The following is a 922746-nucleotide window of genomic DNA, read 5'->3' as shown; positions in this document are numbered from 1 at the left end:
GCGCGCGCCGGGCGTAATCGGCATCATCGTGGTGGCCGTCCTTGGTCTTGCTGTGTTCGGCCTCGGTCTGTTCTCTCAGAAGCGCCTTGTTGAGGGCAACTGGGATCCGACACCGCACCGGACCCCGGTGAGTTCAACTGCAGAAGCGATTGGTGTGTCAACCGCCGAAAGCACCAACAAGAGCGTGACTACCCGCAAGTACCCGAAGATTGCGCCGCCAGTCGGTGCGCCGGTACCTCCCGCGCGGATCGATTCTTAACGCAGCGAGTTGAACAGCTCGGCGGCCGCAGCGTCGTCCCACAGCACAACGTTGCCCACTTCGGTGTCCATGAACCCGCCGAGCGGAATGGTCTCCGTCTCCAGGCCGCCGCGCATGGCCAGCGGGATGCGCGCGAGGTTCCAGATGTGGTCGCCCTGGTTCACCACGAACATCGACGGCACCGTCCAGGCAAGCGGGATCAGGCGGAACGGGTTGAGCAGCACGCCCGGCGACATGACCTTGCTCATCAGCGCGCCGAGGAACTCGCGCTGGCGGGCCACGCGATCGAGATCGCCCTGCGCCGTCGCACGCGTACGCACGTAGCCCAGGCCGGTTGCGCCATCCATGTTCTGACAGCCGGGCTGGAGGTTGATGTTGGCCAGCGGGTCGTCAATCGGCTCGGCCACGCAGATTTCCACGCCGCCGACTGCGTCCACCACGTTCGCCAGGCCGCCCATGCCAATCTCCGCGTAGCGGTGCACCCGCAACCCCGTCGCTTGCTCCACCGTGTTCACCAGCAGCGGCGCGCCACCATACGCAAACGCGGCATTGAGCTTGTCGTAGCCGTACCCCGGGATCTCCACGTAGCTGTCACGCGGCAGCGACACCAACGTCGCCTTCCCCGAGCGCGGAATGTGCAGCAGCATTACGGTGTCCGTGCGCGTCGAGCCGATGTCGCCGCCCGTTCCCAGCCGCTCCACATCGTTCTCAGTCAGGCCGGTCCGAGAATCCGAACCCACCAGCAGCCAGTTCGTCCCCGAAGTATTCGCCACCCGGTCCGCCGGCATCGCCTGGATGCGGGACATGCGGGCATCCAGCAACAAGCCCCCCACCAAGGTCAGGACCAGGAGGGTGGCAAGGACCGCAAAGCACCCAGGAGCTTTTGCTTTTCGACGCCTCCTTGAACGCCTCGACACCTGCGAGCGCCCACCACTTTCGACGTGCATCGGCACGTCCACGGCAGGCTCGTCGTGATAGGCGTCGTACACGTGCGGGGAGTGCTGCACTTGGCGCTGTTGGGCGCGCACCCGTTGCTGCACAGGCCGCTGCTGCGTGGCCGGGCTCGGCATCTGCTGCCGCGGGCGCGGCCGCGCTTCCTGCTGCGGCACGACCCGCGTCTGTTCTCGAGCCGCTTGCCGTTGCTGCTCCTGGCGCTGCTGGTGCGGCGTGCGCCGCGGTTCATACTCGCCGCGGGGGCGCTCAGGCTGTTTGGCGCTTGCTTCGCGACGACGCACCGGACGCCCGTACCGGTCCACGATTGGACGACCGTCTTTCCCCAGCACGTAGTCGCCAAGGTTGTCCCGGGGGTCGTTGGAGTGGGGTGAATGTCCGGTCGTTGACATGGGGACAGTGTAGACCCCTAAATTCCAAGCCAGGACAAATCAAGTAGCGGGTAGGCGACAAACGCAACGGCGTCGATAAGAAAGTGCGCGAGTACCAGCGGCCAGACCCGCCCCGTCTTGTGGAAGTACCACGCGAACACCACGCCCATGACCAGGTTGCCAAACCCTGCGGAGAAGCCCTGGTACAGGTGGTAGGAGCCGCGCAGCGCCGCCGAAGCCGCGATCGCCTGCCACGGCTTCCACCCCAATTGGCCGAGGCGCGTGAGCAGGTACATCACCACCACGACTTCCTCGCCGAAGCCGTTCGCAAACGCCCACAGCAGCGACGTCGGAATCTGCACCGCATCCGTAGCCGGCACTACGACCTTGCTCAACCCCAGGTGCACCGCTGAGACGTACAGCGCCAGCCCGGGCAACCCTATCAACGCGGCGAACCCGGCACCGCGTCCCAGATCGCGCCACGTTGGCCAGCGCCAACGCTCTCCCAGCAGATACCAGGCCAGGCCGCCCCAACCCACCAACACAAAGGCGGATGTGAGTTGAAGCGCGAGGTCGAGCCAGGAGACGCTGGACTGGGCGTCGACAAGCACTGTCTTTTGCTCATTGAGCGGCGCGGTGAGCAACGAGTCCACCAAGCGCAATGCCGCGCGCAGGCCTGAGGTGCCGAAAGTGATCACGAGGACCAGCACGACTTCGAGTCCCAAGCGCCTGCGCATGCGGTAACTTTAGCGCCGTGACACGCATCGCGTACCTCGGACCTGCCGGCACGTTCACCGAAGCCGCCGCGCGCCGCTTCGACCTGCCCGACCCGGACTTCGTGCCGGTTGATTCGCCCGCGGCCGCGCTCGATGCGGTGCGCGCCGGCGAGGCAGAATTCGCGGTGGTCGCGATTGAGAATTCTGTCGACGGTGCGGTGACCTCGACCTCCGACGCGCTCGTCGAGTCCGGCGTGCAGATTCTCGCGGAGACGGAGCTGGAGATCGCCTTTGCGATCATGAGCCGGAGGGACTTTTCGCTTGACGACGCCTCGTCGCTGACGACCCACCCAGTGGCCTACCAGCAGGTCAAGGGCTGGGTTTCGAAACGTTTGCCGGGAGTGAAGTTCGTCTCGGCGTCCTCGAACGCGGCCGCCGCGCGGATGGTGGCGGACGGTGAGGCCGATGTCGCAGCCGCCCCGGAGCGCGCCGCGGAGATCTTCGACCTTGAGGTCCACGCGCGCGGAGTAGCGGATATGGATTCCGCGCGCACCCGTTTCGTGCTGGTCGGGCCGGTTCGTGTGCCCCCGGCGCGCACCGGCAACGACCGCACCTCGATCGTGTTCCAGACCCCGAACGAGCCCGGCACGCTTGTGGCAATCCTGCAGGAGTTCGCGTACCGCGGGGTGGACATGTCCCGCATTGAGTCGCGCCCGACGCGCCAGGAGCCGAACACGTACAACTTCTTCGTTGACCTGGTCGGCCACGTCGACGACGCGCCCGTCGCCGAAGCGATGCGCGGCGTGTATCTGCGCGCGAGCTGGGTTAGATTCCTCGGCTCCTGGCCGAAGGCGTCCGGGGCGCCGGCGCCGGTGGATCAGACCCGCATCGCCGACGCTGAGGCTTGGGTGCGCGCCGCCCGCGAGGGCCAGACGCAGACGGAAGGGGAACGCTGATGCTGATCTTGATGCGCCACGGGCAGACCACCTCGAACGTCGACCGCATGCTGGACACGCAGCTGCCGGGCGCGGCGCTCACCGAACTCGGGGAGGAGCAGGCGCGTGCGGCGGGCCGCGAGATTCTCGCGAACTACACCGTTGACCGGGTGATTTCCTCCGAAGCGCTGCGCGCGCGTCAGACCGCGGCACTGGCATTCGGCGAGCACTTCGACGTGATTCCCGCGGTGCCCGGGATCAAAGAAGTCGATGCCGGCCGCTGGGAGATGCATAACTCCCACGAAGCGCACGAGGCGTACCTGCAGTGCTTCCGCGGATTCTACCGCCGCGAGCCGGAGGCCTCCATCGAAGACGGCGAGACGTTCGCGTACTTCATGGAGCGCTATACGGGCGCGGTCATGCCCTACGTTGAACAAGGCGGAACCACTGTCGTGGTCTCGCACGGTGGCGCGATCCGCGCATTTGCGGCGAACGCCACCCACGGCAGGGGAATCACCCCTGAGTATGCCGAGCGTTCCTACCTGCCCAACTGCTCCTACGTGGTCCTCGACACCGAGGGCGAGTTCGGCCACTGGCACGTGCGCAAGTGGGCTGACCACGCACTTCCTTAGCTCTCTCCCTAGTGCCGCCCATGGTGGCACTACCACCTGGGGTGGCATCACCCCCAGCCGAGTTCGTGCAGCTCGTGCTCCTCGAGCCCGAAGTAGTGGCCCACCTCGTGCAGTACGGTCACGCGCACCTCGCGGCGCAGCTCCTCTTCATTCGAGCACATCGCCTCAAGCGCGTCTTTGTAGACAAACACCGCATCGGGCAAAAATCCCGTGTGGTTCGCCTGCTTCTCCGGCAGCGGCACGCCCTCGAACAGCCCAAGCAGCGTCGGGTTGTCGTAGTTGAAGTCGCGCGCGAGCACGACCATGTTTGTCATGTGGCGCGCGAACTCCTCGGGGATGGTGTCCAGGGCGTCGTTGATCATTTCCTCGAACTCCGCCTGGGTCACTGGCATCATCGCCATGCGCACATTCTCCCGTTACTGCGCTGCGGCGGGCGGTTGCTCGGAAGCTTCGCGCAGGGGTCGGCGATCGGGTTGCTCGGGCGGGGCGGCGCCGTCGATAAGCAAATGCTCCCGACCGTCGACTGCTGAGCCAACGAGCTCCGCGAACTGCCCACCTTCACGCGGGGCGACCAACGCGCAGTTCACCGAGCGCGAGCCGCCTTCCCACGCCTCTGTGCGCTGCGTGGTCCAGAACGGGTCGAGCCCGATTTGGTACAGGTTCTCTTCGCCGCCGAGGTAGTCCTGCGCGGCCGCGGTGCACACATCACCGAGGTGCGCGTCCTGCTCGTCCACATTCGGCGTGTGGTCGGCGAAAACCGGCTTTAGGTCAACCGTCGCTGTGATTTCCAGCTGGTGCGGCTCGGCGCACTCGACTGGTGTGAGCGTGTTCGCGGCGTCGATGGTCAGGCACTCGCCGGTCTCAAACACGCGCGCCTGATCCTGATCCGCGACGTATCCCGAGGTGAAGACGAGTTCGCCGTTGCGGTCGGTCTCCTGCAAACCGCACAGCATCGTGCGGTCGCCCTTCTCCCACGCGGATGCCGGCGGCAGAATCGGCGCGATGGAGTAGCGCCCGTTCGGGTCGTACTTGCCGTCGAGGTAGCGCACGGTCGCCGCGCCGCACAGCTCTTCGCGCAGCTGCGCCTGCCGCGTCTGGCTCGGCATCGCCGCGTCCGGGCCGAACTCGGAAGTCGGGTAGGTGCCCAGGTCCTCGCGCAGGGCCACCTCGAAGCGGTGCGGCCCCTCGCAGTCGGCCTGCTCGAAGTTGCTGATCGAGCCGTCGTCCTTCACCTCCCAGGTCAGGCAAGAGCCCTGGTCGGCAGTGGTAAAGGTCGTCGGAGTTTCGCTTATCGACGTCTCCTTGGTCGCCGTCGTCGACGATTCCGCCTGCGGTTGCTCCCGGGTGCCATTTTCCGCGACCATCGAGTACGACCCGATGCCCACAGCGCCGGCGAGGGCCGCGATGGTGAACGCGCGTCCCGCCAAGGTGCGTGAAACTGGTGAAGCCATAGCTTTTAAGCGTAGTCTACGTGGCTGACTGATCCCTTAATCGAGCGCTCGGACGACGCGGGTGCGAAGGCGGTAGCGGTCGGTGCGGTAGACGGAGGTGCAGTACTCGATCGGCGTGGCCCCGCCCGAGGTCTCGCTCACTGCGCGGCGGATAACGTGCAACAGGGGAGTAGTCGCGGTGGTGTCCAAGAGGCTGGCGTTGGTATTGCCGGCTGGGACGGCGGAGACGATCTGTTCGGCTTCGGTGACCACAATCTCGTATATTTCCTCCAGCACGTTGTAGACGGACTGGTCGACGTCGTGGTCGAGCAGGTCGGGTACGTGGTCGGCGTTGTACCAGGCGTCGTCGATGGCGTAGGGCTCGTTGTCGCCGAGGCGCAAGCGGCGCAGGCGCACGTGTGGCGTTTCTGCGTCCGTGCCGAAGAATTCGGCCACTTCCTCTGGCGGCACGGCAATGTCTGACGTGAGGATCCTCGACGACGCGGCAACGTTCAGGTGCCGCATCTCATCCGACAGGCTGGCCAGGTGGGTGCGGCTAACCAGCTGGCTGGGTGCGACGAAGGTGCCCTTGCCCCGGACACGCTTGAGCTTGCCTGCGGCGACGAGATCCCCAATCGCGCGGCGCACCGTAATCCGCGAAACCCCGAACTCGTCCTCCAGCGCGCGCTCGCCCGGCAGGGGGTCGCCGGGTTTGAGCTCATCTCCGATGCGGCGCTCGAGGATTTGGCGCAGCTGCGCGTGCTTCGGGGTGGGCCCGTCGGTGATCATGCGCTCCATTTTATGGAGCTGGTTATTACCAGTAAAGGTGAACGTGAACACGGTAGAGTCTCAAGGCGTGATCGATCTTAAGAGTGTGCGCGAAAACCCTGACCACGTTCGCCAATCCCAGGTCGCCCGAGGCGAAGACCCGGGCTTGGTAGATCAGCTGCTGGCCGCCGACGAAGCCCGCCGTGCCGCCATCCAGACGGCTGATGAGCTGCGCGGAGAGCAGAAGGCGTTTGGCAAGAAGATCGGCCAGGCGGCACCCGAGGATCGTCCTGCGCTGCTCGAGGGATCGAACGAGCTGAAGCACCGCGTCAAGGAAGCCGAAGCCGCCGAGGCTGAAGCCGCTGAAGCGGTCGCGCGACTGCAGGTGGCTATCCCGAACCCGATCCAAGGCGCGCCGGCCGGCGGCGAGGAGGACTTCGAGGTCCTCGAGCACGTCGGCGAGGTTCCCGAATTCGACTTTGAGGTCAAAGACCACCTCGACCTGGGCGAGGCGCTTGGCATCATCGACATGGCCCGTGGCGCAAAGGTCGGCGGCGCGCGCTTCTACTACCTGGTCGGCGACGGGGCCTGGATGCAGCTGGGCATGCTCATGCTCGCAGCTCAGAAGGCGCGTGAAGCAGGATTCAAGGTCATCGTCCCGCCGGTGCTCGTGCGCCCGGAGATCATGGCCGGCACCGGCTTCCTCGACGAGCACGACGAGGAGATTTACTACCTCGAGCGCGATGAGCTCTACCTCGTGGGCACGTCCGAGGTGGCGCTTGCCGGTTACCACCGAGACGAGATCATCGATCTCTCAGATGGTCCTCTGCTTTACGCCGGGTGGTCGAGCTGCTTCCGTCGAGAAGCTGGCTCTTACGGCAAGGACACGAAGGGCATTCTGCGTGTCCACCAGTTCGACAAGCTGGAGATGTTCGTTTACTGCAAGCCCGAAGATGCCGAGGAGATGCACCAAAAGCTGCTCGGCCTCGAGCGCGAAATGCTCGAGCAGGTCGAGGTGCCGTATCGCATTATCGACGTCGCGGCCGGCGATCTCGGATCTTCCGCGGCGCGGAAATTCGACACCGAGGCGTGGGTGCCGTCTCAGAACACCTACCGCGAGCTGACCTCGACCTCGAACTGCACCACGTTCCAGGCGCGCCGCCTGAATACCCGCTACCGCGACGCGGACGGCAAGACGCAGACCGCGGCGACGCTCAACGGCACCCTGGCCACCACGCGCTGGCTGGTGGCCATCCTGGAGAACCACCAGCAGGCCGACGGCTCCGTCGTCGTGCCCGAGGCGCTGCGTCCGTGGGTGGGCAAGGACGTGCTGACACCGTGAAAACCTACCTGGGCTTCCACGTCCCGGACGACTTCGAGCCGGTCCCGGACCACCCGAGCGAATCGCGCGAAGGGCTCTACCCGGCCACGGTGCGCATGGCGCGGCGTTTTCTGCACGTATCCAACATCGACGTCACGGTGTACGGCACCGAGCACATCCCGGCAACGGGCGGCGCGCTGCTCGCCGGCAACCACACCGGCTACTACGACTTCATCCTCGCCGCGGTCGGCCCGCACCTGCGCGGGCAGCGCCTCGTGCGCTACATGGCGAAGAAGAGCGTCTTCGACGTCAAACTTCTCGGCCCGATCTTGCGCAGGATGCGCCACGTGCCGGTGGATCGCAAGCGCGGCGGCTCCTCCATCGATGCCGCCGTACGCGAGCTTCAAGACGGCATGCTCGTGGGCATCTTCCCGGAGGCGACGATCTCGCGCTCCTTCGAGCTCGCGAACTTCAAAACCGGCGCGGCGCGCATCGCGTACGCCCCCGACGTGCCGCTCGTCCCGTGCGTCATCTGGGGCTCGCAGCGGCTGTGGACGAAAGACCTGCCGAAGCGCTTCCGCAACGTGCCGGTGATCATCCGCTACGGCGCGCCCGTGGAGCTCACCGGGGACGCCGAAGCAGATACCGCACGCTTGAAAGCTGACATGCAGGCGCTGCTCGACACCACCCGCGCCGAGTACGCCGAGGCCCACGGTTCCGGCGAGGGCGAGGGTTGGATGCCGGTGGCGCTTGGAGGCACCGCCCCGACCGTGGAGGAGGCCGACGAGATCTACCGCCTCGAGCGCGCGGCTCGAGAAGAGAAGAAGGCGAAGAAGGCGCGTCGGAAGGGGCGTCGATAAGCGAAATGCCCCCGAAACTGATCATCAGTGACATTGATGGGACCTTCCTGAACTCCAAAGGCCGCGTCACCCCGCGGCTGCGCGACGTGGTTGCGCGGGCCGTGCGAGCTGGGGCTTTTTTCGGCATAGCGACGGGTAGGCCGCATCAATGGCTGCTGCCAGTGCTGGACCAGCTGCCGTTCGCCCCGCCGTGCGTGTGCGCGAACGGTGCGGTGGTGTACGACCCGGGGAGCGACGCCGTCCTGCGCGCGTTTGAGCTGGCGCCGGACACGATGGCCTCGGTGGTCAGCGAGGTGGAGCGGGTGCTGCGCGGCGTGGAGCATGGCTACGGGGTGGAGCGCGTGGGGCAAAGCGCGCTGGATCCGGAGGACGAGTGTTTCCTGATCACGCCGAGCTACAACCGCGACGCGTGGGACTCGCGGTTCGGGGTGGTGACGGTGGAGGAGCTGGTTTCAGTGCCCGCGGCGAAACTACTTGTGCGCTGCCCGGCGATGACGTCTGCGGAGATGTTTGAGCTGGTCGCGCCGGTAGTTGATCCGGACGAAGCGCACGTGACGTACTCGATGGATGAGGGGTTGCTCGAGTTCTCGCAACCCGGTGTCAACAAGGCGACCGGGGTGTCGGTGCTGGCGGCGCAGTACGGGGTTGCGCCGGAGGAGATTGTGGCGTTCGGGGATATGCCCAATGACCTAGAGATGCTCGCGTGGGTGGGCATGGGCGTAGCGATGGCGAACGCTTCGCCGGTGCTGTTGGATGCCGCGGATCACGTCACGGTGTCGAACGACGAGGACGGCGTGGCGGCTGTACTCGAGCACTGGTTCTGAGCAGGAGCAGGCCCCTGAGCGTGAGGAGCTGGCCGAGCGCGGCGACGGCGAAGATAAAGATCATTAGCCACGGGTTGGGCCAAAAGAACCGAACGAACAGGTAGAACCCTGTCCCCAGTGCCCAGGATGCGACGTGGCCGAAAGTCATGAGTTTCGCTGAGTGACTCCAGTCTTTGGCAATGCCGCGCATGCCCAGCCCAATCACCGCGCCGACCAACGCGACCGCCATGAATGCGATGCCTGGGATGAGGTAGAAGACCGAGAACTTCTCGTCCAGGTCGATGTAGGTTCCAGTAGCCAACGCCCACACCATCGACACGACAACGTACGTGATGGCGACAGCTGCTCCTGCGACGGAGATCGCGGAGATCACCGCGAGCGTCTTTTCCGCTGCGTTGGTTGCACCCATGGGTGCGATAATAGTGCGGTGTGTAGGGCCCGCGGCTTACGCCGGCCGCGCCACCGGCACGGGGTACATCTCGAGCAGTCGCTTGAGCTTCTGAATGAACTCGCCCGACGTTACGTCTTTCCAGGTCACGCGCAGCACCACGAGGCCGCGGTTCTGCAGCTCGCGTTCCCGGTGGCGTTCGGAGCGGGTGATCGTGTCCTCGTCTCCGTACTCGCCGCTCGTCTTCACGGCTCCATCCGCCTCGATGACAATGAAGCCGTTCAACAGGGCGTCGACAATAGCTTTGGTGCGCTCCCCGTACTGATCGGTGATGGTGAAGGCGACCTGGTGCTCGATGGATTGGATGCCGGTGAGCGTGCCGTCCTGCATAGCCTGCAAGATCGCGTCGCGCACGAGCGTTTCGAGCGGGCTTTGACAGGTGTCGCAGGAGTAGCGGATGAGAGCTTCGAACTCTCGAATTCCATTGCCGCGGGTGATGTTTGAGGTGCGGGAAAGTAACGCTTTCACCGAGAGGTCTTTGTGCTTCCAACGGGCGGACTCGATCTGCACGAGCGCCTCGGTGCGTCCGTGGTACCGGTACGAGTCGAATAGGCACCGCGCAAGGCTAGCCACGCGAAACCCGTGGTAGTCGCTCAATTCCTGTTCGGTAATTTTTGCGCTGCGGTAGACGCGGTCGGGGTAAGGCCGCTGTGTGCCCCATGAATTCGAACAGCCCGGTAGTACGAGGTCGACCTGCTCTATCCAGGAATAGGTGGATAGTCCTAAGAGTCTCGCCCCCGCTGGGCCGGTAATCACAGCTTTTCTTGTTGCAATGGCGACCCGATCGATGAGCTTGAGTTCCTGTTGTTTACGTTTCGCTATTTTCGAAGTAGATGTCATAGCGCGATGATGGACTAGTTCTGTCGGAAATGGAAGCCCCTGTGTCAGCGCTGCGGATAGCCCGGTGGATAACCCGGTTGTAGAGGGGTCCGAAACTGTGGAAGGTGAAAGCCCAGGTCGCCTCGCCGCTATCCATCGACCCCTCTACAACCAATGTAGAAGGGTCGAAGAATGACCGTGGAAAACCCCAGGTCGAGTTCCGGCGGTACTTCGACCCTTCTACAAGAGGGGATCTGAGCACAGGAGAACGCGCTGAATACAATCGCGGCATGCAGCAAAACGCCGCGAAGTCGCAAGCGAAGCCACAAGCCAAGCGCAACGGCGCGAAGTACATCGCCGCGATTGACCAGGGCACGACGTCGACGCGCGTGTTCATCACGGACACGGACGGCAACGTCGTCTCGCACGCGCAGTTCGAGCATCGCCAGCACCTGCCTCGCCAGGGCTGGCTGGAGCACGATCCGGTGGAGATTTGGCGCAACACTCGACGCGCGATCGTCGAGGCGCTCGCGGACATCGACCTCGCGGACGAGGACATCAGCGCGCTCGGTATCACCAACCAGCGCGAAACCGCGGTGATCTGGGAAAAAGCAACGGGCCGGCCGATCTACAACGCGATCGTCTGGCAGGACACTCGCACGAACCCGCCCGACTCGCGCGACCAGTACAGATACCATGAGCAAACCGGTCTGCTGCACAACTCATACCCGGCCGGACCGAAGTGGGCATGGATCCTCGACCACGTCGACGGCGCCCGTGAGCGCGCCGCAAACGGCGAACTCCTCGCCGGCACGATCGACACGTGGCTGATCTGGAATCTCACCGGCGGCGCGCGCGAGCCGCACAACGCGCTGCACCTCACGGATGTCACCAACGCCAGCCGCACCCTGCTCATGGATCTCAAATCACTCGAGTGGAGCAGTTCGCTTTGCGACGACCTGCGCGTACCCCAAGAAATCTTGCCCCAGATCAGGCCCTCGATAGGCAGGTTCGGCGCCGTGCGAAGCCGCGGGCCTCTGGCAGGTGTACCCATCACCGGTGTACTCGGCGACCAACAGGCGGCGCTGTTCGGCCAAAACTGCCTCACGCAGAACGACGCGAAGATGACCTACGGCACTGGTCTGTTCATGCTGCTCAACACGGGTGAAACACCGGTGCATTCGGAGACGGGGATGCTCACCACGGTGGCGTACCAAATCGAAGACCAACCCGCGGTGTACGCGCAGGAGGGATCAGTCGCGGTCGGTGGTTCGCTGATTCAGTGGCTGCGCGACCAGCTCGGCATCATCAAGACAGCGGCGGAGACGGAAACGCTCGCAGCGCAGGTAGAGGACTCCGGCGGCGTCACCATCGTGCCGGCGTTTTCTGGGCTGTTTGCCCCGCGGTGGCGTCCGGATGCGAGGGGGATCATTTGTGGGCTGACACGCTACGTCGATAAGCGACACATTGTTCGTGCGGCGCTGGAGGCGACCTGCCTGCAGACGTTCGAGGTGGTGCGGGCGATGGGTGGCGACCCGAGCGAGCTGAAGGTGGACGGTGGGATGACCGACAATGACCTGCTCATGCAGATGCAGGCGGACATCCTGGGCGTCGATGTGGCGCGGCCCGAAAACATTGAGACGACAGTGATGGGTGCGGCCTCGGCGGCAGGGATGGGAGCCAAGCTTATCGACGCCCCTTTGCCGCTGGGCCCGATCACAACGTTTGAAAGCGAAATGGCCGGCCCCGATCGGGACCGGCTCATTGCGCAGTGGGAGGACGCGGTAGAGCGCTCCTACGGTCAGGTCTAATCAGTGATGATGTTCACCGTGTTCTCGGACGGGGTGTAGACGATCGCGCCGCCTTCGAACTCCATCTTCACTTCATCCAGGTCGCCTGCGTTACCGGTGCTGATGATCTGCGAGGTAGGCAGGCCCAGCGGGCCGAGGTCGAGGCCCTGCTGCAGCCACGCATCGGCGATCTCGCCGACCATGGTGAAGATCTCGCCGGAGTTGTTCTGCACGCCGATGCCGCTCTCGTAGAACACCATCTCCGAGCCACCGATGCCGGCTCCCGTGCCGACGATATTGCCCAGCGCTGGTTCGAACTGGTACCACACGTCCGCCACCTTGGAGCTGCCGACGAACTTCAACGCCGGGCCGATGTATGGGGCGGCATCCTTCACTGTCAGGCCGGCGATCAGTTCTTGGCCTGCGACGTTCTTGATGGCGTCGTCAAGCAAACCCTGCTTGGCCGCGTAGACGAGGATGACTCCTGCGACCGTGCCCGCAGCGGTGGCGATGGCGGTGGCGTCGCCGGCGAGCAGGTCGGAGAGCAGCTGGGAATCGGCGGAGCTGGTCTCGCTGTCGCTGTTGTTGGTGACCGTGGTCTTCGAGCCGTTTTGGTTGGTCACCGTCTCAGTGCGGGTCTGGTTCTGGTTCTGGTTCTGGTTCTGCTTCTGTTTCTGGCTCTGATTCTGGCTCGGTGTGGTGGTCGCAGTAGTGGACGGGTTGGCATCGGAGGTCTTCAGCGCGTTGTACTTCACCGCGGCAATGCGGCGGATGTCGTCCATTCGTGCGTACAGGTTGTCACCCGGGCACTGGTTGTAGTGGAAGTCGCGGTGCGCGTTGATGTTCGGGAACATTGCGCCCTGCCCCTGACCGTAGCGGGAGCCGCGGAAATTGAAGTCCGCGGCGTGGTAGCTCTGGCCCATCGGGTCGAAGCCGGCCACAGCGGCCTTCCAGCCAATGATCTCGCCCAAGGACTGGATCGCCTTTTGTGACGGCGAGGCCTGCTGGTAGTCGCCCAGCACGGAAACGCCCCAGGTGTTGGCGTTGAAGCCGCCGACGTGCGCACCCTGCACGGCACGGTCCAGGCCGCCAGCTCGGCCCTCGTAGATGTTGCCGTACTTATCGACGAGGGCGTTGTAGCCCATGTCGCCCCATCCCTGAGTCACAGCGTGGTAGTGCCAGATGCCTCGTACGATGCCGGGGGCCTGGGCCTCGGTGTAGTTGTTGGAGCCGGCAGTGTGGTGCACTGTCGCGGCCGTGACGGGCTCGGTGTAGGTCGGGTTGCTGCTCGAACCTGCGCCCCACGATGCGCGGGAGACCACCTTCGGCATACCCGCGGTGTACGAGTCGGCGACCATGTTGACGTCGCCTTCGGCGGTGCCGGTACCGCCGTCGATGAACACGGCTTCGAGGTCGTTGGCGGTAGTGGGGGCCTCGGAATCCGCGCGGCCGTCTTCAAGCATGTCGACGTTGCCGGTGGAGACCTGGACGCGCTTGGTCGGCTCGATGAAGATCGGGTCGGTGCCGGCCTTGAGCGCGCCAGCCGGCAAACTTGCCGGTTCCATTTCGTACCACTCGGACCACGTGCCGTCGGCACGCTCGGCGCGGACGTAGGCGACGATGTCGCGATCGCCGGTCCAGGTCAGCGCGAAGAGGGAGAACTCGCGCTCGCGCTGGAACTCTTTGACCACACGGCGGACCTCGGTGTCTTCGCCACCCTGGGTGCGCACGGCGGCGTCGTCGACGACGATGCTGTCGCCGCCCGCGAACGTGTCGGTGTCGGAGTAGACCTCGATATTCGCGGGTGCGACGGATTGAACCTGGAGGATATTGCCGCCGCCGAATGCTGCGGTGGCGACCATGGCCACGGCGACGGTGGCTGCGCTAATGGCCGCCCATGCGGGGTGCATCCGGCGGGACGCACGGTTGAGGCTTCGGCGTTGGTGCACGGTATTACTCCTGTGACTGATGTGAGGTTAGTTAATCAATGTGCACTATAAACCACGTTGAACTCTCAAGCACATGTTGAGACTTGGCGTGTCGCGGTCCTTGCCCATGTATGCGAGACTTGAGCCCATGGCTTATGACCTCATCGTTGTTGGATCTGGATTTTTCGGGCTCACCGTGGCGGAACAGGCCGCCAGTGAGCTGGGTAAACGCGTGCTAGTGGTGGAAAAGCGCGAGCACATCGGCGGCAACGCCTACTCCGAAGCCGACCCGGAGACCGGCATCGAGGTGCACAAATACGGCGCGCACCTGTTCCACACCTCGAACGATCGCGTGTGGGAGTACGTCAACCGTTTCACCGATTTCACCGACTACCAGCACCGCGTCTTCGCGATGCACGACGGCACCGCCTACCAGTTCCCTATGGGACTGGGCCTGATCAACCAGTTCTTCGGCCGCTACTACACGCCCGATGAGGCCAAGGCACTCATCGAGGAGCAGCGCGAAGGCAAGGATCCGGCCGAGGCGACAAACCTGGAGGAGCGCGGCATTGCGCTGATTGGCAAGCCGCTCTACGACGCGTTTGTGAAGCACTACACCGCAAAGCAGTGGCAGACCGACCCGACCGACCTGCCGCCGGAGATCATCTCCCGCCTCCCGGTCCGCTACACCTTCAACAACCGCTACTTCAACGACAAGTACGAGGGCCTTCCGGTCGACGGTTACGCAGCCTGGCTTGAGAAGATGGCAGAGCATGAGCTTATCGACGTCCGCGTGAACACCGACTGGTTCGCCGTCGCAGACGACATCCGCGCCGAGAACCCGGAGGCGCCCGTGGTCTACACCGGCCCGCTGGACCAGTACTTCGACTACGCCGAGGGCCGCCTGGGCTGGCGCACCCTCGACTTCGAGCAGGAAGTGCTCGAGGTTGGCGACTTCCAGGGCACCCCGGTGATGAACTACAACGACGCGGACGCGCCGTACACCCGCATCCACGAGTTCCGCCACTTCCACCCGGAGCGCTCCGAGTACCCGTCCGATAAGACGGTGATTGTGAAGGAGTACTCCCGCTTCGCGGAGGACGACGACGAGGTCTACTACCCGATCAACACCCCGGAGGACCGCGAGAAGCTCGAAGCGTATCGACGCCTCGCGGCCGAAGAATCCGAGCAGAACAACGTCCTGTTCGGCGGCCGGTTGGGCACCTACCAGTACTTGGACATGCACATGGCCATCGCCGCCGCGCTGACCCTGTTTGACAACCAGCTGCGCCCGTTCTTCGAGTCCGGCGAGCCGCTGAGCCAGCCGCGCGGGCACTAAGGGGGGCGGCATGGCAATTGAAGAAATTTTCGTTCACCCCGACTGTCCGGACTGTGCGGGCGTCATCGCCGAGTACAACGACAACCCGAACAGCTTCGGCGACGCGGAGCTTGTCGACGTCACCGAGCTCGGCAGTCTGAAGCGTTTCCTGCACTACCGTGACCGGCTGTCCGGTTACGCCGCCGCTCGGGACGCCGGCAAGATCGGGGTGCCCTCGAAGGTGCTCGACGGCACCACGGTGGAGTTCTTCGACGCGGTGTAGCGGCCACGGCGGCGCGGTGCCGGGGTCGCCCGGCACCGCTGCCCGGCCGACCAATTAAAACGCCGACCAGGTTGTGGAAAATAACCACGCCTCCTGGCCAGCCGATGAACGGGATTATAACGAGAATGGTAGCTCCGGTCGAGTTATAGACAACTCGAAACAACTCCAAGCAACTATTCTGACCTGCGTCGATGGACTGATTTTGGGCGATTTTTGCGGTAAGTTGTTTCGGAGTTGTTTCAAACAACTTTGAAACAACTTTTGTTATTCTGGGCCCATGCTCGATTCGGGTTTTGAGGGTGTGAAGGAAGCACTGTCGGCAATTGAGGCCGGAGATAGCGCTGATATCTGGGAATCCCAGGTACTGGATTTCAAGGAGGATCCCGCCGTCCACCCGATGAACAAGAACCCCGATGCGGGTCTTGTGGAGTTTCTCATCGACGAAGTTATTTGTTTCTCCAACGCCGACGGCGGAGTCGCCTACATTGTCCTTGGCGTCAATGACAAGAAGGCAGGCCCTGCTGCGTTCACTGGTACTGATCGCTCATGCGATTGGTTGGTGGAAAAGATTTACAGCAAGACGCAGCCTCATATTCAGGTCGAAGCTTCTGAAATCGAGCGCTGTGGCAAGCGTTTGATTGCGTTGCGCATCCCGCGGGGGATGGCGTTGTATCAGCGTTCCAAAGGCCAGGCCAGTAAACGCGTCGGGAAAAACTGTGTTCCTTTGGGGGAGGATGAGCGTCGCAGTATTCACCTGTCCCGTTCGAACCCTGACCTGAGCGCTATTGTGTCTCGACGAAGCCCTGAAGATCTCGACCCTAAGGCAATCGAGCAGGCTAAAGCACTCCTTGCCAACCGGAAGCATGCCTTGGGTGATGACTCGCCTGTACCCCAGACGAGTCTTCAACTCTGCAGTGAATTGGGATTGCTTACGGCCGATGGCGCGCTGACATTTGCGGCAGAAATTCTCTTCATGCAGCCACTGCACAACCGGACGGTCGTGAGACATTTGCTTCGCGACGTGCCCAGTGGCGATCCGAAAGTAACCGAGATCTCCGCACCGTTGATTACTGCGTCAGAACAGCTACGTGCGTTGATTAAGGCTCACACGTCGCAGGAGATTGCGCGAGTGCAGCTCCCGAACGGGCAAGAGTTTCCCATTCCGGCGTTTCCTGCGGCTGCTGTAGATGAAATTGTTTCTAACGCATTCGCGCACCGCGACTGGGGGGCGACCACTGCAATCGTCGTTGATCAGTCTCCGACCAGTCTGACCGTATGGTCTCCTGGTGGCCTCCCCGTAGGCGTGCCCGAGGAGAGGATTCTGACCACCCAATCGATTCCGCGCAACCCGATTCTGATGGGTGCACTGCGACAGTTAGGACTTGCTGAAGAATCTTCGCGAGGCTTCGATCGCATGTGGGTCTCCATGCTTGCTAGTGGTAGGCAAGCCCCCAGTCTGAATGCCGATGGGCCGTTTGTTGAGGTCACGTTGCCCGCCGGAAATGTCGATTCGGCGTTTATTAAGACGCTGTACCTGTTGCGTACTGAGTTTGGCGAAGCGATCTTCAAGAGTGTGGATGGGCTTTTGGTTGCGCGTCATCTAGCGAACAACCAGATTTTGATGACGTCCACGGCAGCTCGACTCATGCAAGTCCCGGAAGCGCAGGCCCAAGAAACCTTGGGGTGGTACGCAAGTCAGGGCTTCCTAGAACCTTTGCGGGATGCTCCTGAGTGGATACTGTCCGCTCGAGCTCGGACGGCCTTTGAGGGGAACGAATCTACTGCCATTGCATCCGTGACTACCGAGGACTGGATCATTGCTCAGTTGCGCGAGGGGAAGTCCCTGAACGCTCGTGAGGTTGCGAATGAACTCGGCGTAGAGCGTGAATCAGTGAGCCGAATCCTTCGCCACCTTCGAGATTTGGGTAAAGCGAAGATTGCCGACGGTAGCCCGACTCGAGGTCCGAGTGTTCGGTGGGTTTCCCTCTAAACAACTCCAAACAACTATCCTGACCTGCTCAGATGGGTTGATTTCGGGTCAGTTTTACGGCGAGTTGTTTCGGAGTTGTTTCAAACAACTCCGAAAAGGGTTGGTTAGGCGCTCAGGGCCGGGGCGACGAAGGTCGAAACGAGGTACCGGTTGATGTCGGAGTGGTTGATGATGCCCGCGCCCGTGCCGACACCTGTTTTAAAGGCGACTAGCCGTTTGGCCAGCTATACGGGCGCCGGGGACTACGCACCTCAGTGCTTCGGTTAGGCAAGCCTATATAGTTTGCGGAGGTAGAGAGTGCGCGGGACCGAGTCGACGAACGTTGAGATGGAGGATCAGCTTCGGCGACACCTGCTGCCGCCCGCGGTGCGCCGTAAACTGACCCACCGTGGGAACTTTCATAGCACTTATCGGCCTGCTGCTGGCCACCGTCCTTGTCGCCGCGATCGGTGAACGCACCGGCCTGCCGTGGCCGGCGCTCCTAACCGTGGTGGTCGCGCCGGTGATCTTCATCCCTGGCATCGACACGGTGTCCATCGATCCGCACTTGATCTTGCCGATCTTCCTGCCGCCGCTGCTGTGGTCGCTGGCCCGGCGCACGAGCTGGGGGCAGATCGGCTCGCAGCTCAACGTGGTGCTGACCATGTCGATCATCCTGGTGTTCCTCACCATCGCCGCGCTGACCGCCACGGCGATGTGGATGCTGCCGGGGCTCAGCCTGGCCACCGCGATGGTGCTCGCCGCAGCGATTGCCCCGCCGGACCCGGTGGCCGTGGATGCGGTGGCGGGCCCGGCCGGTATCCCAAAGCGCATCACCGGCACGCTGCAGACGGAGGGGCTGTTCAACGACGCCGCCTCCATCGTGACCTTCAACGTCGCGATGGCGGCCGCGGTCGCGCACGGCGAGGTCGACTTTGGCAAGGGCGTGTTGCAGTTCCTCTACGCCGCCATCGCCGCGGTGCTAATCGGCCTGGTTGTGGGCAGGCTGGCCGCTGTCTTTGCCAACTCCGTGCCTGATTCCGTGATCCGCACAGCGTTTACCTGGGTGCTCCCGTTCGCCATCTACGCAGGCTGCGAGGCCATCGAAGCCTCCGGCGTCATCGCGATTGTCATCGCCGCGGTGGAGATGTCCTCGCGCTCCGCCATGACCGCCGAGGACCGGCTGACCGGCCACTCCTTCTGGGAAACCGTGGAGCTGCTGTTTACCGGCGTGGCGTTCGGCCTGATCGGCATGAGCGTGCGCGACGCGCTGGACACCGCGGGCACGCACATCTGGCAGGCAGTGAAGGTGGGCGTGGTCCTGTCCGTCGTCGCGTTCGCGGTGCGCTTCATCTGGATGTGGGTGCTGTACAAGATCAACCAGAAAAAGCACCACACCAACGTCTCTCCGCTGCGCCTGCAGGAGGTCTTGCTCATGGCGTGGGCGGGCATGCGCGGGCTGGTCACGCTGGCGCTCGTGCTGGCGATCCCGGCGTCGGCGACGAGCTACCACCACGAACTCTCTGTCATCGCGTTGACTGTGCTCACCTGCACGATGGTGGTGCCGGGGCTGTTGCTGCCGTGGCTCGTCGATAAGCTTGACCTGCAAAACGGCCCGGCCGGCGACAAGGCGCTCGAGGAGCTGAACCAGCGCGCCTTCGACGCGGCGCGCAAGGCGGTCCGCGAGCACGGCGAGGAGTACGCGCCGGAGGCGTACGCGATGATGCAGGAGCGCCTCGACTCGATCGCGGAGCAGCGCCTGCAGGACCCCGAGGGTTCGGAGGAGCGCAAGGCTGCCTTCGACCGTGCCCGCGCGGGCGCTGCGCAGTTGCAGGAGGTCGCGTTGCGCGCTGCCAGCCGCGAGCTGCAGCAGGCGCGCCGCGAGCGCAAGTACAACCCCGCGGACGTCGATGCGGTGCTCGCCGACTTGGACCGCCTCATTCTCGCGCGCGACCGCAAAGCTCTCACCGGCCCGAGCAGCCTGTGGGAGCCGAAGTAAGGGGCGTTCGCCAATCGACGAGCCCCGGCCCTCCCCGTTTTCAAAATGCCAACCAAGTCGTTTTCAAAACGTCAAGCAAACCGTTTTCAGAACGCCAACCTAGAACGTTTAGCTGGTAATATGCAGCGGTATGGAAAATGGGTATATTCCACGGTTGGCAGATGCTGAATTGGAACGATCGCTCCGCAGGCAGGGCGGTGTCCTTATTCAGGGGCCGAAAGGCTGCGGGAAAACTGAGACGGCAAAACAGCAAGCTGCGAGTTTTCTTAACGTAGAAGCGGACCCTGGCGTCACTCTCGCTATGGATAATGACCCGCGGCTGCTGCTCGAAGGCGCCACGCCGCGCCTTATCGACGAATGGCAGTTGCAGCCGAGACTGTGGGATTTCGCGCGGCACGCCATTGACGAGCGTCAGGCGAAGGGGCAGTTCATCTTCACCGGTTCCACGGCCCCCGAGGCGAACGCAACGAGCCACTCGGGTGCCGGCCGGTTCGCACGAATGACGATGTCGACGATGACCCTTTTTGAAACCGGAGAATCGGATGGGTCGGTTTCGCTTGCCGCGGCAGTTGCAGGGGACCCGTTGCCGTTTTCTGCACCAGCGTTAACACTGCCGCAGCTGGCGGAACGAGTGTGCCGGGGTGGCCTTCCTTACAACGTTGGTCTCCCGTTTGAAGATGCGCTTGAAAACGTCCGTGACTACGTACAAACCGTTGCGGCCGTGGATGTCCACGCCCCTGGCAGAGTGAATCGTGATTCAGAGCGAGTGCGACGAATGATCCGCTCGTTAGCTCGCGGTGTGGGCACCGAGCTGGAGCTGCAAACCATCGCGACCGATTCCGATACCTCACGGGAAACAACACGGGGCTATCTCGATGCTCTTGCGAGCATTTTCGTCTCTGTGGATCAGCCTGCCTGGTTCACGCACCTGCGCTCTAAAGCGACGTTGAGGAAGTCGCCGAAGCGCCATCTCGCTGACCCCTCTTTTGCTATGGCAGCACTGGATCGAGGCCCAGAGCATCTACTTCGAGATCCGGCGTACTTCGGCCAACTTTTTGAGTCCCTCGTTGTGCACGAACTACGTGCGCTCACGGGCAGAACGGTGTACCACGCCCGGCTTAACACGAAGCTGGAGGTCGACGCGGTCGCGAACGTCGGTGGCCGGGACGTGCTAGTCGAAGTGAAACTGGGCTACACCCCAGAGGTGATTGAGCATGCGGCCGACACACTCAAGCGGTTCGCAGGGCACCTTGATGACGACCCAGCCTTGGTGGTGATCACCTCGGGAGGACCCGCACTCCGCCGGAACGACGGTGTCGCAGTGATTCCAATTGGAGCTCTGGGACCGTAGTTAAGTTAGCGTTTTTGCTCATGGATAAGCCCCGTACTTTTGTTAAGTTAGGCAATCCTATATAGTCCGTTCAGTGAGTTTCCGGCCCTTCCTTGCAACAGTCGTTCGCAGCGAGCGCATCGCACCGAATTTTCAACGTGTGACGTTCACCGGTGTCGACGCAATGGGCCCCGCTGTGCCCATCATGGATTTGCGGATCAAGCTCATCATCCCGTCGGCGGCAGGGCTTGTTGATTTGCCGGCCGAGGGGTGGTGGGACCTCTGGCGCGCCATGCCGGAACACACGCGCGGGCATCTCCGCACCTACTCCATTCGCGCCCTCCGGCGCAACGACGGTGACCCGGACGAACTCGATGTGGATTTCGTGCTGCACGGCCACAACGCTGGGCCGGCCTCCGCGTGGGCGGAAAGCGTGCTGCCCGGGCAGGCGCTGTGGATCATCGGGCCGACCCGCGATGACGCGTCCGGTGTCGGCATCGAATTCGCTCCCGGCGCTGCCGCGGCAGCTCGACTGTACGGCGATGAAACTGCTCTTCCGGCGATTTCCCGAGTACTGGAGGACTGGCCCGAAGACCTCGCCGGTTCCGCTGACATTGAGGTGCCGGCGGGCAACAGCCTCCAAATCGATGCGCCTGCCCACGTTGACGTCCGCTGGCACTTCCGCACCGAGCCCGAAGTCGGGCATGGGGACAAGCTCTACGCGCAGCTTAAACAGGACATTGAGCCGCTGCGGGGCCCAGTAGCTCCCACCACCGATAAGCCCGATAACGACGGTGAGGTACAGCGAGACAATGTCTGGGAAACCCCGACGTATTCGGGAAGCGGGGGACCCATCAACGGTGGGGCGGGCGCGTCCGGACACACCTACTACTGGATCGCCGGCAAGAACACTTCGGTGAAAGCGATGCGCCGCCTGTTGGCTAGGGAGGCGGGGTTGCCGCGCCAGCATGTCTCGTTCATGGGGTATTGGCGGTGACAGACCATGAGTGCGACTAGACACGCGGGATTCGCCATCGTGCTAGGGATTTCGGCTGTCACCGCGGTGTTGCTCTCGCTCGCCGTCGGCGCACGGCAAATGAGCGTGGCAGAAAGCGTCAGCGCTGTGCGTGACGGGCTTGCCCTCGCGTTCCACACCGAATCTGGGCAGGTCAGTGAGGAAGCGCAAGTGGTTGCCCAACTGCGGGTACCGCGCACGTTGCTCGGCCTGCTCGCCGGCTCGGCGCTAGGCACAGCGGGAGCTCTGCTCCAGGGGCACACGCGCAACCCGCTGGCTGACACAAACCTGCTGGGCATCGCCCCGGGGGCGGCGCTTGCGGTGGCTGCGGCAACCGCCGTGTTCGGCTCGCTGCCGGTCCTGGTCGCGGTGGGGGTCGGTTTCCTCGGCGCGACAATGGCGGTAGTGCTCGTCTTCGCACTGAGCGCGCGAAGCCGCGGATCCACCCCGATCACGGTGGTACTCGGCGGGTCCGCGCTCGGGGCGGTGTGTTCCGCGCTGACCAGCGGCATCGTGCTCACCAGCACGCAAAGCCTTAATGACATGCGGTTTTGGACGGCGGGCTCCGTCGCGGGCCGGGACATGCACATCGTCGCCGCCGTGGCCCCGGTCATACTGGTCGGCCTGGTGGCTGCGTTCGCCACGGCGAACCGGGTGAACATGGTGAACCTGGGCGATGACGTCGCGCACTCCCTCGGCGTCAACGTCGCAGCTGCACGCGCGGTGGGGATCCTGCTGGTCGCCCTGCTTGCCGGTGCAGCTGTGGCGGGGGCGGGCCCGATCGGGTTTGTCGGCTTGGTCGTGCCGCATATCGTCCGCTCCCTGACCGGGCCGGATTACCGGCTGGTGCTGCCGTGCTCAGCGCTTGCCGGTGCGACGCTGCTGCTCCTCGCGGATGTCGCCGGCCGAGTCATCGCCCGCCCCGGTGAGCTGCAAGTTGGCATCACCCTCGCATTCGTCGGCGCCCCGTTCGCCCTGTACTTGCTGCGGAAGGGGGCGAAGCTGTGACCCGCACGTTTGCAGTTAATGTCGTGCTCGCTGCGTGTGGGCTCGCCGTCGCGCTCGGGGGCATCATGGTGGGTGAATTCGGGCTTGGGCTTCACGACGTCCTCGCCGCCCTGACCGGACAGTCCACCGGCATGGCCCGCACCGTGGTCGTCGAGTGGCGCCTGCCGCGTGTTGCCACGGCGCTGGCGGTGGGGGCCGCGCTCGGATTCGCGGGCGCGATCTTTCAGACGATCACTGGTAACCCGCTGGCCAGTCCAGACATCCTGGGCGTTGTTTCAGGTGCGTCGGCGTTCGCACTTACAGCGCTGCTCGCGGGTGGCGGTACCGGGGCGCTGCTCAGCGCGCTCGGAGTGCCGCTGAGCGCGTTTGTCGGCGGAATAGCGGTCTCCTTGGCGATGTGGTGGCTTAGCCGCGCCGGCGGGCTGGGATCGTTTCAGCTCATCTTCGCCGGCATCATCCTCAACGCCCTGGCGGTGGCGTACAACTCGTTCCTCCTCGTCCGCGCCGACTACCGCGATGTGGGCAAAGCCCAGGCGTGGGTGACCGGCTCTGTCGGATCCTCGGGTTGGAGTGACGCCGCTGCTGTGTTGGTGGCGCTTGCGCTGGTTGTGCCGCTGCTGCGCTGGGCGTCATTCCAGCTCGAGGCCCTCTCTCTCGGAGACGACACGGCTGCGGGGCTGGGCGTCGATCCGCGGCGCACCCAGCTTGTGCTCATGGTGCTTGCCGTGGCGTTGACATCGACGGCGGTGGCGGCTTCAGGTCCGATTGCTTTTGTGGCGTTTGTGGCGCCGCACGTGGGCCGTCGATTAGCAAATGCCCCCACGCCCCCACTTGGCACCGCCATGATTGCTGGCGCGCTGATCGTCGCCGGTGCGGACCTCGCGGTGCGCACTGTTGTGCCGGGAGATTTGCCGGTAGGCGTGGCCACGTCAGCGTTCGGCGGGGCGGCCTTGCTCTACGCGCTGATGCGCGCGACCAGAAAGGTGACCTTGTAATGCTTCACGTGCGTGATCTCACCGTCAGCTACGGCGCGGCAACGATTATCGACGGGCTCGCCCTCGACGTCCCGCGCGGCGGCGTCACAACCATCGTCGGGCCGAACGGCTGCGGTAAATCAACGTTGTTGCGCGCGGTTGCTGGCCTGATCCCGCGCGAGCGTGGCGAGGTGGTCCTGGACGGCCGAAACACCGCGGAGATGAAACGCCGCGAGATCGCCCGCACGCTCGCTGTGCTGCCGCAAACCCCCGTAGCGCCGGACGGGCTGACGGTGCGTGACTTGGTCGGACGCGGGCGTCACCCGCACCAGACGTGGCTGCGCCAGACCTCGGAGAAAGACAGCGCGATGGTGGACGAGGTGATGGAGCTGACTCAGGTGTCCGAGTTCGCGGAGCGCCCGCTCGAGCGGCTTTCCGGTGGGCAGCGGCAGCGTGCGTGGATCGCGATGGTGCTCGCCCAAGACACCCCTCTCGTGCTTTTGGACGAGCCGACCACGTATCTGGACCTTTCCCACTCCGTCGAGTTACTTGCACTTATTCGCCGTCTCGCCGATGACATGGGGCGCACCGTGGTCATGGTGCTGCACGATTTGAACCTCGCGGCGCGTTTTTCCGACCAGTTGGTCGTGATGAAAGACGGCGAGGTGCAAGCGGCAGGCACGCCCGCCGAGGTTGTGTCGGAGCAGTTGCTTGCCGACGTATTCTCGCTGCCCGCCGTGGTCGCCGAGGACCCGGTGGCAGGAGGGCCGCTGATCGTGCCCCGCTAGCGCGCTCTAGAGCTCCTGGTCAATCTGTGTGATCGCGTACGGGATGGTCAGCGGGTTGGGCATGCTCATCGCGTTGGCGGTGTCGGTGTCGAGCCAGTGCACGCCCCCGCGCGTGTTGACGTCGAGGTTCGCAAACGAGGCATCGTTTTTCAGCGCGTCGATCGCGTCGTAGTAGTCCAGGATGAACACGTAGTCCACGTCATTGAGGTCGGAGTAGTTCTCGGGGGACCAATCGATGAAGAAGCTGGATCCGTCACCGTTGAACTTGTCCGGAATGGTAAACCCGAGCTTTTCAATGAAGGAGCCGCGGCCGTCGCCTGCCGTGTACACGCCGAGCTTGCCGTCGTAAGGCATCCCGATGACTGCGGTCTTGCCCTGCAGCTCCGGATGCGCCTGCCGGAAGTCGGCGAAAGCCTGCTCGGATTCTGCGATGAGCTTGTCGCCCTCAGCTTCCTGCCCCAACGCCGCCGCGATCTCCTTAATCTGCTCGTCCCACGGCACCTGCCAGTCCTCGTGTTGGTCGGAATGGAAGGTCGCCGGCGCAATCTGCTGCAACAGGGCCTGCTTGTCGCTGTCGAAACCGCTGTTGACCGCGATGATCTTGGTCGGATCGAGTGCTGCGACCTGCTCAGCGGTGTCGGTGCTGAACTCGGTGGTGGTGTTGCGGATCGGGTTCGGCTCGGCGGTGAGCTTGTCTTTCGCCCACGGTCCGAGGCCGGACGGATCGCCCGAGCCCTCTGCCTCCCAGGTGGCGTAGCCGACCGGTTGTTCCCCTAGCGCGAGGACGGTGTCCACGTCGCCAAGCCCCAGCGTGACAATGCGGTCGTTCGACCCTGCCTCGTCGGTGCGCTGGCCGGAGTCTGCGGACTCGCTGGAACAGCCGGTGAGCAGCAGCGCAGCCGCAGCGAAGGTAGCGGTCAGCCGCTGAAGCGACAGTGGGGAAGTGCGTTTCAAGGTTCGCCCTTTCGGTCGGGAACGAAAGCACCCTGGGTTAGGTGTGCCTAAGCTAACGTGATTAGCTTAGGGTACACAGCCGCCACCGGGCAACACCTAGGTGGCCCGGGCTTTTAGCGGTACTGACCGTCGCCGAACTCGCGGCGGAAGTTGCCGTCCCAGTCGTAGTCCGCACCCGGGCCCTGGGTGCTGGGGTCAGGCTGGCGTTCGTCGGCCGCCTGCGCTCCCATGACCAGAAACACCGTGCCCGCAATCGCGCCCGCGATGCCAATGAACACGGCGGTGGAGCCGGTGAGGAACGCGAACGAGAGTACGGCCACCACGATGCAGGCTGCGCCGATGGCGTAGTTGCGCGCCGGCGAACCGGAGCCGTTGCGTTGTCCACCTGCGGGGTCGTGGGAGAAACCGTCGTCGTTGTATCCCTTGAACTGCATGATTCGCAGCCTACGGGAGACGCGCCGTTATTGGCTGTTGAGTTTTCCGGACAGGCGGTCCAGGCGGTCCTTGCTCGGCCCGTCGAGACCGACGATGGTGACGGTCTTGCCTCGTTCCTCGAACTTGAGGGTGACGGAGTCCAACGTGGCCACGGTGGAGGCGTCCCACACCTCGGCCGCGCTCAAGTCGAGCACGATGTTTTCTGCAGGGTCGGTGTAGTCGAAGGCGTACACCAGGTCGTTGCTGGAGGCCCAGAAGAGCTGGCCGTGGATGCGGTAGGTGCGGGTGTCCACGAGCCCGTCCTTAGTGGTGTCCTCGGCGGAAACCTGTTCGACGGAGGCGAGGTGTGCGACGCGGCGGGCGAAGGTGATCATCGCGGTGATCACGCCGAGCACCACGCCGACGGCGAGGTTGCTGGTGGCGAGGGTGGCAGCGACGGTCACGAGCATCACCACGGTCTCCGACAGCGGCATGAACTTCAGTGTGCGCGGGTGGATGGAGTGCCAGTCGAAGGTGCCCACCGACACGATGATCATGATGGCCACCAGCGCCGCCATCGGGATGGTGCCCACGACATCGCCCAGCACGAGAATCAGGATGAGTAGGAACACGCCGGCAAGAAGCGTCGATAGGCGGGTGCGCGCCCCGGATTCTTTGACGTTGATCATGGTCTGCCCGATCATGGCGCAGCCGCCCATGCCGCCGAACAGGCCGGAGGCGATGTTCGCCACACCTTGGCCCCAGGATTCGCGGGTTTTGTCGGAGTGGGTGTCGGTGATGTCGTCGACAAGTTTGGCCGTCATCAACGATTCCAACAGGCCGACAAGGGCCATGCCCAGCGCGTACGGCGCGATGATCCGCAGCGTCTCCAGCGTCAGCGGCACGTCCGGGACGAACAGTCGCGGCAGGGACTCGGGCAGCTCACCCATGTCCGACACGGTGGGGACGTGCATCCCGAAAAGCCCCACGACAGCGCTAATGACGACGATGGTGATCAACGGCGCGGGGATGGCGCCCGTAAGCTTCGGCCACCCGATCATGATCGCGATGCCGGCGGCGACGAGGACGTAGACGACCTTTGGGACGTCGATAAGATGCTCCAGCTGCGCGGTGAAGATCAAAATACCCAGCGCGTTGACGAAGCCAGTCATCACCGACCGCGGGATGAAGCGTTGCAACTTGGCCACCCCGAGCGCCGCGAGCAGGATCTGTAGCACGCCCGCCAGCAAGACGGTCGCGATGAAGTAGTCAACCCCGTACTCGCGGGACACCGGGGCGATGACCAGGGCGACCGCACCCGTGGCGGCCGAGATCATCGCGGGGCGGCCACCGGTGAACGCGATGGTGATGGCCATGATCACCGAGGCGAACAGCCCGAGCGCCGGATCAACGCCGGCGAGGATGGAAAACGCGATCGCCTCGGGGATGAGCGCCAGCCCGACGGTCAGGCCCGCCAGCACCTCCTTGCGCAGCCGAGTATGCGACGAAAATGCGTAGCGGAAGGACTCCACAACCCCCGTCGGAGCGGGCGGTTCGTGAGATATCTCGGTGTGAGCGAAAGCCATGGAAGTTACCGTTCTACATGCGCGGGAAACTGCGCCCTCCGGCAGGTGAGGGCGTGAAAACGTAGCTACCGTATCGGTCCTGCGCATCAAGCGCCAATGCGGCCGCCGCGCGAAACCGGTCCTCATCACGAGGCGGGGAGGTCGCCGCGGATCGTCGCAACGCTATGGGCCACCATGTAGATGCCGACGATGGCTGCGATCCACAGCAACGTCACCTTCGCCTCGTATTCGAGGCGGGGGATGAGGCGCTCCAGCCGCGGGAAGATCTTTTCGCCGAAGAACAGCGCCAGGGTGGCCAGAATGACCGTGGGGATGATCATGATGAGGCAGTAGATGCCCACGGCCCCGGCCTTTGCCGCGGAGGGGATGTCCCAGCTGCCGAATAAGCCCATGGCGGCGATGTACGGGAGCATGGTCGCCGCTTCGGTGAGGGAGGCGCCGAGACCGAGGGCCACCATGCTTGGCACACTGCTTGTTGCTCCGGCTGCGCGTTTTGGCAATTGCCCGGGTTCGGGCTTCTTGGGATCGGGGCCGAAGACGCCGAAGATCGCAAGTACCGCGCCCAGTGTCAACGTGATCCACGGGAAGATATTGGTCTGCGTGACCCGTTCGGCGACCGAGCCCAGGCCGGCGAACCCGAGAAGCATTCCCAGCCCAAGGAGGAAGTACACCGCGGCAACTGTGAAGAGGTAGGCGGTCAGCGCCGGAACGCGAACAGCGCGCCAGTGGACGATGAGTGCAAGAGGAATGACAAGGGTGCCCAAGCTCAAGCTGTCGAGCAGCGCCAAGCCAACAACAGCTATGACCGAACCCATAGGACGCTCCGATTCTCTCGTACGAACGTATTACGCCTTACAAACGTACGAGAAACTAGACTGGGGCGCAACCATGAACGACTTTTCCTTGGAACATCAGTTTTCGGAATCGGCCGCGACCATTGCCGACGCGACCATCCGCATCATTGCGTCGCGCGGCCTCGATGCTGTGAGCGTGCGGGAGGTGGCGAAGGAATCCGGGTTCGCCGCCGGCTCCGTGCAGTACCACGCCCCGAACAAGGACGCGCTGCTTGCGCACGCGTTCATCCGCTCCGTCCAACGGCAAGGGGAGCGTGTCGGCGCTATCGCCGACAAAGACGACGTGCTCGAGACCTGGGTGGCAAGGCTCGCAGAGCTTCTCCCCATCGGCGGCGTTCGTTTCGAAGACGCCGCGATCTGGGTCACCTACGGCTCAGCTTCGGCGACCCGCGAGTGGATCGCGAAGCTCTACACCGAGGTGCTCGAGGAGTTTCAGAACAGCGTGGTCCTGGCGCTCGGCGGCAGCGATCAAGCGAAGCCGAAGGCGCGCCTAGTAACAGCGCTGATCAACGGCCTCACGCTGGACAACCTGCGGGTTCCCGAATCGGAGGCCGACCGCATTCTGGCCGACCTCCGAGAAGGCCTGCGCCTCCTCTTCTCCGGTTAACCCCACCCAACTGCGAGCCAGTCGAAGTTTCCGTGCCCGAACCGTTACGCTTATCCACGAATGTTTCAGGGCCGGACCAAAAGAGCCGGAAACGGAAAGTGAGACTTGTGGAAAAGACCACGAACGCCGCCCAGACTGATCGCGTGCTTGCGCGTATATTGATGCCGAAGAAGGGTGAGCCGCGCGACGTCCGGATGCTCTACCTCATCGAAGACGAGCACAACAAACAGCGCCTGAGCTGGTCCGACCGCACAAGCTTCACCATCCCCGCCGGCAACGAGGCCAGCTTCGAGACCTACTTCAACGCTTTTCCGGCAAGCTATTGGCGCCGCTGGTCGCAGCTCAGCTCCGTCCTCCTCGCGATGGACATCGAAGGCCGCGCCACCATCTCCGTCTACCGCTCGAAGCACGACGGCACCCGCATTTCCGTCATCAACGCCGAAGCCGCCGACGAGCACATCGAAATCCCGCTCGAGCTGCGCAACTTCGAAGACGGCGGCTGGCTCTGGTTCGACATCACAGCAGAAACCGATGCGCGGGTGCGCAATGCGGCGTGGGTCGCGCCCCAGGACCCCAAGGAGCAGGTGCTTGACGACGGCACCGTTGTCCCACCCCAGCCCAAGCAGGTGGCCGTAGGCATCCCTACTTTCAACCGCCCCCGAGACGCCGTCAATGCACTGCATGCGTTGGCCGAAGACGCGTATGTCGAGGCGTCGATAAGCCATGTGCTCATGCCGGACCAGGGCAACCAGCACCCTGCCGATGAACCTGACTTTGAGGACGCGGAAAAGAATCTGGGCGGTAAACTGAGCATTTTCTCGCAGGGCAACCTCGGTGGTTCGGGCGGGTACTCGCGAATCATGTACGAGGCGCTGAACTCCACCGATGCGCCGTTCATTCTGTACATGGACGATGACATCGCGATCGAGCCGGACTCGATTGTGCGCGCGGTGCAGGCGGCGCGGTATGCCAACCAACCCATCCTGGTGGGCGGGCAGATGCTCAACCTGCAGGACCGCGCGCAGCTGCGCACCACCGGCGAGGCGGTGGACAAGGACATCTTCATGTTCCGCGCGGCGGAACATGCCGTCTACGACCACGACTTTTCCAAGTACCCGCTGGGCTACGTGGGCACCGAGCAGGAAGAGCTGGATCCGCGCAAGACCACGTCGCGGGCGCTGCACCGCCGCGTCGATGTGGACTACAACGGCTGGTGGATGAACCTGTTTCCCCGCGTGGTCGCGGAGCAGCTCGGGCTGCCACTGCCGCTGTTCATCAAGTGGGACGACAACGAGTACGCCCTGCGCGCAAAGGAAGCCGGCTTCCCGACGGTCACCTGGCCTGGCGTCGCGATCTGGCACATGGCCTGGGCCGACAAGGACGACGCGATTGACTGGCAGGCGTACTTCCACATGCGCAACCGCCTCATCGTGGCCAGCATCTACGGCCCCGAAGACCCAACCGCGATGCTGAAGAACATGTCGAAGTCCACCTCCAAGCACTACATGTGCATGGAGTATTCGACGATCGCCATCCAGAACGAGGCGATGAAGGACTTCCTCGCCGGCCCGGACCAGCTCTTCGACATCCTGGAGTCCGCGCTGCCGCGAATCCAGGCGATCCGGAAGGACTTTGCCGATGCGCAGGTTGTCGAGTCAGCTGCGGACCTTCCGGCGCCCACGGGCGCGCCGGGCGTGCCCACCCGTACGATCGGCGGCCGCCTGGCCAAGGTCAAGAAACTCCCGTGGGCGGCGAAGGCGCTAATGCACCTGCGCAAGCCGGAGAACCGCGACCACTGGAACGCCCCGCAGCTCAACCTCACCACGGAAGAAGCTCGCTGGTACACACTCGCCCGTTTGGATTCCGCGACGGTTTCCACGGCAGGTGGCACGGGCGTCGCCTTCCGCAAGCGGGACAAAAAGCTTGCCGACGACCTGGTGGCGCAGCAGAAGGAACTGCGCGCGGAGATCAGTAAACGCTGGCCGGAACTCAAGCACGCGTACCGCGATGCCCGTGGCGAGCTGACTAGCCACGAGAACTGGGGGAAGATTTTTGATGAGCAGTAAAGAAGCAGACTTCCTCGTCCAGCTGCAGGATGTCATCTACGCACCGGCGACGGTCAAGACAGCCCGCACGCTTAGCCACTTCGGGGAACACGATTTGGGCTGGGTGGGCGTTGCTGCGGTGGGCGCAATCGTCGATAAGCAAAGGCGCAGGAAGTGGCTTGCCTTGGGGGCTGGGACCTTTGTGGCGCACGCGGCATCTGTGGTGCTGAAGCGTGTGGTGCGCCGACCCCGGCCGGACGATGAGCGGATCACGGTTGGTGTGCGCACCCCGTCGAAGCTGAGTTTCCCGTCTTCGCACGCGACCAACACTGCGGCGGCGGCCGTGCACCTGCACGACATCACCGGGTCGAAGTGGCCCTACGCGCTCGTTCCGGTGATGATGGCCTCCCGTAACGTGCTCGGCGTGCACTACCCGACCGACACGCTTGCCGGTGCGGCGCTCGGCGCGGCCATCGCCAAGCTTGCGATCGAGGCGGAAAGGCGGATCTAGCGTGACTGAGCCAGTTAAAGAGCCAGTGAAAGAACCGCTGCTGCGCCCCGAGCCGCACACCGCCGGCGTCGACGTGGTGATGAAGAAGAACCCGCCGAAGAACCTGCCGGACGCGATGACCAAGGGTCTCCGCCCGAAGCAGTGGGTCAAAAACGTCCTGGTGCTCGCGGCGCCGCTGGCCGCGGGCCTGGAGGCGTTCACCAGCCGCACCGCGATTGACATCCTCATCGCGTTCGTCGTGTTCTGCTTCGGCGCGTCCTCGATCTACCTGATCAACGACGCCCGCGATGTGGAATCGGACCGCCAGCACCCGACTAAGAAATTCCGCCCGATCGCCTCCGGCATGCTGCCGATCAACCTGGCGTACGCGATGGCGGTCATCCTCATCGTCGCCGCAATCGGCCTTTCGTTGGTGGCTACCGACGGCACCTCGTTGGCGCTGGTCATCGGCGTGTACATCGCGCTGCAGCTGGGGTACTGCTTCGGCTGGAAGCACATCCCGGTGATCGACATCGCGCTGGTGTCCTCCGGCTTCATGCTGCGCACGATGGCCGGTGGTGTCGCAGCGGGCATCGTGCTTTCGCAGTGGTTCCTACTGGTCGCGGCGTTCGGCTCGCTGTTCATGGCCTCGGGCAAGCGCTACGCGGAGCTGATCCTTGCGGAGCAGACCGGCGCGAAGATCCGTAAAGCGCTCGAGGGATACACCGGCACTTACCTGCGCTTTGTCTGGACGGTCTCCGCCACCGCGGTGGTGATTTTCTACGCACTTTGGGGCTTTGAGCTTTCCGACGCCGTGACTGGCAACGCCGCGATCTGGTACCAGATCTCCATGGTGCCGTTCGTCATCGCGATCTTGCGCTACGCCGCTGAGGTCGACGGCGGCCGCGGCGGGGCCCCGGATGAGATCGCGTTGGAAGACCGCGTCCTGCAACTTCTCGCCGTCGCGTGGCTGTTCTGCATCGCTATGGCGGTCTACATCGTGCCCGCCGTTTCCGGGTAACTAAAATCCCATTGATGCACAGACACGCCCGCCTCTCACTGCTTGCTACAACGCTTGTGGCAGGCGTGTTCGCATTTTGGGGCGGGTGGACGCGGCGCTGGATGTCAGACGACGGGCTGATCGTCCTGCGCACAGTGCGCAACCTGCTCGCCGGCAACGGCCCGGTGTTCAACGTCGGCGAGCGCGTCGAAGCAAACACCTCCACGCTCTGGCAGTACCTGATCACGGCAGTTGCCTGGGTGACGGATGCGCGCCTGGAAGACATTGCGACGTGGCTGGCGCTCACATTCACGGTTGTCGCCGCGGCGTCGGCCACCCACGCCACGGGACGGTACTGGCAGCTGAGCGCCCAGCAGACCGTAGCGGTCATCCCGTTCGGCGTGATCATCTACCTTGCCCTGCCGCCGGCGCGCGACTTCGCCACCTCCGGCCTGGAGTGGGGCCTGGCGCTGCTCTGGTTCGCGGTCTGGTGGGCGCTTTTGGTCACGTGGGCGACGCCCGCGCGTCGCGCGATCCCTTCGGTGGGGTACTTCCTCGCCTTCTGGTGCGGCCTGTCTTGGCTCGTGCGCCCAGAGCTCGCGCTCTACGGTGGCGTGACCGGCATCGTGCTCATTGCCACCAACTTCCGCAAGACCCCCGGCATTCTGCTCGCCGCGCTCCCGGTCCCGGCGGCGTACCAGATCTTCCGCATGGGCTATTACGGGCTGATCACCCCGCACACGGCGGTGGCCAAGTCCGCCTCGGATTCGGAGTGGTCGCAAGGCCTCAGCTACCTCTGGAACTTCGCAGGCTTCTACTGGCTCTACCTTCCGGTGGCCGCAGCGTTGATCACGGGTGTGGTGCTCGTGGCGGGTGCGAGGGGGCGTCGATTAGCAATTGTTCTTTTGGCCACCGGATGTGCACTCGCCCACGTGCTGTACGTGCTGCGAGTGGGCGGCGACTTCATGCACGGCCGCATGCTTTTGCTGCCGCTGTTCGCGCTGCTGCTGCCGGTGATGGCGGTGCCGCTGACGCGGGTGACCGCGGCGATTACCGCCGCGATTGTGGTGTGGGCGGGTGTGATTGTGGTGCACTCAAACCCCACCGATGAGCACGCCTACCAGTACGAAGACCAAGAGCTGAACATTGTCGACGAGCGCGATTTCTGGACCACTGCGCTCGGCCGCGAACCTGGCGACGCGCCAATGTACGCCGAGGACTTCCTGGCCATGCCGATGATGCGTGGCTGGGACCAGGAGCTGCCGGAAGCGCGAGAAAATAACGCCGCGCAGATCGCCATCGGCATCGACTACGACGACGGGGAGCAGTTCCGTTGGTACCCGCGCGAGCGCTTCGAGGGTCCCTCGGACCTGCAGGACCTGCCGCTCACGGCATACTGGATCAACTTGGGCATGACCAGCATGAACGCCCCGCTGGACGTGCGCATCCTGGACACCGTCGGACTGTCCACACCGCTTGCGGCGCGCATGCCGCGCATGGAAGACGGCCGTATCGGCCACGACAAGCAGCTCTCGCAGGAGTGGCAGGTCGCCGATTCCGCCGTTGACCTGGATGATCTCCCCGACTGGTTCGACATCGAAACCGCCAAAGAAGCCCGCGCTGCCCTGCGCAGCGAAGAGATTGCGGAGTTGCTCGCCACCTCCCGCGAGCCGATGAGCTGGGAGCGGTTCAAGGCAAACTTCAGGTACTCGCTGGGCAAAGGTCGCACACTTTCGCTTGACGACGACCCCTCTGTGTACCTCGACCCCGCCACCGTCAGGGAGATCCGCGATGGCCGTGACCCTGGGAAGGACCTTAGTCCGCGTATTGCCTGGCCTGTGGACTAACTGGCCCGACACGGTGGGGATTGGTAACGTTACGGTAACATCCGCCCGATAGGGCAGGTAAAGAAGGAGTTTCCGTATGCAGACAACCCACAAGCGCCGCGGCCTGATTGCCCTGCTCGTAGCGCTATTCACCATGATTGGCGGCATCGCGGCGGCACCCCAGGCGCAGGCAGCGAATCGCGACTGGCTGCGCCCCGACTCCACTGGCAGCTGTGAGTGGGACGGGGTTGGATTCTGGGTGCAGCGTTGCACGGTGTGGTCGCCTTCCATGGACCGCCACATCACCGTCCAGATTCAGCCGGCTCAGCGCGGCGGCAACGCCGGCCTGTACATGCTCGACGGCCTGCGTGCGACCGAGTGGTCAAACGCCTGGTTGGTGGACACCAATGCCGCCGCAACGTTCGTGGACAGCAACATCACCCTGGTGATGCCGGTGGGTGGCCAGTCCTCGTTCTATACCGACTGGAACGCGCCGGCGACGTACGACTTCAACCACCCGGTGACCTACAAGTGGGACACGTTCCTGTCCCAGGAGCTGCCGCCGTACTTGCAACAGCACTTCGGTGTCTCGCCGACGAACAACTCCATCCTCGGCATCTCCATGGGCGGTACCGCGGCGCTGAACCTCGCGGCGCTGCACCCGAACCAGTTCCGCCAGGTCCTGTCCTACTCCGGTTACCTCACCACCACGATTCCGGGCGGCCAGACCGCGTTGCGCCTCGCGCTGCTTGACGGCGGCCTGTACAACCTCAACGCGATGTGGGGCTCCATCCTGAACCCGCGCCGCTACGAGAACGACCCGTTCCTGAACATGGGCAACCTGCGCGGAAAGGACGTCTACGTCTCCGCCGGCAGCGGCACCCCAGGCCCGGTGGATGAGCGCTACCTTCCGGAGCACCGCGCGGCCGGTATGGCGCTTGAAGTGATCTCCAACTTCACTACCCAGCTGTGGTCCGCGAAGGCGCGAGCATCTGGTGTTGAGCACACCGCCGTCACCACCCCGACTGGCCTGCACAACTTCAGCCAGTGGGATGCAGAGTTGCACCGCACCAAGTCGCGCATCCTTGACGTGATGAACGCCTGGTAAATTGCCACAACTTTCACATCTGACACGCCGGGTACAAATCACCTCAAAAATCACCGGCGTGTCAGGCGACTAAAGTCTCAAGCGAAACTTAACCTTTGGGCTGAATGCCCGCCCCTCCGATCAACTTCATGAAAAGGCTGATTGCAATGCGTGAATCCCGTAACCAGAAGCTGTTGTTGGCAGCCATCTCCTCCATGACGGTCTTGGCCGCTGGCCTGGCACCGGCGCAGGTTGCTAATGCACAGTCGCCGGACCTGTCTAGCAACCTGAGCTCCAACCGCGGCTTCTCGGACGCGATCCGCCCTTCGGATCCGCCACAGCGCACCCCGATCGAGGTGGACCGCGATGTCGAAGTTCCGGGCCTGCCGGCCGGGGTTGAAGTTGACCGCATTGAGTGGCTGACCAACCGTCGCGTGGCGGTGTTTATCAAGTCTGCGGCGATGCCGCAGGAGCTCATCCAGGTGCAGATCTTGCTGGCTCGCGACTGGCACTCCAACCCGAACGCGAAATTCCCGGAGGTGTGGGCGCTTGACGGCCTGCGCGCCCGCGACGACGAGAACGGCTGGACTATCGAGACCAACATCGAGCAGTTCTACGCCGACAAAAACGTCAACGTCATCCTTCCGGTCGGCGGCGAGTCCTCCTTCTACGCTGACTGGCAGCGTCCGGACAACGGCAAGCACTACAAGTGGGAGACGTTCCTGACCAAGGAGCTGGTCCCAATCATGAGCAACGAGTTCCGCTCCAACGGCAAGCGCGCCGTCGTCGGCCTGTCCATGGGCGGTACCGCCGCGGTCAACCTGGCTGAGCGCAACCCGCACCTGTTCAACTTTGTCGGTTCCTTCTCCGGCTACCTGGATACCACGACCACCGGCATGCCCACCGCCATCAAGGCAGCGCAGCTGGACGCCGGCGGCTACAACTCTGACGCGATGTGGGGTCCGCAGGGCTCCCAGGGCTGGATCGACCACGACCCGAAGACCGGTATCGAGAACCTCGAGGGCATGACCGTGTACGTCTCCGCAGGTTCCGGCCGCGACGACTACGGCAACCCCGACTCCGTGGCCAAGGGCGCTGCGAACTACGCAGGCAAGGGTCTGGAGGTCATCTCCCGCATGTCCACCCAGACGTTCGTGGACTACGCAAGCCGCACCAACGTCAAGCCGGTCGTGCGCTTCCGCCCGTCTGGCGTGCACTCCTGGGAGTACTGGCAGTTCGAGATGGCCCAGGCGTGGCCGTACATCGCGAACGCGCTCAACGTTCCCGAGGCGGACCGCGGCGCGCAGTGCACCCCGATCGGTCTGATCGCCGAGGCCACCAAGTCCGGCGTCATCGGATCCTGCGTGAACGACGAGTACGTCACCGGTGAAAACGGCAAGGGTCGCGCACAGGACTTCCGCGGCGGCACCGCATTCTGGTCCCCGGACACCGGAGCCCACGCCATCTTCGGTGCGATCTTGGCCAAGTACAACGGGCTCGGCGGCCCGTCCGGCTGGCTCGGCTTCCCAACCACGGGCGAGACCAAGACCCCGGACGGCCGCGGCCGCTTCGTCCACTTCGAACACGGCTCCATCTACTGGACCCCGCAGAACGGCGCGTACGCCATCCCGGGCGACATGATGAAGGCGTGGGGCGAAGCCGGCTACGAGACCGGACCGCTGGGCTACCCGGTGGCCGAGGCGACCCAGGTTGGCAAGGGATACGTCCAGCAGTTTGAGAATGGCTACCTCACCCGCAACCCGGAGCAGGACGGCAAGACCTCCCACTACATGGTCTTCGGCGAGATCGGTAAGAAGTACGGCGAGGTCGGCACTGCCACCTCCGGCCTGGGCTTCCCGAAGTCCAACGAGAAGAAGGTCAACGGCGGCTTCTTCCAGGAGTTCGACCGCGGCAACATCTACTGGTCGCCGCAGTCCGGCGCCCGCGTGATCTTCTACGGTGACATCTTCAACGAGTGGGGCAAGCAGGGCTACGAGCAAGGCAAGCTCGGCTGGCCGACCTCCGACATGAAGGAAATCCCGGCTGGCGGCCTCACCATCGACTTCCAGAACGGCACCCTCAGCCAGGTCAACGGCAAGGTTGTTGAGAAGAAGCGATGAAAAGAGCACTTTGCTTAACGACGGCCACGCTGGCAGCCGCGTTCACCCTCACCGCCTGCGGCGGTTCGGCGACCGTCGATTCCGAGGACAGCACAGAAACGTCGACGACGGTGGCAACTGCTGCGTCGTCAAGCGAAAGCTCCTCGAGCACTGCGACGGTGACCCAAACCTCGACTCGGCAACCTGCGGCCCCCGCCGGTCCGGTGGACCAGCCTGCCCGCGAGCTTGACTCGGTGCCCGAGCAGGCGGACCCCTTCACCGCCGAGGAAACGGGCTATCTGAACCAGCTCAGAGAAAACGGGGTGAACGTCGAGGGAGTTGAGGATGAACTCACAGTGACGGGGCATAGTGTGTGCTCGGATGAGACCATCACCCGCGATGTGGTGGCCGGTCAGCTTGTCGAGCAACGCCGCACGGACATGACTCCGGAGGCGGTTGGGCAGCTGGTGACCGACGCCGCTCGCGCCAACCTCTGCTAGGAACCACTAGGAACCACACCGTGCGTGAACGTAGTGCCACCCGCAACGTCTTTGTCGTTGCGGGTGTAATCCTTGTTGTCGCCCTTATCGGCCTGGGCATTTTCCAGTGGCGAAACGGCGAACCGATCCCGCCGCTCGAACCCACAGAAACCACCGAAGCCGAGCCTGCCCCTCCCACCCCACAGGAACCCGAGTGGTGCCCTGCGGTGGAGTTCGTCTCCGTGCCCGGCACCTGGGAGTCCTCGGCTGACGACGACCCCTTCAACCCGCAGGCCAACCCGTACAGCTTCATGCTTTCGATTACGCAGCCGCTGCAGGAGGCCTACGACATCGGGCACGTGCGCGTATTCACCGTGCCGTACACCGCGCAGTTCCGGAACATCCAGACCGCCCACGGGCGCGAGGAAATGACCTACGACGACTCGCGTGCGGAAGGGCTGGCAAAGCTCAACGGTGAACTCGCCTACGTTGCCGAGCAGTGCCACTCCACGAAGTTCATCATTGCCGGTTTCTCCCAGGGTGCCGTGATTGTGGGCGACGCGGCGGACGCGATCGGCACCAACTCGGGCGCAATCCCGCCAGATCGTTTGCTCGGCGCAGTGATGATCGCGGACGGGCGCCGCGAGAACGGTGTGGGCGTGCACCCTGGCGCGGAACTTTCTGGCCAGGGCGCCGAAATCACGCTGCAGCCGCTGCAGCGCGTGGTCGATATGGCGACCCCGGGTGCGACCATGACCGGCCCGCGCCCCGGCAAATTCGGAGCGGTGGCAGACCGCGCGTTTGAAATTTGCGCACCGAACGACTCCGTGTGCGATGCGCCGCTTGCGATCAAAAACGCCTTCGACCGGGCGGCAGACCTGCTCCTGGCCAACGGCAATCACGCGATGTACGCCACGAACCCGGACGTCATTCCCGGAACGACCGCGTCGCAATGGACGGTAGATTGGGCGCGGACTAGCATCGACACCTTGGAAGTTCAGTCGAACTAACTATTTACTCGCACTTATTTAGGGACTAGCGAAGGAGCCCCATGGATCTCGAAGTCATCATCAAGCGGTTCATCAACGAGGACGGAGACATCGTCCTCCCGCCGAACTTCACGATCCCGGCGCTCAACGAAATTCTCTTCATGGGCGCCGTCCAGATGGGACAGGCCGACGCGGTCAACATCCGCTTCTGGGACTACTCCCAGGACACCGAGGGCGAAGCCACCGACTACACCCGCCGCGAGGTGAACACGCGCATCAAGGCCGTCTCCGCGCGGCTGATGCAGGTGGGGCAGCCGGGCGACCGTGTGGCCATCCTTGCCGGCAACTCGCCCGAGTACATCTTCGGCTTCATGGGCGCGATGTACTCCGGCCAGGTGCCGATCCCGCTCTACGACCCGAACGAGCCGGGCCACGAAGACCACCTGCGCGCGGTCCTCGCCGATTCCGGTGCGAAGACGGTGCTCACCAATACCCAGGACGCCCCTGCGGTGCGCGCGTTCTTCGCCGATCTGCCCGCTGCGGAACGCCCCCGCATCCTCGCGGTGGACTCCCTGCCGGATTCGCTCGCGGAGACCTGGCAGCCGATCGAGGTCGAGGCAGGGGTGGATACCTCGCAGGACGTGTCTTTCCTGCAGTACACCTCCGGCTCGACTCGCAACCCGGCCGGCGTGATCATCACCAACGAGTCGATCGTGTCCAACGTCATCCAGATCTACATGGGCGCGCGCGTGAAGCAGCCGCTGCGCATCCCGTCTTGGCTGCCGATGCACCACGACATGGGCATCATCCTCACGACTCTGCTGGTGATTCTGGGCAACGAGCTCGAGATCTTCACCCCGCGCGACTTTATCCAGCAGCCGAAGCGCTGGCTTGATCGCCTCACGCGCCGCGAGGACGACTCGGACAAGATGCACGTCTACACCGTGACGCCGAACTTCGCCCTCGAGCTCGCCGCCCGCTACGCCACTCCGGAGAACCCAGAGGACTACGACCTTTCCCTGGTCGAGGGCATCATCATCGGCTCCGAGCCAGTGACCAAGCCTTCCGTCGATGCGTTCCTGGAAGCCTTCGAGCCCTCCGGCCTCGACCGGCTCACCCTGCGCCCGTCCTACGGTCTCGCCGAGGCCACGCTCATTGTGTCTACCCCACAAAACAAGGACCGCCCACGCTTCGCGTTCTTCGACCGCAACGAGCTTGCGAACGGTAAAGCAGTCGAAGTCGGCGAGGATGCGGGCGTTGCCTTCGCCTCCAACGGCCAGCCGGTGCAGTGGCAGCACTTCGCCATCGTTGATCCCGAAACCAAGAACGAGCTGCCCGAAGGCGAAGTCGGCGAGATGTGGGTCCACGGACCCAACACCGCCGCCGGCTACCTCGACCGGGAAGACGAAACCAACGAGACCTTCCGCAACGTCATCGGCGAGACCCTCCAAGAAGACCTGCCCAAGGACAACTGGCTGAACACCGGCGATCTGGGCACGCTTGTCGACGGCCACCTGTACATCACCGGTCGCGTCAAAGACCTCGTCGTCGTGGCTGGCCGCAACCACTACCCGCAGGACATCGAAGCCACCGTCATGGAGGCTTCCGACCACGTTCGTGCCGACTCGGTCGCGGCGTTCGCGGTCCCGGGCGAGGACGTCGAGCAGCTCGTACTCATGGTGGAGCGCGCCGACGGCGCCTCCGAGGACGGCGATCCGGCTGCAGAGGACGCAATCCGCGCCGCGGTCACCACCAACCACGGCATCTCCCCGGCGGTCATTGAGTTCTACCCGCCGAACGGGATCGCGCGCTCGTCCTCAGGCAAGATCGCGCGCCGCGTCAATGCCAAGCAGTTCGCCGAGCGGGAGTAGATAACAATTCGGCCACGGCGGCCGATAAGGTCTTACGTTATGACTGAGAACGATTTGCGCCTTTGGCTCGAGCAGTGGGTGTCGAAGGCAACGGGGGAAACCAGCATCGACACCGCCAAGCCGCTCGAGGCGTACGGGCTGTCGTCTCGCGACGCGGTCGTACTCTCGGGCGAGCTGGAAGGCCTGCTCAACCGCAAGCTCGACCCAACCATCGCGTACCAGTACCCGACCATCGATGCGCTTGCCGCCGCGCTGGTGGCCGCGCCGAAACGCGCGGCAAAGGAGCGTCGACAAGCAATCAGCTCTTCCCCCGCCGAGCGCGACATCGCCATCGTCGGGCACGCCGGCCGCTTCCCGGGCGCGAACTCGTCGGCGGAGCTTTGGAAATTGCTTATCGACGGCCAGGTTGCAACGGGGCCCCTGCCCGCCGGCCGCTGGTCTGAGTACGCGGGCGACCCGTACCTTCGCACCAAGATGGCGGAGGAGTCGACCGACGGCGGCTACCTCGACGACATCGCGAGCTTCGACAACGAGTTCTTCGGCATCTCCCCGCTCGAGGCGCAGAACATGGACCCGCAGCAGCGCATCATGCTCGAGGTGGCGTGGGAGGCGCTCGAGCACGCGCACATCCCGGCGGACACGCTGCGTGGCGCGGCGGTCGGCGTCTTCGTGGGTTCCTCTTCGAACGACTACGGGATGCTCATGGGCGCCGACCCTGCGCAGGCGCACCCCTATGCACTCACCGGCAGCTCGAGCTCGATCATCCCGAACCGCATTTCTTACGCGTACGACTTCCGCGGCCCGTCGATGAACGTGGACACGGCGTGCTCGTCCTCGTTGGTCAGTGTGCACCACGCGGTGCGTGCGCTGCGCGACGGCGAGTGCGACGTGGCGCTTGCGGGTGGTGTGAATATCTTGGCGAACCCGTTTGCCTCGCTGATGTTCTCCGAGCTCGGCGTGATCTCGCCGACCGGCAGCATCAAGGCGTTCTCCGACGACGCCGACGGCATCGTGCGATCTGAGGCCGCAGGTTTTGTGGTGCTCAAGCGAGTCGCGGACGCGATTAAGGACGGCGACCAGATCCTCGCCGTGATCAAGGGCTCCGCCACCAATTCCGACGGCCATTCCAACGGCCTCACCGCCCCGAACCCGGATGCCCAGGTCGACGTGCTCGAGCGCGCCTATGCAGACGCAGGCATCGACCCGACCGAGGTGGACCTGGTCGAGGCGCACGGCACCGGCACCATCCTCGGCGACCCGATCGAGGCAACCGCCCTTGGCACCGTGCTGGGACGCGAGCGCTCTAACGCCGCGCCACTGCTGCTGGGCTCGGTGAAGTCCTCCATCGGTCACTCAGAGTCCGCCGCGGGCGTGGTGGCGCTGATCAAGGTGCTCGAGGCGCTCGAACACGACACCATCCCGGCCTCGGCGAACTTCACCGCTCCAAACCACTTCGTCGACTTCGACGCCGAGCACATCGAGGTCGTGCAAGACCCGCGCGAGTGGCCGCGCTACTCCGGTCGCCGCGTTGCCGGCGTTTCCGGCTTCGGCTTCGGCGGCACGAACGCGCACGTGGTGCTCGCGGATTTCGATGCAGAAGAGTACGAGGGCGAAACCACCGCACCGAACACCGCCTTCACCGGTCTCAACGTTGCGGCGCTGCCGGTATCTGGGCTGCTCGCAAGCCGTCGTAAAGCGGCTGCTGCCCAGCTTGCGGACTTCCTTGAGTCCCGACCTGACTCCGACCTGATCCCCGTCGCACGCTCGCTCGCGCGCCGCAACCACGGCCGTTCTGCTGCGGTAATCCAAGCCACGACCACCGAAGAGGCCGTGGCGCGCCTGCGTCAGGTTGCCGAGGGCAAGATCGGCCCAGGCATCGTTGCCGCCGACGCCCCGAGCGTGACCGGCCCGGTATTTGTGTACTCCGGCTTCGGCTCGCAGCACAGGTTCATGGGCAAGAAACTCATGGAGTCGAGCGAACTCTTCGCCGCCCGGATGCGCGAGCTCGACGAGCTGGTCAAGTTCGAGCGCGGCTGGTCGATGCTGGACATCATCAACGACGACGACCAGACGTACGACACCCAGACCGGCCAGGTCACCATCACCGCGATACAGATCGCGCAGACCGACCTGCTTGCTTCGATGGGCATTTACCCAGCAGGCGTGATGGGCATGTCCATGGGTGAGATTGCCGCCGCGTACGCCGCTGGCGGCATCAGGGACAAGGACGCGATGCTCATCGCTTGCCAGCGCGCGCGGCTGATGAGCGAGGGCGAGGCCCAAATCGCCGGTACCTCAGGCGAGGGCGCGATGGCCGTGGTCGAGCTCGGCCCCGACCAGCTTGCGGACTACCCCGGTGTCGAACCAGCCGTGTACGCCGGCCCCGGCATGACTACCGTCGGCGGGCCCGCCACCGCCATCGACAACATCGTCGAGCAGCTCGAGGCGCAAGAGAAATTCGCCCGCAAGCTCAACGTGCGCGGCGCCGGCCACACCTCGATGCTGGACCCGATCATGGGCGACCTCGCCGCCGAGATCGCCGGCATCAATGCGCAGCCGCTGACCGTCCCGCTATTTAGCTCCGTGGACAGAGAAACCTACCCCGCCGGCAGTGTTGTCCACACCGACGAATACTTCCTGCGCATGACCCGCCAGCCGGTGTACTTCCAGGACGCCACCGAAGCCGCGTTCGCCGCCGGCCACACCACGCTCATCGAGATCACGCCGAACCCCGTCGCGCTCATGGGCATGATGAACACCGCCTTCGCCTCAGGCAAACCGGACGCGCAGCTGCTGTTCACCACGAAACGCAAGCTCGACGAGGCGGAAACGCTGGTCGACCTCGCCGCCCGGCTCTACGTCCAGGGCGTGAAAGTCGACTTCACCGGGTTCTACGGCAGCCAGCCGCGCATTGAGACGCCGGGGATCGACTTCGCCCGGAATGAGCTGTGGACGTCGGCCAGGCCGTCGTCAAGCGAAAGCTCCCTGCTTGGCGCGCGCGTGAACCTGCCTGATGGCCAGGTCGCGTACGCCACGCGTGCGGATGCGGTGTTCAGCCCGTACCAGCTTATCGAGGCTGCGGCGGCGGAGATCGCGCCGGGCTCGAGCGTCGTGGCGACCGAGGAGCACGGCTACCTGCCCGCGGACGGCACCGTGACCACGCTGGTCACTCCGACCTTGGGCGGGCTGTCCATCCGCGTGTACAACACGGACGTACTGGTTGCGGAGGGTTTCGCCTCCATCCTCGACTTCGACGCGAAGCAGGTAGTCGCAGGAGTTGCGGAGGTCGAGCCTTCATCGCTTGTCGACGAACCGGACGACGCAATCGAAGCGTTCCGCTGGGATCCGGCGACCGAGACCGTGGCCGAGCGCCTGCGCGCGATCGTGTCCGAGTCCATGGGCTTTGATGCGGAAGACTTGCCTGATGAGCTGCCGCTGATTGATCTGGGGCTGGACTCGTTGATGGGCATGCGCATTAAGAACCGCATTGAGAACGACTTCCAGATCCCGCCGCTGCAGGTGCAGACGCTTCGCGACGCCTCCGTGGCCGACGTGATCCAGACCGTCGAGGACGCGGTTGCTGGGCGGGAAGCTGCTGGGTCGATCGAAACTGAGCCTGAGCAAAAGGGCGCTAAACCCACAGGCCAAGGCGTTGGTGTCGCGCCGCGCGACGCGTCCGAGCGCATGGTGTTCGGAGCGTGGGCGAAGTACTCGGGAGCGGCGGCTGCAGGCGTGACCTCGGAGCTGCCTGCTGTCTCCGACGAGGTCGCCGCCGAGATCGCGGCGCACCTGACGGAGCGCTCCGGCATTGAGATCACTGCGGAAGAAGTCCAAGGCGCTGAGACCCTCGAGCCGCTAGCGAACCGTGTGCGCGAGGGCTTGGAAACCGAGGTCGAGGGCAACATCCGCGTCTTCCGCGAAGGAACGAAAGAGCCGGTGTTCGTCTTCCACCCAGCGGGCGGATCCTCGGCGGTGTACGCGCCGCTGGCTCGCCGCCTAGATGAGCGCACGCCGGTCTACGGTGTCGAGCGCCGCGAAGGCTCGCTGGAGGAGCGCGCGGCGGAGTACGTCGAGGACATTCAGCGCATCGCCGGTGACCGCCAGGTTGTGCTGGCCGGCTGGTCCTTCGGTGGCGCGTTGGCGTACGAGGTTGCGCACCAGCTTGGCAACGACAAGGTGAAGTACATCGCACTGCTGGACACCACCCAGCCGTCGGAGCCGATTCCGGACACCATGGAGGAGACCAAAGCACGCTGGGGCCGCTACGCCCAGTTTGCGAAGGACACCTACGGTCTGGAATTCGACGTGCCGTACGAATTGCTGGAAACCGCGGGCGAGGACGCGCTGCTCACGATGCTCACCGAGTTCTTGGCGAACACCGATGCCTCCGAACACGGGCTCGCTGCCGGTGTGCTCGAGCACCAGCGGGCGTCGTTTGTGGACAACCAGATTCTCAACCACCTGGACTTCTCCCGGTGGGCCGACGTCAATGTCCCAGTGCTGCTCTTCCGCTCCGAGCGGATGCACGAGGGCGCGATCACCCTGGAGCCGAACTACGCGCACATTGATGAGGACGGCGGCTGGGGCGCTATCGTCACCGATTTGACCATCGTGCACTTGCCGGGCGACCATCTAGCGGTAGTGGACGAGCCAGCGATTGGCATCGTTGGCAAGCACATGAACGAATGGATGGGACTCTAACGTGACCACTGCCGATAAGCTCGCAGACCTGCGCGCCCGGCTCGAAAAAGCCCAGGACCCCGGCTCGGAACGCTCGCGCGCAAAGCGCGACGCCGCCGGCCTCACCACCCCTCGTCAGCGCATCGCAGCGCTTCTCGACGAAGGCACGTTCGTGGAGATCGGCGCCCTTGCCCGCACCCCGGGCGATGAGAAGGCCGTGTACTCCGACGGCGTGGTGACAGGCTACGGGCGCATTGATGGCCGCCCGGTCGCCATTTACGCCCACGACAAGACCGTCTACGGCGGCTCCGTCGGCGTGACCTTCGGCCGCAAGGTCGTGGAAGTGATGGAGTTCGCCATCAAGATCGGCTGCCCCGTCATCGGTATCCAGGACTCCGGCGGCGCGCGCATCCAAGACGCCGTGACCTCGCTGGCCATGTATTCGGAGATCGCGAAGCGCCAGCTGCCGTTGTCGGGCCGCTCGCCACAGATCTCGATCATGCTGGGCAAGTCCGCCGGCGGTGCCGTGTACGCGCCTGTGACCACCGACTTCGTCATTGCTGTTGAAGGGCAAACCGAGATGTACGTCACCGGACCGAACGTGATCCGGGAGGTCACCGGCGAAGACATCACTTCAGCCGAGCTCGGTGGGGCCCGGGTACAAGAGCTCGCCGGTAACATATCGGCCGTCGTCAAGAGTGAAGACGAAGCTTTCGATTTTGTGCGCGACTTGCTTGACCACTTGCCGACCTCTGCTTTCGACGAGGTGCCGACCCTTGACGCGCCCGCCGATGATGAGCTCGACGACTCTGAGCTGGATGCGTTTCTGCCCGACGACACTAACGCCGGCTACGACATGATGGATCTCCTAGTCCAGCTTGGCGACGACGAGGAACTCGTGGAGATCCAGTCCGGGTACGCCGAGAACTTGATTTGCGCTTTCGGGCGCATCGACGGCAAGCCGGTGGGTTTTGTAGCCAACAACCCGATGTACCTGGCGGGGTGCATTGACGCAGATGCTGCCGATAAGGGCGCGCGGTTCATTCGCACCTGCGACGCGTACAACATCCCGATTGTGTACGTGGTGGATACCCCTGGCTACATGCCGGGTGTAGAGCAGGAGCGTCGAGGGCTGATTCACCGCGGGGCGAAGTTCGCGTTCGCGGGCGTTGAGGCGACCGTGCCGAAGGTCACGCTGATTGTGCGGAAAGCATATGGCGGCGCGTATGCGGTGATGGGGTCGAAGAACCTCAACGGTGACCTGAACTTTGCGTGGCCGACGGCGCAGATCGCGGTGATGGGTGCCGCGGCTGCAGCGATCACGCTGCAGGGCAAGCAGCTCGACGCTATCGATGATCCTGTGCAACGCGAAGCCATGAAGAAAATGTTCATGGATTTTTACGACGAGAACATGACATCGCCGTATGTTGCAGCCGAGCGCGGGTTCATCGACGCAATGATCCAGCCGAGCGAAACGCGATTGGCGCTGCGCCGCGCCCTGCGTCAGCTGGAAACCAAGCGCGAGTTTGACTTACCAAAGAAGCACACGATTTCACCCCTTTAGATTCTCACGATAGGCTCAGTTTCATGATTTCTTCGATGCTTGATATTTCCGGTGACCTCCTCAGCATGACCGTCTGGTTTGTGAACGGTTTGCTTTCCGGCAACCCGCTCTACGCTTGGGGTTCTTCTTTCTAGTTTTCTCGCCGCCATCTTTTCCTAAGCCGCGGCGAGCAGCGCGACTAGATGCCGCTCGACGGGGCTGTACTCAAATCCGCATTCCAGTGGGTCGGGGAACGGGGGTTCTCCGTGATCCGGCTCCACTGGAACTGGCCCAGGATCGGGGAGCGCCGCCTTGATGGGGAACTCCATCCCGTATTCCTGCTCTAAGGCCTCGATTCGGCATTCTGCAGTTTCGAGGTCTTTATCCTTGTCAAATTCATCCATGATTTTGTGCCCTTTGGCGTAAAACTCCGCAGCGAGAGCTTTAGTTCGGCTGATGGAGTCCAGACTTGAGCGCCAGCGGGGACTGGTGGGCGTGAGTTCGTCGAAAAGTATGCCTTCGCACGCGGAGATTTCGTATGTACCGTCAGCGAACAGCCAGATGATTGTGTTGGTGTCGGGGTCGTGGACATAGAAGGCGCGTTTATCTGTCTTCATGTTGTGGTGATGTTGACAGAGTGAGAACAAGTTCGACGCGGTGGTGGGGCCGTCTTCGTCGAAAGGCACCCGGTGATCCAGCTGACAGCGCTCAGCCGGTCTCGTACAACCCGGGAAAATGCAGGTCCCATCCCGCGCTGTAACGAACGCACGCATGCCGGCGGTGGGAGTGTAGCTGCTTGTGCTCACTGTGGCAGCGTCGTCAAGATCTAGAACTTTCGGCGAAACTTTCTCGAGCCAGTCGTCCAGCGCAACGGTGTCCTCCGGCCCAGTCCAACCGAACCCGGGGATATACGCAGGCTCACCGGCCTGGCGGTCGCGCGGAGCGAAGATGTTGAGCGTAGGCTTCGCGCTTGGCGCGATCTCTCCGGTAAGGAGTTTGACCGCCGCGTCCACCATTTGCATCGAGTGTTCCCGAGCCGTGGCAAGAAGGTGCTGGCGGATGCGGTAAGCAGTCACAGTATCGGTCACCAGTTCCATCGCACCCTTGACGACGCCTGCGTTGGAAAACGTCTCAAAGTTCACGGAATCTGCGGTGTCCTGGCTGCGGGCCTTCCGCTTCTTCGGATCGTAGGCACGGGCTGGGTCAATGCGCTTGATCAACTCGCGCATGCGCCGCGTGACCAGGGTCCTGTGTGGAATCTGCTGGTCGACTCGGCTAGGAGTGAAGATGTCTGCAAGCAGCTCATCGAACTCAGCGAAGATTTCCGGTGCAATGTCAGGGCCGAGCTCGTCGAGCACCGAGTCGATGGCTGATAGGTGGCTCATGTCCAACAGGTGCGTCTCAGCCTGCAGTGCCCGGAGTATGGGGAGCTGCTGCAAACGTGCGTGGGCGAAGATCGCGTTTTCAACGAACCCTTTGGACCATCCGGTTGCAGCCTTAATCTGCTCGGCCTCGAGGTGGAAATCCTCAACCGAAGCACCGGGTTCGGCGTACACCGAAAAGAGAGACCAATACGCTTCCCGCACATGCTGGGCTGCAGAGCTTCGCAGATCACCAGGACGTTGGGTGCGGAAGCGCGGCGCAACCGTTTCGGTAGTTTTCATTTGATCCCCCTTTGTTACCGCATATCATATAGAATATGTGTACGATATACAAGAGGTAACCCTGGAGAAATCGAGTCGGTATAGAAACTGTCCACCAGAAAGTACGGGTGAGCGACTCAAGGCGCAAGCAAATCATACGAAAACTGTCCGAAAACGTCTAGAGTTTCCGGGCCACTGCGCGCCAGCCCAGCATCAGCAGCGCGCTCATCACGGTCGCGACGATGACGAAGGACCAGTGTGGTACTGACTGATTGCGGAAACCCCAAATCACCAAACCGGTAATAGCGGTGATTGCCCAGATGAAGCCGCCGCGGTTCTGCCGCACGATCAGCCAACCGAGCACGACGCCCAGCGCGAACGGCCACACGGTGGACAGCCACCCGGAGAAATTGAACGGCATGTCTTCGGACTGATGCGCCGCTCGCGCCAGCAAAGCGAAAACCGCGATTGCGACAAGGTCGGCGCCGATCGCGACAGGGGTGGAAATGGGTTTGCGGGTGGAAGGTTTCGTCGTTAAGCGATTGCTCATACCTGCATGCTAACGGCTATTTCCTGCCCAGCATGAAACCGCGCCCAGCGTAGACCAGTGCGTAGATGCTCCAGCCGATGAGGGTGATCAGGGCGAAGGAGATGGCGCGGTAGATGACGGTGGCGGCGGTGGCGTCGGCAAGCGATAAGCCCCCTGCGACAAGCATGCCTGCCAGGACCGGCTCGACCGTGCCCACTCCGCCCGGTGTGATTTGGGCAGCGCCGGCGAGCTTGGTCACGATGTACGCGAGCGCAACCCCCATCACGGAAATGCCACTCTGCCCGCCGACCGCGTACACGGCGAGCAGCATGGTGCACAGATCGAACAGGCGGTTGAGCAGCGACAACGTGGCGGCTGCGATGAATTCACCCGCGCCCATGCGGATCGCCGCGACCTGGTCCACCACCGTTTCAATGCGTGCCCGCACCTTGTCCGGCAGGAAGCCGACCCAGCGCTTCAGCACGGCCGGGTTGCGGGTGGCCCAGAACACTGCAGCGATGGTGGCGGCCGCGATGGCGAAGCTGGCCAGCAGCGTCCGTACCGAAAGGTCAGCGCCGAGAAACAGCACGGCGACGAGACCGATGACCCCCATCCACACCGTCGATAGCGCGCCGGAAATCACAAAGAACCAGCCGCACAGCCCAACCGAGGCGCCCCACGAGCGGTGTACCCTAAACGTCAGCCACGCCGAGATCGCCGGACCGCCCGGCACCGTCGTTGACCAAGCGTTTGACGCGTAAACGATGGCGTTGGTGTTGGCCGGGTTCGCAATTCTCGCACCAGTGTTCAGCAGAAGCTGCATCACGCCGGACATCGCCGCGAGCGCGAGGTTGGCGGTAAAGACCGCAGCCAGAACTGGCAGGGGCTCAGCGTCCGCGAGCGTCTCCCAAGCTTGGCCAAGAAACGGCAGCTCGTCGCGAAACACTACGAGCAGGATGGCAATCAGCGCAACTGGCGCCAGCCAGCGCAGCCACTGCTTAGCGCTCGAGCTCACGGAACTGTTCACGCTGCCTCAGCTGGGACATCAGCTCGGCGAATGGCACCAGTCGCTCATCGTCGTCCACACTCACCCCGGAGCGGTATGGCTGTGTATCAACGACGGTGTCTCGCACCCGGATCTCGCCAGCAAAAGCATTGCGCTTATCGACGGCCTGTCCAACGTATTTCTCACCCGAACCTTCGCCAAGCGCTGTGTAGGCGCGTTTGATAAAAGGCGGCGCCCACCAGTTGTCATCGCTCAGCAAGTGCATCACCGCGGGGACGAGAAGGAGGCGGATGACCGTGGCATCGAGGGCGAGCGAGAAGATCATGCCGAACGCGATGTACTTCATCATCACAATGTCGCTCATCGCGAAGGCTGCGGCGACGACGATCATGATCGCCGCGGCGGCCGTGATAATGCCGCCGGTGTGCGCGGTGCCGTACTTAATCGCCTGGTCTGTGGAGGCGCCGTTGTGGCGGGCTTCCACCATGCGCGAGACCAGGAAGACCTCGTAGTCGGTGGAGAGGCCGTAAAGGATGGAAATGATGAGCACCAGCACGGGGCTCATGAGCGGGCCCGGGGTGAAGTTGAGCAGCCCGCTGCCGATGCCGTCCACGAAGATAAGGGTGAGGAAGCCGAGCGTGGCGCCGATGCCCAGGATGTTCATGATCACGGCCTTCGCTGGCAAGATAATCGAGCCGAAGAGCAGCGCCATCAGCAGGAACGTAGCCAGCATCATGTACAGCGCCATCCACGGCAGGCGTTGGAGGAGCGCTTCGATGGATTCGACCTCCATGGCCGGGGTACCAGCGACGTAGGTCTCCACGCCGTCCGGTGTGTCAATTGCGCGCAGCTGGTCGATGACCGTTTGTCCCTCATTGCGGTCGGCGAGCGGTGCGGAGAAGACGGTGGTGCCGTTCTCAGTCGGGCGCGCAGGTGCGAGCGGGGCGGCGAGACCCTCAACGGAGCGGGTTTGCATCACGATGTCAACCAACTGCTGGCTGTCCGCGCCGGTGACCACGAACTTTACTGGGTCGGTGCGGAAGGCCGGGAAGGTCTCATTGAAATCGTCCTGCGCCTGGCGGGTTTCCTGGTTCGGCGGCAGGTACGTCTCGTTGATGCCGCCGAAGGTGATGCCGACCATTGGTGCGGTGATCAGCAAAAGCAGCGCGGAGACGCCGACGACGACTGTCTTTGCGTGGCGCATAGCCCAGGCGGGAATGCGGAACCAGATGGTGTCTTCGATCCGGCGTGCGGTGCGGCGCGTTCTGCGGACAGACCACTTGTCAATGTTGCGCCCCAGCAAGCCGAAAAGCGCCGGAAGCACGGCGACCGAGATGATCGCGGCGAGGACGACCGCGCTGATCGCGCCGTACGCCACCGATTTAAGGAAGGCCTGCGGGAACATCAGCAGGCCGGAGAGTGCGACACCCACCATCAGCGCGGAGAAGAACACGGTCTTGCCTGCGGTGGTCGTGGTGACTGCGACAGCCTCGCGGGTATCGAGCTTCCGGTCCAGCTCCTCACGGAATCGCGAGACCATGAACAGGCCGTAATCGATGGCCAGACCCAGGCCCAGCAAGGTGATGATGGACTGAGAAAAGATGTTGACCTGCTGGAACTGGGCAAGGATAGCCAACAGCGACAGCGAGCCGACGATGGACAAGATGCCCACGATCAGCGGCATTGCGGCCGCAACCACGCCTCCGAAGACGAAGAGCAAGATGATGGCGACGAAGACGAGGCCGATGCGTTCTGCGCGGGCAATGTCGTTGGCCATGCCGGTATCCAGCGCGTCCGCGACAGCGGTGGCGCCGGCAATCTGGACGGTTGCGTTTGGAATGTCGATCGCTTCAAGCGCCGGCTTGATCGTGCGGAAGTCTTTGAGCGTCTGCTCGCCGTCGCCAGCCAGGCCGATCGCGGAGAAGGCTTTGGTCCCGTCCGGGCTCATCTGCTGCGAGTTCGGCGCTGCAAAGTAGCTGCGGATCGCGTCGACCTCGTTCGGGTAATTGGTCTTTAGCGCGTTGATCTGCTCGTTCGCGGCGTGGAATACAGCCGGGTCGTTGACGTTGTCGGCGGTGACCATGAGCACGACGTCGCCGGAGTTGTCGCGGCCAAAGGTCTGCTGCTCGATGACGGCTGCGGCGGTAGATTCAGCGCCCGGGTCCTCCCAACCTTCCTGGGAAAGGCGGTCACCGAGCTTCGAGCCGAAGAGCACCTGCAAAATGATGATGATCGCCACCACCACGACAGGAATGATTTTGCGGTGGCGGAAGGCAAAGTGGCCCCACCTGTAGAACACTTACTCTCCTCGGGTGTTGTTGAGCAGCGCTGCAAGCGGACGGAACGGCTGCAGCCAGGCGCCGCCTTCGGGAAGTTGGTCGAGGTTGATGCGCGGCAGGGGTTCACGGAACACCCCGGGGATGTCCTCGAGGTCGACGAATGTGACGCACTCCGAGTTCACAGCCCAGGAGGCGTGCTCGTGGAAGCCGAGCACCGTGACCGGGATGCCTTGCGCGGCTAACGCCTCGATTGGCTCGAGGAAGTTTTGCCCGTCGGCGGATGCGACAACGACACCGCGCAGTACGCCTTCGTCGGAGCGGCGCTCGATGTGGGCGAGCATGTCCTGGTCCACATCGGAATCTTCGTCGCTCTTCGGTTTGGCAAAGACTGCGAAGCCGACGTTGCGCAACGCTTCGACCCAGGGGCGCACTGCGTCGGCACCGGCGGGGGAGACGTTCGTGAACACGGTCGCTTCCGGTTCAACGCGTTCGCCGGTGGACTCAGTGAGGTCGCTCGCCTGGCCAAGTAGCCAGCGGCCGATTGCGTCAAAGCGTGGACGGTAGGCGGCGGTAGGGCGACCGCCCAGGATGGCGCCCAGGCCCATATCCAGGTTCGGAGCGTCCCACACCAGCAGGTAGCTGGCTGGGCCCGGCGCCGCCCCGGGGGTGTATGGGTGCGTCATTTCGTGCAGGTCCATCCCTACTTCTTCTCCCACAGGTACTCGCGGATCACATGGTCTTTGTCCATGCCTTTGCCCTCGAATTTAGTGATCACCTGCCGGTCTGTGAGCAACGGCGCGGCTTCCCACGGCCAGCCCTTGTAGGTGAGTTGTGGCTCGACGTCGACCAGCGCATCGATCCACTCCGCATAGTCGGCGTGGTCCGTGGCCACGTGCAGCACGCCGCCCGGCTTCAGCCTGGTCGCGATCAAGTTCAAGGTGCCGGACTGGATGATGCGGCGCTTGTGGTGTCGCGCCTTCGGCCACGGGTCGGGGAAGAAGATGCGCACTCCGTCGAGGGATTCGGGCGCGATCATGCGGGCGAGCACCTCGACACCGTCGCCGCGGATCATGCGGATGTTGTCGATGTTGCCCCGCACCACCGAGCCGAGCAGCTTGGCAAGGCCGGGTTTGTACAGCTCCACGGCGATGACGTTGGTGTCCGGTTCGAGCGGTGCCATGGCGGCGGTGGATGTGCCGGTGCCGGAGCCGATTTCCACGACAGTCTTTGCGTGGCGTCCGAACCAGGAATCGACGTCTAATTGTTCGTCGCTAAGCACAAGCCCTAACCTGGGCCAATGCTCCTCGAAGAGGGCCTCCTGGTTGTCGGTGAGCGTGCCGCGGCGGAAGGTGACGGAACCGAGGCGGGGGTAGTCGAGCCCGGTGTCGAACTCCGTTTGGAGTGGGCGACCATGCGGCAATTCGCCGGTGCCCGGGCGTTGAATTGGGGAATCAGGATTATTCATTGCGACAATTGTGCACGTGACGTGCGCGGATGCCAAATGGGCGCGCCTCTTGCGCCGCGTTGGAATTTTGGTGCGTACCCCCATTTGTTCACAGGTTTGTGCTGGGGTGATGCAACTTCCTGCCCGGTGTGGGTGGAGTTGGTTAGGCTGGGGCCGACGCACAAATTGGCCTAGCCCTGGCACAAGGAGACACAGTGACCGAGAGCACCACCGTCCAGCGACTCGAAGGCGAGCTGCCCACCGACAATGAGGCGCTGATCAAATGGATCAACAACGCCGTGGACATCTTCAACCCGGACCGTGTGGTGTTTGCGGACGGCTCCGACGAAGAGTGGGATCGCATGGCCGCCGACCTCGTGGAAAAAGGTACGCTGATCCGCCTCAACGAGGAAAAGCGCCCGAACTCCTTCCTGGCCCGTTCGAACCCGTCGGATGTGGCTCGCGTGGAATCGCGCACCTTTATCTCCACCCACAAGCAGGCGGACGCGGGTCCCACGAACAATTGGATGCGCCCGGACGCGCTGAAAGAAGAGATGCTCGAGCACTTCGACGGCGCAATGAAGGGCCGCACGATGTACGTCGTGCCGTTCTGCATGGGCCCGATCGACGATCCGGACCCGAAGCTGGGTGTACAGCTGACCGATTCCGAGTACGTGGTTATGTCCATGCGTGTGATGACGCGCATGGGCACCGAGGCACTGAACAAGATCCAGGGCGACAACTTCGTGCCGTGCCTGCACTCCGTGGGCGCGCCGCTTGAAGAGGGCGAAGAAGATGTCGCGTGGCCGTGCAACGAGACGAAGTACATCTCCCACTTCCCGGAGACCAAGGAAATTTGGTCCTACGGCTCGGGCTACGGCGGCAACGCGATTTTGGCGAAGAAGTGCTACGCCCTGCGCATCGCTTCCGTGATGGCCAAGGAAGAGGGCTGGATGGCGGAGCACATGCTCATCCTCAAGCTCACCTCTCCGGAGGGCAAGGCCTACCACATCGCCGGCGCGTTCCCGTCCGCGTGTGGCAAGACCAACCTCGCCATGATCACCCCGACCCTCGAGGGCTGGTCGGCAGAGGTCGTCGGCGACGACATCGCATGGCTCAAGCTTCGCGACGACGGCCTGTACGCCGTGAACCCGGAGAACGGTTTCTTCGGTGTCGCGCCGGGCACGAACTACGCGTCCAACCCGATCGCGATGCGTGCCATGGAGCCGGGCAACACCCTGTTCACCAACGTTGCGCTGACCGATGACGGCGACGTCTGGTGGGAGGGCATGGACGGCGACGCTCCGGAGCACCTCATCGACTGGCGCGGCAAGGAGTGGACGCCTGACGACGAACGCAAGGCGGCCCATCCGAACTCCCGGTACTGCGTGCCGATTGCACAGTGCCCGAACGCTGCTCCCGAGTTCAACGACTGGCAGGGCGTGAAGATCGACGCCATCCTGTTCGGTGGGCGCCGCCCGGACACCGTCCCGCTGGTGACTGAGGCTTACGACTGGGAGCACGGCACCATGATCGGTGCGATGCTGTCCTCTGGGCAGACTGCGGCGTCTGTGGAGGCGAAGGTGGGAACCCTGCGCCATGACCCGATGGCGATGCTGCCGTTCATCGGCTACAACGTGGGCGACTACTTTCAGCACTGGATCGACATGGGTCGCCGCGGTGGCGACCGCATGCCGGCCGTGTTCCTTGTGAACTGGTTCCGCCGTGGCGACGACGGCCGCTTCCTGTGGCCGGGCTTCGGCGAGAACTCCCGCGTGCTGAAGTGGATCGTGGACCGCATCGAGGGCCGCGTAGGCGCAACCGAGACTGTCGTGGGCCACACCGCCCGCGCTGAGGACCTGGATCTTGAGGGCCTTGATACGCCGATCGAGGACGTGCGGGAGGCGCTCACTGCAGAGCCGGCGCTGTGGCGTGAGGATCTCCGCGACTCGCGTCAGTACCTCGAGGAGCTGGGTGCCCGCGTACCGCAGGAGATTTTCGACGAACTCGACCTCTTGTCCGGCCGCATCAAAGTGGCTACCCGCGTTCGCCGCGAAATGGAAGACCAGATCGCCGAGGCAGTATCCGCCGCGATCTCGGAAGAGAGCAGCGCACGGTCTGCAGCGAAGGGCGCTGGCGCGAACTAGTGCTTGACCAGCACTAACACGAGGTTGGAGACAGCGAACTCGCGGAGAACAGGTACGCGAGTGAGCCACCACGCCCAGTGCGGGTGGTAGCGCGGGAACGCGAAGGCGAGCTGGCCGGTTGACTCTGCCCATCGCAGACCTTCTGTCGCCGAGACGTTGAACAGCGATTCGCCGAAGACGTTCTTCGGCGGGTGGCCGTGAATGCGCTCGTAGCGGCGGCGGGCGAAATTACCGCCAATGTAGTGGGGGAGCACCCCAGTCTCGTGCCCGCCGAACGGCCCAAGCCAGACGGTGTAGCTCAGGACAATCAACCCACCGGGCTTGGCCACGCGCAGCATTTCGTCGCCCATCTGCTCCCAGCCAGGGATGTGCTCCGCGACGTTTGAGGAATACACGATATCGAAGGCACTGTCGGCGAACGGCAGCGCACGAGCGTCGCCGCGCACCGCGCCGTAGCCGGTGATGCCGGCCGCGGACATCTCGGACACGTCGGGCTCGAGGCCGATATAGGCAGTGTCTGCGAATGCTTCGGCGAAATACCCGGGGCCGCCACCGACATCGAGCACGCTGCGGCCGCGGAGAGGGGTGCCGGTAAGGTCGCGCAACAGGGCGTCGATAAGCAAATGTGTGTCCCGCGCCAAACCTTCGTAAAAAATGCGCGGCCGGAACTGCTCGTAGCCGAACGAGCGGAGCAAGCGCAGCGAACGGCGAAGCGTGGCAAGGCGACGGGTACGGTACATAGCGATGAAGATACTGCTGATGTGCTGGCGCGACACCACCCACCCGCAAGGCGGTGGCTCAGAGCGCTACCTCGAGCGCGTCGGCGAGTACCTGGCGCGTGAGGGCCACGAGGTAATTTTCCGGTCGGCGAAGCACACGGATGCGCCGCGGCGCTCGCGGCGAAACGGGGTGCGCTACGAGCGCGGCGGCGGGAAGTACGGGGTGTACGTGCTGGCGCCGCTGTCGATCTGGCGCAACCGGCCAGACATTATCGTGGATACGCAAAACGGCATCCCGTTCTTTGCGAGGCTCTTCACACGCCGGCCGGTGGTGCTGCTTACGCACCACTGCCACCGCGAGCAGTGGCCGGTGGCAGGCCCGATCATCGGGCGGTTGGGCTGGTTCCTGGAATCGCGGGTCGCGCCGCGCGTGTACCGAGGCGCCCAGTACGTGACGGTCTCGCAGGCCTCGAAGCGCGACCTGGTTGCGCTGGGCGTGCGCGGGCGCGACATTGAAATCGTGGAAAATGGAGTCGACGAGGTGCCACTTGACGGGCCATTGCTTCACGACGACGGACGTGTCCACCTCATCACCTTGTCCCGACTCGTTCCGCACAAGCGGATAGAGTTGGCTATCGATGCCGCGGCGCAGATCGACGGCGCGGTGCTGGATGTGGTGGGGTCCGGCTGGTGGGAGGACAACCTGCGCGAGTACGCGGCGCGGTACCCGTCCGACAAAGTGGTCTTCCACGGGCATGTCTCAGAGGCGCACAAGCACGCGCTGCTCGAACGCGCCCGCGTGCACCTCTTGCCGTCGGCGAAGGAGGGCTGGGGGATCGCGGTAATTGAGGCGGCTCAGCACGGGGTGCCTACCGTGGGGTTTGCTGATGCCGGCGGGGTGAACGAGTCGATCCGGGACGGCGAGACCGGCAGGCTGGTGCGCGCTGACGAGGACTTCACGGCCGTGGTGTGCGAGACGCTTGGCGCTGACATGGCAGACGCGGCGCGCGCGTTTGCTGCGCAGTTCTCCTGGGAAGCGACCGGCCGGAAGGTCTTGAGCGTGCTTAAAGCAGCTCGGTGGTCCAGTTGAGCTGCTGGATCTTCATATCCAACGCGCGGAAATCCTTGCTCATCTGATCGGCGTTGCGGCGCAGCTCCCCGACATTAAGCGTGGACACGAACTTGATCTCGCTGCGGTTGTAGCGATCGCCGCGGATGGCGGCGGCATCGGCAACGGAGGTGTATATCCGTCGCGCACGCAAAAGACCGTCGCGTCGGGCGATGGCGTCGGTAAGCGTCATGCCTTCGTCGAATGGAGTGTTCGCGTTGGTGTGGTTGATCCGGCGAACCAAGATTTCGATCTCTTCGAGGAGTTGTTCGGCTTCTCTGAGCAATGCTTGGGGGTCTTCTGACGGGGTATCCCCTTCCTGGACGCGCGCGACTGCGTTGAGTCGGCCCTGCAGCTTGTTCAGCCGGTCCTGCGCTTCAGAACGGCGCGCGAGCGCTTCAGCCAACAACATGGCACAACCTCCTTGGTATCAGTCCCCGATCCCACCCTCACGCGCGGAACTTCCAACGTCGCGGTAGTGCACTGTGCACCCCACCACTTCAGAGAGTTGGTTGGGGTTTGCGCTGTGCTGATGTGCTCCGTGCCGGTCGCTTTCTGTGCAGAAGTAGGTCTCGAACCTCTCTGCCCCGAGCGACCACCAGGGCGCCATGAGCCCCTCTTACCCTCGGGGCGGGGTTGACGTTCGCTAAGTTCGCGCGTTACCGACTAACGGGTAAAGATACCAGGCAGGGCTTAAGCGGCCTGGTTGGGGAAGAGCTCGCCCTTGGCCAGGCGGTCCTTCATCTCTGCCTCAACGAGCAGGGGAACGAAATCCTCGATCACGGCGTTGGCGTTGTGCTTGCGCACGACGGCATCGAACGCGTCGTGGAATTCGACCTCGTCGAACTTGTAGCCGTGCTCCTGGTACAGATCCTGACGGATGTTGCGCAGGACGCGCTCGCGGATGATGGAGAAGTCAATGTTATTTATGTCGGTGTAGCTGCGCATGGTGTTGTTTCCTTTCGGTGATGTTCAGTGATGTTCAGTGATGTTCAGTGATGTTCAGTGATGTTTAGCGATCTGACCTGCCGAAGGCCAGGAAGTATGCGAGCGCCATTTCTTCAAGGCGATCGTCGTGAAACTTGTCTGCGTCGAATTGCATCGGGGTGGCCTCCTTTCTCTAACTGCGGCTACGCTCAATTGCGTAACCTTGTGTTCATCTGGAGTTCACTTTAGAAGTGGCAGGTGGGCCATGCAAGGGCGTCCATCATTGGACCTCGCCATTAATGGGTTAAAAGCAACTAAGTTGCATGAACGTGCAGGTCAGAGGCCTAAAAGACTTAATATTTCCTAAGAGTGATCCTCGTCACACCAAAAAGCGGGGCGGCGCACCAGAGGGCGAAAAGCGCGATGCCGAGGGGTGGTAAACCCCGTTGTTCGGCACCGGTTTCTAGAAGATCTCCATCCGGGTACACCACCACTCCAATGCCCAAGGATTTGAGTGCTTCGAGATCGTTTTGCGCCCGCTGCGCCGCGAGCCACCGGGGCGAGGGAGGATCGGCAACGGTGCCGTCGACAAGCAAAAGCCCCGATTCGACCGCGTTCATGGCTTTGGGGGCGGGGTCGACGACCACTCTGCCGCCGATGTCAATCAGCGCTGGGCGATCGACGAAGAAGACGTCCCGGCCGCGGTGATCAATGGCGGGGAACTCGATGGCGGTGGGGGTGAGGGCGCGCAGCGCGAGCGGTGCGTCAGGGACCTGGAGGAGCGCCATTAACAGCGCAGTGCCAGCGAGTTTTGGGGTGAGCGCGCCGGCGGCGGCGGTGCAGGCGGGGAGGGTGAGGATGAGCCACTTTTGGGAGTCGCGAAGCAGGCCGGCGCCGGGGACGGTCTCGATGAGGGGGGCGAGCAGGCCCGCCCACGACGCGAGCGCGATGGCAAAGCCGATGCCGGCGAGCACAAGCCAGCGGGTGTTCACGGCGCGCCAGCCGAGTGCCAAGATGGCGAAGAGTCCGATGCCGAACAGAGCGAAACCGAGGTTGCGCGACTCCGGCACGGCGTCTGCGTTCCAGATCCCGCCGAGGCCGAGCAGCGCGCCGAGGGTGCCCACGAATGTCTCCGCGCGGGGCGCGAACAGGGCGGCAGAGGCGGCGCTCGAGGTGGCGGAGGCCGGGGTTAATAGGCCCGCAACCACCCATGGTGCGCAGGTCAGCGCCGTCGTGAGTATGCCGCGCCACCCGCGCGCAAAGGTGGCGGCGGCGATCGCGCCGGTGGGTGTGAGCGAGGCGAGCCAGTGCGCCAACGTGGCTTGGGCGGGCGGCGCGAACGCGACCGCGGGCAGCAGCCAGGCGGCGGCGACGAGCGACCAGTGGCCTTGAAGCAGGCGCTCGATAACGAACGGGTTCCACAGCAGCACCGTCATCGCGGCTGCTTTGCCCAGAGAAGAGCGGCTGAGCCGATACGCGCTCACGGCCGCGGCGATAGCTGCGCCAACCATGATCATGCGCAGCGCGAGCATCGGCCACGGCACGATCCCGAGCAGCGCGTCCTGCGGGACGTTGCGGGCGGCCAGATCGCCGTAGCCTAACGACGCCCGCGTGAGCGCCATCTGGTCAAACACCAGCATGTCGCGCAGCGCGAACGCCTCGCCAACGCCCGCCGGGACCAGAAACGGCCAGGTAACAGCCAGCACGAGCAGCGCGCCATAGGCCTTGAGCCCTGCGTCTACGCCCACAACGGCTCGTATACTGACCACATCGGAAAGACTAACGGAAAGACCCACACGCCCCCTGTGCTCCCTGAGCTGGACGGGCTGCGCGCCGTCGCGGCGTTTGGGATCCTGACCACGCACGTCGCGTTTCAGGCCGGCACCGGCTCGCGGTTTTTGGAGCGCTTCGATTTCTTCGTACCCGTTTTCTATGCCCTCTCCGCGTTCCTCCTCGCACGCGGCGGCCAGCGCCCGGGCTATTACCGCCGTCGAGTCGCCCGCATCGCGCCCGCGTACCTGGTCTGCGTCGCTGTGGTGCTAGTGACGCTGCCGTCGCTGAGCACGGTCACAGCAAGCCAAGCCGCTGCCAACCTCGCGATGGTGCAGATCTACGTGCCGGGCGGGCTCATCGACGGCCTCACCCACATCTGGTCGCTCTGCGTCGAAGTCGCGTTTTACCTGGTCCTGCCGCTGTATTTAAGGCTCGGGCAGCGCGGCCGTTGGGCTGTGATCATGGCGGCGGTCCCGCTCGGTTTGTGCTGGCCGTGGTTCGTCCGGCCGTTTTACGACCCCGCCATCCTCAACCTCCAGATCTGGCCGCCGTCGTTTGCCCCCTGGTTCGCAGTTGGGTTGGTCCTCGCCGAACTTGAACGGCTCAAGGTTCGCTATTCCGGCCCACGCTGGCCGTTCCCGCTGTGCGGATTAGTCGTTGCCTGGCTCGCCGGCCTCATCGGCCCGCCTGGTTTGATCCATCCCACCCCGCACGAATTCAACGCCCGCGTCATCTGCGGCACCATCTTCGCCGCGTGCTTCGTCGCGCCGTTCGCCCTCGGCCCGCGCTCCAGCGGCACGCTCCTCTCCTCGCGTCCCATGATCACCCTCGGCCGCTGGTCCTACTCCATTTTCTTGTGGCATATGTCCGTGCTCCACTTCGCGTTTCCAGTCTTGGGGCTTTCGCTTTTCGACGCCCCCTTTATCCCAATTTGGGTTTTCACAGCCGTGGTAACTTCGGCGGTCGGCTACGTCTCTTACGAATTGGTGGAGGTTCCGGGGGCTCGGTTGGTGCTCTCTGGGAAGGCAAGGCACGCCACCGCGAGGCAGCCGGCGAGCGCGAGCAACCACGTATCGCCTGCGTAGTTCGGGTTCGGCCACGGAGCGCGGGCCAGCCACAGCCCTGCGAACGTCATCGCGCCGCCGGCGAGCCACGTACTCGGAATCAGCGTGAAGCGGCGCACGGCCCAGACGAGTACAACAGCGGCGGCCCCGAGCACCGGATTCGCAACCAGCACTGCGAGCAGCGGCAGAACGGCGAATGTTGATGTGGGGGTTTCGTGGCGCTCCTGTCGGCGTCGCGGCAGCATCACACACGCAGCCAACGCGAGCAGCGACAACGCGCCACCGAAGAAGAGGGTGCGGCGGTACAGCTGGTCTCCTTCGTGCCACATGGTGAACTCGCCGCTGGCTCCGGCGGGGAGGCGAAACGCCTGGGCGCCGGCGTCGATAAGCAAAGGCTCGAGCTCCGTGCCGCCGACACTTGCCCGCAAACCTTGATTGAACGCGCGGGTGGTGAGGATGATCCGGTCGGTGTCGGCTGGTTGTGCCTGCCCGGCGAACGGTTCCCAGCTGGGCAGGTCGAGTGGGCCGTGGGTGAGCATGATGGTCTCGGCGGTGGTGACCAGTTCGTGGTGGCCGGCGGGGAGGGAGACGGTGCCCTCGACGTCGCGGCCGTCGATGCGCGCCGGGGCGGAGAGCGTCCATTCGGCGTCGACGTCGGTGACGAAGCGGCGCTGCAGCACCTCGGTGGCGGGGAAGATGCGCTGGAAGAAATAGGCGTCGCCGGGGCGATCGACATCCACAATGCGGGAGATGCCGGCGTCGATCTCAGTGATGCCGACGGGTTCGGTGAGCGTGATGCGGCGCGCGCCGTTGGTGGCGAGTGTGCGCGGCTGCCCGCCGACGAGCGAGACGGTGCGATCCGGACCGTCGCCGGAGATGATGACCTCGGTGTTCGCGGTGGCGGTGATGGAGAAGGCGTCGGTTTCCGGCGCGAACTCGATATAGGCGTCCGTGTCGCCGGGCGCGGGCCACCATGCGGTGTCCTCGAGGCCGTCGAACGCGGCGGTGAGCGATTTCGATGCATCGGTGCGGAACGTGCCTGCGTCGGCAGCGGAGGAGGACGCACGCGCCTCGCCCTGCATGTGCACCTTGGTGCGCCGGCTCTGCGACACGTAGTCCTTCACCGCGTTGTGCACGCTCTTGTCCTCATCGGGTGTGGCCAGGTGGGCAGACTGCGCACCATTGCCGTAGTTCCGGTTGGCCAGCGCCGGGGTATCGGTGACGATTGTGTGGCGCGGGTTCTCACCGCCGCGGTCCAGCATCACCGGGAAGTAACCCAGCTCGCGCCACAATAGAGGCAATCCCTCGCCGCCGACCTGGGCACGCAGCGGTTCGTCGGCAGTGATCATCATGTCGCGGCTAGCGTCCAGCATGAAGATGTCGACATCACCGAAGCTTGCGGTCGGCTTGCCCAAGCTCGGCGTGGGAGTTTGGTGCTCGAGGTCGCGGCGTACCACGACTGCACCCACTCCGATCGAAAGCAGGGCTTGCTTATCGACGACTGCCACCTGCCCATCCAGACCCCGAATCGCCTCCGGATTCACCAGCGGGATCGCGTCACGGAAGACGAAGCGAGAATTGGTGAGTGCCTGAATCGGCTCATCTCGGGTCCACCCCCACTCCTGACGGGCGAACGGGGCAGCCGGGACGACAAGGGTGCGGGTCCCAGCGGCGTGCTCATCCAGCCACTCGCCGACAGCGACCCAGTCTTCGCTGACTTCATCCCAGGTGCCCTGGGGTAGAAGCCGCAGCGACCATGCGGGGGCGACGGCAATGGTGGCAGCGAGAATGGCGGCGGTGGTTTTCGGCGCAGCGTGCTTGACTGAATCTCTGCTCATACTTGCCAGCAGCCACCCCACTCCGAGCACCAGCGGCAGACGCACCAGAGGATCGAACTTGTGCAGGTTGCGAAACGGTGCGAGAAGGGTGTCGTACTCCGGGATCAGGAAATGCGCGCTGGCCAGCAGCGCGAACCCGACCGCGAAGATGGATACGAAGGCGCGGCGCTGGGGGAAGTCGGCCTTAGCAAGTCCAGCCAATCCGAGCGCGGCGACGAGGCAGGTGGCGATAATGAAGGTCGGCTCGGCCACGAGCAGGAACCCCGCGCGGCGCTCCGTTTCCACGAACGGTGCCCAGCTGGTGGTGCCGCGCAGGATCTCCACGGGATTGAGCCAGGCCGTGGTGACCGTGGCGGACTCGATGTAATCCAAAAACGGCGAAGAGTACGTGCCGAGCATGATAAGCGGCCCGATCCACCACGCGGAGACGGCTATTGCTCCGACGGTGAACCACGAAAGATTCCTGAACTTCCCCCGCGCAAGCAGGTACACCGCGGCCGGCACGCACGCCGCGATAGTGGCGGAGGCGTTCACCCCGCCCATCAGTGCGACCGGCACCACCGCCGCCGCCACGTTCGGGCGCTTGCCCAGCAACGGCACCAGTGTCCACGGCACCAGCGCCACCGGCCACGCCTCTGAGGAGATCGCGGTGAGCGTGGTCAAGATGCGCGGCGACAGTGCGTAGAGCACCGCGGCGGTGACAGCCGGCAGCGTCGCGGTGATTCCGATGCGTCGGGCCAGGACCAGCGTGCCGGAGTACGCAATGGATAAAAGCAACGCCCACCAAACACGCTGCGCCACCCAATCGGGGACGTGCAGCCAGTCCGCCAGCAGGAAAAACGGGCCCTGGGGGAAGAGGTAGCCGTAGGCCTGGTTCTGCACCTGGCCGAGCGGAAACTCGTCGGTGTAGATGTGCAGCGCATTGCGCAAAAACCCCGCTGGGTTGGCGGTGAGGTCGAACTTGGTGTCAGCGGCGATCTGGCCCGGGGGTTGCAACAACGCGAGCAGGGTCAGCGCCAGCCACCCGAGCCAGTGTGTGCGCATCTAGTCCCGCGAGCCGTACTCCGGGCCGCCGAGGACAGCTTCGTCAGCGGGCACCGCGCCGCCGGTAGGCACCGTGGTCTGGCCGGAAAACGCGGCGATGCCGAGCACCCCCACCACGCCCAGCACCACACCTACAACGGCGCTGGCGAGCACCGAGGACACCGAGGACCCCGCGACGCCGCCAGCATCGTCGGCGTTGTCGAGGTCGATGGTGACTCGGTAAGACATGCGTAGGAGCCTACCAGCGGATCGTGCGAATCCCTGCGTAGAGTGGCTTCAGGTATGCGGCAGGAAAGGAGCGACAAGTTGCGTTTGCGAAGCTCAGCAGCAGTTGCGCTCGTCTGCGCGCTCACGGTGGCGTCGATTAGCGCATGCTCGCTTGACGACGACACGCCAGCTCCTGCCACCTCTGAAGCTTCTCCCACGAGCGAGCCCCCGCCGCCACCGCCACAGCCATCTCCGACCGCGGAGGAGCGGGTGCCGCAGGACTTGCGAGCGAAGGTGGCGTCGCTGATGGTGGTTGGGGTGTCGAACTACGACCAGGCCCGGTTTGCGCTCGATCAGGGCGCGGGTGGGTTGATCATTCCCAGCTGGGCGGATCCGGGTCTGCTCACTGACGAGGGGCGCAACATCAACGCTTTGCGTGCCGAGTACGACCGGCCCTTCTCGGTGACGATCGACTTCGAGGGCGGGCGCGTGCAGCGCCACAGCGGCGTGCTCGGGGACTTCATGCCGCCGCGGGTGCTGGCTGGCATGCCGCCTGAGGTGATTCAGGGCACCGGGTACGACATCGGGGTCTCGCTGCGCGCTCACGGCATCAACGTGGATTACGCGCCGCTGTTGGACCTCGACGTGACTAATTTGGACATTGTCGGCGACCGTTCGTTCCACGGAGCTCCCGATGAGGTTGTCCGGATCGGTGGCCTGTTTTCGCAAGGGCTTTTCGACGCCGGCGTGACACCCACGTTCAAGCACTTTCCCGGCCATGGGCGCGCCTCAGGTGACACGCACCATCAGCTCGCGATCACCCCGCCTCTGGAAGATGTGCGCGGTTTGGACATGGTTCCTTACGGCCCGCTGCTGGAGCGCTTCCCACACGCGAGTGTGATGATGGGCCACATGATCGTGCCCGGGATGGGTGAAGACGGTGTGCCGAGTTCGCTGAACCCCGAGGCGTACCGCGTGCTGCGCGAGGGGGACTATCCGGGTGGCGTGCCTTTCAACGGGGTGGTGGTCACCGACGATCTCTCCGGAATGCGGGGGCTTTTGGACTACACCCCAACACCGGAAGCAGTGAAGCGGGCAATCGCCGCCGGCGCAGATCAAGCGCTCTGGTCATCCGGCGCCGACCTGCCGTACATCATCGACCTGGTAACTGGCGCAGTGATGTCTGGTGAGATTCCGATGGCGCGCGTTGACGAGGCTGCCACGCGCGTGCAGCAGCAGCTTATCGACGGTGGGTTGTAGCGTGAACACAGTAAATCGAACGGCTCTCGATTACCCTGATATGGGTGAGTACGGTAAATGCGACAACGCAGCGCTTAGGGCGCGGCGGCAAGATCGCGCTCGGCGTGGTGCTGGGCGCGCTTGCGGTGCTCCTTGCCATCTACGTAGCCGACCTGGCGTTTAACCGAGGCAATGTGCCTCGCGGGACTGAGGTTGGCGGCGTGGCTATCGGGGGGATGAGTCCGGCTGAGGCGGAGGCCAAGCTCGAGCAGGAGCTTGGCGGCGTTGAGAAGAACGCAGTGGAGATTCGCGCAGGGAGCCAGCGTTCGACGCTGGTGCCGGAGGCGGCAGGCCTTGCGGTGGACTGGCCAGCCACAGTAGAGGCTGCCGGGGTGGAACCGATGAACCCGTTCATTCGGCTGCGCAACCTGGTCTCCACCCGTGAAGTCGACGTGGTGACCACCGTGGATGAGGCACGGTTCGCGCCCGAGATCGACCGCGTGAACGGTGAACTTCGGGTGGAACCCATCGACGGCTCTATTGCAGTCGAAAACGGCCGCGCGGTCGAACACGCCCCCGAGAACGGCCAGGACGTGACTAACGAGGTACTTCGCGAGTACGTGACCGGTCAGTGGCTGCGGCCTGAGGGTGTGGAGATCACCAAGCTTGAGACGCTGACCCCCGCGATTGACGAAAGCGTGTTGAAGGATGCCATGCAAGGCCCGGTTCGTTCAGCCCTAGACGGTCCCCTGACGGTCCGCGGCAAGCGACACGGCGACGGCGAGGGCGAAGTGGCGGCGTCCATTCCGCAGGAGCGACTCGGCGAGATCGTGGAGTTCCCCGTGGTGGACGGCAAGATAACACCACTGGTCCATCCCGAGGCGGCGGAGGCGATTTTCGCTGAGCAGCTCAAAGAAACCGAAACCGAGAAGCAAAACGCCCGGGTCCTTGCCAGCGGCGGGGTGGAGCCGTCGGTCGACGGCATCGTGGTCGACTGGGGCAAGACACTGGAGCGTTTCGAAGACCGCCTCCTCGGAGACTCCCCGCGAGACTGGGAGGCCACCTACAAGGAGGAGCCTGCGAACTTCACCACGGATATGGCGCAGAACGCGACCTTCGACCAGGTGGTAGGTTCCTTCACCACGGGCGGATACTCGGGTGCTTCCGGCACTAACATCGGCATCGTCGCCCGGGCGGTCAACGGTGCGATCGTGAACCCGGGTGAGACCTTCTCGCTGAACGGCCACACCGGTCCGCGCGGCGCCGCACAGGGGTACGTGGAGTCCGGCATCATCCTGAACGGCCGCGCGGACACCGCGGTCGGCGGCGGCATCTCGCAATTCGCGACCACGCTCTACAACGCGTCTTACTTCGCCGGCATGACGGACATCGCGCACACCGCGCACTCGTACTACATCTCCCGCTACCCGGCAGGGCGCGAGGCGACGGTCTACGAGGGTGCGATCGACCTGCAGTTCCGCAACGATTCGCCGCACCCGGTGAAGATCGAGACCTCGGTCGGCGGGGGAGAGGTCACCGTCAACCTCATGGGCGTGAAGACGGTGAACGTCGAATCCGTCAACGGCGGTCGCTGGGCGCACACTTCGCCCCAGGAACAGGTGGTCACCGAGTCGAGCTGTATCCCGTCTTCGGGCATCCCGGGCTTCACCACGTCCGACACCCGCATCATCAGCGACCTGAGTGGCAACGAAATCAAGCGCGAAACCCAGACCACGGTGTACAGCCCGCAGCCGATCGTCCGCTGCGGCGATGGTGGCGATTCCGGTCCAGCACCTGCACCGGAACCGCCGGAAGGCGAGTAGCAGTTAGTACTCGTCCAGTGGGGCGTTCGCCATTTCGTCGGCAAGCGCGTCCATGATGCGCCAGCCGAGCTGCGGCGCACCCTCCGGGACGAAGGCGGTGTGATCGCGGCGGGCGAGGGCTTGGATTACTGCGCCGTACGGGGACAACGGGCCGTCGAAAAGCGAAATGCCCATGACTTCCTTCCGGTCCCGCCGGAACCCCTTGCCGGTGCGCAGCAGGATGTGGGTGCGCTCCCAACCTGGCAGCGACGAAGCGATCTCGAGCTGCACCAGGGTTTCCGTCTCGCGGGCCGGGTCGACACCCGGCAAGGTAGGTGGCGGGCACGCGCAGGTCCTGATCCACATTGGCCTGCACAGCATCATCGACCTGTGCCTGGTAATCGTCCACGTCCTCACGCCCGGCGCCGATGACTTCCATCTCCGCGCCGCTGGCCGCGATGTACTCGCCAAGTCCCGGCAGCAGCAGCCGCATCGCCAGGTCGCTCGTGCCTCCAAGAATGATGAAAGAGATCATGCCGTCAGGCTACGCGCGGGCGGCTGATTCCGGCGGCTCGTGCTCACCGGGAGCCCGCTCCAGGCCCCACCGGGTCAACTCCGCCAAGAGAGGATCGCGCGGCATCAGCGGGTGCAAAGGTGCGTAGCCGTCGTAGAAATCGGCGACGTTGATGTTCGCTACGTCTGCGCCGTCGATAGGCAAAAGCTCCGATGCTGAAGTCGGGGTGACCACCGTATCCGCCGGCGAGTACAGCGAGGTGTACATGACGCGCGGATCGGTGTCCGGCAGGTTCGAGCGCTCGGTGGACCACGGCGAACCTGCGAGTTGCTGCGAAGCGCCGCGGGTGGCAAACAGCATGCCCAGCCACGGCCAGCGCGTGAGCAGCGGATGCAGCCAGCTCACTCGGCCGTGAAAGTCGGTGCCGTGGAAGTTGCCGCCGAGCGCCACGACGCGCCGCACCTTGTCCGCCTCTCCGTCGGCGATGTAAAGCTTCACCATCAGTCCGCCTTGCGAGTGCGCCACAATGTCCACCTGCTCAGCGCCCGTCTCGGCCAGCACGTGGTCGACGTTTTCTGCAACGTCTCCGACAATCTCGTCTAGGTCGCCGATGCCGAAGAACCCCGGCGCAATCATGTCGCCGTAGTCGTAGCCCCACACCCAAAACCCGTGGTCGCGCAGGTGCTCCGCGTTCTGCCGAAACGCCATCGTCCGGCTATTGATCCCGTGTACGTACAGCACCGGAGTCTCGTGCGCGGGCACAAAATCCGGGTCGTTGAACGGCGAGGCGGGGCGCCGCTTGAGCCCCAGCGAGGCGCCGACCAGCCACAGCAGGGCAATCACAAGTCTCATACAGAGCATTTTGCTTGACGACGGTTGCGCTAGACCAAGCGGTCTGTTATTCTCGCTTCCACGATCCAGAAGTTCGACGAATGCCTCCCGGCACGTCGACTGGCAACCGCGCGATTCGCGCACGGTGCCCCCGGGAGAAGATCGGCCGGTGACTTGCAAACCTGCGCACCGGAAGTGCGAATTCCATAAGGAGAACACATGTCTAATGACATGTTCATGCCCGACGACTGGGTGCCAGCGACGCTCATCAACGTCGCCGACACCACCGTGACATTCAGTGCGGCAGGGGCCACGGTTGTGAGGGAGCTGCCATCACTCATCTCGGCGGTGTTTTACGTGTGCACTCTGAACAAGCCGTTTGAATTTTCCGCGGCGCGGAACGCGGTGCGAACGGCGGACGGCGAAGAATGGGAGTTCCCGGCTCCTCCTGCTCCACGCAGGGTGGTGGACAAGGACGAATGCCAAAGTCTTTCGCCGGGGCACAAACCGCACTGGGTGCCCGCTCTGCGCTCATTCCGCGAGCCCGGCGAGAAGGTGCCGGTCACTCTGATCAGCGTGGAGGGAAAGAAGCTCACCTTCGCCACTCCCGATGGGAAGCTGACCGTCTACAACCATGACCCCGAACGCTGCAGCCGCGCGATCGAGTACCTCCCGGACTGGAAGCTCCTTAAAGGGCCATTGAAACGCGACGAGCATGGCCACCAAAGCTACGAGATGAACAGCGTGTCCCTGCACCCCCTGAGTGACTGCACTGCGGAGAAAATTTGAGCCGGCGACGAGAATCGAACTCGCACTCTCAGCTTGGGAAGCTGATGTTCTACCACTAAACTACGCCGGCACTGGTCACGCGGACCTTTGGCTCACTCTAGCACCGCGCCACCGGAGCCCAAAAAGTGGCAGTTACAATCACAACTGTGCTGCTCTCTGATCATGACATCCGCGACGCGATTGACTCCGGCCGCCTCGGCATCGACCCGTTCGATGCGTCTCTGATCCAGCCGAGCTCGATCGACGTGCGGATGGACAACCTTTTCCGCGTGTTCAAGAACTCGAAGTACACCCACATCGACCCGAAGCTGGAGATGCCGGATCTCACCGAGCTCGTCGAGGTGCCCGAGGACGAATCCTTCGTTCTTCACCCCGGCGAGTTCGTCCTTGCTGCAACGCTGGAGCGGTTCACGCTGCCCACTGACCTCGCGGGTCGCCTGGAAGGCAAGTCCTCGCTCGGTCGTCTCGGCCTGCTCACGCACTCCACCGCAGGATTTATCGATCCGGGTTTCTCCGGCCACATCACCCTGGAGCTGTCGAATGTGGCCAACCTCCCGATCACGCTGTGGCCGGGCATGAAGGTGGGCCAGCTCGCACTGTTCGCCATGACTTCGGCGGCAGAAACTCCTTACGGCTCGTCGCAGCTTGGCTCGAAGTATCAGGGTCAGCGCGGGCCAACACCGTCGAAGGCCTACCTCAACTTTCGGTAGCGTGGGGGTCAAGGCAGTTTCGCTTGACGACGAAAGGTGTTTCCCATGACTAACCCGAACGAGCTTCACATTTCTGCTGCTGGCGATAAGCACGCCAAGGGCGGCTGCGGTTGTGGCCACCACGCGAAGAAGGCCGAAGGCATGCACTCCTGCGGCTGCGAGCCGAACAGCTGCCAGTGCGGCCACAACCACGGGGCCCACGATGAGGACGCCGACAAGGACTTCTCCGATCCGGACGTGACCCGCGCAGATGGCACCAACCCGGCAGTGCGCACCGTCGACGAGGGCGAAGGCCACAACCCGAACGCCGGTTGGAACGACGGCATCCGTCCCACCGAGGGTGGCGACGCCACCGCAAGCGGTGCGAGCGACAACGCCAAGGACCAGATCAACTAGACAGCGCGCACTCGTTCGATCACCGGCATAATGGTGACTTATGCGTATGACGGTGATTGGAACGGGTTACCTCGGTGCCACCCACGCAGCCTGCATGGCTGAACTGGGCCACGAAGTGCTCGGCGTGGATGTGGACGAGGCAAAAATTGAAGCGCTGAAGAACGGTCGCGTGCCGTTCTACGAGCCGGGTCTGCCCGAGGTGCTCGAACGCAACCTCGAGGCAGGCCGCCTCGACTTCACCACCGACTACGAGCGCGTCGCGGAGTTTGCCAGCGTCCACTTCATCGGCGTTGGCACCCCGCAACAGCGCGGATCCTATGCTGCTGACACCCGCTACGTTGAAGCAGTCATCGAGGACCTCGTGCCCAAGCTCGAGGGCAACCACATCATCTTCGGTAAATCGACCGTGCCGGTTGGTACCGCAGCCGCGCTCCAGGAGCGTGCCGACGAGCTCGTCGCCGAGGCAGGCAACAAGGCGAGTGTGGAAATCGCTTGGAACCCCGAGTTCCTTCGCGAAGGCTACGCGGTAAAGGACACCATCGAGCCGGACCGCATCGTCGTTGGCGTGCGCGGCGAGGACACCAACGCTGAGCAAGCGGCCCGCGAGATCTACGCCCAGGCGTTGGAGAACGAGACCCCGTTCATCGTCACGGACCTGCAAACCGCTGAGCTGGTCAAGGTCTCTGCGAACGCATTCTTGGCTACCAAGATCTCCTTCATCAACGCCGTTTCGGAGGTCTGCGAGATCGTCGGCGCTGACGTCACCCAGCTCGCTGATGCCATTGGCTACGACGACCGCATCGGCCGCAAGTTCCTCGGCGCCGGCCTCGGCTTCGGCGGTGGCTGCCTGCCGAAGGACATCCGCGCGTTTATGGCCCGCGCCGGCGAAGTCGGTGCCGACCAGGCTCTGACCTTCCTTCGCGAGGTCGACGCAATCAACATGCGCCGCCGCCAGCGGACGGTGGACCTCTCCCGCGAAGTGCTGGGCAGTCTCATCGGCAAGCGCATCACCGTCCTCGGCGCGGCGTTCAAACCGAACTCCGACGACGTGCGCGACTCGCCTGCACTCGCGGTTGCGGGCCAGCTCTCCCTCGCCGGCGCTTCGGTGCGCATCTACGACCCACAGGCGATGGAGAACGCGAAGAAGGTCTTCCCGACGCTGGATTACGCCACCTCGCTTGACGACGCTCTCCGCGGCGCGGAACTTGTCATCCTCGCTACCGAATGGGCCGAATTCAAGGAGCTCGATCCGAAGCATGCCGCCGAGCTAGTCGCGGAGCAGCGCATTATCGACGGCCGCAACGTCCTGCCTGTCGACGCGTGGCAGGCCGGAGGCTGGGAGATTCGCGCTTTGGGGCGCAGCCTGTAAGGGGTTTTTATCCCTTCGTGTTCAGCGCAAAGAGCAGCGTCGCTCCAACAGCGACCGTCTGCGCTACGCATCGGGCAGCGTTGAGCGAGTTCCACCGGGACTCGAAGTTCGCGCGAATCTCGGACACCGCATTCTGACTTGTGAACGCATTGTCGAGGTAGTTGTTCAGTGGGACATTTCCCGCGACGGTGATGCCCAGTGCGACGAGCGACGCTGTTGCAGCGAGAATCGTCCATCTGGTCGGTACGAGGATGGCCAGTAATACTGAGGACAGTGGTGCAAGCGCGAATACTGTCAGGAATCGGGGGTTGAGGATCGCCTGGTTGATGCCTGCGAAGACCTCGACGTACTGATCATCGGGTAAACGTGCGAAGCTCTTCCGAGTACTGACCTCAAAGGCAAAATAGAGACCGCTGAGCAGCCCGCCGGTGACGGTTGCGCAAAGCGCCACTGCACTGGTGATGATGGGAAGATTCATCTACGCGCCCTCCCGATTCTGTAGGACGGTGCTGACCGTCTCGGTAAGCGGCGTCAGGGCCGAGATCGATTTCGACGCGCAAGGTGCAAGCAACCCATCACTGTCCGCCCGGTACATCTGGGCAAGGCTGTGAGCGACGCCGGTTGAAAAACCAGCCCGCTCGAGCTCGGACTCCCACGCCTCATCGGGAATTTCGACGACCGCCACGTCTTTGTGAAGCTGCTCCGCAATCACACCGGCCACGTCCCGTTCGGTGTAGCTCGGACCGATGATGTCAACCGGCTCTTGAGAGACGGGAGGATTCATCAAGTTGTGTGCGGCGAAGACACCGATATCCTTGGTCGCGACCATCGGCTTCGGCTCATCAGCTGCGCCGAAAACGGGGTACACGCCCTCCTGGAGAATTGCGGGCAGCACATCCTGAAACTTCTCTTGAAAATGTCCCGGCCGAAGGGCGGTGAGCAGGGGAGTAGCGGACAGGAGTGCCTGCTCCATTCGGTGCAGTCCTGTGATTGGGCCCGTTGAATGCTCGTGTTGGGCGCCTCCCGACGAGAGCATGACGACGTGAGGAACGTTTGCGGATTCGACCGCAGAGCGCACTGATGCGATGACTGCATCTGCGTAGCGGTCAAGGTCGTCTGCACCGAAGTGGAACGGGAGCAATGCGAAGAATCCCTCCGCACCCTTCAGCGCCTCGGACAATGCCGCGCTGTCGAGCAGGTCAACCGCTGCAGTCTCGACGCCTTGCGCTGACCACTGTTTCAAGGATTCTTCCGATCTCGCGAGAGCTCGAACGGGTTGGTCGTGCTTGAGTAGTTCGGCGACAACGTTGGATCCAACGCGTCCCGTCGAACCGGAAATAACAAACATCGGGGCCTCTTTTCTCAAAGTAGGGAGGGTTACGGAGACTGGCTCAATTCACGTTAGGAATCGCCAGCGACCGTCAGTAGGCCCGTCAGTCCATTTTTCTTTGCCGATCGTCCGGATATGTGGAGTTGACAACTCCGAGGGTGCGATCATCGTTCTATGAATGTGAAACCGGAGGTAGCGCACTTCCTGAGGCAGTTGCGTATGAGCGGTGTGTTCTACTGCAATACGACTGCCCGCGGTGATTGGGGTCTGCGGATGCCAGTTGATCCCCAATGTCTGAGTTTTCACGTGGTCACCGAGGGCTCATGCTGGTTGATTTCGGACGACATGCCGAAGCTCCAACTCCGGGAAGGGGATGTTGCTCTCGTGCAGCTCGGAAGGGAGCACATGCTCTCCGCCAGCCCGGATAGAACGGTAGCTCCCCGGGTCGATCAATTGCCCCAAAGGTATCTCAGCGAGAACTACTCAATCGTCAACGTAGGTTGCGACGGCTCATTCACGCGGTTGCTCTGCGGGATGGTGAGTTTTGACGCTCCAGATGTTCACAACATCGTGCAAGCCCTTCCCCCTGTGGTCTCCGCAAGAGGCATGAACTTAAACGACGATTCGTCCGTCGTGAAGCTAGTCGGCCTCTTGGCAGACGAACTCTCAGAAGATAGGTTGGGCGGGGACGCCGTAGCGGTTCGGCTGGCCGACATCATCGTGGTGCAGATCATTCGAAAATGGTTCTACGAGGAAAGCTCCTTCGAACCTGGGCTCATCGCGGGATTAGCTGATCCTGCGATCGGGAGAGTCCTACACGCAATCCATGATGAGCCAGAAAAACCGTGGGCGATCGCAGATATGGCAAAAATTTCCGCCATGTCACGCACATCGTTTATCGAGAAGTTCCGAGAGGTCGTCGGAGTAGCACCAGCAGCGTACGTGACGAACTGGCGCATGGAGGTCGCAAAAACCCGGTTGATTGAGACCAACGAGCCGATCGCAGTAGTTGGTTCTTCGGTGTCGTATTCTTCCGAATCCGCCTTCTCCAAAGCGTTCGCCCGCAGCGTCGGGATCTCACCTAGCGCGTACAGGCAGACGGCGCTTCGTCGTCAAGCAAACTAATGCTGGTGGTAATCGACGAGGAAGTTGCCGAGGCGCTCGATCGCGTTTTCCAGCTGTGATGCCCACGGCAAAAACACCACGCGGAAGTGGTCCGGGGTGGGGTAGTTGAAGCCGGTTCCTTGGACCATGAGGATCTTCTCGCTCTTGAGCAGGTCGAGCATGAAGCGTTCGTCGTCGTGGATTTCGTACATCTCAGTGTCGATCTTCGGGAAGCAGTACATCGCGCCCATTGGCTCGACCACCGAAACGCCAGGGATCTCGCGAAGCTTAGCGACGGCGACGTCACGCTGCTTCCGCAACCTGCCGCCTCGCCCGGTCAGTTCGTAGATCGACTGGCGGCCCCCGAGCGCCACCTGGATCGCGTGCTGGCCGGGCACGTTTGAGCACAGGCGGGTGCCGCTCAGCAGATCCAGGCCCTCGATAAAGCCGGCGGCGCGGCGGCGGGGACCGGTGATGATCATCCACCCAGCGCGGTACCCGCAGACACGGTACGCCTTGGACAAGCCGTTGAACGTGACAGTGATCAAGTCCGGAGCGACCTCAGCCATGGAGATGTGCTGGGCGTCGTCGTAGAGAACGCGGTCGTAGATTTCGTCGGCAAGCACCATGAGCTCATGCTCGCGCGCAATGTTGGCGATGCCCTCCAGTACTTCCCGCGAGTAGACCGCGCCAGTCGGGTTGTTGGGGTTGATCACCACGATGGCTTTGGTCTTGTCGGTGACCTTCGCGCGGATGTCCTCAAGATCCGGGTTCCAGTCGTTGTCCTCATCGCACATGTAGTGGACGACCTTGCCGCCGGCGAGCGTGGACGCGGCGGTCCACAGCGGGTAGTCGGGGGCGGGGATGAGGATCTCGTCGCCGTCGTTTAGCAGGGCCTGGGTGACCATGGTGATCAGCTCGCTGACCCCGTTGCCCAAATAAACATCGTCGACATCGAATCGGGGGAAGGCATCGATCATCTCGTAGCGGGTGACCACTGCGCGGCGGGCCGAGATAATGCCTTTGGAGGTGGTGTAGCCCTGGGAGGTGGGCAGGTTTGCGATCATGTCGCGCATGATCACGTCCGGCGCTTCGAAGCCGAACACGGCCGGGTTACCGGTGTTCAGTTTCAAGATCGTGTGGCCGTCGCGCTCCATTTGCTCGGCCGTGGCGGACACGGGCCCGCGGATGTCGTAGAACACATCCTTGAGTTTGTTCGCCTGATCGAAATGCCGGTGCTTGTCACTCATGCACCATGAGACTACTGCCTTTTAAACCGCTTCACAGTCTGTTGCGCAACATCCAGCGCGTCGGAAGTCAGCTGGTTCAGCTGGTCGCTGCGCTGCTGTCGCATGAGCGCCTGTTGGTGTACCTTCGCCGCCTCAATCTCCAGCTGACGCGCCTTGAGCTGCTGGCGGCGCTGAATTTCCAGCTGCCGCAGGCTCGGGGTGTACCAGCTGTCTGGGCCGATCTTCATCACGTACAGCAGGATGAACAAAGTCGGGATCATGAGTAGCGCCACGCCAGTGAGAATATCCAGGCCCAGTTCCGTAAACAGCACCGTTCCTGCTAGCGACCCGACCGTGCCCAGCCAGAACACGCCCGCGCGCATCCGTTGGCTCGCGCGTCGCGCTTGCACGATTTCAGCTTGGGAGTACAGCACCGCTTCATTGGGCACTTGCTTATCGACGGCTCTTTCAACCGCCATCGGTGGCAAGTCACGCAACACCGTTGCAAGGTCGTCGTGATACTGCGCATCGGCGACCTGGCTGCAGCGTTGGTCGAACTCGTCCATGTTCAGACGGCCCTCGCCAAGCGCGCGACCGAGCGCATCCATTGCGTCGATGCGCTCGGCGTCACTGATTCTGTAGTTGCCGTAAGGGGTGCTCACGTCGCCGATTCTACCCTGTACGGCGGCGAAGGGTTATGCGTGCCAGCGCTCGTCGGTACCGGTCTTGCGGTCCTCGTAGCGCTGCTTCGCGTCGATGTACTCCTGCTCCGGGAGCTGGTAGAAGTACACGCGCGGCAAGACACCCTCCACATGCTCGAGGTAGGTGTTGACGAAGCCGTCAACACCTTCGCGGTCTGCCGACTTCGTGTTCACGTAAATGAACAGCGGACGCGCCAGCGGGTAGTTACCGTTGCGGGCTTCCTCGGCGGTTGGTGCGATGCCGTCGACGAGCACATTGTCAATCTTGTTACGGGTCGGGTCCTCGGTCGCCAGGTAGTTACCAATACCCATGAAGCTCAGCGCGTTGACGTCCTCAGCCACCCAACCGGAAAGTTCCTGGATGTCGTCGGTTGCCTCGTAGTCGTCGCGCAGCTCCATGTCGCCCAGCACCAGCGACTGGAACACGCCCAAGGTGCCGGAACCCTCCGGGCGGCCGTACAGGTTGATTTCCTCGTCCGGCCAGGACGGATCGATGTCGGACCACTTGGACACCTCGGAGTCGCTCGACCAGATCTCGGCGAGCTGGTCGATGCTCAGATCAGTCGCCCAGTCGTTGTCGCGGTGCTTCACAATGGTGATCGCGTCGAGGGCGATCGGCAGCTCGACGTACTCAACATCGTTGTCTGCGCACTGTTTTTGGAAGTCGGTCGGGGCATCTGCACCGGGGATGGCAACGGAGGCGTCGTTGATGTCAGCTTCGCCGTTGCAGAACAGCTCGAAACCGTCGGTGGAGCCGACGGCCTCGATGTTCACGTCGTAGTCGTAGCGGTTCGCGATGTAGCTGGTGATCGGCTCAACGGTGGAGGAGCCTGTGATCTTGATGGCGTCCTCGCCCGGGGTGTTGTCGTTCGAGCAGCCAGCTGCGAACAGAGTTACAGCGGCCAGCGCTGCGGCAGTGAGTTGCTTACGCATCGTGCTTGCTCTCCCTCATCTCGGCGCGGAAATCGCGCAGCATCTTGAACAGGTTCGCCCAGGTACCCCGCTGAGTACCGAAGTACTCCGGGAAGTGCTCCAGCTCCTCTGCCTGCTCCGGGGTCACATTCGGGTTGAGCTTCTTGGCGTACGCCGGCTTTGCAGCACTCTCCGGCGTGACAACGGCCTCGGTGCGCTCGGTCACCGGCTCCTGGGAGTCGGTCTCGGTCTCTGCGCGAGCAGCTGCATCGTCGTTGATCAGCTTCTGCGCGTTGCGGCGACGAGCCTCAAGCTCGGTGCGCACCTCGTCAGCAGTCTCCTCGAGCTCGGCCAGCAGGGCTTCGAGCGCGTTGTCCGGTGCCTCGGTCTGGATCAGATCCTGGGCGAGCGGGGACAGGTCCGGGGTCTGGTTGTTCTCGTTCGGATTCGTCATTGCGTGCTCCTTAGGAAAGCGCGTTGGAGATGAAGACGGCCAGGATCGGGATGATGAAGAACACGCCACCAATCCAGAGGAAGACGTAGAGCTTGTTCTTCGTCGCCAGGGCGGCGAGCCAGTCGGAGCCCGCAGGTGGCAGCTTGCGCATGAACGGGATACCCAGGATCACAAGCGCTGCGAAGGTGTTGAACAGGGTGTGGACCAGCGCACCGGACATTGCAGCTTCGGCTTCAGCGCCGGATGCGGAGAACGCCGCGATCAGGCCGGTGACGGTGGTACCGATGTTTGCGCCCACCACGAACGGGAAGAGGGTGCGTACCTCGAACTTGCCCGACGCTGCCAGCGGAACGGTCAGTGCGGTGGTGGTGGAAGAAGACTGCACCAGGGCGGTGATCAGGGCGCCGGAGAGCACACCGACAAACGCGTTCTTGCCCAACGCGGCGTAGAGGATCTCCTGTGCCTTGCCCACGAGGAGCAGGTTCAGGATCTTGCCGATGAAGCTAATGGAGAACAGGATCAGAGCAATACCGATGACGGAAAGCAGGATGCCGCCCCAGATGTCGCCAAGCGGCTCAACCAAGCCGCTCACCAGCTCTACCAGCGGCTCGGTGATCAGGTCGATGAAGTCGCCAATCGCCTCGAAGATGCCGGAAACAACGCCCTCGCCCTGGCCAGACAGCGACGGTGCGATCGCGGTCGCGGTCTTGCCCAGGAAGCCGGTGAACATCTCCAGCGGGAAGAAGATCAGGATGGCGATGAGGTTGAAGAAGTCGTGCACGGTTGCCATGGAGAAACCGCGCTGGAACTGCTGCTTGTTACCTGCCAGACCCAGGGCCACCAGGGTCGAGGTGACCGAGGTACCCATGTTCGCACCGAAGAGCATCGGAATCGCGATGTTCAGCGGCAGGCCACCAGCGATCATGCCCACCACGATGGAGGTGGTGGTGGAGGAGGACTGAATAATCGCCGTGGTGACGATACCGATCGCCAGACCCACGAACGGGTTCTCAGCGAAGGAGAACAGCTCCTGTGCTTGATCGCCGGCGATCATCTTGAAGCCGTCGCCGATCATGCCCACGCCGTTGAGCAGCAGCCAGATGCCGAGGAGGACTGCGATCCAGTTGGCAACCTGCTTGGCGGTGCCTTCGAGTGGGAGCCAGGCTAGCGGGTCCTTCTTTTCGTCATCCTCGTCGACCTCGTTGTCGTCGAGGTTTCGATTTTCGTCATCGGTCTTGGTCGAGTCGTCATCAGCAAAGCTCACTGCCGTGCTTCCGCTGGCTTCGGCGCTGCGGTCAGTGTCGTGCTTTTGGGACACTTCTTTGTCTCTACTCATGCTCACCCAATCGTTTGGTTGGTCGTCTCACGCCGTGAACACACACGTGCATGCCCGACCGTACGGCGGCAGGGTTGTCGGCGGGTGGCCCCGAGGTGAATTTTGGGAAAACTGAGAGCGAGATGAGAATCCCTGCTGCTAACTGGTTCAAGATCGTGTACGAAACGTGCACGTTGGAAACAATGACAAAGATCGAAGAACTAAGGGATCACTACGACAACACGGATGTCGCCGAGCTCATTGACTCCGCCGAGGAGGTGGATTTTGGCGATCATGTAACGCCCGAGGCAATGAGCGCGTTTACGGTTCGCCTTCCAACCCACGTGCTCAACCGGGTCCGCGCGATAGCAGAGCAGGAGAATTGCTCCACGGGGGCGGCGATGCGGGCGATCATCGAGCAGGGTGTTGCAGACTCAATGAGCGATGACGCCGTCATCCCTGTCAGGGAGCTGCGCAGACTCATCTCTTCTGCCCGCGGAGCGTAGCTCCCAGCTAGTCGTCGTCGGCGAACTGCGACTGGCTTAGCTCGTAGTAAAAGCCTTGCTTATCGACGAGCTCCGCATGCGATCCCTGCTCCACGATCTGCCCATCTCGCATGACCAAGATCAAGTCGGCGTCCCGGATCGTCGACAAGCGGTGGGCAATGACGAAGGAGGTGCGGTTGGCGCGCAGGGCGTTCATCGCCTGCTGCACCAACACTTCCGTTCTGGTGTCGACGGAGGACGTCGCTTCGTCGAGAATGAGCAACGCCGGCTGCGCGAGGAAGGCACGCGCAATGGTGATCAGCTGGCGCTCGCCCTGGGAAATGGAACCGCCATCCTGATCCACCTCGGTGTTGTATCCGTCGGGCAGCGCGCGCACGAAACGGTCGACATAGGTCGCCTTGGCAGCCGCGATAACCTCTTCGTCGGTGGCATCGAGGCGACCGTAGCGGATGTTGTCCATGATCGTGCCCTTGAACAGCACCGCGTCCTGGAGCACCATACCGATCTGCTCGCGCAGCTCGGCGCGTGAGAGGTCGCGGATATCCACGCCGTCGAGCGTGATTTGGCCCGCGTCGATCTCGTAGAAGCGCATGATCAGGTTCACCAGCGTAGTCTTGCCCGCGCCGGTGGGGCCGACAATGGCCGCGGTCTGGCCGGGCTCGACGCGCAGGCTCAGGTCGCGGATCAGCGGCTCGCTCTTGTCATAAGAGAACTCGACATCGCGGAACTCCACAAGGCCGCGTGTGCGGCCATCCAGGTGCGCGTCCGCCGCGTCCTCCGATTCTTCCTCCGCGTCGAGCAGCTCGAAGACGCGCTCCGCGGACGCCACACCGGACTGCAGCATCTGCATCATGCCCGCGATCTCACCGAGCGGCTGGTTGAACTGACGCGAGTACTGGATGAACGCGGTCGCGTCGCCGAGCGTCATATGCCCATTGGCCACGCGCACGCCGCCGAGCACCGCGATGGCCACGTAGCTCAAATATGAGATGAACTGCATGATCGGGTGCATCGAGTTGGCCAAGAACTGCGCCTTCTGCGCGGCGCCAGCAAGCTCGTTATTGCGCCGGTCGAACTCCTCGCGCAGCTCCTCGGTGCGCCCGAAGATCATTGCCACGTCGTGGCCGGAGAACGCCTCCTCCACGTGCCCGTTGACATCGCCGGTGGCCTTCCACTGGGTGACAAACTGCTTCTGGGAGCGGGTGCCCACAAGGGCCATCACCACGCCGGTCAAAGGAATGGCCAACAGCGCGACCAGCGCAAGCTGCCAGGAGATGGAGAACATCATCACGATGATGCCCACCAAGGTTAGGAGAGCGTTGAACAGCGAGGACAAGGATTGCTGCAATGCTTGCTGGACGTTGTCCACGTCGTTGGTGGTGCGGCTCATCACGTCGCCGCGCTGTCGGGTGTCGAAATAGCTCAGCGGCAGCCGGTGCAGCTTCGCTTCCACCTTTTGACGCAGCTCAAACACGGCGCGCACAGCCAGCCGGTTCAAGATCGCACCCTGCGCCCACATCAGCAGCGAGGCCAGGAAAAAGAGCGTCAGCACCACAATGATCAGCTCGCCGAGGCGACCGAAGTCGATGCCGGAACCAGGCGTGAGTGTCATCGCCTCAGCCATGTCCGCGAACTGGTCCTGGCCCGCGGCGCGCATCGCCTCTACCGCTTGCGTTTTGTCCATTCCCTCGGGCAGCTGCTTCGACACCACGCCGGAGAAGATCACGTCCATTGCATGGCCCATCACCCGCGGCGCGTACACGCCCAGGATCACCGAGCCGGCATTCATCAAGAACACGAATGTCAGCGCCACCTTGTAGGGGGCCAGCAGACCTAAAAGCCGCTTCGCGGACGGCCAGAAGTGCTTTGCCTTGCGCGGCGCGTTTTGGGAGAAGTTGTCGCCGGCCATCTTCTCTTCGTATTCGGCCAGCTGCTCATCGGTCAGTTCAGCGTTTTGTCCCGTCGGCGCACTCATGCGTCCACCACCTGTTGGCTGCGTTCAATCTCCCGGTAGGTCTCGCTCGAGGCCATCAGCTCTTCGTGCGTGCCGCGCGCGACAATCTCACCGGCCTCCATCACCAGGATCTGGTCGGCATCGCGTATCGACGCCACCCGTTGCGCCACCACAATCTGTGTCATCCCCGCTGCGTGCTCACGCAGCGCTGCCTGCAAATTCGCCTCGGTGACTGCATCGAGCGCTGAGAAGGAGTCGTCGAAAAGCAAAATGCTTGGGCGAGCCACGAGCATGCGAGCGATGCACAACCGCTGCCGCTGACCGCCCGAGACGTTTGTGCCGCCTTGAGCGATCGGCATCTCGAGGTCTTCGACGAAGCTGGCTTGCGCGATCCCCAGTGCTTGCCACAGCTCCTCGTCGCTCGCCTCCGGGTTGGCAATGCGCAGGTTCGACGCCACCGTGCCTGAGTACAGCCAGGGTTTCTGCGGCACCATGCTGACTAAGCGCACCAGCTCGGCACGGGGAATCGCGCGGACATCGGTGCCGGACACGCGCACCTCGCCCTCGCTCGCCGTGTACAGCCGCGGAATCAGCCCGAGCAGCGTCGATTTGCCGGCGCCGGTCGAACCGATGATCGCGGTGGTCGTGCCAGGCTTCGCAGTAAAGCTCACATTGTTCAGCACAGGGTGCTCGGCGCCAGGGTAGGTGTAGCTCACCCGGTCGAACTCGACCTCGCCGGAGCTATTGCTTATCGACGCCTCCGTGGCGCTGTTCACCCCGTGGTCGGAAACCTCATGGTCAAGTACCTCGGCCACGCGCCGAGCGCACACAATCGCGCGCGGCAGCATCATGAGCATGAACACGCCCATCATCACCGCCATGAGGATTTGCATGAGGTACTGCATGAACGCGGTGAGCGCACCGACCTCAACCAAGCCTTGATCCACTCGGTGGCCGCCAAACCACAGCACTGCGGCCGTGGCCAAGTTCAGGATGAGCATGATGACCGGGAACATCGTGACAAAGAGACGTCCGATGTTGAGGCTGAGTTTGCTAATCGCGGTGTTCGCGTCGGTGAAGCGGTCCATCTCGTGTGCTTCGTGGCCAAAAGCGCGCACGACGCGGATACCGGCGATCTGTTCGCGGAGCAGGCCGTTGATGGCGTCGAGGCGTTCCTGCATCTTGCGGAACATGGGCATGAGCACCCCTGCGAGGATGCTCACCACGATCGCGAGTGCGACCACGGCGAGGACCACCAGCCAGGACATGCCCGCGTCCTGGCGCAGGGCCATGATGATGCCGCCGATCGCCATGATGGGCGCTGCGATCATGAAATTAAGGGCAAGCAGCATCGTCATCTGGATCTGCTGCACGTCGTTGGTGCCGCGGGTGATCAGCGTCGGGGTGCCGAATTGGCTCATGTCCTCTTTACTGAAGCCCGTGACGTTGTCGAAGACGTCTGCGCGCACGTCGCGGCCTGTCTTCATCGCGGCTTGCGAGGCGAACCATACGGCAGCAACCGCCGCTGCGACCTGGATGAGCGCGACAATGAGCATGCGCAGACCCACGTTCCAAATGTAGGGCACATCCGCGCGCGCGACACCGTTATCAATAATGTCTGCGTTGAGGTCCGGTAGGTAGAGCGTAGCCAGGGTGGTGACGAGCTGGAGCACCATCACGGCAAGAATCGCGCCGGAGTAGCGCTTGCCGTATGTGCCGATGATTCGGAGAAGATCCACCGGGCAATCGTAGACCCGCCATCATCGACAACGCACGTCTGAGTTTGCGGACATTCCTGGCCGGAATGTTAAGCGGTTTAACACATGACTAGATTGACGTTAATTGTAGGCGGATCTCTTAACATTAAGGTCTGGTTGTGGTGCCAGCGCCGGTGAGTATTTCCAAAGCTGCAGTGTTGAGGAAGATTTTCGTGCGACCGGCCTTTTGTTCCTCAAGGATCCCGGCTTGCGCAAGTGAACTCAACCAGATCGAGGCGGTCTGCCGCGTAGCAAGGTCTTTCGCTGGCAGGTCAGCGATTCGCACGTACGGCTGCATGTAAAGAAGTTCGGAAAGCTCTGCCGCAGGCTGGATGCCCAACTCGCGAATGTGATCCCTCGTCTCTGCCTGCGCCCTCGTGAGTTCATCGATGAGGTCTGCTGTGGCGCGAGCCGATGAAGCCACTGCATCAACCATGAAAAGAATCCAATCTTCCCAGGCGTTGTCAGCTGTGACGGCTCGAAGCAGACGGTAGTAGCTGGATTTGTTCTGAACGATGTAGCCGGAAAGGTAAAGAACAGGAAGATCGAGCACGTCTTCTTGCAGCAAGAGGAGGATATTGAGGATTCTTCCAGTGCGGCCATTTCCGTCGTAGAACGGGTGGATTGCCTCGAACTGATAGTGTGTTGCCGCCATAAGTACGAGGGGATCCAACCCGTGATCCGAATAGATGAATCTTTCCCATTCGGTGAGATGCCGCTCGATAACATCTCGACCCTCCGGCGGTGTGTATCTACGAGTTCCGGTCACGGGATCGCCGATGTAGGTTCCGGGGGTTGATCTCACCGTGGCGGGATTACCGGTAAGTGTTGAAGCGATCTCAATTGCGACCTTTTCTGACACTGGGCGGTTTCCAAGAAGCTTCACGCCGTGTCGAAGAGCGTCTCGATATCGAAGCGCTTCCTTAGTCGCAGGGTCGGGGGCGGGGTTAACGTTGTACTCGGCACGAAAAAGTTCGTCGTTTGTCGTGACAATGTTTTCAATCTCCGTTGAAGCTTGTGCTTCTCTAAGAGGTATCGTGCTCGTGATGATGTCGGGGTTTGGAATAAGCCGGCATGCTGTGTTCAGCGCAGCTAGGGCGACTCGAGCCTCGATTACCGCCTTAAGCACCTTGGGTGTTTCGAGTACCTGGCTCGGTGGCAATGGGGGCAGTTGGTTGAAAGGCGCCTCTGGGTCGAACATGCGCGTCATGTTAAGACGATAAGCATTTTGCCCCTCTGATGTCGACCAGAGAGGCAAAGCTTAACATCAACCGCGTGAAGCGCTAACCCTCGCGCTTGTGGGTGGAGTGTGCGAGCATGTCCTCCCACTCGACGATCTTCTTGCGCTCGCGGGCGTTGGTTCCGCAGTCTGCACCTGCGGCGCGCTCGGCCTCATCCAGGCGGTACCAGCCATCCCAGGTGGTGTATTCGATGTCGCGCGACTGCAGCAGCCCCAGAATCGCATCCGGATCCTCGTGCGCCGGAGCGGTGAGGCGGCCGGCAAGGGCATCGCTGACCAGCATGTCCGTCGTTTCCTTGGCGTCGGACTTGGTGTTGCCGATCAGGCCGATCGGGCCACGCTTGATCCAGCCGGTGGTGTAGAGGTCTGGGACGATCTCGCCGTCTGGGTCTGTGAGGACGTGGCCGCCGTCGTTCGGGATGACGTGGCGCTCGGTGTCGAAGGGCACGCCCTCGACCGGCTCGGAGCGGTAGCCCACCGCGTGGTAGACCTGCTGCACCGGCCAATCGGTGAACTTGCCGGTGCCGCGGATGCCGCCTTCGCCGTCAAGTTCCTGGCGTTCCGTGCGGATGCCCACAATTGCGTCGCCCTCGGTGAGCACCTCTACGGGTGCCTCGAAGAAGTGAATGTAGATTTTGTGCGGCGAATCGTCCGGCTCGCGCATGGCGTACTGCTCCAGCACCTGGCAGACGAGGTCGACGGACTTGTCGGCCCGGCGCACCTCTTCGCTGAGCTGGTCGTAGTCGATGTCCTCGGGGGCAACGAGCACCTGGATGGTCTCGGACTCGTCGAGTTCACGCAGTTCCTTCGGGGTGAACTTCGCTTGTGCGGGGCCGCGGCGGCCGAACATGTGCACCGTTTGTGCTTGGTTGCCCTTGAGCGACTCATAGACGTTGTCCGGGATCTCGGTGACTAAGAGCTCGTCGCCAGTCTTTGCCAGCACGCGCGAGATGTCGAGCGCGACGTTGCCCACGCCGACCACTGCGACTTCCTTTGCGGAGAGATCCCAGTTGCGCTCAAAGCGCGGGTTGCCGTCGTAAAAGCCCACGAATTCGCCAGCGCCGATGGACTTGTCGCCGCCTGGAATAAGCAGGTCGCGGTCGCGCACAGCACCGGTGGAGAAGACTACGGCGTCGTAGTACTCGCGGAGCTCTTCCACGGTGATGTCGCGGCCCACGGTGACGTTGCCGATCAGGCGCAACTTCGGCTTGTCCAGCACGTTGTGCAGGCTCTTCACAATGCCCTTAATGCGCGGGTGATCCGGCGCGACGCCGTAGCGGATCAGGCCGAACGGCGCGGGCATCTGCTCGAACAGATCCACGTGGATGTCCAACTCCTGGTTGCGGATGAGCAGATCAGAGGCGTAAATCCCGGCGGGTCCGGCACCGATCACGGCGACTCGCAGACTCATAGTTCACACGTTCCTTTCGCGTTGTGGCGTTTTCTCCAGGACAATATAGACGATAGACAATGCGGTCTGTAAACCGGTCGGAAAATTTTATCCAGCCCCTACAGTGCCTGACTTGCCGCCGAGATTGTGCACTTGAGGATTCTATTCATGCTGAAACCCCAAGCTCTGTAGCGTTTTCAACGGAGCTACGTTGCGGTAGACAACATGGTACGGCAAGCTTCCCGTAAACGTCGTCAGGCAATGGCGACATAAGACAGATCGGTCTAGTAAAGGAGCTGCCCGTGAGTGCACCAACGGTGAAGCGCGAGCGTGTCCGCAAGCCGGAGGGGCAATGGCTTGTCGACGGCACCGCCCCCCTGAACCACGACGAGGAGCTCAAGCAGGCCTCCGAGATTTGGGACGTGAAGCAACGCGTTATCGACACCTACTCCAAGGAGGGGTTCGACTCCATCGCGCGCGAGGACTTGTACCCGCGGTTCAAGTGGCTGGGCCTGTACACCCAGCGCAAGCAGAACCTCGGCGGTGAGTACACGGGCGAGGACAACTCGGTGCTGGAGGACAAGTTCTTCATGATGCGCGTGCGCTTCGACGGGGGTCGCTGCACCACCGCCCAAGCTCGCGCCGTCGGCGAGATTTCTCGGGACTACGCCCGCTCCACGGTGGACCTCACCGACCGCCAGAACATCCAGCTGCACTGGGTGCGAGTGGAAGACGTGCCGGCGATCTGGGACAAGCTCGAAACTCACGGCCTGAATACCTGGGACGCCTGCGGCGACGTGCCGCGCGTGGTGCTTGGTAGCCCGGTTGCCGGTATCGCGAAGGACGAAATCATTGACGCGACCCCGGCCATCGAGCGCATCCAGGAGATCTTCACCGACGCCGAGTTCCAGAACCTGCCGCGCAAGTTCAAGTCGGCGATTTCTGGCAACGCGCGCCAGGACGTGGTGCACGAGATCAATGACCTCGCCTTCATCGGCGTCGAGCACCCAGAGCTCGGGCCCGGCTTCGAGTGCTACGTTGGCGGCGGCTTGTCCACCAACCCGATGCTCGCGCAGTCGCTCGGTGCGTTTGTCACCCTTGAGCAGGTGCCGGAGGTGTGGGCGAACGTCGTGCGCATCTTCCGCGACTACGGCTACCGCCGCCTACGCAACCGCGCACGCCTGAAGTTCCTGGTCGCCGAGTGGGGCGTGGAAAAATTCCGCCAGATCCTCGAGGAGGACTACCTCGGCTACGCGCTGCCGGACGGGCCGCACGCGCCGAACAACCTCGTCGACCGTGACCACATTGGCGTGCACGAGCAAAAGGACGGCAACGTCTACATCGGCGTGAAGCCCACGCTCGGCCACATGTCCGGTGAGCAGCTCATCGCGATTGCAGACTTGGCTGAGCGCTTCGGTGTTTCGCAGCTGCGGTTTACCCCGTTCAAGGAGCTCTTGCTGTTGGGGGTTGATCCCGCAGACGTCGATAAGCTCAAGCTCGAGCTTGACCAGCTGGGCCTGAGCAGCGAGCCGAGCGAGTTCCGCCGCGGCCTGATTTCGTGCACGGGGCTGGAATACTGCAAGCTCGCGCACGTCACCACCAAGTCGCGGGCGATTGAGCTTGCCGACGAATTGGAGGAGCGCTTCGGCGACTTGGACTCGCCGATCTCGATCTCGCTGAACGGCTGCCCGAATGCCTGCGCGCGCCACCACGTCTCCGACATCGGGTTGAAGGGCCAGATGGTGGCCGGACCCGACGGGGAGAAGGTGGAGGGTTTCCAGGTGCACCTCGGCGGCACGATCGGCGAGGGTGCGAACTTCGGCCGCAAGCTGCGCGGGCACAAGGTGCTTTCATCCGAGCTGACGGAATACGTCACGCGCGTGGTGCAGCACTACGTGGACCAGCGCGTTGACGGCGAGACGTTCCGCGACTGGGTCCAGCGCGCAGAAGAGGATGACCTGCGATGAATTTCCGCCGGGAGCCGAACCCGAATCGCAACCACCCGACGTTTTGCCCCTACTGCGGCGGCGAGGAGCTGTGGCCGAACGAGGAGACCGATTTTGCGTGGAAATGCGGCGAATGCCTGCGGATCTACGAGGTCAAGTTCTATGGCCAGGACGCGCCCGCAAACGCTCCTGCGCCTGCGCTGTCCACCCCCGACGCGCTGCAAGCGTCACTGAAGCGCAGCGGGCATACTGCGGTCCTGCGCGCAACCGGAGATACTGGCAAGGATGAGTACTAACATGATCAACTTGCTGCACACTGGCGGCAGCGGCGACTCAGGTTACCGCGACCCTGCCATCAGCCCCGATGGGCCCACCACGACGGAGCCCCTCCCACCCGAGATCGCCGAGCGCAATGCCGCGCTGGTTGAGGAGTTCGCCGATTCGCTTTACGACGCTCCGGCTGACGCAATCCTTGCATGGGCCCACGAGCACGCCCCGGGGCCGGTGGCGGTGACGCTGTCGATGGAGAACACGGTGCTGGCGGAGCTCGCCGAGCGTCACCTGCCCGGCGCCGACTTCCTGTTCCTAGACACCGAGTACCACTTCCCGGAGACCCTGGATGTGGCCGCTGAGGTGGAGCAGCGCTACCCGGAACACCGCCTGGTGCGTGCGACGGCGGTATTGAGCCGTGCCGAGCAGGACAAGGTCTACGGGCCGAACCTGTTCCTGCGCGAGCCGTCCGCCTGCTGCCGGATGCGCAAGGTGGAGCCGCTCGCCGTGCACATGAGCCCTTACGTGGGCTGGGTGACCGGTCTGCGGCGCGCCGACGGCCCGACCCGCGCGGAAGCGCCGGCGCTATCGCTGGACAACACCGGACGCCTCAAGATCTCCCCGCTGGTCACCTGGTCGCTGGAAGACACCGAGGCCTTCGAGCGCGACGAGAACCTGATCATCCACCCGCTCACGCGCCAGGGCTACCCCTCCATTGGCTGCGCCACCTGCACCATGCCGGTGGCCGAGGGCGAGGACCCGCGCGCCGGGCGATGGGCATTTGCCAACAAGACCGAGTGCGGCTTGCACGAGTAAGTCACGAGTAAGTCACCAGTAAGTATTGAAGGACTGAGTACATGGGTACAACAGTGAACGCGCTTTCGCCGCACCTGAAAGATTTAGAGAACGAGTCCATCCACATCCTGCGTGAGGTGGCCGGGCAGTTCGACAAGATTGGCCTGCTGTTTTCCGGCGGCAAGGACTCCTGCGTGGTCTTCGAACTCGCCAGGCGAGCCTTCCATCCCGCCGCCATGCCGATTGAGCTGTTGCATGTGGATACGGGCCACAACTTCCCCGAGGTGATTGAGTTCCGGGACGCGCTCGTCGATAAGCACAATGCCCGGCTGCGGGTGGCGCACGTGCAGGACTGGATTGACCGGGGCGACCTGGTGGAGCGGCCTGATGGCACGCGCAACCCGCTGCAGACCGTGCCACTGGTGGAGACTATCGCCGAGGTTGGCTATGACGCGGTGCTGGGCGGTGCCCGGCGCGACGAGGAGCGGGCCCGCGCGAAGGAGCGCGTGTTCTCCGTGCGCGATTCTTTCGGCGGCTGGGATCCCCGCCGCCAGCGCCCTGAGCTGTGGGATCTGTACAACGGCGGCAAGTTGCCGGGCGAGAACATCCGCGTGTTCCCGATCTCGAACTGGACCGAGTCGGACGTGTGGGAGTACATCGGCGCGCGCGGCATCGAGCTTCCCAGCATCTACTTCGCGCACGACCGTGAGGTGTTCAACCGTGGCGGTATGTGGCTGACGGCTGGAGAGTGGGGCGGCCCGCGCGACGGCGAGGAGATTCAGACTCGTCGCGTGCGCTACCGCACCGTGGGCGACATGTCCTGCACGGGTGCCGTGGATTCGGATGCCACCACCATTGACCAGGTGCTGGCGGAGATTGCCACCTCCACCTTGACAGAGCGCGGCGCCACCCGCGCGGATGACCGTTTGAGCGAGTCCGCCATGGAGGACCGCAAGAAGGAGGGCTACTTCTGATGTCGAACACCACTCTTGCGGGCGCAGCCGCTGCGTTAGCAGAGCGCGCAACGCTGCGCCTCTGCACCGCCGGCAGCGTCGACGACGGCAAGTCCACCTTCGTCGGCCGCCTGCTGCACGACACCAAGTCGGTGCTCGCCGACCAGCTCGCCTCGGTGGAGCGCACCAGCGCCGATCGCGGTTTCGAGGGGCTCGACTTGAGCTTGCTTGTCGACGGCCTTCGGGCCGAGCGCGAGCAGGGCATCACCATCGACGTTGCCTACCGCTACTTCGCTACGGACAAGCGCACCTTCATCCTCGCCGACACCCCGGGGCACGTCCAGTACACCCGCAATACGGTCACCGGCATGTCGAACTCCCAGGTGGTGGTCTTGCTTGTCGATGCCCGCAACGGCGTCGTCGAACAAACCATCCGCCACCTCACCGTGTCCAAGCTGCTGGGCGTGAAAACGGTCATCCTCGGCGTGAACAAGATCGACCTGGTTGACTACTCGCAGGAAGTCTTCGAGGACATCCGCGCTGCGTTCGAGGCGAAGGCGCAGGAGTTGGGTATCGAGGAGCCGATCGCGGTGCCGATCTCTGCGCTCAAGGGAGACAATGTCGCCGAGCGCTCTTCCAACATGGACTGGTACACCGGCCCCACCGTGCTCGAGCTTCTCGAAACCATCCCCGTCAACTCCGGTCGCGCGCTCGAGCTGCCGTTCCGTTTCCCCATCCAGTACGTCCTTCGCGAGCACGCCTCCGACTACCGCGCCTATGCAGGCAAGGTCACCGCAGGGAGCATTTCGCTTAACGACGTGGTGTCTGCCCCCAACGGGCGCGAAACCCGAGTCGTTGGCATCGACTCCGCCGACGGCGAAGTCGAGCACGCAGAGGCAGGTGACTCCGTGGCACTTCGCCTGGCAGACGAGATCGACCTCACCCGTGGTGACCTGCTGGCGGCGCAGCCGCGCCCCGAGGACGTCACCGAGTTCGCCGCCACCGTGGTGGGCCTAACCGAGAAGGACCTCGCGCCGGGCAAGCCAGTGAAGCTGCGCTACGGTACTTCGCTCGTGCGCGCTCGCCTGGCCAGCGTGGACCGGATCTTGGACATCGACTCCGCTGATAGCGACGTCATCGATCCTGCGGGAGTGGGTTTGAACGACATCGCGCACGTGACGATCCAGGTCGCTGACGAGCTTCCGGTGGAGGACTACGCCGCCCGCGGTGCCGTCGGTAGTTTCCTGTTGATTGACCAGGCAAGCGGGAACACGCTCGCCGCCGGGTTTGTGGGCACGCGCCTGCGCTAAGGACGCTAAGGACGCTAAGGACTGGCCATGACTGCGCTGATCACGCTCTCGCACGGGTCTCGCCACCCGAATGCCCGCGCCGGCGTTCAGGCGCTCACCCACGCGGCTGCAGAGCGGCTCGGGGTGAACGGCACTGACGCCCACCTCGAGTTCATCGCGCCCAGCCTTGAGGAGGCGGCACGCGAACTCGGCGAACCCGCGGTAGTCGTACCGCTGCTGTTCACCGAGGCATTCCACGCCACGCACGACGTGCCGGAGCACCTCAAGGCGGCTTCCGCGCACGCGCCGCTGAAGCTGACGCCCGGCCTTGGGATGGGCGAAGACATCGCCGAGGTCCTTGCCGAGCGTGTTGCACTTGATGCACCACCTAGCGCCCACATCGCGCTGTACCCAGTGGGGACATCGAATGCGCAGCAGACGCAGGGATACGAGGCGCTCGCCGTCAACGTGGGGGAGCGCAGTGGTCACAGCGTGAGCGTGGTCGCGGCAACACGCGGCGGCATCACTGCGCTCACCGAACTTGCCCGCGAGCGCGGGAACGTTCACGTGCTGCCCCTCTTCGTCGCCGATGGGCTGCTGCTGGATAAAGCGCGGGAGGCCATACCGCGCATCGAGGCGGAAACCGGCGCGCGAATGTCGTGCTCCGGTCCGCTCACCACCGATCTGGCCGGCATCGTCGCCAGCCGCTACACCACCGCATTGGAGGTTTGCCATGCGTAACCTGACCGCGCTGCTGCTGATTTCGGTCGCCGGCTTCGCCGCACAGCTTGTCGATGGTGGGTTGGGGATGGGCTTCGGCGTCACCTCCACCACCATCCTGATCATGCTCGCGGGCTTAACCCCCGCTACCGCCTCTGCTGTGGTGCACACCGCCGAGTTGGGTACCACCTTGGTATCCGGTGTGGCGCACTGGCGCTTCGGCAACGTGGATTGGCGCACCGCCTTCGCCGTCGGCATTCCGGGCGCGATCGGCGCGTTCACCGGCGCCGTCGTGCTCACCCAGCTGCCGATGGAGCACGCGCGCCCCATCATGTCGGCGATCCTCGCCATCATCGGCGCGAACCTCATGCTGCGCTTCGCGCGCGGGCTGACCCGGCGCAAGCTTTCTCCGAAACCGCACTCGAAGCGCTTCCTCGGCGGGCTTGGCTTGTTCGGCGGCTTCGTCGACGCCACCGGCGGCGGAGGCTGGGGGCCGGTGACCACCACCGCGCTGCTTTCCGCAGGCCGTTCCGAGCCGCGCCGCATCGTCGGCACCGTCAACACCGCCGAGTTCTTAGTCACTGCCGCAGCGACCACAGGCTTCGTCGTCGGCATGTGGCACGACCTGCTGGCCAACCTCGCGGCGGTGGGCGCACTCTTGGTCGGCGGCGTGATCGCTGCGCCGATCGCAGCCTGGCTGGTCTCCCGCCTCAACCCGATCCTGCTTGGCGGACTCGTGGGCACCGTGATCACCATGCTCAACCTGCCTGTGGTGCTCGCGGCGCTCGGTCTGGACCAGCACCTGTGGATCGTGCGAGTCCTCATCCTGGCAATCGGCGCGGTGCTGTCGTGGCGGGGTGTAATGAAAGCACGCGCGAACTCGAAAGCTGCGTCCGAACTTGAGGGTGCGACCGCCACTGAAATCGTCGTGGAACCCCAACGCGCCTAAGACCGCGTAGGTTTAACGGCATGTTGATTGCCGAGCAGCTCTATCTGCTGCTGTATGACGATCATGGGTTCGGCACAGGCCACGGTCGCTTCAACGATGCGGGTGTCGCCGCTGGCGTGATGGCGGACCTCTCTCTGGGTTACGGTGCACTGCAGTACTCAGACAACCGCGCCCGGCGGGTTCGTGTCATTGCTGGATTGCCCCCGAACGCACATCCCGCACTGGCTGCTGCGCATTCAAAGATCCTCGAGAAGCCTGATCGTCGCGCGGAGGATTGGATGAGCCGCGGCAACATTGGCAAGCATGAGGATGTGACTGTAGGGCTCGTGCACCGCGGCGTGTTGATACCAGAGTTCAGCAAGGGCATCTTCCTCTCTTCAACCTACTACCGCACCCGCGACGCCTCCGTCGAAAAGCAATTGCGCGCGCGGCTGCAAGCGGTGATGTTCGGGCACAAGCAGGCGGCGCTCGATGAGGCGGTTGTCCTGCTGGCGCTTGATGCGCTGTGGTCTGTGCGAGGGATTCTGAAAGCTGAGCTGACCGGGATGCCGAGAGGCGAGAGTCGGGCGCGAATCCGGGAACTTCGAGAGAAGGCGACGGATCCCGCGTACGGGTGGGTTGATCCGCTGCTCGGGCATTCGCTCAAGGCGTGCATGAAATCGCTGCGTCAGGCGCAGAATAACCACGGAGCGTCCGCGTAGCGCTGCGCGTTTTTGTAGCATCGGGACCATGCTGATCACGGAACAGGTTTTCCTGCTGCTCACCACCGACAAGGGCAGCGGCGAGCCTTGGGTGGGCTACCGCAGGTTCGGTCTTGGCGCGGCGATCCTCGCTGATCTTGCGCTGCACGACGTGGTTGCCTTCACCGATGAGAAGCGTCCGCGCGTGAATGTGACCGGCGAACTGCCGCCGGATGCGCACCCGGCGCTGGTCAACGCGCACCAAATGATCCGCGAGAAGCCGAACCGGCGTGCGCAGCGCTGGATTGGTCACAGCGACTTCGGGCGCATCGACCTTTCGGCAGCGAATCTCGTCCAACAGGGTGTGCTCGAGGAGCACTCCCGAGGCTTCCTCTTCATCCAGTGGGCGCAGTATCCCACCCGCGACGCCTCTATTGAGCAGCGGTTGCGCGCCCGGTTGCAGCAGGTCTTTCACGGCCAGGCACAAGAGACTATCGACGAAGGCGTCACCCTGCTCATCGTGGATGCGGTCAACGGGACGCGGAATGTGTTCAAGGAAGAGATCAGAGGGCTTGAGCGCAAACAGGTGAAGGGAACGATTGAGGAGATCCGCCATTCGCTGACTGATCCGGCACTGAACCGCACCGTGGAAAGCGTGGCAATGGCAGTCCAAGGCGCGACCACAGCGCTGATCGCCACCGTTGCAGCGGCGAACGCCTCGGTGGCCTCCGGCTAGGGTCGCTAGGATCGTGGCCATGCTGATCGCGGAGCAAGTCTTCCTGCTGCTGACCAACGACAAAGGCGGCGGCGAAGCGTGGGTGTCCCACCGCAACCTCGCCCTCAACGGTGCGCTGCTGTGCGATTTGGCCGCGCACAATTACATCGCGTTGGAGCGCAAGCGGCTCAGCCTGCGTGTGAGCGCGACGGTGCCGTCGAAGTCGGTGCAAGACCCGCTGCTGCGACACGGCGTTGCGGAGCTGGAACGCAAGGGCGAACGGCGGCTTACCTCCCTGCTCGAATCGGGGAAGTTTGCACAGCCGAGTGTGGTGGCGCAGCGGTTCGTCGCAAATGGTGTGCTTGCTGAGGAGCAAAAGGGCTTCCTTTTTGTGAATTGGAACAAGTACCCGACGTTGGACCCGAGCGTTGAAGCGAACCTGCGGGCGCGTCTTCAGCAGACGCTGCACGGTCAAGGCCAGGAGTCCTGGGACGAAGCCGTGGTACTCACCCTGTTGGACGCGATTGAGGCGATCGGCCCTGTGCTCAAGCAAGAGACGAAGGGAACCAAGCGCCGCGATCGGCGCGAGACCCTCGGTGAGATCGCGTACTCCTTGATATCACCGGAGCTCGAGCGCACTGGCACCCTGCTGTCGGACACGGTGCAGGCCGTTCGGGAATCGATCGTCGCGATCATCGAGGAAGAGCGCCGCCAGGCACAAGCTCGGGCTAGAAGGTAAACGCCAGGGAATCGGAAATGACAAAACCCGCGCCATTGGCGCGGGTTTGTACTGGAAGCGAGAACGCGTTTACTTCGCAAACTCCTCAACGAGTGCCGCGTTGAACGCCGGCAGGTCGTCCGGAGTGCGGGAAGAGATGAAGCCGGAATCGACCACAACTTCTTCGTCGACCCAGTTCGCACCAGCGTTGATCAGGTCGGTCTTCACGTTCTCTACAGAAGTGAGCTTGACACCCTTGATCAGGTCCGCATCGGTGAGGATCCAGCCGCCGTGGCAGATCACACCGATTGGCTTGCCTGCGCCCTGGATCTCCTTGACCAAGTTCACAGCATCCGCGTTGATGCGGATTGCGTCCGCGTTCACAGTGCCACCCGGCAGGATCAATGCGTCGTAATCAGCGGCGTTGGCCTCCGAGGTGGTTACATCCACGGACACCTTGGTGCCCTTTTTGCCCTCAATTTCGCCTGCCTCCGGTGCGATCACGTGCGCGGTCGCGCCCGCAGCCTCGACAGCTTCCTTCGGCGAAGTCAGCTCGGAATCTTCGAAGCCGTCGGTAGAAATGATCGCGATCTTCTTGGAGCTCAAGTCAGCCATGGTGGGTTCCTTTCGTAAGATTTTTCCGTTGTGTCTCTCCACGGTACGGAAAGTCTGGAAATCGTGTCGGGACCATAGCTTGACGACGGCAACTACGCCTCGTCGTCTTCGAGCTTGCGCTGTCGCTCCTTGTCGGATGTGTTCTCCCCGTCGGGATCAATGCTGCGGGCCTTGCCCGGCACCTCCCGGTCGTAGGTCTTCTTCGGGGCTTCCTTGCCCGCCGGTACGCGGGTGGAGCCCAGTGAAGTCTTCACTGGCTCGTCCAAGTCTGGGCTTTCGCGGCGGGCCATCCGCATCATGTGGTTACGTACCGCGAGGAACGCTTCCTTGGAATCAAGCGCTTGCGATTGCTGGGTCGCGATTTGGATGTCGTCGGCAGTGATCTGCCCCGCGCGCAGGGAGACCATCTCGGCCCAGTAGCGGAACCACACGGCGAGGACCGCAGCGATTGGCACCGCCAAGAACGCTCCCACGATGCCGAAGATGGTGCCGCCGAGGGCAACCGCAAGCAGCACGATCGCAGCGTGCAGACCCATTGCGCGCGACTGCAGGATCGGCTGGAGGACGTTGCCCTCAATCTGCTGCACCGCGATGATGAGGATCAGCACGAAGATTGCGTTCCAGAAACCGTTGGACACCAATGCGATGATCACGGCCAAGGCGCCTGCGGTGAACGCACCAACAATCGGGATGAAGCCGGCGAAGAAGGTGATCACGGCCAGCACCGGCCACAGCGGCACACCCAGCAGCAGCAGGCCCACGCCGATAAAGATTGCGTCCACCATGGAAACGATTGCCTGGGTGCGGATGAAGCCGGACAGCGTGTTCCAGGAACGCATGAGCACCTCAGTGAGGTGCCAACCGGTCTTCACGCCGGTGTACTTGCGCAGCCACGGCAAGAAGCGGTCGCCGTCTTTCAAGAAGAAGAAGGAAAGGATCAGCGTGAGTACCAGCGTGGTGCCGAGCGAAGCGATGGTGCCGATGCCGGAGAACACGCCGGAGGCGATGTTCGAGGCGTTGCCGCGCAGCGCGTTCGTGACCTGCTGCAGACCATCTTGGATCTTGTCCGGGTCGATCAGCTGTGGGTCGACCCGCTGCTCGACAAAGTCCAGGATCTGCTGGATGCCCTGCTGCGCCTGCTCGTAGAGTTGCACGCCTTGTGTGCGCACCGTCGGCGCCATCGCAGAAAAGATGCCGATGATCGCGCCGAAGAAACCCAACAACACGATGAAAACGGCGAGCGCTGCGGGCACCTTCTTGTTCCGGAGCCACCGCACAGGGGGCCAGAGCACAGTGCAGAAAATCAGCGCTAGCAGGATCGGCAGGAGTGCCATCCAGACGTAGCGAAGGAGGTAGAGCATGATGCCGGTCGCGATGACCACAATGATGAACCGCAGCGCCCAGGCGGCTGCGGTTCTGGCGTCGGCCGCGATCACATCGCCGCGGTCGATTGGTTCGCCTGAGAGCTCTTGGGCTGCGTCGGCCGGGGTGGGCATCATGTGCACGTCTTCGACAGCAGTGTCGAGTGCGCCCACATAATCCGAATTGTCGTTATCAGTCACGCGCGTCATTGTGCCAGAAGTGTTGGTATTTCCTCACTCGCAGCGTCCAAAGCTTTTGGTACGCCATTGGAATCGTTATGCCCTAGCCCACAACGCTCAAACGGTGTAATCTGGCGCACACCTTGATTTATGTTCCTGATGGAAAGGACCCGAACCATGACCGTGTACGCCAACCCCGGCACCGAAGGCTCGATTGTCAACTACCGCAAGCGCTACGACAACTACATCGGTGGCGAGTGGGTTGCCCCTGCTGACGGCGAGTACTTCGACAACATCACCCCGGTCACCGGCGAGATCTTTTGCCAGGTTGCGCGTGGCAAAGAAGCTGACATTGAGAAGGCGATCGACGCTGCGGAGAAGGCCGCACCGGGCTGGGGTGCGACCTCAGCAGCCGAACGCTCCCTCGTCCTGCTTCGCATTGCGGACCGCATGGAGGAGCACCTCGAGGAAATCGCCGTCGCCGAGACCTGGGAGAACGGCAAGGCTGTGCGCGAGACCCTCGCCGCCGACATCCCGCTGGCCATCGACCACTTCCGCTACTTCGCCGGCGTGATCCGCGCTCAGGAGGGCCGCCTTTCCCAGCTCGATGAGGACACCGTGGCCTACCACTTCAACGAGCCTCTCGGCGTTGTCGGCCAGATCATCCCGTGGAACTTCCCGCTCCTGATGGCCGCGTGGAAGTTGGCCCCGGCGCTCGCCGCCGGTAACGCAATCGTCCTCAAGCCTGCGGAGCAAACTCCTGTCTCGATCCTCTACCTGATGGACCTTATCGGGGACCTGATCCCGCCGGGCGTGCTGAACATTGTTAACGGTATGGGTGATGAGGCCGGTGTGGCTCTGACCAGCTCGGACCGCATTGCCAAGATCGCGTTCACCGGCTCGACCGACGTGGGGAAGATCATCAACAAGGCAGTCGCGGAGAAGATCATCCCGGTCACCCTCGAGCTTGGCGGCAAGAGTCCGTCGATCTTCTTCCCGGACGTGCTGGCTAAGGACGACGATTTCCGCAAGAAGGCCATTGAGGGCTTCGCGATGTTCGCGCTCAACCAGGGCGAGGTCTGCACCTGCCCGTCGCGTGCGCTGGTACACGAGTCCATCGCGGACGAGTTCCTGGAACTCGGTGTGAAGCGAGTCCAGCAGATCACCACGGGCAACCCGCTGGATACCGACGTGCAGATGGGTGCGCAGGCGTCCGTCGAGCAGATGAACAAAATCCAGTCTTACCTGGAGCTCGGCCCGCAGGAGGGCGCTGAGGTGCTTACCGGCGGCAAGGTGAACAAGATTGAGGGCCTCGAAGAGGGCCTGTACATCGAGCCGACCGTGTTCAAGGGCACCAACGACATGCGCATCTTCCAAGAGGAGATCTTCGGCCCGGTCATGAGCGTGACCACGTTCAAGGACTTCGACGAAGCGATCAAGATTGCCAACGACACGATCTTCGGCCTCGGTGCCGGCGTGTGGTCCCGCGACGGCAACACCGCGTACCGCGCCGGCCGCGCGATCCAGGCGGGTCGCGTGTGGGTGAACCAGTACCACTCCTACCCGGCCCACGCCGCGTTCGGTGGCTACAAGCAGTCCGGCATCGGCCGCGAGAACCACCTCATGATGCTCGCTCACTACCAGAACACCAAGAACCTCCTCTGGTCCTACTCCGAGCAGGAGACCGGTCTCTTCTAGGAGCTTTTCGCTTATCGACGCCCCGTTTGACCCAGCCTTCGGCAAGGTCAAACGGGGTTCTGCCATCTGCTCAGGAAAAGTTGAGCGTGTTGGGAACAACTTTGGAATGGACGCGTTGTAACCATTGAGCGCGCTCGGCTCAACCACTGGTACAGTAGGCCCGGTGAAGTTGAGCGGAAGCGCTGCAACTTAATGAAAAACGACTTCCAATCAGGAGGAAACAACCACCATGGCACAAGCAGTAGGCATTGACCTCGGTACCACCAACTCCGTCGTCTCCGTCTTGGAGGGCGGCGAGCCGGTTGTTATCGCCAACGCTGAAGGCTCCCGCACCACCCCGTCCATCGTCGCGTTTGCGAAGAACGGCGAGGTGCTTGTCGGCCAGTCCGCGAAGAACCAGGCTGTGACCAACGTTGATCGCACCGTGCGCTCCGTGAAGCGTCACATGGGCTCGGACTGGACCGTAGACATCGACGGCAAGAGCTACACCCCGCAGGAAATCTCCGCTCGTACCCTGCAGAAGCTGAAGCGCGACGCTGAGGCCTACCTGGGCGATGAGGTTACCGATGCCGTGATTACCGTCCCGGCGTACTTCGAGGACGCGCAGCGTCAGGCCACCAAGGAAGCTGGCCAGATTGCGGGCCTGAACGTGCTGCGTATCGTGAACGAGCCGACCGCGGCTGCGCTTGCATACGGCCTGGAGAAGGCCGACAGCGAGCAGACCATCCTGGTCTTCGACCTCGGTGGCGGAACTTTCGACGTCTCCCTGCTTGAGATCGGCGACGGTGTCGTCGAGGTGCTGGCTACCGCCGGCGACAACGAGCTCGGCGGCGACGACTGGGACCAGCGCATCGTCGAGTGGCTGACGGACAAGTTCAAGTCCCAGAACGGCGTTGACCTGACCAAGGACAAGATGGCCATGCAGCGCCTGCGTGAGGCTGCGGAGAAGGCCAAGATTGAGCTGTCCTCCCAGCAGCAGGCCAACATCAACCTGCCGTACATCACCGTCGACGCAGAGAAGAACCCGCTCTTCTTGGATGAGACCCTGTCTCGCACCGAGTTCCAGAAGATCACCTCTGATCTGCTGGACCGCACCAAGGCGCCGTTCAACCAGGTGATCAAGGACGCTGGTCTTTCCGTCTCCGACATTGACCACGTCGTCTTGGTCGGTGGCTCCACCCGTATGCCGGCCGTGACCGACTTGGTCAAGGACCTCACCGGCAAGGAGCCGAACAAGTCCGTGAACCCGGACGAGGTCGTGGCCCTCGGCGCTGCTCTGCAGGCAGGTGTCCTGCGCGGTGACGTGAAGGACGTGCTGCTGCTCGACGTCACCCCGCTGTCCCTGGGTATTGAGACCAAGGGTGGCGTGATGACCAAGCTCATCGAGCGCAACACCACCATTCCGACGAAGCGTTCTGAAACCTTCACCACCGCTGAGGACAACCAGCCTTCTGTGCAGATCCAGGTCTTCCAGGGCGAGCGCGAGATGGCTGCGGCCAACAAGCTGCTCGGTTCCTTCGAGCTGGCAGGTATCGCACCGGCACCGCGCGGAGTTCCGCAGATCGAGGTCACCTTCGACATCGACGCTAACGGCATCGTGAGCGTGTCCGCTAAGGACAAGGCCACCGGCAAGGAGAACACGATCAAGATCCAGGAGGGCTCTGGCCTCTCCCAGGAGGAGATTGACCGCATGATCAAGGATGCGGAGACCCACGCTGACGAGGACCGCAAGCGTCGTGAAGAGCAAGAGACCCGCAACAACGCGGAGACCGGTGCTTACCAGACCCGCAAGTTCATGGAAGAGAACTCCGACAAGCTGCCGGAGGACCTGAAGACCCGTGTCACCGAGGCTGCAGACGCTGTGGACGAGGCGCTCAAGGGCGACAATCTGGACGAGATCAAGTCCGCAGTTGAAAAGCTGAACTCCGAGGCGCAGGAGCTGGGCAAGGTGCTCTACGAGGCTGAGGCCAACGCTGGTGCCACCGCTGCAGACGGTGCGGACTTCGCCACCGCGCCTGAGGACAACGTCGTCGACGCCGAGGTTGTCGAGGATGACACTGAGGCTGGCACCGACACCACCGGCACCACCGGCAACCCTGACGAGAAAAACTAAGGAGCGAGCGGGATATGACGAACCCAAACGTGAACCCCAACTCCGCCCGCGAGATGGCAGATAACCCGGGTGCACCGGATAACACCGACGAGCAGTACGTCTCGCCGGATCAGGCGGAGACCATGGCGGACGAGGCCGCGGAGGCAGAAGCTTTCGAGACCATGGCCGATCCGGACGCAGAGGATCCCCTTACGGAGGTCTCGGACGCGGAAATCGCCGACGCGGTCGAGGCTGAACTCGGGGAGGTCAACCCCGATGCGGACGGCGACGGCACAGTGACCGACATTGAGCTCCAGCTCGCCGAGCGCACCGAAGATCTGCAGCGCGTTAGCGCAGAGTACGCCAACTACCGGCGCCGCTCTGAGCGTGAGCGTGCCGCGGTGGCGGAGCAGTCGAAGGCGAAGTTCGCTGAGAAGCTGCTACCGCTGCTCGACGACCTCGACCTCGCGGCCCAGCACGGTGACCTCAACGAGGGCCCGCTGAAGTCCTTCAGCGACAAGTTCCACAGCATCCTGGAAGGCCAGAAGTTGCAGGCTTTCGGTGCCGAGGGCGAAGCCTTCGACCCGGAGATCCACGAGGCAGTGCAGGACCTGTCGGAAAGCGACGAAAAAGTCGTCGGCACTGTATTGCGGAAGGGCTACAAGATGGGCGACCGTCTGATCCGTAACGCAATGGTGATCATTGGGGATGCTGCTAACGCGGCTGGCGGCGAAGCGTCGACAAGCAACTAGTGCCTGCAAAAATCCCCGACGGCCGGGCGCGAGCTACACACCGCTCGCCCCGGCTTTCTTGCTAAAACCATATTGAACGATTGCGAAAGGAGGGTGCGAGATGGCGATGCAGCAAGAATGGGCCAACAAGGATTACTACGGTGACCTCGGAATATCCTCAAGCGCCTCTGCCGCCGACATTAAAAAGGCGTACCGCAAGCTCGCACGCGAAAACCACCCGGACTCCAACCCTGGCAACAAAGCAGCCGAGGAGAAGTTCAAGCGTGTGGCCGAGGCGTACGACGTAGTCGGCGATGAGGAAAAGCGGAAAGAGTACGACCAGTTCAAGTCGATGATCGGCTCCGGCGGCTTCGGAGGATTCGGTGGCCGCTTCGGAGGGGGAGGAGGCACCGGATTTCCGGGCGGGTTTCGCACGACGACGCAAACCGACTTCGACGCCGCCGACTTCGACGACCTCTTCGGAGGGGGCGCTGGACAAGCTGGAGACGGCGGCCTTGGTGATATCCTCGGTGGCTTCTTTAACCGCGGCAGCAGTGCTAGCAGGAGCGCTCGGCCGTCGCGGGGGGCGGATGTCGAAACCGAAATAGCCCTGGACTTCCGCGAGGCCGCGAAGGGTACGACGTTCCCTGTGGAACTCACCGGCGAAGCGCCGTGCACGACATGCCACGGATCTGGGTCCCGCACCGGCAAGACGCACGCCTGTGAGGTGTGCGCCGGCTCCGGCTTCATCCGTGAAAGCTCCGGCGCGTTCGGCATGGCCCGGCCGTGTACGAACTGCGGCGGATCCGGTGAGGTCATCGAGGACCCGTGCCCGACGTGTGACGGTACCGGCACCGTGCGTCGCACCCGTTCGATCACCGTGCGGATCCCCGCTGGGGTCGTTGATGGACAGAAGGTGCGGCTCGCGGGACAAGGCGAAGCGGGGCCGAACGGCACGCCATCCGGCGACCTGTTCGTGCATGTTCAGGTACGCCCTGACCCGGTGTTCACCCGCTCCGGTGACGATCTGGAGATCACCGTGCCGGTGTCGTTCGGTGACCTGGCGCTCGGCGGCACTGTGACGGTTCCGACCCTGGAAAAGGCGGTCAAGGTCAAGGTGCCCGCGGGTACGCCGAACGGGCGAACTCTGCGCGTGAAGGGACGCGGCATCGAGCGCAAATCCGGTGCTGCAGGTGACCTTTTGGTCACCGTCGAGGTGACAGTGCCGAGCGACGGTGCGCTGGATGCCAACGCCATGAGCGCCTTGCGCACCTACGCGCAGGCGGAAAAGGACTCCGGTTTCAACCCGCGCGCCGGGTGGGCCGGAGCCCGCTAACTCCCAAGGAGGTGAGAAGAAGTGGCTGACTCAAACTCATCAACCAACAAGGTGCGTGATGACGAGCAGTACTACGTCATCTCCGTTGCCGCCGAGCTGACAGGCATGCACGCACAAACGCTGCGCACCTACGATCGGCTCGGTCTCGTCTCTCCGATGCGTACCCGCGGGGGCGGGCGCCGCTACTCCGCGCGCGACATTGAGCTCTTGCGTCGCGTGCAGTACCTCTCCCAGGAGGAGGGTGTGAACCTCGCCGGCATCAAGACGATCATCGAGCTGACCGAGCAGATCGAGGTGCTTGAGGAAGAACTGCAGGCTGAGCGTGCGGCTGCGTCAGAGTTGCGCTCGCAGTTGTCAACGCGCCGTCGCGGTGCCGAGCTGGTTCACGTGCCGCGCTCCACTGCGGTGGTGGCTTGGGAGCCATTCGCTTCACGACGGTCGCGCAACCGCTAGACCCGGCACCCCGGCGAAACGCATCTTGGTGATGGAGACAGTGAGGCCGCTACCGGGAAAGGGGACCCGGTAGCGACCTCACTTATGTTATCGACTCAACCCAAGTTTCGAGCGATGGATAGATAACAACCTGGCAACACTGAGGCTAGGCGCTGGCATTGTGATAGTTGCCCTCGGAACCATGACTCTGCCTCAGTCGAATTGGCCCCGGCTGAAAGGCGTCCCGTTTTCCTAGGTTCAATCACACTGGCGAACGATCCAGACAGGAGAGGGCGAAGCCGGAGCTACTTGAACTCGATCGATGCCGCGGCACCAATGTGGCGCAGGTTCGATCGCGCCAAGTCGATCATGCGGCCCACGCCACCCTCGAGCGTCAAGGTCTTTACACCCGCAGTGGTGAAGCCCTTCAGCATGTCCCAGGTGATATCCGGCGGCAGGGAAAGCGCGTCGGGGTCAGTGACAATGTCCACCAGTACTGGGCCGTTGAACGCAAGCGCCTCGGTAAGGACCGGCTTGAGGTCTTTCGCTTCTTCGATGCGGAAGGACTTGATGCCTGCACCCTCGGCGATCGCCGCGAAATTCACGTGCTCGTGGTCAGTTTCGAAGTCGGGGAAGCCGGCAACGAGCATCTCCAGCTTGACCATGCCAAGCGAGGAGTTGTTGAACACGATCATCTTCAATGGCAGGTTGTGCAGGCGCACGGTGAGCAGCTCGCCGAGCAGCATGCCCAAGCCGCCGTCACCGTGCCAGGAGATGACCTGGCGATCCGGGAACGCGCACTGGATACCAATCGCCATCGGCAGCGCGTTGGCCATGGTGCCGTGGAGGAACGACGCTTGCTCGTCGCGCTTGCCGTTCGGGGTGAGGTAGCGAGAGGACCACACGTTGCACATGCCGGTGTCCACGGTGAAGTACGCGTCGTCATCGGCAAGCTCATCAAGCACCGAAGCAGCAAGCTCCGGGTGAATCGGCTTCTTCGCTTCAGCGGCCTTGTGGGTGTACTTGTCCACCACGTCTTCAAGCAGCTCGGCGTGGCGCTTGAGCATCTTGTCCAGGAACTTGCGGTTCTTCTTTTCTTCGATGTGCGGCAGGATGTTGTCGATCACGCTCGCGACATCGCCCACCACCGGGTACGCAACCGGGGTGCGACGGCCGATGTGGGAGCCGTCGATGTCGATCTGACCGACATTCTTGCTTGGCAGCCAATCGACGTACGGGAAGTCCGTGCCGATCATGAGGAAGAGGTCAGCTTCCTTCGACGCTTCGTGGCAGGCACCGTAACCGAGCAGGCCGGACATACCCACGTCGAATGGGTTGTCGTGCTCGATGTACATCTTGCCTCGGAAGGAGTGGCCAACCGGTGCCTTGATCTTCTCGGCAAGGGCGAATAGCTCCTCGCGGGCGTTGCGTGCGCCGTAACCGGCGAAGATTGTGACCGTGTCGGCCTTATTAATTGCCTCGACGAGACGCGCCGCCTCATGCGGGTCCGGATACACGCGACGTTCCTTACCCACTGCGTAGTTGCCGCTGGCGGTGTAGGCATCGTCGGCCACGTCATCAGCGAATACGTCGCCTGGCACAACCAGCACGGAGACGCCGTTGCCTGCCAGTGTCGACTGAATCGCGTTGTGCAGCACGCGCATGCCCTGATCTGCAGAGTGCACCATTTCCAAGTAACCGGAGCACTCTTGGAAGAGCAGTTCCGGGTGAGTTTCCTGGAAGAAGGAGGAACCAATCTCCGCAGACGGGATATGGGAGGCGATTGCAAGCAGCTTTGAGCCGTTCCGGTGCGCTTCGAAGAGTCCCTGTACAAAGTGGGTATTGCCTGGGCCGCAGGATCCACCGCAGACAGCGAGCTCATCGCTTGCAAGGGCATCGGCACCCGCAGCGAAGGCGGCAGCCTCCTCGTTGCGCACGTGCACCCACTCGAGACCGTGCTTGCGCACCGCGTCCGAAAGCGGGTTCAGCGAGTCGCCGACAAGACCGTAAATGCGCTTGACGCCCAACTCCTCCAAGTGGGCCACAAGCTGGGTGGCAAAGTTAGTCATGGTGTGCTCCTTGGTTCATCTATTTGTTAGCGCGTTCTCACCGCTCGACCGTCGAGCCTACCGATTTCTGCAGCTTGGACCCCGGTGGCTGTGACAGAGCAGTCAGGAATGCCTCGTCTGTGAAATACGAGGAATGGTCGCCCGTTACCCCCTCCACAACAGTTGCGCCATAGCTCGCAGTGCTTGGCGACGACCCCCCGAGCACACCTTGATTTCCTCGTCGGAGGGCCAGAATGGGGTCTCGATCAGCGTCGACCACAAATACTTGAGAATCTGGCCCAGCAAGGGTGAGGTCATTGACGGATTCTCCGTACACGCCCGGGCTGCCGAGCAGCCACAACTCGTCTGCGAGAAGACCGCTGCGCTGTGCCGCACGAGTGGCCACTACCGTTCCGTAGGAGTGGGCGACCACGGTTTTCTGGGCATCGGGGTAGCGTTCCTCCAGCGCGGCCTGGAACATCGCGAGGTTTACTGCGCCTTCGCTTGCCGACGCCGGCGACAGCGCCCGCGGCAGTGTCTTTGGCGGCTGGTAACCCTGCCACACAACCACCGTCGCCCCGGTGCGTTGGGCGATCAACTGTGCCTTCTGCAGTTCGTGGCCGAGGGAGTCGGGGTGGCCTGTCGTTGCGCCAGCGACCATGGTGATCACGCGCGCCGGGTCGATGGAGTCACCGACAAGGACTGTGCTCCCGCTGGGACCAGCCTCAAGCACTATGCCGCCTGCAGCGTCGATCACCGCTTGTGTGCTCGCAGGCAGGGTGGACATGTGGTGCGCGTGGAGCTCGTGGACCGCGGTGTCCGGGTGGTTCACCAACGCGTCGAACCCTGCGCCGCGGGTGCGGTTGATCTCGCGGGCAAGCTCCGTATCAAGCTGCATCGACAGTGCGTTGAGCCAGACGATGATCCGGTAATGGCCAGCCGCCTGGGCGGCGTGGGCGGCGGCATCCAGCGCCGATTGTGCACGGGCGGCCCAGATGAGCAGCTCAGCGATGCGGCGCAAACTCTGCGCGTGGCCATCCAGCTCAGTTGAGAAATCGGCCAGCCGAACAAGCGCAAGATCGGGAGCGGGGCCTGCGAACCCGGTCGCACTGATAGCAGTAGCCGCCTCACGCGTGGCGCGTGCGCGGGCCGATACGGTCGCCCCTGCGCTCGACACGAGGGACGCAGCCGCGCGCAACTCATTGGGGTCGAGGCGGGGCGCGTATGTAGGAAGGGTCGCAGGGCTAGCCATTGCGCAGCGACCTCGCGAGGGCAGTGTCGAGTGCAGTGTCAAGAGCAGTGTCGATGTCGGCGGCTGTCTGGGCAAAAGTGGCGATGGAGTCGAGGTGGTTGGTTAGGCGGCGCAGTGTGCCGTCGATAAGCAAATGCTCCTTGTGCTGCACTGCGGCGAGGGCTGTGGCTGCGAGCGATGGGGAAAGCTGTGCTGTAGGGAGGGTGGAGGTGTCGGGGAGGTGTGCGCGGGCGGTGGGGGCAGTGGTGTCGGAAAGGGCGAGAAAGTTCATGCCGACAACCATGCCAAAGCGAAATAAACAAAATCAAGAGCGAGTGAACGATCTGTGGATAACCCGCTGCCACGCGCATTAGAGTTATCCACATGAGGATTGCCTTATTGCAAGTGATCACCGGCGCCGATAAGAGCGAGAATTTTGCGCGCGTCGAGCCGCTGATCCGCGACGCAGCGGCCGCGGGTGCCAGCCTGATCGTGCTGCCAGAGGCCACAAGTCAGGCCTTTGACCAGGGCAGACTAGACACGCAGGCGGAAGAACTCGACGGGGAGTTCTCGACGGCGATGCGCACGCTTGCCGACGAGCTCGGGGTAACCGTGGTCGCGGGCATGTTCCGCCCCGCCGACACCAACGTGCTCGAGAGCAACGGTGAGCGAAAGACGGTGAACCGGGTGCGCAACACCGCGCTGGTGACCGGCGGCGGGACGCACACGGGCTACGACAAGATTCACGCGTACGACGCGTTTGATTACCGCGAATCTGACACGGTGAGAACCGGTGAGGAGCTGGTCACGTTCGTGCACGAAGCGGACGGCGAGAGTGTGGTGGTCGGCATGGCGATCTGCTTTGACATCCGCTTCCCGGAGCAGTTCAAGGAGCTTGCGCGACGCGGCGCTGAGGTCATCGTGGTGCCCACGAGCTGGGCTGATGGGCCGGGCAAGCTCGAGCAGTGGCGGGCGCTAAACGCGGCGCGTGCATTGGATGCGGGCGTGTTCATCGCAGCGACCGGACAAGCCCGGCCCGATTGGGAGGAGAGAGCGGGGGAGGAGTCCGGCCCGACCGGCATTGGCCACTCCGTAGTGGTCAACCCGCAGGGTGTGCGTATCGCCGAAGCTGGCTACGCGCCAGAGACGCTCATCGTGGACATCGATCTGAGTGAAGTCGCCGCGGCCCGCAAGGCGCTGCCGGTGGTCGCGATCACCGAAAACACGGTGATGCGGTAAGGATGCGGTAAGGAAGCGGTAACAATGCGGCAGCGGGGCTAGCCCTCGTCGGGCGGGGTAGTCCAGTCGAACTGCGCGTCGTGCGCAACGACGGTAATCCCGTTCTGTGCCCTCTCGGCACCCGCCGCGTGCAGCGAACGCACCAGCTCATCGGTACGCGCCTTCGTCCCGCACAGCACCACCTCGCGGCCCCACCACGTGCCCGCACCGGCGAGAAAGGCAGACAGCGGCGCCCACACGTGGTTCAGCCCCGCCTCCTGTGCGGGGCCGGCGTCCTCGCCGTCTGTCACGGCGCAGGTGACGGTCAGCCAGTCATGTGCCTGGTTCAGCGCGCCGATGGTGCGCAGATCGTAGAGCTCATCAGTCGTGTCCGCACCGATCAGCAGGTGGACATCCGGGCGGGTCTCACGCTCCAATATGCCGAAAAGCATGGCTTTGGCCGCCGCCCAGCCGGTGCCCACCGCGGCAATCATCGCCTGTTCACAATCCAGCACCGGGCTCGGGCCGCGCGCGGCACCCAGCGTCAGGTACGTCCCGGCCTCGGGTTCAATCTCACCGTCCACATGGAACTCGAGTTGGCCAAAGCTATTCGACGGCAGCGCCGGCGCCAAACCGCGCCACACCCCCTGCCGACCCACCTGCATGACTGGCAAGACCTGGCCGGGAGCGTAATCCACCTGGATGCCGGCTTCCAATTGGACGATGGTCACCCCGCTGTCCGTCCCACCTGCCGGAGCGACCTCAGTGATCTGCGCGGCGGATGCCGCTGGGATCCCGGCTAAGTCAGCTTCTTCAACCGCGGTGCGCATCGTTTCGGCGACGGCGACGAGGATCTCGCGGGACTGGGAATCGGCGGCGGAGGCGTCGGCAAGCATGTTCGCGACCGCCGGGAATTCCGCGGACGGAAAGCCCACGCGGCGCAGATCCAGCGCCCATGCCCGCACACGTTTGATCACACCGGGGCGCAGTTTGGCGTTGGGGGAATGGGACAAGATCCAAAAGGCGGCGTCGACAAGTGTTTGTGGCACTTCCCGCGTGCCTTCCGGCAAGATTGCGGCTCCCTGCTGCCCGTATGCATCGATGAAACGGCTATACATCGCGGCCCGCACCAGGCCCGGTCTCTGTATGAGTGCGGCAGGGATACTCATAGACCATAAGATTAGCTGCTCACCCGGCAGATCCGGTTTTATGCAGGCCCCCGCGCGTCAGTTAAGGTGGCTGCTAAAACCGAAGAATCGAAAGGTGGGAACCGGTGGAATTCACGCCATATACCCTGCTCACCGACATTGGCTGGCTGTCTATCCTGCTGATTGTCGGCAACGTGTTGCGAAACCGGCTGCTCATCCTGCAGAAATGGCCTTTGTGATCGGGCTGATTGGACGCATGCTGCTGCGCGTGCTGCGCCGCCCGAACTACCTCGACCGCGACACCGTCGGCTCGATCGCGGGCGCGGCGACCGACTACATGATCGCGTTCGGCATCGCCTCCATCGTCCCCGCCGCGCTTGCCGGCTACTGGCAGGCGCTCGTACTCATCTTCGTGCTGGGCACCGTGTTCTGTGTCGTATGGATGCTGTGGGCGGCGCCGACGTTCTTCGGCGAGAAGTGGCTCGAGCGCGGCATCTTCGGCTGGGGCTGGGCGACCGCCGCTGTGGCCACCGGTATCGCGTTGCTGAAGATGGTCGATCCGAAGCTGAAATCCGGCACACTCAATGAGTACGGCGTGGCCTACGTCGGTTTCGCGCCGTTTGAGATCGGCATGACCATCCTCGCGCCGATCGCGGTCATCGCCGGTTTCACTACCGGTTTCGGGTGGGCCGCCTTCACGATCGCGGTCGGGGTGGTCGGCGTCGCGTATGTGCTGCGTTGGGTTCCGGTTTCGCGCCAGTCGCGGGAGCCGGACGCTTCTCGACGGCCTGTCTGACGCCTTTCCCGCTCCCGCCTGCCGCACCCACCCGCAGCACCGAGCACCGACAAACCCGGACAACACACCCAAACCCGGATAGTTGAAGCCCCTTACGTGTGCAGTTCCATACGTAAGCGTGCGTAACTATCCGGGTTTGTGGCTGTGGGTCGCCGTGGTCGCGCATCTTGTCGTGGTTTGGTCGCGTAAGCCCGGGGCGAACCTTAGCGGCCCCCGCGCAACTTTTTCCAGCAATTTTGGGATTGATAGGAACAGACTCAACCCCGTGTGCGTTACGTCTAGCGAGAACCAAGTAATAAAAGCGAAGGAGTAACGCGACTGATGGGAACTTTTAACCCCACCACCAAGACGCAGGAGGCGATTCGGCAGGCGCTGCAGAAGGCGTCGGCGGCCGGCAACCCGGACATCCGCCCAGCGCATCTGCTTGAGGCGATTTTGACGCAGGACGAGGGCATTGCCGCTCCCGTGTTGAAGGCCACGGGCGTCGATCCGGACACTGTGGCCCGCGAGGCGGCGCAGATCACGGACGGATACCCCAAGGCTGAGGGCCAGAATTTAGCGAACCCGAATTTCAACCGCGATGCGCTCAACGCGATCAACGCAGCGCAGGAGCTGGCTGGCGAGCTCGGCGACGAGTTCGTGTCCACCGAGGTATTGCTCGCCGCCATTGCGAAGGGCGGAGACGAGGCGGCCGAGTTGCTGAAGAAGCGCGGTGCCACCTACGAGGTGCTCAAGGGTGCCTTCCCGTCCGTGCGTGGCTCGAAGAAGGTCACTTCCGAGGACCCGGAGCAGCAGTTCCAGGCGCTGGAGAAGTACTCCACTGACCTGACTGCACGCGCGCGTGAGGGCAAGATCGACCCGGTGATTGGCCGTGATGCCGAGATCCGTCGCGTCGTGCAGGTGCTTTCCCGCCGCACGAAGAACAACCCGGTGCTGATCGGTGAGCCTGGCGTCGGTAAGACTGCAGTAGTCGAGGGCCTCGCCCGCCGCATCGTCGCCGGCGACGTGCCGGAGAGCTTGAAGGGCAAGACGCTGATCTCGCTCGACCTCGGCTCGATGGTCGCAGGCGCGAAGTTCCGCGGCGAGTTCGAGGAGCGCCTCAAGGCGGTGCTGGATGAGATCAAGTCCTCGGACGGCGAGATCATCACCTTTATCGATGAGCTGCACACCATCGTCGGCGCTGGCGCGTCTGGCGAGGGAGCAATGGACGCGGGCAACATGATCAAGCCGATGCTGGCCCGCGGCGAGCTGCGCCTCGTCGGTGCGACGACGCTGGATGAATACCGCCAGTACATCGAGAAGGACGCCGCGCTGGAGCGCCGCTTCCAGCAGGTCTACGTGGGTGAGCCGACCGTTGAGGACACGATCGGCATCCTGCGTGGTTTGAAGGAGCGCTACGAGGTGCACCACGGTGTGCGCATCCAGGACTCTGCCCTGGTCGCTGCCGCCGAGCTGTCCAACCGCTACATCACTAACCGCTTCCTGCCGGACAAGGCGATCGACTTGGTCGACGAGGCCGGCTCGCGCCTGCGCATGCAGATCGACTCCTCCCCGCAGGAGATCGACGAGCTTGAGCGCGTGGTCCGTCGCCTTGAGATCGAAGAGATCGCTTTGGCGAAGGAGAACGACGCGGCTTCGCAGCAGCGCCTGTCCGACCTGCGCCAGGAACTCGCCGATCAGCGTGAAAAGCTCGGCGAGATGAAGGCGCGCTGGGAGAACGAGAAGGGCGAGGTGAACAAGGTCCAGTCCGCGAAGGAGGAACTCGAACGCCTGCGCAACGAGTCCGAGATCGCGGAGCGCGAAGGCGACTACGCCAAGGTCTCCGAGCTGCGCTACGGGCGCATCCCGGAGCTCGAGGCGGAGGTCGCAGCTGCCGAAAGCCAGGCCAGCACCAAGACCATGCTGGAGGAGGAAGTCACGCCCGATGTCATCGCGGAGGTTGTGTCCTCGTGGACCGGCATTCCGGCCGGCAAGATGATGCAGGGCGAGACCGAGAAGCTGCTCAACATGGAGTCGGTGCTGGCGGGCCGCGTCGTTGGCCAGAAGGAAGCAGTTGTCGCTGTGTCTGACGCGGTGCGCCGTTCGCGCGCCGGGGTCGCGGATCCCAACCGTCCGATCGGTTCGTTCCTCTTCCTCGGCCCGACCGGTGTGGGTAAGACGGAGCTGGCGAAAGCGCTCGCGGAGTTCCTCTTCGACGACGAGTCCGCCATGGTCCGCATCGACATGAGCGAGTACGGCGAAAAGCACTCCGTCGCCCGCCTTGTCGGCGCCCCTCCGGGATATGTCGGCTACGATGCCGGTGGCCAGCTCACCGAAGCTGTCCGTCGCCGCCCCTATTCGCTCGTGCTTTTCGACGAAGTCGAGAAGGCGCACCCGGATGTCTTCGACGTGCTCCTTCAGGTGTTGGATGAAGGCCGGCTTACCGACGGCCAGGGTCGCACCGTCGACTTCCGCAACACGGTGATCATCCTGACGTCCAACCTGGGCGCGGGCGGCAACCGCGAGCAGATCATGGAGGCCGTGAAGCACCACTTCAAGCCGGAGTTCATCAACCGTCTTGACGACGTGGTGGTCTTCGAGCCGCTCACCCAGGATCAGCTGGTGGGCATCGTGGAGATCCAGCTCGAGGGTCTGGCAGAGCGCCTCTCCGCACGCCGGCTCACGCTCGACGTCTCGGATGCCGCCAAGTCCTGGCTGGCCGACCGCGGGTATGACCCGGCGTACGGTGCACGCCCGCTGCGCCGCTTGATCCAGCAAGCGATCGGCGACCGGCTGGCAAAGAAGCTGCTCGCAGGTGACATCCGCGACGGCGACCAGGTCCATGTCGACGTAGCCGACGGCGGCGAGATGCTCGACGTCAGCGCGAGGTAACGCGACGGGAGCGCGTACAAGGGGCCGTCGATAAGCAAACTGCTCTAGACTGCACGCATGGAGCCGACCACGACGATCACCACCCGCGTCGCGCTTCCGGGCGTGGAGAACGAGCAGCTTGCGGCGCAGCAACTGACCAGCAACCACTTCGTGGTGGCGAGCGTGCCATTTGTGGACACGGCGCTGGCGCTCGGCGACATCGTCGAATGCGTGCTGGTCGGCGGGCAGTTTCACGTGGACCGTGTGGTGGTGCGCGGAGGGGCGTCGACAATTCGGATCCTGCCGGAGACGGAGGAGCCGAATCAGATCGCGGAGACGCTGCTCGCGTTCGGGTGCCGCGTAGAGCTGGGCCCCGGCGGGATGCTCGCGGCGTCGATTGGGGCGGACTGCCCGCGTGAGGGGATCATGGAGTGGCTCGATGGCCTCGAGTCCGACGGTGCGATCCAGCAAGCCCCCGGCTACATGGCCTAACCACGGCTAGACTGGCTCGCATGAGCGTCTTTGTCTCCGCTGAAGCCCTGAACGAACGCATCAAGACTGGCCAGAAGCACACCATCATCGCCGCCCTGTGGGAGCGCACCGATGGCAAAGCTTGGTCGAAGTTCCAATCCGAGCACATCCCGACAGCGGTGTTTTGCGATCCCGCGTCGCAGCTCGCTGGCATGCCGGGCCGCTACGAAGGCCGCAACCCAATGCCCAGCATTGACGTTGTGGCGAAGGCAACCAAGGAGTGGGGCATCGAGCCAGGCCGCCCGACCTACATCTACGACCGCGGCAACGGCCTGTTCGCCTCTCGCGCATGGTTCATTCTGCGCTGGGCTGGCATTGAGGACGTGTTCATCCTGGACGGCGGCTTCGCCGACTGGGACGGCGACGGCTTCGACACGGTCGCCGGCCCCGGCAATGTCGTCGTGCCGCGCGAGGTCGAGGTGTCGGAGGGGCACATGCCCGTCGCCAGCATCGAGGAAGTCAAGGCTTTCGAGGGCACGCTTATCGACGCCCGCTCCAAGAACCGTTTCGACGGCCGCCGCGAAGTCTTCGACCTGCGCGCCGGGCACATCCCGAGCGCGCGGAACCTGCCCGTGGATGAGCTGTTTATCAAGCACGGCGAGCACGATCAGGTGAAGGTGAAGGACCCGGGCACGATCCGCGAGATCTTCGCCGGCCTCGGCATCACTTCTGAGACCGACCCGCAGGACGCGATTGTCTACTCCGGTTCCGGTAACCACTCCTCGCTGATGCTCGCCGCGATGGCGCATGCGGGCCTGCCGGTGCTCACGCACTTCGTGGGCGGCTGGTCGCAGTGGTCGGCGGACCCGAAGAACCCGCTCGCAACCAACATGTAGCCACGCCGCTTTTCGGCCGTGCCACCGGCGGAAACGCCGCGCCGAGCAGTAACATCACGTCTTGATGGCTTACTTACTTATCTGTCTGGCGATTGTCCTGCTCATCGCCGGCGTGTGGCTGTGGGTGTCCGACTCGTCGGCACCTAACCGCGGGCGCAAATCCTGGGCCGAGGCGAACGGTTTCAGCTACGTCAAGCAGGACACATCGCTTGTCGACGAATGGCAACGCGGCGCCGCAGCCACCGGGTCGGCCATAACCAACGTGGCCACTGGCAACTGGGGTGGACACGAGACGGTTGTTGCCGATGTTGGCCCGACCACGGTGGTCGCCATGAGCACCGGCGCGGTGAGCGACGTGGTCGTGGACATGCGCCGCGACGGTTTCGACGCGGCGTCGTCGGAAGACCTCGTTGAGGTGGCGAAGGCCGGGGATTTCGCTGTGTTCGGGACGGACGCTGGGGTGGCGCAACGCTTCGTCGATAAGCGAGTGCGCGATGCGCTCGACCTCCTGCCCGCAACTGTGGTTGCGGTGTGGTTTGAGAGCGAGTGGGTGCTGGCGGAGGTGGGCGAGGGCGTGCAGCTGGGCGAGTGGGAGGCCGCGTTTGAGCCGCTGGCCAGGCTCGCCGACGCCGCGCGGACCCTCCCGCCCGCGAACCCACAGCCGCTGGCGGTGCCGTTTCCCACCCGCGACATTCCGGACGCGCCGGAGCCCGAGCCGAAGCTGGTAGTGGCTCCGGTTGAGGCCGAGGTCGAGGAGCCGCTGAACACGCCGAAGGTTCAGCGTCCCGAGGAACCGCTTGCGCTGCCGACGCGCACGACCGGCGCGGTGCGCGGGCCGGCGCAGGAGCACGCGCTTGGTGGTGACCAGGTGAGCGCGATTGCCGATGGCATCGCAGAGACCGCGCACAATCCGAGCGATCTGACCCGGGCGCGCCGCACGATGGCGCCGCCGTCTATCTTCGGAAGCACGGAGAATGCAACGGAGATGCCGAGCCCGAAGGAGCCCACCGATGAATGATGCCAAAAAAGCCCGCCTCGCTGAGCTGGTCAAAGAGCTGGCAGTGGTGCACGGCAAGGTCACGCTGTCGTCCGGACGTGAAGCCGATTACTACGTTGACCTGCGTCGTGCCACCTTGCACCACGAGGCGAGTCCGCTGATCGGTGCGCTGATCCGCGAGCTCACTGAGGACCTCGAGTTCGATGCCGTTGGCGGGCTGACCCTGGGTGCGGACCCGGTCGCTACCGCCGTGATGCACGCGGACGGTCGCCCGATCGATGCCTTCGTGGTGCGTAAGGAAGCGAAGAAGCACGGGATGCAGCGCCGGATCGAGGGGCCGTCGATTGTGGGCAAGCGGGTGCTGGTGGTGGAGGACACAACGACCACCGGCAACTCGCCGCTGACCGCGGTGGAGGCGTGCCGCGAGGAAGGGGCCGAGGTGGTTGCGGTCGCCACCGTCGTCGACCGTGCGACCGGGGCTGATCAAGTGCTTGCCGACGCCGGCCTGGACTACCGCTACCTCCTCGGACTCTCCGACCTTGGACTCGAGTAACCCCAACGCCGTTCCCGGGCCGACCGAGTGGACCGAAGCCCGCCACGGTGTCGGGCCGTGGGAGGGGGAGTGGCCCTCGAACCCGCGCTACGACGAGACATTGCTGCGCGAGGGTGACACCCGCAACGTGGTCGACGCGTACCGCTACTGGTCGTTGGACGCGATCGTCGCCGACCTGGACAAACGCCGTCACGATTTCCACGTGGCGATCGAGAACTTCGAGCACGACATGAACATCGGCACAGTCGTGCGCACCGCGAATGCGTTCCTGGCCAAAGAGGTGCACATCGTGGGCAAGAAGCGGTGGAACCGGCGTGGGGCGATGGTGACCGACCGCTACCAGCACATCCGCCACCATAAGACGGTGGCGGATCTCGCGGAGTTCGCGCGTGGGGCGGGGCTGACCATTGTGGCTATCGACAACACACCCGGGTCTGTGCCGCTGGAAGCCGCAAAGCTGCCGAAACGCGCGCTGTTGCTGTTCGGTCAAGAGGGCCCCGGCGTGACCGATGACGCGCAGCGGGCCGCGACCATGACCTGTTCGATTGCGCAGTTCGGCTCGACCCGCTCGATCAACGCCGGGGTTGCCGCCGGCATCGCCATGCACGCGTGGGTACGCCAGCATGCAGACATTTCTCAGGCATGGTGAAGTATTCCCAACGTCTGCGTCTGGCATGATGGTCACAGACCGATAACAAAAGAGGGAGCCGTCCGTGCCTGAGACCTGGTCGCACCGAGCTGACCTGGCTGAATCCGCGATTCAAGAGCGCCATGCCGCGCGCGTGTGGGGCGTCCCCAAGACCAACCTCGCGATGGTCACCTGGCCGGCGGGCGCCAAGGACAAAGCGTTCGTGCACTGGCACTACTGGTGGCAAGCACAGTACCTCGACTGCCAGGTCGACGCGGCGCTTCGTCGCCCCACGAAGACTCGCCGCCGCCGCATCGCCGACACCCTGCGCGGCATCCAGCGGCGCAACCGAGGCAAGCTCACCTCCAACAACTACTACGACGACAAAGCGTGGCTCGCGCTCGCATGGAACCGCGCACTGCAGCTTGACGGCCTCAAGCGCACCAGCGCGCTCGACGGCCTCGAGTTCGACCTCCTCGCCGGCATCGACCCCATCACCGGCGTCCTGCCGTGGAAAACCGGCGAGACCTTCTACAACGTCCCGTCTAACGCGCCGTCCGCGATCGTCTTCTCGCGCACCGGCCGCCTGGACAAATCCCGTCAGATCGTGGATTGGATCTTCGACAACCTCATTACAGAGACGGGCTTGCTTTACGATGGGCTGCGGATGCGCATGAACGGCCCAGAGATCATCGAAAAGCTCTATACATACAACCAGGGCACAGTGCTGGGCGCGTCCCTGGAGATCGCGCTTGCGCTGCGCCAGGATGTCGGCCTCGACCACGACGAAGCCATTGACTCCTTCGAGTACTCCGAGCGCGCCGACGCGTCGGTGTACTACATCACCCACATCCGCGCGATCATCCAAGCGATCGCGCTCCACCTCGCCAATCCGCAGGGCGTGATCCTCAGCCCGCAGGAGGAGTCCGGCGAAGGAGACGGCGGCATGTTCAAAGGCATTCTTGCGCGCTACCTCGCCGACATCGCGCTGCGTCTGCCGGAGGATTCGCGCGAAAACATCGCCACCAAGAAGATCGCGGCCCGCCTCGTCCTCTCCTCGGCCGAATCGTTGTGGTCGCACCGCCTCGAGGTGGATGGCCTGCCGATTTTCCCTGCGGATTGGACGAAAGATGCCCGGCTGCCACACAACTACGGTTTGGGGCCGTCGTCGATAAGCGAAACGATTGGCCTCCTCCGGATCGATGAGCGCGACCTCTCCGTGCAACTTGCCGGCTGGATGCTGCTCGAGGCTGCTGCCGCGATTGAAGCTGCAGATTAGCAGCCGCTGGGGCTCCTGCACGGCCGCGCGCAAAGGGGCATACTGGAACGCGTAAGACGGTTCTCAAGCAGTTTTCCCACGAGGAGGAAACCACATGCCAATTGCAACTCCTGAGGTCTACGCGCAGATGTTCGACGCTGCGAAGCAGGGCGGCTACGCGTTCCCGGCCATCAACTGCACCAGCTCCGAGACCATCAACGCCGCCATCAAGGGCTTCGCCGAGGCGGAGTCGGACGGCATCATCCAGTTCTCTACCGGCGGCGCGGAGTTCGGTTCCGGCTTGGGCGTGAAGAACAAGGTTGTCGGCGCACAGGCGCTCGCTGCGTTCGCACACGAGGTGGCGAAGAACTACGACGTCAACCTCGCGCTGCACACCGACCACTGCCAGAAGGAAGTGCTCGACGAGTACGTGCGTCCATTGATCGCCATCTCGCAGGAGCGCGTTGACCGCGGCGAGTTGCCGCTGTTCCAGTCCCACATGTGGGACGGTTCCGCTGTGCCGATCGATGAGAACCTGGAGATCGCGCAGGAACTGTTGCAGAAGGCGCACAACGCGAACATCATCCTCGAGGTGGAGATCGGTGTCGTTGGCGGCGAGGAGGACGGCGTCGAGGCGAAGGCCGGCGCGAACCTCTACACCTCCGAAGCGGACTTTGAGAAGACTATCGACGCCCTCGGTACCGGCGAGAACGGCCGCTACCTGCTGGCCGCGACCTTCGGCAACGTCCACGGCGTGTACAAGCCGGGCAACGTGAAGCTGCGCCCGGAGGTGCTGGACATGGGCCAAAAGGTCGCGGAGCGCAAGCTCGGCCTCGAGGCCGGCGCGAACCCGTTCGACTTCGTCTTCCACGGCGGCTCCGGCTCCGAGAAGGAGAAGATCGAGGAGGCGCTGGGCTACGGCGTAGTGAAGATGAACGTGGACACCGACACCCAGTACGCGTTCACCCGCCCGATTGTCACCCACATGTTCCAGAATTACGACGGCGTGCTGAAGATCGACGGCGAGGTGGGCAACAAGAAGGTCTACGACCCGCGCTCCTACATGAAGAAGGCGGAGCAGGCCATGTCCGAGCGCGTCATCGAGGCGTGCCAGGACCTGCACTCCGTGGGTAAGTCGGTTTCGAAGTAAAACCGCTAGAGTGAATAAGCGCCGGCGCCGACAAGGCCGGCGCTTTTCTCATGCCTGAGCACCCGAAGCCGCAAACGCCGAGTCCGGAGAACCCGCTCGGCCCGCTAAACCCGCCTGATCCCCTGGACACCCCGCCCAAGGCCCAGAAGAATCGCCGTCGCCGCCCGCAGCGGATGAGCACGCGCGAACGCCTCAAAGCTGTCGACGTCTCGCTGCAAGCGCGTCTCAAGCGCGTCCGCCAGCGGTTGCTGCCCATCCTGCAAACCAGCCTCGCCTCGGGCCTCGCGTACTGGATTTCCAAGGATCTCTTCGGCCACCCACGGCCGTTCTTCGCGCCAATCGCGGTGATCCTGGTCATCGGCATCACCAGCGGCGACCGCGTGACCAAAGCAGTAGACATTGCGATTGGCTGCATCCTCGGCGTCCTCGTCGGCGACGTCATCTTCTACCGCCTCGGCGACGGCGCCTGGCAGATCGCGCTCATCGTCTTCGGCAGCTTGGTCTTAGCGTCCTTCCTGTCTAAATCGGTGCTGCTGAACAACCAAGTCGCCATCGGCTGCATCCTCATCGCCACGATCATGCCGCCGGGTGCCGAGGTCACCGGCCTCGACCGCACCGTCGACGCATTCGTCGGCTGCAGCGTCGCGTTGCTCACCCTCGCCATCATCCCGCAGGGGCCCATGACCTCCGCGCGCTCCGAGATCGCCCAAGTCATGAGCCTCATGAGCTCAGTGCTTGACGATGTCGCCGAAGGCCTCAGCACCACTGACCCCGAATCCATCCGCGAAGCGCTCGATCTCATCCGCGGCTCGCAAACCCGCATCGACTCCATGTCCGCCGCCGTGCAGTCCGGCCAGGAAACCGCCGCGCTGTCGCCGTTCCTCTGGGGCCGCAAACGTCAGCTCAGCTCCATGTCCGCCGTCATCCCGGCAGTGGACAACGCCGTGCGCAACACCCGCGTGCTCGCGCGCCGCGCCCTGGTCATCTGCGAAGACAGTGACACCGTCAGCGAAAAGCAGATCGAGCTTATCGACGCCCTGTCCAACGCCGCCCTTGAACTCTCCGCGCTCTACGAGGTCAATTCGCAGAAAGTGCAGGCCCAGGTCATTCCGCGTTTGGTCCAGGAGCTGCGCAGCGTCGCCCAGGATTCCGGCATGGACGTAGTGGAAGGTGCGGTTGAAGGGGCGGCCGATAAGCCTGTGCTTGCTGCTTACGCGATTCTTGCGCAAACCCGTTCGATGACCGTGGACATGCTGCAAGTGTGCGGCATGTCGCGCGAGTCTGCGCTGGCTGCGCTGGCGCCGACGTCGACGACGCCGAATGTCCCGCCGGAGACGTTCGACTTCGACTAGCCGGTATCTCAAGTAGTCGGCGTCATTGGGCTGCATTAAGGTTCGGCTTATGGATAACGTTTCGGTCTGCATTTGCGCCTACAACCCTGGTCCGCTGCTGGTGTACCAACTGCGAGCTGTGCTGCGGCAGTTGCAGGACGGCGATGAGCTGTTGCTTATCGACGATGCCTCGACCGACGGTAGCGTCCAGCGTGCCGCGGATGAGGTGGAGGGTTCGGAGCGCATCACCTTGCTGGTGAACGAGAAGAACCTGGGCATCTCGGGCTCCCGCAACCGGGCAATTGAGCAGGCGAAGTACGAGCGCATCGCGTTCTGCGACGCGGACGATATCGTGGCCCCTGGCTGGCTGGATGCGTTGCGTGCGCACCTCGCAGAACACAAGTTCGTGGGTTGCAAGCTGGATATCGACGCGTTGAACTCGCAGGCGGCGAAGTCCTCGTTGCCGCATTCGGCGACCGAGTATGGCCTGCCGGTGTGGTACGGCGGGTACCCGTACATCGTGGGTGCTGGCTTTGGGCTGCACCGCGAGGTGTACGAGGCGGCGGGCCCCTTCGACACGGACCTGAACGCCAGCGAGGACGTCGACTTTAGCGTGCGGGCGAACCTTGCGGGCTTTGAGCCGTTCTTTGCCGAGGATGCCGTGGTGTACTACCGGCTGAGGCCGTCGCTGCGGGCGATTTTCCGGCAAAACCGCCTGTACGGCCGGGGTGGCGAGATGCTGCTGGCGAAGCTGAGTGCCCAGAGCGAGGAGTTCCGCGCAGCGCTCGCCGAGGTGGGGGAGGAGCCGCCGGTTGCAAAGGCGGGTTCCGTAACGCCGCAGCGCATCGCTCGCGCTATCGGAAACCGCATTGGCCGACTCCAGGCCAAGCGCGGCTAGCTCTAACGACCCCGCGCCCGTCCCACGGACGCGTCTCTGGCGCACATGGCACAAAACCCCGACCGGGAAATCCCGGTCGGGGTGAATGCTTTCGGCTAACGCCTTGCTAGCACTGTGTTAGTTCAGTGCTACCTCAGTGCGCTTAGCGCAGGTCAGCGTCACCCGGCTGGCCCGGCTCGCGGCCCTCAACGATGCCGTCGGTCTCGAAGCGCTCCTTGCGGACCTCCTCGGAAACACGCTCGGTGCCCTGAACGGTATCCTTCTCAAGGGAAACCTTCTCAACCGGCACGGAGTCCTTGGACACGTTCACGCGGTCCTCGTGAAGGGTGACGGATGCTTCCTGCTCGCCGATGTTGCCGTCGTAGTTCGCGCGGTCTGCATCGGTGATCGGCTCGCGCACAACGCGAACCTCTTCGCGCTCAACCGGAACCTCAACGGTCTCGGTCTCGTTGACAACGTACTTGCGCAGGCGAACCTGGCCGGACTCAACGCGGTCGGTGGAGACGTTGAGCTGCTCCTCGGAGCGGATGATCTCACCGTTCTCGTTGGTTCGAGCGGCAGCCTGGTCGCGGTCTGCGAACTCAGCGCGGTCACGGTCAGCGAACTCTGCACGGTCGCGGTCAGCGTACTCGCCAGCAGCGTAGCCAGCGCCAGCGCCTGCACCTGCACCTGCTGCAGCGCCGTAGCCAGCACCGGTCTCGTAGGTGGTGACATCCTGGGTGTCGGTCAGGCCGTAGTGGCGGTAGAACGCCTCCTGATCCTCGGTGGTGAGGTGGCCGTTCTCGTCCAGATCCGGAGCGTCCTCGATGCGCTCCTTCGGGAATGCGAGGTGCAGCTCGCCGTCACGCAGGGTGTGGCCACGCAGCGGAACGATGGAGTCGCCGCCGCCGAACAGGCCGTGGTTCACGGAAACGAAGTCCGGCTGGCCGGTGGTGTCGTTGACGTAAACGTCCTTCACGCCACCAACCTTGTCGCCGTCAACGTCGTATGCGGTTGCGTTAGCCAGATCCTCAATGCGGTTGTAGTCAGCCATGATTTCTCCTAAGTAAGTGAGTAATTGAAAGTCCGCCCGTAACTTCCGGGCGGCTTCCCTCTCGGGAACGAGTCCCAACCTAGCCACGTTCTGCAACCAACCGCCGGGCCTAGCTGAATCAAACAAAAGTTCGACCGACAGAAATCGAAACTTCAGGTATGGCAATCAAGGCTAGGTCTACCTGCAGGTTCACATTTGCTTATCGACGCCTCCGTGCCTCCGAACCTCCCCATTCCATTGCGAATCGGTAACGAGACGCCAAAGATTGACTGAAAAAGCGTGTATGTGATCTTTATCACAGTAGGGAAAATCACGGGATTCGGACGCTCTGGATGTCGCGCAGGTGGCGATAAAAGGTTGCGCGGTTCACCTGCCGCGGCTTCCGAACGCCGTCCACAACCACCGTGATGTTCTCCCCGCCCGTCTGAACCGCTCGCCCCGTAAGCACCCGCGAGCCATCGGTCTGACCTGCTGGTACCTGCTTGCCTCGTGCGAGCCATGCCAGGCCGGGTGTGGAGCTGAACCACTCGAGCTGCTTTGGAGAGTGAGATGGATGAGAACCTACGAGAGGCCCGTCAAGCGGAGTGACTAGTGGGGTGCAAGCGAGGCCGGGAGCGGTCATGGTGGGCACAAGTCGCGCACCGAACTGGCCAAAGAAGCGTGCTGACTCTTTGGCCCCGTCTCGGAACACCAACGTTTCCGAATCCACAACGATTTCACCGACGAATTCGTCTCTGCCGTCCCCGTGAAATATCTCTGCCGAACCAGCGACCGTCTCACCGGAATCAGTGCGCACACACGCGGCCGGCACTACCGGCGCCTCAACGGCAAAAGCGGCTGGGTTCTCGGCGGGCACGCCCCAACAAACCGCGGCGGGGGAGTTGTGGTCAGCTGGGATGTAGGCCACCTCCACCCACATGTAATCAGCGCGCATCATGCGGGTGAGCACTGCGCTTAGGGCGGCGTCCGTCCCCGAGACGATGATGCGGAGGCGTTCGTCCGGTTGCTGCGTGGCAAACTGCGGCTCACCAAGGTAGGCGACATCTGGGCGGGATTGGATGTCGGCGAGGGAGGGCGTGTCGTCGCTAAGCATGCACTCTTTGGCAACCGAATCGAGAAACCGCAAATCCTTGCGCGTCGGAACTTGTGGCAGCCCCACTCGCTCAGTGCCGGGGATGCTCACGTCGGTGGCGCACGCACAATGAATCAGACGCATAAGCCGCACGCTACAATAAGCGCGGTTCAGTCCCTTATATAAGGAGCAATGAAATGTCCGCCATCGTGATCGTCGGTGCCCAGTGGGGCGACGAGGGGAAGGGCAAGGCCACCGACATCCTCGGCGGCAGGGTCGATTACGTGGTGAAGCCCAACGGCGGCAACAACGCGGGCCACACTGTGGTGGTGGGCGGTGAGAAGTACGAGCTGAAGCTCCTTCCTGCCGGCGTGCTTTCCGAGAATGCGACTCCAATCCTGGGTAACGGCGTGGTGATCAACCTCGAGGCGCTTTTTGAGGAAATCGACGGCCTCGAAGCCCGCGGCGCCAACGCTTCTCGTCTGCGAATCTCCGGCAACGCGCACATGGTCGCGCCGTATCACCAAAACCTCGACCGGGTTCAGGAACGCTTCTTGGGCAAACGCGCGATTGGTACCACCGGCCGCGGCATCGGTCCGACTTATGCTGACAAGGTTGCGCGCGTGGGGCTCCGAGTGCAGGACATTTTCGACGAGTCCATCCTGCGCCAGAAAATTGAGTCCGCGCTCGATGTGAAAAACCAGATGCTGGTGAAGATGTACAACCGCCGCGCGATCTCCGTGGACGAGACAATGGAGTACTTTCTCAGCTACGCCGATCGACTCAAGCCGATGGTCATCGATGCCGAGTATGTACTGAACCAGGCGCTCGACGAGGGCAAACACGTGCTCATGGAGGGCGGCCAAGCGACCATGCTGGACGTGGACCACGGCACGTATCCGTTCGTCACCTCCTCGAATCCGACCGCTGGCGGTGCCTGTGTCGGTGCGGGCGTCGGCCCGACGAAGATCACCGCGGTGCTGGGCATCGTGAAGGCGTACACCACCCGCGTCGGCGCGGGCCCGTTCCCGACGGAGCTGTTCGATAAATGGGGCGAGTACCTTCAAGAGGTCGGCGGCGAGGTAGGCGTGAATACTGGCCGCAAGCGGCGCACTGGTTGGTACGACTCGGTGATCGCGCGCTACGCCTCCCGCGTCAACGGGTTCACCGACCTGTTCTTGACCAAGCTGGACGTGCTCACCGGCATCGGCGAGATCCCGATCTGTGTTGCGTACGACGTGGACGGGGAGCGTTTCGACGAAATGCCCCTCACCCAATCCCAGTTCCATCACGCAGAGCCGATCTTCGAAACGATGCCCGCGTGGGACGAAGACATCACCGGCTGCACTGACTTCAACGAGTTGCCGCAGAAGGCCAAGGACTACGTCCTCCGCTTGGAGGAACTCTCCGGCGCACCGATCTCCTACATCGGCGTTGGCCCAGGGCGTGATCAAACGATCGTGCGTCACGACGTTATGACGCGTTAGTTAAACAGGCGAAGTCCACTTCTTGAGGTGACCCAAATTGGCCACATAGTTTTAGACCAAAGCTCTATTTGAATGACATTTGAGCCGTAACGTCCACGCTCACACTTCTCCCAGTTCCATTTCTGCCAGGATCCCTGTAAGTTGATTCCATAACTTCTTGGTCATCTTGGGGTTCCGCAACCCCGTTTCCCAACCAGCAGAAAATGGTTCTTCGAATGGATTCTCTTCCCAGGAATACGCACGTGCCTTCAGGGCGGAAAGCTCTTCTCGTTATCCTGACCGTGGTCGCTGTTCTTGCGGCTTGCGTAGGCGGCGCTCGCCAACTTCCGACGGCGGGAGCGCAAAATGCTGCGCCTGTCCAGTTTGGTCAGCCGTCCGTGTCTACGACGGGCGGAAGTCCCATTGCGGAAGGGACTCAGTTGACTGGCAATGATCGCGTCAAATTGACCTTTCCGTGGACTGCTCAAGGGTCGATCCAAGATGGGCAGACGATGACAATCGCTTTCCCGAATGAGATTGCCCTTCCGGGTAGCAATGATCCGATCCCGTTTAGTGTTGGTGGCAATAAGGCTGGCGAGTGCAGGGTTGATGCCGACACCCAAACGCTGAATTGTCGTTTCAACGACTCCCTATCGCGACTGGATGCCGTTTCCGGTTCCATCTCTCTGAATGTAGGGCTGAAAGAAGCCCCAGGTCCGGATTGGGAGTTTGAAACGGAGCCGGGGACCAGCCCGTTATCGCTGGCAATTCCCGGTGGCTCCGTCGCTAAGTACGTTCTACCCGCCGGAAAAGAGAACATTTTCTCGAAGTACGGGAACATCGAGTACAACGAGAATCCGAGGAGCATTGACTGGACCATCATTCTGCCCTCGGAAAGCTTCGTGGATAACGACAACCCCGCCAATGAAGTCGTGATCACAGACAAACTCACTTCCGCCAACCACGATTACGTAAAACCAAGCGGGGCCTTCGTTGCGTACGTCTACCAGCAAAACCCCGATCTTTCGACCGAGGTTTGGCCAAATGCGGACGTGACTTTGACTGATGATGAGCGCGGCTTCACAGCGACGGTCACTCCTCCCGCTGGTGGTTGGAAGCCAGGTTGGGATCTTAAGGTGAGCTATAAGACCGAATACAACGGTGATGGTTACCCGAGCGATGCTGAGGGATTTAATAACGGAGCGCAAGCGCGGATTTCCGACAGTGCAGGCAATGTGCAAACTGATGTTGCCACGGATCGCAACCTTGAAAATCACACCTACGACTCGGCCTCTGCCGCCAATAGTCAAGGCGTTAAACAGGGGGCTTTTGAGATTAGCAAGGTTCTCGAAGGTGATGCGGAATGTGTGGATAGGCTGAGCTCTCAGGCATTTACGGTTCAAATTGCCCTCGATGTAAGGGACTCCGCAAATCCCAATTTCAGTTTTCTCAAGACCGCAGAGGCTACCGGGGGGCAACCTGCCGACGGTGTTTTCGTCTACCAACAGCAGGTCCGTTCTGACGTGGCGGTGAAGGGATACGAATCGCTGCCAGCAAATACAAAAATCACCGTTGAAGAGATTGAACCAAAGATCGAAGGTTTTCAGTTCGGTGTACCTAGCTGGAGCACCGCAGAAGGCGAAATACCCGAAGGTAACGCTGTCATGGTTGGCGGCGACGGCGTTGAAAACATTGCTCTAACTCTAACTAACAAGGTTTTGAACTGTCCGGAGCCGACCAGCGAAGCTGAGCCGACCGAGCCGGCCGAACCGACCAGCGAGACGGAACCGACCAGCGAGACTGAGCCGACCAGCGAGACTGAGCCGACCGAGCCGACCAGCGAAGCGGAACCAACCAACGAGACGGAACCGACCCCGACCAGCGAAGCTGAGCCGACCGAGCCGACCAGCGAGACGGAACCGACCGAGCCGACCAGCGAAGCGGAACCGACCCCGACCAGCGAAGCTGAGCCGACCGAGCCGACCAGCGAAGCGGAACCAACCAACGAGACGGAACCGACCGAGCCGACCAGCGAGACGGAACCGACCCCGACCAGCGAAGCTGAGCCGACCGAGCCGACCAGCGAAGCGGAACCAACCAACGAGACGGAACCGACCGAGCCGACCGAGCCGACCGAGCCGACCAGCGAAGCGGAACCGACCGAGCCGACCAGCGAAGCTGAGCCGACCGAGCCGACCAGCGAAGCTGAGCCGACCGAGCCGACCAGCGAAGCGGAACCGACCGAGCCGACCAGCGAAGCGGAACCGACCGAGCCGACCAGCGAAGCTGAGCCGACCAGCGAGACGGAACCGACCCCGACCAGCGAAGCTGAGCCGACCGAGCCGACCAGCGAAGCGGAACCAACCAACGAGACGGAACCGACCGAGCCGACCGAGCCGACCGGGCCGACCAGCGAAGCTGAGCCGACCGAGCCGACCAGCGAGACGGAACCGACCCCGACCAGCGAAGCTGAGCCGACCGAGCCGACCGAGCCGACCGAGCCGACCAGCGAAGCGGAACCAACCAACGAGACGGAACCGACCGAGCCGACCAGCGAGACGGAACCGACCCCGACCAGCGAAGCTGAGCCGACCGAGCCGACCGAGCCGACCAGCGAAGCTGAGCCGACCGAGCCGACCAGCGAAGCTGAGCCGACCGAGCCGACCAGCGAAGCGGAACCGACCGAGCCGACCAGCGAAGCTGAGCCGACCAGCGAGACAGAACCGACCGACGAAACATCCCCGCGTGCCACCACGCCTGAAGAGCTTCCGGATGATGGAAATGGGACGGGTCAACCGGTGTCTCCGGTTCCACCGACCGGCGGGGCAACGACCACGGCCACCAGCGCAGCCGATACCAACGGCTCTGGTGGAAAACCGGGTGCTCCTTCCACGACTGACGCGCCCGCGCTGCCGACAGGAATTCCTGGTCAGCCTGCACCGGGTGGCGATACTGACGGTTCGAGCGTCAGCCCCTGGCTGCTGCTCATCCCGTTAATCCCGGTCGTCCCAGCAGTGTTGTGGCTACTTGCACAAAAGGGGTCGTCCAACCCGCCTGCTCCGGTCGAGCCTGCACCGCAGCATCCGGAAGAAGTGCAGCCAGCTCCGGGCCAGCCGGTACAGCCTGGTCAACCCGTACCTGGCCAGCCTGCTCCGGTCCAGACCACTCCGGGCCAGCCGGGCCAGCCGGTACAGCCTGGTCAACCCGTACCTGGCCAGCCTGCTCCGGTCCAGACCACTCCGGGCCAGCCGGGCCAGCCGGTGCAACCTGGTCAGCCTGGACAGAGCCAACCTGCCCCGGGTAAGCCGGTTCAGCAGCCAGCGAAACCGGGCGAGCGTCAGCAGATCAAGTCTGTGCCGTCAGGGGCAACGGAGCTGACTGGGGGAGTGGAGCGCTTCATCGCGTAGCCTCAACCGAAAGCGACAAAGAGACCGCAGCATGTTCGTGCAGCGGTCTCTTTCGTTTTGGGCGCCGCAGCAAGTGGAAAGCTGCGCCGGGATGCCGGAGTGCTTGTTGATCGGTCACTGATCGGGGGTGATTTGGGGAGGGGATTTGAGAAGTGGGGTTCGCGTGGGCGTCGTTAAGCAATGGCCCTAGCTGGGGGTTCAGAAAACCTTGGAATTTGCTTACGATTGTTATTGCATTTCTTCAGGCATTGCCACATAATTGTCCGGTCACTGCTTAAGGTCTGAAAATTTGATTCCATTTACTGACCTTGAACTGACCCCTAGACGAATGTAGAGGAGAGCCGCGTGAACTTGAATAGCGCGTATGCAGGCCGCCCCGGCCTGAAGAGAATGCTGATTGCCGTGGTGACGGTAATCGCGCTTGTGGCGACAACGATGTTTGCCATTAAGAACGCGCCGACCGCTGGTGCACAGGATGCTGAGCCGACGGCGGGCGCATCGGAGACTCCAGCGGCAGAGGCGTCGCAGGCCGGTGAAGCCTCGAAGTCCCAGACCCCGGAACCGGCTGCGGAAAAGCAGGCTGAGGGTGGTGCTGCGCCCGAGACTGGTGCAGCAGCCGCTTCCGAAGCCGCGGACAGCTCGTCCGCCGCGGCTCCCTCGTTTACGGGGCTGAAGCCGACGGATAACTCGAAGGTGGCCATCACCAGCATCGCCATCACTGAGGGTGAGGGTGCGAAGAAACGCGGCGACGGCGCGCTGTACCAAAACCAGCCGGTCGGGGTCAAGATCGAGTGGGAGGCAATTGGCCAGGTGCAGGAAGGTGACTCCTTCACGCTCAAGTTCCCTAAATTCTTCCCCCTCACCTCTGCAATCGAGGCAAAGCTTGTCGACGACACGAGCGACCTCGACGGCGGCAACTGCGTCCTCACCGACCAGTTCACCTTGACCTGTACCTTCAACGACAACTTCAAGAACAAGGACCAGGTTCACGGCACCGTAGCCTTCCAAGGTCAGCCCCGTGCGAATGAATCCGGCACCGTAGACATCGAGATCACCGACGGCGCGAAGGCGCAGCCTCGCACCCAGACCGTGAACATGCCGAAGGTCATCCCGGATCTGACCCGCACCCCGGAAAGCGACTTCCGCAAGGCTGGCGAGGTGCAACCAGACGGTAAGACCATCGAATGGGAGGTCTGGATCCCGTACGGTCTCTTTGCAGACCAAGACAGCATTGTCATCACTGATTCGCTCACCGGCAGCCACGCATACAGCGGCTCCTACAACGCCATTCAATACGGCGAGAACTGGACCGGCGCAGATGCGTTCCGTCTCCCGGATGCAAGCATCGACGCCAAGATTGCTGAGGACAAGAAGCAAGCGACCTTCACCATCCCGAAGCCAGCTGACGGCTGGAAAGAGGGTTGGGACCTGCGCTTCTGGTACCGCACTACCTACACCGGTGAGGGGCTGCCTGCACTCGGGACGACCTTTGGTAACACGGCATCTGCGTTTGACAAGACTGCCGAAGGCACTGCCGCATACAACGCGGCCATCAATGCGACCATTCATGGCGTTGACCGCGGCTCCTTCGAGCTGACAAAGGAACTCGACGGTGATGATCGCTGCGAGAAGGAAATCGCCGGCCAGGAATTCACCGTTCAGGTGACCCTGAATGTGAAGGATTCTGTGAACCCGCGCTTCGATTTCCCTGGCACCAAGGAAGCTAAGGGCGGCGAGGCGAAAGACGGCGTGTTCACCTACACCGACAAGCTGGTTGTGGGTACTGCGCTGAAGGGGTACGACTCCCTGCCGAAGAACTCCACAGTCACTATAAGTGAGGTCGAGCCGGCTGAGGTCGAAGGTGTCGAGTGGAAGCCCGTGCGCTGGAAGGTCAACGGTAAGGAAGAGACCGGCGACAAGGTCACTGTGACTATCGCAGGTGAGCAGGCCCAGAACGTAGCGGTGACCATTATCAACCCGTACACCTGCGAGCCGCCGACCCCGCTGACCCCGCTGGCCCCGCCGACCACTTCCCGCGAAACCACCACTTCGACCGAGCCGACCACGTCCCGCGAGACGACCACTTCGACCGAGCCGAGCTCCTCTAGCGAGACCACCACTTCGACCGAGCCAGGCTCCTCCACCGAGACCACCACTTCGACCGAGCCAGGCCCCTCCACCGAGACGACTCCGTCCACCGAGACGACGCCGACCACTCCGGGTGGGTCCAGCGACGCTAGTTGGCTGCTGCTTCTCCTGCCGCTGATCCCGCTGGTGCCCGCAGCGCTCTGGTTCCTGGGCCAGGACGCTCCAAAGCCAACCCCGGCTCCGGCACCTGCCCCGGCTCCGAAATCTGAACCGGCATCAGCACCTGCTCCGGCGCCGAAGTCCGAACCGGCACCGGCCCCCGCACCGGCACCCGCGCCCGCACCGGGCCAGTCCACGCCGGCGAAGAAGCCTGCCCCCGCACCGGCTAAGCCGGGCGAGCGCAAGCAGATCAAGTCCGTGCCGTCCGGCGCGACTGAGTTGACCGATAGCGTCGAGCGCTACATCGCGTAAGCCGCTCGGTAAGCTGCCATGGAGGCCCAGCACGTAGTTGCTGAGGCCTCTTTTCGCATTCCAATACCCGCCAGCACCCTCGCGAAATCGACCTAGACCAAATCTCCGCGTAATCTACACAACCGTGTCAAAACGCCCCCTCGCGATCGCGGCCGCAATCCTTGCCGCGCCGCTGCTGCTCGCAGGCATCTCCAGCCAGACGCCTGGTGACCTCACGCATCCGTACCGCGACCGCGGCGAGCGTTTTGAGTCCAACTATGGTTTCCCCACCGTCAACTGGGCGGGCTACGAATGGGGCGTCCGCGAGACCAATTCCACGATCCACTGGGGTGATCCCCAGGCGGAGGACCCCGCAGACGGTCAGAAGAAGTGGGTTCAAGGCGCAACCGTCCAGCCAAACGGCGATCTCAGCATCCGCACTGAAGGCATTGCGGGCGGCGTCGAGCTCAACCTCGTCGAATCCACCGGGTATGGCACCTATACCTTTACGTACTCGGCCGACTTCGACGAGATGGACCCGCATACCGTCCTCGGCATCTTTCCGTACGACATGGCAGAGATGGAGCTCAACACCTACGACGAAGTCCACGTCAACTCCGCCGGCTCCACGGAGCTCGACTTCATCGAGATCAGCCGCTGGGGCGACACATCCCTTCCGCTCCCACGTGGGGGAGTGACTTACTACCCCGACGCCCGATTCAATAACCGTCCCGACGATTACGTCATCGACCGCTTCGACATCCCGCCCGGCCGCCAAACCCTCACCACCGTCGCAGAGTGGGAAGAAGACTCGCTCCGCGTCACCACCACTACCGAGGACGGCACCGTCCTATCCAGTGTCACCAGCACCGTCCGGGTCCCAGAAGACACCGGCACGCAGCAGCTCCGCGTCAATCTTTGGGTCACCAGCAGGAACACAGAGCTTATCGACGGCCAACGTGCCTTCACCACAGCCGAGCCTGCCGAAGTCACCTTCAGTTCCTTTTCTTACAATCCAAAGCGCGCCCGCGAGCCGGCAGAGCAAATCGATGCCGAGTCGGGTGATTTGCCCATTACCTGCCGGATCGGGCTCTTCGGGTGCTAGCTCACTAGCTGTTTTGTCATAGAAGTTGAATCCCGCGACTGCGTACCTTATTCTGACTGAGAAAAAGATAAGCGATCAAAGCGAATCTTAAGGTGAATCTCGTTCCGTTTCCGTCCAGCTCGGAGGCGGTTTCGGGTGTCTTTGGCCAGAAAGGGCATCGTCGATGAAGCAACTGAAACCCATCTCCATCGCGGCAGCAGTCGCCTTGGCTGTCACTCTGGGGGCATACCCCACGCACGCGTCTGCTGACGTGCCGGCGCACATCCAGCGCACCGGTCAACGCTTCAGCACCTCGTATGGGTTCCCAACGTTCAACTGGTCTGGCCATGACTGGGCTGTCCGCCAAACGGATGGTGTCATCGACTGGGGTGGTCCACAGGCTGCGGATCCGGCCGACAACCGAGCGAAGTGGGTGAACGGCGCGCGGGTGCTGCCGAACGGCGATCTGCAGATCCGCAACGAGGGCATTCGCGGCGGCGTGGAGATCAACGCAGTCGAGTCCACCGGCTACGGCACATACACCTTCGAGTACTCCGCCGACTTCAACGACATGGATCCGCACAACGTACTGGGTATTTTCCCGTACGACATGGCGGAGATGGAGCTTAACAAGGCTGCCGAGGTGCACAAGAACAGCCACGGTTCCACCGAAATCGACTTCATCGAGATCAGCCGCTGGGGTCAGGTCTCCCGCCCGCTTCCCCACGGCGGCGTGACCTACTACCCGGACACCCTCTGGGGTCCATCGCGTTACAACATTGACCAGTTCGACATCCCGGCCGGCCAGGTCACCCTCCAGACCATCGCGGAGTGGGAAAAGGACTACCTGCGCGTCGTCACCAAGACCGAGGAAGGCGAAGTGCTTTCCGACGTCACCTCGACCACGCGCATCCCCCGCGACACCGGCACCCAGCAGTTGCGCATCAACCTGTGGACCACCGAGTCCAACAAGTCGTTCTTTGCCGGCAAGCAGGCGTACCAGCACGCCGACGGCGACGAGATCACCTTCCATGATTTCTCCTACTCTCCCGAGATCGGCGTTGCCGCCAACCGGGCTGTAGCGAACCTGCCTATCGAGCAACCTCCGGCCCCGCAGCCGCCAGCCCCAGAGGCTCCGGCCCAAGAAGCTCCAGCACCGCAGCCGCCCGCTTCTCTGCCGTCGGCACCAGCGCCAGCAGCCCCTGCTGACCGCGTTGCTGTTCCCCCAGCCCCGGCACCTGCTCCAGCACCAGAATCTGCTCCAGTTTCAAGCCCTGCGCACGACCCTGCTCCAGCAGCGCCTCCTGCACCGGCACCAGAATCTGCCAGGGAAGACTTGCACGAAAATGTGCCGCAGATCGCCCCTGAATCGGATCTATTCGATCCCGCTACTCAGGCGGCTGCCGATCGAGACGAGGATGTCAAGGCGGCCGAGGATGGCAAGGATAGAAAGCCATCGGATCGTAAGCCGGGACAGGCCACCTTCTACTCTTGGCTGTTCGCTGACCTTAGGAGCTACTTCGGCGCAATCAGCAACCTCTTCATCCGTTTCGGCCGGATGTAGAGAGCCGAGGCGAGATCCTAACCATGTGGGCTCGAGGGCGGGGCCTGGGTCGAGCGGACCGCCCTGCTTACGGGCCTCCAGACCAGGGTGGGGGTGTCCTAGCTCTAATGGCTCCACTGGCCAGACAGGTGTCCTCAACTGGTGTCTTGAGCGGAAGTGGTACCGCTCTTGGGGGGGGGAAATTGGGGCAGCTACCATCGCGTAACGTTGCATGATGTATCAACACTGTTAAGATTCTGTGAAGTCTCTGCCCTTTGTAAACCTATCTCGGCCAAGGACGGAGCAACTTCCAGCCCACGCTGAAGCCCCTCTCCAGTAATGGCTGTAGACCCGACTCGAACGAAACGGAGTGAACATGAACGATCAGCGTGCAGCCGGCATGTCAGCCGGTCTGCGCCGAACACTCATCGCTTTGGTGACAGTTGTCGCCATAGCGTTGGCGGGTGCGTTCGGCTTGAAACAACTACCGATGGCGAAGGCCGATCCGGTGGACGTCACCATCTCTGATGTGAAAATCACCGAGCATCGCGGCGAGCCAGAGGTCGTCGAGGGCAACGTCGTCGACGTTCGCATGAACTGGGAAGCCAACGGCCCCTTCAATGCAGGTGACACCTTCGAGGTGGACTTTCCGGAGACCTTCAAACCGCAGTCGATCGATTCGTTCGATCTCACGGATGAAAACGGGGCGGTCGGCGGTACATGCTCTGTGGCATCTGGCGCCCAGACCCTGGTTTGTACGCTGAACGAAGAGTTCGTTGGTAAGCAGAACGTCAACGGCCTCATTGGTCTGCGCGCACAGGCCGAGGCTGCCTCTGAAGACGAGGACTTCCCGTTCACCGTCAGGGGCAAGCAAGAGAGCACCCCTGTCGCGAACGTGCCTGGCGGCGTGAAGGAGAAGGGTGAGATCACCGACTACACCGGTGTGGAGAACCTGGAGAAAAGCGCCCACATCGCTTCCCTGAGCGACGAATACCTGATCTGGGACATTCTCATCCCTTATGAGTCCTTCAAGGACGCTGACCAGATCGTGATCACGGACACGATTCAAGGCTCCAACCACAAGCACGTGGATGCCGAGGCACCGGACGGTACTAAGCGTGCGGGCGCAACCCAGCGCGATGCTCAGAACCAGCAGTCGTACATGAACGAGAACTTCGAGATCGTCAGTGACCAAGAGCTGCGAATCACCCTTTCTCCGTTCAAGGCAGGCACCGTCGACGGCAACGGCAAAGAATACGATGGCACCTGGGAAGAGGGGCAGGACATTTACCTGACCTACTGGACCCAGCGCCTGAACGAGGTCACCAAAGAAGGTGACACCTACTCCAACAACATCTCGGTCAACGCTGACGGCAACGTCACTGAAGCCTCCGCCAGCATGTTCTGGAACACCGACGGCTTTGGCACCATTGAAGGTGTCAACACTGGCTCCTTCTCACTGACCAAGACCGTTGAGGTCGAGGGGGAAGAAAACTGCGAGGCCCTCGAGGGTGCTCGCTACCCGGTTAACGTCACCATCACCCTGCCGACAGGCTTCGAGGAGAACATCTACAAGAACAGTGAGGGCCGCGGTAACCGAGACGGCAACGTGATCACCTACACCGATTACGTGCAGGACGGTGCCACCATCACCGGCTACGACAGGTTGCCGGCTGGCACCACCGTCGAGTTCAGCGAGGCGCAGCCGGAGATCGAGGGCGTGACATTCCAGGAGCCCGTATTCTCCGAGCAGAGCGTCACCATCGAGGACGAAAACTCCTCCAACGTCGCCGTCACGCTGACCAACCCGGCGCAGTGCACTCCTGAAACCCCCGCTACCGGCGGCTTCACGGTGAACAAGGTCGTCGAGGGCGTTGACGAAGCAGATGCTGAGGCATTCAACAACATCCAGTTCCCGATCACGGCCGCGATCACCAACGCCGAGGGCGAGTCCCTTGACCCGGTTGAGGGCTCCATCTCTGTAAACGGCGAAGAACTCGCCGGTGAAGCACCGGTTGGTGCAACCGTTGTCATTACCGAGGGTGAACCGCAGGGCGAGCTGCCGGAGGGTTACACCTTCGAAGGCGCGACCATCACCATCGGCGGCGAGGAAGTCAACCAGTTCACCATCGCCGAGGGCGAGGAGACCAACGTCGCCGTCACAGTTACCAACAACTACGTCAAGGACGACACGCCGTCCTCCTCCCCGGAGAGCTCTACGCCGGAGACGTCGACTGAGACCACTTCGGCTACCCCGGGGGAGCCTATTCCGCCGGGTACGCCGTCTGAGTCGACCACGCCGTCTGAGTCGACCACGACGACTGAGTCGACCACGACGCCGGGTACGACGACCACGACGACTGAGTCGACCACGACGACTGAGTCGACCACGACGACTGAGTCGACCACGACGCCGGGTACGACGACCACGACGACTGAGTCGACCACGACGACTGAGCCGACTACGACGACTGAGTCGACCACGACGCCGGATACGACGACTACGACGTCTGAGTCGACCACGACGACTGAGTCGACTACGACGACTGAGTCGACCACGACGCCGGATACGACGACCACGACGACTGAATCGACCACGACGCGCCCGAATGTTCCGGGTGTGCCAGGTGTTCCGGGAACTGGTACGCCGTCGTCGACTCCGAGCTCGACCACGTCGTCGTCTAGCACTACGGCTCCGACGTCGCCGACTCTGCCGACCACGCCGAAGACCCCGGGCGACACCCCGGATGGTTCAAGTGAAGTGCCGTGGTGGCTGGCGCTGATCCCGCTCATTCCGCTGGTTCCGGCTGTGATCTGGTTCCTGGGCAAGGACGGCTCTTCTCAGCCGGCACCTGTCCCAGCTCCGGCCCCTGCTCCGGCACCGGGTCAGCCTGCACCGGGTCAGCCTGCACCGGGCCAGCCTGCGCCTGCCCCAGCTCCGGCCCCTGCTCCGGCACCGGGTCAGCCTGCACCGGGCCAGCCTGCGCCTGCACCGGGCCAGCCTGCACCGGCACCGGGCCAGCCTGCCCCTGGTAAGCCTGCACAGCAGCCGGCGAAGCCGGGCGAGCGCAAGGAGATCAAGTCTGTGCCGTCAGGTGCGACTGAGTTGGTTGATGGGGTTGCGCGCTTCGTCGCTTAGCAATCTCCCTTGAGACCGCATGAAAGCGGGCTGGCAGCAACCACTGCCGGCCCGTTTTCTGCTTGCCGTCCACTAATATCTCTATCCGTTATGGGCGCGCTTCAGCTGAAGCAGCCCAGTAGACCTTTAACCCCGAACCGACGCGTGAGGACCTAACTACATGAGTACCGCTGTGCCCAACCAAGACCCGAACCCCGATGCATTCGATGCTGCCGCAGGGGAGGAGGCGAGCGCGGCCAAGCCGCGTCGGAACTGGATTCTCCCGGTGGCCCTTATTGCCGTCGCGGCGCTGTTCATTCTCTCGCTGGTCTTCATGCTCGGCGGCAAAGACTCCGACGAAGCCTCCGGCGACCTGTCCACCGCCGAGCAGCAGGCCGAAGGTGCGGATACCGAGGCGCCAGCGGAGGGCGGTTACGTCGACGATTCCGGCCAGCAAGAGCAGGAGCTCACCGCGTTCCCGACGACGGTTGACGATGTTGACGAGATGACCTTGTCACTCGGAGGGGACTCAGCACCCATCGACTTCGTGCAACTCACTGTCGACGGCACCTTGATCCCGCCGGAGGATGTCTCCCGACTGGGTTGGTACGTGGAGTCCGCTGTGCCAGGTTCCCAAGGCGGAGTTGGCTCCACCGTGATCACTGGACACGTGAACCATCAGACCCAGGGCCAGGGCTTCGCGTACAACTTCACCCAGCTGAATGTCGGCGACACCGTGACTATTGACGTTGACGGTCAACCGGCGAAGTACAAGGTGACCAAGGCACCGTTCCGGGTGGCAAAGGGTGAGGACATGCCGGCCGAGGTGAACGACACCAGTGGTGAGAACACGCTGGTGTTGATTACATGCGGCGGTGAATTTGTGGGTGGAGCACTGGGCTACGCCGACAATATTTTTGTGATAGCAGAGCCCGCGTAGCCCTTTTGACGTGGTGTTTCAGGGAAATTCCAGCGACGCGCCGAAGGGAAATGGCTTCCTTAACCCCCGAAGAAATCATAAGAGATCTACAATGTAGCTCGTAGGCTTTATCCAGCTTGGGTCTCACAGCGAGTGTAGCTGTGCGGAGTCTTGCAGGTCTTCACAAATTTCCTGAAAGGGTTTCAATGTTCAAGAACTTCTCCCGCCGCCAGGGCACCGCAATCGCCGCAGCTGCTGTCTCCGCAGCGCTGCTCGCGCCGTCTATCTCTCCGGTCGCAGACGCGCAGGACCAGGGCTCCGCAAAGAACGAGGGCAGCAGCAGCCTGTCTACCGTTGTTGTTCCGGGTTCCTCCGAGGGCGAGAACAAGGGCTCATCCATTAAGCGCAATGAGGAGGACGGCTCCTCCATCTTTACGCCGGCAAACCCGACCAGCTACGCTCGCCCGTCCGACAAGGATGTCACCAAGCGCGTCGAGGGTGACAAGAACGTGGACGGCGAAAAGTGCGCTGGCTACATCATCGGCTATGGCATCCCGCTCGCAGCGCTGGTACCGTTCGCGCTCGCTTCCCAGCTCGGCCTGGGTGGCTTGGCCACCATCAACGAGCAGTTCAACCAGCAGATCCGCGACGCCAACACCCAGCTGCAGCGCCAAGCTGGCATCCTCAACGAGGATCTGGCTCGCCAGGTTCAGGCCGTGGACAGTGCCCTGGAGAACTACGGCTTGAACCTCACCTCCGCAATCGTCGGCTTGGCAACCACCGCTGCCGCAATTGCAGCAGCTGCATCCATCATCAGCGCTTGCACCCCGCCGGCTGAGGGCGGCTCCTCGATCCGCGACATCAAGACAAAGAAGACCGCCACCCCGGCGGCGACTATCTCTGCCTCCGAGAGCCCCTCCAGCGAGTCCTCGTCGTCGTCCTCTTCGGAGACCACCTCCAGCTCCGAGTCCTCCTCCGCCGAGCCGACCGCTTCTGAGAAGAACTAAGACTCTGTGGGCGCAGGCTTCCGCGGAGGCCTAGCCGAACTCTGAAGCGCCACGACCCCCGCGCCCGTGCGACGACCTCGCACCGGAGCGGGGGTTCGCGCCTTGATATGCGATACTTCCTATCTATGAGCCAACAACCCAACCGGCACGTCCACGTGCTCGGCTCCGGCCCGCTCGCCGAAGAGCTCGCAGCGGCCTACCGGCACCTCGGCTGGTCGCCGACCCTCGGCCGCGCCCCGCACGCGCAGCCCAACCTCGTTGCAGTTGCCGACGACATGCTCAACACATCGGATCTCGAGGCGCTGGAGTCTTCGGGGGCGGAGGTCGTGCCGTCGATAAGCACCTGTTCCGTGACCTTCGACCGTGATGCTTTGCGCACTACCGCCGCCGACGAGCTGGGGCTGCCGACCCTGACCCACGAGCTGGCCCGGACGGCTGAGGAGCTACCGGGGGTTGCGGAGCGGATTGGGTACCCGCTGGTGGTGAAGCCGCGGCGCGGCAGGGGGCAACTGGTGGTGCGCGACGCGGAAGAGCTGGCGAACGCGCCGGTGCTCAAGCCGTTTCCGGCGCACGGCGTGGTAGTCGAGCGCTTTATCGAGTTCGACTACGAGCTGACGATTCTCACTGCGCGCTCGGTGGACCCGGCGACGGGGGAGCTGGCGACGTGGTTCTGTGAGCCGATTGGGACTCGGCACGCGCGCGGCGACCTGGTGGAATGCTGGCAGCCAGCGCCGCTGCCGGACACGGTGCGCGACAACGCGCGCTCAATCGCGGCGCGTGTGACCAACGCACTGGAGTGCCGCGGCATCTATGCGATTGAGCTGTTTGTCGACGGCGAGGATGTCTACTTCTCCGCAGTGCTGCCGCTGCCCGGGCTCGACGGCATGCTCACTCGCGCCACCCAGCGGCTCGATCAGTTCGAGATCCACGCCCGCGCGACGCTGCACTTGCCAATCGATGTCACGCTGGTCTCGCCGGGCGCGAGCCAGATTGTGTACGGTGCCAACACCGATCCGGAGGCGCTTGCGCGCGCGATGTCCGTTGAGGAGACGGGTGTGCAGGTGCTGGGGCGTGATGTGCTGGTGCGCTCGACGGGGGAGAGCGTCGAGGAGGCCCGGGAGCGGGCTGCGCGCGCCGCAGACGAGCTGCGCTAGGCCGCGGCTCTAGCCTTTCGGAACCGCACCACGTGAGGTGCCTAGATGTGCGCTGGGTCTCGTTCTAGACCCCAACCTGGGCCGAGTTACACCGGTAGACTTGCCTGCGTACGAACCGCACCGCACCTACGAAAGGCGACCCCATGGCTGAAAGCAAGTCTTTGCTGATCACCCCTGTCAACCGCTCGCTTGACGGCATTGACATCACCGCTGTCGCGTCCCAGCTCGGGCTTGAACCGAAGCAGATTGAGGGCACCGAAATCGCCGAGGTTTACAACTCCGGCATCAACACCGGCGACGCGCTGTTCGTCGGCACCGGCGACTACAACTTCGATGCCGAAGTCGCCGCAGCATTCGGTGCGCCGGTGGTGCTGGTGGCTGATGATGAGCGTGCAGCGACCCTCGCGCAGCGTCGCGTTGAAGAGCTGGGCGGTAAGGCCACGGTGGTCACGGGGCAGCAGCTTGGCGACGGGTCGTCGTTAAGCGTAGAGCTCGAGGCCGAGCCGGTGATGTCTGCGACCGTTTTTGAGTCCTGGCTGATTGCGAAGGCGAAGGAGAACCACTCGCACATCGTGCTGCCGGAGGGTGAGGACGACCGCATCCTGCAGGCCGCGGATCAGCTGCTGCGCCAGGACGTTGCGGAGCTGACCATTCTGGGCGAAGAGGCGGACATCAAGCGTCGAGCTGCTGACCTGGGCCTGGACCTGTCGAAAGCACACATCATTAACCACCTCGAGTCGGAGCTGCTCGAGGAGTTCGCCGCCGACTTCGCTGAGCTGCGCAAGAAGAAGGGCATCACCCTCGACGAGGCGCGCGAGACGATGAAGGACATCTCCTACTTCGCCACGATGATGGTGCACAAAGGCCTTGCCGACGGCATGGTGTCCGGCGCGGCCCACACCACGGCGCACACCATTAAGCCGTCCTTCCAAATCATTAAGACTGCGCCGGGCGCTTCCGTGGTCTCGTCGATCTTCCTCATGATCATGCGCGGGCGTCTGTGGGCGTTCGGCGACTGCGCGGTGAACCCGAACCCGACCGCCGAGCAGATCGGTGAGATCGCTGCGGTTTCTGCGCACACGGCGTCGCAGTTCGGCATCGATCCGAAGGTCGCCATCCTGTCCTACTCCACCGGCACCTCCGGTTCCGGTCCGGACGTGGACCGCGCGGTGCAGGCTGTCGAGGAGGCGAAGAAGGCCAAGCCGGGCCTGGTCGTGGACGGCCCGCTGCAGTTTGATGCGGCATGCGACCCGGGCGTGGGCAAGAAGAAGGCCCCGGATTCCCCGGTCGCCGGTCAGGCCAACGTGTTCATCTTCCCGGACCTGGAGGCAGGCAACGCTGGCTACAAGATCGCGCAGCGCACCGGTAACGCCCTCGCCGTCGGCCCGGTTCTGCAGGGCTTGAACAAGCCGGTCAACGACCTGTCGCGCGGCGCGACCGTGCCGGACATTGTCAACACCGTCGCCATCACCGCGATCCAGGCGGGGGAGAAGTAAGCTTTATGTCCTACGTCCTAGTTATTAACTCCGGGTCGTCCTCGATCAAGTTCCAGATCGTCGACCCAACCGCTTCCGCCTCCGACGAGCCGTTCGTATCCGGCCTTGTCGAGCAGATCGGTGAACCCTCCGGTCGCATCACCGTCAAGCACGCGGGGCAGAAGTACGTCGTGCAGAAGGAAGTTGCCACCCATGCGGTCGGTCTCGAGGAGACCTTCGCGCTTCTCGACGCCAAAGGTGTCGGACCAACCCAGCTGGACATCGTTGCCGCTGGTCACCGCGTGGTCCACGGCGGCATGGTGTTCTCCCAGCCGGAGCTGATCTCGGATCCGGTCGTCGAGATGATCCGTACGCTCATCCCGCTGGCGCCGTTGCACAACCCCGCCAACATCGACGGCATCGAGGTCGCGCGCAAACTGCTGCCGAACATTCCGCACGTGGCAGTGTTCGATACCGGCTTCTTCCGCGACCTGCCGCCGGCCGCCGCACTGTATGCCATCAACGCCGAGGTGGCGGAGAAGAACCTGGTGCGCCGCTACGGTTTCCACGGCACCTCGCACGAGTTCGTGTCCTCGCAAGTCCCGGCACTCATCGACCGCGATCCGTTGCACACCCGACAGATCGTGCTGCACCTGGGCAACGGCGCGTCTTGCTCTGCAGTGGAAAACGGCCACGCGATTGACACCTCGATGGGCCTGACACCGCTTGCCGGTCTGGTCATGGGTACGCGTTCCGGCGACATCGACCCGGGCATCATTTTCCACCTGTACCGCCAGGGCGGCATGAGCATCGACGAGATCGACAACCTGCTCAACCGCCAGTCCGGTGTGAAGGGCCTCTCCGGTGTCAACGACTTCCGCGAGTTGCGCACCATGATCGATAATGAGGACGAAAACGCCTGGCTGGCGTACAACGTCTACATCAACCAGCTGCGCCGCTTCATCGGTTCCTACATGATCGCGCTCGGCCGCGTCGATGCCATCACCTTCACCGCGGGTGTCGGCGAGAACGATAAGCACGTGCGCGCAGACGCCCTGGACAACATGAGGATGTACGGCATCGAGATCGACCCGGAGAAGAACGACCTGCCTAACGATGGCCCGCGCATCATCTCCACCGACAACTCGACGACAAAGGTTCTGGTCGTGCCGACGAACGAGGAGCTCGCGATCGCGCAGAAGGCGGCGCGCTTGGCGTCCCAGATCCGCTAGCGCTCGTACCGGGGCGCGCGTCGGCCCCGCTGCGCCTCACCCCGGCGTCAAACCCGGATAACAGCAACAAACCCGGATAGTTCCAGTCCCTTACGTGTGAACTTCCATACGTAAGGCCGCGCAACTATCCGGGTTTGCGTCTGCAAGCCGCTTCGACTGCCGGGGCGCCGGGTCGTGACGGGGTGGGTTAGAACCAGGTGGCGGGGCGGACCTTGTTCGCCATGTCCACCAGCGCGTACCGGTGGCGCGGGTACGGAGCGACGCGGGCCTGCTCGCGCAGGGTGATCGCCAGGCCGCGGCGAAGTCCGCGCACGTTGAAGGGGTACTCGAAGAGCGGTTTGTGCGACGCAGCGCCGTAGACCCTGTTCTGGCGGAGGAACGTCAGCGCAGCGCGCAGCACGAAGATCTTCACCTGCAAGAACCTGGGCTCGGTGGACGGGATCTCCTCCAAGCGACGCGCCGCGCGGCGGATACGAGCCTCGGTCAGGTCCTGCGCCACCAGGCACAATATCGCCGTGAGCTGCGCCATCCGGTGGTGGCGCGAGGACTGCGGAACGCGATCCAGCGCAGCGACGGCCAACTCTACCTCGCCTTCGTTCATCAACTGCCTAGCCAGCCCGAACGCCGACGACACCGTCGTCGGATTGGCCAACCACACCAGCGAATACAGGCGCATGGCGTGAAAGCGCAGCATGGCGGGGTTGTCGGCAACCATCGACCATTCGTCGTCCAGTACGCCGGCTGCGACGAGATCCTGGAACACCCGCGAAGGAATGTCGTCCAGAGACGTTCGGATGCCGGCACAGGCGCGGGCCAGGTCGTCGTCAAGCAATTGCTCCTCCCTGAGACCTGCTTGCTGGAGCAAGAGCTCATCGACGGCCGCGATGGCGAGCTTGGGCGCTGCCTCGCCGGGGAGGATGCCCAGGACGCGGGAGAAGTCGCGCTGAGCTTGCGCAAAGTCGCCGAGGAGAAGGTTGACCACGCCGAAGTACCAGAAGAAACGCCAGTTCTCGCCGTATTTTTCGTCGAGCGAGCCGAGCCACGAGCGCGCCTGCGAGGTGAGACCGAGGTCGAGCATGGTGCGCACGACAGCGAACGGGATCTCCATCGATTCTTTGTATTGCGGCGTGCGCATCGCCTGGCGCAGCGTCTCCAGGGTCTCCTGGGGCTCGGCATACGAGGATCCTTGGAGCATCGCGGCGCCGACGTCGTGGCGGTTGATCAGCGGCGACGGCAGCGCGGCGACGACTTCCTGCGGGGTGATTTCGACGGTGCGGGTGATGCCATCGATGAGCTGGTCGGTGCGAAACACCAGGTGCTTTGTGCCGAACGTCGTACGCTGCGGCGAGAAAAGCGAGTGCTGCGCGGGGTAGGTCTTGCCGTCGCGCACCGCGATGAGTTCGCGCAGCACACCGAGAAGCTGCAGCTCAAGCGCCTTTGCTGAGTGGAAGCGGAGCGCGGGATCTTTGTGGCAGCAGCGCGCGATGACGCGGTAGAGCGAGATGTAGCGGCGAAACATTGGCTCGGTGCTCGGGGTGGGAATGCCCGGGTCGTAGACGCCGTCGGAAGTCGGGAGGTCGATGATCAGCGCCGCGAGCGTGCGCCCGACGGTGTAAATGTCGGATTCGATCGTCGGGCCCTCCGTGGCCACCTCTGGCGCTTGGAAGCCGCGAGTGCCATAGATAAAGCCGAATGCACCGATGCCGGACACCGCGCCCAGGTCGATCAGCTTCACCTGGTCCTCGGTCACAATGATGTTGTCCGGCTTCAGGTCGTTGTACACCACGCCGCGCGAGTGCAGGTACCCCAGCGCCGGCAGCACCTCCAGGATGTACGCAATCGCAATGTCGGGTTCCAGGAGGTGTCCGGGTGCAGCGTTGCGCGCTTCGCGTAACGACGGCCCGCCCACGTACTCCATCACTATAAATCCGCCTGGCACGCGTGGGTCGTCGATGAAGTTGAAGATCTTCACGATGCCGGGGTGGGTGATGTCCGCGAGGAACTCCCGCTCCGCCGCCGCAGCAGCCGCCTCGTCCGGGTTGTCGGTGGAGTGCAGACCCTTCAGCACCACCACGCGTCCGGCCACGTAGTGGTCCTGCGCCAGGTAGATCCAGCCCATGCCGCCGTGGGCGATCACGCCAAGAATCTCGTACTGTCCCGCGACGACATCGCCGGGGTGCAGGGCGGGGGCGGGGATCCCCTTCTGCACCACCGCAGCGGTGGGGTCGTGCAGCGCCTCTTTCGGCTCGGCGGGCTGCACCCAGGGCAGCTCCACCATGCCATCGGCAACCATCCGGCTCGCGCGGCGCGTGCCACGCCGCTCGCGGAAGGTATCCAGGGCTTGGAGCCTGGAGCGTTGGGACGTCTCCTCGCGACCGCCTCCGCGCCGCAACTTCTCGAGGTCCTTAAGTAGGCCCGCCATGTCGCCGAGTTCGGCGTAGGCGGCGTCGCTGATGCCGGAATCCTCGTCGTCTTCGTCGACCGCTTCGTTATCGTCCACCGCGAACGGGTCGAAAGCTACGGCTTCGGTGTCCGGTTCCTCCTGCTCAAAGCCGCCGCCGTCGTCGCCGGCATCATCATCGTCAGCATCATCATCGTCAGCATCATCATCATCGTCGGCGAACGGGTCGTAGAGCACCGCTTCGGTGGGATCGGGGCCGGAATCAGGGCCCCTGTCTTCGCTGGTTCCGCGCTCGATCGCCATCTAGCTCGCCTCCTCTGTCGCTGTTTCGGTTTCCGATTCGGTCGTTGACTCGGTAGGCGCTTCAGACGTTGCTTCGGCTGAGACGTCGCGGTACATGCGGCGCGGCAGCCAGGCGTCGGAAAGCGAATTGCCCAACCACTGCCTGTAGAGCCTGCTCCAGGTGCCGTCACGGCTGACGCGTTCAATGGTGTAATTGACTTGGCGTACAAGATCATCATGACCCTTCGGAACGCCGACGGCGTAGAGCTGTTCGGCGAGTGGGTCGGAGAAGATCTGGGCGAGCGGATCTTGAGCGACCATGCCGGCGAGCACGGCGTCGTCGCCAATTACCGCATCGGCTTGGAACTGCTGGGTGGCCATGAGGCAATCCGACCAGCTGCGGGTGCGTAGGACGTGCGATTTTGGCATCTCCGCTCGCACGAGGTTGACCAGGTTCGTTCCGTCGACCACGCAGATGGTTCGGTCGCGCAGGTCGTCGACGCTCGCAATGCCACGGTCGCGCGGGGCAAGCACGCGCACGTGGGAGGTGAGGTAGGGCGTGGAGAAGTCGACCAGTTCGGCGCGCTCCGGGGTGATGGTCATCGTGCGGATGACAATGTCGACGTCCCCGGCGCGAAGCGTTTCGGCGCGGGCGGAAGGTTCCACGAAGCGAAAGTCCACCTTCGCGGCGGCGGCCTTGAGCTCGTCTGCTGTCGCGTCGTCGGGAGCGAAGATGTCCTTGGCAACCTCGCGGGCGAGGTCGACTTCGAAACCCCGCAAGTCGCCCTGGGTGGGTTCGCGGTAGGAGAGCAGGTACTGCGACTGGTCCACGCCGACGATGATGCGGCCGCGGTCGCGAATGCGCTGCATGTGCGGGCCCTCGCGGTCCTCCTCCGAGCCGGGAGGAAGCGAGCCGGGCCACTCCCAGCTGCCGTCTCCACCAGTGAAGTTACCTTCAGGCGGGATTCCGGGCGGGTCGAGTTCAGAGCCGGGCGGCTGCGGGGCGACGCGGTAGGTCAGCGGCGGATCTTCTACGGGGAGCGGCGGCGGGCTCGCGGCGCAGCCGGCGAGGGTACAACCGGCGAGTGCGCTCCCGACCAGCGCGCGTTTCAGCGCTGCGCCGCGCATCAGAAGTACTCCCCAAGCCGGCGGCGAATGCCCACCCAAATGCACGCCACCGCGAGCAGTGTCAGCACAGCGACGGCGGTAGAGACCAGCCGAGTCGCATCCAGTGAGGCAGTGATATAAATGCGGGTGTTCTCCCGCGACTCATTGATCAAGTGCTGCAGGTCCTGGTCCAGCTGCGCGAAAGCTTCCGCCGAGCCGGGACGGGCGTTGAGGATGTCGGTGGCGGCTTCAAAGCGGCCGTCGACAAGCGCTGCGGAAAGCTCGTTGTGCCCGGCTGCCCACTCGTCGAGGGCCCGGCGCGCGGAGAGCAGCTCTGGAGGCGCCCCGGAGACCTCCTCGAACGCGTCGAGTGCCTCGGAGACGTTCTTGTAGGTCAGGTCGAAGGACTGTGCGGAACGGGTCAAGGAGCGGCGCGATAGGAGGGCGAGCGTTTCGTCGGTACGCGATTCCTGCGCCTGAATGCGGGCGTCGGTGAGCTGCTCCCAGGGGCGAGCGGCCTGGTTGAAACCCACGACACCGGACTGCCACGACTGGAAGTTGGACACACCCGCCCACACGATGGCCACCACGATGCACAGCGTCGCGGCCACGAACCCGCGGTTCAACCGCCGCCGGAACACACGCCAGAGCCACCACTGCGCCGCCGCGAGCAACACCAGCGCCGCAATGAGACCGCTGATGGGCACCCACTGCGGGGAACTCAGCCGCTTCACCTCGGCGGCGACTTCCTGCTGCGTCACCGAAGACAACCGGTCCGCGCTGCGCAGCATCTGCTCGCGCATGACGGTGCTCGCCTCCGTCATGTACGCCACGCCCACCGGGTTGCCCAGGCGCTGGTTCACCTTCGCGCGCTCCATCAGCGCCGTGTACACGGGCAGGTCGCGCAGGATCTCGGTGACGTAGCCCGTGATCTCGCCCTCCTGGGCCACGCCGAAGCCGCTGCCGCTGTCCATCGACTCCGCGACCACCGCGCCCTCGTAGATGTCCGCAGCCGTCACCGCCGCCCGGTCAATCGAAGCCATGTACAGCGCCAACTGCTCCCGCGAGAGCAGCCCCGGCTGTGCAAAACCCGACGTCGCCACCGTGTCCGCAGACGACAGGGAGCTGTACAGTAGGTGCGCCGAGTGGCTCATCGGCTCAGTAGCGGTGGTCAGCGTGTCCAGCGCGCGCTGGCGGGACCCCATCGACTGGCTCATGGAAAACCCAGCGGCGAGCAACGCAATCGTCAACACCATCATCATGGCGATAATCTGCCCTGGCGTCGATGCCAAGAACACCGACGTCCTGCGCGCCATCCGCGCCGGGCCGGTGAACGTGTCCTGCAACATCTGCCAGGTCGTGCGGCGCTCCGGCTGGCCATCGACGGTGTCGAGCCGATCGAGCCATTCGTCGTCAAGCGATGGCTCTGGGGCGCGCTCGCTTAACTGCTGAACCATTCCCCAAGAATATCCAATCTGTGCGAAAGTGGGGGTATGCTCGGCGATGGAAACGGATGGGTGCACGGCGCAGGCGGCGCGAAGTATTGGGGGCTCTACGGCGCAGCGGGGTTGTTCCTGCAGGCGGGCGACACCGTGCTTATGCAGCACCGCGCGTGGTGGACGGCGCAGGGCGGCACCTGGGGGATTCCGGGCGGCGCGCGCGACAGCCACGAAACCGCAGCTGAGACCGCAATTCGGGAGACGGTGGAAGAGTGCGGCATCGACCCTGCGCTCGTCGAGGTCCGCGGTGAGCTGCTGACCACCGAGCGGGAAGGCTGGACCTACACCACGGTGCTCGCGCACACGCGCGGCGGCGAGCAGATCCCGCTCGAGGCCAATGAGGAAAGCGAGGAGCTTCGTTGGGTTCCGCTGGACAATTTGCGTGAGTTGCCGCTCCACCCGGGGTTCGCCGCCTCACTCGATGCCGTGCTGAGGCATACTGTCACGCATGATTGAAGTACAAGGTCTGACCAAGCGCTACGGCGCCGTCACGGCCGTCGATGACCTCACATTCACCGTCCCACCCGGCCGCGTCACCGGCTTCCTCGGCCCCAACGGCGCAGGCAAATCCACCACAATGCGCATGATCGTAGGGTTGGACAAGCCCACAGCAGGGCAATCGCTTATCGACGGCTCGGCTTACGCCAACCTGGACAACCCCGCGCAAACCGTCGGAGCGCTGTTAGACGCGAAGGGGGTTCACCCGAACCGTTCTGCCCGCGCGTCGCTGTTGTGGCAGGCGCAGGCGGCCGGGCTGCCGAAGTCGCGCGTCGACGAGGTGCTGGCGCTGGTCGGGTTGTCGGATGTGGCTGGCAAGCGCGTCGGCGGGTTCTCGCTGGGCATGAACCAGCGCCTGGGTATTGCCGCGGCGCTTTTAGGTGATCCGGAGTACCTGATTCTGGATGAGCCCGTCAACGGCCTCGACCCCGAAGGCATTCGCTGGGTGCGCGGGCTGCTTCGCGCCCTTGCCGCCGAGGGCCGCACCGTGCTCGTGTCCTCGCACCTGCTTGCCGAGATGGCGCAGACCGCCGACCACCTCATCGTCATCGGCCGCGGCCGCCTGGTCGCCGACACCTCCGTCGCGGACTTCATCCGCGGCAACTCGCGCGTGACCACCGTCGTGCGCCCTGCGGGCGACAACCTGCCTGCGCTGGAAGAGGCGCTACGCCGCGGGCTAGAAGGCGCCGGCAACGCTGGTGCTGGTGTCACGCGTTCCGTCGACGCAGACGGCCGCCCCGTACTCGAGGTTGCCGACGTCAGCTCCGACGAGGTCGGCGCACTCGCGTTCCACGCTGGCGTGCAGCTCGCGGAGCTCACCGAGCGCCGCGCCTCCCTCGAGGAGGCATACATGCAGTCCACCGAAGGCCACACGCAGTACGCCGCGGGCTCCGCGCCGGTTGCCCAGCCATCCGCCGGCCGCCACGCCGCACAGCCGTCCCAGCCCAACTCCCCGGAGGTGCCGAATGCTTAACCAATTCCCCGCCGAATGGACCAAGCTGCGCTCCACCGCGTCGTTCTGGTGGACCACCGGCCTCATCATCGCGTTCGGCGCCTTGTTCGGCGCCCTCTTCGGCTGGTCGGCTCGCCTGAGCAACCAGCTCTACGTCCCCACGCTGGTGGTGGCCGTGGTCGCGCTCACCACGATCATCATCGTGATCGTGCAGCAATCGATGATCGTGACCACGGAGTACCGCTATGGAATCCAGGCCACGAACTTCCGGTTGCGGCCGAAGCGCTGGGAAGTGGCCGTCGTCAAGCTTTTGCTCGGAGCCTTGATTGTGGCTGTGGCCTCGGTGATTGCTGTGGTGGCTGGGTTTGTTCTCGGTGACCTGATCGCGCCGGTCGCTGCCGATTGGAAGACGGGCGAGGCGACGCAGCGTGCGCTGTGGGCGGTGCCGCTGGGGATGGTGCTGCTGACCCTGTTTGTGCAGGGTGTGGCGTGGCTGACGCGCAACACGACGGCGTCGGTGGTGATCGGTCTGGGCATGATGTTTGTGATTGAGACCATCGTGGCGCTGCTGCCGAAAATTGGGCAGGACGTGGTGAAATACATGCCGTTTAGCAACTTGATGGGCTTTATGAACAACCAGGCCGCTGAGGGGATGACCGTTTGGCAGTCGCTGGGCATCTTTGCGGCGTGGGCCGTGGTGGTGTGGGTGCTTGGCGTCGTGTCGCTGACCGTGCGCGACGCGTAGGGGGTTGGTAGCCTCCCTCGCGGGGGAGGCGCATGGAAACAGACAAACTGGGGGGACTGTTACTGGACCGGAAGAGCGCTGCGCAGCATACGTGCGTGCAGCTCACCGCTTCCAAGTACGTTCTGGAAGATGAATGGTATGCGCTGCAGCGTCATGAAAAATCAGCGTTGCGGTGCTACGCCGTGGGGGTCACCGGCAGAAAGTCCGTCCTGATAGGGCGGTCTGCTGGTTGCTTGAACGGGTTATGGATTCTGAGCAATGAGACGGCGTCGGTGGAGTTGGCGATGCCGAGTGGCAATCCGCCGCCGCGTTCGCAGTGGCCGGATGGCGTTTTGTACAGGTATGTGCGGCTTCTGGAAAGTGACATCACCACGGTCGGGGCGCACGGGGAAGTGCGAGTGACAACGCCGATCCGCTCCGCTATCGATATCGCGCGGTTTCACTCGCCGCGCGACGGTGTCGTGGCGATGGACAGTCTGTTCGCTGGTCTTACGCTTGGACAACAGCGTGCAAAGTGGAAAGAAGTCCATGACCACTTGAAACGCATGGCGGGGCACAAGTACATCGGCCGAGCGCACGACGCGTTCGATTTGAGCATTCATCTCTCTGAGTCGGCGTACGAGTCGCTGTTCCGGGTCATCCTCGCTGAGCACGGCATCGCGGTTGAAGTGCAGAAATGGATCGGGCCGTTTCGGGTGGATCTTCTGTGGGGGCAGTTGGCCATCGAGATCGACGGTGCGAGCAAGTATCAAGATGTTGCGAAGGGGACAGTGGTCAAGCAGCTGCAACGCGAGAACTTCATCAAAGAACAGGGGTATGAAGTGATCAGGTTGTTCCCGTCAGAGATCCTGCGTAACGAGGCCGATTGCGTGGCTCGTGTTCGGGAAGCCAAGGCGCGAGCCGATCTTCGTGGCGCGCCGGGGCGGCCTGCCGGAGACGAACGATGGGAGCCGGAAGGTGGTTGGGGCTTCCGGGGCGATTAGGCCGGCGTTCGGGTCGGGATTCAGGCCTGGTCTCGATTCAGGCATGGTCTCGATTCAAGCCTGGTCTCGCTCGGGACGTCCAGCTGTTGCTGGGAGCTTTGAAGCCAAACCCGGACAATAGCCGCAAACCCGGATATTTGGGGGGCATTATGTGTGACAAGTTGTACGTAAGGGGCAGTAGATATCCGGGTTTGCGGCTATTGTCCGGGTTTGCGGATGGATGGTTAGGTCTGCCGGGCTCGCGGGTGGGAGTCATGTGCCGGAAGTGGATGGAGGGGTTAGTGGGGCGGGGGTGAGTTTGCCCAGCGGCGGGGGTGAGGGTGGCGGCAGCGGGAGCGGAGTGGCAAGGGCGGGGCGGCAAGGGCGGGGCGGGGCGCTACTGCACGGCGGAGGTCAGCTTCATCACGTTGTCGACGTAGCGGCGGTACCAGGGGCGGCGGTCCCACACTTCCAACGTCAGTTCGCGCGAGACGGAGAGGTAGTTCTCCGCCAGCTCGAAGAGCCGCGGCAGGAGCGAACCGCCCGCGATGAACAGCGAACTTTCGTAGTTCAGCGAGAAGGAACGAATGTCCATGTTGGAGGATCCGACGACGCCCACTGCGGCGTCGGAACCCGGATCTGCCAGTGCGAACTTGGTGTGCAGCACGTACGGCGCCGGGAATTCCCAGATGTGAACGCCCGCCTGCAACAACTGCTGGTAATACGCCGACTGGGCGTGCTGCACCATGAACTGGTCCGCCTTCTCGCCAACCAACAGATCCACCCGCACGCCGCGGTAGCAGGCAGAGGTAATGGCCTCCAACAGCGAGTCTTCCGGCACGAAGTACGGCGAGCACAGCACCAAGTGGTCGCGGGTGTGGTGGATCATGGCGTTGAACATCCGCAGGTTCGGCTCGGTTAAGAATCCGGGCCCAGATGGGACGAGCTGGACGACGTTGACGTCCAAAGCACTAGCGTCGTCAATCTGCTCCGGCGGCGTGAGCTCCATGACCTCGCCGGATTCCGTGAACCAGTCGACGGCGAACATGGACTCGATCGAGGTGACCACCGGCCCGGAGAGCTCGACGAACGCGTCGACCCACTGGCGCCCGTGGCGCACGTGGCCGGGCATGAGGTAGCTGCGGTCGATGAGGTTGAACGAGCCGATCATCGCGACCTCACCGTCGAACACGATCACTTTGCGGTGATTGCGCAGGTCAGGGCGGCGCCATCGGCCGCGCAGCGGATCCAGCGGCAGCATCATGTGCCAGTCCACGCCGATCTCGGTCAAGCGCCGCTTCAAACGCCGGAACCCGGGGTACTTCTGCGACCCAATGTGGTCAAAGAGCAACCGCACGTGCACCCCGCGCGCCACCGCCCGCTCCATCGCCTCGAACACCGGCGCCGTAGTGTCGTCCCAGGCCACGGCGTAGATTTCGAGGTCGACGCTGCTGACGGAGCCGTCGATAAGCTGTGCAATCCTGCGCATGGTGAGGTCGTAGTCTGTCCACAGGTACGGCGCGTGCGCGTAGAGCGCGGGGTAGCCGGTGAGTGTCCGGTTGAGCCGCACCAGCGACGCCGTCTCCGCGGGAAGTTCGGCGGGGTAGTCGCTGATTTCGCCGTGGACGTTGTTCAACGCGTCGTTGGCTTGATTTTGGATGCGGTGGCGCCGCCGCGAGATCAGCTTTGACCCCATAAGCAGGTACAACGGCAGCCCCACGATGGGTAGCAGCAGAATCAGCAGCAGCCACGCGTTCGCCTCGGACGGTTTGCGGTTGCCCGGCACGATGCCGATCATGACGAATTTGATGGCGTAATCGACCACCATCAGCGCCAGCTGCCACCACGACAGGTCCAGGGTCAGGGTCATCGGACTTGGTCGAGCTCCAGCGTCCGCGTGTCAAAATCGGCGATCACCGGCGCGTGGTCGGAGGCGCCTTTGCCTTGGCGTTCTTCCACGTCCACCCAGGCGTCGATAAGCTTTGTGTGCATTGGCTCTGTGGCCAGCAGAAAGTCGATGAGCATGCCCTGATTCTTCTGGAACCGCATGGATTTGTAGTCCCAGAAGCTGAAGCGGTCATCGTGCGTGACCTCGGTCAGCCCGGCCTCGAGCAGCATTTGCCACGCCGCGCGCTCCGGTTCGGTCACGTGCGTTTTGCCCTCGAACCAGCCGATGTCCCAAACATCCTCATCGCGCGGGGCAATGTTGAAGTCGCCGCACAGGAGCTTGCTTGTCGACGCCTCGACCACACCGCACAGGCTGTACAAGAACTGTAGTTTGTAGTCGTAATGTGGGTCGCCGATCTCCCGGCCATTGGGCACGTACAGGCTCCAAATGTTCACGCCGCCGCAGGTCGCACCCACCGCGCGCGCCTCGCGGACCGGGTCGCCGCTTTTGCTAAACGACGGCTGGCGCGCGAACTCTTCACGCACATCCTCAAGCCCCACCCGCGATGCAATGGCGACGCCGTTCCACTGGTTGGTTCCCACATGCGCGACCTCGTAGCCGGCGGCTTCGAAAGTGGCGTAGGGGAATTTCGCGTCGGCCACCTTGGTTTCCTGCATGCACAGCACGTCGATGTCAGTGCGCTCCAGGAACGCGGCGATGCGCTCGGCGCGCGTGCGCACCGAGTTGACGTTCCAAGTGGCAACTCGCATGGTGAACAGACTAGCCGAAACGTCTTTAGCGCAAGCGTGCGTAGCGGTGGCGATGGTGTTCGACGAAGCCGAGCTTCTCGTACAGCCCGATGCCGGCGGCGTTCGAGGCGCGCACCTGCAGGTACGCGTTGTCCGCGCCCTGCTGCGTGCCCCAGGCCAGCACAGCTTTGCCCAGACGCGTGCCCAATCCTTGGCGGCGGTACTCGGGCGCGACCTCCACCGCCGAGTAGCCGAGCCAGTTGCGGCCGTCGAGCGTGAGGCGCGCGAAGCCGATCTGGCCGTCGATGCGTTGCGCGAGGTCCCGCACCGCGCCCTCGGGCAGCGCCTGGCCGCGGTAGTGGTACATGGCCAGCCAGTCCGCGTCGGGTGCTGTGTCGACGCGGACGTCGACGCGGACGTCGGGGTCTGGCGCGCCGCCGCCTGCGCCGCCGCTTTCGCCTGCGCCCATCTCACCCAGCTCCGCGCTCATCACCACGATCTCCTCGCCGAGCTCCCAGCGCTCGGGGGCGGCTTCGATCAGCCGCAGCGCCGGCTTGCCGATGCGCTCCGGCACCAGCAGCTGCACCGGCATGTCGTGCTCGCGGTAAAACGCCTCGATCGCGTCGAGCGGCACCACACCGAACCCTGCGGAGTGGCCGATCGGGGTCGCGCTATTGGAGCGTTCGGCGATTTCGGCGCCGGCGCGGAGCAGCCATCCGTCGATAAGCAATTGCTCCTGACCTGGGAACGCGCGGGCGGTGGCGGCCTCGATCGCGCGGATGTCGGAGTTGCGGACGGTGCGCGGCGAGAGGCGCTTCATCACGTGGTATTCGCCGATGTCGACCAGCTCGTCGCCGCGGCGCACCAGAAGCGGGGAGACGGATTCGACGATGCCGATGACGTCGCTGGCCAGCTCGCCGCGCACCCGGCGCACGACGACGCGGTCGCCGACAGAAACCGGGTCGGAGCGGAAAATCCGCGACATGCTGCGTGAATCCCTAGTGCCCGAACGGGTCTGGATCCGTGCCCGGCAGCCAGGTGTTGCCGGCCTCGGTCCAGCCGTTGTCGCGGATCGCGCGCTTGGCTTCCTTCTTGTAGCGGCCGGTGAGCACGTCGGTGTAGACGTAGCCGTCGAGGTGGCCGACCTCGTGCTGCAGGCAGCGCGCGAAGAAACCGGTGCCCTCGACCTCGATCTGTTTGCCGTTTTCGTCCAACCCGGTGACCTTCGCCCAGTCCGCGCGGCCGGTGGGCCAACCCTCACCCGGGACCGAGAGGCAGCCCTCGTCGTCTTCGCCGTCGTCGCGCGGCATGGTCTTCGGAATCTCGCTGGTCTCCAGCACGGGATTGATCACGGTGCCGCGGCGCATCTCCTCGCCGTCCGGGCAGTGGTAGACGAACAGCCGCAACGGGACGCCGACTTGGTTCGCGGCCAGGCCAACGCCGTGTGCGGCGTCCATGGTCTCGTGCATGTCGGCGATGAGCTCTTGTAGCTCCGCAACCGGCTGCGTCACTTCCTTTGTGGGCGTGTGCAGGACGGGGTCGCCGTAAATCACGATTGGTCTAATGGTCATGCTGTATATATTAGGCATGCTTTCCCACACCGATATCGCCGTCCTCGACTTCGCCGCCCACGCTCCGCGTTCGCTCGGCGCGCGGGAGGAAGCGATTCAGCGGGAGCTCGGGATCACCCCCGTGCGCTACTACCAGCGGCTCAACGCCCTGCTCGACTCACCCGATGCGCTCGAGTCAAGCCCCCAGTTGGTTCGCCGTTTGCAAAGGCTTCGCGACGCCTCGTTCAACGGCGCGTCGTAAACCCTCAACTGTGACTTGAGACTAATGTCTCGCGTGTGACTACTAAGTACAACTTCGGCAACCCCGGCGACCGCGGTGACCACGGGGATGATGGCCGCCTCGAGCCGCACGACGCCTACCCCGTCGACGAGTACCCTGCAGCGGTCCCGGCCGATCTGGATGGCACCGATGACGCGGATGACGCGGCCGACTACGTCGAGTTCGAAGATGTCGACGACTACCGTGGCGCCCACCGTCGCGATGCCGACGAGGAGTACGAAGACTACGGCGAATACGACGAGTACGCCGATGATTACGGTGAATACGCTGACGACGACAACACCTCCGTCATCCCCGCTGCCGCTGGTGCGGCGGCAGCTGGTGCCGCGGGCACCGCAGCTGCGACGCGAGGTAAGCGTGGGGATGGGGAAGTGCGTGGAAAGGGGCGTCGACAAGCGAAAAGCTCTGCTGGCTCGAGCGCGGTTGCTGCTGGTGGGGTGCCCAAGCGCGGGCTGGCGATGATCCTGATCGCGGTGGCGGCGTTGCTGCTGCTGTGGGGCATTTACGCGATGATGCAAAACCGCGGTGCGGACAACGACGCGGCACCAGCGAGCACCGAGGCCACGACCGCGGCGACTGAGACCGTGGCGAACACCGGCGCGCCGGGCGCGGGTTCAAATTCGGGTGCAGGCGCAGATGCTGGTGCGGGGGCTGGCCAGACTGGCGCGCAGGATCCGAACGCGACCGCGGCTGACGGCGCGAACCCGCAGGATCCGAACGCGACCGCGGCTGACGGCGCGAACCCGCAGGATCCGAACCGGCCAGACGCCCAGGACCCGAACGCGCCGGCTCCCGCTCCGGCGGCAGGCGGCACCGCGCTGACCGCAGCGAACGCTGAGGTGTTCGTGTTCAACAACTCCGGAGTGCCGAATGCGGCTTCCGATACCGCAGCGCGTCTGGACTCGCAGTTCAACGTGGCCAACAACTCGCCCGACCCAGCGACGATGAACATGCCGGAGCAGCAATACGGTGTGTTCCCGGAGACCACCGTGTTCTTCGACCCGCAGGTTCCGGGTGCGGAGCAGGTTGCGGCAGACATCGCGCAGCAAGTCGGTGGCGTCCCGCGCGCGACCAACGATCTTCCGCAGGACGCGACCGGGCTGCCGGAGCCGGCGGCCGGAAACCGCAACGCGATCACCGTCGTCCTCACCAGGTAGCGCCTGGCGCACCGCCGGCGCCGGAATACAAATCCGGTGCGAGACCTACGCCGCGGACCCCAGCCAATACACTTACCCACCATGGCAATGGATCCGTTCCGCGATTTCGCCCGCTCTACCGACAACACCCTCGGCGTGGAGTGGGAGGTCGGCGTCCTTGACCCGGAAACGCTCGACCTCGTGCCCAGGGCGGCAGACGTGATCGACGAAGTCGTATCAAAGCATCCCGACACGCACCTCGAGCGCGAGTTCCTCCAGAACACCATCGAGCTGGTGACCCCGGTGTGCGCGAACATCCGCGAGGCCGTCGACGCGCTGCAGCGCGACCTGACGCGGATCCAAGACGTCGCAAAGCGTCAAAACCTGCTGCTTTGGGCCGGTGGCGGCCACCCGTTCACCGACTTCCGCGAGCAGGCGCTGAGCCCGAAGATCACCTACGAGGAGATCATCAACCGCACCCAGTACTGGGGCAAACAAATGCTCTTGTGGGGCATTCACTGCCACATCGGCATCAGCCACGAGGATAAAGTCTGGCCGATCATCAACGCGATCATGACGAAGTACCCGCACCTGCTCGCCCTTTCCGCATCCAGCCCCGGCTGGGAGGGCCTGGACACCGGCTACGCGTCCAACCGCACCATGCTCTACCAGCAACTTCCCACCGCGGGCATGCCGTACCAGTTCCAAAACTGGGACGAGTGGGTCGGCTTTATGCACGACCAACAAACCTCCGGCGTGATCAACCACACCGGCTCGATGCACTTCGACGTCCGCCCCGCCGCGAAATGGGGCACGATCGAGGTCCGCATCTCCGACGCCACCTCCAACTTGCGCGAACTCGCCGCCATCGTCGCGCTCACCCACTGCCTGGTCGTGCACTACGACCGCATGCTCGAAGCCGGCGAGCCGCTCCCCACCCTCCAGCCGTGGCACGTCGCGGAAAACAAGTGGCGCGGCGCGCGCTACGGTCTCGAAGCAGTCGTCATCACCAGCAGGGCCACAGACGAACGGTGGGTGTCGGAAGAGCTTTCATTGCTTGTCGACGAGCTCTTGCCCACCGCCCAGGACCTCGACTGCGTCGAGGAACTGCGGCTGGTTGAGGACATCCTGGAGCGTGGCGCGGGATACCAGCGACAGCGCCGCATCTATCAGGAGACCGGGGACTGGCGCGCCGTCGTCAAGAGCTCTGTGCAAGAGATGACTGAGCTGACCTGGTAACTAACCGGGTAACTAAACATCCTTGCCGGACTTGCCTGCCTTCTGGGTCTTGGTGGCATCGCTGGTGGGGTTGACGCGGCCTGGGTGGTAGGTGGCTGGGCGCTCGTTGACCGTGAGGTCTTCCTCCGGGCCGTAGAGGCCCTCCATGCGGGCGACGCGGCCGAGGCGCTGCGCGGTGACCGGGTTGGTCATCAGCGCGAAGATGACCAACAGGACCATCATGCCGATGTCGCCGCGTTCGTAGACGCTGAAATCCGGTGCGCCGACGAGGCGGATCATGGTGCCGGTGATCATGAGCAGCAGACCGGTGGTCTGCGGTTTTGTGATCGCGTGGACGCGCGCAAGGGTGGACTTGAAGCGCACGGTGCCCACCGCCGCGGAGAAGACCATGAACGCGCCGGGGAGGATGAAGATGAGCGAGATGATGTCGGTGATCACAGCGAACCATCCCGCTTCCTGAAACGCGCGACGGAGAGCGAAGAGATGAATCCGAGCAGTGCGATCACGATCATCACGTTGACCACGGTGGTGTCCAGTGTCCAACAGATGTAGAGCGCGAGCGCGCATTGCAGGGAGGCCGTGATGGCGTCGTTGCCCAGCACGCGGTCCATGGAATCCGGTCCGACAATCACGCGCCAGGCGAGGATGACGAACCCCACGGCAATCAGCACGGCCGCGACGCCGAGGAAGATGTTGTACACGGTGGCGTCCATCGCTTACCTCCTACCTTCGAAAATCTCGATCATCTGGCGCTCCAGTGTCTGCACGTTGCGGATTTCTTTTTGCACCGCGGCCTCGTCGCGCGCGTCGAGGATGTGGATGGTCCACTCACGGTTGGCGATGTCGATGTCGGTGACAGACCCGCCCGGCTGCAGGTTGTACGCACAGGTGGCCAGGTAGAGGACCAGTTCCGACGACACGCGCATCGGCACCCGGACGATGGCGTTCGGCGGCGGCTCCTGACGACGCAGCGCGAGCCACGCCACCTTCGCCGACGCCACCAATAGGTCTCGGACCCAGATGAAGATAAAGGCGACGAGTTTGCCCCAGTGCACTTTCGTATCCTGGCGCGGCACTTCCGGCAGTGGCAGCAGCACCACGAGGAGGACCGCGAGTGCGAGGCCAGCCGCGAGGTTTCCCCAGCTCAGCTCGCCCATCAGCAGAATCCACATCAGCGTGAGCCAAACGACGAACGGCCCGCGAAAGCGATTCTTGAATCCGTGCAGCATCACTGGTCACCGCCTTCGTCGTGGACTGGGACCGGCACCTGTTCGGTGGTCACACCGGTGGTTTGCGGTGCCTGCTCCTCGCCGAGTGTCTTGCGCTGCTCCAGCGAGTCGTAGCCACCGGCACCGGTTGACGGTTTAGCGAACTCCTCCGGCCGCCGGGTCGGGTTGTCCAGGTCACCGTCGAGCACCGCGTCGCGGTAGATCGCTTGGTCCTGGGTGGACTGTGCGGCGCGGTCGGTAATGTCCGAGATCGGGCCAGCGAGCACGGTCATGGATAGCGACGTGGTCACCAGCAGCGCGGTGGACATGATCATGCCCACCGGGATGCGGCCCGGGTCTTGGCGCTCGGCGACGGTGGTCGTGGCGTAGCGGTCCGCCAAGGTGGATGGTCGCGCCATGGCGACATCGCCTTCGGGGGCGTCGTTGCGGTCGCGCAGGAACGCCTTCGACCAGACCAGGATCATCGCGTAGAGCGTGAGCAGAGAGGTGACCACGGCGCCGATAATGAGTACCCACGCCAGCCAGGAGCCGTCCTCCGCACCTGCCTGGATGAGCATGATCTTGCCCAGGAATCCGGAGAACGGCGGGATGCCGCCGAGGTTTAGCGCCGGGATGATGTAGAGGATCGCGATCAAGGGTGCGGTGTACATCAGCGAGCCCAAGCGGCGCAGCTGCGCCGAGCCAGCCTGGCGCTCCACCAGGCCGACCACGAGGAAAAGCGAGGTTTGCACCAAAATGTGGTGCACTGCGTAGAAAATCGCGCCGGACAGCCCGGCGACGGAGCCGAGCGCGATGCCGAAGATCATGTAGCCGATGTGGCTGACCAGGGTGAACGACAGCAAACGTTTGATGTCATTTTGGGCGAGCGCGCCCATCACGCCGACGATCATGGTGAGCAACGCAACCCACATCAAAAGCGTATCCAGCGAGCCATCGGTGAACACGGTGGAGCGCATTCGGATGATGGCGTACACGCCGACCTTGGTCAACAGGCCCGCGAAGACGGCCGTCACCAGTGAGGCCGCGGTGGGGTAGCTGTCCGGCAGCCAGGCATCGAGCGGGAAGATCGCCGCCTTGATGCCGAACGCTACGAGCAAGGTGGCAAAGATCGCAGCCCGGGTGCCCTGCGGGATCTCCTCCATCCGGATGCCTACCTGCGCCATGTTCACCGTGCCTACCGCGGAGTAGATCATCGCAAGGGCGAAGATGAACACCATCGAGGATGCGATGGAAACCATCACGTACCCGATGCCGGCGCGCACGCGGCCGGGGGAGGCGCCCATGGTCAGCAGCACATAGGAGGCGACGAGGAAGACCTCGAAGCCGACGTAGAGGTTGAACAGGTCGCCTGCGAGGAAGGACAGGTTCACGCCCATGCACAGCAGCATGTAGATCGGCAGGAACACAGCGACGGGGTCATCCTCATCGCCGTCGCGAACACCTTGGGAAATGCCGTACCACATCACTGCGAACAGGACGATGGATGAGACGAACAGCATGATCGTCGATAAGCGATCGCTCACAAGCGTGATGCCGATGGGAGCGTCCCAACCGCCCATCTGCACGGTCTGGATGCCGTGGATGTCCACGGCGATGATCATCGTGGCGGAGATGACCGCGAGCGCGAAGAGCGTGAACAGCGCAATGGTGCGCTGAGTGCGCAGGTGGCGCCCGGAGATCAGGATGAGGCCGGCGGCTGCGGCGGGCAGGATCAGCGGCATGACCGTGAGGTACGGCATCGCGACTAGCGCGGTGTCCGCAAACTGCTGCAGGCTAACGTTCACCGTCGGCCTCCCTCACCGGGTTCTCGAAGAAGTGCGGGCCGAAGGCGTCGCCCGAAGACGACAGGCGCCCGGTCTCCGGGTCGTCGGAAGCGTCGTGATCCGGTGCGGCCGACGGGGTGGTCGGGCGCGTGGCCACGGCGCGGTCCTCTTCATCGCGCTCGATGATGTCGTCCGTGCGGTAGCGGTACTGGCGGTAGGCCAGCGACAGCATGAAGCCCGCGAGCGCCATCGAGATCACAATCGCGGTGAGGATCATCGCCTGCGCGAGCGGGTCCGCCATCTCCGCGGCCACCTCGGAGGAGCGCTCGAGGATCGGCGGGGAGCCCGCCTGACCGCCGGCCTGCAGCAGCAGCAGGTTGCCGCCGTTGCCGATCAACAGCACGCCCATGATCATCTTGGTCAGCGCGCGGTCCAGCATGAGGTACACCCCGCACGTGATCAGCACGCCGGAGCCGATGAGGAGGAACAGGTTCGCTTCCATCTAGTCGTTGTCCTCCCTCTTGGTGTCGACCTTGGCGTCGAGCTTGGTGTCGACTGCGGTTGAACCGGCCGTCGCAAAGTCAACTCTTTCCTCTTGCCGAGCCTGCCGTACTTTTGCCTGCTTGTTGCGCCGCTTCTGGTTTTTCTCCTGCAGCTCTCGCGCGCGGTCGCGGGCGCGCTCCTTGCGCAGGTCCTCCTCGCGGTCGAGGTAGGCACCCATGGAGGTGAGGACGTGCATGATCAGGCCAATGACGATGACGTACACGCCGGCGTCGAAGACTAGCGCGCTCGGCACGTCGAACTCGCCGATCAGCGGCAGCTCCAAACTGACGTAATTACTCATCAGCGGCGGGTAGCCGAAGAACAGCGGGGTGACCACCGCGAGGAACGAAATCATGATGCCGGCACCCAGCAGTTTCGCCGGGTCGATGGGCAGCGCCTCCTCGATCTCCTCGCGCCCGCCCGCGAGGTAGCGCAGCGAGAACGCAAGCGCCGCAACAAGTCCGCCGGCGAAACCGCCGCCCGGCGCGTTGTGGCCGGAGAAGAAGAAGTACACGGACAGCAGCATCATTGACGGGAACAGAATGCGCGTGACCACATCGACCATGATGGAGCGGTTTTGCTCCGTCTCGCTGGCCACGCCGGCGGCGAGCCAACGCGCCTTTGTGGTGGACAGCGTCGGTCGGCGCGACGCGCGGCCGAACTTGCCGGTGCCAAAGATCAGGCTGGCCACGCCGGTCGCCGCGATGACTAGCACAATGATCTCGCCGAACGTATCGGCCGCGCGCAGGTCCACCAGCAGCACGTTCACGGTGTTGCGGCCGTGGCCGATCTCGTACGCCAGATCCGGCATGTGCTGCGAAATCGGATCCGCCACCCGCGCGGACATCGCGGTCATGGCCACGGTGGTCACGCTGAGTCCCACGCCGATAGACAGCCACGCGCGCAGGCGGTTGTCGTCAGTGCGCGGCTCAACCTCGGTGGGCATCTTGCGCAGCACCAGCATGAAAATCACCATCACGATGGTCTCCACCAGCGCCTGCGTCAGCGCCAGGTCCGGTGCGCCGTGGAGTGCGAAGATCATCGCCAGGCTGTAGCCGGTCAAGCCCACCATCACCAGCGCAGACAGGCGGTTGTTCTGCAGTGTGGCAAATACCGCCATGGCCACCATGATGATGACCACGATGCCCTGCCACGCGCTGTCCCACAGAATCATGCGGATGCTGTTGCTCTCGCCGAAGATCAGGTACGCCAGCGGCACCACCATCAGCGTCGCAAAAATCATCGCCAGGTTGATGGTCAGCGAGCCGCGCTGCGTCGACGCCGTCAGGCGCAGCGAGATGGTCCGCAGGGCACTGAGCAGGTTGTCCCATACTGCGTCGGCATCACCCAGCGCCGGGCGCTCCGGCTGTGCGCGCCGCACCAGGTCACGCTGCCAGAACATCACCGCACCAGCAGCAACAATCACCACAGTCAGGATCAGCGGCACAGTCACCCCATGCCACAGCTTGAGCTCTTGCTTATCGACGGCCGGGAAGCGCACTCCCAAGTAATCGTTAAAGGCCCCCGAGAACCACGCCGGGAACATGCCGAAGACCACCGTGCAAATGGTGAGGACGAGCGGGGAGAGCCACATGGTGGGCACGATGTCGTGCATCTCGCGCACGACCGGGGAGTAGCCCTTGTCGTCGACGTCTTCAACATCGCCCTTGGTGGCGAACGCCCCGTGCAGGAAGTACAACGAGTACGCCATGGTGAGGATGGAGCCGACGACCAGCACCACGAGCGTGATCTTGCCCGGCATACCGGTGAGCAGCTCCTCGTGCAGCACCGCTTCGAGCGCGGCTTCCTTGGCCACGAAGCCGAACAGCGGCGGGATGCCCGCCATCGAGGCCGCCGACACGATGGCCAGGATGGCAATGATCGGCTCCTTTTTGCCCAAGCCCGAGAGCTTGCGGATGTCGCGCGTCCCGGTGGCGTGGTCGATCGCGCCGACCACCATGAACAGCGTCGCCTTGAACAACGAGTGTCCGAACGTGAGCGCCAGGCCAGCCATGGTGGCTTCGCGCGAACCGATGCCAATCACCGCGGTGATGAATCCCAGCTGCGAAACGGTGCCGTAGGCGAGGATGAGCTTGAGGTCGCGCTGCTTCAGTGCCATCCAGCCGCCGAGCAGCATGGTCGCGCAGCCGGTGGTGAGGACGACGAGGTGCCAGGTCTGCACCGCGGCGAGGTCCGGCGCCAAGCGCGCGACCAGATAGATGCCCGCCTTCACCATGGCAGCGGAGTGCAGGTACGCCGAGACCGGGGTCGGTGCCGCCATCGCACCGGGCAGCCAGAAGTGCCACGGGGCTTGCGCCGACTTGGTCAGCGCGCCAAGCATGATGAGCACGATCGCGACCGAGATACCGGTGGTGGCCTCGAGGTCGGCGAATTGGGAGATCTCGGAGAGCTTCCAGATGCCGGTCTGCGCGCCGAGCAGATTGATGCCCACAAGCATCGCGAGGCCGCCGAACGACGTGATCAGCAGAGCCTGGATGGCTGCGCGCCGGGACGAGGCGCGCTCGCCGTAGTAGGAGACCAACAGGTACGACAGCACCGAGGTCAGCTCCCAGAACACGTACATCAGTAGGAAGTTGTCCGAGATCACCAACCCGTACATGACGGTGGCAAACATGGTCAGCTCGGCGGCGAACTTGGCCAGGCGGCGCGGGTTCTGGTCGAAGTAGCCCCAGCAGTAAAACAGCACCAGCGCGCCGACACCCAGGATGATGAGGCTGAACAGCGCCGCGAGGGCGTCAAGCCGGAATTCCAGATTAAGGTGCGTCGACGGCATCCATTGAAACGCCGCAACGATCTCGCCGCCGTCGCGGAACACGCCACGATTGAACAGGCTGACCATCCAACCGAAGCCAACGGCCGGGACGATTGCGAGGATGCCGAACGCCGGGCGCCCAATCACTCGCAGAAGAACCGGTGCTGCAACCGTCGTGGCGAATAGCGCGATGAGCAGCGTCAGCACGTCCTACGGCCCTCCTCGGTGCGTAGCAGTTGGGGTGGCGAGGCCGCGACCGTTGAAAACTCTTCGAACTCAGTTTGGAAACGTCGTAAGAAACGTTGTGAGAAACACCGTATTTAACTTGCACAAAGTGGCGACAAGATAAAAGGCGCGTCAGGGTTACATGGCGCGGCCAACGCTTGGCATTTTACATAAGCCGAGCGCAATCGACACGCGACACCCTCCGAGCAGCGAAAACGCCCGGCTTTCAGGCCGGGCGCCGGGGTTGCCGTTGACGGTTCAACTATCGGCCGATATTTAGAGGTTGCCGTGGATGCGCTGTGCGCCGGCAGACATTGCGGCGGCCGCGGACGCTTCCGGGGTGCCGCCGAAACCAATGACCCATGCCTTGCGGTGATCGCGCTCGGAGTGACCGATCTTCAGGCAGGTCGCGGTCGCCTCAAAGATCTCGATCTGGTGGAATGCGAGGATCTCGACGTAGCGGCGGTGGCGGTCGAGGAGCTGGCTGATCGCGCGAACTGGGCCGGTAGCCTCGATCGTCTCGTGGAAATTCCGCGAGGCGGAAGCCTTCGGGCTGGCGTAAACGTCGAAGGAGTACTCGGACTTCATCCAATCCTTCTGCTTGCACGCAGTGAGCGTGACTTTCAGCGTCGGCTCCGGCGCGTAGGTGGCTATGAATAGACCCCAGTCCATGTCGCGTGCTTCGTGGCGAAGCTCGCGGGGGAGGTTGGCGTCGATTTCGTAGCGCGCCTTGAGTGGGTCGGGCTCGATGTGCTGCTCAGCCGGTTCAGCGTGAGGCGCGTGCTGCGGGTGACCCTCGAGGTGCGGGTGCGCCGTCGACAAGAGGTGCAGTGCGCCGTGGAGCGAGTGGGTACGATCGGTGTGGGTAGCGGCGGTGCTGGTGGCGGTGGCGGTGAACATGGGCGGTACTCCTTGAAGTAGCTGGGGCCTTGCTGGGGTCTGACCCTGGTAGTGGGGTGCTAACGACTACTTCCGCGCGCCGCGGGGTCTGTTTACGCGGCGGGGTCCGTAGCCTCGGCTACTCGGAGTACAAGGAGAGTTCTTTGTGTTGCAGATCACAGTAGCCGATACAACAGTGATCTGCAACACAACTATCAACTCACGCACATGCTCCGTCTATTTTCCGTAGGTGAGCAGGAACGTTGCCTCTGCGATGGCGACGTGCTCGATTTCCGTCGGGTCGACGGATTCATCAATGCCGTGGATGTTCGCGGCCGGATCCGCGACACCGTACAGCGCGAACTCTGCGTCGGGAAAGTTCTTCTGCAGGGTCACGGTGAGCGGGATGGAACCGCCGGTGCCAACCACGGTGAGGCGCTCAGCGCCGTAGGCGTCCTGCATACACTTGCCAAAATGCTGCACCGCCGGACCGTTTGGGTCCGTGGAAAACGGCTCGTTCACACCCGTGACGCTCACCTCAACCTTTGCGCCCCACGGCGCGCGTGCGTAGATCTGCTCCTCCACCTTCTTCGCCACTTCGGCAGCAGACTGGGGTGCGGGCACGCGCAGGTTGAACTGGGCCTCGGCGGTCGAGTTCACGATGTTCGTTGCGTCTTTCACCGGCACCGAGGTAAAGCCGATGACGGTGATGGCGGGGCGTGCCCACACCATGTCTGCCGGCTCGTCGTCGACGGTGCCGAGCAGCTGCACCCCATCGAGTACGCGGGCATCCTTGCGGAACGTCTCGCGGTCGTACGGGTCGCCTTCCCACTTCGCAGTGGTGTCCACGCCTTCAATGGTGGTGCGTCCGTGCTCGTCAAAGAAGGAGTCGATGATGCGGATCAGCGCATGCGCCGCATCCGGTGCCGCGCCGCCCCAGCCGCCCGAGTGAACTGGCCCTTCGAGGGTGGCCACCTTGATGCGCACCTGCGCGCCACCGCGTAGGTGGGTGGTCAATGTCGGGATGCCGGCGGCCACGTTGCCACCGTCGCCAATGAAAATCACATCTGCCGTGAACAAGTCGGGATTGGCGTCGATGAGCTTGCCCAAGCCGTCGTCGCCGCCGAGCTCCTCCGAACCTTCCACGACCACCTTGATGCCGAGGTCGGTGCCGCCGTTCTCCTGGACCATGCGCAGAGCTTCGAGGTGCATGATGACGTTGCCCTTGCAGTCCGCGGCGCCGCGGCCGTACCAGCGGCCGCCCCGCTCGTCGAGCTCGAGTGGGTCGTTCGTCCACACGGCCGGGTTCTGGGCGGGCACGACATCGTAGTGGGAGTAGAGGAGGACGGTAGGGGCATCGCCCACCGGCTCCTTCACGCCGATGATGGTGTCCGCATCATCCACGGTCGGGTGTCGGGTGACGTCAAGACCGAGCGCCTCGAGCTTGGCAGTCACCCACTTTGCGGCTTCCTCGTGGGTCGCGGCGTGCTCCGGCATAGAGTGCGGGGAGTAATGGGAGATCAGCTCCGAGAGTTCCTGGAAGATGCGCTCTCGGTTCGGCGAGAAGGTGAAATCGGTGCTGGTCGCTGCGCTGTTTACTGTACCGTCGTTACTCATATCCCCACGCTACCACCGCATTTTTGGACTGGATTCGCGTTTGAAAGGGCCGTCGATAAGCGAAAAGAGCCTGGGTGCTGAAACCTTGCGCCGATCTTGCACTCGACCCATGCGAGTGCTAAAAATGGGTGCTGGCACTTGAACAATGCGAGTGCTAAATGAACCTTCGAGTAGGTGAGGCTGAACCACTCATCAGCCGTGCCGTCGCGGGCGCCTGCTTGGAACCGACGAATTGAGTGCTCGTTCCCATATATATAAGGAGCAACAAACTCACATGGCAAAGATGATTGCATTCGACGAGGAAGCACGCCGCAGCCTCGAAAACGGACTGAACACCCTGGCAGACGCAGTGCGCGTCACCCTTGGCCCAAAGGGCCGCAACGTGGTGCTGGAGAAAAGCTGGGGCGCGCCGACGATTACCAATGACGGTGTGACCATCGCCAAGGAAATCGACCTCGAGGACCCGTACGAGAAGATCGGCGCCGAGCTGGTCAAGGAAGTTGCGAAGAAGACTGACGACGTCGCCGGCGACGGCACCACCACCGCAACCGTCCTCGCCCAGGCGCTCGTGCGCGAAGGCCTGCGCAACGTCGCGGCCGGCTCCAACCCGATGGGCATCAAGCGCGGCATCCAGGCTGCCACCGAGAAGGTCTCCCAGTCCCTGCTCAACTCCGCCAAGGAGGTTGAGACCCAGGAGGAGATCGCGTCCACCGCAGGCATTTCCGCCGGTGACCCGGAGATCGGCAAGAAGATCGCCGAGGCGATGTACGCCGTGGGCAACGGCTCCGTGAACAAGGAGTCCGTGATCACCGTCGAGGAGTCCAACACCTTCGGCGTGGAGCTCGAGGTCACCGAGGGTATGCGCTTTGACAAGGGCTTCATCTCCGCATACTTCGCCACCGACATGGAGCGCGGCGAGGCTGTGCTCGAGGACCCGTACATCCTGCTGGTCTCCGGCAAGATCTCCAACGTCAAGGAGCTCGTGCCGGTGCTCGAGCAGGTCATGCAGTCCGGTAAGCCGCTGCTGATCATCGCCGAGGACGTCGAGGGCGAGGCCCTGTCCACCCTCGTGGTGAACAAGATCCGCGGCACCTTCAAGTCTGTGGCTGTGAAAGCACCGGGCTTCGGCGATCGCCGCAAGGCCATGCTGCAGGATCTGGCGATCCTCACCGGCGGCCAGGTCATCTCCGAGGAGGTCGGCCTGTCCCTGGAGACCGCCGGCATCGAGCTGCTCGGCCAGGCACGCAAGGTTGTGGTGACCAAGGACGAGACCACCATCGTTCAGGGCTCCGGCGACCAGGCTCAGATCGAGGGCCGCGTGAAGCAGATCCGCGCCGAGATCGAGAACTCCGACTCCGAGTACGACCGTGAGAAGCTGCAGGAGCGCCTGGCCAAGCTGGCCGGTGGCGTTGCAGTGATCAAGGTTGGTGCTGCCACCGAGGTGGAGCTCAAGGAGCAGAAGCTGCGCATCGAGGACGCCGTGCGCAACGCGAAGGCTGCTGTTGAGGAGGGCATCGTCGCCGGCGGTGGTGTTGCACTCCTGCAGGCTGCCAAGGAGCTCGAGGGCGACCTCGGTCTTGAGGGCGACGAGGCTACCGGCGTGCGCATCGTCCGCGAGGCACTGTCCGCACCGCTGAAGCAGATTGCGCTGAACGCCGGCCTGGAGCCGGGCGTTGTCGCCGACAAGGTTGCGCACCTGCCGGAGGGCGAGGGCCTGAACGCCGCCACCGGTGAGTACATCAACATGCTGGCTAACGGCATCGCTGACCCGGCGAAGGTGACCCGTTCTGCGCTGCAGAACGCTGCTTCCATCGCCGCACTGTTCCTCACCACCGAGGCTGTCGTTGCTGACAAGCCGGAGCCGGCTGGCGCAGGCGCTGGCATGGATCCGGAAGCTATGGGCATGATGTAAGCTCTGCCCCCTCCCGCAGGAAAGCCCGCTTCGTGCGGGTTTTTCGCATTCAATGCTTATCGACGGCCCATTGTGACCGACCTTGTTCTACCGAGCGGCGCGACCGTCGCGCTGCGCCACCCACTCGTGGATCGGCGCCTGAGCCTCCGAGATGGACTTGCCGTGGCCCACGCCGTCGAGCTCGACGTACTTCACCTCAACGCCCGCCGCCTCCCAGGCGTTGACCTGGCCGATGACGTGTTCGCGGTTGATGGTGGTGTCCTGGTTGCCGACCAGGACCAGGACTGGGCCCTGCGGGTGCATGAGCTCGAGACGCTGCTCATCCAGGCGCGCCTGCAGCACGGTGGTGTCGGCATTGGAGAAGAAGAGGTCTCCGCCGGAAATATCTTCCACTTCCTCCTCTAACTCGGGGAGAGTCAGAGTGTTCGCCTTCGCAACGAGCTCGCGCCCGAGGTCGGAGAGGAAGGCGTCGCCGTCGACGTCCTCAAACGCGTTCATCGCGGACGCGAGCACGATGGGGAAGAAGCGCACCGCGCGGCCTGAGAGCATGCGCGCGACGTCCACCGGGCCGATGCCCATGATGCGCAGATTCTTGTTCACCAGCTCGGTGTCACCGGGCGCGATCGCCACGGTTCCCACTAGTCCCTCTGTGGGGTTGTCCGCTGCCGCAAGCGCAGAGTACCCGCCCTGCGAGTAACCAACGTTCACCCAGTGCTGCGCATTGAACTTTTCCTTCGCAGTTTCGACCAGACCGTTGATCGCCCCGGCGGAACTCACTCGGTGCAGGTAGGTCCCGCCGACTTCCTCCACGCCAAGCCCTTCGTAGTCCGGCTGCAGAACCGTGAACCCGGCATCGACCCAGCTCTGGAGGAAGACCGTTGAGCGCTCGATGTAGCGCCCGATCGGGTCGCCTTCCTTATATAAGGAGGGCGCGCTCGAGGTTGAGATGCCGGTGGTGCCGTGGGCAAAGGAGAGTAGCGGCACTGCAGTTCCAGCCTCGGTTGCGGCGGCGCTTTCGGGCACCGTGACAAGGCCCGACATGGTGACCTCGCCCCGTGCGCCCGGCGCCGGGTAGATCACGCGGTAGGTTGCGGCCCCGGTGGGCGCAGCCGGTGCTCCGTCGGGTTGAAGTTCGTGCCACTCTGCGGCCATCGGAGCTCCTTGGAAGTAGGGGAGGGTTCTGTGAGGGCGTTGCGGATAACTCTAGTGTCGATGCCGTATCACCCCCGGATGTGGGAGCCTGGAAAGCCTGCTTTGGATGCTCTTATCGGGCATTTTGTGCACTGGTGTTACATCAACAAGAGGGCTGTAACTCGGCATTCACCTTTCGGCGACAAATGTTGCTGGTAGCCGGAATTACTTAACAAAAGTTAACGTTGGGGTTAACTAATCCGCCAAAATACTCGAAACCAATCCGGCTGAGAATTTAGAGGAATCTCTTGCGCGAAAGATTGGCTGTGGCATACTACAACCCGTGATGCCCCTCGAAGGGTGTCAGGAAACTGTCAAAACCTCGCCAGGCATCTGGCACCAACACTTAAGGGGACAACATGGATCTCTCCGCAATCATCTCCGCGCTCAAGGACTTCGAGACCTTCGGCAAGAACATCGTCGGCCTGTTCCGCTTCGTCCCGGACTTCCTCCTGAAGCTCACCGAGCTGAACGACAAGGCAACCGGACTGACCCCGGAAGCTAAGGCTAACTAGTAAGTCGACGGTCTGAGTTCTCTCGGACTTAATGACACCCGGCACTCAGTGCCACCCACCAACTCATACTTGCTGAATAGGAGCAAACCATGGAAAACATCACCACCGCTCTCGAGAACTGGAAGTTCGTCTCCTCCGACGCTCACCTCGCTGGCGCTCTTCTGGAGATCCTGAAGTCCCTCGCAGGCGCTGCTGAGAACGCTCACAAGCTGCTCGGCCTGCTCTAAGGCTTAGGCGCTGAGAAAGCGCTCGCAGTTCGCCCCGCCAATCTTGGCGGGGCTTTTTGCATTGCAACCGCTGCCTGATCCGCCACCATCTCACCCCGCAACATGTGGCCGGTCAGCGTAAGATTCCCGGTATGGCTGACCACAAAGAAGACGATATGCCGATGATCGACCTCGCCGCGACCGAAGGCTGGATCGTGGACGATTCTGATGAGGACGACCCGGTGCTCCTCATGCCGGACGGCACGCCGATTCAGACGTGGCGCGAGCAGTACCCTTACGAAGAGCGGATGAGCCGCGATGAGTACGAGGAGAAGAAGCGCGCCCTCCAGATTGAGCTGCTGAAGTGGCAGAACTGGACGAAGGATACCGGTCAGCGCCACATCATCTTGTTTGAAGGCCGCGACGCCGCTGGTAAGGGTGGCACTATTAAGCGCTTTAATGAGCACCTCAATCCGCGCGGAGCGCGCACCGTGGCGTTGGAGAAGCCGTCGCCACGCGAAAGTACCTCCTGGTACTTCCAGCGCTACATTGAACACTTCCCTGCTGCGGGCGAGATCGTGTTTTTTGACCGTTCTTGGTACAACCGCTCCGGTGTGGAGCGAGTGATGGGCTTCTGCACCGAGTCGCAGCACGCTGAGTTCCTCCGCGAGGTGCCGATGCTGGAGAACATGATCCTCGGCTCTGGCATTTCGCTGACCAAGTTCTGGTTCTCCGTCACGCAGAAGGAGCAGCGCACCCGTTTCGCCATCCGCCAGGTGGATCCGGTGCGCCAGTGGAAGCTCTCCCCGATGGACCTGGCCAGCCTGGATAAGTGGGACGACTACACGCGCGCGAAGGAGGAGACTTTCCGCTACACGGACACCGACGAGTCTCCGTGGATCACGATTAAGTCCAACGACAAGAAGCGCGCCCGCCTCAATGCGATGCGCTACATTCTGAGCAAGTTCGAGTACACGAACAAGGATCATGAGATCGTGGGCGAGCCGGACCCGAAGATCGTTAAGCGGGGGCGCGATCAGATCGGTGATTAAGGTCGTCGACTCCGGGCCGGTTCGCGTAATTTCGCTCGACCGGCACGAGAAACGCAATGCGCTCAGCCAGGAGCTTTGCACATTGCTTATCGACGGAATCTTGCACCCGCCCTCCTCAACCCGGGCGATCGTCCTGACCGGGGAGGGCACCGTGTTCAGCGCGGGTGCCGATTTGGATGAGACGGATTTCCAGGACGCGCTCTATCCCGTAATTGCCAAGCTGATGCGCACTATTGTCGCGAGCCCGCTGCCAGCGGTTGCCTATTTGAACGGGCCCGCGATCGGTGCGGGAATGATGTTGGCGATGGCCTGCGATCTGCGGGTTGTTTCCGAGACCGCGGTCTGCTCGCTTCCGGTCACCAAGATTGGCATCGGTGTCGATTCTTGGCCCGTCGAAGCGTTGACCGAACTCATCGGCGGGGCCAGGGCGCGCGCGATGCTGCTTGCGGGGCTTCCGCTGGACGTCGATACCGCGGTAGCTACCGGTTTCGCCGTCGGCCGCGGCAGCCTCGAAGACGCGCTTGCCTTAGCCGGCAACTTTGCCGGCAAGTCCGCCGAGACCGTGGCAAACGTGAAGCAGCAGTTCGCCCCGTCGCTGTTCACCGAAGCTGAACGCGACGCGGGCGTGCAGGCCGCGTGGGGCGCGCGGCGCTAAAGGCGTTCTGGGCGAAAGTTAATAGTTAGCGGCGCCACGGGAATGCGCGCTTCACCTGATCCCACAGGGTGGTGATGGTGGTGGAGATGACCGTGATCACGCCAACTACAGCGTCAGCGACCGGAGTCGTGGGGCGCGGCTTGGGCTGCTGAGTGGTGGTCGACTCGGTGGTGGTCGCGGTCTCGCTCGCGGCCTCCGAGGTGGTCGGCTCAGCCTCCTCGGTGGTGGTCGTGGATTCGGTGGTCGCGGTGGAGGACTCGATCGGAGACTCCGAAGTGGTCAGCTCCGCCTCCGAGGTAGTCGGCTCAGCCGGCTTGGTGGAGGAGGTGGAGGACTCGGTCAAGGTCTCCGAAGTGGTCGGCTCGGCGTCCGTCTGCCCCCCTAGTGCCTTGACCTTGTCGTTGGCGTCCTTAAGCGCCTCTTCGGCCTCGGCTTTCTTAGCGTTAGCCTTCTCCAGTTCAGCCTGAGCTGCAGCAGTCTTCTCCTGCGCCTCAGTCAAAGCAGCCTGCTTGGGGGCTGCGGCCTCTTCGGCAGCTGTCAGTTCAGTTAGGGCGGTCTCTGCCTCCGGGCGTGCTGCGTTCGTTGCTTCCTGTGCCGCGATCAGGTCCTTGATCGCGGCGAGGTGCTCGTTGGTCCACTTAAGCACGTCGGCGGTGGCCTTGCGCACGTCGACGTGGTTGATTGCGTTGCGGCTGCGCTCCTTTGCAGCTTCCAGCTCCACCATTGCGGTGTAGAGGCGCTCTTCCTGGACAATCTCGGCGGCGCGGAGGTCCTCAACAGTCTTCTGCGCTGCATCGCTCTTTGCCTGTGCGGCTTCGAGATCTGCAATCGGCTTTGCGGCCGCGGCCTCTTCCTTCTTCGCAGCGTCTACCTTGTCCTGTGCCTCGGCAGCGGCTGCGGCAGCGGTCTCAGCCGCAGCCTTGGCGGACGCAGCTTCCTGCTTGGCGGCAGCGAGGGCTTGCTCCTTGTCCTTAACCGCGGCCTCTGCCTCTGCGATCGACTGATCGCCCGACTGGTTGGCGGTAGCGGCGGAGGTTGTCGGTTCCTGAGCGAACGCGGCCGGAACGGTGATCGTGCTGACGCCAAGCGCAACGGCAACGAGGCTGGCGCGGAAGGTCTTCTTCATTAAAGTCTCCTGGGAAGATCAGTAGGGCGAGAGCAAGTATAAATAAGCTCCAGAAAATAGAACCATTTCCCCCAAGAAGAGTAGCGGTTAGGTCAAATCGGTGCTGAATGCAGGAAGCGGATCTTGCGGGATTCGTGGTCATTATCACTGGTGAGAACCATGTTGCTAGAAGAAAGTGGCGTGCAGCATTCGACTACTCAACTTGTCTGTACCATTGCCGGGCAAATGCCGGACAAATGCAGGGGCGCCGGCCCCGCGCCCAATGCAAAGCTCCCAGCGACTTCAGCTAGCCAACACCTCGGCAGCCGAACGCCCTAGAAAACCAGCTGGTCTAAGAAGCGCTTTGCGCGATCGCTGGACGGCGATGCAAAGAACTCCTCCGGCGGCGCTACCTCCACAATGCGACCGGCGTCCATGAACACCACGCGATCGGCAACTGCCTTCGCAAACGACATCTCGTGAGTCACCACAAGCATCGTCATCCCGTCGCGCGCGAGTCCCACAACCACCTCCAACACCTCCCGAACGATCTCGGGATCGAGGGAGGCGGTGATCTCGTCGAGAAGCAATGCTTTCGGCTCCATCATCAGCGCGCGCACGATTGCCACGCGCTGTTGTTGCCCGCCGGATAGCTCGCGCGGGCGCGCGTCTGCCTTATCCGCCAGGCCGACTCGCTCGAGCAGCTCCATGGCCCGCTCGCGCGCCTGCGCCTCGTTCGCACCTTGCACCACTTTGGGGGCGAGCAGCAGGTTCTTCATCACCGTCAGGTGCGGGAACAGGTCGTAGGACTGAAACACCATGCCCACATCAGCGCGCACGTCTTTCAGGCGCGTCGTGGCGAGGGTGACGTCGCGGCCGTCGACAAGAATGTGCCCCGAGTCCACCGGCTCGAGGCCATTGACCGTTTTGAGCAGGGTCGACTTACCGCAACCGGACGGGCCGATGATGGCCACGACCTCGCCGCGATCCACGCTCAAGCTCACCCCGTCGAGGGCTCGGTGGCCGTTGGGGTAGGTCTTGCGGACGTCGTGAAGCTTCAAAAGCTCCATTTACTGCCACCTTTCTTCAAGCTTGCGCGCGGCGAGCGAGATGGGGAAACACACGAGGAAGTAGAGCACAAACACCACGCCGTAGATCCACAGGGCGGCGCTGGGGTAGTCGAAACGGTTCGCGTCAATGATCTGCTGTGCGACTTTGAGCACCTCGACGACGCCGATTAGCGCCACGAGCGAGGTGGTCATGATCATGCGGTTGGTCAGGTTGATGGTCAGCGGCAACAGCCCGCGCACCGCCTGCGGCAGCACCACGTGGCGGTAGAGGTCGCGGCCCTCAATGCCCAGCGCCGCGGCGGAGAGGTATTGGTGCCGCGGCACCGCCTGAATAGAGGCGCGCACCAGATCGCCCATCTCGGCGGTGCCCCACAGGGTGAACACGATGATTGCCGCAACCTTGGCGTCGAGGTTGATCCCGAAGCCGCGCGTGAGGTCGAAGTACACCAGAAACAGCAGCACCAGTTGCGGCATGATGCGCACAAACTGCAGGTAGAACTGGGTCACTACCCGCACAATTTTGCTTTTCGACGTCATGACAACGCCAAGGAGCGTACCCAGCACGATCGAAAGCGCCATGGAGATCAGCGCGATCTGCACCGAGACTCCGAGGCCTTGGAGCAGGCGGGCGAAGTTGTTGCCCTGCGCGAGTACCTCAAGATCCGAAAACATTCGCGCGCACCTTCCTCTCAACGGCACCGGCCACCAGCGAAATGGGCAGCAAAATGATCAGGTAGAACGTGACCAGCAGAAGCAGCGCCTCGCGGGTTTCGTAGGTCTGCCCGATCTGCTCCTTCGCCGTGTACACCAAATCCGGCAGTGCGACGATGCTCACCACCGATGTCTCCTTGATCAGGAAGATGATGTTCGCCGTCAGCGCGGGCAGAGCCAGGGCAGTGGCCTGCGGAGTGATCACATGTCGCAGGGCTTGGGTACGGCTCATGCCCAGGCTTAACGACGACTGCATCTGGCTGGCCGGCACGCCTTCCAGACCCGCACGAATTGCCTCGGCCATGTATGAACCGCCGAGGAACCCGAGCCCGATTACCGCACAAGTCTCCGACTCGATGACGATGCCCAACTTCGGCAGGCCGAAGTAGAGGAAGAAGAGCTGCACAAGTAGGGGAGTGTTGCGGGAGACCTCGATGTAGGCCGTGGTGAGTTGGCGCAGCACCGGGATGCGAAAGTACCTGATGGTGGCGCAGAGCGCGCCAACGAGAAACGCCAGCAAAATGCCTTTGGCGGCAACCCTCACAGTGAGGACTGCCGCCTGAGCGTAGACCGGGATGTTATCGGCGACGACCGAGAAATCCATTGGATTAGAGCTTGCCGCCCTCAACGACGAGGTCGTCTGCGGAGACCGCGTCGCCGTAGACCGGCTTCAGGGTCTTCTCGTAGGCGTCGTGGAAGAAGTTCTCCTTGCCCAGCTCGACCAGCTCGTCGTTCATCCAGTCCTTCAGGCTGGTGTTGCCCTTGGCTACTGCGCCAGCGATCGTGTCGATGTCACCCAGTGTCGGGATGGTCGCGGTGAAACCAGGGGTCTGCTCAGCCCATGCGAGCGCCTCGGTGTTGTCGGTGACCCAGGCGTCGCCCCGGCCGTCGATAAGCGCATTGGTGGCTTCGGTGTACTGCTCGAACTTAGTGAGTTTGATCTCCGGGTGGTTCTCTTCCAGGTAAGCCTCTGCGGTCGTGCCCTTGACCACGATGACGTTCTTGCCCTCGAGCTCCTCGACGCTGTTCAGCGGCTTGGCATCCGGGGTGACCGCGCCGAGCGAGACCTTCATGTACGGGTTGGCGAAGTCGACCTTCTCCTGGCGCTCCGGGGTGACGGTGAAATTGGCCAGGATGATGTCGACCTTGTTGGTGTCCAGGAACTCGACGCGCGAGGCGGCTTCGACCGGGACGTACTCAACTTCGACGCCGAGGTCCTCGCCGAGGCGGTTGCCGTACTCGATGTCGTATCCGGCGTAGCCGCCGTTCGCATCGACGTAGCCGAACGGCGCCTTATCGGAGAACACGCCGATCTTCACCGTGCCGTCCTCCTTGATGGCATCCACATCTCGGAAGCTGCTCGAGGCGGAAGGGGCATCGGAACCGGCGGAGTCGCTCGAACCGGAGGAGTCGGAGGAGCAAGCGGTGAGGCTCACTGCTGCGAGGACAGCGGCGACGCCCGCCGCGATGCGCTTGCGATTCGGGATGATAGACATGTTGTTCTACTTTCTCTTGCAGGTGAGACGGTCTTCCTGGCAACCGTTGGCGGCCCGGAAACCGATCTGTATGGAGAAAATACACCACCCTGTCTAGTAAGGGAAAGGGTGCCGGTAATCGCTGCCAAATTCGCTGAGAGTGGGCTGAAAGCTTGCCAAGCGGAACCTGGTCGGGTGGAGTAATTTTTGGCGTATGACGCTGCGCAACTCGTTCCTCGCTACCGCCACCGCAACCGCCATCGCAACCGCTACTGTCATCGCTCTTCCGCTGGGCCTCACCCAGGCCGTCGCCGCTCAACCGGAAAGCCTGCCCGCTTCGGCCCGTCCGTACCTGTACTTCGAAAGCTTCGATGCAGTCCCGAACCCGGCCCACTTCACCCACGACATGCCGAAGGGCTGGAAACAAGACGTCACCGGCGTGACCTCTGGCGAGGAACGCTGGAACGGGTGGACGCTCTCCACCATTCGGCGCTGGACCTGGACGTCTGGCACGGAACAGCGCCACTACTTCACCCAGGGCCACGATCAGGTGGCAATCATCGACTCGAAGCAGCAGCGCCTCGCGCCGCGCGACTCGATGGACGCTTCACTTACCAGCGCCAACATCAACGTCAGTGGCCAGGGCACCGTCGCGCTCGAGTTCGACCACCACTACCGCCAGGGCAAGTCGGGCCAGACCGCCCAGGTGAGCGTGAGCTTCGATGGGGGAGCACAACAGACCGTCGCCACGTTCGATGCGGACCGCTACTCCTCCCACGAGTACTTCGAGATCGATGTTCCGGCCGGCGCGAGCCAGATGCAGGTGACCTTCTCCTACCTCGGCGGCAACGACGACTACTGGTGGGCGCTGGACAATGTTGCGGTTCGTGCTCCGTTCACGCAGGTCGCGGAGCAGCCGAAGGCCATTATCGACGTCATCTCTGACACCCAAGATGACCCCGAAGACTTCAAGCTGGCAGTGGCGCGGCTCAACGCGATGCCTGAAAAGGCTGACGCGCTGGTGATCAACGGCGACCTGGTCGATCTGGGCACGCAGGAACAGTGGGACACCTTCCTCGCCGCACGCGAGGCAGTGCCGCACGATTCCGGCGAGGAGTTCTGGACCATCGGCAACCACGAGCTCTACGGCCACGAGCTGGACTTCCAAGAAAAGATGGACCGCTACATGCAGTACGCGGGCGAGCACACCGGGCAGGACAAGCCGTGGTTTGAAAAGGTCGTGGATGGTGTGCCGATGATCGGCATCTCCACCGAGTACTACCAAGACTCCGACCGTGACGGTAAAGAACCGTTTCAACGCCTGTCGGCCGAGCAGCTCGCCTGGCTCGACTCTCGCCTCGCGTACTGGGATAGCCAGGGTGTGACTGCACTCGTCTTCACCCACCCGCTACTGCCGCAGACGGTGTCCATGTCCCACTCGGCGTGGTACCAGAACGACTTCGAGAATCAGCAGGCACTTTCCAACGTCCTGTCGAAGTACAACGACGTCGTTGCATTCACCAGCCACTCGCATGCATCGCTGTACCAGAACAACTGGTGGGGGACGCGACGTTACGACGGCACTCAGGAAGGCGCGATCGGATTCCCGGTAGTGAACACCGGTGCGATCTTGAACGAGTACATGCCCGACGGCGACCACGACGAGGAAATCGTGGACGAGCAGGCCGCATCCGGCCTCCGCGTGAAGATCTACGACGACCGCGTCCGCGTCGAGGCCTGGGATTTCAAGGCTGGCCACAGTGCCACCAACCCGGAGGGCACGACGAAGCTGATCAAGTACCAGGACTTCTCCAAGCAGGGCCGCCTCACCGCGTCTGACGCGGTGCGAAACCAGGCTGCCGGCGCGGGTTCGAACGCCGGCTCCGAACCGTCGCCGAACCCGCAGCAGGATGGTTCCACAGGCTCGTCTGGATCCGGTATGCCTGCTGCGGTCGGCGTGATCGTCGCCGTGCTCGCGGCGCTCGGCGGTTTGTTCGCGTTCTTCGCGCCGCAGGTGGTGCGCTAGCCAAACACTGCCCGCGCCGGGCCGCAACTAGCCGCTACCGCGGCTCGACCGGGTTGCCCTGCCAGACGGTGCGCTCGCTGAGCACGTCGCCGCGCATCACCAGCGAACCCGGGCCAACCGACGCGTCCGCGCCGATCACCGCACCGGGCAGCACCACCGAGTGCGGCCCCACCGACGCGCCGGCCTCCACCACCACGGCATCCAGCGACATCACGCGGTCCTGGAACAGGTGCGTCTGCACCACCGTGCCGCGCCCCACCGATGCGCCGTCGCCCACGCGGCACAGGTCTGTCTCGGGGAACCAGTACGACTCCACCCAAGCGCCACGCCCGATATCCACCCCGAGCAGCCGCAGCACCAGAGACATCTCGCCGGTGCCCGGCGCCCAGTTGAAGAACCACGGCGCGGCCACCAGCTCAATGAACTGGTCCTGCAGCTCGTTGAGCCACACAAACCACGAGTACAGCGGGTGCTCGCCCGCCCGGTGCGTGCCCACCAGCAGCCACTTCGTCGCCACAGCAACCAGCACCGCGAGTGCGCCGATATACATCCACACCAGCCCACCAGCCAGGTACACCCACCAGCCCAGCACCGGCGTCAAACCCACAACGACCACCGCGAACAGTGCAGCCAGCCACGCATGCGCCATGGGTGCGAGCAGCCGCAGGGTTTCCACAAAGCCCCGCCGGAGCTTCATGCTTGTCGACGGCGCGTACGTCACAGATTCACTTCCCGCCTCGACCTCGACGCGGCGCATTCGCTCCGGCGGCGATCCCCACCAGTTAGATCCCGCTTTCGATTTCTTCGGGCTGGCAGAGAGCACCGCGACCAGGGACTGCTTAGCCAGCTTGCGCCCTGGGGCGACCATGCCGGAGTTACCTACGAACGCGCGTCGACCCACAGTCGTTTGGGCGCTGCGGATCCAGCCGCCGCCGAGTTCGTAGCCGCCGGCAAGCGTGTCGTCGGCAAGAAATGCCCCGTCGCGAACCTCGGTGAGCGTGGGCACCATGACAGCGGTGGACACCTCGGCGTCGTTGCCGATGTGCGCGCCGAGCGTGCGCAGCCACACCGGGGTAAGCAGTGCAGCGTAGACGGGGAAGAAGCGGGTGCGGGCATCATCCATCAGGCGCACGACGGTCCACAGCGCAAGCCCGTGGCGGGAACGCACCGGGGCGATGCCGGGTTTGATGCTCAGCTGCGCAATTCGCACCCCCAGCCAGGTCAGGCCCATGCCGACGCCCTGGTAAACCAGGCCGCCGAGCGGGGAGAGGACCACCGCCCAGCCAATTGACGGCGCGAGTGCCCACACCACTGCAATACCCGCGGCCGCAGCTGCAACGGGTAGGCCAGCGAGCGCCAGCGACGTCAGCGCATACGCCGCTGCCCAGACGATGCCGCGCGGCGGCCGCTCGTCAGGGAAGCGCAGCTTCGAGCGGCCGACCTTCTTCGCGGGCGAGCCCGCCCAACGCGCGCCCTTCTTCACGGGTTTGTCGCCGGTGACGGTGGACCCAGCCTCAACGTGCGCATCCTGGCGGATCTCGGTACCCGGCATCAGGGTCGAGCGGGCACCGATGCGAGCGTCATCGCCGATTGTCACCGCTCCGACGTGCAGTTCATCGCCGTCGAGCCAGTGGCCCGACAGGTCGACGCCCGGCTCGATCGCCGCACCGCTGCCAACCGTGAGTAGACCGGTGACCGGCGGCAACGTCTGAAAGTCCACGCCGCGGCCGATGCGGGCGCCCAGCATGCGCGCAAGCGGCTTGACCAGCCACGCCGCAGAGATATTCGTCGCGCCGGAGGCGGCGAGCCAGCGTTCCGCAGCCCAGAGACGCACGTGCACTGCACCGCCGCGCGGGTACACGCCCGCCTCGATGCGGCCGCGGATTACCCGCGCGCCAAGCGCGCCGACAGGCACGCGGCCGAGTGGGGTGCAGAACACCACAAACGCGAGCACCAGTCCGGACCACGACAGCGCCAGCACGCCTAGTAGCTGCGCGGCCAGGAGCACCCACGTCACTGCTGTGGCGGCACGCAGCGTCATCACCGGCACCATGAGCAGAGTCTGGGCAAGACGCGTAGTTGCGCCAACCGGGGTGACAGCGCGGTCGCGGAGCGTGTGGGTCGTGCCCAAGGAGTCGTCGGTAAGCGATGCTAAAGCCCCGAGTCGAGGGTGGTCGTAGAGGTCGCGCACGGCGATGGTGGGGACGCGCTCGCGCAGGCGCGCGACCAGGGTCGCGGCGGCAAGCGACGTGCCGCCGAGTGCGAAGAAGTCGTCGTCGCGGCTGGCGACGTCCATGCCGAGGACATCGACGAAGGTCTGCGCCACCCATGCTTCGGTTTCGGTGAGACCGACGGCGCTGACCTCGGCGGGCAGCGGCCAGGGGAGGGCCTTTTTGTCGACCTTGCCGGAGGTGCGCACGGGCAGCTCGTCCATCACATGCAGGCGCGGGACGAGCGCGGCCGGCATGACTTCTGCGAGTGCCTCACGCATCGCGATGACGTCGAGGGTGACACCCGGGTCGGGGGAGAGGTAGCCCACCAGCACCTTGTCGCCGCTGGGCAGCGTCTGCGTGGAGACGGCGGAGTTGTAGACCCCGTCCAGGCCCGCGACGTGCGCCTCTACCTCGCCGAGCTCGATTCGGCGGCCGCCGATCTTCACCTGGTCGTCGGCGCGGCCGATAAACGCCAAGCCATTGTCGGCAATTTTCACGTGGTCGCCGGTGCGGTAGGCGCGCGGCCAATCGCCCATCGGCGCGTACTTCTCCGCGTCCTTCGCAGGGTCGAGGTAGCGCGCGAGGCCAACGCCGCCGATGACCAACTCACCGTCGTCGGCGACTTTGAGGTCCCAGCCGTCAAGCGCCCAACCGATGGTCACCGGCTCGCCGGGAATGAGTTTTTGCGCGGAAGCCACCACGGTCGCCTCTGTGGGCCCATACGTGTTCCACATTTCGCGCCCCGTCGCCAAGCGATCGGTGAGCTCCTGCGAGCAGGCCTCGCCGCCGACGATGAGCAAGCGCACGTTGTCAAGCGCTTCCGCAGGCCACAGGCCCGCGAGCGTGGGCACGGTGGAAACGACGGTGATGTCGCGGCGGATCAGCCACGGGCCCAAGTCCTGGCCGGAGCGCACGAGCGCGCGCGGAGCGGGCACCAGGCATGCACCGTGGCGCCACGCCAGCCACATTTCCTCGCAGCTCGCGTCGAAGGCCACCGACAGGCCCGCCAGCACCCGGTCATCGGGCCCGAGCGGTTCCGCCTGGCAGAACAGCCGCGCCTCAGCGTCCACGAAAGCCGCGGCCGAGCGGTGAGTCACCGCCACACCCTTCGGCGTTCCGGTCGAGCCGGAGGTGAAAATAATCCAGCAGTCATCGTCAGGGCTTACTTGCTTATCGACGCCTCCTTGCACCGCCTTCGAGCCCCGCAGCACGCGAAACCCCTCATCCGTCCAGACCGCGTCAATCTTGGCCTCGCCGAAGACCAGCTCCGCGCGCTCGTCCGGGTCGTCGGCGTCGACCGGCACGTAGGCGCAGCCGGCGAACATCGTGGCCAGGATGGCCAGGTAGAGGTCCTTCGAGCCGGAGGTCATGCGGATGCCGACGCGCCCGCCGTGGTCGAGACCATGCGCGTGCAGGTCGGCGGCGAGTGCCTCGACTTCTGCGATGAGCTCGGCGTAGGTGAGCACTTCACCGTCGTCGATTGCGGCGGCCTCGGGGTGCTCCTCCGCAGTGGCGCGGATGATGTCCACGAGGGTGCGCGGTGGCGGCGCGAGGTGCGCGCGCAGCAGGTGCTCGTCGTGGCTGCCCTGGATTGTCATGGCAATAAGGCTAACTAACCTGGCGCGATCATCCAATTTGTTGGTTTGAACCAACGGTTTATTATCGCCCAGCAATGTGGGTGGGTGTTTGACTGGGGTGCGTGGCCACGCGGCCAGCCTCGCCCTCTCCGGCCTCTCTGCCCTTGCCGGCGAATGCCCCCACCGCCACAAGCCCTCTTCGCCACGAGATCTTGGCGACTGTAAAAATTTACGACTGCTCGATCGAGACCTAAGCCAATGCCGACACAAGCGCGCGTCTCAGTAAGTTCCTACAGAGCCGTGTGGAAGGGGTTGGGGGTGGGGGTGGTCCCTGGGCAAGCATGAAAGAAGCCGCCCGCTCAAGCGAGCAGACGGCTTCAAGTGGTGGCACCTATGGCGCCCGATTTGCTACCGAATTAGAACTTCGGCAGGAACTGCTGGATCTGCGGCAGGGCGAAAGCTGCTGCGCCAGCGATCGCTGCGAGAACGCCGATGACGATACCTGCGATAGCACCCGGGGAAAGGGAGCCATCTTCGCTCGAACCCTTGGCGGTCTTGTCACCCTCCTTGGAAGACTGGATGGTGTTGTTTGAAGACCGGTCGCCCTTCGGCTCCTTCTCCTCCTCCTTCGGAGTGTCCTCCTTCGGAGTGTCCTCCTTCGGAGTGTCCTCCTTCGGAGTGTCCTCCTTCGGAGTGTCCTCCTTCGGAGTGTCCTCCTTCGGAGTGTCCTCCTTCGGAGTGTCCTCCTTCGGAGTGTCCTCCTTCGGAGTGTCCTCCTTCGGAGTGTCCTCCTTCGGAGTGTCCTCCTTCGGAGTGTCCTCCTTCGGAGTGTCCTCCTTCGGAGTGTCCTCCTTCGGAGTGTCCTCCTTCGGGGTCTGCTGCTCAACGTTTTGTGCGTCAACGGTCTCCGCAGCGGTAGTCGCATTATCCTCGGCGAATGCGTTCGGAGCGACGATCAGAGAGGTTGCGACTGCGGCGGCAACGCCAGCGGTGCGGATGCGGGAACGGGTCATGGGAAACTCCTCCAGAGAGTTGGAAACAAATAGAGCTATTCAGTTGGAACTGGGTAACCGGAGTTACCCAAGCTTTGGGTTAGAACGCTGCTGCGATCTGGGGCAGCATCGGCAGCGTGACGGCGACGAGGCTAAAGATTGCGGCGATTATGCCGATGGCCAGGCCAATGACAGCACCACCGGCTACCGGGTTGACTCCGGAAAGTTCTGAGGAACTTGTTGCGGAGCCCTTAGTGTTCTTCGGAACCTGGGTAACCAGGGGCTGGTTAATCGACTCGCGTTCATTGCGGTCGTTAGAGGGGCCGGCCTTGACGCGCTCAACCTCGGCAGCGGCGCGGTCGTAGTCGGCCTGGGCTTTCGTCACCTTCTCCATTGCGGCGAGGATCTTCTTTGACCGCTCGTGCTCGTTGTCGATTCGAGCTGCTTCGAACTTACCTGCCTGATCGCCGGTGGCCTTCTTTAGCGCCTCGGACTCGGCCTTTCTTGCCTCGATGGCGTCTTGCTCGATCTTGGTCAGCTCGGCCTTCGCCTCATTGAGCTTCTTTTCAGCTCGCTCAAGCGCGGCCTCGGCGGCGATGAGCTCCGGGTTCGTGTCCTCGGCTGCGTTCTTGTTCTCTTCAGCCGCTATCTCAGCGTTCGGTGTCTCGGCGGAAGCGAACGGGATGGGAGCAGTGATCAGCGCGGCGGACAGGGCTGCAGCAATGCTGGCCGCGCGGAAACGCTTCATGACAAAACTCCTCGACGGACAATGAAAAAAGAAGGGAACAGATATCAGCTTAACGCTGCCGGGCTCCGCTCCGTGAGGCTTCGAGGTGTTTTATTGCGTGTCGCAAAGAATGCGGCTAGCTTTCCTCTTCCAGGATCGCCTTGGAAAGCTTCTTTAGCGATTTGAGCTGCTTCGTTGTCGACATGTCCAAGGCGCGATCTTCGGCCGAGGCGACATCGTCGACAAGCGAGGCGTGCGCCTTGATACCTTTCTTGGTTGGGGTGACAATTTGGCGACGACGATCCCGTGGATCGCGGTCGCGCTTCACCCACTCGTGCTTTTCCAGCGAGTCGACAAGGCGAACCATGTCCGAGGCGTCGATCGCCAAAAGCTCCGAAAGCTGGGTCTGGGAGTAGGGCTGATCGATCACGCAGCTGAGGATCCAGAACTCCCGCATCGACGAACCGTGCTGGCTCAGGGCGCGCTCTACCTCGTCTTTTGTATGTCGGCGGACGCGTTCGATCTGAAACGACGGCGACCGTGTGAGCGAGTGAGGTAGATCTGCGGACTGGGCCATGTCTCAAGCGTAACCAGAAATTGATGGGGTTGCGCCACTTTTGGCGACAGCCATAGGCCGGGCAAAGCTAAACCCGGATATCTACGACACCTTACGTGTGGAAGCTCGCACATAAAGGGGTGTAGATATCCGGGTTTGTGGCTGATATCCGGGTTTATGTCTCAGGGGTACCGAAGCGCCGAAGCGCCGAAGCGTCGAGCCGCCCGAGCCGCCCTAGCCCTGCTCGGACGGCAACCCAGCTTCCACCCACGCGGTGGTCCCGCCGGCGACGTTGATCGCGTTGTCCCACCCCATCGCGTTTTCCAGGTACTCGCCAGCCTGCGCCGAGCGGCCCCCGGATTTGCAGATCAGGTACACGTCCTGATCGGGATCAATCTCGCCAACTCGGGAGATGAACTCGCTCAGCGGCACATTCACCGCGCCGACGGCTCGCTGGGCGGCGAACTCGTCGGGCTCGCGGACGTCGATAAGCTGTGCCCCTTCGGGGACCTGCTGTACCTCTACTTCTTTCATGCCAACCTCTCCCTGAATAAAACCGAGAGGACCTAGTTCTCGGTCTTGGCTTCCTTCTCTTCTTCGAGGCCTTCGCGGGAGTTGTCGCCCACGCGCTTGTACGCATCCAGCGCGGCCTGCAGGATGGACTCGGCTTCGGCACGGTCGCCCCAGCCGGAACCCTGCACGGACTTGCCCGGCTCGAGGTCCTTGTAGTGCACGAAGAAGTGCTCGATCTCGTCCTTGGTGAAGTCGTCGATGTCGGAAATGTCCTGGAAAGACTCGTAGCGCACGTCGTCGAGCACGCAGAGCAGCTTGTCGTCGCCGCCGGCCTCATCGGTCATCTTGAACACGCCGATCGGTCGCGCGATCACGGTCACGCCCGGGAACACCGGCTCCGGCGTGATCACCAGCGCGTCCAGCGGGTCGCCGTCGTCAGCCAGGGAGTCCTCGATGAAGCCGTAGTCCAGCGGGTAGGCCATCGGGGTGAACAGGTAGCGGTCCAGGAAGATGCGGCCAGTTTCGTGGTCCACCTCATACTTGTTGCGCGACCCCTTCGGGATTTCGATGATGACCTCGATTGCCATTGCGGCTCTCCTTTGTTCGATGAATAGTCGCCAGCCATCATACGTGCGCTACGCTTGCCACCTGATGAAAGCTTGGACGTGGGACGCCGCGGCCGCCGCGCTCGTGGGCGTCGGTTCGGTCGCTGGTTTCGGTGTGGTCGCGCACGAGGAGCTCTCCGCTCTCGAACACGGCCCCGCCTACACACTCCCCGCACCAGTCGAGGTCCTCGAGCCAGCTCAAGGTTCGCCCATCGAGAGCAGTTCGCTTTACGACGCCCTGTCGAACGCCGCTTCCAACCCAGCACTCGCCGAGTTTCACGCCCGGGTGACGGACGCCTCCACCGGGGAAGTGGTGTTTGACCAACAAGCCGGTGTGGCGCTGCGCCCTGCTTCCACCACGAAGATCCTCACCGCGGCCGCCGCGATCCTGCAGCTCGGGCCTGACGACGTGGTAACCACGCAGGTTTACCGCGGCGCGAACCCGGGCGAGGTGGTGATCAAGGCTGCGGGCGACGTGTGGATGGACGCCGAGGCCATCGACGCGCTTGCCGCGCAGCTCAATGGCTTGGGCGAGCCCGTGACCAGCGTTGCCATTGACTCTTCTTATTGGGGCCAGATGCCGGAAATGCTGCCCGGCTGGGATCCGGTGGACATCGACGGCGGCTACGTTGCGCCGCTCCAGCCGGCGATGCTCAACGGTGGGCGCGGGCTTGTGGAGGAAACCGGCGACGTGCCGCGTTCGCACGCTCCCGCGCTCGACGTGGCGCAGGCGCTTGCCGGTGCCATCGGCGCCGAGGCCGCCGGCGCTGCCCCGGTGCCCGAGGGTGCGCAGGTGGTCGCGTCAGTGGACTCGCCGGACCTGGTCACCCGCCTGGACATGATGATGAAGCACTCGGACAACGTCTACGCCGAGGCCATCGGCCGCGAAGTTGCCCTGGACCGCGCGGCGACTGACGCGCCGGGGGCGACCATGGCTGCGCTGAGCGAGCACGGCTTCGACACCGCCGGCACCGAGATCCACGACAACTCTGGCCTGTCCACCATGAACCTGATCACGCCGAAGCTGCTGGATTCCATCCTCGCCGACGCCGCCGCCAAGCCGGAGCTGCGTCCGCTGCTGAACACCCTGCCCGTGGCCAGCGGCGAAGGCACGCTCATCGAGCGCTACGGCGACCTGCCGGGCCGCGGCTGGGTGCGCGCCAAGACCGGCACGCTCGACGACACCTCCGGTCTCGCCGGCACCGTGACCAGTGTTAACGGCAACGTGTACACGTTCGCGTTCCTCTCCAACGGTTCGAGCGTGCTGGAGGCGCGCCGGGCGATGGATGAGATGGCCTCGATCCTCCGGGCGTATTAAGGCGCGTTCGTGGAACCCTTCTGGCCGCGGAAGTCGTCCCATTTTCTCGCTTGTCGACGGGCCGTTCGTCCCGTCCACACCAATCCCGACCACCCAGCCGCCATCGGTTTATCGGGCGGGCCCGACTCACTCGCTTTGGTCGCCGCTGCCGCTGCCGAGGGCAAGCACGTCCGCGCGGTGGTGGTGGACCACGGTCTGCAGCCCGGCTCCGCCGACGTTGCGGCCTGCGCGGCCGAGCAGGCGCAGCGCCTGGATGTGCCTGCTGAGGTTGTCCGCGTCGACGTGGACACCGTAGCCGGCACTGGTCGCGCCATCGGCCTCGAAGCTGCCGCCCGCGCCGCGCGCTACAGTGCGCTCTTCGCGGCAGCTGGATCTGATGCCGATGTTTGGGTCGCCCACACCGCCGATGACCAGGCGGAGACGTTGCTCCTCGGCGCGTTGCGCGGCAACCCTGCGGGCATGGCAGCCAGGGCCGATCGACTCGTCCGCCCGTTTCTGTTTCTCCGCCGCGCGGAAACCGTTGGTGCGTGCCAAGAACTCGGGCTCGAAACGTGGGACGACCCGATGAACCACGACCCGGCCTACCGCCGCGTCGCCATCCGCCAGCAGATCATCCCGGCATTGACGGAACTCCTCGGCGGTGATGCCGTCGTCCCGCTCGCCGCCACCGCAAACCGGATCGCCGAAGATCGCCAGCTCCTCGAGTCCCTCGCCGACCTCGAGCCCACCGCCGACTGTGCTGAGCTCGCCGCAGACCCCGCACCCGTGCGTCGCCGTCGCATTGCGGCGTGGCTGATCGAAAACGGCATCTCCGTTCAGGGCGATCAGCTCAACGCTATCGATGGCCTCGTCACCGACTGGCACGGCCAGGGCCCGATCACCCTCACAGGTGGCCGCACCGTCACCCGCGATGCCGGGCACCTGCACCTTGTCTGAATGATGCGCTCCGGTAGCGTTATGTTGAATGAAAATAGCCATGACATTTTTTGGGGGGGTCGTGTGGGTGACACACAGATAAAGTATCCCGAGTACCTTCAGTTTCTGGATCAGCGTTCGCAGATGAATTCAGCACTGATGGCTCTGCTTGCAGGGTCCCAGCTAACCTCAAATACCCTGCAATTGACCGAGGGCTCGGAAGAAACTCTCGCCAGGATCTTTCCGGCAGTCCGGCATATTGAGCGGTTCAACCTAAGGTCAGACGAGGCGCGATCGTATATTGACCAGGCGGAGGGGCACTTAGCAAGAGTGGGCATTCCTTACGCGATGTCGGTCCTTGAGCAATACGTGGTATCCGCTGTCGGTTTGGCGCGGTTAGACGGTATGCAGGTCGTCGATTCGGCCGGTAACACTGGACCCGACATCAAAATGGTTAATATGCACGAAGTTTTCTACGCCAGTTGCCACGCCCAGCCTCCCGACTCGATGCTGGAGCTCTTCCACGTTTTGCGGTTAGTCCGCAACGGGATCATTCATGAAAACGGGAATTACAAAGCGGCTTTGGATCAGATGATCCCAGCCCTATCAGATGAAGCGCTCGATTACTGGGAGAAAGTGACTCAGAACCGCCAGCCGCTTCAGATTAAGGGAAACAACAATTCCCTACTAATAGACGCTAGACATCTCTTTCTCGCATTCGGCCTCGTGCAGCGCCTTGCTCGTGATGTAAACCGTACTCTGGGTAAAACCGTCTCAAAACGAACTTGGGCGGAAATCGTGGTCGACCACTATGAATCCGAGACGAGTGCTCCCCGTAACTCCAGCAAGTGGCAGAGGTCGGTCATAGGTTTGGCCAAATTCAACTATGGCCCAGGGATTATCGTCAAACGATTTGAAACAGGCTGCTGAATCGAAAGGTTACTGGACGGTTCCGCACTGGCCTTAAGCACCAAAAGAGGGGCTCTGCCACTGAGCTACACCACAACCGTGGGCCGGGAATCGAACCCGAGTCTCCCTCTTTCGCGAAAATCCCGGTCACGAACCGACAGAGTCTTACTCAGATTTTCTGTACCATCATTCTCCCAGATACTGTCGTTTCCCGCAACGTCGTCACGGTATTCGAAATTCTGCATTCGTTGGCCCGCCACCGAGACGAATAAGCCCCTGGCAAATATTTACCGAAATGCAACATGTTGCCACTTTCGCCCGCACGCCTCCTTCAGCCCTTCCAGGCCTCCCCCAGGTTCGCGGGAACCAGCCCCCACCCAGGGCGGTTCTTGAATCTGGCCGGATTGTGGTGGCAAGATGAGGAAGTTGATCTTTACCAACATTCCCAACGCAGCATCCGCAGAGGTAAGCAATGACGAAGCTGTACGACCACAAGGATTACAACGTCCCCGCCAACCGCTACGGCGACGATGTGGAGGCCGTGCTCATTCCGGAGGATGCGCTGCAAGCCCGCGTCCAAGAACTCGCGGACATGGTGAGCGAGAAATACAAGGACTCCGAGCAGGACCTCATGCTGGTATGCGTGCTCAAGGGCGCGGTCTTTTTCCTCACAGACTTTGCGCGCAAGCTCACCATCCCCTGCGAGATGGAGTTCATGGCCGTGTCGTCGTACGGCAACTCCACGACCAGCTCAGGCGTGGTGCGCATTCTCAAGGACCTGGACAAGGAGATCGAGGGCCGCGACGTACTCGTCGTTGAGGACATCATCGATTCCGGCCTTACCCTTTCGTGGCTGCTGAAGAACTTGAAGGGCCGCGGCCCGAAGTCGCTCGAGGTGGTCACCCTGCTGCGCAAGCCGGAGGTGCAGACCGCAAAGATCGATTTGCTCGATGTCGGCTTCGACATCCCGAACGAGTTCGTGGTGGGTTATGGTCTCGACTTTGCCGAGCGCTACCGCGACATTCCCTATGTGGGCACGCTGCACCCGAATGTCTATTCCGAGCTGTTAGGGCTTTAAGCTTCACCACGATATGACAAAAAACCAAAATGTCTTGCGGTGGGGCCTCATTGGCGCCGTCGTACTCATCGTTCTTTACCTGCTCACGCTGATTGGTGACGACACCCGCGCGTACCAGGACGTCGACACCTCCGTTGCTCTCGAGCAGCTCGAGAATGGCAACGCCGAAAAGGTGCAGATCGACGACCGGGAGCAGCGCGTCCGCATCGAGTTGCGGGAGCCAATCACTATCGACGAGCGCGAGGGCGTCGAAGCCGTCTCGGCCCAATACCCGGCGCGCACCACCCCGACCGTGTTCGAGGCGGTGCAGAACTCCGGCGCGGATAGCTACAAGACGAACGTGACGCAGGAGTCCTTCCTGCTCTCCATGCTCGGCTTCATGCTGCCGATGATCATTATCTTCGGCCTGCTGTTCTACTTCATGTACCGCATGCAGGCCGGCGGCGGGATGTTCGGCATTGGCGGTTCGAAGGCGAAGCAGCTGAACAAGGACAACCCGACGAACACGTTCGCCGATGTCGCGGGTGCGGACGAGGCCGTCGACGAGCTGCAGGAAGTTGTGGACTTCCTCACCGACCCGGAGATCTACGAGAAGCTCGGCGCGAAGATCCCGCGCGGTGTGCTGCTCTACGGCCCGCCCGGTACCGGTAAGACGCTCCTGGCCCGCGCCGTCGCTGGCGAGGCTGGGGTGCCGTTCTACTCCATCTCGGGCTCCGACTTCGTGGAGATGTTCGTGGGTGTCGGTGCCTCGCGTGTGCGCGACCTGTTCAAGCAGGCGCGCGAAAACTCGCCGTGCATTATCTTCGTCGACGAGATCGACGCCGTGGGTCGCCAGCGCGGCTCTGGCATGGGCGGCGGCCACGACGAGCGCGAGCAGACGTTGAACCAGCTGCTCGTGGAGATGGACGGTTTCGACGGCCGCGAGGGCGTCATCCTCATCGCCGCAACGAACCGCCCCGACATCTTGGACCCGGCGCTGTTGCGCCCGGGCCGCTTCGACCGCCAGATCCCTGTGACCAACCCGGACCTCAATGGCCGCGCGCAGATTCTCAAGGTGCACGCGAAGGGCAAGCCGTTTTCGAAAGACGTCGACCTCGACGCGCTGGCGAAGCGCACCGCGGGCATGTCCGGCGCCGACCTGGCCAATGTGCTCAACGAGGCCGCGCTGCTCACGGCCCGCGTCGGCGGCAACGTGATCACCCCGGACGCGCTGGAAGAAGCCACGGACCGGGTGATCGGCGGCCCGCGCCGCAGCACCAAGATCATCTCCGAGAAGGAGAAGAAGGTCACCGCGTACCACGAGGGTGGTCATACCCTTGCCGCCTGGGCGCTGAAGGACATCGAGCGCGTGTACAAGGTCACCATCCTCCAGCGCGGCAACACTGGCGGCTTCGCCATGACCGCGGACGAGGACGACAAGGGCATGTACAACCGCGACGAGCTCTTCGCCCGCATGGTCTTCGCCATGGGTGGCCGAAGCGCCGAGGAGCTCGTCTTCGGCGAGCCGACCACCGGCGCGTCCAACGACATCGAGCAGGCCACGAAGATCGCCCGCGCGATGGTCACCGAGTACGGTATGAGCTCCGCGCTGGGCACCGTGAAGTACGGCGAGCAGCAGGGCGATCCGTTCTCCGGCGGGGGAGGGGGCGCAGCGCTCGAGTATTCGCCGGCAGTCGCAGAGACCATTGACCGAGAGGTGCATGAGCTTGTCGACGCCGCGCATGCGACCGCCTACGCCATCCTGCGTCGCAACCGCGATGTGCTGGATTCGCTGGTAAGCAAGCTGCTGGAGAAGGAAACCCTGCGCCGCCCGGACCTCGAGGACATCTTCGGCGCGATCCAGCCGGAGCGCCCCGCGATCCCGGTCCACGACGAGCGCTTCGCCCGCCAAGAAGGCCACGAGCCGGTAAAAACCCCGGTAGAGCTGGCTATCGAGCGCGGTGAGGAGCCGCCGAAGCGCTTCTCCATCCTCGAGGCTTCCCGCGAGACCCGCGAGCGCCGCCGCCAGGAACGCGAGGCGCAATCCGGGCAGCAGGGTGGTGGCCGCGACGGCGGTTCAACCCGTTGGCAGCCGAAGCGGGGCAACCAGCCGCAATACGGTGGCGCAACCCCGCCGCCGGATTGGACGTACCCGGGCCAGAACCAGCAACCGCAGCAACCAGGCCAGCCGATGCCGCCGCAGCAGCACCCAGGCATGGACCACTACCGGCCGAACGGAGACACCACTCAGCTGCCGCCGCGTCAGCCGCGCCCGTCGGAGCAGCGCACCGACGAGATCGGGTTCCGCCTGCCGGAGCACGAGCGCCCGGACCGCTCGTTCGAGGACAACCCGCGCCGCCCAGACGTGCCGGAGGAAACCCCGGTCCGCGACGCGGAAGACATCGTTAACCCGGACACGGAACCTGGAGCACCGGAAGGAGACCGCCGCGATGAGCGATAACGCCAACATCCTGGACCCCGAGCAGGTCAGCCCGGGAGCCTCCGACCACCTTGTCGCTGCCAAGGGCACCTTCGATCGGGAGCGTGCGGAAGCCGCAGTGCGCGAGCTCCTCATCGCCGTTGGCGAGAACCCGGATCGCGAAGGCCTTATCGAAACCCCGGCCCGCGTCGCCCGCGCCTACGAGGAGTGCTTCGCAGGCCTGCACACTGAGCCGACCGAGGTGCTGGAGAAGACCTTCGCAGAGAACCACCGCGAGCTCGTGCTTGTGCGCGACATTCCGATCTACTCCACCTGCGAACACCACCTCGTGCCGTTCTACGGCAAGGCCCACATCGGCTACATTCCGGGCAAGGAAGGCAAGGTCACCGGGCTGTCGAAGCTCGCTCGCCTCGCCGACCTCTACGCCAAGCGCCCGCAGGTCCAGGAGCGACTCACCGCCCAGATCGCCGATGCGCTGGTGAGCAAGCTCGGGGCGTCGGCAGTGATTGTGGTGATCGAGTGCGAGCACCTTTGCATGGCCATGCGCGGCATCCGCAAGCCCGGCGCGGTGACCACCACGTCTGCGGTGCGCGGCGGCTTCCAAAACAACCCGGCCTCGCGCGCCGAAGTGATGAGCCTGATCAGGAGCTAACTCATGAGCGCCACCAGCCAGCCACGCGTGACCGTCGCAGACCTCACTGCACCGGGGCGCACGACGGTGATGGGCATCGTCAACGTCACCGAGGACTCGTTCTCCGACGGCGGCAAGTGGCTTCACGTGGACCAGGCAGTCGCCCACGCCCATGAGCTGGTGCGGCTCGGCGCGGACATTATCGACGTCGGAGCCGAATCCACTCGTCCGGGAGCCACCCGAGTTGCGGCAGAGCTCGAGGCACAGCGCGTGCGACCGGTGGTCGAACAGCTGCACGCCGACGGCATCCGCACCTCCGTCGACACGATGCGAGCTGCGACCGCACTGGCCGCCGCGGAGGCCGGGGTGGACATGATCAATGACGTCTCCGGCGGCCTCGCCGACCCGGACATGTACACCGTCATGGCCGAGACCAAGCTGCCGGTGTGCCTCATGCACTGGCGCGCGGACCGCTTCGAAAGCGCCTCCGGCGTCGCCGACCACGGCGGCGATGTGGTCCGCGACGTGCATAACGTCCTTGCCCAACTCACCGGCAATGCAATCGCCTCCGGCGTCGACCCGGGCCAGATCGTGGTGGACCCGGGCCTCGGCTTCGCCAAAACCGCAGAGGACAACTGGGCCCTGCTCAACGCTCTGCCCGAGTTCGTCGCCGGTGACTTCCCGGTGCTGGTCGGTGCGAGCCGCAAGCGTTTCCTCATCGGGATCCGCGCGAACCGCGGGCTGGAGCACGGCCCGGTCGACGCGGACCCCGCAACCGCGGCCGTCACCGCGCTGTCGGCCCACCTCGGCGCGTGGTGCGTGCGCGTGCACGAGGTCGCCCCCTCGCGCGACGCTGTCGATGTCGCCGCTGCCTGGAAGCACGGGAACACCGGGAGGTAAGGAAGTGGCCGACCGCATCGAACTCAAAGGCCTCGCCGTCCACGCCAACCACGGCGTCCTCCCGCACGAGACCGAGCACGGCCAGGCGTTCACGCTGGACATCGTGTGCTGGCTCGACTTCGCCGATGCCGCCGCCACCGACGACCTGACCAAGACCGTCAACTACGCCGAACTCGCGCAGCTGGCCTACGACATCGCCGCCGGCACGCCGAAGCAGCTCATCGAGACCGTAGCCACGCAGATCGCCGAGGAAGCGCTCGCGCGCTACGCCGTGCTGCACGCCGTTGAGGTCACCGTGCACAAACCGCACGCACCCATCCCGTTGGTCTTCGACGACGTCGCCGTGGTCGCCCGCCGCTCGCGAAAGCGCCTGTGACCATGCGCGCTGTGCTCTCCACCGGCTCCAACATGGAAGACTCGCGCGCGCATCTCGTCAGCGTCGTCCGCGCGTTCGGGCCGGAAGTCATCGCGCAAAGCTCCCTTTACCGAAGCGCACCGTGGGGTGGCATCGAGCAGGAAGCATTCCTCAACCAGGCATTGCTTATCGACGCCCCCTTGGACGACCCATTCACCCTTCTTAACCGTTGCCAGGAGTTGGAACGCGCCGCGAACCGCGTGCGCGAGGTGCGCTGGGGCCCGCGCACCTTGGACGTGGACATCGTGGACATTGAAGGCTTCACCTCGACTCACCCCGTGCTCACCGTGCCGCACCCACGGGCGCATGAGCGCGAGTTTGTGCTCCGGCCGTGGCTGGAGATCGATCCGGAGGCGCACCTCAACGGCGAGCCGGTGCGCGACATCCTCGCGCGGCTGGAGCCGCAGGGGGTGGAGAAGCTGTGACGCGTACGTCGATTGCCGGTCTCTTCAGCGCAGCGGCCTTTGCCGCCGCAGCCGGATGGATCTTAGTGCGCCGGTTCTTTGCCGCGCTTGAGTCGTTGAGCTTGGTCGTGCCGCTTAGCCTTTGGATCCTCGGCGCGGTCTGCTTCTATCTCGCGTACATGGTGCGCAAGCGCCGCGAAGAGGGCAAGGTCGGGCTGGATCGCAGTCAGCTCAACCCCATGATGGTGGCCAACTTCATGATTTTCGGCAAAGCCTGTGCCTGGGCGGGTGCCCTGTGCAGCGGCGCGTATATCGGCGCTCTGGTGTACGTAGTCCCTCGGATGCACATTGTGACGGCTGCCGCGGAGGACTTTCCGTCGTTAGTCTCTGGTGCCCTTGGTGGAGTGGTGCTGGCTGTGGCTGGGGTGGTACTGGAGCGATCTTGCGAGGTGTCGCCACCGGCTCATGGGGAAGGTGCCAGCTAAGGTTGGCCCCATGACTGAACCAAGCCGCGGAGCAGCCAGCAAGGACAGAGGGAACATCTGGGTGATCGTCCCGTTTGTTTTCGCTGTGATCGGCACCGTGGTCATGCTGTTCACCAACTCGGCTAACGCGCTGAAGATCTCGTTGATCTTCGCGCTGTGGGCGGGTGCTGCTGGCATCATCGTGGTCGATCGTGCGCGCCGGGACCGCGACGCGGCCCGAACAGCGGCTGATGAGCGTGAATACGAGCTGGCCAACACTCGCGCGCAGCTGGAACAGGCCGTGGTGCAGTCGCGCGAGGCCGGTGCCCACCCCACGCAGCCGCAGCCGGCCCCGGTGTTGAACTCACAGGACCTTCAGGTGCTGCGCGAGCTGCAGGAGGAGATCAAGTCCCTGCGCAGCCAGCTTGAAGAGATGCGCGGCGCGGTGTTTGAGTACGAGCCGGCGGCTGTGCAGGCGCGCGCGCGACGCATTCAGGAGATCGGGTTGAACCGCGAGCCGGGGGCGCCGGTGTTCCCGGAGCCGACCCAGCCACCGCGTCCGTGGCAGTCGAGTGAAGACACCATGGAGATTGACATTGTGCGCGAGCCGGTCAGCATGCGCCGTGATCGCCCGGCGGGTGCGCCGTCAGCCGACGCGATTGCAGGCCGCCTGGGCCAGCAGCCCGCGCGTGAGCAGCCGAACCCGCTGTCCGAGATCATCAACGAGCGCGCGAACCAGGCGGAGGCGAACCAGGCGGAGGCGAGCGAGGAGCCAGCACAGGTGGTAGAGCCGACGCCGGTAGCTTCGGAGCCCGCGCCCGAACCCCAGCCCGAGCCCCAGCCTGAACCCCAGCCTGAACCCCAGCCTGAACCGGTCGTCGAGGAAGCGCCGGAGCCTGAGCAGGTGCCGGAGGCACAACCCGCCGAGGATTCCACTGGCCGGCACCGCGGTGGTGGTCGCCGCCGCCGCGACGAGCAGGGTGCAAGTGCGCTCTCGGTCGCTGACCTCCTCGCGCGACGCCAGAACGAAGGCGCTTAAGCCTGTGCCACCACGCCTCGTCGTAGGGGCGGTGTTTGGGGAGACACCGCTCGCGCTGAAACTCGAGCAAGCCGGCCACTCCGTTTACCCGATCGATCCGGTCGAGGACCCGGGCGCCATCCAGCAGGTCGACCTCGTCCTGCTCGACGGCGTTACGGACGGTGTCGAGTGGGCTGCCGAGCGCCTCAGCCCTTTCGCACGCCCGCAACAGATGTTCCTGCACACCGCGCTCACACACGGGCCGCAGTTGCTTGACGATGTCGAAACCGCCCACGCCATCGTCATGTGCGCGCACAACCTCTTCGCGGATGTGTGGGTTACCTCGGCCGCCGACGAGCTGGGCGAGACCGTCATCGGTTTGCTCGTCTCCGAGATCGGCGGCACAAGCGTACCCGTCAACGATGCCGACCGCGGCCTCCTCGGCGCTGCCCAGCGGCTGCGCGCACTCGAAAGCACACTGCGCTTCGACGCGTACGATCTGATTAGGTCCGCACTCCCGGACGTCGATGCCATGCAGGCCGAGTTCTTCTCTGCGCAATCCGGGTCGGCGGAAACGACGATGACGCCGCAGGAGCTGGACTGGCTCTTTGGCGCGATCGAGGATCCGGGAATCCGTCGACTGTTCGTCGACGTGCAGCGTCGTCAAGCGGAGCAGACCCGCTCCACCGATGTGGAGCTGTGGGCGTTTTCCAAATACGAAGGGAGCTAGTCCGAGATGGCATTTGAACCCGGCCAAGCTGTGGTTGTGACCGATGAGGCGCACCTGGCGCAGTACGGCCGCGCGTTTCGCAAGGTGGGCAAGTCGATCGTGGTCGTGCCGTTGACGACTGGCATCCACGCTGGCCACATCTCCCTCATCCGCGCCGCGAGATCGCTGCTCGGCGCCTACGTCTTCGTCATCTACCAGGGCACACCCGGCGAACCGGTGCCCGAAGACTTCGCCCGCGAAGGCGTCGATGTCGTCTTCCACGGCGAGCTCGCCACCACCGCCCGCATTCACACCGGTCTTGACCACCTCGAAGACGCTGACTCCATCGCTCACGACACCGCCCGCATTATCGCTGCTGCCAACCTCACCCACGCCACGGACCTGGTGATGGGGGAGAAGGACTTCGAGCTCCTCGTCGCAACCCAGCTTGCAGTAACTAGCCTGCGCATGGAGGTCAAACTCCACTCGGTGCCCACGGTGCGCATGCCGGACGGCATCGCGATCTCGTTGCGCAACGCTGACGTTCCCGAAGCCCAGCGCGACGCAGCCCTTGCACTTTCCGCCGCGCTTACCGCGGGGGCCCACGCCGCGGAGCACGGCGAAAAGGTCGTCCTCGATACCGCCCGGGGCGTCCTCGAAGCCGCCGGCTTGACACCCGCGTACCTCGCGCTGCGCGATCTAGCCTTCCGCCCCGCCCCGGAAACCGGTGACGCGCGCCTGCTCGCAGCGGTCGATCTCGGCGGGGTCCACCTGATCGATAACGTCGGGCTACCGCTGGGTGTCGGCTTCAAACACATCGAAGCTTCACCCGAGAACTCCTAAGCTGCTGCGCTACACTCGCACCCATGTCTGAGCCCGTTATCACCGGTGTCCTCAACGAACGCTACGGCATCGCCTTAGTCGGCGACGGGGCGCGCCAGACCGGCCGCACCGCCGCGTCCACCCTTTTCGAAGGCAAAACCGACGAGGGGGTCGGGGTGCAGATCGAGCTTTTCGACGCCCCGTTCAGCGCCGCAGCCGACACCGACGTGCTCAACTCCCAGCTCAACGACGTCGCCCACCCAGGGGTGTTCCGCCCGCGACTCGCAGGAAAGCTTGACGACGGCCGCCCGTTCATCCTCCGCGACGCACCCACCGGCACCCCTCTGTCTGGGCTCATCGCCGAAAAGCGCGAGGCGGGGGAGACAGTCTCGGACGCGTGGGCGGGTGAGCTGCTGGAAAGCGCGGCCGCAGCCATCGACGCCTACATCGCCGCCGGCCACTCGAACTTCCTCGCACGTTCCGTGAACACTGAGCAGATGCTGGTGCAGCACGCGTTTGCGAAAGCCCCGGTGAAGCTCGGTCTGGTTGGGCCGACCACCGAGCACTCCTCCGCGGAAGACATCCTGCACGACTTCTGGAGGGTCATTGCCGAGGTCACCGGTAAGCCGGTCGACGAGGGGGCCGCCGCCCGCCACGCCACCGCGGTGGGCTACCTGCGCGCGATCGCCGGCTCGGGTGTCGCGCCGGGCCCGGGCGAGGTCTACCGCCGCGAGGCGGATCCGTACCAGGCCAGCCAGGTCGCGCCCGTCGCCACGCAAACGACAACGGCCCGCAACCCGTGGCCGTGGATCATTGGTGCTCTCGCGCTCGCACTTGTGGCTCTCATCGGCGCGTGGTGGTTCACCAACCGCGGCCAGGAGTGGAACGAGGCCGAGGCCCAGATCCATGAGGCCTACCCGCAGATCGTCGCAAAGAAGTCTGGGCAGTATGGCTGGCAGGGCTTGACCTGCGAGTCCGCGGCCACCGACCCTGGGCAGGACGGAAAGATCCGCTGCGCCGACGAAAACCTCGGTGTGACCGTGATCAAGTACGCCAACGAGCGCGAGCGCAATGGTGTCGTGCCCGGCGTTGACGATGCAACGGTGCTGGGCAGCGGAGCGTGCATGATCAACGATTTTGAGATCCCGGACACCGATCCGCCTGCGTACGCGATGGCCCCGCGCGACAACACCGAGTACTTGTTCATCGTGAACGGTGCCGACGCAGAGACGAAGCGCCTCGAACTGCCTCTGTGCGAATAACGCGCACCCACCGACTACCATTAGCTGGCGTGACTAACCAGCAGGCCCAGCAGACTTCCCAGACGCACGACCTTTCGGAGCAGCAGCAGATCCGCCGCGCGAAGCGCGAGAAGCTGATCAGCGACGGCCGCGGTGCCTACCCCGCCGAGGTCAAGCGCACTACCTCGCTGCACGACCTGCGCCAGAAGTACGACGGCACGCTGGAAGCTGGCGAGGAAACCCAAGATGTCGTCTCCGTCACGGGCCGCATCATGTTCCAGCGCAACACCGGCAAGCTCTGCTTCGCCACCTTGCAGGAAGGCGACGGCACGCAGCTGCAGGTCATGGTCTCTCTCGCGGAGGTCGGCGAGGAGCAGCTCGCAAGCTGGAAGGCCGACACCGACCTCGGTGACATTGTCTCCGTGACCGGCCGCGTGATCGCCTCGCGCCGCGGCGAGCTCTCCGTCCAGGCCACCGAGTGGCAAATGGCCTCGAAGGCCCTGCGCCCGCTGCCGGTCGCGTTCGCCGACATGAACGAGGAGCAGCGGGTCCGCCACCGCTACACCGACTTGATCATGCGCGAGGCCGCCCGCGACAACGCGATGACCCGTATCAAGGTCATCGCCGCGGTGCGCAAGTACCTCACCGGCCTGGACTTCGTCGAGATCGAAACCCCGATGCTCCAGACCCTGCACGGTGGTGCGGCGGCCCGTCCATTCGTCACCCACTCCAACGCGCTCGACATCGACCTCTACCTGCGCATCGCGCCCGAACTCTATCTCAAGCGCGCCGTCGTCGGCGGCATTGAGCGCGTCTTCGAAATCAACCGGAACTTCCGCAACGAAGGCATCGACTCCTCCCACTCGCCGGAGTTCACCATGCTCGAGACCTACCAAGCTTGGGGCACCTACAAAGACGGCGCCGAAATGATGAAGGGGCTCGTCCAGTTCTGTGCCCGCGAGGTGTTCGGCACAGAGCAGGTCACGCTTGCCGACGGCACCGTGTACGACCTCTCCGGCGAATGGAAGGTCCTTGAAATGTACCCCTCGCTCAACGAGGCTCTGCAGCGTAAGTTCCCGGGCCAGCCCGAGGTGACCGTCGAGTCTTCCGTGGAAGAACTCAAGACAATCGCCGCGGCCATCGGCCTGCCCGTGCCGGAAAACGCAGGCTGGCTACACGGCAAACTGGTGGAAGAGATCTGGGAGCACCTCTGCTCCGACCAGCTCTACGAGCCGACCTTTGTCACCGACTTCCCGGTCGAGACCTCGCCCTTGACCCGCGACCACCGCGAGAAGCCCGGTGTTACCGAGAAGTGGGACCTCTACATTCGCGGCTTCGAGCTGGCCACCGGCTACTCCGAGCTCGTCGACCCGGTGATTCAGCGCGAGCGCTTCGAGGACCAGGCGCGCCTCGCCGCGCACGGCGACGATGAGGCGATGGTGCTGGATGAGAACTTCCTCGCCGCGATGGAGCAGGGGATGCCGCCGACCGCCGGCACCGGCATGGGTGTCGACCGTCTGCTGATGGCCCTGACCGGCCTCGGCATCCGCGAAACCGTGCTGTTCCCGCTGGTCAAGCCGGAAGCAAACTAGAGCCTATCGCTAACTGCTAGAAAACCAGCCATCTTGGTGCACAGCGTGAAAATCGCTGTCATTTAGAAAGTGGCACCACATTTTCCTCTGGGAGCCGGGGGAGAAGCGTAAGCCCCGCGACCCTTCCCAGGCAGCTACTTCGACGTGCATTCCATGGTCGTATGCAAATTCAACCGCAGGAAATAGATCGGTGTCGTTGGAAAAGATCACGATAGCATCGACCTGTTTGGCCAGCGTGACCTCTACGACCGACATAGGGAGTGCGACATCTATACCTTTCTCGCTGGCCTCAAAGTAGTCGGGGTCTGCTTGACTGGGGAAATAATATTTAAGCGGCCGCTGGGTTAAGTGGCATCGCCTGTCTAAACTCCACTCGGCGGCGTAGAGATCGAAATACCGAGATGCCTCGGGTTGATGTTGTGGCACCGGACGCCCACGGAAGACGGAAACGCTGTCCAGCACAGACGGTCTCTTTCGACGGTTAGTTAGGGTTTGGGCAGTTTTCACCGGATCGACCATCCCCGAGTGTGCAGGTGAAGATACAGGGAGAAATCGGCTTCGTGCTGTTTTCCGAACATTTTCATAATCGATGAACACGTGAACTCTCTCGGTACTCGTCGCCCCGGTGACCATTGTTCTTCCTCCCCCGTCGCCATAAAAAAACCGCCAATCCCCCACGAGGGGGGAAGGCGGGAGTAATGCCAGTAACTATACCGACTCGAGACTCCCCGTCAACTCATTACCCCCCATTGGAAGAATTGCTGTTCCCGCTGGTCAAGCCGGAAGCGAACTAGATGCATTAAAGCGGCGGAAATCCGCTAAGAAGCTACTAAGGTTCGAGGTATGCAGACCCGAGCAGCGTGAGCCACGCGTTCGGGTCTTTTCGTCCTTTGATCAAGGAGCACACCTCGCATGGCAACAACTAAAGCGGACCTGAACTCGCAGGCCGCGGACATCATCGACGGTGTCGGCGGCGCCGGCAACGTCAAATCTCTTACCCACTGCGCCACCCGTCTTCGTTTTGAACTCAACGATGCATCCCTCGCCGACAAAGACCGGCTCGAAGCCAACCCGAAGGTCATGGGAGCGGTGCCACAAGGCGGTGCGCACTACCAGGTGATCGTGGGCGGGGATGTTGCGACCGTTTACAACGCGATCCAGAACCTCCCCGAGTTCCAAGACCGCGGCACGAAGTCGAACGAAGACGTCAAGGCGGAGCAGCGCGCCAAGGCCAAGGGCAAGGTCCCGTGGATCGACGCATTCTTCGAGTACCTCTCCGACTCGTTCCGCCCGATCCTGGGGGTCCTTCTCGGTGCCTCGCTCATCATCGCGTTCGCAGCGGTTATGGACGCCTTCAAGCTCGTCGACTTCCAGGCCACAGTTAAGACCCCAACCTGGCAGTTCGTAGACGCCATGTGGCGCTCCGTCTTCTACTTCCTGCCGGTGATGGTGGCCTACAACGCCGGCAAGAAGCTGAACATCGACGGCTGGGTACCCGCCGCGATTATGTTCGCGCTCTTCACACCGGAGTTCACCAACCTCGCAACCCACCCGGAAGCGACCGTGACCAACAACCCGATTCTGGGCTCGGAGGTCGCCTCCGTTCAGGTGATGGGGCTGCCCATGTACCTGCCGCCGTACGGCGGCAACGTCTTCGTGCCGCTGATCATGGCTGCCGTCGCCGCCGCGGTGTACAAGGGGCTGCAAAAGATCATCCCGAGCGCGGTCCACATGGTTTTCGTGCCGTTCCTCACCCTGCTGGTCATGATCCCGTTCACCGCGTTCCTCATCGGCCCGCTGGGCTACGCCCTCGGCGCCTGGATCGGCGGCGGTCTCGCGTGGCTGAACGGCAATGCCCCGTTCGTCTTCGCCATCCTGATACCGATGCTTTACCCGTTCCTAGTGCCACTTGGTCTGCACTGGCCCCTGAACGCACTGATGCTGGTGAACATCAACACCCTCGGATACGACTTCATCCAGGGCCCGATGGGTGCCTGGAACTTCGCCTGCTTCGGAGCCACCGCCGCCGTACTCGCCATCTCGCTCCGAGACCGGGACCCGATCATGCGCCAGACCTCAGGCTCGGCGCTCGCGGCCGGCCTCCTCGGCGGCATCAGCGAGCCTTCGCTCTACGGCATCCACCTGCGTTACAAGCGCATCTACCCGCGCATGCTGGTCGGCTGCTTTACCGGCGGCCTTACCATCGCCATCCTTGGCACCCCGTACGGCGGCGTGAAGACGAACGCTTTCGTGTTCACCTCGCTGTTCACCATCCCGGTCTTCGACCCGGCGTGGGTGTACATCATCGCCATCACGGTCGCCTTCTTCACCGCCTTCGCCGTCATCTTCATCACGGACTACCGCACCCCCGAGGAGAAGGAGGAAGCTCTCGCGCGCGCCGCCGCAGCTCGGGCTTCGCTTGACGACGACTCCGACGCCGCCGCCGAGGTCACCGCCCTGGAGCCCGGCGACGAGCCGATCACCTCTGCCCCCACAGCCGCGACTGCCGACGCCACACCCGTGGTCGTCGACATCCTCGCTCCCATCGCCGGTGAGGTTGTCGCCCAGGAAGCGATCGAAGACGCGGCGTTCGCCTCGGGTGCCCTCGGCAAGGCCGTCGGCGTGCTTCCCGCACCCGGAACCCAGACCACGCAAGTGGTCGCTCCGGTGACCGGCAAGGTCATCTCCGTCGCGAAGACAGGCCACGCCTACGGCATGAAGACCGCCGACGGCGTGGAGATTCTCGTGCACATCGGCATCGACACCGTCGCCCTCGAAGGCGCTGGCTTCACCCCGCGCGTGGAGCGCAAGCAGGAGATCGAGGCGGGCACACCGCTTGCCGACGTCGACTTCGCCAGCATCGTCGACTCCAACACCAACCCGACCGTGATCACCACTGTGGTGAACACGAAGAAGCTCGGCTCGGTGGATGATGTAGCAGAACCGAACCCGGACGGCGCTGTTGCCACCGGCGCACCCATCCTCCGCGCTTCGAAGTAGGCCGCTGGTTCGCCGGCGGCAACAAAGGCGTCAACTTCGCTCGGATCGGGAAGCCCAATTCGTAGGTAAGCGAGAATTACTGGAACGGGAGTGATTGGGAACCGCTGGAGCGCGATGGGATCCAGACGGGGCGCTTACTACCGAGTGTCATACTCGCGAGAAGCTGGAGAAGATGGGCGCTACCCAGCTCACCACCGGCACAAAGCAGTGGGAAGCGTACGAAGACGCTTCTTACCCAGCTTGCGACGGCCGCAACATCCTCATCCTGGAGTCGATCGTGAACTACGGCAACCGGGAGGAAACTCAGTTTCAGATAGCGCAGCAGGTGCTCATGCAGCACCCGAGTAGCCTGCCGGTGCACTTCACGGTTCCAGGACAGTGCCCTTCACTAACGCCCCTATTGACCAGCGATTGCAGTATCGCTTTGGCATAATTTTCACGTCTGCGTTTCGCCTCCATTTCAAAAGGACCTGCCCCCATGCCGCATTACAACCTCTATTCCTCCCTCGGTCTGGATCGTTCCCAGTCTGCGGAGTCGATCGAATACGAGATTGAGCAGCGCATCAGTGCCGGGCTGATTAACAACCCTGGTGGCCTCGACGAGCTCCGGGTGGCGCAGCGCGTGCTTGGCGATCCGGACCGCCGGGCGATCTACGACCGCAGGTTGGATGACTCCTACGCGCCAGAGATCACCGTCGATGCACTCCGCCAACTGGCAACCACGGAGATCGCGCCCAGGCAGCAACCGGTGACTGCTTTTGGTGCCGCCACCGATTCGTCGAATGCGCGACGCGGATATGACTCGTACCCCACCCAGGAGTTCGCCCGCGCACGCCCCGCCGTTGGGGTGCCCACCGCGGCAGAGTCTCGGCAGGTCACCACTGTGGGCGCTACAGCCGCCGTCGATAAGCGACGCAACCCGCTGCCGTGGATCATTGGTGCTGTTGCCCTTCTCTTGATTGCGGGTCTGCTGACCTGGTGGCTCGCGCAGCGAGGGACCACCGAAGAGTGGACCGGCCAGAATGCTGAGCTTGCGGAGGCCTTCCCCAAGCTCATTTCCGACGCTGACGGCGGCGCGGGGTTCATGGGAATGACGTGCCGGTCCCACACCACCGAAGGGGACGAATCCGCAAAGATCCGCTGCGCAGGTCCAGATAACGGCGTGAGCGTCTTCCTGTTCGACTCCGTCGAGGAACGCGACGCCTCGATTCCTGCAGGAAAGACAGAGCGCTACGGCAACGACAGCTGCACCATCGAGACGGTAGAGCTCGAGGGGCAAAACCCAGCTGCATACTTCATCGCGCCCCAGGGCGACTTGGGCACGTACTCGTTGCTTGTCAACGGTGAGGACGCGAAGGACCTGCGTCTAAAGCTGCCTATCTGCTAAACGCCCCTTCAGGCTGGGTGCTAGCATCCAGACATTTCGCGACGTCGAAAGGAGCTCGCATGAGCACCCCATGGCCGGGCACCCCTGAGAACAACCGCCCGATCCACACGAATCCTCACCCGCAGCCCCACTACGGCCAACCAGCCGCGCACTACTCCGCAGCCCTCCTGCCCCAGGCCCAAACCGCCCCGAAGAGTAAGCGCGTCGCGGCTCTGCTGTTCTTTTTCTTCGGCATTCTCGGAGTGGGCAACTTCTATCTCGGCCAAAAGAAGCGCGGCTTCACCAAGCTTGGGCTCTTCGTCCTCGGAGTGCTCGGCTACTTTATTTTCATCGGCATTTTCGTCCTCGCGGGCCTTATTATTTGGTCGCTGACAGAGTTCGTAATGGTGCTCAAAGGCTCGGACGGATATGACAGGGATCAGGACGGCATCCGTATGGTCTAACTCGGATCCAAGACCCGCCGCGCTACCGGTGATGCGCGCGTATCGTGGCACCTAAATGGTGCCGCGCAGATGCGGCACAGGCGACCGAAAGGAACTGAGCATCACCATGTCCGAGTCCACCGCGCGCACTGAACTTAAAGGCATCGGCGTTTCCGCAGGTACCGCTTCCGGGCCGATTGCCCTCGTCACACCGGCGGTGGGTATCGATCAACACGAGCCGGCATCCGTAGATCCCGAATCGGACGGGGTGCGCGTCCGCGAGGCTCTCGAGGGGGTTGCGGCATCGCTTCGCTCACGCGCTGAACATGCGAATTCCGAAACTTCGAAAGCGGTGCTCGAGGCAACTGCGACCCTGGCTACCGACAAGGGCCTGATCAAGGGCATTGACAAGGAGCTGAAGAAGGGAAGTGGCGTCACGAAGGCGATCCACGATGCCGTGGAAACTTACGCGGCGAAGTTGCGCAAGCTCGGCGGTTACATGGCCGAGCGCGTGACTGACCTTTATGACATTCGTGATCGCGCCACTGCTCGAGTCCGTAATCTTCCTGAGCCGGGCATTCCTGATCTCACCGAACCATCAATTCTTATCGCTGAGGACCTCGCGCCTGCGGAGACAGCGACCCTTGATCCGGAAAGCGTTTTAGGCATTATCACTGAGGCGGGTGGCGCGACCTCGCACACCGCGATCCTCGCTGCCCAGCTGGGCATTCCCGCTGCCGTTCAGGTCAAGGGCATTGCCGAGGCGGTAGTGAACCAGCCGCAGGTGGCGCTCGACGGTGGTACGGGCAAGGTCATCGTTGCGCCGGATGCCGCCGATGTCAGCGAGCTCGAGGCGCGTTCGCGTCGACGCGCCGAGTTGCTTGCTGATTCTGCGGGTGAGGGGGCAACCCGCGACGGTCACAAGGTGAAGCTGCTCGCGAACATTGGTACCGCGGAGGACGCGCGAAAGGCTGCAAAGTTCGACCTCGAGGGCTCAGGCCTGTTCCGTACTGAGTTCCTCTTTCTTGACCGCGATGCTGCGCCAAGTGTGGAAGAACAAACCGAGACCTATATAAAGGTGCTGCAAGCATTCGGACAGCGCCGCGTTGTGGTTCGCACGCTCGATGCTGGCGCCGACAAGCCTCTTTCGTTCGCCGACCTCGGCCCGGAGGAGAATCCTGCGCTGGGTCGCCGCGGTTTGCGGCTTTCGATGGAGCGTGTCGACCTCATTGACCAGCAGCTGGAAGCTCTAGCCGCAGCGCACCAGGCGGTTGAAGGAGCTGACCTGTGGGTCATGGCTCCGATGGTCTCCACGATCGAAGAAACCGAGTGGTTCGCGGAGCGCGCCCGTTCTTATGGGCTTCCGCAGATCGGTGTCATGGTGGAGACACCTGCGGCGGCAATCCTTTCCGAGCAAATCCTCACCGTTGCCGACTTTGCCTCCATTGGCACCAACGATCTTTCCCAGTACACGATGGCGGCTGACCGCATGCAGGGAGAGCTTGCCGGGTTGCTCTCTCCCTGGCAGCCGGCCGTGCTTCGTATGATTCAAGCCACGGCTCAGGGAGGGGAGCACAACGGAAAGCCGATTGGCGTTTGCGGTGAAGCTGGCGGTGACCCTCTCGTAGCTTTGGTCCTGGCTGGGCTGGGCGTGAGTTCACTCTCGATGGCCCCGGCTAAGGTCAGCGCGGTCAGGGCGGCACTGCGCCTGCACGATCTAGAGACTTGTCGGAACATGGCTGACCTGGCAATCAAGGCCCCAACTGCGTCTCAGGCACGCGAAGCTGCTCTTGAACTAGCGGATCCGATTATCCGCGATTTGGTGAGCTAGACCTTCCCTACAAAAAGACTCTCAGGTTAACGGAATGACACGCCGCAAACGCTCCAATTTGCGGTTGTCTTTTCTCTCAGTAACGGAAAACGCCCAGCTCAGAGCCTTTCGTACCCCATTTTGGGGGTTAGCTTTAGGGGGTTATAGTGAAAGTTGTTAATTCGAGTTCTGAATTAACTATTTACTCAAAATCCCAGCTAAACGCTATGTCCGCGCGCCGTGCGGGTAAACGGATCGTTAATCTTTTGTGACCTGATTTGAATTAGCTTGCAGTTGCTTGGAAGCGCCCGTAATGTTTCCAGCGACGGAGCCGATAGGGTGATTGAGGACTTAAGAGGAAATCAATCTCCAAGTCCCGTTGTTCCGGATAACTTTCGGCCGAGACAACCCGTCTGGGTCAGATACACCTTCTACTCTCTAGGAGTACTCACACATGTTCAAGAACCGTGTTCGCACCGCAGCTCTCGCAGGTGCAATCGCAGTTGCAACCGGCGTGTCCGGCCTGACCGTCCCGGCTTACGCTGAGGACGGCACCACCCACCAGACCGACAACGGCCAGCACGTTGCTGACGGCTCCAAGGCTGGTAACGGCGACAACCTGCAGAACATTGCACCGGTTGGCCAGGTCAAGGCTGCTGACGCACTCAAGAAGGCTGCAAACGACGACAAGGCGGCGATCGACGCTCACAAGACCGCTGACTACTCCCAGTACCAGGATCAGCCGATCGAGGCTGAGGCTCAGGCTAAGGCTGAGGCTCACGAGGCTGAGGCAACCAAGCTCCTTACCAACGCGGTTGCTACCCTCAACGACATCAACGCAACCCTGAAGGATGTCGAGGCTCAGACCGCAGCTGCCGAGGCTGCTTGGGCCAAGTACGCAGACGCTGTCACCATCTCCGATTCGGAGAAGGCAACGCTCGTCGAGCTGGCTAAGAACCCGGCAACCCCGGAGCCGGTTCGCGAGGCTGTGAACGAGGTCTGGACCCTCACCGCAAAGCCGGGCGACGATGACTACTACGAGCAGGTCACCCTGGTTGCACCGAAGGTCATCGAGCTGGCAGAGGTCCTCGACAACGCCATCAAGGAGAACTACGGCAAGACCGACAAGGAGCTTGTCGACGAGCTGAACGCAACCACCGCTATCTCCAACCAGCTCAACACCTACCTGACTGGTTTCGACAACCGCAACGCGCTGTACAAGGAGGCAATCCGCCTCACCAACGAAGCTACCAACCGCAACATCGTTGACATCAAGGAAGCTTACGCGGTTGCTCAGTCCAACGTCCGCAAGGCGCGCACCATCCAGGCTTACTACGGCCTTGTCGTTCGCTGGCTGGACCTGTACGAGAACGACACCATCCTCGGCAACGAGCAGTCCACCCTGCGCGAGGAGTACCGCAAGGTCCTCTTCGACAACGCTAACCCGAAGGGCGAGGCTCGCTCCCTCGAGTTCTACGCCAAGTCCGACCGCGACGGTCTGGCATGGGAGAACCCGGTTCAGCGCGTTCGCCTTCTGGATAAGAAGTACCGCAACGACGCTCCGACCATCGCTGGCGCAGACAACACTGCTGAGAAGGAGCGCGGCTCCGACATCGATCGTCTGATCGAGGCCATCAACGGCATGCAGGATGCCAAGGACACCAAGGAGCCGGGCGATACCACCAAGCCGGGCGACAAGACCAAGACCCCGTCCAACAAGGGCGACCTGAGCGGTGCCACCATCGCTGCGATCGTCATCGGTGTCCTCGCGGCTCTCGGCGGCATCGTCGCAGTTGCTTTCCCGCACATCCAGCAGTTCCTGCCGAAGTTCTAAGGCAGTTACCGCTAAGCGGATAGCACGAACTAACCACCCGGTTTAATCCGGGTGGTTTTTTCATGTCTGGACTGGGCCGGCGAGCGGTTCCGCAATCCCGTTCGCTAACGGCGAACTTCCCCTCTGAACTGGCCGTTTTGCCGCGCTGCTCCCTCCGGAGAGCTTGATGATGGATGTCGTGTGGGTCCCGAGCGTTATGGTGAGTGTCATCTATATGCGGATAGCGTTTTAGGAAGGGGTCAACTTCATGTTTGAGAGGTTTACCGATAGGGCCCGTCGCGTCATCGTGCTCGCCCAAGAAGAAGCTCGCGCGCTGAACCACAATTACATGGGCACCGAGCACATCCTCCTTGGCTTGATCAAAGAGGGCGAGGGTGTAGCCGCCAAGGCTCTCGAGTCGATGGGCATCAACCTAGAAGATGTCCGTCGAGAGGTCATCGACATTATCGGCCACGGCACGCAGCCGGTCACCGGGCATATTCCGTTTACCCCGCGCGCTAAGAAGGTTCTTGAGCTCTCCCTCCGCGAGGGTCTGCAGATGGGCCACAAGTACATTGGCACCGAATTCTTGCTTCTCGGCCTCATCCGCGAGGGCGAAGGCGTTGCGGCACAGGTGCTGATCAAGCTCGGCGCTGACCTGCCGCGTGTGCGTCAGCAGGTTATCCAGCTGCTCTCCGGTTACGAAGGTGGCGAGGGGCAGAACCCCGAGGCGCCCCAGCAGCCGGCCGGCGCGTCTGCTGGACCGGGGCCGCGCGGTGGCGGCAGCAGCCAGGGGGAGCGCTCCAACTCGCTGGTACTCGATCAGTTTGGTCGCAACCTCACTGCAGCCGCCAAGGAGGGCAAGCTCGACCCGGTTGTCGGTCGCGATAGGGAAATCGAGCGCATCATGCAGGTGCTCTCCCGCCGTACCAAGAACAACCCGGTGCTAATTGGTGAGCCTGGTGTGGGTAAGACTGCCGTCGTCGAGGGGCTTGCTCTGGACATCGCTAACGGCAAGGTTCCGGAGACCCTGAAGGACAAGCAGGTTTACTCGCTCGACCTCGGCTCGCTGGTGGCCGGATCGCGCTACCGCGGTGACTTTGAAGAGCGTCTCAAGAAGGTGCTCAAGGAGATTAACCAGCGCGGTGACATCATCCTCTTCATTGATGAGATCCACACGCTCGTTGGTGCCGGTGCGGCAGAAGGCGCCATCGACGCGGCGTCGCTGCTCAAGCCGAAGCTTGCTCGTGGCGAACTCCAGACCATCGGTGCGACGACACTCGACGAGTACCGCAAGCACATCGAAAAGGATGCCGCGCTTGAGCGTCGCTTCCAGCCTGTGCAGGTCGACGAGCCGTCCGTCGAGGACACCATCACGATCCTCAAGGGTCTCCGCGACCGCTACGAGGCACACCACCGTGTGTCCTACACCGACGATGCTCTCTCGGCTGCAGCGAACCTCTCGGATCGCTACATCAACGATCGATTCCTGCCGGACAAGGCCGTCGATCTCCTCGATGAGGCCGGTGCCCGCATGCGCATCAAGCGCATGACCGCTCCGGAAGAGCTGCGCGAGGTGGATGACCGCATCTCCGAGGTCCGCAAGGAGAAGGAAGCTGCGATCGACGCGCAGGACTTCGAGAAGGCCGCTGGTCTTCGCGACACCGAACGCAAGCTCGGCGAAGAACGCGCGGAGAAGGAAAAGAAGTGGCGCTCCGATGATCTCGAGGAAATCGCCGAGGTCGGCGAGGACCAGATCGCTGACGTGCTCGCGCACTGGACCGGTATCCCGGTGTTCAAGCTCACCGAGTCGGAGTCTTCGCGCCTGCTCAACATGGAAGACGAGCTTCACAAGCGCATCATCGGCCAGGACGAGGCTGTCAAGGCTGTGTCCCGCTCGATCCGCCGCACCCGTGCGGGCCTGAAGGATCCGAAGCGCCCGAGCGGTTCGTTCATCTTCGCCGGCCCGTCCGGTGTGGGTAAGACGGAGCTGTCCAAGGCACTCGCTGAGTTCCTGTTCGGCGACGAGGATTCGCTGATTCAGGTGGATATGGGCGAGTTCCACGACCGCTTCACCGCGTCGCGTCTCTTCGGTGCTCCTCCGGGATACGTCGGCTACGAAGAAGGCGGGCAGCTCACCGAAAAGGTGCGCCGCAAGCCGTTCTCCGTCGTGCTTTTCGACGAGATTGAGAAGGCGCACAAGGAGATCTACAACACCCTGCTCCAGGTGCTCGAAGAGGGCCACGTCACCGACGGCCAGGGCCGTGTCGTGGACTTCAAGAACACGGTGCTGATTTTCACCTCGAACTTGGGTACTGGCGACATCTCGAAGGCTGTCGGCCTCGGCTTCTCTGGTAGCACCGCTACCGACGCCGATGCGCAGTACGAGCGCATGAAGAACAAGGTGCACGACGAGCTGAAGAAGCACTTCCGCCCCGAGTTCCTGAACCGTATCGACGAGATCGTGGTCTTCCGCCAGCTCACCCAGGAAGAGATCGTGGAAATGGTGGATCTGCTCATTTCCCGCGTGGACAAGAACCTTGCTGCGCAGGATATGGGTATCGAGCTCACCGACAAGGCGAAGAACCTGCTGGCGCTCCGCGGCTTCGATGCGGTGCTGGGTGCGCGCCCGCTGCGCCGCACGATCCAGCGCGAGATCGAGGACGTGCTCTCCGAGAAGATCCTCTACGGCGAGATCGGTGCTGGCGAGATCATCACCGTCGACGTCGAGGGTTGGGACGGCGATGTCGAGGCGGCTCGCGAAGCACGCGGTACCGCGGCAGAGGGTGCGAAGTTCACCTTCACACCGCGCCCGCGCCCGCTGCCGGCTGACACCTTCGACGACGAGGAGGTCGAGGAAGAGATCCGCGAGATCGACCCGTCGCTGGAGGAAGCTCCGTCCACCGCGTCCGAGTTCCCGGACGAGCGTGACGAGTTCGACGATGACGACACCGACGGCGAGGGCCGCGGTCCGGTCGAGCCGGCCTAGGTCGGGTAATCTCTACGGCCATGGGTCTGCAGTACCGCAAAAAGCACAAGGTAGGGAAAAACGTCTGGATCAACCAGACCGGCACCGGCGCGTCAGTGTCCACCAAGGTCGGGCCGGTGACCTTCAACTCGCGCGGCGGGGTCTGGGTGAACCTGCCGGGCGGGATGAGCTACCGCGGTCGCTGGAAGTAGCGCCACGCTAGGCGCCCATCCGCTCGAGGATGTCGGCGTAAGCAGGTGACGCGTCCTCCTTGGACGCGAACTCGCTGAGATACATCGCGGTGAACTCCATCAGGTCCACCGCGCCTGCCTCGCGTGCGCGCTGCCACAGCGACTCGAAGACCAGCGCGGACTGTTCGTCGCGCCCCGCGTTGCCAAGCGCAAGAGCGTTCTCCCCAAGCAGCTTCCAGCTCGAGTGGTCGTCGCCAAGCTGCGCGAACACCTGGTAGCCCCAAGCAGACATGTCTATCGCCTCATTGTGGTGGTGGTCCCAGGTGAGTTCGCGAGTGAGCGAACAAACCGTGTTCGCAATGACGTCGAGGTGCGAAGGGGCATCCTCATCCTCCTGCAGCACCTGCACGAGGATGTTTTTGAACCTATCGCGGGCCTGCGGCCAGAGGTCAGCGAAGCTCGGATCCGCCAGCACCGCAATGAACCGGCAGGTGGCTTCGGCGCCCTCGAGTTGCGCCCATGGTTCGATGTCGAGCGAGGGATCATCAAGCTTCTCGCTCACTTGCTCAAAGAGACGCTCGACCTGGCGGTAGCGTTCGGCGTTGAGCAACACGTTTGCAGCAGACGCCAAGCGGGCGACGTAATTGGTCATGTCACCGCACTTCTCGGAGGCCAACGCTGCGTCGATAAGCGAAAAAGCTCCTGCTGTGGGGTTGCCGAGCCTGCCTAAGCGAACTCCCTTCAGTGCTCCGAAGTGAGCGAGGGTGGTGGCTGGGTCCTCGACCTGCTCGGGGTCGATGGCGATGGCTTCCTCGACCGCGTTGATGAACGCGAGGATGTCCATGCTGCGGCTTGATCGGATGGCGCGGGTGGTCAGGTCGCCGAGAAGCGGCAGCGACAGCGCCTTGGTGTTGATGAGGCCGCCGGTGAAGTCGAAGAGGTCGTGGACGACGGTGGATGTGGCGTAGCCAGACTGTTGGAGGGCGTCGAGAATCTGCTCGGCGAAGACGCCGGCGCGGTTGGGGTCGATGTTGGCAGCGATTGGCAATGCGCGCATGCCCACGAGACCCGGGAACTGGCCGGGGAAGGTGACGTTGGCCAGCATGAATACCTCGATGATGGTGCGAATCTCCGGGTCGAGGTCGGGCTCGTCGGCGGCGTCGATGAGTTTGCCCATCACGCGCTGGGCGTGGTCCATGCCGCCGCTGACGAGTTCTTCCCACAGTGGGCCTACCTTTGGATCTTCGGCGGCCCGGGGCGGGACTATCCCGGGGGAGAATTCGCCTTCCTCGCGGAACATCTCGCGAGCGAAGTTGTAGAGTTCGTCGTCGTAGCGGGTGTGGATTGGGTCGTAGCGCAGGGTGGAGTTAGAGAGGTTCTCCACGATATCCGCGGCCGTGTTGAAGAAATCCTCGGGATTGAGCTGCGGCACGCGGAACGTCTGCTTGAGGCGGTCTAGGGCTTCGGTGTCGCCGTTGACCTCTTGGAAGTGCAGCGCGCGCTCATGGGCGGCGCGGTAGAAATCCTTCGCCAGCGCGGCGCAAGTGGGATCAGCGCCGATGCCGTGCTCGAGCTGCCAACGCGGAGAGGTGAACCGGACCGAGACGATGTCGCCGAAGCCCTCCTCGGTGGCGAAGTGGAAAAAGCGGTAGAGCCCCTCGAGCTCCGTGGAGGTCTCCTTGATGAATGGCTCGGTGAAGTGCACGAGGTTGAACGCCTGGGTATGCAGGCCGCCGAGAAGGAGAAACGTCGCGGTCTGCAGGATCGCGCGGGTCTGCTTCGGGTCAGCGAAGGAGTGCTCGAGGACCAGCAGGGAGCGCTGGACGGAGGTTTGGGTGTCGACGGTCTCCGCCAGCGGCAGGAGGGACTCAGCGACCATGGCCATCGGCTGGTTGGAGTGGATGAACCCGCCGTCCATCATCCCGGCCACGGTTGCGTCGCACTCCTTGAGCATGCCCTCTTGCAGGTAGACCATCGCGGCGAGGTCGTAGCGATGCAGCCAATCGGCTTCATGGATCTCTCCGGAGTGGACGGCTTCGGGCGAGGGCAGGTAGCCGTCGAGAAGCGGCAACGCTTTGGCGCCTTCCCCAAGGTTGACGTAGGCGCTGATCCGGGTGTGGCGCAGCATATCCGGGTCGTCGAAGACCCGCGCAGCGAGGTTGAGCAGGTGTTCGACGTGGCGTCGCGAGGTGCGCTCCGCGAGCCACCACATCATGAAGTCGGTGACGTCCTGGAACCAGTTGCCCTCATCGAATGGGTGCGCGGGGAAGCGTTCTGGGTGTGCTTCGTGCATGCCGAGCAGAGCCTCGTACTCCTCGAGCGCGTTGGCGGGGTCGAGTTCTGTGCGGGGGAGGATCGCGTGCAGACGCATGCGGTAGGCGAGCTCCTCGGCCGCCTGATCCTCAGCGTCGATGTCGCAGAGCCGTTGGACGAGCTCCTCTACCCGGACGAGAAAATCCGTTTGCGGGAGGCCGTCGTAGGCCTGCTGCAGAAGCGTTCTCCACTGCGCATCGATACCTGAGAGTTTCATAAGTTTCAGTAGTACACCGGAGTCTGGGAGTCCGCTGGCCGGGGGGGCCGTAGAGTATCCCGTGCGAATGCTGGGGGTCTATCTCAGGTTGGGAAATGGCGTGTTCAGGCGCTTACCGGGGAAGGTGGAACAGGCCGTGCTCGTCTTGGACCGCAAGGCCGTCGTCAAGCAGTGAGAAGAGCGCACGGGAGCGCTGCGCCGCGTCCGGCCACACCACGTCGATCGCTTCCTGCGGCACCGGCGCATCCGCGTCGCGCAGCACCCGCATGATCTTGCCGCGCACCTGCCGGTCGGTGCCCGCGAACTTCTGCGTGGGAAGCTTCACCTCGCCGGCAGGTTTGCCGGCCGACACCCATGCGCATTCGCTGACCGGGCACTTTTCGCACTTCGGGGCACGCGCGGTGCACACCAGCGCGCCGAGCTCCATCAGGCCGACGGAGAACTCCGGGCCGTTTTCTACCGGCAGCAGCGCCGCCACCTCGGCGATCTCGGCCTTGCGCGGCTTCGCGTTCTCCTCGCCGCGCTCGGCGCGGGCGTACACGCGGCGTACGTTCGTATCCACCACCGCCACGTTCTGCCCGTACGCGAAACACGCCACCGCCCGCGCGGTGTATTCGCCGATCCCCGGCAGCGCGAGCAGGTCATCGACATCGTCGGGGACGGTGCCACGGTGATCGTCGACAATCGCTTGCGCGCACTCCTTGAGCCGCAGCGCGCGGCGCGGGTAGCCGAGCGTCCCCCACGCGCGCAGGATCTCGTCGGTGCCGGCCGCCGCGAACGCCGCCGGCGTCGGCCAGCGCGCGATCCACTCCTGCCATATCGGGGCGACGCGCTCGACCTGGGTCTGGTGGCTCATCACCTCCGACAGCAGCACGCCCCACGGGGTCACCCCCTCGGCCCGCCACGGCAGGTCGCGCACATTTTCGCAATACCACGCAATGATTTCGGCAGATTTGATCACAATGAGTGCCAGAATATAGCCCATGCCTACATCAATGACATCGCGCGAGGTCTGGGACACCCTCCTCGCCGGCAACGAGCGCTTCGCCACCGACAACCTCGCCACCCCGCACCGCGACGCGAGCCGTCGCAACGAAATCATCAGCGGGCAGGACCCAATTGCGGCAGTCGTCGCGTGCAGCGATTCGCGGGTTCCGGTCGAGTTGCTTTTCGACGCCGGACTCGGCGACATCTTCGTCATCCGCACCGCCGGAGGCTGCGTCGACTCTGCGGTGTCCGCATCGGTCGAGTACGCGGTGGATGTGCTTGGCGTGCCGCTAGTTCTGTTCCTTTCCCACGAGGGCTGCGGTGCAGTCGGCGCGGCTGTCAAGGCCGTGAACAACTCCGAGATCCCTTACGGCCTGACGCGCGTGTTTGTGGAAAAGATCGCACCGTCTGTGATCGAGGCGCACAGCAAGGGCCACACCGACCCGGCCGAGATCGAGGCGGACCACGCCCGCATCATGGCAGAACACTTGGAGGACCGTGCGCCCGCGGTGAAAACCCGCGGTGTGGGCGTTGTGGGTGCAAGGTACCGGCTGGACACGGGCCGCGTCGAGACCGTTTATGAGCACTTCGGTAGTTAAAGTGAGGGCATGACAAACCAGCGACCGCACCCACCTGAGATCTACATGCGCCGCAGGGTCGCGGCGCTCGTCGTCTTGCTGGTGCTGGCCGCGTTAATCATCTGGGGGCTGAGCGCGTGGGCAGGCAACTCCGGCGGCGACGACGAGGCCACCTCCGCCACAGCCACCGAGCCGGCCCCGGTCACCGAGCCGACGGTGCCGGCGCCCGAAGAAAGCACCTCTGCTTCGAGTGAAGCCTCTTCGACGGTGTTGAGTACTGCGGCGTCGACGGAGCCGTCGTCAAGCGAAGAGCCTCTTGCAAGCGGCAAGTGTGAGCTTTCTGACCTGCGAATTTCCGCTTCAAGCGACAAGCCTTCCTACGGTCCGGACGAGCAGCCGACGTTCTACATGATGGTGGACAACCCGACCGACACCGACTGCGTGCTGGATATTAGCGACGGGGACCTGCGGTTCGAGGTCTACGACATGGCCACCAACCAGCGCGTGTGGGCGGATACGGATTGCTACCCGTCGGTGACCACCGGGCGGCAGACGTTTGAGGCCGGCACCGAGAAGCCGTTCGAGGCGCGCTGGTCGCGTGCCGACTCGAAGCCGGGGCAGTGCGACGGACGCCAGCCGGTGCCGGCGGGGTCGTACTACCTGCACACGGTGATCGGCGATAACGCCTCCGACGCGATGCCGTTCAACTTAAGTTAGTGCTGGGTTAGAGTCCGGCGAGGATTTTCACGGCCTCTGCGAGGGTTTTGGCTTCGTGGACGCGCAAGCCGTCGAACGCAAGGGGCTCGTCAAGCTTTGGGACGATCGCTTGCGTGTAGCCCAGCCGCGCTGCTTCTTGCAGCCGGCGGCCGAGGTTGGGAACGCGGCGCAGTTCTCCTGCGAGGCCGACCTCACCGATCACCACCGTCTTGGGTGGCAACGGCTGTTCGTGCAGGCTGGACCAGGTGGCGAGCGCGACTGCGAGATCGGTGGCGGTCTCTGTGATGCGCACGCCCCCGACGGTGGCCACGTAGGCGTCCTTGTCGTTGGTGCGCTCGCCGCAGCGCGCTTGGAGCACAGCGAGCACCATGGGCACGCGGTTCGCATCAAGCCCGGTGACCACGCGGCGCGGCGACTTGTTCACCGGGTCGACGGTGAGCGCTTGCACCTCAGCGAGCATCGGGCGCACGCCGTCCATGGCCACGGTCACCGCGGAACCGTCCGGGGTCTGGCCGCGGTGCGAGAGGAAGAGCCCGCTGGGGTCGGGTACCTCGCGGATGCCGTCGGCGGTCTGCTCGAAGCAGCCCACCTCGTCGGTGGCGCCGAAGCGGTTCTTGATGCCGCGCAGCATGCGTAGCGACGACTGCCGGTCACCCTCGAAGTTCAGCACCACATCCACCAGGTGCTCGAGCACGCGCGGGCCGGCGACGTTGCCGTCCTTGGTCACGTGCCCCACGAGCAGGATGGGCAAGTTAGTGGTCTTGGCAAGCGTGGTCAGCGCTGCGGTGACCGCGCGGGATTGCGCGACGCCGCCCGCGACGCCCTCGACACCTGCGGCGTGCATCGTCTGCACCGAGTCCACGATGAGGAGGGAGGGCTTCACCTCATCAACGTGGCCGAACACGGTGTCCAACTGGGATTCGGCGGCGAGAAACAGCGTGTCCTTCAGCGCGCCGGTGCGTTCCGCACGCGCGCGAACCTGGCCGGCGGACTCTTCGGCGGTGACGTAGAGCGCGCGGCGGTCGTTACCCGCCCACTTGCTGGCCACCTCCAACAGCAGAGTGGATTTGCCCACGCCAGGTTCGCCCGCCATCAAGACGACGGAGCCCGGCACCACGCCGGAGCCGAGGACGCGGTCAAGTTCCCCAATTCCCGACTTGATTGTGTGCGTCGCGGTGGCGTTTATCGCCGTGATCGGCTGGGCTTTGGTAGTTGGGGTTAAAGGTGCCGTCGATAAGCGGGGGGCTCCTTGAGCTTCCTGCTGAAGGGTGCCCCACGAGCCGCATTCCGGGCAGCGGCCGAGCCACTTAGGCGACGTGTAGCCGCACTCAGAGCAGGTGTGGACCACCCGCTGCTTTTTGGCCACTAGTGGTTACTTGGTGATGTCGCGGTCGCCCTCACCAGCCGGCAGCAGCGGCGCAGACACGGTGGCCGGGACGTTCAGGGTGCCGGCGTCGAAGGTGAACTGCACGTCCACGTTGCCTGCGTAGGCGAAGTCCTGGTTCGGCAGGGTGGTCTCGATGTACTGGAAGCACTCGTTGTCGTACCGCGGCATGCGCTCGAGGCCCTCGGCGGAATCGCCGACGATGACGCAGTTGTAGCCCATCGCCTTCGGCGCCGGGCTGAAGTTGACCTCTTCGCCGTTGACGGAGACCGACTGCAAGGTGTGCTCCGCCATGGACGTGTCCTGGTTGGTGGCGGCGAACTTCAGGGCGGCGGTGCCTTCCTCGGAGAGCACGACCTGAACGTCCTGTACGGAGACCTCGTCGTTCTCGGTGAACGCGGTTGCACCGTCCACAGCTGCTACCTGGCTGGAGGTCTGGGTAATCTGACCAGCGGAGCAGCCGGCGAGCGCCAGCGCAGAGGCGGCGACGAGAGCGGCGACCGGCTTCAGGGACTTCACGAGGGTGTCCTCCATCATTTCGTTGCTAGGCAATTAATTGGCAATTCTGCACATTTACATTAGTCGCAGAGTGGGCAGATTGTGCATTTATGGGTGGGGTAAACTTTTGGCAGTGGGTGAACGCGGGGGCCTGTACTGTTAAATGGTCACGTAAACAAGCGCGAGGAGAGTTGCATGGAATTCAAAGTCGGCGAAGTGGTTGTGTACCCGCACCACGGCGCTGCGAGGATCGCAGACATTGAGCAGCGCGAGATCGGCGGCGAAAAGCTGGATTACCTCGTGCTGCAGATCCTCCAGTCCGACTTGGAAGTTCGCGTGCCTATCAAGAACACCGAGCTTGTCGGTGTGCGCGACGTGGTCAATGAGGAGGGCCTGCTGAAGGTCTTCTCGGTGCTGCGCGAGACCGACGTTGAAGAGGCCGGCAACTGGTCGCGGCGCTACAAGGCGAACCAGGAGCGCCTGGCTTCCGGCGACATCAACAAGGTGGCCGAGGTTGTGCGCGATCTGTGGCGCCGCGACCAGGGCAAGGGCCTTTCCGCAGGTGAGAAGCGCATGCTTGGCAAGGCGCGCCAGATCCTCGTGGGCGAGCTGGCGCTGGCGGAGCCGGTGGATGAGGCCAAGGTGTCCGAGATGGAGTCACGCATCGGCGAGATCATCGAGGAGCAGATCAAGGCCGGCATCATAGAGGATCCGGAAGACATCCTCGACGACGACCTGGATATGGACGACATCTCCTTCGACGACGAGGACGACGAAGATTAGTCGACGCGTCGTTGCCGTTGTCGCCGCCGCCGGGCAAGGCACGCGGCTTGGCGCGGCGGTGCCGAAAGCGTATGTGCCGCTGCGGGGGCGCTCGCTACTCGAGCGGTCGGTGACGGCGATGGAGACCTCCGGGGTCGTCGACTCTGTGGTCGTGGTGGTCAGCCCCTCCATGGAACCCGTCGCGCGCCGCTTGCTTCAGGGGCATTCGGTCACCTTCGTGCACGGGGGAGCGGAGCGGGCCGACTCAATCTGGAATGCACTCAGGGCAATTTCGCTTGACGACGGCTGCGTGCTCATCCACGATGCCGCCCGCGCCCTCACCCCACCGGGAATGATTGCTCGCGTGGCACGGGCCGTGTTGGAGGGTGCCGACGCCGTCGTGCCCGTAGTGCCGGTGGCGGACACGATCAAGGTGGTGTCGGGGGACGCGGTGACGTCGACCCCAGACCGTTCTTCCTTGCGCGCGGTGCAGACGCCCCAGGGCTTTGATCTTCGCACGTTGCGCGCGGCGAACGAGGCGTACTTCTCCGGTGCGCAGGATTTTGTGGCCACTGACGATGCATCCTTGATGGAGTGGTTCGGCGTGGACGTGCGCACCGTGCAGGGCGACCCGATGGCGTTCAAGATCACCACCCCAATCGACCTGCGGCTGGCCACCTCCATCACCGATGAGGTTGAGCCGACTGTGTTTGAGGTTCCCAGCGAGTAGCTGACATGTTCGAACGGCCCCGGCGAAGTGTTGTCGGGGTTTTGTAGTCTTTGGGTTGGCATCACGTTGGTGTTCGGGTGCGGCAGGTCGTCGATAAGCGATGCGAAAAGTTTTTCGATGTGACGCTTGTGCTTTCGAATGGCTTTCGATATTATTGCCTGTAGTTGGCTGGGGTTAATTCGGGAAGGGGTGAGACGATGAGCTATTTCGCGACAGAGCGCGAGGGCGATGAGCTGTGTGCGGCTGGGCAACGCGCGCGCGACGTGGAGTACGAGGTGTTTGCGCGCTATGCCGAGGCGGAGTTCGCGGAGCTTGACCTGGAGCTCGAATGTCGGCGGGTCGGGGAGGCGTTTGGACGCAGCAAAGCATGGGTTGAGCAGGCGATCTTGGCGTACTACCGGCTCGGGGAATTACCGGCGCTGAAGGCCCTGCAGGCGGAGACTCGCCGGTTGGATGTTGTGCGGCTGGATGCGATCGGGGAGACCGTCGACCGGCTGCACAACCTGCCACGCGAGGAGGTGCTCGAAGAGCTCGATGCGTTCCTGGTCGAGATGTTCACGCCGAAGAAGGCTGGGCAGATTTTGCCGTCGGCAATGGCGATTCGTCGCAGACTCAATGAGCTGGTGCGCAAGATCGATGCCTCACTAGCTCCCGATCCGAAGAAGACCAAGCAGCGTAAGGACGAGAAGGACAGGCCGCTCGGTGCGTGCGAGACCACGTTCTATGGTCTGAATGATCTTGAGGCGGGTCTGAGCATCACCGGCAACGTTGGCGTCATCGCCTCGATGGAGCGCTACGTCGACCGGGTGGCCAAAGAGGGCAAGCTGACGCAGAGCGAGGCGGTCCAGGCCATCCTCACTGGCCAGTTGTGCACGAACACCAAGATAGTTTTGCACGTGTTCGCGCAGAAGACGGATCCGTCGTCGTACTTCATACCCAACTTCGGCTGGACCGACGCTGACGGTACCGCGTGGCTTGAATCGCTGATGGAGGAGTCCCCGCCACAGATCATCGACCTCGACGCTGCCGCGGCATCCGTCACCGATGCCTACGTGCCCACCGACGCTATGAAGGCGTACGTGCAGGCGCGCGACGGCACATGTGTGTATCCGGGGTGCGATGTGCCCTCAACGAAGTGCCAGCTGGACCATCGCATTCCGTTCGACGACGGCGGCCCGACCACGCCCGCGAACCTGTTCTCACTGTGTCAGCGCCACCACAACATCAAGACCGATCGACGTGCGTTCTACGTCCCGGACCCCGCAACGGGGGAAATCGTGTGGCTGTTTGCCGACGGCACCTACTCCGTCGTAGCGCCGAACGGCATCCTCGAAGAATTCACTAGCCCGGACAAACCACGCTGGCGACAGACGATCGCTCAGCGCCGCGAACGCAAGGCCGTGATCGCTGAGTTCAACGCGCGGTGCCATGCTGCGGTCGAGCGATTCGAGGCGGACAACGACTACGAGGCGTGCGTTGCCGAGCTGGGAAAGCTCGAGAAAGCCAGCGGCCTGAAGTTCCAGTACTGGCCGGAGGAGCCGATGGATCTGAAGATGCACCCGAACGAATGGAAAGAACTGCTTCGAAGCGCTTACCTGGACGGGCATATCACTGCAGAAGAAGCCGGGATCGAAGAACCGGTGCCGTTCTAAGCGAACTAGGTACGGTGGCTGACATGAAACTGCTTCTCGCATCTTTCCTCCACCCGCGATTGAGCGAGTTCTTCGACGGCGAGGTGTTGTACATCAACGATGCCGCGAAGAACATGGATGGCACTCCATTCGTCGAAGAGGAACGACGGGCACTCGCGGAGTGCGGAGAGCCCACGACTGAGGTGAGCGTCGCTGAGCTCACGACCGAGGAGTTCACAGCGCTGCTCGACCGCTGCTCCGGCGTCTACGTGGCAAGCGGCGAATCCTTCGAAGTGCTCGAGGCGTTGAAACGCAACGGCAACGACAAGGTGTTGGCCGACGCGGTCAGAGCCGGCCTTCCGTACGCGGGGTCATCCGCTGGCGCCGTGATTGCCGGCCCGACCCTCGAGCACACACCGCCGATGGATGAACCCGCCGAGGACCTCAACCTCACCGACTTCAGCGGGCTCGGGCTGGTCAAACACTGCATCATTCCGCACGCCCAGGGCACGCTGGGGCCCTACCCGGCGTCCATGATCGGCGGCATGGTGGAAAAGTACGCAGCGGACTACCCGCTGCTTCTGCTGCGAGACGGTCAAGCATTGCTTGTCGACGACCAAGGGGAGCACCTGATCTGACATGACAAACCTGCGAGTGGGCAGCGCATTTGACGCGCATCAAATCCAACCCGGTAAACCATGCTGGATCGCCGGCATCCTCCACCCAGACTTCGACGGCTGCGAGGGCCACTCCGACGGCGACGTGGTCAGCCACGCAATCGTTGACGCGGTGCTTTCCGCGTGCGGCTTGGGCGACCTCGGCTCGTTCGTTGGCGTTGGCCGCCCGGAGTACGACGGGGTGCGCGGCGTGCAGTTGCTCGGCGAACTGCGCGGGCTCCTCACGCAGCACGGCCACACCGTGGTCAACGTCTCCGCTCAGCTCATCGCCCAAACCCCCAAAATGGCGGCTATGCGGGAGGAGTGCGAGCAAGTGCTTAGCGACGCCCTCGGTGCGCCCGTCTCCATCTCCGCAACCACGACCGACCACATGGGTTTCACGGGCAGCGGCGAGGGCCGCGCCGCGATCGCGACTGCGCTGGTGGAGCTTGCTTAACGACGCCTGCGTGTGAACTAGAGTTGGCGCTGTGACTCAACGCATCTACGACACCGCCACCCGCACGCTCCGAGACTTCGAACCGGTCAAACAAGGCCACGTCTCGATATACCTTTGTGGGGCAACGCCGCAGGCCAAGCCGCACATTGGGCACCTGCGCAGCGGTGTCGCGTTCGACATTGTCCGGCGCTGGTTCATGGCGCAGGGCAACGACGTCGCGTTCGTGCGCAACGTCACCGACATCGACGACAAGATCCTGACCAAGGCAGCGGAACACAACCGCCCCTGGTGGGAATGGGTTTCCACCTACGAGCGCGAGTTTACCCGGGCGTATGACGCGCTCGGAGTCTTGCCGCCGTCGGTGGAGCCGCGCGCGACCGGCCACGTGACGCAGATGGTCGACTACATGCAGCGGCTGATCGCCAACGGCTACGCCTACGAGGCGGACAGCTCGGTGTACTTCGATGTGAACGCTTGGGTGAACGCGGGCGGGGACTACGGATCGCTTTCCGGCAACCGCCCCGACGAGATGAACCAGGGCGAAACTGACAACCGGGGCAAACACAATTCGCTCGACTTCGCGCTGTGGAAAGCCGCGAAGCCGGGTGAACCGCACTGGCCGACACCCTGGGGCGACGGCCGCCCAGGCTGGCACCTGGAGTGCTCGGCGATGTCCACCTGGTACCTCGGTGAGGAGTTCGACATCCACGGCGGTGGCCTTGACCTGCAGTTCCCGCACCACGAGAACGAGCAGGCGCAGTCGCACGCGGCGGGCGACAAGTTCGCCAACTACTGGATGCACAACCACTGGGTGACCATGGCCGGGGAAAAGATGTCGAAGTCCATCGGCAACGTCTTAGACATCGATTCGATGCCGGTGCGCCCCGTGGAGCTGCGCTACTACCTGGGTTCGGCGCATTACCGCAGCGTGCTGGAGTATTCGCCGGAATCGCTCGCGGAAGCGGCGGCGGGCTATAAGCGCATCGAGGACTTCGTCAAGCGCGCCGGCATCCCGGAGCCGACGACGTGGACCGAGGGCTTCGCAGAAGCCATGAACGACGACTTCGCCGTCCCGCGTGCACTCGCCGAGATCCACAACCTCGTCCGCGAGGGCAACAAGGCCGACGACACCGCCAAGACCGAGATCGCGGCCCAAGTGCGCGCGATGGCGAGTGTGTTGGGGATTGATCCTGGCGTGTGGGAGGATGCGTCGACAAGCAATGAAGCCCTGGGTGTGCTGGTGGAAGCTGAGCTGGAACGCCGCGCCGAGGCTCGCAAGAACAAGGATTGGGCCGAGGCTGACGCGGTGCGCGACCGGCTCGCGGCGGCGGGCATCGAGGTCACGGACACACCCGAGGGCCAGAAATGGGAGATGAAGTAGATGGCGAAGCCGTACGAGCGCCCCGATAAGCAAAAGAAGAACAAGAAGGGCCCGACGAAGGGTTCGGGCGGGCAACGCCGCCGCGGGCTGAAGGGCAAGGGCGCGACCCCGAAGGCGGAGGACCGCGTCTACCACGCGGCGCACAAACGCAAACTGGAGCAGCAGCGGCGCGCGCAGGGCCGCCACGAGCGGGAGAAAGCGGACCTGGTCGTCGGCCGCAACCCGGTCGTGGAGTGCCTGCACGCGAAAGTGCCGGCGGAGGCGCTGTATGTGGCGCTCGGCACCGCGCACGACGACCGCCTCAGCGAGGCCGTGACGCTGGCGAACTCGAAAGGCCTGCCGGTGCACGAGGTGCAGCGCAGCGTGCTCGATGAGATGACCGGCAACGGCATGCACCAGGGCATCGGCCTGAAGATCCAGCCGTACAAGTATGCGGACGTGTTCGACCTGATCGCGGGCGTCAACGACCGCCAGGAGACCGGCATGTTCGTGGTGCTGGATAACATCACTGACCCGCGCAACCTCGGCGCGGTGATCCGCTCGACGGCGGCGTTTGGCGGCCACGGCGTGATCATCCCGGAGCGCCGCTCGGCGCAGGTCACGGGCGTTGCGTGGCGCACCTCGGCGGGCACTGCGGCGCGCCTGCCGGTGGCCAAGGCGACGAATTTGACCCGCACCATCAAGGAATTCAAGGACAACGGCTACGTCGTCGTCGGCCTCGACGCGGGCGGCGAGCACACCCTGGATACCTTCGATCAGGCGACGGACCCGGTGGTCATCGTCGTCGGCTCCGAGGGCAAGGGCATCTCCCGCCTCGTGCGCGAGAACTGCGACGTCATCATGTCCATCCCGATGGTGGACTGGGTCGAGTCGCTCAACGCTTCCGTCGCGGCGGGCGTTGTGCTCAGCGAGTTCGCGCGTCAGCGACGTCAGCCAGGAAATCAGTAAGCAGCTGTACGCGTTACTATCGGCCGTATGCCCTCGCTTGCTTCGATTGCCGCAGAAGTTGGTGTGTCTCGAACGACCGTCTCCAACGCGTACAACAACCCGGAGCAGCTGTCGAAAGCGCTGCGTGAGCGGATCCTGGCGGTGGCAAAGGCGCGCGGGTACGCGGGGCCGGATCCGATGGCGCGCTCGCTGCGCACGCAGAAGACCGGGGCAATCGGGGTAGTGCTCACTGAGGCGCTGAACTTCGCGTTCGAGGACAAGGCCTCGGTCGACTTTCTCGCGGGATTGTCGGATATTCGGGATTATTCGCTGACGCTGATTCCCGACGGCGCGAGCATGCACACCGCGATTGTGGACGGCATAGTGGTCTACTCCGTGCCCAGCGAAGATCCCCAGCTTGCGGATGCGCAGGCGCGGGGACTTCCGCTGGTGGTGTGCGACCAGCCGAAGGATGTCGAGGTGCCGTTTGTGGGCATCGATGACCGCAAGGCGATCAAGCCCGCGGCCGAAGCGCTGGTGCGCGCCGGGCACCGCCGTGTCGGGATTCTGGCGAAACGGATGTTCTCCGAGCCGTACAACGGCGAAGTTGAAGACGTCTCCTCGGCGGATCTGGTGGTGCAGCGCGAGCGCGTCCTTGGCGCACAGGAGGTGCTGGGGGAGGTGCCGGTGGTCACGCGCCACCTGAACGACCCGGATTCCGCCGCCGACGGCGCGCGCGAGCTGCTCGGCCTCTACCCGGATCTCACGGCCGTTTTGTGCACCACGGACTCGATGGCACTCGGCGTGTTGGAGGCGTTCGGCGAAACGCTTTCGGTCACCGGTTTCGACGGCATCGAAGAAGCCAGGCTCCGCGGGCTCACCACCGTACTGCAGCCGAATCGGCGCAAGGGGGAAGCGGCGGGGGTGATGTTGCGCTCGCTTATCGACGGTCGCCCTACCGGCCCCGAACGCATCATCCTGGACACCGACTTCGTGCCCGGCAGTACCGTGTTTGAGGTGTAGTCAGAGGCGCCGCAGCCAGATGCTCGGCGGGTTGACTGCGTCGGGCGAGAGCACGACGCGCAGCTCTTCTTCTGAGGGTTTCGCCATTGCGATCGCGGTGCCCGGCTTGAGAAGCTCAGCCAGCTGATTGTGGGTGTGTCGGGCGCCACCGATGCACGAGTCGTCGTTAGTAATTGCCCCGAACTCGACAGTGTCGATGGCTGTGACCTGCTCATCGTCGTTTTGGCTTAGCGTGCCGGTGACCTCTGCGCACGGGGTGGTGCCGGCGAAGGTGGGGGTGTCTTTGGTGTCGGTGAGTCGGACATTCACCGTGCCGGCAGCATCGGCGGGGAGGTTACCTGGCAGATCCGGCTCAGCGTAGATGGCGACAACCTGCCACGTTTCCTGCTGCGCCGAGGAACACGCAGTGACGGCGGCAGGGAAGCAGAGCGCGGCGGCGAGGAGAGCGGAACGCTTCAACCTAGTCCTCGGTGGTCGAGCTCTTCTTCGCGGCCTTTTTGGTGGCCTTCTTCGTGGTTTTCTTGGTGGCCTTCTTCGTCGCCTTCTTGGTGGTCTTTTTCGCGGCCTTCTTGGTCGCCTTCTTCTTGGAAGCCTTCTTTGTGGACTTCTTTGCCGTAGTCTCTTCAGCTGCGTTGTCGCCGGACTCGGCGAGCTCCTGCTCGCGCTGCTCGTTGTAGCGCTTGTACACGAAGCCCTTCGGCTCAACGCCCAGCATGGACATCAGGGTGACACCATCGTGGAAGTCCTCGGCGTAGGTGGCCACAATCCGTCGCGCACCGGACGCCGTCTGCTCCTCCATCTCGATGACGGCATCGGAAGCGGGGCGGGAATCGGTGATCTTCGGTGGCACGTGGGCGGTCCTTTCTTTGCTGGGTGATTCTCGAGGTAACTCTCGGGACAGTCTAGCGCGCCCAACTACCGCTTCTTGCGACGCGGGCGCTCCGCCCTGCGGATCTGTTGGAAGGTGACGCGGCCCATCCGCTTGATGGCCCGGTACGGGCGGTAGAGCTGTGGGGCGCGGATGCGGCGGGCGAGCCACTCGCCAAACACCACGCCGCCGGCGAGCGCCATGCAGACTGCGATAGCGGAGAAGATGTTGCTCATGCCCACGACCATCTGCTCGTTCAGCACGGCGTACATGCCGCGGTAGATGCCGGAGCCTGGCAGGAACGGGGTGACACCGGCGACTGCCGTGATCACCGGCGGGATCATCAGGCGGCGGGCAATCAAACCACCGGCAAGGCCGACGACGGTGGCACATGCCGCGGTGGCGAGGAAGCGGTCTGTGCCAAACGGCAGCAGGAACACGTAGTACATTGCGGAACCTGCGGCGGCGGTGATGAAGCTGACGATGATGGCGGTGCGTTCCGCAAAACAGGTGATCGCGAAGGCGGCGGCAGCGGTGGCGGAGCCGAAAATGCGCCACAGGACACCGTCGAGTGAGGGACGCGGGGCCATAGTTTCCACCGGCGGCAGGCTCACGCCGACGATGTCGGTGAAGTAGAGACCCATTGCCACGCCGGCGACAATCCCGCCCGTGTTTAGCGCGGTGTTGAAGAACCGCGCTGAGGCGGTGAGTGGGGAGCCGGTCACGCCGTCGAGAAGCGATTGCACCAACGTTAGACCTGCGAGCAGCACCACAATGCCCGACGCAATGACCTGGCTGGGCACGACCGTGCGGCCGATTGAGGCGGCGAAGTCGTAGAAGATCGCGGCCGGGATGGTGGCAATGAAGCCGCCGAGGACGCAGTGGTAGAAGTACGGCAGGTCGTTGCGAGAGAGGACTTTGTTGAAGCCCATGATGAGGAAAGCGGTGATACCGCCGACAAGCGCCATGAGAAGGTCGCCGCCGAGCAGGATCGACACCGCCGCACCCATGAACGCACAGCCCAGCAGGAAGCGAGTGTTGCGGTATGGGATCGGGGAGCGGTCGATGTCGTCGAGGATCTTCTCCGCCATCTCGGGGCGCGTGGCGCCGGCGCGGATGGAGCGGATCAGGCGGTCGGCTTCCTGGAGCTTGTGGTAGTTCTCCGAAAGCATGGTGACCACGCGGAAGACGGTGACCGGGGTGCGGTCTTTACCGCCGATGACGGCGTTCATGGTGATGGTGTTCACCGTGATGTCGACGTGGCAGTAGTGCAGGCCGTACGACGAGGTCACGGTGCGAATCTGCGCAATCGCATCCGACGAGGTAGTGCCGTTGGCCATGAGGATCTCGCCGATGCGCGCGCCGATCATCATCACAGCAGCCACCTGATTGGGATCTGTCAGGTCGACCGGGGCGAGGACTGAGGGTGGGGGAGAGGTGCGGGCTTCGTCGATTGTCGCCACGCGTTGGCGCGAGCCGCGCATTCTGTCCCACAGTCCATTTACCACGCGACACACACTAACTCGTGGCACCGTTTCGCGCAGGTGCGGGGCCCGTGTAGGCTAATTCGAGCTTGAAAAAGCGCGACTGCTGGAGTGGCGCAATTGGTAGCGCAACGGTCTTGTAAACCGTAGGTTGCGGGTTCAAGTCCCGTCTCCAGCTCTCTTTTTCGTTTGGGTGGGATCAACGGGGGACCGTCGTCAAGCAAAATGCTCTTGACTTCGCGCGACACGTACAGCGAGTGTGCAGGAAACGTTCAGCGTGAGGGTGTTCAATGTCCTGTGGTTCTTGAATAAAGGAGTGGTAATGGCTGAAAATCCGCAGGGTGTGAAGGTGCTTGTCGTTGATGATGAGCCGAATATCGTCGAGCTTTTGACGGTCTCCCTGAAATTCCAGGGGTTCGATGTGGAGAGCACGAACTCCGGACAAGAGGCGCTCGAGCTCGCGCGCACCTTCAAGCCGGATGCCTACATCCTGGACGTGATGATGCCGGGCATGGATGGCTTTGAGCTGCTGGGCAAGCTGCGGGGCGAAGGCTTGGAAGGTCCCGTGCTCTTCCTGACCGCGAAGGATTCCGTGGAGGACCGCATCCACGGCCTGACCATCGGCGCCGACGACTACGTGACCAAGCCGTTCAGCCTCGAAGAGGTGATCACCCGCCTGCGCGTGATTCTGCGCCGCGGAAACGTCACCGAGGACAGCGGCGAGGACGCCACCCTGCGCTACGCCGACCTGACGCTGAACGACGAGACCCACGAGGTGACCAAGGCCGGCGAGATCGTGGAGCTTTCGCCGACCGAGTTCAACCTGCTGCGCTACCTCATGCTTAACGCGGAGGTCGTGGTGTCCAAGGCCAAGATCTTGGATAATGTGTGGCACTACGACTTCGGCGGTGACGGCAACGTGGTCGAGTCTTACATCTCCTACCTGCGCCGTAAGATCGACACCGGCGACGTTCCGCTGATTCACACCGTGCGCGGTGTGGGCTACGTGCTGAGGACGCCGCGCTCCTAAACCGCAACAGCCCGTTAACGCCATGCCCTCCCCTTCCGTCTACTCCGTGCGCAAGCCGCTGCAGAAACGGCTGGTGACGCTCGTGGTGCTCACCGCCGCGCTGGCGATGCTGATCAGCTTCACCTTCGTGTTCTTCCTGATGCGCAGCTTCCTGTACCAGCGGGTGGACGAGCAGCTCAAAGACGGGCTGGACACGTGGGTGGGCCAGTCCGCGCCGCTGATCCCCAGCTACGGCGCCCCGAGCGATTTCCACCAGATGATCTGGCGCCCGGAGTACGGCTCCTTCGAGCCCATCACCTCGACTACGCCGCCTGACTACGAGCAGCTGAGCGACTTTGACAAGGCACAGACCATCGGCTCGGTCACAGGCTCTGAGTTCAACCGACAATGGCGCGCGATGGCCCGCGAGGAATCCAACGGCACCGTGCGCATGGTGGCCAAAAAGCTCGACGCGGAGCGACGCACGCTCACCGGTCTCGCACTCACGGAAGGAGCCATCGGGCTCTTGGCGACGTTGGCGATCATCCTCATTGGGCGCCGCCAAGTCGCGAACGCGCTTGCGCCCCTACGTGAAGTGGAGCGCACCGCCCTGGCAATTGCGGGAGGCGACCAAGACCGGCGCATCCCCTCGTGGTCCCGCGACACCGAAGTGGGCAAGCTCTCATACGCGGTGAATACCATGGTCACCCAGCTGCAGGACACGGTGACGGAAGCAGAAGCGAAAGAGGAGCAAATGCGCCGCTTCGTCGGCGACGCCTCCCACGAGCTGCGCACCCCGCTCACCAGCGTGCGCGGGTACGCGGAGCTCTACCGCACCGGCATGGCCCCGGACGCGGACATGGTGCTGAACAAGATCGAGGAGGAATCCGCCCGCATGCAGCTGCTGGTGGAGGATCTGCTCGCGCTCACCCGCGCGGAGGGTGCGCGTCTGGAGAAACGGCCGGTGGACATGCTCGGCACTGTCACCACAGCCGCCAGCACGGCGAAGGCGGCCTTTCCTGGCCGGGTGGTCAACATCAACCACGACTGCACCCGCCAGCCGGTGGTCGACGGCGACCCCGACCGCCTGCACCAGGTGCTGCTCAACCTGATTACCAACGCGTTCAAACACGCCGGCGAGGACGCGGTGGTCACGATTACCCTGCGCGACAACCTTGACCGGCTGTCCATCGACATCGCCGACGACGGCGTCGGCATGAGCCAGGAGGATGCCGAGCACATCTTCGACCGCTTCTACCGCGCAGACACTTCACGCACCCGCGCCACCGGCGGCTCGGGGTTGGGCCTGGCGATTGTGAAGTCCATCATCGAGCAGCACGACGGCACGGTCAGCGTGGAAACCGCGCCAGGCAAGGGTTCGACGTTTACGCTGTCGCTTCCACTGCCTCGCGAAGCCGCGTAGCCGCCTCGTCCATCTTCGCTTCGTCGACCGAGTCCGGATCCATCGCGGTGGACAGGTCGTAGCCCGACATGTCATTGGCGGGGAAGACGTGGATGTGCGCGTGCGGCACCTCGAAGCCGGCGATCAGGTAGCCGGCGCGCTCGGTACCGAAGACGTCGATAATGGCTCGGCCCACGTTCTGCGCAACCTCGTTCAGGTGCGCCCACAGCTCCGGCGAGAGGTCGGTCCACTTATCCACCTCTTCGACCGGCACGACCAGCGTGTGGCCGTACGCCACAGGCGAGATGGTCAAGAACGCGGCCACGGTCTCGTCGCGGTAGACAAACCGGCCGGGCAGCTCGCCGTTGATGATCTTGCTGAATACTGTGCTCATGACGCCCAACGCTACCTGTAAATTTGAACCCATGCGCATCCTTGTCATCGGTTCGGGCGGCCGGGAACACGCCCTGCTCACAGGCCTTTCCGGGTACCAGCACGAGCTCACGGTCGCGCCGGGCAACGCCGGTATGGCAACGCTCGCCACGGTCCGCGAGGTGGACGTGGCCGACCCGCAAGCCATCCTCAAGCTCGCACAGGACATCGACGCCGAACTCGTGGTCATCGGCCCGGAGATCCCACTGGTGGCAGGCGCCGCAGACGCACTCGAAGCAGCCGGCATCAACGTCTTCGGCCCGAGCGAGGCCGCCGCCCAGCTCGAGGGTTCGAAGGCGTTTGCCAAGGAGGTCATGGCAGCCGCGGGCGTGCTCACCGCCTCCGCGACCCGCATCGAAACCGCAGAGGAGATCGACGCCGCCCTCGACGAATATCAGGCGCCCTACGTGGTCAAGGACGACGGTCTGGCCGGAGGCAAGGGGGTCGTGGTCACGGAAGACCGTCGAGAAGCAATGGCCCATGCTGAGGCCGTGATCGCCGCGGGCAACCCGGTGCTCTTCGAGAGCTTTCTCGAAGGCCCCGAGGTGAGCTTGTTCTGCCTGGTTGACGGCGAGACCGTCGTGCCGCTGCTGCCTGCGCAGGATCACAAGCGCGCGCACGACAACGATGAGGGCCCGAACACCGGCGGCATGGGCGCGTACACGCCGCTGCCGTGGCTGCCGGAGGATGGTGCCCAGCGCATTGTCGCCGAGATCGCCGAGCCGGTCGCCCGCGAGATGGTCGCGCGCGGCACTCCCTATCACGGCCTTTTGTATGTCGGCGCCGCCTGGGGCCGCTCGGGCCCGGCAGTCGTCGAGTTCAACGCCCGCTTCGGTGACCCGGAGACCCAGGCGGTGCTCAGCTTGCTGGAAACCCCACTCGCCGAGGTGTTAGAAGCAGTTGCTTGTCGACGCCTCGCCCAACTGCCATCCCTGACCTGGAAGCCGGGATACGCCGCAACCGTGGTGCTGGCTGCGGGAGGCTACCCGCAGGCCGCCCAGACCGGCGACGTGATCACGGGCGAAAACCTCGACGACCCGTCGAAGGTGCTGCACGCTGGAACTGCGGATCGCGATGGACACTACGTGTCCGCGGGCGGGCGCGTGCTCAACGTGCTTGGCCAAGGCGAGACGCTGGAAGAAGCGGTGGCCAACGCGTACGCCGAGATCGAGCAGATTGGGCTGCCGGGGTCGTTCTACCGCTCCGACATTGCGCGAGCAGCCATCGAGGGCGCGATTGCCGTGGTGGATAATGAGGACCATGTCTAACGCGCCTACATCTGCCAAGCCTGCTAACGCCAACGTCCTGTCCAACCGCTACGCCTCGCCGGAGATGGCGACGCTGTGGAGCGCGGAGCACAAGATCGTGCTCGAGCGCCAGCTGTGGATCGCGGTGATGAAGGCCCAGGCCGAGCTTGGCGTGGAGATCCCGGCCGAGGCAATTGCCGCCTACGAGGCTGTGATCGACCAGGTGGATCTGGAATCGATCGCGGAGCGCGAGCGCGTCACCCGCCACGACGTGAAGGCGCGCATCGAGGAGTTCAACGCGCTTGCGGGCCACGAAGAGATCCACAAGGGCATGACGTCCCGCGACCTCACCGAAAACGTCGAGCAGCTGCAGATCGTGCGCTCGCTGGAGCTCACCCGCGATAAAGCGATCGCGCTGCTGAAAGCGGTGGGCAACCGCGCGGGCGAGTACAAGTCGCTGGTGATGGCAGGCCGCTCCCACAACGTCGCCGCGCAGGCGACCACGCTGGGCAAGCGCTTCGCCTCTGCGGCTGATGAGATCCTTGTCGCTGTTGAGCGCATCGAAGAGCTGTTGGGCCGCTACCCGCTGCGCGGCATCAAAGGCCCGATGGGTACCGCGCAGGACATGCTTGACCTGATGGGTGGGGACGAGGAGAAGCTTGCCCGCCTGGAGCGCGGCATTGCTGGGGGCCTGGGCTTTGAGCGGGTCTTGGATTCAGTCGGCCAGGTTTACCCGCGTTCGCTGGACCTCGATGCGGTAAGCGCGCTGGTGCAGCTCGGCGCGGGTCCGTCCTCGCTGGCCACCACGATCCGCCTGATGGCCGGCAACGAGACCGTCACCGAAGGTTTCAAGGAAGGCCAAGTTGGCTCGTCCGCGATGCCGCACAAGATGAACGCGCGTTCTTGCGAGCGCGTCGGCGGCTTCCAGGTCATCCTGCGCGGCTACCTCACTATGGTGGCGGATCTCGCCGGCCAGCAGTGGAACGAGGGCGACGTGTTCTGCTCCGTGGTGCGCCGCGTGGCGCTGCCGGATGCCTTCTTCGCCATCGACGGCCAGCTGGAAACCATGCTCACCGTGCTCGACGAGTTCGGCGCGTTCCCGGCGATGATCAACCGCGAGCTTGACCGCTACCTGCCGTTCCTCGCCACCACCCGCATCCTGATGGCGTCGGTGCGCGCGGGGGTGGGCCGCGAAACCGCCCACGAGGTGATCAAGGAACACGCTGTGTCCATGGCGCTGGACATGCGCGAAAACGGCGCGGAGCAGAACCTCATTGAGCGCCTCGCCGCCGACGACCGCCTCCCGCTGGATCAGACTCAGCTCGAGGAGGCGCTCAGCGATCGCCACGCCTTCATCGGGGCCGCAGAGTCGCAGGTCGATCGCGTGCTGGAGCGGGTGCAAAAGCTTGTCGACGCCCACCCGAACGCCGCCGACTACACCCCCGGCGAGATCCTCTAGAGCGCTACTTCCAGGTGACGGTGTTGGTGCCGCTCACCTCGACCTCGGTAGCGGGTTCACCGTAGAGCCCGAACCACGAGGCGAACGCTGTGTTGTACGTTTTGCCGACCTTGAGGTCGCCGGTGTAGCCGGACGGCTCATCGTCTTTCAAATCGCAGACCTTGGCGTCCTCGCCGGGCTGAAAGAAGTTCGCTTTCTGCTCGCCGTTGCGCATGGTGAACTCGGGCATCTGCACCGTGACATCCACCGGGTAGTCGCCGATGAAAGTGGGCGTAAATGTCACGGGGTAGCAGTGCACTTCGGGATAGTCGGGGGTGGCGTCGACAAGCACTGGCTTGAAAACGGTGACCTCCCAAGAAACCGGAACCCCGTGCGCGGTGTCGAGGGTGACCACCTCAGCGCTGGCGCCGAAATCCTGCGTGGAGTCTGGGGCCCCGGGGACATCGCCGGAGTACGGGCTGGGTGGCGACGTGCAGGCGGTGAGAATGCACGCTACGGCGAGGACGGCAGGCGCGCGCTTGAGCATGGGGAATATACTAGCCCGCATGCCAGCAGAGCTCTCTGATTACCAGCACATCTCCGGCGGGAAAGTCCGCGAAATCTACGAATTGGACCCAGATCACCTGCTCTTGGTGGCCTCCGACCGCATCTCCGCGTTCGACTACTCGCTTGAGCCGGCGATCCCGGATAAAGGCCGCATCCTCACCGCGACATCGATGTTTTTCTTCGACCTGCTCGACGTGTCGAACCACTTGGCCGGGCTGATCGATGACCCGCGTATTCCCGAGGAGGTACTCGGGCGCGCGATGGTGGTGAAGAAGCTCAACATGGTGCCGTTTGAGTGCGTGGCGCGCGGCTACCTGACTGGCTCGGGCAAGAAGGAATACGACGCCCGCGGCAAGGTCTGCGGCGTGGCGCTGCCGGAGGGCCTGACCGAGGCCTCCAGGCTGCCGGAGCCGATTTTCACCCCGGCGACGAAGGCGGAACAGGGCGACCACGACGAGAACGTGACGTTCGAGTACATGGCGAGCGAGATCGGCGGCGAGCTGGCGGAGAAACTGCGCGAGCTCACGCTCGAGGTGTACACGCGCGCGGCGGAGCACGCGGAAAGCCGCGGGATCGTCCTCGCGGACACGAAGCTGGAGTTCGGTATCGACGCCGACGGCACGGTGGTATTGGCGGATGAGGTGCTCACGCCGGATTCCTCGCGCTACTGGCCGGCGGATTCCTACGAGGAAGGCAAAGTGCAGCCCAGCTTTGACAAGCAGTATGTGCGCAATTGGCTCACCGGCCCGAAGGCGGACTGGGATCCGGAATCTGGCCTCCAGCCGCCGGAGTTGCCGGGCTCGGTGATTGAAGCGACGCGCGATCGCTACATCGAAGCCTACGAGCGCCTCTCGGGGAAGCGCTTCGCAGACTGGGTGGGGAACTAACCCTTACATGTCGAAGTAGATTTCGTGCTTCTGATCGCCGACATCGTAGGAAACCTTCAGGGAGTCAGCGACCACGGTGCCCGGAGAATCGATGGCGAGCTCGGCGGTCTTGTACTCCTTGCCCACCTCGAGCTGCTTGAGCAGGCTCGGCATCTTGTCACCGCGGTGCACGCCGCAGGCCACGTCGCCACCGTAGTACAGGGTGCCGCCGCGGTTACCAACGGCATCGACCGGGCTGGTCAGGAGTGACGGGACGCCGGTGGTGTCGCCTTCAACCCCTTCGTAGGTGAGGGTCACCGGGAAGCAGAAGAGCTGATCGCCTTCGCCCAGGTCCTCAATTTCCTGCCCGCCGGCGTTCTTCGAGACTTCCTCGGCAGTGATCGGCGTGCGGGGATCAACGCGCACGGTGAGGTAGAACTCGGCGCCGTCGTAGTTCGTGGTCTTGATCTGCGCGGTTTCACCAAGCTTGAAGTGGTCGCCGTTGTTCGCCGGTGAGAAGTCTGCCGGCGGCGCGGCCACGCCGGAACCGTCAGCGCTCGAGGCGGAGCTCGATGCTGCGGCGGAAGAAGTCTCCGCTTCGGAGGTCATGGCCTGCTCGGAGGTGGCTTCCTCGGTGGTCGGTTCTTCCAGGGTATCTTCGCTGTCCTCGCCACATGCGGTGAGTGTGAGCGAGGTTGCCGCCATGACGGCGACGACGGTCATCTTGGACTTAGCGTACTTGAACATAAGGAAAAACTTAGCAGAGGATGAAAGCGCTGGGCGGGTTACGTAAGCGTCGATAAGCAAAAAGCCCCAGCGTAGGGTGGTGTCTTATGACTGCCCCGAAAGCTCCGATCCGACCGATTGTCCGCACATTTCACGGCCGCGAGTTCACTGACAACTATGAGTGGCTGCGGGAAAAGGACAACCCCGAGGTAATCGCGCACCTCGAGGCCGAAAACGCGTACACGCAGCAGATGACTGCGGGCCTGGAGGGTCTTACCGACGCGATCTACGGCGAGATCAAATCGCGCGTGAAGGAAACCGACATGAGCGTGCCGCAATGCCAGGGCGACTGGTGGTACTACGGGCGTGTGGAGGAGGGCAAAAGTTACGGCATCTCCTGCCGCGTGCCGGTGAAAGACGACCCGTGGACCCCGCCGGAAATCGTCGACCAAATGCCGGGTGAGCAGGTGCTTCTTGACGCCAACGAGCTCGCCGAAGGCCACGATTTCTTCTCCATGGGCGCCTCCAGCGTCTCCACCTCCGGCCGCCTGCTCGCGTATTCCACCGACACCGAGGGCGACGAGCGCTTCACGCTGCGCATCAAGGATCTTCAGAACAATTCGCTTTTCGACGATTGCCTGACCGACGTCTTCTACGGCGCGACGTGGGCTGGCGAAGACTACATTTTCTACGTGCGCGTCGACGATGCCTGGCGGCCGTACCAGGTGTGGCGCCACAAAGTGGGCACCGCCGAATCCGAAGACGTGCTGGTGTACCAAGAGGACGACGAGAAGTTCGCCGTCGGGGTGAACGCGGATCGCGCCGAGCGCTACCTCTACATCTTGGCTTCGTCTTCGCTGACTTCGGAGTACCGGGTTGTACCGCTGACGGATCCCACCGCCGAGTTCGAGGTGCTGTGGGCGCGCGAAGCGGGCGTGGAGTACCACGCGGAGTACGCCGAGGTTGGCGGTGCGGAGTACTGGGTGGTCACCCACAACACCCGCGGGCCGAACTTCGCGGTGAGTGTGGCGCCGGTGGCTTCGGATAGTGCTGCGCTGCCGGACCTGCGCGATCTGAACGTGGTGGTGCCGCACTCGGAGACCATGCGCGTAGAAGGTACGGACGTTTACCGCGACTTCATTTTTTTGAGCTACCGGCGCGAGGGCATTTCGCGGCTCGCGGTGTCGGATCTCACCGGCGGCGACTTCGGGGCGTTCAACGAGCTGGAGTTTGACGAAGAGCTCTACACCGCGGGCTTTGTGGGCCACCCTGAATGGGACGCGCCGGTGGTGCGCATCAGCTACACCTCGTTTACCCAGCCGTCTCAGGTGCTCGACTACACGGTGGCTACCGGCCAATACACGTTGCTCAAGGAGCAGGAGGTTCAAGGCGGCTACGACGCAGACGAGTACGAAGCGTTCCGCCTGTGGGCGACTGCCGACGACGGCGCCGAGGTACCGATCTCCGTGGTGCGGAAAAAGGGCGTCGAAGGCCCTGCGCCGCTTTTGCTGTACGGCTATGGCTCCTACGAGGCGTCGACCGATCCGGGCTTTTCTATCGCGCGACTGAGTCTGTTGGACCGCGGGATGATCTGGGCGTGCGCGCACGTGCGCGGCGGCGGCGAGATGGGGCGTACCTGGTACGACCACGGCAAGATGCTGCACAAGAAGAACACGTTCACCGACTTCGTGGCCTGCGCTGACAAGGTCGTCGAACTGGGGCTGACTACCCATGACCGCATGGTGGCCGAGGGAGGCTCGGCTGGCGGGTTGCTCATGGGTGCCGTCGCAAATCTTGCCCCCGAAAAGTTTGCCGGGATCCAGGCGATCGTGCCGTTCGTGGACCCGCTGACCTCGATTTTGAAGCCGGAGCTGCCGCTCACGGTGGGCGAGTGGGAAGAATGGGGCGACCCGTACCACGACGCTGAGGTGTACGACTACATGGCGTCGTACGCGCCGTACGAGAACATCGAGGCGAAGCAGTATCCACCAATCTTGGCGATCACCAGCTTGAACGACACTCGCGTGCTGTACGTCGAACCGGCGAAGTGGATTGCGAAGCTGCGCGAGATAGCAACCGGCGGGCCGTTCTTGCTGAAGACGGAGATGTCTGCCGGCCACGGCGGTGTGTCCGGCCGCTACGCCAAGTGGAAAGAGACCGCGTTTGAACTGGCGTGGATACTTGAGACCGCTGGCGCGACAAGCGAGCAGGAGTCCGCTGTGCGATAATTTCCCTCATGCCCGGTCGCCTGCTCGTCTCTGTTTCATCGATTTTCGACGAGACCCTTGACGGCGTCCGTGAGCTGGTAGACCACCTCGATGCTGACGCGATTCCGGTGTCGCTGCTGGTGGCCCCGCACATTGATAAGCGCTGGCATCTCGCGAAAGACAAAACGACCCGCACCTGGCTGCGCAAGCAGGCCGGGGAGCGGGCGTTGCTGCTCAACGGCTTCGACCAGCCGGTGCAGGGGCGGCGCGCAGAGTTCGCCACGCTGGAAGAGCACGAGGCGCGACTGCGCTTGAAGGGTGCGACCCGGCAGATGGAGTCGCTCGGCTTCGATTTAGAGATGTTCGCTCCGCCGCGGTGGCAGATGTCGGAGGGCACGCTGGAGGTTTTGCCTGATTTCGGTTTCGACGTCGCGGTGTCCACGCGCGGCATCCACCAGTTGCAGACCGGCGAGTTCGTGCAGTGCCGCAACCTCTCCGTCGGCGAGGGTTACGGTGCGGCGAAGTGGTGGCGCCGCAACATCATCCGCGCCGCAGAACGCGGAGCGGAGCGCGGCAACACCATCCGTCTTTCGATCTCCGGCCGTGAGCTGGGGCAGAAGAAGGTGCGGCGTGACTTTCTCGCCGCCGCGTCGGCCGCAGTCGAAGCAGGAGCGAAGCCGTCCGATTACCGCGCGTACCGCTAATTAGCGCTGCACTCGAATACGGCGCCCGCGCACCGCGCCGATCACGCGGCACACCAAGTAAATACCGAAAGAAATAAAGGCGACGAACACGCTAACCGGCACGCCGGGGGCGAGCGAGAGTAGCATTCCGCCTACCGCTGAAACCTCGGCGAACAGCACTGACCACCACACCGCGTGCACCGGGTTCGCGGTGATGGCAGCGGCCGCCGCGCCGGGCGTGATCAGCAACGACATCACCAGCAACGCACCGACGATCTGCACCGACTGCGCCGAGGCCACGCCCACCAGCGCCGCGAACACCACCGCCATGGTGCGCACGCGCACCCCGGAGGCTGCCGCCATCACCGGGTCTGCAGAGGCGAAGAGCAACGGGCGCCACAGCAGCGCCACCGCTGCCACCACCAGCACGGTCGTCACCGCGAGCATCGCCAGGTTCTGTTCGGACACCCCCGCGATCTGGCCCGTGAGCAGCGCCAGCGCCCGGTTTGAATTGCCCGGATACAGGTGGATGAACAGTACCGAAAGGCCCATGCCGAAGCTCATCACCACGCCCACGGCGGAGTCTTGCTGCCCGCGGAATCCCAGCGCCGCAAGCACGATCGCCGCGACCACAGCTCCCGCCACCGCACCGAATCCAAGGTTCAGCCCAAAGAGCAGCGCCGCCGAGGCGCCCATCAGCGCGAGTTCCGAGGTCGCATGCACAGAAAACGACATCTGCCGCAGCACAATCAACGGCGCCATCACGCCGGAAAGCACACCCAGCAAGGCACAAGCGATCAGCGTGGCCTGCACAAAGTCCAAGCTCAACAGATGCAGCATTACAGCACCACCATCCGGCCGTCGACCTCCACCACATCCACGCGCGTGCCGTAGAGCTCACTGAGCACCTCGGAGCGCATCACCTCATCAACGCTGCCCACCACATGGCCCTCCGGCCCGATGTACAGCACCCGATCCACCACACCCAGCACCGGGTTGATCGAGTGGGTCACGCACACCACCGCCGCCGGGTGCGCCGCGAGGCGCTCGACGGTCTCGCGCTGGCGGGAGGGGTCAAGCGAGAGCAAGGGTTCGTCGGCAAGCACAAGCTCCGGATCCTGCGCGAAGGCCTGAGCCTGCCGGATGAGCTGCTGCTGCCCGCCGGAGAGCACCCCTGCGCGACGATCGGCGAAACTGGTCGCGCCAACTTGAGCAAGAAGCTTATCGACGGCCCCTTGATCCGCCCTCCTCATCGCCCGCGGTTCGACCGCGAGTGCGACCAGGTCGCGGCCGCGCACCGGAAGATCGGCGGGAAACATGTGCTGTTGCGGGATGAAGCCGACTCGGCCGTTGACGCTCACGCTGCCGCTGGTAAGGCGGCGTGAGCCAAGGATGGTGCCCAACAGGGTTGATTTGCCGACACCGTTGGGACCGAGAACAGCGACGAACTCGCCGGGCTCGATGGTGAGATCGAGCCCGGCCCAGAGTGGTGCGACGGCGGCGTCGCGAAGTTCGGCGATCAAGCAGCGTGGTCCTTCGGTTCGGCGGCGGCCACAACGCGCTCAATTGTGTCGGTGACTTCCTCAATGTAGTCGAGGAAGTTTGTGCCCGCGGGTGGGGTTTCGGTGATCTCGATGATGGGGACGTTGTTGTCGTTGGCCGCGTCGATGAGACGTTGGGTGGCGCTGTTCGTGCTCTGCGGGTTGACCACGAGGAAGTCGAGGGAGCCTTGCTCGATGACCTCGATGAACGCGGCGATGGCGTCAATGGACGGGTCGGTGTGGTTCAGCGTCGAGCGTGCGTACTGCTCGGGAGTGACGTCGTCCAGCTCGGTGCCGTAGAGGAGACCGGCCGCAATCGGCTCGGTCATCGCGAGGTGCACGTGGTCGAGCTGCCCGAGGCGCTCGCTCACCGCGTCCATCCGCTTGGTCACCTCGCTTGCGGAGCCGCCTGCGCGCTGTTCAATTTCCTTCGCAACTTCGCTGACCTTTTCCGGGACGAACCACGCGTGCTCGATCTCGTCGTGGTCGTGGTCGTGGTCGTGATCGTGGTCGTGGCCTTGCGCGCCTTCGGCAAGCGGGATCGCATGGATGAGCTTCGCCTCATCCACCGCGTCGTACAAGCCAGCGTCGTACGCGCCGCCGTTGGCAATCACCAGGTCCGCTTCCCGAAGTTTCGCGATGTCTGCTGCGGTCGCCTCGTAGTGGTGCGGGTCAACGTTCGCACCCGTGATCACCGCCTCGACATCGTCGCCGGTCACCGCGGACGCCACGTCCGCCCAAACCTGGGTGGTTGCCGCGATCTTTGAGACATTGCTTGTCGACGCTTCCGTCGCAGCCGTGTCACTTTCCGTTCCGGAGCAGGCGACCAGCGTCGTCCCTGCGAGCAATGCGGCTGCGGCGGCGCGCAGCGACGCGAAAATGTGTGAGTGAGCCATGCGCCCATTCAAGCACTAATGAAAATGGTTTTCAATTCGTGCTTGTGGGCGCTTGGGGGTGGCTGGCTAGCGGAAGAACCTCGAGACGACCGTGCCAAGCACACCCAGGATCGAGGAGACCACGCCCCACACGAAGCTGATCACCTTGCCCGAGCTGCTGGGTGCGGTCGGTGCGGTCGGGGCAGTCGGCTCGGTAGTGGGGGTCGGCTGAGTGGTCAGCGGCGGCTGAGTGGTCAGCGGCGGCTGAGTGGTCGGGGTGGAGCCGTTAGTCTTCAGGTTGAAGCCGACCTTGACCGGGTCGTGGTCCGATGCTGCGAACGGGTTGTCGTTCTGGAACAGGTCGGAGCCGTGGTAGTTGCGTCGCGAGTACTGGAACACGATCGGCTCATCCGCGTTGATGTTCCATACCGCGGCGTCCTGCACCAGCTCCTGGGCTGCGGCGTTCGCAAGCACGTGGTCGAGGGAGCCGACGTGCTTGCCAAAGGTGTAGGACGACTCCTGGGCCGCCGCACCCGCGCCTGGGCGGTTGTGCTTCGCGTTGTGCTCCACCAGGGTGAAGCCGCCTCCGTTGAGCGCCTTGACCGAATCTTCCTGGGAGTAGGAGTTCAGGTCGCCGAGGATGAGGACCGGCTTGCCGTCCCACTGGTTCTGGCGGTCCAGGTGGTCAAGCAGCGCCTGCGCCTGCGCAACTCGCACCTGCGCGGAGTTCGCCTGGCCGTCCTGCTGATCCCCGTCGCCACGCACGGCGGAGCCCTTGGACTTGAAGTGGTTCACAATCGCCACGAAGCTCTGATCATCGGCGCCGCCAACCGGCTTGAACTCCTGGGCCAGCGGCTGGCGGGCGGTGCCGGTGAACGCTGGGTCGTCGAAAATGACGGACTCGCCGACCGGCTCGACCTTGGATTTGTTGTAGATGAACGCGACGCGGATGACGTCCTCGTCGGTACCCAGCTTGGCCGGGGACTTCACGTAATCCCAGTTGCCTCCAGCCTTATTCAGCTCGGCGACCAGGTTTGCCAAGGACTCGTCGCGACGGCTCACGTCACCAGACGTACGCGCGGTATTTTCAACCTCCATGAGGCCGACGACGGACGCGTCGAGCTCGTTGATGGCCAACACGATCTTGTCTTGCTGATCCTGGAAAGCCTGCTGGCTAAACGCGCCGCGCACGGAGCACTGGTTTGCCGCGATCGGGGCGCCGAAGCGGTCGGTGTACGCCTTGCAGCCGGACTCGGTCTCGCCGAGGGTGGTGAAGTAGTTCAGCACGTTGAACGAGCCGACGGAGTAGTCGCCCTCAACCTGGCTCGGCACGTTGCGCACCGCGGCGCGGGTGTCCTCCCAGGTCACCGGGAGGTCTTCCTCCGGGCTCTTGCCGGTCAACGGCACCAGCGGCTGGAAGCGCCATGCGTCGAAGGAATACTCCACGATCACGCCCGAGTCCTTGAACTCCAGCTGGTCGCCGACGCGCATGGAGCGGATGCCCTGGTCCGAAGTCTCCAGGTACGGCAGCGGAACATCTTTGTCGTTGCGGAAGAAGTTGTACGTTGAGGCATCGTCAAGCAAGACAATGTTCGCGCGCTGTGCCTGCTCGAGGGCGTATGCATCCGCACCCGGCGCCATCATGTCGGTCGGCTGGCGCAGCGCCTCGGTGCCTGGGACGACGCCGAACTCACCGTAGGTGTTAAAGCTGTAGTTGTCGGTCACGGTGTGCACGCCGGGCTTGACCAGCATGCCCTCGTAGCGCTCGCGTGCCTCGTCGCCGTCGGGAAGACGCTCCAGCTGTACCGGGATGACGGGATCGATTGCCTCATCGACCAGTGCGACGGAGACGCGCGAGAGCTGGGTGGAGGTATTGAACTCGTTGACCTCGCCGGTGACCTCAACGTACGCACCACGCGCCGGGTAGTCCTGCGGAGCGGCCTTGCCCATGTAGACGAAGATCGCGTCGGAAGCGTCACCCGTGCCCTTGGTCTGGCCGGCACCCGGGGTTTGCATGTAGAAGCCGTTGCGGCCGCCCTCGTTGTAGACGGCGGTGACCACGCCGCGGGTGGTCACCGTCTGGCCCTCGAGCGGGGAAGTCGCGCCGGGCCCCTGGATCTCAGCGATGGTGACCGGGCCGGTCGGCTGGGGTTGGGGTTGGGGATCCGGGTTGGGCTCTGGGTTCGGATCTGGGTTCGGCTGCGGTGCAGGCTGCTCGCCGCCGGAGTTCATCGGGGTCGGGTCGGCGACGACGAAATCGCCGGCGTTGTTGTCGGAGTCAACGCCCTCGACTGTGCGCTGTACGGAGGTGCTGTTCTTGGTCTTCGCTGCGGGCGCGGTCTCGAACTTCTGCGCTCCGCCCCAGCCGAGGAGGTCGGCGACCTGACCGTTGGCGTCGACAAGCTCTGCGATGGCCTCGCTGCCGCTGAAGTTGAACTTGCCCTCTGCATCCGGGGTGGGCAGGTCCTGCGACGGGGAGTTGCCGGCCTGGCCCTGGATGAGGAAGTAGCCGCCGGCCGGGATGATGCCGGTGAGCTGCGCGGAGCCGCCGAGGTTACCCTTGGCCGAGTACTGGTTGAGGGTCCAGCCGGTGAGATCGATCGGGGTAGAGGTGGGGTTGAAAAGCTCGACGAAGTCGTTGTTGTACACGGAGCCGCTGTTACCGCCGCCTCCGTAGACCTCGTTGATGATGATGTTCGAGCCGTCCGGAGCGGCCTCTGCAGTGGGGGAGACGACGGAAACGGTGCCGGCTGCGAGCGCGATGGCGAAAGTCGCGCTGAGGGCCCGGTGGGAGTGAACGCGCATGGTGGGAAACCTCGGGGAAAGAGAAGGGGCAGGGGTTTTGCCCGGCTAAGATAACTCAGCTTTTATAACTTCGCACGGGAAGCTGCCAGCTAGCCTCAAGCGCATTCACATCTCTGGACGTACCTGGTGTCCGCTCACTGCCGATCTCGGCGTGTTGGAGGCCTCCGTTATACTTGCGAAAGGCTTCCAACCTCTTACAACACAAAGGATTCTCATGGCACGAGTCGTCGTAAATGTCATGCCCAAGGCTGAAATTCTGGATCCTCAGGGCCAAGCTGTGCTCCGCGCGCTGGGCCGCATCGGGGTCGAGGGGGTCGCCGATGTGCGCCAGGGCAAGCGGTTCGAGATTGAGGTGGATGATTCCGTCACCGACGAAGAGCTCCGCCGCGTCGCCGAGACCCTGCTCGCCAACACGGTCATCGAGGATTTCGAGGTTGTGCGATGAGCGCAACCATCGGGGTCATCACATTTCCGGGCACGCTTGACGACGTTGACGCGTTGCGCGCCGTCCGCCTTGCCGGAGCCGAGCCGAAAGCCCTGTGGCACGCCGACGAAGACCTCACCGGCATCGATGCCGTCGTGGTCCCCGGCGGTTTTTCCTACGGCGACTACCTGCGCTCGGGCGCGATCGCCGCGCTCGCACCGATGATGGGTGCCGTGGTCGAGGCCGCGGGCAAGGGCATGCCGGTATTGGGCATCTGCAACGGCTTCCAGATCCTCACCGAATCCGGGCTGCTGCCGGGTGCGCTCACGCGTAACCAGAACCTCAACTTCCACTGCGTGGACACCTACCTCGAGGTAGCGAACGCCGAGACGGCGTGGACCAGCGAGTTCGAGCAGGGCCAGAAGATCCTCGTTCCCGCCAAACACGGTGAGGGCCGCTTTCAGGCCGCGCCGGAGACTATCGAAGCGCTGGAAAAAGAAGGTCGCGTGGTGTTCCGCTACACCGACAACTTCAACGGCTCGATGAACAACATCGCCGGCGTAACCAACGAGACCGGCCGCGTCGTTGGTCTCATGCCACACCCCGAGCACGCGATTGAGACGCTGACCGGGCCGTCCACCGACGGGCTCAGCCTGTTCACTTCCGCCATCGCCGCGATTTCGAAGATCGGAGCGTAACTGTGACTGCAGCAAGAGTAGTAAACGACACCGTCGAGAACGCGAAAGCCACCCCGGACCAGGCGCAACCCTACGCCGAACTGGGGCTCAAAGACGACGAGTATCAGAAGATCGTTGGCATCCTCGGCCGCCGCCCGACGGACGCGGAGCTCACCGTGTACTCGGTGATGTGGTCCGAGCACTGCTCCTACAAATCATCGAAGGTGCACTTGCGCTACTTCGGCGAAACCATGACCGAGGAAATGGCCGCGAAACTGCTCGCCGGCATCGGCGAGAACGCTGGCGTGGTTGACATCGGCGGCGGCGACGCCGTGACCTTCCGTGTGGAGTCGCACAACCACCCGTCGTTTGTGGAGCCCTACCAAGGTGCCGCGACAGGCGTTGGCGGCATCGTGCGCGACATCATGGCCATGGGCGCGCGCCCGATCGCGGTGATGGATCAGCTCCGCTTCGGCCCGCTGGATGCGGAGGACACCAAGCGTGTGTTGCCGGGCGTGGTGCACGGCATCGGTGGCTACGGCAACTGTCTCGGCCTGCCCAACATTGGCGGCGAGACGGTGTTCGACGAGGCCTACATTGGCAACCCGCTGGTCAACGCGCTGTGCGTGGGCACGCTGAAGGTGGAGGATCTGCACCTCGCGTTCGCTTCCGGCACCGGCAACAAGGTCATTCTCTTCGGCTCGCGCACCGGCCTCGACGGCATCGGCGGTGTGAGCGTGCTCGGCTCCGCCACCTTCGAGGAAGGCGAGGAGCGCAAGCTCCCGGCTGTGCAGGTGGGCGACCCGTTCGCGGAGAAGGTGCTCATCGAGTGCTGTCTCGAGCTCTACCACGCTGGCGTGGTCGTGGGCATTCAGGACCTCGGCGGCGGCGGGCTGGCGTGTGCCACCTCGGAGCTGGCCGCGGCCGGTGACGGCGGCATGCGCGTCGACCTCGACCAGGTGCCGCTGCGCGCAGAGAACATGACGGCGGCAGAGATCCTCGCCTCCGAATCGCAGGAGCGCATGTGCGCTGTGGTCGCGCCGGAAAGCGTCGACCGCTTCATGGAGATTTGCGCGAAGTGGGACGTCAACGCGGCCGTGATCGGTGAGGTCACGGATGAAGCCGACCGCCTCGCGGTGTACCACCAGGGCGAGCTGGTGCTCGAGGCGCCTCCGTCGACAATCGATGAAGGCCCTGTGTACAACCGGCCTTTCGAGCGCCCGCAGTGGCTCGACGGCGTGCAGACGAAGACCGAGGTTGAAAAGAGCGACGACATCGTTGGCACCTGGCTGAAGATGGTGGCCTCGCCGCAGCTGTGCTCGCGCGACTTCATCACCCAGCAGTACGACCGCTACGTGCGCGGCAACACCGTGCAGGCGAAGTACGCCAACTCGGGTGTGCTGCGCATCAACGAAGAGTCCAACCGCGGTGTTGCAGTGTCCGCGGATGCGAACGGGCGCTACACCTTCCTCGACCCGAACATGGGAGCGCGCCTCGCGTTGGCGGAGGCGTACCGCAACGTCGCAGTCACCGGCGCGACCCCGGTTGCGGTGACGAACTGCCTGAACTTCGGCTCCCCGGAGAACACGGACGTCATGTGGCAGTTCCGCGAGGCAGTGCACGGCCTTGCCGACGGCGCCGCCGAGCTGGCCATTCCCGTCTCCGGCGGCAACGTCAGCTTCTACAACCAAACCGGCGATACCCCGATTCTGCCGACCCCGGTGGTGGGCGTGCTCGGCGTGATCGAGGATGTTTCCACTGCGCTGCCGCACGCGCTGACCGCAGGCGACGAGGAGTACACGCTGATCCTCCTCGGCGAGACCAAGGACGAGTTCGGCGGCTCCGTGTGGCAGGACATCTCCGGCCAAGGCCTGGCCGGCCTGCCGCCGCAGGTCGATCTAGCCAACGAGGCGCGCCTCGCGGAGTATCTGCACGGCAGCGACACCATCTCTGCAGCGCACGACCTCTCCGAGGGCGGCCTCTCGCAAGCTCTGTTCGAGATGCTGCTCGGCTCCGACCTGGGCGCGCAGCTCGACCTCTCGCCGGTGCACGAGGACCTGTTCACCGCGCTGTTTTCCGAGTCCGCCTCCCGCGTGCTCATCGCCGTCACGCGCGACCGCGCCGACATCGCCGTCGAGCGCGCAGTTTCCGCAGGCATTCCGGTTGCAGTCGTGGGCTCCACGCTTAACGACGGCACGCTGCACCTCGGCGACACCTCGATCGAGATGGACGACCTTGCCCAGGCCTGGGCGGCGACGATGCCGAGCCACTTCGACCACGCCACCGCACCCAACTCCGCGGTCTAAGCCGGGTTGAGACTGGGCGGGGCGGAAGATTGGGAGCAGGCGCTAGTCGATGCGCTGCGCCGCCGGCATCGGCTCGACCAGCGGCTCCGGCTCGTACTGCGCGCGCAGGTCTTTGAGGCGCTGCGTGTGCTCCCACAGCCGCTGGTCCTCGTCCGTGGCCGGGGTGAAGGGGCGCGCCGGCAGTGCCTCGCCGTCTATGTCGATGCCCAAGTACGTCACCGACGCGTGAATCGCTTCGGTCAGCGCGCCGCGCCCGCCGCGCGGATCGCCGGAGCGCACGTGGATCGAGGTGTGCAGCGAGCGGGTGTCGGTGCGGGTCAGGCGCGCCTCCACCTCGATCAGGTCGCCAATGTGAATCGGGTGGTAAAAGCGGATTCCGCCCGCGTACACCGCAACGGTGCGCTCGCCGGACCACTCCATAGTGCAGGCCGCGCCTGCCTCGTCGATCCACTCCATCGCAGTGCCGCCGTGCACGTTGCCGCCCCAGTTCACGTCCGTGGGCTTGGCCAGGAAGCGGTGTATGAGCCGCGGCGCGGTCGAGTCGTCGGTGTAGGTCTGGCCCGACATCTCTTCTTCGATGGCCTTGCGCAGGTCGATGCGCGATAAAGCAGCATCGGCTACGCGGCGCTCCTCTTCGGTGGTGGGCACGAAGGTGGGCACTGCCATGGGCTTGCCGGTCTCGGTGTCTTTGGCCACGAAGATCACCAGGCAGTCGCACGCGCGGGTGAACTTGCCGTGGCGTGGGTCGGCGGAGAGCACCTCATTGACGATGTGCATGGAGGAGCGCCCCGTCATCGCGATGCGCGAACGCACCTCCACGATGTGACCCGAGGGAATCGGGCGTGTGAAGTGAATATGCCCGACATACGCGGTGACACAATACGTTCCCGACCACTGCGTCGCACAGGCGTACGCCGCCTTATCGATCCACTCCAGCACGCGGCCGCCGGAAACCCCGTGCGCACCGGCATGCAGCACGTCGGTCGGCGCGGCCATAAACCGCAGCGTGATGGAAGAAGATTTCTCAACGGGCACAGGTGTGTTTGACATAGCACCAAACCCTAGTATGGGCCTATGGCGAAACGAACGGATCCTGCCGAAACTCGAGCCGCGGTGGAAGCCGTGGCGGAATGGGTTCGGGATGCGGGATCAAAGGAGCCGTCGAGAAGCGAACTGGCCCAGGCCTGCCGGACCACCGCGCGCACCCTCGCCGAGGAGTTGCCGGGGCATACGGTTGAGCTGCGTGTGCCACCCTTTGTTGCGGTGCAGCTTATCGACGGCCCCCGCCACACGCGAGGCACGCCGCCGAACGTTGTGGAGACCGACCCTCGCACATGGCTGCGGTTGGCAACCGGGCTGACCACTCTCGACGCGGAAGTCGCGGCGGGCACGGTGGATGCCTCCGGGTCGCGCGCGAGCGATGTTGGGCGTGGCCTGCCGGTAATTCCGCTCGGGTAGATGGTCTCAGTTACAGTGGTTGGCGTGGAAGACCAACCCCGGGAAGAATGCGGCGTTTTCGGCGTGTGGGCGCCGGAGGAAGACGTCTCCAAGCTGACGTACTTCGGCCTTTTCGCTCTGCAGCACCGCGGCCAGGAAGGCGCCGGCATCGCGGTCGGCGACCAAGAGAACATCGTGGTGTTCAAGGACACCGGCCTGGTCAGCCAGGTGTTCGACGAGTCGGTGCTCAATGCGCTGCACGGTGAGGTGGCCATTGGGCACACTCGCTACTCCACGGCGGGCGGGAACTCTTGGGAAAACGTCCAACCGATGTTTCGCACCTCGCCCAACGGCACCGATGTGGCGCTTGCGCATAACGGCAATCTGATCAACTACGCCGAGCTGCAGGCGGAGGCGATTGAAAAGAAGCTGGTGCCGGCTTCCGGTGTGGAGGGCCAGGGTTCCTCCTCCGATACGGCGGTGGTTTCGGCGCTGCTCACGGACCTGATCAGAGACGGCAAGACGCTCTTGGACGCGTGCCGTGAACTGCTGCCGCGCGTCAAAGGCGCGTACTGCTTCATGATCACCGACGGGCACACGCTCTACGCTGCGCGCGACCCACACGGGGTGCGCCCGCTGTCGCTGGGCCGCCTTGACGGGGGATGGGTAATCGCGTCGGAGACCTGTGCGCTGGACATTGTCGGCGCGTCGTTCGTGCGCGACATTGAGCCGGGCGAGCTGGTCTGGGTCGACGAATCAGGCGTGCACTCTGAACGCTTCGCGGAGACCCCGCGAGCGCACTGTGTCTTCGAGTACGTGTATGTCGCGCGGCCCGACTCCATCATTGATGGGCAAAGTGTGAACAGTGCGCGGATTGACATTGGGCGTCGATTAGCAAAAGTGCTCCCTGTGGATGCAGACCTGGTCATGCCTGTGCCCGAATCCGGCACTCCCGCGGCGATCGGGTACGCGGAGGAGTCCGGCATCCCGTTCAAGCAGGGGCTGATGAAGAACGCGTATGTGGGGCGCACGTTCATTCAGCCGTCCGATACCCTGCGCCAGCTGGGGCTGCGCCTGAAGCTCAACCCGGTGCGCGAAGTGATTGAGGGCAAGCGGCTTGTGGTGGTGGATGACTCCATCGTGCGCGGCAACACGCAGCGCAAACTGATCCGCATGCTGCGCGAAGCCGGCGCCGGCGAGGTGCACGTGCGCATCGCGTCGCCGCCGGTGAAGTGGCCGTGCTTCTACGGCATCGACTTCGCCAGCCCCGGCGAGCTGATTGCCAACCACGGGCGCGGCGGCTCGGACGAAGAAATCTCAGAGTCGATCCGCACCATGATCGGCGCGGACAGTCTCGCTTTCGTGCCTATCGACGACATCGTGGAAGCCTCCTCCCACCCACACGAATCACTCTGCGCCGCGTGCTTCACGGGTTCCTACCCGCTGGGGCTGCCGGAAGGCAACCCGAATGCCGAGCTTGTGCGCCGCATCCAGAAAGGTGAAACCGCGTCATGACTGAGCAACCTGTCTCCTACGAGACCACCGGCGTTTCCATCGAAGCAGGCGACCGCGCCGTCGAGCTGTTCAAGGACCACGCGCGGCGCGCCACCCGCCCCGAGGTCCGCGGTGGCTTAGGCGGGTTCGCCGGCCTGTTCGCGCTGGGCAAGTACAAAGAGCCGCTGCTGGCCGCCGGCTCCGACGGCGTGGGCACGAAGCTCGCCGTGGCGCAGGCGATGGACAAGCACGACACGATCGGCATCGATCTGGCCGCGATGTGCGTCGACGACCTCGTGGTCTGCGGCGCCGAGCCATTGTTCTTGCAGGACTACATCGCGATTGGCAAGGTCGTGCCTGAAAAGGTCGCGCAGATCGTCGCCGGAATCGCCGAGGGCTGCGTACAGGCCGGCTGCGCGCTGCTCGGCGGCGAGACCGCGGAGCACCCGGGCGTGATGGGAGAGGACGACTACGACGTCTCCGCCACCGCCATCGGTGTCGTCGAGGCCGATGAGTTGCTCGGACCGCACCGCGTGCGCGAGGGCGATGTCATCATTGCGATGGCATCGTCCGGCCTGCACTCCAACGGCTACTCGCTTGCGCGCCATGTGCTGCTCGAGCGCGCCGGGTTGCCGCTCGACGGTCACATCGAGGAGCTCGGGCGCACGCTTGGCGACGAGCTCTTGGAACCGACTCGGATCTATGCGCTGGATTGCTTGGAACTGTCAGCCGAATGCGACGTGCGCACCTTCTGCCACGTCACGGGTGGCGGGCTCGCGGGCAATATGGAGCGCGTGATCCCGGAGGGCTTGGTCGCCGAGATGCACCGCGCCACCTGGACGCCAGGGCAGATCTTTCGCACCATCCGCTCGATCGGCCAGGTGCCGGATGAGGAGATGGAGAAGACTTTCAACATGGGCGTCGGCATGGTCGCCGTCGTCTCGCCCGCGGACCGCGACCGCGCGCTGGCGATCCTGGCTGCGCGCCACATCGACAGCTGGGTGCTCGGTGAGGTCCGCGCTGCGCACTCGGGCGAAGACGGCGAGGACACCGCCCGCGCTGTGCTCAGCGGCACGCACCCGCAGTACTAGCTCGTACGCGCGAAGCGCACCCCAGTTCAAACTCGGGGTGCGCTTTTGCTTGCTTCGGGCTGTGAGGTTGTGCAGCTAGCGGGCTGCGCGCTTGTCTTGGCCGTACTCGTCGTTCCAATCGGAGTAGTCACCGTATTCGGTGTCCGCCTCGTCATCGTCCCAGCTGGACTCCGGGTTTTGGCCCGCAAGCTCCCGCTGCAAGGAATCCAGATCCATTTCAGGAGAGTTGTACTTGAGCTGGCGAGCGACCTTGGTCTGCTTCGCTTTTGCGCGTCCGCGACCCATGGCGTGACCCCCTTGAGGTGGTTCTTAAGTTCGAAAAGTGTTTGTCCTGCCAGACATCATAGCCAAAACAAAATGAAAATTCGCCTCGGCCCTATACGCTGCGAATTCCGCTCCTAGACCCCGGGGCCGGTACCGCGGCGCAGGCCTTCCACTGCGCGCCGGCCGGCGTGCTCGCCTTCGTCGGTAGGCAGGGAAGCGGCATCAACCACTGCGGCGGTACCGTCGATCTCCAGTGGCCCCTCTAGCGCGGAGCGTTTCACCAACGCCAGCGCGATCGGACCCTCGTCGGCATCGTGCACGACGGTGCCTAAACGGCCCACCGTCCGCCCCCCAGGCCCAGCGGTGATTGCGGCTCCCACTTGGGGTTCGCTTGGCGACGACCCATCGAGCTGCAACATCACCAGCAACCTGGGAGAGCGGCCGAGGTTCTCTACTCGCGCCACCGTCTCCTGCCCGCGGTAGCAACCCTTGTTCAGGTGAACGGCGGCCGGGTAGAGCGGTGCTTCACCGCGCGCTATGAAGCGCGGCACCTCGTGCGGAATCGACTTGGAGTCGAGGTCGACGCCGAGCTCCGGCTCCATCGCGCGCACACGCGCGGCTTCAAACGCCATGAGCCCGACCACGTTGCCGATCTCGCGCGAAAATTCGGTGGCGGCGTGGTGGAGGGATTCGCGGGGCACGAGGCCGTCGATACGCAACCATGCGCCAAAGGGCACGGCGCGCGTCATGTCTGCGCCGGGGATGGAGCCGCCGCCGAGCACGGTGACCACTGCTAGATCAGTGTCTTCGATGGTCACGTCGGACCAGAACTTCATGCGGGTCAGGTAGTCGACGAAGCTTTCGTGCTGGGCGCGTGGCATGTCGAAGTAGAATGCATCGCCGTTGAAGATCACGTCGACGTGGTGGAGCACGTGGCCCTGCATGTCCAGGTCCAGGGCGGATCCGCCGAAGCCGGCTGGAACGTCATCAAGTTTCTGCGAAAGCAAATTGTTCAAAAACGTCGCCGCGTCCGGACCGCCGACGCGCACGACGGCACGGTGGGAGCGGTCGATCAGCGCGGGGTGCTCCCGCATGCGGCGCTGCTCAGCGAGCGGGTTGCCGTAGTGCAGTGCGACCCCGGTGGCCTCATCCGGCACCGCGCCGGGAAGAGCGAGCAGTGGCGAGGAATAGGACTGTGCCATGCGCACCGATCATAGGTGCATAATGGTGGGCTATGGGACACGCAGGTCAGGGCCTTGACCATCAATCACTCCTTCCGCCGGAACCCGTGATCTACCTGGTGGAGCCGTTTGGGGGATCCATCCGCAGACAAAGCCCGCACACCCCGCACGTGTTCTGGGATGATGCGGGGCTCACGCGTGGCGACGGCATCTTTGAAACCGTGTTGGTACGAGGCGGCGAGGCCAAGAATCTGCAAAAGCACCTCGCCCGCTTCGCTCGTTCTGCAGCGGCGCTGGAGTTGCCGGAACCGGTCGGGGAGCAGTGGGCGCGCGTCACCGCTGAGGCCGTCGCCGACTACTGCCGCGAGCGGGCGCAGGACCCGGCAAAGATCGAGGCGAAGTGTGTCTGGACGATGACGCGCGGCCGTGAGACCACCGGTGTGCCAACCGCGTGGCTCACGGTGCGCCCCATCCCGGCAGACGTTCTAGCGCAGCGCGAGCAGGGCGTGAAAGTGGTGACTACGCCGCGCGGCTACACGGTTGAACCAGACGTGGAGTGGCTGGGTGCGGAAGCGAAGACGCTCAACTACGCCGCGACGATGGCCGCCTTGCGCTGGGCACGCGGAAAAGGCGCGGACGACGTTATTTACATAGAGCGCGGCACCGAGCGCGTCCTCGAGGGTTCGACGAGTTCCGTCATCATGGTGAAAAAAGGCCAGCGCCTGCGCACCCCGGCGCCCGGGCCGGGCATCCTGGCGGGAACCACCCAGGCGGCAGTTTTCGACTACGCCACCAAGCAGGGGTGGAAATGCAAAGAAAAGGATATCGCGCTCGGCGAGCTCTATGGCACGGAATCAGTGTGGCTGGTCAGCTCCACGCGCATTTGCGCCCGCGTCACCGAGCTCAATGGCAAGACCTTGCCAGCGCCGGACAATGAGGCGGAGATCCGCGAGCTCATCACCAAAGCGCTGAACTGACACGGGGCTAACCAGCGATGCGCTGCAGCTCTGCCGACATGTACGGCACGAGCTCGCCGTCTACCAGGCGCTCGTCTACCCAGCCGAGGTTGTTGTTCGGCATCAGACCGTACAGGCGCTTGCCGGGACCGTGATCGGCCGGGCCGGTCTCCGTGGCGATAGTCGACGCGCTCTCCAGCTGCCACGCCCGCTCGTTGCGCATCGAGCCATACAGCACCTCTACAAGGCCGCGCGAGTTGGTCAACGTCACCTCGATCTCATCGGATTCGGAGATCCGCCAGAACCCCACTTCGCGCTGATCGGCGCCGGTCGATTCGCCGTTCTCATCCAAGCGCCACAGCCGCGATTCGAAGCGCAGGTAGTTCTCGCCATCGTGCGAAATCACCAGCTGCTGGCCAAAGGCGTATTCCTCGCCGTGGTCGTTGGCCTGACCGCTGCCTTGCCACACGCCCACCAGGGGGAGCAGCGCCAAGAGGCCGTCGTGAAGCGAAGGCCCCTGCCGCAGGTTCGCGGTGTCGTCCTCGAGCGGGAAGTTTTCAAATCCATGCGGTGGAATGTTGCGGTGCGCGGTGTTCTTGGCTTGCTCCGCCGCCAGGTTCACGGCCGCCGAACCGTCGAGGGGCTGCTTGTTCGGGTCTTCGTTTACGGTCTCGTTTTCACTCATGGTTTCCCAGCGTAGTCTCGGGGCATGACCGTTACTATCGCTCAGCTGATCGCCGCTGCGGAGTCGCACGACGGCATCGCGCCGCTCTCCGAGCAGTTCCTCCGCGGCCTGGAAGACACCTCCCTCAACCACACCCACCATGAGGTTCGGCGTGGCGAGGATGTTGCCGGCCTTGCGGCCTGCGCGCCGGATGGTGCGGTTGAGCTGGTCGTTCACCCAGCACATCGCAGGCAAGGGGTCGGCACAGAGCTTCTTTCGCTTATCGACGCCTCGTCCCAACCGCAATTCTGGGCCCACGGCAACCTTCCCGCCGCCCAAGCGTTCGCCGCGGCCAAAGGCATGGTGGTGACGCGCGAACTGCTGGTGATGTCCATCGACGCGGACGAGCTTGAGGCGGAGATCGCGCTTCCAGAGGGCTTCGAGTTGCTGGACTATGCCGATGCGTGTGCGCGGTGGGGACAGGGGAGCGTCGATAAGCAATGGCTCGAGGTGAACAACGATGCCTTCTCCTGGCACCCGGAGCAGGGTGGGTGGGACCTGGAGCGGCTGCGGCGGGGAATGGATACTGAGTGGTTTGACCCGCGCGGCGTGTGGCTGCTGTACGACGGCGAGGAATTGGCTGGGTTTCACTGGACCAAAGAGCATCCGGGCAAGGTCGGCGAGGTGTACGTGGTCGGCCTGGCTTCCGCCTACCGGGGGGAGGGAATGGGGGGACCGCTCATGCAGGCAGGGCTGAATCACCTGGTGGAGCGGGGGTCTTCGCAGGTCATCCTGTATGTGGAAGCGGATAATCGGCCGGCGGTGAAGCGGTACAAAGAGATCGGGTTCACAGTCGCAGAATCCCACGTCGTCTATCAATATCGCGCGATCTAGCTGCAAGTTTACGTTGATCGCTGAGAGTTTACGGATTGTTCACTTGACTCGACACCAGAGGTTAACCACCGGGCCGTACCTTTAAGTGACGTGAGTATTCGGACGTGATCTGGGTTCGCACTCAGCAATCCCAGGCGCATCCCTGAGGGACCGATGCTCTTGCATTGATCTACCAAGAACCGGAAAGGTATCCCGTGATCCGCAACTTCAAGCGCACCGCCGCACTCGCAGGCATCGCCGCACTCTCCTCCGCCACCCTTGTTGCATGTGGTGATGACTCCAACAGCACCGACTCCACCAAGGACACCGCAGCTACCACCGCTGCAGACAGCACCTCCTCCGACAGCACCGATGCCGCTGGCGCTGAGAAGGGTGACTACGAGCTCTCCGGCGAGACCGGCACCCTGGTTGCTGAGGGCGCTTCCTCCCAGCAGAACGCTATGGAGTACTTCGGCGCTGAGTACGCTGCCGAGGTTCCGGGCGCAAACCTGGCCTACAACCCGTCCGGTTCCGGCGCGGGCATCAAGAACTTCATCGCGAACCAGGCCACCTTCGCAGGCTCCGACTCCGCTCTGAAGGACGACGAGGCTGAGCAGGCTAAGGAGCGTTGCGGCGGCAACGAGGCTTGGCACCTTCCGATGGTGATCGGCCCGATCGCTATCGCATACAACCTGGACGGCGTTGACGAGGTCAACCTCTCCGTTGACAACCTGGTCGACATCTTCCAGGGCAACATCACCAACTGGAACGACGAGGCAATCGCTGCGAACAACGAGGGCACCGAACTGCCGGATCAGGAGATCCGCGTGTTCTTCCGTTCCGACGAGTCCGGCACCTCCGACAACTTCCAGAAGTTCCTGGCTGCTGCTTCCGATGGCAAGTGGACCGGCGAGGGCAAGGCATTCCCGAACGCAGTTGGCACCGGCGCAAACGGTTCCTCCGGCGTGGCTCAGGAGGTCAACGCGACCCCGGGTGCAATCACCTACGTTGAGGCTGGCTTCGCTGAGCAGAAGGCAAACGTCGACTTCGGCGCTGGCCCGGTCGAACTCACCGCTGAGAACGTTGGCACCGCTCTGGACAAGATGGAGTTCAAGACCGAGGGCCACAACATGGTCGTCGACTCCAAGGCTCTGTTCGCCCAGCACGAGGACGGTGCATACCCGCTCGTCATGACCACCTACGAGATCGTCTGCTCCGCTGGCTACGACGACTCCACCGCAAACCTGGTCAAGGACTTCCTGAACATCGCTCTGGATCGCCAGGACTCCGAGCTTGAGGGCGAGGGCTTCATCCCGGTTTCCGGCTCCCACCTCGAGCGCCTGCGTGACGCTGTGAACGCAATCAACGGCTAAGCGCCTTGCTTGCCGGAGTGGGCTGAAAGCCGTGCTCTGGCAGGGTGCGTCCCCCCTTCCGATCCTTATTCGTTAGGGGGGCGTATCTATGTCGGGGTGTGCTTGAGTTGTCTTCGCATCCCACTTCTCCTTACATGTCTCATATCTCACCCAAAGGAATTGTGACTATGGCTGACAACGAATTGCCAGCATCTGAGCACGATAACCGCGGCGCTGGCCCGGCTACTCGTGATCACGCCGTTGAGCAAGAATCCACTGGCGCACCCGTGCAAAAGGGCCAAGACCCGGCCACCGAGGGCACCCCGCAGACAGGCGGCGGCGCCGGCGTGAAGCGCCCGGGCGACCGCGTCTTCGAATTCCTCTCTACCTTTTCCGCCGCGCTGATCACCGTTCTGGTTGCAGCCGTCGGTCTGTTCCTGTTGATCCAGGCATTTGACCCGCTGCGCCGTAACCAGGAGAACTTCTTCACCTACGGCGGCCAGTGGTCCACCGCGAACCTGGATGACATGCGTTTCGGTATTCCGAACCTGTTCTTCTCCACGCTGACGATCTCCCTGATCGCACTGGTCATCGCCATGCCGATTGCACTCGGTATCGCGCTGTTCCTATCCAACTACTGCCCGAAGCAGCTGGTGCGCCCGCTGGCCACCTTGGTGGACATGCTCGCCGCGGTGCCGTCGATCGTCTTCGGTCTATGGGGTGCGCAGGTGCTCGGCCCGCTGCTGGGCAAGTTCTACACCTGGGTCAACTCTTGGGGCGGCGACTTCTTCCTGTTCGCCACCTACCAAAACTCTCCGCCGTTCGCGACCGGCCGTAACGTGCTCACCGGTGGCATCGTGCTGGCGATCATGATCCTGCCGATCATCGCCGCAACCGCCCGCGAGGTCTTCGTGCAGACCCCTCCCGGCCAGATCGAGTCCGCTCTGGCGCTCGGCGCCACCCGCTGGGAAGTCGTGCGCATGACCGTGGTTCCGTTCGGCTGGTCCGGTTTCATCGCTGGTTCCATGCTCGGCCTCGGCCGCGCGCTCGGCGAGACCATGGCGCTCTACATGGTGGTCGCTCCGGCCAACGAGTACCGCGGCTCGTTCTTCGACGGCGGCACCACCTTCGCGACCGCTATCGCGAACGCGTCCGCAGAGTTCAACAACCCGACCTCAGCCGGTGCCTACATCGCCGCCGGTCTCGTGTTGTTCGTCCTGACCTTCATCGTCAACTCGATCGCCCGCGCGATCGTGAACAAGTAGGAAGGAGGAGCCTGACAATGTCTACTGCTGTCCCGACTCCTGACAACGGTGGCCAGTCCGTCTCCGAGACGACGACCACAACGACCACAACGACCACTTCGGCGAAGACCCCGGTTCGCGCCAGCGACGGTTCCCCGTTCACCGACATCTCCCAGGGCCGCAAGACCGTGAACAACATCATGAGCGGTCTGCTGTGGCTGTGCATGATCCTGGCGTTGATTCCGCTGCTCTGGGTCCTCATTACCGTTATCTCCCGTGGCTACGAGCAGGTCTTCTCCGGCCACTGGTGGACCAGCGACATGGTTGGCATCCGTGCGACCAAGGAGGGCGGCGGTGCTGCTCACGCGATCGTCGGTACGCTCCTGCAGACCCTGGTTGCCTCCCTGTTCGCCATCCCGATCGGTATCTTCACCGCGATCTACCTGGTCGAGTACTCCAACGGCAACCGCCTTGGCAAGCTGACCACCTTCATGGTGGACATCCTCTCCGGCGTTCCGTCCATCGTTTCCGCCCTGTTCATCTACGCTCTGTGGATCACCATGCTGGGCCAGCAGCGCTCCGGCTTCGCAGTGTCACTGTCGCTGATTCTGCTCATGATCCCGGTCGTGGTCCGTAACACCGAGGAGATGCTCCGCGTGGTGCCGATGGACTTGCGCGAGGCCACTTACGCGCTTGGTGTCCCGAAGTGGAAGACCATCGCACGCATCGTCCTGCCGACCGCGCTCTCCGGTATCGTCACCGGCATCATGCTGGCTATCGCCCGCGTCATGGGCGAGTCCGCTCCGGTGCTGATCCTCGTGGGCTCCAACCCGGCGATGAACTGGAACCACATGTTCAACCAGCCGCAGTCTTCGCTGCCGCTGTTCATGCTCGATATGTGGAAGGCCGGCGCAACCGGACCTTCGAACGAGCGCCTGTGGGGTGCAGCTCTCACCCTGGTGATCCTGGTGGTCACCCTCAACCTGCTCGCCCGCTTCATCGCCTCCAAGTTCTCGGTCAAGAAGTAAGCCGTACCCCGATCCTCACGTAAGGAGAAACCTAGATGTCTACCAAGCTTCTACTCAACGACGTCAACATCTACTACGGCGACTTCCACGCCGTCCAGAACGTCGACATGGATATCCCGGCGCAGGCCGTCACCGCATTCATCGGCCCGTCCGGTTGCGGTAAGTCCACCGTGCTCCGCACCCTCAACCGCATGCACGAGGTCATCCCGAACGCCTCCGTGAAGGGCGAGATCCTCCTCGACGGCCACAACATCTACGACTCCAAGGTGGACCCAGTTGCGGTCCGCAACACCGTCGGCATGGTGTTCCAGAAGGCAAACCCGTTCCCCACCATGTCCATCGCGGAGAACGTTGTCGCCGGCCTGACCCTGCAGGGCGAGAAGGACAAGAAGAAGCTCGCCGAGATCACCGAGCAGTCTCTGCGCGGCGCAAACCTTTGGGACGAGGTCAAAGACCGTCTGGACAAGCCGGGCGGCGGCCTCTCCGGTGGTCAGCAGCAGCGTCTGTGCATCGCACGTGCGATTGCGGTTCGTCCGGAGGTGCTGCTCATGGATGAGCCGTGTTCCGCACTCGACCCGATTTCCACCTTGGCCGTGGAGGACCTCATCCACGAGCTGAAGGAGGACTACACTATCGTCATCGTGACCCACAACATGCAGCAGGCTGCTCGTGTGTCCGACAAGACCGCCTTCTTCTCCCTCGAGGCCACCGGTAAGCCGGGCCACCTGGTGGAGTTCGACGACACCACCACCATCTTCGAGAACCCGAACCAGAAGGAGACCGAGGACTACATCGCCGGTCGCTTCGGTTAAGCTCGGGCTTTCGCTTGTCGACGACACACCGCCCTCCCCATCCACGGGATCGGCGGTGTTTCGCGTTTTAGGGCCCATACGATCTCCGAGCCCCAACCCCCGAACCCAAACCCGGACAATCTAGCCAAACCCGGATAGTTAGCCGCCCTTATGTAGTCAGTTCTGTACGTAAGGGTGCGAAACTATCCGGGTTTGCGGCAGCTATCAGGGTTTGATGTGGCGGCTAGGCGCGCGGGGTGAAGCGGCGCTGCAATTCCGCGATACGCTCGGCCTGCTCTTCATCGTCCAAATCGCGGTAGGTGGCGTACTCGTCCGCATGCGCGCCGGTGACCATGAAGATCACGCGCTCGCCGATGCGCACACAGTGGTCGGCGTATCGCTCAAAGTAGCGCGCCACCAACGCGCAGTCCACGGCCTCGCGGTTGGAATGCTCCCAGTCCGCGCTCGAGGCATTCGCAGTCAGTTCACGGGTCATGGTGTCCACGCGAGCATCCGCGTCGCGCAGTAGCAACGCCGCTTCGACATCGGGAGATTCGATGAGCTGGACCGCAACCTCTGCCATCGCGTTCGTCGCCTCGGCGATGTCCACGAGCGCTGGGCCGACCTCAGCGGGCAGGGCCGGGGCGGGGTGGTGCTGACGCGCGATCGTCGCCACGAGTCTGGCGAGATTGCCCATCCGCGTGAGGTCGCCTTCGATGTGCAGGTAGGACACCACTTGTCGCAGGTCAGTGGCTACGGGGCTCTGGCGAGCCAGCAACGCCATCGCGCGGTCCTCGCAGCGCGCGTGGATTTCGCAGAGCTGGTCAATGCCTGAAAGAGCTTCTTCGGCCGCCTCCAAGTCTTGGTTGATCAGCGCGTGTGCGGCGTGCACCATGTGGTTTCGCGCGAGTTCGCTCATAGTGAGAATGTCGTCGGTATACGCCTGAAGACGCTGCCGGAACGCGGTGCGCAGCTTGATCTGGGGGCGCGCGCTACCCGGAGCGTTATCCGCCATTGTTCTCGACCTCGGCGCCTTCGGGGACCGTCTCATCCTCGGGGTCGTCCAACCAGCCGTCGGGAAGCGCAACCTTTGATGGTGAACCCTGTCGGCCGCGCGCATCGTCAGCGTGCTCTGCCACAGCCTCAGACAGTTCCGGCGACGCCCAGATGGTTTCCAACAGCGATTCGAGCTGCGCCAGGGACTCGACCTGCGCCAGGTCCTTTCGGAACTTGCCCCCGACCGGGAACCCTCTCAGGTACCAACCGGTGTGCTTGCGAATATCCCGACACGCGTGGGACTCGCCGTCGTGAAGCGCTAAGAGCTCCGCGTGGCGGTAGATGATGCGGGCGACCTCCCCCAAGGTGGGCTCGGGTGGGATGTCTTCACCGCGGAGCTGCGCGCCGAGTTGGGCGAAGAGCCACGGCCGGCCGAGGCACCCGCGGCCGACCTCGACACCGTGGCAGCCGGTTTGCGCCATCATCCGCGCGGCGTCCTCGGCGGCGAAGATGTCGCCGTTGCCGATCACTGGCACGCCCGTGCCGTCCATGTGCTCGACCAGCCGGCCGATCTCGTCCCACTGCGCCACGCCCGAGTAGCGCTGGTCCGCCGTGCGCGCATGCAGCGCCACCGCGGCCGCGCCCTCCTCTGCGGCGATGCGGCCAGCGTCGAGGTGCGTGTGGTGGTCGTCGTCAATGCCGATGCGGAACTTCACGGTCACTGGCACGCGACCGTCAGCCGCTTCAACCGCGGCGCGCACGATGTTGCCGTACAGCCTGCGCTTATACGGGATCGCCGATCCGCCACCCTTGCGCGTCACCTTCGGCACCGGGCAGCCGAAGTTCATGTCGACGTGGTCGGCGATGTCTTCCTCCACGATCATCCGCACCGCTTCGTACGTGAACTTCGGATCCACGGTGTAGAGCTGCATCGACCGCGGCGTCTCCACGTCCGCGAATGTCGTCATGTGCAGCGTCTTCTGGTTGCGAGCCACCATCGCGCGTGCCGTGATCATCTCGCACACATACAGCCCGCTCGCGGTGCCCGTGAGCTGCTCCTCGATCTCGCGGCACAGCACGCGAAACGGCATATTGGTCACGCCTGCCATCGGCGCGAGCATGACGGGGGAGTCAAGGTCGATCCCCCCGATCGAAAGCGCAGTGGTGGTAGGTGCCGTCATAATGCCCCTATTCTTCCCGCCCGAAGCGATTCAGTCCAATCACACTTTCGGGGGTGGGGCATTCGCTTTTCGACGCTTCGTTTAAACCAACTTCCCCACACAAATGCAAGATAGGTCACAATGGTGGGGAACTGTTACCCGAATCCATAGCTAAAGAGAGGGATCTTTCATGAGCGACCGTATCGCCAGCGCCAAGCTCCGCGACAAGGTGATGTCTGCCGAGGAGGCAGCTGAGTTCGTCGAGCACGGTGACAAAGTCGGTATTTCCGGCTTCACCGGCGCCGGCTACCCGAAGGCCCTGCCGGGAGCGATCGCCGAGAAGGCCAAGGCTGCCCACGACAAGGGCCAGGACTTCAAGATCGATCTGTTCACCGGTGCATCCACCGCGCCTGAGTGTGACGGTGTGCTTGCTGAGGCGGGCGCGCTGCGCTACCGCATGCCGTACCAGTCCGACCCGCAGATGCGTAACAAGATCAACGCTGGCGAGATGAAGTTCCAGGATATCCACCTGTCCCACTCCGGGATGATGGTTGAGCAGGGCTTCTTCGGTGACATCAACGTCGCCATCATCGAGGCTGTGCGCATCACCGAGGACGGCAACATTGTCCCGTCGTCTTCCGTGGGCAACTCCGTCGAGTTCCTTAACGCTGCGCAGAAGATCATCATCGAGGTCAACTCCTGGCAATCCGAGGATCTCGAGGGTATGCACGACATCTGGACCGTGCCGCCGCTGCCGAACCGCATCCCGATCCCGATCACCAAGGCCGGCGATCGCATCGGCACCACCTATATCGAGATCGACCCAGAGAAGGTCGTCGCGGTGGTGGAGACCAACGATCCGGACCGCAACGCCCCGTTCAAGGCGCCGGATGAGGTTTCCGAGCAGATCGCCGGCAACTTCCTCGATTTCCTCGAGCACGAGGTGCAGGCTGGCCGCCTGGCATACGACGGCTACGTTATGCAGTCCGGCGTTGGCAACGTCCCGAACGCCGTGATGGCGGGCCTGATGGAGTCCAAGTTCGAGAACATCCAGGCCTACACCGAGGTGATCCAGGACGGTATGGTCGATCTCATCGACGCTGGCAAGATGACCGTGGCCTCCGCGACCTCCTTCTCCCTGTCGCCGGAGTACGCAGAAAAGATGAACAACGAGGCTGCCCGCTACCGCGAGTCCATCATCCTGCGTCCGCAGTCGATCTCCAACCATCCGGAGGTGATCCGCCGCACCGGCCTCATCGCCACCAACGGCATGATCGAGGCCGACATCTACGGCAACGCGAACTCCACCCACATCAACGGCTCTCGCCTGATGAACGCTCTGGGCGGTTCCGGTGACTTCACCCGTAACGCCTACATCTCCTCGTTCATCTCTCCGTCGGAGGCCAAGGGGGGTGCCATCTCCGCAATCGTGCCGATGGTTTCCCACGTCGACCACACCGAGCACGACGCGATGGTCTTCATCACCGAGTACGGTGTTGCCGACCTGCGTGGCCTTGCGCCGCGCGACCGTGTGGCCAAGATGATCTCCATCGCGCACCCGACCTACCGCCCGCTGCTGGAGGAGTACGTCGAACTCGCTTCCAAGTGCAAGTACCAGTCCACTCCGCACGACCTGAAGCATGCCTTCGACTTCCACAACCGCATCGAAGAGACCGGCACGATGCAGAAGAAGGACGCGCAGTAAGCGCCTTTCGCCACGAAGCGCCCGCCCAGTTCACACGCTGGACGGGCGTTCCGCTTATCCGATCCACCGTGCCCCTCAAACCCCTCGCCCTCTTTACCCCCAACTTTTAAGCACCAAGTTGGGGTTTAACTCAGAAAGAAGCACCAACTTGGGGCTGAAAAGTTGGCGCTTAAAGGTTGGTGGTGAAGGCCAGCCGCTTACTCAACCTTCCGGCCGGCCCCGCTAGCCGCACTGGCCGCACTGGCCGCACTGGCCGCATGCCCCCGCCGCCGCGCATCCCCGATCTCGGCAAGCACTCTGTCCAGATGGTCCCGAAGATCCTCGTAGTAGTACCGCATAACCGGATGCCCTTGCCGCAACATCCACCGCTCGCGATCCCGCTCGGCGCGCAGGACCTCGTTCGCTTTGTCTCGCGTTTTACTGCGCCCGTCGATCTCTACCACCAGGATTTCGTCGAAGAGAAAATCGGCACGGAATGGCCCGATCTGCGCCTGAAACCTCCACCCGCCAACGCCGCGCTCGATGAGTTCGGCCCGAAACCATGATTCGAGCGCCGAATCCGACCCCGACACCGCGCAAGCGATCGCACGCAACGCAACCGCCTTGTTCCGGAACCGTCCCATCTTCGCTGCAGCTTCCAGAAGCTGTTCGCGCGTGGCTTTCCCCGCGGCGAGCACCCAATCCATGGCCACCAAGCCCTCCACGAACCCGTAGTAGCGTGCGATATCGATGCAGGTCCGTACCGCATCGGTCACCTCGACCCCGTGCAACTTCTCCTTCTCGTCATCCCGCAACGGACTCCATCGATAGACCGCACCACGCAGCGCCTTGGATCCTGCCGGTCGCTTCCCCGACGGCAGCGTCACCTCGTGTGCGAACGGTGCCCATGGCAGCATCCACATTCCATGCACCCGCGCTGCACTACGCCCCACCAGCGTTCCCTTGTACATTCCGCGGCCAGTGGCTACCGCCTCCACTGCCTCGCGTATCCACTTCGGCAGCGTCTCAAACGCCGCCCGTGCCATGTACTGCGTCGCCGCCAGTTGCGCATACTCGTCCCCGATCAAAGCCGCCTTCAGCTCGGCATTTCGAGAGAGCTTTCGCTTATCGACGACCCCTTCAACCGCATTGGCCAACTCCACCCGAAACTCCTCGGCTTGTCGTTGAACCAAGCTGATCTGTCGATTCCCCCGCTCATTCCCCATGTCCGAATTCTCGCACACGGACAAACGAAAGTCACGCAACATATTCGAATCTGTGGATAACTCGCCCCGATTTCAAGTTCGCTGGCCCGATTGTCTACTATTGACGCTCACGGGCCTTTAGCTCAGTTGGTAGAGCTACGGACTTTTAATCCGCAGGTCCCGGGTTCGAGCCCCGGAGGGCCCACAACTCATGCACAACCTCGGTGTCGACGCCAATGCGGTCTGGATGGCCCTGGCCATCTCCCTATTCGCCGGGCTTTCAACGGGCCTTGGCGGTGTCATCGTCGCGCTCAAGCGCAGTCCAAGCGCCAGGTTCCTCGCCGGCTCCCTGGGTTTCTCGGCCGGTGTCATGGTCTACATCTCGCTGATCGAGCTCCTGCCCGAGGGCATCGAATCGCTCATCGAAGCGGATAACCCTAACCCCGAACTGTGGGGCACAGTCGCCTTCTTCGCCGGGATTGTGGCGATCGCGCTCATCGACCGCCTCGTCCCTGAAGATGTCAACCCTCACGAGGATCCGCATTCAAACGGCTCCAACCGCATGCGCAACGTCGGCGTGTTCACGGCCGCCGCAATCGCGATCCACAACTTCCCGGAAGGCTTTGCCACGTTCATGGTGGCCCTCGCTGACCCGGTGCTCGCTCTGCCCATCGCATTCGCGATCGCCGTGCACAACATTCCGGAAGGTGTCGCCGTCGCTGTGCCGCTGCGTGAGGCGACAGGACGTAAGTGGCGTGCCGCCGGGTGGGCGGCGCTGTCTGGGCTCACGGAACCGCTCGGCGCGATTATCGGCTTCCTTCTGCTGCGCCCGTTCCTGGGTCCGCAGACCTTGGGTCTCACGTTCGCGGCGATCGCCGGCGTAATGGTCTTCGTCAGCTTGGACAAGCTGCTGCCCACCGCAATCCAAACGGGTCGCCACCACGCCGCGGTCTACGGCCTCGTTGCCGGCATGGCGGTCATGGCCGTGAGCCTGCTCGTTCTACCGGGGTAGGCTCGCCCATATGGGTCTGATCCGGTTCATTCTCAACATTATCTGGCTGCTCACCGCAGGTATCTGGCTGTTCATCGGCTACACTCTTGCGGGCATTCTGGCCTGCCTGCTCATTGTCACCATCCCGTTCGGCATCGCGTCATTCCGCATTGCGGGTTACGTGATCTGGCCGTTTGGCCGTGAGGTGGTGCAGGGCGAGCGGGGTGTCTTCAGCCTGCTGGCCAACGTCATCTGGTTTGTACTCGCGGGCATGTGGCTGTCAATCGGCCACGTCACCACCGCAGTTGTTCAGGCGCTGACCATCATCGGCCTGCCTATGGCATGGGCAAACCTGAAGATGATCCCGGTGACCTGCTTCCCGTTCGGCTCACGCGTCGTGTCAAGCAGCGACGAGCGCTCGCGCTACGCCCCCGTCGTGCGCTAACCGCTACTTCCACACCTCGAGCTTGATCAGCGGCACGTCGCCGTCTTTCACCAGCGCGAGTTCGTCGGCATCCACTGAGTGCTGGTCCTTGATCTCCTGCTGTAGGCGGAGCTGGAAGCGGTGCTCTTCGCCGTCGACGGTAACTGTACCGAAGCAGGTGTACTCGTTGTGCTCGTCGATCTCGACGTCGCCCACAACAACGTCGGGAGTCTGGCCGGTGCCGTGAACCTCAAAGATCGGCGCACCAATTGAGAAGTCCGCACCGCGGCCCCCGGCTAGGATTAAAGCAATCACTTCACGCACGCCCACGGGATCAGCTGTCAAGTGCGACACTGAACGGTCGCCGAGGACGGAGTGGGAGAGGGGCAGCAATTCGTCGTCAAGCGCAATGCTCTTGTCGCGATACGTCAGACCGCACTGGGTGAGCGTGCCGTGACTGTCGGTGCCGACGAGTACCTCGATGCCCACCTCGTTGTCGCGATCAACCGCCCGATACGAACCGAGACGTTCGACGATCGGGGAGTGCTCCGCGAGGATCTCGTCCTTGGTCGGGGAGAGGGACGCGTCGTGAATGATTGCTTCAGCCATGCTCCCCACTGTAGTGCTCGTTTGGTCGTTGGGGATGCGTTGTTCTATGATCAACAGGCTGTCTAAGCAGCGCCCCCATCGTCTAGAGGCCTAGGACTCCGCCCTTTCACGGCGGCAACACGGGTTCGAATCCCGTTGGGGGTACGGCCCTGTGGCGCAGTTGGTTAGCGCGCCGCCCTGTCACGGCGGAGGTCGCGGGTTCAAGTCCCGTCAGGGTCGCCGGTAGCGGAGTTCTTCGGAACTCCGCTTTTCGCTTATCGACGGCCCTTTGTTGCCGCAGTTACTTACCCCCCAACGAGCCGCTGCGCACCGGCTTTCGCGCGTTGCAGGGCGTTTTGATCGCCCAGGATCGTGCTGCAAATGAGCGCGCCTTCGTAGAGTTCGTGGATGAGTTCTCCAACTTGTTCATCGCCTGTTGTGGTGAAGAACAGCGTCCGCATCCACTGCTTTTCCTGGCGGATGGCCGTCTGTATTTCTGCACCGCTGTTGCCGCCCAGCTCCGCCCAAGCGTTGACGAAGCCGCACCCACGGGGGTTGTCCGCGATCCATTCGCGCGTGAGGTCGAAGACAGCGCTGACCGGGTCCTCGCCCGAGTCGATCGCCACTTGGACCCGCTGAAGCACAAGCGTTTGCCACCGATGCGCCCGGGCGGTGAGGTAGGCGCAGATCAGGCCTTCCTTGGAGCCAAACCGTTGGTACAGGGTCCGCTTGGTCACTCCCGACTGTTCAACCACGAGGTCGAGGCCCGTGGCGCCGATGCCGCGCGCGTAGAACAGCTCGGATGCGGCGTCGAGGATGCGTTGGCCGCCGGGCGTGGTTTCTGGCGGTTGTGCCGGGGTGAGGTCATTAAGTGCAGGCAAGGTTTGCTCCTTCCGGTGGAGGTACATTGACAGTATACCGACCGGTATATTTACCCTGGTGAGGTGAAACAGATCCTGATTGCTGTCGCGTTCGTTGTGTGTTGGAGTTCCGGGTTCGTTGGCTCGCTGTTGGCCGGCGACAGTGCGTCTCCCGTTGGTCTCCTTGCCTGGCGGTACCTGGTCACCTCAGCGCTGCTCCTGGGTGTGGTTGGTCTCATCCGGGTGACGAACGCTCCGATCAAAGCCCGTGCCCTGCCAGCTCTAGGCCGCACTGACGTGTGGCAGCAGGTGGCTATCGGTGTGCTCTCCCACGCGATCTTTCTCGGTGCGGTCTTCAGCGCCTCCGCTGCTGACATCGACCCGGGTATCACCTCCCTGATCTGCGCGCTGCAACCTCTTCTTGTTGCGGCAGTGAGCTCGCGTTTGTGGAACGACCCGTTCAACGGCCGAATGTTCGCCGGTCTCGGCCTGGGGCTGGCCGCGGTGGGGCTCGCCGTGGGCTCCATCGATTTTGCCGCCTCGGCCGCGGTGAGCTTGCTGCTGCCGTTCGTGGCCCTGTTTGCCTTGTCGACTACTGCTGTCCTGGAGCGCGCATGGCGCCCAAAGGCGAGCATTGTGCAGGCATTGGCCATTCAAACCACCACCGCGGCGGTCTTGTTCGTGGGGGTCGCCGTGGCAACAGGACGCATCGGCGTCACCGTCAATGCTGAGCTTGTGTGGGCAATCCTGTGGCTGGTTTTCCTGTCCGGCATCGGAGGATACGCCGCTTACACCGCTAGCCTGCGAACCGTCGGACCAACCACAACCAGTGTGCTGCTGTTCCTTACCCCGCCAGTTACTTCGCTCTGGACGTGGATGATGTTTGGCCAAGAGATCAGTCTTGTGCAGCTCGCGGGGATGGGTTTAGGTCTCATCGCCGTTGCTCTGACTGTTCGTGGACAACGCCAGGCGACGAGCTAATCCACACCGAAAAGACACCGTGCCTGCGGATTTGTAGGCAGCGGAAGGGTCTGTGTAAGGTATCAATTCGTGCAAGAGCACGATAACAACAGAATATGGCCCTGTGGCGCAGTTGGTTAGCGCGCCGCCCTGTCACGGCGGAGGTCGCGGGTTCAAGTCCCGTCAGGGTCGCAGAACAGCTTCGCGGAAGCGGTTCTGGCCAGATAGCTCAGTCGGTAGAGCACACGCCTGAAAAGTGTGGGGTCGCCAGTTCGATCCTGGCTCTGGCCACACCAAAACTCCCTCTCGTACATCATGCGGTAGGGAGTTTTCTCGTTGAGTAGTTGGCGCTGCCAGTAAGGTGGGCGCATGTCTAACAACAACTACGACTTGGCAATCAACGAGTCCGCCCAGCAGTACGAGCTCACCATCGACGGTGAGCTGGCCGGATTCGCGTCCTATAGCGACCGCATCGGCGTGCGCGTGCTGCCGCACACCGTGGTGGACCCGAAATTCCGAGGCCAAGGGCTATCGAAGCCACTCATCAAGTTCGCCCTCGACGACATCCGTGAGCGGGGCCTGGGCGTCGTGCCCATGTGCTCGGCCGTCGCCGCATACATTGACGCCAACCCGGAATACAAAGACCTGGTCTAGCGTCGTGGTTTAACAACCTGATCTAGATGATGTAGCTGCCCGGGTCGACGTAGTTGTCCGGATCAACCAGGTGCTTCTGCTCGTCGGACTTACGGTGGCGCACCTTGGCAGGGATGCCCACCGCAATCGAGTTCTCCGGCACGTCTTTCGTAACCACAGCATTCGCGCCGATGGCTGAGTTCGCGCCGATGGTGATGGGGCCGAGCACCTTGGCACCGGCGCCAATGGTCACGTTGTCGCCGATCGTGGGGTGGCGCTTCGTCTGAGTGAGCACCTGCCCGCCCAAGGTGACGCCGTGGTAGAGCATCACACCGTCGCCGATCTCGGCGGTTTCGCCGATCACGATGCCCATCCCGTGGTCAATGAAGAAGCGGCGGCCAATGGTGGCACCTGGGTGGATCTCAACGCCGGTAAGGAACCGGTTGAACTGCGCCAGAACGCGGGCCGGGGCTTTCCACCCGCGCACCCACATGGCATGGCAGGCGCGGTGAATCCAAATCGCGTGGAGGCCGGAGTAAACGATCGCGTTCTCCACGTCGCCGCGTGCTGCGGGATCGTGCTCGCGGGCGTTGGCCAGGTCCTCGCGGACAGTGGCGATGATCGAAAACAGCATGCGGGTGAGCTTACATGCGAAACCCCCGCGCCCAGCTGGTTAGATTCGAAGCTGGGAAGCGGGGGCGCAATCGTCGTTAAGCGAAATGCTCTTAGTCGCGGATGTCTTCGTACAGGAGGGTGGAGACGTAGCGCTCGCCGAAGTCCGGGATGATGACGACGATGGTCTTGCCCTCGTTCTCCTCGCGGGCAGCAAGCTCAAGCGCGGCCTTCACGTTCGCGCCGGCGGAGATACCGCCGAGGATCGCGTCCTTGACTGCGAGTTCGCGAGAGATGGCGACTGCGTCCTCATTGGTCACTGCGATGATCTCGTCCACCATCGAGCGGTCGAGGGTGTCCGGGATGAAGTTCGCGCCGAGGCCCTGGATCTTGTGCGGGCCAGCCTCGCCCTTGGACAGCAGGGGGGAGGCAGCCGGCTCAACAGCCACTGCCTTGAGGTCCGGGTTCTGCTCCTTGAGGAACTTGCCGGCGCCCGAGACGGTGCCGCCGGTGCCCACGCCCGCGACGAGGATGTCGACCTGGCCGTCGGTGTCCTCCCAGATTTCCGGGCCGGTGGTGGTGTAGTGGATGCGCGGGTTCGCCTCGTTTTCGAACTGGCGGGCCAGAACCGCGTTCTCCTGCTCGGCAACGATTTCGTTTGCCTTCTCCACAGCGCCCTTCATGCCCGCTGCGCCCGGGGTGAGCACAATCTCCGCACCGAAAGCACGCAGAACCACGCGTCGCTCTGTGGACATGGTCTCCGGCATGGTCAGGATGACCTTGTAGCCCTTGGCAGCGCCGGCGAGCGCGAGCGCAATACCGGTGTTGCCCGAGGTTGCCTCGACGATGGTGCCGCCCGGCTTGAGCTCGCCGGAAGCCTCCGCGGCCTCGACGATCGCCTTACCAATGCGGTCCTTCACCGAGTTTGCTGGGTTGTAAAACTCCAGCTTGGCCAGCACGCGAGCCTTCGAGTTCTCGGTGATTCCGTGCAGCTCAACAAGTGGGGTGCCGCCGACGATGTCGAGAACATTGTTTGCAATTTTCGCCATGGTCTAGTGCTCCTTAGGGGTTTTAATTTCAGGGCCTATCCAGAAGTGTACCGGCTGCCACTAGACAACACAGTTTAAGCCCGCTGTACCGATTTGTCTACAAGTACTCACCTGGGGGTTTGGGGCTTTTTCTTCGCCTATCGACGGCTCCCCCCACGCCCTACCCACGGGGGCAACGCAAGGGTGTAGGCATTCCCACACCAACAGACATCCCTATCGCTGGCGGGGCCAAATTTGGCTACCCCCAAGCGGTGGTTATGATTTGCCATATGACTGTGGACGCCCAACGGGTCAAAGACGATGACGATGCAATTCGCGCAGCTCTTACCGCGCTGAAGACCGCGACCGGCATCCCGGTGGCCATGTACGGAACGCTGCTGGCCGACAACCGCTTGCAGATCACCCAGTGGATCGGGCTGCGTACCCCCGCACTGCAGAATCTCATCATTGAACAAGGGGCGGGCGTTGGCGGCCGCGTAGTGGCAACTCGCCGCGCAGTCGGTGTCTCCGACTACACCCGGGCAAACGTCATTTCCCATGATTACGACAAGGCGATCCAGGACGAGGGCCTGCACTCTGTGGTTGCGGTGCCGGTGATCGTGCAACGCGAAATCCGCGGCGTGCTCTACGTCGGTGTGCACTCAACGGTGCGCCTGGGCGACAAGGTGATCGAAGAGGTCACGTTGACCGCGCGCACGCTTGAGCAGGAGCTCGCCGTGAACTCCGCCATGCGACGCTTGGACGGCGGGAAGGCGGCCACTAGTCAGGGCCGTGTGATGAACGGCGCGGAGTGGGAACAGGTCCGCTCGACGCACTCGAAGCTGCGGATGCTGGCTAACCGTGTCGAGGACGAGGCGTTGCGCAAGGAACTCGAGCAGCTTTGCGACCAAATGGTTTCCCCGGTTCGCGTAAAGCAGTCGACCAAGCTGTCTGCCCGCGAACTTGATGTGCTCTCCTGCGTCGCGCTCGGTCATACCAATGTCGAGGCCGCCGAGGAAATGGGCATTGGGGCCGAGACCGTGAAGTCGTATCTGCGCAGTGTGATGCGCAAACTCGGCGCCCACACACGCTACGAGGCGGTCAACGCTGCCCGTCGCATTGGGGCATTGCCGTAATCCGGTGCGCGCGAGCGCGAGTTGGGTACGGTTAGGAATGTGAAAGAACGATTCCTGGTCACTGGCGGTGCTCGACTCGAAGGCGTTGTCAAAGTTGACGGCGCAAAAAACAGTGTCTTGAAGCTCATGGCCGCGGCGCTTCTCGCCGAAGGCACGACCACATTGCATAACTGTCCCGAGATCTTGGACGTTCCGTTGATGCGCAAGGTCCTTGTAGGTCTCGGGTGTGAGGTGGATATTGACGGAGCCACCGTGCACATTCACACCCCGGCCACCGTTTCGCCCAATGCGGACTTCGAAGCTGTCCGCCAATTCCGTGCTTCCGTCGCGGTGCTTGGCCCTCTGGTCGCCCGGTGTAACGAGGCGCGCGTGGCGCTTCCCGGTGGCGACGCAATCGGCTCGCGCCCGCTGGATATGCACCAGACGGGTTTGGAAAAGCTCGGGGCAACCACCCGCATCGAGCACGGTGCGGTGGTCGCCGAAGCTGAGCGCCTGCGCGGAGCAAAGATCAGCCTGGACTTCCCATCCGTGGGCGCCACGGAGAACATCGTGACCGCTGCAGTGATGGCGGAGGGGCAGACGGTGCTGGACAACGCGGCTCGCGAGCCCGAGGTCGTCGACCTCTGCGAAATGTTGAACTCAATGGGTGCGCGCATCGGCGGCGCAGGCACGTCGACAATCACTATCGACGGAGTGGAGAAGCTGTATCCGACTGAACACACCGTGGTCGGTGACCGCATCGTAGCCGGCACGTGGGCCTATGCAGCAGCAATGACCCGCGGCGATATCACCGTGGGCGGCGTTGCGCCTCGGCACCTGCACCTGGCGCTGTCGAAGCTGAAGCTGGCGGGCGCGAACATCGAGACTTACGACAACGGCTTCCGCGTGCGCATGGACCAGCGTCCCAAAGCCGTGGACTACCAAACGCTGCCATTTCCCGGCTTCCCGACGGACCTGCAGCCGATGGCAATCGCGATCTCTTCAATTGCCGAGGGGGTCTCGGTGATCACCGAGAACGTCTTCGAAGCGCGCTTCCGGTTTGTCGACGAGATGCTGCGTCTCGGCGCGGACGCGAACGTGGATGGCCACCACGTTGTGCTCCGGGGAGTCGACGAGTTGTCTTCCACAGACGTGTGGTCGTCCGATATCCGTGCAGGAGCGGGTCTGGTGCTCGCTGGCTTGGTGGCGGATGGGGTGACGACGGTGCACGACGTCTACCACATCGATCGCGGATATCCGTCGTTCGTTGAACAGCTGACCGCGCTTGGCGCCAGGATCGAGCGTGTCGGCGCGGAGTAGATTGCATTACCTTCAACAGCGCGAAAACGTGTGTTGTGGTGCGGGTTTGTGTTGTTGTGGTGGTGTGTGTAGGTTTATGTGAGTCAGCGCGACCGACAACGCCCCGCCTGGATGTGGTTTCAGGATTGCGTGAGCGGTAGGAAAACAAGCGCTAACGACTAAGAATCTTACGTCTCCTGCTGGATGATCTGCTTTGTTGTGGGTTGTTTGGGGGGTGTGCGTGTGTTGTTTGAGAACTCGATAGTGTGCCTATGCATTTTTGTTTGTGAACTTTTGCGTTGTGTGGTGTGTTTGTGGTTGATGCTTGCTGCCCCTAGCTGTTTGTGTGGGGTGGTTGGTGTGTGCCGGTCGCCATGGCCTTGAACCAATGATTGGGGCCTTGGTGTGCTGGTGAGACGCTACACAGCATCATGCGTGTGATGGTTTCACGAGTAGTTTTTTAAAACTGTGTTGTTTGTTGGTTTTTCCTCGTCGGATGCAACAAGCAGACACGGAGTAATTTTTGGATAGCCAGTCCAGCACGGTTTTGTGTTGGGTGGTTTGTTTTGGTTGGGTATTGGGCTTTTCACGGCCTGTTTCTTCTGAAACACGCACTGGGCAGTTATTGTTTGGTGTTTTGTGGAGAGTTTGATCCTGGCTCAGGATGAACGCTGGCGGCGTGCTTAACACATGCAAGTCGAACGGAAAGGCCGAAGCTTGCTTTGGTACTCGAGTGGCGAACGGGTGAGTAACACGTGGGTGATCTGCCCTGCACTTTGGGATAAGCCTGGGAAACTGGGTCTAATACCAGATAGGACCACGGTGTGGTGATCGTGGTGGAAAGTTTTTTCGGTGTGGGATGAGCTCGCGGCCTATCAGCTTGTTGGTGGGGTAATGGCCTACCAAGGCGTCGACGGGTAGCCGGCCTGAGAGGGTGTACGGCCACATTGGGACTGAGATACGGCCCAGACTCCTACGGGAGGCAGCAGTGGGGAATATTGCACAATGGGCGCAAGCCTGATGCAGCGACGCCGCGTGGGGGATGACGGCCTTCGGGTTGTAAACTCCTTTCGCCAAAGACGAATTTTGACGGTATTTGGAGAAGAAGCACCGGCTAACTACGTGCCAGCAGCCGCGGTAATACGTAGGGTGCGAGCGTTGTCCGGAATTACTGGGCGTAAAGAGCTCGTAGGTGGTTTGTCGCGTCGTTTGTGGAATACCGGGGCTTAACTTCGGGGTTGCATACGATACGGGCATAACTTGAGTGCTGTAGGGGAGACTGGAATTCCTGGTGTAGCGGTGAAATGCGCAGATATCAGGAGGAACACCGATGGCGAAGGCAGGTCTCTGGGCAGTAACTGACGCTGAGGAGCGAAAGCATGGGGAGCGAACAGGATTAGATACCCTGGTAGTCCATGCCGTAAACGGTGGGCGCTAGGTGTGAGTCCCTTCCACGGGGTTCGTGCCGTAGCTAACGCATTAAGCGCCCCGCCTGGGGAGTACGGCCGCAAGGCTAAAACTCAAAGGAATTGACGGGGGCCCGCACAAGCGGCGGAGCATGTGGATTAATTCGATGCAACGCGAAGAACCTTACCTGGGCTTGACATACACCAGATCGCCGCAGAGATGTGGTTTCCCTTGTGGTTGGTGTACAGGTGGTGCATGGTTGTCGTCAGCTCGTGTCGTGAGATGTTGGGTTAAGTCCCGCAACGAGCGCAACCCTTGTCTTATGTTGCCAGCATGTTGTGGTGGGGACTCATGAGAGACTGCCGGGGTTAACTCGGAGGAAGGTGGGGATGACGTCAAATCATCATGCCCCTTATGTCCAGGGCTTCACACATGCTACAATGGTCGGTACAACGCGCTTGCGAGCCTGTGAGGGTGAGCGAATCGCTGAAAGCCGGTCGTAGTTCGGATTGGGGTCTGCAACTCGACCCCATGAAGTCGGAGTCGCTAGTAATCGCAGATCAGCAACGCTGCGGTGAATACGTTCCCGGGCCTTGTACACACCGCCCGTCACGTCATGAAAGTTGGTAACACCCGAAGCCAGTGGCCTGTCAAAAGGAGCTGTCGAAGGTGGGATCGGCGATTGGGACGAAGTCGTAACAAGGTAGCCGTACCGGAAGGTGCGGCTGGATCACCTCCTTTCTAAGGAGCAGTACTCATAAGCCCTGCAGTTGTGGGGTGTGTGGTGGTTGAGGTTGCCGTGGGTGCGCCTGCCACTAAATATATTTGCAAAATGTCCGGGTGGTCACATACCGGCGGGTGGCTTCAGAAACGTCGCCCGCGTTGTAAGCAACCCGAATACACCCTGTATGAATGCAATGTTCATGAACACGCGCGTTTGTGTGCGGATGTATTGGCATGCTGTTGGGTGTCTGGAACAGCACACCGTTTGTGTGCACTGTGTGTGCATGGTGTGGTGTTCTTGTGGCCTGCATAGTCCTGGACGCAGCCGGTGGTTGTGTGTGGGGTGTGTGGGTGTGGTGTGTGAGAACTGGAGAGTGGACGCGAGCATGAACCAATCAATTGCCTGGCTCCTTGTGTGGGGTTGGGGTTGGTTGGGTAGTGTTTTTTCTTTCTTTTTTGTGTGTTGCCCGCGCATATCCTGCTGTCACCTTTTGTTGTGGTGGTGGGGTGTGTGTGGGTGTTGTTTAGTGTGTTTTGTTCAAGGGCGTACGGTGGATGCCTTGGCATGCTGGGCCGATGAAGGACGTGTGAGGCTGCGTTATGCCTCGGGGAGTTGCCAACTAAGCGTTGATCCGAGGATGTCCGAATGGGGAAACCCAGCCGTCGTTGTGGGCGGTTACCTGCAGGTGAATGCATAGCCTGTGTGGGGGTTGACGCGGGGAAGTGAAACATCTCAGTACCCGTAGGAGAAGAAAACAAGTGTGATTCCGTGTGTAGTGGCGAGCGATAGCGGATGAGGCTAAACCATGTGTGTGTGAGACCTGGCAGGGGTTGCATGCGTGGGGTTGTGGGGTATGACCGTGGCAGGCTGTCAACTGTCGCATCATGGTGTTGTGTGTTAGCGGAAGTGTCTGGGATGGCACACCGGAGTAGGTGATGAGTCCTGTACGTGAAGGTGCACATGCGTGGTGTGGTTGTCGCCCCGAGTAGCAGCGGGCTCGTGGAATCTGCTGTGAATCTCACCGGGACCACCCGGTAAGCCTAAATACTCAGTGTGACCGATAGCGGATGAAGTACCGTGAGGGAATGGTGAAAAGTACCCCGGGAGGGGAGTGAAAGAGTTCCTGAAACCGTGCGCTGACAATCCGTCAGAGCACCTCTTGTGTGTGATGGCGTGCCTTTTGAAGAATGAGCCTGCGAGTTAGCGGCATGTCGCGAGATTAACCAGTTGGTTGGGGAGTCGTAGCGAAAGCGAATCCGAAATGGGTGCCTTTTAGTGGCATGTCCTAGACCCGAAGCGGGGTGATCTACCCATGGCCAGTGTGAAGCAGCTGTAAGAGGTTGTGGAGGCGCGAACCCACTTAGGTTGAAAACTGAGGGGATGAGTTGTGGGTAGGGGTGAAAGGCCAATCAAACTCCGTGATAGCTGGTTCTCCCCGAAATGCATTTAGGTGCAGCGTTGTGTGTGTTTGCCGGAGGTAGAGCTACTGGTTGGTTGAGCGGGACTATCATCTTAGCAATGTCAGCCAAACTCCGAATGCCGGTGAAAATTGAGCACGGCAGTGAGACTGTGGGGGATAAGCTTCATAGTCGAGAGGGAAACAGCCCAGATCGCCGGTTAAGGCCCCTAAGGGTGTACTAAGTGGAAAAGGATGTGGGATCGCGAAGACAGCCAGGAGGTTGGCTTAGAAGCAGCCATCCTTGAAAGAGTGCGTAATAGCTCACTGGTCGAGTGGTTTCGCGCCGACAATTCAGTGGGGCTCAAGTACACCGCCGAAGCCGCGGCAACGTTTTTTGCGTTGGGTAGGGGAGCGTCGTGCATGGGGTGAAGCTGTACTGGAAGGGGCAGTGGACTGTGTGCGAGTGAGAATGCAGGCATGAGTAACGAATGGCAAGTGAGAATCTTGCCCGCCGAATGACGAAGGGTTCCTGGGTCAAGTTCGTCTTCCCAGGGTGAGTCGGGTCCTAAGGCGAGGCCGACAGGCGTAGTCGATGGTCAACGGGTTGATATTCCCGTACCCGTGTATCCGCGCCCAGTATCGAAGCGGTGAGACTAACCACCCAGAGCCGTACTGACAGCATCCTTTTGGGTGCCTGTGGTGTGGTGATGCGTGGGGCCTGATCCGTGGTAGGTCAGTGATGGGGTGACGCAGAGTGGTAGCCAAGCCACGTATTTGGATTGTGGTGCAAGCGTGCAGCACGACGGCTTGTCAAATGCGGCCGTTAGAAGGTGTGAGGCGTGATGCGTAGCCCTAGTGGGGTGATGTTGGTGATCCTGTGCTGCCGAGAAAAGCCTCTAGCGATGTGGATAGACGGCCCGTACCCGAAACCGACACAGGTTGTCAGGTAGAGCATACTCAGGCGAGCGGGTGAACTGTGGTTAAGGAACTCGGCAAAATGCCCCCGTAACTTCGGGAGAAGGGGGACCACACCTGGTGCGAAACACATGCGGTTTCAAGCTGGTGGTGGTCGCAGAGAAGAGAGGGGAGCGACTGTTTATCAAAAACACAGGTCCGTGCGAAGACGTGGAAGTTGATGTATACGGACTGACGCCTGCCCGGTGCTGGAAGGTTAAGAGGACCTGTTAGGACTTTTGTCCGAAGCGGAGAATTTAAGCCCCAGTAAACGGCGGTGGTAACTATAACCATCCTAAGGTAGCGAAATTCCTTGTCGGGTAAGTTCCGACCTGCACGAATGGCGTAACGACTCCCCTGCTGTCTCAACCACAGGCCCGGTGAAATTGCACTACGAGTAAAGATGCTCGTTACGCGCGGCAGGACGAAAAGACCCCGGGACCTTCACTACAGCTTGGTATTGGTGTTCGGTGCGGTTTGTGTAGGATAGGTGGGAGACTGTGAAGCGGCTACGCCAGTGGTTGTGGAGTCGTTGTTGAAATACCACTCTGACCGTAGTGGATACCTCAACCTTGGCCCATGATCTGGGTTGGGGACAGTGCCTGGTGGGTAGTTTAACTGGGGCGGTTGCCTCCCAAAATGTAACGGAGGCGCCCAAAGGTTCCCTCAGCCTGGTTGGCAATCAGGTGCAAGAGTGTAAGTGCACAAGGGAGCTTGACTGCGAGACTTACCAGTCGAGCAGGGACGAAAGTCGGGACTAGTGATCCGGCACCTACTTGTGGATGTGGTGTCGCTCAACGGATAAAAGGTACCCCGGGGATAACAGGCTGATCTTCCCCAAGAGTCCATATCGACGGGATGGTTTGGCACCTCGATGTCGGCTCGTCGCATCCTGGGGCTGGAGTAGGTCCCAAGGGTTGGGCTGTTCGCCCATTAAAGCGGCACGCGAGCTGGGTTCAGAACGTCGTGAGACAGTTCGGTCTCTATCCGCCGCGCGCGTTGAAACTTGAAAAAGGCTGTCCCTAGTACGAGAGGACCGGGACGGACGTACCTCTGGTGTGCCAGTTGTTCCGCCAGGAGCAGCGCTGGTTAGCTACGTACGGAAAGGATAACCGCTGAAAGCATCTAAGCGGGAAGCCTGTTTTAAGATGAGGTTTCATAGGTTCCCCAAAGACGATGGGGTTGATAGGCCGGAACTGTACCCACAGTAATGTGGTCAGGCGACCGGTACTAATACACCAAAACCAAAACACCAACACAAACCAGCAGAACAAACCTGCACCGCAACGCGTCCACCCTCCGGTATCTGACACACCACACCACCCCAACCAACAGGGGGGACCCCAACCAAGGGGACACAACAGTGTGTGGCCAACAACCACAAATGTGTCGGTAGTTGATAGCGGCGGGGAAACGCCCGGACCCATTCCGAACCCGGAAGCTAAGCCCGCCCGCGCCGATGGTACTGCACCCGGGAGGGTGTGGGAGAGTAGGTTACCGCCGACCCAACAACTTCAAAACAACCACCTGCGACCGGTCACCCGCCAACACCACGGCGAGCGACCGGTCGCAGGCATTTTCATTGCCGATCTGTTCTGCCGAATACCGGCATCTACCAACTCGAGGTAGCGTATTCGTGGTGCTTGCCGGCAGCGGGTGTGGCGTAGAAAGATTCGCGGCGCGAGAAGCGGGAGAAGTAATGGAATCAGCAGCACGGGCCGTGAATCTAGTGAAGACCTACGGTCAGGGCGATACGCAGGTCTCCGCGCTCGATGGGGTGAACGTCGAATTCGGCCGCAAGGCCTTTACCGCGATCATGGGTCCATCTGGGTCGGGTAAATCCACCCTCATGCATACGATGGCCGGGCTCGACTCGTTTACTTCCGGTGAGGCGTATATCGGTGGGACGGCGCTGTCGTCGTTAAGCGATAGAGCTCTGACCGAGCTGAGGCGCGACCGGCTTGGCTTCATCTTTCAATCTTTCAACCTTGTGCCCACGCTGACCGCTGCTGAAAACATCACCCTGCCAACTGACATCGCCGGTAGGAAGATTGATAGGGCCTGGTTCGACGAGATTACAGAGAGGCTTGGTCTCTCAAACCGCCTCACCCACCGTCCGAGTGAATTGTCGGGTGGGCAGCAGCAGCGTGTGGCGTGCGCCCGCGCGCTGGTGAGTAAACCCGAGATCATCTTCGGCGACGAGCCAACGGGAAACCTCGACTCCAACGCTGGACGGGAGGTGCTGAGTATTCTGCGCCACGCGGTCGACCTGGATGGACAAACCGTGGTGATCGTGACCCACGACGCTCGGGCGGCATCATATGCAGACCGCGTGGTCTTCCTGCGCGACGGCCAGATTGTCAACGAGATGTGGGATCCGACGATGGATGCGATCCTTAAAGTCATGGCCGGAATCGAGCGCTGATGGCCGCCGGATCCCGGGCGATGACGAAGGTCTCGTTGCGTAACGTCAGTGCCCACAAACTGCGGCTGTCCTTGACGGTGCTTGCCGTGGTGCTTGGCACTGCATTCATTGCGGGATCAATGATGTTCACCAACATGCTGGAGCGCACGTTCGATTCGGCGCTGGCTACGCGGTACGAAAACGCCGATGTGGTAGTCGAGCCCGGTGACAATGCCAGTGCGGTGCCGCGCAAGGACTATGATGAACTGGCTCAACGCGGCGGCGTCGAAAAGGTGAACGTCTCGGGGATGGTCATCGTCGTGGCCGCCCGGACGAATGAACAGGCGATTCAAACGCGCCAGGGCATGTCGATGTCCACGCTGTACTACGCGCCCCAAGATGCCATCGGCCCGAGCCCCAAGATCGTAGAGGGGCGCGCGCCGATTCCGCGCCCGGTCACCGAAGGTACCGCGGAGGCTATTCTCAACCGCAACGGCGCCGAGTTCTATGACATCAAGCTGGGCGAGGAACTCATCATCGTCGATACCGGTGCCCGCCAAACCGTCAACGTGGTGGGGTTCTACGACGATGAGGTGACGCAGGAGACGTCGTTAAGTTTTAGGCTCCCTGAGTCAGATTACCTGGACTTCTATGTGGCCGATGAGACGGTTCCCGGCATGACGCTGAAGGCTTCGGATCGCAATGGGGCTCAGGGGCTGGTCGACTCGATCATGCGTGATTACCCCGAGCTTTCTGTGCGCACGGGTGAGGAGGCTGCGAAGAAGGCTTCGGAAAGCGTGCGCGAGGCGCTGTCCTTCGTCTCCTACTTCCTCATCGCGTTCGGCCTGGTCGGCCTGCTGGTGGGCACGTTCCTGATCGCGAACACTTTTTCCATGATCGTGGCGCAGCGCACGAAAGAATTCGCGTTACTGCGCGCGCTCGGCGCTTCCCGCGGCCAGATCACGCGCTCGGTCTTGCTGGAGGCGTTCATTGTCGGCCTGATTGGTTCGGCCCTTGGCATAGGCGCCGGCGTGGGCATGGTCGCAGCAATCAAGTCGCTCATGGGTTCTTATGGCATGCCACTTCCCGCAGGGGGCTTAGGCTTTTCGACGGATGCGGCATTGGCGCCCATCGTGGTCGGTGTCATTGTGACGATGCTTTCTGCCTGGGCGCCGGCACGCCAAGCCGGGCAGGTGCAGCCTGTCGAGGCGATGCGTTCGAGCGAATCGGCCGCCCCGCAGCCGCTGACGCAGCGCACGGTGATTGGAGGTGTGCTGATTGCGCTTGGCGTTGCTGCGGCCTTCGGCGGGGTGCTGTGGGTGGACGGGCGTACCGCGTCCCGTGCCATGCTGGTCGGCATCGCCGCGGTGGCGGTGATCGCAGGCATCTTCCTTGCCGGCCCGGCGATGAGTCTTCCGATCGTGCCGCCGTTGGGCAGGATCATCGGCGCGCCGTTCGGCACCGCGGGCAAGTTGGCGTCCACCAACACGCAGCGCAATCCGCGGCGCACCTCTGCAACCGCGTTCGCGCTCATGCTGGGCATTGCGTTGGTGAACATCATCGGCATGTTCGGGGCGTCGATGAAATACTCCGTTGACAACGTGGCGGAGAACGAGGTGAGCGCTGAATACGTGCTGGCTGGGCCGGTGCTCGGTGCGTTCCCGATCCCGAACAACCTGATGGAACGCATCCCGGAGGTCGAGGGCGTGGGCGATGTCGCTGCCTACACCGAAGCGCCGCTGACCGTCAACGGCGAGTACTCCGCGCAGGTTGGCGAGTTCGGCTCCACTTCAGTGCTCTACGGCGATCCCAGCGACCTGATCACGATGGACATGGTCGACGGCACCTCTACGCTCGAGGGCAGCACCGTCATCGCTCCCCGCGAGTGGGCGGAAGCGCGCGGCTGGTCTGTGGGGGATACGGTTACCGTCGCAGCTCCCGGCATTTCACCGGAGGTAGTCGAGGCGACGGTGGAAGGCATCTTCGAGAACTCCTCCATCCTCACCGCCGTGGTGGTGAGCGAAGACGTTGCGCAGCAGATTTCCGTGCCAGGCACCGTGAACATCATCATGCTGGGGGTGAGTAACGACGGCACCGTGAGCTCCGACCAACTGCGCAAGAATCTTGAGCAGGCGGTGAAGAGCGACATTGTGGTTCAGGTGCAGTCCAAAGACGACATCTCCGGCGAAGTGCTCGACCTGATCGACCAGATGCTCTTCATCCTCTACGCCCTGCTGTCCTTAGCCGTGGTGATCGCGGTACTGGGCATTGTGAACACGCTGACGCTGTCGGTGATCGAGCGCCGCCAGGAGATCGGCATGCTGCGCGCGGTGGGCACCCACCGCCGCCAGGTGCGCATCATGATCATCTTGGAGTCCGTTCAGATGGCGTTCTTCGGCGCCGTGCTGGGCATTGTGCTCGGTCTGAGCCTCGGGTGGGCGTTCTTGACGGTGCTCGCGGACCAAGGGCTCGACCGCATCGTCATCCCATGGAGTCTGGTCGGCTGGATGCTGCTGGGCAGTGTGATCGTGGGCATCATCGCTGCGCTGTGGCCGGCGAACCGGGCGGCGAAGACGCCGCCGCTGGACGCGATCGCAGATTAACCAGCGCAGACTCAGTAGCGCGGACTAAGCGAAGCCGCGCGCACCCCACATGAGGCCGAAGTACGCGCTCACGATGCCGAGCGCCGCGGTCCAGGCCACGTAGCGGGTGGCCTCGCCGTACTTCTTGGCATTCATCAGCTCGCCGATCTCCTTGGCCAGGGTTGACCAGGTGGACAGCGCGCCGGCGAAACCGACGCCTGCAGCAAGTTGCCACACCTCTGGGGCGCCGGCAACGAATCCCAGAATGGTGGCACCGGCCATGTTGGCAGCGAAAGTGCCGACCCGATCAGCGGGGATCTGGGACAGCGCCCAGCGAGCGAGGCCTCCCAGCGCGCCGCCCAGGAACACAGCGACGGTAGCGGTGATGAGGGTGGTGGGGTTGGCGGAGACGTCGATAAGCATGGCCCTAAGCCCCCCTCAACCTGTCACCTGCGAGCCAGGCGCACACGCAACCGACGAAACTGAGCACCATGAACACCAGCGCGGCGAGTGCCGACGCCTGCGCCGACGCAAGGGCGAGCGCGGAGAAGGTGGTGAACCCGCCGAGGAAACCGACGCCGATAAATGGCCCGGGTTTGAGCGCGCCCATGGCGAAACTGCCGACGATGTTGATGGCCAGCGTGAGCGCGAACTCGGCGGCGAGGCCGACGGTGGGCACAGCAGCCACGATGAGGAAGCGCGCGAGCGCCCCCAGCCCGGCACCGAGACCCACAAGCAGGGGTTCTTTTCCACTCTGAACAGGCACGTCGGTGAAGTGTACTTGAGAATGCAGAGGCGGTTAGCCTATTCCCCTTCGACAGGCCGGGACAGTGTGGGGTGCGTTTCGGCGCAACCCCCGGCGAGACTCCGGGGGTTTAACCCACGAGCCAATCATTCGGGCTGAACAGCTCGAAGTAGACACCCTTGGGGGATTTGTCGACCGGCAGGGCTTCAATGTCGGCGCGCAGAGCCTGCAGAAATGTCACACCGCCGCAGAGATAGACATCGGCACCAGCAAGGTCGTATTCCGCGATGTTCACCCGCTGACCGGCATCCCTGAAAGACACTCCCATTGTTGCATCCGCGATTGAGGCAATGAGCTCGCGCGATTCCTCGCGCTGAGCCCAGGATTCTTCGCTTACATCTGCGTGGATGTATGTCACCTTGCGGCTCGGCTCTTCTGCGGCGAGATGACCGAGAATACTTACCATTGGAGTGGAGCCGATACCGGATGAGACGAGCACTACCGAGTTGTCCCCTTCATGGAGGACCAGGTCGCCAGCGGCGAGGGTCGCATCCACGGTGTCTCCGACTTCAATGTTGTCGCGCAAGAAGGTGGAAACCTCACCCTCGGTGAGAACCGCGATGCGGTAATGGTTCGCGTCACCACCGATGATGGAATACTGGCGCAGCTGTCGAGCACCGTCGGGAAGCTTAACACCGACGGAGGTGTACTGACCCGGTCGCGGCACCGAGAAGTCCCCGGTCAAAGTGTAGGCAGTCACATCCTCGCTGAGCCTTTTCTTCTCGGTGACCGTTGCGGTGCGAAACACTTCACTGGGGGTCACGTTATCGGAGGCGTAGAGCTTGGCCTCGTGTTTGATCAGAACGTCCGCCATGAGCCAGTAGACCTTGTCCCAGGCTTCCGCGACCTCCGGCGTGACGGCATCCCCCAGCACATCGACGATGGCGGCCATGAGGTTGTCATGGACGATCTGATACTGGTCGGGGGTGATGCCGAGTGAAACATGCTTATGGGCAATACGGTCGAGCATCATCACCGGGTCGGGTGCGTCCGGGTCAACCAGCTGCGCGGCGAAGGTGGCCACCGAAGCTGCCAGTGCTTTCTGCTGGGCACCCTGTTTCTGATTACCTCGGTTGAACAGGTCGGAGAGCAACTCCGGGTGCGCGGCGAACATCTTGGAGTAAAAGACGCGGGTGATGGTTTCGATATTTTCCCCGACCAAAGGCAGCGTTGCCCTGACGGTTTCGCTGTGTTCCGGACTTAAGTGGGCTGATTTGGTGTCGGGCAGATCGGTGACGAACACGTGGTGATCCTCTCACGGGACGGAATGTTTATAACCGAGTTTATCCGTGTTTAATAAGGGGGTGAAGTCACCACAACCTAGCCACCTGGGGCGGGATTGGATGGCCCCTCAGACGAAGGAGGTTAGTTGGCGACTGGAGCCTTGGCCATCTTGTAGAGAGGTGCTCTCGCATGCTCCATGTGGGCCGGTTTGGCTGCCTGCTACGCCGCCCGCAGGATAGCGGCGTTCAGTTAAGAACATGTCGAGCATCTCACCCAATCGCTTAAAAGAAGCTCCCAACACCTTCGCTTCTAGGAAAAGCATCCGCATACGCGTTCCCAAAAGCTCACTGCTTATTTCGCGCTTTGCATGAGCTGCGTCCAGTGCCTCACGGCGACTTTGCGCATAGTCGCCGTCGGGGTCTGTTTCCCACAGCTGGGCGGCTTTCTTACCGCCCCTGCGGCCCATGGTGCCCAGAGCCGTGCGCTGGCTTGTGATGACGTACCTCGCAGTCGGTGTAGCCTCGCGTTAAAGCACACTTCCACACCCCGCGACAAGGAGCACGACCATGGCACACGAACGCGCCGGACAGCCGGCCCGCCCCGAGGACTTGATCGACATCGCCGAACTGGTCACGGCGTATTACACCCGCGACATCGACGCTTCCGACCCGGACCAGCAGGTTGCGTTCGGCACCTCCGGCCACCGCGGCTCCAGCCTGGACAACGCGTTCAACGAGGCGCACATCCTGGCCACCACGCAGGCGATTGTGGACTACCGCCGTGAGAACTCCATCGGCGGGCCGGTGTACATCGGCCGCGATACGCACGCGCTCAGTGAGCCGGCGATGATCTCCGCCATGGAGGTGCTGCTGGCCAACGACGTCGAGGTGCTGGTTGATGCCGAGGGGCGCTACACCCCGACCCCGGCGGTGTCGCACGCGATTCTATCCCACAACGCGCAGCTCTCTGGTGGTGTGACCGGCACCGATCCGAAGCGTGCCGACGGCATCGTGATCACGCCGTCGCACAACCCGCCGCGCGACGGCGGCTTCAAGTACAACCCGCCGAACGGCGGCCCGGCCGGCACCGACGCGACCGACTGGATTGCGCAGCGCGCGAACGAGTACCTGGTCCGCGGGCTGGAGGGCGTGCAGCGGACGTCGGTAAGCGGTGTACTGGACGAGCGGGCGGGCCGTTTCGAATTCAAGCAGCGCTACGTTGCGGATCTGGTCAACGTGATCGATATCGAGGCGATCCGCGGCTCCAATCTCTCCATCGGCGCGGACCCGATGGGCGGCGCCTCGGTGGATTACTGGGGCGCGATCGCCGACGCGCACGGCCTGAACCTCACCGTGGTCAACCCGGAGGTTGACGCGACCTGGCGGTTCATGACGCTGGACACCGACGGCAAGATCCGCATGGACTGCTCCTCGCCGAATTCCATGGCCTCGCTGGTGCACAACCGAAACAAGTACGACATCGCCACCGGTAACGACGCGGATGCGGACCGCCACGGCATTGTCACCCCGGATGCGGGCCTGATGAACCCGAACCACTACCTGGCTGTGGCCATCGAGTACCTGTTCAGCCACCGCAATGGCTGGGCGGAGGACACGGCAGTGGGCAAGACGCTGGTGTCTTCGTCCATGATCGACCGGGTAGTTGCCTCGCTCGGCCGCAAGCTGGTCGAGGTCCCGGTTGGCTTCAAGTGGTTCGTGCCCGGGCTTATCGACGGCTCCGTTGGCTTCGGTGGAGAAGAATCCGCAGGCGCATCTTTCCTGCGCAAGGACGGCACCGTGTGGTCGACCGACAAGGACGGCATCATCCTGGATCTGCTGGCTGCGGAGATCACTGCGGTGACGGGGAAGACCCCGTCGGATCGCTATCACGAACTCCAGGACGCGTTCGGCGAGCCGGCCTACGCGCGCATTGACGCGCCGGCGAACCGCGAGCAGAAGGCGACGTTGAAGGCGCTGTCTCCGGAGCAGGTTCCGGCCACCGAGCTGGCTGGCGAGACGATTACCGCGAAGCTCACCGAGGCGCCGGGCAACAATGCGGCGATCGGCGGCCTGAAGGTGACCACCGAAAACGCCTGGTTCGCGGCGCGTCCGTCCGGCACCGAGGACAAGTACAAGATCTACGCTGAGTCCTTCAACGGTGAAGCGCACTTGAAGCAGGTGCAAGACGAAGCGGTTGCAATCGTCTCCGAGGTGCTGGGGCAGTAGATCTCGGGAGTAACCAGTGACACACCCGCGTCCCGTTCCCGCAGGGCGGAGCGTGGACTAGGGTCAATCAGGTGAGTTCTTCTACCGCAGTCAAGCCTGCCGACGACACGGCAACAACGCAAGCTGGCACCGCCACCCGCAGTACCGGGGAGCGTGTGCTGGACATCCTCTCCGCGCTGGCCCGATTCGGCATGGCGTACGTGTGGATCAGTGCCGGGTGGCAGAAAGTCACCGAGTCACACATCAACATGGTGCAGACGGTCGAGGCCTACGAGATCTTCACCCCGTATTGGTCAGACCTCATTGCGCAGGTGATCGGCCCGCTCGAGTTGGCTGGCGGTTTGCTGCTGCTGCTCGGCATCAAGATCCGTTGGGCGGGCGGGGTGTCATTTGGGGTGCTGCTGATCTTCATCATGGGCCTGTACTCAGCGCACACTCGTGGCCTGGTGATTGATTGCGGTTGTTTTGACCCCGCGACGGCGGATCCCCAGGAGGGGGCGCTGCTGAAATCGATCTGGCGCGACGTGGCATATCTGGCCGTCACCGCGTTCATGATGTGGCGGCCGTTTAAGAAGTTCGCAATTTACCCGTAAATAACAGGAGACCTAATCGTGAGTACCCGCAAAGTTGAGAACCCGAACTCCAAGGGCAATTCGGCGTTTCTTTGGGCCGTGTTGGCAGTGCTGGCTATCGCCGCACTGGTGATCGGGATGATCGTGTACAAAGGCCGTGCGGAGCAGACCCAGGCAAAGCAGGATGAAGTGATTGATGTCTCGGGCATCAACGTGGAATGGGCCGGAGGCGATAGTGTGATCCGGCTTAGCGGATCGAACGCGGATGCGCCAGTCGCTGACTACTACGAGGACTTTTCTTGCTCCTACTGTGCGGAGTTGCACGTGGCCGCTGACGCGCAAATGATCGAGGCGCTCAAGGCTGGAGAAATTCGCGTGGATCTGCGTCCGATGACCAACCTTGACCGCGGAGAGGTGGGCCACTCCACCACTGGTTTGGCGGCAATGCTCGCCCTGCTCGCGACCGGTGACTACGATGTCGCGTTCACGCTGCGCGATTACTTGTTTGTGAACCAGCAGAGCGTGTATTCGCAGATCGACAACAACGCCATCGCGGATTTGGCGGCCGACTGGGGCGCGTCTGACCAAGCCATTATGGACATCCGCGACGGCAAGTTCATCGAGACCGCGCAGGAGATGGGTGCTGAGAACTCGAAGCACCAGGAGGAGCTGAAGGGTAAAGCGTGGACGCCGCGCGTGCTTATCGACGGCGCTGACGCCGAGGAACTCGGCGCGCCTCGTGACCAGTGGGTGGAGACCCTCAAGAACTCCAAGAGTAACTAACCTGGGGATTTGGCCGCCCATGAGGCGGCCGGTATATTGAGCGGAGTTGCTTCTCGCCGCCAACGCGGTAGGCGGAAGCTCTCCGAAACAAGGGGCTATGGCGCAGTTGGTAGCGCACCACACTGGCAGTGTGGGGGTCACGGGTTCGAATCCCGTTAGCTCCACGTAAAGTTGAACGTTCGAACCTTGCCCCGCTTGATCGTGGGGCAAGGTTCTTTCGTGGTGTGACCTGGGGTTGGTGGCGAGGATCATCTGGATGGCCTCGCCTGGTTCGAGGGCGGCTTGGTCCTCGTCATCGATGGTGATGCGGTCGAACAATGCCCGGTTGAGCATCCGCCGCTCGGCGGGTTCGGCCTTGGCGTAGACGTCGCCGATGTCGGTGAGGAGCCCGAGGATCGCGTCGAGCCCGACCTTGGCCTTGTCGTAGGTCGTCTCCAACGTGTCGAGCCGACCGGTGATCGCTTGCAGGCTCGCGCGGATGCGGTCTTGCTCGGTCTTGAGCAGGTCGAGCGGGATCGCGTCGGCGTAGTGGGCTTGGAGGAGCTTGACCTGTTCGGCTTCGAGCTTGGCCTTCTGCCCGGCGAGGAGCTTCTTCTCATCGCTGGTGGATTCGGAGAGGGTGTCGAACACCTGCCCGAGCACGCCCTGGACCTGCGCTGCCTCGCTAGGGCTGAGGGAGATGTCCTGGTAGCCGGCCTCGATGGACTGCTCGACGCGGTGGGTGAGGATGGCGGTGCGCTGGCAGTTGTTGCGCTTGAACCGGCGGCCGGTGCAGGTGAAGAGTCGTAGGCGACGCCCTGGTGGTTGCGGGGACGCTCGAACATGAGCCGCTTCCCGCAGCCGCAGTAGATCGAGCCTTTGAGGTAGTGGTCGTACTTCTGGGGCTTGTCGCCGACGACGTGGTTCTGCTGGAGGATCGTCTGCACCTGCTCGAACGTCTCCGGCGTCACGAGCGGATCGTGCGTGCCGGGGTAGGTCACGTCGCGGAAGGTGACGATGCCCTGGTAGTAGGGGTTGGTGAGGATCTTGTGCAGCGCGGTCGTGGTGACCGGCTTCGCGGGGAACGACGGCGTGGGCCGGGTGGTGAGTCCGCGGGTCTCCAGCTCGCGGGCGAGCTTGGATAGCGACCAGTCGCCGGTGGCGTAGGCGGTGAACGCGAACCGGATCAGCTCACACCGGTCGGGGTCGAGTCGCACCTCGCGGACCTCGTGCCCGTTCGCATCGGTGGTGCGGATGTTGAGGTAGCCGATGGGCGCCCGGTGCGGGGTGCCGCCGATCGTGGCCTTCTGCACGAGCCCTTTGGTGACCTCTTGGGCGAGGTTCAGGCTGTAGAACTCGGCGATGGAGGCCATGATGCCGTGCATGAGCATCCCGGATGGGGTCTCGTCGATGTTCTCCATGACGGATACGAGCGTGACCCCGGCCTGGCGGAGGGTGGCGTGGATGATCGCGTCATCGAGCCGGTTGCGGGCGATGCGGTCGACCTTGTTGATGATGCAGTACCGGACAGGGTGCTCGGCGAGGTAGTCCAGCATCTCCTGGAGCGCTTTGCGGCGGGCAGTCTTCCCGGACTCGCCGGGCTCGATGAACTCCGCCACGATGACCGCGTTCAGCTGGTCGGCCTTGCGTTGCGCGGCTTCGCGCTGCGCCGGGATGGAGAGGCCTTCTTCGAGACCGTTACGGGTGGCCTGGTCCTTGGTGGAGACCCGCAGGTACGAGATCGCGGGCACATTCCCATCAGGAAGGACCTGTTCGCAGGAGAGTTTCGGGCCGGCGGCGAGGGTGCGCAGGGCGCCGAGGTCGAGGCCGGCGGGGAGGTCGATGAGCGTCATGGTCGTGACTGCCTTTCGGGCTCTCACCCAGCCCCAGCATTGGGGTTGGGTGCGGGCGCCGACTGGCGGTCACGACACAAATTGGGGAGGCCTGCCGAACCGCGACGGGTTCGGGCAACAAGTTGGTTAGCCGGTAGCGCCCTGGGATGGACGTACAACAGGGATTCTACCGTTCGCTGCTCAGCAGCGCCCGGAGCTGGTCTCCGGCCCGGCCGACCGGGCTGCCGGTGCCGGCTTCGCGCAGGACGACGCGGATGAGGACTTCGGCGATCTTCTCGGTGTCGATCTGCTCCCGCCTCGTGAACGTGACCCGCAGCCGCCGGTCCGATGAGGGGCGTTGGGTCTTGCGTTGATAGTTCCGCACCATCACCGCTCACCCGCCTTCGGGGTCGGCACCCTCGTCGGGGTCGGCGTCGATGTCGAGGTCGGTGTCGTCGAGGCGGGCGAAGAAGGCGTCTTCGGCGGCTTTGCGGCGGGCGACCTGTTCGATCACGAAGGCCACGAAGTCCTCGCGCCGGTTCGTGATCGGGATGTCTTCGACCGGCGGGGCCGGGGGTTCGCCGGGCCAGGCGGTCTGCCGGTCGGGGCGGTCGCGATCCAGGCGGGTGCCGGAGGCGGCGACCCAGTCGCGTAGCCGTTGCCGGGCGGCGGCGAAGTCGCGATGCCACCCGATTGCGGCCGAAGCGTCCTGTTCCGGGTCGTACGCGGCGAGCCAGTGCAGATGCAACGCGGAGAGCTCCCACTTGAGCGCCGGATGCCGGTGCCACAACGGCGGGATCACCGAGGCGGGCAGCGCGTACTCTCTCCTGACCCACTCGACCCACCGGTTCAGGGCGAGCCATTCCTGCTGCAGATCGTGCGCGAGCAGCAGGTTCCAGTTCACCGGCCGCGGCGGCCCCGGCGCATCGTCGTCGGGACCGGTCGGCCCGAAGTCCTCGTCCTCCCACTCCTCGGGGTCGGGGCTGTCGGACGGGGTGGTGTCGCTCACCTGGATCGTGTCGAGGCCATCGAGGATGTCGATCGCGGTCTTGCGGATACGCTCCCCGGCGGCCTGCACCACCTCGACCGGGTTCTTCCCATCCACGACCGCCGCCCACCCGGCCACGTACGGGATCGTGTACTCGCTGGTGTCCATCCCGTGCGCAGCACCGATCATCAGCGCCACGGACTCGGCCTCGACCTCACCGATCCCACGATGCCGGCGGGCCTCCTCCTGATCGGGGCCGTGCATGAGGACGTGGGCGAGCTCGTGGCCCTCGGTCTTCACCTGCGCGGCGTCGTCCATGTTCGTGCGCACCGCGACCTGGCGAGTCTCGAAGTTCGTCAGCCCGTTCGCGCCGCCGACCATGCCCTCGTGCGGCACCCACAGCAGCTCGAACCCCTCCGACCCGATCCGCTCCGCCAGCCCCTCCCGGAGTCCTTCCGGCGCCTCCCCGGTGAGCAGCCGCGGTTCCGGTTTCGTCGGGAGGGGGTCGCCGGTGGTCTGGGAGACATCCCAGACGTAAGCCGGGCGCACCCCGACCATCTTCGAGCGCACCGTCTCGCCCGGCTTGGGCTTCTCGCCCCGGTTCAGGCGCCGCCACGACGCCGGATCGGACGGGTTCGCCGACGCGAACCTGCCGGTGACGGGGGCGAGGATCTGGTATCCGGCCTGGCCTTTGCCGACCTGGCGGCCGAGCTGCTGCCACTGCTTGTACCCGGCGACATAGGTCGGGAACGGCTCCGGGACCCGGCCCTGCTCGAACGCGGCCTGATGCTGTTCCCAGATCAGCAGGACGTTGTTGAAGCTCCGCGAGCGGAACTTCGCCGCGAACCGCAGCGCGTCAGCCCAGTCATCACCGGTGACGAGCCGCTCGACCGCGCCGGTGAGCTTGTCGTGGAGCTCGTCGAGCTTCGCCTCCCGCGCCTGGCGGGCCTCCTCTTGCTTCGTCGCCATCGTCGGCCTCCTCCCGAGCGGCCAGCCGCGCGAGGGGCTGCTGGCCTTCACCAGCGAGGTGAGCCAGGAGCTTCCGGCGAGTCAGACGGTCAGCGAACAGCGAGGTCGGTAGGTTGGCCATCAGGAACGCGGAGGCACCTGACGTAGGACATACCGGCCTACCTGCGAGCGGCACTATGCGGAAGGAGAAGGTGGCCTGACCGGGATTTTCCCGGTCGAACTGTCCGCTTCCCGAAACGCAGAGGTGGGGTTCACGGTACGTCGGCAACGATGGGATGCATGTCGCGGTACCGGCTCGGCGTCACCCCGGTATGAGCGGCGAACGCCTCGATCGCACGCGACCGGCTCCGCCACCCGACCCGCTGCCCAGCTACAGCGACGGTGACGTTCATCTCCCGTAGGAGTCGCGCCATCTCCTGCACTCGCAGCATCGTCAGATACGCGGTCGGGGTCTTACCGAACGCGGCGGTGAACACTCGGGCAAGCTGCTTCGGGGAGAGCTGCACCAGCTCGGCCAGCTCTGTCAATGTCCACGGGTAGGCGACATCACGATAGAGCGCATCGCGCACGAGCATCGCCTCGCGGCGTAACGGTCCAAGCGCTCGCTCATGAGAAGAGACCGGGCGGGAGCGGGCACGCTGCAACCTGGTCAGCCGCACCGGCGAGACGCGGACATACGGAGCGATGACATCCACGATCGCGAACCAGAGCGACTGCAACCGGGGGAAGCGTTCATGGAAATGCCCCTCGGCACTGAGTGCGACCAGCTCATCGAGCCACGGCAGCATCAGGCCCGCCCGATCGCGGCCCAGATGCAGAACTTGGGCCGGTTCGGAATAGACCTTCTCGGCGAAGCCCTGCGCGTCCAGTCGATCGTGCAGGATCGTGGAGTATTGCCAGAAGAACTGATCCAACGCCAGATCGGTGTCGACGTAGATCGTCGTGACCATCAGCTGCCCCTCCGGTTCGATCCCGCAGAGGACGTGGGGTCCAAGGAGGATCGCGTCGCCGAAACTGACGGGCTGCTCACCGAACTCGGAGAACACGATCGCCGTGCCATCGCGCACCACGACGAGCCGCACGCAGCCATAGGCGGCAGGCCCGATGGGGCGATGGAGCGTGCGCGTGCGGGCAGACAAAGGCGGGGAGAGTCGTGCGGCCACTCATTACTGCTGTCTGAGCCAGTGCTCTACTGCGGCCAGGCGATCAGCTGGTATCGGCACCTGCTCCGGTCGCGGCTCCGATGTCGGCGTAGCGGAGGGTTCGAGACTCGGCGCTTCACTCTGCGTTCGCAGGGTCCGAACGTAGGAGCTACCTGATCGGTGTTGGTCTGAGACTGCCGGCTCTGGCTGCCGGTCGGTGTGCGGGTCAACGGTGTTCTACATCGCGATGACGATCTTGCCGAGCAGTCCGCCGGTCTCGGCCCGCCGGTTCGCTTGCGCGATGCTCGCGAGCGGGTACTGCTCGGCGACCCGCAACCTGAGCCTGCCCTCGTCGACGAGGGTGGACAGTTCGCGCAGGCGCCGAGGATCGTGCTGGACATAGTTGTGCACCGCACTGCCTGCGCGCTGTTCGAGGGCGTCGGGGATGGTGTCGTCGCTGACCGTGACGAGCCTGCCGCCCTCGCGCAGCAGGTGCGGGTGGTCGAAGACGCCGGCGGCGTCGAAGATCGCATCGAACTCGCCCGCCGAGACCGAATTGGAGTGCGCGGAAGCCGCCCCGAGACCGAGCACCGCGGATTCGTGTTCCGGTCGGGAGACCAGACCGGCCGCCCGGATGCCTGCGTGCGCGGCGAGCTGGATCGCCATGCCCCCGACAGCACCGGCGGCGCCGGTGATGAGCAGCCGCTCGTCGTCGCCGAGGTCGAGCCGCGCGAGTGCCTGGTCTGCGGTGAGCGCCGCGAGCGGCAGAGTCGCCGCAGTCGTCAGGTCGACCGTATGCGGTGCCGGGGCGAGGCCTGCGGCGGGGATCGCGGCGTACTGCTGCCAGCTTCCCGCCCCGTCCGGCTGGGGCGGGTGCATCGCGATCACCCGATCACCCGGTACCCAGCCGGAATCTTCTGGTGCGGTGATGACAATGCCCGCGACATCCCAGCCCAGCACTGCCGGGAACCGGCCGACCTGCTGTGGGGTGCCGGGGGTTCGGGTCTTCACATCGACGGGGTTGATCGTCGAGGCGACGACCGCGACCAGCGCCTCGCCCGGGCCGGGCTCGGGCATCGGGCCGTCGAGGATCGTGAGGACGTCGGGATCGCCGTAGGCGGTGATGGCTGCGGTTTTCATCAGCGGGCCTCCTGTGTTGCGGTTTCAGCGGTAGGGGTATCGGAGCGCGGCGTAGCGCGGAGAGCGAGGGCGGTCAGGACGAGGCCGAAGATCGCGAAGGCGGCGCCGCCGAATCCGCCCCAGCGCAGCAGCCCGGCGGCGACGCCGAGGCCGCCGAGGGCGGAGCCGATCGCGTTCGCGAGGTTGAACGCGCCCACGTTCACCGCCAGCGACAACGTGGGCGCGGCTCCCGCGTGGCGGAGCACGAGCGACTGCAGCGGGGCGATGGTCGCGGTCGAGAGCAGGCCCAGGATCAGCACGAGCCCGATCATCGGGATCGGATGCCCGGCTAGGAGCGGGAACGCGGCCAGGGTGACGATGAGCGCGAGGAACACCCCGACCAGCGTCTTGCCCAGCGAGAGGTCGGCGAGACGACCGGCAACGAGGTTGCCGACAAACCCACCAACCCCATAGGCGAGCAGCAGCGCGGGGATCACGCTCGCAGCGATGCCGGTGACCTCGTTCAGCAGCGGGACGAGGTAGGTGAACACGACGCTCACGCCCGCGAACCCGATCACCGTGGTCGACACCGCCAAAAGCACCGGCCCGCGCAGCAGGGTGCGGATCTCATCGCGCACCCCGGTCGTCGGTGCCGGGGTGCGGGGCATCGCGGCAGCCAGCAGCAGCACCCCGAGTGTGGCGGCAGCAGCGACGAAGACGAACGGAATCCGCCAGCTCGTCGTACCGCCCAGCAGCGCACCAAGCGGTACACCGAGGACGGTCGCGACCGTCAGGCCGGAACTGACGATCGCGATCGCCTGCCCCTGACGAGCCGGCCCCATCAAACCGGTCGCAGTCGTCAGCCCGATGGCGAACAGCGTGGCCTGACTGCACGCCGAGACCACCCGGCCCACAATCACCCACGCATACGTCGGCGCGAACACCGTCAGCACCGTGCCCGCGATGAACACGACCCCCAAAGCCAGAGCGAGGCCCTTGCGAGGAAACCGGGCAGTCAGCACGGTCACGATCGGGCCACCGATCGCGACCCCGAGCGCATAGGCGGTCACCGTCTGCCCGGCAGCGGCGATACTGACCGAGACGTCGGCGGCGAGCTGCGGCAGCACACCGGCGACGAGGTACTCGGCCGTGCCGGTGCAGAACACCAGCAGCACGAACCCGGCCAGCACCAGACCAGGCCGAGCACGAGTAGAAGCGAGAGAAGACTGTTCGACGTTCACCCTGCTAGGCTAAACCCTCACATCAATGTGAAGGCAAACCACTCGGCAGGAGACATCGTTCACATGCGCATCTCGGACGTCACCGACCGCACCGGCATCCCGGCCCGGCTCCTGCGCTACTACGAGGAGCAGGAGCTGCTCGTGCCTGCGCGCAACGCCTCCGGGTATCGCGACTACAGCGACCAGGACGTCGAGGTCGCCCGGCGCATTCGGCAGCTCCTCGACGCGGGGCTCGGCACCGCGACCATCCGCACCGTGCTGCCCTGCCTCACCGAACGCGCGGGCCGTCTCGCCCCAATCTGCATGGACACGATCGACGACCTCAAGCGCGAGCAGGCCCGCATCGAAGCTTCCATCGAAGCCCTCGTCGCATCCCGAGACGCGATCCGCAGCATCGTCGACGCAGGAGAGACCGCCGCCGTCTAACGCTCCGAAGCCCCTCGGTAGACCGAGATCGGCACGCCATACGTCCGTAAAGTAGTTCGGTGTCTGGATCGGTGAGCTCTTCACAGTCACTCCCTGCCGTCACTGCTCGATGTAGTGTTGCCAGGCGATCAATTGCGTACCCCTACCTGCGTTCACAACGGCCTCGACGACGGCGGCTCCGAAATCGGCGTAGCTGATCGCCCGGTCAGTGAAAGCAGTCTCATCCAAGGCAGGCGGGACGATCTCCCGCCGCCCCGTCGCCGGGCCGTCAGGAACGTATGCCGGCGGTGGGATCAGGTACGCCCACGTATCTCCGGCGTTCCCCGCTTCGAGGTGGTCACGCAGCGCGGCGTGCGCATGTCCGCGCGGGAGCGTGGCCCGTGGGAACGCCGGGCTCTGCCAGAAGCGCTCACCTCCTGGCAGCCGGAGTGCGCCTGCTCCGCCGACGGTCACAATCCGGCACGCCCTGCCCCGCGTCTCCACGGCGGCGAGCAGTCGCTCGTGCAGGTCGATGAGCTCGGTCGGGGCGATGTCCTCGCGGAGCCGGATCGCGTTCACGACGACCGCGACGCCGTCCATCGCCTGCCGGAGACTGGTGGTGCTGGTGAGGCCGACCACGGCGGTATCGAGTGACGCCGCGGTCTTGGCGAGACGGCCGGTGTCTGCTCGGTCGCGCAGCGCGGCGGTCACTTCCGCGTCGGCGGGGAGGGCCTGGAGGATTGCGGCTCCGGTGCGGCCGGTCGCGCCGAGGATCAGGATGCGGGTCATGCGGGTACCTCCGGTGTGTTCGCGCGGGTGAGTCGGGCGAACCCGGTCAAGGAGGCGACCGCGACCCCCATGAGGGCGGCGAGGGCGACCAGGAGAATCGGGAAGTCCAGGCGCAGCCGTGCGGTGAGCGGGCCGACGCTGGCGCCGAGGAAGAGCACGAAGCCGTTGAGCGCCATGCCGCCGGCACGGTTCGGGGCGGCGGTCTCCCCGAACAGCGAGATCATCGACGGCACCGCGAGCGCGACACCGGTCACGAACACGAGGCTCGCCGCGGCGGTGCCGATCAACGACCCGGCGAGGGCGAACCCGGCCCTGGCGACTCCTGCGCCGCCGAGCCGCCGCGCGAGCACTCCGGCGAAGAGGGAGGCGAACATCCCCGGCAGTCCGACCAGGCGCAACCAGATCACCTGCGAGGCGTCCAGGCCCAGCGCGTCCAGGTGGGGGCCGAGACCGGTGTACATCGCGACGAACGACAGCAGCAGGGTCAGGTGCGCGGCGCTCAGCAGCACGCATACGGTGGTGACGGCGACGACGACGCGGGAGAATTTCTACGTCGCGATGACCCGCGGCCGGCACGGGAACTACGCCTACGTCGCCACCGACACCACCGACGACGCCCATGTCGCACCGCACCCCTCCGACAACCCAGACGCCACCGCCCGAAGCGTGCTGTACGGGGTGCTCCAACACGTCGGCGCCGAACTTTCCGCGCACGAGACCATCACCATCGAACACGAACGCTGGGGGTCCATCGCCCAGTTGGCCGCGGAGTACGAGACCATTGCCCAAGCCGGCCAGCACGACCGCTGGGCACGACTGCTCACCGCTTCGGGCCTGGACGAGAAACAGGGAATATCATCCGCTTCTGGTACGAGCTCTCCTCGCGCACGCGAGCAGCTGGGGTGAATGGGAAGCTCAACTTCGCAGTGATCTCGGTATCCCCGGGCAAGATGCTCGCCGCAAGCTCTCGGCGCTGCTCGGATACGGCAAGCTCGATACCTCCCGTCTCGGAGTAGCCGCCACCAATCGTGCCGTGTTGGTCGCGGGCGGCCGCATCGGTGGAGACCAGCGACACACGTACGAACTGCCGCTTCCGCCATCGCTGAGGTCGCGAGCGGCGTGGCACCGCTTCACCATCACGCTTGCGTACGCGGTACCTACGGTGGGACAGCTCGCGCGTTATCGAGGGGCCAAGGTCTACTTCGATACCCCGGATACGAAGCTCGCGGCAGGGGACCGGATAGAGGGAGAGCACTTCACTGTTAGGCGTGGAAGCCTCCAACACGAACTCGTCCAAGGTTCACGGGCGATGACCTTCGCGGATGGCGATGCGTTTCCAATACACGTCGAGTGCATGGACGACGCCCAACACCTTCCCAAGAAGAAGAGCGTCCGCTACGCCCTTGTCGTTTCTGTCGAAACGGCTGAGGAAGTCTCGACTACCATTCACGACGAGGTTCGAGCGAGACTCCGCCAGCAGGCGCGTGAACGCGCCCGGGAGCGTGTGCGGAGCTAACCGAGCGTTCACCGTGCACGCGACGCTGCGGTCGAGGGCAGTGACTCCAGAAGACAGCGGGCGAATGGCCCTTCGACTTACCGATCTCGAGCGGTTTCTTCGGCTGAACGTCTACCGCTCCCGCCCGTGCGGATCACGAAGCGCGACACCCGCACGGAGCAACTGCACGCGAACGGTGCTGGCGTTGAAACCCATCCGCTCGCCGACCCTGGCCAACGACTCGCCCTGCTCGTAGCGCAGGCACATCTCGCGCACCTGCTCAGATGACGGCTTTTCACCGCGCAACCGCACACCTCGCTCCCGCAACCGGTCAGCGAGACGCTGCCGGCTCACGCCCAGATCACCCGCGATCGCCCGCAGGATCTCGCCGTCCTTGTAGCGGCGTTCCGCCTCGTCCAGCATCGCCGCCGTCAACCGCGGAACTGGTCGCGGCAACGGCCGCGAGGAAGCCGGGCCCGGCCCTGCCGACCTACGGCGACGCCGGATCGCCCGATGCGACGAGACCACCAACTGTAGAGCCGGGGCAAGGTTAGAGCACTGTCGCGCTACCTCCACCTACAGTCCGTCGGCGTACGCTTGTGCACCGATGGACGTTTTTCATTTCCGCACCCACACCACCCCGGTGGGCGAGTTGCTCAGCGTCAGCAGCGACACCGGCTTGGTGAAAATCGAGCTCGACCTAGCAAAGTTCGAGGCGCTTGTGGGCGAGTTGGAAGCTCGGGAGGGCGTGCAAGGGGGCGTCGATAAGCAAATTGCCCAATACTTTGCCGGCGAGCTGAAAGAGTTTGACCTCCCGCTGGATTGGCGGTTCTCATCCGGCACCTACCAGAAGGCGCAGGTTGCTTTACGACGGATCCCTTACGCGCAAACCGTGAGCTACGCCGAATTGGCCGAGTCTGCGGGCATCCCGGGGGCTGCGCGAGTGGCGGGCACGGCGTGTGCGAAGAATCCGCTGCCGATCGTGGTGCCGTGCCACCGGGTGGTGCGTGCGGACGGGGCGATGGGCAACTACGCCGGGGGTGTTGAGATGAAACGATTCCTGTTGGATCTCGAGCGAGAGGTGGATGCACGCAATGACTGAACGGTTTACCAAGCACGGGTCGGGCCCGCACTCGGCCGCGGCGGAGGCGGCGTACCTGCGCTGGCTACGTGAAGGTTCGGACGCGGTGGTGGAGGTGTTCGAGGTGGATGACGCAGCGAATACGCTGACCATTGAGCGCGTCGCCAGCACCCGCCCAACGGCGGAGGCTGCCCGTCAAGGCGGCCGCGAGCTCGCGGCGATTCACGCGATGGGCGCGGCGGCGTTCGGTGCCCCGGCCGACGGTTGGGACGGCCCGAACTATATCGGCCGCGCGCAGCAGGACTGCATTCCCACGCAGCGGTGGGCTGACTTCTACGTGCACCAACGAGTCCTGTCCTTCGCGGACAAAGCCGTTGCGGCGGGGAACTTGGATGAGCGTGGGTTAGACGTCGTTAAGCAAGCGTGCGAAGCGCTCCTGGCTGAGGATGAGGACGCACCGCTGGCCCGCATCCATGGTGATCTGTGGAGCGGCAATCTGCTCTTTGGCACGGACCGCGCGCGGTTCATTGACCCTGCGGCGCACGGCGGGCACCCACTCACGGACATTGCGATGCTCGAGCTTTTCGGGGCACCCCACTGGGAGGCATTCGTGGAGGGTTACCTCGAGCAGGGCTTGCTTAACGACGATTGGCGTGCTCGAATTCCCGCGCACCAGATGCACCCGCTCGCGGTCCATGCTTACACCCACGGGCCGAGCTACGGCTCCGCCTTGGTGCGGGCGGCTGAAGCGACGCTTGACGTGGTGGGGTAGCGCTGGACGCTAGCGCCACCACGTGTCGTTGGGGCCCGGCGGGAGGTGGCGCTTGTGCTGGCCGTTTCGCCAGAGGCGCTCGAGGCGGGTGCGAGCCTCGTCCGAAACTTGCTTGCCTTCGAGGTAATCGTCGATTTCGGCGTAGGTGACACCGAGTGCTTCCTCGTCCGGAAGCGCTGGGCGGTCATCCTCGAGGTCCGCGGTGGGGACTTTCTCCCAGAGGCGGCGGTCCGCGCCCATCCGCTCGAGAATCTGGGCGCCCTGTCGCTTATTCAGGCCGGCGAGCGGCATGAGGTCGGCGGCACCGTCGCCGAACTTGGTGAAGAACCCGGTGAGGTTCTCCGCGGCGTGGTCGGTGCCGATCACCAGCATTCCGCGCTCACCCGCGATGGCGTACTGCGCCACCATGCGCATGCGCGCTTTGACGTTGCCCTTGTTGAAGTCGGTGAGTTTGGCATCGCCCAGCTCGCCGGCGACCTCGGCGCTGAGCGCGTTGGTGGGTTCCTTGATGTTCACCGTCACCGTTTCATCGGGGCGGATGAACTGGAGCGCGAGCTGCGCGTCGTCCTCATCGGCTTGCTCACCGTGCGGCAACCGCACCGCAATGAAGCGCGTCCTCGCGCCCTGAGCCCGAGCTTTGTGGACCGCAAGCTGGGCGAGACGACCGGCGAGCGTCGAGTCTTGTCCGCCGGAAATGCCAAGCACAAAACCGGATGCGTGCGTCTTCTCGAGGTACTTCACTAGGAAGTCGACTCGGGTGCGCAGTTCTTCGACTGGATCGATTAAGGGCTTGACTCCCAGGGCCTTTATGATGTCAGCCTGCAACTTTTCGGATGTTCCGGACATGACAGACATGCTATACCGTGTGCATATTAAGTTGCATGGGATCAAACGCACAGCCTGTGCAGGGGGTAACTCCAGCAGCTACCCGATATGTTCGCACCGTGGCCGCAACTGCGGCACTCGGGGGATTGCTGTTCGGGTACGACACCGGTGTCATGAGCGGCGCATTGCTGTTCATCACCCCAGAGTTCGGCATGACACCGTCACAAGAGGGATTTGTCACCTCGATGCTGCTAGTTGGCGCCGCAATCGGTGCGCTGACCGGCGGAGCGGTGGCGGATGCGTTGGGAAGGCGCCGCACGCTCATTCTTTCCGGCGTGATCTTCGTCGTCGGTTCCGGGTGGTGCGCGCTTGCCGGGGGAGTTGGCTCCCTCGCCGCCGCGCGCACGCTTCTGGGTTTTGCGGTGGGTGCAGTTTCTATTGTCACTCCGATGTACATCGCGGAGGTCGTGCCCGCGGCGGTGCGCGGACGGCTCGTTTCGCTGAACACGCTCCTCATCGTCGTGGGGCAGCTGTTGGCATATCTGGTCAACTCGCTGCTCGCACCGACCGGAAATTGGCATCTGATGCTCGGAGCGGCGGCTGTCCCCGGCCTCATGCTGGCCGTCGGCATGCTCATGCTGCCCGAGACCCCGCTGTGGCTCGCGCGCCGCGGCCGGTTGGAAGAGGCCACCACAGTCGCTACGAGGGTGGGCATTACTTACGACGAACTCGACATCGCGCACAAGGAGGATGTCGCGCGCCGGGCTCAGGACAGCAATGAATGGGCGGAGTTCACCCGCCACCGCTGGCTTCGCGTAACAGTGCTCATCGCCGCCCTGCTGGGCATCACGCAGCAGATCACGGGCGTGAACGCGATCGTCTACTTCGCTCCGACGATGATGAATAAGGTCGGATTGTCCACTGAGAATGCCGTGTACACGTCTATCGTGATCGGAGTAGTTTCGGTGGTGGCGTGCTGGATTGGTCTCCAAGTCATCGACAAGATCGGTCGGCGCAAGCTGCTGCTGATCGGGCTCACCGGCAACGTAGTGTTCCTCGCGGCCCTCGCCCTGATGTACCGGGCAGCCGAGCAGAATGCCTCGTTGGCTTGGGTCGCACTTGCGTGCATGGCGGGCTTCATCGCATCGCAACAAGCGGCAGTCTCGCCCACGACGTGGCTGCTTATATCCGAGCTGGTGCCGCCGCAGATCCGCGGTTTGGGGATGGGACTTGCCGGGCTTGCGTTGTGGAGCATGAACTGGGTGGTCGCACAATTCTTCCTCCCGCTTGTCGACGCTTTCTCCGCCACCGCAATTTTCGCGGTATTCGCTATCTTCGGCATCGCGGCCGCGATCTTTGTCACCCGCCACGTGCCCGAGACGATGCGCCGGAGCTTGGAAGATGTGGCTGGCGAAATGGAACGTCGGTATGCGAGGTAGCACGCGAGGCGTCTTGGTCGAAGGTTTGGTTCCCACGCGCGCGGCGTGTAGTGTGTACTGACGTGTTGCGACGCGGTGGAAACGCCGGACGTCGCTGTGATTGAGAAACCTGCTAAAGAAAGGAGCGCCCGATGAAGGTCCGCAAGTCGCTTCGGTCGCTGAAGAACAAGCCGGGCGCTCAGGTTGTACGCCGCCACGGCAAGGTCTACGTGATTAACAAGAAGGATCCGCGCTTCAAGGCTCGCCAGGGCTAGTCGCTCGACCCTCTTAAGATCCCGTCGCTTTCGGATATTGCTCCGGAAACGGCGGGATTTCGGCATTTTTAAGACATGCCTTTGAGCTGGCACGAAACTCTAAGCAAAAATTAATTGCACGGATGTAAGCAGTTTTCCGGAAAACCTGTGAAACAGAGACTACATATGGGTAATTCAATTGCCCCATCCTGCGAATACCACCTATGTAACTACTATATGTAGTGTTAGTTGCTGTAGTTTCACCCAAGGTATAGTGTCTCTGGTGTGCCGCCGAGGGGATTCGGCGCAATAATTGTTTGGGAACGAATCGTGCGGGATCACCGCGCAGAAAGAGGCACGAGGATGTCTATCACCGTTTACACCAAGCCGGCTTGCCAGCAGTGCCGTGCAACTACCCGCGCGCTCGACAAGGCCGGGCTTAACTACAACCTCGTTGACATCTCGCTCGACGACTCTGCTCGCGATTACGTGATGGCTCTGGGGCACCTGCAGGCACCGGTCGTTGAGGTCGATGGTGAGCACTGGTCCGGCTTCCGCCCCGACCGCATCCGCGGTCTCGCTGCCGCCTAACGGCCTGCAGTTCCAAGATCTGCCACAAACAGCACAGCAAAAACAACACAACACAACTCAGCACTAGAAGAAGGGCTAGAAAAAGGGAGCGGCAATGTTAGTCGTGTACTTTTCCTCCGCCACCGAGAACACGAAACGATTCGTAGAAAAGGTGGGCTTGCCCTCTCGTCGCATCCCCCTCCATCGCACCAGCGAGGAGCTGATTGTCGACGAACCCTATGTGCTGATCTGCCCGACCTATGGGGGAGGGGTATCGCTCACACATGAGAATTCTCGCCCCGTGCCGCCGCAGGTCATTCGCTTCCTGAACAACGAGCACAACCGCAGTCTCATTCGTGGCGTGATCGCCGCTGGAAACTCAAACTTCGGCGCGGACTTTTGCCGTGCAGGCGAAGTGATCTCTGCGAAGTGCGGTGTGCCGTACCTCTACCGCTTCGAGTTGATGGGGGTGAGCGACGACGCCGCCCGTGTTCGTTCCCAGTTGCTTGAGCACGCGGAACGTCTGGGGCTCGCCCCGCTCAACGCGGACGACGTGGCGTACGTCGAACAGGCCCCTGTACGCGATGAAAACGCAGAGCGCTTGGCGCGGTACCGCGCGAAGTACGCAAAGAAACACGCCGCCGTTTAAATCAGCTTCACCTTACTTATCCTCCGCCCTGCTTCATAAGCCCGAAAGGCCTAACCGTGACCACCACTGCGCCCGAGATCCTTGGTAAGAACGTTCCAGAGCCTGCGACCAAGGCAGACCAGCTGGATTTCCACGCGCTGAACGCGCTGCTGAACCTGTACGACGAGAACGGCCAGATCCAGTTTGATAAGGATCGCGAGGCGGCCAACCAGTTCTTCCTCCAGCACGTCAACCAGAACACCGTCTACTTCCACGACCTGGAAGAAAAGATGGATTACCTGGTGGAGAACAAATACTACGAGCCGGAGACGATCGAGAAGTATGACTGGGACTTTGTGAAGTCCACTTTTAAGCGCGCGTACTCCTACAAGTTCCGCTTCAAGACGTTCCTGGGCGCGTACAAGTACTACACCTCGTACACGCTGAAGACGTTTGACGGCTCGCGCTACCTCGAGCGCTTCGAAGACCGCGTCTCCATGACCGCCCTCTTCCTCGCAAACGGCGACGAGGATTTGGCCACCGCGCTTGTCGGCGAAATCATGACCGGCCGCTTCCAGCCGGCCACGCCGACGTTCCTGAACGCGGGCAAGGCACAGCGCGGCGAGCTCGTCTCATGCTTCCTTTTGCGCATCGAGGACAATATGGAGTCCATCGGTCGTGCGATCAACTCTTCGCTGCAGCTTTCGAAGCGCGGCGGCGGTGTCGCGCTGCTGCTGTCGAACATTCGCGAGTCCGGTGCCCCGATCAAGCACATTGAGAACCAGTCCTCCGGTGTCATCCCCGTGATGAAGCTTCTGGAAGACTCCTTCTCCTACGCCAACCAGCTCGGGGCACGCCAAGGCGCCGGCGCGGTATACCTCCACGCGCACCACCCGGACATCATGCGCTTCTTAGACACCAAGCGCGAGAACGCGGATGAGAAGATCCGCATTAAGACGCTCTCCCTTGGCGTGGTCATCCCGGACATCACGTTCGAGCTGGCGAAGCGTAACGACGATATGTACCTGTTCTCCCCGTATGATGTCGAGCGCGTTTACGGTAAGCCGTTCGCGGACATCTCAATCACCGAGAAGTACGCGGAAATGGTGGAGGATCCGCGCATCCGTAAGACCAAAATCAAGGCGCGCCAGTTCTTCCAGACCATCGCAGAGATCCAGTTCGAGTCCGGCTACCCGTACATCCTGTTTGAGGACACTGCGAACAAGGCCAACCCGGTCAAGACCGGCCGCATCAACATGTCTAACTTGTGCTCTGAGATCCTGCAGGTGAACTCGGCTTCCGAGCTCAACGACGATCTCACGTACGAAACGATCGGCCACGACATCTCGTGCAACCTCGGTTCCCTGAACATCGCGATGACGATGGATTCAGACAACTTCTCCCGCACTGTTGAGACCGCGATCCGCGGTTTGACCGCGGTGGCTGATTCCACCTCCATCCACTCGGTACCGTCTGTGCGCGAAGGCAACGATGCCTCCCACGCGATTGGCCTGGGCCAGATGAACCTGCACGGCTACCTCGGTCGCGAGCACATCGAGTACGGCTCTGAGGAAGGCCTGGACTTCACCAACGCATACTTCGCCGCCGTGATGTACGAGTGTGTGAAGGCCTCCCACAAGATTGCCGTTGAAAAAGGTGAAGCGTTTGCCGACTTCGAGCACTCCGAGTACGCCTCGGGCGCGTTCTTCGACCGCTACGATCCCGCCGACTTCCAGCCGAAGACAGAGAGGGTTAAGGCACTTTTTGACGCCAGCGACATCGCAGTCCCAACCACCGAGGAATGGGAGGAGCTGAAGCAGGCAGTCGCCCGCGACGGTATTTACAACCGCTACCTGCAGGCGGTGCCGCCGACCGGCTCGATCTCCTACATCAACAACTCCACGTCGTCGATCCACCCGATCGCCTCCAAGATCGAGATTCGCAAGGAAGGCAAGATCGGCCGCGTGTACTACCCGGCACCCCACATGGATAACGAGAACGCGGAATACTTCAAGGACGCGTACGAGATCGGGTACGAAAAAATCATCGACACGTACGCTGAGGCCACGAAGTACGTTGACCAGGGCCTGTCATTGACGCTGTTCTTTAAGGACACCGTGACCACCCGAGACATCAACCGCGCGCAGATTTACGCATGGCGCAAGGGCATCAAGACCTTGTACTACATCCGCCTGCGTCAAATGGCGCTGGAAGGCACCGAGGTCGAGGGCTGCGTTTCCTGCATGCTCTAGGCGGGCCGATCTTGCGTAGTTAGTTTTGACCGCCGTCGCTGGAGGTGGTGACATTCCAGCGCACGCCAAAACGGTCTTCGACGACACCGAAGCGATCGCCCCACGGTGCCACCGCGAACGGCATGTGCACTAGGCCACCGTCGGCGGTCAGCTTCTCAATGAGCTGCTCGCCTTCTTCGTGGCTAGACACCTCGGCGGTGAAGTTGATGTCGCCGGGGCTCAACTTCTCGGCGGAGCGCTGAAGGTCGTCGCCACCGGTGAGCGAGAACGGACCCGATAGGAACCCGTTGGCGACCGCCTCGCGTGGGGCGTCAAAGGGGAATTCGACGCCGGCGTCGATCTGCTCACCGTAAGTAATCACATGCAGATCACCGCCGAATACTGAGTGGTAGAACTTGAAAGCCTCGGCGGCAATTCCCGGGAACGACATGTACGCAGACGTTGAAATAGTCATGCGGGGAAGTTTAGGACCGCGAAGTTTGCCCGGCAATGGCAAACGCATGGGGGAGTGGGAGTCGCGTCCGGCAGGCCGTCGATAAGCGAAAAGCTTCTAGATTTCCATGAACTGGCTGATGCCGTGCAGGAGGCTGCGGGAGGTGCGCTCGGAGGCCTGGACATCGCCGCGCTCAATGGCTTCGGCGAGGTCGGAATGGAGGCGCATGGTGGCGATCTCCGGCTCATCCGGCATGATGCCGTACCGGGTGCGGCCTTCGAGCACGTTCATGATGGGCTCGGCGAGAGCGGCGAACATTTCGTTGCCCGATGCAATGAGGAGGAGGGTGTGGAACTCCTTGTCTGATTCCAGGAACTCCTCAGTGTTACCCGCCCCGGCTTCCGTGAGCTCTGAGAGATGCTGCGCGAGCTCTTTCAGCCGTGCGACTTGCTCCTCGTTCGCGTTGATGGCAGCGAGAGCTGCGGCGATCGGCTCGACGGCGGTGCGCAGCGAATCCAGCGAGCGGATTTGGTCAGGCCGCTGGGACTCGCAGGCCAAGCGCCAAGCAATGACTGAGCGGTCGAAAACTGCCCACTCGCTCTGGGGAAGCACACGAATGCCGACGCGGCGGGACGAGGTGACCAAGCCGAGCTGCTCCAGCGCGCGCATGGCCTCTCGGGCGACGGTGCGCGAAATTTCAAACCGGGTTGAGAGGTCTTGCAGGGTGAAGGTGTGACCGGCGGGCATTGCCCCGGAGACGATTTCCTTGCCCAGTGTGGCGAGGACTGACGCCAACAGCGGCTCGGCTGCGGACTCTCGGGGGGCCGGCATAGTTCTCCTTCGTCCTGGTTGCGTGCCTCGAAACGATTAATAGTTTAATCAAGCTCTCCCGGTGTGGTGTGAGCAGGTTCAGCTATAGAACTCGCATAAGAAATATATAGGTGTTGTGAAATGGCAGGGGTCACAGCTCGGAGAGCTGCCGTCGGGCTACTATTGGCAGCATGAGCCACGAGGATTACCAGGGCGGGCAGGACTACCAGGACTACGAGGACTACGTCGATGCCCACCCCAAGCCGTTGAAGGCGATTAACTGGAACGAGATTCCGGACGACAAAGATCAAGAGGTGTGGGACCGGTTGACCGGAAACTTCTGGCTGCCGGAAAAAATCCCCGTGTCCAACGATATCCCGAGCTGGAACACGCTTAACGCCGACGAGAAGCTGTCGACCATGCGCGTGTTTGCGAACCTCACCCTGCTGGACACGCTGCAAGGCACTGTCGGCGCGGTATCGCTGATTCCGGACGCGCGCACCCTTCATGAGGAAGCGGTGCTGACCAACATCGCGTTCATGGAGTCGGTGCACGCAAAGAGCTACTCCAACATCTACATGACGCTCGCGAGCACTCCAGAGATTAACGACGCATTCCGTTGGACCGAGGAAAACGAAGAGGTTCAGCGCAAGGCCAAAATTGTCGAAAGCTTCTACGTGGGCGATGACCCGCTGAAGAAGAAAATCGCGTCAGTGATGCTGGAGTCCTTCCTTTTCTACTCGGGCTTCTACCTGCCGCTGAACTGGTCTGTGCACTCCAAGCTGACGAACACCGCCGACATTATCCGTCTGATCATTCGCGACGAGGCGGTGCACGGCTACTACATCGGCTACAAGTATCAGGTGGCACTGCGCGATGAGTCTGAAGCGCGTCGCGATGAACTCAAGGAGCACGCCTTCGATCTGCTCTACGACCTCTACGACAATGAGATCCAGTACACCGAGGATCTCTACGACCCGCTGGGTTGGACCGAGGATGTCAAGCGCTTCCTGCGCTACAACGCGAACAAGGCGCTGAACAACCTTGGGTACGAGGGGCTGTTCCCGGCCGATGAAACCCGGGTATCGCCGGCGATCTTGGCTTCGCTTGCACCGAACGCCGACGAAAACCACGACTTCTTCTCGGGTTCCGGCTCCTCCTACGTGATCGGTAAGGCGGAGGACACCCAGGACGACGACTGGGACTTCTAAGTCATACTGTTGGCCGTCCGGCTCACACGCCGCGCGCCCCCGTTTGGGTTAACCCACGGTGGCTGGCGCGGCTTTTGTTTCGGTCCTGAACTGCGTTAATAGACAGTTGACTAGCCATAATCCCAAACACCGAGGCCGGAAGGATAGACTCAGGGCCGTAGCCCGCCTGTGGAGGCTGGCAATTTCATGAACCGATAGTTATTATTATCCGGTATCAAATTTGGCTTTTCGTGCTTCACCTGCGTAATTGCGGGGGGAGTCCTGAGGCCGTATTCAGGAGGATCGTATGACCGCTGTGGCGCCAAGGCTGGACAATTACGTCCCGCCGACTCGTCCGGAACCGACTGGCAACGCACGCCGGGGTTCCCAGATGTATAAGCAGCTGACCACGACCGACCACAAGGAACTGGGCGTGATGTACATCATCATGTCGTTCGTCTGGTTCTTCGTGGGCGGCCTGATGGCCTTGCTCATCCGCGCCGAGCTGTTCAGCCCGGGGCTTCAGCTCCTGTCGAACGAGCAGTTCAACCAGCTCTTCACCATGCACGGCACCGTGATGCTTCTGGCATTCGGCACCCCGATCGTGTGGGGCTTCGCCAACTACGTGCTGCCGCTGCAGATCGGCGCGCCGGACGTGGCGTTCCCGCGTCTGAACGCGTTTGGTTTCTGGGTCACCACTGTCGGTGTCTTCGCAATGCTTGCGGGCTTCCTCACCCCGGGCGGTGCGGCCGACTTCGGCTGGACCATGTACATGCCGCTGGCTGATGCAACGCACACCCCGTCCGTGTCCGCGAACCTTTGGGTCGTGGGTGTCGGTGCGACCGGTGTCGGCACCATTGCTTCGGCGGTCAACATGCTCACCACCGTGCTAACCATGCGCGCGCCGGGTATGACCATGTTCCGCCTGCCGGTATTCACCTGGACCATCTTTGTGACCTCGATCATTGCACTGATGATCTTCCCGCTGCTGACCGCAGCTGCAATGGGCGTTCTCTTCGACCGCTTGCTTGGCGGCCACATCTACGACACCGCTAACGGCGGTGCCATCCTGTGGCAGCACCTCTTCTGGTTCTTCGGCCACCCGGAGGTCTACGTTCTCGCACTGCCGTTCTTCGGCATCATCTCCGAGATCATCCCGGTCTTCAGTCGCAAGCCGATCTTTGGCTACATCGGCCTGGTCTTCGCAACCCTGGCGATTGCAGGCCTGTCGATGGCAGTGTGGGCGCACCACATGTTCGCCACCGGCGCAGTACTTCTGCCGTTCTTCTCCTTCATGACCTTCCTGATCGCCGTTCCGACCGGTGTGAAGTTCTTCAACTGGGTGGGCACGATGTGGAACGGTCGCATCACCTTCAATTCCCCGATGATGTGGGTCATGGGCTTCCTGTTCACCTTCCTCTTCGGTGGTCTGACCGGCATCATGCTCGCTTCTCCGCCGCTGGACTTCCACCTGCACGATTCCTACTTCGTGGTTGCTCACTTCCACTACACCCTCTTCGGTACCGTGGTGTTCTCCGCGATCGCAGGTGTCCACTTCTGGTTCCCGAAGATGACGGGTCGCATGCTGGACGAGAAGCTGGCGAAGCTTTCCTTCTGGCTGGTGTTCATCGGCTTCAACATGACCTTCCTGGTGCAGCACTGGCTGGGCAACATGGGTATGCCGCGCCGTTACGCCGACTACCTGGACACCGACGGCTTCACGCTCCTAAATCAGGTTTCCACCGTGGGCGCACTGATCCTGGGTCTTGGCATGATCCCGTTCATCTGGAACGTGTTCAAGTCTTGGCGCTACGGCGAGATCGTCACCGTGGACGATCCGTGGGGCTACGGCAACTCCCTCGAGTGGGCAACTTCCTGCCCGCCGCCGCGCCACAACTTCACCTCCCTGCCGCGCATCCGTTCCGAGCGCCCGGCATTCGAGCTGCACTACCCGCACATGGTTGAGACCCTGCGCCGTGAAGCTCACACCGGCCACTCTGAGGACACCCCGGCAACGTGGAAGGGTGCGAGCCACGAGTTCGATCACGTCGACGGCCCAGGCTCGAAGACCTCCCCGAGCGCGTAACTTCAGCGCGGTCAGATCCTCCTGAACGCAGTAGCCCCTCATCGATAGATGAGGGGCTTTGCCGTGCTAACCTGCGCGGGGACGCGGGGAATAGCCCCGTGCCCCCCACAGACACGAAAGTGAGCCGACCATGCCCGCACTCGAGGTCGAACTGCAGGAAGGTTTAAAGCCTGCGATCATCACTACCTCCGGCCCGGACCGCCCGGGCGTGTCAGCCGCGTTTTTCACCGCGCTCGCTCGGCATGAGGTGCAGTTGATCGACGTTGAGCAGACCAACTTCCGCGGGCGTCTCATGCTGGCGGCACTCGTCGGCATGAACCCGCAGGCACTGACGGACCTTGAGCGCGACCTCCGTGCCGAACTATGGGAGTTTGGACAGCGGGTGACTATCGAAACCGGGGCAGATACTGCCCAGGTTTCAAGAGCAAGCTCCACTCACGTCGTGGTCGCACTGGGCAACCCGGTCACCGCCGCAGCGGTATCTCGCCTCGGCGAAGTACTCGCAAGTTTCGGCGCGAACATCAACGTGATTCGCGGCATCGCCCAGTACCCGGTGACTGGACTTGAATTCCGCATCACTATTCCGGACTACACCCCGGGCGACGGCAAGGAAATACGTAGGCAGCTCGCCGAACTTTCCGCCGAGTTGGGCATCGATATCGCGATGGAGCACGCGGGCCTGCATCGCCGCGCGAAGCGCCTGGTGTGCTTCGACTGCGACTCCACCTTGATCACCGGCGAGGTCATCGAGATGCTCGCCGCCCACGCAGGCAAGGAGGCTGAAGTCGCCGAAGTCACGGATCGCGCGATGCGTGGCGAGCTCGACTTCGAGGAGTCCTTGCGTGAACGAGTGAAAGCCCTTGCAGGCCTCGACGCCTCGGTCATCGACGAGGTCGCCGCCCAGATTGAGCTCACTCCGGGCGCGCGCACGACAATCCGGACGCTGAACTCCATGGGCTACCGCACCGCAGTGGTGTCCGGTGGCTTCATCCAGGTGCTTGAGGGTCTCGCCGAGGACTTGGAGTTGGACTACGTGCGCGCCAACACTCTTGAGATCGTGGACGGCAAGCTCACCGGCCGCGTCACCGGCAAGGTCGTCGACCGCACCGCGAAGGCCGACTTTCTCGAGGAATTCGCCGCTGACTCCGGGCTCACCATGAACCAGACGGTGGCAGTCGGCGACGGTGCGAATGACATCGACATGCTCTCTCGCGCCGGCCTCGGCATCGCCTTCAACGCGAAGCCCGCTCTCAAAGAAGTCGCGGACGCCAGCGTGAACCACCCGTTCCTGGATGAGGTCCTCTACATCCTCGGCATCCCCCGCGAAGAGATCGACCACGCGAACACCACCGCGGGTATCGACGGCCGAGTCCCGCTTTCGTGACCGAGCAACAGGCAGACTCCTTCGCCGCGGCTCATGCCCTGCTCGCGGAGTTGATCGAAGGGGATTACCGGAACCGAACCGAGGACCGGGACGATCCGTCCACGGTCCAGGCGATGCAGCTCGCGCTCAACTTGCCCAAGCAAGATCCGCCCGCACGTAACCAGGTGCTCACAGATGCCGCCCGCGCCGTCGTCGCCGTATGCCTCGACGAGCGCGCGGGCTCCGAGGGATTCTGGCGCGAACACCTCGCCGCGTGGTACTCGCACCGCATTCGAAAAGTCGCCCGCCGCGCGCGAAACAAGGCGTGGGACAACGTGCAAGTTCTGCCCGGTGTCACCGTCGGCACTGCCCGAGCGTTCGTCCCGTCTGCCACCAACGAAGTCCCGCCCGCTATCGCAAAACTGCAGATCAAAGGCACCGAGCTCGAGGACAGCACTACCACCCCGATCGTCACCGAGGGGCCACTTTTGCTTATCGACGCCTCCTTGACCATGTCATTAGGCAAAGCAGCCGCTCAGGTCGGCCACGCTTCGATGCTCTATGCCGCGGCGCTGCCGTTGGAAAAAGCCCGCGCCTGGGCAAAAACCGGCTTCGTGCTCTCCGTGCGCGAGGTGGACCCGGAGGCTTTCGCGAAGTGCTCGGGCCACCCGAATGCTGTGGTTGTCCGAGACGCTGGTTACACGGAGGTCGCACCTGGATCGGTGACCGTCGTGGCACTCCCGTCCGGCACCGCCCCCATCAGCTGAGGTCTACATTTGCGGCTCCTGGGTGTAGACGTCAAGCGGGGTGCCGGGACAAACGTGCAGTTCGCGTGTGACAGGTGGGGCGCGGATTCGGCTGACGTCTACAAGTCGGGGGTACGAATGTAGACCTCAAGGGAGCCGGTGGAGGCGGGGCGGGGCTAAGAGCTGGCGACGAGGCGGCGCAGGGCTCCGCGGGCGACTTCCGGGTCGGTGGTCTGCCAGAACGGGAGGAGTGAGGATCGCAGGAAAGCGCCGTAACGCTTCGTCGATAAGCGACTGTCCAAGACCGCGATGACCCCGCGATCGTCTACTGAGCGCAACAACCTGCCCGTACCTTGGGCGAGGAGGAGTGCGGCGTGCGTGGCGGAGACCTCCATGAAGCCGGAGCGTCCTGCGGCATCGGCGGCGTTGGAGCGTGCTTGGAGCAGGGGATCGTCGGGGCGGGGGAAGGGGATGCGGTCGATGATCACGAGCGATAAAGCGCTACCCGGGACGTCCACGCCTTGCCACAGGGAGAGAGTGCCGAAGAGGCAGGAGTTCTCGGCTTTGGCGAACTTGTCTACGAGCGCGCCGGTGGAGTCCTCGCCCTGGAGGTAGATGTCAAAGGGGAGGCGAGAGCGCATTGCTTCGGCGGCCTGCTCGGCTGCGCGGCGGGAAGAGAACAGGCCAAGGGTGCGCCCGCCGGCGGCGGTGATCAGCTCGGCGATCTCGTCGAGAGTTTGGTCGGTGAGGCCGTCGCGGCCGGGCGGGGGCAGGTGGCGCGCGGTGTAGAGAATGCCGGCCTTTGACGGGTTGAACGGCGTGCCCGCGTCGAGGGAGTCCCATTTGCCGTCGGGCAGGCCCCAGGCTGCGGCCATGGCGTTGAAGTTGCCGCCGACGTTGAGCGTCGCTGAGGCGAGCACCACGGTGGTGTCAGCGAAAAGCTGGGAGCGCAAGAGCGTGGCGACGGAGAGCGGGGCGACCGAGACGGCGTCGTCGCCGCGCTCGCGGCGGCTCAGCCAGACGACGTCGCGGTGTTTAGTCACGTCCTCTTCGTCGAAGACGCTCAGGATGCGGTCGACGGCGCTTTGGAGGTCGGAGAGGTGGTTCTTCAAATTGCCGCGTTCAGCGAAGGTCTCGGGGTTATTCTCCGATTCGCCGGGTGGTGCGTCCGCGATTGCGGTGTAGGTCTTGCCCAGCGCGGAGGAGAGGGCGGCAAAAGCGGCGCGGGCCGGCTCGGAGATAGTCTCCCAGCGGCCCGGTTCCTCGATGCCGATCGCAGCGTTGAAATCATCGACGACGTCCTTGAGTACCGCTGTATCTGCGCCGAGTTTGCCGGCGCGGCGGGCGGCGAGCGTGAGCGCGCGGTCCGAGATGATGTTGGTGGCCACGGCGGTGATGCGGTCGTCGAGTTCGTGGGCCTCGTCGATCACCACCGCGGAGTGCTCGGGCAGAATCTGCACGTCACTGAGTGCGTCGATGGCAAGCATGGCGTGGTTGGTCACCACAACGTCGACTTCGCCGGCAGCTTCGCGGGCGAGCTGGGCGAAGCATTCCTCACCGTGCGGGCAGCGCGCGGCGCCGAGGCACTCCGACGAGGTCACCGATACTTGGCGCCACACCAGGTCTGACACACCTGGGGCGAGGTCGTCGCGGTCGCCGGTCTCGGTCTCCTCGGCCCACTCGGCAACTCGCTTCACTTCGCGTCCGATTCTGCTCAGGTTGTCTTCCTCGATGAGCGCGTCGGGCGTGTCGTCGTCAAGCGAAAGCTTATGGAGGCAGAGGTAGTTGTTCCGGCCTTTCAAGATGGCGAAAGTCGGCCGGCGCTCCATGAGTGGCTCGAGGGCGTCGGCAAGCCGCGGAAGGTCGCGCTCCACGAGCTGGCGCTGCAGCGCGATCGTGGCGGTGGAAACCACCACGGTGGAGTTGGTGCGCTGGGCATGCAGGATCGAAGGGACGAGGTACGCGAGCGATTTGCCGGTGCCGGTGCCGGCCTGCACTGCGAGGTGGCGCTCAGAGTCGAAGGCGCGGGTGACGGCCTGGGCCATCGCGAGCTGACCGGGGCGCGGGGTGCCGCCGATGGCGTCGACGGCGGCCGAGAGGAGGTCTTCGGTAGTTTGCGACAGGGGCTGGCTCACAACCGTCGAGCTTATTCGGCGGGCTCGGGGAAGCCGACGAAGTGCGTCGGGATGGCGACTTCGCCGCGCGAGAGTGCCAGGCCCTCCCAAGGCAGCGTCTGCAGTGCGTCCCGGTGAGTGGTGCGGGCGGCTTCGAGGTTGAACGGGTCAGACGCGGCATCGACAAGTTCTCCGCCCCTGATCATCGGGACCGCGAGCTCGCGGTAGGCTAGGTTTTGCTTGCGGGTGATTTCAGCGCCCTGCGGGTAGACGACTTCTGCAACCGCGACGCCCGAAGCGCGGTAGGCGCGCAGCGCGCTTTTCGCGCCGCCGTAGGTCGCCTTGCCAGAGGAGCGCTTGGCCACCGAGTGCCCGTCGACCTCCACGAGTTTGTACACCAAGCCCGCGGTAGGAGCACCCGAGCCCGTGACCACCGAGGTGCCCACACCGAATCCGTCGACCGGGTCGGAGCGCAGGCCCGCGATAGCGAACTCGTCCAGGTCGCTCGAGACGATGATGCGGGTGTTGAACGCCCCAGCCTCGTCGAGCTGGGCGCGTACGCGGCGCGACATGATGCCGAGATCGCCGGAGTCGATGCGCACCGCGCCGATCTCGGTGCCGGCGACCTCGAGGGCGTTCTCAACGCCCTTGGTTATGTCGAAGGTGTCCACCAGCAGCGTCGTGTCCACGCCGGTGGCCGCGATCTGGGCGCGGAAGGCGGCGCGCTCGTCCGGCTTGCCACTATCGTCCACGTGCAGCAGCGTCCAGGAGTGCGCTGCGGTGCCGGAGGCCGGGATGCCGTAGCGCAGCGACGCCTCCATGTTGGAGGTGGCGTCGAAGCCTGCGATGTAGGTTGCGCGCGCTGCGGTAACGGCGGATTGCTCGTGGGTGCGGCGTGAACCCATCTCAATGATCGGCTTACCGTCTGCGGCTGAGACCATGCGCGAGGCAGCAGATGCGACTGCGGAGTCGTAGTTCAAGATGGAGAGGATCACCGTCTCCAGAATCACGCACTCGGCGAACGTGCCGCGCACAGTGAGGATCGGCGAGTAGGGGAAGTAGAGGTCGCCTTCGCGGTAACCGTCAACGTCGCCGGTGAACTTGTAATCGCGCAGGAACTGCTTCGCCTCGTTGGAGAGGAAGTCCGCGAGCTCAATCTGCTCTTCGGTGAAGCGGAAGCTGGCGATCGCGTCGATCACGCGCGCGGTGCCGGCGACCACGCCGTAGCGGCGTTCGTTGGGCATGCGACGGGTGAACACCTCGAACACGCACTTGCGGTGGGCGGTGCCGTCCTGTAGCGCGGCGTCGAGCATGGTCAGCTCGTACATGTCCGTCAGGAACGCGGTGGACTCGTGACAGGCGCCGGTGCGGGCGTCGCTGACGCGGGTGGGTGTCGCCGAAGATGACGCTGAAGATGACGCTGAAGAGTCAGTCATGCTGTACAAGGCTACTCCATTCAGGGGCGACCCAGGTCAAGGTAAGCTGGGGCGCATGAAGGCTTGCATGAACGCTTCGGAAGCGTCCGCCGCAGGTGTGCGGATGAGCTCGCCGATCGCCTCGCCTGAACTGGACGAGGCGATCGAGGTCGAGGTCACCACCAGCGAGAACCTGCCCTGGATGTGCATCGTGTGGGATGACCCGGTCAATCTGATGAGCTATGTGGCCTACGTCTTCCAGACCGTGCTGGGTTATGACCGCAAGCGCGCTAACGAGCTGATGATGCAGGTCCACACCGAGGGCAAGGCCGTTGTCTCCTCGGGCGAGAAAGACAAGGTCGAAGGCGACGTGAAGAAGCTGCACACGGCAGGCCTGTGGGCCACAATGCAGCAGGCGGGATAGGGCACATGCAACCGTGGCGCAGGAAGAAGGGCCTCATGCGCTCTTCCGTAAAATTCACCACCCGCTTCGAGCCGATGGAGCGCGAGGTGATCGGAGACCTCACCGCGACCGTCTCTGAAGCGCTCATCGGGCGCGCGCAGTCCGCCCCGAAGGACGAGTTCGCGGAGATGATCGGCATGTCCGCGGGCCACACCGAGGCCCCGGAGGATCCGAAGCTCGCGCGCCTGCTGCCCGACTTCGAGCGCGAGGGCGACGAGGAGTTCGACGGCGATAACGGTCTGCTGCGCAGCCTCCACGAAAACGACATCATCAAAGCCAAATTGATCAACCTGCAGGTGGTCAACGAGGTCCTCGGCCCCACCGGCGGGGTGGAAGTGACCATCGAGGAGGCCGACGCGCCGCGCTTCATTGCCGCGCTCAACGACATGCGTCTCTACGTCTCCGAGGATGACCGCGGCGGCGAGGCTGAGGCCCAGGACCGCGCGGTGCTCATGGACTGGCTCGCTTACTGCCAGGACTCCCTGCTTGAAGCAATGATGGAATAGGAGAGCTTTTTGCTAGACGACGGCTCTGGCGTCCTCATCGGCCACGCATCTCTGGGGGATACAGGTGTCACGGTGGTGTGCGCAGCAGACAGTGAGGGCATGACCTGCGCCGTCGACGTGCGCGGTGGTGGTCCCGGCACTCGTGAAACGGACCTGCTCGAGCCGCATAACACGGTGGAGAAGGTGCACGCGGTCGTGCTCAGCGGAGGCAGTGCGTTCGGTCTCGCAGCCGCGGACGGTGCGATGCGCGCCATCGCCCAGCGCGGCCGGGGCTTCGACGTGTTCGGTGGCGCGGTGCCGGGCGGCCCGCGGGTGCCGATCGTACCGGCAGCGGTGATCTTCGACCTCGCCGTCGGCGACTCAGAGCATTGGCCGGATCAGGCTGACGGGGCCGCTGCGGTTGCGCAAGCGTACCGGGGCGAACCCGCAAAATCAGGCAACGTCGGCGCGGGGTGCGGTGCCACCGCCGGGGTGTTCAAAGGCGGGTTCGGCCAGGCACAAATACGTATCGGGGAATACACCGTGGCCGCCTACGTTGTAGCCAACCCGGTTGGATCCGTTATCGACCCGGCAACCGGGCTGCTTTACGGTGACCCGACGAAACCGGCGGTGGATCTCGACGCGTTTTCGGAATGCCAGCGCCCGATGCCCAGGCGGGCGCAATCGAAGCTGAACACCACCATCGGGGTGATCGCCACCGACGCGCCGCTTCGCCCAGCGCAGCTCAAGCGTCTTGCCATGGCTGGCCATGATGGAATCGCCCGCGCGGTGCGCCCCGCGCATTCGCCGTTGGACGGGGACACGCTGTTCGCTGTGTCGGTGCGGGATGCGGTGGATAACGTAAGCGTCGATAAGCTTGGTGCTCTTTCTGCTGCTGCAGCGGACTGTGTGCAAGCCGCGATTGTGGATGCTGTGGTGAGCGCTGAGCCTGCCTACGGTGTGCGGGCATGGCGTGAGATTGCCCGCTAAGCTAATGCCTCGATGACTCACAATCCGTACCACCAGCACCAGACTCCTCCCGGTTGGGGTTACGGCGACACCGGCCAACCCGGTTATGGCAAGCCGTTCCAGCGCCCGTTCTCGCACCCGGAGACCCAGCAGCCTGCCTTCCCGGTGGGGTCGGCTGGCTTGCCGCCTGTGCAACAGCCGCTGCAGCCGCAGCCGAGCGCGAAGCCGGTGTCCAAGCGCAAGCAGCAGCGCGGCACCGGCCTCCGCTTTGCCGTGGGCTACCTGGTGGCGATCTGGGCGGTACAGCTGATCAACGTCCTTTTCTTCAACGGCTACCTGGTTGTGTTTGGTATCCACCCGCTTGAGGTGGTGTCTTTGCCGTTCATCTTCACCTCGCCGCTGTTGCACGGCGGGTGGGATCACATCATTTCCAACTCGTTCGCAGGCGCGCTGTTCGCCTTCCTAGTGGGGTATTCGGGCAAGCGCGTGTTCTGGGAGGTCACTGCGTTTGTAGTGATCATCGGCGGGCTGGGCACGTGGGTTTTCGGTGGCGTGGGCACGAACCACATTGGCGCCTCCGGGCTGGTGTACGGCTGGCTGGCATACCTTCTTGTGCGCGGGTTTTTCAACCGCTCCGGTGCGCAGATTATTCTTGGCTTGATTCTCGGGTTCTTCTACTCCGGTCTGGTGTGGGGCCTGCTGCCCGGCACCCCCGGGATTAGTTGGCAGGCGCACTTGTTCGGCGCAATCGGCGGTGTCGTTGCGGCCACGATCATTACCTCGGACGACCCGCCGGAGCTGGTGGCGAAGCGCCAGGAAAAGCAGTTGCGGCAACAGATGGGCAGGTGAGCGCGCAGTTGGAGCAGTTTGAGCTCGTGAAGCAGTACAACAACGCGCCGATCGGCCTGTTCGACTCTGGTGTGGGCGGGCTGACCGTGGCTCGCGCGGTGATGGATCAGCTGCCGGGGGAGTCGCTGATCTACATCGGCGACACGGCGAATGCGCCTTACGGCCCGCAGCCGATTGCGGACGTGCGCGCGCATGCGCAGCGGATCAGCGACGAACTGGTCGAGCGCGGATGCAAAATGCTAGTGATCGCCTGCAACACCGCCACCTCGGCGTTCTTGCACGATGCGCGCGAGCGCTACGACATCCCCGTCGTTGAGGTAATTCAGCCGGCGGTGCGTCGCGCGATGGCCACCACCCGCAACGGCAAGATCGGCGTCATCGGCACAACCGGAACGATTACGTCTGGGGCGTACCAGGACCTGTTCGCACTCAACCCCTCGGTGGAGGTGACTGCGGCGGCGTGCCCCGCGTTTGTGGAATTCGTGGAGCGCGGCATCACCTCCGGCCGGCAGATTCTGGGCGTGACGCAGGGCTACCTTGAGCCGCTGCAGGCCGCCGGCGTGGACACGCTGGTGCTCGGGTGCACCCACTACCCGCTGCTCTCAGGCGTGATTCAGCTGGCGATGGGGGATCACGTCACGCTGGTGTCCTCCGCAGAGGAGACATCGAAGGATGTGCTGCGAATCCTCACCGAGCGTGACCTGCTCGCCGCGCCGGACACCACGCCGCAGCGCGTGTTCGAGTCCACCGGCGATCCGGAGCAGTTCGACCGCTTAGCCGAGCGCATTCTGGGCCCGCGCGTGCATGCGGTCGGACGCGGCGCACCGTAGAGTGTTGTCCATGAAGCTCACCATCCTCGGATGCTCCGGTAGCTTGGCGGCGCCTGGCAACCCCGGATCGTCGTATGTGGTCTCCACTGCCGGCAACCCGGATGTGGTGATGGATTTCGGCCCTGGAGCGCTCGCTGCGATGCAGCGGGACTTCGACCCTTCGGCCGCGCACGTCGTGTTCAGCCACCTGCACGCGGATCACTGCTCTGACGTGGCGTCGTTGCTCGTGTGGCGCCGTTACCATCCGACGGCGCCCGCGGCCGGTCGGAACCTGATGTACGGCCCGTCCTACGCACCCGAACATTTCGGCCGGATGGGCTCGGATGGCCCCGATGACATCAACGACATCTCAGACACCTTCGAGTTCCATCCCTGGGTCTCGGGCACGCCGGTTGAGTTTGAGGGCGTGATCATCACGCCGTTCCCAGTCGTTCACCCGGCAGCCGAGTCGCACGCGCTGCGCGTCGATGACAAGGCCACCGGCAAGGTCATCACCTACACTGGGGACTCTGGGTTCACACCATCGCTTATCGACGCCTCGTTGAACGCGGATCTTCTCTTCTGCGAGTCGGCTTGGGGGCCGACGTCGGAGGGCCAACCCGAGGGCATGCACTTATCCGGCCAGGATGCGGGGCGTATCGCGCGTGAAGCCGGGGTGAAAACGCTGGTGCTGGTGCACATCCAGCCATGGAGCGATAAGGAAGCCGCTCGGGCTGCGGCGCAGGCCGAGTTCGACGGCGAGGTCATCGTCGGCGAGGCGGGCGCTGTCTTCGAGGTGTGAGTTAGTCTGGGGCGCATGACTGACCCCGTTTCTGACACTTCATTTTCCCGCGTCGACGGCCGCGCCTTCGACGAGATGCGCCCGGTGCGCATCACCCGCGGATTCACCACCAACCCCGCCGGCAGCGTGCTGGTGGAGTTCGGCCAGACCCGAGTGATGTGCACCGCCACCGCGGAGGAAGGCGTGCCGCGCTTTAAGAAGGATTCCGGCGAGGGCTGGCTCACCGCCGAGTATGCGATGCTGCCGTCCGCCACCCACGAGCGCATGCCGCGCGAATCGATGAAGGGCAAGGTCAAGGGGCGCACCCACGAGATTTCGCGCCTGGTCGGGCGCAGCCTGCGTGCCGCGGTGGATCTCACCCAGCTCGGGGAGAACACGATCCAGATCGACTGCGACGTACTGCAGGCAGATGGCGGCACCCGCACCGCGTCGATTACCGGCGCGTATGTCGCGCTTGCCGATGCGATCGCAGTGCTCAAAGACCGCGGCCTCGTGCCCGGCGAACCCCTGCTCGCGCCCGTTGCGGCGGTGTCCGCCGGCGTGATCGACGGCCACGTCTGTCTTGACCTGCCCTATGTCGAGGACTCGCGCGCAGAGGTTGACCTCAACGTGGTGATGCAGGAGGGCGGTAACTTCGTCGAGATCCAGGGCACAGGCGAACATGGCGTGTTCGGCCGCGACCAGCTCGCCGCGATGCTCGATGTCGCCGAGAAAGGCTGCGCCGAGCTCATCGCCGCTCAGAAGGCGGCGCTCGGGCTGTGAGCACGGTGAAACTCCTCGTCGCTTCGAACAACGCGAAAAAGCTCGTCGAGTTGGAGCAGGTCCTGCGCGAGCTCGGCATCGAGGGGGTAGAGCTCATTTCGCTTCACGACGCCCCCTCGTATCCCGAACCTGCTGAAACCGGTCTCAGCTTCGCGGAAAACGCGTTGATCAAGGCCCGGGCTGGGGCGGCAGCCACCGGGCTGCCGTGTGTCGCGGACGATTCGGGCCTGACTGTCGTCGCCCTCAACGAGATGCCGGGTGTGCTCTCCGCACGCTGGTCTGGCGCGCATGGTGACGACAAGGCGAACAACCGTCTCCTGCTGGCACAGATGGAAGACATCAACGTTCGTGGTGCCGCGTTCGTTTCGTGCTGCGCGCTTGTGACGCCGGATGGGGAGGAAACTACCGCCGAGGGGCGCTGGGAAGGAACTCTGCTACGTGAACCGCGCGGCGAGAACGGGTTTGGCTACGACCCGCTCTTCGCTCCCGCCGACGCGCCGGGACGTTCTTCTGCCGAACTCACAGCGGAGGAGAAGAATGCCCGCTCCCACCGCGGGAAAGCACTGCGTGAACTCGCCCCGGCGATTGCCGCGCTTCGTGGGTAGAAGTACCTTCCGGCTATGGTGGGGGCTATGAAGAAACCATTGATTTTTGTAGTAACTACTTTGACCGCTGGTGCGCTGCTTTCTGGCTGCGGCTCGTCCAGCGACTGGGACGGCACCTGGTCTGGTGACATCACCGCCACCGACTCCGCCTCCGGCGGAGGCTCCGCAACGCTCACCATCGACGGCGGCGATTGTTCCTGGTCTATGACCGAGACCAGCGGCGAATCCAACGACGCAAAGTGCAAGCGAGATGGCGAGGACTTCAAGCTGGCTGACCCGCTGACTGGCCAGGATATGAAATACACGGGCCAGATCAACAACGATGCTTTGACGCTCACCCCGCAGAACGACAACGCAGAGAAGGTCGGCGTTATGGTGCTGACCCGCGGCGAGCGCTAAGGAGTTGCCCCTCGGTTGGGCTAGCCCGGTTAGCCCAACGAACCCTGTTAGCTCAACTGGAAGGTCTGCTTGACCTCTTTTCGACGCTGCGCTTCGACCACAAACGAGAGGAATGGCACCACGCCCGAGATGGCCGTGACTACCCAAGTGGTCGCAGGCCAGCGAGCTTTGAGCCCCAGGTTCAGCGACGCCATCAGGAATGCGATGAAGGCGAGTCCGTGCACGCGGGCGACCCAAGCAAGCGCGGCAACATCCATGCCGAAGCCGTATTCCATGACCATGCGGGCCACCAGCAGAAGCAGCAGCACGCCGGTCACCCACGCTGCAATGGAAAACAGCGTCAGCGCCGAACGAACGCGACGCTGCCGCTCGGGGTGAATGTGTGGAGTCGCTGTCTGCGATGCTGCCGTCTGCTGCGGCGTCGAGGGCTCGTGAGAGGGGTTGGTCGGGTTCGACATGAGCTAGTTTTCGCCGGTCCTTTCGTCGATAGTTGCGCCAGGGTGGTGACGTTTCGGAGTTACCATCTCGTTGAATTCAGCGACATCAAATTGCGGGCGTCGCGGAAGAAAGTCTTCATCAATCTCGGTGATGGTCGCGCCATCCGATGCGCCGAACCTCGCGAGGTCCGCCTCGTACATGTTTGCCATCACCTCGCCTGAATTTTCGGCATCGATCTTTTCGTTCTCCATCTTGATGCCCATCCTGTAGGCGTAGACGAAGAACGCTCCGAAGAACGGCCACTGCAAGGCGTATCCGAGGTTTTGGAAAGTGCCGGTGCCGGACTGGTAGCGGGTCCATTGCCACCACGCCAAAAGCAGGCAGGTGATTACAGCAGCGGCGAGAAGCAAGATGTGCCAAGCGCGGATTTTTACGCGCTCGCGCTGCGGCCTCTCCCTGTCTTCACTCACAGTGGTTCAGTCTACCCACCACACGAACCGAACCAAACTAAAGTTTGAGCTCGGTGCTTGTACGCATTAGGGTCACGACCCACCTCTGTGTAAAGTAAGTGCACGCGCGCCCGTGGCGGAATTGGCAGACGCGCTGGATTTAGGTTCCAGTGTCTTAGGACGTGAGAGTTCAAGTCTCTCCGGGCGCACCACGAAAACCCAAACCACACGCCCAAACCTCGGATCGCAGGTCTCGGCGATCCGCCAAAACTTCGAAAAAGGGCGCGAATCCGGAATCCCCGATCCGAGGTTTGTGTTTATGGGTGACTAAGACTGCTGCCTGAGACTGCGGCAAATGGGTCGCGGACTACATCCAGTCGCGCAGCACGCGGTCAACGTGGCCCGTCGCCTTGACGTTGTACTGAGCTTGCTCGATCTTCCCATCGGCGCCGACCAGGAACGTCGAACGGATGACGCCCTCGCTGATCTTTCCGTAGGTGTTCTTCTTCCCGTATGCGCCCCAGGCGCGAAGGGTCTCCTTTGACTCGTCGGAAAGGAGCTCCACCTTCAGATCGTGGTCGGCGCGGAACTTCGCCAATTGGTCCACGGGATCGGGCGAGATTCCCAGCACTGCCACCGAGGCGCCCTCGAACTGCTCAAACCGTTCGGTGAAGTCGCAGGCTTCCGTCGTACAACCCGGGGTGTTTGCACGCGGGTAGAAATACACAATCACTTGCTGGCCGGCAAAGTCGGCGAGGGAGACATCCTCGCCACGGTCGTTGATCAAGGTGAACGCTGGGGCGGTATCGCCGGGAGATAGTCGGTTCTGTTCGGTCATGCTTCCCCGTTCTACACTGTTTTCTCCCGACGTTTCCACTACTGTGGTTTCGGAACAGCTTTAAGCAACGAATGTAGGAGACACCCCCGTGGCACGAGACATTAATGACATCGAGCGCGAGATCGAGCGCACCCGTAGCCAACTCGCCAGCACCCTCGACGAGCTCGCGGACCGCACCAACCCTTCCAACCTCGCGGACAACGCGAAGGAGCAGGCCGTCGAGTGGGCCCAGGACGAGACGGTGCAGAAGGTCATCGGCGGCATCGTCGCAGGCATCGCGGTGCTCGTGGGGATTCGCTTCTACAACGGCCGCAAGCGCAAGAGCCAGCTCAAGGAGCTGCAGAAGCTGCTGGCCAACCGCTAGTTCTCAACGTACGGCCGCAAGCCGCCGTACTTAGACACGGCCTAGCCGCCCAGCTTCGCACCACGAAGCTCGGGCGGCTTTTGCATATCCACATTTTCATCGAAAGGGAATACCAATGCCGGACATCAAATTGGAAAGCGGCGCGGACGAATCGCTCGAGGCGATGCGCCCGAGCAAAAAACCGCTCGTGGTAGCTCTCGCAGTTATCGCCGCGCTCGTGCTTTTAGCGACCGCGCTCGGACCTTCGCTGCGCGCGGCCTTTGCTCCGGAGGAAGGGGCACACAACGACGTTGACGTGCACTTCATCGGAATGATGGTGCCCCACCACGAGCAGGCAATCGAGATGTCCGATGTACTCCTGGCCTCCGATGTCGACGACCCGCAAGTACGTGATCTGGCCCAGCGCGTTAAGCAGGGGCAGGAAAGAGAGAACGAGCAAATGCGGGCATGGGCCGAGGAGTGGGGCATCGAAGAGGACATGGAGCTTCACTCGAAGCACATCGCGAACGGCATGTTCCAGCCAGAGCAGCTAGAGGAATTCGCCTCGTTGAGTGGCGACGAGCTGCGAACCGCCTTCCTGGAAATGATGCACTCCCACCACGCTCACGTCATCGACATGACGCAGGATGAAGTGGAGCGCGGCGGCTACGCCCCGCTGCGTGAGATGGCGCAGGAAATGATTGATGTCCAGGTCGCCGAGATGGGGGAGATGGAAGACCTGCTCCGCCAATCAAGCCGCTAAACGATCTCCGCCCCGGCCTCTTTCATTTCGGTGAGGGCGGAGTCTCCTCGTGACTCGTCAACCGGGGCGCAAAGTTCCGCAAGGACGCGCACGTCGATGTTCTCTCTGCACGCGTCTAGCACTGTGGCACGCACGCAGTGGTCGGTAGCGATGCCGACCACGTCGAGCGAATCGATGCCTTGCTCAGTGAGGTAGTCCAGTAGAAGAACACCTGCTTCATCGCTGCCCTCGAAGCCGGAGTAAGCGGCGGAGTACGCGCCTTTGCGGAAGAAGCGATCGATCTTTGCAACGTCGAGCGGTGCACGGAGATTCGCTCCAGCGGTGTCGGCGACGCAGTGCACCGGCCACGAATCAACGAAATCCGGTTGTTGTGAAAAGTGCTCACCCGGATCGATGTGCCAGTCCTGTGTGGCCAGAATATGCGAGTAGCCGCTGATGGCAGCTTCGTCCTCGAGCAGCTCAGCGAGCTTGACCGCGACCTCATCGCCGCGGGCAGTAGCAAGTGCGCCGCCGGGGCAGAAGTCGTTTTGAACGTCAACGATAAGCAGTGCGCGAGTCATGATGACACTGTAGCGCCCAGATCTTGCAAGCGGCGGAAAAAGAACAAGGCCCGCGGTGCTGAGTTTCGCGAGCCTTGCAGTGTGGTGATTTTGTGCGCCATCAGGGAATCGAACCCCGAACCCACTGATTAAGAGTCAGTTGCTCTGCCAATTGAGCTAATGGCGCTTATGAACTTGTCCGCCCGTCTGGGCAACGAAAAAGAACTATAGCACCGACCGGAATTCTGGTGAAATCGCCTGCGTGCGGGCATTCCGGCGACGCGCTGTGGTAATTGCGGTGGGACTTGGATCGACTAACTACTCGAGGCGGCGCCGCGATATGCTCAACGACGAACGAGCTAGCACGAGGGGAGAGCGGATGCGGTTGCAGGGCGCTCATCGGTTCATCGCGGCGGCGGCCATCGCTGGTGTTGTGGGCCTTGGAGTGTCAGCGTGCACGATCGGTGACCAGCAGTTAAGTTCCGTTGCGGAAACTTCAGAAGCACTCGCCGCCCCCTCGGGTGACGACGGCGAAAGCACCGACACCTCGACCACGAACGCGAAGCCGCCCAAGATCTCAATCAAGGATGGGGAAACGGGAGTGGCGCCTGCGGAAGGCGTCACGGTGACGTCGACAAGCAAACTGCTCTCGGTGACCATAAAGAATGAGGAAGGGACCGAGGTCGAGGCCGAGTTCAACTCGGACAACTCTGAGTGGGAAACCACTGAGGTGCTGGGTTACGGACGTACCTACACCGTGGAGGCGCGCAACGCGGACGGAAAGACGTCGACGTCGAAGTTTTCCACCGTGAACCCTGGGTGGAAGGCGAACGTGGCTGTGGGGCCGCTCGATGGCTCGACGGTGGGCGTGGCGCAGGCGGTGACGTTCCGGTTCGGTGCGCCGATTCAGGACACGAAGGCCGCCGAGGATGCGATCACCATCGAGACTTCCAACGACACCGAGGGCGGGTTCTTCTGGATCGACCCCTACGAACTGCGGTGGCGCCCGAAAGAATTCTGGGAGCCGGGCACTGAGGTCAGCGTGACCACGAACCTGTACGGCCACAACCTAGGCGGCGACCTGTGGGGTGGCGGCGATGAGCAGACAGTGAGCTTCACCATCGGCGATCTGGTGGAGGCCTATGTGGACAACGATTCGAAGACCCTGAGCGTGTACCGCGACGGGGAGCTGGTGAAGTCGTTGCCGATCGCGCTGGGCCGCGATGAGCAGTTTGACACCCCGAACGGTATCTACGTGGTGGGCGATCAACACCAAAGCCTGGTGATGGATTCGCGCTCGTACGGGCTGGATCTGAGCGAGGGCGGCTACGTCACACCGGTGAGCTATGCAACGCAGATGTCCTACTCCGGCATCTACGTGCACGCGGCGCCGTGGGCAGTGGGTGATCTGGGTTCACGCAACGTCTCCCACGGCTGCATCAACGCGACCACAGAGGACGCGAAGTGGTTCATGGAGTACGTCCGCCGCGGCGACCCGGTGATCGTGGAGAACACCTCAGGCGGCACGCTAACGCCGTACGACGGGCTGGGGTATTGGAACCTTGACTGGGAGATGCGCTCCGGCGGGTCCGCTGAACCGCTCTACGAGTAACCCCTTGACCGCGGAAAAGCCCTGGCCGGGTGGCCAGGGCTTTCGCACTTCGGGGTGGCTGACGGGGCTCGAACCCGCGACACCCAGGATCACAACCTGGTGCTCTACCAGCTGAACTACAGCCACCATCGCTGCTGAAAAGCAGCGGGATCTACCTTAGTACGGGCCGTGTAGTTTACAAAAACCGCTGGTACGCCTGCTGCGCTTCGGAAGCGGCGGCGCGGGCATCCTCGCCGGCGGGGCCGGGGGAGGCGGTGAAAACGGAGCGTCGATAGTAATCAAGCTCCTGGATGGACTCGACAATGTCCGCGAGCGCCCGGTGGCTCATGCCCTTCTCCGGCTGGTTCTGATACGCCTTGGGGAACCAGCGGCGGGCGAGCTCCTTGATCGTGGACACATCGATCATGCGGTAGTGCAGGGCGGCGTCCAAGCGCGGCATGTGCTGTCGGATGAACGCGCGGTCCGTAGCGATGGAGTTGCCCGCCAGCGGGGGCGGGTTCGAGCTCTCGCAGTGCTTCGCAATCAGCGCGAGCACCTGCTCTTCGGCCTGCGCGATGGTTGTCGAAGTTTCCTTGATGGCGTCGAGGAGCCCGTTGGTGGTGTGCATGTCGGTGACAAAGTCATCCATTTGCGCCAGCTCGTTGTCGGTGGCGTGGACGACGATGTCGAGGCCCTCGTCGAGGATGTTCAGCTCCGCATCAGTAACCAGTGCCGCGACCTCCACGATCACGTGGCGTTGCAGATCCAGGCCGGTCATCTCCAGGTCGACCCAGACGATGCGGTTGTCCTTCGCCGGGATGTCGAGGGTGGCTTCGCTTTGCGATTCAGGCATTTTGTTCCTCTCCCATCTTCGCGTAGAACGAACCGAGCAGCGGCGCGAGCGAGCCGCGCGGAGCGTATGTAGACACCACGTCCATCGCCTTCGACAACGGGCCCGGCACCACGCGCCGCTTGTTCTTGCGCATCGCGCGGATCGTGTCCTCAGCACAAGACTCGTAGGTGGTCCAGAGAAAGTCGGGCACAAGCTTATCGACGAACGTCTGTTCCTCCGCCGGCACTTCCGCCTCGCGGACCGGCCCCGGCGCGAGCAGCGTGCAGTGTACGCCGGTGGGCTTGAGCTCGTAGTGCAGCGACTCCGTAAACGTGTTCACGCCAGCTTTAGTGAAGACGTAGGTTGCGTTGTTTGGAATCGGGGAATTGCCCGCGGCTGAGCCGACGTTGCATAGTGCGCCGTTGCCGCGCGGCACCATTTGATCGAGCACCGCCTTGGTGATGCGGAACACCGCGGTCGCGTTGAGGTTGAACTGGTTCGTCTCGTACTCCCAGTCCTGGTCCATGAATGCGCCGAAGGAAGCAATGCCTGCAGAATTGACGCAGATGGAGATCTCGCGCTGCGCGATGTGGTCAAGCAGCGCGTCGACGTCGCGTTCCTTTGCCAGGTCGGCCGCGAAGACTTCGACGTTGATGCCGTGGGTGGCGGCTAGTTCGTCCGCGATGCGCATGAGCACCTCCTCGCGCCGGGCAACGAGGATCAGGTTGTGGCCGGCGGCGCCGAGCTTGCGCGCGATCGCCTCACCGATACCTTGGCTTGCGCCAGTGATCAGGGCATAGGCGCTTGTCGACGGCTGCGGGTAACTCATAGCCGCTAGGCTACCCGCCCTGCCCGGCGGCAATTTCTTGGAGCGCTTGGATGTGCCCTTTGAATGCCCGGACTCCGTGCTCGGTCAGCATTACCCACACCGTGTCCTTCGCGCGGCTGGAGCCGTACTCGCGAAATCGTGAGATGTAACCGTGCTCTTCTAGCGCAGTGAGCTGCTTCGAAAGCGCGGAGTCCGAGAGACCGGTTGTCGTCTTAAGACTGGAGAAGCGCATCTCCTGGCGGCTCGTTGCAGTTTCAACAGCACCGGCGTGGAAGAGCGCCGCGCAGATCTGGAGGCGGGGCAGCGGGTGGATGATTGGATCGATCATCGGCGTTTGCCCTCGTAGTAAAGGATGGCGGTGAACACCACCGCGGTGACTACACCCGCGATCGCCGCGCCGACGGTACTCCCTTCAGGTACGAGCCAGATCAATGGCAGGATGGCCACCGGCGCCACGGCGGCTACCCAGTTGGGCTGCGGGTCCTCCTGTAGCGGTTGCTTCATGCTGGGGCGCACAGCGCGGTTGCGCTCGTACATTGCCAGGGCAACGCTCACGACTATCATGAGGATAAACGCCACCCACCAGTACTTCCATCCAAGTATCGTCATCGCGACGGTGAAGCCGAAGAGCGAACTGACGAGCGCGTACGCCCATAGGGGCGTGGGGGAGCGCTTGACGCTCTGCGCGATCCCGTCCACGGATTCGAGGGCAACGCGGGCCTCTTCCGGGGTGACGTTGTTGCTTTCCATATCGGCAAGTGTGACACTTTCCGGTTTGGAAAGCAAGGGGATTAGATCTCGTGCATTTCCTGGTTCTTGGTCTCCGGGGCGGAGAGGATGGCCACAAGCGAGATCGCAGTAACAATGACCAGGTAGACGCCCACGGCCTGGGGGCCGTACTCGGCGCTCAAGGCGGTCGCGATGAATGGGGCGATGGCAGCGCCCAAGATGGAAGAGACGTTGTAGGCGATGCCGGAACCGGTGTAGCGCACGTTAGACGGGAACAGTTCAGGCAGAATCGCCGACATCGGGCCGAAAATGAAGCCCATAAGGATCATGCCGATGAACAGGAAGATGCCCAAGGAGACCATGGTGAAGGTGTCCGGGTTAAGGAGCCACTTGAAGCACAGGCCGTAAACAATGATTGCGGCCGAGGTCAGGCCCAGCACTGGGCGGCGGCCAAACGTGTCGGCGAGGTGCGCCGCGACCGGGATGCCCAGCATGAAGCCGAAGATGCAGATCAGCTGCAGCTTCAGGAAGGTCGGGTATGCGATGCCTAGGCCCACGCCCTCTTCCGCGGAGCCAATGCCGTAAGACAAGAACCAGGTGGTCACGATGTAGAACAGCGTGTAGCAGCCAACCATGATGAAGGTGCCCTGAATTAGCGGCTTCCATGCGGTCTTGAACACCTCGGCCAAAGGCGATGCCGCCTTCTGGTCGTTCTGTTCGACCTGCTGGAACACCGGGGTCTCTTCCACTTGGAGGCGCACCCACAGGCCGATCGCAACCATCACGATGGAGAGCAGGAATGGGATGCGCCAGCCCCAGCGCATGAACGCGCCTTCGAAATCTCCGGTGGTGTGGCCCAAGGCCGAAACCAAGATGAGGAAAAGCCCGTTGGCAAGGAAGAAGCCGAACGGTGCGCCCAGCTGTGGCCACATGCCGGCCCAGGCGCGGCGGCCCCTCGCTGCGGTCTCGGTGGACAGCAGGGCTGCGCCTGACCACTCGCCGCCGAGGCCGAGGCCCTGGCAAAAGCGCATGAGTGCAAGCAGCGCCGGCGCCCAGATGCCCGCCTGCGCGTACGTGGGAAGCAAACCGATGATGAACGTAGCAATGCCCATGGTCAGCAGGGCGCCGACCAGGGTGGCCTTACGGCCGACCTTGTCACCGAAGTGTCCGAAGAGTATGGAACCGAGCGGGCGAGCGATGAACGCGAGGCCGAATGTGGCGAACGACGAGAGCAGGGCGACGGTGCTGGATTCCGACTTTGGGAAGAATAGGAATGGGAACACCGCCACAGCGGCGGTGGCGTAGACGTAGAAGTCGTAGAACTCGATCGTGGTGCCGATCGTGGAAGCGAGTCGCACGCGGCGACGTTCTTCCGGAGTGGTTTCCCGAATCGCCGTAGGTATCGCCGGCTGGGGAGAGGGCTGATTATCGACGCTCGCCGTCATCGCGAGTCCTTTCATTCCACTGTGTGGACCAAAGTCCATCTGGCGGTTCAGAATGTATCACACAGTGGAACGGTCGTCTCAAATTCACCCAGCAAATGAAAAACCGCCGAGCGCTCGCGAAGAGTCTCAGCGGTGGGGGAGGTGCGACGTTGCTTCTAGCGTTCGATGTCGGATCGCAGCTGATCTGGGGTCTCGCCGTGGTCGCCCTCGGTGACGTTGCGGGTACCGTCGACTGCGTCCTGGTTTACATCTTCGAAATCGCCTAACGAACCCTCATCATTTGGCTCGTTGCCAATACGGGTCGTCGCCGCGTCGAGCAGGCGGTCGGTTTCGCTGCCCGGCTCGACACCGGTGTTTTCTACACCTGCGGCGGCATCGCCCACTCCGCCGTTCGAGTCATCGACGTTATCTACACCGTCGTAGTTCGGATTGTCAGCCATGGTTACGCCTCCTCATCACTTTCAGCGTCCGCATTGGTGCTTTCGATCGTGTCTTCCGCTGACGCGGATTCCTGCACGTCGTGAGTGGCATCCGGATCGCCGAGGTGGTCAATGCTGTCTTCGATCTTCGGTGGGCGGCTCTCGGTCATGGTTCGCTCCCTGCTGGACTTGGATGAGTCTCCCAGAGTACCCAGTTTACCAGAAGCCTCGGCGGCCAAGATGCTGCGTAACTTGAAGAAACTTAAACAATGTTAATCACATAATTTCGTTTATGGTCGACGGCTCTTAGGTGACTTTGAAATCCCCGACGTCCTCGCCCGAATCTGAACTGCCTCGCCGGTGCTGTTTCCTCTTAACAAGGACCGGTTCCCTAGCTTCCTGTGAAGTCCGGCGACCTCCTAGGCATGCCTGTCGGCTTTCTAGACGTTTGCGAAGGTGAATTTGCTGGTTGGCTTCCATTGCACAAGCGCAAAAAGGTCGCTGAATTCGATCCGGCTCGAGAGTAAAACGGTCTCCCAGTTTTGCAGGAATCGGGCAATTCTCGGCAGACTTACATTAGCTCAGAAAGGCCGATTGGGCATTTGCGGGTTAAGTGGCTGAAAGGGGGATGCGGAGAACGGAGAAGATCCGCTCGTCATGTCAAAGAAGACCGCCGACTCCACGTCAAAGAAGTCCTCGGACCTATGTCCAAGAAGCCTATGAACAAAATGAATCTGAGCTAATGACCCTGGAAGGGCTGAAGTTTTCATTAAAATGCTTCTGAAAATGCTCGAACTGACCGCCTTTTTGGGTCCCACTAGCTCCGCAAACGCTACCGCACGAGTTCATACGCAAAAAGACAAGAGGAAGCGAATAGATTCTGGTGTAGGGTATAAGCATCCGTTAATTGAAAGTAAGGGGGAACCATGAACCCAGTCATTCAGGTTGCTGGACTTCACGATCCGGATGAGGCAGACCTGGTCATCCAGGCCGGTGCAAATTGGCTAGGGATTCCACTTCGTCTACCGTCGGGTAACGATGATCTGACCGAAGCCATGGCGAAAGACGTAGTAAAACATGTTGAAGGTCGCGCAACTTCAGTATTGATCTCCTACAGCGTTAGTGCAGTAGAATTAACCGAGTTAGTAAGCGCACTTGGTTTCGATGCCGTTCAGCTGCATGGGGACATCGAGACCAGTGAAATCATACGCCTTCGAAAGCAACTCCCGCAAATTCAGATCCTTAAGAGCCTCATCGTTAAAGAAAACAACGAAGTGGAGCTACTGGAAACTGTTCGAGCCATGGATGCGCATGTGGACATGTTTTTGACTGACACCTATAACCCAAGGACTGGAGCCATGGGCGCGACAGGGATCCAGCACAACATAGAAACCAGCGCGGCAATTGTCCGACAGGCTAGCAAACCGGTAATTATCGCCGGGGGGTTGAATCCCGACAATGTTGGCGATGCGATTCTGGAAACTAAACCAGCTGGGGTTGACGCTCACACCGGGCTGGAGGGTAGCGACGGGCGTAAGGATGCCGGACTAGTCAAAGAATTCGTTTCGGAGGCGATGCGCGCCTTCCGCCAAATCGCCAACTCTAACGGAGGGGGTAAAAAACTTTAACGCATAACCCAGACAAAAGTTGGCGCGCCGTCCTCCATGCGCAGAAAGGTGAAAGAAGGAGTATGTCAGTTAATGAGCTTCCGTCGTCAAATCTTCTTACTTACTTTCAGACGATCGCTCGTAATAAAACTCGTAATAAAAACAGTTCGATTCGCGAGTTCACATGGGCGACAGAGCGCGTTAATCGAATGTTGATCGAATACGCTTTGAGTTTCGCCCACTACACCCCTGAGTCGGTAACTACCCCAACCAATGCCAAATTTAATGGTGTCCGATTGACTAGGCCCATATGTGGGGTGTCAGTAATAAGGGCAGGTGAAAGTATGGAATTTGCTGCACGCTCCCTTTTGCCGGGAATGCCAATAGGTAAAATACTTCTGCAAAGAAACCGCGAAACCTTAACGCCGAAGTTTTATTACGAAAGTCTTCCTGACAGTGTTGCTTCGTCGACAGTTCTGCTCTTTGAACCTATGGTTGCCACTGGGCGGTCCCTATCCCTCGCTATTGATCGCCTTAAGGATGTCGGCGTTCAGGAGACCTCGATAATCTCAGTTAACTACCTCGCTTCACCGCAAGGGCTTGAATTTGTGCAGCAACGTCACCCCGACTGCACATACGTTATCGCCTCGATAGAAGAGGCCCTCACGGAAAATGGATACATGCTCCCGGGTATTGGTGACTTCGGCGACCGGTTCTTCAGTGCAGGGTGATTAGCAGTTTAGCTACCTTCTAAGAAATGAGAATGGACTTAGACATGAACTCACCCAGTAACTCAAACTGCGCAGGCTCTTCTGCGGAAGTCCATGCTGTTTTCAGCGAGGCCTCGAAGAATGCTTCGCCGGTGGCAATCATCGGGCAGCCGGGGCCGCATATTTCGATGATCGCGCTCGAGGCTCTGGCGCGAGAGTCAACTTACATTCCGATCGACTCCCAATACCCTGTGGAACGCATCCGATACATTTTAGAAGATTCAACCACGAGAACAGCTATCATTGACAGTTCGGCAGACGCGAAAGCCCTCGGGGAGATTGAAGGTCTGCAGCTGGTTCGGCTTCCTCTCGAGCTTGAGGAACGCCTAACGCAGGGATTTGACACTCCCACGGAGGAGTGGCCCGTCGTATCTCTGGAGTGGAACGGCCATAAAACTGCGTACCTCATCTATACTTCAGGCTCTACGGGAAACCCCAAGGGCATAGCCATATCAAGGCGAAACCTGAGCTGTCAAATGCGTTGGCTCAGAAGCGAAGGCTTCCTGGATCCCTCAACACGCATCTTGCAGAAGACGCCGATCGGCTTCGACGCGGCGCAGTGGGAGATTCTAGCGCCTATCAATGGGGCTATTCCGGTTCCATCACCACACGGGGCGTTTCGAGACCCTCATACAATAGTACAGGCTATATCGGATTACGCGGTTAATACCTTGCAAGCCGTACCAACTCTTTTGCAGGCGATCGCCGACATTGGTGGCTTCGCCGCCTCGCCTTCGCTCCAAAAGGTTTTTTCGGGTGGTGAGGCACTTTCGTGGAACCTTGTGGACGAAATACGTAGCCAACTCCCGTCAGCTGAGATCGTTAACCTATACGGCCCGAGTGAGTGCACAATTAACTCTTCTGCGTTTAGGTTCGGTCCCGAGATGATTGCTCCAACTGATAGGTCTTCTACCGTACCTCTCGGCGCTCCCGCCGCAGATAGCGTTTTCTACATCGATGTAGGCGGCGGGATTAGGCAGCCAACTCCTGGTATCGAAGGCGAACTGATCATTTGCGGCGAACTAGTTGGAATGGGCTACGTGAATAATAGCGAAGAAACACGCAAAAAGTTTCTTACCGTCAACGGGTTGCCCAGCTACCGATCGGGAGATTTGGTTCGTTGTGGGGACGATGCCCAGTTACGCTTCCTTGGTCGAATAGACAACCAGATTAAGCTGCGGGGGAATCGGATCGAGTTGGATGAAATCAATAACCAATATCTTCAGCACCCTTGGGTTTCGAAAGCGGAATGTGTCGTGGTTGGGGGTGGTGAAGACGTGCCCCAGCGCCTCGAAGCTTTTCTCCAGCTATCGTCTAATGCAGCTCCACTTATGGATGGGCGTGGTGGCGGTGTCCATCATCTCTCGAAGAACAGCCGACTCCAGGTTAAAGCGCAGCTTTCGAACCTTGGTGTTCGCACGGATTTGGGTACAGAAGTTGAGAGCCTAATAAATGAAGCCCCAAATGAGCTGGTCGAACAGCTCGAGCAGCTTGCATTTTGCCGCAAGAGCTATCGCACATTTGAGGGAGATAAATTCTCCCTCGAAGATCTGGTGCAGATGGTTCGTGTCGCAAAACAAGAATCGGACCCGCTCCACCTGGGCATTGGCCTCGATAGGGACTTGGTTGACGCCGCCCCGTTAGCTTCTATACTTTGGGGAATAAGTGCGTTCAAAGACGAGCGACGATTATTGCCGAAATACGGTTATGCATCGCCCGGCGCTCTGTACTCTATTCAGGCGTACGTTAGCTTCGGTAAGGATTCACCCCACTATGGTCAAACTTGGTATTTCGATCCCGTAGAAAAGGGATTCAAATGGGTACAGGATGATCACAGCCCGAGTTCTGTAACTAGGGTTCACCTCGTATCCCACGAGGCGGCTATCCGTTCTGTCTATGAGAAGAATGTAAGGGAAGTTCAGTACTTCGAGCTCGGACATTTGCTTGGCTTGCTCGACGATATTTTTGAAAATAGCAGGTACTGTGCGGTCTTCAGCGATAGTCCGCCCGACTATGTTGATTGCGGAAAGCTGCCGCAGGACTTATACCTCGGTTCACTCGAAATCGTATCGATATCCAGTTCCGAATTACCCGATAGTTTCTGTCATGCGCCTGAAGTTTTCATCTCCGTTGATGATCGGGTGAGTGGTCTGAGCCGTGGCACGTATGCTGAGAATGCTGGTCAATTTACAAAAATAAGCGACGCATTCGTAGAGGTTTCTGATGTCATTGCAATTAATCAGAGTGTCTACAGGACCTCGTCGTTCGGGGTTGGCTTGTATTTCCTGGATTCCGAACTCGACTTGAAAAGGCAGTATGTTTCGCTAGGAGCAGCTCTTCACCGGTTGCAGTCCCACTGTGAAGCATTTGGGTTTATGTCTTCAGGGTATAGTTCATTTTCTGGTAGCCCGTTGCCGGCCGCTATCAAGGCGACTGAGATTCTTAAAATTGAATCCGAGTCTAAGGAGATATCGTTCTACTTTGCGGTCGGTGGCCCCATAAGCAAATCCCAAAGGCTGCACAGGGGTATGAACGAGGACCAGGTGCATATGGAGGGGCCTGCAGAAATTGTTACCCGTGAGATACGTGACCAGGTTCCGAGTTACATGGTTCCGGACCAAGTCACTGTCTTACCGGCTCTACCGACAACCCCCAACGGGAAAGTTGATCGCACTGCGCTCATGGCCATCTCCGAGCAGAGAGCTACTTCCCTTAGATCGAGCTCCGGTCGTGCGCCGGAGGGGGAGGTGGAGAGGGCCATTGCAAGGTCGTGGGGACAGATCCTAAAATGTGAGGGCATCAAGGCCACTGACAACTTTTTTGATTTGGGTGGCAACTCAGTGCGGGTGATGATGCTAGTTTCGAGCCTTAAGACGGTCTTTGGAGAGTCGGTGACCCCTCAGCTGATATTTGCTAACCCGGTCCTTGAGGAACTGGCCTCGGTCATCAAGAATCCGATCACACAAAGTCGCGCTATCAAATTGAGAGAAATGGATCCAGGCGGTGGCCAAGCTCAAAGCAGCGGCCGAGTGAGTTCGCTGATGTGGCCAGGCCTCGGTGGCCTGCCCCTGAACCTGAGCCACCTTGCAGATAATCTGTCAGCGGGTGGGGAAATCATCGGAATTCAAGCACAAGGAATCAATGAACGGGAAAGTCCGGTAGCTTCTATAGAGCAGGTGGCTGAACAGGATTGCGAATTCGCGCCGGGCGAAGGCGTGCTGCACCTGATTGGCTATTCATTCGGCTGTCGCACTGCTCTTACTAGCGCGGCCTTGCTTGAAGCGCAAGGCCGTAGGGTTGACTCCTTGACGCTACTCTGTCCGGGAAATCCAACCTTATCTACCGACGGGCATCTTCTTATACCCCAAACGGGCGAACGGGATAGCAGCGTCGACAACCCAGAATTCGTAGGAATGCTTTTGAGTGTGTTCAACCACCCCTTGGATCCTCACGATTTCCAGAAGGTCACAGCAACAGCCAAGTCCTTGGACGATGTCGTCGAGTTTATTCAGAAAAAGAATCACGCGATTGATCCAGATCAGATCGAGCGGATTGTGAGGTTGGTTTGCACGCAATATGAATTCGATTATTCTTTCGAAGAAATGGAGGCTTATCACGTTAGCTGCCCAATACTGCTAGTGAAAGCAAAGGGGGACAAATACTCTTCTGTCGATGAGATTCTCGAAAGAAATATTCTAGACATCACAACGATTGGGTTCGACGCGGACCACTACGAAATACTGAAGCCTCCGCATGTGAAAGAGCTAGGTGCCATAATTTCGGATTTCCAATCGAACGCAATCCATGTCTGATACTGGACCGGGTGTATACATGATCAAGGAGTTCTGACCTGTGCCACACGTTGAAATGTATTACTTCCAATCTCCTATAAGCAACGAGCAGAAAGACAGCTTTGGTCGTGAGTTGGCAGAGCTCATCGAGCGGTACTTCTCGGTTTCTTACAGGAAGGTGTCATTACACTTAGTGCCTGTGGACGGGAGCCGTTGGGGTGAAGAGGTAGTTGATCCGATCATCCTTCCCAACATTGATGAGCTGCAAGTGGTGGCTGATTATCTTGAATGAACTTCGAGTCTCTGTTTCAGATGAGGTGAGGAATGCCCTCGAGGAGGGAACTCCGATCCTAGGGTTGGAGTCTAATGTACTCTCGCACGGGTTGCCTTTCCCTAAGAACGTGGAGCTTCAGAGTGCCTGTGACGAAGCAATACGCTCACGCGGAGTGGTGCCCGCAATTACGTTTATTGACCGCGGTAAATTGTGCCTTGGGGCTACCGAAGCGGACCTAGAGCGCCTGACCACCGCGAACAACGTCGATAAAGTTACGTCCAGAGACATTGCCGTTCAACTGGTCCGTGGTAGCCTTGGTGCGACCTCAGTCAGCGCCTCACTAGCGATCTGTGAATTGGCAGGTGTGCCAATATTCGCCTCCGCAGGGCTTGGAGGTGTTCATCGAGACTACGCGACGACTATGGACATGTCGGGCGATTTGTACGAAATTGCACGTAGACGAGTAATAGTCGTGTCAGCCGGTGTCAAGAAGTTTCTCGACATACCTAAGACCGTCGAGGTGTTGGAGACGCTGAATATTCCAGCGGTCGGATTTCATACTTCAGAGTTTCCTGCTTTCTACTGCAAGTCTTCGGGTGTCAAGTTGGGTGCTCGGTTCGACAGGCTTGCTGATCTCGCCAAAGCGGCTCGCAACCACATCGAACTTGATCTAGGTAGTGGGTTCTTGGCGCTAGTCTCACCCAGCGACGAAATCGCCCTTGACCATGAATTGGTGGAGTCGGCAGTCCAGCAGGCACTTGCGAGAGCTCACGCCGAAAATGTGCGAGGAAAGGACATAACTAAATATGTAATGCGCTTCATCGACGAAAAGACGAATATGCGATCGAGAGATGCAAATTTCGAGGTTATGGTTGAGGTAGTGAGCAGGGGGGCGGAATTAGCGGTGGCACTTTCAAAGGAGAGGGAAAGGTAGTATGGGAGCGTCGATAGAAAAACCGACGGAAAATTGGCGCTGGGTAGTGTTATCGGCTTCTGCCCCGGCGGTATGGGGTACTACTTATATCGTCACAACTCAGTTCTTGCCCCCAGGATACCCTATCTGGTCTAGCGTTTTGCGCGCGTTACCGGCAGGGATAATTGGCCTTTTAATATGTAAGCAGCTTCCTCGAGGCGAATGGATCTGGCGATCCTTAATTATGGCGATCCTTAACATTGGGTTGTGGTTCCCCCTGCTATTCGTAGCGGCTTACCGGCTGCCAGGGGGAATGGCATCAGTTTTATCCGCATGTCAGCCTCTTTTCGTTATCGCATTCGCATGGGTCTTGTTGTATCAAAGCCCAAGCATCTGGCGTGTCGCATGGGCAATCGCTGGAGTGGTCGGAGTTGCTGTAATGGTGCTTGCATCGGACTCTATCTTTGACCCGTTAGGTATAACCGCAGGTATTCTTGGAACCGTATCCATGGCGCTCGGAATCGTAATGACCAAAAAATGGCAGCGCCCTACTGACGGTTTCACCTGGGCAGCTTGGTTGCTAGCGTGGGGTGGGTTGTTGCAACTACCGATGGCTATCTTGTTTGAGGGTACGCCTCCACCTCAAGATTTGAGGAGTATACTTGGGTATGCATGGTTGTCAATCGCAGGAGGACTTTTGACCTATTGGGCTTGGTTTACAGGTCTGGGGAAAATATCTGCCGTGTCTGCAAGTTTCTTGCCATTGCTGTCTCCATTGGTGGCAACCTTGCTTGGCTACCTACTCCTAGACGAGTTGTTAACTCTCCCACAGTGGTTCGGTTTCCTTTTGTGTTTGACTGCCATCGTTTTGTCTCAGATCGCCCCGCCATGGGGAGCGGCCCAAACCTCGCTTAGGGGGGCAACGCGAAGATGAAAGCATGGTGAATCGAGAATGAAAGTACTGGTATTAGGAGCTAGTGGTCAGGTAGGATCTGTCCTGACAGAGGCCGCGCTGGAGCGAGGGCACATCGTTGTGGGAGTCACGCGTTCTAGCTCCTCTCGGATACTGGAGAAGTTGGGTGGCCAGCTAGTGAATGGTGATGCTTACGATGCGGAATTCCTAACTGGGATAATTAACTCCTTTAAACCGGACGTTGTTGTCAGCGCGACACGGCCGTCAAAGGGGCGGGAGGCGGAGCTCGTGAGAGGCACGCTGTCTGTTGCGAGTGTTTGCGCCGAAAAGGGCGTCTGGCTCGTGGTTAGTGGGGGCGCCGGAGCTCTGCCCGTGTCGGATGAGCCTAACGCTGAGCGCGTGGTGGATTCGGGCTACGTCGAGGACGCTTGGCGCGATATAGCAAGAGCTTCAGCGGATCAGTTCGACGCTTTAGTGGACATCTTTCCACGGGGAAGATGGACATATGTGGCTCCACCCTCCCGCCTAGTCGAAGGGGAGCGGGTAGGTAGGGTGCGTAAGTCTAATACAGCGCTGGTTTCTAATGAACAGGGGGTATCGGAATTGACGTGGTTGGACTATGCGGGTCTCATCTTGGAAGAGGTCGAGAAGCCTTCGGGGGAGCGGTTGGTCACCGGGGGTTACTAGTGGCTAAAACGCTAATCTGCCGTAATTGCGGAGTGGAGAATTTTGAAGCTGTAGAGAGCGGACAGCTCTGGTGTCCCGTCTGTGAGGACCCTCGGCAGTACCGGGATCCAGAAGGTCAAGTATGGCTGGACCCGACCAGCCTAACCGACGTTAAAGTAAAAGTTAAAAAGATTGCGTCCGACGCATTCTCAATGACTACCTGCCCGAAGATCGGGATTGGACATACATCTTATTTGCTAAAGAGCCAGGACCAGTGGCTTCTGTGGGATCCATTGCCTGTCGTCCTCGACCCTGTTGAGGCCCTGATAGAAACAGGCGAGAATCTTAGCCCTCTGACGATAGCCGCTAGTCACCCTCACATGTATGGGGCACAGAGTCATTGGGCCGACTCGTATGGTGGTCGCGTTCTCGTCAATCAAATGGACGAGGAATGGGCGCATACTAAAAGTGTACCCTCGGTATTCTGGAAAGACGATCTGCAGATTGATTTGAGGTCGCGCTTAGTCCAGTTAGGAGGACACTTCCCCGGCTCGAGCGTGCTTGTATGGAGGAGGTCGGCAACTGAAAGCTGGCTTTTCTCATCAGACACAGCCCAAATTAGGCCAAACGAACGTTTTGCTTTCATGTGGAGCTACCCCAACTTGCTTCCACTGAACTCTACTGAGGTTGAGCGCATGGTAAAACGCTATCCCACCACCGGGGCGATCAAAGCACTCGACAACTTCGGGCGAACCTTGAAAGGGAATGTGGATTCCATCTTCAAAGTTTCGGCGCAAGCACATATCAAACGGCTTGGTGGGACGCATTCCTGACAATCCCATTGAAACAGGCCCATATTGTAATCCGCTGCAGCTTGTGCCTGGAGCAATGGTAATGATGGTTGACAGGTGAGTCGCGGCATGATTGACACTTAGGGGCGGGAAAGTACTCGGGGTGATGGTTGACACCTCAGTCGCGACATGATTGACACGTTCAGCTGCCCCAGCAAGGCGCGGTACGACGCTGGTATTCAGTCGGGACATGGTTGACAAATGGACAGCCCGAATCGCAACCTCGCCATCGTCAAAGCTGTGCGCGACCAAGGCGAACCTGTCGCCAAGGTCGCCAAACGCTTCGGCATCTCACGCCAACGCGTCTACAAGATCGTGTCCGATTTCGATGCAGGCGGCCCAGAGGCCATCGCCCCGAAATCCCGCGCCCCGCACACCCACCCACAGGCTGTGCCTGAAACGCTGCGCAAACACATCATCGACATGCGCAAACAGCTCACCAGGGCCGGTTTCGACGCAGGCCCAGACACCGTTGCTTTCCATCTGCAACGCCAAGGCATGCGCGTTCCGTCAACATCAACGATCCGCCGAATCATCACCGATGCCGGCTTGGTCAGCCCGCAACCGCAAAAGAAACCACGTAGCTCCTACATCAGATTTGAAGCCGCGCTACCGAACGAATGCTGGCAAGCCGACATCACCCACGCGTTTCTTTTAGACGGCACACGCGTAGAAATCCTCGACTTCATCGACGGTCACTCCCGCTACCTACCGTCAATCACCGCACAACCAGCATTTACAGGCGCAGCCGTGGCAGCGCAGCTGCAATACCTCATCGACACCTACGGCCCACCAGCATCAACCCTCACCGACAACGGGATGGTGTTCACCGCACGTCTCGCCGGACGCAAAGGAGGCAGAAACGCCTTCGAAAAACTCCTCAACCACCACCGCATCCAATAGAAAAACGGCCGCCCAGGCCACCCGCAAACCCAAGGCAAAATCGAGCGGTTTCACCAAACACTCAAACACTGGCTCAATGCCCGACCACCAACAGAAACCGTCTACCAACTCCAACACCAATTCGACGAATTCGCCGACTACTACAACACCCAACGCCCCCACCGATCACTCAACCGCCGCACGCCCGAGCAGGCCTACACCACAGGAGTAAAAGCCGCACCCAACGACAACCCACAAGAAGAATGGCGCGTCCGCCACGAAACCGTCGCCACCAACGGAAAAGTCACCATCCGCTACGCCGGAAGGATCTACCACCTAGGAATCGGACGAGCCTACAGAGGCGAAAAAGTACTCATGATCATCATGAAGCGTCCTGGGTTTAGCTCCGATCGTTTCTAGAGAAGGATGGGGATCATGCCTAGGAAGTACAGTGACGAGTTCAAAGACAAGGCGGTGCGCCTCGCTGAGGAACTCGTTGAGCTTGAGGGGTGCTCAAAGTGGGCTGCGGCCGAAGAGATCGGTGAGAAGCTTGGCGTCTCGGCGCACACGCTTAATCACTGGTTGAAACCTCGAATATCTGCCTTCGATGCTCAGGGCAGCACCGACGAGTCAGTAGAGGATGAACTGAAGCGTCTGCGGCGGGAAAATAACGAGCTGCGCAGGGCTAACGAGATTTTGAAGACAGCGTCAGCTTTTTTCGCAGCGGAACTCGCCCGTCCCACCAGAAGATGATCGAATACATCGACACGTATCGCGATCGCTTCGGGGTCGAGGCCATTTGTCGCACGTTGAGGCAGACAGAGTGTGGGTTTATCACTTCTCGTGGCTACCGGGCAGCGAAAACACGAGCCCCGTCAGCCAGGAGCTTGTCAGACGCGCTGCTCATCCCCGAACTTGTGAAGGTCTACGAGGACAACTTCAGCGTCTACGGCGTGCGGAAGATGTGGAAGGCCATGCAGCGCGCCGGCTGGGATATCGGTCGTGATCAAACCGCACGGTTGATGAAACTCGCCGGCATCCAAGGCCGCAGGCGTGGCCGCACTCCGATCACGACACTTCGGACTGACGTCGCTGATTGCCGTCCCGATTTGGTCAATCGTGACTTCACTGCGTGCGCACCGCACCGGTTGTGGGTTGCTGACATCACCTATGTGCGTACCCTGTCGGGCTTTGCTTATACCGCGTTCATCACCGATGTGTATTCGCGCAAGATTGTCGGTGTCGCGACCCGGGCGAGTATGCACACCGATGAACTGCCGCTAGAGGCGTTTGAGCACGCGCTGTATCACGCGGGTGATCTTCGCGCTGAAGGGCTTGTCCACCACAGTGATCGTGGTTCGCAGTATGTGTCGATCCGCTACGGTTGTCTGGTTCCATGACATCGTTCCGCATGTCTCATGAGATCGTTCCGGTCTGTCTAGGCGGTATGTCTCACCACATCGTTCCGGTGGGCAACCCGTGCCCGGAAACCGTCCCGCGGCGGTGTGAACTGATGTCTCGAGACATCGTTCCGGCTCCGGACAATCCTTGCGCATGCGAAGCGCCTAAACAGATGGATTCGGCCCCGTGGCAGATGCGTCACGTTCATGGGCCGTCAATCGCTAGATCCATTGGGACCGTCTGAACGAAGCTGCTCTGGCCCAATGCCGGGCACGTTCAAGGACCGCAGGAGGACCAATGCCAGGGCGGCCGATCTCCCCATCTGAAAGCCGCACCCAACCCACTCCGGGGCACCCAAAAATGACGAAATCTCGAGACACGACCGGAACGATGTCTCAAGACAACACATGGCGCCCCCAGCAGGACTCGAACCCGCGACACACCGGGTAGAAGCCGGTTGCTCTAATCCACTGAGCTATGGAGGCAGTGGGTGAAAAACCCAGCCAGCATTGTAGCGCAGCGCGAGTTATGGCTTGTAACCGTGCGAAAGTAGGGTGAAAGGCATGCAAGAGAAGCGGGCTGTGAAAGCGGCGTGGCCGTTCTACCTCGCGGCTGTGCTTGTCGCGGCGGTCATTGCGGGGGCGGTCGCTCAGTCGTTTGTGGGGGAGTCGTTAGCCGTCTTGGGCATCCCAGATCCGGGCTGGCCGACCACGTTCGGCCTACCGGCGCTGCGCGGGGCCGGCTGGATGCTCGCCGCGCTTGCGGTTGGCTCATTCCTCTTTTCCGCGTTTCTCATCCCCCCGCGCATGGTCGGGCAGGACCTGAACGGCGCGCCACTGACTGTCGACGGCCACATCGCTTCGCGTACCGGCGCGTGGGCGTCGGCTGGACTTGCGCTAGTCGGCATTGTCATGATCCCGCTCGTGCTTTCCGACGTCTCCGGCGAACCGTTGGCCAACGTCATCTTCGAGGCTGCCGCGTGGTCAACCGCAATCGAGCAAGTCCAGGAATCGCAAGTCTGGCTCATTGTTGCCGCGTTCGCCGCTGTCGTGGCCGCGGGCGGTTTTACTGCGAGCACGTGGTGGCCGCAGGTTGTGCTGCTCGCCGGTGCGGGCATTGCGATCATGCCGCTGGCGCTCACCGGGCACTCCGCGACCGGTGGTAATCACGACTACGGCACGAACTCGTTCATTTGGCACCTGACGTTCATGCTCGTTTGGGTGGGCGCGCTGATGGCGCTAGTCGCACACGGGCGCAGGCTCGGACCGAACCTGGAACCGGCGGTGCGCCGCTACTCCAATATCGCGCTCTTCGCGTTCCTCGCCATGCTCGTCTCGGGACTGATCAACGCGGCAATCCGCATCCAGCTCACCGAACTCACCGACTATGAGTACGGCTGGGTGCTCGTCGCCAAAACCGTCGGTCTCCTCGTGCTCGGCGCGTTCGGTTACTGGCACCGGCAGCGCACCATCCCTGCGCTGAGCAAAGACCCGAAGGCATTCACCCGCCTCGCCGCCGTCGAGGTGATTGTCATGGCTGCCGTCACCGGCCTCGCCGCCACCCTCGGCCGCACCCCGCCGCCCCCGCCGCGCGATCCCAATCTCACGCAGATGCAGGTGCAGATGGGTTACAACCTGGCGGAGCCGGTGACGTGGGGCAACTGGTTCACCCTGTGGCGCTTCGAATTGCTATTCAGCGTCATTGCCATTCTCCTGGCTGCCTTTTATCTGCACCTCACACGGCGCGTCGAAGGGTGGCAAGTTTCTCGCACGGTGTGGTGGTTGCTTGGCTGCGGCGCAATCGTCGTCACGCTCTCTTCCCGCCTCGGCATGCACATGCCTGCGGCCTATTCCGCGCACATGGCCGTGCATATGATCCTGTCGATGGGCGTGCCGGTCCTCTTGGTGCTCGGCGCTCCACTGACCCTGGTGCGCGCCGCATACCCCGCCGGCGAGTTCAATCCGCGGCAATGGGTGGAAAGTTTCCAGCGGTCGACGTTCCTGCGCGTGGTCACCTACCCGCCGGTGAGCCTGATTCAGTTCATCTTCTTCTTCTACGCGCTGTACCTTTTTATTCCGCTGTATGAGCTGATGATTTCAGAGCACGCCGGTCATGTCATCATGAACGCGGTGTTTTTGGTTTCCGGGTACTTCTACTTCTGGGAGCTCATCGGACCCGACGAAATTCCGCAGCGCGCCGACGCGAAGATCCGCCTTGCATGGTTGTGGATCTCCATGCCAGTCCACCTCTTCATGGGTGTGTACCTCATGCAGCTCAACATCGTGCTCGCAGAGGACTTTTACCAGGCGCTCCAGTTGCCGTGGCAGCCGGACTTGCTTGCGGATCAGAAAGTCGGCGGCGGTATCGCGTGGGCCACTGGCTCGTTCCCGCTGGTCATCGTCTTCGGCGTGTTGTTTAGGCAATGGCTGCTGGACGATCGTGCAGAGACCGCCGAGGTGGATCGTCGGGCAGAAGAAACCGACGACGAAGAGAGGCGCCGTTACAACGAAATGCTCGCGCAATATAACCAGTCTTAGCTGCGCGAAATCGCTCACCTGTGGAGAGCAAAAAAGTTGCACACAGGCCGAATCGACGCTTCCTTTACCTTTCGTTTGTTTCGTGCCATGCTGCAGGTGCTGGGGGAGCAAGTTGCTTATCGACGGCACCCCTGCCCCGGCCCACCACGTAAACCTGAGCGAAAGGCCTACTCCCTATGTCCGCCACCATCGTCACTATTCACGGCAATCTCGTCTCGCAGCCGGAGTACTTGCGCGTCGGTCCGCAGGATCGGCAGCTGACCAAACTCCGGATCGCATCCTCGCGTCGCAGACCCACCGGAGTCCAGGATGAACACGGCTCCGAGATCTGGGAAGACGTTGACAACCTCTACATCGACGCGGAGTGCTGGGGATCACTGGCCAACAATTGCCGCGTCTCCCTGTTCAAAGGCGCCCCCGTTTCTGTCACCGGCAAGCTGGTCACCAAGACCTGGTCCGAGGAGGGAGTGGATGAAACCGGGAAGCCGGTGACCCAGACCCGCTCCAAGATCATGCTGAAAGCCACACAGGTTTCTTTTGACCTGTCGAACTACCAGGTGCTGCACTCCGCGCGAGCTTTGCGCGAGGAACTGCAAGCGCAATCGGCGGATGATCTGGTCGCTGGACAGGATGGGCCCGCGTTCGCGGAAACCCGCATCAGCGCGGAGGATGTGGTGACGTTTGACGATGTGAAGGAAGATGCCGCTGCCCCGTTCTAGTTCATGGATCCGCCCCTGCGCAGTCCCCTGAATGCCCCTGGGTGAGGCGGGGGTGGGTGATGTACCCTGTGAAGCGTCTTTCAACTCGCATAACCCAAGGGGATTACACGTGGCTGAGTTCATCTACACGATGAAGAATGTCCGCCGTGCTATCGGTGACAAGGTCATTTTGGACAATGTCACCATGGCCTTCTACCCGGGCGCCAAGATCGGTGTCGTGGGTCCGAATGGCGCAGGTAAGTCGTCGCTGCTGAAAATCATGGCGGGCATCGACCAGCCGAACAACGGCGAGGCTTTCCTCCAGCCGGGCGCATCGGTGGGCATCCTGCTCCAGGAGCCGCCGCTGAACGAGGAGAAGACGGTTCGCGAGAACGTCGAAGAGGGCCTGGGCGACATCTTTGCCAAGAAGCAGCGCTTCGAGGAGATCGCCGAGGAGATGGCCACCAACTACTCCGACGAGCTGATGGAGGAGATGGGCAAGCTCCAGGAGGAGCTCGACGCCGCCGACGCGTGGGAGGTCGACTCCAAGATCGAGCAGGCAATGGAAGCGCTGCGCTGCCCGCCGTCTGAAGAGCCGGTCACCCACCTCTCCGGTGGTGAGCGTCGCCGTGTGGCGCTGGCAAAGCTCTTGCTCTCCGAGCCGGACCTGCTCCTCCTCGACGAGCCGACCAACCACCTCGATGCCGAGAGTGTCCTCTGGCTGGAGAAGCATCTCCAGTCCTACCCGGGTGCAGTGTTGGCAATTACTCACGACCGCTACTTCCTGGACAACGTTGCGGAGTGGATCTGTGAGGTCGATCGCGGGAAGCTCTACCCGTACGAGGGCAACTACTCCACCTACCTGGAGAAGAAGGCCGAGCGTCTTGAAGTCGCCGGCAAGAAGGATCAGAAGCTGCAGAAGCGTCTGAAGAATGAGCTTGAGTGGGTGCGTTCTTCGCCGAAGGCACGCCAGGCGAAGAACAAGGCGCGTCTGGAGCGCTACGAAGAGATGGCAGCCGAGGCGGAGCAGTACAAGAAGCTCGACTTTGAAGAGATTCAGATCCCGACTCCGCCGCGCTTGGGCAACAAGGTTGTTGAGGTTGCCAGCCTGGACAAGGGTTTCGACGGTCGCGTGCTGATCAAGGATCTCTCCTTCACGCTGCCGCGCAACGGCATCGTCGGTGTCATCGGCCCGAACGGTGTGGGTAAGACCACCCTGTTCAAGACGATCGTCGGTCTCGAGCAGCCGGACGGCGGCTCCGTTGATGTCGGTGAGACCGTGCAGTTGAGCTACGTGGACCAGAACCGCGCGAACATCGACCCGGAAAAGACTGTGTGGGAAGTGGTTTCCGATGGTCTGGACTACATCCACGTCGGCCAAAACGAAATGCCGTCGCGTGCCTACCTGTCCGCGTTCGGGTTCAAGGGCCCGGACCAGCAGAAGCCGTCGAAGGTGCTCTCTGGTGGTGAGCGCAACCGCCTAAACCTCGCGCTGACCCTGAAGCAGGGCGGCAACCTGATCCTGCTTGATGAGCCGACCAACGACCTTGACGTGGAAACCCTGGGCTCGTTGGAAAACGCGCTGCAAAACTTCCCGGGTTGCGCGGTGGTCATTTCGCACGACCGCTGGTTCCTGGACCGCACCTGCACGCACATCCTCGCCTGGGAGGGCAACATCGAAGAGGGCAAGTGGTTCTGGTTCGAGGGCAACTTCGGAGACTACGAGAAGAACAAGGTTGAGCGCCTCGGTGAGGAGGCTGCGAAGCCTTCGCGCGTCACGCACCGCAAGCTCACGCGCTAGGGTTGGGCGCAGGGTAATTCAAATCTCAACCAAAAGGTGTGAAAGCAATGGCTGACCAGGCTGTCCGCGACTCTCAGGAGCTCGCCGGCAACGTCCACGTTCACAACATCCCTCTGCGGTGGAACGATTTTGACCGCTATGGCCACGTCACGAACTCCGCCTATATCGAGCTCGCACAGGAGGCCCGCCTCGCTTTCGCGCAGGAGAACTTCTACTCCCGCGGCCACGAGTTCGTCGTTTTTGTCCGCCACCTCGAAGCGGATTACCTGCGTCCGCTGTTGCCAAACACGGTGACCGCGACGGTGGAGACGCAGGTGGTGCGCGTGGGCAACACCTCTTTCACCACCCGCCAGGAGATCAAGGATGCCCAGGGGCGCGTCTGCTGCGTGATCGAGTGTGTGCAGGTGACGGTGGATAACGCCACGACCTCGCCGCGAGAGATCACGACCAAAGAAATTGGCATCCTGTCCCAGTCCGCGGCATCGAGCGCTCTCGAGGGGTAGTGGAAACCCTTACTGTTACCCAGGGCGAGCGCGGATTGACCACGCTCCTGGGCCGCGCACTGGGGCTTGACCAGGCAGCACTAGCTCGTTTTTCGCTTGTCGACGACCATGTGGTCGACGTCTTTGTCACCACTCCGTTCGATTGTCTAGCCGCCCGCAGGGTGTCGGGCAGCGCCTCGCGCGACGGTGCGGTCGTGGCGGCCAATGACCTCCTGAACGCGCTCCGGGACGCTGGCGACTCCGATGCAACAGACTCGAGTCCAGCAGACGCGAGCCGCGAGGTCGGAAAAGCCCGCGACATGATGTGGCCCGGCGCGCTGCCACCCGCTACTGGTTTCGTCGAGCGCGACATAGTGCCGGTTGGTGTGGCCCGCCGGCTCGCCGACGAGGGACGCAACCTCGCGCGGCAGTTTTCTGGCCCAGCCGGCCCGCCGAGGTCGCTGCTCGACGGCATCGTCCTGACAGCCGACGCGGATTCCGCCGCCCCTGTCGAGATCCCCATGCGGATGATCTTCGCGTGCACCGCGCTGGGTCTCATTCCCGGGTTTGAAGCACCCGCAGAGATCCCACGCCACCTCCGCGTTGCTACCGCAGGCAGCTGGGTGCGCCTCGACGCACCCTACGGTTCGATCTACCGCAATGTGGGTCGGTTAATCATCATGTAGGCCACGCGCTGCATGTGGTTCCATAGCTGGTCTCGGTAGACGGGGAGCAATTCCTCGTCGCTGAACTGGTCCAACGAGTTGTGCATCAGATCCAGCCAGCGATCCGCCTCGGCCTCACCGATGGAGAACGGAAAGTGGCGCCGCCGCAGCATCGGGTTGCCGCGCTGCTCCTGATACATGCGCGGCCCACCCCAGTACTGGGATAAAAACCAGCGCAGGCGATCCTCCGCGCCTTCCCAATCATCTTCCGGGTACATCGGCCCGATCAGGTCATCGGTTTTGATTTGCGCGTAGAAACCGGCGACGAGTTTTTGGAAGAATTCTTCGCCGCCCACGGCGTCGTAAAGCGAAAGCTCCTGATCCACGGTGCGTAACCTCCTGTCTCTACCGTGCACGATACTCAGCTGGGGAATGGTGTTGTGATCGCGGTCTGCATATAAATCGACCCGCAACGGCAACGCCCTGAACCGCTTGGTCTAGTATCCGGTTCAGACGTACCTCAGTTGCAAAGGAGAAGGCATGACCGCACAGTCGCACAACGGCGTATCTACGCAGGCAATCCACGCTGGGTATGAGCCAGATGGTCTGTACGGTTCGATCAATACCCCGATCTACGCTTCCACCACTTTCGCCCAAGACGGCCTGGCTACCTTGCGTGGCGGCTACGAGTACACCCGTGTGGGCAACCCGACCATCACCGCGCTGGAGAAGACACTGGCCGCACTCGAGGGGGCGGACTTCGGTGTTGCGTTTGCGTCCGGCATGGCTGCGGTGGACACGGTGCTGCGCGTGCTGCTCAAGCCGGGCGACCACATCGTGATCGGCAACGACGCGTACGGCGGCACCTACCGCCTGATCCAGCAGGTGTTCACGCTGTGGGGTGTGGAAAACACCGTCGTGGACATCACTGACGTTGACGCGGTGGCCGCTGCTGTGCAGGACAACACCAAGGTCATCTGGGTGGAAAGCCCGACCAACCCGTTGCTGTCTATCGCTGACATCGCCGCGATTTCTCACGTCAAGCAGCATGCGGCGCTGGTGGTGGACAACACGTTTGCCTCGCCGTACCTGCAGAAGCCGTTCGAGCTGGGTGCGGATGTCGTCCTCCACTCCACCACGAAATACGTCGGTGGTCACTCCGACGTCGTTGGGGGAGTGGTGTGCGGCAAGGACTCGCTTATCGACGGCTTCGAGGACCAGCTGCGCTTCTTCTTCGGCTGGGTCGGCTCGATCCCGTCTCCGTTCGACACGTACCTGACTGCCCGCGGCTTGAAGACGCTGCCGGTGCGCATGGAGCGCCACTGCGACAACGCCGAGGCTGTCGCGGAGTTCCTCGGTCAGCAGGATGAGGTTGCGAAAGTGCTTTACCCGGGGTTGGAGTCGCATCCCGGCCACGAGGTGGCCAAGCGACAGATGCGGCGCTTCGGCGGCATGGTCTCCGTGCTTTTCCACGCGGAGGAGCAAGCAAAACAGTTCTGCTTGAGCACGAAACTTTTCTGCCTCGCGGAATCGCTGGGCGGCGTGGAGAGCCTGGTGGAGCACCCGGCAACCATGACGCACGTCAGCGTCACCGGGTCCGCGCTTGAAGTGCCCCCGGAACTGGTCCGCATCTCGGTGGGCATCGAGGATGCCGACGATCTCATTGCGGACCTTCGGCAGGCGTTTGCCGCGATTTAGTGGAAACTTAACCTATCCTTACCCCCATATGTAGGGGGAAAGCGAAATTTTTGTGCGAGGTTCCCAAATCATTCACTAGTGTTTATGCAAAAGTTGCATTCAAAACATTTAGGGACTCTTTGGGGGTCAGAAAAATGACTACTCAGTTAGAAACACGCACAACTCCAAAGCGGCCGGCGTACATGGTCATTTCAGATCAGCTCCGCGCGAAGATCGAGGCGCAGGAACTCGTCGCTGGGGATCGCCTTCCGGCTGAGCGCGAGCTTGTGGATGAGTTCGGCGTCGCCCGCATGACGGTGCGCCACGCACTTGCACTGCTCCAGGATGAAGGCATCATCGAGCGTCGCCGCGGACGCACTGGCGGAACCTTCGTGCGTGAGCTGCCGCCTTTCGTGGATCTCAACTCGACGGAAGACATCGCAGTCCAGCTCTCCGCGCAGGATGTCGCGCTCAGCTCGACCGTGACCTCCTCCGGCACGATCAAAGCGCCCGCTGCAGTGGAGCTCGCATTCGACCTGGACAGCGGCACCGAGGTCTTCGCCATCGAGACCGTCTATGCGGTGCGCGGCTACCCGATCGCGTACGAGACCACCTATACCCTGCCCTCGCGCGACCCGCACGCATTCGCCGAGCTGCGCCGCCAGGACGTGATTGCCCCGGCACGCCCTTCCGAGCGCGAGCAGGCGCGCCTCTGCGTCACCGGCAACACCTTGCTGCAGCGCATCACCCGCCGCGTCTACGCGGGCGACACGTTGGTGTCTTTCAGCCAGATCTCGGTGCGCCCGGACGCGCTGCAGCTGCGCACTAGCGCGCTGAACTAGGCCGCAGCCTAGGGCCCGGGCTAAGCCCCGACCTAAGCCTCCGCGTCGACCCGGCGGTTGCGCAGCGCGCGAGCCGCCCGGTCTTGCCCTTCCGAAAGGATGCGGCGCAGGCCGGCGGGCACAGCATCGTCGGCGAGCAAAGCATTCGGCTTCTCGACGGCCTCCCGCGTCACCGCCCACAGCGGGTACATGCCCTCGAGCGTGCGCTGCGCCATCTCGTTGGTCAGGCGATCCCAGAGTGTCGGCGCGATGCGGAAGTATTCGTCGGTGAACTCATCCAAGCCCTCGGCAGTGAAGGTCAGCCCGTCCATCAGGTAGCGGGCCTCAAGGTTGGTCAGATCCTCATTGACCAGCTTGTCCCAGGCCCATTGCTTATCGACGGCAGCGCGCACCCGCAGCCGCGAGATCGCGCCCTCGTTGGTGTCGTCACTTTCTTCGTCCGCAGCATCCAACGGTAGGGCGCCAGCGGCGACAAGGTTGGTGATCGCCAACCAACGCACCTCTTGGTTATCTGAGGTCTCAAGGAGCTGCGTGAAGTAAGCGACGGTGTCTGCGGTCGGCGTGAGGCGGGCAAGCGCACGGTCGAAGATCGCCTTCGGTTCCGCGCCGCGGAATGCGTCGTTGAGCAACGCGAAGCCCTCTTCCTGCCACGCCGGGTCGACGTACTGGCGTACCGCCTGCGTTGCCTGGGCCAAGAGGCGCTCCTGCACACTCGGGTGCGACACATTGCCCGCCTCTGCAGCGACTGCGCGCACGAAGGAACGTGCCGGGAGCTGCCCGCCGCGCACCGACTCCCACATCCACGACCAGACCAGGGTCTTCGCCAGCAGGTCGTCGATGTCACCGATGTGCTCGATGGCGAATTGCTGGTGCTGCGGTGCCAATCCCATGAGGCAGTAGGTGAGGTCGTCGTCGTTCACCAGCGCCAAATCGTGTTCGATGCCAGCAAGTTCGGGAATTTCGGTGCGTTCGCCGTGGATGTCTACTTCGACTTGGTGAGTGCGTGTGACGGTGCCGTCGATAAGCGAATAAAGCCCGATGCGAACCCGGTGGTCGCGCATGACCTCGGACTCCTGCACGACGGTGAACGTGTCGGCGGTGATTTCGGGGTAGAGGCGGGAGACGCCGGTGGTGCGCAGCCACTGCGCGGCCCAGTCGGACAGGTCGCGGCCGGAGGCCTCCTGGAGTGCGGCGAGCAAGTCGTCGAAGGTGGCGTTGGCGTAGGCGTGGTTGTCGAAGTGCGTGCGCACGCCGGCGAAGAACTCCTCGTAACCCACGTAGGCCTGCAGCTGCTTCAGCACGCTGGCGCCCTTGGCGTAGGTGATGCCGTCGAAGTTCTGCTCGGCGGTCTCGATGTCCGGCGCGTCCGCGGCGATCGGGTGGGTGGACGGAAGCTGGTCCTGCGAGTACGCCCACGCCTTCTCAACGGTGGCGAACGTGGTCCAGGCCTCAGGGTACTCGCCGATGCCCACCTGGGCGGTGGCGGCGGACCAGGTGGCAAAGGACTCGTTGAGCCACAGGTCGTCCCACCACTGCATGGTCACGAGGTCGCCGAACCACATGTGCGCCATCTCGTGCAGGATCGTGTCGTTGCGGCGCTCGAGGCGATACGGGGTCGGCTCGGAGGTGAAGATGTACTCGTCGCGGAAGGTCACCGCGCCGACGTGCTCCATCGCGCCCATGTTGTACTCGGGGCAGAAGATCTGGTCGTACTTGTCGCCAAACGGGTAAGGCCGCCCGAAATTCGCGTGGTAGAAGTCGAAGCCGTCCTTGGTCTGCTGGAACAGGCGCTCGGCATCCATGTGCTCCATCAAGCTGGCGCGCGCGTAGAGGCCCAGCTCGATGGTCTTGTCGTTCGCCTCATCGCGGTAGGTGTCGGTGACGTGCTCGTACTCGCCGGCGACGATGGCGATGAGGTAGGTCGACAGCGGGTAGTCGATGCGGGTGCGCCACGTCTTCGTGCCCGCGGCAGCATCTTCCCCGACGGTCACGGCCTCGTTGAGCACGACGGTGTAGCGCTCCGGTGCGGTGACGGCGACGTCGTAGGTTGCCTTGAGGTCCGGCTGGTCGAACGCGGCGAACACCTTCATCGCCATCGCCGGCTCGAACTGGGTGTACAGGTAGTCCTTGCCGTCTTTCGGGTCGGTGAATTTGTGCAGGCCCTCACCGGTGCGGTTGTAGGTAATCGTCGCGTCCACGACAAGCTCGTGGCGGCCCTCCGAGAGTTCAGGGTCGCGACCCTGCAGAGGCGCCCCGTCGAGCGTTGCGCTGAACTCGTCTGCCACGAGGTCGAAGTGGGTGGCACCCGCCTTCGAGCAGAAGCTGATCGTGGTGCGCGACGTGAACTGCTCTTTGCCGGTCACGTCGACGTGGATGTCGTAGTGCACGTTGTCAATGAGTGCCTTGCGGGCTTCAGCATCTGCGCGTGTGAGATTCGTTTTCATGCGGCCAAGGGTACTCGGCACCTGTGAGCGCCCAGGGGAGAAGGTGTCTGCTCGGGCAGCGTCTGAAAAACTGCTACTTGCTGTAGCTCTCTCAGGAAGCTTCCAGCACCGTTTGCCCAGGCGTGCGCAAAATCCGGCACCTGAGAGAGCTGCGAGAAGTACATTTGCACGGTTAAATCGGGGGTTGCACCGCCGTCAAAGCCTGGGCCGTGCAAGTGCTCCCAAACCGGCTAGAATCGGATGCACCTCCATGCCAAACACCCGTAGAGGAGAACTTCAAATGTTTGTTGAAAAAGTCACTTTTTATTTCGATGTAGTTTGTCCATTTGCGTGGCAAGCCTCCCGTTGGATGAAGGAAGTTGAGCAAGTGCGCGAGGTTAAGGTCGAGTGGACACCAATGTCGCTCGCAGTACTTAACGAAAATCGTGAGCTTTCCGAAGAATTTGAGAAAAGGAAGACAGCCAACTGGGGTCCCGCCCGAGTGTTTGCGAAGGTGAAGCAGGAAGCACCGGAGAAGGTCGACGAGCTCTACACCACGATGGGCGAGATGATCCACCCGGCCGGTGAAGGCGGTAAGCAGGGCTACGGCGCTTACGACGAGATCATCGCCGCGGCGCTGGAAAAGGTCGGCCTCCCGGCGAACATCGCGGAGTGCGCCAACACCTCCGACGTTGACGACTTGCTGCGCGGCTACCACGCGCAGGCGATGGACGCGGTGGGCGATGAGGTGGGCACGCCCGTCGTTAAGCTTGGCGACACCGCCTTCTTCGGACCGGTGATTACCCGTGTGCCCCAGGGCGAGGAAGCTGGTGAGCTGTTCGACGCGGCGGTGAAGCTGGCCTCATTCCCGTACTTCTTCGAACTCAAGCGCTCCCGCACTGAGAACCCGCAGGTAAACTAGCGGCCATGCGTATTTACCTTGGAGCAGACCACGCCGGATTCGAGCGGAAGAACCAGATCAAGGCGCACCTTGAGGCAAAGGGCTTCGAGGTGACCGACTGCGGCGCGCACGAGTACGACGCTGCGGACGACTACCCGGCGTTCTGCATCGCCGCCGCGGAAGCCGTGGTGAACGATCCGGGCTCGCTAGGCATCGTGCTTGGCGGTTCCGGCAACGGCGAGCAGATCGCCGCGAACAAAGTCAAGGGTGCGCGCTGCGCGCTCGCGTGGTCGGTGGAGACCGCGCAGCTGGCGCGTGAGCACAACAACGCGCAGCTCATCGGCATCGGCGGACGTATGCACACCGAGGAAGAGGCGCTCGCGATCGTTGACGCGTTCGTGTCCCAGCCGTGGAGCGAAGAAGAACGCCACCAGCGCCGCATCGACATCTTGGCGGCGTACGAGCGCAGCGGGGTGGCGCCCGAGGTGCCGGGCGCTGGCGCCTAAGTTCTACCAGCCGGCGAAGTAGCGCTCGAGCTGCAGCGGGCCCGCCACCGGGGTCAGCCCAATCGATTCCGGCGTACCGGTGGCTGCCTCCAGACCGAGCGCTGCGGCGCGGGCCGTGCGCACTACGGTGCCGTCACCGCACAGCACGTGCTCCGCGGCGAGCAGGAGGTCTAAGTCCTGCGGTGCCCACGCCGCACCGATGGCGATAGACACGCGCGCGTCGATGGGTGCGCTGCCGACGCGCGGGTCGGCGGCGAACAGCTCGGGCACCTCGGCAACCTGCACATAGGCACCGAACTTCACCCACTCCGCGATGACGAACTCGGTCACCCCTTCGCCGTCGAGTGCCGGCACGGTCACCGCCATGTCGAAGTCGCCGAAGCACACCCCGTCGGGCCGCGCGAGCGGATGAGTGATGCGCGTGGCCAGCGCCAGCGATTCGGAGTTCTTCACCCGCGCAGCCTCGGCCGGGTTATCGAAGCGGGCGCCGAAATCCTCTTCCTCATGCACCGCGATCGCATGCGGTTCGTGCACCAGCGTGGCGCCAGCATTCCAGGCGCGCCACCCGAACTCCCAGTCCTCGCCGCCGTAGCCCACGAACGAGCCGTCAAAGCCGCCGACCTCGTCGAAGAACTCCCGGGAGCAGCTCAGCACCGCCGAGATCACGTATCGCCAAGAGGAGTGGTCGGCGGCGCGCAGGTTGTCAGTGGTGTCCCAGGCGTCGACAAGCCACTGCGGCTCGGTGCGCTCGCGGCCGGTGAGCCGGGTGCCCACGACCACCGCACGCGCATCGCCCACAATGTGCGGCACGACTGCGGACAAGTACTCCGGCTCGGGGACGGTGTCCGCATCCAAATACGCCAGCACCTCTCCGCTCGCCGCCGCAGCACCCAGGTTCCGCGCGGCAGCCGCGCGGAAACCCAAGTCTTCCTGTTGCACCAGGCGCACGCCGGGGATCTGCGGCAGCTCGCGTGAGCCGTCATCGGCAACCACGATCTCCACCTCGCCCGCGTAGTCTTGCGCCCGCACTGCCGCAACCACGCGCGCAAGCGACTCCGGCGCGTTGTAGTGGGGAATTACCACGCTTACAGCAGGCCAGTCGAACGCCATGCGTCCTCCCATCCGCGTGCGACATCGGCCCAGCCGTACTCAGGCGGGTCCATGACTTTCGGCTCGAGTGCTTCCACCGCCTCGCGCCACGCGCCGTCGGCAACCAGCGTGATGCGCCCCGGTAGCCACGCGTCGATCTCGCGCGTGTAGTCGGAGTCCGTGGCTAGCACGTTGCGCCCTGCGCCCAGCCAGGTCATCAGCGACCCAGACGCGGAGAAGTGCCGGTGCGCGCACACGGGCACCTCAATGCGGCCCATCTCGCGCGCCATCGCGGCATCGTCGAGCCATCCGGTGAGCTCTACCTTGCCCGCAGTGCGCACCAGCTCCTGCGCCCACTTTTCGTGCCCAGCAGACACCGAGCCGAGAAACCGCAAGCGCTTATCCGGCAGCGCTGCCACCAGGTCCTCGTGCCCCTTGCCCGGGTAGACAAACCCCAGCACGCCAACGGTGCCCGGTTCCGGGTCGAATGCCGACGCAATTACCGGCACCGGCAGGTGAATCACCGCCGCATCACCGTCGAAAAACTGCGCCTCGTGGGCCGAGTTGGTTCCGGTGAGTTGGGCGCGTGCATGGAGCCGTCGATAAGCATCAGCCCTGCGCGCGAAACGATCCGTACCCTCCTCAACCTGCGGAATGTCGTGGAAGCTCACCGAAAGCTCGCGCTCGCCGACTCGGGCCAAAAGCTTATCGACGGCCTCTTGCGGCGTACTCCCGAACAAGTGGTCCGTGAACGTCACGTGGATCGGCTCGTCGGGCAGCGGTTGATCGGTGAACGTGTCCTCGCGGATGACGTCCGCGCCGGTGGCCTGCGCAAGCGACAGGGCGTAGGCGGTGACCCCGTGGTTGTCGGGGCCGACGATGAGATGCTTCACTCCATCAACCCTAGGTTTTTGATGCGCTCGGCGTGCCGGACCAGGCCATGCTCCACCACGCCGGGGCGCTGGCGGTAGTACTCCAGCTGTTCGCGGACGATCTCGCCCTGGTCGATGTCGCCGGTTTCGCGGCTGCGCCACGTGCCGCGACCCTCGACTGTCACGCCGAGCGCGTCAGCTGCGGCAGCGTCGATGGGGGCGTCGAGGCCGCCGAGCATCTCGTAGTCCGGCAGCGTCGCCTCGGCGGTGATGTCGAGGGCGTTAAGGATCTGCGTGGCCATGTGGGCGAGCGTGGCGTTGTCGGGGTGGTTCAGTGTGTGCCAGACGGGGTTGGTTTCCAGGTAGTCGGAGACGACCACAGCGCCGTGGGTGCGCTCGCGCAGGCGCATCTGCTCCACCGACATCGCGGCGGCGCGGCGCAGCGCCTCCGGTGAGGGGGAGGGGTCCACCGGCTGGTCGAGGCCCTTTGCGGCCGCGGCCAGAATGCGCAGGTCGTGGTACGGCACTACCGGCGGGTTCTCTGAGGTGTCGGCGGGATTGCGGATGATCGCGTGGTACGGCATGAGCCCGTCGAAGCGCAGCACCGGAACGGAAACGTGGCGCGCCCCGCGCTTTAGCAGCGCCCGCAGTTGCGAGGTGCCCACGGGCACGCCGCGGTAGTCGTCGCGGATCGGTTGGGTTACCAGCACATCCGTGCGTCCAATGAGCTCGGTGAACCAGCCGAGGTCGCTTGCGGTGAGCTCGTGGACGGGGGTGATGCGCTCGGAAGAGAATTCCCCGGTAGACATGAGCAACCGGCGGGTGGATTCAGCCTGGCAATTGCCAACAACGGTGAGCGTGGGAGCCATGGCACCCCAATCTACGCGGTGAACGTAAGTGCGAAAGATGCGAGAGGGATTATATTAGTGGAGTGCACAGCGGTTCCCCCGAAATCCGGGTGCTTTCGATCCCGGCAGAACACCCCTATACGCAGGCGATTCGTCCTGTGAATGTGGCGTACCTGCCGGACCCGGACATCGACGGGAATTGGTGGCCGCACCCTGCCTTCACTGCCGAGTACTGGCGTGCGATACCCCCGCAGGAGTACCCCGCCGTGATGCACGTGCATTTCGGCTTCGAGCACTTCACGCCCGCGCAGATCCGCGAGCTCGTAGACGTGCTGCCCGTGCCGCTCGTGGTCACCGCGCACGACATTGAGAACCCGCATCTTGCCGACGCGCAGGGTCAGCGCGACCACCAGGAGCGCCTCCAGATTCTCCTCGACGCCGCCGACGCGGTGCTCACGCTCACCGACTGTGCCGCCGCGACCCTGCGGGACGCGTTCGGGGTGGCGCACGTGGACGTCGTCAAGCACCCTGCTCTTGCGAGCCCTGTTGATGTTGACCGTGCGCCGCGCGCAGCGGTGTTTGTGAAGTCCCTGCGCGGCAATGTGGTGGCGGACCCGCAGTTTTACCGTGATATCTCCGGGCGCGTGCCGCTGGACGTCTACGTCCACGACGTGCCGGCTACCGCCGAGCTGCGGGCCGCCCTGCCAGAGGCGCACGTGCACGCGCCGATGAGCGACGCCGAGCTGCACGCCGCGATCGCGAGCGCCACCGCCTGCATCTTGCCGTACACCCGGGGTACGCACTCCGGGTGGCTGGAGCTGTGCCGCGATCTGGGCACCACCGTCGCGGTGCCGGATATCGGCTGCTATGCGGACCAAGCCGACACCGATGCGGCGGTCGCGGTCTACGCGGCGGGCGACGGGCAAGCGGCGGGGGAGGCCGCGGCTCATCTCGTCGCGCGCGGGGCGGTAGCCTACGTAAGCGACCGTGCGCGCGAATTGAAACAGGTTCGGGCCGCGCATGCGGCGATTTACTCAAGGCTTGCACAAGGAGGGCATCATGCTTAACGACGGCCACTTGCGCATCGCCTTCATCGGGCCCGCTCGCTACCCCGTCCGCGAACCGTATGCCGGCGGGCTCGAAGCGTTTTGCCACACCATGGTGAAAGCCTTGCGGGCGGCGGGGCACGAGGTGGATTTCTTCGCCGCGGAAGGCTCCGACGGTAACTGCAAGGCGTTCGAGCTGCCCGGCGTGGACTGGGGCGACCAGATCGACTTGGCCACCGACACCACGTACCCAGCGGGCGGCAAAGAGCGCGAGGATGCTGCGTTTGTAAAGCTGCGCCGACTGCTGGTCGCCGGCGACTACGACGTGGTGCACAACAACAGCTTGAACCCGCTGATCTTCCCCGGCCCGCACAGCCCGGAGTCGCTACCGATGGTGACCACGCTGCACACGCCGCAGGTGGATGAGCTGCAGGCGGCGATCACCGCTGCCGGCACGCGTGCCGGGCACTTTGCAGCGGTGAGCCACACGACTGCGGACGATTGGACGCTGCCTTACGCGCCGACCGTGATTCCGAACGGGGTGAACGTCTCCACCTGGAAGCTCGGCCCAGGCGGCTCCAACGCCATTTGGTTCGGGCGCCTGGTGCCGGAAAAGGGCGCGCACATGGCGATGGACGCCGCGCGCCGCGCCGGGGTGCCCCTGTTGTTGGCGGGACGCAAGGGCGACTGCCGCTATTTCCGCGAAGAGATCGCGCCGCGGCTCGCGCCGGGTGTGGCCGAGTGGCGCGGGACGATGTCGCACACACACCTGCGCGAGCTGGTTGCTAACTCCGGCGTCGCGGTGGTCAGCCCGCGGTGGGAAGAGCCCTTCGGCCTGGTTGCGTTCGAGGCGATGGCGTGCGGCACTCCGGTCGCCGCTTTCGAGCGCGGTGGCTTGGGCGAGCTGCTGTGCCACGCGCCTGCCGCGCTCGCCCCGCCGGATGACATCGACGCGCTGGCGGGGGCGATCCACCGCGCCCGTGAAATCGACCGCGCCGCGGTGCGCGAATGGGTGGTGGAGCACCACTCGCTGACGCAGACCGCGCGCACCTATGTGGAGCTCTACCGCCAGGTCCACTACGGCTACCTCGCCGCCCAGGTGAAGGGGGCATAGGGCACTTGGCCACGATTGGTATTTACGCCCACCACCACGGTTCGGGCCACATTCAGCGTTGCCGCGAGATCCAGCGCGAGCTGCGCGCGCTCGGTCACGAGGCGACGATCCTCTCCACTGCGGAAGGCGCCGATGTGGTGCTTGCCGACGATGCGGGCCACGGCCACCACGGCCGCGCCATGACCGCCGGCGGCACGCTCCACTACGCGCCCTACGGTAACCAGGGGTTGCGCAGCCGCTTTGCGACGCTTGCCGGGTGGACCGCAGACAACGCCCCCGACGCCTTCTACGTGGACGTGTCCGTCGAGGTAGGAGTGTTCCTACGCCTGATGGGCATCCCGGTCGTCGCGCACGCGATGCCGGGCCTGCGCGACGACGCGCCCCACCAGCTCGCCTACACCCAGGCCGATGCCCTGATCGCCGCCTGGCCCGACTGGATCGAAACCCCTGAGCACCTTCGCGGGCACGAGGAGCGCCTGCACGCCGTCGGCGGGATTTCGCGGCTCACTCCCGCGCCGGGCATCGAGCGCGATCCGCACGCTGTGCTGGTCATGGCCGGCAAGGGCGGCTCCACCTGGGAACCGGAAGACTGGGCTGCGGTCGAAGCCGCCTGTCCCGAGTACACGTTCACGTTCCTCACCGGTGAAAACCGCGTCGACGACCCGACCGAACTCCTGCAGCGTGCCGGGGTCGTGGTCGCGGCGGGCGGACAAAATTCGATCGCGGATATTGCCGTGACCAACGCGCCGGCCATCCTGCTGCCGCAACCGCGGCCCTTCATCGAGCAAAAACTCAACGCCCAAGTGCTCCGAGACGCCGGCCTGGCCGTCGTCCCGGACGGATTTCCGCCCGCTGCTGAGTGGCCAACGCTGCTCGCGCAGGCGAAGGCGCTGAATCCCGACTGGTATCGGTGGCAGACGGACGGTGCCGCGCGGCGGGCCGCGGAGGTGGTCGCTGGGGTGGCCACGGGGGCGTCGTCAAGCAAAATTGCCCTGGTGACTCTTGCTGATGCGAACCGGAAAGCCCACCTCACGCACCAGGTGAACCTGAAGCCCGAGGGCACTGACCACATCACCGTCGCGCTCGCTGATGCTGACGAGCTGCGTAAAGCGGTGCCGAAGTCGCACGTGGTCGAGGCAGAGCCACAACTAGCGGATGCGAGGAACCTCGCCGCGGCCCGCAACCTCGCCGCGCGCACCGCGATCGAACGCGGCGCGGAGATAATCGTGTTCCTCGACGCCGACTGCGTGGCGTCTTCGCAGCTTGTGCCGCTGTACGTGCGCGCGCTCGAGGCGCACCCGGACGCCGTGGTCGCAGGTCCGGTGACGTACATGCGCGAGGGCGAGCTGCGCACCGTGCGCCCCGATCCGCACCCGGCGCGCCCGAATCCGCCCGTCGGCGAGCTGGAACTCGCCCACGACTACAACCTGTTCTGGTCCCTGTCATTTGCCATGACCGCCGACACCTGGGCGCGCATCGAGCGCGACTTCGGCGGTTTCGACACCGGGTTCACCGGCTATGGCGGCGAGGACACCGACTTCGCCCGGCAACTTCAGCGCCACGGCTTCGAGCTTTACTGGGTCGGCGGCGCGCACGCGTTCCACCAGTGGCACCCGGTTTCGTCGCCGCCGTGGGAGCACCTCGAGGACATCGTCGCCAACGCGAACTACTTCCACGCCAAGTGGGGCAGTTGGCCCATGGAGGGCTGGCTGGACAAGTTCGCGGAGGCAGGGGCAATTTCGCTTATCGACGGCACCTGGCAAGCGCAAACCCCTACCTCGCAATAACCTACCGAGGTATGTACGACTACCTCACCATCGACGCCGGTGCGAAAGATTGCCCCGTGATCCTGCACGTGCCACACGCTTCGCGCCACATCCCGGACGAGGTGGCCGCCGACTTCGTGGCCACGCCGGAGCAAGTGGAAACCGAACTTGACCGCGTCACCGACACTGGTACCGACACCCTGGCCGCCGCCGCGCACGCGCAGTTCGGTGGGCGGTGCTGGATGGCCACCAACGGGATCTCGCGCGTGGTGGCGGACCCGGGCCGGTTCTACAACCAGCGCGACTCGATGGAAGCGTCCGGGCGCGGGCCGGTGTACACGCGGCTTGCCGACGGCGACCTGCTGCGCCCGCTCGGCTTCGACGACTCCGAACTGAAGGCGAAGTACTTCTACCCGTACGACGACGCAATGTCGGAGTTGGTCGGGGAGCGCCTACGCGATACAGGTGCGGCCGTGATCGTGGACATCCACTCCTACAACGACCAGCCCGATGAGTACCGCATTCACGCCGGCAAACTGCTGCCGGATGTGTGCATTGGCACCCACTCCGTGCACTCGCCGGCCATCCTCACCGACACCGCGGCACGGATCTTCTCCGAGGCCGGTTTCAAGGTGGAGCGCAACACCCCGTTCACCGGCGTCTACATTCCGGTGGAGTTCGAGATGAACGCCAAGGTGCTCGGCATCATGTTTGAGGTGCGCGACGATCTGCTGGCGGAGGGTTCAGAGACGGCAGATCGAGTGGCAGCGGCGCTCGCAGAGGTGATCCGCGAAGCTGAGGTGATCGCGAACACCGAGATGGGCCGCCCGCACTAATCGGCGCCGGATTTTCCGACGCGCGGAATTTTCCGCGACGCGGAATCTTCTGCCACGCGGAATTTCTAGCGTTGGCTCACAGAGCCGAACTTGCCCGCGACCGGTGCGACCAGCACCGGCTTGGCAGCGAACCACGCGGCTGCAATCGCTGCGAGGGCACCGAGGAACACCAAAGCACCGGTCCAGCTCGACGCGTCGTTGGACGACGCGAACATTGCGTTGAGGTTGAGCCGCAGCCCGGTGAGCGCCACCAGTGCCACGTGGATGATGGTGAACACGATGAAGAACACCATGACCGGGAAGTGGATCGCACGAGCTGCGGACATGGGGAACCACTTCTGTTTCTTCGGCCACCACGGGCTCATCCGCAGGCCCGAAATGATGGCCAGCGGTGCCGCAAGGAACACCACCGCGAAATACATCAACTCTTGGAGCGCGTTGTAATGCACCCACGGGTCCTCGGTAGGCCACTCGAGGGAGAGGTACTGGATCCCAGCGGAGATCGCGTTGGGGATGACTTCCCAGCTCGTCGGTACAATTCGCATCCACTGGCCGGTGGTAAAGAGCAAGATGTAGAACAAAGCTCCGAGCGCGATCCACGCGACATCCAGGACCAGGTGCATCCAGAGCGTCAGCGAGATCTTCGCCTTGGGGTTGTTCTTCGGCGCCCAGTAGGCCGGTGGCTTAGTTTCGGTGCGCACACTCCAACCGGTTTTCACGATCAGCGCCATGAGGAACATGTTGAAGAAGTGCGCCCACCCAAGCCACGCGGGAAGCCCCACCGGTGCGCTCTCGGGCAGCGGCTGGGTGCCGTCGTAGCGAGCGATGAAGTCCGCGCCGGTGGCGGAATTGATGAACCACCGCGAAGCCAACACGCCGATAAGCAGCATCACGGCCGCTGCCACCATTGGCCACACCCACGTGCGTGCACCCTTACCGGTAGCGGCTTCTGCCGGTTTAGTGGCCGGGCGTTTCGCCGGTTGCGCGGCCGCTGCTGGCTGCTCGACCGCTGGTGTTTGGGATGCCGTGTCGGGCTGCGGGCGTTCGGGCGACGCAGTGATGCGGGTCGACCCGGCCGCGGCTTTGCCTGCAGCCGCTGCTTCGGGTGCAGGCTCGGATTCGGATTCGGGTTGGATGCCCTCGATCATCACGCTGGTCACTGGCGGCCAAGGCTCGCCGCCGGGCACTCGCGGGAGGCCGCGGCGAACCGCCACCTCGACCAACTCGCTTTGAGGTGCAGCTTCGGCGGGTGCCACGGAGACGTCGAGGGTGCCTTCCGGCAACTCAATCGTTTCTACGGGCGGCCAGGGTTCGCCGCCTTGGACTCGGGGCAGCCCCCGGCGGACAGGTACTTGCACTCCCGCCCCCATTACTTTCCAGCCTCGCTTGCGTCCTTGCGGGACTCGATCTCGGTGATGATCTCCGGCACGAGGTCGAAGATGTCGCCGATGATGCCGAAGTCGGAAATCTCGAAGATCGGCGCGTCCTCGTCCGAGTTGATCGCCACAATCACGTCGGAGGTCTGCATACCCACCAAGTGCTGGACCGCGCCGGAAATGCCCACGCCGATGTAGAGCTTCGGGCTGACCATCACGCCGGTCTGACCGATCTGCGCCTCGTAGGGAACCTGGCCCTCATCCACGGCGGAACGGGTAGCGCCGACCGCGGCGCCGAGCGCGTCGGCAAGACCGCCGACGAGTTCCTCGAACATGTCCTCGTCACCAAGCGACACGCCACCGGCAACCACCTTGTCCGCAGTGGCAAGCTCGGGGCGGGACGATTCCCTTTCGATCGGAGAGACCTCTTTTACCTCGGCGAAACGCTTGCCGGACGACTCAACCTTAAGGTCAATCACCTCAGGCGTGGCCGCCTCCGCGCGCGCTTCCACCGCGCCGACACGCACCGTCACCACCGGGCTCAGGTGCGTTGCGGCACCCACGGTTGAAAACGCGCCGCCGTAGTTGGAGTGGTCGGTGACAATGCCGTCGGCATCGCGGCGGATTCCCGTGGCGTCGGTAAGCAATGCTCGACGCAAGCGAACCGCAAGGCGCGCGGCGACATCGCGACCGCGAACCGTGTGCGCGCAGACCACCGCAACCGGGTTGAGCTGGTTGAACGCGCTTTCGGCGGCGTCGACAAGCGGAAGTGTTTGCGCATCGCTCGGCAACGGTGCGACGAGCACCTGCGTGGCACCGAGCTGGCCGAGCTCCTCGGCGTGTTCGCGGGAGTCAGTGACCACCGCGGGCGTGCCGATCGCACTCGCTGCGCCGATGAGCTCGGCAGCAGTCGGCGCGAGGCCGTCATGGCCAGCGTCCAAAATGACAAGAACGGTTGCACTCATCGGTTACACCAGCCCCTTCGATTCCAGGAAGTCCACAAGTTGCTTCGCCGCGGTCGGCCCAGCGTCGATAATCTCGCCGCGCTCGCGGGCGGGGCGGCGCTCCACCGACACCATGATCGAGCGCGGACGCGAATAATCCTCCGGATCAATGCCCAGCTCAGCCAGCGTGACCTCGCCCAGTTCCTTCTTCTTCGCCGCCATCAGGCCCTTGAAGTTGGGGAATCGGGGGTCAGGAAATTCGTCAGACACAGCCACAATCGCAGGCAGGGAAGCTTCAAGCTTGACGACGGCACCGTCACTGACCTGCACCGCCTCAACCCGAGAGCCATCGAATGACACTTCAGTGAGGTTCGAAAGCGCGGGCCAGTCCAGCAGCTCGCCGACCAGTGGCGCCATCACACCGGAGGCGCCGTCGGAGGAGGCCGCACCTGCAATGACTAGGTCGTAGCCGTTCTTCTGAATCAGCGCCGCAAGCACCTCGGCGGTGAGCGTGACATCGGCACCGATCAGCGCATCGTCGGAAACGAGGTACCCCTCATCCGCGCCCATCGCGATGCCGCGACGCACCGAGTCTGCCGCCGATGCGGGGCCCACCGTGAGGACGTGGACTTCGGTGCTGTCTGCGGCGCCTTCCTTGATGCGCAGCGCCGCCTCGACGGCGCGTTCGCCGACCTCGTCCGCAACCACGTCGCCGGAGCGGTCGGTCAGCCCCGTTTTCAAGTTCATATCGCGGTCGCTGTAGGTATCAGGGACCTCTTTCAGCAGCACTGCTATGCGCACTGGTGCTCCTTTATGTGGCGTCTCTGGAGGCTGGGATGAACGCCGGAGAGTTTACCTCACGCAGGTAGGCGGGCCTAAAAGTTGTATTCGCGCAACCGGGCCGGGCTAGAAGTCGAAGCCCCCGAAGTCGAAACCGCCACCGCCGAAGTCTCCACCGAAATCGCCGCCAAAGTCGCCGCCGCCCATGTCTCCCATGTCGCCGCCGACATCGCCCATATCACCCATATCGCCTGCAGCATCGGTGCCACCGAAGTCGCCGGCCTCGAACTCAGCCGCGCTCGGGGTGCCGGCCATGCCTGCGAACATGGCGGAGTAGAACATCATCGAGCTCGCCGCCCACATGCCGGTCATCATCGCCGGTGCCCACCACGCGGCCGAGTACCAACCAGCTGGGACTGGGCGTCCGGCCACGGCACCGCCGGGGTAGTAGTGCGGGGTCTGCTCAGTGGCAACGGGGGAGGCGGTGATGACGGTGCCGTCCTCCTGCTGCACCGAGCGCGTCTCGGTGACGCGGCCAGCCTGGCGCTGGCCCTCGAGCTCGGGCAGCTGAGGGCCGGCCGGCAGACCCATGATCTCGCGGGCGGCGTTGACGTAGTGCAGGCCCTCAAGCGCGGATTCGCGCGCGAGCATCGCTTGCTTGACGGTGCGGGCATCAGCAAGGCCCGCAGATGCTGCGTTAAAACGCTCGGACGCATCGGCCATGGCCTGGGTTGACGCTGCGTCGTTGCCCGAGATTGACAACACCTGCGAGCCGAGGCGGTCGGTCCAACGTTTTGCGTCAGCCAAAGCGTCGTCAAGCTGCATTTGCTCTCGCTGCTGCAACTGTTGCCTGGAACCTTGACCCCCGCCGTTCATCATCGGAACGAAGAGGGCGACAAGAGCAAGCAGGAGAAGGAGGGTGAAAAGGCTCATGGGTGCTCCAAAGATGTGATTGTGATGTACCTATCTTCGTAACGCTCAAGTGGACCACGATGTTCCGGATGGGAGGTGGCGTTTGGAGGCCTGGGCCCCGCTGCGTTACTATTTCAAGCGCGTTTAGCGCACTGGGAATGTCGTATAGTGGCTAATACCTCAGCCTTCCAAGCTGAAGACGCGGGTTCGATTCCCGTCATTCCCTCCACGAAACATGCATGGTCCGGTCCGCGCAGGCGGGCCGGATTTTTGCGGGTTAAGGGTCAAAAAGTGTGTCTGGCTCGGCGTGTCGTGGGGGTTAGATGTGGCCTTTTTGGATGCCGATTGAGTGGTTGTAGTTGGTGTCGATAGCGTTGTCGTAGAGGGCTGGTCGTCCTGTTTCGTGGTCGGCTTGGTTCTCGTTGTGGGTCAGGATTTGGACTTTGGCGAGTTGATCCTTTCCCCAGTTGGATTGTCTGGCGATCTTGATGGGGTCGTCAGGCAGTTCTGTTTTCAGGTACAACCACCAGTCGAGCATGCGGCGTTGGTGTTCGTTGGTGCGCCCGCGGTGGGCGTAGGCAAGGGCTTTGACTTGGGCGTTGATCCCGCCTTCAAGACTGTTGGTGGTGGCTTTGACTCGGGCGGGATCGAGCACTTCTTCGGGTGGGTCGAGGTAGACAAACAGCAGGTTGTTTCGCCATAGGTGATGCAAGCTGTTGTAGGCCTTGCGCACACTGGGGTGCGTCCAGGTGGTGACCCACATTCCGGTGGCGGGGTCTTTGCTTCTGGTTTTCTCGTTCATCCAGCTTTGGTAGATGGTGGAGAATTCATGCAGCTGCCCACCCCAGGTGGCGGCCTGGTCCAGTGTGGTGATTTGGGTGAGGTTGAGCGCTAACCGGTAGATCGTTTGTCCTGCGTCGGTGCGTGGGTGTGAGGTGGTGTGACGGCGCACGACGCGTTGGGCGTGGACTAAGCAGCGCTGCACTTTAGTGGTTGGCCAGCAGATTTTGATCGCGCTTGCTGCGCCTTGCCCGCCGTCGAGCACGACGATCAAGGGGGCGGGGATGCGTGAGAGCAGGTGTTGGTAGTCGCGGCTGGTTTCCCGGTAGCACCAGTGCCAGGCGATGACGTGGTCGAGGGTTGCGGCGACGATCAGACATCCGCCTGCGGTGTAGGTGCCGTCGATGAAGATCTGGTCGTAGACGCGCCCGGTGTGATCGATGGTGGGATCAGGCACGTCAACGAGCCAGCACCAGGTGAAACGCCGTTTCAGGGTGGAGTGGCTGACGCCGAGTCGTTTCGCGGTAGCGGAGAGGGTTTCCGTGGTGGTGCAGTGCGTGATGAATTGGGCAAACGTGGCTGCGTTGGTGACATCGAGGCGCTTTTTGGAGGTAGAGAAACCGCAGGCTTTACACCGCCAGCGAGTTGTGCCTTTGGATGTGGTGCCGTTGCGTTTCATCTCAGCGCCGCAGTGGCAGCGTGGTCGGTTCTTTGGCATTGGGTCACAACACCACCAGCCCATACCACATCCCGGTTGCCACACCGAGGATTTCGCCGACCCCAGCCCGGTATACGCCCTGGAAGCGTATACTTTCGCCGAAGAACGAGGTCAGGTACCGAAAATCACCGAATCCAGACACACATTCTGACCCTTAACCCATTTTTGCGTTTCGGTGCGGCTTAAAAGGCCCCCAACAAACTGTCTAATTGTTGGGCGCTACAATTAGCCGCTGTGAGTTGGGGCAGCCCAGCTTACGGGGCGTGGCGCAGTTTGGTAGCGCACCTGCTTTGGGAGCAGGGGGTCGCAGGTTCAAATCCTGTCGCCCCGACTAGGAAACATCGATAAGTAGTACAGGAGTAATCCGTGAAGTCATCCGTCGAGAAGCTCAGCGACACCAGAGTCAAGCTGAACGTCTCTGTCCCGTTCGACGAGCTGGGCAAGGAGATCGACCAGGCATACAAGGCGATCGCGCAGCAGGTCACCATCCCGGGTTTCCGTCGCGGTAAGGCTCCGCGCCAGCTTATCGACGCCCGCTTCGGCCGCGGTCCCATCCTTGAGCAGGTAGTCAACGACATGCTGCCGACGCGCTACGACGCTGCGCTGAACGAGAACGAAATCAACCCGATCGGCCAGCCGGACATCGAGATCACCAAGATCGAGGACAACGACGTGGTCGAGTTCACCGCCGAGGTGGACGTGCGCCCGGAGATCACCGTGCCGGACTTCTCCAAGATTGCCGTCACCGTGCCGGCACTCAAGGTTGACGATGAGGCGCTTGAGGCCGAGCTGGACAGCCTGCGCGGCCGCTTCGGTGAGCTGAAGGACACGAAGCGCAAGCTCAAGACCGACGACTTCGCCGTGATCGACATCGAAGCGACCATCGACGGCGAGAAGCTCGACGAGGCTTCCACCGAGGGCCTGAGCTACCAGATCGGCTCCGACGACCTGATCAAGGGTCTGGACACCGCACTGCGCGGCCTGAAGACCGGCGAGGACGCCGAGTTCACCACCACCATCGAGCACGGCGAGCACAAGGGCGAAGAGGCCACCATCAAGGTCACCGTCCAGCAGACCAAGGAGCGCAAGCTTCCGGAGCTTGACGACGAGTTCGCTCAGATGGCATCCGAGTTCGACACCGTCGACGAGCTGCGCGAGAACACCCGCACCCAGCTCGAGGAGAACAAGAAGGCGCAGCAGGCTGCGGACATCCGCGACGAGGTACTCAAGGCCGCCCTCGCCGAGGCGACCTTTGCACTGCCAGAGTCCATCGTGGACGAACAGGTGCACAACCAGCTCCACCAGCTGCTCGGCCAGCTCGCACACGACGAGAACGCGTTCGCGCAGCTGCTCGAGGCCCAAGGCACGACCCGCGAGGAGTTTGACAAGCAGTCCCGCGAGCAGGCAGAGGAGTCGGTGCGCACCCAGCTGTTCCTCGACGCCGTTGCAGAGCAAGAGCAGCCGGAGGTCTCCCAGGAGGAGCTCACCGACCACATCCTGTTCACCGCGCAGTCCTACGGCATGGACCCGAACCAGTTCGTGATGGAGCTGCAGCAGTCCGGCCAGATTGCGAACCTGTTCTCGGACGTGCGCCGCGGCAAGGCACTTGCAGTCGCCATCGCACGAACCTCCGTCACCGACGACGAGGGCAACACGGTTGACCCGAACGAATACTTCGGCGACATCGAGGACGAGGCAGACTCCACCGAAGCTTCCGAGGAGAAGTAGCGTCCCAAACCAAGCCCCGGCAGCGGCAACGGCAACCCGTGCAGCTGCCGGGGCTTTCGCTATCCCCGGCGGATAAAAACCGCCTACAAACCCAACCCGTACGCCAAAAGCGAACACTCCTGGCCTGTGTGGAATGGCCGAGTAGGGTGGTGGCGTTACCCATAACGAAACACCAATTGAGCAAAGGAGCGGTGCACATGACTAACCCAGCCAGCGGCATGAATCTGGGAGATTCCGTCTACGAGCGTCTGCTGCGCGAGCGCATTATTTTCCTCGGCCAGCAGGTCGACGACGAGATTGCTAACAAGCTTTGCGCCCAGATTCTGCTGCTCTCCGCAGAGGATCCGACTCGCGATATCAACCTCTACATCAACTCCCCGGGTGGCTCGGTCACCGCGGGCATGGCCATCTACGACACGATGAAATACTCCCCGTGCGACGTAGCCACCTACGGAATGGGCCTGGCCGCGTCGATGGGCCAGTTCCTCCTTTCCGGCGGTACCAAGGGCAAGCGTTACGCGCTGCCGCACGCCCGCATCATGATGCACCAGCCGTCCGCCGGCGTTGGCGGCACCGCGGCAGACATTGCGATCCAGGCTGAGCAGTTCGCGCAGACTAAGCGCGAAATGGCAGAGCTCATTGCGGAGCACACCGGCCAGAGCTTTGAGCAGATCACCAAGGACTCGGACCGCGACCGCTGGTTCACCGCCCAGGAGGCCCGCGACTATGGCCTCGTCGACCACGTCATCGAGACCGCTGCCCAGGCTGGCGAATACTCGATCGGCGAGTAAGCACAGCACGAGCAAGAAGCAAAGGAGCAACCAATGACTTTCCAGATGCCCAATTCCCGCTACGTGCTGCCGCAGTTCTTGGAAGAGACCAGCTTCGGCACGAAGCAGATCGACCCGTACGGCAAGCTGTTCGAGGAGCGCATTGTCTTCCTGGGCACCCAGGTCGACGACACCTCCGCCAACGACATCATGGCGCAGCTGCTGGTGCTCGAGTCCCAGGATCCGGACCGCGACATCACCATGTACATCAACTCGCCGGGCGGCTCGTTCACCGCGCTCATGGCTATCTACGACACCATGCAGTACGTCCGCCCCGACGTCCAGACCGTCTGCCTCGGCCAGGCTGCATCTGCCGCCGCCGTGATCCTCGCCGCCGGTGCACCGGGCAAGCGCGCTGCGCTGCCGAACTCCCGCGTGCTCATCCACCAGCCGGCAACTGAAGGCACCCAGGGCCAGGTTTCTGACCTGGAGATCCAGGCTGCAGAGATCGAGCGCATGCGCCGCCTCATGGAGGACACCCTGGCGCAGCACACCGGCCGCACCTCGGAGCAGGTCCGCATTGACACCGACCGCGACAAGATCCTCACCGCGGCCGAGGCTGTCGAGTACGGCATCATCGACCAGGTCTTCGACTACCGCAAGCTCAACGCATAAAGAGCTTTTCGCTTAATGACGGCGCGAGCGCCCACCCAATTCCACGGGTCGGGCGCTCGTTGCGTTTTTGACTATGGCTGCGAGAACGTGCGGTCAGGGCCGGCAACGGTGAAGGAATCGTTGCCGAATCCGCATTGGATGCTCGCATCATCAGGCACCTGACACCAGGCGCCGTTGAATTCCACCCGCTGACCCGGCTGGAGCGGGGAATCCGGGTTCTCGAAGGGAACGCCCTCGACAATTCCCCAGATGATCTCACCGTCTGGCGCAAAAATCACTGAGGTTGGGCGGCCAGTGAACGGTCCCCACGGTCGGCCGGGCATATCCTCGAGGTTGGGCACGTCGGCGGGTGCTGTGGCGTCGCACGAGATATTGGCGTCGCTTAACAGGCAGAAGTAGTTCACGCCCGCCAGTGGCGTGAGGATGGCGATGTGGCTCTCGCTGCCAGGGATCTTGAACGGCTCGGCCGAGACGGTTTCATACGACGGCTCGGTTTCCGTCGTCTCCTCGGGTGTCTCGGACGCGGTAGGCGTATCGGAGGTATCGGAGGTATCGGAGGAAGCCGGCGCATCCTTTGGCGTCGTCGACGGTTCGTCCGAATCCTCCTGGGAGCCGCTGCAGCCAGCCAAACTAACGCAGGTCAGTACCGCGAGAACTCGTTTCGTCACCATGTGCACGCGCCGAACCCTACCGCGTTCCGTTGACCACAGGTTCTATTTCTGAAGGAACGTGAGCAGCGCCTCGTTGAACGCATCCGGATTCTCCACCGACTCCTGGTGGGAGGCCCGGTCGATCACAACGAACTCCACCGGTCCGCCGACCCCCTGGGCAATCTTTTCTACCTCGGCAGGAGGAGTGAAGCCGTCTTCAGCGGCGGCGATCACGAGCGACGGGCAGGTGATCTTGTCCAGCTGGTCGGTGAAGTCCCACGTGGCTAGAGCATCGCAATTCTGTGCGTAGCCCTCGGCATCCACTCCGGCGACGGTGTCTCGCATGCGCTGGTACTCCTCAGCGTTGTGCTCGCGGAACTGCTCGGTGAAGACACCGGCTACGAAGTCGTCGGCAATCGCTTCCATGCCCTGTTCGCGTACGGTACGTGCATCGTTGTACCACTCCTCACCGCCGAGGAACGGGGCGGTGCAGGCGAAGACGGCCCTGGTCACCCGGCCGCTGTTCGCGGCGAGCCACTGTGCGAGCGCGCCGCCAAGGGAGACACCGACGACGGCGAAGTACCGAACGCCAACGGAGTCGAGGGCGCGAAGCGTATCTTCGCAGAGCAGTTGGATCGTGGTGGTGCCGGGTTCGGCGTCGGGGGTTTGGGATGCGCCGTGGCCCCGGTGGTCCACAGTGACCACTCGGTAGGTGTTTCCGAGTGCGGGGATGACCTTGGACCAGGCCTCGTGGGTAGAAGCGATGGAGCTGAGCAGCACGACCGTCTCAGCTTCATCTTGGTTGCCGAGCGTGTTGACAGTGAGGTGTGGGTGTGGGTGCGACATGCATCCATTGTGCCAATTCTTAGGAGTCGCAAAAGACGACCGCGTTGCGGATAGCCTCGGGGGCCTTCTCAAAGTCGTTCTTGCTCCAGCAGACTCCGCCGTTGTGCTCGGAGACCGGGTCGATGCTCACCCAGCCTGAACCGCGGGCCTCCCAGAAGTACTGCTGGCCGTCGGAGGTGACGGTGCGAGCCCACTCGCGGTTGCAGAAGGTGCTGAATTCTTCGCCCTCTTTCGCTTCGGCCTGGGCTGGCCAAGCACATGCGGCTCCTGGGAGGCTCGGGGCGGGTGCGGGAGCGGGCCGGACGTTGCGTCGCGGTGCGGGTGCTGGCTCGTCCCTATCGCCGGAGTCGTCTGCGTCACCAGAGTCATCGGAATCATCCGAGTCGTCTGCATCGCTGTCCTCATTGTCGTCTTCGTCCTCGCCCTCCTCGGCGTCGTCTTCGCCGTCTTCGCCATCGTTTCCGAAGCCGAAATCAAACGTCACTGGTGCGGGCGAAGTGCCGTCTGCGCTGGTGTAGGGGAAGTCGAGTTCCGGTTCAACCAAGCGGGCCTCCTCGTCGGCACACCCCGCAGCTACCAGTCCTAGTGAGACGGCAGCGACTACGGCGGGGAGGCGGAGGAAGCTTTTCACGTGGTCTAGGCTAGCCCATCAATCCAGGAGAAACTGAGTCAGCGCTTTGTTGAATTCCTCGGGATTCTCTACTGCGACTTGGTGCGAACCAGGGTTGATCACCACCGATTCCACTGGCCCCGCGACGCCGTTGGCGATCTTCTCAAGCTCCTCCGGAGGAGTGCCAGGGTCTTGGGCACCAGCGATTGTGAGTACCGGGCAAGTGATTTTGCTCAACTCGGAAGCAAAATCCCACTTAGCCAATGCGTCGCCATTCTGCGCGTAGCCTTCGGCGCCCACCGCGGCCGCCATGTCCCGGATGCGACGCACCTCATCCGGGTACTCCTCGCGGAATGATTCAGTGAACCAGTTCTCCACAAACCCGTCCGCCAAGGCATCCATGCCTTTTTCGCGGGCAATGCCGGTGCGCTCGGACCACTTCTCCTCGCCGCCGAGATAGGTAGCGGTGCAGCAGAACACCGCCCTGTCTACCCGGCCGCTGTTTGCGGTCAGGTACTGCGCCAGCGCTCCACCCAACGACAGGCCGACCACGGTGAAGCGGTCGACGTTGATGGTGTCGAGGGCGGTCAAGATGTCGTCGCAAAGCATTTGCACCGTGGCCGAGCCCTGCGCAACTTTGGGGGTTTCGGACTTGCCGTGACCGCGGTGATCCACTGTGACCACCTGGAACTCTTCCTCGAGTGCGGGGATGACCTTGGACCAAGCCTGGTGGGTAGTGGCGATGGAACTGAGGAGCACCACTGTGCGATCCGCTTCCTTATTGCCGAAAATGTTCACGTCAAGGTTTGTCATCGTGGCTCCTTCGCGTCGGTGGGTTCTTGCTCACCATTGTCCCCGGTTGCGGTGTGGTGCGCTACGGTGACGTTTGACTGGGTAAGTATGCTGAGAAGACCATCGCCAACACGGCGACCGATATGGCGGGAGTTTTTGAAGGTACATGGCAGTAACGCATGACAGCTCTGAACTACTGAAGTGCTCGTTTTGCGGTAAAACGCAAAAGCAGGTTCGTAAGCTGATTGCCGGGGGCGGCGTCTACATCTGCGACGAGTGCATTGAGCTGTGCAACGAGATCATTGAGGAGGAGCTCGCCGGCGCCAACCAGGCCTCCAACGGGGACAGCGAGCGGCTGCCCCGCCCGTCCGAGATCACCGCGTTTCTGGACGAGTACGTGATTGGTCAAGACGCCGCGAAGCGAACCTTGGCTGTTGCCGTGTACAACCACTACAAGCGCGTCCGTGCTGAGCAGACCGTGCTGGGCAGCCGGCGGCGCGACGAGGAAGTGGAGATCGCCAAATCCAACATCCTCCTGCTCGGCCCCACCGGTTCTGGCAAGACCTACCTCGCACAGACGCTCGCGCGTATGCTCAACGTGCCGTTCGCGATCGCGGACGCGACCAGCCTGACCGAGGCCGGCTACGTAGGCGAGGATGTGGAGAACATCCTGCTCAAGCTGCTACAGGCAGCGGACTTTGATGTCAACCGCGCGCAGACCGGCATAATCTACGTCGACGAGGTGGACAAGATCTCTCGCAAAAGCGAGAACCCCTCGATTACCCGCGATGTCTCCGGCGAGGGCGTACAGCAAGCGCTGCTGAAGATTCTTGAAGGCACGGTAGCTTCGGTGCCACCGCAGGGTGGGCGCAAGCACCCGAACCAAGAGTTCATCCAGTTAGATACCACCAACATCTTGTTCATCGTCGCCGGCGCGTTCGCCGGCTTGGACAAGGTAGTGGCAGAGCGCGTGGGTAAGAAGGGCATCGGCTTCGGTGCGGAGATCGATTCCAAGACCGAGCGCGATGAAGCGAACCTGCTGGCTCAGGTGCAGCCGGGTGACCTGGTGAAGTTCGGTTTGATCCCGGAGTTCATCGGGCGTCTGCCCATCATCGCGCACGTGGACAACCTGGACCGGGAGTCGCTGGTGCGTGTGCTGACGGAGCCAAAGAATTCGCTGGTGAAGCAGTACCAGCGACTGTTCAACATGGACGGCGCGGAGCTCACGATCACCGAAGAGGCGCTCGGGGAGATCGCCGACAAGGCTGCCGAGCGCAAGACTGGTGCCCGCGGCCTGCGCGCCATCATGGAGGAGCTGCTCGTGCCGGTGATGTACGAGCTGCCGGACCGCGAGGACATCTCCGAAGTGGTGATCACGGACGCCGTGGTGCGTGGCGAGGCTGAGCCAGAATTCCTGGCAAAGGACGAGAAGGCGTCGGCGTAGCCGCCGGCTAGTAGATCTCGCTGCGGGTGACCTCGTAGGCCTTCGCCGCCGCCGAGTTCGCGGTGTCGCGCTCCGGGTTAGACGCAAGGTAGGAGTCGTATCCCGAGTGCGGGATGTTCGAGGTCAAAAACGCCAATACCGCGTCGATGACCATGCGACGCATGCCCTCGGTGTTGCGCTGGCTGGCAAAGTCGATGCGGCTCATGGCGTAGCTGGTTGAAGCGTGGGTAATCCGCAGGTCGCACAACGCCACAACCAGCGCCAAGACATCTTCTGCGCAAATACCTGGGCGAAACGCGCCCGCATCCTGGCCGAGCAGGAGCAAGCGTTCAACGTGCAGCGTGATGTCGTTGCTGCGGTCGCCGGTGGTGAGTTCCTCAACGTCCAGGATTGGGTCGAGGTTTTCGCGCAAAATAAGCCGGATGCAATCCGGGCTTTCGAGGAACACGTGGAAGAAGGAGTCCACAAACCGCCGAATCCCTTCCACGGGGACGGCGTAGGAGCGATCCAGCACCTCGTGCGGCGGAGCGATGCGCGCCACCGCCCGCTTCACCGCGCGTTCGTAGAGGTCCTTCTTGTCGCCAAAGTGGTAGTGGATCATGCGCTTGGACATGCCAGATTCGGCGGCGATGGTTTCCAGCTTGGTCTGTTCGAACCCGTCGCGGGCGAACCTGACGATAGCGGCGTCCACAGCAAGTTCGAGTTCAGCGTTTGCGGATTCGGAGGTCGGGAGGTGGGCAGCGTCAGCGGGGCTGTGCGTCACGCGAAACTCCTTTCCCTTGGTACCGCCAACAATCGTGCCCCAGTGAACGGGTGCGTGAGGCGTCCTCAGCAAAAAGATGAAGATTTTTCGCATTTGGGGGTACTCAACCGCGCCAAAACGGGGGGAGTATTGCGCGAGTACGCTGGGACTTACAGTTCATGCGAACACAGATGAGGAGGAGCCATGACTGCCTTTGCCACGTCCAGTTCCGCGAAAACACCTGTGAAGGTGACTGTCACCGGCGCCGCCGGCAACATCGCGTATTCGTTGCTGTGGCGCGTCGCCGCGGGTGACGTTTTCGGGCCGGATCAACCGGTGGAGCTGACCCTGTTGGAGATTCCGGATGCGATGCAGGCAGCCGAGGGCACCGCGATGGAGCTCGCCGATTCCGCAATGCCGTTGCTAAAAGGCATCAACGTCACCGACAACCAGCGCGAGGGTTTCGAGGGCACAAACGCCGCATTCCTTGTCGGAGCGAAGCCGCGGGGCAAGGGGGAATCGCGCTCCGACATGCTCGAAGCAAACGGCCGCATTTTCATCGAGCAGGGCAAAGCGCTTAACGACGGGGCGGCCCAGGACGTTCGCGTGCTGGTAGTGGGCAACCCCGCGAACACCAACGCCTACATCGCGTCGAAGGCCGCCGGCGACGTGCCCGCAGAGCAGTTCAACGCGCTGATGCGCCTCGACCACAACCGCTCGCTGTCCATGCTCAGCCAGAAGCTGGATGCCGCGCCCGAGGAGTTCTCCCGCGTCGTGGTGTGGGGCAACCACTCCGACACTCAGTTCCCGGATCTGACGTATGCCCAGCTGCGCGGCGAGAACGTGAGCGATCAGATTGACCAGAACTGGTACACCGAGGAGTTCATCCCGCGGGTTGCCAAGCGCGGCGCGGAGATCATCGAGGTACGGGGGAAGTCCTCGGCCGCCTCTGCCGCTTCTGCGGCCGTGGATCACATGCGCGATTGGGTACAGGGTACCGATGGTCGCTGGACCACGGTCGCGCTGCCGTCCACATGCGAATACGGCGTCGACGAAGGCTTGGTGTTCGGTTTCCCGGTGATCGGTGTGGGCGGCAAGTGGCAAGTGGTTGAGGATCTGGAGATCAACGAGTTCCAGCGCCCGCGCATCGATGCCAACATCGAGGCGCTGCGCGAAGAAGCCAAGGTGGCCGACGCGCTGAGCTAGCCTGCACGGCTACTACAATGGCCAAGCGTGACTGAAGCAAATCGTGATCTGGTAGGTACCAACCGCGCGGACGCGCTCCCTAAGAACTGGGAGCCGCAGCAGGTGGAGGCCGGACTGTACGAAGGCTGGGTCGAGGCCGGCTACTTCGAGGCCGACCCGACCTCCGACAGGCCGGCCTACTCGATTGTGCTGCCGCCGCCAAACGTGACCGGCCAGCTGCACATGGGTCACGCGCTCGACCACACACTGATGGATTCGCTGATCCGCCGCAAGCGCATGCAGGGCTTTGAGGTCTTGTGGCTTCCGGGCATGGATCACGCGGGCATCGCCACCCAGACCAAGGTCGAGGCGAAGCTCAAGGCCGAGGAGGGCAAAGACCGTTACGACTACGGCCGCGAAGAGTTCATCGACAAGGTCTGGGAATGGAAGCAGGAGTTCGGTGGGACGATCGCGAAGCAGATGCGAGCGATCGGCGATTCGGTCGACTGGTCACGGGAGCGCTTCACGCTTGACGACGGCCTGTCGCGCGCCGTCCAGACCATCTTCAAGCAGCTCTACGATCGCGGCCTGATCTACCGCGATTACCGCCTGGTGAACTGGTCGCCTGTGCTCGAGACTGCGGTCAGCGACATCGAGGTGGTCTACAACGACGTCGACGGGGAGTTCGTCTCCATCCGCTACGGTTCGCTGAGCGACGACGAGCCGCACCTGATCGTCGCCACCACCCGTGTGGAGACCATGCTTGGCGACGTCGCTATTGCCGTGCACCCCGAAGATGAGCGCTACGCGCACCTGGTTGGTCAGGAGTTCGACCACCCGTTCCGCGACGACCTCAGACTCAAGGTCATTGCAGACGACTACGTGGACATGGAGTTGGGCACCGGCGCTGTGAAGATCACGCCCGCCCACGACCCGAACGACTACGAAATGGGCCTACGCCACGACCTCAACATGCCGATCATCATGGATGAACAGGGCCGCATCGCAAACACCGGCACCCAGTTCGACGGCATGGATCGTTTTGAGGCACGGGTGAAGGTGCGCGAGGCACTCGCCGAGCAGGGACGAATCGTTAAAGAGGTCCGCCCCTACGTCCACTCCGTCGGCCACTCCGAGCGCTCCGGCGAGCCGATCGAGCCGCGCCTGTCCCTGCAGTGGTTTGTGAAGGTCGACGAGCTTGCCCGCATGTCGGGCGATGCGGTGCGCGAGGGTGACACCGTGATTCACCCGCAGTCGATGGAGAAGCGCTACTTCGACTGGGTCGACAACATGCACGACTGGACGATTTCGCGCCAGCTGTGGTGGGGCCACCGCATCCCAATCTGGTACGGCCCGGAGGACGCCAACGGCGACCGTGACATCGTCTGCGTCGGCCCGGACGAGGAGCCGCCGGCAGGCTACGAGCAAGACCCGGACGTGCTGGACACCTGGTTCTCCTCAGCGCTGTGGCCGTTTTCCACGATGGGATGGCCGGATAAGACCCCGGAGCTGGAGAAGTTCTATCCCACCAGCGTGCTGGTCACCGCCTACGACATCTTGTTCTTCTGGGTGGCGCGCATGATGATGTTCGGAACTTTCGCCGGCACGTCCACTCCGGAGATCCTCGGTGAGGGCAAGGACGGCCGCCCGCAGGTACCGTTCACGGACCTTTACCTGCACGGCCTGGTGCGCGACGAGAAGGGCCGCAAGATGTCGAAGTCTTTGGGCAACGGCATCGACCCGATGGACTGGGTGGAGCGCTACGGCGCGGACGCGCTGCGCTTCGCGCTGGCGCGCGGCGCGAACCCGGGCATCGATCTGCCGATCGGCGAGGACAACGCGACCTCGGCACGAAACTTTGCCACAAAGTTGTTCAACGCGACCAAGTTCGCGCTGATGAACGGCGCTGCGGTAGATGAACTCCCGCAGCGGGAGAGTCTCACGGACGCGGACCGCTGGATCCTTGACCGCGCGGAAGAGGTCCGCCGCGATGTCGACGCGTACCTGGACGACTACCAGTTCGCGAAGGCGAACGAGGAGCTCTACCACTTCGCGTGGGATGAGCTGTGCGACTGGTACCTCGAGATTGCGAAGACCCAGATTCCGCGCGACGCCGCTGAGGCAGCGCCTGAGGAGCAGGAGACTGGCCGCAACACCCAAATTGTGCTGGGCCGAGTCATCGACGTGGTCCTGCGTCTCCTGCACCCGACGATGCCGTTCATCACCGAAGTGCTGTGGAAGGCGTTGACCGGCAACGAAACGATCACACTCGCTGCGTGGCCGACCGAGGCGGATACCAACGGTGGTGTCGAGGCGGATCTGAATGCGCGACGCCGCATCGAGGACGCGATCAAGCTGATCACCGAGCTGCGCCGCTTCCGCTCCGACCAGGGTGTCAAGCCGAGCCAGAACGTTCCCGCCCGCCTGGACTTCGCAGCTGCGGACCTAGTGTCGCAGGAAGGCATGGTCCGCGCCATCGCGAAGGTCGAAGCGCCAGCGGAGAGCTTCGCGCCGTCGGCAAGCATTGAGATGCGTCTGAGCAACACCACCCTTGATGTGGCCCTGGATACCTCGGGCACGGTGGACGTGGCAGCGGAGCGCAAGCGCCTGGAGAAGGAGCTGGCTGCGGCACAGAAGGAGCTGGACACCACCGCCGGCAAGCTGGGCAACGAGCAGTTCCTGGCGAACGCGCCGGAACACGTGGTGGAGAAGATCAAGCAGCGACAGCAGGTTGCGCAAGAAGAGTTCGAGCGCGTGACCGCGCGCCTTGAGGGGCTGAATGGATAACGAATACCGCGCCGAGCTCACCGAGCACGGCATCACCATGCGTCTCAACGGGCCCGTTGAGACGGGCGAGGAAGCCGGGGAGCGCACCGTGCCGGCCGAACCGGAGACGCACCCGGACTTCGAGGACGTGGTTGCGCAGCTCGACGCGCGCGCTGGTGCCGTCGACCCAAACCCGTCGCTTGAGCGCATCGCGATGCTGATGGATCTGCTCGGGGAACCGCAGCGTTCGTTTGCCGCGATCCATGTGGCTGGCACCAACGGCAAGACCTCAACAGCGCGGATGAGCGAATCGATCCTGCGCGCGCTCGGCCGTCGCACCGGGTTGTTCACCTCGCCCGAGATGTCGAGCCTGACAGAATGCATCGTGATTGATGGCGAGGAGATCTCGCAGACCCGGTTCGTGGAGACCTATCGCGACATCGAGCCGTACATCGACATGGTGGATGCGCAGTTCGATCCGGGGATGAGCCGCTTCGAGGTGCTGGTCGGTATTGCGTACGCGGCCTTTGCGGACGCGCCGGTGGATGTCGCCGTCGTGGAAGTCGGCATGGGTGGTACCTGGGACGCAACCAACGTGATCGACGCAGACGTTTCCGTGATTACCCCGGTTGGCATGGACCACCAGGCGTTTCTCGGCGAGACAGTGTCCGAGATCGCAGCGCAGAAGGCCGGGATCATCGCGCCGGGTGAGCGCGTGGCCGTCGTCGCCGAGCAGGACGAAGACGCCATGCATGCGATCCTTGAGCGCGCCGTGGAAGTCGATGCCGCGGTCGCTCGCGCCGGGCGCGACTTCACCGTGGGCGAAGCGGTGGTGGCCGTTGGTGGGCAACAGCTCACCCTAAACGGTCTCGGCGGAACGTACGACGACGTCTTCCTCCCACTCGCTGGCGCGCACCAGGCGGCGAATGCGTCGGTGGCCCTTGCGGCTGTCGAGGCGTTTTTTGGTGCTTCGAGCGAGCACCCGCTGGATGCGGACGCGGTGCGCGAGGGCCTTGGCGAAGTAACGGTGCCCGGTCGACTCGAGCGCGTCCACGTCGACCCGATCGTGCTGGTTGATGCGGCCCACAACCCCGCCGGCGCCGACAGCCTCGCGGCGACAATGCAGCGCGACTTCAACTTCCAGTCCGTCATTGGCGTGGTTTCCATCTACGAGGATAAAGATGCGCGCTCCATGCTCACCGCGCTGGAGCCGGTGTGCGCGGAGCTGGTGATCACCCGCAATCGCTCTCCGCGCGCGATGGAGGCACACGACCTGGGAGAGATCGCCGCCGATATCTTCGGCGACTACCGCGTCCGCGTCGAAGAGCACCTCGGTGCCGCGCTCGAGCTGGCCATCGAGCTCGCCGAGGAAGAGGGCCCTGAAGGTGTCGGCGTGCTAGTCACCGGCTCAATCGCCACGGCAGGCGAGTCCCGCGCGTACCTGCGCGCCAGGAAGGGCGAATGAGCGCCTGGTTGGTAACAAACCGGTGGTTGCACTGGGACAAGTTTGAGACGCAGTTCAACCAGCTGCTCGCGGCGGCCGACGGCCGCGTGGACATGCGCCGAGTGCACACCGACTGGGTGGCGTCGCACCTCGATGGAAAGCTGCCGCAGCTCGCGTTGATCATGGACAAAGACGTGGCCACCACCGCCCAGCTTGAATCGCTTGGTGTGCGCTGCGTCAACACTGCACAGGCGATCGCATTGTGCGATAACAAGGCGTACACCCACGCCCGGCTCACCGCTGCGGGCATCGCACACCCTCGCACGGTGGTCGCGCCCTTGACGTTTCGGCCGCTGACGGCAGAGGAATGGGAGGCGAGTGAGTTCGTCGACGCGGTGGAGCGCACGCTCGGTTTCCCCGCGGTGGCCAAGCATGCGGTCGGATCGTGGGGAAGCGGGGTGTTTTTAGTGCATTCCCGCGCGGAGTTGATCGAGGTGCTCACCAAAGCGGCCGGTGCGCCCGTTTTGGTTGAAGAGTTCGTGGCCGGCTCCAGCGGGAGGGATGCACGCATCTACCTCGTGGGGGACACGCCTGTTGCTGCGATGCGCCGCTTCGGGGCGGAGGGAGATTTCCGCGCCAACATCACCGGCGGCGGCCGCGCCGAGGCCTGGAACCCGCCCTCCGAGTACGTCGAGGTAGCGCGCCAAGCCATGGCCGCCCTGGGACTTGAGGTCGGCTCGGTGGATTTCCTCGACGCCTCAGCGCCTCTTGTTGGTGAAGTGAACTCGAACGCGCAGTTTGTCACGCTCGCCGAGACCACAGGCATCGACGTCGCAGCCCAGGTGATCGACTACCTCGAGACGCTGCCTTGACTGCGCAGGTTAGGGACGCAGGAGGGCGCTGACTTAGGATGAGCCTATGGCGCGTGAACAAGCACAACCGAACATCGGCCCCCTCGGCCCCGGTAGCGACCCGGTCAAGGATCCGCTGAAGAGTCTCGGCAGCGTGCTCTCCGGCACGCTGATTTTGGAAGCCATCACGATCTTCCTCATCTTGCTTGTCATCCTCAAGGTGGATGATGGCGCTATGTGGACCACCTTCAACTGGGTCTACATCACCGTCATCGGAGCCGCGCACGTCATCATGGCGTTTCTCCAGCGCATCCCAGGTGCTATGTGGATCAACCTCGCGCTGCAGATTCCGCTGCTCCTCGGCTTTTTCATCCACTGGTCGGTGACAGCAGTCGGCGTCATGTTCGCGATCGTCTGGTACTACATTGTGAAGCTGCGCTCCGAAATGATTCAGCGCATGCGCGGCGGCTACCTGGTCACGCAGCACATCGGCTCGTCCGCTGATCCCGCTCGTTAAGCGGTATAAACAACACCATGCGCTATGTAGCTTTCATCTTCGCCACCGTGTTCTCCATCGCGGCGATCGCCGGTCAGTGGCTCGGGTGGCCCCAATCCATCAACATTCCAGTAATTCTGCTCGCTGGGGCATGCTTGGTTTGGGGTTTCTTCGACATCTACTCCAAGCAGGAGGAAAAGCCCATAGTGCTTGACGACGCCCAGCGAGCCACCATCAAACGCATGAAAGAGGAAGGCAACCACCAACTTGCCATCCAGCAAGTCCAGATGTGGTTCCGTAACCCACCCGCCGAGGAGGCGGCACGCATCGTGCGCGAGGTCTAGGCCGGTTCGCTAAACTCGAAAACCATGACTGAACGTACTCTCATTCTGATCAAGCCGGACGGTGTCGCGAACGGCCACGTAGGCGAAATCATCACGCGCATTGAGCGCAAGGGCCTCAAGCTGGTCGAGATGGACTTGCGCACCGCTGACCGCGAGACCGCTGAGAAGCACTACGAAGAGCACAAGGACAAGCCGTTCTTCGGTGAGCTGGTGGACTTTATCACCTCCGCTCCGCTGGTGGCAGGCATCGTCGAGGGCGAGCGTGCCATTGAGGCCTGGCGTCAGCTCGCTGGCGGCACCGACCCGGTGTCAAAGGCCACCCCGGGCACCATCCGCGGCGACTTCGCACTGACCGTCGGTGAGAACGTAGTCCACGGCTCCGACTCGCCGGAGTCCGCAGAGCGCGAGATCGCGATCTGGTTCCCGAACAAGTAGCGTTCGCACGTTTATGCCCCGCGTTATGCGGGGCATTTCTTGTGTCCCAGGACGGCTTCATACACACCCGTCCATCAAGGCTGTGTAACAATAGGAAAACAGACTTTGCATAACTACACAGCCAGCGCGGGCTTGTCTGCATCGTGCGGCGGCGGCGAACCTCTCGCCAGCGCCCGGTGTACACACCCCGCGGATGCCGGCGACAGAGGAGAAAACTGTGGCACATACTGAAGATTCGACGGAACAGCAGCAGTCGGACGCGACCAAGGCTCCACGAAAAGCAAGCCGAAAAGCCGCGAAGAAAACGGCGAAGAAGACCGCTAAGAAGGCCAGCAAGAAATCGGTAAAGAAGTCCACCAAGGCCGCGGCCCCGAACGAGAACGCGGCTAAAGAGAGCACCGCCCCGAACCCGTACGCAGACTTCGATCGCTCCCAGCTCAGCGACAAAATGCGGGTCTTCCAATTCGCAAAAGCACTCGACCTCACCTCAAAGGATCTCATCCTCGCGCTCTCGGACCTAGGGGTGGTGAAGGTCGCCCAATCCTCGCTGACTCGAGCAGAGATGGAGCAGCTTCTCGACGCCTTGGCGGCGAAGGGGGATAGCCCCGAGCCGGAGGCGGCACCTGCTGAAGAGAAAATTCGCGAACGCATCCGCAAAGACGTTGCCAACGAAATCACCCAGATCGAGCGCAAGGTCGAGGCGGAGCTCACTGACCGCGAAGAAGACCGCGATGAGGATGATGTCACCGACGCAGAGGATGATGCGCTGACCGATCCCGAAGACGTGGACGACGCCTTCGACCTTCTCACGGACATCGAGCCCGAAGTCACTCCCGCCCCGGTGGAAGAGAACCCGGCGTACGCCCCAATCTTCAAGGCACCGACCCGTTCGAAGCGCCGCCGCGCAAGCCGCCCGAGTGATGCCGAGGCAGCGGACGCTGCGAACGCCAGTGACGGCGCTGCTGACGCTACTGACACTCCTGACACTGCTGACTCCGCCGAGGTTGCAGGCACTGCGAACACCGTTGAAGCCGAGGCGTCGGCACCGGCAGAGACTCGGAGCCGCAAGCGCCGTCGCGGATCACGCAAATCCTCGGAGACCAAGGTCGACACGTCGGATGAGAGCGCGAATATCCTGGGCGTCGAAGACACCGATGACTTTGTCGGTGCGCAGAACGTCGTAGACGTTGAAGAACTCGAGGAGCCGAAGGCCATTAAGGGGTCTTCCCGCCTCGAGGCGCAGCGCCGTCGCCGTACCGAGAAGCGCGAAGAACAGCGGAAACGCTCGCGCATTGTGTCACAAGCGGAATTCTTGGCACGGCGCGAATCGGTAACGCGAACCATGGTGGTGCGCGAGCGAGATCGCCACGACGGACCGGGCCGCATCACGCAAGTTGGAGTGCTTGAAGACGGGCTGCTGGTCGAGCACTTCGTCACCTCTGACCAGCAGGCGTCGATGATCGGCAACATCTACTTGGGACGCGTGCAGAACGTGCTACCCAGCATGGAAGCAGCCTTCATCGACATTGGCCAGGGCCGCAACGGCGTGCTGTACGCCGGCGAAGTGGATTGGAAGGCTGCTGGCCTCGGCGGTCGTTCGCGCCGCATCGAGCATGCGCTGAAGTCGGGTGATCAGGTCGTCGTTCAGGTGACCAAGGACCCGGTCGGTCATAAGGGCGCGCGTTTAACCACCCAGATTTCGCTGGCCGGGCGCTTCCTGGTCTACGTTCCGGGCGGCCGCAGCGCGGGAATTTCCCGGAAACTTCCGGCCCCGGAACGCAAACGCCTCAAGGAGGTTCTGAACAACGTCGTACCCGGCAAGGGTGGTGCGATCATCCGCACCGCGGCCGAGGGCGTTCCCGAGGACGCGATCGCTGCCGACGTCAACCGACTGCACACGCAGTGGGAGGCCATCCAGGAACACGCAGAGCGAGAGAAGAACTCCAAGGGCGCCAAGCCGGTGACGCTTTATGAAGAGCCGAACCTGCTGATCAAGGTCGTGCGCGACTTGTTCAACGAAGACTTTGCGGCGCTGATTGTTGACGGTAAGAAGCCGTGGAACACGGTCAAGGCCTATGTCGAGTCGGTCGCACCGGATCTGGCGGACCGGTTGGAGCAGTTCGACCGCAACGACCACGGCGGCAAAGACGCCTTCGAGGTGTACCGCGTCGATGAACAGATCCAGAAGGCGCTGTCGCGCTCGGTGTGGCTGCCGTCCGGCGGCAGCTTGATCATCGACCGGACCGAGGCAATGACCGTCATCGACGTCAACACCGGTAAGTTCACTGGATCTGGCGGCTCATTGGAAGAGACGGTGACATCGAACAATCTCGAAGCCGCAGAGGAAATCGTCCGCCAGATCCGGCTGCGTGATATCGGCGGGATCATCATCATCGACTTCATCGACATGATCCTTCCCGAGAACCAGGATCTCGTGCTGCGTCGATTGAAGGAGGCGCTCGGGCGCGACCGCACCCGCCACCAGGTGTCCGAGGTGACATCGCTTGGTCTGGTGCAGATGACGCGCAAGCGCCTTGGTACTGGTTTGTTGGAAACGTTCTCCGAACCGTGCGAAACCTGTGGTGGCCGAGGGATTGTTCTCGCCGAGGATCCGGTAGACCACGACGCGCACGATGACCACCCGCGCCGGGGCAAAGACAGGGACCGTCGCCGTCCGGTTGGTGAGCACCCGGCGGCGAAGGCCATGCGCACCCACTCCGAGGAGGAGTTGGATGAGATTGCTGGCTCCGTGATCGCGGATCAGGGCGATGACGCAGGGAATGGCGCCGGCGGCGACGGCGAAGAGCGCGAGACAAAGCGGTCTCGCCGCCGGGGTCGACGCGGTGGCTCTCGCGGACGCGGTAAGCAGCGTGAGGCCGACTCGACAAACGTCGAAGCGACCGATGCTGCAGAAGCTGAGGTGTCCAGTGATGCGGCTTACGCTGTTGAGGCAGCAGTGGCCGCAGCGCAGGTGGATTCAACCGAGCCGGTGAAGGCTGCGGAGTCTGCTTCGCAGACATACGAGGAAGCGGTCGAAGAGTTCGAATCGTCGCCGCGCCGCAAACGCCGCACCCGCGGTAACTCGAAGTCCGATTACCGCCCAAAGCCGGAGGACTTTGTGCAGCCGGCAGAGGTTGAGGTGGAGGAATCCGAGGCGGTTGAAGAGGGCGTCGATAAGCAAAAGCCCGCAACAACCCGCAGTGGGCGAGGCAGGCGACGTGCGTCGCGGCGCTCGACCTCGACTGCTTCCCAGCCGAAGAAGCAGGAAGCCCGCGAGGGGCGAGTCAAAGCTGCCTCGAAGGATTCGGCGACCCAAAGCCGCGCTGGGCGTGGGCGTCGTCGAGCGAGCCGCAAGTCCTCGTAAACAGCGCATGAAAAAACCGGGCCATGCGCCCGGTTTTTCGTGTGTGTGGGGGAGGGTTATGCCAGCTCGGTGCCGCCGAAGTCGATGTCGCCCTCTTCCGGCATCTCCGGAGCGACGTTGGTGGTGTTGATGTTCTCCTGCTGGTCGTAGTAGCCGTCACCGTCGGTGTCGGTCAGTCCGATGTCGCCATAGCCGTCACCGTCGGTGTCGATGAGGGCGGAGTCGGTGAGGTGGTCGCCGTCGGTGTCGACGTGCTGCTCGTCCGTGCGGCCGTCGTAGTTGGTGTCGAGGTTGATGGTGTCGAGGTTGCCGTCACCGGTGGTGTCGATGTGCATCTCGTCCGCGCGACCGTCAGCGTTGCGGTCGAAGAAGGCTGCGTCTGCGAAGCCGTCGCCGTCGAGATCAACCATCACGCCGCCGTCAGGGGTGCTTGCGGAGTTGACGCCGTGGTTGCCGCTCGGGTCGCCCTGTGGAGCGGCGCCAACCGGTGCGTCGCCCTCCATGTCGCCCAGGTCAACCTTGTCAGCCTCCGGCGCGGATTCCGGTGCGGTCTCCGGCTGGGCCGGGCGCTCCTGCGCCGCTTCAGGCTGTGGCTGTGCTGGCTGCTCCTGCGGTGCCTCCGGCTGTGCTGCCTCCGGCTGCGGCTGAGCGGGCTGCTGCTGCGCCGGCTGCTCTGGTGCTGCCTGCTCCTGCGGTGCTGCCTCCGGCTGTGCTGCCGAGGCTGCGCCCGCACCAGCACCTGCCGCTGCTCCGGAGCCACCGGCCAGGTTGCCGTCGAGGTTGTCAAGCAGGTCGCGCTGAGCTGCGTTCGGGCCGGTCGGGGTGCCGCTCACCGAGTCGACGCTGCCGTCTCCGTCGCGGTCGTAGGCGTTGTAGTCCATCTTGCCGTCGCCGTCGGTGTCGAAGGCAACGTTGTCGATCTTGCCGTCGTCGTTGTGGTCGTAAGCCTTGACATCTGCGACGCCGTCGCCGTCGGTGTCGTACTCGATCACGTCGACCGTGCCGTCGCCGTCGTAGTCCTTCACCGAGGTGTCCATCCGGCCGTCACCGGTGGTGTCGATGTGGGCCACGTTGTGGATGCCGTCGCGGGTGGTGTCTTCGGTGGCGTAGTCTGCGACGCCGTCACCGTCGGTGTCGACCTCGACGCGGTCTGCGACACCGTCGGCGCCGCGGTCGAAGACGCGGGTCTCTGCGACGCCGTCGCCGTCCATGTCCACCATGAAGGTGTCCATCTTGCCGTCGCCGGTAACGTCCTGGGCACCCAGCACCTTGCCGGTGGCTTCGTTGCCCTCAGCGTCAACAAGGCGGAGCTCGTCGGGGATGTTGTTGCCCTTCTCCTGTGCGTTCGGGGTGGTGTTCGGGGTGGTGTTCTGGTTGAGGTTCTCGCCGGACATTGTGCTGCCTTTCTGGGCTGGATCCGTTCCCGGATCTGGTTTCGGTACTTGCTGACTTGACACTGTCTCTGTCCTGTCACACATGTAATGGGCAGCATAAAGCGAAGGTTCCCGGAGCGCTCAAGAAAATCTCAGCCCTCATGCCAAATCTCTTATCCGTGCAGGTGAGAGGCATACTAGAGAGTTCGGAAACTATTAGACTCGGGGAGCAGGCGCCACGAAACGCGATTAATATACCGTGGCACGTTGGTAGGCGTAGTAGAAGAAAGATGCACCAATGGAATCTCAGACGCAGCAACCCGTGCGAGGTCCGCGGGAGTTTTTTGATCGGGCGGCCGCGATCGCGCGGCGCTATGGACATACGGACGCTGCTGACGTCGCGGAAGCGCTGCTGAACGCGAAGTTCAAGGCCGGCACCGTCGTCGTGGTTGGCGAGATCAAGCGCGGCAAGTCTTCTCTGGTCAACGCGCTTGTCGGTCAGCGGGACCTGTTGCCGGTTGATGTGATGACCTCCACCAGTGCACCCATCCGCGTCACCGTGAACCCGGTTGAAGAGGGACCTGCTGAACCTCAAGTAGCGGTGCTGCGGGGTAGTAAACGCCAAGCGATCGCTGCTTCAGATCTAGACAAATACGTCACTATCGACGGCATCGCCGGCGCCCGCGCCGGCAGCGACGACGATGAGCTGGCCACCGCGGCTGCCGTTGAGCTGGCGTATTCGGAGCTTGCCGGAACGCTGGTGGTGGACACGCCAGGTGTCGGCGGGTTGGATGAACATGCCGTGCACGCCGCGTTCAACGAGGCACACCACGCGGGTGTGCTGCTCATGGTTTGTGATGCGTCGACGCCAATCACCAAACCGGAGATGGACATTCTCGCTGAAGCTCGCAAAGAGGTCGGCGCCGCCATCGTAGCCGTGACCAAAACGGACAAGAATATCCGCCGCTGGCAATCCATCGTTGAAGACAACAAGCGACTCCTCCGTCAACACCTTGGGGCGGAGATCCCGGTGATTGGTGTGTCCAGCCTGCGCGCCATGGACGCGCAGGAGATGGAGAGGGTGAACCCGGAGAAAGCTGCGGAGATCGCGAGCCGAAGCGGCATCGTTGCGCTGCGCCAACACCTTCGCAGCCTGCTTTCTGACCCGGCCACGCTGGGGCTGCGTGGCGGCATCGAATCCATCACGCACACGCTTAAGGGCATTCACACCCAGATTGGGCGCGACATCGCGATCCACACGTCGCCAGCTGATGGCGTGGGTAAGCTCGAGGAAGAACGAGAAGAGCTGGAGCGACTCAAGGAGCACGCGTCCGAATGGGAGCAGCTCCTCGGCCGCGACATTCAGTTCATGCGAAATCGCATTATGGACGATCTCGATACCGAGATAGAGCAGGTGCGAAACTCCTGGATCCAGCGCATTAACAGCGACGGTGTTCGCGTGCTGCGTTCCAAACCGCAGGTATTCACCAGTCAGATCGAGGCTGAGCTCACTGAGTTGATCAACACGACCTTGAATACCCAGCTCGAAGAGCTTCGCAAACTGGCCACCCCGCTGTTTCCGGACCAACCCGACATCGTCAACACCGTTATCGGCGCTGCTGTTGATTCGATCACTCCCGAAGAGGTCAAGGGCCGCGAAGTAGACAAAAAAACCAAGGACTTGCTCGATCCGTCGCTGGCCACCATGGGCATGCTCGGTGCCGGCGTGCTGTCGTTCATGATTCCCCTTGCGCCGCTCGCCGGAGCCGTGTGGATTGGTGTGAACGTGGGATTCAAGGCATTGCGCAACGGCAAGCAACACCTAATTTCGTGGCTGCGCGAAATCACCCAGACCACTCGCGTGACCATCAACCGCATGCTCGACACCATGCTCGCCGCTGCCCGCACGGAAATGGTGCTGCGCTACCGGGCCTACTTGCGTCAGCGCCAGAAAGAAGTGCAGGAGCACATCAAGGAAGCCCATGAAGCCGCGCGCGCGAGCGAAGCGGAGCGCAAAGAAACCATTACCCGCTTGACCAAGAACGCCAAGATCGTCGAGGCGACGATTGAGGAGCTGAATCACCACCTGGCCACAATGCACGCGCCGCAAGGGGAGTTGAGCTAGCCATGACCGCAGCACCAAACCAAGCCCACCGGCAATCTACGGAATCGCTCAACGTCTTGCTGCGGCAGAGCATCGAGGCTCTTGCGCAGGGCGGGCCGAACACGCAGCACGCAGCGAATGAGCTGCGGGAACTGGTGAGTAGCCCACCACGCGTCGCCGTCATCGGCCGCCTGAAAGCCGGCAAGTCCACACTGGTCAATGCGATGACAGAAACCCGCATCGCCGCTACAGGCTCGCTGGAATGCACGATGACGGTCACGATCTATGACGAAGGCGCCCCTGCCCGCGCCGACATCATCGGACTCGACGGCAAGGTCAACACCGTCCCGCTCGGCGGAAACGTCCTCACCGACCTCGGACGCCCCGTCGACGAGGTCGACTACGTACGACAGTTCGTCCCCATCGCCCGCCTGCGCGACTTAGGGATCATCGATACACCGGGCACGGCAACACTGACCGTCGAAAATGAAGCTCGCACTCGCCGCATGCTTATCGACGGATCCAAGGACACGCAAAGGGCTAGCTCCTGGGCGGATGCGGTGCTGTTTCTTTCGGATTCAGCGCCGCGTGATGACGAGCGTGCGTTTATCGCTGAGCTTGGCATGACGCCGCTGACCACGGTGGGAGTGCTCTCGCGCGCCGACTCCTTCGGGCCAGGCGCGTTTGGCCACGAGGACCCGTTAGAAATGGCCAACCGCTATGCGGACCGGATCGGTGAACAGCTCGGGGCGAGCGTTGGCGTGGTGGTGCCGCTGTCCGGTTTGCTTGCTGAGTCCGCGCTGACCGGGCGGGTCAACGGCGCGCTGGCTCGCGACCTTGCTGCCCTAGCTTCTTTGGATCGCGAGCAGCTGATCGACTTCATCGAGTTCCCGGATCCCAGCCGTGTCGTAGAGGGATTCAACGCCGCGCAACGCGATGAGCTGCTTGACGTGATGGGGGAGTACGGGCTGGTCTACGGGCGCTCGGTTGCTGCCGAGCATGGACCTGGCGGTCTCCTGCAGTGGATGCGCCAAACCTCCGGCATTGATCGACTTACCGAGATCATTACGCAGTCCATGCCGTACTACGCCACCTTGCAGCGCGCCGTCCGGATTGTAGATGCATTGGAGAGTCTCGCGAACCAGCCCGAGATTCGGGACCACGTGCTGTGGGTGCAATCGGTGCTTCAATCTCAGCCGCAGATGAACGATGTCATGCTGTACCGCAGCTTCAAGAACACCGTGGCGGACTCTCCCGACTCGCGCCTGATCCCGCAATTGCGCGCGGTGATTCAGGGAGCGACGCCGGCGCAAAAGGTGGGCATGCCGGCTGACGCACCCGCCGAACGAGTGACCGTAACACTGCGCCAAGAGCTTGCTGAGCTGCGTGAACTTGCGATGACACCGCTGTCAGCTGCAGAGGACGATGCTCGTGAGCACCTCATCGTTGCGTACCAGGCGGCTTGGAAGCAATTGAACACATAGCTAGTCGGAAACCAGTAAGTCTGACTAGACTTACCAAACTGTTACCTGGATCTAAGCGACATGGGAGTAGTTATGGCTGGATCGTGGCATTTGGCGATTGATTTCGGAACGTCGAATTCGGCCGCGGCACACACGAGCCCGTTTGGTGGATCGGTGGAGGCGCTGGCCCTGAGCCACCGCTCAAACCTGATGCCGTCGGCCATTTTCGTGGAATCGGATGGTTCCACTGTGGTGAGTGGCGACTCGGCGTTACTGGCAGGCCGGCGCGACCCCTCGCGCCTGGTTCTGTCGCCAAAGCGGTTTATCGACCATGACACGATCCAGCTGGAGGGCGACGATGTGTCGACCCAGCTGGTGTTCTCGGCGGTCATCCGAGAGATCATTGACCGTGCGAAGTCGCAGCATGGTGGTGATGAACCAGCGTCGGTGACGTTGACGCACCCGGAGCGTTGGTCGCATACAGCGTTGGGCAACCTTGTGGATGCCGCTCAAGAGGCCGGGGTAACGGCGCAGAATCTGCGGACGATTTCGGAGCCGCGTGCTGCGGCCATTCACTATGCGGCGCAGCAGCGGGTTGCTGCTGGTGAGCATGTGGCGGTGTTCGACTTCGGTGGTGGCACGCTAGATATCGCGGTGCTGCGAGCTGCCGAGAATGGTGACTACCGTGTGGTGGCGGCCAAGGGCGATAACTCGCTTGGCGGGCGCACCATTGACAACCTTGTTTTCCGCTGGGTGATTGACCAAATTGACCACGATGATCCAGATTTGGCTGATTCGCTGCGCAAGGCCCCTGCGTCCGTGATGAACGCGTTGCAGGAGAACATCCGCGAAGCAAAGGAGATGCTTTCTGACACCACGTCGGCGACGGTGACGATTTCGTCGCCCGCCGGTGAGCGTGACGTTCTGATTACGCGCGATGAGTTCACCCGCATTATTTCGCAGCCGATTGAGCGTGCCGCAGAGATGACGCAGGCGGTGCTGCGCGAGGCGGGTGTGGAGAGTTCGGACACCCCGATCTACCTCACCGGCGGCTCGTCGCGTATTCCGTATGTGCAAGATGAGTTGGGCAAGGTCGGTCGTGTGATGCGTCTTGACGACCCGAAGACTGTGGTGTGCCGTGGTGCGCTCGTGGCGACGATGCAGGGCTTTACCGAGCCGGTGCAGCCGGGGCAGGGATCGCAGCGTGCAGCAGCTTCGGGTTCGGGTGTGAACCCGTTTGGCGATGGCCCGGGTACTGGTGCCGGTGCTGGGACCGCGCAAGGTGGTTTTTCTGCAGTTGCTCCAGGAGCAGGTCAGTTTGGCTCCTCGCGTACTGGGCAGCCAGCCCAGCCGGACCAGTCCAATGTCGGTCAGACTCAGCCGTTCGAGACGCAGGGGCAGTCGCAGAGTTACTCGCAGGGTCAAGCACCGCAGTATGGACAGCCGGCGGCGTATGGCAGTGATTCGTCGACGCAGTCTGGTGGTTCGCAGTATGCACACTCCCCGGCTGGGTCAGTGCCGTCGAGTGCGCAGACAACTACGACGAAGAAGTCAAATGTTCCGCTGTTTGCCGGCGTTGGGGTAGCCGCTGTTGCGTTGCTCGCCGGTATCGGCTGGTGGGCACTCAGCGGCAACGATGGTGATGGAGAAAACGACCCCACACAAACCATGGCCGCACCCACCACCGAGGCGGACAACTCAACACCAACTACGGATCAAGCGACGTCTGCAGCCCCCGCATCCACCAGCGCAAGCGATGCAGCAACGCCGAGTACCCCGAAATCCGGCAACTCGTACGAGCCAATGGACGTTCTTTTTGGCGACGTTGGCTACTTGCCCGCCCAGTTCCGCGAAGCCATTCGAGTTTGCAAGGTTGACCCCAAACCAGTCGGAAGTGACTTTGGCAAGGATTGGCTAAAGGACAAACAGACTCCGTACCACTCGTGTAACGCAGAGCAAGCCTTGTGGCCTGAAAACGAATTGCTTGCGCCACGTTTGATTGTAGGCGATCCAGCAAAGCAGGCCCGGGACGACTTGGCGGCGTTTAATGAACCGGCTCCTGAACAATGGGCAAATGGAAGCCCAGAGATCTATTTTTTGAATTACCAGTTTGGGGGATTGCCGAATGCTGCCGTGTACTACCCAGATCAGCAACTAATGGTCGTTTTTGTTGGTAAAAATGGTACCGATGAAAACGACGAGAAGACTAAGGTGCGCAGTGGCCTCGAAAAGCTTGGGTTTCTATGATGCTTGATGGTTGCTCCGGTCGGGTGATCGATTAGATCGATCACGACTATTTAGCCCTCGCTGATGCGTTGCGCAACGCCCGGCCTACAGTGATGAATGCCTGCTAGCGGCGCTAGTCAGGCCGTGGCTACCGAGTGGGCGCAGCAGCCCGGGTTCCGCTAAGCGGAAATTCCGCGAGGCGGAAAACCCGCTACACCCCGTCGGCGCCGATCGCGTCCTTGAGCTTGTTGCGCGCGCGGTTCAGGCGGCTCTTCACCGTCGCCACCGGTACGCCCTGGTGCGCGGCGATCTCCTCGTAGGACAGCGACGCGTACTCGCGCAGGACGAGCACTTCTTTGAAATCCGGCTCAAGCGTCTCCAATGCTTGGCGCACCACCATGATGTCGGTGATGCGTTGCTGCAGCGGCATCGCAGAGTCGGCTTCTTCGGCGCCGGCCTCATCGTCAGGCACATCGCGGCGCTTGCGCAGAATCTCCAGCGCGGCGTTGGAGGTGATCCGGTACATCCAGGTGGAGAACTTCGCCTCGGGGCGGAACTTCTCAATGTTCTTCCACGCCGAAATCATCGCGTTTTGCATCGCGTCTTCGGCATCGTGGTGGTTGCCGGTAATGGACAGGGCAACAGCCCACATCCGCCGGTTTGCCTCGCGGATGAGGGCTGCATACGCCTGTTGGTCCCCGGACTGCGCGCGGGCGACTAGCTGTAATTCCTCGGTACGATCCACTGTGGCTCCTAGAAGTCCGCCAACGGGTCATCGCCGAGGCTGCCGTCAAACCCGCCGAGATCCTGGCCCAAGTCGTCGCCGGGATCGCTGCCCAGCTCTTCGAGCGGATCAGGACTTTCGGTGGGAGGTTGGGAAAAGGGGTCCAAGGAGCCGTCGATAAGCGAGCCGCTCTCGTCGAGCTCCGGAACCGGATCCGTGTCCGGATCGTGCGATCCATCATCCAGATCCCCGAGGTCGATGTCGAGTGAGTCCTCAGTATCAGCGACAAACGTGTCGGGGTCTGGGATGAGATCGGTTCCCGGGTCGGGGGTTGCGGGGTCGACGGCGACTGTCAGCATCTGCGACAACGCGTCGTCAGATAAACCGGAGTCGCCGAACAGATCGCTAAACGGCGGAAGATTGTATGCTTCGGTGAACTCGTTCATCGTTCAAGACCTCCTTTCACGTGTCGGTGAGCGGGTGGAACAGCACTCGTCTTCCGTCAGTGTAATGGGTGGCTGGGTGCGCATGTTCCCGCGCAGAGCGGTTTGGTCTTTGTTGTGGGGGCAGTGTAGCCTATGACAGTCGCTGTTTTGGGGCGTCACCGCCTTGTTGCCCAAGCATGCGGGCACGGCGGGTCGAAACCGCCCGAAACGCTGAATGAGAACACTGTTCCAAACGCTCACCGTTGCATGCCGGGAGCGTGCGAGTTGAGTAAAGGGGTAACCCTCTATGTACGCGATCGTCAAGACCGGCGGCAAGCAGTACAAGGTTGCCGAAGGCGATCTGGTCAAGATCGAGAAGCTTGAGGGCGAAGCTGGCGGCAAAGTTGAGCTCACCCCGATCCTTCTCGTCAACGGCGCAGATGTCACCTCCGGCACGTCTGACCTGTCCAAGGTGAAGGTTGAGGCTGAGATCGTCGAGCACGGCAAGGGCAAGAAGATCGACATCCTCAAGTACAAGAATAAGACTGGCTACAAGGTTCGCCAGGGCCACCGCCAGCCGCTGACCACTGTCAAGATCACCGGTATCAAGTAAAGGGAGACAGAAACAATGGCACACAAGAAGGGTGCATCCAGCTCCGCGAACGGCCGTGACTCCGAGTCGAAGCGCCTCGGCGTGAAGCGCTTTGGTGGCCAGCAGGTCAAGGCCGGCGAGATCCTGGTTCGCCAGCGCGGCACCAAGTTCCACCCGGGCGACAACGTCGGTCGCGGCGGCGACGACACGCTGTTCGCGCTGACCGCTGGCGCTGTCCAGTTCGGCATCAAGAAGAAGCGCCGCGTGGTCAACATCGTCCCGGCTGACGGCGAGGGTGTGGCTTCCGAGGTTCTCGAGGCTGCCGAGGCAGCAGGTGTTGTCGAGGAAGGCACCACCGAAGAGGCCACCGCTACGGCATAAGAGCTTTTCGCTTGACGACGGCGCGTCGCAGATCTCCCACGATCTCGGCGCGCCGTTTGCTGTTGCTGGATCAGTTACGTCTTCTAATGAGTCGCTCAACACGTTGGGTTCGCTCGTCGGTCTGCGTCCCGAGCGCGATGATCGTTTGCTCAATCCCCCAGCTGAGCCGCTTGAGTTCTTTCTGTCGGAGGTCTCCCAAAGCTTGACGATCTTCAAAATCAAGAACGGCGCATAGTTGGTTGATGTCTTCGTAGTGGCGGCGCTTCTTCGTGTCGCTGTGGTTCAGGAGTGCAGAGCACTTTTCGTAGAGCGCGCCTATCGCATCTGGTCGGTTGACGGTGAGTGTCAACTCGTCGTCAACTGTAACGGTCACTAGCTCCGAACGGTCGATACCGAACTGCGCACCTCTGGTTGCAAGCAAACGCCCGATTCCGGGAAATTTCTTTTCGTACGTACTGGGACGGAGACCCGAGGGTGCTAGAACGTCAATCTGAGCCTTGATATCTCGTTCCCCCGCAACAGGACGTTCCCAACGATGATCGTGCCCAGCTGGATTTGGTGGCTGGGCAATACGAAAACCGCATCCACTCAGCGCGTGACCCACGTTGTGCTTGGTTCTCGGGTGGGCGCGAATGTCCAGAATTAGATCGATGTCGGTAGTAGATCGAGTGGAAGCGGCGTTCCGTTCTGTCGTGTGCAGCCTGACGAGGGTGCCTCCTGCCAGGGACCAGCCGAGGGGTAGCACTTCCGCTAAGTCCCTGAGGCCTTCCCACGAGGCGCGCTCGCTCGGATCTGTAGTGAAGAGCCGGATTGGTTCCTCAGGCATAAGGCAAATCCTCCCGGATCTCATCCAAAATTCGTTCGGCGGCGTCGACGGACCTCGAGCTGGTGTCCCCGGCGAGGTCTGTAAGAATGTGAAGTCTTCCGAGCCGCACCGGGACAGAGTTGGCTTTGCGGAGAGTAACGTTGTTTTCTCCGCGAGGGACCTCCTCCAAGAAATACATATCCGTGAGAGCCTGGAATTGTTCTTGGGCTACATATCCGTCCACCGTTTGTGTAGCTATGGCAGAGCTTGGGTGCGATACGCCCGTTAAAAGAATGCGTGAGTCGCGTCGCAAATGCTCCAAGTCTTCGTTCTCGGCGGAGTAATAGCTAACGTTCACTCCGTTGCGATCTGCATAGGCCAACGCCACCGGCAACCCGCCGTTGACAATATGGCTCGCCCTCTGTGAGCTCCGAAATCTCTCCTGAGGGTTCAGTACTTTCCCCCGAAGGTCGAGGTACTCAGCGAGCTGATCAAACGAGCGTGTCGAAAGTTTGGGTCCGGGCAACCGCACCTTTTGTACCACGGGAGGGGGATCGAGAATTTGCCATGTGTTACCGATCTTCCGTGCCCGTATCTGGCCGTCCTGTATCTGGGCCCGCACTCGCCTAGGAGAAATGTTCAACTGGTTCGCGTAATCCTCGACTGTGAAACCCACTCTCAGCCCCAACGGTATGGAAATGCAATGAACATTACGTAATTATTCCGCAATCGGAATAATTGTGCAATCGATATGACCTTATTAGTCCCGAGAGATATGGACCTGCTGACCAACCGACTAACATGCACCAGGTAACTAGGGAGAAGGGCGGACGCAATGACGCAATTCGTTGACCGTGCGGTGCTGCATTTGCAGGCCGGCGACGGCGGGCACGGTTGTGCCTCCGTGCACCGCGAGAAGTTCAAGCCGCTCGGCGGCCCAGACGGTGGCAACGGCGGCCACGGCGGCGACATCATCCTTGAGGTCTCGCCCCAGGTGCATACGCTGCTCGACTTCCAGTTCCGCCCACACGTGAAGGCGAAACGCGGTGGCAACGGTGAAGGCGACCACCGCAACGGTGCCCGCGGCGAAGACCTGATCTTAGAGGTTCCGGTGGGCACCGTTGTGCGCAGCGCAGAAGGCGAGATTCTCGCCGACCTTACAGAGCCAGGCACGCGATTCATCGCCGCGGAAGGCGGCTACGGCGGCTTGGGCAACGCGGCACTGGCGACGGCGAAGCGCAAAGCACCCGGGTTCGCGCTCAAAGGCGAACCGGGTGAAGCCCACGACCTCATCCTCGAGATGAAATCCATGGCTGACGTTGGGTTGGTGGGGTTTCCGTCGGCGGGGAAGTCGTCGTTAATCTCGGTGCTGTCTGCCGCGAAGCCGAAGATTGCTGACTACCCCTTTACTACTCTGGCCCCGAACCTTGGGGTGGTCGATGTCGGGCACGATACGTTCACGATTGCCGACGTGCCGGGGCTGATTCCTGGTGCGAGCGAGGGCAAGGGTCTGGGGCTGGACTTCCTGCGCCACATTGAGCGCACGGCGGTGCTGGCGCACATTGTGGATACTGCAACGATGGAGCCGGGGCGCGACCCGATCTCGGACATTGAGGCGCTGGAGGCTGAGCTGGACAGCTACGCCGATCAGCTGGACATGGATACTGGCCTGGGCGATCTGCGCGAACGCCCACGCCTGGTGGTGTTGAACAAGATTGACGTGCCGGACGGGCGCGAGCTTGCAGAGTTCCTGCGCGCGGACATTGAGGCGAAGTTCGGCTGGCCGGTGTTTGAGATCTCGACGGCGACGCGTGAGGGTCTCGACGAACTGAAGTGGGCCATGTGGGAGGTTGTGAAGCAGGCCCGCGCCGCGCAGCCGCGTGTGAAGGTGAGCGGGGAACCGCAGGTGATCCGTCTGCAAAGCCGTTCCAAGGATTCCGGCATTGTGGTTGAGCGTGACCCGGTGTATCCGGAGGGCTGGATTGTCACCGGCGAAAAGGCGGAGCGCTGGATCCGTCAGACCGACTTTGAAAACGACGAGGCGGTGGGCTACCTCTCCGACCGCCTGGAAAAGGCCGGTGTGGAAGACGCGCTGCGCAAGATCGGCGCGCGTGAGGGCGATGTAGTGACTATCGGTGAGGTCTCCTTTGACTGGGAGCCGTCTCGCGGCGGCGACCCGACCTTGGCCGGCCGCGGGCAGGATGCCCGCCTGGGTGGTACCGATCGCGCCTCTGCTGCCGAGCGCAAGCGTGCCTCCCAGGCTCGCCGCGGTCTGATCGACGAGTACGACTACGGCACCGACGAGGCCGCCGACACCGAGCGCTGGCAGGGATAAATGGACTCAGCTGATCTCCGCGCCCAAATTGCCGGCGCGCGGCGCATCGTGGTCAAGCTTGGAACAAGCTCGCTTGTCGACGCCGCCGGTGCCGTCTCCCAGGCCAAAATCGACCGCATCGTCGACGCGATCGAGGCGCGCATCGCCCGCGGCACCGACGTGATCGTGGTGTCCTCCGGCGCGATCGCGGCCGGCATGGGCCCGCTGGGGCTGCGTACCCGCCCGCAGGACTTGGCGACGAAGCAGGCCGCCGCAGCCGTCGGCCAGATCCACCTCGCGCAGTCGTGGGGCCAGTCATTTGCGCGATACGGCCGCACGATCGGCCAGGTGTTGCTCACGCAGGCTGATGCGGGTGCGCGCGAGCGCGCCCGGAACGCGCAGCGCACCATCGACCGGCTGCGCCAGATCGGCGCCGTGCCGATTGTCAACGAGAACGACACCGTCGCCACCTCCGAGATGCGCTTCGGCGACAACGACCGCCTCAGCGCGATCGTTGCCACCCTGATCAGCGCCGACGCACTCGTCCTGCTCAGTGACGTCGATGGCCTCTACGACCGCAATCCCTCGCACGAGGGGGCCAAGCTTATCGACGAAGTGCGATCCGGCAGCGACCTCGATGGGGTCCAAGCAGGCGATGGTGGCTTGTTTGGCACCGGCGGCATGGCGGCAAAGGTTTCAGCCGCGCGCCTAGCCACCCGCGGCGGTGTGCCGGTGCTGCTCACCGCCACCGAGCGGATCGAGGAAGCGATGGGGGATGCACAGGTTGGCACCGTGTTCCACACACGCCCGGACCGCAGGCTCAACGCGTGGAAGTTCTGGGCGCTCTACGCCGCGGACGCGGAAGGGGTGCTGCGCCTGGACGCCGGGGCGGTGAAGGCAGTGACCCGCGGCGGAACGAGCCTGCTCGCCGTAGGCATCACCGGCATCGAGGGCGACTTCCACGCCGGCGATATCGTGGAGATCCTCGGCCCCGATTCCGAAGTGATTGGCCGCGGCGAGGTCGCGTACCACGCCCGTGAACTGGCGAGTATGCTGGGCAAGCACACCGATGAATTGGACGCGCAACAGCGCCGCCCGGTGGTGCACGCGGATTACCTTTCCAACTACGCGTCGCGGTTGTAGCGCCGCCTAGTCCATCTGGAGCACGGTGCGAAGATCTGCAAACGGGGCGGAGCAGACCTGATGCGTGACGGTTCTGCCCGTGCGGACTCTTTCCAGCAACCCAGCTTCCGTGAGCCGCTTCAGGTGGTGTGAAACCGTGGGCTGGCTCAACCCGGAGCCCTGAGCGAGTTCAGTCACGCTCATCGGTTCGCACTCCTCGGCAGCCAAACGTGAAAGCAGTTGCAGGCGGGCGGGGTCTGCGAGCACTTTGAAAATGTCGGCGTAACGCTCCGCTTCCTCAACGGTGAGCAAACCTGCTCCGAGTGAGCAGCAATTCGGACGATTAGACAATCTCTCTCACCTCTAAGTATTGACAGGCGTCGATATGAAGGCTAGTTTTCATATCGATGAACGTCAATATACAGGCGAAACCTGCCCGACTGTCTTTCCTTGACCGGTTCCTTCCGGTGTGGATTCTTCTGGCGATGGCGCTGGGGCTTGCACTCGGGCATGCGGTCCCGGAGCTGGGCCACGTGCTCAAAGGGCTGGAAGTGGGTGGCATTTCCATTCCGATCGCCCTCGGCCTGCTGGTGATGATGTACCCGCCGCTGGCTAAAGTGCGCTACGACAAAACCCGCGAGCTGACGCGCGACACCCGGTTGATGGTCGTTTCCACCGTGCTCAACTGGGTCGTCGGACCCGCGTTCATGTTCGCGCTGGCGTGGACTTTCCTGCCCGAGGAGCCGGAGCTTCGCACCGGGTTGATCATCGTCGGACTGGCGCGCTGCATCGCGATGGTGCTCGTGTGGTCCGATCTCGCCTGCGCCGATCGAGAGGCAACCGCGGTGCTGGTGGCAATCAACTCGGTATTCCAGGTCGCGATGTTCGGCGTGCTGGGATGGTTCTACTTGCAAATCCTGCCCGGCTGGTTGGGCCTTCCCACGACTTCCGCGGACTTTTCGTTCTGGTCGATCGTGTCCTCGGTGCTGGTCTTCCTGGGCATCCCGCTGCTTGCCGGGGTGTGCTCGCGCATCGTCGGCGAGAAGACCAAGGGCCGCGACTGGTACGAGCGCACCTTTCTGCCGGCGATCTCGCCGCTGGCGTTGGTCGGACTGCTGTACACCATTGTCCTGCTCTTCTCGCTCCAAGGGGAACAGATCATCGCACGCCCGTGGACCGTGGCCCGGGTGGCGCTGCCGCTGTTGATCTACTTCGTGGGCATGTTCGCCGTGGCGCTCATCGTTGCAAAGGCAACGGGGATGGGGTACGCGCAATCCGCATCCGTCGCTTTTACCGCCGCCGGCAACAACTTCGAGCTGGCGATCGCGGTATCGATCGGCACCTTCGGCGCGGCGTCCGCCCAAGCACTCGCCGGCACGATCGGTCCGCTCATCGAGATCCCGGTGCTTGTCGGGCTCGTCTACGTCATGAGGTTCCTCGGGCCAAGATTGTTCCCGGGGGATCCCGCCTTGCCGCCCGCCCACTCATCGGCTCCAGCCGCGACTTAGCGGGAACCTATTAGGAAGGAACTGCCACTATGCAATCTACGCCTCAAGTACTATTCATCTGCGTCCGGAACAGCGGGAAGTCCCAGATGGCTGCGGCTTTGGCCCAGCATCATGCGGGGGAGCGGCTCGAAGTGTTCTCCGCGGGCACCGAGCCGGGCGCGTCGCTGAACCAGCAGTCGGTAGAGGCGCTTGCAGAGGTCGGAGTGGACATGGCGAAAGGCCATCCGAAGCCGATTGATGGGAAGCTCTTGCGCTCCGCTGACCGCGTTGTCGTGCTGGGGCAAGAGGCGAGCGTTGATCTGCCCGCTGACGCCAGTGGCACATTGGAGCAATGGCTTATCGACGAACCTTCGGAGCGCGGCATCGAGGGAATGGAGCGCATGCGATTGGTGCGCGACGACATCGACGCGAAGGTTCGCAACCTGGTTGCGGAGATGCTCAAACCGTGACGCGCGGCGTGCGCGATCGCTATCCTAGGCAGGCATGAAGTTCGCATTCTTGCCTAAACCATGGGACGAAGTCGTGCACGCACTCGAGGCGGAAGGCCACGAGTTCGTCGAGCTCAGTGACAACCCGGACATGCTGGTCTTCCGCGGCGGCCCGGATGAGTTCCCGGAGACCCTGCCGGAGAGCGTCAAGGTGGTCCAGATCGCCTACGCGGGCGTCGACAACCTGCTGTCCGCCGGTATCCTCACCGCCCACGACGTGCGCTGGGCCAACGCCGCCGGGCTTTACGACGACACCGTTGCAGAGTCGACGCTCGCGCTCATCCTCGCGGTGCTGCACCGCCACAAGGCCGTCTCGCGCGAGTGGAACCAAAAGGAGCTCGCCGAGGAAACAGGTTTCCTTTTCGACGGCCAGAAGCTCGCCCTGATCGGTGCCGGCGGCATCGGCATAAAGCTCATCGAGTTCATTGCCCCGTTTGGCGTCGAGGTCACGGCGGTGAACCGCTCCGGCAACGACGTCGAAGGTGCTGCGCGCACGGTGAAGATCGACGAGGCCGACGAGGTGTGGGCCGACAACGACATCTTTGTGCTGCTCACTCCGCTCACCGACCAGACCCGACACATTGTCGACGCCGATGTGCTGGCCAAGATGAAGGACACCGCGGTTGTGGTCAACGTGGGCCGCGGCCCGCTGATTGACACCGATGCCCTCACCGAGGCGCTGCGAAACGGCGCAATCGGTGGAGCTGGTCTCGATGTCACCGACCCCGAGCCGCTGCCGTCCGACCACCCGCTGTGGGACCTGGACACATGCGTGATCACACCGCACACCGCGAACATTCCGCGGTACATGAAGCGCCGCGTGGGCCCTCTTACCGCGAAGAACTGGGAGCTCTTCCAGGCCGGGGAGAAGATGCAGACCGAGGTCGACGTCGACGCCGGATACTAGGTTCCACCGATGAGTACGACCGCGGCTTCGGAGGCCGGGTTCTTAGCCAGCCGCGCATCGCAAGTCACCAGAGGTTCATGGAGAGCTTCGGCTAGCGCGACGAACGTTGCATCGTAGGCTGAGAGGTTGTCTCGCAGTTCCCAAACCCGGTCGGTGAGAGGAAGGTGGTCGTACAGCCTGACATCCATTCGTGTGAGTATGGCGAGTGCAGCACTAGCCCTGGATGGACTGACTAACCCTGCTCGGGTTCTCCTGCGCAGGACTTGGACCACCTCCGTTACCAACAGTTGTGGTGCAGATAACGTGTACCCATCATCAGCTAGCAGCGTTGCGACTTCTCGACCCTTTTCCGAGTTCATGAGCAACTCTACAAACGCAGAGGTGTCAAGAACCATTAGCGTGAATCTCTCTCAGCTCGCACAGACTCGGCAATGGTTTCGTCCTCGTCTAAAACGGGCTCTAGCGCTGCCAGCTGAGCCAATGCCTCATCCGTCGGCAATTTGGTTTCGCGTCCGGCGAGTTCGCGAATAATCACGTCCGAGATGGTGAGATTTGATTTCCGGGCGCGATCCTCCAAGCGGCGAAGGAGATCATCAGGTACGCCCGTTAGCAGGATTTCAGTCATATCTTCATCGTGAGTTTGGGGTTACAGCTTTGTCAAGGGCGTGATGGTGCCCGGCAACGAGTTCGATCTTCACTAGAGTATGACAATGTCAGACTGCAACTCCGCTACGATTGCCCCATGACTGAGCCCACCGCACAACGCCAGGCAGAACGCGAGGAAGTTCTCGCCAAGGCCCGCGCCGCGAAGCAGGTCGCGCCAACGCTTGCCACGCTGAGCACGCCGAAGAAGAACGAGACGCTGCTCGCTGCGGCGGACACGCTTGAGTCCCGCGCGGCGGAGATCCTCGAGGCGAACCAGTATGACATCGACGCTGGCCGCGCCGCCGGTATGGCTGAGTCGCTCTTGGACCGCCTTGCACTCAGCGAGGATCGCATCAGTGGCATCGCCGGAGGGCTACGCCAGGTCGCGGGCCTGGAGGATCCGGTGGGGGAGGTGTTGCGCGGCCACACCATGGATAACGGCATCGCCATGCGGCAGGTCCGCGTCCCGCTTGGTGTCATGGGCATGGTTTACGAGGCCCGCCCGAACGTCACCGTCGACGCGTTCGGCCTTGCCCTGAAGTCCGGCAACGTGGCACTGTTGCGCGGCTCGAAGTCGGCGCGCACTTCGAACGCAAAGCTGGTGGAAATCCTCCAGGACGTGCTTGAGGCCCACGATCTGCCTCGCGAGGCGGTGCAGCTCCTGCCGTGCGAGACGCACGATTCGGTCCAGGACCTCATCACCGCCCGCGGCCTCGTGGACGTGGTGATTCCGCGCGGCGGAGCGAACCTGATCAACGCTGTCGTGGAAAACGCCACTGTGCCCGCCATCGAGACCGGTACCGGCAACTGCCACTTCTACATCGACAAAGATGCGGATCTCGACATGGCGATCACGATGCTGCTCAACGGCAAGACCCGCCGCGTCTCCGTCTGCAACGCCACCGAGACCGCGCTCATTGATGCCAATCTGCCCGACGCTGACAAGCTCAAGGTCATCTGCGCGCTGCAGGATGCTGGAGTTACGGTTCACGGGGCCGTCGATAAGCTTGAAGCCCTTGGTGCAACCGACATTGTGGAGGCGACCGAGACTGATTGGGCCGACGAGTACCTTTCCATGGACATTGCGGTCGCCGAAGTCGAAGGGGTGGATGGGGCGATCGCGCACATCGCTCGCTTTTCGACGGGCCATACGGACGCGATCGCATCAAAGAACGCGTTCGCTTTGCGGCGGTTTGCGGACCGCGTCGATTCCGCGGCGGTGATGCTCAACGCGTCGACGGCGTTCACCGACGGGGAGGTCTACGGCATGGGTGCTGAGATCGGCATTTCCACGCAGAAGCTGCACGCGCGAGGGCCCATGGCGCTGCCGGAGCTCACGACCACGAAGTGGATTCTTGAGGGGGAGGGGCAGATTCGATGACTGCTGCCAAACCTGCGCGGCGCATCGGTGTGATGGGCGGCACCTTCGACCCCATCCACCACGGCCACCTGGTTGCGGCGAGCGAGGCGGCGCACCGCTTCGGGCTGGATGAGGTGCTCTTCGTGCCTACCGGCCAGCCGTGGCAGAAGGCGGACAGGAAGATCTCCCCGGCAGAGGACCGGTATCTGATGACGGTGATTGCCACCGCGTCGAACCCGATGTTCAATGTCTCGCGCGTGGACATTGACCGCGGCGGGCCGACCTACACCATCGATACGCTGCGGGACCTGCGTGCGGAGTATCCGGATGCGGAGCTGTTCTTCATCACTGGCGCGGACGCGCTGAGCTCGATCATGTCCTGGCACGACTGGGGCCAGATGTTCGAGCTGGCACAGTTCGTCGGCGTGACGCGTCCTGGCTACGAGCTGAGCGAAGACGGACTGCCCGCGGATATTCAGGAGCGAGTGCACTTGGTGGAGATTCCCGCGATGGCGATCTCCTCGACCGACTGCCGGCGCCGCGCCGCTGAGGGGCATCCGGTGTGGTACCTGGTGCCGGATGGGGTGGTGCAGTACATCGCCAAACACGAGCTGTATGTGGGACAATGAACCGCACCTGTGCTTAAACCCTTAAACCACAGCAGCTACCCAAGCAGCGACACCAAAGGACGTAATTCTTGACTGCTTCGCAGATCTCCATCGACCAGGCAACCATCGCAGCGAAGGCCGCCGACGAGAAGCTAGCAACCAACATCGCGGTGATTGACGTTTCTAACGTCATGGCGATCACTGACATCTTTGTCATCGCCTCCGCCGACAACGAGCGCCAGGTCGCCTCCATCGTCGAGGAAGTCGAGGCGGAGCTTACCGACGCGGGCGCGGAGCCGAAGCGCCGTGAAGGCAACCGGGAGAACCGCTGGGTGCTACTGGATTACGGCAACTTTGTGGTCCACGTGCAGCGCGACGCTGAGCGCGACTTCTACGGGCTGGATCGCCTGTACGCGGACTGCCCGGTGATTGCCGTTGAGGGTGTGCCGGAGTACCAGCGCCCGGGCACGTTCTCTGATGACGCGGAGCAGACGCGCGAGGCAGAACGCATCGAAGACCTACCGCTTGCGGGCGAAGGCCCCGACGCCGACGAATGGTAAAGAGTCGACGCCTCATTCTCCTGCGGCACGGTCAGACGGAGTACAACGCCACCCGCAGGATGCAAGGCCAGCTTGATACGGAACTCTCTGCTCGAGGGGTGGAGCAGGCGCGCGCCGCAGCGTTGCTCATGCGGGAGTTCGGGGTGTCCAGGATCATCAGCTCAGACTTGGTGCGCGCCAAGCGCACAGCGGAAATCATCGCCGCGGTATTGGGGCTTGAGCTGACTGAAGATCGGCGCCTGCGCGAGACGCACCTCGGGGACTGGCAGGGCAAAACCCACGAGGAAGTCGACCAAGCTTCAGCTGGCATTCGTGCGCACTGGCGCAACAACGCCGGTTGGGCGCCGCCGGCGGGCGAGAGTCGCCTCGACGTTGCGCGCCGGGCACGACCCGTTGTCGATGAGCTCATGGTCACATACGACGGCTGGGATGGTTCCGCGGTGCTGCTCGTGGCGCACGGCGGCACGATCTCTGCGCTCACATCCAACCTGCTCGGGTTAGACGAAGGCCAGTACCCGCTGCTCAAAAGCTTGTCCAACACCAACATGGCGCGCCTGCAGGCGATGCCGCGCTACCGCGAGGGCCACAGTGTTGAGGAGGCTGGGTTGGGCGACCCGAAAGGTGTCCAGTGGTACCTAGAAGCGTGGAATCAGGGGTTGAACGTGTAATGACTGTACGCGTAGTGGTGGATTCGGCCGCCGGCTTGCCGCGAGAGATCGCCGACGATCTCGGCATCACCGTCGTGGACATGCACGTCATGGAAGAACCGGAGAGTGAGGTATCGACCTCCGGGCTGACCGCACTTGAACTCACTGCCGCATACGCGCGCCAGCTGGAACGCGGTGGCGACGACGGGGTCGTGGCATTGCACCTAGCGAAGACCCTGTCATCCACCTGGTCAGCTGCCGTCACTGCATCTGCAGTATTTCCTGACACCGTGCGGGTGGTGGACACTGACACCGCAGGCATGGCGATCGGTGCGGCCGCGATGGCTGCCGCGACACTTGCGCGTGAGGGGGCGTCGCTCGACGAGTGCGAAGCGATGGCCGTTTCTACAATCAAGCGGTCCGAAACCTGGGTCTACCTCCAGCAACTCGAGGGACTTCGCAAGTCGGGTCGCTTGTCGACGGGCACCGCTTTGTCTGCCACACTGCTTGCCACAAAACCCATTCTGCGGTTGCATGCCGGCAAGTTTGAGGTTGCAGCGAAGACCCGCACCCAGACGAAGGCATTCTCACGGCTCGCAGAATTGGTGATGGAGCGTGCCGGTGACCAGCCGGTGTTTGCCGCGGTTCAGCACGTGGATTCCGATGGTGCCGCTGAGCAGATCGCCAGCACACTCGATGAGGTACTTCCGCGTGGATCACAGGTGCTCGTAGAGCCGCTGGTTGACGTCCTGGCGGTGCACGCCGGGCCCGGTGCAGTCGGTCTTTCGGTGGTCTTCGCTGCTGAGGGGTCCTAATTCGCGCTGCCGAGTTCGCCGGTTGCCGGTACACTGCTCGCGTGCGTACTTCTCTTGCTCTGCGTGCTCGTCTTGTGCTGATCGCCGCAATCGCTGTGCTTGTTGGCACCATTCTGGTTCCTGCCCTTGCAGCCCCGAAGGCTGAAGCCCAGCATCGATGCCCCTCTGTCGCTGTCATTGCTGCGCGTGGCTCGGGTCAGAATGGTCAGATCCACCGCACCAGCTACTCCACAGAGGCTCCCTGGGTATCCAACGGCTGGGAGGGTGAGACCATGCGCGCGTTTTTCCGCCACGCGGAGAACCGCTACCGCGCCACCCACGGTGGCGTCTCGTTGATGAAGGATGTCGAGGTGCTCGGCCTCGAGCCGAGCTACTACCCGGCGATCTACCCGGAGTACGACGTGCCGGCCGTATCCGTCCCCAGTACCGCCGCCCAGGCCCTCCTGCTGGCGCTTGAATACACCGTGCCTACGCTGCGCACCGCGCGACGCGCAGCGAATGAGTTCAGCGACTCTGTCCGGCTCGGCCGAATCGGCGTGATGCAGCAGGTCAACGATTACGAAGCTGCAACCGGCTGCCGCCCTAGCTACATTCTCACCGGCTACTCGCAGGGCGCGATGATTCTCCTGGAGCACGAGCGTGAGCTGTCGCGCCGTGGCCAGCTGGCTGGCGTGGTCTACTTCGGCAACCCGAACACCGCGCCGGAAGACCCGACCACGGTCGGTGTCGCAGGCGGCGGCGCGGGCGGCGCGCTCGGCTTCTTGCCGTTCAACACCAAGACCGCAGCCGGTACTCCGAACCGCGTGAACTACTGCCTACCATTGGACGGCGTGTGTGACCTTTCGGTACAGACCCTGCAAGGTTCGCAGTTCAATGGCGGCAACCACGGCCGCTACTTCCTCTGGCCGTCGGAGTGGGACAACCAAGTCTCCGATGAATTCGGCCGTTTCGTTGACCAAGTGCGCTACCGCTAGCTGGTTTCCTGTGGATAGCCCAAATCCGGGTTATCCACAGTTTTGATTGTGGTTCTTTTATTTCGCTAGATGCTATCGTAGGCTGAGCGCTATGAGCGCCACCGACCGCATCAAGGAACTGACCCGGCCAACAGGGGAAGAGGACCTCCTTCCCGTTCAGTACCCCTCGCCTCGTTTCCATGTCGAGCCGAAACAAGCCCTCGCTGCGTCGGCGGTGGCGCTCGCCCTCGTCGGAGGATGGGCGGGGTGGTCGCTCACCCACGCTTCGGACGCGACCGTCAACGCCGCATCCTGGGACACTGTCGCCACGGAATCCCACGCTCCCGAGCAGGTCGTCGTCTCGGTCGTGGGTGAGGTGGCCAACCCCGGGCTGGTCACACTTAACCAAGGCGCTCGCGTTGCGGATGCGCTAAACATCGCGCAGCCCCACCCGCACGCCGATCTCATCGCGCTCAATCACGCGCAGCTACTCGTCGATGGGCAACAGATCCACGTGACCGCCATTGGCGAGGCGGCTCCGGTCGCGGCGCCCCCAGGCTCTCCAGGTGGAACTGGATTAATTTCGATCAACTCCGCTTCAGCCACAGAACTCACCGCATTACCGGGCATTGGTGATGCCACTGCCGCTGCTATCGTCGCGCACAGGGAGGCTAATGGTCCATTCACCACGTTGGAAGCGCTCATGGACGTTAAAGGAATCGGACCAGCGAAGTTTGAGGCGCTCAAGGACCAGGTTGCGCTGTGAGCGAACTGCGGCTCGTCCCCGCCGCGCTGGTGGTGTGGTTCGCCGCAATCGCCGTTCTCACTCAGGGCCTTTGCGTTGCGGTGGTCGGCGCGGCGTTAGTTGCTGGCGGTTGCTTCCTCGTAGGGGAGCGGGGGCAAGCTGTACTGATTTCCGCTCTTGGGTTCGCGTCGGCGATTGTCGCTGCGGTGCGTACCCATATCGCCGCGGGTTGGGATTTCGCCCAACCCATCACGGCGACAGTGAGCGGGCAACCTAAGCAGTTGGAGAACGGATCGTGGCTCACCCGTCTTGCTCCTTCTGGACATCCGTCTACGCTCGCAGTATTCAGCGACTCAGTTCCTGATGGGATCGCTGCGGGCACGACGGTTACCGCATCCGGCACGCTGCAAGAATCCGGCCGGGTCGGCGTGAACCCCTATGTGCTCAGCGGAACCCTCGAGCTGGAAGCGCCACCAACCGGTTTAGCTGCACTTGCGCTGCGGGTGCGGGCAATCTTTGGAGCATCTGTCGAAGCCACTGTCGGACCCAGCTCACGCGGGTTGATCCCTGGCATGGTGCTTGGCGACACAACTGCGCAGACTGCGGCTGAGGAACAGGCCTACATCGATACTGGTCTGAGCCACCTTTCGGCTGTATCGGGCTCGAACGTAGCGATCGTCACCACGGCGGCTGTCCTCCTTGCTACAGCGCTGAGATTGAACCTTTACCTCCGGCTGGCAGGCGCTGCGGTGGCGCTGCTAAGTTTCGCCGCATTAGTTGGTCCCGAACCCAGCGTGCTGCGCGCTTCTGTGACGGGGCTGGTGGGTCTGGTGGCTGTGGTGGCATCCACCCGCGCGGAGCCACTTCACGCGTTGTGCTTATCCGTCATAGGGCTGGTGCTCGCGGACACCGATCTCGCAGTGCGTTACGGGTTCGCACTGTCTGTCGTCGCAACCGCCGGGATCGTTGCTTTGAGTCCGTTGCTGTACACCGCGCTCGCGGTTACCGGCTGGCCGGACATCCTGGTGCGTGCACTGGCGGTAGCGATCGCCGCAGACGTGGTCACCATGCCCATTGTCGCGCTCATGGCCGGACGTGTCTCGCTTGTCTCGGTCGCCGCCAACGTCCTCGTCGCCCCGGTGGTCGCACCGATAACCATCTTGGGGCTCGTCGCAGTCGTACTTAGCCTGCTACCGGGCGGGCTTGAGGTGCCATTGTTGTGGTGCATCGAACCCATGGCGTGGTGGGTGCATACGGTGGCCAAGGTCGGTGCAGGATTGCCGGTCGCTACAATGCCGGCGGCACCGTTGACCGCGCTGGTGCTGTATGGGTGGGTGGTTGCGGGGATCGTCGCAAAGCGAACCAGGCTCACACTTGCTCTGACCGCCGTCATAATGGTGGTGCCGTCTCTCGCGCCGCAGGCGCCCGTCGTCGATCAATCGACGCTACGTGCGCACGTGGTCGCGTCGAAGACAGGTATCGAGCCGGTGCCCCCCGGTACTCAGCTCGTAGTGGTCCTCGAATCCGGGCCGCCCACGAAGCGACCCGCGATGACGCCGCAGGGCGTTCCGGTGATCTATCCAAACCGCGATGGGCCAGTGACCCTGCGCGCTGACGGCACGCGGGAGCCATAGAATGAAGCGCATGCACAACCCCGTCCACCTTGTGCTGGGCGACGACGAGTTCCTCGCCGAGCGCGCCACCAAAGAGATCATCGCCGATGTCGGGCCGAACGCGGAGGTAGCTACGCTTCGTGCCTCCGAGGTGACGGAAGGTGAGATCGCTCAGGCGACCAGCCCCTCGTTGTTCGCCGAAGATCGCATCCTCGTGCTCAAGAACACTGAGCTAGCAGGCAAGGAACCCACCGCAACACTGCTCCAGGCATGCGTTGACCCGGCTCCCGGAATGACGCTGATCATCCAGCACACCGGTGGGGGGCGACAGAAGCAAATGGTGCCAAAGTTTCAAAAGATCGCTCAAACGCACCAGGTCAATGCTCTGAAAGAACGCGACCGCCATGCCTGGGTGGCCAAGGAATTCCAGCGCCACGGAGCGCGACCGACGCCGGACGTGGTCGCCGCGGTGCTCGAGTCCGTGGGTTCCGAACTGCGTGAACTCGCCTCCGCTGTGAGCCAGCTCGTGGCGGACACGGAAGGCGAGATCACCGTTGCTGCGGTGCGGGACTACTACACAGGAGTCGCAGAAGTCGCAGGTTTCGACATCGCGGACCAGGCCATACTGGGGCGCGCGGACCGGGCGCTTGCGTCGACGCGTCGAGCACTGCAGCTGGGCACTTCGCCGGTGGCGATCGCGGCAGCGCTCGCACGCAAGGTGAGCGACGTGGCCAAGCTGCACGGGGTGCGCGGCAACCCGGACCAGTTAGCGAAACAGGTGGGCATGCACCCGTATGTGGCAAAGAAGACCATGCAGGTTGCGCGCCAATGGTCGCCCGCCAGCATTACGGAGGCGGTGATCATCGTCGCCGACCTTGACGCAGAGGTCAAAGGCCAAGGCGGCGACATCGAGTTCGCCGTGGAGAACGCAGTACGCCAGATCGCGGAGCTGGCGTCCTAAACCGAGCCCGTGCCCCGGATGCTTTCCGACAACAAGCTGCCACCGAGGACCACGAGCCCGGTGGCAAGTGTGCCTGCCCCCACGTAGATCAGTGGGTAGAACGCGTTAGGTTTGGTGGCACCTTGCCCGGCCGAGGAGAAGAAGAATCCTGCTGGCATGATCACCGCAGAGACGGGTACCGCCCAGCGCGCAATGTGTCCCCGGATGCCGGAGAGACCTGCAGCATCCGTGAGCACGATGGTGGCTAGCCCCAGCGTCGCCAACGCTCCCGCGTGGCCGTGCCCGGCTCGAGCAAAAGTCTGTTGGAACTCCGTGGCAGGAGCTTTGTCTTGGACGAGGTCGAGGATGTAGTTGCCGCCGAGCTCGATACCGAGCATGGCAAGCAGCAGAGAACCGGCGGCGGTGCGGGAGGGGCGGGTGAGTGTCAACATGAATGGCTCCAAGTGGTCAAGGCGGGGAGGGGCTATCTACGGGCTTAGGATGCGGCGGTGCTGATGCAAACCAGGACGAAGCCGAGCAACTGCAGCGAGCCGCGTACGGCTTGATATACGTCCCACCGTCGGCGTTTGGTGCGAAAGTCGGCTGGTACCTCGCCGTTCGGGATGCGGCCCGTCCAGAAGTTCAACGGGACGTTGCCGAAGACCGTCACTAACAACGCGATGGTGAGCACCCCGGCCGCGATTCCAAGCCAGACGGTGCCGTAGCGGGACGCACCGAAGCCAGCAAGAACCGCCGCGGCAGTCATTCCTAGCGGCATCACGAGCCCAAAGGTTCGCAGCAAGCCTTTCTCAATCACCACCTGGGATTCGACGGGGAGGCGCCGAATCACAGGGTGGACGAGGGCAACCGATCCAAATTCCGCGCAGCCTACGAAACCGGTCACAAGCAAAAGAGACAGCAGTAGTAAATCCACGAGGGCTCCTCGATCGGACGGAGGGACAGAGACGGGGCGGTGGTGGCACACGCCATGTGAACGGTGTCTACATGGCGAGTTCAGTATACTTTCGGTGTGAACACTGTCAACACCAAGCCGTATCACCACGGCAACTTGCGCGAAGAGATGATCCGAATCGGCGTGGAGCTAGCCGCCGAGGGCGGGCCCGAGGCAGTGGGTTTGAGAGAGATCGCACGACGCGCCGGTGTTTCGCCGTCAGCCGCATACCGGCACTTTCCGGGGCAAGAATCGCTGCTGGACGCAGTCCGCGATGCCGCGGGCGACGCACTTGGGCAAGCGATGCACGATGCGGTGTCGCAACTACCTTCCGATGCTCCGGCGACCGAACGAGTGATCGCCGCCGGCCGTGGCTACTTCGAGTTTGCGCTAAACCAACGGATGCTATTTCGGTGCCTTGCCAGCGGATTCGAAATACCGGAGGGAGCCGACGCGAACGACAACCCGTTTGCGCAGTTGCTGGAGCTCGTCGGTGAGATTGAAGGAGCGGGGTTCGCAGCCGCCGATGAGGAGGCGCAGTTCAGTGCCGGCGTCGCGCTGTGGTCGGCCGTGCACGGCATCTCAGTGTTGTGCACCTCGGGTGCGCTGCGGGATGCTCCCGAGCAGCGCAAACGGGAGCTGCTCGAGGTCACCCTCGCCACTGCTGTGCGGGGGCTTCGGTTCTAAAAGGCGCGCAGTGTAGCCTCCGACAGCATGATCACGATTACGCAGAATGGATTGTCATGAGCACGGTGCCAGAAGACGTGCAGGAATTCGCCGCCAAGCTCTTCGACATGGCTCGAACCGGTGACATGGCGCTGCTGGACTACGTCGACCACGGTGTTGACGTCAACCTCACCAACCAGGACGGCAACACCCTGCTCATGCTCGCGGCCTATAGCGGGCACGCTGAGCTGGTGGAAGGGCTAGTGGGGCGCCACGCGGACGTCGATAAGCAAAATGCTCGGGGACAGACACCGCTGGCTGGGGCCGTGTTCAAAAAAGAAGACGCTGTGGTGAGGGTGCTTCTCAGCGCGGGGGCTGATCCGCACGCCGGTCACCCCAGCGCCGTAGAAACCGCGAAAATGTTCGGCGGTTAGTCCATCTTGTTCAGGGCACGTGCCATGTTGGACTTCTTGTTCGCCGCGGAGTTGCGGTGGAAGACGCCCTTGGTCACGGCCTTGTCCAGCTTGCGGGACGCAACGCGCAGCTGAGCCTCAGCTGCGGCCTTGTCGCCGGACTCGACAGCCTCGCGGAACTTGCGGATCTCCGTACGAGTCGCGCTGCGCACGGACTTGTTGCGCTGACGACGCTTCTCGTTGGTGAGCACGCGCTTCTGCTGCTGCTTGATGTTTGCCATATGTATTGCACCTCTTGGAAAGTGATCGATGGAAATGTCACCGGCTGGGCATCACGCGCGGAACTTTGGCTATGAACGCGGACCCAAGGTCCTGCCCGCGTAGCACCGCACACCCGTTGCGCCGAAATAACTTCTCAAACCTAGCAGCCCAGGGCGGGAATCAGAAAATTCTCTAGCCCCAGTCGTAGCGGTCGCGCAGGCGCGCGGCAATGCGCTCGAAGCGCAGCTGCGGCAAGATCGTCCCGCGGCGGTGGACATCGATCTCGGGCACGTGAATGGTCTTATCCAGCCGCACCCAGCACGGCTCGCCGGATGCCTCCCACTCGCCGCAGCCGATGCCTAGCCAGCGCGGATCCTCTGAATGCGTCTTATCGGGGGAGATGAGCAGGCCGATGACCACGTGCTGGTCGCGCCCCACGACCAGCATGGAGCGCTCCGCCGGGGGCTGCGAGGGTACGGTCACCCACACCACCTCGCCAGGCTCGGCATTGCCGTCCATATCCGGTGCGTAGTAGACGTTGCGCGCGATTTTGCTGGTCGGCTGCACACCCACGCGCGCGGCAAGCCTCGAGCGACGCTGCGGGTTGGGGCTGGCAAGACGCTCGTTGAGCAGCGCAAGTCCCTGGTCGAGTGAACCGATGCGCTGCTTTCTGCGCAGGAACTTCCGCCTGGACATACCGGCTACTGTACCCAATGTCTACCCAATTGCTGCCGTATTTCTTCTGGCTGACACGGCCGGTAGGATGTTCCAATTATGGCTGCCCAGACGAGGAACTTCGCGGAAGAGACCTTCACCAACCCGGAGCAAATCCGGAACTTCTGCATCATCGCGCACATCGACCACGGCAAGTCCACCTTGGCCGACCGCATCCTCCAGCTCTCCAACGTTGTGGACGCGCGCGAGATGCGCGACCAGTACCTGGACAACATGGACATCGAGCGCGAGCGCGGCATCACCATCAAAGCCCAAAACGTGCGCCTGCCGTGGACCGTCGGCACGGGCGAGCTCGCCGGCCAGCAGTTCGTGCTCCAGATGATTGACACGCCTGGCCACGTCGACTTCTCTTACGAGGTCTCCCGCTCGCTCGACGCGTGTGAGGGAGCTATTTTGCTTGTCGACGCAGCGCAGGGCATCGAAGCCCAAACCCTGGCCAACCTCTACATGGCCATGGAGAACGATCTTGAGATCATCCCGGTGCTAAACAAGATTGACCTGCCGGCAGCGGACCCGGAGAAGTACGCGCTGGAAATCGCCAACATCATCGGCTGCGAGCCCGAGGAGGTGCTGCGCGTCTCCGGCAAGACCGGCGAGGGCGTGCCCGAGCTTCTGGACAAGGTCGTCGAACTCATCCCCGCCCCCAGCTCAGACCACGCCGAAGACGCGCCCGCCCGTGCGCTGATCTTCGACTCGGTCTACGACACCTACCGCGGCGTGGTCACCTACATCCGCATGGTCGACGGCAAACTGCTGCCCAACCAGCAGGTGCAGATGATGAACACCGGCACCCGCCACGAAATCCTCGAGATCGGTGTCGTCTCGCCGACGATGAAAAAGACCAAAGGCCTCGGCCCAGGCGAGGTGGGCTATTTGATCACCGGCGTGAAAGACGTCCGCGAGACCCGCGTCGGCGACACGGTCACCTGGGCCTCCAAAGGCGCCGCCGACCCACTCGAGGGGTTCGAGGAAGTCAAGCCCATGGTCTACTCGGGCTTGTTCCCAGTCTCGCAGGAAGACTTCCCCGACCTGCGCGAATCGCTAGAAAAGCTCCAGCTTAACGACGCCTCGTTGACCTGGGAACCCGAAACCTCTGTGGCCCTTGGCTTCGGCTTTCGCTGCGGCTTCCTCGGGCTGCTCCACATGGAGATCACCCGCGACCGCCTCGAGCGCGAGTTCGACCTCGACCTGATCTCTACCGCACCGAGTGTGACCTACCGCGTGGTGGCCGAGGACGGCTCAGAGCAGGTCGTGCACAACCCGTCCGACTGGCCGGGCGGCAAGCTGCAGGCTGTCTACGAGCCGATCGTGAACATGACCATCATCGTCCCGCAGGAATTCGTGGGCACCACGATGGAGCTGTGCCAGTCCAAGCGCGGCACCATGAAGAACATGGAGTACCTCTCCGAGGACCGCGTTGAGCTGCGCTACATCATGCCTTTGGGCGAGATCATCTTTGACTTCTTCGACATGCTGAAGTCCCGCACCAAAGGCTACGCGTCTTTGAACTACGAAGACGCCGGCGAACAGGAAGCCGATTTGGTGAAGGTGGACATCCTGCTCCAGGGTGAGCCGGTGGATGCGTTCTCCGCCATCGTGCACAAGGACTCCGCGCAGTGGTACGGCAACAAGATGACGAAGAAGCTCAAAGAGCTCATCCCGCGCCAGCAGTTCGAGGTGCCGGTGCAGGCGGCGATCGGGTCGAAGATCATCGCGCGTGAAAACATTCGCGCGCTGCGCAAGGACGTGCTGTCCAAGTGCTACGGCGGCGACATTTCGCGTAAGCGCAAGCTGCTGGAAAAGCAGAAAGCCGGCAAGAAGCGCATGAAGTCCATCGGCTCGGTCACTGTGCCGCAGGAGGCCTTCGTCGCGGCGCTGTCCACCGACGAGGAGTAAGCGCCTTGGGGCATGCCCCAAGGCGGAAACTCTAGCGGCGCCGCGTCATCTTGAACGCGGCCTGCATTAGCGCAACTACCACGAACATCGCGACGAAGATGATCAGGCCGAGCAGCAGCATCCCGCCGAGCGACTCCACGCCGGCGGCGTCCGCCCAGTCCGGCGCACCGATTGCGGCGGCGACGAAACCGAGCACTAGGTTCATCGCCTCGGCGCGCTTCGCCTCGGCTTCGGCGATCTGGCCGGAAAGCTGCTCGAACTGGGTGCCGATCACGTCTTGGCGGGAGTCAACCTTCGAGTCGAAGTCGTCGCGCAGCTGGTCGAAATCGGTCGCGTCCTGCAGGCCTTTGAGGATGCGGGTGTCGATGTCGCGGTTCGGCACCGAGCGGAACCACAGCTTGTCGCGGATCTCGATGTGATCGAGCTGCAGCTTCTCTAAGCGGTCTAGATCGGCGCGCAGCGCCCGCTGGCGTACCTCCTGGTCGCCCTCACGCTTGACTTGGCTTTGCTCGCCAACGATCTGCAGGGACTTGCGCAAGTGCGTCTCGCCCGCCTGGGCGCGCATCTGCAGCATCACCAAGTCCACGAAGCGGGTGCCGGCCATCGACCAGTAGCGCATCCCCTCGCGGCTCGCGGACTTGGTGCGCACCATCGCAACGCCCTCGTCGGAGGTCATGATCGTCCACGACGACAGCTTCGCCGCCACGAAGCCGTCGCGGGCTGAGTTCGTCTGGGCGGGCACCTGCTCGGGGTAGGAGTCGGCGCCGTTCATCAGCTGCCACGCCCACTGCTCGTGCCACGCCCAGGTGCTCTCGGCGCCACGCAGGATCAGCGGCGCCCCGATCGTGTCCGGCACGGAGCCGTTGTTGCCTTCGCTCAACGTCTCGGTCAGGCGCAGCGACTTCGCCGGCTTAGCGGGGTTGGGCACGGCAAACACCACGCGCTGAGGCGCCGGGAGGGTGAACGTGCCGGCGGGGCCGGGCGCGGCCGCGGTGGCCACCAGTCTGCCTTCAGAGGACACGCGCATCGAGCGTTCGCGGCCCAGGGCGGCGTCGATACGCTCGATGGCGAGGTTGGTGAACTTCGTCAGCGCGTAAAGCTGCGGCGGGCTCTCGCGGTAGAAGTTGTCGTGCTTATAGAACTGCGAGGAGTTGCGCGGCCGACGCAGCGTGGCGCTTAAAAACCCCAAGGTGGCCGAGGAGATGTTCTCCGCCACCACGTTCAGGATGAGGAATTCGCTGGTCACTTGCGCAGGTTCGGGTACCTCGCCTGCAAGATCGGTCAGCTCCAGGTCGTGGAACTGCATCACCTCGGCTGAGAGCAACCGCAGCGTCGCCGGTCCGTGGCTGTCGCGCACGCCGCGCTTCTGATCCTCCCACGGCAGCTGCTCGTCGTAGTTGACCAGGTAGAACAGGGTCTCGTTGCGCACCGGTTCGAAGAGAACGTGGTGGGCGTGGATGCGGGGGTCCCAGCCGGCGTCGGCAAGCGTGCTCTCGCGCACCTCCTGCACCGGGTTGCGCAACCGCTCCGCATTGCGGGCGAGCAACTCCTCGAGCTCTTCGTGGTCGAACACTTCGCGGTCGCCGGCGCTGCTGTTGTAAGAGTGCAGGTCGATGTCCACATCGACGGAGCCGGCACCGACGGAGGCGTCCAGCGGATCCATGAAGCGGCTGCGGGCATCGTTGTAGTAGGGCCTGCCGCCCTCGACGATCGGGTCGCCGTAGTAGCCGAGGCGCTGCACGGGTTTGCGGAACCGGCGGGTGGTGTTGTCCCAGGCAGGGTTCTCAATTGTGCGCACGCCCTTGTCGCGCCCGTAGCGCCACCCGTCCACTTTGCCGAAATCGAAGGGATCGCCGTGTTTCGCCAGGCTGGCAGCCTGCGGAATAGGCAGGATCAGCGAGAAAGCTGCTAGGCGCCACTCCGGTAGAATCGGGGCCTCAAACGAGTCGGGGACGAAGAAGTCGTGCCCGACATCCTTGTAAGAGCGCAGCTGCATGAATCGGAGAATACTCGTGAACTCAACCGTGTTTCTGCCCGGTGTCGCCACCCGCGACCACGAGGTGACGGTGCCGATCGACCGCGACGACCCCGCTCGCGGTCAGATCAGCGTCTTCGCGCGCGAGCTTGCCGTTGACGATTCGCTGCCCGCCCTCGTGTACTTCCAGGGCGGGCCCGGCAAACCCGGCCCGCGCATGCTCATGGATTGGATCCCGGAGGCGCTGAAGCGCTACCGCGTGTTTCTTTTCGACGAGCGCGGCACCGGCCGCTCCCACAAGGTCGACCGCACGACACCCGAGCGTATCGACGCGCACTACCTGTCCCACCTGCGCCCGCCCGATGTCGCAGCCGATGCCGAGGCGATGCGCCAGCACCTGGGGCTTGAGCAGTGGGACGTGCTGGGCAACTCGTTCGGCGCAGCGTGCGCGGGCGCGTACCTGTCCTACTTCCCGGAAGGTATCCGCCGTGCCCACCTGGTTGGTTGCGTGCCCGAGCCGCACATGGAGGTGGAGCGCTTCAACCGCCTGAACTTCCAGCTGCTTGCCGCCCGTACCAAGGAACTCTTCGCCGAGGTGCCGTGGATCGAGGACCGCATCGCGGAGGTCGCCGATCACCTGGACAACCACGACGAGCGGATGCCGACGGGGGAGCGGCTCTCGGCCACGCGCTTCCGCTTCTGCGGCGTGCTGCTCGGGGAGGAAGGCGACTTCGGCGCCCTGGCGAACCTGCTTGAGATGCCGTTCACCACCCACCGCGGCGAAAAGCGCCTGCGCGGGGATTTCCTCGCACAGTTGGGTGCAATCATCTCGCTGGAGACCATGCCGCTGTGGGGCGTGATCCACGAAACCGTGATGGCGCGGCCAGGTCATCCGGTGCAGTGGAACGCCGACAAGGTCTACCGCGAGGAGTTCGCTGACCTGCCGCTGTTAGGCAACCAGTTCCTGCGCACCCACTTCGAGGAAGACCCGGCGCTTATCCCGTTCTCCGAAGAGGTGGACAAGGTCCACCGTATGGACACCCTGAAAGCCCAGGCGCAGGATGTCTCCGCCAACGAGGTGCCCACCGCCGCGCTGCTGTTCAAGCAGGACCTGTTCCTACCGTACGAACTGACCCGCAAGTCGGCGACGCGGGTGGGCAACCTCAAGCTGTGGGTGCACGACGAATGGTTCCACGACGGCCTCTGGACGCACGGCCCGGAGGTCGTGAACACCCTGTTCGACATGCTGGAACCCTAGGGGCGCTTTACTATCAGCGGGTGTGAGAACTTCCGCCGCCGCTCTTGCCTTCGCCGCAACCCTGGCGCTTGCCCCGGTCGCCGCGCCCGGTATCGCCAGCGCCGCTCCGCTGACCGCGCCACAGCTGCAAAGCGAGATCACTGGTTCTTCGACCGGTCCCGCGCCCGTGCACCACGACGGCGCACCGGTGCCGCGGCCGTTCACGCCGGACTACCTCGCCGGTTACATCTCGGACATCTCGCCGTACCAGTACGGCATCTACGCCGAGGTGAACCGCCTCTTCCCGCAGGTACGCGATACCCAGCCGGAGACCATGGCGGCGAACCTGGAGACCGTAGTGCGCATCAACAACACCGCCACACCGGCCCAGATTGAGCAGGCACAGATCGACGCCGTGGCCTCCTCCGGTGGCCTGTTGGCGACGTTGTCTCCGGCCCTGGGGGAGGAGTTTGGTGTGGCGTTGCGGGCGTCGTTAAGCGAAGGACGATTGCCCAAGACTGCCTACCTTTTGGACAATGGTTACCTTGCGCGCACCGGTGGGCTTGCGAACTCGACGCTGATTGAGAAGCGGGTGTTCAACTACCCGCGGCCGCATGTGGTCGCACCTGAGCGGATCAACCGCTACAACACGGAGGCGACCGGTGACCTGTATCTGACCTCGCCGGCGTTCCCGTCGGGGCACACGAACCAGGCGGTGCTGACCACCAGCCTGTTGGCGTATATGGTGCCTGAGCTCGCGCCGCAGCTGTACTACCGCGGGGCGGAAGCCGGGCATTCGCGAGTGGTGCTGGGCGTGCACTACCCGCTGGACGTGATCGGCGGGCGGATGTCCGGCTACGCGGCGGCTGCGGACCGTCTCAACGACCCGAAGATGCGGCACGCTTTGGACCAGGCGGCGGACGAACTGCGCGCTGAAATCGAGTGGCGCACCGGCAAATCGATTGCGGAGCTGGTGGCCAGCGACACCCCGTACATCGCCACCGCGGACGCCGTCGCCGCGATGGATCAGATGATGGATTACGGCCTGCCGCGGGTGTACGTGCTCGATGCGCCGATGGAGGTGCCGCAGGCAGCGCCGGTGCTGCTCGCCGCTCGATTCCCGGAGCTTACCTGGGAGCAGCGGGTAGAGGTGCTGCGATTGACTGCCTCTGAGGCCGGCAACCCGCTGGATTGGCAAGGCTCGGGCGGGTCTTGGCAGCGCATCAACCTCACGGCAGCGGCGGCTGCGCAGGTGAAGGTGAATCCCGACGGGTCAGTAGCCATCCAGTAAGCGCCGTCGCGGTGACAATGACACTGATGTAGAACGCCGCAGTTGGCCAGTCGATGTCGACGGCCGGAACCCTGCCCGGGAAGAACGCGCCTGCCGCGAAGACCCCGATGTTGTTTGCCGCATGGAGCGCGATAGCAGCCTCCACACCGCCGGTGCGCCAGGTGAGAAAGGACATGCACGCCGCGAAAATGAAGATGTCGATCAGACCGATCCAGTTGTAATAGTGGAAGTAGACGAACGGCAGGATCGCGAGGCCGTACGCCACCCAAGGGGAGCGCACCCAGCTCCCGGCGATCTGCGGGAGTGCGGCACGAAAGAGGAGCTCTTCCGACGCGGCCTGTAAGGGAGTAACCAGCACGAACAGGCAGGCCAGCACAATCGTTTCGGTGGTGAACACCGCCTCCCCGCCCGCGCGCATCTCGTAGGCGAAGACAAGTAGGGCCATGGGCACTGCAACCAGGGCACTGCGAGCGACCAAAGGCCAGCGAGTTCGACGCTCCACTGACAGCAACTGCGTTGGATCGCGCCGGGTGAGCCATGCGGCGAGGAACGGCACGGGGAGTATCAGCGCCATGACGAATACGTCAAATGCCTCGGACTCTTCACCGCCGAGGGCGAGCAGGACCACCACCGCCACGATGGTTAGGCCGAGAAACAGCGCTGCGAGAATGATGGCCTCGATCGGCGGTACCCACCAGCGGCGCGGGCGCGCCATCAAATGAAACTGCATCTATCCGACCCTATATACATTAGACACAGCTCGGCTGCGGGTGACCACCCGCGCGATGAGTGCGGTCGCGAGCACCGTGAGCGCAATCGTGAAGGCGACTGAGCCCCAGTCGAGGTCCGTTGTCACGGTGAGATCGTCGGGAAAGAAGGGAATCAACAGGTAGATCTGAAGGTTGCCTGCGGCGTGCAGCACGGTGGCAGCCTCGATGCCGCCGGTGCGCCACGTTAGGTACGACGCACACGCCGCGAACACGAAAATGTCCGTCAAACCGATCCAGTTGTAGACATGGAGGAACACAAACGGCGGGATCGCGGCGCCGTAGGCGACCCATGGTGAGCGCACCCAGGTACCCACGATCTGCGGCAACGCCGCGCGAAACACGAGCTCTTCCATCGCGGCCTGGAACGGAATGATTAAGAGGTAGACACACGCGAGAGCAATGGTGTGAGCGGTGACGACTGCTTCGGCGCTGAAGAACATGACGCCAGCAAGCAATCCGTACAGCGGCACCGCTACCAGCGCAGCGCGTCCGACGATCGGCCACCGGATCCGGTACTCCACCGAGAGCAGCGCGGTCGGGTTGCGCCGGGTCAGCCAGGCTGCGAGAAACGGCGCGGGAAGCACCAACGCCAGGGACAATAGCTCGAGCACGTCCGCATCATCGCCCGTGGCACTCAATAGAGCCACCGCAGCGGTGAGCAGACCGAAGAAGAGGGCTGCGACCAGGGTTAGTTCGATGAGCGATACCCACCAGCGGCGGGGGCGTGCCAGAAGGTGAAACTGCATTTAGACCACCTCGATATTGAGTTCTATCTGAACGCTCTTGCCTGGTTGAAGGAGCGTATCACGCAGTTCAGGGCCAGCGCAGACACCTCCTTCGGGCGGATGCCACACCACCATGCCGGTGGCGCCGGTGGCGCCGGTGGGGGTGAGTTTGACGGTCCTATGGGCGTCGTAAAGCACGTGCCCCTGGAGCTGACCGCGCGCGAAGTGGGGGACGATCGCAAGGTACACCGGCTGCGGTGTCGGGCCGGTGTTGGTGCAGCGCAGGGCGAAGCGGCCGTGCAGTGCGGTGTATCGAAAGCGCCAGCCTGGCACGACGAGTTCTGCGCTGGAGGTGTCGCCGCGCCACGGCATCTCACACAGCACGACACCGCCGGGGCCGACGACGTCGATGCCGCGAGCGCCGAGCAGTTCGCCGGACGGGTGCGGAAGGGAGCGCACGCGCACGCTATCCAGCTGCGGCGGAGCGACGGTGGTATTGACCCCGAGCAGCAAAATGAGCCCGGCGCCGCCGTACATCACGAGGACCGTTAACGCGGTGAGCAGCTGTCGGACACCGAAATCTTGCGCGATGCCGGAGAACTCGCCGAAGTACACCGTCGCGTTCAGCGTGATATGCAGTGCGATCGCGGCCTCGAGCCCGCCGGTGCGGTGCGTGAGCAGGCTCGCGAGTGCGCCGAAGATTGCCACGCTGATCAGTCCCGAAGCTCCGTACGGGTGGCCGATGACAAAGATCGGTAGAGCTACGAGGTACGCCAGCCACGCGGAGCGCATCCACGTACCCATTGCCTGCGGCAGCATGCCGCGGAAGATCAGCTCCTCGGCCACACACTGCAGCGGCAGCGCGGTGCACGCAACTGCGACGTGCAGCCAAAAGGTGCGGTCTACGGGCGCGGGCATGCCGTAAAGCGCCACGTCGAGGGCTTGCAGCACCGCCGCCGGCAAGGTGATAAAAAGCAGCGCCTGGCCGAAGCGGCGCCACCGGAACCGCCGCTCGACGGACCACAGCGTGCCGCGTGGCCTGCCACTGATGCGCGCGGCCAGCAGCACCGCAGGGATCCCGGTGGCGATGCCGCCGAACAGCATCAGGCTCGTCGCGGGGTCGGCGCTCCACTCGTCGCGCTCGAAGAGCATGGCGGTGAGCGACTCCAACGTCACCGGCCCGAACATCATCGCGATAATCCACGCGATCTGGAACACCAGCCCGAACACGGCGGCAAGCCCGAGTTCTACAAGCGGGCGCCACCAGTCCGGGCGCGTGCGGTTGAGCCGGTGGTAGGGGGCGATCACCTTGGGTGCGTCGTCCATGGGCCACCAGCTTAGGCCCCCTCTTGTTCAAATCACATACTCGTAAGTCTCGGGTTACAATTGACGCATGCAGACACCGGTTCCCCGCGAGCAGGTTCAGCTCACGGCAGCTGAAGTGCACGAATTCGACGCCATGGCCATGAATTTCGAGCGGGTGGAAGAGCACCTGCTCGACCCGACGCTGGTGCCCTACATCACTCGCTAGAGTCGCTGGATCCCTCGCCGTCCAGTACTGAGTCCAGCACCGAGTCCAACACTGAGTCCAGCAACTGCTGCGTGTACTCGTGCTGCGGGTCGCGCCAAATCGCTTCGGTCTCGCCGTGCTCCACAATCTTGCCTTGGTGCATAACCGCGATCCGCGGGCAGATCTCGCGCACCACCGCCAAGTCGTGCGAGACAAAGATGAGGGTGTTCGGGCCCACGGTGGCGTCGAGAAGCGCAAGCACCTGCTCGCGTACGGAGACATCGAGCGCGCTCACCGGTTCGTCGGCAAGCAAAATGCTGGGGCGAGACGCGGCGGCGCGAGCGATCGAGATCCGCTGGCGCTGCCCGCCGGAGAAGGCCTTGGGCAAACGGTTGTCGGTAATGCCAACCTCGGCGAGGGTTTCGCTAGCTCGTTGCTTATCGACGCCTCCTTCCATCACGCTTCGGAGCACATCCATCCGCGGGTCGAGCGAAGAATACGGGTCCTGGAAGACCATCTGCATGGTGCCGCCGACAGTGACCGTGCCCGAATCCGGCGTGAGCAAGCCAGCGATGGTGTGCAAAAGCGAGGTCTTGCCGGAGCCGGAGCCACCGACAATGCCCAGGCGCTCGCCTTCGCGGACGGTGAGCGAGACGTTGTCAAGGGCTTGCGTGGCGCCTCGGCGCAGGCTCACGCCGTCGAGCGTGACCACGGGCTCGCCGAGAACAGTGGGTGCGGCTGGCGGGCCGGGGCGCGAGGCGCGCTCGAGCTGCTGGGCGTACTCGGAGTGGGACGATACTTCGCGTCCGTCCTTGAGGATGAGCAGCTGCTCCGTCATGTGATCCACCACGGCGAGGTCGTGGGAGATGAAGATCAGGCCCATGCCGCGCTCGTCGACAAGCCGGTCAATCAAGTCGAGGATCTGGCGCTGCACGGTGGTGTCGAGCGCGGTGGTGGGCTCGTCGCAGATCAAATAGTCCGGGTTCTGCGACAGGGCGAGCGCGATGAGCACGCGCTGGCGCTGGCCGCCGGAGAGCTGGTGCGGGTAGGCCTCGGGGCGAGCAACGCCGACGTCCTCAAGCAACTCGTGCGGCACCAGCGAACCGATCTTCTTCAGCGGGTCGAGCGCGGTCATCGGCTCTTGGAAGACCATGCCCACCTTCGCGCCGCGCACCTTGCGCTGGACGCGATCGGGGGAGCCGACCATCTCCACCCCGTCGACGGTGATGGAGCCACTCACCGGCAGGTCGGTGAGCCCCATGATGGACAGCGCGGTGAGCGACTTCCCGGAGCCGGACCCACCGATAATGCCCAGGCGCTCGCCGGGGGCGACCTCGAAGGAGATGCCGTCTAGCAGGCCCGGAATGCTCAAATCTTCAACGCGGATCACGGCTGCCTCCAAGCAGGTTGAAACCCATAACGGTCAGCGCGATCGCCAGGCCGGGCCAGATCGCCAAGTGCGGGTCGGTGGCCAAGAACGGCTGCGAGGCCTGCAGCATGCGCCCCCACGACGCATACGGCGCCGGTGCCCCGAGCCCGAGGAAGCTCAAGCCAGCCTCGGCCAGGATAGCCAGGGCGATCGCAACCGTCGCTTGCGTGGACAGCAGGTGCGCGATGTTCGGCAGCACGTGACGGCGCGCAATCGCCGGTCCGGAAAGTTTCGCCATCCGCGCGGCCAGGATGTAGTCCTGGCTCATCACCTGGATCGTGCCCACCCGCGCCACGCGCACAAACCCGGGAATCCCGGCTAGCCCAATCGCCAGCACCACAATCCAGATCGAGGCCCCAAACACCGCGGTGAACACAATGGCCAGCAGCAGCGCCGGAAACGCCAGCAGCAGGTCGGACATCCCCATCACGAACCTGCTGTTGCGCATCCCCGCATAAATCCCCAGCGGGATGCCAATCAGCGCCGATAGCCCCACCGCGCCCAGCACCACAGCGAGGGTCAGGCGCGCGCCGTCCATAATCCTCGACAGCACGTCGCGGCCCAGCTCGTCCGTGCCAAGCACATGGCTTATCGACGGCCCCTCCAACCGGTTTTCCGGCATCGCCTGCAACGGGTCGTACGGGGTCCACACCAGCGACACCACCGCGGCGAGCAGGACCAGGCCGACGATTACGCCACCTACGTATTGCGCGCGCCTCATCGCCGGCTCCTTGGGTCGATTACTACGTACAGCAGATCCACGATCAGGTTCACCGCGAGTGTGAACGCGACCAGCAGCATCATCACGGTCTGGACGGTGGTCAGGTCACGGCTCGACACAGCGTCGATCAGCATGGAACCTAAACCCGGGATCGCGAACACCCGCTCCACCACAACCGCTCCCACAATCAGCGTCGAGAGCTGCAGGCCAGTCACAGTGAGCACAGGCAGCGCCGCGTTGCGCAGCACGGAGGAATAAAGCACTTCGCTTATCGACGCCCCCTGCGCCCTGCCCGTGCGCACGTAGTCCTTGCCCAGCTCCTCCACGATGGCAGCGCGCACGTAGCGCGTGAGGATCGCACCCTGTACCAAGGCCAGCGACGCCACCGGCAACACGGCGTGCGCGGGTGAGCCCCAGCCACCAGCCGGCAACCACCCCAGTTGCACAGAGAAAAGTGCGACGGTGAGGATGCCGATGAGGAACGACGGCACCGCGATGCCAATCTGCGTGAGCCCCGCCAGGATCGGGTTGGGCCGGCGCGCCAGCCGGATCCCCAACGGCACGGCAAGCAACAGCGCCACCACCATGGCGGTGATGGTGAGGGTGAGCGAGGTGCCGGCGCGTTCGATGATCGTCGGTGTGATATCGCGCCCCGACGCCATTGAGATGCCGAAGTCCCCGGTGAGCAGTCCCCCGATCCAGTCGAAGTACTGGACGGTCAGCGGGCGGTCGGTGCCCAAGCGTCGCGAAAGCTCCGCGACGGCTTCGTCCGTGGCCGTCACGCCGAGCGCAACGCGCGCCGGGTCGCCCGGCACTGCGCGCAGCAGCAGGAAGATCAGAACGCTGGCGGCGGCAAGCAGCGCGATGAAACGTCCAACGGATTTGATCACCGCGCCACCTCGATTCGGTTCAGCGGTAGCGAATCGGTGACCACGTTCGGGTTTACGCCCGTAATGCCAGGGCGGGCGAGCACAATGTTCGGCGCGTTCACCAGCGTCAACGCTGCGGCGTCCGCCATGATCTGGTCCACGGCGCCGCCGAAGTCTTCGTGGGCAAGCAGCTCACGCGTCTGCTCGGAGTCGTATCCCAAGTAGTAATCCGGGTTGCCGAACAGGTTGGCCAGGTCGCGCGGCTCCACGTGGGCGACGATCGAGGCCTGATAGTCCGACTGCTTGAGCACCTGGTTCAGCCACACCGCTGGGAACTCGACGGTTTCCAACTTCACGTTGAAGCCAACGTCGCGCAGTTGGGAGAAGATGAGCTCGGCCGCGGTTTGCGCGTAGGGGAGGCTGGGCACCGTGATCGTGATCTCCGGGGCGCGCCCCGCAAGTAGTTCCCTCGCGCGCTCTGGATCGAAGGGGTAGTAGTCGCGGCCGGTGTACCAGGGGTCGGTTGGTGGTACGGGCGCGCCGCCGGTATCAGTGGCGTAGCCGTTGTACACCACCTGGTTCAGCGCATCGCGGTCGATGGCGTGGGCGACGGCGCGGCGGACATCTGGGTCGTCGAATGGTGCGCGCCGATTGTTCATGGAAAGGAGCACCTCGCCATTCGTGGTGCCCACTTCGACCCCGATGTCTTCGGGAAGCGCGCCGATCAGCTGCGGCGCCTGCATCTGCCACACCACGTCCACGTCGCCTGCGCGCAGCGCGTTGACCGCGGAAACGGCATCGGAAAAGTAGCGGATCTGCGCATCGTTGTGCACGGTGTCCCAGTAGTCCTCGCGGGCGGAGAACTCGATCGCGGTGCCCTCGTCGAAACGCTTCACCGTGTACGGCCCGGTCCCCAGCGGGTCCGTCGCCAGCCGAGGGATGGAGTCCTCGCACATCATCGCCCCAGTGAACGTGCCCATAGACCAGAGCCAGCTTGCCGACGGCTCTTCCAACTGCACTTCCAGCGTGTGCTGATCAATCGCCCTCGCGGCGCGAACCGGGGCCATCTGGGCTTTCAACCCGTTTGTCCATTCGTTTTGGACGTAGTTGATTGAGAACACCGCGTCCTCGGCGGTGAACGGTTTGCCGTTGGAAAAGGTGACGTCATCGCGCAGGTGGAACGTGTACGTCGTGCCGTCGGTCTCCCAACTCGTTGCGAGGTTGGGCTGCGGCTGGCCCGAGTCGTCGATAAGCACGAGCGTCTCGTAGACGTTGCCCATGAGTGCCTGCGGGCCAGCGGCACCACCGGTCGTCGTAAAGTCCAAGCTTGCTGGGGGAGCGGACGCCGCGACGGTGAGCACCTCCGTGGGGTGCTGCGGTGTGGTGCATGAGGCAAGCGCTGCGGCGGCAATGAGGGAACCGGCAAGCGAGGTGTGCTTCATGCGGAAAAAGCGTACCGTACTAGCCGATCGTCTCCGGCGCCATCTCCACCCACATTGGCGAGGAGTGTCCGCGCACGTTGTTCAAGCCGAAAGACATCTCCTCGGTGCGGTAACGGTGCACTGCGTACTCAACCGGCGCACCGGTGTGCGTGTAGGCGCGAACCTGCACCTCGAGAATCGGCGCGCCATCCGCCACGCCGAGGTTGGACACGTCGTCCTCGTTCGCGAGGTCGATGCTTGCGGCACGGGCAATGTTGTTGAAGTTCACGCCCTCGCGCATCAGGGTGCGGTGGAAGGACTCTGAGTTCGGGTCCACGCCCAGCACGATCGAGGAAATGGATGGGCTGAAGAAAATTTCCTCGGTGACGATTGGGGTGCCGTTCGCGGTGCGGACGCGGCGCAAGGAGACCACCGAGGTGCCCTCCTTGACGTCGAGCGCGTTGGCAATTTCGGACTGTGCGGGGTGCAGGCCGAACCACTGCAGGATTTGGCCCGGCTCTTTGCCCATGCGGGCGATCCGGGAGGCGTTGGAGAGCACTTCCTCAAACGATTCGGTGCGGATATTAGACAGGACAATCGACCGGCGGCCGCGACCGGAGGAGATCAGACCCTCGCTGCGAAGCGTGGAAACTGCCTGCCGAACCGGGCCGCGGGAGGTGTCGAACTGGGTGCAGAGTTCCGCTTCTGAAGGCAGCGATTCGCCGACAGGAATGCGGCCCGCGAAGATTTCGTCCCGCAGGTAGTCGGCAATTTCTTGGTGTTGCTGTGGGCGGCGCAAGGGGTTGGCCGACAGGGATTCAGACACGCGATACTTCCGATACTTAACCGTGAGAAATGATTGGTATGGCCATACTACATGGTTGACCGTACATTTCCTCACGGGCGGTGCGCGGCGAGGATTTCCATGCCCCTCAATGCTTCTTCATGCGAGGCCGCCTGGAGGGAAATCATCAGCTCATCGGCCTGAGCCAGGGATTTGAACCAAGTAAGATAATCCTGAATATTTTCCCCGGTGCCCTTCGCAGTGTAGCGCAACATATCAATAATTTGGCGCCCTTGAATGGAGTGCATGTGCGCATCGAGTTGCTGCTCCGACAGCGGCGCCCCGCGGCGGCCAATCATCGAGCGAACACGCTCGCGGTGAACGGTGTGCTGCTGCCGGTCCGCATCTTCCTCGGTGTCGGACGCGATCACGTTTACGGCGGCGATGCAGTACGGCTCCGGGTAACGTTCGGACGGCTCGTAGTTCTCGCGGTAGTACGCGGTAGCCTGCTCTAACTGCTGCGGAGCGAAGTGAGACGCGAACGCGTACGGTAGGCCGAGCTTGGCTGCAAGAGACGCCCCGAACATCGACGAACCGAGGATGTAGAGCGGAACATTCGTGTTAAAGCCCGGCACAGCGACCACGCCGGGAAGCGGCGACTCGTTGGACAACCATGCCTGCAGCTCCAACACGTCCTGCGGGAAGTTCTCCGCGCTGCGCGGATCGCGGCGCAGGGCGCGGCCGAGTGTCTGCTGATCCGTACCGGGCGCACGACCCAGGCCCAGGTCGATGCGGTCCGGGTAGAGCTCCGCGAGCATGCCGAACTGCTCAGCGATGACGTAGGGGGAGTGGTTCGGCAGCATCACGCCACCAGCACCGAGGCGGATCTTCTCCGTCTGTGCACCGATGTGCGAGATCAAAACCGATGGCACCGAAGAGACGATCGAGGTCATGTTGTGGTGCTCGGAATACCAGATGCGCAGGTAGTCGAGGGACTCCGCCTTCTGGGCGAAGGCCACGGAACGTTGCATCGCCTGCCCAACGGTCTCGTCGGGGTAGCGGGTGCAGAAATCAATGAGGGACAACGGGGTGCTCATGCCCCCACGCTACGCTCGTGGGTGCGTAGTTCCCACTAACCGGCGGTGACGACTTCGCCTTCAACCGTCTGGTTGGTGCCGATCTCCATCGCTGGCTTCGGGTTCATGAAGTCGATGACAAGGCCGGTGATGAACGCGACTGCCACCGGCACGACCCAGCCCAGGCCAGCTGCGAACAGCGGCGCCCAGGAGACAATCGGCTCGAGCGCGGGGGCACCCCATCCCAGGCCGACGAAGGTCTCGGTCAGCGAGAAGATCACGGCGGTCCACACCGGCAGAATCAGCGCCCAGGTGAAGCGGGTGCGGGAGCGGAACAGCGGCTCGATCAGGGTGACCAGGATCAGCGCGATGGCCGGCGGGTAGAGGAAGCCGATCACCGGCGCAGCGATAGTCATGATGAAGCTCAGGCCCTGGGTCGCGAAGATCATCGACCAGACAGTGAAGATGATCGCCCACGTCCTGTACGAACCCGCGAACTGCTCCGAGAAGTACTTGGCGGTCGCGGTAATCAGGCCCACGGCGGTGGTCAGGCAAGCGAGGAGCACGACCAGGGAGAATACTATCTGGCCGGCGGTGCCCATGGTGGCGTTGGAGGCGTCTGCCAGCAGGGCTGCACCGGTTTCAAACTGGTCGCCGCCCGGCATAACGCGCCCGATGCCGCCAAGGCCCAGGTAGATCAGCGCGAGCATGATGCCTGCACCGCCGCCGGCGATGACCGTGCTGTTGACCAGCTCGCGGCCCTCGTAGCCCTTGTTGCGCAGGGTGGAAATCACGACGATGGCGAACGCGAGTGCGGCGATCGAGTCCATGGTCAGGTAGCCTTCGAGCAGGCCAGTGGTGAACGGGCCTTCGCCGTAAGCCTCAGCAGGGGTGACCGGTTCCGCATCCCAGCGTGTGATCGAAACCGCGATCATTACTATCAGCAGCACCACAAGCGCTGGCACCAGAAACTTGCCCATGGTGTCCATGATTCGAGTCGGGTTCCAGCTCAGTGCGAGTGCAATGCCGAAGAAGACGATGCTGAAAATCGCCGTCGGCAGCGTACCGGAGACACCGAACAGCGGGGTGACCGCGGTCTCCATGGACACTGCGCCGGTGCGCGGCAGGGCGTAGAACGCGCCGATGGACAGGTACGCCAGGATCGGGAAGAGCACGCCGAAGATCGTGCCGGCCCGCTGTGCAAGGTCGCGCACGTTTGCACCGGAGAGTGCAATCGCCACCACGGCAAGCACAGGCAGCAGCGCGCCGGTGCCAAGGAAGCCAAGAATGGCGGGCCAAAAGTTATCGCCGGCCTGCACTGCCAGCATCGGTGGGAAGATGAGGTTGCCTGCGCCGAAGAACATGGAAAACAGCGCCAGCGAGGTGATCAGAATCGTCGAGCCGGAGCTGGGTTTCGGCTTGCTTGCGGCGGTGGACATTGAAGCCTCCGTGAAAGTACCTGGGTTTGGATGAGTTGGACTCACAGTACAACCCCAGGGCAATTTTGGGAAACGCCTTTCACAGAATGGAACGCAGCGCGTCGAGGGGGATATCCACCCAGTCAGGGCGGTTGTTCGCCTCGTATACGACCTCGTACGCCGCCTTGTCCGCAATGTAGGCATCCAGCACACGGTCGGTTTGTCCGTACCCAAGCTTCAGCTTATCGACGCACTGACGCTCCCACTCAGCATCGAGATCCCCAACCGCTCGCGCGTAACCGAAGGAGCGGATCATGCCTGCAACATCGCGCATGACGTGGTCCGGCCGCTGGCGCTCCGCGAGCGGGCGCGCCGGCTCGCCCTCGAAGTCAATGAGGTACCAGTGCTCGCCGGATTTCAGCGTTTGGCCAAGGTGCAGATCGCCGTGGACGCGTTGGATTTCCGCCGTGGCGGAGTCCAAGGTGGCGTCGTAAAGCTTGCGAATGCTCTCCTCGAACTCCCGGAGGATTGGCGCGCGCCGCAGGTAACTGTCGAGGTTAGCGTGAAGGGTGTCGCGGAGGTGCTGTGCGTCGGCGGTGGTGGTGCCGAACGTGTCCGCGAGCGAGACGTGGACGCTGCGGATTGCGGCGCCGAGGTCGTGCGCGGCCTGCGGGTCGAAACCCTGGGTAGCCAGCTCGAAGCCGTCGGTGCCGTCGATCTTTTCCTGCTGCATCGCGAGGGTGCGTCCGGCAAGCGTGATGTAGCCCGTGACTCGAGCGACGTGCGGGTTGGAAATTTGGCTCAGGATCTCGACGTCGGGATTCAGGCCGTCTTCAAGCTTGCGGAACACCTTGACAATGGTGTCGCCGACGATGAGCGAGGTGTTTGACTGCTCGGCGCCGAGCGGGGTGGCTGGGGCTTTAGACAGCTCGCCGTGCACCTCCCCGAGGGCTTCCATGTGCTCGACGTAGGCGCTCGCGCCGGCATCGGTGGCCAGAACGTCGCGCTCGCCGTTGGAAAGTACCTGGTAAAGGTCATCGTTGAGCTGCATCAAGAGCCACTGATACTGGCCCAGGGGCTGCCGCCGGAGCACGTCTTGGTGCGTGACCTTTTCCGACTTAGCCCCGTAGAAGCGCTCGGCGGTGATGTCGATCATGAAAGCTCCTAGGAGATGTCGAACCAGAAGAATCCGTGCGGGGCGAGGGTGACCAGCCAGGGCAGCTCACCGATGGTGGGGAACTCGAGGCCGCCGGAGAGTTCGCGCGGGGTGATGCCGTTGTACTGGGACAGCTGCATCTCCACCGGCTGCGGGCGAGAGCTCATGTTGTGCACGCACAGGATGCGCTCGCCGTCGTACTCGCGCACGAACGCGAGAACCTGCTCGTTGCCGTGTTCCACCTCGATGTAGGAGCCGCGGCCGAACGCCTTGTACTGCTTACGAATGTGCACCAAGGTGCGCACCCACTGCAGCAGCGAGTTGTCGCGCTGCATCTGGCTTTCCACGTTGACGATGTGGAAGCCGTACTGGTCGTTGCGTACCGGCGGCAGGTAGAGGCGCTCCGGGTCGGCGGTGGAAAAGCCGCCGTTGCGGTCGTTCGACCACTGCATCGGGGTACGCACGCCGTCGCGGTCGAAAAGCCAGATGTTATCGCCCATGCCGATCTCGTCGCCGTAGTACAAAAACGGCGAACCGGGCAGGCTGAGCAAAAGCGCGTGGGCCAGCTCGAGGCGGTCGCGGTGGCCGCCGAGCAGCGGCGCGAGGCGGCGGCGGATGCCCACGTTGGCGCGCATGCGCGGGTCGAACGCGTAGGACTTGTACATGTAGTCGCGCTCTTCCTCGGTGACCATCTCAAGCGTGAGCTCGTCGTGGTTGCGCAGGAAAATGCCCCACTGCGCGGACTCGGGGATGTCCGGGGTCTCGCGCAGGATGTCGATGATCGGCTGGGCGGATTCCTTGTGCAGGCCCATGAAGATGCGCGGCATGACGGGGAAGTGGAACGCCATGTGGCACTCGTCGCCGGTACCGTCCGTGCCTGCACCGAAGTATTCGACGACCTCGTCCGGCATCTGGTTCGCCTCCGCGAGGAGGAAGCGGCCGGGGTACTCTTTGTCGAAGAGGTCGCGGACCTGCTTGATGAACTCGTGGGTCTCCGGCAGGTTCTCGCTGCTCGTGCCCTCACGCTCAAAGAGGTACGGGATCGCGTCGAGGCGGATGCCGTCCATGCCCAGGTCCAGCCAGAAGCGGATGACGTCGAGGATCTCCTCTTGCACCTTCGGATTGTCGTAGTTCAGATCCGGCTGGTGGGAGAAAAAGCGGTGCCAGAAGAACTGCTTGCGCACCGGATCCCACGTCCAGTTCGACTCTTCGGTGTCGATGAAGATGATGCGCGTGCCGTCGTACTGCGCATCGTCATCGGTCCACACGTAGTAGTCGCCGTACGGGCCGTCCGGGTTCTGGCGCGATTCTTGGAACCACTGGTGCTGGTCCGAAGTATGGTTGATGGGGAAGTCGGTGATGATGCGGATGCCGCGGCGGTGGGCGGCATCGATCAGCGAAACGAAATCCTCCACCGTGCCGAACTCCGGCAGCACCTTGCGGAAGTCACGGATGTCGTAGCCACCGTCTTTCAGCGGGGAATCATAAAACGGCGGCAGCCAGAGACAATCCACACCCAGCCACTGCAGGTAGTCCAGCTTCTCCTCTAGGCCCCTCAGCGTGCCGGAGCCGGTACCGTCCGGGTCGTAGAAGGCGCGCACCAGCACCTCGTAAAAAACGGCGTCTTTGTACCACTCGGGGTCCGGACGTTCCCACGGCTGCTCAACGGGCGCCGGGGAGGAGAAATCTGAAGCCTGGGGGGTTTGTTCCATGGGTGTTTAGAGTACTTCGATCGCGCGGGCGATGCGCTCCGTGGCCTCCTTGAGGATCTCCGGCGAGGTGGCAAAGTTCAGTCGCGCACGGTGCTCGCCGCCAGGCCCGAAATCAACCCCCTCGCTCAGCGCCACCCGAGCATGTTTCAGCAGGTAAGCAGCAGGCTTATCGACGCCCAGTTTCGTGTCCTTGAAATCCAAGAACATGAGGTAGGTGGCATCCGGGATTTCAAAGCGGATCCCCGGAATCAGCGCAGGGAGGTTTTCTACGAGCCAGTCGCGGTTGGCTTTCAGTTGTTCCACCTGCCAATCGAGGTGGTCGCGGCCGGACTCGTACGCGGCTTCCGCGGCGATGATGCCCAGTGTGCCAACGCCATCCTTGGCCACCGGGTTGATCGCGTTCCAGGTCTTCACGTCCGCGTCGTTAGTGAAGATCATCTGCGCGCACTTCAGCCCCGCGACATTCCACGCTTTCGAGGTCGCCGTGACCGTGATGCAAACATCCGGGTTGTTCGCCGCCGCGCAGACGTGTCGTTTGCCGTAGGTAAGCGGTGCGTGGATTTCGTCGACAAGCACCCGGCCCTTGTACCGGCGAGCGATGTCGCAGATTTGGTCGAGCTCTTCCGATGCGAACATCCAGCCGCCCGGGTTGAACGGGTTGGTGACGATGATGCTGCCCGCGCCGTTCTTGAACGCCTCCTCGACCTCGGCCAGGTCTAGGCCGCCGTTGGCACCCTTGTTTGAACTGATGTCGATGCGGTTGCGGCCGGCGGCCTCCGCGATTGGCAGGAACGGAAAGTACGCAGGCACCGGCACGATCACGTCGCCTTCGGTGAAGTACTGAATTGCCAGCAGCACGCCGCGCACGACGTCCGCTACGGGGAAGATCTTCGCTGCGTTCGGGCGCCAGCCGTAGCGCCAGTCGTAGAAATCTGCCACCGCCTTGCCCAGGTGGTGCGCGTGCGGGGCGGGGGTGTAGCCGAACATCTCGCGCTCGCAGGCGTCGATAATTGCCTGCTTGATGGCTGGAGCCGTGGGGAAGTCGCTCTCGGCGACGAACATGGGGATGACGTCGTCGTCGAACTGGGTCCACTTACGGGTGCCGCGGGTGCGCAGGGTGTCAAGGTTTGAAAACTGCATGGCCCCGAGGGTACGCCTACAGATATGGCGCGTAGAGCTGGTTGATGGTTTCCATCAGCGTCGGATCCTGCCCCGCCGGGTCAAGCTCGGATGCGTAGCGGGCTCCGCGCTCCGGGCAGCATTCGCCGTTGATGGAGGAGCAGCCGTGCTCTTGGGCGTGGGAGGAATTGTCGGCTGCAATGGCGCTATGCACCTTGACCGCGGCCAAGTATTCCGGTGATTCCTTGTCGGAGGCGCTGATCAGTTGCCGCGCGGCGTCGTAAAGCTTGCCTGCGATGGCCGGCCAATCCTCCAGCACGAACTGCTGCTTGTCCTCGGGCCATGTCACGCGGCGTGCGTCGACGCCTGGGAAGCTCACCTTGTGCAGCGTGGCCTCGGAAAAATCGCAGTCTGCGAGCTGGGTGAACCTGTAATCGGCGCTGACAGAGAGGTTGAACAGTGCGCCGCGCACCGTCGTGTTCACCAGCTTCATCGTGCCGGGTGCCGCGGAGCCGGTGAGCGTGACGCCTTCCAAGGTGCACCCGTCGATAGTTTCAATCCAACCCGTCTCAATCGGCTGGCCGATGTACTCGAGCGTGCTGTCCAAGAGCGACACGTGGGACACCTCGCAGTCTTCCCACGCAATCTCGCTGAGCCGGCAGCGCTCCAGCCGCAGGTAATACGCGCGGCTGTCGCGCACGGTGATTCCATGGAAGGCGGAGTCGCCCACATTCAGCGCGTGGATGTCGAGGCCTTCGAACGTCTCGCCGCGGATGTCCAGCTCCTTCACCGCGCCCTGGTGGCGCTGGGTGTACGTCTTTTCTGGCACAGATGCCTCGAGCGGCGAGGATGTGTACCCGTCCTCGCTGTCGGGGCCGGTGCGGGCCTGGACCCACTCGCTGAAGGAAGGGTAGGGGCCGTAGAACCACTCCTCCTGGAACACATCGGCCTCGCCGCAGACGATGCCGCCATCAGCGCGGCGGTGCAGCAGCACATAGTCGCCGTTGTCGGTGGCAATGGGGAAGTAGTCGGGCGCGAAACGCGGGAACGTGGCCACGAACTCCTCGTGCAGGTTTTCCAAGTCGTTCCCGTCCGTCAAGTACGGCTCGGGTGGTGCGAGCTCGATGTGGTCCACGACGTGGTCGCCCGCGGCGAGGGCATCGACGTAATCCGCGGGCAGCCATTCAGGCGCGAACGCGAGCTGTTTGTTCAGGTACTCACGGCTGTAGCTGCTGTCTTCTAGCATGTGAACTCCATCTTCTCCCAGGTGTGGTCGGTCGAACGCTCGCGGGTGTCCATCCAGCATTGCATCACTGCTGCTGCCTCATCCACCGTGTCACAGAACGTCACCCAGTGGTCTTCGAAGGACCCTTCGCGCACCTCCACGCGGTGTTCGCCGTCTTCGACCTTTGTCTGCGTGTAGTCCTGGTCCATGTACGGGTCTTCAACGATGAGGAAATCCTCGCCCTCACTCGTCGCGGCAATCCACGCGCCGATGCCACGCCGGGTCACCCACGGCATGTGATGCTTACGCGTGGTCATCGTCAGATCCACCGATTCGTCGCCAAAAGCCCACACGTCTCCCGACTTCTCGTATGCCGCGAGCAAACCCTCACCCACCAGCTGCGGGATCAACGACGCCGCGAAGCTCGCCTTTGACTTCTTCGGCACCCGAAACGTCAGACACCGGTCCCCGGTCAACTTCGGCTTGCGCCTCGGGTGCGGCCGCTCGGAATTAAGCTCAGCCAAAAGCTCTTCCAGCTCAGCTGAGGGCTTTTGCTTAGCGACGCTCGCGTTGACCACGACCTCCGCCACCTCCTCAGGAGCAACCTCCTCGGCATCGTCCGGTTTGTGCACGATCAGGGTGTCAAACTCCCGGCCCTTCGGCAGGGGCGGCGCTGGGGCCGGTTTCGGCTCTGGGGTGTAGTCGCGCATCCGTTGTTCGAAGTCGGCCCAATGTTCCTCCAGCGCGTGAGTGGCTTCAATCCCATGAGCTTCGTATGCGCGCTTGATGTCTTCAAGGGTCTGGTGCCGGTGCATGTGAGAGGCAAGGGCGCCGAAGAATCGGTCCATGTCCCGCTCCCGAATCGCAAGATTGTCATAACCCGCGGGTTCTCGCACCTGTGTGCTGCGCCAGCGGTCAGGAAGTCCCGTATCGAGCAGTCGATTCAGGAGAACGTGCAGGTTGTCTCGCTCAGGGTGGTAGTCCACCTCGAAGTCTGCCGCCTGCCAATCGTGGAAGAACGAAAGTGGCACCGCGGGGGACGCGCTGAGGTTTGAGTAATCCTCCCGCACCCAATCTTTGTGGGCATAGTGGTCCAGCTTCCAGATGTTATACATCGGGCGCCGGGCTTCCTTCTCGATTTCGAACCACCACACCAGTTCGCCGGATTCAAACACCCACCGGTACGAGTTCCCCAGCCGGTGGAAGTGGTTATCCGCTGCCCGGATCATCGCTTGCCGCAGTCCTTTCAGCGACATCGGCTCACCGTCCACGTTCTTCCTCCCAACGTTCGCTAACTTAATGATTTGTTAACGCAGATTAATGCGTTGGTAAAAACTTCCGATACACTCACCCTAAGCGCCCGACGAGATTATGGGGGTCCAGATGGACGTTATCTTGCTTCCGAACCTCACGCCGGAGCAGGTCAGTGAGGTTGCAGAGCGCCGCGATGCCGGTGAGCTCACCGGTTACGACGCGGTCGTAGAACTGCTGCGCAGCGATGCCCCGCTGTTTGTGCGCATGGTGGCTGATGAACTCGCCGCCACCAAACCCGAGTTGGACGGCGCCCCGCCCATTGACGAGGTCCGTCAATTCTTGGACTCCATCCTGAGGTTCGCCCTCAGCGCGGACGACACCAAGGTGCGTCGCAGCAATTACGCCACCGTGCTGGTGCACTCCGGCATGCTCAAGTGGGACGGTGCAGCAGGTCGACTGATCACCGGGCAAGCGGCCAGGGAGATGGGCCAGGCCATCGTGGAGCGCGGCGACGAAGGCTATGCGTGGGCGTACGATCAGTTCGCGGCGAAGTACCTCAGCAGCGCCACATTTGCCCACCTCCCGTTCGCGGTAGATTTGGCCCTGCTGTGGGCGTGGGAACAGTTCAGTGCTGCCGCGAGCAAGATTGAAATCCGCTCTTCCGAGCTCTACCTGCAGACCATGACCCATGCCGGCACGCTGGCGGGCCTGCCGCTGGAGTACAACGCGAAGCTCATCGGGTCATCGCCGAACGAAGACTTCTTCATCGCTTCCGGGCTGATGGATCTCTCCAGCGGGCAGAAAACGACGCTCGGTCAAGATCTCGCTGCTCGCGCGTTGCTCGAGTCGAACGTGCCGGCCAGCTTGTTGGAGTGGAACTTCCGGTAAGGCGGCCTCTTACTCGGCCACCTACTCGGCCGCGTCCTCCTGGTCGCCCTGGAAGCCGAAGGCCTTCAGGCGCTCCCGGTCGGCCGCAGACGAAGAGGCGGTCAGTCGCAACAGCTCCGAATAAATGCCGCCGGAAGTGGCCAGTTCTGCCGGCGAACCGATCTCGTCCACCCGGCCGTCGCGCAGGGTGATGATGGTGTCGACGTCGGCGATGGTGGAGAGGCGGTGCGCGATCAAGATGGTCGTGCGGTTGCGCATCAACTCATCCAGACCCGCCTGGACAGCGCGCTCTGCCTTGGTGTCCAGTGCGGAGGTCGCCTCGTCCAGGATCAGGACCGGGGCGTCTTTGAGCATCGCGCGGGCGACGGCGACGCGCTGACGCTGTCCGCCGGAGAGGCGCAGCCCGCGCTCGCCGATCACCGTGTCGTAGCCGTCTGGGAACGCGGAGATGAAGCCGTGGGCGTTTGCGCGCTTGGCTACATCGATCACCTCATCCAGCGTTGCGTCCGGTTTACCGTAGGCGATGTTCTCAAACACGGAACCGGAGAACAGGGCCGGCTCCTGGAACACCACACCGGTGGTGGCACGCAGTTCCTCGACGCTCAACTCGGCGCTGTCACGCCCGCAGACGGAAAGCGTGCCGCGGTTGATGGGGTAGAGGCCAAGCAGGAGGTTCACAATGGTCGATTTGCCTCCTCCCGACTCTCCAACCAAGGCGATCTTCTGGCCCTCCGAGGCGGTGAAGGAGACGTCGTGAAGCACAAAGTCCTCCTCCTCATACCCGAAGCTGACCTGGTCGAATGAGATGACCGGCTCGCGCACCGGCAGGGGCTCATGCTGCACGAGTGTGAGCTGGGGGCTGCCGGCGGTTTCGGTGGCGGCTACGAGCTGGGCGTTGGCGGTGGGTTCGACCGGCTCGTCCATGACCCTGAAGTAGGAGCGGGAGCCGGCGATGGCGCGCTGGGCGGAATCGACGATCCAGCTCATCATGGTCACCGGTTGGCGCACCATTGTCACCATCTGGATGAGCATGACCATCTCGCCGATGGTGAAATGCCCGTCGAGGGTGCGCAGGAACAGGATCAGGTAGATGCCCAGGAAGATCAGGTTCATCACCAGGCCGCGCGCCGTGTCCATCGAGTGCCACCAGCGCGACTGTGGACGGGTGATGCCGACGGTGTCGTTGTAGTGCGAGCCGAATGCGTCAAGCTCGCGTGCCTCTGCGACGAAAGACTTGGTCACCTTCACCTGGCCGACGACTTCGGCGAAACGACCGTTCGCCTGGTCGATGTGGGCGTTTTTGTCGTCTTCGAAGCCCTGCCAGCGCTTCGAAGTCAGCGCGGTGAGCCAGGTGTAGAGCGGAAACAGCAGTGCGAGCAGCACAGTCAGCGGCCAGTAGTAGTACGCGGTGATTACCAGAATCGCTGTGACCTGCAGCAGCATCGGCAAAAACGAGTTGGCCATGGACTGGATGAACTGCGTGACGTTGGCAATTGAACGATCCAACCGTGCGATGATGGTGCCGGTCACCTGGTTGTCAAAGTAGCGCTGGGGCAGCGCGAGCAGTTTGGCAAAGTAGCGGGTGGAAAGGATCTGGCGGATGCGTGCGACCATGATGTCGCCGAGGTAGCCGGAGACGTTGCGCAACACCGATGCGCCGGCCTCGGCGGCGAAGAGGCCGGCCGTGAGCCAGACGACGGTGCGCGCGCTGCCGCCGTCGACAATCGTGTCGGTGGCCTCGCGGATGAGAAACGGCGAGATGAGGCTTAATCCCGCCACCGCGGTGGAAACCGCGACCACGCCAAGGTAGAAGGGCCACAATGCCGAGGCGCTGCGCAAGACACGGATCAAAGACTGCATGTCGGCCCACGCTACCCCGGGCGGTACTATGGCGAAATACTGCTATCTGCTCGAACCTGCTCGAACGTTGAGGAGCCGCCACCACCATGTCTCACCGCCACACCCTCGCAGTGCTTGCGCTTGTTCTTCCGCTGGCTGCTTGCGGCGGCGCGGTCGATGACGACAACTCGGAAGGCATGGGAACCCAGCCAGAGAACGAGGTGGAAGTCACCAGCACAATCGGCCGGCCCGAGCAGCACTTCGAGGTGCAGGAAGTTGCCCCGGCGACCAGCACCGAGATCCAGGGCCAGAGCGTCGATGACCCCGCGATGGAGTTGAGCTACAAGTGGCAGGGCACCTCGTATGCACCGGGCGGCGGCACGGTTGTTGTGGTCGCGGTGACCAACAAGTCAGAGGCACCGCTGCCGGCGGATGCACTGCGGACTGAGCTGCGCTACAACTCTGGCGGCGGCAACATGCAAACCGCCAAGCCTATCGACAGCGAAAAGGCGGGCATTGACATCGTCGGCCTCGACCGCCCACTCGGCCCCCTTGCGACCGTGAACGTGAAGTACGCCTTCGATGTCTCGTCCGGCAGCCTGTGGGACGCGGAGTTCACCATCGGCAACGTTACTTTCGACGGGAACTTGAACAATTGATCGAGCAGGTAGTGCTTGTCGACGATCTGGGCAACGCCATCGGCACCGCCAACAAATCGGAGGTGCACACCGCCGATACCCCGCTGCACCTGGCGTTTTCGTGCTGGTTGTTCAACGCGGATGGCGAGCTGCTGATGACGCGGCGCGCGCTGAGCAAGCTGACGTGGCCCGGTGTGTGGACGAATTCCTTCTGTGGCCACCCCGCGCCGGGTGAGGCGACCGAGGAGGCGGTGTACCGCCGCGCCCAGGTCGAGCTAGGCATTGCGCCTGAGGACATCGCCGGCTTAGAACTCGCAGTGACGGACTTCCGCTACCGAGCGGTGGATTCCTCCGGGATCGTCGAGCACGAGATCTGCCCCGTCTACGTGGCGCAGCTGCGTCCGGACGCGCAAGTCGGCTCAAACCCGGACGAGGTGGACTCGCTGGCGTGGGTTGTGCCCGCCACGCTGCGTGCCGCGGCAGAGAGCGCGCCCTTCGTGTTCTCGCCTTGGCTGGTTGAAGAGCTGGCGCAGCCGGGTCTCCGCGCTTACGTCTAGTGCCTACGTCTAGTACTCGAACGCGCCGCGCAGGTATCCGAACGGATCGGTGACTATCTCGGCGGCGCCATCGCGGTTACGCCGGATGGCGGTGCGGTTTTCGTCGTAGCGCGGCCAGCCCACCTCGCCGCTGCGCACGAACTCCAGCAACCACGGCTGCAAAGCGCCGCGGAAGAGCGGGGTGAGGTCCTGCGAGTGGAAGGTGTCGGTGTGTTCCGCGAGCCACACCGGTCCCGGCGCGCCTTCTGCCACCATGTCCGCAAACCGGCGGCATAGCGAATCGCCGATGAGCTGGCCTGCAATGTGCTGGCGGTCTCGCTCCTTCAACGCTGCGAGATAGTCGCGTGCGGCGTCGCCGCGAAGGTCCATCCGCGGGCCAAACGTGCGCGCCATCGTAAGACCGAGTCCGGTACTGTCGTAAACCTTGCCCGACTTGTAGAACTCCTTGTCCGTGGCGGTGACTACGAGCGGAACCTCGGCAAGCTCCGCGGTGTCGAGCGGATGGGGCCCGAGCGCCATATCTGTGACGTATTGGGTGCGGAAGCGCTTGTAGGCGCGGTCGAACTTGCCGCGGTCGGAGTCGAACAGCGCGTTGAGGCTGTCGCGGGTGAGCGGTTTGCCGATCGCGCCGCGCGCCGCCCACTTGCGCGTTGGGAAGCCGCGGCGCGGAAACACCGGACTCATCGCCAGCGCCCGGCGGAATTCGCCACGGTAGTGGTCGCGCCGGGACAGCCACAGCGCGATCGCCGCACCCGCCGACTGGCCCATGACGGTGACGTTCGTCGGGTCGCCGCCAAACGCCTCGATATTGCGCTGCACCCAGGCCAGCGCCTCCAGCACGTCGGCGACGGCGCGGTAGTGCGTCGGCTGGTCGGTGGGGAACTGCAGCAGCCCCGGGAATTTCAGGCGGTAACCCACGCGCACGTGGATCACGCCTTCGCGGGCAAACCCTTCCGGGTTGGAGTACGTCTCGGTGTGGTCGCCGGTTTCGAAGCGCCCGCCGTGGATATACACCAGCACGGGCAGGTCGGTGAGCATCTTCGAATCCGCCGGGGCAGTGATGGACAGGGCGGGAGTGCCGGGGCGTTCGGCCGAGGCGTCGATAAGCAATCCCTGCTCTGCGGGGCGCGGATCGTCGAAGGCTCCCTCGAACCGTGAGTACCTGATGGAGTGGAAGTGGCGGACATCGCCGCTTGTGGTGCCGTCGGTGGTACCGACGATGGTGCCGGCGGGGCAAGTGACTTCGGCAGTCGGCATGGGGCCAATCCTAACGGGATACAGTTGTCGCCATGACGAACCCGTTGCTTGCTCCCTCCGGCCTGCCCTATCAACTGCCCGACTTCGCAGCGATCGAGTTGTCGCACGTCGAGGAGGCTTTTGAACACGCGTTGGCGGAGCACGCGCGCGAGATCTCCGCCATCACCACTGAGGAGCAGCCGACGTGGGCGAACACGATGGAGGCGTTTGAATGCTCAGGCACGGACCTGGAGCGGGTGCGCAACTGGTTCTTCAACCTGCAGGGCACCGACGCGACCGAGGAGTTTGACCGGGTCGCGGACGCGATTGTGCCGAAGCTGTCCGCGCACACCGACTCGATCTACCAGAACGAGGAACTCTACCGCCGGCTGCGTGAGCTCGATGTGCCGGCGGACGAGGAGTCGCAGCGGCTGCACGAGCGCACACTGCGCCAATTTGAGCGCCGCGGGGCGAATCTGGACACCGCGGGCAAGACTCGGCTGCAGGAGATCAATCAGCGGCTCTCTGAGCTGTCGGAGCGCTTCGGGCGCAACTTACTCGCGGACACGCAGGCGCTCGCGGTGGAATTCACGCGCGAGGAGCTCGCGGGCCTGAGCGAGCAACAGCTCGAGGCCTACCGCGAGGGCGATCGCTTCATCGTGCCGATCGAGCTGCCCACCACCCAAGCACTCCAAGCCCAGCTCGAGCGGCCGGAATCGCGGCGCAAGCTTTTCGACGCCTCGCGTGCCCGCGGCATCGAGTCCAACCGCGAGCTGATTGTCGAGTCCGCCCGGCTGCGCAAGGAGCGCGCGCAGCTGCTCGGGTTCGCCTCGCACGCGGACTACGTCATTGCGGAGGAAACTGCTGGCAGTGCCGCTGCCGCGCGCGCGTTGATCGCCGATCTCGCACCTGCCGCCGCGGCGAACGCCGAGATGGAGCGCAAACTCGCCTCGGAGCTCGCGGGCGAGGAGCTCGACGGTGCGGATTGGCCTTACTGGCAGGCCCGCCGCCGGGAGGAGGAGCTCTCGGTCGATGAGGCGGAGCTTCGCAAGTACTTCCCGCTTGAGCAAGTGCTTGTCGACGGCGCCTTTTACGCCGCGAACCTGCTCTACGGCATCACGGTTGCGCGGCGCAAGGATCTGCGCGCATACCGGGACGACGTCGATGTCTGGGAGGTGAAAGAGGCCGACGGCACGGGGATCGGGTTGCTGCTCACGGACTACCACGCGCGGTCGTCGAAACGCGGCGGTGCGTGGATGAGCTCCTTCGTCGACCAGTCGCACCTACGCGGCACCCGCCCGGTGGTGGTCAATGTGATGTCGCTGTCCTCGGAGCTTTTGACTATCGACGAGGTGACCACCGTCTTCCACGAGTTCGGCCACGCCCTGCACGGGCTGCTGTCTGACGTGCGCTACCCGTCATTGTCGGGTACGAACGTGCCACGCGACTGGGTGGAGTTTCCTTCGCAGATCAACGAGAACTACGCGTTCGCGCCCGAGATCGTGCGCAATTACGCGCGCCACGTGGACACTGGGGAAGTGATTCCGGACGAGCTGCTCGAGGCGGTGCGCGCGTCGCGCCAGTTCGGGCAAGGATTCGACACCGCGGAGTACCTCGCCGCGGCCGCGATCGATCTGGCGTGGCACTCGTTGGAGGACGAGGTGCCGGAGGACATTGACGCGTTCGAAGCCGAGGCGCTGCGGGAGGTCGGCCTGGATGTGGAGGGCCTGGAGCCGCGCTACCGGTCGTCATGGTTCAACCACGTCTTCGGCGGCGGATACTCAGCGGGCTACTACTCCTACCTGTGGGCCGAGGCGCTCGATGCCGACGGCTTCGAGCTGGTGCAGGAGGTGGGTATCGGCCGCGAGATCGGGCAGCGCTTCCGCGACACGATCTTGTCAGTCGGCGCGTCGAAGGATTACACCGAGGCGTACACCGCGTTCCGCGGTCGCGGCAAGGACACCCGGCCGCTGCTGGTGCGTCGCGGCCTTGCTGGCGTGGATCTGGCGTAGACCTGGGGTAGATCTGGCGTAGACGCAGGGGACGAGATTCATTAGGATCCCAAAGGTCTCTCCGGACTCGAAGGATCTTCATCATGACGCGCGCCCGCACTCGCTCCCTGCTCATCGGCCTTGCCACTTGCATGCTTGCCGGTCAATCGGTGCTTGCCACCCCCGCTGCCGGCGCGCCTGCCGAGCCTGCGGTAGCTCGCCAGGGCGGCAAGATCGCCATCGACGTTGGCTCGCAGTTCAAGACCTGCACCATCGGCCACAACGTGCCGGGTGCGCAGACCAGCTTCACCGCCGCGCACTGCGGCATCGAGGGAGCTGAGGTGTACCTCACAGACGCTGCAGGCAACCGTATGGCCGACCCGGCCGGGAAGTTCTCGCCCAGCCCGCAGTTTGAAACCCGGGAGTCTTCTAACGACTTCGGCGTGATCGAGTGGTACGACAGCGTGGTTGTTGAGGAGAACCGCTTCGGCGGTGCAGCGGTGCCGTCGAGTTCGATCGTCTCCGGCGACCAGGTCTGCTACTACGGCTTCGCGTCCCACAACGCGACCGAGACCCCGTCGTGCGGCATCTACCTGGGCAACGTCGAGCAGTCGCTCTTCTTCGACACCCCGGGGTGGCCGAAAGACGGCGACTCCGGCGGGCCGGTGTTCGTTCCAGGCAAAGGGGTCGTTGGAGTGCTGTCCGGACACAACGAACTCACCGTGAGCCCCGGTGCGCAGCGTTTTTACGTGGAGCGCGCGAGCACGCTGCAGAACGGCAACCTCCACTCGAAGCACCAGCTCGAGGAGTGGTTCAAGAGCCAACTTCATCGCCTGCACCGCGAGACCGCGCCAGCGGACGAGCCTGAATTGCCCCCGGAGGTGCCAGCAGTGGAACGTGGTGCTGAGCCGGTGGTGCGCGTCGCGGAGCAGCCAGAAACTCCGAACACCGACACGATGCGGTTCGTCGTTGCGGAGATCGCGGTCATGGTCATCTCTGCAATCATCGGGCTGATTCCGCTCGTGGGCACGGTGCTCGACCTGCGTGCGAAGTCGCTGTAGCGGCGGGGGAGCAACTATGTCGTGGCTCGTTGGACTTAGCCCCTGGCTGCAGCTGCCGATCATTCTCCTCGCAGCGCTGCCGCCAGCCGGTGTCGTGGCCTGGCTGGGATTGAAGATGGTGGATTGGGTAGCCAACCGGTGGGCTACCATGAACAACCATGGCTAACCCGGAGGAGCTGCGGCGGCAAGATCAGCGGCTGCCCAAATCGAAGCGCAAGTACCCCAAATCCCTGGTTACCCAGGTGATGTGGGTCCTCATCGGCCTCGTCATCGTCGCCGCGATCGTGGGTGCGCTGTAGGCACACCCCTTTTCCCATCGCCCCATCGCCTCAGCCCCAAATTGCCTCTACTGGCCCGGGCGGCGTGAAGCCTCAGCCACCCGGTGAAACAGCTCCATCTCTTTCAGATGTTCGAGAAGAACGGGGTTGCCCTGGGCGTCGGTAAGCGGAATGCACCAGTTCTCGTACTGCTCCGAGTTCGTGCCAGGCTGGTTCTGAATCCGCTCATCACCCACCATGTCCACTAGGTTGGTGCACGTCATCGCGGACGGGGTGGAAGCAATGAAGCGGGTAAGCCCGATCAGCAGTGCGTTGACATCGCCGTACTCGCCGAGGTCGCGGTTCATGAAGTCAAGATCCGCTGCCGACGTGCCTTTGAATGCGCCCTCTGCCTGGGCGTGGGCCAGCACCTGGCTGATCCACACCGCGTCGTTGGCGTTGAGCTCGTCCAGGCTCTCCTGCACCAAGCCGAGTTCGTGGCGCAGCTCGTTGTGCGCGCCCTTCATGTACCCCGCGGTCGGAGGCAGGTCGTGTGTGCCCACGGCCGTGAGCGAGAGGTTGCGGTACTGCTCGGACGGCAGCGGCGAGTTGTCCCACGGGGTCGACTCGAACCACAGCACCGTCGTGCCCAGGATGCCTTTGTCGCGCAACACCTCCTGCACCCACGGCTCAAAGGTGCCCAGGTCCTCGCCGACCACCACGGCACCGGCGCGCTGCGCCTCGAGCGCGAGCACACCGACCATCGCCTCGTGGTCGTAGTTCATGTACGCGCCCTCGGCAGGAGAATCCATTCGCGGTAGCCAGAACAGGCGGAAAAGGCCCAAGATGTGGTCCACGCGCACGCCTCCGGAGTGGCGCAGCACCGTGCGGAGCAGATCGCGCCACGGGCCGTAGCCGGCCTCGGCGAGCTTTTGCGGGTTCCACGGCGGCTGCGACCAGTCCTGGCCCTGCTGGGAGTACTGGTCCGGCGGGGCACCGACGGAGGCATCGGCCACCAGCACGTCGCGAAGCGCGTGCGCGTCGGCACCGCCAGGGTGGATACCCACCGCGAGGTCCGTCATAATTCCGATCTTCATGCCCGCAGCCTCCGCGCGCTCTTGGGCGATGCGGCGCTGCTCGTCGGCAATGAACTGCAGCCACATGTAGAACTGGGTGAGCTCGTCGAGCTCTTGCGGCCCAGCGTGGCGGCTCAATTCCGTCTCCACGGCCTGCTGAGCGCACCAGCGCGCGAACTCCTCCAGGCCCTCGCCTTCATCTTCGACGAACATCTCGAAGTCGTTTGCGCGGGCCTCGTCCGACATGGACAGGAAAAACAGTTCGCGCAGCACGGTCAGCTTGACCCGGAAAATCGTGTCGCGGTCCAGCGGCTCGGCGGTGCGGTTCATTCGCTTGAGCGGCTTGGCCAGCTCCATGATCTGCACCCGCACGTGGCTTGAAAGCCGCCGAAATTCCGGCACCGCTTCGACAGAGATGTAGATCGGGTTCACAAACCGGCGCGACGTTGGCAGGTACGGGGAGTCCTCCACCGGCGGGACCGGCTGTGCGGCGTGCACCGGGTTGATCTGGAGGAAGTCTGCGCCCTCCGCCGCGACGATCTCCGCAAGGCGGCCTAGATCGTTGAAGTCGCCGATGCCCCAGGACTCCTCCGAGCGCACCGAGTACAGCTGCGCCATCACGCCCCACACCGGGTGCTGGATGTACTCCTGGTTGGTCTCCAACACCTCGGGCACAACGATCAGCGTGCACACCTCATCCAAATCATCGGATTCCAGGTGCAGCTCATGCCAGCCGATTGGCAGGTCGCCCGGCACGTGGAACGTCGCCTCGCCCCAGGTCACACCGTCATCCGCGGTAAACGGCGGGGTCCAGTTCTCGTCCTGGTACGCGTCGCGCGAGGAGCCGTCCTCAAGCTTGATCCAGCAGTGCGCGTAATGGCCGTCGTGCACGTGCACGTTGAAGTGCTTCTCGTAGCCGGCGGTCGCGACCACGCACGGAGGGAGGGGACGGGTGGCAAACTCCGCTCGGCGGGCTTGCAGGTGGAATTGAAGTTCCTCGTCGCCCGGTTCGTCGTCAAGCGAGACGCCCAAAGCTCGCAGCAACTTCACATACGACGTCTCGGGAGGCGCAGTGATCAGGCCATTCGAGGCGCGGTAGCTGGTACCGAGGCCGTATGCCTCGGCCAGTTGCAGCAGGAGTTCCCCGTTCATCACAGAAGGCAATTCTGCCACAGCACGCGGTAAGGTGGCCCCCATGCCGTCAAAGTCCTGCACCACCGAGCTCGGGTTCACGCTGACCGATCGGGACAATTGCATCCGCCGCCTGATCACCCTCTGCCAAACCCAGCCGCACATCGTCCTCTTTTCCCGCCCCCGCAACTACGAGTGGGTGAACGTGACCGCCGGCGAGTTCCTCACCGAGGTGTACGACGTGGCAAAGGGCCTGATCAACGCAGGTGTAGAGCGGGGCGATCGCGTGGCCATCCTGTCCAACACACGCTACGAGTGGCAGCTCATGGACTTTGCCATCTGGGCCGCCGGCGCGGTGACGGTGCCGGTGTATCCGTCGTCCTCGCTGCACCAGATCCAGTGGATTTTGGAGGATTCCGGCGCGAAAATCGCGTTCGCCGAAACCCGCGACCACACCGAGCTGCTCACGCCGTTTCTCAGCGGGTATGGCGATGCGAAGCTCGAACGGCTCTACGAGTTCAACTCGGCCGGAGTGGAAACCATCAAGTTCGAAGGTCGAGATGTTGAGCAAAAGCTTATCGACGACAGGTGGCAGACGCTTACCCACTCCGACCTCGCCTCGATCGTGTACACCTCCGGCACCACCGGCCGGCCAAAGGGTGTGGAGCTGACGCACGGCAACTGGGCGTACCAGTGCAACGCGCTGCTTGAGAACGAGATTGGCAAGGTGGCGCAGCCCGGCAACCGCGTGGTGACGTTCCTGCCGCTCGCGCACGTTCTGCAACGCGCAGTGTCCATCGCGTGTTCGATAGTGGGGATGACGCAGTCGCACTGGTCTGACACGTCGACGCTGTCCGTGGAGTTGCAGCGTGTGCGTCCGAACCTGGTGCTCGGCGTGCCGCGCGTGTTTGAGAAGGTGCGCGAGGCCGCGTACAACAAGGCCGCCGACGGGTCCGCGATTGGCAAACGTGTCTTTTTGGAGGCGGAGCGCGCCGCGATCGAGTACTCCCAGGCGCTGGACACCGAAGAAGGCCCGTCGCGAGTGCAAAAAGCCAAGGTGAAGATGTTTGAGCGGCTCGTCTACTCCAAGATCAAAGACGGCATCGGCGGCTCAGTCTGGTACGGCATCACCGGCGGGTCCGCGATGAGCTCGGATCTGTCGCACTTCTTCCGCGGCATGGGCGTGCCCATTTACGAGGGCTATGGACTCACCGAAACCTGCGCCGCATCCTGCGTGAACAACAAGCACGCCAATAAGGTCGGCACCGTCGGTCGGCCGGTGAACGGCTACTCCGCCCGCATCAACGAGGACGGTGAGATCGAGTTCAAGGGCCCCGGCGTGTTCACGAAGTATTGGAACAACCCGCAAGCCACCGAAGAAGCGTTCACTGACGGCTGGTTCAACTCCGGCGACCTCGGCGAGATCGATGACGACGGCTACGTGCGCATCACCGGCCGCAAGAAGGACCTGATTGTCACCGCCGGCGGCAAGAACGTCTCGCCCGGGCCGATGGAGGAAATCATCCGCCAAGACCCGCTGATCTCCAATGCGCTGGTGGTCGGCGACGGCAAGCCGTTCGTCGGTGTGCTGGTGACGCTGGATGAGGAGGAGCTGAAGCGCTGGAAGGCGAACCACAACATCCCGGCCAATCGTAAGACCGCCGAAGTTGTGCAAGATCCGGCCCTGCGCGCCGAGGTTCAGGACGCGATCAACATGGCCAACGCCACCGTATCGCGCGCTGAGGCGATCAAAAAGTTCCGCATTTTGGACCGCGATCTGAGCGAGCAGAACGACGAAATCACCCCGACCATGAAGGTCAAGCGCAACGTTGTCTTCGAGCGCTTCAAGGACGACATCGACAAGCTGTACCAACGCTAAATGTCGGCGCGCCTTGCAACCTTGGGCGTGCGCGTGCAATAGCATTGCCCCCAGTTTCCTTGTAGTTGCCTAAGATTCTTGGGGGTGTCCTGCGTGCATAAAACTGCCGCCATGCTGCGCCATCGCGAGCTCACCCAGGAGATCTACAACATCGGCGACGAGGTTGCGGAGTACATCGAGCACATCGCCGAATCCATCGCGGATTACGACGGCGAGCTCGCCGACGACTGCCTCGCCGAGTTCTCCGAAATCGTCGACGATGCCCGCCAAGACGCGCGCCGCGTCGTCGGCGAACTCATCGGCCTGCGACAGGCGCTCACCTCAGGCATGCGCGCCGGGGTGCTCTCAGCCTCAGCGCACCCAGAAGAAAAGGTTCCGGAGCCAGAGCTTCTCGACGCTTGCGGGCTCGAAGACCTCTTCCCCCTGGACGCGCCGTATTCCGTGCAGACCATGCACGACGCGCTCACCGGCCGCACCGACCTGGTGATTCAGCACCTCGGCGAGGTGGTTGAGTTCGTGCTCGAGCAGACCGACCGCGTCGCGCGCGAACTCGGTGCCGTGAGCCTGCCGCACCTCTACGCCCGCGTGGGTGATCTGGTCGAAGCCGCCGCCGACGGATGGATTGAAACCGTCTGCGCCGACCACCCCGCCTTCACGCGCACCATGCGCGGCCAGAACCCGCCCGAGTTCCTGGAGGAGCGCGCGCGTATCAACGCCATCGTGGCCAAGGTCGCCGCAAAGCGCCGCCGCCGCGGCGCCTAGCCCCTTCACCCGCGCCCGCTTGGGCATCCGCGCCCGCTTGGGCACCGCGCCAGCCAGACGTTCTGTAAAACTTTGCAATCTTTTACAGGGATGGAAGGGCCGGACCCTACAATGGCCGCCATGACGCAGCCCTTGCGAAGCTCTACCGACACGCCGCTGGCTGAACCGAGCGCGCCTGAACCGGAGGCGCCCAGACAGGACACCTTCGGCGTGTACATCCACGTCCCGTTCTGTGCGTCCCGCTGCGGATACTGCGACTTCAATACTTACACGCCGACCGAGGTGGACACCTCCCACGCGACGTACCTCGATGCGCTGGAGAAGGAGCTCGAGCTCGCCGCCACCCAGAAACTCCCGAAGGCGGACACCGTATTCATCGGCGGCGGAACGCCAAGCCTGCTCGACGCCGACGGCCTGGGCCGCATCCTCACCGCGATCAAGAATACGATCGACATCAATCCGAACGCGGAGATCACCACCGAATCCAACCCGGAATCGACCAGCCCCGAGTACTTCGAAGGCCTGCTCAGGCACGGTTTCACGCGCGTGTCGCTGGGCATGCAGTCGGCATCCACACCCGTGCTCAGGGTGCTTGACCGCCGCCACACGCCGGGCCGCGCCACCCAAGCTGCTCGCGAGGCGCACGCTGCCGGTTTCGCCCACATCAATCTGGACATGATCTACGGCACGCCCACGGAAACGGACGACGACGTGCGCGCGACGCTCGACGCCGTCCTCGACACGCCAGTCGACCACGTCTCCGCCTACAGCCTCATCGTCGAAGACGGCACCGCCATGGCCCGCAAGATCCGCTGCGGCGAGCTGCCGGAGCCGGACGAAGAAACCTATGCCACCCGCTACGAGCTCATCGCCGACACCCTCGAGAAGAACGGCTTCGACTGGTACGAGGTGTCCAACTGGGCGAAGCCGGGCGGCGAATGCCGCCACAACCTGCTGTATTGGACGGGCGGCAACTGGTGGGGCGCCGGCCCCGGCGCCCACAGCACCATCAACCACACCCGCTTCCACAACGTGAAGCGCCCGGAGCGCTACGCCGCAATGCTCGCGGGAGGAACTCTCCCCATCGCCGAAACCGAAGAGCTCACCGCCGACATCCTGCACTTCGAAGACATCATGCTGGGACTGCGGCTCAAGCAAGGGGTGCCGTCGGGGTGGGTTAACGGTGACGTCGATAAGCATGTGCGAAATGGGCTCCTTGCGAAAGGTGAGCGCATTGCAGTGACCGACAAGGGCCGATTGCTTATCGACGGCATCATCACCGACCTCCTTGCTTCTGAAGACGCAGAGTAACCTGGGCAACTATGAGTGCGGCGGAAGAGAGGCGACGGGCGGTCCTGCGCGCCATTGTTGCTGATTACATCGCCAGCCAGGAGCCAGTGGGGTCGAAAGCGCTGGTGGAGCGCCACGGGCTGAAGGTGTCGCCGGCGACGATCCGCAACGACATGAGCGTGCTGGAGAGCGAAGGCTACATCGAGCAGACGCACGCGTCGTCGGGGCGCATTCCGACGGAGGCTGGCTACCGCGCGTTTGTGGACGCGCTGCACGACGTGAAGCCGCTGTCGAGTGCGGAGCGCCACGCGATCCTGGACTTCCTGGAAAACGGCGTGGACATGGAAGATGTGCTGCGCCGCTCGGTGACGCTGCTTGCGCAGCTGACGAACCAGGCGGCGGTGGTGCAGCTGCCCACTCTGAACGTGAGCCGCGTGAAGCACTGCGAAGTGGTGGCGCTTTCGTCGACCCGGCTGCTGTTGGTGCTGATCACGGACGCGGGGCGCGTGGACCAGCGCAACGTGGAGCTGGACGCGCCGATTGATGATGACGGCGTGCGCGCCCTGCGCGAGCTGCTCAACGACGTGCTGGTGGGCGCCACGATGCGCGAGGCGGCGCAACAGCTTGCGGCGCTGGCGGCACGCGCGCCGGAGGCTATCGCCCCGGCGGTGGAGCGCGCCACCGCCGTGCTGATTGACACGCTGGTGGAGACCACTTCGGACCGCCTGCTCATCGCAGGCGCCGGCAACCTCATCCTGGCCGGCGAACTGCATACCGTCATCGCCGCGTTGGAGGAGCAGGTGGTGGTGCTGAAACTGCTCGCCAGCGCGCAGGAGCTGGAGCAGGTTTCGGTGCGCATTGGGCGCGAGAACGAGGATGAGGAATTATCGCGTGCCAGCATTGTTACAACTGCATACGGGGCTGGCGCGGAGGCCCTCGGCGGCTTAGGGGTCGTCGGTCCGACGCATATGGACTATCCGGGTACCATTCAAAAGGTTGCCACTGTCGCCAGCTACATCAGCCGCATTCTGCGCGGCGAATAGAAAGGTTTTGTCAGTTTTGGCTCGGGATTACTACGGCATCCTTGGTGTGGACCGGGAAGCGACCGAACAAGAGATTAAAAAGGCGTACCGCAAACTGGCGCGCAAGTATCACCCGGACGTCAACCCGTCCGAGGAGGCGCAGGAGCGCTTCGCGGAGATTTCGCTGGCGCAAGAGGTGTTGCTGGATCCGCAGAAGCGCTCGATTGTGGACCGCGGCGGAGACCCCATGGAGCAGGCCGACATGGGCCCGGGTGCGGGCGGTTTCGGCGGTGGCCTAGGCGATATCTTCGAGGCGTTCTTCGGCGGCGGCGCCACAGCGCGCGAGCCGCGCTCCCGCGTGCAGCACGGCAACGACGCCCTGCTGCGTACCACGGTCACGCTCGAAGAGGCCTACGCGGGCGTGAAGAAGGAAGTCTCCGTCGATACCGCCGTGGTGTGCGACCGCTGTCACGGCACCGGCTCTGAATCCGAGTCCAAGCCTGTCACCTGCGATAACTGCCAGGGCATGGGCCAGGTCCAGGAAGTGCAGCAGTCCTTCCTGGGCAACATCATGACCACGCGCGACTGCCCGAAGTGCCGCGGCTACGGCGAGATCATCAAGGACCCGTGCCGCCAGTGCGCCGGCGACGGCCGCGTGCGCGCGACCCGCGACATCATCGCGAACATCCCCGCGGGCATCGCCACCGGCATGCGCATCCGCATGGCTGGCCAGGGCGAGGTGGGCCACGGCGGCGGCCCTGCCGGCGACCTCTACGTGGAGGTGCAGGTTGAGCCGCACCCGTACTTCATGCGCGACGGCGAGCACCTGCGCCTGCGCCTCAACGTCCCGATGTACGACGCCGCGCTGGGCACCGAGATCACCGTGCCCAACCTCGCGGGCAGCGATACCCTCATCGAGGTCCCCGCGGGCACCCAGCCCGGCGACACCATCGTGCTGCCCGGCGAGGGCATGCCAATCGTGCGCTCGGACCGCTCGGGCGACCTCATCGCCCACGTCCAGGTGGTTGTGCCCACGGAGCTGTCGAATCAGGAGCGAGAGACCCTTGAGACGCTGCGCGACGGCTGCTCCGACAACACCTCGGTACAGACCGAGGAAGGCCCCGCCAGCGAGGGCTTCTTCTCCCGCATGCGAGATCGGTTCCGCCGCTAGTGTCGCTGCCGTACTTCCTCAGCGCCAACCCGCTCGCCGGCCTTATCACCGGCGCGGAGGCGCAGCATGCGCACGTCAAGCGCATCGAGGTGGGGGAGCACATCATGCTTATCGACGGCTGCGGGCTCGCCGCCGAAGTCAAAGTCACCGAAGCCTCAAAATCAGAAGTTCGGGGAGAGGTTGTCGGCCACCACACCGTTCAGCAGCCCACCCCGCGCGTCACCGTCGTCCAGGCGATTCCGAAGTCGGAGCGCGCGGAACTCGCCGTCGACCTCGCAGTGCAGGCAGGGGCGAACGCGATCATTCCGTGGATCTCGCACCGCACCATCGCGCGCTGGCCGGAGAACAAGCAGGCCAAGCAGGTAGAGAAGTGGCAGCAGCAAGCGCTCGCGAGTGCGAAGCAAGCCCGCCGAGCGTGGGTGCCGCAGGTTTCGTCTCCGATGACTTCGCGTGAGCTCGGAGGCGTCGATAAGCAAAAGCTTGTGCTGCACGAGGATGCTGAAACCTCGATCAAAGAGGTGGACCTCGGCGACGAGCTGTACTTGGTGATTGGTCCGGAAGGTGGCATCGGTGCGGACGAGCTGGAGCTGATCGGCGGCACGCCCGTGAAGCTTGGGCCGGAGGTGTTGCGCACGGCGAGCGCGGCGTTTGCTGGGCTTTGTGCGATCGGCACGCTGACAAACCGCTGGTAGGGTAAGGGAGCGTTATGGAAGAACTGGTCACTCGCAAGATCGATCTGGACTCGGCGTACGCGCAGTCCGTGCTCGGGGTCAACGACGAGAACCTGCGGGTGCTCAACCAGAACCTCGGTGTGGACGTGCACGCGCGCGGCACAACCGTGACGGTGCGCGGCGAAGAACACCGCGTGGCGCACGTGCTGCGCGTGTTCGACGAGCTGGAGTCCATGGCGCGCCGCGGCGTGCCGATTAGCGCGGACACCGTGGTGCACGCGACCCGCATCATGGAGACGGAGGCGCCGGAGTCCGTCGCGGAGATGCTCGGCGCGGAGATCGTCGCGCGCAAGGGCAAGGTGATCCGCCCGAAGACCGCTGGGCAGCGCCGTTACGTGGATGCGATCGACGAGAACACGATTACGTTTGGCATCGGCCCGGCCGGCTCCGGCAAGACCTACCTCGCGGTGGCGAAGGCGGTGCAGGCGTTGCAGAACAAAGAGGTCAAGCGCATTATTCTCACCCGTCCCGCGGTCGAAGCCGGCGAGAAGCTCGGGTTCCTGCCCGGCACCCTGAGCGACAAGATCGACCCGTACCTGCGCCCGCTGTACGACGCGCTGCGAGACATGCTCGATCCGGAGATGATCCCCAAGCTCATCGAGGCCGGCATCATCGAAGTCGCCCCGCTGGCCTATATGCGCGGGCGCACGCTCTCGGATGCGTTCGTGATCCTCGACGAGGCCCAGAACACCACCGGCGCGCAGATGAAGATGTTCCTCACTCGCCTCGGCTTCGGCTCGAAGATGGTGGTCACCGGCGACGTCTCGCAGGTCGACCTGCCGCGCGGCACCGTCAGCGGCCTGCGCGTGGCGCGGCGCATCCTCGGCGATATCGAAGGCATCTCCTTCCAGGAGCTGCGCGCGGACGACGTGGTGCGCCACCACCTGATCTCGCGCATCGTCGCCGCCTACGACCGCCACGACGCGCAAAATGCCGCGCGTTACGAAAAGCGCCAGCGCGAGCTGGAGCGCGAGCGCGAGGCCGAAGCTGGAGCTGGAAGTGGAGCGGAGGCGCAGCCGTGAGCATCGAAGTTTTGAATGAGTCAGGTGAGGCAGAAGTCAATGAGCAAATGCTTATCGACGTCTGCTCCTACGCGCTGACAGCCATGGACGTGCACCCCGACGTGGAAGCCACCATCACGCTGGTGGACGAGCCGACGATGGCAGACCTGCACGTGCGCTGGATGGACCTGGAAGGCCCGACGGATGTGATGAGCTTTCCCATGGATGAGCTCACTCCCGGTGGCGGGCGCCCGGATGCCAAGGAGCTCGGCCCGTCGATGCTCGGCGACATCATCTTGTGCCCGTCGTACGCGCGCAAGCAGGCGGACATGGCCGGCCACGACTTGGCCCACGAGCTCGCGCTGCTCACGGTCCACGGCGTGCTGCACCTTTTGGGCTACGACCATATCGCGCCCGACGACGAGCGCGAAATGTTCGCACTGCAGAACGAGCTGCTCGCGGACTGGTACGACTCGCTGAGCGCGCGCGGGGTGGAGTACCAGCCGAAGCCGACTGGCGCGCACGCGTTCCCGTCGGCCGCCGACCGCGACGAGCTGGACCGCAAGATGCGGGAGGCGGATCAGTAGGTGGAATTCACCGCCGCGTACGCCGTCACCACCGTCGTCGCGCTACTGCTTTCGGGCCTTTTAGGCTCGGTGGAGTCGGCGCTTGCCCCGATCTCGCGGGCGCGCGTGGAGACGATGCACAAAGACGAAGTCTCCGGTGCTCATGCGCTGCTTCGCGTCCTGGACAACCGCGCCAGCCACGTCAACACGCTGGTGATGCTGCGGACCGTCCTGGACGTGGTCGCCGCGGTGTTCGCCGCGATGTTGGCTATGGACCTCATCGATTCCGACGCGTGGGCGATCACCGCCGCCGTCGCCGCGGTAACGCTGTTGCAGTTCGGCATCATCGGCGTCTTCGCTCGTACGGCCGGCAAGCGCAACCCGTACACCATCTCGCTGCGCGCCGCGCAGTGGCTTATCGCGTTCCACCGCTTCCTCGGACCGCTGTCCGGCCTGCTCATCAGGGTGGGAAATGTCTTCCACCCGGGCGAGGACTTCCGCGACGGGCCGTATGCCACCGAAGTGGAGCTGCGCGAGATGGTCGAGGTCGCACAGGAACAAGGCGTGGTGGAAACCACCGAAGGCCGCATGATCCAAAACATTTTCGACCTCGCGTCCACCCACGCCCGCCAAGTGATGGTGCCGCGCCCGGAAATGATCTGGATCGAGGACGACAAAACGGCCGCCCAAGTCACGCGCCTCATGGTGCGCTCCGGCCACTCGCGCGTGCCGGTGATCGGCGAGGACGTCGACGACATCGTCGGCGTCGCCTACCTCAAGGACATGTTCGGCGACGACGGCGCACCTATCGACCCAGACACCCGCGTCCTGCGCGCCTGCCGCGAGCCGCTTTTCGTCCCCGAATCGAAGCCGCTCGACGTGCTGCTCAAGGAGATGCAGCAGCTGAACACGCACATCGCCATCGTGATCGATGAATACGGTGGCGTCGCTGGCCTGCTCACCATGGAGGACCTGCTGGAAGAGATCGTCGGCGAGATCACCGACGAATACGACGAGGACGAAGCTGCGCCCATCGAGCACCTCAATGAGCGCCTCCTGCGCGTCCAGGCTCGCCTCCCGCTCGACGACCTGGTCGACCACCTCACCGACCACCTCGACTACGAGCTGGTCTACGAGGACGAGGTCAAAGACTCCGTCGACACCGTCGCCGGCCTGCTCTCGTACGAACTCGGCCGCGTGCCCCTGCCCGGCTCTTCCATCACCCACAACGGGCTGACCTACAGCGCCGAAGGCGGCCGCGATCGCCGCGGTCGCGTGAAGACTCGCACCGTGCTCATTGACGTGCCCATCTCCGCGGAAGAGGAGCCGATTGCGCAGGACTGACCGTCGACAAGCAAAATAGCTCCTATGAACATTCTCTCGATCCAATCGGCGGTGGCCTACGGGCACGTGGGCAACTCGGCGGCGGTGTTCCCGCTGCAGCGCATCGGGCACGAGGTCTGGCCCGTGTACACGGTGAATTACTCCAACCACACGGGTTACGGTCAGTGGCAGGGTCCGATCATTCCGGCGGCGGATGTCGCCTCGGTGATTGCGGGAGTCGGGGAGAGAGGGGCTTTTTCGCTTATCGACGCTCTGTTGTCCGGCTACCAGGGCTCTTCCGAAATCGCCGATGTGATCGTGGACGCTGTGGCGCAGGTGAAGGAGGCGAACCCCGCGGCGATTTACGCGTGCGACCCGGTGATGGGCAACGCGAAGTCCGGCTGCCACGTGGCCGATGACATCCCGCCGCTGCTGCGCTCCAAGGTGGTGCCGGTGGCGGATGTGATCACGCCGAACCAGTTCGAGCTGGGGTATTTGGTGGAGCAGGACGCGGCCGATTTGGATTCGACGCTGCGTGCGGCTGCGGCGGCGCGCGAGATGGGGCCGTCGGTGGTGCTGGTGACCTCGGTGGAGCGCCCGGATGCGCCGGAGGACGTCGTGGAGATGATCGCGGTTGACGACGCTGGCGCGTGGATCGTTCAGACGCCTCGCCTGCCGTTCAAGCGCAACGGCTCCGGCGATGTCACCGCCGCGCTGTTCACGGGGCACTATTTGAACGCCCGTGCTGCAGGTGCCGCGGGGCAGTCCGCATCTGCGAGCGGGGCCGCTTCTGTGGGCGAGTCCGCGCCGATCGCGGAGGCCCTGGCAAAGACCGCATCCAGCGTCTACGACATGCTGAAGCTCACCTTCGAAGCGGACTCGCGCGAGCTGAAACTGGTCGAGGCGCAGGAATTCTACGCCAATCCGCGCATGCAGTTCAGCGTCGAAGCGCTGTAGGCATTGACCGGGACACCCCAGGTGCTATAATTGCGTCATCATGATCAGCCCGTTGCCCAGTGCGCGGGCTGATTTTCTTCCAGGGGTTAGGAAGAGTGGAGTATCAAAAAGATTGGCTGTCGGTCGAGCAACAGATCGAGAGATTGCGTTCGCGGGGACTCACGATTGATGACGAATCGCAGGCTGCTCGCCTCCTGAACTCGATCGGTTACTACAGACTCACCGGGTACCTGTACCCATTCTTAGAAACCGAAGCCCGCGTTGATTTCGACGGCCGGCGCCAAATAACGGTTCTCCCCAAATATCGAGAGGGCACAAGGCTAAACGATGCGATCGAGTTAGTGGACTTTGATCGGAGCCTGCGCTTGGCGGTTCTAGATGGGGTGGAGCGGATCGAAATCGCAGCAAGGATGCGGATCGGTCATGAAATTGGCCGGCACGGGCCGTTTACACACGAAAACCCGGATTATTTCGATCGATCCTTCACTGAGTCAAGAACCGACAGCCGTCAACCGGCTGCTAGTAAACACGTCCAGTGGCTCACCAGGGTCAAAGAACGCCGGGATGGGTCCGATGAGAGGTTTGTCGCACACTTTCGAGACAAATACGACGATCGAATGCCAATTTGGGCTCTCACCGAGATCCTCGAGTTGGGACAACTATCCAGACTGTACCAAGGCATGCCCCAAGCAGATGCCGAAACTGTTGCGATTCAGTTTGGTGTCCCCAACAAGAAACTCATGGCAAGCTAGCTTAGCTCGTTGAACTACGTCCGGAACGTAGCGGCTCATCATTCGCGTTTGTTCAACCGTAAGCTTCAACACGCTCCGAAACGCCCGAAGGCGGGACAGATTTCATCTCTGGATCACCTGGTGGAGTCTGACTCTCCGAAAGCTAAATTCGGCACGTATAACGCACTCGCTATAGTTGCCTACCTTCTGCGGTCTGTAGAGACCGGAACAGGTTGGGTGCCGCGCCTTGGCGCATTGCTTTCGACCTTTCTGGAAAGCGACTCGATTACGATTGCGTCCATGGGTGTCCCGGCCGGCTGGCGCGATCTTGACCTGTGGTCGAATCCTTGAAGGGATCCCATAGGATCAATGTGTGAACATCATTTCGCTGCAGTCCGCTGTCACATTCGGCCACGTCGGCAACTCGGCCGCGGTGTTTCCGATGCAGCGCCTCGGTCACGAGGTCTGGCCGGTCTACACAGTGAACTTCTCCAACCACACGGAGTACCCGTCGTGGCGCGGCCCGGTGATCGCGCCCTCTGACGTTGCCGCGGTGCTCGACGGGATGTCCTTCGCATTCAGCGAGGTCGACGTGTTTCTCACCGGCTACCTCGGCTCGCCCGAACTCGCCGAGGTGGTGTTCGACACCGTCCAGCGCATCAAGGCCGCCAATCCGGACGCGCTGTACGTGTGCGATCCGGTGATCGGCAACGCCACCGTCGGGTCGTTCGTGGGCGAGGAAATCCCGGACGTGTTCAGGGAGCAACTCATTCCGCTTGCCGACGCCATTACGCCCAACCATTGGGAACTCGCCCTTCTGACCGGAACCGATTTGCTCACGGTGGGCGACACCGTTTCTGCGGCGCGGAATCTCTGCGACCGTGCACTGGTCACCTCCATCGGTGCGTACACCGATGAGACCCTGGGCATGCTCGACATCACGCCTGATGCGGCCCTGTTGGTGGAAACGCCGCGCCTGGGCGGGAACGTTGTCGGTGCGGGTGACCTGGCGACCGCGCTCTTTGCCGCCATGCAGGATCAACCCAGCGCAGACCGGCTCTCACACCTGGCTGGCGCGATGTTCGACATCGTCTCCGTGGTGCGCGAGCGCGACCTCGCTGAACTCCCGCTCGTCGAGTGCCAGGACCTTATCGTCGACCCGCGCTCTCGCTTCACCCCAACCCCGGTCTAGCCAACAACCAACCAGCCAAGCCCTCCGCCCGGCCCCTCCCACTCAACTCCAAACCCGGACAATTCCAGCAAACCCGGATAACTTCATGGTCTTACGTACAAACTTAGCTACATAAAGGTTGCTAACTATCCGGGTTTGTCGCCATTGTCCGGGTTTGGGATGGGTTTTGGCCCGGCCTGGGACGGGCTGGGTCGTCGGGGTGAGTGGTTGGAGCTGGGCATGGGCACCAAGGGCAGCGGCGCTCGGCCGGTAGAATCACCGACATGAACCCCACCAACGACGGCGCCTTCTTCCCTGACTTCGATGAGGCCGACTTGCCCGCGGACGCAAATGCGAACGTGGATGCCGCTGCGGGAACCGGCGGCGATGCTGCCGCAGGTGCAAACGCGGAGGCCGCTACAGGTGAGAGCGCGGGGTACGGGGGATTCACGGACACGCCCGAGGGGTTCCGCTCCGGCTTCGTCGGGTTTGTGGGCAGGCCGAACACTGGCAAGTCGACGCTGACGAATGCGCTGGTGGGCGAGAAGATCGCGATTATGGCGGATCAGCCGGAGACGACTCGTCACCCGATTCGCGGCATCATCAACCGCGAGGACGCGCAGATCATCGTGGTGGACACACCGGGCATCCACCGCCCGCGCACGCTGCTCGGCGAGCGCCTCAACGACGCGGTCAAAGACACCTACGCCGAGGTCGACGTCATCGGGTTCACCGTTCCGGCCGACGAGAAGATCGGTCCCGGCGACCGCTACATTTACGAGCAGATTCGGGCGGTGAAGCCGAATGCGCCGATCGTCGGCATTGTGACCAAACTGGACAAGGCGTCGAAGGATGTTGTCGGCGAGCGCCTCATCGAGCTCCACGAACTGCTCGGCGAAGAATCCGAGGTCGTTCCGATCTCCGCGACCTCCGGTGTGCAACTCGACGTGCTGCTCGACGTTTTGGTGGACAAGCTGCCGGAAGGCCCGCGCTTTTACCCGGAAGACCACGTCACGGACGAGGACATGGAAACGCGCATCGCTGAGCTGATCCGTGAGGAAGCGCTGCAAGGCTTGCGTGAAGAGCTGCCGCACTCTGTCGCGGTGCAGATCGATGAGATGCACGTCGACGAGGCGGACACCAACGACCCGAAGCGCATGATGATCTACGCCGTGATCTACCTCGAGCGCCCGGGACAGAAGAAGATCCTCGAAGGCCCGGACGGGCGGCGTCTCAGCGGCATCACGCACCGCGCGCGTCGCCAGATCGTCGACCTCATCGGCCGCAACGTTTACCTTGACCTGCGCATCAAGGTGCTGAAGAACTGGCAGTCCGACCCGAAGGCACTTGGCCGCCTTGGCTTCTAGCTCCAGCTCCCGCGGATTCCGAGCAGGCGGCTCCAGGCCGTCGTGGCGCGACCGCGCCTTCGTTGTGCGCACCTACGACTTCGCCGAAGCCGATCGCGTGATTGTCCTGCTCACCCGCGACCACGGCCTCGTCCGCGGGGTGGCGAAGGGGGTCCGCAAGTCCAAATCCCGATTCGGGTCGCGCCTACAGCCGTTTGTTGATGTGGACGTGCAGGTGTATCCGTCGAAAAGCAATGGCTTGTCGACGATCACCGGTGCCGACACGGTGACCTATTACGGGCACAAGATCACCGACGATTTCGACCGCTACACCGCCGCGTGCGCGGTAATGGAGACGGCGGAGCGTCTCAGCTTCGATCAGGGCGACCCGGTACTGTTCGCGCTGGTGGAGGAGGCGCTTGAGCGGCTGCAGCGCGCGGAGCACCCAACAATGGTGCTGGACAGTTTCATTCTGCGCGCGACCGAGCATGCCGGCTGGGGCTTAAGCCTGTTCAACTGCGCGAACTGCGAAGCGCCGGGGCCGCACAAGGCGTTCAACGCGGCTGTCGGCGGCGCGGTGTGCAACAACTGCCGCCCGCCGGGGTCGGCGGATGTGAACCCGGAGGTGCTGCACACGATGTGGCTGATTCAGCACGGGCGCGCCGCCGACGCGGAGTTCGTGGAACAGATGCACCGGCTGACTACGGCGCATCTGCGGTACAACCTGGAGGCAGGTCTGAAGTCTCTGCGCATCATGGAGCAGGCATAATAGAGGGGTGAATTTCCCGCAGCCGCCCGCAATTGACCCGCAGTTCATCCCTCGTCACATCGCGCTGGTGATGGACGGCAACGGTCGCTGGGCGCAAGAGCGCGGGCTGCCGCGCACCGCCGGGCACCAGCGCGGCGAGGCGGTGCTGATGGAATGCGTCGATGCCTGCATCGCGCTCGGCCACGTGGAATGGCTCTCCGCCTACGCGTTCTCCACGGAGAACTGGCGCCGCTCACACTCCGAGGTCCGCTTCCTCATGGGCTTTAGCCGCGACGTGCTGCGCCGCCACCGCGACGAACTGCACGAGAAGAACGTGCGCGTCGTGTGGGCGGGCCGCCGCCCACGCCTGTGGCGCAGCGTCGTGCGCGAACTCGAGGAGGCAGAAGAGCTCACCCAAGACAACACCGGGGTCACGCTCGCTATGTGCATCAATTACGGTGGCAGGGCAGAGCTTGTCGACGCCACCCGCGCCATGGTCAAAGACGCCAACGCCGGGCTCATCCGCCCCGAGGACATCACGGAGAAGTCGCTGTCGGAGTTCCTCTACCGCCCGGATATGCCGGATGTGGACCTCTTCTTGCGGCCTTCGGGGGAGCGGCGCACGTCGAACTTTCTGCTGTGGCAGTCGGCGTACGCGGAGATGGTGTACCAGGACACGCTGTTTCCGGACTTCACCCCGCAGCACATGTACGACGCTGTGTTGGAGTACGCGAAGCGCGACCGACGCTTCGGCGGTGCGGTGGATAAGTTCGCGCCCGAGTCGAGCTAGGCGCGCGCTTCCTGGCACGTGACGCAGGTGCCGTAAATCTCGGCGTCGTGGCCGACGAGTTCGTAGCCGAAGCGTTCCGAGATTAGCTCGGCCCACTTCTCCACAGGCCCGCCTTCAACTTCTTCGCTGCGTCCGCAAGTGGTGCACACCAGGTGGTGATGGTGGTGGTCGGTGAGACAGTCGCGGTAGAGGGTTTCACCCTCCGGGGTCTGGAGCACATCGACAGCGCCGATCTCGGAGAGGGACTGCAGGGTGCGGTAGACCGTCGTTAAGCCTGCTTGCTCTCCGCGAGCTTCGAGTGCTTCATGGATGGTTTTTGCTGAGGCGAACTTGTCGATTTCCCGCAGGGTTTCCACGACCGCTGTCCGCTGCTTGGTCATGCGGGGGCCGAGCTTGGGAATCGGCTGGGTGCTGGACTGGCTGCGGCGCTGCGGGGACATGTGCGCCTAGGTTAGTCCTTCTTCGGGCGCGCGGTGGACGGGGTGAGGCCAGGGTCTTTGTCGGGCCGGATTCCGGGAGGCGGCTCGTTGACTGCCACAATGCCCCCGCCGGGCATTGCGGCGGCGGGCTTACGCCGTGAGGACTCCTTCGTGCTGCGGCGGTGGTCGAGTTCGCCGGTGCCGGCGACGGTGGATAGTTCGACGATGATGTCGATAATCGCTGGCTGCACCAGGGAGTAGATGACCTCACGGCCGGCGCGGCGTGATTCCACGAGTCCGACGCACTTGAGCACGCGTAGGTGCTGCGAGATGAGTGGCTGGGATTTGCCCAGCTTGGTCACCAACTCGTGCACGACGTGGTCGCCGGTATGGAGCAGAAGCAGGATGCGGAGGCGAAGTTGGGAGTCAAGTGCCCCGAGAAGCTCCGCAACGAGCTCGAGCTCTCGGGGTGCCAAAGAACCAGGATCGCGCATGGCGGAAGGCCCGTCTCCCTTCTCTCCTGGATACCCGGGAGTTCGTCAGCGGTAAATGAAACGTTGATAGGTCAATATTGCCAAACTGCTGAAAATGTTACTGCACTGAGGGTACACAATGAGTCTTAAATGTCTAAATCTCTATGTTTGGCGGGCGCTGCCTTGGCGCACTGGGCACACAGCTTGTCGCACGTGTTCGCTACACTAGGCACGATAACTTTCCGTCCCTGCATTCATCCAGGAGATTTCAACGTGCCGGCGAGCAAGATCGATACAGTAGTCAACCTCTGCAAACGTCGAGGGCTGGTGTACCCTGCAGGTGAGATCTACGGCGGTACCCGCTCTGCATGGGACTACGGCCCGCTTGGCGTGGAGCTGAAGGAGAATCTCAAGCGCCAGTGGTGGCGCCACATGGTGCAGCTGCGCGAGGACACCGTGGGCGTTGACACTTCGATCATCCTGCCGCGCCAGGTGTGGGTGGCTTCCGGTCACGTCGAGGTGTTCACCGACCCACTGGTGGAGTCCTTGCACACCCACAAGCGCTACCGCGCCGACCACCTGCTAGAGGCGTACGAGGAGAAGCACGGCCACCCGCCGGCTAACGGCCTCGCCGACATCCCGGATCCGGAGACCGGCCAACCAGGCAACTGGACCGAACCGCGTGCGTTCTCCGGCCTGATGAAGACCTACCTTGGCCCGGTGGATGATGAAGAAGGCCTGCACTACATGCGTCCGGAGACCGCCCAGGGCATCTTCGTGAACTTCAAGAACGTGATGACGTCGGCGCGCATCAAGCCGCCGTTCGGCATCGCCAACATCGGTAAGTCCTTCCGCAACGAGATCACCCCGGGCAACTTCATCTTCCGCACCCGCGAGTTTGAGCAGATGGAGATGGAGTTCTTCGTCAAACCCGGCGAGGACGAGACCTGGCACCAGTACTGGATTGATAACCGCCACCAGTGGTACGTCGATCTGGGCATTGACCCGGAGAACCTGCGCCTCTACGAACACCCGCAGGAGAAGCTCAGCCACTACTCCAAGCGCACCGTGGACATCGAGTACGCCTTCGGTTTCACCGGTTCGAAGTGGGGCGAGCTTGAGGGCGTGGCCAATCGCACGGATTACGACCTGAAGACGCACGCCGAGGCATCGGGCGAGGACCTGAGCTTTTTCGACCAGGAGACCAACGAGCGCTGGATCCCGTACTGCATCGAGCCCGCTGCGGGTCTCGGCCGCGCGATGATGGCCTTCCTCATCGATGCTTACCACGAGGAAGAGGCCCCGAACACCAAGGGTGGCACCGACACCCGCGTCGTGTTGCGCCTGGACCGCCGCCTCTCGCCTATCAAGGTCGCGGTCCTGCCGCTGTCGAAGAAGCCGGAGCTTTCCGGCCCGGCCGAGGAGCTCGCGCGCACCCTGCGCCAGCACTGGAACATCGACTACGACACCTCCGGTGCAATCGGCCGCCGTTACCGCCGCCAAGACGAGATCGGCACCCCGTTCTGCGTGACCTACGACTTTGACACCCTCGAAGACCAGGCGGTCACCGTGCGCGAGCGCGACACCATGGAGCAGGAGCGCGTGCCGCTGGCGGAGCTCGAGAGCTACCTCGCCGCCCGCCTCATCGGCTGCTAGGGGCAGGAGTACTCGCGCATGCACTACGTGAGCTGGGACCGCGCCGACAAGGACAACCTGAAGCTGCTCGCCGAGGCAGGCCCTGAGGTGCTCGGCGTGTTCCAACCCGACCGGGCAAGTGTGAACGGTGAGATCTGGGACCTCGTGGTCAGCCCCGAGTCCGGCGCGATCGCCACCCGCGGTGGCGACGAAATTGTCCGTGCGCACGATCCGCTGCGCCGCGGCGACCGCGTCCGCGTCGATGTCGAGGGCCGTCAGTACCTCATGGTCGGCGAGAGCTCGCGCAACTGGATCATCGACGACGCCGACGGCAACAAAGTCGCCCAGTTCACCCGCGACCAGTCTGGCGTGCGCAAAGCCATCCTCGAGTTCGAAGGCGAAACCCACCTGCCGTTGACCGACATCGCGGGCTTGGCCTGGCTCTCGCGCTCGCTCACCGAGGCCCGCCAAGTCCAGTCGGCGAACGTCCTCATCGCTACACTCACGCTCATGTCCGCAGTTGCGCTCGCAGTTTGGTTCCTGATGTGATCTGGCAGAGCACTTCGCTTATCGACGGCCCGGTCAACGCCCATTTCGACGCAACGTCGAACACCTTGGTCGCGGGGTCAGAGACGCTTCGGTTCACCTCCACCGACCCGACTGACCTACGTGCCGTCGACGCGGAGGGCCACACCTACCGCCTGGTCAAGCGCAGCATCACCGTCGCGCGCTACGAGGCCATCTGCAGCGCTGAAGGTGCAACGGGGGAGAGGGGCCGCCGCTACACCGCGCGACGCGCGGGCGGCGTCATCGAGCGGCGTCGCGAGATTGCCAATGAGGCTGGCGAGCCGGTTGCGGTGGCCGTCGGCAAGCTAAATGGCGATCTTGAGCTGCGGCCGACTGGTGGTGCCCAGGTGCCGTTTCTGGACCTGGCGTTCATCTCGTGGGCGCTGACGTATGTGGATGCGCCCACGCGACGCACGCTCTACTAACCCAAAGCTAATTAGAAGGTGCCGCCGCGAGAGATCGGCCCGCCACCGCCGCCGCCGGAGAATCCGCCGCCGCCCATGGAGCCGCCGCGGTAGCCTCCGCCGCCACCGCCGCCGAGGATCGCACCCCACAGCACAGCCTGCGCCATGCTGTTCGCGGTCTGGCGGTTCTGGGCTGCGCGGTAGCGGTCGATGTCGTCGTTCGCGGCCTTCGCGGCGCGGCGTGCGGTGTCGGTTGCGGCGCGCGCCCACTCGATGGCGTTGCGGGTATCGCGGGTGCGCAGCTGGTGCGCCTGCGCGTGCTGCTTCTTCGCCTCCGCGAGCAGGGTGCGCGCGTGGGAGCCGATGATGCGGCCGCGGGAGCGGATGAGGTCCTCTGCGCCCTGGATCTGCGCGGTGGCCACCTGCATCTGCTGGTCGAAGAGTTGGAGCAGACGATTCTGGTCACCGGCCGCGCCGCGGGCGCGCTCGAGCTCTTGATCCACGCGCGCATCCACGTCGGCGAGCTCGGTGTAAAGCGCAAGCGGCTCGGAGTCCACGCGCGAATCCGCGGTCGCCAGCACCTCGCGGGCAGCGGCGGCCACCTCGTCGAGGGCGCGGACGTCGATACGCGCGCCCTGCTGGGTTGCGCCCTTGATCTGCTCGATCTCGCGGAGCTCGTCCTCGATCTCGCGGCGCAGTGCCGGCAGGTTGTTCTGCGCGGTGCGGATGTTGTCTTCGGCGTGCTCGATGCCGGCGAGGTTCTTGTCGGCGATGTCCACGGCGCGTTCCGCGTTGGCCAGGATGTCGATGAGGGCGCCTTGGCGGCCGGCCCCGGCGTCGGCAAGCTTGCTGGCTTCGTTGAGGTGTTTTTCTGCCTCCTCGAGCGACTCGGTGGCGATGTCGACGTTTTCGGTGATGCTCTGGATCATCTCCTGCGGGTGACGCTGCTTCAGCTCATCGAGCGTGCGCTGCGCAGGTTCGAGGCGCGCACAGATGTCGATGGTGCGGGCGCGAACCTTGTCCACCTCTTCCGGCGCGCGCATGAGCACGCCGCGCATCTCGTTGAACTCCTGCGTCTTGTCGCGCAGGGACTGCTCGGCCTGGCCGGCGGAGGAGATGATGTCCACAAGCATCGCGCGCTTCTCCGGCTCGGTCTCGGGGATCGCGTCGTAAAGCTTCTGGTGCGTGGAGAACGCGCGCTGCAGCGTCGTCGTCGCAGAGTTCATTGCGGAGGTGAACGGGCGGACGCGGTCCGCGCCGAACTCGGCGGTAGCCAGGCGCAGTTCCTCGCGGCCCTGGTTGACGGACTCGTCGGCGGAGACGAGCGCCTCGCGGGCGCGCTCCTCGAGCGTCGGCGTCGGCAGGCGGCCCAGCGAATCGGTGTCCGACGGGTCGAGCGCACGAGCGGATTCGAGCTGCTTGGAGCGGGTCTTCGTGTCGTTGCGTCGCGATGCCGCGTAGAGACCGCCGCCAGCCAGCGCCGCCACGCCGAGGCCGCCGGCGACCCAGCCGGTACCGCTGCCGCCGTCGCCCGAACCGGATCCGCCGGAACCGCTACCAGCGCCAGCACCACCACCAGAACCTGAACCCTTGCCTGCAGTCACCGCAGCTTCCGCCGCGTCTATCGCCGCACCGGCCCAGTCCTGCTCAGTCAGGCGCGCGTACGCGGCGTCCTCCATCGCGTCAATCTCCGCGGTGGTCCACTCAGTGCTGTCGCCGGAGACCGCAAACGCGCGCTCGTTAGGCGAGATCGCCAACACCGCCGTGTTTGTGCCATTGGCCTCGACAGCCTTGCCCACCCAGTCCGATGGCTTCATGCCGCCGAAGCTGTCCAAGTAAATCACGCGCAGCGACTTCTTCTTCTCAGCGCTGAGCTCCTGGATCGCATTTTCAATCTTGGAGATGTCACCATCGGAGAGCACCCCTGCTTCGTCGGTCACCGGCTGGGTAAGCAGCCGAGGACCCGAAGCGGTGCCAACCTGGGCCACAATTTGCACGTCTTCTTGCGCGCTTTGCTGCACGGCGTCCTGCACAGTCGCGGGGGCAATCGCCATGGCCACGGGGGCTGCGGTCAGCGCGGCGGCACCGGTAAGCATGGGCGCGGCCACAAGGAGGCGGAGGTAACGATGATTCATACCCGATAGGGTAGTCGTATCCGCGCCACAACTGCGCCACCCTTTACCCTGGAAGATTGTGTACAGCTATTCCGCCGCCGACATCGAGCGCCGCATCGCCGAGGGCCCAAAGCAATCCCAGATCGCGCCCGAGTCGGACACCCGCGGCGCGTTCAGCCGCGATCGCGCCCGCGTACTGCACTCCGCCGCGCTCCGTCGTCTCGCGGACAAAACCCAGGTCGTCGGCCCCCACGACGGCGACACCCCGCGCACCCGTCTCACCCACTCGCTCGAGGTCGCGCAGATCTCGCGCAGCATCGGCGAGGGACTTGGCCTTGACGCGGACCTCTGCGAGCTCGCCGGCCTCTCCCACGACATCGGCCACCCGCCGTACGGCCACAACGGCGAGCGCGCCCTCGACCAAGTCGCGGATTGTGGGTTCGAAGGCAATGCGCAAACCTTGCGCATCCTTACTCGTCTCGAGCCAAAAGTGCTTGACGACGACACCTCCTACGGCCTCAACCTCACCCGCGCCGCACTCGACGCTGCCTGCAAATACCCGCGCACCCACACCAACGCGGACGGCACCAGCAACAAGAAGTACTCGGCCTACGACGAGGATGCGGAGCTGCTCGCCTGGATCCGCGAAGGCCACACCGACGCCCGTCCGCCGATCGAGGCGCAGGTGATGGACTTCGCCGACGACATCGCCTACTCCGTGCACGATGTTGAGGACGGCATTATTTCCGGGCGCATCACACTGCGTGTGCTGTGGGATTTCGTTGAGCTTGCGGCACTGGCGGAAAAGGGGGCCGCCGCTTTTGGAGGCACGCCGGAGGCGCTCATCGATGCGTCGTATCGGCTGCAAACGTTGCCGTCGATAAGCAAAGCTGCCGACTTTAACTACTCCCTGAATGGCTGGGTCGAGCTGAAGGCCCTGACTTCCGAGCTGGTGGGGCGATATATCGGTGCCGTGACCGGCGCGACGCTGCGTGCGCATGCGGGGCAGCGGCTTGGGCGGATGCACGGCGATCTGGTGATTCCTGCGGACATTGAGGCCGAGGTACGGCTGCTGAAGACGATCGCTGTGCTGTATGTCATGGATTTGCCGGCGCACACGGCGCGGCAGGACCGCCAGCGCGAGCGGATTTTTCGCGTGTACGACTACCTGTCCGCCGGTGCGCCCGGATCGCTGGACACGATTTATCAGCAGTGGTGGCTGACCGCGAACACGTCGCGCGAACGCGAGCGCGTGATTGTGGACCAGATTGCGTCGATGACTGAGTCGCGGCTTGAGCGCCAGGCGAAGAAGGCCGCGGCGCTGACGAGCTTCATGGGGTAGCGGCAGCCGGCGGCTAGAGCAGGGCTGCGATCTCGCCGAGGGCTGCGCGCGTGCCGATCTCGCCCGGGAGCCACGGCAGTTCGCGGGTGGGGACTGCGGGTAGCAGGGCGTCGAGAAGCGACAGTGCTTCTTGCTCGACCTTGCGGCGCGCGGCGGTGAACTCGCCGCCGTCGTCGGGGCTGCGGCGGTTGATCACGAGGCTGCCGACGCGGATGCCGCTGCCGGTGATGTCGCGGTAGAGTTCCGCGGATTCCATGACTGGCAGGCGCTCGGCGGTGAGCACGATGTGGAACGCGCAGGCGGCGGGGTCGGTGAGCACGCTGCGGAGCACTTCGAACTTGCGGCGGCGCTTGTAGAGGACCGAGCGGATCTGCTGGTTGCGGCGCTCAACGGGGTCTTCGCGGCCGTCGACGATGTTGGCGCCTCCGCCCCTGCTACCACCGCCCAGGCCGCGCGCGGCGCGGGAGAACTTGTCGGAGGCGGCGCGGCGCTCGAGCAGCCCGTCGGTGTAGGCGGACATGAGTTCGGGCATCGCGAGCAGGCGGGAAGTGTGGCCGGAGGGGGCGGTGTCGAAGATGATGTGGTCGTAGGTGGCGCTCGACTCTGCGCCGACGCCGGCGTCGACGACCTCTGCGATGCGCTCGAGCATGGCCGCCTCGTGCATGCCGGGAGAGTTGCGGGACAGCTCGAGGTGCTTGTCCACCTCGCGGTGCATCCGCTCCGGCATCATCGCGCGCATGGTCTGGCCGACTTGGCGCAGGTGACGGTCCGTGGTCGCCGCCGGGTCGAGCTCCATGACATCGAGGCCAGGCTCGAGCTGGGTGGGTGTGTCCGACAGCTTTGCCGACCAAATGTGGCCCAGGTTGTGTGCGGGGTCTGTGGAGACAAGCAGGACGCGCGCGCCGTCGTGAGTCAGCCGCACTGCGGTGGCCGCGGACACCGTGGTTTTGCCCACTCCGCCTTTGCCGCCGAAGAACATCACGGGTGCGATGGCTAGCAGCATGAGATCCCGTCCAACGGTGAGCGCTCCAAGCCCATGCGGGTGTGCCAGGCGTGGAAATCCTCGTAAAGCAGCGGCATGAGCTCAAGCGTGTAGAAGCTCACCGGGTTCGGGATGCCCAGCATCTCTGAAGCGACGAGCAGGTGGAATAAGTCGTCTTCCTCGCGCGATGCCCGCTTGAACGCCGCGCGGTATGGGGCTTGGTAGTACTCGTTGAGCCCCGCGCGGAAGGACTTGAGGAAGTCGCGCACGGTTACGCGCCCGGGTCCACGCGGGTCGACCCGGTGCCGGTGCCACCAGCAGTGCCAGCCCCGGGGCCCGCAGCGCCCGCACCAGCCAGCTCAGCCTCGTGCTCGCCCGGCCACGTCTCGTTGTCGGACCACACCACCTGCGGCGCCTGGCGGGCGCGCTGGATGGCGGTGATCGCCTCAACGATGACCCAGATTGCGCAGATGATGATGGCGATGTCGATGACCAGCAGCAGCCAGTTCTTGCTCGACCACAGCGTGCCCAGCTGAATCAGCGCTGCCCACATCGCCATCACGGTGACAAACAGCAGCGGGAGGAGCACCGGCCAAGTCGGGCGGCGCAGCTGGGTCAGAATGACTACCAGGATCGCCATTGTCAGACCCGCCATGAGCTGGTTAGTGGTGCCGAACAGCGGCCAGATCAGCATGCCGCCGGAGCCGTCGACGCCGGTGGAGAACGTCAGGCCAAGGCCGAAGGCAACCGCGATTGTGGTGGTCGCGAGCGCGGAGAGCTTCACGCCCATGAGCTCAGCGACCTCACCGACCACCAGGCGCTGCAGGCGCACACCGGAGTCCATGGTCGTCGCCGCGAATAGCACGGCCATGGTGGCCAGGACGGTGGCCGAAAGGGACGTCGGCAAGCCCAAGCCCTCGTTCATCAAGTTGCCGCCGCCCTGCACGAATGCGCCGACGCCGCCGGCGTTCCACTCCTTGTAGATCTCTTCCCAGTCCGCGACCGTCTTGAAGCCCGCGGTGGTGGCCACGATCGTGCCCAGCGCAAGCAGGCCCTCGCCGACAGCACCGAAGTAACCCACGAAGCGTGCGTCGGTTTCCTTATCCAGCTGCTTCGAAGAGGTGCCGGAAGCCACGATGCCGTGGAAACCGGAGACTGCGCCACACGCGATTGTCACGAACAGCAGGGGGAAGATACCCGGGGTGCCGTCTGGCACGTTGTCGCGCATCGCCGGTGCAACGACGTCCGGGTGGACGATGAAGAAAGAGCCGTAGAGCAGCGCAAGACCGATGAACAGCTGCAGGCCGTTAATGTAGTCGCGCGGCTGCAGCAGGACCCACACCGGCAGCAGCGACGCCACGAAAGCGTAAGCGAACAGGATGATGATCCACCAGCCGCGCGCCGGGATGCCCAACATCTCTTCGGGCAGCGCGATCGGGTACTGGTCGCCTAGCACGATGAGGCTGTACAGTGCCACCACACCCACGATCGACACCAGCGGCAAGTTCCAGTTCAGGCGGTAGATTGCCTGGCCCACCAGGATGGCCACAAGGATCGCGCCCCAGGTCGGGATTACCGAGGTCGGGGTGGAAATGAGCAGGTTGGAAATCACGACCGCGAACGCCGCGTTGACCATCAGCAGCAGCAGGAAGATGACCACCAGGAACAGGTTGCGCCCGCGCGCGCCGATGTAGCGGCCGGACAGGGTGCCAATCGACTGCCCCTTGTGGCGCTGCGAGGCCCACAGGGCACCCAAGTCATGCATACCCGCGAAGAACACCGTGCCCAGGGTCACCCACAAAAACGCCGGGAACCAGCCCCAGATCACAGCCACCGCCGGGCCGACGATCGGCGCCGCGCCCGCCACAGAGGTGAAGTGGTGGCCCCACAGCACGTACTTGTTCGTGGGAACGAAGTCCACACCGTCTTCCATGGTGTGCGCCGGCGTCTTGTACGACTCCGACAGTTGGTACACCTTCGACCCCAGGAACTTGGAGTACAGAAGAAAGCCCAGCGCCATCATCGCTAGGCCAATCAAAACAAGGATCACGGAGTTCACGGTTCGCTCCTTACGGTGGGCCAGTTCACATCGCAGGAGATTATGACAGAACTCACATCAAGGTGCCAGCTCGGGGGCACTCTCGCTTATCGACGGCCCGCCCAACGCCTCGGCCTTAACCACCGATTCACGGTTGTCCGCCGCGCGGACTGACGGGTTTTGGGAAGCGCTAGCGCACAAGTGCGACGTCGTTGTCGCTGAAGACCTGGAGTACCCGCATAGTGTCGGCGGCGGGCAGCTGCCAGTCGGAGGCGATGACTCGAGTCACCCTTGCCTCGCGGAGCAGGTCAGCGAGACCGTCCAAGTTGTGTGGGGCAGGACGCTCGGGGCCGAACACCGCGTACGAGATGCCCGTCGCGAGGTCGGCCACGCTCTCTACGGGGGCGGTGAGCAAGACCGGGTTGCGTCCGCGTCCATGCGATGTCCTATACACCTGCCGCCTCCTTCGCCTCATCGAGCTTCTCATCTAACTGCGATTCGCTGATCTCGCAGAACGAGTCGTAATGATCTGCGGTGTAGAACCACGAGTCCACATCTCCGTCCGCACCGCCGCCGGTGACGACTCGCCGCGCGCCGCGGTGGCGCACGCCCGGAGTTTCCACCGTGTACTCGCGGTAGTAGCCCAGCTTCTCATCGGGCAGCACTCGCTCGTAGTTGCCGAAGCGCGAATCATCGTTGTCCGGGTAGGGGAATGGTCCGCCTTGGTCGACAAGAGCAACGGTGTCCCACACCTCGTCGGGGAGCTCCTCGCACAATTCGAGTCCCGAAGGCCCAGTCCCCGACGCTTGCGTCGCAGGAGCCTTCGCTGTCGAAGCTGAAGTCTCAGACGATACCGACGTAACTGAAGTCGTCTCCGGTTCCGACTTGGGCCCCGGCCCAGCCTCCGGCGCCGCAGCGCACCCACTGAGCAGTCCGCAGACGAGCCCGCCGATGGGCAGGCACAGGGCGAACCCTCTAAGGCGCAACTTCACATCGAGCATTGTTCCACACACTTGTACGATGTCACGCATGGCCAAGGGGAGAATACCGGATAGTGATATCGAAGCTATCCGCGAGCGCGCGCCGATCGAGGAGATCGTCGGCGAGTACGTGCAGCTCAAACCCGCAGGCCACGATTCTATGAAGGGTCTGTCCCCGTTCAAGGACGAAAAGACCCCGTCATTCCACGTGCGCCCCGCACGCGGCTACTTCCACTGTTTCTCCACCGGCAAGGGCGGCGACGTCTTCACCTTCCTCATGGAGATGGAGCAGCTGACCTTCCCGGAGGCAGTGGAGGCGGTGGCGGACCACATCGGCTACCGCATCAACTACCAGGGTGGTACCACGGGCGCGCGCGACGTCAAACCGGGCACCCGCCAGCGCCTGCTTGCCGCGAACCAGGCCGCGCACGCGTTCTACCGCGAGCAGCTGGAAACCAAGGAAGCCCAGACCGCGCGCCAGTTCCTCCTGGACCGGGGATTCAGCCGCGACCACATCTACCACTTCGAGTGCGGCTACGCCCCGGACGGCTGGGACACCCTGACCAAGCACCTCCTGCGCAAGGGGTTCCAGGCCGAGGAACTCCAGCAAGCAGGCTTAAGCAGCATGGGCAAGCGCGGGCCGATCGACAAGTTCCGTCGCCGCCTCATCTGGCCCATCAAGGACGCGGCCGGCAACGTCATCGGCTTCGGCGCCCGCAAGCTCTTCGACGATGACCCAATGGGCAAATACATGAACACCCAGGACACGCTGCTATATCACAAGTCCAAGGTGCTCTTCGGACTCGATCTCGCGAAGAAGCACATCGCTGAGGGCCACCAGGCCGTCATCGTCGAGGGCTACACCGACGTCATGGCCATGCACGCCGCCGGCGTGAAAACCGCGGTCGCCTCATGTGGCACCGCCTTTGGCAACGACCACCTGCAAACCATCCGCCGCCTCATGTTGGATGACAACTACTTCCGCGGCGAGCTCATCTACACCTTCGACGGCGACGAGGCCGGCCAGAAGGCTGCGATGCGCGCGTTCGAAGGTGATCAGGAATTCACTGGTCAGAGCTTTGTGGCGATCGCGCCCGAGGGGATGGACCCCTGCGATCTGCGCCTGGCCAAGGGAGATTCTGCGGTTCGAGAGCTCGTCGCAAAGCGAATCCCCATGGTCGAGTTTGTGCTCGAGTCGACCTTGACCAACTTCTCCCTTGATTCTGCCGAGGGTCGGCTGCAGGCGCTGCGCCGCACTGTGCCGATTGTCGCTGAGATCAACGATCCGGTCCTGCGCACCGAGTACGCGCGCCGGCTCGCGGGTTGGGTGGGTTGGCCCAACCCGGATGAGGTGGTTCAGCAGGTCAGGGAGGAATCGAAGAAGCCAAAGAAGGGCCCTCGCTTATCGACGCCCCGTCAAACGCCCAGCCCAACCCCAACCGCTGCATCTTCCGCTGCCCCCGCCCTGGCGGCTCCGAACCCGCGCGATCCCGTTCTGTGGCCGCAACGCGAAGCGCTGAAGGTTGCACTGCAGTACCCGGGAATTGCTGGGACCTACTTCGACGGAATCAACCCAGACGCGTTCACGAACGACGCCTACCGGCAGGTGCGCCAGGCGATGGCTGATGCGGGCGGGGCGCAGCAGGGCGTTGGCGCCGACGGTGGGGTGAGCCCGAACTACACCGCCCGGGTGGCCGGTGAAATGCGTGACCTGGCTGGGCGCAAATTCGTCTCCGAGCTCGCCGTCGAGCCGATCCACGCGGACAACATCGAGATCTACGTGGACTCTGTGCTGTCTCGGCTGCAGGAGACCCGCGTGGGTGACCAGATCGCCCAGCTGAAGGCGCGGCTGCAGCGCATGCGCCCGTCCGACGACGAGCAGGCGTACAACGCGCTCTTCTCCGATCTGCTCGCGTTGGAACAAGCCCGCCGCGAACTGAACCAGCGCGCGCTGCGTTCTACACCGCCCGACGTGCGTTAGCACTTTTGCGGACAAGAAGCTCGTGTTCACTTAAGCTTCTGCTATGTCTGAGTATCCCATCGACACTTTACGGGTCAAGCAGTTTGGTCCTTTTGGTGAGTTGAATATCCAGTTCAGCCCACAGCTGAACGTCGTAGTCGGCGATAACGGCACCGGTAAGACTCAGCTATTGAAACTGTTGTATGCCTCCACAAAATCCGTAGACCACGGAAATTTGGAGGAGCCCAGCAAAACTCACCTAGCGACTTCTGTCGCAACCAAGCTGATCGGCGTTTTCAAACCTGACTCTCTGGGGCGTCTTGCTAGCCGTGTTAGGGGCCGTAGCAAGGCAGACGTGTCGGTCAAATTCAAGGGCGTTGGATCTGAGTTGGCATTCAACTTTGCCTCGTCAGCTGACAGCAGGGTGAAGGTCGAGAGCGTGCCCAATCGAAGACTTGAAGACACTGCGGTATTCCTACCGTCTCGTGAGCTGCTCTCAATATATCCCGGCCTAATCTCCCTCTACGAATCTCGCGAAGTCTCTTTTGACGAAACTTGGCGGGACACCGCGGTGCTACTGGGCATGACACCTTTGCTTGGGCCCCGAGGAGACCGAGCGAACCAGCTTCTGGAACCCATTCTCGAGATTCTAGAAGGCAGCGTAGTCGAGGAAAATGGGCGATTCTACGTCAAGCTCAAGACAGCAACTGGAGGAACGGGCAAGATTGAGGCCCACCTGGTTTCGGAAGGCTATCGAAAGCTCGCAATGGTGCTGCGACTCGTCCAGTCGGGTGTTCTTCTCGAAAAGGGTTACTTGTTCTGGGATGAGCCGGAAGCGAATTTGAACCCACGAACGCAGCGAGCTGTTGCTAAGACAATTCACCTTCTAGCCAAACATGGCACGCAAGTCTTCGTTGCAACGCATAGTGTCTTCATACTGCGTGAATTGCGCCTCCTGAGTGATGAGGACCCGGTCGTAACCGCCTACATCGGTTTGGAACGACATGAGCCCAGCGATAACGGATCCGTGCTCACCGGTGTGTCTGGAACTGTGGGGCCAACCCAAGCAGATTTGCCGACTCTGACCGCCCTAGAGGAAGAGGCTGCTCAAGCCATTAGGTACCTGGAGCATGAATTCGATGAGTAGGTCGATAGTGGTAGAGGATGTCGTTTTTGAATTTCCGGATGACTGGGAAGTAGAAGATTTCGACGCTTGGTACAGTTCTGGGCGCTCCGCTAAACCCTTGACGAACGACCCATTCAACGCGAAAGATTGCGACCTTATTGCCTTCGAGGGAAACCGTCTTTGGCTAATCGAGGTGAAGGACTATACCTACCCAGGCAAGCGCCCGGATCCAAACCTAGCAACCATCTTTGCGCTAAAAGTCTTCCACACAATGGCGAGACTTATGCTCGTCGCTCATTTCGGGAATCACCCGAAGAAAGATTTTTGCAGGCGCGCGGTCAGCGCTGAAGAGATTCGGGTAGCCCTCGCCATAGAGATGCGGGGCGACAACAGGATGCTTCCGCTTGCCCTGGCTGGCATCAAGGACAATCTAGATCGGAAATGTGCTCCAATGAAGGTTAAGCACATAACCGTGAGCAACTCTCGGTTTAATCCATCGCACGTCGGTTGGAGCCAGCGTCGCGTAGGAGAAGCTCGTGGGAAGCATTCCGACCGCTAGGCGAAAAAGAAAACTGTCTAGGCAGACCCGGCGAACTCCCGAGCCGCGTACTCGACCGTATCCAGTGGCAGCGACGAATCGAACGCGTCGCGCGCCTCGCGCAGCGCCGCCAAGTACTCGCCGTACTCCTCAGCGGTCCACTCGCCAGACGGCTCAAGGCCCGCCACCTCCGCGCGCTTGTTGCAGATGATCGCCGGCTTGTCGCCCTCGCCGTCCTCCTGCTCGCCGGCCAGGAAGTAGGCCACGGCGGAGGCGAACTTCGGCTTCAGGCCAGTCTCAGTCAAAGACGCATACGCTTCAACCGCGTCCTTGCCCTCCAGCTGGCGAATCGCGCCGAGCAGCTGCGACGCATTGTTTTTGTTGCGCAGGAACTGCTGCAGGTCCATGACCTGGTTCGTCTGGCCTGCGCGGTACGCAAACACCGCGCCCAGGAAATCGATGATCTGATCGCGAGCCCAACCCGTATCGCGCACATCGGCCGCAAAGTCGAAGACCTCGGCGCGGGTGATCGACGCGCGGGCGTCGTCACGGAACGGCGGCACGCGGCGCAGGTGGTGCGGCCAGCCCGTCTTCCAACGAATCGGGGAGAAGGTCACGGAGTGCTCCATCACGTCCCCGCGCGTCGGGTTCACGGACTTTAAAGCTTCAGCAAGTTGGTTCGTCATGCGGTTATTGTGTCATGCATGGTTGTCCTCGTGCTCGACCCCCGCTGGCCAGACATGATCCCGGCCCAAATCATCAACCAGATCCGCGGCCCGGTCACCTACACCGAAGACATCCCCGCCCACGCCCGCTCCCTGCCACGCACCGACACCACCGACACCACCGCCGAGCCCTGGCTTGTCACCACCGACGAATCCGCCGCCCCTGACGACGCCGAGATCATCCGCGTCCCCTCGCTCGACGACCCGGTCTACCAAGCCGTCCGCGTCATGCACGCCGCCCGCACCCGCGGCGAGTGGGAGCAGGCAATGACCCACACCTCACTCTTGCCGTACCTCCGCGAGGAAGCGGCAGAACTCGCCGAAGCCATCGAGCAGGAGGCCAGCGAAGAGGAGCTTTTAACAGAGCTTTCCGACGTCTTGTTGCAAGTGCTTTTCCACTCCGAAATCGCCTCGGAGCGCGGCGCTTTCAGCTTCCCGGATGTCGCCGGTGCATTCGTGGCCAAGATGCGTTCGCGCGCGCCGTACATTTTCGACGGCTCGACCGGGCCCGTCGACATCGAAACCCAGGACCGGCTCTGGGCAGAAGGCAAAGCCCGCGAGAAACACTAAAGGGCCGGGGGAGAGTGCCCCGACCCTTTGCAGTGGTGAGTTGCTTGGGCGTGTAGTCGCCCGAGCGTTTTTACTTCGCCAGCGCCATCAGGTTGCGCAGCTCCGGCAGGTTGTTCTCGGAGGAAAGCTGGGAGCTCAGCTTCACTGCCTGGTCCAACGGGGTGACTGGGTCGGCCTTGACGATGCCGCACTCGAGGGCGCGGTCGCCAAGCGCATTGACGGTCGGAGCGGTGGCCAGGCGCAGCACAGAGTTCTCGCCGACAACCTTGTTCAGGTTTTGGACCAGGGTGGAGCGGGTGGTCTCGCCGTCAACCATCTTGGTCAGCTTCAGGGTGGTGGACAGGGTGTCGCAGTTAGCGGTCTTGATCTCACCGTTGAGCACCTTGGTCAGTTCGACGTAGGTGCCAAGGTCGGTTTTGGTCTGAGTGGTCTGAGTAGTCTGTGCAGGCTGAGCGTCCTGAGCCTGAGCGGCGATCGGGGACAGGGTTGCGGCAGCGGCCAGGGCAGCAGCGGCGAGAGTTGTGGAAAAACGACGCATTGAACAGTTCCTTTGAGGTTATGGGGAAGGGACGGTGCAAAAGTATACATGTTACAGATGTTGCTAGTGTGACAAAAGTGAAAAGTTTCACACGAGCTGTGTATTTCCTTGACCGCAATCGCGCCCGGTAGGATCAGCCCGCATGACGACCCGGGGCATGCGTGCAGCCAGGGGCTGCGGCTGCGCCGGGCTCCTGGCCGTCACCCTCGCAATCGTGCTCGTCGCTGCACTAGTTGCCTGGCTCGCCTCGTTCACCGACATCCCCGCGCCGGGCCCGCAGCGCGAGCCGGTGCCCACCACTATGCCGCCGGCAGCAGCGGAAGCGCCTCCGCTTATCGACGTCCACGCGCCAGGACGCACTGCCGACAACCTCGCCGAGTGGGCGGCACCGATCGCAGACGCCACCCGAATCAGCCCGCAGGCGGTGCGCGCGTACGGCAACGCCCAGCTCATCGCCCAAGAGGCGTGGCCGAACTGCCATTTGTCGTGGAACACGATTGCGGGTATCGGCTGGGTGGAAACCCGTCACGGCACGTACACTGGCCGCAGTTTTGACAGTGCGAGGTTGAATGAAGGCGGTTACCCCGAGCCGTCGATAATCGGCCCAGCTTTGGATGGAACCGGGAGCTTTGCGCACATCCCTGATACTGATGGGGGCCGGCTGGATGGTGACACCGAGTTCGACCGTGCGCTGGGGCCCTTGCAATTTATTCCGGAGACCTGGGTGCGCTACGGCCGCGACGCGGACGGTGACGGTGTGCCCAACCCGCAACAGATCGATGACGCTGCGCTGACTGCCGCGAACTACCTGTGCGCGCACGACCGTGACCTGGCCACCGAAGAGGGCTGGCGCAGCGCGATTTTCTCCTACAACCAGTCGGAGGATTACCTCAAGAAGGTGCGCGACGCGGCCGCGAACTATGCGCTGAATCAGCCGGCCCACCGGTAGCGGCAAATTCTGCAACAATTGGGGGCGTACATGCCATACACCCACCCAAGGAGATGACCTTTAGATGGCAGACATCATCCACGTTTTCGGCCGCGAGATCATGGACTCGCGCGGTAACCCGACCGTTGAGGCTGAGGTGTTCCTTGACGACGGCGCGCACGGCATCGCAGCAGTTCCGTCCGGCGCATCCACCGGTGAGCACGAGGCGCACGAGCTTCGCGACGGCGACGAGCGCTTCGGCGGCAAGGGTGTGCAGAAGGCCGTGGAGAACGTCAACGAGGCGATCGCGGATGCCATCGCCGGCATCGAGGCCGACGACCAGCGCCTGATCGACCAGACCATGATTGAGCTTGACGGCACCGACAACAAGAAGAACATCGGCGCCAACGCCATCCTGGGTGTGTCCATGGCCACCGCGAAGGCCGCTGCTGAGTCCGCTGGCCTGCCGCTGTACCGCTACATCGGCGGCCCGAACGCACACATCCTGCCGGTGCCGATGATGAACATTGTCAACGGCGGCGCACACGCAGACTCCGGCGTCGACGTCCAGGAGTTCATGATCGCCCCGATCGGTGCCGAGTCCTTCCGCGAGGCGCTGCGCATGGGCGCAGAGGTATACCACACGCTGAAGTCTGTGATTAAGGGCAAGGGCCTCTCCACCGGCCTGGGCGATGAGGGTGGCTTCGCACCGTCCGTCGACTCCACCAAGGCAGCGCTCGACCTGATCGTCGAGGCTGTGGAGAAGTCCGGCTACAAGCTGGGCGACGACGTCGCGCTCGCACTCGACGTCGCGTCCTCTGAGTTCTTCGAGAACGGCGTCTACAACTTCGAGGGCGGCCAGCACTCCGCCGAGGAGATGGCTAAGGTTTACGCCGACCTGGTGGAGCAGTATCCGATCGTCTCCATCGAGGACCCGTTGGATGAGAACGACTGGGAGGGCTACACCAAGCTCACCGCCGAACTGGGCCAGAAGGTGCAGATCGTCGGCGACGACTTCTTTGTGACCAACCCGGAGCGCCTCGCCCGCGGCATCGAGGAGAACGCCGCGAACGCGCTGCTGGTGAAGGTGAACCAGATCGGTACCCTCACCGAGACCTTCGACGCTGTCGACCTGGCGCACCGCAACGGCTACCGCACTATGATGTCCCACCGCTCCGGCGAGACCGAGGACACCACCATTGCGGATCTCGCTGTCGCGCTTGGCTGCGGCCAGATCAAGACCGGTGCTCCGGCCCGCTCCGAGCGCGTGGCTAAGTACAACCAGCTCCTGCGCATCGAGCACGAGCTGGGCGATGCCGCGGTCTACGCAGGCCGCTCCGCCTTCCCGCGCTTCAAGTAAGGGCATATCGCTTATCGACGGCCCTTTGTAGCGCCCCACACCTCCCGTCTCCCGCGGTTGATGTGGGGGCGTTTGCATGTCCCGGCGGGGATCGCCTGCTGCGCGACCTACAATCTTGGGCACTATGTATCGCAAGCACACCGTGCCCGTCGCCTCGCGCGACAAGGCTGAGCGCGAAGAGCGGGAAGCCAAATCCAGGCGTAAGACTAAGCCGGCGTTGTTCCAGCAGGACATTGCTTCTACCGGCTTGCTCATCGCCGTGGTGCTGGTTGTGCTTGTTGCTATCGCGGTGCCGCTTCGCAACTACTACGAAGGTCGCGGAGAGATCGCCCGCGCCCAGGCGTCCATCGAGGCGCTTGAGGCGCGCAAGAAGCAACTGGAATCCGACATCGCGCGCTACGAGGATCCCGCCTACATCGAGCAGGAGGCGCGCCGTCGCCTCGGTGTGCTAGCAGAGGGGGAGACCGCCTGGCGCATCATCGATCCTCGCATGACCCAGAACCCCACCATCACCACCGACGAGATCCCGGATACCCGCGACTGGCAGCACTTCCTCTGGGACTCGCTGCGCGAGCTCCCCGAGGACGAAGCGGAGGAGCCCGCCGTGCCAGCGCCAGCGGATGCGCCAGCCGACGCTCCGGTTGAAGCCCCTGTTGAACCCGCCCCTGCAGATGAGGCTGAGCTCAACCAGGAGTCGACCCGATAGGTGTTCAAGCAGATGGCGGACAACGACTCAGACCAAAGCATCTACGAGTTCGGAGGCCCAGAGCTTCGCGAGGCATTCGAAATATCACTTGAGCGGTGGGCGGAAGCGCTGGACCTTCTGGCGGATTCTTGACCGTCTAGGCTCCGCCAACTTCCCGTAGGAACCCCTGTGCCACAATGGCACCATGACCGTGCCCCAAGCAGACATCGACATCATGGCCACCCAGCTGGGCCGGCAGCCGCGCGGCGTACTCGCCGTCGCCTACCGCACGCCCGACGGCCAGCCAGCGGTAGTCAAAACCGCACCAAAGCTTGACGACGGCACGCCGTTCCCCACCCTCTATTACCTCACCGACCCGCGGCTTACCGCCGAAGCGTCGCGGCTCGAGGTCGCCCAGGTGATGAAATGGATGGAAGCCCGCCTGCACGCTGAGACGGACGAGGGCGAAGCACTGCGCGCCGACTACCTCAACGCGCACCAGCACTACCTTGCCGAGCGCAACGCACTCGAGGACCTTGGCACCGACTTCTCGGGCGGCGGCATGCCGGACCGCGTGAAGTGCCTCCACGTGCTCATCGCGTACGCGCTTGCCGAAGGCCCCGGCCGCGTCCGCTTCGGTGACGAAGCCGTCGCGCTCGCCGCCGAGCACGGCAACCTGCGCGGTACCGCGATCCCGCAGGACTGGCCGACGCTCGAGGACCTAGACATCACCCTCGCCGAGGCAGGGGAGGACCTGGTCTGATGGCTGACACCAACGCCACCAGCACCGTCGCCGCCATCGACTGCGGCACTAACTCCATCCGCCTGCTCATTCACGACGCCGCGACCGGCACCGAAATCACCCGGCAGAACACCATCGTGCGCCTTGGTCAGGGTGTGGACGAAACCGGCATGTTCCAGCCCGAGGCCATCGAGCGCACCCGCGAAGCGCTCGCTAACTACGTCGATGAGATGGAGCGCGCCGGGGTGACCCGCGTGCGAATGGTCGCTACCTCTGCGACCCGGGATGCCTCAAACCGTGAGGGCTTCTTCGCCATGACCCGCGAACTCCTCGGCCGCATCCAGTCCGGCGCAGTCGCCGAGGTCATCTCCGGTGAGGAAGAAGCTGCGTTGTCCTTCCGCGGCGCCACCATTGATCTCGCGGGCACCGGACGCGAGCCGTTCTGCGTGATCGACCTCGGCGGCGGGTCCACCGAGTTCGTGATGGAAACCGCCGATGGCCTCCACGCTTGCTCTACCCGCATGGGCTGCGTCCGGGTCACCGAGCGCTTCATGCACACCGATCCCGCCACCGCCGAAGAAACCAACGAGGCCCGCGCCTACATTCGTGAGCGCATCGCCGAGGCCGAGAACGTCGTTCCCCTCGGCCAAGCTCGCACCGTCGTCGGCTGCGCGGGCACCTTCACAACGCTCTCTGCGCTGGCACAGAATCTGCCGACTTACGACCCGCAGTCGATTCACATGTCCGAGATCCCCTTCGACCGCATGCGCGAGGTCACCGCTGACCTTCGAGCGAAAACCGCGAAGCAGCGCCTCGAAAACCCCGTCATGCACCCTGGCCGTGCCGATGTCATCGGCGCCGGCTCTACAGTGGTCGAGGAACTCATGGATGCTTTCAAACGCCTCGCGGGCACTCAAAGCTTCGTTATCAGCGAGAAAGACATTCTCGACGGCATCGCCGCCACCCTCATCGACGGTGGCCTAAACCAGACCCCCAACTAGCGATTAATCCTGATCCGGTTCGAGGATCTGGTTCTCAATCTCCGCGTTGCGCTTCTTACCGCGCAGCTTCCGACCCTTGCGGGTGTCCTTCACCTCGCGCATCCGCGGTTCCGGATCAATCTTGTTGGCAATCGCCTTGCGCGCCGAGTTGGTCACCTGTTTGGTTACGGGAGAGTTCGCAACAGCCTGCGTGGCGTTAACAATCTGGTGGTAGCGCTTGCGGCCGGCCTTTGTGCCAAAGACGTACCCAGCGGCGGCGCCGACAACGAATTGAATCATGCACCCCACCCTACAGATGCGCAGCCACAGCCCCTTTCATCTGGCGAAGCATGAACTTTTCTGCATGTAAAAGGGAACCCCAAGCAAAGATGTATTAAGTTTGTCGGAAACGCCCAGAGATTTCAACGCTTAATGAGGATCGAGTGCCAGTTACCAAGCCAAAAATCATGACCGTCTATGGCACCCGCCCTGAGGCCATCAAGGTCGCCCCCGTCGTCACCGCGCTGCAAGCAGATGACCGATTTGATTCCGTGGTCGTCTCCACTGGCCAGCACCGCGAAATGTTAGAACAGGTCAATCAGCGTTTCGGCATCGTGCCGGATTATGACATGGCGCTGATGAAGCCCGGCCAGTCCCTCAATGAGATTGTCTCCCGCGCGCTAAGCGGCTTGCACCCGATCATCATGGAGGAGCAGCCGGACGTCGTGATCTCCCAGGGTGACACGTCTACCGCCATGACAGCTGCGCTCGCAGGCTTTCACTGCGGTGCCCGAGTAGTCCACCTGGAGGCAGGCCTTCGCACCGGCGACATTCACTCGCCGTTCCCCGAGGAAGCGAACCGCAAGATCATCGGCCAGGTCACCAGCCTTCACCTCGCGCCAACCCAGGAGTCGCGCGAAAATCTGCGCCGCGAGAACATCCGCTCGCGTGACATCGTGGTCACCGGTAACACAGTCATCGACGCACTTCTCGCGGCATCGAAGTGGCAGGTACATTTCGACGATCCCCGCCTTGCAGCCCTGACAGAAACTGACGAGAAGGTTGTATTGGTAACCACCCACCGCCGCGAGAATCTCGAAGCCATGGCGGAGATCGGCGGCGCGGTGCAGGACCTCGCTATGTCCTACCCGCAGCATGTTTTTGCTCTCCCGCTGCATCTCAATCCTCGGGTTCGAAACGCAGTGATGCCGCAGGTGGAGGTGCTACCCAACGTGATCATCACCGACCCGCTGCCGTACGACCAATTCACTGCGCTGATGAACCGCTCTTACCTCGTCCTCACTGACTCGGGTGGAGTGCAGGAAGAGGCGCCGTCGTTGGGTAAGCCGGTGCTGGTGATGCGCGAGAACACTGAGCGTCCGGAAGCAGTCGTCGCAGGCACCGTGAAGCTCGTAGGAACAGATCGCGAACGGATCGTGGCTGAGGCGAAAAACCTCCTGAGCCACGAGGCTGCGTACAAGGCGATGGCAAACGCCGTGAACCCCTACGGCGACGGCCAGGCCGCTGATCGCGCGGTTGCCGCGATAGCCCAACTCACCGGAGTCGGGGAACGAATCGAGGAGTTTGAACCGCAGCTTCTGGAACCTACCTCGGTGGGTTAATCGAAGTCGCCCTCTCGGATGAGTCGATCCCAGTGCCCCTCAAACGATAGGGCGTACTGCAGTATCGCTTCCTGCAGGAAGGGCGGCGGGGGCGCATGACCGTCGCCCCAGTCTCCTTCGATCGTCGTCCAACACGTTCCGGATAACTCGCCGAAGCGCTGTGCCCACGGTTCGTAGTGGTTCAGCACATGGAACTCGTCTCGCTGATTCTGCAGGTAGAGCACGTAGTTGGGAAATGACTCGCGGTAAAGTTCGATCGCACTGGTGACCGTTTCTTTCGCGGGCGGTTTCCCTCCACTCCAGCAAGCAGTGAGGTACTCATCCACTTTGCCTTGGTGGTAGCGGTAAATGTCCGTCTGCGGGTTGACTGCCATCGCGAGCGAGCCCGGAAAGGCATGCGAATAGACAAGGGCCGCGAAGCCGCCAGCGGAGGACCCTTCAAAGATGATGTTTTCCGCACCGACCGTTGAAGCGATGTGACGAATCACCCTTGCAAGATCAGCTTGGAGGTGGCGCTTCTCATCGCCCGTGTACCAGCCGATAGGGATGCGGAAGTCAAGCGCCGGATCGGAGACGAATAGCACCGACGCGTCCAGGTTTTGCGTGATTCCTTGGCCCACGAAGATCGGCAGCGAGACAGTTGCGGGATCGGCCGCGGCGTGAAAAATCACGACGAGATTCTGCGACGGCCGGTGCACGAGAAGAAGGTCGAGCGTGCCTGCGCCATAGGCGATGGAAGAAATACCTGCGGGAACCTCGGCCGCTTCGAATTCGGCAAGCGATCTGAAGAGGTACACGCTTCCGTCCATGGTGGCAGACGCGTACCGTGCGAAATTTCGTTTTAGAGGCAATGCCAGCCTTTCGTGCGTTTGGTGCGTCAATGGTAACGGAATCGTTCGCTACCATGACCTAAGCGCCGTGCGTGTTTCTGCAGGGCAGCAACTGTCGTGGGATGGGAGTGTGCAAAAAGTGGAGCCGAGATTCATTGGGCAAACGCGCTACAGCTTGTTCATCCCAAACTCCGCCGCGTGGAGAGCAAGCATGGAGTCAGACGAGAAGGATGAAGCGGAGTACCGCAACTACCTGTACTCGCCTGAGCGACTGGATTTCCGGGAGCGCATTTTCACAACGTTGACGGTGCCAGCGATCGCGGACGCAGCCGAGCACTTCGATGTCCACCACGTCGTGTCGTACTCAGAGTCGCTGCCTGACAAGTACAAAGACTCGCTGCGGGAAACCGCGGCCAAGTACCCATTCTTAGTTCTCCAAGAGCTTGCCGACGGCACCGGAGACTGGGGTCCGTCGGAACGACTCATCTCGCAACTCATTGAACCCGGCGTCTTCGGACGGTACCGCTTGGATGATGACGATGTGCTTTCCAAGCACTACTTTGAGCTCATGGCGAACTACGTGAAGAATGAGTTCACTGGCATGGCGGTGAGCTTGCCGCTTGGTATCGAGGCGATCTACCACCAGGACCACTTCTACAACTTCCGGGAAGTTCACGTCCCCATGAATTCGATGGGACTGCTCTACGTCTCGAAGCTAGAGAACGATGGTGTAATTCACGGGCCAAGGGCCGGAGCCCACGACAAAACTGACCGCCTCGCTCCGGTCATCATGGACGCGAGCAAACTCGGCTACCTTCGCATCAATCACACCGGGCAAGACAACCTGCTTCGCCATCAGAGCGAACGGGTGCAAGATCAGCTGCTGACCAACATGGGCAAGTACCCCGCGGTGAACAACCTCAGCGCAATTCCTGACAGCTTCCCAGCTGTCGCAGACAAAGTTCTGCACACTCAAGACTCTTTCGAAACGATCTGGTCAGCCCCGGTCGACGACGGGGTCAAGCTCCTTATCGACGGCGATACGAGCGGAATCACGGTGACGATCAAGGGGGCTGCACCTGCAGGGTTGAGGAAACATCCCCTGGCCTTGTCCCTCTCTCTCGAGTCTGCATCCGGGCGTGACCTTGGCCCGCGAAAGCAGCTCGCCGGAATCGCTACTTCTCTCGACGGCGCAATCGGCCAGTTTGCGTACTTCGATGTCTCGGAAGGGGACTTCGTCGCGACGGTCAGCGTGTTCGTGCCGGGAGAGACGAGGATCCGCCTCGCACGAATCATTCCACTTGTCCGCGGTGCGCGGGATATTCGGATCGACTCGATCGCTATTGATCACCAAGGGGCGGGAGTGGCCGTGGATGCGTTGGATCAAGTTGCTCGGCAGCTGGTCTCCGGAGGCCACCGAATCCGAGACACTGCGGGCCGGGTTGCGGCACGTGTGAAACCCGCACTCATGTCGTGGATGGCACGCGCGCTGGGACCTGAACGCACTAATTCAGTAGTCAATTCAGTAGCTGCTAAGCTGAAACGACGCTAGGGGCTATAGCTCAGTCGGTTAGAGCCGCGGACTCATAATCCGCTGGTCGCGGGTTCGAGCCCCGCTGGCCCCACGTACAAGTTGTGTCCTTGCCGTAGCGAATTGAGGTACGTCGACGCGTGAGAATCCTCGTCCTATCTCAATACTGGCACCCAGAGAACGGGGTGCCGCAGCGGCGCTGGGCTTGGTTAACGGAGATTCTTCAACGAGCAGGCCACGAGGTGCGCGTCGTAGCACCGCCGCCGCATTACAAACGGACGGTGACGTTCAAAACCTGGTTTGCGCATCGGGGGTTCTCTACGGCTTTCCGAGAGGAATCAGGACCTAACGGGGAAATCGTTTACCGCTCTGGGTACTTTCCTTCCGGCACTTCGCTCGGTCGTCGGATACTGAACCAGGGGTGGACTGCAGCCGCAATGATGTTCGGGTTGCTCCGCAACCGTCAGATCAAAGAGTTCGAGCCCGACCTAGTGATTGGGACAGTGCCGGCGCTTCCCACGTCCGTGGTGACTTTCGTCGCGGCCCGCAAACTCAACGTGCCGTACATCCTCGACTTACGCGACGCATGGCCCGCACTGTTCCGAGAGAGCAAACAGTGGAACGCGGGTACGGGTCGGCGCTCGCCGCGTGAGACGATCCTCCTGCGGGCGCCGTTCCAGGTTCTTATCTCGTTGACCGAATGGTCACTTAATTTCGTGATGTCACGCTGCTCCGGCATCTCAACCACCTCGAGCTCGCTCGAGCGCCAACTCAAGGCGGAGCTCAGCAAACCGACTGCGACGGTGCGCAACGTTTTCCCCAGCGTGTCCACAAGTCGGGACCGAACCAGAGAACGCGATCGTGGGCACCATTTGCACGTGCTTTACGCAGGGACATTGGGTCGAGCGCAGAAGTTGGAGAACGCGCTCGTCGCTGCCAAGCTTGCGCAGGATGAAGGCGTGCAGGTCAGCCTCCGGTTCGTCGGCGAGGGTGCGACGTGGGGGCCGCTTCGGCGAACAGCCGACGAGCTCGCAGTCGATCTTGACTTGCAACATCAGCAAGCGCCGGACGAATTGCAGGAGAGCTACCGCTGGGCGGACACGGCACTCGTGCACCTCACCAACTGGGACTCGCTTGAGGTCGCCGTGCCGTCTAAGACCTACGAGCTGATGGCGAATCAGATCCACATCAGCGGCGTGGTTGCGGGGGAGACTGCGCGCCTCATTGAGACGCTTCACGCCGGCGACGTTGTGCCGCCGGAGGACCCACGCGCCCTTGCTGATTTGTGGGTAGCGCTTGCCCGTGAACCGAAGCGGTTGGACATAAGCGATCAAGGCAAAACTTGGGTTGAGTATCAGCGCGAGGAGGTCGCACCCGCAGCGTTTTTGAACCTCGTAGAGCAAGTAGGGGACCGACAATGAAATTACGCTCAGTAGAAACGCGGGAGCTGCGCAGCGGCCCAGCAATCGTTTTCGTCGACGACCTGGGCGCGCCGTACGAGCTTTCTCACTTCGACAGCGGGTCCGTTTTCACCGAACACCCTCCGAGCCTCGAGATCGCTCCGGATGATTGGCTCGTGGGAATCAACCTCGATGCGCGGTCACTCGGCGAGTTCTGGCAAGTAGCCACGGAAGCCGGCTGCGACCGTCTGAGCTACTGGGCAAACGCCGCCGGTGCTCAACACTTGGAAATGGTGTTTCAGTCACTCGACATGGTTGCAATCGACGGCGTGACACCCGTGGGGGAGTGGATAGCCTTCGACCTCACCGGGGCGACCCGCACGGACGGGTCGTCAGCAGAATTAATTAGCGGCTTTCTTATCGGCCAGCGGCTGAAGCGACCCGACACCAAATTAGTGTCTGAAGAGCCTCGCGCAGAAACCCAGCCCAGCCGACGGGCGGTTCTTCTAACCAAAGTCGTTCACTTAGCGAAGCCGCTCAAACCGTACTTGCCGCCGTCTATAATCCACGCTGGTTACAAGCTTTTGGGGGCGTTGAAATGAGCCCAGCTCAGCCCAAGGCCACAGTCATCATCCCAACCCATGGCGGCGTCGAGCGGCTTCCTCACCTCCTACGCTCGCTCGAGGCACAGACGCTGGTGCGAAGCCGGTTCGAGGTCATCTTCATCCAGAACGGTCCCGACGATGGATCGCTTTCGCTTCTCGACGACTGGGCCAACGCCTCGGATATCCAGACCCGCATACTGCGCGTACCCGAAGCCGGCGCAGGGCGCGCGCGGAACGCGGGGCTTTCCAACGCGCGGTGCGACGTGATCACCTTCATCGACGACGACGACTGGATTGAACCGCGCTATCTCGAGGTCGGCCTCGATGCCTCGGCAGAAGATGCGGTGGTGTTCCTACCGATAAAGGATGCAACCGACAGCGGTGTCACCGAAGCGAACTCAATCAACACGCGCCGCGCAATGATTGCGGGACGCGCCTCGCCACTTTCCACCAGCCCCTGGGTACTCGGTTTCAACGCGTGCAAGTTCTTACCCGCGTCGGTAATTCGGAACTACCGCTACGACGCCGCGCTTCAGTCGGGTGAAGACGTAGCGTTCTTCGCGAACTTGCTGCACCACCCGCAGCTCAAGCTCGTCGTTCCGAAGGACACGGCTAACGCTGCGTACATCAGGCAAGTACGCGCCGATTCAGTGTCCCGAAAAGCCGAGAGCTTCGCCTTTACTGTCGGAGAGCGTCTTGACGTCATTAGGGCACTACAAGCAATCGACGTGCCAGACGAAAATAAGCGGGCGCGAGAATCACTGGAGCGGGCGCAATTCAATTTCGCCGCAGAGTATCTTGCCGCGCACCCGGAGGACTCGACCCGGGCGGTCGATCTCGCCATCGAACGGGGTCTGACTGGGCTGCCCTGGCCGCACAAGGAACGCACAGCATACGAGACGCTGGTGTTCTCGTTCTGCTTCCCTCCCTTTGCAGACCCGGCCGCGAATGTTGTCGCTAAGCGACTCGCTGCTCGCCAGGAAGTGGTTGACGTGGTGAGCGCCGATATGACGCCGGTGCGCAAGGTCGACGATTCCAGCGCGGTGCTCGTCGACCCATGGGTGCGCAAGCACACGGTGATCGACGAGTACCCGTCCTTTTCCTCGTGGGACCAGATTGCTCGCTTCGGCCAGCGTGCAGCGCGCTCGGCAAGAGGTAAGTACACCAAGGTGTATTCCCGAGCTTTGTGGTCAGGCTCGCATGTGGCGGGATGCTTGTACAAGCTCAAGCATCCTGCCATTTCGTGGGAAGCGGAGTTCTCCGACCCGCTCCGACGCGATGCAACTGGTGCGCAGCGCCAGGGACCGCTGACAAAGGGGAGAGTCACCACAAAACTCAAGCGCGCCGTAGAAGAGGCCGGCTGGGGTCACCTTCTCACCCCGAACCACTTCGCCCTCACGGAAATTGCGACGCTGATTCTCGCCGACACGCTGACATTCAGTAATCAGAACCAGGTTGATGAGGTGCTCGGCTTTTATGAACCGCGGTTCCAAGACGTCGTTAAGCGAAAAGTTCAAGTGAGCGCACAGCCTGCACCACCGGCTGCGGCGTACTCTGCCCGGCCTGTGGAGCTCGAGCTTGATCCGAACCGCTTCAACATCGGGTACTTCGGCAACTTCTACACGAACCGTGGGCTGGGTGATTATGTCCATGCACTAGAGGCGATTCCGGAGGCGGAGCGACCCACGCTGCACGTGTTCTCGAACGCAGATGCATCGACGGGGGCGGATGTACCCGGCGTGCACCTGCACCCGGCCTTGAGTTACCTCGAGTTTCTGAACGCGCTGACGCAGTTCGACGCGTTGCTAGTGGTGGACACGGATACCAGTGGAACGAGCTACGCAAAGAACCCCTTCTTGCCGTCGAAGTACTCGGACTACAAAGGCTCGGGTGTGCCGATTTGGGCCATGGTGGAGGCTGGATCGCCGCTGGATAGGGAAGGGCTTGAGTTCGCCTCCGCACTCGGGTCAGCGGAGCAGGCGCAGTCGGTTCTGAAGCGGCTGCTTGGCCTTCAGCGGTAAACTGCCTAACCTGAAGGATATCTATTTCAAATAAGAATGGGACCGTGGGGATGACAAGAGCTAAACGCGAATCAGAGGCTGATGCCTCGCTCGAGCGTTTGGAAGGCGTGCTCAGCGCGGGTCAGCCAGTCCACTTCGTAGATTCAGGTGGGCTGAAATCGCTTCAGAGCCGCCCGGGCTTTTTCGCCTACTGCAAGCAGCTGTGGGACTACCGGTCTTTCATTTGGGCGGATGCGCGATTGAAAGCCTTGCGGACCACGAAGGACTACCGCCTGTGGCGCCTCTGGCTTGTGCTCCAACCGCTGCTGGACGTGTTGTTCTACGCGTTCCTATTCGGCCTTGTTCTGAAAACCTCGAAGGGCGTGGAGAACTTCCTCGGGTTCCTTGTCATCGGCGTGATCTTCATGCGAATGATGGTGGCGCTGCTCAATCAGGGCTCAATGCTGATCCGGAACTCACGGGGATTCATCCAGACTTTCCAATTTCCGCGGGCGGCCTTGGCGATTTCGCAGACGCTGCGGAATCTGTTGGACAACATCCTCCCGGCTCTCATCGCCGTCATCATGGCAATTGGGTACCAAAAGTTTGAGGGCTTGAACTGGTCCATCATTCTGGCCGTGCCACTGTTTCTGATGATGCACATCTTCGGATGCGGCCTCATGCTGATAGCAGCCAGGCTCACCGCGGAGATACCGGATACCCGCGCGTTGATCACGTTCGCCAGCCAGGCGTGGTTCTTCCTCTCCGGGGTCATGTTCTCGATCGACCGTTTTGTGGACCACCCGATGCTGCATTCATTGATGACGGCGAACCCGGCGTACCTCTTCCTGCAGGCCCTGCGAGGCAGCGTGATCTACAGCAGTCCGCCAGATCTGGCGACGTGGGGAATCCTGGCCCTGTGGACGTTCGGGACGTTTGTCGTCGGGTTGTTCTACTTCTGGTTAGCGGAGGCGAAGTATGTCCGACTTAGCTAGCAACCTGACCGAATCTGACCGCGTATCGCGCAACCTGGACCCCACGATAGTCGTAGATAACGTGGTCAAGACCTACGCGATTGGCCGCGGCGGTTCGGAGGATTTGAAAAATTCGCGGATGCTCAGAGGCCGCCAGAGAGTAGAAGCCCTGAAAGGTGTGTCCATGGTGGTCTCGCCAGGGGAGAGCGTCGGCATCATGGGCCTGAATGGCTCGGGCAAATCAACGTTGCTGCGCCTCATCTCGGGTGGCGAGGAGCCGACAACGGGGCGCATCTTGGTGAAATCCCGCCCAACGCTCATGGGAGTCGCACCCGCGCTGCAGCGCGATCTCACCGGCGAGCAGAACATCTACCTCGGGTGCTTAGCACTCGGCATGTCCCCCGCGGAGGCGCGCGAGCAGATCGGGATCATCGCGGAATGGACAGAACTCGGCGAAGCAATTCACCGCCCGATGGGCACGTACTCCTCAGGCATGGGGGCTCGCCTCAACTTCGCCATCTCCACCTCAGTCAATCCGGAGATCTTGCTTGTCGACGAAGCGTTGTCGACCGGCGACGCAGCCTTCGGAGCCAAAGCTGAACAGAGGATCGGCGAGGTCATCGACAAGGCGGGCAACCTTTTGCTTGTTTCGCACGACATCCGCACCATCGAGAAGCTTTGTGATCGAGCAGTGTGGATCCACAAAGGTGAGGTCATCGAAGACGGCCCCATGGAAGAGATTTCGCCGCTGTACCACGAGTGGGCTCGGCTCCTAGGCAAGGAAGATAAAGCCCCGGCTTACGACTTTCTCGAAGGTGTGAAACTCAACTACAGTCGGCCGGCGATCTTCTTCACGAACTCCGGTGGTGGCTAGGTCTAAAAATCTCCGTCTTTTTCAGCGGAGAGCGCAAGCGCAATGCTTGCTACGATATGCCGGAATCGCTTGCTACGAGAAGAAGGATCGCTGACATGCGGAAGCCAAAAGCTTTCATCGCCGAAATCGCTACTTTAGGTGGGGCAGCTTTAACTGGAGCGGTGGCTTCTGCAGCTGCTACGGGTGCGAAGAACGCGCGGACTGCATCGATTCTCACTTCGACTGCGACCGCAGCACTGGGGGCGGGCTTGATCGTTCGATCGGCTCGTCAGGAGCGTCAGAACCAGCGTCTCAACGCTCGCCTGGATCGCCTTATCTCAGAAACGCAACAACTGCAGGATCCGGAGTTCGGGACATCCGCGCTACTCAACGAACTATCGTCGAGGATTGATCGGCTCCCCAGTTGGATCGACACGGTGCTCGCCGAGCGACTGGAGACACAGCCAACAATTACATTTCCGTCTCCCAACGGTAAGAAGCGAGCTAGAGAGTTCGGTGTCGCTAACGCTGAAACCAAGCAAACCCGGGCTGGCGAATTTACCACCACGTTGGATGTAGACGTCGATAAGTTTCTTGCTCCTTACGAGCCGGTGCACCTCACAGCGTCGCCTCTCGAGATCACAGTGGATGTTGAAGGAGCAACGGAAGCGAACATCGATCTCACGCTGCTGACTCGCGACGGGAAAGCTAATGCGAAGGCTGCTCTCGTGGCGGTGAAGGTGCTCGGTGAAGCGGGCAGTGAGATGGATTTCCCGGTTCTGCCCTCTCGTAGTGACAAGTACGGTTACTTCTCATACCTCGGTGTCACCGGCTCGGTGAGCGAAAACCGCGTAGCGGTTCGTCTACCGCGCCGAGCGAAGAAACTGGCTCTGTCCTTTTATCAGTGGGGAGATTCGACCAATCTGCAGAACAGGGTTCGAGTAACTTTCTCGGGCAAGAATCCTGAGTGGTACGCGAGTCGAAAGCCCGCAGACATCAAGGTTGCCGCGATTCTCGACGAGTTTTCTTACAACTCGTTTCGATATGAATGCGACCTTGTCTCACTTGACTACTCCACGTGGAGAGAGCAAATCGAAGCGCACCAACCGGATCTCTTCTTCTGCGAGTCGGCGTGGAGCGGTCATGACTCCAAGGCTCGTCCTTGGAAGGGACGCGTGTACGCGTCTGAGAACTTCAATTACGAGAACCGCACCGAACTGCTGAAGATCCTCGAGTACTGCAGAGCTCGCGGCATTCCCACTGTCTTCTGGAACAAGGAAGACCCCTCTCACTACGAGGACAAGAAGCACAACTTCGTAGACACGGCGCTTCGCTTCGACCACATTTTCACCACCGACGACAAGTCTGCGGCCCGTTACCGCAGTGAGTACGGCCACCAGAGCGTGCACGTCATGCAATTTGCTGTCCAGCCTCGCCTTTTCAACCCGACGAACGGGGCGCATCGTTCCCGCGACGTGGTGTTCGCCGGCGGATGGTACTCCAATCACGAGCAACGCAGCCTCGACATGGAGACGATGTTCGACGCGGTTGAAGCTTCGGATCGAGAGCTGAAGATCTACGACCGGTTCTACGGATCGGATGACCCGACGAAGATCTTCCCGCGCCGGTTCCAGTACGCACTTAATCCTCCCGTTTCCGGAGAGGACATGGCCCATGTGTACAAAGAATCCGAGATCGGCATGACCGTGAACACAGAGACGGTGAGCCGAACCATGTTTGCGCGCCGAATCTTTGAACTCATGGCTTGCAATACCTACGTCGTCTCCAACTACTCCAATGGGGTCTATGAACTCTTCGGTGACGATGTGCTCTATCTGGACAAGAACCCATCCGGCTTAAAGCGGCTCAGCGACGAAGAAATGAATCGGGCTCGAGAGGTGAACCTCCGTAAGGTGCTCTCGTCGCATACGTACCGTGAGCGCTTCGCTGACATATTGGCTGTAGCTCAGGTGCCAAATGATCGGTCGGTTTCCGTCCCGCCACTCGTGGTCCGTGTGAACAGTTTTGAAGAAGCAAGCGACGCGTACGCAGCGCTCAAGCGTGTCGGGCAATGGGGTGCTCCCAGAATTATCCTTTTGAGCAGCGCGGTGGACAATCTCGCTTACGCGGATGCTCTCACCGAATTCAACCGAGGCGGCGTTGCGGTGGTGTGGGAACCGATGCTGCAGTCAGGGGAAACACCGATGAACCAGCTCTACTCTGGCAATGAACTCATCGTGCTGATTCCGTTAGAGCGGCTAAGCAAGGGCAACATCCGGCCAGAAACGTTTGCGGATCACGCCATGCACGCGCAGTACACCGATATCCCTGTGGTTGCGGCAACGGATCTGGTGGGGGCCAACATTGAATCAAGGTTCTCGCAGGTTAGATCGGGTGAATCGGCACCAACGCTGGTTAAGGACACTCACTTCAAGGGCCTTATCCAAGACCTGCAAAGCGGTCAACCGTCCCTGTACTACGTGATTTAGAGGAAACACTATGACGACTCTTTCAGTTCTCATCCCCAGCTACAACGTTTCCTCGAAGATCTCGAGCTGTTTCGACTCCCTCGATGTGCTCAAGAACACTATCCCGGGCACAGAGGTTGTGTTTGTCGACGATGCTTCAACCGATGACACCTACGTCAAAATTGAGAACTTCCAAGCGACCCGACCTTGGGTGAAAGCGGCGCGACTAACCAAGAACAGCGGTACACCATCGGTGCCGAGGAACACTGCGCTCACAATGGCGACCGGTGAGTATATTTTCCATCTCGATCCAGATGATGAAATCCTTCCGGCTGGCGTGGCGGCCGAATTGAGCTTGGCTCAGCGAACCAACGCAGACTTGGTGCGTGCGCCTCTAATTCGCGACAACGGCCGCGAGCGGGTCGTCATGAATCGCATCGAAGGCTGGGATCAAACTTCTACTCAGGCTGAACGAGTGGCACGGGTGGTTCGTGAACACAGCACGACGGTGTGCAGTCTTTACCGCCGGGAGTTCCTCGAAGCCAATAAATTGAGGTGGCCAGAAGATCTCCGTCTCGCAGAAGACGCGATCTATCTCTACCGCGCGCTTGAACTTGGGAAGATCGAATACTCGGATGAGCCGGACTTCGTCTATAACGTTCAGCTCGACTCCAGTGCAGCGTCGAGCACCCAGCAATATCAGGACCGTGAACTGCTTAACCACGTATCTGCCTGGCGCCAGTCGACTGAAATCCTCGGCCGGATAGGCATCGACTACTTCGCACTACGTGGCCAAATGGCACTTTCGGCAGCGATCCAGAACATGATCCGGTTCAACAAAGGCGGGTTCAAGCGCAGCTCGTTTAACCTTTTGGCCGATTTCCTCCGAGAGCACGAGATAGCCGTACGCACCTTCACGTATGGGCCGCGGTTTGCGGAAATCTGTAACTTACTCTTGAACAAGGACTACGACGCTTTCCTTGAAAAGATCAAGATTCGGCTTCTAATCGCGGGGTACGATCTTCGCTTCATTTTGCCGGCAGTCCCCGAACTCGAGTCGTTTTACCAGGTCCAGGTGGACGAGTGGACGGGGCACGAGACTCACGATCTGGAGCAAAGCAAGCGCCTTCGAGACTGGGCTGACGCTATCCACTGCGAATGGATGCTCGGCAATGCGGTGTGGTACTCGGAGAATAAGAATCCTCGCCAATCGCTCACTGTGCGCCTGCATCGTTTTGAGACCGGTAAAGACTACGGGAACCAGATCAAGCGGGACGCGCTTGATCGGGTCATCACCATTGCTCCTGGAATGTTTGAGGAGACTCAACGGGTATTCGATTTCGATAGGGAAAAAGTGGTTTACGTTCCGAACTACATCGAGGTCGAGAAGTACCAGAGGTCGAATGACCCAGACAAGGTTTTCAATCTGGTGATGGTCGGGAGTATCCCAATCCGGAAGGGGTACCGTCGGGCACTCGAGTTGCTGAAGTCGTTGAGAGAAGTGGATGACCGCTACACCCTCACTGTTTTCGGCCGCCGACCGGATGAACTGGGCTGGGTCTTCAACGACCCCGCCGAGCGGGCATACTTTGCGGAATGCGAGAGGTTCGTTCGCGTGAATGGCCTCGAATCGGCCGTGAAGTTTGAAGGATGGGTGGACACCACCGAAGCACTTGCCGACAAGGGATTTATCCTCTCACTTAGCGATGCAGAGGGGTCACACGTAGCTGCAGCCGAAGGCTTTGCGTCGGGAAACATTACCTTGCTGCGTCCTTGGGCAGGTGCCGAATACATGTACCCAAACGAGTACATCTTCGATAGCCTCATCGAGATGCGTGACTACGTCCTTGAGTGCCAAGACTTCGGCACTTACGAGAGCCGCCGTCGGGTAGGCGATGAATACGTTCAGACCCGCTACTCGATGGAACGATTTAAGCAGCTTTATGTTGCCACAGTTCCCGTTCCCTACAGCGTCCCGTAATCGTTGCCACCGGCCAAACGTGGCCGCGCTTGCGAAGCGCGATCACTGGAGGATGTAAAGACTATTTACGTAGAATGGCTTACCTAATGCGCCAAATGGAGTAATCCTGGCACCAATCACTTCACATCCGGGAGGAAGCTCAAAGTCAAATTGGTTTGATCTGCGCCCCGCGTACGTCGTGATGTAGCGGTACTGCCCGATAGTTGGGTTCGGGGATCGAGTCATGCCCTGGACTTCAATGTCGTCTGTCGGGACCCCGTCACGTTCAATCTGGAAACTGATTAGGCCAGCGTTGGCCTGCATTCCATCGGGGAAGGTGGCATCCAGCAAGAGTGAGAATCGTCCAGTCGCACTGATTCTGAGCGGTTTCCCGTCTTCCGAAACGTCGGTATCGCTGATTACCTCAGATCGGCTTAAGCTATCTGTATGGTCGCTTAGGCTCGGGAAACTTTCGAATAGATTCCAATTCGTTGGAATTGGAGGGAGCGATGCCACCTCTTTCCGTGTTGCATCGAGGCCCTCATTCTTGCCGAAATCAGTGTCTTGCCCCGCGTGACGGGTCCAGAAGTATGAGCACTCGGTTGCGTCCACCATCACAGTGCCGACGCGGTCCGAAAGGTTGTGTGCTGTCTCAGCAGGCGCTACGAATTGCCCTTGGGAATTCCGTCCGTATATGCCAGCTAGGCCGATCGCGATGTATGGCTTGTACGAGTATCGGATGGTTGAGAACCGCTCGCCATCGAAAATACCGGTTAACCCCGCCGCCAATGAGACCCGAAAACCAAGGTTGGCCTCGGTCACAAGAGGGGCAAGTTGATCAAAGTAGCTCGTTGACAGAAAGTCGTCGTCGTCCAATCGGTAAATTACATATGGCTTCTGGTGAGGATTTAGTTCGTTCGCAATGGTGTAAGGGTGTCTCGCCCCAGTTGAATCACTGGCGTCGGAAAGTACAACGAAAGGAAAATCGCGTTGCAATGCTTCCAACTGTCGCAAATATTGAGATGGGAGCTCCGGCGAATAGTGGATGATGTGGCGAATAGTGTGGGATTCAGCCGCCACAGCGAGGTTTGGAAGACTGACCTCACGTAAAATCTTCATTCTCGGTTCGATCCTCCGAGGCGAGAACAAATACTCTTTATACTGCTCTGGGCTAGAGAATGCGCCGTTTGCGGACGACCGCCACGCCCCAGAGTCCGGCTTGAAAAGACTGAACCTTGTGGTTCCAATGAAAACCATTTTTTCCTCTAAATCGATAGGTTTCGTTGGCCCCATTCCGTGGAGCCGCTAGTCCTACAGTTAGTTAACTACTTCAACACTACTTCCCTGGTTAGAGTGACCTGATTTCCCTCTCGGTGACGGTTGCCAACGCCCTCTCGTGAACCGATTTGGCGGCTTCCGGTAAAAGTTTTGCAGCTCTTTGAGCTTTGTCAGTGGGGCCGGATCAAGATCGAAAGGGTGGGAAAGCGAAACGGAGATATCGTTCTCTCCTGCTGGCGCAACGGCGAAAGGAAGGGTCCATTCTCGGATTAGATCGATCGTCTCTGAAATATAGGTCCGACCAGTGCCTGCGCCTCCTCTCGTCGCGCCCATCGAGTCAATTCGCAGGGCGATATCCATAAATGGAATACTATCTCAAGAGGATCAATTTTTAAGACAATCGATCCTGCAAGATCTACGAGAGGCCCACACCTTCTTACATCTGGCGCCTCGAACTGGAGCTGGGTGCTTTATCCGCTCTTGGGCTGGAAACTTCGTGCTTGGAAGGCGTGGCCACTAGGCGGAGTAGCCCTCGGGCACCATTTCACTACCAGGAAGCGATGGACACGTGACACTAAATCCACCAGGTCTCTACGCACTCGATTCGGCTGCCAACTTTGTCGTTACCCCGGATGAGCAGGGGACGTTCTCTATCTCAGGATCGTATATGGCCGCCCCGGGGGAGAAGATTGTTCTTGGGATCGGAAAAGATCAATTGCAGGATCCGCCCGAAGGTTTCATTGAATCATCGGCGGGGTTCTTTTTCATCTATCTGGTAGGTGCGGGCGAGGTTCGTAGATTCGAGAAAACGTTCCGCGCCGGCAACGCAACGCATATTCGAATGTTCTTGCGCAGATGGTATTCGGATTCAGCCATGTTCTTCAATGTCGACTCCATCCAGTGGGATGAGTTCATCTACGTTATGGGTAGCTGTGTTTCTAGGGACAGCTTCGAATACTCTGGTCTTCCACTCTCGGGATACCGCGCCCGATTCAGCTTCTCCAGTGTGACATCGCCACCAGTGCAATTCGATCGACGCGCACTAGAGAAGAACCCAAGCGAGTTCCAGAGACGAATGGTCGAGGGGGATCTCGCGAAAACCAACGTCGAGTTAGCTTCGAAAGCGCCGGGCAACTACGTGCTGGTCGATTTCATTGATGAAAGACTGCCATTAAAGATTAATGGACAAAGTCGTTTCACTAGTAGCCCGGAGCTTTTAGCAACGGATCTCGCTTCTACAGGGGAATCGTTGGACATGTTCTCTCCCGACTACTTCGACCTGTTTGAAGAGGGTTGGCGCCATTTTATGGCAGCGATGAACCAGAAGACCGTGATCTTAAACAAGGTCTTTTGGGCTACCGAGGTGGAGGGAGGCGAGCCTCTGCCCAACTACGAGTTGATTCTGAAGCAGAACGGGAAGCTCTTAAAGTTGTACGACATCGTATCGCGAGGCGAACGGAAGCCAGTCTATATCGAGTATCCGACCCAGCCCGTTGCAGCTAAGAATCACAAATGGGGACAAAGCCCATTTCATTTCGGTGAGGACTTCAATGTATATCAGGGCGAGCAGCTGCGTGCGCTCACAAGTAAGCGACGGTTGGACTGCCGGGGTATCGATTCGCCTTCCACGGCGTCCCAGTAACGCTTAGGCGGCGCAGTCTGCTCCCTAGAGACTGCGCCATTGCCCCCTGGTGTCAATGACCAGGGAGTTAGCGGTCAGCGTAGGATCGTAACTCTGAAACTCGTCGTGATCGACTAGGAGCACAACAAGGTCAGATGCTTCTAGGGAATCGGAGTAATTGTTTAGCCGAACGTTCGGGTAGTTAGTTAACTCCGAGGGGAGCTCAGCGATGTTGGGCTCGACGGCGAGGATCTGGGCAGAGGGGTAGCTCTGGGCCACTCGCTCGGCGATCTCCAATGCCGGTGACTCGCGCAGGTCGTCGATGTTCGGCTTGAAAGCAAGACCAAGGAGTGCGATGGTTGCGTCTTCGCCGTGCTTCTTCACTGCTTGGTCGATCTTCTCCAGCACCCACTCTGGCTTCGCGTCGTTAACCTCGCGGGCTGTGCGGATGAGACGCGCGGTCTTGGGCGCGGTCGAGACGATGAACCACGGGTCAACTGCGATGCAGTGGCCACCGACGCCTGGGCCCGGCTGGAGAATGTTGACACGCGGGTGATGATTCGCCAGCTCGATGAGTTCCCAGACGCTGATGTCGAGGTCATCGCAGATCAAGGACAACTCGTTGGCGAAAGCGATGTTGACATCGCGGAACGAGTTCTCCGTGAGCTTCGCCATCTCGGCGGTGCGGTCGTTGGTCGCGAGAAGCTCTCCGCGACAAAAGCTGGCGTAGATGTCGGTAGCGCGGCGGGTGGCCTCAGGCGACATGCCGCCGATGATGCGGTCGTTGGTATGCAGCTCTTCCATTGCTTTTCCTGGGAGGATGCGCTCGGGGCAGTGTGCGAAATAGAGCGTAGCTCCGGCGCCCTCGGAACCGTCGGCGTGGAACTCCGGGCGGAGTTGCAGGATTCGCTGCGCCATGCGTTCTGTCGTGCGTGGGGGAGAGGTGGACTCGAGGATGATCAATTCTTCGCCTTCGAGCTGAGGTGCGATTGCCTCCGCTGCCGAGTAGATGAAGCGCATGTCAACGTCGTAACCCTCGGTGAACGGGGTAGGTACGGCGATGATGTAGGCATCCGCCTTAGGCATGTCGGTAGAGGCTCGGAACCGGCCACTGTCGAGGGCGGACTTGAGCTCCTCCTCCAGGCCGGGCTCGACGATGGTGACTTCACCGCGGTTGATCGAATCAACCTTGGTGGGATCGACATCTACACCTGTCACTTCGAGGCCACTGTTGGCCATTACAACTGCTGTTGGCAATCCGATGTAGCCGAGGCCTACAAACGCGACGTGTGCACTCATAAATATGGTCTTTCAGAACGATTGAATGGATGCGGTAAATTCTAACGCCACTGCTTGAACAATCAACCCTGCGGCACGTCATAGAGTCCTGGTGCGCATATTGCGTTGATTAACGAGAATGAAACGCCATTAGAGATCTCTACAAACGTCCTGCGAATTGGTAGATTCTGATCTGTGATTTGGCGATTCAACCTGCCCGTTTCAGATGTCCCTGCGAGACTCATTGTCCGGTCCCGGGGTCCGTTGAATTTCAGGGATTACGTGCTCAAATTCCAGTTCGCAGGAGTGGAAGCAGCTCCCGAGACCGCTGATTTGCTTAGAGTCTCGTATTCGAAAAACTTGGATTCACTCTTCCTCTATAGCCCTCAACAACAAGCTGCAGTAGCTCGCACTTCGTTTTTCCGACTTCCGGCAAGCGAGGGATCCCTAACAGTTCACGCTGTTCCGTGGCATGTCGAAAGTGACGGAGCGCAACTCGAATCCTTGGGTCTTCAGATCGAGGCTCCTTGGAAGCACTTTGGAAAACTGGCTCTTGAAGGGGTGGCACAATAATGGCGCTTGGCACCAGCTCGGGGGTAGAGAGTCTTTCGCTTAGACCAGACGTTTCTGTAGTAATCGGTTTCCGCGATTGGGGTCTGCGGCGTATCCGGTTGGCTGTTACGTCGATTCAAGAGGCGCTCGGGAATTGCACGGGGGAGGTCATAATCTCCGATTACGGTTCAATCGATCCTGAGCAAAATAAGAACCTTGCCGACGACCTTGGGTGTCAATACGTTTACACACACGGTTCGGAGGTGTGGTCTAGATCGAGGGCGTTGAACGCGGGATTTGAGATCAGCCAAGGTGAGCTTTTGGTCTCCACTGATGCAGATATGTTGTTCTCGCCGGGCTCATTCGAAAAGATTGTAGAGATTTCAAAAGGGGACAAGGGTGCCGCATACTTTCTGCAATGCCGCGATCTTCCGAGAGGATTCGACGACGAATGGGTCGAAGCTCATCCGGGCTCGTGGGACGAATTAGAGCAAGTAGCTAGGCTGCGCCCTCGTTGGGGTATGGGCGGCATGATGGCAATTTCGCGAAGGGGATTCTTTGAAATCCGGGGCTTCGACGAACGCTTCCACACCTACGGGGGTGAGGACTTGGATTTTGCGCAACGAGCTCGCCGAGCTGGATACCCAACTGTGTGGGTCAACGACCCTAAGGTGCGCATGTATCACATGTGGCATCCTTCAACGCGCGAAGCAGTTGATCGAGATGAAGAAAGCCGCGAGGTAGTTCAAAGAAATCGCGAAATCGTGTACAACGATCGATCGTTCGTAAGAAACTATCTCGACTGGACTCACCGTCCTGCGGATGCGCCTCCGCTAGTAACCGTGGCGATCTGCACCCATAACCGCGCCACCTTGATAGGTGATTCGATCAAATCGGTGCTGGCCCAGACGATGCAGGATTTCGAAATCGTCGTAGTCGACGACGGGGGCGATGACAATACCAGAGAAGTGCTGGAGTCTTTCGCTGACCCGAGGATCAAGTACCACTGGCAAGAGAAAGCGGGGATTTCCGCAGCTCGAAATCGAGCTGCGGAATTGAGTAAAGGTCTATACACGGCCGTGCTCGATGATGATGATCTCATGCACCCGCGGCGTCTCGAGCGGCAGGTTGCCGGCATCCAGCCAGGCTTTGTTGGAAACGTTGGGTCCTTTGTCAATTTCGACGACCAAACCGGGGAGCTTGCACTGATTGTCTCCAAGGTTCCATCTATCGAAACCGCGATGGAGAGGGGGTCAGCACCGGGACATAGTACTTGGCTCATCCGAACCGAAGTTGTTCAGCGACTGAAATACGACGAGACTTTAACCAGCGGGGTGGACAATAACTTCATGCTCCGCCTCCTCAGATCGGGCGCGAAACTGAGCCACATTGGTGAGGTCGTAACCCTTAGGCGCATGCACAGTCGACAAGTGACAGTTCTGGATTTGGATCGTCAGCTATCTAACGCCAACTCTGCCCTGAGGTTTATCCAATGGCGTCTGGACCCCAATGCGATAGAGGAGATCACTAAATCTGCTAAAGACACAGGAGAATATCCACAAACTCCATCCCGCGAAGCAATGCTGGAGGAAGCGCGACTGTTTCTCCCCGATCACCTAGCCCAACGCAATCTTCTTCTCTCGTCCGGCCACGATCTGGACTTACCCCGATCAGGTTGGGAGGGCGATTTGGTTGTCGCCACAATCTCCACTGGCCTCGACGAGGCCCCGGATGTCCCTGTACAGATCCTCAAGCGCGCGAGCTTTGACGACATGGTCAGGGCCCGCAAGCATGGGCTGAATTACACCGTTATTGGGGATGAAGCGACGGCGGCAGCGCCGAACGAAATCGCGGCGCAAATTCGGGTGATTCTGGATTGTGCTGATTCCGTCATGAAGTCGCACGGACTAGACAACCATTTTGTCCTCATGCGTCGAAAGGAAAGCTCCTCCCTTGAATCGCTTCCATGGGAAGTGAGAATTTGCCAGGGAGATCAAGTTGGCAGTCTGCTTGCGGAAGATCGAGAGTGGTTGATCTTCGGCAACGAGTTTTGGGAAGAGAACGTTGAAGATAACTAAGCACAAGACCAAGTTGCGCCAGGTGGCGTACAGCGTCGAACTCTCTGAGTATGATGCCGAGCCGCCGTCTAAGAGTTGGGTATTCGATGATTTGCCTTGGAGGGTCAACCCCGAACTCGAAGCGCTTGCCCTCTACATGATCTTTGGTCCCTGGTGTGGCGGAGAGTTCACCGTCCCCCAGAAATTCGGCCCCAATACTGCGAGTCTCATAGCCCAGCACTCAGGAATCGCAATGTTTCCTGGGCCGATCGAGTTTTATCCGAAAGCTTTACCGTTGGGTACTGGCCTGACTCATGTTTCCGATTCAATCAGGGACATCGGTCCCAACTCGCTTGTCTGCCTCGATTCTTCTGAGTGGAACGGGAGTCTGAGATCCACATCTTCCCTTGTAGTCGCGTCCAATACCGGATTCTTTAGAACGAGCGAGCGCGATGTGAGGCCGTTGATCGCGGCCGCAATTCTTCTAGCTGGAGAGTTGGACGCGAGAACTCTTAAGATCCTGCCTGCATTCGAAGCCCAGCTTGAACCATTCCAAATGTTGAGCAGCGCAGCGGGTCTCTCCCTAGAAGGAGGATCCGTTTCATGATCCAGCGATTCGATTGGGTCAAAGGTGCCATCTCCCGGCGCATGTCCATTGTGGGGTCGCGGAGGTCAGCCTAGACGGCCCTGATCGCGTCGCACCTCGGATACATTGAAACCCGACAGACTTATGGGACTGGGTCAATGCAAATCGGTTCTAAGAGCTGTGATGCACCATCTGGGTACCTTGGGCTGGAGGTAACACAACGCATTAAGCTTCTTGGATTTACGAGAGCTTTAGATCCGGGCGACGATAAGGGAGGTCATGTGCCTCCATGTAGTTCGCCCAGTTATCAAATCGGTCTTCAAGACGCTCGAACATTGAGTCGTATGCAGCCAAGTTGGGAAGGTCCTTGAGCGTCTGGCCTTCGAGTTCGGCCAGGCTAACGCTGGGTAGGTTAAGGAAATCGACTAGTTCCCTGGTTCTGCTGTCGTGCGTAACCCAGAGTGCAGGCTTCCCGGCTAGCAAGGTTGCCATGTTTACATGGAACCTTGTTCCAAACCCGAAGGCTACAACTTTTTTGTTGAAATCAATCCAATCGTCGGGGTTGTGGAAAAGGCGATAACGATTCTTGAAAAGATCAACTAGTTGGGCCGAGGAGACTTCGGAAGCTGGCACCTTTCTCAGATGCGGAGGGACCGCAAAGGGCTTTCCTTTTATTGCGGTGAGGTGGGCCCGGTGATGGAATCTCGATACGGGTTCAATGAGGTAACCGTCACTTTTCGCAATGTTCACTAACCACGTCAGTTCCTCATGCCGTTTAAATTGGGTGCCTGAGAAGGTCGTAACTCCGGGTTCGGGATTGCGTAATTGCCTTTGTAGCCGCTGAAACGCGTCTGGTTCCGAGTAGAACGACGGGCAGCCGGTGATCACGACGTCTTCTACTCCGGCCTTAAGCCGTAATAGTTTGGCTGTAAACTCACCTCTTACTCCAATGGGGGCAGCTCGGTCTTCCAGATACTGCAGAAGTTCGACAGCTTCCGGAGTGAGAGAGATTTGGTCGAGATCTTCGGTTGCGGAGCGCGAACCCAGGCCAAACACAGTAAGGGGTACCGTGTACTGCTCGAGCATCCTCTGGAATCGAGAGTAGAGGGATCCGTCTTCGTCATTGGTTCTGATGGTGTTAGCCATCGTCACGATCAATCCGTCGCATCGTTTATTCACAAACTCCGCGAATGATCCGTCGGCTAACAGTCGCCAGTCTCCGGTGAAGAATTCGACCGCGTTGTCCGGGAGCATTTGCAACGGTGCTCGGGCGTGGATCATGTTTCCTGCATTCTCTGGAAACGCCAGAGGAAAGCTGTAAGGCAAGCTAGGTTTGTTTCCGTAGACACCTACTATTCGTTTAGTCAACATCGCTCCTCTGGTTGTACTGACTTTCGGTTACTACCTACAGTAAATCACCGGTCTCTCTGAATGGCACCTGCCCATTGAAGCCGACGGTTCTGGAGGAACTACCCGAAGCTGAAGATCACGCTGGTGGCTTTGCCTGCGCGGATGATGGCGAGCTTGGTGATGTCAAAGGCGTAAAGATCGCCGCTGAAGGCCGGGGATGACAGTGGCGCTACCGTGGCGACGAATCTGGAGCGGCTTGAGTGGGATTGGCTCCATGCCGAAGCCCTGGTTCCTGCAGGCGGCACCTACCCAGTTCGGTTCGATTCCAACGCGCGGGATGAGTTCATGTGGTGGGGTACATTCACATGGTGTAGGTCTTGCCGCCCTCGGTGGCGATGCGCCAGCGCACAATGTTAGCGGCGCTGGAGTAGAACCTGGCGTTGCTCAGCTGTTGCGCCGCCGCAGGTGCAGTAGCAAACGCGACGGGCGTCACGGTGATGGCGGCAACCGCTGCAGAGGTTCGGCTGAAGATGTTCCTCGCGGGCTCATCGGCGATTTGTGCTCTGCGTATCTACCGGAGGCTGAAGATGACGCTGTTGGCCTTGCCTGCGCGAATGAGGGTGAACTTGGAGGAGTCGAAGACGTAGAGGTCGCCAGTGGGGCTCGGGATTACCGTGGCGCTACCGTGGCGCTGGATCTGGAAGGGCTTGAGAGCAACGGGTTCACCACCGAAGCCTTGGTTCCAGCACGCAACGTCGATCGCGTTCGGGTAGATGTACACGGACGGGACGAGCTCGTTTGGCGGGTTGCACTCCGGCTGTTTCTCGCGTCCGATGTCGCTGGTGCAGAGGGTGAAGGTCTTGCCGTCGTTGGTGATGATCTCGCAGCGCACGGTGTTCGCGGAGTTGGTGAAGAGTTTGGCATCCATGGGCTGCGCGTTGGCGGGCAGGGCGCTGAAGGAAGTGGCGGTGAGGGCAGCAGCGGCGGCGGCGGTGAATGCGGTGCGCTTGATGGTGTTCATTGGTAGCTCCTTAGAGTGCGATGTGATGAGGCTCTCAGTCAGGGTATCGCACGATGTGAGGGGAGCGTTTCAGCTAGCGCCAATAGTGAAAGACGCCCGCGTTGGAATGTGGGTCCAACGGGGCGTCGATAAGCTTTTTAGCCCTCGACTTGAGCTGCGCGCTTGGAGCGATCCAGCAGGAGTAGCGCGAAGCCTGCCACGATCCAGATGGCGAGCACCCACCAAGCTTGCTGGGCGCCGAGGCCGTCGAAGAAGGAGAGGGAGCGTACGAGGTGTCCGGTCGCGCCGATGGGCATCCATTGGCCCAGCGTCGACCAGCCGGCCGGCAAGAGCCATGGGCCGGTAGCTAAGCCGGAGAGAGGGTTGGCGACGAAGATGGTCAGGATCGCACCGATCGCCACACCTGCAGTGCCGATGATGGCCGCGAGACCCGTGGTCAGCAGTGAGGTAGCGAGAATGCCCAGCGAGACTGCGAGCCACTCCATCCCGAAGCTACCGGTGAGAGTGCCGTAGACGGAATGCAGCATCCACGTTGCCACGAGGGAGCCGAGTGCGGCGATGCCGACAAGCACTCCCAGCTTTGCCCATTTATTGCCGCGGAACGCGAAGGTGGCGACAGCTGCGGAAATGATGCCGCCGAACGCCAGCGGCAGGCCGAGCACTGCGAGTCCGGAGGCCTGCGGGTCCTCGCTTGAGGTAGGTGCCAAGTCTTCCCGGGCGACTTCCATGCCCTGGGCCTCTAGCCGTGCGGCCATGCCTTCCATCATCTGGGTGTACGGCGCGCCGTTGCCGGAGGCGGTGTACACCGTTGCGCCGGCCGGGGTGATGACCATGCCGCCGACGGCTTCGCGGTGTTCGACCGCAGAGACGACGTCAGCATCTGAGTCGTAGACGGTGATGTCGGGGCCATCCTCGCCGAGGTTTTGGGTGAGCTGCGTGACCATTGGTTCGGGTGCGGCAATAGCGATGGGTACGCCTTCCGGCCCGGAAGCGAAGTTCGGTGCCAGGAAGGCGAACAGCATCAGGCCGATTGCGATGGGGATTCCGACGATTGCGCCGATGGCCTTTGTTATGGCTGGGGGTTGTTTACGGGTGGTGGCGGTACTCATGACGAGCTCCTAAGTGGAACGGTATGTTTTACTTACGTAAGTAGAACATAGTGTTCCACTTGGTAGAGTGTCAAGCATGAGACAAGATGCAGCCGACAATCGCGAGGCCATCGTGGCCGCAGCTCGCCAATTGCTTATCGACGAAGGCCCCGGCGTCTCGCTGCGCACCATCGCCAAAGCCGCCTCGGTGGGGGTTGCTACGGCCTCGCGTCATTTCCCCGAACGCATTGAGCTTCTTGACGCCATCGGTGCGCAGGCTGCGGCCGACATTAACGAGATCGTCGAGAGGCACCTGGGGGAGTTTGGCAGCGATGCCAGGTCGGCCTGGCGCGGCGCAGTCCATGAGATTGGCAACCTGCAGCCCGCGGTAGTTGCGCAGGCGATTATCACCGACACGATGCAGAACCCCGAGACACTTTCGCGCCGGGGGCAATTGGTTGAAAGCCGAATGGCGGAAATCCGGGACGTTTACGACCGCCTCCTGGCGCCCGCGAAGAAGGCGCGGCTGTGTCCTGCTGACCTCGACCCGCTGGAGTTTCACATGGGGCTTGGTGTGATTACACGACCGCTGCCTGCGGGAGCTCCCTTGCCGCTGGCTGGGGAGCAGTTAACGTCAAGCCTCATCGACATCGCACTGGATGGATTAGAGCTGCGGGCGCAGAAGAAATGAAAAACGCCCGCGTTGGGGATGTGGGGCCAACGGGGCGGTGCTTGCAACTGGGGTCAGTGAGATCAAATTACGGTGGTCTGGATGGGTCTGTACCCTTGCTCTACCAGCGGCGCGATAGGTAGGTCTTCAGGGCGGAAGTACCGGGAATGGGTCAATCTCAGATCTTCGATTGAAGGTGAGCCGATTACCACAATCTCAGTGGCCGGGTTGTCTATCTCGGTTTCAAGTCGAATGCGCTCGTTGATAGCGTCAGCGCGGTCGTGAAATTCGGAGACCTCGGAGTGTCCTGTAGCGCGATTGAACACCACTAGGAAGTGATTCATTCTCTGTTCCTCCTTCACGATCTGCTGAAACCCAAGGTTTCCTGAATGCTACGCAGATTAGAAATCAGATTCAATGTTTCCTCAGCCTCGATCGCGCGCAACTTTTCTCGTTCCGCGACCAGCTCAAGACTCTTTGAACGGAGAAGATGAAACTCGGGAGGGAGGGCCATCACCGGGGGTTCCGTGAGGATCGAGCGGGCGATGACAGTGTTTTGGCGTTGAACGGATTCTTGGTTTCGTTCCAAATAATGGATCTTTCCCGAAAGATCTTTCATTTGTTCGACGAGTTCAGCTAGCTCAGCATCGTCTGGGACGTAATTTTCCTCGTAACGAATCCGTCGTCCAGTTAGATCCGCCACCCTTTCGTAGGCGTTTGCCCACTCCGATTGCAAAACGGTGCGCAACTGCACTTCGACACGACCAGCTTCAGCGGTAATGAGGAGGTGGATGGCCCGGTAACCTTTCTGTGGGCGCCCGATGTAATCCCTCTCGTTGACTGAGGCTCCACTGGCTTCTATCTGCCGCTTCATCTCGTGTGCGAGCATCCGTAGCTCGGTATGCAAGCAGTTGACGGTCAGACGTACGCCCGCGAAATCCCACATCTGGGAAAGCTGGATGTTGTCGCGTTCGATCTTCTCACGGATCGTAGTGCGAGTTTTCACCCTGTAGGACGGAGTAATCGATGGGTTCCCGATTTGAAATTCCAAGAATGCCCGGGCGAACTCATAACTAGCAAAGGCCGTGTTTTCTGCGAGAGTGTCGTACCACTCTAGGATCTCGTTACTCTCCTCCGGAGCATCATCTCTGCCAGCGAAAAACCTGCCCAGCTTCTTAACCTTGTTGCCTGAGAACTTTGGCTTGGTGCTAAGAAACTCGAATCCGGAAGTTGATTCTGACTCCATAGTCCAAGTCTTAGAGGCTTCGCTTTGCCAGCGCTACCTAAGTGCAAACGCCCGCGTTGGGGATTTTCGTCCAACGGGGCGTCGATAAGCTTTTTGCTCCTCCAACTGGGCTCGAACCAGTGACCCTTCGATTAACAGTCGAATGCTCTGCCAACTGAGCTATGGAGGAATATGTGCTGCTGTATTTGCAACGGTTAGTAAGAGTAATGCCTGGGGTGCGGAATCCAAAATCGGCAGGCAGGCTGGGTTTTCGGGCGGTGTTACGCTGAGGCCATGAGGTTCTTTCTCGCACGCGGATCGCGTCCGTACTCGGTGGCAGGTGCGGCTGTGGCGTTTGGGGTCGTACTGCTGTTGACCGCGCCGCGGGCGGTGGACTGGCGATCTTTGGCGTTTGCCGGCGTGGCCTTGCTGGCGCCCGGGTTGGTGTGGCTGGTGGCGGACCGCTGGTTTGCGAGGCCTAGTGGTGCGTGGTGGTGGGTGCTGGTGGCGGTCGCTGTTGCGGTGGGGGTGTGGGGACTGGCGCTCTTCCCGGCGGCGGAGGACACACCGTTTGGCCGCAGCCTGTGGTGATGGGTGGCTCAGAGGCCGAGCGCCTTGGCTAAACGGAGTGCCAGAACCGTCCGGTCGCGGGCTTCGAGTTTGCGCAGGAGTGCAGAGACGTGATTTTTGACCGTGCCCTCGGCGAGGAAAAGGGTCTCCGCGATCTCTTGATTGTTCAGGCCGCGGGCAACCGATTCCGCAACCTTGCGCTCGGTGGGGGTGAGGATTGCCAGCTGCGGGTTCTCCACGGCGTGCCGGGCGATGCGGGGATCGAGGATCATGCCGCCTTGGGCCACAGCGACGATTGCCCGGATCAACTCTTCCGGGGAGACGTCTTTGAGGACGTAGCCGGAAGCGCCGGCATCAAGAAGCTGCTTCACCAAGGCGGCGTCATCGAAGGTGGTGAGCACCAGCACGGGTACGTGCGGGCTGCAAGCTTGCACCACTGCCAGGCCGTCAGTGCCGGGCATTGCAGCATCGGTGACGACGACATCAACGTTGAACTCGAGCGCCAGCTGTAGGGCTTTGGAACCGTCGGTGGAGGTCGCGGCGACTTCGACGTCGTCGCTGGTTTCCAGAATCAGGCTCAACCCGCGAAGCAGCATGTCGTGGTCGTCGATCAGAAGGGCAGTGGTGGCCATCGTTTCTCCTTCAGGTGCAATGCAATCCGGAACCCGCCGTCGATGCCGCCGTGAGCGTCGGTGGTAACGGTGCCGCCCAGGGCTTGGGCGCGCTCGCGTAACGACGAAATCCCGTAGGACTCCGGTGCCGTATTGCCCGTCCCATTGTCCGCGACGGAGAGCGTGCGGGCATCGAGGTGAATGTCCACCCGTGACGCGTTCGCGTGCCGGAGCACGTTCGTCAGCGATTCCTGCACAAAGTGCAGTAGGAGCAGACTTTCTTCGTTCGTGAACTTCGCGGGCTGGCCTCGGGTGAAGCGCACGTCCAGCGAGGTGGTTGCGAAGGAGTCCGCGAGTTGGGCAAGCGACGCTTCGATGCCCTCGTCCGGTGAGAACGTGGGTTTCATTGCGCGCACGGTCGCGCGCATCTCATCCAGCGCTGTAGAGACATCGGCGCGGGCACGTGCGATCTCCGCGCGCGCTTTGTCTGGGTCGCGCACTCGTTGCGCGTAGTCGAGGCTCATGCCGATGGTGGTGAGGCGGTGGCCCAGGCCGTCGTGAAGCGAGGCGGCGATGCGCTGCCGCTCGCGCACGAACGCCATCTCTTGCAACTCCTGCTCGTACCCGCGCTGGCGGACGATGGTGTTTGCAAGGTTGATTCCTACGACGCCGACCACCGCGGCTGTCACGGTTTCGGCGATGATTCGCACAGGCACCTGGTGTAGGGCTACCTGCGCGGTGAAGTTGGCTGCGGCGATGAGCCCGGCGTAGCAGTAGGCAGCCCAGGTTCCCGTGCTCAATCGCAGCGCCACGATGGCGCACCACAGCACAATCGCGCTGATCAGGTTGTTCGCGGTCTGGAACAGGGCGAACGCACTGCATGCGAATGCGAGGGCAGCTAACGAGTGCTCCGTCCGGCGCCACATCATCCAGGAAAGGGCGGTACACGCTGCGACCACGAGGATGGTCCGACCCGCAGCGAGCGCGGTTGGGCCGTAGTTGAGATAGAGCAGTACGACCAAGATCAGAATGCTGTCCAGCAAGTAGAGGTGGCTGCGAGACGGGGCGTTCATGGAGTCAAAGCTACCTGGCACGACCCATGACTCTGGTCACTAATTCTCGTGACCGCATCCACTTCCCGCCGCTCCAACCGCAACTTAGGTTGAACAGCTATGAAACCGAGAATTCCTGTCAACGCGTGGGGTCTTGCTCTGCGTACCGTCATCGCCATCGCGCTGCTGTTGGGCGCGAACCTGATCCGCGTGCCACTCCATCAACTTGCGGGTGACTCGCCGCTGGTCGAAGCTGTGCTGTTTTGTCTTACTCCCGCCGTCATCGTCGCGTTTGTCACCGCTTGGGTGCGGTGGGTCGAGCGTTCACGCATCGACTGGTCCGGAGCACGTGGACTGATCGGCGGCACCCTGATTGTCGCGGTGCCGATGGTGGTGGGCTGGGTGATTCTGGCTGCGGTCCAAGGCCGCGGGCCGGCAATCGAGGACGCAGAGGGCGTGCCGCTGGCAGCAGTGGTCGTTTGGATCCTCGTCCGGTCCTATTTGCTCCAAGGCATCCCGGAGGAGCTCATTTTTCGCGGATGGCTTTTCGACGTCACCCGCCACCGCGAAGCCCTCACCATTGCGTGGACTACCGCAGCGTTCACACTTCCGCACCTGACGTCGTCCGGCGGGCAGACCAGCGCGCTCGACCACATCCTGTACCTCACCGTGCCGCTCGGCATGTCCATTCTCGGCGCTGCGCTGGTCTACACCTTCGGCAGCTTCTGGTGGGCGGCGGGCTCGCACGGCGGCATGCACCTGATGCTCGCCGTGCTGAGTCTGATCTACCCGCTGGAGCTGAACAGCCTGACGTGGGTAGTTCTCGGGTTAGCGCAGGTGCTGTTTGGGGCGGCGTTGCTGTGGTACCGGCGCAATCGTCGTCAAGCAAAAGCTCCTGCTTAGACCTCGTAGGTCATTGGGGCGCCCGGGCCGAGTGGAATGCCCAGGTAGTACCAGATGAGGAAGAAGGCGAACCAGCCGATGAGGATGGTGAAGAAGTAGGGCAGCGCCATGGAGATGAGCGTGCCCACACCGGCCTTCTTGTAGTACTTCTGCATGAACGTGAGCGTGAGTGCGAAGTACGGGGACATCGGGGTGATGATGGAGGATGCGGAGTCGCCGATGCGGAAGAGCATCTGGGAGACCTCGGGGGAGACGCCGACGAGCATCATCATCGGCACCAGAATCGGGGCCATCAGCGCCCATTGTGCGGAGCCGGATGTAATGAACAGGTTCACGAACGCGACCATGATGACGAAGCCGAAGAAAAGGACCACGGTGGGCAGGTCCCAGCGCTGCAGCAGCTCCGCGCCCTTGATGGCGGTCCAGCTGCCCAGGTTGGACCACTGGAACCAGGCGAGGAACTGCGCCACAGCGAAGAAGAGCACCAGGATTGGCACCAGGGTGGTAATGCCCTTGGTCATGAACTCGGGGACGTCGCTCCAGCCGGTGATGGACTTGGTGACCAAGCCGTAGACGATGCCGACAACGAAGAACATCAGCGCGATGGGCACCGCGATGGAGCGGATGAGCGGCGACTCCATGAAGCCTTCTTCTGGGCGCGCGAACGGCGAACCCGGGATGAAAAGCAGTGCGAAGTAAGCCACGAAGAATGCCAGCAGCGCGATGCCGGACCACTTCAGACCCTTCGACTCGATGTCGGTGAGGGTGAGGTCTTGGTCGGAGGTGCTGTCGTTCTGCTTTGTCGTTGTCTTCGTCGCTGTCTTCACCTGCCTTGTCCAGGTCAAGTTCTTCGTCGACGATGTCCTCGTCCTCGTGCATGTGCTCCATGCGCTTCTCTGTGAACAGCTCTGTGAGCACCGTGATCAGGATTGCCAAGACGATGGCGGAGGGGATGACGAAGAAGATGTTCGCCAGCGGGGAGACCTCGTAGTTGGGGTCGATGATGTTCGCGCCGGTGGTGGAGATGCCGGCGAGCAGCAGGTCGGTGATATTCAGGATCAGCGAGGCGTTGAAGCCACCGGCGGCCGCGGCGAAACCGACCATCGTGCCCACCAGGGGCGAGCGGCCCACGGCGTGGAAGGCCATCGCACCGAGCGGGACGATGATGACGAAGATCGCGTCGGAAGCGATGGAGCCGGTCACACCTGCCAGCGCCACCATGAAGGTGAGCATCCGCGGGCTGACCTTGGCCACCATCGCGCGGATCATCGCCGAGAGCAGGCCGGAGTGCTCCGCGACGGCCACGCCCAGCATCACGGTGAGGATCACGCCGAGCGGAGGGAACGCGATGAAGTTTTGCACCGCATCGGTGACCATTTTGGAGATGTACTCGCCGGTGAGAAGGTTCTCGACCTGGACGGTCTCTCCATTGCCTGGGTTGGTCGCCTGCATACCGATGCGGTTGCCAATCCAGGAGGAGGCGACGGTGATGATGCCAAGAATGACGAAGAGCCAGAACGGCTCGGGCAGCTTGTTGCCGACCTTTTCGATCCAGCCGAGCACGCCGCTTTGGGTGCCTTCGTTCTTCTGCTTCTTATCGTTGCGTTTCTTGTCGTCGCGTTTTGCGTCTTTGCGCTTTGCGTCGTTGCGTTTGGTGTCCTTACCGCGGCCATTCTGGGCGTCGTCGGCGGTGACTTTGGTTGAACCGGTCATCGGGGCACACTTTCCGTTGCGGGGCACTGCACGGTAGGCACCTTACAAAACATCGACCGTTCTTTCGCATGCGGTCGCAGTGTTTTCCCGCGCCCCTGTTAAAAGGCTTCAAATTGGGTGTACATTTCCGCAAGGGGCGGTTATTGTGAAATCTATGAACAGGCCGATTCTCGCTGTGGCTACCGCGGCGGCGCTTTCCGCTTCGACGTTGGTAGCTCACGCCGCTACTAACGACGAAATCGCTGACCTGGTCTCTGTAGCTGAGGACTACAGCCCGAGTGCCGGTGACAGTACTGTTGCTGATGGTGTGGAGCCACTCTCGCCCAATTTCGGCGGCGATGAAAACGAGGTCGGCGGCGATGAAATCGGCGGCGCTGAGCCTGGCGGCGCTGAAATCGACGGTGATGAGCCTGGCAGCTCCGAGGTCGGCAGCGCAGAGCCCAGCAGCGCGGAAATTGAAGGGTCGGAGGAATCGGACGATACCCTCACTGGCGTGACGGTGGTCCTGGCGCTCCTGGGTGTTATTGGCGGAGGCGCGTACCTCGCTGTAACCAACGGCCTAGTCGCCCTGCCGGATGCAATCGCCCAAGCAGGCTATGATATGGGCGTACCTGAGGTTACACCGAACCAAGGGTCATGCGATTCGGCGGAGTTCGACGCTGTGGTCGATGGCTGGCCCGCGCCGCTGGGCACATCGGTTAGTTATTGCGATGGCCTTTTCGCCACCGCAGGCGCCAACGGCACCGATTGGGTGGTGCACTTTAACTGGCAAAACGGACAGTGGCACGCCATCTCGCCCGATGGCTTCAGCCATCCATCTGGGTACCCCTGTTACAACGGGTACCGGATCAGCGAGATGGGCGGACCGGAGGAGTTCACGCGGCAACTTTTGCACTGCACACCTGAAGAGATCGCCTCACCTTAAAACTCCAATAACGGAAACTTAACACTCGGTGCAGAGAGCGTGGGATCGAGCTAGTTTGCTGTCTATGAAAAAGCCACTGCTCGCCGTGACTGCGGCTGCCGCCTTGACCATCGCCTCCGTTATCTCACCATCCGGTGCACACCTTCCAACCGCCACCGCGGCCGAGGGCTCCTCCGTTGCAACCGGTGCCGCTGCCGCACTCGGTGTGCTCGCCATAGTCCGCGGTGGTGCTTATCTTGCTGTCCAACAAGGCCTGATCTCCATTCCAGGCCTGCCCCCGCTTCCTGCGATTCCCGGCTTTCCAGCCAAGCGCGGGAACTGTGCCCCAGCCGAATTCGACCGCGTAGTTGCCCATTGGCCGGGCAAGCAGGGAACCACCGTGGTCTACTGCGACGGCCAGTTCGCCACCGCTGGGGCAATCGGGACGAGCGAAACCGTGCACTTCATCTTCCGCAACGGGCGCTGGGAAATCCTCAACTATGACGGCTACACCACAAACGCCCACATTTGCACGCCGGCTGAGATCGGCCGCTAGCTCCACTCCCGGCCGACGGCGGCGATGCCGTTGGCCAGCAGGGTGGTGAAGAACGGCACCGAATCCGGGTAGATGAACTCGTGGCGGGCGTGCGCCCCGCCGCCGTCCGCGCCCATCCCGCAGATCACCGGCGTGCCCTCGTCCGCGATGAAGTTCGCGTCTGAGCCGCCGCCCACCTTCGCGCTATCTAACTCGCGGCCCATCGCCTCCGCCTCGGCCTGCAGCAGCGCGAAAAGGCGCTCGATCCCCTCGGTAGTCGGCATCGGCGGGCGACCCCAGTCGCGATCCACCGCGATGGAAACGCGTTCGTCGGAGATGGAAATGCGGTCTAACGAGGCGTCGATAAGCGAAGGCTCTTCCTTGTCCCAGTGCCTGATGTCGAGGGTGGCTGTGGCGCGACCGGCGGTGACGTTTGCGCTGGTGCCGCCCTCGATGAGCCCAACGTTGATGGTGCGGCCGGCGTCCGGGTCGGCGAGTTTGACCGCCTCGAGGCACCATTCCATGAGCCCGGTGATCGCGCTCGCGCCCTTTTCCGGTTCGAGGCCCGCGTGCGCTTCGATGCCCGCCGCCGTGACTTGAATGTTGCCGATGCCCTTGCGGCCCACCTTCACCTTGCCGCCGGCCGCGGGCGCCTCCATGACGAATGCGGCGGTGGCCTCGCGAGCGTGGGCGCGAATGGTGGGAGACGAAGTCGGCGAGCCGATTTCCTCGTCACCGTTGAAGATGATGGTCACGGTCGGGCGCGGCGTGTCGGAGTCGTTGAGCAGCTTCAGCGCCCAGATCGTCTGCGCGAGTCCGATCTTCATGTCGTAGAGGCCGGGGCCGGAGAGGCGCTCGCGCGGATCCTCGTTTGCGTCGACGGCCGGCGGGTCCCATTCGGCGAGCGTGCCCACCGGCCACACGGTGTCGTAATGCCCCACGAGCTGCACGTTCGCGTCCTGCGTGCCGTTGTACGTCAGCACCGCGGTATCGCCCTTGTCCTCGTGCGGGAGCCGCTCGAAGTGGTCCGGCTCGCCGAGTCGCTCGCGGGTCAGCGCCAGCAGTCCGTCGAGGGTCTCATCGAGGTGGGCCTTGCTTGTCGACGGCGACTCACGCTCCACCAGTTCCATCGCATCCTTAAGGATTTGGTCGAGTTGGTCTTTGGCGAGGGATTCGGGGATGGTCATGGGCCCCATTGTTGCAGGTAGGTGTTGCCGCGGCGGTGCGCGGTGCTAAATCGCCGTGGCCGAACGCCGTGGCCGAGCACGGGTTAGACTGCCAGCGTGAACCAGCGCACCGACCTCACCTACCAGGCCTTCATCGGCTTTCTCGGGTTCTTCGCGTTCCTCGCCGTGATCCAGGCGGTGCTGAACCTGTTCAGCCCCGAGCCTGCGATCTGGCCGGGGTTGTTCGCAGGTTTGCTTGTGCTGTTGACGTGGTGGCTCACGCGGCGCTGGCAGCGGCTGCGCCGCGATGCTCCCGGCGCGCCTGACACGCCTGGCACGCCGGATATCTAAGTCAACTAGGTCGATGAGCCAACGACGCGATAGCTAGGATCGGGCGCGTGGAGATCCTCGAACAGCACCTTGCAAAATGGCCGGTCGACAACGTGGCGGCGGGACTCGTCGGCAAGCATGAAGCGACTTTCGGCGACCCGGACCGTGTCTTCGAGCTGGCGAGTGTGACCAAGCTTCTCTCGGCATACGGTGTGCTCATGGCCGTCGAGGAGGGAGCTTTTGAGCTTGACGACGCCCCGTCCAACGCCCCCGAAGGAGCCACCGTTCGCCACCTCCTGGCGCACGCCTCGGGCGTCGGCTTTGACTCGCGCGAACCCCAAAAGCCGGTGGGGGAGCGGCGCATCTACTCCTCCGCCGGTTACGAGATCCTCGCCGAGTTTGTCGAGGAGACCACCGGCATCGCCTTCCCGGACTACCTGGCAGAGGGGGTCTTCGCCCCCTTGCAAATGGATTCGACTCGGCTGGTGGGAAGTGCTGGGCATGGGACGGAGGCGTCGTTAAGTGATTTGCTCCGCTTTGCGCAAGAGGTGCTGGAACCGACCCTGCTGAGTGCGCAGACCGTGCGCGAGGCGCGGACGAACCAGTTCGGCGACCTGCGCGGCGTTGTGCCTGGTTACGGGATGCAAAAACCGTGTCCCTGGGGCCTGGGCTTTGAGCTGAAGGGCGAGAAATCGCCGCACTGGACCGGCGACGGGATGCCGCCGGAGACCTGCGGCCACTTCGGCATGGCGGGCACGTACCTGTGGGTGGCTGATGGGCAGGCGATGGTGGCGCTGACGGACCGCGAGTTCGGCGACTGGGCGAAGCCGCTGTGGCAGGAAACGAACACGGCGATCTGGGAGGCGTTGCGCTAGCTGCGCGACTAGCATCCGGGCAATGGAATTGTCCGAAAACGTGCAGACATTGTTCTTCGTGCTGGAATACACCGGCGTGGGGCTCGCGGCCACCATCGGCGGCACGATTGCCAAGCGGATGAACTTTGACATCATCGGGTTCGCGTTCGTCGCCCTGATCTCTTCCCTTTCAGGAGGGCTGATCAGGGACGCAGTACTTAACGACGGCCCGGCCGCCGCACTTACCCACCCCGGCTACATCATCACCGCCACCGCGGGAGCGTTGTTCGCGTACCTTGTGGACCTCAGAGGCAAGGCGTGGGAGACGTTTAGGTTCTATGCCGACTTGACCACGATCGGGGTGTGGGCCGTCGGCGGAACCCTGAAAGCGCTGGCTAACGGGCTGAACTGGGTGCCGTGCGTGATCCTGGCGATTATCACCGCGATTGGCGGCACGCTGGTGCGTGACGTGGTGCTGCGGCGGATTCCGTCGCTGTTCACGGAGCAGAAGATGTACGTCCTACCCGCGATCGCGGCCAGCGTGGTGATGCTGGTGTTCAACCACTTCGGCATGCTCTACGGCGGCATGCTGGTGGCGGCGGTGATCGCGCCGATCTTGGCTGTGGCGCTGAACTTCGGCGGGCGCTACATCACCGCGTTGGATGCGAAGCGTACCGAGCGCCCGCTGGAAGAGAAGCTTGCCGACGCCCTCGGGTTGGAGAGTGATTTCGACGGGGCGGAAGAGGCCGCCGGCGAGGTGGTCGCGGCGCTTGACGCTGCCTCTGATGCACAGCTTGTTGCGGCGCTGCGTGTGTTGTTGCGCAATGAGGTGAAAGAGCGCACCGAGGCGAAGGCGTAAGTTAAGACCATGCTTTACCTGCCCATTGCGGTGTTCGTCGGCGCGATTGTGCCCGTGCAGACCGCAGCCAACGCGCGCCTGCGCCTGTCGGTTGGCAACCGCCCGATCGTTTCTGCGCTGATCTCTTTTTCTATCGCGCTGACGATCGCTTGCTTGGCGACGCTGGTTTTGCAAGGCAACCCGCTTCCACAGTTCAGTGACTCACCGCCGTGGTGGGGTTGGCTCGGTGGTCTGTTCGGTGTGGCTTTTGTGATTGGCAACATCCTGCTGTTTCCCAAGCTCGGTCCGGTGCAGACCGTTGTCCTGCCGATTCTGGGGCAGGTGGTGATGGGCCTGGCCATCGACCAGTTCGGTCTCTTCCGCGCGAAGCAGGTCGACGTGAGTTTGCTGCGTCTGTGCGGTGCAGCGGTGGTTTTGATCGGCATCGCTCTGGTGATGCGCGTCGGTCGTTCGCCTGCGATGACGTCGTCGCCGGTGTCTGGGCCAGAGGTGTGGCTCTACCGCTTGATTGGCGTTGGGGTTGGCATGGGTTCCGCGATGCAGACCGCGGTGAACGGGTACATGGGGACGATCGCAGGCTCGTCGTTGCACGCGTCCGAGATCAACCTTGCCGTCGGCGCGGTGCTGCTTTTAATTACGGTGTTGGTGTCGAGCCCGCGGCAGCTTGTCACGCAACCCACTGCGGGACCCTGGTGGATGTGGCTCGGCGGCTTCGTCGGCGCGATGTTTGTGATCGCCGGCGCGACGCTGGCTCCGATCCTCGGTACCGCTACCACGGTGATCGCGTTCAACGCCGGCAACATTGCGGGTGGCCAGCTGATGGAGTCCGTCGGCGCGTTCGGTGCCACGAAGACGCGTATCGACGGAGCGCGTTTACTCGGCCTCGTGCTCATCTTCGCGGGCGTAGTCGCCGTTCGCCTGCTCTAGCTCACAGCTTCGCGAGCCTCCCCAGTAACAGTCCGCCCAAATTTAGCGGCACCTCGCCCAAACCTCGGACTGCAAGGTTGCCTGGTTATGCACCGACCCGTCTACAACCGTTGTAGAAGAGTCCGTAAATCGAGCTGCAAAACCCCAGGTCGAAATCGGGCAATGTGCCGACCCCTCTACAAAGCCGAATCAGTCAATGGTTATCCGGTGACCCATACGTGAGCAGAAAGAGAAAAAGCCTGCGGGTAAGTACCGCAGGCCAAATCCGAAGTCGTGCTACTTAACAGCGACGAACTTCTTCTTCGTGAACATGTCGGGCTCCACAGCCAGGACACCCTGGTCCGCAGTATCAGCCGGCACCAGGAGCGCGATGTTGCCGCTGACGCTGCCGCCACCGTAGAGGGTGGTAAGGGTGTCTAACGAATTCGGAGCTACGGCAAGGTTGTCGCCGCGGCTTACCGTAGTGCCGTCGACAGTGACATAGTCGATTGAAGCCCAAGGGGTGGAGCCCTGTGGATCGTCGCCCGTGTAAGTCAACGTCACGTCCGCCAAAATGTACTTCTGACCCTCGCCAGGCGCATCGTTGAACGGGTTCGCTGCTATAACGGCTTCGGTGGCATCGAGGTCGACACCGTTAACGGTCGCGGTCCAGTCGCTGCCCGAAATTGCAGTACCTAGTGGAAGTGGGTTCTCGCGAGAATCGCCAGCGCCGCCAGCTGCATCGTTGTTCTTGTCTGCGTCCGAAGCGGGTTGATCTGAGAGTTGGTTTGCCGGGTCAGCGGGTGCGATAGTCGGCTCGGCGTTGAACGACTCGTCGACCGCGTTACCGATAACGGTGAAGAACACAATGAATCCAACCAGGGTGCCTACGATCGAAAGGATCAGTGCTGCGAGAGCCATGCCTTTCTTCTTGCCGCGCGCGAAGAGCCCAACGAGGGAAAGGATGAATGCAATCGGAAGCAGGATCCACCCGATGATCAGCGCTCCGGGGACGCAGGCGAAAATGAACCCGATGACCGCACAAACTAGTGCTACGAGGCCGATGGTGTTCTTCTCTTTCGCGACGGGGGCGGGAGCGGGTCCTGCAGCCATCGGATCAACTGGGTAGTTCGGACCCTGAGGAAACTGGGAGTTTTGGCCGGGGCCTTGGTAAACGCTGGACATGGGGAGTGATCCTCATTTCGGGATGGAGGTCGAGACCTCAAACGGAAGACAATGAAACATCCGGTTAACGGGGTCCAGCCCTCTAAAACCAAGATGTCTAAAGCTCTACTTTAACTAGAGCGAATAGGGGGATCAAGCTCGGGTTGAGGGTTGCCGGGGTGGCTCGTGTGACGCATGATCGGCTCGACGACCAGAGATGCCGGAGAGATCAACAGAGATCGAAGGTGTCCAGCGATACTTTAGAGGCCGTTGGGGAAGACGAACCTCTCGTCTCGCACTGTGTCGATGGGGAAGCGGAAGTAGTCACCGCTTCGCCACCGGCACTGTGCGCCGCCGAAAACGCGGGATGACCGCGAACAAACACGGAAGGGTCCCCAGCCATGACCACCACGCTCGTTGCCGCACGTGAATACACCTCTGCAACCGGACGCCAGGCCGCACACCAAACCGCGCCGCAGGAATATTACGACTTCTTCGCGCTCGGACAGTCCGCGCTCGCGCAGCCCGCAACCGCAGCGCCCGCGACAGAGCGCACCACCTTGATCATTGAGGGGATGGATAAGCGGGTTCGGAGGGCCGTCGAAAAGCTTTTGCTCCTGCTGCCTGAGTCGAACGAGGCGGGTGAGGTGTGGTTCACGCGGTGGCGTCGCCAGGCGAATGGCTCCTACTCCTGCCGCGAGAACCTGAATGCGCCGCGCGATGCGCTCGCCGATTTCGAGGCTGAGCTGCAGGCGCTCGCAGAGGAGGAAGGGTTCATGGCACAGATTGAGCGCCGAGCGTACGCTGGCGCCCATGTCTAATCCCTATCGAGTACAAAACCCGAAGACAAACACTGTTATTGAGACGTTCGATTTCATCTCGGGCGACGACCTTGAATCCGTCCTCGCCTCCGCGCACGACGCGTTCAAAGAGTGGCGCGAGCTTAGCTACGACGACCGTGCGGAGAAGCTGCGCAAGGCCGCGCAGATTTTCGACGAGCGCCGCGACGCGCTGACCCGCATCATCGCTGAGGAGATGGGCAAGTCCATCAAGGAAGGCGACGGCGAGGTCGACGACGTCGTCGAGATTTTCAACTACTACGCCGACCACGGCGCGGAGTTCGGCGCCGATCAGGAGATCCCGAACAATCAGAACGGTACCGCCATTCTGCGCAAGGTGCCGCTCGGCGTGATCGTGGGCATCATGCCGTGGAACTTCCCGTATTACCAGGTCGCGCGCTTCGCGGCGCCGGCGCTGATGGCCGGCAACACCGTGATGGTCAAGCACGCTGAGATCTGCCCGCGCTCCTCGCAGCAGATCCAGGACATCCTCGAGGAGGCCGGCTTCCCGAAGGGTGCGTTTACCAACCTTTACGCCTCGCACGACCAGATCGCGACGCTGATCGAGGACTCCCGCGTCCAGGGCGTCTCGCTTACCGGTTCCGAGCGTGCCGGTCGCCAGATCGCTTCGCAGGCCGGCCAGGCGCTGAAGAAGTGCGTGCTGGAGCTCGGCGGCACCGACGCGTACGTGGTCCTCGACGCCTCCGACGTCAAGGAAGCCGCGCAAACCGCGTGGAAGAAGCGCATCAGCAACACCGGCCAGGCTTGCACTTCCAACAAGCGCATCATCGTCATGGAAGACATTCACGATGAGTTCGTGCAGGAGCTTATTTCGCTTGCCGACGGCTACGTCAAGGGCGACCCACTCAATCCCGGAGAAGCAGGCGAAAACGAGTACTTCCCGCTTTCGTCGCGCGATGCGGCTGAGAAGTTGGCTCAGCAGGTCAAGCTGGCTGTCGATGCCGGCGCGACGCTGCACACCGGTGGCGAGCTGGATGCCGAGGGTGCGTACTTCTCCCCGGCCGTGATGACCGGCATCCCGGTTGGCTCCGATTCCTTCTACGAGGAGTTCTTCGGCCCGGTGGTGACCGTGTGGAAGGCGTCCTCCGAAGAAGAGGCGATTGAGCTGGCCAACGACTCGTTGTACGGCCTCGGCGGCGCCGTGATGTCGGAAGATGAGGAGCGCGCCAAGAAGGTGGCGAACCGCATCGACACCGGCATGATTCACGTGAACATTCCGCAGGCGCGCGGCGCCGAGCTGCCGTTCGGTGGCGTGAAGAACTCCGGCATGGGCCGCGAGCTCGGCCCGCTGGGCATGGACGAGTTCGTGAACGTCCAGCGCTACTTCGTGGCGGACTAGTTCGGGGACGCCTCCGGGCTAATCCGTTGAATCCCGCGGATACCTCTTATATGGAGGTCCGCGGGATTTCTGCGTTGATCACGGAGTTCGTCGATAAGCAATCGACGAATCACCTTGGGCGAAGGTAAGAAAAGGCTGATACTCTGCGGGTGCGGCGCCACGTTGGGCGTCGTCACGCTACTTGGCACCTCATGGGGGAGGAACCATCAATGCTCACCGGTACCCGTATCCGCATCAGGACTTTCGCGACTGTTGTGGCCGCCGTGCTGTTCGCGGCTCTACTCATCTTCGTTCCACAGTCCATTGCTCCGTCCGCTTCTGCGGATGAGAACTCCAATTCGACCACCGACACCACTACCGACATCGAACTCAACATCCTTTCGCTGAACCTCTGGGGTGGTGCGAGCTTCGTGCCAGACGGCAAGGGCTATGCAGACACCGCGGCGATCATCGAAGAACTCGGCGCTGACATCGTCTTCTTCCAGGAGACCGGCGACGCTGCTGAGCCGATTGCCGACGAGCTGGGCTTCAACGCCCACGTCACCGGCGGAAGCGTCTCCGTCATTTCCCGCTATGACTTCGTGGAGACCGGCGTGATCAAGGATCACGCTGGAAACCCGCGGTGGGCGAAGGCCACTGTCAAGGTCGGCGATGACGTGGTCACCGTCTATAGCGGCCACCTTGAGTACCGCGCGTACGCGAACTACTGGCCGCGCGGTTACGCGGGCGAGGCGCTCGGCGACGGCTGGCCGGACAACTACCGCACCTGGGATCCGCTGGATGCGCCGGTCACGGATGAAGCCACGCTGAAGCAGATCAACCTCGAATCTCGTCGCCCGGACTCGGCTCGCGCGCTCATCGCAGACGCCGACGCTGAGGCTGCAAAGGGCCGCTTCGTCATCTTCGGCGGCGACTTCAATGAGGCGTCCGCACTCGACTGGACCGAGGAAACCAAGGACACCTTCGAGCGCAACGGTGTCGCGCGCGAGTGGGAGACGACGCAAACGCTTCTCGACGCCGGCTACGTGGATTCCTACCGGACCATCTACCCGGACCCACTGACCCACCCGGGCATCACCTGGCCGACGAAGCAAGGCCACAAGTCCGCCGAGGAAGCGGCCTGGGCAAAAGGTGCTGACGAGCGCGACCGCATCGACTACATCTTCTTCGCGCCGAACGAGCGCCTGGCCCTGAACCAGGCAGCAATTGTCGGTCCGGAGGAATCGATCTCGAAGTCCAAGGCAGTGGTTGATGGCACGGCTGACACCTTCATCGTGCCGACGAGCGCACCGTGGATCTCCGATCACCGCGGCATGATGGCCAAGTTCACCATCAAGGCACCTGCTCAGGGGTCCGCCACGGAGACCGCCACCGAAACGTCGTCTGCGCAGCCTTCGACCAGCGCTGAACCGTCGACAAGCACTGAGCCGACCACCAAACCGAGCAACCCGGTGATTGCAGTCGCGCTCAACATCATCGCCGGTCTCATTAATCTGATCGGTAACTTCTTCGGTTCCGAGCGTCTCGCGAAGATCGCCGACCAGGTCCGATCGTTCCAGCGCTAGCTCTCACTCCGCATTTCGGCGGGGGCGCCGTCTCCGGTGTCGTCTTCGTCGTCGTTGTAGCTGCCATCACCAAACGGATCGCGCACGCGATCGATCAGCTCCGCCACCGAGTCCAGGACCAGGGTGGGGCGGTAGGGGTAGCGGGCGATCTCGGCGTCGTCGGCAATGCCGGTGCGCACCAGCACCGTGCGCATACCGGCTTCCAGACCGGCCTTGACATCGGTGTCCATTCGATCGCCGATCATCACGGTGTACTCGGAGTGAGCGCCAATCTGGTTCAACGCGGTGCGCATCATCACCGGGTTCGGCTTGCCCACGTAGTACGGCTGCATGCCAGTAACCGCGGTGATCATCGCCGCTACAGAACCGGTCGCCGGGATCACGCCGTTCGGTCCCGGGCCCGTCATATCCGGGTTCGTCGCGATGAATCGGGAGCCTCGAAGAATCAGGTTGCAAGCCGTGGTCAGCGCCTCGAATGAGTAGGTGCGGGTCTCGCCAAGCACCACGAAATCCGGATCGGCGTCGGTGAGGATCCACCCGACCTCGTGCAGCGCGGTGGTCAGACCGGCTTCGCCAATCACGTACGCCGACGCCGCTCCAGCCTGCTGTGAAAGCAGTCGCGCGGTCGCGGTCGCGGACGTCCAAATCCGCTCCGGCTCAATGTGCAGACCCATGCGCACCAGCTTCGCGGAGAGGTCGCGCGGGGTCTGCATCGAGTTGTTCGTCAGCACCATGAATTCGATGCCCTCATCGCGCAATGTGCCGATGAATTCCTCCGCGCCCGGGATGACGCTGCCTTCGCGGTGCAGCACCCCGTCCATGTCGGTCAGATATGAAATCATGCTTCCTCCGAGTTTTCCTCGAGATATTCCGCCAGCTCACTTACGGTTGCACATTTGTCGTACACGCGCTCATCGATGCGCACTCCGAACTCCTCCTCGATCCGGATCGCCAGCTCGATCCGATCCAGCGATGACAGCGCCGAATCGGTAAGTAGCGTTTCGGGGGAGAGGTTGGCGTTGAAGTGATCGTCGATAAGCGAAAGCAACCTTGAACCCGTGTCTTCCTGCACGAGTTCGATCTTGTCCAACCCCAGGCGTTCGCTTAGCTCCATGCCCTCATAATAGACTCGCCGGCATGTTGGAACTGCGCCCCGATCGCACCGGCACCGTCGACTCCGGCGGCGTGCGCGTGCACTGGTACGAGGTCGGGCCCGAGTCAGCGAACGTCACCGTGGTCTACGTGCACGGCTTCAACATCGCCGCCCCGGAGTTCGTGTTCCAGGTCGAGGCACTGCGCGGCAAAAGCATCAGGCAATTGCTTATCGACGTCCGCGGCCACGGCAACACCGGCTATTGCTCGCCCGAACTGCTCACCATTGATAGTGCGGCCGACGACGTGGCTACCGTGCTGCGCGAGCGCGGCGTGCGCGGACCCGTTGTGGTGGTGGGGCACTCGCTGGGTGGGCCGGTGTCGCTGTCGCTGATGCGCAGGTACGTGGAAGAGTTTGAGTGGGTGGGGTCGGTACAGATTTCGTCTGCCGTCGAGCCCTTTGCCGTGCAGGGCATGCCGCAGATTTTGGCTGGGCCGATCGGGCAGGTACTGGAGTGGGTGGTGGCGCGCACGCCGCACTTTGCTGAGGGGCTGCGCCGCGCGGTGACGCGGTCTCTGGCGCCGGTGTTGGCACTCGCGTTCTACTTCCGCCCGATGCCCTACGAGGTGATCCGCTTCCATGCCGACATGATCCAGCAGACGCCGTTGGCTACCTACGCTGGGTTTTTCGACGATCTGCTGGACCACTCGGAGCTTGAAGTGGGGGATGTGCTAGCGGACCTACCCGGTTACATCCTGGTTGGCGACCGTGACCACGTCACCCCGGTCTCCCAATCCGCACGGCTTTGGGAGCTGTGGCCGCGTGCGTTTGTGCAGGTGCTCCCGGACTCCGGGCACATGCCACCGTTGGACGCTCCGGGCGCGGTGACGGCTGCGATTGAGCGCGTGATCGCGCTCGGGGTCCGCTAGCGGGCCCTCCTGGAACCTTTCGCAAGCCAGAGGAGTCGAAAGGGCAACTACGCTCAGGGGCATGCTGAAAGAGCAAGAAATCGTAGTAAAACAAACCAAGGTTGTCGGGCGCGACGAGTTCGCGATTGAGACCCCCACAGGCGAGTTGCTGGGCACGGCCCGACAGACGCTGAAAATGAGCGACATTGTCAAGGCGTCGCGCGGGGTGGAGGTGTTCGACGCGGCGGGTACGCACGTGCTCAGTATTGAGGACCCGATCAATTTCTTCCGCGACACCTACGTCGTGCACCTGGTCAACCCGCCGATGGAACTGGCGCGGCTGACTCAGCGGTTTGCGTGGATCGGGTCGAAGTTCAATGTGGAGGTCGCCGGATTTCCTGAAGTGCAAGTTGAAGGCAAGGTATTCCAGCTCAACTACACGCTGACATCCCAAGGCCGCCCGATTGCGTCGGTGGATGCTGAATTCTCCGGTGTTGGGCGTGCGGTGATGGGCAAAACGAATTACCGGGTGCGCATGCAGCCGGGTCTCGACGAGCGCCAGCACGCTGCGGTAATTGGCGTCGCGCTGGCGATTGACATGCGCCGCGCGAAAATGCGCCGCCGCAGCGGTTAGGCAGTGGCCCCGGGGCAGCTAGAAGGTAGCCCCCGGGGTTTTATTCTCCGCTTATCCGACGCCCAGCGCGCTTATGAGGCCACCGTGCTGGTAGGCACCGAATCGCACCAGGCCGACGAAAACGGCGATGATGACCAGCAGCATCGATAACACCGTCGCGATAAACACGGAAATCATCTCGCGGCCGCGAAGGAAGACGCTCGAGAACGTTAAGACAATAGTCAGCACGAACGCGGCCACCGTCCCGGGCACCGTGAATCTGGCAAACCCGAAAACGCAGGCAAATGAGATGATCGCGCCGACCGCTAGCCAGTTGATCTTGCGGCGTGGCTGCGTCTTTTGGGAGAGGTCGGCTTGTTCGGTCACAACACCCAGTCTGCCATTGTGGTCCGAGTGTAGGGCATCGTGGTTCCACGCCCGTTCGCCGCTGATTGAAGCGAACCGTGTTCCCTAAAACACATCAGAAGCTATAGTGTGCGGTACATCACGTACAGATTTGAAGGGAGCACGATGACCAGCACATCCACCGCCGCCCAAGTGTGGCTGCAGAACCTCGAAAGCGCTATCGGCGCCCAAGACACGGACACCGCAGCTACCCAGGTCACGGAACTCTTCGAAGAGAACGGCTTTTGGCGTGACCTGCTCGGCTTCACCTGGAACCTGCACACTGCTGAGGGGCACGAGGAGATCGCGAAGATGATTCGCGAGACCCACCCCAACTGCGTGATCACCAACACCGAGCTCACCGATGAAGTGGACGAAGGCGGCGGCGTCACCCGAATCCATTTCAAGTGCGACACCGCGAATTTTCACTGCAGGGCGATCGCTAGGCTTCGCGACGGCAAGGCGTGGACCCTCCTCACGTCCGCCCGCGAGCTCAAGGACTTCCCGGAAAAGCGCGGTCGCAACCGCATCCGCGGAGCGCAGCACGGCCCGGAACAGGACCCGGAGAACTGGGCGGACCGCCGCGCAAAGCGCCGCGCGACCCTCGGCATTGTCGAGCAACCGTACGTGCTGGTCATTGGTGGCGGCCAAGGTGGAATTGGGTTGGGGGCTCGGCTGAAGCGTCAGGGGGTGCCGACGTTGATCGTCGATAAGCATGCGCGACCCGGTGACCAGTGGAGGGGCCGCTACCACTCCCTGTGCCTGCACGACCCGGTGTGGTACGACCACATGCCCTACCTGCCGTTTCCGGACGACTGGCCCGTGTTCACACCGAAGGACCAGATGGGTGATTGGCTGGAGCACTACGTGGGGATCATGGACCTGGACTACTGGTCCAACACCGAGGTCCAGCATGCCGAGTTCGACGAGGCTGAGCAGCGCTGGAACGTGACGCTCACCCGCGACGGCACGCAGATGCAGCTCCATCCGGTGCAGCTCGTGTTCGCCACCGGCATGTCGGGCGTGCCGAACCGGCCGCAGCTGCCGGGGCAGGAGAAGTTCGCCGGCGAGATCCGCCACTCCTCCGAGCACCCGGGTGGCGCAGGCGACGCCGGCAAGGACGTGGTCATCCTCGGGGCGAACAACTCCGCGCACGACATCGCCGCGGACCTGTTCCACAACGGCGCGCGGCCGGTGATGGTGCAGCGCTCCTCGACGCTCATCGTGCAGTCCGATGCGGTGCTGAACCACGCCCTCGGCGCGCTGTACTCCGAGGACGCGTTAGAGGCGGGCATCGACACCGACACCGCCGACCTGCTGTTCGCCTCGTGGCCGTACAAACTCCTGCCCGCCGAGCAGAAGAAAGTCTTCGACATCATCCGCGAGGAGGACAAAGCGTTCTACGACGCGCTGGAAAACGCCGGCTTTCTCATCGACTTCGGCGACGACGACTCCGGCATGTTCATGAAATACCTCCGCCGCGGCTCCGGCTACTACATCAACGTCGGCGCCTCCGAGCTGGTCATCGACGGTAGCGTGCCCGTCTACTCCGGCACCACCATCGCGGAAGTCAAGGAGCATTCAGTTTTGCTTGCCGACGGCACCGAGATCCCCGCCGACGTCATCGTCCTCGCCACCGGCTACGGCTCGATGAATGGCTGGGTAGAAAAGCTCATCTCCAAAGACGCCGCGGACACGGTGGGCAAAGTGTGGGGCATGGGTTCCGACACCACCAAAGACCCCGGTCCGTGGGAAGGCGAGCTGCGCAACATGTGGAAGCCGACGCAGGTGGACAACCTGTGGTTCCACGGCGGCAACCTGCACCAGTCGCGCCACTACTCGCGCTACATGGCACTGCAGCTCAAGGCGCGCTACGAAGGCATGGACACCCCGGTCTACGAGCTGGCGGAAGTGCATCACACCTCGTAGGGGCGTGGAGTGCGCGCCCGGCGCCCCGCCACCCGCCACCCCGCCACCCCGCCACCCGCCACGTGGCGCCGCCTCCTGCCGCTGGCGAACCAAACCCGGATATCTACAGACCCTTACGTACAGCACTGGCTACATAAGGGTATCTAGTTATCCGGGTTTGTCGCCATTGTCCGGGTTTGTGTCGGGGCGGGAAGTTGATGTCGTGGTTACGGTGGTGGATTAGGACGTGTTTTAGCGGGCCGTACGCTGCGGTCAGTTGAGGTTTGTGGCGGTCGCGGCGATCTCGTCGATGCGTTCGCCGTCGGGGTGGTCGCGCAGCAGGTCTAAGTAGTCGCGAAGCGGCTGCGGATCATTGCCCGGTTTCCGGTTCCAGTAAGTGACCGCGGCTTGTGCCGCGAGGTCGATCGAGTCCGGAATCCAGACAATGGGGCCGATGTAATTCTCCGTGAGGATGGAGAAGTCCTCCCACGACGTACTCTCCGTTGGCAGAATGACGCACAGGCGCTGGATGACCTCGCTGAACTCATGCGCGTGGTCAGATTTCCAGTCGTACCCGTCGCTGAGCCAATCCAACGCCGGAAAGCGTCTGAACAAGGCGATGAGATCATCGTCGCGGCCTTCCTGGGCGGCGGCGACTGCTGCGGCAAAGTCAGAATCTTGCATGTGTGCTCCAAAAAGCGTGAGCGCCTGGAGCCGGCCAATTGGGGCCAGCTCCAGGCGCTCGGGGATGTGGGGGCGCGACCGTGGGAACTAGCGCGACCAGGGTGAGACCTACTCGGTTGCGTTCTCCGGGCCCTCTTGCTCACCCGCCTGATCCGGCACGGCAGCGGTCGGGTCGTCGAGCTTGAGATCCTTTGCGGCCTTCGCGGCGATCTCCATATCGATCTTGTCCTCGTTGGCCAGACCCATCAGGGCTGCGACCACCATGGACTCAGCGTCGATGTTGAAGAAGCGGCGGGCGGACTCGCGAGTGTCGGAGAAGCCGAAGCCATCAGCACCCAGGGTGATGTACTGGCCCGGGACGTACGGACGGATCTGCTCCTGCAAGTCAGAGGCGAAGTCGGAGGTCGCGATGTATGGACCCTCGGTCTGCTTGAGCTGCTTGGTTACAAACGGCTCGCCAACGTCCTCGCCTGGGTGCAACAGCTGCTCATCGCGCAGGTGCGCACCGCCGCGGGCGCACTCCACCCACGAGGTCACGGAGTAAATCGCAGCGCCGACGTTGTAGTCATCCTGCAGGATCTGCTGCGCGCGCAGCGCCGCCTGCATACCGACACCGGATGCGAGCAGCGAGACGCGGTTGTCCTTGGAAGTATCGCCCTCGTCGTAAAGGTAAATGCCCTTGTGCAGGCCCTCGACGTCGAGATTCTCCGGGCGCGCCGGCTGGTGGGTCGGCTGGTTGTACACGGTGAGGTAGTACATGACGTTCTCGCCGCCGTCCGGGCCGTACATGCGGTCGATGCCCTTGGAGATGAGGTACGGCATCTCGTAGGCGAACGCCGGGTCGTAGGTGACCACAGCCGGGTTCGTCGATGCGAGGATCGGGGAGTGGCCGTCCATGTGCTGCAGGCCTTCACCGAAGAGGGTGGTGCGGCCGGCGGTAGCGCCGATGATGAAGCCACGGCCCATCTGGTCGCCGGCGGCCCAGAAGTTGTCGCCGGTGCGCTGGAAACCGAACATCGAGTAGAAGATGTACATCGGGATCATCGGCTCGCCGTGGGTGGCGTACGAGGTCGCCGCCGCGATGAAGGATGCGGAGGAGCCGTCCTCGTTGATGCCCTCGTGGAGGATCTGGCCGTCGTTGGCCTCGCGGTAGGACAGCTGCAGATCGTGGTCCACCGGCACGTAGTTCTGGCCGTTCGGGTTGTAGATCTTCAGCGTCGGGAACCAGGAGTCCAAGCCGAAGGTGCGGGCCTCATCCGGGATGATCGGCACAACGCGCTTGCCAATCTCCTTATCGCGCATGAGCGCCTTGAAGGTACGAACAAGCGCCATGGTGGTAGCCACCTGAGCCTTGCCCGAGTCCTTGAACAGCGCTTTGTAGGTCTTCTCAAAGTCCGGCTGTTCAAGCGGAGTGTAGGAAGTGCGGCGCTCCGGCAGGTAGCCGCCGAGCTCCTTGCGGCGCTCCTTGAGGTACTTGATCTCGTCTGCGTCCTCGCCCGGGTGGTAGTAGGGAGGCAGGTACGGATCCTTCTCCAGCTCCTCGTCGGAGATCGGGATTTCCTGCTTGTCGCGGAAGAGCTTCAGATCCTCCAGCGTGAGGTTCTTCATCTGGTGGGTAGCGTTGCGGCCCTCGAAACTGTGGCCCAGGCCGTAACCCTTCACCGTGTGGGCGAGAATGACCGTCGGCTTGCCCTTGGTCTCCAGCGCGCGCTTATAGGCAGCGTAGACCTTGCGGTAGTCGTGGCCACCGCGGCGCAGTGCCCAGATCTCCTCGTCGCTCATGTCCTCAACAAGCTTCCGCGTGCGCTCGTCGCGGCCGAAGAAGTGCTCGCGGACGTACGCGCCGTCGTTAGCCTTGAAAGTCTGGTAGTCACCGTCCGGCGTGGTGTTCATGATGTGCACCAGCGCGCCGTCCTTATCCTTCTCCAGCAGCTCGTCCCACTCGCGGCCCCAGACCACCTTGATCACGTTCCAGCCAGCACCGATGAAGAAGGTCTCCAGCTCCTGGATGATCTGGCCGTTGCCGCGCACCGGGCCGTCGAGACGCTGCAGGTTGCAGTTGATCACGAAGGTGAGGTTGTCCAAGCCGTAGAGTGCAGCCATCTGCAGCAGGCCGCGGGATTCCGGCTCGTCCATCTCGCCGTCGCCGAGGAAGGCCCACACGTGCTGCTTGTCGGTGTCCTTGATGCCGCGGTTCTGCAGGTACTTGTTAAAGCGGGCCTGGTAGATCGCGTTCATCGGGCCAAGGCCCATGGACACGGTCGGGAACTCCCAGAACTCCGGCATGCCGTGCGGGTGCGGGTAGGACGGCAGGCCACCCTGCGGGCGGGACACTTCCTGGCGGAAGCCGTCGAGGTCGTCCTCGCTCAGGCGACCTTCAAGGAAGGCGCGGGCGTACATGCCCGGCGATGCGTGACCCTGGAAGAAGATGTGGTCGCCGCCTTGCTCAGCGTCCTTGCCGTGGAAGAAGTGGTTGAAGCCTACCTCGTAGAGGGCTGCGGCGGAAGCGTAGGTGGAGATGTGGCCGCCCACCTTTACGCCCGGCCGCTGTGCGCGGTGCACCATCACGGCCGCATTCCAACGGATCCAGCGGCGGTAGCGCTTCTCAATCTTCTCATCGCCCGGGAACTCCGGCTCGAGCTTCGTCGGAATGGTGTTGACAAAATCGGTGGAAGACAACGCCGGCAGGGGGACGCGCTTCGCGTTCGCGCGCTCGATCAGGCGCAGCATCAGGTAGCGAGCGCGCTCCGGATCGGAGGAGTCAAGCAGACCGTCGAGGGAGTCCATCCACTCCTTGGTCTCTTCGGGGTCAGCGTCGTGCAGGTAGGAGGCGACACCGTCGCGCAGCATCGGGATGTTGGTATCTGGAGCGTTGCCGTACACGTCGGTGCTTTCCAGATTGGCCTTGTCGGTGGGATCAGCCACGTGAAATCCTCCAAAGTTTGGTGATCAGTTTTGCACTCGAGTCTAGAGCGTTTGCTAGCTCACGTGCGCCGTCTATAAGAAAAGTCATACCTTGGGGGAGCACACGGGGGCGGTATCACAGGTAAAGTGAACCGTCGTTAAGCAAAAGGCCCTTGAAGGAGGACTACCACCTTGGGATCCGGTGGAGATTACGCCGCCCGTTTCGGCGTCGTGAATGGCGACGTAGTGCAAGAGATCGGCTGGGACGACGACGCAGACACGGCCATCTCTGAGGCCATCGAGGATGCCATTGGGGCATCGCTTCTCGACGAAGACTCCGTGGAGCTGTGCGACACCATCCTGCTCTGGCACCGTGATGAGGATGGCGACCTCGTCGACTCGTTGGTGGATGCGATCCGCAACCTTGAAGAGGGCGGGCGCGTGTGGCTGATGACGCCCGGTGCGGGCCAGCCCGGCGGTGTGAACCCAGGCGAGATCTCCGAATCTGCCCAGCTCGCCGGCCTCGTGCAGACCAAGGCCGACCGCTTCGGTGACTGGCAGGGTTCACTGCTTACCGCGCCGAAGGCAGGCAAGTCCTAAACACGCGGGTTTGGGCGTGCGACAGCTCGTCTGTTAAGATTTTCCGCACGCGCGCCGTTAGCTCAGCTGGAAGAGCAACTGGTTTACACCCAGTAGGTCGGCGGTTCGAGCCCGTCATGGCGCACCAGCTCAAAGTCCCTCTTCGTATGATCGGAGAGGGGCTTTAGCATCGGCAAACAGGAGAAATAGCAACGGTGAACGCAGACGGCAACGACCCGAACGGACCCACATACGTTGAGCACTACGGCAAGCGCTTCTCGGACGACTGGGGCCAGATCACCTTCGAGTGGTCCGGATACGAGTGGTCGATCCATGGCCCACGGGGCGAGCCGCAGGCGGAACACCCCAAGACCGGCGAGCGCCAGTGGGTGAACGGAGTCGAGGTGCGAGACAACGGTGATCTCGCATTGCGCAGCGAGGGTATCGACGGCGGTGTGGAGATCCTCACCGTGCCGTCCCTCGGATACGGCGTCTACACCTTCATCTACAGCGCGGACTTCAACGCCATGCACCCCAGCAACGTCCTGGGCGTGTTCACCTACGACTGGATCGAGTTCAACCACGGCGGTGGCTACTCGGAGATCGACTTCATCGAGATCTCGCGCTGGAACGCCCCGCACCTGGAACTCCCACACGCGAGCGTCACGTATTACCCCGATGACCTCGAGGTCGCCCGCCCCGGCACCGGCATCATCCCGTCAGCATTTGAGATCCCCGCCGGCCATCAGACACTGACCACCCGCGCGGAGTGGCGCGACGGCTACCTACGAGTCGTCACCTCTACCGCCGATGGGCAGGTACTTTCAGACACGGAGAGCACGTCCCGCATCCCGCGCGACAATGCACAGCAGGTGCACATCAACATCTGGACCTCGCAGCAAGAGGATAGGGAAGGATACCAAGGCTTTTCGACGGCCAGGGGCGACGAAATCATCTTCCACAGCTTCAACTACGAGGAGTAGGGCGCGGTTAAAGCGCACTACAGGATGTCGGCGCTCTCCATGTCAACGCCGCGAGCATCCGCGAATTGTGCCGGGTCCGCATAGACCGGTCCGAGGCCAGCTCCCGTGAACACGGCGTCGGTGAGAATCGCGCCGTACATTTCCGCCTCGCAGAGAATCGCGTTGGTGAAGTTCGCGCCGGTAAAGTCTGCGCCGCGGAGATTCGACCAAGCCAACATCGCCCCGGTGAAGTCACAGCCTCGGCAAATGCTGCCGGAAAAGTCGGCCTCCAACAGGTCGTAGTCCGAGAAATCCTCGCCGCTGAGGACCCGGCCCGCCAGGTTCGCGAAGCGCTCCGGCGGCAGGTTGCGGTAAGTCCCCATGGCTGCCAACTCTACAAAGGCTCGGTTATTCGAAATGGGAGCAGATCGCCGGGTCGGTGATGTAACCCTGTTGGCAGCCCCACTCGGCCTGAATCTCGCCACTTGTTCTGTTCGGGTACCCGTACTCGTCGTAGCCATACCCATTGACCGCTGCGCCGCCAGGTTTAAGCCCTGATTGGCCCTCCTGTTCGAGGTAGGCAGGGCCTCCAAGTTTCTGGAAGCAATCCTCCGAGTAACGGACCTCTCCATCAGACCAGAGTGCGGGGCCGGGAGTGCCTTCAAGGCATTCCGCGACGTATGGAGCTGATTCAACCAGGTCGGCCTCCACCGTGGCTTCAGGCGGACGAATGGAAGCTGTGTTGGGTGTGGCCTCGTTCAGCGGCAACCGGTACGACTCAAACTTCAGCTCCGTGGCTTCGTTCGGAATGTGGAAAACACCGTAAACCCGTATCTTCTCACCTTGATCGACGGTTTGAGACCAGCTCTCGAAGCCATCACTGGGAGGTCGACATTCGGAGTCCATCTTGAGCGATTGTGTGAAGCCATCCTTGTCGACGAACTTCGGATCGTTGAGCATGGTCCAGGTGTTGTGGATTAGCTGAACCGGTTCCACCTCTGCCCAAATCTGCAGATATTCTTCTTCCGCCTCGGGTTGCAGACCGTACTCATTGGGTCCGTATCGGCAATCTCCTCCGACCGTCAACTCCGTGATGGTCAGGTTGACTTGGTCTCCCATTTCCCCAACGTCAAACGTTTCACCGATTCCTACTTCCTGGTGTGTGAAAACAGCAGGTGTTGTCTCCGATGATGAGCTGGAAGCCGCAGGAGGGGAACTGGGCTGCTCGTCTTGGCTTCCGCATCCCAACAAACCAGCACCGGAAAACACCACGGTCGCCGCAGCTGCAGTTAGTCGCTTCACGAATACCTCCGAATGTCTATCTTTATTCGGATGATATTCAAGTGTCTATTGAATCTCGAACTCGGCCTCGATCGCCGCGAACAGCGCTTCGGCGACATCCGAGCCAGCGCCAGCGGGGATGAACAGCGTCACGTCGCGGCCGTCCGGGGTGGGGAAGGTGGCAGCCGCAGCGTCGACGGGCAGTGCCGCTGCGATGACGTCGAGCTCGAACGTCCGGCTCGCGGTGCCAGCGTCAGTGCCGTTAGCGTCGGCGCCGTCGCCGTCAGTCGGCAGGAAGTCGTAGTTGATGTCGGTGACATCCCATTCGCCGAAGCGCACCCGCACGGATCCGGTCGCCCCGTCGGTCTCCGGGTCGGGCATGACCGCGACGTCGGTGGCTTCGGAACCTGCTGCGCCTGCGAAGCGTTCGACGATTGCCACGATGTCCTCAGCGGAAATAACACCGGCCTCCACCTCGACGGATGAGACCACGGCACCGTTCAGAAACGGCGCACCATCCGGGTCGTGCAACCCCGCGACAGTGGTCAGCGGGTACGAGCGGAAAGTGGCCAAGTCGTCGGCCACGGCATCTTCGACATCCTCAGCCTCGATGTCGTCGTTAAGCGTGATGCCCACGCGCGCGAACGTTTCAAGGCTGGACTCCACAAGCGCGATGTCAGCATCGGTCGGCACAGAACCTGGGTGCATGGCGTCCCCTTCGTCGGATACAGCTAGCGGGTGCGGTCGCGCTGCCTATCGTAAGCCGAAGCCCACGGGTTGCGCCGGGCTTCGCCGTAGCGCGCCCGCGCCGGGGCTACCGACGCTCCAGATGACGTCGGATCTCCGTATATGAGAAACACTGAGTGTGACTCCCAAGATGATTGCCGTACATGTCTTTTCCATTGTCGGCGGCGCGTATCTTGCTCTGCTCAGAGACTATTTTCGCGAGTCGCTCGCCGAAGTATGTCACGGCCCAAGAATGCTCATTGAACCCCGGATCGTATTTGTAACCAGCTATGCGGCCTACAAGTGCGCATAGCCAGTCTGCGCATTGCACGGTTTGGTACAAGTGACTCTCCACTTCGAGAGGCGGCTCAAGCAACCGGTCGGCTTCGCGATGGGAGAACATAAAGGCGGCACTAGAGGCGAAAATCTCCATCCGCTCTTTAGGGCCCTGCTTATCCATGAGCAATAGGTAGTTTTCACCGTCGGGAAGAGAACGGTTGACGCGCTGGATGAGCTGTTTCATCGCGTGGTCGTACCGTGAGGTTTCGTTCTCCGCAGTCTCATCATTAGGGCCGCGGGGTTTCTCTTGCCCGTAAAACACCATCTTCGCATCGAGACGATCCAAGGTGTTCAGCAGTCGGTTCACCATGCCCCGGACTTCGCGGTATTTGCGGACATTGTTAGTCGTGAGTAGTGAGGCGCCCTTCTTCTCCCAATGCTCAACCGGCTTTCCCTTGGCAATAACTTTCGCATGGATCCCTTCTTTGAGCCCCGCCTCTTTAACGTGGCGAAAACCCCCGACAGCTGACGAACATTGTCGGCGGGAATGATGAACCCACCTATCCCAAATACTGGGTGGGTGTTGTACTTGGGATGATGCCGAGAGATGAATGCCCCGTTGTGCCCGAACTCGTCGAAATAGCCTAAGTACATTGTCCCCCTGACACACGAAAGCTCGTGCGGTTAGCACGAGCCTCGGAATTGGAGCACCGGAGTGCGTCCATAGCCGATTCTAGAGCGGGCCGTCGTCTAACTCAACTACAGCTAGCGGGTGCGGTCGCGCTGCCTATCGTAGGCCGAAGCCCACGGGTTGCGCCGGGCTTCGCCGTAGCGCGCCCGTGCGGGGGCCGGAGCAGCAGTGGCACCAGCAGCAGGAGCAGTTTGCTTATCGACGCCCTCCTGTTCTTCCACAGAACCGGAATCGGGATTAGGTTCGGCGCCGTTGACGGTGGCGTCGTCAAGCAAAAGCTCCTCTTGCTCCTGACGGAAGCGGCGACGCTCGCGCGTTTCAGCGACGATGAAGTAGATGAGGCCGGCGGGAGCGAGGATGCCGAAGAGTATCCATTGCAGGCCGTAGGAGAGGTGGTTGCCGGTTTCGAGCTGCGGAAGCGGGACGGCGGTGAGGACGCCGGGGGAGTCCGAGAGCAGCTGGATGTAGGGGCTGGCGAGGTCGGTGCCGATGAGTTCGCCCACCTGGCCTGGGCTGATGGAGTAGACCATCTGGTAGCCCTGGTCGTGGTTCGGCGCGGTGGGGTGAGTGCCTTCGTCGACGCGCATCATGCCGGTGATGGTGACGTCGCCGGTAGGCGGGGCGTCGAATGCGGGCACGCGCGTGGAGTCCTCGGCGGGGACCCAGCCGCGGTTGACCAGGATGGTTTGGCCGGTTTCAAGCTCGAACGGCGCAAGCACCTGGAATGCGGGCGTGCGGTCGACGGGGCGCAGGCGCAGCAGGACTTCGTCGGAGGTGAAGCGGCCCGTGGCCGTGACGCGCGTCCACTCCTGTTCGGGGTCGAAGGAGCCGTCTGCGCCGAGCACCTGGGCAAGCGGCACGGGGTCTTGCTCAAAGGCCTCGACGATCTGCTCGTTGCGATGCTCCAAGCGCTCGTTCTTGCCCAGCTGCCAGGGCGCGAGGAACGTGAACGCGAAGTAGGAAAACGCCACGATCAAAATCGCGGCGATGACCCAGCCCGGGGTGAGAAAGGTCTTCCACCACGGTTTATTTCCGGCTTGCTGGGTACTCACAAGGCGCTAGTTTAGTCGCTCGCCCACCCAAGCAATAATGCCGTCAGCTGCGGCCTCGATCTGCTCGCGGGTGGTGGTGAAGCCTTCCGGGCCGCCGTAGTAGGGATCGGCCACGCCCTCGCCGTCCGCATCCGGGTCGAAGGAACGCAGCAGGCGCACTTTCTCCTCCGGCACGCCGCGTGCGACCAGCTCAGAGACGTGGTTCGTGTCCAGCGCGATTATCAAGTCCGCGTTCTGCTGTTCCGCGCCGAACTGCTGCGCGCGGTGCTCGGAGCCGTCGTAACCGTGCTCGGCCAGCTCAACCAGAGCGCGCTTGTCTGCTGCGTGGCCGACGTGCCAGTCGCCGATGCCGCTGGAGGTGACGCGCACGGCGTCGCCCAAGTCGACGTCCTCAAGCTTCTGGCGAACGATGACCTCCGCCATCGGCGAGCGGCAGATGTTGCCCGTGCACACAAAGTCGATGTGCAGCTGCGCTGTGTTCTCGCCCTGGTTGCCGCTTTGCTCAGCGTCCGACATGGTTCCTCACAATCTCCTTCAGCTCCTCGGTGTCGCGCGCGATGTGCGTCGCCTGCGCCCATTCGTCTGCATCACCATAGCCCCACGTCACGGCTACGGACGGGAGGTTGAACTCCGCCGCGCCCGCAAAGTCGTGCTTGCGGTCGCCCACCATCAGCGGGTTGTGCGGGTTCACCGAGTCCAGCACGTGCCGGATCACCTCGATCTTCGTGGTGCGGTCTACGTCGTAGTCCGCGGCCCCCAGGAAGTCGATCATCGGCAGAATTCCAGCTTCTTCCAGCGCCAGCCGAGCGAACTTTTCGCTTTTCGACGTCGCCGTGACCACCTGCAACCCTTGTTCCTTCCACTCCCGGATTGCCTCGACCACGCCGTCAAACACGGTGAAGACCTGCCAGCCCTCGATCGACATGAATTCCGAATACACGCTTAGCGCGCGGTCGATGTCGGCTTCGTCGAGACCGGCCGCCGCCATCGACTCCCGCATCGGTGGGCCGGGGATGCGCTTGATAAAGCTCTCGTCGGGCAGCGGGTGGCCCACCGCGTCGAGCCCGCGCACGAATCCTTCGCGGATGCCGGGGTAGGAGTCGATGAGAGTGCCGTCGACGTCAAGGAGCAAGGTGGTGGGGCCAGATGATGCAGTCACGCGCACCAGCATGCCCAATTTGTAGGCTGGGTGCCATGAGTGTCACCGTTGCAGATGTCGTCGCCGCGCTGGAGGCCGCCTACCCGCCGCAGCTCGCCGAAAGCTGGGACAAGGTCGGGTTGATCTGTGGCGACCCGGACGACGGGGTGAGCCGAGTCGCTTTCGCGCTGGATTGCACTTTGGAGGTGGCGCAGGCTGCCGTCGAAAGCCAAGCGCAAATGCTGGTCGTGCACCACCCACTGCTGCTGCGAGGGGTGTCTTCCGTGGCAGTGGATACGCCAAAGGGCAAGGTCATCCACACTTTGTTGAAAGGTGGGGTGGCGTTGTTCGCGGCGCACACGAACGCGGATTCCGCGCGCCCGGGAGTCTCGGACAAGCTGGCCGAGCTGGTGGGCATTACTCCGGGGCGGCCGATCAAGCCGGTGCACCTCGACGGCATTGACAAGTGGGGCGTGCACATCCCACCGGCTGATGTGGAGCGCGTGATGGCGGCGCTGTTCGAGCTTGGCGCGGGCGAGATTGGCAACTACCGCGAGTGCGCCTTCGCGATCGACGGCACCGGCCGCTTCACCCCGGTCGAAGGTGCCGACCCCACCGAAGGCGCGATCGGCAAGCACTACAGCGACAGCGAGACGCGCGTCGAGTTTGTCGCACCCACCACCCTCCGCAGGAAGCTTATCGACGCCCTGCGCAACGCCCACCCGTACGAAGAACCCGCCTTCGACGTAGTGCAGATGGCCGAGACTCGGGACCTTTCCAACGCCACCGGTTTGGGCCGCATCGGGGAGCTGCCCGAGCCGATGACGCTCGCGGCATTCACGCAGCAGGTCGCCGACGCCCTGCCGGAAACCGCGTGGGGCGTGCGCGCCGCCGGCGACCCGGAGCGGATGGTGCGGAAGGTCGCGGTGTCCTCCGGTTCGGGAGACGGCTTCCTTGAAGACGTAGCCAAGCTGGGCGTGGACGTGTACGTGACTTCGGATCTGCGCCACCACCCCGTCGATGAGCACCTGCGCGCCGGCGGTCCCGCCGTGATCGATACCGCCCACTGGGCCAGCGAATTCCCCTGGACCGAACAGGCCGCGGGTATCGTGGCCGAGTTGGGTGTGGAGACCGAGATCATCCCGATCCGCACCGACCCGTGGACCGTGTCCGCGCACCCGTCGAAAACCGAGCACCCGAAGCACTGAAGGAGTCACGCCATGCACCTGCCCAAAGACCAGCAGCTGAAACTCCTGCAGCTCGCCGAAGCCGAGCGTGCAGCCGCCCACCCCGGCGGCAAGCGTGAGGAGGAGAAGGAGCTCGAGCGCCTCACCGCCGAGCGCGAGCGCATCGCGTCCGCCGCGTCCGCCGCGCAGATGGCTGTGGACGATATGGAGCTGGAGATCCTGCGCATCCAGGAGGACGAACGCAAGCTCAAGCGCCGTGAGCTGGACGACAAGCACCAGCTCTCCGCCGAGACCGACCCGGAGCGCCGAAAGGATTTGGAGCACGACCGCTACGCCGCGAAGTCGAGAATCGCCGATCTGCTCTCTGAGCTCAAGGAGGCGCACAACGAGATCGCCGCGCTGCGAAACAACCGCGACAACCACGGCGCGCGCCTGGACGAGGCGAATCGCAAGGTTGAGGCCGCCCAGCGCGCCGTCGACGCGCTGCCGGAGGTCGAGCCGGTGGATACGGCCGCACTCCGCGTCGGGTTGCCGGAGGAGCTTCTTTCGCTTTACGACGACATCGGCGCCGCAGCCTTCAACGGCCGGACCTGCAACTCCTGCTTTATCCAGCTTCCGCCGGCGGAGCGCGCTGAAGTCATGGGCGCGGATGTCGACGAGCTGCCGACCTGTCCGAACTGCGGCGCGCTGCTCGTGCGCGTTACCCCGGAGCAGTAGGTAATGGGGTTGGCATGCGCGTAGCAATGTTTTGCGACGGCGGCTCCCGCGGCAACCCGGGCGTGGCCGGTTCCGGGTCCGTGGTCTACGGCGAGGGTGGTGAGACGCTCGCCGAAGTTGCCTATGTTGTCGGTGCGAAAGCGTCGAACAACGTCGCCGAGTACCACGGCCTGCTGCGCGGGCTCGAGGCCGCGCGCGACCTGGGGGCTACCGCGGTGGACGTGTCGATGGACTCCAAGCTTGTCGTCGAGCAGATGAATGGCCGCTGGAAGATCAAGCACCCGGACATGAAGGATCTCGCGCTTGAGGCCCGCAAAATCGCGCAGGGTTTCGATGAGGTGACCTACACCTGGGTTCCGCGCGCCAAGAACAAGAAAGCCGACGAGCTTTCCAACGTTGCCATGGACGCCGCCGCGAAGGACGGCACCCCGCGCGTGCTGGACGCGCCGGCCTCGCCCGCGACTGCAGAGCGCGAAGCGCAAGCGGAGAAGAAGCAATCGCACGTTGTCGCCGGCCCTGCGCATTGGTCCGATGCGAAAGCGCCGCGCACCCGGTTCGTCCTCCTGCGCCACGGCCAGACTGAGCACTCCGCACAGCGCCGATTTTCCGGCGCTGCCGAACCGGAGCTCACCGATATCGGTCACGCGCAGGCGAAGCGCGCTGCCGCGGCAGTCGCACAGATGGGGCAGATCGATGCGATCATCTCATCGCCGCAACGCCGCGCGCTGCAGACCGCAAAGCACTGTGCTGAAGCCCTCGGCCGCGACGAGTCGGACATCGAGGTGTACGACGGCTTCCGAGAAGTTGATTTCGGGGACTTCGAAGGCCTGACTCGGTACGAGGCTCTCCAGCGGTACCCGGAGCAGGTGGGCGTGTGGGAGGCGTCGTCAAGCGAAAGCCCTCCGAACGGCGAATCCCTGGCCAAGTTGCACCGACGGGTGACCCGCGAGCGACTGAAGGTGCAGGAGGCGCACGAGGGGCAGACGGTGCTGGTTGTGGCGCACATGACGCCGATTAAGTCGGTGATCCGGCAGGCACTGGGCACGAACGCGGAGACGTTCAAACACATTTTCCTTGATCTGGCGAGCGTGTCCGTGGTCGAGTTCTACGGTGACTTCGGGGTTGTGCGGGCATTCAATGATGTGGCGCATCACCGCCACTTCGAATAAGTTGAATAAATAATTTCTCTAGCTGCGCGACCGGGGCACAAAAGGGGCTATTGGTGAACTGAATCACTTGACGGCTTTCGCAGGATTTTCCTAGGGTTGAGGGTGAGATGCAAACGTTTGCAACAAGCAATTGCAGCAGTCTGCAAATCCGGAATCGAAGGAGGTGGTCACGGTGAGTCCTCGTCGCGCGACTTTGCGAGACGTCGCAGAGCAGGCTGGCGTGTCCGTCTCCACCGCCTCACGGGCGCTTTCCGGATTCCCCGCGATCTCAACCACCACGAGAGACCGGGTGGAAAAGGCCGCCCGCGAACTGAACTATCTGCCCAACCTGCAGGCGAGGGGCCTGCGGAACTCCAACTCCGCGGCCATCGGACTGACTGTGCCCAGCCTGGTCAACCCCTACTTTGCGGAGATGGCCACGGCGATCCAGCAGGCCGCCGAGCGCGACGGCTATTCGACGGTCACTGCCTCGACGCACGAAGACGCCACCCAGTTCGATGCCGCGTTGCGCGTATTTCAGAGCCAGCAGCTCAGCGGGTTCATCATCGTGCCCGCGGCGGAAAGCGCAGACGCTATCGAGGGGCTGAAGCAGAACGGGCACCTGATTGTGCAAGTGGACCGCAGACTTCAGGGCCTTGACCTGCCGTCGGTGGTCTCCGATCCGGAGGTTTCGATTCACGAAGCGGTTGGGCTGCTGTACGAGAACGGCCACCGACGGATTGGCTACCTTGCGGAGCCGAGCAGCACATCCACTGGTGTGCAGCGCCTGGCTTGCTTCGAATCCGCTGTGGCCAACCACCCCGACCTTGAACCGGTGATCTACCGGGGCGGGTATCGCCGCGAAGAAGGTCACGCCGGCACGATGACGCTGCTGCGGGACCAGGTGACAGCAGTGATCGCGGGCGACTCCATGATGACCACGGGTGCGCTCGAGGCCTGCTACGAGATGGGCATGCAGCCCGGTGTGGACCTTGCGCTGATCGGTTTCGACGACCAGCCCGCGTTTCGGATTCAACCCGCCCCGCTGACGGTGATCGACCAAAACGTCACCGAGCTTGGCCGCCGCGCATGGGCGAAACTCCACGCCATGTTGCAGGGCGAGGACTACGAGTCGGAGGAAGTCCTGCCCACACGGCTCATTGTCCGCGAATCCTCCAAGCGCACTGCTCAGCCTCGGGCTCGCCAGAGCGATATTCAACAGTCCGATCATTTTAAGGAGGTGCAAGGGTGACAACACCGATTCTCCAGTTCGAGAACGTGTCCAAGTCCTTCGGACCCGTGCGCGTCATTGAGGACGTTTCACTTACGGTCGAACCCGGGCGCGTACTCGCACTGCTCGGCGAGAACGGCGCAGGCAAATCGACGCTGATCAAGATGATGGCGGGTGTGCACCAGCCGACGTCTGGGCGCATTCTTGTCGACGGCCAGGAGGTGACGATTGCCGATACCAAAGCGTCCGAAGCGCTCGGCATCGCCACGATCCACCAAGAACTCAACCTGGTGCCGACCCTGTCCGTCGCCGAAAACGTCATGCTCGGCCGAACGCCGCAGCGCGGCGGGTTGGTGAACTTCCGTGAGCTGCGCGCACGCGCGAAAGAAGCGCTGGATCGGATCAAGCTCGATGTCAGCCTGAACACCCCGGTAGGGGAGCTCGGAATCGCGCGCCAGCAGCTCGTCGAAATTGCCAAGGCACTCTCAATGGACGCCCGCATGCTCATTCTCGACGAGCCGACCGCGGCGCTGACCGGCCACGAGATCGAGCAGCTGTTCACGGTGATGCGCGAGCTCAAGGCCGAAGGGGTCGGCATGGTGTTCATCTCCCACCACCTCGACGAAATCGAAGAGATCGCGGACACCGTGGCGATCTTGCGCGACGGGCACTTCGTCGCCGAGGTCCCCGCCGATACCCCGGAGCCGGTGCTGGTGCGCCACATGGTGGGCCGCGACATCGAAGACCAGTACCCGCAAGTAGAAAAGGCGATTGGTGAGCCGCTGCTCGAGGTCAACGGGTTGACCTCGGAGGGCAAGTTCCACGACATCTCCTTCACGGTCCGCGCAGGCGAAGTTGTCGGGCTGGCTGGGTTGGTCGGTGCCGGTCGCACAGAAGTCGTGCGGGCCATCGCCGGTGCCGACCCGGTGGATTCGGGCACGGCAACCATCAACGGCTCCCAGCTCAAGTCCGGCAGCGTCGCTGATGCCATCAGCCACGGCATCGGTCACGTCCCGGAAGACCGCAAGGCGCAGGGCCTGGTGTTGGGGGCATCGGTCTCCGACAACATCGGGCTTGCGACGCTGCGCTCGACCTCCAAGGCGGGGCTGGCTGACATCTCCGGCCAGCGGCGCCGCGCCAGCGAGGTCGCCGAAACGCTGCGCATCAAGATGGCCGGCATCGGCCAGGAGATCCGCAACCTCTCCGGCGGTAACCAGCAAAAGGCTGTGTTCGGCCGCTGGGTTCTGGCGGGGTCGAACGTGCTGCTGCTCGACGAACCGACCCGTGGTGTCGACGTTGGCGCGAAGGTGGAGATCTACAACATCATTAACTCGGTCACCCAGAACGGCGGTGCCGTGCTCATGGTCTCGAGCGAGCTGCCGGAAGTGATCGGAATGTCTGACCGAATCTTGGTGATGTCGGGCGGGCGGCTTGCCGGCGAGTTGCCGCGAGGTGCGTCGCAGGACGACATCATGGCGTTGGCCGTCTCCAACGTGGACGACGCCATCGTCGATACGCCAGGCACCGTAGGGGCTGCCGACGCAGCGGAGCCCGGCGAGAACGACACAACGAGAAGAGAGGCGCAACTATGAGCACGTCAGTAACCACGTCTGGGGCACCAAAGCCTCAGACCTCACCGTCGGCTCCGGCCGCCTCAGAGCAGATCTCCGGGCGCCAACGTGCGATCAACTGGATCATGAATAACGGCGCGCTCGTGGGACTCATCGTCCTGTGCATCGCGCTGTTCATCGCCACGCCACACTTCCTCACCGTCAACAACCTGATCAACGTTGGCGTCCAGGCAGCGACGGTAGCAATCCTTGCCTTCGGCATGACCTTCGTCATCGTCACCGCAGGCATCGATCTTTCCGTCGGCGCTGTCGCGGCGCTAAGCGCGATGGTGTCGGCGCACATGTGGGCCAACGCGGGACTGCCGGGCTGGGTCACGCTTATCCTCGGCCTGCTCACCGGGTTCGCCGCCGGCGCCATCAGTGGCCTGGCCACCGCCTACGGTAAGCTGCCCGCGTTCATCGCCACGCTGGCGATGATGTCCATTGCGCGCGGGGCGACCTTGGTGATCTCCCAGGGCTCGCCGATCGCCACTGCGCCCGAGGTCAACTGGCTCGGCTCCTCGGTCGGGCGTTTCCCTATTCCGATCATCATGATGCTGCTCGCCGGTGTGCTGTGCTGGTTCATCCTGTCGCGGACGGTGCTTGGCCGCTCCATGTACGCCATCGGCGGCAACATCGAAGCGGCGCGGCTCTCCGGCATCCCAGTGCGTCGCGTGCTGGTCGCGGTTTACGCCCTTAGCGGCGTCTTCGCTGCCCTGGCCGGCTTGGTCATGGCGGGCCGCCTCTCATCCGCGCAGCCGCAGGCCGGCGCCGGCTATGAGCTGGACGCCATCGCGGCCGTCGTTATCGGCGGCGCGTCCCTGGCCGGCGGCACCGGCAAGGCGACCGGCACCTTGGTGGGAGCCATCCTGCTTGCCGTGATCCGCAACGGCTTGAACTTGCTCAACGTCAGTTCGTTCTGGCAACAGATCGTCATCGGCATCGTGATTGCCGCTGCGGTCGGCTTCGACGTCCTGCGCAAGAAAACAACTACATAGTCCTCTCAACTCCACATCCCGAGTCACCTGTTTCCCGAAGGAGCACCAATGTCCAAGAAATCCATCTTCCGCAAGACCACCGCTGTCATCACCGCTGCAGCGATGGCGCTCAGCCTCACGGCCTGCAACCGCGACTCCGCAGGCGGGGGCGGCAACGTCACTTTGGCGCTGTCGACACAGACCAACCCGTTCTTCGTGCAGGTTCGCGACGGCGCGCAGGAAAAGGCCGACGAGCTGGGCATCAACCTCAACATCCAGGATGCCTCCGACGATGCGGCGACCCAGACCAACCAGCTCAACAACGCCGCCACCTCCGGCGCGCAGGTGGTCATTGTGAACCCGACCGACTCCGACGCGGTCGTACCGGCCGTTGAGTCGCTGAACAAGGCCAACATCCCGGTGATCGCTGTGGACCGTTCCTCCAACGGCGGTGACGTCGCTTCCTTCGTCGCCTCCGACAACGTCGCCGGCGGTGAGCAAGCAGCTGACGTGCTAGCGGAGGCCATCGGCGAGGAAGGCGAGATCCTCGTCCTCCAGGGCATCGCAGGATCCTCGGCCTCGCGTGACCGCGGCAAGGGCTTCAAGGACGGCATTGCCAAGTACCCGAATATCAAGGTCGTCGCTGAGCAGACCGCGAACTTCGACCGCACCAAGGGCCTGGACGTGGCAACCAACCTCCTGCAGGCTCACCCGGACGTGAAGGCCATCTTCGCGGAGAACGACGAGATGGCCCTCGGCGCGATTGAAGCGCTCGGTGCCCGCGCGGGTAGCGACGTCGTCGTGGTCGGCTTCGACGGCACCTCCGACGGCCTGGCAGCAGTCAAGGACGGCAAGATGTACGCCACCATTGCCCAGCAGCCGGGCGAGCTCGGCGCGAAGGCCGTCGAGGAGGCCTCGAAGCTGATCAAGGGCGAGTCGGTCACCGCCGAGATCCCGGTCGAGGTCGTCACCGTGGACAAGGACAACGTTGGAGACTTCGAGTAATGACGCAGATTTGCGTCGTCGGCTCAATTAACGCCGACCTCGCGGTGCGCGTCGCCCGCCACCCACTCCCGGGCGAGACTCTGCTTGGCACCGGCGCCCTGATCACCGCCGGCGGCAAGGGTGCCAACCAGGCGGTTGCCGCAGCGAACCTCGGCGCGTCGGTGAGCATGGTCGGCGCGATCGGCCGCGATTCTAACGCACAGCCCGCCCTGGAGTTTCTGAAACGCTCGGGCGTCGATCTCAGCCAGGTTCAGGAAGTGGAGTCCCCGACCGGCCTCGCACTGATCACGGTCTCCGAGGACGCGGAGAACACGATCGTCGTGGTGCCGGGCGCCAACGCGACCGTCGATAAGCAACAGGTGCGCAAAGCTGAGGCTGCGATTGCTGAGGCCGACATCGTGGTGCTCCAAGGCGAAATCCCGGTGTCCGGGTTCGCGGAGGCGGTGCGCCTTGCCACCGGCCGGGTGATGGTCAACCTCGCCCCGGTCATTGACGTGCCCGCGGACGTGCTGCTCCACGCGGACCCGCTCGTGGCCAACGAGCACGAGGCCGGACTCATCCTCGGCCTCTACGGCGTCGACGCGTCGGCGGCGGGGCAGACCGAGGAAGACATGGCGCTGAAACTGCGCGAGGTCGGCTTCGAAAACGTCGTGATCACCCGCGGTTCGCGCGGCGCGGTCGTCGCCACCGCCGAGGGAGTCACGCCGATCGCCCCAGCCACCGTCACGGCGGTCGACTCCACCGGTGCCGGCGACGCGTTCGTCGGAGCGCTTGCCGCGCAGCTCGCGCAGGGCAGTTCGCTTATCGACGCCTCGCAGCACGCCGCTAGGGTCGGAGCATTCGCCGCAACCCGGCAGGGCGCGCAGACCTCGTATCCCACTCCCGCCGACGAGCTTCCGGCGGTGACGCATGCGTAAGCGCGGCATTCTCAACGAGCAGCTTTCCGCAGCTCTGTGTCGCCTCGGGCACACCGACACGTTCGCGATCGGCGACAGCGGGTTGCCGGTGCCGGACGGCGTCGAGGTGATTGACCTCGCGGTGGTTTTCGGCGTGCCGCGCTTCGCCGACGTTGCCCAGGCGATTCTCGAGGAGGTCGTCGTCGAAGGTGCCGTGTTGGCCACCGAGACCCCGGACGAGATCACCGCATTGGTGCCCGCGGACTGCACCGACCGCGACACCGTCGACCACGAGGAGCTGAAGCAGCGGTTGGAAGACTGTGCCTTCGTGGTGCGCACGGGAGAGACCACTCCGTACGCCAACCTCATCTTCCGCAGCGGGGTGCCGTTCTAGGTACTGCTCGGCTCCCGCTTTCCTCAACGCCTACTACAGGCGTACACTCAACGCACGCGAATGAGTTGGCTGGGTGATCGCGGCTCGCCGTACCGCCACGTATGTGGGCACAGGCGGCGGTCGAGGAAAGTCCGGACTCCTCACGGGCACGGTGGTTGCTAACAGCAACCCGGAGTGATCCGCGGGAAAGTGCAACAGAGAGTAGACCGCCTGGGAAACCAGGTAAGGGTGAAAGGGTGCGGTAAGAGCGCACCGGCGCCTGTGGTGACACAGACGGCCAGGTAAACCCCACCGGGAGCAAGGCAAGAGCCCCTGCCGCCTCGCGCGGCAGAGGTTGTCGGACGCTACGAGGCTGCCCGCCCATGTCCGAAGGTAGCTGCTTGAGGCCCCCAGCAATGGGACGCCCAGATGGATGATCACCGCCCCGCCAATAAGCGGGGAACAGAATCCGGCTCATAGGCCGGCTCATTCGCGCATGCCATTTCATGTCGCCAACTCGCGGCGGTTTTCTGGCACGATGGCTGATCATGAAGCTTTACGCCGCGCCACTGAATTTCCGGGCACTTGCCGACGAGTTCGATGTGCCGACGGATTTCACACCTGCGGTGGAGGCTGAAGCCGCACAACTCACCGACGCGCACGCGGATCGGCGCCGCGATGCCCGCGACATCCCCTTTGTCACCATCGACCCGCCGGGGTCGAAAGACCTCGACCAAGCCCTCTACATCGAGTCGCGTGGCGACGGGTACCGGGTGTACTACGCCATCGCCGACGTGGCCGCGTTCGTCGAACCTTCCAGCTTGGTCAAGCAGGAGTCGCTGGTGCGCGGCCAGACCGTGTACCTTCCCGACGAACCCGCGCGCCTCCACCCGCCTGCACTGTCCGAAGGCTCCGCGTCGCTGCTGCCCAACGTCGATCGCCCTGCGGTGCTCTGGACGTTCGACCTGGACGCCGAAGGTGAGGTGGAAGATGCCCACGTGGAGCGCGCGCTCGTTCACTCGGTCGCACGCCTGGATTACGACGAAGTGCAGCTTGCTTTCCGACGGCGTGCGGAGCATCCGTCGATAAGCAAACTGCCCCAAGTTGGCTGGCTGCGGCAACAGTCGTCGCTGCGGCGCTCCGCGATTAACCTGCGACTGCCTTCGGTGCGTGTGGTGGAGGATGCCGGCGCGTTTGAGCTGGTGATTGAGCCGCGGCACGCGGTGATGGATTACAACTCTGAGATCTCGCTGCTCACCGGCATGGTGGCCGGGCGGATGATGGTCGATGCTGGCGTGGGGTTCCTGCGCACGCTGGGACCCGCTCCGCGCGATGCGGAAGCCGAGTTTCGACGCGAGGTGCGCAACCTGGGCTACGAAGTCACCGGGGGGATCGGTGAGTTCTTGGCCGGCGTGGACGCGGATACGCCGACGGGCATGGCGGTGATGCGTGAGGCGCAGAAACTCTTGCGCGGATCCGGGTACGTGGATCTCAGCGAGAAGGAAGCCGAGGTGCACGCCGGTATCGGCGGCTACTACAGCCACGTCACCGCGCCGCTGCGCAGGCTGATCGACCGCTACGCCACCGAGGTGTGCCTGGCGATCTGCGGCGGCTACGAGGTGCCGTCGTGGGTCGAAGACGACGCGCCGACGGTGATGGCGACGATGGCGCGGACTTCGCAGCTCGCGAACACGGTGGACAAGGCTGCGTTGCACCTGACCGAGGCGACCGTGCTTGCGCCGTGGGTGGGGCAGAACTTCAGCGGTGTGGTGCTCAAGCGCGGCGCTGAGGAGCAGGATCGGGCGCGCATCTTCGTGGTGCAGCCGCCGGTGCTGGCGCCTTCGATCGGCGCCCCGGCGGAGGGTATCCAAGGGATGTTCTCGCTGATCCGCGCCGATCCGTCTGCGCGCGAGGTGGAGTTCGCCTGGCCGGCGGACTAGCTAGTCTTCGAGACGCGCCGGTTCGCCCTGGCCGACCTCGGTGATTTCGAAGTCCTTGGCAAAGGTCTCGGCGAACTCTTCTGCCTCGCGCACCGGCACGAACGCCACGACGGCCTGGGAGGAACCGGCTGCCGCCGGGCGGGCCGCCGCCGCGCCGCGCTCGAGCGCGAGCGCCACCAGAGAGTCGGGAGTCTCGATGTCGTGCTGCTCGGTCGGCGAGTTCAGCAGCGTGAGCAGCTCGTTGCCCCGTCGCGAGCGCAATGCCTTCGCGGTTGCGAGGCTGCGCAGCGTCTCCGTCTCGCAGAACTGCACCCAGCGGCGCGCGGTCGCCGGGTCCGGGGCATCCTTGTCACCGGCGTCGCGCCGGGCCTCGACCCACTCGACAACGCGGTCCACGTTCTCCGGCAGTTCACGCAGCGAGGTCACACCGAAGTTTGCCACCGCCTCGTCGATGAAGTTGCGCCACTCGGCGAGCCGTTCCGCCTGCTCGCCGTAGGGCTGACCGAAGCTGGTTGCGACGGAGAAGATCCGCACGCCCATCTTTGCTGGGTGGGGTGCCTGGGTAATCGAGTTGTCCGCGTAATCGACCACGTTGATCTGGCCAGCCGTGCCGCGCAGCGCCACGGTGTGGCGGGCGCGCAGCAGCGGCAGCGTGGAGTTCGCGGCCACGTTGGCGGAGCAGATCTCGGCGAGGCGGGCGCGCATCGGCGGCTCGTCCGCCTCGGGGTTGTCGGCGGCGAGCGCAAGCGCGATCGCGGCATCCGCGGCGTACAGCGCGCCTAGGCCCGCTCCCAGCGGTACATCGGAAACTACGGTGATGTTCAGTCCGGTGGTGTCGCGGGAAATCACTTGGCGGCTGATTAGGTGCTGCACCAGGCCGGCGCGGCGGCGGAGCCACGGGTGCTCGATCTCCCCGGCAGCAAGCTCGGCGAGCGAGGTTTCGCCCACCACTGGCTCAGCGAACGGGCCCTCGGAGTGCACCGAGATCACGTCGTCGTTCCGCCGACTCACGCACGCGGCAACGCGCTGGCCCGCCAGCCCCATGATGGTCACGCCGCCGAAGTGATCCACGTTCTCTCCGATGAGTACCCAGGTGCCGGGCGCTGATGCGCAATGCGTCGCCTCCGCGCCGGTGCGGCGTTTGTGCTCCTCGCGAGCGCGCTCCACTGGGCTGGTTGCAGGGCTTTTCCACGTGGCCATGTTTCTTCAGTTGCCTTTCCCCGGCGGTATGTTCTGTGACCCACACTACCAACGCACGCAGGTAGGGTAGTGCGCACAATCTTCGCTAGATTTTCATGACCCCAAAGGAGCACGACATGGCCGACGAGAAGTTCTACTACAACCCCGCTACCGGCGAGGTCACTCAGGGCAAAGTGGACTCATGGGATAACCGGATGGGCCCCTACGACACCCGCGAGGAAGCGGAGCAGGCCATCGCGATCGCCGCAGAACGCACGAAGCGCGCCGATGCCGCTGACCAGGCTGATGACAACTGGGGCGCCACCCCGTCCTGGGAGCGGCGCAACTAAGTCGAAAGTCGCTTGCGAGCGCCTACCGCCGCGGCGTGACCAATCCAGCGTCGTAGGCGGTGATCACCAGCTGCACCCGGTCCCTCGCGCCGAGCTTGCTCAGTAGGTGTCCGACGTGGCTTTTGACCGTGGTCTCGGCCATGTGCAGCGCCGCGGCGACTTCTTGGTTGCTTAACCCCTGCGCGATCGCGGTAAGCACCTCAAGCTCGCGCGGCGAAAGTTGCGCCTCCAGCTTGGCCGCGAGCGCGGCCGGGCTCTGCGCGCCCATGTGCGGGCGGAACCGCTCGATTACCCGCGCAGTCGCGGACGGCGCAAGCATCGCATTGCCGGCGGCCACGGTGCGGATGCCCGCGAGCAGATCCTCCGCACCGCAGTCCTTGAGTAAGAACCCCGACGCTCCGGCGGCGAGCGCTTCGTAAACGAACTCGTCGCGGTCGAACGTGGTCAGCGCAATCACGCGGGTGGGAATTCCCGCGGCCGTGATGGCGCGTGTCGCCTCGATCCCGTCCATCCGGGGCATGCGGATGTCCATGCAGCACACATCCACCGCAAGCCCGCCCTCCAGCAACTCAAGCGCCGCGCGTCCGTCAGCGGCCTCGCCGACCACGTCCATATCGCCCGCAGTGCTGAGCACCAGGCGGAAGCCGGTCCGCACCAGCTCCTGGTCGTCGACAAGCAAAATGCGAATCATAGGGCACCCTCCGAAACTGCGAGCGGCACCTGCGCAACCACTGCGAACCCTCTTTCGGGGTGGGGGCCTGCCGAAAGCTCGCCGCCGGCACTGCGGGCACGCTGGGTCATGTTGGCGATCCCGCGGCCGCGCGCGCCGTCGGGTTGCGGGGCTTTGCCATTATCGACGACTTCCACGCGGACCTGCCCAGCGTGCTCGGTGACCCTGACCTGCGCTTGGGCGTCCTCGCCCGCGTGGCGCATGACGTTGGTCAGCGACTCTTGGACGATGCGGTAGAGCGCGACCTGGGCGGAGGGGGCCAACTGGATTTCTGCGAGGTCGACGGTGCTGTGGAGCTCGAAGCGGTTGCCCGCGGGGTCGCACGAGCGCACGAGTTCCGGCAGCTGCGACAAGGTGGGCTGCGGGGTGTGGTCCTCTGGCGGGGCACCGACCGCGCGCACGAGGGCGCGGGTTTCCTGCAGCGCGTGCACGGCCGCGTCGTGGGCGGCGGTGACTGCGTCGCGGGCAGCCGGGGGAGCGGCGGGCGAGTGCTTGAGCACGTGTGCCGCGGCGTCGGTTTGCACCGCGATCACCGAAAGCGAATGCGCAAGGATGTCATGCAGATCGGCCGCGATGCGGGAGCGTTCCTGCTCCACCGCGAGCTGGGTGGTGAGGTGGCGGTCGCGCTCGGCCTGCGCTGCCTGGGCGGTGAGCATCGCCGCGCGCTCGCCCTGCATGCGGATAACCACGCCAAGCAGCACCGCGCCGAGTACCGGCACCGCGGAGATGAGTAGGACGGGGATAGGGTCCAGGATCCACTCGACGATGGTGCGCGCCGGGCGGTCCGTTGAGCTATTCCACCGGAACCAGGTGTGGGCGGTCATCGCGAGCACTGCGGCGGCAGTCCACCAGCGGGTGCGCTTCGGGTCGCGGTTCGCGGCGATGACGCACAGGCCCATCAGCGGCACCACGTTGCCGGAGGTGAGGTCTTCGGACTCGGTCACCCGACCCAGCACGATCTGCCCGATGAACGCCGGTGCACTCAGCGCCACGGTGAGCTCGGGGATGGCGAAGAGGAACACGAGCGGCAGCGTGAACGCGAGCGCCAGCAGCAGGACCGGCCATTCTTCGGCGAGGGGGTAGCGCGCGAGTGCCCCGATCGCCACCAGGGGGTACGCGAGCAACGCAACTGCGCCGCCCCACGCCAGGGGACGGGCTTTGACGCACTCGGCGAGTTGCTCAACCATGCGCCGTATTCTCCTTGCTTGCCCGCACGAAGCGCATCCTCCTGGGGTAGATGAAAACTGTGTACCGCAGGCCGATGTGGTGCCGCCTGCGCACTGGGCACACTACCGCCCATGACACTTCACCCTTTGTTGCGCGTTCAGGCGCTAGAGAAAACCTACGGCGCGGGTGCGGGCGCGGTCCGCGCGCTTGACGGGGTCAGTTTGGACGTGCCGCGCGGGCAGTTCGTAGCCATTATGGGCCCGTCCGGATCCGGCAAATCCACGCTCATGCAGTGCGCCGCTGGCCTGGACACCGTGGATGCGGGCCAAGTGTTTTTGGACGGCGACGAGCTCACCGCCATGCGCGACGACCAGCTCACCGTCACCCGTCGCGACCGCATCGGCTTCATTTTCCAGGCATTCAATTTGCTGCCCACGCTCAACGCGCGCGACAACATCTCGCTTCCGCTGACGATGGCGAAGCGTGGCGTCGACAAGCAATGGTTCGATCATGTTGTGGCCATGCTGGGCCTTAAGGATCGCCTCGCGCACTGTCCGACGGAGCTTTCCGGCGGCCAGCAGCAGCGTGTCGCGGTGGCGCGGGCGCTGATCACCCAGCCGGACATCATCTTCGCCGACGAACCCACCGGCGCGCTCGACCAAGCCACCAGCGAGACGCTCATGCAGTTTCTGCGCCGACTTTCTAACGAACTCGGGCAGACACTCATCATGGTCACCCATGACCAAGCGGCCGCAAAGTGGTCAGACAGGATCATTGAGCTTTGCGACGGCCGCGTCACCCACGACACCGCCCTAAGCCAGGTGAGTTAACGTGCGCCGCGTCTTACGAACCTCGCCTGCAACGCTGATCGCGGTCCTCTTCGCCACCGCGCTTGTGGTGTTCACCGCGATGATCCAGGCAGGCGTGCGCAGTGATCTCGAACGCGCCGCGCGCACCGCCACCGGCAACGCCGACGTGATCGTCACCGCCCCCAGCGGCGCGGACCTGCCGTCGAGTCTTTCGGATCAGATCCGTGCGCTGCCAGGCGTTGCGGAAGTAACCGAACAGGTGGCTGGCACAGCAATCATCGACGATGAGCTCGGTGCGGCCATCGGAGTGCAATCGCTTAACGACGACACCCTGATCCGCCTTACCGCCGGCCGCATGCCCAGCGATGACAACGAAGCCGTCCTGGTGGAGGTCCCCGGCAAGCCCACGCGCTACCTCACCGGCGCCGAGATCACGGTCGAAGGCTACAGCGGTGGTACCGAAACCATCACCATTGTCGGCACCGCGACGGCGAAGCCCGGCGCGACCGCGGAGCCAGCGCTGTCCACGCTCGTTTGCTCGCCCCGCGCGGCGCAACGCCTTTTGGGGCTCGAGGGGAGCACCGCACTTCTCGCCCACGCGAGTGGCAACGTCAACCAGGCTCACGGGGAGGTCGCCGCAGCCGTCGACGAATCCGGCCACGAATCCGGCCGCGTTGCGACCGTCGAGAATAGTGAAGCTTTTGTTGCTGCCAACGCTTCCAAGTATGCGGCCGGGACCCGCACGATCATGCTCGCGCTGCAGCTGCTCACCGCGGTGGCGTTGCTGGCCGCGCTCGTGGTGATCGGCAACAACTACCGCCTGCAGCTCGCGCGCAGTACCCGCGAGATCGCTTTGCTTCGGAGCATTGGCGCTTTGCGACGGCAAGTGTTCTCCGCAGTCCTCGCCCGTGCTGCTTCCGTCGGTGTGCTCGGTGCGCTAGGCGGGTTCGTGCTGGGCACGGTAGTCGGTGCGGTAGTCGGCGCTGCGGTACTTCAGGGACTGCCAGCGGCAGCTTCACAACTGGGATTTTGGGTGCGGCTAATCGTACTAGCACTGGCGGCAGGGGTGATTCCGAGTGTGCTTGCGGCGCTCTGGCCCGCGAAGCTGGCAACCCGCGTGGCTCCGATCGAGGCGCTCCGCCGCGCGGAACCGGCTAGCGAGGTTGGCGGGGCTGGCGGGGCAGGCGGTGTTGAACGTGGTCGCCGCCGCGTACCCCGCCGTGTCCGCCTTGCAGCCGCGTTCGCGCTGCTCGTCGCTGGCGTTGGTGTGACTGTGGCTGGCGGGTTTGCCGCCTCGATTGTGCTTGTGGTGCTGGGCGCGCTCGCCGCGTGTGCCGGGTTGATGTTGGCTGCAGCGCCGATTTTCACGTGCGCGGCCCTGGGACTGGGCCTGATTGCCGGAACCCGAGTTGGGTCGCAAGCTGACTTGGCGCGCGAGCAGCTGCGCCGCAATCCCGGGCGCTCCGGCGCTACCGCCGTCGCGGTATGGATCGGCACCACGTTGATGGCGGCGTTGTTGACGGGCAGCGCCACCGCCCAAGCCACGCTTGGCCAGGTTTTCGAGGGTGCGACGCCAATGGACATCACCGTCACCCCAAGCGGTGAAGCCGAAGTTCCCGCCGGAGATCCTGCCGAACTGTCGGCCCAGATCAGTCAGCTCACCGAAGTTGCCGCCAGCGCTGTGGTCGCCGATGTCATGCTCGACGCGTCGTTCTCAGCATCACCGGACGGCGGCGGTCCGATGACGGTCGCGGCATGGAACCCGCAGTTGAGCAGCGTGCTCCGCACCGATGCGGTGATCCCCGGACCAGCGCCGGGGACGATCATCCTGCCGCCAACACCGGAGACCACCGGAGGGTCGGGTCCTGGCACCGTCACCTTGCGGCAGCCGGGCACCGAGCACGATTTCGCGGTCACCGTGGTTGACGGAGCGCCGATTATGGGTATTGTGCATCCGTCTGACCTTGAGCGTTTCAACGAGGCGTCGTTAAGCGTGTGGGTGAAGCTGGTGCCCGACGCGGACCCGCTGGAAGCGATGGACGCGATCGCACAGCTACCTGGCGTGGCGGCGCTGAGTAGCCCCGCCGTGCAACGGCTCGAGGCCAACGCGGAGATCGCGCAGTTTGTCGCCCTGGGGCTCGCGTTCCTCGCCGTGGCACTGCTGATTGCGGTGGTGGGGTTGTCCAACACCGTCGCGCTGTCAGTGACTGAACGCACCCGAGAGATTGGGCTCCTTCGCGCGCTTGGCGCCCTGCGCAGTCAGATCACCGGCATGATCTTGGCGGAAACGCTGCTACTCGCATCGGCCGCCAGTCTCATCGGCATGGCGTTCGGGGTGCTGTTCGGGATCGCTGGCGCTCATGCGCTGCTCGGCGGCGAACAGCTCTACGTGTTCGCAGCCGTCCCGTGGCTTTCCCTCGCCGCACTGCTCGTGGTCCTACTCGCAGCGGCAGCATTGGCGGCGCTGCTGCCGGCGCGCCGGGCGGCGGCCATCCCGCCGGTCGCAGCGCTCGTGCATTAGCGACGAGCCACGAGCCGCTAACGCCTAGGACTTCACTTTCTTGAACGCTTTCTTCAGGTTGCGCATCGCCTCGTCGTACCCAGCGAGCGCGGCATCACCACGCGCCAGTTCGCGCTGGTAGAGGATGCCGTACGAGAAGGTGTCTTCGCCGCGCTCGCGGGCTTCGCCGGAAAGGCGCAGGATCCGATCGCGCGAGGTCACCGCGTCCTGGAAGTCTCCCAGCACCTCCTGCATCGCTTTCGCGGCCTTGGACAGGCGCCCGGTCTTGATCCCGGCGGACTGCGCCGCAGCCGTCGCATAGCGAAGCTTTTTCACGGCCTTGCGCACATCGTGGACATATTCCTCACGCTCGTGCAGCGGCAGGTCGGTGTCGTGGTAGAACTCATCGACCTTCTTGTCGCGCTTGATCACCTTCTTATACGCCTTCTCCAGGTGCTCCAGCATGATCGCGCGCGACTCCTTCTCGCTGACCTTGCTCTCGGTGCCGCCCTCGTCGCTTTCCGAGTCGTCGTCGCTCGCGGCCACCGGCGGGTTCGCCAGCAGGTGGTCGATGTCGTCGAGCATGTCCATGAAGCGATCGGAGTTGAGCATCTCGACGATCTCGGCATGAGCCGCCTCATAATCCTTGCGCATGTCCTGTTCGACATGGGCGCGGGCAGTGTCGTCGATAAGCCCGCTCTCGTCGGTGTCCAAGAGCTCGGCGAATCGCTCCTCGACGACCTCCGCATCGCGCGCCTCGCCGAGGACCGCTGCGGTCTGCTTCAGCTCGCGCTCAAGCTCCTCGAGCTGGTCGCCTTCGAGGATGCCCTCGAACGTCTCCAGCAGCGAGCGCATCTCGCGCGTAGCCACGCGCAGCTGGTGCACGGAATCCCACTCGTCGGCCCGCACGCGCGGCTCCCACGCCACAATCTCGTCGCGCTGCGCGCGCAGGGCATCTACCACCGCGGCGGCCGGCGAGTCTTCGTCCAGACCCTGCGACTGCAGGTGGGGCGGCAGGGGAGCGGTATGCACCGTCTCACCCAATGCGGTTGCAAGCTTTGAGGGTGACGACGACTTGCGCGCCCCCGAAGCGATCAAAAACGACGTGGCCTGACGGATCAGGTCGTCGCCGTCTTCGGTGCCTGCAATCGCCTCGGCGAGCTCCACTTCCCACTCGCGCCAGGAGGTTCGTTCGCCGCCTGGGAGCAGGGACCACGCGGTGACGTGGTCGTCGCAAAACTCTGCGATCGCTTCGCCCTGCTCGCCTGCCAGCTTCGACTCCACGCGGCGGTTATCCACCTGCGCGATCGGTTCGAGCGGCTCGTTGCGCACGATCGCGCGCACCTCGTTGAGCAGCTCCTCGGGCACCTTTGCCGGGTCCTCGATGGGCACGCGCAGCTCCTTGCGCCCGCCGGCGATGGGCAGCTTCATGTGCCAGCCGTCGTCGGCACCGCCGGTGCGGCGGCGCAGCGTGATCTTCTCGCGGGTCAGGCGCAGGTCGGCGGTGTCGTAGTAAATCGCCGACAGGTCGTGCTGCTCGGTGCCGAGCATCGATGCCACGCCGGGCAGCTGGGTGAGGTCGGGTACACCGGTGTGCTCATCGACGGCGAGTTTCACCTCGACTTCCAGGTGGCGCTCAGCGGCTTTGGAATTCGTCTTCTCAGCCATGATGTCTCCTCATTCGTTGGTCTACCTCAACTATAGACAACCGCGCGCTCTGTAAAAGATTGCAAAGTTTTACAGAATGGCCTTAAAGGGAGTGAAGGCTGAGGGCGCAAACCTGGTCCGGGAGGGCGTTTGAAGGGGCCGTCGATAAGCAAACGAAAAGCTAGAGTTGCCACTATGAGCTCACAGACTGACAACGTCCTGCGCCGGGTGGAAGAGCAGGACATCGCCTTCATCCGCCTCTGGTTCACCGATATTGCAGGCAGCCTGAAGACCGTGATGATGGCGCCGGCCGAGCTGGAGAGCGCGTTCGAGGAGGGCGTGGGCTTCGACGGTAGCTCGATTGAGGGCTTTAGCCGCATTTCTGAATCCGACACCCTCCTGCGGCCGGACCCGTCGACGTACCAGCCGCTGCCGTTCGATGAGGACACCGGTATTCAAACCGCGCGGATGTTCTGCGACATCACGATGCCCGACGGCGACCCGCTCTACGCCGACCCGCGCCACGTGCTGCGACGCCAGATGCACGCTGCGCGCGAGATGGGCTTTGAGTTCTTCGCTAGCCCCGAGATCGAGTACTACGTGGTCAAAACCGACGGCGAGGGAGGGATTAAGCCGAGCGACAAGGGTGGCTACTTCGACCAGGCGAAACGCAACGAGGCGCCGAAGCTGCGCCGCGAGGCGATCTCCGCGCTGGAATACATGGGCATTACCACCGAGTTCTCCCACCACGAGGCGAGCCCCGGCCAACAGGAGATCGACCTGCGCCACACGGATGCGCTGACGATGGCGGACAACATTGTCACCTTCAAGTACCTGGTGAAAACCGTTGCAGAGACCAACGGCGTGCACGCCACGTTCATGCCGAAGCCGTTTCCGCACCTCGACGGCTCCGCGATGCACACGCACTTCTCGCTGTTCGAGGGCGAGACGAACGCCTTCCACGATCCGGACGACGAGATCAGCATGTCCAAGGTCGGCCGCCAGTTCATTGCCGGCATCATCGAGCACGCCCGAGAGATCTCGGCCGTGACCAACCCGTGGGTGAACTCATACAAGCGCCTGCAGTTCGGCTCCGAGGCCCCGACCGCCGCGACCTGGGGCATTTCTAACCGTTCCGCGATGGTGCGCGTGCCCACGTACCGCCTGCACAAAGCCGATTCCCGGCGCATCGAGGTCCGCTCGCTCGACCCCGCCTGCAACCCCTACCTCGCATTCGCCGCGGTGCTCGCCGCCGGGCTGAAGGGCATCGAGGGCGGCTACGAACTCGACGATCCCGCTACCGACGACGTCTTCGCGCTTACCCGCCGCGAGCGCCGCGCGATGGGGTATCGCGACCTGCCCGGTTCCCTCGACCAGGCCCTGCGCTTCCTCGAGCAGTCCGAGTTCATGGCCGAGGTCCTCGGCGAGCAAGTCTTCGAGTTCTTCCTGCGCACCAAGTGGGACGAGTGGCACGAGTACACCTCCCAGGTCACCCCGTGGGAGATTGAAGCGGGGCTAGACCTGTGACGCAGCTGCCCAGCCCCGCGAAACTCGGCCTCACCTCACCGCGCGCCGCCGAGGACCTCGAAGAGCTCGGCTTCGACTCCGACGAGTTGCGCTGGACACTCGCCGGCGCCGGCGACCCGGACCTCGCGCTCAACAACACCCATCGCTTCATGCAGGCATCGGGGGAGTGGATCAAGGTCCGCACATTGCTTATCGACGACCCCGTCTACCGCACTAAGTTCTTCGCCCTGATGGGAGGCTCGACGGCGCTCGCAGACCACCTCGTCGCCCACCCAAAACTCTGGCAAGAGCTGGCCAAAGACGTGCCGAGTTCGGAGGAGGCGCTGCAGGTGATGCTCGGCGCGGTGGACGCGCAACCGGCCGGCGCTGATCCCGGCGATGCTGCCGACACTGACGCCAATGCGCCCGCCGACACCGCCTCCGCCGACCTGTCCACGCCCGGCACCTACCGCGCCGGAGCCGCCTTTGACGCGCCGGGCTCCGGCAACGAGCCGCTGCGCGACGCGCACCGCACCTTGGTCATGCGTGTTGCCGCTGCCGATCTCGCCGGCACCTTCGCGGACACCAAGGGTGTCGCCGAAGCCGATCAGCTTGGCTACCGCACGACCACCGAAGCACTCACCGCGATCGCCGACGCAGCACTCACCGCCGCACTCGCGCTGGCAGTGCGCCGTGTCTACGGCGACGAGGACCCCGACGCCCGACTCAGCATCATCGCCATGGGCAAATGCGGCGCCCGGGAGCTCAACTACATCTCCGACGTGGACGTGATCTTCGTGTCCGAGCCCGTGACCCCGAAAATCACCCGCACCGCCTCCGAATTCATGCGCATCGGCACCGCGTGCTTCTTCGAGGTGGATGCGAATCTCCGCCCCGAGGGCAAGTCCGGCGCGCTCACCCGCACCCTCGACTCCCACCTCGCCTACTACAAACGCTGGGCGGAGACGTGGGAGTTTCAGGCCCTGCTGAAGGCGCGTCCGATGACTGGTGACATGTCGCTGGGCAACGCGTACGTCGTAAAGCTTGCCCCCTTGGTGTGGAAGGCGAGCCAGCGCGAGAGCTTTGTTGAGGATGTCCAAGCGATGCGGCGGCGCGTGCTGGACAATGTGCCGGAGGATGTCCGTTCGCGCGAGCTGAAGCTTGGCTACGGGGGCCTGCGCGATGTCGAGTTCGCGGTGCAGCTGCTGCAGCTCGTGCACGGACGCATCGATGACACGCTGCGCACCCCCAACACCAGCGACGCGCTGAAAGCCCTGCGAGACGGCGGCTACGTCGGCCGCGACGACACGAAGAAGCTGATCCGCGCCTACGAATTCCTCCGCCTGCTCGAGCACCGTCTGCAGCTGCAGCGCTTCAAGCGCACCCACCAGCTGCCCGATGCCGACGACGAGCGCCGCACCCTCTGGCTCGCCCGCGCCGCCGGCTTCACCCCGGGCAAGCGCCGCTCGACGGATGAGGAGATGTTCAAGCAGCTCAAGAAGGTGCGCGAGACCGTCTCCACGCTGCATGAGCGCCTCTTCTACCGCCCGCTTTTGAACTCGGTGGTCGACCTCTCAGTCGGCGAGGCCAACCTGTCCTCGGAGGAGGCGAAGGCCCGCCTGGCCGCGCTCGGCTACCGCCACCCGGCGCGCGCCTACGACCACCTCACCGCGCTGGTCAAAGGCAACTCGCGCAAGGCGAAGCTGCAGACCATCCTCCTGCCCACGCTGATGTACTGGCTCGCCGGCACCGCCGACCCGGGCGCAGGCCTGCTCAACTACCGCAAGCTTTCCGACGCAGCCGAGGACAAGAGCTGGTTCCTGCGCATGCTTCGCGACGAAGGCGTTGTCGGCCAGCGCCTCATGAAAATCCTCGGTAACTCGCACTACACCTCGGGCCTCATCATCTCCGCGCCCGAAGTGGTCAAAATGCTTGGCGACGGCTCCAACGGACCGCGGTTGATCGAACCCGCACCCGATCAGGTGCACAAGGCGATCGTCGCGGCATCCAAGCGCTACCAGGATGATGCCGACAAGGCCGTGAACGTCGCGCGTTCGCTGCGCCGTGCGGAACTCGCCCGCATTGCGAGCGCGGATCTGCTCGGTTTCATGGAGGTTAGGCAAGTGTGCGAGGAACTCACCATCGTTTGGGACGCCGTGCTGGAAGCGGCGTTGCTGGCTGAGATTCGCACTGACTTGGCTGAACGTGGCGTCGATAAGCCTCCTGCCCGGATTGCAATCATTGGCATGGGCCGGCTTGGTGGTGGGGAACTGGGCTACGGCTCGGATGCGGACGTGATGGTGGTGGCGGAGCCGGTGCGCGGCAGTGATGCGTACGAGTCGGACGACGACGCGCTGGCGTGGGCGGCGCGCATCATCGACCAGATGCGGAAGCGCCTGGCGAAGCCTTCGGGTGACCCGCCGCTGGAGGTCGACTTGGGGTTGCGACCCGAGGGGCGGTCCGGGCCGGTGGTGCGCACGATTGCGAGTTACGAGCGTTACTACCGCGAGTGGGGCGAAGTGTGGGAGAAACAGGCGCTGCAACGTGCGACGACCGTTGCTGGTGATGAGACCGTAGGCATCGCGTTTTTGCGGATGATCGATGCGTTCCGGTACCCGGAAGGCGGGGCGTCGATGAGCGATGTGCGCGAAATCCGCCGCATTAAAGCGCGCGTGGACAACGAGCGCTTGCCGCGCAACGCCGATCGTTCTGTGCACACGAAGCTGGGGCGCGGTGCGTTGGCGGATGTGGAGTGGACGGTGCAGCTGCTGACCATGATGCACGCGCACAACCGGGACGGGTTGCGCACGACCTCGACGTTGGAGGCGCTGGATTACCTGGCTGAGCTCGACGATGCTGAGATCCTGCCTGGTGCGGAGGCGCGTGTGCTGCGCGAAGCGTGGCTGACCGCGACACGGGCGCGCAACGCGCTTGTGCTCGTCTCTGGCAAGCGTACGGACCAACTGCCAGCGCCTGGGCCGCACCTGGCGCAGGTTGCCGGCTCGGCTGGTTACCACCCCGATAGCCAACAGGAGTTCTTGGAGGACTACCTGCGCATCACGCGCCGGGCGCACCGCGTGGTGGAAGAGGTGTTTTGGGGCGAGACGCCGAGCCTGGAGTTCGAGTAGCGTGCGCCCGCGGGTGCGCGCAGGTGCGCGCGGGTGCGCTGCCCGCCGCCCGCGCCAAACCCGGATAGTTGGCACCCTTTATGTGTGCAGACTCGGACGTAAGGCCTCGTAACTATCCGGGTTTGTGGGAACTATCCGGGTTTGGGCGCAAAAGCCGGGCGGCGGGAGCAAAACCTCAGGGCTAGTAGTGTGATGTCTGGGGACTTCTTGGACATGGAGTCCAGGAGGTTTTTGGGCATGATGTCTAGAGGCTTTTTGGACGCGTGCGGCGGTGGAATAGTCCGATGGCTATTTCATTGCACAAGCGTAGAAAGGTCGCTGATTTCGATCCGGTCCGCGACGGCAAAACGATCACACAGTTTTGCAAAGAATTGGGCATCTCGCGTCAGACGTACGCCAACATCAAAGACCGGGTATCTCAAAGGGGCCGATCTGGCATTTTGCCGGATTCGACCGCCCCGAAGAACCCGGCGAGAAAGTTTGATGGCGCCGACAAAATCGCGGTTGTTAACGCTAGACATCATTTGATGGAACAGGGGTTGGATTACGGCCCGTGGTCGATCTATTACTACTTGTTCGATTCCGTCGGTGCTGATCGCACCCCGTCGCGTTCTACCATCGCGTCGTGGCTTCACGAGCTGGGTTTTGTCGATGCCAATGCCCGTAAACGCCCACGCAGCTCGTATAAACGATTCGCCCGCGATTTCGTTGGTGAGCTGTGGCAGATCGACGGGCTGGTCTACCGTCTGTTCGACCATGCGCACACGCACGTGACGATTTACCAGATCATCGACGACGCCAGCAGATTCGATGTAGGTACCAAAGCATTCGCTTTGCCGGAAAACGGTACTGATGCGCGCGCTGCATTAGCCGAGGCATTTGCTGTCTACGGCAAACCCCAAGAGATCCTCTCCGATAACGGCGAGGCGTTCGCCACTTATCACCGTGGACATCTCTCAGCTACTGAAGTGTGGCTCGCCAGCGAAGGTGTTCTTGCTATTGCTGGGTTTGCTCCCACAACCCAAGGAAAAGACGAGCGCTCCCACCGCACGCTGACCCAATTCCTGGACGCACGCCACCCAGCAAGCCTCACCGAGGTCAACAAGTATCTCGCTGAATATCGTCAGGTGTACAACGAGCGACGACGCCACCAATCACTGCTGGTGGGCAAAATGCATATCACCCCACGCCAAGCTTTCGACACCTTCCCCAAGGCAGCACCACCCACGCATCCGCTTGATCCTGAAAATGTTTGGGCCCGTGTGGTCGCTTTCAACCAGGCACACAACTCTCAAGCAGCATTCACAGTGATAAACGGCCCCGAGGAAGCGGCAACTTCACCCGAGGCCAGCACCGATGACGTGGCAGCTCAGCAAGGCTTACCTCCCACCGATACCCCCACATTAACGATGCCGACGACACGATCAACAAACAGCTGGGGCATCCCAGACGAACTCCGAGTAAGCAAAGACGGAGTTGTCCGCGTGCTCGCCCACGGCCTCTACATCGGCCTGAGATTCAAAAATCGTCTGCTCTACACCACGGTCACAGCCGACAACGTCGCCGAGTTCTTCACAGCCCACGACGGTGAATTTCTTTTCAGCGTGCCGCTACCGATCACGCTGAGCCACAGGCCACCCGGCGGGCAAATCAACATCAACCTGGTCGAAGGAATGAAACACCGCCAACCACCACAGCTTCAACCGAACCTGTCCAAGCCACGGCCAAAACGCAGACCACAACGATGATCAGCTAAGCGCGTCCAAAAACCCCACCGACTCCACGTCCAAAAAGTCCTCGGACTCCACGTCCAAGAACTCTATGGACATAACACCTCAGGGCTAGTAGCGGGCTAGTAGCGCCCCGGCTGACCGCCTATGCTGACGGGCATGGCTGTGCACATCTCCATTGACCTGGACAACGCGACGTACACCGACCTTGTTGCGCTGGTGGACGCTGCCCGCGTTGCCGGTGTCGACCCATCTGCGCAACTCGCGCTGGAACACACCACGCTGACCATTGAGGTGGAAGCGTCGAAGTCCGCACCGCAAAACCTCGCGGCCCGCGAACCCGCACGCCAGGACGAGGAGCCGCACCGCCCGCTGCCGCACTTGGGGGACGCGGCGATCCGCTCTGTGGTGGACATCCTCACCGGGCGCCAGGAACCGCCGCGCAGGTAAACGCGGTTGGGATGATCGTCGATAAGCGAAAAGCTCCCTCGAGTAAACTGATCGGCTGTGGATTACCTCTCAACCCGCGACAAGCACGCGACCGCCGAAACCTTCACCGACATCCTGCTCGGGGGCTTAAGCCCCGACGGTGGGTTGTACATGCCGGCGGTATACCCGCAGCTCACAGGGGAGACTCTGAACGCTTGGCGCCAGGTGCTTATCGACGGGGGCTATGCGGCGCTCGCGGCCGAAGTGGTGAAACTCTTTGCCGACGATATCCCGTCGCGCGTAGTCGAGGACCTGACCGCGAAGGCCTACAACACTGACAACTTTGCGCACGAGGAGATCGTGCCGGTGAGCCAGCTGGAGGACGGGCTTTACGTGGCGCACCTGTCGGAGGGGCCGACCGCGGCGTTCAAGGACATGGCGATGCAGCTGCTCGGCGAGCTGTTCGAGTTCGAGCTGACCCGCCGCGGCGAGGAGATCAACATCCTCGGTGCGACCTCGGGAGATACCGGCTCCTCGGCGGAGTACGCAATGCGCGGGCGCGACAACATCCGCGTGTTCATGCTCACCCCGGCTGGGCGCATGACCCCATTCCAGCAGGCGCAGATGTTCGGGCTGGATGACCCGAACATCTTCAACATCGCCCTCGACGGCGTCTTCGACGACTGCCAGGACGTGGTCAAAGAGGTCAACTCGGACGCGGCCTTCAAGTCGAAGTACACCATCGGCGCGGTGAACTCGATCAACTGGGCGCGGTTGTTGGCCCAGGTGGTGTACTACATCTCGAGCTACCTGAAGGTCACCGAGTCGAACGACGAGCGCGTCAGCTTCTGCGTGCCCACCGGCAACTTCGGCGACATTTGCGCAGGCCACGTGGCTAAGCAGATGGGCCTGCCGATCGACCGCCTGATCGTGGCCACGAACGAAAACGACGTGCTGCACGAGTTCTTCCAAACCGGCGAGTACCGCCCGCGCTCGGCCGCGGAGACTGTGGCAACCTCCTCGCCGTCCATGGATATCTCCAAGGCTTCGAACTTTGAGCGCATGCTTTTCGACGCCACGTCGCGCGACGCAGTCCTCACCGCCGAGCTCTTTGGCACGAAGGTGAAGGAAGGCGGCTTCGGCCCGGACGACCTCGGTGGGCAGGGTGAGGAGATTCTCACGCGCATCCGCGACGAGTTCGGCTTCATGTCCGGCAAGTCCACACATGCGGATCGTGTGGCGACCATCAAGGCGACGCACGAGGACAACGGCGTGCTCATCGACCCACACACCGCGGACGGCGTCTTCGTAGCCCGCGGCGTGCGTGACCAGGTAGAGACGCCGATTATCGTGCTAGAGACGGCGCTGCCGGTGAAGTTCGCTGACACCATCGTTGAGGCGCTGGGTGAAGCGCCGGAGATTCCGGAGCGTTTCGCTGGCATCATGGACGCGGATCGCCACGTTGCGGATCTGCCGAACGATGCGGAGGCCGTCAAGGAATTCATCGTCGACGCGATTGAGAACACGGAGGTTTAACCAATGGCACAGGAGCAGTTCGCGGGTCCGGAGCAGTACACCGAGTTCGATCCGGAGAAGTTCATCCGCGACATGAAGATCCAGGCGGAGGAAAAGGGCAAAATCGACGGGCTGCTGCCTGAGGGCAAAGCCGCTGAGACGAAGGACGCCGACGCCGCCGACGAGGACACCGGCGCAGAGACCTCGTCTCAGGTGTCGGAGGCCTCGTCGAAGTCCACTCATTCGGGGGAGTAGGGCCCAGCCCGCCGCTTCGTGCCCGAGCAGGACTACCCCGGTACCTTCCGGGACCGAGACCAGCAGCGTGCCCCGGCGCACGCTGCGCCACACGACACCCCCGCGCACGCTGCGCACGCTGCACACGCTGCGCCACGCAACAGCGCGGGGTGGACGTTCGCCGTCATTGCGGTCGCGCTGCTCGTTGCCGCCGTGGTGTTTGTGGGGCTGCAGACCTCGAAGATTCCCACCGGCACTGTCGAAGACCGGCAGGCTCGCGAGGAGGTGCAGACCCCGCTCGAGGAGCTCGCGCCAGCCGCCGACGGCGAAGGCGTTGAGGGACAGCCGTTCGAGCTGATCAACCAGATCCTTGTGCCGGAGTTCGCAGCATGGGCGCCTGGCACGAAAATCCAGTCCACCGACCACTACCCGCAGGCCGGGGTGGCGTTCACCGCTCAGTCGTGCACCGTGGCGTTCTCATTCTCCGATGTGCACGGCCGCAATTTCGCCGTCACCGCCGGACACTGCGGCAAAGAGGGCGACCTAGTCTTTCCCACGAACGCCGTGTACGCGACCGATTACGCCCAAGAGGCCGGCCGGTTCATCTACTCCGACCTGTACAGCCCCGGCTCCGAGGGCGTGGACGTGGGCATCATCGAGATCACCGATCCCGACCGGTACATGGAAGTCGTCGGGGATCCGATTCCCACCGGCGTGGGCGAGCAGCTGCCCCCGATCGAGCGGGTGTGCAAAACCGGCGGCACCACCGGTTACACCTGCGGCTACTTCGTGGAAACGCAGCGCGTCCAGATCGTCGATACCGACGTAGACGATGAGCGTCCCACCTTCGGCGACATTGCGGCGGTGTGCGCCGCGTCCGGCGATTCCGGCGGGCCTGTGTTCACCCAAGTCAATGGCCGCGCCGTCGTCATCGGCGTGGTTTCAGGTACAGAGGCCGGCCGCACGGGCGAGGAGTGCTGGGAGGGCATGGAGAACCCGAAGATGATGAGCTACTCAAACGTCGAGCAGCTCATGAGCGTGGTGACCAAGGTCGTTCCAGAACCCGCGTTCACCACCCAGACCTGGTGAGCGCTACATGCCCCACATCTGCTTGAACGCTTCTCCGGTGGGGTAGCGGTCCTCGATCAAGCTCTCGCCTTTTACCTCGTGGCGGGCGATGATCTCGTCGTCGGTGTACGCCGTAAACAGCATCCGGTCCACGCCTTGCGGGAACTTCTCTTTCTTCCATTCCTCTGCCATGGCGTCAGCTTGATCGTCGCTCACCGGGTTCGCCCAGGTGTAGGCCAGCTCCACGCCGGTGCCCCAGAAGTTGATGAAGGTGACGGCATCCGCACCTTCTTCGTACGCCAGCGTCAGGGCGGTCAGGATGGATTGCTCGGGGACCGACTTAAAGCAAAAATCCCAGAAGTGGATCTTCATGTTGTCGTCGGTAGCAAGGGTGACGGTGTCCAGGCAGTTCTGCTCCAGAAGCCGAGACAGGTGACCCGCAAGCTCGGCGCGGGAAGGCTCCGCGACCAAGGTGCCGTCGGCAATAGTGCCCCGCAGCATCACACCGGCCTCGCCCACAGCGGTCTCTGCATTCTGAATGAGGTGGCCGCGAACGCTCGCGCGCACGTTCGCCTCCTCGCGCGGAGCCGGGTTCCATGCCTGCTGCGGGTCGGGCGGCTGTACCTCAGACAGCTTTGCATCGGCCCGGTAGCTGGCCAGCATCGCCACCATCACTACCAGCGCAATCACTATCGCCCCGTAGCCGATGACAAACACGGGCAACGGCATGCGTTGCACCAGCGTGCGGCGCTCGGAGCGAGCGGATTCCGCCGCTGGGGACGTTGCCTCGGCAGGGGAGTGGACGGTGCTCATAACGGCTGAGAGTCTACACTCGGGGCCGTACGAATCCCGGTAGTTCACCCCGGCAGAAAGGACTCGGCGTGCCCATCCCCGAATTCATCGTGGAAACCCGCAAGAAAATCGGCCACGACATGATGTGGATGCCCGCCATCTGCGCCGTGGTCCTGCGCGATCCCACTGATCCCACCGCCAACTCCGCCTGGGCGGTACCGGAGGTGCTGCTGGTCAAGCGCGCCGACAACGGCGAGTGGACGCCGATCACCGGCATCGCGGACCCCAACGAGGAGCCGCACGATTGCGCCGTGCGCGAGGTGGAGGAGGAGACCGGCATCCGCACTCGCCCGGCCGGCATCCTCGGTGTAGGCGCGACCGGCTTCATCACCCACGCCAACGGCGATAACGCCTGCTACATGTCCACCCAGCTGCGCATGGAGCCGGAGGACCCGTCTGCGGAGCCGGTGGTCGGCGACGACGAGTCGAGCGAGGTCGGCTGGTTCCCCATCTCCCAGATGCCCGTGACCAACCCGAAGTGGCGCCTCGCAATCGCCGACGCCGCCGCCCACCGCCGCCACCCCGAGCGCTTCACCCCGCGCATGGGCCTGTCCAAGCGCTAAGTCAACGATGCGACTCGGCGTCGATGTCTCCGAGCACCAGCCAAGCTTCGACTTCACCGGCTTCGACTTCGCCATCCTGCGCACCACCGACGGCACCTACCAGGACCGGGCGTTCACCGAGCACCTCGCCCGCGCCCGCAGCGCCGGCATCACCGACATCGCCACCTACCACTACCTGCGCGCACCGTCCGAAGGCACCACCATCACCGAGCAGGTCGAGGCCGCACACTCAGCAGTCGGGGAGTTGCGGTTGCCAGTTTGGCTCGACGTCGAGTCCCCACAGGGGCTTTCGCTTATCGACGTCTCGTCAGCGCACTCCCTCTTCACCCAACGCGGCTTCGAGGTAGCGGGGATCTACACCACGGCGAACTACTGGCGTCGTCACATGCGGATCGCCGACGTGCGCCAGTTCGGGGCACTGTGGCTTGCCGATTGGCGCGACAATCCGCGCGTTGACGCACCCATCGCGATACCCGAGGGCCTGTACGATCCCGCCAGCTGGCCGCGTCCCTTCGGCTTTCCAGAACCCGCGATTTGGCAGTTCACCTCACGTGGTCGGGTTTCTGGCCCCAACGGGCCGTTCGACGTGGATCTGAACCTCGCGCGCTAGGCCTCCGACGGTTGGGGGGTCGGGGGCTTGGTTCCGGGAAACCACCAGGTGGCGCGCCCGGTTAGCCGAAGCGCGGCAGGCACAACGATCATGCGCACGATGGTCGCGTCCAGGGCGATACCGACGGCGAGGCCGAAGCCGAGCTGCTGGATCGGAACGACGCCCGTGAACGCGAACGCGCCGAAGACGACCACCATTAGTAGCGCTGCACCGGTGATGAGCGGGGCGGTGGCAGTGAGCCCTTTGGCGATCGCGGACGTGTTGTCTCCGGTGCGCAGGTATTCCTCCCGGACGCGAGAGATGAGGAATACCTGGTAGTCCGTGGCGAGGCTGAACAGCAGCGCCAGCAGCAACACGGGCACGAAGTTCTGCACGTATCCCAAGACCTGGAACCCGAGGAGGTCCGCGAGGAAGCCGTGCTGGAATACCAACACCATGAGCCCGTAGGTCGCGCCGACGCTGAGCAGGTTCACGCCGATTGCAACCAGCGGGATCACGATCGACCGGAACGTGACCATCAGGAGCACGAAGATGACCACGAGCATCAGCGCGACCACCCACGGCAGCGCGTTGGCGATCTCGGCGTTACTGACCACACCCTGCGCGGTCTCACCGCCGACCGCCCAGGTGATGCCCGAGAATTCCGTGTGTTCAAGGGTATTGTTCACCTGCTCCAACGCGGCGCGGGTCGCGTCGCTGGCGGCCCAGTCGTCGACCTCGACCTCTACGAGCATTTTCGTTCGATCGGAGGACAGGAAGACTCCGAGCTGTTGCACCAGCTCTTCTGGGAGTGCGTCCATGACGGGAGTACCGAGTGCGGCGAAAGGGTCTTGCGGCGAGACCTCGGTAAGCACGTTCAACGGGGAGCGCACCCGGTCGACGTGCTCGATGCGTTCAAACTCCTCGATCAGGCTGGTCACTTCCTTAAAATCGAGGTCGGTGAAATCACCGTCGTCTGCGCTCAGCAGTACCTGGATCGGGGCGGTCGATCCGATAGAGAACTGCTCGGCGACGACATCGTAGCCTTGCCGTGACGGGGCCTCGGTGTTCACGATCCGCGCATCGGGGGTGAACGTCGTGAGCTGTACTGCCGGGATCGCGAGTAACCCGAGCCCCAAAGCACCGAATATGAGCGAGGCGATGGGGCGGTTCACTACCAGGCGGGCGCTGCCCGAGATCGCCGATTCAGACGCCTCAACCCGCGCCTTGCGGCCAGGGATGCGCACACGGCCCCAGTTGACGTTCCCGCCAAGTAACTGCAACATCGCGGGCGCGACGGTGACGCTAACCAGCAGGGAGAACAGCACCACTACGATTACGCCGAGCGCAAGGGACCGGATGATCGCGAGATCAACCAGGAACAGCGCTGCCATGGCCGCAGCGATCGTCAGACCCGACGCGATGACCGTGTGCCCCGACGTGCGTCTGGCGACCTCCAGCGCTTCGTCCGGGGAGCGCCCGGCCGTCAGCTCTCGTTGATAGCGGCGCACCACGAACAGCGTGTAGTCCACGCACACCCCGAGCCCGAGCATCGTTACCGCGTTCAACGTGAACGAGGACAGTTCGACGAATTGCCCGATCAGGTTCACCGTGCCCAGCGACAGCACGATCGCGATCCCGGTCGAGAGCATCGACACCACGACCGCCGCGACACTTCGGTACAGGAACAGCAGCACCAAGATGATCAACGGCAATGCGATCAGTTCCGCCATCACCAGCCCCGACAAGGAGTCGGCGTTGATCTGCCCCCAGAACGCATCCGGGCTCACTAGTCGCGCCTCGAGCCCAGACCCCTCCAGCTCGGCATCCAACTGCGTCTGTAGATCGCCCAGCACAGTGGTCGCTTCAGTGACCAGCAGATCGCTGCCGATGATCGTCAGCACCGTGCGGGAATCTTCGCCGATGTAGTTCGCCGCGATGGCTGGGCCGCTTAACCAGCCCACCGACGAGGTCACCTCCAGTGCGGGATCCGTGGTGACCCGTTCGATGACCGGTTGCACCCGCTCGTTGAACTCCGGATCGCCCACCTCGTGCCGGGTATCGGTCACCGCGAGGGTCACATTGGTGCGGCCACGCCCCTCGAACCCCTCGGACAGACCCTCGGTGACTATGGCAGGGCCTGAGCCTGCCACCGTCCATCCGCCCTCCTTTAGCGTCTGCCCAATCTGCATCACTCCAAACATCGACAGCCCCGACAACACGAAAGCCACGGCGAGTGTCACCACTGCTCCCCAGTGTCGGTTCACCGATTGCTTGGACGTTTCCATCCCCTCAGCACGAGACATCATTTTTCGTTTCCCCTCTCACCCCGACCTCAGACCGCGGCACATTGGTAATCAATTAGCGAGTACCCGCTAAGTTGCGAATGTAGCATAACTTAGCGACTACTCGATATGATGAGAGAATGGCACGCTCCACAGCGCAGGCACGACGCAACGAGGTCGTCGAGGCAGCGATCCACCTATTCGCCCACTCCGGGTACCACGGCACGAAAACCTCGGCGATCGCCGAAGCTGTAGGTGTCTCGCAGCCCTACTTGTTCCAGCTCTACCCCACAAAGAAAGCGATGTTCATCGCGGCATGGGAAGCGGCCTGCGACCGCATCATCGCGACTCTGACGGCTGCCGTCGAGAACACTCCAGCAGAAGAACGTCTCGCTGTACTCGCCACCAGCTACGACGACCTCGTCGCAGAAGACCGTGACTTGCTCACGATCCAGGTCCATGCCTGGGCTGCCGCCACCTCTGACGATGAGATCGCTTCCGCGACCAGAAACGGGGTTGAACGCCTACGCGACTTGGCTATCGAACACCTCGGCGTGAACCGTGACCAGGCCACCCAAATGATCGCGGTTATGGCGTTCTACAACATCAATGCCAGCATCAACCTCGACAACGCCGAAGAATGTTCAGTCGCTCACCTGCTCGGCGATGCCATGAAGTAACACCGTCTAGGCTCACCATGCGCTCTCGAAGTTCACCTCGGGCGCTCAGACTTCTTAAGGTGTTTTCCGGCGCAGGCTCGCTGCGCCGAGCGCGACGAATGCCGCGCAGAATCCAGAAAGAATGGCGATATCAGTTGCCAGATCGCCTTTGGGAAACGCAGACGGGGTAGGTGCGGTGCTTAACGCGAGCATCGCGTCGACGACGTAGCTGATCGGCATGGCGTGTGAGAGCAACTCGAGGGCATGCGGCATTTCTTCCCGGGGCACGATAACGCCACAGAGCAGGAATTGGGGAACGATCGCAGCGGGGACGAATTGCATAACCTGGAACTCCGTACGGGCAAAAGCAGACGCCAACAATCCTGCGGTGGTGCCAGTAAGCGCGCTGAGCAAAGCAACCACAACGAACGCAGCGAGTGACCCCTCGATACCTAAGTCGAGTAGCCGGGTGCAGACAACGACGGTGATTAGTGTCTGCGCAACCGCAACCAGGCTGAAGGTCAGTGTGTAACCGACGATGATGTCGATCCGGCGCACCGGCATTGTGAGCGCTCGTTCCAGTGTTCCGGAACTGCGCTCGCGAAGCGTGGTCACGGATGCGACAAGGAACATTACGAGGAACGGAAACACCCCGAGGACTGCGTGCGCGATGCGGTCAAATAATCCGGTATTGCTCAAGATCCAATACAGCAGAGACATTAAGACAGCTGGCAACACGAAAATGAGTGCGAGAGTTCGTGGGTCCCGTCGCAACTGGTTGCCGACCCGCTTGGCCACAGCAAAACTTGCCCTCATTTGGTCATCGCCTCCACGAATGCCGCTTCAAGCGTTGCTGCACCGGTTTCGCGTTTGATGGTTTCCGCGTGCGTGTGGCTCACCTTGCCGTCGCGAATGAACAACACGTTTTCGCAGTGCTCGGCTTCATCCAGGATGTGGCTCGAGATAATCAGCGTGGTGCCCTTGTGGGCCAGCTCCTTGAACAGGTCCCACATCTGGGTTCGCAGGATGGGGTCGAGGCCGACCGTTGGCTCGTCAAGGACGACAAGTTCCGGATCTGGCAGTAGGGCAACCGCAAGACTTACGCGGCTGCGTTGACCACCGCTGAGCTTGCGCACCGGCTCGTCGATCTTGGCGGTCAGATCGAGCTGGCCGACCACTTCGTCGATTCGGTTGCGGCGAAGCCCGTAAATGTCTGCAACATAGCTAAGGTTCTCTCGCACGGAGAGTTCGTCGAACACGCTAGCTTGCTGGGTTGCGTACGTGACCTTGGTGCGCAGTTGGCGATGACCTGCGGGCAGTCCAAGCACGTGCACAGTGCCGTCGACACGCGCCTGCGTGCCCACGATCATGCGCATCAACGTGGTCTTGCCTGATCCTGAAGGGCCGACAAGCGCGGTTATCGAACCTTGGGGCAAGGTGAAGGAAACAGGCTGAAGGATTCGGGCTCGCGCGTTCCGCATAGCAACTGCGGGAGTATCCGGGTCTGGTTTCATAGCGAAAGTGTCACCGTTCGCCAGCTAGTGTGTCCAGCATGGTGAATAAACGCCGCGGTCGCCCGAGCGAACCATCGAGACGTCGAGAGCTCATCCTTCATGCAGCTAGGATGCAGTTTCTCCAGAATGGATACGCGGGCACGACGCTTCGAGGAATCGCGGCTGAAGCCGACGTGGATCACGCTTTGGTGAATTATTACTTCGGTAGCAAAGATGCGTTGTTTTGCGAAGCGGTGCTCGATGGGTTGAGCGCGTCCGCGATATTGCGCTCAGTAAGTTCGGTTCCGGAACTCCCGCCTGGCCAGTTCCCTCAGCTGCTTGCCCGCACGTTCGTTACCTATTGCGAATCGTCTCCCTTTCAAGAGCGAGTACTGCCAGCGTTTCGATACGCAATGAAAGACGACGACACCAGGGCAATCGTATCCGGCTACTTCGAGCGTGAAATTCTTGCCGGCGCCGAAGAACTCCTTCTCGGATTGCGGGCACAGCATCCGGGCCACCCTCGGCTGAGTACAGCCGACGCGGTAGTGCAGAACTCGATTGTCCTGCTGGGGGCTCTGATGTCCCGTTATGTACTGCAGGTGCAGCCCCACGCGTCAATGACACCCGATCAATTCGCTTCAATGTTGGAACGCCTTATCAGGGTGTCGCTCCTGTGATTGCCCTGGGGTGAGAGCGAAACCCTCGCCCACAGGCTCCGGATCACTGGTTCTTTTCGGGATCCGTGAAACCAGATGGTTCGTCGGATTCGTAGTCGCTTTCAGGACGTGCCCAGTCGTTAGAACCTTTGTCCTGCTGGTTCGTTTGGGTCCAGCTCGTTGAGCCCGAGCCAGGCCACTGCTGGTTCCAGCCACCGGCGTTCTGCTGGTTCGGCTGCTGCCACGGGTTCGGAGACTGCTGCGGAGCAGCAGGGTTGAACGGTGCCTGGTTCACGGGTGCTCCGGCAGCATCGTTTTGACCCTGGTTGGCAGCTGCCGATGCCCGTGCCTTGTTCACCTGTGCCTCGAGCTTGTCCTTACCCATCACGAGAAGGGCAATGGATAGCGCCAGGGTGACAAGGGAGATCAGCAGCCACAGCCACCATCCGGCACCGAGCTTGACGATGACGTCCTCTTCATTCTGCCTTGCCGCTATCGCAGCGATGATGACCGCAAGAAGTTGAATCGCGCCGGCGGCGATCCCGAGTATTGACGCAAGCTTCCATTTCTTGACCACGCCGAAATAGACCGCGACGCCGTAAAGAACCAGAAGGAGCAACGTCGTAAACACCATGAAGCCTGAGCCTGCCTCAGCGTTGAGCTCCTCAAGCAGACCCTGAGTCACAAAATTATCTGCGAACTTGCCGTAACCCGAGCTCTGCAGATCGAACCGGCCCCACCAATTCAAACCAACGTGAAAACTGCCGTATCCGAATAGGTCGCCACCCACATTGGCCACGGAAAGGAAGCTCGCGATGAAGGTGATTAGGAGCTGGAAGGCGTACACCCATGTCGGCCACTCGGGCAGATTGCGTGGAGCTCGCGGTGTTGCCGGAGCAGCCGGCGCCCCTTGGTTCCACTGCTGCGGCCCAGGCTGCCCCCACTGTTGCTGAGGCTGGCCGGGCTGCCCGCCCCATTGCGGAGCGCCCATCGGTTGGCCGTAGTTCGGTTGCCCACCCCACTGCTGACCACCCATCGGCTGCCCGTACTGTGGCTGCCCACCCCACTGCTGCTGAGGTTGTCCGAGCTGGCCACCCCATTGCTGACCACCCGCGGGCTGGCCGTACGCCTGCGGCCCACCCCACTGCTGTGCATTGGGTTGCTGCGAGGCCCACGGCTGGTAGCCGGACGAATCACCATCGCCGCTCGCCGAGTGCGTGGATCCAGAATCGTAGCTGTTGCCTGGGTCGTACGAGTGGCCGTCATCTGGACGGTCGTCGGGCTTCGGTGCGCCTGGGGTAGTCATGGTTGCCTCCGCGTGATCGAGCGTATTGGCTGAATTGTATAATGAACCATAACTCCTCGCAGGGTATAGAGCTTTTCGCTTATCGACGACTCGTTGACCGCGCAGGTAATGGAAAAGGGGGATTCGTCAACTGCTGTATTGTGTTGGGTAGTACAAACTGTACTATCTCAATAGGTACAACTGTGATGGTTCCCGTAGTACAAGAGGGAGGGGCCGACATGCACGTCATCACGATTAGCCCTGACGCGAGCGTTCCCGTTTTCCAGCAGATTCACGACGCGATTGTGCACGCGATAGCGACGGGGGAGCTCAGGACTGGGGACTACCTCGACTCGGTCCGCCGGGTGGCAAAGGAGTTTGGTATCAACCCCGCGACCGTGCAAAAAGCGTACGACCTGCTTCGACAGGAGGGGCTCATCGAGAGTGCTTCGCGCTCTGGAAGTCGCATCGCCGCGCCACCTGCGCAGGAACCCGACATTGGTTCACTTCGCCCCGCCCTTGCGCTCGCTGTAGCCCAGGGCACCGCGCCGAAAGAGCTCAAAACGCTACTGGATGACGAGCTAGGCCGCTTCATTGAAAGGATGCGATAGAAGTGAATCTTATGGTCTTCGCCATACTGGTCGCGGCGACCACAGCAATCATTGCACTCGCGCTCGCACTGTTGCCTACTCTCTCACCCAATGGAGTGGTGTTGGGTGTGCGGGTTCCCGCGAACCAGGCTGACAATCCTGCGGTCCGCTCCGCGCTTGCTGGCTACCGGAGGGCGATGATCACTGTCGGCGTGATCGCGACATGTGTGGCCTTCGTGGGGTCTGCGTACCCTCCCACTGCGATCGCAGTTCCGGCCGGGTTGTTGTTCGGATTTGCGGCTGCGTACTCCACCCAGCGTCAACACCTACTCCGAGCGAAAGAGGACCAGGGATGGTTCGACGGGCTCCATACCGCCGTCAGCGGACGAGTGGCGCGAACCCAGCAGGAACCATGCCCGGTGTTGGCGTGGGCATTGGTGCTGTGCTCGACCGCTGTCACTGGGCTGAGCGCGCTCTTAGTTGCCTCACGCTGGGACGAGATCCCTGCGGAGTTTCCCACCCACTATGGTCCGTCGTTTGAACCGGATGCGTGGGCCGCTAAATCTGTTGCATCAGTGTTCTCCCTTTCGTTGGTGAATGTCGCGGTGATAGCTCTGCTCGCATTTTTCGCCTGGTTGATCACCTCGGGCCGGGTATCAAGGCGAGCGGATCGCACCGAAGACGGACTCCGCCGCGATATTGAGGCGCAGCACGTGGGGTTGCGCGCCGCGGCTGTGCTCACGTTCGTCGTCGTGACTGGCCTTGCTGCACTCCAGGTCGTCATGCCGCTCCCGCAGTTCCATGACCTTTTGGCCCCGGTGACCGTGGCAATGTTGACGCTCACAACCGTGTGTGTGATTGGCCTTGTGGCAAGCCTCGTTAGGGTGCGGGTCAGCAGCCGACAGCACGCGTTCGCAACTGGCGATGTCGAAAGCCCCGACAACGATGAGCACTACAAATGGGGAATGTTTTATTACAACCCGGACGACCCGGCGGTGATCGTCGACAAGCGAACTGGCGTCGGGGTCGATTTCAATTACGCAACCTGGCAGGGCCAAGCATTTCTCGCTGTAACGCTGGCAACGCTAGTGGGCGGCCTCGTGTTCGCCTTCGCATTGTAAGGAGCACACGTGAACATCTTTACGTTACTAACTATCCAGGTGGCGGGCCTCATCCTGCTGATCGCGGCGCTGTGGTGGGTAACAAAGCGGCGCCTGGGTTACCGCTGGGCCACCCTCGGCTGGGGAGCATTAGCTTGGCCGTTGTCGCAGGTTGCTCGGATGATTGTTGCCACTCCGATCCTCATCGTGCTGGGGAAAGTCCTCGACCCGGCCGCACTCGCCACCGCGTCAGTTGTGCTGATGGTGGTGCTCTCGGGTGTCTTCGAAGAAACCGCGCGATGGCTGGTGCTGCGGTTTTGGGCAAAGACCGCAAGGCAGTGGCGCGATGGTGTCGGATTCGGCTTAGGCCACGGTGGTATCGAGGCGGTTCTCAGGCTGGTTTACACGGCGATCACCAGCGCAATTTTGCTCACCAACCAGGAGCGTTTTCTGTCCCTGGCCGAAATGTCAGGCCAGAAAGATGCAGTGGTCGCAGTGCAACAACAAATCGACGATCTCGCACACTTGACCCTTCCGCTTGTCACGCTGAGCTGGTACGAACGTGCGCTCGCCATCGCATTTCACGTTGCGATGACGTTGCTAATCCTGCGCGCCGTGCGCGAGGGGAAGTGGCAGTTGTGGCTGCTCGCAGTCGTACTTCACTCAAGCTTCAACGCGTTGGCAATGGCGCTTTTGCCCCTCGGATTGCTTCCCGTCTATATTGCGCTGACCGTAGTGGCCGCCGGATCCCTGTGGGCGGTGCTCGTTGGGCCCGTATCGCGGCGCTCCGTTGAACAGCACCCTCCGATAAACTAACGCCATGCAGTCCAACGTTTACACGCGCCGACTCAATGGGTCTACTTTCTGGGTCGTGGCCATCATCCTGATCGGCGCAGCTGTGGCGTTAGCACCTCTGATGCTCAGAGGTTCGCTGTGGGAAGTGCTCTTGTGGCTCGTCTTCGTGTTTTTCACCTTGGCGTGCTTGACCTCCAGGGTGAAGCTGGTGGTGGATGACGAACAAGTGCGCTTCTCTATCTTTGGCTTCTCGGACAGCGTCCCGCTTTCCGCAATTGTGAGCCTGAAACAAGGCCCAGAGATCACGCTGAAGCACGGTGCGTGGGTGCGCTTTATCGACAACGCGACCGGGTACGTGGTGCCGGGGCCAACTGTCCAGATCGAGACATCCACTACCAAATATCTGGTCTCTGCCAGCGACCCGGAGGCAGCCATCCGAGACATTCAAGGCCGCACTGCGCCGGTTCCCGCGTAAGGGCCGGTTCGACTACGCGCCGGAGATGAGCTCGTCGCGGTTGATCTTGCCGGCCAAGGAGCGGGCGACCGCAAACGGGATGAATGCGAGCTGGAAGCTAATCGCTTTGGCGAAGAAGATCGCCACCTCTGTACCGGTGGGGTCGAACCACCACTTCGCTGCGACGGCAACGAGTCCGGTCAGCAGGAAGATGATCATTGAGATAACAAGCGAGGCCTTCAGGCCATCCTCTCGCGCCTCGAGGTGTCGGGTGAGTTCGTACTCGTCTAGCTCGGCATTGGGTAGATCTGCTCCTCCAATCGCGTTTCGAAGTCGAATTGTGCCGAACGCGGCCGCCAAACCGCTGAGGATCCACAGTGCGTTGGAGATTCCTGGCTGGAAGAAGTGGGTCACCAAACTGAATTCGTAAAACCCGAACGCCACGTCAGTGAAAAGGGTGAGTCGATTCCTGCGGGTAACAGTTTTGGGAATTGGGCGGGTGGTCATGTCCTAGTCCTTTCGGTAGATCTCAACCGACATTGGGCTGAACTCGGAGCGGGAAAAGACGGCCTCAACCGGCAGCTGGAAAACATCGCAGATCTTGAATGCGAGGTCCAGGCTGGGGTAGTGGTCGCCGCGTTCTAGCGCGCCGATGGTTTGAGGGTTGACCCCAACCGCTTCTGCGAGCTGCGCGCGCGACATGTCCCTCTCGGTGCGCAGCACGCGGACCCGGTTGAAAATTGGGTCAGCAGACTTCTTCTTTGGGGACATAAACCAAAGTGTTGTATAAACACAACACTTTGTCAAGAATTGACGATCTTGCCAGTGGTTAAGCTTTTGCGCGCCCCTCGAGGACCCAGCTCACAAAGCGGCTTGAGCACAGCGCCCAGTGGGCAACCAACAGCACCGGAATGCTCAACGCCACCACATCGAGCCACTCTGAGCCGTTGACAAGGGCGACCTGGTGCCCGCCCATGCTCACGGTGCCCGGTGGGAACGTGCACGCCCACCACGCGGGGGAGTAGTCCACCCAGCGAGCCACGTTGGGGTAGAAGGTGACCATGGCGAAGATCGCCAAAGGGATCGCGATGACCAACGCGGTAAGCCCGTATCCAACGGAGTACACGCCTGGATACAGCACCTGCAGGGCGGTGGTGGATTGCCCCACCACGCCGAGCGGCACCCAGGCTGTTGCCGACTTCGCCCCACTCAGATCGACGTTGCCGTGCCAAGCAGCCCAATACACGCGGATGAAGACGGGCACCGCGGTGACAATCGACATGAGGAACAGCACCGTTCCGAGTACGAGATACAGCTGCCCGTAATCACGAGCAATCCAACCGGCTACGGAAGCGGAGATCATTGGCCCGACGAGTGGCAGCCCCCAGGTGAACTTCGGCTCTCCATCGAAGCGCATGAGCTGTAACGCCCAGGTGATCACTGTGGGAGGCCCGCCAATCCAAAACCCGATGAGGCGGAAGATGCCCTGGCCAGTCAGCCCGGACAGTGCGGCGCCGAGGGCGAGAATCCCGATGAAGTACATCGACCACTCCGCCATACTGGCCTGCTCGAAACGAGGGTGGCGATACCGCAAAAACCCGACAGTCAGCACCAGGAAAATCACGCAGGCAAGCGCGGCAAAGAAGCCAGCGGCAACCATCAGATCTTCTTCGACTAGCAAGCGGGCGACGATCGAGGTGCCCATAAGACTGCCGCCCCAGGCAGGGCCCGGGGCTGGCAATTCGCGGAATTTATCGGTCACCGAAGGAATGGTAATCCCTTCCGCACAAAGGAGAAAGTTGAGCTAAAGAAACGCAGGCGAACCCCCGCCGAACCCCTAGCAATCGAAGTAGAGCTCGAACTCCAACGGCGTCGGACGCAGGCGGGCCGGCGCGATTTCGTTGTCCACCTTCAGCTTGATGTAGGTCTCGATCAGATCCTCGGTGAACACGTCGCCTTCGGTGAGGAAGTCGTGGTCCTCCTCCAGCGCAGCCAGTGCAGCCTCAAGCGAGGTCGGTGCCTGCGGGATGTCCTTCGCTTCTTCCGGCGGCAGTTCGTAGAGATCCTTGTCCACCGGCTCGTGCGGCTCGATGCGGTTCTTGATGCCGTCCAGACCGGCCATCATCATCGCAGCAAAACCGAAGTACGGGTTGCCGCTCGGGTCCGGCGCGCGGAACTCAATACGCTTCGCCTTGGGGTTCGCGCCGGTGATCGGGATGCGGATCGCCGCGGAACGGTTGCGCTGCGAGTAGACCAGGTTGATCGGCGCCTCAAAGCCCGGCACCAGGCGGTGGTAGGAGTTCAGCGTCGGGTTGGTAAACGCCAGCACCGCGCCAGCGTGCTCGAGGATGCCGCCGATGTACCAACGAGCGATGTCGGACAGCCCGCCGTAACCGGACTCGTCGTAAAACAGCGGCTCGCCGTCTTTCCACAGCGACTGGTGCGCGTGCATGCCCGAGCCGTTGTCACCCGCCAGCGGCTTCGGCATGAACGTCGCGGTCTTGCCGAACTGCGTCGCGGTGTTCTTCACGATGTATTTGAAATCCTGCAGGTCATCGGCCGCGTGCAGCAGGGTGTTGAAGCGGTAGTTGATCTCCTGCTGGCCGCCGTTGCCCACCTCGCGGTGGAAGCGCTCCACCTCAAATCCCGACTTTGCCAGGTTGTGCACCATGGCGTCGCGCACCTCAACGGTCTTGTCGTGCGGCGGGATCGGGAAGTAGCCACCCTTGTAGCGGTTCTTGTAGCCCAGGTTCGGCGAACCGTCCGGCTCGGTTGCGTTGCCGCGGTTCCACCAGCCTTCTTCCGCATCAATCTCGTAGAACGCGCGCTCGCCGCGCACTTCGTAGCGGATGTTGTCGAAGAGGTAGAACTCGGCCTCCGCGCCAAAGCTGCAGGTGTCGGCGATGCCGGTCGATGCCAGGTACTCCTCGGCCTTGCGAGCCACGTTTCGCGGGTCGCGGGAGAACGCTTCGTGCGTGAACGGGTCGTTGACAAAGAACTTCACGTTCAGCGTCTTGGTGCTGCGGAACAGATCCAGCTTCGCGGTCGCCAGATCCGGCATGAGGACCATGTCGGATTCCTCGATCGTCGTAAAGCCGCGCACCGAGGAGCCGTCGAAGGCGAGCCCTTCCTCCATCGCATCCTCGTCGAACTGGGAAGCTGGGATGGAGAAGTGGTGCTCAATGCCGGGCACATCCGTGAACCTCACATCGATAAATTCCACCTCTTCGTCGGTGATGAATTTTTTGACGTCCTCGATGTTGTCGAAGGCCACGTGCCCAACTCCTTACCCTGATGAAACGAACAATCCCAGTTTAGAGCAATTTGCTTATCGACGATCATCTGTTTCGGCCCCTCACCGCCACCGACTAGGGTGAACGCTATGGCTGAGGACAAAACAAACCGGGCGAATTGGACGAACGGGCCGGAGATCCCGAACCAGTTCGATGGGTATGACCCAATTCCCGGGTACCCGGGCGAGTTCCTCGGTATGCCGGAGGCAGGCTCCGGCTCTCAAGCGTCCGTCGCGCGCCGCATGGTCGGTGTACTCATTGACTGGGTGATCTGCCTGGCCGCCGCCACAATGCTCACCATTTACACAGACAAGCTCGGTGACACTGCGACGCTGACTCTTCTGCTCTGGGTGCTTTTGGGGATTTTCACCGGGTGGCTCTTTGCCCGCACTCCGGGCATGGCGATGCTCGGGATGGGCGTGGCCCGCGTCGACGCGGAAGCCCACGTCGGGCTCTGGCGTGCGGCGGTGCGTACCCTGCTTACTGCGTTCATTCTGCCTGCAGCGATGGTGGATGCGGACGGCCGCGGTATGCACGACCGCGCAACCAACACCACTGTGATCAATACCTAGCTTGCGGAGGGAACTCGCGCCGAGCTAGTCGTTGATGGGGCGCACCTCGCCGTCTAGCTCTTTGCCGAAGTCGATGTACCGGGAGAACGCCCAGTCTTGGTCGGTGATCATGCGCGCGATGATGAGGCCGCCGGCAATGAACAGCACCGCGAACACGACATCGGTTGCGGCGTAGAGCGCTTCCGGGGTGTTGCCTTCTGCAAAGTTGTGCAACACAACGTAGATCGTTGTGCCCGGGATCATCACCACTGATGCCGGAATGGTGACCGTCACGCGCGGCACCGAGGCGTAGTTGCCCAGCTGGCTGCCCGCCAACCCAATCAAGAGTGCTGCCAGGAATGCCGCCAGGAAGCTGCGGACACCGAGTGTGAGCAACCACAGGCGGAGCAGGTTGGCGGCGCAGCCGAGGCAGGCGGCGGCCAATGCCATCCGCCGCGAGGAGTTGAACAGAATCGCAAAACATCCAATAGCGACGAACGACGACACACCACCGGCAATGAAGTACTCCCAGCTCGACTCATGCACGGGTGGTGTGGCTTGCGGAGTGCCGGAGAGCATCGCCACCACCGAGACGGTCAACATGATCACGACGATGACCTCGACGGCGAACAGCAGGCGCGGAATGCCGGCGGTGAAATCGAAACGTGCTAAATCCACGAATGCGGCAAATAGCGGGAATCCTGGAATCAAGAACAGGACGGAGGCAATGAAACCGGGGGAGATGTCACCCGGCGTGGGCAGCAGGTATGCCAGCACGAGATACAGCGACGAAGCTACCGACGCCGCCACGGTGATCACACCGAGCACGTTGAAATGCTTGTGGTGCAACTTCACGCGGACGAATTGGCCAGCGGCGGCAGCGAAGAACACCACACATGCCGCGACGTACCCGAACTGGTTGAGCACCGCAAAGCCCGCACAAGCGAGGCCCGCGGCGATGGCGGCGATCCATAGCGGCCAGCGGGGAGTGGGGATTTGCTCGATCTCATCCAGTGCCGCGTTAATTTCATCCGCAGAGTGGTAACTCTGCAGGAGCGTGTGGGCGGTGGACTCCAGCGCCTCGATGCGTGACGAGTTCACACCCGGCAGCGGTACGTCCGCGACGAGGGTACGAAACTGCTCGCCGTAGTGAAACGTGCAGGTGATGGTGTTGAATCCGACGAGGACATCCGCGTTGTCGAATCCCATTGAGCGGGCCGCGCGCTTGACCGCCCGAATCACGCGGTAGCTGGCTGCGCCTGCGGAGAGCAGCATCATGCCGAACCGCAGCGCAGTATTCGCCTCTGCGGCGAAATCCACCTGGCCGGTTGCGTGAGCCGGCATCGTTTCGTCAGCCACGACTACCGAGTCTAAGGCTGGCGCTGGAAAGCCGCAGTTAAAGTGACCAGCGCTGCAGGTGCTGGGCGAGTGCTGCGGCGAATGCATCCGGGTGCGTGACGTGCCAGCGGTGCCCGGCCCCGGGAATGATTTCTAAATGCGCGCGTGGGATCGATGCGGCGACGGTGCGAGCCGCCCGCAGGTTCGGCCTGTCCTTGGCGCCACACGCCACGGTGACGGGGACGGTCATCGTGCTCAGCTGCGGTCGCAGATCCAAGTCTTGCAGTGACTTGAGTGTGTCGAGCATCTGCGTCTTCGTCACCCCGTCGCCACCCACGAGTCGCTCGGGGAGCAGACGCAGCAGCGCGATCTGGGTGCGCATGAACCCCGCAGGCGGGTGGACTTGCGGGGCGGAGAGGAAGAGCGACGCCACCTTCTCGGGGTACCTTGCGGCCAGATCGAGAGCGACGACTGCTCCCAATGAGAGGCCCACGAGATGCACGGGTGCATCCAGATCCCGAGCGATGCGTTCAGAGGTGGAGTTGAGGTACCAGGGTTGGGCGCTGCCGTCGATAAGCGAAAGTGTGCGGGCCGAAACCCCTGGCAACCGCTGCGCAACTGGCTCCCAGACGTGCTCGGTTTCGCCGAGGCCGTGGAGGAAGACGACGCGAGCTGGCTGACTCATGTGCTGGCTACTTGCCGCCCTGACGCTGCTGCATGCGGCGCATCTTGCGGTTCATGCCGGACATGTTCTGCGCCTGCTTCGGAATCGGGCCGCCGGGCAGGCCGGGGATCTGGCCAGGGCGGGTGCGGGCATCCATCGCGTCGAGCTTTGCGCTCAGCGCGTAGACGTCGTCCTTCTTGTAGTTCTTCGGCAGCTTGAGAAGGTGCTTCTGCAGGTCGCGGTTGCGTACCTGGCCCTCGCCTTCGCCGGCGTATACCTCGAAGATCGGCACGCCAGCAAGCAGGCGGTCGACGCGCTTGTGCTCCTTGGCCATGAGCGGCTTGAGTCGGTTCGGGTTGCCTTCGCCGACCAATACGACACCAGGGTTGCCCACAACGCGGTGGACGGCATCCATGTGAGTGTTGGCCTGCACACCGGTCTTGGGCACCCAAGCGATGCCCATAGTGGACTTCATGTTCTCAAGCGTCCAAGCTGCCGCGCCGGGAGTATCGCCGACCTCGTCGTACATCGAACCTTCAAGGCGGCGGGAGAAGATCCACATCGCGAGCACGGCGCCGAGCAAAAGGCCCAGCACGAGCATGAACCACTGGCCGCGGAATAGCAGACCGATGAGGAAGAACAGAAGGCCCATGCCGAGGACCGAAAGCAGCATGTAAGGAATGAGTTTCTTGTCGCGCTTGCGCTGGATGTTGAACGCTTCGCGAACCTGCCCGCGGGTCTGCTTACCCTTGGCGCGCTTTGCTGCGCGCTCTTCCCGCTTCGCCGCCTTTTCGGCGGCCTTCTGTGCTGCTGCCTTCTCGTCCTTGGCCATGGGCCTTATGTTAGGTCACGGCTTGCGAGCGGCCAAAGGCACCACTCGCTGGGAGGCACCCGCTCGGTGCGAGCGGGTGCTAGCGAGTGGTGACGGGCGTATCCTGGCTCGCGCCGTACTTCGCCAGCAGGGTCGAGGCCTCCTGCGCAGTATCGCCTTGCGACGTCTGCGCCAGGTGCTTGAGGTTCTCCGGCAGCTCAAGGCCGCGGTGCTCCATCGCCTCGACGTAGAGCTTGCCGGCGCGGTACGAGGAACGCACCAGAGGGCCGGACATGACCGCGCCGAAGCCCATCTCGTACGCCGCGTCGCGGTACTCGATGAACTCTTCCGGCTTCACCCAGCGCTCGATCGGGTGGTACTGCGGACCAGGGCGCAGGTACTGGGTAATGGTGATGATGTCGGTGCCGGCATCGACCAGGTCGTGCAGGGCTTCCATCACCTCGTCTTGGGTTTCGCCCATGCCCAGGATCAGGTTCGACTTGGTGATCAGGCCGAAGTCGCGGGCCTGGCGGATCACGTCGAGTGAACGGTCGTAGCGGAACGCCGGGCGGATGCGCTTGAAGATGCGCGGCACCGTCTCCACGTTGTGCGCGAACACCTCGGGGCGAGCCTCGAAGACTTCCTGGAGCAGGTCAGCCTTGCCGGAGAAGTCCGGGGTGAGGTTCTCGACACCGGTGTGCGGGTTGAGCTCGTGAATCTTGCGGACCACCTCGGCGTAGAGCCAGGCGCCCTCGTCCTCCAGGTCATCGCGGGTCACGCCGGTGATGGTGGAGTAGTTCAAGTTCATTTCGCGCACGGACTCGGCCACGCGCAGCGGCTCGCCGCGGTCCAGCGGCTCTGGCTTCGCGGAGGTGATCTGGCAGAAGTCGCAGCGGCGCGAGCAGTTTGCGCCGCCGATCAGGAAGGTCGCCTCACGCGATTCCCAGCACTCGTGGATGTTTGGGCAGCCTGCTTCCTGGCACACAGTGTGCAGGGAAGCACCCTTGACCTTCTTCTTCATGTCCTCGTACTCAGGACCGGTCTTCACCGCATTGCGGATCCACCGTGGCTTGGACTCGATAGGGGTCTCTGCGTTTCGTTTTTCAATACGCAGAAGCTTTCGGCCTTCAGGTGCTACAGTCACGTTCCCTATCGTAACAACGTCGTCAAAACCGCCGCCGGGCCGAAGGAAAGCCCCGGTCTAGCTGCGCTTTTTCAACCCTTTTGTGGGGTCCGGCGCGGAGCCGAACGAGTGGTTTGCTACCACCAATTCGCCGGCGAGGGCGCGCAGGAGGGCGTCGACAAGCAATGGCTCCATTTCTGCAGGGGTGACCTGGCGGCCGAGCTCGAGGGTCATGGTGGTGACATCGGCGTCGTCGATGCCGCAGGCGACGATGTGGCTGTAGTGGTCGAGGGTGTTGTTGCAGTTGAGGCTCAGCCCGTGCATGGTCACGCCGCGGGTGATGCGGATGCCTAGAGCGGCGACTTTGCGGTCGCGCGTCGATGCCTCCGGGGAAGCAGCTCTGGTGGCGGCGGGGACCCAGACGCCGGAGCGGCCGTCGATACGGCCAGCGGTATCGATGCCAGCTTTGCGGACGGCTTCGATGATCGCTTCCTCGAGACGGCGCACGTAATCCACCACATCAACCGGCTCGGCGAGCTTGATAATCGGGTACGCCACGAGCTGGCCCTCGCCGTGCCACGTGATGCGGCCGCCGCGATCGACACCGACGACCGGCACCGGGTAGGAGGGATCGGGCATGTCTTCCGGCTGCGTGCGCTTGCCCGCGGTGAACGTGGACGGGTGCTCGAGCAGGAGAATGGTGTCGCCGACCTCGTCCGTGGCGCGCTTGGCGGCAAGCTCTGCCTGGATTTCCCACGCCTTTTGGTAATCAACAAGCCCCATCGCGCGCACGTCAACGGGCGCAGATGAGGCTCGAATGGATTGATCGGCGGGAAAGAACGGGTCTCGCGGTGCGGTCATGGTCTCGACCATAGCCCCGCTGACGCGCGCCGGGTGAAACGGTGGGGGTTAGTTCTCCACGCCGTTGGCCGCAGCGTACTCGTCGGCAGTCATGAGCTCGCCGACCTCGGTGACCTCGACCTCGAAGAGCCAGCCCTCGCCGTACGGGTCATTGTTGATGGCTTCGTAAGCGCCGTCGATGTCCTCGTTGACAGCGGTGACGGTGCCGGTGACAGGAGAGTAGAGGTCGGAGACGGACTTGGTCGACTCGATCTCGCCGCAGGTCTCGCCAGCGGTCACGGTGTCACCGGCAGCCGGCAGCTCGGCGAAGACGACCTCGCCGAGGCGGTCAGCGGCAACGTGGGTAATACCCACACGCACGGTCTGGCCAACGGCGGTGTCCGGGGTGGCGTTGATCCACTCGTGGTCCTCGGAGTAGTAGAAATCCTGCTGGAAAGCCATTTATGCGTCCTTTCGCTTGTAGAAGGGTGTTTCCACGATAGTAAACGGGTAGCGGCGCCCGCGGATGTCAATTTCCACTTCAGTGCCCACTTCGGCGTGCGCCGGGTCGATGTGCGCCAGGGCTACCGGGTGGCCGAGCGTCGGGCTGGGTTGGCCGGAGGTGACTACGCCGATCCGCGTTTCCCCGTCTTCGGAGTCAGGGAGGAAGATCTCGGAACCCTCACGCGCGGCGCGGCGCTCGGAGGAGGTCAGGCCGGCGATCACCACGCTCGGCTCGCGGTCAACCAGGGCTTGCTTGCCGACGAAATCCGCGTCCTTCTTCGCAAACGCCCGCCCCATGCCCGCCTCCACTGGGGTGATGTCCGTGGTCAGTTCATGGCCATACAGCGGCATTGAAGCCTCCAGACGCAGCGAGTCGCGCGCGGCGAGACCGCACGCGGTGCCGTGCGGAATCACCGCGTCCCACACCGCCTGCGCGTCCTCGAACACGCAGAACAACTCGAAGCCGTCCTCGCCGGTGTAGCCGGTGCGGGCGACAAAGACTTCGACGTTTGTGTCCCCGGCGGCCAGGGTGGTCCACTGGCCGGAGTAGTAGGGCAGGTCGGAGGGGTCGTCGACAAGCAATTGCTTCAAAACCTCGAGCGAGCCGGGACCTTGGACCGCAACCAGCGCGAACGTCTGCGAATCGTTGCGCAACTCGACGTCGAAGTCGCCCTTGCGGGCTTGGAACGCCTCCCAGACAACGTCAGTGTTGGCGGCGTTTGGCACGACCATGTAGTGGTAGTCGCCGAAGCGGTAGGTGATCAGGTCATCGAGGATGCCGCCCTGCTCGTCGACGATCATCGAGTACTTCGCTTTGCCGTTCGCAAGGTTAGACAGCGAGCTGATCAGCACGTAGTCCAAGAACGCGGCCGCGTCGGGGCCCATCACGTCAATTTCGCCCATGTGGGAGAGGTCGAAGATGCCGACGCCGCTGCGCACAGCGCGGTGCTCTTCAAGCTCGTTGTTGTACTTCAGCGGCATGGTCCAGCCGCCGAAGTCGGTGAACGTCGCGCCGAGCGCCTCGTGGGTGGCGTGCAGTGGAGTCTGGGGCATGGGTTACTTCCTGTTCTCTTCGGTGGTGGTCACGTCGATTTCCTCGACCGGATCAAGCTCATCGACGGCGATGTCGAAGGCCTCCGGCGGCGGGCAGGCGCACTGCAGGTTGCGGTCGCCGTAGGCCTCGTCGATGCGGCGCACCGGCGGGAAGTACTTCTGGTGCACGAGCGTGTCCACCGGGTAGGCGGCCTGCTCGCGCGAGAAGTCGTAGGGCCACTCGGTGCGGGCGACGCTGTGCGCGGTGTACGGGGCATTGTGGATCACGGACTTCTCGTACTCGATCTCGCCATTTTCAATTTGGCGGATCTCCTCACGGATGGAGCGCATCGCCTCGATGAAGCGGTCCAGCTCGGCCTTGTCCTCCGACTCAGTCGGTTCCACCATGAGCGTGCCGGCCACCGGGAACGCCAGGGTCGGTGCGTGGAAGCCGTAGTCCACCAGGCGCTTCGCCACATCCGCGGCGGTCACGCCGGTACGCGCGGTGATGTCGTTGAGGTCCAGGATGCACTCGTGCGCGACCAGGCCGTTTTCGCCGGTGTAGAGCACCGGGAAGGCGTCGTCGAGCTCGTGTGCGACGTAGTTCGCGGTCAGTACGGCGTTGCTCGTCGCCGCCTTCAGCCCCTCCGCGCCGCTCATCGCGATGTACGCCCACGGGATCTGGGTCACACCGGCCGAGCCGTAGTACGTGCCCGCCACCGGCACGCCGTGCGCGGCATCGGAGCTCTCTGCGACGTAATCCGTGTTTGCGTCCGACGGAAGGAACGGAATCAGGTGCTCGCCTACACCGATCGGGCCCACGCCCGGGCCACCGCCGCCGTGCGGGATGGTGAAGGTTTTGTGCAGGTTCAGGTGGCTCACATCGCCGCCGAAATCACCCGGGCGCGCGATACCGGTCAGCGCGTTCATGTTCGCGCCGTCGATGTAGACCTGCCCGCCCACAGCGTGGATCTTGTCCGCCACGTCGCGCACCGTGTCCTCGTAGACGCCGTGCGTTGACGGGTAGGTGATCATGATCGCGGCGATGTTGTCGGCGTGCTTGGCAATCTTCTCATCTAGATCCGCCATGTCGATCGAGCCGTCCTCAGCCGTCGCCACGACCACTACGCGCAGGTTCGCAAGCGAGGCGGACGCCGCGTTCGTGCCGTGCGCCGATGCCGGGATGATGCAGATATCGCGCTGCTCGTCGCCGCGCGAGAGGTGGTACTGGCGGATCGCCATCAGGCCTGCGTATTCGCCGGTCGCACCCGAGTTCGGCTGCATCGACACCGCGTCGTAGCCCGTGATTTCCGTGAGCCAGCCGGCGAGCTCCTCGATCAGCTCGCGCCAACCGGCGGTGTACTCGTCCGGGGTGAACGGGTGCACGTTCGCAAACTCGGGCCAGGTAATCGTTTCCACACCGGCGGTCGGGTTCAGCTTCATCGTGCACGAGCCCAGCGGGATCATCGTGCGATCCAGCGCCAGGTCCTTGTCGCCCAGCTTGCGGATGTAGCGCATCATCTGCGTTTCCGAGCTGATCGAGTTGAACACCTCGTGCGTCATGAACTCGGTCTTGCGCTGCAGCTCAGCCGGAATGCGACGTTCACCCTCCGAAATCTCGCCAGCACCGAAGCCCTCCAGCAAAGCCCACAGGTCGTCATCGTCGCAGTCTTCGCCGAAGGCGACAGCCACAGCTTCGTCGTCAAGCTTTCGCACCAGGTACCCAGCCTTCGCAAGCTTATCGACGGCCTCTTGACCCGCATCCTCAACCACAACCGTGTCGAAGAACTGCGCGTGACGCACGCGCATCCCCGCCTTTTCGATGCTGGTTGCGAAGCGGGTTGCGTAGCCGTGGATCGCTTCCGCGATCTCCGTCAGGCCGGCGGGGCCGTGGTAGACGGCGTACATTGATGCGGTGACCGCGAGCAGTGCCTGGGCGGTGCAGATGTTGCTCGTCGCCTTCTCGCGACGAATGTGCTGCTCACGGGTCTGCAGTGCGAGGCGGTAGGCGGGGTATCCCTCCGCGTCCTTGGATACGCCGACGAGGCGGCCCGGCAGCTGGCGGCGCAGCTTGTCGGTCACAGCCATGAACGCCGCGTGGGGGCCGCCGTAGAACAGCGGCACACCGAGGCGCTGTGTGGTGCCGATCGCGATGTCCGCGCCGAACTCGCCTGGCGCTTCGAGTAGCGTGAGCGCGAGGATGTCCGCGTCCACGCAGACGAGGCCGCCGCGCTCGTGAACGGCATCGATGACCGGGCTTGGATCGACGATGTCGCCCTCGGTACCGGGGTAGGCGACGATAGCGCCGACCAGGTCCTCTGCCACAACCGGCTGGGATAGGTCCGTGACTTCGACTTCGAGGTCGAAGACGCGGCCGCGCTCTGCGGCGACGTTGATCACCTGCGGGTGTAGGCGGGAATCCAGCAGCACGCGGCGGCCCTTCTTTACCGCGCGCGACATCAGGCCCACCGCCTCAGCTGCCGCGGAAGCCTCGTCGAGTAGCGACGCGTTCGCGATGTCCAGGCCGGTGAGATCTTGCACCACAGTCTGGAAGTTCAGCAGCGCCTCGAGACGGCCCTGCGAGATCTCCGGCTGGTACGGGGTGTAGGCGGTGTACCAGCCCGCGTCTTCGACCACGCCGCGGCGAATCACCGGCGGGGTGAGCGTGGAGGAGAAGCCCTGGCCGTAGAAGGCCTTGAGCACAGTGTTCTTTTTCGCAAGCTCCTGCAGGCGCGCCTGCGCCTCATACTCGGTGAGGGGTTTCGGCAGTTTCAAAACCCCGTCCATGCGCAGGCCCTGGGGAATCGCAGCGTCGATAAGGGCATCCAGCGAGGCGTAACCGATCGCCTCCAGCATCTCTTGCGTTTCGTCCCTGGTGGGGCCGATATGACGGGAAATGTAATCCAACGGAGACTCCTTTATTCAGAATTCATCGCTGTCAAATGACCTGGTTCCCAGTATAAGTGGATTAAAATTCGTCGACGGGGGCTTTCCCGAACAACCACGTGGTTGCGATTGCGCCCGGGTCCGGCACCTCCGCAGCAGACTCGCCGATGTAGGATGCGCGGCCTTTCTTCGCCTGCATCCCTCGAGTTGACTTCGCACCCGCGACCGCTGGTTCGAAAACGTGCTGCAAAACCTCGTCGATGGACGTAGCATCGTCGATCTCTTTAGCGGCCGCGGCGGCAGGGGCGAGAGCGTCGATCAGCGTGTTGTCGCCCTCCTTGGCTCCGCCGAGATCGGTAACCGCTTCTACGCCGCGGGACAGTCCGTCGGCAAGCGCCGTCGCGAACTCGCTCGCGTCGGCCTTTCGCGAATCCACGTCCGCGCCTTCGAAGGCCTCGGCCATTTCGCGGAAGAAGGTGCCGAATACCGCTCCCGAGGTGCCACCAGCGCGAACCAGCATGCGGTGGGCGAAGAACGCCAGCAGTGCGGTGTCGGAGCCCTTCAGCGGTGTCTGGAGATCGCCGAAGGCCGCCTCGAGGTTCTGCCCGAAGTCGCCGTCGCCGGCCACCCGATCCAGCTCGGTCAGGTCGTCGAAGCTTTCCTGCAGGCGCTCGACGAACGCCGTCAGCCACGGGTTCTCGTCGCCATCTTCCGGCTGCTCCTCGTCGTCGACCATGCGAGCGGGGGAGTACTGCGGTGAAACTGCGACGGCTGGCCAAGCGGGCGCGTCGGTTTCGGCGTCGAGAAGCTCGATGAGCTCCTCATCCAGCACCGTGAGCGTGAGCGAGACACCCGCCATGTTCAGCGAGGTGACCAGGGTGCCGCGGATCCCGCGGTGCACCGTGATTCCGCGGTCGGCCAGCTGCGCTACCGCTTCGCCAAAGACCAAGTCGAGCTCGAGTTCGCTCGTCCCGCCGAGGCCGTTGACAAAGAGCAAGACCTGCGCATCGGCGGTTTCCACGTCGGCGTCGTCAAGCGATTGGGTGATGCCCTCGAGCAACTCTTGAACCAGAGCCTTGGCCGAGGGCTCCTTATCGGACGTGCTGCGGCGCTCCACCCCCGGCTCACCGTGAATGCCGACGCCGACCTCGATCTCTCCCTCATCGAGGTCGAAAGTCTTGCGGCCGCTGGTGGGCAGGTGGCCGGCTTCGAGCGCGACCGCCATCGAGCGGGACTGGTCGGCGGCGCGCTGCGCGATGTTCGCCACTGCCTCGAAGTCGTTGCCGCGGGCTGCGGCAGCGCCGGCGATTTTCTCCACGATGATCGTCGCACCCGTGCCGCGGCGGCCCGGAGAATCGTCGTTGTCGATCTCGGTGGCCACGTCGTCGGCGACGATGACCTGCTTGACCTCGGTATTTGTGCTGTTCGCCGCGACGGTGAAATTCATAACGTCGCCGGTGTAGTTCTTCACCACCTGCACGACGCCACGGCCGCGGTCCGCCCACTCGGTGGCGGCAGTGATTTGCACCGCGTTCGGAGAGGTGAAGAGCAGTCCGGGACAGGCGGCATCGAGCATGCCCGGGCCGACAAACCCCGCGTGCATGGGTTCGTGGCCGGAGCCGCCGCCGGAGATCACGGCGACTCGCTCCTCCGAGTCGTCGGACTGGCCGTCGTTAGTGACAAGCCCGATAAACCCCTCCTCGTGCCATTCGGCGTAGGGATGGGCGGCGACGAGGCCGCCGAGTGCCTCATCCATGAAGTCGGAAGGGGAGTTGCGGAAGGACTTGAAAGCTGAGTTCTCTGCCATGCCCCCCAGTGTAAAGAGCAAAACCCGGCGCCGAGCTGAGTCGGCAACCGGGTAGTGCGGTCGCTGTAAGCGGTATCTAAAGGGGGCTGCAGGCCCTACAGGTCTTACAAGCCCTACAAGCTGAGGTCATCCTCGAAGTTGCCAGCCTCGATACGGTCCTTGATGGTGGTGACAAAGCGGCCCGCGTCTGCACCGTCAACCAGCTGGTGGTCGTAGGTGAACGGCAGGTAGCACATCTGGCGGATCGCGATGGAGTCGATGCCGTCCTCGGTCACGATGACCGGACGCTTCTCAATCGCGGCTGTGCCCAGGATGCCGGCCTGCGGCGGGGTGAGCACCGGGGTATCCAGCAATGCGCCCTCGGAGCCGATGTTGGTCACCGTGAAGGTGGCGCCGGAGAGGTCGTCCGGGCGCAGCTTCTTGTTGCGCGCACGGTCAGCCAGGTCCGCGATCGCTGCCGCGATCTCAGCGAGGTTCAGGTTCTGTGCCTGCTTGATCACCGGCACCAGCAGACCCTGCGGGGTGTCCACGGCGATACCAATGTTCACATCCTCGTGGTAGGTGATCGTCTTGTCATCGGCGTTGTAGGACGCGTTGACGTTCGGGTGCGACACCAGCGCCTCGGCCGTGGCCTTCACGAAGAAGGCCAGGTAGGTGATATTCACGCCATGCTTTTCGACGAACTGCGGCTTGACGTTCTTGCGCAGCTCCGCGACGCGGGTGACATCGACTTCTTGGACGTGGGTGAGCTGCGCAGAGGTCTGCAGCGACTCCACCATCTTGGAAGCGGTGATCTCGCGGATGCGGTTGACCTTCTGAGTGGTGCCGATGAGCTCCTGCTTCGCCGGATCCACGGACTTGGTGGACCAGTTCGCGCGCTCGCCCTTCGGTGCGGACTGCGTGTCGCCCTGTGCCGCAGCACCCTTCGCATCGCCGCCCTCTGCAGCTGCAAGCACGTCCTGCTTACGGATGCGGCCGCCGACACCGGTGCCCTCGATGGAGTTCAGATCAACGCCGTGCTTCTCGGCGAGCTTGCGCACCAGCGGGGTGACGTACGGAACCTTGTCGCCGCGGTCCTCGAGCTTCGCGGAAGCGTTGGAACCCTCATCCTTGGATTCCTTTGCATCCTGCTCGGAGCGCTCGTTGGCAGCGGAACCCTTCTTGGACTCCTTGTCAGCCTTTGCTGCGTCGTCCTCTTCGGTCTCCTCAGTGGAGTCCGGGTCCTTAGTTTCTTTCTCCTCTGCCGCGTCTTCAGCCTCGTCGGCTGCATCAGCTGCATCAGCGTCGTCGGAGTCATCGGAGTCGGTTGCGGCGTCGGCATCGCCGATTACCACGATGGCCTGGCCTACCTCAACGGTGTCGTCCTCTTCCGCGAGGATCTCCAGGATGGTGCCCTCAACCGGGGACGGGATCTCGGTGTCGACCTTGTCGGTGGAGACCTCGAGGAGCGGCTCGTCGACCTCAACCATGTCACCGACCGACTTCAGCCAGGTAGTGATGGTGCCCTCGGTGACACTCTCGCCCAGCTCCGGCATTTCAACGGTGGTGGACTCGCCGGAACCCTTCTTGTTCTTGGACGAGGACTTGGACTCGGACTTCTTCGGTGCGTCGGCCGGGTTGTCGCCCTCGCCGTCGGCGGAGTTCTCGTCCTTGACTTCTTCGTCTTCGTTCGCGACATCATCTTCGCCGCGGTCTTCCTTGGCCGGCTCGGCATCAGAGTCAGAGTCGTCGGAATCGTCAGCGTCGGAGGTGCCAGCGGCATCCGCGTCGCCGATGCGTGCGATCACGTCGCCAACCTCAACGGTGTCGTCTTCCTCAGCAAGGATCTCGATCAGGGTGCCCGCGACCGGGGAAGGGATTTCGGTGTCAACCTTGTCGGTGGAGACCTCGAGCAGCGGCTCATCGACCTCAACCTCGTCGCCGACGGACTTCAGCCAAGTGGTGATGGTGCCCTCGGTGACACTCTCACCCAGCTCCGGCATTTCAACATCAGTCGCGTCGCCGGAACCGGACCCCTTGGCGGACTTCTTCACGTCCTCCTTGGTGTCCTCGTCAGCGTCTTCGACCTTCGCCGTCTCCTTCTCGTCGGCGTCCTCAGCGCCTGCATCGTCCGCATCATCAGCGTCGTCATCGGAAGTGCTGGCTTCCTCACCTTCCTCACCGATGACGGCGATGACATCGCCGACCTCGACGGTGTCGTCTTCTTCGGCCTTGATCTCAATCAAGACGCCAGCAACCGGCGAGGGGATTTCGGTGTCGACCTTGTCGGTGGAGACCTCGAGCAGCGGCTCGTCGACCTCAACGGTATCGCCGACTTCCTTCAGCCACGTGGTAATCGTGCCTTCAGTTACCGACTCGCCCAACTCGGGCATCTCTACTGAGTGCGCCATTTCTCCAAAGTCTCCTCATAAAAATTGTGGAAGGTTATACGTTGTCAAAGCGTACCCGGATTCAGTTGCGTCCGCCGTCGCTTTTCGACCCTCCCGTAAGATGTCTGCCGTGTTCAATCTCTTCGGCAAAGGCAGAAAGAATTCACAATTCACGCCGCCTCGCGCACCGGGGGAAACGATCCGCCCAGACGATGCCGCTTACCTGCGTGAGTGGGTTCAGGGTCGTGCGTTTGTCGAGGGGTACGTCGAGCCCGAAACGATGGTCAACGAGATGAGCGTCGTGCTCGTCGATGAGCAAGGCAACTACACCCGGCGCCGCATCGGAGGCCCCAAAGGCATCGATGCCGTGGCGAAGTTGTTGAGCATTTCGCTTTACGACGTCGAGGAGACGGGATATCCGGACCGCATGCGCAAGAAAATCGAGCAGGAGCGCATTCTGCGCAAGCGGGCCGAGCAACGCGAACGCCGTGCGAAGTTCGAGCGCGGCGAGAACCCCTACAGCTAAGACCGCTCTGTCTCACTCTGTAAGACGTGGGCAATCTTTTACAAAGCGGGCCTAAACGGGACTGCGGCTTTCCTGTGAACCACTGTGGCTATTTAGTCGTGTTTGTTAGATAGCTGTAGCCAGAGCGCGTTGCTCGGCCAGGGTTGTGTAGCCCTTACCTGGATGTCTTGTGAGTCGTTGGTAGGCGAACCAGTCCAGGTGGGTTTCAAGATAGTTCATGAATTCCTCGGTGCCCATCTTTTGGGAGTTGATGCCGGCGGCGTAGAGCTCTCTTTTGAGCAGGCCGAAGAATCCTTCCACTCTGGCGTTATCGCCGCTTTTGCCGAGTCGCGACAGCGATGGGATCGCAACCCATGCGTTGTCGCAGGGTTTGCCCGGGTCACAGTTGCCGCATGCTGCCTGGTCGTGGGTGGGGTCGGTGAGCATACTTACCCATTCCGGATGTCGGTAGGCCCACCCACGATCAGAATGAATGATCGGTTTGGTCCCAGGCTTGATGGTTGTCAACGCGGCTTCCAGCATGGTGTTCGTCAGCGCGGCGGTCGGGCTGGTGCTCATGGTGTAGACGAGGGGCAGATTGTCATGGAAGTCGATCAACGGGCTGAAATAGACCTTGCCGTCTCGGCATGCGAACTCGGTGACGTCGGTACCGAATTTCTCGTTCGGCCTATCGGCGTAGAAGTCGTGAACCAAATCGGGCTCAAGTGCTTCGCGGCGTCTGCACGCTTCGCGCGAGTAGCCCTGTGAGACAACGACATCCGCGGCAGCTGCTTCTTCCAGGTCCCCGATGAGCAGCTTGTTCGCCGGCCGGTGGGCGTTTTCTCCTTTGTACGAGCGGTGCCTCATGGTCCGCTTGGACTTCGGGGTGAGGTTTTCTGCGTACATGATGGCGCGTACTGTTTTCTCACCTATCGTCCACCCGTTTTGCCTGCACACCGCCAAGATCCTGCGATAGCCGTAGATTCCGCTGTTTGCTTTCGACACCGCGATGATCGCCGATGTGGCAGTTGCCCGCTGCGACATCGGGTATTTCAGTCGTCGACACGCATGCTTGTAGGTGCTCAGGTTCAACCCGAAGTGCTCGCAGCTGGCTTTTACTTGGTATCCGTGCGCCCGGAGTCGCTGGACAGCTTGAGCGACGACCATGCTGTCGAGCGTCTCCGGGCTGGGGCTTTTCCCTCGGACTCCATCACAGCCTCGAACAAGGCCTTGTCCGCAAGCCGTAGAAACCGCTCGTGGCGCAACATCGCCTTAAGCTCTTCAGGATCATCCGGCAACGCAGCATCATCGAGCTGAGTCACATGCTGCTCACTCGCAATTTTGGCAGCCCTAGCAGAAGTCGGCTTGGGGGTTTGTGGCGATGCGCTCTTGCGCGGGCGGCGTCTATGTTGCTCCACACGCCACAGTGTCGCCTGCTCCAGCTGCTCAGGGTTCATCCCACGCCGCGTCTCTTCGTCGGGAGCGAAATTTCGAACCCAGATCGACAACGCGGTCGAAGATACCCCACACTGCCGACTTATCTCCCGCAGCGACCCCGGCGAAGTCAGTGCCGCCCGCACCGCTGCGGCAACCTCGCTCGGACTGCGCCAATGATGATCCACCTCAACACCGTGCTCAGCATTAACTGCCCACCGCCAAATCGACGCCGCCGAAGGCGCAGGATCGATGCCTTCATCACTCAAACGGGTGCGTACCTGCCGAGGTTCTAACCCCTTGCGATAAAGCTCGACGGCACGCTCGCGAACCGCCAACGGGTAATTCATCTGGAACTCCTCACCGATAACCGGGGGTTCACAGGAAAGCTTCACTCCCAACCCCAGGACCCTGAAAAAGATTGCAAAGTTTTTCAGAAGCGGGTGGGGTTGTGCGGTGCGGGGGCCGGACTCCCAGGGGTCTAGAGCTGGCCGTCTGCGATGCGGGTCAGCGTCTCGATGATTGTGCGCGCCGGCGCACCGGTTGCGCGCTTGGGTGTGTAGCCGTAGGCGGAGCCGCCGTTCCAGGCCGGGCCCGCCACGTCCAAGTGCACCCATTCGACGTCCTCCGGCACGAAACGGGAGAGGTAGAGCCCGGCGAAGCTCATGCCACCGGTGCGGGCGTTGTGCACGTTGCGGATGTCGGCGACGGGGGACTTGATCTCCTCCTCGTGCTCCTCCAGCAAGGGCATGGCCCACGCAGGTTCGCCGACCTCGCGGCCAATCTCGGCGACCGTGTCGCGGAACTCGTCGGAGCCCATCACGCCGGCGGTGCGGTTACCCAGCGCTACCAACTGTGCGCCGGTCAGCGTCGCCGCCTCAATGAGGTAGTCGGGGGTTCCGTCGCCGGTGTCCTCGCAGGCGCGGGCGATGGCGTCGGCAAGCACGAGACGCCCTTCGGCGTCGGTGTTCAAGATTTCGCTGGTGGTGCCGTCGTAGTGCGTGATTACGTCGCCGGGGCGGGTCGCGGAGCCGGAGGGCATGTTCTCCGCAAGTGGCAGCCAGGCGTCGATGCGCACCGGAAGCTTCAGCTTCGCTGCGGCAACCACGGCAGCCAGTTGCGCTGCGGAGCCGGCCATGTCGGAGATCATGTCCTCCATCTTCGCGCCGGGTTTTAGCGAAATGCCGCCGGTATCGAAGGTGATGCCCTTGCCCACCAACGCGACGCGCTTGTTACCGCCGCCGTCGTAAGACACGTGGACGAGCTGCGGGGCGTGTTCGGAACCTCCGCCGACGGCAACGATGCCCCCGAAGCCCTGCTTCCACAGGTCATCGCCCTCAATCACCTTGACGTTCAGGCTGATGTCGTTTTTCCACTCCTGCGCCAAATCCTCGATAATGCCGGCGTAGGCGACGGGGTAGAGGAAGTCCGCCGGGGTGTTGACCAGATCGCGGGCGAAGTTCACCGACTCGGCGACAGCGACCGCGTGCTCGAACTCCTCGGGATCTGCGCCGACAACGGTCACAGCCGCAGGGGTGGAAGGCGAGTCGGAAGACTTCAGGCCCTGGTAGGAATACCCTCCAAGCAGGAGACCTTCGACAACGGGCCTGGTGCCGAACTCGCAGGACACCGCGGCTTCCTCCACGCCGGAAAGGGAACGCGCGGCTGCGCCGAAGGCGCGGCGGACCGCTTCGTCATCAATTTCATCGGCGCTGCCGAGTCCGACTGAGACGTACAACTGGCCGTCGATAAGCACACGCGCCGTCTCGCCCGAGACTCCCTTGGCTCCGACCGCCACGAGCGAGTCGAGCAAACCCCCAACTGCAAAGCTGGTGACGGGGAGCTCCAGGCCATCTTCCCCCTTAGCAACCGGCACGATGCGTGCGGCGTCCTCCGGGGCGGATTCGGCTTGGTTGAGCGACACCGTGGTGCCGCGGACACGGAAGCTATTCAACTGCTGCATGGATAAAAGGCTACCTGGCACGAAGAGTAGGGTGATGATCATGACATCCGCAGACTTCACCGTTACTGAGAACCCCAACCGCGCGAGCGACTCGCAGCGCGGTGCCATCTTGGAGAACCCGGCGTTTGGTCAGAAGTTCACTGACCACATGGTCTCCATCGAGTGGACTAAGGATGAGGGCTGGCACAACAAGCAGGTGCGGCCGTTCGGCCCGATCGAGCTCAGCCCAGCCACGAACGTGCTGCACTATGGGCAAGCGATCTTCGAGGGCCTGAAAGCCTACCGCCACGAGGACGGGACGATCACTACGTTCCGCCCGCAGCAGAACGCCGAGCGCATGCAGCACTCCGCGCACCGCCTGGCTATGCCGGAGTTGCCGGAGGAGCTGTTCATCGAGTCGCTGCGCCAACTGGTGGAGATTGACCAGGACTGGGTGCCGGAAGCCGGTGGTGAGGCGGCGCTGTACCTGCGTCCGTTCATGATTGGTACGGAGGAGACGCTCGGGGTGAAGCCTGCGTCGAGCTACACCTACTACGTCATCGCGTCGCCTGCGGGCGCATACTTTAAGGGTGGCATCAAGCCGGTGAGCGTGTGGGTCTCCGAGGAGTATGTGCGTGCGGCACCGGGCGGCACCGGCGACGCGAAGTTTGCGGGCAACTACGCTGCATCCCTGCTCGCCCAGGCCGAGGCCGAGGAGAAGGGCTGCGACCAGGTCGTGTGGCTCGACGCGATTGAGCGCAAGTACATCGAGGAGATGGGTGGCATGAACCTCATGTTCGTTGAGGGCTCCGGCGCCGATGCCACGCTGGTCACCCCGGCGCTGAGCGGGTCGCTCCTCGCAGGCATCACGCGCAAGTCTCTGCTGCAGGTTGCCGAAGACTTGGGGTACAAGACGGAGGAGCGTCGCATTACTGTCGACGAATGGCGCGAGGGCGTCGAGGCCGGATCGATCACCGAGACGCTCGCCTGCGGCACCGCCGCAGTGCTCACCCCAGTCGGTCGCGTCCTGAGTGCCCACGGCGAATTCGTGGTGAACAACAACGAAGCTGGCCCGATCACCATGCAGCTGCGTGAGCGCCTGCGCGGGGTCCAGAACGGCACCGTGGAAGATGTCCACGGCTGGAATTACCGCCTGGTTTAGCTCGGGTCAGGCGCAGGCTGCGGATCTGGCTCGGGCTCAGGCGCGAGCTGATCCGCCACGAGCTCCGCTGCCAGGTTGATGGTGGGCAGGGCCGCGAGCGCGCCGACACCTTGCCCCGTCGTCATGTCGAGCGCAAGTACTGGGGTCAGTTCGAGCGCTTGCACCAATGCGAGGTGGCAGGGTTCGGGCGAGAGCTGGCCAGCAATGAGCCAGCGCTTTGTACCGGGCGCGAGCCGCTCGGCGACGTAAGCGGCGACGGTGACGTACGCGCCGTCGATAAGTACTGGCGTGCGCCGCGCTGCGGATTGGGCGATGAGCCCGATCAGGCACGCGAAATCCGGGCCGCTGATTTCTGCCAGCACGCGCTCAATGTCGTCTCGGTAACCGCGCACGCGGAACATAGCGTCGCGCACGGCGGCGGTCTTGACCTTCCACACGTGGTCGTTGACACCGGAACCGCGGCCTACGGCGAGCACGGGCTCTGTGCGGGTGAAGGTGCCGTAGAGTGCCGCGGCAACAGTGGTATTTCCCACCCCAAGGTCCCCAGGCACGATCAGGTCAGTGCCGGCGTCGATCTCTTGGTCTGCGATCTGGGCGCCTAGCCGGAGCGCTGCGGCGCAGGCTTCGGGCGTCATCGCGGGTTCGACATCGATGGAACCGGTGGGCGTGGCCAAGAAGTCGTCGATAAGCCTGATGCTTGCTCCAGACAGCCGGGCGGCTGCGTGCACTGGGCCTCCACCCGCGGCGATTTCCTTAGCTTGGCGATGCGTTGCGTCTGCGGTCCAGGCGGAGATCCCGCGCGCGGCGACACCGTGCGAACCGGCGACCACGACTGCCCGAGCGCGGGTGAATGGTTGGGGCAGCGCCTCGCCTTGGACACCTGCCACCCACGCGCCAATCGCACCCATTCGGCCGAGCGTGCGCCCCGCGACCTCGGAGTCGAGCGCCTGGATCACCGCAAGACGGCGCGACTCTTCAGGCGAATCAACAGGCGGGAACTGGATGGCCACGGTGCCTACACCTCAGCGCCAATGGCAACGCGCGGTTTCGGGGAGCGCCAATTGCGCGGCTGGGTGGCGCGCGAGAACGCGTACATGCCCAGCCCGAAGCCAGTATCCGTGGTGTCCGGGAATTTCGCCTTCACGGCGCGGTTCACGCGTTTGCCGATGATGAAGCCCTCGATGAAGATCGTGAGCATGAACGCCATGGTGACCAGCGAGAGAATCTGGGACAGGCGCGGCAGCCACGTTCCCAGAAGCAGGATGACCAGCAGCACGAGCGCCATCGGCATCACGTAGTTGTTAAAGAATCGCTGCGAGTCCACCCAGTCGCGCACGTAGCGGCGCACCTCGCCCTTGTCGCGGTCCATGAGGTAGCGCTCGTCGCCGGCGTCCATTTTGGCTTGGATCTCGCGGGTCTGGGCGCGGTTGGCCTCGCGCTGCTCCTTCTTATACGCCTTCCATTCCTCCTTGGACATGGACTTCTTCAGCTCTTTGTTGTGCTGGTCGCGCTGCGCCGGAGTCATGGCGTTGGGGTCGCGCACCACACCGCGCTTGATTTCCTGGTCGACGCGCTTCGGCGTGGGCTTGCCCTTTGGAGGGGTGTAGCCCTTCGGGAGCTTCTTCGGCTCCTCGGCAGGGGGTTCGGGCAGCTCGACCTTGGTCGAACCACCGGTGTTCTGCTCGGATTTCTGCCAGGGAAGTTTCACGTCCTCTAGGCTACAAGGCCCATTAGCGCAGTCAGCATGTGGTTGGGATACAGGCTTGGAATATGGGTGGGGCGGGGCTTGTTGTATCGCGTAGTTCAAGTACGCTGGGGCCTGACTCCAGGACGTAAGTAAGGAGAACCTAATGACTGCACCTACCTCCACCACCGGTGTGAACCTGACCGACGCCGCGGCTGCGAAGGCGAAGGCTCTGCTCGACCAGGAGGGTCGTAACGATCTTTCGCTGCGCATCGCTGTCCAGCCGGGCGGCTGCGCTGGTCTTCGCTACCAGCTGTACTTCGATGACCGCGATCTGGACGGCGACAAGGCCGATGAGGTCGGCGGCGTGCGCCTCGTGGTGGACAAGATGAGCGTGCCGTACCTCACTGGTGCCACGATCGATTTCGCTGACACCATTGAGCAGCAGGGTTTCACCATCGACAACCCGAATGCCGGCAGCGCTTGCGCCTGCGGCGACTCGTTCAACTAATCTGGATCAGTCCTCGATCCAGCCACAGCCGGTCGTTTCGTAAATCCACGCCTTCGCGGCCTTCATCGGGTCGTCTGCGTGGATTTCATCCGGCTTGATCGGCTTATCGCCGTACTCGTTTTCCTCGGCGTCAACGGCGTTGCTCATGGCTATCACCATCTGAGAACCATCCGGGAAATTGAACACCCGGTTGGTCGAGGTGTACCCAGCGGTGGGCTCGCCAAAGCTCTTTGAGTTATCTGCGCTGTTCAGCGCTAACAGTGCGACTTCACCTGCAAACGTGGTGGTGTCATCCACCAACACCGCAAGCGTGGGATCCCATTTACCCACGTCCTCTTTGACCAGGTCCTCGCCCTTCACGGAAGTCCCGTTCACCATCACGGATGCTTCCCTGTCGCGGGTGACGGTGTAATACGCCGGCCCGTTCGGCACAAACATTGAGAGCCCGCCAAGGATAGGGACAATGTCGCTGCCTGTGGTGCCGCGCAGGTCCACGATGGCGGAACACACGCCCGTGCCGCGGGCTTTCACCAGCTCGGTCGCCAGGGTATGCGCATATTCCTCGCGATCCGTGTCTTCGGCTAAGGGCGGGACGTTCACAAACGCCCAGCCGCCCTCGATCTCCACCTCCAAATCATCCGGCAGTGTCAGCTCTTCGGGCTGCGAGTTCTGTTCCGGCAGGTCGGGGTCTTCAGGCTTGTCTTCTTCTGGCTTGAGCAGTCCGGAGTGTTTGCCACCCGCGGCCTTGACAGCCTTATCCAGCACGTCGTACAGCTCCTCGCGCGTCTCCGCGTCCTCAGCTGCTTCGAGCGCCTCTTCTTTCGCCTTCTCGTAGTTCTTGGAGTTGCCGTTCACCCCGTGATCGGCAAGCGACAGCACCGTTTTTGCGTACCGCTTCGGAGTATCGGTTCCCCCGAACCTTGCCGTGCCCGTCATCTGCGCTGAGTGCACGGGTGCTAGCAGGTAGAGCACCAGGAGGGCGAGCAGCACCACCACCGCGACGGCGGAGGTCGCGATGATCATTCTGGTGCGGGAGATTTTTCCGGTTCGTGGCATGGTTGATATTCCACCCATCTCTTCTCCAGATCGCAACTATCGCACCCAGGGACTTGAGGTTTTTAGCTTTACGACGCCACGCCGCACCGCTCAGCCAGCCACCCACGGGCATCTTGCTCGGGTTGATCGGTGACAACGTCCGGCTGAATCGGGTCTTCCGAGAACTCCTCGCCCGTTCGCGCCTTATCTTTCGCGACGGTGAGCATCAACGCGGATCCATCGGGGAAGTCGTAAATCATATTCGCTGACGCGTAGCCCGCGGTTGGGGAGCCGAAACTCGACGAGTAGTCGAGACCGCGGAAGGCCAGCATCGTGGCTTCGCCTGAGGATGCCGTGTCGCCGTCGACAAGCACTGCTACCGGTGTCTCCCACTTACCGCCTTCGGTTGAGGTTGCGGTCCCGCCGCCGGTCGCACTGTTTCCGTCGATGTTGACGGGGTTCTCGCTGTTCTTGAAGATGAAGTGCACCGCAGGGCCGTCGGGCAAAAGCGGGCTGAGCCCTGCCACCATCGGGCCCATGTCGCCACCGCCGTTGCCTCGCAGGTCTACCAAGACTCCGCATGAGCCACTGTCGCGCGCCTCAACTAGGCCGCGAGTCAAGATGTCGGCGTAAGCTTGACCGTCCGCCAGGCGCGAGACTGATGGGACAGATGCCGCGGTCACGCCCTCTTCGTCGCGGACGCTCGGTAGCTCATCTTCGCCGCCGTCGTCTCCTCCACCCTCCACGCCAGGCGGAAGGAGGCGGGAGTGTTTTCCGCCAGCTGCCTTCACGGAGCTGTCTAGTACGTCGTAAAGCTCTTCGCGGGTGGCTGCATCCCCCATCGCCGCTTCGACTTCGGCGCGCGCTGCGGCGAACTCCTCAGAGTCGCCGTACAGCCCCATGCTTTCCGAAAGGTCGAGCACTGTCCGGGCGTAGCGCTTCGGGGTATCCGTACCGAAGAATCGCGCGGTGCCCGTAGTCTGCGCCGTCAGTGCTGGCCCCAAAAAGTACGCGGCGGCAGCGAAGAGAAGAGCCAGCACCAAAAGCACCGCTCCAACAACGGCGCCGACTTTCCGGGTACGGGTTGTACGGGACATATGCGTGCTCCTGTCTGGTTGAGCTCCGATGTTCTGCCTCATCCTCCCAACTAGAAGCACTGGTAGCCATCCCTTTCGCGCTACAACGCGAGTAGTGCCAGCACTACCCCCACAGTCCAAAGCAGTCCGGAGCCGCACCGCACCGTTAGCTACCCAGCGACATGACCGCCGTCCCCCAAGCTTCAAGGCCTTTCGCACTCGCGGTGTCTACCATGAGGAGTCCTACCGAAGCGAACGCCGTCAGGGTTGCCAGGTTCACCAGCACCACACGTGATATGTGCGACGGTTCCTCTGAGCTGGCGTACTCGGCAGCGTCTTCCGGCTGCCCTTGCTCATGGCCCTCCCCGTTACAGTTTGACCGGGTAATCCTTGTGCTCAATCTGAGGGTCAATTCGCTTTTCGACGAAAATCCCGTGCCAGATCATGAACGCCAGCACCGTCCAAAGTCGCCGCGAGTGATCGGAAACGCCATCGCGGTGTTCTTTGAGCATCTCCAAGACTTCGCGTTTGTTGAAGATGTCGTCGGTAAGCGATTGCTCAATGGTGTCCTGAGCCCAACCGTAAAGCTCTTCCCCTGCGAGCCAGTGGCGCATCGGCACTGGGAAACCGAGCTTCTTTCGGTTCAGCACATGCGCGGGGACGATCTGCTCCATCGCGCGGCGCAATGCGTACTTGGTGGTGCCGTGCGCGATCTTGTACTCATGCGGGATGGTCTCTGCGACCGCGAACACTTCCTTATCCAGGAAGGGCACGCGTAGCTCGAGGGAGTTGGCCATGTTCATCTTGTCGGCCTTGACCAAGATGTCTCCGCGCATCCACGTGAACAGGTCGAGGTTCTGCATGCGTGCCACCGGATCCATCTCAGTCGAGCCAGCATAGATGGGGGCGGTGACTTCGCGGTGGTCCCACTCTTCCTTCGCCCACGGCAGCACCCGCTGCAACTGCGCGAAGTTAAAGGAGCGGGCGTTGCCGTAGTAGCGGTCCTCGATCGGCGTGGTGCCGCGCTCGAGCAGACTCTTGCCTTTCACTCCATCCGGCAGCACGCGGCTGAGGCGGTTCAGGCCGCGAGTCAGGGGAGTGGGCAGCACCTCAAACGGCCGCAACGACAGCGGCTCCTTGTAGATAGTGTAACCGCCGAAGAGCTCGTCTGCGCCCTCGCCGGAGAGCACCACCTTGACGTGCTTGCGGGCCTCCTGTGCCACAAAGTAGAGCGGCACAAGCGACGGGTCCGCCACCGGGTCGTCGAGGTACCACATGATCTTCGGAATTGCGTCGGCGTATTCCTCTGGGCTGACAATCTTGACGATGTGCTCGACGCCGATCGCGGCGGCCGACTCTGCGGCCACGTCGACCTCGGAGTATCCCGCATGCTCAAAGCCGGTGGTGAAGGTCAGCAGGTCGGGGTTGTGTCGCTTAGCCAGCGCCGCGACAGCAGTGGAGTCAATGCCACCAGAAAGGAAAGAGCCCACCGTCACGTCAGCGCGCATGTGCTTTTCGACGGAATCCTCTAACGCTTTAGCAATCCGGTCGTAGAGATCCTGCTCAGCGTCTTTCGTCACCGCGGTCGGTTGGAATGTCGGCTTTAAGTAACGCTCGGCGTTGACGTTTGAACCGGGCTCTAAGGTTGCCGTACAGCCGGACTCAAGACGGCGAATGTGGGCGTGGAGACTTTCAGGTTCTGGAACGTACTGCAAATCGACGTAGTGCTCGATGGCACGTTGGTCGAGGTCGAGGTTCAGTCCGAGCTGCTCTGCCATCTCCAGGATGGACTTCTTCTCGGACGCGAAGACGGTGCCGGCCTCGGTCGTGGCGTAGTACAGCGGCTTGATGCCGAACGGGTCGCGGGCGGCGAACATCGTCTTCTTCTCGGTGTCCCAGATGACGAATGCGAACATGCCGCGCAGGTGCTCAACTACCTTCTCGCCGAAATGGTGGTAGCCCACAATGATCGGCTCGCCGTCGCCTTCGGTGTTGAACTCGTAGCCGGCTTCGATGAGCTTCTCGCGCAGCTCAATGTAGTTGTAGATCTCCCCGTTGAACGTCATGGCGTAACGCTCCGGGTTGTCCTGCGGTCCCCACCGCAGCGGCTGATGCGAATGTTCGATATCGATAATGGCCAGGCGGTTGAAACCAAAGACGGCACTGGAATCGTGCCAAGTTCCAGCTGCGTCCGGACCACGGTGATACATGCAGGTCATCGCCCGATCGACAGCATCAACGTACTTCTCGGCAGTGCCATCGGCGGACAAGAACGCGATAAGGCCACACATCGTTGCTTCACTCCCTATTAATTAAGGTGCGCCGGGGCGTGCAGGCCGGCGCGGTACTCACCTAAAGAATAGAGATGCGCCGCGTCAGTTGGGAGCGCGGGTCCGCTGCGTTCGCTCCACCTTTTGCCGTGCCCCGAAAGGGGGCCAACTTTCGGTGGAAGTTTTTGGAGCACCGAAGGTGGGTGGAGCGTCAGTCGCCTCGTGGGTTGGGTTTTGTGCAGCGTTTGGGCGTTAAACTCGACTGCAACGGCAAGGCGCACCCGTCGATAGTGAAGCGATGGGCGTCACCCTTAGAGAATTCCAGCGGCGTAGTCCCGATGAACTATTCTGTCTGGGTAGGAATGTTCTGGCATTTCCATGAACGTTCGTGGTTGAAGTGTGGACAGGAAGGCAAACACACGTGGAAAAGCAAAAGAACCGCAGCTTTGCCAAGAAGGCTGGTGCCGCGGGCTCGTTGCTCTTTGGGGGCTTGTTCCTCGCGGGCTGTGAGGTTGCCCCTCCGGCAGGCATTGCGCGCGTCCTGGACATGGGGTGGCCGAGCGGCGTCACCCCAGAGGCGACCCAGATGTACAACTTCTGGGTGTGGGTCTGGGTGGCTGCCTGGATCATCGGCATCATTATGTGGGGCCTGTTCTTGGTCGCCATCTTCGCCTGGGGCAACAAGCGTCGCGAGAAGCAGGGTGCACCAGAGTTTCCGAAGCAGCTCCAGTACAACGTCCCGTTGGAGCTTGGGCTCACCATCGTGCCGATCATCATCGTGATGGTGCTGTTCTTCTTCACTGTGCAGGCGCAGACCCGAACCACCGCGTTGAACAAGGGTCCGGAGGTCGTGGTCGACGTGACCGCGTTCCAGTGGAACTGGAAGTTCGGCTACGCCAACGTTTCGGGCAACCTCTCCGCGGACGGTCAGGACTACGACGGGCGCGATAAGGAACGTCAGGATCTCGCGGAGATGACCAAGCACGATCCAGAGGAGATGCACAACGCGAACCCGATTCACGGCACCTCCATGGGTGACCTGTCGTACCTGAACTACAACCAGATCGAGACCGTCGGTAGCACCGAAGAGGTTCCGGTCCTGGTACTGCCGACCGATACGGCGATTGAATTCCGCCTCGCGTCCGCTGACGTGAACCACGCGTTCTGGGTTCCGGAGTTCCTGTTCAAGCGCGATGCGTACGCTCACCCGGAGTCGAACCAGCAGGAACGTCGCTTCCAGATCGAAAAGATCGAGGAAGAAGGTGCCTTCGTTGGCCGCTGTGCCGAGATGTGCGGTACGTACCACGCGATGATGAACTTCGAGGTTCGCGCTGTGACCCCGGAAAAGTTCAAGCAGTACATGGACTTCCGTCTCGATAACCCGCAGGCTCCGAACTCGGCGGCACTGCAGGAAATTGGGGAAGCGCCGTACGCAACCTCCACCAAGCCGTTCGTTTCTAACCGCGTGGGTACCCGCGACGGCCAGAACACCGTTGACCCGAACGCGACTGTTTAGAAAGAGAGTGTAGAAAAATGGGAACTGGCGCAAGAGTCTTCTACGCTATCGGCACCTTCTTGGGTTTGATGGCCGTCTTCTACATCATCGCGACGTCGCGGATCGGGGAGGATGCCTGGCGAGGTGGCATGGAGTGGGTCGGCGGTGCCGCACTCGTGCTCGCAACATTGATGTCGTTCATGCTGGGTGTCTACCTCGACTTCACCGAGCGCCGCATGGATATCGTCCCGGAGGACTGGGAAGAGGCAGAGATTGAGGACGGCGCTGGCGTGCTGGGCTTCTTCTCGCCTGGATCGATCTGGCCGTTCGCTATGGCTGGCGCAGTCCTCTTCCTTGGACTCGGCATCGCTTTCTACCAGATCTGGCTTGTGGCTTTCGGTGCGGTGTTCCTGATCTGGACAACCACCCAGCTGAATCTGCAGTACGGAATCCCGAGCGAGAAGCACTAGCTATCTCGCGCTGAGGTTGCCCCGCTCTCGTCGTAAGACGGAGGCGGGGTTTTGTCGTCCAGAATCCGCTCACCCACTCCTCCGGGATAGGGGAGCGCCGATAGCGTGGGGGTCATCCGAAAGTTGGTTCTGGGTGGGGTTAAAGGCAAAGGCACTGTGATGTCCGACACGCTCGGGAACTCTGGGGGATTGTCAACCGACGGATTCGTTTCGCAGTCCGGAGAATGCCGCATCCGCCACGCGGACAACTGAAAATTTCATTGGCAGTTGACCTGCAGAGATGACAAGAGTGCTCTCGCCGGTTGGTGGAGACTGTTGAAGGCAGGCACGGGCTTAACGCAGCGCGGCAGGAAAAACGGCAGGTTGTAGCCGTGGCCTCAGAAAAAAGTCGGGGGTAATCGAGGTGACTTTACGGTCGTGAGGGGGAATAATCACATGCGTGACGACCGCAATTTCTAACCAAGGCATGGCGACTCCGCAAGATCGCGTCTCTGCGCTGAACCGACCAAACATCGTCAGCGTCGGCACGATCGCGTTCCTCGCCCAAGAGTTGATGTTCTTTGCCGGCCTGTTCTCGATGTACTTCGTGTCTCGTGCGAACGGTCTGGCAGCCAACGACTGGGATAACCAGACGGCGCACCTAAACATCCTGTTCGGTGGAATCATCACCGTGGTGCTCGTTGCTTCATCGTTTACTTCCCAGTTCGGCGTGTTCGCGGCGGAGAGAGGTGACGTCTTCGGCCTGCGCAAGTGGTTTGGCGTAACCATCGCCCTCGGCGTCATCTTCCTTGGCCTCGTTGCGTTTGAGTGGACAGAAATGGTGCACGCGGGCGTGACCATCCAGTCCAGCGTCTACGGCTCGGTGTTCTACATCATCACCGGTTTCCACATGGCGCACGTGACAGCCGGAATCCTCGCCTTCATCGTCGTACTCCTGCGTGTCCACAAGTCGAAGTTCACCCCGGCGCAGGCAACCGCGGCTATGGCGACTTCGTACTACTGGCACTTCGTCGATGCCATCTGGATCGGCGTGTTCATCACTCTCTACATCGTTCAGTAAGCCGGTTGGCCCGAACGTATTTCTCAAAGATGTCTAAAGGGAACAACATGGATAACACACCTAAGAAGAAGCGCAGCCGCCGCAAGGCGCAGCGCACTGTCGCCGGTGCCGCCGCCCTGACCCTGGGTCTGACGGGAGCGGGTTTCCTCGCCGCGGCAATCGTCCCTAATGCACAGGTTGCAACCGCCCAGCGCGACGATCAGGCCATGATTCAGGAGGGCAAGGACCTCTACGACCAGGCCTGCATCACCTGCCACGGTGCGAACCTGCAGGGTGTCGAAGATCGCGGTCCGTCGCTGATCGGCACGGGTGAAGGCGCGGTTTACTTCCAGGTCAACTCTGGCCGCATGCCGATGATGTCGAATGACGCGCAGGCTGAGCGTAAGCGCCCGCGCTACACCGAGTCGCAGGCGCTTGCTCTTGCGGCTTACGTCGCGGCTAACGGCGGCGGCCCTGAGCTGGTGTACAACGAGGACGGCACCGTAGCGATGGAGGAGCTGCGCGGCAAGGGCTACGACGGGCAGATTCAGGCTGCGGACGTCGCGCGCGGCGGCGAACTCTTCCGTCTGAACTGTGCATCGTGCCACAGCTTCACCGGCCGGGGTGGCGCACTGTCTTCCGGTAAGTACGCTCCGGAGCTTGACCCTGCGAATGAGCAGGAGATTTACCAGGCGATGCTTACCGGCCCTCAGAACATGCCGAAGTTCTCAGACCGTCAGCTCAGCGCAGACGAGAAGAAGGACATCATTGCCTTCATCAAGTCGTCAAAGGAGACGCCGAGCCCGGGTGGCTGGGGACTTGGTGGCCTTGGCCCGGTGTCTGAAGGTATGGCCATGTGGATGATTGGCGTGACCCTTGTGGCCGCAGCCGCGATTTGGATTGGATCCCGCTCATGAGTGAAGTGAAAAAGAACTACACCGACCAGGAGCTTGAGCGCATGAGCAATGCGGAGCTCGCTGCGCTCGGCACCGAGCTCGACGACGTTACCGTCGCCTACCGCAAGGAACGTTTTCCGGTCGAGGGTGACCCGCGAGAGAAGTCCGCTGCTGCAGGCATCAATGCGTGGCTCGCAGTTTCGGTTGTGACCGCGATTGCCTTCCTCGGCATCTACCTCTTCTGGCCGTGGGAGCCGAAGTTCCACGGTGATGAAGGCCTGTGGATCTACACTGCATATACCCCGCTACTTGGTTTGACTGCCGGATTGTCGTTCCTATCGCTCGGCATTGCGATGGTTCAGTACGTGAAGAAGTTCATCCCTGAGGAGATTTCGGTACAGCGTCGTCACGACGGCCGGTCCTCGGAGCTCGACCGCCGTACCACTACCGCTCTGCTGAACGATGCTTGGGAGACCTCCACTCTCGGTCGCCGCACCGCAATGAAAGGTCTTCTCGGCACTGCCGGTGTCCTCGCCGGTCTCGTGGTGATCGCTCCGCTCGGTGGTCTGATCAAGAACCCGTGGCGCGAGCGTCACGCCCTTGGCTACCACGGCGACGGTACGCTTTGGACCCACGGCTGGACCCTGCACGACCAAGGGGTGAAGATCTACCTCGCTCGCGACACCGGCGCGATCGCGGAAAAGCACGCTGGTGCTGCTGGAGAGCACTACAGCACCGCGGGTGTTTCGCGCTTGGTGCGTATGCGCCCAGAGGATCTTGCGGCCGGTGCCATGGAGACGATCTTCCCGCTGTACGAAGAAGACGTCAACGACGGCGACAAGTACGACCCGAAGCGCGATGTCTACGAGAACCACATGCACTCTCTGCACGGTCCGCGCAACGCGGTCATGCTGATCCGCCTGCGTTCGCAGGACGCGGAAAAGGTCGTCGAGCGCGAAGGCCAGGAAGACTTCCACTACGGTGACTTCTACGCCTACTCGAAGATCTGCACGCACATTGGTTGCCCGACATCTCTGTACGAGGCCCAGACCAACCGCATTCTGTGCCCGTGCCACCAATCGCAGTTCGACGCGCTGCAGTATGGCAAGCCGATTTTCGGCCCGGCCGCTCGCGCGCTGCCGCAGCTGCCTGTCACTATCGACGAAGATGGATACCTCATCGCCAAGGGCAACTTTGTTGAGCCCGTTGGCCCGGCATTCTGGGAGCGTCAGTCCTAATGAGCACGAAACTCGCTAAAGCCGCGGATAACGTTGATTCGCGATACACGATTGCCGGTGTTCTCCGGCCGCAACTGAACAAGGTTTTCCCGAGCCACTGGTCTTTCATGCTCGGCGAGATGGCGCTCTACAGCTTCATCATCCTTCTTCTGACCGGTGTCTACCTGGCTTTGTTCTTCGACCCGTCGATCACCAAGGTGATTTACGACGGCGCGTACCTCCCGCTCAACGGTGTGGAAATGTCGCGTGCGTACGCCACGGCGTTGGACATCTCCTTCGATGTCCGTGGTGGTCTATTCGTCCGCCAGATGCACCACTGGGCTGCGCTGATGTTCATGATGGCGATGTTCGCCCACATGCTGCGCATCTTCTTCACCGGCGCGTTCCGTCGCCCGCGTGAGGCGAACTGGGTCATCGGTGTGACCCTGATCCTGCTGGGCATGATCGAGGGCTTCATGGGCTACTCGCTGCCGGATGACCTGCTCTCCGGCGTCGGCCTGCGAATCATGTCCGCGATCATCCTGTCAGTGCCGATCATCGGTACCTGGATCCACTGGGCGATCTTCGGCGGCGACTTCCCGTCGGATCTGATGCTGGACCGCTTCTACATCCTCCACGTGCTGGTGCTTCCGGGCATCATTCTCGCGCTGATCGCAGCGCACCTGCTGCTCGTCTGGTTCCAGAAGCACACCCAGTTCCCTGGCCCGGGGCGCACCGAGAACAACGTGATCGGTATCCGCATTCTCCCGGTGTTCGCCGTGAAAGCCGTCGGCTTCATGATGATCGTCTTTGGTGTCCTCGCCGGCATGGCTGGTCTGACCACCATCAACGCGATCTGGAACCTCGGTCCGTACAACCCATCCCAGGTGTCCGCAGGCTCACAGCCTGACGTCTACATGCTCTGGACGGATGGTGCCGCCCGTGTGATGCCGGCATGGGAGCTCTACTTGGGCAACTACACGATCCCGGGCGCCTTCTGGGTGGCCCTGATGTGTGGCGTTATGGTGATCCTCTTGATCTCCTACCCGTTCATCGAGGCTGCCGCCACCGGCGATCGTGCGCACCACAACCTTCTGCAGCGTCCGCGCGACGTGCCCGCTCGCACCGGACTCGGCGTCATGGGCATCGTGTTCTTCTTGCTGCTTACGATTTCTGGCGGAAACGACCACGTGGCTCACTTCTTCCAGATCTCGCTGAACGCGATGACCTGGGTTGGCCGTATCGGCCTGGTCGTCCTGCCGCCGCTGGCGTACTTCATCACCTACCGCATCTGCGTTGGTTTGCAGCGCTCTGACCGCGAGGTGCTGGAGCACGGTATCGAGACCGGCGTGATCAAGAAGCTGCCGAACGGCGCGTTCGTCGAAATCCACCAGCCGCTGGGCCAGGTGGACGAGCACGGACACCCGATCCCGCTCGAGTACGGCGGTGCCCGCGTGCCGAAGCAGATGAACCAGCTCGGTTTTGCCGACGCGGAAACTGTTGGTGCATTCAGCCCGGCCGACATTGCCGTCACCGAGCGCGTTCGAGACGCGGCGGACGAATACCACCACGAGGAGGTCGAGACCATGCGTCAGCTCGAGGAGACGAAGAACGTCACCGACCGCGACGCGACCTACAGCGACGGTAAGCCACGCAGCTAATCCCGTCATTGATAAGGCCCTTTCCTAATGCGGAAGGGGCCTTATCCCTTTGTTACGAGCGGGTTAAATCCTCTGTGAGAGCAAGGTCACAGTGGCTCCGGGAGGAGTGCAGGCCCGCTCGTGGTCAGGTCCGAAGGGCTTGGAAAGAAAGCCCAGTTCACAAGCCGGTTCTTCGCTTATCGACGGTTCGTGCGCCAAAGAATTGGCAGCGCTAAGGTAACCCCAGATTGGGGGAGTTTGAAAAAATAACGGATCGATAACGGCCGAGTGGGTGGACATCGTCTTTGCCGTTTCGTAATCTGTTCGAGACATTGCGATAACGACCGTTGACGCAAGGTACGAAGACACAACATATACGCCGCTTCTCGGACACCGCGTGCCCCCAATGAGTACGCAGGAACGGGAGCCGGGGGCCCAAGTGAAGCCAAGGAGTTTCGCCCCTGGGGTAAATGGCCGTGAGGGACGACAGCTTTACTTGTCGCGGAGCGCGCCAGGGCTGATTCTCAAGCCCCACCCGTCAGCTAACCCGGTAGGCGATTGAGAAGGATATGGAGAACACTTTTCGTGGCTAAGCACCGTCGCCAGGAGACCAGCACCGTGGCACGCACCGTTGCAGCTGCAACTGCAGCTGTTGCAGGCGCGACGTTGATGGTCCCGACCGCCGAGGCGGCCGAGGTACGCGTTCCGAACACCCCGGTTGCCGTTGAGGTTCCTGGCATCGAGAACGTCCCCGGAATCGCAGCTATCCCGGGCATTGAGCAGTGGATTCCGTCGCTGGAGGGTGTCGACGCTGACGCTGATGTTCTGGCAGCTGTTAAGGCAGCGAAGGCTGTTCCAGGCGTTAAGAACCTGCAGGGCTTCAGCGCGTACCTCGACAACCTTGAGGTTCGCTACACCGAACAGGTGGCTGCTGCTGAGCAGTACGTAGCTCCCGCCGAGCCGGTTGAAGAGATCGTTGAGGAAGCCCCGGTCGTCGAGACTTCCAAGGGTCAGCAGATCGTGGACATCGCGCGCAGCAAGGTGGGTGCACCGTACGTCTACGGCGCTGCTGGCCCGAACGCGTTCGACTGCTCCGGTTTCACTTCTTGGGTGTACTCCCAGGCGGGCATCTCCATTCCGCGCACCTCCCAGGCGCAGGCGTCTGCAGGCCAGAACATCCCGCTCGATCAGATCCAGCCAGGTGACATCGTCGTGTACTACGGCGGTGCATCCCACGTTGCAATCTACGCCGGCGACGGCATGATGATCGACGCGCTGAACTCCGGCATTCCGGTTGGCGAACGGCCACTGAACTACATGCCGATCCACTCCGTGGTGCGCTTCTAAAATTAGCGCAGTCTACCCCCGCCCAGCCACCCTGGTGCGGGGGTTTTGCGTGTTCAGCGGCATCTTAGGTTCACTCGAGTCACAACATTTCCCGCCTAGACCAATAGTCCTTTGACCGCCGAACTCCGGGGGTTATAGTGATAGCGGTTTTGGAAACATCAGGAGGAATTACAAGTGGGTAAGCACTCAAAGCGTCAGGTCGGAGTCGGACGTGCGGTTGCGGCAACAACGTTCGGCGCAGTGCTTTCCTCCGTGGTGGCACCAGTTGCCGGCGCCGACGACGTGGATGAGCTGATTGACAAGCTTGAGAATGTCTCCCACGAGGTTTCCGCGAAGGCTGAGGAGATCAAAGGTCTCGAAGATGAGATCGCCGCGGCCGAGGGCCGCGTTACGCAGCTGTCGCGCGAGGCGGAGGTAGCCCGTGGTGCGGCAGACCGCGCAAACGGTGAGCGTGTCGGCTTCCAGCAGAATCTCAACGGCATCGCGCAATCGCGCTACCGCAACACCAACAATGAGCGTCTCCTCACCACACTCGAGTCAGGCAGCCCGCAGGCCGCGATTGACCGAGCTGCATTCCTGAGCACGCTGTCACGCAATGCGGAGCGCACACTGCAGGGGTTGGACAAGGCTAGCCGCAGCGCGACGGAGCGGAACGACGCTGCGGTGGCGGCCGTTACCGAGGCGCAGAAGACCCGAGACGATCTCAAAGCGAAGCGCGGCAAGCTTGAACGAGAGCGCAAGGATCTGGAGTCCCAGGTAAGCGACCTAGAAGCACAGGTGGATGCCCTGAGCCCTGAGGGCATGCAGCGCTGGATCAACAAGGACAATCCGATTGACCCTTATGGCATCAATATTCCGGGGGCTGGCTCGGGTGTGGTGTCCTCGGCAATGGCTCAGGTGGGTAAGCCCTATGGTTGGGGTGCAACTGGACCAAACGCGTTCGACTGTTCGGGGTTGATGGTCTTCGCTTACGCACAGAACGGAAAGTCGATTCCGCGCACATCCCAAGCGCAGCTTGCCGGAGGCACGCCGGTGCCGTTGAGTCAGCTTCAGCCCGGCGACATCATTGGCTACTACCCGGGAACCACGCACGTCGGCATGTATATCGGTGATGGTATGGTGGTCCACGCTTCGGATTACGGCATCCCAGTTCAGGTGGTCGCGTACGACTCGATGCCAATCAGCGGGGCGGTTCGGTACTAGACTCTGTCGCGCTATGCGCGTGCTTATTGTTACCAATGATTTCCCTCCGGCCATCGGGGGGATTCAGTCCTACGTCCGCGATTTTGTCGACGAGATCGTGCGGCGTGAGGGGCCGGAGTCCGTCTTCGTTTTCGCACCGACTCCGAACAAAGAGGAGGCTGCTGCCTGGGATGCAGCCCGCGAATACACGGTCGTGCGCTGGCCCCATTACTTTTTGCTGCCGACTGTCCGGGTGACGCGAAAGATGCAAGAGTTGATTCGCGCGCACAACATCGACACAGTTTGGTTCGGTGCTGCCGCCCCGTTCGCAGTGATGGGGGCAGCCGCGAAGCGCGCAGGCGCATCGCGGGTTGTCGCCTCCACGCACGGCCACGAGGTCGGCTGGTCGCTCGTGCCGGGTGCACGCCGCTCATTGCAGCGCATCGGCGAGCACGCCGACACCATCACTTACATTTCCAACTTCACGCTCGAACGTCTCAAGGACGCCTTTGGACGAGACCCCGACTTCGTCCCCCTGCCGTCGGGCGTGGATACGGAATTCTTCCGCCCCGCGGAACCAGTCGAGCGCGGCGCCACCCGAGAATCTCTCGGCGTTGGCGAGTCCCCACTAGTTGTCTGCAGCTCGCGCCTGGTCGCCCGCAAGGGCCAGGATCAGCTCATCCGCGCTATCCCAGCTGTCCGCGAGCGCGTCCCGGGCACCCAGCTCATCATCGTCGGCGACGGCCCGTTCCGTCACAAGCTGAAGCGACTCGCGCGCGACGTCGAGGGTGTCACGTTCACCGGTGCCGTCTCGCGCGAACGACTGCGCGACATCGTCGCAGCCGCGGATGTGTTCGCCATGCCCGCCCGCACTCGCAAAGCAGGTCTCGACATCGAAGGCCTGGGCATCGTCTACCTCGAAGCACAAGCTTGCGCCATCCCGGTCATCGCCGGCGACTCCGGCGGCGCACCTGAAACGGTCACAAAAGACACAGGTTTCGTCGTCGACGGTCACAGCATCCAAGAGCTCGTCGACAAGCTGAGCTTATTGCTTATCGACGCCCCCTTGGCCGCCCGCATGGGCCAAGCCGGCAGGTGCCACGTCTCGCAGGCGTACTCATGGAAGGTGCTAGGGGACAGGCTGGTGGAAGTGCTCCGAGGCGAAACGCCGGCGGTCTACGATAGCTAGTTATGGCTTCTCATACCATCGGCTTCGATATCGGCGGGACGAACACTCGCGCGGGCGTGGTAGATGCCCACGGCAACGTGCTGGCAGTGCGCTCCACCGAGACCCCGCACGTGGATGCTGAACTTGAGCAGACCATTGTCGACTTGGTCGCGGATCTGCGGAATGAATTCGACATCTCGGCCGTGGGTATGGCGATTGCGGGGTTTCTCGACCCAGAGTGCGAAATCGTGCGATTTGCGCCGCACCTTCCGTGGCGCGCTGATCGGCCGGTACGCCGCGAGCTGGAGGCTGCGATCGGGCTTCCGGTGCGGCTAGAGCACGACGCGAACGCCGCCGCCTGGGGCGAATACCGCTTCGGGGCAGCGCAGGACGCGGAGACGTGGGTGTTCTTCGCCGTTGGCACGGGCATTGGCGCTACGTTGGTGGATCGCGGTGAGATCTACCGTGGCTCTTTCGGTACCGCGCCCGAATTCGGTCACATCACGGTGGTACCAGGTGGGCGTGTGTGCTCGTGCGGAAAGAAGGGCTGTCTCGAACGCTACGCCTCCGGCACGTCGCTGGTGGATTGTGCGCTGGAGAAGGCGACGCAGGGCAATTACGAGGATTGCGCTTTGTACCGCAAGGTCGTCGATAAGCGAGCGAATGGCCACGATGTGATGGCAGCGGCGCGCGGCGGTGACGCACTGGGGATTGCGGCGCTGGAAAGCTTCAGAACCTGGCTCGGGCGTGGATTGTCCATTGTTGCTGATGTGCTTGATCCCGCCTGCATCGTTGTGGGTGGGGGAGTCAGCGCAGATGCAGACCTGTTCATCGACGAGGCGCGTGCGGAAATGGCAGCCAACATGGTCGGTGCCGGCTACCGGCCGGTGCCGCAGGTGCTTGCGGCGGAGCTCGGTCCGCAGGCAGGTATGATCGGCGTAGCTGATCTGGCCCGCGCCGATGCCTAAAGGGAGTACAAAATATGCAAAACAAGTGGTACTCGTTCTTTAAATCCATCTTTGGGCCTCCACTGCGGGTCTATAACCGCCCCACCATCGAAGGCGCTGAGCACGTGCCTGAAGATGGCCCGGTGATTCTAGTTTCAAACCACCAGGCAGTCATGGATTCGTTCTACCTGCCGCTCATGATGCGGCGGCAGATCCAGTTCCCGGCGAAAAAGGAGTACTTCACCACCCCTGGTCTGAAAGGGCGGGTGCAGAAGTTCTTCTTTACCTCCGTCGGCCAAATCCCCATGGATCGCACCAGCAAAGACGCGGGCCAGGCGCTGCTCGACGCCGCTAGTGGCGTATTGGACAACGGTGACGTGTTCGGCATCTACCCGGAGGGAACCCGCTCGCCTGATGGCCGGATCTACAAGGGCAGAACCGGTGTCGCTCGGGTCGCCATGGCCACCGGGGCTCCGGTAGTTCTCACTGCGATGATCGGTACTCGCGACGCGAACCCGATTGGCACCTCAATTCCGCGCCCCGCGAAGGTGCGCATCAAAATCAGCGAGCCAATCGACCCGCACGAGTGGGCTCGCGAGAACGGATATGACCCCGAGTCGCGTGAGGTCATGCGCCCATTTACGGACTATGTCATGCACGAGCTCTCTGAGCTTTCGGGCTACCCCTACGTCGACGCGTACGCCTCAGAGGTGAAAAAGACACTCGAGGAAACGGGAGAGTACCCGGAGGGCACCGAGCCGGGAGGAGCGCTGGAACGATAAATGGATAAAGACCTTCTCACCCGGGTAGGCCTCGTGATTGCCACGGTGGTGCTTTACCTCATTGCAACGCGTGTGGATTTCTATCCGACTGTGGTCGCTCCCGTCGCGGTGATAGTTGTTGCGGTCATCATGTTCTGGCCGCGGCGCTCTAAAGCGGCAGACACGACCACGACCAGCACCCGTGAAGAGATCCGGCACCTCCGCGAAGAAACGCAGCGGTAGCCGTGCGGTTCTTCTACGACACCGAGTTCATCGAAGACGGCGCCACTATCGAACTGGTTTCGATTGGCATCGTCGGCGAAGATGGCCGCGAGTACTACGCAGTTTCCTCCGAGTTCGATCCGGACCGCGCCAACGACTGGGTCAAAGCCAACGTGTTGGACAAGCTCCCTGATCGTGGGAGCGCTGCGTGGAAGCCACTTGCGACGATTCGCACGGAGGTATTCGAGTTCCTCACTGCCCCGGGCAATAAGCCGGAGTTGTGGGCGTGGGTTGGCGCTTATGACCATGTGGTACTGGCGCAGCTGTGGGGCGACATGCGAGGCCTGCCTGCAGAACTGCCGCGTTACACCAACGAGCTAAAGCAGTATTGGATCATGGCGGGGCGTCCGCGTCTGCCAAGGTTGCCGGAAGGGAACCACGATGCGTTGGTAGACGCACGGCACAATCGTCGAAAATTCCGTGCCTGCGCTGAGTTTCTTCCTCTCGACTCCTCGAGCCGGGTGTCCGTATCGCGAGATCGCCCTTTCAATAGGTGAACGCCCTTCTGACGTGGTACAACTAAAGCCGTGAGTTGGACTGTTGATATTCCCAAAGAAGTGCTGCCTGATCTGCCTCCGATGCCGGGTGATCTGAACGAGCAATGGCTTGACGTGCTATCCCGGGAGGCGAAACAGCAACCGTCTTGGGACACCGACCAGGCCAACTACGTTCGCAAGATCCTCGAGTCGGTGCCGCCGGTCGTGCTCGCCCCCGAGGTGGAAAAACTCAAAGCACAGCTTGCCGACGTCGCACTGGGCAACGCCTTCCTGCTCCAGGGCGGCGACTGCGCGGAAACATTCGAGTCCAACACTGAGCCGCACATTCGCGCCAACATCCGTACCTTGCTGCAGATGGCTGCTGTGCTGACCTACGGTGCGTCCTTGCCGGTGGTGAAGATCGGCCGTATCGCGGGCCAGTACGCGAAGCCGCGCTCTGCCGACCGCGATGACAACGGTCTGCTGAATTACCGTGGCGACATCGTCAACGGTGTCGAGCCGACCGAGGAAGCTCGCCGCCACGACCCTGCCCGCATGATCCGCGCCTATGCGAACTCCTCGGCTGCAATGAACCTCGTGCGTGCTCTGGTGAGCTCCGGCACCGCCGACCTGCACAACATCAACAACTGGAACCGCGAGTTTGTGGCGAAGTCCCCAGCTGGCGCACGCTACGAAGCACTCGGCCGCGAGATCACTCGTTCGCTGGCCTTCATGGATGCCTGCGGTGTCAATGACGACAACCTGCGCACGTCTGAGTTCTACGCCTCCCACGAGGCGCTTCTGGTGGATTACGAGCGTGCGATGCTGCGACTTCACGAGAGCGAGCGCGGCGAGCAGAAGATCTACGACCTTTCCGCCCACCAGCTGTGGATCGGCGAACGTACCCGCGGCATCGACGACTTCCACGTGAACTTCGCCGCGTTCATCGATAACCCGGTCGGTATCAAGCTCGGCCCAACCACCTCGCCAGAGGAAGCCGTCGCATACGCGGAAAAGATCGACCCCGACCGGGAGCCGGGCCGACTCACCATGATCGCGCGCATGGGCCACGACAAGGTGCGCTCCGTCCTGCCGGGCATTGTGAAGGCGGTCGAGGCATCCGGCCACAAGGTCGTTTGGCAGTCCGACCCGATGCACGGCAACACCTTCACCGCGTCCAACGGTTACAAGACCCGTCACTTCGACAAGATCATCGACGAGGTGCAGGGTTTCTTCGAGGTGCACCGCGAGCTGGGCACCCACCCGGGCGGCATCCACGTGGAGGCGACCGGCGAGAACGTCACCGAGTGCCTCGGCGGAGCGCAGGACATCACCGATGTGGATCTGCCGGGCCGCTACGAGTCTGCGGTCGACCCGCGCCTAAACACCGAGCAGGCGCTGGAGCTCGCCTTCTTAGTTGCGGAGATGCTGCGGTACTAAGAGCTCTCAAACCACCGCTGCGTGCTACACAGCGATAAGCGGTGGCACCTGGCCGTAGTTGCCAGAGCCGAACCACCAGCCGCCGATCGCCACCGCAGCGATCACGGCGAAGGCGAGTACAACAAACACTGCTAACCCCACACCACCCCGGTTCGTCACTGGGTTGATGCGGGGCTTTTGCGGTTGTGCCGGGGGCTGGGCGGGCGGCATTTGCTGGGCGGGAGCGTGATAAGCAGGCGGCGCTTGCGCCGGCATCTGCGCTTGGCCTTCGGGGAAGAGGCGTTCCTCGCTGGCGCGGGGTGTGGCCACCCGGGTCTCTGCTACATTCGCCGCGGCGGGAGCACGCTGCGGACCTTCTTCCGGTGCCGGCGAAGGTCGCATGTCGACGTTGGTGGGGTGCGCGGCGGCTCGGGTCGCCGCGGAATTTGTAGGCACCGGCACGGTGTACGCGGGTAGGCGCAATGCTTCAGCGACATCGTCGAGTGCGTGGAGGAATTCCGTCGCATCTCGGAAGCGGTCTTCGGGTGCCCGGGCGGTCGCGGTGGCAACCAGCTCGTCGAAAAGCTTTGGCACGCCCGCAATAAACGCTGACGGGGGAGGGACATCCCCGCGCAACCGGGCGTACGCGTGAGCAATGGGTGTGTCTCCAGCGAAAGGGGTGCGTCCGGTGAGCAATTCGAAGAGTACGATCCCCGCCGAGTAAACGTCAGAAGCGTGCGTCATGGGGGAGCCGTCAACTTGCTCCGGTGACAGGTAGCTCACCGTGCCCACGATCTGATCGGTCGAATGCGTGGCTTCAGCTGCCGCCCGCACAAGACCGAAATCGGCGAGTTTTACCCGGTGATCTGCGTTAATCAGCACATTATCCGGCTTGATGTCGCGGTGGATTAGCCCACGGGCGTGGGCAGCTGCGAGGCCGGTGAGCATGCCCCGCATGACTGAAGCTGCAGCGTGTGGAGGCATTGGCCCCCGCTCGTCGAGAAGCTCGCGCAGTGTGCCTCCAGTGATTAGCTCCATAATGAGGAAAATGGCATTACCCTGCGCCGAGAAATCGTAGACATTGACCAAGTTGGGGTGGGAGAGCTGTGCCATTGCCCGAGCTTCACGGCGAAAGCGGTCGCGAAACACTGGGTCGTGAACGAATTGTTCGTGCATGACCTTGGCAGCAACTTCGCGCCCAAGTCGGGTGTCCACGCAGCGGTACACCGTCGCCATGCCGCCGCGCGCGATCGGCCGATCGATCACGTAGCGGTTGTCTAGGGAGTCGCCCACTGCCAATTGCATGCGTTTCAGTATGCTCACCGCGCAAGCTGAAGGCCAACGGCGCGCTAAACTTGGGAGCCGTGACTTCCCAGCAGAATCTTGATGCGCTCCTTGTCAACGAGGAGCTTCTTCCATTTCCAGACGTAGCTGAGATCCTCGGCGTGCCGGTGACGAAGGTGCACGACATGGTGGGCGCTGGCAAGCTGGTGGTCTACCGCAAGGATGGCGTGAACACGATTCCGGCGGCATTGCTTGACGACGGTGAGCTGTCCAAGTTTGTCGGTGGAGCGATTACAGTGCTTTCCGACGGCGGCTACGAGCCTGCAGAGATCCTCCAGTTCTTGTTCACGGAGGACGAATCCTTACCGGGTAGGCCGATTGACGCGCTGCATGGTCACGGTGCGCGCGAAGTGATCCGCCGCGCGCAAGCGATGGCATTTTAGTTAACTGCGTCGAGCGGTTGATTTGATCGCGAGTGTGCGCAGAATTTCTCCGACTTCGTCGCTGAGGGTGACGCTGTCGAGGTGAGCGAGACCGGAGGTGCTCAGTCGATCGATCTCCTCTTCGACCGCTTCCACAGCGCCGCTGCCCGCGATAATGGATGCAATTTCGTGTACAGCGTCGGGATCTTCGACAGTACCGATGCCGGCGCGCAGCTTAGCTGCCTGACCGGGGCTGGACTCATCTAGGAGCTTAAGTGCGGTGGCGTAAAGCACGGTCCGTTTGCCTTCGCGCAGGTCGTCGCCGGCGGGCTTACCGGTGATCGCTGAGTCGCCGAAGACCCCGAGCATGTCGTCGCGAAGCTGGAACGCCATCCCGATATCGCGACCGTAGCCTCGAAACGCCTCGATGATGGCGTCTGTTGCTCCGGCCAAGGCCGCGCCCAGGTGCAACGGACGCTCGATGGTGTAGGCCGCGGTCTTGTAGCGGTTGACCGTATTCGCCGCTTCGGCCGACTCGCTTCCCTCAGCTTCCAGCATGATGTCGAGGAGCTGGCCTCCAATGACTTCAGTGCGCATGCCCTGCCATGGCTCTGCTGCGCGATCAAGCGCGGCGTTCGACACACCAGACGACCGCCACATGTCCTCCGCCCAGACCAGGGCAAGATCACCGATGAGAATTGCAGCGTGCTCGCCGAACGCCGGCGAACTGCCCAAGAAATCGCGCTCCTGGTGCTCTGCCTCAATAGCTCGATGCACCGTTGGTTGTCCACGGCGGGTATCAGAGGCATCGATGATGTCATCGTGAATGAGTGCGCAGGCTTGGATGAACTCTAGAGCGCTGACTGCGCGCAACACGGACTGCGGATCCTCTTCGCCTTTCTCGAGTCCGCCGCCGCCGACGAACCCTGCCCACCCATACAGCGGACGGATTCGCTTGCCTCCTCCGAGCACGAATTGCTCGAGGTACGAGACCGACTTCTGGAAAGGTGAACCCAGCGCGGCCACCTCGGGTGCGCGGTAGGAGAAGTACTCAGCAAGCTGGGCGTTGACAGCTGCCGGAACCTCAACGAGGTCGACACTGCGGTAATCCACAAGTGCTCCTTTATATGTAGAGGCGCAGATAGTGCGCTATTCGGCCACCTACCCTACAGTGAAGCTATTTCTTGGGTGAGAGCGGTAGCGGTCGACCGAGGATGGCGAATGGACGGTGGTCGCCGGGATAAAGGTAGTCGCGCGCGATGTCGGTGAACCCGAACTTGCGGTACAGCCCAAACGCGCTATTCGCTTCACCATCCACTTCCGGCGTAGAGAGCAGTGCCCACTCGGCGGGGGCCAGGCGTAGCAGTTCCGTTAGAAGTGCGGCGCCGATACCATGGCCCTGGCGAGACGACGAGACATGGATCTCGGCGATTTCGAAGTAGCTGTTGAGGATCTGCTGGCGCTGCTCAGTGATGCCGCCAGATTGTCGCATGCTGCGAAGTAGTTGCCGGTCCCACCAACGCTCGCGGGTGCCAAGAAAACCGTAGGCAACGCCGACAACATTTTCCTGCTCCTCTGCTGCGATTGCGGTGAAGCCTTCCCACATGATTTCTCGGCGCCAAACGTTGATGCGCTGTTGTCGTATAGATGGGTCGTAACCCATGGCTTCTAGATAGATGTCGACCAGGTCGGGTGCCAGCATTGTAAATTCGGCTGGGCTAAGGCGACGGATTTCAACGGTCACCCCATCACCTAACCACGATGAGTGGGGATGTGTGGTATTTAAACGATTCGAAAACATGTTCTATAGAGCCGCACGGAATGTCGAACGGATGTTTTAGGTTCAGGTGCAACAAATCTGAACGCACACAAAGGGGAAAACATGGGCAGCATTGTTTCGGCAACCACTCGGGCAACGTATGGCGCTATTGCATCACTTTCGCGCAGGGACCAGTTCTTGGCCTCTGCGGAGACGTTGATTGCTGCGGCTCACGATGAGATCGAGGCGGGGCAATTTGATCTCGCCCTAGAAAATGCGTACCGAGGCGCGCTCCGAGTTGCCGGTGCGGCCAACGCCGATTCGCCGGACTTACGGAAGCGTAAACGGCACCCGTCCAGCGCGTGGGAGAAACTGGCGCTTACGGGCGATGATGGGAAGCGCTGGGCGGCACGGTTCCAGACTTACTCTCGGACGAGAGGTCGTGTCGCATCTGGTATTGATACTGCCCCCGATCCGAAACTGGTTCTTCGGTTACTTGCAGACGTCGAGGAGTTCTATAGGGATGTCCATCCGGTGGATCTGCCCCTAGTTGCATAGCCGAGACTGTAAAGGGACGTTTGGTGGGAAGGGCGAATCCCAGGACGAATATCAGTGGCGGGAACAAAACCGATACTATGGCCGTTATTAGGGAAACAATGTCCGCCCATTAGCTGTGGAGTAAACCAGTGTCTCTTTCTGAGCAGGAGCAGCAAGCGCTACGCGAGATCGAGCAATCGTTGCTTGCAGAGGATCCGAAGTTCGGAAGCGATGTCGCCCACGAGGTTGGATTCAGCGACGCGCCGCGAACCGGCCAGCTCACGATGCGCAGCGTCGCTCTCATGGTACTCGGCCTCGTGCTGCTGATTGGCGGTGTTGCACTTGCGTCGATGAGCATGTGGGCAATCGTGATCAGCGTGCTCGGTTTCGGGGTGATGATGGCTGGCGGTGTCATGGCCCTGCGTGCCCCGGTGTCGAATCCCGGGTCAAGTCGGGTTGCGTCGACAGGGGAGCGGCAGCGATCCCAGCGCAGTGTCGCGATGGAAGAGAACTTCCGTCGCCGTTTCGAAGATCGCCAATAGGTAAGGCTGTAGGCAAAGTGCCCCTCCGATTCGGAGGGGCATTTTTTCGTGCCCTCTTCAGGGCTCCCACTTTCACCCACCTTCTTCACCCACCGCGCCCCACTGCAACAATATTGCCAGGTCGGGCGGCGTAGGGGTTGTGGAGGCTGGGTGGGTAGGGCTGATGCGTCGTTGATTTTGTGTGAATAAAGGGGTTCAAGTTAGGCGAGAGACGAAAATTGTGGAAAATCTCCCCACGACTATCATGGCTTTTCACCTGCGGAGATTCTGAAATGTGCGGAGAATTTTGCGCGCCTTCTAGCTTTTGTGGGTTGAAGTGGGTTAAAGTGGGGCGCAGCGGAGAGACGTGGTGTTCATTTTGACTACGTGAAAGCCATGGATCGAAGCCGAGAAAACTTCAGAGCTCATGGTCAGACGGTGAAGGAAAGGTAGGTCGCCCGATGTTTCTGGGAACCTACACTCCCAAACTCGACGACAAAGGGCGCCTGACGCTGCCCGCCAAGTTTCGAGAGGAATTGGCGGACGGGCTGATGGTGACCAAGGGGCAGGATCACTCGCTTGCGGTCTACCCCCGTGAGGAGTTCGCTGCTCGCGCGCGTAAAGCGGCGGCCGCTTCTCGCACGAACCCGAAAGCGCGAGCGTTCATCCGCAACCTGGCTTCCAGTGCAGATGAGCAAACGCTTGACGGATCTGGTCGCATCACGCTGTCGCCGGCGCACCGCGAGTACGCAAACCTGTCGAAGGAGTGCGTAGTCATTGGTTCGGTTGATTTTCTCGAGATCTGGGACGCAGAGTCCTGGGCTAACTACCAACAAGAGACGGAAGCCGCGTTCTCCGCGGCGGACGACGACGACATTCTCTCCGGTCTGCTCTAGGACTGACTACCCGAAGAGCGGGCACCCGACTACTGACGGAGAGCGTGTACGGACTCTGTCCGGGGTGTGAAGCTTCTCTGGTGTACTTCCCCGACATCAGATCAGCCGCCCCGGGCAGGGCTCTACTCGCTCCCCCAACGAGGGAAACCCATACGCGAGGCACTTAACGACGGCAGGGGGTGACACCCGGGATGGCTACCGAAGACCACGGCCACGTCCCCGTTATGCGCGACCGCATGGCCGAGCTGCTCGCCCCTGCTGTTGAAGCTTTCGGCGATACTGCCGTCATTGTCGATGGCACTCTCGGTGCCGGCGGACACACCGAGCACTTCCTCGAGGTGTTCCCCAACGTCCGTGTGATTGGTGTGGATCGCGACCCTCAAGCCCTCGCCATCGCTTTGAACCGCCTCGCTCGGTTCGGGAACCGATTTTCGTCGGTGCAGGCGAGGTTCGACCGGATTACGGAACCCATCGCGGCTGGTGTAGGTCCAGCCTTCGACGCAGTTCGCGAAAGTGGGGTTGCAGGGGCACTGTTCGATCTGGGTGTTTCCTCGATGCAGCTGGACCAGGAAGAGCGCGGCTTTGCGTACAAAGTCGATGCGCCGCTGGACATGCGCATGGACCCGACTACGGAAGTCACCGCAGCGGACATCCTGAATACGTACTCCCACGGTGATATTGCGCGGATTCTCAAAACCTACGGCGACGAACGGTTCGCCGGCAAAATCGCCAGCGCCGTGGTGAAAGAGCGGGAACGCGAACCGTTCTCCCGCAGTGCGCGTCTCGTGGAACTGCTCTACAACACCATCCCCGCTGCGTCGCGACGCACTGGTGGACACCCTGCCAAACGCACCTTCCAGGCGTTGCGTGTGGAGGTCAACCGCGAGCTCGAGGCCGTCGAGAATGCGGTGCCCGTCATCACCGAGATGCTTGGCGTGGGTGGGCGAGCTGTCTTCATGAGCTACCAGAGCCTGGAAGACAAGATCGTCAAATCCGCGTTCGCGGAGCTGACCACGTCGAAAACTCCGCCTGGGTTACCGATGGACCTTCCTGGAACGGCGCCAAAGTTCGCAGCGATCACCCACGGTGCCGAGAAGGCCCCGGAAGCGGAGATTGAACGCAATCCACGGGCGGCACCGGTGCGTGTTCGCGGGATCGAAAAGCTTGCCTCAACCAACGACAACCAGACCGAAGGACAGTGAGAACCATGGCAGTACACAACTCCAACACAATGACGCTGCCGCGCACTCGCACGGCCCCGGGTCGCGCACCCGCGCGGCCTGGGGTGCGTCCCCACGTCCCGCACGGCAAATCTCGCGGTCGCCTCGGCTCGCAGCAGGTTGTCTCGGTCCGCGGTCGCCGCGTTGCAGCCCCGGTCAAACCGAAGCACCCGATCTTCGCCGTTGGCGGTATCGCCCTGACCATTCTTGCGATCGGTGTGGCAGTGGCGATGGTGCTTTCGGGCGTGTCCACCACGCAGACCTTCACTATCCAGCAGCTCCAGTCGAAGGAGCGGATGCTGCAAAACGAGGTCGAGTCGCTCAACCGTGATCTGGAGGATCTGCGCTCGTCTGCCGAAATTGCGCAGCGCGCCGCAGACGCAGGCATGGTCGTTGCGGCCCAGCCGGGCATCATGGAAGTCACTGCCGACGGGGCGCTCGAACAGCGCCGCGAACCGAATCCGGAAGCGGTTGCGCCAGTGGTTGACGTCAATGGTGCCCCGACCCGTGCAGATCGTGCGACCTCCAACCGCCGGGCGGTCGACGAGGTCGCGGACAACCTCACCCAAGTCCCGGGCGGCAACGTCTTGGGAGAGGAACATTCACGCGCCGAGGCTCCGGCCAACGTCCCCGATACCGCTGGTCCGCACCTCGACAACGTGGCGCCCTACCAGCCGAACGTTCCCACCGCGTTCTAGCGTGTGGCGCACGCTGGAACCGACCGTCAACGTGCAGTATGGGGGGGGTCGATACAACTAGTGCAAGGTAGGTGACACACGCTCGTGGTCAGGCCGGCTGAGCCAAACAACCGCATTCGAAAGCGCGAGACTGCGGATGTACCGGTGCGTCAATCCCAAATCACCAACCGCCGGTCGTCCTGGTTCGCGGTCGCTTTCCTTGTGCTCGCCGCTGTGCTGATCGGGCGCCTTTTCTGGGTCCAGGTGGTGTGGGGGCCAGAACTCCGCGAGCAAGCGCAGGCTCAGCGCGCACGCGTCTACACCGAACCGGCGCGCCGAGGCGAAATCGTAGACCGCGAGGGCAACCAGCTCGCTTACACGATGCAGGCGCGATCGCTTACCGTCTCTCCAGTCACGCTGCGCAACGAGATCCGCCAGCAGCAGGAGCTACAGATGCGTGTCGACGGGCTGTCTCGGGACTCCATCGACGCCCAGATCAACGCTCGTGTGGAAGACGTGCTTCGAACCATGGCCAACGAGATCCCCAGCATGATTGGGGATGGCGTGGTTGAGGAGGACGCTGCGTCGACAAGCGAAAGCTCCAACCGCAAGGTGGGCGACGTGAGCTCTCGAGAAATTCTGGACAAGCTGCATGCTGACTCCGACTATGAGGTGCTGGTGCGAAACGTCGACCCGGACGTGGCGGCGACCATTGCGCAGACGTTCCACGGGGTGGCGGCAGATCACCAAGATATCCGTCAGTACCCGAACGGGGCGATTGGTGAGAACGTTCTGGGCAGGGTCTCCATGGACGGCCACGGGCAGTTCGGTCTGGAGGCGTCGGGGGATTCGATGCTCACGGGCATTAACGGCAGCTCCCGCGAGGATGTCTCCGGCGACGGCCAGGCGATTCCCGGCACGCTGCGCGATGTGGTGCCCGCGGTGGATGGGTCGCGCGTCGAGCTGACCATCGATCTGGATCTGCAGACGTACGTGCAGCAGACTTTGGAGCAGGCGAAGGAGAACTCGCAGGCGCTTGACGCGCAGGCGGTGGTGCTTGACGCGCGAACCGGTGAGGTGCTGGCGATGGCGAACACGGGCACGATCGACCCGAACGGCGACCTGGAAAAGCAGCTCTCCGAAGGCCGCGATTTTGAGAACGACTCGATCTCCCACCCCTTCGAGCCGGGTTCTGTGGCGAAGGTGATCACCGCGGCCGCCGCGATCGAAGAGGGGCTGACCGATCCGTATGAAGTACATCAGGTGCCCGGCTCTATCGATATGGCGGGCGTGACCGTCTCGGACGCGTGGCCGCATGGTGTCGCGCCGTACACCACTGCAGGTATCTTCGGAAAGTCTTCCAACGTGGGCACCTTGCAGCTTGCGCAGCGGCTGGGGGAGGAACGCTACTGGGATTACCTGCAGCGCTTCGGCCTGGGCCAGACGACCGGCATTGAGCTGCCGAACGAGACTGCTGGCCTGTTGCCGGTCCGCGAGCAGTGGTCCGGCGGCACCTTTGCCAACCTGCCGATTGGCCAGGGCATGAGCTGGTCCGCGCTGCAGATGGCGAGCGTTTACCAAGCGCTTGCCAACGGCGGCGAGCGCATCGAGCCACGCGTGATTTCCCGTGTCATCGGCCCGGACGGCCAAGAGGTGGAGCAACCCAAGCCTGGGCACACCCGTGTGGTCAGTGAAGAAACCGCGCACACTGTGGTGGACATGTTCCGCTCCGTCTTCCAGTCCGATCCGTCGGGCGTACAGTCGGGTACCGCGGGTGGCAACGAGCTTGAGGGCTACCAGCTCGCGGGCAAGACCGGCACCGCACAAAAGGTGAATTCGGAGACCGGGGCGTACTCGCAGCACCAATTCTGGATCACCTTCGCCGGCATCGCGCCTGCGGACGATCCGCGTTTTGTCGTGGCAGTCATGCTCGACGAACCAAAGCGCGGTCCGCTCGAAGGGGGTGCCGGCGGTCAGTCCGCTGCGCCGGTGTTCACGCAGATCGCAAACTGGCTGCTCAACCGCGAGAACGTCCCCCCGTCTCCCCCCGCTGATCCCTATATTCTGCAAGCGGACTAGACATTAAATTACAACTGTTTAGGAAATGGCTAAGAGCAGTGGGAGAGAAGGAGGCGTACCTATGACCAATTTGCACCACCCAGGTGACGGGCCAACGCTGCGACGTCTCGCAGAAATCGCAGGTGCCAGGGTTGTGAACGCGCCTGCCGAGGAGATAGTGGTGCCTTCAATCAGTCTCGATTCGCAGGCGCTCGAGCCCGGCGGCATGTTCGCTGCGCTACCCGGCACTCGCGTCCACGGAGCAACTTTTGCTGCCGGTGCTGCGGCCGGGGCCATCCTCACCGACGACGAGGGCTTTGCCATTATCGACGGCACCGACAACCGCCGTCCTGTCCTCATCGTCGATGATGTGCGTGCCGTGCTCGGCGCGGTGTCGGCCGAGATCTACGGGCACCCTTCCGAGCGAATGACGCTGATCGGCGTGACCGGCACCTCGGGCAAAACCACCACCACGTATCTGCTCGAGCGCGGTTTAACCGCCGCAGGGTGCAAGGTGGGGTTGATTGGCACCACCGGCACAAAGATCAACGGGGTGGACGTGCGCACTTCGTTGACCACGCCGGAGGCGCCAACCTTGCAGGCGCTGTTTGCCCGCATGGTGCGCGAAGGGGTCACGCACGTGGTGATGGAGGTGTCCTCCCACGCACTGGTGCTGGGCAGAGTCGGCGGGACCAAGTTTGATGTCGCTGGATTCACAAACCTTTCCCAAGATCACCTTGATTTCCACCCGACGATGGAGGAGTACTTCTCCGCAAAGGCGATGTTCTTCGACCCTGCCTCACCGCTTGCGGCGCGGCGCGCCGTGGTGTGCGTGGATGATGAGTGGGGCGAAAAGATGGCGCAGGTGGCTGAGCGCCCGGTGCGGGTGGGCACCCGCGGCCAGGCCGACCTCGACGTGTCCGCGCAGCAGCTCGCCGTTGAAGACACGGGTGCGCAGGAAATCGCGATAGAGCTCCGCGGCACGCGCCATACGTTCCGGCTGCCCATGCCTGGCGCGTTCAATGTGGCAAACGCGGCGCTGGCTGTCGCCCTTGCCGACGCGGTGGGTGTCAAGGCTGGCGAGTTCATTGCCGGGCTCGAAGCGGCCTCCGTGCCGGGGCGTATGGAGCGCATCGACTGCGGGCAAGACTTCGTCGCCGTTGTGGACTACGCCCACAAACCCGCAGCCGTGGCGGCAGTCTTGGACACCTTGCGCGGCCAGGTGCAGGGGCGCGTCGCTGTCGCAGTCGGCGCGGGAGGCGACCGCGATGCGTCGAAACGCCCACTCATGGGTGCGGAGGCTGCGCGACGAGCCGAGCTGGTGATTGTTACAGATGACAATCCGCGCACCGAAGATCCGGCGACGATCCGCGCCGCTGTCCTAGCCGGCGCCCGAGAGGCAGCCGAGCCGGGCACCGAAGTGCGGGAGGTCGGGGATCGCAGAAATGCCATCGAACAGCTCGTAGCTTGGGCCAGGCCCGGCGACGCGGTGATCGTGGTTGGCAAAGGGCATGAGGTCGGCCAAATTATCGGCGATACCACGCACCACTTCGACGACAGGGAAGAAATGCGCCGCGCACTCACAGGCGGCGGGGAGTAAGGGAATGATTACGCTTTCATTGCAGCAGATCGCCGACGTTACCGGCGGCGTCGTGAGCCCGGAGGCCGACCCCGGCGCGCTGGTGACTAGCTTCGTCGAGTTCGACTCCCGCAAAATCACCCCAGGCGGACTTTTTATCGCGCTGCCTGGCACGCGAGTTGATGGCCACGACTTCGTTGCTAAAGCTGTGGAGCAAGGTGCAACTGCAGCGCTTGTTACTCGTGAGGTGGGGGAGCCTGCCATCGTGGTCCCAAAAACCGAGCCACGGGAAGGCGACAACTCTGATCTCGCCGCGAACGACCCAGACGGCTCCGCAGCTGGTGTCGTAGAGGGCATGTCCAAACTGGCGGCTCACGTTGCCCGCGAGCTCGTGGCCCACCACGGCCTGCGCATCACGGGCGTGACCGGCTCGGCGGGCAAGACTTCGACCAAGGATCTGATTGCCGCGGTGCTTTCTCGCAGCGGTGAGACGGTGGCTCCTCCGGGGTCGTTCAACAACGAGCTCGGCCACCCGTACACGGTGCTGCGTTGCACCGAGGACACGAAGTTCCTCGTTGCGGAGCTGTCCGCCCGCGGCATCGGCCACATCGCGCACTTGGCAGAGATTGCGCCGCCGCAGGTGGGTGTTGTGCTGAACGTTGGCTCGGCGCACATCGGTGAATTCGGCTCGCGAGAAAACATTGCGCGCGCGAAGGGTGAGCTCGTTGAGGCGCTGCCTGCCGCCGCCGACGGGGGAGTGGCCGTGCTCAACGCGGACGACGAGCTCGTTTCCGCGATGGCCTCGCGCACCCAAGCCCGCGTGGTCACTTTCTCAGCGGCAGGCGCCCAGGCGGATTACTACGCCACCGACGTCGAACTCGATGAGCTGGCCCGCGCCACCTTCACGCTGCACAGCCCGGCCAACCCGCCGCAGCGCGTGCGCCTGAACGTCTTCGGTGTGCACCAAGTTTCCAACGCGCTCGCCGCCGCAGCGGTGGGCATGGAGTGCGGCATCGCTGCACCCGAAGTCGCAGACGCGCTGAGCATCGCCCACTCCGTATCCGTCGCGCGTATGGACGTGAACACTCGCCCAGACGGCGTCACCGTCATCAACGACGCGTATAACGCGAACCCCGAATCCATGCGCGCCGCAATCGCCGCGCTCGGGTTCACCGCAGCCGCACGCCCGGGTGCGCGCGCAATCGCCGTCCTCGGTGAAATGGGGGAGCTGGGACAGGATTCGGTCGCCGCGCACGCATCGCTTGCCGACGAACTTTCGCGCTACCGGGTCACCCACCTTGTGACGGTTGGCTTCAACGACGCCACAGATGCGCTGGCGACTTGCGCCCGCGAGCACGGCATTGAAACTACTGAGGTGGAGGATGCCGAAGCGGCTGCCGGTGTCGTCGATAAGCTTGTGGCGTCTGCTCCCGCTGGCATTGACGGCTGGCACACCCGCGAGCACCGCGATGTTGTGCTGGTCAAGGCATCAAACGCGCTGGGTCTGTGGGCAGTGGCTGAACGGTTGCTGCCAGGGCATACCCTTGATGGCGACAAAGCTTAAAAGGACACCACATGATTCAGCTCATCATCGCAGGAATTGTTAGCTTCCTCGTTGCCATCTTCACCACCCCGCTGCTGATCCGGTACTTCCATCACCGCGAGATGGGCCAGGAGATCCGCGAGGACGGGCCCAAGTGGCACGCCAGCAAACGCGGCACGCCGACCATGGGCGGCATCGCCATCTTGCTCGGCATCACCGCGGGCTATTTCTTCAGCGGGTTGTACGCCGTGTTCAGCGGTCACGAAAGTTTCACCGCGTCCGGATTGATCGTGCTGGGGCTGACACTGTCGCTCGGCCTGGTGGGTTTTGCCGATGACGGCATCAAGATCTTCTTCAAACGCAACCTGGGTCTGAACAAGACGGCGAAATTGCTCGCGCAGCTCGCGATCGCGCTGATCTTCGGCCTGCTTATCCTGCAGTTCCCGGACCAGAACGGTCTCACACCTGGGTCGACGTTTTTGAGCTTCGCCCGCGACATCGAGACGATCGACATCGCCGCGGGCGGCGGCATCATAGGCACGATCCTCTTCCTCGTCTTCACCTACATCCTGCTCGCGGCCTGGTCCAACGCCGTGAACCTCACCGACGGCCTCGACGGACTTGCGGCCGGCACCACCGCACTGGTCATGGCGGCATACACCTTCATCACGTTCTGGCAGTTCCGTAACTCCTGCGTCGCGGGCGCCGCCCCGGGCTGCTACTCGGTGCGCGACCCGCTCGATTTGGCCGTGCTTGCGGTCTCCGGGCTCGGCGCCAGCATCGGGTTCCTGTGGTGGAACGCTGCACCCGCCAAGATCTTCATGGGCGACACCGGCTCGCTCGCCCTGGGCGGCCTCGTCGCCGGCCTCTCCGTCTGCTCGCGCACGGAGCTGCTGATGATCATCGTCGGCGCGCTGTTTGTCTGCGAGGCCGCCTCCGTGGTCATCCAAGTCGTCTCCTTCAAGTCCACCGGCAAGCGCGTCTTCCGCATGGCCCCGTTCCACCACCACTTTGAGCGCGGCGGCTGGCCCGAAACCACGGTGGTCATCCGTTTCTGGCTCATCGCCGGCATGTCGGTGGCGCTCGGCACCGCCGCGTTCTACAGCGAGTGGCTCGGTCAAGTCGGGGTGCACCTGTGAGCCTGCCTGCAGCATTCGAGCGCGGCGTCATCGTCGCCGGTGCAGGCGTTTCCGGTACCGGCATTGCCAAGCTCTTCCGCCAACTCGACGTCCCCGTCATCATCGCTGACGACAATGCGACCGGCGAGCGCATCGTCACCACAGCCGAAGCCCGAAACCACTTTGCAGAGGTCGGTACGGTTGTCACATCTCCAGGTTGGCGCCCGAATTCACCATTGCTTGTCGACGCCTCGTTTGCCCACCTCGAAGTCCTCGGGGACGTCGAAGCCTGCTTCCGCCTCGACCGCGCGGGGGTTTTCGGCCCGCCGCGGGACTGGTTGGTGGTCACCGGCACCAACGGCAAAACCACCACCACCGGCATGCTGGCCGCGATGATGCACCAGCTCGGCGAAGACACCGGCAAGCGCGCGCAGGCCTGCGGCAACATCGGGCTTGCGGTCGCGGACGCACTGACCGCCCCCGAGCGCGTCGACGTCCTCGTTGCGGAGCTGTCGAGCTTCCAGCTCTTTTGGTCCTCGCAGCTCGTCCCGGACGCTGGGGTGCTGCTGAACCTGGCGGACGACCACATCGACTGGCACGGCAGCTTTGAGCACTACGCCACCGCCAAGGCCCGGGTGCTCACAGCACCCCACGCTGTCGCAGGTATCGACGACTCGCACGTGCGAGACCTCGTCGCCCGCACCGGCCGCGAGGACATCATCGGCTTCACCCTCGGCGCACCTGCGCCGGGCCAGCTCGGCGTGGTGGATGGCCGGTTGGTGGATAACCGCAGCGGCCGTCTCACTGACCTCGCCTCCGCGGACGGCATCGAACCCGCTGGCGCGGCGGGAATCCTCGACGCACTTGCAGCCTCCGCGGTGGCGCTTACCCAAGGCGCGCGGCCGGAGCACATCCAGACCGCACTGCAGGAGTACCGCGTAGAGGGCCACCGTGGTGCCGTAGTGTACTCCGCAGGCGGGGTCGATTTCGTCGACAACTCCAAGGCCACCAACCCGCACGCCGCGGATTCCGCGCTCACCGGGGCAGGCAGCGTGGTGTGGGTGGCCGGTGGCCAGCTCAAGGGTGCCGCCGTGGATGAGCTCATCGCCGCTCACGCCGACCAGTTCCGCGCCGTCGCGCTTTTGGGCACAGACCGCGAAATCTTGCGTGAAGCCCTCTCCCGCCTCGTCCCTGAGGTCCCGGTGTTTGTCACAGACTCCACCGACCCGGAAGAAGCAATGGACGAAGTTATCGCCTATGCCGCAACCGTCGTAAAGCCTGGCGACACTGTGCTGCTCGCGCCGGCTGCTGCAAGCCTCGACATGTATTCGGGAATGTCTGCGCGTGGCGACGCGTTTGCCGCTGCCGCAATGAGACACTACTAAGCATCAAGTAGAGCTTTAGACCCCGACCGAGAGGCGTGATGCACCTATGACGGTCCGCGGCACCCGTCGTCCAGCCCCGAGCGCTGCGCGCAAGCCCGCCAAACCACAGCCACAGCCAGCGCCGCAGCAACCGCACCGTGCACCCGAGTCCGGCATCGCGCGCGCCACGCAGAAGCTACACCAGGCAATGGAGGCGCGTCCGCTGCTCGACTACACCATGGTGCGCACCATCGTGCTCATCCTCGCCGGCCTCGGCATCGTCATGGTGATGAGTTCCTCGATGGCGACTTCGTTTGCCGCGTCTTCGTCCGTGTGGTCGCTGGCGATCCGTCAAACGGTGATGGTCGCCTTCGGACTGATCGCGTTCTGGTGCGCCCTGAAGACCCCGCCCGAACGGCTGCGGCGCTGGTCCAGCTGGATCATGCTCGGCGCCGTGCTTCTGCTGATCGCCGTGCTGATCCCGGGCATCGGTACCGGTCGCGCAGAGGTTGGTTCGCAGTCGTGGATTGTCATGGGGCCGCTGCGCCTGCAGCCTTCTGAGGTGGCACGCGTAGCCATCGCGATCTGGGGCGCCCAGGTACTTGCCGGCCGCGACCCGAAGCGCCTCTTCCAAGCCAACAACGGCTTCCCGCTGTTCCTCTCCGTCGCAGCACTGTGCATCCTGCTCATCGCAGCCCAGGGTGACCTCGGCATGGCCGTGTCCTTCGCCGTCGTCGTGGCACTCATCCTGCTGTTCGCAGGGGTGTCCTGGAAAGCCGTCGGGCTCGCGGCGTTCGGCGGCGCCTTGGTGCTGGTCTACGAGTTTTTCTCGGGAGGCTTCCGATCCGACCGCTTCACCGTCTACTTCGACGCATTCTTCGGCCGGTTCCACGACACCCGCGGCGTGGCCTTCCAGTCGCACCAGGGCTTCCTTTCGCTTGCCGACGGCTCCGTGTTCGGCGTAGGCCTCGGACAATCCCGCGCGAAGTGGTTCTACCTGCCTGAAGCACGCAACGACTTCATCTTCGCCGTCATCGGCGAGGAGCTCGGCCTGTGGGGCGGCGCGCTGGTCATCATCCTCTTCGCGCTGCTCGCTTACTTCGGGCTGCGCACCGCGCGCCGAGCGCAGAACCAGTTCCAGTCCCTGATGGCGGCGGCACTGGCGGCCGGCGTGGTTTCGCAGGCGTTCATCAACATCGGCTACGTGATCGGACTGCTGCCGGTGACCGGTATCCAGCTGCCGATGCTTTCCGCCGGCGGCACCTCCGCGATCATCACCTTGGCCGGCATGGGTGTGCTCGCCTCGGTGGCGCGCCACGAGCCGGATGCCATCTCCGCAATGCAGAACTACGGCCGTCCCGCCTTCGACCGGGTACTTGGAATCGGGGAGCCGCAGGCGCCGTCGCAAAGCCGCAACGCGAGCCAGCGCCCGCGCCGCAGTGCCGCCGACCCGGGCCGCTCTGCCGGAACCGCGCGTCCCACCCGGCCTGTTCGCCCCAGCCGACCCGGCCGTACCGTGGCCGATGCTGAGCGCGAGGCCCGCTTCGGTACCCCGGTCACCGGGAGCCGCTCGAGCCGCCGCGAGCCCCCGCGTTACGATGACATGCGCAGAGCCAGCTAGCGAAGTAAGGGGCAAGTGAAACATGGCACCAAGCGTTGTTGTCGCAGGTGGCGGCACCGCAGGACACATCGAACCGGCGTTGGCGGTAGGTGAAGTCCTCCGCGACGCCCATAACGCGAACGTTGTGGCGCTGGGCACCGAACGCGGTCTAGAGACCTCCATTGTGCCGGCCCGCGGCTTCGAACTACGGCTGATCGACCCGGTGCCCATCCCGCGCTCCAAGCCGTGGCTACTCGCGGGCGTGCCGTTCAAGCTGAACAAGTCGGTGAGCCAGACGCGTCGGATCCTCAAAGACACCGGTGCGCAGGCGGTCTTTGGTACCGGCGGCTACGTCGCAGCTCCGGCGTATCTCGCCGCGCGCTCGCTCGGCATCCCGTTCTACGTGCTGGAGACCAACGCGCTTGCCGGCATGGCGAACAAGCTCGGCGTGCGCCTCGGCGGCACCGGCTTCAACGCCGTGGCGAACTCCGGCATGCCCGGTGACGTGGTCGGCATTCCGGTGCGTCCCGGTGTGGGCGTCGACCCCGACGGCGCGAAGGCCGAGCGCGGCCTGAAGATGTGGAACCTCGATCCGGACCGCAAGACCTTGCTGGTCACCGGCGGTTCGCAGGGCGCGGTGCGCATCAACGAGGCGCTCGCCGGCACCGTAGAGCGCCTGGTCGCCGATGGCTTCCAGATCCTGCACGCCTACGGGCGCAAGAACGACGCGCCCGCCGCGCACGAGCACTACACGGCGGTGCCGTACATCGATGACATGGAGGCCGCGTACGCAGTCGCGGACATGGTGGTGTGCCGCTCCGGCGCCATGACTGTCGCTGAAAACTCCGCCGCCAGCCTGCCCGCGGTCTACGTCCCGCTGCCGCACGGCAACGGTGAGCAGGGGCTCAACTCGGCGCACCTCGTGTCCGCCGGGGCCGCAGTGCGTATCGACGACGCCGCGTTGACACCGGAGTCGTTGTACACCGCGGTCAGCGAGATCCTCGGCGACGACACCCGCCTCGCCGACATGCGCGCAGCCCTGGCCCAGTCCGGTGCAGGCAACGTCGCGGAAGACCTCGCCGCGCGGATCATCCACGACATCGCAAGTAACACCGATCAAGCAGTGGGGAGCAAGTAGATGTACGACCTGTCTCGTGTCCACCTCATCGGCATCGGCGGTGCCGGTATGTCCGGTGTCGCCCACATCCTGCTGGACCGCGGCGCGGTGGTTACCGGCTCCGATGTGAAAGACTCCCGCCCGGTGCGTGCGCTGCGCAGTCAGGGCGCGACGATTGCGATCGGCCACGCGCCGGAGAACCTCGAACTCGCCGGCGAGCTGCCCACCGTCGTGGTAACCAGCTTCGCCGCGATCCCGAAAGACAACCCGGAGCTGCTCCGCGCCGCGGAGGCTTCCATTCCGGTGATTCGCCGCTCGGATCTGCTCGGCGAACTCATGGAGGGCTACACCCAGGTGCTCCTCGCTGGCACTCACGGCAAGACCTCGACCACCTCAATGGCAGTTGTGGCGCTGCAGGCGGCCGGGGCAGATCCGTCCTTCGCTATCGGGGGCCAGCTCAACCGCGCCGGCACCAACGCCCACCACGGCGCGGGCGATGTCTTTGTTGCAGAGGCCGACGAATCTGACGCTTCCTTGCTGCGCTACAAGCCTGATGTTGCTGTGATCACCAACATTGAGCCGGATCACCTCGACTATTTCGGCACCCGCGAAGCGTATTTCAAGGTCTTCGACGACTTCGCTGACCGCGTCACGGACGGGGGAGCGCTCGTGGTGTGCCTTGACGACGACAATGCAGCGGCGTGCGGTGAACGCGCAGCGGCGCGTGGCATCGCGGTCAAGGGATACGGCACGGCAGAAGCCGCCGCGCGCCACCCGAACCTCACCGCTAGCGCCGTGATCACCGGAGAGGTGCTTGACGGTTCCAACGTCGATGTCACCATAAAGCTCGCAGAATTCGGCACCGTCACCTACACGCTGGGCGTTCCCGGCCGGCACATGGTGCTCAACTCCGCGGCGGCGCTGCTCGCAGGCTCGCTTACCGGGGCTGACCCGGTCAAGCTGGCCGGGGGCTTAAGCGACTTCACCGGGGTGCGCCGGCGCTTCGAGTTCAAAGGCCAAGCGGCCGACGGCACCCGCGTCTACGACGATTACGCCCACCACCCAACCGAGGTCGCGGCGGTGCTCACCGCAGCGCGCGAAAAGGCGGTCTCGGAAGGCGACGGCACCCGCGTGGTGGTGTGCTTCCAGCCGCACCTCTACTCGCGCACCCAGGAGTTTGCCGCCGAATTCGCCGACGCGCTCTCGCTGGCAGATGCAGTGGTCGTCCTCGACATCTTCGGTGCCCGCGAGGCGCCGGTCGAAGGCGTCGACTCGCGCATCATCACGGACCGCATCTCCGACGACTCCGGCACCACCGTCAGCTACGAACCGGACTTCTCGGCGGCCCCGCGCACCGTTGCCGCGCTGACAAAGCCGGGCGACATCGTCTTCACCATGGGCGCGGGCAATGTCACATTGCTTGCCGACGAAATCCTCTACGCCCTCCAGGAAAGCTAAGCGCGGCCCCATGTCGACGAAAATCAGTGTCCCGCCACCCGAGGAGGCGGAGGAGCGCCAGCCACGGCAGCCTGAGGAGCAGCGCCCGAAGAACCGGCGTCGCACCATCGGCATTGCAGCAGGATGCGTGGCAATCCTTGCCGCCTTGGCCGCGATTGCACCGTTCACCCCGGTCATGGGGGTCAAAGAAGTCACGGTGGAAGGAAACCGCACGCTCTCTGCGGACCAGGTCCGGGATCTGGCGGGCATTGCGCCGGACACTCCGATGGGCCGCGTCGACGTCAACGACGCAGCACACCGCGTTGCCACCGATCCGTGGATTAAAACCGTGACGGTGGCACGCAACTGGCCGAACACCGTCGATGTCGCGCTTGAGGAGCATGTCGCCGTTGCCTATCTCAAGCAGTCGGATGGCGCGCACCTCATCGACCGCGACGGCAAGGCTTTTCTTGTCGCCGAGCCGCCCGCCGGCGCCGTGGAACTCGTTGGAGCCCAAGCGGATAACGAGCAAGTGATGGCGGATGCGGTCGACATCGCTTCGTCGATAAGCGATGAAGCTCGCGGCGAGATTGCCGTGATTGAAGTGGGACCCTTTAACCATGTGTTGAAGACGCACGATGGGCGCACGATTTACTGGGGTGCGTCGGAGGACAACCAGAACAAGGCGTACGCGCTCGAGGCGGTGTTGCAGATGGAGGGCAAGGAGTTCAACATCACCAACCCGCAGCTGGTCACGTCGAAGTAGGGCAGCGTTAAACGGCAGCAAAGTTAAACGGCAGCAAAACCCCTGGTCACAACCCTAAAGTAGAGGTTGAGGGTTGTGACACGCCGACCCAGAACACGAAAAAACTCGCCTCGTCCCTAAAGATGGGAAGCACTGCAAAACCCATCCACTTTGAAAGGCGAGATCCACCACCATGACCTCTCCAGCCAACTACCTCGCCATGATCCGCGTTGTCGGTGTCGGCGGCGGCGGCGTCAACGCCGTGAACCGCATGATCGAGGAAGGTCTCAAGGGCGTCGAGTTCGTTGCCATCAACACCGACTCGCAGGCGTTGCTGTTCACCGACGCTGATACCAAGCTCGACATCGGCCGAGAGGCCACCCGCGGACTCGGAGCCGGCGCGAACCCGGAGGTTGGCCGGACGTCCGCGGAGGACCATAAGCAGGAGATTGAGGAGTCGTTGAAGGGCTCCGACATGGTCTTCGTTACCGCCGGCGAGGGTGGCGGCACGGGTACGGGCGCGGCGCCGGTGGTGGCCGGCATCGCCAAGAAGATGGGTGCGCTGACCATCGGCGTGGTTACCCGCCCGTTCACCTTCGAGGGCAAGCGCCGCACCCGTCAGGCGATGGAGGGCATCGAGAACCTCAAGGAGGTTTGCGACACCGTCATCGTCATCCCGAACGACCGCCTGCTGCAGCTTGGCGACGCCGACTTGTCCATGATGGACGCGTTCCGCGCCGCAGATGAGGTGCTGCACAACGGTGTCCAGGGCATCACCAACCTGATCACCACCCCGGGCGTGATCAACGTGGACTTCGCGGACGTACGCTCCGTCATGGCCGACGCTGGCTCCGCGCTCATGGGGGTGGGCTCCTCACGCGGCGACAACCGCGTCACCACCGCTACCGAGCAGGCGATCAACTCACCGCTGCTCGAGTCCACTATGGAGGGCGCGAAGGGCGTACTGCTCTCCATCGCCGGCGGCTCGGACCTGGGCATCAACGAGGTCAACACCGCGGCCACCATCGTCGCCGAAAAGGCCGACGAGGATGCCAACATCATCTTCGGCACCATTATCGACGACAACCTGGGCGACGAGGTCCGCGTCACCATCATTGCCACCGGCTTCGACGAGAAGGCCAACAAGCTGCCGGAGCCGAACATGGAATCGGCGGGTTCCACCGTGGTCGAGTCGGAGCACGCTGCTGAGACCGCCACTCCGGCACCCGCACGCGGCTCGTTGTTCGACGATCGCCGCGCCGACAGCGCGACTACCTCGAGCAGCGCCGGCAGCGACAACGGCGAACACCAGGCCCGCCACCGTTCAGACTCCCCGCGCTCGGGCGGGCTGTTCACGGATCGCGACGGCCGTGACTCGCGCGAACCCCGCGAACCCCGCGACACCCGCGACACCCGCGACACCCGCGGTTTTGACGACGACTTCGACGTCGACGTGCCTGACTTCATGCGCTAGTTTGGCCCGCATGGCAGATCTTTCCAATCGCCCCGTCCGCATGGTGTTCACTTCCCGTGCCGGCGGGGCGTCGTCGTCCCCGTACGGCTCGTTCAACCTCGGCGATCACGTCGGCGATGACCCGGCCCATGTCGTAGCCAACCGCGCCCGCCTCGCGCGCATCCTCGGCCTCGACGCAGCGCAGTTTGTCTGGATGGAGCAGCTCCACACCAACACGGTCACGGTGGTGGACGGCCCGCAGTCCGAACCCGTGGAGGCGACTGACGCAATCGTCACCCGCGAGACCGGCCTTGCCCTCTGCGTCCTCGTCGCCGACTGTGTCCCCGTGTTGCTCGCGGACCACTCCGCGGGCGTGGTCGCCGCCGCGCACGCGGGCCGGCTTGGCGCACGCAACGGCATTGTGAAAAAGACGGTGGAGACCATGCTGGAGCTCGGAGCCACCACGCCCAACATCCAGGTACTGCTCGGACCGGCCGCGGCGGGGGAGACCTACGAGGTCCCCAAAGAGATGGCGCAAGACGTCGAGAAGCATTTGCCCGGTGCTTTGACCACAACCCGCAAGGGAACCACCGGCCTGGACATCCGCGCGGGCCTCGTTCGCCAACTTCTCAGCCTGGGGGTTACCAACGTCGACGCTGATCCGCGCGACACCATCACGGACACCGACTTCTTCTCCTACCGCCGTGAAGGCACCACCGGCCGCCAGGCCGGCGTGATCTGGTTGACGGGGGCAGCATGAGCAGCATGATCGCCGACAACCTTGAGCATGTTCAGTCCCAGATCCGCGAGGCCGAGCGCGCAGCCGGCCGCGAATCTGGCAGCGTCACCCTCCTGCCAGTCAGCAAGTTCCACCCGGTCGAAGCCATTCGCGAGGTCGCGGCGCGCGACATCACCATGGTGGGAGAAAACCGCGAGCAGGAGGCAAGGGAGAAAGCAGCAAAGCTTGACGACGCCTGCGGGATCGCCATGATCGGCCAGATCCAGTCCAAGAAGGCGAACTCGGTCGCACGCTGGGCTTCCGAGGTGCACTCTTTGGACTCCGTCAAGCTCGCGAACGGCCTCGACCGCGGCATGTCGCTCGCGCTGGAGCGCGGCGACCGCACGAGCGACACCCTGCCGTGCCTCATTCAAGTCTCCGCCGACGGTGATACCTCTCGCGGCGGCATCACCCGCGAGGGTCTCGACGAACTCGTTGCCGCCACCGAGGGCGCAGCGCACCTCCGTCTCAAAGGTTTCATGGTGGTCCCACCGCTGGACGCTGAGCCCCGCGCGGTGTTCGAAGAGCTTCGCTCGCTTACCGACGAATACTCCGAACGAGTCGGCCGAAACCTCGTGCTGTCGGCTGGTATGAGCGGTGATTTCGAGACGGCAATTGCATGCGGATCCGACATCGTGCGTGTCGGTACTGCGGTGTTCGGCCCGCGCCCCGTAGTCTGAGCGAAACGCGAGCACTTGCCCAATACACCCCAGCTAGGAGCATCAAATGTCCTTCATTGGCAGCGCAAAAGAGTTCTTCGGTTTCGGCCCGTACGACGAGGTTGAGGACACCTACTACGACGAGCGGAGCTACCGCGAGCCGCGCGCCGAGCAGGTACCGCAGACATCCCGCTCCGCCCACTCCACCCACTCCACCCACTCTGCTCACTCCGCTCAGCGCGGCGCAAGCTACACCGCCTACGAGTCCCGCTCCTTCACCCCGGAGATTGTCAGCACCGCACCGCGTTCCTACAACGATGCCAAGGAGATCGGCGAGCCGTTCCGGGATGGCGACGCCGTGATCATGGATCTCACCGATCTCGACACCGCTGATGCCAAGCGCGTCGTCGACTTTGCCGCTGGCCTGTGCTTCGCGCTGCGTGGCAGCATGCTCAACCTGGCTCGTAATACCGGCTCGCGTCGCCGCGTGTTCGCGATCGTGCCGGAGAACGCTCGCATCACCACCGACGAGCTCAAGCGCGCGGCCCGCCTCGCCTAGTTGGCGCGATACCGCGCAAGGGGGCGCGGTAGGTAGGGTTGGTAGCCGTGGCATTCGTAGGAGCAATTCTTTACGCCTTGGTGGGCTTGTACTCGCTCGTGGTGGTCATCCGCATCATCATCGAGATGATTCAGGGGTTTTCCAAGCAGTTTGATCCACCGTCGTGGTTCTTCGTTGTGGCTGAGCCACTTTTCGTGATCACTGACCCACCTGTCAAGGCCCTTCGCCGCATGATTCCACCGCTTCAGGCGGGCGGGGGGATTGGGATCGATATCAGCGTAATTGTGCTGTTCATCGTGCTAATGATCATCCAAATGCTCATCAATGGGCTGTTGATCATGCCAGGTATCCGGGCATAAAGTTCAATGTCTGGTGTAGATTCAGGGTATAAATAATTCTTGAACCGAATTCTTAACCGAAGGGAACGCTCATGCCGCTGACACCCGCAGACGTGCACAATGTAGCTTTCAGCAAGCCGCCAATCGGGAAGCGTGGCTATAACGAGGACGAGGTCGACCAGTTCCTCGACCTGGTAGAGGACACGCTCGCGCAGCTGCAGGACGAGAACGACGACCTGCGCGCCCGCGTCGAGGAGCTCAGCAACGGCGAGGCATCGTCGGCTGCAGCTACCCCGATCCGCTCTGATGTCGACGAGTCGGCGATCCGACGCGATGTCGAGGAGCGGCTGCGCGCTGATTACGAAGCCCGTTTGCGCCAGGCGAAGGAAGCCCAGGAGCAGGCTGAGTCCCAGGTTGCCGCTGCACGTGACGAGGCGAAGAAGGCGCGTCAGCAGGCGGAGGAAGCGAGGAAGGCCTCGGGCAACTCCAACACCGAGGTGAAGGCCGCTGCGTCGTCGCGAACCGAGGGTACAGCATCAGCGGACACCCACGTGCAGGCCGCTAAGGTGCTTGGTCTTGCGCAGGAGATGGCAGAGCGCCTGACTTCCGACGCACAGGCCGAGGCGCAGAGCATGCTCAACGAGGCGCGCAGCGCCGCCGACAAGCAGCTCACCGAGGCGGACACCAACTCGAAGCGTCAGCTCCAGGATGCGCAGAAGCGCGCGGAGCAGACCACCCGCGACGCCGAGCAGCGCGCAAATCAGACCACCCGCGAGGCCGAGCAGCGCGCCAACACGCTTGTGCAGGATGCCCAGAAGAAGGCTGAGCAGACCACTAGCGACGCCACCTCCCGCGCGGAGGCACAGATCCGCCAGGCGGAGGAGCAGGCGAAGCAGCTCCAGGCTGAGGCAGAGCGCAAGCACACCGAGATCATGAACACGGTGAAGCAGCAGCAGACCGCGCTGGAGAACCGCATCGCAGAGCTGCGCACCTTCGAGCGCGAGTACCGCACCCGTCTGAAGACGATGCTGACCTCCCAGCTCGAGGAGCTGGAAGCCCGCGGCAGCTTCGCACCAAACGAGAAGTAGTCCGCTCGACAACTGTGCGCTACGATAAGCGCACACACGCAATGATCCGGCCATCACCGGGGAGCGTTCCGGAAGAACAGCACCACGCTCAGTAGAACCGGACGTATCAGGGAAGACGTCACTTCCTCCACAACGAAGCGGGGCGCGTTAAGCGCTCAAGCAGGGTGGTACCGCGCATCGCAAGCGTCCCTGCGTTGGATGTGGAGGAATGCGTAATGGTAGGCAACGTCTATCCCAAGGTCGATCTCACCGGGGGCAGCACCAAATTCCCGGACATGGAACAAGAGGTGCTGAAGTTCTGGAACGAGGACAACACGTTCCAGGCTTCGCTTGAGAATCGCGAAGGGTGCGAGGAGTACGTCTTCAACGACGGCCCCCCTTTCGCCAACGGCTTGCCGCACTACGGCCACCTGCTGACCGGCTACGTCAAAGACATCGTCCCGCGCTACCGCACGCAGGCGGGCTACTTCGTCCCCCGCGTGTTTGGTTGGGACTGCCACGGCTTGCCCGCGGAGCTCGAGGCCGAGAAGCAGCTCGGTATCACCGACAAAGCCCAGATCGAAGACATGGGCTTGGAGAAGTTCAACGAGTACTGTGGCCAGTCCGTCATGCACTACGCGGACGAGTGGGAAGAATACGTCACCCGCCAGGCCCGCTGGGTGGACTTTGAAAACGGCTACAAGACCATGGACCCGGAGTACATGGAGTCCGTCATGTGGGCGTTCAAGGAACTCTACGACAAGGGCCTGATCTACCAGGGCTTCCGCGTGCTGCCGTATTCGTGGGCTGAACACACCCCGCTGTCGAACCAGGAGACCCGCCTGGACGACTCCTACCGCATGCGCCAGGACCCGACCGTCACCGTCACCATGCCGCTGACCGGCGCGCGCGAAGGCTTCCCCGCCCAAAAGACATGGGAAGAGCACCCAGAGCTTCACGACGCCGCCGCAATCGCGTGGACCACTACTCCCTGGACTCTGCCGTCAAACTTGGCGCTCGCGGTGCATCCGGAGGTGGAGTACAGCGTTGTCCGGACCGTCGATGAGCAATTGCTCCTGGCAACTGACCTGCTGGGTGCGTACGCGAAGGAGCTGGGCGAGTACGAGGTGCTGGCGACGTTTGCTGGCGCAGAGCTCGAGGGCCTGACCTACGAGCCGGTGTTCGACTACTTCAGGGACACCGAGAATGCGTTCATGGTGCTCAACGCTGATTACGTGACCACCGAGGACGGCACCGGCGTGGTGCACCAGGCGCCTGCGTTCGGTGAGGACGATATGCTCACCTGCGAACGCTACGGCGTCCCGCTGGTCATCCCTGTGGACGCAGACGGCAAGTTCACCTCGCTGGTGCCGGATTACGAGGGCAAGCTGGTGTTTGACGCGAACCGCGACATCATCCGCGACCTCAAGGAGCGCGGCCGCGTGGTGCGCGATCAGACGATCGAGCACTCCTACCCGCACTCGTGGCGCTCGGGTGAGCCGCTGATCTACATGGCGCTGCCGGCGTGGTTCGTGAAGGTCACCGAGATCCGCGACCGCATGGTGGAGCTCAACCAGGAGATTAAGTGGATCCCGTCTCACATGCGCGACGGCCAATTTGGCAAGTGGCTCGAGGGCGCGCGCGACTGGAACATCTCGCGCACCCGTTACTGGGGCTCGCCGGTGCCGGCGTGGGTGTCGGACAACCCGGAGTACCCGCGCGTAGACGTGTACGGCTCGCTGGAGGAGCTGGAGCGCGACTTCGGCGAGCGCCCCAAGTCGCTGCACCGTCCGTACATCGATGAGCTGGTGCGCCCGAACCCGGACGACCCGACGGGGCAATCCATGATGCGCCGCGTGCCGGACGTGCTGGACTGCTGGTTCGAATCCGGGTCGATGCCGTTCGCGCAGTACCACTACCCGTTTGAGAACGTCGAGGAGCACGACGTGCGCCAGCCGGCGGACTTCATCGTGGAGTACTCGGGCCAGTCCCGCGGCTGGTTCTACGTGCAGCACGTGCTGTCGACCGCGCTGTTTGACCGCGTCGCGTTCAAGAAAGTCGTCGCGCACGGCATCGTGTTGGGCAGCGACGGGCAGAAGATGTCCAAGTCGAAGGGCAACTACCCGAACGTCAACGAGGTCTTCGACCGCGACGGCTCCGACGCGATGCGCTGGTTCCTCATGTCCTCGCCGATTCTGCGCGGCGGAAACCTCATCGTCACCGAGCAGGGCATCCGCGACGGCGTGCGTCAGGCGATCCTGCCGATCTGGAATGCGTACACCTTCCTGCAGCTCTATTCGTCGGAGGAGGCGCAGTGGTCGGTGGATTCCACCGACGTGCTCGACCGCTACATCTTGGCCAAGACACACGACATGGTCGCCGGTGTCGGCGCCGCACTCGACGAGGTCCGCATCGCCGATGCCTGCGAGGAGCTTCGCCAGTTCGCCGACACGCTGACTAACTGGTACGTGCGCCGTTCCCGCGACCGCTTCTGGGAGGGCCAGGAGGCGCACCCGGAGGCCTTCAACACGCTGTACACCGTGCTTGAGGTCACCTGCCGCGCCGCTGCGCCGCTGCTGCCGTACATCACCGAGGTGATCTGGCGCGGACTCACCGGCGAGCGCTCCGTGCACCTCACCGACTACCCGCAGGCTTCGGATCTGCCGGCGAACGAGGAACTCGTCGCCGCCATGGATGCCACCCGCGCGGTGTGCTCCGCAGCGTCGTCGGTGCGCAAGGCTCGCAAGCTGCGCAACCGCCTGCCGCTGCCTGCGCTCACCGTCGCGCTGCCGAACGCAGGCCAGCTGCAGGACTTCGCCTCGGTCATCCGCGACGAGGTCAATGTCAAGGAGCTTGTGCTTAGCGACGATGTCGACGCCGCAGGTTCCTTCGACGTGGTTGTCAATGCCAAGGTGGCTGGCCCGACACTGGGCAAAGACGTGCAGCGGGCGATCAAGAACGTCAAGGCCGGCAACTACGTCCGCGATGGCGAGAACGTCGTGGTCGACGGTGATATCGTGCTCACCCCCGAGCTCTACACCGAGCGCCTCGTGGCCGAAAACCCGGAGTCCACGGCGCGCGTCGAAGGCCCCGACGGCACCGTCGGATTGGTCGTGTTGGACACCGAAGTCACCGAGGAGCTGGAAGCCGAGGGCTGGGCAGCGGACGTGATCCGCGGCCTGCAAGATGCGCGTAAGCAGGCAGGGCTAGCCGTTTCTGACCGCATTGCGGTACGCCTGTCGGTGCCTGCGGACTGCGTCGAGTGGGCGGAGCGCCACGCGTCGCACATCGCCGGTGAGACGCTAGCGACCGACTTCACGGTCGTGTCGGAGCCGCTGGATGGGGCAGTGCAGGTCATCGACGGCGTCACCGCGACCGTCGAAAAGAACGGCTAAGCCGCTACTTTTCGCCCTGCTCTTCTCCAAGGTCGAACGCGTCTACGCCTGAGAGGCTTTCGGGGTCGAGTCGGGTGGTAATCCCGATTCGGTTCCACGCGTTGATGGTCACGATCGCCATCAGCAGGTTGCGGGCGTCCTTCTCGCCGTGCTCTGCCTCGACGCGGTTCCAGAGTTCGTCCGGGACCGACTCGTCACCGTGGATGCGCGTCACCGCGTCGGTGAGCTCGAGTGCGGCAGTCTCTGCGGCGTTGAACTCATCGCGGTGATCCGTCCACGCTTCAACTTGGCGGATGCGGTCTTTTGGCCAGCCATCTTTGCGCGCGTCCCTGCGGTGCATTGCAAGGCAATACACGCACTGGTTCAGCGCAGACGCGCGCAGCTGCACCAGGTGCGAGAAGTCCTTGTTCACTCGCGCTCGCACGAAGGTTTCCAGCCCGACCATCGGCGCGTAGGCGACCTTGGGGATGGGTTTGCGGTTTCGATCAGTCATGCTGCCACCGTATGGAGGTCAGCTCTTCGACCGCCGCCTTCGATTCAGGCGCATTCGAATCTGGCACCCCTGATTCAGCGTTGCGCACTATCAGCGCACGCCCCATGCCAATCCAGCCGATGAAGGGCGACTCGTTGACCGAAACGGGCTGGTGCACGTGTCCAAGCAACCACGCGTCGCAGCCGTGGTCAAGCAGCTCTTCCCGAGTGCACGGCAAGCACGGGTTGTTGGAATGCTCGCCGGTGAGGCTGGTGTGGAGGATGCCGAGGTTGACGGTGCCGTCGATAAGCGAAGGAAAGCTACCGACAAGCTCGCGCGGGTCCTTGTCTACCTCAACCCCTGCGGTGTGGACCGCGCAACTGCCCATTTGGTAGCTGGCTGGGGAGGTTGAGGCGACAGTGACGCCGGCGGGGAGGTCGAGGTTGTGGTGGACGTCGTGGTTGCCGGAGGTGAACAGGACGGTGTCGAAGAGTGAAAGTGCGCGCTCGAAGAACTGGTTCACCTCGCCGTATGTCGCTTCGGTGAAGCGCTTCCGATCGATGATGTCGCCCGCCATGATCAGGTGGCGCGCGCCCGCTTTGGCACCCTGGTCGAGCGCCTCGAGTGCCCACGCGAGGCCCGGCCCGACCTTCTTGTCGCCGGTTTGTTTGCGGCCGAAGTGGATGTCTGCGAGCGCGAGAATGGGATCCATGGGGACCACGGTAGCGGGTGCTTGTCCGCGCGGCGGACAACTGTGCAGTGGGGGTTGAGGGTTGTCCGCCGCGCGGACAACCAGAGGTGGACCCGGAGCGCAAACACAATAAACGGCAACTCGAATTAGGGAAGTGGGCGAGGGTCAATGAGGTATGCAAGCGAATCTAGATCCGAGGGCCTGCACCACTTGAAACCGAGGCCGGTACCCAATCGGGGTGCGGGCGATCGCCGACAGGATCCTCGGACTTCATCGCCTTTCGAATTCGGATCAGGTGCAAACGTCGCCACAAAAATCGCAGAGTTTCACCAATTCAATCTGGCCCTGATTTTCGGCGAAGTACCGTCCCTCTGCTTGCGCAGGTACTAAAAGTGTAGTAGCTACTATAGGTATAGTATCTAGCGAGACAGGCAGGATGGTAGCAGTTTTGTCAGAAGAGAAAGTCGTGGCGGACACCGCCCCAAGTCGATGGACTTTGCCTATAGTCCTTGTGGCGCAATTCATTACGCCGATGTCAATTGCCGGTACGGGCATCGCTCTTCCGCAGATCTCCACTGACCTTGGAACGAATACGACAGCACTTCAATGGGTAGTAAACGGCTTTAACGCTGCGTTTGCACTTGGTGTTCTCGGCTGGGGAGCTGTAAGTGACCGTATTGGTTATCGCATGACTTTCGCCATCGGATCGACCCTATTCTCGCTGTCTAGCCTGATAAGTGCGGCTAGCCCGTCGCTGCTTTTGCTTGATTGCATGCGAATTGTCGCAGGGGTCGGGGCGGCAGCCGTCCTCACTGGGGCCAGCTCTATGCTCTCTAACGCCTATGAAGGCAACGCGCGAGGCCGAGCATTCGCCCTCTTTGGAACGATCAACGGATTGGGCTTGACATTAGGTCCAACTATCTCAGGAATTCTGGTTTCGAGCTTCGGTTGGCGGGGAGTTTTTGCTGTTCATGGCGCGATTCTTGCGTTGGTTAGTCTGAATACAAGATTCCTTCCTGCAGCCAACGGCGCTGTGCAGGATCCGAAAGAGGCGAAGACACCTCTGCTTGACCTCTCCATTCTTAAGAACAGAGAGTTTCTCGCCATGTGTTTGGTGCCGATTGCGGGCTCAATCGGATTCGTTACAATGCTGACCTATTTACCTTCTGCCTTCAGTGGCATTAAAGGTATCGGTCCGGGTCGAGCTGGCCTGATCATGCTTGCAATGACAATCCCCGTCGTAGTTGCGCCAATGCTGGCGGCTAAGTTGATTGAGAAGGTCTCGTGGATCACGGTTGGCTTTGTGGTGTACCTCAGTCTGATCTGCCTAATTGTCGGAGACCTTGGCCTTGTGTTGCTCACGCCCGAGGGATCAATCGGGCTCGTTATCGCTCCGATGATCTTGCTTGGATTGGGTTTCGGCCTACCCATTGGCCTTGTAGATGGACACGCACTGGAGGTAGTTCCTCCTGAAAGGACTGGTACAGCTGCTGGCGTGCTCAACTTTTTCCGTGTGGGTAGTGAGGCGTTGTTTGTCGCCGGGTACGCGTTCATACTTTCTGTGCAAATTCGACACCAGCTTTCCGGTGAAGCCGCGACGAATACCGCGGCTGGGCAACCGGGCCATCCAGATGTCTATGCCGACGCATTCGGCACCAGCGCGCTCATGCTGACGGTCCTTGTCTTACTTGTGACCGTGTCTGTTGTGCTCGTAAGGCGTAGCCCCAGCTCTAAGTCAAATGAATAGGAGTAAGGAACAATAGGCTCAGCTATTCGTTTCTTCGATATCCGAGTCGGCCCCGGTCTCTGGTGTAATTCGATGACTACACCCGCGTCTAGTCATAACCGGGGTCTAGCTCAGGTCATTTTGCCGATCTGGCTGAACAGCTGCCGACGTTTTCTCCAGCAGCGACCCCTGAGAACATCAACTGGGACACGGGAGTATGGGTGCATCGCCCCGTATTACGGCTTGAAAGTAAAAGATTTCTTTCCAATAGTTCGCGTGGTCTATTCAACCTGGAATGATGTTGCAAGACTCTGAATAGCTACTATTTTGTTAGTTGCTTCATTCCTTGATGGGAGACCGCATGGCTGATCAGGATGGCCACCCAAGTGTCGACGAGTTTGACCTCTCTAAGATTTTGCATGCGTTGTCAGACGCTAACCGACGCAAAGTAATCGTAGAATTGGCTGCTCAGCCCGATGGTACTGAACAATTCTGTTCAGAATTCGGTACCCCATGGGCGCCTTCGACGCGAACACATCACTTCAAAGTTCTGCGCAATGCCGGTTTGGTCTGGCAGCGTGACGTGGGAAATGGACGCATGACTCGTCTGCGCAGAACTGATCTTGAGAAAGCGTTCCCCGGCTTGCTGGACCAGATAATTATCTCGAGTGGAGGCGGCCAGCTGGAGTGAGAAAGACTTCAAGATTGAGTCTTGGACTCAATGGGACTTTGTCTACCTCTTTCCAATTGGGTGGCGTTGTCCAAACTGCACCACGGTGCGCTACCTGCTGCGTTAAATCGAGTGGGCAGAGGGCGGCGAAACCAACATCGACAACCTCATTCCACTGTGCTCAAGCTGCCACTCGAAGGTGAGCCACGGCCTTGCGGAGATCCGGGCTCGGGGTTCAGCCATCGAGTTCAGCTTCATCGACGGCTCGCGGTTCCTGGCCAGCGTCCCGAGGGCTTCCGGAGCGGGTGGAGTCCGCTGAGGTGCGGGATGACCTCACCTTCGCCTAGCCAACCGCGCCCGGCACACGCCGGTGATGCGATGAGCAATCAGCGGAGGCCAGCGGGGCTCCAGGTACCGTGAGGGACATGTCACGTTGGGTGCTGCACATCGATATGGACGCGTTTTACGCATCCGTGGAGCAGCTCACCCGCCCAACGCTCAAAGGCCGCCCGGTGCTCGTGGCGGGGGTCTCGGGCCGCGGGGTAGTCGCAGGCGCGAGCTATGAGGCCCGCAAGTTTGGCGCCCGCTCCGCGATGCCCACTCACCGGGCGGCGCGGCTCGTCGGACCGCAAGCAGTACTCGTCGCACCCCGGCGCCCCGTCTACTCTGCAGCCTCCCGCAGGGTATTCGAGATCATCGCGCGCCACGTAGATGTGTTCGAGCAGCTCTCCATCGATGAGGCCTTCATGGAGCCATCGGTGCTTTTCGACGCCTCACCCGACGCGGTTACCGAATGGGCCAACGAGCTCCGCGCGGAAATCAAACGCGAAACCGGCTTGCCGAGCTCGATCGGCGCGGGCAGCGGCAAGCAGTACGCGAAGATCGGCTCCGGTTTGGCGAAACCAGACGGTGTGTTCGTTATCCCGCACGAGGAGCAGTTGGAGATCCTGCACCCGCTGCCGGTTAACGAGCTGTGGGGAGTGGGGCCGGTGACCGGCGCGAAGCTGAAAGCGGCAGGCATTGAGACGATCGGTGATCTCGCAGCGCTGACGGAAAAGGAGGTCGAGATCGCGCTCGGCGGTGTCGTCGGCAAGCAGCTGTGGCACCTCGCGCGCGGTCAGGATGAACGTGCAGTCGCGCCCCGCGCCGAGTCGAAGCAGATTTCCTCCGAGCACACCTATCCAAAGGATCTCACGACCGCGCCCGAGGTCGACGCAGCACTCAAGCGAGCGGCCGCAGAGTCGCATCGACGCTTGCGCAAGGATGGCCGCGGCGCGCGCACAGTGACAGTGAAGCTGAAGATGTCGGACTTCCACACCGAGTCACGTTCGGCGACCCTGCCGTACGCCACCGATGATGAGGAGACGCTCTTGGCCACCGCGTTTCGTATCATGCGCTACCCGGATGAAGTCGGCCCGATCCGGCTGGTGGGTGTGAGCTATTCGGGGCTGGAGGATTCGCTGCAAGACGTCCTGTTTCCCGAGCTCGACCAAACAATCGTGAAACCGGTGCAAACGGATTACGAGTCCGGGGTATCGGACCGCGCAGGTGGTCCGCAGGTGGAGGTCATCGCTGATGCTGCGCCGAAGGCGGGGCAGTGGCAGGCCACGCAGGACGTCTACCACGAAGAGCACGGCCACGGCTGGGTCCAAGGCGCGGGCAAAGGATGGGTCACCGTGCGGTTTGAAACCCGAGCCACTGGTCCAGGTCGCATCAAAAGCATGCGTGCCGACGACCCACTGCTCCACCCAGCAGACCCCCTCGACAGCTTGGACTGGGGTGATTGGCTAGAGCAGTGACCGCGGGTCTGTTCCTGTGGCCAACGCGGTGATGAGCGCGATGCGGGCCTGGCCGGGGGAGAGGGAGCCGGCGGGGAGGGCGCCGAGTTCGCCGAGAGTGGCGCCACCGCCGCCCCCGCCGTAGGCGAACTCGACTCCGCCACGCGGAACTGAGGTGGAAACGACGACGGGGATGCCACGCTCGATAGCGCGACCAAGCGCTTCCCCCATGGCGGGGGAGACGTTGCCGGAACCGAGCGCTTCGACGACGATGCCGTCAGGGTTCGCGTCAGCGGCGAGCTCGACCAGCGTGCCGTCCGCGCCGGGCCAGGCGCGCAGGATAGGTACGTTCTTGCCGCTGAGCATGGCGCGCGCCACCGGCGCGGGGCGCGGCTGAGGACGCTCGGTGGTCAGCGCGAATGCGCCGAGGTCCGCGGTGGAGGCCTTATACAAGCCGCGGGCGGGCAGGGTGTCACCGTCGAAATGCACAAGCACGCCGTTGCCGCGCCGCAGCGGGTCGGCGGCCACGTCGATGGCGCGGCGCAGATTCTCCGGTCCGTCGGCGTGCGGGTGGTCGGCGGGGTGCTGCGCCCCGGTAAGGACAACGGGTCGAGGATCGTTGTGGATGAGATCGAGCGCCAGCGCGGTCTCTGCCATCGAGTCGGTGCCGTGGGTGAGGACGACGCCGGTGATGGAGTCGTCGATAAGCGATTGTTCGATGAGCTCTGCGAGCGTGTCGATGTCGGCAAGAGTGATGGCTGAGGAGTCGAGGCTGGCTGCGTCATAGACCCCGACACTTTCGGCGGTGCCGGACTGCTCGACCAGCTCAGCGGCAGTGAGCGTAGGTCGGCGGGTGCCGGTAGCGTCCGTGGTGCACGCGATAGTGCCCCCGGTGGAAATGACGAGAATGAAGTTGCCCATGTGCACCAGCGTGCCAGAAGTGGCGGTGTCGTTTGGGGTTGGACGCCGGGCTATGGGTACGCTCGTGGTGTTACACATGTGAAAGGGAGAACACGTGCACACACAAAAAATTGCTGCTGCTGTCGCCGCGATTGGCCTGAGCGTGGGGTTGGCCGCCTGCTCTGATGAGCAGGATGCGGGGAAGGAGTCCACGACTGCCGCTGCGCCGTCGAGTGAACAGCAGACCCAAGCCGCTCCGGTGGCGGAGATGCCGACGGTGGCGGAGCTTAACTCCGTAATTCAGCGCGCGGCAGATCCGAACCTGCCGATTCAAGAGCGCATGCTCACCGTCCAAGGCGGTGAAAACGTGCCTGAGCTTTTCGACGTCATGACGCAGTCCCAGGTTGAATCCGGCGCGAACTTCCAGGTCGTGGAGCCGGTGCTGCCGGACTTCGAGCCGAACCAGGTGCTCGCTGCGGTGAACCTCACCGCGCCGGGCCAGGAGCCGACGCTGATTAACGATGTCACCTTTGTCTACGAGGGCGGACACTGGAAGCTGTCCCAGATGTGGGCCTGCAACCTGATTTCCTCGACCCTGCCGCCGGAGCAGGTGCCGGCAATGTGCAGCGCGAATCCGCCGGTCGCGCCGGCCCCGGTTGATCCGGGTCAGGGCGGCGCGCCAGCACCTGCGGCGCCGGAAGCACCTGCAGCGCCGGCAGCCCCTGCACCTGAGCAGGGCTACCAGCAGGCGCCGGGGCTGTAGGAACGCTCGGTCTTACACCGGTCTTACGCCGGCATTACAAGCGATCCTCGCGCCAGAGCTCGCCCGTCCACATGGTGGACAGGGTGAGAATCCTGGCGCGAGGATCATTTTGCTCGATGCGGCGGCGCCACTGGCGGCGCACCCAACGGTCGTGACTGGTGATGATCACGGTGCCCGCAAAGTCGAGCAAAGCATGCTCGAGCTCTTCCGCGAGGACGAGTGAGAGGTGGTTCGTCGGCTCGTCGAGAAGCAAAAGATCCGGCGGCGAAGCCAAGATGATGCCGAGCGAGACGCGGCGGCGCTGGCCAAGCGAGAGATCTGCGAGCTTTTTCACCGCTTGTTCGGGGGTCATGAGCCCCATTTCCACCAGGTCGGGCGTGCCGTCGGGGGTGTGGCTTTCGAAGATCTCCGCGGCGGTGGCCTCAAGGTCGTGCCAGGCGTCATCCTGCTCGAGGCGGGCGATGGTGAGCTCTTCGGGGATGAGCAGCTCGCCCTCGTAGTCGGTGATGGTGCCGTCGATGATTTTCAGCAGCGTGGACTTGCCGGAGCCGTTCGGGCCTTCCACCAGAAGGTGCTGGCCGGGCTGCACCTTCAGGGAAAGGGGCATTAGGCGGTCGGGCACCCGCAGGTTCACGGCTGTCACCGCAGGCACGCCTATCGACGTCGCCGTGTGCGGCGGCACCCCGGTAAACCGCAGACGTTGCGGCGGGACCGGAATAGCGCTGCGTTCCAGGCTGTCCAGCCTTTGTTCGGCGGCGCGGCGGCGTGAGCCGACGGTCTTCGCCGCGCGGTCGGCGTAGAACTTCGCCGCCGCGCGAGTTTCCGTCTTGTTTTCCTGCGAGTTGAAGACGTCCTCAGCGGTCTGCTCCGCGGCCTTTTCCAGCCGGACGCGCTCGTGTTCTTGGGCGGCGTAGTCGGTTTCCCAGCGGCGGCGTCGGTCCTCGCGCGCCTTGAGGTAGTCGGTGAACGCGCCGGTGAAGCGCGCACCTTGGCGGGTCGCCTCGCCGTAGCCGCCTTCGGCGCCCAAGCCGGGGTCAAGATCGACGATGCCGTCGCACGCGGAGTCGAGGAAGTAACGGTCGTGGGAGGCTGCGAGCACCGGTCCCTTGAACGCCTCGAGCTCACCGATGAGGAAGTCCACAGCTTCGTCATCGAGGTGGTTCGTTGGCTCATCCAGTACCATCGCATCGACTGGTCGCAGCAGAAGCGTCGCCAGAGCGAAACGGCGGCGTTGGCCGCCCGACATCTCCCCAAGCGGGGTCTCCAGCGGCACGTTGGCTAAGTCCAGGCCGGCGAGCACGGTGGCAATGCGGGCGTCGAGCTCCCACACGCCGGAGTTCTCGGCGCGGGCAAGCGCGCGGTCAAAGGCTTCCGCCAGCTTTTGGTTCTCCGGCTCCTCTGCCATTTTCTCGGAGTACGTTGCGATGTCGGTTTCGATTTGTCGGAACTCGTTCACAGCGGCGTCGATAAGCGTGCTCGCGGGCTCCGTGAACGGCAGTGAGGTTTCCTGGGCGATGAACCCGGTGACCGGCGGCGTGATCAAGGTGCCGACGTCCGGTGTGAGCTCCCCGGAGATGATGCCGAGGAGCGTTGATTTACCCGCGCCGTTCTCGCCGATTAAGCCGGTGACGGATCCCGACGGCACGGCGAACGAGATGTCGGTGAGCACACGGTTGCCGCCGGGGTAGGAAAACGAGATGCCGTCGAGGCCAATGTGTAAGGGCGCTACCATCTAGCCCTCCTTTTTAAAGGTGACCCCGGAGGTCACGTCTTGGACGATGCGGAATGAGCTGCCCTCGCCGCCGGAGTAGGTCAGGCGCGTGGTGGAGGCGACGTTGCCGCTGGTGGGAAGCGGGTAGTTCAATTCCACCGTGAGTTCGCCGTCGGAGGTGGTTGAGGTGTTTTCAACCTGTAGCGTCTGGCCGTCGAGGGCACCCGCGACCTGATTGTCGATGCGCAGCGGCTGCTGGGCGGGGCGCTCGTCCACCTTTACGTCGAGCGAGACTGCGGTGTCCGGGCCGTCGGTGATGTCGCGCACCGTGTATGTGGTGGTGCGGATCATGGAGGTATCGCCAGTCGTGCGCGCCTCCACGGACCACGAGCCGCCGACGCCGATCGGCTCAGCCGGGAACACCACGTTAGCGGACATGACTGAAAGCAGCGCCTGCTCCACCACCTGGCGACCGGCCTCCGGGGATTCCTCAGGCGGCAGGAGTTTCACGGCATCGATGGCGCCGGTGTCATCGCCCCACCAGCTGAGCATGAAGCCCTCGTTGGCGGCAACCTCCTGGCCCAGCGCCAGATCGGAGTGCTTGCCGGCACCAGCGGTGATCCGTACACTGCGCGTCGAATCAGCTGCCTCTTCGGGGGCCGGGCCGGCGGGGAAGGTGATGGTCACCGGCAGCGTCGTGGTCATCACATCGCCGCCAGCCGGTGCCTCCGGGTCAACGTTTTCGCCTTCGGCCGCGACCGCCTGGTCGATGCCGCCCGCGACCTCCAAGGTGGTGTGCCAGTTCGCCTCCGGCGATTCAAACGAAGCGTAGGTGTACTCCAACAGCTGCGGGTTCTCGCCTTGCTCCAAAACCGTGACTACCGGGGCGTCCACCGGAAAGGCGGGCACGTCCGCCATCGGGTCGGGCTCCTCGGTCGAGCACGCCACCAGGCCCAGGACAAGGCTGGACAATGCGGCGGACGCCAACGTAACTACAGGGAACCGACGCAAGGTAAACACGCTTTGAACCTACCCCATGGCACAAGCGCACCAGTAGAGAAGCACTATTCCGAAGCACTGTGCCGAACCGGCTACAGTGAGTCGGTGATGACAGCGCAGACAGTATCCACCCGCAACTACCTCGCGCCGGTGGCGGTCGCGATGGTGGCCATCGCGGCGGTGGACCAGGCAGTGAAGCAATTCATGCTCTCATGGCTTGAGCCCGGTGAGACGGTCTACGTGCTCGGCGAGTGGCTGAAGTTTCGCCTGTTGTTCAACCCGGGCGCCGCGTTTTCTATGGGCACGAACGTCACTTGGCTGTTTACTGCCATCCAGCTCGCGTTCGTGATCGGCGCGCTGATTTACGCCCCGCGCATCACGAGCCGCTTCGAGGCGCTCGGCGTCGGCCTCATCGCCGGTGGCGCCCTAGGCAACCTCTGCGACCGCCTCTTCCGCGAGCCGGGGTTCTGGTTCGGGCACGTCGTGGACTACATCTCAGTGCGCAGCTTCGCTGTGTTCAACATCGCGGATGCCAGCATCAGCGTCGGCGTGGTCGTGCTGCTGATCGCTATTTTCGTTGCCGAACTGGGGCAGAAGCAGTGAGCGGGGAATTTCGCTCCCTGCCCGTGCCTGAGGGCCTTGACGGGATGCGCGTGGACGCGGCGATTGCAAAGCTCTTCGGCGTCTCCCGCGCCGCCGCCGCGGACATGATTGCGGCGGGCGATGTTCTCATCGATGCCCAGCCGGTGCAGAAGTCCGACCGCGTCACCCCTGGCACCATGCTCGAAGCGACCCTGCCGGAGCCGAAGCGCGCGCCCGAGCCGGTCGCCGAGCACGTCGAGGGCCTGACCATCATCTACCAGGACGACGACGTCATCGCGGTGGACAAACCCGTCGGCGTCGCCGCGCACCCCACCCTTGGCTGGGAAGGTCCAACCGTCGTCGGCGGCCTCCAAGCAATGGGCTTCACGCTGCCGGACGCGGGCCCACCGGAGCGTAAAGGCATCGTGCAGCGCCTCGACGTCGGCACCTCCGGCGTCATGGTCGTCGCCCTTTCCGTCCCCGGTTACTCCGTGCTCAAGCGCGCATTCAAAGAGCGCACGGTGGACAAGACCTACCACACCATGGTCCAGGGCTTGCCGGATCCGATCGTGGGCACCATCGACGCGCCAATCGGGCGCCACCCGTCGTCCGGCTGGAAGTTCGCGGTCACTGACGACGGCCGCCAGTCCGTCACCCACTACGAGGTGCTCGAGGCCTTCCGCCGCGCGAGCCTGCTCGAGGTGCACCTGGAGACCGGCCGCACGCACCAGATCCGCGTGCACATGTCCGCCATTGGCCACCCGTGCGTGGGCGATCCGATGTACGGCTCCGACCCCAACCTGGCCAAGGAGCTGAACCTGAACCGCCAGTGGCTCCACGCCACCAAGCTCGGCTTCACCCACCCGCGCACCGGCGACTACGTGGAGGTGGAGTCGCCGTACCCGGCTGATTTGCAGCACGCGCTCGACGCGATGAGGCAGTCGTAGGATGCGCCGCCTCGCAACGGCGCTCGCCGCGGCGCTTGGCATCATCCTCGTCGTCGCCGGAGTCTACGTCGTGGGTTTGCGCACCCAACCGCACGCACCAACCCTCCAGGGCGACACCCTCGGGCGTAACCAAGGGGAAAGTTGGGAGGAGTATGCGTCGCGCACGAAGCCGTCGATAAGCGAAAGCTCCTCCTTTGCCCTGGTCACCTTTGATACGCCGCGCCGCGCGGAGGAGGCCGCAGCCATCGTGCGGGAGGTGCGGAGGGTCAATGCACTTTTGCTTATCGACGCCCCATTTCAGCCCATTCCCGAACCCACAACCGGCCAAAACCGGGCAGATGTGTTCCAGCGCGAAGCTGAGCGGCTGGCGGCGCAAGGCAGAGCCAACGGCATCCAGCTGGACCCGGAGGCGATTGCGGCGGTGGTGGTCTACGACAACGGCGCGACGTTGCGGGCGCTCGCGGATGCCGAGGGGGTGCGGGCGCTCGAGGCGCTGCCACCGGATGCGGTATGGGGTTCGTTTGCGATTTGGCCTGTCAACTAGATTGACCTAGGTGCTATTTTTCCCGTTTCGGCCAGAGTGACACAGGTTGGGCGTGTATAGTCTGCTGAGGTTCTAGCCGGTTTTTCAGGCACGGTACGTAAGGAGACACCTTGGCTTCCACCAAGTTCAAAGCCCTCTCAGCGGTTGTGGCCGCGTCGTTCTTCCTCGGTTCCTGCGGGATGCCGGGCGGCGGCGACGGGGGAGGCGAGGACGGTCTCGCGCCGGGGGACTACACCATCGCCTCCGCTGAGGGCGTGCGCGATAGCGTGGTGGTCAGCGGCAAGATCGCGCCGATCCGTGCGGTGAGCATTACGTCCTCCGTGCAGTCTGAGGTGGAGCGCATCGAGGTTGCGCCCGGCGATCGCGTGCGTACCGAGCAGCTGCTCGCAGAGATGAACACTGAGCAGCTGGACCGCCAGCTGCAGATTCAGGAGCGTCAGCAGGCCAACGCCCAGGCAGAAGCGAAGCAGGGTGTGGACCAGGCTCAGGCGCAGCTTGACGCGCTCAACGCCAGCGTGGCTAATGGCACGCACCCGTCGATTCGCGCGGCGCAGGCGCAGGTGAACCAGGCGCAGGCGGCGTACGACGCAGCGGTGGCTGCCAACGGTGGGGTGCGCGCGGCGACCCGCGCGGTGCGCGTGGCCACCGACATGGCCGGACAAGTCTCCAGTTGGCTCGACCAGCAGGTGCACGGCAATGGCGGGCAGCAGCCGGCGCCAGCGCCCGCACCTGCTCCGGCCCCTGTGCCTGTGCCTGTTCCCGAGCCCGCTCCAGTTCCGGTTCCCGGAGACCAGGTGCAGGGGTACCCCGCTGAGATTCCGGCGTTGGAGGGGAACTACGCGCCGTCCGCGGGGATGAGTACGCAGGAGGCATACGCGGCACTGCAGGATGCGCAGGCTGAACTCGCGGCCGCGCGTTCGCAGGTGGAGCAAGAGCGCATCCAGCTGCAGGGTCAGGTGGACTCCGCGTGGCGCGCAATGGAGAACTCCGAGCTCGAAGCCGGCGACGGCACCCTGGAGTACCAGGTCAAGGAAGCGACGATCTACTCGCCGATCAACGGTTTAGTCACCTCGGTCGACGTGCAGGAAGGTGATGTGCCGCAGGGACGTATCTTGAGCATTGCCGACGACTCTCGTCTGATCATCCGCGCCGAGGTACGCGAAGCCGACGTCGCATCGATTGCCAAGGACAACCGAGTGACCTTCACTTCCACCGCCACCGGCAAGAAGGAGTACGCGGGTCGCGTAACTCGCATCTCTCCCGCCGGAAACTCCGGCGGCGGCGCCAGCGTGGATCCGGCTGCCGTGATGGGCGGCGGAGATAGTGCTGGCGGCGGCGAAGGCTCCACCGTGATGTTCCCGGTGGAGATTGAGGTCACCGGTGACAAGGAGGGGCTGCTCTTGGGCGGCTCTGTCCGTGCAGAGATCATCACTGCGGAAACCGATAAGGCGCTCAACGTGCCGCTCGATGCGGTCTACGAGGACGGCGGCAAGGACAAGGTTCTCGTTCTAGCCACCGATGGTGACGACGCTGGCTCCGGCAAGGTCGAGGAACGCGAAGTGAAGACCGGCACCGCGAACGACGTCGACATCGCTATCACCGGCGGTGACTTGAAGGCCGGCGACATCGTGATCAACTGGCCCGAGGAGTACCGCGACCGCATCGGCGAGACCGTCTCGATTACCGACCCGAGCTTCGATCCGGGCGCGGTGGAGGATGCGAAGAATACGAAGGGCTCCTCGACCGCGACCGTGACGGTCACCAGTACCCGCCCGGCAGAGTCGAAGTAAGGGGAGAGCTTGTGAGTAACCCGTTTCGACGCAAGAAATCCGAGCAACAGACCGATCCGCAGCCGCACCAGGACAACGATCCGTTCTTCTTCGGCGAGGAACCTGCGACGGCTGAGCAACCTGCGGTGGTATCCGAGCAACCGGTGGCCGCAACACAGGGCCCACGCCTTGCCGATACCGGCTTGCTCATCGACATGCGCAACATCGTCAAGACCTACAACGTGGGCGAGCCGAGCGAGCTCACCGTGCTCCACAGTGTCGAGTTCCAGGCCCGACAGCGCGAGTTCGTCTCCATCGTTGGCCCGTCCGGCGGCGGCAAGTCCACGCTGATGAACTTGATCGGCATGCTGGACCGGCCCACCGAGGGCGCCTACGCCTTCAACGGCGAGCCGGTGTATGCCAAGAGCGACAAGGAACTCGCCACCTACCGCAGCCACAACATCGGCTTTGTGTTCCAAAACTTCAATTTGGTGGGGCGCATCGACGCGCTGCAGAATGTCGCGATGCCGATGATGTACGCGGGCGTCGATAAGAAGGCCCGCGAGGCCCGCGCCGAGGAGCTGCTGGGCATGATGGGCATGGGCGAGCGCATCCACCACCAGCCCAACGAGCTTTCCGGTGGTCAGAAGCAGCGAGTCGCAATCGCACGCGCGCTAGCGAATGACCCGGATCTTTTGCTTGCCGACGAACCGACCGGCGCCTTGGACACCAAAACCGGACGGCTGGTGATGGACCTGTTCCACCAGTTGCACGACGAGTTGGGAAAGGCGATCGTGCTGATCACCCACAACCCGGAGCTCGCCGAGGAGACGGAGCGCATCGTCGAGATTATCGACGGTCGCATTAACGACATCCGTGAACCCTCGGGCGTGCGACACGAAGGGGCGTAAGCTGCGTGAACATCCGAGAATCGCTCAGGCTTGCGCTTTCAAGCCTGAACAACAACAAGATGCGCTCGCTGCTGACGCTGCTGGGCATCATCATCGGCATCACCGCCGTCATTGTCATCACCACCCTGGGCCGTGGCCTCCAAAACCAGGTGATGAGCGGCATGCAGGGCATTGGCACCACGACGCACATGGTGATGGTGCACGAGCGGCCTGACGAAGAAGAAGTTTCCGACGATCCTTTCGCGGCGTTAGACTACGCGCCAGCCATGGATGCCGAAAACGCGATGTCGCTTCAGGATTTCGAAGATCTTCAAGCGCACTTTGGCGAGCGCGTCGAAGGCATCGACATAGAGAACTCCGGTGGCGGCGAAGTCTTGTTCGAAGACACGCCTGTGAGCACCGGGATCAACCCAGTGTTGCCTGCGTCGCTGGAGATGCGGGGCATCGACATCGAATACGGTCGCGGGATCACCCAAGACGACATCGATGGGCAACGTCCGCTCGCGGTGGTGACTTGGTCGCTCGTGGATGCGGCGTTCGGCGGCAATCCGCAGGAGGCCCTGGGCAGCCGGATTGATGTCGAGGCGAACGGGCAGATCGCGGTCTTCACCGTGGTGGGCATCGCCAAGGACGTTAACGAGGGCGGCATGCAGATGGGGCCGCAGTCGTACGCGGATATCTATATCCCGATCAGCGGCGCGAACCGCGTTGGTATGGACGCCGAATGGTTCAATTTCTTCACCGTGCGCTCGAGCGCGGAGGAGGAAACCGCGGTGTTCCAATCGGATCTGCAGACCTACCTCGACCGCCTTTACAGGGGAAATGACGAGTACACGGCAGAGGTACTCGACATGTCTGACGCGATTAAGGAACTGACGCAGGTGTTCGCCATCATGACGTCGGTGCTCTCCGCGATCGCGGGTATTTCGCTCCTGGTCGGTGGCATTGGCGTGATGAACATCATGCTTATTACCGTCACTGAGCGCACGAGGGAGATTGGCGTCCGCAAGGCACTCGGGGCTACCCAAAGCGACATTCGTATGCAGTTCATCATCGAAGCGATGATGGTGTGCTTGCTCGGCGGCATCATCGGTGTCGTGCTCGGCGGATTGCTTGGCATGGCTGGCACCGCAGCGTTCGACGCGTTTGCGACACCGCCCATTATGGCGGTGCTCCTGGCCCTGTTCTTCTCGCTGGCCATTGGCGTCTTTTTCGGCGCGTACCCGGCCTCCCGCGCGGCGAAAATGGAGCCTGTCGAAGCGCTGCGTTACGAATAGGGGAGTGTGTTGGCGCGGCCGATACAATGAGCCGCATGGCCAAAAACTCCTCCTTCGTGCATCTGCATAATCACACCGAATTTTCCATGCTCGATGGGATGGCGAAGGTGGATTTGCTCGCCGAAGAGGTTGCCCGCCAGGGCATGCCTGCAGTCGGAATGACCGACCACGGCAACATGTTCGGCTCGAACGCGTTCTACCGCCGCATGGTCGATGCGGGCATCAAGCCGATCATCGGCATCGAGGCGTACATGGCGCCCGGAAGTCGCTTCGATAAGAAGCGTCAGCTCTGGGGTACGCCTGATCAAAAGTCAGACGACGTTTCCGCCTCCGGTGCGTACCTGCACCAAACGCTGCTGGCCGAGAACGCCACAGGTCTGCGCAACCTCTTCAAGCTCTCTTCTCTTGCGTCCTACGAGGGCCAGCTGGGTAAATGGCCACGCATGGATGCCGAGCTCATCGCCGAGCACGCCGACGGCATCATCGCTACGACGGGTTGCCCTTCGGGAGATGTGCAAACGCGCCTCCGCTTGGGGCAATATGATGCGGCGCTCGAGGCTGCAGCAATGTGGCAGGACATATACGGCCGCGATAACTACTTCCTTGAGCTGATGGATCACGGCCTGCACATCGAGCGCCGCGTTCGTGAAGACCTGCTACGTATCGGCGAAGCGCTCGACCTTCCGCCGCTGGTCACTAACGATTGCCACTACGTGCTTGAATCCCAAGCACCAGCTCACGAGGCGATGCTCTGCGTGCAAACCGGTAAGACACTGATGGACCCGGACCGCTTCAAGTTCGACGGCACGGGCTACTACATCAAATCCGCAGAGCAGATGCGCGAGCTGTGGGACTCGGAAGTACCTGACGGCTGCGACAACACCCTGTGGATCGCTGAGCGCGTCGGTGATTACTCCGAGCTCTGGGAGGAACACCCGCACGATCGCATGCCGATCGCCGACGTACCGGAGGGCGAGACCCCGACCACGTGGCTGCGCAAAGAAGTCATGCGCGGGCTGGAGGACCGGTTCGACGGCGCCGAGGTGCCTCAGGATTATATCGAGCGCGCGAATTACGAGATCGACGTGATCGACATGAAGGGCTACCCGTCCTACTTCCTCATCGTCGCAGAGCTGATCAAGCATGCCCGCGAGATTGGTATCCGCGTTGGTCCAGGTCGTGGTTCAGCAGCGGGCGCGCTGGTTGCGTACGCGCTCACCATCACCAACATCGACCCGATGGAGCATGGCCTGCTCTTCGAGCGCTTCCTCAACCCGGAGCGCCCGAGTGCACCGGATATCGATATCGACTTCGACGATCGCCGTCGCGGCGAGATGATCACCTACGCCGCAGAGCGTTGGGGCGAAGACAAAATCGCCCAGGTGATCACGTTCGGCACGGTGAAAACAAAGCAGGCGATCAAGGACTCGGCGAAGGTGAACTTCGGCCAGCCGGGATTCCAGATGGCAGACCGGATCAACGCCGCACTGCCACCGGCGATCATGGCGAAAGACATTCCGCTGTCCGGCATCACCGACCCGGAGCACGCGCGCTACGCCGAGGCGGCTGAGGTGCGCTCGCTGATCGAGACGGACCCGGACGTCGCAAAGATCTACGAAACCGCCCGCGGTCTCGAGGGCGTCGTACGTCAGGCGGGTGTGCACGCGTGTGCGGTGATTATGGCTTCCGTGCCGCTCATGGAACATATTCCGATGTGGAAGCGCCCGGCCGACGGCGCACTGATCACCGGCTGGGACTACCCGGCATGTGAGGCCATTGGTCTTTTGAAGATGGACTTCCTGGGGCTTCGCAACCTCACGGTGCTTGGTGACGCGCTGGAGAACGTCGAAAAGAACCGTGGTGAAACCATCGACCTAGAGGCACTGACCACCGACAATGAGAATGTTTACGAACTCCTCTCCCGCGGTGACACCCTCGGCGTCTTCCAGCTCGACTCGGGCGGCATGCAGGAGCTGCTCAAGCGCATGAAGCCGACCGGGTTCAATGACATCGTCGCGTCGCTGGCGCTTTACCGCCCGGGACCGATGGGTGTGAACGCGCACTGGGACTACGCGGATCGCAAGAACGGTCGCAAGCCCATCACCCCGATCCACCCAGAGCTCGAGGAGCCGCTCAAAGAGATTCTCGACGAAACTTACGGTCTGATCGTCTACCAAGAGCAGATCATGAACATCTCGCAGAAGGTGGCGAACTACACCGCCGGCCAGGCAGACGGCTTCCGTAAGGCAATGGGCAAGAAGAAGCCCGAGGTGCTGGCCAAGGAGTACGAGACGTTCTCAGCCGGCATGTTCGAGAACGGTTACTCCAAGGCCGCGGTCGACGCACTGTGGGGCACGATCGAGCCGTTCGCGTCCTACGCGTTCAACAAGTCGCACGCCGCCGGTTACGCCCTGGTGTCGTACTGGACCGCCTACATGAAGGCGAACTACACCGCCGAGTACATGGCGGCGCTGCTGACTTCGGTGGGTGACAAGAAAGACAAATCCGCGATTTATCTCGCTGACTGCCGCCACATGGGTGTTTCAGTGCTCCAGCCCGACATCAACGAGTCGGAAGAGAACTTCATCGCGGTCGGTGAAGACGTGCGCTACGGTCTGGCGGCGATCCGAAATGTGGGTTCCGAGGTGGTCGAGTCGATCAAAGAAACTCGTCGCACCAAGGGTCACTTCACCGGATTCTCGGACTACTTGGACAAGATCGATCTTGCCGCCTGCAACAAGCGCATTACCGAGTCGCTGATTAAGGCCGGTGCGTTTGACTCTCTTGGACACCCGCGCAAGGGACTCATGCTCATCCAGGAGGACGCGGTCGACTCGGTACTGTCAACCAAGAAGGCAGCTGACAAGGGCCAGTTCGACCTCTTCGCGGCCTTTGGTGGGGACGAGGCCGAGGGCGCGGTGTCTGCGTTTGCGATCGAGGTGCCCGACGACGAATGGGATCGCAAACACAAACTTGCTCTTGAGCGCGAGATGCTCGGCCTGTACGTTTCGGGCCACCCGCTCGACGGCTTCGAAGAGGCCATTGACATGCAGACCGACACCGAGCTCACCACCATCCTCGGCGGCGAGCTTCGACACGGTGCGGAGGTCACTATCGGTGGCCTGATCTCGTCTGTGGATCGACGATTCTCCAAGAAGGACGGTTCGCCGTGGGCGATTGTCACGATTGAGGATCACCATGGTGCGCAGGTCGAGGTGCTGCTGTTCAACAAGGTCTATGCACTCGTCGCGCCGCAGATCGTGGAAGACAACATCATCTTGGTCAAAGCGCACGTGTCGTGGCGCGATGACCGCATGAGCTTGTTCGGCGACGACGTGAAGGTCCCCGACCTGGGCCCCGGCAACGGTGCCGGCCTGCCGCTGCGTCTCACCATGCGCACGGACCAGTGCACGGTGAATAACATCTCGAAGCTCAAGCAGGTCCTTGTAAACAATCCTGGTGACACCGATGTCTACCTGAACCTGGTCAACGGGGAACACAGTCAGCTCATGGTTCTTGGTGACCACCTGCGTATCGAACGCTCGGCATCGCTGATGGGCGACCTGAAAGCATCAATGGGTCCAGGAATTCTGGGATAGTCGACCTAGGCCGCCGCTCGCCGGACTATCCGACTTTGATGTTCCGCGAGGCGAGCCATTGCTCTATCGCGGTCTTCCAGCGCGGCGAGATCTCGACCAGAATCACGCCGAGCTGGAGCAGGCCGGTGCCGAGCAGGATGACGGCCTGAATCCCGTCGAAAATCTCCTTGGTCTCGTCATCCAGGATGCCGCGGGCGATGAAATCCGAGCTCGGGCCGCCCGGGGTGAACGTAGGTGCGGGGGAGGTAGTCGGCGAGGGAGTGACTGTGACCGCAGGCGCTGTAACTCGAACCGTGGAGGTAATCGGGGACTTTCCGTCGTCGGAAGATCCGCCGCTGCGCGAAGAGCCGTCGCCCCGCGAAGATCCCCCGTCGGATGAGCGGCTACCGGTGGATAGCGAGCTCCCATCCGACGAGGAGCTGCTCTGCGCTTGCGCGGTTGCAACTCCGCCCATGCACAGGCATGTGGCAGTCAAGACGGCAAGTGCGGTACGTGATTTCATGCGTCAGTCTCCTCGCATAAGCAACGGTTCAGATAGCTGAAAAATCTATCAGGTTTCTCAGCTGAGCACAGCCCGCGTTCCCGCTGAAACCAGCTGGGAATTAGTATTAGCTACCATGACCTCCAGCACGTTCCAGCCAGTTCGCGCCGCAGACATCCAGGCGGCGCAGGCCAGGATTTCGTCGGTGATTGAGCCGACGCCCCTGCAGTACTGTCCGCGACTGTCGGAGCAGTACAACGCGCAGATATACCTCAAGCGTGAGGATTTGCAGGACGTGCGTTCGTACAAGATCCGGGGCGCCTACTACGGCATCTCGGGGCTGTCGGAGGGGGACCGCGCCGCTGGCGTTGTCGCCGCGTCCGCCGGTAACCACGCGCAAGGCGTGGCGTACGCGTGTCGGGCGCTGAATATCCAGGGCAAGATCTTCGTTCCCAAGCCCACTCCGAAGCAGAAGCGGGACCGAATCCGCGTACACGGCGGTGACAACATCGAGCTAGTGGTCACCGGCAACACGTTTGACGAGGCCGCCCAGGCGGCGCGAGAGGACGCAGCGGCCCGCGGTGCCACAATCATTGAGCCGTTCGACTCCCGCGACACCGTCATCGGCCAGGGCACCGTCGCCGCGGAGATTCTCGCGCAGCTCACCGGGCTAGGCCGTCAGCTGGACACGATGGTTGTGCCGGTCGGCGGCGGCGGGCTGTTCGCGGGCGTGACCTCGTACTTCGCGGACATGTCGCCCCGCACCGCCATCGTCGGCGTCGAGCCGCGCGGCGCCGCATCGCTCACCGCTGCGCTGGAAAACGAGGGCCCGGTCACCCTCACCGACATCGACCCTTTCGTCGACGGCGCCGCGGTCAAGCGCATCGGAGAGTTCCCTTACGAAGTCATCGAGCGCAACCAGGGCCGCACCCATCTTTTGCTTGCCGACGAAGGCGCCGTATGCACCGAGATGCTCTCCCTGTACCAAAACGAGGGCATTATTGCCGAGCCTGCCGGTGCACTCGCGGTGGCGGGGCTGAATAATATCAAGATCCAGCCGGACACCACCGTGGTGTGCATCATCTCTGGTGGAAACAATGACGTGCTGCGCTACGCCGAGGTCATGGAACGCTCCCTGGTGCACCGGGGGCTGCGTCACTACTTCCTGGTCAACTTCCCGCAGGAGCCGGGCCAGCTGCGCACCTTCCTCACGGACATCCTCGGCAAAGACGACGACATCGTCCTCTTCGAGTACTTGAAGAAGAACAACCGCGAGACCGGTGCCGCCCTCGTGGGGCTGGAGCTCACCCGCGCCAGCGACCTGGAACCGCTGCTGGAACGCATGGCGGATTCGCCCATCGAATGTCGCCGTCTCGAGCCGGGCACCCCGGAGTACGAGTACATCGTCTCCGGGTAAGCCATTGCAATAAGCCAACAGCTACGCCAGCACCGCAAACCCCCACGGGTCCAACACGGTCTCCTCGGCCCCTACCTTCGGAGTGGTGAACGAGTACACCAGCTCGCCACCCACCGGCACGGTCACCGGCGCGTCCGAGAAGTTCGCCGCGAAAGTCACGGACGCGGAAGCGGCGTCACGCATGGTCAGCCACGTTTCTCCGTGCTCCACCTGAAGCTCGCGCAGATCTTCGCGGTTGAAGCCTCGGGTGCGGCGGATTTCAAGCAGTTCACGGTAGGCGTCGAGAAGCATGGCTTGCTCCTTCTCAAACTCCCAATCCAACCGTGCGGACTCGAAGGTCTTAGGATCGAGCGGGTCGGGCACGTCCGCGTAGTTCCAGCCCTGCCGGGCGAACTCCTGCAGGCGGCCCTCGCGCGTCATTCGCGCAAGCTCATCGTCGGTGTGCGAAACGAAGAACGGAAACGGCGTGCGCGCCCCAAACTCCTCGCCCATGAACAGCATCGGAGTGAAAGGGCTCAGCAGGATGGTCGCGGCACGCAGGGCGAGTTGTTCGGGGCTCAAGCTTTGCGACGGCCTGTCACCCGCAGCCCTGTTCCCAGTCTGGTCATGGTTGGTGGTGAACGTGACCATGCGCCAAGGCGCCACGTGGCTGAGGTCCAAGGGGCGGCCGTGGGTGCGGGCGCGGAACTCAGACCACGTGTCGCGGAAGCGGTAGGCGTTGCGCAGTGTGTCTGCGAGGAGCTCGACGGTGCCGTAGTCGATGTAGTAGCCCTGGCGCTCGCCGGTGATCAGGGTGTGCACGCAGTGGTGCACGTCGTCGAGCCACTGTGCGGACAGGCCGTAGCCGCCGCGCGATTCATCGTTGACGATGCGCGGGTCGTTCTGGTCTGTCTCACCGATGATCGTGCGCGGCACCCGGGTTTCGTCGGCGACCCCGTCGGCGACGCGGCGGATCTCTTCCATCAATGAGTACGCGCGGCGGTCGTCGTAAGCATGCACCGCGTCAAGACGAAGGCCGTCAATGTGGAACTCATCCAGCCACTGGCGCACGGAGTCCAGGATGTAGGCGCGCACCTCGTCCGAGCCTGGGCCGGAAATGTTCACCACGTCGCCCCATCCCGTGCGGCCGTGCGTGGTGTAGGGGCCGAATAGCGGGTTGTAGTTGCCTTCCGGGCCGAAGTGGTTGTACACCACATCCAGGATCACGGCGATGCCTTCGGCGTGGGCCGCGTCAACCAGCCGTTTCAGGCCCTCTGGGCCGCCGTATGAGTGCTGGACCGCAAACCAGTCCACCCCGTCGTAGCCCCAATTCCGGGTGCCGGCGAACGGCTGTACCGGCATGAGTTCGATGGCGTTCACACCAAGCTCCGCGAGGTACTCCAGCTTGTCGGTGACAGCGTTGAACGTGCCCTCCGGAGTGAACGTTCCCACGTGGAGCTCGTAGATCACCTGGTCACGCAGGTGAATGCCGGCCCAATCGTGGTCGGTCCACTCGAAGTCGTCCGCCACAACCTCCGACGGGCCGTGCACACCGTCAGGTTGCGAGCGGGTCCGCGGATCGGGCAAGGGCTTCGTCCACTCGGTGCCGTCGAAAAGCGAAAATGTGTAGCGCTGACCGGCTTGCGGAACCTCATCGCAGAACCACCACCCGCGGTCCTCGGCGCGCATGTCGTGCGTGGCGCCGTCGATGGTGATGCGCACGTTGCGCGCGTGGGGTGCCCAGACTTGGAAACGCTGCATGCGCACCCAGCGTACTATCCTCAACCCAATGCGCACGTCTTATGAATTGCCCGCCGCGGAGCTGGTCACCCACGAGTTTGAGATAAAGCGCTCGCGTTTCATCACCTGGGTTGACCGCGCGCGCAGTGAAGAGGAAGCACGCGGACTGGTCACGCGTGCGCGTGAGGCGTACCCGGACGCGCGGCACCACTGCTCCGCGTTCATCGTGCACGTAGAAAATTCGCAGCCGATCGAGCGCTCCTCCGACGACGGCGAGCCTTCAGGCACCGCCGGCAAGCCGATGCTCGAGGTGCTCAAAGGCTCGGGAATGCTCGATGTCGCCGCCGTGGTGATCCGCTACTTTGGCGGGGTCAAGCTGGGCACCGGCGGCCTGGTTAGCGCCTACACCAACTCGGTGTCGGAAGCGCTCGAGCTGGTCCAGCGGCGCACGCGGGTGGTGAAAGACTTGGCCACTGTCGACCTGCCGCACGGAGAAGCAGGCCGCATCGAGGCCGAGCTACGCGGCGCCGGCATCGAGATCGTCGGCGTCGAGTACGGTTCGATGGCCCGCTACACGCTCGCCTTCAATCCAGGAGACCAATCGCTTGTCGACGCCACGTTGGCCGCCGCCACCCACGGCTCCTCAGAGGCTAAGGCGGCGGGCCAGCGCTGGATCGAGCTGGGTTAAACTCGTGGGCATGACCATGCAGCCCCGTCCGAACAACCCGATCGAGCGACGCAAGCAAGAGATGCGCAAGCACATGAACGCCGCCCTTGCGTGGGGTGGTGGCGGCGTGGCCGGCGGTGTCGCGCTCGGGCTGATCTTCAGCTCGTGGCCGCTGTTCATCCTCGGTTTCGTGGTGGCTGTGGTCGGCGGGTTTGTGAACTACAACAAGGCGCAAAAGATCGTCAACCACGTCGACGAGTACTAGACGAGTACTAATTGATGACCCAACCCGACGGATCTGCCGTCCGTATCGATGTATGGCTGTGGGCGGTACGCATTTTCAAGACCCGCAGCCAGGCCGCCGAGGCCGTGCGCGCAGGGCACGTCAAACTCAACGAACAGGCGGTGAAAGCCGCGACGCAGGTGGTGCCAGGCGACCACGTGCGCGTGTGGAAAGACCACCGCTACCTCGAGTTCGAAGTCACTGCAACGGTGCGTAAACGCGTCGGGGCGCCGATTGCCCGGCAGTGCTACATCGACAAGTCACCGCCGCCACCGCCGATGGACATTTTCGCCACAATGCCGAAGCGTGATCGCGGTGCCGGCCGACCCACGAAGAAGGAGCGCCGCGAGACTGACCGGCTCCTTGGCCGCAAGCGCTAGCCTCAAGCTGCGGTTGAGGGTTGTCCGCGCGGCGGACAACTGCGGCTAATCCGCGCCGCGAAGGCGGGCCAGTCTGCGGGTGAGGCGGGTCCGGCGGACCTTTGGGCGGTTGCCCGCGTCCCAGGTCCGCTCGATGTGGTCAGTTCCGTAGCGGTTGAGGAGCAGGTCGTCCACGATGCGGACCTGCCCGGGCTCAAAGGCATATTCAAGTGAGTTGGATAGTGCCTCGATGTCTGCGGGGTTGATCAGGTCGCGCAGCTGGTCGACTTCCTCGATGCCGTGGGTGCGCAGCAGCTCCAGTAGGAACCGGTAGTCGTCCGCGCGGGACAGCGGAAACTTCGGGCCAAGCAGAATGGTCAGAATGCCGGGCAGTGTCTCGGGGGAGAGGTCGACGTCGGCTGCGCCGAGCCCTGGGAGATCGTGGTGCGGATTGGCGATGCCTGCGATCTGGTCGAACTGTTGGTCCGCGAGTTCGATCAACCCCGCGGCTAGAGTAAACGCGCGGTCAATTTGCGGATCGGATTTGTGTTGAGACGCGCCGCTGGCACCCCCACGCTTGTAGCGGATGTCGTGTTCGAACTCGGCCCATGCATGCTGCAGCACGGTGCGGATCTGCACTTCAAAGACTGTGCCTACGTACGCTTCGAGCCCCTCGGATCGTTCGGTCACGCGGACCTGCAGGTGGTGCGACCCGTAGCCGAAGCCGCCGGCAATGCGCGTTTCCTGGGCCTTGTCGACGCTGCGGAGCACCTCAAACTGGTCAGCTAGAAGGCGCTGCACCGCGGGGATCTCGGTGGAGTGCAAAACAGTCACTCGCGCTCCCAAGATGTCGCGGATGTCGTGCCAAGGATCGGGGTAGAGGAGCTCGCCGTCGTCGTTAAGCTTGCGTGCTTTTGCCTTGAGTGAAGGCCAGGTTTTGACCCTGACGTCGACCCTGTCGAAGTTGATGCCGGCGTCGAGCATGAGTTCGTGCAGGGCGTTGCGGAACGTGACTGCGATGCCTTCGTTGGCGTCGAGCCAGGTGAAGTAGGTAGAGCCGAGGCGCGCGACGGTGTCGTCGTGGATCTTCTTACTGCTCATTGTGGGCCTACAAGCGCCCCGCTTCGGTGAGACGGTTTGCCACCAGCAGCGCGGTGGGCAGAGTGGAGAAGACCTCGGCGACGGGGACGACACCGCTGAACGTGCGGCCGCTGAGGCGATCGGTCCAATCGCCTTCGGGCAATTGCACGGTGGTTTCGCCCCAGCCGCCGCGACTCTCCAGAGCGAGGGGGAGGCGCGTGGCGAGGGCAATGATGCTGAGGCCACCGGTGCCGGACACTGAGGCATCACCGCGGGCGATGCCGACGAGGTGGTCGTGTGCTTCGCCTACGGCGAAGACTGCCTGGTGCTCGCCGCTCAAGAACACGTCAGCGAATTCGCGGCGCAGGTGAAGGCCTTCGCGGATGATGAGCTGCTTCGCACGGTCCGCGGAGATGGAGTTCTCGTCCGTGTCTTGAGTGTCTTGAGTGTCGTCAGTGTCGGTGAGGTAAGCAGATAGGTCGAAGGCGTCGTCTTCGCGGGCTTCGAGGTACTGCTGCAAGGTTTGGGCCCTCGCGGTGTAGTCGATGAAGCGGCGGTTGTCCGGGTCCACTAGGGAGAAGTCCATGAACTCCTGGCCCTGGTACGTGTCCGGAACACCAGCACCGGCGAGCTGCAATACCTTTCTGCCGAGCGAGACCTGCACCCCGCCGCGGTGGAGTTTGGCGGCGAACTCGGTAATGGTCGGAGCGACAGGGCCGTAGAGCAGCGCGTCGATCCAATCGCAGATCGCTTGTTCGTAAGCGGGCTCCTGGTCAAACCAGGTGGAGTTCACACCTGCCTCGCGTACCGCTTTGAGGGCGTAGGCGTGCAGACGTTCCTGCAGTGCATCGGTGATGACACCGTCAGCTGGCCACACGCCCAGGAGGTTTTGGAAGAGGAAGTGGGCGGCGGCGGTGTCTGGCGGTGGCACCATGGCGACGACTTGCCGGGTGAGCTCCGCGAACCCGCCGGGGAGTTCGGTGATTTCACCCATTCGGGCGCGGGTGTCTTCGGTGCGCTTGGTGTCGTGGGTGGTCAGCGAGGTCATCGCATGCGGCCAGAGCTGCGCGCGCTCCTGTTGTAAGAGGTGGAACTCTGCGGCTCCGCCGCCAAAGCGGCCCGGCGCGCCGCCGACTTCCTGCAAGGAAACTAAGCGGCTCGCGCGGTAGAACAGGGTGTCCTCCACGCCCTTTGCCATCACCGCGCCACAGACCTGGGCAAAGCGGGTTTTGGCTTCGCCCTCGGCGAGCATCGCCGCGGCGATCAGGTCGAGCGCGTCGCTGCGTTCGGGGAAGCGGCGCGACATCTCAGCGATCACCGAAGAGGTGATGCGCGACAGGGAGCGGTAATCTGCGCGGTACACCGGGATCGCGGCGATCAGCTCGACCACGGTGTCGGTGAGGTCCTGCTCCGAGACCTCTTGGCCAGCCGTGGAGAAGTTGTCGCGGCGAATCGCGCGAACGAGGCGGCGCACCTCGGCGTCCAGTTCATCCCTGGCCACCTTGCCTTTGAGCTGGTGCTCGGCTGCGGTGATGGCGTCTTCATCCCATGTGGAACCCGATTGTTGCAGCGCGAGCATGCCGAGTTGGTCTTCGGCGGAACGATCGATGAAGATGCCGTCGAGCTCACGCATGGCGTCATAGCCCGTGGTGCCGTCGACGTTGAGGCGCGGGTCAAGCGGCTCGGTGACGCCAAGGATCTTTTCCACGACCAACCAGCGGTCGGGGCCAATGAGGTCGCGTAAGCGCGTAAGGTACTCAAACGGGTCGGTGAGGCCGTCGGGGTGGTCGACGCGGATGCCGTCGATAAGATCCTCCGCGATGAGCTGGCGCAGGACCCGGTGCGAATGCTCGAAGACCAGTGGGTCCTCTTGCCGGATGCCCGCGAGGCCGTTGACGGAGAAGAACCTGCGGTATGAAATCACGCCGTCGCGCCAATACATCAGGCGGTAAGCCTGGCGGGAGTAGACCTCCACGGGGTCGTCGTCAAGCGAATCGTAGCTCTCGGGCTTCAGGGGGAAGTACTTGTCGAAGTACTGGAGCACGTCTTCGCCTTCGGGGGCCGCGCCTTCGGGAAACTCTTCGGGCCCAAGGTGCGTGAGGCGCAGTTTGTCCTCGTCGCCCTCGGTGCCCAGGACCGGCAGGCCCAGTTTGCCACCAGCGCCATTGTCTTCGTGCCAGTCGATGTCGAAGTAGCTCTCGAACTCCGAATCCTGACCGTGCTTGAGCAGATCCCACCACCAGCGGTTAGTGCGCGGAACCTCCACGCCCAGGTGGTTCGGCACGATGTCCAAGACCAGGCCAAGGCCCGCCTCGTGCGCGATGCGAGCGAGCTCCCGCAGACCTTCGATGCCGCCGAGCTCCGGGTTGACCTCGGTCGGGTCGATGACGTCGTAGTTGTGGTTGGACTCGCGCGCGGAGGCGAAGATGGGGGAGAGGTAGATGTGTGAGACCCCCAGCGCGCGCAGATACGGCACTTGTTCGGCGGCTTCGGCGAATCCGAACGCACGTCCGGAGGGGTCCGCATGAGGTCCGCGAAGCTGCAAACGATACGTGGAGGTAATCGGTCGACGCATGCACCTCACCCTAGTTCGGCGAGCTACACCATGGCGGAATCACGCGTGAACAGCAGCGGGAACCCCAGCGAATACCGCACCACCCCGATATCTCCCAGCGCGGCGGCAACCTCTTCCTCGGCGGCATCGAACACAAACAGCTCTCGGCAGTCCCGGGTGAAATACACCAGTTCGCCGGCCGGCTCCATCACAGCGGTGAAATGAGTGCGCAGCGTCGAAAACGCCCGCGGATGCGCCAACCACGCCGCCGCCGACGCGCCCTTGCGGCGCACCTCGTAGCCGCGGGGCGCGTCCGGCCCGAGCGCCACGTACGCGGGGCGGGCGTAGAACTCCACCCCGGTCCGCGTATGCGCGGAGGCTACCAGCCCCGCCCCGGCGGCGTTCCAAGCGGACTGCGGAGTCATCCCCATCGATCCGACCTCCTGGTGGCTCAACCCGCGTTTCCCCGGGAGGTCAAGCAAGCTCACCAGCCCGGGGGAGAGGCTGATGGACGCGGCCGAATCGGAGATGGCATCGCGCCGGGCAAGCCGAGGGCGCAGGCGGCGGTATGGAGGGATATCTGGCTGCATACGGATTAGACGTACGCGAGCCTCCCGCGGTTCCGCCCGTCGTCAAGCTTTGAGCCCGAGTGCCTCCAGCAGCTGGTCAGCGGACCAGATTTGGATGTCCTGGCCCTTTTCCTGCAGCTCGCGCGCCCGCTTCTCCTTCGACGTCATGGTTGCCCACTCGCCGGCGACGAGAATGGTCGTCTTCTTAGTCACATTCTTGCCCACCGTCGCGCCCATCTCAGCGATGCCATTCCACAGCTCGCCCTTGTCGTACGGCTCAAAGTCGCCGGTCAGCGTCACATTCTCGCCGTAAAGCGGGGAGTTTGGATCGGCTTGGGGGTTCGGCTCGGGCACGGTGTCCGGAGTCGCCACCGCTTGCCAGGGGGCCTTTTTGCTTGTCGACGCCTCGGTTGTCCGCCCATCCTGATTGCTTCCCTGTGGCTCCACAGCCGCATCAACAGCGAGATTCATGTCCCCGCCCGCGACTCGTTTCACTTGCAGTGCTCGCGTGGCTCCCGAGCGGTCGCGAAGGACAGGGGTGACCCGGTCAGTGTCGATTGACCCGAGGGCGAAGCCAGTGTCGTGGACGAAGCTCATCAGCGAGCCTTCGTGTTTTGCGCGCCGCGCCAGCCCCACCATGATCCCGGCGCAGGCGGCCGCGTCGGCGCACGCGTCGTGATGCTTGTCCAGCGTGACACCAAAGAACTCCGCGAGTGTGGGGAGCCGGTGGTTGACCACGTCGAGCTTGGTGGCGCGGGCCTGTGCCAGGGTGCACGCGAACATCAGCGGCGGAACCTTGTGCTTGGTGGCCACGCAGGCGTACCGGAGCGCCGAGGCATCGAACTGGGCGTTGTGGGCGACGATGGGGAGGTCGCCGGCGAATTCCGCCACAGCATCGATGCGCTCGGTGACACTCGGTTCTTTTGCCACCGCCTCGGCCGTAATCCCGTGGATTTCCACGTTGAAGGGGTCGAACTCATCGATACCTGCTGGCGGCTGGCAGAGCCACGATGCGCGCTCGACCTCCTCGCCGTCGACGATTTTGACCACACCAATCTGGCAGATCGAGCCCCAGTTCTGGTTCGCGGTCTCCACGTCGAGCGCGACGAAGCTGAATCCCGGGATGCCTGCAGCACCGTCGACGCTCACTGTGTCGGGGGCGTCGCCCTGTTGTGCCGCAGTGATGAGCTCCGCGAGTTCAGCGGGCCCTTGGGTGTCGCCCGGGCTGAACTCGATTGTGTGGACGCCGTCGTTGGTAGTCACCTGAAGGGATCCGGCCGCCCACGCATCACCCGGGACAGGGTCGACGCTGGTGATCTCCGCCAGCGAGATGCGGCGCTCTGTCGCGTCGCCGCGCAGCGAAGCGGCGAGGGCCGTCGGGGTGAGGATGATCTCCTCGCTGGTCACCGAAACGCGTGCGCCGTGCGATGCAATCATGCCCTAAAGGTTAGCGCCTAGGCGTGGAGCGGGAACCGCCGCCATGGCGAATCCGGATCGGTGAGCGCCCTGTTCAAGTCAGCATTGTGGTTCATGCGTACCATCTATGACATCGTGACGTACTTTGTCTAACGCCCGATTCTCAGCACCTACGCAGTCGGCTGCTCGGTCGGCTGCTCCACCTGCTTGAGCACAAGGGTCGAGCGGGCTGCCACCGAGACCGTGTCGCCTGCGGCCAGGACCAGCTTCTCCACCGGGTAGCCAAGCGCCTCCGTGGTGTCGATGAGCACCTCCCAGTGCGAGCCGAATTCGCTCGGCGGAGTGGTGAAGTCGATGTCCTCGTAGTGCGCGTTGAACATGAGCACGAAAGAGTCGTCGGTGACCTGGCGGCCGCGGCGATCGGCCTCCGTGATTGCGTCGCCGTTGAGGTAGACCATCAGGGCTTTGCCGAACGCGGAGTCCCAATCTTCCGGCGTCATCATCTGCCCGTCTGGGACTAGCCACGCGATCTCGCGCTTTTCCATGTCCGCACCGAGCGCCCCACCTTCGAGGAAGCGGCGGCGGCGGAAGACCGGGTGCGCCTTGCGGATGGCAATCAGGCGTTTGGTAAAGCCGTGAAGATCCTCGGCCTCTTCCAGACGGTCCCAGTTCATCCAGGCAATCTCGTTGTCCTGGCAGTAGACGTTGTTGTTGCCGCCCTGAGTGCGGGCGAATTCGTCGCCGTGCGCGATCATCGGGGTGCCCTGAGAAAGCAGCAACGTGGTGAGGAAGTTGCGGCGCTGCTGCGCACGCAGCTGGCGAACCTCCGGATCCTCGGTCGGGCCTTCCACGCCGCAGTTCCAGGAGCGGTTGTGGCTCTCACCGTCGCGGTTGTCTTCACCGTTGGCCTCGTTGTGCTTCTCGTTGTAGCTCACCAGGTCGTTGAGCGTGAAGCCGTCGTGGGCGGTGATGAAGTTGATGGAGTGCGACGGGCGGCGGCCGTTGTGCTGGTATAGATCCGAAGATCCGGTCAGACGCGAGGCGAACTCGCCGAGCGTTGCCGGCTCACCGCGCCAGAAGTCGCGCATGGTGTCGCGGTACTTACCGTTCCACTCGCTCCACAGCGACGGGAAGTTGCCTACCTGGTAGCCGTTCTCGCCGACATCCCACGGCTCAGCGATGAGCTTGACCTGGCTGACAATCGGGTCCTGCTGCACCAGATCGAAGAAGGTTGCCAGACGGTCGACATCAGAGAACTCCCGGGCGAGGGTGGAAGCGAGGTCGAAGCGGAAGCCGTCGACGTGCATTTCAGTGACCCAGTAGCGCAGCGAATCCATGATCAACTGCAGCGAGTGCGGGTCGCGGACGTTGAGCGAGTTGCCGGTGCCGGTGTAGTCCATGTAGTGGAACTGATCGCCGTCGACAAGGCGGTAGTACGCCTCGTTATCGATGCCACGGAACGCGATCGTGGGCCCAAGGTGGTTGCCTTCGGCGGTGTGGTTGTACACCACGTCCAGGATGATCTCCATGCCGGCCTCGTGGTACGCGCGCACCATTTGCTTGAACTCGGCGACGGTGTCGGACGGGTTGTCGGAGGAGGAGTAGTAGTTTTCCGGCGCGAAGAAGCCGAAAGTGTTGTAGCCCCAGTAGTTGCGCAGGCCGAGGTCGCGCAGGCGGTCGTCCTGCAGGAACTGGTGCACCGGCAAAAGCTCGACAGACGTTACGCCGAGATCCTGCAGGTACTCGATCATTGCAGGGTGCGCCATGCCTGCGTAGGTACCGCGCAAGTTCTCCGGGATGTCCGGGTGGGTCTGCGTCATGCCCTTCACGTGGCATTCGTAGATCACCGACTCCTCGTCCGGGATGTTCGGGCGGCGGTCATTGCCCCAGTCGAAGAAGGGGTTGACCACGACAGAGAGCATGGTGTGGCCAAGGGAGTCTTCCTCGTTGCGGCCGGAGCCTGCAGGATCCGCCTCGATGTCGTAGGAGAACAGCGAGGAGTGCTGGTCGAAGTCGCCCTCGAACGCGCGGGCATACGGGTCGACGAGCAGCTTGGTCGCGTCGCAGCGCTTACCGTTTTGCGGATCCCACGGGCCGTGCACGCGGTAGCCGTAGCGCTGGCCGGGAGTGACACCGGGCAGATACGCGTGCCACACATAGTTGTCGCGCTCCTCGAGCTCGACGCGGGTCTCGGCGCCCTCGTCGTCGATCAGGCACAGCTCCACCTTCTCCGCCACGTTGGAAAACAGCGCGAAGTTCGTGCCTGCGCCGTCGTAGGTGGATCCAAGTGGGTAAGCGGAGCCAGGCCACTTCTCCGGTGCCACAGGAGAAGAGTTCTGCGAGGTTGTTTCAGTCATGACGACGAATCTTAGTGCAAAGCTCGCCGGTTCCGCCGTATCAACACTTCATGCCCGTGAGCAGCAGCTTCACCGCAGCAGCATGCTCAGCGGCGGCCTCGTCAACGGGGCGCAAACCGCGCTCGCCGGTCGCGGTCGCCAGCTGGGTTGCGGACTGCTGCACGGCAGCAGCACCGAGGGTAAGGTGCAGTAGGCCGTTCGCAGCCACTGTCGCATCGCTTATCGACGCCCCCTTCGGTGCCGCCTTTCTCACCACAGACGCGAACGTCTCCTCGAGGGTACGGCGCACGGGCGCATCCGGTTGACCGATAGCTGAGATGACAATCTCCGCTCCGTCGCGCGTCGTCAACACGTGGTCCCACAACGCTGCGCACAAGGCTTCCGGATCCTCCGGTGGGGCAGTGACCACTGGGGCGATGATCGCGTCGGCAAGCGCTGCGATCAGCTCCTGTTTATTCTCGATGTGCCAGTACAGTGCGCCTGGTGCAACCCCCAGTACCCCCGCGATTCGCCGCATTGATACGTCGGCGAGCCCGTACTGGGACAAAATGTCAAGAGCGGTGTCGACGATCGCTTCGCGTGACAGTTGCATGGAAAGCCACTGTAGTTCGATCGTGAAGTTCACAGGTTTTGTCCAGACGCTTTGAAAGGTCACTAGACATTTAACACAGACTAGTGTTGCTAGACTCCCCGTTGTATAAATCCCGAGCCAGGAGAATTAATCGTGACGCTTCCTTCTACTTCGCACAAGATCGCTGCGGCGACCCTGTCGGCGTTCGCCATGACCATGGCGCTGACCGCCTGCGGGTCCGACGCCGATACCTCCGCAAATGGGGGGCTTGCGACAGTTGAGTCGGCTCCCGCAACCAGCCCTGCCGGCGGCAGCGCAGCAGCCGAGGGTGAGAACGCCCAGGCCACCGAGGGTGAGGAGAACAAGCCTGTGGAGCCGGGCCAGGAGGGCGAGAAACCCGAAGGCGAAAAGCCGACCGACGGCAACGCAGCTGCAGCCCCGATCCCGACCATCGCCAACCCGTTTGGTGAGGAGGAGATTGAGGTGCGCACCTACGAGCCGATCGCAGGTGGCCAGGACGGTTCCGATGCGGACCGTAAGGAAATGGAGTCCGTGGTGCACACCATCACTAACCCGGATTCCATGGTGACCTGGACCCGTACCATTCTGGATAACTCTTGCGCCGCCGTGCGCGACCCTGCACTTGAGGAGCTGAGCCGCCAGGGCCTGAACCTCGACGTGATCGAAGAGGTCATGCGACAGGACGAGAAGGTCAACGGCCCGGCTCCCGTGCCGCGCGCCGAGGTCAGTGTGTCTGACGTGCGCATCGACGGCGGCCGCGCCTCTGCAACGGTGACCTCGACCGATCAGGAAGGCACCCACACCTCTGTGCAGCTGTTCGCCAAGGAAGATGGCCGCTGGAAGGTCTGCACCGGCTAGTCTCCACTAGTCTCTAAGGGCGATGCCTTTAGTAACAACGTCTCCAACCCCCACCACCCGCTCGCCGAAAGCGATCGGAGTTGGTGCGGGGTTGCTTGCATTCGGTCTGGTAGTCGGGTTAGTCGCAGGGGTGATCTGGGGCTTCATCCACCCGACGTACGTCATTGAGATCAGTGACGGCACCGCGGTGATCGACACGGAGGCGAGCGATGAGAGTGCAGAATTCACCGCCATTGGTTGGCTCACCGTCTTGTCCGCGGTCGTCGGCGCCGTGCTGGCCCTCGCAGCATGGTTTCAAACCGAGCGGAGTCGCCGCGCCGGCGGGACCGGCGGCATCGGCACACTCATCTGGCTAATCGTGGTCGCGGCTGCGTCGGCATTCACCATCGTTGCCACCGGCCAAGTGGTGGCGCAGGCCTTGCACGACCTGCCGCCGGATCACGCCGCTTCCGGGACATTCACCGTCGCCCCGGCCGTGAACCCCCACGTGGCTTGGCTGGTTGCGCCGTTTGTCTCGGCGCTGCTGTATTGGATGCTGACTTTCCTCGCGCTCTCTACCAAGCGCTAGGCAGCGCGCTACGACGTTGGTGGCCAGTCCACGACCGACGCCCCTTCAGCCTGTGTGGTGATGTGGTCGATCGCGCTCAGGCCGGCCAGGAGCGACGAGACGACGAACTCATCGATCTGTGCGTCTGTCATTCCTTCGGCAACCAGGCACGTAGTTTCGGCGTGGACCTGGATGGTCCCATCCGTCTCGTGCAGATACACGCTGAGCTGCGTGCTTGACTGGTTGACCTCGTTGCAGGCCAGCCACATCGGAAGGAAGGCCGTTTCTGCGTCCTGGCTGGAGATCCACATCGCCGCCACGCGTGAAAAACCGGCGCTTTCCAAAGTGATGGCAAAGGGTACTCCGTTGGCGCCGGTGGCGATGACATCGTCGGCCTTTGAATATGCGAAGTCAAGCCCGTTGAGCACGCGTTGTAGATCCAACAGCGAGACCGGGGCGATGTTGTCATAGCCTTCCTGGAAGTAGTCCGGGGCTGAGTACACGTCACGCCGCTCCCCAGCCGGGAGGTGCATATGCGACGGGTGGCGCCCTACGAGCGCGGCGTGGTCGAGGGAACGCAGCAGTGTCGGGGGCAGAGGTACATCGAATTCAATCGGAAGAAACTGAGCGCGGAGCTGGGCGAAAAATGATTCGGCGCGCTCGAAGCCGTCGATAAGCGAAGCGATGAGCTGCGAATCCGTCAAACCGTGTCGGATGAGCATGCCGTGGCGCGCACGGACGCTGAAGTCACCGGAATCGGTGAGCCGGTAGGAAGCGACCGTGCCAAGCTCTTCGTGGTTCCAATGGTTGAGGAACGTGGCTAGCGCGCGGCCGTGATCAAATGCGACCGGGACGCGGTCGGTGAAGTCGATGACTAGGGTCAGCGGACGCTCGTAGTCGATCCACACCGCCGCGGTGTGGGTGGGAAGCCCAACCACCAACCTGTCGGGGCAGACGAGCGGCTCCAACCCGATGCTTTCAATTGCGGCGGCGGCGCGTTGCAACGTGACTTCGGTGACGGGCTCGCGTGGGCCGACGTCGTGCGCCGGCTTGCTGTGCTTACCCATGGTGTGTGACCCCTTGTCCTGCGTGTGTTGCCACCGTCTGTCGAGTGTATACCCGTGCCGGTGCGCTCATGACCGGCGCATACAATGGCGCTTATGCTCAACGTGACCGACCTGCGGGGCACGACCCCAACCACTGCTGAACTGCGCCGGGTGCTGCCCCGCGGCGGCGCCGATGTGAATTCGGTGCTTCCCACCGTAGGCCCAATCGTGGAGGCGGTTCACGAACACGGCGCTGAAAAAGCCTTGGAATACGGTGAGCAGTTCGACCGAATCCGTCCAGTGTCGGTCCGCGTTCCCGCTGAAGTGATCGACGCGGCTGAGCGCGAGCTGGATGCGGCGCTGCGTGACGCGCTGACGGAGGCGATCGCGCGCATTCGCGCGGTGCACGCGGAGCAAAAGCCTGCCGCGCACACCACCACGCTCGGGCCGGGAGCGACCGTGACCGAGACGTTTATCCCCGTGGCGCGCGTCGGTCTCTACGTGCCGGGTGGCAAGGCGGTGTACCCGTCGAGCGTGCTCATGAACGTGATTCCGGCGCAAGAGGCCGGCGCGTCCTCCATGGTGGTGTGCACCCCGCCGCAGGAGGAGTTCGGCGGCTGGCCGCACCCGACGATCCTGGCCGCATGCAAGCTGCTCGGCGTCGATGAGGTGTGGGCGGTCGGTGGCGCGCAAGCCGTGGCGCTCATGGCCTTCGGAGACGACGCTTACGGGCTCGAGCCGGTGGACATGGTCACTGGTCCCGGCAACATTTTCGTCGCCGCCGCGAAGCGCTTGGTCAACGGCGTGGTAGGGATCGATGCCGAGGCGGGCCCGTCCGAGATCGCGATCATCGCCGACGACTCCGCCAACCCGGAATTCGTCGCGCTCGACTTGATCTCCCAGGCGGAGCACGACGAGAACGCAGCGAGCGTGCTCATCACCGCTTCGTCGCAGCTTGCCGAGGCGGTTGCCCAGGCCGTCGATAAGCGTGCTGCGCAAACACTCAATGCGCAGCGCGCAGCGTCGGCGCTCGGCGGCTCGCAGTCGGGCATTGTGCTTGTCGACGACCTGGAGCACGCAATTCTGGTTGCCAACGCCTATGCCGCCGAGCACCTTGAGGTGCACACGCGCGATGCTCGGGCTGTGGCTGAGCGCATTACGAATGCCGGCGCGATCTTTGTCGGGGACTACTCGCCGGTGCCGCTGGGTGATTATGCGGCTGGGTCGAACCATGTGCTGCCGACGTCGGGTACGGCGCGGTTCAACGCGGGGCTGTCAACCCACACCTTCTTGAAACCGGTGAACCTAATCGAATACGACCGGGCGGCGCTGGAGCAGATCGGCGAGCACATCATTGCGCTCGCGGCTGACGAACAATTGCCGGCACACGGCGAGGCGATCGCGGCACGGATGGAGCAGAAATGAACGCAGTGAACGACGTCAGCGCAGTAAACCTGGAGCAACTTCCACTGCGCGACGAGCTGCGCGGAAAGTCCGCCTACGGCGCGCCTCAGCTCCAGGTGCCGGTGGCGTTGAACACCAACGAGAATCCCTACCCGCCGTCGCAGGCATTGATTGATGACTTGGTGGAGGCTGTGACCAAGGTCGCCTCCACCCTGAACCGGTACCCGGAACGCGACGCGGTGGAGCTACGCGATGCGCTGGCGGAGTACGTCAGCGGTCAGACCGGCGTGGCCATGACCCGCGACAACGTGTGGGCGGCGAACGGCTCCAACGAGATCCTGCAGCAGCTGCTCCAGGCGTTCGGCGGGCCGGGGCGCAGTGCGATGGGGTTTGTCCCCAGCTACTCAATGCACCCGATTTTGAGCTCCGGCACCCAGACCGAATTCATCGCGGTGGATCGCGGCGCGGACTTCCGGATTGACGTGGAGCGTGCAGTGGAGGCGATTGAAAAACACCGCCCTGACGTGGCGTTTGTGACTTCGCCGAACAACCCGACAGGTGATGTCACCGAGCTGGAAGACATCGCGCGCATCATTGAGGCAGCGCCGGGCATTGTGATTGTGGACGAGGCGTACGGGGAATTTTCGCCATCGGCGTCGGCGTGCACGCTGCTAGAGGCCTATCCGGCGAAGCTCGTGGTCTCGCGGACCATGAGCAAGGCCTTCGATTTCGCGGGCGGGCGCCTGGGGTATTTCGTGGCCGCGCCGGCGTTCATCGAAGCGGTGATGCTGGTGCGTTTGCCGTACCACCTCTCTGTGCTCTCCCAGGCTGCGGCGATTGTGGCGCTTCGCCACGCCGACGAGACCCTGGGCAACGTGAACAAGCTCGCCCACGAGCGAGAGCGTGTCCAAGCCGAACTGGTCGCAATGGGCTACGATGTCGTGCCGAGTGAGTCCAACTTCCTGTTCTTCGGCCAATTTGACGACTCGCGCACGGCGTGGCAGCAATTCCTAGACCGGGGGGTGCTCATCCGCGACGTAGGCGTGGCTGGAAGGCTGCGGGTGACCATTGGGCTCGACTCGGAAAACGACGCGTTTTTGGCAGCGGCGAAGGAGGTCATTGATGGCTGAGCTTGACTCGGATCGTGGTGCAGCGAGGATCGGACGCGCGCAGCGCACCACCAGCGAATCCAACATCTCTGTGGAAATTGACCTCGACGGCACCGGCAAGGTTGATGTTGCCACCGGCCTGCCGTTCTTCGACCACATGCTCACCGCTTTTGGCACCCACGGTGCGTTTGACCTGACCGTGCACGCCGACGGCGACACTGAGATTGATGCGCACCACACGGTGGAGGACACCGCAATCGTGCTCGGCTGGGCGCTGGCCGACGCGATCGGGGACAAAGCGGGCATCCGTCGCTTCGGCTCCATGCTCCTGCCGATGGATGAGACCCTGGTTGAAGCCGTGGTTGATTTCTCCGGCCGCCCCTACTTTGTGATGCACGGCGAACCCGAGCACATGACTTGGCAGACCATCGGTGGACACTACGCCACCGTGATCAACCGCCACTTCTTTGAAACACTGGCGTATAACTCGCGCACTACCTTGCACGTCAATGTGCGATACGGTCGCGACCCGCACCACATCACTGAGGCCGAGTACAAGGCTGTTGCCCGCGCCATCCGCGAAGCCGTGAGCCGCGACGACAAGCTCACTGGCGTTCCGTCGACGAAGGGAGCGCTCTAACCCGGTATGGCTGGACTCAGCTGGGTAGCCCGTTCACGGGCACCACTGTCTCCCGAGGAAATTCATTCGCTCACGAGTGTATGGCGGGCCCGCGGCCTGGTGCCGGTGTTGATCGCAGTCGGTGCCGCGTTCGGTGCGTGGTCGCTGCTCCTGCCGGTAGTGCCGACCGCGGTGATCGATGCCGGGCAAAGCGAGACGCTTGCTGGTCTGAGTACCGGCGTGTTCATGCTGGCAACCGTGACTACGCAGGTGTTCACGCCGTGGATGCTACGCACCATTGGCTACCGTGCGGTGATCGCGGTTTCCGCGCTGCTGCTTGGCGGCCCAACATTCGGGTACATGCTGGGCATGGATCCGACACCGCTGCTGACCGTGAGCGCCATCCGCGGCATCGGCTTCGGAGCACTCTCCGTCGCGGAAGCGGCGATCATCGCGGAACTGGTGCCGCTGCGGCTGCTCGGCAGTGCGACAGGAGCACTCGGCCTCGTGGTGGGGGCCGCCCAAATGCTTGCTCTCCCGTCTGGCCTGGCGCTTGTCGGTGTCGTGGGGTACAACGCTGTGTACGCCATCGGCGGCGGCATCAGTTTGATCGCGCTGGTAGCCACCATGCTGATACCCGGGATTCCCACACCCGATGAAGATGAGCAGACTCAGGCCTCTGCAGTGCGGGCGCCGACATGGCACCTGGTGCTCGTGCCCGCGCTGGCACTGATGTTTGTCACCACCGCCTACGGGGCGATCACCAACTTCTTGCCTGCGTCGATGCGTGACCTCGACCCGGTCTATGGCGCGGCTCTGGCTGGCGTGATGCTGGGCGTGATGAATTTCGCGGCGATGATTTCGCGCTACTTTGCCGGCCGGGTCATGGACCGGAAGGGCCAGCCAGGCAGCGTGCTCATCCCGTTCCAGATCGCCGCCGCCGCTGGTGTGCTCATGATGTCGATCATCCTCTTCCTCGAACTGCCGGTGTGGACCATGACCATCGCGGCGCTGTTCTACGGAGCGGGCTTCGGCGCAGTGCAGAATGAGTCGTTGACCATGATGTTCTACCGCCTGCCACGATCGAAAGCGTCGCAAGCATCGGCGATCTGGAACATTGCGTTTGACGGTGGCACGGGGCTGGGTTCCACGTTCTACGGCGCGGTGCTGACCACCATGGTGTTTGCGCCCATGTTCGGCCTGGCCAGCGCGGTCATTCTGCTGGGCCTCGCGGTGACACTGATGGATCGCCAGCTGGGACGTCACCGCGTAGTGGAAGTGAACAACCTCGCAGTGCGAATGCGCGCGGTGCAGCCTCCGATTCGATACCGTCGCAGCGACCACCGTTCCGAGCGCTAGCGTCTAGAGCTGGTTGAACGGGGGCTTGCGGCGGTGGACCATCCGCCACGTCAGCGTTTCCTGGCCCGCAGAGGCAGCCACCGGCTCCCACTCGGCCTGGCCTGAAACCTGGTCTCCGTAGTCCATCCAGAAGCGCATCAGACGCGAAGCCTCGTCGAGAGATTCGGTGCGTAACGCGAAGTGGTGGCCAGTGTCCTCGTCGCGGTATTCCACTACCCACGCGCTGCGCTCGAAGTCCCGCATGGTGAAGATGTAGGTCTCCGCGTCATAGCCGCGCATGGTGTAGACGAGGTCTTCGTACCGCCGATCGCGCAAAGTAACGGCATCGTCGGTATCGTCCTCCAAACATCGCTGCTCGAGTCCGCGCAGGTATTCGTCGACAAGCTCCGGTGAGGCGAAATCAGCATCCGTGGTGAGGGTGCCGATGCCGAACTTCGAGGTTTCGGTTCCTCGTGTGATCACTGCATCGTAGTGCGGGACGGCGAGGCTGATCCCGTGTTCGATTGCTTGCTGGGACAGGCCCTCAGCAAGCATGACTGGGAACGAGAGCTTTGGGACGATGCCGATGACGCCGTCTCCTGCAATGTAGGTGTCAGCTACCCACCGGTAGTCCTGTGCCGCTTGGCGAAACGCCTCGAGCGGTGGGGTGGTGCGTTCGGGATGGCGCAACGCGGCGTCGATCACGGGAAGGATGAATTGTGCGTCGGTGGCCTCCATCGCGTAGATGTGTGGAACGTCCGGCGCGGGCTTGGACTCCGGCTGAGCGGGAGAGGGATGATGCGTTCCCGGTGTGGCTGCAGGGAAGCTCACATTTGCGGTCGCTGGGGCGAGATCGGGAACTGGATCGAAGTCGTCCTCGGTATAGGGATCGCACACGTCGGCGAGGAACTCGTCAAAATCGGCGTAGACCACGTACAGCTCGTCGAGGTCGGATTCGAAGTAGAGGATCGAGCCCTTCGGAAACTTCGGGTTGATCACGTTGATGATAAGCGGTGTGTGGGTGGTGTCATAACCGGTGGCGAAGAACAGGCCCCACCGCGGGTACTCCCACTCCCTGGCAATGACTCGCGCATCGGAGTCGAGGTTGATCCTCATCGTGTCGGAGAATTGGCCGTTTCCGTAGATGGTGTTGAAACCTTCGAGGGGCACCTCGTCACCGTCGCAGTATCGCCTGCTTAGGCTGTATTTTTCCGAGAGTTCTCCGCCGCCGGTAGCCAAGAGAAGTTCCCGGTAGCTATCAGGCAGTTCGAGCTGGATGTTGCGCTCGATCTCAGCGATGCGTGCTTCGTCGCAGGGAGTGCCTTGGCGGTAAAACAGGTCGTCTGGCAGGTTCATTTCCGCTCCTTCGGTGGACGTTCGGCTAAGCGCTAAACTCACACACCATGAGTACTCAACCTCGCGTGGCATTGCTCGATTACGGCGCAGGCAACCTTCGCTCGGCGCAACGCGCAATCGAACGCGTCGGTGCGGATGTCGAGGTCACCCAGGACCCCCACGTGGCGGTCGAGGCCGACGGTCTGGTGGTGCCAGGAGTCGGTGCGTTTCCGGCGTGCATGCGGGGACTCGAGGCGGTCGGCGGGCCGTGCATCGTCGGGCAGCGATTGGCTGGCAGCCGTCCGGTGCTGGGGATCTGCGTGGGTTTGCAGGTGATGTTTGAGCGCGGGGTCGAACACGGCGTGGATACTCCTGGTCTGGGCGAGTGGGACGGGGTCGTCGATAAGCTTGAAGCTCCCGTGCTGCCACACATGGGCTGGAACACTGTGGACATCCACCCTGAGAGCGCGATGTTTGCTGGCCTTAATGCGGAGACCCGCTTTTACTTTGTGCACTCCTACGGGGTGCGCGAGTTCGTAATGGAGGCCGACGAGTTCATCGCATACCCCAAGGTGAGCTGGGCAACGCACGGGCCGAGCAGGTTCGTTGCCGCGGTGGAGAACGGCCCGTTGTGGGCTACGCAATTCCACCCAGAGAAGTCCGGCGACGCGGGCCTGGCGCTGCTGGAGAACTGGGTGAAGACGCTAAGGTAGCCGGTTACCATGAAGCGCATGAAGTTTGAACTGCTGCCAGCCGTCGATGTTGTGAATGGGCAAGCCGTCCGCCTCGATCAGGGTGAGGCCGGCACCGAGAAGGTGTACGGTGCCCCCCTCGAGGCGGCGCTGGAGTGGCAGTCACAGGGTGCGCAGTGGCTGCACTTTGTGGACTTGGACGCGGCATTCGGACGCGGCTCGAACCACGAGCTGATGGCGGAAATCACCGGCAAGCTCGACATTGCGGTGGAGCTCACCGGGGGCATACGTGACGACGAATCCTTGGAACGTGCCCTGGCTACCGGCGCGCGCCGGGTGAACATCGGCACGGCGGCGCTGCAGAACCCGCAGTGGACGGAATCGGTGATCGCGCGCCACGGCGACAAGGTTGCCATCGACATTGCTGTGCGCGAGGAGGACGGCACCTGGCGCACGAAGGGAAATGGCTGGACCTCGGACGGCGGGGATCTGTGGGAGGTGCTCGAGCGTTTCGATGCCGCTGGGTGTGCCCGCTTCGTGGTCACCGACGTGAGCAAGGATGGCACGCTGGAAGGCCCAAACGTGGACTTGCTGCGAGATGTCTCCGCCGCAACCGATGCGCGCGTGACCGCATCCGGTGGTATCGCAACACTTGACGACGTGGTGGAGTTGTCGCGCTACGTTGAGGAGGGCATCGATTCCGCGATCATCGGCAAGGCGCTCTACGAGCGCCGCTTCTCCTTGCGTGAGGCGTTGGACGCGGTGGCGGAGTAGGCATGCCGAACCCCGAGGAGCTTGAGCGCTACATGCGTGTGGCCGCCGACGCCGTGGCGCGGGCGCGCAAGCACTTTGTCTCTGAACTCGGTGCGGCACCGGCGCTGCGCAAAGGCCCGGGAGATTTCGCAACCGAGGCGGATCTAGCCATTGAAGCCATGCTGCGCGAGGACTTGGAGCGCGCCACCGGCATCAGCGTCTTCGGCGAGGAGCACGGCGGCAAGTTCAACCCCGATGCCTGCTGGGTACTCGATCCGATCGACGGCACCTCCAACTACTCATCCGGCAACCCGAACAGTGCGATCCTGGTTTCGCTGATCATGGGCGGAGAACCGGTAGTGGCGTTCATCGACATCCCGCTGCTCAACTTCCAAGTACACGCGGTGGCTGGGGGACCGGTGATCTGCAACGGCGAAGTGTTGCCCCCGGTGGGGCAGGAGTCAGCCGCGGCGGCTCAGGTCGGTGTCGGCTCGGTCGGCTCCGACGACCGCCGCCGCTTTCCCGCCTCGCAACGTCTGGCGCTCATCGGCGCGCTGGCGGAGACGGATTTGCGTCCGCGAATCTCTGGCTCGGTTGGGGTTGACCTCGCCTTCGTCGCACTGGGGATTTATCAGGCAGCGGTGAGCTTCTCGCCGCACATTTGGGACAACGCTGCGGGAGTCTTACTCGCGCGATCCGCGGGCGCAGTGGTCACGGACACCGAGGGCGGCCCGTGGACGCTTGACTCCACCGGCGCGATTGTGGGCACCCCGGCGGCGCACGCAACCGTGCTGAGTACCATGTTGCAGGTACAGCACCCGCGTTCTTAGACGCGCGGTGGAGCGTAACCGAAGGGGTAAGCCGTGGCCGTCGCCGTAAGAATCATTCCGTGTCTCGACGTGGATAACGGGCGAGTGGTCAAAGGCGTGAACTTTGAAAACCTGCGCGATGCGGGCGATCCAGTGGAGTTGGCTAAACGCTACGGCGAGGAAGGCGCGGACGAGCTCACCTTTCTCGACGTCACCGCCTCGAAGGAGGGACGCGGCACGATGCTTGAGGTCGTCCGCCACACGGCAGAACAGGTCTTTATCCCGCTCACGGTCGGCGGCGGTGTGCGCTCGGCGGACGACGTGCGTGAGCTGCTGCGCGCGGGCGCCGACAAGGTCAGCGTGAACACCGCCGCGATCTCGCGGCCGCAGCTGCTGCGCGAGCTGGCAGACGAGTTCGGGGCGCAGTGCATTGTGCTTTCCGTCGACGCGCGCCGGGTTCCCGAAGGAGCAACCCCGCAACCTAGCGGTTTCGAGGTAACCACCCACGGCGGTACGCGCTCCGCTGGCATCGACGCGATCGAGTGGGCGCGCACCGGCGAGGACCTGGGCGTTGGGGAGATCCTGCTCAACTCGATGGACGGCGACGGCACGAAGTCCGGCTTTGATCTTGAACTCATCCGTCTCGTGCGCGAGGCCGTCTCCATCCCGGTGATCGCCTCAGGCGGAGCCGGAAGCGCCGAGCACTTCCCACCGGCAGTCGACGCGGGCGCGGACGCGGTGCTCGCCGCATCGATCTTCCACTTCGGCGAGGTCACAATCGCCGAAGCGAAGGCAGCACTCGCAAACTCGGACCACGAGGTGCGTTGAATGCAACCGGCAGACTACGAGCTCGACCCGGCGATCGCCGCCCGCCTCAAGCGCAACGACCAGGGGCTCGTCCCCGCGATTGTGCAGGCAGCTGGCACCGGTGAGGTCCTCATGATGGCCTGGATGGATGATCACGCGCTCGCCCATACCCTTGCCACCCGCCGCGGCACGTACTATTCGCGTTCCCGCGACGAGTACTGGATCAAGGGCGAGACCTCCGGCAACGTTCAGCACGTTGAGGCGGTAGCACTCGATTGCGACGGCGACACCCTGCTTGTCACCGTCACCCAAACGGGCGGCGCCTGTCACACTGGCGCGCGCACCTGCTTCGATGAGGACGTGTTGTTCCCGTGACCCAGCCGACTGACAAAGGATTGAGCCGCACCGGGGCCGCCCTCATTGGCCTCGGTGCCGCGCTGCTGTGGATCGCCTCGCGCCTTACCTGGGTTTCCGCAGGTTACACGGACGATCTCAGCGGCAACGGCGTCGTCTCACTTACAGGTGCCGGCTGGTCGCTCGAGACTACAGCGGTCGCCTTATTGCTTCTGGTCGGCATGATTGGAGCTTTTGCTTTACGACGCCTGGGCCGACGCATCGTCGGTGCCGTCAGCGCCATCGCAGCCGCGGCGGTAGCTATCTCACCTGTCCAACTGCTCATCCGCGGCGCAGATCCAGAACGCGTCCGTGCGATTTTGGCTTCCCGCGCGGAGGTGGTGGCATCGCCGAATGCGGGGGATACGATCGGGCAGTGGGCGGAGATAACCGCTGTCGACGTGCCTAGTACCGGACCCGTGTTGGCGGTGGTTGGGTGCGCCCTTGCCCTGGTAGGTGGGTTGATGGTAGCCGTTCGACCCGGTGCCGACGCGCCGAAGCAGAACAAATACGAGAAGGAAACGGTACGCCGCGAGCACATCCACGAAGACATGGAAGCCCGGCCAGATTCGGGCCGCGTGATGTGGGACGCTCTCGACGCAGACATCGATCCGACGGATACCGATTCCAAAGGGTGATTTCATGATGTCACGGCCCGCCAACTACCCTGAAACTCAGTAGAGGTGCGTCCGACACGTGAAGCGAGGTGGTCATGCTTGCCCCCAGCGCGGCGAACGAGGTCGTCGCCGGCGTGCTGCGAGACGTCGCCAAGCGTGAAGCCCTCGTGTCATTTCAAGACATCAAGGCTCGGTCGCGCGCGATGGCACCGACCCGGGATGCCCGTGCGGCGCTGTTGCGCAACGGCTGCAGCGTCATCGCCGAAATCAAGCTGAACTCCCCGGTCTACGGTCCGACGGGAGTGGAGCGCCGTGACATCGCCGAGGTTGCGCGCGCGATTGAGGAGGGCGGGGCACACCTCATCGCTTGTCAGACCGAGAGGTTGCGTTTCGACGGCTCGCTGAACGACATGGCCGATGCCCGCGACGCGGTAGAGCTGCCAATGGTGTGCCGCGATGTGATTGTGGACCCCTACCAGATCCACGAAGCGCGCTGCTACGGCGCAGATGCCGTTCCGCTGCAGGTGGGGATCCTGGAGCAGGCGAGGTTGTGCGCACTCTTGGACCGCGCGGAGTCGCTCGGCATGGTGGTGATGGCAGAAGTGCGCACGCCAGAAGAAGCCGACCGTGCCCTTGCCGCAGGTGTGAGCGTGGTTGCGGTGAACTCTTGGACTTTCGACACCAATGATTTGCAGCGCGGTGCGTTTGCCGAAATCGCGCCCGGGTTACCCAGTGAAATCATCAAGATCTCACTAGGCGGTGTGCGCGGGGTGCGCGACCTAATGGACGCCGCGTCCTGCGGTGCCGACGCTGTCCTCGCCGCCGAGGCCATCATGAGCGGCGAGGACATTTTTACGGCGACCCGCAAATTGGCCGCAGCCGGCCAGCATCCTTCCTGCCCGTCGCGCCGCTAGGGCTGATTTGCGTAGGGCATACTGTTGGGCGTGGAAACCATGATCCTGGCCAACATCCCGTCGCCGCCGCAGGGTGTGTGGTACCTCGGGCCCGTGCCCATCCGTGCCTACGCACTGTGCATCATCGCCGGCATCATTGTCGGAATGAGAATCGGGATGCGGCGCTACGCAGAGCGCGGAGGCAACCCGGAGACTGTGCTGGATGCGGCGATTGTGTGCATTCCTGCCGGCATTATCGGCGGCCGTTTGTACCACGTGATCACGGATTACGACAAGTACTTCGGTGAAGGGAAAAACCCTTGGCAGGCGTTCAACATCTCGGCCGGTGGCCTCGGGATCTGGGGCGCGGTGGCGCTTGGTGCGCTCGCGCTGTGGGGGTTGATGCGTTACAAGCAGTTGCCGTTTTTCCCGCTGGCGGATGCCCTTGCCCCTGGAGTCATCCTTGCGCAAGGCATCGGACGGCTGGGCAACTGGTTCAACCAAGAGCTTTACGGTGCGCCGACGGACGTGCCGTGGGCGTTAGACCTGTACTACCGCGTGGACGAGGCGGGCAAGTACGCGCCGATAACTGGCAGTTCAACCGGTGAAGTGATCGCCAGTGTCCACCCGACATTCCTGTACGAGCTGATTTGGAACGTCTTCGTCTTCTTCGTGCTGATTTGGGCCGACAAAAAGTTCCGCCTTGGCCACGGCAGGGTGATGTGGCTCTACGTCGCTGGCTATACCTTCGGCCGATTCTTCATTGAGCTCATGCGCACCGACGAGGCCAACACGATCTTGGGCTTGCGCGTGAACACTTGGGTCTCCGGGATCGTATTTATCGTGGGTCTCATCCTTTTCTTCCGTGCGCCAAAGGGCAGGGAAACCCCGGCGGAAGTCGACCCCGGTTTCTACCGCGAGCAGCATCCAAAAGAGTTGGGGGAGAGCGCCCAACCCACAGCGTCGGGGACTACTTCGGCTACGCACCGTGAGGGCGAAACGCGCTATGGTGGGCAAGTGGAAGACGGGCCGCAAGCGCGGAACTAAAGCTTCGATACTGCGCAACTTTGTCCGCGCTAGGTCTGTGGAAACCGCCAACAGGAACTAGGTTTAAACGACGTGGATAGACGAACAAAGATCGTATGTACGCTCGGCCCGGCTGTGGCCAGCAAAGATGCAATTCTGGGACTTGTTCGCGACGGCATGGATGTCGCCCGCCTCAACTTCTCCCACGGTGACTACCCTGACCACGAACAAAACTATCGCTGGGTGCGCGAGGCGACCGATGAGACTGGCCACGCGGTCGGCATCCTCGCAGACCTGCAAGGCCCGAAGATCCGTCTGGGCCGCTTCGAGGGCGACGGCAAGACCGTGTGGGAGACTGGTGAGGTTGTCCGCATCACCGTCGATGATGTTGTAGGCACACACGACCGCGTGTCAACGACGTACAAAAACCTGGCACAAGACGCGCAGCCGGGCGATCGTTTGCTTGTCGACGATGGCAAGGTCGGCCTCGTCTGCCTCGAAGTCGACGGCAACGATGTGGTTTGCGAGGTGACCGAAGGCGGCCCCGTTTCCAACAACAAGGGTGTTTCGCTTCCGGGCATGAACATTTCCGTGCCGGCGCTGAGTGAGAAAGACAAAGAAGACCTCCGCTTTGCGTTGCGTCTCGGTGTCGACTTGATCGCGCTCTCCTTTGTGCGTTCCCCGTCTGATGTCGACTTGGTCCACGAGATCATGGACGAGGTCGGTCGCCGTGTCCCCGTGATCGCGAAGCTGGAAAAGCCCGAAGCTGTCGATGCGCTCGAGTCGATCGTGCTCGCTTTCGACGCGGTCATGGTTGCCCGCGGTGACTTGGGTGTGGAGATTCCGCTTGAGCAGGTGCCGCTGGTGCAAAAGCGTGTGATTCAGATTGCACGTGAGAATGCGAAACCGGTGATCGTCGCAACGCAAATGCTTGATTCGATGATCGAGAACTCCCGACCGACCCGCGCCGAGGCTTCCGATGTGGCGAATGCCGTGCTCGACGGTGCGGACGCGGTGATGCTTTCCGGTGAGACTTCGGTGGGTGTGGACCCGCACAACGTGGTGCGCACAATGGGCCGCATCGTGCGTTCGGCGGAGACGATGGGCTCGGTACCACCGCTGAACCACATTCCACGCACAAAGCGAGGTGTGGTGTCGTACTCCGCGAATGATATTGCGGACCGCTTGAACGCGAAAGCGATTGTCACGTTCACTACCTCTGGCGATACTGCGCGCCGCGTCGCCCGGTTGCACCCGGAGCTGCCGCTGCTGGTGTTCACTCCGGTGCAGCAGGTGCGCTCGCAGCTTGCGGTGACGTGGGGTGTGGAGACGTTCCTGTGCCCGGACGTCTACTCCACTGACGACATGATTCGTACCGTTGATGAGCAGCTGCTCTCTGTGGAGAAGTACAACCTCGGTGACACCATGGTGCTTGTCGCTGGTACCCCGCCGGGGGTCGCTGGTACCACGAACACGATCCACGTGCACCAGCTCGGTGAGGACACCCGCAACCCGCAGTAGCTACCCTCGGTGGGCATGGCTGACATTGAGATCCGTGATGCCCACCTTCACAATCTGCGCAACGTAGATGTAGACATTCCGCGCGGCCAGCTCGTGGCGGTAACTGGGGTATCCGGCTCGGGCAAGTCCTCCCTGGCGTTTGGCACCATTCACGGCGAGGGGCAGCGGCGCTACTTAGAATCGGTAGCGCCTTTCGCGCGTCGCCTCATCGGCGCTGCAGTGGACCCGCAGGTGGGCTCAGTGAAAGGACTGCCACCGACCGTGGCTCTCGAGCAATCCACTTCCGGCGGCGGGGCGCGCTCAACGGTGGGGACGGTCTCCGCGCTGTCCAACAGCATCCGCCTGTTGTACTCGCGTGCCGGCGACAATCCGAAGGGGCTTTACTCCGACTCGTTCTCGCCCAACACGCCCGAGGGCATGTGTCCGACATGCCAGGGCACTGGGGTGGTGCACGAGCCGACCGAGCAGTCGATGGTCCCAGACCCGACGCTGTCGATCGAGGGCGGCGCCATCGCTGCTTGGCCAGGAGCCTGGGCAGGCAAGAACTTCCACGACATCCTGCAAACGCTTGGCTATGACCTCGATTCCCCATGGCAGGACCTGTCGAAGAAGGACCGCGAGTGGATCCTCTTCACTGACGAGCGCCCCGTGGTCACCGTCAAGCCCCTGCGCGGCGCCGACCAGATTCAACGCAACTATGAGGGCACATGGCGTTCGGTCGCGTCCTACTTGACCAACACGCTCGCAGAAACTCAGTCGGACACGCTGCGCAAACGTGTGCTATCCTACATGGAATCGCGCGTTTGCGAGACGTGCAACGGTCGGCGCCTCAACCCCGAGGCGCTCAAGGTCACCTACGCCGGCATGCCTATCGACGAGCTCGGCGCCCTCCCACTGGACCGTGTCCACGAGATCCTTGCAGCGCAGAAGCCCCAAACAGGCTCCGCCGAAGACCTGCTGCTGAAGCAGATCCTGCCGGCGCTGGAGTCGGCGCTCGACCTCGGTCTCGCTCACCTGAGCCTGGATCGCCCCGCGCCAACGCTTTCCGCCGGTGAGCTGCAACGCATCCGCTTGTCAGCGCAGCTGCGGTCCGGCCTATTCGGCGTGGCATACGTGCTTGACGAGCCGTCCGCCGGACTTCACCCTGCCGAGCGCGGAGCGGTGCTCGACATCTGCCGACGCTTCATCGACGCTGGCAACTCCGTGCTCCTGGTCGAGCACGACATGGAACTCGTCGCGCAAACTGATTGGCTCGTCGATGTCGGCCCGCTCGCCGGCGAACGAGGCGGGGAGGTTGTCTACTCCGGGCCCACCAGCGAATACTCCGGGGATGCGCCCACTGCGACGGCGCTGGCCAATCGCACTCTCACGCTTAACGACGACCCACGGTCCGCTGCTGGCACCCTGACGCTGTCCGGTGTGGAGGCCCGCTCTATTCAAGGGCTGAACGTTGAGTTTGGGCTCGGGCAGTTCACCGCTGTGGCCGGTGTGTCCGGCTCAGGCAAATCCACGTTGGTCAGCACCGTGCTCGCTGGTGTAGTGCGCGAAGCTGCGTCGGCAGTCGTAGATGAGGACAACGACGAGGCCGAGTCGGAGGCGACAACGGGGGAGACCGGATGGACCGTCGACAAGCGCGAGGGCTTCGACGCGGTTAACCGCGTCGTGCAGATCACCCAGAAGCCGATCGGGCGCACTCCGCGCTCGACGCTGGCGACGTACACGAGGCTCTTCGACGGCGTGCGCAAACTCTTCGCGGACACCACCGAGGCGAAGGACCGTAAATGGACCGTGTCGCGGTTTTCCTACAACGTGAAGCAGGGGCAGTGCCCGACATGCGGCGGCGCCGGCAAGATCGAGGTGGAGCTGGTGTTCTTGCCCGGTTCCTACACCACCTGTCCGGACTGCAATGGCGCCCGATACAACGACGAGACGCTTGAAGTCTCCTGGGAGGGTCTGAACATCGCGGATGTACTCAACCTGACCGTCGACGAGGCCGCAGATGAGTTCGCCGACGAGCCGAGGATCCGCCGCGCTGTCGAAACCCTGCAAGCTGTGGGTCTGGGGTACCTGCGGTTGGGGCAAGGTGCTCCGGAACTGTCCGGCGGCGAAGCGCAGCGCATCAAACTGGCGACCGAGCTGCAACGCTCCCGCAACTCGCGCCGAGGACACACCGTGTACCTGCTCGACGAGCCCACCACTGGCCTCCATCCCGCAGATGTGGCCTTGCTGGTCAAGGAGCTCAACGGTCTCGTCGATGCGGGGCAGACCGTAATCGTGGTCGAGCACGACCTCTCGGTGATAGCGCAGGCGGATCGCGTCATCGAGATGGGTCCCGGCGCCGGTAACGACGGCGGGCAAGTGGTCGCCGAGGGCACACCGGCAGAACTCGCCGAATGTGACACCGCGACCGGACGGGTGCTTGCGCAGCGGGCGGGGTAACTCCACCCACTGAGGGGGTAGGACTGCCCCTGAGAAAAACCTGATTGATAGGGTTGAGCGATAGTTTTGGACGATGTACAACATGAGTATGCGTCTTCCACAACTTCCGCTCCCCATCGAACAGATCATTGCCGGCGTTGTCGGCCTGCTCACCGTGATTGGGCTCTTTGTCGGCTTCAACGCTGGCACTGGGTCCGGCTCTTCCGAGAAGCCGTCCTCGACCGCCACCACCATTACCTCGGCTCCAACCACTTCCACAACGCCGACCACTGAGCCTGGCACAGGGACCGGCCCAGCAAAGCGTGATTCAGACGTCACTCCGAACCGCTCGATCAAGCAGGCCGAAGAGACCGCGTGGTCGAAGTGGGAGAAGGTTGAAGGTAGCGACGCTGTGCGTATCTTCTACACCACCGGCACGCCGGAATGCTACGGCCAGTACGCCGATGTTGAGGAGACCGATACCGAGGTGAAGGTACGCCTTTACTCGGGTGTCCTGCCTAACGCGCCGGAAGCCTGCATTGCCATCGCCCTCGAAGGCAGCATGGTTGTGTCGCTCAAGGCACCGTTGGGTGACCGCAAGGTCGTCCAGGTGGCTAAGCCGTAGTTACGCTTTCAAACCCCTCCCACCACCAGGCCTGCCAGTCGGCAGCGTTCGGGTGCGTCGGAGGGGTCACTCTTTGCTCGCCCGCGCGCAGTTCACTCACCGGGCTCACACCATGCAGGGAGTTCAAAAACCACAGCGGAGCACTCGCACACAGTTCCAAAGAGAGCTTTCGCTTATCGACGCCTAGGCCCAACGCTCTCGCCCGCTCCGCCACCTGCGCAAGGGTGATGCTGGGTAACCACACGCCGTCGGGTACAACCAGCGCGTCGTCAACCCACGCCACCAGCGCGCCGGTGGTGGTTTCCAACAGTGCACCGTCGGCGTCTGTGATCACGGTGTCATCGGTGCCCGCGACCTGATGGCGTTTCCGGTATGCAGCGAACGCTGGGAAGTCAGGGCCTTTCACCAGGGGCTGCGTGCGGGGATCTGCGGTGTCGGTAGCGGCGTGAACATACGTCAGGGTTGTGCGGGTGCGTGCGGTGGGTGCAACGCGAACGTCGACAAGCAATTGCCCCTGACTGAGTGCGATGCGGGGGAAGAGCTCGAGCGATGGGTCGAGCACACCCAACAGGGCCACGAGGAAGCCGCGGGGGAGCGGGCCTGCGGTGGCTTCGAAGCGCGCGATGTGTTCCGCGAAGCCGTGGGCGCGGCCGCGGGAGTGCCGCCAAGAGTCGGCGACGGTGAACGGTCCCTGGGCGGGGTCGCACGCGACGAGCTCGCCGCCGGCCCAGCGGTAGCTGCGCACGGCTAAATCAGGGCAGGGCGGCCCGGGTGGGCACCCTCGACAAAGCCGCCGTCGTAGAGCAAATCCAGCACGGGCTCGCAGCCCTGCGCCAGCGCCGCCTCCATCTCGGACGGGTACACGGGGTAAACGCCGAGGAAGTGGACCTTCTCGTTGCCGACTGGCGTGGCCAGGAGGTTGCCCTCCGTGTCCAGCGTAAGCACGCCGCCGATGATGATGCCGGAGAATTCGCTGCCCGGATAGGTGTCGTGCAGGTCGGGGCCAGCTTGAATCGTGGTGCCGTACCCCAGCCACGTGTTCATGTCCTTCGGCAGGCGCGCGGTGGACTTGATCAGGTTCATCGGCCAGGCGATCCGGTCGGCTTCCTCGCCGCGCCGGGAGTTGATCTCGGCGAGCGGCCAGTCGCCGGGCAGCGTCATTACCAGTTCGGTGCGGTTGTATTCCTCGCTGCCTTGCGGCATCGGCATCCGGTACTCGTTCATGCCGGAGGTGACCAGCGTCCAGAATGGGCGCTCCTGCGTGGGCTCCCAGCAGTACACGTCGATGTGCAGCTCATCCGAGATGAGCTCGTGGAAGACGGTGTAGTCCTCGCCGAGGATTGGCGCGAGGCGGAAGTCGACGACGTCTTCTGGACCTTCTCGGTCTTCTGGTTCCGGCTGCGTTTTGTTGAAGAAGTTGAACACCTCGACGAGCCTACTGCCACGCACCCAGGACTGCCTGCGACTTCAGGTTCCTCTCAGCGAGCTCTGCGCCGGGATCCGAGTCCAACACGATCGCACCGCCCGCACCGACGGTGAGCTTCTCACCGGTGCGCACCGCCGTGCGGATCACCACGCTTAAGTCAGCCTGACCGTCGAAGCCGAGGTAGCCCAGCGCACCCGAGTACACGCCACGCGGACCGGTCTCGAGCGCGTCGATGATCTCGCAGGTGCGCAGCTTCGGCGCGCCCGTCATCGACCCCGGCGGAAATGCCGCGCGCAGCAAGTCCACCAGGCTCGCATCGTTGCGCAGCGTCCCCGTCACCGTGGACACCAGCTGGTGCACCGTGGCAAAGGTCTCCACCGCCATCAACTTCGGCACCTCGACAGTGCCGGGTACGCATACCCGCGACAGGTCGTTGCGCAGCAGATCCACGATCATCAGGTTCTCCGCACGCGTTTTCGGGTCGCTGGTCAAAAGTTCCGGGTCCTCATTCCGCGCGATCGTGCCCTTGATTGGCTTCGCCTCCACCACGCGATCACGCACGGTGAGGAAGCGCTCTGGTGAAGCACTCATCACCTCCACCTCGCCGAAGCACAGGTGCGCGGCGTACGGCGCGGGATTATGCGCGCGCAGGTCGGGGTAAAGCTCGCCGCTCGCCTCCGCCTCGTAGGCGTCAGTCAGGCACACCTCGTAGCTCTCTCCCGCATGCAAACTCTCCTGGGCTTGCTCGATCCGGTCGAGGTAATCGTCGGTTCGCCAGGAGCCATTGCTTATCGACGCCCCCTTGAACCCCACATCCTCACCCTCCAGCGCCTTCTCCAGCCGGGCGAGGAGCTGCGCGGTTTCTTCCGTCGGCGTGCCTTCATGCAGGCAGCAGAGGTGGGCGACGTGTTTTTGGTGGTCGATGACGATCCAGGACTGCGGCCGCACGAAGTACGCGTCCGGGGTTTCGGGGCGGTGGCATGAGGTGTACGGCAGCGTCAGCTGCGCGCATTCGTAGCCCAGGTATCCCACGAGCCCGCCAGTGAACGGCAGGTCGGGCGGGTTGGCGAGGCCCGCGTCGAGTTCCTGTTCCAGCGTCGTGAGAATGTCCGGATCGCCGCCGAGGCGGTAGGGGATGACGCGGCTGAGCGACCCTGTGGCGTCGCCGATGATGGAGTACCGCCCGCGCGCATCCGCAGAGTCGAGCCAAAACGCGTGGTTCCCGTCGGCCCGGATTGCGTTGAATATGTGCTGCGGGTTCAAGGGGGCGTCGATAAGCACATGCTCGATGTGCCACCGTGCTCCCAGGAAGTTTCTGATGAGCTGCTCACCGTGCTGGGTGAGGATTGATTCCGGGTGGAACTGCACGCCCCAGTGCGGTCGGTCGTCGACTTTGAGGGCCTGGATGATGCCGTCTTCGCTGCGTGCGTGGACGGTGATGCCGGGGACTTCGGTGATGTGCAGCGAGTGGTAGCGCACGGCGTCGAAATTTTGGGGCAGGCCCGCGAAGATGCCTTCGCCGGAGTGGGTGATCTGGCTGACGAAGCCGTGGCGCGGTTGCGGGGCGCGGGTGACGCGGCTGCCTGCGAGCGCAGCGAGGCCCTGGTGGCCGAGGCAGACGCCGAGTAGCGGGATGCTGGCGGCGGCTTCGATTACGCGGCGGGAGCCGGCGAAGTCCGCGTCGTTCTCCGGCGTGCCGGGGCCGGGGGAGATGACGATGTGGCTGAACTCGCCGGCTGTGATGCGTGCTCGGAGGTTGAGTGCATCGACCTCGGTGGCGGCGACGACGAGTGGTTCGTTGCCCGACGCCTTCGCGATGAGGTGGGCGAGGTTGAACGTGTACGAGTCGTTGTTGTCAACGAGGAGGATCTTTTGGCGACGCGTCGCACCCTCGGGCATGGTCACAGAGGCAGCGTAGCGTACGGGTTTTTGGCGGTTCGTAGGCGATGGCGTTGGGGTTGGCCTGGAACGCGGTGAAGGGGGCGTTCATAGGCGAGTGCTCGGCTTCACCGCTTTAACCGCTTCAGCGCTTTGACCCCAACTCCGGGTGGATCGGGGTCGGCTGGATCTTCCAGACCTCCTCCGCGTAGTCGCGGATGGTGCGGTCGGAGGAGAAGCGGCCGGACTCGCAGATGTTGATCCAGCACATGCGTGCCCAGTGGTCCGGATCGGCGTAGTACTCCTGGGCCATGCGATCGCGGGTCTCGCGGTAGGAGGCGAAGTCGCCGAGCACGTAGTAGACGTCGGCGGCATCGTAGCCGAAGCCGTTAAGCAGGGACTCGCGGATGTCGTGGAACATGCCGGTGCCCTGGTCGTCCAGCGTGCCGTCGACAAGCGCATCGAGCGCTCGCATGAGGCCAGGCGTTTCGGTAGCTGCCTCGCGCGGATTGTAGTTGCGCTTCAGCTCCGGCAGCTCCTCCTCGAGCGCGCCGAAGATGTAGGCGTTGTCCTCGCCGACGGAATCGACGATCTCGACGTTCGCGCCGTCCATGGTGCCCAGCGTGAGAGCGCCGTTCATCATGAACTTCATGTTCGAGGTGCCGGAGGCTTCCTTACCGGCGGTGGAGATCTGCTCCGAGACGTCCGAGGCCGGGATGATGTGCTCGGCAGGGGAGACGTTGTAGTTCTCCACGAACACGATGTGGATGTACTTCGAAACCTCCGGGTCGTTGTTCACGAGGTCCGCGACGGTGTTGATCAGCTTGATGATGCCCTTAGCCATGACGTAGCCGGGCGCTGCCTTGGCGCCGAAAATGAAAGTGCGCTTCGGCACATCGGTGTAGCCGTCTTTCTTAATGCGGAAGTACAGGTCAATGATGTAGAGTGCGTTCATCAGCTGGCGCTTGTACTCGTGCAGGCGCTTGATCTGCGCGTCGAAGATCGAGTCCGGATCGATTTCTGCGCCCTGGCGCTCGTTGATCCACTCGGCGAAGTCGCGCTTGTTCGCGTTCTTGATCTCTCGCAGCTCGCGCATGACCTCCGGGTCATCTGCGAAGTGGCGCAGCTCCTTGAGCTTGGACAGGTCGGTGACCCAGTCGTCGTTGCCGGCGAGGCGATCCAGCAGCTCGCTCAGGCGCGGGTTGCACATGCGCAGCCAGCGGCGCGGGGTGACGCCGTTAGTCTTGTTGTTGAACTTCTCCGGGGCGAGCTCGTGCCAGTAGCCCAAGGTGTCGCGCTTGATGATCTCGGTGTGGATCGCGGCCACGCCGTTGATCGAGTACGAGGCGTAGCAAGCGATCCAGGCCATGTGGACGATGCCGTCGTGCACCGGGGAGTACTTGTGAGCAAGCTCCGGTTCGATGCCGCGGGCTTCCATGTCGATGCGGTAGCGGCGGTCGATCTCCTGCACGATCTCCCAAATGCGCCAGAACAGCTGCTTGAAGATGGACTCTTCCCACGTCTCCAGTGCCTCTTGCAGCACGGTGTGGTTGGTGTACGCGAAGGTCTTGGTGGTGACTTCCCAGGCGTCCTCCCAGCTCATGTCGTGCTCGTCGAGCAGGATGCGCATGAGCTCCGGGATGCCCAGCACCGGGTGAGTGTCGTTGAGCTGGATGGAGTTGTACTCGTGGAAACGGCTCAGATCGTCGCCGTGGTGGGTGACGTAGTTTTCCACCAGCTCCTGCAGCGAGGCGGACACGAAGAAGTACTGCTGGCGAACGCGCAGCAGCTTGCCGGCGTAAGAGGAGTCGTTCGGGTACAGCACGCGGGTGATGTCGTGCACGGCCTCGCGCTCCAGGATCGCGTCGGTGAAGCGCTGGGAGCTAAACGCGTCGTAATCGAACTCGTGCATCGGCAGCGCGTCCCACAGACGCAGCGTGCCCACGTTGTCGGTGCCGTAGCCGGTGATCGGCATGTCGTAGGGCACCGCGCGCACCTGCATGTCGTCGAACTTCACAAAGCGCTGCTGCGTGTTGCGGCGGACAACGAACGGGTAGAAGGCTTCCTTCCATGCGTCCGGGTGCTCCTTTTGGAAGCCGTCCACGAACTCCTGGCGGAATAGGCCATAGCGGTAGAGCAGGCCGTAGCCGGTGAGCGGGTAATCCTGGGTGACTGCGGAATCCAGGAAGCAGGCGGCCAATCGACCAAGGCCGCCGTTGCCCAGTGCTGCGTCGCTTTCAGCTTCAAGCACGTCCGAAAGCTCATGGCCAAGTTCGCGGGTGATTTCTTCCGCCTGCTCGACGAGGCCGAGGTTGGTCAGGTTGTTCAGCAGTGCGCGACCCTGCAGGAACTCAGCCGAGAAGTACGCTGCCTGGCGGGCGCCGGCGTAGGTGTTTCGGGTCTCCTCCCAGTTGTCGGCAATCTGCTCGACCACTGCGGCCGAAAGGCCGGTCCAGAATTTCTCCACGGTGGAGTTCGAAGGTGATTTGCCGGAAAAGCCCTTGACGTGGCCAGCGAGAGTGTCTTTCAGCTCAGGGGTGTGTACGTGGGTGTCCATTCATCAAACCTTTCGGAGAAGCTGTGCAGCCAATGCCCGGCCAAGCCTACCTACCCACCCGCGCTTACTCAGCGCGAGCGAGCAGCGTCAACGCTGCCACCACACCAGCATCCGTCGCCGCCCGGATCGTCGGCTCGTACTCCGGAAGGAATGTCGGCATGTGGTTCACCGGCACATCTAGGTCAACGCGATCCTCAGCGACTGCCTTATCCCACACATGTTGCGGCGTGCATCCGATCAGCCAGAAAAGGTAGGGCGCGCCGAATGCGGTTGGGATAGTGGGGAAGTCCTCGGAGACCGTCTTCGGGTCGGCGGTGACGGAAGTTTCCCCGAACGCCTCGTCGAAGCGAGCGCGGACGGTCTCGAACAACGCTTCGTCGTTAGTGAGCAAGTCCCCGTGAGCGAAGAACTCGATCTTGGCCTCGCCCTCGGCTCCTGAAGCTGCGACCTCTGCGTGCACGATCCGCTCGATGGACGCGTACACCTTCGCCTTGACCTTGTCGGAGTAGAAGCGGCAGTTGAGTACCAGCTCGGCTTCCGCCGGGATGATGTTGATGGTGCTGCCGGCGTGCACGCTGGCAACGGTGACCACTGCGAAATCGGCGGGGTTGACCTCGCGGCCGACGATGCCCTGGAGACGCGCGATGATCATCGCCGCAGTGAACGTCGGGTCGATCGAATTGTGCGGCATCGAGCCGTGCGCGCTGCGGCCCGGGATGGTGATGCGGATCGAATCGCACGCGGCGAACTGCGGGCCGGGTTTGCTCATGACCTCGCCGGCGCGACCCGGCATCACGTGCTGTCCGAAACACACATCCGGGTGCGGAATGCGGTCCACCAAACCATCTTCGACCATTGCCGCAGCGCCTTCGGCGGTCTCCTCTGCCGGCTGGAACAGCGCGATGAACGTGCCAGCCCACTGATCGCGGGTGTGGTCCATAAAGTCGCAGACCCCCAGCAGCGCAGCGGTGTGAATGTCGTGACCGCAGGCGTGCATGGTGCCGGTGGTTGCCGCGTAGTCCACGCCGGTCGCCTCGGTGACTGGAAGGGCGTCGAAGTCGGCGCGGTGCAGCACGACCGGGCCATCGCCATTTGTAAATACCGCGCAGATACCCGTGCCGCCGATCGGTGCGATCACCTCGCAGTCGAAGCGCTCAAGCTCCTTCAGGATGCGGGCGTGGGTTTCGTGTTCCTGCATTGCCAGCTCCGGGTTGGCGTGCATCCACTCGTAGAACTCGCGCTGCCACGCGGCATCGATCTCGTAGGTCTCAAGCAGCTGGTGCATCGGCACGGTGGTCATCGGTCTTGCCCTTCCTTACTCAGCATCGGGTTGTAGAGCAGCACGTTGCGCGCGGGGGTGCACTCGGCGGCAATGCGGATATCGCCCGCAACACGGCCCTCATCGCGCAGCCGATAGAGGTTGGTTACCAGCCGGTCGCGCACGTCGAACGGAGAAAGCGTGTTCACGTAGATCTTCGTGTTGCCCTCGAACCCGGCGACGGTGGAGAGGCGCCACTTAATGTTCACGCGCCACGGCATCGGTACGTCCAAATCCACCGGGCGGTAATGCCACTCCTCGTTGCAGGCAACCTCGGGCCCGGTCGCGGCGTGCACGGCATGCAACAAGTCGGAGAAGCCGCGCACCTCTTCCTCCGATTGGCGCCACGGTTCACACGTCGCGGATTTCGAGTAGATCGCCGTAGTGGGGTAGCGGTGCCCAATGCCAGCAACCACCACCGCATAGTCGTTCTCTGCGATGACCAAGTTGTGATACGACGCGTAGTTCACGCCCCACTCGTTGTACATGTTGAGGTTGCGGCGCAGCTTCGCAATCTCCATCTCGGCCTGCACGCCGCGCTCATCAATTGTGACCAGCTGCTTGTGCAGGTGGTCGAACGAGGCACCGGCAGCAGAGAGCCAGTTCTGAAACACCACCACGTACGGCGCGTAGCGGTTCGCCTCGAGCAGGTCACGCAGGGCGTCGATAGTGAAAGCGGTGAAGCCATGGTGCTCGTCCGGGGTCAGCGTGCCGGAGCTGGCCAACTGCGAATCATCCGTCGCACCGTCGACGAAGTGCCGCCGCGCGATAATCACGTCGTGCCCGCCGCCGAAATACGCGGGCGCAAGGGCCAAAAGCTCATCTTCGCTCTCCGCCTCGCCCAGACCAGAAGCGCGCATGCGCGTGCGCGCAATCTCATACACGTGCTCGCGGCCAGCCGAGTCGGCCAAGTAGGTCTCCATGTGCCGGCGCCGGCCCTCCGGCATCTCGTAGCCGTAGTTCTGCACCCAGTAGTCGTAGGAGACGATCTCGAACAGGTTGGGTACGCGGCGGAACTCCGCGCGAGTCTCGCCAAGCTGGTGCGGCATCTGGTCGCGCAGGATTTGCCACCGGCCATCTTCGCCGCGGAATGTGCGGGTTTTTTCCGGTGGGGTAGCCAGCTGCTTCGCCTCGCAGAAGTTGCACGAGTGCGTAAACGCATCGTCTCCCAGCGCTTCCGGTTCCTTCGAGCGGTTCGACAACGGCCGGTTGCCCCGCCCGGGCACGGTCCACACCTGCGTTCCGGAAAACGGGCTGACTTGTTTGATCGTGCCGTCAGCCATCGTGGTCAAGGCATGTTTCGGCGATTGCACGTCCAAAGGCATGCTTTGCACCCTACTCGCGCCACCGAAGGCTAGCCTTGGAAGGCATGCCAGCCATTGTGTTCGACGTCCTGGTCCCGCCCACCGCCGCTGACGAGGTCGGCGCGGCCTTTCAGCGAGCGCTCGACATCCTCGTTCGCCGCGGCAAACTCACCGCTGGGTCGGTGGTCCAGGAGGGTACCTTGCTTATCGACGCCACCGTGCACGCCCAGCTAACCTCTACCTATGAAGCGGACCGCGGTACCGATCCGGCAGATGACGGCGCGCAGGTCCACCGCTACGTGATCACCGCCGAGGGCGCAGACAGCTACAACCGCCTCGCAATGGGGCTGTCACGCATTCTCACTCCGAAAGCGACGCTGCCGAATGACCCGGCCGCCCTCGAACAGCAGGACCAGTTTGAGGTTGCTTCGATCTACCCCTGGACCGTCGAGGTCCGCAGGTAGGCGACTGCGATCTCTGCGCCGGCGCGGCGCAGCTGCTCGGCGGTGCCGGCTTCGCCTGCCTCGGAAGGGTCGGGCAACGTCACGGCGATGACCTCGTTGCTGGCAACTTCGCGAGGCGTGTCCTGGAACTCGCCTGAGGCCACGGCGACCACCGCCTCCGGGTTGTGCTCCTCCACGAGATCGAAGACGGTGGCCGCGACCTTTCCAGCGGCAGTCTGAGCGTCGAAGCGGCCCTCGCCTGTGATCACCAGTGCTGCGTCGGTGAGCTGTTCTGCGAGCCCGTTCGCGTCTGCGACCATGCGCGCGCCGGGCACGATCTGGACGTGCGAAGCGTCGCCGTGCAGCAAGGTAGACAGCCAGGTCAAGCCAATGCCAACACCGCCCGCCGCGCCCATCCCGGGAGTTGTAGGGTCGACGCCCGCGACGTCGCAAAGCCTTGCAAGCCCCTCATCGAGCACCTCCACGTCCTCTTCGGAGGCCCCTTTTTGCGGGCCGAACACCGCTGCGGCGCCGTGGTCGCCGGTGGCGGGGGCGGCGACGTCGACAAGCAAAAGCCAATCGACGGCACCGGCGGGGATGTTCACCTTCGCGGTGTCAAGGTCCGCGATGTCGCGCAGTGCACCGCCGCCTGGCTTGAGCTGGTAGCCACGGGCGTCGATCGGGTTCGCTCCAAGCGCCACGAGGATGCCAGTACCGCCGTCGATGGTGGCGGAGCCGCCCAGGCCGAGTGCGATGCGGGTCGCGCCGCGGGTCTGTGCATCTGCGATGAGTACGCCGGTGCCGTATGTATCTCCGGTCATCGGCACCGGGTTTTCGGCGACGGCGGGCAAGCCCGATGCGGCCGCGACGTCGATGAACGCGGTGGTGGTCGAGGCGTCGTAAGTGTAGCTTGCCTCTGTCAGGCGTCCGGCCGCGTCCGTGGTGGGCAGGGTGATGCGCTCGCCCGCGAAGAGTTCCGAGGTGCCTTCACCGCCGTCGGCCATCGGCGCGAGGTAAATGTCGGCGTCCTTGATCACTTCCCGGATGCCTTCGCCCAGCCACTGGGCAGCCTGCTGTGCGGAGGCGGTGCCTTTGAAGGCGTCAGGGGCGATGACCACCTTGGTGGAACGTTCAGTACCAGCTGCATCGGCAGCGTCGGTGGCATTCACTGGGCGGGGGGAGGAAGTGAAACTCATGTTTGTGACCTCGAGTGCAAAGCGTGCGGGGCGGTTAGGCGTGTGACGGCCCAGTTTAACGGCGCGGGGGGGATGAGCTCCGCCCCCGGTTCAAAAACCCGCAACGGCTGGACGTAGCTTGGGACAGGCATCACTGGGCATGGCGGTGAAATGTTTTGTATCATGCCATGTGGCAAATCTGCCGCCCAATAGATATGGATTCCGGAGGAGACGCTCATGAGCGCAATCGACCAGGAAGTTGCTGGCTACTACGACAAACTGCTGAAGCGCAACGCTGGGGAGCCGGAGTTCCACCAGGCGGTCGCTGAGGTGCTTGAATCGCTGAAAATCGTCCTTGAGAAGGACCCGCACTACGCCGACTACGGCTTGATCGAGCGTCTCTGTGAGCCGGAGCGCCAGATCATCTTCCGCGTCCCGTGGATGGATGACAACAACGAGGTCCGCGTGAACCGCGGTTTCCGCGTGCAGTTCAACTCCGCGCTAGGCCCTTACAAGGGCGGTCTGCGCTTCCACCCGAGCGTGAACCTCGGCGTGATCAAGTTCCTGGGCTTCGAGCAGATCTTCAAGAACTCCTTGACCGGCCTGCCGATCGGCGGTGGCAAGGGCGGCTCCGACTTCGACCCCAAGGGCCGCTCCGAGGGTGAGGTCATGCGCTTCTGCCAGTCCTTCATGACTGAGCTGTGGCGCCACATCGGTGAGTACCGCGACGTCCCGGCTGGTGACATCGGCGTAGGTGGCCGCGAGGTCGGCTTCCTCTTCGGCCAGTACCGCCGCCTGGCCAACCAGCACGAGTCCGGCGTGCTCACCGGCAAAGGACTGGAGTGGGGCGGCTCGCTCGCACGCACCGAGGCAACCGGTTTCGGCTGCGTCTACTTCACCGAGGAAATGATGAAGGCCAACGGTGAGTCCCTCGACGGTGCGAAGGTGATCGTCTCCGGTTCCGGCAACGTCGCTACCTACGCCATCCAGAAGGCCCAAGAGCTTGGCGCCACCGTAGTCGGTTTCTCCGATTCCTCCGGCTGGGTTGAGACCCCGAACGGTGTCGACGTCGAGCTGCTCCGCGACGTCAAGGAGAAGCGCCGCGAGCGCGTCTCCACCTACGTGGAAGAAGCCCAGGGCACGACTTTCCACTCTGACGGCTCCATCTGGGATCTCAAGGCAGACGTGGCGCTGCCGTGCGCAACCCAGAATGAGCTGGAAGCCGAGCATGCCCGCACTCTGGTGGACAACGGTGTCCGCTACGTCGCTGAGGGCGCGAACATGCCGTCCACCCCGGAGGCGGTGGAGATCTTCCGCAGCAACAAGATCAACTTCGGCCCGGGCAAGGCGGCAAACGCTGGCGGCGTGGCCACCTCCGCGCTTGAGATGCAGCAGAACGCTTCCCGCGACTCGTGGACGTTCGACTACACCGACCAGCGTCTCCACGGCATCATGAGCAACATCTTCAAGCTCTCGGCCGAGACCGCAGCCGAGTACGGCCACGAGGGCGACTACATCGTCGGTGCGAACATCGCGGGCTTCAAGAAGGTCGCGGACGCAATGCTCGCCCAGGGTGTGATCTAGGCGCGGCGGGGGACGCGTCGTAAAGCGAAAAGCTCTTTTTGCGCCGTACGCTGAGTGCCATGTACCGCGTATTCGAAGCCCTCGATGAACTCGTCCAGACCGTGGAGCAGGCGTACGGCGTGCCCATGACCTCGAACTGCATGGTGCCGCGCAACGAGATGCTCGTGCTTCTCGACGATCTGCGCAACGCCATTCCGGAAGAACTCGACGATGCCCAGGACGTGCTGGACAAGCAGGACGAGATTCTGCGTGGTGCGCAGGAGCGTGCGGACGTGCTGGTGATGGACGCGGAGGACGAGTCGCGCCGTCTGGTCGACGATGCGCACGCGCAGTCCGAGACCATGCTGACCGACGCGCAGTCGCAGGCCACCATGCTGGTGTCTAACGCTGAGGAAGACGCGAACAACATGGTTGGCCGCGCCCGCGAAGAGGCCGACGTGACTGTGGGCCGCGCACGCCAAGAGGCGGAGCGCCTGGTCGAGTCGGGTAACCAGGAGTACCAGCGCAGCGTGGACGAAGGTCTTGCGCAGCAGGAGCGCTTGATCTCCGAATCTGAGGTGATGCGCCGCGCGGACGAGGAGGCGCACCGTCTGGTGGAGCAGGCGCACACCGAGTCCGCCCGCCTGCGTGCGGAGTGCGACGACTACGTGGATGCGAAGCTCGCGGAGTTCGAGGAGTCGCTCTCCTCGGTGCTTCGCACCGTGTCCTCTGACCGTTCGGCACTGCGTCGCGGTGCCGGTGCCTCCGGCGTGCAGCGTCCCGAGGGTGGCTACGAGCGCCGCGGTGAGCGCGGCGAGCGGACGGACCGGGGCGAGCGAATCGAGCGCACCCCGCGCCGTCGCCCGCGCACCGAGCAGGCGCCGGCTGACGCGTACCCAGAGGACTACTAAGCCGTTATTCGGCCGGTAATCGCCGTTGGCGAACGAAGTCGGCGGTGATCGCCACAGACTGTAGGGTTAGGGATTGTTATGTCTGGAAATCCGTTCATCATCAACGTCGCCGAGGCTATGAACGGCGACGGCCTGCCCATTACCGTCACCCAGACCGGCTCTTCGCCCTCGCGCATCGGGCCAGCAATGATCGCCATCGAAGAAGGCCAAGAGGTCGAGGTCGAAGCGACCATCATTCCGCTCGGAAGCGGTGTCATGGTGGATGCGACTGCGACCGCGCAGCTCACCGGCCAATGCGTGCGCTGCCTGAAAGAGCTCACCCCAGAGCACACGCTGCGGGTAGAGCAGGTGTTCTCCGCGTCTGACGCATTCATTTCCGGCGATGACGAGGCCGATGAGGATCGCGGCTCCGGCGACGAGATCATGCGCGTGGTGGATGACAAGGCGGACCTGGAGCAGGCCTTTGTCGACGAGGCTGGTCTGAACCTGCCGTTCAACCCGACCTGCGAGCCGGAGTGCGAGGGCGACACCGACGTGCCGTCCCCGGATGGGGTTTCGGGGGAGCAGCAGGACCGGGTGGACCCGCGCTGGGCTGGCCTGGAGAAGTTTCTGTGAGCCGCGCCCGTAAAAAGCGAATCAGTCACGACGACGCGTGGCAGCAGGCATACGACGCAGTCGATCACGCGCCGCTGCTCACGGCTGTCGGCGTAGAGATCTCGCCGGAGATGCTCAAGCTGGCGCTGACCCACCGATCATTCGCCAACGAGCACAACCACCTGCCGAACAACGAACGCCTCGAGTTCGTCGGCGACGCGGTGCTCGGCCTTTCGGTGGCGCACAAACTCTTCGAGCTCTACCCCTCACGCCCGGAGTCGGAGCTCTCGCCGATGCGCGCAGCGATCGTGTCGCGCTACGGGCTCGCGGACATCGCCCGGGAGATCGATCTCGGCCCGCACATGCTGATCGGCCGCGGTGAGGAACTCACCGGCGGCCGCGAGAAGGAGTCGATCCTCGCCGACACCACCGAGGCGCTGCTCGGCGCAATCTACCTCGAACACGGCTTTGAAACCGCACGCGAGGTAGTGCTCACACTTTTCGACGCCAAGCTGCGCAGCGCCACCGCGACCACAAAGCACCAGGATTGGAAGACCACGCTGCAGGTACGCCTAGCGGAGCTGAAGTTGCCGGTCGCCGAGTACCGCGCGGAGGCCGAAGGCCCCGACCACAACCAGACCTTCACCGCAGAAGTACTGGTGGACGGCGTGGTTCGCGGCACTGGAACCGGCCCGAACAAGAAGCTCGCGGAACAAGAGGCGGCGCACCAAGCCGTGCTGTTCCTTCGCGACCACACGGCTGAGGCAGTGCTCGGGGCCAAGCAGTAATGCCGGAACTGCCCGAAGTCGAGGTGGTGCGTCGCGGCTTGGACACCCACGTCGTCGGCCGCACTTTCGACACAGTAGAAGTCCTGCACCCGCGCGCAGTACGCGGCAATGCAGTCGACCTCACCGTAGTGCTGCCCGGACTCACCGTCACCGGCACCGGCCGGCGCGGCAAATTCATGTGGCTGACCCTTTCCGACGGCAACGCGCTCGTTGTGCACCTGCGAATGAGCGGCCAAATGCTCGTCGGCCCGCCGGGATTCCTCCAAAGCCCCCACCTGCGCATTCGCGCTCTCATGGGGGACCGGGAGCTCGACTTCGTCGACCAGCGCACCTTCGGCGTTTGGCAGTATGCATCGCTTATCGACGGGCTCCCCGAGACGATCTCCCACATCGCACCGGATCCTTTTGAAGCGGCCTTCGATGCGAGTGCGGTCGCACGAGCAATGCGCGCAAAGCGCTCCCCGCTGAAGTCGGTCCTGCTCAACCAAGAGGTGGTCTCCGGTATCGGCTCCATCTACGCGGATGAGGCAATGTGGGCGGCAAGACTTAAACCCTGGCGAACCGCCCGCACGATGCGCCAGCGTGACGCCGTCGCGGTGCTCGATGCGTCGAAGGCCGTGATGGAGCGCTCGCTGGAGGAAGGTGGGACCAGCTTCGATTCTTTGTACGTGAACGTCAACGGTGCATCCGGGTATTTTTCGCGCTCATTGAACGCGTACGGGCAAGCGGGCAAGCCTTGCGCGCGCTGCGGCACCCCGATTGAGCGGGTTGTGGTGGGGCAGCGCTCCAGTTACTACTGCCCGGTGTGCCAGGTTCGGTGACAACGTACCCTTAATGGCATATCGCATGGTTGAAGGAGGGGCAATGACGCGAATGCAGGTCCGCTGGTTCGCGCCGGGCGGCGATGCCATGCCGGTGAGCAAGAAAGAACTGCAGTCACTAGACAAGCAGGGGCAAGCGGCGTTGCTTGAGAAAATCAACCGGCTCAAGCGAGGTAAGTCCCGAAGCGGGGATTTGAGATCCATCCGCGATGACATTTTTGAGATAAGGGCGCAGGTTGGCAACAACCACTACCGCGCGATGGCAATCCAGGACTCGCCAGTGCACATCATCATCCTCTCTTGCTTCTACAAGAACACGCAAAAGACGCCGATGATGGAGATCGACAAGGCGGTGGAGCGGAGCAAGACGTGGAAAGCCCGTAAGGAGTAATTGCGTTGTAGACCGTTCCGAGTTAGTATCGGTTCAAACCGATTAACTTAGGGGAAGCGAAAGGGGTACCGATGAAATCGGACGATTACATCAGGGCCAATTCGGTCGAGTTTGAGGTCGAAGAGTTCTTGGACGACCCGGAGATCCGTGAAGCGTTTGAAGACGCGCACGTCCGTAGTGAAGTGGCTGATCGCCTCCGTGAGGCGCGCAAGAACGGCAAACTTTCCCAAAAAGATGTTGCGGCAGCCATGGGAACCACCCAATCCGCTATCTCCGATCTTGAGCGCGGCGAAACAGATCCGCAGCTGTCCACTATGCAGCGGTACGCGCGAGCTGTCGGGGCAAGAATTCGACTCGTGGTCGACGCTCCTGGAAGCGCCGCGTCCGTCATTTCCCCCTACCGCTGTGTGTCCACTTCGACTACCACTCGGGAAACGTCCCATAGGGCATGCCTGCGCGAATTCTCCTCTTCTTACTCAGACATCAAGGTGAGTTAAATGGCGATCAACTGCGCGCCACAGGATGAGTTGAGAGTGCAGGCCGGCCGTATCGCCGGCAACGCGAACTTGCGAGACATCAGACTGACGCAGTCAGACGTGCGTTTGCACTTCGTGCCCAATCCAACCGCGTCGCTTTCGGTCGAGCTGGACATCTCGCCCGAAGCAGAAATCGCTCCTGCCATCGGCGATTCAGCCGGGCTGCTTTTGGTTAGTTGCGGATTCAGCGTGACCATCAGTTCCGACGCGGAGGATGTCACAGACTCGGTCGCTACGCTGCAGAGTGAGTTCACTGCCGCTTTCACGCATACCCTTTTCGACGAGGCCAGCGATGAGGAACTGGAGGCTTTCGCCAACACCACCGGACTGTTTGCCCTCTACCCCTACGCGCGCGAATACATCTCGGACTGCACGAGGCGCCTCGGCTTGCCCACATTAGTTCTCGACTTGTTCAAGCCGTAGAAGTCTCCACCGGTGTGGGGAAAATGAGAACCACTCCGCTAGTATCGCGGGCGTGGAGAACGCCTTCAATTTCGTCGACGGAACCCTCAACGGCGTCGTCTGGACCCTTGTCCCCTGGTTCTTGATCGCCGCTGGCCTCTACTTCGGCCTGCGCACCCTGTTCGTGCAGGTGCGCCTATTGCCTGACATGTTCAAGGCGATTGCAGAGACCCCGAAGGGCAAGGACCGCCAAGGCCGCGACCTGGACGAGGAGTACGGCGGCATCTCCGCTTTTAAGGCGTTCACCATATCTGCCGCCTCGCGCGTGGGCACGGGCAACATCGCCGGTGTTGCGCTGGCCATCTCTATCGGCGGCCCGGGCGCGGTGTTCTGGATGTGGATGCTCGCGCTGATCGGCGGCGCGACGTCCTTCGTCGAGTCCACGCTGGCGCAGCTGTGGAAGACCAAGGACGACGAGGGCAACTACCACGGCGGCCCGGCCTACTACATGACGCGCGGCCTGGGCTGGGCTCCGCTGGCCACGCTGTTTTCCGTTTTTCTCTTTCTCACCTACGGCTTCGTCTACAACGCGATCCAGACCAACTCGATCGTCGAGGCCGTCGGTGGCTCCCTCGGCACTGATTCGACCCTGTTGAAGGGCATCGTCGCCGCGGTGCTGGCCACCCTGACCGCGCTGGTCATCTTCGGCGGCGTGACCCGCATCGCGTCCTGGACGCAGGTGATCGTGCCGTTCATGGCCGGCACCTACATCCTGCTGGGCGTGTGGGTCCTCATCGTGAACATCGATGAGATCCCGGCCATGTTCTCCCTCATCGTCGGCCACGCGCTCGGTCTACAGCAGGTCGCCGGCGCTGCTGTCGGCGCGGCGTTCATGCAGGGCATGCGCCGCGGACTGTTCTCCAACGAGGCCGGTATGGGCTCCGCCCCGAACGCCGCGGCGACTGCGACGGTGTCCCATCCGGTCAAGCAGGGCCTGGTGCAAACGCTCGGCGTCTATTTCGACACCCTTATCGTGTGTACGATCACCGCCTTCGTCGTGCTGCTCGGCCCGGCCGTGAACTACGGCTTCGATGACATCCAGGGCGCCGCACTGACCCAGTCCGCGTTGGCGGACTCCGTCGGCGCCTGGGGTGCGCACGCGGTGACGTTCATCTTGTTCTTCCTGGCGTTTTCCTCCATCATCGGCAACTATTACCTCGCGCAGGCGAACCTGGAGTACCTCACCGACTCGAAGACAGCGATGACCGTCTTTCGCGTAGTGGTCATCGGCTTCGTCATCTTCGGCGCCTTCGGTTCCGTGCCGCTGGTGTGGGCGCTGGGCGACACCATGGCCGGCTTGCTGGCACTGTTCAACATCGTCGCGATCATCCCGCTGGGCGGGGTGGCCATCAAACTGCTGAAGAACTTCAACGAGCAGCGCCGCCACGGCATTGACCCGGTATTCCACCGCGACATGCTGCCGGAGCTGAAGAACGTCGAGTTCTGGGACGGCTCCGACCCAGTCACCCGCCGCAGCGTGGATGACCGCGTGATTGCCCGCGAGGCCAAGGCCGCCGGCGAGGACAACGATCTCGGCGGCCTCGAGGAGGGTTCGGCGAACCATGGCTGATACACGCATGACTGCCCATGTCCACGGACACGTTCAGGGAGTCGGATTCAGGTGGTGGACCCGCTCCCGTGCACTGGAATTGGGGCTATCCGGGTACGCAAAGAACCTCAGTGATGGCCGGGTCGAGGTCGTGGCTGAGGGAGAACAGGGGGACGTCGATAAGCTTCTTGAGCTCCTGCGAGAAAACCCGAGCTCTACCGACCGGCCTGGCACCGTGGAAGCCGTGCACGAACAGTACGGCGAGCCGCGCGGTGCGCAAGGTTTTGAGGAGCGATAGGTGGACGAACAGCGGTTCAAAAATGCGATGAGCCAGCTTGCTGCGGCGGTGACGATTGTGACTACCGGCAGCGAGGAGGCGCCGCACGGCACGACGGTCAGTGCATTCATGTCGCTGTCGCTGGATCCTCCGATGGTGCTGGTGAGTTTGGATCAGCGCTCGTCGTTACTCGCGCAGCTCGAGGTGGGATCGCCGATCGGAATCAACGTGCTTTCGACGAATCAGGGGGCGCTTGCGCGCCGCTTTGCGGACAAGCGGGTGGACCGGTTCGCTGGCATCGACTGGTGCATGGCTGACGGCGCGCCGAAGTTGCCGGATAACCACACGTGGGTGTCGGGCACGGTTGCTCGGATGATTGAGGCGGGTGACCACACGCTCGTGCTTGTCGACGTCTGCTGCGCCGAGATGAATTCCAACCAGCCGCTTTTGTACTGGCAGCGCGAGTTTGGTACGCATGGGGCGATCGAGCCTGGGGACGTGAAGGCGCGGGCGGTAGAAACCTAGCCGCAGTTCACTGCACAACGCGGCGCAGTAGGAGTGCACTCACTCGGGCGAGCATCTCGTCCACGGTGATTTCTCCGGTGGCAGCTAATCGGACAAGCTCGTCAATGCGCGGGTCATCGATAGAGTGGCCAGCGAGCGCGAGAGCTCCAGCCGCATCGCGCAATGAGGTCTCTATCTCACTGGCACGACCAACAATTTGGGTCATTGCTCCCTCCTTCCAACCACACCCATCCTATTGCGCGCGTGCGCTACGGGCCAAGCATGACCGGTCTGTAAAATCCACACAATGCACCTGAAGTCGCTGACCCTCAAAGGATTCAAGTCCTTCGCGTCGGCGACCACGATGAAGTTCGAGCCAGGCATCTGCGCGGTAGTCGGGCCGAATGGTTCGGGCAAGTCGAATGTCGTCGATGCCCTTGCCTGGGTGATGGGGGAGCAGGGCGCGAAGAACCTGCGCGGCGGCAAGATGGAAGACGTCATCTTCGCCGGTGCCGGCGAGCGCAAACCACTCGGCCGCGCCGAAGTCACGCTCACGTTCGACAACACGGACAAGAAGCTGCCCATCGAGTACACCGAGGTCGCTATCACCCGCCGCATGTTCCGCGACGGCGCCTCCGAGTACGAGATCAACGGTGCCAAAGCGCGCCTGATGGACATTCAGGAGCTGCTCAGCGACTCCGGCATCGGCCGCGAAATGCACATCATCGTCGGCCAGGGCAAGCTCTCGGAGATTCTCGAATCCCGCCCGGAGGAGCGCCGCGCCTTCATCGAGGAGGCCGCTGGTGTGCTCAAACACCGACGCCGAAAAGAAAAAGCCCAGCGCAAGCTCACCGGCATGCAGGCCAACCTCGACCGGCTCACCGACCTCACCGAAGAGCTAGGCAAGCAGCTCAAACCACTCGCACGCCAGGCGGAGGCAGCAAAGCGCGCAGCCACAGTGCAATCCACGCTTCGCGACGCCCGGTTGCGAATCGCAGGGCACCAGGTGGTTACCCTTCGCAGTTCGCTTGACGACGCCACGGAGCGCGCGAAACTGCTCGCCGCGCAAGTGGAAACGGCGACCAGTGCGCTCGAGGACGCAACCGCAGAGCAAGAACGCATCGAGGCCATGCAAGCCGAGGTGCAGCCCAAGGCGGAGGACGCGCAGCAGGTGTGGTTCGCGCTCTCAACGTTGGCGGAACGCGCAAGCGCGACGGTGCGCATCGCCACCGAACGATCCCGAAACGCCGGCGCCGCGGTGCCTTACGCGGGCCAAGATCCCGAAGACCTCCTGGTGCGAGCAAACCTCGCTGACGAGCAGCACGCCGAGAATCAGGAGGCCGCCGAAGAGGCGAACGCATACCTGGAGTCGGTGCGCGAGCAGGTCGAATCGGCGCAGGAAGCGTTCGACGCTGCGGAGCACGAGCACATGGCGAGGTTGCGCGCGATCGCTGACCGGCGCGAAGGGTTGGTACGCCTGCTCGCTCAGGAGGAGTCCCAGCAGCAAGCGCTGCAGGCTGCGGAAGACGAGGTCAATCGCCTGGCCGAAACCCTCTCGGAAACCCTCGAACGCGCGCAAGCTGCGCAACGAGAGGCTGATGAGGTGGCCGATAGGCTCGCCGACGTCGAGGCTGGCCGCGGCCCGCTCGACGACGCGCACGTGCGGGCGTACACCGAATCCGACGCCGCAGAGAAGCGCCTTGCACAGCTCCGCGACGCTCAGCGCGACCGCGAGCGCGCGGTAGCCACGCTGGAATCGCGCATTGCCACGCTTGCGGAACAGGCGCCGAAAGCCCCGGCTCGCGATGTGCTCGGCGAGGTCGACGCGCTCGCCGACCTGATGACCGCGGCCCCGGGGTTGGAAAAGGCGCTCGCCGCCGCGCTCGGGCCGTACAGTGAGGCGCTCGTGAGCGAGGCATCAGCTGAGACGGTTTCGAAGCTCGCCGAGGTGGAGCGCACCGTGCTTTTCGCCCCACTCGGCGGCGCGACTTGGCGCCTGGATACCGATGCCCGGGTGGAGTGGTTGCTCGACCACCTCACCCTCGTGTCCGAGGTGCAAGGGCCGGTCACCCGCTTGCTTGTCGACGTCGCCGTGGCCGACGATCTTGCCGATGCCCGCCGCATCGTCGCCGCGGACCCGCGCCTGCGCGCAGTGACCCGCGACGGCACGCTTGTCGGCGAGGGCTGGGTCGCAGCTGGTTCTGGGCGCACCACCACCGTGGAGGTCGCCGCGCAGATTGAGACCGCACGGGCCGAGTTAGACGCGGCAAAGGCACAGCTGGAGGAGCTCTCCGGCACGCTCGAGGGTGCGACGCTGGCCGCCGAGGACGCCCGGGTGGCGGCTGCGGCAGCGAAAGCGTCGCTGCGTGAACACGACACGGAGGCTGAGTCTTGGCGCCGCGACCACGCTCGTCTGGTGAAGCAGGCTGAGGTGAATACTGCCGAGCACGAGCGCGCTGCGGGGCGGGTGACGGAAGCCGAAGGGCGTGTGGCAGAGCGTCGACAAGCATTGGCTGAGACCCGCGACCGGCTTGCGCGAGTGGAGGACGAACCTGGAGCCGAGGAACCCTCGACCGCCGAGCGCGACCAGGCGACAGCCGCGCTGGACAACGTGAAAGCCGTGGAAGTGGAGGCCGTGCTGGCCGCGCGAGCCGCCCAGCAAGCTGCCGAGCAAACCGTGGGCCGCGGCGATGCGCTTCGCAGGCAGGCAGAACACGAGCGGCAGGCGAAGGCGCGCCACGACGCAGCGCAGGCCCGCCGCCGCGCCGAAGCTGAACTCGCCGAGGCGGTTGCCGGGCACGCCCGCGACTTGGTCGCGCGGATCGAGGACGCGATTGCGCGGGCGACTGCCCAGCGTGATGAATTGGCGTCGCAGGTCACGGCGCTGCGGGCCCAGAACCAGGAGGCGCGAAGCACGGTCAGTGGCGCACGCCAGCATTTGGCGCGGTTGACCGACTCGGCGCACGCGTCCGACATTGCGCGCTCGCAGGCGCAGGTCCGCATCGATGAGGCGGAAGCGAAGGTTACCGAATCGCTCGGCATCGCGGTGGCGGACTTGGTGGCCGAGTACACCCCGGGCGAGGACTTCGACCTGGAGTATGAGCAGGCGCGTCTCGCCGAGGCGGAGAAGGACCTGCGCGCGTTGGGCAAGGTCAACCCGCTCGCACTCGAGGAGTACAAGGCGCTGGAAGAGCGGTACTCGTTTTTGAGCACGCAGCTTGACGACGTCATTCAGGCGCGCGAGGACCTGACGGGCGTGATCGACGAGGTGGATGCCCAGATCCTGACGTTGTTCACCGACGCGTGGCGTGATGTGGAGCAGGAGTTTCCGAAGGTGTTTGCCACGCTGTTTCCTGGCGGGGAGGCGCGGCTGATCCTCACCGAGCCGGAGGACATGCTCACCACCGGCATCGAAATCGAGGCTCGCCCGCCGGGCAAGAAGGTCAAGCGTCTCTCGCTGCTCTCCGGTGGTGAGAAATCGCTCACCGCGCTTGCGTTCCTGGTGGCAATTTTCCGTGCGCGTCCGAGCCCGTTCTATGTGCTCGATGAGGTGGAGGCAGCGCTTGACGACGTCAACCTGCGACGCCTCATCGCACTGCTGGAGGAGCTGCGCAAAGATTCGCAGCTGATCGTGATCACGCACCAGAAACCCACGATGGACGTGGCAAACGTTCTCTACGGTGTGACCATGCGTGGCGACGGTGTCACGCGCGTGATTTCGCAGCGCATGCAGCCGCTCGAGGCGACTATTTAGTTTTAGTCAGTCCTGGTCAGCTTCAGCGCGCCTTCCGGCCCAGCGAGGTAGACGGTGTCCGCGCCGTCGACGTAAAACGTGTCGGTGGTGCCGACGGCTTTGCGGTAGGTGTCGTCCAAATCGTGGCGCCACTGCTGGCAACCCATGTCGGTAACTCGCCCTCCGTGACGAGTAACCGATGCCGTTTCCAAGTCCACCTCGAGTTCAGTTATCGCGTAGTTGCACACCCTGAGCTGCGAAAGGTGAGTCGTTCCGGGATGCCGGGGCGGGTACGTCTGGTCCCACTCAGAAAACTCGAGGGTGCTGTACCCGGCCTTCCAGGTTTGGGTGAGAATGCGCTTGAGTTCCTCTGGCGTGGCTTTCCGCGCGGTGGCAGGTAGTGGCTCCAGTACGTTCTCAGGCAGATCGGTGGGCGGCTCCGCGGGCGGCTGGATCGGTGCTGCCGGCAACTTAGAGCGGGTCAGTTTGAGTGCGCCTTCCGGTCCAGCGAGATAGATGGTGTCCGGGCCGTCGACGTAGAACGCTTCGGATTGGTCCAGCGCGTCGAGGTACATCTCGTCGAGGTCGTGCATCCACTCTCGGCAGCCCATTTTTGTTCCGCCTCCGCCGTGGGCAACGTAGCTAGCAGTCGCACGTTCGATGTCAAGAACAACGGTGTAGTAATTGCACACATTGAACCGAGCGATGTGAGTGGCCTGCTTGCCACGGGGGATGTAGTCCTCTTCTCGCACAGGATGAAATTCGACGGTGGTGAATTGAGCATCCCACTGGGAGGCCAGAATGTCGTCGACCTGCTCGGGCGTAGCGAGCTTCGCGCTCTCCGGCAGAGGAGTCAGCACACTCTTGGGGAGGATCAGGGGAGGGAGCACCCCTCGAAGCTCGCTCGAACCTTGCGAGCTAGAGGAGCTACTCGTGCTCGACGTCGATGACCCCACCTCCGGCGCGCTCAGACTCAATCCGAGAGCAGCGACGATGCACATGATGAACGCAGCGATGGCGTTGAGAATCTGGGAGATCATTCTGCTGTCCTTCGTTCGGTTAGTTGACTCGGGTGAGCTCGACCGCAGGTGCTGGGTTGGTCAGCGTGCCCAGCTCGCTCGATCCGAGAGAGCTAGTTTCGCTTGACGACGCTTCCGCGGGCACACCCAAGGCCAGCCCAAGTGCTGCGAAAATGGTGGTGATGAGGGTGGCGATTCCACCGAGAACTTGGAGCAGCACTTGGGCCTCTTTCGATAAGGTCAACGCTCCCGGGTGAGTTTGAGAGCGGCGTTGGGGTTTACTAGGTAAACGGTGTCAGTTCCCTCGAAGCGTACCTCTACGTCATTCGCGAAGAGCGTCGAGAGATCCGTTTCATACTTCAGGCCCGGGCAAGCCTTTTCAGTGACCGCGAGCCAACCGACCTTTTTCAGGGTGGCGGACGTGGATTGCGGTTCAACAACCGCGATCGCGTCACCGGCCCCGTTGCAGGTGCCCGGCGCGTTCACCTGGAAGCGGCCGTCCCCGGCGAGTTCCAAGAAGGAGATCGTGTTGCCCTGGAAGGACGGCTCGGGCATCCACTCGGAAGCGAGGAAATCCTCGAGTTGCTCGGCGGTGGCGGGGGTTGCGGAGGCCGGCACTCCGCTAGCCGGTGCCAGCCCTGGTTTGGGAGAGATCTGTGGAGGGTTGCTGCTGGTGACGGTGTAGTCGGAGCTGGAGTTGCCGCTCGAGAGCTGCACGTCGTCGAGACCAATAAGGGAAGCGAGGAAAGAGAAAACGGTGAAGAGGAACGCGGCGAGGGATTGAAGCATGGCCCGATTATGCGCAGCTGAAATGGTTTTGGTCTACAAATCGGTCAAAACTCACAGCCGCGGACCGGGCTCGCGCGCGCTCCGTTGAAGCTGGCAGTATGGACGGCATGACAACATCGCCAACTTTGTGGATCGTCCTTGCGATCATTCTGGTTGTCCTGATCATTCTCGGCATCGCTGTAGTGGTGGGCAATCAGCGGAAGAAGTCGAAAACCGTCTCCTTCGAGAAGCCGGCAGAGACTGAAGAGCCGAAGCAGCTCACGCAGCAGGAGAAGTCGGGTAACTACCAGGCCAAGGGCGGGTTCAACTTCGCCCAAGTGGATGCCGAGGAAAAGAAGCCCGAGCCGATTCGACGCGAGGCACCTCGTACCCAGGAACCGAAGGTAGCCCCACTGGTGGATCCGACTCCGGCCGAACCGAAGCCGCAGCCGGCGGTGCCGGCGGAGCCAGCGCCTGCCGAGCCAGCACCGGCAGAGCCTGCACCTGCCGAACCGGCGCCGGCCGAGCCTGCGCCCCGAGAGCCCAAGCCCGCGGAGCCGGTATCGCGCCTTGTAGACGTTGACGAGCCGGTAGCGCCGGAAGACCTGGCCGTCGAAAAGCAAACTGCTCCTGGTGAGGTTGAGCTGACCCACGATGCGGCCGAGACTGTCGAAGACCTCAATGCCGACGATGACGATGAGGACCTTGCGGTGGAGGAAGCCCCGGTGGTGGAGGGGCTGTCCGATGAGGGGGCAGAGATCGTCGAAGGTGAGATCGCCGATGAGGTGGCGGCCGATGAGCTTGCTACTGAGGACGAGTTGCGCGAAGAGGCTGAAGAAGCTGCCGGCATTGCTGCGGTGACGGCTGAGGTCGCGGAGGAGGCTCGCCAAGAGGGGGCGGTTGTCTCCGACGATGCGATCGTGTCGGAGCCAGAAGATTCGGCCGAAGTTGCGTCTGAGATTGACCAGATTGCCCCGGCCGCTGGGCGAATTGGCAAGCTGCGTGGCCGTTTGTCGCGTTCGCAAAATGCGATTGGCCAGGGGCTGCTGGGCATTCTTACCGCTGGCGACCTTGATGAGGACGCGTGGGAAGAAATCGAGGACACGCTGATCATGGCGGACCTCGGCGCCGAGCTGACCATGAAGGTGGTGGACAACCTTCGCGAGAAGATCGCCGAGCGCGGCGTGTCCAGCGAAGAAGAGGCTCGCGCGATGCTTCGCGAGACATTGATTGAGGCGGGCCGACCGGAGATGGATCGCTCGATCAAGGCCATGCCTAACGACGGCAAGCCTGCCGTGATTCTTATCGTCGGCGTCAATGGCACTGGCAAGACGACCACGACCGGCAAGCTCGCTCGCGTGCTGGTGTCGATGGGCCACACCGTGGTGCTTGGCGCGGCGGATACGTTCCGTGCGGCCGCAGCCGACCAACTTGAGACCTGGGGCCGTCGCGTTGGTGCTTCCACCGTCCGCGGCAAGGAAGGTGCGGATCCTGCGTCGGTAGCCTTCGACGCAGTGGCAACCGGCGTGGACCAGGGGGCAGACGTGGTGCTGGTGGATACCGCGGGACGCCTCCATACATCGACCGGCCTGATGGACCAGCTGGGCAAGGTCAAGCGCGTGGTGGAAAAGAAGAGCCATGTCGACGAGGTGCTGTTGGTGCTGGACGCGACGGTGGGGCAGAACGGCATCACCCAGGCGCGCGTGTTCCGGGATGTTGTGGATATCACCGGCGTGGTGCTGACCAAGCTCGACGGAACCGCGAAGGGTGGCATCGTGTTCCAGGTGCAGGAAGAGCTGGGTGTACCGGTGAAGCTCGTCGGCCTCGGGGAGGGCGCGGATGACCTGGCGCCGTTTGAAGTAGAGAGCTTCGTCGACGCGCTGCTCGGATAGCGGTTGCAACTTAGTTGTCCGCCGCGCGGACAACCTCCTCTATCGCGCGAGCGGATGTGAATCGCGACGGGTTGACGCGTTAGGCTGGGGCGAACCGATTTAGCAATAGAGGGAGTGCCCACCGTGTTCGAGTCATTGTCCGATCGCTTGCAAACTGCCCTCGGGGGTTTGCGCGGCAAAGGCAAACTCACCGAGGCCGACATCAATGCCACCGCACGTGAGATCCGCCTCGCGCTGCTCGAGGCGGACGTTTCCCTGCCGGTGGTGCGCGCATTCATTAGCCGCGTCAAGGAACGTGCGCTCGGCGCCGATGTCTCGGAGGCGCTGAACCCGGCCCAGCAGGTCATCAAGATTGTCGACGAGGAGCTCACCGCGATCCTCGGTGGCGAAACCCGTCGCCTGAACTTGGCCAAGAACCCGCCGACCGTGATCATGCTCGCCGGTCTGCAGGGCGCGGGTAAAACCACCCTTGCCGGCAAGTTGGCGAACCACCTGGCGAAGCAGGGGCACACTCCGATCCTGGTGGCGTGTGACCTGCAGCGCCCGGGCGCGGTGCAGCAGCTGCAGATCGTCGGCGACCGTGCCGGTGTGCCCACGTTTGCGCCGGATCCTGGTACGTCCCTGGATTCGCACGCCCACGACATGGGTACCTCGCACGGTGACCCGGTGGCCGTCGCCATGCAGGGCGTCGAGTACGCCAGGCAGCAGAAGAACGACGTAGTCATCATCGATACCGCGGGTCGCCTGGGTATCGACGAAACGTTGATGACGCAGGCCCGCAACATCCGCGACGCTGTGAACCCCGACGAGGTTCTGTTCGTCATCGACGCGATGATCGGCCAGGACGCGGTCACCACCGCCCAGGCCTTCGCGGACGGCGTGGACTTCACAGGTGTCGTCCTGACCAAGCTCGATGGTGATGCCCGAGGCGGTGCCGCGCTGTCGATCCGTGAGGTCACCGGCAAGCCGATCCTGTTCGCGTCGACAGGCGAGAAGCTCGACGACTTCGACATCTTCCACCCGGACCGCATGTCCAGCCGCATCCTGGGCATGGGTGACCTGCTCTCCCTCATCGAGCAGGCGGAGCAAACCTTCAACGAGCAGGACGCAGAAGCTGCTGCGGCGAAGATGACCTCGGGCGAGCTCACGCTCGAGGACTTCCTCGATCAGCTGCTGATGATTCGTCGCATGGGCCCGATCGGCAACTTGCTCAAGATGATGCCGGGCGGCAAGCAGATGAACGAGATGGCGGACATGGTCGACGAGAAGCAGCTCGACCGCATCCAGGCCATCATCCGTGGTATGACACCGGAAGAGCGCAATGATCCGAAGATCCTCAATGCTTCTCGACGGAAGCGTATTGCCAAAGGTTCCGGTGTTGAGGTTTCCGATGTGAACAACCTCGTCGAGCGCTTTTTCGAGGCGAAGAAAATGATGGAGCAGCTCTCCAACCAGTTCGGTCTGCCTGGCATGCCGGGCGTCGGCGGTGGGCGTTCTGCGACGAAGAAGAAGCCGAAGGGACGCAAGACCAAGAGCGGCAAGCGCAAACCGCCCAAGCGTCAAGGCGGCGGGATGCCAAAAATGCCAGGTGGTATGCCTGGTATGCCTGGTATGCCTGGTATGCCCGGGATGCCAGGTATGCCTGGCGGAATGCCGGATATGAAGGAACTGGAGAAGTTGCAGAAGCAGCTCCCGGCTGGCATGCAAGACATGGACCTCAACAACCTCGACTTCAACGAGGCGATGAAGCGGATGGGCAAGCGCGGCTTCTAAGTGTGGGGCACCCGCAACTCGTCGAGAATCGGCTTGATCACTTCCCACATCACGGGCGCGAGCGACTCTGAGTACGCGTTCGAGAGGTGGTTCTGGTCGCGGTAGATGTACACGTTGCCGATTGCGGGCGGGCACGTGTCGCCAATGCAGTACCAATCTGAGGAGTCGACGCTGAACATGCCGTCGGTGCCATCGAGATATTCGGAGGCTGGGTCTACCGGCTCGTAGACGAGTTCACGTGGCATAGAGCAGTCTTCGAACGCCTCGCCTGCGCTCAGGCAGTAGTTGGGATCCATGGGGTCGCCGGCACCGTCGAAGATCCATGGGTTGTCGCGCAGTCCCAAAAACGGGATGTTGTTCTCGCGCAGCGCCTCCCAGAAGCCGAGGTAACCGTCCGGAACCATGTCCTGGGTCATGACCGCCGCGCCGGCATGACCTGCCGGGCGGGTCGAGGTGGAGATCACCAGGTCTGGATCCAGTTCTATGATCCGATCGAAGGCGTTTATCGACCATTCACGGCACACGTCGCTCACTGTGTCGTCTTCGAAGTCGCCCAGCATGATCGGGCACTCTTGGCGCACGTACGGGATGACCTTGAACCCGTGTTGCTGGCCAAGCTCATCGAGCGGAATACCGAGCGGCTCAACGTGGGAGCCACCAGCGAGGACGACGGTGGTTTCTGCTTCGCGGTCGCCGTAGACGCATTCGTCGGACACGAAATCTTCCGGCCCTTCGGGCAGGTAGACCATGCAGCCGTCGCCAATCGGCGGGAAGATACCGGCGATGAGATCGGGGTCGGGGAGCGCTTCCACGTCGGGTGCTTCCGCTCCCAGTAGGACGCGGGCGCCAGGATGGGTCGCGGGATCGAGCGGCTTCGCAGCGTCGTCAATCTGGCCGCCCCAATACGGCTTAACGGCGAGCGTGGAAACAACCAGCAAACTGACGGCGATTCCGCCGGCCAGACGGCCACGGCCAGCGGGAGTCCGTAGGCTCTCTCGCGCGTTCGAAACCGGTTTGTCCATGGCGCGTGGTCTTGGGCCGTGTTGACGCAGTGGCTCCTCCACGAAGGTGTGGGTGAGATGAGCAAGCACCAACGATGCCGTGATGACCGCGACACCGAGCCAGACTGGAGGGGTGTCGTACCCACCGACGGCGGTAGAGATGATCAGCAGCGGCCAGTGCCAGAGATAGAGCGAATACGCGCTCTTTCCCAGCCATTGGAATGGCGGGGACGAGAGCAACTGTGAAACTGCGTTCGTGGGGGAGCTGAGAATCACCAGCATCGCACCGGTAAGCGGTAACAAGGTGAGCGGGCCGGGGAAGGCCAGTGAAGTCGGAATGATCACGCCGGTAATTGCGATCATTACCATGCCAAGGCCGGTGGCAGCCGCCGAGTACCGCTGTGGCAAGGTGATACCGCGCGGGATCAGAGCCAAGATTCCGCCGAGGGTCATCTCCCACATACGCGAGAAGATCGAGTAGTAGTTGCTCGGCGTGCCCACAATTCCGAAGCGCGATGCATATAGAAACGACGCAATGGTGATAACCGTGAGCACTCCGATGGTGACCGAGCGGGCCTTTTGGGCATCGACGCGGAGCTTGCTCACTGCAATGGCGATGATGAGTCCAAGCACGATCGCACAGAAGTAGAACTGCCCCTGCACACTCATGGACCACAGGTGCTGCAGCGGAGAGGTTTCCACGCCGGCTGCGGCGTAGGCGGCATCTTGGCGGCTGAGCATCCAGTTCTGGCAATAGAGGATGGATGCAACGAACTGGTTTACCAGCTCGGTTGTCATCAGCTCCGGCACGAAGAACATCACACCCAGCAGCGCGGCCACCAGCACCACGGCAAGTGCTGGAACGAGGCGGCGTGCGGTGCGCCAGAACGGCCAAAACGGGTTGAGTGACGGGTTTGGGCGAAGCGCGTAGCGGACTTGGCTGCCCAGGAAGAAGTACCCAGAGAGCAGCAGGAAAACATCGACGCCGCCCGAGACCCTCCCAACGAACACGTGGAAGAACACCACCAGTGCGATGGCGAAGCCGCGCAGGCCGTCAAGGTCGTATCGGTACACGGACGCACCCTTTTTGTCAGGCACTGCTAAGTTCATGGGGCCTGAGGTTACCTCCACGCGCGTTTTGGAGCCAACGCAGAGACCACGCTAGAGTGTCAAAGGTTGCGATATGCACACTGCGTATGCGCCGGATTCGAGTACGCTCGGCCGGCCAGTCACGCGCAGGTTAATCCAAAGGGTTGAACCGGTTCGTCGAAAAGCGATGAATGCCTGAACTACCCAGTGACCGTAAGGAAAAGACTCATGGCTGTAAAGATCAAGCTGCAGCGCCTTGGCAAGATCCGGAACGCGCAGTACCGCGTGGTGATTGCTGATGCGCGCACCCGCCGCGATGGCCGCTACATCGAAAACATCGGCATCTACCACCCGAAGGAAGAGCCGTCGCTCATCCGCATTGACTCCGAGCGTGCCCAGTACTGGCTGGGCGTCGGCGCGCAGCCGACCGAGCCGGTGGAGAAGCTGCTGAAGATCACCGGCGATTGGCAGAAGTTCAAGGGCGAGGCTGGCGCTGAGGGCACCCTGAAGGTGGCCGAGGAGAAGCCGAGCAAGCTTGACCTGTTCAACCAGGCGCTGGAGGAAGCCAACAACGGCCCGTCCGCAGAGGCCATCACCGAGAAGCGCAAGAAGGCGAAGGAAGACGCAGAGGCGAAGGCTGCTGCTGAGGCTGCCGCTGCTGAAGCTGCAGAGGCAGCTGAGGCTGCGGGCGAGTCCACCGACGTTGAGGCTGCAGAGGATGCAGCTGAGGCTGAGGCAGTCGCCGAGGACGACGCAGCAGCGGAGTCCGAGGACAACTAACCCTCTCGCACCTCATTCGCACAGTGCCCAGCGGTTTTCGCTGGGCATTTTGCTTGTCGACGGCTCCTACTGCGCGCGATCCCGAAACGCCCGCGCAGCCAGCACGTGCTTGCATGGGCCACGTGTGTCCTTGTGTTTGGCAAACCAGAAACAGGTGCATGCAAACGCGTAGGTGTCGTCGTCGAGTTTCACCGTGTATTCGTTGGAGCCGGAGCGCACCGTGAATGCGTCTTCCTGCCCATCGAGTGGGGTGACGGCGTTCTTTGCCAAAAGCTCGTCAGCGTTGGCGAGGCGGGTGTTGAGCTTGCCTACCACGCCCGGGTCGAGCGGTAGCGGGCGGTGGAAATACGACCCCAGGGTGAGGTCGTAGCCGACCTGGCCCGTGGATGCGAGCACTTGGAGCGCATCCTCAACGCGGGCCGGCGTGAGTCCAGTCTGCGCCGCGAGGTCATTGATGTCAATGCGCGGATCAAACGCCAGCACCGCGGAGACCAAGTCTGCGTCATCGGCTGCGTGCTCGCTGCTCAGCGACATTAAAAGGGAACCCTCGCCGGAAAATCCCCGGGTTTTGATCGGACTGATCACCACAGTGAAACGCGCACCAGGTAGCTCGAACACCCACGCGGATGATTGCGGCTCGGACGATGCGGAAGTGTCGGCGCTGTAGGCCGACAACTTGGTTACGTACGGCAGCAGCGGGATGATGGGCTTGAGGCGCTCCGGGCCTGCTAAGCACACCGCGCCTGGCGACGGCTTCGAAGCCAGCCGCAAACTGCGCAACGCGGGCGTTGCCCACATCACGGCTTTGGGCGAGGATGCCCCGGGCAACGACGTGATGAACTTCTTCGCCTGCGGCCCCGGGAGCTCCTGCTGCAGCGTCATTGAGGCGCTGATGCGCTGCGATTCGGCAAGGCCTTTGACCCACCGCAGCGGCAGTTTCACCTTCTTTTCTTCCAGGGTGTTGTCCATGGTGGTGACGTTGAGTGCGTCATCGGCAACGTTGAGGTGCAGCGGCGCACCCGGTGTGACACCTGCCAACGCCTCACGCAGCGGAATGTTGATGTCCACATTGGTCACGCCGGACTGTTGGGATTCAGCGTCAAGGTCGGTGACATCCAGGCGAGCGTATGCGCTGCAGCAGCCGGAGAATGATTCGAACCGGAGGCTTTCCGGGGTGGAGGTGACCACCGGGTCAAGCGCCGCGATCGCTACGGTGTTCACCGGCGTGTAGAAGCGTTTCGCGGCGTAGTCAGCGACGGTGAGCATCCCGCGAGCGACGATGTGGGGGTTTTCCACGAAGCCACTGAAGAAGTGCGGCTCGTCCACCCGGTCGAGCGTGCCACCACTGGTGGCCAGCTGCAGGCCCTGGTCAGTCAGGGTGGACGGATGGGCGTAGGTGTATTGCATTTATGCCTCCTTGAGCAACGCCGCCGCGGCCTGCGCTGCCTTCGATTTTCCGCTGAATCCTTCGAGCCACTCGCGCAGTGCCGCGTCGAGTTCTGGAGCTCCGGTTTCAATTCGCACATTGCGGTAGAGCTCAATCAGTTTGGCTACGTCACGTGCCTTGTGGTCTAGGCGGGGCAGCAGCTGTGCGAGGAGATCACGGACGTAGGTTGGGTTCAGCGTGGCGGCATCAGTCAGCCCTGTTGCCCAGCGGCCAAACTTGATTTCGTCGAACTGTGCCCACGCCTCTGCCGCGGTGGCTGCGGGGATGGAGTGGGCAAGCCTCGTTGCGACGAGCTCCGCCGCCCGGGAACGCGTGCCTTGGTCGGGCACATGCAGTGCGAGGCCAAGAAACGCCGCAGTGTGGAATGTCCACTCTCCGGGATGCCAAGACAGCACCTCAACGGCATATTCACTGTGATATTCGGCCGCGTATTGGGAATCCACCATCGTCTCCAGCCACGCGTAGGTGTAGAAGTCCATGCAGCTCGGTGCCAGCATGGCCACGCGCGCGGGGAGGTCAGGATTGTCCCACCGAGATGGGTTACGCGGTGCGCGTATCCAGAATCCTTCTTCGGTGTCGAATGCGTCCCAGCCGTCGGTGGTGCGTCGGAACGTGTGGCCACCCAGTACTTGCGGCTCTACCGTCGTGTAGTGTCTCGGTTCGTACTTCCGCGCCTGCGCGATGACGGGCACCGAGGCTTGATCTGCCTCGGCGGGACCGAATTCAGTCAACCGGGTTAACGCGAGCCTGTAATCCACCGGGTCGATGTCGCGGGAGTCGGAGTATGTGGCAAGCCGGCGGCGGAACTCAGCAGTGTCCACGCGCCCGAAGGTGTCCGTAGGAGTAGAGAGCATTGTGCGCGGGGGCAGGTGGCCACTGAGCACCCGTTCAGCTGGTTTAATCCAGTCAATGTCAAAGCCGACGCCTTCGTAAGAGGCACCGAACTCGAGCACACTGAGCGCCTCTAAAGGAAGGCACATGATCAGCGTTTTCATTGCGAATCCGCTGCCGTTATTCATATCCGGAATCGCCGGCGCGAGGATGTCTACTGCGTGCGGTCCGGTCTGCGCCAGCCACGCGACCAGCAGTTCCACCCCTACCGGGTCCACATTTGCAAACAGCTCGCGGGTGCGAAACAGGGCGGTATCGTCGGTGAAGGGCACGACCGGTTCTGCCTCAGGCGGGGTGTAGTCCAGGGCCGGCAGTTCCACACCACCCGCATCAGTAGCAGCGGTGTCGCCGAGAAGTTCAGCCGCCATGACGGGCGACAGCGAGTCTGCGTTTGCAGCTACCAAATCATCGCGGTCGAGTTTGCGCAGCAACGTCGCCGCATCACGAACGACTGCATCCGCGACGTGGTACAGGGCGTGCACAGCGGCATCGGCAACTTGACCGTGTAGGTCTTCGCGCCTTGATGCGACCCGGTCCAGCATCTTCAGCGCATCGATTCCGGCGGCTTTGGACGCGCCGAAGGCGTGGGGTGCTGCGGTGACAAAGGCGTCGTCGTCAAGTGTTGAAACCCGCTTGAGCTGCTTGATGGCAAAGGAAGCGTTCGATGGCACCCCTGAACTCAGCGCGGTAAACAGCAAACGCTGCCGTGCGGTGACTTCCTCTTTCGTGGGGTTGAAGTCGGCGAAGTGTTTGGTGAACCACTTGTTGCGGTGCTGGGTGAATCCGCGGCCGAGCGCGGCGAGCATCTCGTCGAGCAGGCGGTCGCGGTCCACTAGGCCTTCAGTGTCGAGGGCGACGAGCGTTTCAGACCAGCGCCCGTCGTAAGGTTCCGCGTCGTAGGCGGGTTCAAGCGCCGCGAAGCTCGACTGCGGGGTGCCGGGAAATGAAAACAACTGCCACAGGAGTTCCTCCCGCAGCTCAGGGTCGTGCCACAAAAGGAAGTTGCGCTCGAACCGCCACTCGCTCATGAAAAGTTCGCTATAAGCATCGTCGTGCGCGATCTCGAAATCTTCGAACACTTCCCGCAGGCGCAGCTCAAAGAATGACTTGCCAGTGCGGCCATCCCAGCGCTCCGCGCCACGCTTGATCGGGATCTGTTGGACCGCCTCGTAGGCGCCGCGCAGCGTCATCCCCGGCTGGTACCACGTTCTCCACCCGGGGGAGAATGCCTTGAACATTTCATCAAAATACGTCACTTGGCCTCCTTCAATATCGCGGCCGCTGCGGTGGCAGCTTTCGTCTTGCCCTTGTATTCAGACAGCCACTCGAGCAGTTGCTTGTCGACGTCACGCTGCCCGGTCTGCAAGCGCACATTGCGCAGCAGCTCAATGAGTTTGGCAATGTCGCGCGTCTTTCGGTCCAACTGGGGCAGCAGGAAGGTCAGTAAATCGCGCACGAAGACTGGGTTGAGCGTGGCGGCATCTGCAAGCGAGGCCGCCCAACGGCCGAGGATGACGCCTTCGATCTGTGCCCATTCTTGTGCAGCGACCTCCGCGCTGATCGCTGAAGCGAGCTTGGTGGATAGAAGCTCTGCAGCGCCGGCGCGCACTTCAGGATCATCGTATGCCATAGCCTTGCCCAAGAACCTGGCAGTATGCGGCGACCACTCACCCGGGTGCCAGGCAAGCACGTCAACGATGTCGGGCTTCAGTACTACCGGGTAGCTCTCAGTTCTTGGATTGAGTTCGCGCTCAATGTCGTAGGTGTACGCGTCCAAGCAGCTCGGAGCCACAATAGCGCGTTCAGTCGCCAAATGGGTTGCGCTGAACGGGCTGCGAATAAGGTACGGGAGTGCCTCGTCATGGTTTGCATTTTGACCTATCCATCCCTGTGCGGTGCGTACCCAAATGCGGTTCTCATTGCACTCTGTACATCGGTCTTCGGGCGCGCTCCACAGGAACCTGTGGCACCCAGCTTGCACGCCCTGGACAGGCGCAAGACCTGTGCTGTCTTCCTGAAAGTCCACCAGCCGCAGGTGCGCGAGGATGGCGTCGTCTTGCCAGATGTCTTGCGGGTTTGCATAAGTAGCCAGGCGGCGCGCGAACTCCTCATTGTCCACGCGGCCGAAAGTATCCGTTGGGGTCGAAAGCAATGTTCGCGTTGGTGCCCGCCCGTGCACTATGGCAACGACCCGCAGTAGCGATTCCCGTCTAGTGTCATCTGGCCGCCACGGCGCGTTGGATTCTGCTACTTCGGCGGGCGTTCGGTTGCATTGAAACAACAGCCAGCGTACAGCGCCGTCATGTTGCCGGGGTTCGTGTTTTGGTATCACCGGTTTGAGAATTTCCAACGCGCGCGGGCCAGTTTCCGCCAGCCAGGCCACCAGCAGCGTCACGGCAACCGCGTCCTCGGATGCAAGCAGTTCGCGGGTGCGAAACAGCGCGTCTTCATCGGTCCACGGTGTCACTGGTTGGGCCTCAATGTGCTCGGCTTCCGCAGCGGGTGTGTCTTCGGAGTTTCGGTGTCCCAGCAATTCGAGTGCCATGGCGGGGGAGAGTGTGTCGCTGGCGGCGTCGACAAGATCGCCGTTGCCCAGCGTGTGAAGGAGCTTGGCGCTGCGGCGCACCACATCGTCGTGTGAGTGGTACAGACCCGTTTGAACAGCATCGGCGATTTCTGTAGCGAGATCGTCGCGCTCAGATACGATCTTCTCCAGCATTTTCAATGCGGTTATGGCGGTGGCCTTCGTCCCGCCGAGGGCGTGGGAGGCTGCGGCCACAAATCCGTCCTGATCCAACTCGGTCAAGCTCGAAAGCTGTTTCAACGCAAACGTGGTCGTGGAGCCAATTCCCGAACCCAAGGCGGCAGTAAGCAGGTGTTGGCGCGCAGTAGTTTCCGCTTCGGTGGGTGCAAAGTCCTCGTAGTGTTGGGTAAACCAGCGCACTCGGTAGGCGGGAAAACCCCGGCTCAGCGCCTTAAGCATTTCGTCCAAGAGGCGGTCGCGGTCGAGCATCCCCTCGTCGACCAGCGCGACGAGCGGCCTCGCCCATCCCGACGAGTATTTCTCCATGTTGGCGAAGCTGACCACCTGGGTGCCTTCGAGAGAAAACAGGGGCCAAATGAGTTCTTCTCGAAGCTCTGCGTCATGCCACAGCAGGAAGTCACGCTCGACGCCGCCCTGGCCCATCAACCCGATGAAATACGGATCGCCGTGCTCAATCTCGTAACCTTCGAACAGTTCGCGCATGCGGATCTGAATAAAGGTGACGCCCCGCCTGTACTGTCTCCACCCCTCTTGCTCAGGCTGCGTCGGGTTTTCTATCCAGCCTTCAGAGTCGATTGGCAGCGCACGAATTGCCTTGTGTGCCTCCTCCAATGTCATGCCGGGGCGCCACCAGTGGATGACCGTTTTCTGGTAGTTAGCGTCCATGTACTCGAAAACCTGCTCAAAGTAATTCACGGCTGTAGTTTAGTCCTTCCTTAACTCAGACTCAGGAAGGGTGATCTTGGTGCCGTGTGCTGCTGGTAGCCTTGTTGCCCATGGAAATGCTCATCGGCCGGGTGGTGAAATCCCACGGTATTAAAGGCGAGGTGGCCGTCGAACTGCTCACCGACGAAGCAGAAGCGCGCTTCGCCGTCGACGAGGTGCTGCACGGCAAGCAAGCGGGCAAAGAACAGGACCTGACGATCAAGACGGTGCGCCCACACCAGAAGCGCCTGTTGGTGAGTTTCGAGGAAGTTCCGGACCGCACCGCCGCAGATTCGTTGCGGGGGATGAAGTTCTACGCCTCACCGCTGGAGCGCGACGAGGATTCGGACGAGTACTACGACCACGAACTCATCGGTCTCAAGGTGCGCCTGGACGGTACCGAGATCGGCGAGGTCACCGGTGTCATGGACACTCCGAACCGCAAGATCTTGGAGGTGGCCTACGAGGGCCGCGAGGTGCTCATCCCCTTTGTCCTCGACATCGTGCCAGACATCGATCTAGACGAGGGCTACCTCGAAATCACCCCGCCCGAGGGGTTGCTTGACCTGTGAGCGTGATGCGGATCGACGCGGTCACCATCTTCCCGGAATACCTCGAGCCGCTGCGGCATGCGCTCCTCGGCAAAGCGATCGAACAGGGGATCCTGGAAGTCGGCGTGCACGACCTGCGCGACTGGGCCACCGGCGCGCACAAGTCGGTAGACGCGCCGCCGCTGGGCGGGGGACCGGGCATGGTGATGAAGCCGGAGGTGTGGGGATCCGCGCTGGACAGCATCGCGGCCGGCCACACGGGCACCGCCCTGACCACCTCCGTTGCCCACCGCAACGACAAGCTACGCCACGACGACGTCTCGGAGGTCGCCGCACGGCCATATGCGGAGTCGCGCGACGTGCGCAAGGGTGAGGATCCAGACGCGCCGCTGCTCATCGTGCCCACCCCGGCCGGTGTTCCGTTCACCCAGGCGCAGGCACGCGCGTGGTCACGTGAGACACACCTGGTGTTTGCCTGCGGGCGCTACGAGGGCATTGACCAGCGGGTGTTCACCGACGCGGCCCAGCGGTACCGAGTGCGCGAGGTTTCGATTGGCGACTACGTGCTCATCGGCGGGGAAGTGGCAGTCCTCGTCATCGCAGAGGCGGTCACGCGCCTCATCCCCGGAGTGCTGGGCAACACCGAATCCCACGAGGAGGACAGCTTCTCCGACGGGCTTTTGGAAGGGCCGAGCTACACCAAGCCGAGGGTGTGGCGCGGCATCGAGGCTCCGGCGGTGCTTACCTCGGGTGACCACGCGAAGGTGGCGCGCTTCCGGCGAGATGAGGCCTTGCAACGCACCAAGGCGGTGCGCCCCGATCTCATTGACGCGGCGGCAGCGGCCGGCTTGCTCAGCGACGAAGACCGATTCACCCTTGATGCGCGCGAGGTGATTACGGAACTGGATGTGCTGGGGCGGGTGCAAGGGGGCGTCGATAAGCACTTGCGAAAGCACCTGCGGAAGGTTGGCTACCTGGTCGATTCCATCGAGTGGGAGGAGCGCGGCGCGGATGTGTGCTTCGGGCCGTCGATGCTGGAGACCGAATTCGAGCGGCGCGAGGGACGGCCGAGCACCGAGCCGGTGGTGAAACTCACTATCCGGGGCCGCACTGCGCTGCCGGTAGTGGAGGCGACCAAAGCCGTGGTCGCGGGGTTGCCGCGGGGATTGGATTGGTACGGATCGACGCGGGTGGTTGAAATCACCTAACATTGCCGGGAACTGGGGAGAAGCTGAGAACTACCCTTTAGGTATGACCTAGAAGAAAGGGTTCTCATGCTGGCATCAATACTTGATCCCACATCCACGATCGCAATCGTGCTGCAGATCCTCATCATTCTCGGCGCCCTGTTGCTGGGTACCCGCTACGGCGGGCTCGGCCTCGGCCTGATCTCGGGCATCGGCCTGATGATCATGGTGTTCATCTTCGGTCTCGAACCGGGTGAGCCTCCCGTCGGAGTGATGCTGACCATCATCGCCGTGATCGGTTGCGCGGCGACATTACAGCAGGCCAGAGGCCTTGAGGTGATGATGCAACAGGCGGAGAAAGTGCTCCGCGCGCGTCCTGAACGCATCACGATTTTGGCACCGCTGACCACGTGGTTTCTCACCGTGCTGTGCGGCACGGGCCACGTGGTCTACACCATGTTTCCCATCATCGAAGACATTGCGCTGAAGAAGGGCATCCGCCCGGAGCGGCCGATGGCGGTGGCTTCCACATCGGCGCAGATGGGTATTACCGCCTCGCCGGTGTCGGTGGCCACCGTGTCGCTCGCGTCGATCCTTGCGGAGAACGCAGGCGTGATCGACCAGGCCTACTCCATCCCGCAGATTCTGATGGTGGCTATCCCGGCATCGCTGAGCGGTGTGTTGCTTGCCGCCGTGTGGTCGCTGCGCCGCGGTAAGGATCTAGAAGATGATCCAGTGTTCCAGGAGCGCATGAAGGACCCGACGTTTGCTGAGTCGATCCAGAAGTCGAGCCACTCGTTGCTGGGGGAGCAGTTCCCGAAGTCCGCGTACAACTCGGTGTGGATCTTCCTCGGCGCAATCGCGTTCGTGGTTGTGCTGGGCGCGTTCGAAGCGCTGCGTCCCGCGTGGCCGGACGATGCGGGCGACCTCAAGCCGTTGTCCATGAACCTCACCATTCAGATGGTGATGCTCTTCGCCGGCGCGATGATCTTGCTGTTCTGCAAGACGGACCACAAGAAGATCGCCTCCACGCCGGTGTTCAAGGCGGGCATGACTGCGGTGTTCTCCGTGTTCGGTGTGGCGTGGATGGCGGACACGTTCTTCGCCGCGCACATCGACCAGCTCGAGGCATCCCTTGGCGGGGTGGTGGAGCAGGCGCCGTGGGCATATGCGATCGTGCTGCTGATCGTGTCCAAGCTGGTGAACTCGCAGGCAGCTGCGCTGGTGGCCATCGCCCCGATCGGACTTGCGCTAGGCATCGACCCGAAGGTGATCGTCGGCTTCTACGGCGCCGCATACGGTTACTGGATCCTGCCGACCTACCCGTCTGACCTCGCGTGCATCGGCTTCGACCGCACCGGCACCACCCGCATTGGCAAGTACGTGATCAACCACTCGTTCCTGGTCCCAGGTGCGATCTCCGTGTTCACGTCCTGCGTGGTCGGCTCGCTGCTTGCTCAAGTGCTGCTGTAGCTGCCGGCGTAGGTGCTGCCGCAAACGCTGCCGCCGGTGTCCACGCGCTAGACTTCCCCGAATGACTTTCGCAGACACCATCGCGACAGAACTCAACGTGCGCCCCTCCCAAGTGGAGGCGGCGCTTACGCTTTTAGCGGAGGGCAACACCGTCCCGTTCATCGCTCGCTACCGCAAGGAAGCCACCGGCGGGCTCGACGACGCGCAGCTGCGCCACATCGAGGAGCGCAATACCTACCTGCGTGAACTCGCAGAGCGCAAGGACACCGTGCTCGCCAGCATCGAAGAACAGGGCAAGCTCACCGACGAGCTCAAGCAGGCCATCCTCGCCGCCGACACCAAAGCCCGCGTCGAGGACCTCTACCTGCCGTACAAGAAGCGCCGCAAGACCAAGGCGGACATTGCACGAGAGGCTGGGCTCGAGGAGCTCGAGCAATTGCTTATCGACGACCCCACGCTCGACCCCATCACCGCAGCGGCCAACTTCACCTCGGAAGGCTTCCCAGACGCGGCAGCCGCGCTGGAGGGGGCGCGTGCGATCTTGGTGGACCGCTTCGCGCTCGATGCGGACTTGGTCAGCGAGGTGCGCGACCGCGTCTTCGAGCAGGGCACGCTCCGTGCCTCGGTGGTCAGCGGCAAAGAAACTGAAGGTGCGAATTTCGCTGACTACTTCGACTTCTCCGAGCCGTTCACCAAGCTGCCCAGCCACCGCATCCTCGCGCTCCTGCGCGGTGAGACGGAAGGCGTGCTCACTCTGGACTTCGACCCAGGTGAGGAGGCCATTTACGAGGGCATGATCGTGCGGGCCTTCGACCTGCCCCACAGCGAGTGGGTGAACAAAGCGGTGCGCTGGGGCTGGCGCACTAAGTTGCAGGTAGCGGCGAACCTGGACACCCGGATGCGACTGAGAGAAGTCGCGGAAGCGGGCGCTTTGGAAGTGTTCAAGACCAACCTGCGCGACGTGCTGCTGGCCGCGCCTGCGGGGCAGCGCGCGACCCTGGCGCTGGACCCGGGCTACCGCAACGGCGTGAAATGCGCGGTGGTGGACGGCACCGGCAAAGTCTTGGCCACCAGCATCGTCTACCCACACCAGCCGCAGAACCGGTGGGATGCAGCCCGCAACGAACTTGCGGGGCTCGCCGCTGAACACGGCGTTGAGCTGATCGCCGTTGGTAACGGCACCGCGTCACGCGAGTCGGAGAAGCTCGCCGGCGAGGTCGCGGACATGATCGCCCAAGCTGGCGGGAAGCGCCCAACGCCGGTGGTGGTCAGCGAGTCGGGCGCATCGATCTATTCCGCGAGCCCGATCGCGGCGGAGGAGTTTCCAGACATGGGCGTCTCGCTGCGTTCGGCGGTCTCCATCGCCCGTCGGTTGCAAGATCCGCTCGCGGAGCTGGTGAAGGTCGACCCGAAGTCGATTGGTGTGGGCCAGTACCAGCACGACGTGAACCAGACCGCGCTCGCCCAAACCCTCGACGCGGTGGTGGAAGACGCCGTGAACTCCGTCGGCGTGGACGTGAACACCGCGTCCGTGCCGCTGCTCGAGCGCGTCGCAGGCTTGAGCCCCACGGTGGCCAAGAACGTCGTGGCTTACCGCGACGAGCACGGCGGATTCACCACCCGCAAGGAGCTGGCGAAGGTGCCGCGGCTTGGGCCGAAGGCGTACGAGCAGGCCGCCGGCTTCCTGCGCATCCAAGGTGGCGCGAACCCGCTCGACGCCTCAGCGGTGCACCCGGAGGCCTACCCGGTGGTGGAGCGCGTCGCACAGGCGACGGGCTTGGCCACCGAGCAGCTGATCGGCAACACCGCGGTGCTGTCGAAACTCCGGGCGGAAGAGTTCGCCGACGAGCAGTTCGGCGTGCCCACGGTGACCGATATCCTCGCGGAGCTGGACAAACCCGGCCGTGATCCGCGCCCGGAGTTCAAGACCGCGGCGTTCAAAGAAGGCGTCACCGAGGTCAAAGACCTCAAACCCGGCATGATCCTCGAAGGCACCGTGACCAACGTGGCCGCGTTCGGCGCGTTCGTCGACGTCGGCGTCCACCAGGACGGCCTGGTGCACGTCTCTGCGATGAGCAACCGCTTCGTCTCCGACCCGCACGAAATCGTGCGCTCGGGCGAGGTGGTCAAGGTCAAGGTGATGGACGTGGACGTCGCCCGCAACCGCATCGGCCTGAGCCTCCGGCTCGACGATGAACCTGGGCAAGCGAGCCGCAAACCCAACAAACCACAGAACGGCCGCGGGAAGCAGACGAAGCGGAACGCGGGGGACCGTCGACAAGCAACTGGCTCTTTGGCCGATGCCTTGAAGCAAGCCGGATTTGGGAACTGAGCGGGCCAAATGTAAGATGCCAAAGGTTATTGCACACGATACGAACCAGTCGAGCCTTTCATCCAAGGCCGCTCGGGTCCTCTGTCCGTAAAAGTAAAGGAATGCTGTTATGTCCAACGGCGTTATTGATCTTGTCGACGCAGGCCAGCTGCGCGACGACATCCCCGACTTCCGCCCCGGCGACACCCTTGACGTGCACGTCAAGGTGATCGAGGGCAACGTCACCCGTACCCAGATCTTCACCGGTTTCGTTGTGCGCCGCCAGGGCGGCGGCATCCGCGAGACCTTCACCGTTCGCAAGATCTCCTTCGGTATCGGCGTGGAGCGTACCTTCCCGGTTCACTCCCCGAACATCGAGAAGATCGAGGTTGTTCGCAAGGGTAAGGTTCGCCGCGCGAAGCTGTACTACATGCGCGACCTGCGCGGCAAGGCTGCCCGCATCAAGGAACGCCGCTAAGCACATTTCGCTTATCGACGTCTACGCCCCGACTGCCACACCCGGTAGCCGGGGCGTTTCGCATTCCTGGTTTTGCGCTCAAAACCGCAGGTTGGCTAATGGTGCAGTGGTTCTCCTCCGATACCGGTTTGAAGCGGGTGCAGTGCTACAGTGTTGCGCGTGACCAACCCGAACGAACCTGCCGGCACCCCGGCGCAAGAGGTGCTGCAGGAGGCTCCCGAAGCCGAAGAGCGCCAAGCCGAGGAGCGCCAGGAAACGCCGTGGTACATCGAGATCCCGGCGGTGGTGCTGCTGACGTTGCTGCTGCTGTTTGTCATGCAGACGTTCATTGGCAGGCTCTACGTCATTCCGTCGTCGTCGATGGAGCCGACGCTGCACGGTGCGAACGGCACCGGCGACCGCATCTTCGTGGAGAAGGTGAGCTACTACTTCACCGACCCGGAGCCGGGTGACGTGGTGGTGTTCGCGGGCACCGATTCGTGGAACACCGGCTTTTCCACCAACCGCTCCAGCAACACCTTTGTGCGTGGGATCCAGGAGGTCGGATCTTGGGTCGGCCTGGTGCCCAAGGATGAGAACACGCTGGTGAAGCGTATCGTCGCGGAGGGCGGCCAGACCGTCTCCTGCCAGGAGGGTGACCCAGCGGTGATGGTGGACGGCCAGCCGATCGACCAGTCTTACATCCTCACGCCTCCGACCTACGAGGTGGACGATTCCACTGGTTCAGAAGCCTGTGGCGGCAAGTACTTCGGCCCCGTCGAGGTGCCGGAGGGCCACTACTTCATGATGGGCGACAACCGCACCAACTCCATGGATTCTCGCTACCACTTAGGCGATGAGTTCCAGGGCACGATCCCGGAGGAGAACCTGCGCGGCAAGGTCCAGGCGATTGTCTTCCCGTTTGACCGCATCGGCGGCGTCGCCAACCCGGAGATCCAGCAGTAACACCGTGCGCCGCCTCAAACAGCTGCGCACGTACGAAGTCGCGCTGGACAAGGCAGGCTTAGGCCCGGTCGCTGGTGTCGACGAAGCCGGTCGCGGCGCGTGCTTCGGCCCCATGACCGTCGCCGCGTGCATCTTGCCGCCTCGCCCGGTCAAAGAGCTCGAGGAGCTCACCGATTCAAAGCAGCTCACGGCTGGCAAGAGGGAGTTACTTTACGACGCTATCGTGACAACGTCCACCTCTTTCGCCATCGTGCATATCCCCGCAGCGGAGATCGACCGGCGTGGGATCCAGGCTGCCAATCTGGACGGTGCGAGGCGGGCAGTGGCGTTGCTCGAGCCGTCGCCAAGCTATGTGCTCATGGATGCGTTTAGGATTCCTGGCCTGCCGATGCCCCAACTGCCGATTGTGGGCGGCGATTACACCGCGCGCTGCATTGCTGCGGCGAGTGTGCTGGCGAAGGTGAGCCGCGACCGCCTGATTACCGCGATGGCTGAGGAGTTTCCGCAGTACGGTTTAGAGGCGCACAAAGGCTACTCCACACGTGCGCATTTGGACGCGGTGCGCCGCCACGGCGCGAGCGTGCAGCACCGTTATAGTTATGCAAACATCCGTGAAGCCAACGAGGTTTACGAAGGGTCGATTGCCAGATGAGCGCTGAAGAGCTGGATAACTACGAAGCCGAAGTAGAGCTGTCTCTTTACCGCGAATACCGCGACGTGGCCAGCCAGTTTTCTTACGTAGTGGAGACTGACCGGCGCTTCTACCTGGCGAATGCTGTCGAGCTCATCCCCCACACCGAGGGCAAGGATGTGTACTACGAAGTGCGCATGTCCGACTGTTGGGTGTGGGACATGTACCGCGCAGTGCGCTTTGTGCGCTACGTTCGCGTGATCACCTACAAGGACGTCAACATCGAGGAGTTGGACAAGCCCGATCTGACGTTCCCGGATCGCGCGTAGCTCCTCTTACTTCATGGCGTCGCTAGGATAGGGCCTCACCACCGCCGACAACCTACAGTGGCTGTTTGAAGGGGGCACGAGAAACATGGTCTACGCGATGATCGTGCGGAACAAGGTGCGAAGCATCTTCGACCAGATCAATGCTGGCAATTATCAGCCAATGGTGGATGGGCTCGGAACACCGTTCGAGTACATCTTCCATGGTGAACACGCCCTCGGCGGTCGACGAACCTCCAAGGAGGCGATGCATCGCTGGTGGGAGCGCGTGTTCCGTCTCCTTCCCGGTGCGAAGTTCGACGTTCGTGACGTCCTGGTCAGCGGCGGACCCTGGAACACCCGCATCGCTGTGCGGGCACAGGTCAGCGGGCCTCTGCCGGATGGCGAGAGGTACGAAAACACCGTCTTTCAGTTCATGACGCTCAAATGGGGAAAGGTCGTGTCAGTAGAGACGGTTGAGGATCTGCAGGTTCTCGAGCGCGCACTTCGCGCGGTTGCCGAGGCAGGAAACGAGGAAGCCCTCGCGCCGCCAATTATCGGCTAAGAGCTTTAGGGCGGATAGCCTCCTGAGCGAATTTCGGTTGTTGCGGAACCGAGTGAGTCAAACGTCGGTCTAAGTGAGTGGAACGTACTCACAAAGAACTGACGAAGGGGGAATCGCTGTGACCACACAGCAGATGCCATCCACCACCACCCGCGGCAACACCGGCCAGCCGCCAGGCCATCCAGATAGCCCGATCGCCGACCAATACGCGCTGGGCAAGGCAGGCGAAGCCGCTGCGGTGCGCTGGTACGAGGAAATGGGGTGCCGGCTGTTCGGCGCGCGGGTGCGGTGCCGAGCCGGTGAGCTCGACGCGATCATGCTGGACCCGGACGGCACCGTGGTGTTTATTGAGGTGAAGACCCGCAGAAGCGGCGAGTACGGCGGAGCGGAGGCGGTGACCGCGAAGAAGCTTGCAACCATGCGACGGTGCGCCGCGGAGTGGCTGTCGCGCCACCCGGAGGCAGGTCCGAGGCCGGTGCGTTTCGACGTGGTGGATGTCCGCTTCGATGGGGCGGCTTTCACCGCGCGGCGCTACGAAGGGGTCGACGATGGCGCTTGCTAGCACGTGGAGCGCCACTGTCGAAGGGGTGGCCGCGCACATGGTCACCGTAGAGGCCAACGTCGGTCCGGGGCTTCCCGGGATGTACATGGTGGGCTTGGGCGATGCCGCGGTCAAGGAGTCACGTGAGCGCATCCGCACCGCCGTAGCCAACGCCGCGCTGCCCTGGCCGCGCACGAAGATCATGGTGTCGCTCTCGCCTGCGCACCTGCGCAAGGGTGGGTCGCACTTTGACCTTCCGATCGCCTTGAGTGTGCTCGGGAGTTTGGATCCGCGGGCGCAAGCGCGGCTTCAGCGCACCATGATCATGGGCGAGCTCGCGCTAGATGGCTCATTGCGACGCGTCGAAGGCGTCCTGCCAATGCTGCTGAAGTTGCAGCAACTGGGCGAGGATGGAACCGGGGACACTGCGGGTGGACGCGCGATCGACACGGTTGTCGTGCCGCGGGCGAATGCGCAGGAGGCGGCGTTGCTCAATCACGGCCACATCTTGGTGGGGGACTCGCTTCCGCAGGTGTGGCGGTGGTTGCTCGGGGAGGTTGAACTCGAAACCGCGTCCGCTGCGCAGGCGCCGTTCTCGGTTGACGGTGGACCAGACTTCGCTGACGTTGCGGGTCAACTGTTCGAGCGAGAAGCGATGGAGGTCGCGGCTGCGGGCGGGCACCACATGCTCATGGTGGGACCACCCGGGTCGGGGAAATCGATGCTCGCTGAACGCTTGCCGACGATCCTTCCGCCGCTGGGTGTAGACGAACAGATCACGACGACCGCGTTGCACTCCGCGTCGGGGATCTCCCGTGGGGAGATCGTGGTGCGACGGCCGTTTATCGCGCCGCACCCGTCGCTGACGAAGGTTGAGCTCATTGGCGGCGGTGCTGGCACCCCGCAGCCGGGCGCGGTGAGCCAAGCGCATAACGGTGTGCTGTTTCTCGACGAGGCCTCTGAGATAAACGCGGGGGTGTTGGACGCGCTGCGCATCCCGATTGAAACCGGCCGTGTGGTGATCCGCCGTCACCACCGCGAGCACATGTTCCCGGCGGATTTCCAGCTCATCCTCGCCGCGAACCCGTGCCCGTGCGGTAAGGAAGCAGCGGAGTGCCGTTGCCACCCAACTGCCCGGTCGAATCACTTGGCGAACATTTCGGGACCGCTGCGTGATCGGTTGGACATTTTCTTGCTCACCTCATCCCAGTCGGCGATCGTCAGCCCGGAGGGGGCGGAAAGTTCCGCCGAGATCGCGCAGCGGGTAGCCCAAGCCCGTGAACGGGCGGCGTGGCGCTGGCAGCAGGCGGGCCTTGAGGTTTCAGTGAATGCACGCGTGCCGTCCACCCTCATCCGACGAGATTTCACCGCCGATGAGGAGTCCATGGTGACCCTGCAACGCATGCTGTATCGCCGCGAACTAACTCAACGAGGCGTCGACCGAACGTTAAAGCTGGCCTGGACAATCGCTGATCTAGCTGGCGAGGACATCCCGCATATCGACCACGTGGATAAGGCAATTGCGCTGCGCGGCGGGTTAATGCAGGTGGTGAGCGCATGAGTTCGCTTGAGTCGTGGGCGTACTTGAGCCGGGTCGTGGAGGGGCCCTCACCGCATCTGCAAGCGTTGCTGCGCGTCGGGCACGACGCGGACGAGATCGCCCGTGGCGTGCGGCAAAGGGAGACATGGATCGGTGGCTTGTTAGGTCCCACCGAGAGGCGCTTCGAAATTGAACGAGCGGAGGACGATCTGCGCGAGGCGGCGGAGCTGGGGTACCACCTGCTCACGCCTGAGCACCCGAATTGGCCGATTGAGGCAATTCAGCGCAGTTTCAGTGCAGCCGATTCAGGCGAGCTTGAACGTGGTTGCGAGCCCCACGTGTTGTGGGTGCGCGGCAACCAAAATCTGCCGAGCTTATTTGATGCGGCGGTGGGGATTGTGGGTACCCGCAACGCGTCTGTATATGGGCATCAAGCCACCGCGGATCTCGTTGGCGGGCTGGCCAAGCATCGCTACACGATTGTCTCGGGCGGGGCGTTAGGCATCGACACCGTGGCTCATGACACGGCACTGGCGGCGGGTACGCCTTCTGTAGTGGTTACGGCGTGCGGGCCGGGAGTGACGTATCCGAAGCAGAACGAGCGGCTCTTTAACAGAGTCGCCAAACAGGGTGGGGCAATCATTTCGGAATACCCTCCCGGAACGACTCCTGACCGACATCGTTTTCTCACCCGTAACCGCCTCATTGCCGCGCTGTCACGAGGCAGCGTGGTCATCGAGGCGGCGTACCGCTCGGGGGCGTTGAACACGATGAAGTGGGCTAGGACGTTCAACCGTGTGTGCATGTCAGTGCCAGGCTCCATCATGAGCCAGGGCTCGTTGGGCACGAACCTGCTGATCTACAACAAAGAAGCGCAGATGGTGCTCAATGCTGATCAGATCCACGAATTGCTGAGCCCCGTCGGCGAGGTCGACGCGCAGATGGCCTTGGAATTCAAACACGAACCTAGCCCGCTCCAGCAGCTGTCCTACAACGAGTTGCGCGTCTACGACTCACTGCCGCCCGTCGGCCGAGGAGCGTCCGACGCGGAAACCGTTGCTGCTGCAGCAGGGATGGCTGTGGGGATTACCGTTCACCTGCTGCTTGAACTGGAGCAGCGCAAGCTGGTTGCGCGAGACAAGCGGCTCTGGCGCAGGGTGCCGCTTGGCGACGAGTCGCTGGAGTAAACTCCTGTGGCGTGAGTGAAGGAAGCAGCCAAATCCAGGCGGCGGTGGAGGACTTTGCCGAACATGCCCGCCTGGTGCTTGGTCGTTCCGAAAACACTGTGCGCGCCTATCAATCCGACCTCGCGCTGCTTACGGGAGTCATCGATAAGTTTGCTGACTTCACGCTGGAGAACCTGCGCTTGTGGCTTGCGGATGCAGTTGCGCAAGGCAAGGCTCGTTCGACGCTGGCGCGTCGCACTGCGTCGGTGCGGGCGTTCTCTACGTGGGCGTATCACCAGGGCTACATCGAGGCTGATGTTGCCGCGCGCCTGGTGACGCCGAAAATCAACCGACCGCTGCCAACTGTGGTTCGCCCCGAGACGGCAGAAACGATGGTGTCCGGGGAGGCTACGGAAGAAGAGCGTGCGTCAGGGCCGGAGTCGCTGCGCGACCGCGCCATGCTCGAGCTGCTGTACGCCACGGGCATGCGCGTGGGCGAACTCACCGGGCTTGAGGTTGGCGACGTTGACTTCGGGCGCAATCTCGCGAAGGTTACCGGCAAAGGCAACAAGCAACGCGTGGTGCCGTTCGGTGCACCGGCGGAGCGCGCGGTCAAAGCGTGGCTCGATGGCGGGCGCCCGGAGCTCGCCGAAGAGGGTGAAGTCGCGCTCTTTGTGGGCAGTCGGGGTAAGCGGATCGACCCTCGTCAGGTGCGCAGGGTAGTGGAGCGTGCTGCGCAGCGCGCGGGTGCGGCCGACGTGACGCCGCACTCCATGCGCCATTCCGCTGCGACGCACCTGCTCGAGGGCGGGGCTGATCTTCGCGTGGTGCAGGAACTGCTCGGGCATTCGAGTCTGCAGACCACGCAGATCTACACGCACGTGTCGGCGCAGCGCCTCAAGAAGGTGTACGACCAAGCGCATCCGCGCGCGTAGGTCGGTCGCCCTGCGTGGCTGGTTTGAGGCGGATACGAGGGGCGTCGAGCAGCGTCAACGGGTCGATGTAAGCGTCGGGACCGGTGCGGACTCCCCAGTGCAGGCCGTCGTGTTCACCTGAGTGGGCAGGGACGGGGCGCGCGAGGGTGCCGATCACTTGACCCTCTTCAACGGAGTCGCCGACCGTTAGTGAACTGTGCACGGGTTGGTAAGTGGTGCGAAGGCCTTCGGGGTGGGCGTCCGAAGGCGGGTGATCGATCGAAACCACCGGGGTCCCAGCCACGACACCGACAAACGCCACGGCTCCACTGCCCGCTGCCACTACAGCCGCGCCGGGGCGTGCGGCCAGGTCTACGCCGCGGTGGCCGGGAAGCCAATTCTTCTCCGGGATTTCAGCACGGCGGGTGACGTGGGTCGGGTGAGGCATCCCGGTGGTTGGGTCAACCCAAGCGAGTGCGGTTGCGGGGGTGAAGAAGAGGATGATGGCGGTGCAGAAGACCGTCGTCAAGCGAATGCCCATGAAGCGAGCAAACCGCAAACTTTGGGCCCTGCCAAGCGCGACGACTGCCCTCCTGTGGATAACTGCGAAACGGCGGGCGAGTTATCCACAATCTCGCAGTTCAATTAGGTTTTCTCTCAGGTGGTGGGTAGAGTAATGCCCGCAGTCTGGAAAGACTGACTACGCGCGCCGATAATGCCAGCTCAGCAACGGTCCCTGCGATACGGGTGCCGAGGTGGCCCGGTGCTAGGGCGCGGGATAAAAACCCGCGCAGCAAGACCAGAAAAACCGAACGATTTTTCTCCGAAGGAGATCATTCCCATGGCAGTTGTAACCATGCGCGAACTCCTCGACGCGGGTGTCCACTTTGGCCACCAGACGCGTCGCTGGAACCCGAAGATGCGTCGCTTCATCTTCACCGACCGCAACGGCATCTACATCATCGACCTGCAGCAGACGCTGACCTACATCGACGAGGCGTACGAGTTTGTCAAGGAGACTGTCGCACACGGCGGCACCATCCTGTTCGTCGGTACTAAGAAGCAGGCCCAGGAGCCGATCCAGGAAGAAGCTGAGCGCGTCGGCATGCCGTACGTGACCCACCGTTGGCTCGGTGGCATGCTCACCAACTTCCAGACCGTGTCCAAGCGCATCGCCCGCATGAAGGAACTGCAGGCCATGGATGCAGCCGAGGAAGGCTACGCAGGCCGCGGTAAGAAGGAAGTGCTCATGCTCAACCGCGAGCGCATCAAGCTCGAGCGCGTGCTGGGCGGCATCTCCGACATGACCAAGGCGCCGTCCGCGCTGTGGATCGTGGACACCAACAAGGAGCACATCGCTGTCTCCGAGGCGCAAAAGCTGCGCATCCCGGTTGTTGCTGTGCTGGACACCAACTGTGACCCGGATGTTGTCGATTACCCGATCCCGGGCAACGATGACGCAATTCGCTCCGTGAAGCTGCTCACCCACATTGTGGGCGAGGCTGTCAACGAGGGCAAGCAGCAGCGCGAGGAGCGCCAGCTGGCGAAGGCTCGCGAGGCTGCAGGCGATACCGACGCCAAGATCCAGGCCGAGGCATCCCTGGCCGCAGCAGAGGCAGCAGCTTCCGACGAGGTTTCCGCAGCTGATGCCGGTGCTGCCGCTGCCGCTGCAGAAGCAACCGCACCGCAGGTTGTTGAAGAGGTTGAGCAGCCGGCTGCCGTCCGTGCCACAGAGCAGGCAGCAGCCGCTCCGGCCAACGAGACTGGCAAGGTTGACGAAGGCATCCAGATCTCTGGCACCGAGTCCGCGACCCAGGCGTAAGCCGACACTCGCGTAACGCCGACTGCGTTTTACCAAGCCCCGCTCACGCTGTTCTCAAAAGCAGCGCGGACGGGGCTTCATGCATGCAGCTTGATTGCAACCGCTTCCCGGTAGCGGCAGTACTTGGTGAGAGGCTGTGATGTCTGGGGACTTCTTGGACATGGAGTCCAGGAGGTTTTTGGGCATGATGTCTAGAGGCTTTTTGGACGCGTGCGGCGGTGGAATAGTCCGATGGCTATTTCATTGCACAAGCGTAGAAAGGTCGCTGATTTCGATCCGGTCCGCGACGGCAAAACGATCACACAGTTTTGCAAAGAATTGGGCATCTCGCGTCAGACGTACGCCAACATCAAAGACCGGGTATCTCAAAGGGGCCGATCTGGCATTTTGCCGGATTCGACCGCCCCGAAGAACCCGGCGAGAAAGTTTGATGGCGCCGACAAAATCGCGGTTGTTAACGCTAGACATCATTTGATGGAACAGGGGTTGGATTACGGCCCGTGGTCGATCTATTACTACTTGTTCGATTCCGTCGGTGCTGATCGCACCCCGTCGCGTTCTACCATCGCGTCGTGGCTTCACGAGCTGGGTTTTGTCGATGCCAATGCCCGTAAACGCCCACGCAGCTCGTATAAACGATTCGCCCGCGATTTCGTTGGTGAGCTGTGGCAGATCGACGGGCTGGTCTACCGTCTGTTCGACCATGCGCACACGCACGTGACGATTTACCAGATCATCGACGACGCCAGCAGATTCGATGTAGGTACCAAAGCATTCGCTTTGCCGGAAAACGGTACTGATGCGCGCGCTGCATTAGCCGAGGCATTTGCTGTCTACGGCAAACCCCAAGAGATCCTCTCCGATAACGGCGAGGCGTTCGCCACTTATCACCGTGGACATCTCTCAGCTACTGAAGTGTGGCTCGCCAGCGAAGGTGTTCTTGCTATTGCTGGGTTTGCTCCCACAACCCAAGGAAAAGACGAGCGCTCCCACCGCACGCTGACCCAATTCCTGGACGCACGCCACCCAGCAAGCCTCACCGAGGTCAACAAGTATCTCGCTGAATATCGTCAGGTGTACAACGAGCGACGACGCCACCAATCACTGCTGGTGGGCAAAATGCATATCACCCCACGCCAAGCTTTCGACACCTTCCCCAAGGCAGCACCACCCACGCATCCGCTTGATCCTGAAAATGTTTGGGCCCGTGTGGTCGCTTTCAACCAGGCACACAACTCTCAAGCAGCATTCACAGTGATAAACGGCCCCGAGGAAGCGGCAACTTCACCCGAGGCCAGCACCGATGACGTGGCAGCTCAGCAAGGCTTACCTCCCACCGATACCCCCACATTAACGATGCCGACGACACGATCAACAAACAGCTGGGGCATCCCAGACGAACTCCGAGTAAGCAAAGACGGAGTTGTCCGCGTGCTCGCCCACGGCCTCTACATCGGCCTGAGATTCAAAAATCGTCTGCTCTACACCACGGTCACAGCCGACAACGTCGCCGAGTTCTTCACAGCCCACGACGGTGAATTTCTTTTCAGCGTGCCGCTACCGATCACGCTGAGCCACAGGCCACCCGGCGGGCAAATCAACATCAACCTGGTCGAAGGAATGAAACACCGCCAACCACCACAGCTTCAACCGAACCTGTCCAAGCCACGGCCAAAACGCAGACCACAACGATGATCAGCTAAGCGCGTCCAAAAACCCCACCGACTCCACGTCCAAAAAGTCCTCGGACTCCACGTCCAAGAACTCTATGGACATAACATACTTGGTGAGAGGCGCCCTTAGCCTGGACCCACCGCTGCCGGGCAAGTTGACTTCGACTACTCTTTCTTACGTTAAACACCATCCATTTTGAGGAGGAATCGCCCCGATGGCGAACTACACCGCAGCAGATGTCAAGAAGCTCCGTGAGACCACTGGCTCCGGCATGCTCGACTGCAAGAAGGCACTCGAGGAAACCGGCGGCGACTTCGACAAGGCCGTCGAGCAACTGCGCATCAAGGGCGCCAAGGACGTGGGCAAGCGTGCTGAGCGCAACGCGCTCGAGGGCCTGGTTGCAGTTCACGAGAACACCATCGTGGAGATCAACTCCGAGACCGACTTCGTGGCTAAGAACCAGGAGTTCAAGGACATCGCCGCCGAGATCGCGAAGGCAGCCTCTGCAGCGAAGGCCAACTCCCAGGAGGAGCTGGCAAACGCTGACGTGAACGGCGAGACCGCGCACGACGTGCTCGAGCGCCTCTCCGCCAAGATCGGTGAGAAGCTGGAACTGCGCCGCGCCGCCACCATCGAGGGCGACAACATTGAGGCGTACCTGCACCAGAAGGCTGCCGATCTGCCGCCGGCAGTGGGCGTGCTGGTTGCCTACACCGGCGACAACGCTGAGGCTGCACACCAGGTCGCGCTGCAGATTGCTGCGATGAAGGCTCGTTACCTCACCCAGGAGAACGTCCCGGCTGACGTCGTCGAAAAGGAGCGCGCAGTCCAGGAAGAGATCACCCGCAACGAGGGCAAGCCGGAAGCTGCCATCGCCAAGATCGTTGAGGGCCGCATGGGTGGCTTCTTCAAGGATGTCGTGCTGCTCGACCAGCCGTCCCTGGCTGACTCCAAGAAGACCGTGAAGCAGTTCGCTGACGAGGCTGGCATCCAGATCACCGACTTCGTCCGCTACGAGGTCGGCCAGGCATAAGCACTGCCTAGCCGGATGAAGGCCCCTTGCCCCGAAGATGGCGAGGGGCCTTGTCATGTCCAAAACGGCTAAGATCGAACCGGACTTGCCAACCACAAAGCAACATCGATAAAGGAGTGTCTCGCGGTGACTGAGCCGAACACCCAACGCAAAGGATTCAAAAGAGTCATGTTGAAGCTGGGTGGTGAGATGTTCGGCGGTGGAAAGGTCGGCATCGACCCGGATGTCGTGGAGAGCGTCGCTGCACAGATCGCTGCGGTAGCCAAGACCGGTGCAGAGATCGCTGTGGTGATTGGCGGCGGCAACTTCTTCCGCGGCGCGCAGTTGCAACAGCGCGGCATGGACCGCGCCCGTTCTGACTACATGGGCATGCTCGGCACCGTGATGAACTGCCTGGCGCTCCAGGACTTCTTGCAGCAAGAAGGCGTGGATTGCCGTGTGCAAACCGCGATCAACATGGCCCAGATCGCTGAGCCGTACCTGCCGCTGCGTGCAGCCCGCCACTTGGAGAAGGGCCGCGTTGTGATCTTCGGCGCCGGAATGGGCATGCCGTACTTCTCCACGGACACCACCGCCGCGCAGCGCGCACTGGAGATCGGCTGCGAGGTCCTGCTCATGGCGAAGGGCGTCGACGGCGTCTACGACTCCGACCCGCGCACCAATCCGGATGCCAAGATGTTCGATGAGATTACCCCGCGCGAGGTCATCGAGAAGGGCCTGAAGGTCGCAGACGCCACCGCGTTCTCCCTCTGCATGGACAATAACATGCCGATTTTGGTGTTCAACCTGCTCAAGGAAGGCAACATTGCCCGCGCCGTGTCTGGCGAGCAGGTGGGCACGCTCGTCGCTTAGCGCTCAGCTCCAGGCAGGATTGCCTCAACCTCCGCGGCGAGCGCAAGCAGCTCTGCACCGTTGATTGTGAGCGCGCCGAGGTGCACCGGCCCGAGCGCGACCGCTGGTGTGCCGGTGACGTTGAACAGCGAGCACCACGGTGACCACACCGTTTGCTGGTAAAAGCTCTCATCTGGGCTGAGCGAGGAAAAATACCCCAGCTTCGGCGGGTCGAACGCCAGCGTGGGGGAGAGCAGCACATCTACGCCCCAGTGGCGTGCCAGTAAGCCCGGCAGTGCTTCGCAATGCGCCTGCGCTGCATCCAACTCGTCGGCAGTAATTCTCTGACCCTGCGCCTTCAGCCACGCGAGATACGCGTTGTCCAGCGGATCAATCTTCGCAAAGGCCCGCTTAATCCGCGTCGAAAAATGCCCGAATGTCTCGCGGGCTTCGGGGTAGGGATGGAGCTCCACCACATCGTGCTGAAGGGAGCTCGCAAGCTTATCGACGGTTCCCCCGCGACACCCATCCACCGCAGCGTCAACGAACAATGCTTCGGTGAGCACGCCGATACGCAAGCGCCGATGAGGTGGGCGCGGCCATCCAAGAATCGTGAACTGGTCGGCGACAGTGCGCGTGAGGAATCCGTGCGCAGCAATACTGCGACCGCGACCTTTGAAGCCAACGACCTCGCAGGCAGCTGCCGGGACGCGGATCGAGCCGCCAGCATCGGTGCCGTGCGCTGCGCGGGCTAGGCCTAGCCCCACCGCCACGCCAGCGCCGGTCGAAGATCCTCCGGGTGTGCAACCGGGATATGCGGGCGACTCCAATACCGGCACTCCGTCGCGCTCTGCGTAGCAGGTCGCGCCGAGTTCGGAGGTGAGCGTCTTGGCGGGGATCGCGGCCCCGGCGTCGAGAAGCATGTGCACAATGGGATCGCTTTCGACTGCGAGGCGCGAGCGCTGTGGATTGCCATCAGTGGTGGGCATGCCAGCGACGTCGGTGGAGTCTTTGACGGGTATCTCCCAGCCAGCGAGCCTCCCGCTGTTGCTTGTGCGCAGTGGCTCACGAGCGACAAAGCTGAACGCGGGGTGGTGCATGGCAACAGTCTAGGGGTCGGGCCCGCTGGTAGATTGAAGGGGAACATTTTGTAGAAGAAGGTAGGAATCCCCATGATTGATGACGTTTTGCTTGACGCCGAAGAGCGCATGACCTCCTCCGTTGACCACACCCGCGATGAGTTGGTGACCATTCGCACTGGTCGCGCGAACCCGGCGATGTTCAACGGCGTCATGGCGGATTTCTATGGCGCACCTACGCCGATCAACCAGATGGCAACGATTTCCGTGCCGGAACCGCGAATGCTAATCGTGAAGCCGTACGACCCGTCCACCATGGGTGAAATCGAGAACGCCATCCGCAATTCCGACCTCGGCGTGAACCCGACCGATGACGGCCAGGTAATCCGCGTGACCATTCCGCAGCTCACTGAGGAGCGCCGTAAGGATCTGGTGAAGCAGGCCAAGTCGAAAGGTGAAGAGGGTAAGGTTGCGATCCGCAACGTCCGCCGCCACGGCATGGAAGCGCTGAAAAAGATCCAAAAGGACGGCGACGCGGGCGAGGACGAGGTGCAGACTGCGGAGAAGGCGCTGGACAAGACCACACAGACCTACGTGGCTCAGATTGATGATCTGGTGGCGAAGAAGGAAGCCGAGCTGATGGAGGTCTAACCTCCAGCCTTCCCTTCCCTCGTTTCGCAAGACTCGTCTCCTCACCTCACGAAAGCTTTGCCAGTGACCGAACCGCGCACCGACCGAACCGCCGCCAGTGCCAGGGCAAGCGCTGATCGCGCGAACCCTAGCCGGTGGCCGTCGGCGCCCCGGCTCAAAGCCCCCAAACCCAAGAACAAAGCGGGGCGCGACCTGCCGGCGGCAATCATCACCGGTGTGGTGCTCGGTGCCTTGGTCATCGGTGCCGTGTACGTCGGTCCGACAGCCTGGTACCCACTGGTCGCCGTGGCGGTGGCACTGGCGATGTGGGAGGTGCTGACCCGCCTGCGCGAGGCTGGCTACCAGCAACCCCGCACGCTGCTGATCATTTTGGGCCAGATTATGCTCTGGGCGTCCTCCATCTACGCCTCGGGTGGCCTGGTGGGCGCCTACGCCATCACCGTGCTGTTCTTGATGTTCTGGCGCCTGTTCCACAATGGCCGAGAAGCGAAACCGGAGAACTACCTGCGCGACACGGCGGTGGGCATCTTCGTACTCACCTGGATCCCGCTGTTCGGCTCGTTCGCGGCGATGATCTCGCTTATCGACGAGGGCGGCATCCCCGGCTCCAACTTCATCCTCGCGTTCATGCTCTGCGTGGTAGCGAGCGATGTTGGCGGGTATGTCGCCGGCGTGATGTTCGGGTCCCACCCAATGGCGCCGGCGGTGAGCCCAAACAAGAGTTGGGAAGGATTCGCCGGCTCCATCGTGTTCGGCATCATCACCGGCACGCTGGTGGTGCACTTCCTCATCCAGGGCCCCTGGTGGATGGGCATCATCATGGGTGTCGCGCTGGTTGTCTGCGCGACCATGGGCGACCTGGTGGAAAGCCAATTCAAGCGCGAGCTGGGCATTAAGGACATGTCGAACCTTCTGCCGGGCCACGGTGGACTCATGGATCGTCTCGACGGCATGTTGCCCGCTGCGGCCGCCACCTACGCGCTGCTCAATGCCGCGGTAATCATGAACCCGTTCTAAGGGGTCCACCGCGCGCGCCTGGATTGGCCGGGCGGGCGCGTGACGTGCCACAATGGGGCACATCATGAGCGAGAACAAGGGCACCATCCCCACCATCCAGCTGCTTGCGCCGAAGCGCGGCATGCCACCGAAGCACTTCGCGGACTTGACTAAAGACGAGCGCATCGACGCACTCAACGAGCTCGGCCTGCCGAAGTTCCGCGCCGACCAGATCGCGCGCCACTACTACGGCAAGTTCGAGGCCGATCCGCTGACAATGACTGACCTGCCGGAGGCGCAGCGCCAACTGGTCAAAGATGCCCTGTTTCCCACCCTGCTCACCCCGGTGCGCACTGTGGAAACCGACGAGGGTGACACCACCAAGACGCTCTGGCGCCTTCACGACGGCATCCTGCTGGAATCGGTGCTCATGCGCTACCCGGACCGCGCAACCCTGTGCATCTCTTCGCAGGCCGGTTGCGGCATGGCGTGCCCGTTCTGCGCCACCGGCCAAGGCGGTCTCGACCGCAACCTGTCCACCGCCGAAATCGTAGACCAGGTCCGCGAAGCTGCCGCCATGATGCAGGCGGAAGGCTCGCGCCTGTCCAACATCGTGTTCATGGGCATGGGGGAGCCGCTGGCCAACTACAACCGCGTTGTCTCCGCGGTGCGCCAAATCACCCAGCCGTCGCCGGACGGGTTCGGCATCTCGCAGCGCAACGTCACTGTTTCCACGGTTGGGCTCGCTCCGCAGATTCGCAAGCTCGCCGACGAGGACCTGTCCTGCACGCTGGCGGTGAGCCTGCACACCCCGGATGACGAGCTGCGCGACGAGCTCGTGCCCATGAACAACCGCCACTCGGTCGCCGATGTGCTTGATGCCGCTCGTTACTACGCCGACCAGACCGGCCGCCGCGTGTCCATCGAGTACGCGCTCATCCGCGACATCAACGACCATGACTTCCGCGCCGACATGCTGGGCAAGAAGCTTCACCAGGCGCTCGGTTCGAAGGTGCACGTCAACCTCATCCCGCTCAATCCCACGCCGGGTTCAAAGTGGGATGCCTCGCCCAAGGCCCGCCAGGACGAGTTCGTCCGCCGCGTCATCGCTCAGGGCGTGACCTGCACGGTCCGCGACACGAAGGGCCAAGAGATCGCAGCGGCCTGCGGCCAGCTCGCGGCAGACGAGAAGGCAGGATAAGAGCCATTTGCTTTACGACGAAGGCCCGGTCCCCATCAAACGGGGATCCGGGCCTTAAGCGTTCTGGGAGCTTAGTGCCTAGCGGCGGGTGGCGCGCTCGCGTGGCTCGACGCGAACGACCTCAACCTGCTCCACCTCGTGAGCTGGTGCGCTCGTGATCGTGCGGTGTTCAGCGGTGCGGTGCTGCCCGGTCGTAACATGCTGCGCAGAGCCACCGCGCAGGTGAGCGACGCGGGACGGATCGATGTTCAGGGCGCGCAGCTGGCGCTCATCAAGATTCTCGTAGACGCCAGAGAGGGTCTTCTGGTCGTATGCCCAATCCGGCTCCTGGTGGCCAACCGGCTTGTTGTGAGCGGTAACGGTGCGGACCTGGTTCAGCTTCGGCTGGGTTGCGTGGATGAGCAGGCCGAGCGCCATCAGCACAGCCAAGGTGACAAGCCAGACGGTTTCAACGTGGCCCTGGTGGTTGCCGAAGTTGTAGGCAACCAAGATAAGCACGGAGATCCAGCCTGCGATCTGCACCGCGCCACGACCCATTTCGCTCCAACCGAAGCGCGCGGAAGGCACATCTGCTTCAGAAACGCCGTTGTAGACCTGCGGCTGACGGGTGTTGTCGTGGTGGGCCACTGCCATCTCTCCTTTATCTGAACAGTATTGGCGCCATTGTCTCACACCCACGGCGACGTATGGCAACGAATACCCCCTAAACCACCGAAAGTTTTACCGCCGCGAAAGCGTGCCACAATGAACGGCGTGAAAACAGTTCTCATTTTGGGTTCCACGGGCTCCATCGGCACGCAGGCGCTTGAGGTCATCGGTGCTAATCGCGAGGCATTCGTGGTCGCCGGGATCGCTGCGGCCGGCAGCGATCCGGACGCGATCATCGCCCAAGCCCGGGAGTTCAATCTGCGTCCGGATCAGGTGGCAGTGTCGCGCGCAGATGCGGCCGAGCACGTTGGTGCGGAACTTGGTGGCGAAGTGCTCTCTGGCGAGGACGCTGCACGGAAGCTTATCGACGCTTGTCCCGCCGACGTGGTGCTCAATGCGCTGGTGGGTGCTGCTGGCTTGAGCTCGACCATCGCGACCCTGGACGCGGGTTCCGTCCTCGCGCTGGCGAATAAGGAATCACTGGTGGCGGGTGGACGCTTCGTCGTCAAGCAAGCCCAGCCTGACCAGCTGGTGCCGGTGGACTCTGAGCATTCCGCGATGGCCCAGTGCCTGCGAGCTGGGCGAGCTGAGGAAGTGGCGAGGTTTGTGCTGACCGCTTCCGGCGGGCCGTTTCGGGGCTGGAGCCGCGAGGAGATGATGGAGGTGACTCCGGCGCAGGCGGTGACGCATCCGACCTGGTCGATGGGGACGATGAACACAATCAACTCCGCGACGATGGTGAATAAGGGGTTGGAGCTCATCGAGGCCGCGCTGCTCTTCGACATCGACCCGGACATTATCGACGTCACCGTGCACCCGCAGTCCGTCATCCACTCGATGGTGACGTTTGTGGATGGGGCGTCGATTGCGCAGGCCTCGCCGCCGTCGATGAAGATGCCGATCGCGCACGCGCTTGCTTGGCCCGGACGGGTAAGCGGCGCGCAGCCTGCGCTGGATTTCTCGCAGGCGTTCTCGTGGACGTTCGAACCGGTGGACAACGAGGCATTTCCGGCCGTGGAGCTTGCGCGTAGCGCGGTTAAGCACGGCGATCCGTATCCGGCGATTTACAATGCGGCGAACGAGGTCGCCGTCGACGCGTTCTTCGCTGAGCGGATCAGGTTCCCGGAGATTGTAGATGTGATTGCAGAGGTCCTCGGGGCGGCGGGGGAGTACGCCCGCGTGCCCGGCAGTGTCGAGGAGATCCTGGCTGTGGACGGCAGAGCGCGCGAGGCTGCGGCCGAGGTGATTGAGCGCATCGAGGCTGGGCGCTAACCGTGGGAGCGCTCGGCATCATTCTGTTCGCCCTTGGCATCGCGGCATCGGTCGCGCTGCACGAGGCGGGGCACATGTTCACCGCGCGTGCGTTCGGCATGCGGGTGCGGCGCTACTTCATCGGGTTCGGCCCGAAGGTGTGGTCTACCACTAAGGGCCACACCGAATACGGCATCGCGGCGCTTCCGTTTGGCGGCTACTGCGAGATCGCCGGCATGACGGCGATGGATCCGGTGACGCCGGAAGAGGCGCCGCACGCGATGATGCACAAACCCGCGTGGCAGCGCATTGCCGTGATGATCGGCGGCATTGTGATGAACCTGCTCATCGGCGTGGTCACGATCTACCTCGTCGCGGTGCTCTCGGGCATCCCGAACCCTGACGCCGACTACTCGCCGCGGGTGGGGGAGCTGACCTGCACCTCGGACCAGATCGACCGGGAGACGCTCGCCGAGTGCTCCGGACCTGGGCCTGCGGAACGCGCAGGACTCCGCGCGGGAGACGTGATTCTTTCCGTTGACGGCCAAAAAGTCGAGCAGTTCTACGAGGTGCGCGATTACGTCTTCGCCCATCCCGGGGAAACGGTCGAGGTTGCATACGAGCGCGGCGGCGTAGCGGGAACCGCCAACGTGGAAGTCGACCCGGTGACTCGGATCAACCTGCAGACCGGCGAGGTGATTCAGGCGGGCGCGATCGGCGTGGCGGCGGCACCGATCGAGGATGCGGTCAAGCAGTTCGGCCCGGTCGAGGCGGTGCCCGCGACTGCGACGTTCACCGGCGAGATGCTGGGGGCAACAGTGCAGGGCATTATCTCATTTCCATCGAAGATTCCGGGTGTGGTGGCATCAATCTTTGGCGCGGAGCGCGACGTTGAGGGCCCGGTGAGTGTAATCGGCGCATCTCGTGCCGGTGGCGAGATAGTGGAGCGGCAGGCTTGGCCGGTGTTCTTCATGATGCTGGCCAGCATGAACTTCTTCCTTGCGCTGTTCAACCTGGTGCCGCTGCCACCGCTCGACGGCGGGCACATTGCGGTGATTTTGTACGAGAAGATCCGCGATTTCTTCCGCCGCCTGCGCGGCCTGCCCCCGGGGCCGCCTGCGGACTACCGAAAGCTCATGCCGCTGACCTACACCATGGCAATTCTGCTGCTCGGCATCGGCGTGTTTGTGATGGTCGCGGACGTGATCAACCCGGTCCGGCTCTTCGGGTAAGGCACGACTCCGGTGCTAAGGTAGGCCCCATGACTCTCCCCATCGGATTAGGCATTCCTGAAGGCCCGCCGCCTACGCTGGCACCCCGGCGCAAAACCCGCCAGCTCATGGTCGGGGATGTGGGGGTTGGCTCGGAACACCCGATCACTGTGCAGTCCATGACCACCACGAAGACGCACGACATCAACGCCACGCTGCAGCAGATTGCCCAGCTGGCGACCGCGGGCTGCGACATCGTGCGCGTCGCATGTCCGAAGACGGTCGACGCTGAGGCCCTCCCAGCGATCGCGGCGAAGAGCCCGATCCCGGTGATCGCGGACATTCACTTCCAACCGAAGTACATCTTCGCTGCGATCGACGCCGGCTGCGCCGCGGTCCGCGTGAACCCGGGCAACATCAAGGAGTTCGACGGCCGCGTTAAGGAAGTCGCGAAGGCGGCAGGCGACGCGGGCATCCCGATCCGTATCGGCGTCAACGGCGGCTCGCTGGATAAGCGCCTCCTGGAGAAGTACGGCAAGGCCACGCCGGAAGCCTTGGTCGAATCCGCGGTTTATGAGGCCGGGCTGTTCGAGGAGCACGGCTATGGCGACATCGCGATTTCGGTGAAGCACTCCGATCCGGTGCTCATGGTCGAGGCGTACCGCCAACTCGCCGAGGTCACCGACTACCCGCTGCACCTCGGAGTCACGGAAGCTGGCCCGAAGTTCATGGGCACGATCAAGTCCTCGGTAGCTTTCGGTGCCCTGCTCGCGGAAGGCATCGGCGACACCATCCGCGTCTCCCTCTCGGCCGACCCGGTTGAGGAGATCAAGGTGGGCGACCAGATTCTGCAGTCGTTGAACCTGCGCCCCCGCAAGCTCGAGATCGTCTCCTGCCCGTCGTGCGGACGCGCCCAGGTAGACGTGTACAAGCTCGCAGAGGAGGTCACCGCAGGCCTTGATGGCATGGAGTTCCCGCTGCGCGTTGCCGTGATGGGTTGCGTCGTCAACGGCCCCGGCGAAGCTCGCGATGCGGACCTCGGAGTCGCGTCCGGCAACGGCAAGGGTCAGATCTTTGTCAAGGGCGAGGTCGTTGAGACGGTGCCGGAGGACCAGATCGTCGAAACACTGATCGCCCACGCGAACCGCATCGCCGAGGAGGAGGGCCTCGAACAGATCTCCGGAGCGAAGGCCGAGGTCAAGGTTACGCGCTAGACGCAAATGGACACCTCGCAGGCAGCGCCGGTTCACCCGCCGGTGCTGTTACCTTTTTCCTATGCGCCGTCTTTTCACCCTGCTCGCAAGCACAATTCTCCTTGCGGCAGGGTTGGTCGGCTGCACTCCGCGCCCCAATTCCGCCGAGCCGGTCGCTGAGGCAGTCCTCCAAGCAATCGCATCGCGCGAGTTCGGAGAGCTCCCATCGCTTGTCGACGACCCCTCGGCGGCGCAATCCTCCATCGAGACAACCTGGAGTGGCCTCCAAGCCGAGGGGCTGAGCGCTGAGCTCACCGACCTCACCCAGAACGACACGCTAGCCACCGCCACCTACGCGCTGACGTGGCAGCTGCCTCGCGAACGCGAGTTCGCCTACGACGCCACCATGACGCTCACCCAGGAAGGCGACAAGTGGACTGCCCGCTGGCAACCGTCGGTGATGCACCCGAAGCTCGGCGCGCATCAGCATCTCGAACTGCGGGCGATTCAGGCCCGTCAGGCGAGCGTGGTCTCTTCCGATGGTGTCGAGCTGCTGCGTCCGGGACTGGCCTACCGCGTGCTGGTGGAGCCGTCGGCAATGCGCTCCGCTCCGGACACTGCCAACCGCATCGCTTCCGCACTCGCCGCCGCGCACGAGGGCGATGCGGCCGTGCCTTTGCGAGACGCAGGAGACCTGACTCCCGCGCTGGAGAGTGCGAGCGACACCTACTCCGTGGCAGTCATTCCCGCGTCCGCCAAGGGTGGATTCGAGGCCGCGTTGGGGGAGGCGCCAGGCGTGCGCCTTAACGAGGAAGCCGCGATGGTGAACGCCGACCCCAGCTTTGCCCCTGACATTATGGCGCGTGTGGGCCAGCTCGTTGGGGATGACCTGGAAGGCGAACCCGGGTGGAGCGTATCCGTCGTTAATGAAAATGGTGCTGAATACGAGCAGGTGAAGCGATCCGACCCCGAACCCTCACCTGCGATTGAGATCAGCCTCGACCACCAAGTGCAGCGGGCTGCGGAGGAAGCGCTGACGGCGGTCGGCGGACAACAGGCAATGATCGTGGCCATTCGACCTTCCACCGGTGGGGTGCTTGCGATTGCACAAACTGCGGAGGCGGATCGCAACGGCAACCTGGCGACCATGGGCCAGTACCCGCCCGGTTCGACGTTCAAGATCATCACTTCGGCCGCTGGCTTAGAGCGCCAAGATCTCACCCCCGACAGTATTGTGCCGTGCCCGAGCACGATGGACCTCTACGGCCGAGTGGTGACCAACTATGCGGGATTCGGACTTGGCAGTGTGCCGCTGGAGACTGCGTTCGCGCGTTCCTGCAACACCACCTTCGCCGACATGTCGACGAGGCTTGCGCCTGGCGAGCTGCAGGAGGTGGGCAAGCAGTTCGGTCTCGGACTTGATTTCACCATCCCCGGTCTTGAGACCATTACTGGCTCCATCCCGGAAGGCGAGACCCCACTTGAGCGCACAGAAGCGGGGTACGGACAGGGCTACGACCTGGTGAGTCCGTTCGGCATGGCGCTGGTGTCCGCGACCGCTGCGCATGGGCAAATGCCGATGCCGTACCTCATTTCCGGTGAGACAACCGAGGTTGGGGAGCAGGTGGAGCAGCTTAGCGGGGAAGCGGTCGAGCAATTGCGCCGCTTGATGGCATCGGTGACTGCGCCAGGCGGCACCGCAGCCGGGATGGGCGCCGGTGGCGACATTCGCGGCAAGACCGGTGAGGCGGAATTCACCGGCGGGTCGCACGCGTGGTTCACTGGGTACCGCGCCGATGATGACATCGCGTTTGCCACCCTGGTGGTGCGCGGCGGCGGCTCGGAGATCGCGGTGCAACTCACCGACGCGATGCTGCGGAACCTCGACGCGGTGCGAAACCCGTAGCCAGCCCCTCCCGCTAAGTGAGAAGAAATCCGGGGACTAGCATTGGTTCCATGAACCAACGAGGATTGTTGACCCCCGGCAAACCAACACCGATCCGCAGCGTGCCCAAGTCGATTGCACGGCCCGAGTACGCGTGGAAGAGCACGGTGCAGGAGAACGTCGGGGAGCCGTTTGTTCAAACCCCCGAAACCATCGAAGCGATGCGGGAAGCAAGCAAGATCGCTGCGAACGCGTTGGCCATCGGTGGTGCGGAGATCAAGCCGGGCGTGACGACGGATCACGTCGACGGCATCATCCACGAATACTTGCTGGATCACGGCGCATACCCTTCGACGCTGGGATACCGGGGTTACCCCAAATCAAGCTGTATCTCCTTGAACGAGATTGTGTGCCACGGTATCCCGGACACTACCGAGATCCGCGAGGGAGACATCGCCAACATTGATGTCACCGCGTTCAAGAACGGTGTGCACGGCGATACGAACGCGACGTTTTTCGCAGGTCAAGTTGCAGAGGAACACCGCCTGCTGGTGGATCGGACCTACGAGGCGATGATGCGTGGCATTAAGGCGGCCAAACCCGGCCGCGAGATCAACGTGATCGGCCGCGTGATCGAGTCCTACGCCAAGCGCTTCGGGTACAACGTGGTCACCGACTACACCGGCCACGGGGTTGGCACTACCTTCCACAACGGGCTCGTGGTGCTGCACTACGACTCCGATGCTTACCGAGATGTGCTGGAGCCGGGTATGACGTTGACCATCGAGCCGATGATCAACCTCGGCAGCTTGGAGCACACCGTCTGGGACGACGATTGGACGGTGCAGAATGTGGACGGCGAATACACCGCCCAGTTCGAGCACACCATTGTGATCACCGAGGACGGCAACGAGATCTTGACGATTCCCGACGTCGACGCGGCGGCAGGCCAACACATGCTCGGCGAGGCAAAGTAGCGCGGGGCGCGCTCCGCGGAAGCAATCCGAAATGGCAAATGCTCCTGTCCATACTGGACAGGAGCATTTGGTTTGGTTTTATAGCTCTAGGCTACGGAAGCGCTTATGCCGGGAGCAGGCCGTTGAACTTCGCGAAGTTCACGCCAGCGATGACGAGGCCGAGCACAGCGCCGATAGCTGCGATGACGGTGCCGTCAACCCAAATGCGTGCCCACTGCGGCATATTCTCGGAGTTGGTCTCCTTGCCAAAGGCGTCGCGACCGTCGAAGCGCTGTTCGGTGTCGGTGTTGGGCAGAGCGCGGGAGGAGCCAACGCCCTCAGAGGAGCCCTCGAAAGCGTCCGAGATGATCTCGCTGGATGCCTTGTCGGTCTCCTGCTCGAAGCCCTTGAAGATCGAGTCGGTCTGGTCGCCGGTGTGCAGGACGGTGCGGTCGGAAGCGTCTGCCTCCGGGGTGGTCTCAGCGACTGCGGCGGTGGTGCCGGAAACGATCAGTGCGAATGCGGTCGCGGAAGCGGCAGCTGCGGTGCGGAAGTTACGCATCAGATTCCTTCTTTCTAAAGGTGGGTGGAAGTGGTTGCGGAGATCCGCGATTTAGAGGCCGTGGACAACGAAGTTGTACAGCGGAGCGACGATCAGGCCGAACGCAGCTGCAACGGAAGCGAAGATGGACAGGCCGTAGAGGATCTTGGCCCAAACCGGCTGCTGCTCGAAGGTCTCGGACTCGCCTGCTGCCTCACCCTTGGAGGAGCCGAAGATGGCCGGGCCGTATGCGGTCTGGTCAGACTCAATGCTGTTGCCGATGCGGGAGGACAAGGAGCCCTCACCTTCAGTCGGCTTCTGAGTGCCGTTTGCAGCGTCCTTCTCGGTCTCGGCGGAGGACGAGGAAACGGTGATGTCGTTGGAGGATGCAGCGGCATCCTCAGCCAGAGCGACAGAGGTGGAGCCGAAGGCGACAGCAACGGCGGTGGCGCCTGCGAAGGCTGCCTTACGGAGGTTACGCATGAAACGAAGTCCTTTACGGGTAGTGCTTACTCGGATCCTGGTCACAAAGGAGTTCCCCCAATGACCAGGTGTCGTCGCTCACTATAACGGTAAGTTCTCAAGATCGCACAAATGGGATAGGAATTCATTCAAAGGTTTAGTGCCAGCTGAGAGTTAGCCCTCAGCGAACGTAAGATCTAGCCCAAGAATTGCATTCTCGGTCACTTCAGCGAGTGCGGGGTGGATCCAGTACTGCTTCCGCGGTACCTCGCGCAGGTCGAGATCGAAGGCCATGATCGTGATCGCCTGTTGAATCAGGGTCGAGGCCTGAGGGCCCATGTAGTGGGCGCCGAGCAAACGCCCGGTTGTCCGATCTGCGATCAATTTGACCATGCCGGTGGAGTCTTCCAGGGCCCAGCCGTAGGCGACATCTCCGTAGTTCTGCACCTTCACCGTGATGTCGTGGCCGGCTGCAACCGCCTGATCTTCGGTCATTCCGACAGTGGCGATCTGCGGATGCGTGAACACGGCCCACGGGACGTGATCGTGCGGCATCGTTCGAGTCGGGGCTTCGCCGGCGAACGCGCTCACAACGTTGGCGGCTACGGCGCGCGCTTCTGCGTTGGCCACGTGCTTGAGCTGATAGGGCGAGGACACGTCGCCGAGTGCCCAGACACCCTCGGCGGAAGTGCGGCCGTACTCGTCGACCTGCACGCGTCCGCTGGGATCCAACTCAACTCCGCCAACGGGAGCGTGGAGAAGGTCGCCGTTCGGGATGCGGCCCGTGGCAATAAGAAGGTGTTGGGAGGTGACCACGGAGTCGTCGTCAAGCAAAAGCTCGATGCCCCCGGAAACCTCGCGGGCGGAGACGACATTGCCCCGCTTCACGTTGAACCGCTTTTCGGCAAGGTCGTTGAATTGCTCGCCGATGGTGCCATCGAGGGCGCGCAGGAATGGTGAGCGCGAGACGATAGTGACCTCGGTGCCGAGCGCTGCGAAGACGTGCGCGAATTCCATCGCGATGAAGCCGCCACCAACAATGGTGAGGGATTCGGGCTGCTCCGGCAGACGCATGATGTCGTCGTTGGTGTGGTAGGTGACCCCCTCGGCCCAGTCGGGGATGCGTGGGCGCGAGCCTGCGGCGAGGATGATTTGATCCGCGGTGATGGTAGCCGCTTTGCCGGCTTGGCCGGTGGTGAGCGTGCGCTCGCCGACGAAGCGGGCGGGCATGTCGTAGACGTCGACGTTCGGGCAGGCATCGCTGCGGCGGTACTCTTCGCCGCCGGCGGCGATGAGATCGATACGGTTGGTGAAGACGCGATCGACGATGGCGGGCCAATCTGCTCCCTTGAACTCAAGGTCGATGCCGAGGCGTGCTGAATCGCGGGCTTCGAACGCGGTGTCAGCGGCGAGGACGTACATCTTGGTCGGGATGCAGCCGACGTTGAGGCAGGTGCCGCCGAACTTGCCCTGCTCCACAATGGCGACCCGCTTATCGTCAAAGCGCTCGTCCAGAATGCTGTTGCCGGACCCGGTGCCGACGATGATCAGGTCGTAATGCGTTGCGTTCACAGTTGCTCCAGCCATTCGATGGTGGTTTTGAAAGCGACTTCGCGCGCGAATGGTTCGGAGAGGAATACGTCGTGTCGCGCGCCGTCGATAGTTTTAGTTTCGGTTCGGTGAGCTACCTGTGGTGCCCATCTACGGATTTGTTCGACATCGAGCACCGTGTCCGCGGCATCCGCGGCGGGGGAGTAGTCCTCGCCTAAATACGAGTGCGAAGACATCATGGTCAAGGTGGGGGCGCCGGTATCGACCTCGCCGCTGTGGATCTCTTCTTGGGCTTTCACGACCGCGCGGATCCACCCCATATATTTGCGGTGCCCGTCGAGCGGCTTCATTTCAGTGTTGAACTTCCACTCGCCGTGCTGGCTCTCGTGGATCGAAGCCCCGTAAGCGCCAAGCCCGCCGCTGGGCAGCGGCATAAGTGGAATGACTCGACCGAGGAGCTTGATCACTGGGCGCCCGAGACGCACAACGAGCGGAGGATACTGCAGATCCAGCCACGGGCTGTCCAGAATCATGCCCTTCAGCTTCGCGTGGTTGGCGGGGTCTTCGCGGCGCAGGTAGTCCGCCCACAGCGGCGCGATGAGACCGCCGGTGGAGTGGGCAAGCGGAACTACAGAGCCGTGCTCCTGGGCGATAACCTCGAGCGCCCACGATAGCTCTGGAAAGTAATGCGCCATATCCGTGGTGTAGTGCCAGCGCTGGCCGCGAGTACGGGCCCTGCCGCAACGACGTAAATCAATGGCGTAGAACGGGTAGCCCTGCGAGGTGAAGTACTCCGCAACATGGGTTTGGAAGAAGTAATCCGACATCCCGTGGATCCACAGCAGCGCCGGTTTGGCCGGGTCAACGTTGGTATTGCCCGCGGTGGCGCGCACCAGAACCGCACGAACTTCCTTTCCGGTGTCCGGATCCTTACCGAGCTCAAGCACGGCCTGCTCGTAGCCGTCTCCCAAGATGTCCGGCGTCCACGTCGGCTCTAGGTCTTTCGAACTCATGACCCCGATACTAGCCACCTTTGCGGGGCACTCGGGTGTGGAGGCGTATTGTGGTTGAAGCATGAATGTTTTACGCAAAATGTTGCGCAAAACACACTTACGACGGACGGTAGACACACGAAAAGGTGACCAGAAATGGCTAACAAGCGGGATAAATACGATGACGAGGTAGATGTTCTGCTCATCGGCGGCGGCATTATGAGTGCCACATTGGGTGCGATGATTCACGCTCTCGAACCGGGCTGGAGCCAGGTGGTCTACGAGCGACTTGAGGGTCCGGCACAGGAGTCTTCGTACCCGTTCAACAACGCAGGCACCGGCCACTCTGCGTTGTGCGAGCTGAACTACACCCCGGAAAAGAACGGTCGCGTGGACGTGTCAAAGGCTATGGCGATCAATGAGAAGTTCCAGCTGTCTCGCCAGTTCTGGTCGCACCAGGTGGGCGCGGGCGTACTGCCGGATCCCCGTGGCTTTATTAATCCGGTGCCGCACGTCTCCTTTGGCCAGGGCGAGGATCAGATCGCCTACCTGCGCCGCCGTTATGACGCGTTGTCGGCGAACCACATGTTTCCGAACATGCAGTTCACCGATGACCAGGACAAGTTTGCCCGAATGCTGCCACTGATGGCTGAGGGCCGCGATTTCGACGCTGAGCCGGTGGCTATCTCCTGGACAGACGCGGGCACCGACATCAACTACGGTGAGCTGTCCAATCAGTTCTTCAACGCCGCAAAAGAAAACGGCACCGAGATCCGCTACGGTCACGAGGTGACCAACCTTAAGCGCGAGGGCAACTTCTGGAAGGTCAACGTTAAGAACCTGCGCACTGGCGACAAAAAGGTCACTCGCGCACGCTTCGTCTTCGTCGGCGCCGGCGGCTACGCGCTCGACCTGCTGCGCAAGGCCGGTGTCCCAGAGGTCCGTGGCTACGCGGGCTTCCCGATCTCCGGTATGTGGCTGCGCACCACCAACCCGGAGCTGGTGGAGAAGCACCAGGCCAAGGTCTACGGCAAGGCAAAGGTCGGTGCTCCGCCGATGTCGGTGCCGCACCTGGACCTGCGCGTGGTGGATGGCGAGCAGTCACTGCTCTTCGGACCGTACGGTGGCTGGACGCCGAAGTTCATGAAGGAAGGCTCGTACCTGGACCTGTTCAAGTCGATCCGCCCGGACAACATCCCGTCTTACCTGGGTGTTGCAGCAACGAACCTGAACCTGGTGACCTACCTGGTCCAGGAGGTCTTCCGCGACTTCGACGGCAAGATGGAGGTGCTGCGCGAATACTACCCGGAGGCCGATCCGAAGGACTGGGACGAGGTCGTTGCAGGCCAGCGCGTGCAGGTGATCAAGCCTGCGGCCGCGCCGAACTTCGGCACCCTCGAATTTGGCACCGCCCTGGTCAACGACCAGAACGGCACTATCGCTGGCATCCTCGGCGCTTCGCCTGGAGCATCGATCACCCCGGCGGCGATGCTGGAGCTGCTCGAGCGTTGCTTCGGTGAGCGCATGATCGAGTGGGGCGACAAGCTCCACGACATGTTCCCGACCTACGGCAAGTCGCTAAAGCACGACAAGCGTGCGTACGACGAGCAGTGGCAGATGACGCAAAAGACGCTACGGCTGGATGAGAACCACCACCTCGACGATACGGCGGGTGCACACGTCTAAGTTCCGCAGAACGTCGTGTATGGGAAGGCGCCTTCGGGCGCCTTCATCCATTCTGGGCCTGCTTCCGGGTTGTACGGATCTGCCACCGCTGCCAAGAGCTCGAGGTAAGGATCGAGGTTGTCGCGCAGCTCCGCCTCCTGGATCGCTGCTTCAAGCATCCGGTTTCGCGGAAGAAACAGGGGCCCAGGCTTATCGACGATTCCGTGTTCCCGGTTGTACGTCGCGATGTCCTCAGCCTGCTCAAGGCCGGTTTGGTGCTCACCGATCCACGTGTCCCAGTGTTTCGCAAAGCGGTCCGGGATGGTGAGCACGATGTCCTGCGCCTCTTGGTGGTCCACTACCGGCGTGAGCGCTTCCGCGAGCCGAGCGAGGTTCCACGCGATAATGTTCGGCTGGTTGCCAAACCGGTAGCGCCCGGTGGTGTCGATGGAGGAGAACACCGCGTCACCAGCGAAGCGCTCGGTGAACGCGCACGGGCCGTAGTCGATGGTTTCGCCCGACAGTGCTGTGTTGTCCGTGTTCATCACCCCGTGAACAAACCCGATGCGCATCCACTGACACACCAGGTCGAGTTGACGCGCAATCACGTCGTCAAGCAGACGCGCACCGTCGGTGTAGCCCGCCGCTTCCACGACCGCCTGCACCAGTTCGGCGCTGCGAGTCGCCGCGTATTGCACTGAGCCGACGCGCAAATGCGACTGCGCGACGCGCACGACGATGCCAGCGGGAACTTTGCCTTGCTGGCGGATCACTGTCTCACCGGTGTCGAGCACCGCGAGCGAGCGGGTGGTGGGCACGCCGACGGCGGCCATGAACTCGGAGACCAGGTATTCCCGAAGCATCGGGCCGATCGCACCCATCCCGTCGCCGCGCCGCGAGAATGGGGTGAGGCCGGAGCCTTTGAGTTGGATCTCGAAGCGAGGGCTACCGACCTCGGCAGGCGCTGCGGGAAGGTCGCCGAGGAGTAGGGCGCGGCCGTCGCCAAGCAATGGGACGAACTGGCCGAACTGATGCCCTGCATAGGCTGTTGCGTGGCCACCTTCGCTTCCCGCAAGCCACTGGATACCTTCCGGGGTGCGCAGCCACTGGGTGTCGAGGCCGAGTTCGCGCGCCAGCGGCTCATTGAGCACGACGAGGCGGGCATCGGGAAAGTCAGTGCCGTCGACGGCAACGGTCATATCCGGCAAAGCGTCGGCGAGCGTGTGGGTGAGCTCAGGTCGGGTCATGGCTCCACCCTAAACTGGTTCACTATGGAGAACGGACACATTACCCTCGTCGGCGGTGGGCCAGGCGCGTGGGATCTGCTCACCGTGCGAGGACTTCGGGCGCTGCAAGCTGCGGACGTGATCCTAGCTGACCACCTCGGCCCAGCCGACCAGCTAGCCGAGTTCGTGGACTTGGCTGGCAAGGAAGTAATTGACGTGGCGAAGCTGCCGTATGCGCGGCAGGTGACGCAGGAACGGATCAATGAGTTGCTGGTGACCCATGCGCGCGAAGGCAAGCACGTGGTGCGCCTCAAAGGCGGCGACCCGTACATTTTCGGTCGCGGGTTTGAGGAGCTCCAGGCCTGCGCCGCTGCAGGGTTGGAATGCTCGGTCGTGCCCGGTGTGACTTCCGCAGTGTCGGTTCCTGCGGCCGCGGGTATCCCGGTCACGCAGCGTGGGGTGACTCACGGGTTCAGCGTGGTCACAGGCCACTTACCGCCAGGACATTCGGGTTCACTGGTGGACTGGGAAGCACTGGCTCGGCTCGGCGGGACCATCGTGGTGGTGATGGGTGTGCGCAACGTGCGGGCGATCACACAGGCGCTTATCGACGGCGGACTGCGCCCGGAGACACCCGCGGCAGTGATTCAAGATGGCGAGACAGCTGCTCAACGGGTGTACTTCGCGGATGCATCGACGTTGGCGGATGTGATGGAACGCGAAGGCATCACTTCGCCAGCCGTGTACGTGATTGGAGAGGTGGCTGGCCTTGCGCACGCTGGATAGCCTCATTTTGGGCACCGCGGCCGATACGCTTGCGCAGGCGAGCACGGTGCTGGTCTGCGATGACCCGACGGGAGATCTCGAGCGTGCCGCGCTTGAAACCGGCGCACGGGTGCTTCTGCTGGATTCAGATTACAACCGTTGTCAAGCAGCTGCGGATGGGGTTGAGGTCGCTGGCGATACGCGGCTGGATGAGTTCCTTGGTGGTGCGGGCGTGGACGGGCCGTGCGTGGCGGTAGGGGAGATGCCGAAATCGCTCGGCCGCGTGGATTACCTGGCGGCGTCGATCGCGGCCGCGGGCATCGCAGAAGCAACCGTCGTGTTCGGCGGAAACAACAAACACCTCTCGCGCTCGATGAATGAGACGTTGGCAGCGTCGTTCACCGATGTCGCCGCGTCGCGTGGGCGTGGAAAGTTCCGCTGCCTGGTTGCCTCCGGGCCGCGGGAAGTGGCCTTCGAGCCGCGCCGGGCAGATGGGTTCGTCGCGTTCGGCGGCGTCTTCTCGGGAGCGAAAGAAGACCGCGGTGGGGCGATGCTGCGACAGGCGCTGCCCTCGGAGCTGGGGCGGTTCTTGGATCTTGGGTGCGGCAACGGGTCGGTTTCGCGGGGGCTTGAAGGCGCCGTGTCAATCACCGTGTCAATCACCGCCACCGACTCGGATGCGGATGCGGTGCTTTCCGCGCGAGCGATTGGCCTCGACGCGACGTGGGACGACGCGGGTTCGCGCTTCGATGACGCGTCCTTTGACACGGTTGCGCTGAATCCACCATTCCACGACCGCGCCGCAGTTGATGCCACGCAGGTACAGCACTTGCTGGATGCCGCAGCGCGACTGCTTTCACCGGGCGGTCAACTTTTCATGGTGCATAATTCGCACCTGCGGTACCGGGGCGAGGTAGAACGCCGGTTCAGCGCTGTGGAGCAAGTCGCCCGCGACACCACGTTCACCGTCCTGCGCGCGGTGCGGTAACCATCGCGTCCGCTTTGTTTTTTGTCTGAACCCTTACTTGTCGAAGGTTCCATCCACTGAGCGAGCACGTGACTCAAGTTAGGATGCCAAGAAAAGTGGGATTCCAGCAACGGCATGGGGGTGTGCCCGCGGAAGAGTTATCCGCGTGGCGAGAGACTGTCCACCTATTTCGGTCTCCAGCAAACGCAAAGAGACTCATGGAGTCTCTCGAAAACGCCCGTGCGGGTCGATTTGAAACCCACGATCTCGGCCTCGGTGACTAGCTAGCTCACCGGAAGAATCTGGGGCAGCGCGCGAGCGGCGGTGTCCTCGACCACCACCGTGGCCAGGCGCGACAGGTCCGTGCGCATCGGGGTGACCTCGATGATCGGGATCTCGCGGGCGTGCGCCATCATCGGCAGACCGGCAGCGGGAAAGACCACACCTGAGGTGCCAACGATTAACACCGCGTCGGCGGTTTTCATACGCTCCTCGGCGATTCGCCATTCTTCCTGCGGAAGCGCCTCGCCAAACCACACCACTCCGGGGCGGACCAATCCACCGCAGACGGGGCATTCCGGCGGGTGAACGGTCGGCACCTGTTCGGTCGGGATGTCAATCGGTGCGCTGAAGGGTTCGTCGCAAAGCGAGCAGCGAAACTCGAACAGCGAACCGTGCAGGTGCGCGACTTCCTTGCTGCCTGCCCGCTCGTGCAGGTTGTCGATGTTTTGGGTGGTGACTGTGGCCCCGGGCGTGTTTGCGATCGCGATGTGGCCGGCGTTGGGTTCCGCCTGCTGCACGAGGTGGGCGCGCCAGAGATACCAAGCGAACATCGTGTCCGGGTCGATATGCCAAGCGTCGATGGATGCCATGGCCTGCGGGTCGACATTCTCCCAAAGACCGGTCACGGCATCGCGGTAGGTGGCGATGCCGCTGTCGGCGCTCATGCCCGCGCCGGTGAAAACCTCGATGTGGCTGGCCTTGCTCAGAATCTCGCGTGCTTGCTCGTGCGTGCTGGAGGTGCTGGACGTGTTGGGGGTGCTCATGGCCCCGAGTGTAGGGCGAATTTACAACGAGTCGATGTACTCTAGCGCCTGCTCGCGGTAGGTGAAGTTCTTCGTGCGCTCCACCGCGTCGCGCATCACGTCCTTGTAGAAGGGGTCCGGATCCTTCTCGTAACGGGCTTTGGCCTGTTTTGCCACCTCGGTCGGTAGCAAGCACTCGTCCGGCACCGCGTGGATGCCCAGGTTGTGCTGCTTCGCATAAGCTTCAGCTGCCTGGAGGCGGGCGGTGTACTTCACGTTCGGCGGATACTCCACGGCCCGGGCCCAGCCCGCTTTGACAATCTCCTCGTTGATGAACGTGCCATCCGGCAGGAACACGGCGCCGAGATCGCGCCCGTACTGGTCCTGCCGCTGCACGTCATACTCCAGGCGAATGTCCGTGCGCGGCCACAGGGTGGTGTATAGGTAGTCCTTCGACTCCTCGTACAGGCACTCGCTTTGCTCCGGTGCGTCGATACCGATCAGACGTATTCGCGTCGGATCCTCGGCCGGCTGGATATCAAAGGTGTCTCCGTCGATGACCCGAAACACCAGTTCCTGGTCGGGCTTGGAGCCAAACTTGGCCAGCACTGCCAACACTGCGGTTACAGCGAGGACAACAATGAGCAGCGCACCAAGCACCAGCGCATCGCGCTTCATGTTGCGCCGCTTGCGGTTGAAAGGTTTGCGGGTGCTCACTGGATCACCGCCCTACGCCAGAATCGAAATGACAAGAATGCCGATCATCATGCCCACCAACGAGAGCGCGATCCGCGTCAGCGCACGTTTGCCTGCCGGGTGCGCAGTGTTGATTTGCAGTTTGCCCGGCTCAGCCGGCAACACCGCCACGGCCGTCGGATCCTCGGGCGCTGAGTACACACCCATCCCAGCCTTCGTTCCCAGGCGCTCAATCCGGATCCGCTCCGCCTGGTCCGGTTCGATGCGGGTGAAGCCCTCTTTCGCGGTCCGGTGCAGGCGCCACGCAAGCACGAGGGTGAAGACCATGAACGCGCCAAACAGAATCAGAAAGGACCAGGTTGAGATCGGCGCGTCAGGAAAAATGAGCATGATCTGGACCACCGCCAGAAGGACAGCTGCACCGAGCACAACCTGAGCCAGCATCAGGTTGGTCGTCTCGTGCAGCCACTCCGCGCGCTTCGCCGCAGTCTCGGAGAACGGAAGTTCGCCGCCTGCAGGTTGATCGTGTCCAATGCGGGCCAAGCTTATCGACGGCAGCGTTGCCGCCACCCCAACCGTGATCACTAAGCCGATCAGCGTCACAGCCGTGACCGACAGCCAAGTTTTCGGCGCCCAACTGTCGATCTCGCCGGCGGGGCCGATGTGCATCGGCACTGGATCCGGGATGGCGTCCCACCGCAGAAACACATAGGCCAGTACCGCGAGGTAAATGATCACAGCAGCGGTATACAGGGGTTTCGCGCGCATGGAAACTACGGTAGCAGCGCCTCCTACACGCGCTTCGCTACTGCACTCGGCGCGGTCGGCGCTGGTCGCGGATGTATTCGCCGAGATATGGCTGCGCAAACTCCACTTTGCCCCAGCCCGCGGGAGTGATGAGGTCGCGGTCGATGAGCTTGCTGCGTGTATCGCTCAGCGACGTTGCTCGAATACCCAGCTCTTCTGAAATTTCGGCGGTTGCTACAACCCCGTCGGGTGCGCGCAAGGCGATGGAGGCCATCGCTTCAAGGTATTCCCGTTGGCGGTGCGGTACTTCCCGCAGTGCGGGTTGGTGCACTTGGGTACCGAGGCGGTCGATTGCACGCGGCATTGCATCCTCAAGGGCGCGGTTGTCTAGCGCATCGAGCCCCATTCCAACTGCGCTTTCCCACGCCAGATACCCCGTCAGCTGCACGAGGTAGGGGTAGCCCTGACTAAACGCGGCGGCATCTGCGGCGCTAGGGAACTCGAGGCCACCTTCCTTGGCAGTACCCGCCAGCGCTTGTTCCGCGTCCTCGAGCGTCAACGGGCCGAGTTCATAATGTCGGGCTCGCCGAAGAAAGGTCGCGCCGGGCAAGTTGAGAAGCTCGTTGATCCCCAGCGTCAGACCGGCCATGGCGACGGCGACAGGGAGGTCATCGCGGACCAGATCCTGGTACGCGATTGCAACCTGGGTGAGGTCTTCAGCGGAGACGTCCTGGATCTCGTCGATGGTGATCAACACTCCGGTGTCTTGCAGCCGATCGATGAGGTCACGGAGCTGAGTAGTGAGTCGCTTCGAGGGCTCCTGGCTTTCCACCTGCGTGCTCACCGACCCGATCCCTGCGATAGAGATGCCGGTGACCCTGCGGCGGGTGGTTTGATCCAGGCTCTCGATCGCTTCTGGAATGGCCGACTCAACGAGGACTCGTGCAATGTCTTCTCGTGCAGATGCTCGCAGCACCAACCAGCCGCGCTGCTTCGCGATATCCTCAAGCTCAGTCAGCAGCACCGTCTTTCCAATGCCCCTCGATCCGGAGATGAGAATGGAGCGGTCTGGGTTGCCGGGTGCCCCGTCGACTGCGCGAGCGAAATCCTCCAGCACAGCATCGCGGCCGGCCCAGACCCGCGGGCTGGCACCGAAAGTGGGGCGGAACGGGTTATCCATGAGCCTGAGAATACCCGGCGCGATTGATAAATTGATAAATTGATAAATTGGCTCCCGTTGATAAATTGATAAATTGATAAATCAGACGACGAGCGTGAGCTGAGTTCCGTCGACAACAACGTTCATTCCGGCGGCGCGAGCAACGTCCGCAACCCCCTCCGCTGAGTCAACCTGCGGCCCGAGCGCCAGCACCCTCGCGAGCTCACCCTTGTACTGCTTGTTGAAGTGGCTGACCACCTTGCCGTCGCGCTCCACACGTACTGTCACCGCGCCGGGCACAGGCCCAAGCTGCTGGTACGCGCCAGATCGCAGGTCCACTACAAAGGGCTCAGCACCAAGCGCATCGCTTATCGACGGCCCCCACCACGTCTTCATCGTCTTGCCGGCAACTTTGGAACCTGCGGAGAGGCGGTAGCGCGGGAGCATGTCGCCCGCGCGCACGAGTCCGAACAGTGCAGAACTGACGGCGAGGCGCGATAGCGCGGAATCGGGGAGGGTGGCGGCATCCAAGGCGTCGTAAAGCACGCCCGTGTAGCGATGGATTGCGGGCATGACCGGAGCCTCCCGGAGCGAGTGATTCTCTTCCGCCTCGTGGCGCTTCGACGCTGGTGCGTCCATCTCCTCGATGGGCGTGTGGGCGAGGGCGTCGATAAGCGAATCCCTGATCCCGTTAAACTCCGGAAACGACAGCTCCATCGGGTCGTTGACTCCTCCGGGCGCTTTGGTTTCGGACGGGGGAAGCACGATGAGCATGCGAAAAACCCTAGCGGTAAACTTCCCCGCATGATCACACGCCTCTCCACCTTGTTCCTGCGCACGCTGCGCGAAGATCCCGCCGATGCCGAGGTGCCCAGCCACAAGCTGCTGGTGCGCGCTGGCTACGTGCGACGCGCAGCGCCGGGTGTGTATTCCTGGCTGCCGCTGGGGCTGCGCACGCTGCGCAAGATCGAGGGCATTGTGCGCGAGGAGATGGACGCGATGGGAGCGCAGGAGCTGCTATTCCCGGCGCTGTTGCCGCGTGAACCGTACGAGGCGACGAACCGCTGGACCGAGTACGGCGATGATCTGTTCCGCCTGCAGGACCGCAAAGGTGCGGACATGCTGCTTGGGCCCACGCACGAGGAGATGTTCACCGCCGCGGTGAAAGACCTTTACTCCTCGTACAAGGACTTCCCGGTCACGCTCTATCAAATCCAGACGAAGTACCGCGATGAGGCGCGCCCGCGTGCGGGCATCCTGCGCGGGCGTGAGTTTGTGATGAAGGACAGCTACTCCTTCGACATGACCGATGAGGGGTTAGATGAGTCCTACGCCGCGCACCGGGCGGCGTACCAGCGGATATTCGACCGAGTGGGCCTGCGCTACGAGATCTGCAAGGCGACTTCGGGCGCAATGGGCGGATCTGCGTCGGAAGAGTTCCTCGCATATTCCGACAACGGCGAGGACACGTTCGTGGTCTCCACCGCGGGCGACTTCGCGGCAAACGTTGAGGCCGTGACCACTGTGGTGCCTGAAGCCCAAGCCTTTGAAGGCCTGCCGGAGCCGGTAGAGCACGACACCCCGGCCTCGGAGACCATTACCGCGCTGGTGGACTGGGCGAACAGTGCGCAGGTGCTTGTCGACGGCCACGAGGTCACCGCCGCCGACACCCTCAAGTGCATGGTGGTCAAAGTGGATGACCCGCGCGCTGTGACCGAGGGCGGCGAGCCCGTCGGCCCGCAGCTGACCGGAATTTTGATCCCAGGCGACCGCGAGCTCGACGAGAAGCGCCTCGAGGCCTCGCTCGAGCCGGCGACCTTTGAGCTGGCCAGCGAGGAGGACTTTGCCAAGTCGGGCTTTTTGGTGAAGGGCTACGTTGGCCCGCGTGCGCTGGCTGCAAATGGCGTGCGTGTGCTCGCCGACCCGCGCGTGGTCGACGGCACGAGCTGGATCACCGGCGCCGATGCGCAGCAGAAGCACGTGGTGGGCCTGGTTGCCGGCCGCGACTTCACGGTGGATGGATTCATCGAGGCCGCAGAGATTAAGGAGGGCGACCCCTCGCCGTCCGGCAACGGCACGCTCGAGCTTGCGCGTGGTATCGAGCTGGGCCACATCTTCCAGCTGGGTCGCAAGTACACCGAGGCCTTCGACGTGCAGATCTTGGACGAAAACGGCAAGCGTGCCGTGCCCACCATGGGCTCCTACGGCATTGGCGTGAGCCGCATGATGGCTGTGGTGGCCGAGCAGCGCCACGACGACAAGGGCCTGGTGTGGCCGGTTGCCATCGCGCCGTACCAGGTGCACGTTGCTGTCGCGAACAAAGACGCCGCAGCGCTGGAGGCAGGGGAGCGGTTGGTCACCGAGTTCGACGCCGCCGGCCTCGAGGTGCTCTTCGACGACCGCCCGAAGGTATCGCCTGGCGTGAAGTTCAAGGACGCTGAGCTGCTGGGCATGCCGTTCCTGGTGATCCTGGGCCGCAGCTTCGCCGACGGCATCGTGGAGCTGCGTATCCGCGGCGGTGAAACCCTTGAGGTTCCGGCGGACCGCATCGTGGACCAGGTCGTCGAGCTGGTGCGCAAAGAGACTGCGCCGCTAGCGGGGAAGTAGCCACAATGAAACTGCAGTGGAATTCAGTTGAGTATCGGTACGCCAAGTACGCAGACCCGGTACTTCGGGGGGTGTCTTTTGCTCTGGAGAACCCTGGAATCTACGTGATTACGGGGCCGTCCGGATCTGGTAAATCGACAGCGCTGGATATTCTCGCTGGCTTGCGAGTGCCGCAATCAGGTGAAGTAGTCATCGACGGTGAAAGTGCACGTAAATGGTCTGACAAGCAATGGGCATCGTGGCGGGCTGGCAACGTCGGCTACGCCCCTCAAGCACCGACCCTCTTGCCAAGTCTGACGTGCGCGGAGAACTTGGCCCTGGCGGTTGATGTCGCCGGGGGTGGTATGGATACTACGCAGCAAAGTGCAATACTCGACCAGCTGGGAATGGGAGAGTATGCGTCTGCGTACCCAAGTGAACTTTCGGGTGGGCAGCAACAAAGGGTTGGTTTGGCTCAGGCTCTGGCGAAACAGGCGCCGCTTTTGCTTCTCGACGAGCCGGTGAGCGCTCTCGACGGGCATAACATTCAGCGGGTTGAGACCTCATTGGTTCAGGCAGCTCAGGCCGGTTCGATTGTGGTGTACTGCTCGCACCAACAGCTCTTCGGCGGAGCCTCTGACGTGCTGATTGAGATGGGCGCATGACTGCCCTAGCAACCGAGCCTATGAAAGTAACGCCGCAGCGTGCATACCAGCAAGAAGTGCGTACCACAGCGCGCCCGTACATCGGCGGATTGGTTTTTACCGCCGTCATTATCGGCACACTGGTAGGCACGATCTTCTACACCGCATTCTCTGAGGGCGGAGACTCTGACCTGAAAGCGGGGATGACAAACCTCAGCCTCATCGGCACCATTCCAACGCTTATCGGTGTGCGTTTGGCGCACCAGAACTTCATCCTTGACCACCGTGAAGTGGTTGCAGCTCTACGAAACCTCGGGATGAGCAACGGTTTCTTCCGACGCCAATTTCTGCGCCAAGGTCTGTTTCTAGTCCTGCTGGCAACGGTATCTGCAGTCGTACTCGGGCGACTGATTGTCCGGCCGTTCTTGGCGTTAGTGCTACTGGGCATGAATAAGGAACTGCCGTATCAGTGGGGATCACCGCTTCAGGTAATAATTCCGACCTTTGTAACACTTCTCACCATCTATGTGGTTTCGCTGGCCCCACTCAACGCGTTTAAGGTGTTGGAGCAAAACACTGCACACGCCACTTCCGGCGCGAAGACAACGCGGATGAAGCTTCGGGGCGGAATCACCAGCGTGCTCGCAGCGTTTGCCCTCGGGGCGGGAGTGTGGAGCGCTGCTGCAGGGGCGTCGACAGCGGCGTTCGTACTTCTGTTCTTCACCAGTCCGTTCCTCGCGCTGGCTATATCCCGGCCGCTTGGAGCAATACTGGGGCGAGGGCTGTCACGCTTGTTGCACCTAGTGTCGGGTTGGTCGCCGGCAACGCTGGGTATCCGTTCTGCGGGAGTTGCCGGGACCCTCAGCCGGATCGGGTTGGTTTCGCTAGTAGTTGCAATCCCGCTTGTGGCTTTCACCTGGGTTGAATCCTCCCTCGCTGCTACCCGTCACTACTCGGCGGAGAAGATTCACGCTGTCGACATCGTGGTCCAGCAGGACTTGCGGCTCATTCCCGCTGAGGAAGCTACCCAACTCTGCGACAACCTGGGGGAGCAGTGTCAAGGAGTGATCTCGTGGCAACCATCGGATGTCTACGACTCCGGGGAGACATCCGTGCCGATGGACCTCGCCACCGACTACACCCTTGCGGGCTCGTCTCCGGAGGTGCTGAGCGCTTTCATCGCTGACCCGACTCCAATTGATGCAGTGAACCCGTTCCGTCTTGACTTCATGCAGCTGTTCGCCGCGGTTTCGCAGGAACCGCCTGTAGCACCGCAGTGGGCACTGCTTGTTGCGAATCCAAACGCGGCGCTCCCGGACGGCTACACATCGATCAGCTCTCACGACTGGGTGAGAAAGAAAGCCTGGAATTCGCAGCTCTACTACGGACCAAACGGCGACGGCACTGCTGGCTTCATCCCGCTGTCCGCGTACATGCTGTTGGCTACCTGCGTCATCCTGGTCGTCTCAACACTGGGCAAGTTGGCGGGGTTGCGACGCTTCTTCTCGCCCCTGGACATACTCGGGCGAACCCGCCGGAGCATTGCATGGTCGAGCTTCTGGGCGCTACTTTTTCCTTATGCCATCGGAACCCTCGCCGCTGTCATCGCTGCATTTTGGTACGCGGCAGTGGCGCACACGGTAACCACCGGCACCTTGGGGGCGTTTGTCCCGTTCATGCCGGCTGGGCTCTGGGTACTGTTTGCTGTGGTGTTTATCGGCACAAGTATGACCGCTTTCATCCCAGCACCGGATGAAGAGTCGCGTTCAGCTTAAACCCGCCTCGCGTGCGCCGCGAGAAGGATCGCATCGTGCATAAACGTTGCTTCCTCCGCGTTCGCCGCTGCAGCAGCGGTCTCGTCGATCACCGCGCGCTGCAGGGCGTCGACAAGCAGTTGTGCTTCCTCGAGTGTGGTGGGTTCGGTGTGGCCCTCCACGAACTGGTAGCCGGGGGAGGGCGCAAGGGATCCGTCGTCGAGCGGGATGCTCGGGGTGAGCGCGTCGGTGCGTTCCCGCGACGCCTCCCGTAACACGGCAATGCGCTCGCGTAGCGGGTCATCGGCAAACGCAAGCGCGAACCCGAGTCCGTACTGCAGCTCCGCCTCGCGCTGAACCACGGCCGTGGCGTGAGTGATGTCGGCTTCGCTGGTCAGCGTCGCTGAACCGACGTTGTCCAGCGCTACCGGCTGCATCGCTGTCGCGTCGATAGCTTGCTCCACGGCTAGCGCCACCGATTCCTTGGGCAACCGCGGCGCAGTGTCTGCCGTGAGAGACACAAGCTCCTGCGCCCCAATGCTGGCGGGGAGCTCTGCGTCGTCGAAGTTCACTGAGCACGACGACGGAGCCTCGCCCTCTGGGGTGATCCCGCACAGCCGCAGCGCTTCGGCCTTGAGTGCATCGGACTGCTCTGTGCGCAGCTGCCGGTAATCCTCGGTGGCCCCGCTCGGCAACCCGTCGGCATGAGCTTGCTTCGCCAGCGCCATGACTTCCTTATTCGGGCGCGGCCCCACCACATCCATCACCGTGCAACCCCCGAGCAACAACACCAGCGGAACGGTAATGAGCAGCTTCTTCACCCGCAAAACGCTACACGATAGGCTGGAGCGCATGGCATTTCCCAGCACAGAAGAGCTCACCCGGCTCATCGCGCCCGTCGCGGAGAAGCACGGGATGGATCTTGAGAATCTCCGCACGGTCAAGGCAGGCAAAAAGTCGCAGGTCGTGGTCGCCCTCGACTCGGATTCGCGCCCGACCCTCGACGAGCTTGAGGTGGTCAGTCAGGAGCTCTCTTCGCTTTTCGACGACCTGGAAGACGCCGGAGAGGTCAACTTCGGCGCAGGTTACACGCTGGAGATCACTACGCCTGGGGTGGACCTGCCGCTGACCGTGCCGAGGCACTGGCGCCGTAACCGCGGCCGCCTCGTCGACGTGGACGGCGAGACCTACCGCATTGGCGCGCTCAGCGACGACGAGCGAGAGCTCGTGCTTGTGGAAGCCGGTAGCAAGGCACCAAAGGTGTTCGTGCGGCCGGTTTCCGAGATGCCTAAATCAGTGGTAGAAGTTGAGTTCAATGCTGCTCCCGTCGCAGAGGTGGAGCTGGCGGAACTGTCGTTTGAGGAGGCCTCGAAGCTCGAGGCCGGTGAGAGGTAATAAGTGAATATTGACATGGGCGCCCTCCGGGCGATCGAGCGTGACCAAGGCATTTCCTTCAACGAGCTGTTGGAGACCATTGCCAACGCGCTGCTGTGGGCATATCGGGACTACCGCGAGTACCCGCTTGAGGACGGCTCGAAGGCGCGCATCGACATCGACACGGACACCGGCGACGTGACCGTCATTGTCACCGAGCTTGATGACGACGGTGCGGTGATCTCCGAATACGACGACACCCCGGTGAACTTCTCCCGCATCGGTGCCGTTGCGGTCCGCGATGCAATTAAGAAGCAGCTGCGCACGGCTGAAGCAGGCCGCGTGTACACGGAATACTCGGGCCGTGAGGGCCAGGTCGTCTCCGGCGTGGTGCAACGGGACGCAAACAAGGAAGCCCGCGGCATCACCGTCGTCCAGATCGGCACCGAGGCGGACCCCCAAGACGGCATCCTCTTGCCGGCAGAAAAAATCCCCGGGGAGCAGCTGATCCACGGCGACCGCGTGAAAGCGTACGTCGTTGGTGTGAACAAGGGCGATCGCGACGTGATGGTGCATTTGTCGCGCACCCACCCGGAGCTCGTGCGCGGTCTGTTCGCTCTCGAGGTGCCGGAGGTTGCTGACGGGTCGGTGGAAATCATCGCCATCGCCCGCGAGGCCGGACACCGCTCGAAGGTGTCTGTCCGCGCCACGGTCAAGGGTGTCAACGCCAAGGGTGCGTGCATTGGACCGCGGGGTGCGCGCGTCACCAACATCATGGAGCAGCTGGGCGGGGAGAAAATCGACATCATCGATTACTCCGAGGATCCAGCGACATACGTGGGCAACGCGCTCGCGCCGTCGAAAGTGATCAGCGTCGAGGTGGTTGATGCGGAGACCCAGACTGCGCGGGTCGTCGTGCCTGACTATCAACTCTCGCTAGCAATCGGCAAAGAGGGACAAAATGCGCGCCTCGCTGCGCGGTTGACGGGGTGGAAGATCGACATCCATTCTGACGCCGACGCGCGCTGAGCTGGAACTACAGTTTCCCCGCGATTTGGCGTAACCTTGGATACGGCTTAGAACCGAATCCAGCGCGGGATGGAGACATCCTCGCAGGGCTAGCAGAAAGGTGTGGATGGACGCTCACGCAGAACACGCTGAGCGCGTCCTTCCGATCCGGATCCGCACGTGCATTGCCACGCGCGAGCAGCTGCCCGACACCCGTTTACTGCGGGTGGTCGCCGACCCGGACATGCCGGGGCGGGTCGCTCCTGACCCGTCGCGGTCTCTGCCGGGCAGGGGAGCGTGGATTAAACCCACGCTGGATGCGTTAGAGCTTGCGGAGGGGCGACGGGCATTCGCTCGCGCGCTCCGTATGTCTCCCGCGGCGTCAGCAGCGGTAGACGTGAGTCAAGTACGTACGTACCTCGTACACGCATCGAACGACCCACATGACGATAGGAAGACCGAACACTGATGAGTACGCGACCATGAAGCAGCATCAGCGATGAAAGTCACTGACCACTCCTAGGGGCAGATAGCTTCCCGCCGACACCACGTTGGCAAGCACATGCTCCTAGCAAACCAACAAGGAGACACGTGCCCGGAAAGCTACGCGTTCACGAACTGGCAAAACAGCTCGGCGTAACAAGTAAGGAACTGCTCGCCACCCTCAAGGAACAAGGCGAGTTCGTCAAGACCGCCTCTTCCACCATCGAACCGCCGGTGGTGAAGAAGATGAAGGCCTACTACGAGGCCCAAAGCGGCGACGGTGCAGAAAAGGCGGAAAAGTCGGAAAAGGCCGACAAGGCCGACAAGGCATCACCAAAAGCGGATGCGAAGAAGGCTGCGCCGAAGCCCGGCGCCGCGAAACCAGCGGCGGCGAAGACCACGGCTCCGAAGCCTGGTGCTCCAAAGCCAGCCACTGCGAAACCGGCCGCTGCAAAGCCTGCGGCACAGGCAGCGAAGCCTTCGCCCGCCACCCCGGCGGCACCGAAAGCCGCCGCAAACACTAGCGAGGCCGCCCCTGCCGCCTCTGCACCTAAGCCGGCGCAGGCTGCTTCGCCGAAGCCTGGTGCCCCGAAACCTGCGGCACCGAAGCCTGCAGCACCCAAGCCTGCTGAAGGCGGCCCAACCCCGGGTTCAATGCCGCGCCCGATGCCGAAGCCTGGTGGGCGTCCGCGTGTCGCAAACAACCCGTTCTCTTCCAACACCGGCGGCGCCCGTCCGGCACCGCGTCCGGGTGGCGGTCGAGGCGGCCAGCAGCAGGCTGGTCGCGGTCGAGGCCCGGGTCAGGGCCAGGGTGGTCAGCGCCCAGGCGGCGAGCGCCAAGGTCAGCGACAGGGCCGTCCGGGCCCGCGTCCCGGTGGCAACCGCCCGTCGCCAGCCGATATGGCCGCGCACCCGAGTCCCACGCAAATGCCGTCCAAGTCCGCGAACGCGGGCCGCGGCGGTCGCGGTGGCCAGGGGGGTCCGGGTCGTGGTCGTGGTGGCCAGGGTGGTCCGGGTCATGGTGGCGGACCGCGCGACGGCTTCCGTGGTGGTCGCGGTGGACGCCGCGGCGGTACCGCCGGTGCGTTCGGTCGCCCGGGTGGTGCCCCCGGTAAGCGTCGCAAGTCGAAGGGCCAGAAGCGTGCTGAGTACGAGGAGATGCACGCACCGAACGTCATCGGTGGCGTTCGCTTGCCCGACGGCGGCGGTGCAACCGTTCGTCTGCGTCAGGGCGCAACCCTGTCCGACCTGGCAGAAAAGATCGGCACTGAAGCGTCGAACTTGGTGCAGGCGCTGTTCAACCTCGGCGAGATGGTGACTGCTACGCAGTCGGTGTCCGAGGAGACCCTGCAGCTGCTGGGTGCGGAGATCAACTACGAAGTTGAGATTGTCTCGCCGGAGGACGAGGACCGCGAGCTGCTCGAGTCCTTTGACCTGCAGTTCGGTGAAGACGAAGGCGGCGAAGATGCGCTCGAGCAGCGTCCTCCGGTGGTCTCGGTCATGGGCCACGTCGACCACGGTAAGACCCGCCTGCTGGATACCATCCGTCAGGCAAACGTGGGTAAGGGTGAGGCCGGCGGCATCACCCAGGGCATCGGCGCGTACCAAACTACCGTTGAGCTGGAGGATGAGTCGCGCACGATAACCTTCCTGGATACCCCGGGTCACGAGGCGTTTACAGCCATGCGCGCCCGCGGTGCGAAGTCGACTGACCTCGCGATCCTCGTGGTAGCGGCAGACGACGGTGTCATGCCGCAGACTGTCGAAGCGATCAATCACGCCAAGGCGGCTGAACTGCCGATTGTGGTTGCGGTGAACAAGATCGATAAGCCAGAGGCGCAGCCGGACAAGATCCGCGGCCAGCTCACCGAGTACGGTCTCGTGCCGGAAGAGTACGGCGGCGACACGATGTTCATCGACATCTCCGCAAAGCAGAACATGGGTATCGACGATCTTTTGGAGGCCGTCCTGCTGACCGCAGACGCGGCCCTCGAGCTCACGGCGAACCCGGACATGGATGCTCAGGGCTTGGCAATCGAGTCTCACCTGGACCGCGGACGTGGCCCGGTGTCCACCGTGATTGTCCAGCGCGGTACATTGCGCGTCGGCGACTCCATCGTCGTCGGCGGCAACTTCGGCCGCGTGCGTCGCATGGTCGACGAGTGGGGCAACGACGTCGAGGAAGCTGGGCCGTCGCGTCCGGTGCAGGTTCAGGGTCTCAACGGTGTTCCTGGCCCGGGTGACAACCTGCTCGTGGTCGAGGACGACCGCGTGGCTCGCCAGATCGCTGCGCAGCGCGATGCCCGCCACCGCGCCGCGATGCAGGCTCGCACCAAGAAGCGCGTCTCCCTGGAGAACCTGGACCAGGCGCTCAAGGAGACTAGCCAGCTCAACCTCATCCTCAAGGGCGACAACGCCGGTTCCGTCGAGGCACTGGAAGAAGCCCTGCTCAAGATCGAGGTGGACGACGAGGTCGAGGTCAACATCATCGACCGCGGTGTCGGTGCGGTGACCCAGACCAACGTGCTGCTCGCTGCGGCTTCGGACGCCGTCATCGTGGCGTTCAACGTCCGCGCTGAAGGTAAGGCCACCGAAGAGGCCAACAACGAGGGCGTGGAGATCCGCTACTACTCGGTGATCTACCAGGTCATCGATCAGGTTGAGGCAGCGCTTCGCGGCATGCTCAAGCCGATCTACGAAGAGCGCGACCTTGGCCAGGCCGAGATCCGCCAGATCTTCAAGGCCTCCGCAGTGGGTCTTATCGCCGGTTGCATGGTCACCGACGGCTCCGTCAAGCGCGGTGCCAAGGTACGCCTTGTGCGCGACGGCAACGTGGTCACCCCGGACGCGACGATCGACTCGCTGCGTCGCGAGAAGGACGACGTCACCGAGGTTGCCAAGGGCTACGAATGCGGCATGGTCTTGTCCTACCCGGACATCCAGGTCGATGACGTTATCCAGGCGTACGAGATGGTTGAGGTGCCGCGCACCTAGCTGTAAATACGCCGCGTAGATACCGTAAGCCGTACACGGGCGCGGGCCGCTGTCCAGTCAAGGATGGGGCCTGCGCCCGCATGTCGTACCAATGCAGGGCAGGGGTAGGATGATGCGGACGGTTTTGTTCACCAGCAACAAAAGGAGATGACATGGCTGATAACCCACGTGCACAGCGCTTGGCTAAGCAGATTCAGCAGATCGTGGCTACCACGATCGAGCGAGAGGTCAAAGATCCCCGTTTGGAGCTGGTGACTGTGACGGATGTCCGGGTAACCGGGGATCTGCACGACGCGAAGGTGTACTACACCGTGCGCGGTCGCACCCTCGATGAGGAGCCAGACCTCGACGCAGCTGCGGAGGCGCTCAACCGCGCCCGCGGCCAGATCCGCAAGACGGTCGGCGATCAACTCGGTGTCCGCTTCACCCCGACAATCTCGTTCGAATACGACAGCATCCCGGAAGCGTCCGCAGACATGGAAGAGCTGCTCAACCGCGCTCGCGCCCGCGATGCCGAACTGGCGAAGCTGCGCGAGGGCGCCACGCCCGCCGGGGGCGCGAACCCGTACAAGACATCCGGCGAGGGGTAGCCAGATCGAATGGAGTCGTTGTTTCCTGGGGACGCGTCGCGCTTCGAAGCCGTCGCTAAGCGACTGCTCGATGCGCGGAAAGTCTCCGTCGTCGCCCATATCAAGCCCGACGCTGATGCCGTCGGCTCGGCGTGCGGATTAGCCGCTGGGCTGCGGTCGATTGGCATCGAGACCGATGTGTTCATCGGCCAGACCTACCCGCATCCGGGCAACCTCAGAACGGTTCCCGGGGTTGCCACCGTGACATATGGGGGCACCCTGCCTGATGACGGCCTGGTGGTCACCGTTGACTGCGCCTCAATCGACCGCACGGGGCTGCTGGCGGAACCGATTGCTGCAAACCCCGAGCGTGTCGTGGTAATCGACCACCACGAGACCAACCCCGGGTTCGGCGCGACCAACCTGATCGTTGATTCTGAATCGACCACCACCATCATCCGGGAACTGTTTTCCCACCTTGGTGTGGTGATGGATCAGGATATGGCGTACTGCCTCTACGCAGGCCTGGTCACGGACACTGGCAACTTCCGCTGGGGCACCCCACGCATGCATACGCTCGCGGCGGAGCTGGTGTCCTACGGACTCGACACCCGCCAGATCGCGCTGGATCTGATGGATTCCATGAGCGCGCTGGATCTGCGGATCATGGGATCGGTGCTGGCGGACATGCAGACCTACCGCGAAAAGGGTTTGACCGTGAGCGTGATCGCGGTGCCCGCTGAGTCGTTGGCGAGGATGAGCCAAACCGCAGTCGAGCAGATCATCGACTACGCGCGCGCCCTCCAGGGTTCCGATGTGGGCGTGGTGTTCAAGCAGCAGGCCCCGCGTTATTGGGCGGTCTCTCTGCGGTCCTCTGTCATTGACGTCTCGCAGGTAGCGAAAGCGCTCGGTGGCGGCGGCCACGTCCCAGCCGCGGGGTACTCCGCGTACGGAACCCAAGACATGATCACTCGCGAGCTGCTGGCAGCACTTCCCGGTTAAATGACTGCAGCAATCACCCCGCGCCAAATCTTCGCGCTCGCATTGCCCGCACTCGGTGTGCTGGCAGCCAACCCGCTCTACCTTTTGTTGGATACTGCGGTGGTGGGCAGGTTGGGCACCGGCGAACTCGCAGCACTTGCTGCGGGTGCCACTATCCAGTCCACGGTGACCACTCAGCTGACCTTTTTGTCTTACGGCACCACGGCGCGCAGCTCGCGGCTCTTCGGCGCGGGCAAACGCGAAGCAGCGGTTGCCGAGGGCGTCCAGGCCACTTGGGTTGCGGTAGTAGCTGGGCTTTGCTTGTCGACGCTCATTTGGACGCTCGCCCAGCCCATCGCGTATTGGCTGACCAACGACACCGCCACAAGCTTTGCGGCCGCAAGCTGGATGCGGGTGGCCGCGCTGGCCATCCCGCTGACACTGATCATCATGGCAGGCAACGGCTGGATGAGAGGCGTGCAAAACACTCGGTTGCCCTTCAAACTCACGCTTGCTGGTCTCATTCCGGGCGCCGTCCTGCTTCCCGTCCTCGTCGACCGCTTCGGGCTGGTTGGCTCCGCCGTCGCCAACGTGATCGGCATGGGCATCGCTGCCGCCCTCTTCCTCATCGTGCTGGTACGCGAACACGGCCGAAACGGCGGCGGCTGGGCACCGAACTGGTCGATTATTTCCCAGCAGCTGGTGCTCGGCCGCGACCTGATCTTGCGTTCACTGTCTTTCCAGATCTCGCTCCTTGCTGCAGCCGCCGTTGCGGGCAGGTTCGGAGTCGCGGTGCTCGCAGCGCACCAGATCATGCTCCAGTTGTGGAACTTCCTCACGCTGGTGCTCGACTCAATGGCCATCGCGGCACAAACACTCACCGGCGCAGCTCTGGGCAACGGCCAGATTGAGCGCGCGAAATCCGTGGGTGTGCAGGCGGCGCGCTATTCGACGATCTTTGGGCTCGTACTCGCTGCTGTCTTCGCCGTGCTGGCGCGCCCGATCCAGTCGATCTTCACGCATGATGCCGCGGTGTTCGCTGAGCTCACAGTGCCCTGGTGGCTGCTCATCGGGATGATCGTGTCCGGCGGTGTGGTCTTCGCCTTCGACGGGGTGCTGCTCGGTGCCTCGGATGCGGCGTTTCTGCGCAACCTCACCATCGTCTCGGTGCTGGGGACGTTCGTGCCGATCACGTTGCTGTCCGTGCAGTTCGGCTGGGGCCTTACTGGCATCTGGGCTGGCCATCTCGCCTCCGTCCTCCTGCGCCTCGCCGGCGTGGTGTGGCGATTCCGCTCGATGCGGTGGGCACGGGTCTGAGCGTGCGTGCTAGGTATTATCCATGACCACTTTGTGGGCGGTAAGCGATCTGCACGCGGCGGTGAAAGCCAACTCGCTGCGCATTGACGCAATCCAACCCACGGATCCGAGCGACTGGCTGATCGTCGCCGGTGACGTGGCGGAGCGCCATGACCTCATCGTGCGCGTCATGCGGAAATTCGTAGAACGCTTCGACACCGTGATTTGGGTGCCGGGCAACCACGAGCTGTTCTCGCGCTCTGCGGACCGGCACCGGGGACGCGACAAGTACACGGCGCTGGTGCAGTCCATGCGTGAGATGGGCGTGGTTACACCGGAGGATCCCTACCCGGTGTTCGGCGGCGTCACCATCTGTCCGTTGTTCACCCTCTACGACTACTCGTTCCGCGGCCCGGGCATGACCGTCGAGGAGGCGGTGGATGCCGCGAAGCGGCGCAACATCATGATGACGGATGAGTTCGCCATCGCCCCGTTCGTCGATGTGCGCGCGTGGTGCTGGGACCGCCTTGCCTACACCACGAAACGCCTCTCCCGGATAGACGGGCCGACGGTCCTGATCAACCACTGGCCGTTGGTGCAGGAGCCGACCATGAAGATGCGCTGGTCTGAGATCGCACTGTGGTGCGGAACTCGCCACACCCGCAGCTGGCCGCAGCGCTACCACGCCAACGCGGTGATCTACGGCCACCTTCACATGCCGGGTGCCATGCAGATTGACGGGATCAAGCACGTTGAGGTTTCGCTCGGCTACCCCCGCGAATGGGAGGCACGGGAGCACGAGGCCATCCCGTTCCCATATCCGGTGATGGAGGTTAAACCGTGATGCAAGACCTTTCTCTCTTCCCGGAGGCCGCCCGTGTCGTTTACCTTCGCAACGATGATGCGCAGGACCTGACCAACTACCGCGATCTGCTGCCCTCCGAACGGGCCCAGGTCTCCGAGGCCAGGGATATTCGAAAAGGGGAGTTCGGCGATGCGCGATGGTGCGCCCATCAAGCATTAAAGGAACTTGGCTTAACGACGACGGAGGCGATCCTCCGGGGCGAACGCGGCATGCCGCTTTGGCCGAAAGGATTCACCGGCTCGTTGACGCACACCGATGGCCTGCGCGCCGCGGTTGCAGCTCCGACGCGCACAGTGCGCTCGATGGGGCTCGACGCGGAGCCGGCGAAACCGCTCCCCGACGGTGTGCTGCGCCAGATCGCCCGCGAGAACGAACTCACGATGGTCTACCAGATGCAGCAGGACGGCCACGAGTGGGCTGACCGCCTCCTGTTCTGCGCGAAGGAAGCCACGTACAAGTGCTGGTTCCCGCTGACGCGACGCTGGTTAGGTTTCGACGAGGCGGAAATCGAGATCCGCACCGACGGCACGTTCACCTCGCAGCTGCTCGCGCGCCCCACGCCAGCACCGTATTTTGAGGGCCGCTGGGTCGTTCGAGGCGGCTACGTCATCGCCTCTGCTTTTCTCGAGTGAGCGCGGGAGACGGGGGCGTTAACTCAGCGTCGACGGGCGGGCGACAAACGTCGTCGCAAGTCGTTTGCCTTGCTCTTTGACCAACGCTACAACGCGGCCGTCGGGTCCTTGAGCAGCGTGCACGCCCTTGAGTCCCCGCGGCTCGAGCCATTTGCCCATGGCGAGGGCTTCGTATTCGTCTTGGGTGACGTCGAGCACCGGCCAGCCGCGGGTGAGCGCCTCATCCATGGAAAGCGACAGAGCTGGCGAGGCCTCAAGGTCCGTCAACGTGCTGGCCTCGTCGAGGGAGAAGGGGCCGACACGCAGGCGTCGCAAAGCAATTAAGTGCCCGCCGACCTGAAGATGTTCACCGAGGTCTCTTGCGAGCGCGCGGATGTAGGTGCCGGAGGAACAGTGCACGCGCGCGTCGATGTCGACGTGCTCTCCCCGGCGAACTGTGTACTCAAACGAGTGCACGGTGACCGGGCGGGCAGGGATGTCCACTTGCTCGCCGGCGCGAGCGAGCTCGTGGGCGCGTTTGCCGTCGATCTTGATGGCGGACACTGTGGCTGGGACCTGCATGATGTCGCCGGTGAGGTGCTCGATAGCGGTGGCGATCTGCTCATCGGTGACGCCGCTTGCGTCCGTGGTTGCGGTGACTTCGCCTTCGGCGTCATCGGTAGTGGTCGCGGCGCCGAGCCTGATCGTGGTTTCGTAGACCTTGTCCTCGGCGACCAGGTGGGCGAGGAGCTTCGTGCCGCGTTCAATGCCGGCGACGAGCACACCGGTGGCCATCGGGTCGAGGGTGCCGGCGTGGCCGACCTTTCGAGTGCCGAAGATCCTGCGCAGACGGGCGACAACGTCGTGGCTGGTCATGCCCTCGGGCTTGTCCACGACAACGATTCCGGATGCTGCGAGGGGATCGGTCATGGTTTTTCAGTATGCCGTACTCTATGTCGCGTGAAGATTTTGCATGGTCTCGACGAGGCGCCTGCTGATTTCGGTCAACCCGAAGGCGAAGGGGGCGCAGGGGGCGCTACCGGCACCGTCGTCACCATTGGAGTCTTCGACGGGGTACACCGCGGGCACCAGTTGTTGATCTCTCAGGCAGTCCAGACCGCGCGGGAGCTCGGCGTGCCCAGCGTGGTGATGACCTTCGACCCCCACCCGCGCACGATCTTCGCCCCGGATTCGGCGCCGTCCGTCCTGCTTCCTCTGGAAGAGCGCGCCCGGATTATCGCTGATTTAGGTGTGGACTACCTGCTGGTGATCGATTTCCGCGTTGAGCTAGCCGGGATGAGCCCCGAGGAGTACTTCTGCGACGTGCTCGCTGAACGTCTGCGTGCCCGCCACATCATCGTGGGGGAGAACTTCACCTTCGGGCGCGATGCCGCCGGTACCGCACAGACCATGGCCCAGCTCGGGGAACAGTACGGGGTGGATGTGACCATCGTGCGCCTACTTTCCGACGGGGGCGTGCGCATCTGTTCCACCGCGATTCGCGACGAGCTCGCGGGCGGAAACTTGGATGTGGCCACCGATTACATGGGCCGGCCGTTCTCCGTGATCGCGATGATTGAGCGTGGTGCGGGCCGCGGGGGCCGCGAGTTGGGCTATCCCACGGCGAACCAGTATGTAGCTGAATCTGCGGCACTCCCCGGCGACGGGGTCTACGCCGGCTGGCTGACCATCATCGACGACGGCCCGATCGCCGGCGACATGGAACCCGGGGTGCGCTACCCGGCCGCGATCTCTGTGGGCACCAACCCCACCTTCGGTGACGAGCGGCGCAGCGTGGAGTCCTACGTCCTGGACCGCGATGCCGACCTATACGACAGGATGGCGCGGGTTGAGTTCGTGGAAAAGGTCCGAGATATGGTCAAGTTCGACACCGTCGATGAGCTGCTCGAGCACATGGCCCGCGATGTCGCGCGCACTCGCGATACCCTAGGCGTTTAACACCGGCTCCGAAACACCCTTCACGACGAAAGGCGCTCTCCCGTGGCACGAAAAATCATCCTCGACGTAGATACCGGCATCGACGACGCACTCGCCATCGCATATGCACTCGGTTCGGAGGAGCTTGAACTGATCGGTGTCACTGGCACCTACGGCAATGTGCTGGTGCCCACCGGTACCCGCAATGCGCTCGCGATCTTGGAGCTGTTCGGCCGCGAGGATGTTCCCGTGTACGCGGGTCCGGGCCATGCACGCGCCAAGGACTCTTTCGAGGTGCTCGAGATCTCCGAGTTCATCCACGGGAAGAACGGCATCGGTGAAGCCCAGATTCCGGACGCGAAGCGTGAGGTGGAGGCGAAGTCCGCCGTGGACTTCATGGTTGAGTCCGTGCGCGAGTACGGGGACGAGCTGGTGATTGTGCCGGTGGGGCCTTTGACGACGGTGGCTGCTGCGATGGAAGCGAACCCGGAGTTCGCTGCCAACGCCCACATTGTGAACATGGGCGGCGCGCTCACCGTGCCGGGCAATGTCTCGGCTTGGGCTGAGGCGAACATCAACCAAGACCCCGAGGCTGCCGACATGGTCTTCCGCGGTGTCGGCGATATCACCATGATCGGCCTTGATGTCACCCTGCAGACGCTGCTCACCACAGAGGAGACTGCGAAGTGGGAGGCGCTTGGGACCACCGGTGGTGACTTCCTGGCCGCGGCAACGAACTACTACATCAAGGCGTACGAGACCACCGCGCCCTACCTCGGCGGCTGTGGCTTGCACGACCCGCTGGCCGTCGGTGTAGCGGTGGACCCAACGTTGGTGACCACCATCGACATCAACATGAAAACGGACACCGAGGGCGAGACCCGCGGCCGCACGATTGGCGACGAAACCAGGCTGAACGACGCGGAGAAAACCGCGCATGTGGCGGTCGCGGTTGACGTTCAGCGCTTCTTGGGCGAGTTTATGCGCCGACTCACCGATTTGGCCGCTGCCACGCCATCCAGGTAAACTCTTCACCCGGCTTGTACTGCGGTCCGCGGCAGTTCAGGCAGCAGAAGATGCGGACTGAAATAACTAAGGAGAATTCCTCATGGCTTTGTCCACTGAGCAGAAGGCAGGCATCCTCAAGGAGTACGGCCTGCACGAGACCGACACCGGTTCCCCGGAGGCACAGGTTGCGCTGCTGACCGAGCGCATCAACAACCTCACCGAGCACTTGAAGTACCACAAGCACGATCACCACTCCCGCCGTGGTCTGCTGCTGCTGGTCGGCCGCCGTCGCGGTCTGCTGAAGTACCTGCGCGAGAACAACGTTGAGCGCTACCGCGAGCTCATTGCGCGACTCGGTCTGCGCCGCTAAGCGCAACGTCGATAAGCGAAAAGCTTTTGCCCGCCTGCTTGAAGGCGGGCTTTTTTGTTGCTGGGGTAAAGCTGTGCGAGCTGGTAGTATGTCAAAACGTTGCATGTAAAGACAAAGAAGCACACATGGGCGGCACCGAGGATCGCCACGATTTGCACCCGAGGAGAGGGATCTTTTTGCGTAACTTCACCCCGAAGAACTCGTACGAAGTCGTTGTTGATGAGGAGTTCGGTATCACCGAAGCCGAGGTCCAGATCGATAACGGCGATTTCGGCTCGCGCACAATCCGTTTTGAAACCGGCCAGCTCGCGCGCCAGGCAGACGGGTCGGTGACGACCTACCTGGACGACGACACGATGATGCTGTCTACCGTGACTGCCTCGAACCAGCCGCGCGAGGGCTTTGACTTCTTCCCGCTGACCGTTGATGTGGAAGAGCGCATGTATGCAGCCGGCAAGATCCCGGGCTCGTTCTTCCGCCGCGAAGGTCGCCCGTCCACCGAGGCGATCCTGGCGTGCCGTCTGATCGACCGTCCGCTTCGCCCAACCTTTGTCAAGGGTTTGCGCAACGAGGTGCAGGTCGTGGTCACCGTCATGAGCATGAACCCGGAGGAGTACTACGATGTCGTAGCAATCAACGGCGCTTCCGCAGCGACTCAGCTGTCCGGTCTGCCGGTGTCCGGCCCAGTCGGTGGCGTGCGCATGGCGCTGATTGCAGACGACAAGCATCCTGAGGGACAGTGGGTGGCTTTCCCGAACCACGCTCAGCACGAGCGCGCGTTGTTCGAGATGGTCGTTGCCGGTCGCATTGTGGAGCGCAAGCGCGGCCGCAAGACCGAGCAGGACGTGGCCATCATGATGGTTGAGGCTGGCGCAGGTGCCAACGTGGTCCAGCTGGTGGCAGACGGAGCACCGGCTCCCACTGAGGCGACCGTCGCTGAAGGCCTCGAGGCTGCGAAGCCGTACATCAAAACACTCTGCGAGGCGCAGCATGCGCTGGCAGATCAGTGCGCAGCTGGTGAGAAGGAGTTCCCGCTCTTCCCGGCCTACTCCGACAAGGTGTACTCCGAAGTAGAGAAAAAGGCCGCGAAGAAGCTGGCCAAGATCATGACCATCGCGGGCAAGGCCGAGCGTGAAGACGCATCGAACGCATACATGGAGGAGATCGAGGACGATCTCATGGACAAGTTCGACATTGACGACGATGAGGCTGACGAGCGCTCCGCCGCGTCGAAGGAGATCCGCGCCGCCTACAACGCCGTGATGAAGAACATCGTGCGCGAAAAGATTCTCACCGAGGGCTTTCGTATCGACGGCCGCGGAATCACCGACATCCGCGATCTCGAGGTGGAAGTCGAGCTCATCCCTCGCGCCCACGGCTCGGCGCTGTTCGAGCGCGGCGAGACCCAGATTCTCGGTGTCACCACGCTTGACATGCTGAAAATGGAGCAGCAGATCGATTCGCTCACCCCGGAGACGTCGAAGCGCTACATCCACCACTACAACTTCCCGCCGTACTCCACCGGTGAGACGGGCCGTGTGGGCTCGCCGAAGCGCCGCGAGATCGGCCACGGTGCGCTGGCGGAGCGTGCGCTGACCCCGGTGATTCCATCGCGCGAGGAGTTCCCGTACACCATCCGCCAGGTGTCAGAGGCGCTGGGTTCCAACGGCTCCACTTCCATGGGTTCGGTGTGCGCCTCGACCCTGTCGCTGTACAACGCGGGCGTGCCGCTGGCAGCCCCGGTCGCGGGTATCGCGATGGGCCTCGTCTCCGGCGAGGTCAACGGTGAAACCGAGTACGTCGCACTGACGGACATCCTTGGTGCCGAGGACGCGTTCGGCGACATGGACTTCAAGGTTGCCGGCACCCGTGAGTTCATCACCGCACTGCAGCTGGACACCAAGCTCGACGGCATCCCGTCCGACGTGCTGGCGAATGCGCTGGAGCAGGCGCGTGACGCCCGCGAAGCAATTCTGGACACGATGGCGGAGGTCATCGAAGGCCCGGACGAGATGAGCCCGCTGGCACCGAAGATCACTACGGTCACCGTGCCAGTGTCCAAGATCGGTGAGGTGATCGGCCCGAAGGGCAAGACCATCAACCAGATCACCGAGGACACCGGCGCCGAGGTCACCATTGAGGACGACGGTACGATCTACGTTTCAGCCACCCAGGGTTCTGCCGCCGACGCTGCGATTGAGAAGATCAACGCGATTGCGAACCCGCAGATGCCGAAGGTGGGGGAGCGCTACCTGGGCACCGTAGTCAAGACCGTGGCGTTCGGCGCGTTTGTGTCTATCCTGCCTGGCACTGACGGCCTGATCCACATCTCCAACCTGGGCGGCAACACCCGGATCGAGAACGTCGAAGACGTGATCAACGTGGGTGACAAAGTTGAGGTGGAGATCCGCGACATCGATAACCGCGGCAAGATCTCCCTCGTCCCGGTCGAGGACGGGGCGTAGAGGCATCATTTAACCCGGATCCGTCCGTAGAAATTGCGTGATAGGATTCCAGCATGCCGGAGAGAGCCGCTGCTTCGGGGCGGGAAGCCCAACGCTGGAATCCCCGGGTCTGGCACCGTAAGGTGTCGCGCCCCGTCACAGTGTGGATCGGGGTGTTTCTTGCCGTAGGACTAGCGCATCCATTGATACCGGAATCACGGTGGTTGCTCGTCCACATTTTCACACTGGGCATTCTGACGAACTCGATCACGGTCTGGTCCCAGAACCTCACCGAGCGCTTTCTACACCGTCGGCTCGATGACGACGCTCGCCCTGCGCAGCTGTTGCGGTCGCGGCTATTGAACCTTGGCATTCTGGTGGTGTTAGCGGGCCAGATCATTCGGCCGGTTTTTGAACGGCACTGGCAAATCACGGCGTGCGGTGCGGTCGTCGTGTGTGCGGCTGTTGCATGGCATGGTTTGGTAATCTTTCGCCAGCTCCAGGCTGCTGGCAAGGCACAACGATTTCGCCCCGTGGTTGGCGGATACGTGGCCTCTGCTGTCTTCCTCGTTATCGGCGCGATATTCGGCATCGCCCTGGCGATCGATTTGCCGGGCCAATGGCAAAACCGGATCTTGGTGGCGCATCTACTGTGCAACCTTGGTGGGTTCGTGGGGTTGGCTGCTGCGTCGTCGCTGACGGTGCTCTTCTCTGCCATGTGGCGTGTTAACCGCACATTGGACAGGCCAGGCACCATGCTTGGTGCCGCATGCCTGGGCATTGTTATTGGAGTTGCTGGAGCACTGGCAGGGAACAAGATCGCCGTAGGGGCGGGCGTGCTGTGTTATGCGGGGGCATGGGCGTTTGCGCTGCAGACATGGGTGGCTGCTGTGTTGGGGACTGTGGGGGAGCGTAAACAACGGGCTACTTACTGGAGTCTCTCTGCACTCGCCGCGGTTGTCTGGCTGGTTGCCGCAGCGGTTTGGTTGGGCGTTCGAATTCTTTCTGCTGACGAGTTTGGGTTCCCCGGCAGCGCACCGGTGCTTCCGCTTCTCGTCGGGTTCGCGGCGCAACTGCTTTTTGGGACCATGAGCTACCTGCTTCCCACGACGATGGGTGGAGGGCCAGCGGCTACGCGGGCGGGTCTCTCTGAGCTGAATCGTGGCGGGATACTCCGCGTCGTGTTGTTCAACGTTGCGCTGAGCTGTTGGCTCGTTGTGCCGAGTTCGATCGCGAAAATCGCGTTCAGTGTGGTGGTGTTCGGCTGCCTTACCGCGTTTTTGCCGCTGATAGGACGCGGAGTTCGTGCACAACGAGCTGTGATTGCTGCGAGATAGCTTATTCGCGGACGGTCACGTCGTAGACCATCCCCATCGCCTTATGGCCTGCCTTGGTGCACCAGCCTTGCGTGTCAGATTCGAACGTGCCGAAATCATAAACCACAGAGTCACCTGGGTAGATAGGGCCAGTGAAGCCGCTGCCGAGCTTCAGGTTATGTTCACGCGAGTCGTCGTTAGTGATTCGCAGCACCACATGAGTCGACGAATCGACTTCGATACTAGACGGGGTGAATTCCATACCGGTGATGCGGATATCTTGCAGCGCTGGACCATCCGGGGACTGAGACGATTCGCCGCGCACAAGTGCGCAGATCGTAGCTGTCGTGATTAATGCGGCGACAATTAACCATGCGAGTACATCAGCGCGTCGTGAAACAACTTGGGCTGCGCGGGTAGTCATGTTGGGATTGTTCATACGTTGCGCTTCACTTTCACTATCGAGGTCGACAAGGCTATGACATGCCAAATAATCGCTGCGGCCATGAAAGCCGCGCCGGCGGCCGGAGAGACTGCGATGGCGATCAGCCCGCCGAAGTTGAGCATCGCTGCGCGAAAGCAAAGACCCGCCGCGAGACGATCGCGGGCCGCTGCAGAACCAGTGAGCACAGGCACAAGCTGCGATGTCGCCCCCAATACGGACTGTGCAAAACCAGCGCCAAGAAGAGCAAGTAGCGCTCCTGCCGTGCCGAGGCGCGCAGTAGAGCCGGCAATGAGTGCGACCGCGTCCCCGATCATGCAGGCAAGAACCCACAAGATGCCACAAGTGATGTGGAGGGAGGCGGCATTGAGGGATGCGTCGGCACGGATGACCTGCGTGATTGTCGGAAACAGAACCCACGAGGGTGCCAGGAAGTTTGTGTGTGAGGCTCTGATCTGAAGGAGTTTCACCGATAATGACTACTGTGTCACCGAAGAAAAGCCACGACCCGTCCAGGGTCAACGAGATCAGCGAGAAGCTGATGGATAACCCCGAGCTCGCAAAGCTCATCGGGGAGCTGTCCACCTCCACCGACGACGCCAGCGAGCTGGTCAAGGGGCTTTTGCAGGCGTCGATCAACGCCGGCCTGCAGGCGGAGATGGATGCCCATTTGGGCTACGAACACTCCGACCGCAAAGCGAAAGCCCAGGTAACAGATGCTGGTGGTGGCAACCACCGAAACGGGTCGTACACCAAGACCGTCGATTCCGGCTACGGCCCTGTTGAGGTCACGATGCCACGGGATCGCGCGGGCACGTTCACCCCGCAGATGGTGCCCAAAGGCTCCCGTCGGCTCACAGAGCTCGACGACATGATTATCTCGCTGTACGCCGGCGGGATGACCGTGCGAGATATCCAGCACCATCTCGCCACCACCCTGGGGGTGGATATGAGCCCGGATACGATCAGCACCATTACCGATGCGGTCTTAGAAGAGGTCATGATCTGGCAAAACCGCCAGCTCGACGAGTTTTACCCAGTGATCTTCCTCGACGCGCTACGCGTGAAGATCCGTGACGGCCACCGCGTGGTCAACAAGGCTTGCTACATGGCGGTTGGTGTCGACATGGACGGCATCAAGCACATCCTGGGATTGTGGATCGCTGACAATGAAGGCGCCGCATTTTGGGCATCGGTGTGCGCAGATCTGGCCAACCGCGGGGTCCAGGACGTGTTCATTGTCTGCTGCGACGGGCTCCAAGGCCTGCCAGAAGCCGTGGAGGCAACCTGGCCGAATTCCATGGTGCAGACCTGCATCGTGCACCTGATTCGGGCGGCGAACCGGTGGGTGTCGTATCAGGACCGCAAAGGCGTCTCTCGCGCGCTGCGTGAGGTCTACACCGCTCCCAATGAGGAGACGGCACGCGCCAGCCTGGATGCTTTCGAGGCCAGTGAGCTGGGCCTAAAATACCCCCAGTCGGTCAAAGTCTGGCGCGACGCTTGGGAGCGGTTCGTGCCGTTTCTGCAGTTCCCGCCTGCGGCCAGGCGGGTGCTCTACACCACCAATTCGATCGAGTCGCTGAATGCTGAACTGCGTAAAGCTACCCGTAACAGGGGCCAGTTCCCGAACGATACCGCGGCGTTGAAGACGCTGTGGTTGATGATCTGCAACATCGAGGACAAGCGCGCTGCGCAGCGGGCGAAGAAAGCCAAGCGCGACGTTGAGTGCAACGGCTATATTGAAGGAGCGAAAGCCACCGGGTGGAAACAAGCCATCAACCAACTAGCCGTGGCTTACCCCGACCGATTCGCGGACTACTTGTAAACCAAGCCCCCGCACACAAAGAATCGGACACCCTCGAACCCACGCCGACACCACCGCGGCACCCGCCAGGAATACGCCCCCTGTGCGTGACCAGCCAGCCGCAATGCAAGCTGAAGCCCCCACCACCAGAACGCCATAAGCAGCGAAGATTCGCGCGTGTTGAAATCGAGAGACCATGGGTACTCCCGCGACAGTCGGTAGAAACGTGATCACCGTTCCCACGAGAGTGATCCATCCAAAACCCCACACTGCGGAGCGCGCATGTGCAGCGATCAACGGGTCATGCCTATCGACGAACTGCGCCGCGATGGCAAACCCGATCGCAAGTGCGAGCAGTAAGGCGGCGATGACGTAGGACCACGAGGTGGTTGCAAGGTGGTTGGCGAAGGCTTTCCGGTGCATTCGCGCGAGCGTTGTTGCATGCCAGAGCATTACCGCAGCGATGAGGCACGCCGCCATCGTGTGCACCGTTGTCCAAGCGGGGCGCAGGAGCATCACTATCAGAGCACCCTGTAGTAGCGCGATTTTGACTGCCAGCGGCCACAAGGCTTGCAGTGGCCCGCGAGTGAGCGCTGCTGTGAAGTGGGTAGAGTACCCGATGACAGCAGTGGTCAGCGCGCCAAGAGTGAATGCGTGGATGCATGCCCACCAAGAAATCGACGCACCTTTCAGTGCCCCCATACACAGGAGCGCTGAAATGAGTATCCACGCACCAATCAAGACTGCGAGGGCCGTCTGCCACGCAATGTGCGCGGCCACACTATTTTTCACGGTTTTTATCGTACAATTCTTTGCGACAAAGGATGTCGCTGCGTACTTCCAGAAAGGCTTTACAACGGTGGGAGACAGCAATCACAACGGCGACGTAACCTCGCCGCCTCAGTCGACAGCCGCGCTCATCGGAGAGGGCGCCGTCTCAAGCGCAAAGCAACATGAAATCCTTCGTGTACTTCACCAAAACGGCGGGATTGCCGATGTGACGCTCCTTTCCAAGGCCCTGAACATGCACCCAAATACTGTGCGAGGGCACTTGGACTCACTCATCGACGGCGGGTTGGTATCCGCCACGCCCGTAAAAACTTCCGGCCGGGGCAGGCCGGCCCTGCAATATCGTGTGCGGACTCCACAACAAGCGACCATCGCTGATGCCTACATCGATTTAATTGGTCTGCTCGCCGGCACACTCGACAGCGGTGGGAGTGGCATAACTGACCCAGAGGGCATTGGTCGGGCATGGGCGGCGGCACGAAGCGCTGCATCAGGTTTGGCTGAGTCGCAATCGACGGTGAGCACCATCGAAGCGCTACTCGACGAGCTGGCTGTGCTCGGGTTCGATCCGTACATCCGAGAATCGGGTGAATTGGGTTTGTGCTCATGCCCCTTCATTAGGAGGGACGGCGCGGTGCCGCCACCGTATATTTGCCGCCTCCATGCCGGGTATTTGCGAGGACGCGTGGGTGGCACCACCGTTACGCTGAATCCGTTTGATCAACCAGGGGAATGCGGAATCTCCTTGCACGATGGCGGGGAGTCGGCTACGGCAGGAACTTGAGTTTCTTACCCAAGTCGAGAGCGGTGGTCATCAGTTGACCGTAGTACTTCCGCGGCATCTGCTTCGGCCCGCGCATTGGCATGATTCGCTGTTGCGCGATGTTCTTCACCTCGGTGTACTTGGTGATGCCTTCTGGTCCGTGCCGGCGCGCCATGCCGGACTCCTTTACGCCGCCAAGTGGCGTGGAGATTGAGGCCCACGTTGCAGCGTAGCCGTCGTTAATGGTGACGCTGCCCGATTCGATCTGAAAAGCGAGGCGCTCAGCAGTCTCCGCCGCGCCAAAGACAGAGGCGTTCAATCCGTAATATGTGCTGTTGGCAAGTTCAACCGCTTCGTCGAGACTAGCAACTCGCTTGACATACACCACCGGGCCAAACACCTCTTGGGTCTCGAGATTGGTGCCTTCACCGAGGTCGGCGAGAATGGTGGGCTCGAAGTGGAATGGACCAACGTCCGGGCGAGCGATGCCACCGGTGATCACCGTCGCGCCTTTGACCACTGCGTCGTCCACAAACGCTGTGACGCGGTCGAGCTGATCTTGGTTGATCAGTGAACCCATGTTGTAATCCCAGTTGAGCCCGGACCCCAGTGTGAGCTTCTCGGTGGCTGCCGTGAACGCCGTCAAGAACTCGTCGTAAATGTCTTTGTGAACATAGATCCGCTCGATGGACACGCAGAGCTGGCCTGAGTTGGAGAAGCATGCAGTGGTGATGGTGTCGATGTGACGGGCGATATCCGCGTCCGGTGCGATGACCATCGGGTTCTTGCCACCGAGTTCTGCGGAGTAGCCGACGAGACGCTCGCCGACGATCTTGCCGAGGAGCTTGCCGGTCTTTGTTGACCCTGTGAACATGAGGTAGTCGCAGCGCTCTGCGATCGCTTGGCCCACGACTTCACCGGAGCCGGTAACGATCTGGAAGAGGTCGTGCGGCAAACCGGCGTTGAGCAGTAGATGCAGTGAAATCAGATTGGAGAACGGGGTTTGCCAATCCGGCTTCGCCACAACACCGTTGCCGGCGATCAGCGCCGCAATTGCATCCGAGACACCCAGCGCCAAGGGGTAATTCCATGGGCTGATCTGCCCGACGATTCCCTTTGGAACCCGCTGCAGCGTCGTACTGGTGATCACTGGGAAAGCACCGGCCTGGTCTTTGGTTGCCAGGAATTTCTCCGCATTGTTGGCGTAGTACCGCGCATTGTTCATCACATCTAGGACTTCGTCGTATGCGGCGGTGCGGTCCTTGCCGGTTTCAAGCTGCACAATGTCGGCCAGCAGATCGCGGTGCGCCTTGACCAAATCGTGAAAGCGTTTGAAAACGCGGGCGCGCGAAGCGATGCTGCGCTCCTGCCACTGCTGTTGTGCGCGGCGGGAAAGCTCGAAAGCCTTAATCACGTCATCCGCCGAGCCGACGCCGACGAACCCCAACGGCTCGCTGAGAAATGGGGAGGTCACCTCCCGAAGCTCACCTTTGTCCAACGATCCGGACTTTGCGTTGGTGGAGTGCAGGAGGAGTTTTCGAGCGAAGTCTTCGGGCAGCGGGCGTTCTTGCAAACGATTCGGAATCATGATCTTTTCTCTCGGAAGTGCGGGTGTCGGAAAGCACGATGCCCCAGGCACCGGCTGTCACCGGCAGTCAGTGTCAGCGGTACTGGGGCGGATCGTGAATAAGCAGATTTAGATCGGGCAACCAGCGGCTCGGGCCTCGTCGGAAGGGCCGTCCTTCTTATCGGTCTTTGCGTCGGATCCCTCTGCGGTCTCTTCACTGTGACCGTATGGTGCAGCAAGCTTAGGCTCTTTGTATTCGCCATCGATCATGCCGTGCTTGATCATCATGCTGCGACCAGGCTCCATGTAGCGCTTATCTTCCGGCAGCTTCTCGAACGCCTTGCGGATGAAGTTTGCCAGACGGTCGAAACGCTTCTGGTCCTTCTCAGTCCAGTCCAAGTCGAGGATCTCGCGCTGCTTGTCGTTGAGGGTGCCGTAGGTAATCCAGATGACCGAGCGCATGATCGGTTTCCAGATGACGTTCCACACCCGCTGCGACACACCGTCCGGAGGACTCACCGGTTCCACGCGGGCAGTACGTAGGGCAAAGTCGACGGTCTCGTTGCGCTCAAGGACGGTGTTTTCCATCTCCTTGAAGTACTCGATATAACCGTCGAGGGTGTCGATCACAGGGCGCTCCGACATGCCATACATGTCCCACCACGTCACACCCTCCTGGATGATCTGCTCCTTCTCCTCGCGGGTGAACGGGGTGCCGAAGAGTTCCTGTGCCCAGATCACACGCCAGACGAAGGTGGCGTGCGCCCACCAGTACACGTCCGGGTTCAGCGAGTGGTAACGAGTTCCGTCGCGAAGCGTGCCCTTAATGCCGTGATGGTAGTCGCGGATCTGCTTCGCGCGGGTGCCATCGTCATAGATCGAGTAAATAATCTGCGGGGTGGAGCGCTCGAGGCGAGAGAATGGCTCCTCGAAGAACTTCGAGTGGTCCAGCAGGGACTGACCAATTGCCGGATGCATATTCTGCAGCACGCCGGTGTAGCCGCGCAGCAAGTGAATGCGGTTGTCGGAGCCCCACTTCCAAAGCAGCGAATCTGGGCCGAGCGGAGCGCGTTTCAGCTCCCGCTTCCCGCGGTTGCTCGAATCGTCGAATTTCTCGAGCGAGTCGAAGTCGGTAGCGGCACCGGAATCGGGCCGACCGTTTTCGTCGTGCTCGCTCTTATGGCCGTCACTATTGCGGCCGGTCGACAATGCGTTAGACATATGCAGCTTCCTTGAACTAGCTGGGGCAGTGAACTCACTGTGAACGCTAGCACAGTGCCCTATCGCCTGAAGTGTGAGTCACTCGATAAGGATTGGGGTCGATTTTGGGTTGCAACGAAGCGTCCCGAAGATGGCTTTGTTGTCCTGACCATGGGAGAACGACGTAACGAGCTAGACGTGGCGAAATTGTGATGTAGACCTAGGGAGCGTGTTAGTGTGTTGAAATTAATAATCACCTGAGTGGGCGTACCGTTCTGTATGCGCCCGGCATTTCGTCTGAGAAAGGCATCCCGATGGGCAGAATCAATGGCAAGAAGGCGGCCGCAGCGCTAACGGTGAGCATGCTTGCCTTCGGTGTGACGGGTGTTGCAGTGGCTCAGGGTGGGTTGACAGCCAACCTGGCGCTTTCGGGAACCTTCTTCAAGGTCAGCATGAGCCACCTGGAGGGAGAAGACTTTTCCCTTTTCATGGACAAAGAAGACATGGCCGGTGACAATATCCCGGTTGCCCGACTGAAGTTTGGTCATGCGGTGGCCTCGAACCTCTGCCTGTCGGCGACACTTCCTGACATCCCTGCGGTGGGGGAAGGTACGTTGCAGCTCATCGCGAAGGGCGACGGCAGCGTGGAAGTCGCCGACTTGCTGGTCGGCGCCAGCGACATCAAGGGCGCGCTGAACCTCACTGACGCGTCAGTGGGCATCGATGCCTCGCAGGTGATTCCGTCGGCAAGTGAGGGTGCATGGGGTCTCTATTCCAGCAAAGTGTCGCTGAGCGCAGAAGACATCAAGGCCACTGCGGTGGGTGCAAAGAAGCTCAGCGCTAAGGGTGTCACCGTGACGGTGAAGAAGGGTCACGAGAATGCCTGCTAAATCCGTCAAGGATGAGCGGGACGACTTCGACGATTACATTGAGGACGATCTCGCTCGTAATGATGAGATCGATACGGTTCCGCCCGGGCCCACTCAGGTAGCCGAAAACGCCAAGAGCGCAGGCGGTTCCGGAACCAGCCGCACCGGGTTTGCCGCATGGCGAAACTCGAGACCGTTTTGGCCTGGGCTCCTCGTCATCATCTCGGGCATCATCATGCTCGCCCCGGCTTACTTCACCATCCGCATTTCGGACTTGCTGGTGATGATTTCCACCATCTCGGGTGTTTCGACACTGCTAATCGGTGCCTTGCTGATCATGTTCGGACTCGGGATGTGGCTGCAACCAGCCGCGGTGGTGTACCTCGGTGTCCTCAGCATATTGGTAGCTCTTATTGCGTTACCTGCCTCAAACATTGGCGGTTTCATTATCGGAACGCTCACCGGCATCATCGGTGGCTCACTCGCACTCGCTTGGGAGAGCGGGGACCGAAAACCACGGAGGAAGCGTCGATCGCACAGGGGTATGAACGCGACAGATGGTGCGGCAGCCGAGGCGGCCGACGCGCCCGCTACCCAGGGTGATTCAGCGCGTGCTATCCCGCCCACCGGAGGCTCGACGAGGGTAATCACAGGGTCGACCGCGCAGTCCATCATCGCTGTCATCGGATGCGTCACCGTTGTTGGACTGAGCCTCGCGGAATCGCGCACGGTCTACGCGCAGGAACCGGCTCCGGCCCCCGCAGCTCTGCCAGTCGGTCTGCCACAGGTGCCAACACCGAGCGATATTCTCGTCGACTTGGAGTCGCGCATCCCCGCTCCGCCTCAGCTGCCGCAGCCGCCGGCACTACCAAGTCCCGGTGAGCCCCCGCACATTCCAATCCCGGATTCAGTTACTGTGCCGGGCCTCGGTGAAATCGTCTCTCCTGCAACTGACGAAGTGCCGCCTCCCGGTAAGCCCTCACCCTCGGGCAATGTCAGCGTCGTCACCGCAGATAGTGTTGTACTGACCGGCAGCGTTCACGTGACCCTGGAGGAGCTTCCGGTCGGGGGAACAATCCAGCGGGTCCTGGTTCTCTCCGGTGACAAACTCGTTGCCAAGAACCTGGGACTCACCATCCCTGGTCTCTTGGACGACGGGTTCCTTGCCACCGGGCCGATTGACACCACTGTTGCTAACGGACCGGTGCGCGTAATTGCCACCGGGCTTACCGCCACCCCTGCGGTCGCAAATGCTTCTACAGTCCCGGTTGCAGTGGATCTCAACGGCACGGTTGTTTCAGTGCTGGATCAACTTGGCATCCCAACTCCCAATGATGTCCCCCAAGTCAATGTGCCAAACGCTGTCATGGACCAGATTTCACTACGAAACGTCACCCTTCAGATGGTGAGTCTTTACGGCATGAACTTCAACGCTCCCGGCGTTGAGCTGTCTGCCTCGAGGTAGTAGCTTCTTGTCTCGCTCATTGCCTACATGCAAAAAGGCATCGGGATACCCGGCACCTTTTTGCTTGCTCCATTAAGAGGTACTAGCGCAAGTGCTGGGGTTCGAGTACCTCACCGGTCTTTTCTGCCTTGGCGAAGGCTCGCGTCGCGATCGGAACCATACGCGCTTGACGCGGCAACACGGCAAACACGGTTCGAACACCGCGGGAGAAGATATCCAGACGGCGCTGATCTTTCGAGGTCCATTCGAGGCCAACGATGTCGCGGACCTTCTCCGGGAGCAGTCCAATGGCTGCCCACAGCAGGAGTTTGCCGGCGATTGGTGCGATAGGCTTCCACAACCAACGTGGCACGTCTGGGGTCGGTGGATCAAGGGTTAGGCCGTTGACAATGCGGGAACGGTCGATGGTCTCGCTCGGTCCAAGCGTTTCGTACATCCGGTCCATGTAGTCGACGAATTCTGCGTACGTCGTGGGTGCATCGTCTGGCTCTGCGACACCGTAGAAGGTGTACCAAGTGCGACACTCTTGGAAGTACTGCTCTTTCTCCTTGCGCGACATCTTTGGCGACATTTTGCCCTCTAGGAGCAGCGGCATGACAGAGAAGGTTGCGTGCGCCCAGTAGTACACCTCCGGGTTCAACGAGTGGTAGCGCGAACCGTCTGGGTGAGTGCCCTTGACGTTCTTGTGGAAGTCCCGGATCATTGCACCCACTTCGGGGCCTTCGTACACAGTGCGGATGATGGGGAAAGCGGAGCGAACCAGACGCGCGACTTCGTTGTCAAAGACGTTCGACTGCTGCACCAGCGATCGGCTGATGTCCTTCTGGGCGATCTGCAGTAGCCCCGCGGACAGCGCAACGAACAGCGAGCGCCAGTCACCGAAGCGGTCCCACAAGATGGCATCAGGGCCCAGTGGTGGAAGCTGGTCGTGGATTGAGGCGTCGCGGCTGGCGGCATCGCCTTCTACTGAAGCATCGGCTTGAGGATGCGGATCAACGGTGGTCATTGTGTCTCCTTAGCATTAGGTGCTTGCGTGATGGTCACTCACTTGTAGCGGCAGTTTTTCTCGCTGCACGGCGGTCTTCAGATACGTAATTTGAGGCTTGGCTGAACGCGTGGGGATACGGGTCGAACTCGTGCAACACGCCCTTGAGTCCGCTGAGCATTCCGGGCTGCACCAGCCACCTGTCTTGCTTGACCGTGATTGCACCCGGGCCGCGGATCTCAAGCTGTCGCGCATAGCGGCGGCAGTAGTCTGCGCGTGCCTCGGCCACCGCCATGGACTTACCTTCGAGACGAGCATCGGAGGCGTGCGGACCGTCCACAAAAAGCAAGTTGGGCGGCCCAACCACCTCGACTCCCTGGTGCAGGTAAAGATCGTCGACGTCCTGGTGCTTGCGACCGGGGACTTCGATCCAGGGCGATGGTTCGCTCGTCGCCCGAATCAAGATGTCGAACGAGTCGGTTTGTTCGGTGCCGTCCGGTCCGGTGAAGGTGACTACCCATTTGCCTTCCGGCTCGTCGAAGTGAGCGCTGGTGACCTCAGTCGAACCGCGGAAAGTTGCTCCGCTTGCCTCAACAGCCGCATCAAGGTGCTTGACTAGCGATTGAGGTGTTCCATCTGTCCGCGTCTTCTTCAGATACGGAGTCCGGTGATGGAAACGGCGAGACACTTTGCCAGCATCAGGGTCCAGGAAGTGGCCTCCAACTGCTTCACGTCTTTCAAAAAGTACTGTGTCAAAGCCAGAGAATGCGCACTCTGCCGCCGCGCTCGACCCGGCCACCCCAGCGCCTATCACGGCGACCCTCGGGCGGCGATACGGTTTGAACATCTGGTGAACCTCTCAGGACTGGAACCTATGAATTCGCTTAGATCATAATCCATTGGGTCGGTGACCTGAGACACTTTTCTCAAAAAGTTCGAGCGCCGCTACTTTCAGCGCTCATTCCGGGCAGTGCCACCCGAGGGCATCGTTGTCGCGATCCACGCCGGGTCCCATGAGGCGCACGCGCGCCGCTTCCGGGCGAGCCATCCAGCTGAAGGGGCTACCGCTGAAAATCGACGACGACGCGGGTCGGGTTCTCCAGTGCGTAGACGTTAAAGGGGCGCGCGGAGTCCACGCCGATGAAGTACTGCGTGTCCGCCTCGAACACGCCCCCGTGCACCACACCGGCGACGTTACCGGCTCCAACCAGCCCGCCATCCGGCGAGACTCGAACCGGCCCAATACCAACCAGATCTTCGCGCTCGCTCATCTGCCCCATGGGGGTTCCTTGGATCATCAGCTCAAGGTAAGCCTGCCCAGGAACCTCAACCTCGTTGCCGGAAGCCTGCTGCCGCGGTTCAGGGCTGTATCCGGCGATGAAGCCGGGCTTGCCTGAGCCGGAAAATTCGAACACCACTCGATCAAAGCCATCGTGCGTGCCTGCACGGACATCTTGGATCACCAGCTCGCCGCCTTGCGGAGGAATACGCACTTCCTCCGTGCTAAAGGCCCCCTGCGTCTCCATGTCGTCCGCGAACCTCACGGTGGAGTTCCCGCTCGCGGAGGCGGAAACGGTAGTCGGCGCCGCCACGCTCGTTGTCGAGACCACGGTGGTCTCGGCGGGCTCGGTGACCGTCGGCCCGTCAGTGGTTGCGGTTTGGCTGCATGCAGTCAGGGCCAGGGAAGCAAGGAGCATTATGCTTATCGACGATCGGTTCATGCCCTCACTATAAGAGCGCGAAATAGATCGTCGACAAGCAAAATGCCCAAATGTAAAGGAATCGTGACCATGAAAGTTGGAGTACTGGGTGCGAAAGGGCGCGTTGGATCCGCCGTCGTGGCGGGTGTGAAGGCCGCCGAGGACCTAGAGCTTGTCGCAGAAATTGACCATGGCGATTCGCTGGATGCGCTCGTCGAGACGGGTACTGAGGTCATTGTTGATTTCACGACGCCCAATGCTGTGATGGATAACCTCGAGTACTGCATCTCGCACGGCATTCACTGCGTGGTGGGCACGACTGGTTTCGACGACGAACGCTACGAGCAGGTTCGCCGCTGGTGTGCGGAGTCGGACGGGGTCGGTGTGCTAATCGCGCCGAACTTCGCGATTTCCGCAGTATTAACGATGGCGTTTGCGAAGCAGGCTGCGCCGTTCTTTGAATCAGCCGAAGTGGTGGAGTACCACCACCCGAACAAGCTTGACGCGCCGTCGGGTACCGCTATTAAGACTGCCCAGGGCATTGCCGGCGCTCGGCGCGAGGCGGGTTTGGATCCCATGCCAGATGCCACCGAGCAGTCCTTGGACGGTGCGCGCGGAGCAAACGTGGACGGCGTGCATGTACATGCGGTGCGTATGACGGGCATGGTCGCCCACGAAGAGGTCATCTTTGGCACGCAGGACCAGTCCTTGACCATCCGGCAGGATTCGTACGGCAGGGATTCGTTCGTCCCGGGTGTGCTGACCGGCGTGCGCCAGGTGGCCGACTACCCGGGTCTCACAATCGGCCTAGACAAGTACCTGGGGCTTTAAACCATGGCAGTGGAGTCCACGCTGGACGTGCAACTCATCGCCTCCTCGAAGTTCACCATGCCAACCGGTGTTGCGTGGGAGGTGGATGAGGGGGCGACTGACGCCGAGGCGATAGTGGAGTTCGCTGGCCGCGCGTGCTACGAAACGTGGGACAAGCCGAACCCTCACACCCGAGCTAACGACGCGTATCTGCGCCACATTATCGACGTCGGGCATGACGCCCTCCTCGAGCACGCGACGGCGACGATGTATATCCGCGGTTTGTCGCGGGCGGCGGGCAACGAGCTTCTGCGGCACCGGCATTTCTCGTTCTCACAGCTCTCTCAGCGGTACGTTCACGCCGGCGGGGGAGAAGTTGTGGTGCCGGACGCGATCGCGGGCGACGACGAGCTGCGCCGACTGTTTTTGAACGCTGTAGACGAAGCACGTTTCGTCCACGACGAACTCCTCGCGGCTTTAGAAGACAACCTTGCAAGCGAGCCGAACGCGCTGCTGCGTGCGAAGAAGGCTCGGCAGGCCGCGCGGGCGGTGCTGCCCAACGCGACCGAAACCCGGTTTGTGGTTACCGGCAATTTCCGTGCGTGGCGGAGTTTCATTGCAGCTCGAGCATCGGAGCATGCTGACACGGAGATCCGTGGACTGGCTATCGCCTGCCTCGAGCTGCTGCGGGAGGAGTCTCCGGTGCTGTTCAGCGATTTCCTCATTAGCGAGCTTGCCGACGGCACACGCATGGCCACCAGCCCGTACGTGTCGTAGTGACCAAGTGGCGGACCTGAGGGTGTCCGTGTGCTGGTGTGCTTGAGAAAGGTAGGACGGGGTAGTCTATTTTCCCATGGGCACATCTATGAGAGCTAACCGCGGAGCTGAAGTTTTCGGCACTGCCTGCGTTGCCATGGTCACGCCGTTCGATGCATACGGCGACCTTGATCTCGACGCAGGCCGCAAGTTGGCCGCCCACCTCGTGGACAACGGGATGGATTCCCTCGTCTTGGCAGGCACCACCGGTGAATCTCCGACAACGACTGTCGAAGAAAAGCTTGAGCTACTCAAGGCAGTAAAAGAAGAAGTAGGGGATCGGGCACGCTTGATCGCAGGAGCGGGTACAAACAACACCCGCACCACGGTTGAGCTGGCGCAGGCGTCGAGAGACGCAGGTGCTGACGCGCTGCTTGTGGTCACCCCGTACTACTCGAAGCCGTCACAGACCGGCTTGCTTGCCCACTTCACGGCCGTCGCACAAGCGACGGATCTGCCTATCTGTCTCTACGACATCCCAGGTCGATCCGGAATTCCGATTGCGGGTCCAACGATCGCAGAGTTGGCGCAGCTGGACACCGTGCAGGCGGTGAAAGACGCTAAGGGGGATTTCTTCGAAGCCGCTGGGTTGATCCAGAACACTGACCTGGCGTGGTTCTCGGGCGACGACCCGTTGAACCTGCCGTGGCTTGCAATGGGTGCCACCGGCTTCATTTCCGTTGTCGGGCATGCTGCACCGCGTGCACTTCGGGAATTGATCACGAGTTTCGAGGCCGGCGACCTCGCCCGTGCGCGGGAGATTAACGCCAACACCATCGATTTGCTTGCAAAGCAACAAGCAGTCCTCGGTGGTGCAACGTTCGCGAAAGCAGCTCTGCGACTGCAGGGCATTGAGGTTGGAGATCCACGACTGCCCGTCGCCGCGGCGGCGGAAACGCAGATCGAGGCGCTCCGAGACGATATGGAGAAGGCTGGAGTCCTTTAAATATGAATGAACCCCGTAACCGCGCCCGAAAGGTGACGCGTAAGGCAGGCCCGCCGGAGCCCGCAGACCAGCAGCCGGTATTCCAGGCACCTGAGAACCCCGCGTCGAACCAGGGCGGTACCGGTGATTCTGCGGCTGCCGCGACTAACGGCAACGGCCACGGTGGAAACAGCCGTGGCCAGAACGGCAACGGCGGCCATGACGGAAACGGTGGCGGTAATGGCGGAAACGGTAACAACGGTGGCCGCAACCGTCGACGAGGTCGCGGACGCGGTGGCCAGGGAGGCGGCGGCGACCGCCGGAACCCGGTCAAGCAGATGCAGGGCGCGGATTTGACCAAACGCCTGCCTGCTCCACCGAAGGCTGCCAACGGCACACTCCGCATTTACGCCCTCGGCGGCATTTCTGAGGTGGGCCGCAACATGACGGTCTTCGAGTATGACGGCCGACTGCTTATCGTCGACTGTGGCGTGCTCTTCCCGAACTCCGGTGAGCCCGGTGTTGACCTGGTACTGCCTGACTTTGGCCCCATCGAGAACAAGATGGACAAGGTCGAGGCCTTGATTGTTACCCACGGTCACGAAGACCACATCGGCGCCATCCCGTGGCTGCTTAAGCTGCGCCCGGACATCCCGATTTACTCTTCCCGCTTCACCAACGCTCTGATCGCGGCAAAAACCAAGGAGCACCGCCAGCGTCCGAAGCTGCACGAGGTGAACAAGGATTCCGATATCAATGTCGGCCCGTTCCGCCTGCGCTTCTGGCACGTGAACCACTCCATTCCGGAGTGCCTCGGTGTGTCCATCAAGACGGGTGCCGGCCATGTCGTAATGACCGGTGACGTCAAGGTCGATCAGACTCCGTACGACGGTAAGCCGACAGACATCCCGGCACTCGCTCGCTTGGGCGACGAGGGCATTGACTTATTCATGTGCGATTCCACCAACGCCACCATCCCGGGCATTTCCGCCTCGGAGGCCGGAATCGAAGAAACACTGACGCGTCTGGTCTCCCAAGCCCGACAGCGTGTGGTCATCGCGTCCTTCGCTTCGAATGTCGCCCGCGTGCAGATGGCGATCAACGCTGCCGTTGCCAACCACCGCAAGGTGGCCTTCAACGGCCGCTCCATGATGCGCAACATGGAAATCGCCGAGAAGATGAGCCTGCTCAAGGCGCCCAAGGGCACGATCATCCCGATCGAAGAAGCCGCAAAGATGGCGCCGCACAAGACGCTGCTCATCACCACAGGCACCCAGGGTGAGCCGATGGCAGCGCTGAGCCGCATGTCGCGCCGTGAGCACCGCCAGATCACCGTCCGCGACGGCGACACGATCATCCTGTCCTCCTCGCTGATCCCGGGTAATGAAGAAGCGGTGTTCGCCGTGATCAACAACCTCGCACAGATCGGCGCGAACGTGATCACCAATACCGATGCGCACGTGCACGCTTCCGGCCACGGGTACGCCGGCGAGCTGCTCATGCTGTACAACGCTGCGCGACCGACCTGCGCGATGCCGGTGCACGGTGAGTGGCGCCACATGCGCGCCAACAAAGAGCTCGCGATTTCAACCGGTGTGCGCCCGGAGTTCGTTGCTCTCGCGCAAAATGGTGTCGTCGTCGATATGCAGAAGGGCAAGGTCAAAGTCGTCGGTCAGTACCAGGTCGGCCAGCTCTACGTCGATGGTGAGACTATGGGCGATGTCGATCCGGACGTGCTCGCCGACCGCACCTCGCTCGCATCCGGCGGTGTTGTGTCCATCACCTGTGTGATCGATGACAGTACCGGTCGTCTCCTTGAAACCCCGCGCGTGTCCACCACGGGCTTCTCCGAGGATGACCGCGACTTCAACAAGCGTGTCATCGAGGGTGTAGAGACGGTCATGGGTGACCTCGCTGCCGAGGGCGAGAACGACCCGTATCGCATGGTGCAGCAACTGCGCCGCAAGGTGAGCCGCGCGATTGAGCAGAAGTACAAGCGCGAACCGGTCATTCTGCCGACGGTCGTCCCGATGGCAGCTGACAACGTCCCGGTCGACGACAACGAGGTGCACGCTACCCGCGAGTCGCTCTAAGAGCTTTTCGCTTATCGACGGCCCCTTCTGCCGCCGCGGTGCAACGCGGTTGCAGGAGGGGCTGATGTCTCGGAAATGAAACTTCGAGCACCTCATTGCGCCGCTGCCCGGGCGGGGTCGTGCGCGAGAAGTCAACGCCAACCGCCTCCGCTACGCTGGGCGGCATGTCTTTTGCCCAGCAAGAACGCCAACGTCTCGCAGACCTCCTCCTTGAACTCGGTCCAGATGCCCCTACGCTGAACGAGGGGTGGGTGACCAAAGACTTGGCCGCCCACCTGCTTATTCGCGAGCGCAAGCCATGGGCAACCCCGGGAATGTTCCTCAAGCCGCTCGAGCCGGTGCTCGAGCGGGAGGAAGAAAAGCAGCAGTCTCGTGATTACGAGGACATTGTGCGCGAGTGGGCGGCTGGTCCGCCGGCCGCGATGCGCCCGCTGAATTCAGCAATGAATACCGCTGAACACTTCATTCATCACGAGGACGTGCGCCGAGGCGGCGGTGTCATCGAGCCCCGCACGTTCAGCAATCACGTGAACACCCAACTGCTGACCTGGGCGAAACGCTTTGGCACGCTCGCATTCCGTGGTTCGGACGTCCCAGTGGTGCTCACTCCGCCCGAGCAACCGGCCATCACGCTGGGTGGGAAGGCTGGCGTGGCCGAGAAAGGTGACCGTGTGGTGCGGGTGTTCGGTAAACCGGGGGAGTTGCTGCTCTGGGTTTCCGGGCGCGACGCATCTGAAGTTAGGCTCGAAGGCCCAGACGATGCGCTGGAGAGCGTCAAAGGGATCAAGCGCGGGGTTTAGACACTCGCAAAAGCTGTACCTTTCCGTGTGGCGGATGGGAAGAATGTGACTTGGGGTATTAGAGTTACACCCATGTCTGTCAAAAATTCCGCACCTCGCTCGACGCGCTCCCGTACTGCCAGGAGTGGCCCACGCGGCCACTCGTCAGCGAGCCGTCCTGCCGGGCGGGATTATGAGGCACCCACCTCAATGACCCACCCGCCGACATCCTCAATGGTGGCTGCCAACACCGCGGATGAGCGGGTCGGTTCGGCGACCAGGGCTGTCGGGAACTCGATTAGCGCGGCCGCTGGATGGGTCGGCTCCGCCCTTTCTGGGCTCGGAGCAGGCAACCGCGACAGAGGTGAAGACCGGGACGATGATTTCGAGCCGTTCGGTCCGGATGACGACTATGGGGAGCCAGAACCCCGCCGGGGTCGCCGCCCGCGTCGCAGTGCTGAGGACGCGTACCCCGTGAACGAGTCAGATGCAGATGATGAGTCCCGGGAGGGTCGCTCCTCGCGTGGCGGCGCGAGCCGCTCGACGTTCGCCAGCCACGCTGACGCATGGGGGCTGGTGCTGCTAGGGCTTGCTGCAATCATTGGCGCATCGGTGTGGATGGATATTGCCGGCCCAGTTGGCAATGCCATCGCGCAAGGCTGCCACTGGGTAATCGGTGCTGGCGCCCTCATCCTGCCCGTCGTGTTGGTGGGCATCGCCATCGCGTTGATGCTCAATGTTCGCACCCCTGGTGCGGTGCGATCCCGTGTTGCGCTCGGACTCACCATTATTGCTATCTCCATGCTCGGGATGGTCCACGTCTTTGCGGGGAACCCGGCCGACTGGGAGACGCGCCGCATCGCCGGCGGGGCGATTGGCGCGGTTTTCGGCGGAGCGCTGGCCGCTGCGTTTTCGTCGTACGTCGCCATACCGCTGCTTGCGCTTGTGATTGTCTACGGGGCTTTGAAGACCACCGGCATCACGGTGCGCGAAGCATACGACTACATTGTCGATCTCTTCTCCCGCATGGTGGAGAAGGGGGTTGACGATGCCGAGTTCGATGAAAGCCTGGACGAAGACGACGATCTCTATGGTCACGTGGACCGCGAGCTCGAAGACATCGCCGAAGGACGCGATCGCACGACCCGTCCGGAACCGGTTGCGCCCCGCCCGGCAACCGCAGGTCGCAAGAAGCGCAACCGCCGCGCAACTCCGATGGACAACTATCCGGCGGATGGCGCCGATGCGACTGCGAACCTCTACGACTTCGCGGAAGACGTCGACACCGATGGCGGTGAAGAAGAGGCAGTCGATAGCGGCACGACCGTGGCCGTGCCGCGAGAGCCGAAGCGCCCCCGCCAGAAGAAGGCGCAGCGCACCCCGCCTGCCCGGCGAGAAGAGACGAGGGTCCTGCCGCGTGAGGAAGCCGAAGCGGGGGACCGTCGACAAGCAAACGAAGCCCCTGATGCGGTCGACTCCTCGCGGGAGGCGATGCGACAGGCGATCATCGCACGCAGCGGCATCGACGCTGCCGCGGTGCCCGCAAAGACACCGAAGTCTGAGCTGGAGAAGGAAGAGCCAGCTCCGGCGCCGGCCAAACGCGTGTCCCAGAACCCGGACTACACGCTGCCGACGACTGACCTGCTGGTGCCCGGTGATGCGCCGAAGACCCGTACCGCAGCGAACGACCGGATGATCGAAGCGATCACGGACGTGTTCGAGGAGTTCAACGTCAACGCACAGGTGACCGGGTTCTCCCGCGGCCCGACCGTGACCCGCTACGAGGTGGAGCTGGGCCCGGGTGTGAAGGTCTCCAAGATCACCAACCTGCAGTCGAACCTCGCGTACGCCGTGGCGACGGATAACGTGCGCCTGCTCACCCCGATCCCTGGCAAGTCCGCCGTGGGCATCGAGGTCCCGAATCAGGACCGCGAGATGGTGCGCCTGCGCGACGTGCTCGACGCGCCGAAGGTGGCTGCCGATTCGGACCCGATGCTCATCGGCCTGGGCAAGGACATCGAGGGCGACTTCGTGGCGGCATCGGTGCAAAAGATGCCGCACCTGCTGGTGGCCGGTTCGACCGGTTCCGGTAAGTCCGCTTTTGTGAACTCGATGCTGGTCTCGCTGCTCACGCGCGCCACACCGGAGGAAGTGCGCCTGATCCTAGTGGACCCGAAGATGGTGGAGCTGACCCCGTACGAGGGCATTCCGCACCTGATCACGCCGATTATCACGCAGCCGAAGAAGGCGGCGGCGGCCCTGCAGTGGCTGGTGGAGGAAATGGAGCAGCGCTATATGGACATGAAGTCCGCGCGCGTGCGCCACATCAAGGACTACAACCGCAAGGTCCGCTCCGGCGAGCTGGTGGCCCCTCCGGGCTCGGAGCGCGAGATGCGCCCGTACCCGTTCATCGTCTGTGTTGTCGACGAGCTTGCGGACCTGATGATGACCGCGCCGAAGGAAATCGAAGACTCGATCGTGCGCATTACGCAGAAGGCGCGTGCCGCGGGCATCCACTTGGTGCTGGCGACCCAGCGCCCGTCGGTGGACGTGGTCACCGGTTTGATCAAGACGAACGTGCCGTCGCGTCTTGCCTTTGCCACCTCCTCGCTCACCGACTCCCGCGTCATCCTCGACCAGGCGGGTGCGGAGAAGCTCATCGGCATGGGCGACGGGCTGTTCATCCCGCAGGGCGCCGGCAAGCCGCAGCGTCTCCAGGGTGCGTTTGTCACCGATGAAGAGATCCAGGCTGTCGTCGAGGCCGCGAAGAGCCAGGACGAGCCGGACTACGTCGAGGGCGTGACCGAGGAGAAGGCTGCCGAGGCGAAGCAGATCGACGAGGAAATCGGCAAAGACATGGACGACCTCCTCGAGGCTGTCGAGCTCGTGGTCACCTCGCAGCTCGGCTCCACGTCCATGCTGCAGCGCAAGCTTCGCATCGGTTTTGCCAAGGCCGGCCGACTCATGGACCTCATGGAATCACGCGGCGTCGTCGGCCCGTCGGAGGGCTCGAAGGCCCGCGAGGTGCTGGTCAAGCCGGAAGAGCTGGAGACGATCTTGTGGATGATCAAGGGAGCCGACCCAGCTGAGGCCCCCACAGAGGAGCCTTCGCTTTTCGACGGCTCGGCCGACGCCGACCCCACCAGCGACCCCGACAGCGGCTCAGCTGATGCCGAATCCTCTGGCGATGCCCGCACCGTGCAGGCGACCTATAATCCGACTGGCGGTGCGTTTTAGTGCGGATCTCGGTCGTCCTGTTTGAGGATTTCGAGCTGCTTGATGTAACCGGCCCTGTCGAGGTGTTTGCCAAGGTGGAGGGCTTAAGCGTGGAGCTACTCTCCGCGGATGGTGGACCGGTTACCAGCAGCCAAGGTGTGGAAATCGTGGCCCACGCGGATTACAACGCGATGAGTGGCGATGTCCTGCTCGTCCCAGGAGGAGCGGGCACCCGCGTGTTAGTAAACGACCAAGCCTTCCTCGCCCAGCTAACCGATATGTCTGTGCGCGCGGCGATCACCGCATCGGTGTGTACCGGGGCAGCGTTGCTTGCAGCAAGCGGGCGTTTAGATGGCTACCGAGCCACCACCAACAAACGCGCCTACGACTGGGCAACCTCGTTCGGCGGCAATGTCGAGTGGGTGCGAAGCGCCCGCTGGGTGCACGACCGGGACCGTTGGACGTCCTCAGGTGTTTCAGCCGGAACCGACATGGCGCTGGCTTTTGTCGCACACCATGTTGGGCAATCTGCGGCCGATGAGGTTGCAACCATCCTCGAATGGAACGCCGCACTCGACCCAACAGATGACCCGTTTGCTTAGCGACGTGTCTTAGTACTTACCTCGACGCCGCGCTGCGTAGGCACCGCCGCCGAGCAACGCCAAGCCTGTAAGGACAAGACCGATCACACCGACACCACCGACCTGCGGCAGCGGGAGTTGAGGGCGCTCTGCGTTCTCGACCGCGACTTCAGCGCTGAACGTGAGCTCTCCAACCGTCGTCGGTTGCACCGCATTGTTCCGGGTTACACCGGTGATCTTTCGAGGCGTCTTATCAAGCACGTAGCCGGATGGCGCTTTGGTCTCCTGGATGCAGAACGTCAAGTGCTCTCTAGGAGTAGTCGCAGGCTTGCCGTCAACATAGTCTTCCACGTGCAGGGCGTTGATCACCGCCTGGCCACCGGTGGCCTCGAAATCCTTCACTATCAAGGACCGATCCCCATCGGAACACTGCTTGTCGCCTGGGACGGAGAAGACATCGAACGCAGCGCCGTCAAGCAGCGCATCGGGGGTGCCAGCCTTGTGCTTGGTTACCCGGACCGCGGCGATGTACGACTCGACGTGAGTTGTCGGCGTGGTGAACTTCCGGTCGTCGAAACCTGGCTTGCCAAAGACTTGGTTCTTGCCGGTCACGTGGGCGTAGTTGGACACTTCGCCGTCGGTCACGCCCGTACTTTGCCCTTTCTGCTGAACCGGGTTGACCTCGCCGGTCAGCGTCACCCGCAGCATGTCGCCGGGTTGCAGGCCGGACAGTACAGTCTTATCGGTCACGGTGATGGTACGGGAGGTATCAGCGACAACCTTGCCGCTTTCCTTGATCGCAGAGGGGAGCGGTGTCGGTCCGCTGATCTCATAGTTCGGCACCGCTTCAGTTCCGTCAGCCTCGCGGACAATCTCGGCCTTTTCCACTTTGAGACCATTCACGAACTCACCAGCGAGGTATGAGTCCACAACGCTGAGCTCCGTCAGTTCGCGCTGCGGAGGCAAAAGCGGCACCGGCGCATTCACGGTGTAGGTAAACGTGCGGTTATCAGGCATGGCGGGGTGCACGCCCGCATCCTTGACAGTCTTGGTCACTTTCAGCTCGGTGTTTTTCGGATAGACGTGTACCTGCCGGATCCACGCATCGTACGGTTCGGCTTCCGGATCAAACATCGGCACAGCCACCACGAACGGCGCCGACGGGACATAGGCCCCATCCTCCGACTCAGGTACTCCGGTCTCCTCGACCAGGTACACGCCGAAGGGCAGCCCCTGGAAGGTGATCTCACCGTTTTCGTTGGTTGTGCCTATGAATGGTTCGACTCGCTCATCGAAGCCGAGAGCGTTTAGCTTGTCGACGTCTACGCCATCCGCTGTCGTCTGCAGTTCCGCAGCCTGAGCGATCGCGGCATCATCAATGTAGCCATCAGCATCGATGAGGCTGAGATTCAGTTTGCGAAGGGTGAACTCTGCCCCAGCAAGGGGAGTGCCAGGTGTATTGGTGGATTCTTTGCCCGCAACATGCGGATCACCATGAGTGTCAGCGCCGACCCGCTTGTGCAGAAAGATCGTTGCAGAACGTGCTGAATCTGCGTGCGCTACGGGGGCTTGAGTTATGGGGGTGCCGGTAGTCGTACCGAATACGAGCCCGGCCGCCAGTACGGCGGTGGCGAGTTTGCGGGAATAGGTCTGAGCCATAGTTCAGACTGCCTTTCGATAGCCCCGCGCTACATCGCGCGGGTGTGCAGGGACCCCGGTCCGATGGAGTCGGCCGGGGTTAGCGGCGGGGTGATTGGTGCGAGTTGCGCTGCTACGCAGCTCGTCGCATAGTCCGCGCGGCGGCTGCGCCGGCCGTCATTATCAGCAAACTGATCATGACCTGGACGAAGACGCCCGTGCCACCGGTCTTGGGCAGTTCTCCGCCCTTTGTGTTGGCTAGTTTCATCGTGATCATGGCCTCGTTGTCGGAGCCGGTTTGGTCGATGCCAACGATTGGGAACGTGATGATCTGGGCTTTGTTCTCTTCTGTCAGTTCGATGCCGGTTTGATCACTTTCGTTCTCAAGCACGTACAGTTTCGTGGCGTCACCGTCCCTGGCCACCCGGAAGAACACCGGCTGAGCCAGCAAGATGTACCCGCCATCAGCAGCCTTTGTCTCCGAGAGCTTGTAGCGGCCAGGCTTCAATTCAGTCCAGTTGAACTCGCCTACTCCGGCGTTCTCGACAGCAGATGGAGCCTTTTTACCTGCGTTGTCCGCATCGAGCCCTTCAAGTTCAAACTCCGCACCCTCAAGGCCGATAGTGTTGTCCTGAGCATCGACCTTGTTCAACTTGAACTTGAATGTGCCGGGTTGAGGTGGTTCAGATGGGATTCGGTAGTACACCACGCAGTGGATGCCGCCGTTGACGGGCACATCTTTCAGACGGAAATCGTTAGTCTTCTCCGACTCGAGTGCGGTGGTTGTAACCGGTTTGCCAGCTTTGGTGCTGCACTGGGCGCGCTCACCGTTCGGACCGGCATCCATGCGTATCCAACTGCTGGGGATCTTGCCTGCGGGTTCTTTGATGTCGATCTGGGTGTAGCCAGTGGTGCGGTTCAACGGGAATCCGGCCTGGTTGTTGTCACCTAGCTTGTTCACGGTGTCCGGGACTTTCGACTGCTGTTCCTCGGGTCCGGACGTCGGGGTCATGTCAGCAGTAAACTCCCACTGATTGGCGTTGGTCTCGTCATTGGTGCCGCGAGTGTTGGCGAAATTCGGGACAACGTTCTCGTCGTCGCCTTCGTAGAAGCGTCGCTCGACAGTCACCTGGCACGGAAGGTTGAGGGAATTCAATAGCGCTTGCTTGAACACTTCCTGCTCGGTGAAGAACACGAAGTCCTTCGAGCGCAGGGATCGCTCGTCAACACCACCCTGACCGCCAGAGACGGCCTGCAAGTTCAGCTCGGAGATCTCCAGGTTCGACAGACGCTTTGATGGGATCGGGGTGCCCCAAAAGGTTGGCCACTTCGCCGGGATGCCCACAGCCACCATGCGCGAGCCCTGAGACTTCACGGTGTTGGACATGGCGATAGCTGCTTCCAGCTCGCGCATCTCACTTTCCGCACCGGAGTTACCTTGGCCCGGGCTACCAGCCGGGTTGTTGTACACCGTCGGGTTACCGTCAGTGATGAAGTACACCACGTCGTACGGGGAGTTCGGGTTCTTCGCGTTGTATTCCGCTACCTGCTCCAGGCCGTCTTCCCAGTTCGTCGCTCCGGAGGAGCGTCTGGTAGTCAGGTTGTTCTTCCAGCTCTTCAAAGCGGCGCGGCCTTCCGGGGTGTAGGTCGGTTTCGGATCCAAATTGGGCAGGTTCCTAGCATCGCCCGGGGAGGTCGTGGAAAAGCTGTATAAACCCAGCTCAGTGCTGGTCTCCGCCAGACCGTCGATAACGCTGCCGACGACGTCGCGCATGACATCCATGCTGGTGCCCATGCTTCCGGACGTATCGACAATGAGCGCCGCCTTGAGGCCACAGGTCTCCGGCATCGCCGGGTTCTCACGCACCTGGGTGAACGAGCCCAAAGAGCTGCGGTACGGCACGTGGCCACCAAAAGCACCCTGATACTGACCAGTGGTTTCCTCGTACATGAAGGACGCGGAGTCGAAGTCGCCCCAGTCCGAACCATAACCATCCCGGTTGAAGGAAATACGCTTGTACTTCGCACCGGAGTAGTAGATCTGGCCGCCTTTGAGCAGCGGTGTCGGGTAGGCGTGACGCAGGATGCGCGCACGGCCAGTGTCCGTGTCACCAGAGACACCCAGGCGGACCCAGTCTTGTACCTTGTAGCCAGGCGAAGCCTGTTCCATGACGACCCAGTAGTAGTCGTAGATGTCCGCGCCGTTGCCGCGGGGAATCTCAAAGACACACTCGCCGTTGGCATCTGCCGTACACGTCGCCCACGGTTGGTTGATCGGACGTGCGTTCTCACCGCGAGCGCCCTGCTCCCAGGCCGTTGCCGTCTCAGACATACCGAACTTCTTGTCGTTCAGCGGGGCGTATAGGCGCAGGACAGCACCCTCGCCGGGGGTGTTTTGGAAGACGCGCTCCAGACGCTCGCCGTTCGGGCCAGACGCGCGGGTTGCACCGTTGGTGCCTGAAAGCAATTTATCGCCAGCTACCTGGACGACGACGCGCGCTCTGTCGGCGGGGACGGGGCCGTTAGGGGCGATTGGTGCCCCGCCTTCAACCTCGATGTTGTTGAGCGTGAGTGGGAGTACCCCGTTGTAGAGGTCCCATTCGATGTTGCGGGAAGCGCGTTCGTTGGCGTAGATGGTTGCGGTGACGGTTGCGGTGCGTCCCATGTTCTCATCAGCAATGTCGAGGGTGATGACATCACCGGTGACTTCGTCTGGGATGAGGGCTTCATCGTCTTCGGTGGGGATGTCGGGGTAGGTGAATACTTCGACGGCGTCCTTGTTGAGTTCGGCGCCGTCGATGGTGGCGTTTTCAACCGAATCAAGGTTGAGGGTGCCTTCGGTGCGCATCAACGAGATCGCATTAAGCGGCAACACCTGCCCGGTTACCTCATCGGCGGGAAGGTTAACCGTTGCCTCGAGTTCGTATTCTTCTTTGCCATCTGCAGTAGTACCTACGTGCGTGAAAGTGACGTCTTCAGCGAGTTCCGGTTCGGTGAGCTGTTTTGGCTTTGCCGATGTAGTGGCAGGCGCATTTTGAGCCGGCTTCGCTTGGGTTGGTGCGTTTTCGGCGGTCTTGGTTTCGGTGACGGTGACGGCGGGTTCGGCATCGATGGTGTTTCCGGTTTCGTCGGTGACGGTCCAGGTCTGCTCTGTTGTGGCCGCAACGGTGGTGGTTTGTGGGGCAGCGATTGCCGGGGTTGCGGTGAACAGTACGGCGGCAGCTGCCGCCGCGGCGGCGATGCGTTTCGTCAATGAGCTTTCGTGAGTTCGCATCATTTCGCCTTCTTCCTTGAGATGAGCACGCCGAGTCCGATGAGGGTGAGACCGACGAAAACGATCAGCAGTACGCTGGCACCTGTTTCAGCCAGCCGGCCCGGCCCGGGCTTGACCGGAGAGTCTTCCGGCGGGGTGTTTGGAGCTAGATTGTCTCCTAGGGGTGTGTCCACTGGGAAAGTGTCCGCTGGAGGTGTCGCCGGTGGTGGGGTGACTATCGGGGTCGTGATTTTCCCCGGCGGGGTATCGGGAGGAGCTGGGGTTTCTTTCGCTCCGGGTGGCGACGGCACGCCCGGTGTGGCGGGGGTTGTGGTCGGGGAGGGTTTGACCACCATGACGTTGTCGTAAACAAACCGGGTGCCGTAGGCATCGGTTAGCGGGAGGACAATCCATTGCGGTGCGGAGGTGTGGTAGTTGTGCTCCGCATCGGGGGCGAGCTCCTCCAACAAGTAGAGACCGGGTGCGAGGTTGGTGAAGGTGACTTCACCGTTGCTGTCGGTGGTTTGGGTTGCGACCGGTTCGCGTTTGACGGCGTCCCATTCTTCTTTTGTGCGTGCGCGGCTGGCTTCGTCGCGATCAGCATCTGTGCCTACTGGGATGTCCGGGGCGATGAAGAGTGTGAACTTCACACCTTCGAGACGGCCTTCGGGAAGTTCACCTTCATGGGTGTCGTCGTAGAGGTTGCCCTTCGCCTTAGTGACTTTCAGGCTGAGTGCACGGTTGCGGTCGACGGACTGCATCGAGATTTTGCCGTCGTTGCCGCTGACCGGACGAGACTGAGCATCAGCATCCGCAATACCGCCAGGGACCGTAAGCAGCATCACGGCTGTGGCTGCGCTGGTGGCAAGGAGTCTAGCTTTCATCGTGTGTGTCATCTTTGGCATTGGTCAGGGCGGGAGTGTGTTGTTTGCGAAGCCACCAGATGATGGCGGCGGTGGCGAGGGCGGCGATGGTGAGGATGAGCCACATCCACCACTGCATGAGTTTGGTGGTTTCGTCGAAGACGTTGGCTTCCTGCGGATCCATGGGCACGCGGTGGGCGTGGATGAGGAGGCGGTGGGTGTTGATGCCGTACGGGGTGCAGGTGATTAAGGTGACGAGGTCTTGGCCAGGGATTGACGCTAGGGAGTCCGTCTGATCCGGGAGTACGACTTCGGTGTCGTGGACTTCGTATTTCATTTTGTGCCCGTAGGTGTTGATGTAGATCGCATCACCTACTTGGACGTCTATGAGGTTGTCCCACAGCGTCGCGTTGGTCAGTCCTGTATGGCCGGTAAGCACGGTGTGGTTGCCTTCACCACCGATGGGTAGTGCGGAGCCGAAGAGGTGGCCGACACCTTTTTGCAGCGTGTCTTCGCTGGTGCCGTGGTAGACGGGCAGGTTGGAGTTGATCGATGGGATCGCGACCTGGGACATCGCTGGGTAGTCATCCAACTCATCGAGGTAGGCCTGGTAGTCGGCGTTGTCTTTGGAGATGCGTGCGAGCCACGGGTCGAGGATTGGGCCGTCGGCGCGAGTGTCGTTGTAGCTGCGGGCAGATTCCAGCGCTCGCTCAAGAGCGTCCGGGTCGTTTTGCTCGCCGTAGCGCACCTGGCTTTGGTAGTCGTCGACGGAGCGTTGTTGGAGCCAGTTGTTCCATTGGGTGGAAAAGACTGGGTAGACCAACACGGTTAGTCCGAGCAGCATGATCAGCAGCGGCAGGAGTACGCGACGGTTGGCGCTCTGTTCTGCGGTGCTGTGGAGTGAGCTGTTTTTGCCTGGCTCTTGTGGTCTGGCTCCGACGACCGAAGACATGGTGGCTCCTTAGTGATGAAAAGTGGGTGGGGATACTTTGTTTCGGCTTTGGACGCCTCCCCACATGGGTGCGCCCACACCGGCTAAAAACCGCATGGGGTCTAGCCGGTGTGCACGGTGCACTACATCGAGTGCGTGCCTGGGGTTAGGCGTTTTGGCGACGTGCGGCGAATGCGCCACCGCCGAGGATTGCCAAACCAGCCAGGACCAGGGCAACAACACCCATCCCACCGGTCTGCGGCAAGGAGAACTCAGGACGCTTCGTGTTCTCAACGTCCTTGGAGATGTTGTAGACCTCGGTCGTAACCTGGTCGTCTGCAGTCGCAGCCGTGACTTCGCCCGCGGTCAGAGTGAACGGGATAGCTGCGGTGAGCTTCTGGTAGCCAGACGGTGCCTCGGTCTCGACCAGGCAGTAGGTGTCATCGATGGTCTCGGTGCTGTTGGCTACGTCGGTGACGTGCAGATTGTTGATGAACAACTTGCCGTTGCTGTCGGTAACCAGGTCGCCGGTCTCGATCTTGGTGTCAGCACCCGCCTTGACACCGTCACAGGTGGCGTCGGAGGAGACCTTGTGCAGCTCGAACTTAGCGCCCTGGAGCACCTTGCCGTCCTCGCCCTTCTTCACGATGCGCACCGCACCGAAGTAGGAGGTGACCTTTTCCTCCGGGGTCTTGAACGGCTCGTCGACGGTGGTGGAATCGTCGGTGCGCTTGGTGGCACCGGTGGTGTCGGCGTAGTTATCAACCGCACCGTCATCGAGGCCCTCGCCACCCTTGACGACGGTCTTGGCGACCTCAGCCTTGATCGTGACCTGGATAGCGCCACCCTTGCTGTCGGTAAGCTTCTGCAGGCCAGCCTCGGTGAACACAAACGAGGTCTTGGTGTTTGCGTCGCCCTTGTCACCGGCGGTGTACGCGTCGGTAGAGACGGTGTAGTCAGTGCCCTCGGCAAGAGCCGTGCCGTTCAACGTCAGCGCGCCGATCTCCGGGTTCAGTAGTTCTTTGTTGTTGTAGTAGTCGTTGAGGCTGAATTCGGTCAGCGTGCGACCCTGCGGCATGACCGGTGCGTTGGTGTCGATGGTGTAGTCGATCTTGTCACCAGCAACCGGCTGACGGTCCTTGTCTACGACCTTCTTAGTGGTCTTCAGCTCAGTGTTCTTCGGGTAGACGTGAACGTCGCGGTTCCACTCATCGTTGTTGGCGATCGGTACGTACACGATCATCGGGGCAGCCGGGATGTAGACCGTGTCGGTTGAGGCAGGTGCCGCGGTCTCAGTCAGCAGGTAAGCACCAGCAGCAAGGTCTCCGAAGGTGACTGTGCCTTCGCCTTCGGTTGTACCGGTCTGGGCAGTTCCAGGAGTGACTGTGTTTCCGTCGGCATCGACAACAGTTTCGCCGGACACCTTAAGACCGGCTGCCGCGGCGAAGGTTGCGTCATCAGTGATCAACTGCAACGGCTGGAGAGAGAATTGCGCGCCGTTGAGCGGTTCACCCGGCGCACCGGTGCCGAGATCCGAGCCGTCGTGGTCGCTACCCAGTTCAGAGTGGTTTGTACGCTTATGAACGGTGATAGAGCCGGTTGCCTCGTTGACAGTGTCGATGGACTGCGCGAACGCCGGGGCGGTGTTCAGCACGACAGCGGTACCGATGGTGCCGGGGATTGCAAGACCTGCCGCGAGCGCGATAGCTGCGGTTCGCTTCATGGCGTGTGCCATAGCTTTACCTTTCGATGTAGAAAGTATCCGCTCCCGCGACCCAAACCTTTGAGTCGGGGCGGATGTGGGTGAACGATGTCTACACGGCCATCACAGGAGATTGCCAGCAGAACGAGCTAGACATTACGAACGTTAAGTAAGCGAGTCAACTGAAAAATCAGATCTATAAATAACTTTATAAACCATTAACGGGTCGCAATCTGTTCATGCCGCTATGTACAGGGTTTCCACCGGATTGGTTAAGTGAAAAATGAAGAAGAACACCTTCTCGCATCTCTAACCTGAGAATGCGATTTCAACTACATCTGTCTACCGCTGAACACGCCGTCCAAACATTCTCGATTCGAATAGCGTGCTTCATGCGGCGGCCACGCCGATGCGCCGTGTAGGGTGTCTTAGCGTTGTGAAAACGGCAGCGTTTTCGCACATGGAGGGGAGTACCCCAGAATTGTTGGAGATCGTCAGCACGGAGCCGTCGTCAAGCGGAAGCCCCGGTCTTCACAGCCCGCGTTGGCGGGGGAGACCTCCGGTCCGACCCACCTACCTTTCCCTTAAGACCGGAGGCAAACACCTATGGACGTTCCTTTGTGGATCTGGCTCATCACCTCGGTGGTGATCCTCGGATTCTTCGTATTCGACTTTGTGTCCCACGTGCGCACGCCGCACGAACCGTCAATGAAAGAGTCGGGCGGCTGGGCGCTGTTTTACATGACGATGGCGTGCATCTTTGGCGGCATCGTCTGGTGGCTGTGGGACGCCGAGCACGGCCTGCAGTTCTTCACCGGCTACATCACCGAGCTGTCCCTGTCCGTGGACAATCTGTTCGTGTTCGCGCTGATCATGGGCTCGTTCAAGATCCCGCGCGCGTACCAGCAGAAAGTGCTGCTCATCGGCATCGTCATGGCGCTGGTTTTCCGCCTCATCTTCATCCTGCTGGGCGCGGTGATCATCTCCGCATGGTCGTGGGTGTTCTACATCTTCGCCGCGTTCTTGATCTACACCGCGGTCAAGCTGGTTTACGACGAAGCCACCGACCAGCCGGAACAGGACCCGAACGACATGTTCGTGGTCAAGACGCTGCGCAAGGCGATCCCGGTTACGCAGTCCTACCACGGCGACAGCCTCGTTTCGAAGACGCAGTCCGGTAAGAAAGCGGTCACCCCGCTGTTCGTGGCGCTGCTCGCCATCGGATTCATCGACGTGATGTTCGCGTTCGATTCCATCCCGGCGATCTTCGGCATCACCCAGGAACCGTTCCTGGTGTTCACCGCGAATGCGTTCGCGCTGCTCGGCCTGCGACAGCTGTACTTCCTGCTCAACGGCCTCCTGGACAAGTTGGTGTACCTGCCGTACGGCCTGGCCATCATCCTCGGCTTCATCGGTGTCAAGCTCCTGCTGCACGCGCTGCACGAGAACAACCTGCCGTTCATCAACGGCGGCGAGGGCCTCAACGTCCCGGAGATCGGTACCGTGACCTCGCTTGTGGTCATCGTCGGCGTGCTGGCGATCACCGCGATCGCGTCCGTTGCGAAGCAACGCAGCGACGTTAAAAACGGCAAGATCGATCCGGACGAGGAGAGCTACCGCATCGATTACGACGATCACGGCAACCGCCGCAAGATCGACAAGGACGGCAACCACGTCGAGTGGATCGACGACCCGGCTACCTCCGGCAAGGGTGACCACACCGCGACGGGATCACGCGAGACGGAGCACCTCGACGTGGCGAAGGGGCAGCGTTAGCCGTCGATAAGCGAAAAAGCTCTAGCTGAAGATGTTAGAAACCGGGTTCCACTCGCGGATCTCGCGCTTGGCCAGCGCGCCGGCGGCGATGTAGGGATCCTGGTCCATCAGCTCGGTGGCATCGGACTCGGTCGCGGTATCCGGCAACTGAATGATGATCAGCGCCTGAGTGCCGTCGACGTACGGGCCCGAGCCGACAATCCGGCCGAGTCCTAGCTGGTTGGAAATGAACTCGCGGTGCTTAGGGCGGGTGGCGTCGATCAGGGCCGCGTCGTCGCCGTAGGTGTAAGTGCATGCAAAATACTTCATGCGTGGCAGTTTAGGCCCGCAAGCGGCGGTCGGTAGGGTGGACGGCGTGAGCACTTCGACCCCGGCGCCTGGCAAGCAGTCCAACTGGAACTTGCCGAACATCCTCACCAGCCTGCGCATCCTGTTCATTCCGGTGTTCGCGTGGCTGGTGCTGAGCCAGCAATGGTGGTGGGCGTTCGGCCTGTTTGTGGCGCTGATGGTCACGGACAAGCTCGACGGCGACATCGCCCGCGCACGCGGCCTGGTGACGGACTTTGGCAAGATCGCCGACCCAATCGCGGACAAGGCCTTGATGATCACCGCCCTGGTGACGCTCAACACCGCCAGCAACCTGCCGATCTGGATGACGGTGGTCATCATCATCCGTGAGCTCGGCATCACCTTCTGGCGCATGGGCATGCTGCGCCAAGGCAAGGTCGTGCCCGCGTCGAAGGGCGGCAAGCTCAAGACCGTGCTGCAAACGGTGGGCGTGGGCATGTACCTCTGTCCGCTGCCGGAGTGGATGAGCGTGCCGACGTACATTGTCATGCTCCTGGCCGTGGTGGTCACGGTGGTCACCGGCATTCAGTATCTGGTTGATGCGAAGAAGGTCAATCAGTGAGCCCAATGAGCACAGCGAGCATCGAGCAATTGCTTATCGACGAACTTCGTCAGCGCGGACAGACCATCGCGTTCTGCGAATCGCTGACGGCGGGGCTTGCGTGCGCGACTTTGGCTGGCGTGCCGGGGGCCTCCGACGTGCTGCGCGGCGGGTTGGTGACGTACGCGACCGATTTGAAGGTCACGCTCGCTGGGGTGGGCGAGGAAGTGGTCGCGCGCCACGGCGTGGTCTCGGCGCAAACCGCCCGCGAGATGGCTCGGGGCTGCAAGGCTGCGTGCGGTGCGGACTGGGCGGTGGCGTTGACGGGCGTCGCCGGGCCGGACCCGCAGGACGGCCACCACGTCGGTGAGGTGTGGATTGGTGTCAGTGGCCCGAAGTGGACCGCGTCGTCGCCCGCGGCCGAGTTGGCGCCTATAGCGATGAGCCGTTACGCCCTGGTTCCAGGGGAGTCGGAGCCGGTGCGAGTGTTGGCGGGCAACCGCAACGAGATTCGCGCCGCTGCCGTTGAAGCAGCGCTGCGTGGGGCGCTGAAGGCTGTGCGTGACCAACCCGAGGGAACAATTGCGGGGTGAGTACCGTTGAACTCAATGATGGCTACAACAACTCTGCTTTTTGATGCACCGGCAACTGTGCCGGTTTCCCCGGTGCGTAACCCCCGCCAGCGCGAACCCTTGCTGCGTGAGGCGCTCGGGATGTCGCTGCGTGCCTACCGCGCCGATAAGGGCGTGACACTTCGAGAGCTTGCCACCCACGCGATGGTTTCACCTGGCTACCTCTCCGAGCTGGAGCGTGGGCGTAAAGAGGTCTCCTCCGAGGTGCTTGCCTCTATCTGCCAGGCGTTGGACACCACCGTGGCCGAGGTGCTGCTCGAGGCTGTGGCGAACCTATCGCTGCCTTCAATCAATGACGAGTTGGCTTCGACCACTCCAGCTGCAGCCGAGGCCTAAAACCCTGAGCGCCTGCAGCGTGGCGGGCGGATCGCGTCTATTGTGGTTACGCGATAGATAAAACATTCCACGAAAGGTCTTTGACCCATGGCGAACCCGTTCAAGAAGTTCTGGAACTACCTCATGGCCCTCTTCGACAACAAGATCGAAGAGAACGCTGATCCGAAGGTCCAGATCGAGCAGGCGATTAGCGAGGCGCAGCGTCAGCACCAGGCGCTGTCCCAGCAGGCAGCTGCTGTGATTGGCAACCAGCGTCAGCTGGAGATGCAGCTGAACCGCCGTCTGGAGGACGTGGAGAAGCTGCAGGCGAACACCCGCCAGGCGCTGCAGCTCGCTGACAAGGCTCGCAACGAGGGCGACCAGAAGCGCGCAAGCGAGTACGAGAATGCCGCAGAGGCTTTCGCTGCCCAGCTGGTGACCGCAGAGCAGGGCGTGGAAGACACCAAGCAGCTCCACGATCAGGCGCTGCAGCAGGCAGGGGCCGCGAAGCAGGCCGTGGAGCGCAACGCGGCACACCTGCAGCAGCAGGTGGCTGAGCGCTCCAAGCTGCTGAGCCAGCTCGAGCAGGCCAAGATGCAGGAAAAGGTCTCGGAGACCATGCGCCAGATGAACTCCATTACCGCGACTGGCCCGAACCTGGATCAGGTGCGCGACAAAATCGAGCGTCGTTACGCGAACGCGCTCGGTGCCGCCGAGCTTGCGCAAAACTCCATCGAAGGCCGTATGGCTGAGGTTGAGCAGGCAGGCATCCAGATGGCTGGCCACGGCCGCCTCGAGCAGATCCGTGCCGAGATGTCTGGTGAGCTGACCTCCGGCTCGAAGCCGGCGATTGAGCAGGGTGCGAACGGCCCGGGTGCAGCGCAGCAGTCCCAGCAGCCGTCCGGGGCTGGTGTCTCGGACGACGCTGTTGCCGAGCGCATGCGCGAGCTGCGCGGCGAAATCTAACGCTTCTGCATCTACCGCCTCCATCCCGTTGTATGACTGCGGGATGGAGGCGGTTTTGGGCTTAATCCACCGCGCCGCGCGCCATGAGCGCCTCGCCGATTTGGCGGGCGCGGCGCACCGCTCGGATCACAAGCGGCACACCGAAGGCGGCGAAGGAAAACCCGGCACCGCGGGCCCGGCGCGCGTCGAGCACTTCGTTCGCGGTCGCCAGCATGAGCGGGATCAACCGGATGGTCAGGGCGATGGTGAGGCTGATCAGTTCCACGGGAACACCAACGCGAGCGAGCGGCTGGAGGCTCTGGTCAAGCGCGTCCAACAGCGCTTCGACCGTGGTAGTCAGCGTCAGCAAGTTCGCAGCGGCGATTGTGGCGGTCAATCCTATGCCCGTGGTCAGAGCCGCTGCCAGTCCGTTTTGCCACCAGATAAACGCGCAGAGGAAGAGTAAGAACGGCAACAACGTTACGAACTGGCGCCAGGCCACGCCGACTGGGATCCCGGCGAGCGCATACAGCACCATGATCAATGTCAGGGCCGCCATCGATTGCCATGGCAGTGTCGGCCAGATGGTCACCCAGAGGACGAACGCGACCAGCAGCAAGAACTTCAGGCTCGGGTGCACCCGATGCAGGAAGGAACTACCGGGAACGTAGACGCCTAGCGGTAGCTCGCGGATCACGGCTTGGCATCCATTCGGTCGATGTAGAAGGCGATGGCGTCGTCCGGGGAGCCGTCGTAAAGCAATTGCCCCTCGTCGATGACCAGCACGCGGTCGAAATCCCGAAGCATGTCCAGGTCGTGGGTGACTACCACCAATTGCTGCTCCAAGCTCATCAGCTCGCGGATGATGCGGCGGCGGTTGCGCAGGTCGAGCAGCGTGGTTGGCTCATCTGCAATCACGGTGTCCGGCTCGATCACCAGCACCGAGGCGAGCGCGAGCATTTGCTTCTCGCCGCCTGAGAGGGTGTGCGGCGAGTTTTCGGCCAGGTGAGAAAGCTCGAACCTCTCCAGCACCGCGGTGACCCGAGCCTGGACCTCAGCGCGGGGCAGTTTGAACCGACGGAGCGAGAACGCCACATCGTCGCTCACCCTTGGCATGACAATTTGTGATTCCGCGTCGGAGAAGACGAATCCCACCCGTTTGCGGACGTCTTTGCCCTGGCTCGTGGGGGAGAGGCCGTCGTAAAGCACACTGCCTGTTGTGGGTTCGATCAAACCGTTGATCATGCGCACGGTGGTGGATTTGCCGGAGCCGTTCGAGCCGATGATGCCGACACGCTGCTCGTCAAAACTGACGTTGAGCGGGGCGAGCACGGTTTCACCGTCGTAGGAAACGCAGGCTCCGCGAAACTCAATGAGGGGCATGATGCTTATCGACGGCCCCTGCGGATGTCCGGGATCGCCGAGTGCACTCCGATTGCGACGGCGATCACGAGCGCAATCTCGATTGCATCGGTCAGCACGAACGGCAATTGGGCTTGCCACGCCTGGATGAACGTCATGTCCGCGCGGAACATGAAGCCGAACACGCCGAAGAAGTACTGGATGAAGAGTCCTACGTAACCTGCGATGATGAGCACAGCAATTGCCATGCCCCGGTTCGACTTGAACGGTGCACGGTAGGCGATCGCGCCGACAACCCAAGCGGAAACCAGGTAGCCGACAAGGTACCCGACCGTGATGCCTCCGATTGCGGCGATGGTGGTACGCCCGCCTGCGAGCACCGGAAGTGCCAGGCCTACCAAGAGGAACACTGCGGCGGTGAGGAAACCGCGGCGGCGTCCGAGAACCAGGCCGGCGAGGATGACTGCGGCGTTTTGCAGCACGATCGGTGCGCCGAGGGCGCCGACTGGGATGGCGAGGAACCCCAGCACGATGATGATCGCGGCGAAGACTGCAATGTAGGCGATGTCAGTGGCAGTGCTGGCGCTAGAGCTGGAGCGCGGCGGTTGGGAGTCTGAAGAGGCGTGCACAGATGTCATGTGAAGAAGGGTATCTGAACGGTGTTCAAGCGATATGAAAAAGGCGCGCTTACAGAAAGGGAGAGGCGTGGGGTGTGTGTAGGTTAGGTGGCATGCGTTTGACGGAATTTGATCAGCTCGTGGAAGACGAGTTCGGCGCGGAGCGTGCGCAGTGGATCGTCCAGTCGCAGGTGCTGCCGCAAAGCGATCGCACAGCGGCCGAGCTAATCGAAAATGGTGTCGATCCGCGCGTCGTGTGGGAGGGGCTTTGCGACGCGTTTGACGTGCCCGAGGAGCGGCGTTTAGGGGTAGATCGGCCGGGAAAGTAAGGCAGGGAAGGTTGCGTTCGGGTGCGCGCGTGTCACATTGTTATCGAACATGTTTGCGTGTACGTTCGAACGTGTTGAATCCGCGTTCTAGGATTTCGAAGTGTTGATGGAACCGAGACGGTGTCGGTGAACGTCTAATACATATCGGTTAGAAGCACGCACGCTAGCTACACATCGCAGGAGAGTTACAAGCACATGGCAGCAAAGAAGAAGACTGGAGCCGCTGGCAACGACCGCCAGAATGCGCTCGATGCAGCGCTGGCGATGATTGAGAAGGACTTTGGCAAGGGCGCCATCATGCGCCTGGGTGAGGACAACCGCCCGCCGATCCAGTCCATTTCCTCCGGCAATACCGCCATCGACGTGGCACTGGGCATCGGTGGCTGGCCGCGCGGCCGCATCGTGGAGATCTACGGCCCGGAGTCTTCGGGTAAGACCACGGTGGCGCTGCATGCAATCGCGCAGGCGCAGAAGGCTGGCGGCATCGCGGCTTTCATTGACGCGGAGCATGCGCTGGATCCGGACTACGCGAAGAAGCTTGGCGTAGACACGGATAACCTCTTGGTCTCCCAGCCAGACACTGGTGAGCAGGCACTAGAGATCGCCGACATGCTGGTGCGCTCCGGTGCAATCGACATGATCGTCATCGACTCCGTTGCGGCACTGACTCCGAAGGCGGAGATCGAAGGCGAGATGGGTGATTCCCACGTGGGTCTCCAGGCCCGCCTGATGTCGCAGGCGCTGCGCAAGATGACGGGCGCGCTCTACAACTCGGGTACCACCGCGATCTTCATCAACCAGCTGCGCGAGAAGATCGGCGTGATGTTCGGCTCTCCTGAGACCACCACCGGTGGTAAAGCGCTGAAGTTCTACGCCTCCGTGCGCTGCGACGTGCGCCGCATCCAGACGCTGAAGGACGGCCAGGACTCGATTGGTAACCGCACCAAGCTCAAGGTGGTGAAGAACAAGGTGTCGCCGCCGTTCAAGGTTGCCGAGTTCGACATCATGTACGGCGAAGGTATTTCCCGCGAGAGCTCCATCATCGACATGGGCGTGGACAACGGCATCGTGAAGAAGTCCGGCTCGTGGTTCACCTACGAAGGTGAGCAGCTCGGCCAAGGCAAGGAAAAAGCCCGGCTGTTCCTCAAGGACAACACGGAACTGGCTGACGAGATCGAAGACAAGATCTTCAAGGCACTGGGTGTCGGGGCATATGCGGGCAAGGATGCGGCGAGCGATGAGCTTTCGGACGACCTCGTCGATATGGTCCCCAACATCGACTTCGACGATGACGAGGACGAAAACGACGATGTCAACCTTCTGCCCGCGCAGGGCAGCTAGCCGTTGAATACGCCCGACCCGGACAAAATCGCACGGCTACAAGAGGCCCTCGATCACTACAAAACACATGGGGGCGGAGAACTCTTCGACCGCACCCACGAGGAGGCCATCGCACCCGTGCGTAAGCGGGCGCTTGGCCTCCTAGATCAGCGTGCCCGCTCCCGGCACGAGCTTCGCGAGCGGCTGCTAAAAGCCGAGTTCGAGGAGGACCTCGTAGAGGAAGTGCTCGATTCCCTCGAGCGCTCGAGGCTGCTCGACGACAAGGCGTTCGCCCGCGAGTGGGTGCGCCAGCGTGCAGCGGCCCGTGGAAAATCCGCGCGAGCACTTGACCTCGAGCTGCGAGACAAGGGCGTGGCAGCGGATATCCGCGCCGATGCGCTCAGCCAAGTTTCTCCGGAGGACGAAGAGGCGCAAGCACGGGTGCTGGCGGAAAAGAAAGCCCGCGCTGTGAAGGCACCACCCACGGATCGGCAGGAATACGACAAGCACTTGCGCCGTGTTGTTGGCGTACTCGCGCGGCGCGGTTACTCCTCAGAGATGTCGCTGCGTGTCGCGCGTGAGACCTTGGACGCGCGAATCGATGCGCTCAACTCGGACAGCAGCGACGTGGGATAATTCGCGTTGCCATGGGCCGTCGATAAGCGGCTTAGTGCCCTCGGTCGGGGTTTTCTAGCTCGGTGTAGCCCGGCGCGTGCCAGTCCACGTTGACGGTGTCTTTCGTGTCCAAGCCCACGCCTGCGCTGGCAGCCTCAGGCACCTTGGCAAAGATGTTGCGTCGTGCGCGCCCAGCCCGTAGCTGGCGCTCGACGCGCTCGGCGAGCAAGGTGAGCGCGTAGTTGATGATGATCATGATGACGCCAACAACCACGAGCGAGGCCAGGAAGTTCTGGTTCGTAGAGGCGGACTGGATGCCGGAGCGGACCACCTCGACGTAGCCGATCTGGTAGCCCAGCGCAGTGTCCTTGAGCGCAATCACCATCTGCGCGATGAGCGCCGGCAGCATCGCCGCGATGGACTGGGGGAGCAGGATCGACCACATGGTCTGCCAGTGCGACATTCCCAGCGCACGGGCTGCCTCGGTCTGGCCCTTCGGCAGCGAGTTGATGCCCGCGCGAAGGATCTCCGCGATGACCGAGCCGTTGTAGAGGGTGAGAGCCACAACGACCGCCCAGAATGCGAGCCCGTTCGGCGGCACGAGTTTGTAGACCGCGAAAAGCTGGTAGGCGAAGATCATCAGCAAAAGCACTGGGATTGCGCGGAAGAACTCCACGATCACCGCGCAGAACCCGCGCACGAGGCGTGACTCGGAGAGTCGGCCGAGGCCGAAGATGACGCCGAAGATGACCGCGAACACAATGCTGGTGAGCGCGGCCTTGATGGTGCCCCATAAGCCGGGCAAGATGTAGGTCTTCCAGGTGTTGGCTTCAAGGAACGGGGTCCACTTTGCCGCGTCGAGCTGGCCTTTGTCGCCGAGGGTGGACAAGACCCACCAGGCTGCCAGCGCAAGCACGACGAGGGTGATCACCGTGTAGATGCGGTTGCGCATGATGCCCTTGGGGCCGGGCGCATCGTAGAGAACTGTGGCGCGCACTTCTTGTGCCATTTACTTCTTCACCGCCATTCGGTCAGCAAGGCGGCCAACGATTAGGCCCATGGGCAGGGTTAGGATGACGAAGCCGAGCGCGAACACACCGAAAATGATGAACAGCTGGCTCGCGTGGAACTCGATGGTGGACTTCATCAGCAAGGACGCCTCGGCCACGCCGATCGCGGAGGCGATCGTGGTGTTCTTCGTCAACGCGATGAGCGTGTTGCCCAGTGGCACCAACGCCGCGCGCCAGGCTTGGGGGAAGACGATCTGCGTGAACGTCTGTCCGAAGCTCAAGCCAAGCGATCGCGCCGCCTCGGCCTGGCCGAAGTGCACGGTATTGATGCCGCTTCGCAGCGACTCAGCCACAAAGCACGAGGTGTAAAGAATGAAGCCGAGCACCGCGAGCCGGAAGTTCTGATCCATCAGAAACGTGCTGGAGTCGCGGCTGGCAAGTTGCAGACCAAGGTTTTGATACAACCCGAAGGAGCAGAACAGGATCACCAGGGTCAGCGGGGTGTTGCGCACCGTGTTGATGTAAAACGCCGAGATGGAGCGCAAGATCCCGACGGGGGAGACCCGCATCGCGGTCAAGATCGTGCCCAAAATGAGCGAACCGATGGCGGAATACACCGTCAGTTTGATCGTGGTCCAAAAAGCCGACAAGAGCTTGGGCAACAAATCTGCCCATAAAGCATCCATGCGTGTAACTCCTTGTGGTTGCGCGATGCGGGGAAGGGAGGAGAGGGACGGGGTGTTAGTTCAGGAAGGATAGGTCGCCCGGCTTCGCCTTCTCCACGCCTTGGCCGCCGTCGATGTTTTCGTCGACAAACTTGTCGAAGGAGCCGTCGTCGTACATCGCCTGCAGCGCCTTGTTGATTGCTTCGGTCGCGGCCGTGTCGTCCTTCTTCAGGCCGATGCCGTAGTGCTCGTCAGTGAACGGCTTGCCGTCCTTTTCCAGGTCGACCAGCTTGAAGGTGCCGGGCGACTGTGCTGCGTAGCCGCCAAGGATGGTCGCGTCGGTAGTCAGGGCATCGACGTTGCCTTGGCGCAGTGCCTCAACGCAGGAGGAGTAGGTGTCATACTCCTGCAGTTGCACGCCCGGCAGGGTGTCCTTGACCTTCTGTGCCGGGGTGGAGCCGGTGACGGAGCAAAGGATCTTGCCGTCGAGGTCCTCCAGGCCGTTGATGTCGGTGTTGGCATCCTGCACCAGCAGAGCTTGGTGGGTGAGCAGGTACGGGCCACCAAAGTTCACCGTCTCAGAACGCGATTTGTTGACGGAGTAGGTCGCGGTGATCATGTCGACCTCGCCGTTCTGGATTAGCGTTTCACGCTGCGCAGACGGGGTCTCGCGCCAGGTGATGGTCGGCTCGTTCCAGCCGTTGTCCTTCGCAATCGAGTTGACCACGTACGTCGCAATGTCAACGTCCAGACCGCTCATCGAGCCGTCCGGTTCACGCAGACCAAGACCTGGCTGGTCGTATTTGGTGCCCAGGGTGACGTTGCCGGCTTCAATGTGAGAGAGCAGGCCTTCGCCGGATGCGCCGCCGTCGCCGCCGGAGGAGCTGGAATCGGACCCACCGCAGGCAGCGATGGACAGGCTCAGAGCGGCTGCCGCAGTGGCTGCCATGATGCGGGTTGCACGGTTCATGGTGAACTCCTTCGAATCAGATTTGTGGAGGTGCAAATGTTTTGCAGTCGGGGTGCGCTAGTGCAGGATCTTGCCTAGGAAGTCCTTGGCGCGATCGGTCTGCGGGTTGGTAAAGAAGGACTCTGGGTCGGTGTCTTCGACGATCTCGCCGTCCGCCATGAAGATGACGCGGTCGGCGACCTTGCGGGCAAATCCCATCTCGTGGGTGACCACGAGCATGGTCATACCGGTGGCCGCGAGCTCGCCCATGACGTCGAGCACCTCACCGACCATTTCTGGGTCGAGCGCGGAGGTGGGTTCGTCGAAAAGCATGACCTTCGGGTCCATAGCCAGCGCTCGGGCGATGGCGACGCGCTGCTGCTGCCCGCCGGAGAGCTGGGCGGGGTACTTGTCGGCTTGGTTGCCAATGCCAACGCGGGTCAGCAGTTCGTCGGCACGCTTGTTGGCGTCGGCTTTCTTCGATTTGCGCACCTTAGTGGGGCCGAGGGTGACGTTGTCGCGGATGGTCAGGTGCGGAAACAGGTTGAACTGCTGGAACACCATGCCTACATCGGCACGCAGCTTTGCCAGCTCCTTGCCTTCCTCGGGCAGCGCCTTCCCGTCGATCTCGATCGTGCCGGAATCGATGGTTTCGAGCCGGTTGATCGTGCGACACAGCGTCGACTTGCCTGAGCCGGAAGGTCCCAGCACCACAATCACTTGGCCGCGGGGGACCTCGAGGTTGATGTTTTTCAGCGCATGGAAATCGCCAAAGTGCTTGTCCAAATCCTGAATCAGAATCATCGGTTCAGCAATCGCCTGTGTCATGCGCATTACATTTACCCGATTAACGTGACGGAAAATACAATTTCGCCAAAAGTTTACTCAAATGCTTATCGACGGCCCATTCGACCCGCCTCGAAACTCCCGTTTAGGCCCTCGTGGCCTGCAGCGTTAAACTTGGGCGCCGTGAGTACGGCGATGCGCAAAAACCCGGAGCGCACCTACGAGGTGCGTACCTTCGGCTGCCAGATGAACGTCCACGACTCCGAGCGCCTCTCAGGCATGCTCGAAGACGCGGGGTATGTCGCGGCAAACGAGGATGAAACCCCGGACCTGGTGGTGTTCAACACCTGCGCAGTACGTGAAAACGCCGACAAGCGCCTCTACGGCACCCTCGGCCAGCTCAAGCACACGAAGCAGCAGCACCCCGGCATGCAGATCGCGGTAGGCGGATGCCTCGCGCAGAAAGACAAGGACACGGTGCTGAAGAAGGCACCGTGGGTCGATGCGGTGTTTGGCACCCACAACCTCTCCGCGCTGCCGACGCTGCTCGAGCGCGCCCGTGTCGAGGACGCTGCCCAAGTCGAAATCGCCGAGGCGCTCGAGGTGTTTCCCTCGGTTCTGCCCGCCAAGCGCGAATCCACCTACGCCGGGTGGGTGAGCGTGTCGGTGGGCTGCAACAACACGTGCACGTTCTGCATCGTGCCGAGTCTGCGCGGCAAGGAGATTGACCGCCGCCCGGGCGACATCCTCGCCGAGGTGCAAGCGCTTGTTAGCGAAGGCGTTTCCGAAATCACCCTACTCGGCCAAAACGTCAACGCATACGGCGTGCACTTCGCAGACCCTGACATGGAGCGCGACCCATCGGCGTTTTCCAAACTGCTGCGGGCCTGCGGCGAGGTCGAGGGCCTGGAGCGCGTGCGTTTTACCTCCCCGCACCCGGCGGAGTTCACCTCCGACGTCATTGACGCGATGGCGGAGACCCCGAACATCTGCCCGCAGCTGCACATGCCGCTGCAGTCCGGTTCCGACAAGGTGCTCAAGGACATGCGCCGGTCGTACCGCTCGAAGAAGTTCTTAGGGATTTTGGACGAGGTGCGCGGGAAACTGCCGCACGCATCCATCACTACGGACATCATCGTCGGCTTCCCGGGCGAGACCGAGGAGGATTTCCAGGCCACGCTCGACGTTGTTGAGCAGTCCCGGTTTACTTCCGCCTACACCTTCCAGTACTCCCCGCGCCCGGGTACCCCGGCCGCGAAGATGGAGGGGCAGGTACCGAAGCACGTGGTGCAGGAACGCTTCGAACGCCTCGTCGCGCTGCAGGACCGGATCAGCGCGGAGGAAAACGCGAAGCTGATCGGCACAGAGGTGGAGCTGCTGGTCCAGGCCGAGGGCGGTCGCAAGAACGACCGCACCCAGCGCATGTCCGGCCGTGCGCGCGACGGTCGCCTTGTCCACTTCGCCCTCGCCGAGGCCGTCGACGGCGCAATTGACCGCGAGGTCCGCCCGGGCGACATCGTCCACGTCACCGTCACCGACGCAAAGCCGCACTTTCTCATCGCCGACTCCGGCATCACCGCGCACCGTCGCACCAAGGCTGGAGATAACTCGGAGGTCGGCCAGTTGCCCACAACCGCTCCAGTCGGAGTGGGCCTAGGCTTGCCGACGATCGGTGCGCCCGCGCAAACCCCATCCGGAAACGCGGACGCGTCCGGCACCTGTTGCGCAACGCACTAACACTTACAAGGAGGAGCCCCCGGTGGCCGAAGCAATGCAGCCTGCATCGATGAACGACCCGGATGCGCTGGCCAGAACCGAGCGCAAGGTGAGCGGTAGGCTCGCCGACGGTCCCGCGCGCTGGGTACTTCTCGCATGTACGGCTGCGTACCTTGTTGCGATGTTCCTTCCGTTCGCGGGTGCAGCCTCTGGATGGCAGCTCCTCGGTGCCACCGAAGCGACTCGGGACACCGAGACGGCCGTGACCGAGTACCTCTTCACCTGGGTGGCCTTCATCGGGCTTGGCGTACTTACGCCCATCGCGGTACTGACTCGGCGCTTCGCCGCCGCGGTCGCCGGGTGGATGGTCACCGGCATTTCATCGGTGTGCTGGCTCCTCGCAATGTGGCTCGGCCTCGACCACGGAGCGGGCATCTACGTGGCGATCGCCGCAGTGCTTATCGCCATCGCTGCCTACATTCCCGCCCTTGGCCGCCGCGGTGAACAGCAGCTAGAGATCGCTCGGCAGCGCGCCGCAGCGCAGGGGACTGACGACGTCGCGCGTCTGCAACGCTCCGCCACTGAGCAGGCGCACGCTCACGACCAGGCGCAGAACCCGCTGCTCATCGACGATCGCCGGGCCCGAGCTGCCGAACGGCACAAGCGCCAGGCGGACTAGACGGTTATTACTCGACTGCACCCAGCGTCATGGGATAGAAAGTGCGGCTGATCGCATGCGGGTGAGTGCGAGGTGCATGATCGGGTTCGGCATGGCGAAAGTAAAACGTAGATGGTTTTCAAAACCCGCTCCGCAGCGAGACCCCTCCGTCATCTCAACTCCGGCCCGCTCGAGGAAGAAGGACCGAGGATTGCTGACGCCCAGTTCCGAGCAATCTAACCATGCGATGTACGTGGTGTCTGGGGTGTGGATGCGGACCCCGGGCATCTGGTGAGCAACGAAATTCACCAATTCGTCGCGATTCCGTTCGAGGTAGCGCCGAATCTCGTCGAGCCATACAGCGCCTGCTGAGTAAGCGGTGGAACTCGCTGCGGCGCCAAGAGTCGAGACTGCCTTTAGCGGAATCCAGCCCTTCTTGCGCCATATTTCTGCGTGGTTCTCATTGGTGAGGATCACCTGGGCACATTTCGCCCCTGCCATGTTGAATGCTTTCGTGGCGGATATCGCTGTGATGCTCTGGGCTGCGGCTTGCGCACTTAACGATGCGAATGGTGTGTGCGTCCCGCGACGGGTGAGTGGGGACCAAATCTCATCGGCGAAAACCAGGCCATCGTAGTCTGCGACAAGATCACTTACTGCACGAAGCTCCGATGCAGCGAACGAGCGACCAGTCGGATTATGGGGATTGCATAGCACCAGCAGTTGTGCTCCTGCCTCAAACGCCGCTCGGATGCCTTCGGTGTCGTTGGTGTACCGTCCGTCATCGAGCTTCATAGGAACCTCGATGTATGAGCGATCCAACGCTTCGAGGACTTCGCGAAATGGCATGTAAGCCGGAGTGGGAATCACGACTGGCCGGTCCGGGTCAACGAGGTGTTCAAGAACGAACACGTAAATCGCGATGACATCTGCGGTGGCTTGGATTGCGTCCGGATGAACTTCCCAATCGAAATTCTGATGGAGGAAACCGGCGGTTGCGTACTGCAGCTCGCGGAGATCTTCGATGGTTGAATACCCCAAAGGCTGTCTGAGCACTTGCGAGCTCAGACGCTCTTTTACTTGGGCCGGTACGCCAAACGCCATTTCAGCCACGAAGGCGCCAATGAGACCTGGATTCGACCACGACATGGATCCACTGCGTCGCAGGTCGTCCAGAGTTATAGAATCCAGGTCAGCAAAAGACGGCATCGCTAATCACCAGCTGAACGTGAGAGATGTGCAGCGAACTTGCCCGGATACGTCCAGCCAGGTCGACCCGCGCCGGCGGCGATAGTGCGCACCAATTCGGGTTCGTATTGGAAAATGGTTTCACCCGATCCGCCAACTTGAACACGAGTCACCTCAACGCTTTTCCCGATCTCGACGATTTGGAACGCGGAGATCTCCCGAGCTTTTTCCGAGAGCGGTGATCCGACTACGGTTTCATTCGCGATCGCAGGTCCTACCAGAACAGGAATGCTGCCCAGAGTGTGCTGTGCGGGGAGATGGTAGTGGCCCGAAAGAATTGCTGTTGGAAGATTCTCGTGCAGTCGAAGTGTTTCGGAAAGCTTGTCGGTATCAGAGAGCCGCAGCGCGTCATGCAGCACGGTGGGGGCTTCAGCAGGGGGATGGTGCAGCACGAGAACCCAGGGTTTGCTTTCCGGAATGTGCCGCGAAATCCACTCAATCTCGAAGCCCAGCTCTCCATATCCTGCTCGTGGAACCGAAGTGTCGGCAGATAGAACCCGCAGATCCGGCAACTCCACCACCGAGTGGGCAGCTAGCGGATCTCCAACTCCGAGGGCCTCGCGCAAAGAGTCGCGATTGTCGTGGTTGCCACATGCATATACTGGCGCAGCTTTCCATCTTTCCGCGAGCGAATCTACGAGCGACTTGGCGAACTGATACGACTGCGAAGAACCGTCCTCAGAGATGTCGCCGGAAAGTACGATCGCGTCACACCGTTCTTGCTGGGCGGCAACCTCGATTGCAGCTTCAAATAGCGCGCTGGTGTCTACGCGGTCGTAGTGTAAACCTCGATCCGCCAGTAGGTGGGTGTCGGTGAAGTGGCAGATACGAGTCATACGGGCCTCACTAGATTGCGGCGGAGAAGCTGCAGCGTCCCTGAATCAAGTCCATGCTGTTCCAGATACCTTGCCGGGCCACCAGCAAGCGTGACGACGTCCCACCCAGCCCGAATCATGTCGGCAGACACGTGGGTTGCTCGGTGAGCTGCATCACCCGGTATCTCAGAAGCACCTGAAAGGCGAAGCAAATCGTCCAAGTAGTTCTGCCCCAGAAGACCGGATGTCAGCAAGTATTCGTCGAGGATCGCGGAATCGGGAGCGCCTAGTGCTCCGAGAATTAGGGCGACAACCATGCCTGTTCTGTCTTTTCCCGCCGTGCAGTGAATCAGCACACCGCCTTTAGACGAAAGTCCAGCGGTAGCTCGGACGGCTGCGGCGAGTTCTCGACCGTGGTTACGGGCCATGATTGAGTACAGCTCGTCGAGCGTTTCCCACTCCAATTGCTCGAGAGCTCCACCAAAAACAGGCACGCTTGCAACCTCGACGTGGGCGGTGTCGAACGCTGGGGTTGCATCGCGCTCGGTTTGGTCACGCAGATCAACCACTCCTGTAATGCCGGTCCGCCGGCTGGCCCCAGCGAGATCCTCGATCACGGAAAACGGTGCAGCAGATCGGTAGAGTGCGTTGTCAGCAATAACTCCGCCAGTCACTGGAACGCCGGCCAGCGAACGAAAGTTGTGAAGGGCCACTACGCGGCCCCCTCGGGAAGGTGAGGCACCGCTTGCAACAGTTCGATCGTTGCTGGGTGTTGTGGCTTCGTAAGGAGCTCGTGGGTGGGGCGGTGTTCGACCATTTCCCCGTTGAACAAAACCAGCGTTGAACAGCAGATCCGTTGGACCACTCCGAGGTCATGGGAGATCAGTACGTACGTCAGATCGAATTCTTCGCTGAGGCGCTCGAGTAGCTCGAGGATTGTGACTCGAACTGAAACATCAAGCGCCGATACCGGCTCATCCGCGATGATGACCTGTGGGCGGGCAGCGACGGCGCGGGCGATCGCTACTCGCTGACGTTGGCCTCCAGAAAGTTCGTGTGGATAGCGCCCATGCCAGTCGGGATTCAGATCGACTGCCTCCAACGCTTCTCGCACGTGGTCTCGGGTCTTCCGCGTGCCGCGGAGACGCAGCGGCTCGCTAATTATCTGCCCAATTGTCATGCGCGGATTGAGCGAAGCGAAGGGATCTTGCAGAACCAGCTGTACTTCCCGGCGCAAGTTGGTCATACCGAGCTTGCCGGCCCGCACCGGCTCACCTCGGTACAGAATCTCGCCGGAGGTCGGTTCGAGCAGGCCAAGCATCATCCGGGTCAGCGTGGTCTTACCGGATCCAGATTCGCCGATAATGCCGAGCGACTCGCCAGGCCTAATGGCAAACGACAGGGGACGGACCGCAACGTTTTCCCCGAATTCCTTTGACACGTTGGACACCGTGAATAATTCTTCCTTGGCCGTCATCCTCCGCTCCTTTCACCGACATGGAGACTGGTAGACCGAGCTGCGTCTACAAGTTGCTTGGTGTATTCGTGCTGAGGTTTTGTCAGCACATCAGCTGAACTTCCTGACTCAACGATGGATCCGTGTCGCATTACGAGAAGGCGATCTGCGATCTCGTATGCAACCGCCATGTCATGAGTGATCATCAAGAGTGCCGTGTTCATTCGCTGGGTTGCATCATCCATCAGCTCGAGAATGTGTTTCTGCACAGTGGCGTCAAGAGCAGTCGTGGGTTCGTCAGCAATGAGCAAAGCGGGGGAGAGACTCATCGCCATTGCAATAATGATGCGCTGTCGTTGGCCACCGGATAGCTCGTGCGGATAACGCTCAATGATCTCTTCAGGGTTGGGAAGATTCACGCTCCTGGCGAGCTCGGCAGCGCGTTGTTTCGAACTTCCATCTCCCAACTGGTTGTGCACTCGACTGGCGGTGAGCAATTGCTGCCGGATCTTGATCACGGGATTCAGAGCGGTCTGCGGCTCCTGGAACACGAAGCCGATCTCACGGCCCCGGATGGAGCGCAAATGCTTCTCTGGCATGCCGATAAGCTCTTGTCCTTTGAACAGGATCGAGCCTTCAACGGTCGCGTTCCTGGGCAATAACCCGTTGATGGCGGTGGCTGTCAGGGATTTACCCGATCCAGACTCACCGATCAGGCAGACACGCTCACCGTCGCTGATCTCGAAAGACACGTCCTTCACGATTCTGCTGTCGCCGAAAGAGATCGAGAGATCGGTAACTTTGAGAAGACTCATGCTTTCGCCTTCCGGGGATCGTAAACGTCGCGAAGACCGTCACCGAGCAGGTTGAAACCGATAATCGTCACGACGATCGCGGTAGCGGGAATGAGAATCACGCTTGGGTGGGAGTACATAAACGACTGGTACGTGGAAAGCATCCGCCCCCAGCTAGGCGTAGGCGGTGGCGTTCCTACTCCGAGGTAAGAAAGTCCGGCCTCTGCGAGAGCTGCGGTGCCCATAATCTGCGTTGTGCGGACGATCAGTGTGGGAGCGACGTTCGGAAAAATATGGTGGTGCAACAGCCAAGGTCCGCGCGCTCCAGCTGCTGTAGCCAGTAGGACATAATCGGATACACTGACCCGACGTACCTCGGGCAGGATAGTGCGGGTGACGGATGGCGCTGATCCTAGGCCAATCGCAACTGCCGAGGTGACTGCCGAACCCTGGAACGCTGTGGCGAGGATAAGGGCGATGATCAAGGTAGGGAATGCCACCCAGATGTCTGTGATGCGCTCGGTGAGCTGGGACAGCCACCGCGGAGCGTAAGTGATGAGGAAGGTCAGCAGCAGCCCCGCGATGAGGGCGATTAACGCGCCACCGAGACTGGTGAGAACGGTCACGCGAGTACCAACCAGCATCATCGAGAAGATGTCACGGCCCAGTTGATCAGTTCCGAGCCAGTGGTCTCCTGAGGGCGGAGCCCATGTGGCACTCGGGTTCACTGCGGCTGGATCGTAGGGAACCCAAATGAACGAGACGGCGAAACCCAAAAGGATGATCGCGACCACCACGAGTCCAAAGAGACCCGCGGGGTTACGGATGAGTTCGGCGAGCCGTCCAGCAACTGTCTGGTAGTTCATCAGCGAACCCTCACTCGGGGATCAAGGAGACGGGCCAGCAGGTTTGAAATCATCATGAGCACGATCACCGTGCTAGAGAGCACCATGAGGAATCCTTGGACAGTGGTGATATCGCGGTTCGTCACACTGCTGACTAGGTGGCGCCCTACGCCAGGAAGAGCGAAGACTTGCTCTACAACCACCGTGCCCATCAGCAGGGCGGCAGCATCAAGCGCGAGGACGCCGAGCAAAGGGAGCCAAGAGTTTCGCAGCACGTGGGTCATCAGGGTTTGAAACCGGCTCAAGCCCTGAGCTCGGGCGGTCCGGGGGTAATCCTGCGCACGCTGTTCAATGATGGTGGATCTGACATAGCGGGTGAGCGCGGCGGCTTGGGGAATTGCCAGCGTCACCGTTGGAAGGATGAGAGAACGAATCGCCTGCCCTGGTTGATCCCAACCCTGCCTTGGAAAGCCCGTGGCCGGGAGATTCAGCGGCGCAGCGACATACATGACCAGGAGCATGCCCACAATAAAGCTCGGGACAGCGATACCAATCTGAGATACCCACGACACGACCTTCCCGCCCGCGAACTCGGCTCGGGCACCCGCGTAAATACCAAGAACCAGCGCGATCACAAGCGCGAGGGCCAGGGAAGCGATTGCGAGGGGAAGTGTCACCTGCAATTTACTCACCAGTTGATCTGTGACGGACATGCCGGTGAATGGTGACGTACCGAAGTCGCCGGTGAGAACCCCAGTGAACCAATCGAAGTACTGGACGATGATTGGCCGATCCCAGCCATTCTCCTGCCGAATCAACTGCAGTTGCTCGGGGGACGCATCCAAACCACCTAGGATGACAGCCGGGTCCCCGGGGAGGGTATTGAGCGCGAAGAAGATCACCACCGACGCAATCAGGATGGCGAACACGGCCCAGGCCACGGTACCAGCGATGATTCGCAATCCGCTGGAACGTTTAGGCTTGAGTGTCTGTTCTTTCTCTGCCCGAGTGCTCGCATCAGCGGCCACAGGATTGGTCACCGATTAATCCTCGACAGTGATATCGGCGACGTAGTAACGAGAGCCGATGCGGTCCGTAGGGAAGCCGGAGACCCCCTGACGCACGTGCTGGGTAGCCTTTGGGCTGTAAAGCCACTCCGTTGCAGCATCCTCCGAGACGAAACGGGCGAGCTCGCCAAGCTTTTCGTCACGCTCGTCGAAGCTGGAAGCGCTCAGCGCTTCGTCGGTGAGCTGCTGAGCCTCAGCATTGTCGTAGTTCCAGTAGTACTTCGGGTTGCCGTAGTACGTCAGCGTCCAAGGATCGACCTGAAGCACCATGGTCATGTCGTACTCTTTCTTCTGGTACACCTGGTCGAGCCAAGCAGAGAACTCCATGGGCTGGATGTCCACATTGATGCCGATCTGGCCCAGCTGAGAAGCGATGTACTCGCTGACAGCTGGGTCGTACTGGTTGGCCACACGCAGGTTGAGGCTCAGGTCTTCGAATCCAGCGTTTTGCAGCAGAGCACGAGCAGCCTCAGGATCGTACGAGTCGATTTCGTTCAAGGATTCATCCCACCAAGCTTGCGCTGGAGAAACCATCGAGCCGATTCGGGTCGCATTCGTACCGAGCGCGTCGATCAGACCGTTCTTATCGATTCCCATGCGGATCGCGCTGCGGACATCCTTATTCTGGAGCGCTTCGTTTTCGTGGTTGAAGGCGAGTGTCATGTAGGCGGTGTCGTCGCCCTCGACCGTCTGGATAGAGGAGTCGCCCTCAAAGCGGGAACGGGTGTCAGCGTCCGAAGAGGTCAGAATATCGATCTGGCCAGAAGTCAGCGCGTTAGCAGCTGCGGAGATGTCATCGTAGTAGTTAAAGACAGCTTCCTTGACGCCGGCTTGCTCGCCCCAGTAGTCATCGTTTCGCTCGAGGCTGATGAAGTTGCCGGTCTGCCACTCACCAATTCGGAAAGGTCCGGTGCCATTCGACTCCGTCGTGAGGTCAACCTCGTTGTCGGAGGGGACCATCATTGCAGCCTTGCTGCCCATCGCCTCGAGGAAGTTAATGTCTTTCTCCTTCAGACGAACCTCAACCGTCTTCTCGTCGATCTCAGTTGCGGACTCAAAGGCGTGCATGAGTTTTGCATCCGGGTTCTTGGAATCCTCGGCGGAGGAAGCCTCAAGGGTTGCGACGACATCTGCTGCGTCAAAATCAGACCCATCGTGGAACTGCACTCCCTGGCGCAGGCTGAAGGTGTAGGTCAAACCGTCGTCGGAAACATCCCAGGATTCAGCGAGGGTGGGTTCAAGGTCACCAGAGGGCATGCGTCGCACCAAGCCCTCGTACACGTTGTCGTCCACAAGTTGATCCAGTGCAGCGCCTGAGACGGTAGTCGGATCAATGCCCGAGGGCTCCAGAAGGAAACCAAGGTTCACAACCGCATCCGGGTTAGCGACACCAGTTGCCGGATCGGAGTCTCCTTGGTTGGCATTCTGGGTGGGCTCCTGGGGGCTGCAACCGCTGAGCACGAGCGCGAACGCGGCAATAGCCGCGAACTTCTTCTTCATCGGTAATTAGTCCAATCTGTGGCGTTGAGTAGGGAGGGCGTTGGCAACGTGCAACGAACCGCAGATTAAGCGCGAATTAAGAAATCTCAGGGAATACTCGGTTAATGAACCCTTAAATTGCGGGTAAATATGGATTAGCGGCTAAGGAATTACTTATGGACGGCGTTGGACGTTGAAAAGAACTGTTGGTGAGAACCGCCGCGGGCGTCGGCTGGTTAAAGCTTTCCGCACTGGGTAGGGCGAGGCCAGATCAGCAGAAATCTCACCGTGCCTGCGGAACGGGGGCCGACTTCTCTGGCATCTCAAGTTTGCAGAGCTTGACGTTGGGTCGGCGCCGAGTGATCAGATGTCCAGAAGCTGAAGCCGCTGCGCATCGACGATCGTCGGGACCGTGCAGCGGAGCGACACAAGCGCCACCAAAGCGGGAAAGTTTATTCGGGGGATCTGTTACGTCGATCACCACCCATCCAGTATTGTCTCCCACATCGATTCCGATTAGTGGCGAAGGACACACTCTGCCGAGTGGTCTAGTGCTGTGCTAGATACAGGGAGGATGAACTTGGGAAAGTTCGCTCAGGTGGGGGCGGCGATCGTCGCCATAGCGCTCACTGGCGGTGCGCTTGCACAGGCCGCGCAATCGAGCGAGACAGGACTTGCTCGTTCGAACCTCACGATCATTGCTCCAGCCGCAGTCGGCGGAGGATGGGATGGATTCTCGCGTGAATCGCAAGCAGCGATGCGTGGTGAAAACCTCGTGAACAACGCCAAGGTGGTTAACATCCCAGGCGCTGGAGGAACGATTGGACTCAGGCAGCTCGTCCAGATGCAAGGCGACTCCTCGACCATCATGGCAACCGGTGCGGCAATGGTCGGTGGCGTTGAGATCAACCGTTCTGCCGTCAGTATCCAGGATGCGACTCCACTCGTGAGACTCGCAGACGATTACATCATCGTTGTCGTCCCCGCTGACTCCCCGTACAAGACGTTCGATGACGTGTTGGCTGCCTGGAAAGAAAACCCGAAGGGGTTTGCGATCGCGGGCGGTTCACTCGGCTCGGTCGAACATCTCGCGATTTCTGAAGTCGGCAGAACCCAAGGCATCGAACCACGCGACGTGAACTTTGTCGCGTACTCCGGCGGCGGTGAAGTCTTGTCAGCCTTGCTATCGAGAACCACCGAAATCGGCGTGACCGGTTACAACGACTTTGCGGACCAACTCGAGTCCGGGACGATGCGGGCACTCGCCATCTCCTCTCCCGAGCGTCTCGAAGTTGCTCCCGACATCCCGACCTTGACCGAGTTGGGTGTACCAGTCGAGATGGCGAACTGGCGAGGCTTCCTCGCGCCTCCCGGTATCTCGGACGAGGAAAAGCGAGAACTCGTCGACATTCTGACCGAAATGGAACAGTCGGAGGAGTGGCAGGACGCAGTGCAACGAAACGGGTGGTTTGGGACGTACATGGCGGGTGACGAGCTCGAGGATTTCATCGACTCCGAGTCGTTGCGCACACGTGATCTGGTCAAGGAGTTGGGGCTGTAGCGATGTCAACTGTTGTGAATTCTTCTACTCCCGCCAACACCGTACGACGTGGAGCATTGCACGGTCGCAGTGAGCTGGTCATGGTGGGACTGCTCCTTATCCTCGCCGCGGTGCTTATCTTTGATGCCTCAACCTGGGAGGTGGCCTCCACGGCTCGGCCGGGTCCGAAATTCGTCCCGTTCATCGTCGCCGGAGCACTGGTGGTCATTGCCGTGGCGTACGCGATCGACATCTTCCGCAAACCGATCGCGATCCAGCCGACCGTCCCTGAGTCTGCAACAGAACTGTCTGTGGACATGTTGCACGACCTCAGTAGGTATGAAGAAGCGTCCGCCACATCGTCGACAAGCGAGCAGTTCCATTCTGACTGGAAGACATTGCTGCCGGTCGTGTTCTCGTTCCTTGCCTTTGTGCTCATTCTCCCGTACGCGGGGTGGGTTATCTCGGCTGCAGCGCTGTTTTGGGCGATTGCGTATTTCCTCGGTTCGACGCGGCCGGTATTCGACATCTGGATCGCGCTCATCGTCTCGTCTTCGGTGCAGCTCATTTTCGGCGGTGTGCTTGGGCTGAACCTTCCCGCTGGGATCTTTGGAGGCCTGTGATGGATCAAATCACGCAACTGATGGAGGGGTTCGCAGCTGCGATCACTCCATACAACTTGCTCTTCGTCCTCATTGGTGCCGTGCTTGGCACCGCAGTGGGCGTGCTCCCGGGCCTCGGATCGTCGATGGCGGTGGCGCTGCTGCTTCCGATCACCTTCGCCCTCGATCCGACAGCAGCGTTCATTATGTTCGCCGGGATCTACTTCGGCGGGCTGTTTGGCGACTCCACCGCTGGAATCTTGTTGAATACCCCTGGACAGGGTTCTGCAATCGCGTCAACGTTTGAAGGCCACCGGATGGCGCGCAACGGGCAGGCGGCGAAAGCTCTGGCCACAGCCGCTATCGGTGCCTTTATCGGTGGCCTTATCTCAATGACGCTGGTTGTATTCTTCGCTCCCTACATGGTCAAGCTGGCGACCCAGTTCGGCCCCGCAGAATACTTCGCCCTCGCGCTGTTTGCGTTTGCGGCAATCTCTTCGGTCGTCGCGGATTCGATCATCCGCGGCCTCGCGGCGCTTGCAATCGGCCTGTCTCTGTCGTTCGTCGGTATCGATGCGCCTTCCGGAACTCCTCGATACACATTCGGCGTCCCGCAGCTCTTTGACGGCATCGATCTTGTGGTCATCACCGTCGGCATCCTTGCGATCGGGGAAGTGTTCCATATCGCTTCACGCATCAAGCGTGACCCAGACGCTTTGAAGCTCTCCTCGAACGGCATCGCTCGGCTTTCTTGGGCTGACTTCAAAAAGGCACTGCCGGCCTGGTTGCGCGGCACCGCATTTGGAGCTCCTTTCGGCATGATTCCGGCAGGTGGTGCGGAGGTGCCGACTTTCCTAGCCTACGGTACGGAGAAGTCTTTGGCCAAGCGAAACGGGGATCCGGAATTTGGCACCACCGGCTCCATCAAAGGTTTGGCGGCCCCGGAAGCTGCCGGCAACGCAACCGCCGGTACTGCCATGGGTACGCTGCTCGCACTCGGATTGCCCACCTCGGCAACTGCGGCAATCATGCTGGCCGCCTTCCAGCAATACGGCATGCAGCCCGGCCCGTTGCTTTTCGAGCGCTCCGGTGAGCTGGTCTGGACGTTGCTCGCGTCGCTGTTCATCGCACTTGTAGTGCTGCTCGCGCTGAACCTATTTCTGGCTCCGCTTTGGGCGCGACTGCTCTACATCCCCCAGCACTACTTGTACGCAGGAATCACCGTGGTTGCTGCACTGGGTATTTACGCCATTTCAGCGTCACAGACAGACCTGATCATCCTGCTGGTGCTCGGCTTCCTCGGTTTCCTCATGCGACGCTACGAGGTCCCGCTCGCACCGCTTCTGATCGGTGTGATTCTCGGGCCGCTTGCTGAAACCGAGTTGCGCCGCGCGCTGGCTGTGTCGGAGGGCGACATCGGCGCTCTCTACTCATCGCCAATCACCATTGGCATCTACCTCATGCTGTTCGCAGCGATCGCGATCTCTGTGGTGCAGCACCTGCGAAACATCCGGCGAAACAACGAAGGCAAAGAGGCAGCGGTAGATGCCGCCTTCGAGGAGGCAGAGCTGACTGAAGAGCATCGAGCTTAACGACGGACCTTCGGTGGTCCCGTACGGTGGTCGTTCGAACCACCGCTAGACCGGGCTCGGACCCAAGCAAGACTTCCGTACCGGAACCCGCCCGACTCTAGCCGCGTCTAATCCCCATACGTACTCAAAAGAAGCTGTAAGTCCACGGAGGTTGACTAAAGCTTGGGTGGGGGGTTGACGGGGTGAAAAGGTCTGCGGTAGTAACTGACGAATTGGGAAAGGGTTGGTGGCGGTAATGAGGATTTTCACAGTGACCGCGGAGCGCGGACGTGGACCGGTTTGGGTGCTGGAGTGCAAAGAACTTGGCGTTGTGTCGCAGACCCGGCGGCTGGATCGGGCAAGAGACGAGGTCAGCGAAGCGATTGCGTACATGTCCGGGCTTGATGAGTCCGAGTTCGAAATCGCAATCGAGCCCGTGCTCGGTGCGGAGCTTGAGGTACTGCGCAGCGAAGCAATGGCTTCAAAACGTGAGGCTGCTGAGGCGGCAGATCGCGCATCCGCGGCGAGCAGAAAATTCGTGGAGCAGATGAAGGCTCATGGGTTCACGGTCCGCGAAATGGGAACGTTGCTGGGTGTTTCGTACCAGCGTGCGGCTGCGCTCGCCGCGGGTTAGCAACGCTGCCACGCCGTCGTCGATGAGACGACGGCAGCATTGAGTGCGCGCATGATCGATTCTGCGGGGGCGGAACCAGCGGGGTAGGAGCAGTAGACCGTCTCGAGGTCTTCCCAGATTTTCCGCGCCGCGGAAACCGTTTCGCGGATCAGCGCTTCGCCGATGCCCCGGCCGCGAAACTCGGGCAGTACGTAGATCAGTCCGAGTTCACACACGGCGTCGGAGTCGGAGGTGTAGTGGACCGCCTCGCAGATCCCCACAATGCGGTCATTTTGGCCTGGAAGGCTGGCGCGGCAGATGCCGGTGAGCTGGTTGCCGCCGCGGTCTTGGAGGCGCGCACCGGCGTCGGTGATGCGCTGCAAGTCCCACACGATGGGTTCAAGCGCAAGTTCACCGCGCGGGTAGTCGCGCGACGCGGCGGTGAGCAGCGCTGCGAACTGTTCCGCATCTGCGCTCGCCGAACCGACACCTGCTGTGAATCCCGCGAAACCGGGACCCTCCACCACCTGGATAGACAGGCCGTCTCCGGAACCACCGGCCAAGGTCTCGACGGCAGCGGCTTCGAAGACGGCCTGGTCTTCGCGGAATGCCGGGGCGTAGCCGGCTTCGACCGCGCCGGGCGGGGTGAACTCGCCCTCTGGATGCGTCACCCAGAGGTGGCGGATGGGGCGAGAAAGGGCGTTGGACAGGGCGTCGATAAGCGAAAAAGCCCCGAACCACGGCGCTCGCGGAACCTCCTCTCCGGGCAGTGGGGCGATGGAGGCGTCGAGGGTGACGTTGGCTTCGATGACTTGGAGGTCTTCGAGCAGCGGCAGCGAGATGAAAACCCAGGCGTCGATGTCAAGGAGGTCATCGTCGGTAAGTTCGGGAAAGCCGAGCTCGGTGACCGGGCGCGGGGCTGTGCGAGAGGTGAGCGCGAAGAGGTACGCGCGCGATTCGGTGGAGTTTTCGAGTCGCTTGGCGACGTGCGCGGTCGTGATCCCCGAGGTTGCAAGCCCAGTGATGTCTTGGATGGCCAGGGTGGCCGAGAATGCGTAGGCCCCGACGGCGGCGTCCGGATTGTCCGGGGTTGCGCCTGGCCGGGGCACATACTGCAGTGCGGTAAGCATGGGTGAGGCGGGAAGGGCGGGGAAGCGCTAGCGCTCGCTTGCCGCCTTCGCCGCGACGTCAGCGAACTCCTGCCACTGCTTCGCCTGCTCGCGAAGCTCGGCAGCCTTCTTCGCGTTGCCCTTCGCCTCGGCGGCATCGGCCTGTGCGGCAAGGTCGTCCGCGCGGGACTGGAACTGGTTGACCTTGTCCTGCGCAGCCGGATCCGACTGGCGCCAGCGGGAGTCCTCGGCATCGGCGACGCGCTTTTCAATCGCGCCGATCTTGTCCTCGTACTCGCGGACCTTGCCGCGCGGGACGTAGCCGATCTCCTCCCACTTGTCCTGCAGCTCGCGCAGCTTCGCCTTTGCTGCACCCAGGCCCTTAGCGGGATCGATGAGGGAGTCGTACTCCGCGATCAGCGCGTCCTTGGCCTCGGCGTTGGCCTCGAACTCCTTGTCGCGCTCGGCGTTAACCGCGTTGCGGGCGTCGAAGAAGTGGTCCTGCGCTGCGCGAAACTGCTCCCAGAGCTTGTCATCCACCTCGCGCGGGGCGCGGCCGGCGGCCTTCCACTCCTTCATCAGGTCGCGGTAGGCGCGCGCGGTGTCGCTCCACTCGGTCGAATCCTTCATTGCCTCGGCGCGGGCAACCAGGTCTTCCTTGATCTTCTTCGCGGCGGCGCGACCGCGATCCAATTCCGCGAAGTGCGAGCCGCGGCGGCGGTTGAAGCTGTCGCGGGCACGGGAGTAGCGCTTCCACAGCGCGTCATCGGTCTTGCGGTCAATGCCGCGGATGGTGCGCCACTCGTCCAGAATCTCGCGGATGCGGTCACCCGCGACCTTCCACTCGGTGGAGTTCTCTGCCAGATCCTCGGCTTCGGCAGCGAGCGTTTCCTTGCGGGCGATGGCCTCCGCGCGGCGTGCAGCTTTCGCTTCCTTTGCGCGCTCACCTGCCTCCTCGGTGTCGGCGATGACCTTGTCCAAACGGGCTTCTAGCGCGTCGAAATCGCCGATGGCGACTGCCTCCGCCAGGGTCGCCTTGATCGCCTCGGCGTTGGTGCGCAGGTTGGTCGCCTCGTCCGGGTGCGCAGCCAGGCGGGTCTCAAGCAGCTCGACCTCGGTCACGATGTCGTCGAAACGCTGCCCGTAGTGCGCCAGGCCCTCTTCCCGGGTGCCGGCCTGCCAGGAACCGATCTCACGCTCGGCGCCGCCGCGGGTGACGTATACCGTGCCGTTGTCATCGATGCGGCCGAACTGGGAAGGATCCGTGGCCTGCGACTTCACCTTCGCTGCCGGTGCAGCGGCGGGCACCGGCGAGGGCGTCGTCTGCTGCTGGTCCGCGGAACCCGGGCGCGGGCCCGGCTTCGGCGCGCGGTTTGGCATCGCGGCGGGAGAGGGACGGGCAGGCTGGTTGGGGGTGGTCATGGTTTCGCGGATCCTTCCTTGGTCAAGAACCGTGTGCCGCGCGACGCGGCTGCCGTAAGTGCCCCCTAACTCTACCGCGCACGTAGCGCAACGTGTCGCGTTTTCGCACGCAGTTGTGCTGCCCACGTAGGGTAGGCAGGGTGCACGACCCCACCCTCCTCATCGTCCCCGGCTCGCCCGCGCTGGTATCAGAGCTTTCGCTTGCCGACGCCCCCTCGCGCCGCCTGGCAACCGCCATTCGCGGGGCAGCAGCGGGGGATGATCGGCCGGTGGACATCGTGTGCGATTTGGGCGAGGGCAGCTATACCGCCCGCACGGGAACGTTTGCGGCGTGGGGTGCGCCGCAAACCGACGTCGGCGGCGGCAACCACCTCGGCGAGCTGGTCGTGCGTTATCTACTGGGGGAGCGGGATTACCGCCCGGCACGCGACCGCATCGCGCCACTCGACCCCAAGGCACTCACCGTCGTGGTCGTTGACGGCCCGGCGGGGCTCACCCCGCGCGCCCCGCTCGCGTTCATCGAGGAAGCACCGTCGGTCCACGAGGCGCTCACCGAACTTGTTGCAACGGGTGCCGCGCCGCAGCCCGGGCTGGATGCTGATCGGCTGGAACAGGGGGGCGTCGTCAAGCCTGAGCTCTGGATCGAACTCGCCGAACTTGAGCCGCGAACCGCAACCTTGCTGGATGTCGATGCGACGTTGGGTGTGGGGCGCTACGTGGGGGTGTGGCGGTGGTAGCTCCGATCGCTGTGGTGGGACCGACTGCCTCCGGCAAATCCGCGCTCGGCATCGCCTTGGCGCAGGAGCTCGGCGGCGAGGTGGTCAACGTCGACTCGATGCAGCTCTACCGCGGAATGGACATTGGCACGGCGAAGCTTGCGCCTGAGGAACGCGGCGGCATCCCGCACCACCTGCTGGATATCTGGGACGTGACTAAGACTGCGTCCGTGGCCGAATACCAGCAGCTGGCGGTGGCTGCGGTGGAGGAGATCGCCGCACGCGGGAAGGTGCCGGTTCTGGTCGGCGGGTCGATGCTCTACGTGCAATCGCTGCTCGATGATTGGCAGTTTCCGCCCACCGACCCAGCCGTGCGCGCGAAGTACGAGTCGCGACTTGCAGCGATCGGCGTTGACGCGCTGCACGCAGAGCTGGCTGAGGTCGACCCGGAGGCAGCGCGCGTGATCGAGGACAAAGACCCGCGCCGCACCGTGCGCGCGCTCGAGGTGATCGAGCTGACCGGCAAGCCGTTCCAGGCGTCGCAGCCGCCGAAGGACGCGCCCCCGCGCTGGGGCACGCGCGTGCTTGGGCTGCGCACGATGCCGGAGTGGCTGAACCCGCGGATCGCGGAGCGCACCAGGCTGATGTTCGAGCACGGGCTTGTCGACGAGGTGCGCGGGCTGCAGGACGCAGGTCTGATCAGGGAATCCACCGCAGGGCGCGCGATCGGGTACGCGCAGGTGCTCGCCATGCTCGAAGGGGAGCTTTCGCTTGACGACGCTTACGAGCAAACCGTCACCGGTACCAGGCGGTACGTGCGCCGCCAGCGCTCATGGTTCAACCGCGATCCCCGAATTGTGTGGCTGGATGCTACCGGCGACGACGTACCGGGTGCCGCGCTGGCCGCGTTAGACTTGCCCGCGTGAGTATCGCGCAACTTCCGTTTATTAAGGCCCACGCCACCGAAAACGACTTTGTGGTCATCGTCGACGTGAACGACGAGCTGGACCTGGACGCTGGGCAGGTCGCTTACCTGTGCAACCGGCGCGCTGGCATCGGCGGCGACGGCCTCCTGCGGGTGGTGCGCTCCGGCGAGACCGGCCGGTGGTTCATGGACTATCGCAACGCCGACGGCTCGATCGCGGAGATGTGCGGCAACGGTATCCGCGCGTTCGCCCACGTGCTGGTTGCCGAGGGGCTGGAAGCGTCCCGCGAGTTCGAGGTGGATACCCGCGCCGGAGTGAAGACGATCCGTGTGCTCGATGCTGACGGCACCCATGCAACGGTGTCCGTTGGCATGGGTCCGGTCGCGGTGACCGGCGTGTCCACCGCGCGAATGGGGGAGCAGCAGTTCGCCGGTATCGGTGTGGACGTGGGCAACCCGCACCTCGCGTGCGTGATCCCGGGCCTGAGCGCAGAGACGCTTGCGGCGATGGAGTTCAGCCAGCCCGAGTTTGATCGCGAGTTCTTCCCGGAGGGTGTCAACGTCGAGGTGCTCACCGAGCTCTCGGGCGCAACGGGCGACACGGGCGGGGAAGTGCACATGCGCGTCTGGGAGCGCGGCGTGGGCGAGACCCGCTCCTGCGGCACCGGCACCGTCGCCGCCGCGCAGGCTGCGCTTGCAGACGCCGGCATTGAGGACGGCGAAGTCACGGTCAACGTGCCTGGCGGTGCGGTACGAGTGCAGCTAGCAGGCGGTGAGGCGACGATGACCGGGCCGTCGACAATCGTGGCCCGCGGCCAGCTGGCGGGCGCGCTGGCTTAGCTAGCTCTACGCTTGCGGGGTATGCACCAACTGCAGCAAGTCAGGCGCATCGGCCAGCGAGCATACATCTACGCTCGCCTGCGCCTCGACCTCATGCACCGACTCATTGACGCACACGAGTTTGGGAAGCCAACTGACAAGTACTCCATGAACTTCCGGGATGGGGAGATCTACATTTGGCAAGGTCGTCTACGTGGGCGCATCCAGACAGTTGCTTCCATCGCCATGAAACCCGCCACTGTGCTGTGGGGATACGCTCCACCGTTCGCCGATGGCAGGAAACTGCAGGAGGAGGAACTGATCAAGCTGTACGGTGAGCGGCACAACCTGGGTCAACTGACCTGCGGGCAGGTGCCACACGGGATTCCGAACGGGCCTGATGAGGCAAATGAGATGAAGATCCTCGGGTACGAGATCGGCGCAATGGCAATGTATATCTTCGGCGGGGATTACATATTTCTCTCGATTACGAATGAACTTGCGGGAAACGAGCTTGTCACCCTCGTTTCCGATCTGAGTTCTCCCGTTCCACCAGTAACGCTCCTTGATGTTCTCGAGCACATCTCTCGCTATGTCGACTTCATCGATGACATGGAGTGGTCTCTGGGTGGGCTCGTTGAAATGATGCCAGGCTGGCGGCTTGAGACACGGCCGGTTGACCGTCTCCAGCAACAGGTCTTCCGCATCTTCGACGAGCAGGGCAAAGTACTGACTCTTCTCGTTGCGCGTGACGAGTCTGGTCGCCCGATTAATGTCCTCGCTGACGGTGTTCGTAAGTACGAGAACTAGCGAGGTCTACATGCACGAACTTTCACAGGTTAGGCGCGTCGCGCAGCGGGCCATCCTCTACTCCCGTATCCGCATGGAATTGATGCGTGAACTCATGGATGAGCACACGATCGAGGGTGCGCCCAACAACTTCAATGTCGATTTCGAAACCGGAGAGATTTCTTTCTGCGACGGCCGGCTACGCGGCCGTGCCGAGCTGATCGCATCCATTGCGATCGAACCTGCGACCGTGCTTTGGGGATTTGCGCCTTTCTTTCAGCAGGGTCATGGTCGGGACCAGGCTCAGCGCATTCGAACTTTCGGGGCTTGGAACAACCTCGATGAGCTCTCACGCGAGGAAGTGCCGCACGGCATTCCCGAAGGGCCAGAGCAGTTCAACGAGTTCCTCATCCTCGCTCACGACATCGGTGCGGTGGGCGTTTACGCCTGCGGGCCTGAGTACGACTACGTAACGTTTCCCAACCATCAAACGGGGAGCCACGTAGTGCTGCTTGTCTCAGAGCTCACGCACCGCGTCCCGCCGCTCACCCTTCTGGATGTCTACGTGCGGTTGTCTCGCTACGTCGACTACATCGACGACCTCGAATGGTCTCTCGGCGGACTGGTGGAGATGATGCCGGGATGGCGCCTAGAAAAGCTTCCAGCTCAACACCAGCGGCAGGAAGTCTTCCGCGTGTTCGATGATCAGCGCAAGAGCCTCACACTGCTCGTCGATCACAATCAGTTCGGCCAGCCGGAGTACGTCCGGGTAGAGGGACTGCACGACGCCAATTAAGCCGGCCCAATCTCCTTAGCCACGCGCCGCGCATCGTCCCACGCCGACTGCAGTTCAAACGCGCGCTGATCCGCGACGGTCAAAAGGCGTTCGAGCTGCGCACGGTCAACGGTGGGAGAGGCGAGATAGCCGTCGATGCGCGCTACAAAGCGCCGCGCAGAACTTGCCCGCAGCAAAAACTCGTTGATCTCCGGCACCGACATGTCCGGGTTGGCAAGAGCAGGGAAATGTAGGGTACGGTCCGCGATATCCGCAGCGGAGGCGCCGTTTTGCAGCTGGTCGTACGCATCCAGGACCTCGCAAATATCGTCGCGGGCATAGCTTAACGACGACTGGATGGCCGCATTTTCCGGATTGGACTGGTAGTGGCGGCTGACGAGCAATACGAGCGCGATGAGGAAGATCGAGAGGATCAACCCCGGCAAGCGCAGCAGCACGACCAGCATGACTGCTGCGGCAAGGGTAAGCGCGCCGATGAGCGCTCGCGACAGGTCCCTATCGGGTGTGCTCATCTCGCCCCCCCCTTTTTGTTCTGGACGCGCGTCTTAGTACGCGGTCGTCCCTGAAAGTTTAGTGGCCGCCGCAGCCGCAGGAACCGCCGCATCCCCCGCAGCCGCCACCGCTCGGCGCCGGGATAGATCCGGCCATCACCGCAGTGCCGGCGATGACAGAATCGCGCTCTGGCAGGTCACCGTCCGGCAAACACACATCGAAGGGAAATGCCGCATCGACGGACACGTGAATGAAACGCTGCCCGGTGAGTTGCGAGGTACGGTGCTCCGCGCTGAGTACCCGGGCAGAGAAGGTAGCCGACGCATCCGGTGCCACTGGAGCGCCGGCAGCCACTGCTTCGGCACCTTGCGAATCCACCGTGCCAAGCACTTGGCCCGGGTTGGCAGCGTGGAACGCCTCGATGGACTCGTAGCGCTCGTGGGTGAGGGCCAGCGCGGTGACACCGAGTTCCTGCCACTGAAGGACAGGGTCGTCGGCAATCAGCGGGCCCTGGGCGAGGTTGACGGTGACGCTCGCCATCGCGTTACCGTGCGGGTCTACGATTTCGGCCAAGGACACCACGTCGTTAAGCGGGGTGATGTGCGCATAGGCGCGGGTGGTGGAGTCGAAGCCGGCAAAGGTGGCGAACGGCTCGACCGCGAGGATGTTCAGCTGGGCGCCGGAAGCGTCGAAGTACTGAATTAGCTGCCCGCCGCGCACCTCGCCGGTAACGGCGAGCTGGTTCGTTGCGATGGCAGCTTCGACGGCGTCCTGCCACCTTGTAAACCCGAGCCCGATGGCGGAAAGATCAGTGCTGATGGTTTCGCTCATGGGCCCAAAGCCTACTCCCAGCGCCTACGCCGGGAAGAAAGGCGGGCGTGTGGGCGTTAAATGGGGTATTAAGAAAACCAACACGGTGACCAACACGGTGACCAACTCGGTGTACGGACAAAAGGACTGCATGACTCAACTCGACCCGCAGCAAGAGCTTCACGACGACCTGCTGGCGCGAGCGTTTCGCCACAACGCTCCGCAGCCCGGGGCCGATGGACAAACGGTAGGGGATCCCACCACCGGCGCGCTCGACCTGGAAGATAGAAACGCGCTGCGTCGCATCTCCCGCGAAACGGAGCTGCGCGCTGAGGAGCAGGAAGACGGCTACGAGGTCGAGTATCGAAAGCTCCGCCTCGAAGAGGTCATCTTGGTCGGTGCCTGGACCGAAGGCTCCACGGCTGAGATGGAGGCGAACATGTTCGAGCTCGCCGCGCTCGCGGAAACCGCCGGCGCGCAGGTGATAGACATGTTTTATCAAAAGCGCGACAAGCCAGACCCGGGTACCTACATCGGTTCCGGCAAGGTCAAGGAGCTGGCCACGATCGTCCAAGCCACGGGCGCCGACACCGTCGTGTTTGACGGTGAGCTTTCCCCCGGCCAGATGGTTGCGCTCGAGGAAGCGCTCGGTGTGAAGGTGATTGACCGCACCATGCTCATCCTCGACATCTTCGCGCAGCACGCGAAGAGCAAGGAAGGTAAAGCGCAGGTCAGCCTCGCGCAGATGGAATACCTGTACACCCGTACTCGTGGTTGGGGTGGCCAGCTGTCGCGTCAGGCGGGCGGTCGCGCCGGCTCCAACGGCGGTGTGGGTCTGCGTGGCCCGGGTGAAACTCGTATCGAGGCGGACCGTCGACGCTTGCGTACGGAGATGGCCAAGCTGCGCCATCAGCTGCGCGACATGAAGACGGCCCGCGAGGTCAAGCGTGCCCAGCGCAACCGTTCCACCACGCCGAAGATCGCGATCGCTGGTTACACCAACGCGGGCAAATCGTCGCTTATCAACGCGATGACGGATGCCGGGGTGCTCGTGGAGGATGCCCTATTCGCCACCCTCGATCCGTCGACACGCAAAGCTCAGCTTGCCGACGGCCGCTCTGTGGTGCTCACTGACACCGTCGGCTTCGTCCGCCACCTGCCGACCCAGCTCGTGGAGGCGTTCAAATCGACGCTAGAGGAAGTCTCGAACGCCGACCTGCTGCTGCATGTAGTGGACGGTTCTGATGCTTTCCCGCTGAAGCAGATCGAGGCGGTTAACGAGGTGCTCGCGGAAATCACGCGCGAATCCGGCGAGACTCTTCCGCCGGAGATTGTGGTAGTGAACAAGATCGATCAGGCCGATCCGGTGGTGCTTGCTGAGCTGCGCCACGCGTTCGACCATGCCGGCCGCGACGTGGTGTTCGTCTCCGCACTGACCGGTGAGGGGATCGCCGAGCTCGAGTCCAAGATCGAGATGTTCCTCAACACCCTCGATGAGCACGTCACCATGCTCGTGCCGTTCACGCGCGGCGATGTGGTCTCACTCTTGCACGAACAGGGCACGGTGCGCTCGGAGGAGTACCAGGAGCAGGGCACGCTTATCGACGTGCGCTTGCCCCGGGTTATCGCCGAGCAGCACCGCGAGTTCGTCGTTTAGCTTTTTAACTTGCGGAGTAATCGCCCTCGAGCTTGGAGGCTGCGGCCTCGTCGAGGATGACGGTGACGTTCGGGTGGGACTTCAGTGCACTGGCGGGGTTGTCTGTGCTGACTTCACCCTCGACCATGGCCTTCACTGCGTCGGCTTTGTTCTCGCCGGTGGCGATGAGGACGAGGTTGCGGGCTTCCAGGACGGTGCCGATGCCCTGGCTAAGTGCCTGGCGGGGGACCTCGGACTCGTTGTCGAAGAAGCGCGCGTTATCCGAAATGGTCCGCGGGTGCAGGTCGATGACGCGAGTGCGTGAATCATGCGGGCTACCTGGCTCGTTGAAGGCAATGTGGCCGTTGCTGCCAATCCCGAGAATCTGGACGTCCACCCCGCCGGCGTCCTTGATCGCCTGGTCGTAGTCAGCAGCAGCTTGGTCCGCGTTATCCGCCGTGCCGTCGAGGGAGTGCACCTTGGCGTCGTCGATGTCGATGTGGTGGGTGAGCTCGCGGCGGATGGTGGAGTAGTACGACTGCTCGTGCTCCTTGGCCAGCCCGTTGTACTCGTCGAGGAGGTAGGCGCTGCACCCAGCAAAGCTCAGGCCGTCTTCGTTATGGCGGCGGATGAGTTCCTGGTAGGTCGGGGTTGGGGTAGATCCCGTGGCAAGCCCGAGCACGCCGTTGTTTACAATGAATGGTTGGAGGATGTCTGCAGCTGCAACACCGACTTCTTCAGGAGTGCGGCGAATAAGAATTTCCATAGAGACAAAACTACGCCCGTCGATTAGGAGCTCGCAATTGTTACGAGCGATAATGGAACCTCGTGAGTGAATCGGTGAGCCAGAAAACGAACGAGACCTTTGGTTGGCATTTGCATGGCGACGGGCGTCGCGTGCAGCCCGGAGCGGTGGTGGCACCGGATGAGCGGCTGAGCTGGCCGCGCACGATTAGTATTGGCATGCAGCACGTGGTGGCCATGTTCGGCGCAACCTTGCTGGTGCCCACCCTGACCGGCTTTCCGGTGAACACTACGCTGCTGTTCTCGGGCCTGGGCACCATCATCTTTTTGCTGATCACTCGAAACAAGCTGCCGAGCTACCTCGGCTCCTCGTTCGCATTTATCGCGCCACTGACCGCCTCCCAGCAGTATGGGGTGGGCGCCCAGCTTGGTGGGGTATTGGTGACCGGCCTCGCGCTCATCGCAGTCGGTGTGCTTGTGCATGTCGCGGGCAAGCGCGTGATTGATGCGGTCATGCCTCCAGTGGTCACGGGCGCGATTGTGGCGCTGATCGGGTTCAACTTGGCGCCGACGGCGGTCGCCAATGTGGAGTCCCAGGTCGATGTCGCTGGCGTGACGTTGGTGACCATCGTGGTCATTACGGTCGCCACCCGCGGCATGATTTCTCGTCTGAGCATTCTCCTCGGTGTGTTTGTGGGGTGGATTTACGCGGCCATCTCCGGCGGGCTTGCTGAGGATACGCTGGACACTATCGGCAATGCTCCGTGGATCGGTTTGCCGCAGTTCCACACCCCGGAATTCCACCTCTCCGCGATCTTGGTGACCCTGCCTGTGCTCGTTGTGCTCATCGCCGAGAATGTGGGCCACGTCAAAGCTGTGTCCGAAATGACACACCGCAATCTCGACCACATGCAAGGCCGCGCGCTGATCGGCGACGGTATCGCGACCACCCTGGCTGGCGCCTTCGGTGGCTCCGGTACGACAACCTACGCTGAAAACATCGGCGTGATGGCGGCGACCAAGGTGTACTCGACTGCCGCTTACTGGGTCGCAGCAATCTTTGCCATGATCCTGGCGTTCATCCCCAAATTTGGCGCGGTCATCTTCACCATCCCCGCAGGCGTGTTGGGCGGCGCGTGCCTTGTGCTTTATGGCCTCATCGGCATGCTCGGTGTGCGTATCTGGCAGGACAACAAAGTTGATTTCACCGACCCCGCAAACCTGACTGCCGCGGCAGTGGCGCTGATTGTCGGAATTGGCAACCTCACGCTGAACGTCGGGCCGGTCACGCTGGAAGGCATCGCCCTGGGGTCGGTGGGCATCATCGTCATTTACCCGATTATGCGTTGGGCATTCGACACCATCGGAGAGGGGCAGTACAACTCCCACCACACTCTGGGATAAGCAGACCCGAATAACAAAAAGCGCCCGCCCGGCCAAACGTCCGAGAGTGGGCGTTTTAAACGCGTTCAACGCAGAAGGACACCCCTTCTGTGTCTACTCCGTGTCTACTCCTCGTCGAGGTTCGACTCGATGAGTCCTGCGATCTTCTCAACTGCCTCGGCGTTGTCGGAGGTGACGGTGACCTCGTCGCCGAACTCGGCACCCATCGCCATGATCATCAGTGAGGAAGCAGCGTCAGTCTCATCATCGTCATCGCCGCCAACGAGGGTCAGGATGATTTCGTCATCGAACTCATCCGCAGCGTCAGCAATGATGGTCGCCGGGCGTGCGTGCAGGCCCACGGTGGAGCCGACCTTCACGGTCTTGGAAGCCATAAGGTATGTCCTTTCCTCGAATGTGTTTGTGCTTGCCAGTGTAGGTGTGTTCGGGGCTAGGCTGCCACAGCCGGTTCAGGTGCCGCCTGGTTTTCGACGGATTCCGCTGCCGCCTTTTCAATTTCTTTGTTAGGCCAGAACCGCTTGATCGCGATCACCGCTGCCGCAGCAACCACGACACCAGCTGCAAGGGCGACAAACATGCCCCACCACGGTTCGTAGGCGAAGATCACGAAGACGCCGCCGTGCGGTGCCTGGCAACCCACCCCGAGCGCCATGGAGACAGCGCCGGCAGTTGCACCACCCAGCATCATGGCGGGGATGACGCGGAACGGGTCAGCCGCAGCGAACGGGATGGCGCCCTCGGACACGAAGCTCAGGCCGAGCAGCCAAGCCGACTTACCGTTCTCCTGCTCGGCAGGCGTGAAGAGGTTCTTGCGCAGGAAGGTTGCAATCGACAGTGCAATTGGCGGAACCATGCCCGCGATCATGACAGCTGCCATGATCTGGAAGCTCGCCTCCGTGCCCGCCGACAGACCCGCGGTACCGAACAGGTATGCCGCCTTGTTCACCGGCCCGCCGAGGTCGAAGCACATCATCAGGCCAATGATCACACCGAGCAGCACCGCGGAGGACCCGGACATAGATTCCAGCCAGCCCTGCAGGCCTTCCATCAGCGCAGCGAGCGGACGACCGAGCAGGAGGAACATGACCAAACCAACGGCCAACGAGGTCAGCAGCGGAATGATCACCACCGGCATCAGCGAACCGAGCCAGCGCGGCACCTGCCAGGTCTGGATCCAGTAAGCGATAAGGCCCGCGAGGATACCGGTGACCAAGCCGCCGAGGAAGCCCGCGCCAACCATGACGGAGATCGCGCCGCCGATGAAGCCCGGGGCAATACCGGGACGTCCTGCAAGCCCGTAGCCGATGTAACCGGATAGCGCCGCCACGACAAAGCCCATACCCATCTGCCCCGTGGCAAACAGCACTGCACCGAGATACAGGGCCCAACCTGAGCGCCGGAACGTCATCGTTTCGCCGTCGATCATTACCTCATGACCCGGCAGCTGGGTCGGCGAGAACTGGGTGACCAGCGCCTCCCAACCGTTGGCCATGTCGTACCCGCCGATAAGGAACCCAAGCGCCAGCAGCAAACCACCTGCGGCAACAAACGGGACCATGTACGAAACACCGGTCATGATGGCTTGCTGCAGCCGCTTCGGCCAGCTTTCGCCGGAAGCAGAGGTGGATTCCTCCCCGCCGGTAGTGCTTGCGGCTGCGACTCGCGGCGCATTTGGATTCTTGGCCGCCGCAATCGCCTCATCGATCATCGCATCCGGTTCGTTCACGCCGCGCTTCACCGGGCTATCCACCACCGGCTTTCCGGCGAAGCGCCCCTTGTCGCGAACCGCCACATCGTGCGCGAAGATCACGGCGTCTGCAGAGTCAATGAAGCTCTGCTCCAGGCGATCCCCGCCCGAGGATCCCTGCGGTTCAACGATGAGCTCAACATCGCCGCGTTTCTCCGCGGCTTGGGTCAGCGCATCAGCAGCCATATAGGTGTGTGCGATGCCGGTTGCGCATGAAGTCACCGCAGCAATTCGGAGCTTGGGGCTTTCGCTTATCGACGCCTGGGTTGCCGCCGATCCTTCTCCAGCCGCAACAGCTGTCGAGCCAGCTCCCGCCGCGCCGGCAGCTTTCGCAGCCTTCTTCTTGGGCTCAGCGTTGACCACCGCGAGAACCGCGTCCACGATCTCCTGGTCGGACTGCGCATTGCGCAGCGTCTCTACGAAGTCGCCCTTTACAAGGGCTCGCGCGAGCTTGGAAAGGATCTTCAGGTGCTCCTTGCCGCCTCCCTCTGGCGCGGCGATAAGGAACACCAGTTCCGCGTCGCCGTCGGGTCCGGAGAAGTCAACGGACGACGACAGGCGAGCAAACGCAAGAGTCGGGGCTTCCACTGCCGAGGTGCGGCAGTGGGGGATGGCAACGCGGCCGTTGACTCCCGTGCCTGCCTTTTCCTCGCGGGCGGACGCTGCCTCGACCAGTGTGCTGGCCTCGGATGCGCGGCCCGTATCGACGATTAGCGCTGCAAGGTGTTCGATGACCTCGCGTGGTGTCTTCCCGAAATCAACGTCGAGTGCGACGAGCTCCGGGGTAATTAATTGTGGCTGCATCGTGTCCTACTTCAGATAAGGGGGTAGTAGATCAAATGGGAAAAACTTCTGTGTGGTCGAGGTCGAGTGCGTCCGGCGCCGGAAGACCTGTTCCGGGCAAGGCTGCGGCAGCAGACCCGTAGGCGACCGCACGGCGTAGACGCTCCGCCGGATCGAGACCTTCAACGCGGGCCATCACGTATCCGGAAAGCGAGCTGTCTCCGGCACCCACAGTGGAGCGGACCTCGATAGGCGGGGGAGTCGCCCCCCACGCTCCGTCGGCAGTGACCAAGCATGCTCCCGCGCCACCGAGCGTGACCAAGAGTTCCTGCGCTCCACGCGCGATCAATTCGCGCGCCGCCCCAACAACGCCGCTGAAGTCACCGGAAAGCGCGGAGTTTTCGAGGGTCTCACCGTCGGTGTTGGTGAGCTGTGCAAGCTCAAAAGCATTCGGTTTCATCACGTCCGGAGCACCCTCACCGAGGTGTGCGCCTAGGGCAACTAGCGGTGCGTCGGAAGTGTCGACCGCAATGGCGGCACCCGTGGCTGCGCGGGCAGCCCGAACCAGCTGGACGTAGAAGTCGTCCGGAGCGCCTGGTGGAAGGGATCCGGCGAGCACAATCGCTTGAGCATCTCGAGCGTTTGCTTCGAGCGTGGCGACGATTGCGTCTAGATCGGCTGCTGCCAACTCCGGCCCGCGCTCGTTGACTTTGGTCGTGGTGCCGTCCGGTTCAGTGAGTGCGGTGTTGGTGCGAACCTGCCCGTCGATACGGACCGGGGTAAAGGCAACTCCGATGCCACGCACCGCGAGCTCAAAAGGATCGTCAGCGCCACACGGGGCGATCGCAAGGGTCGGGTGGCCGGCTTTGTGCACACAGTGGGCGACATTGATGCCTTTGCCCCCGGCTTCTCTGCGTGCACTGGTGGCTCGAACCACCGCCCCGCGTTCTAACTGGCCGATGTCCAGGGTGGCATCGATACTCGGATTGGGGGTCAGCGTGAGAATCATCTGCGCTCCGTACTTCATTAGCCCTTGGCAACCCCTGCATCACAAACTTCGCGCCGGTGTTGCCTTCACCACCCAGTATGTCCGAGTGTGCCCGTTTTGGCAAGGTTCAAGCATGGTTCAAACAAGGTCTCACATACCGCTGTTTGGGTATGTGTGGTTTAGTCCACTTCTTTAGCTAGAACTACTTCGATTCCTCGCTCGCCAAGTTCTGCTACGAAGGAGGTCGGGGCAGAGGCATCGGTGACTACTACATCGATGGCATCCAGTGGTGCGAAGCTCACGAGGTAGTCATTGCCGAGCTTTGTCGAATCGCATAACACCACGACCCTCCTTGCGTTGGTGACCATCGAAGACTTGACTGCGGCTTCTTGGGCGTCCGCAGTAGAGAGACCATGATCGACCGTCAGCGCGTTGGTGCCGATAAAGGCGACATCCGCCCGCATGAGGGCGAGTGTTCGAAGTGCGGTATCTCCAACTACGGCTTGTGTGATCGCTCGTACAGTACCGCCGAGCAGCTGCACGCTATCTAGGCCGGCGGTGGAAAGATCGAGGGCCGTAGGCAGTGAGTTGGTCACGATCGACCAGGTTTTGGCATTTGGCTGCGTAGCTGCGAGATTGGCAAGAGCGTTGATTGAGGTGCCGGAATCGAGGAAAATTCCACCACCCGGCTGATCCGGGAGAAACTGCAGTGCTGCGCGTGCGATCGCCTGCTTGGCGTCGGTTGAGGAGCGGTAGCGGGCATCGAGCGGGAACTCGGTAGTCAAAAACGCCTGGTTCGCTACCGCGCCGCCGTGCACCCGCTGCACTACGCCATCGTTGTCCAGCGCCGCGAGGTCGCGGCGGATTGTCTCGGCAGTGACGTCAAACTTCGATGCGAGCTCCGTGACGTTGACGCGGCCTTCGACTGCAGTCTGGGAGGCAATCTGACGACGCCGTTCCTCGGCATACAAAACGGGCACCTCCAGATGTGGGTGTGGGAGTTGTTCTGACCGGAAGTGGCCATTCCTCACATCATCCCAGACACGGGGTGCCCGTTCGCATGGGTTTATATCCGTTTCCCCCGAAAGAGGGAATTCAGCGGCTGTGAGCGGGCGGCTACAGCGACCTGAAGACGGAGATGACGAGCCCCATGATCTCTGCGTCATCGCCCTTAATCGGCGAGAATGCATCGTTGCGCGGCAGTAGCCAAACGCCGGTCGAGTCTTTGTGGAACACCTTGGCCGTCGCCTCGCCGTCGATAAGTGCCGCGACGATCTGACCCTCCTCTGCAACCGGCTGGGAGCGAACCACAAGCCAGTCGCCGTCCAGAATCGCCGCATCAACCATGGAGTCGCCCACGACCTTCAGCATGAACAAATCGCCGTCGCCAAGCAGCTCTTCGGGCATCGGGTAGTACGTCTCCACATTCTCTTCGGCGAGAATTGGGGCACCGGCGGCAATCTGGCCCACCACCGGAATGAATCGTGGAGTCGATGCCTCATCAGGGGCATCCTGCGGCTTTGAGGCTTTGCGGGTTCCCGACTTAGGTGCGGTCTCGGGGAGGTGGCGAAGGTCGACGGCGCGCGGCTTGTTCGGATCGCGGCGGAGAAACCCCTTCTTCTCCAGCTCCTTGAGTTGGTAGGCCACTGAAGATGTCGACTGTAGGCCTGCGGCATCTCCGATCTCACGGATGCTCGGCGGGTAACCGCGAAGCACCACAGCGTCCTGGATTACCTGCAGAATGCGGCGCTGGCGGTCCGAGAGTGCGCTCATGTCCAGGTTGTTCGGGTCGGTCTTCTTGCGTGCCATGGCACCTTCCTTGCTGGCGATGTGCTTCGGGTCAAAAGTAGCACAGTGAGCAAATATGTTCGATATTCTTCAAGAGGGAGTGGACAGCGTCAACGGCGGGTGCTATATATCGAACATGCAATCGTTCGAACACACTATCGCATTCGGGCAGAGTGTGTTGGGGGCGACCAATACAGTGAGCTCCACACCAAGGAAAGGACTACACCATGACTATCGTCACCCGCCCCGTTAACAGCAACAACACCATCGATAGCGGCGTTTGCACCCTGGGACGCACGGCGGAGGTTTGGGATGTTGCCAACTACGACAGCTCACTCGCTGGGCGGCATTGCGCAAGGCCGCTCGTCAGGTCGTATCGAACACCCGGACGTAATCCAGGGGAGCATTTGGTAGCCTCGGACACGTCTGCACAACGTTTCGAACTGGCGCAAGAGCGTCGGGACAACCTCTTGCTAGGCATCATGATGACCGCGGCTTTGGCCGTGGGATCGATTTTCGGCGGCGTCTTCAACGCGGAGGAGCCGACCTCAGTGGGCCCGGCTCAGAGCGCCCGGATCGCAGCGGATGTGTAGGTTGCACAGGCTCGCTAGCCCGGATCGTGGTGTCGCTGCAGTAAGCTGACGCCAGAACCATGACCGCCGCAACATATGGGATGTGTGAACCGTGTTCTGTCCGTTCTGCCACCATGAGCAATCCCGGGTCACCGACTCCCGCACCGTGGATGCGGGTTCTGCAATTCGTCGCAGGCGAGAGTGCACCGAATGTGGTGGCCGTTTCACCACCGTAGAAAAAGCGGTGTTGACCGTCGTGAAGCGCAACGGAGTGAGCGAGCCGTTCGATCGAGATAAGCTCATCGTCGGTGTGCGGCGAGCGTGTCAGGGACGCGACGTGTCTGATGACGCGCTGAAACGTCTCGCGCAACAGGTCGAAGAAGCCGTGCGTGCGCAAGGCAGTTCGCAGGTGCCAGCAAACCAAATCGGTCTTGCGGTGCTAGAACCGCTGCGGGCTCTCGACGAAGTCGCGTATCTCCGCTTCGCCTCGGTTTACAAGTCTTTCGAGAGCGCGGACGACTTCGAATCCGAAATCAGGCTAATGCGCCGCCGCGACCGCGAAGACTTCTAAGCGAGCTTGTCCACCATCTTTTCGATGCGCCGCTGGCTTACGGGCTGGGGGGTGCCCAAGCGCTGCGCGAAAAGGCTGACCCGCAACTCCTCGATTCGCCAGAGAATATCTTTGTAAGCACGCGACTTCCTCCGATTCGCCGGTAGCTTGGCTGCCTTCGCCTCCAGGTAGCGCTTTGCGTCGTCGACTGCAGACTGCCTGTCGGCATCGCGGTCAGGATCAAGACGTAGATCGCCCAGGCGGATGCGCATCGCTTCGATGTAGCGGGGAAGGTGCTGCAGATGCTGCGCGCCGTGAATGGTGATTGCGTGACGGGGCAGGAAGAAAGCGAGCTGGCCTCGCATGTCGTCGATCGCGGGGCCCTCCCACTGGTCGAGCTCACGCGCGATGTTGGCGTATTCAACCAGCGCAGGCGCAAGCCCGACCACGATTCGGCGCACCTCACCAGCCACATTCGGCTTGATCTCTTGGACCAGAGCATCGAACTCTGCGGGTGAACGCACCGCCCCGCCGTGGGCAATCATCAAGTCTCGGATCACCGCAACCCGGGCGTCTTCAACTAACCCGTCCGCTCCGCCGTGCGGGTAATGGTCCACAGCAACTTTGTGCCGCAGCGGCAGTCCTTTCGTCATCTGCTGGGTACTTACGGAAATCTCCCGTAGCAGCAAAGTGAGCGTTGCGGTGGTCATCGACGCGTCTGCTTCCGCCTTCGTCGGGTGCACCGTCACTTTCACACCGTCTGGTGTTGCTTCAAGTGCCGGGTACGCGTCGACCTCGTTGCCGTCGATGGTGGTGGTGACAGTTTCCGGCACCTCTCCAAGCGTCCCCGCTGTCCATTTACGCACCGCATCCGATTCAGATGCGCGCCCAGCCTGCGACACTGAGGATGCGATCTTGCCAGCTTGACGGCTCTTGAGCGCGGCCAGGTCGGTGTCGTTGTCGATGATCTCGCCACGACGATCAATCGCTGCAAACGTCATCTTCAGGTGCGCCGGCAGGGAGGAAGGCGTGAAATCCGCGCCGTCAATGCCGCGGACACCGAGGTCCTTGAGGGCGTTGGCCAGGGCGTCGACAAGCAATTGTTCCTGCTTGTGTTCGTCGTTGATGAGCGGCAGGGCCCGTGCGGCGAAGTCGGGTGCCGGCACTACGCTGCGGCGTAGCGTCTTGGGCAAGGTGCGCAGCAGTTCGGTAACCAGCTCAAGGCGCAGCCCCGGCACGAGCCAGTCGAACCCGGCCGGCTCCAGTCCTGCGAGCAGCGGCACCGGCACCTCGACCGTGACACCGTCGAACGGGTCGTTCGGCTCGAACTTGTAGCGCAGGTCGTAGGTGATCGTGCCCTGGCGCCAGTTTGGCGGGAACGCGGCGTCGGAGGTGTCCAGCCCATCGTCTTGCACCAGCGCAGCGGGGTCGAAGTCGAGGTAGTGAGCGTCCTCGCGGCGCTGCTTCTTCCACCACGAATCGAAATGCCGTGCGGTGGTAACCGTGGCGGGCAACTTGGAATCGTAGAAGTCGAACAGCGCGTCCTCGTCCACCACAAGACCGCGGCGGCGCACTTTCTCTTCCACCAGCGCAGCCTCGGCCATGAGAGCGTCATTGTGGTCGATGAACAGGTGGTGGCGGTTCCAGTCCCCGCCGATCAGCGCGTGCCGGATGAACATGTTGCGTGCCCCGTCCGGATCAACCCGGTGATAGGGCACGAGTCGATCGCGAACAATCGACACGCCGTAGAGCATCGTCTTCTCATGCACCATCGCGGCGGAACGTTTCCGCGACCACACCGGCTCCGAGTAGCTGCGTCGCAGCAAGTCTCCGGCGGCTTGCTCCACCCAGGTCGGCTCGATCTTCGCCACATCGCGCGCCCACAGGCGGGAGGTCTCCACAAGCTCTGCGGCCATCACAAATTCCGGGGGCTTTTTGCTTAACGACGACCCGGGGAAGATCATGAACCTTGTCCCACGAGCCCCATGAAATTCCTTGGAATTGCCGTCGCGGGCGCCGATGTTGGACAACAACCCGGTCAGGAGCGACTTGTGGATGGCGTCAGCATCGCGCTCGTTGGCCACATTCTCCGCCCGGGACCAACCGAGCCCGCGCTCTACGTCGCGCAGTTGGCGCACCAAGTCGTACCACTCGCGAATACGCATGTAGTGCAGGAACTCACGCTTCATGCGCTTGCGGAATGCGTTGCCGGTGAGCTCGTCACGCGAGTCGTTAATGTAATCCCAGAGTTTAAGCGCGGAGAGGAAGTCCGACTGCTTGTCCTTGAACCGGGCGTGGGCCTGGTCGGCCTGTGCCTGAAACTCGAGCGGCCGCTCGCGCACATCTTGGATGGTCATGTTCGCCACGATCACGGTGACGTCATCAAGCACGCCTAACCGGTTCGCTTCGACCAACATGCGGGCCATCTTCGGGTCAACCGGAATGCGCGCGATGTCCCGACCGATCGCGGTGAGCACCGGTGCGTCGTGCTTCTCCTCATTAGAGATCGCGCCGAGTTCGTGGAGGATCATCAGGCCGTCGCGCACGGACTTCTGATCCGGCGGCTGGATGAACGGGAACTCCGCGACATCGCCGAGGCGCAGCGAGATCATCTGCAAGATGACGGACGCGAGGTTGGTGCGCAGAATCTCTGGGTCGGTGAACTCGTCGCGGTTCTCGAAGTTCTCCTCGGAGTAGAGGCGGATCGCGATGCCGTCGGCGACACGGCCTGAGCGTCCCGAGCGCTGGTTCGCACTCGCCTGCGAAATCTCCTCGATAGGGAGGCGCTGAACTTTCGTGCGGGTGGAATAGCGCGAGATACGTGCGAGCCCATTATCCACGACGTAATGGATTCCCGGCACGGTCAGCGAAGTCTCCGCAATGTTGGTGGAAAGCACGATGCGACGGCCAGAATGCGGCGCAAACACCCTGTGCTGCTCGGCGTTGGACAAGCGGCCGAAGAGCGGCACCACCTCGACACCACGCCAATGTTGCTTCTCGATCGCTTCCATGGTGTCGCGGATGTCGCGTTCGGAAGCGAAGAAGCACAGGATGTCGCCGTCGCCTTCGCGCATCAGTTCTTGGCATGCGTCGACGACCCCGTCGATCATGTCGGTATCGACTTCTTTCACGCCGTCTTTGGTCTGCACCTGTTCGATAAGGGGGCGGTAGCGGATTTCGACGGGGTAGGTGCGGCCTGATACTTCGATAATCGGAGCGGGGTTGCCGTGCGCGTCCGCGAAGTGCTCGGCGAAGCGCTCCGGATCGATGGTTGCCGAGGTGACAATGACCTTGAGATCCGGTCGCTTCGGCAGTAGGCGCTTCAGGTAGCCCAGCAAGAAGTCGATGTTCAGGCTTCGCTCGTGGGCCTCGTCGATGATGATGGTGTCGTAGGCGTTGAAGAAGCGGTCCCGTTGCATTTCCGCGAGCAAGATGCCGTCTGTCATGAGCTTGACGGCCGTAGAGGGGGAGACCCGGTCATCAAAGCGGATCGCGTAGCCGACAGATTCACCAATCTCCTGGCCAAGCTCGTCAGCAATGCGCTCTGCCACCGTGCGCGCTGCAAGCCTGCGCGGCTGGGTGTGCCCGATCATCCCGCGCCGGCCGCGGCCGAGCTCAAGCAGCATCTTCGGGATCTGCGTGGTTTTTCCGGAGCCGGTCTCACCAGCGATGATGACCACTTGGTTGTCCCGAATGAGCTCCATGATGTCGTCGCGGCGAGCAGACACCGGCAGATTCTCCGGGTAGGTGATCTCGCCAATTGCCTGGTCGCGAGCGTCAACGACCCTGCGCGCAGTCTCGATGTCTTTCGCAATCGCTTCGAGGGCCTCGGGCGAGTGGGCCTTCTTTAGGCGTCGGCGAAAACGGCGCTCGTCAGCGAGGGTGACGCCGTCGAGCGCGGTGTAAAGGTCGGGTTTGGAGATTGCATTCATATCCGGGCTATGAAGTCTAGCCCGCCTCCGGCGTTGCCGGTAACCCTGGGACGACCGTGTCGACGCGTTCAATCGAAGACTCGTACGCCTGCTTCACCAGCTCGCCCAATGCTGCGAAGTCGTCCTCGCGGGCAGCGGACGCGCGATACGCAAGGCCAACGCTGCGCTCTGCACCTGAGTCGCCATCAAATGCCGCAACCGAAAGCCCAGGCCGTGAGCACTCGGTCTCCACTGCCGACAGCGGAACAAGCGTTGAACCAAGGCCGGCTACTACGAGCTGCACGATGGTGGTCAGAGACGCGGCGCGGGTCACGGACTGCGAAGCGGGCGATTGCTGGACATTCGCCAGCTTGCACAGGTCCACGATCTGATCCCGAAGACAGTGGCCGTCGTCAAGCAAAAGAAGCTCCAAGCGCTCCAGGTCACTGAGGGCGAGGTCGCAGTGGCCTGCCAGCGGGTGACCTTCAGAGGTGACTGCGACGAACGGCTCTGTGTAGAGCTCAACTTCCTGCAGCCCGGGGGCCTCGGTCGGCAGCGCGAGTACTGCGACATCGATCTGCCCCTCGCGCAAGCTATTGAGCAAGTGGTTGGTTTGCTCTTCTACGATGCGCGGCTCCGCCTCCGGGAAGTTTTGCTGCAGCTCGCGCAACAGATGGGGTAGGAGGTACGGAGCGACGGTGGGGATTACGCCGATAGTGATGGGCCCGGCGAGCGTGCCTTCTGTGCCGCGGGAATGCAGGACGAACGTGTCTGCGGCATCGAGCGCAGCCTTGGCGTACGGCAACAGCGTTTCGCCCTTCGGGGTCACGATGACCTTGCGGGTGGAGCGCTCGATGAGCTGGATTCCCAGCCCGGTTTCCAACGCCACTAGCGCCTGAGACAGCGACGGTTGCGAAATGTTCAACTTGGTCGCTGCGGTGCCGAAATGCTTGTTCTCCGCAATGGTGACAAACGTCCGAAGCTGAGACAGGGTGGGCTTGTACTCCTTATTGGACATGCCTATGACACTACACGAAGACGATAAGTTTTCTCGTTGAAAGAGTGGGTTTGTTGTGGCACAATTGTGACTAGGTGCGCGGATGGCGCACAAACAAACCAGTCGCGTGAGCGAAATCTTATTGGAGGATCATTATGCCGATCATGACTGTTGGAGAGCGTTTCCCGGAGTTCGACCTCGTTGCCCTCAAGGGTGGCAACCTGAAGGAAGCCCAGGCCTCCAGCCCGGATGACTACTTCGAGCGCGTGTCCCTGGACAAGTACGAGGGCAAGTGGAAGATCGTCTTCTTCTACCCGAAGGACTTCACCTTCGTTTGTCCGACCGAGATCGCTGCTTTTGGCAAGCTCAATGAGGAGTTCGAGGACCGCGACACCCAGGTGCTCGGCGGCTCCACCGACAACGAGTACTCCCACTTCAACTGGCGCGCGACCCACGAGGATCTGCTCGAGGTGCCGTTCCCGATGTTCGCTGACGTGCGCCACGACCTGATCCGTGCACTGGGTGTCGAGAACGCTGACGGTGTCGCAGACCGCGCCACCTTCATCATTGACCCGGACGGTGTGATCCAGTTTGTGTCCGTCACCCCGGATGCTGTTGGCCGTAACGTCGACGAGGTGCTGCGTGTGCTCGATGCACTGCAGTCCGAGGAAGTCTGCGCCTGCGACTGGCAGAAGAACGACCCGACCAAGAACATCGACAAGATGGCTGTGGTTCAGGAGTCCCTGAAGTAGGACACGCAGTGAGAAGCCCCGCGCAGTGCGGGGCTTTTGTAGCCCCTCGAATTCGGAAAAACTTATCACCAACAAGGAAGGCGAAAGACTGTGTCTATTGAAAACCTGCGCAATGCGCTGCCGGAGTACGCCAAGGACCAGAAGCTCAACCTCGGCTCGCTCACCCGCTCTTCTGAGCTGAACGAGCAGCAGCTGTGGGGAACCCTGCTCGCATCTGCCGCGGCGACCCGCAACTCCACCGTCATCTCCGAAATCGCCGACGAGGCGAAGGAGCACCTCTCCGAGGAGGCTGTCGAGGCCGCTTACGGCGCAGCCACCGTCATGGCGATGAACAACGTTGCCTACCGCGCCAAGGGCTGGCTGGGCGACGACTACTCCCAGGTCAAGTTCGGCCTGCGCATGAACATCATCTCCAAGCCGGGTGTGGAAAAGTCGGACTTCGAGCTCTGGTCGCTCGCCGTTTCCACTATCAACGGCTGCGAGCACTGCGCCGTCGCCCACGCGAACGTCGTGCGCGAGGAGGGCCTGACCAAGGAGCAGGTCTGGGAGGCAGTCAAGGTCGCCGGTGTTGTCCAGGCTGTTGCCCAGGCCGTCACCATCGAAGATGCCCGCTAAGCATTTAGCTTTATGACGGCACGACCTCCGGCAGGATCTCGCACTGAGCGGGAGACTGCCGGAGGTTTCGTCGTGAAGCGGGGTGTTTTACAGCGGGGTGAGCACGTTGGTGGTCAGCGAGAACAGGTCCTTCGGATCCTCCGGATCCGCGACTAAGTCGATGAACTCCTGGAACTCGGTGCCCGCCACAGAATCGCGCAGGTAGCGCAGCGCGGAGAAGTCCTCGATGGCGAAGCCGACGGAGTCGAACAGGGTAATCTCCTCGTCGCTGGTTCGGCCCTCGTGCTTGCCGGCGATGACCTTCCACAGCTCCACGACCTCGAAGTCGTCGTCCTTGTTCTGGATCTCGCCCTCGATGCGGGTCTGCGGCGGGAACTCCACAAACACGGTGGCGTCGTCGAGGATGCGAGCATCCAGCTCGGTTTTGCCGGGGCAGTCACCACCGACGCCGTTGAGGTGCACGCCGGGGCGGATCAGGGAGTAATCCAGGATGGTGTTCTGCGCCTTATCGGCGGTGCAGGTGGTGATGATGTCAGCACCTTCGACCGCGTCCTCGACGCTTGCGGCCATGTAGACCTCGATGCCTAGCGGCTCGATATTGCGGCGGAACTTCTCCATCGCATCCGGGTCGATGTCGAAGATGCGCACACGCTCAATACCCAGTGCCGCGCGGAAGCCCAGCGCCTGGAACTCGGACTGTGAGCCGGCGCCGATCATCGCCATGACCTCGGATTCCTTGCGTGCGAGGTACTTCGCGGCCATCGCCGAGGTGGCGGCGGTGCGCAGCGCCGTGAGCAGCGTCATCTCCGCCTCGAAGGTGGGGTAGCCGTTGTCCACGTCCGCGAGCACACCGAACGCGGTGACGGTCTGGTAGCCGCGGGTCGGGTTGGAGGGGTGGCCGTTGACGTACTTGAACGCGTACTCGTTGGAATCGGAAGTGGGCATGAGTTCAATCACGCCGATGGGGGTGTGGCTGGCCACACGCGGGATCTTGTCGAAGCTCTCCCAGCGCACGAAATCTTCCTCGATGTAGCTCTGGATGCCGGCGATGAGCTTCTCCACGCCGTGGTGGTTGATCCAACGGCACATGTTCTGAACGTCTACGAGCTGAGGCATTTGGTTCCTTTCGGGTTTGGTTGGGGTGTGTGCGATTACCTGTATAGCAGCGCTACGGGTTGCGTAGCCGCGGGTCAATGTCGGGGGCTTGCTCGCCGGTGATCTTTTCGTAGTTCACGTGAGACCGAGAAATGAACTCGACTCGGTCGCGCACCTTGAACCAGCCCCACGCAAGCGCCGGCCACATTAGCAGCGACACCACAAGTGTCCACGTACCGATGGGGTAGTCGAACGCCATGAGGATGACTACGAGCACCAGGAACAGCAGCGAAACAATGTCCGTGAACGGGGAGAACCGGGCGCGGTAGTCGGGGCGGGTGTATTTGCCCTGTCGAGCCAGCCGGACAAACCGCATGTGGGACAGCGAGATCGCCGCCCACGACGCCATCGTGCCCAGCGCGGCGATGTTCAGCACTACTTCGAATGCGGCCTCCGGCACGAAGTAGTTGAGCACCACACCGAACAGCGCGACACCGGTGGTGAGCAAAATGCCGCCGTAGGGCACGCCGCCCTTAGTCACCTTGCCCGCCCACTGCGGGGCGGAGCCAGCCTTGGACAGCGAGTACATGATGCGGCCGGTGGAGTACAGACCCGCGTTGAGCGAGGACAGTGCCGCGGTGATGACCACCAGCTGGGTGATGGCACCCGCGTACGGAACGCCGATCGAGTCGAAGAAGGTCACAAACGGGGACTCGTCGCCCGAGTACTCGGTGTACGGCAAGAGCAGGCACAGCAGCAGCACGGAGCCGAAGTAGAACACCAGCAGGCGGAAGACGACCGCGTTGATGGCGCGCGGAATTTCCTTCTTCGGGTTCTTTGTCTCGCCGGAAGTGGTGCCGAGCAGCTCAATGCCGGCGTACGCGAACACGACACCCTGGATCACAATCAGCGCTGGCAACACGCCGTTGGGGAACCAGCCGCCGTTGTCCGTGATCAGCGTGAGACCAGTCAGGTCCCCGCTCGGGTTGTCGAAGATCACCATGAAGATGCCCACGGCGAGGAAGGTGAGCAGGAACAGCACCTTGATCAGGGAGAACCAGAACTCCATCTCGCCGAAGAACTTCACCGACACCAGGTTCATGCCGGTGACCAGCGCGATGATGACCAGGGCGTAGACCCACTGCGGAACATTGTTGATCCAGCCGTAGTACTGGCCGAACCAGCGGATGTAGATGGCCAGTGCGGTCGCGTCCGCCACTGCGGTGGCGGCCCAGTTGAACCAGTACAACCAGCCGGAAACGTAGGCAGCCTTTTCCCCGTAGAACTCGCGCGTGTAGGACACGAACGACCCGGAGGTCGGGCGGTGGGCGATCAGCTCGCCCAAGCTGCGCAAGATGAGATAGCCGATGAACCCGCATAGCAGGTACATAAAGGCCAGCGATGGGCCGGCCGCCTGAAGGCGCGATCCAGCGCCCAAGAACAGGCCGGTGCCGATCGCCGAGCCGATGGCGATCATGTTGATCTGGCGCGTAGACAGGCCTTTCTGCAGACCCGCGTCTTCGTCGGGCACGACGCCGGCCTTCGGGCGTGCCGGCGCGTCCGAATGCGGTGGTGGGGCGGTAGTCATCAGGGCGCTCCCTGTGTAGTGAGGTGGACGGGGTATTAGTTCCGGATGTTGGCCGGATCGTGGATCACGCCGAAGCGGTGCAGCGTCGCAGACACGGCCTGCTCCAGCAGGTAGGGCAAAAGCTCGCGGCGGCCGTCGATAAGCACTGGCCCGTCAAACACCGCGGTGGCGACGTCGCCGTAGAGCTCCTCGGGCGCGTCGCCCACGACGCGGATACGGTCAGGCGAGCCCGTGACGGCGTGCGCGTCAACGGTGACACCGGCTGCCTCAAGCTCACGGGCGATCGCATCCGGCGCGACCACACGTACCTGGGTGCCGGTGATCGAAGCGGCGAGCAGCTGGCGGTACACCTCGCGCAGCTGGTAGCCCTCGCCGACATAGACCACCACCGGCTCCAAGGTGCTGCGGTAACGGAAGATGTTCGCCTCCGAGCGCAGACCGGAGTGGTCGTGCCCGCGGCCGAACTCCTTGTCCCAAGCGCGCTGGTCGTACTCGGCGGCGCGGGAAAGCCAGCCGTAGTCCTCGTCGTGAACGTTCGCGCGGAAGGCGTCGAGAAGCTCCTGCACCTGCGCCGAGATGCTCACGCCTAGCGACGGCGCCAGCTCCGCCCGCTCCCTCCAGGTGCCCATCTGCGCGACGTAGTTCGGTCCACCCGCCTTCGCGCCGGGGCCCACGGACGACTTCTTCCAGCCGCCGAACGGCTGTCGCTGCACGATTGCGCCGGTGATGCCGCGGTTGACGTAGACGTTGCCGGCCTCGACTCGGTCGAGCCACGTGGTGATCTCCTCGCCATCGAGCGTGTGGATACCGGCGGTCAGTCCGTAGCCGGTGGAGTTTTGCCACTCGATCGCCTCGTCGAGGTCCTTGGCGTGCATGATGCCCAGCACCGGGCCGAAGCACTCGTTCTGGTGGTACCAGGAACCGGGCTTCACGCCGTCGCGGATGCCGGGGGACCAAAACTTGCCCTCGTCGTCGAGCCTGCGGGGCTTGAGCAGCCACGACTCGCCCGGATCCAGCGTGGTCAGGCCGCGCTCGAGCTTCTCGCCCGGGGCTTCGATCAGGCCGTTCATCGTGGTGGACAGGTCGGTGCCCGGGCCGACCACCAGGGTGGAGGCGGCATCGAGAAGCTGGTTCTTCAACCTCTCAGACTCGCCGGCGGAGCCGACGAGGATGGCCAACGAGGCCGCGGAGCACTTCTGGCCCGAGTGGCCGAAGGCGGACAGGTACAGGTCGTTGACCGCGAGGTCCGGGTCAGCGGACGGGGTGATGATGATGGCGTTCTTGCCGGAAGTTTCCGCCATGACGTTGAGCTTCGGGTTCCAGGACTTGAACAGTTGGGCGGTCTCGGAGGCGCCGGTGAGGATGATGGCGTCCACGGCGTCGTCGGTAAGCAGCGCCTTGCCGGCCTCGCCTTCGTCGGCGCGCACGTACTGCACGGTGTCGGCGTTGATGCCCTTCTCGGCAAAGACCGCCTGGATGCAATCCGCAATGAGCTTGGCGCACTGCGTCACCTGCGGCGCCGGCTTGAGAATCACCGCGGAGCCGGCCGCCAGCGCCGCCATCACGCCACCGGTGGGGATGGCCACCGGGAAATTCCACGGCGGGACAACCACCGTGAGCTTGTTCGGTTCGAAGTCCGCGGCAATGTCGTCGAGGTGGCGGGCACTGTCGGCGTAGTAGGTGCAAAAATCGATAGCCTCCGAGATCTCCGGGTCGGACTGGTCGACCGTCTTGCCCGCCTCGTGCGCGGCGACGGCGATGAAGTCGCCGCGGCGGCGCGCAATCTCGTCGCCGATCGCGTCGAGGACGTCGGCACGCTCGCTGGCGGATAGCCCGCCCCAGGCCTGCTGCGCTTCTTGGGCGCGGGCGATGTGGTCGACGATCACGGACGGATCCGTGATCTCCTCGCCGGTGTCCACGGCAGGCGGGTTCTTGAGGTGCTCGATTGCCCATGCGCGGTTGGCTTCCAGCGCCGGGTCGGTGTCCGGCTCGTTGAAGAAGCGGCCGGTGGTGCTGGATTCTGCGCCGACCTGGCGTCCGGTCTCGTTAGTGCGGTCCTGTTCGCGGTTCGGGCCGTTGTGCACGCCCCAGCGGTTGTCCACCGCCCAGCGGAAGACGTCCTCCTGCTCCTTAATCGGGTCGCGCTTCTCGGTCTTGGGCGCGAACAGGGCATGCAGGAAGTTCTGCGGCGCCGCGTTCTCCTCAAGACGGCGCACGAGGTAGCTCACCGCCACATCGAAGTCCTCTTTGCGCACGACGGGGGTGTAGAGGATCTGGCGGCCGTAGGCTTCGCGCACGATCTCCTGCTGCGCCGGTGACATGCCCTGCAGCATCTCCGAATCGAGCATGCTGGTGACGCCGCGGCGCTGCGCCAGCTCGTAAGCGAGCGCGGAGGTGAACAGGTTATGGGAGGCGATGCCGATAGCGACGCTGTCGGCGTACTCCGGGCGCACGATGAAGTCGAGCAGGCGGTAGTAGTTCGCGTCCACTTCGTCCTTGGTCAGGTACGGCGCCTGTGCCCAGCCCTTGACCTCAGCGTGGTGGCGTTCCATAGACAGGTTCGCGCCTTTGACCAGGCGGATCTTGATCTTCGAGCCGCCGTCGGCCACGCGCTTCTTTGCAAAGTCGGCGAGGTACTCCAGCGCGCCGAGGGTGTCGGGTAGGTACGCCTGCAGCACGATGCCGCCCTGGTAGTCCTTGAACTCTTCCTCGCTGAGTAGCTGGGTGAACACGTCGAGCGTGAGGTGGAGGTCGTGGTATTCCTCCATATCCATGTTGATGAACACCTGGGGGCTGCGGTCGCGCGCCGCGCGGTACAGCGGACGGATGCGGTCTTTGACCAGGCGCACGCACTCGTCGTAGTCCCAATGGTTGAGCTGGGAGACCATGGAAGACGCCTTGACGGACACGTAGGTCACCCTCGGGTTCTTGATTAGGTTCAGGGTGCGCTCCGCGCGGTCCGTCGCTTCTTTCTCGCCGAGCACAGCCTCGCCCAGCAGGTTGAGATTGAGCTCCTCGCCGCGCTTCTCTGCGTTGTCGAGCAGGTTGTTCAGCGCGTCGGACTCCGCGTCCAGCACGAGGTGGCCCACCAGTTGGCGCAGGCGCATGCGCGCCGCCGGGACCACCACGAAGGGCAAGAACGGACCCACAAAGGCACCGGCACCAACGAGCAGGGCGTTGATGCGGCCGAGGAAGGACGCGTCGACGCCCCTGGTGATCGCGCGTAGCGCATTGGCTGCCACGCGGTTGTCCTCAGGCCGCATGACGCGGTCAACGAAGTCCATGGTGAAGCGGACGCCGTTATCGTCGCGAAGCATCTCGGCAAGCTGCTGCGTCTGGGCATCGTCCGCGTCCGCGTCAGCGGTCGCTTCCATCCAGCGGTACGCGCGGGCCACAGCTTCATCGACGACATGGTCGAGGTCAGCGGTAGTTTCCGGCGGGAGCTGGTTGGTGAGCAAGTTTGGCATATGTGTTCCTTACCACTAAGACAGTCCTATGTGACAGCAATCAAGCTAACCGAAAACTCTGCGATAGACCACTGATTTGCGGAAGATTCTCCGCGCACAAGAAAAAGCCCCGGAAAACACTGGTTTCCGGGGTTAGGGGAGACGGGGATTATAGGCCGCCAAAGGGGCCTCGCAGCGGGTCGAACGGCGCGATGGTCTCGTCGACTTCACCGGTCTCGATCTGCTTGGCCAGCATCTTGCCGCACAGCGGGCCGAGGATGATGCCCCACATGCCGTGGCCGCCGTTGGTGTACACGTTGGGCACCTTGGTCGCGCCCACCAGCGGCAGGCCGTCCGGGGTCACCGGGCGGGAACCGACCCACTCGTCCTGGCGGTCTTCCCAATCGATGCCGCGGAAGAACGGCTTGGTGGTGTGGATCATGGACGCGATACGGCCCGGCTGGAACGGCTCATCCGGGCCGCGGAACTCCATCGTGCCGGCAATACGGAAGCGGCCCTGGTACGGGGTGCAGGCGATCTTCGGGTCCGGCAGGTATACCGGGCAGGTTGCCGGCTGGTCCGTCTCCACTGAGAAGGAGTAGCCGCGTCCCGCCTGAATCAGCGTGGTTACGCCGATGTCCTTAGCCAGCTTCGGTAGCCACGCGCCTGTGGCCAGCACGACGTTGTCAGCGTGCAGCCACTCGCCGGTGGCCAGCTTTACGGCCGGTTTGCGGGTGGAGCTAACCTTCACGACCTCCACACCAGTAGTGACCTTGCCGCCGCGCTCCACGATGGAGTCCGCGATTGCCTGGCAGTACGGGCCCGGCTCGATGAAGCGCTGGCCGCCCATGCGGTAGGTCGCGCCCACCTTGTCGGTGAGCATCGGGGCGTGCACGCGGGCGTCGTCAAGCGTGATCTGCTCGAACGGGATCTCCTGGCCGTGGCGCTGAGCGCCCTCGACCTCCTTGAGGAAACCACCGGCCTTCTGCTCGTTTTCGAAACCGATGATGAACGGGCTCTCGTGCGTGGTGGCCTTCACGCCGCCGGCCTCGAGCTCGTCGAAGGCGGCCAGAGCTCCGAGGTCCGCCTTGGTCAGGCCCGCCATGGTCTTGTCCCAGGCGCGCCCGGTGGCGTGCGCCATGAAGTTGGCGCAGAAGCGCCACAGCTTCGGGTCGAAGCGCACCGGCACATCGAGCGCGGCGTGCTTATCAAACAGTGCGGTCGGACCGTACGCCCACAGGCTCGAGTTCGACAGGGGTATGGTCTTACCCGGTGCGAGCCATCCGGCATTGCCCCACGATGAGCCGGCGGCGACGCCGATGCGGTCGACGACCTCGACCTCGTACCCGTATTCCTGCAGGTGCCACGCGGTGGCAAGTCCTGTCATACCCGCACCGACGATGAGCGCTTTGGTCACAGTGAACCTCCTCGAAGACATAGCCGACGATGTGAGGCTGAATGTACCCGTCTGGGCTCACCAATGTGGCGTGTTTACACCTGCTTAAGTTTCAGGTGAGCGAGGCGCACCTCGCCGGCCGCATCCGATGCGTCGAGGTCCACCACACCGTGGAGCTGGAACGCGTTATCCTCGTCCGGATCCTTGAAGACTTGGACCACGGACCACTTGCGTCCAGATTGATCTGAAAGACGGAAGTACTCGGGGCCGCGAGCGTCCGGGCCGGTGTCCATGTCCGTGTACTCGTCAAAGTAGTCGTCCATCGCCGCCGGCCAATCCACGGTGTCGGCGGGATCGAGGTAATCCAGCATCTCTGCCAAATCGTCTTCCTTCTCCAGCGCGAACAACTCGGTCAACCGGAAGAAGTAGTTGCGAACCATGATGATGAACGCGCGGCGGTTCGCGGTGAGCGCCGTGGGGTCTTCCACCCCAAAGGCCAGTTCACGGTCGAGCGTCTCCTGGGAAATCGGGGCGTCATCGTCGGTCATGTGCGCCCATTCGTCGATAAGCGAAGAGTCGACTTGACGGATGAGCTCCCCGAGCCACACCACGATGTCCTCGAGCTCTTCGTTCATGTACGCATCGGGGATTGAATGGCTCAGCGTGCGCCACGCATCGGTGAGGTAGCGCAACACTACGCCTTCTGAGCGCGCGAGCCCGTAGGTGGCGATGAGGTCGGAAAACGTCATGGCGTGCTCGATCATGTCGCGCACCACCGACTTCGGCTTAAGTTCGAATTCCTTGGCCCACGGATTGCCCTCGGTGAACGTCTCGAATGCGTCTTCAAGCTCGTCCTCGAGCGGCTTGGGATAAGTCACCTCCTCGATAATTGCCATGCGGTCGGCGAAATCCACTCCCTCGGCCTTGAGTGCTGCGATCTCTTCGCCGCGTGCCGCCTTTTGTTGGGCCTGCAGGAGCTGGCGCGGATCTTCAAGGATCGCCTCGAAAGTCGAAATCACGTCGAATGTGTACGTCTCCGACTCCGGATCAAGCAGCGTCAAGAACGCGAGAGCGAAAGGGGAAAGGGGCTGGTTGAGGGCGAAGTCGCGGTCAAGCTCGCGGGTGAGCGTGTATGGACGAAACGCGGGTGAATCCGGTGTGCGCTCCACAATGTCCGCCTTGACCAGGCCGCGGAAGAGCTCAATGGCGGTCAAGATGTCGCGGTTTTGCTTTGCGCGTGCGTCGTGGTTGGTGCGCAAGAGGTGGCGCATGTGCTCGTAGCCGTCGCCCGGGCGGGCGACGACGTTCAGCAGCATCGAGTTCGACACCGAGAACTGGCTGGTGAGCTCCTCCGGTTCTGCCGTGGTGAGCCGCTGGAAGGTTTTCTCCGACCAGGAGACCTCACCATCTCGCGCGGACTTTTTGCGGATCTTCTTCAGCTTTTTCGGGTCGTCGCCTGCCTTGCGACGCAGCTTGACGTTCTCAATCTCGTGCTCCGGCGCTTCAACGACCACAGTGCCTTCCGTGTCGAACCCGGCGCGTCCCGCGCGCCCCGCAATCTGGTGGAACTCGCGGGACTTGAGTACGCGGCTGCGGGTGCCGTCGTACTTAGCCAAGCCCGTCATCAACACGGTGCGGATCGGCACGTTAATGCCGACGCCGAGCGTGTCGGTGCCGCAAATCACCTTGAGCAGCCCGGTTTGGGAAAGCCGCTCAACGAGGCGTCGATACTTTGGCAGCATTCCCGCGTGGTGGATGCCGATGCCGCGACGCAGCAGCTTCGAGAGGGTTTTGCCGAACGTCGTTGTGAAACGGAAATCCCCGATCTCTTCGGCGATCCGGGCCTTTTCTTCGGCTGTGACGATGTTCATGCTCGTGAGCGCTTGCGCCCGTTCGGTGGCTTCGCGTTGCGAGAAGTGGACGACGTAGATCGGGGCCTTGCCGTCCTCGAGCAGTTGCTGGATCGTCTCGTGGACGGGAGTGAAGACGTAATGAAAGTCAAGAGGCACCGGGCGCTGTGAGCCGCCGACGAGGGTGGTTGTGCGGCCGGTTCTTTCGGTGAGGTCGTCTTGCAGCCACTGCGTGTCGCCCAGGGTTGCGGACATGAGTAAGAACTGCGCATGCGGGAGCTCGAGGAGCGGCACTTGCCATGCCCAGCCGCGCTCTGGTTCGGAGTAGTAGTGGAACTCGTCCATGACTACCTGGTCGATGCGCGCGTGCTTGCCTTCGCGCAGTGCGATGTTAGCGACGATTTCAGCGGTGGCTGCGATGATTGGAGCGTTGCCGTTAACAGTGGCATCTCCTGTCATCATGCCGACGTTTTCCGGGCCAAAGATTTCGCACAGAGCGAAGAATTTTTCGCTCACCAGCGCCTTGATTGGAGCGGTGTAGAAACTTCGTTGTCCGCGCGCCATTGCGATGAAATGCGCCGCGTTTGCCACCATTGACTTGCCCGAGCCGGTTGGGGTGGCAAGGATGACGTTGTCGCCAGCTAACAGGGCTAGTGAGGCTTCCTCCTGGGCGGGGTAGAGGCTAATGCCTCGTGACGCAGTCCATTGTTGGAACGACTCCCACACCGCGTCTTCGAAGAGTGATTCGGGAACGTCGGCAAGATCGGGGAGTGCGGCAGTGAGAGTCACACGTTCCAAACTAGCTCACTACTCGTCGTCATCATCGAGGCTGTTATCGGGATCGTCGGTGTCCTCGGCACCCGTCTCGTCGATGTCGGTGCCTTCGAGCGGGTCGATGAAATAGTGATCGGAGAGACGCTGGCGCTCGTCGCTGGCAAGTGGAAGCTCCTGGGTGCCCACCCGGTCGCGGTCGCGGTCCTCAATCGCAGCGAGGAAGTTTTCGAACGCCTCGCTGATCTCGTCTCCGGTAGGCACCTGCGCTTCACCAGGCATCATCGCCTCCGGGTTGCGGCTGCGGTATTCCTCCATCTCGGAATCGTAATGCTGCTCGAGTGCCTGGACGACCTGGGCGATCTCCTCAGATTCCGCAGTCTGCTCAGCAAGTTGGCGTGACACCTTTGCCATGTCTTGCTCGAGCGAGCGCAGAGGGAACTTCAGCTTCGCAGAATCTTCAACGGACTGAAGAAGTTGGAACATGGCATGTGGGTACGGTGATGCCGCCACATAGTGTGGCACGTGCGCGGTGTACCCGGCCACGGATCGACCACGCTTGTGCAGTTCGCGCTCGATGAGAATCGCCGCAGAACCGGGGATGGACACCATACCGTCGAAGGTGAACATCGAACCGACGAGGTTGCGGGCGTTGCCGTGTGCCGACACCACAAGTGGCCGGGTGTGCGGAGCACCCATCGGGGCAGCGTAGAGGCAAATGGTTTCGGCGACATCGAAGCGCTCCACCAGATCCGCCACCGCCTCACTAAAAGCCTCCCATCGCAGATCCGGCTCGGGGCCGGAAAGCAGGAGGAACGGCTTCCCCTCGGTGTCGCGGAGGACGCGCATATCCAATTCAAGATCATCGATATTGGAGATCTCGTGCTGGTGCAGCGTGACGACTGGACGACGCGAGCGGTAATCAATCAACTCATCGTTGTTGAACGTCGCGACGGTTCGGGATTCAAGCGCAGCTTTCAGATGCTGTGCGGAGCCTTCCACCGCGTGCCCGGCATCGGCGTAGCCCTGCATCGCAATGATGAGGGTGGGGCCGGCGGGTGCTCCCTCGCCGACAGCAGGCGAAGGATACTCAAGCTCGTACATGCGGTGCTCGTCCGACATGGTATTCCTCCTGGAAAGTTAATCGTGGGCGTGCCGGTGGTGCCGGTACATTCTCTCATGACAACGGTGTAAGCCGAAGAACCATTCCCATTGAGCAAGTTCCTCATTGTGCCCTAGCGAACGAAGTGGGCGCCACCGTGGGTGGGCGCGTTCTCCACAACAATCTGAAAAAGATGACTTTTGGTGACGCGGTCTGGGGATGAACACGGGGTGGTGCTCTGGCTCAGAGGAACCCGGTCAAGCGGATTGGCGTCGAATACACATGACTCAGACACCTCATTACTCATCGGAAAACCGCTCCACCGGTGCCCTGTTTGGGCCTGCAGACTTCATCGCCGCGCTTCCTGGCATTCTCGGCTACTACCCTCAGGAATCCGCGATCGTCGTGTGTCTTTTGCAAGACGATCTTGACGGCCCCGCCTACCTCGGGCCCGTCATGCGGGCTGATCTCTGCCACGCGTCGAGAATCGGCGACACAATCAAAGCCACCCCGCTCGATGGTGTCATGAGTTTTCTCGCCATCGTCGTGAGCCGGGTTCCGAACTCACAACTTGTTCGCGACGCCACGGAGGAGTTGTATGCCTTGGCGGACCCGGATGGGCGAGCGTTGATCCACGCGTGCTGGCACGTCTCTGAGATTGCGTCCGGGACTCCGTATTGCCTCATGTTCGGTCCGGCCCCTGCAGAGCTACTTGAGGCGGGTCTGGGTGAAGATTGGTTGACAGGCACCATTGCGTCCGTGGTCTCCCAACCCACAATGGCACCACTGCTGGCGCAAGGCGCACTGCCGGAACTTGACCGGGAAGACACCCGCGCATTCTTCGAACCAGCAGCTACGGGTGGAGAAGAAACCGATGCCGTGGCACTGACGCGGCGGGCGTACGCCCGGAGCCGGCGTCTACGAGACAGGGTTGAGACCGACCCCCGAGCAGCACTCGAGGAGATCGCGCGGGCATGCAAGGCATTGACGACGGTTCCTGATATCGGTTTCCTTGCCGCTGACACCAAACTTGGTATGCGTGAGGCTTTCCCCATCGCGGTAGAGGCGGAGATTACTGCTGCCGCGTTGGCGGACCGCAGGTTGAGAGACTGCTTAGTGGCCACTGCGCTTGAACACCCACACCGGGCAGGTGCCGGCCTCCTTGCCGTGGCACGTGGATACCGGGGAGTGATCCGGGCCAATGCATTGAGCTTGTGGGCCATTGCAGCGGTGCAACTCAAGCTCGCATCGTGGGCGAGCGTTGCCCTGATGTGTGCACAGGAGGAAGTCCCGGGCCACTCGTTGTCGGAGGTACTCCTGGAGCTGCTTCGGCTTGGCGAGCACACCAGCCTCCTGCACTCGGCGGAGCTCGGATGCGCAGCTATGTGGGAGGAGCTGGAAGGAATGAACCGGAGCTAACGCGCTGCGTGCGACTTGTCACCGAGCTCCTGTGCGAATGCCCACGCATCCTCGACGATACGACGCAGCTCCGTTCGGGACGGGTCCCAGCCAAGCTCGCGCTTGATCTTTTCCGAAGATGCCACCAAAACCGCAGGGTCGCCTGCGCGGCGGGGAGCGACTTCGGCGGGGATCGAGTGGCCGGTGACCTCTCGGCACATCTCAATCACTTCAAGCACGGAGTATCCATCACCCGAGCCAAGATTGAAGATGCGGTGTTCGCCCGCAACGTTCGATTCCAGTGCCAGGATGTGCGCGTCGGCGAGATCGCGGATATGGATGTAGTCGCGGATGCAGGTGCCGTCTTGTGTCGGCCAATCATCGCCAAAGACGAAAATCTTGTCCCGGTAGCCCATTGCAACCTGCAGGACTAGAGGGATGAGGTGGGTTTCAGTCTTGTGGTTCTCACCAATGGAGCCATGGGCGCCGGCGACGTTGAAGTACCGCAGGCTGGTCGCCGCGAGACCATATGCGTTGCAGTAGGAGGTGATCGCGTAGTCGATGGCGAGCTTCGTGGCACCATACGGATTCGTCGGGTGCGTGGGTGCAGTCTCTTCGATGGGGACTTGGTCCGGCTCCCCGTAGGTTGCGGCGGTCGAGGAGAACACCAGAGACTTCACGTCGTGGCGCCGCATCGCGTCGAGGAGCGTCAGCGACACCCCCAGGTTGTAGTGCCAATATTCGGCAGGATCTTCCATCGACTCGCCGACAAGTGAACGAGCTGCGAAGTGCAACACCCCATCCACATCACCAGCAGCTAAGACCTCATCGATCACATCGTCGATGGTGCCGGCGACGAGCTCGGCACCAGAGGGCACAGCATCTGGGTTTCCGGTGCTGAAGTCGTCGATAATGACCACTTTGTGGCCCGCTTCCAAGAGTGCATCGGCGCAGACGCTACCGACGTACCCGGCGCCACCAGTAACTACAAGCTTCATATCGTCCTAGTCCGTGATCTCGACGCGCAGTGCGTGGGCGAATTCTGGGGCTATCTCGACGGTTTCGTCGTTAACAGTGGTCACGACCACGCCGCCGTCGTTTGTGGGGGTGATGGTGACCTCTTCTCCTACCAGATCGCCGAGACGGACTAACGGATCCTGCACGTTGGTTCCCTGTTGGAGGATCTCGTTAATTTGCTTTACGACGACCTTGGTTGGAGCGTCCAGCCGCAAGTCGATGACTCGGGTACCAGCTTGGGAATGCGCACTCGATGACCCCAGTGTGTCTTCGATCGAGGGGATCGGGTTGCCAAATGGGGAGCGGCTCGCATCCGCGAGAACATCGATCACTCGACGCTCCACCGCGTCGCTCATAACGTGTTCCCAGCGGCACGCTTCGTCGTGCACCTGGTCGATGTCAAGCTTGAGGATGTCGGTGAGCAGGCGTTCGGCGAGACGGTGCTTGCGCATCACCGACGTTGCCAGTGCTCGGCCCTCGGGAGTCAGCGAAAGTGAGCGATCACGCTCCACGACGATCAACCCGTCGCGCTCCATGCGCGCGACCGTCTGAGAAACGGTTGGGCCGGACTGTTCGAGCCGCTCTGCGATGCGGGCGCGAAGGGGAGTGATGCCCTCTTCTTCCAACTCGTACACCGTGCGCAGATACATCTCTGTGGTGTCGACGAGATCACGCATGAGAGTGTTCCTTCCCGTGGCTTGAATAACAGCGTCCACTGTAGTGCAGGGTGGGGCGCTGCGAACGTCAAAAGACCCGGTGGGGCCACCGGGTCAGAACTGCTTGTGCTTAGAGTGCGTAATCGCGCAATCGGTCGGCGCGATCACCAACGCGAAGCTTGGCCATCACCTCGCGCTCGATCTGACGGACTCGCTCGCGCGAGAGACCATACTGTCGGCCGATCTGATCAAGCGTGCGGGGCACGCCATCGGTCAGTCCGTACCGCAAACGGATCACATCCTGCTCGCGCTGTTCGAGCCCGTTGATGATGTCCTCGATATCGTCGTGGCGCAGGGTGGAGACCACAGCGTCTTCAGCGTCAGTTGCCTCGGCATCCTCGATAAAGTCGCCGAGGGGTGCTTCCTCGTCCGCACCAACCGGCATGTCCAAGCTCACCGGGTCGCGGGATTGGCGGAGCAGCATCTCGATCTTGGACTCGGGGATGCCAGACTCCTCTGCGAGTTCCTCGTTCGTCGGCTCGCGGCCCAGGGACTGGTACATCTCGCGACGGATGCGGGAGAGTTTGTTGACCTGCTCCACAAGGTGGACTGGGAGACGGATCGTGCGTGACTGGTCAGCCATGCCACGGGTAATCGCCTGGCGGATCCACCACGTGGCGTAGGTGGAAAACTTGAAGCCCTTCGAATAGTCGAACTTCTCCATGGCGCGAATCAAGCCCAAGTTGCCTTCTTGGATGAGATCCAGCAGCGGCATCCCACGGCCGGTGTAGCGCTTCGCAAGAGAGACAACGAGACGGAGGTTGGCTTCGAGGAGGTGAGCGCGAGCTTTGCGTCCTTCCTTCGCCAGGATCTTCAAATCGCGCTTCATGGCGCGGGTGAGCTCCACGTCCGGATCATCCAATAAGTGCTGGGCGTACAGGCCGACCTCGATCTGCTGGGCGAGCTCAACCTCTTCCTCAGCATCGAGAAGCGCAGTTTTGCCAATACCGTTCAGATAGACACGAACCAGATCCGCAGATGGGTTGTCGTTCGTCTGATTTCGGCGACTGCCGCGGTCGACCTCTTCGGTCTCCGTGGCGTTGGCATGATCCGGTTGAGTCATGTGGCGATGCCTCCTCGATCACTGAGTTGATCACTGAGTTTTTGAATCCACCCAATAAACGCCCTGGGTCCCGAATTTGTTCCCGGTGTTACATCTCCGGGTGAGTTGTGCGTTCAGATTCGCACCCGTTCTGATATAAGTCCTGCTAGAGGCGAAATGTGAGCTTAATCACGATTCAACGACGACGGTAAAGGGACCCTCATTCACGCTTTCCACCTTCATCTTGGCTCCAAACCGCCCTTCCTCGACATGGATACCACGCGAGCGGAGCTCGTCTGCGATCTTTGCTATCACCGGCTCGGCCACCTCGCCGGCTGCGGCATCTGCCCACGATGGTCGCCGGCCCTTCGCTGTGCGCCCCATGAGCGTGAACTGGCTGACCAAAAGTACTGGCGCGCCGGCGTCGACAACGGAGCGCTCGCCTTCAAGAATGCGTAGCTCAGCTATCTTGCGCGCCATGGTCTCCCAGGAGGAAGCGTCGTCATCCGCCCCTACACCGACGAGGGCGAGCACGCCGCCAGTCTCCGGACACTCGATAGCCCCAACCGTCTCGCCATCTACGGTGACCGACGCGCGTGAAACTCGTGTGAGTACCGCCTTCATCTTCTATTCCTTCCGCTGGGTTGTCGGAGAAATCACCTCGGCGATCTCCGCAGGGACCACGATGCCATGTCTGATCAAATCCACGATGGCTGCCACCGCAGTGGCCTCGAGTCCCTGCAGCTGGTTCTCCGATGTCATGGAACGGGACGCGGCGAAAAGACCGACGACATCTCGAAGCGATAGCCCCTGAGGGTGGAGTCCTGCGAGCACCGCGCGCACTCCGGCGTCAATTTTATGGGAGAACCTCGGGCCGTCGGTTCGGCTGACTCGGGTGACTTCGCGTGTGAATCCGATCCCCGCCGAGGTATCCGCAAGGCTTACTTCTTCGAGGGCGACTCCAGGGCGTACTACAAAGGTGGAGTCGAGCAGCTCGTCAGCGCTTCGGCCGCGCAACCACCCAGCTCGCAGGAAGTATTCCTCCACTTCCGGTCCCAGTGGGTCGCTGAACGGATGACGCAACTCCTCAGCGGTGACCTCGGACGGTGCATCGCCGATGTCCCGGATAAAGACCCAGCCGAAGCCGATGGCGTGCACGTGATGCTCGTTGAAATGAGAAAGCCAAGCTTCGGTACGCTTTATAGCCTCGCGCGAGCGCGGGTCGAGCGATTCGTCCTTCAACCAAGTGGACACGTACATCCCGGGGTCCACTACATCACGCTGCAGGACCCACGCGCTCACTCCGGTGGAAGGAACCCAGCCGGCGACTCGGGACTGCCATGGCTCGTCCAAGGTGTGCACCCACGCACCGAGGATGCATGCGGTGCCATCAGCCGCGAGATGGTTGCACGCCTCTCCGACGACGAGCTCAGTTGCGCCGTCAAGTGAGAGCCCGGAATCGCGGTAGACGTGGCCCACCTCCGGCAGACCGACGACGAACGGCGGGTTGGCCACGATCCGGTCGAAACGCTCATCGGCCACGGGCTCGAACCATGCCCCCTGTCGAAGTTCGACGTTTCCTATGCCGTTAGCCGCCAGATTCACTTTCGCGAGTTCAAGCGCTCGCTGGTGAATGTCGGTCGCCACCACGCGCTCCGCGGCATCCGCCTGCGCGAGCGCCTGTACCCCGGAACCGGTGCCCAGGTCGAGGACGGTTTCGACAGGGGACAGTGGGGTAGCGGCCAATAGAGAAAGCGACGCGGCGCCGACGCCGAGCACATGGTCGTGGCCCGGAACGAGGTCGGTCACAGAGGCATCGCAGTCCGAGACGACGATGCGGTCGTGGCCGGCAACGACGTGGGGACGCACGTCGAACGCCACCTCCAGATCGCCGGAGGGGGTGTCGCGGATCAAAGAGTCGTCGATAAGCGAAAGTGCAAGCCTTGAGCCGAGCAGATCTGCAACCTGGTCTCCTGGCAGTGGGCGACGCAGGAGGAAGAAGCGGATGAGCCCGTCAAGCTGCGTGCCGGCGTGGGTGGCGGCGAGGACGACGCCTGGTTCGCCGCGGTAAAGGGCCTCGGTGGCATCCGGTCCGAGATGAGCGGCGATGCCGTCCGCCGTGAAGTTGGCTGCGGTGAGGATATCGACGAGATCCCGCATGACCTGCGGTTTCGGGGTGGGATGAGACAAGGCGGATCCTTCTGGCCAGGGATTAAGGCAAATCGTCGTGGTCGATGATAGTGGGGCGGTCTGCAGGCCCATCCGCTTCGAGCTGCGCCTGGCGGGCAGCTTCAAGGCGCATGGCCTCGCGTGCGGCCGCGGGCTTGTAGACGTTCTTCTGGCGTGAATCGCGGACCTCGCCCTGGCCGTTGGCGATCATGACGGAAATCCACGGCAGCGGCACCGAGATAGTGAACAGAACTGCAGCGATCCACCAGTTGTCGAACACGAACCCGGAAAGCAGCGCAAGCGCGATAAACGGCAGGCGCAGGCCCTGCAAGATCGCGTACTGCATCTCGCGACTGCGGCGGTTCTGTTCTGGGGTGTGCTGTGCATCGGTGATCAATGCGCGCTGGGTTCGCCTGCGGCGGGTTTTGCGCGACGCGGGCAGTTCCGCATCCACGTCGACCGTGTTCGGGTCGTCGAAATGTCCATCCGCAGCGCTCATGGTCTCCGAGGGTAGCCCTCCGGCTTAAGTTCCGGCGAGTTGTGGTGCATGATGGGAGGCGTGAAAACGACGACGAAGACTCTTGAGCGTACCGACCTACGGGAAGATTCAGCGTCAACCACCGACGACGGAACCCCGAAGTTCTTCCACTACGTGAAGAAGGATCAGATCGTGGATTCCGCTATCTCGGGCAAGATGGTCGTCGCACTGTGCGGGGAAACGTTTCCGGTGAAGAAGCAGGCGAAACCGGGTTCACCGGTGTGCGCCGAGTGCGAGCGCATTTACAAGGGGTTGCGCCGGCGGTGACTGTGCCCAGTGCAGGGCCTCAGCTGCGTGCGTGGCAGCAGGAGGCCCTCGACGCATTTTTGGCGGAGATGCCGCGAGACTTCCTCGCAGTGGCGACCCCGGGCGCGGGTAAGACGACGTTTGCCTTGACCCTTGCCAGCCGGTTGGTGGAAACCAAGGCTGTCCAGCGCGTGATCGTGGTGGTGCCGACGGAGCACCTGAAGCACCAGTGGTCTGACGCGGCCAAGCGCTTCGGGCTCTCCCTGGATCCGAACTTCACCAATTCCTCCGCGGTGAATGCTGCCTACGACGGCATCGTGGTCACCTACGCGCAGGTGGGCATGCATCCGTTCAAGCACCACGCGGTGGCATCGGCGCGGCGCACCCTGGTCATCTTGGATGAGATCCACCACGCAGGCGACTCCAAGAGCTGGGGCGACGGTGTCTACGAGGCGTACAACGACGTGGAGCATCGCCTCGCACTCACGGGTACTCCGTTTCGCTCGGACGATTCGCAGATCCCGTTTGTGCGCTACGACGAGGACGGCGAAGGCCATCTGGTGTCCCAGTCGGACTACACCTACGGCTACGCCGAAGCGCTGCGTGACGGTGTCGTGCGCCCGGTGGTGTTCCTGGCTTACTCCGGCGAAGCTCAGTGGCGCGACTCCGCCGGCGAGGAATACTCCGCGCGCCTCGGCGAGCCCCTGAACCCGGAGCAGACTGCGAAGGCGTGGCGCACCGCGCTCGACCCGAAAGGTGATTGGATCGCCGCGGTGCTCACCGCCGCGCACACCCGCCTGCAAAAGGTTCGCACAAACATGCCCGATGCAGGCGGGCTGGTGATTGCCACCAACAAGACCACGGCGCGCGCGTATGCGCGCATCCTCGAACGCTTGAGTTCGACGCCGGTCACGGTGGTGCTTTCCGACGAAGCCGGTGCCTCAGAGCGCATCGACGAGTTTTCCCAATCCACCACCGAATGGATGGTGGCGGTGCGCATGGTTTCCGAAGGCGTGGACGTGCCGCGCCTTGCGGTGGGGGTGTACGCCACCTCTGCGTCGACCCCGCTGTTCTTCGCGCAGGCCATCGGCCGATTTGTGCGTTCGCGCATGCCGGGCGAGTCTGCGTCCGTGTTCTTGCCGTCGGTGCCGGTGCTGCTCCGCCTCGCAGAGGACATGGAGGTCTCCCGCGACCACGTGCTGGGCAAACCACACCGCGAATCGGGCTGGTCGGATGAGCTGCTCGAGCAAGCGAACCGCACCCAGAACGAGCCCGATGAGGAGCCGAATTACCAAGCCATCGGTGCGTCGGCAGAGCTCGATTCGCTGATTTTCGACGGCTCGACTTACGGCACCCCGACAGTGGCCGGCTCTGAGGAGGAACAGGATTTCCTTGGTCTGCCTGGGTTGTTAGACGCGGAGCAGGTGATGACGCTGTTGCGCAAGCGCCAGAGCGACCAGCTCGATGCCCGGGAGGCCGAGGAGCGTGCCCGGAAGGCCGCTGAACGCGAAGCTCGGGAGAGGGCCAAGGTGCTGGGGGAGCCGGCACCCGGTCAAGCCGCTGGATCGAGTGGAGACATCCTCGCCTCCGCCAGCGCAGGGGGCGCCGCTCCAGTGAGTGCTGCCGAGGAGATTCCTCAACTGCGCAAGGAACTCAACGCCCGGGTAGCTATCGTTGCAGGCAAGACTGGCAGGCCCCACGGTGCGATTCATACCGAGGCCCGCAAAGCGTGCGGTGGTCCGCCGACTGCCCTGTGTAACGCCGAGCAGCTGCGCGAGCGCATCGCCTACCTCCGCGACTGGTGAACGGGGCTCGGTGCCTCCACATGTACGATGGGGCACACTTTTTACAAACAACACGAGAGGTTCGCTATGACGTATAACCCGAACGGCGGTCGCAACGATGGGCCGGATCCTTCCGGGTTCAACCATCCGGAGGGGTACTCGGCCTACGACTCGGGCCAGTCCGGGTTCGACAAAGCCGACTACGGGCAGCCTTACTACGGCGAGCAGTCATACGGCCAGCCTGGCGCCTTCGGTGGACAGGCGGTGCCGCAGCAGGTCAACAACCTGGCGCTTGCCTCGCTCATCGTCGGCATTATCGGCCTCGTCTTCATTGTGCTGTTCTTCCCGCTAGCTATCGTGCTCGGATTGGTGGCCATCGTGCTCGGCGTGATGGGCATGCGACGGGCTAAGGCGATCGAAGAAACAAACCAGTACGGGGTGCAGACTTCGCGCCGGGGTTTCGCCATCGGCGGTCTGGTGACGGGCATCATTGCGACCGTGGTTTCCGTCATCCTCATGGTCTTAGGCGTGAAGATTGCGCAGGATCTGGTGGACAGCGGAGTCGTCGAGGCCTGCGAGCAATACGTCGGAGACAATAAGGCGTTGGAAGAATGTCTGGAGCGAGAGCTGGAGAATAACCCCAACTTCCCGAAGTAGAAGTTCCGAAAGGGCCCCGGATTGACACCGGGGCCCTTCAATGTAGCTACCGCAGGCCTGCTGCCTAGTCCAGGTAGTCGCGCAGCACCTGCGAGCGAGACGGGTGGCGCAGCTTCGACATCGTCTTCGATTCAATCTGGCGAATGCGTTCACGGGTCACGCCGTAGACCTGACCTATCTCGTCCAGCGTCCGCGGCATGCCGTCGGTAAGCCCGAAGCGCAAACGCACAACGCCTGCCTCGCGCTCGGAGAGCGTGTGCAGCACATCCTGCAGCTGATCCTGGAGGAGCGTGAACGACACGGCATCGACCGCGACGACCGCTTCCGAGTCTTCGATGAAATCGCCGAGCTGGCTGTCGCCCTCATCGCCGATCGTCTGGTCGAGGGAGATCGGCTCGCGAGCGTACTGCTGGATCTCGAGGACCTTCTCCTCGGTGATGTCCATTTCCTTGGCCAGCTCCAGCGGCGTCGGTTCGCGCCCCAGGTCCTGCAACAGCTCGCGCTGGATGCGGCCAAGCTTGTTGATCACCTCGACCATGTGCACCGGAATGCGGATAGTGCGTGCCTGGTCCGCCATTGCACGGGTAATCGCCTGGCGGATCCACCAGGTGGCGTAGGTGGAGAACTTGTAGCCCTTTGAGTAGTCGAACTTCTCCACCGCGCGGATCAGGCCCAGGTTGCCTTCCTGGATCAAGTCCAGGAACGCCATACCGCGGCCGGTGTAGCGCTTTGCCAACGACACCACTAGACGCAGGTTTGCCTCCAAGAGGTGGTTCTTTGCCTTGCGGCCATCGCGTGCCACCGCGCGCAGGTCACGCTTCAGCGCCGGCGTGAGTTTCGCCTCCTTGTCGCCATCTTCGGTTGCGCGTTGCATCTCATCAAGCCGGTACTGGGCGTACAGGCCGGCCTCGATGCGCTTCGCCAGGGAGACCTCCTGCTCGGCATCGAGCAGCGCGACCTTGCCGATCTGCTTCAGGTACGCACGCACGGAGTCGGCGGAGGCGGTGAGCTGCGCGTCCTTACGAGCCTGGCGCAGTGCCGCCGATTCCTCGATGTCCCAGACGGAAGCTCCGGCATCCTCCTCGGAGCCATCTTCGTCGTCCTCATCATCGTCGGACTCAGCTTCGTCGTCGCCCAACTCGTCGTCACCCAGGTCGTCGCTGAGCGGGTCGTCGAAGTCGTCCTCTTCCTCGTCGTCGATTAGCTCGGGGTCGTAATCGATGTCACCGGACTCCTCGGAGCCTTCGATGCCGTCAGCGTCGTCCAAACCGTCGACAACCTCAACGGAGGTGTCCACCAGCGCGTCGTCCCCACCATCGAGCGCTTCGGTAGAGGCCGCCATCTTGGCTGACTTCTTCACCGTCTTTTTCGCGGTCTTCTTGGTGGCCTTCTTCTTTGCGGCTTTTTTCGCCGTCTTCTTCACCGCTTTCTTGGCGGATTTCTTGGCGGTCTTTTTCGCCGTTTTCTTCGCCGGTGCCCCGACTGCCTCCGCTGCGCCGTCGGACACGTTCACCGCCGCCTCATCGACGGGGTTGTTGCCTGAAGCTTCGCTGGCTACCACGTACGCCCTTTCGACTGTCGGATACTTCCCGCGCTCTCACGGTCTTCGCCGTGACGCGCCCCCTGGATGGGTGCTAGCCAACCAGGGTACGGGCTTACGCCCTATATTTCAGAACGCCCATAATAGCAATAGTTTGCCGGATTCTATTCCCGTGCCCCACCGTAGCTCGGCCAGAAGAGCAGTTTGCTTATCGACGCACCTTTGATCCGCCTAGAGTTACGGAGCAACATGCTCGTGCGCTGCCATAGCTGCGCCCACGATGCCCGCCCGGTTGCGAAGCCTGGCAGCAATCACCGGCACGTGAACGGTGAGCTCCGGGACCCATTTCTCCGCCTTACGGGAAATTCCGCCGCCCACAATGAACGCAGTGGGGTTGAACAGTCGGTCGTATTCTTTCAGCACGAGATCGACGCGCTTGGCCCACTTTTTGTAGCTCAGGTCTTCTGCGTCCTTGACGGCGGAGGAAGCCATGTGCTCGCACTCCGTGCCGTCGATAAGCAAATGTCCCAGTTCTGTGTTGGGGAACAGCTTGCCTTCAGCGAAGAAGGCCGAGCCGATGCCTGTGCCGAAGGTGAGGAAGATGACGGCGCCTTGCTTGGCGTCGGCTTCGCCGAAAGCGACCTCGGCGAGACCTGCGGCGTCCGCGTCGTTGAGCACTGCGATCTCGCGGCCGCCAAGCTGGTGGGTGAGCAGTTCGTGCACGTTGGTGCCGATCCATGAGGGGTCGATGTTCGCTGCGGTCATGGCCACCTGGTGCTTGATCACTGACGGAAGCGCGATTCCCACCGGGCCGTCCCATTCGAGCTGACGGAGGACTTCCGCAACCGTCTCTGCGACAGCTTCCGGTGTCGCGGGTTTCGGCGTGGTGATCTTGACCCGTTCCGAGACGAACTCGCCGGTATCGAGGTCCACGATCGCGCCCTTGATGCCTGATCCTCCGACGTCGACACCTGCGCCGAGATTGTTTCCCACTGCCACCTTGGTCATGCCAGGCAGTGTACAAAACCCCCGATGCCGGGGCACGATGGAGAGCATGCACGAATCGAATCCCAACGTTGCCACCGCTGAGGCACTGCGCGACCTTGCCCTCGACATTGCTGCCGATGCCGCTGACCTGATTGCCAACCAGCGTGACTTCCTGTCCAAGCACGGGTCGATCGCCCAAGTCACCAGCACGAAGACATCTGCCGTCGACCCGGTGACGGCGGTGGATAAAGCTGCGGAGCAGCGGATCACTGAACGGCTGCGCGAGGCGCGCCCGGATGACGGGATTGTGGGCGAAGAAGGCGCAAACATCGCTGGAACCACAGGAATCGACTGGGTGGTAGACCCAATCGATGGCACCGTGAACTTCCTTTACGGGCTGCCGGTGTACGCGGTTTCGCTTGGGGTTGCGGTGAACGGTGAACTTACCGCAGGGGCGGTGATCAACGTCGCAAACGGAGATGTGTATGCCGCCGCGGTGGGATGCGGTGCCTTTGTGGAGCGGCAGGAAAAGCGCACGGCACTGCGCGCCTCGCGGGCGCAGGACACGGAAACCGCGCTGGTGGCTACCGGTTTCTCCTACAACGCGAACTGGCGCGGCAAGCAGGCAGAGATGCTGCGTAAGATCCTGCCGAACGTGCGCGATATTCGCCGCTTAGGGTCTGCCGCGCTTGATCTCTGCCACGTGGCTGAAGGCAGGGTCGATGCGTACTACGAGCACGCCACCCATCCGTGGGATTACGCAGCGGGCGCCGTGATTGCCGCCGAAGCAGGCGCGACCGTGCGGCACCCGGGGTTGGCCGATAGAGCTGAGATTGGCGCGCCGCTCATCGCTGCCGCACCAGGGTTGTGGGACAGCCTCTACGAGCTGCTTGAAACGGCGGGTGCTACAAACGCGCTTGAAGCGTGATTCCTCCCCCGCTACCCCTATTGAGCAGGAGGGATGACAGACGCACCCCGGTGTTTTAGTATTCCGCTGAAAGCGCGCTGGACAGCGCGTGAAAAAGGCACTGCTTTAGCTGGAGGATTTCGCGTCATGGCTACCGACTACGATGCGCCGCGTCGTCGCATGGACGACGACATCGAGACTGATTCGCTCGAGGGCCTGAAGGCCGCCGAGGTTGCTGGAAGCAGCATGGATGACGATGGCGAAATCGTGGAGCCGTTCGAGCTGCCCTCCCAGGATCTCTCCGGCGAGGAGCTCAACGTCGAGGTGAAGCCGCGCCAGGAAGACGAGTTCACCTGCGCATCGTGCTTCCTAGTGCAAAACCGTAAGCGTCTCGCGCGCGTTGAGCCGGACGGCTCGATGATCTGCCTCGACTGCGAGTAGGTCCAGTCGGGTTTAGCCGTTAGTCAGCCGTTAGTCGTTTGCTGTTCCGGAACGAACGCTGCAAGAACCGCTTCGGGGTTGCGGGCAGACACCATCCAATACGGGGTGGGGTCGTTTGGATCATCGAGCACGAGCAGCACGTGCTCAGGGACCCAAGCGTGTGAGACGAGGAATGCCGCTGGATCGAGCTGCCGCCCGAGCGCATTCTGCCGCGCGGAAAGCGGGACCACCATTGACCGCGTGACAACCGAGTCTGGCAGGTTGGCGCCGTCGACCGTGAGCCAGCGGGTGCCGTCTGGATCCGCCTCTACGCGCACCACTGTGCTGGAAAGCCACGTAAGGAACCAACCGATCAGTGCGCCGACCACAATGAGCGGGACGACGAACCACCACACATTGCGGTTCAAAGCGAACTGGGCAGAAAGCAGCAGGGTCAGACCGAGACCTGCCGCCCACCAGTACCACGGAACCCACTGCCGCTCCGAGTAAAGCACCTGGGGTGCCGAGGCTGCGGCGCCAGAGACGGCTCCAGACTTCGAAACGTTGTTGTCGGTCACGGTTTCAAACTTTAGTTGAGGGTCAGAGCCGCCCACACCCGGGCTGGTCGAAGCTGCGGAGCGGGTGCTGCCGTACCCTGTGCTACGTGACGACTCCAGACTCTGCTGATGCGTTTACGACCCTGCCGCCGACCCTGCCGCCGACCCTGCCGCCGACCCTGCCGCCAATTCGTGTGAAGCGGCTCGATGCTGAGCTGCCCCTGCCCAAGCGCGCTCATCTTGGAGACGCTGGTGCCGATCTGCACGCCGCGGAAGACGTGACACTGCAACCGGGGCAGCGCGCGCTCGTGGGCACCGGCATCGCCATCGCGCTGCCGCTGGGGACCGTCGGGTTAATCCATCCCCGCTCCGGGCTTGCTGCAAAGCACGGCCTGACCATCGTGAACGCACCGGGAACCGTTGATGCCGAGTACCGCGGCGAGCTGAAGGTGTGCCTCTTGAACACCGATGCCTCCCAGCCCTTCGAGGTCACCCGCGGGATGCGTATTGCGCAACTGGTGGTTCAACGTGTTGAACTGGTCGAGTTCGAAGAGGTTGACGAGCTCGATGCTACGGCCCGCGGCGCGGCCGGCTACGGCTCAACGGGTACGCACTAGACGCGCAAGGCCTACTAGGCCCACTTCCAGGGCCTCCGCATCCTGAGAGATCGGCGATTAGGCTCGGAATACGTAAAGCAACACGCAGAAACGCGACGAAGTACCGTTTTAAACCCCGATACAGAAAGCGAGTACGCAATGGCATTGTGGCCGTTCGGCAAGAAGAACACCGGAAGCAACACTGGGCCTGACGCAAACGAGCCGCAGGATGCAGCGGTGCACCCAGAGGAGATTGTTACGGAGCCTGAGAGTGACTCGGCCGGACAGGCCCAGGCGGAAACATTAGCCGGTGACGCGGATGCGGAGCTGAGCGGAGCGCCTTTGCTCGAGGACTATGACCCGGTGAACGGCTCGACGGGCCCCTTCGACGGCGACTCGGTGGAGATCGAGGACTTTGACTTCACCGACTTCTCCGAAGTCACGCTAAACCTTGGCTCAATGCAGGTGCCGCTGCCGAAGGGCTCGCAGGTGCAGGTGGAGATGGGCGAGCAAGGCCCGAAGATGATTCACATTGTCACCCAGTACGGCCGTTTGACCCCCGTTGCTTTTGCCGCTCCGAATAAGGGAGGGCTCTGGGAAGAGTCGATCGAAGAGATTGCCGACGGGATGCGCTCCGAGGGCATGCCGGTCAGCTTCGAGATGGGCCCGTGGGGCAGGGAAGTTGTGGGCACTGGTACGAACGGTGCCATCCGCATCATCGGTGTGGATGGTCCGCGTTGGCTGTACCGTGTCACCGCCGCTGCACCCGCTGGCCGGGAGGAAGGCATGACGGAACTCGCGCGCGAGACCGTGGCGCGCTCCTTCGTTTACCGAGGGCAGGATGCAATCCTCGCCGGCAACTCGCTACCCGTGACGCTGCCGACACAGCTGGCGCAGCAGGTGCAGCAGGCGGTGCAGGCGCGCGCAGCGCAGCAGGACGGCGCTGAGGGGCAAGTACCGGCTGGCGGGAACCCAAACGCGCTGCAAGATGCGCTTCGCCAGATCATGGAATACAACAACCCGGAAAACCCGAACCGCCAGTAATGCCCTCGGCCTCACCACTGCTCACCCTCAAAATTGACCGAATCGCGCACGGCGGTGACGGCATCGGCACCGATGCCGATGGCAGGGTAGTCTTCGTCAGAGGTGCCGTGCCGGGAGACACCGTCCTCGCTCACGTGACTCAAGCGAAGAAGCGCTGGGCTCGCGCGGAGCTCGATGAGATAGTTTCGGTGTCCGATCTCCGCGTCCCCCATGCGTGCCCCGCGGCTGCGGCGGGGGCCGGATGCTGCGATTACAGCCACATCGACCCCGCAGCTCAACTCGGGTTAAAGCTCGAGGTGCTGGCCGGCCAGTTGCGATCGCTTGCGAAGGGGTCGTCGGTCTTCGACGGCACCGTTTTTGAACCTCTTGAACCTTTTGAACCCGGCCTTGAATCCGCTATTGAGACGATCGGGCTGCAACCACACCAAGGGTGGCGCACGCGCGTGCGCCTTGGTGTCGACGCCGAGGGGCGGGCCGGGGTTCGGCGCGCGCGCTCGAACGATGTCGTTGCATCGGAACAGTGCACCCAGCCGGTGGAAGGATTACTCGATGGGCTGGTGGGGGAGCAGCGATTCACCCCGGGAAGCGAAGTGGTCGCGGTTCGCGACTCCGAGGCTGCCCGCCACGTCGTGGAGATTGCGCGCAGCCCGCGTGGTCGCCGCGCCGAGATCGCGACCACGGTGAAGGAGGGCTCTGGCGAGGTCGTCGAACACCTCGAGAGCCCGGCGGGACATCATGCGTTTCGCTTCCCCGCGACCGCGTTTTGGCAGGCCCACAAAGCTGCGCCGCAGCACTACGCCGATGTGATCCGCGAATGGGGCGCGGCTAACTACTCGCGAGAGACAGCGTGGGACCTCTACGGCGGGGTCGGCGCGTTCGTGCCTGCCATTCACGCTGCGACCGGAGGTTCGCGCATCCACACCGTGGACAGCTCGGCAGCAGCGACCTCGGAGACCCAGGACGCGCTTGCAGGGATGTCGGTTGAGGTGCATCAAGGGCGGGTTGAAGGGGCCGTCGATAAGCTTGAAGCCCCTGGACTTGTGGTGTTGGACCCGCCGCGTGCGGGTGCTGGGGAAACGGTCGTTTCGGCTGTGGCTGCTGCGTCGCCAGAGCGGGTCATCCATATCGGGTGCGACCCGGCGACGCTGGCGCGCGACCTCGCGGCATGGGGCCGTGGGGGCTATGCGGTGTCGCGCATGATGCTTGTCGACGCCTTCCCGGCGACGCATCACTTTGAGACGCTGGTGTTGCTCGAGCCGCGGGCACCAAAGCGTTAACGAATGACAGAGGCCCGCGTGTAAGATTGCGGGGAAGTACGGAACTTCGGTCAAGGAGCGCATTTCTACTGTGAGACTGCTAGACGCAATTGCTTCCCCGGCAGACTTGAAGAAGCTGTCGCAGGAAGAGTTGGGCCAGCTCGCGGACGAAATTCGGCAGTTGCTGATTGAGAAAGTCTCAGCAACTGGCGGCCACCTCGGGCCGAACCTCGGTGTGGTGGAGCTGACGATCGCGCTGCATAGCGTGTTCAACTCGCCGAATGACCCGATTATTTTTGACACCTCGCACCAGTCCTACGTGCACAAGATTCTCACCGGGCGCGCGGACCAGTTTGACACGCTGCGGAAGAAGGACGGGCTGTCCGGCTACACTTCGCGGGCCGAGTCGGAGCATGACTGGACGGAGTCTTCGCACGCGTCTGCGGCACTGTCGTATGCCGACGGGTTGGCGAAGGCGAAGCAGCTCAGCGGCAACGGTTCAGACCACGTTGTCGCCGTGGTCGGCGACGGCGCACTGACCGGCGGCATGTGCTGGGAAGCGCTGAATAACATTGCGGCGGGCGAGCGCAACGTCGTGATCGTGGTCAACGACAACGGCCGCTCCTACGCACCGACCATCGGCGGGTTTGCCCGCAACCTGACGCGCCTGCGCGACCAGTTCGCGCAGATCCGGATCCAGCCCGGCTACGACGAGGTGATGCAGTCCGGCAAGAAGACGCTGAAGTCGCTGGGGTGGGTCGGGGAGCGCACGTTTGAGGCGCTACAGGCACTGAAGGCGGGCGTGAAGCATCAGGTGGTGCCCACGGAAATGTTCTCCGAGCTGGGCATGAAATACGTCGGCCCGGTCGAGGGGCACGACCTGAAGGCACTGACCAACGCGTTCCAGTACGCGCGGCAATACGAGGGCCCGCTGATCATTCACGTGGCGACGGAAAAGGGCCACGGTTTCGCTCCCGCGGTGAACGACGAGGCCGACCAGATGCATTCCACCGGCGCTATCGACCCGGTGACGGGTGAGGCGCTGGCTGCGACCCCGCCAGGGTGGACCGCCGTATTCACCGAGGAGCTGCTGAAAGCCGGCCATGAGCGCAAAGATATTGTGGCCATTACCGCCGCGATGGCTGGCCCGACCGGGCTAGTGCCGTTTGCGGAGCAGTTCCCGGACCGCTTTTTTGACGTGGGCATTGCAGAGCAACATGCGGTGGCCTCTGCAGCAGGTCTCGCGCTTGGCGGCATGCACCCGGTAGTGGCGGTGTACTCCACGTTCTTGAACCGCGCATTCGACCAGATGCTGATGGACGTCGGGTTGATCGGCCAGCCGGTGACGTTTGTGCTGGACCGCGCCGGAGTGACAGGTTCAGACGGGGCCAGCCACAACGGCGTGTGGGACATGGCGATCTCCTCGATCGTGCCGGGCATCCGTATCGCGGCACCCCGCGATCCAGCCAGGTTGCGGGAGGAATTCAACGAGGCCATTGCGATTGACGACGGTCCGACCGTTGTCCGTTTCCCCAAAGGCGCTGTCGCGGGCGACATTGAGGCAATCGAACGACTCGACAACGGTGTAGATGTCCTCCGGGTTCCGGAGGAGCTCGCAGATGGCGCGGACGCGGACGAGACGCTCGAGGTCCTCATCGTTGCCGTTGGCACCTTTGCCGAAGCCGCTCTCGAGGTCGCCGAGGCGGTCGAGACGAACGGCATCCGGTGCACGGTCGTCGACCCCCGCTGGGTGATTCCGGTGTCGAAAGACATCGCGGACCTTGCAGTGCAGTCGGATCTGGTAGTGGTCTACGAAGACGGCGTCATCCGGGGTGGCATCGGTTCCGCAGTCGCTGAGGCCCTCTCTGCCGCTGAGATCGACGTGCCGGTACGCCAGCTTGCATTCCCGGACGTTTTCCCGCCTCACGCCTCGCGCGGCGAGATTCTGGCGAAGTATGGCCTAGACGCTGTTTCGGCCGCGCAACAGGTGCGCGAGTGGGCGCTGGGACTTGCTGACCGAGACGCCAGTGGCACCAGTGACGCCAGTGGCACTGACGGCGGTGCGGGAAACACGTCGCTGCATGTAGTCAACGAGTTCCGCTAGTTTTTCGGCCATCCCACCCGCCTAGCTGGCGGGTGCTGTACCAAGCAGCGCCACTGCGAACCGAGAGGAACGCTGCCGCGAGCATCGGGGCAACGATTTCGGCCTGCCACTGCCTGGCCCCAGCGGCGCACAGGCGGCGCACCGCAAAATCTGTGCCGCGGATCATCACTTCCCATTTCGCCTCGTCTGCTTCCGCTCGTTCAGCGGCAGCCTGCCAGATCACGTCGCGCAGCGTGGACGGCGCGAGTAAGTGTTCCGGGCTTATGCCCATCTTTGAAGCTCGCGCGGCAATGAGTTCGCGTGCCTCTACGTATAACTGCCACGACTCAGGATGGTTTCGTTCCCAGTTCCCCTTCGAGGGCGGAGTCATCGGGTCACGAGGCGCGCGTTCCGGCCACTGGTCTCGGGGGTGGGCTAGTGCCGTTTCGATGTAGCCGAACCATTGCGCCGTAGCCCGTCTCTGACGGCCAGGAAACCCGTGCACACGGGCCAGTTCGCTCGGGGTATTTGGGACGGCTTTCGCGATCTCAATAATGACGCGGTTTGGAAGCACGACGCCGGGAGAGACATCGCGCTCGAGTGCTATAGCGTCGCGTTCGTGCCAAAGTTCCTTTGCGATCTGGAGGCCTGCCTGCGTGCGCACCGCGGAAAGCCCTTTGAGGTCGCGCCACGTTTTCGGCTCGACAGTTGCGAGTGAGCGAGACGCCACGAGGTAAGCGAACTCCTCCTCCGCGTAGGAGAGGAAATCTTGCTGGTCGAGTTGCTCAGTCAGCGCGTCGGCGAGGTCATGGAGGTACGCGACATCAAGCGCCGCGTAGTCAAGCCAGTCCTGGGGCAGCGGAAGGGTCGACCAGTCTTCCCGGCCGTGCCCTTTCTCCAACTCAACGCCGGTGAAGTGGTGCACCATCGCGCCTAGGTTCGGGCGCTCAAAACCGGCAAAACGCGCGGCCAGCTCTGTGTCGAACAACCTCCCGGGATGGAGTCCAAGTAGCGCCAAGCTCGCGAGATCTTCCCCGGCGGCGTGCACGATCCAGTCTTCGCCGTTGACCACCGGGCCAAGTTGCGTAGTGAGCGCTTCCCTGTGGCCCTCCGGTGCAAACAGGAAGGTACCGGCATCGCGTCTGTGGATCTGAATCAGAAACGCCCGGTCGTCGTAGCGGAAGGCGGAAGCGCGCTCCGTATCAATCGCAAACGGACCGCGACCAGAAGCCAGAGCGTCGGCTGCCTGGGAAAACCCCGCCGGGGTCGCTACAAGCTCATACTCCAGGCGTTTTGTCACAACGGGAAAGTGTACAGGGTGGCTGGCTTACTGCCTGCCCAACTCAGTGACACCTTCCGGCGGGAGGCCGGCGACGAGCGCGAGCACTGCAGCGAACGCCTCAACGTGGGAAGACAGGTCGAGCCCCTCGGCGGTCCAGGAGGCGCGCATCTCCAACTGGTACGCGCGCGGAGGGCCACCGATCTCACCGAACCGCACCGATGCGGTCGAGGTGACGGTGCCACCCAGGTTGGTAAACCCAGCACCGGTCTCCGCCAACGATTCATTGAGCCACTGCCAAGCCACGTCGGGCAGGAGCGGATCAGAGGCCACTGCGTCATCCATGTCGGCCTGGATGTACGCCACCAGACGCATCGAACCCTCCCACGCCTCTTCGGCGTCGGGGGAGTGCAACAGAATCAAACGGCCGAACGCGTCGCCTTCGGAGTCGATAGGGATGTGGCCGTGGGTGTCTTCGCCAAGGTCCACTTCCAAGCCCACCGCGTGGCTGTACGGCGCTGGGCGCTGGGGTGGGCGGATGGTGCCCAGGGTGATCTCCGGGCGTAGCTTGGCAGCGTGCATGGATTCCACTGCTGCCGAGAACTCGGCGGGTGTAGCAGCCTGCGTTCCCGCAGTGTCGTTGCCGTTTCCACCGTTGCCGGCACCGCCGACAGCACTGACGGTCGGGGCGGGAGAGGTGTCCGAATGCTTCACAGCACCCAAAGGTATCGAGCTGGCTGTCAGATCCGTGGGAGGCGCGCCGTCCTGCCACCGCGGCGCAGGGTTCGCGGGTGGTCGGGGGTAGACTCGAATCAGACTTTTGATTGATGTGCCTTCGCGGGCAGAAAGGACTCCCAGTTCCATGGCCAAGCTCGATTATGAGGCTTTGAATTCCGTGCAGCGCTACCTCCAGTTCGCGGTCTTTCGCGCTATCCCCGGAGCACTGGGTTCGGAGCGTTCAGAGATCATCACAGAGGCTCGCGCATTCTTCGAAAAGCTTGACGACGAAGGCGTGGTCACCGTCCGCGGCATTTACGACAACACGGGCATCCGCGCGGACGCCGATTTCATGATCTGGTGGCACGCGGAGGAGTTCGAGCAGCTGCAGAAGGCGTTCGCAGATTTCCGCCGAACCACCACCTTGGGCCAACTCGTCGAGGTGAGCTGGATCGGTAACGGCTTGCACCGCCCGGCCGAGTTCAACAAGTCCCACCTGCCCAGCTTCATCATGGGGGAGGACCCGCAAGAGTGGATCACGGTCTACCCGTTCGTCCGCTCCTACGACTGGTACCTACTCGAGCCCACCGAGCGCCGCCGTATTCTCGCCGAGCACGGGATGGCTGCCCGCGATTTCGCAGACGTGCGCGCCAACACCGTTGAGGCTTTCACGCTCGGGGATTACGAGTGGATGCTTGCTTTCGAGGCACCGACGCTCACCCGCATCGAGGAGCTCATGCACAAGATGCGCTACACCGAGGCGCGCCTGCATGTGCGCGAGGAGATCCCGTTCCAGACCGGCCGCCGCGTCGCGGACATCAGCGAGGTCATCGAGATCCTGCCTTAAACCTCGCGCTGATCAAGCGTCATCGAGATGGAGTTGATGCAGTAGCGCAGATCCGTCGGCGTGGCGTAGCCCTCGCCGGCAAACACGTGGCCGAGGTGGGAGCCGCAGTTCGCGCAGAGTACCTCGGTGCGCACCATGCCGAGCGAGCGATCTTCGCGCTCGATGACCTTGTCACTGTCCGCCGGGGAGAAGAACGACGGCCACCCGCAGTGCGAATCGAACTTCTCAGTCGAGCGGAACAATTCCTCCCCGCAAGCGCGGCAGCGGTAGATGCCCTCGGTGGTGGTGTCGGTGTACTCGCCGACCCCCGGAGGTTCAGTGCCTGCCTGGCGCAGCACGTAGAACTCCTCAGGGCTGAGTTTCTTCCGCCACTGCTCCTCGGTCCAGTTTGCGAAGTCGGGGGTGTTCGGCTGGTTCATTGCGTACGCCTTTCATCTGGGTACTGGTTTGTACCGAGACTACCCACGCCGCCACAGCAACGATGAACACCGCCCACCCCGCGGTGGGGAGGAAGGTGTTCAGCCAGCCGCCCAGTGCTGGCCAGTGGGGGCTGGACCAGTCAAGCGGGCTCAAGCACAGGGCGGCGCCGAGCCAAGCCGTCCACGTGTGCATCGGTGAAACCCGAAGCACGACGGTGAACAGTGCCGGAAACAGCATCATGGAGTAGTACGCCTGGCCGAGGGAGGAAAGCAGGCACACTCCCGC

Annotated in this window: 856 protein-coding genes, 17 tRNA genes, 3 rRNA genes, 1 other RNA gene, 5 pseudogenes and 2 riboswitches (2 of these 884 running past the window's edge); of the genes and pseudogenes, 530 read left to right on the top strand and 352 right to left on the bottom strand. The window is 62.8% G+C overall.

Features of this window, described 5'->3' with window-relative positions:
• On the top strand, window positions 1-259 hold the 3' portion of the coding sequence (gene ulaA / locus CGLAUT_RS11355) for a PTS ascorbate transporter subunit IIC (RefSeq protein WP_290185279.1). It extends 1316 nt beyond the left edge of the window; only the last 259 of its 1575 coding nucleotides appear in the window; the start codon falls outside the window, past its left edge; the stop codon is at window positions 257-259.
• On the opposite strand, the gene CGLAUT_RS11350 is transcribed toward ulaA, so the two are convergent.
• Both CGLAUT_RS11350 and CGLAUT_RS11345 read right to left on the bottom strand, forming a co-directional pair.
• Window positions 256-1602, bottom strand: coding sequence for an LCP family protein (locus CGLAUT_RS11350; protein WP_290185278.1), 1347 nt, complete (start codon window positions 1600-1602; stop codon window positions 256-258). The two genes, ulaA and CGLAUT_RS11350, sit on opposite strands and share 4 nt — an antisense overlap.
• A 17-nt stretch (window positions 1603-1619) precedes the next feature.
• Window positions 1620-2318, bottom strand: coding sequence for a CPBP family intramembrane glutamic endopeptidase (locus CGLAUT_RS11345; RefSeq protein ID WP_095660823.1), 699 nt, complete (start codon window positions 2316-2318; stop codon window positions 1620-1622).
• A gap of 17 nt (window positions 2319-2335) precedes the next feature.
• Between CGLAUT_RS11345 and pheA the strand changes: the two genes are divergently transcribed.
• Together pheA and CGLAUT_RS11335 are read left to right on the top strand one after the other, a co-directional pair.
• Complete coding sequence (gene pheA, locus CGLAUT_RS11340) at window positions 2336-3253, top strand: prephenate dehydratase (RefSeq protein WP_290185277.1); 918 nt, start codon at window positions 2336-2338, stop codon at window positions 3251-3253.
• The gene (locus CGLAUT_RS11335; RefSeq protein WP_095660821.1) at window positions 3253-3864 is read left to right on the top strand and encodes a histidine phosphatase family protein; all 612 of its coding nucleotides are present in this window, start codon (window positions 3253-3255) and stop codon (window positions 3862-3864) included. The genes pheA and CGLAUT_RS11335 overlap by 1 nt, the downstream gene beginning before the upstream one ends.
• Window positions 3865-3911: 47 nt before the next feature.
• Here CGLAUT_RS11335 and CGLAUT_RS11330 read toward each other — a convergent pair whose 3' ends face one another.
• From CGLAUT_RS11330 to CGLAUT_RS11320, 3 genes are read right to left on the bottom strand one after another with little or no spacing between them, the layout of a single operon-like run.
• Entirely contained in the window at window positions 3912-4259 is a 348-nt protein-coding gene (locus CGLAUT_RS11330) for a metallopeptidase family protein (RefSeq protein WP_095661198.1), read from the bottom strand.
• 21 nt (window positions 4260-4280) lie between these two features.
• On the bottom strand, window positions 4281-5315 hold the full coding sequence (locus tag CGLAUT_RS11325; RefSeq protein ID WP_095660820.1) for a septum formation family protein: 1035 nt from the start codon (window positions 5313-5315) through the stop codon (window positions 4281-4283).
• 36 nt (window positions 5316-5351) lie between these two features.
• The gene (locus CGLAUT_RS11320) at window positions 5352-6092 is read right to left on the bottom strand and encodes a GntR family transcriptional regulator (protein WP_095660819.1); all 741 of its coding nucleotides are present in this window, start codon (window positions 6090-6092) and stop codon (window positions 5352-5354) included.
• Window positions 6093-6150: 58 nt separating this feature from the next.
• Between CGLAUT_RS11320 and serS the strand changes: the two genes are divergently transcribed.
• Genes serS through CGLAUT_RS11305 form a run of 3 tightly spaced genes read left to right on the top strand, consistent with a single transcriptional unit; the run spans window position 6151 to window position 9067 of the window.
• The gene (gene serS / locus CGLAUT_RS11315) at window positions 6151-7404 is read left to right on the top strand and encodes a serine--tRNA ligase (protein WP_095661197.1); all 1254 of its coding nucleotides are present in this window, start codon (window positions 6151-6153) and stop codon (window positions 7402-7404) included.
• Window positions 7401-8243, top strand: a complete 843-nt coding sequence (locus tag CGLAUT_RS11310) for a lysophospholipid acyltransferase family protein (RefSeq protein WP_290185275.1) — start codon at window positions 7401-7403, stop codon at window positions 8241-8243. The genes serS and CGLAUT_RS11310 overlap by 4 nt, the downstream gene beginning before the upstream one ends.
• Before the next feature lie 5 nt (window positions 8244-8248).
• Window positions 8249-9067, top strand: coding sequence for an HAD family hydrolase (locus CGLAUT_RS11305; protein WP_290185274.1), 819 nt, complete (start codon window positions 8249-8251; stop codon window positions 9065-9067).
• Here CGLAUT_RS11305 and CGLAUT_RS11300 read toward each other — a convergent pair.
• Both CGLAUT_RS11300 and CGLAUT_RS11295 read right to left on the bottom strand, forming a co-directional pair.
• Entirely contained in the window at window positions 9012-9476 is a 465-nt protein-coding gene (locus tag CGLAUT_RS11300) for a hypothetical protein (protein ID WP_290185272.1), read from the bottom strand. The genes CGLAUT_RS11305 and CGLAUT_RS11300 overlap by 56 nt on opposite strands.
• Window positions 9477-9512: 36 nt before the next feature.
• On the bottom strand, window positions 9513-10088 hold the full coding sequence (locus tag CGLAUT_RS11295; RefSeq protein ID WP_290185271.1) for a putative endonuclease domain-containing protein: 576 nt from the start codon (window positions 10086-10088) through the stop codon (window positions 9513-9515).
• Window positions 10089-10624: 536 nt separating this feature from the next.
• Between CGLAUT_RS11295 and glpK the strand changes: the two genes are divergently transcribed.
• A complete protein-coding gene (gene glpK / locus CGLAUT_RS11290) occupies window positions 10625-12145 on the top strand; it encodes a glycerol kinase GlpK (protein WP_290185270.1) in 1521 nt (506 codons plus the stop codon).
• Here the strand turns inward: glpK and CGLAUT_RS11285 are convergent.
• The gene (locus tag CGLAUT_RS11285; RefSeq protein WP_290185269.1) at window positions 12142-14073 is read right to left on the bottom strand and encodes an N-acetylmuramoyl-L-alanine amidase; all 1932 of its coding nucleotides are present in this window, start codon (window positions 14071-14073) and stop codon (window positions 12142-12144) included. The two genes, glpK and CGLAUT_RS11285, sit on opposite strands and share 4 nt — an antisense overlap.
• 127 nt (window positions 14074-14200) lie before the next feature.
• Between CGLAUT_RS11285 and glf the strand changes: the two genes are divergently transcribed.
• From glf to CGLAUT_RS11240, 9 genes are all read left to right on the top strand, one after another.
• A complete protein-coding gene (glf, locus tag CGLAUT_RS11280) occupies window positions 14201-15391 on the top strand; it encodes a UDP-galactopyranose mutase (RefSeq protein WP_290185268.1) in 1191 nt (396 codons plus the stop codon).
• 10 nt (window positions 15392-15401) lie between these two features.
• Window positions 15402-15653 carry a hypothetical protein gene (locus CGLAUT_RS11275; protein ID WP_290185267.1) on the top strand — a complete coding sequence of 84 codons (252 nt, stop codon included), beginning with the start codon at window positions 15402-15404 and terminating at the stop codon, window positions 15651-15653.
• A gap of 277 nt (window positions 15654-15930) precedes the next feature.
• Window positions 15931-17643: an RNA-binding domain-containing protein gene (locus CGLAUT_RS11270; protein ID WP_290185266.1), complete on the top strand. Its 1713-nt coding sequence runs from the start codon at window positions 15931-15933 to the stop codon at window positions 17641-17643.
• A 388-nt stretch (window positions 17644-18031) separates the two neighbouring features.
• Window positions 18032-19621, top strand: a complete 1590-nt coding sequence (locus CGLAUT_RS11265) for a cation:proton antiporter (protein WP_290185265.1) — start codon at window positions 18032-18034, stop codon at window positions 19619-19621.
• Window positions 19622-19751: 130 nt separating this feature from the next.
• A complete protein-coding gene (locus CGLAUT_RS11260; protein WP_290185264.1) occupies window positions 19752-20972 on the top strand; it encodes an ATP-binding protein in 1221 nt (406 codons plus the stop codon).
• A gap of 73 nt (window positions 20973-21045) precedes the next feature.
• A complete protein-coding gene (locus tag CGLAUT_RS11255) occupies window positions 21046-21948 on the top strand; it encodes a siderophore-interacting protein (protein WP_290185263.1) in 903 nt (300 codons plus the stop codon).
• A gap of 6 nt (window positions 21949-21954) precedes the next feature.
• Window positions 21955-22974, top strand: coding sequence for a FecCD family ABC transporter permease (locus tag CGLAUT_RS11250; RefSeq protein ID WP_290185262.1), 1020 nt, complete (start codon window positions 21955-21957; stop codon window positions 22972-22974).
• Window positions 22971-23969 (top strand): FecCD family ABC transporter permease, encoded by a 999-nt coding sequence (locus CGLAUT_RS11245; RefSeq protein WP_290185261.1) that lies wholly within the window; start codon window positions 22971-22973, stop codon window positions 23967-23969. Before CGLAUT_RS11250 ends, CGLAUT_RS11245 begins: the two co-directional genes overlap by 4 nt.
• Entirely contained in the window at window positions 23969-24736 is a 768-nt protein-coding gene (locus CGLAUT_RS11240; protein ID WP_290185260.1) for an ABC transporter ATP-binding protein, read from the top strand. Before CGLAUT_RS11245 ends, CGLAUT_RS11240 begins: the two co-directional genes overlap by 1 nt.
• Window positions 24737-24742: 6 nt before the next feature.
• Here CGLAUT_RS11240 and CGLAUT_RS11235 read toward each other — a convergent pair whose 3' ends face one another.
• The 4 genes from CGLAUT_RS11235 to CGLAUT_RS11220 form a co-directional block, all read right to left on the bottom strand.
• Window positions 24743-25690, bottom strand: a complete 948-nt coding sequence (locus CGLAUT_RS11235; protein ID WP_290185258.1) for an ABC transporter substrate-binding protein — start codon at window positions 25688-25690, stop codon at window positions 24743-24745.
• Between the two features lie 113 nt (window positions 25691-25803).
• Window positions 25804-26124 carry a hypothetical protein gene (locus CGLAUT_RS11230; protein ID WP_290185257.1) on the bottom strand — a complete coding sequence of 107 codons (321 nt, stop codon included), beginning with the start codon at window positions 26122-26124 and terminating at the stop codon, window positions 25804-25806.
• Between the two features lie 27 nt (window positions 26125-26151).
• Window positions 26152-27690 (bottom strand): SulP family inorganic anion transporter, encoded by a 1539-nt coding sequence (locus tag CGLAUT_RS11225; RefSeq protein WP_290185255.1) that lies wholly within the window; start codon window positions 27688-27690, stop codon window positions 26152-26154.
• Between the two features lie 125 nt (window positions 27691-27815).
• Window positions 27816-28505 (bottom strand): GAP family protein, encoded by a 690-nt coding sequence (locus CGLAUT_RS11220; RefSeq protein WP_290185253.1) that lies wholly within the window; start codon window positions 28503-28505, stop codon window positions 27816-27818.
• A gap of 73 nt (window positions 28506-28578) precedes the next feature.
• Between CGLAUT_RS11220 and CGLAUT_RS11215 the strand changes: the two genes are divergently transcribed.
• The 12 genes from CGLAUT_RS11215 (at window position 28579) to CGLAUT_RS11160 (ending at window position 47281) form a co-directional block, all read left to right on the top strand.
• Complete coding sequence (locus CGLAUT_RS11215; protein WP_290185251.1) at window positions 28579-29151, top strand: TetR/AcrR family transcriptional regulator; 573 nt, start codon at window positions 28579-28581, stop codon at window positions 29149-29151.
• Window positions 29152-29258: 107 nt separating this feature from the next.
• Window positions 29259-31217 (top strand): glycosyltransferase, encoded by a 1959-nt coding sequence (locus CGLAUT_RS11210; protein ID WP_343898640.1) that lies wholly within the window; start codon window positions 29259-29261, stop codon window positions 31215-31217.
• Entirely contained in the window at window positions 31207-31707 is a 501-nt protein-coding gene (locus tag CGLAUT_RS11205) for a phosphatase PAP2 family protein (protein WP_095660808.1), read from the top strand. The genes CGLAUT_RS11210 and CGLAUT_RS11205 overlap by 11 nt, the downstream gene beginning before the upstream one ends.
• 1 nt (window position 31708) lies before the next feature.
• The gene (locus CGLAUT_RS11200) at window positions 31709-32707 is read left to right on the top strand and encodes a decaprenyl-phosphate phosphoribosyltransferase (protein WP_290185250.1); all 999 of its coding nucleotides are present in this window, start codon (window positions 31709-31711) and stop codon (window positions 32705-32707) included.
• 14 nt (window positions 32708-32721) lie between these two features.
• Window positions 32722-34533 (top strand): arabinofuranosyltransferase AftB family protein, encoded by a 1812-nt coding sequence (locus CGLAUT_RS11195; protein WP_290185248.1) that lies wholly within the window; start codon window positions 32722-32724, stop codon window positions 34531-34533.
• 76 nt (window positions 34534-34609) lie between these two features.
• A complete protein-coding gene (locus tag CGLAUT_RS11190; RefSeq protein WP_095660805.1) occupies window positions 34610-35620 on the top strand; it encodes an alpha/beta hydrolase in 1011 nt (336 codons plus the stop codon).
• 146 nt (window positions 35621-35766) lie between these two features.
• Window positions 35767-37719 carry an alpha/beta hydrolase-fold protein gene (locus tag CGLAUT_RS11185; RefSeq protein ID WP_232507117.1) on the top strand — a complete coding sequence of 651 codons (1953 nt, stop codon included), beginning with the start codon at window positions 35767-35769 and terminating at the stop codon, window positions 37717-37719.
• Entirely contained in the window at window positions 37716-38198 is a 483-nt protein-coding gene (locus CGLAUT_RS11180; RefSeq protein ID WP_095660804.1) for a DUF732 domain-containing protein, read from the top strand. The genes CGLAUT_RS11185 and CGLAUT_RS11180 overlap by 4 nt, the downstream gene beginning before the upstream one ends.
• Window positions 38199-38218: 20 nt before the next feature.
• Complete coding sequence (locus CGLAUT_RS11175; RefSeq protein ID WP_095660803.1) at window positions 38219-39187, top strand: cutinase family protein; 969 nt, start codon at window positions 38219-38221, stop codon at window positions 39185-39187.
• Between the two features lie 41 nt (window positions 39188-39228).
• On the top strand, window positions 39229-41037 hold the full coding sequence (locus CGLAUT_RS11170) for a FadD32-like long-chain-fatty-acid--AMP ligase (protein ID WP_290185242.1): 1809 nt from the start codon (window positions 39229-39231) through the stop codon (window positions 41035-41037).
• 39 nt (window positions 41038-41076) lie between these two features.
• The gene (gene pks13 / locus CGLAUT_RS11165; RefSeq protein ID WP_290185240.1) at window positions 41077-45738 is read left to right on the top strand and encodes a polyketide synthase Pks13; all 4662 of its coding nucleotides are present in this window, start codon (window positions 41077-41079) and stop codon (window positions 45736-45738) included.
• 1 nt (window position 45739) lies between these two features.
• Entirely contained in the window at window positions 45740-47281 is a 1542-nt protein-coding gene (locus tag CGLAUT_RS11160) for an acyl-CoA carboxylase subunit beta (protein WP_290185238.1), read from the top strand.
• A 155-nt stretch (window positions 47282-47436) separates the two neighbouring features.
• Here CGLAUT_RS11160 and CGLAUT_RS11155 read toward each other — a convergent pair whose 3' ends face one another.
• From CGLAUT_RS11155 to trmB, 6 genes are all read right to left on the bottom strand, one after another.
• Window positions 47437-48924 (bottom strand): HNH endonuclease signature motif containing protein, encoded by a 1488-nt coding sequence (locus tag CGLAUT_RS11155; protein WP_290185236.1) that lies wholly within the window; start codon window positions 48922-48924, stop codon window positions 47437-47439.
• 157 nt (window positions 48925-49081) lie between these two features.
• Window positions 49082-49453, bottom strand: coding sequence for a DUF3054 domain-containing protein (locus tag CGLAUT_RS11150; protein WP_290185235.1), 372 nt, complete (start codon window positions 49451-49453; stop codon window positions 49082-49084).
• A 16-nt stretch (window positions 49454-49469) separates the two neighbouring features.
• Window positions 49470-50447 carry a lysylphosphatidylglycerol synthase transmembrane domain-containing protein gene (locus CGLAUT_RS11145; protein WP_290185233.1) on the bottom strand — a complete coding sequence of 326 codons (978 nt, stop codon included), beginning with the start codon at window positions 50445-50447 and terminating at the stop codon, window positions 49470-49472.
• Entirely contained in the window at window positions 50431-52737 is a 2307-nt protein-coding gene (locus tag CGLAUT_RS11140; protein ID WP_290185231.1) for an MMPL family transporter, read from the bottom strand. The genes CGLAUT_RS11145 and CGLAUT_RS11140 overlap by 17 nt, the downstream gene beginning before the upstream one ends.
• Window positions 52738-53415: an NYN domain-containing protein gene (locus CGLAUT_RS11135; protein ID WP_290185230.1), complete on the bottom strand. Its 678-nt coding sequence runs from the start codon at window positions 53413-53415 to the stop codon at window positions 52738-52740.
• A gap of 2 nt (window positions 53416-53417) precedes the next feature.
• On the bottom strand, window positions 53418-54182 hold the full coding sequence (gene trmB, locus CGLAUT_RS11130; RefSeq protein WP_290185228.1) for a tRNA (guanosine(46)-N7)-methyltransferase TrmB: 765 nt from the start codon (window positions 54180-54182) through the stop codon (window positions 53418-53420).
• A gap of 194 nt (window positions 54183-54376) precedes the next feature.
• Here trmB and CGLAUT_RS11125 point away from each other — a divergent pair, with 194 nt between their 5' ends.
• Window positions 54377-56308, top strand: coding sequence for a phosphoenolpyruvate carboxykinase (GTP) (locus CGLAUT_RS11125; protein WP_290185226.1), 1932 nt, complete (start codon window positions 54377-54379; stop codon window positions 56306-56308).
• On the opposite strand, the gene CGLAUT_RS11120 is transcribed toward CGLAUT_RS11125, so the two are convergent.
• On the bottom strand, window positions 56305-57048 hold the full coding sequence (locus tag CGLAUT_RS11120) for a class I SAM-dependent methyltransferase (protein ID WP_290185225.1): 744 nt from the start codon (window positions 57046-57048) through the stop codon (window positions 56305-56307). The genes CGLAUT_RS11125 and CGLAUT_RS11120 overlap by 4 nt on opposite strands.
• 4 nt (window positions 57049-57052) lie before the next feature.
• Here CGLAUT_RS11120 and CGLAUT_RS11115 point away from each other — a divergent pair, with 4 nt between their 5' ends.
• A complete protein-coding gene (locus CGLAUT_RS11115) occupies window positions 57053-58117 on the top strand; it encodes a glycosyltransferase family 4 protein (protein ID WP_290185224.1) in 1065 nt (354 codons plus the stop codon).
• Here the strand turns inward: CGLAUT_RS11115 and CGLAUT_RS11110 are convergent.
• From CGLAUT_RS11110 to CGLAUT_RS11100, 3 genes are all read right to left on the bottom strand, one after another.
• Window positions 58092-58547, bottom strand: a complete 456-nt coding sequence (locus CGLAUT_RS11110) for a DIP1984 family protein (protein WP_290185222.1) — start codon at window positions 58545-58547, stop codon at window positions 58092-58094. The genes CGLAUT_RS11115 and CGLAUT_RS11110 overlap by 26 nt on opposite strands.
• Before the next feature lie 281 nt (window positions 58548-58828).
• The gene (locus CGLAUT_RS11105) at window positions 58829-59083 is read right to left on the bottom strand and encodes a three-helix bundle dimerization domain-containing protein (protein WP_095660791.1); all 255 of its coding nucleotides are present in this window, start codon (window positions 59081-59083) and stop codon (window positions 58829-58831) included.
• A 332-nt stretch (window positions 59084-59415) separates the two neighbouring features.
• Window positions 59416-60810, bottom strand: a complete 1395-nt coding sequence (locus CGLAUT_RS11100; protein WP_290185221.1) for an MmpA family trehalose lipid delivery protein — start codon at window positions 60808-60810, stop codon at window positions 59416-59418.
• Between the two features lie 57 nt (window positions 60811-60867).
• On the opposite strand from CGLAUT_RS11100, the gene CGLAUT_RS11095 reads away from it, so the two are divergent.
• A complete protein-coding gene (locus CGLAUT_RS11095) occupies window positions 60868-61920 on the top strand; it encodes an acyltransferase family protein (RefSeq protein WP_290185219.1) in 1053 nt (350 codons plus the stop codon).
• Here the strand turns inward: CGLAUT_RS11095 and CGLAUT_RS11090 are convergent.
• Window positions 61812-64781 carry an alpha-(1->3)-arabinofuranosyltransferase domain-containing protein gene (locus CGLAUT_RS11090; RefSeq protein ID WP_290185218.1) on the bottom strand — a complete coding sequence of 990 codons (2970 nt, stop codon included), beginning with the start codon at window positions 64779-64781 and terminating at the stop codon, window positions 61812-61814. The genes CGLAUT_RS11095 and CGLAUT_RS11090 overlap by 109 nt on opposite strands.
• A complete protein-coding gene (locus CGLAUT_RS11085) occupies window positions 64782-65009 on the bottom strand; it encodes a DUF2613 family protein (protein WP_343898641.1) in 228 nt (75 codons plus the stop codon).
• A gap of 78 nt (window positions 65010-65087) precedes the next feature.
• Between CGLAUT_RS11085 and CGLAUT_RS11080 the strand changes: the two genes are divergently transcribed.
• Both CGLAUT_RS11080 and CGLAUT_RS11075 read left to right on the top strand, forming a co-directional pair.
• Window positions 65088-66248, top strand: a complete 1161-nt coding sequence (locus CGLAUT_RS11080; RefSeq protein WP_290185217.1) for a glycoside hydrolase family 3 N-terminal domain-containing protein — start codon at window positions 65088-65090, stop codon at window positions 66246-66248.
• A gap of 44 nt (window positions 66249-66292) precedes the next feature.
• Window positions 66293-68050 (top strand): VanW family protein, encoded by a 1758-nt coding sequence (locus tag CGLAUT_RS11075; RefSeq protein WP_290185215.1) that lies wholly within the window; start codon window positions 66293-66295, stop codon window positions 68048-68050.
• Window positions 68051-68053: 3 nt separating this feature from the next.
• Here CGLAUT_RS11075 and CGLAUT_RS11070 read toward each other — a convergent pair whose 3' ends face one another.
• Together CGLAUT_RS11070 and CGLAUT_RS11065 are read right to left on the bottom strand one after the other, a co-directional pair.
• The gene (locus CGLAUT_RS11070) at window positions 68054-68395 is read right to left on the bottom strand and encodes a hypothetical protein (protein WP_290185213.1); all 342 of its coding nucleotides are present in this window, start codon (window positions 68393-68395) and stop codon (window positions 68054-68056) included.
• A gap of 178 nt (window positions 68396-68573) precedes the next feature.
• A complete protein-coding gene (locus tag CGLAUT_RS11065; protein WP_290185212.1) occupies window positions 68574-69395 on the bottom strand; it encodes an esterase/lipase family protein in 822 nt (273 codons plus the stop codon).
• 62 nt (window positions 69396-69457) lie between these two features.
• A riboswitch (SAM riboswitch) is annotated at window positions 69458-69578 on the top strand.
• A 15-nt stretch (window positions 69579-69593) separates the two neighbouring features.
• Between CGLAUT_RS11065 and CGLAUT_RS11060 the strand changes: the two genes are divergently transcribed.
• Window positions 69594-70163 (top strand): hypothetical protein, encoded by a 570-nt coding sequence (locus tag CGLAUT_RS11060; protein ID WP_290185210.1) that lies wholly within the window; start codon window positions 69594-69596, stop codon window positions 70161-70163.
• Here CGLAUT_RS11060 and CGLAUT_RS11055 read toward each other — a convergent pair.
• A tRNA-Gly gene (locus CGLAUT_RS11055) sits at window positions 70163-70233 on the bottom strand. The two genes, CGLAUT_RS11060 and CGLAUT_RS11055, sit on opposite strands and share 1 nt — an antisense overlap.
• A 76-nt stretch (window positions 70234-70309) precedes the next feature.
• Here CGLAUT_RS11055 and dcd point away from each other — a divergent pair.
• From dcd to CGLAUT_RS11040, 3 genes are read left to right on the top strand one after another with little or no spacing between them, the layout of a single operon-like run.
• The gene (gene dcd / locus CGLAUT_RS11050) at window positions 70310-70873 is read left to right on the top strand and encodes a dCTP deaminase (protein ID WP_290185208.1); all 564 of its coding nucleotides are present in this window, start codon (window positions 70310-70312) and stop codon (window positions 70871-70873) included.
• Between the two features lie 45 nt (window positions 70874-70918).
• The gene (locus CGLAUT_RS11045) at window positions 70919-71269 is read left to right on the top strand and encodes a hypothetical protein (RefSeq protein WP_290185206.1); all 351 of its coding nucleotides are present in this window, start codon (window positions 70919-70921) and stop codon (window positions 71267-71269) included.
• Window positions 71270-71309: 40 nt separating this feature from the next.
• Complete coding sequence (locus tag CGLAUT_RS11040; protein ID WP_290185205.1) at window positions 71310-72638, top strand: UDP-glucose dehydrogenase family protein; 1329 nt, start codon at window positions 71310-71312, stop codon at window positions 72636-72638.
• A gap of 7 nt (window positions 72639-72645) precedes the next feature.
• On the opposite strand, the gene CGLAUT_RS11035 is transcribed toward CGLAUT_RS11040, so the two are convergent.
• Both CGLAUT_RS11035 and CGLAUT_RS11030 read right to left on the bottom strand, forming a co-directional pair.
• Window positions 72646-73116, bottom strand: coding sequence for an anthrone oxygenase family protein (locus tag CGLAUT_RS11035; RefSeq protein WP_006840477.1), 471 nt, complete (start codon window positions 73114-73116; stop codon window positions 72646-72648).
• Window positions 73117-73986, bottom strand: coding sequence for an NmrA family NAD(P)-binding protein (locus CGLAUT_RS11030; protein WP_290185201.1), 870 nt, complete (start codon window positions 73984-73986; stop codon window positions 73117-73119).
• Window positions 73987-74142: 156 nt separating this feature from the next.
• On the opposite strand from CGLAUT_RS11030, the gene CGLAUT_RS11025 reads away from it, so the two are divergent.
• Window positions 74143-75093 carry an AraC family transcriptional regulator gene (locus CGLAUT_RS11025; protein ID WP_301924915.1) on the top strand — a complete coding sequence of 317 codons (951 nt, stop codon included), beginning with the start codon at window positions 74143-74145 and terminating at the stop codon, window positions 75091-75093.
• On the opposite strand, the gene CGLAUT_RS11020 is transcribed toward CGLAUT_RS11025, so the two are convergent.
• Genes CGLAUT_RS11020 through CGLAUT_RS11000 form a run of 5 tightly spaced genes read right to left on the bottom strand, consistent with a single transcriptional unit; the run spans window position 75090 to window position 79686 of the window.
• Window positions 75090-76322, bottom strand: coding sequence for a pyridoxal phosphate-dependent aminotransferase (locus CGLAUT_RS11020; RefSeq protein ID WP_290185199.1), 1233 nt, complete (start codon window positions 76320-76322; stop codon window positions 75090-75092). The genes CGLAUT_RS11025 and CGLAUT_RS11020 overlap by 4 nt on opposite strands.
• A gap of 11 nt (window positions 76323-76333) precedes the next feature.
• Window positions 76334-76963, bottom strand: a complete 630-nt coding sequence (locus CGLAUT_RS11015; protein WP_095660776.1) for a DUF1707 SHOCT-like domain-containing protein — start codon at window positions 76961-76963, stop codon at window positions 76334-76336.
• A gap of 33 nt (window positions 76964-76996) precedes the next feature.
• Window positions 76997-77935: a substrate-binding domain-containing protein gene (locus CGLAUT_RS11010; RefSeq protein ID WP_290185197.1), complete on the bottom strand. Its 939-nt coding sequence runs from the start codon at window positions 77933-77935 to the stop codon at window positions 76997-76999.
• On the bottom strand, window positions 77928-78368 hold the full coding sequence (locus tag CGLAUT_RS11005; protein ID WP_290185195.1) for a hypothetical protein: 441 nt from the start codon (window positions 78366-78368) through the stop codon (window positions 77928-77930). Before CGLAUT_RS11005 ends, CGLAUT_RS11010 begins: the two co-directional genes overlap by 8 nt.
• A 10-nt stretch (window positions 78369-78378) precedes the next feature.
• Window positions 78379-79686 carry a Na/Pi symporter gene (locus CGLAUT_RS11000; RefSeq protein ID WP_290185193.1) on the bottom strand — a complete coding sequence of 436 codons (1308 nt, stop codon included), beginning with the start codon at window positions 79684-79686 and terminating at the stop codon, window positions 78379-78381.
• A gap of 200 nt (window positions 79687-79886) precedes the next feature.
• Here CGLAUT_RS11000 and CGLAUT_RS10995 point away from each other — a divergent pair, with 200 nt between their 5' ends.
• A complete protein-coding gene (locus tag CGLAUT_RS10995; RefSeq protein ID WP_157731374.1) occupies window positions 79887-80189 on the top strand; it encodes a hypothetical protein in 303 nt (100 codons plus the stop codon).
• Between the two features lie 7 nt (window positions 80190-80196).
• Here CGLAUT_RS10995 and CGLAUT_RS10990 read toward each other — a convergent pair whose 3' ends face one another.
• From CGLAUT_RS10990 to CGLAUT_RS10975, 4 genes are all read right to left on the bottom strand, one after another.
• Window positions 80197-82164 carry an ABC transporter ATP-binding protein gene (locus CGLAUT_RS10990; RefSeq protein ID WP_290185190.1) on the bottom strand — a complete coding sequence of 656 codons (1968 nt, stop codon included), beginning with the start codon at window positions 82162-82164 and terminating at the stop codon, window positions 80197-80199.
• Window positions 82161-83882 (bottom strand): ABC transporter ATP-binding protein, encoded by a 1722-nt coding sequence (locus tag CGLAUT_RS10985; RefSeq protein ID WP_290185188.1) that lies wholly within the window; start codon window positions 83880-83882, stop codon window positions 82161-82163. The genes CGLAUT_RS10990 and CGLAUT_RS10985 overlap by 4 nt, the downstream gene beginning before the upstream one ends.
• A gap of 124 nt (window positions 83883-84006) precedes the next feature.
• The gene (locus CGLAUT_RS10980; RefSeq protein WP_290185187.1) at window positions 84007-85101 is read right to left on the bottom strand and encodes a Fic family protein; all 1095 of its coding nucleotides are present in this window, start codon (window positions 85099-85101) and stop codon (window positions 84007-84009) included.
• Window positions 85102-85183: 82 nt separating this feature from the next.
• A complete protein-coding gene (locus CGLAUT_RS10975) occupies window positions 85184-86551 on the bottom strand; it encodes an FAD-dependent oxidoreductase (RefSeq protein WP_290185186.1) in 1368 nt (455 codons plus the stop codon).
• 281 nt (window positions 86552-86832) lie between these two features.
• Between CGLAUT_RS10975 and CGLAUT_RS10970 the strand changes: the two genes are divergently transcribed.
• The 10 genes from CGLAUT_RS10970 to CGLAUT_RS10925 are packed head-to-tail and all read left to right on the top strand — an operon-like array spanning window position 86833 to window position 95586.
• Entirely contained in the window at window positions 86833-88497 is a 1665-nt protein-coding gene (locus tag CGLAUT_RS10970) for a nitrite/sulfite reductase (RefSeq protein WP_290185184.1), read from the top strand.
• Complete coding sequence (locus CGLAUT_RS10965; RefSeq protein ID WP_095660767.1) at window positions 88494-88772, top strand: hypothetical protein; 279 nt, start codon at window positions 88494-88496, stop codon at window positions 88770-88772. The genes CGLAUT_RS10970 and CGLAUT_RS10965 overlap by 4 nt, the downstream gene beginning before the upstream one ends.
• A complete protein-coding gene (locus CGLAUT_RS10960; RefSeq protein ID WP_095660766.1) occupies window positions 88762-89562 on the top strand; it encodes a phosphoadenylyl-sulfate reductase in 801 nt (266 codons plus the stop codon). Before CGLAUT_RS10965 ends, CGLAUT_RS10960 begins: the two co-directional genes overlap by 11 nt.
• A 41-nt stretch (window positions 89563-89603) precedes the next feature.
• On the top strand, window positions 89604-90515 hold the full coding sequence (gene cysD, locus CGLAUT_RS10955; protein ID WP_095660765.1) for a sulfate adenylyltransferase subunit CysD: 912 nt from the start codon (window positions 89604-89606) through the stop codon (window positions 90513-90515).
• Entirely contained in the window at window positions 90515-91804 is a 1290-nt protein-coding gene (locus CGLAUT_RS10950) for a sulfate adenylyltransferase subunit 1 (RefSeq protein ID WP_290185180.1), read from the top strand. Before cysD ends, CGLAUT_RS10950 begins: the two co-directional genes overlap by 1 nt.
• Window positions 91805-91831: 27 nt before the next feature.
• Window positions 91832-92524, top strand: a complete 693-nt coding sequence (locus tag CGLAUT_RS10945; RefSeq protein WP_290185178.1) for a sirohydrochlorin chelatase — start codon at window positions 91832-91834, stop codon at window positions 92522-92524.
• Between the two features lies 1 nt (window position 92525).
• Window positions 92526-93452 (top strand): sulfite exporter TauE/SafE family protein, encoded by a 927-nt coding sequence (locus CGLAUT_RS10940; RefSeq protein WP_095661189.1) that lies wholly within the window; start codon window positions 92526-92528, stop codon window positions 93450-93452.
• A gap of 20 nt (window positions 93453-93472) precedes the next feature.
• Window positions 93473-94153 carry a GOLPH3/VPS74 family protein gene (locus CGLAUT_RS10935; RefSeq protein ID WP_290185176.1) on the top strand — a complete coding sequence of 227 codons (681 nt, stop codon included), beginning with the start codon at window positions 93473-93475 and terminating at the stop codon, window positions 94151-94153.
• Window positions 94154-94181: 28 nt separating this feature from the next.
• Entirely contained in the window at window positions 94182-94868 is a 687-nt protein-coding gene (locus CGLAUT_RS10930) for a GOLPH3/VPS74 family protein (RefSeq protein ID WP_290185174.1), read from the top strand.
• Between the two features lie 19 nt (window positions 94869-94887).
• Entirely contained in the window at window positions 94888-95586 is a 699-nt protein-coding gene (locus CGLAUT_RS10925; RefSeq protein ID WP_095660760.1) for a GOLPH3/VPS74 family protein, read from the top strand.
• A gap of 69 nt (window positions 95587-95655) precedes the next feature.
• Here the strand turns inward: CGLAUT_RS10925 and CGLAUT_RS10920 are convergent, their stop codons facing one another.
• Both CGLAUT_RS10920 and CGLAUT_RS10915 read right to left on the bottom strand, forming a co-directional pair.
• Window positions 95656-96180: a type 1 glutamine amidotransferase domain-containing protein gene (locus CGLAUT_RS10920; protein ID WP_095660759.1), complete on the bottom strand. Its 525-nt coding sequence runs from the start codon at window positions 96178-96180 to the stop codon at window positions 95656-95658.
• A gap of 92 nt (window positions 96181-96272) precedes the next feature.
• The gene (locus tag CGLAUT_RS10915; protein ID WP_095660758.1) at window positions 96273-97751 is read right to left on the bottom strand and encodes an AI-2E family transporter; all 1479 of its coding nucleotides are present in this window, start codon (window positions 97749-97751) and stop codon (window positions 96273-96275) included.
• A gap of 147 nt (window positions 97752-97898) precedes the next feature.
• Between CGLAUT_RS10915 and exaC the strand changes: the two genes are divergently transcribed.
• The 5 genes from exaC to CGLAUT_RS10890 all read left to right on the top strand — a co-directional run bounded on the left by exaC (window position 97899) and on the right by CGLAUT_RS10890 (window position 104031).
• Window positions 97899-99419 (top strand): acetaldehyde dehydrogenase ExaC, encoded by a 1521-nt coding sequence (exaC, locus tag CGLAUT_RS10910; protein ID WP_290185171.1) that lies wholly within the window; start codon window positions 97899-97901, stop codon window positions 99417-99419.
• A gap of 229 nt (window positions 99420-99648) precedes the next feature.
• On the top strand, window positions 99649-101532 hold the full coding sequence (gene dnaK, locus CGLAUT_RS10905) for a molecular chaperone DnaK (protein ID WP_290185169.1): 1884 nt from the start codon (window positions 99649-99651) through the stop codon (window positions 101530-101532).
• Between the two features lie 14 nt (window positions 101533-101546).
• Window positions 101547-102263, top strand: a complete 717-nt coding sequence (gene grpE, locus CGLAUT_RS10900; protein WP_290185167.1) for a nucleotide exchange factor GrpE — start codon at window positions 101547-101549, stop codon at window positions 102261-102263.
• 100 nt (window positions 102264-102363) lie between these two features.
• The gene (gene dnaJ, locus CGLAUT_RS10895; protein ID WP_290185166.1) at window positions 102364-103578 is read left to right on the top strand and encodes a molecular chaperone DnaJ; all 1215 of its coding nucleotides are present in this window, start codon (window positions 102364-102366) and stop codon (window positions 103576-103578) included.
• 105 nt (window positions 103579-103683) lie between these two features.
• On the top strand, window positions 103684-104031 hold the full coding sequence (locus CGLAUT_RS10890; protein ID WP_095661188.1) for a heat shock protein transcriptional repressor HspR: 348 nt from the start codon (window positions 103684-103686) through the stop codon (window positions 104029-104031).
• Between the two features lie 284 nt (window positions 104032-104315).
• Here CGLAUT_RS10890 and CGLAUT_RS10885 read toward each other — a convergent pair whose 3' ends face one another.
• From CGLAUT_RS10885 to CGLAUT_RS10875, 3 genes are read right to left on the bottom strand one after another with little or no spacing between them, the layout of a single operon-like run.
• Complete coding sequence (locus CGLAUT_RS10885) at window positions 104316-106079, bottom strand: pyruvate dehydrogenase (RefSeq protein ID WP_290185164.1); 1764 nt, start codon at window positions 106077-106079, stop codon at window positions 104316-104318.
• 37 nt (window positions 106080-106116) lie between these two features.
• Complete coding sequence (locus CGLAUT_RS10880) at window positions 106117-107310, bottom strand: alpha/beta hydrolase (RefSeq protein ID WP_290185162.1); 1194 nt, start codon at window positions 107308-107310, stop codon at window positions 106117-106119.
• Window positions 107303-107581 (bottom strand): hypothetical protein, encoded by a 279-nt coding sequence (locus tag CGLAUT_RS10875; RefSeq protein WP_290185160.1) that lies wholly within the window; start codon window positions 107579-107581, stop codon window positions 107303-107305. The genes CGLAUT_RS10880 and CGLAUT_RS10875 overlap by 8 nt, the downstream gene beginning before the upstream one ends.
• A gap of 92 nt (window positions 107582-107673) precedes the next feature.
• Here CGLAUT_RS10875 and CGLAUT_RS10870 point away from each other — a divergent pair, with 92 nt between their 5' ends.
• Window positions 107674-108528 carry a carbon-nitrogen hydrolase family protein gene (locus CGLAUT_RS10870; protein WP_290185159.1) on the top strand — a complete coding sequence of 285 codons (855 nt, stop codon included), beginning with the start codon at window positions 107674-107676 and terminating at the stop codon, window positions 108526-108528.
• Between the two features lie 38 nt (window positions 108529-108566).
• Here CGLAUT_RS10870 and CGLAUT_RS10865 read toward each other — a convergent pair whose 3' ends face one another.
• Window positions 108567-109676: a ferredoxin reductase domain-containing protein gene (locus tag CGLAUT_RS10865; RefSeq protein ID WP_290185157.1), complete on the bottom strand. Its 1110-nt coding sequence runs from the start codon at window positions 109674-109676 to the stop codon at window positions 108567-108569.
• Between the two features lie 205 nt (window positions 109677-109881).
• On the opposite strand from CGLAUT_RS10865, the pseudogene CGLAUT_RS10860 reads away from it, so the two are divergent.
• The 11 genes and pseudogenes from CGLAUT_RS10860 to CGLAUT_RS10810 all read left to right on the top strand — a co-directional run.
• A pseudogene (locus tag CGLAUT_RS10860) lies at window positions 109882-110451 on the top strand (sodium:glutamate symporter); the annotation flags it as partial.
• 321 nt (window positions 110452-110772) lie between these two features.
• Window positions 110773-113322, top strand: coding sequence for an ATP-dependent chaperone ClpB (gene clpB, locus CGLAUT_RS10855; protein WP_290185155.1), 2550 nt, complete (start codon window positions 110773-110775; stop codon window positions 113320-113322).
• Between the two features lie 57 nt (window positions 113323-113379).
• On the top strand, window positions 113380-113793 hold the full coding sequence (locus CGLAUT_RS10850) for a DUF4265 domain-containing protein (protein ID WP_095660746.1): 414 nt from the start codon (window positions 113380-113382) through the stop codon (window positions 113791-113793).
• Between the two features lie 20 nt (window positions 113794-113813).
• Window positions 113814-114668, top strand: coding sequence for a sulfurtransferase (locus CGLAUT_RS10845; protein WP_290185154.1), 855 nt, complete (start codon window positions 113814-113816; stop codon window positions 114666-114668).
• Window positions 114669-114732: 64 nt separating this feature from the next.
• Window positions 114733-115686, top strand: a complete 954-nt coding sequence (locus tag CGLAUT_RS10840) for a TtfA family protein (protein WP_290185153.1) — start codon at window positions 114733-114735, stop codon at window positions 115684-115686.
• Window positions 115679-116218, top strand: a complete 540-nt coding sequence (gene pyrE, locus CGLAUT_RS10835; RefSeq protein ID WP_290185152.1) for an orotate phosphoribosyltransferase — start codon at window positions 115679-115681, stop codon at window positions 116216-116218. Before CGLAUT_RS10840 ends, pyrE begins: the two co-directional genes overlap by 8 nt.
• Entirely contained in the window at window positions 116205-116867 is a 663-nt protein-coding gene (locus CGLAUT_RS10830; RefSeq protein WP_290185151.1) for a TrmH family RNA methyltransferase, read from the top strand. Before pyrE ends, CGLAUT_RS10830 begins: the two co-directional genes overlap by 14 nt.
• A 64-nt stretch (window positions 116868-116931) precedes the next feature.
• Window positions 116932-118125 carry a glycoside hydrolase family 76 protein gene (locus CGLAUT_RS10825; RefSeq protein WP_290185150.1) on the top strand — a complete coding sequence of 398 codons (1194 nt, stop codon included), beginning with the start codon at window positions 116932-116934 and terminating at the stop codon, window positions 118123-118125.
• A gap of 94 nt (window positions 118126-118219) precedes the next feature.
• Window positions 118220-119254 carry a class II fructose-bisphosphate aldolase gene (gene fbaA / locus CGLAUT_RS10820; RefSeq protein WP_290185149.1) on the top strand — a complete coding sequence of 345 codons (1035 nt, stop codon included), beginning with the start codon at window positions 118220-118222 and terminating at the stop codon, window positions 119252-119254.
• Window positions 119255-119304: 50 nt separating this feature from the next.
• A complete protein-coding gene (locus CGLAUT_RS10815; protein WP_343898642.1) occupies window positions 119305-120606 on the top strand; it encodes an FUSC family protein in 1302 nt (433 codons plus the stop codon).
• Window positions 120607-120655: 49 nt separating this feature from the next.
• The gene (locus tag CGLAUT_RS10810; RefSeq protein WP_290185148.1) at window positions 120656-121483 is read left to right on the top strand and encodes a glycosyltransferase family 2 protein; all 828 of its coding nucleotides are present in this window, start codon (window positions 120656-120658) and stop codon (window positions 121481-121483) included.
• 142 nt (window positions 121484-121625) lie between these two features.
• On the opposite strand, the gene CGLAUT_RS10805 is transcribed toward CGLAUT_RS10810, so the two are convergent.
• Window positions 121626-122516 carry a PRC and DUF2382 domain-containing protein gene (locus CGLAUT_RS10805; RefSeq protein WP_290185146.1) on the bottom strand — a complete coding sequence of 297 codons (891 nt, stop codon included), beginning with the start codon at window positions 122514-122516 and terminating at the stop codon, window positions 121626-121628.
• 310 nt (window positions 122517-122826) lie between these two features.
• Window positions 122827-123609 carry a hypothetical protein gene (locus CGLAUT_RS10800; RefSeq protein WP_290185144.1) on the bottom strand — a complete coding sequence of 261 codons (783 nt, stop codon included), beginning with the start codon at window positions 123607-123609 and terminating at the stop codon, window positions 122827-122829.
• A gap of 176 nt (window positions 123610-123785) precedes the next feature.
• Between CGLAUT_RS10800 and CGLAUT_RS10795 the strand changes: the two genes are divergently transcribed.
• The 11 genes from CGLAUT_RS10795 (at window position 123786) to CGLAUT_RS10745 (ending at window position 142531) form a co-directional block, all read left to right on the top strand.
• Window positions 123786-125075 carry an adenylosuccinate synthase gene (locus tag CGLAUT_RS10795; RefSeq protein ID WP_290185143.1) on the top strand — a complete coding sequence of 430 codons (1290 nt, stop codon included), beginning with the start codon at window positions 123786-123788 and terminating at the stop codon, window positions 125073-125075.
• A 203-nt stretch (window positions 125076-125278) separates the two neighbouring features.
• Entirely contained in the window at window positions 125279-128461 is a 3183-nt protein-coding gene (locus tag CGLAUT_RS10790) for an Ig-like domain-containing protein (RefSeq protein WP_353959446.1), read from the top strand.
• 345 nt (window positions 128462-128806) lie between these two features.
• The gene (locus CGLAUT_RS10785; protein WP_157731368.1) at window positions 128807-131020 is read left to right on the top strand and encodes an Ig-like domain-containing protein; all 2214 of its coding nucleotides are present in this window, start codon (window positions 128807-128809) and stop codon (window positions 131018-131020) included.
• Between the two features lie 124 nt (window positions 131021-131144).
• Window positions 131145-132104 (top strand): hypothetical protein, encoded by a 960-nt coding sequence (locus CGLAUT_RS10780; protein WP_095660734.1) that lies wholly within the window; start codon window positions 131145-131147, stop codon window positions 132102-132104.
• 163 nt (window positions 132105-132267) lie between these two features.
• A complete protein-coding gene (locus CGLAUT_RS10775; RefSeq protein WP_095660733.1) occupies window positions 132268-133647 on the top strand; it encodes a hypothetical protein in 1380 nt (459 codons plus the stop codon).
• A 355-nt stretch (window positions 133648-134002) separates the two neighbouring features.
• Window positions 134003-136765, top strand: a complete 2763-nt coding sequence (locus tag CGLAUT_RS10770; protein WP_290185141.1) for a DUF5979 domain-containing protein — start codon at window positions 134003-134005, stop codon at window positions 136763-136765.
• 160 nt (window positions 136766-136925) lie between these two features.
• Window positions 136926-137684, top strand: a complete 759-nt coding sequence (locus CGLAUT_RS10765; RefSeq protein ID WP_290185139.1) for a class F sortase — start codon at window positions 136926-136928, stop codon at window positions 137682-137684.
• Between the two features lie 185 nt (window positions 137685-137869).
• Window positions 137870-138670 (top strand): hypothetical protein, encoded by an 801-nt coding sequence (locus CGLAUT_RS10760; protein ID WP_290185137.1) that lies wholly within the window; start codon window positions 137870-137872, stop codon window positions 138668-138670.
• A 125-nt stretch (window positions 138671-138795) separates the two neighbouring features.
• A complete protein-coding gene (locus CGLAUT_RS10755) occupies window positions 138796-139824 on the top strand; it encodes an ATP-grasp domain-containing protein (protein WP_290185135.1) in 1029 nt (342 codons plus the stop codon).
• Window positions 139825-139967: 143 nt separating this feature from the next.
• Window positions 139968-141320 (top strand): phosphate acetyltransferase, encoded by a 1353-nt coding sequence (gene pta, locus CGLAUT_RS10750; RefSeq protein WP_290185133.1) that lies wholly within the window; start codon window positions 139968-139970, stop codon window positions 141318-141320.
• A gap of 5 nt (window positions 141321-141325) precedes the next feature.
• The gene (locus tag CGLAUT_RS10745; RefSeq protein ID WP_290185132.1) at window positions 141326-142531 is read left to right on the top strand and encodes an acetate kinase; all 1206 of its coding nucleotides are present in this window, start codon (window positions 141326-141328) and stop codon (window positions 142529-142531) included.
• Between the two features lie 187 nt (window positions 142532-142718).
• On the opposite strand, the gene CGLAUT_RS10740 is transcribed toward CGLAUT_RS10745, so the two are convergent.
• From CGLAUT_RS10740 to CGLAUT_RS10730, 3 genes are read right to left on the bottom strand one after another with little or no spacing between them, the layout of a single operon-like run.
• A complete protein-coding gene (locus tag CGLAUT_RS10740; RefSeq protein WP_290185131.1) occupies window positions 142719-145235 on the bottom strand; it encodes a serine/threonine protein kinase in 2517 nt (838 codons plus the stop codon).
• Window positions 145236-146342 (bottom strand): glutamate ABC transporter substrate-binding protein, encoded by a 1107-nt coding sequence (locus tag CGLAUT_RS10735; RefSeq protein WP_290185129.1) that lies wholly within the window; start codon window positions 146340-146342, stop codon window positions 145236-145238.
• Window positions 146342-147778: a GlnX family signal transduction membrane protein gene (locus CGLAUT_RS10730; RefSeq protein WP_290185127.1), complete on the bottom strand. Its 1437-nt coding sequence runs from the start codon at window positions 147776-147778 to the stop codon at window positions 146342-146344. Before CGLAUT_RS10730 ends, CGLAUT_RS10735 begins: the two co-directional genes overlap by 1 nt.
• 36 nt (window positions 147779-147814) lie before the next feature.
• Between CGLAUT_RS10730 and CGLAUT_RS10725 the strand changes: the two genes are divergently transcribed.
• From CGLAUT_RS10725 to CGLAUT_RS10710, 4 genes are read left to right on the top strand one after another with little or no spacing between them, the layout of a single operon-like run.
• Window positions 147815-148276: an NUDIX domain-containing protein gene (locus CGLAUT_RS10725; RefSeq protein WP_290185125.1), complete on the top strand. Its 462-nt coding sequence runs from the start codon at window positions 147815-147817 to the stop codon at window positions 148274-148276.
• A complete protein-coding gene (locus CGLAUT_RS10720) occupies window positions 148269-149291 on the top strand; it encodes an ABC transporter ATP-binding protein (RefSeq protein WP_290185124.1) in 1023 nt (340 codons plus the stop codon). The genes CGLAUT_RS10725 and CGLAUT_RS10720 overlap by 8 nt, the downstream gene beginning before the upstream one ends.
• Window positions 149284-150015 carry an ABC transporter permease gene (locus CGLAUT_RS10715; RefSeq protein WP_290185122.1) on the top strand — a complete coding sequence of 244 codons (732 nt, stop codon included), beginning with the start codon at window positions 149284-149286 and terminating at the stop codon, window positions 150013-150015. The genes CGLAUT_RS10720 and CGLAUT_RS10715 overlap by 8 nt, the downstream gene beginning before the upstream one ends.
• Before the next feature lie 32 nt (window positions 150016-150047).
• Entirely contained in the window at window positions 150048-150998 is a 951-nt protein-coding gene (locus tag CGLAUT_RS10710; RefSeq protein ID WP_290185120.1) for a DUF559 domain-containing protein, read from the top strand.
• A 376-nt stretch (window positions 150999-151374) separates the two neighbouring features.
• Here CGLAUT_RS10710 and CGLAUT_RS10705 read toward each other — a convergent pair whose 3' ends face one another.
• Genes CGLAUT_RS10705 through CGLAUT_RS10690 form a run of 4 tightly spaced genes read right to left on the bottom strand, consistent with a single transcriptional unit; the run spans window position 151375 to window position 155185 of the window.
• Window positions 151375-152847 carry a phospholipase D-like domain-containing protein gene (locus CGLAUT_RS10705; protein WP_290185118.1) on the bottom strand — a complete coding sequence of 491 codons (1473 nt, stop codon included), beginning with the start codon at window positions 152845-152847 and terminating at the stop codon, window positions 151375-151377.
• The gene (locus tag CGLAUT_RS10700; RefSeq protein WP_290185116.1) at window positions 152844-153635 is read right to left on the bottom strand and encodes an exodeoxyribonuclease III; all 792 of its coding nucleotides are present in this window, start codon (window positions 153633-153635) and stop codon (window positions 152844-152846) included. Before CGLAUT_RS10700 ends, CGLAUT_RS10705 begins: the two co-directional genes overlap by 4 nt.
• Window positions 153636-153660: 25 nt before the next feature.
• Complete coding sequence (locus CGLAUT_RS10695; RefSeq protein ID WP_290185114.1) at window positions 153661-154599, bottom strand: N-acetylglutamate synthase, CG3035 family; 939 nt, start codon at window positions 154597-154599, stop codon at window positions 153661-153663.
• Between the two features lie 13 nt (window positions 154600-154612).
• Window positions 154613-155185: a peptide deformylase gene (locus CGLAUT_RS10690; RefSeq protein WP_290185112.1), complete on the bottom strand. Its 573-nt coding sequence runs from the start codon at window positions 155183-155185 to the stop codon at window positions 154613-154615.
• Here CGLAUT_RS10690 and CGLAUT_RS10685 point away from each other — a divergent pair.
• From CGLAUT_RS10685 to CGLAUT_RS10675, 3 genes are all read left to right on the top strand, one after another.
• Window positions 155184-155426, top strand: a complete 243-nt coding sequence (locus CGLAUT_RS10685; RefSeq protein WP_290185111.1) for a DUF3263 domain-containing protein — start codon at window positions 155184-155186, stop codon at window positions 155424-155426. The genes CGLAUT_RS10690 and CGLAUT_RS10685 overlap by 2 nt on opposite strands.
• 35 nt (window positions 155427-155461) lie before the next feature.
• The gene (locus CGLAUT_RS10680; protein WP_290185110.1) at window positions 155462-156622 is read left to right on the top strand and encodes a LytR C-terminal domain-containing protein; all 1161 of its coding nucleotides are present in this window, start codon (window positions 155462-155464) and stop codon (window positions 156620-156622) included.
• A gap of 87 nt (window positions 156623-156709) precedes the next feature.
• On the top strand, window positions 156710-157840 hold the full coding sequence (locus CGLAUT_RS10675; protein WP_290187139.1) for a glutamate--cysteine ligase: 1131 nt from the start codon (window positions 156710-156712) through the stop codon (window positions 157838-157840).
• A gap of 12 nt (window positions 157841-157852) precedes the next feature.
• On the opposite strand, the gene CGLAUT_RS10670 is transcribed toward CGLAUT_RS10675, so the two are convergent.
• The 8 genes from CGLAUT_RS10670 to CGLAUT_RS10635 all read right to left on the bottom strand — a co-directional run bounded on the left by CGLAUT_RS10670 (window position 157853) and on the right by CGLAUT_RS10635 (window position 166869).
• Complete coding sequence (locus CGLAUT_RS10670; protein WP_095660714.1) at window positions 157853-158278, bottom strand: monovalent cation/H(+) antiporter subunit G; 426 nt, start codon at window positions 158276-158278, stop codon at window positions 157853-157855.
• Window positions 158275-158553, bottom strand: coding sequence for a monovalent cation/H+ antiporter complex subunit F (locus CGLAUT_RS10665; RefSeq protein WP_095660713.1), 279 nt, complete (start codon window positions 158551-158553; stop codon window positions 158275-158277). The genes CGLAUT_RS10670 and CGLAUT_RS10665 overlap by 4 nt, the downstream gene beginning before the upstream one ends.
• Window positions 158554-158556: 3 nt before the next feature.
• Window positions 158557-159069, bottom strand: coding sequence for a Na+/H+ antiporter subunit E (locus CGLAUT_RS10660; protein ID WP_290185108.1), 513 nt, complete (start codon window positions 159067-159069; stop codon window positions 158557-158559).
• Complete coding sequence (locus CGLAUT_RS10655) at window positions 159069-160808, bottom strand: Na+/H+ antiporter subunit D (RefSeq protein ID WP_290187136.1); 1740 nt, start codon at window positions 160806-160808, stop codon at window positions 159069-159071. The genes CGLAUT_RS10660 and CGLAUT_RS10655 overlap by 1 nt, the downstream gene beginning before the upstream one ends.
• A 34-nt stretch (window positions 160809-160842) precedes the next feature.
• Window positions 160843-161334 carry a Na(+)/H(+) antiporter subunit C gene (locus CGLAUT_RS10650; protein ID WP_290185107.1) on the bottom strand — a complete coding sequence of 164 codons (492 nt, stop codon included), beginning with the start codon at window positions 161332-161334 and terminating at the stop codon, window positions 160843-160845.
• Window positions 161335-164355 (bottom strand): Na+/H+ antiporter subunit A, encoded by a 3021-nt coding sequence (locus CGLAUT_RS10645; RefSeq protein ID WP_290185106.1) that lies wholly within the window; start codon window positions 164353-164355, stop codon window positions 161335-161337.
• Window positions 164356-164649: 294 nt separating this feature from the next.
• Entirely contained in the window at window positions 164650-165273 is a 624-nt protein-coding gene (locus tag CGLAUT_RS10640) for an acetyl-CoA acetyltransferase (RefSeq protein WP_290185105.1), read from the bottom strand.
• 216 nt (window positions 165274-165489) lie between these two features.
• Window positions 165490-166869 (bottom strand): M20/M25/M40 family metallo-hydrolase, encoded by a 1380-nt coding sequence (locus CGLAUT_RS10635; protein WP_290185104.1) that lies wholly within the window; start codon window positions 166867-166869, stop codon window positions 165490-165492.
• Between the two features lie 274 nt (window positions 166870-167143).
• Here CGLAUT_RS10635 and groL point away from each other — a divergent pair, with 274 nt between their 5' ends.
• Window positions 167144-168781 carry a chaperonin GroEL gene (gene groL, locus CGLAUT_RS10630; RefSeq protein ID WP_095660708.1) on the top strand — a complete coding sequence of 546 codons (1638 nt, stop codon included), beginning with the start codon at window positions 167144-167146 and terminating at the stop codon, window positions 168779-168781.
• 87 nt (window positions 168782-168868) lie between these two features.
• On the opposite strand, the gene CGLAUT_RS10625 is transcribed toward groL, so the two are convergent.
• Window positions 168869-169933, bottom strand: a complete 1065-nt coding sequence (locus CGLAUT_RS10625; protein ID WP_290185101.1) for an alpha/beta hydrolase family protein — start codon at window positions 169931-169933, stop codon at window positions 168869-168871.
• Between the two features lie 398 nt (window positions 169934-170331).
• Here CGLAUT_RS10625 and CGLAUT_RS10620 point away from each other — a divergent pair, with 398 nt between their 5' ends.
• The 4 genes from CGLAUT_RS10620 to CGLAUT_RS10605 all read left to right on the top strand — a co-directional run bounded on the left by CGLAUT_RS10620 (window position 170332) and on the right by CGLAUT_RS10605 (window position 172400).
• On the top strand, window positions 170332-170487 hold the full coding sequence (locus CGLAUT_RS10620; RefSeq protein ID WP_290185099.1) for a hypothetical protein: 156 nt from the start codon (window positions 170332-170334) through the stop codon (window positions 170485-170487).
• 89 nt (window positions 170488-170576) lie between these two features.
• Entirely contained in the window at window positions 170577-170714 is a 138-nt protein-coding gene (locus CGLAUT_RS10615) for a hypothetical protein (RefSeq protein ID WP_290185097.1), read from the top strand.
• Between the two features lie 131 nt (window positions 170715-170845).
• Window positions 170846-171745, top strand: a complete 900-nt coding sequence (ppk2, locus tag CGLAUT_RS10610; protein ID WP_290185096.1) for a polyphosphate kinase 2 — start codon at window positions 170846-170848, stop codon at window positions 171743-171745.
• Complete coding sequence (locus CGLAUT_RS10605; RefSeq protein WP_290185095.1) at window positions 171738-172400, top strand: enoyl-CoA hydratase-related protein; 663 nt, start codon at window positions 171738-171740, stop codon at window positions 172398-172400. Before ppk2 ends, CGLAUT_RS10605 begins: the two co-directional genes overlap by 8 nt.
• Before the next feature lie 25 nt (window positions 172401-172425).
• Here the strand turns inward: CGLAUT_RS10605 and CGLAUT_RS10600 are convergent, their stop codons facing one another.
• From CGLAUT_RS10600 to CGLAUT_RS10580, 5 genes are all read right to left on the bottom strand, one after another.
• Window positions 172426-173526, bottom strand: coding sequence for a hypothetical protein (locus tag CGLAUT_RS10600; RefSeq protein ID WP_290185093.1), 1101 nt, complete (start codon window positions 173524-173526; stop codon window positions 172426-172428).
• A 314-nt stretch (window positions 173527-173840) separates the two neighbouring features.
• Window positions 173841-174575 carry an amino acid ABC transporter ATP-binding protein gene (locus CGLAUT_RS10595; protein ID WP_095660703.1) on the bottom strand — a complete coding sequence of 245 codons (735 nt, stop codon included), beginning with the start codon at window positions 174573-174575 and terminating at the stop codon, window positions 173841-173843.
• On the bottom strand, window positions 174576-175247 hold the full coding sequence (locus CGLAUT_RS10590) for an amino acid ABC transporter permease (protein WP_095660702.1): 672 nt from the start codon (window positions 175245-175247) through the stop codon (window positions 174576-174578).
• On the bottom strand, window positions 175231-175890 hold the full coding sequence (locus tag CGLAUT_RS10585) for an amino acid ABC transporter permease (RefSeq protein ID WP_095660701.1): 660 nt from the start codon (window positions 175888-175890) through the stop codon (window positions 175231-175233). The genes CGLAUT_RS10590 and CGLAUT_RS10585 overlap by 17 nt, the downstream gene beginning before the upstream one ends.
• Before the next feature lie 4 nt (window positions 175891-175894).
• Window positions 175895-176782, bottom strand: a complete 888-nt coding sequence (locus tag CGLAUT_RS10580) for a cysteine ABC transporter substrate-binding protein (protein ID WP_095660700.1) — start codon at window positions 176780-176782, stop codon at window positions 175895-175897.
• Window positions 176783-176975: 193 nt separating this feature from the next.
• Between CGLAUT_RS10580 and CGLAUT_RS10575 the strand changes: the two genes are divergently transcribed.
• Window positions 176976-178787, top strand: a complete 1812-nt coding sequence (locus tag CGLAUT_RS10575) for a metallophosphoesterase family protein (protein ID WP_290185091.1) — start codon at window positions 176976-176978, stop codon at window positions 178785-178787.
• Window positions 178788-178821: 34 nt separating this feature from the next.
• On the opposite strand, the gene CGLAUT_RS10570 is transcribed toward CGLAUT_RS10575, so the two are convergent.
• From CGLAUT_RS10570 to CGLAUT_RS10545, 6 genes are all read right to left on the bottom strand, one after another.
• On the bottom strand, window positions 178822-182598 hold the full coding sequence (locus CGLAUT_RS10570) for a Pls/PosA family non-ribosomal peptide synthetase (protein WP_290185090.1): 3777 nt from the start codon (window positions 182596-182598) through the stop codon (window positions 178822-178824).
• Between the two features lie 395 nt (window positions 182599-182993).
• Window positions 182994-183590, bottom strand: a complete 597-nt coding sequence (locus CGLAUT_RS10565) for a hypothetical protein (protein WP_290185088.1) — start codon at window positions 183588-183590, stop codon at window positions 182994-182996.
• A 79-nt stretch (window positions 183591-183669) separates the two neighbouring features.
• The gene (locus CGLAUT_RS10560) at window positions 183670-184317 is read right to left on the bottom strand and encodes a hypothetical protein (RefSeq protein WP_290185087.1); all 648 of its coding nucleotides are present in this window, start codon (window positions 184315-184317) and stop codon (window positions 183670-183672) included.
• A gap of 115 nt (window positions 184318-184432) precedes the next feature.
• Entirely contained in the window at window positions 184433-184873 is a 441-nt protein-coding gene (locus CGLAUT_RS10555) for a MarR family winged helix-turn-helix transcriptional regulator (protein WP_290185085.1), read from the bottom strand.
• Window positions 184874-185086: 213 nt separating this feature from the next.
• Complete coding sequence (locus CGLAUT_RS10550) at window positions 185087-185386, bottom strand: rhodanese-like domain-containing protein (RefSeq protein WP_290185083.1); 300 nt, start codon at window positions 185384-185386, stop codon at window positions 185087-185089.
• Between the two features lie 32 nt (window positions 185387-185418).
• Window positions 185419-185952, bottom strand: coding sequence for an inorganic diphosphatase (locus tag CGLAUT_RS10545; RefSeq protein ID WP_095660693.1), 534 nt, complete (start codon window positions 185950-185952; stop codon window positions 185419-185421).
• A 64-nt stretch (window positions 185953-186016) separates the two neighbouring features.
• On the opposite strand from CGLAUT_RS10545, the gene dacB reads away from it, so the two are divergent.
• From dacB to lysS, 15 genes are all read left to right on the top strand, one after another.
• Window positions 186017-187288 (top strand): D-alanyl-D-alanine carboxypeptidase/D-alanyl-D-alanine endopeptidase, encoded by a 1272-nt coding sequence (dacB, locus tag CGLAUT_RS10540; RefSeq protein WP_290185082.1) that lies wholly within the window; start codon window positions 186017-186019, stop codon window positions 187286-187288.
• A gap of 9 nt (window positions 187289-187297) precedes the next feature.
• On the top strand, window positions 187298-188224 hold the full coding sequence (gene tilS / locus CGLAUT_RS10535; protein ID WP_290185081.1) for a tRNA lysidine(34) synthetase TilS: 927 nt from the start codon (window positions 187298-187300) through the stop codon (window positions 188222-188224).
• Between the two features lie 123 nt (window positions 188225-188347).
• Window positions 188348-189133 carry a hypothetical protein gene (locus CGLAUT_RS10530; RefSeq protein ID WP_290185080.1) on the top strand — a complete coding sequence of 262 codons (786 nt, stop codon included), beginning with the start codon at window positions 188348-188350 and terminating at the stop codon, window positions 189131-189133.
• A 451-nt stretch (window positions 189134-189584) separates the two neighbouring features.
• Window positions 189585-190190: a hypoxanthine phosphoribosyltransferase gene (gene hpt / locus CGLAUT_RS10525; RefSeq protein WP_198304927.1), complete on the top strand. Its 606-nt coding sequence runs from the start codon at window positions 189585-189587 to the stop codon at window positions 190188-190190.
• 13 nt (window positions 190191-190203) lie between these two features.
• The gene (ftsH, locus tag CGLAUT_RS10520) at window positions 190204-192630 is read left to right on the top strand and encodes an ATP-dependent zinc metalloprotease FtsH (RefSeq protein WP_095660689.1); all 2427 of its coding nucleotides are present in this window, start codon (window positions 190204-190206) and stop codon (window positions 192628-192630) included.
• Window positions 192620-193261: a GTP cyclohydrolase I FolE gene (folE, locus tag CGLAUT_RS10515; protein WP_095660688.1), complete on the top strand. Its 642-nt coding sequence runs from the start codon at window positions 192620-192622 to the stop codon at window positions 193259-193261. Before ftsH ends, folE begins: the two co-directional genes overlap by 11 nt.
• A gap of 27 nt (window positions 193262-193288) precedes the next feature.
• Entirely contained in the window at window positions 193289-194140 is an 852-nt protein-coding gene (gene folP / locus CGLAUT_RS10510; protein WP_095661180.1) for a dihydropteroate synthase, read from the top strand.
• Window positions 194141-194144: 4 nt separating this feature from the next.
• Window positions 194145-194516 carry a dihydroneopterin aldolase gene (folB, locus tag CGLAUT_RS10505; protein WP_095660687.1) on the top strand — a complete coding sequence of 124 codons (372 nt, stop codon included), beginning with the start codon at window positions 194145-194147 and terminating at the stop codon, window positions 194514-194516.
• 2 nt (window positions 194517-194518) lie between these two features.
• Complete coding sequence (folK, locus tag CGLAUT_RS10500; protein WP_095660686.1) at window positions 194519-194980, top strand: 2-amino-4-hydroxy-6-hydroxymethyldihydropteridine diphosphokinase; 462 nt, start codon at window positions 194519-194521, stop codon at window positions 194978-194980.
• Window positions 194977-195444: a DUF3180 domain-containing protein gene (locus CGLAUT_RS10495; RefSeq protein WP_290185077.1), complete on the top strand. Its 468-nt coding sequence runs from the start codon at window positions 194977-194979 to the stop codon at window positions 195442-195444. Before folK ends, CGLAUT_RS10495 begins: the two co-directional genes overlap by 4 nt.
• A gap of 10 nt (window positions 195445-195454) precedes the next feature.
• Window positions 195455-196462, top strand: a complete 1008-nt coding sequence (locus CGLAUT_RS10490) for a DUF6779 domain-containing protein (protein WP_290185076.1) — start codon at window positions 195455-195457, stop codon at window positions 196460-196462.
• A 4-nt stretch (window positions 196463-196466) separates the two neighbouring features.
• Window positions 196467-197171: a 6PGD fold domain-containing protein gene (locus tag CGLAUT_RS10485; protein WP_290185074.1), complete on the top strand. Its 705-nt coding sequence runs from the start codon at window positions 196467-196469 to the stop codon at window positions 197169-197171.
• Window positions 197172-197177: 6 nt separating this feature from the next.
• Complete coding sequence (locus tag CGLAUT_RS10480) at window positions 197178-197993, top strand: pantoate--beta-alanine ligase (RefSeq protein WP_290185072.1); 816 nt, start codon at window positions 197178-197180, stop codon at window positions 197991-197993.
• 23 nt (window positions 197994-198016) lie between these two features.
• Window positions 198017-199234, top strand: a complete 1218-nt coding sequence (locus CGLAUT_RS10475) for a hypothetical protein (protein WP_290185071.1) — start codon at window positions 198017-198019, stop codon at window positions 199232-199234.
• Window positions 199235-199263: 29 nt separating this feature from the next.
• A complete protein-coding gene (gene lysS, locus CGLAUT_RS10470; protein WP_290185070.1) occupies window positions 199264-200805 on the top strand; it encodes a lysine--tRNA ligase in 1542 nt (513 codons plus the stop codon).
• Between the two features lie 9 nt (window positions 200806-200814).
• Here the strand turns inward: lysS and CGLAUT_RS10465 are convergent, their stop codons facing one another.
• Entirely contained in the window at window positions 200815-201438 is a 624-nt protein-coding gene (locus tag CGLAUT_RS10465) for an NYN domain-containing protein (RefSeq protein ID WP_290185069.1), read from the bottom strand.
• A gap of 279 nt (window positions 201439-201717) precedes the next feature.
• On the opposite strand from CGLAUT_RS10465, the gene CGLAUT_RS10460 reads away from it, so the two are divergent.
• The 8 genes from CGLAUT_RS10460 to CGLAUT_RS10425 all read left to right on the top strand — a co-directional run bounded on the left by CGLAUT_RS10460 (window position 201718) and on the right by CGLAUT_RS10425 (window position 212417).
• Entirely contained in the window at window positions 201718-203805 is a 2088-nt protein-coding gene (locus CGLAUT_RS10460) for a glucose PTS transporter subunit IIA (RefSeq protein WP_290185067.1), read from the top strand.
• Between the two features lie 172 nt (window positions 203806-203977).
• On the top strand, window positions 203978-204238 hold the full coding sequence (locus CGLAUT_RS10455; RefSeq protein WP_095660678.1) for a hypothetical protein: 261 nt from the start codon (window positions 203978-203980) through the stop codon (window positions 204236-204238).
• A gap of 45 nt (window positions 204239-204283) precedes the next feature.
• Complete coding sequence (locus CGLAUT_RS10450) at window positions 204284-205192, top strand: hypothetical protein (protein ID WP_290185065.1); 909 nt, start codon at window positions 204284-204286, stop codon at window positions 205190-205192.
• Between the two features lie 59 nt (window positions 205193-205251).
• Entirely contained in the window at window positions 205252-205635 is a 384-nt protein-coding gene (locus CGLAUT_RS10445; protein WP_290185063.1) for a TM2 domain-containing protein, read from the top strand.
• Window positions 205636-205741: 106 nt separating this feature from the next.
• A complete protein-coding gene (ptsP, locus tag CGLAUT_RS10440) occupies window positions 205742-207445 on the top strand; it encodes a phosphoenolpyruvate--protein phosphotransferase (protein WP_290185061.1) in 1704 nt (567 codons plus the stop codon).
• A gap of 433 nt (window positions 207446-207878) precedes the next feature.
• On the top strand, window positions 207879-209258 hold the full coding sequence (locus tag CGLAUT_RS10435) for a hypothetical protein (protein WP_290185059.1): 1380 nt from the start codon (window positions 207879-207881) through the stop codon (window positions 209256-209258).
• 247 nt (window positions 209259-209505) lie between these two features.
• Entirely contained in the window at window positions 209506-212226 is a 2721-nt protein-coding gene (locus CGLAUT_RS10430; RefSeq protein ID WP_095660673.1) for an ATP-dependent Clp protease ATP-binding subunit, read from the top strand.
• A 20-nt stretch (window positions 212227-212246) separates the two neighbouring features.
• Entirely contained in the window at window positions 212247-212417 is a 171-nt protein-coding gene (locus tag CGLAUT_RS10425; RefSeq protein ID WP_095660672.1) for a DUF4236 domain-containing protein, read from the top strand.
• 7 nt (window positions 212418-212424) lie between these two features.
• On the opposite strand, the gene CGLAUT_RS10420 is transcribed toward CGLAUT_RS10425, so the two are convergent.
• Complete coding sequence (locus tag CGLAUT_RS10420) at window positions 212425-214926, bottom strand: hypothetical protein (protein ID WP_290185056.1); 2502 nt, start codon at window positions 214924-214926, stop codon at window positions 212425-212427.
• Window positions 214927-215038: 112 nt separating this feature from the next.
• Window positions 215039-215911 (bottom strand): HhH-GPD family protein, encoded by an 873-nt coding sequence (locus tag CGLAUT_RS10415; RefSeq protein ID WP_290187135.1) that lies wholly within the window; start codon window positions 215909-215911, stop codon window positions 215039-215041.
• On the opposite strand from CGLAUT_RS10415, the gene CGLAUT_RS10410 reads away from it, so the two are divergent.
• Together CGLAUT_RS10410 and CGLAUT_RS10405 are read left to right on the top strand one after the other, a co-directional pair.
• Window positions 215910-216512, top strand: a complete 603-nt coding sequence (locus CGLAUT_RS10410; RefSeq protein WP_290185055.1) for a carbonic anhydrase — start codon at window positions 215910-215912, stop codon at window positions 216510-216512. The genes CGLAUT_RS10415 and CGLAUT_RS10410 overlap by 2 nt on opposite strands.
• A 9-nt stretch (window positions 216513-216521) precedes the next feature.
• Window positions 216522-217208 carry a hypothetical protein gene (locus tag CGLAUT_RS10405; RefSeq protein WP_290185054.1) on the top strand — a complete coding sequence of 229 codons (687 nt, stop codon included), beginning with the start codon at window positions 216522-216524 and terminating at the stop codon, window positions 217206-217208.
• A gap of 7 nt (window positions 217209-217215) precedes the next feature.
• On the opposite strand, the gene radA is transcribed toward CGLAUT_RS10405, so the two are convergent.
• Both radA and CGLAUT_RS10395 read right to left on the bottom strand, forming a co-directional pair.
• On the bottom strand, window positions 217216-218574 hold the full coding sequence (gene radA / locus CGLAUT_RS10400; RefSeq protein ID WP_290185053.1) for a DNA repair protein RadA: 1359 nt from the start codon (window positions 218572-218574) through the stop codon (window positions 217216-217218).
• 6 nt (window positions 218575-218580) lie between these two features.
• Entirely contained in the window at window positions 218581-219126 is a 546-nt protein-coding gene (locus CGLAUT_RS10395; RefSeq protein ID WP_095661178.1) for a hypothetical protein, read from the bottom strand.
• Window positions 219127-219285: 159 nt separating this feature from the next.
• On the opposite strand from CGLAUT_RS10395, the gene CGLAUT_RS10390 reads away from it, so the two are divergent.
• The 8 genes from CGLAUT_RS10390 (at window position 219286) to CGLAUT_RS10355 (ending at window position 226657) form a co-directional block, all read left to right on the top strand.
• Complete coding sequence (locus CGLAUT_RS10390) at window positions 219286-219873, top strand: CarD family transcriptional regulator (RefSeq protein WP_095660667.1); 588 nt, start codon at window positions 219286-219288, stop codon at window positions 219871-219873.
• Window positions 219869-220582, top strand: coding sequence for a 2-C-methyl-D-erythritol 4-phosphate cytidylyltransferase (gene ispD, locus CGLAUT_RS10385; protein ID WP_095660666.1), 714 nt, complete (start codon window positions 219869-219871; stop codon window positions 220580-220582). Before CGLAUT_RS10390 ends, ispD begins: the two co-directional genes overlap by 5 nt.
• 197 nt (window positions 220583-220779) lie before the next feature.
• On the top strand, window positions 220780-222234 hold the full coding sequence (locus CGLAUT_RS10380; RefSeq protein WP_290185052.1) for an HNH endonuclease signature motif containing protein: 1455 nt from the start codon (window positions 220780-220782) through the stop codon (window positions 222232-222234).
• 23 nt (window positions 222235-222257) lie between these two features.
• Window positions 222258-222851 (top strand): Type 1 glutamine amidotransferase-like domain-containing protein, encoded by a 594-nt coding sequence (locus tag CGLAUT_RS10375; RefSeq protein WP_290185050.1) that lies wholly within the window; start codon window positions 222258-222260, stop codon window positions 222849-222851.
• Window position 222852: 1 nt separating this feature from the next.
• Window positions 222853-223326 carry a 2-C-methyl-D-erythritol 2,4-cyclodiphosphate synthase gene (gene ispF / locus CGLAUT_RS10370; protein ID WP_290185048.1) on the top strand — a complete coding sequence of 158 codons (474 nt, stop codon included), beginning with the start codon at window positions 222853-222855 and terminating at the stop codon, window positions 223324-223326.
• Window positions 223327-223357: 31 nt separating this feature from the next.
• On the top strand, window positions 223358-224707 hold the full coding sequence (gene cysS, locus CGLAUT_RS10365) for a cysteine--tRNA ligase (RefSeq protein ID WP_290185047.1): 1350 nt from the start codon (window positions 223358-223360) through the stop codon (window positions 224705-224707).
• On the top strand, window positions 224708-225655 hold the full coding sequence (gene rlmB / locus CGLAUT_RS10360; protein ID WP_095660661.1) for a 23S rRNA (guanosine(2251)-2'-O)-methyltransferase RlmB: 948 nt from the start codon (window positions 224708-224710) through the stop codon (window positions 225653-225655). It begins immediately after the preceding gene.
• Window positions 225656-225682: 27 nt separating this feature from the next.
• Window positions 225683-226657 (top strand): LacI family DNA-binding transcriptional regulator, encoded by a 975-nt coding sequence (locus CGLAUT_RS10355; protein ID WP_290185045.1) that lies wholly within the window; start codon window positions 225683-225685, stop codon window positions 226655-226657.
• Here CGLAUT_RS10355 and CGLAUT_RS10350 read toward each other — a convergent pair whose 3' ends face one another.
• From CGLAUT_RS10350 to thrE, 3 genes are all read right to left on the bottom strand, one after another.
• Complete coding sequence (locus CGLAUT_RS10350; protein ID WP_290185043.1) at window positions 226658-227116, bottom strand: hypothetical protein; 459 nt, start codon at window positions 227114-227116, stop codon at window positions 226658-226660.
• A gap of 1 nt (window position 227117) precedes the next feature.
• On the bottom strand, window positions 227118-227507 hold the full coding sequence (locus tag CGLAUT_RS10345; protein ID WP_290185042.1) for a histone: 390 nt from the start codon (window positions 227505-227507) through the stop codon (window positions 227118-227120).
• Window positions 227508-227572: 65 nt separating this feature from the next.
• Window positions 227573-229033, bottom strand: coding sequence for a threonine/serine exporter ThrE (thrE, locus tag CGLAUT_RS10340; protein ID WP_332461811.1), 1461 nt, complete (start codon window positions 229031-229033; stop codon window positions 227573-227575).
• 81 nt (window positions 229034-229114) lie between these two features.
• Between thrE and CGLAUT_RS10335 the strand changes: the two genes are divergently transcribed.
• The 3 genes from CGLAUT_RS10335 (at window position 229115) to CGLAUT_RS10325 (ending at window position 231441) form a co-directional block, all read left to right on the top strand.
• A tRNA-Thr gene (locus CGLAUT_RS10335) sits at window positions 229115-229187 on the top strand.
• A gap of 144 nt (window positions 229188-229331) precedes the next feature.
• Entirely contained in the window at window positions 229332-230039 is a 708-nt protein-coding gene (locus tag CGLAUT_RS10330; protein WP_095660656.1) for a response regulator transcription factor, read from the top strand.
• Between the two features lie 22 nt (window positions 230040-230061).
• Entirely contained in the window at window positions 230062-231441 is a 1380-nt protein-coding gene (locus CGLAUT_RS10325) for a sensor histidine kinase (protein WP_095660655.1), read from the top strand.
• On the opposite strand, the gene CGLAUT_RS10320 is transcribed toward CGLAUT_RS10325, so the two are convergent.
• On the bottom strand, window positions 231404-231814 hold the full coding sequence (locus CGLAUT_RS10320; protein WP_095661176.1) for an HIT family protein: 411 nt from the start codon (window positions 231812-231814) through the stop codon (window positions 231404-231406). The two genes, CGLAUT_RS10325 and CGLAUT_RS10320, sit on opposite strands and share 38 nt — an antisense overlap.
• A gap of 31 nt (window positions 231815-231845) precedes the next feature.
• Here CGLAUT_RS10320 and purD point away from each other — a divergent pair, with 31 nt between their 5' ends.
• On the top strand, window positions 231846-233120 hold the full coding sequence (gene purD, locus CGLAUT_RS10315) for a phosphoribosylamine--glycine ligase (protein ID WP_290185041.1): 1275 nt from the start codon (window positions 231846-231848) through the stop codon (window positions 233118-233120).
• On the top strand, window positions 233113-234558 hold the full coding sequence (purB, locus tag CGLAUT_RS10310; RefSeq protein WP_290185039.1) for an adenylosuccinate lyase: 1446 nt from the start codon (window positions 233113-233115) through the stop codon (window positions 234556-234558). The genes purD and purB overlap by 8 nt, the downstream gene beginning before the upstream one ends.
• Window positions 234559-234562: 4 nt before the next feature.
• Here the strand turns inward: purB and CGLAUT_RS10305 are convergent, their stop codons facing one another.
• On the bottom strand, window positions 234563-235084 hold the full coding sequence (locus tag CGLAUT_RS10305) for a hypothetical protein (RefSeq protein WP_290185038.1): 522 nt from the start codon (window positions 235082-235084) through the stop codon (window positions 234563-234565).
• 19 nt (window positions 235085-235103) lie between these two features.
• Between CGLAUT_RS10305 and CGLAUT_RS10300 the strand changes: the two genes are divergently transcribed.
• Window positions 235104-235991 carry a phosphoribosylaminoimidazolesuccinocarboxamide synthase gene (locus CGLAUT_RS10300; protein ID WP_290185036.1) on the top strand — a complete coding sequence of 296 codons (888 nt, stop codon included), beginning with the start codon at window positions 235104-235106 and terminating at the stop codon, window positions 235989-235991.
• 3 nt (window positions 235992-235994) lie between these two features.
• Here the strand turns inward: CGLAUT_RS10300 and CGLAUT_RS10295 are convergent, their stop codons facing one another.
• On the bottom strand, window positions 235995-236717 hold the full coding sequence (locus CGLAUT_RS10295; RefSeq protein ID WP_095660650.1) for a hypothetical protein: 723 nt from the start codon (window positions 236715-236717) through the stop codon (window positions 235995-235997).
• Between the two features lie 86 nt (window positions 236718-236803).
• On the opposite strand from CGLAUT_RS10295, the gene CGLAUT_RS10290 reads away from it, so the two are divergent.
• The gene (locus CGLAUT_RS10290; protein ID WP_290185034.1) at window positions 236804-238924 is read left to right on the top strand and encodes a S9 family peptidase; all 2121 of its coding nucleotides are present in this window, start codon (window positions 236804-236806) and stop codon (window positions 238922-238924) included.
• Between the two features lie 8 nt (window positions 238925-238932).
• Window positions 238933-239607: a DUF2334 domain-containing protein gene (locus CGLAUT_RS10285; RefSeq protein WP_095660648.1), complete on the top strand. Its 675-nt coding sequence runs from the start codon at window positions 238933-238935 to the stop codon at window positions 239605-239607.
• Here CGLAUT_RS10285 and CGLAUT_RS10280 read toward each other — a convergent pair whose 3' ends face one another.
• From CGLAUT_RS10280 to CGLAUT_RS10265, 4 genes are all read right to left on the bottom strand, one after another.
• Window positions 239608-240426: a metal ABC transporter permease gene (locus tag CGLAUT_RS10280; protein ID WP_095660647.1), complete on the bottom strand. Its 819-nt coding sequence runs from the start codon at window positions 240424-240426 to the stop codon at window positions 239608-239610.
• Window positions 240426-241109, bottom strand: a complete 684-nt coding sequence (locus CGLAUT_RS10275; protein WP_095660646.1) for a metal ABC transporter ATP-binding protein — start codon at window positions 241107-241109, stop codon at window positions 240426-240428. The genes CGLAUT_RS10280 and CGLAUT_RS10275 overlap by 1 nt, the downstream gene beginning before the upstream one ends.
• Window positions 241106-242023, bottom strand: a complete 918-nt coding sequence (locus CGLAUT_RS10270; RefSeq protein ID WP_290185033.1) for a metal ABC transporter solute-binding protein, Zn/Mn family — start codon at window positions 242021-242023, stop codon at window positions 241106-241108. Before CGLAUT_RS10270 ends, CGLAUT_RS10275 begins: the two co-directional genes overlap by 4 nt.
• Window positions 242024-242089: 66 nt before the next feature.
• Window positions 242090-244807, bottom strand: coding sequence for an ExeM/NucH family extracellular endonuclease (locus CGLAUT_RS10265; RefSeq protein ID WP_290185031.1), 2718 nt, complete (start codon window positions 244805-244807; stop codon window positions 242090-242092).
• Between the two features lie 214 nt (window positions 244808-245021).
• Here CGLAUT_RS10265 and purS point away from each other — a divergent pair, with 214 nt between their 5' ends.
• Genes purS through purL form a run of 3 tightly spaced genes read left to right on the top strand, consistent with a single transcriptional unit; the run spans window position 245022 to window position 248214 of the window.
• Complete coding sequence (gene purS, locus CGLAUT_RS10260) at window positions 245022-245252, top strand: phosphoribosylformylglycinamidine synthase subunit PurS (RefSeq protein WP_095660643.1); 231 nt, start codon at window positions 245022-245024, stop codon at window positions 245250-245252.
• Complete coding sequence (gene purQ, locus CGLAUT_RS10255; RefSeq protein ID WP_095660642.1) at window positions 245249-245929, top strand: phosphoribosylformylglycinamidine synthase subunit PurQ; 681 nt, start codon at window positions 245249-245251, stop codon at window positions 245927-245929. The genes purS and purQ overlap by 4 nt, the downstream gene beginning before the upstream one ends.
• A gap of 2 nt (window positions 245930-245931) precedes the next feature.
• Complete coding sequence (purL, locus tag CGLAUT_RS10250) at window positions 245932-248214, top strand: phosphoribosylformylglycinamidine synthase subunit PurL (RefSeq protein WP_290185028.1); 2283 nt, start codon at window positions 245932-245934, stop codon at window positions 248212-248214.
• A gap of 42 nt (window positions 248215-248256) precedes the next feature.
• On the opposite strand, the gene CGLAUT_RS10245 is transcribed toward purL, so the two are convergent.
• A complete protein-coding gene (locus CGLAUT_RS10245; protein ID WP_095660640.1) occupies window positions 248257-249264 on the bottom strand; it encodes an acyl-CoA thioesterase in 1008 nt (335 codons plus the stop codon).
• A 24-nt stretch (window positions 249265-249288) separates the two neighbouring features.
• On the opposite strand from CGLAUT_RS10245, the gene CGLAUT_RS10240 reads away from it, so the two are divergent.
• From CGLAUT_RS10240 to purM, 3 genes are read left to right on the top strand one after another with little or no spacing between them, the layout of a single operon-like run.
• Window positions 249289-249672: a sterol carrier family protein gene (locus CGLAUT_RS10240; protein ID WP_095660639.1), complete on the top strand. Its 384-nt coding sequence runs from the start codon at window positions 249289-249291 to the stop codon at window positions 249670-249672.
• A gap of 24 nt (window positions 249673-249696) precedes the next feature.
• Window positions 249697-251166, top strand: a complete 1470-nt coding sequence (gene purF, locus CGLAUT_RS10235; RefSeq protein WP_425551685.1) for an amidophosphoribosyltransferase — start codon at window positions 249697-249699, stop codon at window positions 251164-251166.
• Entirely contained in the window at window positions 251163-252236 is a 1074-nt protein-coding gene (gene purM / locus CGLAUT_RS10230) for a phosphoribosylformylglycinamidine cyclo-ligase (protein ID WP_290185024.1), read from the top strand. Before purF ends, purM begins: the two co-directional genes overlap by 4 nt.
• Before the next feature lie 75 nt (window positions 252237-252311).
• On the opposite strand, the gene CGLAUT_RS10225 is transcribed toward purM, so the two are convergent.
• Both CGLAUT_RS10225 and ygfZ read right to left on the bottom strand, forming a co-directional pair.
• Complete coding sequence (locus CGLAUT_RS10225) at window positions 252312-252521, bottom strand: DUF3073 domain-containing protein (protein WP_095660636.1); 210 nt, start codon at window positions 252519-252521, stop codon at window positions 252312-252314.
• A 113-nt stretch (window positions 252522-252634) separates the two neighbouring features.
• A complete protein-coding gene (ygfZ, locus tag CGLAUT_RS10220; protein ID WP_290185023.1) occupies window positions 252635-253702 on the bottom strand; it encodes a CAF17-like 4Fe-4S cluster assembly/insertion protein YgfZ in 1068 nt (355 codons plus the stop codon).
• Window positions 253703-253734: 32 nt separating this feature from the next.
• Between ygfZ and CGLAUT_RS10215 the strand changes: the two genes are divergently transcribed.
• Entirely contained in the window at window positions 253735-254658 is a 924-nt protein-coding gene (locus tag CGLAUT_RS10215) for an aminodeoxychorismate lyase (protein WP_095660634.1), read from the top strand.
• A 7-nt stretch (window positions 254659-254665) separates the two neighbouring features.
• Here the strand turns inward: CGLAUT_RS10215 and CGLAUT_RS10210 are convergent, their stop codons facing one another.
• Window positions 254666-255322, bottom strand: a complete 657-nt coding sequence (locus CGLAUT_RS10210; protein WP_290185022.1) for a heme-binding beta-barrel domain-containing protein — start codon at window positions 255320-255322, stop codon at window positions 254666-254668.
• A 24-nt stretch (window positions 255323-255346) separates the two neighbouring features.
• Between CGLAUT_RS10210 and mshD the strand changes: the two genes are divergently transcribed.
• The 5 genes from mshD to pstB all read left to right on the top strand — a co-directional run bounded on the left by mshD (window position 255347) and on the right by pstB (window position 260610).
• On the top strand, window positions 255347-256195 hold the full coding sequence (gene mshD / locus CGLAUT_RS10205; protein WP_290185021.1) for a mycothiol synthase: 849 nt from the start codon (window positions 255347-255349) through the stop codon (window positions 256193-256195).
• A 194-nt stretch (window positions 256196-256389) separates the two neighbouring features.
• Window positions 256390-257547 (top strand): phosphate ABC transporter substrate-binding protein PstS, encoded by a 1158-nt coding sequence (pstS, locus tag CGLAUT_RS10200; protein ID WP_425551686.1) that lies wholly within the window; start codon window positions 256390-256392, stop codon window positions 257545-257547.
• 167 nt (window positions 257548-257714) lie between these two features.
• Window positions 257715-258791 carry a phosphate ABC transporter permease subunit PstC gene (gene pstC / locus CGLAUT_RS10195; protein WP_290185019.1) on the top strand — a complete coding sequence of 359 codons (1077 nt, stop codon included), beginning with the start codon at window positions 257715-257717 and terminating at the stop codon, window positions 258789-258791.
• 17 nt (window positions 258792-258808) lie between these two features.
• The gene (gene pstA, locus CGLAUT_RS10190) at window positions 258809-259798 is read left to right on the top strand and encodes a phosphate ABC transporter permease PstA (RefSeq protein ID WP_290185017.1); all 990 of its coding nucleotides are present in this window, start codon (window positions 258809-258811) and stop codon (window positions 259796-259798) included.
• Window positions 259799-259833: 35 nt separating this feature from the next.
• The gene (gene pstB / locus CGLAUT_RS10185) at window positions 259834-260610 is read left to right on the top strand and encodes a phosphate ABC transporter ATP-binding protein PstB (RefSeq protein WP_290185016.1); all 777 of its coding nucleotides are present in this window, start codon (window positions 259834-259836) and stop codon (window positions 260608-260610) included.
• A 223-nt stretch (window positions 260611-260833) separates the two neighbouring features.
• Here pstB and CGLAUT_RS10180 read toward each other — a convergent pair whose 3' ends face one another.
• The gene (locus CGLAUT_RS10180) at window positions 260834-261604 is read right to left on the bottom strand and encodes a phosphate signaling complex PhoU family protein (RefSeq protein WP_290185015.1); all 771 of its coding nucleotides are present in this window, start codon (window positions 261602-261604) and stop codon (window positions 260834-260836) included.
• The gene (gene dusB, locus CGLAUT_RS10175) at window positions 261594-262766 is read right to left on the bottom strand and encodes a tRNA dihydrouridine synthase DusB (RefSeq protein WP_290185014.1); all 1173 of its coding nucleotides are present in this window, start codon (window positions 262764-262766) and stop codon (window positions 261594-261596) included. Before dusB ends, CGLAUT_RS10180 begins: the two co-directional genes overlap by 11 nt.
• A 169-nt stretch (window positions 262767-262935) precedes the next feature.
• Between dusB and scpC the strand changes: the two genes are divergently transcribed.
• Window positions 262936-264450 (top strand): succinyl-CoA:acetate CoA-transferase ScpC, encoded by a 1515-nt coding sequence (gene scpC / locus CGLAUT_RS10170; RefSeq protein ID WP_095660625.1) that lies wholly within the window; start codon window positions 262936-262938, stop codon window positions 264448-264450.
• Window positions 264451-264647: 197 nt separating this feature from the next.
• Here the strand turns inward: scpC and CGLAUT_RS10165 are convergent, their stop codons facing one another.
• Window positions 264648-265592: a DUF559 domain-containing protein gene (locus CGLAUT_RS10165; RefSeq protein ID WP_290185011.1), complete on the bottom strand. Its 945-nt coding sequence runs from the start codon at window positions 265590-265592 to the stop codon at window positions 264648-264650.
• Window positions 265593-265766: 174 nt separating this feature from the next.
• On the opposite strand from CGLAUT_RS10165, the gene CGLAUT_RS10160 reads away from it, so the two are divergent.
• The 3 genes from CGLAUT_RS10160 (at window position 265767) to CGLAUT_RS10150 (ending at window position 267070) form a co-directional block, all read left to right on the top strand.
• A tRNA-Lys gene (locus CGLAUT_RS10160) sits at window positions 265767-265839 on the top strand.
• A 6-nt stretch (window positions 265840-265845) separates the two neighbouring features.
• On the top strand, window positions 265846-266646 hold the full coding sequence (gene zupT, locus CGLAUT_RS10155) for a zinc transporter ZupT (RefSeq protein WP_232507108.1): 801 nt from the start codon (window positions 265846-265848) through the stop codon (window positions 266644-266646).
• A gap of 10 nt (window positions 266647-266656) precedes the next feature.
• Entirely contained in the window at window positions 266657-267070 is a 414-nt protein-coding gene (locus CGLAUT_RS10150; protein WP_290185010.1) for a YccF domain-containing protein, read from the top strand.
• A gap of 3 nt (window positions 267071-267073) precedes the next feature.
• On the opposite strand, the gene CGLAUT_RS10145 is transcribed toward CGLAUT_RS10150, so the two are convergent.
• Window positions 267074-267658: a CG0192 family protein gene (locus CGLAUT_RS10145; protein ID WP_290185009.1), complete on the bottom strand. Its 585-nt coding sequence runs from the start codon at window positions 267656-267658 to the stop codon at window positions 267074-267076.
• Between the two features lie 71 nt (window positions 267659-267729).
• Here CGLAUT_RS10145 and CGLAUT_RS10140 point away from each other — a divergent pair.
• Together CGLAUT_RS10140 and CGLAUT_RS10135 are read left to right on the top strand one after the other, a co-directional pair.
• A tRNA-Glu gene (locus CGLAUT_RS10140) sits at window positions 267730-267802 on the top strand.
• Between the two features lies 1 nt (window position 267803).
• Window positions 267804-267877: transfer RNA gene (locus CGLAUT_RS10135), tRNA-Asp, on the top strand.
• A 65-nt stretch (window positions 267878-267942) separates the two neighbouring features.
• On the opposite strand, the gene CGLAUT_RS10130 is transcribed toward CGLAUT_RS10135, so the two are convergent.
• The gene (locus CGLAUT_RS10130; RefSeq protein ID WP_290185007.1) at window positions 267943-268518 is read right to left on the bottom strand and encodes a TetR/AcrR family transcriptional regulator; all 576 of its coding nucleotides are present in this window, start codon (window positions 268516-268518) and stop codon (window positions 267943-267945) included.
• A gap of 63 nt (window positions 268519-268581) precedes the next feature.
• On the opposite strand from CGLAUT_RS10130, the gene CGLAUT_RS10125 reads away from it, so the two are divergent.
• From CGLAUT_RS10125 to CGLAUT_RS10110, 4 genes are all read left to right on the top strand, one after another.
• Complete coding sequence (locus tag CGLAUT_RS10125) at window positions 268582-269478, top strand: DMT family transporter (protein WP_290185006.1); 897 nt, start codon at window positions 268582-268584, stop codon at window positions 269476-269478.
• Between the two features lie 97 nt (window positions 269479-269575).
• Window positions 269576-269649, top strand: a tRNA-Asp gene (locus CGLAUT_RS10120).
• Window positions 269650-269675: 26 nt separating this feature from the next.
• Window positions 269676-269748, top strand: a tRNA-Phe gene (locus CGLAUT_RS10115).
• A 78-nt stretch (window positions 269749-269826) separates the two neighbouring features.
• The gene (locus CGLAUT_RS10110) at window positions 269827-270111 is read left to right on the top strand and encodes a GNAT family N-acetyltransferase (RefSeq protein WP_290185004.1); all 285 of its coding nucleotides are present in this window, start codon (window positions 269827-269829) and stop codon (window positions 270109-270111) included.
• Between the two features lie 22 nt (window positions 270112-270133).
• On the opposite strand, the gene epsC is transcribed toward CGLAUT_RS10110, so the two are convergent.
• Together epsC and cysK are read right to left on the bottom strand one after the other, a co-directional pair.
• Entirely contained in the window at window positions 270134-270724 is a 591-nt protein-coding gene (epsC, locus tag CGLAUT_RS10105; RefSeq protein WP_425551687.1) for a serine O-acetyltransferase EpsC, read from the bottom strand.
• 91 nt (window positions 270725-270815) lie between these two features.
• Window positions 270816-271751 (bottom strand): cysteine synthase A, encoded by a 936-nt coding sequence (cysK, locus tag CGLAUT_RS10100; protein WP_290185002.1) that lies wholly within the window; start codon window positions 271749-271751, stop codon window positions 270816-270818.
• A 275-nt stretch (window positions 271752-272026) separates the two neighbouring features.
• On the opposite strand from cysK, the gene ramA reads away from it, so the two are divergent.
• From ramA to CGLAUT_RS10065, 7 genes are all read left to right on the top strand, one after another.
• The gene (gene ramA, locus CGLAUT_RS10095; RefSeq protein WP_290187129.1) at window positions 272027-272866 is read left to right on the top strand and encodes an acetate metabolism transcriptional regulator RamA; all 840 of its coding nucleotides are present in this window, start codon (window positions 272027-272029) and stop codon (window positions 272864-272866) included.
• A 39-nt stretch (window positions 272867-272905) separates the two neighbouring features.
• Window positions 272906-274165 carry a UDP-N-acetylglucosamine 1-carboxyvinyltransferase gene (murA, locus tag CGLAUT_RS10090; protein WP_290185000.1) on the top strand — a complete coding sequence of 420 codons (1260 nt, stop codon included), beginning with the start codon at window positions 272906-272908 and terminating at the stop codon, window positions 274163-274165.
• 615 nt (window positions 274166-274780) lie between these two features.
• Window positions 274781-276292, top strand: a 16S ribosomal RNA gene (locus tag CGLAUT_RS10085).
• Window positions 276293-276803: 511 nt separating this feature from the next.
• Window positions 276804-279883: ribosomal RNA gene (locus CGLAUT_RS10080) — 23S ribosomal RNA — on the top strand.
• A gap of 133 nt (window positions 279884-280016) precedes the next feature.
• Window positions 280017-280134 (top strand): 5S ribosomal RNA (gene rrf / locus CGLAUT_RS10075).
• The 16S, 23S and 5S rRNA genes sit together here, the layout of an rRNA operon.
• Window positions 280135-280327: 193 nt before the next feature.
• Complete coding sequence (locus tag CGLAUT_RS10070; protein WP_290184998.1) at window positions 280328-281053, top strand: ABC transporter ATP-binding protein; 726 nt, start codon at window positions 280328-280330, stop codon at window positions 281051-281053.
• Complete coding sequence (locus CGLAUT_RS10065) at window positions 281053-283635, top strand: ABC transporter permease (RefSeq protein ID WP_290184997.1); 2583 nt, start codon at window positions 281053-281055, stop codon at window positions 283633-283635. The genes CGLAUT_RS10070 and CGLAUT_RS10065 overlap by 1 nt, the downstream gene beginning before the upstream one ends.
• Window positions 283636-283659: 24 nt before the next feature.
• Here CGLAUT_RS10065 and CGLAUT_RS10060 read toward each other — a convergent pair whose 3' ends face one another.
• The 3 genes from CGLAUT_RS10060 to CGLAUT_RS10050 all read right to left on the bottom strand — a co-directional run bounded on the left by CGLAUT_RS10060 (window position 283660) and on the right by CGLAUT_RS10050 (window position 285662).
• Window positions 283660-284037: a fluoride efflux transporter FluC gene (locus CGLAUT_RS10060; RefSeq protein ID WP_290184995.1), complete on the bottom strand. Its 378-nt coding sequence runs from the start codon at window positions 284035-284037 to the stop codon at window positions 283660-283662.
• Between the two features lie 4 nt (window positions 284038-284041).
• A complete protein-coding gene (locus CGLAUT_RS10055; RefSeq protein ID WP_095660612.1) occupies window positions 284042-284380 on the bottom strand; it encodes a fluoride efflux transporter family protein in 339 nt (112 codons plus the stop codon).
• 109 nt (window positions 284381-284489) lie between these two features.
• Entirely contained in the window at window positions 284490-285662 is a 1173-nt protein-coding gene (locus CGLAUT_RS10050; protein ID WP_290184993.1) for a globin domain-containing protein, read from the bottom strand.
• 547 nt (window positions 285663-286209) lie between these two features.
• On the opposite strand from CGLAUT_RS10050, the gene pgm reads away from it, so the two are divergent.
• The 4 genes from pgm to CGLAUT_RS10030 all read left to right on the top strand — a co-directional run bounded on the left by pgm (window position 286210) and on the right by CGLAUT_RS10030 (window position 289387).
• Window positions 286210-287868, top strand: coding sequence for a phosphoglucomutase (alpha-D-glucose-1,6-bisphosphate-dependent) (pgm, locus tag CGLAUT_RS10045; RefSeq protein ID WP_290184979.1), 1659 nt, complete (start codon window positions 286210-286212; stop codon window positions 287866-287868).
• Window positions 287869-287939: 71 nt separating this feature from the next.
• Window positions 287940-288461, top strand: a complete 522-nt coding sequence (locus CGLAUT_RS10040) for a MauE/DoxX family redox-associated membrane protein (RefSeq protein ID WP_290184977.1) — start codon at window positions 287940-287942, stop codon at window positions 288459-288461.
• A gap of 18 nt (window positions 288462-288479) precedes the next feature.
• Window positions 288480-289223, top strand: coding sequence for a DsbA family protein (locus tag CGLAUT_RS10035; protein ID WP_290184976.1), 744 nt, complete (start codon window positions 288480-288482; stop codon window positions 289221-289223).
• Window positions 289224-289314: 91 nt separating this feature from the next.
• Window positions 289315-289387, top strand: a tRNA-Ala gene (locus CGLAUT_RS10030).
• Between the two features lie 84 nt (window positions 289388-289471).
• On the opposite strand, the gene CGLAUT_RS10025 is transcribed toward CGLAUT_RS10030, so the two are convergent.
• The 6 genes from CGLAUT_RS10025 to CGLAUT_RS10000 form a co-directional block, all read right to left on the bottom strand.
• Window positions 289472-291055 (bottom strand): recombinase family protein, encoded by a 1584-nt coding sequence (locus CGLAUT_RS10025; protein WP_290184975.1) that lies wholly within the window; start codon window positions 291053-291055, stop codon window positions 289472-289474.
• 166 nt (window positions 291056-291221) lie between these two features.
• On the bottom strand, window positions 291222-291422 hold the full coding sequence (locus CGLAUT_RS10020) for a hypothetical protein (protein WP_290184974.1): 201 nt from the start codon (window positions 291420-291422) through the stop codon (window positions 291222-291224).
• 6 nt (window positions 291423-291428) lie between these two features.
• A complete protein-coding gene (locus CGLAUT_RS10015; RefSeq protein ID WP_290184972.1) occupies window positions 291429-292991 on the bottom strand; it encodes an ArdC family protein in 1563 nt (520 codons plus the stop codon).
• Window positions 292992-293242: 251 nt separating this feature from the next.
• Entirely contained in the window at window positions 293243-294130 is an 888-nt protein-coding gene (locus tag CGLAUT_RS10010; RefSeq protein ID WP_290184970.1) for a helix-turn-helix transcriptional regulator, read from the bottom strand.
• 240 nt (window positions 294131-294370) lie between these two features.
• Entirely contained in the window at window positions 294371-295273 is a 903-nt protein-coding gene (locus CGLAUT_RS10005) for an NADP-dependent oxidoreductase (RefSeq protein WP_290184969.1), read from the bottom strand.
• Window positions 295273-296493 carry an MFS transporter gene (locus CGLAUT_RS10000; RefSeq protein ID WP_290184968.1) on the bottom strand — a complete coding sequence of 407 codons (1221 nt, stop codon included), beginning with the start codon at window positions 296491-296493 and terminating at the stop codon, window positions 295273-295275. The genes CGLAUT_RS10005 and CGLAUT_RS10000 overlap by 1 nt, the downstream gene beginning before the upstream one ends.
• A 27-nt stretch (window positions 296494-296520) precedes the next feature.
• Here CGLAUT_RS10000 and CGLAUT_RS09995 point away from each other — a divergent pair, with 27 nt between their 5' ends.
• Window positions 296521-296919, top strand: a complete 399-nt coding sequence (locus tag CGLAUT_RS09995) for a MerR family transcriptional regulator (protein WP_290184966.1) — start codon at window positions 296521-296523, stop codon at window positions 296917-296919.
• 99 nt (window positions 296920-297018) lie between these two features.
• On the opposite strand, the gene CGLAUT_RS09990 is transcribed toward CGLAUT_RS09995, so the two are convergent.
• Window positions 297019-297687, bottom strand: coding sequence for an NAD(P)-dependent oxidoreductase (locus CGLAUT_RS09990; RefSeq protein WP_290184964.1), 669 nt, complete (start codon window positions 297685-297687; stop codon window positions 297019-297021).
• Window positions 297684-298196 (bottom strand): MFS transporter, encoded by a 513-nt coding sequence (locus CGLAUT_RS09985; RefSeq protein WP_290184962.1) that lies wholly within the window; start codon window positions 298194-298196, stop codon window positions 297684-297686. The genes CGLAUT_RS09990 and CGLAUT_RS09985 overlap by 4 nt, the downstream gene beginning before the upstream one ends.
• A 10-nt stretch (window positions 298197-298206) precedes the next feature.
• Between CGLAUT_RS09985 and CGLAUT_RS09980 the strand changes: the two genes are divergently transcribed.
• Both CGLAUT_RS09980 and CGLAUT_RS09975 read left to right on the top strand, forming a co-directional pair.
• Window positions 298207-298593 carry a hypothetical protein gene (locus CGLAUT_RS09980; RefSeq protein WP_290184960.1) on the top strand — a complete coding sequence of 129 codons (387 nt, stop codon included), beginning with the start codon at window positions 298207-298209 and terminating at the stop codon, window positions 298591-298593.
• 256 nt (window positions 298594-298849) lie between these two features.
• The gene (locus CGLAUT_RS09975; RefSeq protein WP_290184958.1) at window positions 298850-299203 is read left to right on the top strand and encodes a hypothetical protein; all 354 of its coding nucleotides are present in this window, start codon (window positions 298850-298852) and stop codon (window positions 299201-299203) included.
• Between the two features lie 111 nt (window positions 299204-299314).
• Here CGLAUT_RS09975 and CGLAUT_RS09970 read toward each other — a convergent pair whose 3' ends face one another.
• Window positions 299315-299638, bottom strand: coding sequence for a hypothetical protein (locus tag CGLAUT_RS09970; RefSeq protein ID WP_290184956.1), 324 nt, complete (start codon window positions 299636-299638; stop codon window positions 299315-299317).
• A gap of 151 nt (window positions 299639-299789) precedes the next feature.
• On the opposite strand from CGLAUT_RS09970, the gene CGLAUT_RS09965 reads away from it, so the two are divergent.
• Together CGLAUT_RS09965 and CGLAUT_RS09960 are read left to right on the top strand one after the other, a co-directional pair.
• Window positions 299790-300284 (top strand): methylated-DNA--[protein]-cysteine S-methyltransferase, encoded by a 495-nt coding sequence (locus CGLAUT_RS09965; protein ID WP_290184955.1) that lies wholly within the window; start codon window positions 299790-299792, stop codon window positions 300282-300284.
• Window positions 300277-301035: a fructosamine kinase family protein gene (locus tag CGLAUT_RS09960; RefSeq protein WP_290184953.1), complete on the top strand. Its 759-nt coding sequence runs from the start codon at window positions 300277-300279 to the stop codon at window positions 301033-301035. Before CGLAUT_RS09965 ends, CGLAUT_RS09960 begins: the two co-directional genes overlap by 8 nt.
• A 9-nt stretch (window positions 301036-301044) precedes the next feature.
• Here the strand turns inward: CGLAUT_RS09960 and nadE are convergent, their stop codons facing one another.
• A complete protein-coding gene (nadE, locus tag CGLAUT_RS09955) occupies window positions 301045-301890 on the bottom strand; it encodes an NAD(+) synthase (RefSeq protein WP_095660601.1) in 846 nt (281 codons plus the stop codon).
• Window positions 301891-301916: 26 nt separating this feature from the next.
• On the opposite strand from nadE, the gene CGLAUT_RS09950 reads away from it, so the two are divergent.
• The 5 genes and pseudogenes from CGLAUT_RS09950 (at window position 301917) to nrdE (ending at window position 306982) form a co-directional block, all read left to right on the top strand.
• Window positions 301917-303299, top strand: a complete 1383-nt coding sequence (locus CGLAUT_RS09950) for a sugar porter family MFS transporter (RefSeq protein WP_290184950.1) — start codon at window positions 301917-301919, stop codon at window positions 303297-303299.
• 131 nt (window positions 303300-303430) lie between these two features.
• Window positions 303431-303553, top strand: coding sequence for a type B 50S ribosomal protein L36 (gene ykgO, locus CGLAUT_RS09945; protein ID WP_005288826.1), 123 nt, complete (start codon window positions 303431-303433; stop codon window positions 303551-303553).
• A 342-nt stretch (window positions 303554-303895) separates the two neighbouring features.
• The gene (gene nrdH / locus CGLAUT_RS09940; protein WP_095660599.1) at window positions 303896-304123 is read left to right on the top strand and encodes a glutaredoxin-like protein NrdH; all 228 of its coding nucleotides are present in this window, start codon (window positions 303896-303898) and stop codon (window positions 304121-304123) included.
• Window positions 304124-304217: 94 nt separating this feature from the next.
• Window positions 304218-304640: pseudogene (gene nrdI, locus CGLAUT_RS09935) on the top strand (class Ib ribonucleoside-diphosphate reductase assembly flavoprotein NrdI); the annotation flags it as partial.
• A gap of 188 nt (window positions 304641-304828) precedes the next feature.
• Entirely contained in the window at window positions 304829-306982 is a 2154-nt protein-coding gene (nrdE, locus tag CGLAUT_RS09930; RefSeq protein ID WP_290187128.1) for a class 1b ribonucleoside-diphosphate reductase subunit alpha, read from the top strand.
• A gap of 19 nt (window positions 306983-307001) precedes the next feature.
• Here nrdE and CGLAUT_RS09925 read toward each other — a convergent pair whose 3' ends face one another.
• Both CGLAUT_RS09925 and CGLAUT_RS09920 read right to left on the bottom strand, forming a co-directional pair.
• Complete coding sequence (locus tag CGLAUT_RS09925; RefSeq protein ID WP_290184946.1) at window positions 307002-307436, bottom strand: VOC family protein; 435 nt, start codon at window positions 307434-307436, stop codon at window positions 307002-307004.
• Window positions 307437-307532: 96 nt separating this feature from the next.
• The gene (locus tag CGLAUT_RS09920) at window positions 307533-308246 is read right to left on the bottom strand and encodes a FadR/GntR family transcriptional regulator (protein WP_095660596.1); all 714 of its coding nucleotides are present in this window, start codon (window positions 308244-308246) and stop codon (window positions 307533-307535) included.
• A gap of 170 nt (window positions 308247-308416) precedes the next feature.
• Between CGLAUT_RS09920 and nrdF the strand changes: the two genes are divergently transcribed.
• From nrdF to CGLAUT_RS09900, 4 genes are all read left to right on the top strand, one after another.
• A complete protein-coding gene (nrdF, locus tag CGLAUT_RS09915) occupies window positions 308417-309436 on the top strand; it encodes a class 1b ribonucleoside-diphosphate reductase subunit beta (protein ID WP_290184944.1) in 1020 nt (339 codons plus the stop codon).
• 286 nt (window positions 309437-309722) lie between these two features.
• A complete protein-coding gene (ctaD, locus tag CGLAUT_RS09910) occupies window positions 309723-311501 on the top strand; it encodes an aa3-type cytochrome oxidase subunit I (protein WP_290184943.1) in 1779 nt (592 codons plus the stop codon).
• A 130-nt stretch (window positions 311502-311631) separates the two neighbouring features.
• On the top strand, window positions 311632-312885 hold the full coding sequence (serB, locus tag CGLAUT_RS09905; RefSeq protein WP_290184941.1) for a phosphoserine phosphatase SerB: 1254 nt from the start codon (window positions 311632-311634) through the stop codon (window positions 312883-312885).
• A complete protein-coding gene (locus CGLAUT_RS09900) occupies window positions 312882-313631 on the top strand; it encodes an aminoacyl-tRNA hydrolase (RefSeq protein WP_425551697.1) in 750 nt (249 codons plus the stop codon). Before serB ends, CGLAUT_RS09900 begins: the two co-directional genes overlap by 4 nt.
• A 155-nt stretch (window positions 313632-313786) precedes the next feature.
• On the opposite strand, the gene CGLAUT_RS09895 is transcribed toward CGLAUT_RS09900, so the two are convergent.
• Both CGLAUT_RS09895 and CGLAUT_RS09890 read right to left on the bottom strand, forming a co-directional pair.
• The gene (locus CGLAUT_RS09895) at window positions 313787-315745 is read right to left on the bottom strand and encodes an ATP-dependent DNA helicase (RefSeq protein ID WP_290184939.1); all 1959 of its coding nucleotides are present in this window, start codon (window positions 315743-315745) and stop codon (window positions 313787-313789) included.
• An 11-nt stretch (window positions 315746-315756) separates the two neighbouring features.
• Window positions 315757-317052 (bottom strand): nicotinate phosphoribosyltransferase, encoded by a 1296-nt coding sequence (locus CGLAUT_RS09890; protein ID WP_290187125.1) that lies wholly within the window; start codon window positions 317050-317052, stop codon window positions 315757-315759.
• 175 nt (window positions 317053-317227) lie between these two features.
• Here CGLAUT_RS09890 and clpS point away from each other — a divergent pair, with 175 nt between their 5' ends.
• From clpS to CGLAUT_RS09845, 9 genes are read left to right on the top strand one after another with little or no spacing between them, the layout of a single operon-like run.
• On the top strand, window positions 317228-317563 hold the full coding sequence (gene clpS, locus CGLAUT_RS09885; RefSeq protein WP_290184937.1) for an ATP-dependent Clp protease adapter ClpS: 336 nt from the start codon (window positions 317228-317230) through the stop codon (window positions 317561-317563).
• A gap of 5 nt (window positions 317564-317568) precedes the next feature.
• Entirely contained in the window at window positions 317569-318108 is a 540-nt protein-coding gene (locus CGLAUT_RS09880; protein ID WP_095660591.1) for a DUF2017 domain-containing protein, read from the top strand.
• 9 nt (window positions 318109-318117) lie between these two features.
• Window positions 318118-319077 carry a P1 family peptidase gene (locus CGLAUT_RS09875; protein WP_290184936.1) on the top strand — a complete coding sequence of 320 codons (960 nt, stop codon included), beginning with the start codon at window positions 318118-318120 and terminating at the stop codon, window positions 319075-319077.
• A 12-nt stretch (window positions 319078-319089) separates the two neighbouring features.
• Window positions 319090-319905, top strand: a complete 816-nt coding sequence (locus CGLAUT_RS09870; RefSeq protein ID WP_425551698.1) for a rhomboid family intramembrane serine protease — start codon at window positions 319090-319092, stop codon at window positions 319903-319905.
• Window positions 319902-320735, top strand: coding sequence for a glutamate racemase (gene murI, locus CGLAUT_RS09865; RefSeq protein WP_290184934.1), 834 nt, complete (start codon window positions 319902-319904; stop codon window positions 320733-320735). The genes CGLAUT_RS09870 and murI overlap by 4 nt, the downstream gene beginning before the upstream one ends.
• Before the next feature lie 10 nt (window positions 320736-320745).
• Window positions 320746-321516: an MBL fold metallo-hydrolase gene (locus CGLAUT_RS09860; RefSeq protein WP_290184932.1), complete on the top strand. Its 771-nt coding sequence runs from the start codon at window positions 320746-320748 to the stop codon at window positions 321514-321516.
• 15 nt (window positions 321517-321531) lie between these two features.
• Complete coding sequence (rph, locus tag CGLAUT_RS09855; protein WP_095660587.1) at window positions 321532-322278, top strand: ribonuclease PH; 747 nt, start codon at window positions 321532-321534, stop codon at window positions 322276-322278.
• 5 nt (window positions 322279-322283) lie between these two features.
• Window positions 322284-322883 (top strand): RdgB/HAM1 family non-canonical purine NTP pyrophosphatase, encoded by a 600-nt coding sequence (rdgB, locus tag CGLAUT_RS09850; RefSeq protein WP_290187122.1) that lies wholly within the window; start codon window positions 322284-322286, stop codon window positions 322881-322883.
• Window positions 322884-322910: 27 nt separating this feature from the next.
• Window positions 322911-323282, top strand: coding sequence for a hypothetical protein (locus CGLAUT_RS09845; RefSeq protein WP_290184929.1), 372 nt, complete (start codon window positions 322911-322913; stop codon window positions 323280-323282).
• Between the two features lie 47 nt (window positions 323283-323329).
• Here CGLAUT_RS09845 and CGLAUT_RS09840 read toward each other — a convergent pair whose 3' ends face one another.
• The gene (locus tag CGLAUT_RS09840) at window positions 323330-323740 is read right to left on the bottom strand and encodes a DUF3817 domain-containing protein (RefSeq protein ID WP_290184927.1); all 411 of its coding nucleotides are present in this window, start codon (window positions 323738-323740) and stop codon (window positions 323330-323332) included.
• A 3-nt stretch (window positions 323741-323743) separates the two neighbouring features.
• Window positions 323744-324190 (bottom strand): hypothetical protein, encoded by a 447-nt coding sequence (locus CGLAUT_RS09835; RefSeq protein WP_290184925.1) that lies wholly within the window; start codon window positions 324188-324190, stop codon window positions 323744-323746.
• 106 nt (window positions 324191-324296) lie between these two features.
• Here CGLAUT_RS09835 and CGLAUT_RS09830 point away from each other — a divergent pair.
• Window positions 324297-324381, top strand: a tRNA-Leu gene (locus CGLAUT_RS09830).
• A gap of 155 nt (window positions 324382-324536) precedes the next feature.
• Here the strand turns inward: CGLAUT_RS09830 and bcp are convergent.
• Window positions 324537-325007 (bottom strand): thioredoxin-dependent thiol peroxidase, encoded by a 471-nt coding sequence (bcp, locus tag CGLAUT_RS09825; RefSeq protein WP_290184923.1) that lies wholly within the window; start codon window positions 325005-325007, stop codon window positions 324537-324539.
• A gap of 88 nt (window positions 325008-325095) precedes the next feature.
• Between bcp and CGLAUT_RS09820 the strand changes: the two genes are divergently transcribed.
• Both CGLAUT_RS09820 and CGLAUT_RS09815 read left to right on the top strand, forming a co-directional pair.
• On the top strand, window positions 325096-325371 hold the full coding sequence (locus tag CGLAUT_RS09820; protein ID WP_095660582.1) for a DUF3618 domain-containing protein: 276 nt from the start codon (window positions 325096-325098) through the stop codon (window positions 325369-325371).
• A 115-nt stretch (window positions 325372-325486) separates the two neighbouring features.
• Window positions 325487-326113, top strand: a complete 627-nt coding sequence (locus tag CGLAUT_RS09815; protein WP_290184922.1) for a DUF305 domain-containing protein — start codon at window positions 325487-325489, stop codon at window positions 326111-326113.
• Here the strand turns inward: CGLAUT_RS09815 and CGLAUT_RS09810 are convergent.
• Both CGLAUT_RS09810 and CGLAUT_RS09805 read right to left on the bottom strand, forming a co-directional pair.
• Window positions 326110-326673 (bottom strand): isochorismatase family protein, encoded by a 564-nt coding sequence (locus CGLAUT_RS09810; protein ID WP_290184921.1) that lies wholly within the window; start codon window positions 326671-326673, stop codon window positions 326110-326112. The genes CGLAUT_RS09815 and CGLAUT_RS09810 overlap by 4 nt on opposite strands.
• Before the next feature lie 93 nt (window positions 326674-326766).
• Window positions 326767-326839, bottom strand: a tRNA-Lys gene (locus CGLAUT_RS09805).
• Window positions 326840-327031: 192 nt separating this feature from the next.
• Between CGLAUT_RS09805 and CGLAUT_RS09800 the strand changes: the two genes are divergently transcribed.
• On the top strand, window positions 327032-328264 hold the full coding sequence (locus CGLAUT_RS09800; RefSeq protein WP_343898676.1) for a L,D-transpeptidase: 1233 nt from the start codon (window positions 327032-327034) through the stop codon (window positions 328262-328264).
• Window positions 328265-328317: 53 nt separating this feature from the next.
• Here the strand turns inward: CGLAUT_RS09800 and CGLAUT_RS09795 are convergent.
• The 8 genes from CGLAUT_RS09795 to CGLAUT_RS09760 all read right to left on the bottom strand — a co-directional run bounded on the left by CGLAUT_RS09795 (window position 328318) and on the right by CGLAUT_RS09760 (window position 332667).
• Window positions 328318-328390: transfer RNA gene (locus tag CGLAUT_RS09795), tRNA-His, on the bottom strand.
• A 49-nt stretch (window positions 328391-328439) separates the two neighbouring features.
• Window positions 328440-329096, bottom strand: coding sequence for an oligoribonuclease (orn, locus tag CGLAUT_RS09790; protein WP_290184917.1), 657 nt, complete (start codon window positions 329094-329096; stop codon window positions 328440-328442).
• Complete coding sequence (gene cmrA / locus CGLAUT_RS09785) at window positions 329089-329904, bottom strand: mycolate reductase (RefSeq protein ID WP_290184915.1); 816 nt, start codon at window positions 329902-329904, stop codon at window positions 329089-329091. Before cmrA ends, orn begins: the two co-directional genes overlap by 8 nt.
• Window positions 329905-329914: 10 nt before the next feature.
• Window positions 329915-330232: a transcriptional regulator gene (locus CGLAUT_RS09780; protein WP_095660577.1), complete on the bottom strand. Its 318-nt coding sequence runs from the start codon at window positions 330230-330232 to the stop codon at window positions 329915-329917.
• Window positions 330229-330654 carry a hypothetical protein gene (locus tag CGLAUT_RS09775; RefSeq protein ID WP_290184912.1) on the bottom strand — a complete coding sequence of 142 codons (426 nt, stop codon included), beginning with the start codon at window positions 330652-330654 and terminating at the stop codon, window positions 330229-330231. The genes CGLAUT_RS09780 and CGLAUT_RS09775 overlap by 4 nt, the downstream gene beginning before the upstream one ends.
• A gap of 41 nt (window positions 330655-330695) precedes the next feature.
• A complete protein-coding gene (locus CGLAUT_RS09770) occupies window positions 330696-332078 on the bottom strand; it encodes an MFS transporter (protein WP_290184910.1) in 1383 nt (460 codons plus the stop codon).
• 155 nt (window positions 332079-332233) lie between these two features.
• Window positions 332234-332518 carry a hypothetical protein gene (locus CGLAUT_RS09765; RefSeq protein ID WP_095660574.1) on the bottom strand — a complete coding sequence of 95 codons (285 nt, stop codon included), beginning with the start codon at window positions 332516-332518 and terminating at the stop codon, window positions 332234-332236.
• Window positions 332519-332520: 2 nt separating this feature from the next.
• Entirely contained in the window at window positions 332521-332667 is a 147-nt protein-coding gene (locus CGLAUT_RS09760) for a hypothetical protein (RefSeq protein ID WP_157731352.1), read from the bottom strand.
• A 756-nt stretch (window positions 332668-333423) separates the two neighbouring features.
• Here CGLAUT_RS09760 and CGLAUT_RS09755 point away from each other — a divergent pair.
• The 10 genes and pseudogenes from CGLAUT_RS09755 to CGLAUT_RS09710 all read left to right on the top strand — a co-directional run.
• Entirely contained in the window at window positions 333424-334125 is a 702-nt protein-coding gene (locus CGLAUT_RS09755; RefSeq protein ID WP_095660573.1) for a phosphoribosylanthranilate isomerase, read from the top strand.
• 62 nt (window positions 334126-334187) lie between these two features.
• Complete coding sequence (gene upp, locus CGLAUT_RS09750) at window positions 334188-334835, top strand: uracil phosphoribosyltransferase (protein ID WP_290184907.1); 648 nt, start codon at window positions 334188-334190, stop codon at window positions 334833-334835.
• Between the two features lie 44 nt (window positions 334836-334879).
• Window positions 334880-338686, top strand: a complete 3807-nt coding sequence (locus CGLAUT_RS09745) for a non-ribosomal peptide synthetase (RefSeq protein ID WP_290184905.1) — start codon at window positions 334880-334882, stop codon at window positions 338684-338686.
• 40 nt (window positions 338687-338726) lie between these two features.
• Window positions 338727-338957 carry a tautomerase family protein gene (locus tag CGLAUT_RS09740; RefSeq protein ID WP_157731350.1) on the top strand — a complete coding sequence of 77 codons (231 nt, stop codon included), beginning with the start codon at window positions 338727-338729 and terminating at the stop codon, window positions 338955-338957.
• A complete protein-coding gene (locus CGLAUT_RS09735) occupies window positions 338950-339873 on the top strand; it encodes a pseudouridine-5'-phosphate glycosidase (RefSeq protein ID WP_290184903.1) in 924 nt (307 codons plus the stop codon). The genes CGLAUT_RS09740 and CGLAUT_RS09735 overlap by 8 nt, the downstream gene beginning before the upstream one ends.
• Window position 339874: 1 nt before the next feature.
• Window positions 339875-340786, top strand: coding sequence for an EamA family transporter (locus tag CGLAUT_RS09730; protein WP_095660568.1), 912 nt, complete (start codon window positions 339875-339877; stop codon window positions 340784-340786).
• Window positions 340787-340804: 18 nt separating this feature from the next.
• Window positions 340805-341452: an NAD(P)-dependent oxidoreductase gene (locus CGLAUT_RS09725; protein WP_095660567.1), complete on the top strand. Its 648-nt coding sequence runs from the start codon at window positions 340805-340807 to the stop codon at window positions 341450-341452.
• Window positions 341453-341484: 32 nt separating this feature from the next.
• Window positions 341485-342264, top strand: a complete 780-nt coding sequence (locus CGLAUT_RS09720) for an MBL fold metallo-hydrolase (protein WP_290184899.1) — start codon at window positions 341485-341487, stop codon at window positions 342262-342264.
• Window positions 342265-342483: 219 nt separating this feature from the next.
• A pseudogene (locus CGLAUT_RS09715) lies at window positions 342484-343548 on the top strand (IS481 family transposase); the annotation flags it as partial.
• 51 nt (window positions 343549-343599) lie between these two features.
• Window positions 343600-344546 (top strand): annotated as a pseudogene (locus CGLAUT_RS09710) (IS3 family transposase); the annotation flags it as partial.
• Between the two features lie 427 nt (window positions 344547-344973).
• On the opposite strand, the gene CGLAUT_RS09705 reads toward CGLAUT_RS09710, so the two are convergent.
• Window positions 344974-345050, bottom strand: a tRNA-Arg gene (locus CGLAUT_RS09705).
• Between the two features lie 78 nt (window positions 345051-345128).
• Here CGLAUT_RS09705 and CGLAUT_RS09700 point away from each other — a divergent pair.
• The 5 genes from CGLAUT_RS09700 (at window position 345129) to CGLAUT_RS09680 (ending at window position 350769) form a co-directional block, all read left to right on the top strand.
• Complete coding sequence (locus CGLAUT_RS09700; RefSeq protein WP_290184897.1) at window positions 345129-347102, top strand: bifunctional copper resistance protein CopD/cytochrome c oxidase assembly protein; 1974 nt, start codon at window positions 345129-345131, stop codon at window positions 347100-347102.
• A gap of 176 nt (window positions 347103-347278) precedes the next feature.
• Window positions 347279-347821 carry a single-stranded DNA-binding protein gene (locus tag CGLAUT_RS09695; protein WP_290184895.1) on the top strand — a complete coding sequence of 181 codons (543 nt, stop codon included), beginning with the start codon at window positions 347279-347281 and terminating at the stop codon, window positions 347819-347821.
• A gap of 109 nt (window positions 347822-347930) precedes the next feature.
• A complete protein-coding gene (gene ettA, locus CGLAUT_RS09690; protein ID WP_290184893.1) occupies window positions 347931-349601 on the top strand; it encodes an energy-dependent translational throttle protein EttA in 1671 nt (556 codons plus the stop codon).
• Window positions 349602-349648: 47 nt separating this feature from the next.
• Window positions 349649-350104, top strand: coding sequence for an acyl-CoA thioesterase (locus CGLAUT_RS09685; protein WP_095660559.1), 456 nt, complete (start codon window positions 349649-349651; stop codon window positions 350102-350104).
• On the top strand, window positions 350104-350769 hold the full coding sequence (locus CGLAUT_RS09680; RefSeq protein WP_290184891.1) for a DUF8185 domain-containing protein: 666 nt from the start codon (window positions 350104-350106) through the stop codon (window positions 350767-350769). Before CGLAUT_RS09685 ends, CGLAUT_RS09680 begins: the two co-directional genes overlap by 1 nt.
• Here CGLAUT_RS09680 and CGLAUT_RS09675 read toward each other — a convergent pair.
• Complete coding sequence (locus CGLAUT_RS09675; RefSeq protein ID WP_095660557.1) at window positions 350736-351134, bottom strand: globin; 399 nt, start codon at window positions 351132-351134, stop codon at window positions 350736-350738. The two genes, CGLAUT_RS09680 and CGLAUT_RS09675, sit on opposite strands and share 34 nt — an antisense overlap.
• A 154-nt stretch (window positions 351135-351288) precedes the next feature.
• Between CGLAUT_RS09675 and CGLAUT_RS09670 the strand changes: the two genes are divergently transcribed.
• Both CGLAUT_RS09670 and CGLAUT_RS09665 read left to right on the top strand, forming a co-directional pair.
• A complete protein-coding gene (locus CGLAUT_RS09670; protein ID WP_290184888.1) occupies window positions 351289-352446 on the top strand; it encodes a cystathionine gamma-synthase in 1158 nt (385 codons plus the stop codon).
• Window positions 352447-352580: 134 nt separating this feature from the next.
• Window positions 352581-353267, top strand: coding sequence for a GntR family transcriptional regulator (locus CGLAUT_RS09665; protein ID WP_095660555.1), 687 nt, complete (start codon window positions 352581-352583; stop codon window positions 353265-353267).
• 32 nt (window positions 353268-353299) lie between these two features.
• Here CGLAUT_RS09665 and pepN read toward each other — a convergent pair whose 3' ends face one another.
• Window positions 353300-355711 carry an aminopeptidase N gene (pepN, locus tag CGLAUT_RS09660; RefSeq protein WP_095660554.1) on the bottom strand — a complete coding sequence of 804 codons (2412 nt, stop codon included), beginning with the start codon at window positions 355709-355711 and terminating at the stop codon, window positions 353300-353302.
• Window positions 355712-355991: 280 nt separating this feature from the next.
• On the opposite strand from pepN, the gene CGLAUT_RS09655 reads away from it, so the two are divergent.
• Both CGLAUT_RS09655 and CGLAUT_RS09650 read left to right on the top strand, forming a co-directional pair.
• Window positions 355992-356612, top strand: a complete 621-nt coding sequence (locus CGLAUT_RS09655; RefSeq protein ID WP_095660553.1) for a mycothiol-dependent nitroreductase Rv2466c family protein — start codon at window positions 355992-355994, stop codon at window positions 356610-356612.
• 5 nt (window positions 356613-356617) lie between these two features.
• Window positions 356618-357097: a ribose-5-phosphate isomerase gene (locus tag CGLAUT_RS09650; protein ID WP_095660552.1), complete on the top strand. Its 480-nt coding sequence runs from the start codon at window positions 356618-356620 to the stop codon at window positions 357095-357097.
• 3 nt (window positions 357098-357100) lie between these two features.
• Here CGLAUT_RS09650 and CGLAUT_RS09645 read toward each other — a convergent pair whose 3' ends face one another.
• From CGLAUT_RS09645 to CGLAUT_RS09635, 3 genes are read right to left on the bottom strand one after another with little or no spacing between them, the layout of a single operon-like run.
• The gene (locus CGLAUT_RS09645) at window positions 357101-358207 is read right to left on the bottom strand and encodes a glycosyltransferase family 2 protein (protein WP_095660551.1); all 1107 of its coding nucleotides are present in this window, start codon (window positions 358205-358207) and stop codon (window positions 357101-357103) included.
• Entirely contained in the window at window positions 358183-359079 is an 897-nt protein-coding gene (locus CGLAUT_RS09640) for a glycosyltransferase family protein (protein ID WP_290184881.1), read from the bottom strand. The genes CGLAUT_RS09645 and CGLAUT_RS09640 overlap by 25 nt, the downstream gene beginning before the upstream one ends.
• A complete protein-coding gene (locus CGLAUT_RS09635; protein ID WP_290184879.1) occupies window positions 359076-359927 on the bottom strand; it encodes a WcbI family polysaccharide biosynthesis putative acetyltransferase in 852 nt (283 codons plus the stop codon). The genes CGLAUT_RS09640 and CGLAUT_RS09635 overlap by 4 nt, the downstream gene beginning before the upstream one ends.
• A 62-nt stretch (window positions 359928-359989) precedes the next feature.
• On the opposite strand from CGLAUT_RS09635, the gene CGLAUT_RS09630 reads away from it, so the two are divergent.
• Genes CGLAUT_RS09630 through CGLAUT_RS09615 form a run of 4 tightly spaced genes read left to right on the top strand, consistent with a single transcriptional unit; the run spans window position 359990 to window position 364668 of the window.
• A complete protein-coding gene (locus CGLAUT_RS09630; RefSeq protein ID WP_290184877.1) occupies window positions 359990-360973 on the top strand; it encodes a glycosyltransferase in 984 nt (327 codons plus the stop codon).
• A complete protein-coding gene (locus CGLAUT_RS09625; RefSeq protein WP_290184876.1) occupies window positions 360966-362066 on the top strand; it encodes a glycosyltransferase family 4 protein in 1101 nt (366 codons plus the stop codon). Before CGLAUT_RS09630 ends, CGLAUT_RS09625 begins: the two co-directional genes overlap by 8 nt.
• 5 nt (window positions 362067-362071) lie before the next feature.
• The gene (locus CGLAUT_RS09620; RefSeq protein WP_290184875.1) at window positions 362072-363853 is read left to right on the top strand and encodes a glycosyltransferase; all 1782 of its coding nucleotides are present in this window, start codon (window positions 362072-362074) and stop codon (window positions 363851-363853) included.
• Between the two features lie 11 nt (window positions 363854-363864).
• Window positions 363865-364668 (top strand): N-formylglutamate amidohydrolase, encoded by an 804-nt coding sequence (locus CGLAUT_RS09615; protein ID WP_290184873.1) that lies wholly within the window; start codon window positions 363865-363867, stop codon window positions 364666-364668.
• A 65-nt stretch (window positions 364669-364733) separates the two neighbouring features.
• Here CGLAUT_RS09615 and CGLAUT_RS09610 read toward each other — a convergent pair whose 3' ends face one another.
• The 4 genes from CGLAUT_RS09610 to CGLAUT_RS09595 form a co-directional block, all read right to left on the bottom strand.
• Complete coding sequence (locus CGLAUT_RS09610; RefSeq protein ID WP_290184872.1) at window positions 364734-366026, bottom strand: cytochrome b/b6 domain-containing protein; 1293 nt, start codon at window positions 366024-366026, stop codon at window positions 364734-364736.
• An 11-nt stretch (window positions 366027-366037) separates the two neighbouring features.
• Window positions 366038-367009, bottom strand: coding sequence for an electron transfer flavoprotein subunit alpha/FixB family protein (locus tag CGLAUT_RS09605; protein WP_290184871.1), 972 nt, complete (start codon window positions 367007-367009; stop codon window positions 366038-366040).
• 3 nt (window positions 367010-367012) lie between these two features.
• Entirely contained in the window at window positions 367013-367789 is a 777-nt protein-coding gene (locus tag CGLAUT_RS09600) for an electron transfer flavoprotein subunit beta/FixA family protein (RefSeq protein ID WP_290184869.1), read from the bottom strand.
• A 105-nt stretch (window positions 367790-367894) separates the two neighbouring features.
• Complete coding sequence (locus tag CGLAUT_RS09595; RefSeq protein WP_425551699.1) at window positions 367895-368593, bottom strand: DUF1542 domain-containing protein; 699 nt, start codon at window positions 368591-368593, stop codon at window positions 367895-367897.
• Between the two features lie 241 nt (window positions 368594-368834).
• Here CGLAUT_RS09595 and CGLAUT_RS09590 point away from each other — a divergent pair.
• Window positions 368835-368909 (top strand) — tRNA-Gly (locus CGLAUT_RS09590).
• Between the two features lie 90 nt (window positions 368910-368999).
• Here CGLAUT_RS09590 and CGLAUT_RS09585 read toward each other — a convergent pair.
• A complete protein-coding gene (locus tag CGLAUT_RS09585; RefSeq protein ID WP_290184867.1) occupies window positions 369000-370178 on the bottom strand; it encodes an IS1249 family transposase in 1179 nt (392 codons plus the stop codon).
• Between the two features lie 257 nt (window positions 370179-370435).
• On the opposite strand from CGLAUT_RS09585, the gene CGLAUT_RS09580 reads away from it, so the two are divergent.
• The 4 genes from CGLAUT_RS09580 (at window position 370436) to CGLAUT_RS09565 (ending at window position 373351) form a co-directional block, all read left to right on the top strand.
• Window positions 370436-370509, top strand: a tRNA-Pro gene (locus CGLAUT_RS09580).
• Window positions 370510-370544: 35 nt separating this feature from the next.
• Window positions 370545-371906 carry a trigger factor gene (tig, locus tag CGLAUT_RS09575; protein ID WP_095660538.1) on the top strand — a complete coding sequence of 454 codons (1362 nt, stop codon included), beginning with the start codon at window positions 370545-370547 and terminating at the stop codon, window positions 371904-371906.
• A 197-nt stretch (window positions 371907-372103) separates the two neighbouring features.
• A complete protein-coding gene (locus CGLAUT_RS09570; protein ID WP_095660537.1) occupies window positions 372104-372697 on the top strand; it encodes an ATP-dependent Clp protease proteolytic subunit in 594 nt (197 codons plus the stop codon).
• Window positions 372698-372730: 33 nt separating this feature from the next.
• Complete coding sequence (locus CGLAUT_RS09565) at window positions 372731-373351, top strand: ATP-dependent Clp protease proteolytic subunit (RefSeq protein ID WP_290184863.1); 621 nt, start codon at window positions 372731-372733, stop codon at window positions 373349-373351.
• Window positions 373352-373422: 71 nt separating this feature from the next.
• Here the strand turns inward: CGLAUT_RS09565 and CGLAUT_RS09560 are convergent, their stop codons facing one another.
• From CGLAUT_RS09560 to CGLAUT_RS09545, 4 genes are read right to left on the bottom strand one after another with little or no spacing between them, the layout of a single operon-like run.
• The gene (locus CGLAUT_RS09560) at window positions 373423-374028 is read right to left on the bottom strand and encodes a hypothetical protein (protein WP_290184861.1); all 606 of its coding nucleotides are present in this window, start codon (window positions 374026-374028) and stop codon (window positions 373423-373425) included.
• Between the two features lie 36 nt (window positions 374029-374064).
• Window positions 374065-374847, bottom strand: a complete 783-nt coding sequence (locus tag CGLAUT_RS09555) for an alpha/beta fold hydrolase (RefSeq protein WP_290184859.1) — start codon at window positions 374845-374847, stop codon at window positions 374065-374067.
• A gap of 19 nt (window positions 374848-374866) precedes the next feature.
• Complete coding sequence (locus CGLAUT_RS09550) at window positions 374867-375478, bottom strand: hypothetical protein (protein ID WP_290184857.1); 612 nt, start codon at window positions 375476-375478, stop codon at window positions 374867-374869.
• An 18-nt stretch (window positions 375479-375496) separates the two neighbouring features.
• Window positions 375497-376270, bottom strand: a complete 774-nt coding sequence (locus CGLAUT_RS09545) for an alpha/beta fold hydrolase (RefSeq protein WP_290184855.1) — start codon at window positions 376268-376270, stop codon at window positions 375497-375499.
• A gap of 145 nt (window positions 376271-376415) precedes the next feature.
• Here CGLAUT_RS09545 and clpX point away from each other — a divergent pair, with 145 nt between their 5' ends.
• Entirely contained in the window at window positions 376416-377693 is a 1278-nt protein-coding gene (clpX, locus tag CGLAUT_RS09540; RefSeq protein WP_290184853.1) for an ATP-dependent Clp protease ATP-binding subunit ClpX, read from the top strand.
• A 7-nt stretch (window positions 377694-377700) separates the two neighbouring features.
• Here clpX and CGLAUT_RS09535 read toward each other — a convergent pair whose 3' ends face one another.
• Window positions 377701-378456, bottom strand: a complete 756-nt coding sequence (locus CGLAUT_RS09535) for a TetR/AcrR family transcriptional regulator (protein ID WP_290184851.1) — start codon at window positions 378454-378456, stop codon at window positions 377701-377703.
• Between the two features lie 183 nt (window positions 378457-378639).
• Here CGLAUT_RS09535 and CGLAUT_RS09530 point away from each other — a divergent pair, with 183 nt between their 5' ends.
• From CGLAUT_RS09530 to CGLAUT_RS09495, 8 genes are all read left to right on the top strand, one after another.
• On the top strand, window positions 378640-379641 hold the full coding sequence (locus CGLAUT_RS09530) for a malate dehydrogenase (RefSeq protein ID WP_290184849.1): 1002 nt from the start codon (window positions 378640-378642) through the stop codon (window positions 379639-379641).
• A gap of 27 nt (window positions 379642-379668) precedes the next feature.
• A complete protein-coding gene (locus CGLAUT_RS09525; RefSeq protein WP_290184847.1) occupies window positions 379669-382407 on the top strand; it encodes a valine--tRNA ligase in 2739 nt (912 codons plus the stop codon).
• A complete protein-coding gene (locus CGLAUT_RS09520; RefSeq protein WP_290184845.1) occupies window positions 382400-383851 on the top strand; it encodes a bifunctional folylpolyglutamate synthase/dihydrofolate synthase in 1452 nt (483 codons plus the stop codon). The genes CGLAUT_RS09525 and CGLAUT_RS09520 overlap by 8 nt, the downstream gene beginning before the upstream one ends.
• A complete protein-coding gene (locus CGLAUT_RS09515) occupies window positions 383848-384702 on the top strand; it encodes an ATP-grasp domain-containing protein (protein WP_290184844.1) in 855 nt (284 codons plus the stop codon). The genes CGLAUT_RS09520 and CGLAUT_RS09515 overlap by 4 nt, the downstream gene beginning before the upstream one ends.
• Window positions 384703-384748: 46 nt before the next feature.
• Window positions 384749-385198: a DUF4233 domain-containing protein gene (locus CGLAUT_RS09510; protein WP_290184842.1), complete on the top strand. Its 450-nt coding sequence runs from the start codon at window positions 384749-384751 to the stop codon at window positions 385196-385198.
• A gap of 17 nt (window positions 385199-385215) precedes the next feature.
• Window positions 385216-385521 carry a hypothetical protein gene (locus CGLAUT_RS09505; protein WP_095660524.1) on the top strand — a complete coding sequence of 102 codons (306 nt, stop codon included), beginning with the start codon at window positions 385216-385218 and terminating at the stop codon, window positions 385519-385521.
• Between the two features lie 24 nt (window positions 385522-385545).
• On the top strand, window positions 385546-385956 hold the full coding sequence (gene ndk / locus CGLAUT_RS09500; RefSeq protein WP_095660523.1) for a nucleoside-diphosphate kinase: 411 nt from the start codon (window positions 385546-385548) through the stop codon (window positions 385954-385956).
• Between the two features lie 217 nt (window positions 385957-386173).
• Window positions 386174-389320, top strand: coding sequence for a translation initiation factor IF-2 N-terminal domain-containing protein (locus CGLAUT_RS09495; protein WP_343898726.1), 3147 nt, complete (start codon window positions 386174-386176; stop codon window positions 389318-389320).
• Between the two features lie 56 nt (window positions 389321-389376).
• Here the strand turns inward: CGLAUT_RS09495 and CGLAUT_RS09490 are convergent, their stop codons facing one another.
• Window positions 389377-390714 (bottom strand): hypothetical protein, encoded by a 1338-nt coding sequence (locus CGLAUT_RS09490; RefSeq protein WP_290184839.1) that lies wholly within the window; start codon window positions 390712-390714, stop codon window positions 389377-389379.
• 277 nt (window positions 390715-390991) lie between these two features.
• Between CGLAUT_RS09490 and CGLAUT_RS09485 the strand changes: the two genes are divergently transcribed.
• From CGLAUT_RS09485 to CGLAUT_RS09475, 3 genes are all read left to right on the top strand, one after another.
• Window positions 390992-392818: a dynamin family protein gene (locus CGLAUT_RS09485; protein WP_290184837.1), complete on the top strand. Its 1827-nt coding sequence runs from the start codon at window positions 390992-390994 to the stop codon at window positions 392816-392818.
• Window positions 392819-392820: 2 nt separating this feature from the next.
• A complete protein-coding gene (locus CGLAUT_RS09480) occupies window positions 392821-394281 on the top strand; it encodes a GTPase (protein WP_095660519.1) in 1461 nt (486 codons plus the stop codon).
• Window positions 394282-394353: 72 nt separating this feature from the next.
• Window positions 394354-396507: an Hsp70 family protein gene (locus CGLAUT_RS09475; protein ID WP_290184834.1), complete on the top strand. Its 2154-nt coding sequence runs from the start codon at window positions 394354-394356 to the stop codon at window positions 396505-396507.
• A gap of 190 nt (window positions 396508-396697) precedes the next feature.
• On the opposite strand, the gene CGLAUT_RS09470 is transcribed toward CGLAUT_RS09475, so the two are convergent.
• Together CGLAUT_RS09470 and CGLAUT_RS09465 are read right to left on the bottom strand one after the other, a co-directional pair.
• Window positions 396698-397231 (bottom strand): RNA polymerase sigma factor, encoded by a 534-nt coding sequence (locus CGLAUT_RS09470; RefSeq protein WP_290184833.1) that lies wholly within the window; start codon window positions 397229-397231, stop codon window positions 396698-396700.
• A gap of 8 nt (window positions 397232-397239) precedes the next feature.
• Window positions 397240-397656, bottom strand: coding sequence for a hypothetical protein (locus tag CGLAUT_RS09465; RefSeq protein WP_290184831.1), 417 nt, complete (start codon window positions 397654-397656; stop codon window positions 397240-397242).
• A 286-nt stretch (window positions 397657-397942) separates the two neighbouring features.
• On the opposite strand from CGLAUT_RS09465, the gene rplU reads away from it, so the two are divergent.
• Both rplU and rpmA read left to right on the top strand, forming a co-directional pair.
• Window positions 397943-398248, top strand: coding sequence for a 50S ribosomal protein L21 (rplU, locus tag CGLAUT_RS09460; RefSeq protein ID WP_290184829.1), 306 nt, complete (start codon window positions 397943-397945; stop codon window positions 398246-398248).
• A gap of 15 nt (window positions 398249-398263) precedes the next feature.
• Window positions 398264-398608, top strand: coding sequence for a 50S ribosomal protein L27 (gene rpmA, locus CGLAUT_RS09455; RefSeq protein WP_095660514.1), 345 nt, complete (start codon window positions 398264-398266; stop codon window positions 398606-398608).
• Between the two features lie 70 nt (window positions 398609-398678).
• On the opposite strand, the gene CGLAUT_RS09450 is transcribed toward rpmA, so the two are convergent.
• On the bottom strand, window positions 398679-399434 hold the full coding sequence (locus tag CGLAUT_RS09450; RefSeq protein WP_095660513.1) for a hypothetical protein: 756 nt from the start codon (window positions 399432-399434) through the stop codon (window positions 398679-398681).
• A gap of 814 nt (window positions 399435-400248) precedes the next feature.
• Here CGLAUT_RS09450 and obgE point away from each other — a divergent pair.
• Both obgE and proB read left to right on the top strand, forming a co-directional pair.
• Complete coding sequence (gene obgE / locus CGLAUT_RS09445) at window positions 400249-401748, top strand: GTPase ObgE (protein WP_290184825.1); 1500 nt, start codon at window positions 400249-400251, stop codon at window positions 401746-401748.
• Complete coding sequence (gene proB, locus CGLAUT_RS09440; RefSeq protein ID WP_290184824.1) at window positions 401749-402870, top strand: glutamate 5-kinase; 1122 nt, start codon at window positions 401749-401751, stop codon at window positions 402868-402870.
• Window positions 402871-402876: 6 nt separating this feature from the next.
• Here the strand turns inward: proB and CGLAUT_RS09435 are convergent, their stop codons facing one another.
• Entirely contained in the window at window positions 402877-403200 is a 324-nt protein-coding gene (locus tag CGLAUT_RS09435; RefSeq protein ID WP_290184822.1) for an ArsR/SmtB family transcription factor, read from the bottom strand.
• A 56-nt stretch (window positions 403201-403256) separates the two neighbouring features.
• On the opposite strand from CGLAUT_RS09435, the gene arsB reads away from it, so the two are divergent.
• From arsB to CGLAUT_RS09420, 3 genes are read left to right on the top strand one after another with little or no spacing between them, the layout of a single operon-like run.
• The gene (gene arsB / locus CGLAUT_RS09430) at window positions 403257-404357 is read left to right on the top strand and encodes an ACR3 family arsenite efflux transporter (protein WP_290184820.1); all 1101 of its coding nucleotides are present in this window, start codon (window positions 403257-403259) and stop codon (window positions 404355-404357) included.
• A 29-nt stretch (window positions 404358-404386) separates the two neighbouring features.
• Window positions 404387-404806, top strand: coding sequence for an arsenate-mycothiol transferase ArsC (locus CGLAUT_RS09425; RefSeq protein ID WP_290184818.1), 420 nt, complete (start codon window positions 404387-404389; stop codon window positions 404804-404806).
• Window positions 404807-404840: 34 nt separating this feature from the next.
• The gene (locus CGLAUT_RS09420; RefSeq protein WP_290184816.1) at window positions 404841-405752 is read left to right on the top strand and encodes a D-isomer specific 2-hydroxyacid dehydrogenase family protein; all 912 of its coding nucleotides are present in this window, start codon (window positions 404841-404843) and stop codon (window positions 405750-405752) included.
• Here CGLAUT_RS09420 and CGLAUT_RS09415 read toward each other — a convergent pair.
• Both CGLAUT_RS09415 and CGLAUT_RS09410 read right to left on the bottom strand, forming a co-directional pair.
• The gene (locus CGLAUT_RS09415; protein WP_301925008.1) at window positions 405749-406147 is read right to left on the bottom strand and encodes a type II toxin-antitoxin system VapC family toxin; all 399 of its coding nucleotides are present in this window, start codon (window positions 406145-406147) and stop codon (window positions 405749-405751) included. The two genes, CGLAUT_RS09420 and CGLAUT_RS09415, sit on opposite strands and share 4 nt — an antisense overlap.
• Window positions 406147-406377: a hypothetical protein gene (locus CGLAUT_RS09410; RefSeq protein WP_290184814.1), complete on the bottom strand. Its 231-nt coding sequence runs from the start codon at window positions 406375-406377 to the stop codon at window positions 406147-406149. Before CGLAUT_RS09410 ends, CGLAUT_RS09415 begins: the two co-directional genes overlap by 1 nt.
• Before the next feature lie 117 nt (window positions 406378-406494).
• Here CGLAUT_RS09410 and CGLAUT_RS09405 point away from each other — a divergent pair, with 117 nt between their 5' ends.
• The 9 genes from CGLAUT_RS09405 (at window position 406495) to holA (ending at window position 414659) form a co-directional block, all read left to right on the top strand.
• Window positions 406495-407778, top strand: coding sequence for a glutamate-5-semialdehyde dehydrogenase (locus tag CGLAUT_RS09405; protein WP_290184812.1), 1284 nt, complete (start codon window positions 406495-406497; stop codon window positions 407776-407778).
• Complete coding sequence (gene nadD / locus CGLAUT_RS09400) at window positions 407775-408386, top strand: nicotinate-nucleotide adenylyltransferase (RefSeq protein WP_290184810.1); 612 nt, start codon at window positions 407775-407777, stop codon at window positions 408384-408386. Before CGLAUT_RS09405 ends, nadD begins: the two co-directional genes overlap by 4 nt.
• Before the next feature lie 68 nt (window positions 408387-408454).
• Window positions 408455-408925, top strand: coding sequence for a ribosome silencing factor (rsfS, locus tag CGLAUT_RS09395; protein ID WP_095660504.1), 471 nt, complete (start codon window positions 408455-408457; stop codon window positions 408923-408925).
• A complete protein-coding gene (locus tag CGLAUT_RS09390) occupies window positions 408919-409593 on the top strand; it encodes a histidine phosphatase family protein (protein WP_290184807.1) in 675 nt (224 codons plus the stop codon). The genes rsfS and CGLAUT_RS09390 overlap by 7 nt, the downstream gene beginning before the upstream one ends.
• On the top strand, window positions 409593-410387 hold the full coding sequence (locus CGLAUT_RS09385) for a DegV family protein (protein ID WP_290184805.1): 795 nt from the start codon (window positions 409593-409595) through the stop codon (window positions 410385-410387). Before CGLAUT_RS09390 ends, CGLAUT_RS09385 begins: the two co-directional genes overlap by 1 nt.
• 41 nt (window positions 410388-410428) lie before the next feature.
• Window positions 410429-411361 carry a hypothetical protein gene (locus tag CGLAUT_RS09380; protein WP_290184803.1) on the top strand — a complete coding sequence of 311 codons (933 nt, stop codon included), beginning with the start codon at window positions 410429-410431 and terminating at the stop codon, window positions 411359-411361.
• Window positions 411362-411452: 91 nt separating this feature from the next.
• A complete protein-coding gene (locus tag CGLAUT_RS09375) occupies window positions 411453-412106 on the top strand; it encodes a ComEA family DNA-binding protein (RefSeq protein ID WP_290184802.1) in 654 nt (217 codons plus the stop codon).
• Window positions 412103-413719 carry a ComEC/Rec2 family competence protein gene (locus tag CGLAUT_RS09370; RefSeq protein ID WP_290184800.1) on the top strand — a complete coding sequence of 539 codons (1617 nt, stop codon included), beginning with the start codon at window positions 412103-412105 and terminating at the stop codon, window positions 413717-413719. Before CGLAUT_RS09375 ends, CGLAUT_RS09370 begins: the two co-directional genes overlap by 4 nt.
• A gap of 1 nt (window position 413720) precedes the next feature.
• Entirely contained in the window at window positions 413721-414659 is a 939-nt protein-coding gene (holA, locus tag CGLAUT_RS09365) for a DNA polymerase III subunit delta (RefSeq protein ID WP_290184798.1), read from the top strand.
• Here the strand turns inward: holA and CGLAUT_RS09360 are convergent.
• Window positions 414656-415090: a hypothetical protein gene (locus CGLAUT_RS09360; protein ID WP_095661162.1), complete on the bottom strand. Its 435-nt coding sequence runs from the start codon at window positions 415088-415090 to the stop codon at window positions 414656-414658. The genes holA and CGLAUT_RS09360 overlap by 4 nt on opposite strands.
• Window positions 415091-415134: 44 nt before the next feature.
• Window positions 415135-415572, bottom strand: coding sequence for an anthrone oxygenase family protein (locus CGLAUT_RS09355; protein ID WP_095660497.1), 438 nt, complete (start codon window positions 415570-415572; stop codon window positions 415135-415137).
• Window positions 415573-415668: 96 nt separating this feature from the next.
• Between CGLAUT_RS09355 and CGLAUT_RS09350 the strand changes: the two genes are divergently transcribed.
• Both CGLAUT_RS09350 and CGLAUT_RS09345 read left to right on the top strand, forming a co-directional pair.
• Window positions 415669-416277 carry a TetR/AcrR family transcriptional regulator gene (locus CGLAUT_RS09350; protein WP_290184795.1) on the top strand — a complete coding sequence of 203 codons (609 nt, stop codon included), beginning with the start codon at window positions 415669-415671 and terminating at the stop codon, window positions 416275-416277.
• 50 nt (window positions 416278-416327) lie between these two features.
• Complete coding sequence (locus CGLAUT_RS09345) at window positions 416328-416690, top strand: ankyrin repeat domain-containing protein (RefSeq protein ID WP_290187116.1); 363 nt, start codon at window positions 416328-416330, stop codon at window positions 416688-416690.
• On the opposite strand, the gene rpsT is transcribed toward CGLAUT_RS09345, so the two are convergent.
• Window positions 416687-416950 (bottom strand): 30S ribosomal protein S20, encoded by a 264-nt coding sequence (gene rpsT / locus CGLAUT_RS09340; protein ID WP_095660494.1) that lies wholly within the window; start codon window positions 416948-416950, stop codon window positions 416687-416689. The genes CGLAUT_RS09345 and rpsT overlap by 4 nt on opposite strands.
• Before the next feature lie 172 nt (window positions 416951-417122).
• On the bottom strand, window positions 417123-417626 hold the full coding sequence (locus CGLAUT_RS09335; protein ID WP_198304915.1) for a type II toxin-antitoxin system PemK/MazF family toxin: 504 nt from the start codon (window positions 417624-417626) through the stop codon (window positions 417123-417125).
• Between the two features lie 78 nt (window positions 417627-417704).
• On the opposite strand from CGLAUT_RS09335, the gene lepA reads away from it, so the two are divergent.
• The gene (gene lepA, locus CGLAUT_RS09330; protein WP_095660493.1) at window positions 417705-419561 is read left to right on the top strand and encodes a translation elongation factor 4; all 1857 of its coding nucleotides are present in this window, start codon (window positions 417705-417707) and stop codon (window positions 419559-419561) included.
• Window positions 419562-419592: 31 nt separating this feature from the next.
• Here lepA and CGLAUT_RS09325 read toward each other — a convergent pair whose 3' ends face one another.
• Window positions 419593-421557 (bottom strand): hypothetical protein, encoded by a 1965-nt coding sequence (locus tag CGLAUT_RS09325; RefSeq protein ID WP_290184791.1) that lies wholly within the window; start codon window positions 421555-421557, stop codon window positions 419593-419595.
• A 16-nt stretch (window positions 421558-421573) separates the two neighbouring features.
• Between CGLAUT_RS09325 and CGLAUT_RS09320 the strand changes: the two genes are divergently transcribed.
• Both CGLAUT_RS09320 and CGLAUT_RS09315 read left to right on the top strand, forming a co-directional pair.
• On the top strand, window positions 421574-422794 hold the full coding sequence (locus CGLAUT_RS09320) for an alpha/beta fold hydrolase (RefSeq protein WP_157731340.1): 1221 nt from the start codon (window positions 421574-421576) through the stop codon (window positions 422792-422794).
• A gap of 22 nt (window positions 422795-422816) precedes the next feature.
• Window positions 422817-424064 (top strand): acid phosphatase, encoded by a 1248-nt coding sequence (locus CGLAUT_RS09315; RefSeq protein WP_290184788.1) that lies wholly within the window; start codon window positions 422817-422819, stop codon window positions 424062-424064.
• On the opposite strand, the gene CGLAUT_RS09310 is transcribed toward CGLAUT_RS09315, so the two are convergent.
• Genes CGLAUT_RS09310 through CGLAUT_RS09300 form a run of 3 tightly spaced genes read right to left on the bottom strand, consistent with a single transcriptional unit; the run spans window position 424003 to window position 426885 of the window.
• On the bottom strand, window positions 424003-424794 hold the full coding sequence (locus CGLAUT_RS09310) for a CPBP family intramembrane glutamic endopeptidase (protein WP_095660489.1): 792 nt from the start codon (window positions 424792-424794) through the stop codon (window positions 424003-424005). The two genes, CGLAUT_RS09315 and CGLAUT_RS09310, sit on opposite strands and share 62 nt — an antisense overlap.
• Window positions 424795-425580 carry a CPBP family intramembrane glutamic endopeptidase gene (locus CGLAUT_RS09305; protein ID WP_290184786.1) on the bottom strand — a complete coding sequence of 262 codons (786 nt, stop codon included), beginning with the start codon at window positions 425578-425580 and terminating at the stop codon, window positions 424795-424797.
• Window positions 425581-426885 (bottom strand): CPBP family intramembrane glutamic endopeptidase, encoded by a 1305-nt coding sequence (locus tag CGLAUT_RS09300; RefSeq protein WP_290184784.1) that lies wholly within the window; start codon window positions 426883-426885, stop codon window positions 425581-425583.
• Between the two features lie 67 nt (window positions 426886-426952).
• On the opposite strand from CGLAUT_RS09300, the gene CGLAUT_RS09295 reads away from it, so the two are divergent.
• Window positions 426953-427090, top strand: coding sequence for a hypothetical protein (locus CGLAUT_RS09295; RefSeq protein WP_198304911.1), 138 nt, complete (start codon window positions 426953-426955; stop codon window positions 427088-427090).
• Here the strand turns inward: CGLAUT_RS09295 and CGLAUT_RS09290 are convergent.
• The 12 genes from CGLAUT_RS09290 to CGLAUT_RS09235 form a co-directional block, all read right to left on the bottom strand.
• Window positions 427080-428459, bottom strand: a complete 1380-nt coding sequence (locus tag CGLAUT_RS09290) for an ATP-binding cassette domain-containing protein (protein WP_290184783.1) — start codon at window positions 428457-428459, stop codon at window positions 427080-427082. The genes CGLAUT_RS09295 and CGLAUT_RS09290 overlap by 11 nt on opposite strands.
• Window positions 428446-429219 (bottom strand): ABC transporter permease, encoded by a 774-nt coding sequence (locus CGLAUT_RS09285; protein ID WP_290184781.1) that lies wholly within the window; start codon window positions 429217-429219, stop codon window positions 428446-428448. The genes CGLAUT_RS09290 and CGLAUT_RS09285 overlap by 14 nt, the downstream gene beginning before the upstream one ends.
• Window positions 429216-430106, bottom strand: coding sequence for an ABC transporter permease (locus tag CGLAUT_RS09280; RefSeq protein WP_425551732.1), 891 nt, complete (start codon window positions 430104-430106; stop codon window positions 429216-429218). Before CGLAUT_RS09280 ends, CGLAUT_RS09285 begins: the two co-directional genes overlap by 4 nt.
• Entirely contained in the window at window positions 430106-431530 is a 1425-nt protein-coding gene (locus CGLAUT_RS09275) for an ABC transporter substrate-binding protein (RefSeq protein WP_290184778.1), read from the bottom strand. The genes CGLAUT_RS09280 and CGLAUT_RS09275 overlap by 1 nt, the downstream gene beginning before the upstream one ends.
• 19 nt (window positions 431531-431549) lie before the next feature.
• Window positions 431550-432335, bottom strand: coding sequence for a GntR family transcriptional regulator (locus CGLAUT_RS09270; RefSeq protein ID WP_232507099.1), 786 nt, complete (start codon window positions 432333-432335; stop codon window positions 431550-431552).
• Between the two features lie 71 nt (window positions 432336-432406).
• Window positions 432407-433390, bottom strand: coding sequence for an LLM class flavin-dependent oxidoreductase (locus CGLAUT_RS09265; RefSeq protein WP_095660482.1), 984 nt, complete (start codon window positions 433388-433390; stop codon window positions 432407-432409).
• Between the two features lie 35 nt (window positions 433391-433425).
• Window positions 433426-434808, bottom strand: a complete 1383-nt coding sequence (gene brnQ, locus CGLAUT_RS09260; RefSeq protein WP_290184774.1) for a branched-chain amino acid transport system II carrier protein — start codon at window positions 434806-434808, stop codon at window positions 433426-433428.
• A 79-nt stretch (window positions 434809-434887) separates the two neighbouring features.
• Window positions 434888-435943 (bottom strand): trehalose synthase, encoded by a 1056-nt coding sequence (locus CGLAUT_RS09255; RefSeq protein WP_290184772.1) that lies wholly within the window; start codon window positions 435941-435943, stop codon window positions 434888-434890.
• Window positions 435944-435951: 8 nt separating this feature from the next.
• A complete protein-coding gene (treS, locus tag CGLAUT_RS09250; protein ID WP_290184770.1) occupies window positions 435952-437655 on the bottom strand; it encodes a maltose alpha-D-glucosyltransferase in 1704 nt (567 codons plus the stop codon).
• A 6-nt stretch (window positions 437656-437661) separates the two neighbouring features.
• Window positions 437662-438795: a MalY/PatB family protein gene (locus tag CGLAUT_RS09245; RefSeq protein ID WP_290184768.1), complete on the bottom strand. Its 1134-nt coding sequence runs from the start codon at window positions 438793-438795 to the stop codon at window positions 437662-437664.
• Window positions 438796-438811: 16 nt separating this feature from the next.
• Window positions 438812-440020 (bottom strand): pentapeptide repeat-containing protein, encoded by a 1209-nt coding sequence (locus tag CGLAUT_RS09240; protein WP_290184766.1) that lies wholly within the window; start codon window positions 440018-440020, stop codon window positions 438812-438814.
• Window positions 440014-441255, bottom strand: a complete 1242-nt coding sequence (locus CGLAUT_RS09235) for a hypothetical protein (protein ID WP_290184764.1) — start codon at window positions 441253-441255, stop codon at window positions 440014-440016. Before CGLAUT_RS09235 ends, CGLAUT_RS09240 begins: the two co-directional genes overlap by 7 nt.
• A gap of 127 nt (window positions 441256-441382) precedes the next feature.
• On the opposite strand from CGLAUT_RS09235, the gene CGLAUT_RS09230 reads away from it, so the two are divergent.
• Window positions 441383-442141 carry a hypothetical protein gene (locus tag CGLAUT_RS09230; RefSeq protein ID WP_290184762.1) on the top strand — a complete coding sequence of 253 codons (759 nt, stop codon included), beginning with the start codon at window positions 441383-441385 and terminating at the stop codon, window positions 442139-442141.
• A gap of 21 nt (window positions 442142-442162) precedes the next feature.
• On the opposite strand, the gene CGLAUT_RS09225 is transcribed toward CGLAUT_RS09230, so the two are convergent.
• Window positions 442163-444001, bottom strand: a complete 1839-nt coding sequence (locus CGLAUT_RS09225; RefSeq protein ID WP_290184761.1) for an ABC transporter ATP-binding protein — start codon at window positions 443999-444001, stop codon at window positions 442163-442165.
• Between the two features lie 86 nt (window positions 444002-444087).
• Between CGLAUT_RS09225 and CGLAUT_RS09220 the strand changes: the two genes are divergently transcribed.
• Both CGLAUT_RS09220 and idi read left to right on the top strand, forming a co-directional pair.
• Window positions 444088-444639: a hypothetical protein gene (locus CGLAUT_RS09220; RefSeq protein WP_095660473.1), complete on the top strand. Its 552-nt coding sequence runs from the start codon at window positions 444088-444090 to the stop codon at window positions 444637-444639.
• Window positions 444636-445175, top strand: coding sequence for an isopentenyl-diphosphate Delta-isomerase (gene idi, locus CGLAUT_RS09215; RefSeq protein ID WP_198304909.1), 540 nt, complete (start codon window positions 444636-444638; stop codon window positions 445173-445175). Before CGLAUT_RS09220 ends, idi begins: the two co-directional genes overlap by 4 nt.
• A 9-nt stretch (window positions 445176-445184) precedes the next feature.
• On the opposite strand, the gene CGLAUT_RS09210 is transcribed toward idi, so the two are convergent.
• Window positions 445185-446432: a carboxylesterase family protein gene (locus CGLAUT_RS09210; protein ID WP_290184759.1), complete on the bottom strand. Its 1248-nt coding sequence runs from the start codon at window positions 446430-446432 to the stop codon at window positions 445185-445187.
• A gap of 32 nt (window positions 446433-446464) precedes the next feature.
• Between CGLAUT_RS09210 and CGLAUT_RS09205 the strand changes: the two genes are divergently transcribed.
• From CGLAUT_RS09205 to CGLAUT_RS09190, 4 genes are all read left to right on the top strand, one after another.
• Window positions 446465-448423, top strand: coding sequence for a M3 family metallopeptidase (locus CGLAUT_RS09205; RefSeq protein ID WP_290184757.1), 1959 nt, complete (start codon window positions 446465-446467; stop codon window positions 448421-448423).
• Between the two features lie 83 nt (window positions 448424-448506).
• Window positions 448507-449463, top strand: a complete 957-nt coding sequence (locus CGLAUT_RS09200) for a chymotrypsin family serine protease (protein WP_095660470.1) — start codon at window positions 448507-448509, stop codon at window positions 449461-449463.
• Window positions 449464-449479: 16 nt separating this feature from the next.
• Window positions 449480-449629: a hypothetical protein gene (locus CGLAUT_RS09195; RefSeq protein WP_198304907.1), complete on the top strand. Its 150-nt coding sequence runs from the start codon at window positions 449480-449482 to the stop codon at window positions 449627-449629.
• Complete coding sequence (locus CGLAUT_RS09190) at window positions 449622-449762, top strand: hypothetical protein (protein WP_095660469.1); 141 nt, start codon at window positions 449622-449624, stop codon at window positions 449760-449762. The genes CGLAUT_RS09195 and CGLAUT_RS09190 overlap by 8 nt, the downstream gene beginning before the upstream one ends.
• A 47-nt stretch (window positions 449763-449809) precedes the next feature.
• On the opposite strand, the gene CGLAUT_RS09185 is transcribed toward CGLAUT_RS09190, so the two are convergent.
• Window positions 449810-451948, bottom strand: a complete 2139-nt coding sequence (locus tag CGLAUT_RS09185) for a 4-alpha-glucanotransferase (RefSeq protein ID WP_198305104.1) — start codon at window positions 451946-451948, stop codon at window positions 449810-449812.
• Window positions 451949-451991: 43 nt separating this feature from the next.
• On the opposite strand from CGLAUT_RS09185, the gene CGLAUT_RS09180 reads away from it, so the two are divergent.
• The 15 genes from CGLAUT_RS09180 to CGLAUT_RS09110 all read left to right on the top strand — a co-directional run bounded on the left by CGLAUT_RS09180 (window position 451992) and on the right by CGLAUT_RS09110 (window position 467415).
• Entirely contained in the window at window positions 451992-453806 is a 1815-nt protein-coding gene (locus CGLAUT_RS09180; RefSeq protein ID WP_095660468.1) for an AMP-dependent synthetase/ligase, read from the top strand.
• 93 nt (window positions 453807-453899) lie between these two features.
• Window positions 453900-454568, top strand: coding sequence for a hypothetical protein (locus CGLAUT_RS09175; RefSeq protein ID WP_095661157.1), 669 nt, complete (start codon window positions 453900-453902; stop codon window positions 454566-454568).
• 120 nt (window positions 454569-454688) lie between these two features.
• Window positions 454689-455879, top strand: coding sequence for a radical SAM family heme chaperone HemW (gene hemW, locus CGLAUT_RS09170; protein WP_290184752.1), 1191 nt, complete (start codon window positions 454689-454691; stop codon window positions 455877-455879).
• A gap of 11 nt (window positions 455880-455890) precedes the next feature.
• Window positions 455891-456901, top strand: coding sequence for a heat-inducible transcriptional repressor HrcA (gene hrcA / locus CGLAUT_RS09165; RefSeq protein WP_290184750.1), 1011 nt, complete (start codon window positions 455891-455893; stop codon window positions 456899-456901).
• 16 nt (window positions 456902-456917) lie between these two features.
• Complete coding sequence (gene dnaJ, locus CGLAUT_RS09160; protein WP_290184748.1) at window positions 456918-458051, top strand: molecular chaperone DnaJ; 1134 nt, start codon at window positions 456918-456920, stop codon at window positions 458049-458051.
• On the top strand, window positions 458051-458743 hold the full coding sequence (locus CGLAUT_RS09155; RefSeq protein ID WP_290184746.1) for a 16S rRNA (uracil(1498)-N(3))-methyltransferase: 693 nt from the start codon (window positions 458051-458053) through the stop codon (window positions 458741-458743). Before dnaJ (CGLAUT_RS09160) ends, CGLAUT_RS09155 begins: the two co-directional genes overlap by 1 nt.
• Window positions 458744-458757: 14 nt before the next feature.
• On the top strand, window positions 458758-459804 hold the full coding sequence (locus CGLAUT_RS09150) for a PhoH family protein (RefSeq protein WP_095660464.1): 1047 nt from the start codon (window positions 458758-458760) through the stop codon (window positions 459802-459804).
• On the top strand, window positions 459801-460370 hold the full coding sequence (ybeY, locus tag CGLAUT_RS09145; RefSeq protein ID WP_290184743.1) for an rRNA maturation RNase YbeY: 570 nt from the start codon (window positions 459801-459803) through the stop codon (window positions 460368-460370). Before CGLAUT_RS09150 ends, ybeY begins: the two co-directional genes overlap by 4 nt.
• Complete coding sequence (locus tag CGLAUT_RS09140; protein ID WP_290184742.1) at window positions 460371-461693, top strand: hemolysin family protein; 1323 nt, start codon at window positions 460371-460373, stop codon at window positions 461691-461693. It begins immediately after the preceding gene.
• Between the two features lie 24 nt (window positions 461694-461717).
• Window positions 461718-462629 (top strand): pyridoxal kinase PdxY, encoded by a 912-nt coding sequence (gene pdxY / locus CGLAUT_RS09135; protein WP_290184740.1) that lies wholly within the window; start codon window positions 461718-461720, stop codon window positions 462627-462629.
• 95 nt (window positions 462630-462724) lie between these two features.
• A complete protein-coding gene (locus CGLAUT_RS09130) occupies window positions 462725-463381 on the top strand; it encodes an Abi family protein (RefSeq protein ID WP_290184738.1) in 657 nt (218 codons plus the stop codon).
• Window positions 463382-463733: 352 nt separating this feature from the next.
• Entirely contained in the window at window positions 463734-464552 is an 819-nt protein-coding gene (gene pdxY / locus CGLAUT_RS09125; RefSeq protein ID WP_290184736.1) for a pyridoxal kinase, read from the top strand.
• A gap of 263 nt (window positions 464553-464815) precedes the next feature.
• Window positions 464816-465898 (top strand): GTPase Era, encoded by a 1083-nt coding sequence (era, locus tag CGLAUT_RS09120; RefSeq protein ID WP_095660458.1) that lies wholly within the window; start codon window positions 464816-464818, stop codon window positions 465896-465898.
• Entirely contained in the window at window positions 465888-466646 is a 759-nt protein-coding gene (gene recO, locus CGLAUT_RS09115) for a DNA repair protein RecO (RefSeq protein WP_290184733.1), read from the top strand. Before era ends, recO begins: the two co-directional genes overlap by 11 nt.
• Before the next feature lie 7 nt (window positions 466647-466653).
• Window positions 466654-467415 carry an isoprenyl transferase gene (locus tag CGLAUT_RS09110; protein WP_095660457.1) on the top strand — a complete coding sequence of 254 codons (762 nt, stop codon included), beginning with the start codon at window positions 466654-466656 and terminating at the stop codon, window positions 467413-467415.
• Here the strand turns inward: CGLAUT_RS09110 and CGLAUT_RS09105 are convergent.
• Both CGLAUT_RS09105 and CGLAUT_RS09100 read right to left on the bottom strand, forming a co-directional pair.
• The gene (locus tag CGLAUT_RS09105) at window positions 467412-467855 is read right to left on the bottom strand and encodes a Fur family transcriptional regulator (RefSeq protein ID WP_290184731.1); all 444 of its coding nucleotides are present in this window, start codon (window positions 467853-467855) and stop codon (window positions 467412-467414) included. The two genes, CGLAUT_RS09110 and CGLAUT_RS09105, sit on opposite strands and share 4 nt — an antisense overlap.
• A gap of 11 nt (window positions 467856-467866) precedes the next feature.
• Window positions 467867-468328, bottom strand: coding sequence for an ArsR/SmtB family transcription factor (locus CGLAUT_RS09100; RefSeq protein ID WP_290184729.1), 462 nt, complete (start codon window positions 468326-468328; stop codon window positions 467867-467869).
• 252 nt (window positions 468329-468580) lie between these two features.
• On the opposite strand from CGLAUT_RS09100, the gene CGLAUT_RS09095 reads away from it, so the two are divergent.
• From CGLAUT_RS09095 to CGLAUT_RS09085, 3 genes are read left to right on the top strand one after another with little or no spacing between them, the layout of a single operon-like run.
• Complete coding sequence (locus CGLAUT_RS09095; protein WP_290184728.1) at window positions 468581-469963, top strand: glycine--tRNA ligase; 1383 nt, start codon at window positions 468581-468583, stop codon at window positions 469961-469963.
• Window positions 469964-469981: 18 nt separating this feature from the next.
• Window positions 469982-470491 carry a hypothetical protein gene (locus tag CGLAUT_RS09090; RefSeq protein ID WP_290184726.1) on the top strand — a complete coding sequence of 170 codons (510 nt, stop codon included), beginning with the start codon at window positions 469982-469984 and terminating at the stop codon, window positions 470489-470491.
• Window positions 470488-470934, top strand: a complete 447-nt coding sequence (locus tag CGLAUT_RS09085; RefSeq protein WP_095660452.1) for a hypothetical protein — start codon at window positions 470488-470490, stop codon at window positions 470932-470934. Before CGLAUT_RS09090 ends, CGLAUT_RS09085 begins: the two co-directional genes overlap by 4 nt.
• An 11-nt stretch (window positions 470935-470945) precedes the next feature.
• Here the strand turns inward: CGLAUT_RS09085 and CGLAUT_RS09080 are convergent, their stop codons facing one another.
• Entirely contained in the window at window positions 470946-473048 is a 2103-nt protein-coding gene (locus CGLAUT_RS09080; RefSeq protein WP_290184724.1) for a TPM domain-containing protein, read from the bottom strand.
• A gap of 58 nt (window positions 473049-473106) precedes the next feature.
• On the opposite strand from CGLAUT_RS09080, the gene CGLAUT_RS09075 reads away from it, so the two are divergent.
• Window positions 473107-474369, top strand: coding sequence for a deoxyguanosinetriphosphate triphosphohydrolase (locus CGLAUT_RS09075; RefSeq protein ID WP_095660450.1), 1263 nt, complete (start codon window positions 473107-473109; stop codon window positions 474367-474369).
• 13 nt (window positions 474370-474382) lie between these two features.
• On the opposite strand, the gene CGLAUT_RS09070 is transcribed toward CGLAUT_RS09075, so the two are convergent.
• From CGLAUT_RS09070 to CGLAUT_RS09050, 5 genes are all read right to left on the bottom strand, one after another.
• The gene (locus CGLAUT_RS09070; RefSeq protein WP_095660449.1) at window positions 474383-475372 is read right to left on the bottom strand and encodes an ArsA family ATPase; all 990 of its coding nucleotides are present in this window, start codon (window positions 475370-475372) and stop codon (window positions 474383-474385) included.
• Window positions 475363-475620: a cory-CC-star protein gene (locus CGLAUT_RS09065; protein WP_095660448.1), complete on the bottom strand. Its 258-nt coding sequence runs from the start codon at window positions 475618-475620 to the stop codon at window positions 475363-475365. Before CGLAUT_RS09065 ends, CGLAUT_RS09070 begins: the two co-directional genes overlap by 10 nt.
• 2 nt (window positions 475621-475622) lie before the next feature.
• A complete protein-coding gene (locus CGLAUT_RS09060; RefSeq protein WP_290184722.1) occupies window positions 475623-477410 on the bottom strand; it encodes a carbon starvation CstA family protein in 1788 nt (595 codons plus the stop codon).
• Between the two features lie 169 nt (window positions 477411-477579).
• Complete coding sequence (locus tag CGLAUT_RS09055) at window positions 477580-477843, bottom strand: hypothetical protein (RefSeq protein ID WP_157731334.1); 264 nt, start codon at window positions 477841-477843, stop codon at window positions 477580-477582.
• Window positions 477836-478381 carry a guanyl-specific ribonuclease gene (locus CGLAUT_RS09050; RefSeq protein ID WP_232507098.1) on the bottom strand — a complete coding sequence of 182 codons (546 nt, stop codon included), beginning with the start codon at window positions 478379-478381 and terminating at the stop codon, window positions 477836-477838. Before CGLAUT_RS09050 ends, CGLAUT_RS09055 begins: the two co-directional genes overlap by 8 nt.
• 37 nt (window positions 478382-478418) lie before the next feature.
• On the opposite strand from CGLAUT_RS09050, the gene dnaG reads away from it, so the two are divergent.
• The 3 genes from dnaG to CGLAUT_RS09035 are packed head-to-tail and all read left to right on the top strand — an operon-like array spanning window position 478419 to window position 482014.
• Window positions 478419-480350 (top strand): DNA primase, encoded by a 1932-nt coding sequence (gene dnaG / locus CGLAUT_RS09045; RefSeq protein WP_095660444.1) that lies wholly within the window; start codon window positions 478419-478421, stop codon window positions 480348-480350.
• 43 nt (window positions 480351-480393) lie between these two features.
• The gene (locus CGLAUT_RS09040; RefSeq protein ID WP_290184720.1) at window positions 480394-481476 is read left to right on the top strand and encodes an AAA family ATPase; all 1083 of its coding nucleotides are present in this window, start codon (window positions 480394-480396) and stop codon (window positions 481474-481476) included.
• A 7-nt stretch (window positions 481477-481483) separates the two neighbouring features.
• The gene (locus tag CGLAUT_RS09035) at window positions 481484-482014 is read left to right on the top strand and encodes a hypothetical protein (protein ID WP_290184719.1); all 531 of its coding nucleotides are present in this window, start codon (window positions 481484-481486) and stop codon (window positions 482012-482014) included.
• 17 nt (window positions 482015-482031) lie between these two features.
• Here the strand turns inward: CGLAUT_RS09035 and CGLAUT_RS09030 are convergent, their stop codons facing one another.
• The gene (locus CGLAUT_RS09030) at window positions 482032-482679 is read right to left on the bottom strand and encodes an 8-oxoguanine DNA glycosylase OGG fold protein (RefSeq protein ID WP_290184717.1); all 648 of its coding nucleotides are present in this window, start codon (window positions 482677-482679) and stop codon (window positions 482032-482034) included.
• 18 nt (window positions 482680-482697) lie between these two features.
• On the opposite strand from CGLAUT_RS09030, the gene CGLAUT_RS09025 reads away from it, so the two are divergent.
• Complete coding sequence (locus tag CGLAUT_RS09025; RefSeq protein ID WP_290184716.1) at window positions 482698-483288, top strand: MazG nucleotide pyrophosphohydrolase domain-containing protein; 591 nt, start codon at window positions 482698-482700, stop codon at window positions 483286-483288.
• 70 nt (window positions 483289-483358) lie between these two features.
• Here CGLAUT_RS09025 and CGLAUT_RS09020 read toward each other — a convergent pair whose 3' ends face one another.
• Window positions 483359-483826 carry a hypothetical protein gene (locus tag CGLAUT_RS09020; RefSeq protein ID WP_290184714.1) on the bottom strand — a complete coding sequence of 156 codons (468 nt, stop codon included), beginning with the start codon at window positions 483824-483826 and terminating at the stop codon, window positions 483359-483361.
• A gap of 142 nt (window positions 483827-483968) precedes the next feature.
• On the opposite strand from CGLAUT_RS09020, the gene CGLAUT_RS09015 reads away from it, so the two are divergent.
• The 5 genes from CGLAUT_RS09015 (at window position 483969) to CGLAUT_RS08995 (ending at window position 488542) form a co-directional block, all read left to right on the top strand.
• Window positions 483969-484775, top strand: a complete 807-nt coding sequence (locus CGLAUT_RS09015) for a lytic transglycosylase domain-containing protein (protein WP_290184713.1) — start codon at window positions 483969-483971, stop codon at window positions 484773-484775.
• A gap of 64 nt (window positions 484776-484839) precedes the next feature.
• Complete coding sequence (eno, locus tag CGLAUT_RS09010; RefSeq protein WP_095660437.1) at window positions 484840-486114, top strand: phosphopyruvate hydratase; 1275 nt, start codon at window positions 484840-484842, stop codon at window positions 486112-486114.
• Window positions 486115-486238: 124 nt separating this feature from the next.
• Window positions 486239-486820: an FtsB family cell division protein gene (locus CGLAUT_RS09005; RefSeq protein WP_290184711.1), complete on the top strand. Its 582-nt coding sequence runs from the start codon at window positions 486239-486241 to the stop codon at window positions 486818-486820.
• Window positions 486821-487004: 184 nt separating this feature from the next.
• The gene (locus tag CGLAUT_RS09000; protein ID WP_290184710.1) at window positions 487005-487562 is read left to right on the top strand and encodes a DUF501 domain-containing protein; all 558 of its coding nucleotides are present in this window, start codon (window positions 487005-487007) and stop codon (window positions 487560-487562) included.
• Window positions 487562-488542: a Ppx/GppA phosphatase family protein gene (locus CGLAUT_RS08995; protein ID WP_290184709.1), complete on the top strand. Its 981-nt coding sequence runs from the start codon at window positions 487562-487564 to the stop codon at window positions 488540-488542. The genes CGLAUT_RS09000 and CGLAUT_RS08995 overlap by 1 nt, the downstream gene beginning before the upstream one ends.
• Window positions 488543-488545: 3 nt before the next feature.
• Here CGLAUT_RS08995 and CGLAUT_RS08990 read toward each other — a convergent pair whose 3' ends face one another.
• On the bottom strand, window positions 488546-488821 hold the full coding sequence (locus CGLAUT_RS08990) for a hypothetical protein (RefSeq protein ID WP_095660432.1): 276 nt from the start codon (window positions 488819-488821) through the stop codon (window positions 488546-488548).
• Window positions 488822-488988: 167 nt separating this feature from the next.
• Between CGLAUT_RS08990 and wecB the strand changes: the two genes are divergently transcribed.
• Window positions 488989-490143 carry a non-hydrolyzing UDP-N-acetylglucosamine 2-epimerase gene (gene wecB, locus CGLAUT_RS08985; protein ID WP_095660431.1) on the top strand — a complete coding sequence of 385 codons (1155 nt, stop codon included), beginning with the start codon at window positions 488989-488991 and terminating at the stop codon, window positions 490141-490143.
• Here the strand turns inward: wecB and CGLAUT_RS08980 are convergent.
• Entirely contained in the window at window positions 490140-490952 is an 813-nt protein-coding gene (locus tag CGLAUT_RS08980; protein WP_290184708.1) for an alpha/beta hydrolase family protein, read from the bottom strand. The genes wecB and CGLAUT_RS08980 overlap by 4 nt on opposite strands.
• On the opposite strand from CGLAUT_RS08980, the gene CGLAUT_RS08975 reads away from it, so the two are divergent.
• From CGLAUT_RS08975 to CGLAUT_RS08935, 9 genes are all read left to right on the top strand, one after another.
• Window positions 490876-492525, top strand: coding sequence for a glycosyltransferase (locus CGLAUT_RS08975; RefSeq protein ID WP_435383826.1), 1650 nt, complete (start codon window positions 490876-490878; stop codon window positions 492523-492525). The two genes, CGLAUT_RS08980 and CGLAUT_RS08975, sit on opposite strands and share 77 nt — an antisense overlap.
• Window positions 492525-492598 (top strand) — tRNA-Ile (locus CGLAUT_RS08970). Before CGLAUT_RS08975 ends, CGLAUT_RS08970 begins: the two co-directional genes overlap by 1 nt.
• 46 nt (window positions 492599-492644) lie before the next feature.
• A complete protein-coding gene (locus CGLAUT_RS08965) occupies window positions 492645-493925 on the top strand; it encodes a glycosyltransferase family 4 protein (protein WP_095660428.1) in 1281 nt (426 codons plus the stop codon).
• Window positions 493922-494506: a hypothetical protein gene (locus tag CGLAUT_RS08960; RefSeq protein ID WP_095660427.1), complete on the top strand. Its 585-nt coding sequence runs from the start codon at window positions 493922-493924 to the stop codon at window positions 494504-494506. The genes CGLAUT_RS08965 and CGLAUT_RS08960 overlap by 4 nt, the downstream gene beginning before the upstream one ends.
• Window positions 494503-496530, top strand: a complete 2028-nt coding sequence (locus CGLAUT_RS08955) for a glycosyltransferase (RefSeq protein ID WP_095660426.1) — start codon at window positions 494503-494505, stop codon at window positions 496528-496530. Before CGLAUT_RS08960 ends, CGLAUT_RS08955 begins: the two co-directional genes overlap by 4 nt.
• A gap of 50 nt (window positions 496531-496580) precedes the next feature.
• Complete coding sequence (locus CGLAUT_RS08950; RefSeq protein ID WP_095660425.1) at window positions 496581-497504, top strand: ABC transporter permease; 924 nt, start codon at window positions 496581-496583, stop codon at window positions 497502-497504.
• Window positions 497488-498357 carry an ABC transporter ATP-binding protein gene (locus CGLAUT_RS08945; RefSeq protein ID WP_095660424.1) on the top strand — a complete coding sequence of 290 codons (870 nt, stop codon included), beginning with the start codon at window positions 497488-497490 and terminating at the stop codon, window positions 498355-498357. Before CGLAUT_RS08950 ends, CGLAUT_RS08945 begins: the two co-directional genes overlap by 17 nt.
• A 95-nt stretch (window positions 498358-498452) precedes the next feature.
• Entirely contained in the window at window positions 498453-500825 is a 2373-nt protein-coding gene (locus tag CGLAUT_RS08940; RefSeq protein ID WP_290184705.1) for a CgeB family protein, read from the top strand.
• Between the two features lie 10 nt (window positions 500826-500835).
• Window positions 500836-502785 (top strand): glycosyltransferase, encoded by a 1950-nt coding sequence (locus tag CGLAUT_RS08935; RefSeq protein WP_290184704.1) that lies wholly within the window; start codon window positions 500836-500838, stop codon window positions 502783-502785.
• A gap of 42 nt (window positions 502786-502827) precedes the next feature.
• Here the strand turns inward: CGLAUT_RS08935 and CGLAUT_RS08930 are convergent, their stop codons facing one another.
• Entirely contained in the window at window positions 502828-504021 is a 1194-nt protein-coding gene (locus CGLAUT_RS08930) for a glycosyltransferase (protein WP_290184702.1), read from the bottom strand.
• A 589-nt stretch (window positions 504022-504610) separates the two neighbouring features.
• Here CGLAUT_RS08930 and CGLAUT_RS08925 point away from each other — a divergent pair.
• Window positions 504611-505684, top strand: a complete 1074-nt coding sequence (locus tag CGLAUT_RS08925) for a DUF6270 domain-containing protein (RefSeq protein WP_290184700.1) — start codon at window positions 504611-504613, stop codon at window positions 505682-505684.
• 24 nt (window positions 505685-505708) lie between these two features.
• On the opposite strand, the gene wecC is transcribed toward CGLAUT_RS08925, so the two are convergent.
• Window positions 505709-506962 (bottom strand): UDP-N-acetyl-D-mannosamine dehydrogenase, encoded by a 1254-nt coding sequence (gene wecC, locus CGLAUT_RS08920; protein ID WP_290184698.1) that lies wholly within the window; start codon window positions 506960-506962, stop codon window positions 505709-505711.
• Between the two features lie 551 nt (window positions 506963-507513).
• Between wecC and CGLAUT_RS08915 the strand changes: the two genes are divergently transcribed.
• Together CGLAUT_RS08915 and CGLAUT_RS08910 are read left to right on the top strand one after the other, a co-directional pair.
• Window positions 507514-509571: a glycosyltransferase gene (locus tag CGLAUT_RS08915; protein WP_290184696.1), complete on the top strand. Its 2058-nt coding sequence runs from the start codon at window positions 507514-507516 to the stop codon at window positions 509569-509571.
• Window positions 509558-510157 (top strand): hypothetical protein, encoded by a 600-nt coding sequence (locus CGLAUT_RS08910; protein WP_095660414.1) that lies wholly within the window; start codon window positions 509558-509560, stop codon window positions 510155-510157. Before CGLAUT_RS08915 ends, CGLAUT_RS08910 begins: the two co-directional genes overlap by 14 nt.
• A gap of 219 nt (window positions 510158-510376) precedes the next feature.
• Here the strand turns inward: CGLAUT_RS08910 and CGLAUT_RS08905 are convergent, their stop codons facing one another.
• The 4 genes from CGLAUT_RS08905 to CGLAUT_RS08890 all read right to left on the bottom strand — a co-directional run bounded on the left by CGLAUT_RS08905 (window position 510377) and on the right by CGLAUT_RS08890 (window position 513616).
• Window positions 510377-511507 (bottom strand): polysaccharide pyruvyl transferase family protein, encoded by a 1131-nt coding sequence (locus tag CGLAUT_RS08905; RefSeq protein ID WP_095660413.1) that lies wholly within the window; start codon window positions 511505-511507, stop codon window positions 510377-510379.
• Window positions 511508-511847: 340 nt separating this feature from the next.
• On the bottom strand, window positions 511848-511979 hold the full coding sequence (locus CGLAUT_RS08900) for a hypothetical protein (RefSeq protein ID WP_269768541.1): 132 nt from the start codon (window positions 511977-511979) through the stop codon (window positions 511848-511850).
• A gap of 78 nt (window positions 511980-512057) precedes the next feature.
• Window positions 512058-512507, bottom strand: coding sequence for a hypothetical protein (locus CGLAUT_RS08895; protein WP_095660412.1), 450 nt, complete (start codon window positions 512505-512507; stop codon window positions 512058-512060).
• A gap of 137 nt (window positions 512508-512644) precedes the next feature.
• Window positions 512645-513616 carry an MATE family efflux transporter gene (locus CGLAUT_RS08890; RefSeq protein ID WP_095660411.1) on the bottom strand — a complete coding sequence of 324 codons (972 nt, stop codon included), beginning with the start codon at window positions 513614-513616 and terminating at the stop codon, window positions 512645-512647.
• Between the two features lie 76 nt (window positions 513617-513692).
• Here CGLAUT_RS08890 and CGLAUT_RS08885 point away from each other — a divergent pair, with 76 nt between their 5' ends.
• On the top strand, window positions 513693-514286 hold the full coding sequence (locus CGLAUT_RS08885) for a TetR/AcrR family transcriptional regulator (RefSeq protein WP_290184695.1): 594 nt from the start codon (window positions 513693-513695) through the stop codon (window positions 514284-514286).
• 62 nt (window positions 514287-514348) lie between these two features.
• Here the strand turns inward: CGLAUT_RS08885 and CGLAUT_RS08880 are convergent, their stop codons facing one another.
• The 3 genes from CGLAUT_RS08880 to CGLAUT_RS08870 all read right to left on the bottom strand — a co-directional run bounded on the left by CGLAUT_RS08880 (window position 514349) and on the right by CGLAUT_RS08870 (window position 515680).
• The gene (locus CGLAUT_RS08880) at window positions 514349-514609 is read right to left on the bottom strand and encodes a hypothetical protein (protein WP_290184694.1); all 261 of its coding nucleotides are present in this window, start codon (window positions 514607-514609) and stop codon (window positions 514349-514351) included.
• A gap of 14 nt (window positions 514610-514623) precedes the next feature.
• The gene (locus CGLAUT_RS08875) at window positions 514624-515511 is read right to left on the bottom strand and encodes a RelA/SpoT-related domain-containing protein (RefSeq protein ID WP_290184693.1); all 888 of its coding nucleotides are present in this window, start codon (window positions 515509-515511) and stop codon (window positions 514624-514626) included.
• 96 nt (window positions 515512-515607) lie between these two features.
• Window positions 515608-515680: transfer RNA gene (locus tag CGLAUT_RS08870), tRNA-Asn, on the bottom strand.
• Between the two features lie 104 nt (window positions 515681-515784).
• Here CGLAUT_RS08870 and CGLAUT_RS08865 point away from each other — a divergent pair.
• Window positions 515785-516081, top strand: coding sequence for a hypothetical protein (locus CGLAUT_RS08865; RefSeq protein ID WP_290184691.1), 297 nt, complete (start codon window positions 515785-515787; stop codon window positions 516079-516081).
• Between the two features lie 8 nt (window positions 516082-516089).
• On the opposite strand, the gene CGLAUT_RS08860 is transcribed toward CGLAUT_RS08865, so the two are convergent.
• Together CGLAUT_RS08860 and CGLAUT_RS08855 are read right to left on the bottom strand one after the other, a co-directional pair.
• Window positions 516090-516692: a response regulator gene (locus tag CGLAUT_RS08860; protein ID WP_290184689.1), complete on the bottom strand. Its 603-nt coding sequence runs from the start codon at window positions 516690-516692 to the stop codon at window positions 516090-516092.
• Window positions 516671-517744 carry a sensor histidine kinase gene (locus CGLAUT_RS08855; protein WP_290184688.1) on the bottom strand — a complete coding sequence of 358 codons (1074 nt, stop codon included), beginning with the start codon at window positions 517742-517744 and terminating at the stop codon, window positions 516671-516673. The genes CGLAUT_RS08860 and CGLAUT_RS08855 overlap by 22 nt, the downstream gene beginning before the upstream one ends.
• A gap of 99 nt (window positions 517745-517843) precedes the next feature.
• Between CGLAUT_RS08855 and CGLAUT_RS08850 the strand changes: the two genes are divergently transcribed.
• The gene (locus CGLAUT_RS08850; RefSeq protein WP_290184687.1) at window positions 517844-518626 is read left to right on the top strand and encodes a CPBP family intramembrane glutamic endopeptidase; all 783 of its coding nucleotides are present in this window, start codon (window positions 517844-517846) and stop codon (window positions 518624-518626) included.
• On the opposite strand, the pseudogene CGLAUT_RS08845 reads toward CGLAUT_RS08850, so the two are convergent.
• Window positions 518623-520339: pseudogene (locus CGLAUT_RS08845) on the bottom strand (AbgT family transporter). The gene CGLAUT_RS08850 and the pseudogene CGLAUT_RS08845 sit on opposite strands and share 4 nt — an antisense overlap.
• A 154-nt stretch (window positions 520340-520493) precedes the next feature.
• Between CGLAUT_RS08845 and CGLAUT_RS08840 the strand changes: the two are divergent.
• Together CGLAUT_RS08840 and CGLAUT_RS08835 are read left to right on the top strand one after the other, a co-directional pair.
• Window positions 520494-521264 (top strand): hypothetical protein, encoded by a 771-nt coding sequence (locus CGLAUT_RS08840; protein WP_290184685.1) that lies wholly within the window; start codon window positions 520494-520496, stop codon window positions 521262-521264.
• Window positions 521265-521328: 64 nt separating this feature from the next.
• Window positions 521329-521799, top strand: coding sequence for a hypothetical protein (locus CGLAUT_RS08835; protein ID WP_290184683.1), 471 nt, complete (start codon window positions 521329-521331; stop codon window positions 521797-521799).
• Here CGLAUT_RS08835 and CGLAUT_RS08830 read toward each other — a convergent pair.
• Window positions 521796-522965, bottom strand: coding sequence for a M20 family metallopeptidase (locus tag CGLAUT_RS08830; RefSeq protein ID WP_290184681.1), 1170 nt, complete (start codon window positions 522963-522965; stop codon window positions 521796-521798). The genes CGLAUT_RS08835 and CGLAUT_RS08830 overlap by 4 nt on opposite strands.
• Before the next feature lie 96 nt (window positions 522966-523061).
• On the opposite strand from CGLAUT_RS08830, the gene CGLAUT_RS08825 reads away from it, so the two are divergent.
• The 4 genes from CGLAUT_RS08825 to CGLAUT_RS08810 are packed head-to-tail and all read left to right on the top strand — an operon-like array spanning window position 523062 to window position 525914.
• On the top strand, window positions 523062-523295 hold the full coding sequence (locus CGLAUT_RS08825; RefSeq protein ID WP_290184679.1) for a PEP-CTERM sorting domain-containing protein: 234 nt from the start codon (window positions 523062-523064) through the stop codon (window positions 523293-523295).
• 47 nt (window positions 523296-523342) lie between these two features.
• Window positions 523343-524149: a serine hydrolase domain-containing protein gene (locus CGLAUT_RS08820; protein ID WP_095660399.1), complete on the top strand. Its 807-nt coding sequence runs from the start codon at window positions 523343-523345 to the stop codon at window positions 524147-524149.
• A 22-nt stretch (window positions 524150-524171) separates the two neighbouring features.
• Window positions 524172-524987, top strand: a complete 816-nt coding sequence (locus CGLAUT_RS08815) for a trimeric intracellular cation channel family protein (protein ID WP_095660398.1) — start codon at window positions 524172-524174, stop codon at window positions 524985-524987.
• 9 nt (window positions 524988-524996) lie between these two features.
• Window positions 524997-525914: a DMT family transporter gene (locus CGLAUT_RS08810; RefSeq protein WP_095660397.1), complete on the top strand. Its 918-nt coding sequence runs from the start codon at window positions 524997-524999 to the stop codon at window positions 525912-525914.
• A gap of 276 nt (window positions 525915-526190) precedes the next feature.
• Here CGLAUT_RS08810 and CGLAUT_RS08805 read toward each other — a convergent pair whose 3' ends face one another.
• Window positions 526191-527078, bottom strand: a complete 888-nt coding sequence (locus CGLAUT_RS08805; RefSeq protein ID WP_290184675.1) for a CD20-like domain-containing protein — start codon at window positions 527076-527078, stop codon at window positions 526191-526193.
• Window positions 527079-527458: 380 nt separating this feature from the next.
• Here CGLAUT_RS08805 and CGLAUT_RS08800 point away from each other — a divergent pair, with 380 nt between their 5' ends.
• The 3 genes from CGLAUT_RS08800 to CGLAUT_RS08790 all read left to right on the top strand — a co-directional run bounded on the left by CGLAUT_RS08800 (window position 527459) and on the right by CGLAUT_RS08790 (window position 530821).
• A complete protein-coding gene (locus CGLAUT_RS08800; RefSeq protein WP_290184674.1) occupies window positions 527459-527878 on the top strand; it encodes a hypothetical protein in 420 nt (139 codons plus the stop codon).
• The gene (locus CGLAUT_RS08795) at window positions 527871-529256 is read left to right on the top strand and encodes an NAD-dependent succinate-semialdehyde dehydrogenase (protein WP_290184672.1); all 1386 of its coding nucleotides are present in this window, start codon (window positions 527871-527873) and stop codon (window positions 529254-529256) included. The genes CGLAUT_RS08800 and CGLAUT_RS08795 overlap by 8 nt, the downstream gene beginning before the upstream one ends.
• A gap of 209 nt (window positions 529257-529465) precedes the next feature.
• On the top strand, window positions 529466-530821 hold the full coding sequence (locus CGLAUT_RS08790) for an endonuclease/exonuclease/phosphatase family protein (protein WP_290184670.1): 1356 nt from the start codon (window positions 529466-529468) through the stop codon (window positions 530819-530821).
• Here the strand turns inward: CGLAUT_RS08790 and CGLAUT_RS08785 are convergent.
• Both CGLAUT_RS08785 and CGLAUT_RS08780 read right to left on the bottom strand, forming a co-directional pair.
• Window positions 530818-531663, bottom strand: coding sequence for an HAD-IIA family hydrolase (locus CGLAUT_RS08785; RefSeq protein ID WP_290184668.1), 846 nt, complete (start codon window positions 531661-531663; stop codon window positions 530818-530820). The two genes, CGLAUT_RS08790 and CGLAUT_RS08785, sit on opposite strands and share 4 nt — an antisense overlap.
• Window positions 531660-531935: an acyl carrier protein gene (locus CGLAUT_RS08780; protein WP_290184666.1), complete on the bottom strand. Its 276-nt coding sequence runs from the start codon at window positions 531933-531935 to the stop codon at window positions 531660-531662. The genes CGLAUT_RS08785 and CGLAUT_RS08780 overlap by 4 nt, the downstream gene beginning before the upstream one ends.
• Window positions 531936-531958: 23 nt before the next feature.
• On the opposite strand from CGLAUT_RS08780, the gene CGLAUT_RS08775 reads away from it, so the two are divergent.
• Both CGLAUT_RS08775 and CGLAUT_RS08770 read left to right on the top strand, forming a co-directional pair.
• Window positions 531959-532843: an alpha/beta fold hydrolase gene (locus CGLAUT_RS08775; protein WP_290184665.1), complete on the top strand. Its 885-nt coding sequence runs from the start codon at window positions 531959-531961 to the stop codon at window positions 532841-532843.
• Between the two features lie 61 nt (window positions 532844-532904).
• Entirely contained in the window at window positions 532905-533456 is a 552-nt protein-coding gene (locus CGLAUT_RS08770) for an LURP-one-related family protein (protein WP_290184663.1), read from the top strand.
• A 51-nt stretch (window positions 533457-533507) separates the two neighbouring features.
• Here the strand turns inward: CGLAUT_RS08770 and CGLAUT_RS08765 are convergent, their stop codons facing one another.
• On the bottom strand, window positions 533508-533822 hold the full coding sequence (locus CGLAUT_RS08765) for a hypothetical protein (RefSeq protein WP_290184662.1): 315 nt from the start codon (window positions 533820-533822) through the stop codon (window positions 533508-533510).
• Window positions 533823-533966: 144 nt separating this feature from the next.
• Between CGLAUT_RS08765 and CGLAUT_RS08760 the strand changes: the two genes are divergently transcribed.
• Complete coding sequence (locus CGLAUT_RS08760; RefSeq protein WP_290184660.1) at window positions 533967-535769, top strand: flavin-containing monooxygenase; 1803 nt, start codon at window positions 533967-533969, stop codon at window positions 535767-535769.
• Window positions 535770-536021: 252 nt separating this feature from the next.
• On the opposite strand, the gene CGLAUT_RS08755 is transcribed toward CGLAUT_RS08760, so the two are convergent.
• Both CGLAUT_RS08755 and aceE read right to left on the bottom strand, forming a co-directional pair.
• Entirely contained in the window at window positions 536022-536432 is a 411-nt protein-coding gene (locus CGLAUT_RS08755) for a hypothetical protein (RefSeq protein ID WP_095660382.1), read from the bottom strand.
• Window positions 536433-536540: 108 nt separating this feature from the next.
• Window positions 536541-539282, bottom strand: a complete 2742-nt coding sequence (aceE, locus tag CGLAUT_RS08750) for a pyruvate dehydrogenase (acetyl-transferring), homodimeric type (protein ID WP_095661148.1) — start codon at window positions 539280-539282, stop codon at window positions 536541-536543.
• Window positions 539283-539528: 246 nt separating this feature from the next.
• On the opposite strand from aceE, the gene CGLAUT_RS08745 reads away from it, so the two are divergent.
• The 3 genes from CGLAUT_RS08745 (at window position 539529) to CGLAUT_RS08735 (ending at window position 540898) form a co-directional block, all read left to right on the top strand.
• Complete coding sequence (locus CGLAUT_RS08745) at window positions 539529-539936, top strand: DUF3052 domain-containing protein (protein WP_095660381.1); 408 nt, start codon at window positions 539529-539531, stop codon at window positions 539934-539936.
• A gap of 51 nt (window positions 539937-539987) precedes the next feature.
• Window positions 539988-540063: transfer RNA gene (locus CGLAUT_RS08740), tRNA-Val, on the top strand.
• Between the two features lie 67 nt (window positions 540064-540130).
• Window positions 540131-540898, top strand: a complete 768-nt coding sequence (locus tag CGLAUT_RS08735) for a hypothetical protein (RefSeq protein WP_095660380.1) — start codon at window positions 540131-540133, stop codon at window positions 540896-540898.
• A 17-nt stretch (window positions 540899-540915) separates the two neighbouring features.
• On the opposite strand, the gene CGLAUT_RS08730 is transcribed toward CGLAUT_RS08735, so the two are convergent.
• The 8 genes from CGLAUT_RS08730 to CGLAUT_RS08700 form a co-directional block, all read right to left on the bottom strand.
• The gene (locus tag CGLAUT_RS08730; RefSeq protein WP_198304894.1) at window positions 540916-541260 is read right to left on the bottom strand and encodes a pentapeptide repeat-containing protein; all 345 of its coding nucleotides are present in this window, start codon (window positions 541258-541260) and stop codon (window positions 540916-540918) included.
• A gap of 25 nt (window positions 541261-541285) precedes the next feature.
• Complete coding sequence (locus CGLAUT_RS08725) at window positions 541286-542179, bottom strand: hypothetical protein (RefSeq protein WP_198304893.1); 894 nt, start codon at window positions 542177-542179, stop codon at window positions 541286-541288.
• A gap of 45 nt (window positions 542180-542224) precedes the next feature.
• On the bottom strand, window positions 542225-542866 hold the full coding sequence (locus CGLAUT_RS08720) for a hypothetical protein (RefSeq protein WP_095660378.1): 642 nt from the start codon (window positions 542864-542866) through the stop codon (window positions 542225-542227).
• A gap of 106 nt (window positions 542867-542972) precedes the next feature.
• Window positions 542973-543626, bottom strand: a complete 654-nt coding sequence (locus tag CGLAUT_RS08715) for a DUF3800 domain-containing protein (RefSeq protein WP_494337326.1) — start codon at window positions 543624-543626, stop codon at window positions 542973-542975.
• A complete protein-coding gene (locus tag CGLAUT_RS12235) occupies window positions 543527-543817 on the bottom strand; it encodes a DUF3800 domain-containing protein (RefSeq protein WP_415877156.1) in 291 nt (96 codons plus the stop codon). Before CGLAUT_RS12235 ends, CGLAUT_RS08715 begins: the two co-directional genes overlap by 100 nt.
• A 111-nt stretch (window positions 543818-543928) precedes the next feature.
• Window positions 543929-544906, bottom strand: coding sequence for an SURF1 family cytochrome oxidase biogenesis protein (locus CGLAUT_RS08710; RefSeq protein WP_095660377.1), 978 nt, complete (start codon window positions 544904-544906; stop codon window positions 543929-543931).
• A 6-nt stretch (window positions 544907-544912) separates the two neighbouring features.
• Entirely contained in the window at window positions 544913-545422 is a 510-nt protein-coding gene (locus tag CGLAUT_RS08705) for a low molecular weight protein-tyrosine-phosphatase (protein WP_095660376.1), read from the bottom strand.
• A complete protein-coding gene (locus tag CGLAUT_RS08700) occupies window positions 545409-546065 on the bottom strand; it encodes an HAD hydrolase-like protein (RefSeq protein ID WP_232507092.1) in 657 nt (218 codons plus the stop codon). Before CGLAUT_RS08700 ends, CGLAUT_RS08705 begins: the two co-directional genes overlap by 14 nt.
• A gap of 35 nt (window positions 546066-546100) precedes the next feature.
• Between CGLAUT_RS08700 and CGLAUT_RS08695 the strand changes: the two genes are divergently transcribed.
• The 11 genes from CGLAUT_RS08695 (at window position 546101) to CGLAUT_RS08645 (ending at window position 557128) form a co-directional block, all read left to right on the top strand.
• Window positions 546101-547252 (top strand): Nif3-like dinuclear metal center hexameric protein, encoded by a 1152-nt coding sequence (locus CGLAUT_RS08695; protein WP_290184653.1) that lies wholly within the window; start codon window positions 546101-546103, stop codon window positions 547250-547252.
• Between the two features lie 12 nt (window positions 547253-547264).
• Complete coding sequence (locus tag CGLAUT_RS08690; RefSeq protein ID WP_290184652.1) at window positions 547265-547948, top strand: zinc ribbon domain-containing protein; 684 nt, start codon at window positions 547265-547267, stop codon at window positions 547946-547948.
• 14 nt (window positions 547949-547962) lie between these two features.
• Window positions 547963-549117, top strand: a complete 1155-nt coding sequence (locus CGLAUT_RS08685; protein WP_290184650.1) for a bifunctional RNase H/acid phosphatase — start codon at window positions 547963-547965, stop codon at window positions 549115-549117.
• Window positions 549118-549289: 172 nt separating this feature from the next.
• Window positions 549290-550348: a LacI family DNA-binding transcriptional regulator gene (locus tag CGLAUT_RS08680; protein WP_290184648.1), complete on the top strand. Its 1059-nt coding sequence runs from the start codon at window positions 549290-549292 to the stop codon at window positions 550346-550348.
• The gene (locus tag CGLAUT_RS08675; RefSeq protein WP_290184647.1) at window positions 550345-551919 is read left to right on the top strand and encodes a sugar ABC transporter ATP-binding protein; all 1575 of its coding nucleotides are present in this window, start codon (window positions 550345-550347) and stop codon (window positions 551917-551919) included. Before CGLAUT_RS08680 ends, CGLAUT_RS08675 begins: the two co-directional genes overlap by 4 nt.
• 104 nt (window positions 551920-552023) lie before the next feature.
• Window positions 552024-552935 (top strand): ABC transporter permease, encoded by a 912-nt coding sequence (locus tag CGLAUT_RS08670; RefSeq protein ID WP_290187114.1) that lies wholly within the window; start codon window positions 552024-552026, stop codon window positions 552933-552935.
• A 48-nt stretch (window positions 552936-552983) separates the two neighbouring features.
• Window positions 552984-553919 (top strand): D-ribose ABC transporter substrate-binding protein, encoded by a 936-nt coding sequence (locus CGLAUT_RS08665; RefSeq protein ID WP_290184646.1) that lies wholly within the window; start codon window positions 552984-552986, stop codon window positions 553917-553919.
• Window positions 553919-554836, top strand: a complete 918-nt coding sequence (locus CGLAUT_RS08660) for a ribokinase (RefSeq protein ID WP_290184645.1) — start codon at window positions 553919-553921, stop codon at window positions 554834-554836. Before CGLAUT_RS08665 ends, CGLAUT_RS08660 begins: the two co-directional genes overlap by 1 nt.
• A complete protein-coding gene (gene rbsD, locus CGLAUT_RS08655; RefSeq protein WP_095660367.1) occupies window positions 554829-555209 on the top strand; it encodes a D-ribose pyranase in 381 nt (126 codons plus the stop codon). The genes CGLAUT_RS08660 and rbsD overlap by 8 nt, the downstream gene beginning before the upstream one ends.
• Before the next feature lie 61 nt (window positions 555210-555270).
• An RNA gene (gene rnpB, locus CGLAUT_RS08650) (RNase P RNA component class A) lies at window positions 555271-555681 on the top strand.
• A 55-nt stretch (window positions 555682-555736) separates the two neighbouring features.
• On the top strand, window positions 555737-557128 hold the full coding sequence (locus CGLAUT_RS08645; RefSeq protein WP_095661146.1) for a ribonuclease catalytic domain-containing protein: 1392 nt from the start codon (window positions 555737-555739) through the stop codon (window positions 557126-557128).
• Here CGLAUT_RS08645 and CGLAUT_RS08640 read toward each other — a convergent pair whose 3' ends face one another.
• Window positions 557129-558328 carry a galactokinase family protein gene (locus CGLAUT_RS08640; protein WP_290184644.1) on the bottom strand — a complete coding sequence of 400 codons (1200 nt, stop codon included), beginning with the start codon at window positions 558326-558328 and terminating at the stop codon, window positions 557129-557131.
• Window positions 558329-558423: 95 nt separating this feature from the next.
• Between CGLAUT_RS08640 and CGLAUT_RS08635 the strand changes: the two genes are divergently transcribed.
• Window positions 558424-558657 (top strand): hypothetical protein, encoded by a 234-nt coding sequence (locus CGLAUT_RS08635; RefSeq protein ID WP_425551731.1) that lies wholly within the window; start codon window positions 558424-558426, stop codon window positions 558655-558657.
• 22 nt (window positions 558658-558679) lie between these two features.
• Here the strand turns inward: CGLAUT_RS08635 and CGLAUT_RS08630 are convergent, their stop codons facing one another.
• Together CGLAUT_RS08630 and CGLAUT_RS08625 are read right to left on the bottom strand one after the other, a co-directional pair.
• Window positions 558680-559348: a response regulator gene (locus CGLAUT_RS08630; RefSeq protein ID WP_290184642.1), complete on the bottom strand. Its 669-nt coding sequence runs from the start codon at window positions 559346-559348 to the stop codon at window positions 558680-558682.
• Entirely contained in the window at window positions 559345-560574 is a 1230-nt protein-coding gene (locus tag CGLAUT_RS08625) for a sensor histidine kinase (protein WP_290184641.1), read from the bottom strand. Before CGLAUT_RS08625 ends, CGLAUT_RS08630 begins: the two co-directional genes overlap by 4 nt.
• 111 nt (window positions 560575-560685) lie before the next feature.
• On the opposite strand from CGLAUT_RS08625, the gene CGLAUT_RS08620 reads away from it, so the two are divergent.
• Window positions 560686-561384: an ABC transporter ATP-binding protein gene (locus tag CGLAUT_RS08620; RefSeq protein ID WP_290184639.1), complete on the top strand. Its 699-nt coding sequence runs from the start codon at window positions 560686-560688 to the stop codon at window positions 561382-561384.
• Window position 561385: 1 nt separating this feature from the next.
• Window positions 561386-563884 (top strand): FtsX-like permease family protein, encoded by a 2499-nt coding sequence (locus CGLAUT_RS08615; RefSeq protein WP_290184637.1) that lies wholly within the window; start codon window positions 561386-561388, stop codon window positions 563882-563884.
• A 24-nt stretch (window positions 563885-563908) separates the two neighbouring features.
• On the opposite strand, the gene CGLAUT_RS08610 is transcribed toward CGLAUT_RS08615, so the two are convergent.
• Window positions 563909-565531, bottom strand: a complete 1623-nt coding sequence (locus CGLAUT_RS08610) for a CYTH and CHAD domain-containing protein (RefSeq protein WP_290184636.1) — start codon at window positions 565529-565531, stop codon at window positions 563909-563911.
• 174 nt (window positions 565532-565705) lie between these two features.
• Here CGLAUT_RS08610 and glnA (CGLAUT_RS08605) point away from each other — a divergent pair, with 174 nt between their 5' ends.
• The 7 genes from glnA (CGLAUT_RS08605) to CGLAUT_RS08575 all read left to right on the top strand — a co-directional run bounded on the left by glnA (CGLAUT_RS08605) (window position 565706) and on the right by CGLAUT_RS08575 (window position 575141).
• Window positions 565706-567037 carry a type I glutamate--ammonia ligase gene (gene glnA, locus CGLAUT_RS08605; RefSeq protein ID WP_290184635.1) on the top strand — a complete coding sequence of 444 codons (1332 nt, stop codon included), beginning with the start codon at window positions 565706-565708 and terminating at the stop codon, window positions 567035-567037.
• Window positions 567034-570144 (top strand): bifunctional [glutamine synthetase] adenylyltransferase/[glutamine synthetase]-adenylyl-L-tyrosine phosphorylase, encoded by a 3111-nt coding sequence (locus CGLAUT_RS08600; protein WP_290184634.1) that lies wholly within the window; start codon window positions 567034-567036, stop codon window positions 570142-570144. Before glnA (CGLAUT_RS08605) ends, CGLAUT_RS08600 begins: the two co-directional genes overlap by 4 nt.
• Before the next feature lie 284 nt (window positions 570145-570428).
• Entirely contained in the window at window positions 570429-571892 is a 1464-nt protein-coding gene (locus tag CGLAUT_RS08595) for an integrase core domain-containing protein (RefSeq protein WP_290184422.1), read from the top strand.
• Between the two features lie 141 nt (window positions 571893-572033).
• Window positions 572034-572324, top strand: a complete 291-nt coding sequence (locus CGLAUT_RS08590; protein ID WP_290184632.1) for a hypothetical protein — start codon at window positions 572034-572036, stop codon at window positions 572322-572324.
• A gap of 57 nt (window positions 572325-572381) precedes the next feature.
• Window positions 572382-573839 carry a threonine synthase gene (gene thrC, locus CGLAUT_RS08585; RefSeq protein WP_290184624.1) on the top strand — a complete coding sequence of 486 codons (1458 nt, stop codon included), beginning with the start codon at window positions 572382-572384 and terminating at the stop codon, window positions 573837-573839.
• Between the two features lie 3 nt (window positions 573840-573842).
• Window positions 573843-574073: a hypothetical protein gene (locus CGLAUT_RS08580; RefSeq protein ID WP_290187167.1), complete on the top strand. Its 231-nt coding sequence runs from the start codon at window positions 573843-573845 to the stop codon at window positions 574071-574073.
• An 18-nt stretch (window positions 574074-574091) separates the two neighbouring features.
• Window positions 574092-575141 (top strand): trypsin-like serine protease, encoded by a 1050-nt coding sequence (locus CGLAUT_RS08575; protein ID WP_290184623.1) that lies wholly within the window; start codon window positions 574092-574094, stop codon window positions 575139-575141.
• A gap of 3 nt (window positions 575142-575144) precedes the next feature.
• Here CGLAUT_RS08575 and CGLAUT_RS08570 read toward each other — a convergent pair whose 3' ends face one another.
• Complete coding sequence (locus CGLAUT_RS08570; RefSeq protein ID WP_290184621.1) at window positions 575145-575933, bottom strand: hypothetical protein; 789 nt, start codon at window positions 575931-575933, stop codon at window positions 575145-575147.
• Window positions 575934-576001: 68 nt separating this feature from the next.
• Between CGLAUT_RS08570 and CGLAUT_RS08565 the strand changes: the two genes are divergently transcribed.
• Window positions 576002-576535, top strand: a complete 534-nt coding sequence (locus CGLAUT_RS08565) for an NUDIX hydrolase (RefSeq protein ID WP_290184620.1) — start codon at window positions 576002-576004, stop codon at window positions 576533-576535.
• 7 nt (window positions 576536-576542) lie between these two features.
• Window positions 576543-577145: a glycoside hydrolase family 25 protein gene (locus CGLAUT_RS08560; RefSeq protein WP_290184619.1), complete on the top strand. Its 603-nt coding sequence runs from the start codon at window positions 576543-576545 to the stop codon at window positions 577143-577145.
• Here CGLAUT_RS08560 and CGLAUT_RS08555 read toward each other — a convergent pair.
• On the bottom strand, window positions 577142-579355 hold the full coding sequence (locus CGLAUT_RS08555) for an MMPL family transporter (RefSeq protein WP_290184617.1): 2214 nt from the start codon (window positions 579353-579355) through the stop codon (window positions 577142-577144). The genes CGLAUT_RS08560 and CGLAUT_RS08555 overlap by 4 nt on opposite strands.
• Before the next feature lie 194 nt (window positions 579356-579549).
• Between CGLAUT_RS08555 and CGLAUT_RS08550 the strand changes: the two genes are divergently transcribed.
• A complete protein-coding gene (locus CGLAUT_RS08550; RefSeq protein ID WP_095660352.1) occupies window positions 579550-580089 on the top strand; it encodes a TetR/AcrR family transcriptional regulator in 540 nt (179 codons plus the stop codon).
• 54 nt (window positions 580090-580143) lie between these two features.
• Here CGLAUT_RS08550 and CGLAUT_RS08545 read toward each other — a convergent pair whose 3' ends face one another.
• Window positions 580144-580884 carry an ABC transporter permease gene (locus CGLAUT_RS08545; RefSeq protein ID WP_290184614.1) on the bottom strand — a complete coding sequence of 247 codons (741 nt, stop codon included), beginning with the start codon at window positions 580882-580884 and terminating at the stop codon, window positions 580144-580146.
• Window positions 580881-581582, bottom strand: a complete 702-nt coding sequence (locus tag CGLAUT_RS08540) for an ABC transporter ATP-binding protein (protein ID WP_290184612.1) — start codon at window positions 581580-581582, stop codon at window positions 580881-580883. The genes CGLAUT_RS08545 and CGLAUT_RS08540 overlap by 4 nt, the downstream gene beginning before the upstream one ends.
• Before the next feature lie 38 nt (window positions 581583-581620).
• Between CGLAUT_RS08540 and CGLAUT_RS08535 the strand changes: the two genes are divergently transcribed.
• The gene (locus CGLAUT_RS08535) at window positions 581621-582241 is read left to right on the top strand and encodes a TetR/AcrR family transcriptional regulator (protein WP_343898710.1); all 621 of its coding nucleotides are present in this window, start codon (window positions 581621-581623) and stop codon (window positions 582239-582241) included.
• 43 nt (window positions 582242-582284) lie between these two features.
• Here CGLAUT_RS08535 and CGLAUT_RS12230 read toward each other — a convergent pair whose 3' ends face one another.
• The gene (locus CGLAUT_RS12230; RefSeq protein ID WP_425551722.1) at window positions 582285-583526 is read right to left on the bottom strand and encodes a hypothetical protein; all 1242 of its coding nucleotides are present in this window, start codon (window positions 583524-583526) and stop codon (window positions 582285-582287) included.
• A gap of 218 nt (window positions 583527-583744) precedes the next feature.
• On the opposite strand from CGLAUT_RS12230, the gene CGLAUT_RS08525 reads away from it, so the two are divergent.
• From CGLAUT_RS08525 to CGLAUT_RS08510, 4 genes are read left to right on the top strand one after another with little or no spacing between them, the layout of a single operon-like run.
• Window positions 583745-584116: a GntR family transcriptional regulator gene (locus CGLAUT_RS08525; protein WP_290184610.1), complete on the top strand. Its 372-nt coding sequence runs from the start codon at window positions 583745-583747 to the stop codon at window positions 584114-584116.
• An 11-nt stretch (window positions 584117-584127) separates the two neighbouring features.
• On the top strand, window positions 584128-585216 hold the full coding sequence (locus CGLAUT_RS08520) for a DUF5808 domain-containing protein (RefSeq protein WP_290187110.1): 1089 nt from the start codon (window positions 584128-584130) through the stop codon (window positions 585214-585216).
• A 9-nt stretch (window positions 585217-585225) separates the two neighbouring features.
• Entirely contained in the window at window positions 585226-586011 is a 786-nt protein-coding gene (locus CGLAUT_RS08515) for a YhfC family glutamic-type intramembrane protease (protein WP_290184609.1), read from the top strand.
• 4 nt (window positions 586012-586015) lie between these two features.
• Window positions 586016-586465: a hypothetical protein gene (locus CGLAUT_RS08510; RefSeq protein WP_290184607.1), complete on the top strand. Its 450-nt coding sequence runs from the start codon at window positions 586016-586018 to the stop codon at window positions 586463-586465.
• Between the two features lie 12 nt (window positions 586466-586477).
• Here CGLAUT_RS08510 and CGLAUT_RS08505 read toward each other — a convergent pair whose 3' ends face one another.
• The 4 genes from CGLAUT_RS08505 to glnA (CGLAUT_RS08490) form a co-directional block, all read right to left on the bottom strand.
• Complete coding sequence (locus CGLAUT_RS08505; RefSeq protein WP_290184605.1) at window positions 586478-586951, bottom strand: hypothetical protein; 474 nt, start codon at window positions 586949-586951, stop codon at window positions 586478-586480.
• 3 nt (window positions 586952-586954) lie between these two features.
• The gene (locus tag CGLAUT_RS08500; protein ID WP_290184603.1) at window positions 586955-587215 is read right to left on the bottom strand and encodes a helix-turn-helix transcriptional regulator; all 261 of its coding nucleotides are present in this window, start codon (window positions 587213-587215) and stop codon (window positions 586955-586957) included.
• Between the two features lie 58 nt (window positions 587216-587273).
• Window positions 587274-588206, bottom strand: coding sequence for an SLAC1 family transporter (locus CGLAUT_RS08495; protein ID WP_343898711.1), 933 nt, complete (start codon window positions 588204-588206; stop codon window positions 587274-587276).
• Between the two features lie 75 nt (window positions 588207-588281).
• A complete protein-coding gene (gene glnA / locus CGLAUT_RS08490; RefSeq protein WP_290184601.1) occupies window positions 588282-589718 on the bottom strand; it encodes a type I glutamate--ammonia ligase in 1437 nt (478 codons plus the stop codon).
• Window positions 589719-589826: 108 nt separating this feature from the next.
• Here glnA (CGLAUT_RS08490) and CGLAUT_RS08485 point away from each other — a divergent pair, with 108 nt between their 5' ends.
• Window positions 589827-590309 (top strand): RDD family protein, encoded by a 483-nt coding sequence (locus tag CGLAUT_RS08485; protein WP_290184599.1) that lies wholly within the window; start codon window positions 589827-589829, stop codon window positions 590307-590309.
• Window positions 590310-590333: 24 nt separating this feature from the next.
• Here CGLAUT_RS08485 and CGLAUT_RS08480 read toward each other — a convergent pair whose 3' ends face one another.
• The 10 genes from CGLAUT_RS08480 to sucB all read right to left on the bottom strand — a co-directional run bounded on the left by CGLAUT_RS08480 (window position 590334) and on the right by sucB (window position 603683).
• Window positions 590334-591647 carry a threonine/serine exporter family protein gene (locus tag CGLAUT_RS08480; protein ID WP_290184597.1) on the bottom strand — a complete coding sequence of 438 codons (1314 nt, stop codon included), beginning with the start codon at window positions 591645-591647 and terminating at the stop codon, window positions 590334-590336.
• 37 nt (window positions 591648-591684) lie between these two features.
• Window positions 591685-592311, bottom strand: a complete 627-nt coding sequence (locus CGLAUT_RS08475) for an alpha/beta fold hydrolase (RefSeq protein WP_095660340.1) — start codon at window positions 592309-592311, stop codon at window positions 591685-591687.
• A 7-nt stretch (window positions 592312-592318) separates the two neighbouring features.
• Window positions 592319-593122 carry a DUF4191 domain-containing protein gene (locus tag CGLAUT_RS08470; RefSeq protein ID WP_095660339.1) on the bottom strand — a complete coding sequence of 268 codons (804 nt, stop codon included), beginning with the start codon at window positions 593120-593122 and terminating at the stop codon, window positions 592319-592321.
• Window positions 593123-593201: 79 nt separating this feature from the next.
• Complete coding sequence (gene lipA, locus CGLAUT_RS08465) at window positions 593202-594245, bottom strand: lipoyl synthase (protein ID WP_095660338.1); 1044 nt, start codon at window positions 594243-594245, stop codon at window positions 593202-593204.
• Window positions 594246-594302: 57 nt separating this feature from the next.
• Window positions 594303-595085, bottom strand: coding sequence for a lipoyl(octanoyl) transferase LipB (gene lipB, locus CGLAUT_RS08460; protein WP_095661139.1), 783 nt, complete (start codon window positions 595083-595085; stop codon window positions 594303-594305).
• Window positions 595086-595133: 48 nt separating this feature from the next.
• Complete coding sequence (gene gcvH / locus CGLAUT_RS08455) at window positions 595134-595526, bottom strand: glycine cleavage system protein GcvH (RefSeq protein WP_095660337.1); 393 nt, start codon at window positions 595524-595526, stop codon at window positions 595134-595136.
• Entirely contained in the window at window positions 595527-596621 is a 1095-nt protein-coding gene (gcvT, locus tag CGLAUT_RS08450) for a glycine cleavage system aminomethyltransferase GcvT (RefSeq protein ID WP_095660336.1), read from the bottom strand.
• Window positions 596622-596624: 3 nt separating this feature from the next.
• On the bottom strand, window positions 596625-599507 hold the full coding sequence (gcvP, locus tag CGLAUT_RS08445) for an aminomethyl-transferring glycine dehydrogenase (RefSeq protein WP_290184595.1): 2883 nt from the start codon (window positions 599505-599507) through the stop codon (window positions 596625-596627).
• A 61-nt stretch (window positions 599508-599568) separates the two neighbouring features.
• On the bottom strand, window positions 599569-601293 hold the full coding sequence (locus CGLAUT_RS08440; protein ID WP_290184593.1) for a dihydroxyacetone kinase family protein: 1725 nt from the start codon (window positions 601291-601293) through the stop codon (window positions 599569-599571).
• Between the two features lie 113 nt (window positions 601294-601406).
• Window positions 601407-603683 (bottom strand): 2-oxoglutarate dehydrogenase, E2 component, dihydrolipoamide succinyltransferase, encoded by a 2277-nt coding sequence (gene sucB / locus CGLAUT_RS08435; protein WP_290184591.1) that lies wholly within the window; start codon window positions 603681-603683, stop codon window positions 601407-601409.
• Between the two features lie 109 nt (window positions 603684-603792).
• On the opposite strand from sucB, the gene CGLAUT_RS08430 reads away from it, so the two are divergent.
• Window positions 603793-604188: an oxidoreductase gene (locus CGLAUT_RS08430; RefSeq protein WP_198305102.1), complete on the top strand. Its 396-nt coding sequence runs from the start codon at window positions 603793-603795 to the stop codon at window positions 604186-604188.
• A 105-nt stretch (window positions 604189-604293) separates the two neighbouring features.
• Here CGLAUT_RS08430 and CGLAUT_RS08425 read toward each other — a convergent pair whose 3' ends face one another.
• The 3 genes from CGLAUT_RS08425 to CGLAUT_RS08415 all read right to left on the bottom strand — a co-directional run bounded on the left by CGLAUT_RS08425 (window position 604294) and on the right by CGLAUT_RS08415 (window position 607564).
• Window positions 604294-605259, bottom strand: coding sequence for a DDE-type integrase/transposase/recombinase (locus CGLAUT_RS08425; RefSeq protein ID WP_290184589.1), 966 nt, complete (start codon window positions 605257-605259; stop codon window positions 604294-604296).
• A 23-nt stretch (window positions 605260-605282) separates the two neighbouring features.
• Window positions 605283-605951, bottom strand: coding sequence for a hypothetical protein (locus tag CGLAUT_RS08420; protein ID WP_290184587.1), 669 nt, complete (start codon window positions 605949-605951; stop codon window positions 605283-605285).
• A gap of 131 nt (window positions 605952-606082) precedes the next feature.
• Window positions 606083-607564, bottom strand: a complete 1482-nt coding sequence (locus CGLAUT_RS08415; protein ID WP_290184585.1) for a leucyl aminopeptidase — start codon at window positions 607562-607564, stop codon at window positions 606083-606085.
• Window positions 607565-607604: 40 nt separating this feature from the next.
• On the opposite strand from CGLAUT_RS08415, the gene CGLAUT_RS08410 reads away from it, so the two are divergent.
• Window positions 607605-608705, top strand: a complete 1101-nt coding sequence (locus tag CGLAUT_RS08410; RefSeq protein WP_290184583.1) for a branched-chain amino acid aminotransferase — start codon at window positions 607605-607607, stop codon at window positions 608703-608705.
• On the opposite strand, the gene CGLAUT_RS08405 is transcribed toward CGLAUT_RS08410, so the two are convergent.
• Window positions 608702-609715 (bottom strand): nicotinate-nucleotide--dimethylbenzimidazole phosphoribosyltransferase, encoded by a 1014-nt coding sequence (locus tag CGLAUT_RS08405; RefSeq protein WP_290184581.1) that lies wholly within the window; start codon window positions 609713-609715, stop codon window positions 608702-608704. The genes CGLAUT_RS08410 and CGLAUT_RS08405 overlap by 4 nt on opposite strands.
• A 5-nt stretch (window positions 609716-609720) precedes the next feature.
• Window positions 609721-610413 carry a DUF3043 domain-containing protein gene (locus CGLAUT_RS08400; protein ID WP_290184579.1) on the bottom strand — a complete coding sequence of 231 codons (693 nt, stop codon included), beginning with the start codon at window positions 610411-610413 and terminating at the stop codon, window positions 609721-609723.
• A gap of 142 nt (window positions 610414-610555) precedes the next feature.
• On the opposite strand from CGLAUT_RS08400, the gene CGLAUT_RS08395 reads away from it, so the two are divergent.
• A complete protein-coding gene (locus tag CGLAUT_RS08395; protein WP_095660327.1) occupies window positions 610556-610900 on the top strand; it encodes a HesB/IscA family protein in 345 nt (114 codons plus the stop codon).
• 6 nt (window positions 610901-610906) lie between these two features.
• On the opposite strand, the gene CGLAUT_RS08390 is transcribed toward CGLAUT_RS08395, so the two are convergent.
• The 3 genes from CGLAUT_RS08390 to asnB all read right to left on the bottom strand — a co-directional run bounded on the left by CGLAUT_RS08390 (window position 610907) and on the right by asnB (window position 615302).
• A complete protein-coding gene (locus CGLAUT_RS08390; RefSeq protein WP_290184576.1) occupies window positions 610907-611956 on the bottom strand; it encodes a S41 family peptidase in 1050 nt (349 codons plus the stop codon).
• A 68-nt stretch (window positions 611957-612024) separates the two neighbouring features.
• Complete coding sequence (locus CGLAUT_RS08385) at window positions 612025-613032, bottom strand: S41 family peptidase (RefSeq protein WP_290184575.1); 1008 nt, start codon at window positions 613030-613032, stop codon at window positions 612025-612027.
• A gap of 347 nt (window positions 613033-613379) precedes the next feature.
• Window positions 613380-615302, bottom strand: coding sequence for an asparagine synthase (glutamine-hydrolyzing) (asnB, locus tag CGLAUT_RS08380; protein ID WP_290184573.1), 1923 nt, complete (start codon window positions 615300-615302; stop codon window positions 613380-613382).
• A gap of 400 nt (window positions 615303-615702) precedes the next feature.
• Here asnB and ctaC point away from each other — a divergent pair, with 400 nt between their 5' ends.
• The 14 genes from ctaC to CGLAUT_RS08310 all read left to right on the top strand — a co-directional run bounded on the left by ctaC (window position 615703) and on the right by CGLAUT_RS08310 (window position 629641).
• Window positions 615703-616797 (top strand): aa3-type cytochrome oxidase subunit II, encoded by a 1095-nt coding sequence (ctaC, locus tag CGLAUT_RS08375; protein WP_290184572.1) that lies wholly within the window; start codon window positions 615703-615705, stop codon window positions 616795-616797.
• 17 nt (window positions 616798-616814) lie between these two features.
• Window positions 616815-617246, top strand: a complete 432-nt coding sequence (gene ctaF / locus CGLAUT_RS08370; RefSeq protein WP_095660322.1) for an aa3-type cytochrome oxidase subunit IV — start codon at window positions 616815-616817, stop codon at window positions 617244-617246.
• A 439-nt stretch (window positions 617247-617685) separates the two neighbouring features.
• Entirely contained in the window at window positions 617686-618306 is a 621-nt protein-coding gene (gene ctaE, locus CGLAUT_RS08365) for an aa3-type cytochrome oxidase subunit III (RefSeq protein WP_198304883.1), read from the top strand.
• 47 nt (window positions 618307-618353) lie between these two features.
• Window positions 618354-619202, top strand: coding sequence for a cytochrome bc1 complex diheme cytochrome c subunit (gene qcrC, locus CGLAUT_RS08360; protein WP_095660321.1), 849 nt, complete (start codon window positions 618354-618356; stop codon window positions 619200-619202).
• Window positions 619199-620419, top strand: coding sequence for a cytochrome bc1 complex Rieske iron-sulfur subunit (qcrA, locus tag CGLAUT_RS08355; RefSeq protein ID WP_095661135.1), 1221 nt, complete (start codon window positions 619199-619201; stop codon window positions 620417-620419). The genes qcrC and qcrA overlap by 4 nt, the downstream gene beginning before the upstream one ends.
• On the top strand, window positions 620419-622059 hold the full coding sequence (gene qcrB, locus CGLAUT_RS08350; RefSeq protein WP_290184570.1) for a cytochrome bc1 complex cytochrome b subunit: 1641 nt from the start codon (window positions 620419-620421) through the stop codon (window positions 622057-622059). Before qcrA ends, qcrB begins: the two co-directional genes overlap by 1 nt.
• Window positions 622060-622405: 346 nt before the next feature.
• A riboswitch (cyclic di-AMP (ydaO/yuaA leader) is annotated at window positions 622406-622610 on the top strand.
• Window positions 622611-622623: 13 nt separating this feature from the next.
• Window positions 622624-623385, top strand: coding sequence for a C40 family peptidase (locus CGLAUT_RS08345; protein WP_290184569.1), 762 nt, complete (start codon window positions 622624-622626; stop codon window positions 623383-623385).
• A gap of 174 nt (window positions 623386-623559) precedes the next feature.
• On the top strand, window positions 623560-624588 hold the full coding sequence (locus CGLAUT_RS08340; RefSeq protein WP_095660319.1) for a C40 family peptidase: 1029 nt from the start codon (window positions 623560-623562) through the stop codon (window positions 624586-624588).
• 13 nt (window positions 624589-624601) lie between these two features.
• On the top strand, window positions 624602-625756 hold the full coding sequence (locus tag CGLAUT_RS08335; RefSeq protein ID WP_290184568.1) for a glycosyltransferase family 4 protein: 1155 nt from the start codon (window positions 624602-624604) through the stop codon (window positions 625754-625756).
• A gap of 2 nt (window positions 625757-625758) precedes the next feature.
• Window positions 625759-626703, top strand: coding sequence for an ROK family protein (locus CGLAUT_RS08330; RefSeq protein WP_290184566.1), 945 nt, complete (start codon window positions 625759-625761; stop codon window positions 626701-626703).
• 14 nt (window positions 626704-626717) lie between these two features.
• Entirely contained in the window at window positions 626718-627464 is a 747-nt protein-coding gene (locus tag CGLAUT_RS08325) for a lysophospholipid acyltransferase family protein (protein WP_290184565.1), read from the top strand.
• Entirely contained in the window at window positions 627465-627686 is a 222-nt protein-coding gene (locus CGLAUT_RS08320) for a hypothetical protein (protein ID WP_095660315.1), read from the top strand.
• A gap of 2 nt (window positions 627687-627688) precedes the next feature.
• Window positions 627689-628222 (top strand): polyadenylate-specific 3'-exoribonuclease AS, encoded by a 534-nt coding sequence (locus CGLAUT_RS08315; RefSeq protein WP_095660314.1) that lies wholly within the window; start codon window positions 627689-627691, stop codon window positions 628220-628222.
• 30 nt (window positions 628223-628252) lie between these two features.
• Entirely contained in the window at window positions 628253-629641 is a 1389-nt protein-coding gene (locus CGLAUT_RS08310) for a class II 3-deoxy-7-phosphoheptulonate synthase (RefSeq protein WP_198304881.1), read from the top strand.
• A gap of 24 nt (window positions 629642-629665) precedes the next feature.
• On the opposite strand, the gene CGLAUT_RS08305 is transcribed toward CGLAUT_RS08310, so the two are convergent.
• A complete protein-coding gene (locus CGLAUT_RS08305) occupies window positions 629666-630925 on the bottom strand; it encodes a protein kinase domain-containing protein (protein WP_095660312.1) in 1260 nt (419 codons plus the stop codon).
• A gap of 59 nt (window positions 630926-630984) precedes the next feature.
• Between CGLAUT_RS08305 and CGLAUT_RS08300 the strand changes: the two genes are divergently transcribed.
• The gene (locus CGLAUT_RS08300; RefSeq protein WP_415877125.1) at window positions 630985-631347 is read left to right on the top strand and encodes an Rv2175c family DNA-binding protein; all 363 of its coding nucleotides are present in this window, start codon (window positions 630985-630987) and stop codon (window positions 631345-631347) included.
• Here CGLAUT_RS08300 and CGLAUT_RS08295 read toward each other — a convergent pair whose 3' ends face one another.
• Together CGLAUT_RS08295 and CGLAUT_RS08290 are read right to left on the bottom strand one after the other, a co-directional pair.
• Complete coding sequence (locus CGLAUT_RS08295; RefSeq protein WP_290184562.1) at window positions 631348-632439, bottom strand: polyprenyl synthetase family protein; 1092 nt, start codon at window positions 632437-632439, stop codon at window positions 631348-631350.
• A 64-nt stretch (window positions 632440-632503) separates the two neighbouring features.
• Window positions 632504-633070 carry a GNAT family N-acetyltransferase gene (locus tag CGLAUT_RS08290; RefSeq protein ID WP_290184561.1) on the bottom strand — a complete coding sequence of 189 codons (567 nt, stop codon included), beginning with the start codon at window positions 633068-633070 and terminating at the stop codon, window positions 632504-632506.
• A gap of 138 nt (window positions 633071-633208) precedes the next feature.
• Between CGLAUT_RS08290 and CGLAUT_RS08285 the strand changes: the two genes are divergently transcribed.
• The 21 genes from CGLAUT_RS08285 to ileS all read left to right on the top strand — a co-directional run bounded on the left by CGLAUT_RS08285 (window position 633209) and on the right by ileS (window position 657746).
• On the top strand, window positions 633209-633643 hold the full coding sequence (locus CGLAUT_RS08285; RefSeq protein WP_290184560.1) for an SAV_6107 family HEPN domain-containing protein: 435 nt from the start codon (window positions 633209-633211) through the stop codon (window positions 633641-633643).
• Window positions 633644-633771: 128 nt separating this feature from the next.
• Window positions 633772-634164: a DUF3040 domain-containing protein gene (locus tag CGLAUT_RS08280; RefSeq protein ID WP_290184558.1), complete on the top strand. Its 393-nt coding sequence runs from the start codon at window positions 633772-633774 to the stop codon at window positions 634162-634164.
• Between the two features lie 440 nt (window positions 634165-634604).
• Window positions 634605-635039: a division/cell wall cluster transcriptional repressor MraZ gene (gene mraZ, locus CGLAUT_RS08275; protein WP_095660306.1), complete on the top strand. Its 435-nt coding sequence runs from the start codon at window positions 634605-634607 to the stop codon at window positions 635037-635039.
• 191 nt (window positions 635040-635230) lie between these two features.
• Complete coding sequence (gene rsmH, locus CGLAUT_RS08270) at window positions 635231-636241, top strand: 16S rRNA (cytosine(1402)-N(4))-methyltransferase RsmH (protein ID WP_290184557.1); 1011 nt, start codon at window positions 635231-635233, stop codon at window positions 636239-636241.
• 5 nt (window positions 636242-636246) lie between these two features.
• Window positions 636247-636957 (top strand): cell division protein FtsL, encoded by a 711-nt coding sequence (gene ftsL / locus CGLAUT_RS08265; protein ID WP_290184556.1) that lies wholly within the window; start codon window positions 636247-636249, stop codon window positions 636955-636957.
• A 144-nt stretch (window positions 636958-637101) separates the two neighbouring features.
• Window positions 637102-639015, top strand: a complete 1914-nt coding sequence (locus CGLAUT_RS08260; RefSeq protein ID WP_425551724.1) for a peptidoglycan D,D-transpeptidase FtsI family protein — start codon at window positions 637102-637104, stop codon at window positions 639013-639015.
• A gap of 61 nt (window positions 639016-639076) precedes the next feature.
• Window positions 639077-640594 (top strand): UDP-N-acetylmuramoyl-L-alanyl-D-glutamate--2,6-diaminopimelate ligase, encoded by a 1518-nt coding sequence (locus CGLAUT_RS08255; RefSeq protein ID WP_290184555.1) that lies wholly within the window; start codon window positions 639077-639079, stop codon window positions 640592-640594.
• A 4-nt stretch (window positions 640595-640598) separates the two neighbouring features.
• Window positions 640599-642137, top strand: a complete 1539-nt coding sequence (locus CGLAUT_RS08250; RefSeq protein ID WP_290184554.1) for a UDP-N-acetylmuramoyl-tripeptide--D-alanyl-D-alanine ligase — start codon at window positions 640599-640601, stop codon at window positions 642135-642137.
• 11 nt (window positions 642138-642148) lie between these two features.
• Window positions 642149-643255, top strand: a complete 1107-nt coding sequence (gene mraY, locus CGLAUT_RS08245) for a phospho-N-acetylmuramoyl-pentapeptide-transferase (protein WP_290184553.1) — start codon at window positions 642149-642151, stop codon at window positions 643253-643255.
• Window positions 643252-644619 carry a UDP-N-acetylmuramoyl-L-alanine--D-glutamate ligase gene (gene murD / locus CGLAUT_RS08240; protein ID WP_290184552.1) on the top strand — a complete coding sequence of 456 codons (1368 nt, stop codon included), beginning with the start codon at window positions 643252-643254 and terminating at the stop codon, window positions 644617-644619. The genes mraY and murD overlap by 4 nt, the downstream gene beginning before the upstream one ends.
• A gap of 46 nt (window positions 644620-644665) precedes the next feature.
• Window positions 644666-646219: an FtsW/RodA/SpoVE family cell cycle protein gene (locus CGLAUT_RS08235; protein ID WP_425551723.1), complete on the top strand. Its 1554-nt coding sequence runs from the start codon at window positions 644666-644668 to the stop codon at window positions 646217-646219.
• 22 nt (window positions 646220-646241) lie between these two features.
• On the top strand, window positions 646242-647336 hold the full coding sequence (locus tag CGLAUT_RS08230; RefSeq protein WP_290184551.1) for a UDP-N-acetylglucosamine--N-acetylmuramyl-(pentapeptide) pyrophosphoryl-undecaprenol N-acetylglucosamine transferase: 1095 nt from the start codon (window positions 646242-646244) through the stop codon (window positions 647334-647336).
• Entirely contained in the window at window positions 647337-648773 is a 1437-nt protein-coding gene (gene murC, locus CGLAUT_RS08225; RefSeq protein WP_290184549.1) for a UDP-N-acetylmuramate--L-alanine ligase, read from the top strand.
• A 10-nt stretch (window positions 648774-648783) separates the two neighbouring features.
• Window positions 648784-649518, top strand: a complete 735-nt coding sequence (locus CGLAUT_RS08220) for a cell division protein FtsQ/DivIB (protein WP_290184548.1) — start codon at window positions 648784-648786, stop codon at window positions 649516-649518.
• Between the two features lie 172 nt (window positions 649519-649690).
• Window positions 649691-650971 carry a cell division protein FtsZ gene (gene ftsZ, locus CGLAUT_RS08215; protein WP_290184547.1) on the top strand — a complete coding sequence of 427 codons (1281 nt, stop codon included), beginning with the start codon at window positions 649691-649693 and terminating at the stop codon, window positions 650969-650971.
• Window positions 650972-650981: 10 nt separating this feature from the next.
• The gene (gene pgeF, locus CGLAUT_RS08210) at window positions 650982-651710 is read left to right on the top strand and encodes a peptidoglycan editing factor PgeF (protein ID WP_290184545.1); all 729 of its coding nucleotides are present in this window, start codon (window positions 650982-650984) and stop codon (window positions 651708-651710) included.
• Complete coding sequence (locus tag CGLAUT_RS08205) at window positions 651707-652408, top strand: YggS family pyridoxal phosphate-dependent enzyme (protein WP_290184544.1); 702 nt, start codon at window positions 651707-651709, stop codon at window positions 652406-652408. The genes pgeF and CGLAUT_RS08205 overlap by 4 nt, the downstream gene beginning before the upstream one ends.
• Before the next feature lie 46 nt (window positions 652409-652454).
• On the top strand, window positions 652455-652946 hold the full coding sequence (locus tag CGLAUT_RS08200) for a cell division protein SepF (protein WP_290184543.1): 492 nt from the start codon (window positions 652455-652457) through the stop codon (window positions 652944-652946).
• 47 nt (window positions 652947-652993) lie between these two features.
• Window positions 652994-653305: a YggT family protein gene (locus CGLAUT_RS08195; RefSeq protein WP_095660291.1), complete on the top strand. Its 312-nt coding sequence runs from the start codon at window positions 652994-652996 to the stop codon at window positions 653303-653305.
• Window positions 653306-653376: 71 nt separating this feature from the next.
• Complete coding sequence (locus CGLAUT_RS08190; RefSeq protein WP_290184542.1) at window positions 653377-654372, top strand: DivIVA domain-containing protein; 996 nt, start codon at window positions 653377-653379, stop codon at window positions 654370-654372.
• Window positions 654373-654587: 215 nt separating this feature from the next.
• Window positions 654588-657746, top strand: a complete 3159-nt coding sequence (ileS, locus tag CGLAUT_RS08185) for an isoleucine--tRNA ligase (RefSeq protein ID WP_290184541.1) — start codon at window positions 654588-654590, stop codon at window positions 657744-657746.
• A gap of 4 nt (window positions 657747-657750) precedes the next feature.
• Here ileS and CGLAUT_RS08180 read toward each other — a convergent pair whose 3' ends face one another.
• On the bottom strand, window positions 657751-658239 hold the full coding sequence (locus tag CGLAUT_RS08180) for a carboxymuconolactone decarboxylase family protein (RefSeq protein WP_290184539.1): 489 nt from the start codon (window positions 658237-658239) through the stop codon (window positions 657751-657753).
• Window positions 658232-658930 (bottom strand): metallophosphoesterase family protein, encoded by a 699-nt coding sequence (locus CGLAUT_RS08175; protein WP_290184538.1) that lies wholly within the window; start codon window positions 658928-658930, stop codon window positions 658232-658234. The genes CGLAUT_RS08180 and CGLAUT_RS08175 overlap by 8 nt, the downstream gene beginning before the upstream one ends.
• 490 nt (window positions 658931-659420) lie before the next feature.
• Between CGLAUT_RS08175 and CGLAUT_RS08170 the strand changes: the two genes are divergently transcribed.
• From CGLAUT_RS08170 to CGLAUT_RS08155, 4 genes are all read left to right on the top strand, one after another.
• Complete coding sequence (locus tag CGLAUT_RS08170) at window positions 659421-660656, top strand: MFS transporter (RefSeq protein ID WP_290184536.1); 1236 nt, start codon at window positions 659421-659423, stop codon at window positions 660654-660656.
• 340 nt (window positions 660657-660996) lie between these two features.
• Window positions 660997-661326: an ArsR/SmtB family transcription factor gene (locus CGLAUT_RS08165; protein WP_095660285.1), complete on the top strand. Its 330-nt coding sequence runs from the start codon at window positions 660997-660999 to the stop codon at window positions 661324-661326.
• 106 nt (window positions 661327-661432) lie between these two features.
• Window positions 661433-661624, top strand: a complete 192-nt coding sequence (locus tag CGLAUT_RS08160; RefSeq protein ID WP_343898714.1) for an HNH endonuclease signature motif containing protein — start codon at window positions 661433-661435, stop codon at window positions 661622-661624.
• Window positions 661625-661730: 106 nt separating this feature from the next.
• Window positions 661731-663104 carry a DNA polymerase IV gene (locus tag CGLAUT_RS08155; RefSeq protein ID WP_290184534.1) on the top strand — a complete coding sequence of 458 codons (1374 nt, stop codon included), beginning with the start codon at window positions 661731-661733 and terminating at the stop codon, window positions 663102-663104.
• On the opposite strand, the gene CGLAUT_RS08150 is transcribed toward CGLAUT_RS08155, so the two are convergent.
• The gene (locus CGLAUT_RS08150) at window positions 663093-664004 is read right to left on the bottom strand and encodes an asparaginase (RefSeq protein ID WP_290184533.1); all 912 of its coding nucleotides are present in this window, start codon (window positions 664002-664004) and stop codon (window positions 663093-663095) included. The two genes, CGLAUT_RS08155 and CGLAUT_RS08150, sit on opposite strands and share 12 nt — an antisense overlap.
• A 94-nt stretch (window positions 664005-664098) precedes the next feature.
• Here CGLAUT_RS08150 and CGLAUT_RS08145 point away from each other — a divergent pair, with 94 nt between their 5' ends.
• A complete protein-coding gene (locus CGLAUT_RS08145) occupies window positions 664099-664746 on the top strand; it encodes a WKL family lipoprotein (RefSeq protein WP_290184532.1) in 648 nt (215 codons plus the stop codon).
• A gap of 34 nt (window positions 664747-664780) precedes the next feature.
• Here CGLAUT_RS08145 and CGLAUT_RS08140 read toward each other — a convergent pair whose 3' ends face one another.
• Entirely contained in the window at window positions 664781-666478 is a 1698-nt protein-coding gene (locus CGLAUT_RS08140) for an ABC-F family ATP-binding cassette domain-containing protein (protein WP_290184531.1), read from the bottom strand.
• Window positions 666479-667477, bottom strand: coding sequence for an oxidoreductase (locus CGLAUT_RS08135; protein ID WP_290184530.1), 999 nt, complete (start codon window positions 667475-667477; stop codon window positions 666479-666481). It abuts the gene before it with no gap.
• An 87-nt stretch (window positions 667478-667564) separates the two neighbouring features.
• On the opposite strand from CGLAUT_RS08135, the gene lspA reads away from it, so the two are divergent.
• The 7 genes from lspA to dnaE all read left to right on the top strand — a co-directional run bounded on the left by lspA (window position 667565) and on the right by dnaE (window position 677085).
• Entirely contained in the window at window positions 667565-668059 is a 495-nt protein-coding gene (gene lspA / locus CGLAUT_RS08130; protein WP_095660278.1) for a signal peptidase II, read from the top strand.
• Between the two features lie 44 nt (window positions 668060-668103).
• Window positions 668104-668985 (top strand): RluA family pseudouridine synthase, encoded by an 882-nt coding sequence (locus CGLAUT_RS08125; protein WP_290187099.1) that lies wholly within the window; start codon window positions 668104-668106, stop codon window positions 668983-668985.
• Between the two features lies 1 nt (window position 668986).
• Window positions 668987-669529 carry a hypothetical protein gene (locus CGLAUT_RS08120; RefSeq protein ID WP_290184529.1) on the top strand — a complete coding sequence of 181 codons (543 nt, stop codon included), beginning with the start codon at window positions 668987-668989 and terminating at the stop codon, window positions 669527-669529.
• A gap of 110 nt (window positions 669530-669639) precedes the next feature.
• On the top strand, window positions 669640-671319 hold the full coding sequence (locus CGLAUT_RS08115) for an efflux RND transporter periplasmic adaptor subunit (RefSeq protein ID WP_290184528.1): 1680 nt from the start codon (window positions 669640-669642) through the stop codon (window positions 671317-671319).
• Window positions 671320-671513: 194 nt separating this feature from the next.
• Window positions 671514-672209 carry an ABC transporter ATP-binding protein gene (locus CGLAUT_RS08110; RefSeq protein ID WP_290187098.1) on the top strand — a complete coding sequence of 232 codons (696 nt, stop codon included), beginning with the start codon at window positions 671514-671516 and terminating at the stop codon, window positions 672207-672209.
• Window positions 672210-672214: 5 nt separating this feature from the next.
• Entirely contained in the window at window positions 672215-673486 is a 1272-nt protein-coding gene (locus CGLAUT_RS08105) for an ABC transporter permease (protein ID WP_290184526.1), read from the top strand.
• Between the two features lie 35 nt (window positions 673487-673521).
• Window positions 673522-677085, top strand: coding sequence for a DNA polymerase III subunit alpha (gene dnaE / locus CGLAUT_RS08100; RefSeq protein ID WP_290184525.1), 3564 nt, complete (start codon window positions 673522-673524; stop codon window positions 677083-677085).
• A 25-nt stretch (window positions 677086-677110) separates the two neighbouring features.
• On the opposite strand, the gene CGLAUT_RS08095 is transcribed toward dnaE, so the two are convergent.
• On the bottom strand, window positions 677111-677587 hold the full coding sequence (locus CGLAUT_RS08095) for a hypothetical protein (protein WP_290184524.1): 477 nt from the start codon (window positions 677585-677587) through the stop codon (window positions 677111-677113).
• A 115-nt stretch (window positions 677588-677702) separates the two neighbouring features.
• On the opposite strand from CGLAUT_RS08095, the gene ilvA reads away from it, so the two are divergent.
• Complete coding sequence (ilvA, locus tag CGLAUT_RS08090; RefSeq protein WP_290184522.1) at window positions 677703-678983, top strand: threonine ammonia-lyase IlvA; 1281 nt, start codon at window positions 677703-677705, stop codon at window positions 678981-678983.
• 21 nt (window positions 678984-679004) lie between these two features.
• Here ilvA and treZ read toward each other — a convergent pair whose 3' ends face one another.
• Entirely contained in the window at window positions 679005-680723 is a 1719-nt protein-coding gene (gene treZ / locus CGLAUT_RS08085) for a malto-oligosyltrehalose trehalohydrolase (protein ID WP_290184521.1), read from the bottom strand.
• A 28-nt stretch (window positions 680724-680751) separates the two neighbouring features.
• On the opposite strand from treZ, the gene CGLAUT_RS08080 reads away from it, so the two are divergent.
• The 3 genes from CGLAUT_RS08080 to CGLAUT_RS08070 are packed head-to-tail and all read left to right on the top strand — an operon-like array spanning window position 680752 to window position 682032.
• Window positions 680752-681390, top strand: coding sequence for an IMPACT family protein (locus CGLAUT_RS08080; RefSeq protein WP_095661130.1), 639 nt, complete (start codon window positions 680752-680754; stop codon window positions 681388-681390).
• A gap of 10 nt (window positions 681391-681400) precedes the next feature.
• Window positions 681401-681634 (top strand): hypothetical protein, encoded by a 234-nt coding sequence (locus tag CGLAUT_RS08075; RefSeq protein ID WP_095660270.1) that lies wholly within the window; start codon window positions 681401-681403, stop codon window positions 681632-681634.
• Between the two features lie 14 nt (window positions 681635-681648).
• Window positions 681649-682032, top strand: coding sequence for an RNA-binding S4 domain-containing protein (locus CGLAUT_RS08070; protein ID WP_290184519.1), 384 nt, complete (start codon window positions 681649-681651; stop codon window positions 682030-682032).
• Between the two features lie 45 nt (window positions 682033-682077).
• Here CGLAUT_RS08070 and CGLAUT_RS08065 read toward each other — a convergent pair whose 3' ends face one another.
• The 6 genes from CGLAUT_RS08065 to CGLAUT_RS08040 form a co-directional block, all read right to left on the bottom strand.
• Window positions 682078-683112: a GTP pyrophosphokinase gene (locus tag CGLAUT_RS08065; protein ID WP_290184517.1), complete on the bottom strand. Its 1035-nt coding sequence runs from the start codon at window positions 683110-683112 to the stop codon at window positions 682078-682080.
• Window positions 683113-683119: 7 nt separating this feature from the next.
• Window positions 683120-685666 carry a malto-oligosyltrehalose synthase gene (gene treY, locus CGLAUT_RS08060; RefSeq protein ID WP_290184516.1) on the bottom strand — a complete coding sequence of 849 codons (2547 nt, stop codon included), beginning with the start codon at window positions 685664-685666 and terminating at the stop codon, window positions 683120-683122.
• Window positions 685667-685689: 23 nt separating this feature from the next.
• On the bottom strand, window positions 685690-686235 hold the full coding sequence (locus CGLAUT_RS08055; RefSeq protein ID WP_290184514.1) for a hypothetical protein: 546 nt from the start codon (window positions 686233-686235) through the stop codon (window positions 685690-685692).
• Between the two features lie 42 nt (window positions 686236-686277).
• Entirely contained in the window at window positions 686278-687651 is a 1374-nt protein-coding gene (locus tag CGLAUT_RS08050) for an exonuclease domain-containing protein (RefSeq protein ID WP_290184513.1), read from the bottom strand.
• Window positions 687652-687800: 149 nt separating this feature from the next.
• Complete coding sequence (glgX, locus tag CGLAUT_RS08045; protein WP_290184512.1) at window positions 687801-689987, bottom strand: glycogen debranching protein GlgX; 2187 nt, start codon at window positions 689985-689987, stop codon at window positions 687801-687803.
• A gap of 40 nt (window positions 689988-690027) precedes the next feature.
• Complete coding sequence (locus CGLAUT_RS08040) at window positions 690028-690579, bottom strand: TetR/AcrR family transcriptional regulator (RefSeq protein WP_290184510.1); 552 nt, start codon at window positions 690577-690579, stop codon at window positions 690028-690030.
• 132 nt (window positions 690580-690711) lie between these two features.
• Here CGLAUT_RS08040 and CGLAUT_RS08035 point away from each other — a divergent pair, with 132 nt between their 5' ends.
• Together CGLAUT_RS08035 and CGLAUT_RS08030 are read left to right on the top strand one after the other, a co-directional pair.
• Complete coding sequence (locus CGLAUT_RS08035; RefSeq protein WP_290184509.1) at window positions 690712-691437, top strand: nuclear transport factor 2 family protein; 726 nt, start codon at window positions 690712-690714, stop codon at window positions 691435-691437.
• A 22-nt stretch (window positions 691438-691459) separates the two neighbouring features.
• Window positions 691460-692005 carry a hypothetical protein gene (locus CGLAUT_RS08030; protein WP_290184508.1) on the top strand — a complete coding sequence of 182 codons (546 nt, stop codon included), beginning with the start codon at window positions 691460-691462 and terminating at the stop codon, window positions 692003-692005.
• 8 nt (window positions 692006-692013) lie between these two features.
• Here CGLAUT_RS08030 and CGLAUT_RS08025 read toward each other — a convergent pair whose 3' ends face one another.
• Window positions 692014-693051, bottom strand: a complete 1038-nt coding sequence (locus CGLAUT_RS08025; protein WP_290184507.1) for a YbjN domain-containing protein — start codon at window positions 693049-693051, stop codon at window positions 692014-692016.
• A gap of 93 nt (window positions 693052-693144) precedes the next feature.
• Here CGLAUT_RS08025 and hisD point away from each other — a divergent pair, with 93 nt between their 5' ends.
• From hisD to CGLAUT_RS08005, 4 genes are read left to right on the top strand one after another with little or no spacing between them, the layout of a single operon-like run.
• Window positions 693145-694455 carry a histidinol dehydrogenase gene (hisD, locus tag CGLAUT_RS08020; protein ID WP_290184505.1) on the top strand — a complete coding sequence of 437 codons (1311 nt, stop codon included), beginning with the start codon at window positions 693145-693147 and terminating at the stop codon, window positions 694453-694455.
• The gene (locus tag CGLAUT_RS08015) at window positions 694452-695564 is read left to right on the top strand and encodes a histidinol-phosphate transaminase (RefSeq protein WP_290184504.1); all 1113 of its coding nucleotides are present in this window, start codon (window positions 694452-694454) and stop codon (window positions 695562-695564) included. Before hisD ends, CGLAUT_RS08015 begins: the two co-directional genes overlap by 4 nt.
• A complete protein-coding gene (gene hisB, locus CGLAUT_RS08010; protein WP_290184502.1) occupies window positions 695557-696183 on the top strand; it encodes an imidazoleglycerol-phosphate dehydratase HisB in 627 nt (208 codons plus the stop codon). Before CGLAUT_RS08015 ends, hisB begins: the two co-directional genes overlap by 8 nt.
• A 6-nt stretch (window positions 696184-696189) precedes the next feature.
• Entirely contained in the window at window positions 696190-697521 is a 1332-nt protein-coding gene (locus CGLAUT_RS08005) for an MFS transporter (RefSeq protein ID WP_290184501.1), read from the top strand.
• 3 nt (window positions 697522-697524) lie between these two features.
• Here the strand turns inward: CGLAUT_RS08005 and CGLAUT_RS08000 are convergent, their stop codons facing one another.
• Window positions 697525-698856, bottom strand: a complete 1332-nt coding sequence (locus CGLAUT_RS08000) for an SMI1/KNR4 family protein (RefSeq protein WP_290184499.1) — start codon at window positions 698854-698856, stop codon at window positions 697525-697527.
• Between the two features lie 47 nt (window positions 698857-698903).
• On the opposite strand from CGLAUT_RS08000, the gene hisH reads away from it, so the two are divergent.
• From hisH to CGLAUT_RS07945, 11 genes are all read left to right on the top strand, one after another.
• On the top strand, window positions 698904-699548 hold the full coding sequence (gene hisH / locus CGLAUT_RS07995; RefSeq protein WP_290184497.1) for an imidazole glycerol phosphate synthase subunit HisH: 645 nt from the start codon (window positions 698904-698906) through the stop codon (window positions 699546-699548).
• 18 nt (window positions 699549-699566) lie between these two features.
• On the top strand, window positions 699567-700301 hold the full coding sequence (gene priA / locus CGLAUT_RS07990; protein WP_290184495.1) for a bifunctional 1-(5-phosphoribosyl)-5-((5-phosphoribosylamino)methylideneamino)imidazole-4-carboxamide isomerase/phosphoribosylanthranilate isomerase PriA: 735 nt from the start codon (window positions 699567-699569) through the stop codon (window positions 700299-700301).
• A gap of 2 nt (window positions 700302-700303) precedes the next feature.
• A complete protein-coding gene (locus CGLAUT_RS07985) occupies window positions 700304-701110 on the top strand; it encodes an inositol monophosphatase family protein (RefSeq protein ID WP_290184493.1) in 807 nt (268 codons plus the stop codon).
• 33 nt (window positions 701111-701143) lie between these two features.
• Complete coding sequence (gene hisF / locus CGLAUT_RS07980; protein WP_290184492.1) at window positions 701144-701917, top strand: imidazole glycerol phosphate synthase subunit HisF; 774 nt, start codon at window positions 701144-701146, stop codon at window positions 701915-701917.
• Window positions 701918-702271: a phosphoribosyl-AMP cyclohydrolase gene (gene hisI, locus CGLAUT_RS07975; protein ID WP_290184491.1), complete on the top strand. Its 354-nt coding sequence runs from the start codon at window positions 701918-701920 to the stop codon at window positions 702269-702271.
• Window positions 702268-702927, top strand: coding sequence for a TIGR02234 family membrane protein (locus CGLAUT_RS07970; RefSeq protein WP_290184490.1), 660 nt, complete (start codon window positions 702268-702270; stop codon window positions 702925-702927). Before hisI ends, CGLAUT_RS07970 begins: the two co-directional genes overlap by 4 nt.
• Window positions 702928-703001: 74 nt before the next feature.
• The gene (locus CGLAUT_RS07965) at window positions 703002-703820 is read left to right on the top strand and encodes an indole-3-glycerol phosphate synthase TrpC (RefSeq protein ID WP_290184488.1); all 819 of its coding nucleotides are present in this window, start codon (window positions 703002-703004) and stop codon (window positions 703818-703820) included.
• Window positions 703821-703859: 39 nt separating this feature from the next.
• Window positions 703860-704846 (top strand): prolipoprotein diacylglyceryl transferase, encoded by a 987-nt coding sequence (lgt, locus tag CGLAUT_RS07960; RefSeq protein WP_290187096.1) that lies wholly within the window; start codon window positions 703860-703862, stop codon window positions 704844-704846.
• Window positions 704847-704918: 72 nt separating this feature from the next.
• The gene (gene pyk, locus CGLAUT_RS07955; RefSeq protein ID WP_290184487.1) at window positions 704919-706346 is read left to right on the top strand and encodes a pyruvate kinase; all 1428 of its coding nucleotides are present in this window, start codon (window positions 704919-704921) and stop codon (window positions 706344-706346) included.
• A 15-nt stretch (window positions 706347-706361) separates the two neighbouring features.
• On the top strand, window positions 706362-708785 hold the full coding sequence (locus CGLAUT_RS07950; protein WP_290184486.1) for an excinuclease ABC subunit UvrA: 2424 nt from the start codon (window positions 706362-706364) through the stop codon (window positions 708783-708785).
• A gap of 82 nt (window positions 708786-708867) precedes the next feature.
• Window positions 708868-709389 carry a hypothetical protein gene (locus tag CGLAUT_RS07945; RefSeq protein WP_290184484.1) on the top strand — a complete coding sequence of 174 codons (522 nt, stop codon included), beginning with the start codon at window positions 708868-708870 and terminating at the stop codon, window positions 709387-709389.
• On the opposite strand, the gene CGLAUT_RS07940 is transcribed toward CGLAUT_RS07945, so the two are convergent.
• The 6 genes from CGLAUT_RS07940 to CGLAUT_RS07915 form a co-directional block, all read right to left on the bottom strand.
• Window positions 709379-710134 (bottom strand): aminotransferase class IV, encoded by a 756-nt coding sequence (locus tag CGLAUT_RS07940; RefSeq protein ID WP_290184483.1) that lies wholly within the window; start codon window positions 710132-710134, stop codon window positions 709379-709381. The two genes, CGLAUT_RS07945 and CGLAUT_RS07940, sit on opposite strands and share 11 nt — an antisense overlap.
• A 2-nt stretch (window positions 710135-710136) precedes the next feature.
• Window positions 710137-710838, bottom strand: a complete 702-nt coding sequence (locus CGLAUT_RS07935) for a suppressor of fused domain protein (protein ID WP_290184481.1) — start codon at window positions 710836-710838, stop codon at window positions 710137-710139.
• Window positions 710825-712714, bottom strand: a complete 1890-nt coding sequence (locus CGLAUT_RS07930; RefSeq protein WP_290187095.1) for a chorismate-binding protein — start codon at window positions 712712-712714, stop codon at window positions 710825-710827. Before CGLAUT_RS07930 ends, CGLAUT_RS07935 begins: the two co-directional genes overlap by 14 nt.
• A gap of 124 nt (window positions 712715-712838) precedes the next feature.
• The gene (locus tag CGLAUT_RS07925) at window positions 712839-715250 is read right to left on the bottom strand and encodes a glycogen/starch/alpha-glucan phosphorylase (RefSeq protein ID WP_290184479.1); all 2412 of its coding nucleotides are present in this window, start codon (window positions 715248-715250) and stop codon (window positions 712839-712841) included.
• A gap of 64 nt (window positions 715251-715314) precedes the next feature.
• A complete protein-coding gene (locus CGLAUT_RS07920; protein WP_290184477.1) occupies window positions 715315-716550 on the bottom strand; it encodes an amidohydrolase in 1236 nt (411 codons plus the stop codon).
• Window positions 716547-717893, bottom strand: a complete 1347-nt coding sequence (locus tag CGLAUT_RS07915; protein ID WP_290184476.1) for a DUF4921 family protein — start codon at window positions 717891-717893, stop codon at window positions 716547-716549. The genes CGLAUT_RS07920 and CGLAUT_RS07915 overlap by 4 nt, the downstream gene beginning before the upstream one ends.
• A 44-nt stretch (window positions 717894-717937) precedes the next feature.
• Between CGLAUT_RS07915 and CGLAUT_RS07910 the strand changes: the two genes are divergently transcribed.
• A complete protein-coding gene (locus tag CGLAUT_RS07910) occupies window positions 717938-718336 on the top strand; it encodes a hypothetical protein (protein ID WP_290184474.1) in 399 nt (132 codons plus the stop codon).
• Here the strand turns inward: CGLAUT_RS07910 and CGLAUT_RS07905 are convergent.
• Entirely contained in the window at window positions 718306-719511 is a 1206-nt protein-coding gene (locus CGLAUT_RS07905) for a glycerate kinase (protein WP_290184473.1), read from the bottom strand. The two genes, CGLAUT_RS07910 and CGLAUT_RS07905, sit on opposite strands and share 31 nt — an antisense overlap.
• A 216-nt stretch (window positions 719512-719727) precedes the next feature.
• On the opposite strand from CGLAUT_RS07905, the gene gdhA reads away from it, so the two are divergent.
• The 11 genes from gdhA (at window position 719728) to CGLAUT_RS07850 (ending at window position 727907) form a co-directional block, all read left to right on the top strand.
• Window positions 719728-721074 carry an NADP-specific glutamate dehydrogenase gene (gdhA, locus tag CGLAUT_RS07900; RefSeq protein WP_095660241.1) on the top strand — a complete coding sequence of 449 codons (1347 nt, stop codon included), beginning with the start codon at window positions 719728-719730 and terminating at the stop codon, window positions 721072-721074.
• 59 nt (window positions 721075-721133) lie between these two features.
• Window positions 721134-721964, top strand: a complete 831-nt coding sequence (locus CGLAUT_RS07895; RefSeq protein ID WP_290184472.1) for a DivIVA domain-containing protein — start codon at window positions 721134-721136, stop codon at window positions 721962-721964.
• A 78-nt stretch (window positions 721965-722042) separates the two neighbouring features.
• The gene (locus tag CGLAUT_RS07890; protein WP_290184470.1) at window positions 722043-722579 is read left to right on the top strand and encodes a YceD family protein; all 537 of its coding nucleotides are present in this window, start codon (window positions 722043-722045) and stop codon (window positions 722577-722579) included.
• Window positions 722576-723346: a ribonuclease III gene (rnc, locus tag CGLAUT_RS07885; protein WP_290184468.1), complete on the top strand. Its 771-nt coding sequence runs from the start codon at window positions 722576-722578 to the stop codon at window positions 723344-723346. Before CGLAUT_RS07890 ends, rnc begins: the two co-directional genes overlap by 4 nt.
• Window positions 723346-724167 carry a bifunctional DNA-formamidopyrimidine glycosylase/DNA-(apurinic or apyrimidinic site) lyase gene (gene mutM / locus CGLAUT_RS07880; protein WP_290184466.1) on the top strand — a complete coding sequence of 274 codons (822 nt, stop codon included), beginning with the start codon at window positions 723346-723348 and terminating at the stop codon, window positions 724165-724167. Before rnc ends, mutM begins: the two co-directional genes overlap by 1 nt.
• Window positions 724168-724210: 43 nt before the next feature.
• Window positions 724211-724558 (top strand): type II toxin-antitoxin system RelE/ParE family toxin, encoded by a 348-nt coding sequence (locus tag CGLAUT_RS07875; protein WP_290184464.1) that lies wholly within the window; start codon window positions 724211-724213, stop codon window positions 724556-724558.
• A 71-nt stretch (window positions 724559-724629) separates the two neighbouring features.
• The gene (locus CGLAUT_RS07870) at window positions 724630-725055 is read left to right on the top strand and encodes a helix-turn-helix domain-containing protein (protein ID WP_290184462.1); all 426 of its coding nucleotides are present in this window, start codon (window positions 724630-724632) and stop codon (window positions 725053-725055) included.
• Window positions 725056-725517 carry a protein-export chaperone SecB gene (locus tag CGLAUT_RS07865; protein WP_095660234.1) on the top strand — a complete coding sequence of 154 codons (462 nt, stop codon included), beginning with the start codon at window positions 725056-725058 and terminating at the stop codon, window positions 725515-725517.
• A 52-nt stretch (window positions 725518-725569) separates the two neighbouring features.
• Window positions 725570-727126, top strand: a complete 1557-nt coding sequence (locus tag CGLAUT_RS07860) for an alanine/glycine:cation symporter family protein (RefSeq protein WP_290184460.1) — start codon at window positions 725570-725572, stop codon at window positions 727124-727126.
• Window positions 727119-727403, top strand: a complete 285-nt coding sequence (locus CGLAUT_RS07855) for an acylphosphatase (RefSeq protein ID WP_290184459.1) — start codon at window positions 727119-727121, stop codon at window positions 727401-727403. Before CGLAUT_RS07860 ends, CGLAUT_RS07855 begins: the two co-directional genes overlap by 8 nt.
• Entirely contained in the window at window positions 727404-727907 is a 504-nt protein-coding gene (locus CGLAUT_RS07850; RefSeq protein WP_290184458.1) for a flavin reductase family protein, read from the top strand.
• 7 nt (window positions 727908-727914) lie between these two features.
• Here the strand turns inward: CGLAUT_RS07850 and CGLAUT_RS07845 are convergent, their stop codons facing one another.
• Entirely contained in the window at window positions 727915-728112 is a 198-nt protein-coding gene (locus CGLAUT_RS07845; protein ID WP_290184457.1) for a hypothetical protein, read from the bottom strand.
• Window positions 728113-728193: 81 nt separating this feature from the next.
• On the opposite strand from CGLAUT_RS07845, the gene smc reads away from it, so the two are divergent.
• Window positions 728194-731640, top strand: coding sequence for a chromosome segregation protein SMC (gene smc, locus CGLAUT_RS07840; RefSeq protein WP_290184455.1), 3447 nt, complete (start codon window positions 728194-728196; stop codon window positions 731638-731640).
• Window positions 731641-731642: 2 nt separating this feature from the next.
• On the opposite strand, the gene CGLAUT_RS07835 is transcribed toward smc, so the two are convergent.
• From CGLAUT_RS07835 to CGLAUT_RS07825, 3 genes are read right to left on the bottom strand one after another with little or no spacing between them, the layout of a single operon-like run.
• The gene (locus CGLAUT_RS07835; RefSeq protein ID WP_290184454.1) at window positions 731643-732659 is read right to left on the bottom strand and encodes an META domain-containing protein; all 1017 of its coding nucleotides are present in this window, start codon (window positions 732657-732659) and stop codon (window positions 731643-731645) included.
• Window positions 732660-732678: 19 nt separating this feature from the next.
• Window positions 732679-732858: a hypothetical protein gene (locus tag CGLAUT_RS07830; protein WP_290184452.1), complete on the bottom strand. Its 180-nt coding sequence runs from the start codon at window positions 732856-732858 to the stop codon at window positions 732679-732681.
• A 20-nt stretch (window positions 732859-732878) separates the two neighbouring features.
• A complete protein-coding gene (locus CGLAUT_RS07825) occupies window positions 732879-733427 on the bottom strand; it encodes a hypothetical protein (RefSeq protein WP_290184451.1) in 549 nt (182 codons plus the stop codon).
• A 107-nt stretch (window positions 733428-733534) separates the two neighbouring features.
• On the opposite strand from CGLAUT_RS07825, the gene ftsY reads away from it, so the two are divergent.
• Together ftsY and ffh are read left to right on the top strand one after the other, a co-directional pair.
• Window positions 733535-735298, top strand: coding sequence for a signal recognition particle-docking protein FtsY (ftsY, locus tag CGLAUT_RS07820; RefSeq protein WP_290184449.1), 1764 nt, complete (start codon window positions 733535-733537; stop codon window positions 735296-735298).
• Window positions 735299-735421: 123 nt separating this feature from the next.
• Complete coding sequence (ffh, locus tag CGLAUT_RS07815) at window positions 735422-737071, top strand: signal recognition particle protein (protein WP_290184447.1); 1650 nt, start codon at window positions 735422-735424, stop codon at window positions 737069-737071.
• On the opposite strand, the gene CGLAUT_RS07810 is transcribed toward ffh, so the two are convergent.
• A complete protein-coding gene (locus tag CGLAUT_RS07810; RefSeq protein ID WP_290184446.1) occupies window positions 737068-739182 on the bottom strand; it encodes an acyltransferase family protein in 2115 nt (704 codons plus the stop codon). The genes ffh and CGLAUT_RS07810 overlap by 4 nt on opposite strands.
• 207 nt (window positions 739183-739389) lie before the next feature.
• Between CGLAUT_RS07810 and rpsP the strand changes: the two genes are divergently transcribed.
• Window positions 739390-739941: a 30S ribosomal protein S16 gene (gene rpsP / locus CGLAUT_RS07805; RefSeq protein WP_290184444.1), complete on the top strand. Its 552-nt coding sequence runs from the start codon at window positions 739390-739392 to the stop codon at window positions 739939-739941.
• Between the two features lie 66 nt (window positions 739942-740007).
• On the opposite strand, the gene CGLAUT_RS07800 is transcribed toward rpsP, so the two are convergent.
• The 3 genes from CGLAUT_RS07800 to CGLAUT_RS07790 are packed head-to-tail and all read right to left on the bottom strand — an operon-like array spanning window position 740008 to window position 745739.
• The gene (locus tag CGLAUT_RS07800) at window positions 740008-741348 is read right to left on the bottom strand and encodes an SWIM zinc finger family protein (RefSeq protein WP_290184443.1); all 1341 of its coding nucleotides are present in this window, start codon (window positions 741346-741348) and stop codon (window positions 740008-740010) included.
• Window positions 741349-743535: a DUF6493 family protein gene (locus tag CGLAUT_RS07795; RefSeq protein ID WP_290184441.1), complete on the bottom strand. Its 2187-nt coding sequence runs from the start codon at window positions 743533-743535 to the stop codon at window positions 741349-741351. It abuts the gene before it with no gap.
• Window positions 743532-745739, bottom strand: coding sequence for a DUF6493 family protein (locus CGLAUT_RS07790; RefSeq protein ID WP_290184440.1), 2208 nt, complete (start codon window positions 745737-745739; stop codon window positions 743532-743534). The genes CGLAUT_RS07795 and CGLAUT_RS07790 overlap by 4 nt, the downstream gene beginning before the upstream one ends.
• An 80-nt stretch (window positions 745740-745819) precedes the next feature.
• Here CGLAUT_RS07790 and rimM point away from each other — a divergent pair, with 80 nt between their 5' ends.
• The 13 genes from rimM to CGLAUT_RS07725 all read left to right on the top strand — a co-directional run bounded on the left by rimM (window position 745820) and on the right by CGLAUT_RS07725 (window position 758376).
• Window positions 745820-746320: a ribosome maturation factor RimM gene (rimM, locus tag CGLAUT_RS07785; protein ID WP_290184439.1), complete on the top strand. Its 501-nt coding sequence runs from the start codon at window positions 745820-745822 to the stop codon at window positions 746318-746320.
• 5 nt (window positions 746321-746325) lie between these two features.
• Window positions 746326-747507, top strand: coding sequence for a tRNA (guanosine(37)-N1)-methyltransferase TrmD (trmD, locus tag CGLAUT_RS07780; protein ID WP_290187093.1), 1182 nt, complete (start codon window positions 746326-746328; stop codon window positions 747505-747507).
• A 66-nt stretch (window positions 747508-747573) separates the two neighbouring features.
• Window positions 747574-748959: an anaerobic C4-dicarboxylate transporter gene (locus CGLAUT_RS07775; RefSeq protein WP_290184437.1), complete on the top strand. Its 1386-nt coding sequence runs from the start codon at window positions 747574-747576 to the stop codon at window positions 748957-748959.
• A gap of 61 nt (window positions 748960-749020) precedes the next feature.
• Window positions 749021-751291 carry a Tex family protein gene (locus CGLAUT_RS07770; RefSeq protein WP_290184435.1) on the top strand — a complete coding sequence of 757 codons (2271 nt, stop codon included), beginning with the start codon at window positions 749021-749023 and terminating at the stop codon, window positions 751289-751291.
• 109 nt (window positions 751292-751400) lie between these two features.
• Window positions 751401-751748, top strand: a complete 348-nt coding sequence (rplS, locus tag CGLAUT_RS07765; protein WP_095660218.1) for a 50S ribosomal protein L19 — start codon at window positions 751401-751403, stop codon at window positions 751746-751748.
• 201 nt (window positions 751749-751949) lie between these two features.
• Window positions 751950-752693, top strand: coding sequence for a signal peptidase I (gene lepB, locus CGLAUT_RS07760; protein ID WP_290187092.1), 744 nt, complete (start codon window positions 751950-751952; stop codon window positions 752691-752693).
• A 4-nt stretch (window positions 752694-752697) separates the two neighbouring features.
• Window positions 752698-753345 carry a ribonuclease HII gene (locus CGLAUT_RS07755; protein WP_290184432.1) on the top strand — a complete coding sequence of 216 codons (648 nt, stop codon included), beginning with the start codon at window positions 752698-752700 and terminating at the stop codon, window positions 753343-753345.
• Window positions 753342-753653 carry a DUF2469 domain-containing protein gene (locus CGLAUT_RS07750; RefSeq protein ID WP_095660215.1) on the top strand — a complete coding sequence of 104 codons (312 nt, stop codon included), beginning with the start codon at window positions 753342-753344 and terminating at the stop codon, window positions 753651-753653. Before CGLAUT_RS07755 ends, CGLAUT_RS07750 begins: the two co-directional genes overlap by 4 nt.
• Window positions 753654-753738: 85 nt before the next feature.
• Window positions 753739-754194 (top strand): nuclear transport factor 2 family protein, encoded by a 456-nt coding sequence (locus CGLAUT_RS07745; RefSeq protein ID WP_095660214.1) that lies wholly within the window; start codon window positions 753739-753741, stop codon window positions 754192-754194.
• Window positions 754195-754312: 118 nt separating this feature from the next.
• The gene (locus CGLAUT_RS07740; RefSeq protein ID WP_290184431.1) at window positions 754313-754756 is read left to right on the top strand and encodes a YraN family protein; all 444 of its coding nucleotides are present in this window, start codon (window positions 754313-754315) and stop codon (window positions 754754-754756) included.
• Complete coding sequence (locus CGLAUT_RS07735) at window positions 754743-756296, top strand: YifB family Mg chelatase-like AAA ATPase (RefSeq protein WP_290184429.1); 1554 nt, start codon at window positions 754743-754745, stop codon at window positions 756294-756296. The genes CGLAUT_RS07740 and CGLAUT_RS07735 overlap by 14 nt, the downstream gene beginning before the upstream one ends.
• Window positions 756293-757462, top strand: coding sequence for a DNA-processing protein DprA (gene dprA / locus CGLAUT_RS07730; RefSeq protein ID WP_290184428.1), 1170 nt, complete (start codon window positions 756293-756295; stop codon window positions 757460-757462). The genes CGLAUT_RS07735 and dprA overlap by 4 nt, the downstream gene beginning before the upstream one ends.
• A gap of 11 nt (window positions 757463-757473) precedes the next feature.
• Entirely contained in the window at window positions 757474-758376 is a 903-nt protein-coding gene (locus CGLAUT_RS07725; protein WP_290184426.1) for a tyrosine recombinase XerC, read from the top strand.
• Here the strand turns inward: CGLAUT_RS07725 and CGLAUT_RS07720 are convergent.
• Window positions 758339-758896, bottom strand: coding sequence for a M23 family metallopeptidase (locus tag CGLAUT_RS07720; protein WP_290184424.1), 558 nt, complete (start codon window positions 758894-758896; stop codon window positions 758339-758341). The two genes, CGLAUT_RS07725 and CGLAUT_RS07720, sit on opposite strands and share 38 nt — an antisense overlap.
• 300 nt (window positions 758897-759196) lie before the next feature.
• On the opposite strand from CGLAUT_RS07720, the gene rpsB reads away from it, so the two are divergent.
• The 4 genes from rpsB to pyrH all read left to right on the top strand — a co-directional run bounded on the left by rpsB (window position 759197) and on the right by pyrH (window position 763736).
• Window positions 759197-760177: a 30S ribosomal protein S2 gene (gene rpsB, locus CGLAUT_RS07715; protein ID WP_290184423.1), complete on the top strand. Its 981-nt coding sequence runs from the start codon at window positions 759197-759199 to the stop codon at window positions 760175-760177.
• Between the two features lie 231 nt (window positions 760178-760408).
• Entirely contained in the window at window positions 760409-761872 is a 1464-nt protein-coding gene (locus CGLAUT_RS07710) for an integrase core domain-containing protein (RefSeq protein ID WP_290184422.1), read from the top strand.
• 193 nt (window positions 761873-762065) lie between these two features.
• The gene (gene tsf / locus CGLAUT_RS07705) at window positions 762066-762884 is read left to right on the top strand and encodes a translation elongation factor Ts (protein ID WP_290184421.1); all 819 of its coding nucleotides are present in this window, start codon (window positions 762066-762068) and stop codon (window positions 762882-762884) included.
• A gap of 168 nt (window positions 762885-763052) precedes the next feature.
• The gene (gene pyrH / locus CGLAUT_RS07700) at window positions 763053-763736 is read left to right on the top strand and encodes a UMP kinase (RefSeq protein ID WP_290184420.1); all 684 of its coding nucleotides are present in this window, start codon (window positions 763053-763055) and stop codon (window positions 763734-763736) included.
• On the opposite strand, the gene CGLAUT_RS07695 is transcribed toward pyrH, so the two are convergent.
• A complete protein-coding gene (locus tag CGLAUT_RS07695) occupies window positions 763733-764815 on the bottom strand; it encodes an amidase family protein (protein ID WP_290184419.1) in 1083 nt (360 codons plus the stop codon). The genes pyrH and CGLAUT_RS07695 overlap by 4 nt on opposite strands.
• Window positions 764816-764887: 72 nt before the next feature.
• Here CGLAUT_RS07695 and frr point away from each other — a divergent pair, with 72 nt between their 5' ends.
• The 3 genes from frr to rlmN all read left to right on the top strand — a co-directional run bounded on the left by frr (window position 764888) and on the right by rlmN (window position 767642).
• The gene (gene frr, locus CGLAUT_RS07690) at window positions 764888-765445 is read left to right on the top strand and encodes a ribosome recycling factor (RefSeq protein WP_290184417.1); all 558 of its coding nucleotides are present in this window, start codon (window positions 764888-764890) and stop codon (window positions 765443-765445) included.
• Between the two features lie 63 nt (window positions 765446-765508).
• Window positions 765509-766462: a phosphatidate cytidylyltransferase gene (locus CGLAUT_RS07685; protein ID WP_425551730.1), complete on the top strand. Its 954-nt coding sequence runs from the start codon at window positions 765509-765511 to the stop codon at window positions 766460-766462.
• 64 nt (window positions 766463-766526) lie between these two features.
• Window positions 766527-767642, top strand: coding sequence for a dual-specificity RNA methyltransferase RlmN (gene rlmN / locus CGLAUT_RS07680; RefSeq protein ID WP_290184416.1), 1116 nt, complete (start codon window positions 766527-766529; stop codon window positions 767640-767642).
• A 78-nt stretch (window positions 767643-767720) separates the two neighbouring features.
• On the opposite strand, the gene CGLAUT_RS07675 is transcribed toward rlmN, so the two are convergent.
• Complete coding sequence (locus CGLAUT_RS07675; protein WP_290184415.1) at window positions 767721-768275, bottom strand: DUF2631 domain-containing protein; 555 nt, start codon at window positions 768273-768275, stop codon at window positions 767721-767723.
• Between the two features lie 111 nt (window positions 768276-768386).
• Here CGLAUT_RS07675 and dxr point away from each other — a divergent pair, with 111 nt between their 5' ends.
• The 5 genes from dxr to map all read left to right on the top strand — a co-directional run bounded on the left by dxr (window position 768387) and on the right by map (window position 774807).
• Window positions 768387-769562 carry a 1-deoxy-D-xylulose-5-phosphate reductoisomerase gene (gene dxr / locus CGLAUT_RS07670; RefSeq protein WP_290184413.1) on the top strand — a complete coding sequence of 392 codons (1176 nt, stop codon included), beginning with the start codon at window positions 768387-768389 and terminating at the stop codon, window positions 769560-769562.
• A 2-nt stretch (window positions 769563-769564) separates the two neighbouring features.
• The gene (locus CGLAUT_RS07665; protein ID WP_290184412.1) at window positions 769565-770773 is read left to right on the top strand and encodes a M50 family metallopeptidase; all 1209 of its coding nucleotides are present in this window, start codon (window positions 769565-769567) and stop codon (window positions 770771-770773) included.
• 29 nt (window positions 770774-770802) lie between these two features.
• On the top strand, window positions 770803-771966 hold the full coding sequence (gene ispG / locus CGLAUT_RS07660; protein WP_290184410.1) for a flavodoxin-dependent (E)-4-hydroxy-3-methylbut-2-enyl-diphosphate synthase: 1164 nt from the start codon (window positions 770803-770805) through the stop codon (window positions 771964-771966).
• Between the two features lie 61 nt (window positions 771967-772027).
• Window positions 772028-773851: a penicillin-binding transpeptidase domain-containing protein gene (locus CGLAUT_RS07655; protein ID WP_290184408.1), complete on the top strand. Its 1824-nt coding sequence runs from the start codon at window positions 772028-772030 to the stop codon at window positions 773849-773851.
• A 50-nt stretch (window positions 773852-773901) separates the two neighbouring features.
• On the top strand, window positions 773902-774807 hold the full coding sequence (map, locus tag CGLAUT_RS07650) for a type I methionyl aminopeptidase (RefSeq protein WP_290184407.1): 906 nt from the start codon (window positions 773902-773904) through the stop codon (window positions 774805-774807).
• 103 nt (window positions 774808-774910) lie between these two features.
• Here the strand turns inward: map and CGLAUT_RS07645 are convergent, their stop codons facing one another.
• The 4 genes from CGLAUT_RS07645 to CGLAUT_RS07630 all read right to left on the bottom strand — a co-directional run bounded on the left by CGLAUT_RS07645 (window position 774911) and on the right by CGLAUT_RS07630 (window position 778353).
• On the bottom strand, window positions 774911-775348 hold the full coding sequence (locus tag CGLAUT_RS07645) for a hypothetical protein (protein WP_290184405.1): 438 nt from the start codon (window positions 775346-775348) through the stop codon (window positions 774911-774913).
• A 51-nt stretch (window positions 775349-775399) separates the two neighbouring features.
• Window positions 775400-775810, bottom strand: a complete 411-nt coding sequence (locus CGLAUT_RS07640) for a hypothetical protein (RefSeq protein ID WP_290184403.1) — start codon at window positions 775808-775810, stop codon at window positions 775400-775402.
• 153 nt (window positions 775811-775963) lie between these two features.
• On the bottom strand, window positions 775964-777376 hold the full coding sequence (gene mtr, locus CGLAUT_RS07635; RefSeq protein WP_290184402.1) for a mycothione reductase: 1413 nt from the start codon (window positions 777374-777376) through the stop codon (window positions 775964-775966).
• The gene (locus tag CGLAUT_RS07630; RefSeq protein ID WP_290184401.1) at window positions 777358-778353 is read right to left on the bottom strand and encodes an alpha/beta hydrolase; all 996 of its coding nucleotides are present in this window, start codon (window positions 778351-778353) and stop codon (window positions 777358-777360) included. The genes mtr and CGLAUT_RS07630 overlap by 19 nt, the downstream gene beginning before the upstream one ends.
• Window positions 778354-778488: 135 nt before the next feature.
• Between CGLAUT_RS07630 and mqo the strand changes: the two genes are divergently transcribed.
• Window positions 778489-780018: a malate dehydrogenase (quinone) gene (gene mqo, locus CGLAUT_RS07625; protein WP_290184400.1), complete on the top strand. Its 1530-nt coding sequence runs from the start codon at window positions 778489-778491 to the stop codon at window positions 780016-780018.
• Here mqo and CGLAUT_RS07620 read toward each other — a convergent pair.
• Complete coding sequence (locus CGLAUT_RS07620) at window positions 780015-781244, bottom strand: protein adenylyltransferase SelO family protein (RefSeq protein ID WP_290184399.1); 1230 nt, start codon at window positions 781242-781244, stop codon at window positions 780015-780017. The genes mqo and CGLAUT_RS07620 overlap by 4 nt on opposite strands.
• Window positions 781245-781268: 24 nt before the next feature.
• Between CGLAUT_RS07620 and cobA the strand changes: the two genes are divergently transcribed.
• Together cobA and CGLAUT_RS07610 are read left to right on the top strand one after the other, a co-directional pair.
• Complete coding sequence (gene cobA, locus CGLAUT_RS07615; protein ID WP_290184398.1) at window positions 781269-782009, top strand: uroporphyrinogen-III C-methyltransferase; 741 nt, start codon at window positions 781269-781271, stop codon at window positions 782007-782009.
• The gene (locus CGLAUT_RS07610; protein ID WP_290184397.1) at window positions 781993-782976 is read left to right on the top strand and encodes a class I SAM-dependent methyltransferase; all 984 of its coding nucleotides are present in this window, start codon (window positions 781993-781995) and stop codon (window positions 782974-782976) included. The genes cobA and CGLAUT_RS07610 overlap by 17 nt, the downstream gene beginning before the upstream one ends.
• A 263-nt stretch (window positions 782977-783239) precedes the next feature.
• On the opposite strand, the gene CGLAUT_RS07605 is transcribed toward CGLAUT_RS07610, so the two are convergent.
• From CGLAUT_RS07605 to CGLAUT_RS07585, 5 genes are all read right to left on the bottom strand, one after another.
• Window positions 783240-784001 carry an NAD-dependent deacylase gene (locus tag CGLAUT_RS07605; protein WP_290184395.1) on the bottom strand — a complete coding sequence of 254 codons (762 nt, stop codon included), beginning with the start codon at window positions 783999-784001 and terminating at the stop codon, window positions 783240-783242.
• A gap of 21 nt (window positions 784002-784022) precedes the next feature.
• A complete protein-coding gene (locus tag CGLAUT_RS07600; RefSeq protein WP_290184393.1) occupies window positions 784023-784697 on the bottom strand; it encodes a thermonuclease family protein in 675 nt (224 codons plus the stop codon).
• A gap of 12 nt (window positions 784698-784709) precedes the next feature.
• Window positions 784710-785444 (bottom strand): DUF1648 domain-containing protein, encoded by a 735-nt coding sequence (locus CGLAUT_RS07595; protein ID WP_290184392.1) that lies wholly within the window; start codon window positions 785442-785444, stop codon window positions 784710-784712.
• Between the two features lie 37 nt (window positions 785445-785481).
• Window positions 785482-786603 (bottom strand): ATP-binding protein, encoded by a 1122-nt coding sequence (locus tag CGLAUT_RS07590; RefSeq protein WP_290184391.1) that lies wholly within the window; start codon window positions 786601-786603, stop codon window positions 785482-785484.
• A gap of 81 nt (window positions 786604-786684) precedes the next feature.
• Entirely contained in the window at window positions 786685-787356 is a 672-nt protein-coding gene (locus tag CGLAUT_RS07585) for a YaaA family protein (protein WP_290184390.1), read from the bottom strand.
• A gap of 30 nt (window positions 787357-787386) precedes the next feature.
• On the opposite strand from CGLAUT_RS07585, the gene CGLAUT_RS07580 reads away from it, so the two are divergent.
• The 3 genes from CGLAUT_RS07580 to CGLAUT_RS07570 are packed head-to-tail and all read left to right on the top strand — an operon-like array spanning window position 787387 to window position 791587.
• Entirely contained in the window at window positions 787387-789189 is a 1803-nt protein-coding gene (locus CGLAUT_RS07580) for a proline--tRNA ligase (protein WP_290184389.1), read from the top strand.
• 5 nt (window positions 789190-789194) lie between these two features.
• Window positions 789195-789833, top strand: a complete 639-nt coding sequence (locus CGLAUT_RS07575; protein ID WP_290184388.1) for an ABC transporter ATP-binding protein — start codon at window positions 789195-789197, stop codon at window positions 789831-789833.
• A 20-nt stretch (window positions 789834-789853) separates the two neighbouring features.
• Window positions 789854-791587 carry an FtsX-like permease family protein gene (locus tag CGLAUT_RS07570; protein ID WP_290184386.1) on the top strand — a complete coding sequence of 578 codons (1734 nt, stop codon included), beginning with the start codon at window positions 789854-789856 and terminating at the stop codon, window positions 791585-791587.
• Here the strand turns inward: CGLAUT_RS07570 and CGLAUT_RS07565 are convergent.
• Entirely contained in the window at window positions 791584-792387 is an 804-nt protein-coding gene (locus CGLAUT_RS07565) for a hypothetical protein (protein ID WP_290184385.1), read from the bottom strand. The two genes, CGLAUT_RS07570 and CGLAUT_RS07565, sit on opposite strands and share 4 nt — an antisense overlap.
• A 31-nt stretch (window positions 792388-792418) precedes the next feature.
• Between CGLAUT_RS07565 and rimP the strand changes: the two genes are divergently transcribed.
• From rimP to CGLAUT_RS07520, 9 genes are all read left to right on the top strand, one after another.
• A complete protein-coding gene (gene rimP / locus CGLAUT_RS07560; RefSeq protein WP_095660180.1) occupies window positions 792419-792961 on the top strand; it encodes a ribosome maturation factor RimP in 543 nt (180 codons plus the stop codon).
• A 3-nt stretch (window positions 792962-792964) separates the two neighbouring features.
• Window positions 792965-793969: a transcription termination factor NusA gene (gene nusA / locus CGLAUT_RS07555; protein WP_290184382.1), complete on the top strand. Its 1005-nt coding sequence runs from the start codon at window positions 792965-792967 to the stop codon at window positions 793967-793969.
• A gap of 106 nt (window positions 793970-794075) precedes the next feature.
• Window positions 794076-794417 (top strand): YlxR family protein, encoded by a 342-nt coding sequence (locus CGLAUT_RS07550; RefSeq protein WP_290184381.1) that lies wholly within the window; start codon window positions 794076-794078, stop codon window positions 794415-794417.
• Between the two features lie 122 nt (window positions 794418-794539).
• Window positions 794540-797425, top strand: coding sequence for a translation initiation factor IF-2 (infB, locus tag CGLAUT_RS07545; protein ID WP_290184380.1), 2886 nt, complete (start codon window positions 794540-794542; stop codon window positions 797423-797425).
• Between the two features lie 152 nt (window positions 797426-797577).
• Window positions 797578-798015, top strand: coding sequence for a 30S ribosome-binding factor RbfA (rbfA, locus tag CGLAUT_RS07540; RefSeq protein ID WP_095660176.1), 438 nt, complete (start codon window positions 797578-797580; stop codon window positions 798013-798015).
• Between the two features lie 9 nt (window positions 798016-798024).
• A complete protein-coding gene (locus tag CGLAUT_RS07535) occupies window positions 798025-798996 on the top strand; it encodes a DHH family phosphoesterase (protein WP_290184378.1) in 972 nt (323 codons plus the stop codon).
• Window positions 798997-800292 carry an MATE family efflux transporter gene (locus tag CGLAUT_RS07530; RefSeq protein WP_198304871.1) on the top strand — a complete coding sequence of 432 codons (1296 nt, stop codon included), beginning with the start codon at window positions 798997-798999 and terminating at the stop codon, window positions 800290-800292. It abuts the gene before it with no gap.
• Window positions 800293-800314: 22 nt separating this feature from the next.
• Window positions 800315-801115 carry a metallophosphoesterase family protein gene (locus CGLAUT_RS07525; RefSeq protein ID WP_095660175.1) on the top strand — a complete coding sequence of 267 codons (801 nt, stop codon included), beginning with the start codon at window positions 800315-800317 and terminating at the stop codon, window positions 801113-801115.
• The gene (locus CGLAUT_RS07520; protein WP_095660174.1) at window positions 801115-801768 is read left to right on the top strand and encodes a 4'-phosphopantetheinyl transferase family protein; all 654 of its coding nucleotides are present in this window, start codon (window positions 801115-801117) and stop codon (window positions 801766-801768) included. The genes CGLAUT_RS07525 and CGLAUT_RS07520 overlap by 1 nt, the downstream gene beginning before the upstream one ends.
• An 18-nt stretch (window positions 801769-801786) precedes the next feature.
• Here the strand turns inward: CGLAUT_RS07520 and truB are convergent, their stop codons facing one another.
• Window positions 801787-802677, bottom strand: coding sequence for a tRNA pseudouridine(55) synthase TruB (gene truB, locus CGLAUT_RS07515; RefSeq protein WP_198304869.1), 891 nt, complete (start codon window positions 802675-802677; stop codon window positions 801787-801789).
• Between the two features lie 30 nt (window positions 802678-802707).
• Between truB and CGLAUT_RS07510 the strand changes: the two genes are divergently transcribed.
• From CGLAUT_RS07510 to CGLAUT_RS07490, 5 genes are all read left to right on the top strand, one after another.
• A complete protein-coding gene (locus tag CGLAUT_RS07510) occupies window positions 802708-803706 on the top strand; it encodes a bifunctional riboflavin kinase/FAD synthetase (protein WP_198304867.1) in 999 nt (332 codons plus the stop codon).
• Window positions 803707-803748: 42 nt separating this feature from the next.
• Complete coding sequence (locus CGLAUT_RS07505; RefSeq protein WP_095660173.1) at window positions 803749-804711, top strand: nucleoside hydrolase; 963 nt, start codon at window positions 803749-803751, stop codon at window positions 804709-804711.
• Between the two features lie 82 nt (window positions 804712-804793).
• Window positions 804794-805063 (top strand): 30S ribosomal protein S15, encoded by a 270-nt coding sequence (rpsO, locus tag CGLAUT_RS07500; protein ID WP_095660172.1) that lies wholly within the window; start codon window positions 804794-804796, stop codon window positions 805061-805063.
• A 176-nt stretch (window positions 805064-805239) separates the two neighbouring features.
• Window positions 805240-807528: a polyribonucleotide nucleotidyltransferase gene (locus CGLAUT_RS07495; RefSeq protein WP_232507077.1), complete on the top strand. Its 2289-nt coding sequence runs from the start codon at window positions 805240-805242 to the stop codon at window positions 807526-807528.
• A 53-nt stretch (window positions 807529-807581) separates the two neighbouring features.
• On the top strand, window positions 807582-808844 hold the full coding sequence (locus CGLAUT_RS07490) for a copper oxidase (RefSeq protein ID WP_095660170.1): 1263 nt from the start codon (window positions 807582-807584) through the stop codon (window positions 808842-808844).
• A gap of 1 nt (window position 808845) precedes the next feature.
• Here the strand turns inward: CGLAUT_RS07490 and CGLAUT_RS07485 are convergent, their stop codons facing one another.
• Window positions 808846-809247: a cupredoxin domain-containing protein gene (locus tag CGLAUT_RS07485; protein WP_157731289.1), complete on the bottom strand. Its 402-nt coding sequence runs from the start codon at window positions 809245-809247 to the stop codon at window positions 808846-808848.
• A gap of 11 nt (window positions 809248-809258) precedes the next feature.
• On the bottom strand, window positions 809259-809582 hold the full coding sequence (locus CGLAUT_RS07480) for a hypothetical protein (protein ID WP_290184377.1): 324 nt from the start codon (window positions 809580-809582) through the stop codon (window positions 809259-809261).
• Window positions 809583-809740: 158 nt separating this feature from the next.
• On the opposite strand from CGLAUT_RS07480, the gene CGLAUT_RS07475 reads away from it, so the two are divergent.
• Both CGLAUT_RS07475 and CGLAUT_RS07470 read left to right on the top strand, forming a co-directional pair.
• A complete protein-coding gene (locus CGLAUT_RS07475) occupies window positions 809741-811090 on the top strand; it encodes an IS256 family transposase (protein WP_290184376.1) in 1350 nt (449 codons plus the stop codon).
• Window positions 811091-811787: 697 nt separating this feature from the next.
• On the top strand, window positions 811788-812642 hold the full coding sequence (locus CGLAUT_RS07470) for a helix-turn-helix transcriptional regulator (protein WP_290184375.1): 855 nt from the start codon (window positions 811788-811790) through the stop codon (window positions 812640-812642).
• On the opposite strand, the gene CGLAUT_RS07465 is transcribed toward CGLAUT_RS07470, so the two are convergent.
• Both CGLAUT_RS07465 and CGLAUT_RS07460 read right to left on the bottom strand, forming a co-directional pair.
• On the bottom strand, window positions 812626-814206 hold the full coding sequence (locus CGLAUT_RS07465) for a succinic semialdehyde dehydrogenase (RefSeq protein WP_425551694.1): 1581 nt from the start codon (window positions 814204-814206) through the stop codon (window positions 812626-812628). The two genes, CGLAUT_RS07470 and CGLAUT_RS07465, sit on opposite strands and share 17 nt — an antisense overlap.
• Window positions 814207-814317: 111 nt before the next feature.
• On the bottom strand, window positions 814318-815409 hold the full coding sequence (locus CGLAUT_RS07460) for an oxygenase MpaB family protein (protein ID WP_290184373.1): 1092 nt from the start codon (window positions 815407-815409) through the stop codon (window positions 814318-814320).
• Window positions 815410-815702: 293 nt separating this feature from the next.
• Here CGLAUT_RS07460 and CGLAUT_RS07455 point away from each other — a divergent pair, with 293 nt between their 5' ends.
• A complete protein-coding gene (locus tag CGLAUT_RS07455; protein ID WP_290184372.1) occupies window positions 815703-816278 on the top strand; it encodes a DUF6230 family protein in 576 nt (191 codons plus the stop codon).
• The gene (locus CGLAUT_RS07450) at window positions 816268-817722 is read left to right on the top strand and encodes a DUF6114 domain-containing protein (protein WP_290184371.1); all 1455 of its coding nucleotides are present in this window, start codon (window positions 816268-816270) and stop codon (window positions 817720-817722) included. Before CGLAUT_RS07455 ends, CGLAUT_RS07450 begins: the two co-directional genes overlap by 11 nt.
• An 82-nt stretch (window positions 817723-817804) precedes the next feature.
• On the opposite strand, the gene CGLAUT_RS07445 is transcribed toward CGLAUT_RS07450, so the two are convergent.
• From CGLAUT_RS07445 to CGLAUT_RS07435, 3 genes are all read right to left on the bottom strand, one after another.
• Window positions 817805-818728 carry an oxygenase MpaB family protein gene (locus CGLAUT_RS07445; protein ID WP_290184370.1) on the bottom strand — a complete coding sequence of 308 codons (924 nt, stop codon included), beginning with the start codon at window positions 818726-818728 and terminating at the stop codon, window positions 817805-817807.
• Between the two features lie 34 nt (window positions 818729-818762).
• Window positions 818763-819554, bottom strand: a complete 792-nt coding sequence (locus CGLAUT_RS07440; protein WP_290184369.1) for an NAD(P)-binding protein — start codon at window positions 819552-819554, stop codon at window positions 818763-818765.
• Between the two features lie 214 nt (window positions 819555-819768).
• A complete protein-coding gene (locus CGLAUT_RS07435) occupies window positions 819769-820233 on the bottom strand; it encodes an AMIN-like domain-containing (lipo)protein (protein WP_290184367.1) in 465 nt (154 codons plus the stop codon).
• On the opposite strand from CGLAUT_RS07435, the gene CGLAUT_RS07430 reads away from it, so the two are divergent.
• The 8 genes from CGLAUT_RS07430 (at window position 820232) to CGLAUT_RS07395 (ending at window position 829648) form a co-directional block, all read left to right on the top strand.
• Window positions 820232-820441 (top strand): hypothetical protein, encoded by a 210-nt coding sequence (locus CGLAUT_RS07430; RefSeq protein WP_290184365.1) that lies wholly within the window; start codon window positions 820232-820234, stop codon window positions 820439-820441. The genes CGLAUT_RS07435 and CGLAUT_RS07430 overlap by 2 nt on opposite strands.
• Before the next feature lie 50 nt (window positions 820442-820491).
• Window positions 820492-821238 (top strand): 4-hydroxy-tetrahydrodipicolinate reductase, encoded by a 747-nt coding sequence (gene dapB, locus CGLAUT_RS07425; protein ID WP_095660160.1) that lies wholly within the window; start codon window positions 820492-820494, stop codon window positions 821236-821238.
• Between the two features lie 3 nt (window positions 821239-821241).
• A complete protein-coding gene (gene thyX, locus CGLAUT_RS07420) occupies window positions 821242-821994 on the top strand; it encodes an FAD-dependent thymidylate synthase (protein ID WP_290184363.1) in 753 nt (250 codons plus the stop codon).
• Between the two features lie 76 nt (window positions 821995-822070).
• Window positions 822071-822979: a 4-hydroxy-tetrahydrodipicolinate synthase gene (gene dapA / locus CGLAUT_RS07415; protein ID WP_290184361.1), complete on the top strand. Its 909-nt coding sequence runs from the start codon at window positions 822071-822073 to the stop codon at window positions 822977-822979.
• A 2-nt stretch (window positions 822980-822981) separates the two neighbouring features.
• Entirely contained in the window at window positions 822982-825051 is a 2070-nt protein-coding gene (locus CGLAUT_RS07410; protein WP_290184360.1) for a ribonuclease J, read from the top strand.
• A gap of 164 nt (window positions 825052-825215) precedes the next feature.
• Window positions 825216-825851: a TIGR03085 family metal-binding protein gene (locus CGLAUT_RS07405; RefSeq protein WP_095661117.1), complete on the top strand. Its 636-nt coding sequence runs from the start codon at window positions 825216-825218 to the stop codon at window positions 825849-825851.
• Between the two features lie 72 nt (window positions 825852-825923).
• Window positions 825924-829067, top strand: coding sequence for an FtsK/SpoIIIE family DNA translocase (locus tag CGLAUT_RS07400; RefSeq protein ID WP_290184357.1), 3144 nt, complete (start codon window positions 825924-825926; stop codon window positions 829065-829067).
• Window positions 829067-829648 (top strand): DJ-1/PfpI family protein, encoded by a 582-nt coding sequence (locus CGLAUT_RS07395; protein WP_290184355.1) that lies wholly within the window; start codon window positions 829067-829069, stop codon window positions 829646-829648. Before CGLAUT_RS07400 ends, CGLAUT_RS07395 begins: the two co-directional genes overlap by 1 nt.
• A gap of 9 nt (window positions 829649-829657) precedes the next feature.
• Here CGLAUT_RS07395 and CGLAUT_RS07390 read toward each other — a convergent pair whose 3' ends face one another.
• The 5 genes from CGLAUT_RS07390 to CGLAUT_RS07370 all read right to left on the bottom strand — a co-directional run bounded on the left by CGLAUT_RS07390 (window position 829658) and on the right by CGLAUT_RS07370 (window position 838047).
• Window positions 829658-831286, bottom strand: a complete 1629-nt coding sequence (locus tag CGLAUT_RS07390) for a SpaH/EbpB family LPXTG-anchored major pilin (protein WP_290184353.1) — start codon at window positions 831284-831286, stop codon at window positions 829658-829660.
• A 112-nt stretch (window positions 831287-831398) separates the two neighbouring features.
• On the bottom strand, window positions 831399-834542 hold the full coding sequence (locus tag CGLAUT_RS07385; RefSeq protein ID WP_290184351.1) for a SpaA isopeptide-forming pilin-related protein: 3144 nt from the start codon (window positions 834540-834542) through the stop codon (window positions 831399-831401).
• A complete protein-coding gene (locus CGLAUT_RS07380) occupies window positions 834539-835402 on the bottom strand; it encodes a SpaA isopeptide-forming pilin-related protein (RefSeq protein ID WP_095660152.1) in 864 nt (287 codons plus the stop codon). Before CGLAUT_RS07380 ends, CGLAUT_RS07385 begins: the two co-directional genes overlap by 4 nt.
• On the bottom strand, window positions 835392-836333 hold the full coding sequence (locus tag CGLAUT_RS07375; RefSeq protein WP_095660151.1) for a class C sortase: 942 nt from the start codon (window positions 836331-836333) through the stop codon (window positions 835392-835394). The genes CGLAUT_RS07380 and CGLAUT_RS07375 overlap by 11 nt, the downstream gene beginning before the upstream one ends.
• Window positions 836334-836478: 145 nt before the next feature.
• Complete coding sequence (locus CGLAUT_RS07370) at window positions 836479-838047, bottom strand: SpaH/EbpB family LPXTG-anchored major pilin (RefSeq protein WP_095660150.1); 1569 nt, start codon at window positions 838045-838047, stop codon at window positions 836479-836481.
• A 573-nt stretch (window positions 838048-838620) separates the two neighbouring features.
• Between CGLAUT_RS07370 and CGLAUT_RS07365 the strand changes: the two genes are divergently transcribed.
• Window positions 838621-839790: a TerC family protein gene (locus tag CGLAUT_RS07365; protein ID WP_095660149.1), complete on the top strand. Its 1170-nt coding sequence runs from the start codon at window positions 838621-838623 to the stop codon at window positions 839788-839790.
• A 21-nt stretch (window positions 839791-839811) separates the two neighbouring features.
• Here the strand turns inward: CGLAUT_RS07365 and CGLAUT_RS07360 are convergent, their stop codons facing one another.
• Window positions 839812-840099: a YciI family protein gene (locus CGLAUT_RS07360; RefSeq protein ID WP_095660148.1), complete on the bottom strand. Its 288-nt coding sequence runs from the start codon at window positions 840097-840099 to the stop codon at window positions 839812-839814.
• Between the two features lie 46 nt (window positions 840100-840145).
• Between CGLAUT_RS07360 and pgsA the strand changes: the two genes are divergently transcribed.
• The 4 genes from pgsA (at window position 840146) to CGLAUT_RS07340 (ending at window position 842592) form a co-directional block, all read left to right on the top strand.
• Complete coding sequence (gene pgsA / locus CGLAUT_RS07355) at window positions 840146-840700, top strand: CDP-diacylglycerol--glycerol-3-phosphate 3-phosphatidyltransferase (RefSeq protein ID WP_332461810.1); 555 nt, start codon at window positions 840146-840148, stop codon at window positions 840698-840700.
• Window positions 840701-840705: 5 nt separating this feature from the next.
• Window positions 840706-841272 (top strand): CinA family protein, encoded by a 567-nt coding sequence (locus CGLAUT_RS07350; RefSeq protein WP_095660146.1) that lies wholly within the window; start codon window positions 840706-840708, stop codon window positions 841270-841272.
• A gap of 15 nt (window positions 841273-841287) precedes the next feature.
• The gene (locus CGLAUT_RS07345; RefSeq protein WP_415877120.1) at window positions 841288-841647 is read left to right on the top strand and encodes a helix-turn-helix domain-containing protein; all 360 of its coding nucleotides are present in this window, start codon (window positions 841288-841290) and stop codon (window positions 841645-841647) included.
• A gap of 87 nt (window positions 841648-841734) precedes the next feature.
• The gene (locus CGLAUT_RS07340) at window positions 841735-842592 is read left to right on the top strand and encodes a PspA/IM30 family protein (RefSeq protein ID WP_095660145.1); all 858 of its coding nucleotides are present in this window, start codon (window positions 841735-841737) and stop codon (window positions 842590-842592) included.
• 61 nt (window positions 842593-842653) lie between these two features.
• Here CGLAUT_RS07340 and CGLAUT_RS07335 read toward each other — a convergent pair whose 3' ends face one another.
• Genes CGLAUT_RS07335 through CGLAUT_RS07325 form a run of 3 tightly spaced genes read right to left on the bottom strand, consistent with a single transcriptional unit; the run spans window position 842654 to window position 844571 of the window.
• On the bottom strand, window positions 842654-843265 hold the full coding sequence (locus CGLAUT_RS07335) for an energy-coupling factor transporter transmembrane component T family protein (RefSeq protein ID WP_095661115.1): 612 nt from the start codon (window positions 843263-843265) through the stop codon (window positions 842654-842656).
• Entirely contained in the window at window positions 843265-843954 is a 690-nt protein-coding gene (locus CGLAUT_RS07330) for an energy-coupling factor ABC transporter ATP-binding protein (RefSeq protein ID WP_290184341.1), read from the bottom strand. The genes CGLAUT_RS07335 and CGLAUT_RS07330 overlap by 1 nt, the downstream gene beginning before the upstream one ends.
• A gap of 5 nt (window positions 843955-843959) precedes the next feature.
• Window positions 843960-844571, bottom strand: coding sequence for a biotin transporter BioY (locus CGLAUT_RS07325; protein ID WP_290184339.1), 612 nt, complete (start codon window positions 844569-844571; stop codon window positions 843960-843962).
• Window positions 844572-844663: 92 nt separating this feature from the next.
• Here CGLAUT_RS07325 and CGLAUT_RS07320 point away from each other — a divergent pair, with 92 nt between their 5' ends.
• The 3 genes from CGLAUT_RS07320 (at window position 844664) to recX (ending at window position 846835) form a co-directional block, all read left to right on the top strand.
• Window positions 844664-844879, top strand: coding sequence for a DUF3046 domain-containing protein (locus CGLAUT_RS07320; protein WP_095660142.1), 216 nt, complete (start codon window positions 844664-844666; stop codon window positions 844877-844879).
• Between the two features lie 195 nt (window positions 844880-845074).
• Complete coding sequence (recA, locus tag CGLAUT_RS07315; RefSeq protein WP_095660141.1) at window positions 845075-846220, top strand: recombinase RecA; 1146 nt, start codon at window positions 845075-845077, stop codon at window positions 846218-846220.
• Between the two features lie 3 nt (window positions 846221-846223).
• Entirely contained in the window at window positions 846224-846835 is a 612-nt protein-coding gene (gene recX / locus CGLAUT_RS07310) for a recombination regulator RecX (RefSeq protein ID WP_095660140.1), read from the top strand.
• A 31-nt stretch (window positions 846836-846866) separates the two neighbouring features.
• On the opposite strand, the gene CGLAUT_RS07305 is transcribed toward recX, so the two are convergent.
• From CGLAUT_RS07305 to gluA, 4 genes are read right to left on the bottom strand one after another with little or no spacing between them, the layout of a single operon-like run.
• Entirely contained in the window at window positions 846867-847823 is a 957-nt protein-coding gene (locus CGLAUT_RS07305) for an amino acid ABC transporter permease (protein ID WP_290184337.1), read from the bottom strand.
• A complete protein-coding gene (locus CGLAUT_RS07300; RefSeq protein WP_290184335.1) occupies window positions 847824-848510 on the bottom strand; it encodes an amino acid ABC transporter permease in 687 nt (228 codons plus the stop codon).
• A gap of 55 nt (window positions 848511-848565) precedes the next feature.
• The gene (locus CGLAUT_RS07295; RefSeq protein ID WP_290184334.1) at window positions 848566-849459 is read right to left on the bottom strand and encodes a glutamate ABC transporter substrate-binding protein; all 894 of its coding nucleotides are present in this window, start codon (window positions 849457-849459) and stop codon (window positions 848566-848568) included.
• Between the two features lie 57 nt (window positions 849460-849516).
• Window positions 849517-850266, bottom strand: a complete 750-nt coding sequence (gene gluA, locus CGLAUT_RS07290; RefSeq protein ID WP_425551689.1) for a glutamate ABC transporter ATP-binding protein GluA — start codon at window positions 850264-850266, stop codon at window positions 849517-849519.
• Window positions 850267-850419: 153 nt separating this feature from the next.
• Here gluA and miaB point away from each other — a divergent pair, with 153 nt between their 5' ends.
• Window positions 850420-851961 (top strand): tRNA (N6-isopentenyl adenosine(37)-C2)-methylthiotransferase MiaB, encoded by a 1542-nt coding sequence (gene miaB / locus CGLAUT_RS07285; RefSeq protein WP_290187088.1) that lies wholly within the window; start codon window positions 850420-850422, stop codon window positions 851959-851961.
• Window positions 851962-851983: 22 nt separating this feature from the next.
• The gene (locus CGLAUT_RS07280) at window positions 851984-852619 is read left to right on the top strand and encodes an Rv2732c family membrane protein (RefSeq protein WP_290184332.1); all 636 of its coding nucleotides are present in this window, start codon (window positions 851984-851986) and stop codon (window positions 852617-852619) included.
• A gap of 27 nt (window positions 852620-852646) precedes the next feature.
• Here the strand turns inward: CGLAUT_RS07280 and CGLAUT_RS07275 are convergent, their stop codons facing one another.
• Genes CGLAUT_RS07275 through CGLAUT_RS07240 form a run of 8 tightly spaced genes read right to left on the bottom strand, consistent with a single transcriptional unit; the run spans window position 852647 to window position 860323 of the window.
• Window positions 852647-853807, bottom strand: a complete 1161-nt coding sequence (locus tag CGLAUT_RS07275; RefSeq protein WP_290184331.1) for a MalY/PatB family protein — start codon at window positions 853805-853807, stop codon at window positions 852647-852649.
• 2 nt (window positions 853808-853809) lie between these two features.
• Window positions 853810-854682 (bottom strand): metallophosphoesterase, encoded by an 873-nt coding sequence (locus CGLAUT_RS07270; protein ID WP_290184329.1) that lies wholly within the window; start codon window positions 854680-854682, stop codon window positions 853810-853812.
• Window positions 854679-855374: a tyrosine-protein phosphatase gene (locus CGLAUT_RS07265; protein WP_095660134.1), complete on the bottom strand. Its 696-nt coding sequence runs from the start codon at window positions 855372-855374 to the stop codon at window positions 854679-854681. Before CGLAUT_RS07265 ends, CGLAUT_RS07270 begins: the two co-directional genes overlap by 4 nt.
• Window positions 855374-856138, bottom strand: coding sequence for an ABC transporter ATP-binding protein (locus CGLAUT_RS07260; protein ID WP_095660133.1), 765 nt, complete (start codon window positions 856136-856138; stop codon window positions 855374-855376). The genes CGLAUT_RS07265 and CGLAUT_RS07260 overlap by 1 nt, the downstream gene beginning before the upstream one ends.
• Window positions 856135-856932 carry an ABC transporter ATP-binding protein gene (locus CGLAUT_RS07255; RefSeq protein WP_290184327.1) on the bottom strand — a complete coding sequence of 266 codons (798 nt, stop codon included), beginning with the start codon at window positions 856930-856932 and terminating at the stop codon, window positions 856135-856137. Before CGLAUT_RS07255 ends, CGLAUT_RS07260 begins: the two co-directional genes overlap by 4 nt.
• Window positions 856929-857777 carry an ABC transporter permease gene (locus tag CGLAUT_RS07250; protein ID WP_095660131.1) on the bottom strand — a complete coding sequence of 283 codons (849 nt, stop codon included), beginning with the start codon at window positions 857775-857777 and terminating at the stop codon, window positions 856929-856931. The genes CGLAUT_RS07255 and CGLAUT_RS07250 overlap by 4 nt, the downstream gene beginning before the upstream one ends.
• Window positions 857777-858784, bottom strand: a complete 1008-nt coding sequence (locus CGLAUT_RS07245) for an ABC transporter permease (protein ID WP_290184325.1) — start codon at window positions 858782-858784, stop codon at window positions 857777-857779. The genes CGLAUT_RS07250 and CGLAUT_RS07245 overlap by 1 nt, the downstream gene beginning before the upstream one ends.
• A 15-nt stretch (window positions 858785-858799) precedes the next feature.
• Window positions 858800-860323: an ABC transporter substrate-binding protein gene (locus CGLAUT_RS07240; protein ID WP_095660129.1), complete on the bottom strand. Its 1524-nt coding sequence runs from the start codon at window positions 860321-860323 to the stop codon at window positions 858800-858802.
• 553 nt (window positions 860324-860876) lie between these two features.
• On the opposite strand from CGLAUT_RS07240, the gene CGLAUT_RS07235 reads away from it, so the two are divergent.
• The 4 genes from CGLAUT_RS07235 to CGLAUT_RS07220 all read left to right on the top strand — a co-directional run bounded on the left by CGLAUT_RS07235 (window position 860877) and on the right by CGLAUT_RS07220 (window position 864649).
• Window positions 860877-861863, top strand: a complete 987-nt coding sequence (locus CGLAUT_RS07235) for a Bug family tripartite tricarboxylate transporter substrate binding protein (RefSeq protein ID WP_095660128.1) — start codon at window positions 860877-860879, stop codon at window positions 861861-861863.
• A 2-nt stretch (window positions 861864-861865) separates the two neighbouring features.
• On the top strand, window positions 861866-862465 hold the full coding sequence (locus tag CGLAUT_RS07230; protein WP_095660127.1) for a tripartite tricarboxylate transporter TctB family protein: 600 nt from the start codon (window positions 861866-861868) through the stop codon (window positions 862463-862465).
• Window positions 862465-864036, top strand: coding sequence for a tripartite tricarboxylate transporter permease (locus CGLAUT_RS07225; protein ID WP_095660126.1), 1572 nt, complete (start codon window positions 862465-862467; stop codon window positions 864034-864036). The genes CGLAUT_RS07230 and CGLAUT_RS07225 overlap by 1 nt, the downstream gene beginning before the upstream one ends.
• A 235-nt stretch (window positions 864037-864271) precedes the next feature.
• Entirely contained in the window at window positions 864272-864649 is a 378-nt protein-coding gene (locus CGLAUT_RS07220; protein ID WP_095660125.1) for a hypothetical protein, read from the top strand.
• Here the strand turns inward: CGLAUT_RS07220 and CGLAUT_RS07215 are convergent.
• Window positions 864646-865758, bottom strand: a complete 1113-nt coding sequence (locus CGLAUT_RS07215; protein WP_095660124.1) for a GNAT family N-acetyltransferase — start codon at window positions 865756-865758, stop codon at window positions 864646-864648. The genes CGLAUT_RS07220 and CGLAUT_RS07215 overlap by 4 nt on opposite strands.
• Window positions 865759-865785: 27 nt before the next feature.
• Window positions 865786-867159: a DUF349 domain-containing protein gene (locus CGLAUT_RS07210; protein WP_290184322.1), complete on the bottom strand. Its 1374-nt coding sequence runs from the start codon at window positions 867157-867159 to the stop codon at window positions 865786-865788.
• A gap of 140 nt (window positions 867160-867299) precedes the next feature.
• Here CGLAUT_RS07210 and CGLAUT_RS07205 point away from each other — a divergent pair, with 140 nt between their 5' ends.
• Genes CGLAUT_RS07205 through CGLAUT_RS07185 form a run of 5 tightly spaced genes read left to right on the top strand, consistent with a single transcriptional unit; the run spans window position 867300 to window position 871204 of the window.
• The gene (locus CGLAUT_RS07205) at window positions 867300-867896 is read left to right on the top strand and encodes a hypothetical protein (RefSeq protein ID WP_095660122.1); all 597 of its coding nucleotides are present in this window, start codon (window positions 867300-867302) and stop codon (window positions 867894-867896) included.
• On the top strand, window positions 867890-868801 hold the full coding sequence (miaA, locus tag CGLAUT_RS07200; protein ID WP_095661111.1) for a tRNA (adenosine(37)-N6)-dimethylallyltransferase MiaA: 912 nt from the start codon (window positions 867890-867892) through the stop codon (window positions 868799-868801). Before CGLAUT_RS07205 ends, miaA begins: the two co-directional genes overlap by 7 nt.
• A gap of 2 nt (window positions 868802-868803) precedes the next feature.
• On the top strand, window positions 868804-869640 hold the full coding sequence (gene dapF / locus CGLAUT_RS07195) for a diaminopimelate epimerase (RefSeq protein ID WP_290187086.1): 837 nt from the start codon (window positions 868804-868806) through the stop codon (window positions 869638-869640).
• Window positions 869641-869661: 21 nt separating this feature from the next.
• On the top strand, window positions 869662-870429 hold the full coding sequence (locus CGLAUT_RS07190; RefSeq protein ID WP_095660121.1) for a DUF6882 domain-containing protein: 768 nt from the start codon (window positions 869662-869664) through the stop codon (window positions 870427-870429).
• Window positions 870430-870439: 10 nt separating this feature from the next.
• On the top strand, window positions 870440-871204 hold the full coding sequence (locus CGLAUT_RS07185; RefSeq protein ID WP_290184321.1) for a DUF6882 domain-containing protein: 765 nt from the start codon (window positions 870440-870442) through the stop codon (window positions 871202-871204).
• Here CGLAUT_RS07185 and CGLAUT_RS07180 read toward each other — a convergent pair.
• Window positions 871201-871716 carry a hypothetical protein gene (locus CGLAUT_RS07180; protein ID WP_095660119.1) on the bottom strand — a complete coding sequence of 172 codons (516 nt, stop codon included), beginning with the start codon at window positions 871714-871716 and terminating at the stop codon, window positions 871201-871203. The genes CGLAUT_RS07185 and CGLAUT_RS07180 overlap by 4 nt on opposite strands.
• A gap of 58 nt (window positions 871717-871774) precedes the next feature.
• Entirely contained in the window at window positions 871775-872515 is a 741-nt protein-coding gene (locus CGLAUT_RS07175) for a hypothetical protein (RefSeq protein WP_095661109.1), read from the bottom strand.
• Window positions 872516-872657: 142 nt separating this feature from the next.
• Between CGLAUT_RS07175 and hflX the strand changes: the two genes are divergently transcribed.
• Window positions 872658-874163: a GTPase HflX gene (gene hflX / locus CGLAUT_RS07170; protein WP_290187084.1), complete on the top strand. Its 1506-nt coding sequence runs from the start codon at window positions 872658-872660 to the stop codon at window positions 874161-874163.
• A 4-nt stretch (window positions 874164-874167) separates the two neighbouring features.
• On the opposite strand, the gene nagB is transcribed toward hflX, so the two are convergent.
• Window positions 874168-874908 carry a glucosamine-6-phosphate deaminase gene (nagB, locus tag CGLAUT_RS07165; protein WP_290184320.1) on the bottom strand — a complete coding sequence of 247 codons (741 nt, stop codon included), beginning with the start codon at window positions 874906-874908 and terminating at the stop codon, window positions 874168-874170.
• Window positions 874909-874970: 62 nt separating this feature from the next.
• On the opposite strand from nagB, the gene CGLAUT_RS07160 reads away from it, so the two are divergent.
• Window positions 874971-876290, top strand: coding sequence for a uracil-xanthine permease family protein (locus CGLAUT_RS07160; RefSeq protein WP_290184319.1), 1320 nt, complete (start codon window positions 874971-874973; stop codon window positions 876288-876290).
• Between the two features lie 104 nt (window positions 876291-876394).
• Here CGLAUT_RS07160 and CGLAUT_RS07155 read toward each other — a convergent pair whose 3' ends face one another.
• From CGLAUT_RS07155 to lexA, 5 genes are all read right to left on the bottom strand, one after another.
• Window positions 876395-876664 carry an HPr family phosphocarrier protein gene (locus CGLAUT_RS07155; protein ID WP_095660116.1) on the bottom strand — a complete coding sequence of 90 codons (270 nt, stop codon included), beginning with the start codon at window positions 876662-876664 and terminating at the stop codon, window positions 876395-876397.
• Window positions 876665-876720: 56 nt separating this feature from the next.
• Window positions 876721-878841: a PTS fructose transporter subunit IIABC gene (locus tag CGLAUT_RS07150; protein WP_290184317.1), complete on the bottom strand. Its 2121-nt coding sequence runs from the start codon at window positions 878839-878841 to the stop codon at window positions 876721-876723.
• 31 nt (window positions 878842-878872) lie between these two features.
• Window positions 878873-879829: a 1-phosphofructokinase family hexose kinase gene (locus CGLAUT_RS07145; protein ID WP_290187083.1), complete on the bottom strand. Its 957-nt coding sequence runs from the start codon at window positions 879827-879829 to the stop codon at window positions 878873-878875.
• A gap of 158 nt (window positions 879830-879987) precedes the next feature.
• Window positions 879988-880779 (bottom strand): transcriptional regulator SugR, encoded by a 792-nt coding sequence (sugR, locus tag CGLAUT_RS07140; RefSeq protein ID WP_095660114.1) that lies wholly within the window; start codon window positions 880777-880779, stop codon window positions 879988-879990.
• Between the two features lie 145 nt (window positions 880780-880924).
• Complete coding sequence (lexA, locus tag CGLAUT_RS07135) at window positions 880925-881617, bottom strand: transcriptional repressor LexA (RefSeq protein WP_095660113.1); 693 nt, start codon at window positions 881615-881617, stop codon at window positions 880925-880927.
• A 206-nt stretch (window positions 881618-881823) separates the two neighbouring features.
• Between lexA and CGLAUT_RS07130 the strand changes: the two genes are divergently transcribed.
• Together CGLAUT_RS07130 and nrdR are read left to right on the top strand one after the other, a co-directional pair.
• Window positions 881824-882189, top strand: a complete 366-nt coding sequence (locus CGLAUT_RS07130) for a hypothetical protein (protein ID WP_290184315.1) — start codon at window positions 881824-881826, stop codon at window positions 882187-882189.
• 91 nt (window positions 882190-882280) lie between these two features.
• The gene (gene nrdR, locus CGLAUT_RS07125) at window positions 882281-882739 is read left to right on the top strand and encodes a transcriptional regulator NrdR (protein ID WP_095660111.1); all 459 of its coding nucleotides are present in this window, start codon (window positions 882281-882283) and stop codon (window positions 882737-882739) included.
• Here the strand turns inward: nrdR and hrpA are convergent.
• Complete coding sequence (gene hrpA / locus CGLAUT_RS07120) at window positions 882736-886650, bottom strand: ATP-dependent RNA helicase HrpA (RefSeq protein WP_290184313.1); 3915 nt, start codon at window positions 886648-886650, stop codon at window positions 882736-882738. The two genes, nrdR and hrpA, sit on opposite strands and share 4 nt — an antisense overlap.
• A 16-nt stretch (window positions 886651-886666) precedes the next feature.
• Window positions 886667-887647 (bottom strand): hydrogen peroxide-inducible genes activator, encoded by a 981-nt coding sequence (locus tag CGLAUT_RS07115; RefSeq protein ID WP_290184312.1) that lies wholly within the window; start codon window positions 887645-887647, stop codon window positions 886667-886669.
• Window positions 887648-887781: 134 nt separating this feature from the next.
• On the opposite strand from CGLAUT_RS07115, the gene CGLAUT_RS07110 reads away from it, so the two are divergent.
• Window positions 887782-888378, top strand: a complete 597-nt coding sequence (locus tag CGLAUT_RS07110) for a peroxiredoxin (RefSeq protein WP_095660108.1) — start codon at window positions 887782-887784, stop codon at window positions 888376-888378.
• 90 nt (window positions 888379-888468) lie between these two features.
• Entirely contained in the window at window positions 888469-888993 is a 525-nt protein-coding gene (gene ahpD, locus CGLAUT_RS07105; RefSeq protein ID WP_095660107.1) for an alkylhydroperoxidase, AhpD family, read from the top strand.
• An 87-nt stretch (window positions 888994-889080) separates the two neighbouring features.
• On the opposite strand, the gene ocd is transcribed toward ahpD, so the two are convergent.
• The 6 genes from ocd to CGLAUT_RS07075 form a co-directional block, all read right to left on the bottom strand.
• Window positions 889081-890109, bottom strand: coding sequence for an ornithine cyclodeaminase (gene ocd / locus CGLAUT_RS07100; protein WP_095660106.1), 1029 nt, complete (start codon window positions 890107-890109; stop codon window positions 889081-889083).
• 52 nt (window positions 890110-890161) lie between these two features.
• Complete coding sequence (locus tag CGLAUT_RS07095) at window positions 890162-891676, bottom strand: amino acid permease (RefSeq protein WP_343898655.1); 1515 nt, start codon at window positions 891674-891676, stop codon at window positions 890162-890164.
• Window positions 891677-891711: 35 nt separating this feature from the next.
• The gene (locus CGLAUT_RS07090; RefSeq protein WP_290184308.1) at window positions 891712-895143 is read right to left on the bottom strand and encodes a proline dehydrogenase family protein; all 3432 of its coding nucleotides are present in this window, start codon (window positions 895141-895143) and stop codon (window positions 891712-891714) included.
• A gap of 148 nt (window positions 895144-895291) precedes the next feature.
• Window positions 895292-896560: an NAD(P)/FAD-dependent oxidoreductase gene (locus tag CGLAUT_RS07085; RefSeq protein ID WP_095660103.1), complete on the bottom strand. Its 1269-nt coding sequence runs from the start codon at window positions 896558-896560 to the stop codon at window positions 895292-895294.
• 53 nt (window positions 896561-896613) lie between these two features.
• A complete protein-coding gene (locus CGLAUT_RS07080) occupies window positions 896614-899157 on the bottom strand; it encodes a DEAD/DEAH box helicase (protein WP_290184306.1) in 2544 nt (847 codons plus the stop codon).
• 18 nt (window positions 899158-899175) lie between these two features.
• Window positions 899176-900261, bottom strand: coding sequence for a PAC2 family protein (locus CGLAUT_RS07075; RefSeq protein WP_290184305.1), 1086 nt, complete (start codon window positions 900259-900261; stop codon window positions 899176-899178).
• A 262-nt stretch (window positions 900262-900523) separates the two neighbouring features.
• Between CGLAUT_RS07075 and CGLAUT_RS07070 the strand changes: the two genes are divergently transcribed.
• Window positions 900524-901660, top strand: coding sequence for a DUF4192 domain-containing protein (locus CGLAUT_RS07070; protein WP_290184304.1), 1137 nt, complete (start codon window positions 900524-900526; stop codon window positions 901658-901660).
• Here CGLAUT_RS07070 and galE read toward each other — a convergent pair.
• The 6 genes from galE to CGLAUT_RS07040 all read right to left on the bottom strand — a co-directional run bounded on the left by galE (window position 901657) and on the right by CGLAUT_RS07040 (window position 907082).
• On the bottom strand, window positions 901657-902637 hold the full coding sequence (galE, locus tag CGLAUT_RS07065; RefSeq protein ID WP_290184302.1) for a UDP-glucose 4-epimerase GalE: 981 nt from the start codon (window positions 902635-902637) through the stop codon (window positions 901657-901659). The two genes, CGLAUT_RS07070 and galE, sit on opposite strands and share 4 nt — an antisense overlap.
• Before the next feature lie 6 nt (window positions 902638-902643).
• Window positions 902644-903333, bottom strand: a complete 690-nt coding sequence (locus CGLAUT_RS07060) for a metal-dependent transcriptional regulator (protein WP_290184300.1) — start codon at window positions 903331-903333, stop codon at window positions 902644-902646.
• A gap of 109 nt (window positions 903334-903442) precedes the next feature.
• Window positions 903443-904435, bottom strand: coding sequence for a sigma-70 family RNA polymerase sigma factor (locus CGLAUT_RS07055; protein ID WP_095660097.1), 993 nt, complete (start codon window positions 904433-904435; stop codon window positions 903443-903445).
• Between the two features lie 168 nt (window positions 904436-904603).
• A complete protein-coding gene (gene dtd / locus CGLAUT_RS07050; protein ID WP_290184297.1) occupies window positions 904604-905038 on the bottom strand; it encodes a D-aminoacyl-tRNA deacylase in 435 nt (144 codons plus the stop codon).
• A 3-nt stretch (window positions 905039-905041) separates the two neighbouring features.
• The gene (locus CGLAUT_RS07045) at window positions 905042-906574 is read right to left on the bottom strand and encodes a DUF7782 domain-containing protein (RefSeq protein WP_290187080.1); all 1533 of its coding nucleotides are present in this window, start codon (window positions 906572-906574) and stop codon (window positions 905042-905044) included.
• A 52-nt stretch (window positions 906575-906626) separates the two neighbouring features.
• Window positions 906627-907082 (bottom strand): DUF3099 domain-containing protein, encoded by a 456-nt coding sequence (locus CGLAUT_RS07040; RefSeq protein ID WP_095660094.1) that lies wholly within the window; start codon window positions 907080-907082, stop codon window positions 906627-906629.
• 48 nt (window positions 907083-907130) lie between these two features.
• Here CGLAUT_RS07040 and CGLAUT_RS07035 point away from each other — a divergent pair, with 48 nt between their 5' ends.
• The 3 genes from CGLAUT_RS07035 to CGLAUT_RS07025 all read left to right on the top strand — a co-directional run bounded on the left by CGLAUT_RS07035 (window position 907131) and on the right by CGLAUT_RS07025 (window position 909808).
• A complete protein-coding gene (locus CGLAUT_RS07035) occupies window positions 907131-907388 on the top strand; it encodes a DUF3039 domain-containing protein (RefSeq protein WP_095660093.1) in 258 nt (85 codons plus the stop codon).
• Window positions 907389-907456: 68 nt separating this feature from the next.
• Window positions 907457-909172, top strand: coding sequence for a DEAD/DEAH box helicase (locus CGLAUT_RS07030; RefSeq protein WP_290187079.1), 1716 nt, complete (start codon window positions 907457-907459; stop codon window positions 909170-909172).
• A 66-nt stretch (window positions 909173-909238) separates the two neighbouring features.
• Window positions 909239-909808: a DUF4190 domain-containing protein gene (locus CGLAUT_RS07025; RefSeq protein WP_290184293.1), complete on the top strand. Its 570-nt coding sequence runs from the start codon at window positions 909239-909241 to the stop codon at window positions 909806-909808.
• A 64-nt stretch (window positions 909809-909872) separates the two neighbouring features.
• Here CGLAUT_RS07025 and CGLAUT_RS07020 read toward each other — a convergent pair whose 3' ends face one another.
• On the bottom strand, window positions 909873-911369 hold the full coding sequence (locus tag CGLAUT_RS07020; RefSeq protein ID WP_425551690.1) for an RNA polymerase sigma factor: 1497 nt from the start codon (window positions 911367-911369) through the stop codon (window positions 909873-909875).
• Between the two features lie 216 nt (window positions 911370-911585).
• Window positions 911586-912356, bottom strand: coding sequence for a polyphosphate--glucose phosphotransferase (ppgK, locus tag CGLAUT_RS07015; RefSeq protein WP_095660090.1), 771 nt, complete (start codon window positions 912354-912356; stop codon window positions 911586-911588).
• Between the two features lie 46 nt (window positions 912357-912402).
• Between ppgK and CGLAUT_RS07010 the strand changes: the two genes are divergently transcribed.
• Window positions 912403-913263 (top strand): inositol monophosphatase family protein, encoded by an 861-nt coding sequence (locus CGLAUT_RS07010; protein ID WP_232507072.1) that lies wholly within the window; start codon window positions 912403-912405, stop codon window positions 913261-913263.
• A gap of 126 nt (window positions 913264-913389) precedes the next feature.
• Complete coding sequence (locus CGLAUT_RS07005; RefSeq protein WP_095660088.1) at window positions 913390-913683, top strand: DUF4193 domain-containing protein; 294 nt, start codon at window positions 913390-913392, stop codon at window positions 913681-913683.
• 23 nt (window positions 913684-913706) lie between these two features.
• Here CGLAUT_RS07005 and CGLAUT_RS07000 read toward each other — a convergent pair whose 3' ends face one another.
• Window positions 913707-914240, bottom strand: a complete 534-nt coding sequence (locus CGLAUT_RS07000; RefSeq protein ID WP_095661105.1) for a DUF3093 domain-containing protein — start codon at window positions 914238-914240, stop codon at window positions 913707-913709.
• Window positions 914241-914407: 167 nt separating this feature from the next.
• Between CGLAUT_RS07000 and dut the strand changes: the two genes are divergently transcribed.
• From dut to dxs, 4 genes are all read left to right on the top strand, one after another.
• Window positions 914408-914836: a dUTP diphosphatase gene (gene dut / locus CGLAUT_RS06995; protein WP_095661104.1), complete on the top strand. Its 429-nt coding sequence runs from the start codon at window positions 914408-914410 to the stop codon at window positions 914834-914836.
• 138 nt (window positions 914837-914974) lie between these two features.
• Window positions 914975-915859, top strand: a complete 885-nt coding sequence (locus CGLAUT_RS06990) for a DUF3710 domain-containing protein (RefSeq protein WP_290184286.1) — start codon at window positions 914975-914977, stop codon at window positions 915857-915859.
• Window positions 915859-917136, top strand: coding sequence for a class I SAM-dependent RNA methyltransferase (locus CGLAUT_RS06985; RefSeq protein ID WP_290184284.1), 1278 nt, complete (start codon window positions 915859-915861; stop codon window positions 917134-917136). The genes CGLAUT_RS06990 and CGLAUT_RS06985 overlap by 1 nt, the downstream gene beginning before the upstream one ends.
• A gap of 70 nt (window positions 917137-917206) precedes the next feature.
• A complete protein-coding gene (dxs, locus tag CGLAUT_RS06980) occupies window positions 917207-919219 on the top strand; it encodes a 1-deoxy-D-xylulose-5-phosphate synthase (RefSeq protein ID WP_290184282.1) in 2013 nt (670 codons plus the stop codon).
• Here dxs and CGLAUT_RS06975 read toward each other — a convergent pair.
• Both CGLAUT_RS06975 and CGLAUT_RS06970 read right to left on the bottom strand, forming a co-directional pair.
• Complete coding sequence (locus CGLAUT_RS06975; RefSeq protein ID WP_290184281.1) at window positions 919203-920498, bottom strand: HRDC domain-containing protein; 1296 nt, start codon at window positions 920496-920498, stop codon at window positions 919203-919205. The two genes, dxs and CGLAUT_RS06975, sit on opposite strands and share 17 nt — an antisense overlap.
• A gap of 27 nt (window positions 920499-920525) precedes the next feature.
• Window positions 920526-921191 (bottom strand): DUF3000 domain-containing protein, encoded by a 666-nt coding sequence (locus CGLAUT_RS06970; RefSeq protein ID WP_290184280.1) that lies wholly within the window; start codon window positions 921189-921191, stop codon window positions 920526-920528.
• Window positions 921192-921339: 148 nt separating this feature from the next.
• On the opposite strand from CGLAUT_RS06970, the gene hemQ reads away from it, so the two are divergent.
• A complete protein-coding gene (gene hemQ / locus CGLAUT_RS06965; RefSeq protein ID WP_290184278.1) occupies window positions 921340-922041 on the top strand; it encodes a hydrogen peroxide-dependent heme synthase in 702 nt (233 codons plus the stop codon).
• Here the strand turns inward: hemQ and msrB are convergent.
• Complete coding sequence (msrB, locus tag CGLAUT_RS06960) at window positions 922038-922460, bottom strand: peptide-methionine (R)-S-oxide reductase MsrB (RefSeq protein WP_290184277.1); 423 nt, start codon at window positions 922458-922460, stop codon at window positions 922038-922040. The two genes, hemQ and msrB, sit on opposite strands and share 4 nt — an antisense overlap.
• Window positions 922390-922746 carry the 3' portion of a glycosyltransferase family 87 protein gene (locus CGLAUT_RS06955; RefSeq protein WP_290184276.1) on the bottom strand. 927 nt of this gene lie beyond the right edge of the window, so only the last 357 of its 1284 coding nucleotides appear in the window; the start codon falls outside the window, past its right edge — the gene reads right to left on this strand; the stop codon is at window positions 922390-922392. The genes msrB and CGLAUT_RS06955 overlap by 71 nt, the downstream gene beginning before the upstream one ends.

The organism is Corynebacterium glaucum (assembly GCF_030408855.1).
In the GTDB taxonomy this organism is placed as follows: Bacteria; Actinomycetota; Actinomycetes; order Mycobacteriales; family Mycobacteriaceae; genus Corynebacterium; species Corynebacterium glaucum.
This window is presented reverse-complemented; position numbering and strand designations above follow the sequence as displayed.

Coding starts and splice junctions, on each gene's coding strand:
- CGLAUT_RS11350 (WP_290185278.1), bottom strand. CDS start 1,602: ATGTCAACGACCGGACATTCACCCCACTCCAACGACCCCCGGGACAAC.
- CGLAUT_RS11345 (WP_095660823.1), bottom strand. CDS start 2,318: ATGCGCAGGCGCTTGGGACTCGAAGTCGTGCTGGTCCTCGTGATCACT.
- CGLAUT_RS11335 (WP_095660821.1), top strand. CDS start 3,253: ATGCTGATCTTGATGCGCCACGGGCAGACCACCTCGAACGTCGACCGC.
- CGLAUT_RS11330 (WP_095661198.1), bottom strand. CDS start 4,259: ATGATGCCAGTGACCCAGGCGGAGTTCGAGGAAATGATCAACGACGCC.
- CGLAUT_RS11325 (WP_095660820.1), bottom strand. CDS start 5,315: ATGGCTTCACCAGTTTCACGCACCTTGGCGGGACGCGCGTTCACCATC.
- CGLAUT_RS11320 (WP_095660819.1), bottom strand. CDS start 6,092: ATGGAGCGCATGATCACCGACGGGCCCACCCCGAAGCACGCGCAGCTG.
- CGLAUT_RS11305 (WP_290185274.1), top strand. CDS start 8,249: ATGCCCCCGAAACTGATCATCAGTGACATTGATGGGACCTTCCTGAAC.
- CGLAUT_RS11300 (WP_290185272.1), bottom strand. CDS start 9,476: ATGGGTGCAACCAACGCAGCGGAAAAGACGCTCGCGGTGATCTCCGCG.
- glpK (WP_290185270.1), top strand. CDS start 10,625: ATGCAGCAAAACGCCGCGAAGTCGCAAGCGAAGCCACAAGCCAAGCGC.
- glf (WP_290185268.1), top strand. CDS start 14,201: ATGGCTTATGACCTCATCGTTGTTGGATCTGGATTTTTCGGGCTCACC.
- CGLAUT_RS11275 (WP_290185267.1), top strand. CDS start 15,402: ATGGCAATTGAAGAAATTTTCGTTCACCCCGACTGTCCGGACTGTGCG.
- CGLAUT_RS11270 (WP_290185266.1), top strand. CDS start 15,931: ATGCTCGATTCGGGTTTTGAGGGTGTGAAGGAAGCACTGTCGGCAATT.
- CGLAUT_RS11260 (WP_290185264.1), top strand. CDS start 19,752: ATGGAAAATGGGTATATTCCACGGTTGGCAGATGCTGAATTGGAACGA.
- CGLAUT_RS11250 (WP_290185262.1), top strand. CDS start 21,955: ATGAGTGCGACTAGACACGCGGGATTCGCCATCGTGCTAGGGATTTCG.
- CGLAUT_RS11240 (WP_290185260.1), top strand. CDS start 23,969: ATGCTTCACGTGCGTGATCTCACCGTCAGCTACGGCGCGGCAACGATT.
- CGLAUT_RS11230 (WP_290185257.1), bottom strand. CDS start 26,124: ATGCAGTTCAAGGGATACAACGACGACGGTTTCTCCCACGACCCCGCA.
- CGLAUT_RS11225 (WP_290185255.1), bottom strand. CDS start 27,690: ATGGCTTTCGCTCACACCGAGATATCTCACGAACCGCCCGCTCCGACG.
- CGLAUT_RS11220 (WP_290185253.1), bottom strand. CDS start 28,505: ATGGGTTCGGTCATAGCTGTTGTTGGCTTGGCGCTGCTCGACAGCTTG.
- CGLAUT_RS11215 (WP_290185251.1), top strand. CDS start 28,579: ATGAACGACTTTTCCTTGGAACATCAGTTTTCGGAATCGGCCGCGACC.
- CGLAUT_RS11205 (WP_095660808.1), top strand. CDS start 31,207: ATGAGCAGTAAAGAAGCAGACTTCCTCGTCCAGCTGCAGGATGTCATC.
- CGLAUT_RS11195 (WP_290185248.1), top strand. CDS start 32,722: ATGCACAGACACGCCCGCCTCTCACTGCTTGCTACAACGCTTGTGGCA.
- CGLAUT_RS11190 (WP_095660805.1), top strand. CDS start 34,610: ATGCAGACAACCCACAAGCGCCGCGGCCTGATTGCCCTGCTCGTAGCG.
- CGLAUT_RS11185 (WP_232507117.1), top strand. CDS start 35,767: ATGCGTGAATCCCGTAACCAGAAGCTGTTGTTGGCAGCCATCTCCTCC.
- CGLAUT_RS11180 (WP_095660804.1), top strand. CDS start 37,716: ATGAAAAGAGCACTTTGCTTAACGACGGCCACGCTGGCAGCCGCGTTC.
- CGLAUT_RS11170 (WP_290185242.1), top strand. CDS start 39,229: ATGGATCTCGAAGTCATCATCAAGCGGTTCATCAACGAGGACGGAGAC.
- pks13 (WP_290185240.1), top strand. CDS start 41,077: ATGACTGAGAACGATTTGCGCCTTTGGCTCGAGCAGTGGGTGTCGAAG.
- CGLAUT_RS11155 (WP_290185236.1), bottom strand. CDS start 48,924: ATGAAAACTACCGAAACGGTTGCGCCGCGCTTCCGCACCCAACGTCCT.
- CGLAUT_RS11150 (WP_290185235.1), bottom strand. CDS start 49,453: ATGAGCAATCGCTTAACGACGAAACCTTCCACCCGCAAACCCATTTCC.
- CGLAUT_RS11135 (WP_290185230.1), bottom strand. CDS start 53,415: ATGGACCTGCACGAAATGACGCACCCATACACCCCCGGGGCGGCGCCG.
- trmB (WP_290185228.1), bottom strand. CDS start 54,182: ATGAATAATCCTGATTCCCCAATTCAACGCCCGGGCACCGGCGAATTG.
- CGLAUT_RS11120 (WP_290185225.1), bottom strand. CDS start 57,048: ATGTACCGTACCCGTCGCCTTGCCACGCTTCGCCGTTCGCTGCGCTTG.
- CGLAUT_RS11115 (WP_290185224.1), top strand. CDS start 57,053: ATGAAGATACTGCTGATGTGCTGGCGCGACACCACCCACCCGCAAGGC.
- CGLAUT_RS11110 (WP_290185222.1), bottom strand. CDS start 58,547: ATGTTGTTGGCTGAAGCGCTCGCGCGCCGTTCTGAAGCGCAGGACCGG.
- CGLAUT_RS11105 (WP_095660791.1), bottom strand. CDS start 59,083: ATGCGCAGCTACACCGACATAAATAACATTGACTTCTCCATCATCCGC.
- CGLAUT_RS11090 (WP_290185218.1), bottom strand. CDS start 64,781: ATGCGCACACACTGGCTCGGGTGGCTGGCGCTGACCCTGCTCGCGTTG.
- CGLAUT_RS11085 (WP_343898641.1), bottom strand. CDS start 65,009: ATGTCTTACCGAGTCACCATCGACCTCGACAACGCCGACGATGCTGGC.
- CGLAUT_RS11070 (WP_290185213.1), bottom strand. CDS start 68,395: ATGTGGATCAGGACCTGCGCGTGCCCGCCACCTACCTTGCCGGGTGTC.
- CGLAUT_RS11065 (WP_290185212.1), bottom strand. CDS start 69,395: ATGAGACTTGTGATTGCCCTGCTGTGGCTGGTCGGCGCCTCGCTGGGG.
- CGLAUT_RS11060 (WP_290185210.1), top strand. CDS start 69,594: ATGTCTAATGACATGTTCATGCCCGACGACTGGGTGCCAGCGACGCTC.
- CGLAUT_RS11045 (WP_290185206.1), top strand. CDS start 70,919: ATGACTAACCCGAACGAGCTTCACATTTCTGCTGCTGGCGATAAGCAC.
- CGLAUT_RS11040 (WP_290185205.1), top strand. CDS start 71,310: ATGCGTATGACGGTGATTGGAACGGGTTACCTCGGTGCCACCCACGCA.
- CGLAUT_RS11035 (WP_006840477.1), bottom strand. CDS start 73,116: ATGAATCTTCCCATCATCACCAGTGCAGTGGCGCTTTGCGCAACCGTC.
- CGLAUT_RS11030 (WP_290185201.1), bottom strand. CDS start 73,986: ATGTTTGTTATTTCCGGTTCGACGGGACGCGTTGGATCCAACGTTGTC.
- CGLAUT_RS11025 (WP_301924915.1), top strand. CDS start 74,143: ATGAATGTGAAACCGGAGGTAGCGCACTTCCTGAGGCAGTTGCGTATG.
- CGLAUT_RS11020 (WP_290185199.1), bottom strand. CDS start 76,322: ATGAGTGACAAGCACCGGCATTTCGATCAGGCGAACAAACTCAAGGAT.
- CGLAUT_RS11010 (WP_290185197.1), bottom strand. CDS start 77,935: ATGCGTAAGCAACTCACTGCCGCAGCGCTGGCCGCTGTAACTCTGTTC.
- CGLAUT_RS11005 (WP_290185195.1), bottom strand. CDS start 78,368: ATGACGAATCCGAACGAGAACAACCAGACCCCGGACCTGTCCCCGCTC.
- CGLAUT_RS10995 (WP_157731374.1), top strand. CDS start 79,887: ATGACAAAGATCGAAGAACTAAGGGATCACTACGACAACACGGATGTC.
- CGLAUT_RS10990 (WP_290185190.1), bottom strand. CDS start 82,164: ATGAGTGCGCCGACGGGACAAAACGCTGAACTGACCGATGAGCAGCTG.
- CGLAUT_RS10980 (WP_290185187.1), bottom strand. CDS start 85,101: ATGTTCGACCCAGAGGCGCCTTTCAACCAACTGCCCCCATTGCCACCG.
- CGLAUT_RS10975 (WP_290185186.1), bottom strand. CDS start 86,551: ATGAGTCTGCGAGTCGCCGTGATCGGTGCCGGACCCGCCGGGATTTAC.
- CGLAUT_RS10965 (WP_095660767.1), top strand. CDS start 88,494: ATGAATTTCCGCCGGGAGCCGAACCCGAATCGCAACCACCCGACGTTT.
- CGLAUT_RS10960 (WP_095660766.1), top strand. CDS start 88,762: ATGAGTACTAACATGATCAACTTGCTGCACACTGGCGGCAGCGGCGAC.
- cysD (WP_095660765.1), top strand. CDS start 89,604: ATGGGTACAACAGTGAACGCGCTTTCGCCGCACCTGAAAGATTTAGAG.
- CGLAUT_RS10950 (WP_290185180.1), top strand. CDS start 90,515: ATGTCGAACACCACTCTTGCGGGCGCAGCCGCTGCGTTAGCAGAGCGC.
- CGLAUT_RS10945 (WP_290185178.1), top strand. CDS start 91,832: ATGACTGCGCTGATCACGCTCTCGCACGGGTCTCGCCACCCGAATGCC.
- CGLAUT_RS10935 (WP_290185176.1), top strand. CDS start 93,473: ATGTTGATTGCCGAGCAGCTCTATCTGCTGCTGTATGACGATCATGGG.
- CGLAUT_RS10930 (WP_290185174.1), top strand. CDS start 94,182: ATGCTGATCACGGAACAGGTTTTCCTGCTGCTCACCACCGACAAGGGC.
- CGLAUT_RS10925 (WP_095660760.1), top strand. CDS start 94,888: ATGCTGATCGCGGAGCAAGTCTTCCTGCTGCTGACCAACGACAAAGGC.
- CGLAUT_RS10920 (WP_095660759.1), bottom strand. CDS start 96,180: ATGGCTGACTTGAGCTCCAAGAAGATCGCGATCATTTCTACCGACGGC.
- CGLAUT_RS10915 (WP_095660758.1), bottom strand. CDS start 97,751: ATGACGCGCGTGACTGATAACGACAATTCGGATTATGTGGGCGCACTC.
- exaC (WP_290185171.1), top strand. CDS start 97,899: ATGACCGTGTACGCCAACCCCGGCACCGAAGGCTCGATTGTCAACTAC.
- dnaK (WP_290185169.1), top strand. CDS start 99,649: ATGGCACAAGCAGTAGGCATTGACCTCGGTACCACCAACTCCGTCGTC.
- grpE (WP_290185167.1), top strand. CDS start 101,547: ATGACGAACCCAAACGTGAACCCCAACTCCGCCCGCGAGATGGCAGAT.
- dnaJ (WP_290185166.1), top strand. CDS start 102,364: ATGGCGATGCAGCAAGAATGGGCCAACAAGGATTACTACGGTGACCTC.
- CGLAUT_RS10890 (WP_095661188.1), top strand. CDS start 103,684: ATGCACGCACAAACGCTGCGCACCTACGATCGGCTCGGTCTCGTCTCT.
- CGLAUT_RS10885 (WP_290185164.1), bottom strand. CDS start 106,079: ATGACTAACTTTGCCACCCAGCTTGTGGCCCACTTGGAGGAGTTGGGC.
- CGLAUT_RS10880 (WP_290185162.1), bottom strand. CDS start 107,310: ATGGCTAGCCCTGCGACCCTTCCTACATACGCGCCCCGCCTCGACCCC.
- CGLAUT_RS10875 (WP_290185160.1), bottom strand. CDS start 107,581: ATGAACTTTCTCGCCCTTTCCGACACCACTGCCCCCACCGCCCGCGCA.
- CGLAUT_RS10870 (WP_290185159.1), top strand. CDS start 107,674: ATGAGGATTGCCTTATTGCAAGTGATCACCGGCGCCGATAAGAGCGAG.
- CGLAUT_RS10865 (WP_290185157.1), bottom strand. CDS start 109,676: ATGAGTATCCCTGCCGCACTCATACAGAGACCGGGCCTGGTGCGGGCC.
- clpB (WP_290185155.1), top strand. CDS start 110,773: ATGGGAACTTTTAACCCCACCACCAAGACGCAGGAGGCGATTCGGCAG.
- CGLAUT_RS10850 (WP_095660746.1), top strand. CDS start 113,380: ATGGAGCCGACCACGACGATCACCACCCGCGTCGCGCTTCCGGGCGTG.
- CGLAUT_RS10845 (WP_290185154.1), top strand. CDS start 113,814: ATGAGCGTCTTTGTCTCCGCTGAAGCCCTGAACGAACGCATCAAGACT.
- CGLAUT_RS10840 (WP_290185153.1), top strand. CDS start 114,733: ATGGCTTACTTACTTATCTGTCTGGCGATTGTCCTGCTCATCGCCGGC.
- pyrE (WP_290185152.1), top strand. CDS start 115,679: ATGAATGATGCCAAAAAAGCCCGCCTCGCTGAGCTGGTCAAAGAGCTG.
- fbaA (WP_290185149.1), top strand. CDS start 118,220: ATGCCAATTGCAACTCCTGAGGTCTACGCGCAGATGTTCGACGCTGCG.
- CGLAUT_RS10815 (WP_343898642.1), top strand. CDS start 119,305: ATGCCTGAGCACCCGAAGCCGCAAACGCCGAGTCCGGAGAACCCGCTC.
- CGLAUT_RS10810 (WP_290185148.1), top strand. CDS start 120,656: ATGGATAACGTTTCGGTCTGCATTTGCGCCTACAACCCTGGTCCGCTG.
- CGLAUT_RS10805 (WP_290185146.1), bottom strand. CDS start 122,516: ATGGCTGACTACAACCGCATTGAGGATCTGGCTAACGCAACCGCATAC.
- CGLAUT_RS10800 (WP_290185144.1), bottom strand. CDS start 123,609: ATGCTTAGCGACGACACGCCCTCCCTCGCCGACATCCAATCCCGCCCA.
- CGLAUT_RS10795 (WP_290185143.1), top strand. CDS start 123,786: ATGTCCGCCATCGTGATCGTCGGTGCCCAGTGGGGCGACGAGGGGAAG.
- CGLAUT_RS10790 (WP_353959446.1), top strand. CDS start 125,279: ATGGTTCTTCGAATGGATTCTCTTCCCAGGAATACGCACGTGCCTTCA.
- CGLAUT_RS10775 (WP_095660733.1), top strand. CDS start 132,268: ATGAAGCAACTGAAACCCATCTCCATCGCGGCAGCAGTCGCCTTGGCT.
- CGLAUT_RS10770 (WP_290185141.1), top strand. CDS start 134,003: ATGAACGATCAGCGTGCAGCCGGCATGTCAGCCGGTCTGCGCCGAACA.
- CGLAUT_RS10765 (WP_290185139.1), top strand. CDS start 136,926: ATGAGTACCGCTGTGCCCAACCAAGACCCGAACCCCGATGCATTCGAT.
- CGLAUT_RS10760 (WP_290185137.1), top strand. CDS start 137,870: ATGTTCAAGAACTTCTCCCGCCGCCAGGGCACCGCAATCGCCGCAGCT.
- CGLAUT_RS10755 (WP_290185135.1), top strand. CDS start 138,796: ATGAGCCAACAACCCAACCGGCACGTCCACGTGCTCGGCTCCGGCCCG.
- pta (WP_290185133.1), top strand. CDS start 139,968: ATGGCTGAAAGCAAGTCTTTGCTGATCACCCCTGTCAACCGCTCGCTT.
- CGLAUT_RS10745 (WP_290185132.1), top strand. CDS start 141,326: ATGTCCTACGTCCTAGTTATTAACTCCGGGTCGTCCTCGATCAAGTTC.
- CGLAUT_RS10740 (WP_290185131.1), bottom strand. CDS start 145,235: ATGGCGATCGAGCGCGGAACCAGCGAAGACAGGGGCCCTGATTCCGGC.
- CGLAUT_RS10735 (WP_290185129.1), bottom strand. CDS start 146,342: ATGCGCGGCGCAGCGCTGAAACGCGCGCTGGTCGGGAGCGCACTCGCC.
- CGLAUT_RS10730 (WP_290185127.1), bottom strand. CDS start 147,778: ATGGTTCAGCAGTTAAGCGAGCGCGCCCCAGAGCCATCGCTTGACGAC.
- CGLAUT_RS10725 (WP_290185125.1), top strand. CDS start 147,815: ATGCTCGGCGATGGAAACGGATGGGTGCACGGCGCAGGCGGCGCGAAG.
- CGLAUT_RS10720 (WP_290185124.1), top strand. CDS start 148,269: ATGATTGAAGTACAAGGTCTGACCAAGCGCTACGGCGCCGTCACGGCC.
- CGLAUT_RS10715 (WP_290185122.1), top strand. CDS start 149,284: ATGCTTAACCAATTCCCCGCCGAATGGACCAAGCTGCGCTCCACCGCG.
- CGLAUT_RS10710 (WP_290185120.1), top strand. CDS start 150,048: ATGGAAACAGACAAACTGGGGGGACTGTTACTGGACCGGAAGAGCGCT.
- CGLAUT_RS10705 (WP_290185118.1), bottom strand. CDS start 152,847: ATGACCCTGACCCTGGACCTGTCGTGGTGGCAGCTGGCGCTGATGGTG.
- CGLAUT_RS10700 (WP_290185116.1), bottom strand. CDS start 153,635: ATGCGAGTTGCCACTTGGAACGTCAACTCGGTGCGCACGCGCGCCGAG.
- CGLAUT_RS10695 (WP_290185114.1), bottom strand. CDS start 154,599: ATGTCGCGGATTTTCCGCTCCGACCCGGTTTCTGTCGGCGACCGCGTC.
- CGLAUT_RS10685 (WP_290185111.1), top strand. CDS start 155,184: ATGCTGTATATATTAGGCATGCTTTCCCACACCGATATCGCCGTCCTC.
- CGLAUT_RS10690 (WP_290185112.1), bottom strand. CDS start 155,185: ATGACCATTAGACCAATCGTGATTTACGGCGACCCCGTCCTGCACACG.
- CGLAUT_RS10675 (WP_290187139.1), top strand. CDS start 156,710: ATGGATCCGTTCCGCGATTTCGCCCGCTCTACCGACAACACCCTCGGC.
- CGLAUT_RS10665 (WP_095660713.1), bottom strand. CDS start 158,553: ATGGACGCCACCGTGTACAACATCTTCCTCGGCGTCGCGGCCGTGCTG.
- CGLAUT_RS10660 (WP_290185108.1), bottom strand. CDS start 159,069: ATGCTGCACGGATTCAAGAATCGCTTTCGCGGGCCGTTCGTCGTTTGG.
- CGLAUT_RS10655 (WP_290187136.1), bottom strand. CDS start 160,808: ATGCCGTACCTCACGGTCATGCCGCTGATCCTGCCCGCCGCAGCCGCC.
- CGLAUT_RS10650 (WP_290185107.1), bottom strand. CDS start 161,334: ATGGAAGCGAACCTGTTCCTCCTCATCGGCTCCGGCGTGCTGATCACG.
- CGLAUT_RS10640 (WP_290185105.1), bottom strand. CDS start 165,273: ATGTTCACCGCCACCGCCACCAGCACCGCCGCTACCCACACCGATCGT.
- CGLAUT_RS10635 (WP_290185104.1), bottom strand. CDS start 166,869: ATGAGTAACGACGGTACAGTAAACAGCGCAGCGACCAGCACCGATTTC.
- groL (WP_095660708.1), top strand. CDS start 167,144: ATGGCAAAGATGATTGCATTCGACGAGGAAGCACGCCGCAGCCTCGAA.
- CGLAUT_RS10625 (WP_290185101.1), bottom strand. CDS start 169,933: ATGGCCGCAGAGTGGCACGAACTTCAACCCGACGGAGCACCGGCTGCG.
- CGLAUT_RS10620 (WP_290185099.1), top strand. CDS start 170,332: ATGGATCTCTCCGCAATCATCTCCGCGCTCAAGGACTTCGAGACCTTC.
- CGLAUT_RS10615 (WP_290185097.1), top strand. CDS start 170,577: ATGGAAAACATCACCACCGCTCTCGAGAACTGGAAGTTCGTCTCCTCC.
- ppk2 (WP_290185096.1), top strand. CDS start 170,846: ATGGCTGACCACAAAGAAGACGATATGCCGATGATCGACCTCGCCGCG.
- CGLAUT_RS10600 (WP_290185093.1), bottom strand. CDS start 173,526: ATGAAGAAGACCTTCCGCGCCAGCCTCGTTGCCGTTGCGCTTGGCGTC.
- CGLAUT_RS10595 (WP_095660703.1), bottom strand. CDS start 174,575: ATGGAGCTTTTGAAGCTTCACGACGTCCGCAAGACCTACCCCAACGGC.
- CGLAUT_RS10590 (WP_095660702.1), bottom strand. CDS start 175,247: ATGTTTTCGGATCTTGAGGTACTCGCGCAGGGCAACAACTTCGCCCGC.
- CGLAUT_RS10585 (WP_095660701.1), bottom strand. CDS start 175,890: ATGGATTTCTCGGTCGTCGCCGATAACATCCCGGTCTACGCTCAGGCG.
- CGLAUT_RS10580 (WP_095660700.1), bottom strand. CDS start 176,782: ATGTCTATCATCCCGAATCGCAAGCGCATCGCGGCGGGCGTCGCCGCT.
- CGLAUT_RS10575 (WP_290185091.1), top strand. CDS start 176,976: ATGACGCTGCGCAACTCGTTCCTCGCTACCGCCACCGCAACCGCCATC.
- CGLAUT_RS10570 (WP_290185090.1), bottom strand. CDS start 182,598: ATGACAATCCAGGGCAGCCACGACGAGCACCTGCTGCGCGCGCACCTC.
- CGLAUT_RS10565 (WP_290185088.1), bottom strand. CDS start 183,590: ATGACCCGTTCCCGCATCCGCACCGCTGGCGTTGCCGCCGCAGTCGCA.
- CGLAUT_RS10560 (WP_290185087.1), bottom strand. CDS start 184,317: ATGAAGCGTTTCCGCGCGGCCAGCATTGCTGCAGCCCTGTCCGCCGCG.
- CGLAUT_RS10555 (WP_290185085.1), bottom strand. CDS start 184,873: ATGGCCCAGTCCGCAGATCTACCTCACTCGCTCACACGGTCGCCGTCG.
- CGLAUT_RS10550 (WP_290185083.1), bottom strand. CDS start 185,386: ATGAAAGAAGTAGAGGTACAGCAGGTCCCCGAAGGGGCACAGCTTATC.
- CGLAUT_RS10545 (WP_095660693.1), bottom strand. CDS start 185,952: ATGGCAATCGAGGTCATCATCGAAATCCCGAAGGGGTCGCGCAACAAG.
- dacB (WP_290185082.1), top strand. CDS start 186,017: ATGAAAGCTTGGACGTGGGACGCCGCGGCCGCCGCGCTCGTGGGCGTC.
- CGLAUT_RS10530 (WP_290185080.1), top strand. CDS start 188,348: ATGAATTCAGCACTGATGGCTCTGCTTGCAGGGTCCCAGCTAACCTCA.
- hpt (WP_198304927.1), top strand. CDS start 189,585: ATGACGAAGCTGTACGACCACAAGGATTACAACGTCCCCGCCAACCGC.
- ftsH (WP_095660689.1), top strand. CDS start 190,204: ATGACAAAAAACCAAAATGTCTTGCGGTGGGGCCTCATTGGCGCCGTC.
- folE (WP_095660688.1), top strand. CDS start 192,620: ATGAGCGATAACGCCAACATCCTGGACCCCGAGCAGGTCAGCCCGGGA.
- folK (WP_095660686.1), top strand. CDS start 194,519: ATGCGCGCTGTGCTCTCCACCGGCTCCAACATGGAAGACTCGCGCGCG.
- CGLAUT_RS10490 (WP_290185076.1), top strand. CDS start 195,455: ATGACTGAACCAAGCCGCGGAGCAGCCAGCAAGGACAGAGGGAACATC.
- CGLAUT_RS10480 (WP_290185072.1), top strand. CDS start 197,178: ATGGCATTTGAACCCGGCCAAGCTGTGGTTGTGACCGATGAGGCGCAC.
- CGLAUT_RS10475 (WP_290185071.1), top strand. CDS start 198,017: ATGTCTGAGCCCGTTATCACCGGTGTCCTCAACGAACGCTACGGCATC.
- CGLAUT_RS10465 (WP_290185069.1), bottom strand. CDS start 201,438: ATGGTCACCGGGGCGACGAGTACCGAGAGAGTTCACGTGTTCATCGAT.
- CGLAUT_RS10460 (WP_290185067.1), top strand. CDS start 201,718: ATGGCAACAACTAAAGCGGACCTGAACTCGCAGGCCGCGGACATCATC.
- CGLAUT_RS10455 (WP_095660678.1), top strand. CDS start 203,978: ATGGGCGCTACCCAGCTCACCACCGGCACAAAGCAGTGGGAAGCGTAC.
- CGLAUT_RS10450 (WP_290185065.1), top strand. CDS start 204,284: ATGCCGCATTACAACCTCTATTCCTCCCTCGGTCTGGATCGTTCCCAG.
- CGLAUT_RS10445 (WP_290185063.1), top strand. CDS start 205,252: ATGAGCACCCCATGGCCGGGCACCCCTGAGAACAACCGCCCGATCCAC.
- ptsP (WP_290185061.1), top strand. CDS start 205,742: ATGTCCGAGTCCACCGCGCGCACTGAACTTAAAGGCATCGGCGTTTCC.
- CGLAUT_RS10435 (WP_290185059.1), top strand. CDS start 207,879: ATGTTCAAGAACCGTGTTCGCACCGCAGCTCTCGCAGGTGCAATCGCA.
- CGLAUT_RS10430 (WP_095660673.1), top strand. CDS start 209,506: ATGTTTGAGAGGTTTACCGATAGGGCCCGTCGCGTCATCGTGCTCGCC.
- CGLAUT_RS10425 (WP_095660672.1), top strand. CDS start 212,247: ATGGGTCTGCAGTACCGCAAAAAGCACAAGGTAGGGAAAAACGTCTGG.
- CGLAUT_RS10420 (WP_290185056.1), bottom strand. CDS start 214,926: ATGAAACTCTCAGGTATCGATGCGCAGTGGAGAACGCTTCTGCAGCAG.
- CGLAUT_RS10410 (WP_290185055.1), top strand. CDS start 215,910: ATGCCTACATCAATGACATCGCGCGAGGTCTGGGACACCCTCCTCGCC.
- CGLAUT_RS10415 (WP_290187135.1), bottom strand. CDS start 215,911: ATGGGCTATATTCTGGCACTCATTGTGATCAAATCTGCCGAAATCATT.
- CGLAUT_RS10405 (WP_290185054.1), top strand. CDS start 216,522: ATGACAAACCAGCGACCGCACCCACCTGAGATCTACATGCGCCGCAGG.
- CGLAUT_RS10395 (WP_095661178.1), bottom strand. CDS start 219,126: ATGGAGGACACCCTCGTGAAGTCCCTGAAGCCGGTCGCCGCTCTCGTC.
- CGLAUT_RS10390 (WP_095660667.1), top strand. CDS start 219,286: ATGGAATTCAAAGTCGGCGAAGTGGTTGTGTACCCGCACCACGGCGCT.
- CGLAUT_RS10380 (WP_290185052.1), top strand. CDS start 220,780: ATGAGCTATTTCGCGACAGAGCGCGAGGGCGATGAGCTGTGTGCGGCT.
- CGLAUT_RS10375 (WP_290185050.1), top strand. CDS start 222,258: ATGAAACTGCTTCTCGCATCTTTCCTCCACCCGCGATTGAGCGAGTTC.
- ispF (WP_290185048.1), top strand. CDS start 222,853: ATGACAAACCTGCGAGTGGGCAGCGCATTTGACGCGCATCAAATCCAA.
- rlmB (WP_095660661.1), top strand. CDS start 224,708: ATGGCGAAGCCGTACGAGCGCCCCGATAAGCAAAAGAAGAACAAGAAG.
- CGLAUT_RS10355 (WP_290185045.1), top strand. CDS start 225,683: ATGCCCTCGCTTGCTTCGATTGCCGCAGAAGTTGGTGTGTCTCGAACG.
- CGLAUT_RS10330 (WP_095660656.1), top strand. CDS start 229,332: ATGGCTGAAAATCCGCAGGGTGTGAAGGTGCTTGTCGTTGATGATGAG.
- CGLAUT_RS10325 (WP_095660655.1), top strand. CDS start 230,062: ATGCCCTCCCCTTCCGTCTACTCCGTGCGCAAGCCGCTGCAGAAACGG.
- CGLAUT_RS10320 (WP_095661176.1), bottom strand. CDS start 231,814: ATGAGCACAGTATTCAGCAAGATCATCAACGGCGAGCTGCCCGGCCGG.
- purD (WP_290185041.1), top strand. CDS start 231,846: ATGCGCATCCTTGTCATCGGTTCGGGCGGCCGGGAACACGCCCTGCTC.
- purB (WP_290185039.1), top strand. CDS start 233,113: ATGTCTAACGCGCCTACATCTGCCAAGCCTGCTAACGCCAACGTCCTG.
- CGLAUT_RS10305 (WP_290185038.1), bottom strand. CDS start 235,084: ATGCTCAAGCGCGCGCCTGCCGTCCTCGCCGTAGCGTGCATTCTCACC.
- CGLAUT_RS10300 (WP_290185036.1), top strand. CDS start 235,104: ATGCCAGCAGAGCTCTCTGATTACCAGCACATCTCCGGCGGGAAAGTC.
- CGLAUT_RS10295 (WP_095660650.1), bottom strand. CDS start 236,717: ATGTTCAAGTACGCTAAGTCCAAGATGACCGTCGTCGCCGTCATGGCG.
- CGLAUT_RS10290 (WP_290185034.1), top strand. CDS start 236,804: ATGACTGCCCCGAAAGCTCCGATCCGACCGATTGTCCGCACATTTCAC.
- CGLAUT_RS10285 (WP_095660648.1), top strand. CDS start 238,933: ATGCCCGGTCGCCTGCTCGTCTCTGTTTCATCGATTTTCGACGAGACC.
- CGLAUT_RS10280 (WP_095660647.1), bottom strand. CDS start 240,426: ATGCTGCATCTGTTGAGCTTGGACTTTGTGCAGGCCACGCTGATCGCT.
- CGLAUT_RS10270 (WP_290185033.1), bottom strand. CDS start 242,023: ATGGCTCACTCACACATTTTCGCGTCGCTGCGCGCCGCCGCAGCCGCA.
- CGLAUT_RS10265 (WP_290185031.1), bottom strand. CDS start 244,807: ATGCGCGTTCACTCCCACCGGGCCCTCAGCGCGACTTTCGCCATCGCG.
- purS (WP_095660643.1), top strand. CDS start 245,022: ATGGCACGAGTCGTCGTAAATGTCATGCCCAAGGCTGAAATTCTGGAT.
- purQ (WP_095660642.1), top strand. CDS start 245,249: ATGAGCGCAACCATCGGGGTCATCACATTTCCGGGCACGCTTGACGAC.
- CGLAUT_RS10245 (WP_095660640.1), bottom strand. CDS start 249,264: ATGTCAAACACACCTGTGCCCGTTGAGAAATCTTCTTCCATCACGCTG.
- CGLAUT_RS10240 (WP_095660639.1), top strand. CDS start 249,289: ATGGCGAAACGAACGGATCCTGCCGAAACTCGAGCCGCGGTGGAAGCC.
- purM (WP_290185024.1), top strand. CDS start 251,163: ATGACTGAGCAACCTGTCTCCTACGAGACCACCGGCGTTTCCATCGAA.
- CGLAUT_RS10225 (WP_095660636.1), bottom strand. CDS start 252,521: ATGGGTCGCGGACGCGCAAAAGCGAAGCAGACCAAGGTCGCTCGCCAG.
- ygfZ (WP_290185023.1), bottom strand. CDS start 253,702: ATGGCACAGTCCTATTCCTCGCCACTGCTCGCTCTTCCCGGCGCGGTG.
- CGLAUT_RS10215 (WP_095660634.1), top strand. CDS start 253,735: ATGGGACACGCAGGTCAGGGCCTTGACCATCAATCACTCCTTCCGCCG.
- CGLAUT_RS10210 (WP_290185022.1), bottom strand. CDS start 255,322: ATGAGTGAAAACGAGACCGTAAACGAAGACCCGAACAAGCAGCCCCTC.
- mshD (WP_290185021.1), top strand. CDS start 255,347: ATGACCGTTACTATCGCTCAGCTGATCGCCGCTGCGGAGTCGCACGAC.
- pstC (WP_290185019.1), top strand. CDS start 257,715: ATGGCTGACAACGAATTGCCAGCATCTGAGCACGATAACCGCGGCGCT.
- pstA (WP_290185017.1), top strand. CDS start 258,809: ATGTCTACTGCTGTCCCGACTCCTGACAACGGTGGCCAGTCCGTCTCC.
- pstB (WP_290185016.1), top strand. CDS start 259,834: ATGTCTACCAAGCTTCTACTCAACGACGTCAACATCTACTACGGCGAC.
- CGLAUT_RS10180 (WP_290185015.1), bottom strand. CDS start 261,604: ATGGCGGATAACGCTCCGGGTAGCGCGCGCCCCCAGATCAAGCTGCGC.
- dusB (WP_290185014.1), bottom strand. CDS start 262,766: ATGACGGCACCTACCACCACTGCGCTTTCGATCGGGGGGATCGACCTT.
- scpC (WP_095660625.1), top strand. CDS start 262,936: ATGAGCGACCGTATCGCCAGCGCCAAGCTCCGCGACAAGGTGATGTCT.
- zupT (WP_232507108.1), top strand. CDS start 265,846: ATGCACAACCTCGGTGTCGACGCCAATGCGGTCTGGATGGCCCTGGCC.
- CGLAUT_RS10150 (WP_290185010.1), top strand. CDS start 266,657: ATGGGTCTGATCCGGTTCATTCTCAACATTATCTGGCTGCTCACCGCA.
- CGLAUT_RS10145 (WP_290185009.1), bottom strand. CDS start 267,658: ATGGCTGAAGCAATCATTCACGACGCGTCCCTCTCCCCGACCAAGGAC.
- CGLAUT_RS10110 (WP_290185004.1), top strand. CDS start 269,827: ATGTCTAACAACAACTACGACTTGGCAATCAACGAGTCCGCCCAGCAG.
- epsC (WP_425551687.1), bottom strand. CDS start 270,724: ATGCTGTTTTCGATCATCGCCACTGTCCGCGAGGACCTGGCCAACGCC.
- cysK (WP_290185002.1), bottom strand. CDS start 271,751: ATGGCGAAAATTGCAAACAATGTTCTCGACATCGTCGGCGGCACCCCA.
- CGLAUT_RS10070 (WP_290184998.1), top strand. CDS start 280,328: ATGGAATCAGCAGCACGGGCCGTGAATCTAGTGAAGACCTACGGTCAG.
- CGLAUT_RS10065 (WP_290184997.1), top strand. CDS start 281,053: ATGGCCGCCGGATCCCGGGCGATGACGAAGGTCTCGTTGCGTAACGTC.
- CGLAUT_RS10060 (WP_290184995.1), bottom strand. CDS start 284,037: ATGCTTATCGACGTCTCCGCCAACCCCACCACCCTCATCACCGCTACC.
- pgm (WP_290184979.1), top strand. CDS start 286,210: ATGGCACACGAACGCGCCGGACAGCCGGCCCGCCCCGAGGACTTGATC.
- CGLAUT_RS10025 (WP_290184975.1), bottom strand. CDS start 291,055: ATGACGCTCATCGACCTCCCCGCCGGCCTCGACCTCGGCGCCCTGCGC.
- CGLAUT_RS10020 (WP_290184974.1), bottom strand. CDS start 291,422: ATGGTGCGGAACTATCAACGCAAGACCCAACGCCCCTCATCGGACCGG.
- CGLAUT_RS10015 (WP_290184972.1), bottom strand. CDS start 292,991: ATGGCGACGAAGCAAGAGGAGGCCCGCCAGGCGCGGGAGGCGAAGCTC.
- CGLAUT_RS10005 (WP_290184969.1), bottom strand. CDS start 295,273: ATGAAAACCGCAGCCATCACCGCCTACGGCGATCCCGACGTCCTCACG.
- CGLAUT_RS09990 (WP_290184964.1), bottom strand. CDS start 297,687: ATGACCCGCATCCTGATCCTCGGCGCGACCGGCCGCACCGGAGCCGCA.
- CGLAUT_RS09965 (WP_290184955.1), top strand. CDS start 299,790: ATGGACGTTTTTCATTTCCGCACCCACACCACCCCGGTGGGCGAGTTG.
- CGLAUT_RS09960 (WP_290184953.1), top strand. CDS start 300,277: ATGACTGAACGGTTTACCAAGCACGGGTCGGGCCCGCACTCGGCCGCG.
- nadE (WP_095660601.1), bottom strand. CDS start 301,890: ATGTCTGTCATGTCCGGAACATCCGAAAAGTTGCAGGCTGACATCATA.
- CGLAUT_RS09950 (WP_290184950.1), top strand. CDS start 301,917: ATGGGATCAAACGCACAGCCTGTGCAGGGGGTAACTCCAGCAGCTACC.
- ykgO (WP_005288826.1), top strand. CDS start 303,431: ATGAAGGTCCGCAAGTCGCTTCGGTCGCTGAAGAACAAGCCGGGCGCT.
- nrdH (WP_095660599.1), top strand. CDS start 303,896: ATGTCTATCACCGTTTACACCAAGCCGGCTTGCCAGCAGTGCCGTGCA.
- CGLAUT_RS09925 (WP_290184946.1), bottom strand. CDS start 307,436: ATGACTATTTCAACGTCTGCGTACATGTCGTTCCCGGGAATTGCCGCC.
- CGLAUT_RS09920 (WP_095660596.1), bottom strand. CDS start 308,246: ATGCCGGCCCCCCGAGAGTCCGCAGCCGAGCCGCTGTTGGCGTCAGTC.
- nrdF (WP_290184944.1), top strand. CDS start 308,417: ATGAGCCACGAGGATTACCAGGGCGGGCAGGACTACCAGGACTACGAG.
- ctaD (WP_290184943.1), top strand. CDS start 309,723: ATGACCGCTGTGGCGCCAAGGCTGGACAATTACGTCCCGCCGACTCGT.
- serB (WP_290184941.1), top strand. CDS start 311,632: ATGCCCGCACTCGAGGTCGAACTGCAGGAAGGTTTAAAGCCTGCGATC.
- CGLAUT_RS09890 (WP_290187125.1), bottom strand. CDS start 317,052: ATGTACGAGCTGACCATGCTCGACGCCGCGCTACAGGACGGCACCGCC.
- clpS (WP_290184937.1), top strand. CDS start 317,228: ATGAACGCTTCGGAAGCGTCCGCCGCAGGTGTGCGGATGAGCTCGCCG.
- CGLAUT_RS09880 (WP_095660591.1), top strand. CDS start 317,569: ATGCAACCGTGGCGCAGGAAGAAGGGCCTCATGCGCTCTTCCGTAAAA.
- CGLAUT_RS09870 (WP_425551698.1), top strand. CDS start 319,090: ATGACTCACAATCCGTACCACCAGCACCAGACTCCTCCCGGTTGGGGT.
- CGLAUT_RS09860 (WP_290184932.1), top strand. CDS start 320,746: ATGAAGCTCACCATCCTCGGATGCTCCGGTAGCTTGGCGGCGCCTGGC.
- rph (WP_095660587.1), top strand. CDS start 321,532: ATGACTGACCCCGTTTCTGACACTTCATTTTCCCGCGTCGACGGCCGC.
- CGLAUT_RS09845 (WP_290184929.1), top strand. CDS start 322,911: ATGAAGAAACCATTGATTTTTGTAGTAACTACTTTGACCGCTGGTGCG.
- CGLAUT_RS09840 (WP_290184927.1), bottom strand. CDS start 323,740: ATGTCGAACCCGACCAACCCCTCTCACGAGCCCTCGACGCCGCAGCAG.
- bcp (WP_290184923.1), bottom strand. CDS start 325,007: ATGACCGAACAGAACCGACTATCTCCCGGCGATACCGCCCCAGCGTTC.
- CGLAUT_RS09815 (WP_290184922.1), top strand. CDS start 325,487: ATGCCGGACATCAAATTGGAAAGCGGCGCGGACGAATCGCTCGAGGCG.
- CGLAUT_RS09810 (WP_290184921.1), bottom strand. CDS start 326,673: ATGACTCGCGCACTGCTTATCGTTGACGTTCAAAACGACTTCTGCCCC.
- CGLAUT_RS09800 (WP_343898676.1), top strand. CDS start 327,032: ATGCGGTTGCAGGGCGCTCATCGGTTCATCGCGGCGGCGGCCATCGCT.
- orn (WP_290184917.1), bottom strand. CDS start 329,096: ATGCCTGAATCGCAAAGCGAAGCCACCCTCGACATCCCGGCGAAGGAC.
- cmrA (WP_290184915.1), bottom strand. CDS start 329,904: ATGAGTTACCCGCAGCCGTCGACAAGCGCCTATGCCCTGATCACTGGC.
- CGLAUT_RS09780 (WP_095660577.1), bottom strand. CDS start 330,232: ATGATCGATCCAATCATCCACCCGCTGCCCCGCCTCCAGATCTGCGCG.
- CGLAUT_RS09775 (WP_290184912.1), bottom strand. CDS start 330,654: ATGGAAAGCAACAACGTCACCCCGGAAGAGGCCCGCGTTGCCCTCGAA.
- CGLAUT_RS09770 (WP_290184910.1), bottom strand. CDS start 332,078: ATGACGGCGAGCGTCGATAATCAGCCCTCTCCCCAGCCGGCGATACCT.
- CGLAUT_RS09765 (WP_095660574.1), bottom strand. CDS start 332,518: ATGGCTGACAATCCGAACTACGACGGTGTAGATAACGTCGATGACTCG.
- CGLAUT_RS09760 (WP_157731352.1), bottom strand. CDS start 332,667: ATGACCGAGAGCCGCCCACCGAAGATCGAAGACAGCATTGACCACCTC.
- CGLAUT_RS09755 (WP_095660573.1), top strand. CDS start 333,424: ATGAACCCAGTCATTCAGGTTGCTGGACTTCACGATCCGGATGAGGCA.
- upp (WP_290184907.1), top strand. CDS start 334,188: ATGTCAGTTAATGAGCTTCCGTCGTCAAATCTTCTTACTTACTTTCAG.
- CGLAUT_RS09745 (WP_290184905.1), top strand. CDS start 334,880: ATGAACTCACCCAGTAACTCAAACTGCGCAGGCTCTTCTGCGGAAGTC.
- CGLAUT_RS09730 (WP_095660568.1), top strand. CDS start 339,875: ATGGGAGCGTCGATAGAAAAACCGACGGAAAATTGGCGCTGGGTAGTG.
- CGLAUT_RS09725 (WP_095660567.1), top strand. CDS start 340,805: ATGAAAGTACTGGTATTAGGAGCTAGTGGTCAGGTAGGATCTGTCCTG.
- CGLAUT_RS09700 (WP_290184897.1), top strand. CDS start 345,129: ATGCAAGAGAAGCGGGCTGTGAAAGCGGCGTGGCCGTTCTACCTCGCG.
- CGLAUT_RS09695 (WP_290184895.1), top strand. CDS start 347,279: ATGTCCGCCACCATCGTCACTATTCACGGCAATCTCGTCTCGCAGCCG.
- CGLAUT_RS09685 (WP_095660559.1), top strand. CDS start 349,649: ATGGCTGACCAGGCTGTCCGCGACTCTCAGGAGCTCGCCGGCAACGTC.
- CGLAUT_RS09670 (WP_290184888.1), top strand. CDS start 351,289: ATGACCGCACAGTCGCACAACGGCGTATCTACGCAGGCAATCCACGCT.
- CGLAUT_RS09665 (WP_095660555.1), top strand. CDS start 352,581: ATGACTACTCAGTTAGAAACACGCACAACTCCAAAGCGGCCGGCGTAC.
- pepN (WP_095660554.1), bottom strand. CDS start 355,711: ATGAAAACGAATCTCACACGCGCAGATGCTGAAGCCCGCAAGGCACTC.
- CGLAUT_RS09655 (WP_095660553.1), top strand. CDS start 355,992: ATGTTTGTTGAAAAAGTCACTTTTTATTTCGATGTAGTTTGTCCATTT.
- CGLAUT_RS09650 (WP_095660552.1), top strand. CDS start 356,618: ATGCGTATTTACCTTGGAGCAGACCACGCCGGATTCGAGCGGAAGAAC.
- CGLAUT_RS09645 (WP_095660551.1), bottom strand. CDS start 358,207: ATGGCGTTCGACTGGCCTGCTGTAAGCGTGGTAATTCCCCACTACAAC.
- CGLAUT_RS09635 (WP_290184879.1), bottom strand. CDS start 359,927: ATGGCTCCCACGCTCACCGTTGTTGGCAATTGCCAGGCTGAATCCACC.
- CGLAUT_RS09625 (WP_290184876.1), top strand. CDS start 360,966: ATGCTTAACGACGGCCACTTGCGCATCGCCTTCATCGGGCCCGCTCGC.
- CGLAUT_RS09615 (WP_290184873.1), top strand. CDS start 363,865: ATGTACGACTACCTCACCATCGACGCCGGTGCGAAAGATTGCCCCGTG.
- CGLAUT_RS09605 (WP_290184871.1), bottom strand. CDS start 367,009: ATGAGTGCAACCGTTCTTGTCATTTTGGACGCTGGCCATGACGGCCTC.
- CGLAUT_RS09595 (WP_425551699.1), bottom strand. CDS start 368,593: ATGCAGCTTGACGACGCTTTGGCTGACGCAAAACGTTGGACCGACCGC.
- CGLAUT_RS09585 (WP_290184867.1), bottom strand. CDS start 370,178: ATGCCAAAGAACCGACCACGCTGCCACTGCGGCGCTGAGATGAAACGC.
- CGLAUT_RS09570 (WP_095660537.1), top strand. CDS start 372,104: ATGACTAACCCAGCCAGCGGCATGAATCTGGGAGATTCCGTCTACGAG.
- CGLAUT_RS09565 (WP_290184863.1), top strand. CDS start 372,731: ATGACTTTCCAGATGCCCAATTCCCGCTACGTGCTGCCGCAGTTCTTG.
- CGLAUT_RS09555 (WP_290184859.1), bottom strand. CDS start 374,847: ATGTCGCACCCACACCCACACCTCACTGTCAACACGCTCGGCAACCAA.
- CGLAUT_RS09545 (WP_290184855.1), bottom strand. CDS start 376,270: ATGACAAACCTTGACGTGAACATTTTCGGCAATAAGGAAGCGGATCGC.
- clpX (WP_290184853.1), top strand. CDS start 376,416: ATGGCAGTAACGCATGACAGCTCTGAACTACTGAAGTGCTCGTTTTGC.
- CGLAUT_RS09530 (WP_290184849.1), top strand. CDS start 378,640: ATGACTGCCTTTGCCACGTCCAGTTCCGCGAAAACACCTGTGAAGGTG.
- CGLAUT_RS09520 (WP_290184845.1), top strand. CDS start 382,400: ATGGATAACGAATACCGCGCCGAGCTCACCGAGCACGGCATCACCATG.
- CGLAUT_RS09515 (WP_290184844.1), top strand. CDS start 383,848: ATGAGCGCCTGGTTGGTAACAAACCGGTGGTTGCACTGGGACAAGTTT.
- CGLAUT_RS09510 (WP_290184842.1), top strand. CDS start 384,749: ATGGCGCGTGAACAAGCACAACCGAACATCGGCCCCCTCGGCCCCGGT.
- CGLAUT_RS09505 (WP_095660524.1), top strand. CDS start 385,216: ATGCGCTATGTAGCTTTCATCTTCGCCACCGTGTTCTCCATCGCGGCG.
- ndk (WP_095660523.1), top strand. CDS start 385,546: ATGACTGAACGTACTCTCATTCTGATCAAGCCGGACGGTGTCGCGAAC.
- CGLAUT_RS09490 (WP_290184839.1), bottom strand. CDS start 390,714: ATGTCCGGCGAGAACCTCAACCAGAACACCACCCCGAACACCACCCCG.
- CGLAUT_RS09485 (WP_290184837.1), top strand. CDS start 390,992: ATGGAATCTCAGACGCAGCAACCCGTGCGAGGTCCGCGGGAGTTTTTT.
- CGLAUT_RS09480 (WP_095660519.1), top strand. CDS start 392,821: ATGACCGCAGCACCAAACCAAGCCCACCGGCAATCTACGGAATCGCTC.
- CGLAUT_RS09475 (WP_290184834.1), top strand. CDS start 394,354: ATGGCTGGATCGTGGCATTTGGCGATTGATTTCGGAACGTCGAATTCG.
- CGLAUT_RS09465 (WP_290184831.1), bottom strand. CDS start 397,656: ATGAACGAGTTCACCGAAGCATACAATCTTCCGCCGTTTAGCGATCTG.
- rplU (WP_290184829.1), top strand. CDS start 397,943: ATGTACGCGATCGTCAAGACCGGCGGCAAGCAGTACAAGGTTGCCGAA.
- rpmA (WP_095660514.1), top strand. CDS start 398,264: ATGGCACACAAGAAGGGTGCATCCAGCTCCGCGAACGGCCGTGACTCC.
- CGLAUT_RS09450 (WP_095660513.1), bottom strand. CDS start 399,434: ATGCCTGAGGAACCAATCCGGCTCTTCACTACAGATCCGAGCGAGCGC.
- obgE (WP_290184825.1), top strand. CDS start 400,249: ATGACGCAATTCGTTGACCGTGCGGTGCTGCATTTGCAGGCCGGCGAC.
- proB (WP_290184824.1), top strand. CDS start 401,749: ATGGACTCAGCTGATCTCCGCGCCCAAATTGCCGGCGCGCGGCGCATC.
- arsB (WP_290184820.1), top strand. CDS start 403,257: ATGAACGTCAATATACAGGCGAAACCTGCCCGACTGTCTTTCCTTGAC.
- CGLAUT_RS09425 (WP_290184818.1), top strand. CDS start 404,387: ATGCAATCTACGCCTCAAGTACTATTCATCTGCGTCCGGAACAGCGGG.
- CGLAUT_RS09420 (WP_290184816.1), top strand. CDS start 404,841: ATGAAGTTCGCATTCTTGCCTAAACCATGGGACGAAGTCGTGCACGCA.
- CGLAUT_RS09415 (WP_301925008.1), bottom strand. CDS start 406,147: ATGGTTCTTGACACCTCTGCGTTTGTAGAGTTGCTCATGAACTCGGAA.
- CGLAUT_RS09410 (WP_290184814.1), bottom strand. CDS start 406,377: ATGACTGAAATCCTGCTAACGGGCGTACCTGATGATCTCCTTCGCCGC.
- CGLAUT_RS09405 (WP_290184812.1), top strand. CDS start 406,495: ATGACTGAGCCCACCGCACAACGCCAGGCAGAACGCGAGGAAGTTCTC.
- nadD (WP_290184810.1), top strand. CDS start 407,775: ATGACTGCTGCCAAACCTGCGCGGCGCATCGGTGTGATGGGCGGCACC.
- CGLAUT_RS09390 (WP_290184807.1), top strand. CDS start 408,919: ATGGTAAAGAGTCGACGCCTCATTCTCCTGCGGCACGGTCAGACGGAG.
- CGLAUT_RS09385 (WP_290184805.1), top strand. CDS start 409,593: ATGACTGTACGCGTAGTGGTGGATTCGGCCGCCGGCTTGCCGCGAGAG.
- CGLAUT_RS09375 (WP_290184802.1), top strand. CDS start 411,453: ATGAGCGCCACCGACCGCATCAAGGAACTGACCCGGCCAACAGGGGAA.
- holA (WP_290184798.1), top strand. CDS start 413,721: ATGAAGCGCATGCACAACCCCGTCCACCTTGTGCTGGGCGACGACGAG.
- CGLAUT_RS09360 (WP_095661162.1), bottom strand. CDS start 415,090: ATGTTGACACTCACCCGCCCCTCCCGCACCGCCGCCGGTTCTCTGCTG.
- rpsT (WP_095660494.1), bottom strand. CDS start 416,950: ATGGCAAACATCAAGCAGCAGCAGAAGCGCGTGCTCACCAACGAGAAG.
- CGLAUT_RS09335 (WP_198304915.1), bottom strand. CDS start 417,626: ATGTCCAGGCGGAAGTTCCTGCGCAGAAAGCAGCGCATCGGTTCACTC.
- lepA (WP_095660493.1), top strand. CDS start 417,705: ATGGCTGCCCAGACGAGGAACTTCGCGGAAGAGACCTTCACCAACCCG.
- CGLAUT_RS09325 (WP_290184791.1), bottom strand. CDS start 421,557: ATGCAGCTGCGCTCTTACAAGGATGTCGGGCACGACTTCTTCGTCCCC.
- CGLAUT_RS09310 (WP_095660489.1), bottom strand. CDS start 424,794: ATGCAGTTTCATTTGATGGCGCGCCCGCGCCGCTGGTGGGTACCGCCG.
- CGLAUT_RS09305 (WP_290184786.1), bottom strand. CDS start 425,580: ATGCAGTTTCACCTTCTGGCACGCCCCCGCCGCTGGTGGGTATCGCTC.
- CGLAUT_RS09300 (WP_290184784.1), bottom strand. CDS start 426,885: ATGGACGACGCACCCAAGGTGATCGCCCCCTACCACCGGCTCAACCGC.
- CGLAUT_RS09295 (WP_198304911.1), top strand. CDS start 426,953: ATGCAGACACCGGTTCCCCGCGAGCAGGTTCAGCTCACGGCAGCTGAA.
- CGLAUT_RS09285 (WP_290184781.1), bottom strand. CDS start 429,219: ATGAGGCGCGCGCAATACGTAGGTGGCGTAATCGTCGGCCTGGTCCTG.
- CGLAUT_RS09275 (WP_290184778.1), bottom strand. CDS start 431,530: ATGAAGCACACCTCGCTTGCCGGTTCCCTCATTGCCGCCGCAGCGCTT.
- CGLAUT_RS09265 (WP_095660482.1), bottom strand. CDS start 433,390: ATGAGCACCCCGTTGTCCCTCATTGATTTCTGCACCCGCTACCCCGAC.
- brnQ (WP_290184774.1), bottom strand. CDS start 434,808: ATGTCCACCGCCGCAAGCAAGCCGAAACCCAGCTCCGGCTCGACGATT.
- CGLAUT_RS09255 (WP_290184772.1), bottom strand. CDS start 435,943: ATGATCGACATCACCGCCGAGCGCTTCTACGGGGCTAAGTCGGAAAAG.
- treS (WP_290184770.1), bottom strand. CDS start 437,655: ATGGAACAAACCCCCCAGGCTTCAGATTTCTCCTCCCCGGCGCCCGTT.
- CGLAUT_RS09245 (WP_290184768.1), bottom strand. CDS start 438,795: ATGCAGTTTTCAAACCTTGACACCCTGCGCACCCGCGGCACCCGTAAG.
- CGLAUT_RS09240 (WP_290184766.1), bottom strand. CDS start 440,020: ATGCTAGAAGACAGCAGCTACAGCCGTGAGTACCTGAACAAACAGCTC.
- CGLAUT_RS09235 (WP_290184764.1), bottom strand. CDS start 441,255: ATGTCGCTGAAAGGACTGCGGCAAGCGATGATCCGGGCAGCGGATAAC.
- CGLAUT_RS09230 (WP_290184762.1), top strand. CDS start 441,383: ATGGACGTTATCTTGCTTCCGAACCTCACGCCGGAGCAGGTCAGTGAG.
- CGLAUT_RS09225 (WP_290184761.1), bottom strand. CDS start 444,001: ATGCAGTCTTTGATCCGTGTCTTGCGCAGCGCCTCGGCATTGTGGCCC.
- CGLAUT_RS09220 (WP_095660473.1), top strand. CDS start 444,088: ATGTCTCACCGCCACACCCTCGCAGTGCTTGCGCTTGTTCTTCCGCTG.
- CGLAUT_RS09210 (WP_290184759.1), bottom strand. CDS start 446,432: ATGCCGACTGCCGAAGTCACTTGCCCCGCCGGCACCATCGTCGGTACC.
- CGLAUT_RS09205 (WP_290184757.1), top strand. CDS start 446,465: ATGACGAACCCGTTGCTTGCTCCCTCCGGCCTGCCCTATCAACTGCCC.
- CGLAUT_RS09200 (WP_095660470.1), top strand. CDS start 448,507: ATGACGCGCGCCCGCACTCGCTCCCTGCTCATCGGCCTTGCCACTTGC.
- CGLAUT_RS09195 (WP_198304907.1), top strand. CDS start 449,480: ATGTCGTGGCTCGTTGGACTTAGCCCCTGGCTGCAGCTGCCGATCATT.
- CGLAUT_RS09190 (WP_095660469.1), top strand. CDS start 449,622: ATGGCTAACCCGGAGGAGCTGCGGCGGCAAGATCAGCGGCTGCCCAAA.
- CGLAUT_RS09185 (WP_198305104.1), bottom strand. CDS start 451,948: ATGAACGGGGAACTCCTGCTGCAACTGGCCGAGGCATACGGCCTCGGT.
- CGLAUT_RS09180 (WP_095660468.1), top strand. CDS start 451,992: ATGCCGTCAAAGTCCTGCACCACCGAGCTCGGGTTCACGCTGACCGAT.
- hemW (WP_290184752.1), top strand. CDS start 454,689: ATGACGCAGCCCTTGCGAAGCTCTACCGACACGCCGCTGGCTGAACCG.
- hrcA (WP_290184750.1), top strand. CDS start 455,891: ATGAGTGCGGCGGAAGAGAGGCGACGGGCGGTCCTGCGCGCCATTGTT.
- CGLAUT_RS09150 (WP_095660464.1), top strand. CDS start 458,758: ATGGAAGAACTGGTCACTCGCAAGATCGATCTGGACTCGGCGTACGCG.
- pdxY (WP_290184740.1), top strand. CDS start 461,718: ATGAACATTCTCTCGATCCAATCGGCGGTGGCCTACGGGCACGTGGGC.
- era (WP_095660458.1), top strand. CDS start 464,816: ATGAACCCCACCAACGACGGCGCCTTCTTCCCTGACTTCGATGAGGCC.
- CGLAUT_RS09105 (WP_290184731.1), bottom strand. CDS start 467,855: ATGTCCCCGCAGCGCCGCAGCCAGTCCAGCACCCAGCCGATTCCCAAG.
- CGLAUT_RS09100 (WP_290184729.1), bottom strand. CDS start 468,328: ATGCGCGATCCTGGTTCTTTGGCACCCCGAGAGCTCGAGCTCGTTGCG.
- CGLAUT_RS09090 (WP_290184726.1), top strand. CDS start 469,982: ATGCACTACGTGAGCTGGGACCGCGCCGACAAGGACAACCTGAAGCTG.
- CGLAUT_RS09080 (WP_290184724.1), bottom strand. CDS start 473,048: ATGAATCATCGTTACCTCCGCCTCCTTGTGGCCGCGCCCATGCTTACC.
- CGLAUT_RS09070 (WP_095660449.1), bottom strand. CDS start 475,372: ATGCTGCTAGCCATCGCACCCGTGATGTTCTTCGGCGGCAAAGGCGGA.
- dnaG (WP_095660444.1), top strand. CDS start 478,419: ATGGCCAAGGGGAGAATACCGGATAGTGATATCGAAGCTATCCGCGAG.
- CGLAUT_RS09040 (WP_290184720.1), top strand. CDS start 480,394: ATGTCTGAGTATCCCATCGACACTTTACGGGTCAAGCAGTTTGGTCCT.
- CGLAUT_RS09030 (WP_290184717.1), bottom strand. CDS start 482,679: ATGACGAACCAACTTGCTGAAGCTTTAAAGTCCGTGAACCCGACGCGC.
- CGLAUT_RS09025 (WP_290184716.1), top strand. CDS start 482,698: ATGGTTGTCCTCGTGCTCGACCCCCGCTGGCCAGACATGATCCCGGCC.
- CGLAUT_RS09020 (WP_290184714.1), bottom strand. CDS start 483,826: ATGCGTCGTTTTTCCACAACTCTCGCCGCTGCTGCCCTGGCCGCTGCC.
- CGLAUT_RS09015 (WP_290184713.1), top strand. CDS start 483,969: ATGACGACCCGGGGCATGCGTGCAGCCAGGGGCTGCGGCTGCGCCGGG.
- eno (WP_095660437.1), top strand. CDS start 484,840: ATGGCAGACATCATCCACGTTTTCGGCCGCGAGATCATGGACTCGCGC.
- CGLAUT_RS09005 (WP_290184711.1), top strand. CDS start 486,239: ATGTATCGCAAGCACACCGTGCCCGTCGCCTCGCGCGACAAGGCTGAG.
- CGLAUT_RS09000 (WP_290184710.1), top strand. CDS start 487,005: ATGACCGTGCCCCAAGCAGACATCGACATCATGGCCACCCAGCTGGGC.
- CGLAUT_RS08995 (WP_290184709.1), top strand. CDS start 487,562: ATGGCTGACACCAACGCCACCAGCACCGTCGCCGCCATCGACTGCGGC.
- CGLAUT_RS08990 (WP_095660432.1), bottom strand. CDS start 488,821: ATGATTCAATTCGTTGTCGGCGCCGCCGCTGGGTACGTCTTTGGCACA.
- wecB (WP_095660431.1), top strand. CDS start 488,989: ATGACCGTCTATGGCACCCGCCCTGAGGCCATCAAGGTCGCCCCCGTC.
- CGLAUT_RS08975 (WP_435383826.1), top strand. CDS start 490,876: ATGGAAGAAATACCTGCGGGAACCTCGGCCGCTTCGAATTCGGCAAGC.
- CGLAUT_RS08980 (WP_290184708.1), bottom strand. CDS start 490,952: ATGGACGGAAGCGTGTACCTCTTCAGATCGCTTGCCGAATTCGAAGCG.
- CGLAUT_RS08960 (WP_095660427.1), top strand. CDS start 493,922: ATGAAATTACGCTCAGTAGAAACGCGGGAGCTGCGCAGCGGCCCAGCA.
- CGLAUT_RS08955 (WP_095660426.1), top strand. CDS start 494,503: ATGAGCCCAGCTCAGCCCAAGGCCACAGTCATCATCCCAACCCATGGC.
- CGLAUT_RS08950 (WP_095660425.1), top strand. CDS start 496,581: ATGACAAGAGCTAAACGCGAATCAGAGGCTGATGCCTCGCTCGAGCGT.
- CGLAUT_RS08945 (WP_095660424.1), top strand. CDS start 497,488: ATGTCCGACTTAGCTAGCAACCTGACCGAATCTGACCGCGTATCGCGC.
- CGLAUT_RS08940 (WP_290184705.1), top strand. CDS start 498,453: ATGCGGAAGCCAAAAGCTTTCATCGCCGAAATCGCTACTTTAGGTGGG.
- CGLAUT_RS08935 (WP_290184704.1), top strand. CDS start 500,836: ATGACGACTCTTTCAGTTCTCATCCCCAGCTACAACGTTTCCTCGAAG.
- CGLAUT_RS08930 (WP_290184702.1), bottom strand. CDS start 504,021: ATGGTTTTCATTGGAACCACAAGGTTCAGTCTTTTCAAGCCGGACTCT.
- wecC (WP_290184698.1), bottom strand. CDS start 506,962: ATGAGTGCACACGTCGCGTTTGTAGGCCTCGGCTACATCGGATTGCCA.
- CGLAUT_RS08915 (WP_290184696.1), top strand. CDS start 507,514: ATGGCGCTTGGCACCAGCTCGGGGGTAGAGAGTCTTTCGCTTAGACCA.
- CGLAUT_RS08905 (WP_095660413.1), bottom strand. CDS start 511,507: ATGTTGACTAAACGAATAGTAGGTGTCTACGGAAACAAACCTAGCTTG.
- CGLAUT_RS08895 (WP_095660412.1), bottom strand. CDS start 512,507: ATGAACACCATCAAGCGCACCGCATTCACCGCCGCCGCCGCTGCTGCC.
- CGLAUT_RS08890 (WP_095660411.1), bottom strand. CDS start 513,616: ATGAGTACCGCCACCACCCGTAAACAACCCCCAGCCATAACAAAGGCC.
- CGLAUT_RS08885 (WP_290184695.1), top strand. CDS start 513,693: ATGAGACAAGATGCAGCCGACAATCGCGAGGCCATCGTGGCCGCAGCT.
- CGLAUT_RS08880 (WP_290184694.1), bottom strand. CDS start 514,609: ATGAATCACTTCCTAGTGGTGTTCAATCGCGCTACAGGACACTCCGAG.
- CGLAUT_RS08875 (WP_290184693.1), bottom strand. CDS start 515,511: ATGGAGTCAGAATCAACTTCCGGATTCGAGTTTCTTAGCACCAAGCCA.
- CGLAUT_RS08865 (WP_290184691.1), top strand. CDS start 515,785: ATGAGGTTCTTTCTCGCACGCGGATCGCGTCCGTACTCGGTGGCAGGT.
- CGLAUT_RS08860 (WP_290184689.1), bottom strand. CDS start 516,692: ATGGCCACCACTGCCCTTCTGATCGACGACCACGACATGCTGCTTCGC.
- CGLAUT_RS08855 (WP_290184688.1), bottom strand. CDS start 517,744: ATGAACGCCCCGTCTCGCAGCCACCTCTACTTGCTGGACAGCATTCTG.
- CGLAUT_RS08850 (WP_290184687.1), top strand. CDS start 517,844: ATGAAACCGAGAATTCCTGTCAACGCGTGGGGTCTTGCTCTGCGTACC.
- CGLAUT_RS08840 (WP_290184685.1), top strand. CDS start 520,494: ATGAACAGGCCGATTCTCGCTGTGGCTACCGCGGCGGCGCTTTCCGCT.
- CGLAUT_RS08835 (WP_290184683.1), top strand. CDS start 521,329: ATGAAAAAGCCACTGCTCGCCGTGACTGCGGCTGCCGCCTTGACCATC.
- CGLAUT_RS08830 (WP_290184681.1), bottom strand. CDS start 522,965: ATGACCATCCCCGAATCCCTCGCCAAAGACCAACTCGACCAAATCCTT.
- CGLAUT_RS08815 (WP_095660398.1), top strand. CDS start 524,172: ATGGAATTGTCCGAAAACGTGCAGACATTGTTCTTCGTGCTGGAATAC.
- CGLAUT_RS08810 (WP_095660397.1), top strand. CDS start 524,997: ATGCTTTACCTGCCCATTGCGGTGTTCGTCGGCGCGATTGTGCCCGTG.
- CGLAUT_RS08805 (WP_290184675.1), bottom strand. CDS start 527,078: ATGTCCAGCGTTTACCAAGGCCCCGGCCAAAACTCCCAGTTTCCTCAG.
- CGLAUT_RS08800 (WP_290184674.1), top strand. CDS start 527,459: ATGACCACCACGCTCGTTGCCGCACGTGAATACACCTCTGCAACCGGA.
- CGLAUT_RS08795 (WP_290184672.1), top strand. CDS start 527,871: ATGTCTAATCCCTATCGAGTACAAAACCCGAAGACAAACACTGTTATT.
- CGLAUT_RS08790 (WP_290184670.1), top strand. CDS start 529,466: ATGCTCACCGGTACCCGTATCCGCATCAGGACTTTCGCGACTGTTGTG.
- CGLAUT_RS08785 (WP_290184668.1), bottom strand. CDS start 531,663: ATGATTTCATATCTGACCGACATGGACGGGGTGCTGCACCGCGAAGGC.
- CGLAUT_RS08780 (WP_290184666.1), bottom strand. CDS start 531,935: ATGGAGCTAAGCGAACGCCTGGGGTTGGACAAGATCGAACTCGTGCAG.
- CGLAUT_RS08775 (WP_290184665.1), top strand. CDS start 531,959: ATGTTGGAACTGCGCCCCGATCGCACCGGCACCGTCGACTCCGGCGGC.
- CGLAUT_RS08770 (WP_290184663.1), top strand. CDS start 532,905: ATGCTGAAAGAGCAAGAAATCGTAGTAAAACAAACCAAGGTTGTCGGG.
- CGLAUT_RS08760 (WP_290184660.1), top strand. CDS start 533,967: ATGACCAGCACATCCACCGCCGCCCAAGTGTGGCTGCAGAACCTCGAA.
- CGLAUT_RS08755 (WP_095660382.1), bottom strand. CDS start 536,432: ATGCAAGATTCTGACTTTGCCGCAGCAGTCGCCGCCGCCCAGGAAGGC.
- aceE (WP_095661148.1), bottom strand. CDS start 539,282: ATGCTGCGCGACGGTGTCGCCTCCTACCTGCACGACGCTGACCCCGAA.
- CGLAUT_RS08730 (WP_198304894.1), bottom strand. CDS start 541,260: ATGGGGACTTACCGCAACCTGCCGCCGGAGCGCTTCGCGAACCTGGCG.
- CGLAUT_RS08720 (WP_095660378.1), bottom strand. CDS start 542,866: ATGCACCCAGGTTCTGTGCCGACCGATGCTGACATCGCGCTTGTGGAG.
- CGLAUT_RS12235 (WP_415877156.1), bottom strand. CDS start 543,817: ATGTACTTAGGCTATTTCGACGAGTTCGGGCACAACGGGGCATTCATC.
- CGLAUT_RS08705 (WP_095660376.1), bottom strand. CDS start 545,422: ATGTCGGACGCTGAGCAAAGCGGCAACCAGGGCGAGAACACAGCGCAG.
- CGLAUT_RS08695 (WP_290184653.1), top strand. CDS start 546,101: ATGAGTGTCACCGTTGCAGATGTCGTCGCCGCGCTGGAGGCCGCCTAC.
- CGLAUT_RS08690 (WP_290184652.1), top strand. CDS start 547,265: ATGCACCTGCCCAAAGACCAGCAGCTGAAACTCCTGCAGCTCGCCGAA.
- CGLAUT_RS08685 (WP_290184650.1), top strand. CDS start 547,963: ATGCGCGTAGCAATGTTTTGCGACGGCGGCTCCCGCGGCAACCCGGGC.
- CGLAUT_RS08670 (WP_290187114.1), top strand. CDS start 552,024: ATGAATAACGGCGCGCTCGTGGGACTCATCGTCCTGTGCATCGCGCTG.
- CGLAUT_RS08665 (WP_290184646.1), top strand. CDS start 552,984: ATGTCCAAGAAATCCATCTTCCGCAAGACCACCGCTGTCATCACCGCT.
- CGLAUT_RS08660 (WP_290184645.1), top strand. CDS start 553,919: ATGACGCAGATTTGCGTCGTCGGCTCAATTAACGCCGACCTCGCGGTG.
- rbsD (WP_095660367.1), top strand. CDS start 554,829: ATGCGTAAGCGCGGCATTCTCAACGAGCAGCTTTCCGCAGCTCTGTGT.
- CGLAUT_RS08645 (WP_095661146.1), top strand. CDS start 555,737: ATGAAGCTTTACGCCGCGCCACTGAATTTCCGGGCACTTGCCGACGAG.
- CGLAUT_RS08640 (WP_290184644.1), bottom strand. CDS start 558,328: ATGGCCACGTGGAAAAGCCCTGCAACCAGCCCAGTGGAGCGCGCTCGC.
- CGLAUT_RS08635 (WP_425551731.1), top strand. CDS start 558,424: ATGACCCCAAAGGAGCACGACATGGCCGACGAGAAGTTCTACTACAAC.
- CGLAUT_RS08630 (WP_290184642.1), bottom strand. CDS start 559,348: ATGATTCGCATTTTGCTTGTCGACGACCAGGAGCTGGTGCGGACCGGC.
- CGLAUT_RS08625 (WP_290184641.1), bottom strand. CDS start 560,574: ATGGTTGAGCAACTCGCCGAGTGCGTCAAAGCCCGTCCCCTGGCGTGG.
- CGLAUT_RS08620 (WP_290184639.1), top strand. CDS start 560,686: ATGACACTTCACCCTTTGTTGCGCGTTCAGGCGCTAGAGAAAACCTAC.
- CGLAUT_RS08610 (WP_290184636.1), bottom strand. CDS start 565,531: ATGGCTGAGAAGACGAATTCCAAAGCCGCTGAGCGCCACCTGGAAGTC.
- glnA (WP_290184635.1), top strand. CDS start 565,706: ATGAGCTCACAGACTGACAACGTCCTGCGCCGGGTGGAAGAGCAGGAC.
- CGLAUT_RS08595 (WP_290184422.1), top strand. CDS start 570,429: ATGGCTATTTCATTGCACAAGCGTAGAAAGGTCGCTGATTTCGATCCG.
- CGLAUT_RS08590 (WP_290184632.1), top strand. CDS start 572,034: ATGGCTGTGCACATCTCCATTGACCTGGACAACGCGACGTACACCGAC.
- CGLAUT_RS08580 (WP_290187167.1), top strand. CDS start 573,843: ATGGCACAGGAGCAGTTCGCGGGTCCGGAGCAGTACACCGAGTTCGAT.
- CGLAUT_RS08570 (WP_290184621.1), bottom strand. CDS start 575,933: ATGAGCACCGTCCACTCCCCTGCCGAGGCAACGTCCCCAGCGGCGGAA.
- CGLAUT_RS08560 (WP_290184619.1), top strand. CDS start 576,543: ATGCGACTCGGCGTCGATGTCTCCGAGCACCAGCCAAGCTTCGACTTC.
- CGLAUT_RS08550 (WP_095660352.1), top strand. CDS start 579,550: ATGGCACGCTCCACAGCGCAGGCACGACGCAACGAGGTCGTCGAGGCA.
- CGLAUT_RS08545 (WP_290184614.1), bottom strand. CDS start 580,884: ATGAGGGCAAGTTTTGCTGTGGCCAAGCGGGTCGGCAACCAGTTGCGA.
- CGLAUT_RS08540 (WP_290184612.1), bottom strand. CDS start 581,582: ATGAAACCAGACCCGGATACTCCCGCAGTTGCTATGCGGAACGCGCGA.
- CGLAUT_RS08535 (WP_343898710.1), top strand. CDS start 581,621: ATGGTGAATAAACGCCGCGGTCGCCCGAGCGAACCATCGAGACGTCGA.
- CGLAUT_RS12230 (WP_425551722.1), bottom strand. CDS start 583,526: ATGACTACCCCAGGCGCACCGAAGCCCGACGACCGTCCAGATGACGGC.
- CGLAUT_RS08525 (WP_290184610.1), top strand. CDS start 583,745: ATGCACGTCATCACGATTAGCCCTGACGCGAGCGTTCCCGTTTTCCAG.
- CGLAUT_RS08520 (WP_290187110.1), top strand. CDS start 584,128: ATGGTCTTCGCCATACTGGTCGCGGCGACCACAGCAATCATTGCACTC.
- CGLAUT_RS08510 (WP_290184607.1), top strand. CDS start 586,016: ATGCAGTCCAACGTTTACACGCGCCGACTCAATGGGTCTACTTTCTGG.
- CGLAUT_RS08505 (WP_290184605.1), bottom strand. CDS start 586,951: ATGACCACCCGCCCAATTCCCAAAACTGTTACCCGCAGGAATCGACTC.
- CGLAUT_RS08500 (WP_290184603.1), bottom strand. CDS start 587,215: ATGTCCCCAAAGAAGAAGTCTGCTGACCCAATTTTCAACCGGGTCCGC.
- CGLAUT_RS08485 (WP_290184599.1), top strand. CDS start 589,827: ATGGCTGAGGACAAAACAAACCGGGCGAATTGGACGAACGGGCCGGAG.
- CGLAUT_RS08475 (WP_095660340.1), bottom strand. CDS start 592,311: ATGAGTCAGCCAGCTCGCGTCGTCTTCCTCCACGGCCTCGGCGAAACC.
- CGLAUT_RS08470 (WP_095660339.1), bottom strand. CDS start 593,122: ATGGCCAAGGACGAGAAGGCAGCAGCACAGAAGGCCGCCGAAAAGGCG.
- lipB (WP_095661139.1), bottom strand. CDS start 595,085: ATGACCGCACCGCGAGACCCGTTCTTTCCCGCCGATCAATCCATTCGA.
- gcvH (WP_095660337.1), bottom strand. CDS start 595,526: ATGGCTTTCCAGCAGGATTTCTACTACTCCGAGGACCACGAGTGGATC.
- gcvT (WP_095660336.1), bottom strand. CDS start 596,621: ATGCCCCAGACTCCACTGCACGCCACCCACGAGGCGCTCGGCGCGACG.
- CGLAUT_RS08440 (WP_290184593.1), bottom strand. CDS start 601,293: ATGGCAGAGAACTCAGCTTTCAAGTCCTTCCGCAACTCCCCTTCCGAC.
- sucB (WP_290184591.1), bottom strand. CDS start 603,683: ATGGCGCACTCAGTAGAGATGCCCGAGTTGGGCGAGTCGGTAACTGAA.
- CGLAUT_RS08420 (WP_290184587.1), bottom strand. CDS start 605,951: ATGAATTACCCGTTGGCGGTTCGCGAGCGTGCCGTCGAGCTTTATCGC.
- CGLAUT_RS08415 (WP_290184585.1), bottom strand. CDS start 607,564: ATGCAGCAGTTGAATAGCTTCCGTGTCCGCGGCACCACGGTGTCGCTC.
- CGLAUT_RS08410 (WP_290184583.1), top strand. CDS start 607,605: ATGACATCCGCAGACTTCACCGTTACTGAGAACCCCAACCGCGCGAGC.
- CGLAUT_RS08395 (WP_095660327.1), top strand. CDS start 610,556: ATGACTGCACCTACCTCCACCACCGGTGTGAACCTGACCGACGCCGCG.
- CGLAUT_RS08390 (WP_290184576.1), bottom strand. CDS start 611,956: ATGCCACGAACCGGAAAAATCTCCCGCACCAGAATGATCATCGCGACC.
- CGLAUT_RS08385 (WP_290184575.1), bottom strand. CDS start 613,032: ATGTCCCGTACAACCCGTACCCGGAAAGTCGGCGCCGTTGTTGGAGCG.
- asnB (WP_290184573.1), bottom strand. CDS start 615,302: ATGTGTGGCCTTATCGCGTTCTTGTCCGCCGATGGCACTGCCGAGAAG.
- ctaF (WP_095660322.1), top strand. CDS start 616,815: ATGGGAACTGGCGCAAGAGTCTTCTACGCTATCGGCACCTTCTTGGGT.
- qcrC (WP_095660321.1), top strand. CDS start 618,354: ATGGATAACACACCTAAGAAGAAGCGCAGCCGCCGCAAGGCGCAGCGC.
- qcrA (WP_095661135.1), top strand. CDS start 619,199: ATGAGTGAAGTGAAAAAGAACTACACCGACCAGGAGCTTGAGCGCATG.
- qcrB (WP_290184570.1), top strand. CDS start 620,419: ATGAGCACGAAACTCGCTAAAGCCGCGGATAACGTTGATTCGCGATAC.
- CGLAUT_RS08335 (WP_290184568.1), top strand. CDS start 624,602: ATGCGCGTGCTTATTGTTACCAATGATTTCCCTCCGGCCATCGGGGGG.
- CGLAUT_RS08330 (WP_290184566.1), top strand. CDS start 625,759: ATGGCTTCTCATACCATCGGCTTCGATATCGGCGGGACGAACACTCGC.
- CGLAUT_RS08325 (WP_290184565.1), top strand. CDS start 626,718: ATGCAAAACAAGTGGTACTCGTTCTTTAAATCCATCTTTGGGCCTCCA.
- CGLAUT_RS08320 (WP_095660315.1), top strand. CDS start 627,465: ATGGATAAAGACCTTCTCACCCGGGTAGGCCTCGTGATTGCCACGGTG.
- CGLAUT_RS08305 (WP_095660312.1), bottom strand. CDS start 630,925: ATGCAATTGGCAGTGGGCGACTCCCTAGACAACCGCTACGTGATCGAT.
- CGLAUT_RS08285 (WP_290184560.1), top strand. CDS start 633,209: ATGGGCAGCATTGTTTCGGCAACCACTCGGGCAACGTATGGCGCTATT.
- mraZ (WP_095660306.1), top strand. CDS start 634,605: ATGTTTCTGGGAACCTACACTCCCAAACTCGACGACAAAGGGCGCCTG.
- rsmH (WP_290184557.1), top strand. CDS start 635,231: ATGGCTACCGAAGACCACGGCCACGTCCCCGTTATGCGCGACCGCATG.
- ftsL (WP_290184556.1), top strand. CDS start 636,247: ATGGCAGTACACAACTCCAACACAATGACGCTGCCGCGCACTCGCACG.
- CGLAUT_RS08255 (WP_290184555.1), top strand. CDS start 639,077: ATGACCAATTTGCACCACCCAGGTGACGGGCCAACGCTGCGACGTCTC.
- CGLAUT_RS08250 (WP_290184554.1), top strand. CDS start 640,599: ATGATTACGCTTTCATTGCAGCAGATCGCCGACGTTACCGGCGGCGTC.
- mraY (WP_290184553.1), top strand. CDS start 642,149: ATGATTCAGCTCATCATCGCAGGAATTGTTAGCTTCCTCGTTGCCATC.
- CGLAUT_RS08235 (WP_425551723.1), top strand. CDS start 644,666: ATGACGGTCCGCGGCACCCGTCGTCCAGCCCCGAGCGCTGCGCGCAAG.
- CGLAUT_RS08230 (WP_290184551.1), top strand. CDS start 646,242: ATGGCACCAAGCGTTGTTGTCGCAGGTGGCGGCACCGCAGGACACATC.
- murC (WP_290184549.1), top strand. CDS start 647,337: ATGTACGACCTGTCTCGTGTCCACCTCATCGGCATCGGCGGTGCCGGT.
- CGLAUT_RS08220 (WP_290184548.1), top strand. CDS start 648,784: ATGTCGACGAAAATCAGTGTCCCGCCACCCGAGGAGGCGGAGGAGCGC.
- ftsZ (WP_290184547.1), top strand. CDS start 649,691: ATGACCTCTCCAGCCAACTACCTCGCCATGATCCGCGTTGTCGGTGTC.
- pgeF (WP_290184545.1), top strand. CDS start 650,982: ATGGCAGATCTTTCCAATCGCCCCGTCCGCATGGTGTTCACTTCCCGT.
- CGLAUT_RS08205 (WP_290184544.1), top strand. CDS start 651,707: ATGAGCAGCATGATCGCCGACAACCTTGAGCATGTTCAGTCCCAGATC.
- CGLAUT_RS08200 (WP_290184543.1), top strand. CDS start 652,455: ATGTCCTTCATTGGCAGCGCAAAAGAGTTCTTCGGTTTCGGCCCGTAC.
- CGLAUT_RS08190 (WP_290184542.1), top strand. CDS start 653,377: ATGCCGCTGACACCCGCAGACGTGCACAATGTAGCTTTCAGCAAGCCG.
- ileS (WP_290184541.1), top strand. CDS start 654,588: ATGGTAGGCAACGTCTATCCCAAGGTCGATCTCACCGGGGGCAGCACC.
- CGLAUT_RS08180 (WP_290184539.1), bottom strand. CDS start 658,239: ATGACTGATCGAAACCGCAAACCCATCCCCAAGGTCGCCTACGCGCCG.
- CGLAUT_RS08175 (WP_290184538.1), bottom strand. CDS start 658,930: ATGGATCCCATTCTCGCGCTCGCAGACATCCACTTCGGCCGCAAACAA.
- CGLAUT_RS08165 (WP_095660285.1), top strand. CDS start 660,997: ATGGCTGATCAGGATGGCCACCCAAGTGTCGACGAGTTTGACCTCTCT.
- CGLAUT_RS08155 (WP_290184534.1), top strand. CDS start 661,731: ATGTCACGTTGGGTGCTGCACATCGATATGGACGCGTTTTACGCATCC.
- CGLAUT_RS08150 (WP_290184533.1), bottom strand. CDS start 664,004: ATGGGCAACTTCATTCTCGTCATTTCCACCGGGGGCACTATCGCGTGC.
- CGLAUT_RS08140 (WP_290184531.1), bottom strand. CDS start 666,478: ATGGTAGCGCCCTTACACATTGGCCTCGACGGCATCTCGTTTTCCTAC.
- lspA (WP_095660278.1), top strand. CDS start 667,565: ATGACAGCGCAGACAGTATCCACCCGCAACTACCTCGCGCCGGTGGCG.
- CGLAUT_RS08125 (WP_290187099.1), top strand. CDS start 668,104: ATGCGCGTGGACGCGGCGATTGCAAAGCTCTTCGGCGTCTCCCGCGCC.
- CGLAUT_RS08120 (WP_290184529.1), top strand. CDS start 668,987: ATGCGCCGCCTCGCAACGGCGCTCGCCGCGGCGCTTGGCATCATCCTC.
- CGLAUT_RS08110 (WP_290187098.1), top strand. CDS start 671,514: ATGCGCAACATCGTCAAGACCTACAACGTGGGCGAGCCGAGCGAGCTC.
- dnaE (WP_290184525.1), top strand. CDS start 673,522: ATGGCCAAAAACTCCTCCTTCGTGCATCTGCATAATCACACCGAATTT.
- CGLAUT_RS08095 (WP_290184524.1), bottom strand. CDS start 677,587: ATGAAATCACGTACCGCACTTGCCGTCTTGACTGCCACATGCCTGTGC.
- ilvA (WP_290184522.1), top strand. CDS start 677,703: ATGACCTCCAGCACGTTCCAGCCAGTTCGCGCCGCAGACATCCAGGCG.
- treZ (WP_290184521.1), bottom strand. CDS start 680,723: ATGCAGCGTTTCCAAGTCTGGGCACCCCACGCGCGCAACGTGCGCATC.
- CGLAUT_RS08080 (WP_095661130.1), top strand. CDS start 680,752: ATGCGCACGTCTTATGAATTGCCCGCCGCGGAGCTGGTCACCCACGAG.
- CGLAUT_RS08075 (WP_095660270.1), top strand. CDS start 681,401: ATGACCATGCAGCCCCGTCCGAACAACCCGATCGAGCGACGCAAGCAA.
- CGLAUT_RS08070 (WP_290184519.1), top strand. CDS start 681,649: ATGACCCAACCCGACGGATCTGCCGTCCGTATCGATGTATGGCTGTGG.
- CGLAUT_RS08065 (WP_290184517.1), bottom strand. CDS start 683,112: ATGAGCAGTAAGAAGATCCACGACGACACCGTCGCGCGCCTCGGCTCT.
- treY (WP_290184516.1), bottom strand. CDS start 685,666: ATGCGTCGACCGATTACCTCCACGTATCGTTTGCAGCTTCGCGGACCT.
- CGLAUT_RS08055 (WP_290184514.1), bottom strand. CDS start 686,235: ATGCAGCCAGATATCCCTCCATACCGCCGCCTGCGCCCTCGGCTTGCC.
- CGLAUT_RS08050 (WP_290184513.1), bottom strand. CDS start 687,651: ATGATTGCATCGCACGGCGCACGCGTTTCGGTGACCAGCGAGGAGATC.
- glgX (WP_290184512.1), bottom strand. CDS start 689,987: ATGACTGAAACAACCTCGCAGAACTCTTCTCCTGTGGCACCGGAGAAG.
- CGLAUT_RS08040 (WP_290184510.1), bottom strand. CDS start 690,579: ATGCAACTGTCACGCGAAGCGATCGTCGACACCGCTCTTGACATTTTG.
- CGLAUT_RS08030 (WP_290184508.1), top strand. CDS start 691,460: ATGCCTTTAGTAACAACGTCTCCAACCCCCACCACCCGCTCGCCGAAA.
- CGLAUT_RS08025 (WP_290184507.1), bottom strand. CDS start 693,051: ATGGGTAAGCACAGCAAGCCGGCGCACGACGTCGGCCCACGCGAGCCC.
- hisD (WP_290184505.1), top strand. CDS start 693,145: ATGCTCAACGTGACCGACCTGCGGGGCACGACCCCAACCACTGCTGAA.
- CGLAUT_RS08015 (WP_290184504.1), top strand. CDS start 694,452: ATGAACGCAGTGAACGACGTCAGCGCAGTAAACCTGGAGCAACTTCCA.
- hisB (WP_290184502.1), top strand. CDS start 695,557: ATGGCTGAGCTTGACTCGGATCGTGGTGCAGCGAGGATCGGACGCGCG.
- CGLAUT_RS08005 (WP_290184501.1), top strand. CDS start 696,190: ATGGCTGGACTCAGCTGGGTAGCCCGTTCACGGGCACCACTGTCTCCC.
- CGLAUT_RS08000 (WP_290184499.1), bottom strand. CDS start 698,856: ATGAACCTGCCAGACGACCTGTTTTACCGCCAAGGCACTCCCTGCGAC.
- hisH (WP_290184497.1), top strand. CDS start 698,904: ATGAGTACTCAACCTCGCGTGGCATTGCTCGATTACGGCGCAGGCAAC.
- priA (WP_290184495.1), top strand. CDS start 699,567: ATGAAGTTTGAACTGCTGCCAGCCGTCGATGTTGTGAATGGGCAAGCC.
- CGLAUT_RS07985 (WP_290184493.1), top strand. CDS start 700,304: ATGCCGAACCCCGAGGAGCTTGAGCGCTACATGCGTGTGGCCGCCGAC.
- hisI (WP_290184491.1), top strand. CDS start 701,918: ATGCAACCGGCAGACTACGAGCTCGACCCGGCGATCGCCGCCCGCCTC.
- CGLAUT_RS07965 (WP_290184488.1), top strand. CDS start 703,002: ATGCTTGCCCCCAGCGCGGCGAACGAGGTCGTCGCCGGCGTGCTGCGA.
- lgt (WP_290187096.1), top strand. CDS start 703,860: ATGATCCTGGCCAACATCCCGTCGCCGCCGCAGGGTGTGTGGTACCTC.
- CGLAUT_RS07950 (WP_290184486.1), top strand. CDS start 706,362: ATGGCTGACATTGAGATCCGTGATGCCCACCTTCACAATCTGCGCAAC.
- CGLAUT_RS07945 (WP_290184484.1), top strand. CDS start 708,868: ATGAGTATGCGTCTTCCACAACTTCCGCTCCCCATCGAACAGATCATT.
- CGLAUT_RS07930 (WP_290187095.1), bottom strand. CDS start 712,714: ATGCCCGAGGGTGCGACGCGTCGCCAAAAGATCCTCCTCGTTGACAAC.
- CGLAUT_RS07925 (WP_290184479.1), bottom strand. CDS start 715,250: ATGGACACCCACGTACACACCCCTGAGCTGAAAGACACTCTCGCTGGC.
- CGLAUT_RS07920 (WP_290184477.1), bottom strand. CDS start 716,550: ATGACCACCGTGCCGATGCACCAGCTGCTTGAGACCTACGAGATCGAT.
- CGLAUT_RS07915 (WP_290184476.1), bottom strand. CDS start 717,893: ATGCCTTTGGACGTGCAATCGCCGAAACATGCCTTGACCACGATGGCT.
- CGLAUT_RS07910 (WP_290184474.1), top strand. CDS start 717,938: ATGCCAGCCATTGTGTTCGACGTCCTGGTCCCGCCCACCGCCGCTGAC.
- CGLAUT_RS07905 (WP_290184473.1), bottom strand. CDS start 719,511: ATGAGTTTCACTTCCTCCCCCCGCCCAGTGAATGCCACCGACGCTGCC.
- gdhA (WP_095660241.1), top strand. CDS start 719,728: ATGAGCGCAATCGACCAGGAAGTTGCTGGCTACTACGACAAACTGCTG.
- CGLAUT_RS07895 (WP_290184472.1), top strand. CDS start 721,134: ATGTACCGCGTATTCGAAGCCCTCGATGAACTCGTCCAGACCGTGGAG.
- CGLAUT_RS07890 (WP_290184470.1), top strand. CDS start 722,043: ATGTCTGGAAATCCGTTCATCATCAACGTCGCCGAGGCTATGAACGGC.
- mutM (WP_290184466.1), top strand. CDS start 723,346: ATGCCGGAACTGCCCGAAGTCGAGGTGGTGCGTCGCGGCTTGGACACC.
- CGLAUT_RS07875 (WP_290184464.1), top strand. CDS start 724,211: ATGACGCGAATGCAGGTCCGCTGGTTCGCGCCGGGCGGCGATGCCATG.
- CGLAUT_RS07870 (WP_290184462.1), top strand. CDS start 724,630: ATGAAATCGGACGATTACATCAGGGCCAATTCGGTCGAGTTTGAGGTC.
- CGLAUT_RS07865 (WP_095660234.1), top strand. CDS start 725,056: ATGGCGATCAACTGCGCGCCACAGGATGAGTTGAGAGTGCAGGCCGGC.
- CGLAUT_RS07855 (WP_290184459.1), top strand. CDS start 727,119: ATGGCTGATACACGCATGACTGCCCATGTCCACGGACACGTTCAGGGA.
- CGLAUT_RS07845 (WP_290184457.1), bottom strand. CDS start 728,112: ATGACCCAAATTGTTGGTCGTGCCAGTGAGATAGAGACCTCATTGCGC.
- smc (WP_290184455.1), top strand. CDS start 728,194: ATGCACCTGAAGTCGCTGACCCTCAAAGGATTCAAGTCCTTCGCGTCG.
- CGLAUT_RS07835 (WP_290184454.1), bottom strand. CDS start 732,659: ATGATCTCCCAGATTCTCAACGCCATCGCTGCGTTCATCATGTGCATC.
- CGLAUT_RS07825 (WP_290184451.1), bottom strand. CDS start 733,427: ATGCTTCAATCCCTCGCCGCGTTCCTCTTCACCGTTTTCTCTTTCCTC.
- ftsY (WP_290184449.1), top strand. CDS start 733,535: ATGACAACATCGCCAACTTTGTGGATCGTCCTTGCGATCATTCTGGTT.
- CGLAUT_RS07810 (WP_290184446.1), bottom strand. CDS start 739,182: ATGAACTTAGCAGTGCCTGACAAAAAGGGTGCGTCCGTGTACCGATAC.
- rpsP (WP_290184444.1), top strand. CDS start 739,390: ATGGCTGTAAAGATCAAGCTGCAGCGCCTTGGCAAGATCCGGAACGCG.
- CGLAUT_RS07800 (WP_290184443.1), bottom strand. CDS start 741,348: ATGCAATACACCTACGCCCATCCGTCCACCCTGACTGACCAGGGCCTG.
- rimM (WP_290184439.1), top strand. CDS start 745,820: ATGGAAATGCTCATCGGCCGGGTGGTGAAATCCCACGGTATTAAAGGC.
- trmD (WP_290187093.1), top strand. CDS start 746,326: ATGCGGATCGACGCGGTCACCATCTTCCCGGAATACCTCGAGCCGCTG.
- CGLAUT_RS07775 (WP_290184437.1), top strand. CDS start 747,574: ATGCTGGCATCAATACTTGATCCCACATCCACGATCGCAATCGTGCTG.
- CGLAUT_RS07770 (WP_290184435.1), top strand. CDS start 749,021: ATGACTTTCGCAGACACCATCGCGACAGAACTCAACGTGCGCCCCTCC.
- rplS (WP_095660218.1), top strand. CDS start 751,401: ATGTCCAACGGCGTTATTGATCTTGTCGACGCAGGCCAGCTGCGCGAC.
- CGLAUT_RS07750 (WP_095660215.1), top strand. CDS start 753,342: ATGAGCGCTGAAGAGCTGGATAACTACGAAGCCGAAGTAGAGCTGTCT.
- CGLAUT_RS07745 (WP_095660214.1), top strand. CDS start 753,739: ATGGTCTACGCGATGATCGTGCGGAACAAGGTGCGAAGCATCTTCGAC.
- CGLAUT_RS07735 (WP_290184429.1), top strand. CDS start 754,743: ATGGCGCTTGCTAGCACGTGGAGCGCCACTGTCGAAGGGGTGGCCGCG.
- dprA (WP_290184428.1), top strand. CDS start 756,293: ATGAGTTCGCTTGAGTCGTGGGCGTACTTGAGCCGGGTCGTGGAGGGG.
- CGLAUT_RS07720 (WP_290184424.1), bottom strand. CDS start 758,896: ATGGGCATTCGCTTGACGACGGTCTTCTGCACCGCCATCATCCTCTTC.
- rpsB (WP_290184423.1), top strand. CDS start 759,197: ATGGCAGTTGTAACCATGCGCGAACTCCTCGACGCGGGTGTCCACTTT.
- CGLAUT_RS07710 (WP_290184422.1), top strand. CDS start 760,409: ATGGCTATTTCATTGCACAAGCGTAGAAAGGTCGCTGATTTCGATCCG.
- tsf (WP_290184421.1), top strand. CDS start 762,066: ATGGCGAACTACACCGCAGCAGATGTCAAGAAGCTCCGTGAGACCACT.
- pyrH (WP_290184420.1), top strand. CDS start 763,053: ATGTTGAAGCTGGGTGGTGAGATGTTCGGCGGTGGAAAGGTCGGCATC.
- CGLAUT_RS07695 (WP_290184419.1), bottom strand. CDS start 764,815: ATGCACCACCCCGCGTTCAGCTTTGTCGCTCGTGAGCCACTGCGCACA.
- frr (WP_290184417.1), top strand. CDS start 764,888: ATGATTGATGACGTTTTGCTTGACGCCGAAGAGCGCATGACCTCCTCC.
- rlmN (WP_290184416.1), top strand. CDS start 766,527: ATGAGCGAGAACAAGGGCACCATCCCCACCATCCAGCTGCTTGCGCCG.
- CGLAUT_RS07675 (WP_290184415.1), bottom strand. CDS start 768,275: ATGGCAGTGGCCCACCACGACAACACCCGTCAGCCGCAGGTCTACAAC.
- dxr (WP_290184413.1), top strand. CDS start 768,387: ATGAACGGCGTGAAAACAGTTCTCATTTTGGGTTCCACGGGCTCCATC.
- ispG (WP_290184410.1), top strand. CDS start 770,803: ATGACTCTCCCCATCGGATTAGGCATTCCTGAAGGCCCGCCGCCTACG.
- CGLAUT_RS07655 (WP_290184408.1), top strand. CDS start 772,028: ATGCGCCGTCTTTTCACCCTGCTCGCAAGCACAATTCTCCTTGCGGCA.
- map (WP_290184407.1), top strand. CDS start 773,902: ATGAACCAACGAGGATTGTTGACCCCCGGCAAACCAACACCGATCCGC.
- CGLAUT_RS07645 (WP_290184405.1), bottom strand. CDS start 775,348: ATGCGTAACTTCCGCACCGCAGCTGCCGCTTCCGCGACCGCATTCGCA.
- CGLAUT_RS07640 (WP_290184403.1), bottom strand. CDS start 775,810: ATGCGTAACCTCCGTAAGGCAGCCTTCGCAGGCGCCACCGCCGTTGCT.
- mtr (WP_290184402.1), bottom strand. CDS start 777,376: ATGGCTGGAGCAACTGTGAACGCAACGCATTACGACCTGATCATCGTC.
- CGLAUT_RS07630 (WP_290184401.1), bottom strand. CDS start 778,353: ATGAGTTCGAAAGACCTAGAGCCGACGTGGACGCCGGACATCTTGGGA.
- mqo (WP_290184400.1), top strand. CDS start 778,489: ATGGCTAACAAGCGGGATAAATACGATGACGAGGTAGATGTTCTGCTC.
- CGLAUT_RS07620 (WP_290184399.1), bottom strand. CDS start 781,244: ATGACCCGACCTGAGCTCACCCACACGCTCGCCGACGCTTTGCCGGAT.
- cobA (WP_290184398.1), top strand. CDS start 781,269: ATGGAGAACGGACACATTACCCTCGTCGGCGGTGGGCCAGGCGCGTGG.
- CGLAUT_RS07605 (WP_290184395.1), bottom strand. CDS start 784,001: ATGAGCACCCCCAACACGTCCAGCACCTCCAGCACGCACGAGCAAGCA.
- CGLAUT_RS07595 (WP_290184392.1), bottom strand. CDS start 785,444: ATGCGCGCGAAACCCCTGTATACCGCTGCTGTGATCATTTACCTCGCG.
- CGLAUT_RS07590 (WP_290184391.1), bottom strand. CDS start 786,603: ATGGATAACCCGTTCCGCCCCACTTTCGGTGCCAGCCCGCGGGTCTGG.
- CGLAUT_RS07585 (WP_290184390.1), bottom strand. CDS start 787,356: ATGCTCATCGTGCTTCCCCCGTCCGAAACCAAAGCGCCCGGAGGAGTC.
- CGLAUT_RS07580 (WP_290184389.1), top strand. CDS start 787,387: ATGATCACACGCCTCTCCACCTTGTTCCTGCGCACGCTGCGCGAAGAT.
- CGLAUT_RS07575 (WP_290184388.1), top strand. CDS start 789,195: ATGAAACTGCAGTGGAATTCAGTTGAGTATCGGTACGCCAAGTACGCA.
- CGLAUT_RS07570 (WP_290184386.1), top strand. CDS start 789,854: ATGAAAGTAACGCCGCAGCGTGCATACCAGCAAGAAGTGCGTACCACA.
- rimP (WP_095660180.1), top strand. CDS start 792,419: ATGGCATTTCCCAGCACAGAAGAGCTCACCCGGCTCATCGCGCCCGTC.
- CGLAUT_RS07550 (WP_290184381.1), top strand. CDS start 794,076: ATGGACGCTCACGCAGAACACGCTGAGCGCGTCCTTCCGATCCGGATC.
- rbfA (WP_095660176.1), top strand. CDS start 797,578: ATGGCTGATAACCCACGTGCACAGCGCTTGGCTAAGCAGATTCAGCAG.
- CGLAUT_RS07535 (WP_290184378.1), top strand. CDS start 798,025: ATGGAGTCGTTGTTTCCTGGGGACGCGTCGCGCTTCGAAGCCGTCGCT.
- CGLAUT_RS07530 (WP_198304871.1), top strand. CDS start 798,997: ATGACTGCAGCAATCACCCCGCGCCAAATCTTCGCGCTCGCATTGCCC.
- CGLAUT_RS07525 (WP_095660175.1), top strand. CDS start 800,315: ATGACCACTTTGTGGGCGGTAAGCGATCTGCACGCGGCGGTGAAAGCC.
- CGLAUT_RS07520 (WP_095660174.1), top strand. CDS start 801,115: ATGCAAGACCTTTCTCTCTTCCCGGAGGCCGCCCGTGTCGTTTACCTT.
- truB (WP_198304869.1), bottom strand. CDS start 802,677: ATGACCGATCCCCTCGCAGCATCCGGAATCGTTGTCGTGGACAAGCCC.
- rpsO (WP_095660172.1), top strand. CDS start 804,794: ATGGCTTTGTCCACTGAGCAGAAGGCAGGCATCCTCAAGGAGTACGGC.
- CGLAUT_RS07490 (WP_095660170.1), top strand. CDS start 807,582: ATGCCGGAGAGAGCCGCTGCTTCGGGGCGGGAAGCCCAACGCTGGAAT.
- CGLAUT_RS07485 (WP_157731289.1), bottom strand. CDS start 809,247: ATGACTACCCGCGCAGCCCAAGTTGTTTCACGACGCGCTGATGTACTC.
- CGLAUT_RS07480 (WP_290184377.1), bottom strand. CDS start 809,582: ATGATCGGGGACGCGGTCGCACTCATTGCCGGCTCTACTGCGCGCCTC.
- CGLAUT_RS07475 (WP_290184376.1), top strand. CDS start 809,741: ATGACTACTGTGTCACCGAAGAAAAGCCACGACCCGTCCAGGGTCAAC.
- CGLAUT_RS07470 (WP_290184375.1), top strand. CDS start 811,788: ATGAGTATCCACGCACCAATCAAGACTGCGAGGGCCGTCTGCCACGCA.
- CGLAUT_RS07460 (WP_290184373.1), bottom strand. CDS start 815,409: ATGTCTAACGCATTGTCGACCGGCCGCAATAGTGACGGCCATAAGAGC.
- CGLAUT_RS07455 (WP_290184372.1), top strand. CDS start 815,703: ATGGGCAGAATCAATGGCAAGAAGGCGGCCGCAGCGCTAACGGTGAGC.
- CGLAUT_RS07450 (WP_290184371.1), top strand. CDS start 816,268: ATGCCTGCTAAATCCGTCAAGGATGAGCGGGACGACTTCGACGATTAC.
- CGLAUT_RS07445 (WP_290184370.1), bottom strand. CDS start 818,728: ATGACCACCGTTGATCCGCATCCTCAAGCCGATGCTTCAGTAGAAGGC.
- CGLAUT_RS07440 (WP_290184369.1), bottom strand. CDS start 819,554: ATGTTCAAACCGTATCGCCGCCCGAGGGTCGCCGTGATAGGCGCTGGG.
- CGLAUT_RS07430 (WP_290184365.1), top strand. CDS start 820,232: ATGTCGTCCGCGAACCTCACGGTGGAGTTCCCGCTCGCGGAGGCGGAA.
- CGLAUT_RS07435 (WP_290184367.1), bottom strand. CDS start 820,233: ATGGAGACGCAGGGGGCCTTTAGCACGGAGGAAGTGCGTATTCCTCCG.
- thyX (WP_290184363.1), top strand. CDS start 821,242: ATGGCAGTGGAGTCCACGCTGGACGTGCAACTCATCGCCTCCTCGAAG.
- dapA (WP_290184361.1), top strand. CDS start 822,071: ATGGGCACATCTATGAGAGCTAACCGCGGAGCTGAAGTTTTCGGCACT.
- CGLAUT_RS07410 (WP_290184360.1), top strand. CDS start 822,982: ATGAATGAACCCCGTAACCGCGCCCGAAAGGTGACGCGTAAGGCAGGC.
- CGLAUT_RS07405 (WP_095661117.1), top strand. CDS start 825,216: ATGTCTTTTGCCCAGCAAGAACGCCAACGTCTCGCAGACCTCCTCCTT.
- CGLAUT_RS07400 (WP_290184357.1), top strand. CDS start 825,924: ATGTCTGTCAAAAATTCCGCACCTCGCTCGACGCGCTCCCGTACTGCC.
- CGLAUT_RS07390 (WP_290184353.1), bottom strand. CDS start 831,286: ATGGCTCAGACCTATTCCCGCAAACTCGCCACCGCCGTACTGGCGGCC.
- CGLAUT_RS07385 (WP_290184351.1), bottom strand. CDS start 834,542: ATGATGCGAACTCACGAAAGCTCATTGACGAAACGCATCGCCGCCGCG.
- CGLAUT_RS07380 (WP_095660152.1), bottom strand. CDS start 835,402: ATGAAAGCTAGACTCCTTGCCACCAGCGCAGCCACAGCCGTGATGCTG.
- CGLAUT_RS07375 (WP_095660151.1), bottom strand. CDS start 836,333: ATGTCTTCGGTCGTCGGAGCCAGACCACAAGAGCCAGGCAAAAACAGC.
- CGLAUT_RS07370 (WP_095660150.1), bottom strand. CDS start 838,047: ATGGCACACGCCATGAAGCGAACCGCAGCTATCGCGCTCGCGGCAGGT.
- CGLAUT_RS07365 (WP_095660149.1), top strand. CDS start 838,621: ATGGACGTTCCTTTGTGGATCTGGCTCATCACCTCGGTGGTGATCCTC.
- CGLAUT_RS07360 (WP_095660148.1), bottom strand. CDS start 840,099: ATGAAGTATTTTGCATGCACTTACACCTACGGCGACGACGCGGCCCTG.
- CGLAUT_RS07350 (WP_095660146.1), top strand. CDS start 840,706: ATGAGCACAGCGAGCATCGAGCAATTGCTTATCGACGAACTTCGTCAG.
- CGLAUT_RS07345 (WP_415877120.1), top strand. CDS start 841,288: ATGATGGCTACAACAACTCTGCTTTTTGATGCACCGGCAACTGTGCCG.
- CGLAUT_RS07340 (WP_095660145.1), top strand. CDS start 841,735: ATGGCGAACCCGTTCAAGAAGTTCTGGAACTACCTCATGGCCCTCTTC.
- CGLAUT_RS07330 (WP_290184341.1), bottom strand. CDS start 843,954: ATGCCCCTCATTGAGTTTCGCGGAGCCTGCGTTTCCTACGACGGTGAA.
- CGLAUT_RS07325 (WP_290184339.1), bottom strand. CDS start 844,571: ATGACATCTGTGCACGCCTCTTCAGACTCCCAACCGCCGCGCTCCAGC.
- CGLAUT_RS07320 (WP_095660142.1), top strand. CDS start 844,664: ATGCGTTTGACGGAATTTGATCAGCTCGTGGAAGACGAGTTCGGCGCG.
- recA (WP_095660141.1), top strand. CDS start 845,075: ATGGCAGCAAAGAAGAAGACTGGAGCCGCTGGCAACGACCGCCAGAAT.
- CGLAUT_RS07305 (WP_290184337.1), bottom strand. CDS start 847,823: ATGGCACAAGAAGTGCGCGCCACAGTTCTCTACGATGCGCCCGGCCCC.
- CGLAUT_RS07300 (WP_290184335.1), bottom strand. CDS start 848,510: ATGGATGCTTTATGGGCAGATTTGTTGCCCAAGCTCTTGTCGGCTTTT.
- CGLAUT_RS07295 (WP_290184334.1), bottom strand. CDS start 849,459: ATGAACCGTGCAACCCGCATCATGGCAGCCACTGCGGCAGCCGCTCTG.
- gluA (WP_425551689.1), bottom strand. CDS start 850,266: ATGACACAGGCGATTGCTGAACCGATGATTCTGATTCAGGATTTGGAC.
- miaB (WP_290187088.1), top strand. CDS start 850,420: ATGCGCAAAAACCCGGAGCGCACCTACGAGGTGCGTACCTTCGGCTGC.
- CGLAUT_RS07275 (WP_290184331.1), bottom strand. CDS start 853,807: ATGCCGTCTTTTGCTGACCTGGATTCTATAACTCTGGACGACCTGCGA.
- CGLAUT_RS07270 (WP_290184329.1), bottom strand. CDS start 854,682: ATGACTCGTATCTGCCACTTCACCGACACCCACCTACTGGCGGATCGA.
- CGLAUT_RS07260 (WP_095660133.1), bottom strand. CDS start 856,138: ATGACGGCCAAGGAAGAATTATTCACGGTGTCCAACGTGTCAAAGGAA.
- CGLAUT_RS07255 (WP_290184327.1), bottom strand. CDS start 856,932: ATGAGTCTTCTCAAAGTTACCGATCTCTCGATCTCTTTCGGCGACAGC.
- CGLAUT_RS07250 (WP_095660131.1), bottom strand. CDS start 857,777: ATGAACTACCAGACAGTTGCTGGACGGCTCGCCGAACTCATCCGTAAC.
- CGLAUT_RS07240 (WP_095660129.1), bottom strand. CDS start 860,323: ATGAAGAAGAAGTTCGCGGCTATTGCCGCGTTCGCGCTCGTGCTCAGC.
- CGLAUT_RS07235 (WP_095660128.1), top strand. CDS start 860,877: ATGAACTTGGGAAAGTTCGCTCAGGTGGGGGCGGCGATCGTCGCCATA.
- CGLAUT_RS07230 (WP_095660127.1), top strand. CDS start 861,866: ATGTCAACTGTTGTGAATTCTTCTACTCCCGCCAACACCGTACGACGT.
- CGLAUT_RS07225 (WP_095660126.1), top strand. CDS start 862,465: ATGGATCAAATCACGCAACTGATGGAGGGGTTCGCAGCTGCGATCACT.
- CGLAUT_RS07220 (WP_095660125.1), top strand. CDS start 864,272: ATGAGGATTTTCACAGTGACCGCGGAGCGCGGACGTGGACCGGTTTGG.
- CGLAUT_RS07215 (WP_095660124.1), bottom strand. CDS start 865,758: ATGCTTACCGCACTGCAGTATGTGCCCCGGCCAGGCGCAACCCCGGAC.
- CGLAUT_RS07210 (WP_290184322.1), bottom strand. CDS start 867,159: ATGACCACCCCCAACCAGCCTGCCCGTCCCTCTCCCGCCGCGATGCCA.
- CGLAUT_RS07190 (WP_095660121.1), top strand. CDS start 869,662: ATGCACCAACTGCAGCAAGTCAGGCGCATCGGCCAGCGAGCATACATC.
- CGLAUT_RS07185 (WP_290184321.1), top strand. CDS start 870,440: ATGCACGAACTTTCACAGGTTAGGCGCGTCGCGCAGCGGGCCATCCTC.
- CGLAUT_RS07180 (WP_095660119.1), bottom strand. CDS start 871,716: ATGAGCACACCCGATAGGGACCTGTCGCGAGCGCTCATCGGCGCGCTT.
- hflX (WP_290187084.1), top strand. CDS start 872,658: ATGACTCAACTCGACCCGCAGCAAGAGCTTCACGACGACCTGCTGGCG.
- nagB (WP_290184320.1), bottom strand. CDS start 874,908: ATGGAAATTCTTATTCGCCGCACTCCTGAAGAAGTCGGTGTTGCAGCT.
- CGLAUT_RS07155 (WP_095660116.1), bottom strand. CDS start 876,664: ATGGCTTCCAAGACCGTGAAGGTCGGCTCCACCGTGGGCCTGCACGCA.
- CGLAUT_RS07150 (WP_290184317.1), bottom strand. CDS start 878,841: ATGCAGCCACAATTAATTACCCCGGAGCTCGTCGCACTCGACGTTGAT.
- CGLAUT_RS07145 (WP_290187083.1), bottom strand. CDS start 879,829: ATGATTCTCACGCTGACCCCCAATCCGAGTATCGATGCCACCCTGGAC.
- lexA (WP_095660113.1), bottom strand. CDS start 881,617: ATGGCACGCAAGAAGACCGACCCGAACAACCTGGACATGAGCGCACTC.
- CGLAUT_RS07130 (WP_290184315.1), top strand. CDS start 881,824: ATGACTATCGTCACCCGCCCCGTTAACAGCAACAACACCATCGATAGC.
- hrpA (WP_290184313.1), bottom strand. CDS start 886,650: ATGAATGCAATCTCCAAACCCGACCTTTACACCGCGCTCGACGGCGTC.
- CGLAUT_RS07115 (WP_290184312.1), bottom strand. CDS start 887,647: ATGTCCAATAAGGAGTACAAGCCCACCCTGTCTCAGCTTCGGACGTTT.
- CGLAUT_RS07110 (WP_095660108.1), top strand. CDS start 887,782: ATGCCGATCATGACTGTTGGAGAGCGTTTCCCGGAGTTCGACCTCGTT.
- ocd (WP_095660106.1), bottom strand. CDS start 890,109: ATGCCTCAGCTCGTAGACGTTCAGAACATGTGCCGTTGGATCAACCAC.
- CGLAUT_RS07095 (WP_343898655.1), bottom strand. CDS start 891,676: ATGACTACCGCCCCACCACCGCATTCGGACGCGCCGGCACGCCCGAAG.
- CGLAUT_RS07090 (WP_290184308.1), bottom strand. CDS start 895,143: ATGCCAAACTTGCTCACCAACCAGCTCCCGCCGGAAACTACCGCTGAC.
- CGLAUT_RS07085 (WP_095660103.1), bottom strand. CDS start 896,560: ATGTCTTCGAGGAGGTTCACTGTGACCAAAGCGCTCATCGTCGGTGCG.
- CGLAUT_RS07075 (WP_290184305.1), bottom strand. CDS start 900,261: ATGTCGGACGAGCACCGCATGTACGAGCTTGAGTATCCTTCGCCTGCT.
- CGLAUT_RS07070 (WP_290184304.1), top strand. CDS start 900,524: ATGACTCAGACACCTCATTACTCATCGGAAAACCGCTCCACCGGTGCC.
- galE (WP_290184302.1), bottom strand. CDS start 902,637: ATGAAGCTTGTAGTTACTGGTGGCGCCGGGTACGTCGGTAGCGTCTGC.
- CGLAUT_RS07060 (WP_290184300.1), bottom strand. CDS start 903,333: ATGCGTGATCTCGTCGACACCACAGAGATGTATCTGCGCACGGTGTAC.
- CGLAUT_RS07055 (WP_095660097.1), bottom strand. CDS start 904,435: ATGACTCAACCGGATCATGCCAACGCCACGGAGACCGAAGAGGTCGAC.
- dtd (WP_290184297.1), bottom strand. CDS start 905,038: ATGAAGGCGGTACTCACACGAGTTTCACGCGCGTCGGTCACCGTAGAT.
- CGLAUT_RS07045 (WP_290187080.1), bottom strand. CDS start 906,574: ATGCGGGATCTCGTCGATATCCTCACCGCAGCCAACTTCACGGCGGAC.
- CGLAUT_RS07040 (WP_095660094.1), bottom strand. CDS start 907,082: ATGAGCGCTGCGGATGGACATTTCGACGACCCGAACACGGTCGACGTG.
- CGLAUT_RS07035 (WP_095660093.1), top strand. CDS start 907,131: ATGATGGGAGGCGTGAAAACGACGACGAAGACTCTTGAGCGTACCGAC.
- CGLAUT_RS07030 (WP_290187079.1), top strand. CDS start 907,457: ATGCCGCGAGACTTCCTCGCAGTGGCGACCCCGGGCGCGGGTAAGACG.
- CGLAUT_RS07025 (WP_290184293.1), top strand. CDS start 909,239: ATGACGTATAACCCGAACGGCGGTCGCAACGATGGGCCGGATCCTTCC.
- ppgK (WP_095660090.1), bottom strand. CDS start 912,356: ATGACCAAGGTGGCAGTGGGAAACAATCTCGGCGCAGGTGTCGACGTC.
- CGLAUT_RS07010 (WP_232507072.1), top strand. CDS start 912,403: ATGCACGAATCGAATCCCAACGTTGCCACCGCTGAGGCACTGCGCGAC.
- CGLAUT_RS07005 (WP_095660088.1), top strand. CDS start 913,390: ATGGCTACCGACTACGATGCGCCGCGTCGTCGCATGGACGACGACATC.
- CGLAUT_RS06990 (WP_290184286.1), top strand. CDS start 914,975: ATGGCATTGTGGCCGTTCGGCAAGAAGAACACCGGAAGCAACACTGGG.
- CGLAUT_RS06985 (WP_290184284.1), top strand. CDS start 915,859: ATGCCCTCGGCCTCACCACTGCTCACCCTCAAAATTGACCGAATCGCG.
- hemQ (WP_290184278.1), top strand. CDS start 921,340: ATGGCCAAGCTCGATTATGAGGCTTTGAATTCCGTGCAGCGCTACCTC.
- msrB (WP_290184277.1), bottom strand. CDS start 922,460: ATGAACCAGCCGAACACCCCCGACTTCGCAAACTGGACCGAGGAGCAG.